This is a genomic window from Aliinostoc maniaoense (assembly GCF_058172895.1).
Window position 1 is genome coordinate 3,112,642 of the sequence record NZ_CP187952.1, and the last position, 922,746, is coordinate 4,035,387.

Genomic DNA, 922,746 nt, shown 5'->3' on the forward strand with positions numbered 1-922,746 from the left:
CAGCAGTTTGAATCACACTTAAAGGATTACGAAATTCATGAGAAACAGTAGAGATAAATAAGGATTTAAGATGATTTAATTCTTGTTCTTTCTGTAAAGCTTGTTCCAGCAATTCGGTTTTACGGCGTTCACTAAGATCCCAAAAGACGATGACTACACCATTGACTTGATTAGTTAATCCCATAATTGGGGATGCACTATCTCCAATGGGTATGCGTTTGCCATCTTTAGTGATTAAAGATGTAAACTCTTTTAAATAAACTACTTGTTGTTCTCTTAAAACTTTAGTGACTGGATTTTCTAATTTAGTTTCTGTAACTTCATCAACAAGGTGAAAAATTTTCGATACATCTGATCCTAGAGCGTCTTTTTGTTGCCAACCAGTTAAAGCCTCGGCTGCGGGATTCATAAATGTGACAATTCCCTGATCATCTGTGGCAATTACGGCATCACTAATCGAATTTAATAAAGTTGCTAATTTGTCATGATTTTCTCTAATATCTCGTTCTAAACGGTGTTTTAAAAGACCAATTTCAATCGCTATACGTAAGTCTTTGGATGTGAATGGTTTAACTATGTATCCAAAAGGTTGGGTGATTTTAGCTCGTTGTAAAGTATTGTCATCACCGTAGGCAGTTAAAAATATAATGGGAATATCTAAATTCTCACGAATGTAAATAGCGGTATCAATTCCATCCATTTCTCCTTTGAGGATGATATCCATTAAAACTAAATCTGGTTTAGTTTCTAATGCTTTGGCGATCGCTACTTTTCCAGAAGAAGCTGTACCAATAACTCTATATCCTAGTTGTGTGAGTTGACTAGTAATAGTTCTAGCGACAATGATTTCATCTTCAACTACTAAAATTTTTGCGGTTTCCATTGCCATATTATAGGTTTATAAAAATATTTTATTGAGGAAAGGTGATTTTCAATAATGTGCCATTTAGAGATTCTAGAGTGGCATTTCCTTCTAACTGTTCTGTGGCCAAATCATAAACTAACGAAAGACCTAGAGAATTTGTATTTCTCCAGTCTAAATCCTCTGGTAGCCCAACACCATTGTCTGCTATAGTCATTTCAATTTGATTATTAACAGAATATAAACTAATAATTATTTTCCCTGTTTCTTGCTCAGTAAAAGCATACTTCAGGGAATTAGACATTAGTTCATTGATGATTAAACCACAGGCGATCGCTTGGTCAACATTCAAGTGAATTTGACTAATATTTGTTTCTACAACCACTTTGCCGGGTGTTATATGATAGGAGATAAGAATACTGTTTACTAAATTATCAATATATTCAGCAATGTTGATTTTACCAATATTCGGGGAAGTATATAAATTTTTATGAACCATAGAGATGGATTCAATACGATTCTGACTATCTCTTAGGGTTTTGATTAATTCAGGATCTTTGAGATTTTGCGCTTGCAGCTGTAATAATCCAGAAACTATCTGCAAGTTATTTTTGACTCGATGATGAACTTCTTTTAATAAAACTTCTTGTTCAGCTAAGGCGTTTCTTAATTGAACTTCTACTTTTTGTCGTTCTGCTAATTGATTATGAGCCTGCTGAAATATGTCAGATTGTTGAATAGCGATCGCAATTCGTAGAGAAAGCTGATCAAGTAAATCTAGTTCGTGTTCTTCCCAGGTTCTAGTAGTAGAACATTGATGTGCCACCAACAAACCCCAAAGGCGAGAATTAGCATCTTTTTGTGCTATTTCTAATAAAATCGGCACGACGAGGTTAGCTTTAACTTGAAATTGTGCTAATAAATTAATATGACAGTCAGTCAGTCCAGCCTCATAAATATTAGCGATCGCTCTTTTACGTCCTTGATAATATTCTGCTCCTCCCCCGGTTTGAAAACAAGTATCCTCAATCTCTGCACCTAAAGAAATTAGCCATCCTGGTTCTACTGATTCAGCCACGATTTTGCCACTCATATCTGGAGCAAACTGGTAAATTATTACTCGCTCAACTTTGAGTAAATCTCGGACTTCTTGAACAGTTGCATTCAGAATATCTTGCAGATTTAAAGACTTATGTATTCTTTGTACAATAGTCCGCATTAATTGCTCTCTTTCTGCTTGAGCTTTCAGCCTTTGTTCAGTTTGTTTGCGTCCGGTAATATCTTGTCCGATGCTAATAATTTGTCCATTAGGTAATCTAACATTTGCCCAAGATGTATCTATTAATCGACCATCAGTTAACAAAGTTTTAAAATCATGCCAAGCACTATCGGCGGACTGAATACAATTAATCGCATCCTGATAAGATTCCTGGTCAGGGTATAACTGTGCTAGAACATTACGAGTCTGAAAATCCTCTAAACTACAACCAATCAGATGTTCTAACTCTTGGTTTATCCATTCGATGTTACCATTTTGATTTACTAGGCTAATCATTAAAGGAATCCGAGCAAAAATATTCTGTAACAAGGCATTTTGCTCTTGCAGTTTTACTTCAGTATTTTTACGTTCTGTAATGTCATAAAGAATAGTTAAAATTGCATATTCATTATTAAAATTTAAATACTGTAATGATGCAATAGCCCAAAATAACGTTCCATTATTGCGCTTAAATTGAATATCATGGTTGATTAAAGAACCATTTTGAGCTAATGCTGCTAAAGTTTTTTGTTGCTCATCACAATTTTGGTATAGTTCTGAAATATGCCGATTAGCTAAATCATCTGTAGTTAATTGAAATTGCTGTAGAAATTCTGAGTTGCTGTATAAAATTAACCCATCTGCTACCCGTGAAATAATTAATGGTACAGGAATAGCCTCAATAATTCCTCTGAGTCTAGCTTCTCTATTTTGTAGTGCAGTTGCAATTGTTTGACGTTCTTCAGTATGAAGGATTTTCTCATGGTGTAACTCAATTTGTTGCACTACTTGACGTGCTAATCTCTCTAATAAAACTTGCATTTTGTGATTGAAATAGCGAGGTACAAAATCCATCACAGCCAAAGTACCGATTGCTAATCCCTTGGCGGTAATTAAAGGCATAGCTGCATAGAAACGCACATGAGAATTTGATAACAATAGAGAATTTTTAACAAATCTATAATCTTGTAAAATATCTGGAATAATTAATATTTTATTCTGGGAAATAGTATAACTACCCAAGCAAATGTGCCGAGGTATTTCTGATTCACTGATTCCTACCTTAGATTTTAGCCATTCCCGTTCAGCATCAATGAAGCTAATAAAAGCTATTGGGGTTTCACAAATGTCAGCGGCCAGTTGTACCAGATTATCAAACACATCTTCTGGTGGTGTATCTAAAATACGATATTCCCGTAATAGTTCGAGACGTTGACTTTCATCATCAGGTAATAACATGATTGCTTCTTTATACAAAAGGCGTGATTTGTGGGATGACTAACAATATAGAAATATTGGCAATTCTCTGTAGGATGAGATTGCTAAATTTTTTATATACTATTGTGAGTCACGCCATCTATGAATTAACTTATGCCACTATCTCGGACGGCCTAAAGTAGTAATATAAAGCACTGCTTCGTCCGCAGGTATACCCAAAACTTCATTGACTTGGTCATCAAAAAAGCCACCGATGCCACTGACACCTAAATTGAGTTGAGTGGCTGCTAAATTCAAGCGTTGCCCTAAATGACCAGCATCCATGTGTAAATAACGATAAACGCGATCGCCATATTGAGCAATAGCTGATTTCAGGTCAGATGTATGAAAAAGCACTGCTCCTGCATCTCGTCCTAGTTCTTGTCCCAAACAAAGAAAGTGTAATTCTCGCCGGAAGTTCTTAAACCGAATTTGGCGTAATTCTTGAGCTTTGGGAGCGTAATAATAACAGCCAGTTTCTAGTCCTTGAACACCACAAACAGCAATGAATGTTTGAATTAAATTCAAGTCAAAATAATCAGGGGCAGGATCTAAATTTTGGTCTAGATAATTTTGAGATTGATAGGTAAAATCAAGTAAAGCTTTGAGTTCATCTAAAGTTAATTCCTCACCATTGTAAGCACGGGTAGAACGTCGCTTATGGATAGTAAGTTCCAAATTTGATAGCTGTTCTCCCCAATCAATGGGGGTGGTGACGGTAGAAACTTTCAGGCAGAAAGGAAAATTATATTTATCTTCTAAGGACTTTGCTTGTTTAATAGTGGGTAAATTCAGTTTGCCGGTGATGCCTGTATTGAGTTGGGTATGTTTATGAAAATATGTCAACAATTGACCATCGGGAATGTAGGGATAGTTAGTTTCTGTAGCTGAGGGGAGAGCAGTACATCCTGATGGTAAATTTTGTTTGATATCTAATAAGTCTGCCAGAGGTAAAACCGCGATCGCACCTTCCTGAAATGGATCTATATAAAGTAAATTATTAACAGCTTCATCAATAAAACCACCAATCAAATGTGGGCGATAATCAGTAATTGCCCCTGCTAATTCTATATTGCCCAATAGATGCCCTGTATCTAAACAAATCCGCCGATAAGCGCGGTCTTCATATCGCCAAGCCGAACGATAAAAGACAACTGTAACAATAATTGCCAATTGGGTACTCTCTAATGCCGGATGCCAAAAACAAGCTTCTTGCAACGCTTGCCAACTATCATTTTCCCAATATTGCATCAGTGAATGAGTGCGACATTGGTAATTATATAGTCCGGCTGGTAATAATGGTGTGCCACGAGAGACTAAGTACAATTCTGCCGGATACAACCCCCCAGCACTAGGCGCAGAACGTAAATATACCGTATTCCCCAAAGAAGGCATTCTAGCAGTTAGTCCATAGCTGCGAAACAGCAACCGGGAAAGTCTTTGCCACCATTGGGCATTCGGGTCATTGACAAACGCCTCTGGAGTCCCTTGGATGTAAGGTTTGAGGTCAATTTCCGAACCGATTTTGTATTCTTTAAACGGTACTGGCTGTTTAGCCCAGTCTAAACTCTGACTTTTAGCAGCAAGGGTATCAGGGTCATATTTCGTCCGTTCATGATAGTGTTGGGCAATTGATTGATGTAGTTCTGGCATAGTGCTAGCGATACCCTTATGACATCCTTATTTTGATCTTGGCATTGATTATTCCTATTATTTCGTGTCAGTTCACACAATTCTATGAATTGTAACTAAGTATTTTATATTTCTGTTGAAGCTAGGAGGGATGGAGCAGGAATATCGCCAGCATAGGTTGACTATTGACTGTTGAATCAAAAAATCTACCTAAAAGGGGATGAATTTTTTAGACATAGGTAATCTGGGATAAGAAAGGGGAAAGATATTAAGCTGTTACACCCATAAGTTGCATCATTTCATTTATCTAAAAAACTTGTACACCCCTACACCCCTACACCCCTGCTTTTTCATTAAACTCTAGCCACTTCAGGATGCTCAATTTTCGTACCCAAAACCTTCAAAAACTCTGCTAACCAACGAGGATGAGCCGGCCAAGCTGGTGCTGTGACTAAATTACCGTCAACTATGGCTTCATCTACCGGAATTTGCACATAATTACCGCCAGCACTCCGCACATCAGGACTACAAGCAGGGTAAGCAGTGCAGTTCTTACCACGCAATACATCAGCAGCAGCTAATAATTGTAATCCGTGGCAAATAGCAGCGATGGGTTTATTTGTTTCGGCAAAGTGGCGAGCTATGTCTAATACTTTTTGATTTAAGCGGATATATTCGGGGGCGCGTCCACCAGGAATAACTAAAGCATCGTAGTTTGAGGCTGTGATTTCTGCAAAGGTGGCGTTGAGGGTGAAATTGTGTCCGGGTTTTTCGCTATAAGTCTGATCTCCCTCAAAATCATGAACTGCTGTTCGTATTTTGTCGCCAGCTTGCTTATCGGGGCAAACAGCGTCAACTTGATGCCCTACCATTTGCAAAGCTTGAAAGGGAACAATGACTTCGTAGTCTTCTACATAGTCACCCACTAGCATCAAAATTTTCTTAGCTGCCATTATGGTATCCTTGCGTCAGAAATAGATTTTAAATCAGTTATCAGTTATCACGCGTATGGTCGGAGCTGTATATATAATATTGCAGTTCGACTACAGAAAAAATGAAAACAGTCAAGATTAAGAATTATTGATTATTAACTAGTTTAAACTCTGCGATCGCCCGTCCAAAATTTTTGTTTTCATGTCCAGGACGACTCAGTTTAATCAAGGCAAACCGTTGTAGTGATGTTAAATTAGCCCACTGTGATAGCGTGATGATGATTCCTAGTTCTTGCGCCTTTTCTTGCACAGTGACTGGGAGATTCTGAGCATCTAGCCATTGAGGATAAGGCTCTATAGGTAATGTTGCCACAGGTGTACCTGTGCGTTCTAAAATTAACTCCTGGAGATATTTTTGGTAAGCTTGAACTTCTGTGTCTGTACTGCAAGGTAAAATCACTAAAGCTTCGCGTTCAGCTTGAGTAATTTGATGCCAATCAGATAATCTTAACTTAATACCGCAGGTATCAAGTTTATACCGCACCTGCATAGGTATACAACGCAGAGAATCAACAAAATCAGCTTCAAATTCAAAAAATACTGTCATCAGACTTTATAAATAGGCTCTTATGGGACTAGTATTTGATTTCTGAAAAATCTAAGTATGTGTAGGGTGTGTTAGGCGTAAGCCGTAACGCACCACAGGCCTTGGTGCTAGGTGTTGTACTCTTGCTGGTAAGACAACGGCAATATTGCAGGAGGAAAATCCACACTGCAATTTGCCTCCCCTACGCATCTGTTCAATAATCAAATATGATTCCTATATTAATTATGAATTACGAATTACGAATTACGAATTAATATTCACCCACCAATTAAGACAGTCGGCGCACCCACCCCGACAACAGTAGTTAAAGGTACACCAGTCACAGTATTAACACCAGCTACCTGAGAAGTGATTCTAGCGGCTGGTCGTCCACCAATTAATACAGTGAAAGAACCCATCACAATACTACCTGTAACTACAGGCCCCGCCACTAAATCACCGACACAAGCGGCAGGTAAACCCATAATCAAAACATTAGGAACACCAGGTGCAGTAATCGGATCACCTGTAACAGTTAAATCAGTTAATCGTGCGGCTGGAAACATAGGAGATTAGGGATTGGGGGCAGGGGGCAGGGGGCAGGGGGCAGGGGGAGAAACTATTGACTATTGACCACTAACAATTAAGCCTGACTATACCGCCCATAATACCGACGGTAGCTGCTCCATTAATACTAACTGAAGCCCCAGCAGAAGCACTAATTGAAGCTCCAGCAGAAGCACTAATTGAAGCCCCAGAAGTTACACTCAAAGAACCACCAGATTGCACACTAATAGAGCTAGCAGCTTGTACACTTACTGTTCCAGTTGTTCTCATGGTAATGCCACTGGGAGTTAATTCTATACTAGTACCCCCAACAGTGAGGCTAATTTTTTGCGTGGCAGTCAGGGCGATTTCTCCACCATTGACGCTGATTTTTTTAATTGTACCAGTAGTTCCTGACTTAACTGTAATATCACCAGTTGAAGTTAAACTAATTGTTTTATTACTATCATCAGCACGATATTTATGTCCGCCAGTAGTCTCTAATTCTACAAATTTATCACTGTCATTTAAACGAAAATTATGACCACCTGTGGTCTGTAAATAAACGCCTTTTTTAGTACCTTTATCTTCCTCCACAAACTGTAATTTATGACCAACACGAGTTTTAAAAGTGCGGAGGCGTACTTTCCCACCAACAACGGTGTCATCTACTTTTTCTGGTGGCGCGTCTGTACCATTCCACACCCCACCAATTACATAGGGGCGATGAATATCACCATGTTCAAAGGCTACTAATACCTCATCATTAACTTCTGGTAAACAATCAAAACCCCTACCTGTCCCTGCACCTACACTTACCACTCTCGCCCAATTACTTTCATGTTCTTCAGTCAAGGTAGGAAATTTCACTCTAACTCGACCCCACCCTTTAGGGTCTTTATTATTACTCACAACTCCTACTAACAGAGTTTGTCCTGGTTGCAGGTGTTGCTGGGGTGTTAATGTAGCAAATAAGTCTCCGGGACGTAATCCCCGCACACTAAATTCTGTTGTATATTTGCGCTTTTGGAATAAGTGACGCGTTTCAGTTACATAATAACTGCCACTGTAATTCCCCATATCTGTCAGTTTAATGACTCGTCCCGTTCTAATTTGAGGATTTCCTTCACCTTTAGCATCGGCATAGACAAATTCTCCCCCCAGTTCGTTACACAAGGCCTGAGCAATTTTTTGCGATTCAGCAGCACTAAACACAGGCTGGTCTACAACAATCATTTTAGGTTGAACATTAAATTTAGTGCTAGTTGTACTGCCTTTGCCGTTATCTGTAGTGGTAATTATCTGTTCTTTTGATGCTGTCGATACAATCGATTTCTTGGTACTATAGTCCCAACCCCGCACTTCTACAGAACTCACTTGTTCAGCACTGGTAACGCGGACACGAAAACCGTGAATGTCTTCCAGCCACTTTAGAGATAAAGTCTGGTCTTGTTTAGGTTGACGAAAGTTGAGTTTCCCATCCTGCACATATAACTCAAAACCCAAGCGTGCTGCTCTTTCCCGCAGGAAGTCCATGTTAGTTTGATTTTCCTGAAAGACGTATTCGTGAACAATAGTAGTTGAAGTAATTGTGCCGGCTGTAATTCCTGTTTCGCCTACAATTTGGTTGACGATATCGCTATCAGTTACATTCTGGAAGGAGCGATTATAACGTCCCCGATGTAATCTGTGAGATACATCATAACCCCGAATCACAATTGGAGCTTGTGATTCAGCCGTAAACTCGGTTTCTATACCAGTAATTTCCCCTTCTAATACATAACCCTGCTCTGCTTCTTGGAAATCTACGTTTTCTGTGGTGCTGGAAACAAAACCAATTTTGATTTTTTTGCCAATAGCAAATAAACTTTGATGTTTCCAAGTAGTTTCACTGGTTTTTCCAGGAAAGTAATCATTGCGGATGACTAAAGTAAACATCCCTGGTTGGTGGAGACTCTCTTCTACAGAGATTTGCAAAATGTCTTCCAGTAAATCTTGAGAAGCATCACTGCCATCAATCTGTAACAGTGGTTCGGGGATGTAACGGACTGCGGGCATAGTATCAGCAAAATGGGTTTTTCATAGCCTACGGGGATAAATGGCAGTAGACTATTAACCAAAAGTCGAATTACTTGCGCTTGCTCCTGTTGTCCCCCCCTCTGTCTACACTAGCGGGTGCGCCCATACCTGGTTGCGTAATTGATTCGTCTACTTCTTCTAATGTCAGGTTAATTTTGGCTCTAACAGGTGTGCCGTCTGGTAAAAATAGGGTGAGGCTGTAATTAAGTGATTGCACAAAGCAACGAAGATATTGCTGATCACCCCATGTAAATATATACACTGGTGGACGTTTTTCTTTACCTGCTCCAGCTTCAGCAAAGTTGACGGCTTTCTCAAATTTTTTCAGATGTGTGAGGACGCTTGTACCTGCTTCGTAGGTATCAAAAATGATGTTGTTTATAGTTAGTTTACAGGGTTCTGGGTAAGCAAAGCTGACTTTGGGTAATCCTCGCCCAGTCCGCGCACCACTACTTTTGGTTAAGTTGATTTGTTGAGAAAAGTCTAGCTGGGTAGGATTGAACATAAATTCAATATCCGGTGCAGCTTGTTCTGTTGCAATTAATTTGGCTTTAACTAAACGGGTGGTACTCATGAGTGTTGACTATTAACTGTTAACTATTGAATTTACCAAGGTAAGCGTCCTGAATAATTATTACCTCGGCGTTCTCGTTCTATTTCTAAACGCTGTCGGAGGATATGATATATTTCTTGAGCAAGGATTTCTAAATTTTCTGCTTCTTCATTTTGGGAATCTTCATTGGTCGATTCTTGGGCGTAGGAGTTATTCACTTTTTGAATTAATGTAAAATCATTGGGATGAGTATATGTACTAGTGAGATGATTTTCCGAATTATTTTTTTCAGAAAAATTAATTCTTGATTGATCTTGAATGGTGTTTGATGAAAGTTGAGAAAAATTAGGCGATCGCTCAGATATAATAGGTAAAATTTTATTCCACTCTTTTTTATCAGCTTTTGGCTGCACAACTATTTTCTCACTAGAATTACTAGCTGATGTATTATTGATTAATTCAGACAAATTAGACCATGAATTGGGTATATCTTCAATTAATAATTTTTCTGTTTTAGATTCTAAAATAGAAGTTCGCTGTACTATATTTTTGTCTGGTACACTTAGTAATTTATCATCTACAAAATCAGATGTAAGTAATTTAGCTGATTGAGAAATAGGTCTAAAAATGGATAGTTTCTGCAAAACTTTAGGTAATTCTGGTATCTCTGTATTTTTTGATTGAATAATTGTATTTTTAGGTCGAGAATTTACTGTTCTGTTCTGTGATATGTTACCATTCGGATATTTTCTTGTAGATAAGTTTTGTGAAAGTATTGCTTCTGTTTGAGTGATGTCAGCACTAGGAATAGATGAGTTACTTTCCTGTTTTGGTTGAATAATTGATGCTTGAGGGTGTGATGCGATGTGTTCAATTTCAGTTATGTCAGCAGTGGGAATAGATGAGTTGCTTTGCTGTTTTGGTTGAATAATTATGGTTTCACTATGTGGGGTAATATCTTCAGCTTGAAATATTTCCCCATGAGGAGTTAAAGGGTGATTTTCTTGTTGTGGTTGAATAACTCTGGCTTCAGGTTGTGATGCGATGTGTTCAATTTCAGTGATGTCAGCACTGGGAATAGATGAATTACTTTGCTGTTGTGGTTGAATAACTGCGGCTTCAGGATGTGACGCGACTTGTTCAATTTCAGTGATGCCAGCACTGGGAGTAGATGAATTGCTTTCTCTTTTTGGTTGAATAATTGATGTTTCAGGATGTGATGCGACTTGTTCAATTTCAGTGATGTCAGCACTGGGAATAGATGAGTTGCTTTGCTGTTTTGGTTGAATAATTATGGTTTCACTATGTGGGGTAATATCTTCAGCTTGAAATATTTCCCCATGAGGAGTTAAAGGGTGATTTTCTTGTTGTGGTTGAATAACTGTGGCTTCAGGATGTGATGCGACTTGTTCAATTTCAGTGATGCCAGCACTAGGAGTAGATGAATTGGTTTCCGTTTTTGGTTGAATAATTATGGTTTCACTATGTAGGGTAATATCTTCAGCTTGAAAGATTTCCTCATGAGGAGTTAAAGGGTGATTTTCTTGTTGTGTTTGAATAATTGATGCTTGAGGATGTGATGCGATGTGTTGAATTTGAGTTATGTCAGTACTAGGAATAGATGAATTACTTTCCTGTTGTGTTTGAATAATTGATGCTTGAGGATGTGATGCGATGTGTTGAATTTGAGTTATGTCAGTACTGGGAATAGATGAATTACTTTCCTGTTGTGTTTGAATAATTGATGCTTGAGGATGTGATGCGATGTGTTGAATTTGAGTTATGTCAGTACTGGGAATAGATGTATTGCTTTCTCGTTGTGGTTGAATAATTGATGCTTGAGGATGTGATGCGATGTGTTGAATTTGAGTTATGTCAGTACTGGGAATAGATGAGTTACTTTCCTGTTTTGGTTGAATAACTGTGGCTTCAGGATGTGATGCGACTTGTTCAATTTGAGTGATGCCAGCACTAGGAATAGATGAGTTTGTTTCTCTTTTTGGTTGAATAACTGTGGCTTCAGGATGTGATGTGATGTGTTCAATTTGAGTGATGCCAGCACTAGGAACAGATGAATTGTTTTCTCTTTTTGGTTGAATAACTGTGGCTTCAGGTTGTGATGCGACTTGTTCAATTTGAGTGATGTCAGCACTAGGAATAGATGAATTGTTTTGCTGTTGTGGTTGAATAAATGTGGCTTCAGGATGTGATGTGATGTGTTCAATTTGAGTGATATCATCACTGAGAACAGATGAATTACTTTGCTGTTGTGGTTGAATAATTGTGGTTTCACTATGTGGGGTAATATCTTGAGATTGAAAGATTTCCCCGTGAGGAATTAAAGGGTGATTTTCTTGTTGTGCTTGAATAATTGATGCGTCAGGTTGTGATGCGATGTGTTGAATTTGAGTTATGTCAGCACTAGGAATAGTTAAAGGATGATTTTCTTGTTGTGCTTGAATAATTGTGGCTTCAGGTTGTGATGCGATGTGTTGAATTTGAGTTATGTCAGTACTGGGAATAGATGAGTTACTTTCCTGTTTTGGTTGAATAACTGTGGCTTCAGGTTGTGATGCGATGTGTTCAATTTGAGTGATGCCAGCACTGGGAGTAGATGAGTTACTTTCCTGTTTTGGTTGAATAACTCTGGCTTCAGGTTGTGATGCGACTTGTTCAATTTCAGTGATGTCAGCAGTGGGAATAGATGAGTTACTTTCCTGTTTTGGTTGAATAACTGTGGCTTCAGGTTGTGATGCGATGTGTTCAATTTGAGTGATGCCAGCACTGGGAGTAGATGAGTTACTTTCCTGTTTTGGTTGAATAACTCTGGCTTCAGGTTGTGATGCGACTTGTTCAATTTCAGTGATGTCAGCAGTGGGAATAGATGAATTGCTTTGCTGTTTTGGTTGAATAATTATGGTTTCACTATGTGGGGTAATATCTTCAGCTTGAAATATTTCCCCATGAGGAGTTAAAGGGTAATTTTCTTGTTGTGTTTGAATAACTCTGGCTTCAGGATGTGATGCGACTTGTTCAATTTGAGTGATGTCAGCACTAGGAGTAGATGAATTGGTTTCCGTTTTTGGTTGAATAATTATGGTTTCACTATGTGGGGTAATATCTTCAGCTTGAAATATTTCCCCATGAGGAGTTAAAGGGTGATTTTCTTGTTGTGGTTGAATAACTGTTGTTTCAGGATATGACGCGACTTGTTCAATTTCAGTGATGCCAGCACTAGGAGTAGATGAGTTGTTTTCTCTTTGTGTTTGAATAATTGATGTTTCAGGATGTGATGCGACTTGTTCAATTTCAGTGATGTCAGCACTAGGAGTAGATGAATTGCTTTCTCTTTGTGGTTGAATAACTGTTGTTTCAGGATGTGATGCGACTTGTTCAATTTCAGTGATACCAGCACTGGGAGTAGATGAATTGCTTTGCTGTTTTGGTTGAATAAATGTGGCTTCAGGATGTGATGTGATGTGTTCAATTTGAGTGATATCATCACTGAGAACAGATGAATTACTTTGCTGTTGTGGTTGAATAATTGTGGTTTCACTATGTGGGGTAATATCTTGAGATTGAAAGATTTCCCCGTGAGGAATTAAAGGGTGATTTTCTTGTTGTGCTTGAATAATTGATGCGTCAGGTTGTGATGCGATGTGTTGAATTTGAGTTATGTCAGCACTAGGAATAGTTAAAGGATGGTTTTCTTGTTGTGCTTGAATAATTGTGGCTTCAGGTTGTGATGCGATGTGTTGAATTTGAGTTATGTCAGTACTGGGAATAGATGAGTTACTTTCCTGTTTTGGTTGAATAACTCTGGCTTCAGGTTGTGATGCGACTTGTTCAATTTGAGTGATGTCAGCACTAGGAGTAGATGAATTGGTTTCCGTTTTTGGTTGAATAATTGTGGTTTGACTATGTGGGGTAATATCTTGAGCTTGAAATATTTCCCCATGAGGAGTTAGAGGGTGATTTTCTTGTTGTGCTTGAATAATTGTTGCGTCAGGTTGTGATGCGATGTGTTGAATTTCAGTTATGTCAGTACTGGGAAGAGATGAATTGCTTTCTTTTTTTGGTTGAATAAGTGTTGTTTCAGGATGTGATGCGACTTGTTCAATTTCAGTGATGCCAGTACTGGGAATAGATGAGTTACTTTCCTGTTTTGGTTGAATAACTGTGGCTTCAGGTTGTGATGCGATGTGTTCAATTTCAGTGATGCCAGCACTGGGAGTAGATGAGTTTGTTTCTCTTTTTGGTTGAATAAGTGTTGTTTCAGGATGTGATGCGACTTGTTCAATTTGAGTGATGTCAGCACTAGGAATAGATGAGTTTGTTTCTCTTTTTGGTTGAATAACTGTGGCTTCAGGATGTGATGCGACTTGTTCAATTTGAGTGATGCCAGCACTAGGAATAGATGAATTACTTTGCTGTTGTGGTTGAATAACTGTGGCTTCAGGTTGTGATGCGATGTGTTCAATTTCAGTGATGCCAGCACTGGGAGTAGATGAATTGCTTTCTGTTTTTGGTTGAATAACTGTTGTTTCAGCTTGTGATGCGATGTGTTCAATTTTAGTGATATCAGTACTGGGAATAGATGAGTTACTTTCCTGTTGTGGTTGAATAACTGTGGCTTCAGGATGTGATGCGATATGTTGAATTTGAGTTATGTCAGTACTGGGAATAGATGAGTTACTTTCCTGTTGTGGTTGAATAACTGTGGCTTCAGGATGTGATGCGATGTGTTGAATTTGAGTGATATCATCACTGAGAACAGATGAATTACTTTGCTGTTGTGCTTGAATAATTGTGGCTTCAGGATGTGATGCGATATGTTGAATTTGAGTTATGTCAGTACTGGGAATAGATGAGTTACTTTCCTGTTGTGGTTGAATAACTGTGGCTTCAGGATGTGATGCGATATGTTGAATTTGAGTTATGTCAGTACTGGGAATAGATGAGTTACTTTCCTGTTGTGGTTGAATAACTGTGGCTTCAGGATGTGATGCGACTTGTTCAATTTGAGTGATGTCAGCACTAGGAATAGATGAATTACTTTGCTGTTGTGGTTGAATAATTTTGGTTTGACTATGTGGGGTAATATCTTGAGCTTGAAATATTTCCCCAGTGTCAGTCACAGGGTGATTTTCTTGTTGTGTTTGAATAACTGTGGCTTCAGGATGTGATGTGATGTGTTCAATTTCAGTGATGTCAGCACTGGGAGTAGATGAGTTGTTTTCTCTTGTTGGTTGAATAATTATGGTTTCACTATGTGGGGTAATATCTTCAGCTTGAAATATTTCCTCATGAGGAGTTAAAGGGTGATTTTCTTGTTTTGATTGAATAATTGTTGCGTCAGGATGTGATGCGATGCGTTCAATTTGATTAATTTCAGTACTCGGAATAGATGAATTACTTTCCTGTTTTGGTTGAATAATTGATGCTTGAGGATGTGATGCGATGTGTTCAATTTCAGTTATGTCAGCAGTGGGAATAGATGAGTTGCTTTGCTGTTTTGGTTGAATAATTGTGGTTTCACTATGTGGGGTAATATCTTCAGCTTGAAATATTTCCCCATGAGGAGTTAAAGGGTGATTTTCTTGTTGTGGTTGAATAACTCTGGCTTCAGGTTGTGATGCGATATGTTGAATTTCAGTGATGTCAGCACTAGGAATAGATGTATTGGTTTCCTGTTGTGGTTGAATAACTGTGGCTTCAGCTTGTGATGCGATATGTTGAATTTCAGTGATGTCAGCACTAGGAATAGATGTATTGCTTTCTCGTTGTGGTTGAATAATTGTGGTTTCACTATGTGGGGTAATATCTTCAGCTTGAAATATTGCCCCGTGAGGAGTTAAAGGATGATTTTCTTGTTGTGCTTGAATAATTTTTGCGTCAGGTTGTGATGCGATGTGTTGAATTTGAGTTATGTCAGTACTGGGAGTAGATGAGTTACTTTCCTGTTTTGGTTGAATAACTCTGGCTTCAGGATGTGACGCGATGTGTTGAATTTGAGTGATGTCAGCACTAGGAATAGATGATTTTGTTTCTCTTTGTGGTTGAATAACTCTGGCTTCAGGTTGTGATGCGATGTGTTGAATTTGAGTTATGCCAGCAATAGGAATAGATGAGTTGCTTTCTTGTTGTGGTTGAATAATTGTGGCTTCAGGTTGTGATGCGACTTGTTCAATTTGAGTGATGTCAGCACTGGGAGTAGATGAATTGCTTTCTCTTTTTGGTTGAATAATTGAATTTTTTATTGTTGAATTATTTTTGTTTGTAAGATTATTATTTTGGAATGATGTTGTTATATTGCTATCTGATTGATTGAAAGGCTGTGATTGATATTCAGATAAAAGATGGGAATCATTAAATAGATTATTTGATACTGTATAATCTGCAAATTCAGAAGCAAAGAAGGCTGAATCATGAAAATTTGACAAAGATTTAGTACCCAAGGGTGATAAAAATTTGGGGTTAAGTAATTTCTGTCCCAATGGTTTATGGGGAAGTAATGGTTTTCTAATACCTAGTTCTTGATTATCACCAGAAGCAGTTTCTAAATTATTTGTCATAAATTACTACTTTAATTACTAGAAAAATATCCGGTGCTATCTCGACCTGATAAAATTGATGCACCACCAGACCTAGTTTGATCAATTTTTAATCCTTCGTATGTTAAAGTCAATTCTTCAATAGCTACTGTGTTGGAATCTGCACTTAAGCTGGGAGCTTTCCATGAAATAGGAACAGCACCAATTAAAGTCCAGCATTGCATTGTTTCTCCGGCTTGGTTAAATAATAAAATATTGACGTTACGGCGTTGTTTAGCATTAGCACCAACTTTACTCAAAATTTGACTAATCCAATTCCAAAATGTTAAATCATTGGTAATACCACGTTTTAGGGTTACATCTGAAAATTCGGCTTGGCTTAAAAGAACTCTTTGTTGATCATTAACACCACCTTCAGAAAATTTTTCTGTTTTTACTGTTACACCTAATCCTTGACATTCAGTAAAACACGCGGTGATACTGCTTTCCATTTCTATATAAAATCTATTGGCTGTAACGTAGTTTAATTCACGAATATTATTAGCCATTACTATCCTCGTTTATTGATGTTTATTACGTTCTTTTTGCAAGCGTAAATCTTCTAACATTAATTCATAAACTCTATCACATAGTATTTGTAAAGTTTGGCGATCGCTAATTACTTTACCTGCCAACTTTAATAGTGCTTTATGTTGTTCTGAAGTCTGATTATTATGTTTCATAGCTTTAATAATATTATAGATTAGTTATTGTTTATATCTTTTTTGTAATGGTACTAAACCTGCTTGTTCTAGGAGCTTTTGCACTTCTTGAGTTTTCAGCATATCAGCAAATTTTTGTCCAATTACAGGACGGCTATTATCTCCTGGATAAACTACAGCTATTGGATAACTTAGGGGATACGTTCCAGTTTTAAATACTTGAATATTAGGGCTATAACTACCTTTATCATCACATAAATCTGTATTAGGATCTATTGGTTTATTAGTATCGTTATAGACTAAACTTTGTACTGGTTTTTGATTACTATCAACTATAGCTAAAGGATAAACAGAACATTGCCCAAACACTTGACTAAGTGTGGCAAAACCAATGCTACCAATGTCTTCCTTTTCGTTTTCAAATTCTTGTAAAATCCGCCTTAACATTTCTAAGGTACGCAGGCGGGTAATTTTTATAGATGAATTGTCTGTAAATTTATCTGGCGGTTGATTTTGTTCCTGTAATTTGTTAAATGTATATATTGCATTAGAGTCTTTTAAAACTCTGGTTTTAAATATATTTTCTGCTTCCTGTTCTATTGGCATATATAGCTTAACTGGTAAATTAGGTAATTTAGAATTTATTTGCTGCCAGTTTTTAATTTTACCTGTATATAAATCTCGCAATTGCTCAATAGTAATTTGACCATTTAATGCTTTAGGTAAGTTTTTATCTCGTTTATAATAGCTAAAAGCAACAAAAATTACTAATCCATCATAGGCAAAGGTTTTGTATCTAAATTGAGGTGGTACTTGATTAGTTAAGTTAGTTACTACAAAGTCTGATTGACCAGATTGTACTTTATCCAAAGCTGTTTTTAATGTCTCTTCTGGTTGATACTGAATTTCAAGTTTTGGCTGGCTTTCTTTAAGTTTATCTTCTAACTTTTTGTCTTGTAAAATTAAATTACTTTGCTGTAAAATATAACTCCAAGTACCGGATTTTTCGCCAGTATAACTATATGTCCCCGGAGGTACGCCAGGAACATCTTTTAAACAACAAACTACAGTCTCTTGAGGTGTAACTTCTGGTTGGGAAAATATTTTTATAAGTAGCCAAAAAATTGCCCCAAAAAACAAAATGCCTAATATTATCAGTAATAAGAAATAAATAGGATTAGTGCTTTTTTTTCTTTGTTCAGATTGTTCTATAACTACTAAAACTTGCTCAGGAGATTGTGGAGGTATCTTTATTAGTGCTTGTCGTGCTTCTTCAGCACTAACAAATGGTTTATCTAGCTTGAGTAACCTGAGAATAAATGCTTTCAATTCTTTGCTAACTGAAGGCCAATTATCTTCTAATTCAAGGTTAAGTGCTTGATTATTAACAGAGTTTACGGTAGTTCCAGATAATAAATAAAAAGCCACATATCCCAAATCTTTTAAATCTTCATCAAAGGTAGGAATAACTGTTTGAGAATTTGGCAGTACAAATAAACTTTCCCAGATAGCTAAATCACAGACATGGGTGAAAAACTCTTGTTCATTGGCAATTAATAACAAACTATCTAGATTTAGATTACCGTGTGCTACTCCCTGTTGTACTTGACCAGAAGGCAAACTAAATTTTTGTCCGTGGAGAAATTGCAATGTTTGCAAAACTTGGTTGAGAAGATGATAGACTTGATTCTCACTCATTGCACCATGATGAATGAGGTATGTCCGCAAGGTGGGATAGCTATCTTGATTACCGCTAGTGACGAGATAACAGCGTTCTTCTACTGGATCAGCGATCGCATCCCAAGGTAAAATCAAACGGATATCCTGAACCCTACCATCAGCTAAACTCAACCCCGCTAGCCGTTCAAAAGCTTGTTTTCGCTCTTTTGTTTCCTCACGATTAAAAGCCTTTTGAGGTAAGAGATATTCTTTAATTACCACAGGTTGTTGATCTGCAACCTGAACACCATGATATAAACGTCCCATTCCCCGCCTTCCCAAAAAGCCATCTATGCGGTATCGACCCCGATAGCCACGAAACTCGGTTTTTGGTGGTAAGATAGCCGGAAAACCGCACTGAACACACTTCTTAGCCGTGGGATTTATCTCTAGGGTTTTTTGAGTCCACAGACAGGTTAAAGGATTTTCGTTAGTACATTCATAGCGTCTGTAAACCGTATCCAACCCTGGAGAAATCAGTTTTTCAACTGTTACCGCCGTAGGAATAGAGCTAGTTTCTGCAACCTCTAACTTTTCTGCTTTCGGGAAAAGTCCAGTTAGTTTGGCTTTGATTTGTGCATAAACCACGACTACAACCCCTAGCGATCGCTCTCATTGCCGCATCCTACACTGATTTTCTCCCCGTGGACATTAGACTTTCCGCTAGATCATAGAATCAAGTAGGATGGAAATTGTAACCAATTACGTTAGCGTAGCGGGGGGAGCATCGTTACGTAGCTTGCTTCCGCGTAGCGGTATTACGAATTACGAATTACGAATTACGAATTACGAATTAAAAACTGTCTTCTGGCTGCAAAATATACCATTTATACCAATGACGTACCGCCAACCAAATAGCAGATAATAAACCAGCCACACTCAAAGTCAAGCCGCTAAATGGTACTAGCAAGCCAAAAACTGGTAATATTGCCCCAGCAATCGTACAGATAATTACAGCCAAAGCAGTACTACGATTGCTACCTAATCCCCAAGATAATGTCAGTAAAATTAGGGAAATCATTGTCCAAGCTAACTCAGCATTCATAAAGCGGCTGAGATAAGTTAAACTCAATAAACAAGCAAAGAAAAGACTAGCAGCGATCGCTACATTTTTTAAATTCATCGGGATGGATAAATACAACAATAATATCCACCACAAAAATATAGCCGGTGCAAGCAATAACAACCTGGGAAGGATACCAGTTTGACGAATGGGGTTAGTGTTGGTAAATACCCCAAAGGGATTTTTCACAGACACGTTATCGTCGAATACCCAAGTAAATTGAGTGCTGCGATCATCAACTTTTGTCTCACTAGGAATAATACCACTAGCAAAATCAGCCCCAGGAAAGTTAGCAGTTGTTGTTAACCGAAAATTAGAAAGCAACTGTCCAGCAGCGTTATAAACCCAACGTGAACCCCCTTGAGCTTGATATGTGACGCGAAAAGTAGTTTCTTGTCCTGGTGGTAACTTAAATGCAAAGCTATAATTTCCCGGTTCGACTGACTCTAGCCTAGTGCGATTTTGTTCTACTTTATAGTTAGCCAGTAGCGAATAACCAAGGGGTGGCTGTGCTTCAAAAAAGAAACTATCAATATTATTCAGACGGTTAACCACTTTGTATTCAGCACTATAGTCTACCCGGTAAACCGCACTACGGTTCTGCACATCTGTGCTTTGATCTAAATTAACTTGAATTTGTGACCCCGCCAACGACAACAAACGGTTAACTTGTCGCTTGTCGTTCACCTTGACTATTTTGCCATCAACTTGAGTTGTATAGCTAAATGCCTCCTCAGTCACATAGCGCACTTGAGGGACAATTTGTTCTAGTTTATCCCCAGCTACACTTTGCGCTACTTGGGTAACTTTGGCTTGTTCCCAATGGTGATAACGATTACTTAAAGTAGAACACAGAAAAAATCCTGCAACCAAAAGCACTAATACTAAAGATAGATGCTGCAAACCCCATAACACTTGTGAGTAACGAATTGTCCACTCACCAACGAAAATTTTCTGTTCTGCTGGATGATGGCGGAGAGTAAAACTAATAATTGCGATCGCCACTCCCAAAGCTATGATTAAAACTACTAACAATATCAAAGCTGGGAGTAATTGAGAACCCAGTTGAATTAGCTCTGTGGGATGTGTTAAATCAGGTAGTCCCGGAATCCCCTCTTTAGTAGAATACATGGGTAATTTTCACATAATTTGCAATCACAGACTGACAAAACTTCACAAAAGTTTCTGTGAAAATCACTATGTATTTCTTCTTAATAGAAAAAACTTATCCCAATACCAATTCAATTAGTATGTCCAGAAATTAACTACTTAGAACTTACTCAACTGGCATATTTTTTATGTGAGATGTATGACGCTCTTAAAGTATTCCAACCTGTAATCAGACTGATAGCGTCACGCACCAACCATCGGTGACACTTGCATAACGCCAATTCTCCCAAATTAAGCAACAGTTCCAAACCTTGAAACCCAGCCTGTATGAGACTTTCTTAATTACGTAGCTCGCTACTCTCCTATTTCTCCGTTCGCGGTAGCGTTGCGTAGCAAAGGAGTACCCGCAGGGTATTACGAATTACGAATTACGAATTACGAATTACGAATTACGAATTACGAATTGGTATAACTCCTGCTATTTTGTCCTGTTAGCCGCTACCCGACAAACAATTTCCATAGAGTTAGCATCAGCACTTCTAGGCTTAGGAAAAATCTCCTGCTCTGTTTTATCAACACTAGTTAAATGACCATTTGCACTATAAACAGCAAATGCTCTAGAGAACAATCTGCCTTGACTACAAACAGCGCGCAGAGTTCTTCTGGACATACCATTACCATGCTGTTCTAGTAGCGTGTATTCAGTTCCTTTTACAGATGCCAAATCTAAAACAATTGGATCACCATTTCTATTAGAACCTACTTGCAGATAAAAATTATCTTTTGTGGTTTCAGCTATTGCTATGCCACTAAATGATAATGAGAGTATTGCCGCCAAGCCGCCAATTTTTTTTAACCACATAATTAATACTTTTGTAAACCCATACTTTATTTTTATTCATAAAGTATTGTTTTTGCTGTGGTAAAATCACTGGAAAATCTTTACGTAACGATACAATCGAAAATATTAAAAATTAGTATTTATAGGCAAATAAAAAAACCGTAGTGGAACTACTACGGTTAATTTGAGTGGAATACTGAACTCTAAACCTATTTTAATAGTTGATGTCTTACAACTTAAGCTCTTTACCTGTCTGTAATCTCTTCATGCAGTAAAGTTTAACTATTTAAAAGATATTTGTCATTACTGAAATAAAGAAGTGAGGAAAGTGAAATATTGATTTCTATTAACTGTGAAATTATCTGTATTCCGAAAACCTATGCAGCTATTAAATAAACTTTTTCAGTAATATCACTAGATATATGAAGCTCCTCAGATACGTCAATCAAATAATACACCAAGAATATATGTAAAAAGCATAACAGCCTTAAATTGCTAAAAGTTCGGTAATCAAGGTTAAAAAAAATCTAATGAATACATTAGGCTACTACTGTGATCAGAGATTATATTAGGTGAGTCCCTATGTAGTATGTATGCCCCACTACCCTAAAATCATGACAATTGACTATGAGTTTGGCAACTAGAAAAAATTGATAGCACTTGACACTTAACAGACTTCAAAGCCTTTTCTTATCAGGTTTTACGCTAATTTGATTGAACTTGACATCCTCCCCCGCTAATCCTTGCGGATATAGCGGGGGATTCCCAAGCCTCACGACTTAGGTTTCTGTTTCCTTCCCTTACGGGTTTTTTGCAACTGCCCTTTAGACTTATGCCTATCAGGTCTTATGTTCGCTCCACAGACTGTAACGGTGTGTCCCACCGCCAAAATATTTTTAGCCGCATTGATGTCTCGGTCATGGTGTGTCCCACAATTGGGGCAATCCCACTCTCGGATACTCAACGGCAATATTTCAACAACGTGACCACAGTTCCCACAGCGTTTAGAACTGGGAAACCATCGGTCAATTTTTACTACTGTTCGACCGTACCACTTGGCTTTGTAATCCAGTTGCCTCACCAAATCACCCCATGCAGCATCACTGATGGCACGGGCAAGTTTGGGGTTTTTGACCATATTCTTAACTGCCAAATCCTCAACCACTATCGTTTGGTTTTCACGAATCAGTCGAGTTGTCAGTTTGTGCAGATGGTCTTTTCTGGAATCAGAGATTTTAGCTTGAAGGCGAGCAACTTTGAGTCTTGCTTTGTCTCGATTGCAAGAAGCTTTCTGTTTACGACTCAAAGACTTTTGGGCTTTCCTCAACTTTTGATAGTGCTTGTCGAACGCTTTGGGGTTAGCAATCTTCTCACCCGTACTCAAGGTAACAAGAGTGCTCACACCAACATCCAACCCTACAGCACTATCAACTGGTTGCAAAGTTTCTTCAGATGGATCATTGATTCGCAAGCTAACAAACCATCGCCCGGAAGGTTCAAGTCTAACCGTGATGGTACTGGGTTCACACCCATTGGGAAGCTGCCTAGACCATTTAATTGGCAGTGGTTCAGAACACTTAGCCAAGTAGACTTGTCCATCTTTCCACCGGAAAGCAGATTTAGTAAACTCTGCGCTACCACCGCTACGTTTCTTTTTGAAGTTAGGGTATTTCGCCCTACCAGCAAAGAAATTACTGAAAGCAGTTTGCAGATGTCTCAAACCTTGTTGCAGTGGTACACAGCTAACCTCGTTCAAAAACTGAAGTTCTTCAAGTTTCTTCCACTGCGTCAACATAGCAGAAGACTGAACGTAGTCAACCTTCTGTTGTCTCTCGTACCAAGCCTCGGTTCTTGCGGCCAAAGCTTTGTTAAAAACCAACCGCACACAACCAATAGTCCGGCGCAATATCTGTTCTTGCTCGGCAGTTGGATACACTCTGTAGCGGTAGGCTTTTTCCATACCTCACATTCTACCATTAAATCTGTGAAATACGTACAACCCGCTATGTACCAAAGTTTATTTACTCACTCGTCGCTCACCCCATTCCTGAGGCAGCGCGTTGGGCGGCTCTGCCGACTTGTAGCGACTGCCGTCTCACCGCCAATCCTTAACGGATATGGCGGGAGTCTCCTGGGGGTGTTAGATGACTGATTATTTACCATGTCCTCGATACTGCCTCACACGTAAAAATCATGATGGTTCAGTTCCAGATGAGAGACTGTGTGATTTTTGCTGGTATGAATATTGTTTTTGTTGGGCTGAATATTGTCTAGATGGGTGGTTAGAAGCTCAAGCTCATCACAGTTCATCTATTGCGAACACTGAAGATAAAACACAAGCGAGGCCATTTTAACCTCGCCGAAAAAACCAAACTATTATTTCTGAGTAAGGATTTTAGTCCGCTAAGAAGGACTAAAGTCCTTACTACAAACCTTTAACTATCGACATTCTTTCAGTAGCTCAGGCATATGCTGTTCTAGTTTTTTAGCTGTTTGTTCTTCCTGCTGTAAGTTTTGCTGTAGCAGTTGTACAACCTTTTGTTGTCCCATCTGTTCTGCAACTTGAATCAAACTACGGTAGCAAGCAATTTCTAATTGTTCCACCTTCGCTTGACATCCAGCCAATCCCAAAGTCAGAATTTTCTGACTCTCGGCAGCTAGTAACATAAATTTTTGACCATCATTAACCAAACCAGCCGCAGTATTACAATTAATGCGCTTTGGTTGCTGCCCCAAAGTATTGAACACCTGTTCTAAATTTTGAATTTGTTGTTCTGTTTCCCGAATATGAGTCTCAATGAGAGACTTCAACTGGGTATGTTGACAACACTGCACCATCATCTGCTGCGCTTCCCAAAAGCGTTGTTCAGCATCGTACATCACACCAACTTCATAGATAAATTTTTCTTGCAAGTTGGAGATTTTAGTTACAGGGCGTTCAGTTAGTTGAACCATAGTTCTTCTCCTGGGTTTTCGACACCAAGCAATTTTGATGTCGGGATTGTTTAAACTACGTTCTACATTCGCCAATCGATTCTGCATTCTCGTCATACCATAGGCACAACTGAGTGTTAATTCTCAGTGCTAAGTTAAATACATTGGGCATTGGGCATGGGGTATGGGAATAACATCAGCTTTCCCACATGAGAGCGTTAGTAAAGTAAAGTAAAGATAGATTAAGAATGCGCTGATAATTCAATGACTGTTCCACACTTGCAGGAAATATCCTCTCAGTTAGAAAGTCCCAATTTGCGCGATCGCATGGTAGCCTTGGCCAATTTGCGGGATATACCAGCTGAAGATGCTGTACCTTTAATTAAAAAGGTTTTAAATGATGACTCTTTGCAGCTGCGATCGATGGCAATATTTGCCCTAGGTATCAAGCCAACCAGCGAATGTTATCCAATTTTGGCTAAAATACTCGAAAATGACCCAGATTATAGTATGCGTGCGGATGCTGCTGGTGCTTTGGGTTATTTGGGTGACATTAGAGCCTTTGAGGTGCTAGCACGAGCATTTTACGAAGATACGGATTGGTTAGTACGCTTTAGCGCGGCTGTTTCTCTCGGTAATCTTAAAGATCCACGGGCGCGTGAAATCTTAATTCAAGCTTTAGATGCTCCAGAAGTTGTCTTACAACAAGCCGCAATTTCGGCACTGGGAGAAATCCAAGATATTGATTCAGTAGATCATATACTCCGCTTTGCTCAATCCGATGATTGGTTAGTCAGACAAAGACTCGCGGAAGCTTTGGGCAACTTACCTACAGAAAAAAGTCTATCAGCTTTAAAATATTTGGCTAAAGATAGTCATCCGAGCGTGGCAGAAGCAGCCAATTTTTCCCTTAACAGACTTGAGCAAACAGGTAATGAGGTCTAATATTAAAACCTCTCATTGCTTTTTAATAATAAGAAGCGGCTTTTTTCAGATTTTGATGCAGGATAATTTCGATGAATATTCAAGAATTTTTTGAATTGAGTACAGGTAAATGGTTTTCCCATCGCACTAGTCATAATTTAGGTGTGAAGCAATCGCAAAACGGTAAATCTGATGTAATTATTGAGACGCTAGCAACAGACCACCCAGAAGTAATCAAATTATGTCAGCAATATGCAATTTCTGCGGATGCTGTATGTTGTAGTGCCAAAGTTACTTGGAACGGCATCATGGGAGCAGAGGACAAAAAACATACTCGTTGGACTGTATTAGTTACTATCCCAGATGAAGATAACCCCAATGAAGGCAAATTACTGGGAACAACTAGTGATGGCGAGAAAGCACCTGTAACGGGTCGATATAAACTAGGCAGTGATGAAGCCTTGACCCTAATTACAGAATCTGACACTATCTCATCTGAAGAACGCTTGTGGTTTGCTAGCCCTAATTTACGGATGCGGGTAAGTGTCTTAAAAGATGCGGATGGCTTGGGTGTTGCTGCCTTTACTTCTGAGATTCGCATGGGTGGTAATGCGGCTGCTAAGAAAGCTTCAGAAGCGGCTAGTTCGGCAGGTTAGTGTAGGGGTGTAGGGGTGTAGGGGTGTAGGGGTGTAGGGGTGTAGGGGTGTAGGGGTGTAGGGGTGTAGGGGTGTAGGGGTGTAGGGGTGTAGGGGTGTAGGGGTGTAGGGGTGTAGGGGTGTGGGGGAGAAGGTTAAATTTGTAATAAATTAGCGATCGCCTGTGGCAGTGGCAATATAATTATCACCAATAAAGCCATTGCCAATAAACCCAAGATGTCGCGTTTATTATCGAGTTCAGTGACATCATTCAAGGCGGGTTCATCAACCAAGGGGATAAATAATAAAATAATTGCCCAGACAAAAAATTCTGGTTGCACTAAAGACAACATCAACAGCAACAGGCGCGCAATTTGCCCAATCAACATAGCAGTTCGTTGTCCGAACATCGCATGGACAATGTGACCCCCATCTAGTTGCCCTACAGGCATGAGATTCAAAGCTGTGACAATTAATCCCAAAAAACCAGCTATAGCCACAGGATGTAAATCAATGGCTGATTGTGAGGTTAATTGGCTACCTAAAGCTATTTTGGATAGTATCGCTAACAAAATCGAATATTTAGGATTGAGGGCATCGGGGTTTAATAAACTCGTTTTATCAGTCAAGGGAACTATCTCTGATTGAGTTAACCCCCACATAATTAACGGTAATGTGGCGATAAATCCCGCAATTGGCCCGGCAATACTCACGTCAAATAAAGCCTTACGGTTGGGAATGGGACTCCGCATTTGAATAAATGCCCCAAAAGTTCCCAAGAAAAATGGCATGGGAATAAAATAAGGCAGGGTAGAGCGAATCTTGTAAAACCTAGCAGTTAAATAATGTCCCATTTCGTGGATACCCAAGATAGTCATCAGACCGAGAGCATAGGGCAATCCTTGCAACAATATTCCTGGGTTAGATGCTAGCATTTTCGGATCAATGCCAGCCATTTTCACACCCACCAAGGAAGTAGTCACTAAAGTAGCTAAAACTAGTAGCAACGCTAGTCCAGGACGGGTTAATTTTTCTGATGGCTTGACATTGCCCTCTTTAGCTGCTTGTGCATTAGGAACTAAGACAAAAAACGGTTTACCGTTAAAACCTTCTTGAAAAATAATCAAAAAGCGATCGCCAAATTGTGATTCAATATTGGCTCGAATCTGCTGATAAGCTCGAATAGGTGTTGTTCTCAACTGACCACGACAAATGATCGCCTGGGGTCTATACTCAATGTTTTGGACGTAGTAAATAGACCAAGGAAAACAATTTCGCAGTTGGGTTTCTTCCGTCGGTTCAATGGGGCGCACAAGTACTTGTTCTGCGGTAGGATGGATAGCCGATTGTGATTCTGGGGTTTGGGGTTTGGTTGGTGTATCCCTCGGCGGTTGCCGTCCCCACTGAAACAACAGCCAGTATAACAAAAGGCAGATAATTGCCGGCCAGATAATCAGTGATGGTGGGGGAGGTTGTTTTACTCCATATACTAACGTCCAGCCACTCAATAATAATGCTGGTGTCATTAATACCAACCACAATAACCAAATTGGTGTGCGGGTGATATTAGCAACACTGCGCTGCACAATTAGATAAGTAGCCAATCCCAATAGGAGGAGAAACCAAAATGTCATTTGCTCTTTAGTAATTTGAAAAAAATGCCCTGCTGTAGAAGCAGGCAACAGTAAAAAGCAAGAACTATTTTTCTCACCTTATTACTGGTTAAATATACTTACTTTCTAGTCCCTACTCCCCACTGCCCACATTTGCTTATGTCCCCCTTGCCTCAACCACCTAGTTCTACAACCAAGTCACCACGGTTTGTCTTAGACAATATTTTTGCCTTTCCACCAAATCGAGACACATTAGGGGGAACTTCTTATTTCATTGTAAGAAATGATGGGAATATCCTCATAGATTGCCCATCATTAGATCAAATAAATCTTGATTTTTTGCGATCGCACGGTGGAGTAAAACGCTTATTCATCACCCATCGAGGTGCTATTGGTAAAACTTCAGAAATTCTTCACAACTTTGATTGTGAAATCATAATTCAAGAACAAGAAGCCTATTTATTACCAGGGTTAACAGTTACTACCTTTACGCAAGAACTGGTTTTAGACCACACCACCAAATTAATTTGGACACCAGGACATTCTCCCGGTTCATCTTGCCTCTACTATAACCACATGGGAGGTATACTGTTTTCTGGTCGCCATTTACTTCCCAACGTCCAAGGCGAACCAGTGCCATTGCGAACAGCTAAAACATTTCACTGGCCACGACAACTTAAAAGCCTGCAAGCACTATTAGAAATGTTCACACCCGAAACACTCCAGTATATTTGTCCAGGTGCGAACACCGGATTTTTAAGAGGCCAACGAGTTATAGACCAAGCCTATCAACGATTGGCCGCAATTGATTTACCAACTTTGTCCTAATTGGGCGTATCAATTCAAAATTCAAAATTCAAAATTCAAAATTAAAGAATTTTGGGCATTGGGCATTGGGCATTGGGTAAAACTACCTTGTCCCCCTTGTCTCCCTTGTCTCCCCTGCCCCCCTGCCCCCCTGCCCCCTGCCTATCCTCTCCCCTCTACACCTGCTACCACAGCATTTTTCTGCAAAAATTCCACAGCAGCTTGATATTGCAAATCTTCTGCTGTGCCAATCTGGTTACGTTTGAGGGGTGACTGAGAAATTATTTGATCGGGTTTAATCCCTAATTTATTAATATCTCGATGGGTAGGTGTTTCGTACTTAGCAATTGTGACGGCTAAACCAGAACCATCGCCAAGTTCAAATAAAGATTGGATTAAACCTTTACCAAAGGTAGTTTCACCTACTAACTTAGCTCGCTGATTATCTTGGAGTGCGCCGGCTAAAATTTCGCTAGCACTGGCAGTTCCTTGATTCACCAAAATTACTAAAGGATCGTCTGTCAAGGCTGGGCCAAAGGCTTCAAAATTGCCTTGAATGCCTTGGCGGTTGACGGTGTAGACTATAGTGCCGGAATCTAACCACAACCGGGCTATTTCTATGCCAGCTTGCAGTAAGCCACCGGGATTATTTCGCAAATCTAAAATATAGGCATCAGCACCTTTTTTTTCTAAACTAGAAATGGCGTGTGCCAACTCTGTAGAGGCGTTGGCATTGAATTGTGTGAGGCGCAGATAGCCAATAGATTTTCCTTCAGGGGAGGAGCGTAATTCCGCCACAACAGGGTTAAGAGTGATGCGATCGCGCATAATTCTAATTTCCTTCGCGCCATCTCCATCTCGTTCAATTAAGAGGGTGACTATACTGCCAATTGGCCCCCGCATCCTAGCGGCGGCTTCATCGAGAGTCAGATTGTCTGTAGACATCCCTTCAATTTTGACGATGCGATCGCGCGGTTGAATCCCAGCTTGCTCGGCTGGTGAACCCTCTATAGGTGATACTACCTCTAGCTTCCCAGTTTGGGGATTGAGGGCAATTTGTAATCCTACTCCCGTCAGTTCTCCAGAGGTATTCACCTGCAAACTGCGGTATTGCTCAGGGTCTAAAAACCTGGTAAAAGGGTCATCAAGGCTCTTGAGCATATTTTGAATGGCCACATAGGCGGCTTTTTGGTCTTTCAGAGGCTTTTGTAAGGCCTTTTGTCTGACTGCCGCCCAATTTTGATGATTAAATGTATCGTCCAAATAAGCACGATTGACAATTCGCCAAACTTCTGAAACTAGTTTTTGTTCCTCCGTCAATGCGTCTGCTGGTTGGATGAGTGTACCAAACACTAAACCAAAAGCCACCAATAGTGAAAATCCGAGCCGAAAAACCTGTTTGTGCATGAACCCCATTATCAATTTCACCTCAGCCAAAATTGCCTATAATTGCTCAGTTGCCTCGTCGTTGATGAAATCTATCTCTCGATTATGTTACTTTTTTTATAGAAGTGGTGCATTGTTCTCATGAAGTTGTTACGGGAACTATGTGAATAACCACCTCAACAAAAGATAAAATCTACTTTGTACCCACCATTGAGAGTGTTGGCTTGCAAAGAGAACGCAATATATCCCATATTTACAGAGTGTTAAGTTTCTAAACTTTTAGCACTCTCGCAGTGCAAAAGCAAACGAACAAAATCCTCTTAAAAGAAAATCCCAAAACTACTATTGGGAGATTGAATCAACCGCAACCGATTTTTAGGAACTTGAGATTGTATGGCCAACGTTTACGACTGGTTTGAGGAACGCTTGGAAATTCAGGCGATCGCTGAAGATGTCACAAGCAAATATGTACCTCCCCACGTCAACATCTTTTACTGTCTAGGTGGCATTACCCTAGTTTGCTTCCTAATTCAGTTCGCTACAGGCTTCGCCATGACGTTCTACTACAAGCCAACAGTGGCTGAAGCTTACTCCTCAGTACAGTACATCATGAATGAAGTCAACTTCGGTTGGCTAATTCGCTCCATCCATCGCTGGTCTGCCAGCATGATGGTGTTAATGATGATTCTGCACGTCTTCCGCGTGTATCTGACTGGTGGTTTCAAAAAGCCCCGCGAATTAACTTGGGTAAGCGGTGTGATTCTAGCTGTCATCACTGTTTCCTTCGGCGTTACAGGTTATTCTCTGCCTTGGGATCAGGTTGGTTACTGGGCGGTGAAAATCGTTAGTGGTGTACCAGAAGCAATTCCCGTAGTCGGCGTACTGATTTCTGACTTACTGCGTGGTGGTTCTAGTGTTGGTCAAGCAACCTTGACACGTTACTACAGCGCACACACCTTTGTATTGCCTTGGTTAATTGCGGTCTTCATGCTGTTCCACTTCTTGATGATCCGTAAACAAGGTATTTCCGGCCCCTTGTAATTCCATCAGTCTTCATGGCAACAGGCAACACCACTCAGTTACAAGAGCGAGTCATTTGGTTTAAACTGATGAAAAATCAGTAATTAATCCCTCACAGTTGCCTCCAAGGTAAATGCTCCTATTTGAGACTGAGAGTTGACTACCCAAAAACATAGAATCAGGGCTAGTTTTACTTGCAGTTTGCCTGAATTATATTGATGGCTACCATCCCCAGCTTTAACTGAAAACTCCGCAGGAGAGCGCATTTTCGATATGTCAATCCAAAAAAAACCCGATCTGAGCGATCCCAAGTTAAGAGCTAAACTCGCCCAAGGTATGGGTCACAACTACTACGGTGAACCAGCTTGGCCAAATGATCTACTGTATGTATTCCCAGTAGTAATCATGGGTTCATTTGCTTGTATTGTGGCTCTAGCTGTATTAGATCCTGCCATGACAGGTGAACCAGCAAATCCTTTTGCTACACCACTGGAAATTCTGCCAGAGTGGTATTTATACCCAGTATTCCAGATTTTGCGATCGCTTCCTAACAAACTGTTGGGAGTCCTAGCAATGGCTTCTGTACCTCTAGGTTTAATCCTCGTTCCCTTTATTGAGAGCGTAAATAAATTCCAAAACCCCTTCCGCCGTCCAGTCGCTACCACAGTTTTCTTATTTGGAACTTTGGTGACTCTATGGCTAGGTATTGGTGCGGCTTTACCTCTAGACAAATCCTTGACATTGGGATTGTTCTAAGCTCAAGCTAGTCGCCAAAAAACTCTTTGACGCTTGTAGTTTTCAAAAGCGCATATCTGAAGTTATGATGTCTGATGACAAGTCACCCTTGGGTGTCTACGGCAAACTGTCGTTCACTTCTTTGGTATATGTGCTTTTGAAAACAATCAACAAGCGTCAATTTTAGTGAATTGGGCATGGGGGATGGGGCATGGGGCATGGGGCATATCACAAGTGTAGGTTTTTTACCAAGCAGTGAGTAATGAATCTCAGACTAACGAAAGAATCATCGTTTTACTAACCCCTACACCCCTACACCCCTACACCCCAAAACCAAGGTTTTTTGTACACACCGTAAAAAACCTACACCTGTCAGGCATGGGGCATGGGGTAAGCAGTTATCTTTTACATCCCCCCAGCAATTAGTGGCAGTCTTTAGCGGCGGACTATATGCCTGATAACTGATTTAATTGATTTTTCTCCATTCCTTCTGATTCTGTCTAGTTAAATTTTTGCTTTTGCATCTAAAAGTTATTTCAAAACTTAAAATAGATTGAAGAATAATAGATTAAAGACACTCTCATACATATTAAATTCATGCCACGGTCAATGCTTGGCATTATGCAGCAAGACCATCTGAAAGTAAAAAGCGAACTCAAGCTCTTGAACCAAGTACAGCAATGGTTTGAGGACTTTTGTCTAAAACACCTATTTCAACTTGGCTGGTCAGAAAGCCAACTGTATCGCCTGAATTTGGCGTTAGCAGAAGGCTTTACTAATGCAGTTCGTCACGCCCACCATACGTTACCACCAGAAACAACCATAGACATTGAAGTCAGTCTATGGGTTGACAGGTTAGAAATTAGAATTTGGGATCATGGTAAGCCTTTTAACCCGGATGCGATCGCAGAACCAGCACCGGGTACTCTACAAGTAGGCGGCTATGGTTGGTTTTTGCTGCGCCGTTTAGCTGACCGTGTCGTTTATGAACGCAGTGATGATGGGAGGAATTGTTTGGTAATTCTTAAGCATCTTACAGAAGCGCAAAAACGAACTGATATTTGATAGTTGACAGAAAAAGGGAACAGGGAACAGGGAACAGGGAACGGGGAACGGGGCTAATCAATTCAAAATTCAAAATTCAAAATTCAAAAATTTTGGGAATTGGGCATGGGGGTAAATATTTCTACCTTGTCAGGGGAGGGTGTGGCAGGTGTGGCAGGTGTCGGATGGTGGAGAACAAATCTTTCCCCCCACACTCCCCTCTCTCCCCACACTCCCCCTGCTCCCCTGCTCCCTTGTCTCCCTTGTCTACCTTGTCTCCCCGAAGTTCTGTTCGCCCTTGGCGTTGGCGAAGCCATCGGAGGAAACCTCCGCTCAGACTTCTCTCCTTGTCTCCCTTGTCTCCCCTACACCCCTGTATTCAAATCAGTATTACTTGCGACTAACAATTGATGGATTCCCCCAAATATTTACTTTGCCATCAAATCCGCCACTACCAAGCATTTGACCATCACTACTAAAAGCGATCGCGCTGACCCAATCAGTATGTCCAACTAGTGTAGTTAATAACTCACCTGTAGTTAAATTCCACAATTTAATCCCGTCTCTGCCGGCACTGGCAAGGATTTGTCCGTTGGGATTAATGGCGATCGCATTTACCCAATTGTTGTGTCCGGTGAGGGTGTAAACTGGTTGTTCAGAAGGGAGATTCCAAACTTTGATGGTGCGATCGCGGCTAGAAGTGACTAAATTTTGACCATCGGGAGTATAAGCAATATCTGTAACTGCATCAGTATGAGCGATAAATCCCCTAATTAATTTACCAGTGGTTAAATTCCACAGCTTAATTACACCTCTTTTATCACCACTAGCCAAAGTCTGACCATCAGGACTCATGGCTATGGCGTGAATTGTATTATCAAATCGTACTAATGTTGCTAGGGGGCGTTGTTGTAGCAAATCCCACATTCTAATCCCATCTAAAGCACCACTCACGAGGACTTTGCTATCAGGAGATACAGCCAAGGACAACACACTAGCACTATGTCCGACAAAAGAACGGGTAAATTTATTGTTTTTCAGATTCCACAGGTTAATAGTGTTGTCGCTACCACAACTAACTAAAGTTTGCCCATCTGGGGAAATAACTAAAGACTCTACCGAAGTTTTTTGAGCTTTATTAATATTGCCCACCTTTTTACCTGTGATGGGATTCCACATCCGAATTATCCCCTCATTGTAACCCCCACCACTAACGACGGTTTTACCATCTGGACTAAAGGCTAAAGATTTCACCGTACCGCGATGTGCGACGATGCTACGCAGGAGGGTGGGGTTGGTAAATGCTCCTGTGGTTTCTGGAGTATTGACTACCGGGTTAGCATAAGCAGGATTGATTGTTAACTCTTGCCACAGATTTATCGGTATGGCGTTGGCGAATATCGCCGCCATAAATGCCATCAGCAAAGACACGCCACCTTTTCCATGACTCCTCACTGTCTTCCTCACCTCATTAAAATACACACATCAAAACGCAAAACTTTGGCTAGAGAGAAATCGTCAGTTTGCTATCCCAGTAGTCGAGACTCAACACCTACCATTTCCTACCCCCTACTTACTAATACGGAGGTTTTTTCTTATTCACCGTGAGCATAGGTAAAGTGGGACTAGATGAGCGTGGCGGTAAATAGTGTTGTACTACAGGCTCTTCTGGTAGGGGAGGTTGCTGCTGACTATTACGCCACAGCTTGAAAGCGAGAGTAACCCCTGCTGTCCCTAAACCCACAGCAAATAATGACCAACTATCATCCAAACCACCAATTAAGGCATCTACTACACCCATTGTCATCAAGATGCTGACTATGGGTTCTCTCCGGTAGGCTGACTTTAAAAAACGAGGTAATACAGCATTCATCACAGCTTGGTTTATCCAGATTACCTTTTTGTTGATTTACTTAGAATACCTCATCTGCAAATTACCCTTCTCCAGAAAAGGCTTCTGAAAAAGATTATAATTTCCTTAAGTTTATAAGTATGTGTAGTAATTCACTCCCTTGGGTCAAAATATTTGCCAGTGGAAGCTGTTACTAGCCTCATAAATATTAAGGGTAATTTGTTTGCAGTATTCCATATTGATTAATACAGTTAAAACCAGCTAGAAGTTCCAGCTGGTTTCAACTCTTCTAATTACTAGCTTACAACTTCAAGACTAAGAACTACTTAAGACCGAGCCAAGAAAGCACACCTTGATTAGTGACATACTCAATCACCACCATCAACAGAAAACCAATCATAGCGGCTCGACCATTCAAGCGTTCAGCATATTCATTAAAGCCGAATTTTGGCTCTTCTAGTTTGGGGCTGACTGTGGGTTGTACTGGAGACATATTGCAAAAACCTCTTTTCGGCAAACGGGACTTAATAATGAGTTTTGAACTGATGGCAGAGCTGAAGTGTGAATATCACTTAAGCACTTATGCCTAGGTTCGTTAACAATTTGTAATTATTCTTTATATATTGTAGGAATAATCCGGTAATCGTCAAGGGATAAGTGCTTTGAGGATTAGTGAATTGAAATAGGGAAAACTAATCTTGTAGATAGCTATCCTCAATACGGAAGTGTCAGTTTGAGACTGGCAGGCTAAATTAAACAAAAAATTAAGCAGAGGCTTTATATGGAAATCGGTGTTCCTAAAGAGACTAAGGATCAAGAATTTCGAGTAGGCTTAAGTCCTTCTAGTGTAAGAGTGTTGAGAGAAAACAGTCACAGTATTTTTGTTGAGACTCAAGCTGGTGCTGGTGCTGGGTTTACAGATGAAGATTATCAAAGTGCAGGAGCGGAAATTGTTTCCACAGCCGAAGCGGTTTGGAATCGGGAATTAGTGGTAAAAGTCAAAGAACCATTATCTAGCGAATATAAATTTTTGCGAAAAGAGCAGATTTTGTTTACTTATCTGCATTTAGCAGCCGATCGCAAATTAACAGAGAACTTAATTGATTCTGGCACTTGTGCGATCGCTTACGAAACCGTAGAACAACCCGGCGCAAACAGACTACCTCTACTTACCCCGATGAGCATCATTGCCGGTAGATTAGCGGTACAATTCGGCGCGCGCTACCTGGAACGTCAACAAGGTGGTAGAGGCGTGCTGTTGGGTGGTGTTCCTGGGGTGAAACCAGGGAAAGTAGTCATTTTAGGTGGTGGCGTAGTCGGTACAGAAGCCGCCAGAATTGCCGTAGGTATGGGTGCGGCGGTACAGATTTTAGATGTGAATGTTGAGCGTTTATCTTATTTAGAAACAATATTTGGTTCTAGAGTTGAATTGCTGTACAGTAGCTCTGCTCACATTGAAGCGGCTGTGAAAGCAGCAGATTTAGTTGTGGGTGCAGTTTTGGTATTAGGACGCAAAGCACCAATTCTAGTTAACCGTGAATTAGTTCAACAAATGCACCCAGGTGCGGTAATTGTTGACGTTGCAGTTGATCAAGGCGGTTGTGTGGAAACCTTACACGCTACATCTCACACCAACCCAGTGTACATTGAGGAAGGTGTAGTCCATTATGGCGTTCCTAATATGCCAGGCGCAGTACCTTGGACAGCCACCCAAGCACTGAATAACAGCACACTTCCTTATGTTGTGCAGTTGGCAAATTTGGGACTTAAAGCATTAGAAGTTAACCCTTCTCTAGCTAAAGGTTTGAACGTCCAGAATCATCGCCTAGTACATCCGGCTGTGCAAGAAGTATTTCCTGATTTAGTCAGTTAGATTCCCTGATTTCCGTAAAAGTCTTGTTCTCATCCCTCTTCGTTAGCGAAGAGGGCAATTTTTTTGCGTTCTAAATATAATTTTTAACTCAATCTGTATGGCAAAATTCATTCATATAATCATATAGTTCCCGAAATAAAGGACATTTCTGTTGGATTTCCAATGGTTCGACATACAGCAATAGCTCCGGTGTATGCAATCCTTTAGAAAAGCGTATTGAACTACTATCAAATTCATCTAAAACACTGGAATCTACTAGTGCCTTTGATAGTTTTTCTTGACAACAATCCTTTTCATGATCATATTCACTAAACGATTCTGGTTTATCAAAGGGAATGTTTTTTTGCGTACTCAACCACCAACGCATACGTTTATGCCGATTACTGAAATCTGGGTGTTTACCCACTGAATTATTCCAATCTGCAATAATCCAAGCTTCTAATTCAGGAGCAGCAAAGCCAATAAATTTGTTAATTGTATGAGATTCTGGTATTTTCGATATCGCTGCTAAAAACTTTTCTTTTTGCTCAGTGGGATTGCGACAATCCAAATCGTCAAAAACTAAAATTAAATCACATTGATTTGGTTCGTATTTTAAGGCTATAGGTAGCTCTCGTTGAATTTGCTCTATTAAGCTTTGACCAGTTCTACCATAACTATTTACCCTATTAGGTTTCGGGCCAGGTTTCTGACGAACTGGAGTTTTTCTAATAAACTTACATCCAGGAAAATTTTTTTCTAGAAAAGGAATCAATCCTCTAACTTCAGCTTCCCCACCCCCAGCGAACACCCAGACTACCACGGCCACCCTCCAATACTGGGATCGCCAACACGATATAAATCACCTAATTGCCATCCTTCTTCTAATTTTTCATTCAGCATTTCTTGAGAGAGTGTTTTTATAGCAAAATGCGTTTTATCTTCTGCATAGAAACAAAAAACATTTTCTAAACAATCGGTGAAATGATCTAAAAGATCAGGACTATGGGTGGTGATAATTACTTGGGTTTTTGTGGCAGCTTTTTTAATCCATTCTGCTAAAATTGGCATCCATGATACGTGCAATCCTAGTTCTGGCTCATCAATTACTAGTAATGATGGCAGAACTGGAGAATGTAAGATAGTAGCCCAACATAACATTCTGACAGTTCCATCTGATAATTCATTCAGATAAAAAGCTTCTTTGATATCTTCAAAATACCATTCTAAAGTGAGAGATAATCTACCAGAACGTATGGGGCGAAGACGACGGCTTTTTGGCAATATAGCTTTTACTGCTCGGTTGAGACTTTCTTCAAAATCGATATCTTGTTGAATTAGGTTATCTATAACTAAAGGTAAATTATCTCCAGATGCAGATAAATAAATATCACTCCCTCCTATTTTTGGTTCTGCCATTCTGATTTCATTTAAATCCATATTGTTGGCATTGTAAAATTGCCATTTTGAAATAAATCCAATTAGCTCTCTCCTAATTCGATAAAGAGAAGTGTTTACTATAATAGATGGACTAGACTCTAGTAGTCTGGGGATTATAGACAATCCTAAAGAGTTTATAGGTATATTACTTAGAGTTGCAAATTGATTTTCGGCTATTTCTCCGGTAGTATCAACATTAAAAATTGCTACAGAACCTTTACCTATTTGTATATCATGAAATTTATAATAATAAAAAGGAGAAGACAATCCTGTTTTATGTAACTCTTCTTCCCCACTATATAAAGATTCCTGAAAAATACCAACTCGACTATGTTTTTCTTGGGCAATATAAAAACTTAAATCAAGAATTATACTATCTGTATTTGGATTACCAGTTTTTCCAGCAATTTGAGAAAAACAATATGCAAATCTTACTCTAGCAGGACTTTCAACGCTGACATCTAAAATTCTGCTACCACCAATTTGAGCGATCGCATCTTCAAAAGTACTCACACCTCGACTTTCATCAGGAATACTGGTAAGGCTATCTTTTAAAAATTTTAAGCAACTAATAAAATTACTTTTACCTGAACCATTTGCACCTATAAAAATATTCAAATTTTGGAGTTCAACTACTTCATCTAAAACTAAATTTTTATAATTTTTAGTAATTAAAAAACGTAGCATTGGTGTAGTCATAAAGCTATAAATTAAATACTAATATATTTTCAATTCTACACATTAATTGTTGATGAGAGACAACAAAATTGACAATCAGCCAATTTTGGCGAATATCGGCAGAGAAGTCGCCTTCTGGTATATTGCCAACATAAATAAAAAGTTTATCCTAAGTAGGGTGGCTAGCTAATGGAGAACGTTAGTGGAATTTTTATCCGATTCCGTGGTGCTATCACGGATGCAATTTGCCCTGACTGCAATCTTTCATATGCTTTGGCCTGTCCTGACTACAGGGATGGGGATTTATTTAGTGATTGTGGAAGGAATTTGGCTGAAAACGAAAAATCCCGACTATTATCTTCATGCGCGGTTTTGGTCGAAATTTTACGTGCTGAATTTTGGGATTGGTGTGGCTACTGGTATCCCAATGGAATTTCAGTTCGGCACAAATTGGGCCCCTTTTTCGGAAGCGGTGGGTAACTTTTTTGGGAGTGTAATTGGTTTTGAAGCTTCTTGGGCGTTTATGCTAGAAGCTGCTTTTTTAGGAATTATGTTATTTGGTTGGGAAAGGGTAAATCCTGCCATTCACTATCTTTCAACTATTTTGGTAGCTGTGGGCGCGAACCTTTCCACAGTTTGGATATTAACAGCTAATTCGTGGATGCAAACTCCCGCCGGTGGGGAATTGGTAGAAGGGAAATTTATCGTTCACGATTATTTTCAAGCAATTTTAAATCCCTTTATGGTTAACAGTGTGCTGCATATGTTTTTTGCCACACTAGAGACATCTTTATTTGTAATTGGTGGGATTAGTGCTTGGTATATTCTCCAGCAACGCCATGCGGAGTTTTTTGCTAAATCTTTGAAGATTGCTTTAGCAGCTGCGATCGCAGTTGCTCCATTACAAATATATATCGGACACCTAAGCGGTGAACAAGTTTATCATTATCAACCCACAAAACTGGCCGCAATGGAAGCCCAGTGGAACAGTTCACCAGCAGGAGAACCAGCAGACTGGAGTTTATTGGCGATACCCAACGAAAAAGCCGAGAAAAATGATTGGGAAATCACCATTCCCAATGCTTTAGGTTACATTTTGGAATTTAAACAGAACCTTTCCGAACCTGTGCGCGGTTTGAAAGAGTGGAAAGCGAGCGATCGCCCCCACATGGTAGGTTTAATTTACTACGCTTTTCGTACCATGATTGCGATCGGCTTTTTCTTTGCCGGGTTAATGTTGTTCAGTACCCTGCAATGGTTGCGAGGGAAACTCACAGCCGAAAATATTAGTCAGCAGCGTTGGTTAATGGGAGCTTGGGTATTGGCTGCGCCTTTAGGATACATTGCTGTAGAATCTGGTTGGATTGTGCGTTGTGTTGGTAGACAGCCGTGGACACTATACGGACAAATCCGCACTGTTGATTCTGCCTCCCAATTACCAGCAAGTAATGTGTTAACTTCACTGACTGGCTTTGCTGTAGTTTATACAATCTTGTTCATCACCGCCATGTACTTTGGTAGCCGCATCATCCGCACAGGGCCAAATTTAGAATTACCAATACCAGGAACAGAAATCACCAAACCCGCCATTGATACCACCCCTGGCGAGTTCGTCCCCGATGAACGTCCAGTAGAAGCAAGAGAGTAAGCAATTCAAAATTCAAAATAGCCTATACGGGAAGGAAGCTACAAAAATCAAAAATTTTTGACTTTTTCTTCCCAATACCCAATGCCCAATAACTAATTATGGAAACACTACAATATTTTCTCCCGCAAGTTTGGTTTGTAATTTTAGCTTTGTTTCTCTTTCTCTACGTCATGCTAGATGGATTTGATTTGGGGGTGGGGATTTTATCTCTTACTTCCTCCGACGATGAACGTCGGGGAATTTTGATGACTAGCTTAAGCAATATTTGGGATGCAAACGAAACTTGGCTAGTGCTTATGGGTGGGGGATTGTTTGGTGCATTTCCCCTAGCTTACGGCACAATTTTAAACGCCTTATATATCCCAATTCTTGTCATGGTGTTTGGGTTTATTTTTCGGGGTGTGGCGTTTGAATTTCGGGAATTATCTAGACGGAAATTTTTTTGGAATCTCGCTTTTGGTGCAGGAAGTTTTACAGCTGCACTCGGACAAGGTTTCGCTTTAGGTGGGGTACTCAAAGGAATTAAAGTTGATGAGACAGGACACTTTATTGGGAGTACCTGGGACTGGTTTAGTTTACCTTCGGTGTTAGTAGCTTTAACTTTGATTCAAGGTTATGTGTTGATTGGTTCTACCTATTTGGTATGGAAAACCACTGGAGAATTACAAGAAACCCACTATAAAACAGCCAAACTGGCTGCGTTGACTACATTAATAGGTGCGATTTTTATAACTATCAGCACACCTGTAATTTATGAAAATGCTAGAGCGCGTTTATTTCAACAACCACTAGTATATATTTTCGCCATGATTCCGATTTTGGGAGTGTGGTTAATTTGGCAACTTTGGAATAGTTTAAACCGCAAGGAAGAACGCGCGCCATTTGTTTGGACTATTCTATTATTTGTGTTGTCATTTATTGGTTTGGGATTGATTGTTTTTCCCTACATTATTCCGCCACAAATTACCATTTATGAGGCTGCGGCTGACCCTAGTTCTTTGGTAATTATGATCATTTTTATCGGCTTTTTAATTCCGGTGATGTTGTTTTATAACCTTTACCAATACATTGTTTTTAGAGGTAAAGTCACTGGTAACGGTTATGGGGAATGAATCAACCTTCATAACCAGCAGGTTTAGTTAAACACCCCTAAATATTTAGAAGGCAGGACTTACGCACCTGGCATATTAGTAGGGTGCGTCAGATATCAAAAATCAGGTTAGTGACACTATTTAAGCGGTCTGACGCATCCTACAAGACTAGGGTAAAAATGTAATTTAAATTAAGAAATACCAATTCTTAAACATTCCCTTAAATATCCATACTGAGAAGTATATGAAGAATTTACATTATTTTCTGATTATTCCATACAGATTTATAGTTGAAACTTTATTTTTAAGTTAGCTATACAAAGATTTCATGAAAATAAATTAAAAGTAGCTAATATTTTGATAATTTTCAGTATTAATGCTTAGAAATTAGCATTATTTTTCCCATTAGATACATACTTAGGTAACTCAGTAATATTGACATTACAAATGTTTTTCTATCCCTATAAAATCGCTATATCACAGGGTAAATACAGTGGATAATTTGAGATTCATAGGGATGGAGTAATGTTTTCGCAACCCACAAAGTTTACTGACAGTAACCGGCGAAATACTCATAATAAAATTGTTAAATCTGTTGGTAATAAGCTCTTATATGCTGGCTTATCAATAACTCTACTAGGTTGTAGTTTTGCAACTTTTAAGGTTATTTATCCTTTCATTATTTCTAGTGTCAGTGCCGCAACAAATACTGCATTTCAACCTACTTCGATTCCTTGGCTAGAGGATCAATCTAATTGCCAACATACCGGGCGCAGTTGGCATGACAACAGATGTTGGGATAATGAACATAGCCCAACATTTTAAATTTTCAAATTTGGACGATGTTGAATCCAGGGATTAGCGGCTTCTAATTGAGCAGCGAGACTAATTAAAGTAGCTTCTGCCGCAGGTTTGCCCACAAGCTGCACACTCATAGGTATACCATTACTATCAAACCCTACGGGTAAAGCGATCGCTGGTTGTCCAGTAGCATTGGCGACGGGACAAGGGGCAATCCAATTCACAATTTTGTCAAATGTATCTTCGGGACTCAAAGCAGCCCATTCCCCCACGCGGATAGGAGAGTGTAAGTAAACAGGCAATACTAAGACATCTATATTGTCAAAAAATGCCACAATTTGCCTGGCTACGATTTGCATGGCGTAAACTGCTTGGATATATTCGCCAACAGTCCCCGTTCTGGCTAATAGCCATCGGTTGAGAGGCTGCAATGCTTCGGCTGGTAATCCTGAAGCAGCAATTCCCGATTGCCAAACGACTTTAAACGGTTCAACTAAGGCACTGAAATCAGGAAATGTTTGTTCAACTTGATGACCGAGTTGTGTTAATAATTCTACTGTCTGTAAAACTGCCTGCCTACAATTAGCGTCAGCTTCTCCCAAGGGAGGAATAGCAGTAGCAAAGGCAATTCGTAACTTATCGGGTTCAGTTTGAGCCGCCATCAAAAATGATGGTTCTGGATCAGGTAGCCAGTAAGGATCACCTGTAACATAACCAGAAATAGTATCTAACATAGCAGCTGCATCTGCCACTGTCCGGGCGAGGGGGCCATTGGCAGAAATTCCCGCGAGCCGATCGCCTACTGGTGCTTTTGTGACTCTACCTCGTGCTGGTTTAATTCCTACTAAACCACAACAAGCCGCAGGCCCCCGAATTGAACCGCCACCGTCAGAACCTTGGGCGATCGCACAAAGTCCGGCGGCAACTGCGGCGGCTGCCCCACCACTAGAACCGCCAGGGGTGTATTCTAAATTCCACGGGTTTCTGGCGGGGGGAAATCCCATCGGTTCAGTGTAGGGAAATGAGCCTAATTCTGAGGTGGCTGTTTTACCAAGAATAATAAAGCCGGCTTGCTTAATGCGTGTGACAACCCCATCATCATATCCGGGGATGTTGTTAACTAATGCTGGATTTCCGTAGGTACAAGGTACACCCGCTACAGCGTTAAGGTCTTTAATAGAAATTGGCACACCAAAAAATGGTGGCAGTTCCGTAGTTTTACTTAATAATTCTGTCTTAGCTTGAGCATCTGCGATCGCTAAATCTGCCGTCACTGTAAAATAACTGCCCAACTGGGGATTTAGCTCCTGAATCCGACTTAAATATATTTCTACTAAATCCATCGGTGATACTTCTCGCCGACGGATTAATTTTGCTAACTCTAGTGCCGGAGTAAAGGCTAAATCAGTTTCATTCATATTGGGGATTGGGGATTGGGGATTGGGGATTGGGGATTGGGGACTGGGGATTGGGGACTGGGAGCTGTTGAGAGGCTTTGCCCAGCAGCGTTGTTACTTTAGCAGAATTTTTGGGAACTATGAATATATCATTTTTGCGATTTAACAAAATTTAGAATCGAGAATCTGACTGGCTGTGTCTATATTCTGAGTTCTTCTGAATAAATTTTGCAAATCCCCAAGGGATATTTATGGCTGATATGCAATTACTGATTGATGAACTACCAAAAATTGTTTATAAACTCAAATTGAATATTGGTAATTCTCAGGACATTATGCAACAGGTAATTCTGATTAATAATGCCCAGGAAGAACTCCGCAATATTAAACAGGCGATCGCTCAAGAATTATATTGTGTTACCAGTACAGGTAACAGTGGTCATACTATTAGTACTATATCTTCTCCTGTTCCAGAACTGGTAATACCAAATATTTCAAAAGATTATCCTGAGATTAATGGTAACGCTGGATTAATTACAGAAAAGTTTGGTAATCCTAATATAGACATATCTTTAATTACATTACAATCTAAAATTAATTGCTGGCTAGAATGGGGTGATCTATTGCAGGCGATCGCCGCAGATATTTTAGGTGATGTTAATTTAGTCAATCAACTCAATTTAAATATTAATTATCCCAGTTTACCGATTAAAATCATCCAAACCGAAAATATTTTAAATATTAACAATGTCAATAATAATCAGCCTTCTCTGAGAAAATTATTGAATTTAGAAGAAGATTTATCCAAGCTAGAAACCAGATTGAAATTAGTTAAAAATACAATTCAAAATAGTCAAGGGTTTTTAACAATCATGTTAGCATTATCATCATTTTATGGTAAATCTGGTTTTGCTATAGAATGGTTAGACGATGCTCATGAATTAATCATATCTAGTAATCATCATTTTCGTGAATTGACTGAAATTCTCAATGATTGTGATATTTATGAACAGAAACTTGATGAATTTAAAAAGAAAATCACAGAAATTAAACAGTACAATCCCAAATCAAGTATTACAGGAAAATTTCACTTAAAGATCAATAATAACTTTCTATCACCTCAGATTTTACGTAGAATTTTATTAATCTTATCTAGTTTAACTCTTTTAGTCGTTGGTGGATTGTTTGCAAAAAATCAGATTATCCAAATTCAACAAAATGGCATAAATTTATATCAAGAGAATATTGCAAAAGACAATTTTAAATCCGCTTTAAAACTAGGAATGGAGGCTTCTTTCATTGCTCAAAATCCTCCCCATAAAATCGGAGTATGGAAACAAGCCGCAGCTAAATGGCAAGAAGCAATTAATTTGTTAGAAAATATTCCTGAAGGAACATCTGTATCTGCTATAGCGCAAGAAAAACTGATTCGTTATCGACTTAACTATATTACCGTAACTAAAAGAGCTATAGCCGAAAAGAAAGCTGTAGGTAACTTAGAATTAGCAGAGAAGCTAGCGACAGAAGCTAGATTTTTTATAGAAAATGCACCTAATTCATTAACAGCTTGGAAACAAGCCAAAGACAAATGGCAGCAGTCCATTAAGTTATTAGAATCTATCCCAAGAAGTACTTCTGTCTATAAACAAGCTCAAGCTATATTGCCCAATTATAAAACTCAGTATGCAGCAATTAATGCCATTATGGAAAATAGAATACAATCTATGAAGTGAATTAGGGAGACGAGGGGACAAGGGAGACGAGGGGACAAGGTAGACGAGGGGACAAGGTAGACAAGGGGGACAAGGTAGAAGTTTTGATTCCAATTACGAATTACGTTAGCGTAGCGGGACGTACCCCTCTGGGGAAGCAAGCTACGCGTTAGCGTCTCGAAGAGAAGTCCATTACGAATTACGAATTACATCGACTGTTGATTAAACAGTAAAAATAATGTTTGAAATGAGCCAACAACGAAACCTAAAATTCCCCCTAATGTAACAATTGCCTGCAATTCATTTTTAACAATTCCTTCAATTGCGTTTTCTAAATCAGCAGGTGATGTTGATTTTACACGGTCAACAATTACCTGATCTATCGATAAAATTGGGATAACTTGGGCAACAATTTTTTCTAAATCTTTTTCTAAATATCGTTCTAAAATCAATGCTAATTCTTCACTGACAACTTCTAATGAGTTGACAACTACGGGGGAGTTACTCAGGCGATTTAGCAATAATTTAGCAATATTCTCCCAATTTACAGATTCAGTTAATCCTTTGAGTAAATCACCGCCACTAGTTTGAATATATTGGCGGACGGTTTCCCGTGTGGTTTTTCTTAATTGGCGGACTGTGCCAATTGGTAAATTTTGTAATGATAAATTTTGCAGAATTGTTTTGAGGCGATCGCGCATCTGCAAATCTTGAATTAATTCCTGTAATCTAGCATTAGTGGCTTCTTTTTCATCTAAGCAAAAGGTGCGTAACCGGGTGAGAGTATTCCGCAAACCAAATAAATTCGCCACTACCCAATAAGTACCACTAGTTTTTTCTCGAAAGCTTTCGTCAATAATTTGAATTGTGCGATCGCTTAAAAAATCTATAATCGCTTGCCTTAACATATCTGGCGGCAAAACTACTTCCAAAAACCAATCAGCTAATCGAGTTGCTTGTTCGTCGCTCAGTTGTAAATCTAAGAGGATTTGGTCAAAAATCTGATTGATTTGTGCTTCTAAAAAATCTTCTTGTCTAGCTAGCACCTTCAGCAAACGTGGTAAGGATTCTCCTAACAAATCACGTAGAATCCCCGCGACGATTTTAGTTGTTTTCTGATTTTTATCGGCTTTAATTTGGTCTGTTGCCAGTCGCAATAACCAAAGAATTGCTGCTTGTACTCGTTCGGTTTCTAATAATCTACGTGCCAGTTTTTGTAACTCATCAGGTGTCAATAATGACCCCATGATTGTCTGTGAAATATTTTTAGCTAGACGCTCCTGATTTGCCGGAATCAAGCCAGGAGTAAATGGTACTCTTTGCCCAGCTACATAAATTGTACGGTAAGGACGAAAGAGCATTTTAATGGCTATATCATTTGTGAAATAGCCAATAATTCCACCCAATACCGGGGGCGATACATATAGTAAAAGATGAGACCAATCCACAGTTTTTTGGATGAAGAATGGCGACTAGGAGGAGGCAGGGGAGCAGGGGAGCAGGGTGTGGGAGGTGTGGGAGGTGTGGGAGGATGGGGAAGAAATCTTTCCCCCCTCTCTCCCCACACTCAAAAAGCCAGTTATATCAAGGCTTTGCGATTAACTTAGTGCCATTCCCCGATTCCCAATGACGGCAGTTGCTACAAGTCGGGAAACCCGCCCATCGCACTGCCTCCCCAATGCCCAATTCCCAATGCCCAAATGCCCCATACCCAATCACCTATTTAATAATTACCAATATTCCCATCATACCGTTCGTAATGGGGTAGTGGGTGGCAGAGGTAAAACCAACTTGCAGGGCTAAGTCTACTTGTTCTCTCCCTTGGGGAAAGCGATCTAGACTGGGGCTGATGTAGGCGTATTCTTCTTTCATCCCCATACGCTCTGCCATTGGTACAACTATATTATCTAAATACCACTGTTGAAAGGCTCGGAATTGTTGATTGTGGGGGCGATGAAAGTCTAGAATCGCTGCCCGCGCACTGGGTTTGAGAACTCGATGTAATTCTTGCAGGCTACGGCGAATATCTGTCACATTTCTTAAACCGTAGCCCATTGTGGCGGCATCAAACTGATGATCCTCAAACGGTAAATTCAAGACATCTGCTTCTACCCAAGAGATGTCAAATTGGGGGTAATCTGTTTGGGAGCGTGTTTTTGCCATTGTCAGCAGGTTATGGGAAAAGTCTACTCCGTAAACCTTCCCGGTTGTGCCTGCGCGCCTAGCCAAGCGTAAAGCTAAATCACCACTCCCACAACATAAATCGAGACAAGTATCCCCTGGTTTAACCGCACTCCATTTAATGGCCATTTCTTTCCAGATGCGATGCTGTCCTAGACTTAAGCAATCATTAAACTGGTCGTAAACGGGGGCAATACGGTCAAAAATGGTACGAACGTCATTAGTCATTAGTTATTAGTCATTTAGTTATGAGTCAATGGCCACTGGACGCTGGACTATTGACTATGGACTACTAACTAAATTTTGGCATGACAGAAGCTACTAGTGAGAGCGATCGCTACTAATTCTGCGGATATATGAATCAACTTCAGTTCATCTTCTCTTAAAAAGCTCGGTTGTTTCCACTGGAGAGATAAAACCCCTAACATTTGATTGCGGTAGCTAATGGGGATAACTACATGAGCTTTAATCCCACTTGCTTCGTAAGGAGTCACACCAGCTAGTTTTGATTCTTTGGCAACATTTAAGCACACTTGAATTTTACCAGTGGCGATCGCTTCAGTTGTCAGTGGGTCTTCCCCCAACCAATTTTTTCCACTTCCTTCAGGAGAGTAAAATCCTTGAGTTGCTGTCAGTGCTTGGTTTTCTAGCAGTTGTAGAATACAGGTATCAGCCGCAAAACTATCACAAAATGCTGTCGCCATTGGTGTCAGGATTGATTCTAAACTTTCAGCAGCCTGAGTCACCTTTACCAAAACAGTTAACAGTGACATTTGAGCATTGGCGCGCCTTAGTTCTTCTGTCCGTTGTTTGAGTAAGTCATAGGTTTCTGCTGCCCTTTGGACAACGGCTTTGAGTTCACCAGGATCCCAAGGCTTAGTAATATACTTATAAACTTGTCCGGCGTTAATGGCTTCTACCAAATCTTCAATGTCAGTAAATCCCGTGAGAATTATCCGCACTGTATCGGGGAATTGTGGTACAGTTTTACTGAGAAATTCTGTACCTTTCATTTCTGGCATCCGTTGGTCAGAAATAATAACTGCCACTTCCCCTTCTACTGCTAAGATTTCTAAGGCATTGATACCACTCTCAGCTTTGAGGACGTTAAAATCTCGGCGAAAGGTGCGATAGAGTAAATCTAAGTTATCTGGTTCGTCATCAACTACTAAGATTTTTAGCTTTTTAGGTCTTTCTAAAGTTGCCATTGGACGGTGATTTGTCTGCATTTCGGAAATCATATCAGTCATAGATATTACCTGTAAAAAATTACTTATAGCCCCACATTTCTATCAAGCTTAGTAGATTATCTTGGTCAAGCCTTGGGGAAATGTACTGAGATGCTTTTCATCGGGGTAATATGTATTCTTTGTAACGTAAAATTTGATCTAAAGGTAGAGTGTATATATAGTTAGCTGATAAAGATTACAATAAGATTTGCCAACGCAGTATCAACTGAGCCTCTCCAGTAGAAGCTAAAATTTGAGATTATGACTGACTTATCACCCAACGCTCCCAACCCTGAAAATGCTGCTAACGATTCTGCTCAAGAGTTACTGCGAAAACTAAGACAAAAAGAAGGTAATTGGGTGGAATGGGGATTAGCCATTGCCACTCTACAAAAAGCTGGTTACAATCCCCAAGAGATTTTTGAAGCTACAGGATTTGAGCCGATTCAACAAAATCAGGTAATCGTCGGCGCGCAAGTGTATACTTCCCTGGAAAAAGCTGGTGCATCAGAGGCGACGCGATCGCATTATGCTAATCGTGGTAGTGATGTTTTATATGAACTACGCTTACTCACCCAAGAACAACGGGCGGCGGCGGCGGAATTGACTTTTGAGCATAAACTTGATTTAGATGAAGCGCGGGAAATAGCTAAGGCTATTAAAGATTTCTCCCGTTTCCGCACTTTACCAGAAGGCTTTTCTGATCATGCAGGAGATGCGGTAGCCTATCAAGCTTGGAAGTTAGCACGGCAGAATACAGATTTGCAAGAGCGATCGCGCTTAATTGCTAAGGGTTTACGCTTTGCTCACACGCAAACAGCTAGGAAACAAATCGAACAGCTATTACTTGATTTTACTGTTGTTTCTCAACGTCCAGCCCCCATTCCTCCTTTTTATCGCTTTGATTCTGAGGAAGAATTACCTCGTATTGTGCCAGTAGTCGGTGAGTTACCTTTAACACCTGAAGAATTGAAAGCAGTGCCTTTAGTGGAAGCGGTTGAACCATTCCGCATTGTCAAATTTGCTGGTGAACAGGCTTGGGTAGCTTTACCAGGTTGGCAAGTGCTGCTAGGTGCAGAAGATCCAGTAGTGATTTTAGCAACTAGCGATCGCTTTCCTAACCAAAATCTAGCCCAGCCTAGCTCTGTGTTAGTAGTTGTAGATCGTTATCAACGAGAATGGAATGATTTTAGTTATTTTGTAGTAGATAACGGTGGTGAATTAGATTTTCAATGGTTTGAAACAGAACCAAAACTACCCATCCTCGGTAAAGTGATCATTATCGTCCGGCCACGGAAAATTCTTGATGAAGAAGTAACTAAAGATTCATGGCAAATTGATGAATAAGAGGGAGTGTAATTCGTAATTCGTAATTCGTAATTCGTAATTGAGTTAGTTGGGGATTTATACTACAACTAGTTTAAGATAGCTAACTTTACCAAAGTTTAGCTTGGTGTTCCGCCTCTTTTAATTACGAATTACGTAGGCGCAAACCTTACCGTAGGCTATTACGAATTAGTAATTATGTTCAATATTGGGTTGGTGATTTATACTAAGTGCTGTAATCTGCTCAAGCGTTCTGAATAATTTCTGATCACCATCAGAGCAAACATCGGCGTTTCTTGAACTGCAAACAGAAACCTTTTTTCATCTAAATAAGCTAATGTGCAATCTGTTTTAGCGATCGCAGTATAAGTTCTGTGTTTGACTCCTACTAGTACTCCAGTACCAAAAACTTCACCAGTCCCAATAGTTTCTACAACTTTACCATTGACTAACAGTTCTATCTCTCCTTCCACAATGCCATACATATATTCACCGGGATCACCTTCTGTAAAAATCACTTTGCCGGAACTAAAAAATTGAGGATCAGATTGTTTCTGGAAGATACCGACTGTAATGACAGGATTTGACATAATGAATCTGCACAGTTGTTAATTTTCACGGATTCTGGGAGATCAACTAGACCAGAACCCAGTAAAGTATACTACTTCCGAGAAAATAACTTCATGCGCCGAAATATCATTAGTCACTTTCCCAAAAACGAATTTTTGCCAATTTGGCAACCATAATGTACTTGATACTGGTATTATTTATTTAGTGCAAGGGGTGTAGCAAAAGTAGCCCCGACCGCAAGGTTGGGGTAACTTCTGCAAAATATTCCACAACTGGCAATCACTACGATCATTTCCCACTAAAACAAGGCTTATTCCCGCTTCCTCCGCTTCCTGAAGCTATCAGCCTGACATTCCTGTTCAAATCACCTCAATTCAACGGTATACCCTAAACCGGATGAACGAAATTTTGTGTGAGATTTCTAGCGAAGTTAAGTATCCAAAAAATTACCCCCCACACTCCCCACACTCCCCACACTCCCCACACTCCCCACACTCCCCACACTCCCCACACCCTTCTTAATTGGAAGTCTCGACTGAGTTTAGTCGAGTCTAACTATTTGCTAAACTCTGGATAAAAGACAATCTATCGGCAATTGGATCTAGGATCGATTTAATTCAAGCCAAAAAATAACATTTTGGATTATGGGTTTGTAGTAGACTTTAGCACTACTACAGATTAATTACTTATCACCATTGTTAACTTAGTAGGTATCACACGATGGAATTAACAGTTGAAAACGTTGAAACAGTCTTGGATGAAATGCGTCCTTACCTGATGTCTGATGGTGGCAACGTGGAACTCGTAGAACTGGATGGGCCGATTGTTAAACTTCGTTTACAAGGTGCTTGTGGTTCTTGCCCTAGTTCCACTATGACCCTGAGAATGGGTATTGAACGCCGTCTACGGGAAATGATTCCTGAAATTGCGGAAGTTGAGCAAATATTATAAGAGACTGGGGACTGGGGACTGGGAACTGGGGACTGGGGACTGGGAACTGGGGACTGGGGACAAGGAAGACAAGGAAGACAAGGAAGCAATTCTACCCTGTCTTCCCCCTCTAGCTTGTCTCTTGTCAATGCCCTGTCTCCCCCATGCCCCATGACCTGTTTGCCCCATTCCTAATCAGTTCTATGTCTCATCCACTCTATGTAGCTTTTATTTGGCATCAACATCAGCCGTTGTATAAATCTCCTGGTGACGGCTTTTCAGGTTCTTCAAGTCAACAATACCGTCTGCCTTGGGTGCGGTTGCATGGCACAAAAGATTATTTGGATTTGGTGTTAATTCTGGAAAAGTACCCCAAACTACACCAAACAGTGAATCTAGTGCCGTCTTTAATCCTGCAATTAGAAGATTATATTGCTGGTACTGCTTTTGATCCTTACCTAAAAGCCAGTTTGACCCCTACAGAACAACTGACTCAACAGCAAAAAGAATTTATCATTCAACACTTTTTTGATGCTAACCATCATACTTTAATTGACCCCCATCCCCGCTACGCCCAGTTGTATTACCAACGGCAAGAACAAGGACAAGCTTGGTGTTTGGCGAATTGGGGCTTGGCTGAGTATGGTGATTTGCTGGCGTGGCATAATTTGGCATGGATAGATCCTTTATTTTGGGATGACCCAGAAATTGCCACTTGGTTAGAGCAGGGACGTAACTTTACATTAAGCGATCGCCAGCGCATTTACTCCAAACAGCGTGATATCCTCAGCCGTATCATCCCCCAACACCGCAAGATGCAAGCATCTGGGCAGTTGGAAGTTACCACCACACCCTACACACACCCCATTTTGCCCTTACTAGCGGATACTAACTCTGGGCGGGTAGCAGTGCCAAATATGACCTTACCAGAGTGCCGCTTTCAATGGGCAGAGGATATTCCCCGGCACTTACGTAAAACCTGGGAACTATATAGACAAAGATTTGGACAAGACCCCAGGGGTTTATGGCCTTCAGAACAATCAGTAAGTCCCGCAATATTACCGTATATTATTAAACAAGGATTTAATTGGATTTGCTCAGATGAAGCAGTTTTAGGGTGGACATTAAAACACTTCTTTCATCGGGATGGGGCAGGGAATGTCCTACAACCGGAATTGATGTATAAACCCTATCGTCTGACAACCCCAGCCGGAGATTTAACCATTGTCTTTCGAGATCATAGATTATCAGATTTAATTGGCTTTACCTATGGCTCAATGCCAGCCAAACAAGCCGCAGGGGATTTAGTGGGACATCTGCAAGCGATCGCTAAAATGCAAAGAGAACGTCCCAGCGATCAACCTTGGTTAGTTACAATCGCTTTAGACGGAGAAAATTGTTGGGAGTTTTACCCCCAAGACGGCAAACCCTTCCTCGAAACTTTATATCAACGTTTAAGCAACGAACCCAATATTAAACTCGTTACTGTCTCCGAATTTATCGCACAATTCCCCGCCACAGCCACCATCCCCGGAGATCAACTCCATAGCGGTTCTTGGGTTGATGGCAGTTTTACCACTTGGATTGGCGATCCTGCCAAAAACCGCGCTTGGGACTACCTCACTCAAGCTAGAGCTATGCTAGCCAGCCATCCCGAAGCCACAGAAGAAAACAACCCCGAAGCCTGGGAAGCTTTATATGCTGCCGAAGGTTCTGACTGGTTTTGGTGGTTTGGTGAAGGACATTCTTCCAATCAAGATGCCATCTTTGACCAATTATTTCGAGAACATCTGTGCGGTATTTACAAAGCATTAAATGAACCAATACCAGCCTATCTCAGACACCCCGTTGAAGTTCACGAAGCACGGGCAGACCATTCACCAGAAAGCTTTATTCATCCCATAATTGACGGTAGAGGTGATGAACAAGACTGGGACAAAGCCGGACGTATAGAAATTGGTGGCGCACGGGGAACAATGCACGTCAGCAGCAGTATTCAGCGTCTTTGGTATGGAGTTGATCACCTCAATTTCTATTTGCGATTAGACTTTAAAAGTGGCGTTACACCAGGCAAAGATTTACCAACAGAATTAAATTTATTATGGTTTTATCCAGATAGAACCATGCACAATAGCCCCATTCCTTTAGCAGATGTGCCAGATACAGCCCCCCTCAATTATCTATACCACCATCATTTAGAAATTAATTTACTCACCCAATCAGTGCAATTTCGAGAAGCTGGAGATAATTATCAATGGCATCCCCGCAGCAGTCGCGCTCAAGTTGGTTTAGAAACTTGTTTAGAATTAGCAGTACCTTGGGCAGATTTACAAGTGCCACCAGATTATCCCTTACGTTTGCTTTTAGTGCTGGCTGATGAAGGTTGTTACAAAAAGTACTTACCAGAAAATGCCCTTATTCCCATTGAAGTACCTTAATTAGTTTGTAGTTAGGACTTTAGTCCTTTTTTTCCTAAATCATCAGGGCTAAAGCCCTCACTACAAACATAATAATTAACCTTTCACACAAACAACTTGTTTGAGTGTGGCGACAACTTCCACCAAATCTGCTTGATTTTTCATAACTTGGTCTATCGGCTTATAAGCACTAGGAATTTCATCTAAAACACCTGTATCTTTACGGCATTCTACACCCTTTGTTTGCTCAACTAAATCATCAAGAGTATAAACATTTTTAGCTTTATTTCTTGATAATAAACGACCTGCACCATGAGAGCAAGAACAAAAACTATGGACATTACCTTTACCCTTGACAATGAAAGATTTTGCTCCCATTGAACCAGGAATAATTCCATAGTCTTCTGTATCGGCGCGGACTGCACCTTTACGAGTCACATACACATCTTCGCCAAAATGTACTTCTTTTTCCGCGTAATTATGATGACAATTTACCTGTAATAAAGGTTTAGTTGGCTTGCCTCCAGCTAAATGTTTTTCTATGATGCGCTGGAAACGTGCCATCATCACATCACGGTTGAAACGTGCATATTCTTGCGCCCATTGTAAGTCATGCCAGTAAGCTTGAAACTCTGGTGTTTCAGCAATAAAATAAGCTAAATCAGGGTCAGGTAATTTATTATCTGCCATTTTTGCTAATTCTTTAGCTGTATTAATATGACATTGGGCAAGATTATTACCAATGTTCCGTGAACCGGAATGTAACATCAGCCAAACTTGGTTCTCTGTATCTAGGCACACTTCAATGAAGTGATTCAATTTGTTACTGATTGCTTGCTTAATTTATTGAGTCTCCATAGTCTAAGTTCGACACTATTTCGACTTCTATCAAGCACTTTCATTGACACAAGTAGGAGTAATAGGGATTTACGAGACTGATATTGTTAAATTCCATAGAATCACAATATCACATATGAAAGTCGCAATCGATCAAGTCATTTCTGCTTGATTCTATACCTTCATCTTCGGTATAGTTCGGAGCACACCTTCATCCTAATTTATTCTAGGATGCCCAAGTCCCTCTGCTCTCTACGGGGCGTTTTACCGCTTCCCTCGGTATTAGCAATCTCAGCTTCCACCGATTTGGACGAGTTTTGATTACTGCATCACTACAGTAAGGGGCAATCTTTTACCCCCGCCTAGAGAACCCATTTGTTTCATTGCTTTAGTTTGTAAATCTTGTACACCACGGTGCAAGTCTTTAAACTCTCGCCAATGCTGCCAATTAGTAACAGATTTTTCTACATCTTTATTTTCATTAAAACCTGTGGGAATTGCTGCCTCAATATCTAGACGAATTTTTTTGAGTTTGCCTTCTAATTTATCACCATTAAATGGTGTTTTAATCGCACACATACCACAACCCAGATCCACACCGACAGCAGCAGGAATAATGGCTTCTTTTGTAGCAATTACAGAACCAACTAAAGCACCTTTTCCTAAGTGAACATCAGGCATTAATGCTACGTGTTTAAATACAAAAGGTAGCGATGCCACATTTTTAGCCATCTTGGTTTCTTCTGTACCCAATGGGTGATTTGCCCAGGATAAAACAGGTGCTGGCGTATTAATTTCTAACTCTTCGTAGGGCATTTTTTTCTAAAAAATCAGGAATCAAAAGTGGAGCAGAATCAGCTAACAAGTTTATGTTACAAATTCGCTTGTATTACAAGCGTAATACATAAAGACTTTAGCGTCAACAGCAATCACTACAAGTTAAGTCTGCCTGAAAAATCCAGACATTTGCTAAATACACTACAATTTGTAAAGACCATAAATCAGCCTTAATCAGACCTATGGCCACACGTCAAAAGACTCTTTGGGAAAGCTTTTTATCACCTGTAGTCCGTTTTTTCATTGATGAAGAAAAATTGCAGCGTTATGCCAAAAGTATTGATTGGGAGCAAGAGGGTGACAAGTTCCGGCGCAGTGATGTTACACTCCCCCCGTACTACATTAACCAAAACTTCCACGGTATCAAGGGGGGATATCTAAATCCTAGTGCTGCTGTCAGCTATGATGCAATTACCGAATATGTCCTAGTCCCCAATGAAACTTGGGTGCGTCAAGCTGTAATTGATGCAGTCAAAGTTAAACCCCGGCGCATACTAGACTTAGGCTGTGGTACAGGTTCTACAACCTTGATGTTAAAGCAGGCTTTTCCCCAAGCAGAAGTCATCGGTTTGGACTTATCACCCTATATGCTAGTGAGAGCCGCAGATAAAGCCAAAACTGCGGGTTTAGATATCATCTGGCGACATGGAAACGCTGAGAAAACTAGTTTCCCAGATGCTTCCTTTGATTTGGTCACAGCTAGTTTACTATTTCACGAAACACCAGTTGCAGTCTGCCAAAATATCCTTCAAGAATGCTTCCGGTTATTAGTAGCTGGTGGACAAGTGTTAATTCTCGATGGGAATCAGAAAATCTTGCGTCAGTTAGATTGGCTCAATAATGTATTTGAAGAGCCTTACATTCGGGAATATGCTGGGGATAGTGTAGATGCGCGGATGGGTGCAGTGGGGTTGGAATCAGTCCGAACCGAAGAAGTTTGGTGGATACATCAAGTAAGTAGCGGTGTAAAACCTATTCCTGTAACGGATGCAAATACGCAAGCAAAAGTGAGACAATATAGACCAGCAATAGATAATAATAATTTGGAGGGTCTAGAGTCTCCAGCTTTTGGCATAACGGCATGAGTTTAAAGGCAATTCTGTTTGATTTTAATGGCGTAATCATTAATGATGAGCGCATCCACTTACAACTGATAGATGAAATTCTCATTCAGGAAAATCTGCAACCCCAAAAAGTCCAAGAGCGACAAGCTTCATTAGGACGGAGCGATCGCGCTTGTTTTCAAGAATTACTCGCCAATCGTGGTAGAGTCGTAACTGAAGAATACTTAACTCAGCTACTCCACCGTAAAGCCCAAGCCTATGTGCTGCAACTAGAGAAACAGGAAAAACTGCCTATATATCCAGGCGTAGAAGATTTGATATATCAGGTACGCTCCCAACATCTCAAATTAGCTATAGTCAGTGGTGCGCTGCATCAAGAAATACAACTGGTATTAGAGCGCGCCAACCTAGCAGAGTATTTTACAGTAATTGTGGCTGGGGATGACATCACCACCAGCAAACCCCAGCCAGATGGTTATTTATTAGCTGTCAAACGCCTCAAGCAAGAATATCCTGATTTAAATTTGCAACCGCAAGAATGCTTGGCCATTGAAGATACCCCAGCAGGTATCCAAGCTGCAAAACACGCACAGATGCAAGTCTTAGGTGTAGCTAATACTTACCCATTTCATATGCTCCAGCGTTGCTGTAACTGGACGGTAGATTACTTGACTGAATTGGAACTTGAACGAGTACAACAAGTATTTTCTACCAAACAACACCAGCCCAGCATGAGTGAATGTTAAAATAGGGTAACGTAGTAACAGCACTGTTAGGGGAATTAGCTCAGTTGGTAGAGCGCTGCGATCGCACCGCAGAGGTCAGGGATTCGAGTTCCCTATTCTCCATTTGTACATTAAATAATTATTGTCAGTTTTAAAGAATTATTGTCCAGTTTTATAGGGTTGAACGACATAAGTTACGTATTTCCTTGGCTTTCAGTCATCGATCCAGTTTTAAAGAATTTTTGTCAAGAGTTGAAACCAGTTTTAAAGAATTATTGTCAAAAATTACTAGGAAAATTATTCAAAGATATGAACTCTAATTAAAAATGTCACAGAGTCCTGCATTAACCTTGTTAGTCGAGAATATTTATATAAGACTGGCGCGTTACATCGTGCGATCGCAACGCTCCTTTCAAACCACCCTAACCAATAATTATACGATATAAAAAGGTAAAACTTAGCTCATACACAACTAAGTAACGGGACGTAAAAATTTTTGAGTAATAAAAAAGCCTCAAGTCCATGCAGCGTCAGCAAATAAGCTAGTAAGTTTATTAATACAACGCCTACTGTGAGGGTTGTTGAAACCGCACACCAATTCTGATGCGCCGCCATATCCTGGCACTTTCAACCCACCGCCCACTGTGAGGGTTGTTGAACCCCCGCATAAAATCCCACTTTAAAAAGCTGGCCGTACCGCCCTTTCAACCCACCGCCCACTGTGAGGGTTGTTGAAACGTCTAACCCCTCAACTTTACTTGGATCGCTTCCTATCTTTCAACCCACCGCCCACTGTGAGGGTTGTTGAAACATCTTAAAATTAGGCTGGAGCGTAGAAAAAGCACTCTTTCAACCCACCGCCCACTGTGAGGGTTGTTGAAACTAAAGTAGGGTTTATCCCACTCATGAATGAGCATATCCTTTCAACCCACCGCCCACTGTGAGGGTTGTTGAAACCCTGACTTGTTAAACGCTTATCCTCACTGTTTTCCACAGGCAATTTTGGCAAGTCTACTTAAAAGCATATTTTCTATCGCCAATAAATAAACTTTGATTCGCCTGGAGAATCATAAAATTCAGTCAAGATAAGAGTTTTAGCAATTTGGCATATCCCTGGGGATTTCGCCCCCACTTTGACTTGCCAAAAATAAAAATTAGGGGGTGGAAGTTCGGTAGCCACCGTGACGGTATACCCGTACCCTTACTTTGTTATAAACTAAGAGGTATAAGTTCCTCGTACAACCAAAACCAAAGATTCTAGTCATACAGGCCGCTCTGTCACCCAACACCAAGCTAAAAGAGTCTGATGTCAAGAGCTAAGGTTCTGGGCTGTTTGAAACCCTAACACCTCATACTTCCCATGCGTCTCGGTGCGAGTCCTTTCTCATCTAACAGCAGCATTTGCTTACCCAAACAACTACTGCTAACAAACACTTAGATGAACGCATAGGTAGAGTTGGCAGCTACCAGGGCCAGAAAGAATACGCTGGTCAAAGCGTTAAACTAACCCATTCTGACAGTATCTAATCAAAGGGGTTGATACTGTAGCATCTTATATGATGGCACCGATTTATTACACTTGATAATACAATATTTAGGTAGAAATTTATCTACCAACAGTATTAATTCTGCTTTGGTAAGTAAACAAGACTAAATCTCTGGCTTTCTCTTCCAGAGTGCCATAAGATGGCTGTACACCAAACTCAACACTGATTTTCAATTCGGCAGCTTTTGACTTTATAGATTGTTGAAGCCTTCTGTAGCTCCAATTGTGTATCTGGCGATTATATTCCTTGACATATAATTTTTGTGCATTGACATCACCGGGAAATTTGGTTTCTGCTTTTGCTTGAATTACACTGGTACGATTTTCCCTAATGCCTTGTAACCCAGGTAAGACAATGCTATCAGCCTGATATTTCTTAGCGACTTCCACGATTCTTTTTGCCAGTAATTTATCAACATATTCCCCTAGCTGTGACTCTCCTAGATGACATGGGGAATCTTTTTTCTGAGCTTTTTCCCTCTCCTTACGCAAATGCACTTGTTGTCTTCGTCTACGGCTTAATAGTGGAAAAGCATTACCTAGTAACTGTTTGAGCGTTTTACATATCAGTATTTGTTGGTTAGTTACATCAACTACAGAAAGCGTTACTAACTCAACCGGATGAAAACTAACTCCAACAATTATGTTAGATTGACCTCGATAAATTGGCTTACTAGGACGAGTAAATGAATTATTAAGACGAGACAATGAAGCTATATTTTTACTGAGCTTCTTCTGTTCTTTGCTATCAATATCTTCATTTTTTCCTACCTTATCTACTTGTTTTTGAGCTTTATTAGTTTTTTCCTGTCTTACTTCCTCTGTACCCTCTGCTGTCCATAAACGAGCGTCATACGTACAATGTAGAGTTAGTTTATTTACTTTCCAGGGTTGACCTTTACCTTCCCCTTGTTGCCATAATAACTGTGCAGAACGTAGTGTAACCAAGCTACCAGAGAGTTTTTCTTTTCCCTTTTCACTTTTCTTAACAGCTTTGTAGTCTTCTAAAAAACGTTCAAAAAAATGAAGTTGGCGTTTATCACAACAAATTTTAAAATGATATTTAGACCAACCATTGAAGTAAACATAAATGTTTCCATTATCATCTTTATACCAACTCAAATCTCCATACAAATAATCTATAGGATAAGGTAAGGATGATTTTTTACTTAAAAAACGATTTATCCACTCTGAATATTCATTATTGTCTTTTGGAACTTGATTTATGAGATTATCAAATGCTTGATTATATATTTCTCCAGTTATATCTCTACCATGAGGTAATCTACTATTCTGTATCTGTTTGTTTAAGCGTTTAATCTCTACTTCTTTTTCTGTGCGCCGCGTTTGAAGCTCTGTGATATCTTCTTCTATCTCAGTAACATCATTCTGATTCTTTATCAGGTAGGTTACTGCACATCGCGTTAGAATATCCTGTGTTTCCCTATGAATTTCATACAAAATTTTAGTTACGCTTTTCGGAATGTTGTTATTGACATTTACTTGAGATACTGAATTTTGGCTTTGTCTCAACAATTCTTCTGCTTGTCTCAGTATTTCTTGTGCTTTGCAACGTATTGTCTGTAAATCACAATTACTTTCTTCTACAAGTTCAACATCACTTTTAAGTATATTGTTGAGAAAGTATTCTTTACCTTCTTTCTGCTTCTGCCGTTTTTGGTATAGTTGAAGCCATGAGGAATAAACCTCTGTTACCAAGGAGTCTGCTGATGTGCGGAGACGACCTGACTGGTATTTCAAATCAGAATCTTCTATTAAAATTTTACGTAAATTAGTGATTTCCTTTTTAGTTATTGTGCCATTTTCTTTATAGGTTTCAAATTCTGGTTGCTCACTTACAAATTTCAATAATTTAACAATTAGGGGCGTATTTTTTTGAGTCATTTCTTCCCATACTTTACGAAGTACATCTTCTGTAGCACATAAATCACAGCTTATAGTTCTTAAAATTGGAGCGGTATAAATTTTTTCAGTAGTGTGGCTCATAGTAACAACAAATCCATAGAACTAAATGTTTTTTATTTGTGCAATTAAAGTTAACTGGTGATTTACCTGCGCCAAGGCAAATTTTTGAACATGAAATTAATGTGTAGGAATGTTTTTAATCTATCACATGAACATTGCCACACATTGTTAAACATTATTTAGCCTTGTTACAAGGTTACGAGGGTATGATTGATTGGCGACAAATCCTTTTAGAATTGATGAGCCAAACTGATCGCGTACAAACTTCGATATATTTCCCCAAAGATATCCATGAGGCTTTGGTGAGATGGGCGCAGGAAGAAGACCGTCCCATCAGTAATCTTGTGGTGCGAATTGTTAGTAAAGCTGTTGAGGAGCGGGAGAAGCAGCACAACCCGCCGCAACAATAAAACCGCTATTTTGTCTAGTAGGCGAAATCCAACGGATATAAGTAGCCAGTGGTTTAATAAATACCAGTCATCCCTTTTGATCATCGTGTGTTGTGTGCGCCAAGGCTGGGTGAATCCCGTGCATCTGAGACTATCAACTCAACTACCTGTAGCAACTAAAAATTTCCTCAGCTAGTGCTTAGTTATTTTTCTATGGCTGTAGTATTTTTACTGAACAAATGTCATAAACCATAACAGCTATGTATTTAGTTATGATTGATTATTTCTATGATTAAGTGGTGTTAAAAAATTGACTAATTGGCAAATTCAGGATTTAAACTGATTAACTATTGCTAAAGCAGAGGCAATGTTGAAGGCAATAATCTTTACTGCCTGGCTTGTGCTACTGATTTGCCAATAGAAGGAAACCATGACAGAAACGTTGAACCTCACACCTGGTTCTATAGTCACCTGTCGTAATCGGCAGTGGGTTGTACTACCAACCGACAATCAAGACATTATTCGTTTGCGACCACTGTCGGGAAACGAAGACGAAATTGCTGGTATTTATCGAGGACTAAATCTCGAAAATCTTGAGCCAGCAACGTTTCCTGTGCCAAATGCTTCTTGTGTTAAAGACCATACAGCAGCATTATTACTGATGGATGCTGCACGACTGTTACTTCGCAGTGGTGCGGGGCCTTTTCGCAGTTTAGGGCGGTTATCGCTACGTCCCCGTCCTTATCAGTTAGTTCCCCTGTTAATGGCACTGAAGTTAGAAACAGTGCGGCTATTAATTGCTGATGATGTTGGTATCGGTAAAACTATTGAAGCCGGATTAATTGCGCGTGAACTTCTTGACCGAGGAGAAGTAAAGCGGTTAGCAGTGTTGTGTCCGCCTCATTTGTGTGACCAATGGCAACAAGAATTACGCGAGAAGTTTCATATTGATGCAGTAGTGGTACGTTCTGGAACTGCTTCCAAATTGGAGCGAGATGTACCTAATGCTTCCCATGTTTTTAGTTACTATCGTCACCTGATTGTTAGTCTAGACTACGCCAAAGCAGAACGCCGTCGAGCCAGCTTTATCACCCACTGCCCTGATTTGGTGATTGTCGATGAGGCTCATACTTGTACCCGTTCTGGTAGCAAAGTTACATCACAGCAGCAGCGTCACCAGTTAATTGAGGAAATCGCTAAGAAACAAGACCAGCATTTACTATTGTTGACAGCAACTCCTCACAGTGGAATTGAAGAATCTTTCTTGTCATTACTGGGATTACTTCAGCCAGAATTTGAGCATCTAACTCTAGACCGCTTAACAGAGAAGCAACGCGATCGCCTAGCTAATCATTTTGTTCAACGCCGAAGGGCAGATGTCAGGCTGTGGTTGGGTAATGAAACTCCTTTCCCAGAAAGAGATTCGATTGAACATCCTTATAAGTTATCCAAGGAATACAAGGAATTATTTGAGGAAGTCTACGCTTTTGCCCGTGGACTGGTCAAAACTACGACAGCAGAAATGAGCCATGCCCAGCGTCGGGGAAGATATTGGTCAGCGTTGGCGTTAATTCGTTGTGTGATGTCTTCTCCAGCAGCCGCGATCGCCACTTTAAATCGTCAAGTTAGCAAATCAGGCGCAGGCGATGCCTACGGCAACCCTGATAGGGAACGCTCACTGGCTGAGTTAGACGAAGAATTAATGAGTTCTTACGTCCATGACCCAACAGAACAAGAACAAGCGGTTGACGCATCGCCGACTGTGGTTATGGAACAGGGACAAGAAAGCTACAAAGATGCAGACAGGCGCAAGTTAAAAGCGTTTGTCCAACTGGCAGAAAAATTACAGGGTAACAAAGACCAAAAATTACAAGCCTGTATTGCCACAGTGACATCGGTGTTGCAAGCAGAAATGAATCCAATTATCTGGTGTCGCTACATTGCTACAGCGAATTATGTAGCTGGAGCTTTGAAGCAAAAATTGGAGAAGAAAGGCAGCCAAATTAGAGTCATCGCTATCACAGGAGAACTATCAGAGGATGAGCGGGAAGTCCGCCTAGAAGAGTTAAAATCCTATCCTCAACGAGTGCTAGTTGCTACAGACTGCTTGAGTGAAGGGGTCAACCTGCAAACACATTTCAATGCTGTGATTCACTATGATTTGCCTTGGAATCCCAACAGATTGGAACAACGAGAAGGACGTATTGACCGTTATGGCCAAACTGCTTCTCAAGTGAAATGTTGTCTGCTTTATGGTCAAGATAATCCAGTGGATGGTGCAGTGCTGGAAGTGCTAATTCGCAAAGCTGTACAAATTCACAAATCTTTGGGAGTTACTGTTCCTGTACCAATGGAAAGTAACACTGTTGCAGAAGCGGTGTTTAAGTCTTTGTTTGACCGTGCTACCGATGCAGTGCAGTTATCTCTGTTAGATTTGCTGGATGATCATGAATCTCCAATTGAGCAAGTCCACAAAAGTTGGGATAGAGCCGTAGAACGGGAGACAATCAACCGTACCCGCTTTGCTCAACGTGCCATCAAACCTGAGCAAGTCGAACAGGAATTAATCGACTCTGACCAGATTCTAGGTAATGAGGAAGATGTAGAACGGTTTGTGAAGTCAGCGTGCGATCGCCTGTCTTTTTCCCTCTTCCAGAAAAAGCAGGGATGGTTACTTCCACAGCCGCCAGATTTTCTCAAACCCGTTTTAGGCGATAAATCGCGTTTACTGGTGTTTACGACTCCTGCACCGGAAGGCGTGGAATATATGGGACGCAATCATCCTTTAGTTGAAGGATTGGCACGTTACATCCTAGAAGAAGCACTTTCTCAAACTAAAGACCCCATAGCAGCAAGATGCGGCTTGACTATAACTAACGCTGTACAAAAGCCCACAATTTTGCTGTTGGTGAGGCTACGGCATTTATTAAACAGTGCCAAACAGCAAAGCTTACTGGCGGAAGAATGTGCGGTTATTGGCTTTACTGGTTCTCCGTCTAGTCCTACTTGGTTATCTCAACTAGAAGCCACGTCTTTACTACAACAAGCGAAACCTGTCAGCGATGCTGCACCAGCGATCAAGCAGATGGAAATTTCGGACTTACTAGAAAGACTAGAAGAACTACAGTCAGATTTAGAAAATTTCGCCCACCAAAGAACTCAGGAACTTCTACAAAGTCATCGACGGGTGAGAACGATTACTCAAGAGGGTCGAATCCGCGTGACCCCACAATTACCGATGGACATTCTTGGCATTTATATTCTTAAACCCGGACGTAATTAAACAGCTTAAACATTACTAAAAACGTTATTTTTATTCGTAATTCTCCCAACATGAAAAGTTCTCTCACTGCAATTCAAATCGAAGGAAATTTACTTGCTCCTGATATGACTGCCCAATTACTGGAAGGCAGTATTAAAGGACAAGCAGCAGAGGACTTTGGTTTATCTAAAACTGAGAAATTAGCGGATGAGATTGCTAACGCCTGGGGGGATGCTAAGGCTTACTGGGCAGCATTTCAAAGGGCATTAGAAAGGCTAGATGAAAATGATTCAGCAACCAGTATTACCCGTGAAATGTGGGCAGTACCCCTACTAAGAAGCCTCGGTTATACACCTATTTACACTGCAAAAGCTGAAGTCGTAGATGGACAAACCTATGCAATTTCCCATCGTGCAGATGTGGGAGAAAATAAGCCACCCATTCACATTGTTGGTTGTCGGTTAGAAGTTGATAAACGTCCGCCGAGTGGAACACCCAGGTTATCGCCACACGCATTAGTGCAGGAATATCTCAACAAGACAGAACATTTGTGGGCGATCGCAACTAATGGTTTTCGTTGGCGGTTGCTGCGTGATTCTTCCTTAATGACCCGTCTTACTTATATCGAATTTGACTTAGAGCAAATCCTTAAAGGTGAGAACTTTGCTGAATTTGGGTTATTTTATCGGTTGTTTCACCGTTCCCGCTTGCCTGAAGGTGTGGATGATGCGGATAAGTGCCTGTTGGAGTATTACCACCAAGAAGCACTGCAACAAGGTGGACGGGTACGCGATAAGCTGCGGGATGGAGTAGAAAAAGCCTTGATTCAGCTAGGAACAGGTTTTCTGCAACATTCTAACAATGAACATTTACGACAAAAGTTTGTTAATGGCAGCTTGAAGGATATTGATTACTACCGTCAATTATTGCGGTTAATTTACCGCCTACTATTTTTGATGGTGGCAGAATCGCGCAAATTGCTATTTGTCACAGATGATTTAGATAAAGCACGAATCTACCGTGAATATTACAGCATTGAGCGACTGCGGGAGTTAGCAGAACGTCCCCAGTGGCGGCGGGAAGGTTTTCAAGATTTGTGGCAGGGTTTACGGGTGACTTTCCTGTTGTTTGATGAAAACTGGCGGGGAGAAGTATTAGGTTTATCGCCACTAAATGGTGATCTATTTAGTTCTAAAACTCTACTAGATATAGATGATTGTGCAATTGATAATTATGATTTACTCCAAGCAATTCGCCATCTGTCGCTATACCAAGACAAAGCACAACTGCGGCGAGTGAATTATGAATACTTGGATGTGGAAGAATTGGGGAGTGTGTATGAGAGTTTATTAGATTTTCATCCCCAAACTATACAGCGTCAGGGGATATATGAATTTGCTTTGATGTTTGGTAGTGACAGAAAAACCACTGGTTCTTACTACACTCCGCCCCAACTGGTACAACAACTAATAAAAACAGCTTTAGAACCTGTTATTGAGGATAAATTAGCTCAAGTTCGTAGTCAAATTTCCACACCATCAGATCCAGATGAGCTAAAGCGTAAGTTAGAACAAGCTTTACTAAGCCTCAAAGTTTGTGATCCTGCTTGTGGTTCAGGACATTTTCTTTTAGCAGCAGCAAGACGCATTGGTAAAGAATTAGCCAAAGTACGCACTGGCGAAGCAGAACCAGGAAGTGAACCTTTAAAGTTAGCGATTCGAGATGTCATTCAAAACTGCATTTATGGAGTGGATTTAAACCCATTGGCTGTGGATTTATGCAAGGTGGCATTATGGATTGAAGGTTTTCCTGGTAAGTTACCACTGACATTTTTAGACCACAGAATTAAATGTGGTAATTCCCTGGTGGGAGTGTTGGATATTAATTGTTTGGATGAAGGAATACCCGATGAAGCTTATAAGGCTGTGACTGGGGATGATAAGAAGTTAGCGACACAGTTGAAAAAGCGGAATAAGAAAGAACGGGAGACAGATAACCAAGGACAATTATCACTGTTTGGGGGATTAGAACCAGAACGTACACACTATGTAGAAAGTGCGCGGGAGTTGGGACATATACCTGAAGCAACACCGCAACAAGTGAAAGAAAAGCAAGCACGATATCAGCAAAGCCGTAATGATTCGGGATGGTGGCGAGATTATTCAGCCTGTAATTTGTGGACTGCGGCATTTTTCATGCCGTTGACTGAACAAAATTTGCAACTTTTACCGACAACAGAAGCGTTAACTCAGCTTTTACGCGGTAATTCAACAACTCAAAAAATCGTAGATGCAGCGAATAAATTATCTGAAGATAAGCATTTCTTTCACTGGCCTTTAGAGTTTCCAGAAGTGTTTGAACAAGGTGGTTTTGATTGTATTTTGGGTAATCCACCTTGGGAAGAAGTTCAACTTAAAGAACAGGAATTTTTCATGGCTTTCAACTCGGAAATTTATAATCTGTCAGGCGAACAAAGGAAAACAGCAATTAAACAGTTAGATAAAACAAATAAAAACTTATTAGAAAAATTTGAAAAAACGAAACATGATGCAGAATTACAAAAGAAATTTTTTCGGGAAACTGAACGTTTTAAATTAACTGCAAAAGGTAAGTTAAATACTTATGCTTTGTTCGCTGAATTAATTTATCAAACAATCTCCCCTCGCGGCTATGCTGGAATTATTCTTCCTAGTGCTATTGCCACTGATGATTCAACTAAATTTTTTATTCAAGAATTAATAAAAAATGATTCGATTACCAGTTTCTATGATTTTACAAATAGAGGCTATTTATTTCATGCTACAGAAAGTACATTCTCTTTCTCTTTGCTGACTTTATCAAAGATTAAAATAGCTAAAATTTCTTTAGCGGCACAAATATGGGAAGTGAATCAACTGAAAAATGAGATTAGAAGCTATCACCTTAAAAGTAGTCAAATTCGTAAATTAAATCCAAATACTTTAAATTTGCCTATAATTAAATCAGCAGTAGATGCAAAGATAATCATATCAATTTACGAGAGAATACCTGTATTTAAAAAAGAAAAAAACTCTGGAGTAGAATGTTGGTTATTTTCTGATAGGCAAGGGTTATTTAATATTACTTCCGACAACAAATTTCTTAAAAGAAAAGATGAATTAGAAAACCTCGATTTTATCATCGATAGCTATAATTTTATTCAAAACTTTAATACTTATTATCCGCTTTATGAATCTAAGTTTATAGAACATTTTAATCATAGAAAAGCAACATTTCAAGGAATTGATGACCATAAAATTTACGGGACTCGCCCTCAGACTAACAAAGTAGATATATCACTACTAAGTAATCCTAGTTGGTCTATATTACCTAGATATTGGGTATCTAAAGAACAAGTTTTATCAAGGATACCTGAAACATGGAAATATTCTTGGCTCATTGGTTTCCGAAGGACAATTAGTGCTGTTGCAGATTCAAGAAGTGTTACATTTACTATTCTTCCACTGGTTGGTGTTGGAGATTCGATGCCTGTAATCTTTCCTGAGCATAAACCAAAAGAAATTTGTGTATTATTAGCCAATTTTAATTGTATAGTTTTAGATTACATTGCAAAACAAAAAGCAAGTGGTGGCAATCTTAGTTTTTATGTGCTTTATCAGCTTCCTATTCTTACTCCCGAATCATACACCCAAGCTGATATCGAATTTATCAGCACTCGCGTACTCGAATTAGTCTACACAGCCTGGGATATGCAACCCTTCGCCAAAGATATGGGATACGACGGCGAACCCTTTATTTGGGATAGTAACAGACGCGCATTATTAAGAGCAGAATTAGACGCATATTACGCCAAACTCTACGGACTCACCCGTGATGAACTGCGATATATTCTAGACCCTGCTGATGTCTACGGCGAAGACTTCCCCAGTGAGACATTCCGCGTTTTAAAGAACAATGAAATTAAACAATTTGGCGAATACCGCACCCAAAGATTAGTCCTAGAGGCATGGGATAGAATGTTTAAATAATTACTTCAAGGATAATTTAATGTGAAAAAGTTACACTTAAAACACTATCAATAAATTGAAGTATTTCCTATATCAACTTGAATAAAAATACTTGCAAAATGTATACAATACAACAAATAGAAAGTTTATTCGGTACTGCAACCGCAGAGTACATTAAAAATAAAAATAAAGGTGGTATAAGTGGTAGCAAAGGTTTATTATATGAAAATATCTTTGCCGTTTATCAATTAGCTTTATTTTCCAAAAAAGTTATAGAATTCAATCAAGAAGTATATTTATCAAGTCAATGTTTGTCTTTTGTTGATGACTTGGTTATTGACTGTAATCAAGAAATAATACTTAGACACTTTCAATTAAAAAACAGTTCTAGTGTTAGCTGGGGGGATGGAGATAAATCAATTTGTGATGATTTTGAAAAACAATATAAACTTAATAGATCGATTGCAAGGGAATCCGAGATAAAGCTAGTAGTTTCTTGTGAAAATTTACAAATGAGTTTAAATAATACTATACCCGTTAATATTAAAAATTACACTCAAGTGATTTATTTTTGTTTTGATGAAAGCTTGTCAAAAATTCTTAATGAAGATACAAATTTTAGAAGCGCAATCAAGTATCTTTGTGCTTTTGATGAGCGTGAACCAGATAAAATTGAATGTACTGCTATGGTATTACTTGGAGCGTGGGTTGCAAGCGATAAATCAAAAGTATCTGTTACGGACATACTTAAAAAAGCTCAAAATTGTTCAGAGTTTTCGTATCTTCGTTCTTTTGAATTAGAGTTTAAATTAGATCCAGATGTTGAAAATATATTAAATAATATTGAAGGTTTTACTTTTAAAATATCAAATGGTTTTTTACAATGGGAGTATGAAAATGGACTGTTTGGAGGTATACTACCATATAGTATAGAAACAGAAAGTTTTCGTAATTTCCAGAAGCAAGTCAAGGAACAATGCCCAACTTCTTTTTTTGATGAATTGGAGGTCATTTTAGGATGACTAGAATCTACTCAAACCTCTGTAATGATAATATCCGCAATTGGTTAGAAATTCTAGCCGATAAAAGTGTTAATTCAGAGCTTTATAAAAATACCATGACGAAAATTGGTGAAAGTCTTGGTGATTGTATATTGTCTCAAATTAATGATTTCCAATCTGATATATACCTAGCAACCACGGTTGAAGATGCTGATTTTCTAGCTAAAGGTTTGGTTTGCCGTTTAGAAAATCACCTATCTAAATTTGCATTTGCGTGTTTTTGGAATCAGCGTTTTTCACCTTTTGAAGTAGAAGATTTAAAAGTAGCTCCTATTTTAAAAAAATACCAAGAACCTTCTAATCATAAAATTCAGTATCTAATTATTGTTAAATCTATAATTTCTGGTGGTTGTGTAGTCAGAACGAATCTTGTTAACCTAATTCAGAAAATTGAACCAGAAAAAATACTTATAGTTGCTCCTGTAATTTATTACAAAGCGGAAGATACGCTACGAAATGAATTTGAGGAAACTATTTATAAAAAATTCCAATTTTTATACTTTGCTAGAGATGATGAACGCTCCCCTGAAGGTGAGGTAGTTCCGGGGATAGGGGGAAATGTTTATAAACGGCTTGGATTTGAAAGTCAATACAATAAAAATGAATACATTCCTGAGATAGTCAAGCAAAGACGCTTAAGGTTTATACACTCAAATAAAACTTCAACATCATCTAAAATTAATTCTAATAATTCTCATAATTTAAATAACGATACCACGGCACTGCAAACAGCAATAAATCACAATATTCTTGATATATTTAATTTCCGCAACGAAGTAATTGGAGATTACCGCCGTTATATTGAAAGCTTCCTCAAAATTCGTGACCCCAAAGTTAAAGCATTTGTAGACCAAGAATTAGACAAAGGACAACTTTGGACTGACCCCCTAGTTCAACTCAACCCCACCTATAAAAAAGGTGCAACTGTTACTGAATTAGTACAGCAAAAAATCCTGCATCCAGACAGCGAACCGTATTTTTCAAAAGAAGACAAACCCTTTACTTTCCACTACCATCAAAAGCAAGCATTTGAAACCGCACAACGCCAAGAACCCTACGTAGTCACCACAGGCACAGGTTCAGGTAAAAGCATGACTTACGTCGTGCCTATTTTTGATGATTTACTCCGCCATCCAGAAATTGAAGGAGTTAGGGCAATATTGGTTTATCCCATGAACGCCTTAATTAACTCCCAAAAAGAAGAACTCGACAAATTTTTACGCCAAGTTCCTAATACTCACATTCGCGTTGAACAATACACAGGACAAGAAAGTTTAACTAGGAAAACCGAAATTCAAAACAACCCACCCCATATTTTGCTCACCAACTACGTGATGCTAGAGTTAATGCTCTCACGCACTCACGAAAATAAACTGGTCGAGTCTCCCAATTTAAAATTCCTGGTACTGGATGAATTACATACCTATCGCGGACGACAAGGTGCAGACGTTGCCATCTTAATCCGCAAACTCCGCCAACGCAGCAAAAGTAATGACGAATTACTCTACATTGGCACAAGTGCCACCATGTCAACGGAAGGTTCTCGTGAACAACGCCGCCAAGTTGTGGCAGATGTCGCCAGCAAATTATTTGGTGTAGAAATTAAAGCCAGTAATGTTATCGATGAAACCTTAGAACGTTCGATAAAACGTGATGAACCAACCATTGAAGAACTACGCCAAAGTATTCAAGCAGGTTTACCACCAGAGTCAGAACAAACCCCAGAAGAGTTTCAAAAGCATCCCCTCGCCGCTTGGATAGAGATGAACTTCGGCTTAGAAGACAAACAAGGGCATCTCGTCCGCCGTCAACCTATTACCCTTCAGGAAGGTGCAGAAAAACTAACTTCTAAATGTAATAACAGCGTAAACACAGACGCAGAAACACTCAAACGCTATTACGAACAATGTTTAAACATCCTCAAACAAATGTTTCTTTGGGGAAGCAAAACTAAAGGACTCGCCTTTAGGCTGCATCAATTCATTTCCCAAGGGGGCAGCGTTTACGCCACAATTGAAAACCGAAATAAACGCCTGCTCACCTTGGAAGGTCAGTATAAAACCACCGAAGACCGTCTACTCTATCCCCTGGTTTTTTGCCGGGAATGCGGACAAGATTACTACGTCGTCCGCTACGACAGTGATAAAGGAATAGTCTTACCGCAATTACCCACAGCTTTAGACACTCCTGAAGATGAAGATATTCAAGATGGCTATCTCACCTTAGATGAACCAGAATTTTGGGATGAAAGCGATGAAGATAGGCTTCCTGATAACTGGTTTACGGAAACTAAGAAACAAGGACGGGTTGCGAAAAAAGACTATAGGCGGTTTATCCCCCAAAAAATCAGAGTTTTAGCCAATGGCAAAGTTACTACCTCGCCATTACAAGGAACAGCCTGTTGGTTTGTTCCTAAACCCTTCCTTACCTGTCTCAACTGTGGTGTTGTGCATGACAGGAAACGCAACGAATTTGCTAAACTCTCTCGCCTCAGCAGTGAGGGACGCAGTACAGCCACAACCTTACTTTGTCTTTCTACAGTTAGCCGCCTCAAGCCAATTTTCACTGGAGAAAAAGCCAAAGCTGCCAAAATTCTCAGCTTTACTGATAACCGTCAGGATGCTTCATTACAAGCAGGTCATTTCAACGACTTTGTGCAAACCAGTTTCTTACGCGCTGCACTTTTAGTAGCACTGCAAGACAAAGGCGAACTCACCCATAGCGAATTAGCCAGTATAGTTGTCCAGCACATGGGACTGTCCCAAAGTGACTACGCCGAACAACCTGCTGAGTATGGTAGAGGCAAACAGCGCAACGAAGAAATCTTTCGCAAACTAATAGAATACCGCCTGTACGAAGACTTACGCCGGGGATGGCGCATTGTTCAACCCAACCTGGAACAATGTGGACTCCTGATAATTGAATACGATGGCTTGCGAGAAGCCTGTGCTGACAATGCCCTATGGCAAAAACACCGCCATCCAGTTTTACTGCAAGCCACCCCAGAAGAACGTTTTATTGCAGCCCAAACCCTCCTCAACCTGCTGCGCCGTTCCCTAGCCATCAATGCACCACTGTTGCAACCAGAAACACTACAACAATTCAAAAATGAAGTGATTCCAGTCATTAAAGAACCCTGGAGTTTTGAGGAAAACGAACAATTACATCAAGCAAGTTGGGCAACCATAGCCAGTGGTAATAATGAAAAAGCCAAACTTAAGCTGACCTCTAGAAGCCAAATTGGTAGATTTTTGCGTTCTTCTAATGCTTGGTCATTACGCAGTCAACCTTTAACAGAAGAAGAATACACCAGTTTAATCAGTACCTTAATTAATGCCTTGTGTGATGCTGGTTATTTAGTCCAGCACAAATCAGAAGTACAGCTACGCATTGATTCCCTGTTGTGGAAAGCCAGCAACCTCAGCGAGATTCCCCCCGACCCTTTAACATCCAAACGTTTACAAGGTAACGAAAAACCGAAAATCCTTGTTAATAGGTTTTTCCAAGAGTTTTATCAAACCAATGCCCGTTACATCCGCACAATGGAAGGGCGAGAACATACAGGACAGGTGAAAAACCAAGACCGCCAAGAACGAGAAGAAAAATTCCGCCAAGGACAATTAGCAGCTTTGTTCTGTTCCCCCACAATGGAATTAGGGATAGACATTTCCGATCTCAGCGTTGTCCACCTGCGGAACGTTCCCCCCAGTCCCGCTAACTATGCCCAACGCAGTGGACGCGCCGGGAGAAGTGGACAGGAAGCTTTAGTCATTACCTATGCCTCAGTTGGTAGCGGTCATGACCAATACTTCTTTAAACGACAGAATCAAATGGTGGCTGGTGTTGTGACTCCGCCAAAATTAGAACTAGCAAATCAGGATTTAATTAAATCTCATGTGTATTCAATTTGGCTAGCACACACGGGGTTTTATTTAGACGACTCCATGAATAAAATTCTGGATTTGGAACTAGAAGACTATCCCTTAAAAGTTGACGTTCGTCAGCAACTAACTCTCAGTCCAGCCAAACTAGCCCAATGTCTACAAGCTACCCAATCCATTCTCTCGGACATTTTCTGCCAACACGACCTGCAAAAAGCTTCTTGGTATTCTGTTAATTGGTTACAAGATACCCTGGAAAATGCACTGAATGCTTTTGATAAAGCTTGCAGACGCTGGCGGAGACTGTACGGTGATGCCATCAAGCAATTCGACCAAGCGAATCTAACTATTAGACGTTCTGCCGCAGGCTATGTCACCCAAGAAGAACGCAAAAATGCCGACAACTTATTAAAAGAAGCACAACGGCAAATCGACCTGTTAGTGGGACACAACCAAGGCAAGACTAATTCTGAATTTGAATTTTATCCCTATCGCTACTTTGCTGCTGAAGGATTTTTACCAGGGTTTAACTTCCCCCGTTTACCAGTAAGGGCATTTATTCCGGCTGGTGAAGGTGGAGACTTCATTTCTCGACCCCGAACCGTTGCTTTGAGAGAATTTGCACCAAGTAATATTGTTTACTATGAAGGCAGTAAATTCATGGTGACAAAAACCAAAGTTCCTGTCGGGGGAATTGAAAACGAATACCAACGAGTTAGCGTCTGCTTTAGCTGTGGTTATTTCCATGACGGTGATTTTCGTGATACCTGCCAAAACTGCGGCGCAGAAATTAAACCCGATACTTACGGCAATCTTGCCAAACTCAATCGTGTCTTGCGAATGGAAACTGCGATCGCTCGTCGTCGAGAACGTATTACCTGCGACGAGGAAGAACGGCTCAAGTACGGCTACAACATCACCACCCATTTTCGCTACGATACCCAAAAACAAGAATCAGCGATCGTTCAATCTGCTGATGGTACACCACTACTAAAGTTAACTTATGGTGCTACAGCTAAAATCTGGCGGATAAATCGAGGACTGAAGAAAAACACAGAAGAACGCGGATTTAAACTCGATGCCAAAACAGGTTTATGGGGAGATAGTAAAAATCAACAAGCCACCGAGAATCTGCACACCGAAGTTAACTTAATGGTGGATGATACCTGCAACATTCTAGTGATTGAGCCGTTAAATGTTCCCCCAGAAAACCGGGAAGCATTCATTACCACATTGCAGTACACCCTAGAAACAGCAATTCAAGCAGTGTACAAATTAGAAGCCGACGAACTCGACTCCGAACGGCTGGGACAAGGTAAATATTTATTGTTTTGGGAAGCGGCTGAAGGTGGTGCAGGTGTGCTTTCCCAATTGCTGGAACAACCAAACACATTTCAAAAAATCGCCAATGCAGCATTAGATATCTGCCATTTTCTAGAACCGAAGGAAAGTTGTGTACAGGCTTGTTATGAATGCTTACTTTCCTACAGAAACCAGTTTGATCATGCTTTAATTAACCGCCACTTGATTAAACCCTGGCTTGACCAACTCCTCGAAAGTCAAGTAATTTGCCAAGTTAAAGGACTATCCCGTGATGAACAATATCAAAAATTGCTGGAGCAAACAGACCCAAATTCTGATTTTGAGCGCATAGTCTTACAGGAGATTTATCAACGCGGATATAAACTACCTGATGCTGCACAGGAATTGATTCCAGAGGCTAATTGTAAGCCGGATTTTGTTTATAAAAAAGATCGCATTGCTGTTTTTTGTGATGGTTCAGTTCACGATAGTCCAGATAAACGCAACCAAGACAAAATTGAGCGAGATAATCTCAGGTACAACCTTGGTTATACCGTCCTTACCTTACGCCATGATGAGGATTGGCAAGCGAAGTTGAGTATTTTGGCAGGTTGATGAGTGCAGTTAGAGTGCGATGGGCTACGTCTTGCTGACGGCGATCGCATTTTTGAGACAATGTGGGTAATAATAAGCTCTGGAACGCCTGGGTAAAACCATAAAACTTCACTGGCAATTTTATCTAATAAGCTTTTTGTCGCTTTTTCATACTTCTAAAAGGCGCATGACACTTGTTACATTCTCCCCGTTCCCATAAAGCTGGGATAGCAAAACGTTCTTTGCAAAAGGGACATTCTGAAAGCAACCGTAGCCGATGTCGCTCACAGCCTGCCGTAGATTGAAACTGCCACTCTAATCTATGATATGGTTGCTCTGCATAACACGCAGCACACAAGCGTATTGGCTCTAGTTTCATTTTTTCACCCTTGGGTGGGAGCATTTTAGCAATTCGTTCGGCATCCAAGCCGATTAATTTACCAATAGCTTCTAATTCCTTTTGACTGGGAAAGGGATTAAACCGAAATTTCTCCCATCTTGCTAATACTGGGCCTATTCCTGCGGCTTTACTTAAAGTTCCAGGCAACGATACGCAAACAGCTTCGTGTCGCCTAAATCGACCAAAATAGTGACTGATACTCTCTCCCTCCTGGGGTTCGATGTACCAAGGTGGATGTACAACAACTTCTCGCTCCATAACTTACATTTAATCACTTCAAAGTCTGCCATAAACCAAAAAACAAAACTTTTGACCAAGTACCATTGCCATCACAGTTCAGTCGTATCTTGGCAGCAAGCTGGTTAAAATCTGAATGCTTAGATTTATATTCGGTAAACCGAACCTAACTATTCGGTTTACCGAATCACCCAAAGCAAGAACGCACCCAAGAACTTCAGGAATCTTTTCTCAGAGTTACCAGATATTTGCTTCTCAACAGTTGTGCTAACTAGCCCAATGTTTAACAATGTTTAATAATGTGTCGCAATGTTTGTTTGCTAGAGTAGCAATACTCGAAAAAATTAATTTACTGAAGAATGCTTGATAGTTTTTGAGATATGGGAAAGCCTCTATGTCTGATATCCTCACCCAAATACCGCCAGTCGCTTTACCAGAAGTAATTCCAAGTAATTTACCTCAGCAGAAATTTAGCCTTGGTGAATGGGTGCGCTGGTTTCAAGTACCCAATGGTGACTTTGGTCGCGTCATTGGAGTCATGTACACCCACCAAGCCAGTTGTATTGCCACTGGCTTACACTACTTGGTTCTTTTAGATGAACACAGTCCTTCTCGTGAAATCTGTACCTGCGACTTCGCCTTTGAGGAAGATATCGAACCCCTAGACCCTTCATCCTTAGAACAGCTTAGGGGCAATTATGTCTGATACCGAAAAATCCCAGAAATTGCTAGAACTCCACAACCAAATGTTCATGTCTCCCCAAAACTTTAGCTACCGTTGGGGATTGGGTTATGAAGAACTAGCCAAAATCTGCTCCATCTCAAAATCCACCACATATCATTGGCTAGGTGGACAAGCCAGCCGCCGTGCTGCTGGATTACCTTACCAGAGAATTATGGCTGTCGCTGACTTTTTACTTGCCAACACGGAGGTCATTCAACCTCTGTTGGAACAGTGGCATCAGTCTCAACCGCCAAATTAATCAGTCAGTTCTTGCAAATTGACAAAACTTTTCTCTATCTCCTTGACCCAGCCAAAAAGCAGATAGTAGGGTGCTTGTTATCGTCACCAGCAACCAACTTATTCATGAACCGCGCCACTCAGGACTCTTACTATCTGCCCTCTAGTATTGAAATCACAGAGAATCATGTCCTGATTTCTCGCATGGCTCTCCCGCTTCAGAATGCCATCAGCTACCTCAGACAATTTCCCCAGTCAGAATATGAAGATATTTGTCTCGATGCCTTTGAGTTGGGATTTCTCTGCTTGCAAACTACTCAAGCTCGTAACGGCAACGAATTAGTCAAGCAGCAGATGGAATCTTTATTGGTGGAATTTCACCAAGCTGTCAAAGCGATTGCTGAATCTTTCCAGCAAGAATTGGTTAGTCAGATTGGCACAGATAATGGTCAATTATTAGCCCCACTGCAATCCCAAATCAGTCAAACTTCAGCTATTCTCACAGAGAAACTCAATAGCGTCAGCACTTTGCTGACACAGGACATCGACCCTGCCAAGGAAACCTCTGTTGTTGGTCGCTTCCTCCAAACATTACGTCATTTACTAGATGCCAAACGCTCAGATTCTATTCAAGGGGCATTCAAAGCAGCATTAGCAAATGTCACTACTGAAAACGGTACTTTGGCAGTGACCGTGAGAAATGTAGTTGCTGAGTCTATCAAACCCTTAATTGAACAAGTGGAAAAACTGACTCTAGAAATCCATGACACCCAGGTGACACAACAGGTACTTCAACAGACAACAGCAAAAGGTACTAGCTATGAAGAATTAGTTGTTGGTGAATTACAAACTTGGTCAAAGTCTAATGGCATAGAGGTAGAGCATATTGGTAACGATAAGGATACAGGTGATATTCTCGTCAAGTTCACTAGTAAATCCCTAGCGGCAATAGAACTATCAATTGTAATTGAAGCGAGAAACAGACCTTCCAAGCCGTTTGGTCGCCAAGCAATTGCTCAACACTTACAGCAGGCGATGCTGCGGCGTTCTGCAAATGCAGCAATTTTTTTAAGTTATTCCCGTGAGGGACTAGCACAGGAAATTGGTGACTGGGCAGAGGGTGTGACTGAAGCTGGTTACTGGATTGCTACAACACAGCCATTTTTGATTATTGCGATTCGGTTTCTAGTCATTCAACAACGAGTGAATCAACTGCGTACTTATCAATCAAAGATAGATGTGACTGTTATTGAACAGCAGCTTGAGCAAATTCGCACAGCTTTGGGACGCATCAGAACTATCAAAAAATCCCTCACAGATATTGGTAAGGGTGTGACCTTAATTCAAGCTGAGGTGGATGCTCTCAATAGGGATATTCAATCGGCGTTAAAATCTGTTGAGCAAACACTGAGTTTTTTTGGCAGTAACAGTATGGGCTAAAGTCTTACTGTCAGCCTGTCGTAAATATAGTAGTCTACAAAATAAATGCCTCTCATCCAAAGATAAATGTTAGCTTTTGTTCTTAAATTTAACTTTCGGTTCTTTGCGCCTACCAAACTTTTTAGTCAAATTATCTTGATTCAGTTCAAAATGTGGCTCATCTATTTTTAGTATGGCAATTTTACGAAGTAAATCATACAAAGGTTCAATCAAACCTCCAGACCTTATTCGTAAATAAGAGATTGCATTATCAATTTGCGTAAGGCTTAATCGACGATTTTCTGGCAGAAATTTTCTCTCCCAATCGTCCACAACTTCAACTATCTCCTCTTGAGTTAAATTAGGAAATTCATATGACTCTAAAAATGAGTCATGAACGCGCACGTATGGGAGACTTTTCCGTTCAAGAATATTTTCACCTAAATAGTAAGTCCCAACTAAGATAACGGGGATTCGTAGTTTCGTGAAAATATCAATTAGCTCATTAAATGATTCTAAAGTTAGATAATCAGCATTACCAATGATGAGGATTTTAACACCGTATCCTCTAAGCGTTCCCCATGCACGCGATCGCAAATCTCGCAGTGTTCCTACATGAGCAAGGGGATGACCAATTTCTTCCATAATGGAGCAATATAAATCTGTTGGGCCTCCATGCTGTGCTATTTCGGCGTAAATTACTGTCGCTGGAACTTCTAATAACGTTCCTCTTCGCTTCACATATTTTGTCCTGTACAGTTGACAGGCTTTTAGTAAACCAGAACCTGTAGCTGATGTAACATAACCACAGAGTTTGACATCACGCTGGTCATCAAGCCAGTCAAACAATTCTGTATCGCGGTCTAGGGGATAGTAAGTGTTAGCTTTACCAATTCGCTCAACTTCAGCTTGTGCTTGGGGCGATCGGCGTATTTCCTCAGCAGGTTGAAAATCTACATTAGAGTGCTGCTGGACTTCTAGATTGACATGGGCTAAGTTTGTTTCTGACATTGCATTCACCAATTATCTCTCATAAATTGATTCCAATCTTTTACACCCACTCTAGGCCGCCGTTTAGCTTTGGCTGTTTGATTAGTAGCAGGTTTTTCCTGTATAACTTGCTTATCTATAGAATTTACGATGTTTGGTGAATCTGGGTCAAAAGTGGTACTTACTAAAATGGCTTCTGAAGTTGTAACTTCTTCTGGTGATTGATTTTCTGGAAACAACTCGACTACTTTTGATTTGTTAGTCTTCACTTCATGTTCTTGTTGGGCTTTTTTAAGGCGTTGTCTACGCCTGCCTTTACGCGTTTGTTCAACATCCTCAAATCTAGATAATCGTTCATTCAAAATAGAAGAATTATCAACTTTTTTACCTTCATCTCGCAATTTCTTCTTGATGTAATTCAATTCACCCAAAGACATTTTTTCTCGCTCACGGTCTCTAGCCTGTATAACACCAATAAAATCTCCTGGTTCACCATTAACAGGTCGAGTATAAGCAAGAACAGTTGTAATATTACGCTTGTCATATCTTAAAGAAACTTTCTTTCCTTCATAATCTACCAAGCAATTACCCTGATATACCCAACCAAGAAAGTTTACAGAACCATATTTCTCTACATTACGAGTAGCAATTTTCATTAAACAAATATCTAGTTCACGCTCATCAATAAGCTCAGGTTCTTCTAATAAAAAGCCAGATTTCCATCTTTCAATACGTTTTTGATTTTTGACTCTTGGATAATCGTGATAATTATAATGGTCTACAAAATACCTCACTAATATTTTCTCTAACTTATCCAGCGTCAGGCAGGCAGTTTTTTCTGCTTCTGGAGGACGTTCCTCAATACTAGAACCAGTGTATCCACTATAGAACGACGAAATTTCTTTATTAATTTTGTCAAATATTGACTCAATTAAACCCCCAGCTTGAGGAAAAGCACGCAAACGTCGTGTAAAACCTAACTGTAGTGAAACTTGTCTTAAATGTTCTGACTTAAATTCCTTAGCACGGTCTGTCACTATATATTCTGGAATTCCACAAATATCCCATGCTTCTTGAAGCTCATATTCTGTTCCGTAGTGTTTTGGAAGAATTGCATGACGCAGAGCCAAACCAACTTCATGTGAGCCGGCAGGTTCAAAACCTAAATGAAATCCTGTGACACACCCAGAATAACTATCCATTACCAACGTGATGTATGGACGACCAATAACTTGTTCGTCTTTCTCATCAACTAACAAAATATCTAATTTAGTATGGTCTATCTGCCAAATTTGGTTACTGTGAGTAATTTCTAAAATCCCATCTGTTGTTTGAATAATCTGTCCTTCTATCGGGGAACCAGGATGGCGAACTGTCTTATTTTTTTCTTCTAAATAAGAATTTATGACTTTATAAACAGTGACATGAGAAGGATGCTGTCCTGCAATTAAATCCTCCTTTACTTGAGAGTAGGCCTTAAATATCTCATCATATTTCTTGTTTTGTAGTTCTATTCCTTTAGAAGCTAAAGCTTTTAAGTACCCAAAAATCTGATTGTGATTAATCCGGGAACCTTCTCTGTTACCCCATTTATGAAGTTTTACAATAAAATCATGCCATTGCTTGGAAATACGATACTGTCCCTTATCCTTGCGCCCAACAGCTAGAGTTGCAACTCCTACCTGCTCGACTTTCTCTACCATGCGCTTAATAGTTCGAGTGCTTTTACCCAAAGCTTTTGCTGCATCTGCGATCGCATCCTTACGAGCTGCTTTGTTAGGTGCTTGACAGATGGCATCTATCAATTCCACCTTTTTGAGATATTCTGGTGATTCTTCGTTAACTAGCAGATACTCTGTTTCTTTTTCTTCACTTTGGGCTGTATCTTCAGTCTCAAATGCTGAAAAGACTTGACTGGTAGACTTTCTGGGCATAATCTACTCCCCAAAAAATATGACATCATTTACTTTAAAAGTTTACAGGATTTATGACACCATTTGATTTAAACTTCACCAGAGAATAATTTTAGAATCGAAATACCATAACCCGTATATATCAAGGATTATGGCGATTGGGTGTGTATTTGCAGAGATGACAAGAATTCTTTAAATTGGACAATAATTATTTAATGTACACCATTTGTACAATACATCAAAATTTATCCGTTGCCTCAATCAAAGCACTCCGAATACCCACTTCACTCATTGAATGTCCAGCATCGGGAACAACAATAAATTCCGCTTCTGGCCAAGCACGATGTAATTCCCAAGCTGATATCATCGGACAAACTACATCATAACGTCCTTGGACAATTACTGCGGGAATATGACGAATCCGCTCGACATTTAATAATAATTGATCATCGGTTTCTAAAAAACCTTGATTAATAAAATAATGGCACTCAATGCGAGCAAAAGCATCAGCGAATTGATCCTCAGCAAAATTATAGATAAGTTGTGTATCTGTAAATAATCTACTAGTGCTAGCTTCCCAAATTGACCAAGCCTTGGCTGCTGCTTGTCTAATGTCTCTGTCTTGGCTAGTCAAACGTTTGTAATAAGCGGTGAGTAAATCATCTCGTTCATCTACAGGAATTGGCTTAAGATATTCTTCCCAAGCATCAGGAAAAATATAACTAGCACCTTCTTGATAAAACCAACGCAATTCTTTTTGTCGCAGCAAGAATATACCGCGTAAAATTAGCCCTAAACAACGCTCTGGGTGGGTTTGACTGTAGGCTAATGATAAAGTGCTACCCCAACTACCACCAAAAACTACCCACTGTTCTATGCCTAAATGCGATCGCAGTTTTTCAATATCATTAACTAAATCCCAAGTGGTGTTTTCTCTTAACTCAGCATGGGGTTGACTTTTACCACACCCACGCTGATCAAACATAATTAAACGCCATTTTTCAGGATGGAAATATTGGCGATAAAATGGCGGACAACCACCACCGGGGCCACCATGCAGTAAAACTATGGGTTTACCTTGAGGATTTCCTGACTCCTCAAAATGAATTGTGTGTAATTCAGAAACTTGTAACTTTCCTTCTTGATAAGGTTGTATTAGTGGATAAAGTTCACGCATATTTATATGTAATGATTTTCTATGTATTCAGAATAGTACACCGTATCTCAGCTTCCTGTGGGGCGTTGACTGTTGACGATTAACTGTTAACCGTCAATAACGAACAATCTTTACAACTGTTATTTTGGCGTTTCTGTCAATGCCTAACTCCTATGTATGAACACAAAAAGTGATGTATGACCCCCATATGACCCCCAGATGAATCCCATATGTGACCCAGATATCATCCCCAGTTCCCCCGGAAAATGTCAAAATGAAAGGTGTTTTGCCATCGCCACTTTCCACGGTGGGTATTTGAGATTAATAGATTGGTAATTTATGGGTAAGCAGCGTGTTCTTTCTGGAGTTCAACCAACTGGTAACTTACACTTGGGCAACTACTTAGGAGCAATTCGCAACTGGGTAGAAATCCAAGAACAGTATGAAAATTTCTTTTGTGTCGTAGATTTACACGCGATTACAGTACCGCATAATCCAGCGACATTGGCAGCAGATAGTTATACAATCGCTGCACTTTATTTAGCCTGTGGTATTGACTTAAAGTATTCTAATATCTTTATTCAATCTCACGTCTCAGCCCACAGTGAACTAGCTTGGTTACTCAACTGCATCACACCCTTGAATTGGCTGCAAGACATGATTCAGTTTAAAGAGAAAGCCCTTAAGCAAGGGGAAAATGTCGGTGCAGGTTTATTAATCTACCCTGTGTTGATGGCGGCTGATATTTTGCTCTATCAAGCTGATAAAGTGCCAGTAGGGGAAGATCAAAAACAACACTTAGAACTAACACGGGATATCGTCAACAGATTTAATCACCAATTCGCCAAGGATAAACCTGTGTTGAAACTGCCAGATCCTTTAATCCGTAAGGAAGGCGCGAGGGTGATGAGTTTGACGGATGGGACACGCAAAATGTCTAAATCTGATCCTTCAGAGTTAAGCCGGATTAATCTTTTAGATTCACCAGATCAAATTGCGAATAAAATTAAACGTTGTAAAACCGATCCAGTGCGCGGTTTAACCTTCGACAACCCAGAACGCCCAGAGTGCAATAACTTGCTGACATTATATATGTTATTGTCAGGCAAGCCCAAGGAAGAAGTAGCAGCAGAATGTCAAGACATGGGTTGGGGACAATTTAAGCCATTACTCACCGAAACAGCAATTAATGCTTTAAAACCCATCCAAGAAAAATATCAGCAAATCATGGATGACAAAGGCTATTTAGAGTCTGTGTTGCGTGATGGTAGAGAAAAAGCCGAAGCCATAGCCAACCAAACCCTAAAAGACGTAAAAGCTGCATTAGGCTATTCAATGCCTGTGTGAATTTGGGCATGGGGCATGGGGCATGGGGCATTGGGCATGGGGCATTGGGCATTGGGCATTGGGCATTGGCGTAAATATTTCTTCCTTGTCTTCCTTGTCTACCTTGTCTCCCCCTGCCCCCTGCACCTAGGCTGTTGACTTTGTTGAAATTTGGGCGGTTTTTAGTAATTTTGTACGCGATGTTTAATTTGTGCCTCAAAGCCTTCTCAAAACACAGTTTCAGCCATCGTAACTACGCACATTTTTTGCATGGACAAAATCCCAAAAAAGGTACAGAGTCAACAGCCTACCCCTGCACCCCTGCACCCCACACTTCTCTTTAAGGTGTGATTCATAATACCCTTAAAGAGAACCCAATTATCAACGTTATGGAACATAGCCATAGCTGCAATTACAGTACATTGAATAATTTCCGTAAATCCGCGCAAGCGGGTGAATTTTTAGTTACCGCCGAGGTAGCACCACCAAAAGGGGGAAATCCCACACACATGATTGAAATGGCGGCGACCCTTAAGGGGAGGGTTCATGCTGTCAATATTACCGATGGTAGCCGTGCTGTGTTACGGATGTCTTCATTGGTAGCATCAGTGATTTTGTTGCAAAATGGGATTGAACCAATTTGTCAAATAGCTTGCCGCGATCGCAACCGTATTGGTATACAAGCTGACCTCATGGGCGCACACGCTTTAGGCATTCGTAATATTTTAGCCTTGACTGGCGACCCAGTAAAAGCAGGCGATCATCCTGAAGCCAAAGCTGTCTTTGATTTGGAAGCTGTGCGACTATTACAACTGATTCGGAACATGAATCAAGGTGTCGATAGCCATGATAAACCTTTGACTGATGGTGCAACAGATTTATTTGCAGGTGCGGCCGTAGATCCTCAATCTGCCAGTTGGTCAGGTTTGCAAAGTCGCTTTGAACGTAAAATTGAAGCGGGCGCGCAATTTTTTCAAAGTCAATTAATTACTGATTTTGAAAGACTAGAAAAATTCATGGACAAGATAGCGTCAGTCCATAATAAACCGATTTTAGCGGGAATTTTTCTGCTGAAATCAGCGAAAAATGCTCAATTTATTAATAAATGCGTTCCGGGTGTAAATATACCTGAACACATTATTGAGAGGTTAGCAAAAGCCAAACACCCCTTAGAAGAAGGTGTAAAAATTGCCGCCGAGCAAGTGCAGATTGCGCGACAGTTGTGTCATGGTGTCCACATGATGGCTGTCAAGCGGGAAGATTTGATACCTAAAATCTTAGATTTAGCTGGAGTTGCACCAGTTAATCAGGTGTTAGCGAAGTAGGTTACAAAAGGCGATCGCTTTTTCCTGAAAGCAGCTGTAATTAACCAGCTGCTTTCTTATTTACTGTGTTTGGAGATTAAGATTAGTTTAGATTGATTCCAAACGCCAACGTCAAAAGAGAGTACGATTAAGAAAAGTGATCTAAGTAGACTACTATCTTATCATGAGGTAGCATCTCCAAGAATTAAATAAAAGTGAAAGAATAAGGAATAAGTATTATGTCGAATCAAAATAACATCAATTCCAACTCTCTATACGAAGAACATGAAGTAGAACAGAATGAGATTGAACTACTAGAAGAAGATTTAATTTATGAACCCTTCGATCCTAATCTTATTCGTGTTGATACTCGACCATTGACTATTGACCTAGTATTGAAAAGAATTAAATTTAATGAAATTGATTTATCACCTAAGTTTCAGCGTCAAGATGATATTTGGACTCCTACTGCTGAAAGTAGGCTTATTGAATCTATTTTGATTCGTATACCGCTTCCAGCATTTTATATGGATGCTACAAATGATAATAAATGGTTAGTCATAGACGGAAAACAAAGATTGAGTACGCTTAAAAAATTTGCTATAGATAAAACGCTTACGCTAGAAAATTTAGAATTTCTCACACATCTTAAGGGTAAAAAGTATGATGAATTACCTCGTAATTACCAGCGTCGTATAGAAGAAACATACATTACAGTTTATTTAATTGATAAAGGAACACCACCTGATTTTACATATAATATTTTTAGACGAATAAACACACTAGGAGTTCCTCTTTCACCTCAAGAACTACGTCATGCGTTGAATCCAGGACAAGCAACAGAATTCTTAGATAAACTTGCTAAATCTGAAGAATTTAAAACAATTACTAATATAAGTAAAAAACGTCAAAAACGCATGGATGACCATGAATTTGTTCTAGGGTTTATTGCCTTTTATTTAATACCTTATGAAACTTATCCAATCAAGCATGGTAGGGACTACTTTTTAAATGAAACTATGAGAATAATTAATAAAATGTCTCAAGCTCAACTGGTCGAGGTTGAAAATAATTTTAAATTTGCTATTATGACAGCTTATTCTGTGTTTGATAAATATGCTTTTAGGAAAATTTTTAATGATAATCAAAAAATGCAACCTATTAATAAAGCCTTGTTTGAGGCTTGGTCTGTTACTTTTAGTAAATTAAATAAGCAAGAAGCTGAATTACTAAAACAACGAAAAGATAAAGTTATCAATGAGTTCATCAAATATATAGAACAAGATGAGGAATTTGTAAAGTCCATATCCCAAGCTGCTGATAAAGTTAATTATAGATTTCAGACAATCGAAAAAATTGTTAGACAAGCACTATTATGATTGGTTTATTACAATTGAGAAATTTCAAAACTTTTGAGCTACAATCTATTCGTCTAAAAACTCTAACTTTACTTTCTGGGCTTAACAGCACTGGTAAATCTTCCGTAATTCAGTCGCTTTTGTTGCTCCGTCAATCTTATCAACAAGATTTATTACCTAATATTGGGTTAGCTCTCAATGGTGATTTAGTTTGTATAGGTACTGCTCAAGACGCTCTGTTTGAAGCTGCACAGGAAGACTCAATTGGTTTTGAATTATTTTGGAAAAATGGAGCAAAAGGCACATGGCTTTTTGACTATAACAGAGAATCAGATGTTCTAACTCTTGCATCACCACCAACATCCTCTGATATATATCAATTAAGTCTTTTTAACGATAAATTTCACTACTTGCAAGCAGAACGTGTTGGACCTAGAACATATTTCGAGATATCTGATTTTCAAGTAAGACAGCATCAACAACTAGGGACTCAAGGAGAATACACGGCTCATTTCCTCTCTGTTTATAGAGATAAAAATATTCCCAATACTAAACTTAATCATCCCAAGGCTACCTCCTTAAATCTTAAAGATCAAGTAGAAGCATGGATGGGAGAAGTCAGCCCAGGAACACGGCTGGAAATCAAATCTAATCCAGATATGGATTTGGTAAGCTTTCAATACTCCTACGGACTGAGCAACCCTTACCGTGCTACTAATGTTGGATTTGGTATTACTTATACTTTGCCAATTATAGTTGCGGTACTCGCCTCAAAGCCTGATACACTAATTCTAGTTGAAAACCCAGAGGCTCATCTTCATCCCAGAGGACAAGCCAAAATGGGTGAATTGTTAGCACTTGCAGCTAGTTGCGGTGTTCAAGTAGTGATAGAAACTCACAGTGACCACGTTTTAAACGGAATTCGTCTTGCTGTTCATCGTCGTAAACTTGACCATCAAGAGGTGCAATTGCACTATTTTCAGCGTCAAGAAAAAGAAGGTCAAGTTTTTACAGAAGTTTTGTCCCCACATATTAATCGTCATGGAAGAATTGACAAATGGCCTGATGGTTTCTTTGATCAAATGGAAAAAGATTTGATGGAGTTGATGTAAATGCGCTTTTTGATTAACGAACAATCTTTTATTGGGCAAGCAAAACACAATGATGATGCTGATAAGCTAATGAAAGTATTGTTCGAGATAATCAAAGAATTAGAACCTATATATTCAAGTCCAATCCTTAGCCATAGTAGCTTTTTTAGTTGCTATATAGCAAAGGATATTAAAGTCAGTGATTGGTTACATAAAAAAACCCGATCTTCTAATGGGGAAGAGCAAGAGACTAGCAGAATATTATTGATTAAATTAATGAATCAAGGACCTTTTGTAGATGATCTTCTAGATGAAGAGTTAGACTTTCATGAATGCTATTTTAATGATAGGGATGTTTGTGGAAGCTCATTAGCAGGGGCAGTTCATCTTCAGGGAAATATAATTAGCTTACAGGAAGCACCTGATTTTACATCACATACTGTTCAATTAAGATACAGTCAAAATGGTGTAGATTATCAACAAATAGAAATTACAAACTTAACTCATGTAATTCACGCAAAGAAACTACGTCCATGTTACGTACCTAGCCCTAAACACGCTTTAGGTGGTTGGGGTACTTTAATGGATTTAAGTGATGAAGTTGCTCAAGTAGTTTTAGATAGAGGGATTGTAAATGGTAGACAAATTTATGGATACTATGAAGGAAAATTTTACGAATTTCAGTCAGATAATTTTGCTGGTTTTCATGGCTACCCTGTAGATGAAAATGAAGTTCCTCATAAAGTAATCGAATGTCTAAAAGATTTACAAAATGAGTAAAAAAGTTAATACCCAGCAGAATTTAAGAATTAAGCATCACCAGTCAGAAGTACAACAGCCTTGATATCTAGATTTTTCAATTCACTGAGTTGCACTTAACTTTAAACTTTTAGATCGCTCTCCTCCCCTTCTCACTGCTAAACTAAAAAACAACCCTTACCCTATGCAAAGGTGATCTTATGACCTCTGCAATAAATCTAGACAATGACCTCACTCCATTTCCCGACCATACGCAGCTACCAGACTCTGATGGGACATTTGTGAAAAATTGGCAAGAACATCCTCAAAGTATTTTATTGACGGACTCAATTCAACCCGTCCTCAAACAATTACATCCTGATGGTCAATATTGTATTGGTCAAGACTTAGGCATTTACTGGCGTTTAACTGACCCCCCAGAGAAAGGTGCAGAAGCACCTGATTGGTTTTATGTAGGAAATGTCCCGCCTTTACTTGATGGGCAAACACGACGGTCTTATGTGCTGTGGCGTGAGTTTATTTCCCCATTAATTGCTTTAGAATTTGTTTCGGGCGATGGTACAGAAGAACGAGATAAAACTCCCTGGAAGGGTAAATTTTGGATTTATGAGCAGGTAATTCATCCGGCTTTTTACGGTATTTATGAAGTAAATAAAGCTAGTGTAGAAGTCTATGAGTTAGTTGGTGGGCAATATCAATTATTACCAGCCAATGAACGCGGACGTTATCCTATCACACCATTGGGAGTTGAGTTAGGTATATGGGAGGGTGAATATCAAAATGCAGAATTACCCTGGCTACGCTGGTGGGATGCGGAGGGTAATTTGTTGCTCAGTGGTGACGAAAGAGCCGAACAGGAACGCCAACGCGCCGAGCAGGAACGCCAACGCGCCGAACAGGAACGTCAACGCGCCGAGCAGGAACGTCAGAGAAACGATCGCCTGATTGCTCAATTGCGCGCTCTCGGTGTTGAACCGGAAATATAATTAGAACGCCGTGTGCAACTTCTTTTCAAACCTAACCCCCAACCCCTTCCCTTGTAGGGAAGGGGAGCAAGATTTAAAGCCTCTCTCCTTGCAGGGGAGAGGTTTGGAGAGGGGTTTATAGGAATAAGTCACACATCGCGTTAATTAGATGTAACATAACCCCGATTTCGAGCGAAATCGGGGTATTTGTGGTGTTATACAACCAAAATTTGACGGATTAAAATACTCATCACTTGCTCAGGGTTTTCCGTTGGTAACAGTGGACTCCAATCTCCCACATTGGCATAACCGATCGCCTGCAAATAATGTATTGTACTGGTGACAGCTTTAGCAGAACCAATCAACAAATGTTTAATGGGTTCTCTGTTGGGTAATGGTTGCTGAGTAGATTGTTTAATAGTGGGTGTATCAGAGTTTTCGTTGCTCAAATACTGTTGTAGTAGTGCTTGAGTATCTCTTAATTTGGTTTCTTGTGCCATGATAATAATCGACTCCTGTTTTGGGGTTAAAAGAAAGGCGATCGCGGACTTTGCTAGAGGGGCGATCGCCTTTCTTCTTCCATGCTAATGTATAAAATTATACTTGTCAATCACTTAATTAAGAATTTTTCGGTATTTTCTCGGAAACTGCGATCGCTTATACTTCTCTTAGCTGGTTTGAGTTTGCAAGCGTTAAAATATGACACAAAATCCACAAAACCAGAACGCACCCATAACGCTAGAAAGTTTTTGGAAACTCAATTCTATTCCTTCACTCAATTTCCTCACAACGAATTAACAGCTTTTCCATCTGTGCCGCTAGAGAAATCAAATCTTTCCAAGAAGAACCACTAGCTAAATTTTGAGCGTGAGCTAATCTATTGCGTAACTGTTCAGCCGCCTTTAAAAATCGTTCCCCTGCGCGTTTTGATTTCAATTCTAATTGTTGTAACAGTTCTGGATGATGTAAAACTAACTCGCGTTTATCACAAAATTGCAAATAATCTAACAAATCCGTTGCTTCGTTTCTCTCTTGACTTTCTCGCCATAGTCTTTGGGCTATTTCTACACGCTCAGGTTTGAGAAATTTTTGCCAAGTATCTTGAGGATAGTAAAGACGAACTAACCTCAATAAATTCATTTCTAATAAAGTAAATAAACCAAATAACAACATTCGCACTGGGGCTTTTTGCAAATCACCACAGGTAATAATGCCACTCACTTGATTGCAGTCAAGCACAAATAATCTAGGAGTATCTTGCAAAATCGGTAATAACTTCATTAATGGTGTAGAAATAGCAATGAGTTCTTTGGGATGAAAAACTCTTTGATAATCAGCACATTGGCCAGATTTAGTTGATATTAAACTAGAGCGTTCAATGTAACCTGTAATAACATTACCCGTCTCAATTCCCACAACATCAAAATCTTGCGCCTGCATCCATTGCAAAACTTCCATCACATCTGAATCTGCCGGCACAGCTTTTAAAGATTCTGCTACATATTCAATAGTGATATTATTTTCAAATAAACTCCGCAAATCTTGAGAACGGGACTTTAAGTGTTTCATCTTGAGTAATTCGTAATACCCTACGGGTACTCTGCGAGAACGCCTTCGGCGAACGCGGTAGCGTCTCGTCAGAGAAGCAAGCTACGTAATACCGCTATGCGGAAGCAAGCTACGTAATTCGTAAGTAATATTAATTATCATTAGGCATAAAAAATATAATCTACCTTGTCTACCTTGTCTACCTTGTCTACCTTGTCTACCCATTCCCCATTCCCCATTCCCCAAACACATCAAACGCCCAGACTAACAAAAGTCTGAGCGTTTGAAAATTAGGTTGCAGTTAAACTTCTGCTAAGTTTTTAGATTACATTATGCAGGCATCATTTGCATGGATCTGCAAGCTTCTGCACATTTGCGGCAAGCCATTGCACAGTCCATCATCATTTTATCATCTTTCATTTGTTCACAGGTCATCGCCATGCGATCGCACATTTCTGCACACAGCATACAAGTGCGCCCCATGAACTCAGAACCACCCATCATCATGTTCATGCACATCATGCACATTTCCGCGCAATCCCGCATCATGCCCATCATGCCCATATCCATGAACTTACCGCCTTTGCTCATGCAATAAGTCATGGTTTCCATGCACATTTTCTGACAGTCCATACAAGCTTTCATGCAGGCTTGCATTTCAGCAGTCATGGATTCAGTCATCATCATCATCATAGGAAATACCTCCGATTTTTTGATGCTTGAGAAATTCCGTTTAGGAACTATCCATAACCTTAATCTCAACTTTTTCAGTAGTCAATAGTCTATTTTGTCGAAAAAATTAATCCTATTAATTCGATATAATTACCGGAATTAGTGACAGAATCTACACCATTTTATGATGATTTATTATAAAAATCTTATCTGACAAGGATTAGAAACTCTAGTTGATAACTAGGGTTTTATTTTGGTTCTAACTTCAAGTTAAACCTAGACGCAATTCTGCTCATATTGCCCTATTCCTAAGTCATTTATTCTTAACAAATATTTAAGAAGTCTAATTGTTTAAATATAATCTTAAGTTTTCTAACACTCTTTCTAAAGATAAATAAACACGATTTTTCATCTATCTTTAGGATTAAATTAAAATCTTGATATCATACCTACTTCTATCTTTAAAATATGATCTATATTGATTTATCAGTTTTTATTTTATTTTTAAATCACCGTTACAACTCGTAATTACGAATTACGAATTACGAATTGGTTTAACCTACCGCCAAATCACTCTTTGCTTCGTGTCTAACTGGAATTTCTATAGTAAATTCTGTTCCTATTCCTGGAGTAGAACAACATTCTAATTTACCTCCGTGTTTCTCTGTAATAATTTGGTAACTGATAGACATACCCATGCCTGTACCTTTACCAATTGGTTTAGTAGTAAAGAAAGGATTGAAGATTTGCTTTTGAATTTCTTCAGGCATTCCCATGCCATTATCGTTGATGCGAATTGATATAAAATTGTTCTCTAATATTTCCGTATAAATGCTAATTTTTGGTGTGCTAAACAGGCTCATGTTCTTAGACATTTGCTCTTCTAAAGCGTCAATAGCATTAGCCAAAATATTCATAAATACTTGATTTAGTTGTCCAGCATAGCATTCAACTAAAGGTAAATTTCCGTAATTTTTAATAACTTCAATGGGTGGACGTTCTGGTTGTTCTTTAAGACGATGCTGTAAGATCATTAAAGTGCTGTCAATGCCTTCATGGATATTCACTGCTTTAAACTCAGCTTCATCCATACGAGAAAAATTTCTTAAAGATAGGACTATTTGACGGATGCGTTGTGTACCAAATTTCATGGATTTCATGATTTTTGGTAAATCATCTTGAATGTATTCAAAATCAAATTCTGACAATAAATCTTTGAAGTCCTTTTCATTGACTGAATTGTATTGTTGATACAATTTAACTATTTCCAATAATTCCTGAGTATGTTCTTCTAAATAGCTAATATTTCCGTGAATAAAGTTGACAGGATTATTGATTTCGTGGGCGATTCCAGCTACTAACTGACCTAAGCTAGACATTTTTTCTGCTTGAACCATTTGAGTTTGAGTACGCTTGAGTTCTTGTAAAGTATGTTCTAAATCTTCAGCTTTTTGTCTAAGCTGATCTGCCATTTCTTGGCGTTCAAGAAGTGCGGCTCGTTGTTCCCTAATATCACGAACAATAGTAGAAAAACACTCGACTTCACCACTGGGTGATTTGTGGGCTAGCACGACTTGAGAAACACTGATTTCTTCTCTAGCTTGGTTGAAAATTACGCTCTCACCTATCCAACTGCCATTTTTAATTGCTGTGGGTAAAGCTTCGTTAAGGATGATTTTTAAAACTGCATCAGGATGATTATTAGCTATAGTTTGATATTTGATCTCTTCTAAATTATTGATACCTAATAATTTTCTCCAAGCTTGATTGTAGTAAAGGGATTGACCCGTGGCATCAGCAATGCCAATAAAATCAGGAGTAGCTTCTAAAATAGCGAGGAGTCTTGCTTGTTCAGCTTGAGCCTGTTTCTGTTCGCTAATATCTCGTAATACAGAAAGTGCGTGAGGTTTACCGTTGTAGTTAAAGAGTTTCCCGGTAATTTCGACATTGAAGTCAGTACCATCTTTGCGGATGTCCATACCGTCACAATTAAACTCACTTCCAGTAATAATTGTGGTGACAAATTGATCAAATAATGGTAAATAATCAGGATGAATATAATCTTGGGGGCTTAACTCCAACATCTCAGCTTGAGAATAGCCGTGCATTTGACAAAAGGCAGGATTAACAGCAACCATCTTCCCAGTATCCAAATCTATAACGCTGATACCATCACTGACAGTTTCAAAAATATTACGATACTGGGCTTCTTGTTGGCGGAGTGCAGCTTCAGCGATTTTGTATTCCGTAATATCTCTGGCTATAGCATACATACAATCATTGTGCGCCACCGCAGTCCATGATAACCAGCGATAGGAATTGTCTTTACAAAGATTGCGATTTTCAAACCTAAAAATTTGCTCTCCTTGACTCAATTTTGTCATTGCTGCTAAGGTTGCGGCTTGATCCTCTGGATGTACTCCTTCTATCAAAGGCCTTGATAGTAGTTCCGCTTCCGAATAACCGAGAATATTCGCGCCGGCGGGGTTGACTCGCTTTAAAGAACCGTCAAAGCCAAAAACACAGATTATATCTAAGGATAGATTGAAAAAGCGATCGCCCTCATCTTTTGCTACCTTCTCTTGAGTAATATCTTCGTAAAAACCAAAAACACCAATTACCTCACCCTCCGCATTACATAGGGGAGTTTTAGTTGTTTTCAGCCAAATTTTAGTTCCGTCTTCTTTAGTCAACAGTTGTTCATAATCAAGTTTAGGAATATTCCTAGACATGACAGCTTCATCATCCTGTTGATAGTCTGCGGCAAATTGTTGCCAAGGTAGCTCAGAATCATGCTTACCGATAATCTCTTGGGTTGAGGAAAACCCAGCATCCTTGAGTAGACGTTCATTACATCCCAAAAATCGTGAGTTGCAATCTTTCCAAAAAATTCCTTGGGGTAATGTATTTAAGACTACCTGCAAAAAGTGTTGAGATGCTTTTAACTCTTGTTCCAGTCGAATAATACTGCTACGGAACTCTTCGGTAGTTGCGGCTAATTGTTGCTGTAATTGTTCGTTTTGCTGACGGAGTTGGGTGATCTCTTGTTCTATTGCTTCAGCATACATGAAGTATTACCTCTTGATGATTACCGTACTAGAAGAGAAAGGAATTGTATCCGTAACAATAATTTTGATCAGCGATGCTTGCGGTGGGCTGTACTTACCCTGTAGCTTTACACCTTAACTATTGGTGCAAAATTTAAATGCTCCCTGAAAATCAATCGCTACCTATCCAGTATTATTCCCAAACAAAATGCTTCATTTACTACCAAAGCCAGGAATATGTCCGCAAATATTTACCATCTACAAGAAAGTGGGTGGCTTAATTTTCCTACACCCCATTCATCTCTGAAGTGTTGAGAGGGGAGGTGCGTTACGCTGTCGCTAACACCAAACCCTGAATATAAGATAATTTCCTTTCTGATGCTCGCTAAAAGACTAGAGACACAAAATATCACACCCCTACAAATACCTATAATTGCCAACTAGAATATACTTGACTGTATATCACAACACCCCCGTTATCTTACACACATAGGTTAACAAGGGTAGTTCACTTCCACAAACCTATGATTATTTGGCAACCCAATCAAAAAATCAACAACGGTAGATTTATCATTCAGGGTAAACCCTTGGGTAGCGGTGGTTTTGGTATCACCTACAAAGCCTTAGAACCCAGCACAGGCAAACTATACGCTATTAAAACCCTAAATCAGCAAATGCAACTCAGAAATGACTTTGCTGAACAACAGATTAAATTTATTAACGAAGCCTTGACTATTAAAGGTTTTGACCATCCCCATATTCTCAAAGTTCATGAAGTCATCCAAGAAGGTGAACTGTTCGGTGTGGTGATGGAATATATAGATGGGGTAACTTTATTTCAATATGTCCAAAATCAAGGACAATTATCAGAAACAGAAGCATTGTTATATATAAACCAAATCGGTCAAGCCTTAGAATTGATTCATCAAAAGGGACACCTACACCGAGATATTAAACCTCAAAATATTATTCTTAGAAAGCATAAACAAGAAGCAGTCCTCATTGACTTTGGTTTAACCCGAAATCTTGCCACCCAAAGCATGACTAACTCCTTCACTCAAGGTTATGCACCCATTGAACAATATAAACGCAAAGGTAATTTTGGTACTCATACAGATGTTTACGCCTTAGCTGCCACTTTATATTATCTGCTCACGGCTGATAGACTCAAAAAAGAAGAAGAAGAACACCCCGTACCTGCACTCAATCGTAAGTATGATGATGAACCTTTACCAGAGCCACGGAGTTATAATTCCCGGATTAGTCAGAGAGTGAATGATGCGATTCTCAAAGGTATGGAGTTAGAACCGGAAGAACGGACTCCCACAGTCTTAGAATTTCGGAAAAATTTAGGTTTGGTGAGTAGTGGCGATCGCTCAGAAGTACAATTAAAGTCATCTGTCGGGATGGACTACAGCCAACTGCGTGACTTACTCGCTGCTGGGAAGTGGCAAGAAGCAGATGAGGAAACAGCGCGGCTAATGTTAAAGGTGATGAAACGGGAAAACGAAGGATGGTTACGAGTAGAAGACATTGAGAATTTTCCCTGTGAAGACCTCCGCACCATTGACGATTTGTGGGTAAAATACAGCAATGGGCGGTTTGGTTTTTCTGTGCAGAAGCGCATCTACCAAAGTTTAGGGGGAACGAGAGGCTATGACCAGGAAATTTGGCGAGCCTTTGGCAATAAGGTAGGATGGCTGAAAGGAGGAGACTGGTTGTACTACGACTACAAGGATATTACTTTTGATATTAAAGCACCAGAAGCACACCTCCCTTTCACACCTCCCTTGGGTTTGGCTCGAAAAAGGATTAGAGGTATCTTCTCTCGCGTCGAAACTTGCAAACTGTAACATATAAAGGTTACAGAGAATCATTAACTTTTATGAATAGGTGCTTTCTCACTAAGCCTTGCGTGTTCTAGGTTTCGGATACCTGTCACCGAGTTTTTTCATTCTGGCTCTGATTTTTCTAGTACATTATCCTTAGCTATAGGGTTAGGGTTATAATAATTCGCTTTAACAAACTTAGACACTACCCGTTCAATTTCCTCATTATTCATTTCCCAATCATCCCAAAAAACATGAGATGTAGGTTGGGTTGACGCAAGGAAACACAACACCAAAGTCCATAATGCAAGAGAATTTTATTTAAAATTAGTAATAACTCTAAAAACTGTTATTGATAAACCATGACAACCGTTATTGCCAGACCTTCATCATTACTTGGTAGTATTCAAGTAGAAAAAGTAGATCATTTCCATCTGTTCAAATTTAACGACGCACTGCAAGCACGGATGGAAGAACTTCTGGAACGTAAAAAAGCTGATTTATTGACCACAGAAGAAGTTATCGAATTAGAGGAAATTGGAGAACTAGACAGAATTTTTACCCATATTAATGCTATGTTGGTAGCTCAAAAATGACCCTTGACGATGCTACTAAAGAAGTCATACGCAGACGAGCCAAATATTTATGTGAGTATTGCCACTCTCCAGAACGCATCTGTACAACACGGTTTACCATAGCCAGTAGGGTGCGTCAGTGCGAGAGAACCTAACTACACCTAGAAATTATTCATACTGACGCACCTACCCACTACAAGATAGCGGATATGATTATCGTTGAGAAATTGTATAAACTCTTTGAAGTCTCGATTCAGCATTATTATATTTCCATTTATGGTATTGTTGTCGTATTTCTTCTAAAGCTTGAAGTCGTGCTTGATAAGATTTAGTTTGCCAATAAGCAAAATCACTTTTTTGCTCTTTCAGGTTAACTTTACGATAAAATACTCTCATTTTGAATTAAATTATCATATGTGTTGTTTGCTTATTTTATCATAATTGTAATGTTCAATATGTTTAGGCATAAAAAGCGTAATATTCATGACAGAGACAAATGAACGCGCAGATTTTGACAGCCCGTGGAAAGAAATACTAGAAGCATATTTCCCCCAAGCCATGCAATTCTTTTTCCCAGAGACAGCCGCATTAATTAACTGGAAACGCCCTTACGAATTTCTCAACACCGAATTTCAACAAATCGCCCGTGAAGCCGAACAAGGTAAACGCTATGCTGATCAATTAGTGAAAGTTTGGCAAATCCAAGGTGAAGAACTCTGATTATTAATCCACGTAGAAATTCAAGCCCAAAAAGAAGATGACTTTAGTAAACGGATGTTTACCTACAACTTTCGCATCTTCGACAGATTTGAAAAACCAGCCATTAGTTTAGCAATATTATGCGACACCAACCGCCAATGGCGACCAAATAATTACAGTTACAATTATCCCCAAACTCGCCTAAATTTTGAATTTGGCATAGTGAAACTCTTAGATTACGAAAATCGCTGGGTTGAGTTAGAAAATAGCACTAATCCCTTTGCAACAGTCGTGATGGCGCATTTAAAAACCCAGCAAACACGCTCATCACCCCAAGAACGCAAAACTTGGAAATTCACCTTGATTCGCAGATTATATGATTTAGGTTTACAAGAACAAGATATTCGTAACCTCTATCGTTTTATTGATTGGGTTATGATCTTACCAAAAGCATTAGAAAATCAATTGTGTTCAGAAGTTCAACAATTAGAGCAGGAGCGAACTATGAGATATATTACCTCAGCAGAGCGCATTGGTTACGAGCGTGGAATAGAAGAAGGAATAGAAGTTGGTAGACAAGAAGGAGAATTAGGAATTATTCTGAAACTACTCAAAAGACGATTAGGTGAACTATCACCAGAAATCCAACAACGCATCCAATCTCTTTCCGTAAACCAACTAGAAAATCTCAGTGAAGCTTTATTAGACTTTAGTAAACTAGCAGATTTAGTTAATTGGTTAGAGTCAAATTAATCATTTATTTCAGGTTCGTAGTAAGGACTTTAGTCCTCAAATCAGGACTGAAGTCCTTACTACAAACCTTTAATTATTTCCACCGTTCTATTTATCCATCAATTTAAACTTAACATCTAATTTAAAAACATCCCATGCCTGCCCAAATTACCCTTACTATAATTAAAGGTAAACTTTTAGGAAGACAATATACGGAGGGGCGCGGAGTTTCATTGATAACCGGCGGCTTGTAATAAAAATAATTTGGCATATAGTCCTTCACGGGCTAACAGTTCCTCGTGTGTTCCTTGTTCTACTACTTCCCCATTTTCAATTACTAGGATTTTGTCGGCCATTCTGACTGTTGAAAAGCGGTGAGATATCAAAAAAACCATTTGATTTTGGGTGAGGGTGCGAAAATGATTGAAAATTTCATACTCGGCTTGGGCATCTATGGCTGATGTGGGTTCATCTAAGACTAAAATATCGGCTTTAGTCCGCATGAAGGCACGGGCGAGGGCGATTTTCTGCCACTGTCCCCCAGATAGTTCTTGTCCGCTTTTGAACCATTTGCCGAGTTGGGTTTGAAATTGTTGGGGTAAGCGTTCGATAAAATTATGGGCGTTACCTTTTTGGGCGGCTATTTGCCAACGGTTGGAGTCGTTAAAGCTGTCTACATCTCCTACACCGATATTTTCGCCGACGGTGAACTGATAACGGACAAAGTTCTGGAATATTACGCCGATGCGTTGACGGAGTGCATCTACATCCCATGATTGCAAGTCTACGCCATCTAATAAAATTCTGCCGGAGTCTGGGGTATACAGTCTGGTGAGGAGTTTAATTAAGGTAGTCTTGCCAGAACCGTTTTCACCCACAATGGCTAATTTTTCACCGGGTTTTAAATGTAGGCAAATGTTTTTTAAGGCAGGTTTAGCACTGCCGGGATAGGTAAAGGAGACATTTTCAAAGCGGATACCGTCTTGGGGGTCAATACCTTTGGTGATTTTACCCCAGGGTGGGGTGACTTTTTCTTCTAAGAAATCATACAGGTTGGAAAGATAGAGGTTATCTTCATACATCCCACCAATGGAAGTGAGGGCATTAGCAAAGGTAGATTGACCTTGACGAAAAACTGTGAGATACATGGTCATATCCCCTAATGAAATTCTTCCCGCTACGGTTTCTAGTACAATCCAAGCGTAGGCGATGTAAAAAGCTACTGTACTAACTAAGCCTAGGAGGTATCCCCACATTCCTCGACGGATAGTTAAATCACGATCTTCGGTGTAGAGTTGGCGAAATACATGGCGATAACGTCCTAAAAGCATTTCTCCGAGTTGGTAGAGTTTGACTTCTGTGGCGAAATCTTCTCTAGCTAGGAGATTTTCTATATAATGCTGTTGGCGGGTTTCTGGGGCGCGCCAACTAAAAAGACGAAAGGCTTCTCCGGCAAAGCGAGTTTCAGCGATAAAAGCGGGCATGGCTGCGACAATTAAGACAATGACAGCCCAAATAGAGAATTTAACTAGTAAAAAACCGTAGGTGATAAGGGAAAGGGCATTTTGGACTAAGCCAAAGGTGCGGTTAACTAAAGAGAGGGGACGTATGGATGCTTCCCGCCTAGCGTTGGTGAGTTTATCGTAAAATTCTGAGTTTTCAAAATGAGCTAAATCTAAAGTCAGGGCTTTTTTAAGGATTAATACATTGACTCGCTGACCTAAGAGGACGCGTAATAATGATTGACAGATAATTAATCCCCGTTGAGAAGCGGCTAGTAAAGCAACTGCGATCGCCTCTAAGCTGACATACAATAAAGGTCGGTATATATTCCCTTGTAGATTGCCTTGGGATGCCAAGACTACAGCATCTACGATCAGTTTACCAAGGTAGGCGATCGCTGCCGGTAACAAACCAGCTAATAAAGTTAAACTAGCCAAAATAATTGTCAAAGTGCGGCTAGTCGTCCACACTAAATTTATTGCCCGTCCACTATAACGGAAAACTGCCAGTGATTGACGCAGGGGATGACGTTGCTTTTTACTCTTCATTATTCTTTTTATAGCGCGAGAGCAACCATTCCTGCTGGAAATTAAGGCAAGTTATAGGAAAAAACTAGCCAGAAACCTCACCTATGAGTGGCTGCCTGTCTTTAAGTAATAAGTAATCAGATTTACTCATTACTCATTACTTATTACTCATTACTCATTACTTATTACTCATTACTCCTTACTCCTTAATAACCGTTGTCGATTTTGTGTCATCATCACAGAAAATAAGATGTAGGGAATCGTAAATAAACTGATGAGTGCTATTGCTTCTACTCTTGCATCTATCGTTGGCGAAGAAAATACCCTTTACCCACAAGACAAACTGAATATCCCACCTATCCCTGGGGGAAAATCTCCCAGTTGTATTGTCTATCCCCAAACGCCCGCACAGTTAGCCGCAGTTATCGCTACAGCTAATAGTCATAACTGGCGTGTCTTGCCTTGTGGGAGTGGTAGTAAACTCAATTGGGGTGGTTTACCAGAAAATATTGATATTGTAGTTAGTACCGAACGCCTCAACCAACTAATAGAACACGCTGTAGGTGATTTGACTGTCACCGTGGAAGCAGGGATGAAGTTTTCCCATCTCCAGCAAATTTTGGCACATTCGGGGCAGTTTCTCGCCCTTGACCCCTCAAACCCAGATGTCGCAACCATTGGCGGTATTGTCGCTACTGCTGATACCAATTCCCTACGACAACGTTATGGTAGTGTCCGCGACCAACTTTTAGGTATTACTTTTATCCGTGCTGATGGTGAAATTGCCAAAGCTGGGGGAAGGGTAGTTAAGAATGTGGCTGGCTATGATTTGATGAAGTTGTTTACTGGGTCATACGGTACATTAGGAATTATTAGCCAAGTAACTTTTCGTGTCTATCCTGTGCAGTCAGCATCGGCAACAGTAGTATTAACTGGTGAGGCTGCGGCTATTACTCAAGCTGCTAATACTTTACGGAGTTCGGCTTTGACACCAACTCAAGCAGATTTGTTATCTATGCAATTAGTATCTAGCTTGGGTTTGGGTGCAGGCATGGGATTAATTGCCCGCTTCCAAAGTATTAGTGAAAGTGTCAAGGAACAATCCCATCAAGTTTTAAAATTAGGGGAAAATTTAGGATTAAAAGCGGCTATTTTTTCTGGTGCAGATGAAGATAGTCTATGGCAGAGATTACAACAACAAATACATCATCCTGCCACAGAGACTACAATTACCTGCAAAATAGGAATATTACCTACAACTGCGGTGCAGATGTTAACTAAAGTAGATATGGGGCTAGTTCATCTCAGCAGTGGTTTGGGTGTAGTGCAACTTCAGGAGCAAAATCAGGTTTTAAAATTGCGATCGCTTTGTCAATCTCGTCAAGGGTTTTTAACGGTAATTACCGCACCTATAGCAGTCAAACAAACCATAGATGTGTGGGGATACACAGGTAACGCTTTGCCTTTAATGCGGGGCATTAAACAACAGTTTGATCGCCAAAATATTTTAAGTCCTGGTCGGTTTGTTGGTGGGATTTAAGCAAGTAAACACACAGACACAGCACTTTTGAAGTAAGGTACACCATGAGTAATGAGTAATAAGTGATGAGTAATGAGTAATGAGTAATGAGTAATGAGTAAACTTCTTGATCACTATTTATTCTCATTACTTTTTTAATCAGTTGCTGTAGCTCATCAACATTAAATCTGCTGTATATCAAAGAGAAAGGTAAATATGCAAGTTTCAGAGAATGATACTAATAATGTTGCTAGTTTGAAGAATTTAAAAGGTTTTGATCAAAATCATCCACCAGACCCAAAATTAATAGATAGTTGTGTACATTGTGGCTTTTGTCTTGCAACTTGTCCTAGTTATCGAGTCATTGGTAAAGAAATGGATTCCCCTAGGGGACGTATCTATTTAATGGATGGTATTAATGAGGGAGAAATTGCTTTAAATACCGCTACTGTCGAACACTTTGATTCTTGTTTAGGTTGTCTAGCTTGTGTGTCTACTTGTCCGTCTGGTGTGCAGTATGATAAGTTAATTTCTGCTACTCGTCACCAAGTCGAACGCAATTATTCCCGCAGTTTCTCTGATAAATTAGTTCGTCAACTAATATTTTCTTTATTTCCTAACCCTGATATTCTCCGCATTTTGTTAGTTCCCCTGTTTGTTTATCAAAAGTTGGGTTTTCCTAAACTTGTCCGTGCTACGGGGTTACTAAAAAAAATCTCGCCTCGCTTGGCTGCAATGGAGTCCATTCTGCCAGAAATTACCGCCAAATCTTTTCAAGATAATTTACCGACTGTAATTCCTCCCCAGGGAAAGAAACGCTATCGAGTCGGGGTGATTTTGGGATGTGTACAACGGTTGTTTTTCTCCCCTGTGAATGAAGCAACGGTGAGAGTTTTAACAGCCAATGGCTGTGAAGTTATCATCCCTAAATCTCAAGGTTGTTGTGCAGCACTACCGGAACATCAAGGACAAACAGCACAGGCACAAGCATTAGCTAGACAAATGATTGATAGCTTTGCTGATACTAACGTAGATTATGTAATTATCAATGCTGCTGGTTGTGGTCATACGTTAAAAGAATACGGTCATATATTAGCAGATGACCCAGAATATCGAGATAAAGCCAAAGATTTTGCCGCTAAAGTTAAAGACGCTCAAGAGTTTTTAGCAACCGTTGGCTTAACAGCAAAACTTTCACCATTGACAGATAAACCTTTGAATTTAGTTTATCAAGATGCTTGTCATTTATTACATGGACAAAAGATTAGTGTCCAACCACGGCAATTATTAAAACAAATTCCCGGAGTAAAGTTAAAAGAACCTTTAGATGCTGCTTTATGTTGTGGCAGTGCCGGGGTTTATAATATGCTGCAACCGGAAGTTGCGGAAGAATTAGGTAAGCAAAAAGTTCAGAATTTATTAAATACTGGTGCTGAGTTAATTGCTTCTGCTAACCCTGGTTGTTCGTTGCAAATTACCAAGCATTTGCAGCTACAGCAGCAAGACATTTCTGTGATGCACCCAATGGAATTATTGGATTATTCAATTCGGGGTGTAAAGTTGAAAATATATAACAGTTGATAGTTGACAGTTACAGCACATTTGAAGTAATTGAGGTACACCATGAGTAATAAGTAATAAGTAATAAGTAGTAAGTAAATTACTTACTCATTATTCATTAATAATTACTTTTTTCAATCAGTTGCTGTAGCTGATTAACATCGAATCTGCTGTATTTAGAACCCCCTTTACTGTTAAGTAAGGAGGGTTTTGAATTTTGTCTGTAAATATATTTGGATAAAACATTTCAGTGTAGGGTGTGTTAGGCGTAAGCCTTAACGCACTGGAAGTTTTGAAGGGTGCTGTGGTGAGGAAACATTTGCAAATCTATTTCTAAAGTATCAGGTTTAAATATCATTTTTTAAATAGAACAGGGTAAATAATTCAAGGTTTGTCGTCAGAACTTTAATTCTCTCTGCGTTTGCACAGCGTGTCGTAGACAGACTCTCAGCGTTCGTGGAGCGTCCCGCAGGGAACAAAAAAGGACTAAAGTCCTTACTACGAACTGAATCCTATTATTTTTACATTACTTAACTTGGTTTTTTCAAGTCGTTATATTTAATCTTACATTTACTTCCTGAGACAGACGATTTAAGAATAATTAATTTATATATTTGATGCTGTTTAATGATATTTCTACACCACACCAAAGAAATTAACAACCAAGGTATAAGTGATATTACCTGACAAAAAATGGAGAATATTTACAACCTTTCTGATTTTAGATGAGAGGTTTTGATCTGGGTTTCTCAAAGGTGTAAATAGGTGGAATCTAATAATTATTTATCTATTTTAGGTAAATAATTCTGTCTCGAAAATGGATTTTGGTAGTATACAAGGAGAGAAAATGATCGTTACCCCTAAAGATAAACAAACTAGTTGGAATAAAGGCATCAGTGCCACAGTAATTGCTTTAACCGCTTTACTTCTTCCCGCTTGTGCAACTAATGAGCCAACAGCTACTGCTCCTGATACAACACAACCACCTGGAGTCTCTACACCTGTAGCCGAACAAGATAATGTCACCGCTCCCCAAGTGAGTCAAAATACACAAGAGTTGATTGGTAAACTGGTGACTGTCAGAAGCCAAGATATTAATAGAGTCAATGACAAGGTATTTACAATTACTGACAAAGAAGCTTTTGGCGGAGAAAGAATTGCCGTTGTGAATGATACAGGTAAACCTGTTGATTTACCTGTTCCTCAAGATACAAGATTACAAGTTACAGGTACTGTTGCTAATTTTGATCCGAATGCGATTAAACAACAGTATGGTGTTGATTTAGGTCAAGATGCTTTTCAAGAGTATGTAGGGAAACCAGCAATTATTGCTCGTTCAATTGCCTTAGCACCAACACCAGGAGTAATCAACGAAAATCCTCAAACCTACTACAATAAAGTTATTTCCGTACCTGGAAATGTTTCTCGGATTTACGGGCCGAATGCTTTTGTTGTGGAAGATAGACAAGTTTTAGGAAATAACCCATTATTAGTGCTAGTTACCAATCAATTGAAAGATAAAGCACCTATTAAAGAAGGTGAAAAAGTTGTAACTACAGGTACACTACGTCCATTTGTGGTGACTGAAATTGATAAAGAATACAGTCCGGTGTGGGATGCGAATTTACGCGCACAACTAGAGAAAGAATACAACCAAAGACCTGTATTAATTGCTGAAGGTATATATCCTTCAGCCATACCACAAAACACCCGTTAATGATTATTTAGCGAGTTAATTTAAAAGAGCGATCGCACGTTATCGTAAATTCAAGGGTATAACACCCCTACGTCTACACGTAGTATCAGTTGAGTTGGGGTTTGTCTTGAGAAATCGCTCCACTTGGGCAAAGCCCAAGACCGCGTTTCTCGCTAAATCCCCGACTCCAACCCTCTTTAAATAATCAGTAATGGGATTTACTCATCACTCATTACTCATCACTCATTTCATACTAACTACCGGGGAATAAGTTGGGAGTATCTAAAATTTTCAGTTGGATTAATGCCACAATTACCACAGTATAGACAGTAGAGGAAGCCAAACCCATCAATAGGTCTTTTTTTAGGTTGCGTTCTTGGGGTTGATTTGGCAAGATATCCACTACTCCCACCTGCATTAACAAAATTCCTACCACATTAGACAGCCAATATCCAGCGATGGTACAAGAGATGAGTAAATCTTGATTGAATAAACTGCATAAATACCCAAAACCATAGGCTATAGGCAAATTAAAAAATAAGTCATTCCACCAAGATAGAGGTGATAACATATACCCCAAAATTAAGAAAAACCCTCCCCTGGTTTTCTTTAATAACGTGGTAAATTTCCTCTCCTGAGTTTTTTGATCTGCTAATTGTTCTGATAAATTGGGTGTATTTGTATCTAATTTTTGGGTATTTTCCATTGCTAGTGAAATTAGAGAGCGATCGCACTTTATTATCCCATGCGATCGCTCTAGCTTAACTACACTTCAACGGCACTCTTTTCTACCTTGTCTCTGTGTCCAGTAGCAATTAACCATTTCCCACCAGAAGGTGCTAATGTCACACCCCGACGTATCGGTTTAACGGGATAATTTTCTACTAATTTCAAATTGATTTCCGATAATACCGTCGCCAAAACTAACTTCATTTCAAACAGTGCAAAAGCCATACCCAAACAACGCCGATTACTACCCCCAAAAGGGAGATATTCATACAGTGAATATTGTCTTTCTAAAAATCTTTCTGGCTGAAATTGTTCAGGTTGGGGATATAAATCTGGACGGCGATGAATTAAATAAATACAGCCAACTAACATTGTTCCCGGCGCAAATTGATGACCCATAATTTCTATAGGTGATTTGACAATGCGCGGAATAGTAATCATCCCAATGGGGTAAATGCGGAGGGTTTCTTGACATACAGCCGTCAAATAAGGGAGGCGAGTAATTTCATTTAAATCTGCACCATCAAAACTATCTAACTCAGCTAAAAGTTTAGCTCGCACGGTGGGTAGATGATGAATCCAGTATAATGCCCATGTTAAGGCTGAGGCTGTAGTTTCATGACCTGCGACGAGTAGAGTCATTAATTCATCACGTAATTCTACGTCGCTCATCGCTTCCCCATTTTCATCACGAGCTGACATCATTAACGAGAGGATATCACTACGGGATGAGTCTGGATGATCTCTGCGCTGTTGAATTTCTGCATAAAGTAACTTGTCAATTTCCTCTCGTTGCCGCAAGAAATTCCCCCAAGGACTCCAGCCACCTAAATCTATTTGTAATGCGGGGAAAAATGATATAGAAGAACGGAGGGTAGAGGATGTTAAATTTAGGATAGAACACAAGCGTTGTTGCAACTGTGCATAACGTTCACCTGCATTTAAACCAAATACCGCTTGCAAAATTACCCGTAGAGCAATTTCTTGCATGGCATCACGCACAGAAAAAGGTGTATCAATTTGCCAAGTACTGATTACTTCTTTGGTGATGTTAGTAATAATATCACCGTAAGCTTTCATGCGATCGCCATGAAAAGGCGGTGTTAATAATTTGCGCTGGCGTTGATGAGTTTCACCCGATAGTAATAATAAAGAATTATCCCCTAATAAGGGTTGTAAAAGTTGTGCTGTACCTCTAGAATCTAACTGCTCTAAATGAGTGGTAAAAATCGCTTGAATTGCTTGGGGATGGTTTAAAAATACGATTGGCTGTTGCTTAGTGAGCCATAAAGTAAAAAAATCACCATGAGCTTTTTTAGATGCTGTCATTAACTGTAATGGATTATAAATCCACTGCAACAACTGCATAAATTTTGGCATATTGGGACTATCGGGAAGTTGCATGACCAATGCTCCTATTGATTCTATTCATCCTAGGCTAGCAAAATTAGCAAAAACTGGGATTTTTTTCATAAAATCTATCTATAGATATTTTATACAAATTGGCGATCGCTACTAAACTGACAAGGCAATCTTGATTTTTTATACATATTTCATGGTAGATATTTACATTCTTGACCTACTGATAATTGGTTTGTTGTTACTAGGAGTAACATTAGGTTCAGGTTGGATTACACGCTTACCCCTTTCCTTTGCATTGATATATCTATTAATGGGTATAGTCTTAGGCTCTGAAGGATTAGGCATGATCCAACTCAGAGAAAATAATGTATTTAATGCCAAAGTGCTGGAGAGATTAACAGAATTTGTTGTAATTATTTCTGTCTTTAGCTGTGGCTTAAAAATTATTCATCCTCTCCGTTGGCGAGTCTGGCAGATTACAGCACGACTGATTGGTTTATTAATGCCAATTTCTATTTTTGGGTTAGCAGTTGTGAGTAGATTATTTTTAGGAATGAATTGGGGAGAAGGGATTTTATTAGGAGCAATTCTTGCACCCACTGATCCAGTATTAGCTTCAGAAGTACAATTAACAGATACTAATGATAGAGATGAGTTACGCTTTGGTTTAACCTCGGAAGGTGGACTCAATGATGCTTTGGCTTTTCCCTTTGTTTATTTTGGTATTTATGCCATTGAAGATAATAATTGGAGTAACTGGTTTAAAGATTGGTTAATAGTTGATTTGATTTGGGCGATCGCTGCTGCTATAGTGATGGGTTTTTTAGTAGCTAAAATCATAGTTTTAGTTGATCAAAAAATTCAAAAAAAGCGTGCTGCTGATGCCCTAATGGAAGATTTTATTGCTATTAGTGCCATTTTAATCACTTATTCTTTAACAGAAATTATCAACGGCTATGGATTTTTAGCCGTGTTTATTGCTGGTTTAATTGTTCAAGATAGTTACAGAAATCCCCACAAACCAATGGCACAATTAGAATTTATTGAACGCCTAGAAAGATTATTGGAAGTAGGGACAATTTTATTATTGGGGTCAATATTATTATGGCAACCAATGCTTAATTATGCCTGGCAATCTCTAGTAGTTATATTCTTTTTATTCTTAGTTATTCGACCTATAGGAGCTTGGATTAGTACCATTAATCAACGTCCCTTACGTTCCCAACGCCGCCGTTTTCACCCGGCAACTCGGTTGCTATTTGGTTGGTTTGGGATTCGTGGTGTAGGCTCATTATATTATCTGGCTTATGCCTTTAGTCACGGTTTAAAGGGAGAAGTCAGTGAACAAATTTCTTGGATAACTTACACTACTATTGTTGTTTCTGTAGTTGTACATGGCATTTCTGCCACACCTTTAATGAATTGGTATGAACATCAAGTTGCCACACAACAATCTGTTCCTCACATTACCATGAGTGAGTTAGACGATAATTCTCAAAATTAGACATAGCCTGTAGCCATGTGAGAGAAAAATTAAACTAGAAATTATCTCTAGCTTAAGTAGATTTTAGTGTCAGTACAATTCGCAATGGACTAATTTCGATAAAGCGAAAATACCCCGAATTAGGTTGTTCTAACTTCGGGGGATGATGTCAAGTAAATCGAGAATTGTTATTCGATCGCCACAATGACAATAGTAATGTTATCGTGTCCACCTTCTTCTTTAGCGGCTTCTACTAAAGATAGAGCAGCTTTATCCAAAATTGGGGTATCATTCAAATAAGCAGCTATCTTTTCATCAACCAGTTCTTCAGTTAAACCATCGCTGCATAATAATAAGCGATCGCCTATTTTCACATCCAAAGGTTGTACTTCCACTTGGTGTAAGTCTTCCCGTCCTAAACATCGTGATAGTACATGACGAAATGGATGAACCCGTGCTTCTTCTGGAGTGATGTCGCCAATTTTAATGGCTCTAGCTACCCAAGTATGGTCTTCCGTAACTTGTTCTAGTCGGGATTCCCGGAAACGGTAGAGCCTAGAGTCACCGATATGAGCGCACCAAGGGGTGTCACGAAAAACTACAACTACGATAGTTGTACCCATATCAGCACGCTCAGGATGACCTTGCTGATCCTGTAGAATAGCTTCATTGGCTTGCCATAAAGCCTGCTCTAACAATTTTTCCCCGGAATCAACACTATCCCAATGGGTAACTAAATATTCTTGAATGACTGTTGTGGCGATGCGACTTGCTTCTTCTCCTCCCGCATGACCACCCATGCCATCAGCAACAATGAAAAATCGCCCTTCCGGGTCAATATAGTAATGATCCTGATTATTAGAACGCACAAGTCCCGGATCGCTCAGACCCGTGAAGTTAAGTTTCATAGCTTTTTACTGCAACAATTAATACATACGGTCATAACGGTCGAGGCGGAGAAGCAGTCGCATCAGTATTACTGAAACTGCTGCGGCAATTAAACCAGCCAGCAGTGCTAACCATAGATAATGATTAACTAATAAAATTGTGGCTGAAAGGGTAAATCCACTGATAATAAGAGCATAGCTCATACTTAATTGAATATTGCTTTGTCGCCGTAAAAGTCGCTCTGTTTCTATAGAGCGTACCCGTAGGCGCACATCTCCCCGTTCAATTTTTTCTAATGTATCTTCTAATCTCCGTGGTAATCCGAAGGCGGTGGTACTGACTTGTACTGCTTGGCGGCTTAACTCATTGAGAAAGCTATTGGTATCTGCACCATTCATGTTTGTCATAAGCTGCATTGCGTATGGTTGGGCAACTTCCATAAAATTAAACTCAGGATCTAAGCCTTTACCTACGCCTTCAAGGGTGGAAAAAGCCCGCATCACAAAAGTAAAAGTTGCTGGGAATCTAAATGGCTGATTATAAGCTATTTCGTATAAATCATCACTGATGGCGGCCACAGATTGAGCTTCAAAAGGCTTATCCATGAAATTGTCTAGCATATACTGCACAGAACGCCGCACTGGCCCCATGTCATCTACGGGAGCGATCGCACCTAAATCTATGAGAGACTGGACTACGCGATCGCCATCTTTTTGAGCAATGCCAAATAGGGTTGCCATCAGTCCTTCCCGGACATTGGATTTAATCCGCCCCATCATGCCAAAATCGTAGAAAATCAATGAACCATCAGGACTGACAGCAATATTACCAGGGTGGGGATCAGCATGGAAAAACCCATCATTGAGTAATTGCATCAGGTATGCTTGCGCGCCTTGACGTGCGACAGACTTTCTGTCTATACCTGCGGCTTCTAAAGCCTCATATTGGCTAATTTTAATGCCCGGCATATATTCCAAAGTCAGCACTCTAGGGGAAGCATAACGCCAATAGACTTTCGGGACTTTCACCCAGTCATAACCGCGAAAGTTACGCCGAAAAGCGTCAGCATTGCGACCTTCATTGAGATAATCAATTTCTTCCCAAAGAATGCGACAACACTCTTCATAAATCCCCATCCAATCTCGCCCCCGTCCCCATTTGGGGTGGTTTTGAAAATAGCGAGCAATACCCTTGAGAATTTGTAAATCAATCTCAAATAATTTTTTTAATCCAGGGCGTTGTACTTTGACAACAACAGCTTCGCCGCTATGTAGTACCGCTTTATGTACTTGTCCCAAGCTAGCAGCTGCCAAAGGAATCGGTTCAAAACTTTGGAAAAGTTCGGGAATTTTTTTACCTAATTCTTGTTCAACTGTTTTTTCTACTTGTTCGTAGCTAAAAGCTGGTACTTTATCTTGGAGTTTTGCCAACTCTTCGACATATTCACTGGGGAATATATCAGCACGGGTAGAAAATAACTGCCCGACTTTAATAAAAGTAGGCCCCAAATCCAGCAAAGTATTACGAATCCAGACAGCTTGGGCTTTGCGCCGTGCTGCCTGTTTTGCTTCAGTCACACCGCCAGGATAACTCCAAGCTTTGTTGTAACGCCAAATTTTGAACATTAAGGTCAACACAAAGCCCCAAATGTCCACAAATCGCCGCTTACTGGAGTAGTTTTCCCGATTCCAACGGTATGCCTTATCTGAGTAACTAGTTTCCATATTTTACACGTACCGTTGGGTTTTCACTGAATCACCTGGAAGAAAAAACACTCTGATTCCTAAACTGTTGTTTACGAAAAATCATTTGTCAATAATTTTTGACTATTGACTAAATTACACAGAACTGCTGCGATAACGTTGTAACTCATTTCGCAGTAAAGCTATCTCGGCGCGCAGTTCATCAATTGTTGCTTGTAAGTCAACTCCATCACCACCCGTTGAGGTAGTACCTGTAGTAGTTTGACCTGCTTCAGCCGCAGTCGCCGCGCGGTTAGCTCTTTCTATCACTTCATCTGTAAATTGGCGTAGCTGTTCTCTAGCTTCCGCATCAAATTTACCAATTTCGCTCAACGCATCGGTTAAAACTACCTCTAGACGTTCATTGACGACTTCAGCTAAGGCTCTACCGACAAAAAAGGCTTGTACAAGGGGATTACTCATAAATTTTTGTTACGCTCGTCCGCAAGAGAATTATAACTTGCCCGTATGCTTTACGGCTTCTATCTGGGGCTGATCAAGCTCAACAGCAGACTTTGTCAGCAATGCTCTTATATGCTTGTATACATGAATATGTTAGTCAGTAACTAGAAAAGGGTAAATAATTAAAGGTTTGTAGTGAGAACTTTAGTTCTCTCTGCATTCTCTCCGTTCGCGGAGCGTGTCGTAGACAGACGCTCCGCGTTCGCGCAGCGTCCCGCAGGGAACAAATCAGGACTAAAGTCCTTACTACAAACTCAATTTTCTTCTTGTTACATCACTTAATATAGTTCGTTTTTTTTCAACTCGTTCTAACTTGAAAAAGGGGTATAGGGGTAGGCTGTTGACTTTGTTGAAATTTGGGCGGTTTTTAGTAATTTTGTACGCGATGTTTAATTTGTGCCTCAAAGCCTTCTCAAAACACAGTTTCAGCCATCGTAACTACGCACATTTTTTGCATGGACAAAATCCCAAAAAAGGTACAGAGTCAACAGCCTAGTATAGGGGTGTAAGGGTATAGGGGTATAAGGGAAATTTCTTCGCCGATAAAATTATCAATTTGTTTTTACAATCAGCAATATTTTTTTATATAAAAAGTAACTTCTACCAAGTAAAAAAAAAGAATAGTAACGATAAAAGACCTGTAGAGAAGTTATAAATGAAGTCTACAAAATAATGTGTTGTAAATATTTTTGTAATTGGTCTTATTTTCCCCAGTAAACAGGCATAAAAACAGGAAAATCAAGAGATAAAGTAATAGGTTCATCAAAAATTTTAGTTAATAACCAAGGTGAGATTTACCAAGGAGAATTTTATGAGTTGGCAGGAATTTGTGGCAGCTGTCGCCCAAAGAGATATTGAATTTCCCCAACTAGCAACAGCCTGTTTAGCGCAAGCAATTTTGGAAAGTGGACGGGGAAGCACCGATTTAGCAAAATTGCATTATAACTACCACGGGATGAAGTGGCGCGAAGAAATGAAGGGTATTGCTCAATCTTTCTACTATCAGACAGGTAGTGAGCCAACAGGCGGAGATAATTTTTGTAAATTTGCCAATCCCATAGATGCAGTGCGTGGCTATTGGCGTTTTGTAGAGCGATCGCCCTATAAAGGATGGCGTGATCATACCAGTAGTGGCGAAGATTTTCTAGCTTTTATCGGCCGCATTTGGTGTCCTCCTGGCTATACAGACCGATGGAAAACTCAACATGGGGGGCTAGTCTACCATGAGTACATCATGCAAAAATTATACAATGAAGCCGAGGAACTTTTAGAAAAAGCACGTCAAAACAATTACCAAGAACTGAAGGAAGGAGATAGAGGAGAAACTGTCAAACTTTTGCAACAGGAACTCAACGAACATATCAATGCAGGACTGACAGTTGATGGGATTTTTGGTTCTCTGACGAAACAAGCAGTGATGACAGTAGAAAAGCAGCTCGGTTTCACAGCTGATGGTATTGCGGATATTGATGTGTGGAAAGCATTACAAACCCTAAAACCATTACCAAAACCTGAAGTAAAGCCAGGATCTAAAGAAAAATGGATACCATTTGCACAGCATCCATTTGATATTCCCACTAAATGGACTTATGAACAGGGATACCCAAGGGGTGCAGTAGTTCATTTTACAGCCGGACGAGATAATGCGATCGCTACTTTAAAGTACCTTGGTGAAGTTGGTTTTCCCTGTCTAGTAATGGGTCGTGATGGTGTCATTTACCAAGCCTTTCCTTTAAATAGAGGCGGATCTCATAGTGGTACTAGTCATCATAAATACTCTGTCGGCATTGAGATAGTTGCGGCTGGACTTTGCGAACCTGTGACAGTGAATGGCCAGCGTAAATTTAAAGCATGGTTTCATAAATCTGCTAGCGAATATTTTGATGAATCAGCAATGCGGTATGTAGAACGGAATGGTTCTCGACGGGCAGGATGGTATCATAAATACACCCCAGCCCAAGAAGAATCACTGATTAAGCTACTGTTATGGCTCAAGTCACAAGCACCGGATATATTTTCCTTTGATGATGTCAAAGGTCATGATGAATGCTGTGATGAAGGTGGAAGACCTGGGGCTAAAAATGATCCTGGTGGTGCTTTATCTATGACTATGCCGGAATTGCGAACATTGCTCAAGCAAAAATACGCCCAATTGTCTTAAATGTAGGGTGCGTAAGTCCTGAGAACTTAAATATACTCAGAAAACATTTATACTAACGCATCCTACCCAACTTTATACACCTACAAAAGTCAAAATTCTCATCCTCTTAATGAGTGAATTTTGACTTTTAACTTTATATGAAATCCTTCCTAGCATCCCTGCTGACCAAAGCAATGGGATATTTTTTTAAGTTGGCAGTCCTAAAAGCAATAGTATAATGTAGAAAATACGGATATTTGCTAGTTTTTATCGACATTTTTGCGCTCTTTTCAGAGTAAACCCTATAAATTACAAGACTCTCAACTCCTAAATGATTAATTTTTAACTAAATTATTGGTGATTTTTACTGTTTAACAACAATAAAATCTCGGAAATTACAGGTGTTATGGATATATTTACATTAATTTTGATACCGTTTTTGCTGGGTATTTTCACTAATAGAGTAGATGAGATCCTAGTAGCTTCTCGTGTTAATGAGGCTTTGAAGCGTTTAAGAAAAGAGGACAAACGAAGTAATCAAGAGTTAGAAAAATCACTCAGAGTTTCCTTTCTTTCAGCACTCCAAACGATTGCGAGGGAATGTCATCAACAACTGATGGGGACAACGCCTGTACAACGCTACCGAGGAGCGTTGATTTATCCTCCAGAATACCGAGATGAGCTGCAATGGCTAGATCAAAAGCTGAAGCAGTTGGCGAGAGAGTTCAAGTTAGTAAAACGAAATGTAAATATTGCAAATCCCTTGCAGTCGATAGACGAAATCACCTTACTTTTAACTCCAGAAAAGCAATCAATAGAAACAAGTATTCAATTAGTCAAAGAAAAACTCATCCATGAAGCATTGAAAGAAGGCTCTGGCTCTCAATGTTACGTTAATAAAGTAGAGACAGTTTTATTTGATTTGGTCAGGGAAAATTTCACTCTAGAAGTGCAGCATAATTCTGTGTTGCGCGAAATTGTTGAGACTAAATTACTAGCAAGCCTAGCATCACAAAAGTTAGAAATTCCAGACTTAGTAAATAACAATAGGTTATCGGCAGCAAGACGTACAGTTAAATTAGAACTAGATATTGAGCAATTGGATGCGGCTCGTCTAGAAGCTATTGTTCAGCATCTTCAAAAATTACTCGATGATGGGTCAATTAGACTGAGGAGAATAGAGGAAGGTTGTATGGAATTTATTTTTGATGGTTCTCAAGAAAGCCTAAAGAAACTGGATGCTTTGTTTAAATCAGGACAATTGACAGAAATATTAGATATACCTGTACAAGATGTATATGGTGAAGATGTTGCTGTTTCACGTCCGCAACCAGTAGTAAATTTAAGCCAATGGCTGAAAAATGTATTTGATTCACCTTGGCAAACTTTAGAAGATGTTTTGGGGACAAGACAAGAGCAGTTGATTTTTGCTAGAAGTGGTGCTGGTGATAGTGTCATACGAGCTGAACAAATTCAGTTAGCAATTCCATCCTCAGAACTTTCGCTAGCTCTAGTAGTCGCTGTGAAACCTACATCTGTTGAGAATAGAAATATCCGCTTACAAGTGCATTCAATTACTAATAAAACTTTGCCGCAAGGTTTGCAATGTAATGTGCTGGATACATCAGGAAATAATATTTTAAAAGTTGAAGCACAAAATAATGATAAATGGATTCAACTCAATATTAATGGTCAATCTGGAGAATCGTTCAGTGTGCAGATTCAGATTGATAATGCCAAAACAGTTCGCAATTTTATGATTTAACTACTTGTAAGGAGGAGGTGATGGGTAAGTTAGTTGTCATAAATTTAGTTGGAGGTAATTTTGAGCAAGGTTTTGATATATCCTTGCAGATTCACACAGAGGGCGAGGGCGATCGCCAGTGGATTGCTTCTACTAAGGGAAAACTTCCACCAGCTAAAGAATTACTAGAATATTATAAATCTTGGCAATCAAGGTATCGTAGCCATGTTTCGGGTAGATATTCGTCTCGAATTAGCGTTACAGGTGGTACTAATACCACAATTATTTCTGATATTAAAAAAGCTAGCCAACAATTAAAATTCAGTTTGAATAATTGGCTAAAAGCTGATTCTTCTTTTAGTCCAATTAGAGAAACATTATTTCAATTTCTCAAGGATGAATCGGAAGAAATTCGAGTTATTTTTGACACTGAACACCCAGAATTACAACGTTTACCTTGGCATCTTTGGGATGATGTTTTTAAACGTTACTATCGGGCTGAAGTTGCGTTATCTTTACCAGTCAAGAAAAGTCAAATAGTAACCTCGATAGATAACAAATTGAAAGTATTGGCAGTTTTTGGGAGAGATACTAAAATTAATCTCCAACAAGACTGGAAAATGTTAGAAAACCTATTATCTCAAAAGTCTAACGCGCAATTAATTGATATACATAAGCCTAAATTAGAAGATTTATGTGACCAAATTGAAAAGTATAGACCACAAATTTTATTTTTTGCTGGTCATAGTCGCAGTGAAGAAAGTGGTGATGATGGCTTTATTGATTTAAATGATGAAGATAGCATCACAATTGATGATTTAGAACCAGAAATTAGAAAAGCTGTAAAGTATGGTTTGCAGCTAGTGATTTTTAATTCTTGTGATGGTTTGGGAATAGCAAGACAATTAGCACAGTTAGAAGTTCCCAATATTATAGTTATGCGTGAACCTGTGCCAGATGAAGTAGCACAGAAATTTTTACAGCGTTTTTTAGAAGTATTTGCATTAGGAAAACCTTTACATTTAGCAGTGCGGCGAGCTAGGGAAAGAATCAATAGATTAGAAAATAAATTTCCTGGTGCTACTTGGCTACCCATGACTTTCCAGAATCCAGCAGAACCGCCTTTGACGTGGCGATCGCTTGGTGGTATTGAGATTAAACAACCCGCTAATAGTCATGCTGTCAGTAATGGAGAGTCGTCAAGAGAAAATGCTAGTTTTATACCTTGGTTAAAAACATCATTAGAAAAGAGTCATGAGAGTGTAATTCTTTGTAAGAATGGACACCAAAATCCTGCAAATCATCGTTTTTGTATATATTGTGGTGCAGCTTTAACTAATTTACTAATTTGTAGCAAAGGACATGAAAATGCTACACATAATAAATTTTGTTCATTGTGTGGTGAATCTTTAAAAGGAACTACTAATATAATTTCATCCGTAGATGAATTAACATTAATACAAACACCACCGACATCACCACCAATAACAGAAAGACAAGTAATAGTACCACTACCACAAGTAACAGTACCACCACCAACATCAGCACCAAAAACATCTTTTATGACACCTGAAAATGTTGGTAGTTCAAATAGCCAGAATCCCAGTTCATCTGTACAACAAGGATGTGTTTTAAGGGGAAGATATAAAATAAATAGAGTCCTTTCGTCTGGTGGATTTAGCAATACTTTCATTGCTGAAGATATGGATTTACCAAGTAATCCATTATGCGTTGTAAAGCAGTTTAAACCTTTAGAACAAAATCCTACTCTGATTGATATTGCAAGAGGATTATTCGATAGAGAAGCGCAGATTCAACATAAATTAGGAAATCATGAACAAATTCCTAGAATTTTAGCTAATTTTGAAGAAAATCAAGAATTTTATTTAGTGCAAGAACTAATTGAAGGTCATGATTTGGCTCAAGAATTTATTCCAGGTAAAAAGCTCAGAGAAAATCAAGTAATTAGTATATTGTACGATATTCTGAATGTTTTAAAATTTGTTCACGCAAATAATGTAATTCACCGTGATATTAAGCCATCTAATTTAATTAGACGTAAGAATGACCAAAAGTTAGTTTTGATTGATTTTGGAGCGGTAAAACAAATTAGCTCAATGTCATTTGAACCAACTACAGCCATTGGTACTCATGGCTATGCACCTCCAGAGCAATGGGCTGGAAAACCATCTTTTAGTAGTGACATTTATGCTGTAGGTGTGATTGGTATTCAAGCACTTACTGGTATTACGCCTATAGAACTACAACAAAACTCAAACACAGGTGAAATATCCTGGGAGGGACAAGCACAAGTCAGCCGTGAAATAGCAGCCATTTTAAACAAGATGATACGCTATGACTATAGAGAAAGATATCAATCTGTTGCAGAAGTCTTGCAAGATTTGGAGAATATCAATTGAGTTATTCGTATGCAATTTTCAAGTCGTCCATGAAGAATTGTACCCAAACATAAATTACTTTTTAATCGGCTAAAACCTTAAATATTGAACTTGTTTTAAAATGCGGGGTTATTTTGTGGTTTGTGAGAAAAATAAAATTGTGTTTCATTCTTTTATTTAATTTATAGCATTTCCTAGTCTACTGACGTACAAATCTCTGCGTACCTCTGCGCTTTACTTTGCGTCCCTTTGCGTTTCAAAATATTATCTATATCTCACTTAACAGAGAATTGCTATAAGAAAGCGATAATCCCCTTATTTATGGCAATGTTATAAATGATAAAATAAACCCAGAAATAATTAATACCAGATTGATTCTATGACCATTGCCCAAGAATTAGAATCGCAAGCAGACATCTCGCAAGATGTTGTATTTCCCCCTGGTGACTTATATAGTGATGAGCCTCCCTTGGAAACAGAACTACATCTAAGACAAATAATCCTACTTTTACAATGTCTCGAATGGTTATGGCGGGATAGAAATGATTTTTATGCGGTGGGAAACCTGACAATTTACTACAGTCCCCGCCAAAAAAAATCAGAATATTTTCGAGGCCCAGACTTTTTTGTGGTGTTAGGAACTGAACGCAAAACCCGAAAGAGTTGGGTGGTTTGGGAAGAAGAAGGTAAATATCCCAATGTCATCTTAGAAATTCTCTCGGACTCAACAGCAAAAACAGACAAAGGGTTAAAAAAAGAAATATATCAAGATACCTTCCGTACACCTGATTACTTTTGGTTTGATCCTTTTACATTAGAGTTTGCTGGATTTCATTTAGTAGATGGAGAATATCACCCTCTACAAGCAAATGCACAAGGATATTTGTGGAGTCATCAGCTAGGGTTATATTTAGGAGTTTATAATGGTCTATTGCGGTTTTTTACACAAGATGGACAACTAGTTCCCACACCAGAAGAAACGGCTGAACAAGCACAACAACAAGCAGCACGATTAGCCGCAAAACTTCGAGAATTAAATATCGATCCTGATACAATAGACCTCTTGCACGAATAATTGAACAATCCTAATACATAACTTCAAGAGTTATTTTCCTGCGTTCTTCTTTGCGTCTACTCTTCGAGAACGGCTTCGCCGAATGCGCCTACTCTACGAGAACGCCTTGCGGCGAATGCGTGAGCTTTTAAACAATCTTGTTAGCAACACCAAAGTATTTATGCAAGAAGTCTAATTTAAAGTAACGTGAGTCTCCAATAGAAGCACACCTTAAAGCAATCAATTATCCCCAATTACGAATTACGAATTACGAATTACGAATTACATCTGACAATCCCGTAACCAAGTTTTGATACCTTGAGCAACTGTACTATTAGTACTATCTCGTGGTGGTGATGCTGGTTGCTGTTGGGGATAAGCAGCCGTTTGGGTAAACATCATCACTAATCGCCAAGTATCTTGATTGTGTGTCAATAATAGCCAGTGAAATTCTTGTAATTCTACAACTGTTTGATTTATATACTGCCTTTCTAAAGTAGTAAAAAATACTTGTTTAATATTTTGGTGAGTGGTTTTGTTTTGATCTATGGGTTGCAATGGTAAAGACTGAAATTCGGGTTTACCAGCTATCAGCATATAACTATAAACATCGCTACTTCTTTGCAGACGGCGGCCGCGTTGAGTAGCACGATTAGCATAGCTAGGTAAATCACGCAATAAATGAGTAGTTAATGTTTCTAAATTTTGTCCACTACAAACAAACTGCTGCCGCCTCTGGTTTTGTAAAGATGGTTTGGGGGAGATTGTCTGAGCTAATGTACTGTTGTGCCAGCTACTCATTAAGATTAAAGACAAGCTCCCAGTTAGCAGCCACCAGGGATAATGATGTTTTTTTCTAAATCCTTTCATGCTGTAGTTAACTCTTGGGTAATGCGTTGCCAAGCTAACTCAGGTTCAGCCGCCGCAGTGATAGGACGACCAATTACGAGATAATCAGCACCAGCTTGGATAGCTTGGGAAGGGGTGAGCGATCGCTTTTGATCTCCCGCTTCTGCCCATGTAGGACGTACTCCAGGACACACGAACAGAAAATCATCACCGCAAGTTTGCCTTAACTGCGCCACTTCTTGGGGTGAACACACTGCCCCATCTAACCCTGATTCCTGTGCCATCAATGCCATGTTTAAGGCATATTCTGGCAACTCTAGGGGAATTTTTAAATCAAAAGCCAACTGTCTAGCCGAAATACTCGTCAGCAGCGTTACAGCAATTAATTTCGGTGGTTTGACCCCTGCTTGTGTAGCTCCCTCTTGTACTGCCTCCGTAGCGGCTTTAAGGGCATTTCTCCCCGCCGTAGCATGAATTGTCAGCAAGTCTACCCCATAACCAGCCGCAGCCCGACAAGCCCCCGCCATAGTGTTGGGAATGTCATGAAACTTTAAATCTAGAAATATCTGCTTATCTCTAGATTTCAGCACTTCCAGAATTTTTGGCCCCACACTGGTAAATAATTCTAAACCTACCTTCCAGAAACTAACTACTTCTAACCTTTCGATGAGAGCGATCGCACTTTTTTCATCAGCTACATCCAAAGGTACAATAATTCGCTGTTCATTTCCTAACCCCATGCCCCAAACCCCTTTTACGGTACTAAGCGCACAAACTTATTTTTCCCAACTTGTAAAACTTTACCGTGTAAGTCAGTCCCTTGTTCAAAAGTGGTATCAACATCAGTAATGCGATCGCCATCTAAGCGTACACCACCTTCTTGAATTTTCCGCTTACCTTCCCCAGTACTTTTACACAAGCCACTGACATTAAGTAAATAAGCCAACTTTACCGGAAATTGGGCAACCTCAGCTAAAGAAAATTCAGGAACAGCACCTTCTTTACCACCACTTTTAGCGGCTTCCTTGGCTTCATTGGCGGCTTGTTCACCGTGGTATTGTCTGACGACTTCCCAGGCTAATAACATTTGGCGATCGCGGGGATTTTCTGGTAGCTTGTCTAAAGGTAAATCTGTGAGCAACTCAAAATACTGAGTCAGCAAATTATCCGGCACGCCCTGCAACTTCTGATACTTTTGGCCTGGGTGTTCCGATAAACCAACATAATTACCCAAAGATTTGGACATTTTCTGCACCCCATCAGTACCAATTAAAATAGGCAGCAGTAACCCAAATTGGGGCTTTTGACCAAAATGACGCTGCAAATCTCTACCTACAGCAATGTTAAACTTTTGATCAGTTCCTCCTAATTCTACATCTGCCTCAACTGCTACCGAATCATAACCTTGCATCAAGGGGTAGAGGAACTCATGCAGAAAAATTGGATTCTCTTTCTTATAGCGTTCTGCAAATCCTTCCTTAGCTAACATCTGCCCCACCGTCATCGTAGCTAGTAACTCGGTTATTTTCCCCAAATCCAACCGGGAAAGCCATTCCGAGTTATAACGCACCTCTAATCTGTCTGGTGTGTCAAAATCCAAAATAGGACGCACTTGGTCAAGGTAAGTTTGAGCATTTTGCATTACCTCTGCTTGAGTCAGTTGGCGACGCACCTCAGATTTACCTGTAGGATCACCAATGCGAGCCGTAAAATCACCAATAATCAGCACTGCCTTATGACCAGCATCTTGAAATGCTCGCAGTTTTCGTACTGGTATGCTATGACCAAGATGAATATCTGCACCAGTAGGATCAATTCCCAATTTCACCCTTAGAGGACGGTTTGTAGTCGCCAAGCGTTTCTCTAAACTTTCAACTTCGTGATCAGTATCAGATGGTTGTGGGAATACTTCCACTATCCCACGATTGAGCCAAGAAAAATTTTCCGCCATACCAGGAGATTCGCTATTAACTACGCTTTTTAGTTTAGGAGTTAGGTTGGTGATGTTGACGGCCAAATTGTCCGCCATTTCATCCGCCAAACTAATATAATTGCAAAAAATTAACCGCCCTGCTGCAAAGAATCAATTACAGTAATATTTACAAGTGAGGAAGTGAAATCGCCGTGTCGTCTAGGACTTTTGAAGAAAAGCAATCCCAACGTCAGACTTCATCGGGTTTTGAGTTTTTAAAAGGAGTTGGCCAGGTAGCTGGCGGTACTCTTTTATCAATCACGATGCTAGCAAGTTCTATTGTAGCCGGAGGGCTAGTTGGCCTAGCTATCAGCTTCCGCAACTTGCCAGATGTGAGGCAACTACGTAACTTTTTGCCCTCGGAAACGACGTACATTTATGACATTAAAGGGAAACTATTAACCAGTATCCACGGGGAAGCTAATAGAGAAGTTGTCCCTCTAGATAAAATTTCCCCCAATCTTAAACGGGCAGTACTGGCTAGTGAAGATAGTCACTTTTACTACCACCACGGCATTAACCCTACAGGGGTAGGGCGTGCTGTCGTTACTAACTTGGTGGCTGGTGGTGTGAAAGAGGGTGGCTCTACCATCACTATGCAGTTAGTCAAAAACCTGTTTTTGTCTCGCAGACGGGAATTTACCCGGAAGTTAGCTGAGGCAGTTCTAGCAATTCGTCTAGAGCAAATTTTGACTAAAGATCAAATTTTAGAAATGTACCTCAATCAAGTTTATTGGGGTCATAATAACTACGGTGTGCAAACCGCAGCCAGGAGTTATTTTAACAAGTCAGCTGAGTTCCTCACTTTGGCGGAATCAGCAATGATGGCTGGTTTAATTCAAGCACCAGAGGAATTTAGCCCCTTTGCCAATATGAAACTGGCGAAACAAAAACAAAGGGAAGTATTGGGCAGAATGCTGGACTTGAATTGGATCAGCCAACAAGAATATGATAATGCCCTCAAACAAGAAATTAAACTAGGCAGAATCAGGTCATTCCAAGGTAGTGCTTTACCATATATCACCAATAGTGTCGCACAGGAATTGGCGAAAAAATTTGGGCGCGAAGCATTGCTCAAAGGCGGAATGCGGGTACAAACTACCGTTGATGCTACTTTTCAACTAATGGCAGAAGATACTGTTAAAAAATGGCATAAAACACTGTCAGGACAAGGGTTAAGGAACAATCAAATCGCGCTGGTAGCAATTGATCCTCGTACTCATTTTGTCAAAGCCTTAGTTGGTGGTGTAGACTCGAAAAAAAGTGAATTTAACCGCGCTACCCAAGCCCAGCGTCAGCCAGGATCTTCTTTTAAGCCTTTTGTGTATTATGCCGCCTTTGCCACAGGCAAGTATGCACCAGATAGTACAGTTGTCGATTCTCCAGTCAGTTATCGAGATGGTAGCGGTTGGTACTATCCCCGAAACTATGATGGTGGTTTTGCCGGGGCGATGTCAATTCGCACCGCCTTAGCGCAATCACGAAATATTCCCGTGATTAAAATTGGCAAGGCTATAGGTATGAATCGAGTTGTAGAGACTTGCCGCATTTTAGGTATTAATAGCCCGATGGAACCTGTCACCTCTTTACCTCTGGGGGCAATTGGTGTCACACCTTTGGAAATGGCTACTGCCTACGCTACCTTTGCTAATTACGGTTGGCAGTCACCGCCGACAGTTATTGCCCGAATTACAGATAGCAGTAATAATGTATTATTAGATAATACACCTAAACCCCGACAGGTTTTAGATCCTTGGGCTTCAGCTGCCACAATAGATATAATGCGCGCAGTTATGACTGGTGGTACTGGTAGAGCTGCGGCGTTAGATAGACCATCAGCTGGTAAAACAGGTACAACTTCATCAGAAAAAGATATTTGGTTTGTAGGCACTGTACCACAGTTAACAACGGCTGTCTGGGTGGGTAGAGATGACAACAGACAACTAGCTAGCGGTGCAACTGGTGGTGGTATGGTAGCTCCTATTTGGAAGGACTTTATGACTAAAGCCCTCAAAGGTGTACCAGTGGAAAACTTTAAGTCACCTTCTCAGTTTCCTCGTCCCAAGGCTAATTAACAGTTATCAGTTATCAGTTATCAGTCACTGGTATTTTCAATGAATGACAGTATTAGCATCAAACAAAATAGTACAAAATATTGACTTTTGAGCCAGTTTATGTACTTTGGTTAATCAACTGGCTCACAAAAAATCACAACAATGATAAAACAACCAGGACTTATAGCAATTCTCTATGAAGTTGCGGCAAATATAATGATGTAGAGACGTTGCATGCAACGTCTCTACAGTACACAATAAAGTGCATCTTTATCAAGAAACGGTATTACGCAAGTGTCACCATCAATGCTTGGTGCGTGACTACGTTGAAATACCTCAAGAGCCTCAGACAACGGCAATAAAGCGAGAACTCAGAGCGGCGGCTTCCGCCGATTTGAAGTTCGGTGGGGAGGAAAATCCACACCGCTTTTTGCCTCCCCTACATCAAAAATATGCCAGTTGCGTGAGTTCTAACAACGTTATTTTTGGGAAGTTGGACTAGAAGTTATAACCTACTCCTAATAACAAGCCAACATCAGTTTCATCTACAAAAGCAGCATTTACAGCACCCGTTAGTGTAAAGCGATTACCCAAGGGAACATCTACACCACCAGTCAGCAGAAAACCAAGATCAGCATCGCCACTAGCTTCAATTGCTACACCAGCACCAACATAAGGCGATACAGAAAACTGTTGTACAACACCAGGTTCTACTTCACGGGGGGCAAAATCGAAAGTTAAAGGTACAAGAAATACGGTGTCATCACCAAAAATTGCTGATGGACGTACTGATAAAGTCCGGGTTAAACCAATTTTGCTGATGACTGCCAAGTTACTTTCACTCAAAGCTGTGTCACCACCTAAACCAATGTTACCAGCTACGCCGACATAACTAGAGCCTCCACGGGTAGTTCTTCCTAGTGTCACATCGTTATTAGGTGTTTGTGCTTGATTGTTTTGGTTTTGTGGTTGTTGACTGGTTAAGTTAGGTGGAATCAGAATTTGGTTAATGGGATATATCACTCCGTTGCTAGCTTGAATATTCGGTTGAATTACTCTAGCTGCGTTGACTGTAATCTGATTGTTAGCACTGTCAACTTGAATATTTACAGGTGAATCCTCAACGGTTTTTAATTCTCCAGATGAGAGTTGATTAGGTGTTAACTCGCCTGGAACTACGTGATATCGCAATATCTTAATGAGTAATTCTCTATTTTCAGGTTGCTGCAACTGTTGTAAAGTACCAGGTGGTAAGGCAGCAAAGGCTTCGTTAGTGGGTGCAAAAACTGTATAAGGGCCTGGCTGTTGTAAGGTATCTACTAAGCCGGCTGTTTTGAGTAAAGAAGTTAAGGTACTAAAAGAATTACTACCCGCAGCTAGAGAAACAATGTCATTGCCAGTTTGGGTATTGCCACTGGCTTCACCGACTATATAATTAGTAGCTGCAAGATTGTTAGTGATGGGTTGCACCTGTCCTTGCTTGACTAAGGCTTGATATAACAATGCGGCTGCTTCTGCGCGAGTCAGAGAATCTTGGGGATTGAGTTGTTTGACATTGGGATAGTTGACAACCATGTTGGCTTGTGTCGCCGCCGCCACAGAATTTACAGCATAATTGGGAATGGCTGAAGCATCTGTATAGTAAGTATTGACTACATCTGATGCAGAGTTGCTAGTTTCTAAGTTTAAACCACTGGCTAAAGCAGCGATCGCTTGCACTTTAGGAATCTGTTGATTTGGTAAAAATACATCCCCTGGATAGCCTGCCATAAATCCAGTTTCGTATGCTTCTCTAATGGCTGCATTTGCCCAGTAGCTCGGCGGTACATCTCTAAATCCATCTCCACCTAATTGTCTAACTGGTTGTTGGTTAAAAGCTTTCTGAATCATTGTGGCAAATTCTGCCCGACTCACTGATTGGTTAGGCTTGAATGTGCCATCAGGAAACCCAGCAATAATATTTCTTTCGGCTAGAGTTTGAATAAATGGACTCGCCCAATAATCTGTACCAACATCAGTAAAATTAGTAACTGTAGTTGTAGCGGGAACAGTAGTTTGCGCTAAAGCTACAGTAGAAATCATCACAGGAGAAATTGTAGCCGCAGCTACTCCTAAAGCTAGTAAATTTGCACTTGTTGATGACCAGCGAAAGAAATGATTCACAAATATATCCTCCAAAAAATCAGATTTTTCTCTCAATTGGTATATTTAAATTCCGCAAATATCCAATACTTAGTTGAGTAAAAACCATATTTATCTTGATTACTTCTTGATAATAATTACGTTATTCACTCAACAAACATCTATCAAAAAATATATTTTTATTCAAAATATTTAAAATTTGATATCCATTCTGATATGAGAGCAAAACTTTGTTTGAGATAACAGAGCTTTATCTTTGACTATATCTAATTTTTCACCTGTAACCCGGAATCAACAACTAGCTAAAGGTGAAAGTTTTATGAATCACTTTCATCCTTTAGATAGTTGATCATATGCTTGAATACTCAATTCCTCGTTAGCAATTAAGTTGTTTTAGCTAACTCAATACTCATCCACAAAATATATTTTATTCTTTCTGTGTAGATTAAACATAGTCGAAATTATAGAAGAAATAATCTCCATTAAAAATTACTTGTGCATGGAAATTTGAAGTGATTAATATGACGAATTAGTGTCAATATGGCAATTATATAATAGTATCAAATGACACATAACAACCATTGAAAGTGATTTGATCGCTCAATTGCGAATTGTTTTAATACTTTCCACTCTTTATTGATAAGAATCTAACCAGATTCATAGATATGTTTTCTTTGTGAATTTTAATTAAAGTTACAAAAATAGACAAAATACTTGCATGATTAGCCATCTACAAATTTGATTGTTATATTGTATGAAATAATCACTATTGTGGTGAAAATGGGGAAAACTGTGCGTAATGATTTACAAGGCTTAGATATTAGTCAAAAAGAACTGCAAAAATTGACTAATTTGCCTGTTAAGGATGAACTAGTCATCATCATTAACCCTTTAAAAGAGATCGGTAAGACGGTTATCGAGAAACTGCAAGGCTCTGAAGCAGCTACGGTATTGTTCTTGAGCTTTTCTATATTTGTATTGAGCTATCTGATCCTAGATATTCTGCTGAAGATATTTGCTAACTGGATCACGATTCCGGCTTGGTTGTTATTAATATTACTATGTTTTCTTGGGGGGATAGTTACCCAAATTGGGCTATACTACTGGTGGCGACAAAGACTGCAAATACTGGAAGAGAATATGAGCCATTCTCTACAAATTCTGTTAAATGATGTTGATAGATATAATGCTGTAATTAAAGCTATAGACATTAATGACCAAATAGAAGCGGCTGGTAATCCAGAGGTGAATATAAAAGAGAGAGAAAAAGTAATTGCGGCTTTAAAATTAACAAGAGATGATTTAGTAAGAGCTTTAAAGACAGAAAGAGTGCTGCGAGAAAATAAAAACTTTATTCTCAGTAATACAGAATTATTTACTAATAATTTAGCAACTTTAACGGCAATGCAAGTTACAGAACAAGCTACTGAGCATGGGCGGTTACTCAATGAAGCATTGCAAATTGCTTTAGATGTGCAACATGAAATGAAAAGCTTACAAAATGCCAAGAGGGATAGTTAAGGTATGAAGCATCTAATTTGCACATTGAGGCAGCAGGGGGGAGAAAAGAAGAGTTATCGAGTAAATGGTAACTGATAACTGATAACTGATAACTGAATAATGCCCCACTAGGGTCTAACATAAAGAAGTGTGAATAAAGCGATCGCTGGCATGGATTGGAAAGAAATTAGAGGCAACTGGGTACTGATTCCACCAAATCCTATCGGTATCATTCATTTCTTAGGAGGTGCATTTGTAGCTACTGCACCCCACTTAACTTACCGATGGCTACTAGAACAGCTAGCAGCTAAAGGATATGTGATTATTGCTACGCCTTTTGTGAATACATTAGATCATATTGCGATCGCTAAATCTGTACTCCTGAATTTTGATCGCACCATAGAACGATTACATGACTCTGGTAAACTACGCAAAGTCTACCTCCCCACCTATGGACTTGGACATAGTATGGGTTGCAAACTCCACTTGCTCATCGGTAGTCTATTTCCAGTAGAACGGGCAGGCAATATTTTAATATCCTTCAATAACTACGCTGCCAAGGATGCTATTCCTCTAGTGGAACAGTTCAATTCGACTGTAATGATTGAATTTACTCCCTCACCCTTAGAAACTAACAAAATCGTCCAAGAAGCTTATAACGTCCGTCGTAACTTATTGATTAAATTCAATAACGATACCCTTGATCAATCAGTGCCATTAACTAAAATCTTACAAGCACGCTTTCCTGAAATGGTGACAGCCCAAATCTTACCAGGAACACACACCACACCCTTAGGCCAAGACATCAAATGGCAAATGGGAGCATCCTTCACCCCCTTAGATGCTTTGGGACAGTGGTTTAGACAAGAAGTATATCGTGATTTAAACGAGCTAAAACGCTCCTTACTATTATGGTTGAATCCTCTCTCACCTCCGTAGATATTGGGGGTTGGGGGTTGGGGGTTGGGGACTGGGGAGACAAGGAAGTAGACACACATCTTGCACCTCGGTTAAAAACCGGGTTTCTTGCAAATCCCTCAGCTTAAAACCTTAATCTTTCGTTCAGAAACCCGGTTTTTTAGGGATTGTTGAGAGTTCGGACTCAAGGGAAACCGCCAAGATTTTGACTGCCTCACAGTCAACATTTATAGTGATAATACTCAACTATTAATATTGATAATATTTTTATGCTTAATAACTAACTATTAATTAACCGTGTCCCCCAACCCGATGTTTAAAATACTTGTCATTGATGATGATCCCTCTATCCAAATACTACTCAAAAGAATTTTACAAAGACAGGGTTATGAGGTAATTGTTGTTAACAATGGTGAAGAGGGAATTGCTCAAGTACTAGCTCACCGTCCAGCATTAATTATTTGTGATTGGATTATGCCTGGATTGAATGGGTTAGAAGTGTGTAATCGAATTAAAACTGATCCTAATCTCTCTACTATCTTTTTTATATTATTAACATCCTTAGATTCTGTGGCGGATCGTGTTAAAGGTTTGGATGCTGGTGCTGATGATTTTATCACTAAACCAATTGAACAAAATGAGTTACAAGCTAGGGTAAGAGCCGGATTGAGATTGCATCAATTGAGCCAGGATTTGCGAACTCAAAAGTTACTCTTAGAAGGAGAGCTAACCGAAGCCGCCGAATATGTGCGATCGCTTCTACCTGAACCTATGACTAAACCTTTTACCATTAATTCTCGATTCATTCCATCTCGACAACTCGGAGGTGATTGTTTTGATTATTACTGGCTAGATCATGATGCGATCGCTATCTACTTACTAGACACGGCTGGACACGGACTCAAAGCCACTCTTCCCTCGATTTCTGTACTGAATCTTTTGCGTTCCCGCGCTCTCAAAAGTTTGAATTACTATCAACCCAGTGATGTACTAAAAGCCTTGAATGAAACCTTTCAAATGAACTATCAAAATGATAAATATTTCACTATTTGGTATGGAGTTTATAACCGAGCCACACGAGAGTTAACTTATGCAAGTGCTGGACATCCACCAGCTATATTAATATCTGGAACATCTCCAACTAGCAATGAAGTCCAACTTTTGAGAACTCCTGGTATGCCAGTTGGTATGTTTCCAGAAGCAGAATATATCGATGCCTCCTGCAATGTTAAACAATTCAGTAGTCTTTATATTTTTAGTGATGGTGCTTACGAAATCACTAAACCAGATGGCACACTCTGGAATCTAGATGCTTTTGTGCAGATTCTCACTAGTGTCCATCGTACTGCTGAGTATCAACTCGATTATGTGTTGAACTACCTCACTGCTTTAAACTGCAAAGAAACTTTTGAAGATGATTTATCCATTCTTCAAGTCAAATTTGACTAGTTTCTTGATAAAATAGCTTGATTAAAATCATCTTGATTCTGAAAAATTTCAAATACTTTATCCATACCAGTCAGTTCAAATAAAATTCTTACTTGTTCATTAATTGAGCAAAGAAATAGTTTAGTCCCTGCGGCTCTCAAGGTTTTAAACGCTAACACCAAAGACCCCAAAGCCGAACTGTCCATAAAAGTTACTTCTTGACAATCTACTAAAACAATTTTAGTACCACTGTCTACAATGTGAGTGATTTTCTCTCTTAATTCTAGAGAGTTTGCAGTATTGATAATTCCAGAGAGTTTAATAACTTTTACTTCCTGATTCATTGTATTTTTAACCAAATTGCTGTCGGAGAGTATTCCAATATTTGCCAATATTATATAGCCATCAGCTATATTTTTTGAGAATAAGTTAGTACAATCAAACTAGTAAATTCATTCATAAGTCATCTCTCATTTATTCAAAAGCTAACTTATGAGCAATTAATTGTATTTGAAGGCACAATGTTGATATACCAATCTCAAAAGATTAATAGAAGGAAGCATATTTTATTTACTAATCGGTAATTAATAAACTGAGATTTATCATCTGTTTCTATTTTCTGCATTTCTAGCCTCCTTTCGGCTAATTGGTATAAGTAAGAGATATGAACATAACTTAGTCTCACCAACAAATTTTGTATCTCTTGCACCAAAATGATAATATCTCGATAAAAATTTGGAAAAGTCAGCCAAAAGTTCATCAATTTTTTTTATCCCTAGACATTATCAAAACTCAAAATTGATCTGAAGTCAAAATACTATAGATAAATCCTCCTTATGGTGTAGATTTTGCCTATCCCTAGCAATTTCCGCAGGGTAGGTAAGGGAATGTTGGTTTCTGTCCTTTTACATCTTGACAGCCCCGGAAATCAGGATTACAACTACTGACACTCAAAGATTAGATACACCATTATGTCTTAATATTCCCAATATCTTCAATTTCTCATCGGTAAGTCCCTAACTCATAGGACTGACTTTGGCTCGATAAAGTAACTTGTCGCCTTGGAGATAGCCAGTGTAGCGGATTTTAACTATTTCTCCTGGTTGTGCAGTTCCTTCTAATAATTGGTGTAGTTGGGGATTGTAAGGTAATTCTGCGCCTACAGGTGCGATCGCTTCTACCCCCCAGGCTTGTAATAATTTTTCTAAAGGTTTTTGTACTAAAGGCAAGATTTTGACTGCTGCTAGTTCGGGATTCTCTTGTGCTTTTTGGGCGGCTGTCGGCCATTGTAATAACAAAGATTCCAGCAGTTGTAAACTCGACTGCTGGAACTCTTGTAACAATATTTCTCGCTGTTGTTGTAGTTGTAATTGCGATCGCTCGTATTCTTGTTTTAAATCGGCAAATTCTTGGGGATTGGGGCTTGGGGTTTGGGGTTTGGCACTCAAGACGGCAAAAGTTTCTACGAATTGACTCAAGCTGATTTCTAGTACTTGAGATAATTTCAGTAGTACATCTAGCCGCATTTGTTCTAGTTTCCCCTGCCGTAATCGCAATATCTGCCGCTCCGAAACACCAGCAGCACGACTTAAAGCTCTAAAACTAGAAATACCTACCGCTTGCATTAAGTTTTGTAACTGAGAAGTGCGATCGCAATTAGACATATTTGGGCATGGGGCATAGGGTATAGGGCATAGGGCATAGGGCATTGGGCATTGGGAATGGCTCAGGGTGTGGGAGGTGTGGGAGGTGTGGGAGGTGTGGGATGGTGGAGAACAAATCTTTCCCCCCACACTCCCCTCTCTCCCCACACTCCCCTCTCTCCCCACACTCCCCTCTCTCCCCACACTCCCCTCTCTCCCCACACTCCCCTCTCTCCCCACACTCCCCTCTCCCTTGTCTCCCTTGTCTCCCTTGTCTCCCTTGTCTCCCTTGTCTCCCTTGTCTCCCCAATCCCCAGTCCCCAATCCCCAGTCCCTATTCTTCCAGCAAACTTCTCAACATCCAAGCAGTTTTTTCATGCACCTGCATCCGTTGAGTTAATAAATCGGCGGTGGGTTCGTCGTTGACTTCATCAACTACAGGAAAAATTGATCGTGCAGTTCTCACGACTGCTTCCTGTCCTTCCACTAATAAACGAATCATATCAGTAGCTTTAGGTACACCAGACGTTTCAGGAATGGAACTGAGTTTGGCATATTCACTATAAGTTCCTGGTGCGGGATAACCCAATGCTCTGATTCTCTCGGCAATTAAATCCACTGCCAAAGCTAATTCTGTATACTGAGTCTCAAACATCAGGTGCAATGTTTGGAACATTGGCCCCGTCACATTCCAATGGAAGTTATGGGTTTTTAGATACAGTGTATAGGTATCAGCTAACATCCGAGATAAGCCTTCGGCAATCTTCCCTCTGTTGGCATCATCAATACCGATATTTATATTTTTAATTGTTGCTTCAGATGACATGAATTTTCTCCTAATTGAGTAATGATGTATTGGGGCATTGGGATAAGAGGAATTAGGGCAGGGGGCAGGGTGCAAGGGGGAGAACTTCCCCTTTTCTCCCTGCTCTCTGCTCCCCAGCCTATTATCTATGCCAAGTGCATCTTGAGAACACTACGTGGAGCTTTCCGAACTCTAGCTAAAATGGTTTGTTTACCTAAACGTTGGCAGGCTTCATAGCGATGGCAACCAGAAAAGCCATAATATTGTCCATCTACTTCTAGGACATCAATGGGTTCTTGCTGTCCTATTGCTGCTATCGATGCCATTAAGGTTTGCACTTTGTCGGCATCGTTGCTACGGGGCAATGGCCTGTGAATTTGATTTAATGGAATTTCTTGTATCCTAACCATGAGGAGTTAACCCACTAAATTCTGTTTCGTAATCTCTAAATAAATCATACTCGTTATGACTTCGTTTCGCAACTCTTTCGGAGAGCAAAAGGCTCATGCGACACAATCACCACGCCACTAAGCAAGTGCGAAAACTGCTGCCTAGCAGCGATACCAAGCATCGGAGAGCCAGAAAATATTCATTTTGGCGTTTTTCCTTGACTGTGCTGATGACTTTGAGTTTGTTGGGATTGACGGGTGCATCAGGTACTGAAGACAAAGTTAAGGATTTAAATTTGAGAATTGGGATCGTACAGCGATTTGGTGCAGAACCTACAGCTAAACTGCAACTAGAACCCACCAAAGACGATCGCTTACAACTGAGGTTTCAAGAAGGGAACAAACCAAAGACGCTGATTACCTCCAAGCCTGTGCAGCTGGAAACAGTGATGCAGCCTTTAGCTAGCCCAGCTATTGGAGAGGTGTTAGTTTTAGGCACATACAGCACCTACGAAACGGCGGAAGATAGTGCTAACAAATGGCGATCGCAAGGAATTGCGGTAGAGATAGCCCAGCCTGATCGTTGGCAGGTGTGGGCAAAGCGGGAGGTTTATAATACACCTTTGTTGCGTCGTTTGTTGTTTAAAAACGTACAAGCTACGGGGAATCAGTTAGCATTTATTAACACTCAAGTTTCCCCGGCAATTCCGCAAGTGAATTGGATCATCAACGGCAAACGCTACAGCCCTAAAAATGTAGAGATTAGCACAACTAAAAACTTGATCCGAGTTAAACAAGGTGAAAAACTAGACACAACTCGTGTTTATGCAGGCAAAATTAATTTTCAGCCCAACGCTTACGGTACATACACTCTCGTCAATCAAGTTCCCTTAGAAATTTATTTGCGTGGTGTTGTTCCCCACGAAATTGGCACAAACGCACCAACAGCCGCCCTAGAAGCCCAAGCAATTATCGCGCGCACTTACGCCTTGCGAAATTTACGCAGATTTACGATAGATGACTATGAGTTATGTGCTAATACACACTGTCAAGTTTATTATGGACTGACAGGAACAAGCTCTAAAACCGATCAGGCGATCGCCGCTACTAGAGGTAAAGTATTAACCTATAACAATCAGCTAGTAGATGCCCTCTACTCTTCCACTACCGGGGGTGTAACAGCTTACTTTAGCGATGTTTGGAACGGTGAAAATCGTCCTTATTTACGTCCAGTTGTGGATACACCGACAAAATTATGGGACTTATCCAAACAGAGTCTCGCGGACGAAAAGAACTTTCAGAAATTTATTAGCCTCAAACAAGGATTTAATGAAAGCCAATGGAATGTATTTCGCTGGTATAAAGAAACACCATTAGACCAAATTACTCAAGACCTACAGAAATTTTTGCGGGCGAAAAAGAATCCCTATGCCAAATTCCAAAAAATCGAGGCTATGTCCATAACCGAACGCAGTCGAAGCGGCAGGATTCTGAAGCTAGCGGTGAAAACAGATATTGGCACTTTTACCCTGCACAAAGATGAAGTGCGTAGTGCCTTTGCTGCCCCTAGAAGTACATTGTTTTATATAGTGCCACTGAATAAAGGTGAAACAGAATTGTGGGGATATGCCTTTATTGGCGGTGGCTTAGGACATGGAGTAGGATTAAGTCAGACAGGAGCGCAAAATTTAGCTAAATTAGGTTGGTCAAGCCAGAAAATTTTGCAGTTTTATTATCCTGGAACAGAAATTAAACCGCTCAGTGAGCAAATCAAATTTTAAAAATCAGGGAATGTTGACAAAGGAAAGTAACTTACAGTAAAAAATGTTTCATTATGACCAAACAATTTTAGATTTGCGTTAGCGTAGGGGACGCAGCGCAGCAAGTATTTTAGATTTGTTCTACCCGCGCTTTGGTGGAGCTTCTACCAAAAACAATCCAAAATCCAAAATTCGGATGGTCAACATTGCAATTTTAATATTTATGTAAGGAGTCAGGATTCAGAATAATCATCTGCGGAACCTGTATCTGAGTCATCTTACCAACAAGCTTTCCATCTACTATTAACTCTATCCTTTTGGGGATGGAGTTATTTTATGCCCATAGCCTGCCCGCAGGCTATTCTGAATAATATTCTGACCCCTTGCCAAGATTAGTTTATTTCACTCTTAGTAGAGTTCTTCTTCTTTGTGAGTTTCGATGGTGACATCAGAAGTAGGATATGCAACACAGGTGAGTACATATCCAGCTTGGATTTGATCGTCATCCAAGAAAGACTGATCGGATTGGTCTACTGTACCACTAACCAATTTACCAGCACAGGTAGAACAAGCACCAGCACGGCAGGAGTAGGGCAGATCAAGACCTTGCTCTTCAGCAACATCTAAAATGTATTCATCATCGGGTACATCAATGGTGTTTGTACCATCAGGTGTAACGAGTGTAACTTTGTAGGTTGCCATTTGATTAATCCTCTCTTTAACGGACGGCAGTGTTTAATTTATCCCAAAGCAATTCCTACGGCTGATCTAAGAGATGATGCCGCGATTTCAAATTTGCTTCAATTCTGATACTACGAGAAAAATTAAAGTATGTAACAAGAAATCCACCGCGATTAGTAATGAGATTTAGTTATTAGATAACAATAAGTTTTATTTATACATTGAGTAACTCTATATCTTGACTATCAGCAAAAACTATATGTCCCCAATCCCCAGTCCCCAATCCCCAATCCCCAATCCCCAAAGCCCAACACTTAGTTATAATGCAAAGGCAGCTTTGGGATAAGCAATAGTGCGTGTGGGCTTAGTTGGTACTGGATATGCAGCAAAACTACGGGCAGAAGCTCTAGTACAAGATCAACGTTCAGATTTAGTGGCAGTTGCGGGAAATACGTTAGTCAGAACCCAAACCTTTGCTCAAGACTACCAGAGTGAAGCAATGGCATCTTGGGAAGATTTGGTAGAACGAGAAGATATAGATTTAGTCGTGATCTCTACAATTAACCGTGATCATGGAGCGATCGCCCGTGCAGCATTGTTGGCAAACAAACACGTAGTGGTAGAATATCCTCTAGCTGTGGATGTAACCGTAGCTGAGGAATTACTAGCTTTAGCCCAAGAGCGCAAAAAATTACTCCACGTCGAACATATTGAACTTTTAGGCGGACTGCATCAAGCCTTAAAGCAAAACCTAGAGAAAGTCGGACATTTATTTTACGTGCGCTACTGCACGATCAATCCCCAAAATCCTGCACCCCAAAAATGGACGTATAATCACGAAATGTTTGGTTTTCCTCTCATCGGCGCACTTTCACGGCTGCATCGTCTGATTGATTTATTTGGAGAAGTATTTTCCGTTAACGCTCATCAACGGTATTGGCAAACAGTACCAGAATCAGACTATTACCAAACCTGTTTCTGCATGACACAAATGTGCTTTGACAGTGGTTTATTAGCACAAGTCATTTATGGTAAAGGTGAAAGCTTGTGGCAGCATGAACGAAAATTTGAAGTGCATGGGGAAAATGGGGCGTTAATTTTTGATGGAGATACAGGATTTTTCGTTCAAGCTGGGGAAACTACACCCATAGAGGTAGGAACTCGCAGGGGTTTATTTGCCAAAGATACAACTATGGTGTTAGATCATTTATTTCATGGCACACCTTTGTACGTCACCCCAGAGCAAAGCTTGTATACTCTAAAAGTTGCCGATGCTGCAAAAAGAGCCGCACAGACAGGTTTAACCGTATTTGTGACAGATAAAAGTTCATGAAAACTGAGATAATTGTCATCTTATCCCAAAGAGAAATAGAAAAAATGCGGCAGGCGGGACGCTTGGCAGCTAAACTACTACAGCATTTAGAACAATTTGTCAAGCCAGGAGTCACAACCCTCGAACTAAATGACGAAGCCGAACGCTGGACACAGGCGCACGGAGCAAAAAGCGCGCCTCTCAATTACAAAGGCTTTCCTAAGTCAATTTGTACCAGCGTCAATGAAGTCATCTGTCATGGCATTCCCAACGCTAAACAGGTTCTGAAAGAGGGTGACATTATTAATATTGATGTCACACCAATTGTTGATGGCTACCACGGTGATACATCCAAAACTTTTATTGTGGGGAGTGCTTCTCCAACAGCCCAGAAACTCGTGGAAGTCACTGAAAAGTGCCTGTACTTAGGGATTGCCGAAGTCAAACCAGGAGCGCGCATTGGTGATATTGGTGCGGCTATTCAAGAGTATGCCGAAGCACAAGGCTTTTCTGTGGTGCGTGATTTTGTTGGACATGGTATCAGCCATATTTTCCACACTGCACCGGATATTCCCCACTACGGCACAAGAGACAAAGGCAAACGTTTACGGCCAGGAATGGTATTTACCATTGAGCCAATGATTAACGAAGGCACGTATGAAGCAGAAATGCTCAGTGATGGTTGGACAGCCGTAACGCGCGATCGCAAATTATCCGCACAATTTGAACACACTGTCGTTGTTACAGAAAATGGTGTGGAAATTTTGACGTTAGCAGAAGGGGTGTAGGGGAGCAGAGGGCAGGGGGCAGGGAGCAGGGAGCAGGGAGCAGGGAGCAGGGAGTAGGGAGCAGGGGGAGACAAGGAAGACAAGGAAGACAAGGAAGACAAGGAAGACAAGGAAGACAAGGAAGACAAGGAAGAAATATTTACCCCAATGCCCCATGCCCCATGCCCCATGCCCCATGCCCCATGCTCCATGCCCCATGCCCCATTCCCCATTCCCCATTCCCCATTCCCCATGCCCCATCCCCCCTTATTTATGTCTCTTTAAATGCCATTGCCAGGCGTGGTTGACAATATCTTGAATGTCTGGGTATTGGGGTTGCCAGCCGAGGATTTTTCGGGCTTTTTCGCCGCTACCGATTAAACTGGGGGGATCTCCGGGGCGGCGATCGCATTCTGTAATTGGTATATTTAATCCTGTCACCTGTGCGGCGGCTGCTATGACTTCTCTGACTGAGAAGCCTTGGCCATTACCTAAATTAAAAAATTCGCTCTCTCCACCTTTTAATAAATACTCCAGCCCTAAAATGTGGGCATCGGCTAAGTCGCTGACGTGAATATAGTCCCGAATACAAGTACCATCTGGGGTGGGGTAATCTGTGCCAAAAATGGAGATGGATTGGCGTTTACCTAATGCTGTCAGTAGTACCAAGGGAATTAAATGGGTTTCGGGGTTGTGATCTTCACCTAATAAACCATCAGGATGTGCGCCAGCCGCGTTAAAATAACGAAAACGGACTGATTTTAAACCGTAAGCTTGATCAAAATCCGTTAAAATCCGCTCTACCATTAATTTTGTCGCACCGTAGGGATTAATGGGATTTTGGGGGTGGTTTTCGGGAATCGGCACAATATCCGGTACACCATAGGTGGCACAAGTCGAAGAAAAGACAAAATTCTTAATAGATGCCGCCAACATTGCTTCTAAAAGAACGAGCGTACCTAAAACATTATTGCGGTAATATTTAGCGGGGTCTGTCACTGATTCGCCTACATAAGCATAGGCAGAAAAGTGCATAACGGCAGCAAAATTACGGCTTTTAAATAAATTATCTAACAGGGGGCGATCGCTAGTATCACCAACAATCAATTCGACTTGTAAAACCTTTTCTACCAAGTCACGATGCCCATAAACCAAGTTATCTAGTATTACCACGTCATAACCTGCTTGCTTGAGAGCAAATACGGTATGTGAACCGATATACCCTGCTCCCCCCGTTACTAAAATGCTGGGCTTTCCAGGCGACATAGTTTTTCCTTTTGAGTCACAACTACTCAATTAATTTAACTAATTCGCTGGTGTAGCAGATAACTAATCTGGAAAATTATAAATATTAGACCCAGTGTCAAAAAATTGCACTAAAATCACTACGACGGTAGTCTTTGGTGTGAGGGTTGGGATATTTTAAGTCAAAATTACAGTTGACAATAAAATCAATCCACTTTATGAAACCTCTAGGCTCACCGCAAAAGGAGATTTGAGTGTAAATCTATGTTTGAACTTTTAAGCCGGGTACTGCTGTGGTTACTGATTGGTACTATCGCATACACTGTGTTTCAGAAATTTTATCCTTCCGGCACTTTTGTGGGGCGATTAGTATTTGTGATCTTGATGATTGTGATCGCCTTATCATTTATCAACCCCAATGAACCAGCTGTAGCATCTTTGTGGAGATTAGTATCATTTCCCCTAAAACCCTTGGGAGCGTCAGTATTGATGCTGATTTTTGCCGCGCAGAAAATTAAAGGGGGTGGAATTGATAAACCAGGAGGATTTTTAGTGGGTTGGTCACTGACAATTTTACTTTTATCCAGTACACCAGCGATCGCCTACTTTTTGATCAGAGCGCCCTTAGCTACCCAAGGAGCAATAATTCCCACCTATGAGCTATCATCTCAATCTCAAACAGTTGTAGCCTTGGGGACACCTACTAACCCCACACAAGTTACAGATGTGCTTGGAGATGCTATCTTGCCCAATACAGCCATTAATCAGACAACTTTAGCCTTCAAGTACTGGGAAACCAAAATCCCTCCTTACCTGTTACAGAATCCTCAAGAAATTACACAACGAGGCTTAAGACTAGAAGACTTTGTACCCAGTGCAGAAACACTGCAACTCACAACTAGAGTCTGGGATAGTTATCTAAGTCAGATTTACACATTCTTACGTGGTCGTAGGGCGGGAAATAATACGTAATTCGTAATTCCGCTACGCTCTAAGCGCAGCTATGCCGTAGGCTTTACGTAGTTCGTCATGACTTTTTATCATGGGGGTTTTACTTGCACATCAAAATCTGATGTCTGTAGAGGTAGGAGATTTAAACTCCGACTGTAGTAAGATCCCCCAGGGTAAATCAGAACTTTGGCACAGAGGAGTATTAAACTCTTGAATTACAGTCAAAAGGCAAAAGATACTGTATATACTTAGGCCTGTCCCTAATTGCCAGTTTTGCAATTTTGGATTTTAGATTATTCAATCCAAAATCTAAAATCTAAAATCTAAAATTTTTAGTCCCCAGTCCCCCTTCCATGCAACAATCTCGACGAATTACGAAACTTGGTGCTTATCTACGTCCCCATTGGCGAGAGGCGACATTGGGTATTTTGGCTTTGTTGTCTGTTAATGGACTAGGTGTTTATATTCCTTGGTTGATTCGTGCTTGTGTTGACCAAATTGCTAGTAATGTGATTTGGGAACAAATACTACGTTATGTAGTAGTGATTATCTTACTGAGTGCCGCTATGTGGCTGATTCGCATGGCTTCGCGGCTGTGGATATTTGGTGTAGGACGACAAGTCGAATTTGATCTCAAACAAAGGATTTTTGAACATTTACTGCATCTAGAGCCTGCTTATTTTGCCACTAATACAATTGGTGACTTAATTAGTAGGGCTACTAGTGATGTAGATAATGTCAGACGGTTGTTAGGTTTTGCGGTGCTAAGTTTAGCCAATACGGTATTTGCTTATGCCTTGACACTCCCCGCGATGCTAGCCATTAACGTTAATCTCACCTTGGCGGCGATCGCAGTTTATCCTTTGATGTTTGCATTAGTGCATTTGTTTAGCAATCGTTTACGTCAGCAACAAGCCAAAGTCCAAGAACAAATTTCTGATATCAGTGAGTTAATTCAAGAAGATATGAGCGGCATAGCTTTAATTAAAATCTATGCCCAAGAAAACAACGAGCGTCGAGCTTTTGCCCAAAAAAACCAACAGTTATTGGGGGCTAACTTGGAACTAGCCAAAAGTCGCAATACTTTGTTTCCCCTAATTGGTGGTTTAGCTGGTTTGAGTTCCCTGGTGATAATTTGGTTGGGAACAAACCAAATTCTAGAGGGAAACCTAGCTGTTGGTGACTTTTTGGCATTATTAATCTATGTTGAGCGTTTAGTATTCCCAACGGCGTTACTAGGGTTTACTATTACCGCCTACCAACGCGGAGAAGTTAGTATAGACCGTTTGGAAGCTATATTTAGCGTGCAAGCAAAAATTAAAGATAGTGAAGATGTGGTTTATCTGCCCATAGCAGAAGTGAAAGGGGAATTAACCGCTAAAAATTTCAGTTTTACTTATCCAGGTGCGAATCAACCAGCTTTAGATCATCTCAATTTTATAATTAACCCTGGAGAGACAGTAGCAATTGTTGGTGCAATTGGTTCGGGTAAGTCAACTTTAGCTAATGCTTTACCAAGATTGTTGGACATTGCACCGGGGCAGTTATTTTTAGATGGGGTGGATATTACCCAAATAGCTTTAGCAGATTTACGGAATGCGATCGCCTACGTTCCTCAAGATAGCTTTTTATTCAGCACTACCATCAAAAATAATATCCGCTACGGCGACCCTGGCATTGATCAACAATATGTTGAGTCTGTGGCTAAGTCATCACAAATTCATCCAGAAATCATGAATTTTCCCCAACAATACGAAACTATAGTTGGGGAGAGGGGGATTACTCTCTCTGGTGGACAAAGACAACGTACAGCTTTAGCTAGAGCCATGCTAGTTAATGCACCCGTTTTAATTTTGGATGATGCTCTTTCTAGTGTAGATAATCAAACTGCTACTCAAATTCTTCATCATCTTTCTAGTGGTACTAGACGTAAGACTGTAGTTTTTATTACACATCAACTTTCGGCGGCTGCCGGGGCTGACCAGATTTTTGTGATGGATAAAGGCAAAATCGTGCAAGTAGGTAATCATCTGGAACTCTTGCAGGAAGAAGGTTTATATAGAAAGCTCTGGAGTCAGCATCAAGTAGAAGAATTACTACGTTAAGTGTTTTCTCTCTACGCGAACCTGGGGAAATACGCGTATATTGATCGTGTATATTATGCCTTTAATGGTACACGTCAGTTTCCTCATGTTAGAATTATTACATAACTTTTTTTCCGAAGGTTTATTTATTCCCCACGGACATTGCTACCTTTGGAAACCTGGTTTGGTGTGGTTGCATATCCTCTCTGATTCTTTGATTGCCCTTGCCTATTACTCAATTCCTATTATTCTTGTCTATTTCGTCCACAAGCGAGAAGATTTACCCTTTAAATGGATACTGCTTTTATTTGGAGGTTTCATTGTCTCCTGTGCTACAACTCATGTCATGGAAATCTGGACGCTGTGGCATCCAATGTATTGGCTATCTGGTTTAATTAAAGCCATTACTGCTTTCATTTCAGTGTACACAGCTATTGTTTTAGTTCCGATTATTCCCCAAGCCTTAGCCTTACCCAGTCCCGCACAACTAGAGGCTGCCAACACTCAATTAAAGACTGAAATTATCGAACGCAAAGCCGCAGAAGCGGCTCTTTTAAAAATCAAAGCTGAGTTAGAAATCAGAGTTGAAGAGCGGACAGAACAACTCAAACAAGCAATGATAAAATCTTTAGCTACTGCGAATAAAGCCCAAGAGCAAGCAATCAAACTAGAAATAGCCCTCAAGGAATTAGCAAATACACAAGCACAATTAATTCAAACCGAAAAAATGTCTTCCCTGGGGCAACTAGTTGGCGGTGTTGCCCATGAAATTAATAATCCCATTAATTTTATTTACGGTAATATTCATTTTATTCAAGAATATTCTCAAGATTTATGGAAATTAATTTCCCTTTATCAAAAAAACTATCCCCATCCAGTCCCCGAAGTCGAAAAATATACCCAAGATATTGATATTAATTTTGTGCAATCAGACTTTCAAAAAATCTTATCTTCAATCAAAATTGGGGCAGAGCGGATTCGAGAAATTGTCCTGTCGTTACGTAATTTCTCACGGCTAGATGAAGCGGAAATGAAAGCAGTAGATATTCATGAAGGCATTGAAAGTACTTTGTTAATATTGCAAAAACGCTTAAACAATCCAGCGAGACAGACACAGATTCAAGTTATTAAAGAATATGGTAAACTACCACAAATTGATTGCTACCCTGGACAACTGAATCAAGTATTTATTAACATTCTTTCTAATGCCATTGATGCCTTAGAAAATTCATCACAACCACAGATTTATATTCACACTCAACTTTTAGATAATCAGCAAGTGATGATTCAGATAGGTGACAACGGTTGTGGCATGACAGAAGAAGTCAGACAAAAAATATTTGACCCATTTTTTACTACTAAATCTGTTGGTTCAGGTACGGGTTTAGGGATGTCAATTAGTTACCAAATCATAGAGAAGCACGGTGGACATATTGAGTGCATTTCTTCACCCAATGGAGGGACAAAATTTCTGATTCAAATTCCGACTGCAATTGATTCATCATCCCATTCTTCGTAATAGCATCTCTTACCCCTAGCCTAGGCTGTTGACTTTGTTAAAATTTGGGCGGTTTTTAGTAATTTTGTACGCGATGTTTAATTTGTGCCTCAAAGCCTTCTCAAAACACAGTTTCAGCCATCGTAACTACGCACATTTTTTGCATGGACAAAATCCCAAAAAAGGTACAGAGTCAACAGCCTACCCCTAGCCCCTCTCCTTGTAGGCTAGGGTGTACACACAAGTCTAATAACCTAGCCCTACAACGTTTTGATCCCCCCTAACCCCCCTTAAAAAAGGGGGAACAAGAATCAAAGTCCCCGTTAAAAAGGGGGATTTAGGGGGATAAAGGGTTAACAGCAGTCAGAACTTACACTGCTTCTGTATTTTTTTCGCCAGTGCGAATCCGCACCACTTGCTCTACTGGTGAAATAAAAATCTTACCATCACCGATTTCTCCAGTGCGCGCAGCTGAGATAATTTTGTCAACCACCATGTCAACTTGGCTATCCTCAACGACAATTTCTACTTTGAGTTTTTGCAGAAATTCAACGGTGTACTCAGAACCACGATAGCGTTCTGTTTGTCCTTTCTGCCGTCCAAAGCCGCGAACTTCAGAAACCGTCATACCTACAATACCAGCGTTGACTAAGGCAATTTTCACTTCGTCTAGCTTAAATGGACGAATAATTGCTTCTACTTTTCTCATGTCATCGACTCCTAATTTTTAGAAGGTTTCTTCATATATCTAACCAGATCAAATATCTGACACTGTGACAATTCAGCTCATGTCAAAGGCAGATGTGAGAATTGCAACTTTTTTTAATTGCATCTGACCCAGATAAGCATTTATCAGATTAGCAGTAGAACCTAGGAATTGATTGGTTAATTTGGAAAATTTTGATATTAAATTACTCTCAGCAAACACACTGTTACTATGTGGCTTTGATCACACTGGCTCTATGAGTATAAAATTTGTTAAAATCTGGGCGAAAATTTGCCAAAATAAAATAAAATGCCCCATTAGCTAATGTTGGCTAAAAGTTAGTGCAGCAAAATTTAGCGATCGCCATTCTTCGCCATTCTATATATAATTTAACGTTTCGTGACGCGTTATGCTGTGCAGAAAATATCACCAAATAAATGGAATTAATCGTGAGCTAGATTGTTGGTAATCAGCATAATCTGTGTATTTAGCAGACATTGACTTTTCTTTTTGGGCAATGCGTTGCAGATAGAGAACAACAACAGTTCCAGGCACTAAATAAGCCCAAGGCGAACCCGCTACGACACTAAAGCTCAAATACCGCAGCAAATCACCAAAGTAATTGATATTCCGGGAAAATCTCCAGATATTATCCCGAACTAGTCCTACTCCATGTTCCTTGGCTGTTAGCTTCTGCACATCCGCAGTTGCATTGATCAGACTACCAAATGTGTATAGTGGTAATGCGATCGCTGTCTCGGTTATGGATAGAGGTACAGGGTTAGTAAATGCTAAGTATCCTGGTAAAGCGTAGAAAACTCCCACAAATAACAGGGCTAAAATAAACTGAAAAATTCCTACAGGTTCATTAAATAAGTTGCGCCTTTGGGGATATAGCCATTGTTCCACTAGCCACCAAACACAGTAACCAATGTGCAAACATAGATAAATAATTTGTCGTAAGTCTGGAATACCAAATACCACCGCAAAAGCCAGTAAACACAAAATTGTCAGAACTTTTGCAGTATTAATGGCGGTGAGTGCTGTTAACCTGGGCTTTTCAGCGTTGGCTGTATTCTGCATAGTTTTACTGATGTAATATTTTAATAACGTGCAATTTTATACTCGCCTACTAACTAGAGTGGCACTAGCTTGATCTACGGGCATGAGTATAACTTCATTAATATTTACATGAGGCGATCGCGTTGTACAAAATAAAACCACATCCGCCACATCATCCGGTGTCAGGGGTTTAAGTCCTTGATAAACTTTTTTAGCCCGCTCTGTATCACCATGAAAACGCACATCACTAAATTCTGTTTCCACCATACCAGGATCAACGGAAGTTACACGGACTGGAGTACCAATGAGGTCTTGTTTTAAACCTTCAGAAATTGCCTTGACAGCCGCTTTAGTAGAACAGTATACATTACCACCGGGATAAGTTTGATGTCCAGCAATTGAACCAATATTTACCACATGACCACGGCCACGATCTACCATTCCCGGCACAATATAACGGGTGAGATATAGTAAACCCTTGATATTAGTATCAATCATTTCCTCCCAGTCTTGGAAATCGCCTTCATGCAGCTTATCTAAACCGCGACTCAAGCCAGCATTATTAATCAGAATATCTACATCTGACCAATCTGGGGGGAGGCTGGATATAGCAGATTCTACAGCAGAGCGATCGCGCACATCCAACTGTATTAAATGAACCTCTTGCGGCTGGATATTGAGCGTCTCTACAAGTTGCTGTAATCTTTCCAACCGCCGCGCCGCTAAAATTAGTTTTGCACCCGCATCAGCAAACACCTTGGCACAAGCAGCACCAATACCGCTACTTGCACCAGTAATTAACACAATTTGATTTTTCAGCGAAATCATTTTAATTCGTAATTCGTAATTCGTAATTCGTAATACCGTTAGGAAGCAAGCTACGTAACTATACTCTCGCCCCTCTCCTCCAAGGCTAGAGGTTTTGATTCTTGCTCCCCTTCCCTTGTAGGGAAGGGGTTGGGGGTTAGGTTTGATTTATTTTCTCACCACCTGCAAACGCTGAGTAACTATTGTCATTCCACTACCCCGTAGAATCACGGCAGAGATCCAGCGATTACCAGGGGTAGAGGGGGCGCGTCCGACTTTGAATAAACCACCAGCATTGAGTGGCTTTAAATCTACAGTGGTGGGGTTAAGATATTTTGCGGCTTGAATTGGTTCTTCTAGGGCTGTTCCCAAGAGTAAATCCTCACCCAAGGGTTCTTGGACGATCGCATCAAAATTATACTGCTGACCGACTTTAACTTGTGGGGGCAATTTCACATCTACTTGGGGTGGCTTGCTACCGGAAGTTAGTAAGGTACGTTCGGAGAGAATATCCTGACGCATGATTTTACCACCTGTAATCCGTTGCCGAGATTTAATGGTGGTTTCCAGTGCCAAATTATTACTTTTGGGTGAGGGTGAACCTGTGATTTTAGTTACCGTTTCCACAATAATGGAATTGCCTTGAGTCTTCCAAGACTGTAGTTGTGTGCTGTAGCGTACATTGGGGTGGCGTTTCCAAAATGTTACTAAAGCTTTTTCCATTGTTTGACGGTTTAACCCATCTCCGTGCCTGAAAAGAGGGCTGTAGTATTGCAAAACTCCTTTGACATCGCCTTTACTAGCGGCTGCGTCAATTTGCGTTAACAGATTTTTGACCGAAGCTGGAGCATTTTGAGTATTATTACTTTGGGCGATTTCCACGGCTTGAGCGTGCTGCCAACTATTAACTAAACCCAGTGAGCATAGAGATAAAATCAATGCCATGCTTGTGAATAGCTTGTTTTGGCCTTTGAGCAAGAATAAAATGGTCTTTTTCATGGGTAAGATTTTACTGATTGGAGTAGAGAAGGTCAGGAAATTGTTTTATGTTAATTAAGCTAGGAGCTAAACGGTAGAGTTTGAATGACAAACGCACCCATAAAATTACTAATAGCTGCCAGTGGAACTGGTGGACACTTGTTTCCGGCGATCGCATTGGCGCAAAAACTCCCAGAATATGAGATTGAATGGCTAGGTGTCCCCAATCGGTTAGAAACCCAGCTTGTACCTCAACAGTATTCTTTGCATACTATTGCAGTTGAAGGGTTTCAGCAAGGGTTAGGCATTGCTTCTTTACTAACTTTGGGTAAACTTATTAGTGCCATTTTCCAGGTGCGCCGACTCCTGAAACAAGGTAATTTTCAAGGAGTGTTTACCACTGGAGGTTACATTGCAGGGCCAGCCGTGATTGCGGCACGTTCTTTGGGTTTACCTGTAGTTTTTCACGAATCTAACGCTTTACCCGGTAAGGTAACGCGTTTTTTTGGCCCTTGGTGTACCGTCGTCGCCTTGGGATTTGATGTGGCTACTAAGTATTTACCCCGTGCCACCAATGTCTGCGTAGGTACTCCCGTCCGTTCTCAATTTTTAGATGCAGCTAGTTTAAAATTAGATTTAGCTATTCCTGAAAATGTTCCTTTAATTGTGGTGTTCGGTGGTAGCCAAGGCGCAGTGGCGGTAAATAAATTGGTGCGCGAGTCTGCGTCAGCGTGGTTTGATGCTGGTGCTTATGTAGTACATTTAACAGGCGATCGGGATGCCGATGTGGGTAGTTTACAGCATCCCCAGTATATAGAATTACCTTTTTATGACAATATGGCGGCACTATTGCAACGCGCTAGTTTAGCTATTAGTCGTTCCGGTGCAGGTAGCTTAACAGAATTAGCTGTGTGTGGTACGCCAGCGATTTTAATTCCCTATCCCTTTGCAGCCGAAGACCATCAATCTTACAACGCCGAGGTGTTTACTGAAGCTGGTGCAGCGTTGAGTTTTAAACAGTCACAATTAACAGCAGAGTTATTAAAAACCCAAGTTTTAGATTTATTGCGATCGCCACAGAAGTTAACTAAAATGGCAGAAAATGCCAAGGCGATCGCAGTTCCTGACAGTGCTGATAAATTAGCCTCTCTAGTCCGGGAAGTTATCAACACTCAATAGTAAATAGTATTTTGACCCTCCGAATTTTAGATTTTAAATTTTGGATTGCCAGATTGAATCTAAAATCCAAAATCTAAAATTGATTGGCCTATGACTGATTGTTTTGTAGCTCATCAGCACTTCTTTTAGCTGTATCTGTGTACACAGAACCCCATTGTTTTAAAGCCTCCCCAGATTCCTTAGCAATCCTTTTAGCTCTTTCACCAGGCGCATCTTCTGTTTGACGAGCTTCTTTATTCCATTCTCCCGTAGTTTTTGGTCTATCAGCATCATCCTGATGTACAACTTTGTCTAATTGTCTAGTAAAATTATCCTGACTCCGCCCATAGTTCATGTTATTATTCACGCCTGTTGTTAGCACTAAAAAACCAATTAATACAATCGTCAACAAACGCTGAACTGCCAATTTTTGAACTAAAAACTTGATATTATTGATTGCTTGATTAAATAAACTTGCCATGATTAAATACTCCATGAATTGGATGTAAATATTTTTCGTATTTGGTAAAAATTAACCAAAACCTATTGTTGTATAACCAATTTAGCCGCCATCACCACAATTCAAATTTAGATATAAAAAGCTAGTGATTCCTCTAACAAAAGTTATAAATTACTCCTAGACTACAGAAGGTTTTTTAATTTGAATTAGCAGTATTTCCCATCCCTCAATGTAGAAGGTTGGGTTGTAGCTTGCTTCCACGGAGTGGTACGAAATGAAAACCAACAAACCATCGAAAATGTTGGGTTTAACCTAACCGTATTGCCTACACCCCTGCCAAAATATAACTTGACAACTCACAAAAACCTGCTCCCTCGGCTGCGGTGGTGATGTAAGTTGGTTGATATTGCATTTGGTTGGCATATTTCAATACATTTGCTACGCCGACGGAGATTGGGAAATAACGCTGATTGAATAAACTTTCATCATTGGGACTATCGCCAACTGTGACAATTTGCTCTGGGGTGTAATCAGGGAAGTATTCTCGCAATACTTGTAATAAACCGATGGCTTTGTCTTGTCCTTGGGGTTTGATGTGACACTGCACGTTACTGTAAGTAAATCCCCAGCCTAGATTGTGACAGAGATGATTAATAGTTTGTAATTCATCTAGATTCAACCCTGCTACATCAAATGTCCAGTCAGTGATGCGAAAGGCATTGTCGGCTGATTCTTGAATTTGGGGAAATTTGGCTTTTAATTGGGCAAAAGTCAGGGCTAACTGATGACGATGGGCGGTAAATTGAGGAATGGGCGTTAAGGCTACTGTTTCCTCACTACCAGCTAGATAAAATATACCTCCATTTTCAGCGATCGCGCCAGCAATTGGCAACAAGCTATTTAATCCGTTCACCCAGCCAGCAGAACGTCCTGTGACAATAATCACCTGAATACCAGCCGCTTGTAAATCTACTAACGCTTGTAGTAAAGCCGGAGAGAATTTTCCCTGAGTTGTCAATGTGCCATCCATGTCTGTGGCAATGAGGCGAATCTTGCCAAAATCAATAGACGCATCTGGGGAATGAGATTTTAAACTGGGAGTAGGGTTTTTGTACATATACAGTGGGAGACAATCTGTAAAAAATACCAATAATACAGCAAGTTTACAGACAAAATCTGGGCATCCTAAAAATAATTAGTCCACTGTTTTCATGTACCAGCTATGCTAACTCCCATATACCTTGCTCAATCACAGTCATCCAAAGCAAAAAAGCCCATAGCGACACAGCAAGCACCAGCAAAAGATCCTTTGATGCCACAAGTTTTGATGATGACTTCTGGCGGATTATTAGTAGCTTTGATTGCCTTGATTATTTTTGGCAAAATGCAGTTTACTAAATATGAGAAAAAAATCAAATTTGAAAAATTTCGTGCCAGAGAATTAGAAAAAAAATTTAAACTAGCACTAGAAACAATTCGCAAAATGGAAACGAATCCCGATTTGGTCAATTCACGGGATTTTAACCTAGATTATCTGCGGATGCGGATGGCTGAGGAAGTATTTCATTTTGCCATTGTTAATCAAATTAAAATCAGAGTTAAAGATAAAATTTCCCAAGCTTTACGCCCCAATCAATCACAGCAAGGCATGGTAGGAATTGCTAACAATGCAGCACGGCAAGTAGATGAAATTTTTGATGTTGAATATGAATCTGGGACTCCGCCAAATATAGCTAAACGTGTCTTATTTCGGATTCAAATTCGTTTGATGAAGTTACCAACACAAGCAACTTCTGCCACAATTAGCCAAATTATTGACTGCTTAGAAACTTATCTGAGTCCAGTTGACGACGAAGATAACTGGCAGCCCACAATTCAAGGACGCATCGCTCATATGCACTGGGATCAAAAAGCTAAACCTACCCCATTATTGGTGTTAGAACAATCAAATGAAGGTGTAAATGTGACGTTTCGCACTAGTCGCCAAGCCAATGTTTCCACACCACAGAAGCCGTCAGGTTCTACTAAGCGATAGTCAACAATTAACTATTGTGTTTCAGTCCATGCTCCAGCATCATAACTGATGATTGCGGTTTGGGAATCACGGGCTAGGATACCATCTTCCATTTCCACGATGCGATCGGCAATGTCTAAAATGCGGTTGTCGTGGGTAACTAACAAGATGGATGTTCCTTGTTCTTTGGCAAGACGTTGCATAATTTCTACCACATCACGGCCTGATTGTTTATCTAAGGCGGCGGTTGGTTCATCTGCCAAGACTAGGGGAGGATTATTCACCAGGGCGCGAGCGATCGCAATTCTTTGTTTTTGTCCACCAGACATATTATCTGGGTAGTAATCAATGCGACTTTCTAACCCTACAGATTTTAACATGGTCTGTGATTGGGCGATCGCTTCCTCTTGAGAAACGTGTTCGTTCAACTCCACAGCCATTTGCACATTTTGTCTAGCAGTTAAAAACCCTAGCAAATTGTGGGCTTGAAAAATATAGCCAATACTCCGCCGAATTTGGACTAATTTAGTCTGACTCGCACCAGATAATTCCACACCTAAAAATTTTAAACTTCCCTCTTGTACAGAACGCAAACCACCAATCAAACTCAGTAATGTAGTTTTACCTGAACCTGATGGGCCAGTCATGATTACGATTTCTCCAGGATAAATTTCCAGGTTAATATCAAACAGAATTTGCCTTCTTAGTGCGCCTCTACCATAATAATGATTCAGGTTACTAATCGCAATCACAGGTTCATTTCTCATGATTATTTAAGTCAAGAATAAATTGGTAATTTGTAATTTGTCATTAGACATTTGCTTTAAAAATGGGCATTGGGCATTGGGCATTGGGCATGGGAAGATTAATGTTTACTTTTCCTTGAGAGGGTAGCTCATGGATTGTGTTGCATGAATATTGTTTTGTTTCGCCCACAGTACAAGCACAATCAGCAGGGTAGAAGCATAGAATTACACGATAATTATTACTTTTGCAAGATGCCTATTCAATAAGAGAATTGATGTGTAGTTTTATCGCAGATGTTTTTAACCTTTTTATTGTATTTTTCATGAGTGATTTTATGAAGCGTATTCATGATTTAATATGATGAAATAAATTATAAATTATCTTAATAAATTATCTTTCACAATTAAGATTTAATTTATAATTATTTTCTTGTAGCAACAGCAATTTAAAAAATATCTGCTGGGTCTGCGGACTTTAATTTCCTAACAGCGATTGTCCCGGAAATAACGCACATAATAAATGTTAAAATCAAGACAATAATGGCACGTTGAAAACTCATAAAAACGGGTAATAATGTAGCATTTCTGGCAGTTTGATAGAGAAACATTGTAAAAGCCCATCCGGGAATATAACCTAAAAAAGCTAAGATTACAGCCTCTTGGAGAATCACACCTAATAGATATTTATGGGTGTAACCAATAGCTTTTAAAGTAGCATATTCAGATAAATGATCTGCTACTTCTGTATACAAAATCTGATAAACAATCACAGTGCCTACAATAAAACCCATGATTGTGCCTAAACTAAAAATAAAACCAATTGCTGTACTACTTGCCCAATAATATCGCTCAAAATCAATGAATTGCTGTTTAGTTAGAACATTGATATCTTGAGGTAAGTAATTACGTAATTCTTCGGCAACTCTGTTAGGATTAGCCCCTGGTTTTAATCTGATTAAACCAATATCAATTAATCCTTTTTGACGAGTAACAAACAGCCGTAAGAAATTAATATCACTGGTAATTAAATTACCATCCGCACCGAAGGAAGTGCCTAAAGTGAATAATCCGCCTACTGTAACTCTGCGTCTGCGAACTTCTGCTGTGACAGTTTTACCTTGCTCAAAATATTTGGCGATCGGCCCATATTCTTTTCGAGAAGAACGGTCAAATAAAACAGTGTCAGGCAGTTTGAGGTTATCTAAATTTTCTGCCACTCCTTCTAAATCAAAAACATTAGTTTCGGGATTAATCCCAAATACAAGAATGCTGCGAGTTTTACCAGTATCAGGATTTTTCCAAATCGAGTAATCTAAATATATAGGATGTACAGATTTTACTGAGGGTAATTCTAAAGCTTTATACAGTCGTCTTTGTGAAAAGCTTTTCATCGCCAGTACAGCATTAGATTGACGATTCAGCAAGACAATTTCACCTTGCAAGCTGCTATGGAAGCGGACGTTACTGTAGTAAAGTGCATCCTGAAAACCTAGCTGCATAAACATCAAAATGTCTGCAAAAGCAATGCCAGCTAAAGCTACAGCTAATCGAGTTTTTTCTCGTGTTAGTTGTAACCAAGCTAGAGGTATTTTTTTGCGATTAATTGCTGTGAGGAAATTAGTCATTAGTTAATTAGGCATGGGGCATATCAATTCAAAATTCAAAATGAAAGACATTTTGGGAATTGGGAATTGGGCATGGGGCATTGGGGTAAAATTTACCCTGTGGCTTAACTAGTTATTAATTTCAACCAATACCTTGGCGTAGGTTAAACCAGAAACTTTTTGACTATCTTCTGGTGACAAAGTAATTTTGACTTCTACAACCCTGGCATCAACATCAGCAGCAGGATCTGTATTGAGGACATCTTTTTTACCAATCCTTCTACCAATTTCAGTGACAGTTCCTTGTAATTCGCCGCTAAAAGCACCATTATCGCTAGAGACAGTTACACTTTGACCGATACGAACTCTACCAATACCATCTTCAGGTACTTCTGCTATCACAGTCATTTGTTCAGTGTTACCCATCTCAGCAATACCTTCTGAGCTGATACCTTCCCCTGATTTGGTGTGAATTTTTAAAATTTCCCCAGATGAGGGTGCTTGCACGTAGCTTAATTTTAGTTCTGCTTCGGCTTTTCTGACATTAGCGATCGCATTACTAACTTGAGCTTGCGCCATCTGCACATCAGTCGGACTGACTTCCACCAGTCTTTTAAGTCTGGCTTTTTCTTCGTCAATTTGTCTTTGTAAAGTAGCAATGGTTTTCTCTCGTGTTACCCTCGCTTCTACTAACTGCTGTTGCAAACTGGATAAAGTTTTCACTTGATTAGCTCTAGCCTCAGCTACTTGCTGTCGTATAGTAGCTACTGCTTGACGCAGGGTAGCTTGGGTTTCAATTACCTGTTGATTAGCAGTAATCGCACTCAATCGCCTTCTATCTCGTTCTTGCTGAGAAATCGCACCTTGTCTGTATAAAAATTCGTAGCGTCCAGCGTCTACCTGAGCATTACGTTGCTCGGCTTTGATACGATTGAGTGTGGCTCTTAAACTATCTTGTTGCCCTCTGAGTTCCGCTTCTAAGCGATTCACAGTGGCTTGTTGAGCAACTTTTTCGGCACTTAATTGGGCAGCTATACGAGTAATCATTGCTTGCTGGGCTTCGCCTTCTCCCCGTAACTGCGCCTGTAAACGAGCAATAACGGCTGTTTGCGCTTGAATATCTCTAGGCGATCCTGCTCTTACTTGTGCCAAACTAGCACGGGCTTCTTGGAGTTTAGCTTTGGCTTCTTCCACAGCCGCTAGTTGAGTATCATGATTATCTAAAATGGCAATCACTTGACCTTTTCTGACTCGTTCTCCCTCTTTGACAAATAGCTGCTTAACTCGTGAAGCTGATTGTAATCCTCCCACTGGTGCGGAAAGTCTAATCACTTCTCCTTGTGGTTCTAAACGTCCCAAAGCACTAGTACTACTAGCAACTGGTTTGATGGGTACTGATGGGTTAAATTTGCTGATTTGCTCAAACTTCGCTGTAGCTAGTAAGCCAGCCGCAACTGCTACAGGTAGGGCTACAGCAAGACCCCACCAAATCTTAGGTTGTTCTAGCTCAAGTGGCTGCTCTCTTGAGCTTTGCTGCTCAGTCACCCTTGACATGGTTTTTTTGCCTGTTTATCTCAAATTGTGCTGATGAAAGTCAATTGGTAATTCGTAATTCGTAATTCGTAATACTCGCAAAGCGAGAAGCAAGCTACGTAATTCGTAATTAAGAATTTGCTACTTGATTTTGGTTTTGATGCTATACCTGAAAAATATTTAACTTCACAGCTTTTTAAATCAGTTATCAGTTATCAGTTATCAGGCTTGTTTGGGTTTACTGCTGACTGTTCACTGTTGACTGTTCACTGTTTAGTGTTCACTATTCAATGGCGATCGCCACGCCAATCAATAGTAGGCTATGAGGGTTAGATGCAAATTTATGATGTTAATTATCTATAGCCATCCTATTTCACTGGTTGGCATTGAGAAAATCGAAACCTCAACAGTTTTTCAGACATAAAGTTTCTTCTCTCTCATCCATGATTGAGGATAGTTATATCTTTTATTACGTAAGTTATCAGTTAGACAATCTGATTTTGCAGATAGATTTCAGTTTGCCAAACTTTTCCCAAATTTTCTGCAATCTATATGACTTTATTGGGCTTTTTTGGTGAGTTTCTGCCGCAATTATCATCAAAATACCATTTATGCCGCTAAATTTGGTGCTGTAGCGATCACTTTTGATTTTTACTCCAATGCTCAATCACTCATAACTAATTACTATTTTTGATTGCGGCTATTAGAGCTAAAACTTGCTGATTATACCACGTTAAATTACCAAATATACAGCCAGGAATAGCTAAAATTTTATTTTTTTTTAGGTATTATTGGGGATGACAAATGATATTTTATGCTATGGTTACACCTTCGTATAGATTTTTCTCAGTAATTAACGAGAATAAAGGGGTTATAAAGAACTTATAAAAATCATATTAATTCTGCTTATTATAGTGGTCAAACCGCAAATTAAGTTTTACAATCGAATCGTAATCAACTATACAGAACGAATTATAGTCTACCAAGTATATCAACCCCCTGATTGGCAAAGCAAGACCGTCAGGGGGTATTAATTTGAGTGGGGACTGGGTGGAGGGGGCAGGGTGCAGGGTGCAAGGGGGCAGGGTGCAGAGTGCAGGGGGCAGGGGGCAGGGGGAGACAAGGTAGACAAGGGAGAAATATTTACCCCAATGCCCAATGCCCAATGCCCAATGCCCAATGCCCAATGCCCAATGCCCAATACTACCGCCAACCTAAAAACTTTAAGCTGGGGACAATTAGGTAATAACTCACTCCTAACCAAAAACTGGTGAAGATGCCAACGGAACTAAAAAAGGCTATGGGTAATGAGAGTTCTGACCATAGGGGACGACTAGAAAATTGTAGGACGGTGGTGGGGAATCCGAAAATGAGTAATGTGGCTAAACCCATTGCTGCCCCAAAGCCTCCGAGGACAGCATAAACTATGTGATGACTACGAAAGCCTGTACTCAGTGCTAGAAGAAAAACGCCAATGGCTGTGGCTGCTACTAAACCTTCACCGCGATCGCTAGCTGATGTGATAACTTGCCATAATAACCAGCCTAAAATATAACTGACTGTTCCCATGAATGATATTGTTAAAAACCTTCGCCGTTGACCAAAACACCCGGAAGATGCGAGTCCCCAGGCTGTACCTAAGCCGGCGGCAGCAAATACTAGGAGTTCTGCACCAATGGTAGGTTGAGATTGAGTAGCTAATTCGGGTAACTGAGTAGAGATCAATTCGACTAAGCGATCGCCTAAACTGGTATGATATGCCAAGGTAAAACCAAAAATTGTGCCAACAGCCGCACCCAAGGCAGTAAGTACCATTGCCCAAATAGTCGCTACACAAGCCAAGAAAATCTGCACTATTGTTTTAACTATCCACAAACAGATTTTGCGAATAGTTTGACCAAAGTTACCTAAAGCTTGTTCACTCGCTTGCAGTAAGAGTTGAGATTGATGAGTAACTTGGGTTAAAACCCCTTGGAAATTTTTGGCAAGTGATGAAGTGGATGGTTGATTAATTTTAGTTAACCGTTTTTGGATCATAGCAGCATTAGTAGGGCGCGATCGCACATCCTCATTTACCATCTCGTCCAATAAATCTGCTAACTGAGAATTGACATTCACCCGATGCCGCCACTGCAAAACCCCCGTTTGCGGATCTTCCAAATCGGGGGGATATTTTCCTGTGAGCAATTCTATCATCGTCCGTCCCAAGGCATAAAAATCAACCTCTGGGCCGACATTGCCCCCTCTTACCTGTTCCGGTGGACTGTAACCCGATGAAAATAATCTCGTAGAACTAGATTCTTGGCGCAACTTCGCCATTTTGACGTGTTTTGCCCCACCAAAATCAATCAATACCAATTGTTCCCAACCAGTACCCCCTTGATTTGGTAATGCTGTGGAAACCGGAGTCCGCAACATTAAATTTGAGGGTTTAATATCCCGGTGAATGATTTGGCGTTTATGCAATTCCTCTAAAATTCTCAGTGCTTGAGTCAACCACTTAACAACAATCTCCTCTGGACACCCTTGGGGATAATTCTCTAAAATCTCTGCCAGAGTCGGCCCGTTGATTTTTTCCATCACCAAACAAGCTAACTGTCGCCGTTTGGGATTAGACAAATTAACTTGAAAATGCCCATCAGGTTCAACTTTCGGCACACCCGGATGGCGCAAACTTACCAAAACCGCCGCCTCTTGGGTAAATAATTCCAGTGCCTTGGGTGATTCTTCTACTAATACTTTTAGCACTTTTTCGCTTTGTGTCACTTCATCCCAGACTGTGTAAATTTGAGCAAATCCCCCTGCACCCAAGGGTTGAAGCGGCACATAACGATCTAACAGATGCAGCACCGCGCCACAGCTGTTACAAAACTTGTTACCCCAAGGTTGGGGATAGGGACGTTGACAGTCAGGATTTATGCAGTGAACCGCAGTCTTACTGATGTGGGACACAACCGCTACATTACAAAGACTGACTCGATTTTAGCGTTTATTTGGAAATAAAGGGCATTGGGCAATTCAATTCAAAATTCAAAATTCAAAATTCAAAATTGAAGAGTGTTACTCCCCCTGCTTCCCTGCTCCCCTGCCCCCTTGTCTACCTTGTCTACCTTGTCTACCTTGTCTCCCTGCCCCCTGCCCCCTCTGCTCCTCTGATGTTTAATTCCCAGCATCACGACTTGTAAATACAAACCGGAACTCTTTTATAAGCAGGTGTACCACTTTGTGGATCAATTATTGCTGTAAATAAGACATTAGCTTCAGGATAAAACATAAAAGCTACACCTTCACGAATTGCTCCACAAATAATTTCAATATTTTCTAATTTACCCTTATCGCCTTTAACTGTAACGCGTTGATGTTCCTGAAATCCTGCTTTTTTGATATCTACAGGATTCATCAAAATACAGTGTCGGTGGGGCATTCCTCGATACTTATCTTCACTACGATAAACTACAGTATTATGTTGACCATAACTGCGTCCTGTTCCTAAAATTACTACAATTCCTGGCTGATTTTCTCCAAGTCCAAAGGCTACTTTATTTGGTACAGATAATTGTGGTAAAGGTGTCACAAACATTTGCGCTTTACCATCGGATGTGAGAAACTTTGGTTGTTCTAAAATTCGCCCCTCAATGAGAAATTCTTGTTTGGTTTGGTCAATTGTGCCAATTTTTTTATATCCAGGAATGGTTTTAGCAATCAATTCTCTAATGTAAACTGTATCTTGGAGTTTGCGCCAATTTATTGGGGTTTCACTATGTAAACGATGAGCGATTTCTGTGATTAATTCTATTTCTGAAATTAAGTCAGCGTGCGGTGGTTGTAAATGACTTTTACCTTCATCGTTTAACCGGACAAAGTTATTACCTGATTCCGTTGTGGTTTTGTGAGGATTTTCAAAGCGATTAAATACAGGTAAGATTAAAGTTTGCTTTTTACCTAATCCGTGAAAATGCCCTAAATTTGGTTTGGTAGATATATAGAAAATGGTTTCTATTTGTGATAATGCTTGTTTTGCTTGTTGCAAATCTGGGTTAGCTGCATAGAGATTTCCACCTAAACATAATAGTGTATCTATCTTGCCTAATTCTGAGGCTGTGATTAAGTCACGGGTATGATAACCAGGAGTTTCATTGAGGGGTTTTCCTAATAGTTGAGATAGTGCTTGTTTAATTTCTTCCCGCAAATTAACAGTGACACCCATTGAACCAAATCCCTGGACGTTAGAATGTCCCCGAATGGGCATTGTACCAGCACCAATTTTACCCGCGTTACCTGTGATTAAGGCTGTATTAGCAATACTAAAAATATTATCTACACCGTTTGCTTGTTGAGTTATGCCCATTGCCCAAGCAAAAACTACACGGTCTGATGTACCAATTATATAAGCTGTGGCTGTAATTTCTTCTTGAGATATACCACAGGTGTTAGTTATATAATCCCAAGATATATTATTAGCGTAGTCTATAATGTTTTGCCAATCATTGGTATAGGATTTTAAATATTCGGTTTTAACTAAATTCTGTTCAATCAGGGATTTTTGCAAGCCTACAAACAAGGCGACATCACTACCAGGAATTGGTTGTAAATATAAAGAAGATATATCAGAACCACCTGTGAGTAAAGATTTAATAGGAAATGCCGGAGAGGCGAATTTAACTAAACCGATTTCAATTTGGGGATTAATAATAATCACTTTACCGCCCCTTTCCCGCAGTTTAATCAATTCATTCATTAGTCGGGGATGGTTGGCGGGTGCATTAGAGCCGATTAAAACAATACAATCACTGTGTTTTAAGTTTTCCAGGCTAACCATTGATGTACCTGAGCCGAAAACCTTTTTTAAACCCACAGTTGAAGGTGCATGACATAAATCTGAACAGTCTGCTAAATTATTACTACCGAGCGATCGCATGAATAATTGTAATAAATAAGCAGCCTCATTAGATGAGCGTCCAGAACTATAACTAGCAATCCGTGCTGGGGGTAAATTGAAAGCTTGTGTAGCGATATGATAAACTTCTTCCCAGCTAAGGCGTTGATAATGAGATGAACCTGATTTGAGTATGAGAGGATAAGTTAATCTACCCAAGCGATCGCACTCTTGAGAAGTCAGTTGTTGTAATTCACTAATGCTATATTCTGAGAAAAAATCTCGTTTAATTCCTGGTTGTAATTCTGCGGCGATCGCCTCTACACTTTTAGCACAGCGTTGTAAATATTCTCCCGCTTCATTAACAAATCCCCCTTGCTGTCCACCCGTACCCCAAGCACAAGATAAACAAGCACTTTTATGATTCAGAGTTTGCCATAATTTGAATCCCTGGGGTGAGAGAGTTTGTTCTACCCAATACTGAATTACAGGTAAACCACCCCCAGCCGGGGAGTTAGAATTGCTTGGAGATAAGTTATCCATAAGTTAGCTCAATCTCAACTCGCTTTACTAACTATAGTAATTGGGGACTGGGGACTGGGCATTGGGCATTGGGCATTGGGCATTGGGCATTGGGCATTGGGCATTGGCGATAAAAAAAATTATCCTTCTTGTCTCCCTTGTCTCCCTTGTCTCCCTTGTCTTCCCTGCCCCCTGCCCCCTGCTCCCTGCCCCCTGCCCCCTGCCCCCCGCTCCCTGCCCCCTGCCCCCTGCCCCCCTGCTTGCCATGAACATTCCCAGAATGGTAACGTCTACAAGTTGGCACAGAGTAGAAATAGTTCTCACACCATGAAGCGTAGACAAAAAGTAGCCTCACTGATTAGTCTGACCTTAATCTCTGGCTACCTCGTACCACATTCCGCTATTATTGCCGCCCCACCGAGAAATCCAGATAAAACGATTAATTGTGACATTTTAGTTGTAGGTGGTGGACTCTCTGGTGTAGCTACGGCTTATGAGGGTTTGTTAGCTGGAAAAAGGGTTTGCTTAACAGAAATTACTGACTGGTTGGGAGGGCAAATTTCTGCACAAGGGACATCTGCGTTAGATGAACGACCAACTCAACGTTCTCGCCAGTTCTATTCTCGTGGTTATCTAGAACTACGCAACCGCATTGAAAAAAAATACGGTCAACTTAACCCTGGAGATTGTTGGGTAAGTGATTCGTGTTTTCTGCCCCGTGATGCTCATAATATCACCGTGCAGATGCTCAAGGATGCGGAAAAACGGGGTAGAGGTAAGCTAGAATGGTTTCCCAACACAGTAATTAAAGAACTGGGAATTACTCGGCAGAATAATAGTACCACTGGACAGGTAATTAATAGTGCGATCGCCATCCAACATCAACCAGCCAAAGGCGCACCACCCCTAAACACCTTTCCCCTATCACAAACCATAGAAGACGCATACCGCTACAACAATTCATCTCGCTTCACTAAAACTATTATTCGCTTTGTCCCCAAGCAAACCAAAGGGAAAATTCCCTGGTATGTTGTAGACGCTAGCGAAACCGGAGAAATTATTGCTTTAGCTGATGTTCCCTACCGCTTAGGTATTGATGGGCGTTCTTTCCTCGAACCTTCATCATCCAGCACTAGCAATGATCCTTACTGCACTCAAGGCTTTACCTACACCTTTGCAATGGAGGCGACAAAAGACCCCCAACCGCAAAAAATGCCGCCTTTTTATCTGCAACACTCTCCCTACTTCAGTTATGAATTAGAGCGGTTAGCTAACTTTGATTTAGTATTTACCTATCGCCGCATTTGGAGTCCCAACAAAGGAAAACCCACCAGCTTTAGAGGTGTCAACTTTACTGCACCCACCCCAGGGGATATATCCATGCAAAACTGGACTTGGGGTAATGATTATCGTCCCGGCACTGCCAAAGATAACTTAGTCTACACTCGTCAGCAACTACAAGCTACAGGACAATTAAAACCAGGCGGTTGGATGGGTGGACTCAGAACACAAACCTTACGCAAAGGCGAAGAACACGCCCTATCTTACTATTATTGGTTAGTCGCTGGCACAACCGATTCCCAATTAGGTAAGGATGTGAAAAAACAACAAACCAATAACCGCTTTTTATCGGGTTTAAATTCCCCAATGGGGACAGTGCATGGTTTATCGAAATATCCTTATATGCGGGAAGGGCGGCGTATTATCGGCCGTCCTAGTTGGGGACAACCAGGAGGCTTCACGATTTGGGAAATTGATATTTCCCGCCGCAATTATAACGATGAATATTACCGCAAAACTCTGCCAGCAAATATGTATCGTCAACTAAAAGCAGCCTTGGCAGGTTTAGAAGCGACATCAGTAATTTCCGGTCAAATTAAGCCAGATCAAGTCATGCGGCGTACCCGCTCTACTATTTTCCCCGATGCTGTGGGTATTGGTCACTACGCCATTGATTTTCATCCCTGCATGACCAAAAGCCCACCAGAAGCACCCGGTAATACAGAACGCCCAGGAGAAAGACGCGGTGCAGGACAAGCTTATCCCTTCCAAATTGCTCTGAGGGCAATGATTCCCCAAAAAGTTGACAATTTAATTGTCGGTGGTAAAAGTATTGCTACTAGTCATATTGCTGCGGCTGCTTATCGGGTTCACTCCTTTGAATGGTCTGCTGGCGCGGCGGCTGGAACTGTCGCCGCTTTCGCCCTCAAAAATAACGTCGCACCTTATGAATTAGTGGATGATTTACCAAAGCCAGAACCGGAATTACAAGCCGTCAAACGTCTATTAGAGAAAAATGGTAATCCTACCGCGTTCCCTGATACTTCCATTTTTAATCAAAATTGGCAAGATTGGCGGTAGTTACGTAGGGAATAGGGAATGGGGAAAGTATTAAGACTGCACTACTTCCCTCAATATACAAGGTTGGGTCAAGCGCAGCGCAACCCAACATTAATCTCGGAAACTTAACATAGATATTGGTGTTGGGTTTCCTTACCCCAACCTACTGGACTAACACGCCTAAAATGTTGCATTAAATTTGGATGAAATTAAACGCAGATGTAGCTTGCTAATTTACAGTGAACCTTGGATTTAATTTTTCGAGTTCCCTGATTGGCTCTGCCTCCTCGAGCTTGCCTAAATGTATCAATCTGCAAGTGAAACGGTATGAGGTGTTAGTTTAGCTTGGTTGTAGGGAACTATATATAACAGTTGACGGTGAGGCAAGTCATAATCTTGGCTTGATTTCCTGATCATAATTAAATACATTAGTATATTTAGTAACTAAAGTTAGTTAAATGAGTTATCTTAATATTTATGGCTATAGTATTTTTTAGAACATGGGGTAAGCATCTCGAACTACTAGTTAAATAAGGAGTGAAGCGGGATGACGGTGAATTAACAACAGATTAAACTATGGATCATATAAATCGCTAGTTGCTGGGGCAACACTGAGATAAATTTCTACCCATGTAATCCTGTTATATTAAAAATTACCTATGTCAGCTCAACAGCGTAGTTTTGGGGAGACGGCTGATTTGATTATTGGTGTTCGTAATCAAGAAAATCAAAATTTACCAGTCAACACTTCTCCAGTTGGGTCTTTAGCTCGGCGGAAAGGCACTATTTCAACATTTCTCGCTCCCCTGACTCAAGATACTTTTAAACAAGTTGTCACAGAAGTTGAGCAGAAGTTACATATTGTACATCAAACCCTGTCTATGCTCGATTCTCAAGGGTTTGAGACAATTCTGCAAGAAATGTTACATTCAATTACCTTCAAAACAGGGGAATTGTTGGGAGCAGACCGGACAACTATATTTTTATTAGATGAAGAAAAACAAGAACTGTGGTCAATAGTTGCCGAAGGAGAAGGCGATCGCTCTTTGGAAATTCGTATCCCCGCCGATAAGGGAATCGCTGGGGAGGTGGCAACTTTTAAGCAAGTAATTAATATTCCCTTTGATTTTTATAACGATCCACGCTCTATATTTGCTCAAGAAAAAGAAAAAATCACGGGCTATCGCACCTACACAATGCTGTCCTTACCTCTGCTGAATGAACAAGGACAATTGGTAGCAGTGGTGCAGTTACTCAATAAATTAAAATCTAACTACAATCCTCATGCACCATTAGCAGAACGCATCGATACTATCGGCTTTACTAGAAATGATCAACAATTATTTCAGGAATTTGCCCCCTCTATTCGTCTGATATTAGAGTCATCACGCTCTTTTTACATCGCCACCCAAAAACAAAGAGCCGCAGCTGCGATGATGAAGGCGGTTAAGTCTTTGAGTCAAAGCAGTCTGGACTTGGAAGATACCCTCAAACGGGTAATGGATGAAGCTAAGGAACTGATGAACGCCGATCGCAGTACCCTATGGCTCATAGATAGCGATCGCCATGAACTATGGACTAAAATTACTCAAGATGATGGTTCAACTAAAGAGTTGCGAGTCCCCATAGGTAAGGGTTTTGCTGGTATGGTTGCAGCCTCTGGTCAAAAACTCAATATCCCTTTTGATTTATATGACCATCCCGACTCAGCCACAGCCAAACACATTGACCAACAAAATGGCTATCGTACTTGTAGTTTACTCTGTATGCCAGTATTTAACGCCGATCAGCAGTTAATTGGCGTAACTCAATTAGTCAATAAAAAGAAATCAGGGGATTTTCCCCCCTATAATCCCAATGATTGGCCGCAAGCACCGGAATGCTTTCAAGCTAGTTTTGACAGCAACGACGAAGAATTTATGGAGGCTTTTAATATTCAAGCCGGGGTAGCATTGCAAAATGCTCAGTTGTTTGCCAGAGTCAAGCAGCAAGAACAAATGCAACGGGATATTCTGCGGAGTCTTTCTAATGGTGTAATTTCTACAGATAAAGCCGGAGCAATTATTGCAGCTAATGACAGTGCTAAACGGTTGTTGGGATTAGCAGATGAAGAGCGTTTAGAAGGTAAATTAGTTAGTGAAGCGATCGCCATTAAAGAAGGTGATTTTAGTAAATGGTGTCAAGATGCTTTACACGGTCAAGACCTCAAAGGTCGTCAGCAATATTACCCTGACCGCACCTTATTAAGTATAGAGAAAGAAGCAGAACAACATAGTATTAATTTATCAATTAATACGATTGCCGATGCTAGCGACCCACAGCAAGTTTGTGGCGCACTGGTAGTTATGGAAGATATCAGTGATGAAAAGCGGCTCAAGAGTACCATGTATCGCTACATGACTCAAGAATTAGCAGAAGAACTTTTGAAGTTAGATGATGCTAAACTGGGAGGCGATCGCAAGGAAGTCTCAATTTTATTTTCCGATATTCGTGGCTACACCACTTTGACAGAAAATCTGGAAGCAGAAGAAGTGGTCAGTATGCTCAATGAATATTTTGAATCAATGGTGGAGGCTGTTTTTAAACACAAAGGCACTCTCGATAAATATATCGGGGATGCCATAATGGCTGTGTTTGGTTCGCCTCTCCCCCTAGAAGAACACGCTTGGATGGCGGTACAAACATCACTGGAGATGCGCCATCGTTTATATGAATTTAATCAACGTCGCTACGCCGCTAATAAACCCAAAATTAATATTGGGATTGGGATTAATTCTGATACCGTCATTAGTGGTAATATTGGCTCTAGTAAACGGATGGAATTTACTGCGATCGGTGATGGTGTTAACTTAGGTTCTCGCCTAGAAAGCGTCAGTAAGCAGTACGGTTGCGATATTATTCTCAGTGATAATACTTTTAAACCTTGCCAAAATCAGATTTGGGCGCGAGAACTAGACTACATTCGTGTCAAAGGCAGAACCGAGCCTGTAGCTATATATGAATTGGTAGGTTTACGCTCTGATCCTATTAATGATGAGAAGTTACAGGTCATAGAACATTATCATAAAGGTCGTGAATATTATCTTCAGCAGAAATTCACTCTCGCTAGAGCGGAATTTGCCAATGTTTTAGCCGCAGATAAACATGATAAAGCGGCAATGTTACATCTTTTACGTTGTCAACATTGGTTACAATCACCCCCAACCACTTCCCAATGGGATGACGGCGTTTGGACTTTCCAGGAGAAGTAAATATTGTGCATCTAGTTTGAAAAAAGGGTGTAAGGGTGTAAGGGTATAGGGGTGTAAGGGAAAGACTTTTTCATGTGTTCTGGTGTATGCAGTTGATGATGGTTACTTATACCGTTTCTTGATGTAGCTTGCCTGGCGTAGCCATAGATGCACTTTATTCTGTACTGTAGAGACGTTGCATGCAACGTCTCTACATCGTTTATTTGGCGCAACTTCATAGAGAATTGGTATTAGTTACAGCACTTTTGAAGTAAGTGACGTAGACCATGAATAATAAGTAACGAGTAAGAAATTTACTCATGACTTGTTACTTATTTGAATCAGTTGCTGTAACTTATAAATATCGAATCTGCTGTATATTTAGCATCATATTTGCTCTGGCAATGGTGCAGTATTGATAATACTACTAATTTGATGCAAACATAACCTGACAAAATAAGTTACCCAAGTTGTAATTCCCACTAACTTAAATGTGTCTTCTACAACAGTAGGGAGTCCTTCCCATATCGCGTCAGCAATTATAGATAGTCCTAAAGATAGGATTGCAGCTAAGAGAATCACAAATTCTGTTTTCTGAAAAATTTTTCTAAACCTGATAAAAAATAAGGAGAACACTATCATATATGCTGCATATACTATACGCTCACTAATATATAGATATTTGGGAAATACAAATTCATGCAGTAAAAACAAATCATCGACTAATAATAAAGTCGTGAGTAAGCCGGAATATAACAAAAAATTGGCATATTCTTGAGCTTGATGAGCTTTTTTGAGAAGCCCATAGGTAAATAAACAAATTGCTGCACATAGACACCAAAATAATATACCAATACTAGAAAATAGACCTATATAGGGTGGTATTTTAGCTACAGCCGATTGATCCATTGTCAAATGAGCTAAGTTTAAATTGCTTGTCAAATAAACAACTATGAAAACTGAAGATAAGGGAATAATTGTTGCTAAGGCGACTAACACAGAAATTTTTATTTGATGGGTGTATCTAGCTTTTTTAGTAATTAATTTGTGCATGATAGTCTCAGTTTCGATGTAGTTACATAGCCTTGCTTCTCTGTTGGAAAATTATTGATATAGGATAAATTTGGTACAACAAATGATTGAATGATGGGTATAAATTTGCTCCATCAATCTGAATGTTAACCATGTCTATCAAAGCTTGTTAAAGGAAGAAAAACGTGTGTTTGTTGGGCTGTAATGCTTAGTTCACTAGAACCGGATAACTGAAGTTATTGATTTGCAAGGCTCTAAAGTTAAGACAAGGTTAACTAAATTTTGCGTACAAGCACTCATAGTCTCATATCAAAAATTAATATGCAACATTCTAGAGGCTTTATTTGATTAAAATTTTGATGAAGCACTTCCCAAAACTTGCGGTGCGTTACTAACACACCCTACTGGCTGGTTGTGATCAATTTGGAGGGAATTTTGATTACATACCATAAAAGAAAGGAAAATAGTTACTTCTATGGTTATAAAAATGTAATCTACCAAAACCAAGAAATTGACTGTGAGTTTTTTCGCCTTGGGGAAAGGCTGTAACTCCAAATAAATAAACACCGGCAGATGTGGGATTTTGCCAAGGTTTTAATCCGATGGTAATAGTTTTACCGGGGGATACTGGCGGATCAAATGTTAAAGATACTGTTCGAGTTTTGCGATCGCTAGTTACCTCTTGCAATCCAATTCTCTCACCTCTGCGTGAGCGTGTACCTGTAAAGGCAATAGTGTTTTTCAAGTCAAAACGAATATGATCTACGCCTTCACGCTGATGAATCGTAACCTTTTGTAACGGTTCGCCGGCATTTTCTGGCAAACTGACGGTGAAATAGTAGGTTGCCCCCCAGACGTAGACTTGATTATATGTAGTTGTCGCTGCCACTAAACGAGGCGGTTGAGCAAAATAGACAGTCCCATCTTGCAACTGAATTGCTTGACTGTGACCAGATATTAAAGCTGTAGTGGCGATCGCTGTACTTAATACAACTGCAAGGCGCATGACTTAATTGATATAACCAACTAGATCCTAATTATACTGGCGATATTCACGGCAAATTCTCTAGAAAAGTTAATATTTATTATTAATACATTGCAGGAATAACTATTATTACTTAAAGATGAAATTTTTTGTTAAAGTTGATTTATAGGTGTTGTCTAAAGTACTGCCAAAGTTAGAAACTAAAGATACAACACAGGGAATTATGCTTATGAATACTATTTCTAAAATGGAATTGAGACGGTCAAGTTGGCAAACGGCTGTCTTGTTTGTTCTGGGGTTTTGGCTGACTGCTAGCCTCACATTAGATTGGGTAATTATGCCTAGTTTATATTTTTCTGGCATGATGAACCAAGATGGTTTTACTACCGTCGGCTATGTAATTTTCTGGGTGTTTAATCGCCTGGAATTGTTATTTGCGGCGGGAGTTTTGACTGGTGTACTAGCCTGGAGAAAAACTTATGATCAGTGGAATACTAAGTGTCTACTTTTCGCAGTTATACTGTTGGCGATCGCCCTTTTAAACACCTATCTATTAACTCCGCAAATGTCTGCCCTTGGTGTTCATCTGAATTTATTTAACACAGTATCTACAATTCCTGCACAGATGAATCTGCTTCACGGTAGTTATTTCTGTCTAGAAGTTATCAAGTTAGTAGTCGGTGGCACACTGTTTATCCGTTGCTGGCAGCAGTCATAGGGTACACCATCAGTAATGAGTAATGAGTAATGAGTAATGAGTAAGAAATTTACTCATTACTCTTTTACTTTATAAACATCGAATCTCCTGTATAAGCCTGAAAACTGATAACTGATGACTGTTTCAATATTCCGGTTGAGAGTTCATTGCTGGCGGAATTTGATTATCAGTTGGTATTTGAGAGTTAGTATTTGTTTGCTGATTATTACCTGTCGAACCAACTCTAAATTTAGGCATCTTATATATTTTCGCTAAAGCTTCAATCAGCGAAAAATCATAGACACTTAAAGCTTTATCATCGTAGCAATTGGGAGCATCAGGAGATTCTATCATACTGCCAGGAACAAGACTTGTGAGAGCTTCTGGCACATTGGTGATATTTTCTGTATATCGCATTTGTTCAGTTGTGATGAATGCAAAACATAAAGCTCTCACACGCAGAGGATCATTTTCGGCGATTTTCAGGTAGTTTAATTCATCTAAATTTGATTTAAAAAGACCAGCTACAGCTTCAGTCCAATATCGCTGACGATATTCTTCATCCTGTACGGCTCTATTGTCTTTTGGAGATACCAATAAATCTTTAACAGTGGCAATAATTGCTCCATTTGTGCGAGCTAATTGTGTCAAATTCAATAAACTCTTGTTGACTTGTTCGGGAGTTTGTTGATTTTTAGCTAACAATTTGGTGATTTTTAGCCAGGCACGCTGGTTAAACAAATGAGCTTGTCTGAGGTTTTCATCAGTGAGTAAAGGTTGATTTCTGGATTCAGGTGGATTTTTCAGGAAGAAATCAACCATACTCAGACGAGCATAGAGAGTCATGCCTTCGATGTTGTCAAGGGTTGCTGCTTTTTTGAAATATTCTTTAGCTTTGACTAAGTCTCCTAGATGTTCAGAAGACACTCCTAAACCAATTTCTACTTGTGCTTTGTCTTCATCACTACTGATAAATTTCTTGGCTTGAAGAAAACTATCTTGAGCTTTGAGCCATTGAGTATTTTGTAAATGTCCTTGTCCTTGAGCAATATAAATTTTTCCCCATACTGGTAATGATGCAGCCACAGAACCAGTAATAGCCGTCATCCCAGCTGCTATCGCTAAAGCTGTGGGTGCTTGTTTGGTGGGAGGTAACTGCAAGTTAGTAAATAGTTTTTCCAGGGTTTTTCTACCACCACTAGTTAAAGCGGCTGCACCACCTGCACCTAAACCAATAACTTGTAATACCGCCGCCATATTTTGTGATAAGTCGGCTTGTTGTACTTCTTGTCCTTCAACTTTCTGGAAAAATACTTGACTACTATAAGCTGTAAACGCTGCACCAATACCTAGACAAACGACAGCCAAAGTATTAAATAACCAGTCTCGACGTGTACCTGGTTCTTCTTCCGAACCAACAATTGCGGGTTTGAGTTCCCACCACCAGCGATTTTGACGTTTTAAGCTATCTTTCCACTGTCTAATTTGGTTGTCTTTGTTTAAATCCAGTCGATATTGCTTTAATTTGTTGTCTAAGCCAATCAGTTGTCTTGCTAGTTGCTCTGGAACGGGTTTATTGCGATAAGCTTGTTCTAGTGCTTCCTCTACGCCATCACGAGCTAACAGAGCTTCTAAAAGTTGATCTGAGGAAGGAGGGGTGTGATTTTCAACTATATTAATTGTCTTTTCGTAACGAGCGATCGCTTCATTCGGTAAAGGAACAGAACGAGTAAAAGACCACCACCAATTCATTTCCGGTGGTTTGAGGTTGTTTTTCCATTCATCAACGATATCATTGTTAGCGAAAGATTGAGATTGTGCTTTTAACCGCTTGTCTAATTCAATAATTTTGGCAGTCAGATGACGCGGTGGTTGTTGTTGCTTATTCCAAGCTTTCTCTACGGCATCACGCGCTAACAACACCTCTAATAATTCTTCTGAAGTCGCCTTTGGTGGAGATTCCATCACCTGCAAAGCTGCTTCATAACGCTGGATAGCTTGCGCTGGTAAAGGTTCAGTATCGCTGAGTTCCCACCACCAAGTATTAGGTGTAGTTTTACTTAAACTCTTTTTCCAATATTCCAACTTACCATCTTTATTGATCACATCCGCGAGCGATCGCAGATGTTCATCCAAGTTGATGACAATTTTAGCGATATGTTCCGGTAAAGGCTGATTATCACGAGCAATTTCGATCGCATCCCTGGCCAACAATACTTCTAAAACTTGTTCTTGAGTGGGATGGGGAAGTGCTGATGACAATGCCAAGATAGCTTGTTGATAACGTTTTGCTACCTGGGTGGGTGACATTGCTAACGGGTATTTCAAATGCCACCACCACATATTCGGGGGAGCATTTAAACTATCTTTCCACTGTGCTAGTTCGTCATCTTCACTGAGGACTTTGGCTTGTGCTTTGACTCGCTCATCTAAACTTAATAATCTTGCATAAGTTGTACCATTGGGGTTTTGATCCATTTGCTTTTTTTTCTCTACCCCATCACGCGCTGCCAACACAGCTACTTTTTGGTTAAAGCTTGGTTGTAAACGTTCTTCTTCTAATGCAATTATAGCCTCTTCATAAACATCAAGTGCTATGTCTAATTGCGATTTTGGTGATGCAGTTGAAGATGTTGAAGGTTGTCCGTTTGCCTGAACCATTATTTATTTATTCCTTGACTAATTGACAATGATACGAATGATTTTCTGTTGGTTTATATACTTTCCTTTTTGAGAATCTAGATAGTATTTAACCAATACCTACTAAACCTCTCGCACGAATAATTGAACACTACGAATACATAAATTCAAGAGTGATCTTTCTGCGTTCTTCTTTGCGTCTACTCTTCGAGAACGGCTTCGCCGAATGCGCCTACCATACGGGTTCTGCGAAGCAGTATGCGTGAGCTTTTAAAAGTATTGTTAGCAACACCAAAGTATTTATGCAAGAAGTCTAATTTTGAATTTTGAATTTTGAATTGATTCATGTAGGGGAAACAAAAAGCGGGAGGAAAATCCACACCGCATTTTACCTCCCCTACTTAAGATTTACTTTATAAATAGTAGAGAAGATGATTTAGCAGCCTTGTCCCATTAAAGTACTCCAAGTATTGGGGCCGACAATCCCATCAGCTACAAGACCATTTGATACTTGAAAATTTCTGACAGCATTTTCAGTCATAGGGCCAAATGCACCATCAGCACTAACAGAATAACCTAATGCTTGCAATGTTTGCTGTACCATATATACTGCTTGACCTTCGCAGTAGTTTTGCAATGGATAACCTGGATAAGACATTTTATCTCCTATCTTAACATTGTGATGTTCTACTAAACATTGATGATTAATATTCATATCTACATCCCTTAATTAGAGAATTGTAGATATGAAATTAATCATATTTTTTGACTAATTGCCATTTCCAAATAACCCGATCAAATGTTATCTAATTCAGCCTATAATCATTTGATATTGTGAAGTAATTTGGATATCGATTTCGCACAAATTAAGTATATTTTTGTTTGACAAAGAGCGAATGTCATCAGTGAAATTACTCAAGAAATTTGATGACTTTACATGGTTTTGCAGATATATTTCCTAATTAACTTCCGCAATTAGTTACTCTAACTCAATCCTAGTCTTTTTGTATTAGTTAAAATAGTTTATTTTTTCTACTTATATGTTAAGTAAAGCACCCTAAATAACGAGGTTTTTCAATTCATTATTCCCTAGCTTCTAACCTCTGTTCATCATTGCTTTCATCTGGAAAGAGCAAACTTGGTATTTGAATTACGAATGGTAATTCCGCACCTATTAGACCCCTTTGAATACGTTCCGAGGTTTCGCTAAAAAGGATAAATAGAGGATATATACTATTAGCCCCCTCGCTAAAAATGTGGCTGTGGCGATGGGGCATTAACCATTCATAATCTTGATCTAAAAACACTTGAGACTCTCGCCAACGCCCTAACAAATCAGAAAAATCTTCATCAGGACGATGGATAAAAAGTAAAATTTCTGCGCCAGTTTTCACCTTCCACTCAGGATCACACATCACAATTGCTACATCACAGGGTAGACGAATCGCCTGTGTGGTTGGAGTGGTGATATTACGTAGCCGAACAATTGGCAGAGGGATAGTAATTAAACTCTCATGTGGGCGGCGCAGACTGGGGAGCATTTCTAAGTAGGGACGGTATTGCTTGAGTAATGCGATCGCTCCTTGATGATTGCTATACTCTGCCAAGCTAGCTTCATAGTTAGATTTCTGCACAGGCATAATCAATTCAAAATTTAAAATTCAAGATTCACATTTCATCTAGCCCAATTTTTCAAATACCTTAAATAAAGGTAAATACATTGCCAGCAAAATTGTCCCCACCATACCCCCTAACACCAAAATCATAATTGGTTCTAAAACGCTAGTTAATGCTTTTACTGCTTGCTCAACTTCATCTTCATAGAAATCAGCAATTTTCATCAACATCCCATCTAATTCCCCCGTTTCTTCACCTATACTAATCATTTGAATTGCCATTGCTGGAAAAACTTTCTCTTTTTGTAGCGCAATACTAATCATGCCCCCTTGTTGAATTTCTGCTCGTGCCTCATCAATAGCATTAGCAACAACCTGATTTCCTGATGTGTCACGGACAATTTCTAGAGAGGTGAGAATAGGTACACCAGAACGAGTTAAAGAACCAAAAGTACGGCTAAAACGAGCCACTGAAGACTTTTGAATTAAGTCACCAAACAAAGGCATTTTTAAAGAAAGCCGATCAATAGTTTCTTTCCCCACACGGGTTTTGTAATACTGTGAATAAGCAAATTTGAAGCCTACAAATCCTGCAACAATTACTAATGACCAAAAACTTCTCAAAATTTGGCTGCAAGTCATTAAAAATGCTGTCAGTGGAGGTAATTCTGTTCCCAATTCTACGAAAATTTTGGCAAAAATAGGAATAAGAAAAACCGTCATCCCCACAAAAATACCAGTAGCCAAAATTCCCACCACGACGGGATAAGCTAAAGCTGATTTAATTTGGTTCTGTAATCTTGCCATATCTTCTAACAATTTTGCTAGCCGATTTAGCACTTCATCGAGAACACCACCAACCTCTCCCGCCTGAATCATACTGACGTATAACCCATCAAAACAATCAGGATGCTTACGCATAGCATCTGACAAATTCACACCGCTTTGCACATCATTACTAATATCAATTAAAGCCTGCTTCATTTTAGCATTCGTACACTGATCACCTAATACACCTAGTCCTCGCACAATTGCTACACCAGCATTCACCAAAGTGGCAAGTTGTCGAGAAAAAACAGCTTTTTCTTTAACAGTCACCTTCACAAGAGAATTTTGGAATTTTTGGAAGTCAAAACTTGCGGCTGACTGCTTCAAATCTTGAACTACAAAACCTTTATCTCTCAAATTAGTACGAGCGTCTGCCAAGGATTCAGCAACAACTTTCTCGCTTCTAGTGTTTCCCTGAGAATCCCGAACACGGGCAACAAATGTTGGCATATATCCATTCAATAATCAAAATTTAAAATTCAAAATCAAGTCAATAATCAATACTTATTAAAATTGACTATTGACTGTTAATTACTCAGATTAATGAGCTTTGACTGCACCTGGTTTACCCGTTCCTGGTGGTGGTGCAGACGCACCAATTAGACGTTGAATTTCATCTGGTTTAGAAGTCTTGGACATTGCGGCTTCAAAAGAGATAATTCCGGCTTTGTAATAATCTCCTAAGACTTTCTCTAAAGTTTGCATTCCTAATTTACCGCCAGTCTGAATAGCTGAATAAACTTGTGATGTTTTACCCTCACGAATTAAGTTAGAAATAGCAGGAGTAACAATCATAATTTCTTGTGCCATAATCCGACCATATTCACCTGGTTTGGGGTTTTTCTTCGGCACTAAGGTTTGACTAAATACTGCTACTAAAGAGTTAGATAATTGCACCCTGACTTGGGTTTGTTTTTCGTGGGGGAAAACGTCGATAATCCGGTCAACAGTCTGAGATGCTGAACTAGTGTGTAGTGTACCAAAGACCAAGTGACCTGTTTCTGCTGCGGAAATCGCCAAAGAAATTGTTTCTAAATCCCGCATTTCACCCACGAGAATAATATCTGGATCTTCCCGTAAAGCTGCTTTTAACGCATTAGCAAAACTCTTTGTATCTTCTCCCAATTGTCGTTGGTGAACTAGACTTTTAATTGGTTCGTAAACAAATTCAATCGGGTCTTCTACTGTCAGAATATGCTCTGCTTTAGTGCGGTTAATCAAATCAATCATTGCTGCTAGAGTCGTTGTCTTACCAGAACCGGTAGGGCCTGTCACCAGAATCAATCCTCTGGGTTTATCACACATTTCTCTGACAACATCCGGCAGACCTAATTTTTCAAAATTAGGAATTTTAGAACTCAAAGCCCTTAAACAAGCAGCATAAGCACCACGCTCTTTATAAACATTCACCCGAAAACGAGCTAAACCTTTAACACCATAAGAACAGTCCAACTCCCAGGTTTGTTCTAGGGTTTTACGCTGGGTATTATTGAGCATACTAAAAATCAGTCTTTGGCACTGCTCTGAAGTCAATACATGATCACCAATCGGTGTGAGCTTGCCACTGATCCGAAAATAAGGCGGTAAACCGGCGGATAAGTGCAAATCTGAACCACCCATTTCAATCATCTGCTCCATCAAGTCTTCAATCATCATTTCCATAGGATTGCTGCACTCCAATTCAAAACAAGGGTATAGGGGTATAGGGGTGTAGGGGTATAGGGAAAAATTTTTCTCTGTTTCCGCTCTTCCCTACCTAATCTTCAAACCGGGATGTCATACAGTATGGACAATCTAGCCATTCTGGTTGTAGGACAGCATTGCAAGTCCGACAGGTAAGTCCACTCTTACGCTTGGCTTTTAATTCAGCTTCTAAACCTGTGTCTGTGAATGTTACCCGTTCTACTTCTTCTAAAGTGGTAGAACCTTGACGCACTAGGTCTAAGCTATAAGCCAGCAAGGTTTTCATCCCTTCTTCAACGGCTACTTCCTTAATGCGTTCTGTGGGTGCTTCTTCGTTGATTAACGTTTGTAGCTGCTCAGTTACTCGCATGACTTCATAGACACCACAGCGTCCTTTGTAGCCGACACCGTTACAGCTGGGACAGAGATTATTTTTAGCTTTAGCTTCTGCGATCGCTTCTAGTGATAAAGTATTAGCTTTATAGAAGGTAACGTTGACTTCTTGGGAAGCAGACATCCCATAACGTGCTAATTCTTCCGGTGTGGGAGTATAGGGAATGCGACAATCAGAACAAACACGCCGTACTAAACGTTGTGCCAATACCCCAATTAAAGAACTCGACACCATGAAAGGCTCAATGCCCATTTCTCCCAAACGCGCGATCGCCCCAGGAGCATCGTTTGTGTGTAAAGTAGTTAATACTAAGTGACCAGTTAAAGCAGCTTCAATCGCAGTTTTGGCGGTTTCTTTATCCCGTGTTTCCCCCACTAGTAACACATCCGGGTCTTGTCGCAAAAATGCCCGTAATGCTGTAGCAAAATCTAATCCTTTCTCCCGAATTACCTGTACTTGGGTAATCCCTGGCAAACTGTACTCAATTGGGTCTTCTACCGTACTGATATTAATACCGGGAGAGTTCTTTTCTGCCAAAGCTGAATACAGTGAAGTTGTTTTACCAGAACCAGTAGGCCCTGTGACCAAAATCAACCCAAAAGGCTTGCTGACCATATCTTGAACAATCTGCAAGGTTTCTGGGTCGGTAATTAACTTATTCAATCCCAGTTGGGTAGAAGAGTTATCCAAAATCCGCAGACACACCTTCTCACCGTAGCGACTGGGCAAAGTATTCACCCGAAAGTCAACTTTCCGTCCCTCAAACATCCGTCTAATCCGTCCGTCTTGAGGTAAGCGTCTCTCAGCAATATCTAAGTTAGAGATAATTTTAAATCGGGCTGTCACCGCAGGGATGATTTTTTTCGGTAGGGGGTCAAAAGCCTCCCGTAACACCCCATCCTTACGGAAACGAATCCGCAAATTTTCTTCTTGCGGTTCAATATGGATATCAGAAACCTTCTCATGCAGAGCTTTCGCCAGGATTCTATTCACCAAGTTAATCACTGGTGCATCCTCTGCACCCTTCATCGCCGCCCCTAAATCTGCTTCCATCTCTTCAGGAGCATCTTCAAGGTCGAGATTGGTCAGATTTTCTAAATCTTGATTAATATCTGTAAACTTTTCTTGTTCTATATGCTTTTGCCGCACAGCCAAGTCATCCAGATATTGGTTGATTAGCTGTTGGTAGTCATCCTGGGTAATCACCATCCGCTTTAATGCCAAACCTTGCGGGCGCAAGATCCGATTCAGGTCATCCGACGCTTCTAAATTGTCGGGATCGACCATCGCCACTAAAATACAAGGTGGATTTTGTTGATCATTTTTTAATAGTGGCACTAAACGATGGCGGCGACAGATATCAACCGGGATGAGGGTTTCTATGAGTTCCCCCACCATCGTATTACCGATGTTGTTGACTTCTGGATCAAGAAATTCAACACCGTATAGTATTTTGAGTTCAAATAATTGCTGTTTCTTATATTGTCTGACAAACTCAGGTGATAGTTGTCGTCCGGTAATTGACTCTAGCACTTCCGTCAAGGGTCTACCAGACTTGCGACATTCAATCAGTGCTTGCCTCATTTGGTCAGTATTCACATAGCCAGCTTGCACCAGCTTGTTACCAAAAGGCGAAAACTCTGTTCTTGTAGTGAGAGCGGTACTGCGCCGTTGCGGAGATGATTGAGTCATAAGTGAACAATGAGTGGGGAAAACCTCTGTTTAGAGTATTCCCAACCTCAGCAGCAGAATTTTCATGCAGACTCATTAAAACTTTAAACTGTTTTAGGGCATGGGGCAGGGGGCAGGGGCAGGGGGCAGGGGGCAGGGGCAGGGGGCAGGGGGCAGGGGCAGGGGGCAGGGGGCAGGGGGAGTGTGGGAAGTGTGGGGAGTGTGGGGAGTGTGGGGAGCAGAGGAGAATAGCTATTGACATTCCTCTGACTAATTCGGTTTCTCGCACCTAGAAGGTCTGTTCACCATTTGTCAAAATAAGATGGCGGTGAAACCATTTCCAGAGGAATTGCGGTTACAAATCAGCCTGGGTATGCAGCCATTAATTACAGTGTTTGTTTGTTGTGGCAAAATACTGCCGTAAATCACACCTGGGATGAGTAGACTTAGATAATGATGGATGACAATAAACAAATAAACAATACAAGCCAGCCATTGGGTGAATCAACAGAGGTAAATCAAGCAATGATGAGCGACTCCCAAGCCCCAACCAATTCTCACGAATCTGGCAGCGAGGTTACTGAGCAAGTGGCAGCCCCAAATAACGTAGAGGGAGACACTGTACTCACACAAGAAAATAACGTCGCTGCACCAGAGACTACTGAAGTCCAAACAGCAGCTTTGGCAGAACTGACTCAACAAATTGAGTTACTCAAAGCTCAATTAGAAGAACGCAGTACCCAATATATGCGGATTGCCGCAGATTTTGAGAATTACCGCAAACGCACACAAAAAGAAAAAGAAGAACTAGACATACAGGCAAAGCGCAACACAATTATGGAATTGCTGCCTGTAGTTGATAATTTTGAACGGGCAAGAGCGCACCTCAAGCCACAAACTGAAGGTGAGATGACAATTCACAAAAGTTATCAGGGAGTTTATAAACAACTCGTTGATTCCCTGAAGCGATTGGGTGTCTCGCCCATGCGGCCTGAAGGACAAGAATTTGATCCTAACCTTCACGAAGCAGTAATGCGCGAACCTACGGATGAACATCCTGAAGGAACAGTGTTAGAAGAGTTAGTACGCGGATATTACTTGGGCGATCGCGTGCTACGCCATTCTATGGTTAAGGTGGCTGCTCCTAAAGAAGATGCACCACCTGCACAAGAAAGTCAGTCGAGTCCAGCCGACAGTTAAGAAAATGCAGGGGTTTAAATCCCCGGCTTTTATCAAGCCGCAAGTCTTGTGGCGGGGTCTAAATCCCTGTTGCAACACGTAATTGCTAATTACGAATTACGAATTGCGAATTGGTTTAACCTGTCCATAGCTCGTCTCGCAGAACACATAGTGCCTAGGTCATAGTAGAGGCGAGCATCGTTAAAGATTGGGTATTGGCGACTGGTAACTGGAGACTCAGAAATGACAAGGTCAAAGGTCAAAGGTAAAAGCAAAAATCTTTTACTTTTCTCCTTTTTCCTTTTTTGTGTCTCTGGTTGCAAAGGAGTCCGTGTAACATTCCGGCAACAGCAGTCAGTAAAAATACTTTAATATGGGAAAAGTTATTGGGATCGACTTAGGCACTACAAACAGTTGTGTTGCGGTTTTAGAAGGTGGTCAACCAATTGTGATCACTAACTCTGAAGGCGGACGCACTACACCAAGTATTGTAGGGTTTGGCAAAAGTGGCGATCGCTTGGTTGGTCAACTAGCCAAACGTCAAGCTGTAACTAATGCTGAAAATACAGTTTTTAGTATTAAAAGATTTATCGGTCGTCGTTGGGATGATACAGAAACAGAGCGCGATCGCGTACCTTATCAATGTATAAAAGGTAGAGACGATACCGTTGATGTGCAAATTCGGGAGCGCAACTACACCCCTCAAGAAATATCTGCCATGATCTTGCAAAAGCTTAAACAAGATGCAGAAAATTTCTTGGGTGAAGCTGTAACGCAAGCAGTAATTACCGTACCAGCATATTTTACTGATGCCCAACGACAAGCCACTAAAGATGCTGGCACAATTGCCGGGCTAGAAGTACTGCGAATTATTAATGAACCTACGGCGGCAGCTTTAGCATTTGGCTTAGACAAGCAAGACCAAGAGCAGCTAATTTTGGTCTTTGACTTGGGCGGCGGCACATTCGATGTATCGATCTTGCAACTAGGAGATGGGGTTTTTGAAGTTAAAGCCACTGGTGGTAATAACCAATTAGGGGGCGATGACTTTGACGGCTGTGTTGTCAATTGGATGATTGAACGCTTCCAGCAACAAGAAAACATCGACCTTGCCCAAGATAAAATGGCACTGCAACGCCTGCGAGAAGCGGCAGAGAAAGCCAAAATTGAACTCTCTAGTATGGTCAATACTTCCATTAATCTGCCCTTTATCACGGCTGATGAAACTGGGCCAAAGCACCTAGAAATGGAACTGAGTCGCTCTAAATTTGAAGAATTGGTCGGGCATTTAATTGAAGCTACCATCGAACCAATGATCCAAGCCCTCAAAGATGCAGACCTGAAAGCACAAGATATTAACAGAATTATTTTAGTAGGTGGTTCTACCCGCATTCCTGCCGTCCAAAACGCACTCATGAAGTTTTTCAACGGCAAAACACCAGATCGTTCTATCAACCCCGATGAAGCTGTGGGTTTAGGTGCAGCAATTCAAGCTGGTGTTTTAGGTGGGGAAGTAGATAATCTTTTACTCTTAGATGTCACACCCCTATCCTTGGGAATTGAAACTTTGGGAGAAGTATTCACCAAAATCATCGAACGCAACACCACAGTCCCTACTAGTAAGTCACAAATTTTTTCTACGGCTGTTGATGGACAAACTTCAGTAGAAATTCACGTCCTCCAAGGTGAACGGGCAATGGCACGAGATAACAAGAGTCTCGGCAAGTTTCTGTTAGCAGGGATTCCTCCCGCTCCCCGTGGTGTACCGCAAATCGAAGTATCCTTTGAAATTGATGTTAATGGTATTCTCAAAGTTTCTGCTCAAGATAAAGGCACAGGTAGAGAACAAAGTATTCGGATTACTAACACAGGTGGCTTAAATAGCAATGAAGTAGAACGGATGCGTCAAGAAGCAGAAATGTTTGCTGAAGAAGATAGAAGACGCAAAGAACTAGTTGACCTCAAAAATCAAGCAGATAATCTCTTATCTAGCTATGAATCAACTCTCAAAGAGAATGGCCAATTGATTGGTGAGCAGATGAAAGCTTTAGCCAACGAAAAAGTCGCCCTGCTCCAAAGTATCATGACAAATCCTGCCATTTCCCTAAAAGAATTTCAACAGTGTCTAGAAGATTTCCAACAAACTCTCTTTGCTATCGGTGCAAATGTCTACGAACGAGCCAGTGGCCAAAGTGATGGTGAGGATCAAATAGACATAGAAGCAATTGCTGATGGTTCATTATCCTCAGATGTAGAACATTCCGTGAATGGCACTCTCATTCCCCAATTTAATTTTGATTTTGATGAGGAAAGCACAGCACAGGCTGATTATGAAGCTATAGATTAGGAATGGGCATAGGGCATGGGGCATGGGGCATGGGGCAGAAAAAATTCTTTAATTTTGAATTTTGAATTTTGAATTAGCTTGCTTCCCCTGCTTCCCCATAAATATCTCGCAAGGGGGGTTTTCCACACCTAATGGTGCGGCTAGCCCCTCTAGTTCATGGGCAGGCTTTTACCGTGGTACGTAGCACAATTGTAAAAGAGACAGCAGATTCTTCAGTGACTAATCTTAGCTGTGTTTTTGATCTTGCTAAATTTGGTAGCTTTTTCGTTTGTTGCGAAAAAAGCACCTATGCCTTGCAACTTGCTGGTGATTTTTGTAAAGGGTAAAAGGTAAAATCAATTATTAAAATAAGTTAACGTCTACCTTCTGCCTAGCTGATAGCCAGCCACCCTAGTGGTGTTTGCTGCTTTGTTATCTATAATCGTCCTCACTTTTACCTTTGCTATATGGCCCGCGACTACTATGAAATTCTCGGCGTTTCTCGTGACGCTGACAAAGAAGAACTCAAACAAGCTTACCGTCGTCTAGCCCGGAAGTATCACCCAGACGTGAACAAAGAACCGGGAGCAGAGGAGCGGTTTAAGGAAATTAACCGTGCTTACGAAGTCCTATCTGAGCCAGAAACTCGCGCGCGTTACGATCGCTTTGGGCCAGAGGGTGTTTCCGGTGCTGGTGTTGGTTTCCAAGATATGGGCGATATGGGCGGTTTTGCCGATATCTTTGAAAGCATTTTTAGTGGCTTTGCCGGTGGTATGGGTGGCCCTACCCAAAGACGGCGTAGCGGGCCGGCGCGGGGAGATGATTTACGACTAGATTTAAAGTTAGATTTTCGGGAAGCTGTGTTTGGTGGTGAGAAGGAAATCCGCATCTCTCACCTAGAAACTTGTGAAACCTGTGGCGGTTCGGGTGCTAAACCAGGAACTCGTCCCCGCACTTGTTCAACTTGTAGCGGTTCTGGTCAAGTACGCCGTGTCACTAGAACACCCTTTGGCAGTTTTACTCAAGTCTCAACTTGTCCTACTTGTAATGGTACAGGTATGGTAATCGAAGACAAGTGTGATACTTGTGATGGTAAGGGTACAAATCAAATTACTAAGAAACTGAAAATTACCATTCCCGCAGGTGTGGACAATGGTACACGTCTACGCATATCCCAAGAAGGTGATGCAGGTCAACGGGGTGGTCCTCCTGGAGATTTGTATGTCTACTTATTCGTCAATGAGGATGAAGAATTTCACCGAGATGGAATTAATGTTCTCTCGGAAATTAAAGTGAGCTATCTGCAAGCAATTCTCGGTTGTCGTTTAGAAGTGAACACCGTAGATGGGCCAGTGGAATTAATTATTCCCGCCGGAACTCAGCCGAATACAGTCATGAAGTTAGAAAATCGTGGCGTACCCCGCTTAGGTAATCCAGTCAGCCGAGGAGATCATCTGTTAACGGTGTTAATTGATATTCCTACCAAGGTGACACCAGAGGAGAGAGAATTGTTAGAAAAGCTCGCTAAAATTAAGGGAGACCGCACTGGTAAAGGTGGTTTAGAAGGATTCTTGGGAAATCTGTTTAAGTAATGAAGTTATCTTCTTTATCAACTCCTGATGCTCAATTAGATTTACGTGGCACTCCTTGCCCGATTAATTTTGTGCGGACTAAACTACGTCTGGAGCAAATGTCTCCTGGTGCTTTGCTGGAGGTATGGTTAGACCCTGGTGAACCAATTGAACAAGTTCCTGACAGCTTGACAATGGCAGGTTATCAGGTAGAAAAAATTACAGATTGCATCGGCTATTTTTCTTTGTTAATTCGCCGTCCCTTAACTGCCTAATGAGAGTTGGTACTACTGGCCAGTTTTTGGGTACGGTGTTAGCCGTGCAAGCAAATTTTTACAAGGTACAGATGCAAGAAGCAGGGGAGCATGGGTGCGGGGGTGCAGGGAGAAAATTAGATTTAGATCCCCCTTTGCCTCCTGCGCCTCCGCCCCCCCTCCTCTTATGTACTCGCCGTAGTCGCTTGAAAAAAATCGGGCAGCAGGTGATGGTAGGCGATCGCGTTGTCGTAGAAGAGCCAGATTGGTCAGGAGGACGGGGAGCGATCGCGGATGTCTTACCCCGTCAAACTCAATTAGACCGCCCACCCATCGCCAATGCAGACCAAATCCTGTTGGTTTTTGCAGTGGCTGACCCCCCTCTAGAGCCTTACCAACTCAGCCGCTTTTTAATTAAGGCGGAATCTACTGGTCTAGATGTGGTCTTATGTCTCAATAAAAGCGATTTAGTCACTCCAAATGAGCAGCAAGAAATTAGCGATCGCTTGTTCAATTGGGGCTATCAACCTATATTCATCAGCGTTCAGCAGCAAATTAATCTGGAGCAAATCACCAAATATCTCAGCCAGAAAATTACTGTCGTAGCTGGCCCCTCGGGTGTGGGAAAATCTAGTTTAATTAATGCTTTAATTCCCGATATTAACCTGCGCGTAGGAGAAGTTTCTGGCAAATTAGCCCGTGGTCGTCACACCACACGCCACGTAGAATTATTTGAATTGCCTAGCGGTGGTTTATTAGCAGATACCCCAGGCTTTAATCAACCTGATTTGGATGCTAGTCCCGAAGAATTAATTTATTATTTCCCAGAAGCCAGAGAACGCCTAGCAACTGCCAACTGTAAATTTAATGATTGTTTACATCGAGAAGAGCCAGAATGTGCAGTCCGGGGTGATTGGGAACGCTATGAACATTATTTAGAATTTTTGGATGAAGCGATCGCCAGGCAAACACAACTTAACCAACAAGCCGATCCCGAATCAAATTTAAAACGCAAAACCAAAGGCAAAGGTCAAAGTCAATACGAACCCAAACTAGAAAGTAAAAAATATCGTCGCACTTCCCGACGCACTCAAGTGCAAGGTTTACAAGATTTGTATCATGATGAAGAATCAGGGACTTCCACTTGAGAAAATCATCAATCCCTTCTGGCTTGGGCAGGGGGCAGGGGGCAGGGGGCAGGGGGCAGGGGAGACAAGGTAGACAACGGAGACAAGGGAGCAGAGGCAGAAAAACAAAACTCTTGAATTTTAAATTTTGAATTTTGAATTTTGAATTTTGAATTGATACGCCCGATGCCCCATGCCCCATGCCCTAAAATTGCTTGATAATTAATTTGCTGAAATTACTATTCTGATACGATCCCCAGAAGGTCTTAAAATATTGTTAATTCCCAGCTACTCCCTAGACCTTCAATTTATCAGGATCACACCAAAACACTATGGCTATTGGCTACGTCGCGCTTGTACTCCATGCACACCTCCCCTTCGTGCGTCACCCAGAAAGTGATTATGTGTTGGAGGAGGAATGGCTTTATGAAGCTATTACAGAAACTTACATTCCTTTATTAAAAGTATTTGAAGGCTTAAAAAGAGACGGTATAGACTTTAAAATCACGATGAGTATGACACCACCCCTTGTGTCGATGCTCCGTGATCCTTTGCTGCAAGAACGCTACGATGCACATTTAGCTCAATTAGAAGAACTCATAGAACTGGAAGCGGAACGCAATATCCACAATGGGCATATGCGTTATTTAGCTGAACATTACGCTACTGAGTTTAACGAAGCGCGCCAGATGTGGGAACGCTACAATGGCGATTTAGTCACGGCTTTTAAACAGTTCCAAGACACTAACAATTTAGAAATCATTACTTGTGGTGCAACTCACGGCTATTTACCGTTGATGAAAATGTATCCCCAAGCTGTATGGGCGCAAATTCAGGTAGCTTGTGAACACTACGAAGAAACCTTTGGTCGTCCACCTAAAGGTATTTGGTTGCCGGAATGTGCTTACTATGAAGGTTTGGAACGGATGCTAGCTGATGCTGGTTTGCGTTACTTCCTTACGGATGGACATGGTATTCTTTACGCCCGTCCTCGTCCCCGCTTTGGTACTTATTCGCCCATTTTTACAGAAACCGGTGTTGCGGCTTTTGGTCGAGATCATGAATCTTCTCAGCAGGTGTGGTCTTCTGAGGTGGGTTATCCCGGTGCGGCGGAATATCGGGAATTTTACAAAGATTTGGGTTGGGAAGCTGAGTATGAGTACATCAAGCCCTATATTATGCCCAACGGTCAGCGTAAAAACACTGGGATTAAGTATCATAAAATTACTGGTCGTGGCTTAGGGTTATCTGATAAAGCCCTCTATGATCCTTATTGGGCAAGGGAAAAAGCAGCAGAACACGCTGCTAATTTTATGTATAATCGGGAACGACAAGCCGAGCATCTGTACGGAATAATGCAGCGTCCGCCGATTATTGTTTCTCCCTACGATGCCGAATTATTTGGACATTGGTGGTACGAAGGCCCTTGGTTTATTGATTATCTGTTCCGCAAATCATGGTATGACCAAGGAACTTATACCATGACTCATTTAGCAGATTATTTACGAGCAGAACCAACTCAACAAGTTTGTCGTCCTTCCCAGTCGAGTTGGGGCTATAAGGGTTTCCATGAATATTGGTTAAATGATACTAATGCTTGGATTTATCCCCATTTGCACAAAGCTGCTGAACGAATGATTGAAATTTCTCAGCTAGAACCAGAGGATGAGTTAAGTTGGAAGGCACTTAATCAAGCTGCAAGGGAATTACTATTAGCACAATCTTCTGACTGGGCGTTTATTATGCGGACAGGCACAATGGTACCTTATGCTGTTAGACGCACGCGATCGCACTTGATGCGGTTTAATAAACTCTATGAAGACGTGAAAATCGGTAAAATCGATAGCGGTTGGCTAGAAAAAGTGGAATTAATGGATAATATTTTCCCCAATATCAACTATCGCGTTTACCGTCCTTTGTAAGAAATACTGGGAAGTTTGAAAGTCTACTAGTAGCATTCTGAAAATTTTGGGGATTTTCAGAATGCTACGTCGTTCAAAGGTGAGATGACGGCGGAACGAGTTTTTAATGCTGGTCAATAATAAGTGATGAATTTACTAAATTAGCAGAGGTAGGTAGTAAAAATGAGTGCAGAACAAGAATTATTAAGCAATTGGCGTTCCCTGCCACCAGACAAACAAGAGGAAGTTTTAGATTTTGTTGAATTTCTTCGCTTGAAAACATCTGCAAATAAAACTCCCTTGGGAGAAGGTTTACGCCAAATTCGTTCTAAAATTATTGCTTCTGGTGAATCTTTATTAAGTAGAGATGAAATAGAAAAAGAAATTGCTAGTCGTCGCGGGGGATTACAGGAAACTGACGCATGAAGATAACTTTTATTGATTCTGGAGTGCTAGTAACTGCGGCGCGTGGTGTGGGAGAAGATTCAGAGAAAGCTTTGGAGATTTTAGCAGATTCAAACCGCGAATTTGCTTCGAGCGAATTTATCAAAATGGAGGTAATACCTAAAGCAATTTACAACAAAAAAACGGCAGAAGCTGAATTTTACGAATTATTCTTTAGTGCGGTCACTTACTGGGCTAACGATATAGACAAAGTAATACAAGATGCTTATAACATTGCTTGTCAGTATGGTTTAGCGGCTATGGATGCGCTACATATTGCGGCTGCGTTGTCAGTTGGTGGAGAGGAATTTATGACGACCGAGAAAAAAACAAAGCCTATGTTTAGGATATCTAGTATTAAAGTTATTTCTATTTTTGGTTAATGTTTTATTTTCGATATTCTAGACTAATTTCTAAGGTATATAATCAATAAAAAAGACAGGTAGTTAGCCTGTCTAAAAATTATTGATTTAGCAAAGAATTTAGAAATTAAGTTCAGCAGCTTGGACTTTTTCAACTTGCTTCTTCTTGAGAATTAGCATTACTTGAGCTAGCATGACCAGCGCGATGAAAGCAATTAACCAACCAACTCTGTTGGCATCTTGCAATACGATTTCTACGTCTTTTTGACCAAAGCCACCAACGTTAGGATTATTGGTTAAAGCATCACCTGCTGTTACTGCTTGTCCTTCAGAAACAATCAGTTCTGGGCCTGCGGGAATGGTATCGCTAACAACTTCACCGGATTCGGTTGTAATGTCTACTAAATATTTAACACTACCGCTTTCATCTTCTTCTTTAGCAATCTTGCTAATTGTGCCTGTAGCAGCAGCACTGTAGACGTTGTTGTTGCTCTTTTCGCCTGTAGGATAAACTTGTCCGCGTCCTCTGTTACCGCCTACATGAACTGAATATTTACCGAAGTGAATATTTTTATCGTTTGCAGGATTAGGAGAAAGAACTGGGAAGACGAGTTCTTGATATTGTTCACCGGGTAATGGCCCAACAATGACGACGTTTTCTTGATCTTCGCTGTAGGGTTGGAAGTAAACGTCGCCGACTTCTTCTTTCAATTCTTCAGGAATACGGTCTGCGGGGGCAATTTTGAAGCCTTCGGGGAGCATCAATACTGCACCAACGTTTAAGCCGACTTTAGAACCATCAGCACCAACTTGTTGTACGCTGGTGTCGTAGGGAATTTTAACGACGGCTTTAAATACTTGGTCAGGTAATACGGACTGGGGAACTTCTACTTCTGTTGGCTTGGCTGCTAGGTGGCAGTTAGCGCAAACAATTCTCCCGGTCGCTTCGCGGGGGGTTTCTGGGGCTGTCTGCTGCGCCCAGAAGGGGTATGCAGCAGCAGTTTGGGGAAAAACAAGGTCGCTGGTAAAGAAAATTGTCACGGCAGCGATCGCAATGAGCAATGTTTTGACCATTGCTCTAGCAGAGCGAGTTAACCTCGCTATTGTACAAGCATTTCTCATCTCATTTAAGGACAATGATTGAATTAGTCATTAGTTCAGTTGACAGTTGACAGTTAAGAGTTAACTGTTAACATTTAGCACTCAGCACTGATTACGCCCACCAAGGTTCTTCGTTTGTGCGGAAGTCGGTTTCAGTCCAAGAGGTGAGAACGATTTTATCGTCTTCTACTTTGGCGTGGCTTAAAGCTAAAGAACGGGGTGCTGGGCCGCGAACTACTTTACCTGTTGCGTCGTATTGTGAACCGTGACAAGGACATTTAAACTTGTTCTCTGCCGCGTTCCAAGGCACAACACAACCTAAGTGGGTACAAACAGCATTGATACCGTAATCGGTAATTGCGTCTTTGCTTTCTACCACAATGTAAGTTGGGTCTCCCTTGAGTCCTTGAACCAGGGTGCGATCGCCTACATTATGGCTGGCCAGAAATTTGCTGACGCTAACATCGTTGCCCAGCTCGTCTTTTGCTGTTGTACCGCCACCTGCACCACCGCTAGCTGGTGGAATAAAGTAATTGACAACGGGATACAATGCACCCAGAGCAACACCTGTGACAGTGCCAAAAGTTAGCAGGTTCATGAATTGACGTCGCCCCATATCGGGAACGTCCATAGATTCAGAAAATTGAGCCATAATCTACGCGCTCTTTTGTGTATTTTGTTAAGCGTTTTGACAAGAGTAACTTAATCATCTCCTGTCTAGAGTCGAAATGCTAACGCCGACCGTGATGCTTTACTTCTTTGTTGCAAGATATGTTTAGCATCTATTTTGTTAGCATTACATTTCTTTATATCCTTATCATACTTGAGTTACGGAACTTAACATCATAACTAAATGTAAAATCTAGTTGAGAAAAAATATGACAGGACAGGAGTTACACCAACTATTGCTGGATAAATGGGGACATTCTTACGATGTGCAGTTTCGCCGTACCCAGGGCAAAATCTTCCTGCAAGTGATGTGGAAGTATTTAGAGCAAGCGTCTTTCCCGATGAGTGAGACGGAATATCAAGAACATTTGGAGAGTGTAGCGAATTATCTTCATGCTTTGGGTGGTGCGGCGCAGGTGAGGACTTTTATCACTCAAACACGCGATCGCCCCCGCCTAGGCAAAGCTGTTAGTATACCTTTAGACTTGGGTGAACGTGCTTCTGAATGGATAGTCTGAATTATTAATTACAGGATATAACCTTGTTTTTAAGTCGTTATCTTGGGGAAATTCTCCTCCGTACAGGAGAACATTTAGTTTTGGTGGCGATCGCTATGTTGGTAGCAATTGGTATTGGCATTCCCTGTGGTATCGCCATTACCCGCCAACCACAATTAGCCAAGCCAATTCTTGGTTTAGCTAACGCTATTCAAACTATTCCCAGTTTAGCTATTTTTGGTTTTTTAATTTCTGTACCGTTTCTGGGGGGAATTGGCAAAATTCCGGCGATGATTGCCCTCACGCTTTATGCTTTACTCCCGATCATTCGCAATACCTACACTGGCATTACTAGCCTTGATCCGGCAGTAATAGAAGCGGGGAAGGGTATGGGAATGACGCAATGGCAATTGCTATTGCAGGTAGAACTCCCCTTGGCTTCCGGCGTAATCTTAGCGGGGGTCAGGGTGGCTACGGTTATTTGTGTAGGAATTGCTACCATTGCTTCTGCGATTGGTGCTGGGGGATTAGGGTTATTTATTTTTCGGGGAATTTCTACAGTTAATAATCAACTGATTCTAGCCGGAGCAATTCCCGCCGCCCTCATTGCTATAGGTGCAGATTTAACCTTGGGATGGTTAGAAAAACAACTAACAAAACCCAGGGAAAATCAACCCGAATTTAATCGCCGCATTGCAGTGATTTTAGCAATATTGACTTTCCTATTTACCACCTTAATTATAGTTATATATCAACTAACGCCCCCTACAATTGTCATTGGTTCAAAAAATTTTACTGAACAAGTTATCTTAGGAGAAATCCTAGCTCAACAAATAGAATCCCGCACTAAATTAATAGTTGATAGACGCTTTAATTTAGGTGGTACTTTTATCTGTCATGAGGCGGTAAAAGCGGGAAAAATTGCTGGCTATGTAGAATATACAGGTACTTCATTTACATCTATTTTAAAACACCCATCTATCAGTGATTCTCAAGTTATTTATGAAAAAGTTAAGCAAGAATATGACCAAAAATTTCAATTAGAAGTTATGCCGCCTTTAGGTTTTAATAATACCTACGCTATGATTATTCGAGGCGAAGATGCAAAACGTTTACAAATTAAAACCCTTTCAGAAGCAGCTAAATATACTCCGCAATGGCGCGCCGGATTTGGTTATGAATTTATTGCACGAGAAGATGGCTATCCAGGTTTAGCTAAAACTTATGGTTTTAAGTTTAGCAATCCGCCGCAACAAATGGAGCTAGGACTGATGTATAAGTCTTTAGCAGAAAAGCAAGTAGATATTATTGCAGCTAATTCTACAGATGGTTTAATTCCTATCCTGAATTTAGTTATTTTAGAAGATGATAAAAAATATTTTCCTCCCTACGAAGCTATTCCTGTATTCAATCAAGGTGTATTGCAACAACATCCAGAACTCAGAGCAGCTATTAATCAATTAGCAGGTTTAATTTCCACTGAAGAAATACAAAAAATGAATTATCAAGTGGACAATGAATCTATTCCCGTTGAACAAGTTGTGCAGAATTTTATCAAGTCTAAACCTGAACTAAAGTAGAATAACTTGAAAAAAACAAACTATGTTAAATAATTTAAAAATAATAGCTTTGAGTTCGTAGTAAGGACTTTAGTCCTGATTTGTTCCCTGCGGGACGCTGCGCGAACGCGGAGCGTCTGTCTACGACACGCTATGCGTTGGCGTAGCCTCTCGGAGAGAACGCAGAGAGAACTAAAGTTCTCACTACAAACCCTAACCGTTACGCAACTAACGGGGAGAAGTTCTTCCCAAGGGCATGACAGGAGTTTCCCAATTATCTCCCAGGCTACGGAACAGATACAATTGCCAATCAGAAACCTGCTCATAACTTAGGTGATGGGTATCAACAGAACTAGTCCAAAAATTACCGCGAATAGTGGGATCTTCAAAGCGTAGCAAGCCTAATTTCTGGAGGTTTTGTTCTTGTGGAGTTCCAGGAATGGGAATGATTGAGTAAGGAGTAACGAAAAAGTTCAGGGAGGGATTGATGGTTTTTAGTTCTTGCTTAAGTTCGCCGATCGCTTCTTCTAAATAAAGGAAGCTGTCACGATTATCATCAGCCAGTCCGATAATAAAACCATAAGAAATTGTGGGTACACCAGCCCTGACAATAGCTCGCATCATATCACAATGCTGTTGCCAAGGTAGTAATTTGCGATAAGACTGACGACCAACAAATGGCCTTTCCGCAGGGATGTATGCCATAAAGCATCCTCTTTTACCATCCCAACCCCACATGGCGGCTACTAATTCCTCATCTGGAACTAAATCTTCTGGATTGCGTTCTCGTCCACGGCCTTTGGTGGCTTTTTTGAGTTCGATGCCATTGTCCCAAGAAACGGGCAAGTTCATGGCTCGCAGTCCATTGACAATCTCTAATACTTCTTGTCTACCTTCCTCTCCGAATAAGACGCGCCCTAAGAACTGATCAGAGTCAGAGACAACACTACGTGCGCCAGCTTCCTGTTGACGGGCGCACCATTCTAAAGCTCTCTGGGGAGTCATTCGCATATAACCTGTACCATAGGTAGGGGTTTGGCAAAAGTCACAAGTGCGATCGCAACCCAAGTCCATCATGACTGAGCCGATAGGTAATAACGAGGATTCGGAAAGATTATCCGCAAAGTCATTGCCCCCACCTAAACAAGCTTTAGCTACACTAATTGATGGTAAAGGCCAATCTTGGGGATGCAGTCCCCGCAGTCGCTTAGGATAATGCGCCCCATTAGCAAAGAGGACTCCTGATAGTTCTTCTCGTGGTGGTTTTCCTAATACATAGTCAAAAATTGCCCAGTTAGCAGATCCCGATTTATCTGTGACTACAGCCGTTGCACCTGCATCTAGGTAATACCGAGGCTGGGCAATCACATCTGAGCCACCCACTACAATCGGTTTACCGCCCTTTGCTAGATGGCGCAAGACTAAACCAGTTAACTCTCTATAGATTGTAAAGTTGTTAGTCACAGCCCAAGCATCACAGGATTGGGGGTCAATAGTAGCAACTTTCGCCCCGTAAGCAATTTTACGTAGAGTCATGCCTTTCCAGGTGACTTGTCCAAACTCTTGTTCCTCAATCCCATTTTTGAGGTTGAATAACTCCACCTCAAAACCTCCGGCTTCTAAGTTAGACATTAAAATCTGCTTGCTAATTAGGGGATGTTGATTCTGCTCTGTCCAATCAATGTCTTGAGGATCTAAAACTTTGAGTTGGGGTAGTTCTACTAATCCAATTTTCATAGGTTATTTTGTTTTGAAAGTTAGTTTTTCTGGTTCATACTAAGGACTAAAGTCCTTACTACAAACTTGTTTATTTAATAGAGTGACTAAAATTTATCTTGGATTTTTGCAAAAATCCAATCAGGAATATTGTGTTCTTGTGCGTAAACATTATTATATTTCTGCTGTATATTCTCCCAATCAATAGCAGTATTTGTTAAAATTTCTTGAGCAAACATATCTAATGCTTTCCCAGATAAACCCTTATCAAAACATCTTTTCATCATCAACCGACTTTCATCTATTTCCCCAATACATTCAAAGGGAGTATGTTGTGATAAACCGAGCATTTCCCGAAAAATTGGTAGTAAATCTGCATCATCAAATAAGTTATTTTGAAATACTGCATTTACTTTATCCACCTTACAAAAAGCCATTAAACCTAACCAAACATAGGCACATTTCGGGCATTTTTTGCACCAAGGCTTTTTAATATTACAGGAATGAATTTTGGGTAATAATTCAGGATATTTACTGAAGTTCTGAAAAATCCGCAAGTCATAAATCGGTTGCAAAATACTGAAATATTTGAAGTTAGATAAAAGATGCTCTCGAATAAATTGATCTAAAAGCTGTTCAGCCTCCAAACCTTTACCCCATTGATGGTTGACTTCTCTACCTAATTCTTCCCAAAACAAATTTCCCGTATTCGCGCTTTTTTCATGCGCTAGAGCCAGATAATTATATCCACCAGCCAGCATCAAAAATAATGATTCAAAAATAGAAACTGGCGTTTCTGGTGCGGTAATTCCCGAATTTTCAGGAAAGTATAATTGCAGAAAGGGGAAGTCAATAAAATCATCATAAATTGATATTTTATGACTGTTAACTGGGTTGACTTGTTCTAGTACATCTGCAATTAAATCATGTTGTGATTTAGCTTTTCCATAAACACTATGAGAATATTGCATAGAAGCAAAAGGAATTTCTGCGGCTTGCAACATTTTCATCGCCAAAATACTATCCTTACCGCCACCACAACCCGCCAGAATCGTCAGATTATCACCTGAGATTGAGACTGGGTGACTCTCTCCTAAAGCTTGTGATGAGATAATTTCTGGGTGTGGATAATCGGTAATATTATTTTCGTACCAATGTTGAGCAAATACCCCTTGATATATCTTAATAAATAAATTTAAGACAGGTGGGGCTAAATGTTCAGCTATTTTAGAAATATCGTAATATTGCGGAAATAGTGAACATAATTTCATGCCTTCAAATAAGGCAATATGAGCCGCAATTTTTTGAATTAACTCTTGAGAATATGTCTCTATCAGTGCAGAAAATGAGACATCATGGTAAAAAATTTTGGTAGAAAACTTAAATTTATCTGCACTATAGATAATGTCTAGATGATGCTCATGAATTGTGACATCATCTATTTTAATGATAGCTATTTTCATCAATTACCATCCCCATGTGCCAGGGCCACCTTTAAATGGCCCAACAATATCAGCAGTAATCCAACCCCCATAAAAATCGCCTGCTTGGGGTGTGACTAGCTCATCATTGACATAGCAAGCATCCATTAAGGCAGCAATAAAACCATAGTATTCTTTAATTGGGACAAAATCTGGGGTAGGGTCAAAATATCGCCAAGCACCGTAATTTATATTTTTATCTCCGATGCGGATATCATAATATTGATAACGCCCTTTCCATTCACACAAACCTTTTTTGGATGTTTCTATGAGATGTTCTAATTTAATATCTTCAGGGGGGAAGTAATAAGTCGGAGGATGGCTAGTTTCTAAAACTCTTTTACCTCTGTGAGTTTCTGCTAAAACAATACCATTACAAATTACTTTCAGATGCTTATTAGTATCTTGTAAAATGGCGGGACGTGGATAATCCCAAACTGATTCTTGGCCTGGTTGTGGTGGGATAGGATTTTGTCTCATGGTGAATAATTCCCTGATTTAATTGACTAAGTTACCAACTTATCTGCGTTAATCTGCGTCCATCTGCGTTTAATTATCAATATCTTGCACAATTCTAAAACCAGCGTGCTGATAAAAATTAGGACGAAACCAATTTCGATAATATTTTAAAGCTTCTGTGCCGTTAGTGATCCAACATCCGCCTAACATCATGTAATGTTTGGTATCGAAGAAAATCGCCGAATTATCTGCATATAAATAGTGAGGCTGATATCCTGTAAGGGGGTTTAAGTGATCACTCAACCATTCCCAAACATTCCCTCGCAAATCGTACAAGCCAGAGTGACTTTTAGCTGTTTCTAGCATTCCCACAGGAGTAGGTGAACCAAATTTGAAATTCAAATTATAATTTTCTGCATCTGATATCAAACCATTACCATAAGTTGCCAAATGGTATTCTGATTCACTCATTAAACGCGTATTTTTACCCCGCCAACGACAGTAAGCCATTGCTTCATAATGATTGACTTCTACAGGCCAATCTAGAGGTAAATCTATTTCATCAAACATGGCACGATATTTATAGTTACCGTGTTCAGGTAGCCAAAATTTAGGGTGTTTGATGTTGTTTTCAGTTACCCAATTCCAAGATTCTGCATCCCAATAATCTGAATTTGTGTAACCACCATCTTTAATAAAATACCAGAACTCAGCATTGCTAATGAGATATTTACTAGCTAAAAAAGGTGGGACTTCTACAGTGCGATCGCCATAATCAATATCCCATCCATAGGTATAATCATCAAAGGCTTTACCTATTTTTACTACACCCCCAAATACCTCTATCATTTCATTTTGGGGTGTGTAACCATTACAAGGTGCGTATTCCCAATTTTCGGGACGTTTAACCCTAGAAATTGGTAGTTGACGAATCAACATTGAAGAAGTTTCAATATGAATACGTTGGTGTTCTAGTCCCATCATTAAAGCCCATAGGGGATGATTAGGACGAATTGGTAAATCAATTGTAGTTGTTTGAATAAATTGTGAAATCACCTCATAGGCTTTTTGGCGATATTCCCAAACCTCTGCAACTTGTGGCCATTGTAAATGCGCGATCGCTTGATTTAATTCCTCTGGTTTTTCTGGATCAACGCCAATTTCAAATAATATTTCATACTCTGGATTGAGGCGGTTTTCTAATAAGCCGACACTGATTAATTTATTAATATAAAAAACAGCAGAATGTCCCAGATAAAAAATCAGGGGATTTCTCAAAGGGTCAGGATTAAGATAAAATGTATCTTCTCCAACTAAAGTTTGCAGCAGGAGATTTTCTAGTTGCCAAGCATTATCAAAATAGTGGAGAATAGACTGGCGATCGCAATGATCAAGCTGTGGAGGATGACTAGATTTAATGTTTTTCATGACATTGTTTAATTTTTGACTGCATTCCGACTTTTTTGAAAGTTTTCTGGAGTAGTTTCTAATTCCACAAACAAGAAATCAATACCTTCTTCCTCCAATAATGCTAATATAGCTAGGTTTAAATTTTTCTCAGCCTCAAAGTAGAGATTATCATCATTCACAAATGCCATAACTTCAATCACACGGGCATTATCTTGTATGCTCTTAAATCGCACTGTGCATGATGGAGAAAAACCAGCTATAGACTTCGGCATTTCTTGAATTGCATTACAAATTCTCGCAGTTTTCTGTGCTGAAATGCCATCAATTTTCAAAATTAAATTCACTCCCCACTTTAATTCTTGCCCTGGATTTTGTGACCAATTTTCTACAACTCCAGAAATCATTCTGGAATTGGGCATTTTGATGATTGAACCCCATTTAGCTACATGAAGTGTTGTAGTTCTAAATCCAATATTGAGGATCTGCACAAAGCCATCTACTCCTGATATTCCTACCCAGTCCCCTTCTCGATAGAGATTATCAGAATAAATAATCAGAGTACAAAACCAATCATAAACAATATCCTTTAACAGCAAACCTAAAGTGATACCAGCACCACCTAATAAACCAACTAATGCTGCTGCTGATTGTCCTAAAAATATCTCACTAACCTTAATTGCTAAAATAATGATAGCTGCCGATTGAAAAATTTTCGGCATTAAAGGCCTGAGCAATTCATCAAGCTCTGTTTCAGTATGTAGCACCACGTTGGCTATAATCTGACCCAAAATAGAAGAACTGCGATAAACAACATAAGCAACTATGAAAATAACGATTAAGTTGAGTATTCTACCAATAGTTGCGCTCAGTTGTAGCCCTAAATCTTCTGAGAGAATTTCTTTAACTAGCCAAAATCCAGCAATCAGAATTAGCCAACTTAAAGCAGGTTTAATAATGGCAATTAATTCATCATCAAATTTATTTTGAGTTTTACTAGTTATTTTCTCAATACTTTTAATAATGACTGCAACAAAAAACCGCCTTAATGTTTGTGTCACTGTCAATATCAGCAGAACAGCAGCTATTTTAGCAATGGGGATATTGGAATAATTGATATTTGTGAGCGTGTTCCAAACTGCATCCATGTTCATAGGTTTGTAATTGATGATCTGAGTAAGTTTTTCTATCCCCAAACTCTCTGAAAATCACAGAGATGGGGATAGGTAAGAATGTCAGCTATTTTTTGAACAACTTCCGTAAATTAATCCGTATTGATAGGATGTCAAACTACAATTTAATTTTCGGAATCACCTATGGGTAGGCTGAAAAATTTGCTCTAGCGTGACAATAGAGCAAATTGGCTTTAAGCCTGACAAAGAATTAAGCCAAACCACTGCTGAGGATCTGTCCAAACTTTTAGCGTCCTCAGTCCGTGGGTTTCCAGTTCTTTTTGCATAGTTGCTAAATCGAACTTGCGAGAGATTTCAGTTAAAATCTTTTCTCCAGATTCCAAGAAAATTTTCAAATCTAAAGTTTCTAGAGTTACCCAATGACTCTTGTGGCTATGCAGATACATTTCAATCTGAGCATCTGTTTGATTATAAATGGCTTGATGAGTAAATAAATTCAGGTCAAAATCACCTTGAAAACGCCAATTTAAATGGGAGAGCATATTCAAATTAAAAGCAGCCGTTACTCCTTGTTTGTCGTTATAGGCTGCTTCTAATATATTTTTGGGTTTTTGTAAATCCAATCCTAGTAAAAAGTAATCACCTGGATTTAAAGCATCAGCAACTTGTTGTAAAAACCTCTCTGATTCTTGGGGATTGAAATTTCCTATCGAACTTCCCAGAAAGAAAATCATCCGCGAGGGGGAAGCAGTGGAGGCTAGTTTGATTAATGCTTGTTCATAAGTTCCTACTAAGCCATCAATTGATAAATTAGGGTACTTTTTTTGTAGCTTCAGTACACTAGCTTTGAGGATTCCACCACTGACATCAATTGGTACATATTTTGATAAACTGGCAATTTTTTGGTAAGCATCTAACAGAAAAATAGTTTTGGTAGAACTACCGCTTCCTAACTCTATAAGTTCACATTTACCAGTGATTTGAGCAATTTCATTAGCATATGTACCTAAAATCCATGCTTCTGTTCTAGTAGGATAATATTCCGGTAAATCGCAAATTTGTTCAAATAATTCAGAACCGCGATCGTCGTAAAAGTATTTTGGCGGTAAAGTTTTCGGGGTTTGGTTGAATCCGGTAATGACATCATCACCATCATTTTTAACAAACTGATGATGCTCTGTAAGCACCTGAAAATTTTGCGTCAACATTACGGCATTTTCCTGAAAATTTGAATTTTAACAATAGCATACATATTTGAGAGATCAATTTCAAAATTAATCCTCTACTTAAAATTTCAGGGAAACACACATCACTAAATAAAAAATACAATCTTTGGGAATATTTTCCCAAGAAAAAATTGAAGTATCCAATACTTTTAGATACCACTGAATTTGAAGATTTGATATGACTACCATTAACGTTAATTCTCAATTCTTACCCAGCAAGAAATTTGGGTAAGATAAATCAAGACCTAAAGATAGCCAAGCAATTTTCAAACTGAGTATTTAAGGCCAATAAATTGCCTTATTTGAGAGCTATTTTGCCAATTCTACATACATTACTTATACTTTCTATGGCAATCCGATTTAATTCCTCTTTGCACAGCATGGCCTAGCCATAATTATTACCGTACCCAGGGAATAGAGAACAGGAAAGACAACAGGTATAAGTCTACTAAATATTTAAGTATCTGCAACGCTAGAAATATCAAATACTTCTACGTATCACAGAAAACCTAGATTAGTGCAGAATTTATGTATTCCATAATACAAAAATTCTGTATTAATCATTACAAGCAGTTATTATACATCTATTTAAACAAGATAGTCTATAAGAAGCTTTCAAATCTTGAATATTGCTACAATATGTAATATTCAGCAATATTGGGTATTATTTAGCTATTTTGATTAAAATACCTGCAATTACATTTTCTGAGTAGCCTTGAACCCCGTTTTGACTCTCTCTGGCATAAATGCACAGGGAGAGTCAATGCTATTTGCCAGAGAGTTTTACTAAACCAATACCACCAAAATAAAGACCTAACACAGCACCGGCTAAAAGACTTTGGGTAAGAGGATCTGTAGAAGGTGTGAGAACAGCACCTAAAATGACTCCTCCCAGAATAACCGATCGCCAACCAGCTAACATAGTTGCAGACGAGACAATTCCTAGATTAGCCAGTAAAAGTTGGATAATCGGTACTTGGAATGCTAAACCGGTACTGAACATCAATAACAGGATAAATTCAAAATACTTATCAATTGACCAAATTTGCTCCACAACATCCGCACCATAGCTGATAAAGAAATTCAAAGCGGCGGGAATCAGCAGCAAATAAGCAAAAACCAACCCAGTAGCAAATAACACACTTGAACCTAAAACTACTGGCCCTAACAATCGACGTTCACGGCGAGTCAGTCCTGGCAGCACAAATTGGATAATTTGATAAAGTATGAAGGGACTAGAGAGTATTAAGCCACTGTAGGCAGCAACTTTTAAAGAAACAAAGAAATATTCTCCAGGTGCAAGTTGTAGGAATTTCACTCCCTTAGCTGGAACTTCTAGCAGCTTAACAATAGGTTTCACAACTAGAAAACAGCCGACAACACCGACAGCTACGGCAATGAGTGAATAAAAAATCCGTTGGCGTAACTCTTCTAAGTGATCGAAAAGAGACATTTCGACTTCATCAGGCAACTCATCAAGAGGATGAGGTTTTGAGTTGCCATATTCCTCAGTATCAATGTCAGGAGTGTTTAAGGTATCTACTTCTTGTGAAGGTGTCATGACTCAGGTGGTAGGCAACATTTGCTAACTATTCTATCTGGCAAAGCCGTTAATTAGAAGGTAGGGGTGTAGGGGGCAGGGGGCAGGGGGACAAGGGAGACAAGGGGGACAAGGGGGACAAGGGGGACAAGGGGGACAAGGGGGACAAGGGAGATGAGGGAGAGTTTTTTTAGGGGGTGAACGAAATTTTGTGTGGTATTTCTAGGTACAGTATCCAAAAAATTACCCTCCACACTCCCCACACTCACCACACCTTTTTTCGCTCATCGTTCTTTAGGAGCAGCCGCACTGGCGGCACACCACCCGCTATGAATGAAAGAAACACTTTATTTCTTCCCCTATACCCCTATACGCCTATACCCCTACACCCTTACACCCCTGTTTCTTGAAAGTGAGGATTTAACGCGATCTGAGAAAGTTTTTGAGTTTTTTGCACCATCTAGCTAGGAAAGATTGGGGCTGAGATTTATACTTGACTCTGCCAAAAGGAGTGGCCTGGGGGATTTTTCCTTCTAGCTGTGCGGCTTTATTTAAGTCTGATGCGGCTCTATATTCGTAGCCTAATTGTGAACAAACTAAGCCACGATATTTATAAGCTTCGATATAGCGAGGGTTGAGGCGAATTGCTTGAGTGAAATAGGCGATCGCTTCTTGATATTCTCCTTGCCCTACGCTCTCCACGCCATAGTTATAGAAAGTTTCTGCATTCCAACGATTGACGGAAACGTTAGGAGACTTTTGGGGTGCAGGTGCAGCAGGTTTTGTTACCGTGGGAGTCTCTGACTTCAGCAGATTGTAAGCAGCGTTGATTTGTTTGATTTTGGCCTCTGCTTGCTGTTTTTGTGGTGAATTGGTAAAGCGATCGGGATGCCAAATTTTCACCAGTTGACGATAAGCTCTTTTTATCTCTACCTGCGATACACCAGGTTTTAACCCTAGAATTTCATAAGCATGATTAATATCAAGACAATCGCGCATACCAAGAAATAGAAGTACATAAATCTATGTTAACTATTCCCATAAATCTTCTTCCATCTACTCAAACACCTCACAGTGGATATCATTGGGACGGCACTAGTCGGCGTTTTTTTGAAGGCTGGTATTACCGCGTTACTTTACCAGATTGTGGTCAGACTTTTGCTTTTATGTATTCCATTGAAGATCCCATTGGCAATCAAGCCTACAGTGGCGGTGCGGCGCAAGTCCTCGGTGCAAATGATCAATATCTCTGTCGGATTTTTCCTGATGTGACTAAATTTTGGGCTAGTCGAGATGTTTTGGCTTTAGGCCATTGGGGTAAAACTAACCTGAATACTGAACCCCTATATCTCTTACCATCGGAGTTTACAAAATATATCGAAGAAGGCTATCAAGCTACTGCAAATTTGAACCAAGGATTTATTCAAGATCCTGCAACTGGTTTTTATTGTCGTTGGGAATATGAAATTCAGCCTGTATATGGCTGGGGTAATCAAAATAGTCCTCAGCAATCTACTGCTGGCTGGCTGTCATTTTTACAGATTTTTGAGCCAGGATGGCAGATTTTAATGGCTCATGGTTTAGCAACTGGTTGGATTGATTGGAATGGCCAAATTTATCAATTCCAAAATGCACCAGCCTATGGCGAAAAGAATTGGGGTGGTGCTTTTCCCCAAAAATGGTTTTGGTTGAATTGTAATAGCTTTGATGGCGAACCTGATTTGGCGTTAACGGCTGGTGGTGGTAAGCGGGGTGTGTTGTGGTGGATGGAGTCTGTAGCGATGATTGGTTTACATTATCAAGGCAAGTTTTATGAATTTGTCCCTTGGAATGCCAAAGTAAAGTGGAATATTCAACCCTGGGGTAGATGGCAAATGCAAGCAAAAAACCTAGATTATGAGATTGAAATAACCGGAACTACGCATCTACCCGGTACACCCCTGCGTGCGCCGACAACAAACGGTTTACAATTTTGTTGTCAGGACACTATGCAAGGAAAGCTCAGTTTAGAGTTACGACAAATAAGGGGTACATCCCCTCTAGTCATTCTCAAAGCACACAGCTATCTTTGTGGGTTAGAAATTGGCGGCGGTTCTTGGAACAATTTTTGGCAGTCCACCTAAAACTACTGCTATCATTGTATATGCTTCGTAGTTGGGGCTGTAGCTCAGTTGGATAGAGCGAGCGCCTCCTAAGCGCTAGGTCGCCGGTTCGAGTCTGGCCAGTCCCGTCATCAACAACTCATGCCGATTCAAAATTCAAAAATCTATAATTCACAAGGGTTTTAGGGTTTCAATCCGGTTCAAAATTTTAGTGAATCGGTATGTGGTGGCAAAAATACATTTGTGTGAGTTTGCCAACATTCTTATTTTTCTGACCTATAGAGAAAATTATCTGACGAAGTTATAGAGCCTTGAAGAATAATCTATTGTTTAGGGGTAAGCCATTTCAATTAGCGGCTCTGGTTTTACCGTTATTGATGTGGTTGGGATATCAGGAAGTACAAAATAATAGCCAACCACCGGAAGCAGTAATTGTTTTAGGTGGCTCAACCAAAAATCTAGAAAGAGAAAAATTTACTGCCAAATTTGCTCGTCAGCATCCCAATTTGCCCATCATGATTTCTGGCGGTAGTCCTCCTGGCTATACAAAAAGGGTATTTACTAAAGAGGGTATCAATCCTAAACGTTTACATTTAGACTATGAAGCGGTAGATACTGTAACAAATTTTACTACAATATTAGATGATTTACAAGCACGCAAAATTAAAAATGTTTATTTAATTACCTCTGATTTTCATATGCGACGAGCTTGTATCATCGGTGAGATCATTTTAGGTAGTCGAGGGATTCGGTTCAAACCAATACCAGTACCATCAAAAATCCCCCCTGAACCAATGGAAAAGTCTATCCGTGATGGAGCTAGAGCCTTATTTTGGGTAGCTACCGGTTACACAGGGGCCGAGCAAGTTCAACAAAAGCGGTAAGAAATTGGGCATGGGCTAGTCAATTCAAAATTCAAAATTCAAAATTCAAAATTAAAGAATTTTGGGCATGGGGCATGGGGCATGGGGCATTGGGGTAAATATTTCTCCCTTGTCTACCTTGTCTCCCTTGTCTACCCCTGCTCCCTGCCCCCTGCTCCCTGCCCCCTGCTCCCTGCTCCCTGCCCCCAGTTCTAATTCCCCATTTCTTGGACTAAAACATAAGGTTGGATAATGAGTGTGTTAAAACGCTTAGTGCGATCGCTATTCCATTGTCCCACTTGGGTGACTGAAGGTTTGGTGATTAGTTGACGCTCGATCCATTGTTGAACAGATGAGGTATTATCATTAGCGATCGCTTCACCAACATCTAGTAAATCTAAGTCCAGTGACACTAAAATCACCGCATCTCGCTGCACATGAGGAATCAACCATTCCCATTCAGCTTCATCTAAAGTTTCTAATAATTCTGCTCTCAAATCTGACATGATTTTCTGTTTTTGCTTTGCATATATTGATTTTACAGATTAAAATACGTCTTTCGTTCCAGCCACTAAATTTATTTATCTGCTTCTCCCTTCTGCCGTCCCTTTGACTCTCCCCTAAACTTCTGATTTCATCGCGTTAATTTCAAATAAAGATACAATTACTCCGGTAATGGGAATTGATAAAAAAATTCCTAATAATCCTGCAACTCTTGCACCTATTAATAGGGCAAAAAATACTACCACCGGATTTAGATTTAACGCTCCTTGCATGACACGGGGTGCAATCAAATTATCTTGAATTTGCTGAAGCAATATGCAAGCTATGACAACTTTTAATGCTAACCAAACATTTTGAGATAACACAATTAAAGTAATCACACTAATTCCTAAAGTTGCTCCTATGCCTGGAATAATATCAAGTATTCCGACTATCAAAGACAGAAGCAAAGCAAAAGGTACATTCAATAATATAAATACAATAAAGGTAGCTGTGCTTAAAAATATAGTTAATAGTAACTGTCCTCGAAAGAATCCTAAAAAACTGCGGCGTAAAATCCTGCTAAATCTAACACGATGATGATTTGGTAAAAACCTGAGCATAAATTTCCACAATTTTTCGCCGTCGAGTAACATAAAAAAAGCTACAACAGCAATTATAATAAAAGTAACAAAATTCGTTAATAATTGTTGTAATATAGTGAGACTAGTGACTAAACTTGATATTGCTTGATTACGTAATTGTTCTTGAATTACACTTAAATCTATTTGCAAATTACGATCCCGCAATGTTTCTTCAATCCTTTCTAAAAAAGGTATCAAAGAAGTTAAAAAATTAGAGATACTGTCTATTAATTGTTGTCCTTGAGAGACAACTGCTACACCAATTGTAATTAATAGTCCACTCAAAAATATAACACTGATTAAAAAAACGATAATAACTGCTATCCCGTGGGGCAAAAATTTCTGCAACCACTTGACAGGATAATTCAGTAAGAAAGCTAAAATAGCGGCAAATGTAAAAATGACTATTACTGTTTGAAAGTATGCTAGTAGCTGGACTAAAGCCCAACCAGCAGCAACTAATAGCAAAAAGCGCACTATTAATGAATTATTCAGACGATGCCACAAATTTTTGGCTTCAAATCCACTCATAAGAGTTGGGAGTGCATATTTTTGGGAGAGTGAGTTTTAATGTACAAAAATAAAGTGGCGATCGCCACTTTCCCAGAGCATACATTCTGAATATTTTTCTCAACGCCCTAAATCGTGCATATGGTTAATGACGGCGGCACATTTTTGTGTTACTTGTTCTAGTTCTTCTTTATTAGTAGAACTAGGAGCATCAATTAAATTACCAATTCTGACGGTGAGAGGAACTCGACGAGGTAAAGATGAGCCTGGTTGTGAAATCTGGTCTGAACCCCATAAACATACGGGTAATATAGGGGCTTTAGCTTTAGCAGCTAATAGTAAAGCACCACGTTTAGGATCATGAATACGTCCGTCGGGGGTACGAGTGCCTTCTAAAAATACACCTACAGCCCAACCATTTTCTAAATACTCTAGAGCTGCGCGGATAGCATTGCGATCGGCACTGCCCCGGCTGACTGGGTAAGCACCATATAATTTAATTGCCTGCGCCAAAACTGGGACATCAAATAATTCTTGTTTAGCCATGTATGCTACTGGCCGACAAACACAATTAGAAACAATTGGGGGGTCAAAGTAGCTAGCATGATTACTCACAACGACTAAAGGGCCAGATTGAGGAACATTTTCCACACCATAAATCCGCCCCCGAAAGTAAGCATGAAGCATCGGACTGACTACCGACCATTTGAAAGCATGGTAAAGAGCTAGACTAATTAATGGTTCGCGTGTTCTAGGCATGGGGGATGGGGCAGGGGGCAGGGGGCAGGGGGCAGGGGGCAGGGGGCAGGGGGAGACAAGGAGAGAAGTCTGAGCGGAGGTTTCCTCCGATGGCTTCGCCAACGCCAAGGGCGAACAGAACTTCGGGGAGACAAGGGAGACAAGGAAGACAAGGGAGACAAGGGAGATAAGGGAGAAAAATATTCTTCCCTACGGGATGCTCTGGGAAGGAGTAGCCGTAGGGTATTTTGAATTGATTTGTCGCTCAACCCTAATTTGGTAATTCCGCAGCGTTGCGGACGTTTTCTAAGATTAAATCAGTTGTGCTGCGTTTAATCAAACCGGTTAGGACGTTACCAGGGCCGATTTCTACTACTTTCTCAATGTTGTTGGCTGGTAATTGTAAAGCAATTTCTCGCCAGCGTACTGAACCTGTCATTTGTTGGGTTAGGCGTTGCTTTAAAATTGTAGGATCAAGAGCGGGGACTGGCTCGACGTTAGATAATACTGGTACTTTAGCTGACTGAAATTCTACAGCGTCCAGAATTTTTTGAAATTCATCTGCTACATCTGCCATCAGGGGTGAGTGAAATGCTCCTGAAACTTTCAGGGGAATAGCACGTTTAGCTTTCACTTGAGACATGACTGTCTGTACTGCATCAGGAGTACCAGAGATGACTACCTGTGCTGGACTGTTATCATTCGCTAAAACTACATCAGGAGTTTCCGCGATCACTTTTTCTAATTTTTCCCGGTCAAAGTTCATCAAAGCTGCCATCATTCCGCCTGCGGCACTATCCATCAATTCAGCGCGTCGCTTGACTAACTCTAAACCGGTTGACCAATCAAATACACCGGCAGCATACAGGGCAACATATTCCCCTAAACTATGACCAGCAACTAAATCTGGCTGGTGTCCTTTTTCCCGGACTAGGTCAGTGAGGATACTTTCTACTACGTACAGACAAGGCTGTGTGTAGAGCGTTTTGGATAACTTTTCTTCTTCATTTTGGCAGATGTCTGTCACCGACCAGCCTAATATTGCTTCAGCTGCGGCAAACTTTTCCTGAGCCGCAGGTATATCTAATAAATCTGTTCCCATTCCTAATGTTTGAGAACCTTGTCCGGGAAACACCCATGCAGTTTTAGTCATTGGTCAATAGTCAATAGTCATGTGAAAAGGGACTGGTTAAGAGGCAGGGGGGCAGGGGGCAGGGGGCAGGGGAGACAAGGAAGACAAGGGAAAGAATTTTAGATTTTAGATTTTGGATTTTAGATTGAAATCCAAAATTTAAAATCCAAAATCCAAAATTGAATTGCCCAATGCCCAATGCCCCATGCCCTAATCTTTACTTGCCCCATTGAAAAATGGCTGCCCCCCAGGTTAAACCTGCTCCAAAACCGGATGCAGCTATGATGTCATGGGTTTTAATTTTACCTTGCCGCACCGCTTCATCTAAAGCTATGGGGATGGAGGCGGCGGAGGTATTACCGTAATTAGCGAGATTGCTGATTACTTTGCTGCTCGGAATATTTAGGCGTTGAGCTACAGCATCCAGAATGCGTTGGTTGGCTTGATGTAGTAAGAGCCAGTCTATTTGGTCAACAGTGAGGTTAGCAGCAAATAAGGCTTTATCAATGATTTCTGGCACTTTTTGGGCGGCGAAGCGGTAAACTTCTTTGCCGTTCATGGTGATGGGTTGATAAGTACCTTGAGTAATATTTACATCTGAGATAATTTCTTGGGGAGTGCCTTGATAAGCCAAGTTTAGATAGTGGTTTTGTGTACCGTCACTTTTGAGGGCAAATCCTAATAGGCGATCGCTATCATTAGCTTGCAATACAACTGCACCGGCCCCATCACCAAACAATACGCAAGTCCTTCTATCTTGCCAATCTACCCAACGAGAGAGGATATCTGCCCCAATTAAAAGTACATTACGATATACACCTGTTTTAATGTATTGGGCGGCTGTAACTAAGCCAAATACAAAACCAGAGCAAGCTGCTGTTAAGTCAAAGGCTACTGCTTGGGTTGCCCCTAACTCTCCCTGAATTTTACAAGCACTACCAAATAAGTCATCTGGTGTGGAAGTGGCCAGCAAGATTAAGTCTAAATCGGCAGGTGTAATTCCGGCTGAGGCGATCGCTTGCTGACTGGCAGCTGTAGCTAGGGTAGTTAATGACTCAGTGGAATTTGCTAATCGTCGCTGACGAATCCCGGTTCTGGTACTGATCCACTCATCTGATGTCTCTACCAGTTCGGTTAGTTGTTGATTGTGAAGGGAAGTTGCTGGTACTGCTGAACCACTTCCTGTAATTGCTATGCCTATGTTTTGCACTCCTAATCTCCCAAGCTATCAGCTGTTAGTTATTACTCATCAGTCATCAGTCATTAGTTTTTCAACTGCTAACCAATGACTTGTTACTAGCTCTGGATTGCTAGTTTTTTGGCTGATTGCTAACTACTCTCACTCTGTAGCATCTCATATTGGGATTGCAGTTGTTGCATAACTTTATTGTCCACAGCTTCTTTAGCCATGCGAATGGCGTTAAATACTGAAGGTGCTTGAGAACTGCCGTGGCCAATCAAACAAACTCCTGAAACACCTAACAGCAAAGCACCGCCGTGTTCGGCGTGATCCATGCGCTGTTTAATGCGCTTGAGGTTGGGTCTTAAAAGAGCTGTTCCAATTTGACCGTGTAATCCTTGAGGTAATTCTTCTCGTAAGATTTGCAAAATTACTCCGCCGACCGCTTCAGCAAACTTGAGTAAGATATTACCTACAAAACCATCACAGACAATTACATCAAATTCGCCTGAAAGCACGTCTCGCCCCTCAGCATTGCCAATAAAGCTAATGTAAGGGTTTTCGCGCAAGAGTTCGTGAGTCCGCAAAGCTAACTCATTACCTTTGGTGTCTTCTTCCCCAATATTCAACAAACCCACTTTGGGTTCATCTGTACCGAGAACATATTGGCTATAAATCGAACCAATTACAGCAAACTGTTCTAAAAATTTGGGACGACAATCTACGTTTGCGCCCACATCCAGTATTAAGACTGGCTTACCTGCTTTGATGGTGGGAAATACCGTACCAATAGCTGGACGGTCAACCCCTGGTAATCTGCCGAGACGAAGTAAAGCCGAGGCCATAGCTGCGCCAGAATGACCAGCAGAGAATACTGCATCTGCCTTTTCTTGCTTCACCAAATCCATTGCCACATTGATGGAAGCCTTGCGTTTGCGTCTGACCGCATTTAAAGGCTCTTCATCCATTGCGATCGCATCCTCAGCCGGAATGATTTCCACTCCTTCCAAATTGGTTTTTGGGGGCAAGGCAGCTTTTATTGTTTGGGGATCACCCACCAATAAAACTTTCACACCTAATTCTTCACTGGCCCGCACCGCGCCAGTAACGATTTCACCGGGAGCATGATCCCCTCCCATTGCATCAATTGCTATCCGCACGCCAGTCGATCCCATTGCTCAGAGCTTCTTAGAAACCTTACAAATTTTACCAGATGGCTTCACTGAAAAACCTTAACTTTCTCACTGTCAAAGAGATGTTGTTACTTTTGCAACAGCTTATCACAGTAAGCCTACGATAGCACATAGTTGGTAAGGGTGTAAGGGTGTAAGGGTGTAAGGGTGTAAGGGAAGAATAATTTATATTTATTCTTTCCCTATACCCCTATACTAGGCTGTTGACTCTGTACTTTTTTTAGGGGTAAAAGTTCATGCAGTTTCTGTGTCTTCGTAATCAGGAGAAAATAATATTTTTCGTTTCGAGAGCGAAGACTGACCAAAAACCTGAAGAAACCATGCTTCAACATCAGCAAAGCTAATATTTAAAAGTGCATTTTTAACAACAGTAGTTGTTAAATCCATAGTCGATAGACATATGGTTAGTAGCATTTGACTGATTTCTTTAAATGGACAGCGAGCAGAAAATTGCTTGTATTTTCCAAAGAGTGATTCAATAACATCAGAAGTAGCCAAAAAAGTACCTTCATGCTTGATTTTGTTACATTGAACAGCTAGATAACCCAAAATATCTTGCTGAAGCTTCTGGAGACAATTATCATCATAATTATCTTGATTATTTGCGAAATGCACAAGAGAATCATGATTGATTCCTGATTGTTTAAGCTCAGTTTCGATACGGCGTGTTAGCAATACCATTTGATTCCATTTAATTAAATCTGATTGATAATCATTTAACCACCCCAACTTATCTCTGACTTTTTGATAAATCACTGTGGGGGCAATATCTGGAATCAGGCTAATTAGAGTTTCCACTGATGAGTTTAATAACTTAATTCCCCAATTAGTTAGCCTTTCAATATTAAAATAACGACATTGAGAACGCTGTGATGGCGGAGCTAAAAAAGATAATTCTGTTTGCTGTAATTGCTGCCTACATATGCTACACTTTTGGATAAATGATTGATATCTCTTATCTGATTCTAATTGATATTTTAATAGTAATGCCATTGCGTGAGTCACATCATGCGTATAAATTACCTCTGGATTATTTTCTTGATATAGCTTGATTCCACGCGCTAGGTCACTACTATTATCTGCAACGATTTGTCTTGGTACTCCCACCCTTTGGCTAATTTTATCTAATTGCTTTTCTATGATTTCTCCTTTGGTAGACTCCATTATTTCTATTGCTAGTATTTCTACGTCTTTATGTGATAATCCCCTCTTTTCCTCAATTACATTTGATAATAAGTATTCCTGTGACACCCCTAGCACAACTAAAGCTTTATGTTTTCCCAATGCTAAAGTAAAATCCACAATGTAAATCCAATCCCTGCGATACTCTTTTTCTCTTTTTAACTCATATATTGCTATTCTTCCTAACCATTTTCTAATACAGCTAAAGCTAGGAGTTGCCTGTGATTCACAATCATTAAATAATTCAAAAACTTTCTCTACACCTCTAAAACTAATCCCACTGTTGATTAACAAATGTATCGCTTGCTGAATTGTTTTTACATCATAATAGTGACCCTTAATCTTTAAGTCTGTTTCACCCATCTCCGATTCTATGTCGGCTGATTGGTTTTCGATTTCTGCTTTTTTTCGCTCTCCTCCTCCAACTTCAGTTTTTTTAACCTTGCTTCTGCCGCCATCGCACGCTTTTTCCACTTCTCTCTCGAATCCGTTAAGTCTCTCACTTTTATTTCTAAAGCTCTGATTTGCTTCTGTTTTACGACCGCCTTCTCTTTCCAGTTTTCTCTACCTTTCTTGAACAATCTCGCTAATCTACTCACTGGGCTTTTAAACTCTTGCATAGACTTTGACTTTGCTGGATTTTTCCGACACAATTATTGTATGAACTAATTCTGCCTTAAAACCGACAAAGTCAACAGCCTACCCCTATACCCCTATACCCCTACACCCCTATACCCCTATACCCCCACACCCCTATACCCCTATACCCCTATACCCCTATACCCCCACACCCCTATACCCCTATACCCCTACACCCCTATACCCCTATACCCCCACACCCCTATACCCCTAATTCTCCAGTACCCAATTAACCAACATTCTCACGCCGAAGCCGGTTGCACCAGTGCCGTTGTAGCCGTTGTCTTTATCTGCCCAAACTGGCCCAGCTATATCTAAGTGCGCCCAGGCTGTGTCTTTGACAAACTGTTTGAGGAATAAGGATGCGGTAATTGAACCACCAGCACGAGGCCCGGTGTTTTTCATGTCGGCAATGCTAGATTTTAAGCCTTCAAAATATTTATCTTCCATTGGCATCCGCCAAATTTTCTCGCCTGAACTTTCTGATGCTTGTTCTAGCTGTTTTGTTAAGGCATCGTCAGGAGAATATAAGCCGGCAATGTCATCACCCAAGGCAATTACACACGCGCCTGTGAGGGTAGCTAAATCAACAATGGCATCTAATCCTAATTTATCGGCAAAAACTAAGGCATCAGCTAAGGTTAAACGCCCTTCAGCGTCGGTGTTATTCACTTCGATTGTTTTGCCGTTAGATGCTGTGAGGATGTCTCCTGGGTGCATGGCGTGACCGCTAATCATGTTTTCGGTGACAGCCGAGATAAAGTGAACTTCAACATCATCAGGTTTGAGTTGCGCGATCGCTTTGGCTGCGCCTAAAGTTGCGGCTGCACCACCCATATCAATTTTCATGGTTTCGATGCCGCTACCAGCACCTTTGATATTTAATCCACCAGAATCAAAGGTTAAGCCTTTACCAATAATTCCGAGTTTGCGTTTGGGTGTGCCTTGTGGTTTGTAGGTGAGGTGAATAAATTTCGGTGGTAAGTCAGAAGCTTGAGCCACGCCTAAAAAAGCACCCATGCCTAATTTTTCACAGTCTGCTTGTTCTAAAATTTCAATCTGCAAACCATGTTCTTGAGCCATTTGTTGGGCTGTTTCTGCCATCGTCACGGGTGTAACGGTGTTGGCTGGTGCGGCTACTAATTGCCTAGCCAAGATTACGCCGGAAACGATTTGGTTAGCTTTGGTGATTGCGGCTTCTTGTCCGGCGAAACCGAGAAATTCGATCGTTTCGACTTGTGAGCCTTTATCTTCTGGATCAGATTTAAAGCGAATGTCTTGGTAAAGGGCTAACTGTACACCTTCAGCGAGTGCTTGCACTGTGGCAGAGGGATCATTGTTCCATAGGGGAAAACTAAAGCCTAAAACTTTGGTTTTTTGCTTTTTGGCGACTTTCCCTACTGCTGCCGCCGCCCTTCTGAGGGTTTCTAGTTTGAGGTTATCGGCTTTGCCTAAACCCACCAAAATGATTTTTTTAACTGGGCTAGCACCACTGACACGGGTAAAAATGGTGCTGTTGGCTTTGCCTGTAAATTCTTCTTCTGCTATGACTTCTTTTAAAATGCCAGAGAACTGTTGATCTAAAGTTGCCAGTTCACCAGTTAACTCTACTGCTTCTTCAAATAATGCGATCGCTAGCGTATCTCCTGCCCACTCTAGCAAAGGCTTGTCACTTAGTTGAATTGCCATTTTTGCATTTTGCGTAAACTTACTTCTTGTACAAGTATTGCTTAAAATTTTCGGAGTGAGGGATTGGAAAGTAGGGAATTGGGCATGGGGAATAGGGCATAGGGGAGGCAGTACTTTGGTGTGAGCGTAAGTTAAAGCAACGTTTGCGATCGCTCGGTGTTGATCCTGAGCAATTACAATAACTATTGATTAATATTAAATTTGTTGGCGATCGCACTCATAATTTCTTGCTCTACTGCTGTAGTCTGATTGTCTAGTTGGGCAATTCTCTGGCACTGTGCTAGTAAAGGTATGGCAAAATCTCGATTCAGTTGATTGAGTAGCTGATCTAGAGGTTGGGGTGATTTAAGATTTTTCTCAATGGCTGAGATGGAAGTCGGACTGAGGTTGATGGCTTGTAGTTGAGGTAAAATTTCTTGCCAAGTCTTTTCCGGGTGACTGGCTAAAATCATACGGACTAAGATTTTATCCATAACGGCTTGTTGAGCGATCGCAGTTTCTAAATATTGTTCGCTTTCTGCTTTTAATTTATCCAGTGTTTCCGGTGATTCCAGGGATACCGATTCATCTAGTTTGGCTTCGTAAAAGCGACAAGCTGCATATCCTAGAGAATAACTCATCGTAGCATTTGCACTGGCCGCGATCGCTGCTCCCGCAAAGGGGACGTTACGTAACAAAGCTAATCCAGCAGCTTTCATAAGGCGATTCCCACCCAAGCCTAAACCAAAAATTGTTAATAGTTCCCCTTTTCGGCTGGCATCTTGTAAATCTAGTCCATAGGCATAGGCAATTTGATACAGCATTTCTGTCTGTAATTGCATGGTTGCTGCCAAATCTACCGCTAATAAGGCGGCGGCTACTCCTGGCAAAATACTGCTTGCTAAACCAATCCCACCAGCTTTAGTGGCTTTTTCCATCATGATGCGATGGGCAATTTCTCTAGGGGATTCTTGGGGGTATTTTTGCTGGAGTTTTTGAACTGCAACTGCTACTTTTTCTACATCAATATTATTGCTAGCACCAATTAGCCAATTAAGATTTAAAAATCCAGATATTCTTCTAATTAGCCAGTTTTCACCAATATGATTGATGATTTTACCTGTGATTTGAGTTGCTTGATCTAATAAATTATGAGTAGTTTTTACGGTTGCTGTTCCTATTCCCACTACTGTATCTATCAAAGATGGTTGCTTTTGATTTGTGGGTGAATCAACTAATTGGTTGATATCTTTTTTTGTTGATTGTGATTCGTCTGCCATTGGTTGTCACTATCCTCATTACAGCCTCTCTTTTTCGGTTGTAATGAAAAATTGACTCTTTTGACATCTACCAATTAGTGCAAAGTTGGCGTTAATTTGGGTAAGTTTTTTAAACGCAGAGGAAGAGGGAGTCAGCGCGGAGTAACGCGGAGTGTTTGTCAAGTAATTGGTTATTGATATTTGGCTTCATTTTGAATTTTGTACACTTTTTTCATGTCCATAGTGAATGGTGTATTGTTTGCAAGGTTGTTGATCTCTAAAAAGTTATGAAATTGCAGAATTTCATAGAGGTTAATATCTTGCTCTAATAAACAGGCGTGTCCGCTTTCGGGTAAAATTAAACTTTTGCTATGGGGTATGATCTTGGCTAACCGTTGAATTTCACTCACGGAAGGTAACAGGCGATCATTACCACCAGCAATTAATAAAACTTTTTGTTTGAGAGAACGTAATTTATCTTCTTCAATCTGAAATTCTCTCAACATCGATACTCGCCAATTGACTGTTTGTGCTGGTACAGAACGCATGGTTTTTAGCAATTCATGTCTCACACTCCGGGAAATTCGGGGTAAAGATGCTAAAAATGGTAATAAACCCAGTGCGCCAACCTCATAAAAACATTCTGGGACTAAGTACATTAGTTGGGATGTCCAATCTAACCAAGGCCGCAGTCCAAAGGCAGATGCAGGGTTAATTAAAATTATGTGTTTAAATAATTGTGGAGCTTGGATTGCTACTTTCATCGCCAAGCAACCGCCAAAAGACTCTCCACATAAATAAACTGATCTCTGGGAACTTTTTTCTAATTCTGCATGGATTAAGTCTAAGACGTTATTTGTCAGTACTTCCCAGGTTGTTAAGTCTTGCCGAGGTATTGCCAAACACCGGACATCAAAAGCCACTTCTAATCCCGCCGTTTGCGATCGCAATAGTTGACCAGTTCCATCCATTCCGGGTAAATACACAAATAGGGGATATTCTGGCTTAACTTGTCTAGGTGTAAGAAAACACGGCTTTAGTTCAATTTCTGGCATTATGGCAAAATTTTAATCACTTCTCGGTTTTGTTCAGGTTTACCCCTCGAAAATCCCCTACTCTACATCAACAGGAACATAAAAGGGTTCAAAATTCACACTCAGAAACTAGCTTTTTTTCTGTTCACTGTTAACCATCAGCAGTGAACAGTTAACCAATTTCATAAGTAGGTCAGACTGCTGATCAAATCATAGTTTTAAATGTAACAATTACTTTAGACTTATTTTGATAAATTAACAATTACTTAACTTAAATTCAAAATATAGATGAATCCGCTCGTTAGCAGTCATTGCTATATCATGTAATAAATTGATTAAATGCAATTTTATATATATGCGTTTTCACGGACATATATACTTATATCTTGCACCATTCTCAACAAGCCCAAGCCCCAAAAAACCGGGTTTCTTGCAAATCCGTTCAGAAACCCGGTTTTTAACCGAGGTACAAGACGTGAGTACTAAATGATTAGTCTAGATATTTATCTAGGCATTGCATATATAAATCCTATTGATATCCAACTGTACTCATGAGCTAAGTTATCTTCTTGATGACTATTAAGTTAAAAAAGCATCTACAATGTTAATAGTAAACAGTGATTGGTGGCAGTTGACTGGGCTTCCACTATCCACTGTTATGACTGATAACTGATTCAGTAGCAACCTTGCATGAGTAAGTTAGCAATTTCAGTGTGACAATATGCAGTTAGTTCGGCAACGGTGTTTCTAGCCTGTTTACCTCGATATTGGTGTTGATGTTGAGATGTAATCCAATAAGGGCGACCAATTAACACAGCAACCCGCCGATAAATTACCAGGGGATGCCAACCCGATTGAGCAAATAAAGGTTCAGAAGGGTCAAATAAACTTAACAATCGCAAGGGAAAAGCAGCTGTATTCACCTCTTCTAAAGAGGCGATCGCAATTGGTAAAATGGCTAAATCTGGCACATCAGAACGCAATGCTAGATGAGCAAACCCCCGACGAAATTCACCCACTTGATTTGGTTGGGTGTATTTCACCATTGGATTAGCACCTTCAGGAAACACTCCCACCATCTGTTTTCTGCGTAATAGCTGCTGGGATTGCATAAAAAAGCTTTGCTGACGCTGTTGATTGTCTTCTAGAGGAAAACAACCCAATTGTCCTGTAACAATCTCTCGCAAAATGGGGACTTGTCCCATGTAGTGATGACAAGCAAAGCGAATTGGCCTTTCTAAAGCTGCCATTAAAATCAGGGCATCCATAAAACTGCGATGATTGCTCACTATTAACAAACTAGCATCTCGTGGGATGCGATCCTCGTAATAGCGAAACATATTTGTTGAGAGTGTAGCTAAGAATGATTGAGAAATTTGTAGAGGACTATTTAGACTCATCGCTCATTTATATATTTTCCGAAAAATATCGCAGTGTATCTTGATTTAATTTTTACATTTCTTTACTAATACCATGACTGTCTTAAGGTAGAAATATTCTATAACCAAAATCTAGTGAATCTAAGTGATTGGGAGGTTTACACTACCTATCAGCATAAATATCAGAAAAAACATTTACTGAGACTGTTAGTAGTTAATTTTCGTTATTTTTATAAAAGATTTTTAGAAATAGCAAAATCATGCTCAATGTCGTAAATTTGCTAATATAAAACTGTAACTGGAAAAAAGGATAGAAATGTTATATAATTACTTGGTTTTGCCATTAAAATTAATCGATTAATCGTTTTAATAATTTGATTTTTATTTTGCATGAATATAGTGGATAAAACAGAAAAAACATTTGCACTAACAACCCCGTTATATTATGTCAACGATGTACCCCATGTAGGTAGTGCTTATACAACAATGGCAGCAGATACCCTAGCACGGTTTTATAGGTTGCTAGGACAGCCAGTCTTACTAATTACAGGTACAGATGAACACGGACAAAAAATAGAGAGATCGGCACAAAGTTTAGGCAAAGCACCACAAGAGTTTTGTGATCAAATATCTGCTAGTTTTGCTACTTTGTGGGACTTGTTGAACATAAAATGCGATCGCTTTATTCGTACAACTTCACCACGCCATGAAGCAATTGTCAAAGAGTTCTTCCAAAGAGTGTGGTCGGCTGGTGACATTTATCAAGGCCAACAAAAAGGCTGGTATTGTGTATCCTGTGAAGAATTTAAAGAAGAACGGGACTTATTAGAAGGCCATCGTTGTCCTATTCATACCAACAAAGAAGTCGAGTGGCGAGATGAACAGAACTATTTCTTTCGCTTATCTAAGTACCAAAGCCAATTAGAGGAATTTTACCAATCTCACCCAGACTTTATTCAACCACAAAGTCGCCGCAATGAAGTCTTAAACTTTGTCAGCCAAGGTTTACAAGATTTTTCTATTTCGCGGGTGAATGTAGATTGGGGTTTTCCTGTACCTACTGACCCTAACCATACCTTATACGTGTGGTTTGATGCCCTGTTAGGTTATGTCACAGCCTTGTTAGATGCTGATAGTAACCCCACCCTAGAAAATGCCCTAGCTAAATGGTGGCCGATTAACCTGCACTTAATTGGTAAAGATATCCTCCGCTTCCATGCTGTGTATTGGCCGGCAATGTTAATGTCAGCCAATTTACCTTTACCAGAAAGAGTATTTGGTCATGGTTTTTTAACCAAAGATGGTCAAAAAATGGGTAAAAGCTTGGGTAATACCCTTGATCCCGTTGCATTGGTGCAACGCTATGGTAGTGATGCAGTTCGTTATTACTTCCTTAAGGAAATCGAATTTGGCAAAGATGGCGACTTTAATGAAATTAGATTCATTAATGTTTTGAATGCAGATTTGGCAAATGATTTAGGTAATTTGCTCAATCGCACTCTTAACATGGTGAAAAAATACTGTGCTGAAAACACGCTCTCAGTTAACAACCAAGCCATTCCTGCGGAAAATCCTTTGAAAGCCATCGGATTGAATTTAGGGGAAAAAGTCAAACTAGCCTACGAATCACTAGCGTTCAACCAAGCTTGTGAAACCGTGCTTTCACTGGTGCAAGCCAGCAACAAGTATATTGATGAACAAGCACCTTGGACACTATATAAACAAGGGCAACAACAGGAAGTAGAAACTGTACTTTACACAGTTTTAGAATCTGTTAGACTAGCAGCTTATCTACTTTCTCCAGTAATTCCGAATATCAGTAGCGATATTTATCAGCAACTCGGCTTTGGAATTAATTTTAACGAGCAAACAGCCAGTTTTTCTACCCATTCCCAATGGGGATTACTATCTAGTCAACAAAAATTGGGCAAACCCCAACCCATTTTTAAACGCATAGAACCACCAAAAAACGATTAGTCCGTTTAACTTTTGATTAATTCCAATCTAGTGCCATTTTTTATTTTCTTCTGAAAAAATAACGGGGCTAACCTTAATTATTAGCCCCAAACGTTATCATAAGCCAATACTATTTTCAACTTGAAAACTTCTATCAAAAATATCAAAAATAAAAATGAGGTATGACAACAATGTTGAATAATCTAGAAAATGACTCGATATTTACGCCTGAGCAGGTTTTAGAAAATCGAGGACGTGTTGCTATATTTATTGATGGTTCAAATCTATTTTATGCAGCTTTGCAATTAGGAATTGAAATCGATTACACGAAACTGCTATGTCGCTTAACAGGCGGTTCTAGGTTGTTGCGAGCTTTTTTCTACACTGGTGTAGACCGCACCAACGAAAAACAACAGGGTTTTTTGTTGTGGATGCGGCGCAATGGTTATCGAGTCATTGCTAAAGATTTAGTACAGTTACCAGATGGTTCAAAAAAAGCCAACCTAGATGTAGAAATTGCCGTAGATATGATGGCTTTGGTGGATTCCTATGATACCGCCGTGCTAGTAAGTGGAGACGGGGATCTAGCCTATGCAGTCAATTCTGTAAGTTATCGTGGTGTCCGGGTAGAGGTTGTAAGTTTGCGTTCTATGACTAGTGATAGCTTAATTAATGTTAGCGATCGCTATATTGATTTAGAAGCCATCAAAGAAGACATTCAAAAAACCCCACGCCAAAGCTACCCCTATCGACCTTTATCTGGTATGGGATTTTTAGATGATCCCAGCGATGGACACCTAGAAATTCAGGATTAATGAACTATCAACCACAAAAATCCCAAAAAATTACCAATTTAAATCAACAGGGGGGAAAGACAACAACTTCCCCCCCATTCTCTTGGCTGAAAATTAAGTGGTATTACCTACTTTTAAGTATTTTCTTAATTATTGGTTTAGCAGGTTGCGGATTTAGAACCCCGAAAAACAACCAAGCAAATTCTGATTCAACTAGACAAGATAGTAATTTAACTTTCTTTGATGTCACCCTCGAACAAGCAGATGAAGTAGGTAGGCCAGTTTGGAGAGTCAAAGCTAAACAAGCCGAATACACCAAAGAAAAGCAAATTGGTGAAGCTCAAAATCCCTATGGAGAACTTTATCAAGACGGTAAAGTAGTTTACCAAGTCAAAGCCGAAAAAGCAGACATTGAACAGGATGGTAAACAATTATTTCTCAAAGGCAAAATCGTAGCCACAGACCCAGCTAATGGGATTATCTTACGCGGCAATGAATTAGAATGGCGACCCCAAGAAGATTTATTAATTGTCCGTAACCAAATTAATGGTACTCATAAACAACTGCAAGCCATTGCACAGGAAGCAAAAGTAAAAACCCGTGAACAACGCATGGAATTTTCGGGAGGTGTAGTAGCAAGCTCCGCCGATCCCCAGATGAAAATGCGAACCGAGCATTTAATTTGGCAGATTAAAACAGAAACATTAATTAGCGATCGCCTTATTCAAATTGACCGTTACAAAAACAATCAAATCAGCGATCGCGCTAAAGGTAATGCTGCCCAAGTCAACCTCAAAACTAAGATTGCCACCCTAGAAAAAAACGCTCAATTAGATTTATTAGAGCCTCCCATGCAAATTGTCAGTAACTCGATAACTTGGAATATAAACCGAGAAAATGTCAACACAAATTCACCTGTGCGCGTCTTTCACAAAGCAGAAAATCTGACTGTCACCGCCAAACAAGGCGAAATGAAAATTCCTCAAAAAATAGTATATTTAACAGGCAACGTCAACGCTATTGGGCAACGTCGTCAGACATTAAACGCTCAAAAAATGACTTGGTATCTAGACAAAAAATTATTATCAGCTCAAGGAAATGTCGCTTATCAGCAAGTTGATCCCCCTCTAAATTTTAAGGGGGAGACTGCTGTGGGTAATCTGCAAACCGAAAATATTGTAGTTAAAGGAGGCGGTTCTGGGCGGGTAGTGACAGAAATTGTTCCGAAGGGGAGAGATTAGGGATTGGGGAGTGGGGAGTGGGAGGATAAGGGAGATAAGGGAGACAAGGTAGACAAGGGAGACAAGGTAGAATTTACTTCCTCTACCCCTACACCCCTACACCCCTACACCCCTACACCCCTAACCTCTAAACACAATCTCATTGCGCTTAGTATTACCTAATTCTGGTAATGATTTAGCTGTATGGGGAGTGAGGGCATTAGGAACGCTGGCAGGAACTTCTAATTGTTGTACGAGATTTTGTAGGAGTTTATCTTGTTGTTGGCGAAAAGCTGTGATTTGTGAACCACGGTTAATAATTGCAAACCAAACTAAACCGCGATCGCGTGTTGGTACAACCCCAGCTAAAGCACTGACATCTCTTAAAGTCCCAGTTTTCATGACAGTGGCTGACGGTAGGTGTCGATACTGCATTGTGCCTCGGTGATCAAATCCAGAGGTGGGAAATAAATCAGCCAAGTTGAGTTGATCAGCTGCAGCCGCTTGCTGAATTGCCATTAACATCGCACAAGCAGCCCTAGGGGAAATGCGGTTTTCTTGTCCCAGTCCTGAGCCATTAATTAACTGAATTTCTGCCTCTGGTACATTCGCTAATTTGGCGGCTTTTACCTGTACTACTGTATGACCACCTACCGCTTCTGCTAGCATTTGCGCCATTTCGTTGTTGCTGTAAACATTCATCTCCTTGATTAATTGTTTCAAGGGTAGAGAACGGTGACGTACTAGTAAAGTTTGTTGGGGTTTAGGCTGGGGTGTAAATTTGACTTGTCCGGCAATCACAAGCTGGGGTTTGGGTGTACCCTTGGGCATGATGGAATGAATATAATTGGCTGGACGAGTCCAAGATTTGGAATTGAGAGCTTGCTTGAGCATTTGCCCAGCTAGTAGGGGATGACGCTGGAAATTCATGGCGAAATTGCCAGTGATGACTAAATTTCCCTTAACTTGCTTGATCCCCATTTTATTGAGAGTATTACCTAAAGCGATCGCTTCCTCCCAAACAAACATCGGATCTCCACCACCAGTAATGACTAAATCTCCTTGTAAAACACCCTTTACTATTGGCCCTGTAGCACTAATCATCGTATCAAATTGGTGCTGAGAACCCAAAGTTTGCAAAGCCACCAAGGAAGTTGCAATTTTAGTCAGAGAAGCCGCAGGTAAAGGTGTTGTACCTTGATGATCAGCCATCAATACTGGCCCAGACTGCATCCAAATTCCCTGACTTTGAGTCAGATTCTGGGCGATTAACTTAGATGTTAATAATCCTTGGAGATATTGTTTAACGGTATTAGCTCCTGCTGGATTGGGATCGGGTGCAATAACTAAGCCAGGGCTACTTTGCCAAGTTAGTAGTTCCAAGGCATCTGACGGCTTGATCTGAACTCCAGCCATCTCTAACCACAGAGATACCAAACCTGAACCCAACAATTCCAGCATGATTTAATCCTCTTAGGATATAACAGAACACAAAAATTTAATTTACTGTGCTACTATACGGGATTTTTGGTGTAAATCAGTATTGAGACGTAATAATTTAGTGGTTTTTCCCTCTATGGGTAGATTAAATGACATAGTTTGCGTATCTCCCTTGACAATACCTCGGATTTCAGCATTGAGTCAGGGCGATCGCAGATATATTGACTAAATTATCTACATTTACCAAATTATTCAAGATCAATAAAATCAGCAAACAAAGTCATTTAGTGATTGCCTACGTTTAAAGGTTGTTTTGGCTATTTTTCTGGAAGCATTTGTTTCCAGCAAATGAGGTATATTTGCTTGCAGGCGACGAAGTTATAGTCAGCAAATCATTGTGGCTCTCATTGTTGAACTATTTTTTTTCTGGATGTAATTGCTCTTTTGAGGAAATCATCCCCATCTGGTTGATTACGGCGATCATTTGATACAAACGTCCTAAATCTCGTTGGTTAAAGTATAAAACTATGCGTGGTAGGTCAACAGTTTCGTCTTGGTTTTCTTGTGGTAGAGCCTGACTTTTCTCAATTTTTCCTTTGACAATAATGTCACTAAATTGATCATTGAGATATTCCACTTCTGTATCTGATAACTCTTGCATCAAGCGAATTACCAACTGATCACCTACATAGCGACTAGAGTGATAAACCTGGTAAAAACGGGTGATAGCATCACAAGCTACTTCCAAGTTATCGGTGACGGTGTAAAGACTGGGATCTTCAGGACTTACCAAGCCTGTTTTCACCAGATGTTCATCAATGTATTGACTCCAAGATTGCCAATAATTACCGCCTGGGTGGTCAATTAAAACTACGGGGACGGGGCCGAATTTACCTGTTTGGCTTAATGTCATGCACTCAAAAGCTTCATCTTGAGTACCAAAGCCGCCAGGGAATAAGGCGACAGCATCACTTTCTTTGAGGAGAAATAACTTGCGGGTAAAGAAATATTTAAAATGAATTAACTTAGGATCACCCTCAATAATTGGGTTAGCTTGCTGTTCAAAAGGTAACTGAATATTTAAGCCAAAAGAATTGTCTCTACCTGCACCCTCATGACCAGCTTCCATAATTCCACCACCGCCACCAGTCATGACCATAAAACCTAACTGGGTGATGGCACGGCCAAATTTTAAAGCCATTTGGTACTCTGGTGTGTCTGGCGAGAGACGAGCCGAACCAAAAATTGTGACTTTGCGGACGTGTCGATAGTCATAAAATAGCTCAAAGCCTCGCTCCATATCTGCTAGAGAGGCAGACAATATCTTCCAATCGAGGCGATCGATATCACTATCAGCTAGGCGAATGATAGTAGCTAGAGCCTGCTGAATGTATTGCCGATGTTTTAAAGTCGGTAAGCGGTCAATTAATGCACCGAGATCCTTTTGGAGAGACTCGAATGTGTCAAACGACGCAGATGAAGTCATGGGAACTGCCAACACAATGGCATTACATTTTACCTAATTTTGGTGTGCAATTGAGCGATCGCTGTTCATTAGTCAACAGTCAACAGTCAAAATTTAACGGTTAACAGTCCCTAACAGGTTGATGAGTCTTAATGAAATGTCAATTTGTCAGTGTGATTCTGACTCTATTTTTTAGAGCATAAAGGGTTTGTGAGACGATCAATTTCACATCTCACAAACTTACTGACAAATATTGACTCAAATTTAATCACTAATCGACTACTCAAAAGAAATTGACTTGTTTGATTACTTATCAAAATACTTTTCCAAGGTGTTAACTAATGTAGTTTTAGGTACTGCACCCACTACCATGTCAACCTTTTGTCCACCTTTAAAGATCATCAAGGTGGGGATGCTGCGGATGCCGTATTGGCTAGCAACTTGGGGATTTTCATCCGTGTTGACTTTCACAACTTTTAGTTGACCTTCGTACTGAGATGCGATTTCATCAACGACAGGTGCTACCATTCTGCAAGGGCCACACCAAGGAGCCCAAAAATCGACCAGAACAGGTACATCGCTATCGAGTACCTCTTGCTTAAAAGTAGAATCTGTAACTTGTGCGGCTGCTGACATGCCTAAAAACCTTTGCCAATTATATTTCTGACTTTCGTGAAAATTCTACCATAGCAAAAACATCGAACAGAAATATAAGGATGTACATTTGCAAAGAACTCCAGAATTTATTCATAAATTTATAGACATAAGGAACCGCCCGAACAGTAGTCCGGGCGGAGTGTGGTGTGAGGAGTGAACGGAAACATGCGTCTCCGCTATTTCTATTGTAGGCGACAGATGTGATTTTTCCAGGGAATGTTTAAGACTGTGGAAAAAAATTTCTGAAGTATTGAAGGTATTTATGTATTCAGGATTAGGTATTTATTAGGTGTAGGGGTATAGGGGTATAGGGGTGTAGGGGTATAGGGGTATAGGGGTATAGGGGTGTAGGGGTATAGGGGTGTAGGGGTTTAAGAAATGATGAATTTCTCTATGATTTTACAATTATTCCTGACTTAGTTGCTTAAAAATCAAGGACTCTCCAACTATTGCCTATTCCCCTAACCCTATTCTCCTAACCCTTTATTTACCCATGCCTAATTGTTGAGCTTTTTGATAAACTTTACCTTCGGTTAGCAAAGAAGGCGCAATCACAACTTCGACTTGCTGCATTTCTTTGAGATTTTTCGCGCCTAATGTTCCCATGCTAGTTTTTAAAGCACCCAAAAGATTGTGAGTACCATCATCTAGCCCGGCTGGCCCGGTGAGGATTTGCGCTAAAGAACCGGTTGTACCAACCCTAATTCGCGTCCCACGGGGCAGTACTGGGCTAGGAGTAGCCATACCCCAGTGATAGCCTCTTCCGGGGGCTTCTGCGGCTCTAGCAAAGGGAGAACCGATCATCACACCATCAGCACCACAGGCGATACATTTACAGATGTCGCCACCGGTGATTAAACCACCATCAGCAATGATGGGGACATACTTACCAGTTTCTTGGAAGTATTCGTCACGGGCGGCGGCGCAATCCGCGATCGCAGTTGCTTGGGGTACACCCACACCCAATACACCGCGAGATGTACAAGCTGCACCGGGGCCAATCCCTACTAATACAGCCGCCGCGCCAGCTTTGAGCAACTGCATAGTAACTTCGTAAGTTACACAGTTCCCCAAAACGACCGGGATAGGCATAGAACGGCAAAATTCTGCCAAATCGAGGGGTGTAACTGACTCTGGTGATAGGTGAGCAGTAGAAACTACTGTAGCTTGGATAAAGAATAAATCTGCCCCAGCTTTGGCAACGACTTCGCCATATTTGCTAGCACCTACTGGAGTAGCACTAACTGCGGCAATACCGCCTTGTGCTTTAATTTCCTGAATACGTTTTTCAATTAATTCTGGCTTAATTGGCTCGGCATAGAGTTCTTGCATCAAGGAAACAAATTCATCTTTACCTACGGATGCAATCCGATCCAAAATGGGATTTGGGTCAAGATAGCGAGTTTGGATACCCTCTAGATTGAGAACACCCAATGCACCTAGCTCTGACAGCTTGACAGCCATCCCCACATCAACTACACCATCCATTGCACTGGCAATGATGGGAATTTCTCGTTCGATATTACCAATTTTCCACCGAGTATCGGCTAAACTCGGATCGAGTGTTCTGTTACCGGGGACTAAAGCAATTTCATCAATGCCATAGGCTCTACGAGCTGTCTTCCCCCGCCCAAGTTGAATTTCCACGCTGTTAACTTTTCTAAATTCTGTTCTAGCTAGGGTATCAAATTGTGAGATAAATTGCAGCGTTTTTTTTGGATTGGGAATGGGGCATTGGGAATGGGGCATGGGGAATTGGGGAAATCAAGACTAATGACTAAAATCTAAAAGTCTTCATCCCCAGTCAAGGGTCAATAGTCAACACTCAAGCTAGAATTGATACGATACTTGTCAGATTTGATGTTGCAGCCTTGATCCAATCTGAAACTTTAGAACTACTGGAATGGCATCGTTTATGCCAGCACCTCTCTACGTTTGCCGCTACTAAGTTAGGGGCGATCGCATCTTTGCGTCTCCAAATCCCTGCATCTCAAGCAGCAAGTGAGCATTTATTAGCACAAACTAAGGAAGTCTATCAACTAGAAAGTCGCGTCACGACGGGATTGTCTTTTGAAGGAGTTCAAGATATTGGTGATTCCTTAGAACGGGCAGAACTCCAAGGGATTTTGGCTGGGGATGAATTATTGGCGATCGCTACTACTTTGGCAGGGGCGAGAAGTTTACGCCGTGTTATTGATAACCAAGAAGATTTACCAGTATTAAAACAACTTGTCGCTGAGTTACGCACTTATCCCGAATTAGAGCAAGAAATTCACCGTTGTATTGATGAGCGAGGGCAAGTAACTGACCGTGCTAGCGTTAAACTCGGAGAAATTCGCACGGAATTGCGGAGATTACGCAGCCAAATCACCCAAAAGCTGCAAAATATCTTACAAGCTAAATCTGGGGCAGTTCAGGAACAAATTATTACCCAACGGGGCGATCGCTTTGTTATTCCCGTAAAAGCACCACAAAAAGATGCGATTCCTGGTATTGTTCATGACACTTCGACTAGTGGCGCAACTCTTTACATTGAGCCAAATTCAATTGTGCCGATGGGCAATCAATTGCGTCAAACCATCAGGAGAGAGCAAGCGGAAGAAGAAGTCATTAAACGGGCTTTAACGGAACAAGTGGCAGCCGTCAAGCCTGACTTAGAAAGGTTATTGGCAATTGTCACTACATTGGATTTAGCAACCGCCAGAGCCAGATATAGTTTATGGTTGCAAGCTAATCCCCCTAGATTTGTAGACCGAGAACAACAGGAAATCATCACCTTACGACAGCTACGCCATCCTTTATTAGTTTGGCAACAGCACCACGAACAAGGTCATGCAGTCATTCCCGTTGATTTAATAATCAGTCCACATATCAAAGTGGTGACAATTACCGGGCCGAACACTGGGGGCAAAACTGTCACACTAAAGACCCTAGGATTGGCAGCATTAATGGCCAAAGTAGGTTTATTCGTCCCAGCCCGTGAGCCAGTAGAAATCCCCTGGTTTGACCAAATATTGGCAGATATCGGTGATGAGCAATCCCTACAGCAAAGTTTATCTACTTTCTCTGGTCATATTCGCCGCATTAGTCGCATTTTGAATGCTTTAGGCAATGAGGGAGATGTGACAGGTGACAGGGAACAGGTGACAGACGACAGGGAAGAAGACACAATGCCCCATACCCTATGCCCCATGCCCTTAACCCAATCTCTAGTTTTACTCGATGAAGTTGGTGCGGGGACAGATCCGGCGGAAGGGAGTGCTTTGGCGATCGCACTTCTCAACTACTTGGCTGATCATGCCCAGTTGACAATCGCCACAACTCACTTTGGCGAATTAAAAGCCCTCAAATACGAAGATGCGCGTTTTGAAAACGCTTCGGTAGAGTTTGATGAGACGACTTTATCCCCTACCTACCGTCTATTGTGGGGGATTCCGGGACGTTCTAATGCTTTGGCGATCGCTTTGCGTTTGGGATTAAAACCAGAAGTAGTAGAACAGGCAAAAACCCAAGTGGGGGAGGCGACAGACGAAGTAAATCAAGTAATTGCAGGGTTAGAAGCTCAACGTCGTAGTCAAGAAACTAAAGCGGCAGAAGCGCAAAAACTCTTACAACAAGCGGAACGGTTGTATAAAGAAGTATCAGCAAAAGCCGCCGCCCTAGAAGAAAGGGAACAATCCCTGAAAGTTTCTCAGGAAGTTGCTGTACAACAAGCAATTACCCAAGCCAAAGGTGAAATTGCCAAAGTTATTCGCCGCTTGCAACAGGGTACAGCCACAGCCCAAGATGCCCAAAAAGCCACCCAGTCCATTAATCAAATTGCCCAAAAGTATCAACCAGCACCACCGCCTAAACAAAAAATTGGCTTTATGCCCAAAGTAGGCGATCGCATTCGCTTATCTCAATTTGGACAAACAGCAGAAGTTTTAACCGCACCAGATGAAGATGGCGAATTAAGCGTCCGCTTTGGGATTATGAAGATGACTGTCAAGCTGCAAGATATCGAATCCCTTGATGGTCAAAAACCAGAACCCATCGCTAAACCCAAACCCAGCCCTGCCACGGTTACACCACCACCCCCAGCCGCCCCAGCCATTCGCACTTCCAAAAATACTGTCGATATCCGTGGTAAACGGGTAGCTGATGCGGAAATAATTTTAGATAAAGCCATTTCCGAAGCTCAAGGTCAAATCTGGATTATTCACGGTCACGGCACTGGCAAATTACGTCAAGGTGTCCACGCCTTTTTACACCAGCATCCCAGAGTCAGCCGCTTTGAAGCCGCAGAACAAACTGATGGTGGTAGTGGGGTGACTATTGCTTATATTGGTTGAGGCAGGGGGGAGGGGGCAGGGGTGCAGGGGGCAGGGGGCAGGGAGCAGGGGAGCAGGGGGAGACAAGGGAGACAAGGGAGGGGGGAGTGTGGGGAGAGAGGGGAGTGTGGGGGGAAAGATTTGTTCTCTACCATCCCACACCAAGCACACCCTGCCCTGACGAGGTTTCAGCTTAACAAGCGTGCTATTCCCCCATGTCCAATGCCCCATGCCCAATTCCCAATGCCCAATGCCCCATGCCCAATTCCCAATTCCCAATTCCCATTAACTAACAACCTAATTTTTAAGCAATAAATATCACAAGTATTAGATGAGAATTTTTCATATTTAGATTATTCATGACCTAATGCTGCTAGTAATGAATAATTAAAGGGGAGATTATTTAAAGATATTTATTTATACTTTTGTACGGAATTAGCTGATTAGATTCGTAAATTTTACCAGCAAAATATATCTTTAACACTGTTGAAAATAAAAATTCATCTTGTAGAGTAAGACAGTGACAATTGCTGTTTATCAAAAGTAAGAAAAGTAAGTGTAGAGAGAAGGGTGTAAGAGTGTAGGGGTGTAGGGGAAAAGATATCATTATCCTCTTTAATTGTGAAATTTATTTCCTGCCCCCTCCCCCCTGCACCCTGCCCCCTGCCCTGCCCCTCTGCCTTCTAAACAAGAAACCAACTCTCATCATCAAGAGTCTGGTTTCAAAATGGGTAACAGCAACCGCCCCTATCAGCCTGATCACCTATGCTAAAAGTTATGCACTCGGCCGCTGATTCAGCCACTCCCAATTCCCAGTGGGAGGACTTAACTAAACTTCCCAACCCTAATGTTGTGCAATGGGAAAACATTAAAACCCAGTTAGATTTAGTGCTGATGGCACTAGAAACTTTAACTGGCCTTGGTTCTGAGGCGATGCTCTCAGCCGCAATTGATTTGAATTTGGAGTCGAGAGTGCCAGATCGCGTAGCTTTATGGCGACTGCGACAGTCGAATCCCATACGCAAAGGTCAAGGAGGGCGAAAAAAACTAGATGTAGAAGAAGCGCGATCGCTAGTTCTGATTATCTGTTACCTCGCCAAACAGCACCAAGAATTGATTCGCCGTGCTGTGGGACTACTTGAACAAGTGGCGGCAAAAAATCGAGAACCGCATCAGGTTGCTTTACTGGGAGATTATATTGATGCTTTCTGCAACACTTACCAAGAACGCATGGAAGAGGATGAACAAATCTCAACGGATCTACTTACCAATTTGTCTATCAAGCTGCTGATAGATTTACTGTTTTACAGCGCACCTGGTGGACATCGCCGTCTCTGGTTAGCACTCATAGACCGTTCTGCAAAAATTTGAAAACCTTTTGTTTGTCCTACCATGCCTCTATCAAACTCTATTATTCGTCGCTACACACCTCCTACTTGTACTCTAGAAGTATCAGCCCAAAGTTCTCCTTTATCTCGGTGGATGGGGAAACCTGTAATCAAGCAGTTAACTTTTGAGTTACGCTTTGATGATCCAACTGTGCCAGAAGAACAGCGAGTGCCAATCAGAGGCGATCGTGATCAACTAGAAGCTTTATGTGATGCTGTCACTACTTACGTACAAGAACTTCTACAACGCTCGCCGGAAAGCTTTTGCTTTAGTTTGTCTGGTTTTGAGGATTCCACTAAAGTATCGGATAACACAGAATTAACAGATTTCCAGCCAGAACCTTTATTAGCCAAAACATCAAATAATTCTACATTCCCAATTTCAGGGTCAAAAATCTACTTAGAAGCCAACAGTTATTTAACTCACAATTTATATCTCGGTTCTCTGGCTAATCAAGTGTCTGGTGCTGTTATTTCCCTGACTCTTTTGCAACTGTTTGATTTAGCAAATGCTTTAGATGAATATACAGCTGATGTCTTAGCGTTACCTATGCTCAACCAAAATGGTTCAGTGGTACGCTTCCCTACCTGGGTGACTGTAGCTGCAATGTTTGTTATAGCTATAGGTTTAACGCCTTTGACTTGGCAATATGCTAGCAATCTGCGAACAAAGGAGACACAAACCGCCAAAACAGCAGAGTCCCCAGAGTCACAAGTTGCTCTCCAACTGCCACCTGAGCCTAATTTCCCTACACCTCAAGCACAACTGACTCCCCCTAATAATTCTTCATCCTTACCTCTGACTTCTACCCCTGTATTACCTCCCAGTACTAATTTACCGACAACAACCCAGCCATCTCTTAGTTCTGATCTAGCAGCTAATTCTCTGGAATCAAAACCAACATCGAGTTTACCTCAAACACAAATTCCACCAGTGTCTAGCAATTCACCAGTTAACATCCCAGATCAACAAATTGCTATTCAATCTAATCCTTCATTACCAAGTAACTCCCCAGATTTGGGGCTTCCTATCAAACGGAATTTACCACCCAGGCCATCTTCTACTCCCGCCCCACTCCCTGCGCCACTGGCTACTATACCAAATGCTAGCAGTAGCAATGCTGTTCCTAGACTTTACTCACCAGTCACTTCCCCACAGCCTGAAGCCAGAATTAGTTCCTCTGCAACTACCCCCTCCAATGTCCCTGATACTAATTCCTTAGCCAGAAGATTAAGGGAGACACGCAACAATCCCACACCCACAGAAGTTTCTGTGAACAGCAGCAGTACGCTATTTGATACACCCCAAGTAGCAGAAGCTAGAGCATTTTTGCAAAAACGCTGGCAGCCGCCTACAGGATTTGAGCAAACTCTAGAATATAGCGTGATGGTTGGTGTGGATGGCTCAGTTGAACGAATTGATCCATTAGGTAAAGCCGCTAGAGAGAACTTTGATATGGCGGGTATGCCTGCCATTGGAGAACAGTTTGTTTCTGCCAATCGCTACGGACGCAATAGTAGAATTAGAGTTGTTCTCAGTCCAGATGGCAAGGTACAGACTTTTCTCGAAGGTGAATGAGATTTATGTTTTCGATATTTATGTTGGGTTTCGTTGCTCAACCCAACCTTCTATATTGAGGGAAAATCGCTCCCATCCATCTCTTGAAACTGTTCCCTGTTCCCCCAAACCTGTTCCCTACCTCCACTAAAGAACTTTTTCAGCAAATCCTAAATATCACTCAAAACAAAAGGACTACTCAAAGCAGTCCTTTTGTTTTAACTTAAAATTTCTATTTTAATAACGGGATTTTTTGTACCTTAATTTTTGTTTCTTCTGCCGCTTTTGTGATGTAGCAACTGCATGATCTACCGGGTAGCCAACAACGGGAATAACCTGATATTTGCGATCTTCTTCTAACTTTCTCAGTTCTGTGTAGTCAACCCAATGAATGCAATCAACCGGACAAGTGTCAATTGCTTCTTGAATAACTTCTTCCGCGTCCCCATCTTGGCGAATTGCACGCGATCGCCCATAATCTGGTTCAATATAAAAGGTATTACGCGCTACATGAGCGCAGTGTTTACAGCCAATACAGGTGATTTCATCAACGTAAACACCTTTTTGGCGTACTATACCCCCCAATTCCGGTTCTAGTCCAGAACGTTCTGGCGCATCCCGTAAAAAACCGCCGAGTTCTGGCTCGAAACCGGAACGATCTTCTTGTTGTTCCGGTGACGGCAGAAAATCATCCATTACGCACTCCAGCGTTGTACAACTAAGCGAATCGAACCATCTGCATTTTTTTGCTGTTCAGCTACCTGAAAGCCTACACGCGCTGTTTCTTGTACTACTGTTTGATAAGCATAACGCTGAGTAACTTGCCGCAAGAAACCATCTACAGATAGATTTTGCTGCCAATATTGCAAGTCAGCAACTAGTTCGTATTCTTTGCCATTCCATCTAAAACCGATATCATAGCCATTTTCCTGCTCAATGGTAATTTCCGCAGGATGGGTTTGACCACGATATCCACGTACTTCTCTAGGGCCGGGTTTCCAGTCAATGCCTAAGTCAGTCAGAGCATCTTTTAAGGATTCTAGGTTACGGATTTGAGTTTTAATTTGGCTAAAGTGTGACATGGTTGTTGTAAATCGATGACACTAAACTATGTGGAAAACTTACCAATCGCTGTAGGTAGTGTTTGTATTCACTACACTAGATTCCTGCACATTAGCAGCGAAATATTCTGAGGTTGGCTCTTGAGTAAGTACTTGCCCTAGCTGTGCCTCTATCGCGGCTGTAACTTCAGCACAAGAAGCTCCTACAATGCCAGTGACTTTTTCCTGTACCCGACCGTCTGGATAAATTATGAACTCTAATGTCTCCATGCTCTTGGCCAACCACAATAAACACTTTCGGATTTTACTGCCTTAGCAGCAGGCTATATGTATAGCCGGAGGAACATTGTTACTTAGGGACAAATTTGCCATTTTTTAACTAATGTTCCATCTCTCAAAATAAATATCTCAGAAAGTTTACAAAAATTATGAATTTTATAAGTCTACACATCTATCAATAGTTAGTCTCTCTTAACCTAATTAATTAGTCAAGCTCAAAATTGAGTTTGTAGGATTAAGTTGCGATCGCCCCCAAAACATTTGATAGCGGTAGTATACCGAGCTATGTGACTCACGAATCAATCGAAATTATTGAAAATCTTTATCATTACTATTGAATTGGGCATATTGACATATTTGTCAAGCACTGAGACATGATCAGTTATCAGACTTCCAGAGGCAGGATTAATACGTTTATCCATCCCTACCAATCCCCAGTCCCCAATCCCCAATCCCCAATCCCCAGTCCCCAGTCCCGAATAATTTTAAGAAAGATTACTGAATTGTTGCGACAAGTTAATGGTGTTCAATTTTGGTAAATATGCCTAGCAACTAAAAAAAAAGGTGCTAAATTGATAGCAAGGTACAAAAAGGTTAAAAGTTAATTAAACGCAAACCTTAATTAGAGCCTGTACCTCCTGCTCTAATAAATCACGTCTTCGCAATCTTAAACTCGTTGGTTGCATCCTTTCATTAAGTGTTTTCGCCTTGAGTTTATTGGTTTATTTTGTGGAGGTTTTGAACTTACAGCCAGAAATGCCTGCCTATTGGAATCAAGGATGCAGGGTTCTGGAGTGATGGTTGCGAAAGTTGTCCACCTTATTTGAGTTCTTTTGTTTCTATTTTTTCCATCTTCTCTAACAATTGCACATTTACTAAACCGCCTAAGCTAAAGATATTTTCGTTCTTAGCTTGAGGCGGTTATTGTCATGAATAAATGGGGATTGGGGACTGGGGACTGGGGACTGGGGAGAATAATTATTACTTATTGTCTTCTCATTCACAACTCAGCACTGGCTAAACGCCGCGCTACCGCCAATACAACTCAGCACTCATTCACTCATTACTCATTAATGTAATTACGGTAACTTCTGGAGGACAAAATAAACGTCCTGGTCGATAAGTTCCTAAACCACGATTGACATATAATTGGTTTGTGGAAATTTGGTGATAACCTTGCGCCCATTCCCAATATCGTACTACTTTTGAACAATCTCCTAATAACAATTGAATCCAACGCCGCAGTTTTTTAGGAATTTGTTTAAGGAGCTTTTTATAGTGATAAACTACAGGCCCCATACCTGGTATAACGATGTGTCCGCCGTGGGTATGACCGGAGAGTTGTAAGTCTACTCGCCATTGTTCAAGAATTTTGGCGGTATCTGGATTATGAGATAAAACAATGCGCGGTGTAGCAGGGTTAAGTTGTTGCATTACTGGTGCAGGATTAAATTCCCTTGACCAATAATCAGCCAATCCGACTATTGGTAAATCTTGTCCTAGAGGATAAGCAATTTCATTCCATAAAACATGAACACCGATGCTAGTTAATGCTTTGGTAACTTCTGTTTGGGAGTGACTGTAGTGAATATCATGATTGCCAAGTACAGCATAAATACCATAACGGCTTTGCAGATATTTAAGTCTTAACGCTAATTGGTGAATTGGTGTAGGATCATCAGTTACATAGTCACCTGTTAATACTATTAGATCCGGTTCAACTTCGTTAGTAACTGCGATCGCTTCTGCTAGTAACTCTTCTGATAATCGCAATCCATCGTAATGAAAATCTGACAACTGCACTAACTTTAAGCCTTGCAAACTGGGTGGAAGTTCTGCAATCTTAACCGTGAGTTTATCTACACTTAAACGTCCTGTAAACAACCAGTGCATAATCTGCTAGGGACTCCTCATACCAGCGTCTACAGCTTATCAAAAAATAAAATAAATCTTGGGGAAGATGTAAAAAATAATAAATTTGCACAGATCATTGCCTTTTGTTGTTCCAATCAAGCATCTGCCGAAGGAGATTGGACAATTACACTGATATAGTTCGCTATTTCTATTCCCCCTCAGATATATTTTTAGAGATTTTAGCGAAAATAATTACATCTGAATTATTAATAGTAAAATGCTATCTTAAGGGCAAAGTCATCTACTCAAATGAGAGGAAACTGCTATGACTGCAACGCTCTTAGAAAAAAGTTCTATCGAGTCATTGCTAGGTGAAGAAGCCGAAAACCTACTCACATACAAAGCTAAAGTTTCCCAAGACTTACTACATTTACCGGGATCTGACTTTATAGAGCGAGTTTGGTTAAATAGCGATCGCCATCCTCAAGTATTGCGTAATCTGCAACAAATTTATTCTACAGGTCGTTTAGCGAATACTGGTTATCTCTCAATTTTGCCAGTAGACCAAGGCGTTGAACACTCAGCCGGAGCATCATTTGCACCCAATCCGATTTACTTTGATCCAGAAAATATTATCAGATTGGCGATCGCCGCAGGTTGTAATGCTGTAGCTACTACTTTAGGAGTATTAGGCAGTGTTTCCCGTAAATATGCTCACAGAATCCCTTTTATTGCCAAAGTCAACCATAATGAATTATTAACTTTTCCCAATCAATTTGATCAAGTCTTATTTGCTGATGTGGAACAGGCATGGAATTTAGGCGCATCAGCAGTAGGCGCAACTATTTATTTTGGTTCAGAACAATCTGCTAGACAAATTCAAGAAATCAGCCAAGCTTTTAAATATGCCCATGAATTAGGAATGGTGACAATTCTTTGGTGTTATTTACGCAATAATACTTTTAAACAAGACAAAGATTATCACCTTGCGGCTGATCTCACCGGACAAGCAAATCATTTAGGCGTAACAATTGAAGCCGACATTATTAAACAAAAACTCCCAGAAAATAATCATGGCTATGAAGCGATAGCCAAAGCAACAGGTGAAAATTACGGCAAAATTCATCAACGAATGTATACAGAATTAACCACCGATCACCCCATTGATTTAACCCGTTATCAAGTATTAAATTGTTACTGTGGAAGGGCAGGTTTAATTAATTCTGGTGGTGCTTCTGGCAACAATGATTTTGCACAAGCAATTCGTACCGCCGTGATTAATAAACGTGCAGGCGGTACAGGCTTAATTTCTGGGAGAAAAACTTTCCAAAAACCCTTTGAAGAAGGGGTAAAATTATTTCATGCCATTCAGGATGTTTACTTATCTCCAGATGTGACAATAGCTTAACCCCCCGATATTTTGGTGCGTTACGGCTTACGCCTAACACACCATACATATATTGTCATCAATCTGCACTACTTTTTACATATATAGCCTTTCTTACTCTGCTGAATTACAAATCTCTGCGTACCTCTGCGCTTTACTTTGCGCCCCTTTGCGTTTCAAAATATGATCTGTACCTCACTTAACTGGGAATTGCTATATATAACCAACCTAAAGAAAGACGTTAGCTGTATTGAAAATTATCTAACTTGGTTGCAGAGTAAACAGGAAACTTGTTCAATGTTGGCAATCAAAAATAGATTTAATCAATGGCAGCGCAAAATTACCTTAGTGATATTCGCTGGGTTAATTTTGCTCATTAGCTTACCTACTAATTCTGTTGAGGCTGCTGGTTATTATTCAGTGAAAGAACACAAAACAGGAGTCATTCGACCTTATTACACAACTAAAGAACGCCCCATAGCACACACCGAAATTATCAGACCTTACTATGCCACGCCAAATAGAAAACTCAGGACAAATACAGGGGATAATTATATGGAGCGTGGTAAACGATCAACAGAAGTTATACCTCAAGAATTAGGTAGAAGTAAGCGGCAAAAAAATCTGCGGGTTGGTGAAGAATAAATAAAAAAATAATCAATCGTTCTGTAGGCAGGGGAGCGGGGGGCAGGGGGGGCAGGGGGCAGGGGAGACAAGGTAGACAAGGTAGACAAGGTAGACAAGGGAGTTAAATTAATGAACAGTTACTTGATAACTGATAACTGATAACTGATTTAAGGGAGATTCTGGGATATCCTAAAGTAAGTGAAAGATTTGCCAAATAGAGTAAGAATGAAGCTGGCAGCAAGAGTAAGTCAGGTAACACCTTCACTAACCTTAGCGATCGCCGCGAAAGCTAAGGCGATGAAGGCCGAAGGTATAGACGTTTGTAGTTTTAGTGCTGGCGAACCGGATTTTGACACCCCAGCGCACATCAAAGCAGCAGCAGCAAAGGCTTTGGAGTCAGGCAAAACCAAGTATGGCCCAGCCGCCGGAGAACCAAAATTACGGGAAGCGATCGCTCACAAACTGCAATCTGATAATGGTCTAGATTACAAGGCAGAGAATGTCATTGTCACCAATGGCGGCAAACATTCTCTCTATAACTTAATGGTGGCATTGATTGACCCCGGTGATGAGGTAATTATCCCTGCCCCCTACTGGCTCAGTTACCCAGAAATGGTAACTTTGGTAGGAGGTAAGCCAGTAATTATCAACACAGATGCCTCTACGGGTTATAAAATTACACCAGAGCAACTGAAAAAAGCTATTACTCCCAAAACTAAGCTATTTGTCCTCAATTCCCCATCTAACCCTACAGGAATGGTGTACACACCAGAGGAAATTAAAGCTTTAGCACAGGTAGTAGTTGATGCAGATATCTTTGTAGTATCTGATGAGATTTACGAAAAAATTCTCTACGATGGCGCACAACATATCAGCATCGGTTCGCTAGGAAAAGAAATTTTCGCGCGTACCTTAATTAGTAATGGCTTCGCCAAAGCTTACTCCATGACTGGTTGGCGACTGGGTTATTTAGCCGGGCCACTGGAAATTATTAAAGCCGCCAGCACCATCCAAGGGCATAGTACATCTAATGTGTGTACCTTTGCTCAATATGGTGCGATCGCTGCTCTAGAAAGTCCCCAAGACTGTGTAGAAGAAATGCGTCAAGCCTTCGCCAAACGGCGACAAATCATGTTAGATAGGCTCAACGCCATCCCCGGATTAAGTTGTCCCAAACCAGACGGTGCATTTTATCTGTTTCCCGACATCAGCAAAACAGGTCTAAAATCCTTAGAATTTTGTAATGCCTTGTTAGAAGCACATCAAGTAGCAGTCATTCCCGGCATTGCCTTTGGTGCAGATCAAAACATTCGTCTTTCCTATGCTACCGACTTAGCAACCATAGAAAAAGGTATGGATAGGTTAGAAAAGTTCGTTTGCAGCCGGATGTAGGGGTGTAGGGGTGTAGGGGTGTAGGGGTGTAGGGGTGTAAGGGTGTAAGGGTGTAGAGGTAAATTCTCCCTTGTCTCCCTTGTCTCCCTTGTCTCCCTTGTCTCCCTTGTCTCCCCTGCCCCCTGCCCCCTGCCCCCTGCCCCACTCCCCACCAATCTCAGTAGTATTTCTGAGTCTCTCGCCGCCACTTCATCCCATAATTGATCAACTACACCGTAAATTTACGAATATTCAGCAAAAAATTAATTTAGCTTTTAATAAATTGATTGATATACCTAGAGGTTAGGGGTAAGCTAATAGCAATAAAATTAAAACCTCCAGGGTGTTGAGAAATTTTATGATCGCTAATACTTTACCTAGTGATTTTTTGGATAAAGATACTGTTAAGCTAAACTCTCAAGAGATAAATTTACCACTTTTACAGGATAAGTTTTACAATTTTTTTAGAGAAAGTGTAAATACTTATGCACCAGCAGATGTTTTAAAGAAATTTAAAAATTTATTTATTGAGTGTCTGCACTCATACAACTTAAATAATGTGCCAGCTATCCAAAAAATGTTGTCTTTTAATAACGAGGTGGAGTTTCGTAATACGCTCAAACGTTGTTGCTACATTTTGATTAATAATTGGGCATCGCAACGCAAACATAAATATATTCAAGAACTGATTGACTCATTTGAGCAACTACCTTATTGTCCAACTATAAATGGATTTGAAGAGTTAAATTTATATAGACAATGGCTAGAAAATTTTGTTAATAGCTCAGATTATCATGAGTTGAAAATATTTAATTATAAAAATGATCATAAAGACGAAGTTCACTGGAGCGATCGCTATGCCGCTTACTTGTTAGTTGTACAATCATTAGATGCAGATAAACCCAAAGAACAACAAGAAGCAGCAATCAAACTTTGCAGACAGATGAAAGATAAGTATAAGTTTGATTTAGCGATGTATATAGCCCGTTCTCAGTCTGCGGCCTCAAGTAGCACACGTTATAACAACCCCAGTGTTTTGGGTGATAATGTCCTGCATTTAATCAAAAGGATCGTGGCTAAAAGAGGTAAATTCAGTTATGAAAATCTTGCCAATATATTTCTTAAGCAAACTCAAAATCAAAGCTTAAAAGAATTTAAAATTAGTTTGCTGAAATATTTATTTTTATCAGTTGGTAATCAAGAAATTGCATCCCGATTGCAGCAGTCTGTACAAGATAAGCTGTTATTGTGGAAACCGGAATTAGATCAAGAAATAATTAACAAAAACTTATTGCTGAGAATTAGCAACAAACTGATTGATTATCTCACCATTGAAAATAGACATGAACCTTCAGAATTATTTACTGTACTAGCTTCTCAAGGTCATCCTTTAACCTTAGTAATTATCCTGTTGAAGATTATTTTGATTTCTCAGCATTCTCGCAGTCATTTAGAAACTCGCATTGCTGATTTAATTGCTTACTATCACTATCAATCAGAAGATGAATGTCAATGGTTTATTAATTTTATCGAGTTTTTTAATATTACTTTTGCAATTTATGCAGAAAATGTGCAGTATAACTTGCTGAAAGTTCAGGGAGATGAATCAGTTCAAAATTCACAACAGAATTTAGATGTATACCGGGTATTTTCACAGGTTAAGACGGAACATCAAAAATATTAAAGGTTTCTATTAATACCGTTTTTTGATAGAGATGCACTTTATTCTGTACTGTAGAGACGTTGCATGCAACGTCTCTACATCGTTTATTTCGTGCAACTTCATAGAGAATTGGTATAAGGACTAAAGTCCTTACTACAAACTATATGATTCATATTTGATTTTTCAACAGATACAGCAGGTTCGATGTTTATGAGGTACAGCAACTGATTAAAAAAAGTAATGAGTAAGAAATTTACTTATTACTCATTACTTATTACTCATTACTTATAACTAGGCTCTAAACCAATTTCAAATCAGGATACTCTGCAAACAAATCATCGGATGTGAGGGTATCACCTTCAGCTTGAGGAGTCCACAGCACTTCCAAGGCTAAGAGCTTATCCGCAGGAATACTACCAATTTGTCGCAACACTTGACGCAAATCATCAGTATTGTTCACGGCTGGAAGTTCAAACTTTCCTAGTGTTGCCGTCAACAAGGTAACGATAATGTATTCTCCAGGGCCTTCGCTAATTAAACGGGTGGGGTTGTCAAGTTCATCAGATGCAGGTAAAGCATCTTGAGCTAAGGCTGCTTTTAGCTGGTTGTTGACATTGGAGAGAGTTTCTTCACTAAATTTGCTGCGTTCTGCTAGTGCTAGGCGGTTAAATTGACTTTCCGCCGCATTTAATTTGGCTTGTTGTGTACCACCGCCTGCATATACCCAATATTCAGGATGACGTAGCAAAGCTAGGGTAGTTTCTTGCAGCACTTGTGTACGTCCCTCTGGGGAATTGGTATCAGCCGTTTCTGCAATGCGGTTAAGTTCTGGTTGTAAGTCTCGCGCTTGGGCTAATAAACCGACTTGCAAGCGATTTACACTCACTGAGGGGTTGCTGTTGTAGCCGACTTCTTCACCTTCACCACTGGAGACACGACGGAAAGTTTGCACTAAGAAGTTAGCGATCGCCAAGAAAATTAAGATAGTAAATAAACCCCCAAATCCTCCGCCAATACCCCAAAATGGAATTAAGAACGGAAACCCAAAGCCACCACCAGGATAGGGTGCAGAGTATCCCCTACCACCGGGAGGTGCATAAGTCCGTGGGTTATAAGTACGACTCGAAGGCATTCTAAATGAACCACCTCCAATTCTGCCGCCACTACGGGCAGCTAATGCACCATCAGCATGGCTGAATGCTAATACCAATACTAAGCCCAGAGCAAAGACAGTTTTTAAGAGTGGTTTGATAGCTTGTTGTAGTTTTTTAGACATAATCACAGTTGCTTGAAAAACGTTATTCTTTAATTATTTTTTCTCTATTTAGAGCATCAAGGTGTCTCCACCCGTAATCAGCACTAAGTTTTTCATCGTTCAGAAAGCTATATATCCAATGTACCGCGTCTTATCTTACGGAATCAGTAAACCACAGAGGGATTTCTGTAGTGGATAACCGTACCTCAGAATTTATTCCCTTGGAAGGAACTTTGGAATAAATTAAGGTTTGTAATCAGAACTTTAGTTCTCAAATCAGGACTAAAGTCCTTACTACAAACTCAATCTTAGTCTTTGTGTTAGCAGGGAGACTACAGCACCTAGCACCAAGGTTTTTGGTGCGTTACGGCTTACGCCTAAGACATTCTACATATACTTAGATTTTTTGAGATATCACATCGGATTTATATAGTAGAGTTTCAGCTAATAATTGAATCATGCTTTGAGCTTATCCTTAAACTCAGGTTAATTACGAATTAATTAGGTTATATGTAGCCTGTTTTTCGATGATTTCTGTGATTATTTGCTAACTCTTGGCTAAAAAAATGCCAAACAATATTAAAATTTTAGTAAGTGTTTACAATAATTGTTTCTGGTGAACATCCAAATTTATCGGCATAAAAATTAAATATATAATTAATAAACAATTCATCAAAACAACAATAATATTCTTATATTTTATATTCTAAAATAGAGTTGTAAGCTGTTTCATAGCCTTATTTTAAAAAGCAAGCAGTATAATTTTTACTTTCTTGTTCTAGCAGTGCTTCAACTCAAAAGCAATAGATCAGCATGAGTCTTAATCCTGATTTTATAAGATTTCAGGATGCGGATTTGTTTGATGATTTTGGTGAATTAGTATAATCAAGTAGCATAGGATACTAAATTGTACTATTGATATCTGAGTCACAGCTAGTTTAATGAAGGATTGTAAAAATTTTTGACAAAATTGTGTAAATACCTAGCTTTTGAGGTTTACCTGTTGGCTAAAACCAAAAAAGAGGAGAAAATTTAGATACTAGCGTCAGTAGATGCTTCAGTACAATCATCCACACAAATACTTGCTTGTGTAATTACTTAATGGAGGTAGTACAAAATAGCGCGTCGCCTGTCGGACGTTTTTAAGGTTTTTCAACTTATTTGCAGTCAATCACTCAAAATCAACAATGGAACACGTCTCGCAACTGGCAACAAAAATCAGAGAAAAAACTGCATCCCCGGATATTTTAGTTATATCCCGTCTTTTTTTGCCCCAGGAAGCGGTGATTGGAGAATATCTTTATAATCGCTGTTTGCAAGATCCAGAACAGGTAATTGTTTTGAGTGCTAGTTGTGCAGGTGATCAAGTATTTGACGAAGCTCAACAGTTTCCTGTGTATCGCTGGCCTAATTCTAGATATTGGTTGGGTGGTTTTTTAGGCAGTTATTTGCAAACTGGCTTAAATTTAATTTGGTCATTTGTATTTGCTATTAAACTATATTTTCGCTATCACTACCGCTATATTGAATGGGGTCATGGCTATGAATTTCCGGCCTTGCTGCTGTTGAGCTATGTTTTACCAGTGCGTTGTTTTATTTACCTGCATGGTCATGATTTGGTGAGTGTTTTAGGTAATCCCTTGTGGCGATCGCTATTTAAGCTTACTCTCAAACGAGCAGCAGGAATTGTCTGTAATAGCTCCTCAACACAAGATTACCTGAGAAATACTCTGCGTGTACAAACACCCACCCATGTAATTCATCCTGTAGTCAGGCCAGAAAAATTTGGTTTGGGGAATAACTCTAGCAATTTAGATAAGTTGGGTTCACAGGTACGTCAAACTTACAATATTCCCCCAACCGCAGTAGTGATTCTCTCTGTGGGAAGCTTAGTTAAAGAAAAAGGCTTCGACCGCGTAATTGAGAATTTACCATTACTTTTAACAATTGGTGTCGATGTTCACTATATCATCTGTGGTGAAGGTGCATATCAACCCCAACTGCAATCTTTAGCCCAAAGATTACGGGTAGACAAGCGGGTACACTTTACCGGATATGTACCACATTCAGAATTAGCGGGTTACTATGCAGCATCTGACATCTTTGCTATGCTGGCATTATCCAAAACACCAATGACGGCCTTAGAAGGTTTTGGCATTGTCTATCTAGAAGCCAGTTATTTTGGTAAACCCGTAATTGCTTCCCGTCACGGTGCTTTCATCGACTTAGTACACCACGAACAAAACGGTCTATTGGTGAATCCTAAATCCGGTTGTGAAGTATTGCAAGCTTTCAAGCTATTGTGTCAAAATCAACAACTACGGGAAAAACTTGGTCGTCAAGGTAAAGAATTAGCCAAAAACAAGACTTTGCATCGTTCGTTATATGTAGAGAGTGGGGAGAAATCAACTCAAAAGTCAAAACTCAATCAGTTTTAGATTTTGGATTGACTGCACCCATAAGAGCATGGCTGTTTCATCCGCCACCTACAATGGTAACAACTTCTAAGCGATCGCCTGATTTGACTGTGGTTTGTTCCCAGAATTGGCGGTGTAAAATTTCGCCGTTATATTCTACCGCCACTAAACGGGGATTAAAACCTAACTGTTGAAGTAAATCAGGTAAAGGTGTTTGGGAAACACAATTATGAGTTTCCCCATTTACTTGCAATGTAATTTGACCAAACATAAGATTAATTCGTAATTCGTAATTCGTAATTCGTAATACCCCTACGCGGAAGCAAGCTACGTAATTCGTGATATTTTCTATCTTTACCCCTGCCCAATGCCCAATGCCCAATGCCCAATGCCCAATGCCCAATGCCCCAAAATTCCTTAATTTTGAATTTTGAATTTTGAATTTTGAATTGATATGCCCTCTGCCTACTTCACTACTTCTGGCTTGACGCGATGGAGTTGGGAGAGTAAATATTGGGTGACTAGGGTAGGTTGTTCGGCTTGCATGAGCGATCGCACTACTGCTACTCGTTCTGCTCCACTATCAATGACATCATTGATATTATTGGGATCTATGCCGCCAATGGCAAACCAGGGAATAGTGCTGTTTTCCTGGGCGTAACGGACATATTCTAAACCAGCCGCCGCTTTACCTGCTTTGGTGGGAGTTTCATAAACTGGCCCCACGCCGATATAATCTGCACCTTCAGTAATTGCTTTTTGCATTTCCTGAGCATTAGTTGTAGAACGCCCAATTAAACGTTGTGGGCCGAGTAATTGACGAGCCACAGCGATTGGCATATCTTGCTGTCCCAAATGTACCCCATCAGCATCGACTGCTAAAGCTAAATCCACTCGGTCATTCATAATGAATAAAGCACCGTAGCTATGGCATAATTCCCGTAACTGGGTAGCTTGTTCTAGACGCACTGTGTCATCGGTGTTTTTATCTCGGTACTGTACTAGAGTTAATCCACCTTTGAGGGCAGCTTCTACAGTTTCGGGTAGATTATCTGAAGGGGATGTTACCAGATATAAACGCGATCGCCACAGCAATTGATGACGCTCATAACCCATTAAATTCGTTTCTAGGGTGTAAACCTGATAACGCATCTCCTTAAAAGCCTTGCCCATACTGGGGTGATACAGCTTGCCATATTCCTCTAGCACTCGCAAAGCTTCTTGCACCCGGCAAAAATTAGCTTGTAAAACAGACTTAATCCCAGAACGTTGTTCCTCCTGGGGATGACTTAACTCTGTACCAATATCACCTGCTGTATCTCGCGCCGCTCTTAACTCCACCGTATGCCAACTAGCCACCTGTTGGCGTAGATGCTTACATTCCCCAGCCATCGAGGAATTATTTAAACCAAACCGACACCACTCTTCAATAATTCGCAAACCTTCACGAGCGCGGTCTAAATTCGCATCTAAAATACGATAAACCACTTGCTGCATATGCTGTTGTTGGTTTTGGGCTGTAACCATTACAACAACCCCATTATTGACGCTTTCATCGTAATAGCCAGCCTCTTTCATACTAGGAATCTACCTCCCATAATGTTTTGGGCAATGGGGAATAGGGAATGGGGAATGGGGAATGGGGAATGGGGAATGGGGAATTGTGCATAAAAAATCTACCTTGTCTACCTTGTCTACCTTGTCTACCTTGTCTCCCCCTGCTCCCCTGCTCCCTGCCCCCTACTCCCCTACCCCCTACTCCCCTACCCCCTCCTTTCAAAGTTCCCCATCTTCTTATTAATTACTTTGTATTGAAAATAGCCAATTGGTCAATATAGCGGATAACATAATCGACATCCTGAAATATTGGAAAGTATCAAAACTTATTATTATTTCTAAGGAGTGGTGTGAAGGTGATTTCCCTCATTTTTTCGCTCAAATGCCCTAAATTAAACAACCTACCGACTCAACCATCTTTGATGGTTTTAGGAAGATATCCAATTTTTGGTCTTTCGTTGTTATGCGCCCTGGGTGTGGTTAGCATCACGTTACTTACCATAGAGATTCGTAGCGTTGTTGCTCAAGTACCACCTGTATCAAATCAAATCCGCCTGGATGAAAAAACAATTTCTCAGGTTAATGTCCTCTTTGTCAACCCTAGTATCGGGGATGACACAGCAGGTAATGGTGGTGAAAATGCCCCTTTAAGAACTATTACTCAGGCTTTGCAAAATGCAACCCCTAACACAGTAATTAAGTTAGCTCCTGGCAGTTATACGGCGGATACAGGAGAAGTATTTCCCCTGATGCTCAAGTCTGGGGTAGTTATTCAAGGGGATGCAGCTAATCAGGGACAAGGGATTATTATTCAAGGTGGTGGGCAATTCCTCAGTCGCAGTTTTGGGGGACAGAATGTCACTATTGTTGGTGCTAACGAAGCTCAATTAACTGGGGTGACTGTTACTAACTCTCATCCCCGTGGTTATGGTTTGTGGATTGAATCAACTAATCCAGTAATTACAGCCAATACATTTACAGGTAGTACCCAGGATGGTGTGGCGGTGGCTGGTAAAGCTACGCCAACAATTACCAAGAATTACTTTCAGCGCAATGGAGCTAACGGAATTACTATCAGTGGTACATCCCAACCGCAAATTCGGGAAAATATCTTTGTACAAACTGGGTTCGGGATCAATATTACTGACAACGCCGCCCCAGTGTTGGTAGGTAATCAAATTCAAGATAATCGGGCTGGAATAATTGTTCAAGCTAAGGCTCGTCCGATTTTAAGGCAGAATTTAATTCAAAATAATCAAGAAGATGGGTTAGTAGCGATCGCTCAAGCTATGCCCGATTTAGGTAATGCTACGGAAGCTGGCGGTAATCAATTCCAAGGGAACAAACGCTATGACATTAACGCCAGTGCAGCTAAACAGAGCATTGTTGCAGTTGGTAACACCATCAATACTGAACGGGTAGCTGGTTCGGTGAGTTTTCAAGCCGAAACCTCTACCTCCGCCAATACTGAGCAAGTAGCTGCTAACGGCGAAATCATCTTTGCTGCTCCTGGAGTATCTGATCAGCCAATAGTGCAGCAGCAAACTCAAGCACCCCTAATTTTACCTAAATACAATCAACAATTACCCCCACCTAATAGCCAAAGAGTCACCACCAGCAGCACACGTAAAACCTCACCAGTCACCACCAAAAAAGCGACTCCATTACCAGCAGTACCAGCCCAGGCGACTCAGTTTAATTATGTCCAGATTGATACCAACACCATTGAATTTGTTGCACCTGAGACACAAACCCCAAGCACAACTGTCACAACTCAACAACAGTCATGGCCAGCGCATCTCTCACCAACTCAATCAGAAGTTAGTCCCCAACCATCAAACCCCAGTGCTGTGAGTAATAATAATGACCTCTTACCTGTGCCTAATAGCAATATTCCCCTAGGTAATACCCGGAATATGCAAAAAGTATCAGCACCGCCAACTAATACAATTAGTTATGCAGGTAATTATTCATCTTCTCCAGCCCCAGGTGTGCGCTATCGGGTTGTAGTAGAAGCCTTAACCGATAGAGAACAGGAATTAGTCAAAAATCTTGCACCTGGAGCTTTTCCAACCATGTGGCAAAGTCGTAGAGTTATGCAAGTTGGTGTATTTAGCGATCGCAATAACGCCAATGAAATGCTGAAAATACTGACTAACAATGGTTTAAGAACTATCATTGAGCCATTAAATTGATTAAGTAATGAGTAATGAGTAAGAAATTTACTCATTACTTATTATTCATTGAAGTAGACATCATAGAAACTAGAGAATTTACGTCTTGTGTATCTTGCCAAGTTTCAAAACTATCAGTAGAACGATAACCCATCTGTTTGAGATGAGCTAATATCAACTCATCTCGTTGATGCCAAATAGCAAATATTTGCTCTCTCCCATCGTTAAGACTATCTACATCAATTTGATAAAAATCATCGCTGCGTTTTAACTTCAAACCCAACAAATTCAATAATCGGCTGAGAATTTTCATCCCTGTTTTGTTATTTTTACTTCTAGTAAAATCAATACCCAGCACTCTTTTAATATGCTTACTGTGTTGAAATACTATATCTTGCAACCAAATTAAATTCGGATCATCCTCTGTAAATTTTGCGTCAGGCTCAAGAAATCGCAACATTCCCAAGGCTCTCATTGCTTCAATTTTCACTGTATAAGTTTTTAAGTCTGGGAGAAAAACTTTGCCTCCTCCTAAAGACAGTTGATGATGCCATTCTTGCTGATCTCTGATGTGAAAATATTCACTTTCATGGGTAAGATAATAGTGAATTAATAATTGGGAATAGTACCCTTGATCATCTTTGATTTTCAGTAATGGCGTAACTGGTATACCGTATCTTTGTCTAAGATGATATTTTTGAATTTCATAGCGTTCTGCATCCGTAAGAGAATGCTGTGCTGCTAAATACTCATGCTCAACATAATCAATATCTTTAGCATTGGCGACATTAATTGCTGCTGCTAATTGATTTTCCTGTTTAATCTTTCTAATTTGACGTTTAATTTCTTTGCCTTTTTGACGCTTATCTGTCCACTCTTTTTGGACTTTGACAATTTCTAAAACTAATCTTCTGCGCGTTGCTAAATCTTGAGGATCAGTTGCTAAGAAAGCTAACCGCAAATCTCGGACAATATTATTGTGAATGGCGTTACTTCTGATCCGAATTTGATGCCCATCCGTAGTTAATCCCTCTTGCATTGATTGACGATAAAGACGGATAGAAGCATTGACTCTAGCTGATATTTTAGCCCAAGTACGCAAATGCACAGGGTCATAAACTAGGGGTAAATCAACATCAATCTTATGTAGAGGACTGAGTAAAGCGAGATTTTCTTTTTGATTTTCTTGATACCAATTAGACAATAATCGGTAATTAGTGCTACCACTACCAATTAAACCGATTCCGCGTTTCGCACACCAAACAATTCGCGGTACATTATCGCGGACTCTAGCTAATGCTTGTCGTGCTTCGGCATCAGGAATTACGCCTTGAAAAATGCCATAAACTCTATCAAAATGTTGCACATCAATACTAATTCCTGTTCCTAAACTGGGAGTGACAAATACTGTTGCATACTCAGTAATTTTTTGATTAATGGCTGGGACAAAATCAACCGCCGCGTGTCCTGGGGTGTTGGTTGTTTGGCTATTAATTACTAAAGTTTTCGGAAATTGATATCGCAGTTTCTCTAAACGTTCTTTTAAATATCTTTCGATGGTTTCACAGCTATAACGTCCAGAACGGCTATCAGTGGTGACATAACATTTACGCCCTGCTAATAAATCTAATTCTAACTGCTGAATTAAAGGTATGGGATTAGGCGAATCATAAAATGTCACATCCCAACCGCGTTGGGGTTTCCATTGATTTACTAGTATCCAAGGGGTAATTTTATAGCCTGCTAAACTTTGTAAATACTCTAAAGATACATCAGATAAATCAGCATCTTGAGCAATAATTAAGCCCCCAGTAGATAAAACATTGGCAATTAATTGCTGAAATAGTTTCAAAATTTTAACGCGCTTGTGTTTACAAGTGCTGCTGTTGAGGAGATGCCATAAAGATTGCTCGACTTCATCTAAAATGACTATGCCACCGCGCCAGTCTGCTGGGTTAAGTTTCCAAATAGAATCTACACATAAACCTAAAGAAAGAGGAGGATTTAATTCTGTATGATGAGGGGATAAATTATTTCGTTTATCTGTGATTATTTCCTGATTACCTAATCCCCATTTAATCCCAACTTTTTCACATAAAAATTTGCCTAATTGAATCCGATGGGTAATTAACAATACAGGCTGATTTCTGGTTTTAGCTTGTTTGACAATATTTTGAAGTGCGGTAGTTTTACCTGTGCCTTTCGCTGATTTGACTCCGACTAACCCAGATGTGGGAAAAGCAATTTCGCCTAAATAGGGACGGTTAATAGTTAAAGTTGCAGGAACAGTTAAATCAGTATGGGGCTTAATTTCAGCTAGATAAATTTCTAAGTCGAGACTACGACGATAAACTTTTTCAAAAGCGTTTACACCTTTGGCAATAATAAAATCATCAACCCCTTTTTCTGTCCCTGGTAATGTAATGACTTTAACAGGACATTTCTGCTCTTGAAATAAACAACCTAATTGAGTAATAGCATTGCTAACAGCTGCAACTTTTTGGGCTTGAGTTTCAAAATCAAAACAAATATAAACAGTTCGTTGCATCCGCGCAAATGCAGCTAAATCAGGGATTAATTGACGATTGATAACTTTACCAAATTTATCTTTGATAACTCTATAACCACTCGTAATTCCAGGTACAGCTATGGCTGCATAGCCCTGTGTCAAGAGGGTGGCGGCTTTTTTCGCGCCTTCACAGATAATGATGGGTATTTGATTTTCTAATACCCATTGCCAAAACCCAAAAGCTTCGCCTTGTTCGTTGGTGTTGATATCGGTAGGCAATGCAATGTTGTAGCGTTGGGAAACTTGTTGCCAAATATCCAGCGTCACCCGCAGACAAAATATGCGTGTGGGGGTGCTGGGGGGATGTTCATACTTGATGGTTTTACCATTTTGGTTGGTACGTGGTTGGTTGGGTTTAAAACAACCCCATTCCATCGGTTGCCAATGCTGGAGAGGATCTAAGCCAGAACACCACCAACCGCCGGCTGTGACATGACTGTAGCGTTGTAACCAACCACTTGTCACCATTCCTGTGTTCGTGCGGGGTAGATGTTCGGAAATTAAGAGATATTCGTAGGCTGCTGCGCCTTGGAGAGACTTGAAGTTAAGTTTTGTCAAGTCTAAATCTATACCACTGCGCTTGACTAATTCTTCAAGGTGTTGTGGGTGTAAGTTTGGCAGATACATGGGGCGAACCGCGAACGGAATGAGGTTGGATTTAAAACTTAGCACGCCTTTACTGTTTTTTTTTGGTAATTTTTATCAGTATTCAATGCTGTTTTTGTTACTTCGTTGTGCGATATACATCGGTAAGTAACAGACGGAGTTATTTTGTGAGAATATGCTGCTGAACTAATAAGCTTGTATTGTATATTTGTTTACTATTAATTTTTATTTTTCAGTATATTTTTTGTTTTACCGGGAATAGCATACACTTCTAAGCTTTGTCAATCAAAGTTTGTCAAGATTTTAGGATTAACGATCGCCTTTCACAATATATATTCTTTAGATACAGGAAATTTTAACAATGTACTGAGAACAATCAGATGAATTAGCATGATTAAATTCTGTCGGTGTGAATATTTGCCCTTAAAGCAAAGTTATATATCTTACTAAGAAAAATAAATGAAATGTGAGGCGGCAAACGGTATAATTTTCCAGAATTTGACTAACAACCCAGACATGAAAAACTTCCGCAAGCGTCGTTTCTCCAGAAGACTTAAAAGAGTTGTGATTGTAGTTTTAATGTTGGGGTTATTATTAGTATCTTTTTTGGGCTATACAATACGGCGTTCTTTTCCTGTGGAAAATGGAGCGATCGCTATTTCTGGTATAAATGCAGAAGTGACAGTCAAACGGGATCAATGGGGTGTACCTCATATCTATGCTACCAATTCCCACGACTTATTTATGGCGCAGGGTTACATCCATGCCCAAGACAGATTTTGGCAAATGGATTTTTGGCGGCATCTTGGCTCTGGTAGATTAGCAGAAATGTTTGGTGCTTCGCAATTAGATACTGATAAATATCTGCGAACTTTAGGATGGGCAAGGGTAGCACGGCAAGAAATCCAATTAATGGATGCAGAGATGAAGGCTAATTTGCAAGCCTATGCTGATGGTGTGAATGCTTATTTGCAAACTCATCAAGGGAGTGCATTAAGTCTGGAATATGCGGTAATGAAATTACTTAATCCTCGTTATCAAGTTGAGCCTTGGCAGCCGCTACATTCCCTCACTTGGAGTAAGGTGATGGCTTATGATTTGGGGAGAAATTTTCACCATGAAATTGAACGTGCTGTTTTATTGAAAACGCTTCAACCTCATCAGGTGGAGGAACTTTTTCCAGAGTATCCGCAGGATTTGCCTGTGATTTTACCGGGGTGGGAGGTAGGGAACATAGAGTTAGAAAAACGCAAAGGGGCGCGGAGGTTGGCGCAAAGGGGCGCGGAGGTTTTATATGGGGGAGAAGTTGCGTCTAGTTTAGAGTTAATTAGTCAACCGATGTTGGCTTTGGAAAAACTTATTGGGGCGACGGGAGGGGGTATTGGTTCAAATAGTTGGGTGATATCGGGTAAGCGCACGGCTACGGGGAAACCAATTTTGGCGGATGATCCCCATTTAGCGGCACAAATGCCTTCTATTTGGTATGAGGTGGGTTTGCATTGCACTACTAAAAATGCTGAATGTCCTTACAATGTGACGGGGTTTTCTTTTGCGGGGATGTTGGGGGTAATTGTCGGACATAGCGATCGCATTGCTTGGGGTGTAACTAATGTACAATCTGATGTGATGGATTTATATATTGAGAAAATTAATCCCAATAATCCCAATCAATATGAAGTCAATGGTAAATGGGTAGATATGCAGCTTGTACCAGAAACTATTCAAATTTCTGGCAGTAAACCTATTGTACAAACAGTCCGCTACACCAGACATGGGCCGATTCTTTCTGATGTTTCTCCGAATTTAAAAGAATTTAATCAAGCAGTAAAAGTACCACAAAACTATGCTGTAGCTTTACGTTGGACTGCTTTAGAACCGACAAAAGTAGTTAATTCAATCGTCCAAATTAATCGCGCACAAAATTGGCCAGAGTTCCGCACTGCTGCCACTAACTTTGATGTGCCTGCACAAAATTTAGTCTATGCTGATATTGAGGGAAATATCGGTTATCAAATGCCCGGTAAGTTACCCATTAGAGCTAAGGGAAATGGACGCTACCCTGTTCCTGGCTGGACTGATGAATATGAATGGCAAGGTTATATTGACTTTGAAAAGTTACCTTATAGTTTCAATCCACCTCAAGGTTATATAGCTACAGCTAATAATTTAGTCGCTAATGAATATCCTTATATAATCACGACAGATTGGGTGTATGGTTATCGTGCTAAACGCATTGTTGAGATGATTAGCCAACAAAACCAGCCAATTTCTTTAGCTGATGTGCAGAAAATTCAAGGTGATAATTTGAATTTAAATGCACAAAATCTTGTCCCATTTTTGCAAAACATTAAGTTTAATGACAAGAAATTACAGTCCGCTCAGAAACTACTAAAAAATTGGGATTTACAACTAGAGATGACATCCCCTGTAGCGGCTTTATTTGAAGTATTTTGGCAACATTTATTAGCCGCTACCTTTCATGATCAATTACCGCCAGCATACTTTCCTGATGGGGGCGATCGCTGGTATGCTGTTTTGCAAAATATTATCCAACAGCCTGATAGTAATTGGTGGGATAATACCAAAACCACTACAGTAGAAAAGCGTGACCAAATTTTACAGCAAGCTTTTAGAGCAGCAGTAGAAGAATTAGAACGTCTTCAAGGTAAAAATCCTCAAGCTTGGAATTGGGGAAAACTACATACTATTAACTTTCGTAACGCTACCTTGGGTAAATCTGGTGTTGCACCTATAGAGGCTTTATTTAATCGCGGTGGTTTTAGCACGGCTGGGAATGGTGAGACTATTAATGCTAATCGTTGGCAAGCGAATCAATCTTTTGAAGTGATTGATATTCCTTCACTAAGAATGATTGTAGACTTAAGCAATTTAGATAATTCAATAGCTATTCATGCCCCTGGACAGTCAGGTCATGCGTTTCATAAACACTATGCTGATATGATTGACCCTTGGCGCAACATAAAATATCATCCCATGTTGTCGGAAGAAAAAACGGTTGCGGCTCAGGCTGTGGCGACATTAAAGTTAACCCCAAAATCCAGTAAGTAAAGTTTTTTCTAGCGTCTACGGAAAAATAACATCCCAAAATGTATATCTAATTTAACTTTTTTCTACTTCAGTGTAATTCCATACACCTTTAAAAAAGAATGAAGTATAAAGTAACAGGGCTAAAAAAGTCAAAACCGAAATAGCCTCAACTTATACTTTTGTAAATTTTTATGCCAATTCTGCAAAATTCAGCAACATAAACAAATTTATTAACCTTTGTAAAATCAGGATTTTGAATTGGTATTGCCCATTTTTACGGAAACATAGCTGGAGAAATCACAACATATGTCATCTACGCTGAAACGAACTGTTACACTATCTTTAGTAGGAGCGATCGCATTATTATTTGCAGGTTGCGGTGAAAGTAAAGTTGCCCAATGTAACAAAATTATCAAAGTAGCCAATCAAGCAGCGACGTTAAGTCAGCAATTCGGCAAAGATTCCAAATCGGGAAAAGGCTCTCAAGCTTTAACTGAACTTGCTACGAAGATAGATCAAATCAGCACTCAAATGAAGGGTGTAGAAGTCAAAGACGAACAGTTAAAAGGTTTTCAGGGACGCTTTCTCACACTCTATCAAGATATTAGCAAGGGATTAAATGATACAGCCGTAGCAATAGATAAAAAGAATATCCGAGACACAAATCGCTTTTTAGTGAATTTGCGAAAGAGTAGTGCAGAAGAAAGTACCATCGTCAGAGAAATTAATAGCTACTGCTCTGGTAAATAAAAACTTTATTTGACGAGAATTAATCACCCCGCTTTGTGATAAAAGGCGGGGTGATTATCAATTATGTATAATTAACGCGATTTGCAACTTATTTTTCAAACCCCTCTCCATAGCTTGCTACTCTACGAGTTCTCCGTTCGCGGTAGCGTTGCGTAGCAAAGGAGTACCCTGCGGGTACTTCTCCCCTGCAAATAATGTAGAGACGTTTCATGAAACGTCTCTACATATTCCCTCTTGCCTTGTAGGGAAGGGGTTGGGGGTTAGGTTGGAGAGAAAGTTACACACGGTGTTAATTACCATATTTTTTATAAGTGCTGGTGAAGCTATCAACTAAGCTTGAACAGTGAAATTACCGAGTTTATTCTGATAATATTTATCATTAATTCATCCATAATCATACTCAACTTTACCCAATCAGGTGTGATAGTTGCCTACACTGGGTTTATGTCAAAAAGTTACGCTAAATAACTTAATTTCGATCGCATTTTCCTGCATCTGTAAAACAGCAAAGTTCCAAAAAATACCACTTAGAGAAATATTTGAGCCATGAATAAGACATTGCAAACCTTTTTGATAGGTGCTTCTATCGCTATGGGTGTAGGTGCGATCGCCACTTCTCCAGTACAAGCTGGTAGTCTCAGTAATGTTACAATCGGTGGCACGGCAGCAACTGATTACTTAATCTATGATGCCAATACCACAAATACTTATGTTGTCCCTAACACTACAACGAATTTAACCAAAGTCTTAGATGGCAATGCTACTAGCCCTACTGGTAATGTAGAGTTAAGAGCTAGCAGCGAAAAAGCAGGTTTCGATTTCAGCAAAAATACTACCTTATCCGGGACAATCGGTGGCGAAACCTTAACACTCAGTAGTTTAACAGCTTCAGATTGGAGTAGTAGTTATCAAGGAACAACTTTTGGCCAGTATTGGTTTAATCAGGCATTAAGTGCCAATGGTTTCGGCAATTTAGTTGGGACATCTACAGGTACTAACTTATTTAATAGCTTTGTCGTTAATGGCGGCTTTCAAAGATTCAGTGATCCCAACATATCCTATGCTAACCAAAATGATACTACTGGTTTAATTAGCATTGGATTAGCTGGTCACTTAGATGCTACCAGTCTTTTAATGCCAGTTGTACCTAATAGTCTCAAGCCACTATTAGCAGGTAAAACCATCCAAGCTAGTGAAGTTGTTAAATACACCTATGAAGGTAAGACTGATTACCTGTTTAGCTTTACAGCCAGCAATTCTGGTTTAACTGAACTCAGTGATGGTAAATCCCACAGTGGCAATTATGAAGTTTACATCCAAGGTACACCTGTTTTCCGTAGTTCTCAAGCAGTCCCAGAACCTTCTATTGTGTTTGGTATTTTAGGTGTGGCAGGGATATTGACTACACAACGCAAGTTGAAAAATAAGTAATGAGTAATGAGTAATGAGTAATGAGTAATGAGTAATGAGTAATAAATAATACCCATTACTTGCTTGTTACAATAAGATTTACGGGGCATTTAGCTCCTTTTTTTTTGCTTATTCATCATTACTTGGGTAGGGTGCGTCAGTGCGATAGAACCTACCTATACTCAGAAATTATTCATTCTGACGCACCCTACAGTTTGGATATTTTGTGCCTCAATATCCCATTATCCGCAGTCAGGACTTTTTTCTTAAAATAGAAATAAGTGAATTGGGAAAATACCTAAATTAAGGTTGTGACAACATCAGCGCAAATAGTACCACTAGTTAAAAACCCGGAACGCTTAGAGACTCGTCTGGCGGAAATTCCCCCAGAACCGGGGGTTTATTTGATGCGAGATGGTAGCGATCGCATTATATATATAGGTAAATCGCGGAAATTGCGATCGCGTGTTCGTTCTTATTTCCGCGATGGTTATCATAAAACTGAGCGTATCGCCACAATGGTGAAGCAGGTGACGGAAATTGAGTTTATCGTCACCGATACCGAAGCAGAAGCCTTGGCGTTGGAAGCTAACTTAATTAAGCAGCATCAACCATATTTTAATGTGCTGCTCAAAGATGATAAAAAATATCCCTACGTTTGTATTACTTGGTCAGAAAACTATCCCCGTATTTTCATCACTCGCAAACGTCAACTCGGTAAAGAAAAAGATAAGTATTATGGCCCTTATACTGATTCAGGTCTACTCAGAGGTATATTACACCTATCTAAACGCATATTTGCCTTAAGACAACGACCCCAACCACTATTTAAAGACCGTCCTTGCTTAAATTATGACATGGGTCGGTGTCCGGGGGTGTGTCAACAGTTGATTTCCCCAGAAGAATACCGGAAAACTGTGCAGAAAGTAGCAATGGTATTTCAAGGACGGACGCAAGAACTGATCGATATTTTGAATCAACAAATGCACACAGCCTCCGAATCACTCAATTTTGAGTCGGCGGCGCGCATTCGAGATCAAATTACTGGCTTAAAGTCTCTGACTGCACAGCAGAAAGTTTCTCTACCAGATGATACTATTTCACGGGATGCGATCGCTCTGGCAGCTGATGCCCAACACGCTTGTATTCAATTATTTCAGATTCGTGCCGGTCAATTGGTGGGACGTTTAGCATTTGTGGCAGAATCTCAAGCCGAATTTGGCGCGATTTTACAACGGGTATTAGAAGAACATTATCAAACGGCTGATTCTGTGGAAATTCCCGCCGAAATTTTGGTACAGCATGAATTACCAGATGGGGAAATCTTGGCAGCAGCTTTGACGCAACGCAAGGGTAAAAAAGTCACAATTATCACTCCCCAGCGTCAAACTAAGGCAGAATTAATTGAGATGGTGGAACGCAATGCCCAATATGAATTGCAGAGGATGCAAAAATTGGGTGACTATAATCACCAAGCCATGCAAGATTTAGCGGCAATTCTGGATTTACCAGACTTACCCCACCGCATCGAAGGTTACGATATTTCCCATATTCAAGGCTCAAATGCTGTCGCTTCCCAAGTTGTATTTATTGATGGCATACCCGCCAAACAATACTATCGTCACTACAAAATTAAAAATCCCACAGTGACTATAGGACACTCAGATGATTTTGCTAGTTTAGCAGAAGTGATTCAACGACGGTTTCGCAAGTATGCAGAAGATCCACAACTACCACGAGTAGATAATCCTGACTGGCCTGATTTAGTCATGATAGACGGTGGCAAAGGACAACTATCTTCAGTGGTGGCAGTTTTGCAAGAGATGAATTTATTAGAAGATTTACGGGTGGTGAGTTTAGCGAAAAAGCGAGAGGAGATTTTTTTACCCGGAGAATCAACACCTTTAACCACCGATAGCGAACAACCAGGAGTACAACTTTTGCGAAGACTGCGAGACGAAGCGCATCGTTTTGCTGTGACTTTCCATCGTCAACAACGGAGTGATAAATTAAAGCGATCGCGTTTAGATGAAATTCCCGGTTTAGGACACCATCGCCAAAAGCTACTCTTAGCTCATTTTCGCTCTATTGATTATCTCCGCCAAGCCACACCTACACAAATCGCTGAAGTTCCAGGAATTGGCACTAAGTTAGCCCAAATTATCTACAATTATTTCCATCCCTCGTGATTGTTTGTAGTACCGTGTCAGTATCATTAATCATATCGTTTATTTTCTTCTACTGACGCACCTTACTAAGCCTTTAGTACGAAAAGAAGGACTAAAGTCCTGACTACAAACTTATAGATTGTGTTTAGATGACTTGAACATCGTTAGCTAAACCGTTAAGCTGAACTACTGTTGCACCGAAATCCAGAATTAATTGATTTTGATTTTTAGTAGTGTATGCACCAAAACTTCCACCTAAATTGTTCAGAACTCTAGTTAAATCAGTTATGTCTTCTAAGCTCGTCACTCGCAGCGCACCTAGATGACCATAACGGTTATTAGGATTGAGTCCTGTATCACTCCAAACTTGGGCAACTTCCAGAATATTATTGATATATAATGAGTCATTTTGTGGGTTAAAGTCTGTAATTGTATTGTAGCCTCCATCTCTACCGTCAATATAAAAAATATCATTGCCTAAACCGCCTGTTAGTTCATCATCACCTTTACCACCAACAAGTAAATCATTACCATTCTGACCAGATAGTTTATCCCAACCATCACCACCAATTAGAACATCGTCTTGATCTCCACCTTGGAATTTGTTTTTACCATCATCACCTGAAATGAAGATGCTAGATTGAGATTGACTGGAGAAATTCTTATTATCAGAAAAGTCTCTAATTACAATGTCGTAAATACCTTTTTCAGCTGCTTCATTTGCTTTATCAGGACTGGTAAACCGCGTCCAAAAATTATGATCAGCATAACTTAAATCCTCATTGCGCTGCAAATCTTGCCAGATTAAACTTCCTAAATCTGTCAAAATGTCTGTATTAGTACCATTAAAATAATACGCGTGGCCACCTGCTCCAGAGGTTAAATCATTATTATCAAGAGCTTGTCCTACCCAAGCAATTCTGCCAATTTCTTTTGACTGAGCAGCCAACATCATATTAACACTGGCTTGTATAACGTTTTTTCCTACATTTTCAGAGCCATATTCCCCAACAATGATAGGAATATTTTGAGAGTGGAGTTGATCAAAATAACCTGCAATATCGTTATTTACCCATTGGTCATAAACATGGATAGAAAACAAAATATTGTCGTTACCTGCCATAATATTGTGAGCATCACTAGCAATTGTCCGCGTGTGATGGTCTTGTCCCCAGGCTTCTCCATCCACTACGATGATATTGTTAGCACCTTCAGATCGGATGATATCAATTAATTGACGGTGGTAATCTACCCATTTTTCAGGTTGGGGATTACTATTTCCAGGTTCGTTATGTAAGTTAAACCAAACATAAGGATTATCTTTAAACTGTATGGCCATTTCCCGCCAATAGTCTTTAAGAATTTCCCATTGTTCTCCTTCGTAATATCCACCAATGCGGTCATGTGCGTCAAAAATAACCACTGCACCTTGACTAGTATAAATATCAACAATCTTTTTATTAGTTTGATAATTATCCTGTGCAGGATGAGGTTGATTATAACTTCCTAATAAGTAATTAGGGACTCTAACAGTGTTAAATCCCCAATTTTTTAAATAAACATCATAGTTTTTATCCCAGGTGAACGCATTAATACCTTTAGCTATAAACTCTTTGCCGTTGGGGTCATAAATTTTATTGCCAATAATCTTAAAATTGTCGAATTTCAAGGATGATAACAGCGTTTCGACACTTCCTTGTTGAAGGTATTGTTCCTCATTTATGGGGTTGTATTCTCCAACTGCATTTGGGATATCTTGAGTGCGTATTTGATATAAATAAGCCGCAATATCTTGAAATTTAGGTATAGAAGGATGAGATTGAATAATGGCTGGTGGAGCTTGGATATTATTAATATTAATCAAAATATTTTGTTTGGCTTGATAAGGTTGCTGGTTCGGCTGATTTTGATTGAAATTAGTAAAGGTTTTAAACCTCGTCTTTTGTAAGCCAAAAAATTCTTCTCTGGCAACGAATGTTGAAACACTACCACTTGTGGATGGCTGAATTAATTGTGTTAGCGTATTGAGACGAAGTTGATTGCGAGTTGCATAATAGTTTTTTAATGAATAGTTAGGATATACACTATTTTCAATCTGCAAAATATCTAAATAAACATGATAAATATTCTGCCATATAAAAGGGTGGATTCCTTGGGTGATAAATGGTTGTTCATTTATGTAAAAAGTCTTATGTTTAGTTGTTTTACTGTTGGCAAGTTTAGGGTTGGTAGATTGCATTTTGATCAGATAACTATGAATGACACTTTAATCCTTACAGCTTTAATAAATGCAAACAACCACAAATACACTTGTATTATTTATTTGTTAAATTCCTGATATTTGCTGAAAGTTTTTTTTGAATAACTTGATGTTTTCTTTAAAAACAGAACCTACGCAAGTTTCACAATTGATTGTTGGTGCGTGACGCTATCAGTCTTATGACTACGTTGCAATACTTTCGCAGCGTCACACACCCTACCTCAAACCGATGCTAGTTGTGTAAGTCTAGAAATAAATTAGAAATAAAAACTGTTAACTTAAGCTTTAAAATTATGTAAATTTACGATTTCCTAAGTTCACTAGTAACCGCGTACTACTGACAACCTGCAAGTCGATAACATGACCAATTTTGCAGGGTTATATATAGCAGTTGACAGTTGAGAGGTTGAAAGCCTTTTATGTTGAGATTTGGATATATCTGGCTACGGCTATAAATATAGATGCAAGTTGAGATGCTCAATTAATGTTCAATTGATCAATCTTTTAGGCAGAGAAATATTAACCAAACCTTAAGAAAGTGATTTTGTTACCTAAGTTACAGTAATTAGGTGATTTTAATATTTGAATACAAAGATAGCTTTTTACGCTTTTACAAACGACTTTTAATAGCTTTATCTCAAAGTATTATTCGTTGGGATCAGTTGAAATCTAAGAAAAGGTGTATAAAATATTAATTCTTATATCTCAAGTAGGATGGTCAAATCATTAGAAAGTTAAGATAATATAAAATAATTCTGCTCAATTTTCCAATTTAGAAGCTTACTTCAGATCAACGGCTATATTTTAGCTGTTGAAAATTTTCTCTGTTAATAAAATTTTTTTTAGCTACAATCGGATTTTTTGGCATTTTCAATTTTAACCGGGGTCAACAATGAACATAGTACAAAAAATTTACTGCCCAAACTGTGGTAGCGGGGCTGAACGTCACTATATTTCTGATAGTGATTTAACTAGAACACAATGCCATAGTTGTGATTACTTGATGATCTGTTGCACTAAGACAGGTAGAGTCATAGAAGCTTATGCGCCGGGAATCCATGTGAGGAAATATTCGAGGCTGTAGGTTGACTACTTATTGGGACATAAGGCGCGATCGCTAGCTGTCAATTTAGAGTTAGTCTGTAAGTAGTCATGGAGAAAATCACAACCCCTGACTAAAAGATTGCCTAACTTTAAATCAGATAACTTGCGGAAAATTACCCTACCATTACCACTACCTGCGGCCAAAATTTGGCCGTCGGGACTAAAACTCACACTAGTTAACTCTTGCTTATCACCTTTTAAAGCCATCAACAACGTCCCTTCTCTGTTCCACAGTTTGACTTTATCATCACTACTAGCGGCTAAAGTCTTACCATCAGGGCTAAAACTGACACTAATAAAATTATCACCATCTCCCGATAGGCTTTTTAACCTTTGACCATCCCGACTCCACAGTTTCACAGTACTATCAATACTGGCGGAAGCTAAAATTTTACTATCGGGCGACCAAATTACCCCGTTAACTCGGCGGCTGTGGTGTTGAAGATTATGTAAAAGTTTACCATCTAGACTCCATACTTTCACGGTCAAATCATCACTGGCAGATGCCAGCAACTTCCCATCTGGGCTAAAGCTGACCCAATTGACAGCGTCTGTGTGTCCTAAGAAAGTGTGTAAAAGTTTGCCTGCCCTACTCCACAACTTCACGGTTTTATCTTGACTGGCGGAGGCAATAAGTTGACCATCACTCGACCAGGCGACAGCCCAGACTGTATCAGTATGACCTTGCTGGGGGTAGGGTTGTAAAGGAAGGGTGTGGAGTAATTTCCCGTCAGGACTCCACAACTTCACGGTTTTATCTTTACTGGCGGAGGCAATAAGTTGACCATCACTCGACCAGGCTACACCCCAAACTTGGTCTTGATGTCCGGGGAAAGTCTGCAAAAGTTGACCATTTTTACTAAAGATTTTGACGGTATGATCTCGACTAGCGGCCGCTACCTTCTGACCATCGGGACTAAAACTAATGCTTGTTATCCAATCATCATGATCTGATTGGGGGTCACGTTGCAATACCTCATCCCAACGCCAAAGCTTCACGGTTTTATCCCGACTGGTAGAAACTAAAGTCTGACTATCAGGACTGAAACTGACACTGTTAACCCAATTATTATGCCCTCGCAACGTTCCCAGCAGCGCACCCTCTAAACTCCAAAGCTTGAGGGTTTCGTCGGTACTTGCAGAAGCAATTGTCTGACTATCAGGGCTAAAATTAACACTGGTAACTCCTCCGGTATGTCCTGTCATGGTTTTTAGTAGTTGACCTTCTACATTCCAGAGTTTAATGGTTTGGTCTAAACTCCCAGTCAGGATATATTCACCGTTAGGCGACCAAGCTACACTTAAAATTACATCATCGTGTCCCTGCCAACTTTCAAGGATTTTTCCGTCACGCTGCCACAGTTTAATAGTTTTGTCAGCACCTACGGAAACGAGAGTTTGGCCATTAGGCGACCAAGCTACAGCCTGGACTACGTTCCCATGTCCTGTGAGAGTTTGCAATAACTTACCGTCCCGACTCCATAATTTAATTGTCTTGTCGGTACTAGCGGAGGCGATCGCCTGACCATCTGGGCTAAAATTGATACTATTGACCCCGGCTGTATGTCCTGAAAGAGTTTGCAGCAGTTTACCTTGAATATTCCAGAGTTTGATGGTATTGTCTTGACTAGCAGAGGCAACTATTTGACCATCAGGACTAAAACTCACGCTGTTAACTACTTTCCTATGGTCAGACAAAGTATGCAGTAGACTACCATCAGCAGCCCAGAGTTTGACAGTGTTATCCGCACTTGCAGAAGCAATTAAAGAACCATCACGACTAAATACCGCACTGTTCACCCCGGCAATATGACCCTCTAAGCGGTTATATTCCTGCACTCCCACAACCGCCTGATATAATGCTGTTTGCACCCTTTCTCTAGTAAAAGGGTCTACCCACACCGCCCGTTGTAATTTTCTGCCGGCTTTTATCCCTTCTTTTAAAGCATCAATACCTTTTTGGGATGCAAATAAAGCTTCACTAGAAACACTCAAGGTTTTAATTTCGCTGTCGATGGCGGTGATAATAGAAATACTTAACCCCAATATTGCCAACACAGAAGCAGCTAAGGCAATTTTCAAGGAACGATTTACTTTAGTTTCACTCAGTCTTTGACGTTTTTGACTTTCTGCAAGTTGGGCGGTTAACTCTTTTTCTTTGAGTTCGGCGCGGAGTTGTTCTATTTCTAATTGACTGACTTCTTCTCGCTTGCGTAACTCTCGCAATTCTGTCAGTAAATCTAATCCTTGTTGTGGTTGAGCATCTATAAATTTACCTTGTTGCTTTTTTTGTCGGAGTTCCCGTTTGAGTCGTTCAATTTCAGTTTGACTTTGTTCGACTTTGTGACGTAGTTGGTTGAGTTGAGCTTGAAAGCTTGATTCTTGTTGTTGCAAGTAACGAATTAAATCGACTAAATAATCATGAATTAATTGATAGCGTTCGGGAATATCGGGAAATAACACCACTAACCCCGAACTAACTAAAATATTTAAAACTAATTCTAATTTACCAGCATCTTCTAATTCTGCTAATTCTGCTGCTAATTCGGCACGAGTTTTAAAAGGTCTGTTATTACTTTCATCGGTGAGTAAATATAACACTAGTAAAGCAGCCCGTTCATTTTCTGCGCCGCAATCTTTAATCAAGGCTTTGATATATCTTTCGATCAGTTTATTGGGGCGATATGGCTGATATTGGGCAAGAGTAGTAATACCTTCATCTTGTAATTGCGCGCCGACTAATTGCAATTCAATCGGGCGAATTTCTCCCATTTCTGTAGATAAATCTTCTACTAAGGCATCAATTAAGGCAGTTTCTAGATTTGAGTGGGAACGGGTGGTTAATTTTTCAATAATTGCTTTGGCATATTCGGGAGAAAAATTATTTAATTGATAGCGGATTTGTTTATCGAGAATATTATTATTAATAGCTTCTAGATGAGAAAGATGGTGAAAATCTAATAACTGATGTAAATAATCTTCTCTCAGGGAAAGAATTACTTTTACAAAAGAGATATTTAAACAATCACTGAGAAATTGATCAAATTGTCGTGTTTGTTGGCGGTCGGTGCAGCCAAAGAAAAATTCTTCAAACTGATCAAAAATTAAGACTGTAATCAGATGCTGATCAGCATTTTGATGTAATTGTTCTAAAATATAGCTAATACTAATAGGTGTTGTGGTGACTGTGGTAGTGGCGGCATCTCCTTGCAGATGAGACACTGCTACTTGTAAAGATTTCCCTAATTCTCGTACCCAATCGGTGTAAACTTGCAAGACTACCGGTACAGCAATTTGATCACCAATAGCGTGATTTTGCAAGGCAGGAACTAAGCCGGCTGTCACCGTGGAACTCTTACCCACCCCAGAAGGGCCATGAATGACAATCAATTTTTGGTCAGCCCGGCTAATTCTGCCAATTAAGTTCTTAATGTCCCGTTCTCGACCGGAAGCGGCGATTTCTAAAGCGATGCTACTGCTTCCTGACGGTGACATTAAAGCCGGGTTCGTAGCTTGTCTTTGGGGTTGTAGACGGCCTGCACCAATAAAAGCCCGAAAGCCGTATTGTTGTTCTACAGAACGGCGTTTTTGACGGATGCAATAAGCTTCTACATAACGACCGGCTTCAAAATAGAGCGATCGTAATTGCCGCAGCATTCTAATATAACGATGGGCATCATATTGATGGGTACTATTTTCTAAAGCTGTGGGTAATGCTTGGGCGGCTTTATCTAAATAAGCTTGTGCTACGGCTTTTTCACCCAATTTTTGCTGGGCTTTGGCTAAAATTAAATAATAAATCTGCGTTAACAACAAAGGAAACAAACAATCATGGGGTTGAGTGTCGTTTTGTTGTGACTCATCTAATTTGAGTAGGGAAACATGGGCTAAAATACTCGCCTGTAACCATCGTGATGCTTGAACGGCAACCTGTGCTAACAACCCATAATCACAAGCTAACTGAATTTGACTGCCGTAGGTTTGATGTAACTCTAGGGCATTTTGGGCGACTATTTGTAATTCATCCCATTGTTGCAGGTGTTGCAAAACTTCCGCTAGTTGCCCGATAAATTCCGCCGCAATATCTGGCCGTTGCGCCACTTGTAAAATCTGCAAACTTTCCTGTAAATAAGACTTAGCCGCTTCCCAATGGGAATAACTCTCTAACTTGTTCTGCTCGGCTAAACGACAATGACACAACCCAATATAAAATAGTAAAACTCCCTGTCTGAGTAGTGGGGGAGATGGGGGAGGTGGGGGAGATGGAGAAGAAAATACAGCCTCATTCACCTGATATGCAATGTCTGCTTTGGCTACCAATTGTTGCCAAACCAGCAAGCTTTGACGAAAATGATTTAAGGCGTTGTGGATGTCATCACTAACATAATCATCCAAACCAAAAACAAACTTTAAACTAGCGTGTAATTCTGGCTCTAGGGTAATACCACGGTCATGGAGTTCATTAATAGCTGAGTGGAGTTCATCGCTATGTTCCCAAACTTGCTCTAAGGTGACATAATTATCTGTAACTTGCGCTGGTCGGCCTTGTCTTTGCTGGTTAGTTAACACCTTGGCAAATAAACAGTCAGTTTCTTGCTGTAAAAACTGCTGCAACTCTGGAGTCGTCATGGCAAACTGAATTGGTGTTGCCGCCCAACTGGCAAAATCGGGAGCTAAACGCACAATTTTCTGCAAAATCCGATCATTTACCCAAAAAACCATCGGAAAATGATGGCGTTTCGGTAATTCATCCCGGATATGATTAATTGACCTCAGTAAATCGTCAATTTCATCTACAGTTTCTAAACCCAAAACCATCAATGCAGATGGCGGTTGACTCTCAGCCACCAATTGAAAATGTAGAGCTGTATACAGACTTCTGGTATTGTGGGGTAAAACAACTTTTTGGATGCGAACTACCCCGACTGCTAATTTATCTAGTGATTCTAAAACCTGTTCTTGTAACACTCGATAATTGCAGCAAACTAAAACCACCGAAAAATGACCGCAAGAAAGGGTGATAGCTCGCCATAAACTGTTTAAAGCCCGTTCGTTAGCTGCTTTTATATCTCCTGGGAATTGTCCTTCAACCATGACTTAAATTTTGGTGTCTCGGCTAAAACAGGGTTAACAGCAAACCAAGCTCCTTGGTGGTCGCGGTATTCAAATACAAATAAGCTACGTAATAAGGTATGATATTCGATATCACCCCTGACTCGTTGCTGTTTGACAACCTGAAAGATTAACTCCCATTCGTGAGTATCAATAGGGTTAACTCGGTAGTCTCGTTGTCTTTGAATTACCAATTCTACACATTCCCGGCCAAAGGGTGGATCTTGTTCGCGCAGACAGTCAAACAGCAACCCCAATAAATCCCGTACATGACCACCACTAATCAAGCATAATCGATCTAGTGTTTCTAAGTGATCAAATACTTCTGTAACTAAGTTTAAGCGATCGCTCGCCGCCATCTGCGGGAAAGCTCTGGCTAATACCATTTGGCGCATTAGAGATAGCCCTTGGGGAAAAATCTCCCCAGAGCGCAGCCGCACCGGAATCATCGGTAAAACCTTCGGTGCTACCCCACCCCCTAAACGATGTTGTAGTTCAGCACTATCATTAGAAAAAGTTAAAGCCAAGGGTATAGTGTAAACGATATGACAATTCAGTTTACGTAACTGTTCACCTCGTTCTATAAATAAATATTCTGGCAGCGATCGCCCCGATGGTAAAGGGCGAATTGCTACTCTGTCGAGGTTATCGACAATCACCACTAAACCCTTTTTGCCTTTAGCTTTTAGTTCTTGGTCAGCCACTGCTAAAAGTTCTAGATTAATTGATTGTAAAATATTTTGGGTGCGCGGTTCGAGGTAATCACGTAAGCGGCGGCGCAATTGCGGACTTTCTTTAGTTTTGGCGGTAATTTTGGCAATTCCTAGGGATAATTCCGCTTCTACTCCCAACTCAATCGGCGTTTGGAGAAAATCCAGCACCTCACTAAATAACTTAGTAAAATAGTTAGGTTTAATGCGGATTTTCATCGCTTCGAGACTTTCGCTCACTTGACCCGCGATCGCTAGTAAAATATCAGTCACATCCACATCTGCCATTTCTAAGACGTGGGTTGACTCAAAATACACCACATGAAACTGCTGTTCTTCTAACTCAGCCTTGAGGCGCAATAACTCCGTAGACTTCCCACAACCGAGATGTCCTGTAAATAATTGACAGGTAGGAGCATTAGGTGATATACGGCTAATAGTACGCTGCAAAGCCTCAATAATTTTGCCGCCCCGCACCGATGCAAAATCGATATAATACTGGCGATCGTTTGTATTACCGATCATCAGTGGTCTACTCGGATTGCAAGCCTGATAAAATTTTTCTAAGTCTAGGGGCATAAGTATATAGGGAACTAGAGATTAGATGGAAGCAAAAAACCTAACTTATGGTTGCAAAATCACCGTGGCTTCTACCGATGATCTTCTCAATTAAATACGTTCCTTTTTGGCAATTTATGTTTTAAATCAGCATTTATTACTGAAATTATGCAATTATTTAACAATACTCAACATATCTTTACCAATTTTTTTATAGTTGGTATTTGTATTAGCGTCACCGGACTAAAATGTTACAAAAAAATTCTCATGCAATACTTTAGCCTTGCCACGCCACTACTTAATATTTACTTGATATTTGAAAACAAATAGTAAAATTTATTACGAATTACGTTAGCGTTCGCGGTAGCGTCTCGTAGAGAAGCGGGGCGGGAGCATCGTTACGTAGATTGCTTCCGGGTAGCGGTATTACGAATTACGAATTACGAATTACGAATTACGAATTACGAATTACGAATTATCCCCCTAGTCTTGACAAATGCGAGTTCGTAAGCAATCTTCGGTTTGCTCATCTCTACCTGCTATGAGCCATGACATCATCTGTGATTGAGAATTTGTGTTTTCAGCAACCACAAAATTGACTCCTGATAATTTATTCGAGAAACTTGCTAATTGATCATGATTGAGAAGATTGACATCGGCATTGTATAAATAAATAGGTAATGCCATCATGCCAATATAAATCTTGCTATTCATCTGAACCTCAGCCAAAAATTTCTGATTGCGTTAGTTCGTAGATGCCACCTGATAAACCGCAATTCACATCAGTTATCGATGTTGACTGATAACTGATAACTCATCAGCATTGTGTATAATGTTTATGCTGTATAAATTTACTCAATGCTACTAATCGCAGAGACGCAAATCATCAATTACCTGTTCCGAGTTTGTTGAGAATTGGCATTAACTACAATGTAGATAGCAATCACCAACAACGGTAAAATTGATTTACAGGATTGATGCAAAAAAGTAAATGTTGAGACTGTCTTAAGTGAGCTTTTTAGTTTCGAGTCAAAAATCAACAGTCCATTAATCCCCATATATTATTTTCTCATATTTAATTAACCTAAAAAATAGGAAATAATAGGGACTGTTGAAGGTTGAGTTCATAATTAACCCAATGTGCAACTTATTATTAAAACCCCTCTCCATAGAGCGAAGCTCTTCTTGTAGAGTACCTGTCCCCTCCAACTGTAGAGACGTTGCATGCAACGTCTCTACTTTGATTCTTGCTCCCCTTCCCACTCCTTCGGAGAAGCAAGCTATGTAGGGAAGGGGCTGGGGGTTAGGTTTGAAAGAAAGTTGCACACGGCATAATTATGAACTCTGGGGAAGCTAGGCAACACAAAATCATCCCATGCCCCATACCCCATGCCCAATGCCCAATGCCCAATGCCCCATAATTAAAATATGTTTAAGAACTGGTTTGTAAGAATATTAATACTATTCCTGGGTCTGTGGCTGTTCATAGATATCAGTTCCCGCTTGGGAGCAGAAATTTTTTGGTTTCAGGAAGTCGGCTATTTACGAGTATTTTTAGTCAGGTTGGTGACTCGTGGTGGTTTATGGGTGGTTATAACTGGGGTGACGGCTGCCTATATTTTGGGAAATCTGGCTTTGGCGCAACGGCTGAAGTATCTCCACCCAGGGAAGATAAAGGAAGTTCAGCTAGAGGCAGTCAGTCTCAGGAGCGAATTAAAAAAACTCCTGAGTTCTCAGTCGGTTCAACCTCGTCAGGCAACTAAGTATGATGAACAAACTTTAAAACCGTTAAAATTACGCTGGCTACTACCTCTGAGTTTAATATTGAGCTTATTGGTGGGGTTAATGCTAGCTCACTACGGTCAAATTGCTGTTGGGTACTTGTCCGCAACTAACAAAACTCAGCTAATTGTACCATTCCGATTAGAAACACTGTGGCAGTTAGGTGTACAGAGTTTTGCTCAAGTGTTGTATCTGGGTATAGCAATTGTTGCCACGATCGCAATTTTAATGTATTCCCAGTTTTTACTCAATGCGATCGCTGTTATTCTCAGCATCTTCTTAGGCTTAATTACGTATCATAACTGGGCTAAAGTCCTGCAATATTTCCACCCTACACCCTTTAACCGCACTGAGCCTTTATTTGGTCTAGATATCAGCTTTTATATATTTTCTCTCCCCTTTTGGGAATTGCTGGAAGTCTGGCTAATGGGGATGTTTTTGTATGGTTTTGTGGCTGTGACTCTCACCTATCTTTTATCTGGCGACAGTCTTAGTCAAGGTATATTCCCCGGTTTTTCATCCCGCCAACAACGTCATTTATATGGCATGGGTGGCTTATTGATGTTGTTGGTAGCTTTTAGTTATTGGTTGAGTCGCTATGAATTAGTTTATTCTCCCCGTGGAGTCAGTTATGGAGCTAGCTACACCGATGTTACTGTGCAGCTGCCAGTTTACAACGGCTTGTGTGGTTTAGCAATGGCGATCGCTACTTATCTGCTGTGGCGAACAATCTTTTGGCGGCGCGCATCTCGTTATCGTCAATTCGTGTTTTATGGCTTAAGTTTATATCTATTTTTAGTTGTAGTAGCAGGTAATATCTTACCCACCGTGGTGCAGTATTTAATTGTTCAACCCAACGAAATACAACGGGAAGCACCATACATTCAGCGCACCATTGCCTTAACTCGACAGGCATTTGATTTAGACTCCATCAACGCCAAAGATTTTAACCCCCAAGGCAACCTCACAGAAGCGGATATTAGAAACAATGACTTAACAATTCGCAACATTCGTCTTTGGGATCAGCGACCACTCCTAGAAACCAACCGCCAACTACAACAATTCCGACCTTACTACCGCTTCCCTGATGCAGATATTGACCGTTATACCATAGAAAATGAAATTAAAGCCAGACGGCCAGCCGCACCCCGATCCTTACCCATCCCTGACGAGGAAATCAATGAGTCTAAAGAAAGACGACAGGTGCTAATTGCTGCACGGGAATTAGACTACAGTGCCGTACCCCAGCAGGCACAAACCTGGGTAAACCGACATTTAATTTATACTCACGGCTACGGGTTTACCATGAGTCCCGTCAATACAGTAGGGCCGGGAGGATTACCAGAATATTTTGTCAAAGATATTGCTGGTAGTGATGATAGCCCCCTCACTACGGCAAATCAAGCCATTCGTGACAGCATTCCCATTGGGCAACCCCGGATTTATTACGGGGAAATTACCAATAATTATGTCATGACTAATACAAGAGTCCAAGAATTGGATTATCCCAGTGGCAGTGATAATGCTTACAATACCTATGATGGCTTGGGTGGTGTTCGTATTGGTAGAAACTGGCGACGGTTATTATTTGCCACTTATCTCAAAGATTGGCAAATGTTGTTTACACGAGACTTTTTACCGGAAACTAAAGTATTATTTCGGCGGAATGTCAAGCAAAGAATCAGAGCTATCGCGCCATTTTTAAGATTTGACAGTGACCCCTACTTAGTCAGTGCAGAAGCTAATCCAAAGTTTCCCGGTGTTGACAATTATCTTTACTGGATTGTCGATGCTTACACTACTAGCGATCGCTATCCCTACTCAGATCCTAGCAATGAAGGGATTAATTACATTCGTAACTCAGTCAAAATCGTCGTTGACGCTTACAACGGCACAGTCAAATTTTATATTGCTGACCCCAGAGATCCGATCATTGCCACTTGGTCAGCGATATTTCCTGATATGTTCCAGCCCTTGGATAATATGCCGGTCATGCTCCGCAAACATATCCGCTATCCGGTAGACTTCTTCTCAATTCAATCGGAAAGGTTGATGACCTACCACATGACAGATCCCCTAGTATTTTACAACCGGGAAGACCTGTGGCAGATACCCAAGGAAATTTACGGTACAGAGTCTCGTTTCGTAGACCCTTATTATTTGATTACCAGCCTACCCGGTGTCCCCTTTGAAGAATTTATCTTGCTCTTACCCTACACACCCAAGCAAAGAACTAACTTAATTGCGTGGTTAGCAGCGCGATCGGACGGGGAAAACTACGGTAAATTGCTATTGTATAACTTCCCGAAAGAACGCTTAGTATATGGGCCACAACAAATTGAAGCCCGAATTAATCAAGATCCCGTGATTTCTCAACAAATTTCTCTATGGAATCGTCAAGGTTCTAGAGCCATTCAAGGCAATTTATTAATCATACCCATAGAAGACTCCTTACTATACGTTGAGCCGATTTATCTAGAAGCTACACAAAACAGTCTACCAACTTTAGTCCGCGTAGTCGTAGCTTACGAAAATCGCATTGTCATGGCGCAAACCTTAGAACAAGCATTACAGGCAATTTTCCAACCAGAAGTAACACCAGCACCAGCGATTATTCGTCCCGTAGAAGAACCTACACCTGCTAGTTAATGAACAGGGTGTAGGGGTGTAGGGGTGTAGGGGTGTAGGGGTTAGTAAAACGATGATTCTTTTGTGAGTGTGAGAGTCATTACTTACTGGTTGGCAAAAAACCTACACTTGTCAGAGGTAGGGTGTGGGGTGTAGTAACCAAGGGTGCGTCAGTATGAATAATACCATTTCTCTAAATCCCGGCTACAGATAATTCTTCCCCTGCCCCCTGCCCCCTGCCGTCTATGCGTAGGTTTATTTTGGAGATATGTATCTAACTTTTCACGGGATCTGGAAAACCCCTCTCCAAACCTCTCCCCTGCAAGGAGAGAGGCTTTGATTCTTGCTCCCCTTCCCTTGTAGGGAAGGGGTTGGGGGTTAGGTTTCACGTTAACTTTTCCACATAACGTGAAAAGTCAGATATGTATACCCCAGATTTAAGCAAAGGAAAGACAAAGCATAGTTTTGGTTAACCTGATGCCAAGGGTCACAGTTGATGGGACAATGAAAATGAGAAATTATGCTTGCTCGTATTGCTGCCAGCCGAAAGGAAAATATCAAAAATGTGGAAAAGACTTGTATTTATTTTGCTATTAGTATTAAGCTTCACCTTCAGTAATCCTGGTATTGCCTCTGCTGCTGGATTTAAAAGCTTTGTAGACACAAATGATGGCTATCAATTTTTATACCCTAATGGCTGGTTGCAGGTAAAAGTTGCCAATGGCCCAGATGTTGTATTTCACGATTTAATTGAGATATCCGAAAACGTCTCTGTAGTTATTAGTCCTGTTCCCGAAAACAAAACCCTAGAAGAATTAGGTACACCCACGGAAGTAGGTTACAAATTAGGTAAAGCCGCTTTAGCACCTGTTGATTCCGGCCGTTCGGCGGAATTGGTCAATGCTCTAGAGAAAGAGTCTGATGGGAAAATATACTATATTCTTGAGTATTTAGTAACACTTGCTAATCAACAAAAACGTCACAACGTTGCTAGTGTCGCGGTGAGCCGTGGTAAGCTCTTCACTTTTAACGCTTCTATTCCCGAAAAACGTTGGTCAAAACTTAAAAGGACAATGGAAGATGTAGTTGATTCTTTTTCAGTCTATTAAATAGTAAGTGAGGTAGAGCATGAGTAATAAGTAATAAGTAATAAGTAATATAGCTTTTCCCAGCCTGCTGAGGTATAAATCTCTGCGTACCTACCCTTCGGGAACGCCTGACGGCGAATGCGCTTTACTCCGCGCTCCTCTGCGTTTCAAAATATTATCCATACCTCACTTAACTGGAAATCGCCATAAGTAAACTTCTTACTCATTACTCATTACTCATTACTCATTACTTTTTCTAATACGCCTTCTCTACAAAACTCTTGACTCTCCGAATTTTAGATTTTAAATTTTGGATTTGGAATTGAATCTAAAATCTAAAATCCAAAATCTAAAATTGTTTGTATCTTACCCAAAAATTCTATGCAAATTCCCCAATTTGTACTAGCCTCAGCCTCTCCTGCACGACGACGTTTACTACAAACTGTTGGTATTGAACCAATTGTCAGCCCCAGCGATTTTGATGAGTCTCAAATTAAAATTGCTGAACCTGGAGAATTAGTTCAAATTCTAGCTCAACGGAAAGCAGAAACAGTAGTACCACAGTTTGCATCAGGGTTAATTATGGGTTGTGACTCAGTATTAGCAATTGATGGTAAGATTCATGGCAAACCAAAAGACGCTGCTGAAGCGATCGCTCGTTGGCAATTAATGCGGGGTAAGTATGGTGATTTATACACAGGTCATGTTTTAATTGACATCGACCACAACCGCACCGTAGTTAAATGTCAGGTAACAAGAGTATACTTTGCTGAAATTAGCGATCGCACCATTGAAGCCTACGTAGCCACAGGCGAACCCCTCAAGTGTGCCGGTGCATTTGCCCTAGAAGGTTTTGGTAGTTTATTTGTTGAAAAAATTGCAGGTTGTCATAGCAACGTCATCGGACTAAGTTTACCCCTGCTCAGACAAATGCTAGAAGAACTAGGTTACGAAGTCACCGACTACTGGCATTAACAATTCAAAATTCAAAATTAATCAATCCTGAATACTTTTCTTGAATTGGTACAGTACCGAAATGGGATAGGTAGTATTGTTTTGAGATTCTGGAATAGGCTAAGAATCTAGGCTTTTAATCCAAAATCCAAAATGGGTATTACTTGGCAAAAACTCATGAAAATGATTATCATTCAAATATGAGTGTACTAAATATAACTGTTGTTGCTGGCCCTGCTGGTGGTGGCAAAACTACTTGGATTTGTCACCAGATGCAAAATCTCTCTGCTAATGAAAAGATAATTTATTTTAGTCCTGGTACTGGCAACGTTCCGATTGACCAGACGCGGTTAGCTGCGGAATTTCCTCATGTGCAAGTTTTTCAGGATGGGCAAGAAGTTGAGTTTCTACAACAATTAGCAACAGCCGAAACTGTCTATATAGAATTAGGGTTTTATCTGGAATTGAGCAGTATACGACAAATATTAGATAATTTATCTTACCAAGCCTTGGCTATACTGCCGCCTCAACTGCAAGATTCTGAGTATCATGCTTGGGCAGACAAAATTATTCCAGGTGCGGATATTGACCCTGATATTACCGCCAATAGACTTTGGCGTGTTCCCAGTAGAGGCCAAGTCATCGACGAAGATAGTTTACGAGAATTTTGGTATGAAATTACTCATGGTGCTTATGGTTGTGTGAGTCGCGCCAAGGGGATTTTTGATGTGGCTGATGGCCGGGTACTATATGCCGATTTTGTTGCAGGTGTACCAACAATCGATTTTCTAGAACTACACTTACCACGCCACTTGGAGGGCAGACCGCAACGCTTTAGCGGGATGGAAGTATTAGGACAGAATTTAGATGAGTCTACCATGAGACAAACTTTAGAAGATTGCTATTTATCAGAAACGGCGATCGCACAATATCAACAACAAGTAAAACAAATTTTAATTGAGGAGATCATCGAGTGAAAATAGCAGTCATGTCCTGCATTCATGGTAATTATGAAGCCTTAGATGCAGTTTTATTAGATATTGACCAACAAAAAGCTGAAAAAATCTTTTGTCTCGGTGATTTAGTAGGATACGGCCCATATCCCAATGCTGTAGTGACACAAATTCGTTCTCTAGATATTCCCACCTGTGCAGGGTGTTGGGATGAGGACATTGTCGAAGGCTTAAACTCCTGTGAGTGTAGCTACCCTTCGCTATTAGCAGAAAAACGCGGTAAAATCGCCCACGAATGGACACATCAAGAACTGCATCCCGAAAACCGTGACTTTCTTGCCACATTACCCCACGGCTTAAGTCAAGATAATTTAGTTTTCTTTCATGGTAGTCCCCAAAGTAACCATGAATATTTGTTACCAGAACTTGACGCTTTTGCCGCCTTAGAAAGAGTAATTTCCGCAGATGCAGATGTATTATTTTGTGGTCATACTCATGTACCCTATGTCCGTACTTTAGACGCAGGTAGTCTGCAAGTTCGTGTTCACAGTGCAGAAATAGAAGAGAAAGAAATGAGTTTTACTGCACCTATGAAGCGAATTATCAATGTCGGTTCAGTCGGAGAACCCCGACATGGGCGACCCAATGCTACATATGTCATTTATGACACAGATACTCAAGCAATAAATTTAAGAGAAGTACCTTACGACTATCAAAAAACCTGTGCAGCGATAATTGACAAAGGCTTACCCAGCATTTTTGCATGGCGTTTAGCCCAAGGCTTAGAATATGCAGAAAGAGCAGATGACCCAACCCATGTTTGTACTAGATAAAGGGAATTGGGAATTGGGCATTGGGCATGGGGAATAGCACGCTTGTTAAGCTGAAACCTCGTCAGGGCAGGGTGTGGGAGGTGTGGGAGGTGTGGGAGGTGTGGGAGGTGGAGAACAAATCTTTCCCCCCACACTCCCCTCTCTCCCCTCTCTCCCCACACTCCCCCTACCCCCTGCCCCCTGCCCCCTGCTCCCCTGCTCCCTGCTCCCCTACACCCCTACACCCTTTCAGAGCAAAAATTTAAATGAACAAGTGGGCAATTTTAAGCGGAATCGAAGGTAATTTAACGGCATATGAAGCTGTCTTAGCAGATATTAAACGCCAAATTAATCAAGTTGAGGCTTTATATATTTTGGGTGATTTAGTAGGGCCAAGACCAGAAGTAGAAAAATTAGTAGAACGAGTACATAACCCCAGACGAGGAGAGTTAGAACCACTGATTTGTAAAGGTTGGTGGGAGGAACAGTGTTTTATTTTGCATGGTCTAGGGTCTACTGGAGAACCAAATGATTTAATAGCAAAATATGGTGGAGAAACAGTTAAGTTACTTTGGGAATCTGTTTCCCGTCAAACAGTACAATGGTTAAGAAATTTAGACTTTGGTTTTTTTGAACTAGATTGTTTATTAATTCATGGTACAACTGTATCTATTGATGAGGAATTAACACCAGATACACCACCAATTCAAATGCTTGACCGCCTCTCACGAATGCAAGCCAATAATTTATTTTGTGGACGTTCTGGTTTAGCTTTTCAATATCAGTTGCAAGCCGGTTCAGTGACTACAGGTATTACTACTCTTGATAGTGAACTATCTCCTCAAAAGGTGGAGATTTTACCGCGTCAAGTTATTGGAGTGGGAAATGTAGGACGAACACCAGGGGAAGCTAAATATACTCTCTACACTCCCACCACTAACCACGTAGAATTTAGAACTGTTCGCTATGGTTTTAATCAGGGATTTCAGGTTAACAAGAGGGTGTAGGGGCGGGTTCACTGATACGGCACTTTTGAAGTAAGTTAGGTACACCATTAGTATTAAGTAATGAGTAATAAGTAGTAAGTAATAAGTAAATTTCTTACTCATTACTCATTACTCATTACTCGAATGGGAACACAGCTTTGAGATATGCAGGCTATTCTGAAATTTGTATATTACTTTTTCCTTCTGGCTGGTTGCTTCAGAAGCAACTGGTAGCTAACATAATGAAACCCTGAGCAGTAGGAACTTTTTTAGTAGTAAGTGTTGCATGAGGTTGATTGTCTAGGGTAGGTGTAGCCCAATCCAGACATTAACGATTTCACGCAATCAGCACTTATACTTATTTCCCTTATACCAGATTAGGATAGGTAGTATTATTTTGATCTGCTGTAAGTAGAACCAGTTGAAAAAAACGAACTATGTTAAGTAATGTAAAAAGACTAAGATTCAGTTCGTAGTAAGGACTTTAGTCCTTTTTTGAGAACTAAAGTTCTCACTACAAACCTTTAGTTATTTACCCTGTTCTACTTAATAGCCTATGAATGTAGGCTGGCAATTCAAAATTCAAAATCCAAAATCCAAAATTGGTATTAGATGTCTCTGGCGGAAGTTCCTCAATCATCACTGTTTGTAGGAAACTGGATAAAAACACAATATACTCTCACAGGTTTGCAGACAGCTTATAGCTGGGAAAAGTTAAGGAGGATTTATGCGTGCAGTGCTGATGGCAGGCGGTTCAGGAACGCGACTTCGCCCGTTAACTTGCGATCTACCAAAACCGATGGTGCCGATTCTCAACCGACCGATCGCTGAACATATTATCAATTTACTCAAAAGACATCAAATCACAGAAGTGATTGCCACACTGCATTACTTACCTGATGTGTTGCGGGATTATTTTCAGGATGGCAGCGATTTTGGCGTACAAATGACCTACGCCGTAGAAGAAGACCAACCTTTGGGAACAGCAGGTTGTGTAAAAAACATTGCGGAACTTTTGGATGAAACTTTTTTAGTGATTAGTGGTGATAGTATCACAGATTTTGATTTAACAGCTGCGATCGCCTTTCACAAGCAAAACCAATCCAAAGCTACTCTCATTTTAACTAGAGTTCCTAACCCAATCGAGTTTGGCGTAGTAATTACTGATGAAGCAGGTAAAATTAAACGCTTTTTAGAAAAACCCTCCACCAGTGAAATTTTTTCAGATACGGTCAACACTGGTACTTATATTCTCGAACCCGAAGTTTTAGAATATCTCCCCGACCATACAGAATGCGACTTTTCTAAAGATTTATTTCCCTTGCTACTAGCCAAAGATGAACCAATGTATGGTTACATTGCCCAAGGTTACTGGTGTGATGTCGGACACCTAGATGCCTATCGGGAAGCCCAGTATGATGCTTTAGAACAGAAAGTCAAACTCGATTTTGCCTACAGAGAAGAAACTACCGGCTTGTGGGTAGGACAAAATACCTACATTGACCCCTCAGCCCATATCGAACCCCCGGCTTTAATTGGTAGCAATTGCCGCATCGGTGCAAGAGTGCAAATCGAAGCCGGAACTATCATCGGGGATAATGTCACCGTTGGGGCTGATGCTAATCTCAAACGTCCCATTGTTTGGAATGGGGCAGTTATTGGGGAAGAAGCCCAATTGAGTGCCTGTGTAATTTCCCGTGGGACGCGTGTAGACAGACGCGCCCATGTTTTAGAGGCGGCTGTAGTTGGTTCTTTATCTACCATTGGGGAAGAAGCCCAAATTAGCCCCGGTGTGAGAGTTTGGCCGAGTAAGAAAATTGAATCAGGAGCAATTTTAAATATTAACCTGATTTGGGGTAGCACTGCCCAACGCAATCTATTTGGGCAACGTGGTGTACAAGGGTTAGCTAATATCGATATCACCCCAGAATTTGCCGTGAAGTTGGGGGCGGCTTATGGTTCTACCTTAAAACCAAAATTAAAGGTAGCTGTCTCCCGTGACCAACGCAACGTCTCCCGCATGGTGACAAGGTCATTAATTGCGGGTTTGATGTCAGTGGGTGTAGATGTGCATAACTTGGATGCTACAGCCATCCCCATTGCCCGGACAGTCATACCTACCATGAAAATAGCGGGAGGTATTCATGTGCGAGTCCATCCCGATCGCCCCGACTACATCCTGATAGAATTTATGGATGGTAAGGGGATTAATATCTCCAAAGCTCAGGAAAAGAAAATTGAGGGGGCTTTCTTTAAAGAAGATATGCGCCGCGCCCTCGCCCATGAAATTGGTGATGTTGCTTACCCCAGCCAAGTTATAGACCTTTACTGTACAGCTTTTGAGAAACTGTTAAATGTTTCGGCTCTGCAAAACAGCCGCGCCAAGGTGGTAATTGATTACGTTTATGCGGTGTCTGGGGCAGTGTTACCCCAAATGTTAGATAAATTTGGTGCAGATGCCGTTGTCCTGAATGCTAGCTTGAATAAAAATGCTGTATCTAGTACCGACCGGGAAGCATTGCTAACTCAGTTGGGTCATGTGGTGGAAGCGTTGAAAGCTAATTTTGGCGTGCAGGTATCTGCTAATGGGGAACAGTTAATTTTAGTAGATGAGTCTGGGTTTCCCATTCGGGGTGAACTGTTAACCGCTCTCATGGTAGATATGATCCTCACCTCTAACCCCAGAGGCACGGTAGTTGTGCCGGTGCATTCCTCTAGTGCAGTGGAATTGGTGGCGCGTCGTCATGATGGGCGGGTAATTCGTACCAAAGCTAACCCAACGGCATTAATGGAGGCTTGCCAAAAAAATCCCAATGTGGTGCTAGGTGGTAGCGGTGACACTGGTTTTATTTTCCCACAGTTGCATCCCGGCTTTGATTCTATGTTCTGCATCGCCAAAATTATTGAGATGTTGACGATTCAAGAGCGATCGCTAGCTACTGTAAGATCAGAATTACCCCGTGTCATTCATAAAACCCATACGATTCGCTGTCCTTGGTCAGCTAAGGGTGCATTGATGCGCTACCTAGTGGAAACTCACCCCGCCCAACACTTAGAACTCATCGATGGTGTGAAAATCCGCGAACCTTTTCATGATAGTTGGCTATTAGTTCTACCTGATGCCAGTGAACCATTAGTACATTTATATGCTAATAGTAACGAACGGGATTGGGTGGATGAAATCGTTAGAGATTACCGTTCTCGGGTGCAGACCTTTGTAGAAAGACAGCAGGAGTATCACCCGGCGGAAGTTTGAGTATTGAAGGCTTGTAGTAAGGACTTTAGTCCTTCTTTTAGGATTAAAGTCCTTACTACGAGCTTAATTAAGAATAGTGATCTGAACGTTACTTAGCTGCTTCTACCGCGTAATCTTTCATCATCTTTATCGATGTCTAATTGTTCACGACGGAGAGTTTCTTCAGCTGTAACTGTATCCTGATCTACTACTTTTTTAACTTTCACTTCCTCGCGTAAAACGGGTTCTTTGTGAATTTCAGGAGTTTCTTGATAAATACCCATGCGAGTTACTTCTCCTTCACGGAAGTCAGCTTCAGCCGGAGATACGGTTCTAGTGCCTCCTTCTGGTGTAGTGCGTTCAATTACTACCCGTTCTTTTTCCACTGGGACAGCAACTCTTGCTTTTTGAGTTTCTACACGCTTACCAACAGCTACTTCTCCAGTTTTCACACGGGATTTATTGGCAACTAAACGTTCTTCATATAGTCTGAGGTTTTGATGATCCCGCTCATTTATTCCGTAAAGATTTGGCTCATTGTCATAGTTATATGTATTACGATCATGAGCAACTGTTGATTGGCGATCGCCTACTGGGCGATATACTCCCCGCACTTGTTCCTCATAATCATAATCAATTTCTTCCAAATTATTAACATCTGGTAAGTTCTCGACTTGCTCCTGCGTTAAACCAATAGCATATACCCGTCGATTATTGTAATCAATGCGAGAACGCCCAATTGGTAACAATACTTGTCTACCAAAGAACCAAAAACCTGTATCAACTACTAAATAGCGAAACCGACCCGCATCATCTACTAAAATCTGTTTGACAGTACCAACTCGCTCATTATTGATGTCTGAATAGACATCAAAATCATTGATGTCATAGTTATCAAATTCGGCATTGCCATAACTAGCAGCAAACTCATCTAGTTTATATAAAGCCATATTGTTTGTTCTCCTAATGCTATGTTTACAATGATAAAAATTTAGGGTTTTTCCTCCTTCTTGCTCAAGAGTGATATCTGGATAGTGAGAAATATTCATCCCAATTTAAACCAATTTGTATTTTTTAAAATTGGTATTATTGAACATTTTGTTTATTGTTGGGTGTGCCAACAATGTATTGATTTGCTGATAAATTCCTGGCTAGAGGTTGTATTTTATTTTGAGCAACTAAGGTTTGATAAATTAAAGCTGTAATTTCACCTCTAGTAGCAGGTTGATTGGGATTCAGCAATTTTGGGTTGGGATAGTTGACAACTATATTTTGCTTGGTGGCGGCGGCTACACTACCTACAGCATATTCTGGAATTTTGTTGGCATCATTGTAAGTCTGATTCACAATTGATGATGCTGGCTGAGTAACTACTGCCGCCTGTTGCTCGGTTGTTTTTGGTGTTGCGGGTGTAGTAGGCATAGCCTGAGCTTTTGGAATAATTAAAGGCTGCATCAAACTAGTAATTGCCAAGGGAAGATAAATCGGTCTTCTTCTGGCTATAGGTTGAGTTTGTTGAGGTACTGATCTTTGTGGGGGAGTAGTTTGGGTAACGGCTGATGCGCCAGATGTTAAATCCAAACCTCTATTTAAGGCAACTATAGCCTCGACTTTAGAAACAGGTTGATTGGGACGAAAATAACCCCCAGAATAACCCTTCATAAATCCTTGCTGATAGGCTTCTTCAATGGGACGAACAGCCCAATAATCAGTAGGAACATCTTTATATACAGCACCACTTGCAATCTGACGAACTGCCGGCTGATCAAAAGCTTTACGAATAATTGCAGCAAACTCATCTCTATCTATTGGCTGTTTCGGTCGAAATGTTCCATCAGGATAGCCAACAACAATATTTCTGGCAGCTAAACCTTGAATAAATGGTTCTGCCCAGTAATTAGCAGCAACGTCACTAAAGTTAGTGACAGATGAAGATTGAGCATAGGTTTCTAATGCTCCCACTGCAATTACTGTCAAATTTAAAGTTAGTAAAGATAATCCGGCTGATGCTAACTGCATGAAACTACTCATTATATATACCTCATATTGTTTTTCTTAGAACGCTTTGAAAAAATAAACTATTTGAAGTAATGTAAAAATATTCGTATCAAGTTTTTAATAAGGACTGAAGTCTCTACTACGAATTTTTATGTTTACTAATAATTCAATAGTAAATAATAAATAGTTGTTTTATAGCGGAATCATGCTATTTATCAAGCAAATTACTGCTAAAGTGTGAAACCGCTTATTTCTTTGGACATAAAATTATGATGCAAATTATTATTTTTTTTGTTGCTGACTGTTAACAGGAAAAAAAAGCGTATTTTTACCAAAATATTTCTTTAGGTAGTAGAGCGATCGCCTCAAAAAGCAAGATTGTTAGCGGTAGGAGGTGAAAATGCGTCAACTCATTATCCAAGTACCGCGAGGTAACGGACAAGCTGTTCTGGATATCGTCGAATCTCATAACGGCGCAAACTTGGCACAATTTGCAGCCAATACTGACGAACCAATTGATGTGGTGATGGCTAACATTTCTAATCGAGAGGTGGGAAAAGTCCTAGAGGAATTGCAAAACTTGCCCAAGGTACACATTACACTCATCCCAACTGGGGTGATGGCTCTACAACCGCCTGCATCGGAAGCACCCAAGCAGGTTATAGATATAGAGGAACGCAGTCCGATTGAGATTTTACTATCGGGTTTGCAAAGTGTCGGCTCTTGGCGAGGCTTCCTTGGTTATGCCGCAGTTGCAGGTTTTGTAGTTTGGATTGGTTTGTATACGAACACAAGTTATTTACTGGTGGCGGCGATGCTAATTGCACCGTTTGCAGGCCCCGCCATGAATACAGCCATTGCTACGGCTTGGGGCGATCGCCAACTTCTACAACGTAGTATTTTACGCTATTTTGTCGCTTTAGCTGTCACAATTGTCACAACTTGGCTACTAAGTTTAATCATGCAGCAAGAAATTGCGACGAGTTTGATGGTAGAAAACAGTCAGGTTTCAGCCGTGGCGGTAATTTTACCATTAGCAGCCGGAGCAGCAGGCTCGCTCAACTTGGTGCAGTCAGAGCGGAGTAGTTTAGTATCTGGCGCAGCTACAGGAATGTTAGTGGCTGCTTCTTTAGCCCCACCTGCGGGAATTGTGGGGATGTCCAGTGCCATTGGCAGGTGGGACATGGTAATTTCTGGAGTATTTTTGCTATTTTTGCAACTATGCGGCATCAATTTATCTGCTGCCCTCTTGTTTCGATTTTTCGGGTTATCACCTCAAGGAACTCGCTATCAGCGTGGTGAAAAACGAGTATTCTTTTCGGCCTTGGTGGTGACTATCATCGCCTTGACAGGTTTGCTCAGTTGGCAATTGATTAATTCTCCCAATTTACAACGCTCTAGCCTTGCCCAACGAGCCAACGCGGAATTACAAAGAACTGTAGAAGAAGTTGGTTTAGCAAAATTAATTGAGTCCAACGTGCGGTTCACCCGCGCCAACATTCAAAGTCAGGATACCCTGCTGTGTGTGATTTACGTGCAGCGTCAACCTGAAGTTACAGCATCTAATCAAGAAATTAGCGATCGCCTTACCCAAGCAATTCAAACTAATTTACTAAAACAAGATTTTAATATTACACCTTTAGTTGATGTCAAGGTGTTGGAAATGCCGGAGAAGAAGGGGGTGTAGGGGTGTGGGGGTGTAGGGGTGTGGGGAGTGTGGGGAGTGTGGGGAGTGTGGGGGTGTGGGGAGTGTGGGGAGTGTGGGGAGTGTGGGGAGTGTGGGGAGTGTGGGGAGTGTGGGGGAAAAATTTATGAGTATTGAGTATGTTTTCAGAAAAACAAGCCCTAGAAAGGGAACGCAGCGAGGTTTTGCAACAGTTGGAAGATTGGCTAGAAACTCCAATGTTGGTGTTGGGGTTTGTGTGGCTAGGATTATTTATCATCGAAATTATCGACGGGTTAAATCCTTTACTGCAAGCTGTTAGTATTACTATCTGGATAATTTTTATTTTAGATTTTTTACTAAAATTAGCGATCGCTCCTCATCGACCTTCTTATATTAAAAGCAATTGGTTAACAGCTATTTCTCTGTTATTACCTGCATTGCGGACTTTTCGGATTATCCGAGTTATCAAAATACTACAAACAACACGGGCTGTAAGAGGGTTGCAACTCTTGCGAGTCATGACTCGTGCTAACCGAGGAATGAGGGTTTTAGCAGCAAGTGTGAGCCGTCGAGGATTTGGTTATGTTGTGGCATTAACCACGATTGTGACTGTACTAGGAGCAGCAGGGATGTATGCGTTTGAAAATGAAGTACCTGGGGAATCTGGGCTGCACAATTACGGCACTGCTTTATGGTGGACAGCTATGTTAATGACAACGATGGGTTCTGAGTATTCCCCTCAAACCCCTGAAGGTCGGATACTGTGTTTTTTCTTAGCGTTGTATGCCTTTGCTGTATTTGGTTATGTGACTGCAACTCTAGCGACGTTTTTTATTGGTCGTGATGCTGATGATGAGCAAGCAGAGTTAGCCGGAGCAAAATCTATTCAACTGTTGCAAAGTGAAATCGCTGCATTACGGGAGGAAATTCAACAATTATTACATCAAAGGTAAAAGGGAATGGGGAACAGACAAGAAACTTTGTTTCTCATGAGAAAACTTCACTGTTGTATGTTGCCAGTTAAGATTTCCCTCTCTTGAAGAAAGTTCTAATCAATAACACATCCAAAATTACGTGAGGAAAGTTCATGAATGCAGAAATCTCCACCGCTTTAGATAAGGTTCAAAGCATGATTAATGGTTTCATCGCTTTGCTACCAAACATTATCTTAGCGTTGATTGTTTTTATATTCTTTTTGTTTATTGCTAGTAGAATTAAGGCACTAGTTAAGCGATTAACTCGCCATCGTCGCTACGCTCGCAATCTAGGATTAGTGTTGGGAAGGTTAGCCCAAGGTGCAACGGTTTTGATTGGGTTATTTGTTGCCCTTTCCATTGTAATTCCTACATTTAGGGCTGGTGATTTGGTGCAGCTTTTGGGAATTAGTGGTGTTGCTATTGGTTTTGCTTTCCGCGATATTCTGCAAAACTTCTTGGCAGGAATTTTAATATTATTGACTGAACCTTTTCAAATTAATGATCAAATTGTTTTTAAAGGTTTTGAGGGGACTGTTGAAAATATCGAGACACGGGCAACGACAATCAGAACTTATGATGGTCGGCGAATTGTGATTCCTAATGCTGAGTTATTTACTAATTCGGTGACTGTCAACACTGCCTTTGATTACCGCCGGTTAGAATACGATGTTGGTATTGGCTACGGCGATGACATTGACCTAGCCAAGCAGTTGATGTTAGAGGCACTACATAGCATAGATGAAGTTTTAAAAGATCCTGCCCCTGATGTATTGGCAATGGAACTTGCGGAAAGTACCGTTAACATTCGTGTGCGGTGGTGGATAAAACCACCACGCCGGGCAGATGATTTATCTTCACGAGATAAGGTAATCTCTGCAATTAAGCAAAAGCTCTATGTTGAACACGGCATTGATTTGCCCTACCCAACACGACAAATTCTATTTCACGACCAAACCGAAGAAACAGACGGAAACCGTTCTCGTCAGCGTGAAGGCTGGCCAGCCGGTAAAGGTGAAGTACCAAAGTCTCGGCGTGTGAGTGATTCGCTCAGGTTACTTGCTCAAGCCTATTCTTCAGAAGATAACAACGGCAAAGTAGATTCTTAACTCAACGAGCCATGAGAAATGTCAAGATCAGCAAACTGTGGGATCAACTGCATTCCAGTTATTGGTTTATACCAGCAGTTATGGCGGTAGTAGCTACGGCTTTAGCTTTCATCATGCTGAATCTTGACCGTACAGACAAGGTAGAAATTAGTTATTGGTGGGTGTACACTGGGGGAGCAGATGGAGCGCGATCGCTCCTAGAAGCTGTAGCAGGTTCAATGGTAAGTGTTGCGGCTACAGCTTTTTCAATTACTATCGTGGCATTGCAACTAGCTGCGGCTAATTTCGGCCCTCGACTTCTGCGTAATTTCATGCAGGATACAGGTAATCAAGTTGTTTTGGGTACATTTCTTGGTACGTTCATATATTGCCTATTTGTACTCAGAACAATTCGGGGAAAAGGAGATGGATACAGTCAGTTTGTACCACAATTGGCGGTGACAGTTGGGATTATACTGGCAATTATTAGCATTGGAATTTTAATTTATTTTATTCATCATGCTTCGACAATTATTCAGGCATCTCATGTAATTCAAAATGTAAGTACAGATTTACATTTAGCTATTAATCGACTATTTCCTGAAAAAATAGGGCGTAGTGAACCAACACACAATCAAAAAGTTGCAGAAATTCCCGTATCTTTTGACAAGGAAGCTTTACCAATTCCTGCCAATAAAACTGGTTATTTACAAGCGATTGATGACGAAGCTTTGATGAAAACTGCTTGTAAATATAATTTGCTCATACGCCTGAATACTCGACCAGGATTATTTATAGTTAAAGGTAGCGATTTAGTCTGTGTTTTCCCTGGTGAGAAAGGAAATAAAAAAATTACTGAACAAATTAATCAAGCTTTCATCATCGGTAAAGAACGGACAGAACAGCAGGATGTAGAATTTCCGATCAATCAGTTAGTAGAAATCTCTCTACGCGCCCTTTCTCCTGCTGTGAATGACCCATTTACAGCAATTCGCTGTATTGACCAATTAAGTGCCGGATTTTGTCACCTTGTACAGCGAAAGTTCCCTTCCCCTTATCGTTACGACCATCATAAACTACGCATCATTGTTGAAGGTATAAAGTTCTCCGAATTAATGGATGCTGCATTTAATTCAATTCGCCATTATGGGCGATCTGATGCGTCAGTTACTATGCGTTTATTATCTGCGATCGCTGTTATTGCTACTTATACAAATAATACCCAATATCAAACAATCTTGCGGCATCATGCTGACATAATTTTACACGTTAGTCGGGAAGAACTCTTACAAGAAAAAGACCGTAAAGATGTAGAAGAAAGATATTACACAGTGATTAAAAATTTAAATAACACCAACTATATTAAAGATTGGAAATCATCATAAAAATGACATTATAAATTAGTATTTTTGGGATGAAAAAGTATGAAAACTCTCAATTGGAAAGGTTATCGAATTATTGCTTGGATAGGGCAAGCCTTACTAGCAATCTTTGTCACAGCAGCAGTCTTTCAAGGTAAGTGGTTAAATGCTTTGAGTCTAGCAGTTTTCCTCATCGCTTCTTTTGTGTTTGTTGTCCGAGATGATAAGTTACCTACTTTGTTTGATTTTCTATTTGTCTTAGCTGCATTGCTCAATGCTACGGGTTGGGCATGGGGTTTATTTGGTAAACCAGGGCCTTATGATGAGATTGTTCATGCCTATACGACTTTTGCAATTACTCTGGCACTAAGTTTTTTAGTCTATAGTTCCATGTTGAATATATTTCGGCATCATACACTTTTATATGTAGTGACAATTACCAGTTTTGGCATTGGTATTGGTGCTTTATGGGAAATTGCTGAATGGTCTGCGGGTAACATTCTCAAAACTGAAGTAATTGGAAGTTTAGATGACACTATCATAGATTTAATTATGGATTCTCTGGGGGCTGGATTAGCAGCATTCATTAGTCTTTGGGCATTGCAAACTTGGAGAAATAATCATTTTTAATTTTTCATGAAATTCATCCCACTATGCTCTAAGCAGAGTTATGCCGCAGGCTTTACATAATTCGTAATTAATCCTAAAAATGACACCACAACGCCCCAGTAATATATTAATACTTGCTTTCGTATTAATTTTTGCTAGTCTAGCTATCTTCTTGCTTGGTACAATAATTTTTAATGCGAGGCAACAAGTTCAAGAAAATCCTGAAAGATTTGATAATCAAGAACGAAAATTATTGGATTAAATCCATGAGCATGGTGTAGACAACCCCATTATTAAAAGAAGGGGTTACAAACAAGGACATTATATTTTTCTTATACCGTTTCTTTATGTAGCTTGCCTGGCGTAGCCATAGATGCACTTTATTCTGTACTGTAGAGTAGAGACGTTGCATGCAACGTCTCTACATCATTTATTTGGCGCAACTTCATAGAGAATTGGTATTACTACATATCTCAAAACACATAATTCTTTTAATTTATTCTCAGTATGTATTGGTGAGTCAAGGTTCTTATTTATACGTCAAGCTAATGATTGTTAAATTTTCCTGTAATCTAATTGTCTTTTGACTTCTGTTTTTAGCTTTCTTAATTGAAACTTAATATAAAGTGTTTACACCTCATAAAAATTTTACACATCCATTTTCAGATAAACAATAGAAAACTTATCTTAAACAAAGTTGATATTGATCAAATTAACTCAATTAATTACTGCTAATTTTGGCTGATGTTGCAACAAATTGTAAGCTAGGCTTGAGTTTTAGCTGGTAAGGGGTTAAAAAATATTTGTTTTGGTTAGAGAAAAAATAAAATATTTTAATTTCAAAAATCGCAAATTTATCTTCTCAAAAACTATGCTTTGGTGTTCATAATTTTTGAATATTTACGTAAATGTCTCCAGGTGTAGCTTAGGAAATTTTGTTATTCTGGCATCAATTAATACCAACAAGATACGATTGATGAAGCAGTTACAGCAACTTGATCCTGTATTTCAGGAACTTTTTAGTCAGATTCAACCAGAGATAAAGGATACCCTAACTAAAGAACAACTCGCAGCCATCAAAAGAGCTTTTGGCTCGAATACTTGGACTCGTCGGCATCCTTTAGACTTACGAGTCACACTGCCCATACCAGGACTAAGATTTTATATGGTGTTGGTGGGGGGTGAAGAACGACGTTCTAAGGAGCGATTGCAATATGCAAAAGCTTTATATCCTCTTTGGACACCGAGTAACATCATCTTTTTGTTTGTATTTTCCATTATCCTATCTGTTTGTAGCGTTGCTACCTTTTATTCTGTATTTTCCTCGGTGCGTCCCCTATTCCGTTCTAGTTCTTCTGCCGCGCCTACCTCTATTCCCTGGATTTTCGATAAATCTGAGTGTGAACACACCAACAGAACCTGGGAGGATGGGAAGTGCTGGGATAGTGAACATAACCCTGCGTTTTAAAATATACTTATATTCACCCTTAACGAATGACTAAAGAAAATCGGAACAAAGGCATTTCTAAAAACGATCCTTTTGTACAAACATTTTTTGCGCGTATTCCGCCAGAAACAGCAGCTACTTTTACAGATACCCAATTAGCAGAACTAAAAAGAGTGTTTCAGGCTCGTGTTGAACAACAGCACGCTGTAGATATTCGGCTTTCTGTGCCAATTTTCCAACGGCGTTTTTATCTAGTGTATTTACTGGGTAAAGAAAATCGTCGCTTAAAACGGGTACAACCTGCTGCTTCTACATCGGCAAACAAAATTTTATCGACCATATCAGGTTTTATACTCATCACCTCTTTATTCAGTACGCTCTACGTAGCGAATAAAATTTGGGGAAATAATACTCCACCACAGCAAGCAATTGAGGAATCTATCCGAGTTTTATTCAACAGAGATTAGATTTGATCAGGATGTATCTACCAGTTATCTACCGTTTGATCAGTTTGGCAATTACAACTCTTCATTTTAATTGCGATCGCATTTCATCCTATCTTGTCTACTACTTGTAGTCTATCCCCAGCAAAGCGATAATGAACGCTGTTGGTTAAGCAGGGGCAATATGGGATACGACTTCACAACACTGGCAGCACTTTACAAAAACACTCTCCTCAATAATGTCCTGCCATTTTGGGAACAACATTCCCTAGACTACGAACAAGGTGGCTACTTCACCTGTTTAAATCGTCAAGGTCAAGTTTACGACACCGACAAATTTATCTGGTTGCAAAATCGTCAAGTCTGGACTTTCTCCATGCTGTGCAACCAACTAGAAAAACGAGAAAACTGGCTCAAAATTGCCCGTAACGGTGCAGAATTTCTGGCTCAACATGGTAGAGATAACGAAGGTAATTGGTATTTTGCCTTAAATCGTCAAGGCCAACCCCTAATTCAACCCTATAATATATTTTCTGACTGCTTTGCGGCGATGGCATTTAGTCAATACGCCTTAGCCTCTGGGGAAGAATGGGCGAAAGATGTAGCCATGCAAGCATACAATAATGTTTTACGTCGCAAAGACAACCCCAAAGGCCAATATACCAAAGCTTACCCCGGTACACGCTCCATGAAAGCCCTAGCTGTACCAATGATTTTAGCTAATCTTACCCTAGAAATGGCTTGGTTACTCCCTAGTGAAACCTTAGAAAGTGTCTTAGCTAGCACAGTAGAGGAAGTGATGACAGACTTTCTCGACCAAGAAAAGGGATTAATGTATGAAAATGTTACCCCCGACGGTTCTCACATTGATTGTTTTGACGGTAGGTTAATTAATCCTGGTCATGGGATTGAAGCCATGTGGTTTATTATGGATATTGCCAACCGTAAAAACGACAGCAAAACGATTAACCAAGCCGTTGATGTGGTAATGAACATCTTAAATTTTGCTTGGGATAGTGAATACGGTGGGTTGTATTACTTCATGGATGTAGATGGCCATCCCCCGCAGCAATTGGAATGGGATCAAAAACTTTGGTGGGTGCATTTAGAGTCTTTAGTAGCTTTAGCAATGGGTTATCAGTTGACAGCACGTGCAGAGTGTTGGGAATGGTATCAAAAAATGCACGATTATGCTTGGTCACACTTTGCCGATGCAGAATATGGGGAATGGTTTGGTTATTTAAATCGTCGTGGAGAAGTATTACTCAATCTCAAAGGTGGTAAATGGAAGGGATGTTTCCATGTTCCCCGTGCTATGTATCTATGCTGGCAACAGTTTGAGAAATTGTCATCGCCATCAGTTTAACCTTTACTACCCTACAAATAAAACTGACAGGAATCATATCCCATGAACATTGTCACACCAAAACGATTCACCATTGAAGAATATCATCAATTGATTGAATTGGGATTTTTAAAGGAGGGCGATCGCATAGAATTAATCAGAGGTGAACTAATCCAAATGGTAGCTAAAGGAACACCTCATACATTCTGCACAACCAGACTATGCAGACAATTAGATCGATTACTAGGTGACAAAGCTGTCATCCGTTGTCAAGAACCAATCCTGCTATCAGGTAATAGTGAACCGGAACCAGATGTAGTCATTGCCATAGGAAACGAAACCGACTATCTCCCTCATCATCCCTATCCCCAAGACATTCTACTAGTTGTAGAAATTGCCGATTCCACATTAATTTATGACCAAACCAAAAAGCTAGAACTCTACGCAGAAGCAGGAATTGCCCACTATTGGATTATTAACTTAAATATTAACCAACTTGAGTGCTACACTCAACCTTATCAAAATAGTAAAAGTGAATTTAATTATCTCAGCAAACTAATTTTCCTACCCAATCAATCACTCACAATCCCTGGATTTCCAGACACACTCTTAAACCTCAACCAAATTTTTCCCACAACTAACAGATAACAAAACAGCACCAAACCTCCGCGCTCCTCTGCGCTTACCTCTGCGCTCCTCTGCGCTTACCTCTGCGCTCCTCTGCGTTTAAAACTCTCCTAAAAACTCCCTTACTTCAACGTAAAAGTAGCCTGCTTATCACTAATATTCACACTTCTAAAAGTGTTTATATGGTCGCCATTACTATCAGACCACTTAATTTCAAACTCAGCATCCGTCACACATTTAATATTGAGCTTGAGAGTATTAGACCAAGTGCCACCAGAGGTCAAATTACTTTTCCCTGCACCCAGAGAAAGCTTATTCCAGCCTTCAATACTACCCTTATTCTTCACCCGGTGGCCATCCTTGGGAATAGTAATTTGCTGACTCGTAGCATTTTTAAAAGTCAGTTCAACATTTTTGCAACTACCTAAAGCCACCGCTTGATGCGTAGGCAATACCAAACTCATTGCGCTGACTCCGAACAGTAATGAAACTAATGAACTCTTGGAAATCATAATTACTTCACCTCAGAAATATTTACTTATGTTGCAATACCAACCAAAAATGTTAGAGACGAGATTTATTTCAGTGCCTCCTTAATCCATTGCTTACACAACTGGGCATTACCATTAGTGTGACGCTGACAAGCTTTTAATACCTTCCCCAGACATTTTTTCAACGCTTCTTTATCGGGATGCTCAGAATTAAGACCATATCTTTGCTGACATTTCTCTACAAGCTCCGTGGTTTTCTTTTGTGCTGTAGCTTCTGAGACATTTTCCGCCACACTAGGCATTGGGGAAATCAAAGTTAAAAGTAATCCCGATACCAGAGCAGCACCTAAAATTTTGCCCATACGGGGTGTAACTAAGGAATTGTTGGGAATCATAATTGAACCTCAAACCGCTATGTAAGTTGTTCTGTAAATAAGGTTCGCTTAGGGGTACTACACATAATCAAGTATTTCAAAAAAATAGATGATACTGCTGTAAACTCAAGAGTTAAGTGTAGTTAGGGGTAGCTTAAAAATAGGGGTTATACTACCTCACCCCTAACTTCTTCTGGAAATCTACGGTGTGATATCAATTCAAAATTCAAAATTCAAAATTAAGAAATACATAATTTGCAACGGTTGTTGGGTTTCGATCTGTTTTAAAATTTTAATGAATTGGTATGAATAAATGCCTAGAGCCACCTTTGGGTTACAAGTAAAAACTAGAGCTTTACGCCTATTTGAAGCATTACTCACCTTTGCTTCCGATAATTTGCATCAGGATCATCAGGATATTAAATTTAAGTGGTTTGAAGAAAACTCACCTCATCCCAAGCTGTTAATTGATACTAAACTCAGGTTTCTAGAGCAACTGACTCAACAAGATCAATATCCAGGGAAACTCAGCAAAGCTCAAATCAAGGAAGCTTTGAAGCGAATGGAAGATTATTTAGGTATTCTGGCGGATAACCGATTAAAAGACCGGGGTTCTGAAGATTGGCGGTTTACGTTAACACTATGGACAAATAAATTAACTACTAACTTACAAAAGTTTGATCAAGAATGGGAAAGCCGTCAACCTGAGAAATCAAAACAACAATTTGCGGCATTAAATTGGGAACAGGATATTAAAGAGCGTTTGACACAATTATTTACTAATTCTCCGGTAATTCCTAATCCTTTTGGTGATTTGGGGTGCATCACTGATTCTAGTCGTTTTTTTGACCGTGAAGAACTACTCAGGCAAATTTTTGAGGAACTGAGCAAAGGAGTTAATTTATCGTTAGTGGGTGAATCACAGATTGGTAAGTCGTCTATTCTGCATAGAATCTTAACTCACGGTCAGGAATGGATATGCAATGGCAGTAATTTGCATGAAATTAAGTATGCTTATCTAAATTTACAGTGGGTAGACAATGAGGATGAATTTTATGAGGCTTTATGTGAACAGGCTCTGCAAATTCCCTTATGTCGTGGGTTTCAATTAACACGGACGTTAAGTGGTAAGCGTTATGTTCTTTGTTTAGATGAGATTGAAAAAATGACTTGGGATGGTTTTAGTAAGCGGTTGCGGAGTCAATTACGGGGGTTAGCAGATGGTGGTCATGCACCTTTAAAGTTAGTCATTGCCAGTAGGACACCCTTAAATCATCTTTTCCCTGATTCCCCGGAACTAGATTCACCTTTAGCGGGGATATGTCGCCAGTTAGATGTTAAACCTTTTTCGGAACAGGTTGTCCGGGCTTTTCTGGCTGAACGGTTGCAAGGTACGGGTGTAATTTTTAGCGAGGAGGAAATTCAGGAGTTATGGCGACAAAGTGGAGGTCATCCGGCGCGGTTGCAAGTTGCTGCTAGTAATTTATATGTTCGTCATACACGATTTTGGGATTGAGGTTTTTAAATTACGAATTACGAATTACGAATTACGAATTACGAATTAATTTTTATGTCTATTTTTCCTCGGTATGATGGCAAATTACCAAAATGTTTGCATCCATGCAATCCGCTTCACTATTATTTGCTGGCATACTGGGTTTATTTCCGTCCTACAGGTTTAAGTTGTTATTTTTATCAAGCTGCACCTGAAGTTTATCAAAATCGGGATTTGCGGCAGATATTTCGCCTTTGGAGTATCCGCGCTTATCGTCATGTTTACGGGATGACGCTGTTAGTAATTATGTTGTTTTTTGTGCTGTTTATCTCTTTGGTGATTCCTCAAGAGGTGTTGGCGCATAAAAATCAAGTTAATGGGGTGGTGGTGATTCCCAATAGTGAAGTTGCTTTATCTGCTTCCTCTGATGGAACTGTGAGATTGTGGGATTTTAATTACAAGCCTTCTGTATCGATTTTACCTAGCAATCTTGCCACATCACTCAATAGTAACTCTGATAAATTGGATAATAGACGGTGGCGAGAACGGTTTATTTGGGATAGTGGAGCTAAGGGTGTAAGTGCGATCGCAGTAAGTGCAAATCCTCTCCAGCGTTATATTATCACTGGTTTAACTAACAATACATCTTTCGATTCTTATTTGTGGGAAATTATCCCCTATCTAGAAAAGACTTTTCATGTACATATTCATCATCGCCATTTTAGTCCCAGAATCCAAAGTGTAGAAACTGGTACTCTTAAAGTCTGGGCATGGGAAACGGGTCAATTTCTGCATACTCTAACTGGACATACTCAAGCGGTGAATGCTGTTGTTGTAGCTGGTGATGATTCTACGGCTATTTCTGCCTCAGATGATCATACTCTCAAGGTTTGGGATATTCACACTGGTCAATTATTACGCACACTTGTAGGTCATCAGTCTGGGGTGAATGGTGTTGCTGTTGCTGATGATTCTACGGCTATTTCTGCCTCAGATGACAATACTCTCAAGGTTTGGGATATTCACACTGGTCAATTATTACGCACACTTATAGGTCATCAGTCTGGGGTGAATGCTGTTGTTGTTGCTGATCATTCTACCGTTATTTCTGCCTCGGATGACCATACTCTCAAGGTTTGGGATATTCACACTGGTCAATTATTACGCACACTTGTAGGTCATCAGTCTGGGGTGAATGCTGTTGTTGCTGGTGATCATTCTACCGCTATTTCTGCCTCGGATGACCATACTCTCAAGGTTTGGGATATTCACACTGGTCAATTATTACGCACATTCACAGGTTTTGGTGAAGCTGTCAAATTCATAGGGCTGACATCAGATGGTAAACGCATCATCTGTTTTACCGCAACTAGCACCGCTCCCCAGTTTCTCGATTTGGTAGAGGGTATCAAACTCAACCGGGTGAATGAATTATTACATCAGTTAAGTTTAACCCACCTCGAATACTTGCTCATAGCCATGATGATCATTAGCGGTTTATTGAGTATACCGTTCATTTTAGCTAGTTGCGTGGGTACTTTTGGGGTAATTGGTGCTTTTGTGGGTGGTGTATTGGGTATGGTGATCCTACCTTATGCCTCACCATTCTGGTATTTCCTCTCTCCACTATATGGCGCAGTGCCTTCTTCTCTGTTTGTTTTGGTCAAGCTAGGATTTTACACCCGCTTGCTCCCTTTCGTGATGGCGGGGGGTGCGGCTAGTCGTAAGGCTTTTGGTGTGGTAGGTAGTGTCATAGTTTTTACAGCTTTATTTGCAATTTTTCTGGGTGTAAGTGCTGATGTTATGCCCTTATCAGCAGCTAATACTGACCTACTGACAAGGATTTTAGTCAGTTTAGGAGGTAGTGTGGTCATTGCCATACTCTACGGTATTTTTTCTGGTATCGTTAGTATTTTGAGTAGTTCCCGGTTAATTTTTCACCCAGTTTACATTCCTCTGGCATTACGCAGCAAATTTGGCCGAGGTCAGCACCCTGTGGAATGGGATGAGTTAATTGTGCTACCCCTCCCAGGCACAACAGAAGTTATCACTCAACGGTTGCAGCAAAATCACGTCAACGGTTTAGCATTGGTGGCGAAAGTTGCTAGTAACCCCTTTCAACGGGCTGTTGCTCAACAAGCACTATATATATATCTACATGAACAAGTTGCACCACTACGCTTTCTGTATCAATTATTGACAAATCCTGACTGGCAAACCTATATTTATCCCCCCGTCAAAAAGCGAGACTGGCAAAGGTTTCCCACTACAGGACAAGTTCTCTTAGGAGAATTGGGTGGACAATGGGTAGATTGTAGCAGTGGTTGGTTTAGCCATCAAGCAGAGTGCTGTGTTTGGAGGCTAACTCAAGGTTTACGCAACCATCGCCAAACTGCATTGACTCGCTTTGCCGCTATGCTTTATCAATTGCTAGATGAGAAGACAGTTGAGACGGAAAACTTTGATTTATCTACATATCGTCAACTTTATACAGATATAGCAGTTTATAATGACGGTGCAGAAATTGCTCAGTCATTGACAGCACTGGCTAAGTTTCTCAGTTACACGCAGATATCAGATTTAGCTCAAGCAATTGATGTATTATCTCACCTAACCCCCATAGAGACTGCTATCCGTCCGCCGGTGTTGATAGCATTGGCTGCATTGGGAAAAGTTGGGGCGGAAGTTGCTACTTATGAAGTTGCAAGTAGTCGAGTTAATAAACTGGCGGCCTTAGCTCGTGCTAGTAAAAGTCTTGACGACTTAGATAAATATATCACCACGGCAGTCATCACCCCGGAAAAATCTTTATTACGGCGGATAGTAAGGCAGTGGCGGCCTTTACTAACGGAAGCTAGTGGTAAATTTGGGTGTATAGAAATCACTCAGCCTGTAGCTAACCCTTATGTAATTGGTAATCCCGTTACAGGTAGTGTATTTGTAGGGCGGGAAGATATTATGCGCCGTTTAGAAGAACTTTGGCTGGTATCTGGCCAATGTCCATCAGTAATTCTCTACGGTCATCGCCGGATGGGTAAGTCGTCTATTTTACGTAATTTGAGTTTACGTCTGGGAGTAAACACAGTCATAGTAGATTTCAATATGCAACGGGTGGGGATGGTTGCTAGCACTGGTGAACTAATTTATAATTTAGCGTTATCGCTTTATGATGTCCTGGTGACTGAGGAGCAGTTACAAGTAGGAGAACCAGAGGAAGAACGGTTTTTACAACACAATCCTTATACTACATTTGACCGCTTTTTAAAACAGATTGATCAAGTTAGAAATGAAAAGCGATTTTTGATTACTATTGATGAATTTGAATTAATTGAACAACTAATTGCAGAAAATCATTTAGAGTCAAGGTTTTTAGATTTTTTGCGGGGATTAATTCAAACTTATCCTTGGTTTGTCATTGCGTTTGCAGGATTACATACATTGCAAGAAATGACACAAAACTATTGGCATCCTTTATTTGGCAGTGTGACAGGGATTCCTATTAGTTTTATTGCTCCGAAAGCAGCAGAGCGTTTACTTGTCCAACCTTCAGAGGATTTTAATCTTGATTATGAGCCAAGGGCAGTTGATTTAATTATTCAACTCACCAACGGTCAACCATACTTATTACAATTAATTGGGCATACTTTAGTGACGTATTTTAATCGCCAAACCTTTGAGGAAGGTGTGGAACGAGCCAGAAGATTTACAGTTGCAGATGTGGAAGCAGTAATTAATCAGCCGGAATTTTATCGAGATGGCAATGCGTATTTTAATGGTGTTTGGGTACAAGCTGAAAATAGTCAACCTCTAGGGCAGACCGCTATTTTAACTGTACTCAGTCGTGGTGGTTTATCCTTGAGTGAAATTGTTGAGTGTACAGATTTAAGTTTTCATCAGGTGCAAGCCGCTTTAGAAACTTTGCAACGTCATGATGTAGTCAAGTGTAGCGGTGAACAGTACGTTTATACAGTGGAATTAATGCGTCTGTGGGTGGGATGCAGGGGGCAGGGGGCAGGGAGCAGGGGGCAGGGGGCAGGGAGCAGGGGGCAGGGGGCAGGGGGAGACAGGGGAGACAAGGGAGACAAGGGAGAGAATAACTCTTGAATTTTGTAGGTTGCTTCCAGCAGGGTATTTTGAATTTTTCTGCCCCCTGCCTTATTCCAACAATAATTAACGCCGTGTGCAACTTTCTCTCAAACCTAACCCCCAACCCCTTCCCTACATAGCTTGCTTCTCCGAAGGAGTGGAAAGGGGAGCAAGAATCAAAGTAGAGAGGTTGCATGCAACCTCTCTACAGTTGCAGGGGATAGGTTTAGAGAGGGGTTTTAAAATAAGTTGCACATCGCGTTAATTATTTACGCTGACTTAGTTAATGCTGGGGTAAAATTTGCTGCAATGCTTCTATGAGTCGGTCAACACTTTCTGGACGACTGTTAAAACCCATGAGTCCCACGCGCCAAACTTGACCGGCTAATTCACCTAAGCCGCCGCCAACTTCAATATTATGTTCGGTGAGTAATTGCCGTGCAACTGCTTTACCATCAACACCAGCCGGAATACGCACAGTAGTAAGGGTGGGTAAGCGATATTCCCTTTCTACGTGCAGACTTAATCCTATTTCTTCTAAGCGTTGCCACAAATATTCTACGTTTTTTTGGTGGCGTTGCCAGCAGTTGGCTAGTCCTTCTTCGGCAATTAAACGTAATGCTTCCCGCAGTCCATAATATAAGTTAACTGGGGCTGTGTGATGATAAACTCGTTCACTTCCCCAATATTTACCGAGCAAATTCATATCTAAATACCAGTTTGCTACCTTGGTGGAGCGTTTTTGCAATTTTTCCATTGCGCGGGGGCTAATGGTAAAGGGAGACGCACCAGGGGAGCAACCCAAGCCTTTTTGACTGCAACTATAAGCTAAATCTACACCCCACTCATCTAAAAATATGGGGACACCGCCTAAACTGGTAACTGTGTCTATTAACAACAGTGTGCCAAATTCCCGGCATAATTCCCCGACTCCTTCTAATGGTTGACGCGCACCGGTGGAAGTTTCGGCATGAACTAAAGCTAAAATTGTTGGACGATGGGTTTCTAAGGCGGTGCGGAGTTCTGCGAGGGAGAAAACTTGCCCCCAAGGCTTGGTAATGGTGCGGACATCTGCGCCATATCTTCCTGCCATATCAACCAAACGATTACCAAAATAACCAGCAACACCAATTAATACCACATCACCGGGTTCTACTCCATTGGCCATAGTTGCTTCCATAGCGGCCGAACCTGTACCACTTACTGCTATGGTGAGGGGGTTTTCAGTTTGCCAAACGTAGCGCAGCAGAGACTGAATTTCATCCATTAAAGCTAAGAAAGCAGGGTCAAGATGTCCTACTGGGGAGGTACTCATAGCTTGAAGAACGGCGGGATGAGCATTAGAAGGGCCAGGCCCCAGTAGCAGGCGGGAGGGAATTTCTAGGGGTTGGAGTTGTAAGCGTTGACTTTCGTTAATGGTAATTGTCTGAGTCATAATTTCGCCCTATGTGGTACTTACCGAATCATAAGGCGATCGCACCACCGATTTTTGACTCTGCCTGGAGATTATCTTTTTCTATAACCAAAGACATAGTTTATTACACTCAGTGCCTACAACCTCTCATTGGCAAGAAGCAGCAATCAAAACAAAGTCTTATACTTTACCCAATCAATCTTAGATTTGGGATTTTAGATTTTAGATTCAATCCGGCAATCCAAAATTTAAAATCTAAAATCTAAAATTCGGAGGGTCAACAGTCAACACCAGAAAATTTAGATGCGTGACAGCTTGCGAAGATGTCCATTACTAGCAAATTTCTTTTGCAGAATTTGCTGATAAACTGCTTCATAACCGTCGGTCATGTGTTGTAGACTAAAGCGATTTTCTACATATTTCCGACAGCTATAACGGTCTAAATCTGCTATTTTATCGAGGGATGTAATAAACTCTTCTATGTTATTGCAAGTAAACCCTGTTTTACCGTGGTTAATTACTTCTGTTGTAGACCCTAATTTCATTGCAATTACTGGTGTTCCTGCTGCCATTGATTCCACCATCACTAAACCAAATGGTTCGCGCCAAGTAATAGGAAATAAAGTGGCTACTGCACCTCCCATCAAGGCATTTTTTTGTGTATGGTTAGCTTCTCCTAAATATTCAATTTGCTTGCCGTCAATTAAAGGTTTGATCTCTTGTTCATAATATTTGAGGTCAACAATATCTATTTTGCCTGCGATTTTTAAACGCCAGCCTGTTTGTTTGGCAATGTTAATGGCTAAATGTGTTCCTTTTTCGGGAGAAATTCTCCCCAAAAAAGCTAAATATGGTGGTTCTTCTGGTTGGGGATGGAATTTATAGCTACTAACATCAATCCCGTTATAAACCGTTGCTACATAGTTTAGTCCTAATCTCAATTCTCGCTGGGAATTAGAGATACTAACAAAAGATTGCTCTTTACCATAACGAAATAGCTTTTCATTATCGGTGGTAAAAATGCCATGTAAAGTATGAACTGTAGGCGTGTCAACCAGGTTAGCATAAGGCAGGGAAGCACAACCCATGTGAGAATGAATAATATCAAATTCTGCTGCTTGTTTGTACACAGAACCTAGTTGTAGCATTTCGTAAATACCCGGCTCTTTAACACTAGAATCTAGCCTTAAAGCACAGGGATGAACTGATACTAATTTCGCCAAACTAATAGAATCTCCTGATGCAAATAAGGTGACTTCATGTCCTCGCCGGACTAATTCATCTGTGAGTAAACTCACGATTAGTTCTGTACCTCCATAAGCAGCAGGTGGTACTCTCTCTGATAGAGGAGATATTTGAGCAATTCGCATAAAAAAGCTCCTGCAAAATAGATTTTTAACAGTGTTGGGTAAAATTCGAGAGGGAAACACTGCACTAATTATTAGAAAAAATTGGTGCGCTGTAATGCCAAACCATACGCCTGATAACTGTTAATTGTTTTAATGCACTAGAAAATCTGTTTAGACACGGAATTTATCAAGAACTACTTACAATTTTTATGGTATTAATTAGCTTTTTTTGTCTATCTTAGTAGGTAAATAATCTTATTCTTCAGAGGTAAAATAAGTTTTAATTTATGGTGTTTTATCTATACTAATCTGATTGAGTTTGAAAAAATTTCAGTATATGTAGGGTGTGTTAGGCGTAAGCCGTAACGCACCAAAAGCTTTAGGAAGTTCCGTACTACTTATCTGTTCACAAATCAAATATGAGTCTAATGTAAAACTAACTTGAAAATTCATCAGAACTTATGCAAGTGTCACAATCGATAGTTGGTGCGTGACGCTATCACTCTCATGGCTACGTTCCAATACTTTCGTAGCGTCACACACCCTACATCAATTTATTTAAGTATATTGACGTTTAAGCACACATAGTATATAATTCCGTACAATATAAATTTAGTTGATAAAAACGTGAATATTTCTCCCTCTCACAAAAAACCGCTTGTCACATGGCAGGCGGTTTTCTCAATCATCATGTTTGTGTTTATGTACCTACCGATTATGGTACTGGGGTTTTATAGTTTTAACCAATCACCTTACAGTGCTGGTTGGCAAGGCTTCACCCTTGATTGGTATATTCAATTGCTAAATGACGATCGCATTCTCTCGGCTTTGAAAAATAGTTTAATCGTGGCGTTGTGTGCTGTGAGCATCTCTGCTGTCTTAGGAACATTGATGGCGGTTGGTTTAGCGCGTTATCAGTTTTTTGGCAAAAAGCTATATCGTGGTATTTCTTACCTACCATTAATTATTCCTGATATTGCGATCGCAGTTGCCACTCTCGTATTTTTAGCCGCCTTCGCTATACCCTTAAGTTTATGGACAATTGTTGCCGCTCATATAGTATTTTGTTTAGCTTATATCGGACTAGTAGTTTCTTCCCGATTAACTAATTTAGATCCCCACCTAGAAGAAGCCGCATTAGATTTAGGTGCAACACCTCTACAAGCTTTTATCAAAGTTCTATTACCCCAATTAATGCCGGGAATTATCGCAGGTTGTTTACTAGCATTTGTCCTCAGTTTAGATGACTTTCTCATCTCTAGTTTTACTGCTGGCAGTGGTTATAACACCCTACCAATGGAAATATTTAGTCGCATCAGAACCGGAGTTAAACCTGATATTAATGCCTTGAGTGTTTTATTAATTGTCGCCTCGGCAATTGTCGCTCTCATCGCTGAGTCAATTCGCGCCTTCGGAAATCAGAGAGAATAGCTGACAGGATATTTATTCACCAAATGCGAGTAAATACGAAATATTTTTCGAGGGATATTTTTGCTGTTCTAATACAGCTATCACTTTTTGCAGTTGAGTTTCTAGATACTGACGATTACGAAAGTTCATTAAGAGCATTTGTTGAATAGGTTTAACAATTCGTCTCATTTGTTCCTGATTTAATTCTTCATCTTCTGGGTATTGTGTAATAAAATTATGGGTAATAAATAACTCATTACCCTGAATTATCCCAGTAGTAAAAACTTGTTTGATTTGTTCACAAGTTTGAAAAATAAACCGCTTAGTGCTGTATTTCAAAATCACCGGATCTAGTATATAGATAACTGGAGTTTCTTCAATATTTTTATCCAATAAAGAATGTCTAGCAATCAAATCGTTGGATGTTTGAAATAAGTTATCATAACTTAACAACTTCTGGCTATCTTCCACTAATTGATCCCATGAAGCTGTATTCCGTCTGATTGCTACCCAATAAATCAGATTTATTTCTGCCGATGAAAGTCCTTGAAATTGTCGCTCTAAAAAATCAGTGGTGACTTCATCTACAAAAATTGATATTTTCATAAAATTGGATATATCACCAGCGAATACACTATTAACACTGGCAACAATCCTTCTCATTATCCACGGGGTGTTATAACGCCTGCTCAGTTCTTGGATATCACTATCTGCACCTGACAAACCTTCTGCAATTAATAACTCTTGTGCATCTTCATAACTTAAACCTCCCAATCTTTTGGAGTAAACAAATTGTCCTTCTAACCGTTCAATATTTTTCGGTTTTCTTCTACTTAATAATAATAAAGAACTTTTATGATATTCTTTAGCAATTCTCTCTACAAATGAATTATATTTTGCATAATCTTCACTATGATTGTCAACAATTTCTTCCCAACCATCCAGTACTATCAAACATCTTTGACGCTGTAAATAATCCATGACTTGATCAATGTTGCCTGTTTCTTGTTCACCTCTAGATAAAAACTGCACAAGTTTCATTAATATTTCTGAGAATAGAGGTGCTGATTGTAAAGAAATCCAGATTAAGTAATCATATTTTTTAGCAATTTTCTCTCTTTCTACTAACTGGCGAACTAAAGCAGTTTTACCAACTCCCCCCATGCCGTAAACTGTAACTAATCGATAACTTTGTGTAATTATCTGTTCCTCTAGCTTATTTAATTCTTGGCTACGCCCATAAAATTTACCGAGAGGAGGTGCTTCGCTCAAATCCCGATTAGCATCTGCTTCATTTTCTTTGATGTCTTCCCAATTCAAACCCAACACCTGACAAAAAGCTTGGAAATTAGTAGCATCAATACGCTTACATTCCCGAAACCGTCTCCAAGTTGATTGAGATACAGCATATGGAGGGCTAATATCATCCCAGTTGCGATGCGGTTCTAACACTTTACTGGCTTCTTTAAGAAATATCTCCTCGGTATCCCAAGCCTTTTCAATCTTTCCTTGTAACTTAATTTTTTCTTTTCTTATTTGTGTAATTTTTTGAATCCTAGCTTCTTTGATAAGTTGTTTTGCCCGTTCAGAAGCTTTGAGAGATAAACGTTTTCTAGACATAATTTTTCAGTTTTTGCAAACATTTTAGATGATTTAATAGCAGGTTAATCAGTCTTGTTATAAATTACTTCGCTCTGGTGTTTGCTCCAACTCAAAACCATATTGATTTGGGCTAATTTCCTTAACTTTGACTAAAACACCCACACCTTTAACTAACTTGCGATCGCCATCTGGTTGAAAACCTATTTCTGCATTAGTAGCACCTGAAGCTGAGAAGTTAGAGTCTTTCAATTTTTGGTATATACTTGAACGAGTTAGGTTATTCTTATCACTCAAAGCTTTAATAAATACCTGGGTGGCATCATAAGCACTCATACTTCTCCATGTGATACTATTGATCCAACCAAGTTCTCTAGCTTTTTGAGTAAACTGATTATTAGCATTTTTAATATGAGAAAATACAGGAATAATCATATTATTAGCTGCTTGTTTAAGATTTAATATTTGCTGATCATATAAAACATCCCCTCCTAGGATTTGGAACTCTTGATTGGCTAATCTAATAATCTGTTGTGATATATCTAAAGTTTTACGACTACTAAATAATAGGATTGCATCTACTTTCGTATTTTTTGCTTTTAGTATGCAAATATCTGGCTGCTCATTGATTAAATTGCAATTTTGGTTATTAATAACCACTTGATTACGTACTAAATAATTATCAAATTCTCGTTTGAGTGAACTGCTATAACTATCCATCGGATCATACACAATCATGGTTTTCTTAAATCCCTTATCTGATATATATTTAACTAAATCACCAACAGCGATCGCATCATTAGAAGCTGTACGGAAAACGTATGGATTTAAATCTTTAGTTCGATCAGTATTATCAGGGTTTCTAATTGCCGTGCTTGTGGGTGAAATCAGTACCAATTTTTCTGTTTCACTCAGTTGAGTTGCTCCATAAATCTCTCCTCCTTTCCAAGTGTTGATACTTGTATAATGTCCCATCACCCCTACTATTTTACTTTGCTTAAAATTAGTATCACCCGGAATATTATTTTTAGAAATATATGTAGCTATTTTTTCGGTAGTAATGTGATCACCATCAATATTTTCTTGAGCTATGAGAACTTGAAATAATGGTTCATCGGCGTTGAGAGATTGTGCTACACCACGCAATAATTCTAAAGCAATATCACGATTTCTAGAGTAGCCTGGAATCACAACTGTAATTGTAGGTAGATTTAGGTTTGACTCACTTTGAGCAACTTTGGCGTTATATTCATAAATTATTGTTTCTGGATCTACTTCACATTGTGTTGTATGAGCAGCTTGCTTAAATTGCAGTTTGGCTTGGTTAAAAGATGTTGCAGCTTGTGTAAAATCTTTGTTTTTAAATGCTTCTATACCTTGTTTTTTATAAACGTAAGCTATTGAGCATTCCCGACTGGTATTATTGTCAGGAATTAATGCTTCTTCTCCCCGGCTAAAATATTCAGCATCCGGTGGGGGTGGTGCTGGTGGCTTTGGAGTTATAATAAAATTGACAGTAACTGCGATCGCTATTCCTAAAAAGAACGGCAAGCTAAAACCAATGAGCGATCGCCAAAGCTTAGGTAATCCCTCCACCCTATCAAGAAACTGCCTCAACCAAGAACTTTGACGAGGTTGATTGAGTATAGGCTTGTGGGTAAAAACTTCGTTGGGATCAGGTGCTTGAGTAGCAAGTAAATCTGAATCTAAATCTGGTTTAACTTGAGCAGACAAAATATTCAAAACTTCTTGAGCCGACTGAGGACGATCTTCCGATTCATATTGCAGCATTTTATCTAAAGCCTCTGCAAAATGCTGATCCTTTACCTGTAAATGCTCTTGCAATTTTGACTTAAATAGCAGTTGATTCGGATTTTTATATCCTGTTAACAAACACAGACAAGTTGTAGCTAAAGCATATAAATCTGATGCAGAAGATAATTTCTCACCACGGGATTGCTCAGGTGGTGCAAAACGCGCATCTAAAACTATTGATGTTGTATCAACAGGTAATCCTTGTACTATTTGTCTGACTGCACCAAAATCTATTAAATATAGCCTGCCATCATTGCTACAGCGCATAATATTAGCAGGTTTAATATCTCTATGTATAACTCCGTTAGTACCGTCATAATTATGGATATACTTGAGTATATTAAGTATTTCTTTGAGAATATTGATAACTTCGTCTTCTGAAAATTTGCCTTTCTGCTGAAGTTCGTGATCTAAGTTGTGTCCTTCAATATAATCCTGTACCAAATAAAAAAACTTCTGTACTACACCTGTTTTTTCCTCAACTTCTTCATAAAAATAATCCCAAAACCTGGGTATTTGTTGATGTCTTAATTCTTCTAAAATATTTGCCTCTTGCCGAAACTTATCCTCAATATATTGAACCATTGATGGAGTTAATACTTGTCCAGGATGATTTATCGGATGTAACTGTTTAATAACCCGGATTTTACGAGAAAATTTCTGATCATTTGCTTTCAATATATCCTTCGCTTTAAAAGTTCTACCAAATCCTCCACCTCCTAATAGTTCTAATGCTACAAAATGTCCCCTTAAAATCAATGGCATTCCACAATTAGCACAACGTACTTCTGTTGCAGAGAGTGCATTTAGATGTTCATTAGAAATAGTATTTTCAGGCTTGGTACAACTCGGACGAGTGCAGTAAACTTCCATTAATTAACCTCTAAAATCTAGTTTAATTACATCTAGGTAATGAAGATATTTTAAATCTTGAGTAACCATCAATAGCTTCAGATATCCAATTTTTGAAAAATCGGGTATCTCATTGCTAATTTGTATAGCAGCAGTGATGATATTAAACCCCAAGATTACATAGGTGAAAGTTTATGCGTAGGCTATTACAAATTAGATGAAACTTATGCCCGCCTCTTTAGAAGTATTACTCACGTAAGTATTGTAGTATAGTAATGATTCTCTTGACCTTTTACCAGTAATATTTTTTGCTACAAATAATAAACTTTCACAAGATAAAAATTGAAAATTTGATAACCCTGAGTTTTTCCAGTTACGAACCTTGTTTATATCTTGAAAGTCATCCTCATTACTCCTAGAAAAATATCACCATTCTGGTTGTTGTGGTTTGGTGCTGTCAGCCAAATCAAACCGGGAGTAATACTAATGTTGTCGTTGATTTGATAGCGATAAAACCCTTCCAGGTGAAATCCCGTATCGGGATCACGACGAGGTAAACCAGATAACTGTGCAGAAGAACCAGTCAATTTAGGCTGCATCCCCACAATTATCCCGCCTAAATTACCCTCTTTACCCAAATCAGGAAAGGCTAGAGTCACAGCCCAATTCCAAATATCAGCATCACCTTTGACATCGCCAGTTAAAGCTCGTGCATTGGTATAGCCTAGCCATCCACCCACTTCAAAACCATGATTAATTTTGAGATTAGTTTCAATTCCATAGGAGTTAGAAGCAACTTTTCTGCCACCCAAGTTAGAGGCTATACTGCCGATATTATGTCCTAAGCCATTCTCGTTGTAAGCATTGACGTAAGTGAAGGCAATTTTGGTAACTTTGTCATTGGCGTTGGGATACCATACAATCTGCCCCAGCAAACCATATTTACCATCAAACAAGCCGCTACTAGGGTTGTTAGCATTACCAGCTAAATAAAACATCTCTGCTTTGAAATTCTGATTGGGTGTAAAAGTCACACCTACACCCGTATCTCCACCCAAGCGATAGATTGCATTGTATCGACCAAAGCGGGAAATAGTAGCCTCTCCATCGCTTTGTAAAGGATTAATCACATCGGCATCATCAAGGTAGCTATTAAAGCCTGTAGCAATTAAAACACGCAGCTTTTCCCCGACAGGAAAATAATATTCCAGCTTGCTGAGGAAAACATCATTAGTGGTGTCGCTACCAGATTGGAAGCTTAAGCGAGTCTCATTTCCCGGTGCAATGGGATTCACAACATTACTCCCCTGAAGTCTGACACGGAGACGATCTTTGCCAGTAAAGCTAGTGTCAAAGTTTAGGCGCACCCGACTAGAAAAGGTGAGATTACTTTCATCCCCATTACCGCTAAGGCTAGCATCTCCAAAAGCATCTGTAGCCGCAAAGATGATCTGGCCATTCAGTTTTGTGGTTGTAGAAAATTGTTGTTCTAGCTGTTCAGTACGTGCTTCTAAAGTATCAACTCTACCGCGTAAGCTAGCTAATTCTGTAGTGAACTGTTCTTGTAGCTTTTGCAAAGTCGTTAAATCTTCTTGAGTAACTAAGTCTGTAATTTCAGCACTCAGGCGTTGACTAACTTTGTCTATGCAGGTATTTAAGGCGGCTGCAAACTCAAACCGAGTCATTGCACGATTTCCTTTGAAGGTGCTATCTGGGTATCCCGCCAGACACCCGTAACGCTCAACTAAAGATTGCAGTGCTTGAAAAGCCCAATCAGTTGGTTGCACATCAGCAAGTTGATTTACTGAGGTGACTGGCTGAGAATCTAGTTGAGCATATTGATTAATGTTTTCAAAGGGATGATTGCTGTTAGCAGTGGTGGAAACTTTTAGGGAAGATTCAGCCCTCACTTTTGCTAAAGGAGTTAATAGTAAAATCCATATAGCAAAAATTAAATTTAGATTAACTAAAAAAAGATGCCACATTTTTTTATCTTAGTAGTAATACATCAAGTTTATGCTAAGGACTAAAGTCCTTACTACAAACTATCATGACTTGATGAATGTGTATTAGTAAAATATCAAAACCCCTTATAAGTAGCTAAAATTGAATTTTGCTCATATATTCAACGTTGAAGTTCAACATATTCAATATTTTCAGTTTTTGATTTTAATTAGGCAAGAGATCATTTATTTTCAAAATTAAGTTAAGCTCACTAAATGGGATTATTTCCGAGAGACATATGGAAGCTGAAAAAATATCAGAACTGATCCGAGTGGCAAATTTTATAGTTATCTCCAAGACAGGAAGACCTTTAAAAGATGTGCAGAGAGATATCCTGGAAAAAGTTTTGCAGGGATATAAGCTCAAAGATATTCAGGTGACAGGATATACTAATGGCACGGTGCAGAGAGTCCTGTGTCCGAAACTTTGGGAGTTATTATCAGTGACTACAGGGCAGAAAATCCGCATCAATACAGTGATGTCAGCTTTAGAAAGATTATCACAAGAACTGAAGGATGGTAAAAAGAGCGATCGCCCTCACACCCCTCCAGATCCTGTTGTCATTCACCCTAAACAACTACGGCAAAACTTACCTGCTCGTAGTTGCAATAACTTTGTCGGACGAGACGAAGAAATCACTCGACTTTTGGAATTACTTTCACCTACACATTCCGCACATTTAATTAGCGTTGATGGGATTGGTGGCGTAGGCAAAACCACCCTAGTTTTAGAAGCAGCTTATCGTTGTTTGCAAGCTAATGAGAATCAGCCAGAATTTTTGGACATACCTACTTTTGATACTATTATTTTTACCTCAGCCAAAGAATCTTACTTGATGCCCTTTGGTTTATTACCAAGTTTAGCTCCCAAAAAAACTTTGCAAGATATTTTTCGGCAGATGGCGCGAATATTAGATGAGTTAGATATTACAGGAGTGAGTTTTGAAGAGCAATTAGATTTAATTAAAGAAGCCTTATCTTGCCAGCGCACATTATTAATTGTTGATAACTTAGAAACTGTAGAAAATCAACAAGATATATTGGCATTTTTGCATGAGTTACCACCAACTGTCAAAGCAATCATTACTACCCGTGAACAAATTTTGTTTGTTCCCGTGCGGTTAACATCAATGCCAGAGTCAGATGCTCTGTGTTTAATTCAGCATGAAGCCCAAGAAAAGGGTGTTTCTCTGAGCAAGAAAGATAGTCAAATACTTTACAAAGTTACAGGGGGTATTCCCGTAGCAATTACCTACTCAATTGGTCAACTAGCTAACGGATATTCTCTACAAGAAGTATTGGGCAGAATATCTAAGCCGAAGGGAGATGTTGCCCGTTTTTGCTTTGAGACTTCCGTAAAGCCACTGATAGGACACCCAGCCCATAAACTGCTGATGGCACTAGCACTATTTCCCATGCCGCCTTTACAAGATGCACTGGTACAAGTGGCAGTGCCGGAAGTTAACAGCTGTGCCATTAATGCAGACTTAGCCCGACTGCGAAACCTTTCTTTAGTTAGACAAGAAAATAATCGCTACAGCATACTACCACTTACCCGTGAATATGCCCTAGCCGAACTCCAGGCTTACCCTGATTTTGAATGGGAAGCCAGAGAAAGGTGGATTAGTTGGTACTTAAACTTTTCCCAAAGTTACGCCGGACAAGATGCTAAAAGCTGGCAAGGACAGTTTGACGGGTTAGAACAGGAGTGGCAAAATTTACAAGCGGTCATTGAGTGGTGTATGGTTCAGGGTCGATACGCCGAAATGTGGCAGTTTTGGCAAAATCTGGAGGCATACACCTATGCTATGGGTAGAAAAGAAAGCCGCTTACGATATTGGGACGATCGCCTAACATGGACAGCATGGTTAATGCAAGTCTCAGAACAACGTGGAGATTGGGCAGTTACAGCCAAAGTGATGGTCGATCGCGCCTGGACTCTTACTTCTTTGGGTAGACGCAAGCAGTTAGAACAAGCAGATCAACTATTTACCAAAGCTTGGGAATTACGCCATTATCAAGAACCCTTATTCATGTTGTGCTTGGCGAGAAATATTGCGGTGTTACGGATTCAACAGCAACAGCTTGATGCAGCGCAGATGTGGCTAACTCAAGCCAGGGAGCTACTAGCACAAATAGACGAGCAAGAGCGATCGCGGCAATTAATCCAAATTCAATATTATCAAGGTGAAATTTTATTTAAACATCAACAATACGAACCAGCCAAAATAATTTTTCAACAAACCCTAGAACTGGCACAACAAATTCAATGGATACGTGCTATTTTCTGTACACAAAATTGGTTAGCTGAAATTGCCATCAAACAACAAAGATTAGATGAAGCCGAACGACTACTTACACAAGGACTGCGCGTAGCTGAAGCCAATCAAGATCAAAGCCGTGCCGCTTTTTGTCAACGCTCACTATCCAACCTAGCAAAAGCTCAAGGTAACTTATTTGATGCTCAAAAATGGATAAGTAAAGCATTAGATAATTTTGACAAGCTGGGAATGCAAACGGAAATTGAAGAAACACAAAATTTATTGGAAATATTAGAACGGCAAATGTAAATGAGTAATGAGTAATGAGTAATGAGTAATGAGTAATGAGTAATAAGTAATAAGTAATAAGTAATAAGTAATAAGTAATGAGTAATAAGTAATGATACCATTTCATGAAAATAATGAAACAGATACAAAGCCTGAAAGTCTGATCACGGAAGAATTTATTACAGCATTTTCCGGTGTAATGATGTACACTATTGGCGGGCAAGATGCCCACACCACAAAAGTTTTATTATTATGATTTGTACCTCATAGCAATGAAATCTGCTGTAATTACGAATTACGAATTACGAATTACGAATTACGAATTATTATAAAAAACTCCACCCATTTGTAGGTGGAGCTTAGAATTACTTTCCATAAAATTAGGCTAATAAAATTTCACAACAAGCCGGAGGAGAATTACCCAGAGAACCTTTGCCAAAATTGCGCTCAAATAAATCTTGAGTTTGGGTAAAAATTATTTGCCATTCTAAACGTTCATTCTCTCCTCTAAGTCCAAATTCTGGAATGTGACAAAGAGAGCGATTAAAGAGTTTTTGGCAATCTTTTTCAAATTGTTCTATATTAGCCATGTGTGCGTGTAAAACCGCATCAATTTCTTGGGTCGGGACTATTCTAATATGCGGGTATCTTTGCAGTAATATTAAGAATAGTCCATACTTTCTGATTGCCAATAAAGCTGGAATTATACTTAATTTTTGATGCTGTTGAGCTTGAATTACACTCACAAATATCCTCAGCCAATCAAGAAATTTCAACCTCGGCGGAGAATTTGAATCTACACGATCTGGGGATAATCTATTGACTAAATACACCTTGCAACTCCTGAAACTAACTCACCATAACTGTCAGAAAACAAATATTGATAATCTTATTTGTTTTCTAATTAGTAATAATTCCCAGAGTAACGAATCCGTTCAGGATAAACACGAAAAGAATGGAAGAAATCAACAGATTCTCTAGTGAACCTACCGGATGTTACTGCACCCATAAAATAAAGACGCTGATTGACTGCAAAGGCACGATATTGTCCTAAAGTGCGATCAGCATGACGGATAACTAGCTCCAAGCCGGGATATCCTTCAATTTGATAATTAGTAGTTCTAATGACTAAACCAGTACTACCAATAGTTTCTAGCATTGTGCTACGCAAAACTTCACGAATTTGAGAAGGTGTGAGTCGAGCAGCTGCTGGTGAATCTCTGTGGGTAATTGTGTATGCAGTGTTGGTACGATAACTAACAGATGTTAATTGATCATTAGTATTATTTGTAACTTTACCTGGCATCTGAATGATAAAGTCTCTATTTGGCCCCCAATAGGTATAGTTTTGAGCAATTACATTGGGTTGTTTGGGTATCTGCCGAGTAGAATTAATCGTTACATCTGTGTCGTTGGCAGAGATGGTTGGTTGAACCAAGGCGGTGGCTGGGTTCTGTATGCCAAAAAACATTGTTGTTGCTGCGATCGCTAAAGTTTTGAAAGTAGGTGACATAACTTGATCCTCTTGCTCATGTTCAGTAGATGTTCTGCCGTGCGACTCCTTTAGTGCCTGAACCAGTGCCATGAGTTGCACTTGCATTCCTTGTAATACAAGATTTACACCATCTAAAAAATGAATGATAGGATCTGAAACCTGCTCACTTAAAGCTCAGAAAAATGCTCACATCCTCTGAGTGTTGACTGTGAACAATCAAAATGAATGAAGCATAATAGAATACCAAAGTGCCTAAAATTTTTCCCTGGCTGCACACATCATCATTAAAGCCGATTATGCGTATTTGTTTGTCTGATGAGGCAATTAGCAATTTAATTGCAGAAGATGTTCCCTATTTTGACTTGACAACCTTGGGCTTAGGTATTGGCAAGGAGCAAGGGAAAATCCAATTCTATACTCGCCACCCCATGACTGTGTGCGCTACAGAAGAAGCGGTGAGGGTGATAGAGAAATGTGGAGCGATCGCCGATTTTGCTGTATCAAGTGGTACTCACTTAGCGGCAGATCAACTAATTTTAGCAGCTACAGGTAATGCAGAGTCTTTACACATCGCCTGGAGAATTGCCTTAAATTTGCTGGAGTATGCTTCAGGCATAGCAACACGCACCGATGAATTTGTCAAGGCAGCAAAAAAAGTTAATCCGGCTATTTCTGTAGTGACTACACGCAAAGTATTTCCAGGCACTAGAGCCTTGATGATGAAGGCAATTGTTGCGGGTGGTGCTTTACCCCATCGCTTGGGACTTTCGGAAAGTATCTTGATTTTCAAACAGCATTTAGTCTATATGGGGGGTTTGTCTGGGTTGCTAGCACAGATAACTACCCTCAAGCAGCGATTTCAAGAACATAAAATCTCTATTGAAGTGGAAACTGTAGAAGATGCTATATCAGTGGCAGCTAGTGGAGTGGATATCATCCAACTTGATAAAATGCCAATGGCTACACTCAAGGAACTAGCCCAGCATCTGAAACAAAATTATCCTCAAGTTAAACTGGCAGCAGCCGGGGGGATCACACTCAATAATGTTCACGAATATGCTGCCACAGGAATAGATTTATTAGTTACTAGTTCTCTCTATTTCGGTAAGCCAGCTGATATTGCCGCCAAGATGTCAACTTGATTGCGTTCCTCACAAGTTCTTCAATTTTTTCTCTTAGCTTGAAGTAGAGATTAAGTAAGTCGTGGAGAAAATTTATAAGTATGTAACAAACAACTAAGCAGAAGAATGAGAGTTAAATCTGACACGTTGTGTACTGTAGTTCCCCTTTTCTCCTCTTGTTTGAATCCCATCAATGACAGCATAAGCAAGGTCTAACTCATCTTCAAAAGTTTTTGAGGCAAAGGTGTGTCACTGGAAGCATAAGCTTTCCGTCACGGAAATGTTATGCTTCCAGTGACAAAAAGGCTGAAAAGCTTACTGTATAAAAAATGGAGCTAAGCGGATTCGAACCGCTGACCCCTTCAATGCCATTGAAGTGCTCTACCAACTGAGCTATAACCCCTTAAGTTGCGTTATTAATTATCTCTTAATATTTAGACTCTTGTCAAGTGATTTGGCAAATTATTAACTTTCTATAGTTCCGATTTAACTAATTAATAGTTAACTTGCAATAAGTAGCTCATACAATGCCCCATGAGAAAATACACAACTAACATGGCGGCAGCAGCTAAGGCAACCAATGTACCTGCTAGCATCAGAGAAAATTCTTTATGCTCAACTGCCTTCTCCATGAGGTGTAGTGACCAAGCGACTAGAGCCACATCAAATAATAAAATAGGAATCAACATATTTCTTAATATTTTGTAACAGTCGTAAAATAATCTTAACACCGTTTTCTGGAACTGTATCTAACTGGGGCTGATGTGACTCAATCTCTATAATCGCTTTAGAATTTAGGCGTACAAACGTACTGGAACTTGGCGATCGCGCAAATAATTCTTAATTTCCGCCACACTCAACTGTCCGTAATGGAGAAGCGATGCCAATAAAGCCGCTTCTGCTTTACCTTCAGTGAGTGCAGTATGGATATGTTCACAGTTACCTGCACCACCAGAGGCAACCACCGGGATTTCTACAGCCTCAGCAATTGCCCGTGTTAACTCAATGTCATAACCGGCTTGAGTACCATCAGCATCCATACTTGTGACCAACAGTTCCCCAGCACCGCGTTGTTCCACTTCTTTCGCCCAAAGTAGGGCATCTAAGCCAGTATTTTCTCTACCACCGCGCACGTACACATCCCAACCTGGGTTTTGCGGGTCGATTCTGCGTCTAGCATCAATAGCAATAACTATGCACTGATTACCAAAGCGATCGCTAGCCCGATTGATCAAGTCTGGATCACGTACTGCCGCAGAGTTAATACTAACCTTGTCTGCCCCAGCCCGTAACAAAGCTTTAACATTTTCTAAGGATTGGATACCACCGCCAACAGTCAGGGGAATAAAGACCTGTTCAGCCGTGCGGTAAACCACATCAAAAATAATATCTCGGTCTTCATGAGTAGCCGTAATATCTAGAAATACTAACTCATCTGCCCCAGCTTCGTTGTAAACCTTTGCCAGTTCTACCGGATCGCCTGCATCTTTGAGGTTAACAAAGTTAACTCCCTTAACAACCCGTCCCGCCTTGACATCTAAACAAGGTAAGATTCTTTTAGATAACATATATTTTTTTAGCTCCTGGGTAATTGTCCGGAATTTAAATTGTAAATTGAGGTGGGTATTTCCCGCCGAAAATCTTCGCAGGCGTGTCTATGTGCAGTGTTATGGCAGAGATTGCGCTCAAACAGACCTAAACTGAAAGTTAAAGCTGAATTATGGCGATCATCTCCTCGAAAAAACAGCCTCCAGAACCCAATGGGCAACCAAAACAGCATCGGGAATCAGCAAAAGCAGCCCCCAAAGAAAGTATTTTGCAACCTGAAGCTGCCATTGATGAACAAGGTAAGCAAGAAGAGAGTATCAGACCACAGAAATTTACTGACTACATCGGACAAAAAGACCTCAAGGATGTTCTAGAGATTGCCATCAAAGCAGCCAAGTCGCGGGGTGAAGTTTTGGATCACTTGCTACTGTATGGCCCTCCCGGATTAGGTAAAACAACAATGGCAATGATATTAGCATCCGAGATGGGAGTCAACTACAAAATCACAAGTGCGCCAGCTTTAGAACGACCTAGGGATATTGTCGGGCTGTTGGTGAACTTAAAACCCGGAGATATTTTATTTATTGATGAAATCCATCGACTCTCGCGGATGACTGAAGAAATACTGTATCCAGCAATGGAAGATTACAGGCTAGATATTACCGTCGGTAAAGGTTCTAGTGCTAGGATTCGGAGTTTGCCTTTGTCCAAGTTTACCCTAGTGGGAGCAACAACCCGCGTCGGGGCTTTGACTTCACCACTACGCGATCGCTTTGGCTTAATTCAAAAGTTGCGCTTTTATGAAGTTGATGAACTCAGTAAAATTGTCTTAAGGAGTTCCCAATTACTCCAAACTAACGTCACCGAAGATGGCGCAACAGAAATTGCCCGCCGTTCCCGGGGAACACCACGGATTGCTAATAGATTACTTAAACGTGTCCGTGATTATGCGGAAGTTAAATCTTGTGCAGAAGTTAATCAAAGTGTTGCAGCCGAAGCATTGCAACTATTTCAAGTAGATCCTTGCGGTTTAGATTGGACAGATCGCCGGATGCTAAGTGTGATTATTGAACAATTTAATGGCGGCCCTGTAGGCTTAGAAACCATCGCCGCAGCTACCGGAGAAGATACCCAAACCATTGAAGAAGTTTACGAACCATATCTGATGCAGATTGGTTATTTAAGCCGGACTCCCCGTGGGCGCACAGCCACCAAAGCCGCATACAAGCACATGGGATTTACACCACCGAATGAGCAGATGTCATTGCTTTAGGGAATGGGGCATTGGAATGAGACAAGGTAGACAAGGTAGAGGGGGGAGACAAGGTAGAATTGTTTCTTTGTCTTCCTCCCAAGCAACAGTCAACAGTCAACACTCGCCGTTATGATCAAGTTAATTAGTATAGTTCACGCCGTGTACAACTTTCTTTCAAACCTAACCCCCAGCCCCTTCCCTACAAGGGAAGGGGAGCAAGAATCAAAGCCTCTCTCCTTGCAGGGGAGAGGTACTCTACGAGAAGAGCTTCGCTCTATGGAGAGGGGTTTTAATAATAAGTTGCACATCGCGTTAATTCTCAGTCTTTTACTCATGCTGGGCTGGGTTACGCCAGTCATGGCAGAAACTCAACCACCTAGCATTACCCAAGAACAATTAGAACAGGGTGATGAGTGGGCAAATCAGGCCTTTGCCGCTACTAATAAAGGTGATTTTGCGACGGCGGAGAAGTATTGGACAAAGATTATTGAAAATTTCCCGACGAATGCAGGTGCATGGAGTAACCGGGGCAATTCACGGGTGAGTCAGAATAAATTAGAGGCTGCACTAGCTGACTATAACAAAGCCGTGGAATTAGCCCCTAATGTCACCGATCCTTACTTAAATCGGGGTACAGCTTTAGAAGGGTTGGGTAAATGGTCAGAGGCGATCGCAGATTATAATCATGTTTTAGAACTCGATCCTAACGACGCAATGGCTTATAACAATCGCGGTAATGCCAACGCTGGTTTAGGAAAATGGCAAGATGCGATCGCAGATTATCAAAAATCCTTTGAAATTGCTCCCAATTTTGCCTTTGCCCGTGCTAATTATGCCCTGGCTTTATATGAAACTGGCCAAACACAGCAAGCCATTCGGGAGATGCGAAATATTACCCGTAAATACCCCAACTTCGCCGATGTCCGTGCGGCATTAACCGCCGCTTATTGGGTAAATGGCCAACAAGGTGAAGCAGAAAGCAACTGGGTAGCTGCCTATGGATTAGATACCCGTTATAAAGATATGAACTGGGTAAAAAATATCCGTCGTTGGCCTCCTAGTATGGCGGCGGCTTTAGATAAATTCTTGAAAATTCAGTAATTTTCGCAACAGGTAACACAGTCAAAAACAGGGTGTAGGGTGTAGCAAAAGATATAGCCCCAACAAAAAGTTTGTAGGGGCGGGTTTATTAGGATCATCATCCAAAAGCAAGGATATAGGTAAACCCGCCCCTACTCCAATGCCCGCCACTCAGCCACCCCTTACCCCATGTTGTTGACCAAAATATCAACGGCGAGCAAGCCCCTGGCTTCAGACATGGGGGTTAGCCGTTGGCGATTTTAATCGCCGCCCAAATTCTTCTATTAATTCACTAACCTACATCCTACAGGCTATCTTCTCCTGAAGGAGACGCTACGCGAACACGAAAAATTTTTCGGTCTACTTAAATAGCATCTTCATCAAGAAACGGTCTTAGTTGAGAAGTTGAATTGATTCCCAATCAGACTAAAGTTTAGCAATTTAGACTAAATAGATAATGTTATGACAATTGCCGTCAAATTTTAATGTAAATGTTGATAAAAACATCTATAATTTGCGCTTGTTAATTTAATAAATATGAATATGATTGAGGTGTAGGAATCTAGGAGTTAAGAATCCTCATGGCTCTGAAAATAGTACCTGAATTAGAAGAAGTGGTTGAAGGTCTTGGTGTCCCTGGAATCGCTGCAATAGTTCTTCTGCCTGTCATTGTTCCTGCGGTTGGAGGTATTAGTAAATCCTTAACTAAGGCAACTATCAAAGGTGGGATTGTCCTCTATGAAAAGGGTAAAGGGGTAATTGCAGAGGTTGGTGAAAATTTTGAAGATATTATTGCTGAAGCCAAGGCTGAACTAGCTGAAGAGCGTACAAGTAATCTAGAAACCGGCACAACAGAAGGGGAGGGTAGCTAGTTTTGCGGCTAAAAAAATCAATATTTTAAGGGATGGGTATTTTACCCGTCCCTTTTCTATAAAAAGTTTGGGGTGATAAAAATGCCTTGCAAAAAAAATATAATCAAATTTATATTTTTATTGATTTTGTCTTTATTTTTATTCATTGGTATTTTCAATTTAAAAAATGATTTTTCTGCTGTGGGAACAGCATCTTTAATCACAATAGAGGAAGTAACAGCAATCAGTGTTAACAAGATTGAAAATCAGCAACAATTCAACAATAACGCAAATATTAGGGGAGTTGATCAGCTAAAAGCCCAGACACAATTAAATACTTTTCATATTGTGATGGGTGTAATTGCTGGGTTAGTGCTGTTTTTGTATGGAGTAACCAAAATAGCGGAAGGTATGGAAGCACTGGCAGGGGAGCGAGTCCGCAATATCCTTCGCAATTTCACTACCAACCCCTTAGCAGGAGTAATGACTGGCACAGTTGCTACTACTATTTTAGATTCATCATCCGTCACAATCATCATTGTGATTGCAATGGTAAGTGCAGGTTTATTAACTGATGTAGAATCTCTGGGTGTAGTTTTAGGGTCTAATATTGGCACAACCTTTGGAGCGCAAGTTGTTGCTTTTAATATTGACGAATATGCACCCATAGCATTGTTCATCGGTTTTTTATTATTTTTGCTGGGCAGAAGTGACCGGCTCAAACAAATTGGCTTAATTGTGCTGGGTATTGGCTTACTCTTTTTTGGCCTTGGTTACATTGAAAATGCTACAGAACCATTTAGAGATTACCCACAGTTTATTAATTGGATGGAGAGCTTAGGACAGAACACCTTACAAGGTGTTTTAGTAGGAGGATTGTTTACAGTTTTGATTCAATCTTCTTCTGCTACTTTGGCTATTGTCGTCACATTAGCTAGTCAAGGCTTTATTTCATTACCCACAGGTATTGCCCTTATGCTGGGTGCGGAGGTAGGTACTTGTGCTGATACCCTAGTTGCTACCATTGGGCGTGAGCGTCCAGCCATCAGAACGGGAGTGTTTCATCTCATATTTAATGTGACGTGAAAGGACTTGCAACTTACCAATATTATGTAGGCAAGGGGGCAGGGTGAAAGAAATGTTAACTTGAACTCAGATCACGGTTATCAATTTGGGCGCGTTGCAAACTACCAGAGAAGTCAACATAAACACTTTTCCATTCAGTGAAAACATCTAAGGCAGTCGTGCCGGCTTCTCGGTGTCCGTTACCTGTCTGTTTGACACCACCAAAGGGTAAGTGTACTTCCGCACCAATGGTAGGGCCGTTGATGTAAGTGATACCGGCTTCAATATCGCGCATGGCAGTAAAGGCGCGGTTGATATCGCGGGTATAAATAGAAGAAGACAGACCGTATTTGGTATTGTTAAGAATAGCGATCGCTTCCTCAAATGTCTTCACCTCAATTAACACCACCACAGGGCCAAATATTTCTTCACGGGCTACCCGCATCTGTGGTGTAACATTATCTAAAACTGTAGGTTGGAAAAAATAACCCTGATTTAACTCCCCTTGCGTCGCAATTTCCCCACCAATTAATATTTTTGCGCCTTCCTCACGGGCAATTTTCATATACTCATTTACCCGTTGCAGTTGTCTATGGTTAATTATTGGCCCAATATCTGTATCAGGGTCATTACCAGCACCCAAGCGTAACTGACTAGCACGTTCACACAGCATACTAGTAAATTTTTCCTTGATATCACGATGTAAAATCAAGCGACTAGTAGCTGTACACCGTTGACCAGTTGTGCCAAATGCCCCCCACACTGCGCCATCTAAAGCCAGTTCTAAATCTGCATCTTCCATCACTACTTGGGCATTTTTACCACCCATTTCTAAACAGACACGTTTATGAGTGCGTCCGCAAGTTGCACCCACATAAGCCCCAGTTTCCGAAGAACCAGTAAAGGAGACTAAATCAATTTCTGGATGTTCAACTAAAGCCTTCCCCACTTCCTCACCTACCCCATGCACCAAGTTAATTACCCCTGGCGGTAAACCTGCGGCGGCGAAAATTTCGATTAATTTAGTCGCACAGGCTGGCGTATCCTCAGCAGGTTTGAGAATTACCGTATTCCCACAAACCAAAGCTGGCATTGCTTTCCAACAAGGAATAGCCACAGGAAAATTCCAGGGAGTAATTAAAGCACAAACACCAATAGGCATCCGCACAGTCATAGCAAACTTATTGGGCATTTCCGAAGGAGTAGTTTGCCCAAATAATCTTCGTCCTTCCCCAGCACTGTAAAAAGCACAGTCAATACCTTCTTGGACATCCCCCCTAGCCTCAGTTAATGGTTTACCCATTTCCCGACTAATTAACTGTGCTAGTTCTTCCTTGTGTTCAGCCAATAATTCCCCAACCCGAAAGATATATTCTGCCCTAGCTGGGGCTGGAACTTGCCGCCAACTTCGGTAAGCTTGTCTAGCTGCGCCTACTGCCAAGTTTACATCCTCAGCTTGAGAGCGGGGAAAAGTAGCCACCACCTCAGTTTTATTTGCAGGGTTATGACTAGCCAGGATATTTTCACCCATAGCATCCAACCACTGACCATTAATATAGTTTTTGCTGTTAAATGGAGTAGTCATTTACCTATAGCATCTTTCCGCGTAGCGGTATTACAAATTACAAATTACGAATTACAGATTATCTTCTACTTACCAAAATAGCAATTAAGGCACTAATGCCAACACTCCCACAGGAGAACCTGAACCCCGCCAGAGTCTAATGACACCTATAGCTAAGGTAGTCCCTGTGGGTGGTAATTGATCTAAGTTGGTCAGATTTTCTAACACAATGCCTTGCTGTGCCAAAACTAGGCGGTTGGTAGTAAAACTATGATCTTGTCCAGGGTCTACACCATGCGTATCAATACCTACGCCAGCAATTCCCCGGTGTTGAATTAAAAACTCAGTCGCATCACTACCAAAACCAGGAAAGTGCATAATTCCTTGGGAGTCCTGATTGAGAAAAGCGTTTTTATCAGACCATTTAGCTTGCCAACCTGTATGCAGTAGCACTATATTACCAACAGGAATTTCAACGTGTTCTCTCTCCCAGGCAAGAATATCAGCAACACTCAGGACATAATCAGAATTGGTAGCCGCAACTGCACAGATATCTATAACCACAGCAGGCACAATTAAAGATTGAGCAGGATATTGATCAATGCCCACACCAGTCTGATAAAAACTGTTAGGTGCGTTAATGTGAGTGCCGCTATGCTCACCCAAGGAGAAACACCGCAGGTAATAACCATCATCTTGCAGTTCTGCCACCGGGGTAAACTCAACAGGAGGATCGCCTGGCCATTGGGGAATATTGGTGTCAATAATGTGGCTTAAGTGAATCACCCGCGAGAAATGAATCGTATTCAAACTTACCCCCTACACCCAGAGTATATTTATTTATTGATAGAAAAAACTCGGTATTCAAACAACTAACTGCCCAGTTGTGTCAATAATAAATTTTCTGTAAATGTATAAAATTCTCTTTCAGAAATCCCTACAATTTTCCAGCGAATAATTTTAAACTAGCAATAACATACTTATTATTTCTGAGGAAATCCGGCACTAACCATGAAATTAAGGTTATTTTGTCAAGGATTAACAGCGTTAGCGATCGCCTTGTTGACTATCAGTATAAGTCAGCCGAGTCATGGTCAAGGTACAACATTCTACTGTGCCAAGAGCAAAGGCGTACCCACAACATTCGCCCGTACCCAAGACGGCAAGAAAGTACCGATAGTACGTTGGGTTTCTAATAATTACTTTCCACCACCTTGGACTGCTCAACGGCGTTGTTCAGAAGTGTCGCGGAGATTTCAAAGAAACCACGATAACGGTAGACTCAGGCGCATTAAAACTGGGGTACTGCGGGGAGAACCTGTTGTGTGTGCGGCTATGAATCAAAACAGTTCTTGTACAGATAGCACGTTATTATTTACCCTCAAACGTGGTGCTAATCCTCATATTATTCTGCGTAGCTTGTTTGATCGTCGTGGTTTAGCTGCTGGTAACGCACTCAATGAAAGTGCTAGTAACGATAGCACAGTTGACATCGATTTTGATATTTATCTGCAAAATACCAGCATTGAGTCAACTAATGATTCCGTATCTGCACCCAGTGATTCCACCTCTGAGGCTGGTATCCCTTAAATCAATTATCAGTTATCAGTCTAGTCGGCAATTAATATGATTTGGGGCAGTTGGAAAATTATTGCCTGTATTGGCAGTTTATCAATGCTGTTGTCAGCAGATGTGAGTGGTTGTGCTAAATCGGTTTCTATTGGTAGCAATGTTTCTCAGGTAAATCAATTACCAGTAGCACAATTGCGCCATGAAGCTGAAAAAATTACAGTGAAGGTGATATCAACTGAATTTCTTGGCTCAGGAATTATTCTTACAAGGAAAGATAACTTTTATACTGTATTGACCAATGCCCATGTCTTAAGAGCAGAAAAACCCCCTTATCGGATTCAGACGGTGGATGGTCGCATACATCAAGCCAGTTTGCTCCCAGCAGTCAGCTTTGGCAACCATGATTTAGCATTATTGCAGTTTCAAAGTGTCAGTCATAACTATCGCGTAGCCGCTTTAGGTTATTCCCCAGTGGTGGGAGATGAAGTATTTGCTACTGGTTTTCCTTTTGACCAAGAGGAATTGGTGGCGAAAGGTTTGATGTTTACCACTGGCAAGGTGTTGCTGGTGCTGCAAAAAGCTTTAGAGGGAGGTTATCAAGTGGGGTATACCAACGAGATAGCCAAAGGCATGAGTGGGGGGCCACTGTTAAATCGTCGTGGTGAGGTTGTTGGTATTAATGGAATGCACGCTTATCCCTTGTGGGATGCGCCATCAGTTTTTATCGATGGCTTACAGGCAGATGAAAATCTACATCAGCAGATTACTCGCTTGAGTTGGGCAGTTCCAATGGATAAGGTTGTGCAAATGATACCAGCTATGTCAAATAAGGCTGATTAGAGGTCAAGTGATGAAGCTCGATAGTAGAGTAGCAACGGTAATTTTAGGAGTAGCGATCGCATTCTTACCTGGAGAAATTGCGGTATCATTAACACCTCAAGATGTCAGTAATATCGCTCAAAAAGTAACAGTAATTATTAGTGGAGCAAAACTTGGCTCTGGTGTAATTATTAATCAAGACAACAATACTTACACTGTCTTGACGAACTGGCACGTTGTAGAAGATTTAGGAACTTATACAGTCCAGACTCAAGCTCAAACTTCCTATCAAGTCACACCCAATTTAATTACCCGTATCCCAGGGGTAGATTTAGCCATCTTAAAATTTACCAGTCGCCAAAAATACACTGTTGTCACCCTTGGTAATTCAGATACAGCAATTGCCGGGACAACTGTGTATGTCTCCGGCGCACCGACACCAGTGCAAGGAATTGAAAAACGCACCGTGTTAGTTCCTCACGGACACATTGTCGGCACTCATCCCCAACCAAAGGAAGGTTACGCCCTGATATACAACAATACTACCTATCCTGGGATGAGTGGTGGCCCAGTTTTAGATGAAAATGGTCGATTGGTGGCTATTCATGGCCGAGGCGCACGGGATAAGGAAGGTCAGAAGGTAGGTTTTAATTTAGGTATTCCCATTAATATCTTTAGCAATTCTCAGCTAGCCAAGAGTCTCAACTTAAGGGTAGCAACAACAACCCCAGCACCACCTCCTAGACAAGTACCATCCGCCAGCACTCCCATCAAAGGAAGACCAGCCACCATTAATGGTTCTCCTCCAGGAGCTAGCGTTTGTCCAGGTAGACGTTGTTAAATTTACAGTTGTTTTTTTTAATAATTTGAGTTTAAATTCGATGTTTTCAAAATCTTTAAAATCTGGTGTTGTAGCTTTACTTGTAACCACAGCATTATTTTCTCCCCAAAGTGCGATCGCTCAAACTACCATTGATGAAGACAAGTTAGATTCAGTCAATGGAATGCGCTGGGCGGGTAATGGTTTACCCTTTGATAAAGTTGTCGATATTAAAGACGCTCTAGTTAATACCCCTTTAGGTAAAGTTGTCATTGACCGTCATGGGGAAGATCCTCAAGGAACTCTCTTCAAAAATCCCTTTGCTAGTCCTAGCCCTGGTAAATTTGTCGTAGTTTCTCTCTGGGGCAGCAAAATAGAAGGATGTTTTGTAAAATTAGTTGTGCAATCAGCACCAACGGATGGCAGAGCAGAATTAGCAGAAATTGCCCCAAAAATGATTGAGTTAGGTATTGGTGAGCAAATTCTGCAACTCACCCGTAACCCTAAAATGAAAGTGAGAGGGTTTCAAGGAAACTATACATATACTGTCTACGAAAACAATAGAAACGTTGAACGTTCCAGTATTTGGTATATGAGCGATACATTGTTTGATATCAGTCCTGAAGCCGCTAATTTACTCAGAACCGCACCAGCCAAAGAAATTAAAGCCCGGTTAACTTTTGACAATGGTGATACCAAGATTATTCCCATTGGTAGTAGCAACGTCAAACGTTGGCAAGATTCATTTGGCTTTAATAGTTCTTGTACTGCACCACAATAACATTGACAAAAAAAGGGAACGGGGAACGGGGAACAGGGTTGGGGAAAAGAAAAAACTTTAGTTGTGGAATACAAGCCCACTTGAAAAGTTGTGGGCATACTCGATGCCCATTGAGAATGCCCCTATCAATTAAGTAAGGTGGGCTTACCCTTAACTTAACGCCTGTGGATAAGAAGTAGTCGTCTACCTTGGTTGAAACAGGAAGAAAACGCTAAACTTATCAACAAGTTTGACTGATACCGTTTCTTAATGAAGATGCACTTTATTCTGTACTGTAGAGACGTTGCATGCAACGTCTCTACATCATTTATTTGGCGCAACTTCATAGAGAATTGGTATAAGTTTAGGTAAGTTTTTTAGAGCAGACAACAATTGTGAAAGCAATTTTAATGACAGCACCTGGTAGTCCAGAAGTGCTGCAATTACAGGAAGTACCAAAACCCACTACATTAGGTAGGACTGATTTATTAGTTCGCTTGGTAGCGGCGGGGATTAACCCTATTGATACTAAAGTACGCCAACGAGGCACTTTTTATCCTGAGCAAATGCCTGCGATTTTAGGATGTGATGGTGCAGGTATAGTAGAAGCAGTAGGAGACGGTGTCAAAAGATTTCGTCCCGGTGATGCAGTCTATTTCTGCAATGGTGGCTTAGGTGGAAAGTACGGTAATTATGCTGAGTATACCGTTGTTGATGAACGCTTCACAGCCCATAAACCTGCTTCCTTAACCTTTGCTGAAGCCGCCGCCGCACCCCTAGTATTAATCACTGCTTGGGAAGCTTTATATGAGCGAGGAAGATTAGAACCAGGAGATAAGGTTTTAATTCATGGGGGTGCTGGTGGGGTTGGCCATGTGGCAATTCAATTGGCAAAACTCAAAGGCGCAAATGTTTGCACTACTGTAAGTTCTGAAGCCAAGGCGCGTTTTGTTAGACAAATCGGTGCTGATCATGTAATTTTCTATAAACAAACAGACTTTGTGCAAGCGGCTTTAGATTGGACTAACGGCGAAGGTGTAGACTTAGCTTTTGATACTGTTGGCGGCGAAACTTTTCACAAAACTTTCCCGGCTGTAAGAGTTTATGGTGATATCGTCACCATTCTCGAACCGAAAGCTGATACTGTTTGGCGAGTAGCAAGAAATCGTAACCTCCGCATTGGTTTTGAGTTAATGCTGACACCGATGTTAGAAAACTTAGTGGAAGCACAACAGCACCATGCAGAAATTTTGACAGAGTGTGCTGAGTTTATGGAGCAAGGTAAATTAAGTATTCACGTTAGCCACAAGTTTCCTTTAGCAGCCGCAAATCAAGCTCATCAATTACTAGAAAATGGTGGAATTGTGGGTAAAATTGTGCTGTTGATCAGCAATGAGTAAATTGTAAGTAGAACGGTGTAAATAATTAAAGGTTTGTAGTAAGGACTTTAGTCCTTATGAGAGGACTAAAGTCCTTACTACGAACTAAATGCAATTTTTTTACATTAGTTTACATAGTTTGGTTTTTTCAAATCGTTCTACTTAGTCGGATTGTTTTGAGTTGATTTGGCGATCGCTCTTGAGTAAAATTGCGATCGCAATTTAAAATGAAGTCCTTCTTTTACCAGTAGTAAAAAAGAGAAATTGCGTTACCATCAATTTAATCAGTTGTTGAATCAAAATTAATTGTGGCTACATCGCTCAACATAAACGAAGCCTTAATACAAGAGGCGTTAGCACTGGACAACCAGGTGAGCATTGATTCTCTGGTGGAAACGGCACTAAGGGAATATATTCAACGTCGCAAGCGGCTCAAAGTGTTAGACCTCTTTGGTACTATCGATTATGATCAGGGCTATGACTACAAACAGCAACGCCAGCAAAGATGAGCGTTATTGTTGATACTTCTGTTTGGTCAAGAGATTATAATTACTATAAATCTTGTTATTATCAACACTCTTCAAGAATGCGATCGCACTCAAGTATGAGTTAGAAGCGCGATCGCACCCAAATTCAAATAGCATAGAAGCAGACACCACAAAACTAGACTATGAGTCCACAATTTGAAGCTGCGATCGCTGCTATCCAACTACTCTCATCTACAGAGCGGCAACAACTACTGCAAATTCTTACCCAAAACAATTTGTCAGAAAATTCTGAACCTGATCTGAAAACCCTTACTAAACAGTTTTTGCAAGGTATTACGCTGCAACAGCTACTTGCCAGCCATCCTACCAGAACTGTTGATAACCTCAAAGACCTTGCTGCCGATTTTTGGCCGGAAGAAGACTCTATTGAAGATTTTCTCATCTTCCTACGACAACAACGCCAAGAGGCAACCTAACTAAATTCCCATGAGTCTTGTTCTAACAGATCATTACCCCTTGACCCAAATACCACTTATTGTATTGGTTGGTAACTTCTTAAAGTCTTGTTCCTATCAACACCCTTCCAGAATGCGATCGCACCATTATCATACGTTGCTTTCACGCACTCTACACTTTAAGCTGTATTTTATTAAAAAAATACATTCTCTTGCCTAATGCCCAATTCTTTTTGGACTATTTTAATTATTAGTTTTTACGCCTGTTTATTGTTATTCATGCCTCTACCAGCGTGGGCAGCATCAACACCAGTAGAACGCACACCTTTAACTTTAGAATTATTACAAGAGCGAGTACATAACCCCATTCTTCGAGAAGGTAATTTAACTGTAGATTTGCGAGAAATGGTAATTGATTTGCGTCCTGAAAATTCGATGTTTCGTGATGCTTTTTATCAATCACTGCGGAAAGAGCTACAAAAAACTGGGGCAAAACCTTTAGGATTAGACTTGAGTAATTCTTTGATTCAAGGTGATTTTATTGGCAGTGATTTAGGTTTAAGAACACCTTTATATGCTCAGGCGATCGCGCCTATTTTTACTCCTACAGAACAAGCACAATTAGAACAGTTACGTTTAGCTTGTTTACAATCTTTAACTGTGACTTTGATTAATTCTAAAGATTGCCGATCGCTACTTGATACTCAATCCACAGCATCTAGTGAAGTAAACGTTTTTCGTGGGGCTTTGACATTTAATCAAACTCGTTTTAATGGAGAAGTAAAATTTGCTAATACATTTTTTTTGCAATCTGTAGATGCTAAAAATGCTATCTTTCTCCAACCAATTAACTGGAGTGAAACGAGATTTGTCCGTGCTGTCAGTTTTGATAATTCAACTTTTCATCAACATAGCAATTTTCAAGGTAGTGTTTTCTTTGACAAGGCTAATTTTAAACAAACGCAATTCCAAGATATTGCTAACTTTTATGGCAGCCTGTTTATAAAATCTGCCAACTTCAATCAGGCTATTTTTAAACAATTAGCTAAATTTAATCATATTCAATGGCAAGGTAAAGCCAACTTGAATGGTGTGAAATTTTTCAATCAAGCACAGTTTGCTAAAGCTAATTTTAATCAGTCCTTATCTCTCAAAGATGCCGTTTTTGAACAAGCTGTGATTTTTCGAGAAGTATTTTTTAATCAACCAGTAGATTTGCGAGGGACAAGTATTCTCAATCAAGCGGATTTTAGTGATACACTATTCACAAAATCCGCTTTTTTAAATGTTGCTGGACTAACTTTTAATTCTAATCAAGCTAAAATATTAGGTAATCCGGGACAAATTGGGAAAATGTTTAGTGTCCCGACTTTTCAAGGTAATCAAAACGTGTTACGAAATTTAATACAGAATTTCCGTCAACAACAGCAAGTAACTGATGCTAATCAAATAGAGTACACTAAACAAAAATTAAAATTACAAGAATTAAGTCGGGAGTTATTTGGCATTAATATTAATAATGCTCCTGTAGTTAGTTTAATTAGATTGGGTTTTTCGGCAATTCAAGCTGAAGCGATCGCCGAACGCCGAATCATCAAACCATTCCGTAACCGCCAGGAATTATTAACATTAGCAGATATTGATTTAGCTACCTACAATCAACTTAGAGATCAGTTAGTTTTTGCTGAACCTTTAGCTATTGGTAGTTGGTTGCTAGAAGCTTGGGCTTGTTTAGCATTGAGTTTATTGTTACTCTTAAGTGGTTATGGTACAAACTTTTGGTTAGTTTTTGGTGTGGGAGGAGTAGCGATCGCTTTCTTTGGTGTAACTTTTTGGTTAGTAGATCGCTGTCGTCGTCTCCATCCTGTTCCCATCATTCCCACCTATTACGAAAGCGTTGCTATTTTCATTAGTTTTACTGCTTTATTATTCTTGAGCTTATTAGCTATTTTTCGCAATGCTGCCCAACCTTGGCTAACTCTAGGATGCCTGAGTATAATTATCATCCCTATCCCCTTGTTCTTAATTATCAGCCTCTACAAACAAGGCCGCTATCACGATTTATTAAATGTTTCTTACTTAACTGAAGACGGAACATTTCGCCAGTTACGATTATTAATTGGCCGCTTACCAGTCATTCCTAGAAATCAATTATTTCGGGAACGATATATGCCTTTATTATGGGATAAACGATGGAATTGGCTCAACTACTACGACTTTAGTCTTAACAATCTAGTTAGATTAGGTTTTAACGATATTCGTCTCCGAGATGAACATCTACCAGGAATTATTTCTACCCTGGCTTGGTATCAGTGGAGTTTGGGGATACTTTACATCACCCTAGTTTTATGGACACTCTCCCGCACGATTCCGGGTTTAAATCTCCTGATTTATCTGAAGTAGAAAATTATCTCATTTCTGAAGAAAAGCAGGGGTGAAATGAAGTGAAAATTAATATTATCTGAGTTTTTAATTTTGATTTTCACCTAGGGGAGTACATATCTAGAGAGTACTGCACCCGCTAGAGCTTTCGGTGCGTTACGGCTTACGCCTAACACACCCTACTGGCGTGTCAAGGCTAAAATAGTGTATTAGATGTAGGTTGGGTTGAGGAACGAAACCCAACATAAATATCGAAAAATTAACATAGATGCTGGTGTTGGGTTTCCTTGCGTCAACCCAACCTACAATTTTTTTGCAATATTTTAGGCTTGTCACTCCACTACATATATTTTCTTATTTTTGTTTTAGCTAAATCAAAGTTTTTAAATATTCTTAAACCCCCATTATATTCATATATTTCTAGAATTTGCTCCCTCATCAGACTGATAAATCAGCAATTAAATCATAAATTAGCCTTCTCTTAACCATGCTTTAATCAAGCACTATTAATGTTAGACAGAGACATTAATATGTCAACAAATGACAAGTACAGTGGCTATTGAAATTAGTAATCTTTCCAAAAATTTTAAAGGAAAGACAGCACTTAAAAATGTATCCTGCACAATTCATGAGGGAGAAATGGTTGCCCTCATAGGTGCATCTGGCTCAGGTAAATCTACTCTCTTGCGGCACATCAATGGCTTGCATATTGCAGATACAGGCACAGTGTTTATTTTTGGCACTGTACTACAAAGCCAGGGCAAATTACATTCTAAAATTAGGTATTTACGCAGCCAGATAGGCTGTATTTTTCAACAGTTTAATTTAGTCAATCGGCTAACGGTGAGCGAGAATGTTCTAGTTGGTAATTTAGCAAGATTATCTATTTTACGCTCAACATTACATTTATTTACCAAAGCAGAAAAAATCCAAGCTCTAGCAGCCTTAGAGCGAGTAGGGATTCTGGAACATACCTATAAACGAGCATCTATGCTATCTGGAGGGCAACAGCAACGGGTAGCGATCGCGCGTTGCTTAGTACAAGGAGCGAAAATCCTGCTGGCGGATGAACCTATTGCATCTCTAGATCCTGAGTCAGCACGTAAAGTTATGGAGTTACTTGTAGAACTAAATCGCCAAAACGGAATTACTGTAGTTGCTTCCTTACATCAAATTCAAATGGTGCGGAATTACTTTGAGCGTGCGATCGCTTTAAGAGATGGCGAAGTGATGTTTGATGGTGCAACTGTAGAACTAGATGACAACAAACTCAATGAAATTTACGGTGCAGCCGCAGAAGAATTAGTAATGAGAGGACATGGAGAACTGCTAGTTTAATTCATAATGGACTTCGTCCCGCTTCGCTAACGTAATACCGCTACGCGGAAGCAAGCTACGTAATTCGCTCTCTGAGTTAGGTAGTTTTTCATAGTTGATTATCTCTGCAACAATTCATAATTTTTACTTACATCTGAACACTAAACTTATGGATAGAAGGTTATTTATTCAACAGGCTTCTTTGTTTACTGGATCTTTGGTAAGTGCCAAAATACTTTCAGCTTGTAATTCTGAGGCTAATACTAGCAATACAGCGATTCAAGAAATTAATTTTGGTGTATTGTCTACAGAATCTCAGGCTAATCAAAAACCGATTTGGCAACCTTTTGCGGCTGCTATGTCAAAGGAAATTGGCATTACTATTAAGCCTTTTTATGTGACACAGTATGCAGCCGTCATTGAAGCAATGCGTTTTGGTAAAGTTCAAGCGGCTTGGTTAGGTGGTAAATCTTATATTGAAGCTGCAAAAGTAGCCGATGCAGAAGCTTTTGCTCAGGTAGTCAGTGCAGACGGAACTAGAGGTTACTATTCTCATTTAATTGCTAATAAAGATAACCCCATTGCGGCGGCAGCTATAGCAGCAGGTGGCGATAAATATGTAATTCAAAATGCAGCTAATCTCACCTTTGCTTTTAATGATCCTAATTCTACCTCTGGATTTTTAGTTCCTAGTTACTACATTTTTACCAAAAATAATATTGACCCCAAAAAATCATTCAAGCGGCTGATTTTTGCTGGAAGTCATGAAGCTTCTGCTTTGGCTGTAGCTAATAAACAAGTAGATGTCGCTACTGTTAGCAATGAAGCCTTAAAACGTTTAGAAAGAACTAATCCTACAGCTAGACAGAAAATTGAAATCATTTGGCAATCTCCTCTCATTCCTAGTGATCCTATTGTTTATCGTCGAGATTTACCAGCAGATATTAAGCAAAAATTTCAAAACTTTTTCTATAATTACAAAGATGCTAAAGTTTTAGAACCATTTGAAATTGCTGGCTTTGTCCAAGCTGATGATAAAGTTTGGCATACAATTCGAGAGTTAGACATTGCTAAAAAAATCCAGGAAACTCAAGCTAAACAAAATCTCAGTGAGCAAGAGAAGCAACAAAAAATAGCAGAACTTAATCAGCAACTCAAAGAAATTCAATAATGACTTAAGTAGAATAGGGTAAATAATTAAAGGTTTGTAGTGAGAACTTTAGTTCTCTCTGCGTTCTCTACGTTCCCTGCGGGACGCTAGGCGAACGCGGAGCGTGTCGTAGACAGAGGCTACGCCAACGCGGAGCGTGTCGTAGACAGACGCTCCGTGAACACATAAGGACTAAAGTCCTTACTACGAACTCTATCTTACTCTTTTTGTATCACTTAAGATATTTCATTTTTATAAACGCGGATAGAAATTTCATTTTTGGACTATTTTAGTCTATACAGTCCACTACAAATTTCAGGCTTACTTTACAGTGGTGTTAGATTTATAGGTGAATAAAAGTGCGATCGCTAAATCAGAGAAGTGCTAATGTATCTCCTAGCGTGATAGCAATGCTAGAGCAAGAAGCAAAGATTGTGAGTGCTAAAAAAGTTTTATTTCTTGTCGGGATTGCTGCTATTTTGATTTTTGCCTATTATCAAAGCGAGTTAAATTTCCCTGTGTTGCTACAACGGGGAGGTAACATGGCGGAATATATCAGTTCATATTTTCCCCCAGATTTTAGTGATTGGCAGTATTATTTAGAAGAAACGCTGATTACTATTTCGATGGGAATTTGGGGGACTTTACTGGCAGCGATCGCAGCTGTTCCTCTGTCAATTCTAGCATCTAATAATATGTGTCCTGTGTGGATTGTTCAACCCACACGTCGCCTTTTAGATGCTATGCGCGCTATTAATGAAATCGTCTTTGCTTTAATATTTGTAGTTGCTGTTGGGTTAGGGCCATTTGCTGGAGTTTTGGCCTTATTTGTACATACAGCAGGGACTTTGGGAAAACTGTTTTCTGAAGCAGTAGAAGCAATTGAACCAGCCCCCGTAGAAGGAATTAGAGCCACTGGTGCAAGTCAAATTCAAGAAGTAATTTATGGGGTGATTCCCCAAGTGATGCCTTTATGGACTTCTTTCACTCTCTACAGATTTGAATCTAATGTCCGTTCTGCATCTGTATTAGGAATTGTCGGTGCTGGTGGTATTGGGGTTTCACTTTATCAAAGTTTTGGCGCATTTCAATATCAAAAAGTCTGTGCAATTTTGATAATTTTAATTGTGGCTACAGGTACAATTGATATACTTTCTGCAAGGGTAAGAAAGTGGTTAGTTTAGATGAGTTTGATAGTTGATTGCTCAGAATTTATTCGGTATCATTTTCAAAAAATAATTCCATGCGATCGCCCCGAAATCGCGTTACACCATATTCAATAATTTTACCTGTTTGATCAACGTTGACTGACTCTGCTAATAGAATTGGTTGATTCAGAGGTAATTGCAGCCATTTAGCATCATGAGGCTGAACTAAACGAGCAGAAACGCAGGTACTACGACGAATATGATCACATCCATATACTTCCTGTAAAAGCCGAGAAATTGATTGCTGTTCTTGTAAAAATTTGATGTTTTGCGGCTCTAAAATATCAGGGAATAGCTTCAGGGGAAAATATCCTGTCCCTATACTAATGGGTTCTTCATCGGCTAAAGCTAAACGTTCAATTAATGCTACTGGCTCACCATAAGTAATCTCTAATCCTTTAGCGATCGCATTATCCGCAGGTAATTCTAATACACGCAATAATTGATACCTCGCTTGCCAACCTTGCGCCTTTAAAGTTTGGTTATAACGCACGCGCTTACCAATTGCATAGCGAATAGTTTTAGCAGCGACAAAAGTACCCCGCCCTCGATCAACTCTTAACAATCCTTCATTTTTCAGGAGAGCGATCGCTTGTCTGAGGGTATGGCGATTCACCGCAAACTGTTCTGCTAACTTGGTTTCCGTTGGTAGTTGCTCACCAATTTGATACACCCCCTGATGAATGTTTTGTCTCAGTTGATCAGCAATTTGAATATATATCGGCATGATTTCTTTCATGTATCAATATTAGATTGTCAACTTGTCCAAATTGCGTTAATCTATTTTCATCTAGATGTCTAGACAAGTTAAGAATAGTTTAAAACAAAATACTGGTTACTCGGACTTACACAACAAAACTATTGGTTGTGGGAGGGTGTAGGGGTGTAAGGGTGTAGGGGTATAGGGGTTTTGAACACCTAATGCTCATGCAAGTCTTACCCAAATACTTAATTGTTGGGCTTTGTTAATTTTGAATTGGGAGCAAAGCATCATGATCCAGCGACAAGCATGGATGGCGACATTAGCGAAGGCTGAGTTAGAGCTATTAGAAAAATTGGTAAATAACATTAGTAATTTGCCCAAATATAGCTTTTTACGCTCTCCAGAGATTGGACTAGCGATGGTGCGGGGGCGTGCTGGGGGTACAGGGGAGGCGTTTAACTTGGGAGAAATTACCATGACTCGCTGTGTGGTGCAGTTAGAGAAGCAAGAAGAAGAAGCCATCACAGGATTTGGGTATGTTGCAGGGCGATCGCATCGTCATGCAGAACTAGCGGCTGTTTGTGATGCCTTACTACAAACCCCACATTGGCATGATCAAATTCAAGCCGAAGTGATTCAACCCTTGCAAATCGAGAGCCAAAAGCAGCAAGAACTCAAACAACGCCAAGCCGCAGCGACGAAGGTGAATTTTTTCACGATGGTGAGGGGGGAATGATTGGGGGCAGGGGCAGGGGGCAGGGGGCAGGGGAGACAAGGGAGACAAGGGAGACAAGGGAGCAGAGGCAGAAAAACTCTTGAATTTTGAATTTTGAATTGGAGCAAAGCGACTTGACTAAAGTTACACAATTACCAGGTTTTCACGATGCGATTCATGATGCACAAAGTACATTTCGGGCTTTGTTGGATGCTCATGCTCGACCAGGGTTAGCTTATCAGATAACTGCTCAGATGAGTGTACCTACGGGTTTAACGCCTGCTTGTGGGGCGGCTTGTCTGACGTTGTTAGATTTGGATGTTGTGGTGTGGTTACAGCCAGGTTTTGATGCTCAGGTTAGGGCTTGGTTGTTGTTTCATACTGGCTGTCGCTTTACACAAAACCCAAAGTTAGCTGACTTTGCTTTAATTCAAGATTTGGCGACGTTACCGGAATTATCTATTTTCAACTGGGGAACGGCTGAAAAACCAGAAGCCTCAACAACTTTATTAATACAACTAGAAAGTTTTGATATGGGAAAACCTGTAATTTTGACAGCACCAGGAATTTTAGATGAGCGAGCGATCGCGCCCAAACTTCCCCCCCATTTTTGGGATTTTTGGCAACAGAATCATCAAGCCTATCCAGAAGGTGTAGATGTGTTTTTATTTACAGAAAATGCAGTCATGGGACTACCGCGTACAGCGAAGTTGAAACAATGCTATGAATCTTGATATTCGTATTGCTAACTGTGAGGATTTACCTCTATTAAATCAGTTTTATGCTGACATGGATGGTGAGCCACCTTTAGGCAATGAAAACTTAGAAAAAATCTTTGCAGAAATTGCACAAATTCCTAATTATCACATCTATATTGCCTATTTAAATCAGCAACCTGTAGGTACTTTTAGCCTGCTTTATGCACCAACAATGATGCACCGAGGCTATCACAAATTTGCAATTTTAGATTCAGTCACAGTTATTTCTCAAATGCGGGGACAGGGAATCGGTAGTGAGATGGTAAAAACTGCAATCAAACTAAGTGCTGAAGCTGGGTGTTATAAAATCATGCTTTCCTCTAATTTGAAACGCGATCGCGCCCATCAATTCTATCAATCACTAGGATTCGAGCAGCACGGCTGGAGCTTTAAATGCGTACTCCAACCAAACCAACACTAATACCAATTCTCTATGAATTTGCCCCAAATCAATGATGTAGAGACGTTGCATGCAACGTCTCTACAGTACAGAAGAAAGTGCATCTATGGCTACGCCAGGCAAGCTACATCAAGAACCGGTATAAGTTTTTAAAATTACGAATTACGAATTAAAATCATGCCATACGTTGCAGTCAAAGGTGGGGAAAAAGCCATTCAAAATGCCGAAGCACTCCTGCAAAGCAGACGCAGAGGTGATCCGGCAATTCCTGAATTGAGCATAGATCAGATTGAACAACAACTGACTTTAGCAGTAGACAGGGTAATGTGTGAGGGTAGTTTATATGATCGAGAGTTAGCAGCCCTAGCGATTAAACAATCTTGGGGTGATTTAGTTGAAGCTATTTTCTTATTACGCGCCTATCGAACAACACTCCCCCGCTTTTATTACAGCGAACCTCTAGACACTAGTAAAATGCAGATTCAACGCCGCATTTCTGCCATTTTCAAAGATGTACCAGGAGGACAAACTTTAGGAGCTACCTTTGACTACATCCACCGACTACTAGACTTTAAATTAATAGCAGAAGGACAAGTTCCCACAGCACCGGAAACAGAAGCAATTACAGAACCAGTTCCGCGAGTGATTGACACTCTAGATAGGGAAGGATTGATGCAAGCAGAGGAGGAGGGGTGTAGGGGAGACAAGGGAGACAGGGGAGACAAGGTAGACAAGGTAGACAAGGGGGAATTTTCTCAGCATTCCCCAGTCCCTAGTCCCCAACCCTTTGATTTAACTCGTCAACCTTTAACTTTTCCGGCGGGAAGGGATGCGAGATTGCAAAATCTGGCGCGTGCTGATGAGGGGTTTTTGCTGTCTCTGGCGTATTCTACACAACGAGGTTACGGCAGAAACCATCCTTTTGCGGGGGAGATTCGGGTGGGGGAAGTTGAGGTGGTGATTTTTCCTGAAGAATTGGGATTTGAAATTGCGATCGCAGATATTACTGTCACCGAAGTGCAAATGGTTAATCAATTTAAAGGTAGTAAAGAATTACCTGCTCAATTTACCCGTGGCTATGGGCTAACTTTTGGTTACAACGAACGTAAAGCGATGTCTATGGCGTTGGTAGATAGAGCAATGCGCGCTGAGGAATTAGGGGAAACAGTTCAAGGCGCAGCCCAAAATGTCGAGTTTGTACTTTTACACTCGGATAATGTGGAAGCTCAGGGTTTTGTACAACATCTCAAGTTGCCGCACTATATCGACTTTCAGGCTGAGTTGAATTTGGTGCGGAAAATACGAAGTAGAGGGAACAGGGAACAGGGAATAGGGTTAGGGGAATAGGGAATAAAAAAGATATGAAATTTTTTAATGAATCAGTCAACAGTCAAACTAATACGAAAATTGCTATTCAAGGAGTGGATGTATTAACTCCTGATGGGTGGGTGGAAGATGCTACGGTTTTAATTGCAGATGGGAAGTTTATAAGGATTGATCAGGTAATTAGTCCTGATGGGTTTCATTTGGTGAATGCTCAAAACCTCCAAATGTTACCAGGAATTATTGATTTACATGGTGATGCTTTTGAAAGGATGATTTGTCCTCGTCCTGGGGTGAATTTTCCTTTGCCAATTGCGATCGCAGATAATGACCGTAATCTTTTAGCATCGGGTATTACTACTTTTTACTGCTCAATTACTGACTCTTATGAACCGGGTTTACGGAGTCGTGATTCTGCTCGTGCTTTAATTGATTTCATCTTAGGTACAGGTGAACAAGTTTTACACTGCAACCATCGTATTCATATCAGACATGAAGAGGCCAATATAGCCGGACATGATGAGTTATGTGATTGGATAATATCTGATCGTGTGCATCTTTTATCTATTAATGATCATTTACCACCCCCAGGTAATCATAAGAGATTTAGCCGCTATATCAATAGTGTGAAGCAAAGATCATCTATGTCTATAGAGGAGATTGAAGAATTAATCAATCAAGTTACAGCACGACGAGATGAAGGTGATGTACAAATCAAGGAACTGGTGGAATTAGCTCATACACACAAGATTCCCCTGGCATCTCATGATGATGATAGCCCTGAAAAAGTTGCACTTAGTCAACAAAGACGAGTTGCGATCGCAGAATTTCCGGCGACTGTAGATTTAGCTGCTAAATCTCGTGAATATGGTGCAGCCGTCCTCATGGGCGCGCCTAATTTAGTGCGCGGTGGTTCTCACCTAGGTTTGATGAGTGTAGCTGAGGCGGTAAAACATAACGTGATTGATTGTCTTTGTTCAGATTATCATTATCCTTCGTTGTTTTATGCCCCCTTCAAACTGCAAGAATTAGGTTTAATGTCCTTTGAAAAAGCATGGTCATTAGTGTCTAGCCAACCCGCAGAAGCGGCAGGAATTAGCGATCGCAAAGGCAAAATCGCCCCAGGTTTAGATGCAGATTTTCTCTTGATATCTCCTAATGATTCCTTACCATCTGCAATTACTGCAATTAGCTCTGTATACATAGCCGGACAAGAAGTCGCTAGATACCAAATTCAACGATGAAAACATAATTTAAAGCATTCAAGGTTCGTAGTGAGGACTTCAGTCCTCTAATCAGGACTAAAGTCCTTACTACAAACTAGATACCTTTCTTTATTTTCAAATGGTTCTAGTTATTAAGCGACGCAATGAATCCTCCTCCCCAATCCCTCAACATGAACCCTACCATCGAAAGCATTATTAACCTATTCACCGAAAAAGGCTCACAATTGTATGGTGCGGAAGCTGTTAGCCAATTAGAACACGCCTTGCAATGTGCTAGCCTCGCTGAAAAATCCGGTCAAAGCCATGAATTAATTACCGCTTGTTTACTCCACGATTTAGGACATTTAATCCATGACTTAGGTGATAACCCTGCTAGCCAAGGTATAGATGATTATCATGAACATCGCGCCATACCTTTATTACGAAAGATGTTCAGCCCAGCAGTCACAGAACCTATTAGACTTCATGTTGTCGCCAAACGCTATCTTTGCTCAGTTGTTCCTGAATACTGGGATAGTCTTTCAGCTGCATCTAAACGCAGCTTAGAACTGCAAGGAGGGATATTTTCCCCAACGGAAGCAGAACAGTTTATCGAACAACCTTACGCCCAAGACGCAGTACAGTTAAGGATTTTTGACGACAAAGCCAAAATCCCCAATCTCCCAACACCTGACTTAAATCACTTCATTCAATTCATGCAAAATTCAAGGTTTGTAGTAAGGACTTCAGTCCTTTGATCAGGACTAAAGTCCTTACTACGAACTAGCTTTCTTTTTTCACATGATTTTAGTTATCAGGCGATCGCCATGAATCCTCCTCCCCAATCCCCAATCCCCAGTCCCCAATCCCCAGTCCCCAATCCCCAATCCTCAATCCCCAATCCCCAATCCCCAGAAACAGGCTTTAACTTCGCCTACCTAGATGAGCAAACAAAGCGTTCTATTCGTCGCGCTTTGCTGAAAGCTGTGGCGATTCCAGGACATCAAGTTCCCTTTTCTTCCAGAGAAATGCCCATGTCTTATGGTTGGGGTACTGGTGGTATTCAGGTAACAGCTAGTGTAATTGGTCAAAATGATGTCTTGAAAGTGATTGATCAAGGTGCAGACGACACCACAAACGCCGTTAATATTCGTCGTTTTTTCAAAAAAGTTTGCGGTGTCGAGACAACAGAACACACACACAAAGCTACTCTCATTCAAACACGCCATCGCATACCAGAAACACCACTCCAAGACGGACAGATTTTAGTCTACCAAGTACCAATACCTGAACCCTTGCGTTGGCTCGAACCCTCATCTGTAGAGACTGGGAAAATGCACGCCTTAGAGGAATATGGAGCGATGTACGTCAAACTTTACGAAGACATCACCACACATGGACATATTGCTACATCTTACGATTATCCGGTAATGGTGCATGACCGTTATTTGATGAGTCCTAGCCCCATCCCACGTTTTGACAATCCCAAAATGAATATAAGTCCCGCATTGCAATTATTTGGTGCAGGGAGAGAAAAACGCATATATGCAATTCCACCTTACACCAAGGTTAAAAGCCTAGATTTTGAAGACCATCCTTTTACTGTAGAAAAATGGGATAAAGCCTGTGAGTTATGCGGTTCGACAGAAAGCTATCTAGATGAAGTTGTAATTGACGACGAAGGTGGGCGAATGTGGATTTGCTCAGATACAGATTTTTGTAAAAAGAATCTTGACTGTTGACTATTACCCCATACCCCATACCCAATGCCCTATGCCCTATGCCCAAACCTCTTTTACAGATTCACCAATTAAGTAAATCTTACGGTGCGATTCAGGCTTGCGATCGCATTTCCTTTAATCTCTATCCTGGCCAAGTTCTCGGTATTGTCGGGGAATCTGGTTCGGGTAAGTCTACTTTGTTGAGTGCGATCGCTAATCATATTCCTGTTGACCAAGGTAATGTTACTTATATTAATCGTAATGATGAAGACATAGAAATTTTTCAACTTGCGGAAGCTAAACGACGCTTGTTAATGCGAACAGAATGGGGTTTTGTGCAGCAAAATCCCCGTGATGGTTTGCGAATGCGGGTGAGTGCAGGCGCAAATATCGGCGAACGCTTGCTAGATATAGGCATACGACACTACGGTAATATTCGGGATGAAGCCGCCCATTGGTTACAGCAAGTAGAAATTGATCCAGCCCGGATTGATGATTTGCCAGTGCAGTTTTCTGGCGGGATGCAACAAAGATTACAACTAGCTCGTGTTTTAGTAACCCGTCCTCGGTTGATTTTAATGGATGAACCGACGGGAGGGTTAGATGTATCAGTACAGGCGCGATTATTGGATTTATTGCGATCGCTTGTCCGCAACTATCACCTGAGTGTAATTTTAGTCACCCATGACATCGGCGTAGTCAGACTTTTAGCACACAGATTACTAGTCATGCAAAAAGGACAAGTAGTCGAATCAGGTTTAACCGATCAAGTCCTCGATGATCCCCAACATCCATACACCCAACTATTAGTTAGTGCAGCGTTAACACCATAATTTGGGCATATCAATTCAAAATTCAAAATTCAAAATTCAAGAGTTTTACTCCCCCTGCTCCCTTGCTCCCTGCTCCCCTGCCCCCTTGTCTCCCCTTTCTCCCCTTACTCCCCTCCTCCCTCTGCTCTCCAATAATCTTAACCATGCAATCATTAACTCTTAATCATCAAACAATAAACTTCCCTAGCCAAGCACTTTTGCAAGTGGAGAATTTGCGAAAAAGTTTTACTTTGCATCAACAAGGAGGAATACAGCTATCGGTTTTAGAAGGAGTTTCTTTAACAGTTAATGCGGGTGAATGTATCGCTCTTTCTGGTGAATCTGGTACTGGTAAATCTACATTTATGCGGTGTTTATATGCTAATTATCGTGTTGATAGTGGTGCAGTTTGGGTGAAACATGAAGATTCTTGGATAGATTTATGTCAACTTGCACCCCACGAAATTTTAGCAGTTAGACAGAAAACTATCGGCTATGTTAGTCAATTTTTAAGAGTAATTCCGAGAGTGCCAGCGTTAGAAGTGGCGGCTGAACCTCTATTAGAATTAGGCGTAAATATAGACGTTGCTTTTAACGAAGTTAAAGACTTATTTCATCGCCTCAACCTCTCAGAAAGACTATGGCATCTTTCCCCCACAACCTTTTCTGGTGGTGAAAAACAACGGGTAAATATTGCCCGTGCCTTAGCAGTTGATTATCCTATTCTGCTGTTAGATGAACCAACATCAGCCCTAGATGCTACCAATCGTCAAATAGTGATTGAACTATTACAAGAACGAAAAAAACAAGGCTGTTGTTTAATTGGAATTTTTCATGATGAAGAAGTGCGATCGCAACTCTGTAACCGTGAATTAGTCTTTAGTAGCTAAAACTATAAAATCATCAACAATTAATTATTATGAATGAGCAAGTTTATACTAATTATCTTTTGCAATTACCAGAGCAAGAATTGCTAGGTACTTTAGTAATCCGAGATGGATTAATTGCTGATATTCAACCAGGAATTGTCAATCAGGGTGAAAATGGTGAAGGAGATTATCTCTTACCAGGATTGATTGAGTTACACACCGACAATCTAGAACGCTGTATGTCTCCTCGTCCGGGGATTCGTTGGCCTTTAGCAGCCGCAGCCGTTTATCATGATCGAGATTTAGCTAGTGCGGGAGTAACAACAGTTTGTGACGCGATCGCAATTGGTGATATAGCGATCGCATCTCCCCGCTTAACTAACTATGCACCCATGATTGATACCATCTCCCAAGGAAAAGCAGCCGGACGCTTTTGTGTGGAACATCTTCTACATCTACGTTGTGAACTGGCTTATGAACAGGTGTACGAAATCACATCACAGTATATAAATCATCCTTTGTTATCCATGATTTCACTGATGGATCATACCCCTGGACAACGGCAGTTTCTTCGCTTAGATAAGTTTAAGGAATATTACATGGGTAAACATGGTGTCAAGGCTGACGAAATTGACGAGTTTATTTTAATTCGTCAGCAGAGACAGGAAATGTATGCCCAAAAAAACCGGATAGCTTTAGTAGAACTCTGTAAAACTCAAGGTATTGCCTTAGCGAGTCACGATGATGCTACTGTGGAACACGTCCAAGAAGCGGTGCAAGATGGCGCAGTATTAGCTGAGTTTCCCACTACCTTAGAAGCAGCTAAAGCCGCACACAGTTCAGGATTACAAGTTTTGATGGGTGCGCCAAATTTAGTTTTAGGTGGTTCTCACTCTGGTAATGTTTCCGCAATGGAACTGGTTTTAGATAATTTAGTGGATGTAATTTCTTCTGATTACGTTCCTCAAAGCTTGTTACAATCAATTTTTATTATTGCCGAGAAGACGGGTAAACCTATTTACGAAGCCATGCAATTATTTACCAGTAACCCAGCCAAAGCGATTAATGTATTTAGCGATCGCGGTAGTCTAGAGATAGGCAAAAGAGCCGATTTTATCACTGTTCATAATGATGGTATTGTACCCCGTTTGATGACAACTATCTGCCGAGGCGATCGGGTAGCTTAGGTGTTTGGAAAGTGAACGAAATTAAATAAGTAATGAGTAATGAGTAATGAGTAATGAGTAATGAGTAAATACCCATTAGTTATTGCTCATTATATCAAGTTCTGATCATTAGTTATAATTCTCTGAATCTGGGAAGAAAGAAAAAACTCTTTCTTCCCCCTGCCCCCTGCCCCCTGCCCCCTGCCCCCTTGCAGTCTTAATTATAAATCTCTAACCGAACACGACATTACTTACCTGACTAATAATTTCCTCTAACGTGCGGAGCAATTCTTGCTCATTATAAGGTTTAGAAAAATAAGCTCGCGCCCCTAATTGCATTGCTAGTTGTCGATGCTTATCACTACTGCGAGAAGTCAGCATCACGACGGGGATATTTTTAGTTGTGTTATTAGAATTGATTTTATCTAAGAAGCCATAACCATCAAGGTGGGGCATTTCGATATCACAAATTACTCCTTGAACTTGTAAACCATTAGTTAACTTTTCCCACGCATCTTGTCCATCTTTAGCTTGTTCTACTTGATACCCTCCTTTTTCTAGGGTAAGTGCTAAGAAACGACGGACATTAATTGAGTCATCAACAATTAAAATTGTGCCTTTGGATTGGATAACGGTTGGTGGTGTTTTAGCACTATTAAAAAATAGAAATGGTGTTTTTAACCTAGTTGATGGTAATTGATGGTTTTTGGGGGTACGCTGATCATTAGCAATCCAATAGAGCAACTCACTGATATTAACTAAGGATACTACTCGACCATCACCCAAAATTGTGCAGTTACTAAAACCTGTGGGTAGGGGTATATTGCCTTCAACTTGGCGAATAGCTACTTCTTGTTCACCCCAACATCTGTCTACTTGCATGGCAACTGGTTGATTTCCTGGGATGATTAATACACTAGTAGCATTGATGGCGGGGGGAGTTTCTAATTCTGGGGTATCATAGCGGGGGCAGTTAAATTCTAGGTAGTTACCCAGGCGAATTAATGGCAGTGTAGAGCCTTGCCAATGAATAAATTCACTATCCCCTGTGGCGATAACTTGCTCGGCTTGCAGTAAAAATAGTTCTGCCACGACATCGGTAGGAAATGCCAACAGCATTTTATTGCTTTCTACTAATAGCACTCTTGCCATAGATAGGGTAAATGGCACAGATAAGGTAAAAGTTGTACCAACGCCTGCTTTTGTATCAACTTTGATATCGCCCCGTACTAATTTTAGGTTGTTACGCACTACATCCATACCTACACCCCGCCCAGATAAAGCCGTCACTTTGTCGGAGGTGCTGAAGCCTGGTTCAAAAATCAGTGATAATAGTTCTTCGTCGCTGGCGTGAGTTAGTAAAGCTTCATCTATGCCCATTGACATAGCACGGGCGCGAATTTTCTCCACAGGGATACCTCTACCATCATCACGCATCGTAATAATGGTGCGATTACTTTGATGGGTGGCGGTAATTTCAATTAATCCTTGTTCTGGTTTACCAAGAGCGCGCCTCGCGGTTGGTTCTTCGATACCATGATCAAAGGCGTTTCTTAAAAGGTGCATTAAAGGTTCATTTAATGCTTCTAAAATGCTGCGCTCGATTAAAGTATCGCCGCCTTTGACTTGTAGTTGGACATTTTTACCGTATTCCACATTTAAATCGCGGATGGCTCTAGGGAAACGCTCGACTAAATCCGAGATGGGGCGCATTCGGATATGGTTGAGTTTGGTTTGTAATTGTTTTGATGTTTTATTGAGTTTGCGGGCAATTTGATCTGTATCATCAACACTGAGTTGAATATCTGTAGCCACTTCTTGAACTTGGACAATGGTTTCCATGACAACTTGCGATCGCAAGTTTAATTCAGCATGGGGATTATCTTCATTCTGCGCTAAGGATTGACTAACAGAAATAAAATTTCTGGCAGATGTTTGATTATATGCTGTACGTAACTCCTGATTTTCTCGTTCTAGAGTTCGCACACGCTGATTTAAATTACGTACTAGTTTACGTAGTTTTTCCAGTTGGGAATTGAGTCCATTACGCTGGACAATTAATTCTCCAAATAAATCATTGATGTTTTCTAATTGCTTGTTGGGAACTCTGACTGAATTTTCTTGTTGATGTTCTCTGTCTTTCTCGGTTGGGGATTGGTGATTGGAGACTGGAGATTGGGCAAGAGTTTCTGATAAAATTGAGTCAATTTGTGCTGGTTGAGTTTCTACTTGTTCCCCAAAGATTGTGTTGATTTGGGCGAAATCTACTGCTGCTAATTCATGATGAATATTTTCCTGATTGTAGACTAAATCATCAGGAATAAATTCTGAAAATGGTGTATAATATTCTGGTATTTCTTCAAATTCTTCAGAACTTGCAGCAGGAATTGCGGCTGCTTGAGATAGGGATTCTAACTCATCTAAATTGATTGTGGTGGGTAGATTATCCCGTTGATGAGTTAATACTAAAGCTTGCGATCGCCGCCATGATTTTAACGCTAATTGGGCTATAGGGAAAATGCGATCGCCTGATGCGTTTTCTATATGTAATCGAATCGATTCACAAAGCTGGGTAAAAGCTGTAAGTTGTAACATTTCCCCCAAGCCGCCCAATTCCGCCGCCAGGGTTGCCACTTCTGCCTGTAAATTTGGCTCTCGTGGCTCTCCCAACCAAGATTCTAAACGCTGCAAACATTCATCCACTTCAGTTTCAAACAGCAGAGGAATAATATCTTGCCCCTCATCTGTAGATAAGATTGTAGCGGCATCTTCTGGAGTAGGATCACCCAAGCGACTATGTAATTGATCAAAAACAGGATAGCAAAAAGTTGTTAACCACTCCTGTTCTATGGTATTACCTTCTTGTAGTAATCCCACAATTTGCCGCAACCAATCTACAGCAGACAGCAGTAAACTTTGTAAATTAGTATCAATTGCCAGAGAATTTTTACTAGTTTTTAAAACCTTAAAAGAATCTTCTAAACGGTGAGCTAAATCACTCAAAGATCGAAATCCCATCATAGCCGCCCCCCCTTTAATCGAGTGAGCAGCCCTTAAAGCCCCATTAATTTTATCTAAATCAATCCGGTGATGAATATCAATTTCTAATAACACCACTTCCAGAGTATTAATGTAATCAGTGGCTTCTTCCAGAAATTGTCTTTGAATTTCTAATTCTTTATCTTTTGACATAAGTAAATTAATTCGTAATTCGTAATTCGTAATTCGTAATTAAGATTGAGCATTGGGCATTGGGAATGGGGCATTGGGCATTGGGCATTGGGCATTGGGCATTGGGCATTGAGTAAACATTTCTCCCTTGTCTCCCTTGTCTCCCCCTGCTCCCTGCTCCCTGCTCCCCTGCCCCCTGCCCCCTACACCCCTACACCCCTACACCCCTAACTAACCTTAAACGTCCCGACGGTTGCTTGTAACTGTTGGGAAATTTCTACGGTTTGTTGCAAAGATTGAGCAACTAAATGGGAGGAATCACTGGTGCGTTTTGACACTAGGGCAACATCTTGCATGAGTTGACTGACTCTTTGGGATGTTTGTACCTGGGATGCGGTGGCTGTGGAAATTGACTTAATTAAAAAGTCGATTTGCTGTGATACTTGCAAAATTTGGCTGAGGCTTTGTTTGGCTTCTTCAACAATTTGCGTACCTTCTACTACTTGGGTAGTACTAATTTCGATGGCTTTGGCTACTTCGCTGGTTTCCCGTTGGATGTTCTCCACAATGTATTCAATTTCTTGGGTGGCGGTGGCACTTCTGGCGGCTAATTCGCCAATTTCTTCAGCGACGACGGCAAAACCTTGGCCTTCTTCCCCTGCGCGGGCGGCTTCGATACCGGCGTTAATTGCTAGTAGGTTGGTTTGGGTGGCAATTTGGTTAATGATGGAAACTACACGGGAAATTTGTTGCGAAGATTCTCCTAAGCGTCTGACTTTTCGGGATGTTTCGGCGACGGTTTCCCGCAAGGATAGAATATTCTGTACTGTTAAGTCCATTGCTTGTCCGCTTGTGGTGGCGGTGTGGGCTGCGTGGTTAGCGACGGTGGCGGCTTGTTCTGCGCTGGTGGCTACACCCTGCATGGAGTAAGTCATGTTATCAACCGCGTCAAGGGTACGGTTAATTTGTGCTGCTTGGGTGAGGGCTGCTTCTGCTAATTGGCGAATTGCGCCTTCATTAGAACCAATGGCTGTGTTTAATTGATTTGCGGCTTGTTTAACTTGGGTGACAATATCCCGGAGGTTTTCAATAATGGAGTTGAAAAAGTCGGCAACTGTGCCTATTTCCCCGGTTGTTACCTCGGCACGGACTGTTAAATCACCTCTGGCGGCATCTTCTACATGACTGAGGAGTTCTAATAGTTGTATGTGTAGGGCTTCTTGTTCTTCACTGCTTAAGTTACGACTGATAACTGTCTTTTGTTGGGACAAAATCTGCAAATATTCACCGACTTGGTTAACATTGGCGGCTAAGTGTCCTAATTCATCATCGGTGGTAACTTCTACACGGCTGTTTAGTTCGCCTTGAGAGAGTTTTGTTAAGGTGTTACTGGCTTTAGAGAGTTGTTGTGTAATACGCTGGGCATACCAAGCTGCGATCGCACCAACAACGGTAGCTGTGATGACTGTGCCAATGGCTACTACCCACAATAACTGTCTTTGGGGTTGCCAAAGAATTTCGGCATCTGTGGTTAATAAAACTGGCCAATTGAGGTTAGGTAAACCTTCTAGGCGTGGTGATGGTGCGTAACTATAAAGTTTGCCATCTGTAATTAAACTATCGGTTTTTTCATAACTTAGCAGTGAGGCTAAGTCAGGATAACTGGTTTTAATTTGTTTACCTAATAATTCTTGGTCTTGACTTACAAATACTTTGCCCGACTGATCAAGTAAACTATATATATGCCCTGGTGCGATGTAATTTTTCATCGCTGTTTCTAGGGATTTAATTGGCATCCGCACGCGAACTATGGCAATAGTTTCATCGGTGATTGTATCTTTAACTGGTGCAGCTAGGTAAATATTTGTTGCTTCTGGTTGACTAATTACCGGGGTATTTTTTTGCAGGATGGTTTGAAAATAATTTTGATATTTTTCTGTAACTAATCGTTCACTGGTAGATTGAATAATTACCTGACCTTCTAAATCAAATACAGCTATGCTGTCATAGTTGGGGTTAATTTGGAGAACTTGATTGAGGAGTGCTTGCTTTTCTGTTTGTGTGGTGATGTTTCTCACCTGAGAATTAGTCAGGAATGGTAAATTAGCGATGGTTTGAATATCTTGATAACGTTCTAAGATATAACGGTTAACTGTGTTAACTAAACCGATGGCTTGGGTTTGTTGTCCCTTGGTGACTTCCTCAGTGATGGATTTATTGAGTAAATTATAAGCGATCGCGCCGAGAGTGAATACTGGTAGTGTACCGAGTGCGATCGCTAAAATTACAGCTTTTGTTCTCAAACTCAATTGCTGTACATAATTAACTAAATTATCTAAAGGATTACCACTAGTTTGATGCTGAGTTTGACTTGGCAGTTTAACTATACTACTGCTATTTTTTTGATTAACGATAAATGATTGACCATTCTTACCATCTCCACTCTTAGCCATATCAGTTTTATGGAACATAACTTAAATTTTCCTAAGTAGTTACAGAGAACACAAATCAATTTTTGAGTAATAGCAATTAACGTCTATTTATACAAAACTGCCGAATTAACAATTGCTTGGGCATCTAAGACTAGAAATACTTCTGCTTGTTGTGTCACACAACCCTGTAAATAAGGTACTAAACTTGATGCCACTTGTCCTATAGGGGAACGAATTTCATCAGACATAAATTTAGTGATACCTTTAATTTCCTGTACCACTAATCCTAAAATTAGGGATTCTACTTTAATGACCACAATGTTATACTGACGTACCCTATTATCTAAAGATTCTAAATTTAGTAGTCTTGGTAAATCAACTGTCCAAATAATCCGGCTGCGCCAATTCATTAACCCTAAAATACAAGCGGGCATATTGGGCATAGGGGTGATACTATCAACAGGTAAAATCACTGCTTCTTGTGTATGATTCATTGCTAAAATCGCAGCAGTTTGTTGATTCAGTTGAAACTTTAGATAAGCATCCCCTAATTTATTTTGCTGATGATTTTTTGTCAAAGTAGCTTTAGAATTATTATTCATCAATTTAAATCACCACTGATTTAATAGCACGTAACAAATGTTCGCGGGTGTATGGTTTGGTGATATAGTCGCTAGCACCTTGTTTCATTGCCCACAAACGATCAATTGCTTGATTTTTAGAACTGCAAATAACTATTGGTACTTTGGCAGTTATAGGGTTTCTTTTCAGCGAACGACATAATTCAAATCCACTCATTCCCGGCATCACTACATCAGTGACAATCACATCTGGCTTTTGTACTAAAGCTTTTTCAATAGCTTCCTTTGCACCAGAGGCTTTAATCACGTTGTAACCACCTTCTTGAAGATAATGGCTCATCAATTCTAATTCGCTGGGAGAATCTTCCACAATTAAAATTGTTCCTACTAAAGTCAAGCTCACTGTTAAATCTCCTTAAATATTGCATATTTTATAGTTTAAATTCTTGCTTATCGGAAAAAGTTAGGTTTAAAACCGTACTTCCTCCAAGAATCCTTGTTTTCCTTGCCTCTGTCACTCGTAGAGAAGGTGGGTAGAAACCCCAACGCCAGTTCTCTCAAGTCGGGAAACCCGCCAATGAGAGTGGCTTCCCCTTGTGGGTGGCTGTCTTTAATTTTGAATTTTGAATTTTGAATTTTGAATTGATTCATCCCAGATGTTTAAACACAATTTTCAACAAGTCTGACTGGGTAAATGGCTTGGTTAAGTAGCCAGAAGACCTAACCATTTTTGCTTTTGCTCTGTCAATAAATCCTGTTCTCCCTGTCACCATAATAATAGGTGTATTTTTAAAAGCTGAATGTCTTCGCAATAAAGAGCATAGCTCATAACCATCTAAATTTGGCATTTCTACATCTAGTAAAATTAAGTCTGGTTTACTGCGGAGAATTTGCATTAAAGCTTTTACCGGATCATTTATAGTTACTACGGCAAATACATTTTCGTCTAAAAAGCTTTTGATAGAATTTAACACTGTTTGACTATCATCTATGCAGGCAACAGTATATAAACTTCTTCGCACCAATCGCGGATTTTCAACTGATTCTACATGATTTGGTTTCGCTGCTGGTTGAGTTTTTAATGGTTTATTTGTAGGTAAAACTGGCGCACTACCACTACTATTAGATGGTGAGGTAATCCGTGGTCTATTTCTTAATTGTCTTTGACAATGTTCCACTAATAAACGTAAATCTAAATAGCAAAACTTGGGTAATTCTTCCCAAGTAGTTTCAGGATAAAATTCATAGCTGCCTTCTTTTACCATGAGAAATGATTCCAGCACTTCTTTAGCTAATTGTTCTATGAGAATTGCTGCTTGTTTGGTAGTAATATGTTCTTGATTAACTAACCAACAAATCGCTTGGTAATCAGCATAAGCTAAAGACTGACTTTCATCTTGGGGTTCAAACATCAACCGCATTTGCACACGAGTTGCACTGTTGAGATTGGGGATTTTTTGACTTAAGTGTCGTAGGTGACTATCCAAACGATCAAATAACTTATCTGAATATGAAGCATAGGTCAGTTTACCTTGCTCTAAGTTAATTGTCCAAAAAGCTTTATCTGTAAATATACGCAAGCATCCCGTAGCATTGCGACTCGTTAGCTGTGCTAATAAGGATATGGGATGTAGTTTTTGGATTAATCGGTAGCTACTTATAGGAGTTGTGTTCATTTTGTCTTTAGTTCAGCTAAATTGGTTTAGCAGTTTTACCACAATTCCTATCAAGGATCATTTAATAGTTTTTTGTAATTTTACATACAAATTTTTGAATCCCAGACTTGTGGTTAAACCCCATGAAAATCATGCGTAATCAATCGTGATTTTGGTTACTTGTACTGAGTAGAATTAAGTCAAGAAAAGGTAAAGACTTGAATGAGTCAGATACCTTATGAGTAACTTTTAATTCATAAACACTGAAATAATAATGCAAAATTAACAGAATTTAACTTAGCATTGGTCAGTATTTACACTTAAAAAAGTTGCCATTAACTTAATTCCGCCTAATTCTGGCAATTACTTCCGTAAGATTACGGTAGTTTTCTAGGAAATTTTGGGAAATTACCTGCTGTTAGCGCAATTGTGCATATAGTTCCCAATTCTTTAGCTGATATTAAGGATAATGCAAGATTCAGTTCGTAGTCAGGACTTTAGTCCTTCTTTTAGAACTAAAGTTCTGACTACAAACCTTTAACGCAGAACTAAATAAATTGCCCAAATAGCCATTGCACGTAGGTAGGTACTAGCGCGAAAAGTACCGACAGGGGTAATGGCTTCCGGTGTGCGGAATTGCAAGCCATTGCTGTAAATTTGCTCTACGACAGCTTCGGTTAACCGTAAGGCTTCATCTTTCATTCCCATCTGTGCTAAAAAGGCGGCTAACCCAAAGTTAATTCCTGTCCAAACTTCTAGGGGATGGGTGGCTTTGGGGTTTTCTGGTGAACCATCGGGACGAACTCCATTGGCTGCACCGAATTGACCGTTGTAGAATTTGAGAAAGCAGGCATCATATACAGTTCTTAGGGCAGAGAAGGCGCGATCGCTCGGCACAATTTCCGGTAAATTGAGTAAACCAGCGTAGAATTGTCCACACAATTGATCTGCCATCACTACATCTGAACCGCTTGCACTGTCTAAGCGATAATATTGACCGTTCCAGAGTTTTTCTTGATAAATGGGTAAAGATTGGGCTAACCAAGTCTCATAGATAGATTTTTGGCTGAGTAATTTTTCTGAGTTGGGCTGATTTTGGATTAAAATATCGCTAATGGCGATCGCTGCTTCTAAGGCTGCCATCCATAAACCACCACAGTACGCGCTTATCCCTTGCAGTCGCCAATCATCAAAAGTTTGATCTGGTGCGCCTGAGTTCTCAGGAATGCCATCCCCATCTAAATCAAAGGTTTTGACATAATCTAAAGTCTCAACAATCGCATCCCAGCAATCTTTCAAAAACTCTATGTCATTGCCACCAGTAAACAAATAATCGCGGTAAACCTGCAAGACAAAATCACAGCCTAAATCCTTCCACAAATTACAATCTTGATAACTTGTGTAGTTAGTTTTCTCCCAAACGTGTTCATTCGGCGCGCCTAAATCGTGGGGTGTCGCGCCAACCGCTTTCCGCACAGCCAGGGGACTTTCTGCACCGATAGTATAGTAATAACCAATGACGCGCGGTGTTTCATCACCTTGGGGAATTGCCCTGGCAAAAGCACGCATCACCGCTTTTTCTAGTTCTGGGAATAGTAATAAAAGCCCGAAAGAACCGTATAAGCGGACATCTAAACTTTCATACCAACGGTAATCTAAACATTCTAAGACAGCAAATTGACCAATAGGATCGCGTTCTGTCGCTGCACTCCAGAGAGTTCCCCCACTGGTGAGATCATATAACTCATTAAACAAAGCCATTTTAAACCAGTTCGGCAAATCTTCCCGGTCTAAAATTGGTTGCTGCCAAGCTTGAATTTGTTGCCGCCAAGATTGATAATGCTCTAGGGCAGTAGTAGCGATCGCCCAAGCATTGTTACCATTAGTACCAAAAAAATCTGTATATCTGCGGTTATAATTCACCCCGGCTGCAAATTCAGTCACCGGGAAATCCCATGCCAAAACAAAGGGAATTTCTAGACTTTCCCCTGGTTGGAGAGTGAAACGAACTGCGATCGCTGCCCCGATTTGTTCATTGTCTCCGGCTGGGGTAGTATCTATATAATCAGGTAGTGAGCCATCTGCCGCAAAACTTTGCCATATCTCATCCCCCTTACCAACAGTATTCCAACGGGTATGGTGAAACACTTCTACTTGGGGATGTTTGAGAGTTGCAATACACCAACTACCCTCACCTTCCTCTAAAGGTTCTGTAATTCCCTCACGCCCTAAAAAGCAACCCAAAGCTTGGGGACTTTCCACTAAATAATTATAATTACCCCGACTCTCACCCAAACGCGGCTGATACTCATAAACTGGGCTACCATCATCCCGCATCTTCACCTCTGGAGATTTCAAGGCATTGGTAAACCAACCCGTCATATTCTGCCAAGTCAGCATAATACTGAGAGTAATAGGTGCATCTGTCGGGTTGTGCGCCTGCCAAACAAACACCCCCACAGGATAGCTAGTTTCTTGATAATTATCTGCCCAAATCGGGGAAAATTGCTCACAAGTTAGCTGTGTTTGCCAGACATTTTCATACACAAACCAGCTACGGGGATACAACGCGTGATATGTACCTGTGTGGGATATCTCCCCTGCTCCCCTGCTCCTCTGCTCCTCTGCTTGACTAGCTGGATACCATTGCCATGTGTGCAGACTTCCATCTGCCGGTGTTGTGGTTGCTAAAGCATAAGCTTGAGAAGATGCGCCATGAGATTCAAACACACTAAATTGACAAGCGGGGAAGTTTTGAAAAACGTGTTCACCGCCGTCAATGTGCCACAGGTTAAAATCTCCCCGCGAACAACGCCCGATGCAACCAGCACCAAAGCCACCCAAGGGCATCCCATGCCAAGCTCCATCATCAATATTACTAGCGTAGCGAACAGTATAAGGTTTTTCCCAGCCTAAACCAATAGGCCGATGCCAAGTACAAGGGGGAATTTGCAGGGAGGTTGGAGTTGTCATTACCTGATGCCACAGTTTGCAGTTACGCTAAGGAAGCTTAACCTGATGTGTCAATTTTCTCAAGTACATAATTTAAGTTCGTAGTGAGGACTTTAGTCCTGATTTTGCGGACTAAAGTCCTCACTACAAACCAAAGCAAACCATTATTGCGAATTGCGAATTGTTGTCTTCGTACTACTTTGTGGAAACAAGCTCATATTAAGTTCTAAAATATTCTCTTACGCTGCCATTCGAGATTTAACAGCTGCAATTGCTTCTGGGGTGACTTGGGTAGTTTGCCAAGAACTACGCTGCATCAACCGTTCATACCAAGCATTTAACTTGTCGTAGTCGGCGAAAGAAAAACCCGCCACAGGTAACAAAGGAAGTGTACACCCAGCCACGATATCAGCTAGAGTTAGTTGCTCACTACCAAAATATGGGCTATCTCCTAACAATTTTTGCAAAAATTCTAGTACTTTAGATATTTTCTGCTTTGCCTGTTGTTTTTGTTGTTCATCTTGGCCACTGGGAACACCTATCACTTCATGAATGAAGGGATTGATTACAGATACTAATTCATTAACTGTTACCATTTCTACCATTCGCACAGTTGCTATATCCTTGGGATTGCTAGGCATTAAGCTAGGGCTAGGATATTTGGCTTCTAAATAATCCAAAATAGCCAATGATTCCACTACAACTAAGCCATCATCTACTAAAACTGGAATGTGGTGGAAAGGATTCATGGACAAAAATTCTGGTTTTAATTGATCTCCATAATAAATATCCACTAAATCAAACTCTAGGTTTTTTTCTAGCAGTGCAATCCAGACTCTCCGCGAGTTCAGGGAAATTTGATTATGATAAAGTGACAGCATTAGGCAACCTGAAATTTTATGCTTAGGATACCATTGGTGGGTTAATTCATAATTCGTAATTCGTAATTCGTAATTCGTAATTAGATGGCTATCACTCTCGACAAATATTGTGTCAAAGTCAACGCATCAACTCCCAACTCCGTGCGTTCTTTAGCTGCTAAAATTCCGGCTTGGGCGTGCCACCAGGCTGCCGTTGCCGCAATATCTTCTATGGGCAATTCTTTAGTAATAGCTTGGGCTAATAATCCCCCAATTAAACCTGTTAACACATCGCCACTACCACCACGGGCTAAAGCTGGGGTACTTTCGGGATTAATCCATACTATACCCTGGGGGTTAGAAATGGCAGTTCTCGCACCTTTCAACAATACTACTGCCCCACTCTGAATGGCTGCTGCTTGTACAGCTGCTATCCTGTCTCGTTTCGCATCAGGAAGATGGGGAAATAAGCGTTGAAATTCCCCAGTGTGGGGTGTGAGTATGGTTGCTGCTTGACGCTGTTGTAATGTGGGGATGGCATCTAGCCCTGCCAAGATATTTAAACCATCAGCATCGAGAACTAAAGAGCGATCGCTATTTATAACTTCCTGCACAATAGGAGTAGCATCTGTAGTTAACCCAGGGCCACAAGCGATCGCACTAAAGGAATTTAAATCTGTCTTCTCTGGTAATTGTAACTGAGCGATCGCCCCAGTTTCCGTCTCTGGGCAACCAATAATCAAAGCTTCCGGCAAATGAGACACCAAAACCAGCTTGAGAGACTCTGGTACAGCCACAGACAACATCCCCACACCACTCGCCCTAGCACCCAAAGCCGTTAAAATTGCCCCACCTGCATAACGTCGTGAACCGCAAATTAACAATAAATGTCCTTCTTTATACTTGTGTGTGACTGGGGGACGGGGTAAGGGTAGGGTAGAAAGTGCGGTTTTAGGTGTAATGCGTTTAATTTTGTGGGTTTCTCCCAGCACAGCTTGCACATCAACTAGGGGAATATCAAAATCAATTAACTCAGCCTTTCCCACATATTCTAAAGCCTGATCCTGCAACAAACCCAACTTCCACAAACCCAAACACAAAGTATAAGTTGCTCGAATAGCCGTCCCCAATACTTCCCCTGTATCAGTATGCAAACCTGAAGGCACATCAATACTAATAATAGGTTTATCCCAATTGTTAAAATAATTAATTGCCGAAGCGATGGGATCAGTAATTGCTCTTTCTAAACCAAAACCAAACAACCCATCAACTAAAAAATCACAATCCGGTAACTGTTCAACGTCTTGGTAACAGGGTATACCCAAACTTTGAGCATACTGCAAATGTTGTGAAGTTAATTCTTTGAACTTAGAAAAAGGCGCGTAAATCCAAACATCATAGCCTTGAAAGTATAACTCACGAGCTACAACCAACGCATCACCCCCATTATGTCCAGGGCCAACCAACACACCAACACGCTGACTAGGGTAAATATCCCCAATACGCCTAGCAATAAGTCCCGCCACCTTTTCCATCAAAGCAGCGACAGGCATTCCCGCAGCAAAAATCCGCCCTTCAATATCCCGCATTTGGGCAGCAGTGACTACAACTTGGGAAATTTGTTCACTTCTATTCAGCACTGCACCTCACCATAAATTCTGAATTTAAACTCTGCGTACCTTTCTCTTGAAAAGTTTCCTACGGAGGGAAACCCTCCTCCAGAACTTTTCGCTGCGTTAAACTTTGCGTACCTCTGCGTTTAAAACCCCCACTTAGTATATCCTTAACATCTCATTCCCACCGCGCTGCAACTCATACCCAACCTTGTGAATTTCCCATCTGTACCCTTGCTTTTCTAGATGCTCAACGATAAATTGCAAATGTGGCGATCGCTGTAACATCAAAGTTAATAATGGGAAAATCCTCACCTCTTGGCAAACTCGCAGCATTTCCCGAATTGATGCTAAATGAAAGTTTTGATCAAAATGGTCAGAATACAAAAACAGAAAATGGGAACTTAAACCCAACTCAAATTCACCATCTCCATATTTTAACTTAGGTAACTCACCCACTTCATATCGACCTTCATCTTTCCCCCGTTCAAAATCTGCACAAAACAGCTGCTTAGTTTGTTCCCGATTTTTCCTCAACCCCTGGGGTGATTTATGATACGTCCACACCCAATCATCGGGAGTTTGTTCTATTTGCTCGATAATATTATCAACAACTTGATAAAAGCGATCGCTAATTTGCGCCGCCGTAAAAATATACAATGGGTCAATTGACTTGATGCGATATCCCCGTTGTGTACCTTCTGCATTAAAACTAGCCGGGCCATCAGCCACACTCAGAATTGATTTTTGTAGATCCCCATCAGTTAAGTTGAACATCTTGATATACTCATCAAGCGACCTACCAAAAGGAACAACTTGTTCTAACTGCATTACCATTTACTGTTATCCTCAAACCAATAAATGCGTCAGTAGCCCACGCCGCCACATTCGCGGAGCGTCTCGTAGAGAAGGGCGGCGTGGGGAGTATGTCAAAACTACTCAGTAAGTCGGTGAGAAAAAACCTAACTATCTTAAGAAAGGTAAACTAGGCTAAAAACCTCTTTCCCCCTGCTCCCTGCCCCCTTGCCCCCTGCCTGCTGAGAATTACAAATATTTACCCTGTTCTACTTATCTACCTGACAAAAGTTCCAGCAAAGATGTCCAAACAGTAATGTAAAAATTGCCCCCAATGTCGTTGCGTAACAGTTCAAAAGGAATCCCTTGGCTACCAATAAACGGACGCAACCGCCAACCTAACTGCATTCCCACAATTGCATAAATCACAATCCACAGGCGCAGTAGCAGATTATTCAACGGTTGTTGCATACGAAAGGCAATGTATGACGATCCTCTATACAGGTATCGTACTCCATAGATGCCACACAGAGCAAAGATCAGTACGTGCATCAGGATTAAAAACTGGTAGTTATCCGGCGTAGTGAGGGTGAAGAAAAAGGCAATGGGAGCTAAACTTACCAGCAAAATTGTTGTAGTTCCCAAAGTCATCATCATCAAGGCGACAGTTTGCAGAAACTTGAAACGTTGTCCCAGCAATACATTGAAGGTATAAAGTGATGGAACACAAATCAATGCTGTCAATAAAAACAGAATAGGTAACTTGATTGCAGATGACAATGCTTGCAATACCCCGTTATACATACCCATGACTAGGCCATAAATACTTGATAGCACGATAGAGAGAACAGACATTGACCAAATAATTCTAGTCAAATCTTTTTGGCTGTGTATCTGCTCAAATAGTGCTGTTTGCGCCCTCAGAATATAGTCGAGAAAGTAAAAAGCCAGGCGAAGAACACCGTTATTCTCAATTGCCTGACGCAGTGCTTGAAGTTCTTTTTGGGAATATTCGTAGCGTTCTGCATGAGGTTTAGACGGGCGTTTGGCAGAACCAGAGGTATCCTCAGAGTAGAAGGGAATGATATCAGGGTCTGGGAGTTTTTCTCCTCGATAGCTTGATTCAAAAACACCTGATTTATCGTGTTCTGGGTCAGAGGGTACTGCGTTATCGTCTTTATTCATACTAGACTTTTTTCTCAGAAATCGTAATACATCTAAGATAACCAATGATAATTTATTAGACTTGTGCAGAAATACCCCTATGATCTTTGTTTTGCAAGGTTAAAAGCCTATTTTTATGGCCAGTTTATTATCGTAAATACTGCTAGCCTTTAAGTGATTAAAACTACCAAAATATATCTTTGTGCAGAATTTTGACGGTTTAGAGATGATTTATAAAGTAAACCTCAGATTGTAGGGTGCGTTTAAGCAACGCGTAACGCACCAATATTATAGGGTGCGTTACGGCTAGATATGATTTGGTGAAATCCTCAAATCCTTACATAGCCGTAACACACCCTACTGGACTTTAAATAGTAATAATACATAAATATTCCGTATAACTACTTTATTCAAGGAATTATACGGAATATTTGAGATGAAGTTTGATACAAACCCCTACACTAAAAATGGACGCGCTAAGAAAAAGCTGGAAATTGATTTAGCGTCTACTGGTTCTCCTTCCAAAATGGCTTTTTCCAATGCTTCGGGAGTGAAAAAGACAATCTCAATATCTTCGTCTTCGTCTTTTTTTGGTGGTGTGTCTAACTTTTCTACATCTCTAGCGAGGTAGGTGTAAATAATCTCATCAGAATAGCCAGGTGCTAGAAAAAATTCCCCTAATTTATCCCATTTTTGCGCGCTATGTCCGGTTTCTTCTTGAATTTCGCGCTTGACTGTCTCTAGAGGATCTTCGTTGGGTTCTACAGTTCCTGCCGGAAATTCTAATATTCTTCCTTGAATGGCAAACCGATATTGGCGTACAAGTATCAGTTTGCCTTCCGCAGTCACTGGCACAGCTAAAGCACCACCTGGGTGACGAATGCACTCCCATTCCCCTTCGGCTTTGTTGGGTAGGCGCAAGCGATTTACTTCAAAGTCAAACTTGCGTCCTTTGTAGAATAGGCGTTGTTTTAATAGCTGTGGTAATTCTCTACCTAATGGCATAGTTAAATTCTGTTGTTTGTAACTGCACAAAACTGCACTGGAGTTGGCAATCGCACCAGTGTTTTTTGCATTGATTTGAGTGGTAACTTTAACTGCTCTTTAACAAATGTACATCAGAACAGTCTACTTTTTTTACCAGTTCTTTGATCGCTAATCCGGAAATTGGCTCTATCCAATCTGGGGCAATCTCTGCTAATGGCACTAAAACAAAGGCTCGCTCGTGCATTCGGGGGTGGGGAATCTGAAGTTTTGGGGTATCGATTATTAAGTCATCGTGTAGCAGTATATCTAAATCCAGCGATCGCGCTCCCCATCGTTCTCGACGGACTCGCCCAAATTTCTGCTCTGTGGTTAACAATGTATCTAATAATTCCTGGGGACTTATCTTTACTTGCACGATCACACAGCCATTGATGTAATCTGGTTGTGGTGGCCCTATGGCTTTGGTTCTATACCAACTAGATTTAGCCGTTATTTCTATCCCAGCAATTCTACTTAATTCCTCGATTGCTGCTGCTAAAATCGCCACAGAATCCCCTATATTACTGCCTAGAGCTAAGGCACTAAATCCTGTTTGAGCGATCGCTCCGTTCTCCATTAAATCACTATTTCGGTAGATTAGTTAATTAGTCATTTCTTGATTTTTTAATACTTTTGATAGTTTTTTCAACCTGAGCAATTTATTAAAAGTAATGTATTGATCTTGACAAAATAAACATTAACTGAATGTAAAAAATTTATTTTTTGTAGCAATGAATTGAGTTAATTGTTTATGGGATATTATACTAACACCGAAAGCAGTAAACCAAGCCCAAAAGTATGACTTCTAGGGTAGCGGGAACTACATTCAGTTAAGAACTAATGTGGTGCAACTTACCACCTAGTTGAAGCAACCAATTTAAGTGAGTCAGATAAGGAGGAATCGCGTTTGTCGCCTGGTAATCATTTCGAGAACGAAGAATCCACCAATGATCACTTAGCACCCAATCGGCTGGTGAATGGAAGGCAGATGTTACATCATGTGCGAAATGCAACATCTGGAATTGTCAACAAGTTTAGCTCTCAGGAGCGGCCGTTTTATCGCCGGGTGTGGTTTTGGGCAGGCTTGGGCTTAGGGGGTGGGATCATTGCTTTTAGCTACTTCATCTCCACAATAGATCGTACCTTACCCGATAAATCTGAACTGCAAACTGTGATTCGGGAACAGACATTAACTATCAAAGCTGCTGATGGTACGATATTACAACAGCAAGGGGAAGCAACCAGGGAAAAACTGAATTTAGAACAGATACCTGAACAGTTGCAAAAAGCTTTTATTGCTATTGAAGATAGAAGATTTTACCAACACAGTGGCATTGATCCCCAAGGGATTATGAGAGCGAGTGTAAATAATTTGCGATCGCAAACTGTGGTAGAAGGTGGTAGTACAATCACCCAACAGTTAGCGCGGATTCTTTTCCTCAAACAAGAACGAACAATTTGGCGCAAACTCAAAGAAGTTCGCCTAGCCCAAAAACTAGAAACCGAATTAACTAAAGAGCAAATTCTGGAACGCTATTTAAATTTGGTCTATTTAGGTTCAGGAGCTTACGGTGTAGCAGATGCCGCCTGGGTGTATTTCAGTAAACCCGTAGGCAAACTCACCTTAGCAGAAATCGCTACCATAGCCGGACTCGCCCCAGCACCGAGTTTTTATTCTCCAGCCAATAATCCCACCTCTGCCCAACAAAGGCGAAATTTAGTCTTGCAAAGAATGCAAGAAGAAGGATTTATTACCGCCGCCCAAAGACAAGCCGCATCACAAGAACCAATTAAACTCAAATCAAGTTTCCCGAAGCGACTACAATTAGAAGCTCCTTACTTTAGTAGTTACATTCTCCAAGAACTACCGAAGCACTTACCTGCGGATGTCCTAGCTAATGAAGGTTTAATTGTAGAAACAACTCTCAACTCCAATTGGCAAAAAGCAGCCGAAGCAGCCGTTAACAAAACCCTGAAAAATCAAGGACGCTGGCAAAACTTTAAACAAGCAGCTTTAGTAGCCATCGACCCCCGCAACGGTGAAATTCAAGCAATGGTAGGGGGTAAAGACTTTGGCAAAAACCAATTTAACCGCGTTACCCAAGCCCAACGTCAACCAGGATCAACATTTAAAGGCTTTGTCTATGCTACCGCGATCGCTACAGGCAAAAGCCCCAACGATAGATATTTAGACGCGCCCTTTGTCGTCGATGACTACGAACCGAAAAACTACGGTAAAACCTTCCGGGGTTGGATGACAATGAACGATGCCCTCACACGTTCCGTCAATGTCGTCGCCTTGAAAGTATTACTTGATATAGGATTTGAGCCGACTATCAATATCGCCCATAACATGGGGATTAAATCGAAACTGATACCAACTTACTCCCTCGCCCTCGGCTCAAATGAAGTCAATCTTTTAGAATTAACTAGTGCCTACGGTACATTTGCCACCCAAGGATTACACGCCGAACCCTATGGTATCCGTCGCGTCCTCAACCGCAAAGGTGACGTAATTTGGTCGGTAAATTCCCAACCTAAACGCGTCCTTGATCCTACCACCGCCGCCATCATGACCTCAATGTTACGCAACGTCGTCGAAGCAGGTACAGGTGCAGCCGCCCAATTAGATAATCGACCAGTCGCCGGCAAAACCGGCACATCCGATGAAGCCCGTGATTTGTGGTTTATTGGCTATATTCCCCAAGTCGTTGCCGGGGTATGGTTAGGAAATGATAACAATCGCCCCACCTCCGGGGGTAGTGGTAGTGCAGCCTACACTTGGCATGAGTTTATGGAAGTAGCGGTAAAGGGAATGCCCGTAGAAAAATTTCCTGACAGACCGAAACTCACAGGTCGCAAAGGTAGCATTAAAGCTAAACCCATTAAGCCGAAAAAAGTCTTTCATGGTTCTCTCAATTCCGATGAAACATCTCAAGAACAAGAGGAAACCAGACCATCTAGAAGACGTAGAAGCCGCAACCAACAAACAGATGACAATTCATCCAGAAGACGACGCTATCGTCGTAGTCAAGAATCTAATTCTACTGCCAATGCAGCCTCTCCACCCAGAAGACAGCGCACCAGAACAGTAGACTCAGGTGCTTCCACAACCCGTAGTTCCAGAGAGTCTGCATCTCCAGCCAGTTCTTCATCTCCCACACCGTCTTGGCGTGAAAGACTCAGGCCTAGAAATTAGCCGGAGGCAGGGGGCGAATCAATTCAAAATACCCTGCGGGAAGGCTTGCGCCTACAAAATTGAAGAGTTCTCCTCCCCCTGCCCCCTTGCCCCCTGCTCCCCTGCCCCCTGCTCCCTGCCCCTTGCTCCCCTGCCCCCTTGCCCCCTGCTCCCCTGCCCCCTGCTCCCTGCCCCCTGCCCCCCGCCCCGCACCCCACACCCCTACACCAAAATTAGTCTCTACTCACAACCATTGACTGGGAATTAGAAATTGGCGACTCACCCCGCAGTCCCTTGCGGCGTTGATTTTTAGGAACTCCTCCCGCCATGCCATACTCTACAGAGCTTTTACCATAAATAACACCCACTCCCATCAGCATATGTTCTGTCATATCTCCTAACTCACGCTCAGTTTGGAGCATTTCACGATATAACTTATCTAGGTTGGAAAGAGCAGTATTGTATGCGTTCTCTTTTGTTCGCATCGTTTCAATTAAAGTTGAGAAAGCAAATAAAGTTAGTCCATTACCCACCTCTAAATTTGGATTAATTGAGTTCATCCCAGCTGCACGACGTTCTGCTTTTTGCAACACCTGAGAACTTCTTTTTCTACGGCTCATGATACGCACCTTGTCAACTAAGCTGTTAATTTTCTTTACCTTAAAAAATATCCGTATCGATCAGCCTGAGAAAATTCAGGCAAATCTGCAATAACTTTTGCTACAGCCGATAATTGTCAAAAATGCGCGAAATACTGAAATAAGCAAGCATTTGCAGCAAATGACAAAGCAAACTGGAGTTTGCTTGCGGAAAACACTAAAATGAGTTAACAAACTGGAGTTTGCTTGCTGAATCTACTGAAATGAGAAAGCATTTACAGCAAATGAATTAACAAACTGGAGTTTGCTTGCTGAATCTACTGAAATGAGAAAGCATTTACAGCAAATGAATTAACAAACTGGAGTTTGCTGATTGAATTTACTAAAATGAGCAAACATACTGCGATCGCACTCTAAGCATATCCAATCAGCGATCGCTTTTGGTGATGGATTAGTAGCGATCGCAACGAACATACCTTTATTCTGTACTGTAGAGACGTTGCATGCAACGTCTCTACATTATTTATTTGGCGCAACTTCATACAGAATTGGTATTAGTCCTTCTTTTAAAACTAAAGTTTTGACTACAAACCTTTAATTATTTACCCTGTTCTACTTAGTCAAAAAAAATGATTTAATAAAACTCTTGTAAATGTCTGCATTTTGATACGTAACAATATGATGTTACGTTCTATAACTTTATTAATAACTGCATAGCTATTTACCGATGAAAAAACATTTGTCCCACAAAGTCGTATTATTATCTACCTGCGCTCTATTAATCACAGCTTGCGGCAGTAACTCAGCCAGTAATTCTCCAAATAATACTTCTGATAACACAAATACATCTAATACAGTTCCTATTGGTATTGCTGTGGCACAGACTAGCAATGTAGCCTTGCTAGGACAAGAACAAGTAGCCGGCGCAAAAATTGCCGAAAAGTATTTTAATGAAAAAGGTGGTATCAACGGTACACCAATTAAATTAGTATTTCAAGATACGGCTGGTGATGAAACTGGAGCAATCAATGCTTTTCAAACTTTAATTAATAGAGATAAAGTTGTTGGTATTGTCGGCCCTACTTTGTCTCAGCAAGCCTTTAGTGCCAACCCTGTAGCCGAACGTGCGAAAGTGCCAGTAGTAGGCCCATCAAACACCGCTAACGGCATACCAGAAATTGGTGATTATGTGGCGCGTGTCTCTGTACCAGTTTCTATAGTTGCGCCTAATGCTGTCAAAGCTGCACTTAAACAAAATCCTAACATTAAAAAAGTAGCAGTTTTCTTTGCACAAAATGACGCATTTAGCAAATCAGAAACCGAGATTTTTCAAAAAACTGTCAAAGAACAAGGTTTAGAATTAGTCACAGTACAAAAGTTTCAAACAACTGATACTGACTTTCAAAGTCAAGCGACAAATGCCATTAATTTAAACCCAGATTTAGTCATTATTTCTGGTTTAGCCGCCGATGGTGGTAACTTAGTCAGACAACTTAGAGAACTCGGTTATAAAGGTTTAATCATCGGCGGCAATGGACTAAACACATCAAATGTATTTACAGTTTGTAAAGCTTTATGTGATGGTGTATTAATAGCTCAAGCTTACAGTCCAGAACATCCGAGCGAGATTAACGCTGCTTTTCGCCAAGCTTACGTAGATCAATTTAAGAAAGAACCTCCCCAATTTAGCGCGCAAGCTTTTACTGCGGTACAAGTGTATGTAGATGCCCTCAAAGCATTAGATAATAAAAACAAAGTCAATAAATTAGAGTTGCCACAATTGCGAACAGAATTAAATAAGGAAATACTAGTAGGTAAATACAACACACCATTAGGAGAAATTGGCTTTACACCTGTAGGTGAAGTTGTGCAGAAAGATTTCTATGTAGCACAAATTAAAATGGAAAAAGATGGTAGTCAGGGTAAGTTTGTATTTTTGAAATAGGGAATGGGGTTAAGGGAATGGGAATTGGGGACTGGGGAATGGGGACTGGGGAATGGGGACAAGGTAGACAAGGTAGACAAGGTAGAAATATTTACCCCAATGCCCAATTCCCCATCTTAAATTACGAATTACGAATTACGAATTACGAATTAAATCAAATGGATTTTAGTTTATTTTTACAACAACTGTTAAACGGTTTATCTATTGGCAGTGTGTATGCAATCTTTGCCTTGGGTTATACGTTGGTTTATTCTATTTTAGGAATTATCAACTTAGCTCATGGGGCAATTTTTACTCTGGGTGCATATTTTACTTATGCACTTATGGGGGGTAGTTTTGGATTTAATGGGTTGTTGGCTAATGTGACTCTACCTCTACAATTGCCATTTGCTATTGCTTTAATTATTGGTAGTGCTTTAGCTGGGTTGGTTGGGGTAGGGATGGAACGGGTGGCGTTTAAACCTTTGCGGATTAAGGGTTCTGACCCTTTATTAACAGTAGTTTCTAGCTTAGGGGTAGCGGTAGTAATTGTCAATTTAATTCAATATTTAGTCGGTGCAGAAAGTTATACATTTCCTGCTAATACTTTTGGAAATTTACCAGCAGCAATTAATTTTGGGAGTGTAGATAAACCAATCCCTATTCGGAGTGTGCAGGTGATTATTTTTGTGGTGTCGGTGGTAATTGTGGCTATCCTCACCTATTTTATTAATCGTACTAAATACGGTAAAGCAATGCAGGCGATCGCAGAAGATGCAACTACTGCTAGTTTATTGGGTATTGATAGCGATCGCTTTATTGTCTTCACTTTTTTTATCAGTAGTTTTCTCGCCGGTTTAGCAGGAACTTTGGTAGCCTCTAGCGTCAGTATAGCAGGCCCTTATTTTGGTATTGCTTTTGGGTTGCGGGGGTTGGCGGTAATTGTTTTGGGTGGTTTAGGAAGTATTCCCGGTGCGGTGCTAGGGGGTTTACTCATCGGTGTAGTGGAAGCACTTGTGCCGGCGCAATTCTCTGGCTATAAAGACGCTGTGGCTTTTGGCATTTTATTTGTCATGCTATTAGTAAGACCACAAGGTTTACTAGGTCGTCGGTTTATCCAAAAAGTGTAAAGAGTGTTGACTGTTGAGGTATAAAACTATGACAACATTTACAAAACCGAAATTAACCTTTGAGCAGTTTCTTGATCAATGTCCAGAGGAAGGCTTTTATGAACTTGTTGATGGGGAAATAGTAGAAGTGCGTTCAACCAGAAATCATGATGATGTCGCTGATTTTACTGCTGACTTTTTCAAAGATGAAATTAAACGTCTTAATCTAAATTTTGTAGTCAAAAACACAGCAGTTTTTAAAACTATAACCGCCAAAGGAATAGAACAAGGTCGTAAGCCTGATGTGAGTGTCATAGATAGAGATTTATGGCGTGCAGATCGTTCTGCTTATGCTGCACTTGAGCAACCTATTCAGTTAGCTGTAGAGGTGACATCAACTAATTGGGAAGATGACTATATTGATAAATTAGATGAATATCAAAGATTAGGGATTCCAGAATATTGGATGGTCGATTATTTGGCAATTGGTGACAGAAAATATTTAGGTCAACCGAAAGAACCAACAGTATTTGTGTTTCTATTAAATGCTGATAGAGAATATGAACGTACTGCTTTTAAAGGTTCTGATTTGATCATTTCACAAACTTTTCCAGAACTGAAGCTGACAGCAGCACAAATATTAACAGCTTAAATTTTATCCCAATAAATTACAATGGCGGAATTTTTCTCTACCTATGGTTCACTCATTGTTTCGATGGTATTAGGAGCATTACTTGGACTATCACTATATTTACCATTAATGGCTGGACAATTATCTTTAGCTAGTCCGGGGTTTTATGCTTTAGGTGGTTATATTGCGGCGATTTTATCAACGAAAGTTTTTACATCTAGTAGTGATTTATTCCCAATTCATTTATTGCTATTTGAGATGTTAATTGCTGGGATGATTTCTGGTTTATTGGGGGTTGCTGTAGGTATTCCAGCCTTAAGATTGCGGGGAATTTATTTAGCGATCGCTACAATTGCGTTTGTAGAAATTCTGCGGGTTTTTGCTCTCAATTTAGAAATTACAGGGGGTGCGGTAGGAATTTTTTCTATCCCTCAACCATTCTCTACTCAAATTGAATATTTATGGATTGCTTTGCCATTACTATTAATTAGTATGGTGCTATTTTATCGTTTAGAGCGGGTACGTGTCGGTAGAGCTTTTACTGCTATCCGTGAAGATGAATTAGCAGCCGGAGCAATGGGAATTAACCCAACTTATTATAAAGTTTTAGCATTTACCTTAGGGGCAATTTTAGCCGGAGTTGTGGGTGCAATTAGCGCGCACTTTCTCAATACTTGGAATGCCCGACAAGGTACATTTGATGCTAGTATTATTTACTTGACTTTTGTGTTGATTGGTGGTTCAAGAACTTTTTTAGGTTCGGTAGTCGGTGGTATGGTATTTACAGCCTTACCAGAAGTTTTACGGGGTTTGGCTGATACTGGTGGTTTACCTGATTGGTTAGCGCAATTTCTCCGGGATGGGAGATTAATTATTTTTGGTTTATTAATAGTTATCGGGACAATTTTCTTTCCCCAAGGTTTGATAACTCCTGATATTTTTAAAATAGTTAAATCCAAAAACAGATAACCCAGTCAACAATGAGCGAGAATCAACAGCCTATTTTAACAGCCAAGTCAATCACTCGCCGTTTTGGTGGGTTAGTGGCGGTAAATAATGTTTCTTTTACAGTAAATCAACATGAAATTTTTGGCTTAATTGGCCCTAATGGTGCAGGTAAAACTACACTATTTAATTTAATTACAGCTTTAATTCCCCCTTCTAGTGGAGAATTAATTTATCAAAATCAAGAAATTTCTCAACGGCGTGCTTATGAAATTGCTAATTTAGGTATTGCTCGGACATTTCAAAATATTCGCTTATTTGGGGAATTATCAGCATTAGAAAATGTCATTATTGCCCGACATTTACATACTAATAGTAGTATATTTACAGGTGTATTAGGTTTACCGCCAGCACCGCAAGAAGAAGCGAAAAGTAGACAGAAAGCTTTAGAATTATTAGAGATGGTAGGATTAAGCGATCGCGCCCATGAAAAAGCTCGAAATTTTGCCTATGGTGATCAGCGTCGCTTAGAAATTGCCCGTGCTTTAGCCTTAGAACCGCAAATATTACTCCTGGATGAACCTGCGGCGGGGATGAATCCTAGTGAAAAAGTACAATTGAGTAATTTTATTCGAGATTTGCGCGATCGCTTTAATTTAACTATCATTTTAATTGAGCATCACGTCCCCTTAGTTATGGGATTATGTGACAGGATCGCTGTACTAGATTTTGGACAATTAATAGCCTTGGGTGAACCCTCAGTAATTAGAAATGATCCGGCGGTAATTGAAGCTTATTTAGGTAATGAATGAGAAATTAACGTTTGTCTGATCATCTATTAATAATCTGTTCCACTGCTACAGAAATATCTGGAAATGCAACAGGCTGAATTGTTCCGGTTGTGAATGTTTGTTTCGTCGCGTATTCTCCATCTAAGATATCTCGAAACACGACTAAATTCAGGTTTCGCAAGTTCACCACCCAGTATTCTAAAATACCTGCTTGGGCATAAATTTTACTTTTCCTTTCTAAATCTTTCTCTAAACTGGAGTTAGCATACTCAATCACCCAGAAAATATTCTCTGGATAAGGATGATGCAGTAAATACTCACGTCCTAAACGTTGGACAATCGCAATATCAGGCTCAGGCTCAGAAGCGTTAGGTAAAGTGATAGGCTTGGCTTGACGGATTTTAGCAAGTTCACCCAATATATTTGCTAGATACTCAGCAGCTTCATCACTACGATAAGCATGGGGTTCGCCTTCTGGGGACATTTCGATGATTTCTCCTTGTAGTAGTTCAACTTTGCGATCGCTTAAAATTCCAGCCTCAATCATGCGATGATAGTCATCAATCGTCCACTTGGCGATACTCACAGTCATAATGATTGATTCCTCTCAATAACTCTGGATATTTTCTCATTTTAAACCTACTGCAAAAACCTGATATTGATGTATGTTAGGTTTTGTAATATTATTCAACATTGCTGAAACTACCAATGAAAGACGATGAACGCCGAGATGAAGAAAATCAAGATTTTGTCATTTTAGAGGTGCAGAACCTTGATGTTAATTATGGCGGTATTCAAGCCCTCAAAAATATTAATTTAACAATTAAAAAGGGTGAGGTAGTTACTTTAATTGGTGCTAATGGTGCAGGTAAAACAACCACCCTACGAGCCATATCTAAAATAGTAAATCCTGTGAATGGGCAAATCATTTATAATGGGCGTAATATTACCCGTCGTCAACCTCATGAAATCGTCAAATTAGGACTTGCTCATTGTCCAGAAGGGCGGCGAGTATTGGCAAAGCAAACAGTTTTAGATAATTTACTTTTGGGTGCTTATATTCGCTCGAATCAAACTGAAATTAAAGTCGATATTCAAACCCAATTTGATTTGTTTCCCAGATTAGCACAACGACGAAATCAACTAGCAGGAACTCTCAGTGGTGGAGAACAACAAATGCTAGCGATCGCACGAGCTTTAATGAGTAGACCAAAACTGTTACTTTTAGATGAGCCGAGTTTAGGTTTAGCACCTGCAATTGTTAGAGAAATATTCTCAATCATTGAAAATTTACGAACTACTGGTGTGACTATTTTACTAGTAGAACAAAATGCCAATTTAGCCCTACAAATTGCCGATAGGGGTTATGTTTTAGAAGCTGGTTCTATTACCTTAAATGGGTTAGCATCCGATTTAATGAATGATGAGCGAGTTAAAAAAGCTTACTTGGGTTAATTTGCTCAGGTTCGTAGTTAGGACTTTAGTCCTAATTTCAGTAGCTTAAAAACTTTTTCCTGTTCGCGTAGCGTCTCCTTCAGGAGAAGACAGGGTGTAGGTAAAAAATACAGGAAAAAATACAGAGATAAAAAAAAACCGCGAAACTATAGGTCATATAGTCTCACGGTTTTTAGTGTGGTGTGAGGAGCTTAACTAAATATCATCATAGAGTAACTGACTAATGGCGGCGCACTCGTAACAGTTTTGGTAACAGAATTTTTTTTGTAAAGATCAGATAAGTTTCTTGTAAAGTAAGATTACCCAGTCCTAATCCCCTGATTGATTGATTCATGACTATGCTACCCCCATCAATCGTGTTAGATCCCCTATTGCAAAGTTGGTTATTAGAAGATATTGGTAGAGGCGATCGCACTACAAATAGTCTAATAGGTACAAATATCATCCCAGGTGAAGCCAAATGGATAGCGAAAGCACCAGGGATTATTGCTGGTTTACCCATAGCAGCTAGAGTCTTTCAGCTATTAGATCCTCAAATTAGCTTTGTGGTGACTGCTGAGGAAGGGAAATTCTGTGAACCTGGAAAATTAGTGGCAACAATTCACGGTGCATTGGATGCTTTGCTAATGGGGGAAAGAGTAGCGTTAAACTTAGCGATGCGGTTGAGTGGAATTGCAACTTTAACTGATAAATATGTCCAACAAATCGCCGATTTACCAGCACAGTTAGTAGATACCCGCAAAACTACACCAGGATTAAGACTCTTGGAAAAGTACGCGACGGCAGTGGGAGGCGCAATCAATCATCGTATGGGGTTAGATGATGCGGTGATGATTAAAGATAACCATATTGCGGCGGCTGGGGGAATTGGCGCAGCTATCACCCAAATTCGTGCCAAAATTCCCTATCCTTTAACTATAGAAGTCGAAACAGAGAATTTAGAGCAGGTGAAAGAAGCTTTGCAGCATCAAGCCGACATTATTATGTTGGATAATATGCCTGTCAACATCATGCGGGAAGCAGTGGAGTTAATTCGCCACCAAGATAAACGGGTGAAAATAGAAGCTTCTGGAAACGTGACTTTAGAAACTATTCGCGCCGTCGCTGAAACAGGAGTTGATTATATTTCTAGCAGCGCACCGATTACACAATCAAAATGGCTCGATTTGAGTATGAAAATCTTTTAACAGTTATCAGTTATCAGTTATCAGTTAGAGACTTCCAGATAAAAAATATCCAAACTGTAGGGTGCGTCAGTGTGATAAAACCTAACTATACCAAGAGGTTATTGATACTGACGCACCCTACTAATACCAATTCTCCAAGTTGCGCCAAATAAATGATGTAGAGACGTTGCATGCAACGTCTCTACAGTACAGAATAAAGTGCATCTATGGCTACGCCAGGCAAGCTACATCAAGAAATGGTATAAGCTGTTTATTTGGGATAATTTATTTTTTGGTCTTCCCTAATTAGTCGTCCTTATTTCTACTGAGTTGAGTTAGCAGCCATTTTACTGCACTATCAACATCTGCTACTTGCTCTCCTGGGGGTATAGCTGGACGATTTACCATCACAACCTGTATACCTAGTTCTCGTGCAGCCATGATTTTGGCGTAGGTAGCGTTACCACCGCTATTTTTGCTGACAATAGTGTCAATGTGGTGCTGAATTAGAATGTTTCGCTCATCCTCTAAAATAAAAGGCCCGCGATCGCACAATATCACCCCTGGCGGTACTAAAGCTTCAGTGCTTGGTGGGTCAATCATCCGCATCAGAAACCAAATCTGATTTAAGTGAGCAAAAGCCGCTAACTCCTGTCTCCCAACCGTTAAAAATACTCTTTTTGCGTGATTTTCCAAGATTTTAGCAGCAGCTTGATGATCATCTACTTCCATCCAGCGATCGCCTGCTAGTTTTTCCCAAGCCGGACGAATTAACATTAACCTGGGTATATTAACTTGATTCGCCGCCGTCGCTGCATTCCAAGAAATCTGGCTGGCGAAGGGATGGGTAGCATCAATGAGTACATCAACTTGCATCTGACGCAAATAATCCGCTAGTCCCGCAGCACCTCCAAAACCACCAACCCTCACCTTCCCATCAGGGAGTAATGGAGAAACAGTCCGACCGGCTAAAGATGCGATCGCCTCAATACCTGGAATAGCCGCAATTCTAGCAGTTAATTGTGCCGCATCTCCAGTTCCACCTAAAATTAAAACACGATTCATCAATCAATTCAAAATTCAAAATAAAAATCGAACTTCTATCCTATAAATATAGAATCATTGTCAATATTCCTTTTTTTTTAATAGATCACTATAGGTTTAATGTCTATCTTTAGAATTACTAGAACGAATTATTAAGTAACTAATTGATAATGCTAAAACGGCAGTCCCTAAGCCAATAATATCTATTCCTCTAACTTTTTCTAAATCAAGAATAATAATTTTTCTAGATACAGCTATCAGTGAAGTAACAATTACTAATTCTACTTGAAAGACGTGCCTTTTGAGATAAGCTGTAATATTCTCTAATATTTCTAGGGCAATTAAAATATTTAGAAACAACCCGAAAATTTTAAATAACGTGGTATTAATTAAACCATAGGGTGTAGTAAACATTTCTTTAACTATATAAATTCCTAAATCTACAATTGCTACCAAAATAACTACTACCATGAAAATAGATAGAATTTTGGAAACTATCACCTCTATATTTTCAATTACGCACATGAAACTTTCATCTTTAGTCAATCCGAAAATTTTTCTGATTAACTTTCTCATTGGCTGCACCCACTTTTATCCAAACTAAAAAAATCAAAAAACAAAATAAAAATCCTCTAGTTTTAACTACAGGATTAATCATTGATATCTTATTGACATATGTAGATTATCTTATCTTGCTAATAGACAATATTAATACATCAAAAGTAATAATGGTAACTATTGACTATTAGCTAGAAATCCAATTACTATTCAGCAGCTTACCATTGTGTGGACTGGAGTTGAGTAGTTTTAGCTGTGATTTTTACAGAGATAGGTATTAGTTGGACTGCACAGGCTTTTAATTCTGGTTGGAGAGAATCAGGGCATGATTCGGGATGGGTGAGGGCGTTAGCTTCGGCGTTATCAGCCCAGAGTGAACCCCAGTGCATCGGGACGAAAACTGTACCGGGAGCGATCGCCTTTGTCACTTTGGCTTTAAACTGGGCAGTACCACGACGCGATCGCACTTCTATCATTTGATTATCGATAATTTCTAACTTAGCCGCATCACGGGGATGAATTTCTATAAATGGTTCTGGGTGCATAGAACGAATTTTTTCAATTCGCCCTGTACGCGTTTGGGTGTGCCAATGTCCGTACAGTCTTCCAGTCGTTAACACAAAAGGATAATCTGGGTCTGGTGGTTCTGCCAATCCTTTAGAGTAATAAGCTGCAAATTTAGCGCGACCATCAGAAGTAGGAAAGCGTAAATCAGTATAAAGTCTTTTAGCCCCAGTCCCCTCCTGCGGGTGCGGCCATTGAGTTGCACCTTCTTGGCGTAACTGTTCATGACTAATACCAGTCATATCGCAAGTACGGCCTTTGGTTAGTTGCACAAACTCGGCGTAAACTTGGGCAGAATTATTAAAGGCGAACTTATCCCCAAAGCCTAATCGCCGTCCCACTTGCGCGAATATTTCCCAATCGGCTTTAGCTTCCTTTGGTGGTTGGCGGAATGCTTGACATAAAGTTACCCGACGTTCGGAATTGGTCATTACGCCCGTTTTTTCACTCCACTGCGCCGCCGGTAAGAGAACATGGGCAAAAGCTGAGGTTTCTGTGGGGTAATATGCGTCTTGGTAAATTGTAAAAGGCGATCGCCATAACGCTTTTTTTGTCCGCTCTAAATCTGGCATACTCACAGCTGGGTTAGTAGCTGCAATCCACAATAAACCCACATTCCCAGCTTCTAAACCTGTAATCATCTCCCACGCTGTTAAACCAGGATGGGGTGAAATTTGTCCCGGCTGTAACCTCCAAAACTCTTCCACCTCAGCCCGATGTTGGGGATTTTTCACCGACCGATAACCAGGTAACAAATGTGCTAACCCGCCAGCTTCTCTACCTCCCATTGCATTGGGTTGACCGGTGAGAGAAAAAGCCCCTGCGCCTGGTTTACCGATTTGTCCGGTCATCAGGTGGAGATTAATAATAGTTCTAACTTTCGCTGTCCCTTCCGTTGATTGATTTATGCCCATCGACCACAACGACAACACACGTTGTGATTTACCCCAATAACGGGCGGCGGTTTCTAAATCTGCAACGCTGATTCCACATTGACGGGCTACTACTTCCGGCGAATAGTGGCGGATGACTTCTGCATAGGCGGAAAAGTTACTGGTACAGTCATCGATGAAGCCCACATCTATCATCTGCCAACGCATCAATAAATGGGCAATTCCATTTAACAAGTCAATATCTGTACCGGGACGAATCGCCAAATGCAAGTCGGCTGCTTCGGCGGTGGGTGTGCGTCGGGGGTCAACCACAATCATTTTTACATGGCGGTTTTTTTTATGGTATTTCGCCAAGCGGTTGAAAACGATGGGGTGACATTCGGCGGTGTTTGTCCCAATTAAAAATGCACAGTCAGTTAATTCTAAGTCTTCATAGCAGCAGGGAGGCCCATCTGACCCAAAACTTTGGATGTACCCAGACACCGCACTCGACATACATAAGCGGGAGTTTGCATCAAAATTATTTGTCCCCAAACACCCTTTCATGAGTTTTTGGGCGATGTAGTAGTCTTCAGTTTGGAATTGGCCAGAACCATACATACATATGGCTTCTGCACCTTGGGTAAGGCGCACAGTTTGAATGCGTTGGGTGATCAGATTAAAAGCTTCATCCCAACTGACACGGCGGAACTCTTGATCTAGAGAGTCGCGCACCATTGGGTAATGTAGTCTATTTTTATCTAAAGATTCGGCGATCGTTGCACCTTTGACGCACACCATCCCCTGGCTAGATGGATGGGATTTATCGCCGCGTACTCGCCAAATGGGGTTTCCTTGGTTGTCGCGGTTGGTGGCTGTGTTGGGTTGGGCTGGGGGGGATACTTCTAAGCCGCAGCCCACACCACAGTAAGGGCAGACGGTCTTGGTAGATTCGGGCATAGGAATTGTTTCGCGCAAAGGCGCAAAGGCGCAAAGCAGAACGACTATTGACTACTCTTCGTGAGCAAATCGGCGATATAAAAAATCTAGGGCGTAGTTACGGAGGTTGTAGTATTCAGGGTCTTCCATGATGCGGCGGCGGTTGCGGGGGCGGGAAAAGGGTATATCTAAGATTTCCCCGATTTGGGCGGCTGGGCCGTTGGTCATCATGACGACTTTATCAGCTAGGAAGAGGGCTTCGTCGATGTCATGGGTAATCATTAAGACGGTGACTTGATGATCACTCCAAATTTGCAGGAGTTCTTCTTGGAGTTCTTCTTTGGTGATTGCGTCTAATGCGCCGAAGGGTTCATCGAGAATTAAGACTTGGGGACGGATGGATAAAGCACGGGCGATCGCAACTCTTTGTTTCATTCCGCCGGAAATTTGGCTGGGTTTTTTGTCGGCGGCTTCCATGAGTCCTACCATTGCTAGATGTTCTCTGACAATGGCGCGTTTTTGGGCTTGGGGTTTGTTGGGGAAGACTGCATCTACTGCTAGGTAAACGTTATCGAAGACGGTTAGCCAGGGTAGTAAGCAGTAGTTTTGAAAGACCATCATCCGGTCGGGGCCTGGTTCGGTGATTGGTTGGTCTTGGAGAAGGACTACGCCATCTGTGGGGGTGTTGAAGCCGGAAATCATGTTTAGTAGGGTGGATTTCCCGCAGCCTGAATGACCGATTAAGCAGATAAATTCGCCTTCGCGGACTTTGAGGTCGATTCCATCTAGGACGGTGTAAGGGCCTTCTGGGGTGGGGTAGATTTTGCTGACACCTTCTACTACTAGGAAGTTGTCTGCTTTGGGGGTGGGGGGTGTTTGGGGTTGGGTGTTTTTATTGATTATTTGCATGGGTTTGTTAGATTTTATTTGCTCAGGCAGAGGCGCAGAGGCGCAGAGAGGATGAGAGAAACTAATTACTAAATGAAGATTTCTTCGATGCGGATTTGATGTTTGATTTCTAGGCTTTTGAGGTATTCTAGGGGTTCGGATGGGTTGAAGGTTTTACTGTCGAATAGGTGAATGGGGTTGTCTTCACCGATGTCTAGTAAGCCGAGGTCACGGGCGGCTGCGCCAAATATGTCTGCGCGACATACTCTTTCTATGACTTCTACCCAGTTTTTGGGGAATGGTGTAATACTCCAGCGTGCTAGTTGAGTGAGCATCCACAGGGTTTCTGTGCGGTTGGGGTAGTTGGTTTTATTGAGGTAAAACTGATTGTATGTGGTGAGTTCTTGGGGTGGTTTACCGTCGCCGCGATCGTAGGGGTCGATGAAACCAGGGCGAATATATGCAGGAGATATGTTTAAGTATTCGGGGCGGGAGAGTAATTCTAGGATTTCTGGACGGTTGCGGTTGTCGTCACAGTATTTGCAAGCTTCTAGTAGTGCTTTAGTTAAGTTTAAATGGGTTTCTGGGTGTTTTTGCGCCCATTCTTCTCGGACTCCTAAAACTTGCTTTGGCTGTCCTGACCAAATTTCTAAGGCGGTGGCTGCAACAAAACCTAAGTCTTGGTGTACGGCTTGATAATTCCAAGGTTCTCCCGCACAATAACCGTCAATATACCCGGCTTCGAGTTGGGTAAGCATTTGTGTCGGTGGGATGACGGTAAGACTGATATCTCTATCGGGATCTATCCCAGCCGCCGCTAACCAGTAACGCAAAATCAAGTTCTGCATTGATGCTGGATGTACTACGCCCAGGTTAATAATTTGGTCGGGAGAGGTGTTTATTACTGCTTTTAAGTCAGCGAGATTACGCACCCCTTGGTTATACAATCTTTTGCTGAAGGTAATGGCGTTGGCGTTGCGGGAGAGATTGAGGGCGTTCACTACGGTAATTGAAGGGTTTCTATCAGCACCTAGTGTCAGTGCTAGGGGCATTCCTGCTAGCATTTGGGCTGCATCTAATCTGCCTGTGACAAAACCTTTGGTGATTTCCTGCCAACTATTGGCTTTACTGAGGACAATATTTTCTAAGCCATACTTAGCAAAGAAGCCTTTCTCTTTGGCGACAATTAAAGGCGCAGCATCAGTTAAAGGCATAAAGCCAATTTCGATGACGGCTTTGGCTGTGCTGTTTTCTGATGTTACTAAACGCTGGCTTTGACGTTTCTTCGCTTGTTTTTGCTGATTGAGGAAGTAAATGATTTCATTCCGCAGATTGTAATAACTGGGATGTTTGACGACTTCCAAACGCTGACGGGGACGCGGAATGGGGACTTCTAAAATTTGCCCAATGTGAGCTTCTGGCCCGTTGGTGAGCATCACGACGCGATCGCTCAACAATAACGCTTCATCAACATCATGTGTCACCATCACACAGGTAACATTATGTTCATTGCAGATTTTCATCAACTGTTCCTGCAAACTCCCCCTAGTCAAAGCGTCTAAAGCTCCGAAAGGTTCATCTAACAGCAACAACTTGGGACGAGTAGCCAAAGCGCGCGCGATCGCCACCCGTTGTTTCATCCCCCCAGACAACTCACGAGGACGTTTATTGGCTGCATGGCGCAATCCCACCATATCAATATGTTCTTCAATAATTCCCCTGCGTTCACCCTTCGGCTTACCTTGATAAACCTCATCCACAGCCAGAGCAATATTTTCCCTCACCGTCAACCAAGGAAGCAACGAATAATTTTGAAACACCACCATCCTATCGGGACTAGGATCTCTCACCTCCCGCCCTTCCAAAGTCACACCGCCAATACTCGCCCGATCCAAACCCGCAATAATATTCAACAGCGTAGACTTACCACAACCCGAATGTCCAATTAAAGAAACAAACTCCCCTTGCTTAATCTTCAACTCAATATTTTTCAGAGCAATATATCTACCACCATTTGGTAAATCAAACACCCGATCAACATGATCAACCTCAACAAAAGTAGTCATCACTCATTCTTCCTCAGTCACAACCTCTACTAACTCTCCGCGTACCTCTGCGCTTACCTCCGCGCTCCTTTGCGTTAACTACTTCTGCTCCGCCACCACCTTACTAGCCACAAAACCCACCAATCTATCTAAAAACAAACCCACCAAACCCACATAAATCAGAGCCAAAATAATCTCACTCAAATTAGTTTCCGTAGTCGTGTTGTAAGCATCCCAAATAAAAGAACCAATCCCCACACCACCGACTAACATTTCCGCCGCCACAATCGCCAACCAAGACAACCCAATCCCAATTCTCAACCCCGTGAAGATATAAGGAACAGTCGCCGGAAACACAATTTTCAAGAAATACTTTGCACCTTTGAGTTTTAACACCCTAGCCACATTGATATAGTCTTGCGGAATTTGTTGCACACCAACAGTTGTATTGATAATAATCGGCCAAATTGAAGTAATGAAAATCACGAAAATTGCCGAAGGATTAGCCTGTTGAAATGCTGCTAAAGAAATTGGTAGCCATGCCAGAGGCGGTACAGTTCGTAACACTTGAAAAATCGGATCTACAGCATTGTAAACCAACTTATTTACACCGATTAAAATACCTAGAATAATCCCAGCGATCGCAGCTAACGAAAAACCTATCCCTACCCTGCCCAAACTACTAAGTATCTGCCAACCTAAACCCTTATCACTTGCACCATTATCAAAGAAGGGATTAATAATAAACGGATTCCAAGTTTCAGAAAAAGTTTCTATTGGCCCTGGTAATTCCAAATTAGGTGTTAAACAAAGTAATTCCCAAATTACTAGAAAAATTCCTAAAGCTACCAAAGGTGGTAAAAGTTTTTGACCAAGGAATTTATTAATATTTTTACGAGATTTTTTGCGGAAATTCCGACTTCCTAAAACAGCAGCCATATTCTCTCTTTTTTTCGTGATTTTTACAGGTGTTTGTATTTTAATGAGTACAGAAGCCAATTCTATAAAACAGAATTATCACTGTTTTCTCCTAAGTGTTTGTATCTCTGAGCGGTAACTCACTGCTCAGAGTTTTTTTATTACACTTTCTTAATTTTCAGGCTTTGTAAATATGCTTCTGGGTTTTCAGGGTCAAATTTTACGCCATCAAAAAAAGTTTCCACACCGCGAGATATGCTTGTAGGAATTTCAGCATCAGGGACACCAATTGCTATAGCTGCTTTTTTCCACAAGTCTTCTCTATTTACTTGCTCAACAAGTTCTTTAATCTTGGTTTCTTTTGGCAAATAACCCCAACGAATATTTTCAGTTAAAAACCAAATATCATGGCTCTTATATGGGTAAGAAGCATTATCTGCCCAGAACTTCATCCGATAAGCAAACTCTTTTTCAGTCCGCCCATCACCATAATCAATATTGCCTTTAGAACGTTCTACAATATCTGCGGCAGCAACATTAAAGTATTTGCGATCAGCGCAAATTTTACACATTTCTTCTTTGTTTTCTTGCTTTTCGCACCATTGTTGAGCTTCTAAAACTGCCATTAACATTGCTTGGGCAGCATTGGGATTTTGATCAACCCAATCTTTCCGCATCGCAAAGGCTTTTTCAGGATGATTATTCCATAATTCACCTGTAACTAAAGCCGAATAACCCAATTTTTGACTAACTAATTGGGCGTTCCAAGGTTCTCCAACACAGAAAGCATCAACTGTACCAACTTTCATGTTGGCTACCATTTGTGGTGGTGGCACAGGTTCTAAAACCACATCTTGATCTGGATTAATTCCACCAGCCGCTAGCCAATAGCGCATCCATAAATCGTGAGTTCCACCAGGAAAAGTCATACCAACTTTCAGGGCTTTTTTATCAGCTTTAGCTTTATCGGCTGCCTCTTTCAGTGACTTGCTTTGCAGATTGACTTGCAATTCTTTAAACTTATTAGCTACAGAAATACCCTGACCATTAGTATTTAACCGCGCCAAGATATACATTGGCACTTGCTCTTTAATGGTAATCAGGTAAGGCATAGGACTCAGGATATGTGCGCCATCAATACCACCACCGGCTGAACCAATTTTCAGGTTGTCGCGGGTAACAGGCCAAGATTTTTGTTTGATTACCTCTACATCAGTCATGCCGTATTTAGCAAAGAAACCTTTTTCTTTGGCGATAATTAAAGGTGCGGCATCAGTCAGGGCAATAAATCCGAGTTTAGCTTTAGTTGTCTCAACCTTGGGAGCATTAGCCACTGTGGAAACATTAGCAGCTGGATTTGCTGAAGGTGCTTGCTCACCAGTACTAGTTGAATTATTCGCAGCGCAAGCATGAGTGACAATAGAAGCCGCAGCCGCCGCACCTGTGGTGAAAATAAATTTTCTTCTGGAAAAGTTGCTCATTGTTCTTTGTGTATTGTTAATTCGTCGATTTGGGCATTGGGCATCGGGCATCGGGCATCGGGCATCGGGAATGGCGCAGGGTGTGGGAGGTGTGGGAGGTGTGGGATGGTGGAGAACAAATCTTTCCCCCCACACTCCCCCCTCCCTTGTCTCCCTTGTCTCCCTTGTCTCCCCTACACCCCTACACCCCTACACCCTTCGCTAAAACTTCTTCCCTGACTTTCGCGCCGAAGTTTTGAATGAGTAATTCTCTTAATACTGGCTGTAAGTCTTCGCAGGGTATGCCTTTTTGGACGCAGCTACCTAATTTGGCATCTTTACCAACTTTGCCACCCATATAAATATCAACGCCTTCTACAGCTTTGCCGTTTTTACGGGCTTTAGTTCCCATGAGTCCGATGTCTGCAACTTGGGGTTGTCCGCAGGAGTTGGGGCAACCTGTCCAATGAATACGGACTGGATGAGTGAATGTTAACTCTGATTCCAAGGCTTTAATGATTTTGAGGGCGCGGTTTTTGGTTTCGATGAGGGCGAAGTTGCAAAATTGTGCGCCGGTGCAGGAAACTAGCGATCGCATTAATAAACCAGGATCAATGGAAAATCTCTCCATTAAAGGATCGGCTAAAAATGTCCGCAGTTTTGAGTCGGGAATATTGGGAATAATCACGTTCTGTTCAACAGTCAGCCGCATTTCACCACTACCGTAAACTTCCGCTAACCTTGCTAGTTCAAACATATCCTCGGCGTACAATCTTCCTACAGGAATGTGTAAGCCAACATAGTTTAACCCTGGTTGCTTTTGTTTATAAACTCCAATGTGATCCCGCTTTTCCCAGTCGATTTCGTCTTTGGGTGCGGCTGGTAATAAGGATTTACCCAAACGCTTCTCCACCTCTAGACGAAACTTCTCTATCCCCCATTCATCAATTAGCCACATCAAGCGCGATTTCAAGCGATTGGCTCTGAGTCCGTTGTCTCGATAGACTTCTAAGACTGCTCGACAAACAGCCACTACTTCTTCTGGAGTTACCCAAGCGTTGAGAGGAATCGCCGCTTCACAACGTTTAGCAGAAAAGAAGCCACCAACTAGGATATTAAAGCCTAACACTGAGGATGCAGAGAAATGTTGCCCACTCCCTAGTACCCAGTCCCCAGTCCCTTCTTTGAATGCTGGCACGAAGGCTAAATCGTTGATTTCCGCGTGAACGGAATTGTCTCTACCACCGGCGATCGCTATATTAAATTTGCGTGGTAGGTTACTAAATTCGGGGTTTCCTTGCCCTTTGTTGGTGAACATATCTTGGATTTGTTGCACCAAATCACGAGTATCATACAATTCATTTGCATCTAGCCCCGCCACCGCATCACCTGTAATGTTGCGGATGTTGTCCATTCCTGATTGGATACTGGTTAAACCCACAGTGTCAAATCGATTGAAGATATCGGGTAAATCTTCAATTCTGATGCCCCGCAGTTGCATATTTTGTCTGGTGGTAATATCAGCGTTGCCGTCATCTCCGTAACGTTGCACTACCTCCGCTAATACCCGCATCTGATCACTGCTGACAATACCATTAGGCATCCGCATCCGCAGCATAAACTTACCAGGGGTGACGGGACGGAAAAATACACCCACCCACTTCAGACGATGATCTCTGTCGGTTTCGTCCATTGCTTCCCACCCCAAAGAAGCAATTTTTTCAATTTCCTCCTTGATTTTCAAACCATCTTTTTCAGCTTTAAATTTCTCGAACTTATTCAGACTGCTTTTGGTGATAGTTGCTGTATCTGTCATTATCTGACTCTCTTTGCAAACTGCTAATCATCAGAACCTCATCAGGCATTACCCCATACCAATTCACCCGTAAGTAACCCTACGAGATCGAAATAATGGCAAACGAATATATATTGATGCCTGATTACCTGTACTCAAGATTTTTCCGAAATTATTGAGTTGCTCTTTCAATGAACCGCCAGCCGCCTATTGTCATTGAACGCAACTTCATTTTTGAATAGGGAAGAATTTGTAATTTTTTACATGGTCAAAATTTGTCAAGTGATTGTCATGAATGTTTATGTAACATTTTTGATACTTCTCAGGTTATGCTGTGATTTACGATAAAATCGTATAAACAGCTACAGAATTTTAGTATTAATGCTTAAATTAAATCAATATGATGCGTTTTCTGCATAACACGGTGATTGGAGACTAATCAATTCAAAATTCAGAAATTTTGGAGCATGGGGCATAGGGCATTGGGCATTGGGCATTGGGGAATAAGATTTCTCCCCTGCTCCCTGCCCCCTGCTCCCCTGCCCCCTGCTCCCCGTTCCCTATTCCCTATTCCCTATTCCCTAATAACTATGAAACGTCGTGATTTTATTAATTGGGTAGGTTTGGGTTGGATAGCTAGCAGTTTGCCTGTAGCGATCGCAGCTTGTTCTACTACCACAACCACATCTGGAGATTGGCAAACTATCGGTACTATTGCGGAATTAGATAAAACTGGTCAATTACTGAATGAAAATTCACCTGTTGGCTCGGTTTTAATCGTCGGTACTTCTAAAACAGGGGATTTAATTGCTGTTAATCCTACTTGCTCCCATAAAGGATGCACAGTAGCATGGCAAGCGGCTAATAAAAAATTTGTTTGCCCTTGTCATGGTGCAGAATATGCAGTTGATGGTACAGTACAAAAAGCACCGGCTACAAAACCCCTCAAAACTTACGCCGCCAAGATTGAGGGTGATTCAGTTGTAGTTAAGGCTAGCTAGTAGAGGCAGAGGGGCAGGGAGCAGGGAGCAGGGGTAGACAAGGGAGACACGGGAGACAAGGTAGACACGGGAGACACGGGAGACAAGGAAGACAAGGAAGACAAGGAAGAATTTTCCTTAGTTCCCAATGCCCAATGCCCAATGCCCCATGCCCAATGCCCCATGCCCCATGCCCCATGCCCAATACCAATTGAAAAATTAAAGTAAGGTTTTGTGAATAACATCGGCCAACTTTTGGTGCAGGCGCAGACAGCGCATAATGCGGCAGATTTGTCATTGCTAATTCAAGATTTACAACAGTTGATGTTAGCTAATGACTCCAAAAATTCAGAAATAGCTAATGCAGAATATCTATTAGCATTAGCATTAAAAATTTTAGAGATGGGCGATTTTCAGCAACGTTGGGATATTGCCAAAGTGCTGAATCAATTAGGAAATATAGCAATTCCGTCATTAATTGCCATCTTAAAAGATGAAGATGCAGATGATGAATTACGCTGGTTTGCTGCTCGAATTTTAGGAGATTATCAACACCCGGATGTGATTCATCCTTTAGTAGAATTATTGCAAACTACTGAGGATGAAGAACTGCAAGCGATCGCCGCTACAGCATTAGGACACATGGGTAATGTGGCGATTCCTGCGCTTACTTCTATGCTCAAGTCAGATGATACTAGACTTTTAGCAGTGCGATCGCTCTCCTACATTCGCACTCAAGAAACTATCACACCATTATTGAGTGTAGTACAAGATGACCAAGCAGCAGTACGCGCAGCTGCCTTAGAAGCTCTCAGCAGTTTTCATGATCAACGTGTACCACCTATACTATTGAAGGCTTTAGATGATCAAGCCGCTACCGTCAGACGTATCGCTGTCCAAAGTTTAGGTTATCGTGCTGATTTATCTACAGAATTAGATTTGGTAGGAAAATTACAACCGCGATTGTATGACTTTCAGATTGAAGTCTGTTGCGCTGCCGCCGTTGCTTTGGCGCGGATAGGTGGTGATGTAGCTACTGGGCATCTATTTACAGTTTTAATTTCACCCCATACACCCATTACCTTACAACTTGAAATCATCCGTGCCTTGATTTGGGTAGAAACATTATTAGGTGTGGAATGTTTACAAAAAGCAGTAAACGAGTTAAATTCTGTAACTCTTTGGCAAGAAATTATTACGGTTTTAGGTAGAGTTCAGAAGCCCGAATTAATTACAGTAGCCACAAAAATTTTGTCGGATATGGTGCAATTAGAGCATCCGGCAACTAAAATCACCAGTGTGAAAACTGCGATCGCTTTATCTTTAGGTCAGTTAGGTTGTACAGAAGCTACACCAATATTAAATGATATGTTGACAGATCAAGATGAATTTGTCAGACTTCATGCGATCGCTGCACTGACAAAGTTAGAAAGAAATTGCCGCAAAAATTCACTGTAAATAGAAACAAACCATAAAAGCTGTATCAAAATCTACCAAATTAAAAATAAAAATCCGTTAACTTAAATAGAAGCCATAAATGTAAATCAGGCTACATAACTCATGCGACTAGAACAGTTGCAAGCCTTTCTAGCGATCGCCCAAACTGGTAGCTTCCAAAAAGCAGCCAAAAAATGTGGTGTGACTCAATCGACAATTAGCCGCCAGATTCAGTCTTTAGAGGCTGATTTGGGTGTGGAATTGTTTCACCGGACAAATCAAGCCAAATTAACGCTAGGTGGTGAACGCTTACTACCTCGCGCGCGCAAAATTTGCCAAGAGTGGGAAACAGCAACCCAAGAGTTAACAGATTTAATGGCAGGAAAGCAGCCAGAATTGTGTATTGCAGCAATTCATTCTGTTTGTGGTTCTTACCTACCGCCGATATTACAGAAATTTTGTCGTGATTATCCTGATGTGCAGTTGCGGGTGACATCTTTAGGTAGCGATCGCGCCTTAAAAGTCCTCAAAGATGGTTTAGTAGATTTAGCGATCGTCATGAATAATCGCTTTCTCACCACTGGGCGAGAAATGGTAGTAGAAGTCTTGTATGATGAACCGATAGAACTTTTAACCGCCGCTAATCATCCCCTAGCCCAGTATGAATTTGTACCGTGGTCAGAAGTAGTACGTTATCCCCAAGTAGTATTTAAAGACGGTTATGGGATGCAGCGTTTGATTCAAGAAAAATTTGAACGCCTAGAAGCAATCCTCCAAGCTGCCTTAGAAGTTAACACCCTAGATGCGTTTCGGGGTGTAGTGCGTCAAGGTGAATTAATCGCGTTGTTACCTACTTCTGCATTACTCGAAGCACGCCTTGATCCTACCCTCGCTGTTCGTCCTTTAACTAACACAGGCTCATTATCTGATACTTCTACCCTCAGCCGCCGGGTAGTGATGGTGACAACACAAGACCGTCTGCAAATTCCCCCCATTCAACATTTTTGGCAACTTGTGCGGGATAATATCCGCCCACAATTTGAGCAACAGCAAGAAGCTTCTTAAGTCGAACATGATAAGTAAGTAGAATGAGGTGAATAATTAGAGGTTTGTAGTGAGAACTTTAGTTCTCAAATAAGGACTAAAGTCCTTACTACAAACTCAATCTTAGTATTTTTACATTACTTAACACAGTTTGCTTTTTTTAACTCGTTCTAGTTAATTCAAGGTTTGTAATCAGAACTAGATATATAGGAATCTGAATTGATTATTGAACGGCAGGGCGCAGGGAGCAGGGGAAGAATGATCTGTAGCCGGGATTTACAGAAATGGTATAACACACCCTACACATATTACACATACTTAGATTTTTTCAGAAATCAAATACTAGTCCTATATTTGATTTATTTAACAAAGAAAGACCAGAAAATAGTCAAGTCCAAAGCAGGGAGATCAAAAAGTGCTAAAAAAAAACAGCCAACCACTTTTTAAACGTCTTCTGATAGCGTCACACACCAACCATAAATTTTGATCCTTGCGTAAGTCCTGATATAAGGTTAATCTGTTTAATCCATAATTATTTATGATTTATAGATATTTCACAAGCCACTATTTATAATTAATCAGCTTTTATTTAGAATATATTTTTTCTTTCCCTTGGTAAAATAACTGTATCTAAACTGGTATTTTTCAGCAAGGGCGATTTATAGCACTTTGCATTATCTCGTAAATTCTTTTTAGAAATAAAAATCAGATTTTTTGTAGTTTGGATAGTTATCACTATCAGCTATAGGTGAAATTAGTCTTGATTTAGCAGACTTTAGAGTGTAGAAAGGCTAACAAAATTGTGTTTTATCTCATGATTCTATTGATTATGAAAATACCCATTTAGTTTTCAATGATTTTTACGAGCATATTCATGATGTTAGGATACCCGGATTACGCCATAAACTAACGTTATCTCCGCATTTGAATTTTCCGCAAGCACTAGTACAACATTCATCACCGTATTTACCTCAGAGGTAGAAAAATTTTGTCCATAACTTGTTTGTCAGCAGGCAAATTGGGGAATGCTTAAGAATAGTAAATCATAACCCTGCAAAAGTGGTTATATAAATTACAGTATCGAGCAATTATTAAGGTAGCGATGGCAATGGTAGAGCCGGATAAAAAATTATTTGTTCTTAAAGATGGTTGGAGTTCTCAAGATACACGAGAACAGCAACGTCTCAAAGCATTGTCAGAATTAGGTTTGCGACATCCAGAAACAATCCCAGTTTTTGAAGAAGCTACTCAAACGGCTGCCCATTTTTTGGAAGCACCAATTTCTGTTTTAGGATTTATAGATCAAGAACTCCATTGGTTCAAATCAGCTGTGGGTTTATCTAGGCTGGGCTTAATGAACAATTTGGCACAAAGTCGCCAGTTGTTACGGGGTGAGTCATTTTGTACTCAAGTGATAGAAAGTTTTCAAGCTCTTGTAATTAACGATACCCATAAACTGACAGATAACTTCATAGTGGGGAGCAAGTTAGTACAAGATTATGGCATCCGTGCTTACTTAGGCGCGCCACTAGTTGATGCTACAGGTAACTACTTGGGTGCTTTGGCAGTCATGGATCTAGTCCCCCGTAATTTTACGAATCGAGATGTTGAGTTTTTACAAATCATAGCTCGTTGGAGCATGAGCGAATTTGAACGGAATCGACTCGTGCGGTTAGGACAAGCAGAAAAGGTAGGTTTGAAGAACTCGACTTCTTTGTTACTCAATGAAGAACTGAACACAGTCACAAAAGTCACTGCACCAAGTTTAGATAAAGAAACTGACGAAACAAAGCAAATCAAACTGGAACTGTTAGCACAACTAACTCAGGAACTACGCACGCCCCTGACATCTGTATTAGGCATGGCTAGTGTTTTAGGAAGGGAAATTTACGGGCCTTTAACCACTAAACAAAGAGAATATGTAGATATCATCCAACATAGTGGTCGGTACTTACTTTCTTTGGTGAATGAAATTACTGAACTAGGCGCAATGGATGAGAATGCTACTAGCATTAATGTAGTGCCTGTAGATGTCGAAATGTTGTGTCAGCAGGCGATTAATACTTTGGAAGAAGCAGCTAATCGTCGTGAGCAAGATATTCGCCTCTCAATTGAGCCAGGACGCGGCCGGATTTGGCCTTTAGACAAAGATAAAGTCAGACAGATACTATATCACTTGATATTTAGTGTAATTCAACTTTCTGCCACTGGTAGTATTATTCGGATTCACGTTGCTTATAAAGAGAATACCCTCAATATTACTGTGTGGGCTTCCCATCCCTGGTTAGGAGATGGTATCACAGAGGTTGACCCTTACTTCCGCCTCAATTCCTTGACTTTGATGGAGTTAGCTGGCGAAGCCGCACCTTACAGTATTCATCTCGATAGTTATGAAGAAACTGGGAGCTTGCCGATTACACTAGAAAAGTTACAAAATCTAGATAGCGATCGCGCCAATATCTCTGATTTAGATCCAGAAGCCGATTTAACTCCAGGACAAAGTAATTTATCACGGGAAAGTTTAGGTTTGTTACTTAGCTGTCAACTAGCAGAATTACACGGTGGACAAATTACCATTCAAGGTTCAGCACAATCAGGGCATCGTTATGTACTGAGTTTGCCATTACAATTAACTAACTCCCCAGAAACTAGCGATATTTCTTAACCTGTGTCCGCCTATAGAGAACTGCTATGGTAGCGATTTATTAACAGCAAAAGGTTCAATTACCAATTTGCAATCTGCATTATTACTTTATAATGAGCCGCATTATGATCAAGTCCAAGTGCTAAAAGGGCTTGCTAATTGATCACAGTGGGTTTTATGAACTTAGTCTGGCAACAGTTTACTTTATCGTATTTACCGCTCAAACAATATCTTTCTAGTAGTTATTTACATCGGATGCTAGTAGGATTATTGTTTCCTTGGCGGCAAACTAGTGTTTTACTCCAGTGGGGAGATGTGCTTGCTGCTGCTTTACTGAGTTTGGTATATGCACTAGCTCCTTTTGTCTCTAGTACCCTGATTGGAGTATTGCTTTTAGCTTGTGTAGGATTTTGGCTATTATTGACTTTAAGCGATGAGCCTACATCAGTAAGAACTTTTTTTGCTACGCCTATACATCTGCTAGTGTTGGCTTACTGGGGAATTGCTGTCGTCGCTACAGCATTGTCACCAGTAAAACGAGCGGCGTTGAATGATTTAATCACATTAACCCTGTATTTATTGCTATTTGCTTTGTGTGCTAGGGTATTGCGATCGCCTCGTTTGCGGTCTTGGATAATTACCATCTACTTACACGTATCATTAATTGTTAGTGTATACGGTTTAAGACAGTGGCGGTTTGGAGCAGTACAATTAGCAACTTGGGTTGACCCAGAATCGCCTTTATCTAAAACCACTAGGGTTTATAGTTATTTGGGTAATCCCAACTTGTTAGCTGGTTATCTTGTACCGGCTGTAGTGTTTAGCCTAGTAGCAATTTTTGCTTGGCAAGGTTGGCTGAGAAAAGCTCTAGCATTAACAATGCTGATTGTCAATGCTAGTTGCCTAATTTTAACGTTTAGCCGTGGGGGTTGGATTGGGCTAGTGGTGGCCATGTTGAGCGCGATCGCCTTGCTAGTTTATTGGTGCAGTATACAAATGCCACCTTTTTGGCGCACTTGGTCACTACCCATACTCTTAGGAGGAGTGATTGGGTTATTGCTGCTAGCAGTGGTATTTGTTGAGCCAGTGCGCTTCCGGGTGTTGAGTATCTTTGCCGATCGCCAAGACAGCAGTAATAATTTTCGCCGCAATGTTTGGGATGCCGTATTTGAAATGATCCGCGATCGGCCGATTATCGGCATTGGCCCCGGCCATAACTCTTTCAATAAAATTTATCCTCTTTACCAACGTCCTCGTTATAGTGCCTTGAGTGCGTATTCTATTTTCCTAGAGGTCGCTGTGGAAATGGGTTTTGTGGGTCTTGCTTGTTTTCTCTGGTTAATAATCGTCACTTTTAATACTGCGTTTCTACAATTACGCAGATTAAGAGATGCTGGTAATCTCCAAGGAATGTGGTTAATTGCAGCATTGGCAACTTTGTTAGGGATGCTGGCTCATGGTACAGTAGACACCATTTGGTTTCGTCCTGAAGTTAATACTCTCTGGTGGTTAATGGTTGCCTTAATTGCCAGTTACTGGACACCTTCAACCCAAGATCAAACTCAAGTAGATACCTCACCACAACCACAGCCAACAGTGAATTAAAGCAATTCGCAATTCCCTTCGTCGAACTCCTAAGAAATAAGGCAGGGGGCAGGGGGCAGGGGGCAGGGGGCAGAGGGAAAGAGGATTTTACTTGTTTCTTTCGCCCTTTCCGTAGCGTGCGCCTCCGTTAGACACTCACGTTTTGTTAAATTTTTTCAAAAACAATAGGCACGGTATTATCAAGACTAGTTTTCCTACCGTGCCTTTAATTTTTCAAAAATGCTGAATCTCCTCAGTCCCGATAACTAGTAGCCCCAGGAGCATTGGGATCACGATAACGGGTTGGTTCGTCATGTTGTCTTCTACCAGCTAAACCAGCTAAACCTAATAGACCAATTAAACCCAACCAACCCCAATCAAAATCATTACGCTCATAGTATGTGGTTCTAGGGACATTATCAACGCGAGGCACGGTATTGACTTGAGCTTGTGCCGGCAGACTTAAAGGTAAAATGGCCGCACTTAAAGTCAAAAAGCCAGCCCCAACAACTGCGGTGAAGTCACGTTTCATGGTAGCAGTTCCTCATTGCTTCCAAAGTTACCCACCACTGTAACGACTCCCGAATCGAACAGAATCAATCTGCGGCTATAAACTAGGTGTTTGTAGCACTCACGCTGAAGAGGTATAGATGAGGGGCATGGGGCATATCAATTCAAAATTCAAAATTCAAAATTAAAGAATTTTGGGCATTGGGCATTGGGCATTGGCGTAAAAATTTCTCCCTAGTCTCCCTAGTCTCCCTAGTCCCCCTAGTCTCCTAGGGCTAATTCATTGTAATGAGAGAAAAAAGCTGCTCTAGGTCATGACAAAACAATCTCAGTGCTTTTGTCAAAGAACGATAACCCTGAAGTCGGAGGAGATTCATCACAAAAGTCCGAATAACTGACCAGTTAGTAGCAGCATTGTAAGCGCGAAAGGGAGCAGTATCTTCGCCGAAAACAACATCTTTGACCCAGTGCAATCCGTTTTCAATATCTCGATGTCCACGAATCGCATCAGCAAAGTTGATGGCAGATGTCTTGAGACTACTGAGGTAGTAACTGATGGTTTCAAAGGACTGCCCATCTCGAATACCTTGACGAGCAACCACAATCAAACTTTGCGCCTGTTGCCAACTAGAGTCTATACCATCTACCAGTTCATAAACTTTGACAGTACGTTGAACGCTACGTCCGTGTGTCCGTTCTCGTTGAATGTCCACTGTAGTTGGCAGCAGTTTTTGTGAGATGGTTTGTGCATAATTCAAGAGTTTGGGTTGGTTTCCTTTAATCCCCACTAAGTAATCATTGCCACTATTAACAATTAACTGCACAGTTTTTTTTGGCAATGTAAAGCATCAAAGGTCAAGACTACACCTGTGAGGTTTAAAGTCTCTAGTAGTTGTTGTACCACTTTGATTTCACTTTGCTCATTGTTTTCAAATTGCTTGAGGGCAATGACTACTCCTTGTTGATGACTGTATACAGAGACGATATTCACAAAATTTTGATAGGACTGATTTTTTCCACTCACCGTGCTTTTGATACTTTTGCCATCTATTGCTAACCACTCTCCTGGCTGAATTTCCACATTCAATTGTGTCCATCTCACAAAGCATTGCGTGAGTTCTTCAAAGTCTAATTGCTCAAACAGTCGCCGAAATGTCGAATCACTCGGTAAACGCTTGTATGCCACTCCTAAATGTTCACATAATCCTTGATAGTGCCGCACACAAAAGTCTTCCAGTGCCGCATAACCATAGCATTGGCTTAATGTTCCTAAGATGACTAATAACAACATCACCCATAGTGGATAACGTTTTCCACGCGCTGCTCGGTAGTCTTCTATCTCTTGCAATGCTGCTATCAAACTACTACTCATCTCACTCCACAACACACTTGAGGTAGGTATGATTTCTAGTTTAATTTTTCTCTCATTACAATAAATTAGCCCTACCCTAGTCTCCCCTGTCTCCCCTGTCTCCCCTGTCTCCCCTGTCTCCCCTGTCTCCCCTGTCTCCCCTGTCTCCCTTGTCTCCCCCTCCCCCCTGTTCCCTGTTCCCTGTTCCCTGTTCCCTAATGACTAATAATTTTTCATTGCCCTTTGTATATCGCGCTGATCTTGGCGGCGTTTGAGGTCTTCTCGCTTATCGTGGAGCTTTTTCCCTTTACCGAGGGCAATACTAATTTTCACCCAGCCCCGCTTGAGGTACATCTTCAAGGGTACTAATGTCAGACCTTGTTGTTCTACTTTACCGATGAGCTTGCGAATTTCTTGGCGATGTAGTAACAGCTTACGGGTACGGCGCGGTTCGTGATTAAAATACTGTCCACTAGCGTTGTAAGGAGAAATATGCACATTAATTAGCCAAACTTCGCCATCACGTATCAAAGCATAACCATCTTGGAGGTTAACTTTACCTGCACGAATTGACTTCACCTCTGTTCCCGTCAACTGAATCCCAGCTTCATAGGTTTCTAGGATTTCATACAAATACCGGGCTTGTCGATTATCACTGATAACTTTGTAACTTTCGCTCTTATCACTCATTGAAAATTGTTCTACCGTTGATTAATTTATATTAGGGTGACTAATAACTGGTTATTTTGCTATTCTGTGAAGAATTGCAACATTTGCTATGGTTTTATATGCTTGGCTGTTGTAACTACGTTTAAATTTGTTAACCTTTTTATGGATTTAAGATTTTCTTTATAAATCACCCCTAAGACAGTCATTAGCTGTTAATCCTGTCATAGTATGAAACATAAGAACACTATTGTAACGCGTGTTCTTATATAGAGCTTATAGAAGGAAATTTCTGAGTAAAAATGCTAGGGGTGTACTTTCCATGCCCTTGACGATTCTTGTCGTGGATGACGATTTGGGCACTCGTCTATCTATTAGTGATTATCTTGAACTGTCAGGCTATTCGGTAATTACGGCCAATGACGGTCAGGAAGCTTTGGCAATGGTAGAAGAATATCAACCAGATTTAATTGTTACGGATATTGTCATGCCACGGATGAATGGCTATGAATTGGTACGTCGGGTACGCCAAAAACCAAATTTCCGTTTGTTACCTGTAATTTTATTAACAGCCCGTACCAAGACCCAAGAGAGAATCCTTGGCTATCAGTCTGGGTGTGATTTATACTTACCTAAGCCTTTTGAGCTAGAAGAGTTAGCAGCAGCTATTCACAATCTGTTGGAGCGATCGCAAATTATTCAATCTGAGTACCGCTTACCTCGAAAAGATACTTCAGCTAGTCCTTCTTTCACTAAAGTCATCGAAACCCATAACTCGATTTTGAGTGATTTGGAAGGATCGGGCTTAGTCTCGTCTTTGACTATCAGAGAACAGGAAGTCTTAGAACTTTTGACACATGGTCTTTCTAATGCGGAAATGGGGTCGCAACTACACTTAAGTCCCAGAACAGTAGAAAAATATGTCAGTAGCTTATTAAGGAAAACCGACACCAGCAATCGGGCTGAACTGGTGCGTTTTGCGATTAAGCATGGACTTGTGGAATAGGGACTGGGGGCTGGGGGCTGGGGGCAGGGGGGCAGGGGGCAGGGGGAGACAAGGGAGATAAGGGAGACAAAGGAGAAATTTTATTCAATCCCCAATGCCCAATGCCCAATGCCCAATTCCCAATTCCCAATTCCCAATGCCCCATGCCCAATTCCCATTAATTAACTTGCTCACTGGTAATATGTTGTAAGAGTCCTTCACAAGCATCAAGGAGTAAGTCAATTACCTGATTAAAGCCTTCTGTTCCACCATAGTAGGGGTCTGGAACTTCTTTGAAGGTGTGGCGAGAACAAAATTCACACATCAAAAGCACTTTATGATGATATTGTCCAGAGGGATCAAGGGCAATTATGTTGTCATAATTGTCTCTATCCATAGCTAAAATCAGATCAAATTCCTGAAAGTCGGATTTTTGCAGCTGTCTAGCTCTACCTTTGAGCTTAATTCCTAATTTATTTAGGGCTGCGACACTCATGCGGCGATCTGGTGGGCTGCCGATGTGGTAGCTAGATGTACCAGCTGAATCACAAAGAATGCGATCGCTTAAGTTGGCTTCGTCTATCAGATAATTCATAATGTTCTCTGCCGATGGTGAACGGCAAATGTTCCCCAGACAGACAAACAAGAGTTTGTAATTCATAATTCGTAATGGGCTGCGCCCCGCTACGCTAACGTAATTCGTAATTCGTAATTCGTATATATAAATTTTGTACAGACACGATTAATCGCGTCTGTACTCATAATTATTGATTAAAATCCAGGTAATTCTAGTCCACTGGTCAATTCTTCCATGCGTTCGCGCATGGTTGCTGTGGACTTTTCATAGGCATTTTTCATGGCTACTGTCACCAAGTCAGAAAGCATTTCTGCGCCTTGATTTAAAGCATCGGGAGAAATTTCTACCCGCTTGGGTTCTTGGTTGCCACTGACAATTACCTTCACTAGTCCACCACCAGCCTCTCCCAGAATTTCCATTTGCTCTAGTTCTTCTTGGAGTTTTTTTGCACCTTCTTGAACTTGTTGTGCTTTTTTAAACGCTTCGGCTAGTTCTTTCATTTTGCCTAAGCCAAAGCCAAATCCTTGTCCTTTTCCTGTCATAACTAAATTATCCGCGTGTGCTTTGAATAACAAATCAAATTCAATTATAGAGTCGGCTGGGAATTTGCCTATTAATTAATGGGAATTGGGCATGGGGCATGGGGCATGGGGCAGACAAATTCAAAATTCAAAATTCAAAATGCAAGATTTATTCTCTCCCTTGTCTCCCCGAAGTTCTGAGCGGAGGAAACCTCCGCTCAGACTTCTCTCCTTGTCTCCCTTGTCTCCCTTGTCTCCCCCTGCCCCCTGCCTAGGCTGTTGACTTTGTTAAAATTTGGGCGGTTTTTAGTAATTTTGTACGCGATGTTTAATTTGTGCCTCAAAGCCTTCTCAAAACACAGTTTCAGCCATCGTAACTACGCACATTTTTTGCATGGACAAAATCCCAAAAAAGGTACAGAGTCAACAGCCTACCCCCTGCCCCCTGCCCCCTGCTCCCCTGCCTCCTACACCCTCCTTAACCAATAGCTTGAAATTCACCCATCATTTTGACTTCTGGTTCTAACCAGATTGACCAGTTATCTTGGACTTGATGCTGAATATGACGAATCAGGTTGAAGATATCGTTGGCTTTTGCTCCACCGCGATTGACGATAAAATTAGCGTGGAGATGGGCTACTTGTGCGCCACCAATTTGATAGCCTTTTAAACCTGTGTGTTCGATTAACCAGCCAGCCGAGTAAGGCTTGGGATTGCGGAATACGCTACCACAGCTAGGGAAATTGTAGGGTTGGGTACTTAAACGATGCTGTTTGTGTTGTTTGGTGATGGCTATGACTTGGGCGGGATCTGCTCCTGGTTGGAGTTGCAAGGTGGCTTGAGTGACTATGCGATCGCTACCTTGTAATAATGAGGTGCGGTAGGTGTAACCTAATTGATCTGGTGTGAAAGTTTCTATTGTGCCATCTGGTGATAGAACTTCAGCACTCACTAACATATCTGCGATGCAGCTATTATGTGCGCCAGCGTTCATGACTACTGCACCTCCCACTGTTCCGGGGATGCCAACAGCCCACTCTAAACCTTGCCAGCCTAGTTGTGCTGCTGCCCATGCCAAACTGGGAATTGATTCTCCTGCTGCTACAATTAATTGACCTGTGGCGGGGTCAAAGTGACTGTAGCGGAGATGGCGGGTGGCAATTACTAAACCTGGTAGTCCGCGATCGCTCACTAACAGATTAGACCCTGCCCCTAGGGTTGTTACACTTAAATTATGTTCTTTTGCATACTTGAGGCTGGCTTGAAATGCCTCTAGATTTCGGGGCGCAACATACCATTCAGCTGCTCCCCCAACTCGATAGGAAGTATATGCAGATAACAAAGCTTGGGACTTAATCTCGCAATTTGTCCCTGGTAAGTAAATGGTTTTACCTTTACCTAAATTATGGTTTTCCTGTTTTTGTACTTGAGAAGTAGGAACTGTGCAGGCGTTTCCAGCTGCCTGGGAAATTTTCATCTTTACATCAATAAATTGTGAAATTTTTACATTTATGTGCTGTAGGAATACAGCCGTAGAGGGAATTGTTAAAACTGTTACTCGCTAGCCACTTTTATGATGTAGCTGTAGCGGGTTCGCAAAGTGTGGTGATGATTTCAGGAATCGCTTGATTTAAATTACCTGCACCCAAAAACAGTGCTAAGTCTCCAGTCCGTAGATTTTGCAGTAAGAATTGACTTACAGCAGGTAAAGTTGGTTGATACACTACCTGGGGATGTTCTTTAGCAACAGCCTCTGCTAACTGTTCACCACTGATTTGACCTAAATTTGGTTCGCCTGCACTGTAAATATCAGTTAGTACCACCAAATCGGCATGGGCGAAGGAATCAGCAAATTCTGCTAAAAAGGTTAATGTGCGACTGTAGCGATGGGGCTGGAATATCGCTACGACTCTTTGTCCTGGTCTAGCTTGTAGTCTGGCGGCAGCTAGGGTGGCGCGAATTTCACTAGGATGATGAGCGTAGTCATCAATAAAGGTAATTCCATCAACTTCACCGCGAAACTCAAAGCGTCGTCTAGCACCTTCAAAGGTGGCAATTCCTTTAGCGATCGCTCCAAATTCTAAACCTAAAGCACGCCCTACAGCTACACTTGCTAGGGCATTACTGAGGTTATGACGACCTAATAAGCGTAAATTCAGGACTCCCAAGGCTTTACCTTTTTCCCAGACTAAAGCCGCCGTTCCATTGGCATGATAATCAATATTAGTAACGGTGTAGTCAGCGTTGGTTTCTGGATTTAAACTGTATGTAATTGTGGATTTGAGGCGATCGCTAGTAGCGTTGGCTAGCAACTCCCGTACTGTAGCGCAATCAATGCTACCCACTAGAGTTGTACAACCCTGGGCAAATTTTTGGAAGGTATCAACTACTTCTTCTAAGGTGTCGTAGTGGTCAGGATGATCTAATTCAATATTAGTAATAACACCAATCTCAGGAGCGTGTTTCACCAGCGAACCGTCAGATTCGTCTGCTTCGGCTACTAAATAACGACTTTGACCCAATCGAGCATTGCCTTCCCAAGCATTCACTTCCCCACCTACAATAATTGTAGGGTCTAAACCAGCAGCCAATAGCATATAGCCAATCATGCTACTGGTTGTTGTTTTACCATGAGTTCCTGCTACGGCTATACTATGATATTCGGCAATCAAAGCTGCTAGTAAATCTGAACGATGCCAAATTGGACAACCCAATTCCTGAGCTGCTTTATACTCTAAATTGTTGGCATTAATTGCTGTTGAACAAATAACTTGAGGTAAGTTTGAGTTAATAACAGGAACTTGTTTTTGTGAATTTAATTCTATTTCATTAACTCCCACCTGAGGGTGAAAGAATGCGAGGTTACTAGCCTCTTGTCTACTAAAAATATGTGTCCCAATAGATTCCAACTTACGTGTAATATGATTGGGTCGGAGATCAGAACCTGATACTGGCAATTGACGTTTAGCCAACACGTATGCCAAGGCAGACATACCTATACCACCGATACCAATAAAATGAAAAGGTCTACCGCCAAAATCTACAGCATTATTCATTGATTGCTCCTCTTAAACACCACACCACACCATAATCACAAATGACACGCGTATCATAACAGGATTTTGATTTCTACCGTAACTCCTCCTATATCTTTTTCATTTTTGATGTTCTCTGGAATTTTTGTTGTATGTTTTTTTGGTTGACAATGATTTTACATTGATTGGAGGTTTTTGCTATTTCCCAACTGTTTTTAAGATTATTCAGTGAATTTTCGTCACATCGGGAAAGAAATTCTTGTAACTTGAAATACATATTTTTTGATTCCTTACTGGTGTTATCTAGATAAAGTACATTCGTAGCGAAAATACTTTGAAGATTTCATCAAGCCAAAGCATGAATTGATTAAGATATTCCTTTAGGGATAAAAATGATTCTCAATTGCATAGAGCCAAGGCATAACACAGATGCAGCACCTAGCAATCTTTGGTGGCACATTTGATCCCGTTCATTGGGGACACCTGCTGATAGCTGAAACAGCTTGGCATCAAGTACCCATAGAAAAGGTGATTTGGGTGCCGTCCCGAAATCCTCCTCACAAAAAAGCTGGTTTATTTGAGCATCGGGTGGCAATGCTACAATTAGCTACAAGAGAAATATCAGCGTTTACGGTCTCAGAGATTGAGGCAAAACGCTCTGAAGTTTCTTATGCGATCAACACCTTAATCGACTTGTCTGGTTGTTATCCCAATACTCACTGGTACTGGATTGTAGGTTTAGATACCTTCCAAACTTTACCTCGTTGGTATCGTAGACACGAACTAGCAAAAATGTGTGATTGGTTAATCGCACCCAGATCGCTAGGTGGTGAGAATATAGCTCAAAGTGAATCAATCTGCAAGCAGGTAGAGAAACAACTGGAAAAGCAGTTAGTCACTATTCGCTGGCAACTATTGCATACACCATTAATGAGAGTTTCGTCAAGTTTAATTCGTGAGCGATGTCGAGAAGGTCAATTAATTACTCATTTAGTGCCACAAGAGGTCAGATCCTACATTACTGCTCACAACCTCTACTCAGATGAATCTGAATAAAATATGTTTTTTTTTATGGATCTAACACTTTAAGGTTATAAATACTCCCCCCCTTTGCGATATGATTGGGGTCAAAGATATCAACTTATAGGCATAAATACAGAGGGCAAGACACTGTGATTAGAGTCGCAATAAACGGTTTCGGGCGTATCGGGCGTAACTTTGCACGTTGCTGGCTAGGTCGGGAAAATAGCAATATCGATTTAGTAGCTGTTAATGACACATCAGATCCTAGAACTAATGCTCACCTCCTGAAGTATGATTCCATGCTTGGGAAGTTAAAGGATGTTGACATTACTGCCGATGACAACTCTATCATCGTTAACGGTAAGACCATTAAGTGCGTATCTGATCGCAACCCAGAAAACTTGCCCTGGAAAGAATGGGAAATTGACCTCATTATCGAAGCAACAGGCGTATTTACCAGCAAAGAAGGGGCTTTAAAGCACGTTAATGCTGGTGCTAAGAAGGTTCTGATCACTGCCCCCGGTAAAAACGAGGACGGTACATTCGTAATTGGTGTGAATCATCATGATTATGACCACAACATACACCATGTTATTAGTAACGCCAGTTGTACAACCAACTGTTTAGCTCCCATTGCTAAGGTGTTGAATGATAAATTCGGGATTATCAAAGGTACAATGACCACCACCCACAGCTACACAGGTGATCAGCGTTTATTAGATGCTTCCCACCGTGATGTACGCCGGGCTAGAGCCGCAGCTATCAATATTGTTCCCACCTCTACAGGTGCGGCAAAGGCTGTAGCATTGGTAATTCCAGAGCTTAAAGGTAAGCTAAATGGTGTTGCTTTACGCGTACCTACCCCGAACGTCTCAATGGTAGATTTCGTAGTTCAGGTTGAGAAGCGTACTATTACTGAAGAAGTCAACCAAGCCCTCAAGGATGCGTCTGAAGGTCAACTCAAGGGCATTCTAGACTACAGTGAATTACCTTTGGTATCTTCCGATTATCAAGGTACTGATGCTTCCTCTATCGTTGATGCTAACCTAACTCTGGTTATGGGCAACGACTTAGTAAAAGTTATGGCTTGGTATGACAACGAGTGGGGTTACAGCCAACGCGTTCTAGATTTAGCAGAACTAGTAGCCGAGAAGTGGGTTTAATCAATTCAAAATTCAAAATTCAAAATGAAGAAGACCTAATTTTGCAAGGTTTGATAAATTTGGATTTGTAATGTGGATTTTGAAATGTTGACTATTGACTAAAATGTTGAAATCCCTGACTGAGAGACAGAACTTGGTCAGGGATTTTCCCTTGTTGAGTGTGTAATATAACTTGGGGATGAGATGTAATCGTCCCGATAATAGCTGCGTTTTGGTTTAACTGCTGTATTAAAGTGTTTGCTGCTGCTGGTGGTAAACACAGCACTAATTCAAAATCTTCACCGCCGTATAAACCATATTCTAGGGCTTGGTGTGGAGTTAACCAATGAGTAAAAGCTGTGGGTAGAGGAATTTGCTCGCTTTCTAAAATAGCACCAACTCCACTGGCGCGACAGATTTGTAATACTGCGTCTGCTAAACCATCACTGCTATCCATACCGGCAAGAGGAAGTGGGGAGTTTGATGCTAAACTTTGCCAGAGGATGGGTAATACATCTAATCGTGGCTGAGGACGCTGGTGTGCTTTGATTAAACCCGTCTTTTCAGGTGCGGTGAGGTTTTTTCCTATTTCGGGGTTTAACAAGAGTTGTAAGCCTGCGTGGGATGCGCCATGAACACCTGTGACAACGATCGCATCTCCCACTTTAGCAGCAGAACGCCGGATAATCTTTTGGGGGTGGACTTGACCAAAAGCGGTAATGGAAATTGTCGTGATGGGCGATCGCACCACATCCCCCCCGACAATGGGAGTATGATATTGTTGCAAGCACTCTGTCATCCCTTGGTATAAGCTTTCCACCCAACTGACGCTGACATCTCCTGGAAGTCCTAAGCCTACTGTGATACCCAGAGGCGACGCACCCATTGCGGCTAAATCAGATAAGTTAGCAGCCGCAGCCCGCCAACCTGCGTCTTGAGGTGATGTAGTAATCTGACTAAAATGCACACGGTCAACTAACATATCTGTGGTGACAACTAAAGATTGTTCTGAGTCTGTCACCAACACAGCCGCATCATCACCAATGATTTCTGGGGGACAGAAACGCTGTAATTTTTCTAAAAGGCCTTGTTCGCCAATATCTTTAACTTTAGTCATTAGTTAATAAGAGTTGGGTATTGGGCATTGGGCATTGGGCATTGGGCATTGGGCATTGGGCATTGGGCATTGGGAAAAATGTCTACCTTGTCTACCTTGTCTACCTTGTCTACCTTGTCTCCCCCTGCCCCCTACCCCCCTGCTTCCCCATTCCCTACTCCCTCAAGCTACGATAATGGTAACGTCTAGGGGTCAGTTGGGATGCTCACTTCACCAGTAACAAATCTGACATTTGCAGAGTATTTAACTTATGATGACGGTAGTGGTTTTCACTATGAACTAGTGGATGGCAGGTTGGAATTAATGAACCCCCCTACAATTCAACATTTCCTGATTGTCGATTTTTTAGACACCGTATTCAAGGCAGAAATTAAGCGGTTGAATTTACCTTGGTTAACTTTTCGAGAAGCTGGGGTTAGAACAGGAAAAAATAAATCTAGATTAACTGATTTGTCTGTGGTAACACAGGAACAAGCGAGAGAATTGATCAATGTCTCAGCAGTTTTTGAGACACCACCATTAATGATTGTAGAGGTAGTGAGTCCAGATTCTGTCAAGCGGGACTATCGTTATAAACGGTCTGAATATGCGGCGGTGGAAGTGCCAGAATATTGGGTTGTAGACCCGTTAGAGCAGAAGATTTCAGTACTGTTATTAGAAGAAGGTTTGTACGAAGAAACAGTGTTTACTGGCGACCAGAAAATTATATCGCAGACTTTTGGAGATATTGCGATCGCTGTTGAACAGGTTTTAAAAGCCGGTAATATTTGACCATCAGAAATTACTCATACATTTTCAATTTCTGGAAATTTTCTGAGGTTTATTTTAGTTTTAGTTGTCTCATGCTAACAATATTTTCTTTTGTTAGCTATGTTCAGATCCCCGATGGCAAAATTCGGGGATCTATCAACTCATTTTTATGGATTAAGCTGCTTCAGGTTCGACTAAATTTTCTATACCTTGAATCACAGTAGCGGATTCAATTTTGTCACCAGCTTTGAGTTTATCTAAGATATCTTTACCTTCAATTAGATAGCCAAACACTGAGTAACGACCATCTAACAAGTTACGTCCGGCTGGGGTGAGTTCTGGTTCAAACAAGAAAAAGAAGACTTGGGAAGAACCGCCATTAACTTCACTTTCAGGACGCGCCATAGCTAATGCACCGAAGGAAGAAAAAGGTAACACTGGCATATCTAGATAACGCCCAGCTTGTTCTAAGGTAATGCCGTAGGTGGGTTTTTGATCACCTTCTACGAGAATTTCTAAAGGAATAGCACGATATTCGCCTGTTTTGGGGTCAATAAAACCCTGTTCTTTGCCTGGTGGGTCTCCTGTTTGGAGTACGTAAGATTCTTCAGAACGGGTAAATTCTAAGCCGTTGTAAAAACCACGTTTAACTAAATCAACGAAGTTACCAGCCGTGACAGGCGCGCTGTAACCATCTACAACCAAGGTTAAATCACCTTTATTGGTTTTAATGGCAATTGTGGCACGACCTTTGAGTTGAGGAAGGTTGCTGTATTCTTCTGGAACTTCAAAGGGAAATGCTTTAACCATTGATTCTTCCAATAAAGACACCAAATTCAGTAATTTAGCTCTTTGTTGGAGAATTTCTTCTTTGTTTCTACTTTGGGTCAATTCTTGAGTCTTCTCTACGCCAGCCTTCAATTCATTCAGCCAAGTTTCGGCTTGAGGTTGGCGTTCTTCCGGAACACTTGTTAGGATTTGTGAAGGTTTATCAAGAATGCGGGATGCTTTGCTCAGGTCTTTAGAGACAGCACCCCATCGGCGGTTGGCACGCAGTTGAGTAGAAATATCTTCTAGACTGGCTTGCAATTCGCGTACTGGCTTATTATCTATCGGGAGTGCATACCGTAATAGAGCTTTGCCGTCAGTGATGGCGTTTCCAGAGGGCAAGGCGGCGTTACTAGAGGGTGTCCAGCCAGCTGTATGTATGCCTAAAAATATTGTTACCAACAGTATTGCCATGAGGCTGTGATTCAGCCAGGATTTTAATAAATTCAACATGGTATGGCTCAAATGCGTAACTCATGAATCATCTTCCCATACATTGAGTAGGGCATGGGGAATGGGAGACAGGAAGCAGGGGGGCAGGGAGCAGGGAGCAGGGAGCAAGGGAGACAAGGTAGACAAGGGAGACAAGGTAGACAAGGTAGAGAATTACTCATAGCTAATGCCCAATGCCCAATGCCCAATGCCTAATGCCCAATGCCCAATGCCTAATGCCCAATGCCCAATGCCCAATGCCCAATATCCATTGCTAATTACCTAATTACTACGCTAGAAGGGTACAATAAATGCCGATTGTCTTCCACGATTTAAAAGCTTCATGATTTCCAGTAACGATTTTCGACCTGGCGTATCAATTGTTTTAGATGGGTCTGTCTGGCGAGTGATTGATTTCCTTCACGTTAAGCCAGGTAAAGGCTCTGCCTTTGTGCGTACAACTATTAAAAATGTCCAAACGGGTAAGGTTTTAGAAAGAACTTTCCGGGCTGGGGAAACTGTGCCACAGGCTACTCTCGAAAAACTGACTATGCAGCATACCTATAAAGAGGGCGATGAGTTCGTCTTTATGGATATGGAAACTTACGAAGAAGGTAGACTCAGTGCAGCACAAATTGGCGATCGCGTCAAATACCTCAAGGAAGGTATGGAAGTAAACGTGATTCGTTGGGGTGAGCAAGTTCTAGAAGTGGAACTGCCTAACTCTGTAGTTTTAGAGGTCACACAAACAGATCCAGGTGTTAAAGGTGACACTGCTACAGGTGGCACTAAACCGGCGACTGTGGAAACAGGTGCAGTTGTGATGGTTCCTTTGTTTATTTCCCAAGGTGAACGCATCAAAATTGATACCCGTGACGATAAATACTTAGGCAGGGAATAAATAAATTTATTCCCATTCTGGGGAATATCCTGATTTCAATCCCTCTAGGGGGATTAAATCCCTGCCAAACTTTAAAATTATTAATTTACGAACAGGTCGAGGTAAAAATAACTGTGCCATTGGACTTTAATGAAATTCGCCAATTATTGGCAACTATTGCACAAACTGATATTGCAGAAGTAACGCTCAAAAGCGATGAGTTTGAATTATCAGTACGTAAAGCTGTAAGTGTGAGTAATCAGATTGTGGCTGTACCATCGGTTGCACCGATCGCACAGCCATCATTGCCAATTCCCGCTCCAGAAATGGGTAGCCATATTCCTGAGAATGGAGGAACTCATTCTGGGACAACAGCCGGGGCAGGTTCTCCACCTATTATTGACCAGAAATTTGTAGAAGTGCCTTCCCCAATGGTGGGGACATTTTACCGCGCTCCTGCCCCTGGGGAAGCTCCGTTTGTAGAAGTAGGCGATCGCGTCCGTAAAGGTCAACCTGTCTGCATTATCGAAGCGATGAAGCTGATGAATGAAATTGAGGCTGAGATTTCTGGGCAAGTCGTAGAAATTCTCATCCAAAATGGCGAACCTGTGGAATATAACCAACCTTTAATGAGAATTAACCCTGATTAAGTATTAATCTATATAACAAGTGTGTCATTATTCTTAATGAATAAATGATCATTGTTAACATTGTCAGTCCTGCGGGTTAATCCTGATGAAACAAACTTTGCCTGTACCGCCAGAAGTGGTGCAACAAGTAGCTGAATACTTCAGCCTCTTAAGTGAGCCGATGCGTCTGCGCCTGTTGCATTTATTGCGGGATGAAGAAAAATGTGTCCAAGAATTGGTAGATGCAACACAGACTTCACAGGCAAACGTGTCTAAACACCTGAAGATTATGTGGCAAGCTGGGATTCTGAGCCGCCGTAGCGAAGGGACTTGCGCTTACTACAGGGTGGAAGACGAGATGATTTTTGAATTATGTAATCGGGTTTGCGATCGCTTGGCCACAAGGCTGGAGCAGCAAGCCCGTAATTTTAGGGTGCTAAGTACTAAGAATTAGGGATTGGGGACTGGGGAAGGGAAGGGAGACAAGGGAGACAAGGGAGACAAGGGAGTTAAATCTGTCAACTGTTAACCCTGTGATTAAAGTGGATACTCTTGTTTGAAGGTTTCACGAGTCATGGGTTGTTCTATCTCTACACCTTCACCGCCTAACACTTCTAATGGTTTGCCGTTGACTTCAATGTACACTTTGGCATTGGGGTTTAATGTGGTGGCGGTATAAACTACTTGACCTACACGACCTACCATAGATGTGCTGCCACCACCACTGAGAAAGTCTTCAGATAAGTTAACGTGGATTTCATTGTTATTTTCGACTTTTAGCCCTAATAACTTAGTTCCTTGGGGAATGGTAGTGGCGTTTGTGCCTTCTGTGGGGCCTGCTAATAAACTTTGAAAAGCTTGCTCTAAAACTTGGTTGGGTTGGACTGCCGCTATTCTAATCGGCTGAGGAACTAATTCTACGCTTTTTTCTTTGGTTTTGAGCCAATAAACATTAGCTGTTTGCTCATTACCTGGCTGTGCATTGTATGGTTGTTGGACTCTTTGAGATGGTGGTGGTTGTGTAGGAGCATTGGTGTTGGCAGTTAACCAAGCTACACCGCCACCAACTGCTACAACTGCGGCGGAGACGGCTGCAATAACACCTGAAGATATACGTTTTGATCCTTGTTGGTCATTCATTTTTATAACCTTCCTGACTGGGGGCTGAAGTAGTTTGTTTGTGGAGAGCAGCCTGGTTAGGGACGATAGTTAAAACTAGAGAGTTTCCAAAAATGTCAATGATAGCTGTGTAAATTTAAATCTTGACTGTTGACTGTTGACAATGGCAAAGAGTGGTGATGGCATTTAGCTGTGTATTAGCTTATCCATTAACTTTGGCATTTAATTGGCTTAACTATTTGGATTCTAAACTCTTTTTTATGTTTCATTTTAGAATTTGTGCTTGTAGTCCGTCACCTGCCAAATTATGTAAATCTGTAAATATTATCTTTTCGTTAGATTTTTGGCTATTTTATTAGCCAGATGAGGAACGCAGAGGAGAAAATGATATTACAGCAGATTCGATGTTGATGAGGTACAGCACCTGATTGAACGAAGTAATGAGTAATGAGTAATGAGTAATGAGTAAGAAATTTACTTATTACTCACTAATTATTACTTATGGTGTACCTCACTTACTTCAAAAGTGCTGTAACTACTCTGCGTCCTCGATATTTAACTTTTAGTCTCTGTTGCTGTTTTTATCCATTGTTTGAGTGTAGTCACAACTTCCTCTATGGGAATTTCTTGAGAGTTACGAGTTGCTCTTTCTACAACTTCAACTTTACCGTTGCTGATGGCTCGTCCGGTCACAATTCGGTAAGGTATGCCGATTAAATCAGCATCTTTAAATTTTACTCCGGCGCGTTCATTGCGGTCATCTAGTAAGGTTTCTACTCCTGATTTATTCAGTTCAGTGTAAAGTTTTTCCGCAATTTCTACTTGTTGAGCATCATTAACGTTAGGAATTGTCACAATGGCGTGATAAGGTGCGATCGCTACTGGCCAAATAATGCCGTCTTTGTCATAAGATTGCTCTACGGCTGATTGTGCTAAACGCGATACACCGACACCGTAACAACCCATAACTAAAGGTTTTTCTTCACCCTGTTCATTAGTATAGGTTGCCCCCATTGCTTGGGAATATTTTGTCCCTAATTGGAAGATGTGACCGACTTCTATACCTCTGGCACTTTTTAAGATTTGTTGCGGATCATGAAGGGCGCGATCGCCTGGTCTAGCTTTACGCACATCTACTACACTTGTTGATAGTTGAAATTGCTCACCCCAATTTGCACCTACGACGTGATAGCCGCTTTCATTTGCACCTGTAATGAAGTTTTTCAACTCAACGGCAGTTTGATCAACTAACCGGATAAATTTTGGATGAATTTGCGTATTAGCAGCAATATAATCATCAGTAATATCGGGGGCAATATAACCTAAAGGTAAAGATTTTGCTGCCCAAGTTTGTTGAGTTTCGGCACTGGGAACAGTTAAATTTAGTATTGTTTTAGCACCGTAATTAGGAGCTAATTTTGTTAATTCGTTTTGTAGTTTTACTTCATTAACTTCCTGATCACCACGAATACTAACCAGTACCAAAACTGTTAAACCGTTATCATAAACTGTTTGGTAAAGAACATTTTTTACTACTTGAGTCGGTGAAGCCTTGAGGAATTTACAGACTGTTTCAATGGTGTCTGTTCCTGGTGTTTCCCGTTTTTCAAAAGTGGTAAATTGTGAAGGTTCAGCGTCAGCAGCTAAAGACACAGCTTTTTCGACGTTGGCGGCGTACTTACCATCATCAGTGTAGAGAACTTCATCTTCTCCGGCTTCCGCCAACACCATAAATTCTGTTGAACCAGAACCACCAATTGCACCAGAATCAGCTTCCACGGGACGGAAAGCTAAACCAGAACGCCGTAGCATATTGCTATAGGCTTGATACATATCTTGGTAAGTTTTTTTGAGGCTATCTTCATCAGCATGGAAAGAATAGCCATCCTTCATGATAAATTCCCGACCGCGCATTAAACCGAAGCGGGGGCGGATTTCATCACGGAACTTAGTTTGAATTTGGTAGAGATGCTGGGGTAGCTGACGGTAAGAGCGAATCATATCACGAGCGATCGCAGTAATCACTTCCTCGTGGGTCGGCCCTAATCCTAATTGTTGCTCACGGCGGTCAATTAGGGAAAACATAATCCCTTCAGCTTTAGTATATGTGTCCCAGCGTCCCGACTCTTGCCACAACTCAGCCGGTTGAATTTGGGGAAGTAAACATTCCTGTGCGCCTGTAGAGTTCATTTCTTCCCGCACAATTTGAGAAACCTTTTGCAGTACGCGCCACATCAAAGGTAGATAAGCATAAACACCGCTACCGATGCGACGAATGTAACCAGCACGTAATAATAATTTATGGCTAGGAATCTCCGCATCAGAAGGATCATCCCGCAGTGTGACGAATAACATTTGAGACAGTCGCATCGTTATTTTTTTAACTCCTAATTACAAAATCACTAATTTCTGTATCAACTCAAGTACGAAATACTAAGTATGAAGTATGAAGTATAAGGGTGTAGGGGTGTAGGGAGCAGGGAGCAGGGGGCAGGGGGCAGGGGAGACAAGGTAGACAAGGGGGACAAGGGAGGGGGAGTGTGGGGAGAGAGGGGAGAGAGGGGAGTGTGGGGGGAAAGATTTGTTTTCCACCATCCCACACCTCCCACACCTCCCACACCTCCCACACCTCCCACACCTCCCACACCCTGCGTCATGCCCAATGCCCCATGCCCAATGCCCCATGCCCCATTCCCCATTCCCAATATCATGATTTACCAAGCACAACCACCTTTAGAATTTATCCCTCCGGCGTATAGTCCTTTGGTACTGCGATGTGTTCACCTGTTGCTACCGACGTGGATACGCACCCAAACTTCTATTAACCAAATTGAAGCAGAGAATGTAGAGGTTTTAGCAAATCTCTATCGCCAGTTTCAAGAGGGGAAAATCCGTTTTTTGTTAGCATTTCGCCATCCTAAAACTGAAGATCCTTGGGGTTTGCTGTATTTGTTGTCTCGACTTGTACCGCAGGTAGCACGAGAGGAAAATATAACATTAAAATCTCCTATTCATGCTCATTTTATCTACGATCGCGGTATTCCTCTATGGGCGGGTGATTATGTGGGTTGGTTGGCATCAAAATTGGGTGGAACTCCAATACAACGGGGTAAGGCTGACTGGACTGGGTTACGTTCGGCGCGGGATTTGTTCGCCAATGGACTGTTTCCCATGATGGCTGCACCGGAAGGCGCGACTAATGGACTGTCTGAAATCATCAGTCCCATAGAACCGGGAATTGCTCAAATGGGTTTTTGGTGTGCTGAGGATTTGCAAAAGGCTGGACGCACCGAGCAAGTTTTAATTGTACCAGTCGGGATTAAATATAGTTATGTTAATGCTCCCTGGGGTGCGATCGCGCAACTTTTAGATGAGTTAGCAGTTGCTAGTGGTTTACCTGTAGATACAAGCGCAGACAGTCAAATTCCTGATTTAGAGTCACTTTATCCCCGGTTGTTGATGTTGGCGGAACATCTGCTGTCTTTAATGGAACAGTTTTATACACGCTTTTATCATCTGAAATTGTCTGCTGTGCCGGAGGATGTGACAGACCGCAATCAAGCGTTAGCATTAAGATTACAAGCTTTATTAAACGCAGCCTTAGAGATAGCCGAGCAGTATTTTAATATACAACCAAAGGGAGTATTGAGCGATCGCTGTCGGCGAGTAGAACAAGCTGGCTGGAATTATATATTTAGGGAAGATTATAAAGATATTAAAGCATTATCGACTGTAGAGAGAGCATTAGGCGATCGCGTAGCGGAAGAAGCCAATGCGAGAATGTGGCACATGAGATTAGTAGAAAGTTTTGTGGCTGTTTCTGGTAACTACATCCGCGAGAAACCCACAGTCGAAAGATTTGCGGAAACGGTTTTGATTTTATCGAAAATGATGGCTCAAATTAAAGGCGAGAAATACCAACTTCCAACCTTGGGTAAGCAACGGGTGAAATTAACGATTGGTGAACCAATTTCTATATCGGAACGTTATCCAGTTTATAAAGAAAATCGTTTAGGTGCGAGACAGGCTGTTACTGATTTGACGAATGATTTACAACAAGCAATGGAAAATTTACTTTGATGAAAGTTTGTACTCAAATCAATTCGCAATTACAATTCAGTGGGGGCTTGTAGCCTACCCACCACTGATTTTTGGCGTAGCCTTCCTCTAGGGTAGACGGCTCTCATTGGAAATTTAGCTTGAACAATTACCAATTATTTGCTCAATATCTCTTAAGCATCGCCCACACAAAATTAGCTCCCCAACCTTGAACTCTCCCCATTTTAATCCACAGCAGAGTCATGTGTTCTAGATGCAAGCTCATGGAAAGATTGCCCACATCAATAGCCTCCCAACCCAGTTGTTGGCAGAGATTAGAAACTACTTCCTTAGCAGTGGTGTCATTCCCTGCAATTAACATGGCAGGCTTGAGGTTGCCATAACCAGGATAAGTATTGTTTTCAAAATTTTCAAACCCATAAATTGTAAATGCTTTGACTACTTTGGCATGAGGTACAAAACTTTGAACAAGTTCACTACCGGATTGTTCACTGTTGAGTCCGTGAGTAAGATTTGCTCCCACAGGATTAGTACAATCAACCAGAATTTTTCCCGATAAATCGCCAACTTCAGCTAAAGCTGCTTGATTGGCGTGAAATGGAGTAGCTAAAAAAATTACCTCGGCTTGGGCGATCGCATCTTGCCCTGATGCCACTTGTAATGCTGGATATTTGGCTAAAGCTGTTTTGACACTATCTGAATGAGGATCGCGTGCAGCAATAGTTACCGTATGATTTAATACCACTAATTGACCAGCTAATGCAGAACCGACTTGTCCAATACCGATAAATGCAATCTTCATAATGAGACTCCTGTAATACCCAACGCATCATTTCCATCACTGTCCTAATTAAGACCAGAGTGATAATTTCATCGTGGATCGGGGATAATATATTTGTCCAATGGATAATTTGTATGAGTGATATTCACCATATCAATTTAGCGGGGATAGATTTAAATCTGCTGGTAGTTTTTGATGCCCTTATGACTGAGCAGAGTGTCACTCGTGCAGGTTTAAGATTAGGGTTAAGCCAACCAGCAACCAGTAATGCCCTAGCTCGATTACGCAATTTGATGGAGGATGAATTATTTGTCAGAAAGACTACAGGATTGTCCCCCACACCCAAAGCCATAGCTCTGGCACAACAATTACATCCCGCCTTGCAACAAATTCAATCAGCTCTATTGGAAGAACCAAACTTTGATCCAGCAACGAGCGATCGCGTTTTTGTGATTGGAATGTCAGACTATGTAGAATTTATATTGCTGCCAAAATTACTGCAAACTGTACAATTAAAGCTAATAGCACCTAAGATCAGCTGGCAAATTAGATCAGGCGATCGTCAAAAATTACTCTCTTTACTGGATAAGGGCGAAATTGACTTAGTATGTGGCCTGTTTCCAGAAAAAAGTTCATTGCACAAAGAACAGTTTTTATTTCATGAGGTTTATAGTTGTGTGTGCCGTCAGGCACATCCCAACATTGGAAGTGACTTTTCCCTAGAAGACTATCTAGCAGAGTCTCATTTACTGGTTTCGATTCAAGAAGATCGAGTAGGGCGTGTTGATACATTACTGGCACAAAAAAATCTTCAACGACACATTGCTCTTTCGATACCGCATTTTCTCATCGCACCGTTTATTCTTACTCAAACTAATTTAATCGCTACTCTACCCCAGCGAGTTGCCCTAACATTTGCCCAGAGTCAATCGTTGAAACTATTGCCAGTACCTTTACCACTGGAAGGGTTTTCTGTGTTTATGCGCTGGCATCACAGCACAGACAATCTACCTACTTATGAATGGCTACGAGCATTAATGATAGAAGTAAGCAGTTTGATTTAATGTGAGTCTATATTTTCAGTAACTATAAATAGATTAATTTCTAAGATTTAGATGCGAGTGCTGACAAATTTATTAAACCATAATCCCAATTATAGGGAATACGCTCTAAAATACCAGAACCAAATACTTTATCTAACTCTAAATAATCCAGGTGAACATAACCTATATGACAATGGCAGGTTTGATTAATGCAAGTACGTTCAAATAAACAAGCTTCCCAGTCATGATGATAAATATTGCCAATGGGTGATTTGATAAAATGGCAGCGTCTAATTGTCCCATTACCATCAACAGAAATTAATGATTCACCAGCACGGCAAGTTTTACCTAAGCTGGGATAATGTTGAGTATTCAATTCATAAAATGGGTCGATAGATAGAAAAAATTTTCTATCTTCTTGTGATAAATTTGAGAGTTCTTTTTTTACGGCATTAATCCATAAGTAAATGTGGTTTGGTAAGTTTTGACGTAGGTAAGTAATTTGTGTTTTAAATTGAGGAAAGCCAACAACTCCAGCACTAAAATTAATGCCACGCTGGTTTAATTCTAAACATTGCGACAGGAATTTTTGACAAGTTACCCATTCTGGATGAAATGTTGCCCACAATGCTAATTTTTCTTTGTTGCAATCTTCTATCCATTCTAATTTACAGGAAAGATTGGTTTGAATGGCGGCTTTATTTACATGAGGCATTTGGGTTAATTCAACTAATGCCTGCTGATACCATTGATGAATTAATGCTTCTCCCCAAGGGGTAAATAATATAGAAAATTCATGGTGTGAGTTTTCAGCAATCCAATTAGTAAATTTTTCTATTTCTTGTTTGTCGGTTGCTAAGTCTGCGGCTGATTGTTGTTTTTTGGCGAAAGGGCAATATTCACAACCGTAGTTGCAACTGATTAATGAACCGCGATAGAGAATTTTTAGGTGCATGGGTGGATTTAGATATGGTAATTTATGCACATAGAGAGTTTATTTGAGGTTGTAAGTTTGCATGAGTTGATTGACTTGTTCTGAGAATAGCCAAGCACCAATGATGTCTGAAAGTTCTATACCTTTTGGAGTTAAATTTAATGTTTTTTGTGTTGGTGTTGCTAGTTCTAAGTCTATGAGTTGTGTTAATTCGGGGAAGTCAGTATATATATTGCTTTGAAATATTTGGTGATAGTTGGTGAGATTTACACCTTCATGAGATAATAGAGATAGTAAAATGTAGCGGCGGCGTTGTTCTTCAATATTTAGTTGAAAGCCATAGGTGGCGTAGTCAAAGTTTTCGTCGGGTGTTTGGATATAGCCTTGTAAAATATGGCGGATTTCTTTTGAATCTACAGCGTATTCATTAGAGTAATGCAATGTGTCTGTATAAGAGCGTGCGCCGCATCCTATTCCTAACATACCGTCCGACTGACAGCAGTAGATGGGAGCAGAGGGAGATAAGGAAGAAACCCGTTGGAACATTCGCATGGAAACTTGAGTGTAGCCTTGTGAGAGGAGGAGCGATCGCCCTTCGCGGTAACATGATATACGTATATCATCCCATTCTTTGTCTGAGCATCCTAAACCTGTGAGGGGACGGACATATAAGGGATAAAGATAAATTTCTTCTGGTTGAAATTGCAAGGCAGCTTGTATTGATTGCAACCACGTTTTTACTGTTTGCCCGGGTAAACCGTAAATTAGATCAATGTTAATTGTGGGAAACCCAACTTGGCGCATTCTTGTTAATGCGGCTTCGACTTGGAGGGTAGTTTGACGGCGTTGGGTGGCTAATACTTCTGATTCTATGAAACTTTGTACGCCAATACTAGCGCGATCAACACCGCGATCGCGCAATAGTTGTAATTTATCTTTATCGGCTGTCTCTGGTGACATCTCCACGGAAACGGGAATTTGCTGTAAGTTAGCACCCATTGTTTCCTCAGCTATATTAAGTATCGTTTCTAGGTGATGTATGGGTAACAGGGTTGGTGTACCTCCACCTAGTGCAAATCTGACAAATGATGCTTTTCCTAGTGCGGGTTTGACTCGTTGTGCTTGTCGTTGAATGGTGCGGATGTATTGGGTAATAAAGTCTTCGTTATGGGTGACAGTAGTGAATAGGTTACAAAATCCGCAACGCATTTCACAAAATGGAATGTGAATGTAGAGAAATAATGCTTGTTTATCTTGTTTTGTCCACAGTTGGCTGAGGTTGATAGGTGGGTTGAGGGTTCTATAGGCGGTTTTATGAGGGTAGGAGTAAACATAGGTTTGATAGGGAGATGCTTTTAGAAGTTGATTGAGGGTTGTAAGCATTTTTGAAATGGTTAACTTTCTTAATTACGAATTACAAATTACAAATTACGAATTATTATCAGTTGGAAATGATGAATTGTGCATAGGGAACTGTCCATACTTTAGGGTGGCTGAGGCGATGGCCTGTGTAGCCATTTTCGCCGTAGGTTGTACCATGATCTGAGGAGAGAATGCAAAAGGTGGGAGCGCGTTTTTTGAGTGCTTCCCAAAGTTTGTTGAGGTGTTTGTCTACATATTCTAAGGCGGCAGCGTGGGAGGTTATGCTGTCGGTTGTCGCACCTGGGAGATAAAAGTAGTTTGGTTGATGCAGTGCGGAAATATTAATGAATAAAAATAAGCGTTGGTTTTGGGGTGTTTCTGTAATAATTTTTGTGGCTAATTTTATCTGATTTTCCGTAGAGTTGGGATCTGTAACACCTAGTTCTTTACTCCAGTGACTTTCCACAAATAAAGAAGGCAAAACATTTCCCAAGGGATTAAGTTTGTTAAAGAAGCCAACACCACCAATACAAATTGTATGGTAGCCTTTAGCAGCTAATCCACTCACAATATTAGAACCTTCTAATACACAAGTTTCCTCAGTTGTGGTTGTACTACCTTCAAACCCTAAAGCAAATAATCTAGGATGTATTCCAGGGTTAATTGGTGTAGGTAAAAAACCAGCGAAAAAAGCATGATGTGCAGCGTAAGTAAAATTTCCCGGCGAATGGCGTTCTTCCCAGCCTGTTTGCGGTAACACTGCGGCTAAGTTGGGGGTGTGTCCTTGTGCTAATAATTCAACTGCAACATCATAACGGAGGGTATCAAATGTGATAAATAATATGTCGTGTGTTCCGACGATTTGATTCATGTCAAGCATTGGTTTAGCCTTCCCTTCAATGCTGCTTGCAATTCACTTGTATATGTGTCTAAACCTTTCCAGAAAACTCCCGGCAATAAATCACCAAAAGCATTAATTTCTAAAATGACATGACGGCGAAAGTCGGGTAAAATTAATAAGTCAATTCCGCAATATAAGCTATTAGGAAATAACCCTGCTGCTGCTTCACAGGTTTGTTTCATTTTCTGCCAATTTTCATGTCCAATTTTAGCTAGAAATTCTGCTGTATCTCCCCGTTGATTACCTAGGTGTAGATTAGTCATGGGACTTTTGCCTAATCTGACTACTATATGCTGTGCTTCTCCATTAATAACAACCACGCGCACATCAAAAGAATGTCCTTGAAGTTGTGCTTTGGGAAGCCATTGTTCTACTTGCACGCCTTCAGCAGTTAATATATTAATAATGTCGGTAATTTCTTCGTGGTTGGTATAGTGGCGAATTTTCCGGGAGTTGTACAGTAGAGTTTTTCCATTTTGGCGGACTCGTTCTACAGTGGTGATAGCAGATTCTTTGTGGGAATTAGCACGGTAGGCTATGACTCCAGAGGCAGCAGAACCGTGAGATAATTTGATAAACAGGCGATCGCATTCCTGAATTTGCATCTGTTCTCGTAAATGCTCATAGTTATGAATTACACCCAAAGAACGCGGAATTGGGATATCATGCTGAGAAAGGCGATCGCTACACAATGGTTTATCAAACATCACACTAATATCATGGGGATGATTCATCACTGGCGATAACAGTTCTTTTCCCCATTGATTGAGTAAATAACGCCAACCTAAATACCACTGTCGCGGGTAAAGAATCCGTCCTTTATCAAATACTAAATCAGCCGCACTTTTAGCACTAATACGCTGTTGCTTTCCTGCATCTGGAACTTCCGCACCAATAGCAATTATCGCTTTATCTACCTCAAAATTTTTCTCTGGCGACTCCAACCGCATCATAGTATGAGGCACGTTAAATTGTGCCAATGTTTCTCTACCTGCAATCAAATCTGTATAGGAAACAACAGTGGCAAATGGTAAATCAAAATGTGCTAGTGCTGCTTGCATAAAGCCAACCCGACGATTTTCAGGATTGGCGATGATGACAAAGTTGAACATTAAATCATCAGCATTTGTAGACAAGACAAGGTAGACAAGGTAGATAAAGAATAATAATCGTTTAATACCCGTAGGGAATTACGAATTACGAATTACGAATTACGAATTACGAATTACGAATTACGAATTACGAATTACGAATTATTCTGCAACCGCACAATAACGCTCGTCTTCGTCGTATTCGTCCTGTCTTTGTCCATTAATCATGATTTGAACGTGAAAATTATCTTGTTGTTCTTCTACAAAGTTAACAATTTCTTCTGATAGGTAATTTTCCGAGAGATTGAGAATATCTAATTGCTGCACTACAGGATTTTTCAACAGCAATTCTGCACCGGCATCGCTGAGAGTTCCCATTGATAAATCAATAATTCTGATGGTATTAAGTAGGGGAGAACTTACTAATGCTTCTGCAATATCATCAGAATATTCGCTATTCCGCAATCCTAAATAAAATAAGTTAGGAAATTTCTGTTCTACTAATATAGGATTTAAGTCAGCAATGGAGGAATCGCCACCATAATAATCTGAACCTAGCCATAATTCTAAATGCTGCAATTTTGGTAAGTTCAAGGCACAAATTTGGTTAACTGTGACACTACTTAAACCACCAGTTTCAATAATCAATGCTTTTAAATGCTCATGTCCAACGAAGGGACTAAAAACTAAACCCTCACCGCCTCGAACTTGCAATATTTGCAAATTAGGGTAAGCTTCTAAGATGGGGCTAATATCACTCTGGACAATCCAGGAAATTTCACTTTCTTCGTAGTGGATATCTCCAATAAATAATGCTTGCAAATTTATCAACTGTTCTTTAGCAGACACTAAAGCTGTAATTAGATCCTGGGAACTAGTGTAAGTCATATCCCCATTCCAAACACCAAATACTAAAGCTTCCAGGTTACTAGCTTGCTCATCTTCTAGTAGTTTTGCTAGTTTATCTACAGCGTTTTCTTCATCATCATATTCACATCTGATGGCATAAGCTGTATTTACAGGGTCACTAATTACCGTCTCTGGAGTGAATTGTACGACTTTTCGGTTAGCGAAGGTGGTAGTATGTTCACCACGATAACCTGGATATTTCTGCAATCTTTCTTGAAGTTGCCACTGATTGTCTGTCATGATGCCTTTATCCCTGGATAGGTAATAAGTTTCACCATAAATCTATGTGAATATGCTAACTTTTGCCAATATCTTGAGCATTAATTTAATAGTACATTTGTTTTATTGTGTTGTCTAGTCGTGGAGAAAAGAATATTAGGGTTGGTTTAGGTTATTGTAGTAGCGATCGCAGGAAAACCAACTGATTCTCCATATCCTCGGCTTCCATACTTGCTACTAACTTCAGTAAACCTCGCAATTGCTCTCCGATAGAATAACTTTGCTTGGCAGCAACTACAATACCTGAATGCTTTTTTTGCTGTTCAATATAAAGATTATGCAATCGACAAAAATCACCAACATTGAAAGTATAAATAATGTAGCTCTGTTGCCTTGCCCAAATTATTTGACTTTCATCTGTTGATGAAATTCTATTTGCTTCAACGGTTGTAATTACATCTACTCCAGCATTACGTAAACCATTAGCTAATGATTTCTTTCCTGCATCTTCATCTAAATAAAAGCGAATTTGGCTCACGCAAAATTACCTGACATCCACTTCGTTTCAAGAGCTTCACATTCTGCTTGATAAGCGGCAATTTCTCTATCCATTGTCTGTTGATTAGCATAGTAATATGCAAGAGCTGCATGGACTTGCGCTAGAGATAACTGTGGATATTCTCTGACTATATCTTGAGGAGATAAGCCCTTTTGGGAATCCATGACAATATTTTGAACTGTCATGCGTGTCCCAGCAATGCAAGGACGACCTCCACAAACTTCAGGTATCCTGATAATCAAAGTGCCAATATCAACTATTGCTACCATGTTTTTCTCTTGCTATCGGCGATCGCTTGTCTATTTTCCTATCGTATATGATCTTGGCAGCGCAAAGAAAAAGCGATCGCTTGATGGGGGAGCGATCGCTTAATATTATTCAGTATCTAGAGGTTGATTTATTTGATAATTCCTGAAACTGCCATCACTTCAGGTTCTGTGATTTTGGGGGAAAGAAATCCCTTTGCATATATTCCGGGATTAGTTTGGGCAATTTCAGTATAAGATTGCCGTACTTGAGTATTAACAGCTACCGTTTTTACATCATACATTTGAGTAGCTAACTTCGGATAAACACCCACACCAATAATCAATACCAAGAAACTAGCCGCAATAAACAGTTCCCTGGGGGTAGCATCTCTATATACTGCTTGGCTAGGTAGTAAACAGTCTGTCCCAAAACAAACTGTACCTTCATCTTCCTGGTTTTCGTAAGCTGAATTATTAATATTGCAAGATAATTCCGCGCCAGTGCCGTAAAATACCTGTCTCAACATTGATAGCAGATAAATCGGTGTGAGGATAACTCCCACGGCGGCGAGGAATACCATCACAGTACAGAAACTAGAACTGTAAATGTCGCTAGTGGTAACACCCACAAATACTTGCAGTTCACTGACAAAGCCACTCATCCCAGGCAGTGCTAAGGAAGCCATTGTACCGGCGGTAAATAAAGCAAACACTTTCGGCATGATTTGACCAATACCGCCTAAACTGTCCATTGCCATTGTGTGGGTGCGGTCGTAAGTAACACCAGCCAAGAAGAACAACACCGCAGCAATTAAACCGTGAGACAGCATTTGCAACATAGCACCACTCACACCCACATCGGTGAAAGAAGCGATACCCAACAGCACAAACCCCATGTGAGACACAGAGGAGTAAGCTAGGCGGCGTTTCATGTGGGTTTGGGCGAAGGAATTTAACGCACCGTAAATAATATTGATGACACCTAAAGTTGCTAAAACTGGAGCAAAGTAAATATGGGCATCAGAAAGTAATTCTAAATTCAGGCGAATTAATCCATATCCGCCCATTTTTAACAACACGCCTGCCAAAATCATCGATACGGGGGCAGAAGCTTCACCGTGGGCATCAGGCAACCAGGTATGTAAGGGGAAAATCGCCAACTTCACGCCAAACGCAATGAGCAAGCCGGCATAGAGTAATAATTCTAAAGCGAGGGGGTAATTTTTTGCACCCAGTTCCACAATATCAAAGGTGGTATTGTCGCCATAGAGAGCCATTGCTAGCCCAGCTACGAGGATAAAAATGGAAGCGGCTGCGGTGTAAAGCAAGAATTTTGTAGCAGCATAACGGCGTTTTTGACCGCCCCAAATAGATACCAGGAGATAGACAGGAACTAGTTCTAGTTCCCACATAATAAAGAACAATAGTAAATCTTGGGCAACAAATACGCCGATTTGTGCTGAATACAGCACCAGCATTAAAAAGTAGAACAGGCGAGGCTTAAGGTTAACTTGCCAAGCTGCCAACATCGACAGCGTTGTAACAAATCCTGCCAGCAGTACAAGAGGCATGGAGATGCCATCAACGGAAACAGCCCAGCTAAAGCCCAACTGAGGTACCCAGGCGTATTTCTCCGCGAGTTGAAAAGTCGCACTGCTAGCATCGTAATGCTGCCAAAAGGTGTAGCACATCAAAACAAAATCCGCGATACCTACACCCAGGGCATACCATCGCACCAGCTTGCCATCTTTGTCGGGCAGCAGGGGAATGGCAAAGGAAGCAACGAGTGGCAGTAGAATAATCGCGGTTAGCCAAGGAAATCCATCAGCTATCATGGCAGTGAGCAAAAATACTTAATGTGTGAATAACACCATTGTATTAAACTTTGTAAACTTATCCAAATAAATCTTCATAGCATTTATCGCACTTGAGTATAGATACAACCTTATCGGTCAGATGATAGCTGTTAACGGGTGACAGTTGACAGTTGGCACAACTGAAAGCCTTTCAATGTCAGGGTTGTAGTAAGCTTAATGTCCTCATCTATCTGGCTTGGACTATAACTGATAACTAATCAGCTTCAATTTGCATCTATCTTAAGTAGTAAATTTAGGAGTATGATTTCTGTCTCCAGGTTTATGAATTATCTGTGAGGAGTCCTTATAGTTAAGTTCGTAGGAGGTAATACACCTCGTCATGTAAGTGAGGGCAACAATCATGTTTATGGGTTTATCAATAAATTTTTCTTATATCTATTTACCAACAATCTGCAAGTGCTGTGCAGAATAACTCCATCATTGCAGTAGACTCGTAAATGTGGGGAATCTATCAGCCATTATCAGAGTCTGAAGATTACACACTGATTTTTCTGTTAACTGTTAACAGTCAACAGTCAACTACCTTCAATAATGATCGTGTAACTTCAAGCTGTAATAGCAGAAATGTTGCTGAATTTTGGATATTTGCTATAAGTTGGTTGTTCAGATATGAGCAATCTTATCTTGAGAAAAGAAGCAAATATTGTTTGAATTGATATTAGGTTAATAAGACTACAAACCTGACCAAGAGTTTTAGTCTTGGGAAATGGACAGAATTTATTACGCCAGATGATCAATTGTCTGGCAGGATATTGGATAGATTTAATCGGGTTATATTACTAAATTACTAGATTTTTATTCTCTGTTTAAGTAGAACAGGGTAAATAATTAAAGGTTTGTAGTGAGAACTTTAGTTCTCAAATCAGGACTAAAGTCCTTACTACGAACTCAATTTTAGTCTTTTTACATTATTTAACATAGTTGGTTTTTTCAACTCGTTCTACTTAGACAAAAGACAAAAGACTCGTGTTTGATTTTTCAAATACAGAGAGGATGTGTTAGCACCGAGAGTACAAAACCTTCTATCAAAGCTTTTGGTGCGTTACGGCTTACGCCTAACACAACGGCAATATTGCAGGAGGAAAATCCACACTGCAATTTGCATCCCCTACTGGATTGAAATTATCAATTTGTCAAAATTAGACACAATATACAACTAAATCAATCCTCATCAAATCTGAGTTGCTTAATTAACCAGAGGTAAGGCTTTGCTATGTAAATTTAACGGTTTAGGAATTACGAATTACACATGAGTCTACAACGGAGGCTCACCTACGGAAAGTGCGAAAGAAACAAGTAAAATCCTCTTTCCTCCTGCTCCCTGCCCCCTGCCCCCTGCCTTATTTCTTAGGAGTTCGTCAGGGAAAAAGGGGGAGAGGAGATGATATGAACTCGCTCAATGTAAGTGAGGTTTTTGAGGGAGTTTGAGCGTTCTCCTCTATTTTCTCTAGACGCTACCAACGCTAGAGCTATCAGGAAATTAATTACCAGACGGGGTAATTTTTCCTTGTTCCCCTGCGATGATTATATCAATAATCAACGATAATTTTTGCTAATGTCATGAATATTTTACAGTTGAGACTGTTATTTATGCCTGAAGAAATAGGTATGGGCGATCGCGTCTCAAAATTCCCCAATTATCGTCAATTCAAAGCTTTAATATCCCTACGTCTACACGTAGTAAGTAGAACGGTGTAAATAATTAAAGGTTTGTAGTGAGGACTTTAGTCCTTAAGAGAGGACTAAAGTCCTTACTACGAACTAAATTCAATTTTTTTACATTACTTGACATAGTTTGGTTTTTTTTAAGTCGTTCTACTTATCAGTTGATTTAGGGTTGAAATCCCCAACTCCAACTGTCTTTAATTTTGAATTTTGAATTTTGAATTTTTATGGAAGGTGCAATACTGTGAACACCTTACGCCGCCAGGAAAATAATTTTTGGCATCAGTTAAATCAGCCGATTCCAGAGCAACTTCCTCTACTAGAAGTTAATGAGTTTCTGCCCCATTTGGGTAAATGGACAAGTATTGGTGGAGGGGTAGTATTAAGTATTTTTGTGGCTGGGGTTGCCTTGACATCTGTGTTGAAATACAACGTGACTGTGAAAGTACCTGCAACGATTCGCCCGGTGGGAGACATTAAGCTTGTACAGTCACTGATTAGTGGGAAAATCGCCAAAATTGCTGTTACAGAAAATCAAACGGTAGCACCAGGAGAAGCGATTGCTTATATTGATAGTTCGAGGCTAGAAAATCAAAAGAGTCAATTAATTAATGTGATTGAACAAAGCCAATTACAATTTCATAACATTGATGCTCAGTTGCGAGAAATAGATACTCAAATTGCTGCACAGACAAACTTAAATAATCGGATTGCGATCGCATCACAAGCTGAACTAAGTGGCACACAACGCAACTATAGAGATCAGCAAATTACAGCTATGGCGGATATGGGACAGGCACAAGCTGCTTTAACTTTAGCGAGGATACAGCGCGATCGCCTACAACGAGAAAACCTCCTCCAAGCGACTATTCAAGAAACACAAGCAGCCTTAGAATTAGCCACAGCACAACGCGATCGCCTACAACGAGAAAACCTTTTAAGGGCGAATATCCAAGAAGCGGAAACGGCTTTAAAGTTAGCGAGAGAACAACGCGATCGCTTACAGAAAGACAAGCTGTTAACGGCCACAGTAGGGGAAACAGAAGCAGCCTTAGAATTAGCCAAAGCACAACGCGATCGCTTGCAACGGGAAAAGCTATTACAAACAACCATCGAAGAAGCTGAATCTGCTTTGAATTTAGCCAGAGTACAGCGAGATAGAATGCAACCGATAGTAGCATCAGGTGCGATCGCTCGTAATGTCTATGAAGAAAAAGTACAAGCGGTAATTGCTGCCGAAGCCAAATTAGCACAAGCCAAAGCCAACGCTAAAAATCTCCTGGAAGAAAAAGCACAAGCGGTAATTGCTGCCGAAGCCAAATTAGCACAAGCCAAAGCCAACGCTAAAAATCTCCTGGAAGAAAAAGAACAAGCGGTGATTTCCGCCGAAGCCAAATTAGCACAAGCCAAAGCCAACGCTAAAAATCTCCTGGAAGAAAAAGAACAAGCGGTAATTTCCGCCGAAGCCAAACTAGCACAAGCCAAAGCCAACGCTAAAAATCTCCTGGAAGAAAAAGAACAAGCCTTAACAACCGCCCAAACCAACATTATTAAAGCCCAAACCGCCCTTAATCCTAGTCATACACCTGTGACTGTAGCAGCTGAACGCATTCAGCAAGAACGAGCTAAAGGTGAAGCTACCTTAGCAGCCTTGAACAAAGAAAGAGAAACCCTATTACAACAACGCCTGCAATTCCAAACCCAACTAGATAGAACTCGTAAAGAACTACAACAAACCGACAACGACATCAATCAGAGTGTAATTCGCGCACCCATTGCAGGGACAGTATTGCAGTTAAATTTGCGAAACTCCGGGCAAGTAGTACAACCAAGTGAAGCGATCGCTCAAATAGCTCCAATTAATGCCCCTATTTTAATTAGAGCTTATGTCCCATCACAAGAAATTAACAAAGTCAAACCCGGTCAACAAGTCCAAATGCGAGTTTCCGCCTGTCCTTATCCAGACTACGGCACTCTCAAAGGCACAGTCAAAACCATCGCCCCCGATGCCCTACCCGTTGCCAACAATACCCCATCACCCACCCCCACCAAAGCCGGCTATGAAGTGATTATTGCACCTCAAACCCCCTACGTTGGCAGAAGTGAAAGGCCTTGTCAACTCAAATCAGGTATGGAAGGGCAAGCCGATATTATCTCCCGCCAAGAAACTGTACTACAGTTCATCCTGCGTAAAGCGAGGTTAATTACGGATGTGTAAGGGAGGCAGGGGGCAGGGGAGCAGGGAGCAGGGGGAGGGAGACAAGGGAGACAAGGGAGACAAGGGGGACAAGGGAGACAAGGGGGACAAGGGGGACAAGGAAGCATAGGAGATTTTATCCCAATGCCCCATACCCGATGCCCGATGCCCCATGCCCGATGCCCCATGCCCGATGCCCGATGCCCGATGCCCCATGCCCCATGCCCCATGCCCAAAATTCTTTAATTTTGAATTGATTATGTTTAATTTAAAAAAAAATTACCCTTGTGTTTTACAGTTTAGTGAAGAAGATTGCGGCGCAGCTTGTCTGGTGACAATTTGCAGGCGTTATGGACGGTTTTTAAGTTTAAATAAAAGCCGAGAAGCAGTAGGCACAGGACAATTAGGAACAACTTTATTAGGCCTCAAACGTGGTTCTGATCATCTTGGCTTTAATAGCAGAGCTGTGAAAGCATCACCTGAAATCATTGACAGAATCAAAGAACTACGGCTACCAGTTATTATTCACTGGCAGGGCTATCACTGGGTAGTTTTACACGACAAGCGAGGGAAAAAATATGTCATTGCTGATCCTGCGGTGGGTTTGCGTTACGTCAGCAAGGAAGAGTTAACAGCCGCTTGGAATGGGGTGATGCTCTTAATTGAGCCAGATCCTCACCGTTTTGCTCAACAACCCCAAGAAACACCCCAGGCGGGTTTTGTGCGCTTTCTTCAGCGTATTGCGCCCTATCGCGGGCTATTGCTCCAGGTTTTTCTACTCAATATCGTCATGGGGATACTGGGTTTAGGTACTCCGGTTCTCATTCAATTGCTGACAGATGATGTTTTAGTGAGGGGAGATACCCAGTTATTGGGTGTTGTAGTTATAGGTGTTGTGGTAATGACTCTATTTGGTAGCACTCTAGAGTTATTGGAATCTACAATGATTGCTCATTTTGGGCAACGGCTGCAATTAGGTTTGGTGTTGGAGTTTGGACGCAGAATATTACAATTACCTTTGACTTATTACGAAGCTCGTCGGAGTGGAGAAATCACCAGCCGACTCAGAGATATTAATGAAATTAATCAGTTAGTATCTCAGATTGTGGTTCTGTTACCTAGTCAATTTTTCATTGCGGTGATTTCTTTTGCCTTGATGCTGTTTTATAGTTGGCAGTTGGCGATCGCAGTTGTGTTAATTGGTGGTTTAATGAGTTTATCGAGTCTGCCGCTTTTACCAGTTCTGCAACAAAAAACCCGTCATCTCTTAGTGTTAGGTGCAGAAAATCAAGGTGTGTTAGTCGAAACCTTTAAAGGCGCACAGGTACTAAAAACTACTAATGCTGCACCGCAATTTTGGGATGAATTACAAGGTCGTTTTGGTCGTCTAGCTAACTTGACTTTCAGTACTATTCAAATTGGCATTATTAATAATACCCTAGTAAAATTCCTATCGACAATTGGCGGTGTAATTTTACTCGGTCTAGGTAGTATTCTAGTGGTACAAGGACAATTAAGTATTGGTCAAATGCTGGCGATTAATGCTTTGCAATTTAATGTTTTGGCATTAATCGGGACGTTAGTAGGTTTAGTTGATGAATATTTTCGTTCTCAAACTGCTGTTGCTCGGTTGTTAGAAGTCATTGATGCAACTCCAGAAGAAGATGACAAAGCACAAAAGCCAGTTGCACAAATAGCAGGCGATACAGATATTCGGTTTTCTCATATCAATTTTCACCATCCTGGGAGAGTCGATTTATTAGAAGATTTTTCCCTAAAACTCCCTGGTGGCAAGGCGATTGCTTTGATTGGTAAGTCCGGCTGTGGTAAAAGTTCTTTAGCGAAATTAATGGCGGGTTTATATCAACCAAATTCTGGTAATATCCGCATTGGGTTTTATAATATTCACGATTTATCTCTGGATTGTTTACGACAACAAGTAGTTTATGTACCCCAAGAACCACACTTTTGGAGTCGCTCGATTTTAGATAATTTTCGCTTAGGAACACCACATATTTCTTTTGAGGAAATTGTCACGGCTTGTCATGTTGCTGATGCCGATAGTTTTATTAGTCAACTACCTAATAAGTATCAAACGGTGTTAGGAGAATTTGGTGCAAATCTCTCTGGTGGACAGAAACAAAGATTAGCGATCGCTAGAGGTATTCTCACTAATCCACCTATACTAATTTTAGATGAAGCTACTGCCGGATTAGACCCAGTTAGTGAAACTAATGTTTTAGATCGCCTCTTAGAACATCGTCAAGGTAAAACTACAATTTTAATTACCCATCGTCCGAGTGTTGTGCAGCGTGCTGATTGGATTGTTTTGTTAGATCAAGGTAAAGTTCAAATGCAAGGCACTCTAGAAAATTTACAGGCTCAACCCGGAGAACATTTAAAGTTTTTATCTGTGTAAATTTTATTGTCAGATTAAGGCATTAAACATTTAAAATTTACTAAGATTCCGAATTGCAATAAACGTCTTATAGATGTGCAAATTTGTGCATCTATTTTTCTATAAATAAATTCAAATAACACTATAAACTAGATTTATTTTTTATTAGTAATAGCCTTGATGCTTTATTGGATTTCATGTATCAATAGACATAAATAAATATATCACACTTTACCACCTGAGATTAGTTAAATATCAGAGGAACTATCTAATAATAAAAAACATAGGTGATCACCACCTATAAATGAATAAACGTAAGTGAGGTAAGAATTTTATGTCAACTTTAATGATGTCTGATTTGCTCGAAGACTTATCCGCAGAACAACAGCAAATTCTAGCTGGCGGACAAGGTAGAACACAAGATGATTTAGACCTTCAAGACAGCGATAATGACGGTTCTGATCAGTTCATGAGTTTCCGTACTGGTACTTACAGAATTACCAAAACCAGCCGAACTAGAGCCATTGTCCGCATTCAAAAAGTTGGAAGAAACTAGTCTTCTTCAACCATAACTTAAGCATAGTAGAGGATTGATAGATTTTATTAAAAGTAATTTACCTTTATAAAATTCTGCTCATTCTTCTACTTCCTTTGAGGCATTAAGAAACTATAGTAACAGCAGACAAGTAATTACTAATTATAATTGCCAATTTTGCTGTTTACTATGTTTCTAATTGCAAATAACTTGGCAAAACTGATGCTCATGTCTACACGGTCTAACTCAAATATTTAACCGTGAATCTGCACCCATTAAGGTCTTTTCATCCCCAAGGGTGCTAAGTAAAAACCATGTACGAAAGTGAGGTAAATAATTTATGGCAAATAAAGTCGCTGTATCCAATTTGTTTGTAGAATTATCTACAGAAGAACAGCACTTGATCTCTGGAGGAAAAAAGAAGAAAGACAGAGAATATGAGTGTTCCCGGTGCTACTGCTACGAATGTTATAAAGATTAATTGTAGAAAACTAAATGGATTAGTTCCATAGTTTGAACTTTAGTTATACACCTATGAAGATATATCTTCATAGGTGTTTTTTTTGAGAGCAAACTAGCAGAATAAAAAACATATTGACTTGAAGAATTGAACTCTATTTTAATAACCTGAAGATAGATATTTTAGATTTTTTATATATCTATAGGACAATTTATTTATCCAAAAATTACATTATAAATAAATCATAGGTGATGAACACCTATGTAACGTAAGTGAGGTAATAAATTATGTTGACCCAAACAATTGCATCCGATTTATTGATGGAATTATCCACAGAAGAACAGCAATTTTTAGCTGGTGGTATGTGTCGTTGTCCACAACCAGCATCTACCATGCCAGCAGAAAGTGAAGAACCTGAAACAGTTGAACCAATGTCAGCACGTTTGGCTGTTGGTAATATCATCACAGTCACACCATTTGCCAAGTGCTTAAGTGGCGGCGCATATGGTAGAGGTGAAGACTAATTAAATTCAGAAAAATCGCTCAATATGAAGAAAGTTTTGAGCGATTCTAGTCAGCTTTCTGTGTTCTTTTAAGAACTTAAATTCAGGGAACAGAGATGAGAGATCAATGCTAGGTGTTAGATGTAGCACCTAGCTTCCTACTCCTCTCCCAAACTCAATAGCAATAGTTATGAAAATGAGGTCAATAATCATGACAAATCAAGTTCTTCCATCTGATTTACTCGTAGAATTATCCGCAGAAGAACAACAGCAACTAGCCGGAGGAGGCTGCGGTGGTGGCTGTGGTAGCCCTGGTTACGGTTTTGGCCGTTTAATTACCCCTGGCTATGGTGGTGGTTGCGGTAGCCCTGGTTATGGTGGTGGTTATGGTAGCCCTGGTTATGGTGGTGGTTATGGTAGCCCTGGTTACGGTGGTGGTTATGGTAAACCTGGTTACGGTGGTGGTTTTGGTAGACCTCGTTACGGTGGTGGTTTTGGTCGTGTCTGGAGGTAATTTAAACAAAACACACGATTGTTTGTAATCTCAACAACATTTTTGACTCCTGAACAATATCGAACTTCGACTTGATTAGTTCTCTATTTCTATCAATTATGTAGACATAGTAGTTAACAGCATAAACCCATGATTACAAGTCTTGATTGTTTTTCTGTGTAACGCAGATAAAACACATCAGACTTGTTTTTTTTGCTGTCAATTGATGAAAATTCATGTATTGAGTTTTTCTGCTGCTAATATTTGGGAACGCTCCCAAACCCAGTCTTGTATAATTGGGTTGACTAATTCCGGTGCTTCATCTTGGGGGCAATGTCCTACAGCTTCTAAGGGGATAAATTTCAGAACTTGGGGATAATTGGCTAATTCTCTACCTAATTCTATGTTTTCCCAGGGGTCGGCTGTTCCCCATAAAATAATGGCTGGACAAGGAAGTATAGGTAAAAGGTCTTCTGGCAAAGGCCCGCTAGAATATGAAGTGAAAGCTAAAAATACAGCTACTGCACCAGGATCTTTGGCTGGTGCTGTGAGAATATCTACTAATTCATCTGTAACCACTTCAGCGTTAGCATAGGCTTGCAATAAGATTTTGCGGACTGTTTTTGGCTGTGCGACTTGATTAAAAAAGAATTTACCAACTGGTTTGATAGATAAGATGCGTTGTAATACGGGCGCGCCGAAACGACGAGTCCAAGGTAAAGTAGGTCGTTTGCGATCGTGTAATAATCTTAAAGAACAATTAATTAAAGTAATTCCCAGTGCTATGTCTGGGTGACTTACGGCTGTTTGCATGATTACAATACAGCCAATAGAATTGCCTACTAAAAACGCTGGTTCACCTACCACTTCTCGACAAAAATCTGCTACTTGCTGTCCCCAATTTTCTAGTGTGTATGCCATTTCAATTTCTGGTTGTGGTTTAGCTGAAGCCCCAAAACCAATTAAATCTAGGGCATAAACACGGCAATTTTCTGCGAGGGTTGGTATATTTTTCCGCCAATGCAACCACGAAGCCCCAAAACCATGTACTAGGACTACAGATGGCCCTGTATTTCCTTGAGTTTGATAGCAAATGGGGAAGCCTCGCCAAATCCAAGTTTTTGTGGAATCAGAGTTAATGGTCTGAGTAGTCATGATTAAGTTATGAATAGTAAAAAATTTATGATACAAATTTCAAAAATAAAAAGCTCAAAGGCATGAATACTTATTGATGAATATCATTTTAAACATTCATATCAAGGGTAGTGAAGATATTTTTTATCTCAAAGTTTATCAAGATAACCTAGAGGTAAATTCAGTAGTTTTACAAGTTGCGTATCTCCAATCTGCTTATAAGATATATTGAATGTTAAGCATCTACTCATGGGTGGTTTGCATCTGAAAATTGACGCAAAGCCTAACTTAGATTATTTATTGCTAGTACCTTCCAGTATAAGAAGATGACTAGAACTGAAACAAGTGGTACTCCTGTTGGTGGCTACGCACCAGATTTTGAATTACCAGGCATTGACAATCAAGTACATCATCTGAGACGTTATTTAGAGAATTTTCGGGTGGTTGGTGTCATTTCGATGTGCCACCATTGCCCTTATGTAAATTTATATCTCAATCGACTAAAACAAATTCAAGCAGAATTTGCTACAGCAGGATTTATTTTAATGGGGATAAATGCCAGTGATTCTACTGAAACCCCAGGGAACAACTTGGAAAGCATGAAGGTTTTTGCGGAAAATAACGAGTTGAACTTTCCTTACCTATGGGACTCAACCCAAGATGTGAGCCGGAGTTTTGGGGCGATCGCTACACCAATGGCCTTTGTGGTAGACAGTCATGGTATATTGCGATATAGAGGACAGATTGACAATCATCCTCATGCCCCACTAGGTACAGGTGAAGACTATCTCAGAAATGCGATCGCTGCTTTATTTAAAGGTGAAGCAATCACCATACCTGAAACACAACCAGTAGGCACTTCAATAATCTGGCGAATATAGACAGATATAGCCATACTACTGCTATCTTAAATTGGAGGCAATTGCAACTTTTTTGATAAAGCGTGACTTCATGGGAACGAATTACCGACGGGTTTTACTTAAACTGAGCGGTGAAGCCTTAATGGGCAACATGGGCTATGGCATTGACCCAGAAGTGGTCAAAGAAATCGGCCAAGAAATCGCAGAGGTGATAGCTACAGGCGTTCAGATTGCCATCGTCGTGGGTGGTGGCAATATTTTTCGGGGTATGAAAGCAGCCTCGGCAGGGATGGATAGGGCAACAGCCGATTATATTGGCATGATAGCCACGGTGATGAACGCCATGACCCTGCAAGACTCGCTAGAACGTATAGGAGTACAGACGCGGGTACAAACCGCGATCGCTATGCAAGAATTAGCAGAACCATATATACGTCGTCGTGCCATCCGTCATCTTGAAAAAGGTCGGGTGGTTATTTTTGGTGCGGGTTCTGGTAATCCATTTTTTACTACAGATACGACAGCAGCCTTAAGAGCCGCAGAAATTGATGCAGAAGTAATCTTTAAAGCTACTAAAGTAGATGGTATCTACGATGCTGACCCGGAAATTTATCCTAATGCCAAACGTTACACTAGTCTAACCTACGCTCATGTTTTAGCGAACGATTTGCGCGTAATGGATAGTACCGCGATCGCATTATGTAAAGAAAACAATATCCCCATTTTAGTCTTTGACCTAACAGTGCGTGGTAATATTCGCCGTGCAGTATTAGGAGAATCTATCGGTACCCTTGTGGGAGGTTCGTGTGAAATTAGCTGAAGCTGAAAGTAAAATGCAAAAAACCGTTGAAGCGACTCAACAAGCCTTCAACACCATTCGCACTGGTCGCGCCAATGCGAGTTTATTAGATAAAGTGCAAGTAGAATACTACGGTTCACCTACACCTTTAAAATCCCTGGCTAACATCAGTACCCCAGATGCGACAACTATTCTGATTCAGCCCTACGACAAAAGTAGTTTAAGCTTAGTCGAAAAGGCAATTTCCCTCTCAGATATCGGTTTAACGCCCAGTAATGACGGTTCTGTCATTCGCTTAAACATTCAACCCCTAACTGGTGAGCGTCGTAAAGAATTTGTCAAGTTAGCAGCTAAGTACGCTGAAGAAGGTCGCGTTGGCATTCGTAACATCCGCCGAGATGCTATAGACTCCATTCGCAAACAAGAGAAAGCCTCAGAAATCTCTGAGGATGAATCTAAAGACCTCCAAGATAAACTGCAAAAACTGACTAACCAATTTACTAATAAAATTGACCAGTTACTAGCAGATAAGGAAAAAGACATCTCCACTGTCTAAATAGGTGACAGGTGATTAAGCCCCGTTGGGGTGGGGTGTCGGGTGTCGGGAATATACAGCCCCAACACCCCTTGGGTTTGAAACCACATCTTTTCAAGACGATAGCATTGGTCGGAGCTTGAAACTCCGACCAATCCCGTATTTACTACACCCTACACCCTACCCCCTACACCCTGTTGATGTGCTTTTTCCCTGTAACCTTTCCCTTTTTTGTGAGTTAATCAATTTTGAATTTTGCATTTTGCATTTTGAATTATGTACGACACCATCATTGTTGGTGCTGGGCCTGCGGGTGGAACAGCAGCATATCACTTGGCTAAAAAAGGGCGTTCAGTATTAATTTTAGAAAAAGACTCCCTACCTAGATATAAACCCTGTGGTGGTGGCGTGTCACCGGCGATCGCTGATTGGTTTGACTTTGATTTTAGCCCAGCCATTTCCGTAAAAGTCAACTCAGTTCGTTTTACCTGGAAATTAGATGATCCTGTAGAAGCCGAAATCACCACAAAAGAACCAATTTGGATGGTGCGACGCGATATTTTTGACCATTTTTTAGTTCAGCAAGCCCAGAAACAAGGAGCAGAACTCCGGGAAAACACAGAAGTTACAGGTATTGAATTTCATAGCGACCATTGGCAAGTGAATACAGGCAATGGCGCATTTACAGGCCGCTACCTCATCGCCGCCGACGGTGCAAAGGGGCCGATGGCCAAATGGCTAGGCTTCAAAGACCGTAAACGCCGCCTTGCAGGAGCTTTAGAAGCAGAAGTTCCCGCCACAGTAGAAGACCTATCGACAATTCATTTTGAATTTGGTTTAGTCAAAAACGGCTATATTTGGAACTTTCCTAAAGCTGATGGTTATTCTATTGGCGTAGGTACTTTTATTGGTGGCCAACCCCAAGACTTTAAGAAAATTGTCGCTGAGTACGCCCAATCTTTTAATTTAGATGTAAAAACTTGTAAACAATACGGTCATCCCCTTTGTCTATGGGATGGTAATCAAAAGCTACACACCCAAAACGCCATTTTAGCAGGCGAAGCAGCTTGTGTAGTTGACCCCATGACAGCCGAAGGGATACGTCCTGCCATTTTTAGCGGTTTAGTAGCAGCCGGAATGATTGATCAAGCACTTGCTGGTAATATCAATGCCTTAGAACAATACACTGAGATTATTCATGAAAGATGGGGTTCAGAGATGGCTTGGGCGAAAAAATTAGCAGGAGCATTTTATCGCCTTCCTAATGTTGCATATCAAGTAGGAATCAAGCGTCCTTCCAGTACTCAAATTATGGGTAAAGTTTTGTGTGGCGAACTTTCTTACAGTCAAGTTGCTGGCCGCGCACTCAAAAGATTAATTCCTGGTTTAAAATCCTAGCCAAATTTAAGCCCCTTTCCTCATTGGAGAGGGGTTGGCGAGAGGGGCATCGAAATCACATTAGACCTACGGTGTACACACAAGTCATTCGATCCCCCTAAATCCACGACACTGAGGGAGTCGGCAAAGCCGCCCAACGCAGTGTCTCCCCTTAAAAAGGGGGACTTTGATTCTTGTTCCCCCTTTTTTAAGGGGGGCTAGGGGGTATGAAGTCATATTTTACACTCAGCACAAAGATGTGTGTACACGGTAGCACATTAGACAGATGAATTACGAATTACGAATTACGAATTATCTCCATTGGCTGTGATAGAGACAAGTGAGTTTTGCTAACGTATTGATATAGGGGCTATACCAATTCTCCAAAATTAAGCAAGAAATGCCAACCTTGAAACCCAGATAGTATCTGATTTGCTTAATTACGAATTACGAATTACGAATTACGAATTACGAATTGGTACTAGCTAGGCACACCGAGGTATATCATGGCTAATTTAAATCTTCGTCGCCCCCAAAATATTGCAGGTGATTTTTATGTTGATAGTACCTGCATAGATTGTGATACCTGTCGCTGGATGACTCCTGAAGTTTTTTATCGTGTTGATGAACAGTCAGCAGTACATCATCAACCAACGAATGAAGCGGAAAGATTAGCCGCACTGCAAGCACTTTTGGCTTGTCCTACGAGTTCCATTGGCACAGTTGAAAAGCCCCAAGATATCAAAATTGCTCAACAAAGTTTTCCCATTTTAGTAGCAGAAAATGTTTATGATTGTGGCTATCATTCAGAAAAATCCTATGGTGCTACTAGCTATTTAATTCAACGTTCCCAAGGGAATATATTGGTTGATTCTCCCCGATTTACGCCACCTTTAGTAAAGCGCATAGAAGAAATGGGAGGACTACGTTATCTGTATCTGAGTCATCAAGATGATGTAGCAGACCATCAGAAATTTGCTGCACATTTTGAGTGCGATCGCATTCTTCATGTTGAGGATATTAATACAGATACTCGTGATGTAGAAATACAGCTATCAACTTCAGAACCATTTCAGCTTGAACCAGATTTGTTAATTATTCCTGTTCCGGGTCACACCAAAGGACACACGGTTTTACTATATAAAAATAAGTTTCTGTTCACTGGCGACCATCTCGCTTGGTCAGCAAGTCGGCATCAATTAGCTGCATTCCGTGATCACTGTTGGTATTCGTGGTCAGAACAGATTAAATCAATGCGAAAGTTGACAAAGTACACTTTTGAGTGGGTGTTACCAGGACACGGGCGGCGATTTCATGGTGATGTCGAGATGATGCGTCAGCAAATGGACAAGTGTATTGCATTGATGGAAAGCCTGTAATGTGGAAGTTATTAAACTTGAACTCGCTCGTCTCGCCACAATAAATATAAATGATTCGCTGGCATCGTTAAATATAAAACATCTCCTTCATCCAGGTAAGTGATGAGTAAATCCCAGCCTTGAACTCTTTGAGTATTCCTTTCCAGATATAAAGGTACACAATTAGCAGACATGGCGATGTCTTTCACCAATTTTTGACAAAAAGGATGTGAGGGTGTAATTAAAGTGGCAAAGGCTACCCAAAGTTTATCGGCGGTGATGCCATTGCCTAAGATGCGTCCACCCAAAGCCGCAGCTGCAAATGCTGGGGCTGCTAATTCTGCGGAACTGAGTACACCTTCAAAGTCAAATACCTGTTTTGCCATTCCTGCAAAATCTGGGTCGGCGTAGTGGACAATAACGGGAATTTTGGGTGCTAAACCTTTGGCTTTCAGGGCAATTTCTAAATTAGTGGCATCATTGTTAGTCACAGTTAATACTGCTGCTGCCATATGCACATTACTAGTTTGCAGGATGGTACGGAAACTAGCATCACCTTGAATGACAGGGATACCCAAGCCACGAATAGAGTTGATATATTTGTTGTTGCAGTCAGTTTCAATGACTACAACTTCATGGCCGTTACTATGGAGTTGTTGGACAATGCGATTCCCGATGCCACTTAAGCCACAGACTATATAATGATGACGCTGGGGAACACGGGCTACATCCCAAAATTGCTTAAAGCGGCTACCTAAGACAAAATCGGTCAGCATGGCGTACCAAATTCCAATTACTACTGCCCCAACTAGCATCATCACCACAGTAAATAATTTAATACTGTTGGGGGCGTTTTCGACAACTTGGTCATTGCCACCTGCACCTGTAATCATGCCTACGGAGAAATAGAGGGCATCCACCACAGATAAACTTAATTCTGTAGACATATAGGTGAGAGTAGCAGTCATAATCACTGCCATTAGGACGATCGCACCAACAACTACAGATTGTCCATGCTGCTGAAATTGCCGTATACTCGTGAATATTTTCAGGAATTTTTTAATTAAGGAGCGGCGTATTTGACGGATGCGCGGTTGAATGCCAATAATTAAGCGATCGCCTATTTTTAATTTTTCTCCTGATAGTACCGCCGAGATTAAATTTATCTCACCTTCTAACGGTAAGTAATAAATTGGCATTCGTGTAGGATCTGCCCATAAATCGCCTAATTCACGACCGAGCCAAGGATGGTTTTCGTCAATATATTCTTCTTGAATCGGCCAAGTTTGATCATATAACTTAATTTGCCCGATTGCTTGATTTCCCAAGGCCGCAAAGGTGAATAATGGTGCGGCTAAACTCACAACACTCATACTTAAGTGTTCTGATAAAGTTTTATCGAGACGTTCACCCAAATTCGTATTATATAAGCGGTTGATAATCCGAATCCGGGGATTTAACACCCGCGCTTGCATCATAATTGATAAATTTAGTTCATCATCTCCTCCTGCTATGACTAAGGTGTGCGCCTCTTGTATTCCGGCTGCTGTTAGGGTAGCAGCTGCACATAAATTACCAACAATCACATCGCCTGCTGCTTCCCCAGAGATGGGTTTGTGATGAATACCAACTACAAACGCTCCCTGTTGTCTAAGCAAACGAAAGATTTTATATCCAGTTAGTTCTAAGCCGCAAACAATAATTCGAGGTTTCATGTAACAGCAGCATGATTTATCTAAGGGCTGCATCGCTATAGATTAATCAACATTGTTGCTTACTTTATCGCTGGATAACTGTAACTAAAAACACGATAATTTGTCACATTATGGCACTTTTATTTGAGCTATTCAGTCATGTAATCAAAGTAACTCTAATTTCAAATATTAAGATCATGAAAAACTTCACTTCCATCAAAATTGTTAGTGGTATTTTAGGCGCATTGGCGATAGTAGGAATAATTACCAATCACACATCTGCACAACCACAGCCAGAACCAGGGCCAATTTTTTCTCCCAATGTGCAGTTTAATGTTAACCGCACCAGTGGTAATTGTCCCAAAACTGTGGGATTGTGGTGGATGGGGATACCCTATGAAGGTGGTGCAGAGCATATAGTAGTAGCAGATACTACAGCTTTTGCTAACGAAACCAAGTTACTGCCATCTAATAATAAGCAGTTTGTAGAATTTGTTTCGACTTTAAATAGTCAGTATGCTACCTGTGTTGGGAAAGCCAGTTCAGAAGAATCTGTTTTTTATAATGTAGAATTTAAAAATAAAAAAGCATATTTTCGTGTGGATTTACGCAAAATTAACGCACCCGATAGTTTAATTTTCTACAAAACTGTAACAGCTTTTCGTCCTTTTGTGCGTTGGGCGATCGCAGATTAATATCGTGTTCGCTTAGAGACTTATAATTAAGAGGATGTTTAGAAAGTCATCAAGGATACTAAAAACCCCTCTCCAAACCTCTCCCCTACAAGGAGAGAGGCTTTAAAACCCCCATTCCCTTGTAGGGAAGGGGGGCTAGGGGTAGGCTGTTGACTCTGTACTTTTTTTAGGGGTAAAAGTTCATGCAGTTTCTGTGTCTTCGTAATCAGGAGAAAATAATATTTTTCGTTTCGAGAGCGAAGACTGACCAAAAACCTGAAGAAACCATGCTTCAACATCAGCAAAGCTAATATTTAAAAGTGCATTTTTAACAACAGTAGTTGTTAAATCCATAGTCGATAGACATATGGTTAGTAGCATTTGACTGATTTCTTTAAATGGACAGCGAGCAGAAAATTGCTTGTATTTTCCAAAGAGTGATTCAATAACATCAGAAGTAGCCAAAAAAGTACCTTCATGCTTGATTTTGTTACATTGAACAGCTAGATAACCCAAAATATCTTGCTGAAGCTTCTGGAGACAATTATCATCATAATTATCTTGATTATTTGCGAAATGCACAAGAGAATCATGATTGATTCCTGATTGTTTAAGCTCAGTTTCGATACGGCGTGTTAGCAATACCATTTGATTCCATTTAATTAAATCTGATTGATAATCATTTAACCACCCCAACTTATCTCTGACTTTTTGATAAATCACTGTGGGGGCAATATCTGGAATCAGGCTAATTAGAGTTTCCACTGATGAGTTTAATAACTTAATTCCCCAATTAGTTAGCCTTTCAATATTAAAATAACGACATTGAGAACGCTGTGATGGCGGAGCTAAAAAAGATAATTCTGTTTGCTGTAATTGCTGCCTACATATGCTACACTTTTGGATAAATGATTGATATCTCTTATCTGATTCTAATTGATATTTTAATAGTAATGCCATTGCGTGAGTCACATCATGCGTATAAATTACCTCTGGATTATTTTCTTGATATAGCTTGATTCCACGCGCTAGGTCACTACTATTATCTGCAACGATTTGTCTTGGTACTCCCACCCTTTGGCTAATTTTATCTAATTGCTTTTCTATGATTTCTCCTTTGGTAGACTCCATTATTTCTATTGCTAGTATTTCTACGTCTTTATGTGATAATCCCCTCTTTTCCTCAATTACATTTGATAATAAGTATTCCTGTGACACCCCTAGCACAACTAAAGCTTTATGTTTTCCCAATGCTAAAGTAAAATCCACAATGTAAATCCAATCCCTGCGATACTCTTTTTCTCTTTTTAACTCATATATTGCTATTCTTCCTAACCATTTTCTAATACAGCTAAAGCTAGGAGTTGCCTGTGATTCACAATCATTAAATAATTCAAAAACTTTCTCTACACCTCTAAAACTAATCCCACTGTTGATTAACAAATGTATCGCTTGCTGAATTGTTTTTACATCATAATAGTGACCCTTAATCTTTAAGTCTGTTTCACCCATCTCCGATTCTATGTCGGCTGATTGGTTTTCGATTTCTGCTTTTTTTCGCTCTCCTCCTCCAACTTCAGTTTTTTTAACCTTGCTTCTGCCGCCATCGCACGCTTTTTCCACTTCTCTCTCGAATCCGTTAAGTCTCTCACTTTTATTTCTAAAGCTCTGATTTGCTTCTGTTTTACGACCGCCTTCTCTTTCCAGTTTTCTCTACCTTTCTTGAACAATCTCGCTAATCTACTCACTGGGCTTTTAAACTCTTGCATAGACTTTGACTTTGCTGGATTTTTCCGACACAATTATTGTATGAACTAATTCTGCCTTAAAACCGACAAAGTCAACAGCCTAGGCTAGGGGGGTTAGGTTAGAGAGAGTTTGGTGTTAATAACAATACTTTTCAAACATCCTCTAAGACTGCAAGGGGGCAGGGGGTAGGGGAAGAATTATCTGTAGCCAGGATTTAGAGAAATGGTATTAGGGGGATCTAGATATGTGCAACTTCACATGAAATTGGTATTAACAAATTTCAGTTAAGTATTGTTCCAAAAGAGACGCGATCGCTTGCGGACAGTTTTTCTTGTATTTTTTCTTACCCAGCATGACAATACAGTTAGGCGCACTGCCACAGCGTTTTTGACAGTCTGTGTGTTCGATAGTTACTTTGTCTAGTAAACCGCGATCGCACAAAGTTTGTTCTAAATCTGACAATAAACCTTTACCACCCCGTTTCATGCAACCAGATTTTTTGCACACCATAATTTTAGCCGATGGTTGCGGTGGTAAATCTGTGTGGGGATGTTGGCAATTTTGGTCTGTAGAATTGAGGCGATCGCTAATTTTTGTAATTTCATAGGCTTTGAGTTTAATTGTACCTTTATATCGGTGCAATTTCCCCACGCCATAAATATTAATTCGTTCACCTATTGCTAAAGATGAACTTAAACAAGAGCGTAATTTTTTTGGTAGTTTAATTAACACATCTCCAGAGGGAATTGCTAGACTTAAATATTTAATTTTTGTAGGTTTATTGCCAATAAAACCCAAAAAATCACCCTCAAGATTAAACTCTGATAACGTCAAAAATTTGTCACCCATGTTCAGCCTGAAAAAGTGAGTAGGTGTATAGGGGGGTTGGGGGCAGGGGAGCAGGGGAGGCAGGGGGCAGGGAGATAAGGGAGACAAGGAAGACAAGGGAGACAAGGGAGACAAGGGAGAAATATTTACCCCAATGCCCAATGCCCCATGCCCCATGCCCAATGCCCAATGCCCAATGCCCAATGCCCAATGCCCAATGCCCCATTCCCCATGCCCATTTATGCTAGTCTTTTAGCCTCTACTGTTTTAGGTAAATTACTGGCATCTGGGATTTCCCGAAATTCTAATTCCCAACCGTTAGCTAAAGTCAGAACCTTACCTTCAGCACCATCAGTTTCTTTAACAACTACTTCCTCTAAATCTTTTTTAGCAACGTAGACTGTTAATTTGCCTGCATCATTCATCCGTAACATTACTTTCATGGTTTTCCTCAGCAGATTCTAATTCTTTTTCTCGACAGCCAACAATGATTCCTTTTTCCAAGAAATGCACGGCATAAATATAAGAACGTTGTAAAAAAGTTCCTATACTCGCTACGTAGCCTATTTCTCCTTTTTTTGCTAAAATTTCACCGATGTCTCGACCTGGAAATGTGCCATCATTCTTAATTTGTTTGCGAAGTCTGACTTTTTCTCCTAAGTCAAAAACCGGTTCTGTATCCAATTCATATTCATCGCGCTGCATGAGAATACCTCTGTTCTTTTACCAAGTTGAGCAGTTCTTCTGTAGTTAAACTGCGCTTTTTCTTGACTGACTGTTGGCGCACTGCATCTAAAACAGACTGGGTTTCTTCGGCATTGAGAACAATCCCATGCTGCTTTAATAAACTAGATACCAAATGTCGTCCAGAATGTTTACCTAGTACTAAGCGGCGTTCCCAACCGACTTCTTCCGGCGCAAAAGGTTCGTAGGTATCAGGGTTTTTCAGAACACCATGAGCATGGATTCCTGACTCGTGAGCAAAGGTATTTTCACCAACGATCGCTTTCCAAGGTGGTACGCTAGCACCAGAAGCAGCCGCTACCAGTTGTGATAATTCCAACAACCGGGGTGTGTCAATTCCCATATCTACGCCATATATGCGTTTAATGGCCATGACAACTTCTTCTAAAGCGGCGTTACCAGCTCGCTCACCCATTCCAATCACTGTAGTATTCACAGATGCAGCACCAGCTTTAATTCCTGCTAAAGCGTTGGCTGTAGCCATACCGAAATCATTGTGGGTATGAATTTCTACGGGAATTGATAATGCAGAGACTAACTGCTTAACTTCCCCATAGGTGCTGAAAGGATCAAGAACTCCTACGGTATCACAATAGCGAAAACGTGATGCACCCCATTCTTCGGCTGATAGTGCAACATCCAACAGGAAGTTTTCATCAGCTCTGGAGGAATCTTCTCCCCCAACTGCTACCCAAAGACCTTGATCAACTGCAAAGCTGATACAATCTTTGAGTCTTTGCAGACTTATCCGCCATTGTCCGTGGAATTTCGCGGCGATTTGAATACCGGAAACTGGGATAGCAATATGTACGCGCTTCATTCCACAGGCAATAGAAGCTTTAATATCAGAGATAACGGCGCGATTCCAAGCTAGTAAATCCGCACGTAAACCTAAATTAGAAATTGCAGAAATCGCTCGCATTTCTTCCTCACCCATTGCCGGTATCCCAACTTCTAATTCGGGAACACCAATGCTGTCGAGAAATTTAGCGATCGCCACTTTTTCTTCTAAGCTAAAAGCAACACCTGCCGCTTGTTCGCCATCACGTAATGTAGTGTCATTAATGAGAACTTTAGTCATCTCAAACATCCCTCTTAGCAATTTTTCTTAATATATTTTCTCAGTGGAAAAGCTCAAAATTAACACATTCCAGTATTGGTAAATGCTAATAATTACTGCTGAAGAATGAACGGTAAATGCTCTAAGCTCCCACTTTTAATAATTCATCTTCATCATTTCTAAATATTACCTAAACAATAACAACATATCTGTATGACAGTAGACAAAAACTCTGTATAATTTAAGAATGTTTTCGCAGAGTTTACATACTTTGAAAAGCCAATAATCCCTAAAATAAATACTAAAAAATATCCGCAAAATCATCATAAATAACGGATAAACAAAAACTCATTTATTCAATTGTCGTCAAATTATGATATTGAATTTAAAAGATTTGATTGCATAAATTTATGGAATAACAAATTAAGTAATAAAAAGGTTAAAATTTAAGAATCTAATTAAAAAATCAAGATTTATTGACGATAAATTTAAAAACATTAAATATTTTTGTATAACCAATCCAAAATTTTATCTAATTGTTCTAAATTAACTAAACCATACTGCCAAAGCAACATCGGTAAAGGTGCATGATCAAACTCTCGATGTTTTAGAGCTATAGCTATATCTTTATGGGAAAGTTCAAGTTCATTATGTAAAAAAGCTAGCAATTCTAAATCTTTATGAGTAGTCACGTCGATTCACTCCGAAGTCAAAAGTCAAAAAAATAATCCTGATGTTGCTGTCAGGCTTTTAGTGTGCTGTAACATTACTACTCAACGCAGAACAAAAGCACACTTATACGAATTACGAATTAATCCAACAACGCTCTAGCCAGTCCAGCAACTCGTGACGAGGAGCTATAAATTGCATAACTGTACTGCGAACTAGAATTGCTGTCAAGCAGCTATTAACTTGTACGCGCAACGAGCCATCAGGGAGACAGGAACAGGGAATCATCAATTCTTGCAAACGGTGATAAACTTGCCAGCGATCGCACAAGGGTATCTGCAATGGGTAATCATCTACTATATCAGAGGGCAACATCATTACCTATCCTTGCTCACAAGTTCTTTTTCCGGGGATTGACTCTTGAGAGCTTGCAACTTTTCCTCTAGTTGCTCAATCCGAGTCAGCAGCGAGCGAATCACATTACCTTCTACATCAGGTAACTTAGCGTGATCTAAGGGACATGAAGTATTTTTTTCCTTACGGGAAATAATTCTGCCTGGAATCCCCACAACTGTGCAATCCTGGGGGACATCACGAAGAACAACCGAACCTGCACCAATTCTAACGCGATCGCCAATTTGAATATTACCTAAAACCTTCGCGCCAGTACCCACCACAACATTTTTACCCACAGTCGGATGGCGTTTACCGCTTTCCTTGCCAGTACCCCCCAGAGTCACACCCTGATAAATCAGGCTATAGTCCCCCACAATCGCCGTTTCTCCAATCACCACCCCCATCCCATGATCGATAAATACACCCTTACCAATCTCTGCACCAGGATGAATCTCAATTCCCGTCAGAAACCGAGCCACATGAGAAATCAAACGCGGGAAAAACACCACACCCCGACAATGTAACCAATGGGCGAGACGATGTAAACAAATAGCGTGTAAACCAGGATAACAGAACACCACTTCCAGCCAATTACGTGCCGCCGGATCGCGTTCAAAAATAATACGAAAATCACTTAATAATGGCTCGAAAAAGCTGCCAGAAAACAAACTTTTTCGCCGGGATAAACGAGTAGAATCAGGTGGATTCTTGATACCATCTAAAGACTGTTGCATCGGTACTGTTTGGGTAAAAAAAGCCGTGTGCTTTTATGCTTATAGCAGTCCACCCCCAACAGGACAGTACAACCCATCTTGATTGGATTTATTGGATTAATTAAACCTGTACTCAACCCCCCCAACCCCCCATATACACCAACCAAAAAATTTCTTGGGGGTAGAGGCACAAGTATTTTAGGTATAGGGGACTAGTATTTTTCAGTCAGGGGTTCAGAATTTTTGTACTCGCTACAAAAAACTTAATATGTAAGACTTTGATACGATTTCAATCGGATATTTTGAGATATATTAAGCTGTACTCAAATACCCTGGACTATCAAGTAGACAGGAGTACAATTAAGATTTCTGTATCTCTAGTTACGATTACTATTTTAAGCTTTTGAGACTATATCAAACAATTTTTTTTCTTTGTCTTAGCTTTTACTGTCTGTAAGTTCCTATACCCTTCTCAATATAGAGATTGTTTATCCTTAGTAAGTATATATATTATGATATGTTTGCTTTCAATCGATCAAGATGATTTATTTTCAAATATTTTTCACATTCTATATACACTGATCTGAGTGGATAGTTGCAGCAGCATACAATCTTGTAATTATAGTCAAGGAATGTTTAACAGAAGTTATGTTTTGTTTAAAATTAAGTACTGTGGTAGGTTTAATCTCAAAATCATCCCTAAGAAAGAAGTTACTGCTCTAGTTATTTTATTTTAAATCTATCGCAAGTTGTAAAAAAAATAACCTTGTAAATTTTAAAATAATACAGTCATCAGTGCATAAAACTAAAGATTATTAGTTTTATTTGTGTGGTTTGTGCCTAATTATTATTCAGCATACACAAAATAAAATCATGTTTTACTCAAGATGAATGAGAGTAAGTTTTCAACAGATAGTTTTACAAGAGCTAAGACATGAATTTAACAACTAGTCAGACAAAATTAGATCCACAGGCGGCGCGATCGCCAACAGAAAGATCCTTTGATATTAGCTTTTTTTGGTGTACAAAAATCCTAGCGATCGCTGTAGGAGGTATTTTACTTTGGATTGCGGTACAAGTAGCCATAGATTCCATCCCTGCAATTCAAGAATTTGGTTTACCATTTATCTTTAAAAGTGCTTGGAATCCCGTAGAAAATGTTTACGGGATTTTGCCGATGATTTATGGCACAATCGTGAGTTCTTTCATTGCTTTGTTATTGGCTATCCCCATTGGATTAGCTAGTGCCATAATTTTAAGTGAGAATTTTTTACCCTTATCAATTCGGACGGTATTAGTTTTTTTAGTGGAATTATTAGCAGCTATTCCCAGCATAGTTTATGGATTATGGGGAATTTATGTATTAATTCCGTTTTTAAAACCTATTGGCAGTTGGCTACATGAAAACTTTGGTTACATTCCCTTATTTTCCACACCCTACATTGGGCCAGGAATGCTCCCGGCGGGATTTATTTTAGCTATTATGATTTTGCCCATCATTACAGTCATCTCCCGCGATTCCTTAGCATCCCTACCTTCCGAACTGCGATGGGGTGCTTACGGTGTGGGTTCAACCCGATGGCAAACTATTTTTAGTATTCTCATTCCCGCCGCCTTTTCGGGAATTGTCGGTGGCATTATGTTGGCATTAGGTAGGGCGTTAGGTGAAACAATGGCTGTTACTTTAGTAATTGGTAACAGCAATGATTTGGATTTATCCATACTTGCACCAGCTAATACTATTGCTTCCCTATTAGCTAATCAATTTGCCGAAGCTAGTGGTTTACAAAAAGCTTCCTTATTTTATGCTGGCTTAGTTTTATTTATCATCACACTCATAGTTAATATCTTTGCAGAATTGATTGTCCGGCGAGTTAAGAAATTTTAGTCACATTGCAACTGCTGAGGTATTAATTATATGACATTAACTAATGAAGCAAGAGAGTTTGAAGACAGATTTCAAAACTTAGAATTTTCCCGTACTAAACCCCGTGTCTGGATAGGGACAATATTAAATGTATTAGCATTCCTCATGTTGGGTATGGCAATTTTACCTTTGGTGTTAGTTTTAGCTTATGTGACTATCAAAGGTGCGAATCGACTCAATTTAGAATTATTTACAGGACAAATACCAGCCGCTTTACAATCAGGTGGCGGCGTAGGTGCTGCCATTGTAGGAACAATCATAGTTGTAGGAATTGGTACATTATTGAGTATTCCCTTTGGTGTTCTGGCGGCTGTTTATTTATCAGAATTTAGTTCAGGCAATATCGTTAAATGGATTCGTTTTGCGACTAACGTACTGAGTGGCGTTCCTTCAATTATTGTGGGACTGTTTGCTTACGGTGTAGTGGTTTTAACTACCAATCAATTTTCGGCAGTAGCTGGAGGTTTTGCTTTAGGAGTGTTAATGCTGCCAATTGTAGTACGCACCACAGACGAAGCCTTACAATTAGTACCGCAAGAAGTGCGTTGGGCATCAGTCGGGGTAGGTGCTTCTAATTTTCACACTGTTTTACACATAGTTTTACCCTCAGCAATGGGTGCGATCGCCACAGGTACAACATTAGCGATCGCCCGTGCAGCCGGAGAAACCGCGCCATTAATCTTCACAGTCTTATTTTCCCAGTTTTGGCCGAGGAGCATTTGGCAACCAATCCCCACACTAGCAGTTTTAGTTTATAACTTTGCCACCGTCCCCTACGAAAACCAACAACAACTAGCTTGGGCAGCTTCACTCATCCTCGTGTTACTAGTCTTGATTACCAGCATTATCTCTCGCTGGGCAGCAATTAAAAGTACTTATTAAAAATGTTGACTGAAAATATTAGTCCCCTTTCCACAGTATTAACCAATGTGTGCTAAAAATCTCAACAATCATCCTTTAAATCAACCCGAAACTACCCCAGTTTTGCGGACTGAGAACCTCAGCGTCTACTATGATGAAACATTGGCATTACGTGATGTTTTCATGGAGATACCCAAACAACGGGTAACTGCTTTTATTGGCCCCTCTGGTTGTGGCAAAAGTACATTACTGCGTTGCTTTAACCGTCTCAATGATTTAATTGATAAATGTCGTGTTGAAGGGAAAGTTCTTTACCGCACGAAAAACTTGTACTCACCCAAAATCGATCCGGTAGAAGTGCGACGGTTAGTAGGGATGGTATTTCAAAAACCGAATCCTTTCCCTAAATCTATTTATGAAAACATTGCCTACGGTGCGAGGATTCAAGGCTTTAAAGAAGACATGGACGAATTAGTTGAGCGATCGCTCCACCGAGCTGCTTTATGGGATGAAGTTAAAGATAAACTTAAACAAAGTGGCTTATCATTATCTGGTGGACAACAACAACGATTGTGTATTGCTAGAGCGATCGCGCTCAAACCAGAAGTTATCTTAATGGATGAGCCATGTTCCGCTCTTGATCCCCTTTCAACCCGACGGATTGAAGAACTCATTCACGAACTCAAAGAAGATTACACAATTATTATTGTCACCCATAATATGCAGCAAGCATCAAGAGTATCAGACTTTACAGCTTTCTTCAACGCAGAAGAATCTGACAAAGGAAACCGATTTGGTTACTTAGTAGAATATGACCATACCCAAAAAATCTTTGCAGATCCCCAAAGTCAAGCAACTCAAGAATACATAACTGGTAAATTTGGATAATCTACAATCGTCTAAATTCCGTTTTGTAGAGTACATTAAAACCCAGTCTAACCCATCCCTAAGTATATTCTCAACACCAGACTAATAAACAGAGTAAAAATACTCGTCAACGAGTATCAAAGATAGATAAACCGAGCAAAAATACTCGTCAGCAACAGTGATGACACAAGTAGGAACAACCATTGGTTCTTTTGGTTATGTGCCACTGGAACAGATGCAGGGAGGTGAAGCCTACCCAGCGAGTGATTTATATAGCGTCGGTGCAACTTGCTTTCACCTGTTAAGTGGCATTCATCCTTGGGAATTGTGGAAACGACAAGGTTACGGTTGGGTTGCGAATTGGCGACAGCATTTAAAGCAACCAGTCAGTCAGAATTTAGGGCGTGTGCTAGATAAATTGTTGCAAGAAGAACACCAGCAGCGTTATGAGTCCGCCGAGAAAGTTTTACAAGCTCTAAATTCTCCTTTGCCACCTCTAGTAGTTCCACCCAAGCCAGCAGTTGTCAAACCAGCATCACCCCCACCACAGCCTACTGTACCCTCTCAACCGCAAGCATCAACGCCAGTAGTACCGAAAAAGCCACCAGTAAAGCCAAAAATAGAGCTAAAAAACCTATTAATACAAAATCCTAAGTTGAGAAAAAGATTACTAGTGAGTGCTGATCATTGCGGTAAAATCACCATATCGAAAAAGAAAATCGTCAACCGCTATTTTAGTCATGATGGGTTCAGTTCGTAGCAAAATCAAGTTAAAAAATGCCATAGATGAAGCATTAGTCAGGCGTGGGCTTCTAGCACCTCAACTTTTACGCCAATGTGAAACAGAAGGATTAGTAGATACAGGTGCAGTATCTTTAGTTATTCCACCACAAATAGTAGAACAGCTAGGTTTAAAAATTAGGGGTGAACGTGTCGCTCAATATGCAAATGGTAGTGAAGAAACCATCGGAGTTACTGAGCCTGTCATAATTGAATGTCAAGGACGTGAAACAGTAGTTGAAGCTTTGGTTGTGGGTAATGAAATATTAATCGGTCAAGTAGTTTTAGAACAGATAGATTTACTGGTAGATTGTCTAAACCAGCGATTAATTCCTAATCCAGAACACCCTGATTATCCAGTTGCCGTAATTAAGTGAGTGTTACTATCCGTGGTAAGCTTGAAGGACGTTTAGAAAGTAACGTAGGGTGTGTGACGGCAACGATAAGATTTAAAACATCACCCATATATTCAAATTGCCGTCACGCACCAAAGACGACACCATCAAAATTTGGCAGCTAGAGTAGGGTGACTTAAGTCATGAGACACAGAAAAATTAACCTAAACTAAAATCAAAATAATCGGCTACTAAATCTGAAAACAAATGAACTGGAAACTTGACGAAGCACAACAAAAACTGCCAGAAGTCATTGATGCTATTGCGTCAGAACCTCAGTTAATCTTCAAGCAGGATAAATTAGTTGCTGCAATCATAGAACCTCAACTATTCCAAGACTTCCTAGCTTGGTACCAGCAACAAAAAGCCTCCACCCTCGCCAATGCTTTTGTAGAACTACGTCAAATGTGTGCTGAAGAGAATTATACTTTAGAAACTCCTGCACGATGTGGTGGCGATCGCCCTATCCCATTTGCTGAGGAATAGTATGAGCTTTCTTTGCGATACTAACATTATCAGTGAATTAGCTCGTCCAATACCCAATCCTGGAGTCATCACCTGGAGTCAAAGCATCTCATCAATTTTTCTCAGTGCTATTACCTTAGAAGAAATTTGCTATGGTTTATCAGCAAAACCAAACATCAGGATTCAAAATTGGTTTGATAGTTTTTTAATAACTTACTGTCAGGTAATTCCTATTAGCCCAGAAATTGCTAAACGTGCAGGTGAATTAAGAGGATACTTACAAACTCAAGGAAAACCTCGCACTCAAGCAGACATAATCATTGCCGCAACTGCCGAAATTCACGAAATTACATTAGTAACCAGAAATACAAAGGACTTTGAGGGATGCAATATTGCCATACTCAATCCATTTACTTGAGCAAAGTAGGGTGTGTGACGGCAACGATAACATTTAAAACATCACCCATATATTCAACTTGCCGTCACGCACCAAGCCAACATAGGTAATATGAACCATGATAAAATCACCATAGGCAAAAATCAGCTAAAACCTCTGCGTGAAAACAGACAGCATATTTTATCGCCTATTTCAACAATTCCCCGGCATCTTCTTTGAACTAATTGATAACCCTCCCGAAACTGCCAACATCTATCAATTTGCGTCCGTAGAAATCAAACAAACAGCCTTTAGAATTGACGGTGTATTTCTCCCCATCCAAGATGAAAGTAAACCGATTTATTTTGTAGAAGTACAATTTCAAGCAGATGCAGATATTTACCTGCGCCTGATTTCCGAAATTACCTTATACTTACGTCAAAACAAACGCCAACATCCTTGGCGGGGAGTAGTAATTTATCCTTACAGACAGATAGACACAGCATCAAAAGCAGATTTCCTAGAATTATTTGAGAGTCAACGCATCAGGGTAATTTATCTAGAGGAACTAGGTGAAACGACATCACTACCCATAGGCATGGCTACGATAAAATTAGTAATTGAGGCGGAAGATACAGCCATTAACACGGCTAGAGAATTAATCAACCGCACCCAACAAGCACAAAATTTGCAACTGCCACAACAACAGTTACTAGAATTAATAGAGACAATTTTAGTTTATAAATTTCCGCAAATGAGTCGTCAGGAGATAGAAGCAATGTTTGGTTTAAGTGAATTGAAACAAACACGGGTTTATCAAGAAGCTTTAGAAGAAGGTGAACAAAAAGGTAAACAGGAAGGTAAACAGGAAGGTAAACAGGAAGCCAAATTAGAAGCTATACCTAAACTGTTAGCACTGGGTTTAACTGTAGAACAAATAGCACAGGCGTTAGATTTAGATACTGCACAAGTCAAACAAATAGCAGAACAAAAATCTCTAAATCAATAACTTAGCATAAGTATGGAAAATAAAATTATACTTTAAAAAATACTGTACGATGGGGCGATCGCTATATCCTTTCTTTCTTCAAAATAACCCCGCTTTTTTGAGGAAAGCGGGGTTTTGATGTTGATATGAAACTACAGTCTAGTAGAGGGCGAGTCAATCTCAAATCTCAAATCCAAAATTGATCAGCTTCCACCTAGCGATACTAGTCTCTACTTAGTTTCAGTAAAGTCAGCGTCAATTACATCATCGCCGCCGTCAGATGGAGGAGCAGCACCGCCATCACCAGGAGCAGCACCAGGAGCAGCACCGCCAGCTTGTTGATAGATGTTGCTACCAACTGCAAACAATGCTTGTTGTAATTCTGGTGTTAACTTCTTAATTTGCTCGTCATCTTCCTTAGCAACAGCTTCGCGCAGTTCTTTTACCAAACCTTCCACTTTTTCTTTATCAGCAGCAGGCACTTTATCGCCTAATTCTTGCAGCTGCTTCTCGGCTTGATATGCCAAAGAGTCTGCTTGGTTCTTGCGTTCAATTTTCTCACGACGTTCTTTGTCGGAAGAGGCATTTTGTTCGGCTTCACGCACCATGCGCTCAACATCGCTCTTATCTAAGGTAGAAGCACCGGTAATACTAATTGATTGTTCCTTACCAGTACCTTTATCTTTAGCGGTGACGTTCAAGATACCGTTAGCGTCAATATCAAAGGTAACTTCGATTTGAGGTACACCACGGGGTGCAGGGGGAATACCATCTAAACGGAAAGTTCCTAAACTCTTGTTATCGTTAGCAAATTCTCTCTCACCTTGGAGAACGTGAATTTCTACGTTGGTTTGCCCATCGACGGCTGTAGAGAATACTTCGGATTTTTTGGTGGGAATTGTGGTGTTGCGAGGAATAATCTTGGTCATTACACCACCCAAGGTTTCTACACCCAAGGAAAGTGGTGTTACGTCTAACAACAAGATGCCTGTAACATCACCAGCCAATACACCAGCTTGAATGGCTGCACCGACGGCTACAACTTCATCAGGGTTAACACTTTGGTTGGGGTCTTTACCCAATAAGTTTTTCACTAGTTGTTGTACTGCGGGGATACGGGTAGAACCACCTACTAATACAACTTCATCGATATCATTTTTGCTTAACTTAGCATCCCGTAGCGCATTTTCCACAGGAATACGACAACGGTCAATCAAGTCTGAGCATAATTCTTCAAACTTACCACGAGTCAGAGTCATATCCAGGTGTTTAGGGCCATCCTGGGTAGCGGTGATAAATGGTAGGTTAATTTCCGCTTGGGTAACGCTGGAAAGCTCAATTTTGGCTTTTTCCGCAGCTTCTGTTAAACGTTGTAGTGCTTGTTTGTCTTTGCGGAGATCAATACCTTCGTCTTTTCTGAATTGTTCAGCTAAGTAATCAACAATTTTCTTATCGAAGTCGTCACCACCAAGGTGGGTATCACCAGAAGTAGACAATACTTCAAACACGCCGTCGCCTACTTCCAGGACAGATACGTCGAATGTACCACCACCCAAGTCAAATACTAGGATGGTTTCGTTGGTCTTTCTATCAAAACCGTAAGCTAGGGATGCGGCTGTTGGCTCGTTGATAATCCGCAGCACTTCAATACCAGCGATTTTACCAGCATCTTTGGTGGCTTGACGTTGGGAGTCATTGAAGTAGGCAGGAACGGTGATTACTGCTTGGGTAACGGTTTCACCGAGATATTTACTAGCGTCTTCTACTAATTTGCGGAGAACCTTCGCAGAAATTTCTTCTGGCGCGAACTGTTTACCGGAGGAGTCTAGCTTGACATTACCGCCACTGCCTAGAACCTTATAAGAAACCTCTGTAGCTTCGTTAGTAACTTCATCAAAGCGACGACCAATAAAACGCTTTACAGAGTAGAAAGTGTTTTCTGGGTTCATCACTGCTTGGCGTTTGGCGATTTGTCCTACCAAAGTGTCGCCATTTTTGGCAAACGCTACTACTGAGGGGGTTGTGCGAAACCCTTCAGCATTAGCGATAACTGTGGGTGTACCACCTTCCATTACTGCGACGCAGGAGTTAGTTGTACCTAAGTCAATTCCAACTACTTTTGCCATTTTGGGTGCTGGCTCCGTATAACTACAAAATGAATGAAGGAGAATATAAGGGACTTAATTTTTGAACCAACTAGTTAATAAAGCAGTTCGTTCAGCATCGATAACCTGTGGGAGTTGTAAATCCAAGTGAGGCTGATATATATACTGAGCTTGTGTAGCCAGTCCATGAAGGGTGGTTTCCCGAACAATGGATGGGACGGTTAATTTTAAAGTATGTTTCTAGTTGGTTCATCCATTAAACTGCTTTTACTTTGTCTAATTTATGAGAATTAATACTTTCAGTAATTAGGGTCAACCGTAACACTAAAGTGGTGTTTGCCGTCTTCAGCCGTAAATTACCTGCTGATGGTAGAGAATTTACGGGCAATATTGGCAAAATGGTAGGAAGCAGGGAGGGAGGAAAAAGATCATTTAAGTGTTTTTACAAAAAAAGGGAACGGGGAACAGGGAATGGGGAACAGGGTTGTGGTGCAAATATGCGAGTTGCACCTGTGGGTTTGTTGCAATTAGATTCAACAAAGCGGGCGGCTATTGCTCAATTTCAAGCTGCACTGACTCACGGTCATCCTACTGCATTGGCGGCTTCAGATTTAACTGCAACTGCGATCGCATTAATTCTTCATGGCGTTAGATTTACTGACAAATACAAAACCTCGTGTTTTAGTTGAAACTGCATCAACTGTGTTCATCGCCTGCCATAATTCGGCTGTCTTCACCCACACAGGTGGATATTTATAACGGGAGACATCCATAATTAAAAATCTATCTGTCTGCTCGTTATATGCGGCCAAGGGTGATATGTGTCCGCCTCTTTCTTGGTTTATTTTTTTACGTAAATAATTAACAATGACAAAATTTCCTGGTTGTCTTAAGTTTTTTGCAGCTAGGGTACGAAATTCGTCTAAGCTAGTATTGGCAGCATGATAAACTTTTACATCTACACTATAACTAGCAATTAATTGACCTAATTCTGCTAAAGTCATGCCTTGACGAGCAACTTTTTCTGGTGTGATGACTGCTTTAGTTTTCTCATTACTAAAAAAGTTCTCCTGAGTAAATACTCGATAAGGAGAATATTCTGGTGCGGTTGGTGCAGGAATTTCTAAACTATTTAACACCATCACTATACTTGCAACGCCGCAGTATGCTTGATTGTTTTGAGTGATAAATTGCATACTCAAGGGAAAAAAGTCTTCCCTGGCACGGCTTGTAAGAAGTAAATTTTTGCCTTGCTCTGAGTTAAAGCTAATTAAGTTAGATGATAGTTGGAGCGTTTGAGATAGGGCGTTACTACTAGAAACAGATAATCCGATAATTGTGGCGGGAATAAAGGTTTTGATAGTTTTTTGTATAGTGGGATTCATAGCTATTAATATACTTCAGTTCTCATTTTTAATTGCTTCTCCAACCATCCAATTAATAAATCAGCCAGAAGTGCGATCGCTGCGGCCGGTACTGCCCCTGCTAAAATTAATTGATTATTGACTACGGCAATTCCCCGAAATATAAATACACCCAAACCCCCAGCCCCAATGGCGGCGGCAATAGTTGCAATGCCAATACCAATAACTGTTGCTACCCGCACCCCTGCTAAAATTACCCCCATTGCTAAGGGAATTTCTACCTGTAATAATAGTTGTCTATCTGTCATGCCCATACCCCGCCCAGCTTCCCGAATGGCAGGATCTACCCCTATAATGCCTGTATAAGTATTACGAATTATCGGCAGTAGGGAATATAAAGTTAAGGCTACAATCGCCGGCACAACACCAACACCACCAATTAAAGGCACAGGAATTAATAGGCCGAATAATGCTAAACTGGGAATAGTTTGCAGAATATTAGCCACACCTAAAATCGGCTGACGTAGTTGAGTTTGGCGGGTGATCAAAATTCCTAATGGAATGCCAAGGATGATGGCAATACTAATGGCAACACCCACTAAAAATAAATGTTCTAGGGTGTGGCGTAAAATTTCTGGTGCGTACTTAACTAGGAAGAAATCTTTCATAACTTGTCTGGCGGTGAATGCAGACATTGCAAGAAAGCAAGGCTTTCAGGATGTTGGGAGTGCATAAATTCATCCTTTGTTCCTAATACAACCAATTCTCCCCCATACATTAACCCAATTCGGGATGCCAAAACAAAGGCTTCTTGAATATCATGGGTGACAAAAACCACTGTCTTACCTAATTCCTGTTGTAACCGCCGAAATTCTTGCTGTAATTCTAAACGGGTAATGGGATCTAGTGCGCCAAAAGGCTCATCCATTAATAATACAGGCGGATCTGCCGCTAACGCCCTAGCTACACCTACTCTTTGTCTTTGTCCCCCGGATAACTCATGGGGATAACGCCTAGCGAATTGTGCCGGCTCTAAGCCTACTAAATGTAATAATTCGTATACTCGCGTTTTAATTTGTTTGGGTTGCCAACCTTCTAAACTGGGAACTAAACCTACATTACGTTCTACGGTGAAATGGGGAAACAAACCAGTTTCTTGAATTACATAACCAATCTTACGCCGCAGTTTAATTTCATCCCACTGGGTTGTGGGAATGCCATCAAATAATACTTCCCCTTGGGTGGGTGTGAACAAGCGATTAATTAATTTCATAGTGGTAGTTTTACCGCTACCACTACGCCCTAGTAAGACTAACGCTTCTCCACGATCAATAGTAAAATTTAGCTGGGACACCAAAGCACGATGGTTGCGGCTAAAGGTGACATCATGGAATTTAATGGCAACTGAGTTGTTTTCTGACATTACGTTAATTCGTAATTCGTAATGGACTTTGTCCCGCTTTGCTCTAAGCGCAGCTATGCCGCAGGCTTTACGTAATTCGTAATTAACAGGATATGCAATTTGTTCTCTCTCCTAGAAGGAGATAAACTTTGATTATTTCTCCCCTTCCCTTGTAGGGAAGGGGTTGGGGGTTAGGTTTTAGAGAAAGTTGCACAGGGCGTTAATTAAATAGACAAATTACGCTGGCTCAGTAGGCATTTTAACACTCAGTTGAGTTAGTTGGCTGCTAAAAGTGCTTTGGTTGCTGAATCGCCTACTTTCTTGACTTGGCGTGTCATTTGGAACAACAATAAACCTAAAATACCTGCGTGTCCCATAATTGCCAAAAAAGCTGTCATTGTTGATGCGGCGTTGTATGGACGTAAAGCTACTAGGGGTGCAGCTACGGATAATAGCCATAGGAAAGTGTGCTTTTCTGGATAGGAAAATAATATGGCTAAAGCAAATACAGGTAAGATGATGACAGCACCTAAAATCCCATTAGCCCAAAATAGCCTTTGTCCATTTTTCATCAATAATACTAGCTGAGTTAAGGCTGCATAGATAATGGCAAGACTACCAGCAAAAATTAGAGCAATTAAGGTGTTGAACTTGTCATTCCCACTGCTCAAAGAGATGAGAGTTAACAAACTTAAGCCGGTAATAGCAATTATGGCATTAATAGCGATCGCCACAACACCAGGACTTTTTTCACCCCAGATTAAATCTTGGATTAATGTACGCTTACTTCCCTGTTGGTAAGCCATATGACGATAACGCGCCCAATCTTGTAATGTGTGACGATGGGGAGTTAAAGCTGCAATTAAATACAAGAACAAAAAGAAATTTAGAAATATCAAGTAAGCCATATTTTCTATCAATGGAGAAGAATAATTAGGCTTATCAGATAATAATCTATCCCAATTTGCACAGCCGATGGTGATAATTGTAAAGGCAATAGTGAGTAAATAACTCTGCTGTTTGCTCAACATGGTAGCATTGCGATCGCCAAAACAACGCTGCAACGATTGCCAAATAAAATAACTCCCCAACAAGTGCAGAAATACACTAAATCCGATCATTATTACCCAAATATTACCTACTGGTAAAGCAAACCAATGGAAATTAGATAAATCTGGATAATTAATAAAATAATATGGGTTGATTAGCTTTAAAACTGCAAATGGATAATCAAATGATGCTTCATTGTTGAGTGATTGCTGAGTTAAAAGCAGAAAACCGAAAACTGCACCACTTCCTAACCAAGCTTGAAAACCTCCCAACCAAGAACCAACTAAGCCAAATAACAGCGCGCCACTGAAATAAAGTAGGCTAGTTGTAATCACAATTAGATAAAAACTGCAAATTAATTTGAGTGGAATTGCCGCATTTAAACCTAACCATAAATGCACGGGAATTGCTACACATAACCCCAAATATATGAGTATCGGTACTCCTAGCATCTTACCAAACAGAATGCTTTGGGGTGATTGGGGACTTAAACGAATAAAATTCAGGGTATCCCGTCTTTCTTCATTAGCTAAATCATTGATGAGTAGATAAGTACCACCCACCAAAATAGTAAAAAATCCGATAATACTTAAGCAGCTAAATGTATCTTGAAACCATACCTCCCAATTAATATTTATATTCCCAGAACCATCTAAAAAACATTTATTGGCAATATCTACATACGCACCTGTACAGTATCTATTTGAACGGGAATACAGGATATGGTCATTATTCGGTAAGAGAGCTTGGAAATAAAGAAATACTCCTAACTGTATTAAGAAGGAGGTAGTAATTGCTAGGAGAACATTACGTTTTTGTAAACGTCCTTTAATTTCTCTTAATAGCTGGGGATTCCAGTCTCCGAGTTGGTTTATGAAATTAGTTTGCATAGTGAAAACTTGTTTGGTAATTGGTTGACAAGATTTATGCAACTGGTAGATGATTTTGAGTTCGTAGTTAGGAATTTAGCACCGGAATTTTTGGGGTAGGTGGGTTACGGCTTACGCCTAACACGCCCTACATTTTGAGCATTTTTATTATTTGATAAAACTAAAATCCTCATACTATTTCTTGATAAAGATGCACTTTATTCTGTACTGTAGAGATGTTGCATGCAACGTCTCTACATCATTGATTTGGTGCAACTTCATAGAGAATTGGTATCACTACAAACGATATAATTAACGTCCGGTGAGTAATGCTTTGGTGGCAGATTCTCCTGCTAATTTTATCTGCTGGTTGAGTTTAAAGTTTAATAATGCTAACACAGTTAACTCAGCTAATAATGACATAAAAACTGTGAAGGTGCTAGCATATTCTATCCCCACCCAAGGAAATGTAGACAGTAACCAAATTAGGGAATTTTTCACGGGTGAGATGCCTAAAAATCCTAAAATGGTGGGGGGTAAAAACATGACTGTGCCGACAGTGCCAACTGCCCAAATACCGCGCTTTTGATTTTTCATTAATAGCATCATTTGGGCGATAGTAGTGTAGATCATCATCATGCTAATAAATAGGGCTACAGCTAAAATAGCTTTCATTCTGCCAATATCATTTACCCAATCAATAGCATTGTTATTGTTGAAGTTTAACAGGGGTGCAAGCATAATCCATGCTACTAAGGGGGTAACAATGATCAGAATGTTAATCACCATTGCTACTAAAGCAGGGCTTTTCTCACCCCAAATAACATCTTTTAACCAAGCACTATTGAAAAACCCTCGGCGATTTAACACTTGGTCATAACTATACCTTGACCAATCTTGAATTTCTTGGCGGTGTGGTGACAAAATCACCATTAAACTAAACAGTAATACCACATTAAAGAATGCCAGGATAAAAAAGTTTGTTGCTATTTGATGATTCAAATCGTAGTAGCAATTCTTCGCATAAGGCACACAGTAATTGTTGTTATATTGGAGAGTAAATCCCCAGAGAATCAGTTGAGAACAACCAACAAACCAATAACTCTGAGATTTATTGAGAATGGCTGTATTGGGATTGCGAAAACGACGGTGTAATGCTTGCCAAGCCCAGTAAATACCCACACCATAGTTAAATAAATGTAAGCCTACTAAACCCACAAGACTTTTACCTACGGGTAAATAGAAAAACTGCAATTGATCCAAAGATGATTCATTGTAGCGACGCAATAAGTTACCAAATAGATAGCCCATCATATCAAAGGGGCTTAAGAGTCTTAACCATGTAGCTGTATTATGAAAGCTTGGGTTATATGATGCTAAGTTCATGGTGGTGAACAAAAATAGTAACACTACACCACTAGCTAACCAAGGTTGAAACCCACTAAATAAACGACTAATTAAGCCAAATAATAAGGCATAGCTGTAGAAGAAAATACAACTAGCTACGAGAATTATATCAAAACTCAAAATGCGACTAAAGGCGATTTGGGCAGAAATTCCTGACCATAAATGTAAAGGTAAGGCGGCGATAACTATGAGATAAATAACAATGGGTACTCCTAGCATTTTGCCTGTTAAAATACTCACTTCTGATTGAGGTGTCAGACGCAAAAAATTGAGAGTGCCACGACGTTCTTCTTGAGCTAAGTTATTGATTAATAAATATGTGCCTGCAACTAACAAAATAAAGATGAACATTACACTCAGGCTGAGAAATATATATTCCCAATGATCTCGCCACCATAAAGCCATATTTATTTGATCAGTGGGGCAAAATTTCTCATAGAGAAGTTTATTAAGATTAGTCTGCTCAGTTTTTAAGTTAGCTAGTTGTGTTTTTAATCCCTGAAGTTTTACCGGATCAAAGTTAGTAGTACCAGTGTAGGAATTAACTTTCTGCTGAATTATGTCTATTTGTGGGTAAAGTGAGTTCAATCGTTCTTTATAACCTGTACTCAAATTACAGTATGTCTCTGACATCGCATATTTTTCGCCAGGGTAAGAAGCGAATTGATATAGAACAACTGCGAGTTGAGCAATGAATGATAAGCCAACAGCAATGACTATATTAAAAACCTTGAGACGACCTTTAATTTCCCGCCAAAATTGCGGATTCCAGTCGCCTATCTTATCGATAAAATTCAGCATCATCGGAAATATCTCCCCATTTAATAATTAAGATGCTTGCTTATGTCCCAGTTTTAAGAAAATACTTTCTAAGTCTTCTTGAACACAGTGAAAATCAGTAATAGGAATGCCAGATGTAACTAGCGATCGCAATAATTCCGCGCAGTCTTCTTGTGTACCAGAAAAGTTCACTTTTAAACTATTTTTACCTGTAATTTTCTCCCACTCCTCTACACAAGGATGATGTTTAATTTCACTTAAAAGTGCCTCTAAATCACCCAAAGTTGATAAAATTATTTGTTGGCGAGACAACCGTTGATAGAGATGTTGCAGTGAAGCACTTTCTACTAAAAACCCTAATTCCATAATGCCCACAGAAGTACAAAGTTCTGCTAAGTCGCTAAGGACGTGGGAAGAAATTAAGATTGTCATCCCGGCTTCTTGCAGTGCTTTGATAATTTCTCGAAACTGCATCCTGGCAATGGGATCAAGTCCCGAAACAGGCTCATCTAATAGCAGTAAAATTGGCTCATGGATAATAGTCCTAGCTAAACTCAAACGCTGCTTCATCCCCCGTGACAGGGTAGAAATGAGGCTGTGGCGTTTATTACCCAGTTGGATGAGTTCTAAAACTTCGTGTAAACGTTGAGTGCGGCGTGGTTCTCGCAGTCGATACAAACGAGCAAAATAATCTAAGTAATCCCAGACATTTAAGTCTTCATACAGAGGATAATCATCAGGAAGGTAGCCAAGACGACGTTTGAGGGTGGGATTACTCTTGTCACGACGCAGGCGATCGCCGTTAATATAAATCTCACCCGTAGTTGGTTCTTCAGCTGCTGCCAACATTCGGATGAGAGTTGTTTTACCTGCGCCATTGGGACCTATGAGTCCATATACTTCCCCCATTTGGATTTCTAAGTCAACATCATTAACGGCTACGTGCCTTTCAAATTGCTTAGTTAATCCACGGGTGCGAATTGCTAATTCTTTTACCATAGCGGCTGGGGTACGGCTGTTGTTTATACACTAAGGTAACTTCTTTCTACAGCTTTCGTCAGTTCCGTTACGGAAATTGCAACCAGGTTTTCTAAGAGAATCGCACAAAATTAAATTTAAGTAATAAGTAACAAGTAATCAGTAATGGGTATTACTGATTACTTGTTACTTATTTAACTTTATTAGCCCAATTGAGTCAAAATTGAACTAACATCAACCATTAACTTCTGCCCCAATTTGAGTAAATTCTGACACTGATGAGGATCATCTTGACTAGTCAGACACAAGGGTATGATTTGACTGTGCAGACAGCTAAAGTAGAGTTCTTGAGATTGGTGTAATGAAATCCCAATATTTAATTGATATGCTACATCAATTAACCGTTCTAAGCATTGAATGTCTGTAGCAAAACTACCATTGCTATCGTGCAGCAATCTCCAAAGCAAGCGCAAAATCAACTGTTCGAGGATTTGCTTGCCTTCAGGAATATTTAAGTGACAACGCAGATGTTTGGCTTCAGTAGCGATCGCTTCTAATTCTATTATGTGATTCCAAACTAATACAGGTTCGGTGATATCTTGCTCTAGCGATCGCAATGTCGTCATAGAGCGATATCCTAAAGCAATCTCGGCTGCTACTTGTAACTCTTGCGGTACAGCTAATTCATCCCGGTGAAAGGCGACTAAGACACCATAATTATCCCGGTAAGCTTGGGTGTAAAGTTGGTCTAAGCGAGTCAGGGTTTCTTGGGAGAGTAAGCGCATAATGCGGTGGCGTTCTTCTGCAAACAGATTTTGCAAGTTAAAAGCTTGGCCACTAAACACCTGTGTCATGACTAAGATCGTTTGGGCTGCGCTGGCTTGTTGCAGTGCGCTAAACAGCTTTTCTTTTAATTGGCTGTAGTCTCGTCTACCAGTAAATATTTGAATGCAGCAGTGGAAATCCCAACCCCCTAAATGCAGTACGGCAAAAACTAAGTTTTCGCTTTCCCAGGTAATATCAGAGACTAACTTTAAATGACCAACTGCTAAGGTCAATGATCCCATGCGTTGCAGTTGGTAATCTATCTCATTGACGGTGTAACAGTAAACGTGCTGTTGGTGACTACCGGGGGCTGATCCCTGACCATTAAATATAGATGTAATGGCGTAATGGGCAGCGACTTGTTTAAAACTAATCTGAGCAGTTTGGACGAGTTGACGGTATACTTCCGCACCATGTTTAAAAGCTTCAACGTTACTGGGGGCTGAAGATAGGCGTTTGAGGAAGCCTTTTTCTAGTTGCACACCAGCCACATCTCCCGCCAGTTCTAAGGCACGGGCGGCGTAACGGAGAATTTGAGTGCCTTCTGGGCGAGACAGTTCCTCAAAGAACCAGCCGCAACTTGTGAACATAAATAAAGCATGACGCTGCATTTCTAATAGGCGCAAAGCGTCTACTTGTTCGGCGGCGGTGAGTTTGTGGGTTTGATGGCGGGACAGAAAACGGCTAACATTGCTAGCAGAGCGATCGCTGATCACTTGAATATATTCATCTCTAGCTAGCCACGGATCACGTAACAATTGTTTACCATATTCTTCGTAAACGGCAATTAATTGATCTCGTAGCCAATTTAAGCCATTCCGTAATGGCCGCCGCCATTTTTGATGCCAAACTCCCCCTTCACCACCACAACCACAATCATCCTGCCATCTATTAACACCGTGGGCGCAACTCCAGGCAGTCACAGGTTTTAACTCAACTTCCCATGTGGGAGAATTTAAGCTCAGGTAATGAGCAAAGTTTGTCACTGTCCAACCATGTTCGGGAAACTCGGCGGTAAAGGCATAGGCTAGGGTTTTTTCTGTTCCCTTTTTATGGTGTCCAAAGGTTTCCCCGTCTGTAGCGACAGAAATTAATTGTGATGGACGATGATCCCCGCGCACAGCTGCCCCAATGCGTCCGGCAAAATGGTGAGAATTATAGACGACATCACTAAAGCCCATGTCCCGTGAAATAGGGCCGTCGTAAAAGAAGACATCAATATATGGGCATTGGGAAGTAGGAATGGGCAATTGGTCATTGAGATTTCCTTGTCCCCGATCCCCACGCAAATAACAACGATAAGGACGGGTGGGATCAATCTGACTACCACCAACTTCGTGCCATTCCGGTTGGGGATCATTTTCTGATGAAAAGGGACGACAACGCAGAGCTTGGGATGGTGCAAGGACTATAAAACGAATCCCTTCCGCCACTAAAACTTCTAAGGTGGCATAGTCTACGGCGGTTTCCGCCAACCACATTCCTTCGGGATCACGACCAAAGCGTGAACGGAAGTCTGCTTTCCCCCAGCGAATTTGGGTGTATTTATCCCGTTCGTTGGCTAGGGGCATAATAATGTGATTGTATACTTGCGCGATCGCATTGCCGTGGCCATTTAATCTTTGACAACTTTTTGCGTCCGCTTCTAAAATCCGTTGATAAACCTCCACATCATAGCGTTCTAGCCACGACATCAGCGTTGGGCCGATGTTAAAGCTCATATATTCGTAATTATTCACGATCCCCAACACTTCACCTCGGTCGTTTAAGACTCTGGCGAAGGCATTCGGACGGTAGCACTCCCAATGAATGCGCTCATTCCAATCATGGAAAGGTGCAGCACTGGGTTGACGCTCAATGGCATCTAAATAAGGATTTTCCCTCGGTGGCTGGTAAAAATGACCATGCACCGTCACATAGACACCTGTAGCTCGTCTCAGGGGATCGCTATGGTGAGTATCTGGAACAGGGAAATTGGATGTTGATGTTGAGCCAGAACTAGCTGGCCTCTCAGCAGCAGAAGTCATGTATTTTTATCCAAAAAAAACTTACACTTATGCCGGAAACATCTGATTCAAACTTTTTGACACAAGTTTGAAAGCAAAATCCGGTATATAGAGAAACTATCAGTATGGAATACAGCTAAATTGCGACGAATGTAATCTTATTATGATAGTAAATCTGCGTTATTGCCACACTGTTTTCCATATTTCACAAAATTATCAACCATTGCACAACGCTCCTTTGCGGAGTTTTCTGGTTGGCAGAACCAATCAAAATTTAATTATCTTTTAATTTATTAAAACCTATTTTTGGTGTAAAGTCCTAATTTTTAATAGATAGTTTTGCTAACGAATATTGCGAAGTTATAAGAAATTGCAACCATAGTTTACATAGTCTGAGGAGTTACGCAACTGGCATATTTTTGATGTAGTCACGCATTAACCATCAATTGTGGCACTTGCCTAAGTTTTGAATTTCTTGCATCTCACTTGCGGTTTTGTTTCATGGCTACCTTCTTGACATAATACTTACAGTTGACTAGTGTAACCCTAGGGGTTACAATATCTATGACTAATGACTATTAAAACTTTTAAACATAAGGGTATTAAAAAACTTTTTGAAGATGACGACAGGAGTGGAGTTCAGCCAGCACACGCAGAAAAGCTTCTAGATATACTTGACACGCTTGACGCTGCCACCGCAATTAAAGATATGCAATACCCTGGCTCTGGACTACACCAACTAAAAGGTGATAGAAAAGGGGAGTGGTCTGTTACTGTCACCAAAAACTGGCGTATAACTTTCACCTTTGAAGAGGGCGATGCTTACGACGTAAATTACGAAGACTATCACTAGGAGACTGAAGCCGATGATCACCAAAAGAAAACCTAGACATCCAGGCGGCTTGATCAAGCGTCAGTATCTTGAGCCACTTAATATCACAATTACTGATTTTGCTGACATCATTGGTGTATCCCGTAAAACAATGTCTGAGATAGTGAACGAACGAGCAAGCATTACACCTGACATGGCTCTACGTTTATCTACTGCTTTGCAAACCACTCCTGAGTTATGGCTCAACTTGCAACAAAAATATGATCTTTGGTGTGCGGCTCATGAGTCAGAATCGTGGAAAGAAGTAACACCAATAAATTTACAAGCTTGCTAAAAACTTTTAGTTCACCCGCACAGGAGGTAACAAGCCAACTTTGCCTGCTGAACTTCCGCCACTCCCTTCTACGGTGATCATTTCCATTCAAAATTTTTTGAGTATTTTGGCTGATTGACAAAATATACTTTTTAGCATTCATATCTGTAAGAAATTTTTAGTGAATTGGTGTCACTGATGGTTTTAGATGAGTTTTTAGAGAAACTAGAGGGTATCCTGAAGTTTGTCAGATACTTGTACCTTTTTGATGTATGAAGAGTGTTGAGTAAAGCTTAAATTGTAGGGTGCGTTAAAGCAACGCGTAACGCACCGTATGATTATGGTGCGTTACGGCGATTTATACTGTCGCTCATACTCAAATCATCACACTGCCGTAACACAACGGCAATAAAGCGAGAACTCAGAGCGGCGGCTTCCGCCGTAGACGCTTTAGCGTCTTGCCGCAGGCATCTAAAGTTCGGTGGGGAGGAAAATCCACACCGCTTTTTGCCTCCCCTACTTAATATTTACTTTACTCAGCACCAACTAAACACCACGCTTTTGCTAACAGCACTTAGCACTCAGTACTCAACAATCATGACTTGCCAACAAATCAACTAAAAGTAACAAATGTCAGGTAAAAACATTCTTTTTCTATTTTTCTTGCTGTTTATCCCCGTTTCCTTGGCGGCGCACTTTCTCGAATGGGGAGACTTGCTAGTTTTCATTACCGCAGGTTTAGCAATTTTACCCTTGGCCGCTTGGATGGGTACAGCTACGGAAGAAATTGCTGTGGTGGTGGGGCCTAGTTTGGGAGGGTTGTTAAATGCTACCTTTGGCAATGCTACGGAACTAATTATTGCTTTAGTAGCTTTAAATGCGGGTTTTGTGAATGTTGTCAAAGCTAGTATCACCGGTTCAATTATCAGTAATTTGTTACTGGTAATGGGCTTTTCTATGCTTTTGGGTGGACTAAAATTCAAAGAACAGACATTTCAACCAGTAGTAGCGAGGGTAAATGCTTCTGCCATGAATTTGGCAGTAATTGCGATTTTGCTACCCACCGCCATGAACTACACGGCTAAAGGTATTGGTGAACCAGTGCTGCAAGATTTCTCCTTGGCGGTGGCTGTGGTGTTAATTTTGGTTTATGCCCTCACATTACTATTTTCTATGAAAACCCATGCCTATTTGTACGATGTGGGTGTGGCAGAAACGGAAGAGGAGGAAAGTCATACAAAGCCGAATCTTTGGCTGTGGAGTGGGGTATTGTTAGTTTGTACCCTGTTGGTAGCCTTAGAGTCAGAGTTATTGGTTGATTCCTTAGAGGTGGCTACTTCCCAGCTAGGTTTGACGGCACTGTTTACAGGGGTGATTTTAGTTCCCATTGTGGGTAACGCCGCAGAACACGCCACAGCCGTCACCGTAGCGATGAAAGATAAAATGGATCTTTCTTTGTCGGTGGCTGTAGGTTCTAGTATGCAAATTGCCTTATTTGTCGCACCTGTGTTAGTAATTGCTGGGTGGATACTAGGTCAACCAATGGATTTAGATTTTCAGCCTTTTGAGTTAGTGGCTGTGGTGGTATCAGTGTTAATTGCTAATAGTATTAGTTCTGATGGTAAGTCTAATTGGTTAGAGGGAACATTGTTATTAGCGGCTTACACTGTACTGGGATTTGCTTTTTACTTTCACCCACCTATTAATGGGATTGGGTAGTTATTCTCACAATTGAATCTAGCAAGCGATCGCCGGATTTTTTCCCAGGTTAATTTTCAGGCGATCGCTTTTTATTTTTAGTAGTAATTGTGACATTTTTTTGCAACATTACTCATAATGTAAGTAGAGCGGTGTAAATAATTAAAGGTTTGTAGTGAGGACTTTAGTCCTCTCTTAAGGACTAAAGTCCTTACTACGAACTAAATTCATTTTTTTTTACATTACTTTATATAGTTTGGTTTTTTCAAGTCGTTCTACTTAGGTAATTTATAAGTCTTTCAACTCCAAACCACACATATATATATACCGCTTAAGGTGGAATAATTTCTTTGACATCTAGAGTTTATTATTCTTGTCAAGTTTATTAGTAAATTCATCACAAAATATCGCCGTGGAGCAATTTGGCAGTTGATTAAATGATTAACTGCTGCCATTTCTAGTATCAAATAATCACTTATAGAGATTTCAACTCTGCTCAAGAGTAAGAGTTTAAACCTCAAAATCAAGAAGGGCAATATGTTTCTAATTCTGGCTATTTGATCATTAAATGCTCGAAATTTAACTCCTGAGATTTAAGTAAGCACTATTCCGGACTTAATAAATTTTTTCTGTCAAAGGAAATATGGGTGATAGTGACATCAATTACCATGAATGATATTGTCCTGCTGATGACGGGTGTATTAGCAATCAAGCAACCCGCTCCGTCGATTGTACCCAAGCAGCCTGTAATTCAGCTTGACAATGGCGTGAAGAAAACAACATATGTTGAGCCATATCAGTTAGTGTCATCTGCAAAAATCACGCCACCTGAATTTATGCCGCTCAATCAAAGTTCGCCAGATATTAAGTTAGCTTTTAAACCGGAAAACCAACGAACTCCGATTAAAAAGAGAGAGTTAATTAAGGATGCTTATAGTGTAGATGAGTTCAAAAATTTCCATGCTGTCAGGGTTAAACTTCCCCGGCAACCACAGATCATAGCTCAACAAATCCGCAGTGAAATTATCATTGCCAGACGCTATGGCAGGTCTGTTAGAAATATACCAAATCTACGTTTTGGTAATTCAGGTACAGCCGTGAGAGTCTTGCAAAGATTATTAGTTGCTAATGGCTATAGTCTTCCCGTTGATGGCATTTATGGCGCATTAACAGAAAGTGCAGTCAAAGCCTTTCAAGTGCAACGTAATCTCCGAGTAGATGGGATAGTTGGCCCCAATACATGGAGTTCCTTAACCCGGTATTCAAGATAATTAGTAATTCGTAATTCTTAATTACGAATTACTAATTATCAACTACCGATACTTATGTTGTTCTAGGAGTTGTTGCGCTCTGGGTTTGTAGATTAAATAGAATAATGACTCAATGTAGCGCAATAAATCCTCCCGTTTTTCTTTGGATGTAAAGTTCCAGAATCCGTAAATTCTGGCTAATGACAAGAGTTTTGTGGTGTGAATCTTCCAAGTATAGGTGCTGTATACTCGGTCAATGGCTTGCTGAGAAACTACATTCCAATATTGGGGATTCTCTTCACATTTGATCACAAATTCGAGAATTTTTTGGGCTGTTTCTTCTAAATTTGTGGGGTTAATGTAAAAACCATTCACTTTATTTTGGATGATTTCTAAAGGCCCACCAAATTGAGTGGCAAAAGTTGGTAATCCTGAAATCATCGACTCCAGAATTGTCAAACCAAAGGCTTCAAATAACGCTGGTTGTACGAAGATTCCTTGATGGTCGGCGATGACTCGATAAACTTCCCCAGAATCAGTTTTGGATAGGCGCACACCTAACCAACGAATTTTGCCATGTAAATTGTACTCATCAATAATGTGGTAGAGTCTGACAATTTCGTCCCTTTCTTCATTGTCTTCGGATTCTTCTACCCGCAACTTACCGGCAATTAAAATTAAGTTGCAATGTTCTTGCAATTCTTTACTTTGACCAAAGCATTCTGCTAAACCAGTGAGGTTTTTAATGCGGTCGAGACGCGCCATTGAGAAAATAGGACGTTTTTGAGGATCATCAAGTTTACCGAAGATTTGGCTAGGGTCTTCTAAAGTAAATAACATTTCGGCAATACGTGCGCGATCGCTATCTACTCTTTCTTCATGACGTGTATAGGGAAAATAGGCGTTTTCATTCACCCCAGGCGGTACAACGTTGAATTTCGGACTAAATAATTCAATGCCGTTCACCACATGATATAACTCCGGCATGGTGAAGCATTTGTAAGATTCGTACTGTCCGATACTATCCGGTGTGCCGACAATTTCTTGGTAGGTACTGCTGATGACGAAATTGGCTGCATTCATCGCAATTAAATCGGCAGTAAATTGTAAAGAAAAATGATATTTATCTTCCAAATCTTGCCAATATAAGTTGCTAAACAAATATTTGGATTTTTCTAAAGCGTGAGCAATATTACACTGAGTTACTTTCATCCGTCGCGCCAACAGAAACGCCACTAAGTTGCCGTCAGTGTAGTTACCCACAATTAAATCTGGTGTGCCGTGAAATTCTGCTAGCAGTTCTCGTTCGGCATCAATGGCGAAGGTTTCTAAATAAGGCCAAAACTCAAATCGGGAAATCCAGTTTTGGGTCATGTTGGGGTTAAATTCCCGCAGAGGAACGCGCAAAATCCAGGCGTTTTCCGTACCGTAGACTTTTTCCAGGCGTTGGTTACACAAAGTCCCATCACTATTAGGAATGAGGCGTGAGAGAATGATGACCTTTGATTGGACATTTAACCCCTCTAAACCAGCAAGGATGATATCTTCTCGCAGTTGTTTTTCTAAGTTCTTGGCTTGGTCGAGAACATACACTACCTGACCCCCAGTATCAGGACGACCTAAAACCCCTTCTTGTCCAAACCAGCCATGTGCTGACACCAGGACAATTCTAAAAATCATCGGCACGCGAGAGATGAAAGCTTCCAGGGTTTGGGGGTCTGGTGAGTCGATTAATTCATCGAGAATATTTAAGGTGTCCCGGACACGGGAAGCTGTGTTACCCCAACCTGGTTCAAAACCCATACTTTGCAATTGCAGGCGGAATTGTTCGTAGGGTTCATCGTTGGGTCTATCATTGACAAAGTTGATCGCTTTTTTGACTTGCTCTGAGAGCTGCTGTTGTGATTTGATGCGATCGCTAATTAATAATTGCACACCGTTGTAATGGTGCAGACGCAAGAAGTTAAATAAACTTTCTAGCCATTGTTTGGGGTCTTGGAACAGCTGACTAGATAGGTAACGGTTAAGGAACTGTACACCCTTACCGATGTTTTTCGGGTCACGGATGACAGGAGTGTAGTCATAAAAGGGGCCAAAGTCTAACTCTAGCAGATCACCCTCAAGCGGATGAAACTTATTGACAAAGCGATCGCGCAAATCCAATAATTCCTGTATCGTCATCGCCTCCACATCTAAATCTGCTGTGACGCGATAAACTTCTTGACTAGCAATCTTGGAACGAATAATAAAACACAGATTTGAGTCTTCTTGAATAATCTCTTGGGTATAGTAAATTAATTTACCAAGATGAGAAGAAGTATAAAATGTTTCTGGCTTCTCGAATTTGGTGCAGTATTCACAATATTCATTCAAGATGTCATTACGCAATAAATAATTTTGCTCTTTTTGGCGTAATTGACTCAGAAAGGCACGTAGATCAGTTTTTTCTTCACTATCCAGGATTGTTTGCATCAATTCTGACATAGAAGTGACTCCTAAATTTTGATTTTGCCTTCTAGGGTAGCGCAAGCTGCAACCCTGAATTTTAGTCAATAGTCAATGGTTTAAAAAAATTCCATCCGATGAATGAATCCATGTTTGTTTGTGATGAAGGATGATAATTTTTATGACAACCCATGACAGTTAATAAATTTTGATTGAGGGATGAAATTTAGCTATTCTTTGCCTAGAATAAAAAAAAATGCTGATTTTTCAGTCTAACTAAAGGCATAAATAAATACATTTTATGTCAGCCCAAACGCGGATATATATAAGCGCGATTATACCTGAATATTTCAGTGACTGATTGCACTCATCAAAAAATACAAAAATTTCATCAGTTCATATAAAAACTCTCCGCGTCCCTCTGCGCCTACCTCCGCGCACCTCTGCGTTAAAACTCCCAATTACTTCCGCCTCAAAATCACCCAACTAACCACAGGAGTTCCAATCAAAGCAGTCCTGTAGTTATAAAAAATATATTTGATTTTTAAACAGTGTAAAGTTGCTGCTATGATTTATCTACGTAGTGGGTAATCTTAATAACAAAGTCAAGACTTCATTGATGATTTATTAGTTATGCGAGTACCCGCGTGAGATGATTGAAATCCTCGCCACCCTTTCGGCTTCTGCGGCAGCAGGAATAAGAATAGGCATACCTTTATTAATTATTGTACTCTGGCAAGGTAGTGAATTTTGGTCACAAGTGCCAGTTTTATCTCATATTTCCCCTAGGGTTTTATTAATTTGTCTAATTACTTGTTCATTTGTGGAATTGTTTGCTTCTAAAAAACTTTGGGGACAAAGAATTTTACAAATAGTTCATTTATTTTTATCTCCCCTTGTGGGAGCAATTATGGGATTAGCAGTAGCTTCAGCCACAGCAACACCACATTGGTTAATAGTTGTAATTGGGGGTTTGTTAGCTTTGGTTTTACAGCTAGTTCAGGTGGGTTGGTTCTATCGTTTACGTGGGTTGCCGTTGTGGGCAGTTTTTCTACAGGATACTTTATGTATAGCTCTGGTGCTGTTTGCTTTTGATGCTCCGTGGCAAGGAGGATTAATTGCTTTAATCCTCCTGTGGTTTGCCGTGCATAGTGCTAAACAGTGGTATAACTGGTATCACAAAAGCCGTTAAAATACCTGAATTTGGGCGAAACCATAGGGTATTTCTCGCTGATAACCAATATGACCTCCAGCAAGTTCATATAGATAGAAATTGCGATTGGGAGTATCAAAGGCCAAATTCTTAAAGGCGATTCGTAGGTTACTACCACGAGGTACTGGTTGAGTAAAATTCAGCCTAATTCTGTCACCTTCTCTGGAAATGTTGGTATCGATTTTTTGACCAGATTCATCTGTGACTTCAATATCATTGTTACTGACACTGACAAATTCTGGAGGACGCACCACTACATAAGACAAAGGCTGCTCTCCGGTATACAAACTAATGTAATGAGTATTACGGAAACCAGTTGTTCTACTAATTCGCGGTGCAGTGCGGTCGTAGGACATTGGTTGTCCGGGTGGGTTTGATTGTCCGGGTGGGTATTGTTGTCCGGGTGGGTATTGTTGTCCGGGTGGATATTGTTGTCCGGGTGGGTATTGTTGTCTGGGTGGGTTTGATTGTCCGGGTGGGTATTGTTGTCCGGGTGGGTTTGATTGTCCGGGTGGGTTTGATTGTCCGGGTGTGTACTGTTGTCCGGGTGTGTACTGTTGTCCGGGTGGGTATTGTTGTCCGGGTGGGTTTGATTGTCCGGGTGGGTATTGTTGTCCGGGTCGGATTGGTTGGGTTTGAGCGATCGCTGGTAAACTAGTTGTGGCGATCGCTAAACTCACGGTAGAAAACCAAATCAATTTTTTCATGACTTACCGCCAATAAAGGGGAAATTAAGACTTTACTGACGATATTCCTGAAATTACTCTCGGATTACATCTGCCTGGGATGGGAAGCGCAAAAACATAAAAATCCTACATATAAAAACAAAAACCTCCCAAGAGAGGGAAGTTAAGAGTGAAGACCATATCTGCGATGTGTAACTTTTTACTGCAACAAGCCAATCATATGTAATAAACCCTGACCTGTAATTAACTCAATAATCAAAGCAATAAAACCTAGCATAGCAATGCGACCGTTCCAAACTTCTGCGCTGGTGGTCATACCCCATTCCCAACTTTCTGGCGGATACATTTTCACCCGCTTCTTCATTTGAGTGACTTGGGAAAGTTTGAGACTCGGTTTTTGCAGTGCTTCAATTACCAAATCAGCTAAAGCTCTGATAAAAACTGGATGGGTATTTGGTGCAGGTACACGGCGGAAGTTATGAATGCCTGCTTCTTCGGCGATTTCCCGATACTCAATATCAATTTCTTGCAATGTTTCAATATGTTCTGAAACAAAACTGATAGGTACGACAACTAAGTCTTTTACGCCTTCCGCGCCTAATTCTTTGAGGGCATCTTCTGTATAGGGTTGCAGCCACTCTACAGGGCCTACACGACTTTGGTAGGCTAGGGTGTGAGCATTGGGACGATTGAGGGTTTTCATGATCAGACTAGTACATTCCTCAATTTCCTGCTGATAGGGGTCGCCGGCTTCCTCTACATAGCTTTTAGGGACACCATGCGCGCTAAAGAAGACATGAACTTGATCAGGATTAGGGAATTGGTCAATTTCTTGACTAATCAATTCCGCCATTGCTTGTAAATAACTCGGTTGTTTATACCAAGAGGGAATGACAGTATATTCAATGCGTTGGAGTTTGGGGTCTTCTTGCCAAAGTCGCTCTAAAAGCCGGAAGCTAGAACCACTGGTACTGATGGAAAATTGCGGATATAGCGGTAGAATAACCAAATTGTCAAGGTTGTCTTTAGTAAGGAGTGCGATCGCTTCTTCTGTATAAGGATGCCAATAACGCATTCCGACATAGATTTTGGCTTCGTGTCCCAAATAATTTAACTGTTCTTGTAAAGCTTCTCCCTGAGCTTCCGTAATTCGCCGTAAGGGTGAGCCACCACCGATTTGCTTATAGTTCTCTTGGGATGTCTTGGTGCGTTGTGAAGCGATGTACCAAGCCAGGGGCTTTTGTAACCAACGGAATGGTAAGCGTATGATTTCAGGATCAGAAAAGAGGTTATACAAGAACGGCCCAACATCTTCTAATTTATCAGGCCCACCGAGATTGAGTAATAATACGCCTACACGACCCATAGCAGTTATTTTCCCCCGACTTTTTCAGATTTTTTACTAATGTTAACAATATATCTTTATTAAATATAAAGCTTAATAGTCAGCAAAGGTACAATGGCAACAATTTTAAGAAATTTAAGTTATCGTTATCAATGGCTATATGATGGAATATCCCGGTTAGCAGCCCTTAGCGTCGGTGGAGAAAAGCGTTTTAGGCAATTAGCTCTGCAAGGGTTAACCATACAATCAGATACTCATGTTTTAGATTTATGTTGTGGTAGTGGCCAAGCGACGCAATTTTTAGTGAAATATTCACAAAATGTAACAGGACTAGATGCTTCCCCCTTATCTTTACAACGAGCCAGGCAGAATGTACCAGAAGCAACTTATGTTGAAGCTTTTGCCGAAAAAATGCCCTTTACAGATGCTCAATTTGATGTAGTGCATACGAGTGCGGCTTTACATGAAATGCAGCCAGTACAATTACGGGAAATTCTTCAAGAAGTTTATCGAGTACTCAAGCCCGGAGGAGTATTTACTATTGTGGATTTTCATCCACCTACTAACCCCATACTTTGGCCTGGTTTAGCGTTATTTTTTTGGTTGTTTGAGACAGAAACAGCTTGGAAATTATTAAAAACTGATTTAAATGGGTTATTAACTGAAATAGGATTTGAAGTAACTCAACCAACTTTATATGCTGGTGGTAGTTTGCAGGTAATTCAGGCGAAGAAATAGATAATTGGGAATTGGGAATTGGGCATGGGGCATTGGGCATGGGGCATTGGGCATTGGGGTACGGGGTAAATATTTCTCCCTTATCTCCCTTGTCTCCCTTGTCTCCCTTGTCCCCCTTGTCTCCCTTGTCTCCCTTGTCTCCCTTGTCTCCCTTGTCCCCTGCCCCCCTGCCCCCTGCTCCCCTGCTTCTTACCCAGTCCCTATTTCCTAGGCAAAATTACAGTAACTATTGTCCCAACACCTAATTCACTATTAACTAAAATTTCTCCTTGGTGAGCATCAACGCATTTTTTAACAATTGATAAACCTAAACCAGTGCCGGAAATTCCGCCAACATTTTCCCCACGATGGAAAGGTTGAAATAAATGTTTTTGATCTTCTTGGGAAATACCAATTCCCCAATCTTGAATTTTAAAAATTACCGCCTGTTCTTGAGCAATTAATTCAAAATTTACTATCCCATTTGGTAGGGAATATTTAATGGCATTACCCAGTAAATTACCTAAAACATGGTGTAGTAAGCTTTCGTCTAATAATACTGGTTCTAATTTTTGAGAACAGTTGAAAATAACTTTTAGGTGTTTTTCTTTAATACTTAACTTGGCTTCTTCTACTATTTGACGACAAAACGCTGCTAAATCTATGGCAATAAGTTCACACTGTAGTTTGCCTGCATCTGCTTTACCTATTAATGATACTTCATCTAGTAACTGTGCCATATTTTTGATTGCAGAACGAATCATTTGTAAATGAGACTGTTTTTTCTCTTGGCTTAATTTATCTTCGTTATTTTGTAATAAACCAGCAGCTAAAAGAATTGTATTTAAAGGGTTGCGAATGTCATGGGAAAGCATAGAGACAAACTCAGATTTAAACTGGTTGATCTCTTGGGCTTTTACTAGTTCAGCAGTACGTTCTTCAACACGGTGTTCTAGAGATTTATTGAGAACTCGTAAGCTTTCTAAGGCTTGCTTACGCTCGATAGCGTAACATAAAGAACGCACCAAAACATGAACATTTACCTGTCGTTTGACTAAGTAATCTTGCGCTCCCTGACGCACAGCTTCAATTGCTAAATCTTCATCATTAGTATTAGTGAGAACAACAATTGGCACACTAGGGTCTTGCTTCATCAACAAAGACAGAGATGATAAACCTTGACTATCAGGAAGTGTAAGGTCTAGTAAAATTACATCATAATTAGTGTGAGTGAGTTCCCTGAGTGCTTCTGCCAATCTCTTCACATGAACCAGAAGAAATTGCTTAGATTCAGCTTGTTGTAAATATTCTTGTAATAACCTCGCTTCTGCAATGTTGTCTTCAATTAACAAAATTTTTACTGAACGTCCAAGTATCATCTTCTGGTTTCACCGCCTGGGAATTGATGAATGGGGCATTGAGAATGGGGCATTGGGAATGGGGAATGGGGCATTGGGCATGGGGCAGGGAGACAAGGGAGACAAGGGAGACAAGGGAGACAAGGGAGACAAGGGAGACAAGGGAGACAAGGGAGACAAGGGAGACAAGGGAAAATTTACTTTCCCTACACCCTTACACCCTTACACCCTTACACCCTTACACCCTTACACCCTTACACCCTTACACCCTTACACCCCTACACCCCTACTCCGGTGGTAACGTAACTGTAGACAGCCAAAATTCTTCGATGCCTTTGACTATTTGGAATAGTTGGCTAAGGTTGCGGGATTTGGTGATGTAACAGTTTACGTGTAGTTCGTAGCTGTGAAAAATGTCGTCTTCGTTTCTAGATGTGGTGAGGACTACTACTGGAATACGTTTGAGTAAGGGGTCAGTTTTAATTTCTGCTAAGACTTCACGACCGTCTTTTCTAGGTAGGTTTAAATCTAGCAGAATGAGGTCTGGACGCAGGGCGTTGCTATATTCGCCTTCTTGGCGGAGGTAAGCCATAGCGTCCATACCGTCACGGACGGTTACGACTTGGTGGGGTATGGAGCTATTTTTAAAGGCTTCTTGAATTAGGCGAATATCAGCTTTATTGTCTTCAACTAAAAATATTGTTTTGAGTTTTTCTTCCGTTTCTACGCTCACGCTCGCGGCCTCCGACGGGAATTGTAAAGTAGAAGGTTGCTCCTTCACCAAGTTGTGACTCTACCCAAATGCGTCCTCGATGACATTCGATAATTTTTTTACAAATTGCTAGACCCATGCCTGTACCTTGATATTCGTCTCGTGTATGCAGGCGTTGAAAGATCACAAAAATGCGATCGCTAAATTGCGGGTCGATGCCAATTCCGTTATCCTTGACTGAGAATAACCATTCATCTTCTAATCTTTCTGCACTGATATGAATTTGCGGTGGTTTGTCGCTGCGGAATTTGATGGCGTTAGCAATTAGGTTTTGGAATAACTGCATGAGTTGAGTGCTACCAGCCATGACGGTGGGTAAGGGGTCATGGGTAATAGTCGCCTTGGTTTCAAGAATGCGCTGGCGTAAATTTCCTAATGCTCGTTCTAGTGCGGTTTCTACTTCTGTGAGTTGAAAGGCGATCGCTTGGGTGTCTACTTTGGAGTATGCTAAAACATCATCAATTAATGTCTGCATGAGGCTGACTCCCTCGACTGCGAAGTTAATAAACTCTTTCGCATCTGCATCTAACTCAGCTTCGTAGCGCATTTCCAATAATTGGACGTAATTGGCTACTTGGTTGAGGGGTTCTTGCAAGTCATGGGAAGCAACGTAGGCAAACTTTTTCAGTTCGGCGTTGGAACGTTCTAAATCTTGCGCTAACTGTGCTAGTTCATCGGCTTGGCGCAGAACAATATTGACAATTGCCTTTTTCAATTCTAACGCGGCTTTAATTTCTACGTATCGCCAAGGTAAGGAGGTGAGGCGGACTGTTTCTTTCCACAATTCAAAGGATTTGCGGGGACACAGGCGGACATTACCATCAGACTGGGTGACTTCAAAGGCGTTGTGAGGATCACCACCCCAATTCACGGTTTGAATTACTTCCGGTCTAAACCACAATACATAATTCCGATGGGAAATGGGAATGGCTAACAAACCACTAGCCACATTTTTAAATTTTTCGGCATCTGGATAAACTTGCGGTAGAGAGTCGGTGTAAAAAATTTCTGACTCGACGTTATTTTTCAGCCATTGTACTAGAAAAACTAAGTCTTCTTCTTTAGGAGTCTCACCAATCAAGGTAAATTGGTCGCCGCAACATACAGCCGCACCTTTGGCACTAGTTAAATCTAAAAGATTCGGCTGATGTTTGACTAACCCATCAATAAAGTTGTCTTCTTGGGACATATATTCAACCAATAATGATTGAATATGGGTGAGATTCATCCGATAATCATAATCTTCAGTTTCTTCTCTGGCTGAAAGTTCTGCAAAAATTACTCGTCCTAAAAATTCGCAGGCTTTGCGTAATTCGTAGGAAACATATTTTGGTGTCTGATGGTGACAAGCGATTAATCCCCAGAGTTTTTGATCTTTAATCAAGGAAATTGTTAAGGACGCACCTACACCCATATTATGTAAGTATTCCAAATGACAATAAGCGGCATTTCTGAGGATAGAATTAGTTAAATCTATCGGGCGATCGCTCACGGGATTTTTCGCTGGTATCATCTGTACAGCTTCAGCCTGAGCATTGGGGATGAGCCTAATAGAATTAGAAATAAATAATTTTCTGGCAGGTTTGGGAATATCTGATTCTGGATAATGCAGTCCTAAATATGATTCCAAACTCGGAATTTTTTCTTCAGCAACCACACAACCATGGCCATCATCATCAAATTTATATAACATTACCCGATCAAAACCTGTCACCTTGCGGACTTCTTGCACAATTATTTGGCAGAAATCCCGCAAATTCGCTGTTTTTTCTAGCTCATTAATAGAAGCTTTCGCTAAATGATAAAAGCTGAGAAAGGGAATATTTTCTTGAGAAATAGCAGGCTCTAACTCTAAAATCAAAAATCCTTCGGAATTGCGATGAAATACGGCATCAAAAACGACGTAATCATCTCCTTTTTTTCGCATCCACAGCTTTGTAGGATTAATAAATTCGATATTACCCTCTAATAAGCCTGTTTTGATTCTCTCAATTTGAAAAGAATCAACTAAGTCTTCTAATTTTTTCTCAACTACAAATTCAGCCTTTATCCCTAAAATATCCCAAGTATTGTTGCTAACTTGTAATATTTTTAAGTCAGGTTCTTCTAAAACTAGCACCACTCCATGCGGTTGAATTTGGCTAGAAAGATGAATGGGAGCTTCTTTTAAACGTGTGACATTAATATCTGCTTTTTCTAAGCTTATGGTCATAAATAAATATCCTCATGGTAATTCGTAATTCGTAATGGGCTGCACCCCGCTACGCTCTAAGCGCAGCTATGCCGCAGGCTTTACGTAATTCGTAATTAACGCCGTGTGCAACTTTCTCTCAAACCTAACCCCCAGCCCCTTCCCTACAAGGGAAGGGGAGCAAGAATCAAAGTAGAGACGTTGCATGCAACGTCTCTACAGTTGCTCGTAGAGTAGCAAGCTATGGAGAGGGGTTTTAATAATAAGTTGCACATCGCGTTAATTAAGAAAGTCTTATCTATTCAGGCTTTCAGGGCTTGGAACTGTTTCATTGTTTTCGTTAAATGGGATCAGATGCTATCAGAGATCATTAATATTAGAGTCAAGGGTAAATTTTCGGGTTTTGATATTTCTTAGTTAAAAATCATGATTTTTTTTAATTGGCTGAAAAATATCAAAATATAAAATTCTCTGCTGTTATCTACGATTAATGGCTAATTTACTTTTTAATCCTGCTATCTTTGCCCTAGATAACTTTTGCTGACTGCTAATTTTTGACTCCTGAGTGAGTTGGCGAGAGTTGATTTATACACTTGCCTGCGTTTTCCACTCTAACAGATCAGCATGATATATACAGCTAAGAAATATGAAAAGATAAATGATTGATTAAGCAGATTATGTTTAGCTATGTAACGTTAAGAAAAAATGTAGAGATTTAGACGCGGGAGAGTTGAGTTGCAATACATCCCCCTGCTAATAAAAATGCTAATGTTGTTCCTAATGCACCAATTATAGGTGTAATTGTTTGAGTTTGAGGGAAAACAAGTCCAAACAAACTCATAGCTAATGCAAAGCCACCAAAGTACATCCCTACGCCTAATCCTGCCCAGCGTTGAGACATCAGGCCTAAAGCAAAGGGAATTGTGCCGTTAATAATTAAACTAAAGCCTATTATTAATATTAGTAAAAAAGGAATAAGATTGAAGAAAACTATTAACAATAATGAAATAATAGTGATGGCAATACCAATAAGCATGGCGCGAGTGTTACCGATTTTAACAGCGAACCATCCCCCAGGCAGAGCCACAAAAGCGATCGCTATTCCTACACCCACCATCAACCATTGATTTTCGTTAAATTGGGCTAGTAAAATCTTACTGACAACATCCATTAATAAGCGAGAACCCCAAGCAACCCCAAAACCAGTTGCTAAAATTAGCCTTAATTCTGCCCAAGGTAATTGAATAATTTCCGGGTGACGTTGCTCAATTGGTGTATCGGCAGGGGTAACTATACGTAATGCAGCAGCTACCGCCAACAACACAAAAGAAGCGATCGCAAAAGCAAAAATTGACCCTAAACTTAAAATAAACTGATGAGCCACACCGCGAAAAGCTCCAATTATTCCCCCTGTGAGAGTGAGGAAACTAGCTGCAATGGGTAACTCGGCTGGGAGAGAATATTTAACCAATAAACCTATAGCCGGAGAACGAAATACTGTCATGGCTATCGCCCAGGCTATTAATGCGATGGGGAGGAGCGATCGCCAAACCGCAGTCGGTGGTACAAAGGTAACTATACTGGGAATAGCTATAAATAATGTAGCGGAGAGAATCACGCCGCCTGAGATAAATAAAAATCTACTACCTACCCAACCTTTGGCTTGATCTGAAAGTCCCCCCATCATCGGTTCTAAAATCACCGCCAAGGCATTTTCAATTACTAATATACCGACTGCTAAGGATGTGGGAAAACCGAATTGGGTTAATAATTTCGGTAAGTAAGCATTATAGATTACCCAGCACAGAGTAATTGCACCTTGTAAGGCTGCTAATACCCAAACCTGTAGCCATAATATATTAAATTGTCGTTTGATAATATTCATTAATTTCCCTGTCCCCCAGCTTTTTGAGTAACTCTTGGACTTGAGTAGCTACAAGTGGGTGTGAATCTTGCTGTAATTTCGGTATGAGTTCTAAGAGGACACGCTGAGAAACTACACTTAAATAAGCGATCGCTGCTTCCCTAACAAAGCCCCTAGGATGACGCAAAGCTAGTAAAATTTCATTAATCGTCAAGCGAATGCGGTTAACTTGGGCAAAATGAAAACAACAAGCCAAAGACCAATCTGAGAAAAAATTCCCCAAGGTGAGCATCCGGCGTAGTCGTTCGCTAACTGTAAATTGTTGATATTCGATAAATCCTGCCTCAACAAGATAATACAGCTTTTCTTGGGGCGATCGCTGATCTAAAATATTCAACAGCAAGGATTTGGTAGGCAAATTCACGGTATGCTCTAATATCTCTAATCCCCGTGCTAAATTCACTCCAGATTCGGATCTTAAATTAAAGGCGGCCGCCTGCATTTTTTCTGGAGAATACAATAGCCGCAATAACAGTAATAATCTCTCTCTAATATCCCATTCCATTTCTTGCAAAGCGCGTTGTAATAGTTCATACACAGTCACAACTCGCTCTGGTGTTTGATAATTTTCTAAACTTTGTTCTGGTTCTAGGTCTATATAAGCAGCATAGATTTCACCTAAAAATTTTAATTCTTGTTCAATTAAAATTTCAACTCGACTATGTTGAAATCTATCCGCTAAATTACTGATTTCTGATTGCTTTTGGATTTTTAATAAACTGCGAAGAATATGATATCTAGTTGCACCCCAAGAAGATTCTAAATGTAACCATAAAGTTTCTAGTGCTTCTAAGGTGGAAATGTGGGCAATAGTTCGCCAAGCATACATCCGCAATACTTCTGGTTTGTAAACATTGGTGGCTAATTCTAATAGCATCTCCAATGCTTCATTCTCCATGTTCGCTAAGACACGCATTGCTGTATCGCGGGTAGATTTGTAGTAAAGTGCTTTTAATAAGGCTGGGTAATATTCCTCCATTCTATTGTTTGCAATCATTTCTAAAACAGCGCAACGTACCCGTAGAGATTCATCCTGTAATAAATGGGGAATATGAATCCGCAAGGCGTGTAAATATACTGCTTCTCTTAAGGCTTTGACTCCATTCATCCGTTCTAGTTCTTGCTTGTGAGTCAACATCGAACGTAAGGTTTTAGTAGCGGCTACTGTTTGCATCGGTGTTCCCTGTCTCAGCAGCAAAGCCGCCGCAGTTCCACGGACGAGTGAATGATGTCTTGGGTGCAGGTATTCTTCTAGCAAACTGAGATTAGGATGAGTTTCCGCTAGCCAGACATAACGCAACGCCAAAGCAAACACCTCTGGATGGACGACATTAGGGGGTCTTTCTAACAACCAACGCACTTCTGAGACATATTCAGGATTTGCACCTGCTGCTAGCATCACTTCTAAACTGTGATGTTGTAAATCTGGAGCGAGTTTAAATAATAATCCTGCTAAAATTTCCGCAGCCCCTTGGGGATCAATTTGGGCTAAAAGTTCAATACAAGAATGTTTATCGGCAGCGTTACCTGTTTCTTCTAAAGCTTTGACTACGGCTTGTTTAAAGGCGCGTAATCCCACCTTAGAAGCACTCAATTCGCCCCGTTCTGCACTTAAAACCAACAAATCTACATAACGCGATCGCAATACCCACACTGCCCACAAGCAAGCAGCTGCTACAATAGCTGTCTGGCCAATAAATATCCATTTCTGCAACGGTGCGGGGACAAAATTACTCCCAATCATTAATGTAAAAAATATCACTAACCCAGCTATACCTGTGGCGATCGCTTCGGCTGATCCTCCCCATAAAGCCTGCATTTGGCTGCGAACCCGCTCAGGTATGGGTTGGTATAACACCGGGCTACTACTGACTACAAAGGTATAACGTAGTAACTCATCTGCAAATTTCAACCCCACTAGTCCCCAAAAAAAAGCAACGGATTGCATTCCAGGTAATATATTCAAGATCGCAATTATTCCTGGCACAACAAAGCCTACAGCCACAGGTAAAAGAGCCGCACTAAAAAACACTCCAAAACGTTCGATGAGGCGACTAGAAATAAACCACTGAGTCGTTAATTCACACAGACCGACAATACCACCAAATAAACCTAAAAAGCTCGCTAGTTCTTTGTCACCCAAGTTTAATTTCAGTTCTTGCAGATATTGAAAATCAATTAATAAGCCAATTACTTGCAAAAAACCGACAAAAGCAAACAACTGTAATGTGTAACGCTTGAGCGGAGCTTCAATACGGCGATGTCGTGAGGCTTGTTCTTGGGGAAGTACGCGCTGAGGTGCATCAGGAAAGGCGGCTCGATATTGATAAGTTAAATAAGCCAAAATTGCCGAGCCTAAGATAATCACCCCACAGCCGATGATAATCACCCGATTCAGGCGAGCAAATTGCAGTAACCAAGGTAAACTAAAACCACTGATTACATCTGCTACTAGTATCCCGCTACTGACTATAGGGTAAGTACGTTTAATTTCTCGAATATTAAATAATTGATTAGCGACAATAGAAGTATTCAGGTCATTTACCACATATAAAGAATCCACCCATAGCCGTAATAGAAATACCACTATTACCCCTAGGTAGGAAATATGTACTCCTCTGTGCAGCAATACTAGTAAAATTAATGGCATCACCATACAAGGTGCGATCGCTACCACTACCCAGCGCAAAGGAAAAATCTTTTGCAACCAAGAATACAAAAACACTAGTGCCACACCCATAACTGCACTAGCTATATATATCCAAGGTAGTGGCCCCACCCCGTATTCATCTAGAAATAGTGCAACAGTACTATCTTCTGCCCATCGTAAACCTATAGATACAGTTGTATAGAAGGCAAACATCATCCAAGTCCGTTCGCCTTCCTCTGGTCGTAGATTCACCCATTTTAATAGTTGCGCCAGCAAATGATGATTTGTAGCCAACGAATGATTTTTCAATTCCATTAAAAATGGTAAAAGTCCTGAACAACTGAGTATTATGTTTCCCACTCAGAGTTCAGGACTATCAGATTTAATATTTTCAGTAGTTAATTACTTGAGTCTACCTCTTACAAAGTCCTGAGTCGTCAGGAAATGTAATTTGGTACACCATCTACAGCAAAAAGTCAACAGTCAAATGTCATCAATTATGATTATTTTTTCGGCGAAATCAGCATCATCATATTACGCCCTTCTTTTTTAGGTGCTTGTTGTACTTCACCGAATGGCTCTAAATCTGTAGCCATCCGCTTGAGTAAGGTTTCTGCTAAGTCACTGTGTTGAATTTCTCGACCCCGGAACATCACAGTCGCCTTGACTTTATCACCATCTTTCAAGAAGCGTTCTGCTTGTTTAACACGCACATTGTAGTCGTGTTCTTCTATTTTATAGCGCATCTTCACTTCTTTAACATCGGCTGTATGCTGCTTTTTCCGGGCTTCCCGCGCTTTCTTCTCCTGCTCAAACTTATATTTCCCATAGTCCATAATCCGACATACTGGCGGGTCGGCCTTGTCACTGAGCAGCACTAGATCCAGCTCCTTCTCTTCTGCTAGTTGCAGAGCTTCCTGAGGAGTCAAAATGCCTAGCTGGGAGCCGTCAGTGTCAATGACTCGAATTTTCGGGAAGCGTATTCTTTCGTTAATTTGGGGCAGATCGCGAGTTCTTTTTTTCTCAATCACAGGCATTATAATTAGTGGGATTCCTTTGGTAAGAATGTGGCTTGGACTGGATTAACTTAATTTTGGTTGGTGTGACTCATAAGCACAACACTAAAATAACTAATGACTTCATCAGGAGTCTATAGTTTTGGGTTAGCTAGTCCACAGAGTCATTTCTTGTCTCTGTATTTGCTATTCTACTCACTCTTAGAGAAATTCTCTGCAATAGTTAATTTAAATCACACAACCTAGAGAATGGTTAACTATTGTAACAATTATTTTTCAATTCGGTCAGTCAAAGTTAACAAATTAAACCCCCTTGTCTCCCTTATCTCCCTTGTCTCCCTTGTCTCCCTTGTCTCCCTGCCCCCTGCCCCCTGCCCCCTTCCCCTCTTTTAAAATAGAACTATAAATCATCAATTGGGAGCGCAGTAACTTGACCATCGGTGTACACTGGCAAGAAAGAGTTGGGAATCAAAGAGACTGGGTATGGCGTGGTTGGCAAATTCGTTATACCTATCTTCGCCCCAGTCAAAATCACCAAAACACAACACCTCTGATTTTATTGCACGGTTTCGGCACTTCTATTGGTCATTGGCGACACAATTTAGAAGTATTAGGCGAACATCATGCTGTCTATGCTCTCGATATGCTGGGTTTTGGCAGTTCAGAAAAAGCCCCAGCCAACTACAGTATAGAACTGTGGGTAGAACAGGTCTATGAATTTTGGCAAGCGTTTATCCGTGAACCAGTGGTATTAGTGGGTAATTCTAACGGTTCTCTAGTTTCCTTAGCAGCAGCCGCCACTCATCCAGATATGGTAAAAGGAATTGTGATGATGAGTTTACCTGATCCATCATTAGAACAAGAAGCAATTCCAGTAATGCTGCGTCCTCTGGTGAGAACAATCAAAGGTATTGTGGCTTCACCGATATTTTTAAAGCCTATATTTTATTTTGTGCGGCAACCGAGCGTATTACGTCGTTGGGTGAGTCTCGCTTATGCTAACCCAGAAGCGATTACTGATGAACTGATTGATATTTTAGCTAGCCCTCCCCAAGATAGAGGTTCAGCCCGTGCTTTTAGTGCTTTGTTTAAAGCTGCGATCGCTATTAATTTTAGTCCCAGCGTCAAAGCACTGCTACCGAATATTGCAGTGCCGATGTTGTTAATTTGGGGACAAAAAGACCGCTTTGTCCCACCCATATTAGCTAATCAATTTGTCCAGTATAATGAAAAACTGCAATTGCTAACTCTAGAAAATGTCGGTCATTGTCCCCATGATGAATGCCCAGACCAAATCAATCAAATTATTTTAGATTGGATTAATCAATCTTTTCTACACACCTTCAAAGAAGTATAGTTAGATGAGATTTGATTATAAATATGGGTTTCTAGGAATAGTAGGGTGCGTCAGCATAAATTCATTTTTCTGATGAAAAAACTTACTTAAGCTGACGCACCCTACAAAATATTTGTTTTTGACTAAAGAAACAGCTTTAATTGCTCATGGTGACTGCAATACTGTCACTTGACAAAACTAGCCAATAGTAACTTGTGTAGTATCAACCGATGTCGTACCATGCACAGAACGGGCTACAGACATCATTTTATTCAGAATTTCTTGGTTAGGTACTTTACCTTTCAATACCACAGTACCAGCAGTCTGAGCTACCCAGAGGGTATCTATATTATTGAGTTGTGTATCTTGATCAAATGCCAAAGCTACTCGCTTGGCTAAACCACTTTGATCATATTCTCCATTCAACCCCAACCGTTCTGCTGGAATTGATTGGGTAGCTGTAGAACTAGCCGCTTGTTGTACTTGGGAAGAAGGGTTTACTTGGGCGTTTTCGGGCTTTTCCATGCCAAAAATTCTTTGTAACCAACCCATAAATATATCACTCCTGGAACTTTAGAAGCTGAATAACACTCCCATACTAAAAATTTTGTAACTTACTCACATCTGCCTACAAAAAGATATCCATTCCCCAAAGGCTATGCTTTGAGTATGATCAAGACTTAACTTTTTCCTAGCCAAGACTACAAGGATTGCAGGTATTAAGTTTACAATGATCTATACCCTTATATTTATTCACCTAGTAAGCAGTACGTGTAGGGTGGCTATTAGTTAAAATTTGTATTAACAATATGCTACCTGAGCCTGTGTTGGCAAAGATGAAACATACCCTTTCAGTTCTGGTAGAAGATGAAGCGGGGGTTCTCTCCCGCATTGCGAGTTTATTTGCGCGTCGTGGCTTTAATATCGAAAGCCTGGCAGTTGGTTCGGGTGAGCAAGGGAGTGTGTCCCGGATTACGATGGTTGTACCTGGTGACGATCGCGTCATTGAACAGATCACTAAACAACTGTACAAGTTAGTGAATGTCCTCAAGGTACAAGATATTACAGAAACCCCTTGTGTAGAGCGAGAATTGATGCTTGTGAAGGTGAGTGCTACTAGCAGTAACCGTTCCGAAGTTGTCGAACTAGCTCAAATTTTCCGGGCGCGTGTTGTAGATGTGGCGGAAGATTCTTTGACTTTAGAGGTTGTGGGCGACCCTGGTAAAATGGTAGCGATCGTACAGGTGCTACAAAAGTTCGGCATTAGAGAAATTGCCCGCACTGGTAAAATAGCCCTGACTCGTGAATCTGGCGTAAATACTGAGTTGCTCAAGTCTTTAGAAGCTAAAGTTTCCTGAGTTTAACAGGGAGCAGGGGAAACTCTCGCCCAGAAGGCTACGTGTACACACATCTTTGTGCTGAGTCAAAAATTTGGCTTGATCCCCCTAAATCCCCCTTAAAAAGAGGGACTTTGATTCTTTTTCCCCCTTTTTCAAGGGGGGTTAGGGGGGATCAAAACTTTGTAGGGCTAGGTTATTAGACTTGTGTGTACACCGTAGAACCCACAAGGGGGGAGGTTTTGAACCTGCCTCCGCAGGCTATATTTATCTCTGGAACTGAATTTATCTATCGTCGTCACTTATCATACAAACCGTAACCTATTAAAGTAAATGATGAAAAAGATACAATTATTTAACAAAGCTTAAAGTTGCTTTATTATATTATTTACCAAAGGTGTGAGTTGAGTTGTGGAATTTAATTGCCGATGACCACTTGTATATCTAATATTGCCGAACGTGACTCTCAAGCTTTACGAGTACGCGAGTTAACCAAAACCTGTTACAAAGACGATCAACAAGTCAAATTCATGAGCTTGCAGGCAGAGGTTGATTCTCTGTTGCAGGAATTACAAAACCTCAAACAACAACGTTTAACCACCGTTAGCGAAGAATCATAAAACAAATTTATCCTGTGGCGATCGCTCATATCTTCCCAGCCGTCAACATGACTAGCGCAGTAACAGCGATCGCTCCCAACAATCTTAAAGATTTGATTAAAATCTGTATAACACTTTACCATTAATTACAAAAAATTGAAATCAGCAACTGCAAAATTTTTGTGATTGCTGATTTTTGTTGTCTAGGCTAGGGTAGGGATTTTTAGCTGTCAAGAAAATTAGATTTGGCGATCGCCTCCACAACGCCTAAATTAAAAAAAGGTTAGCCAAATAGTTATCATTAATTTTGTATTTTGTATTGTACCTATGCTGACACTGTCTCCCAGTCTGCAAGCTAGACTTTCCCAACCCCTGAAAATTGGTTCATTTGCAGTTAAAAGCCGAGTTCTTCAGTCGCCTTTATCTGGGGTGACAGATATGGTATTTCGTCGCCTAGTACGACGCTATGCCCCAGATTCAATGATGTATACCGAAATGGTAAACGCTACGGGGTTACACTACGTCAAGCAACTACCCAAAATTATGGAGGTAGATCCCAACGAACGCCCTATTAGTATTCAGTTATTTGACTGTCGCCCCGATTTTCTCGCCGAAGCAGCTGTCAAAGCAGTGGCAGAAGGTGCGGATACAGTTGATATTAATATGGGTTGTCCGGTAAATAAAATTACCAAAAATGGTGGTGGTTCTTCTCTGTTGCGACAGCCGGAAGTCGCAGAAGCTATAGTGCGGGAAGTTGTGAAAGCCGTTGACGTACCAGTAACAGTAAAAACCCGTATCGGTTGGAATGACAAAGAAATCATCATTCTCGACTTTGCCAAAAGGATGGAAGATGCAGGGGCGCAAATGATTACTGTGCATGGACGTACCCGCGCACAAGGTTACAATGGCAATGCGCGTTGGGAATGGATAGCCCGTGTGAAAGAAGTGCTGTCAATTCCAGTCATTGGCAATGGAGATATATTTTCAGTGGAAGCGGCTGTGAAATGCTTAGAGCAAACTGGCGCGGATGGTGTGATGTGTTCCCGTGGTACTTTAGGCTACCCCTTTTTAGTAGGAGAAATTGACCACTTCCTGAAAACTGGGGAGATATTACCAGCACCAACACCAATCCAACGTTTAGAATGTGCCAGAGATCATTTACAAGCTTTATGGGAATATAAAGGCGATCGCGGTGTACGTCAAGCCCGTAAGCACATGACTTGGTACGCTAAAGGCTTCGTCGGTGCGGCGGAATTGCGTGGACAATTAAGCGTTATTGAAACAGTGCAGCAAGGTTTAGACTTGATTGATAAAGCCATTGAGCAGTTAACTCATGGCTATGAGCCGATGGAAGAAGCGGAGAATTTTCAAGTCGCTTAAAGAATTATAGGAGCGATCGCACTTGCAAGTAATATATTGAGTGCGATCGTCACTATGTATAGGAATATTTTTTATGTAGGGTGTGTGACGCTGCGAAAAGATTTGAACGTAGCAATAAGACTTATAGCGTCACGCACCTACCATTGATTCTGACACTTGGGTAAGTCCTGTTTACAATAGACCTCTTGCATAAATCTTTTTTTGCCTCACGCAAAGGCGCAAAGACGCAAAGAAAGACGCTAAAATCATGACTTTTGCAAGAGGTCTAATATTCAACTACTAACCAACTGCAAAATCAGTAAACTGACGCATATAAGGCGAGTGAAATCCCAATACAATATCTTGCTTCGGTACACCCATCTCTACTAATTCAGCAGCGATATCATCTTCTGTACCATTCCACTGAAGCCAAATCTTTTCATTTTTAATATCTAAATGGATTACAGGCCCATAAACACGCTTTCCTTTATCCCAGCCAACATAGATTAACTGATAATGGTCGTGTACAGTATCAAAAATAGTTTGCATTTCTAACTCATCTTTGTGATGAGGTGATGTTCGGCGTTCGGCATATTCTGACAAAACACGCTGAACATATTCTCGATATTTTTCTAGCTTTGCCACTTTACAATCTCCTCTTTAATTGGGTCGAAGATGAGTAGATTGATTCGACTGCGTTGAATTACGGATTGAATAAATTTTGTAGTGAAAAATTCCTCATAAGTTATCTTTGGTACGGCTAAATATAAACTGCGTTCAGGATCATAATCTTCTAAAGCATAACGATAATTAATAAATTGTCCTATTGCTAAATGAAATTCGGACAAAGTAGAAGGACTTAAAAAACTTTTAACTTCAACCGCAATTTTCTGATTGTCTCTAGTTGCAACAATCAGCTTTTCTGCTGCCAAATCAATAAACATATTAGTGATGCGGTCAATTGAAAGATGTAATGGGTCATCCGTAATTAACCAACCATCTTTTTGGAGTGCTACTTTTACAGCCTCGTGAAATTTATCTTTGGCTGACATAGTAAGCCAATACCAATTCTCTAGGTATTTTAACAATAAAAATCAATCTTCCCATCCCCAATGACGGCAGTTGCTCCACTTGAGGAAACCCCAAGACCGCACTGCCTCCCCAATGCCCATTTTTAAGGCAGGCCTAATTATTATGATTGTAAAAGGCGGGTGCGGGGATTGAACCCGCTCATCCCCAAAGATGGTGGAGATTTAACCGATAACCCTCTATTCAGCGTCCCCGAAGGGCAAGTGACGAATAAGGATAACCCGCCAGAAAAAGGATAAGAGATGATCACCCCTTATCCTTAAGGCTATTCAACTATTTTTACAACTCCCCTGTGGCTAGCATCTGGATGATGCGAGGTGTACCAGGGTCAAATCCTGCCAAATCCCAAGACAGGGGATCTTTGGGATCTACTAAGGTAATTTGGTAAGGTGTCAAGGTGACATACACCGCCTTCACATCAGGATTCACCTTTTTACGGTACTGCGCCAAAGCTTGAGAGGGATGCTTATAACCTGCCCAGCTTTCGGAGTCAGTCCAGAAGCAGACGACATCAGCTTTGAACTTATTTTTAATCATCCAGTCATAAGCCACAGCCGCATCTGTGCCGCCGAAGTTTTGGTTGCTGGCTTTCCGCACCGCAGAACTAAAACTATCTTTAGCTGTGATATTTAACTCCCGAAATTCGGTAGCAAAGCCGCGAATCATGTAATTTTTCTCAGCTTTAGCTGTAACTAATGCCATTGTGGTGGCAATTTCACAGCAGCTAAGTCCCATGTCTGCAACCAAGCTACCCATAGAACCGGAAACGTCTACGGCGTGCATGAATACTTTACCTGTAGGTTCTATCACATCAAAAGACAACTCAACGGCTTTTTCTAAGATGTCCACGATGCGAGGAACTGGACTCCAGGTTTTCTTGCTGCGTCCTAGTCTGCCCCCAGACTCGTAAGTTTTGAGTGCTTTCAAAACATCGATGGGATGAATACGACCTTTCCGCAGATATTCTTTGTTGTTGAGAACAGCTTCTACACGCCCTAAGTTAGCATCTTCATCAGCCTGCAACACACCGAGTTCAGTTAATGAACCCAAGTTACGCAACATTGCGCCAATAGGCATTTCCTGAAATAGTAATTGCCAAGCTTCTTTATCCATCTTGCCCACAGGTGCAGCCATTTCGTGGGTTAAGCGTCCTTGCAAAATGGCTTGGTGGGTTTCGCTGGGGTTGCGTTTTAACCATTCGTACCACCAAATCTGCGCTAATGCCTCAGAAGGTATTTCAGTTGGTAATTCTGCCCAACCTTTCACCACCCATTCATAAAGTTGACGGTGGTTTTCGGTAGGTGGTTTGACATGAAACAGCCGTAAAGCATCCCGATGGGTAAAGCCTTGACGTTGTTGATATTTCAAAAGTTGATAAGCCAAACCTTTGGCATCTTCACGAGATAGCCAAGTTTTACCAGCTTCCCGCACTATCTTACCGAAACCTCGGAGAGATTTGGTGTAGTTCAACCATTCATAGAAATGGCTACCTGTGCGAACAACTTGGGGGAAGATTTCACCAAAAGCCTGTTTTGCTTCTGGAGTTTCACCCATTGACAGTAAAACCAATGCAAAGATAGGTGCGCTGTTATTAATGGCGCGTCCGTTGCTGGCGTACAAAATTTCTTCGGCGACACGGCTGGGATTTTCCGCAACAGCTTGTTTCACAACCGCCACAAAATCTTCTGTGAGTTCTTGTTTGCCTGCGTAGTAAGTGCTTTGGGCTGTACCAACCAAAAGACAACGGCGCAGCATCTGCCAAATACCAGCATCAAACATCCAGCCACCCGAACGCCCTTGCATCATTTCTGCTTCTCGTCCGGGGATGGGCTGATTTTGTGGTGTGGTCGTCTTATTTCTGGTGAAGAAATTGTAATTCATCGCTGCATCTCCCAGCCCTTGCGGGCAAAAATGAAAGGTGGCAGGGCAGGACTCGAACCTGCGACATCCCGCGTGGAAGGCGATAACCCTCATTCGTCGGCCTTTACAGGCAAGGGGTGAATAAGGATGTTTAGGTACTCTACCAACTGAGTTACCTGCCACATAAAAATTCAAAATTTCAACTCATTACTTATTACTCATTACTCATTACTCACCAATAAATATTGGTAGCGGGGCAGGATTTGAACCTGCAAGACTTATTCAGTCAATAGATCCCGATAATCCTCAAATCTTCAGCCTTTGCAGACAAGTTGTGATCAAGGTTTTTTGTCTAGCGCGTTTACCAATTCCGCCACCCGCTACATGAAACTGAAAAATTTAGATGTGGTGTAGCAGAGCAGGATTTGCACCTGCACCTCCGGGAGTTGTATCAAGGGAGTTGGGAATCAAGATGTTAGTTATATTCGATAACCCTTGATAGGTCGGCCTTGATAGGCAAGGTGGGTGTTCTGATATTTGAACTATCCGCTACACAAATTAGTTACAAGTTTTGCTTAACTCCTTTGGGAATGTCAGCTTGTATTATTAATGTAGTATATGTAGTTTGTAGTGTCAAGAGTAAAAATAAATTTTTTTGCTCATGGCTTTGGCAGGTTCTTAGTAAGGACTTTAGTCCTTGACTAAGGGCTAAAGCCCTTACTACGAACTTATTAACCAAGCAAAGTAGCCTTGTTAGAGTACTAGAAGTATCAGTTAGGGGTGTGGCAAAGTGTTTTGCCTGTTTTTGGTTGATTTATAAGGTTTTCGAGGTTTGGCAAATTTCAGTTAATGAGATTTTTGCTGATTTTTTCCATAACTTTGCCAAAGTATACATTTATGTGTCTCGATTTTTGCCAATATAATATATTATTTCCCAAAAAATTCGCTTGGCAAAAATCGGCATGAGTGAAAAAACTATAGAAGGTAGCGGGAAAGGTTTTCTCGTTCTCCTTTTGCCAATATCGTTTGTAATTATTCTTCTGGTAACTACTTGGAAGTTTTTGCTGGCTTTTCTGGTGTTACTGATTGGTGTAAATGTTTGGCAACAATACCAATGGCAACAGTGGTGTCAGCGAGTTAACCCGATTTTTAGTCAATTAATCCGAGAAAATCAGGGCAAGATTACACCTGTAGATTTGGCAATTCGGGGCAATTTTCCCGGCACACAAGCAAAACGCTATCTAGATGGTAAAGCATCTGAATTTGGTGCAAGTATACTACCTGCTGGAGATGGCGGTGAAGTTTATTACTTTATTACTGGCAGTATTCTGGGTAATATTCTTGACAGTAGTGAGCCTGTAAAAGAACTAGCTGCATCACCAGTAACCAAGGAAGCGCGATCGCTCCTAGCACCGCCACCCCCAGAACCAGTAGAAGAAGAACCAGAACCGAAATTACCACCACCAGCCGTTACTGAAGAAGCTCAACCAAATTTAGCAAAACAGCTAGTTTTTGGTTCTTTAATTCAATCAGAACTGGCGAAACGGCTGAATGTTTATTCCAGTACTGTATATAAACGTCGGAATGATCCCGAATTTCCTGAATGGAGTCGTAGCCGCGATCCTGATGGTATTGCTTGGGCTTTTTCTGAAAAAACTAAGGAGTTTTTCCCACTAGAGGAAAATGATTAAAGGTTCACGGTTGACTGTTGGCGATCGCAGTCTAATCCTACGGCTTCCGAGATCGAATTGAGGCCATTTTGTTCTAATTTGGTCAGCAAACCTTCTAGAATGCGGCGCACCATCATTGGGCCTTCGTAAATCCAGCCTGTATAAACTTGAATCAGGCTAGCACCAGCAGTGATTTTTGCCCAAGCATCATCAGGGGAGAATATGCCACCTACCCCGATAATCGGAATCTGCCCTTGGGTTTGCTGCCAGATAAACCGGATAACTTCTGTGGAGCGATCGCGTAATGGCGCGCCACTAATTCCCCCGGCTTCTTGCTCAGGTGATTTACCAGTTTTGGCAATCACCTGAGTTTTTAGTCCCTCACGGCTGATAGTCGTATTAGTGGCAATAATCCCGGCTAGCTGGTAGCTTCTTGCCAAAGTAATAATATCGGCGATCGCTTCCCACTCTAAATCAGGAGCTATCTTGACAAAGATGGGTTTTTGTGAAATGTTTTCTTTTTGTAGTACATCCAAGATAGAACTCAGCATAGAGGCATCTTGGAGCGATCGCAACCCTGGTGTATTGGGTGAAGAAACATTAACTACAAAGTAATCTCCTAACTCTTTAAGTAATTTAAAACTATTTAAATAATCTTCGGCGGCAGCTTCTAGGGGTGTTACCTTCGACTTACCCAAATTAATCCCTATAGGTATAGATGGCCTCAACTGTTGTGTTTCTTCAGCTAACCGTGCTGCCATTGCTGCTGCACCACTATTATTAAAACCCATACGGTTAAGAACCGCTTGATCAGACAACAAGCGGAACAAACGAGGACGAGGATTTCCGGGCTGTGCTAAAAATGTCACAGTTCCCAATTCCGCAAAACCAAAACCGAGGCTTGACAAAATCCCAGATGTGACACCATCCTTATCAAAACCAGCCGCTAAACCTAGGGGATTGGGAAAATGTAAACCAAATAAATTTTGTTCTAGGCGGTAATTTTCTAGGCATAGAGACTTTTGTAACAGATTTGGTAGCCAAATATTACCAGCATGATGTTGATGAGATAACCAACTTAAAACCCTGATGGCTTGGTGATGTGACCACTCAGGATCGGCGTTTAATAAATTAAATAAAATCGGACGAATAGCAATTTGATAGATATCCATTGTTAATAATCAATAGTCTTGAGTTATTATCACCCTGCTTGATAGGTGTAGGGGTGTAGGGCTGTAAGGGTCTAGGAGACAAGGGAGACAAGGAAGAAATATTTACCCCAATGCCCCATGCCCCCTGCCCCCTGCCCCCTGCCCCTGCCTCCAAACTCCCCAATCTCTTTTATCCTGAACTTGGAATAATCAAGTGAAACAAGATTAATCAGGGCTATTTTATGGGCATCTTATATATTACAAGCTATGTTCACAAATAATCAGATGGGGCAGCCACAACCACCTACAGCCGCCGAACAACAGATTGTTGCCTTAGGACGCGTTTTGCAAAGTCTTAGGGAAGAAGATGATGTTGAGGTTCTGATTGCCATTGCTACTTCTTATATTCGACAGCAGTTTAATTACAGTCTGATTTGGATTGCTATTTACGATCACATTAAACATACATTGTTAGGTAAAGGCGGTATTACCCCTGGAGGTGAAGATAATTTTTTACGGAAACGCTTGATTTTACATCCGGGTGACTTATTAGAGCAAGTAGTGATTCAACAGCGTCCGGTGGGAGTAGCGGATATCCGCACTGAAAATAGAATTGGTGAATGGCAAGAATTAGGCAAAAAATATAACGTTCGGGGAACAATTATTTTGCCCATACGTTATAAAGACCGTTGTTTGGGTTTACTATTAATCGCTTCAGAACGTTGGGGTTATTTGATCTCAGAGGAAGCCAAAAGCAGTGTAATGATTGTGTTGGGAGAACTTGCATCAATATTGTATCAAAATGAAATTCATTTGCAGCAAAAGCAAAGCAAGCGTCCTGATGAACCTTTATTAGAATTACTCGATAATTTAAATAATTTAAATAATTTAGAAGAAAGACTCAAAGCAGTAGTAGAAGCAACTCATGAATTTGTTGCCCCAAGTCGCACTAATATTTATTGGTTTGATAGACAAGGAAGATATTTTTGGTGTCGGATTACTAATCAGCTCAAGAAAATGAATCGAGATGCACAGCGTGAACAGTCGGCTGCTGGGATGACAGTGCAAGAGTTGAGCGATTTTTATTATGCTTTATCAGTTAACCAAATTGTGTGGATTGGTGATGCTCGCAGTTCTTTAAATAGTCATTTTACAGCCAAGTTATTGCAACGTTGGCGAGTGCGATCGCTCTTGGCTGCTCCGATTATTTGTCAAAAAGACCTGTTGGGTTTTCTGGCTGTGGAAGGTGTAGAACCGCGCATTTGGTCAGAAGCAGAAAAAAGTTTTGTCCAAGGGGCGGCGGGTTTAATTTCTTTGGTAGCTCCGACTGCAACAATGGAAACTACCATTCAACAAATTCAAGAAGATTCACAACTTACCAGCCAAGTTGCTCAAGCTATCTATACTCACCAAGACTTGAAAGAAACTTTACGCATTTGTGCTGCTAAAGTCTTAACTCGTTTAGGTGCTACCCGCTTTTTAGTTTTACAATATGACGCTGACCGCAATAACTATCAAGTTATTTATCAGAATCAACCTCATAATCGCCGTCCTTTGACATTTGCTTTTAGTTTATTAAATGAAACCGATAGACAAATGTTAAAATCGGCAAAAACAACCGTAGAAATTGAGAACTTAGACGAAGATTTGCGCTTTTTTAATTGGCGACCAGCTTTAATAGAAAATGGTGTGCGAGCGCTACTAGTTTGCAACTGTACTCAAGGTCATCGGCCAGATGCTATCCTGCTCATTGCCCACACCAAGTATCACACTTGGACAAACTTAGAAAAAGAACTGTTGTGGATTGTCAGTCAACAAATAGGCGTAGTTTTAAGATTGTGGCGATTGTTAACCAATAGTGAACAACAACAAAAAGTTGTCCAGAGTATCCAACAATCTCTCTGCATTTTAGAAGAAAGTGAAAACCCTGAGACAGAAAAAAATTATTTAGAAACTACTACACTGAATCAAATTGCCTCAATTTTAGGCTGTCCTTTAGCTTTTATGTTGTCTTGGTCATGTGGCCAAAAACAAGCCGAAATCATCCCCGGTATTGTTGTTGATAGTCATTTTAGTATTCATGCCGATGCCCAAGTATTCGTCGATTCTGAAGCATTAATTCAGTGGGCATTATCTAAAGATGGTTACTTAAACCTGAAAATTGAGGATTTACCACCAGAAACCAAAAAATGGTTAAATTGTCCAGCTATGAGTAAGGTGCTGATTATCGCCTTACGCACGGCTGCTAGCCATCAATCTACAGGGGTAATAGTATTAGCAGATCATGGCGAACGCTACTGGCCACAACAAACCTTAAATGCGATCGCAACTCTGATTGAGCAATTAGCTTGGTTGCGTCGTCAACAACTAATCACCACCAATTTAGCATCTACAACTCAACAATTACGTCAACTTAATTGGTACAAACATCGGCGGTTAGAAGAAGTTCAAAGAACAACTACACAATTACTCACTCAAGTTCATGATTTGGGTATTCCTAATAATGAATTAACCCAGACTCGCTACCAATTATTGTGGCGACAGTTAGATCACACCACTGCCGCCATGACAGGATTATTAAAACAAGAACAATGGCAATTGTCTATAAGCGGCGAAACCATGTCTATCGCCAGCTTACTCAAGCGCGCCCTAGAACGGGTAGACAACTTAGTCCAAACACAAAAACTCTGGATTGGGGTTCATGGCTTGGGACAGTCTACCCTAGAACCAGATACCAACAATAATTCTGGTGTACTTAAACCTGTGGTGGCTGCTAGTTATACTTTGCCAATGGCGATCGCAGGGGATATCATCAAATTTGAATTAATCCTGCATGAATTGTTACTTGCTGCCTGTGAACGTTCTCCTCACAGTAGCAGAATTGATATTTGGTGTCGTCGTTTAGATGAACAATTCTTAGAGCTATCAATTACAGATCACGGGATAATTGCGCCAGAGTTATTAGCAGAACTAGAACAAAAAAACCGTCAGGATGTGCTAGCAGCCTCTCATTTGGATCAACTCCCAGGTTTACATTTATTAATCTGTCAACAGTTAATGCAGCAACTAGGTGGAGAATTACATCTCTACCAATTACCTGATCATCGCGTCGTTAGCCGCTTACTTCTGCCGTTAGCTTAATTCCAATCTGTGCATTGGGCTACGTGTACACACATCTTTGTGCTGAGTGCAAAATGTGACTTGATCCCCCCTAGCCCCCCTTAAAAAACTATCCATTATAAACATCTTTCTTAACATTTCGAGAGTATTAACTCACGTCTCTAGAACCCTGATTCGCTCGTTTTTCATTCTCAATAAAAACACTATTTTAGCGAGAAGAATAAATGGTAATTTGTCAAGTATGCTTAAAGGTTCAGCCACTAAGATGCTTATAGAGCAATGGTTTTAAGATTGTAAATAAAGATGTGGGTAACGCATAGCTTAAAAAAGGGGGAACAAGAATCAAAGTCCCCCTTTTTAAGCTATCCATTATAAACATCTTTCTTAACATTTCGAGAGTATTAACTCACGTCTCTAGAACCCTGATTCGCTCGTTTTTCATTCTCAATAAAAACACTATTTTAGCGAGAAGAATAAATGGTAATTTGTCAAGTATGCTTAAAGGTTCAGCCACTAAGATGCTTATAGAGCAATGGTTTTAAGATTGTAAATAAAGATGTGGGTAACGCATAGCTTTTTAAGGGGGATTTAGGGGGATCAGATGACTTGTGTGTACACCGTAGGTGCATTGGGGGAGGGTGTGGGGAGTGTGGAGGGTAATTTTTTGGATACTTATACCGTTTCTTCATGTAGCTTGCCTGGCGTAGCCATAGATGGGCTTTATTCTGGACTGTAGAGACGTTGCATGCAACGTCTCTACATCATTTATTTGGTACAACTTCATAGAGAATTGGTATTAGCTAGAAATCCCACACAAAATTTTGTTCACCCAACTACATCTTATTCATCCCCCTAAACCTTCAGGGTGATTTTTTTTATTTGGCACTTGCTCATGGGAATACTAACTTTACATAAAAAACTTTGGGCGGCTTCTTGTTAGGGAAGGGTGGTGATATCAGTCAACAGTCAGCAGTAAACTTTTATCAAGGTGGGTTTTTTGCACTGATACTGATAACTGACAACTCCTCAAGATGAGATTAGCAACCAAAAATTTACATAATAGTGTCAGCATAAAAGATTACTATGATTTTTGCTCCTATCATTCCCGGATATCAAATTGAATCTCAACTGTATCAAGGCTCTAAAACCTCAGTATATAGAGCTATACGTGAGCAAGATTCCCTGGCAGTGGTGATCAAAATTCTTACTTGTGAATATCCTAGTTTCCCAGAATTATTACACTTTCGTAATCAGTACACTATTAGTAAAAATCTCAATATTCCTGGTATTGTTCCTCCCTTATTATTAGAAGCCTATGGTAATGGTTATATCTTAGTCATGGAAGATACTGGGGGTATTTCTTTACGAGAATATATCAAAACTAATACCCTCACCCTCCAGGAATTTTTAGCGATCGCTATTCAATTAAGTGATATTCTCCACGATTTACACCGACATCGTGTCATTCATAAAGATATCAAACCGGCTAATATTCTAATTCATCCAGCCACCAAACAAGTTAAACTCATTGACTTTAGCATTGCTTCCCTCTTACCGAAGGAAACCCAAGAAATTACTAGTCCTAATGTGTTAGAAGGAACACTTGCATATATTTCCCCAGAACAAACAGGGAGGATGAATAGAGGCATAGACTATCGCAGTGATTACTATTCCTTGGGTGTGACATTTTATCAATTATTGACAGGAGAGTTACCATTTATCAGTGATGATCCGATGGTATTGGTGCATTGTCATCTGGCACAACAACCGCCACAACTAGAAGACAAGCAAACAGAAATACCCACAGTTTTAGGGGAAATCATCAGGAAACTGTTGGCGAAAAATGCGGAAGATAGATATCAGAGTGCATTAGGATTAAAACGTGATTTAGAAACTTGTTTATCTCAACTCCAAGATACTGGCGAAATTACGTATTTTGAAATTGGTAAGCGGGATGTGTGCGATCGCTTTTTGATTAGAGAAAAACTCTATGGGCGGGAAGCAGAAGTTGAGACTTTACTGAATGCTTTTGAGCGGGTATCCCAAGGTAACACGGAAATGATGCTCGTAGCAGGATTTTCGGGAATTGGTAAAACTGCCGTTGTCAATGAAGTTCACAAGCCGATTACCCGTCAGCAAGGCTATTTTATCAGAGGTAAGTTTGATCAGTTCAATCGCCATCTTCCCCTATCTGCTTTTGTTCAAGCTATGCGGGATTTGATGGAACAACTCTTGTCACAATCAGATACTCAATTGGCTAAGTGGCGAAGCAAGATTCTCGCCGCCGTCGGTGACAATGGACAAGTCCTCACCGAAGTCATTCCTGAACTAGAGTGTCTACTTGGCAAGCAACCCCCCGCACCAGAACTGTCAGCAACGGCTGCACAAAACCGCTTTAATTTATTGTTGCAAAAATTTATCGCGGTGTTTACCACCCCAGAACATCCATTAGTGATGTTTCTCGATGACTTACAGTGGGCAGATGTAGCATCTCTACAGTTAATTAAATTGCTGATGGAGAAGGAAAGTTATCTGTTCTTGGTGGGAGCTTATCGAGATCATGAAGTCGCGCCTACCCACCCACTGATGTTAACAGTCCAGGAACTGGAGAAAGGTGGCAAGATTATTAATACGATTAATCTTGCCCCCCTTAATGAAAGTCAGACAAATCAGTTAATAGCTGAAACATTGCACTGTACAACCGAGAGATCCCGCCCGCTAACAGAATTAATCTTTCGCAAAACTCAGGGCAATCCCTTTTTTATCACCCAGTTTCTCAAAGCCTTACACGAAGACGGGCAAATTACCTTTAATCACACACACGGTTATTGGGAATGTGATCTCAGCCAAATTCATGCCCAATCGCTGACGGATGATGTGGTGGAATTTATGGCGCAGCAGTTGCAGAAGTTACCGCCATCAACCCAAGAAATACTGAAATTAGCTGCTTGTATTGGCCATAAGTTTGACTTAGCTACCTTGGCGATTGTTTCCCAGCAATCAGAGGTTAACGTTGCCACAGCCTTATGGAAAGCTTTGCAAGAAGGAGTGATTATTCCCCAAAACGAAGTTTACAAGTTTTTTGGGGATGGTTTAGAAACCGAGCTAGATATTTTCGTCCGTGTATCTACTAGTAAATCAGTCACTTATAAGTTTCTCCACGATCGCATTCAACAAGCGGCTGATTCTTTGATTCCAGAGGCGGATAAACAACTAACACATCTTACCATTGGACGGTTGTTGTTCCAGAACATTAACGCCAGTCAACAACAGGAGCGGATTTTTGAGATTGTCAATCAGTTAAATGCTGGGATGGCACTGATTACACAACAACAGGAGCGACGGCAATATGCTCAATTAAACTGGCGGGCGGCGCGCAAAGCTAAAGAAGCGACTGCCTATAGTGCGGCACAACATTACCTGAATTGTGGCATCGAGTTATTAACTCCCAGTGGTTGGGATATTGATGGCAAGCTGATGCACAATTTATATGAAGAAGCCGCAGAAGTAGCATTACTCAGTTATGATTTTCAGGAGATGACATCTTTGATTGAGGTGGTGCTACAACACACTACCAGCTTACTTGAGCAAGTCAAAGCTTATGAAATTCAAATCCAGGGATATCAGTTACAAAATCAACAACTCCAGGCGATTAAAATTGGGCGAGAAATCCTGAATAAACTAGGAGTTGTGCTGCCTGAATCTGTCACCCCACTAGAGATACAGCAGCAGGTAGAAAATACCCTGACATCTTTACCAACAGAGGCGATCGCTGATTTAATCAATTTACCATTAATGCAGGATGCAAATGCCATAGCTGCTTTAAGGATCATGATTAGCCTTGTGCCATCTATTCATCAAGCTGATCCTCCCCTGTTTCCCATTGTTGCTTGTGCAGAGGTGAATTTATCGCTGAAATATGGTAATTCCCCCTACTCTGCCCCTGGTTATGCTGATTTTGGGATTGTAGTCAGCACAGTGTTGCGTCAGTTAGAAGTAGGCTATCAATTCGGACAATTAGCTTTGTCTGTAATTGATCAATTCCCCAGCAAATCCTTCCAGAGTATGGTGCAGATGAAAGTTGCTGCTTTTAATCAAGGCAATAAACACCATATTCAACAAGCGATCAATTTATTGCAAGAATCCTATAAAGTAGGGTTAGCAACTGGTGATTCGGCTCATGCTCTGATTTCTACGGCATTTAGGTTACTTTATAGTTATTTTGCTGGGGGGGAGGATTTACGGAATTTATTAGCAGAAGTAGAAACTTATCAATCAAAATTTGCTACAAGTCAGTTTTTTAGCAATTGGGCGCAGATTATTCGCCATTCGATCAAAGGTTTCACCCAATTTAGTCAATATCCCTATCTTGGCCATGACCTTGATGATGAACAACGGTGTTTATCTGCCCTACTCCAAGATAATGATCAACTGGCACTGCATCTATTTTACTTAAGTAAAGTCATTCTCAGTTACTCATTTGGTGATTTTGCGGCGGCTGTTGAGAGTTTAGAGCAAGGAGCAAAATATCTCCAAGCAGATATGGGTATGCCTTCTTCACCAATTTACTATTTTTATGACTCATTAGTGCGTTTAGCTATTTATTTGACAGTTGAGCCGGAGCAGCAAGAAAAATTGCTCTTGCAAGTTGCCGAAAATCAAGAACAACTAAAAATTTATGCTTATGCTGCCCCCATGAATTATCAACATAAATATTATTTGGTAGCAGCGATTAGATATTATCTTTCTGGTAATGAATTAGCAGCAATGGAAGCTTATGATCGCGCCATTGCAGAAGCGATAAATAATGGCTACTTGCAAGAAGCCGCTCTAGCCAATGAACTCGCTGCTCAGTTTTACCTCGATTGGGGGAAAGAGAAGGTAGCCGCAGGCTATATGCAGGAAGCTTACTATTGCTACGCTCGTTGGGGTGCGAAAGCCAAAACCCTGGATTTGGAACATCGCTATCCCCATTTACTACATCCCATTCTCCAAGAGTCTCTAGCCAATATCAACCTCCTAGAAACTCTAGAAACCCTAGTTGTATCTGATCTCTCAGCATATCGTACACAACTGACTAATTCTTCTAGTTCTAGCATCAATACCATGCTAGATTTTAAGGCTGTGCTGAAAGCTTCTCAGAACCTTTCCCGCACCATTCAATTAGATGAACTGTTGCAGCAATTAACACAGATTATTCTACAAAACTCTGGGGGCGATCGCTGTGCCTTAATCTTACCCAACCCTGAAGGGATTTGGTACTTGAAAGCTATTGCTACCAAGGAAACCACACAACTTTATTCTGAACCGTTGGAGGGTAATCCCAACTTACCTGTGAAGCTGATACAGTACGTCAAAAACACCCAAAAACTCGTAGTCATCGACAATCTCAAAACCGATTTACCAGTAATTGATGACTATCTGAACCGGAAACAACCAAAAAGCCTGCTATGTTTGCCAATTATCCATCAAGATAAGTTAATCGGGATTTTGGATTTGAAGAATCATTCTACCAGTGGTGTATTTAGTAGCGATCGCATTCTCGTTCTCAATTTCCTCTGTACCCAAGCGGCAATTTCTCTAGAAAATGCCCGTCTTTTTAGCGAACAGCAAGAGGCACTTTCCCAACGCCAACTGGCTGAACAAGAACAACAGCGACTGCTGAGGATTTTGGAAGCTACCCCAGATATTGTTGGCATTGCTGATGCTAATCACAAGAGCCTCTATACTAATCCAGCCGGACAGAGATTTTGGCAGATACAAGATAGTAAAGTTGATTTCGACATTGCTAGTGTCACTCCACCCGAAGCAATGACATATCTGCAAACTGTGGCTATTCCTACAGCCATCCGCCAAGGAAGTTGGAGCGGTGAGTCAGCTATTTTTGATGCCCAAGGTAATGAAGTTCCTGTTTCTCAGGTGATTATTGCTCACAAAAATGCTGCCAATGAAGTTGAATATTTGTCTACGATTATTCGAGATATTAGCGAGCAAAAAGCTGCACTTCGTCAACGAGAACAAGCTGAAGCGGCAATTGCCCAAAAATCGCGGGAATTGGAAATAGCTTTGCAAGAACTGCAACAAACCCAACTACAAATGGTGCAAAGTGAAAAAATGTCTGCACTAGGTAATTTAGTAGCTGGGGTAGCCCACGAAATGAACAATCCTCTCGGCTTTATTTCTGCTAGTCTCAAACAAGCTAAACCCACTTTAGATGATATTACTACCCACCTGAAACTATATCAGAAAAATTACCCCAATCCTGACGCAGAAATTGTCAACCATGCTGAAGAAATTGACTTAGATTACACCTTAGAAGACTTACCCAAAATGATCGATACAATGGTGCTAGCTTGTGAGAGATTAAAAAATATTAGTACCAGTTTAAGAACTTTCTCCCGTGCAGATAAGGATTATCAAGTCAAGTTTAATATCCATGATGGTATCAATAGCACAATTTTAATTCTCAAGCATCGCCTGAAAGCAAATGAACAACGTCCAGCTATTGAAGTAATTACTAATTATGGTGATTTACCTTTAGTAAATTGTTTCCCTGGACAATTAAATCAGGTATTTATGAATATGCTTGCTAATGCTATTGATGCTTTAGAAGAAGCAAATATAGGTAAGACATTGGCAGAAATTCACGCCAGACCTAACCGCATTATAATTACAACTTCAGTGGTAGATAAATATGTCAATATCTCAATTACTGATAATGGTAAAGGGATGAGTGCAGAAGTTAAAAAAAGGATTTTTGACCATTTATTTACTACAAAAGCTGTAGGTAAAGGTACAGGTTTAGGAATGGCGATCGCCCGGCAAATTGTTGAAGAAAAACATGGTGGTAAAATTACAGTTAATTCAGTTGTAGGAGAGGGAACAGAATTTATAATTTCTCTCCCAATCACTATTTAATATCGTGTTCGTTTAAAAAATTATAATTAAGACTGCAAGAGGGCAGGGGGAAGAAAGAGTTTTTTGTTTTTGCATAGTTCAGAGAATTATAACTAATTATCCGAACTTGATATAACATCTACTGAATGGGAATACTAACATTAACAAGCAAACATCAAATCGGCTCATGAGGTATGTATAGATGGTGAATGTCAACTCTACCCCCATCATTCCCGGATATCAAATTTGTTCTGAACTGTATGCTGGCTCTAGAACCAAAGTATATCGAGCTATGCGGGAAGCAGATAGACTCTCAGTAGTGATCAAAATGTTAGCGGCGGAATATCCTAGTTTCCAAGAGTTAACGGAATTTCGCAACCAATACACTATTATTAAACATCTCCACATTCCCGGCATTATTCAGCCGTTATCACTCGAAACCTATGGCAACAGTTATATTTTGGTGATGGCAGATAACGGAGAAATTTCTTTAAAGGAATACATGAAAAATACTACTATTTCCTTAGTAGAATTTTTGCAAATTAGTATTCAATTAACTGATATTTTGAATAATTTACACCAAAATCATATAATTCATAAAGATATTAAACCTGCTAATATTTTAATTAACCCAGAAACCAAACAAGTTCAAATAATTGACTTTAGTATTGCCTCTCTTTTACCTAAGGAAACCCAAGAAATTAAAAATCCTAATGTGTTAGAAGGAACACTAGCTTATATTTCTCCCGAACAAACAGGAAGGATGAATCGTGGCATAGATTATCGTAGTGATTATTATGGTTTAGGGGTAACATTTTATGAGTTATTGACAGGGAATTTACCATTTAACTGTGATCAGCCGATGGAGTTGGTGCATTGTCATCTGACAAAATACCCCAATGAAATCACAAGTGCAGATATCCCCCAAGTAGTGTCAGATATTGTGATCAAATTGTTAGCAAAAAATGCTGAAGATAGATATCAAAGTGCCTTGGGGTTAAAGCATGATTTGGAACTTTGTTTAGCCCAACTCAAAGATAGAGGAAAAATTATCAATTTTGAAATTGGGCAGAGGGATATTTGCGATCGCTTTCTCATCCCTGAAAAATTATATGGTAGAGAAGCAGAGGTTTCTACCTTGCTAGAAGCCTTTGAGCGTGTCGCCAATGGCAAATCAGAAATGATGTTGGTGGCAGGATTTTCGGGAATTGGGAAGACGGCTGTTGTCAATGAAGTCCACAAACCAATTACTCGCCAACAAGGATATTTCATTAAAGGGAAATTTGATCAATTCCAGCGTAATATTCCCTTATCAGCCTTTGTACAGGCTTTACGGGATTTAATGAGACAGTTGTTGTCAGAATCAGATCAGCAATTAACCCAATGGCGCAGGCAAATTCTGGAAGTTGTGGGAGACAATGGCCAAGTGCTGATAGAAGTCATTCCCGAACTCGAACGGGTAATTGGTAAACAACCACCCGCACCTGAACTTTCGGGAACTGCGGCGCAGAATCGATTTCATCTGCTGTTGCAAAAGTTTATTGCGGTGTTCACTACTAAAGCCCATCCTTTAGTGATGTTTTTGGATGATTTACAGTGGGCAGATTTGGCTTCCCTACAGTTGATTAAACTGCTGATGGAGGATAAAAACTATCTGCTATTGTTGGCAGCTTATCGAGATAATGAAGTGTCAGCTGCACACCCGTTGATGTTGACGGTGGAGGAACTGAAGAAAACGGGTAAGACTGTGAATACAATTACCCTGACTTCTCTGGCGTTCCCAGATATTAATCAGTTAGTGGCGGATACTTTACATTGTCCAACAGAGCGATCGCATCCGTTCACAGAATTAATTGAGTGCAAAACTCAAGGTAATCCGTTTTTTATCACACAATTCCTCAAAGCCTTACATGAAGATGGACAGATTCAATTTAATCACCAGCAAGGCTATTGGGAATGTGATCTTGCTCAAGTGAAAGTGTTATCTGTGACTGATAATATCGTGGAATTTATGGCGCAACAGTTACAGAAATTACCTGACGCAACACAAAATATCTTGAAGTTGGCTGCTTGTGTAGGTAACTCCTTTGATTTAGATACTCTGGCTATTGTGTCGCAACAGTCTTCACTAGAGGTAGCACAGGCTTTGTGGAAACCGTTGCAGGAAGGATTGATTGTGCCGCAAAGTCAAGTGTATAAGTTTTATCTGAGTCATCAGCTAGAAAATGATCCGCACAATAGCGAAAATGTTGGGTATCGTTTTCTACACGATCGCATCCAACAAGCTGCTTACAAACTCATTCCTACCGATCAAAAACAAGCAACTCATTTGGCCATCGGTCAATTATTGTACGCTAATTCACCCGGACATCAATTAGATACACATATCTTTGAAATTGTCAATCACCTGAATCTAGGTATTGATTTAATTACTCAACCAGAGCAAAAACTGGAGTTAGCGCAACTGAATTTACTGGCGGGACGCAAAGCCAAAGGGGCAATTGCTTATCATGCCGCCCTCAACTACTTTAACCAAGGAATTGATTTACTGCCCTCTGATGCTTGGACAAAAGACTACGAATTTACCCTGAGTCTACATCATCAGCGTCTGGAGGCTGCCTGGCTGAATACAGACTTTGACAAGCTAGAGGCATGGAGTGATCTGATCTTACAATCTGCTACTTCTTTGCTAGATACCATCAAAGTCCATGAAACCCGTATTATGGCATTCCGCTCTCAAAGTCAATTTAACAAAGTAGTGGAGACTGGGTTGCAGGTGTTGAAATTACTGGGTGTGGAATTTCCTGAGCAACCGACAATGGCATATATTGGCGCAGCAGCCCAACAAACCAGACAACTTTGGCAGCAGCGTACACCCTTAAGTTTAATTGATTTGCCAGTAATGCGCGATCGCCAGCAACTGGCAGCCATGCAAATCATGACGCAGTTAGTATCTTCTGCTTACATTGCTCAACCTGTACTACTACCGTTACTCATCTTCAAACAAGTGGAGATGTGTATCGAGTTTGGTAATTCTGCCATTGCCGTTTTTTCCTATGCTGACTATGGAGTGATTCTATGCGGTGTCATGGGAGATATTAATGCTGGATATGAATTTGGGCAACTGTCATTAAAGTTATTAGAACGATTTCCAACTAACACCTTTAAAAGCAGGGCTTACTTTATCATAAACACCTTTATTCGGCATTGGAAAGAACCTCTCCATCAGACTATTCCAGATGTTTTGGCAGGCTACCAGCATGGACTCGAAACCGGAGACTGGGAATGTGTAGCCCTCAACTTAGTCATATACGGACAACATAGTTATTGGAGTGGTCGAGAATTAAATGAATTAGCACAGGAAATGCCAGGTTATCACCAAGTCATTAGCCAAATTAAGCAAGAAGCAACCTTACAATATCATGAGTGTTATCAGCAAGCAATTCTCAACTTATTGGGACAGGCAGAAATTCCCTATATTTTACAAGGCACAGCCTTCAATGCTACCGAGGTCTTAGCAGATTTTCAAGCCACCCATAACCAAGGGGGGTTATTTCATTTTTCCCTGTGTCAAACCTTTCTTTATTATCTGTTCGGAGAATACGAACTAGCATGGCAACAAGTAATCATAGCAGAACAGGTTAGTGATGCTAGCGTTGGTTATTTCATGTCAGTGATTCGAGTTTTCTATGATGCCTTAATTCATCTGGCACGTTATGAGAACGCTACCCCTGAGCAGCAAGTGGCAATTCTAGAACGCATCGATGGCCACCAAGAAAAATTACAAACTTGGGCTACTCATGCCCCATTTAATCATCAACATCGTTGGCAATTGGTAGCAGCCGAACGCTATCGAGTGCTTGGTGAATATACTGAGGCGATGGAGCATTATGATTTAGCCATTGCCCAAGCCAAAGCCTACGGTTATGTGCAGGATGAAGCACTCAGTAATGAACTGGCAGCTAAATTTTATCTTAATTGGGGTAAATCAAAGATCGCCGCAGTTTATATGCAGGAGGCATATTATTGTTATGGCCGTTGGGGTAGTTTGGCGAAAACCCAGGATTTAGAACATCGTTATCCCGATTTACTGCATACAATTCTCCAGCCAAAAATACAACCATTGGATGTGCTGCAAACGCTATCCCAGAGTGTGACTCACCATACCTTGATGTACAGTTCTCAAGAGCGCAGACATTCTTCTAGCATCAGCATCAATACTGCCCTTGACTTTGCCACTATTCTCAAAGCTACCCAACTCATCTCCGGTACAATTCAACTCGATCGATTGGTGTGCCAACTTACTCAAATAATTCTGCAACATTCAGGGGGCGATCGCTGTGTTTTAATCTTACCTGATAGCCAAGACCAATGGCAGGTAAGAGCCATTGCCACACTCGACAACACTGAATTGTTTGCAGCACCTTTAGTGGGTAATCCCAATTTACCTGTCAAATTAATCCAGTACGTCAAAAATACCCAACAATTGGTGGTAATTGACAATCTCAAAACTGATTTACCTGTAATTGATCAATATCTCACCCAGAGACAACCGAAAAGTTTGCTGTGTTTACCAATTCTCAATCAAGGGCATTTAATCGGGATTTTGTATTTAAAGAATCGCTCAACTAGTGGTGTGTTTAGTAGCGATCGCATTCTCGTGCTAAATTTCCTTTGTACCCAAGCTGCCATTGCTCTAGAAAATGCCCGTTTATATCAACAATCTCAAATTTATAACCAACAATTAGAACAATCAGTACAAAAATTACAGATCACTCAAAAAAAGTTACTCGAAGACGAAACAGCATTACAAAAACAAGCTATGGCATTGCTTCAGCTTTCTCAAAGTCAAGCTATTAATCAAGGAGATTTTCAGACAGCATTTACAGAAATCACAGAAGTAACAGCTAAAACCCTACAAATAGAAAGAGTTAGCATCTGGTTGTTTGATAAACCTCAAACCAAACTTCAATGTCTGAATTTATTTCAACATTCCTCTCAAGAGCATTCCCAAGGATGGGAACTCCAGGTAACAGATTATCCCACCTATTTCTTAGCGATGAAGTCAGAGCCAATCATTGCGGCGGATGATGCTAGGAATGATCCCCGCACTAGGGAATTTCGCAACGGTTATCTAGATGTATTAAATATCTCATCTATGCTTGACTCTAGCTTTCAAGTAGACGGAGAAAGGGGAGGAGTGATTTGTTGTGAACAAGTTGGTGAAAAACGTAGTTGGACTCCAGCCGAACAAAACTTTATCAGTTCAGTCGCCAATTTAATCTCCCTCACCCTAGAATCTCATCAAAGACAACAGAAAACCGAACAACTCAACCAAGCACTTTTAGATTTAAAACAATCTCAACTCCAGATGGTACAAAATGAAAAAATGGCATCTCTGGGTAACTTAGTTGCAGGTGTTGCCCACGAAGTTAATAACCCCATTGGTTTCCTCAACGGTAGTATTAATAATGCTAAAGAATACGTGCAAGACGTAATCGCACATTTAGAACTCTATCAACAACATTATCCCCAACCAGCAGCACCGATTGCAGATAACGCCGAAGATATCGACATTGAATTTTTGATTGCAGACTTACCTCAAATACTCAATGCGATGACGGGAGCAACGGAGCGAATCAAATCTATTAGTACTAGTCTGCGTACTTTTTCCCGTGCTGATATGGACTACAAAGTCACTGCTAACCTGCATGAAGGTGTTGATAGTACCCTATTAATTTTAAAATACCGGATTAAAGCTAATGAAAAACGTCCTGCCATCATCATTCAGCAAGAATATGGCGACATCCCACCAATAAAATGCTTCCCTGGGCAATTAAACCAAGTATTTATGAATATATTGGCTAATGCTATTGATATGTTTGATGAAATGGCACAAACTCAGACTTTTGCTGAATTAGAAGCTCATCCCCAACAAATTACTATTAGTACACAAGCAATAGCCAATCAAGTGTATATAAAAATTAAAGATAACGGCAAAGGCATCAACCCAGAAGTTATACCAAAAATCTTTGAACATTTATTTACTACAAAAGCTGTAGGTAAAGGTACGGGATTAGGACTAGCGATCGCCCGGCAAATTGTCGAAGAAAAACATGGTGGTAAAATTAAGGTTAATTCCGTTTTAGGACAGGGAACAGAATTTATAATTTCTCTACCAGTTAACAGTTAAGTCACCCTGGGTAAACATCACACAAGTCATCTGATCCCCCTAAATCCACGACACTTGCTTTAAGCCGGGAAACCCGTCCAACGCAGTGTCTCCCCTTAAAAAGGGGGACTTTGATTCTTTTGATTCTAGTTCCCCCCTTTTTTAACGTGAGTTCGATGACCTCTCCCCAACCCCTCTCTCTTGAAAAGTTCTGTTCGCCTTTGGCGTTGGCGAAGCCATCGGAGGAAACCTCCGCTCAGACTTTTCGCTCCGACGCGGAGAGGGGCTTAAATATATTGAAATATCAACTAAAAATAAAGGTTTTGAAGCCTCTCTCCTTGCAGGGGAGAGGTACTCTACGAGAAGCAAGCTATGGAGAGGGGTTTTTCTCAACCGTCGAACTCACGTTATATTACACCTTAAATTTCTCAGTAATACGCTGCATTGCTGCTTCTACATTCTCCCGGCTGTTAAATGCAGAAATACGGAAGTAGCCTTCACCCGCCGCACCAAAACCAGAACCGGGTGTACCAACAACATTGCAGGTATTGAGCAGTTTATCAAAGAAATCCCAGCTAGAAAGATTATTGGGAGTTTTTACCCACACATAAGGCGCGTTCACACCGCCATATACAGCTATACCTGCGGCTGTGAGTTGTTCGCGGATGATTTTGGCGTTTTCTAGATAAAAACTCACCAGTGCTTGAATTTGGGCTTGTCCCTCTGGGGAATAGACGGCTTCCGCACCTCGTTGCACAATGTAGGATACACCGTTAAATTTGGTAGACTGACGACGATTCCATAGTTTCCACAGTTCCACATCAGAACCGTCGGCGGCTTTCGCTGTCAAGGTTTTGGGGACGACAGTTAAGGCGCAACGTGTACCAGTAAAGCCGGCGTTTTTGGAGAAGGAACGAAATTCAATGGCGCAATCTCTCGCCCCTGGAATTTCGTAGATAGAATGAGGTAACGATGGATCTGTAATATAAGCTTCGTAAGCTGCATCAAAGAAAATAATCGAGTTATTCGCTTTGGCATAGTCTACCCAAGCTTGGAGATGTTCTTTGGTGGCAGTTGCACCTGTGGGATTATTGGGGAAGCAAAGATAAATTAAATCAACTTTTTGGGAGGGAATTTCGGCTGTAAAGTTGTTTTCGGCGGTAATAGGTAGGTAAACTAAACCCTCAAACTCACCTTTTTCATTAGCAGTTCCAGTATGTCCCGCCATGACATTGGTATCTACATATACGGGGTAAACTGGGTCAGTAACAGCAATAGTATTGTTATCACCGAAGATATCGAGGATATTACCTGTGTCGCATTTAGAACCATCAGAAATAAAAATTTCCGAGGCATCAATATCACATCCCCGTGCTTGGAAATCTTGAGCAGCGATTTTTTCCCTTAACCAAGCATAACCTTGTTCTGGCCCATAGCCTTTAAAAGTGGCGCGATCGCCCATTTCTTCTACAGCTTTAATCATCGCACTGCGGCAAGCTTCCGGTAATGGTTCGGTAACATCCCCAATACCCAGACGAATAATCTTAGCATCAGGATTAGCTTGAGCAAAAGCATTTACCCGGCGCGCAATTTCCGGGAACAAGTAACCAGCTTTCAGTTTTAAGTAGTTGTCGTTAATGGTTGCCATAATCAAGTCGAAAATAAAGCCTAGATAAAACAGCTTACCAGTCTTTGTAAATGGGTGTAGGGGTGTAGGGGTGTAAGGGTGTAGGGGGATGAAATCTCATTAGGGAAGACCAAAAAATAAATTATCCCAAATAAACAGCTTAGTAGGGTGCGTCAGCGTGATAAAACCTAACTATACCAACAAAAATAAACACTAGAATTAAGTGAATACAAGATTATTATCCACAAGAATTTGGTTATGAGCATCCCACTTGTAGAACAATCTACAGAAGAAAAACTGGTGACTCTCAAGAATGTTTCTTGGGAGCAATTCAAAGGTATTGAAGCACACCTCCAAGACAACCGCAGTGTGCGACTGTCTTATTTGTCAGGAGTTTTAGAAATCATGTCCCCCATTGGAGAAAAGCATGAGGACGTGAAAAGAACTCTCGGGTTGCTGTTAGAAGTTTATATGAGAGTATTGGGTATTAGATTCTATGCTCGTGGTGGTTTCACGCTGGAAGAACCTGGGTATGCTTCTGGTACGCCGGATGAGTCTTACAGCATTGGTACAAAAAAAGAAATTCCTGACATTGTGATTGAAGTGATTGTTACAAGTGGCACTATTGACAGGAAAGAGTTATTTAAACCCAAAAAAGTGCCGGAAGTTTGGTTTTGGAAATCTAACACTATAAGAATATTTCGTTTGACTGACACTGGTGAGTATCAGGAAGTAAATAGAAGTGGATTTTTCCCAGATTTAGATCCTGCTTTATTGCTGCATTATATTAATATGCCTGATCAATATGATGCTGTCGTGGAATTTGAACAAGCAACTCGTAATTCACGCCAGATGTAAATAATACTAAGTCTGGGTGATGATTTATCTTGTACTCTTCGCTTTACCCCCCTGCGACAAAACTATACATTACGCAAGTGTCACAATCAATGGTAGGTGCGTGACGCTATAAGTTTGATGACTAGGTTCAAATACTTTCGCAGCGTCACACACCCTACATCCAAAATATGTTAGTTGACGCGATGTGCAACTTATTTTTGAAACCCCTCTCCAAACCTCTCCCCTGCAAGGAGAGAGGCTTTAAATATTGCTCCCCTTCCCTTGTAGGGAAGGGGTTGGGGGTTAGGTTTGAGAGAAAGTTGCACACGGCGTTAGTTGCCTAAGTCCTAAAATCTACGGCATACACACAAGTTGCTGCATCAGCATTGTTAATGTATCCCCTAACAATGCCAATGTATCGCCTAACAATGCCAATGTATCTCCTGACAATGCCAATATATCGCCTAACAACGGCAATGTATCTCCTGACAATGCCAACGTATACTATAAACTGTTAATCTCTCGACTTTACAGAATGAAAAACAAGAGCGCAAGAACTAGAATAAACACTCTGCGTAACTTTGCGTTTACCTCTGCGAACCTCTGCGTTTAAAAAAAGCATTCACATTAGACATAATTCACGATAAATTACGGTAAACAATATACATTCCGCCAATGTAGAGCAGAATGATAGTAATTCCATCTAAAGTAATGTACATACGGGAACGACTGACAGCATGATAAATTAAACCAGCGATCGCTACTGAAGTCATAATCATCGCTACAATAGCCGTGAAAATATGTACGGTACTAATCTGTAACCACAAACTACCCGATACATAGGCGAAATCGTAAATACCCAAAATCGCTAAGTTAAACAAATTAGAACCAAAAATATTAGAAACTGCCAAATCTACGGCATTAAGTCTCACGGCTGCTATCGATGCGACAATTTCCGGTAAGGATGTCGCTGTAGCTAATAAAATCGCTCCGATAAAACTCTTATCTAAGCCAGTGACAGCAGCGACTCTATCTCCCAAGAATGCCAACCAAATACCTAAAATGACAATTGCGATCGCTAGTAAAGTAAACTGTCGATAGGCTTGCTGAGTAGTAATGTGTTCGTATTGAAAAATCTCTAGTTCTTCTTCTAGCACTTCGGCGCGTCGTCTAGACTCAAATTGTGAAATAGCTTTAGCACTGACAAAATAAAGCAAAATCAACAATAAACTAGGAATACCAAACCATCCTAAAGTTAAATTAATTTCAGTTTTGGCTAATAACATCCCAGTTGCAGCTATACCTAGCATCACGCATCCCAAACTAGCTGCTAAACCATGACTGATTTGTGCTTGCTTGAGTAAAGGATCTGGCCCTGTGAGAATATCTAAAAGAGCCAAAATCAGTAAATTAAACAAACAACTCCCCAAAATACCACCTACAGCTAAATTGGGAGAATTGAAAATTACAATAGCACTGATGCCTGTAGCTAATTCTGGTAAAGATGTCACACCAGCTAACAGAATTGTACCAATCCAAGTTCTGCCTAGTCCGGTTTTCTCTGCTAAAATGTCTGCACTTTGTGATAGCTTTGCTCCTGTGAGGATGACTAAAATAAAGCACACAAGGACTTGAAGAAAAAGCAACATGATGATTTATGGTGACTTTTCTTATTTGTAACGAGTAATGTATTGACCGTGAATGTTCACTAAGTAAGGTACTATGTAAGTTAAAGTTGCAGCAATCCAGCGATCGCTAGTCATTTGACCTTTGATCAATGCTCCCCCATGATTAATGGTAAATAAAATAGAACCAACTACCACAGATACTTTGAGTGCAGTCGGCATCATTTTTCTATTGCCTAAACACAAGCAATATTCTCTAATAGCTTTCATCTTTCACCCGTAAATAGAATAATGACCCAAAGAAAGTAAATATTTATCAGTAATCATGGGTCAAAATATTAACAATACTAAAGTTTCTATCATTATCCCTACTCTCAACGAAGCAGCGAATATCAAAACAGCGATCGCCACTACTCAATCTGGTACAAATATAGAAGTGATAGTGGTCGATGCAGGCTCTGAAGATGACACCGTAGCGATCGCTCATTCCCTAGGTGTAAAAGTGATTTTATCTAATCCTGGCCGTGCTGTGCAAATGAATACAGGTGCGGCGGTAGCTACTGGAGAAATTTTGCTGTTTCTCCATGCAGATACCCGTTTACCAATGGGTTTTGATGAGATGGCGCGGAAAGCATTACAACAGCCTGGGGTGGTAGCCGGGGCGTTTACTTTACAGATAGATGCACCAGTTTTAGCGTTAAGATTAGTGGAATGGGGGGTAAAATGGCGATCGCATTTTTGGCAAATGCCCTACGGTGATCAGGCAATTTTTATCACTAAATCTGTATTCCAAGAAATTGGCTGCTTTCCTGAAATGCCTATTATGGAAGACTTTGAACTCATCCGGCGTTTGCAACGTATCGGTAAAATATTTATTTTATCTGTGCCAGTTATTACTTCATCCCGGAGATGGGTGCAAAAGGGTGTATTGAAAACTACTCTAATTAATCAAATTGTGGTGATTGGCTATTTATTAGGTGTAGCACCACAGCGACTGCGTAAGTTGTATCGTCAGGGTTTTAAGTAACTCAAGATTTAATGCTATATCGTATTCCAACTGATTTGCAGGAATTAATGCAGATTTTAGTTGCTATTCTCAATCCATCAGTTTAAACGCAAAGTATCGCAAAGGTAGACGCAAAGGTTCGCGGAGGGTTTTTGCGGAATTTTATGGTTTTTTAAGCTGTTTCTCATCTATGTGGCATATTCTAGGGGAGGTAGGGATGAGAATAGCTGAAAGTTCAGGAATGTTGAGCTTTTAGAGTTATGATCCCCCAATAGTTGACAGGAAGGTTAAAAACTCTGGTATTTTCATGATTCCTAAGTATCAACTGCGATTCAATGCCAAACTTAAGCTGCTGCTGTTGGGGTTGTTGGTAGCTGTTGTAATTATTGGTGTTACACAATTTAATTTTGCCGCAATTTTAACAGCGTTAGTGAGTAGGGTGAATAGTCTGGGGATTTGGGGAGCGATCGCCTATATAATTATTTACAATTTGGCCACTTTATTATTTATCCCCGGCTCGCTGCTAACCCTCAAAGGTGGATGTTTGTTTGGGGTGGTTTGGGGTTCGGTTTATGTGTTAATTGCGGCAATTATCGGCGCAACATTAGCTTTTTTGATCGGACGCTATTTATCACGAGATTGGGTTTGTCAACAATTAGAAAAACATCCTAAATTTAAGGCTATTGATCAGGCTGTGGCTCAAGAAGGTTGGAAAATTGTCTTGTTAACTCGTCTGTCGCCTTTGTTTCCTTTTAATTTATTGAATTATGCTTTTGGGGTAACACAAATATCTCTCAAAGATTATATTTTAGGCTCTTTCGGGATTTTGCCGGGAACTGTGATGTATGTTTACATCGGTTCTTTAGCTACTGATTTGGCTATGTTAGATACAACTCATCAACCAGTCACACCAGAAACCCAAATGCTGAGGTTGACAATGCAAATTATTGGGTTAATTGCCACTATTGGTGTAACTATATATGTGACTAAAATTGCTCAGAAGGCATTAAATAAAAGTGTGGTGGTAGACACTGACACTTAAAAATAACTACAAGGAATTATAAAACATATGTTTAATAAAAAAGTTATCAGGTTATTCAGTTTAACATTGCTGACGGTGGCGATCGCTTTCTTACTTAACACAGATTTAGCGGCAGCGCAAACCATAGATAATCCCAGTGATTGGAATCCCCAAACCATTTTACGCAACGCTTTGCTGTGGATTGATAGTTTGGGAACAGTTGGAGCGATCGCTTTTATTGCACTATATATTATTGCTACTATTGCTTTTCTACCTGGCTCGATTCTCACCTTGGGTGCTGGTGTGGTATTTGGTGTAGTATGGGGTTCACTCTACGTCTTCATTGGTGCAACCCTGGGTGCAACAGCTGCTTTTTTGGTGGGGCGTTATTTAGCGCGCGGTTGGGTTGCCAACAAAATCGCCGATAACAAAAACTTTGCCGCCATTGATCAAGCTGTGGGTAGAGAGGGCTTAAAAATTGTGCTGTTAACCAGACTTTCCCCTATATTTCCCTTTAATCTCCTAAATTACGCCTTTGGTATTACAGGAGTTTCACTCCGAGATTACTTTATCGGCTCTGTAGGCATGATCCCCGGAACGATTATGTACGTTTACATTGGTTCTCTCGCTGGCAACCTAGCTATGATTGGGACTGAAGCTCAACCGACAAACCCCACAGCACAATGGGCAATTCGCATTGTGGGTTTTATCGCCACAGTTGCCGTCACCATCTACGTTACCCGCATTGCTAAAAAAGCCTTAGATGAGGAAGTTTTGTAAAGATTGGGAATTGGGCAGGGGAGCAGGGGGCAGGGAGCAGGGGGCAGGGAGCAGGGAGCAGGGAGCAGGGGGAGACAAGGTAGACAAGGAAGCACAGAATATTTTACCCCAATGCCCAATGCCCAATGCCCAATGCCCCAAGTTAAAAAATTTCTTAATTAGGGAGATCCTATCAATGTCCAATTCGGAGTTAGAGAGAGTGATTGTTCGCCCAGTGGATGAATATAACCAGAAGTTGGTGGCTCATGTCCATCCGCCAAATTGGGTGAATCCTCAACCTGCTGATTGTTATGATTTGGTGGTTATTGGTGCTGGAACTGCGGGGTTGGTGGTGGCGGCTGGTGCGGCTGGGTTGGGTTTGGGTTTGAAAGTCGCATTGATTGAAAAGCATCTCATGGGAGGAGACTGCTTAAATGTCGGTTGTGTACCTTCAAAAACTGTGATTCGCTCGGCGCGGGTGATAGGGGAACTTGCCCACGCTCAAAGTTTGGGGATTAATATTCCCAAGCAACACATTGAAATTGATTTTTCTACTGTTATGCAAAGAATGCGCCGTGTAAGGGCGGGAATTAGTCACCATGACTCGGCGGAACGTTTTTCATCTCTGGGGGTGGATGTTTTCTTGGGTAATGGTCGCTTTGCTAGTAAAGATACGGTGGAAGTTGGCGGTAAAATCCTCAAGTTTAAAAAAGCTGTGATTGCAACTGGCGCAAGGGCTGCAAAACCAGCCATTCGGGGTATTGAAGCGGCGGGTTATTTGACTAATGAAACGGTGTTTTCTCTTATCCAAAAGCCGGAACGGTTAGCGGTAATTGGTGGGGGGCCTATCGGTTGTGAATTGGCTCAAGCATTCCGGCGTTTGGGTTGTGAAGTGGTGCTGTTCCATAGCGGTTCTCATGTTCTTAATAAGGAAGATGGGGACGCAGCACAAATTGTCCAGCAGGCTTTAATCCGGGATGGCATCCGTTTGGTGTTAAATTGCAAGTTAGAAGAGGTGGTGAGTGTCACAGAGGGTAAACGACTGTATTTTTCTGTGAATGATTATCGAGATTCGGTAACTGTAGATGAGATTTTAGTAGGTGCGGGACGTGCGCCGAATGTGGAAGGGTTGAATTTGGAAGGTGTCGGGGTAAACTACGACAAACGCCAAGGTGTGCAGGTAAATGATTATCTCCAAACCACAAACCCTAAAATTTATGCGGCTGGAGATATCTGCATGAATTGGAAGTTCACCCATGCGGCAGATGCGGCAGCGCGGATTGTGATTAAGAATACTCTGTTTTCGCCTTTTGGTTTAGGACGTTCTAAACTCAGTAACTTAGTGATGCCGTGGGTAACATACACACAGCCAGAAATTGCCCATGTGGGGATGTATGAACACGAAGCTAAGGCTATGGGGATTGATGTGGCAACAATTAAGATTCCTTTTAGTAGTGTAGATCGAGCGATCGCAGATGCCGAAGAAGAAGGATTCTTGAAAATCCACCACAAAAAAGGATCTGATGAAATTATCGGCGCAACAATTGTAGCGGCTCACGCTGGAGAGATGATTTCGGAAATAACTACAGCAATTGTCAATAAAATCGGTCTTAGTAAATTAAGTAATGTCATTCATCCCTATCCCACCCAAGCCGAAGCTATTAAAAAAGCTGCCGACGCTTATCGCCGTACACTGCTGACACCAAAAACAAAAAAACTTTTGGCATTTCTCACCAAATTTTCTTAATTCAGGGAACTACCAAAAAATCAACTCTCTCATTTACTCAACTCACATCTTCTATCTTGCCCTACCCCCTGCCCCCTGCCCAAAGTTCTCTAATTTTGAATTTTGTAGGCGCAAGCCTTCCCGTAGGGTATTTTGAATTTTGAATTAATTAGCCCCCATCAATAGTTAAGGATTATTCACACTCGTTGGTTTAATTTGGAATTGAGTTTGTAGTTCTTGCAGGGTTTGTAGATGTGCCTGCTCTAATTTATAATTGAGCCACAAAAAACTACCCCCAAATGAAGTAATTGCCAGGATAAAAATTGTCACTAAAAATCTGACTTGGGAACGAAGATATTTAACTTCTCTATTTTTATCGGCTAATGTTGCTGGTAAATCTTTCTGAATTTGTACCTGTTCAACAACTACTTTTGGTTCAGGTACAATTACTTGATTAAATCTCACCTGTTCATATAACCAGTTAGTAGTGAGTTGGGCAAAGTTTTTCTTAAACCATCGCCAAGCAATTATCCTAAATACAGGCTTAGAAAATTTAGCAACTCTCTTAAATGTGCCATTCATGAAGTATGAACGAAATTTTTGATTGATTATATTAGTTGCACCTATATCATATAAACAATCTATGATTAATTTAATAGTTACTTCTTCCCTATATGACAAATTTTGTAACAAAAGCAGTATGTCATGGAGACGCTGTTCTTCCATGAGTTTTTCTGGTGTTTTTGGTGGCAAAGTAATTGATTTATTATTGAGAGTATCCATGATATTGAATTGGTGTGATGTTCTTTTATCTAGCTGTTGATATCTAAAAATTAGTCACATTCTATATACTATTTGACCATATTTAAATTTGAGTTAGGTAGAACGAGTTGAAAAAAGCAAACTGTGTTAAGTAATTTAAAAATACTAAGATTGAGTTTGTAGTAAGGACTTTAGTCCTTATTTGAGAACTAAAGTTCTCACTACAAACCTTTAATTATTTACCTCATTCTACTTACTAGGAAATTAAAAGTGTAAACCCTGGAGTTGACTTTTGACTGTCAATAGTTAACAAAGGCAAACATTAGTTCGATGAACTTAGGTAGATAGATTAGCACATCAAAATTAGGATAAAAAGCTGAAAATCAGAGGATTTTAATGCTGTCAACTATCAACTGTCAAGAGCTATACAATTGAGCCAAGTCTAAGGTTATTCAGTTTACTTCTAGAGTGAATTGTCAAAATGAGGATATTTCTTTACAAGAGATATGATTAATTTACAATCAGCATTGATTACAAACAGTACTTGTATATTTACTGATATACGTCTAATCTTATCATCAACAGGGAACTGGTGTAATGGCTGCCTGGCTACTTTAATTTAGATTTTCTAAATATTTCACCATAAGATGGAAGTAGCTAGCCTCACTTATCACAGACATCACATCTTAATAAATGTATACTATAATATTAGTATAACATAACAGTGTATTTGCTCCCGTGTAATTTGTTTTAGGTGTCATAAATGACTAGTAATAGCATCAGTGTTACTAATTTATTACTAAAAAATACCCAACCTTTCCCAGAGGTCGAGTATCTTTTTGCACGCGAGTAAATCAGTTAACTATAGGTGAGTTGTGCTGCTGATGATAATTGAAATTATTAATTTAATCAAAAAATAAAGCTCTCTATAATTTAACTAGAGAGCTTTATTTTTGTCTTATATAGAGTAAAATTTTAGTTGTTGATTCAACATCCCTCTAGGGTAATAAATCAACGAAAAAAATGTTACTGATGACTTAAGCTCTCGCCATCGACATTCGGCGGCAAGTCTCAGCACAACGACGACACATATCAGCACAGGCCTTCATTTGTGTATCATTCTCAAAGCGATCGCAATTACGGGCGCATCGTTCACATACTTCAGCACAAACGCTACAGGTACGCACATCCAAATCAGAACCACGTAACATAAAATTGGCACTGGTTTGGCAAATCTCAGCACAATCAAGCATTAATCGTACATGATCCGGTTCTGTGTGCATACCACCTTTAGTTATGCAGTATGCACTCACAGTATTTAGACAAATATTAGAGCAGTCTAAACAATCTTGAATACATTCTTGGTTTTGTTGGTTAACTTTTTGTAAACTCAATTGTTGTATTGCCATGTTCAAAATCTCTTTAATGGTTAAGGTTTTTGATGAAGCAATTGAACTTCATAGGTTTTAATTTAAAATTTCAGTAAGACCTCAGCATCTAACTATTGTCGTATTAATTAATATGACTTAAAGAGTATGATAAAATATGCCATATTAGAGGTATAACAAATTAAGTCTTGGGATAAGAGTGTAGGGAAATATGAAAATAAAATTAATTTGCAAGAAATATGAGAAAATTAAAACTGTGCTTTTCCCATTTAAATTAGTCAATTTAGTTTAATTTCCAGCTTATGCCAATTCTTAATAAAATCATTGAAATTGAAACAGCCACCGGGATTAATATATATAACATTACACCCCAAATTAAAGACTTTATTAGCGAAACTGGCATTAAAAACGGACAAGTCTTAGTATTTTCCAGGCACACTACCACAGCTTTAGCAATTAATGAAGACGAAGAAAGACTATTAGAAGATATCAAAGTATTTTTAAATAAACTCGCACCAGAAACAGACCGTTACTTACATAACGACTTACATTTAAGAATTGTCCCAGAAGACGAGCCAATGAATGCTCATTCTCACCTCATGGCCATGATGCTCGCCACCAGTGAAGTTATTCCTATTGTTGACAGTAACTTAGCCCTCGGAACATGGCAATCAGTATTATTTTTTGAATTAGATGGCGCACGCAAAAGAACCATCTTACTCCAAATATCAGGGGAATAAATCAATTCAAAATTCAAAATACCCTGCGGGAAGCAAGCTACAAAATTCAAAATATCAATGTTAGGTTGCGCTGCGCTTCACCCAACATTGATCTCGGAAACTCAATATATAGGAAACTCAACAAACTCCATTGAAGTAAACAACATATTCTTATCAATTGCTGAGAGAACCTTATTATTAGCCACCTCAGAATTTAAACAACTACAAACCAACGCTGCAACATCTGCGCGGTGGATACTGCCAACAATACGCGTATCTTCCGTTAACACAGCATTATCTGTAGCTGGCTCTGATTTCAACCCACCAGGACGGATAATGGTGTAAGTGAGTCCGCTAGCAATTAAGTGTTGTTCAGCCTTGTCTTTTTCCACCAAAACTGCTTGTAGTGCATTTAAAGCTTGGGGAGACAAAGCACCAACACTATTACCAGTACCGATAGACGTAACCAGGATAAATTTCTTTACACCTGCTTTGACTGCCGCATCAATGATATTTTTATTACCTATGTAATCTGGTTTTTGTTCGTCACTAGGTAAACCGCCTAATGTGCTAATCACAGCATAAATTGGTTTATCTGTAATCATGGCACGTTCTACATCATCTACCTTTAAGGCATCTCCTAACACTACCTCAACTCCCATTGCTTCTAGTTCACTACGGGATGTTTCATTTCTTAGCAGTGCTGTGACTGGGATATTTTGTTTAGTTAAGCAAGCTGCAATTTCTCTACCAACACCGCGACTAGCTCCAACCAGGAAAATGTGAGATGTACTTGTCATATCAATTCAAAATTCAAAATTCAAAATTTAAGTTTCTAACACGCGAGGCAGCGCAAAGTGCAAAATATATAAGAGAAACAAGTTGTTCCCCTACACCCCTACACCCCCACACCCCTACACCCTTATACCCCTACACCCCTACACCCCCACACCCCTCCGTTTCTCCAAAGAATCACAATTCATCACTCCCCAAGGAATTGTATCAGAGGTTCAAGAGTAATTATACTTAACCCAAATGCGGGAGGTATTTTTATCGGCGATCGTGCGAATCTAGTTAGGTAAATCCTCTGGGTAAAATTTATGGTTCAACAACCACAGGAAGATAGTAGGGTTGCTGCTACCTCTAAAATTTGGGGAATGACAGTCGGGATGTTTGTAATTTGTATTCCCCTGTCGGCTGTGACTCGGAGTGGCCCTTTGCTCCCCTTAGCTGCTATTGGCGGTGCAGTTGCAGGTACTGTTGCTGTCTGGCGTGGTGATGAGCAAAAATCACGAACAACATCTTTATCAAAGCCACCAACAGAGACACTAGAGCAAAGAATTGCCAATCTCGAAACAATAGTTAGTAGTGAAGAATTTGATTTGCACAGAAAAATTCAAGCACTAAAATCAGATACTCAATCTTCTACACCAGAACATAAAACTTAAAATCGCTGAAAATGTATCCTAAGTTAACAAATTAACAAGTATATATATGAGTTTTTGTAACATTAAGTTACTTTAAAGTCATCATTTTGAGTTGTGTTTGTCTCAACCTCTCTAAGAATACTTGTCTTGGAAAATATAACTGTTTCTAGGGCAACAGTATCTTATTGTTAAGGTTAGTTAGAATTGACGGACATCATTTAAATTCTCAATACTTGAGTCGAATTGATCAATCAACGGTCTTTATCCTTTTTGATGGATACTCTCTGCGAATTAAGCCTTTGATTGTGTTCTATTAGACTGCGAGGATTACGGAATTTTTAATTAACTAGAAGTTATAAACTTGAGTCATTGCATTGGTATAGCTTACCTTAAATATGCAACATTGTGCCGCAGGAATGCAGATGGATTGGATTAGCTTACTCAAAGCTCAACAGGCTGACTTCCTTCAACGTGTGAAAAAACCCAAAACTTACGATTTAGCTTTGCTAGAAAGTCAAGTCAGAGGGTGTCACAGTGAAGTGATGGCATTTTGTGGAGAGGCTTTAGCGAAAATTATCGAATTTTCTCGCCGACAAGCCGAAATCTTGGCGAAGAATCCTCCTCCCATACCGCCTGAGTATCCCGAACCCCCTGACTGGACGATTCCTTTTCCGACATATTTCCAGCAACAAGCCGAAGATTATATTTTGCGAGAGCAAATTGTCGATCGCATTATTAGCACTCGTCTAGGCAAGTTACTGAAGAAAATCCCCCAAGACACTGTAAACAATATGGTGTTAGATGATGAAGGTAACTTGCGTGGTCAGAGTAAGTTTACTTACTTGCTAACAGATAATCCTAAGTTAAGTGTACAAGTTTATGTTGCTGATGGAGAAAGTTTTAATGGCATTAAGAAAGATAAAATCAGGTGGTCAGTCACTCAAGATGATTTAACACATCACCAAGTATTAATTTTCTTGTGTTTATTTTATCCCTCGACGGGAAAAATGGGCTGTGAAAAACAAGCGGTGATTGCAGGTTTTTTACCTACCCATCAAGTGGGATTAACTGAGCCAAAAATGTTTGTTAGTCCTAGTAACTTATTGTATGCAGGGGGTTTGAGTTGGTATTTAGAATCACTCACCATGAAGAAAGATATTAAAAGAGATATCTTACCGATAGTTGTGGAAAGAACAATTCCTGAAACAATTCAAACTGTATCTTCGGATCATCCTAAAAAAGAAATTATTGGTGATTGGGAATGTTGGCAGACATTAAAAGGACATACTAAAGGAATTAATTGTTTAACTTTTAATTCTAAATATGAAAACGGCATGATTACACCGATTTTGGCTAGTGGTAGTCATGGCGAGACGAAGTTATGGGATTTAAGCAAAGGTGATTTAATTGATACTTTGTCAGAATATCCTTGGGTGTTGTCGGGACTGATAGATGATATTAGTTCTCTGGCTTTTAGTGCAGATGGACAGATGCTAGTTAGTGGTGGCGCAGACTCTACCATTAAAATTTGGCATACAGGCGCGCTCGATTTAATTGATATTCTGCACAAACATCATGGTGTGGTGCGCTGTGTTGCCTTTACACCCGACGGACGAATGTTAGCGACTGGTGGCGATGATAGAAAAATCTTGTTTTGGGATTTGATGAGTCGTCAGGTAAAAGCCATTTTATCTTTAGATGATACGGCTGCACATTCTTTAGTGTTAAGTCGAGACGGACAAACCTTAGTCACTGGTAGCTATCGTAAAATCAAAGTCTGGCATAGTTCAGAACCCTGGAATACTAAGAATCTCAAAGATAAAGAGCCTTTACATACCCTCATGGGTCATTCTCACATAGTCCGGGCTTTAGCAATTAGCAAAGATGCTCAATGGCTAGTGAGTGGTAGCTGGGATCAGACAATTAAGATTTGGAATTTGGAGGCTGGGAAATTAATTCGCACCCTCAAAGGACATACTGATCAAGTGTATGCGATCGCGCTTAGTCCTGATGAACAAATTATTGCTAGTAGCAGTGCAGATCAAACTATCAAATTATGGCATTTTGACTCTGGCGAGTTATTAGCTACCTTTACAGGACACACTGATATTGTCACATCCCTGACTTTTACCAGTTCCGGCGAGATGTTAGTCAGTGGTAGTTTGGATAAAACCATTAAACTTTGGCAGAGGAGTTAACAGTTAACAGTTATCAGTTATCAGTTATCAGTCAAGAGTGATGTGTTTATCTTTGGTGAAACACCACACCATACGCCTTGATAACTGTTCACTGTTCACTGTTCACCCAGCACTGATTTAAGGGGTTTAGGGGAGATTAACAAATGTTTCAAAACACAGCCAACCACTTGTCAAACATCCTCTTATACTTCAAGTACAAAAAATCACCAGAATTTTAGAGTTATCCCTTGCCACTATCCCTTAGACTAGGGGCAGCAACTTTGTTAATACTGGTCGAGGAAAGTGGAAAGTGACGGAGACGAACAACTTAAACTCTACCCTTCAGGATGTTACACGTAGAGAACTACGAGATTTAGTCAGAACTCAGCTGCGAATGCTATTAGAAGCCGGAGACTTGCAGGGAGCTAAAGCTATTCTCGTACCAGTACAGCCTGCTGATATTGCCGAAGCCATTGAAGGTTTACCAGAGGCTATGCACGCTTTAGCGTTTCGCTTACTTTCCAAGAGTGAAGCGATTGAAGTTTATGAATATCTCGACTACAGTGTACAAGAGCGGCTGATTGAGGAATTGAAAAGCCAAGAAGTCCGCGATATTGTAGATCAAATGTCTTCAGATGACCGTGCTAGGTTATTTGATGAATTACCTGCTAAAGTTGTCAATCGTCTTTTAGAACAACTCAGTCCGACAGAACGGCAAGCCACAGCTTTACTTTTGGGTTATGAACCTGATCAGGCTGGGCGGATAATGACTTTAGAGTTGATAGCTCTTAAAGAAAACTTTACAGTAGCTCAAGCCTTAGAACGGATTCGCAGCCTAGCTAATGCCAGTGAGATGATTTATTATCTCTATGTTACAGATGCCGCCAGACGGTTAACAGGGATAGTCTCACTACGAGAATTAGTCACATCTCAGCCTGAGCAAATCATTGGGGAAATTATGACCCGTGATGTCATTTATGTCCATACCGATACAGACCAAGAAGAAGTCGCTAGGTTAATTCAACGATACGATTTTTTGGCTGTGCCTGTGGTAGACAAAGAAGAACGTTTAGTAGGTATTGTCACCGTTGATGATGTGATTGATATTTTACAACAGGAAACCACAGAAGATATTTATGCTGTAGGTGGTGGTGTGCAGTCGGGTGGCGATAATTATTTTCAGATGGATTTATTGAAAGTAGCCCGTAAACGAGTTGTATGGTTACTTGTTTTACTAATTACTAATACTGTTACAGGTACGATTATTAAATCCCAAGAAGATATTTTAACCAAGTTCGTTACCTTAACCGCCTTCATTCCCCTACTGACTGGTACTGGTGGTAACGTAGGCGCGCAGTCTTCTACTGTAGTGATTAGGGGGATGAACACCGATGAAATTAGATCCTTGGGAACTTTGCAGGTAATTGGGCGGGAAGCGATCGCCGGCGCATTACTCGGTGGTATGTTAGGTAGTATCGCTACTATTTGGGCTTTCTTTTTACAAGGCAGATTAGAAGTAGCGATCGCAGTCGGTAGTAGTCTGATAGCTATTTCCGTTTTAGCTTCTGTCTCCGGTTCAGCTCTACCGTTTCTATTCCGCTTTCTGCGTTTAGATCCTGCTTTGATGTCTGCACCATTTATTACAACAGCCGTTGATGTCTTAGGTGTCCTAATTTACTTCAACTTGGCAAAATTCATATTAACTCCATAAGTCTCAACTGTGCTGAGTTATGGTCAAACTGGTGACTAATAATTAATTTCTACAATTCTGAAGATGTATCTGGAGCAATGATTTCACCATTACGCATTTCTAGTATCATGTCCTGGTCTGTCACCAGTTCACTCAGTTCTTTAACTTGTAAATTCATCTGCTCACAAGCTTGTCTAAGTTCTCGTGCAAAGGTATTGATATCCTCACCATAACCACATTGATAAGCAGCAGTTTTAATTCCTTGCTTGGCATTTGCCCTAGCACAATCTACTAGGTCAGTTCCATGCAGTTGTTTTGCAGATGCCATATGCTCTTTTTGTTACTTTTAGATGTTTTCCTCTGGATAGATTAGCAATATTTGTCAATGAAATCATCTCTCTGTTGGTAGACGTGATACTAACTGGTTCGTAAATACAGCACTTTTGAAGTAAGTGAGGTAGACCATGAGTAATGAGTAATGAGTAATGAGTAATGAGTAATGAGTAATGAGTAATGAGTAATGAGTAATGAGTAATGAGTAATGAGTAATGAGTAGCAAGTAAATTTCTTACTCATTACTTTTTTCAATCAGTTGCTCTACCTCATAAACATCGATATAAATTACTCTTTTTGCTGTAGGTACTCAATAATACCGTTAGCGATCGCTTCAGCTATTTTATTCTGTGAATCTGGATTTTTCAAAATTGCCACATCGTTTTCATTATCGATAAAACCTGTTTCTATTAAAATACCTGGCATGGAAAGCTCTTGAAAAACACCAAAATTGATTCCACTTTTGACACCTCTACTGCGTAAACCACTAACCTCAACAATTTTCTTCAGAATTACCTCAGCTATTCGTCTATTTTGAGTTGAGTTTGCAAATATCTCTATACCGTTTGCTTTTCCATTAAAAGCATTAGCGTGAATACTAACAAATAAATTAGCACTCAAGCGTTCAGCCATTTGTCTTCTATATACCAGGCTCTCACGGACACTATCTGCTGTATATTCATTGTCATAATTGCGGGTTAACACTACAGAAACACCACGTTTCTCTAGAATTTCAGCTAACTTTTTGCTAATTGGTAAAATTACATCTTCTTCTGTAAGAAGACCTTTAGAACCTATATCTGGTGGCAGCCCATGTCCAGGATCAATCACCACTACAGAACTTTTTAAGGATTTCCGTCCTGCCATGTTTATTGATTCAGATGGTGCTTTGACTGAAGTAAAATTGCAAATATTTTTAGCTTCTTCCCAGAGAGATTGATTAATATTCACATCTTTCCCAAGATTATTGTATGGCAAATAAATTTGCAACCACCTACAGCTTTGACTAAGTAATTTATTTAGATCATATCTGTTTTTCAATATTTTATCCTGAGCATTATCTTCTGGCTTTGCCCCATTATTAACAATTTCCAAATATTGGGAGATAACATTATTATTATTTGACCAAATTCTTACAGTTTTATCAGATAAAGCTGTAAGAATTTGGTTATTTACAGGATTAAAAACTGCATTCCAAATAATGTTATTATTGATTTCTATACTATTAATTTCTCGATTGCTATTGGTGTCCCATATTTTAGCAGTTCCATCAGAAGAATTACTCAGAATTTGTTGCCCATCTCTACTAAAATTGGCATTCCATACAATACCTCTATGTCCATCAAGAACTAATATCTCTTTACGTGTATTTGCATCCCAAACCCTAGCAGTTTTATCAGATGAAGCCGTAACAATGCGGTTTCCATCTGCACTAAAATTTGCGCTCCAAACTACTCCAATATGTTTATCAAGAGATGATATCTCTTTACCCGTATTTGCATCCCAAACTTTAGCAGTTTTATCAGATGAAGCCGTAAGTACTTGCTTACTATCTGGGCTAAAACTTGCACTCCAAACTACCCCATTATGACCATTAAGCCTTAATATTTCCTTACCTGTAGTTGCATTCCAAATCCTAGCAGTTTTATCAGATGAAGCCGTAACAATGCGTTTACCATCATGGCTAAAATTTGCATTTAGTAGAACCCCATTATGACCATTAAGTCTTAATATTTCTCTACCTGTAGCTGCATCCCAAACCCTAGCAGTTTTATCAGATGAAGCCGTAACAATACGTTTACCATCATGGCTAAAATTTGCATTTAGTACAACTCCATCATTACCATTAAGTTTTAATATTTCTCTACCTGTACTTACATCCCAAACTCTAGCGATTTTATCAGATGAAGTGGTAACAATACGTTTACCATCATCACTAAAATTTGCACTTTTAACGGCATAATTATGCCCCAATACTTGCGGCATATTCTTCAGGACTAATTGCAAAGCCAATCCTATGGTTTCCGTAGGATATTCTACTCCTTGTGACAAATTGTTTTTCTCTACTAAGGCTCTTAAATTATGTGCATATTTTGTTACTGATAGCAAAGCTCCTACTCTATCTACTTCAAATCTTGCTAGGGTTACAATACTCTCTCGTTCTAACTCCGCACCTTGTCGAGCTAGCCTGACCGAAGCTTCTGCATTTCTAAGAGATAGCTCTGCATTTCGTATTTCTTTTTTTGCTTGCTCTACCGCTATTTGTGCATTTTTGCGTTCTTCCCTAGCTTGAAATGCTTTTTCCTTCTCAATTGCAACTTGTTGGTTTGCAGATTTTAGTTGATACTGTGTAAGAACAAAATTATTTTGTGCCTGACGTTCCCTTAACTCTGCCTGCTTCTGTTTAGAAATGGCATTTTTTAAATCATTTTTGGCTTTTGAAATTTGTTCAAATATCTTTAGGCTTTCTCTACGAATTTTATCGCTTTCTGCTTTGACTTTTTTTAAATCATCTTTAGCAATTTTTGCATCGTTGGTTGCTTTTATCTCTCTATTTATCGCTAGTTGTGCTTCTCTAATACTCTTTTGAGAAATTATAAATAATGCAACTGCTCCTAACACAGCGAAGCCAAGAACTACATAACCAATATATATTTGTCTTTGAGCTTTGCGGTTCGCCTCTGCTAAAACTTTTTTTGCCTGTTCCTCTGCTTCCAGACTTTTTTTGAGGTCGCGCTTTTCCAATTCCTGACTAGCATCTAAAAATCGGTCATCGACATCAGTTAAACTTTTACCAATGCGCCAATTCAGAGCCTCTTGTAAAGTTTGCCCCCGCAACAACCGGGATTCATCTTGATAATCAGAAGCCACCCAAGCATTAAAAGCAACAGAATAGGGACGCAACCGAGCTAAAATATTGTTACACCATTCTGCTTGAAATACTTCTGCATAGATGCGGTTATAAATTTGCAACTTCCCATCTCGCCGCACCACCAACCCAGTCAACCGCAGCATCATTTGGTCATAACTATCATCAGCAATTATTTCACCCTGTTGCACAATTTGCTGATATAAGCCTAAAAGTCGCCCGGTGCGCTGTTCCCCACCCCGCATAATTCTGTCGCGGATAGTTTTTAAATGCTCCGGCTCATCTTGTCCTTCCCAGTTGTCAATAATTCGCTGTCTAACAACACCTTCCACCAACCCCGCAATTTTCAATTCCCCCTCATCTTCCCCTGCTCCCTGCCCCCTGCTCCCTGCCCCCTGCCCCCTGCTCCCTGCTCCCTGCCCCCTGCCCCCTGCCTCCAATACCAACAAATTACAAACCTTCTGCGTCAAAAACGGCTGTCCCCCCGTCCACGCCAACACAACCGCCATCACCTCTTGGGGATTCCCCAGTGTCGCCAAACCCTGCGCCAAAGGTTGAGCCTCATCTAACTCAAAACCCGTTAAATCAATTGCTCTACCAATATTAAAAGGTGTGCGTCCTTTATCTTGAATCAAATCTGAGGGAGTAGAAACGCCAATTAAAGCAAAAGTAATGCGATAATATTCAGGATAATCTGCTCGTCTGTTATAACAATCTCGAATCAGGGCAAAAAAGTCATCTAAATTAAAATCAAGACTTAAAATACTATCAATTTCATCAATAAAAATTACAATATTTCCTGTGATTTTTGTTAGTAAAACTGTGTCTATAAACTTACTAAAACGCTGCACAGGTGAAAGTAAATTATTTTCATGCCACCAAGTTTCTAAATCAAAATCAGTATAAAGATTAAAATACCCCACCAACGTATCAATTACACCTGCATACCATTGTTCCGGTGTAATATCTACCGTTCCAATAGAAGTAATATCAACCGTCGCACAAGCAAACCCCTCATCCTGCAAGCGTTTCATCACCTGCACCCGCAAGCTAGATTTCCCCATCTGCCGCGAGTTGAGAACATAACAAAATTGTCCAGCTTTCAAGCCTGCATATAAATCATCATCAGCTTGACGCTTAACATAAGTTGGCGCATCTGCGGGAAGGCTACCACCGACTTGATACATAAAAATTCAAAATTCAAAATACCCTACGGGAAGCAAGCTACAAAATTCAAAATTAGGAGCAATGTAGGTTGGGTTAAGCGCAGCGCAACCCAACATAGATATTGAATGGTTAACTTCTATCTTGGTGTTGGGTTTCCTTACGTCAACCCAACCTACTGATCTTGGTTAACCTATTACGAATTACGAATTAACCTTCAGGCGATCGCTAAAATATTGTTGATATAAATTACACAATGGCATAACTTTGTTCCCTTGAAACTTCACTAAGCCCATACTACGGAGTTTAAACGCTGCTGTTGTTCCCACATCCACAGGATCATCTGCTGACACAACTTGTTTTAATGCTGCTAATAATTCGGTATCCTCTTGTATATTCAATAAATGGCGGCGCAAATGGTCATTATAGGGGCCAGCTTCTGTGGGTGCGATTTCTTCAAGTTGATTTAAAGTCATTCTCCCCCGCGCAATTTCATACAGTGCGACTCTCACTAAATAAGGATGTCCACCCATTAACATCATTAACTGTTCCACTTGTGTATTAGACCAAGTGAGTCTGTGTAGCTGCAATAAATACTGCACTTGTTGTTGATTTAACTCTGGTAAATCCACAGGAAAACCCACATTAAAAGGCGACTGATTAATATTGAGAGGAATGTACACTTCTTTAGAATGCACAATTACTAACCTGAGTTTTTTCCAAGCTGGGTCATTTTTAGCACGCTCATGCCAAGCCCGCAACAACCCGAAAAAATCTGTAGCAATTTGGGGATGTTTGAAAATTTCATCTACTTCATCTAAACCCAAAGCCAAGGGGCAATCAATTTCAGCTAACAAATATCTTTGGAAGTAATTTGTACACTTATTCTTACTTCCCAAAACCCCTTTCCAAAAGTCATTTATCTTCTCTGGCAGATTTAAGTTATCAGTAATAGTGGCGCAGAACCACTGTAAAAACAGATCCAAATTGCCCAAAAATTCTGCATCTGCTGACTGGAGATTAATAGAAGTATATTGACAGCCGTTTTTACTAGCATGGTGAAGAATCCGCGACATTAAGGAACTTTTGCCCATTTGTCGAGGAGCTTTAATCCGAATTAAAGCACTAGGTTGCAGAATTTGTTGATAACAGTCGCTTTCAATTGGCGGACGTTCTACATAAAAAGCTGAATCTAAAGGGACTTGTCCCTCTGGAATTTCTAAAGTTATAACTGGCGTTGTCTGAGTCGTTGAAATTTGATTATTTCGACTTTTCAGAACTGGTGTAGAAGATTCGGGAATACTGTTAAGGTCAATTAAATTACAACCAAATTTATAAGCATCTTCATAGGATTTGTTTGCACCCAAAGCATCATAAAATCCCACAGCAAATTTAATGGCGGCTAAATCCCCAATTTTCTGATTCATGCCTATCACACAGCCAATGTGTTGACAAATTGCCTCCGCTTGCACCTCACTATAACAAGCATTTAATAGTACACATTCTATGTTTTCTTTGCATAAACCAAATAGATTAGCCAGTGCTTCTGTGCTGACAAGTTGCCACTCTCCAGCGTCATTTTCTAACACTAACCCTTCATCACCAGCACCATGTCCAGCGAAATGGACAATTTGCGGTTCATAATCTAAAAATGCCCGTTGCAAATCTTCAGGACGCACTGCCCATCTAGAAATAATTTCAAACTGATCTCGGTTTTTACAACGTTCCAATCCTAATTGAATTTGCTGTACTTCTTTATCTAAGCGCAAGCGACTGGTATTTGTGGGATTCGCTGATAAAATCAATATCTTTTTCACAGTGATATTAGCTAATTCGTAATTCGTAATGGGCTAACGCCCCGCTCCGCTAACGTAATTCGTAATTCCCTACGGGAAGCAAGCTACGTAATTTGTAATGGGCTGCGCCCCGCTACGCTAACGTAATTAAGAAAAATTAGATAGAGATGGACTTTTGTGAGTAGGTGTTTGTAGTCTAATTTGAATAATTGGTCTTAGATGTAGTTTACTACAGCAAATTTACGGATATCGTTTAAAACGTTATTTTCTTAACGAAATTAGGGTTTTGGCAATGATTAATGGCTAAATATACTTAAAATACTGAAACATAACTAACTCAACCCCATGCCCCATCCCTAATTCCAGCTTCATAAAAATTTTACCGTAACTTCGTATTTTCCCTGATTACACAAAGATTTCATCAAAATATCAAGATCCATCTCCGAAATATTACGAATCTAGTTTAGTAGTTGGGTATATAGCTATAGATGTGAGAAGCTACCCAACGCTATGAAGCGATCGCACTTTGTCAGATTCACGATGATAGTTTTATTCTCCCTAGGCAGTGTTGGCGTTGTCGGCGGGAGTTTCTTCCTCAAAAGAGCCTTCAGCAGTAGCTCTGAGCAAGTCATTACCGATACATCCCGTTATCGGGAAATCCGCCATCAACTTTGGTTAAGTCAAGATGAAATTAAACATTTCCCTACGGAAATACCGAAAGATAGCGAGAATATACGGATTGCCTATTCTCCTGGAGTTTTACAAGGAAGTGTTTTCTTTCAAGTGAGATTTAAACAATCACCATCAGAGATTCAAAAGTTACTCACACAATACAGAAAATCGGCAAAACATAAATATCTTGGTGGTGACAGTAACGACCACGCTAATTTCCCTAACGGTGTACCAACTACTTTGTTCTATACTAGCGATTCTCGCAGTGAATCTTTTCCCCCTTCTTATGAAATATTAGTATTAAATGCTGAAGATAAAGGCACACCTGGATTTAAATGGAATCATGGTAAAAGTTATGGTGTAGCTATTAATAGTTCGGCTTCAGAAATTGTCTATTGGGCAGAAAAATGGTAGTGAGTAATGAGTAATGAGTAATGAGTAATATAGCGTTTATTACTCTCCTAAGGTACTGAGTACAGCACTGATAAAATTGGTCAATCTCCGCGCCCCTCTGCGTTTTCCTTTGCGCCCCTCCGCGTTTAAAAACATTATTTCTGTACCTCACTTAAATAGGAATCCCTATAAGTAATGAGTAATGAGTAATGAGTATTCCGATAAGAAAATGGCAACTGTTAACTATCAACCTCTATAAGTAGGTAGGCAGAATAAAACCAAACTGTATAAAGAAAAGTAAACAAGGATAAAACCCTTTTCCCCCTGCTCCCTGCTCTCTGCCCCCTGCCTTATTGCCAAGCTACTTATTTTGCAATGCTCCTTGCAAAAATTTACCCCATTCTGCTGCTAAAGGGATTTCTGTAAAAGGAACTTTAACTGATTTACCGGGTTCATTAAATATAAACTCTAACTCAATAGCACGACCCTTATCCGGTATTGAATTAATATCTACTACTTTGCCATCTACCAAAAGTCTGATTTCTTGGACATCAATTAAAGAAAAAGTTTGTAGTTGAATTAATCCTTTGGCGGTTGGTTTACCCCAAGTAATATTGTTATCTTTTTGACCCAATACCGCATAGATATCATACTTGGCTCTATCAAATTGCTCTGCCCAAGTGCGATAGGCTTCAACTTTTTGATACTCCTTCGACCCTTGCCAAGCCAACCAGAAAAATATTATTAACAGAGGCAACCATAAAAGACCACGTTCCATTGATTAAACAGTCCTACATCAAAGATTGAACTAAAAAAAGTTAACTAAATTGCAAAGTCCACCAACTAGGGACATAGATAAGTTATGGTAGTGAACAAACTGGCAAAAAGCGGTGATGAGTTGGTATGAGAAGACTTATAATATTAAGCTTGTTTGTCATCGGGTTGGTATCGGCTGTATTTGGTTTCTTGAATTGGCAAGGGCTAGCAGCTAAAGGCGAATTTCAGACAATTTTGTTAGATTTTCGGGAAGATATTCCAGCCGAGGTGATCAAACAAAATTTACAAGCGATCGCGCAACAATACAACGTTACTCCTCAGTTAGATAATAAATTCTCAGCGCGAGATCATGTGTATATTATCAAAGGCGATCGCCAAAGACTCAAAGAATTAAAGAAATCTCCCTTTGCTAAAGCGACAGAAATTATCGAGCCGAATTATATCTACAAGCTAATTGAGCCAACGGCTAAACCCACCTGGCTAGGGGAAATATTAAGACCCCAAGACGGCCAAGAGGTACAACCCTCATTAAATGCACCCAACGATGAATATTACAGCAAACAGTGGAATCTTCACCAAATTGGCGTTGAAGGTGCATGGAGTCAAACCAAAGGCAGTGGCGTAACCGTCGCCGTCATTGACACAGGTGTTACCAAAGTCCGGGACTTGTACGAAACAAAATTCGTTAAAGGTTACGATTTTGTCAACGACAAAGAAGAAGCCAGCGATGACAACGGCCACGGTACTCATGTTGCTGGTACTATCGCCCAAGCCACCAATAATAAATATGGCGTAGCGGGAATTGCCTATGAAGCCAAACTCATGCCCTTAAAAGTGCTGAGTGCCTATGGTGGTGGAACTGTTGCTGATATTGCCGAAGCTATTAAATTTGCGGCTGATAAAGGTGCAGATGTCATTAATATGAGCTTGGGGGGTGGCGGTGAAAGTCAACTCCTCAAAGAAGCCATTAACTATGCCCACAACAAAGGTGTAGTTATCATCGCCGCCGCCGGTAACGAAAATGAAAATTCTGCTTCCTATCCTGCCCGATATCCAAATGTTATCGGTGTTTCAGCATTTGGCCCCAATGGCGAAAAAGCCCCCTATTCTAACTTTGGTGCTGGTGTTGACATTTCCGCACCTGGTGGAAGTGATGCCGGCACAATTCTGCAAGAAACTATCAACGAACAAGGCGAAGGCGTGTTTCTCGGACTCCAAGGTACAAGCATGGCTTCCCCTCACGTTGCTGGTGTAGCAGCTTTAGTTAAAGCGCAAGGCATCCAAGAACCAGAGGAAATTTTAAAAGTCCTCAAGCAGTCAGCACGAGTTATTCAAGACGATAGCTTAAATTATTACGGTGCTGGACAACTCAACGCCGAAGCAGCCGTCAAACTAGCCACTGAGGGAAAAATCAGTTTTCAAGATTTCTTTAGGTGGTTACGGGATAACGGCTATCTCAACCCAGGTTTTTGGATAGATGGCGGCGCAATAGCACTGTTACCAAAAATCCTGATGGTAGTTGGATCTTATCTGCTAGCTTGGTTTTTGCGGGTTTACTTCCCCTTCAGTTGGAGTTGGTCGTTATCTAGTGGTCTAATTTTTGGTAGTTCGGGGTTATTCTTCCTCAAAGGTATCTATATCTTTGATTTACCCCAGTGGCCATTCCGAGTTTTAGGTAGTTCCCTACCAGAATTAGGCAACAGCATACAAGGAACTGGTGCTTTAAATCCGATTTTTGCCAGTGTCTTAATTCCAATTGTGTTAATGGCATTGCTACTAGGTCATCCCACCTGGAAATGGTTCGCCATTGGCTCTACCCTAGGTGTAGCCGCTTGTTTAACAGTCAGTGCAGTGTTAGACCCAGCAGTCTGGGGTTTAGGTAGTGACAACTTAGCCAGAATATTCCTCATAACCAACGCTTTACTCTGTTATGCCCTAGCACGTTTAGCATTGAAGAACGAAGGACAAACGGCTTAAGTCAGTGAACAATGAACAGTTAACAGTTAACGTGACTTTTCACGTTATGTGGAAAAGCTAACGTGAAACCTAACCCCCTAACCCCTTGCCCTACGTTCGTGCAGCGTGTCGGAGACAGGGAAGGGGGAATATGTAGAGACGTTTCATGAAACGTCTCTACATTGGTAGGGGAGAGGTACTCTACGAGAAGAGCTTCGCTCTATGAAGAGGGGTTTTCGAGATACCGTGAAAAGTGAGAATAGTAAACAGTTAAATGTTCACTGTTCATTCATTGCCAAAGTTTGAATTTTCAATTTGGAGGGCAGCAACGTGAGTATTACACTTACAGGCACAATTCAACGCCGTGAACTTGGCATGGGTACATGGGCATTAGTCACCGATGAAGGTGTTACCTATGAAATTCTCAAGGGTGCAGATAAAGAACTACTCAAAGCTGGGCAAAAAGCCCAAGTTAAAGGACAGGTGCGCGAAGATATCATGACTATTGCCATGATTGGCCCTGTCCTAGAAGTAAAATCCTTTGAGGTGATTAATTCTGACTAGCGGTGGAATTGAGAACTTGCTGTAGACGGGTTCTAAATTCCCCTTTGGGATGTCCCCCCTTGACTTCACCGAGGATTTGAAATTCACCTTCTGGAGAATCACAAATAATGTAGGTAGGCCATCCCATTTCCGATTTATCAGGATACTGGGTGAGCAGGATTTTGCGATATTTGCGATAAGTCGCTGTATCCTGCATTTTCACATCAATAAATTGTAAGCCTAGTTCTTCAGCCACTTTTTGGTCATAAAAAGACATCTTGTGGCAGATCCCGCATTCTTCCGAAGAAAATTTAATTACAGCTAAACTCATGTAGCTTTTTTCTCTTTTAGATATAGCCGATATAGTTTAAGCATACCTCTAGACCTAGCCATATTGATCTATCACGGGTGTCAAATTGCAACTGTGAGCAAATCGAGACATAAGCATTCAGATATGCTCTCTCTGCACAAAAATCATAAGTAGTTCTCAACTAATATATAGACATCGCCTGGAAGGATACTATCTCGCAGCAGTAAATTAGCCTGGAAATGAGGCGTTTTACAGCTGAATGATGGGGCGATCGCCAACTGATTCCTTCTCACCTTATACTTACTTAAGTATATGCAAACGCTACAAATGAGGGCGAGAAGAAACTACAGCTAAATTAAGTCACCAACAGCACACAATGGGAACTTTTCTGAAATTACTGATTCCAAATAATATATGTAATGACTCTGCCATAAATTTACACCTAGCCAGTGTAAAAATAAGTTATAATTCCTGAGACTCAAGAAAATATAGTTAACAGACCGTGACATTCATACCAATAACACACGATCTGGGCTACAATATAACTCCAATCTTGAGCTAAAATGTATCCCCAAGCAACTACCAATCATCAGAGCATACCAAATCAACACCATCTACCTCTAAATGCTCTCGTGATGACTGAACATACAGGGAAGGGAAGTTAGTTATCAAGGTGTATCTACCAATTAATTGTTTCAAAATAAATTTCAGTCTTCAGGATAAATTTGTGCAAAGATTGACTGTAATTTATATGAAAGAAAGCCCCTAGTGGTGGCAGCCAACTAGGGGAGTCAATTATCAGGGTGCATCTACCAATTAATTGTTCTAGGATTAAACAATACATTCCGGAGGAATTGTCACAAATGGAGTTGCTTTTTTGTCTGCAAAAAAAAAGCTCTCGTCAGTGGCAGTCAATTGGGGGAGTTATTGATTAGGGTACATTCATCAAAGTAGTTAATTTTGTCAACAAGCAATCAGTATGTCCTAAATAAATTTGTTATGGCTGGACATACTGGTTACTAAACATAAAAAAAGCCCCCAGTCAGGTGTTAGCCAACAGGGGGAGTTAGTTATCAGGGTGCATCTACCAATTAATTGTTCTATCTCTACCAAGTAATTTCAGGACATTTTCTCAAATTGACTCATGACTGGTTACTAAACATAAAAAAAAGCCCCCAGTCAGGTGTTAGCCAACAGGGGGAGTTAGTTATCAGGGTGCATCTACCAATTAATTGTTCTATCTCTACCGAGTAATTTCAGGACATTTTCTCAAATTGACTCATGACTGGTTACTAAACATAAAAAAAAGCCCCCAGTCAGGTGTTAGCCAACAGGGGGAGTTAGTTATCAGGGTGCATCTACCAATTAATTGTTCTATCTCTACCGAGTAATTTCAGGACATTTTCTCAAATTGACTCATGACTGGTTACTAAACATAAAAAAAAGCCCCCAGTCAGGTGTTAGCCAACAGGGGGAGTTAGTTATCAGGGTGCATCTACCAATTAATTGTTCTATCTCTACCGAGTAATTTCAGGACAATTTCTTAAATTGACTCATGACTGGTTACTAAACATAAAAAAAGCCCCCAGTCAGGTGTTAGCCAACAGGGGGAGTTAGTTATCAGGGTGCATCTACCAATTAATTGTTCTATCTCTACCAAGTAATTTCAGGACATTTTCTCAAATTGACTCATGACTGGTTACTAAACATAAAAAAAGCCCCCAGTCAGGTGTTAGCCAACAGAGGGAGTTAGTTATCAGGGTGCATCTACCAATTAATTGTTCTATCTCTACCGAGTAATTTCAGGACATTTTCTCAAATTGACTCATGACTGGTTACTAAACATAAAAAAAGCCCCCAGTCAGGTGTTAGCCAACAGGGGGAGTTAGTTATCAGGGTGCATCTACCAATTAATTGTTCTATCTCTACCGAGTAATTTCAGGACATTTTCTCAAATTGACTCATGACTGGTTACTAAACATAAAAAAAGCCCCCAGTCAGGTGTTAGCCAACAGGGGGAGTTAGTTATCAGGGTGCATCTACCAATTAATTGTTCTATCTCTACCAAGTAATTTCAGGACAATTTCTCAAATTGACTCAGAAATGATTTATAAAGTAAAACTTAAATTTGTAGGGTGCGTTAAAGCAACGCGTAACGTTGCAATATCATATGGTGCGTTACGGCTAGATATTATTTACTCAAAAATCTCAATCATTTCACAGCCGTAACACACCCTACTTAATATTTAAATAAAAAAGCCCCCAGTCAGGTGTTAGCCAGTCAGGGGAGTTAGTTATCAGGGTGTATTCACCAAGTTTAACATATTTGACGTACTCCCCACAGCTATGAAAACAACGCTATCGCTCGTTTTCATGAAAAGCTGGGGGATTCTTCCCTGATACTCATGGTCGAAAAATGTTTCCACAAGCAGGGTTTCCACGTTTCCACTGCCCTTGGCAGAGCCGATTTTACGGGCTACACAGATTTCTCTGTGGGGAACGCCATCGTCCCGACTACTGGGAATTAACCCAGATACTTTTATGTTTAATACCCCGATCCTCTCTACTAACCAAGTTACCGATGTCCGAATAACCGAGCTTTCGCAGTACGTAGGTGAGCTACTTTTCTTTTATGTAGCTATGCCAATCATACCATGTTGGACGGCGATTAAAATCGCCTAGACGCTTATCCCCATAGATGAATCTAGGGGCTTGCGCGCCATTGATTTTCGGTCAAGCATCTTTCTGCACTTAATAGTTAGTGAAGTACCTACGCTTCCTGCTCTGAAATACTTACCTAAACTTAGTAAAACTAGGTTTACTAAAAAAAACAATTTTTTCTTGACCTATACCCTTACACCCCTATACCCCTATACCCCCGTTTTTTTCAAAGATTTTGCCCTATTTGCTTTCTTGAAATAGACTAAGTATATATGAAGTAATAGAAAAAACCCCTAGTCAGGTGTTAGCCAACTAGGGGAGTTGAAGATCAAGGTGCATCTACCAATACAGTGTTCTGGATGGATGCCAAATAATCCGGATAAAGTCATAAATGAGGAAAAAGCAAAAATACTCAATTTCAGCAACAATCAGTTTACATTAGATGTAGCAGGCAAACAGGAGCAGTTGTGACCCAGGAATTTCACATTTCCGTGACTCCAGTAGGGCAGAATGACTACTTGGTGCGGACGGAACAAGTCGCGCCTGGAGTCCCCTTGGCAGAAGAACTAGTGACTTGGCCTGTGGCTGATTGGTTGATATCTGCTGGACATTTGATGAATGACCCGCTAAAGATATTATTACAGGGGCAGGCGATCGCTTCGAGTGCGATGGCAAAAAACTCTGTGAATTTAGTGGCATTGGGTCAGCAACTTTATAATGCCATATTTCAAGGGACTCTCCGAGATAGTTGGATTACTGCCCAAGGCATTGCCCAAAATCAACAACAGGTACTGCGTCTACGATTAGGGCTTAAGGATAATAGATTAGCACGTCTGCCGTGGGAAGTCATGCACGCAGGCGATCGCCCCCTAGCAACAGGCCCTTATATTGCTTTTTCTCGCTACCAAAGTGGCATTTCCCCAGCCTCCCGCTTACCTGCCAATAGAACTAAAATTGCTGAAGATACTACAATTAGGGTGTTGATGGTCTTGGCATCCCCCACAGACCAAGCTAGTTTAGAGTTACTCAAACAAGAAGGAATCAGACTACAAGCCGAACTACATCGCCAGCTACCCAGAACTTTAGATGTTGGTCATTATCTCCCAGAAATTGAACTCACCTTGCTAGACCAACCGGGTAGAGAAGAATTAACCCAAGCTTTAGAACAAGGAAAATTTCATGTTCTCCACTACTCCGGCCACAGTAATTTAGGCCCCAACGGTGGGGAAATTTATCTAGTCAGCAACAGAACTGGCTTAACAGAAACCCTGAGCGGTGATGATTTAGCGGGTTTGCTGGTAAATAATAATATTAAAATGGCGGTATTTAACTCCTGTTGGGGAACATACACCGCGACTAATGATATTCCCAAAGACTCATGGGAACGTAACCTGACTGAAAGCTTAGTTAAACGTGGCATTCAAAGCGTTTTAGCTATGTCAGAACGTATTCCTGATGAAGTAGCTTTGACTCTTACCCAATTGTTTTATCGCAACCTCAGCCAAGGGTATCCAGTAGATTTATGTGTGAGTCGAGTTCGTCAGGGATTAATTTCTGCCTATGGTTCACACCAGCTTTACTGGGCATTGCCAATTTTATATCTCCAGCCAGAATTTAATGGTTTTCTGTATCCCAAAACAGCTGGTGGTGAAAGTGCTGATTCCCTAGGGGAGTATAGTCCACCTGTGACAGCAACTCCAACTAATACAGCAAGTTATGCTGCCATAGTTGATGATGCGGAAATGTCTGTACCAATTCAGGGGATGATTCCCTCTGGATTAAGTCGTGATCAATCTGGCTTAGACTGGTTAGGAGAGGATACTTGGGGTGATTTAGTCGATGAAATTGAATATGATGATCCCACCTATGCAGAAGATTCTGCCTTTGTATCAGATATATTTCGCCAACTAGATCAACAAACCCCTGGAAATAATCTACCTGATCTAGTAGAAGAAGTCAGACAGCCAAGACCAGACCATACTTTGTTACAAACACCAATGGCGGCTGCACCCAGAGAAACAGAGTCACCCAGAATAGTACCTGTAAATAATCATGCACCTGGTCAAAACTTACCAGTAAATTTACATAATTTAGGTGTTTTATCTTCAAGAACACGTCAGCGTCGGCAAAAGTGGTCAATTGTAGCCATGATTGGGGCAGGTGCGATCGCTACTGTGTTAGCCTTAACTTGGTGGTGGCAAAATCGCCAATCATTCTTACGGGACATTCCCCCTATCCCCAACCAGTCTTTATCCAGTCCCAGCGAAAGTCCAACGGATATTGCAGAAATGTCCACAGCAATGCTGACCACTCTAGCTACGGAAAAATTAAATCAAGGTGAATTGGAAGTAGGTTTAGCAGCTGTAGAAGAATTACTAAATCGTAACGTCTTACCTCCTGCGGAAACAGCCTTGAATTTAATCCCTCCCGAACAAGCCCAAAGGGCATCAGTAAACTTTCTCAAAGGGCGATTAATCTGGCAATTTCTGCAAATAGGCAATACAAAATATAGCGTAGATGATGCCCGTCGTTACTGGGAAAATGCCGTTAAAGCTAATTCTAAATCGGTTTTATATAAGAATGCTCTAGGTTTTGCTTATTATGCTGAAGGTGACTTAAATCGGGCTAATAATTCATGGTTTCAAGCTTCCAGTTTAGGAGTTGAAGGAGAAACTAGCTTTTCTCAAAAAAAAGTACCAGATGATGTTTTAACTGCCGATGCTGGTTTAGCTTTAGCACTGTATAAATCTGCACAGAGATTTTCCGGGGCTAGAAGAACTGGATATATTAACGAAGCCATCAAATTACGGCAAAGAGTTTTAGAGAAAGATCCCTTAAATTTTCAAATTGATAAATTAAGCAATAATTGGCTGTGGACAGAATCAACTTTAGCAGATTGGCGATCGCTCCTGCGGGCAAAACCCTCAGAAAGCTGATGATTTTTAAGATTCTGAATAATTAGTCAAAAACAGGGTGTAGGGGTGTAAGGGTGTAGGGGTGTAGGGGTTAGATTCTTTCGTTAGTCTGACAGTCATTACTCACTGCTTGGTAAAAAACCTACACTTGTGAGACATCCCACACCCGCCCCATTGGGGCTTGGTTATTATCATCACAATAATTAAGATTTGTAACTCCATTTTGGGAAAACTAGGTATAGCAATAATGTTGGCTGCTTGTGATTTGCGCTGAACAACCCATACCACACCTAGGGAAAAGGATGGAGATTATGCTTGCTATTGATAGCATCAGCAATGGTAATGAAATCGGCCTGCAATTAGATTCGACTTTAAAAGAATTACCAACGTGGGAAGTTCAATGTGAGCTACATCTACCAGGGAACAGACTAATTAAAAGTTTTGAGCAAGAAGCATTATTACCAGGAATTATCTTGACTAAAAATCAGCATTTTGTGGGGATGATTTCCCGAAAGCAATTCTTTGAGTATATGAGTCGCCCTTATAGTTTAGGGTTGTTTTCCATGCGTCCTATCGAAAACCTGTATAATTGCCTACAACCTGAGATGTGCATATTTGATGAAGATATGACCATTGTAGAAGCAACTCAGGTAGCATTACAGCGATCGCCTCAACTTGTTTATGAGCCAATTCTCATTAAACTTCAAGCTGGTAATTATAGCATCATTGATTTTCATCAGTTACTTTTAGCGCATTCTCAAATTCATGCTCTCACTCTTGCTCAACTTCAGCGTGTAGAAGAACAATCACAATTAGCCAAAGCTGGATTTCGTGACTTAAAGAAAAACTATAGCCGACTATTACAAAATGAGAAAATGGCTGCTTTAGGTCAGTTGGTAGCGGGTATTGCCCATGAAGTAAATAATCCTATTAACTTTATTGCTGGTAATCTTGTTCATGTGATTAACTACAGTCACAGCTTGCTGGCAATGATCAATTTATATCAAAAACATTATCCCCAGCCAGTAGATGAAATTACCAATGCAATTGCTGACAATGAATTAGAGTTCATGATTGATGATTTACCTCATCTTTTAAACTCTATGCAGCTTGGTTGCAAACGCATTACTCAAATTGTCCTTTCCCTGAGAAATTTTTCCCGTTTAGATGAATCTGATAGAAAAACGGTTGATATTCATGAAGGTATTGATAGCGCGCTAATCATCTTACGCAGTCGCCTGCAAAATCACACACACAATCAAACTATTAGCATTATTAAAGAATATGGAAATTTGCCTTTAGTAGATTGTTATCCTGGTTTGTTAAATCAGGTATTTATGAATATTCTGGCTAATGCAATTGATGCGTTGCAAGAGTCCCTAGAAAAAAACATGAAACCATCAATTAAACCAGAAATTCGGATTCGTACTGAAAATATTAATAATCAGCAAGTCATGATTCGCATAGCTGATAATGGCAATGGTATACCTGAAGATGTGAAAAACCGATTATTTGAACCATTTTTTACAACAAAACCTGTAGGTAAAGGTACGGGATTAGGGCTATCTATCTGTCATCAAATTATTGTAGAAAAACACCAGGGAAAGATGTATTGTGTATCCACTGAAGGAAAAGGGGCTGAGTTCATCATTCATATTCCCATCAATAGCCATTAACTAGGTTTTCTCCCCAGTTTCCAATTCTCTTGCTGAAATCAATTGATTCATGTCAGGATGAATCTGCACTAGCTAATAGTAGTGATTTTAACCAAGAATATTATGCTAAAAAAAATGACAGTTAGCATGATGGTGCTGACAGTGCTAGGAAACCTGGTATGGACATCAAGTGTTAAAGCCAATTTCAACGGTAAACTCACCGTTGAAATTGATGGCTTGAAAAATCAAAAGGGGCAAATCTGCGTGAATTTATTTGCTAGTAGCCAAGGATTTCCGAGCGATCGCCAACGTGTTGTCAGCAATCAGTGTAGTAAAATTAGCGAAAATCCCGTAAAATTTACCTTTGAGGATTTAAAAGCAGGTAGTTATGCCGTTGCTGTAATTCACGATCAAAATAGCGATCGCACCCTAAATCGAAATAACTTAGGTATGCCCATCGAAGGCTTTGGTTTTTCCAGAAATCCCGTAGTTCGCACCAAAGCACCCAAGTTTAGCGAAGCTGCTTTTGTTTTAGCAGGGCCTAATACCAATATTCAAATTCAGTTGAAGTATTTTTAGGGCATTGGGCATTGGGCATTGGGCATGGGGCATTGGGCATTGGGTGTTAGCGATTTTCTCCCTTGTCTCCCTTGTCTCCCTTGTCTCCCCACACTCCCCACACCCCCACACCCCCACACCCCCACACTCCCCACACTCCCCACACCCCCCACACCCCCACACCCAATTTTTGATCGTTGACTGTTGACAAATCACTATTAAAATGGTCAGCATATTTTGCTTGTTGTGTTGCTCATGACCATTACTAAACGTTATCTACCAAGGTGGATAAGTTTTGCTAAAAATCCCACTCTTTCCCAAAGATTAATGATTATTGGGTTAGGGATGACTTTATTCTTCATTTTTCTGGCTTTGTTTGCGCCTGTACTGCAAGCTTGGGGATGGTTACAAAATCCTCGAGAATTTCTCTCGAACCCCATACAAGAAGCACCATCTGCTAAATATTGGTTTGGTACTAGTCGTTTAGGACATGATGTCTTTTCCCGGACGATATTTGGCGCGCAGGCTGCTTTGCAGGTGGTGGTTTTAGCTACAGCTTTGAGTATGGTGGTTGGTGTGCCTCTGGGGATGTTGAGTGGCTACCTCGGTGGTAGGTTAGATAAGGTGTTGCTGTTTTTGATGGATAGTATCTACACCTTACCGGGGCTTTTGCTTTCGGTGACACTGGCGTTTGTAGTGGGGCGAGGAATATTAAATGCTGCGATCGCTATTAGTATTGCATACATCCCTCAATATTACAGAGTTGTCCGTAATCATACGGTCAGTGTCAAGACAGAAGTTTTTATTGAAGCGGCACAAGCAATGGGTGCTTCTACTTGGATTGTATTATCTCGGTATCTGTTTTTGAACGTCATTCAAAGCGTACCTGTACTTTTTACCCTCAACGCCGCCGATGCGATTTTAGTATTAGGTGGTTTGGGTTTTTTAGGGTTAGGTTTACCCGAAGAAGTCCCAGAATGGGGATACGATTTAAAACAAGCTCTAGAAGCCTTACCGACAGGTGTCTGGTGGACTACCCTTTTCCCTGGTTTGGCAATGACTTTGATGGTGGTAGGGTTATCACTACTAGGTGAGGGGTTAAATGAATTTGTCAATCCTCGATTACGGGGAGAAAATGGAAACCGAAAATAGTCAACTCCTTATGGGAAATTCAAAATACCCTGCGGGAACGCCAAGGGCGAACAAAATTCAAAATTGTTTTTTGAATTTTGGTGTTTTGAATCGGACACATACTTGATTAAACACTGAGAGATTAGAGTGAAAGATAACATTTCTTTAATTGCGGCGGCTGCTGGTGGGTTTATGCTTTCTGTGGCTTTGGCGGGGATTTTACACGGTGCGCCGGTAAATGCTTGGCGGGAACAATCTAGTTTCAGTCCCAGTATTGCTACTGATTTAAAATTCGTTCCTAAAAATACCGATACATTAAACTAGACTTACCCCTGTGCGGATGTAGTAAAAAGACATCAAAAGCCTGTATAGACAAGAATACACGCTCTAAAAGAGTATTTTGCCTAACTGACTCTGTACGCTTTTGGTGTCATACCTGTAACTTGCCGAAATTGTTTGGTTAAGTGACTGTGGCTGTTAAACCCACAATCTAAGGCAATTTCCAAAATTGAATGATTGGTTTGTTTTAATAACTGCTTGGCTCGTTCTACTCGTTGCTGAATTAAATATTGGTAGGGAGATGCTCCAATAGACTGCTTAAATAAACGGCTGAAATGGAATTGACTCATGTCTAGCAATTGGGCTAGGTTTTCTAGTCTGATATCTTCATCTAAATGAGCATCAACATAATCCAAAATTTGCTGCAATTGACGTGGTGGTAAGCCACCCTCGTAAACGGGTAACTGTGGTTTTGTCGTTGTATGATGCCGGAGAAGATTAACAGCCAAAATGTTTGCTAGTGAATCTAGATACAGTCGGTTATTAGATGTTTGCTGTTGCGATTCCGTAAAGAGCATCATAGCGATCGCTTCAATTTGAGAATTATGAAGCTGAAACTCAGGGATTAATTGGACGCGATCGCAATCCTGATCAAGCGTTTCTCTAGCAATATCTTGCAAAAACTTAGCTTTAAGCTGAACCTGCAAGCAATTTTCCTCCCCTTCCCATCGAACCGACAGGGGTATATTGGCTGGTGTTATTAACATATCTCCTTGACGATACAGCCCCATGTAGGTCTTGCCATCCTGAATCTGCACATAATAAATTGGGCGCGGTGCAAGGGATACGAACAGCGTATGCGCCTCCTCCACGTAACAATTTTCTTCTCCTGGCGGATTTTCAAGGTGTTCAACCCGAACATTCTCCGAGTGTTGCGTTTGGCTAGACAAATGAGATGGGCGATTCATGCCAGCTTGTGCAAGAGCAAGATTTTGCATAATGGAAACTCAGTATGCTTTGCCCTAATCTATGCCTTACACCGAATCATAGTCAAGTCGCTTCTCTACGTTCGCGCAGCGTGTCGGAGACAGACGCTGCGCGTAGCTCGCTTCCCCGAAGGGGTACGTTCCAATTCAAAATTCAAAATTCAAAATTCAAAATTAAATACCCCACCGATAAATCAGAGGGCTGGAATTAATGCTGTTTCACATCCTCATCTAATACCGAATTGGGATAGGTAAGTAAGTCGGTGCGAAAAAACCAAACTATATTAAGGAATGTAAAAATTGGGAAATTCGTTTTGTAGTAAGGACTTCAGTCCTTAGTTGAGGACTAAAGTCCTCACTACCAACCTTGAATTATTTACACCGTTCTACTTAATATTGTTTCGAGATTCTGTAATAGGCTAACTACTAGGCTTTTCATCCAAAATCCAAAATTGGTATAACGCCTCCACTGTTCCCCGTTCCCCGTTCCCTTTTTTTGTCAAAATTAGCCGCAAGATGATACAAGTAACGCAAGAACCAAATAGTTGAGAATTGAGTTTTTTTCTAATCTGAAGATATTGTTACTTAGGAAACTTCAGTATGAAACTCGTAATTTTTGGCGCAACTGGTGGTGTAGGTCAGCAAGTGGTGGAACAGGCTCTAGCACAAGGTCATACAGTCACAGCTTTTGCCCGTAATCCTTCTAAACTCGATATCCAGCACCCCAATCTGATCTTGTTTCAGGGAGATGTGATGGATCTCTCAGCTGTGGAACAAGCGGTGCAAGGACAAGACACCGTTGTATGCACCCTCGGTTCTGGACAAAAGCTCACTGGAAATATCCGCTCAGAGGGAACAAGAAATATCATCCAGGCAATGAAGCGAGTGGGTATTCAACGGTTGATCTGCCAAACCACTTTGGGCGTAGGCGACAGTTGGGGCAGCCTCAACTTCTACTGGAAGTACATCATGTTTGGTTTGATCTTGCGGAATGTGTTTGCTGATCATGAACAGCAAGAGGAGTATGTAAAACAAAGCGGTTTGGACTGGACTATTGTGCGTCCAGGAGCTTTTATCGAGGGTAAGCGCATTGGTCAGTATCGCCACGGCTTCCCCGGTACAGATAACACCTCAAAGCTGAAAATTTCACGGGCAGATGTAGCAGATTTTATCCTGAAACAACTAGGCGATCGCTCCTATCTGCATCAAACTCCTAGTTTGTCCTATTAGACCTTACCCACAGACTATAAGTTACCCTAATATGGGAAGTTTTAATCAGCTAAAAACTTAGTTAAAGCTGATAGTTTGTGGTGTGAGGATGTGAAAGTGGGAAATTCTCAAGTAATTGGGGTTGATTTGGGGGGAACGGCGATTAAATTGGGGCGATTTAGTCAAGATGGTAGTTGTCTGCAATCTTTGAGTGTCGCCACTCCCCAACCGGCGACACCAGAGGCTGTGTTTGCTGTCATGGTGGATGCGATCGCGCAAATCGACCCGGATAATCAAACTATAGCTATTGGTGTGGGTACTCCTGGCCCAGCCGATGCTCAAGGACGCATTGCTCAAATTGCCATTAATTTACCAGGATGGCAGAATATCCCCCTAGCTGATTGGTTAGAGGCTAAAATTGGTAAGCCAACTATTATTGAAAATGATGCTAATTGTGCAGGTGTGGCTGAGGCTTGGTTAGGTGCAGGTCGTCAATTTCAAAATTTTATTCTGTTAACCTTGGGTACTGGTGTCGGCGGTGCTATTATTCTCAACGGTAATTTGTTTGTGGGGCATCAAGGTGCAGCCGGAGAACTTGGTTTAATTACACTCCAGCCTGATGGGCCGATGTGTAAAAGTGGTAATTTAGGCTCTTTAGAACAATACACCTCAGTGAAAGCCATTCGTCGCCTGACGGGTAAAGAGCCTGTAGAATTAGGAATGCTAGCGCAGGTTGGAGATGTCAACGCTTTAGCATTTTGGCAAGAATACGGTAGATATTTAGGTATTGGTTTAACTAGCTTGATTTATGTTTTAACACCAGAAGCAATCATTATTGGTGGTGGTGTCAGTGGTAGCTTTGAGTTTTTCTTCCCCAGTATGAAGGCAGAAATTGAACAGCGCGTTATGCCAACATCTCGTGCAGGTTTAGAAATTCTCCCAGCACAATTAGGTAACTCAGCCGGGATGGTAGGTGCTGCTAAGTTGGCATGGCAACGGGCAGGGGGAAAATGAGTAATGAGTAATGAGTAATGAGTAATGAGTAATGAGTAATGAGTAATGAGTAATGAGTAATGAGTAATGAGTAATACCGATTACTTATTACGATAATAGCAATGCCCCATGCCCCATGCCCCATGCCCCATGCCCAATTCCCAATGCCCCATTCCCCATTCCCATTTACTGTGCAGAAAATGAATAGCCTGTGGTTTTGTGGACGTATTGCAAGACTTTTTTGTAAGAATCTGGGTTGCTTGTGGGGTTAATCACAATGGGGATAGTTCCATCAGGCAACCAAAAGGTTATCCTGCCATTGGGTTCGTGACAGAAGGAACTAATACAATTAAGGTTAATTACATATTCGTTTCTTTCGTAAATAATTTTTACCCAATAGGCATTTTCTACTTCTAATCCAGTTACTTTATCTAGATAATCTAAAATTTGTTGATAATCTTCTAGATTATTTTGGGGGTTAATCACAATGGGAATGGCACTGTCAGGTAACCAAAAGGTGACTCTGCCGTTTTTTTCATAACAAAAAGCATTAACACGGTCAAAATTGATCACATATTGTTTCCTCTCATAAATAATTTTTACCCAGTACGCCACAACATCTCCTCAAGTCCCAAGTTTATGTAATGATGCTTACCCTGTATGCCATGAAGTCTACTAACATTTATTGGCAAAATCATTGTGAGATGGGAAAAAGTTCTCATACACAAGTGTAACTTTTTGCACAATTTTAAATCCAAAATGTTATGACTTCCTAAGTTAATGTTGTTGTGTGTGTAAAATGTCCACATAGGGATGTGGAATTTTAGGTGGTAGATGCCCTTTTAGCTAACTATAAGGTATTGGGAGTTGTTTAAGATACCTCTACGGGTGTTTGTAAGCTAGCAGTGGGATGATTGCGAGCGATCGCAGCCTGCATAAAGCCTTTAAATAAAGGATGGGGGTTGCTAGGACGAGATTGAAATTCTGGGTGGAATTGACACGCAATGAAAAATGGGTGTTGCGGTAATTCTACAATCTCGACTAACTTGCCGTCAGGGGAAGTTCCACTGATAACATAGCCAGAATCTAATAATAACTGCCGATATGCGTTATTAAACTCGTAGCGATGGCGATGGCGTTCGTCAATGGTTTCTGCTTGATAAAGTTTGAATGCCAAACTATTGGGGAGAATATGACAAGGGTAGACTCCTAAGCGCATTGTGCCACCTAAATCTACTACATCCTGTTGGTCTGGTAGCAGGTTAATAACTGGATAATCGGTAGTGGGATCAAATTCTGCACTGTTAGCACCTGTTAAATCGGCGACATTTCTCGCCCATTCGATGACGGCACACTGCATTCCTAAGCATAAACCGAGGAAGGGGATTTGGCGATCGCGGGCATATTTAATGGCGGCAATTTTGCCATCTACTCCCCGTGTACCAAAACCTCCGGGTACAAGTACGCCATCTACACCCGCCAAATATTTTTCGGCTGGTTGGGTTTCCAAATCTTCGGAGTTCACCCAGCGTAGACGTAAATCCCCATGAGTTGCAAATGCAGCATGGTGCAGTGCTTCTACTACGGATAAATACGCATCACTTAAGCGGACATACTTACCGACAATGGCAATTTCTACGCTGTGTTTAGGACTGTACAGCCTTTCTACCATTGTTTGCCACTGCACTAGATTTGGCTGACGTTGTTCCATTTGCAACAATTCTAGGGCTTGTTGTGCTAGTCCTTCCCGCTCTAGAGTTAAGGGGACTTCGTAGATACTGTTGGCATCTTGGGAAGTAATGACGCACCCTACAGGCACATCACAAAATTCCGACATTTTTTGTTTTAGTCCCATTGGAATCGGGCGATCGCTCCGACAGACTAAAATATCTGGTTGAATGCCAATTGATCTGAGTTCCTTAACTGAGTGCTGTGTCGGCTTGGTTTTCATTTCCCCGGCCGAAGCAATATAAGGTACTAAGGTAACGTGCATATACAGCACATTTTGCCGTCCTACCTCTTTGCGTAACTGACGAATAGCTTCCAAAAATGGCAGTGATTCAATATCTCCTACAGTTCCACCAATTTCTGTAATTACCACAGATGGATTTGTAGCTTGAGCTACTAATAAAATCCGTTTTTTGATTTCATTAGTAATATGGGGAATTACTTGCACAGTGCCGCCATTATAGTCACCACGACGCTCACTAGTAATTACCGCTTGATAAATTGAACCTGTAGTGACGCTGTTGAGCCTTGACATTAAAGTGTCGGTAAAGCGTTCGTAATGTCCCAAGTCCAAATCGGTTTCTGCACCATCTTGGGTGACAAACACTTCCCCATGTTGAAATGGACTCATAGTTCCTGGATCAACATTAATATAGGGGTCAAGTTTTAAAATCGACACTGAATAATTTCGTGATTTGAGTAAACGGCCCAGACTTGCTGCTACAATGCCCTTGCCAATACTGGAAACCACACCTCCAGTTACAAAGATAAACTTAGTCATAGTAGTTTGAGTTGCTATCAACTGCTAAAAATACCTTCCAAACAAACATCCCGTCATACCAATTCAAAATTCAAAATACCCTACGGGAAGGCAAGCCTACAAAATTCAAAATTAATAAATCTGGCATTTACGAGTAACTTTGAATTTTGTGGCAGAATTTTCTTGAATTGGTGTCAAATCATCAAATTTTCAATGATCCTGCTGTGAAAAAATTCCTGATCTCACTAATAGTCAGCTGCTTTATCACCTCCTCTGTTGCATTGGCTCAATCTACACCTACTCTCAAAGTTGTTTATCCTCCGACAAATCACCAGACAAGCGCGGATAAAATTTTTTTTATTGGTACAGCACCACCCAATGGACAAGTTCTCATTAATGGTACGCCAATAAACCGCAGTCGATCAGGCCATTTTGCACCGAGTTTTCCCTTAAAGTTAGGGGAGAATATATTTACCATCACTCACCAAAATCAAACACTTCAGATTCAGGTGAACAGGATCAGCACTCAGCCAGAAGTTCCACAGGGGTTAACTTTTGCTCAAGGTTCTCTGACTCCATCTGCTGACATTGCCAGACTACCGGGAGAACTAATTTGTTTTAGCGCAGTTGCACCTCCTAACGCCAGTGTCTCTGTGAAGTTGGCAAACCAGAATGTAGTACTTTCACCTCAACCACAACAAGCACAACTACCAAGTAATTTGGCAGCTTTGACGGGACGCAATCAGCCCACTAAAGAGTCTAACTCCGGTAAGTATGAGGGTTGTACTACCCTTTCAGTACCTGATGGTGATGCTTTCACTCAAATTAATGGTAATAACATCATCTCTGGTGCTGTTGTCCCAGACTCACGGCAAAATATTGATCTGGGTAAACCGGAATTTCAACTCACCTTGAATGGTAAGACGATAACTCAACCAGGAACTGGCAAAATTACCATTCTCGCACCAGGGAAGTTAGCAGTTGCAGAAGTCACAGTAGAGGCTGGGGTGGCTCGGACTGGCCCGAGTACAGATTTTTCTCGGCTGACTCCATTACCCCAGGGAACAAGGGGAACTGTTACAGGAATAGAGGGTGAATGGTTGCGTTTAGACTACGGTGGCTGGATTAATAGCAAGGAAACCCGTATTTTACCTGGAGCTATTCCCCCACGCTCAATCATTCGCAGTGTTGGATATCGGAGACTTCCCGGTAAAACAGAGATGGTTTTCCCTCTCCAAACTCCTGTGCCTGTGAGTGTACAGCAAGGCAATAACTCTTTCACTTTGACACTCTACAATACCACTGCCCAAACTGATATTATTCGCCTGGATGATGACCCCTTAATTTCTCGCCTGGATTGGCAGCAAGTAGCCCCAGGACAGGTACAATACACCTTTAACCTCAAAAAAAGTCAACAGTGGGGATATAAGCTGAGATACGACAATACAACCCTGGTTTTAACTTTACGCCATGCGCCTGTTATCAAGCAAAATAGGCAAAAGCCCTTATCTGGTATCAAGATTCTACTAGATCCAGGTCATGGTGGTAAAGAATCTGGTGCGGCTGGCCCGACTGGATATTTGGAAAAAGATGTGAATTTGGCTGTATCTAAGCTGTTGCGGGAGGAATTAATCAAGCGGGGTGCAACGGTGGTGATGACAAGGGAAACTGATGAGGAAGTTTCTTTAGCAGAGCGTCAAGCAATTATCAATCGAGAAGAGCCTGCGATCGCACTTTCGATTCATTACAATGCCTTACCCGATGCTGGCGATGCGGAAAATACCAAGGGTGTAGGTATGTTTTGGTATCATCCCCAAGCCCATAGTTTAGCTGTGTTTATGCACAATTATCTAGTAGAGAAACTCGGCAGGCCTTCCTACGGTGTATTTTGGAATAACTTAGCATTAACACGCCCAGCCGCAGCACCGTCAGTATTATTAGAGTTAGGTTTTATGAGCAATCCCAATGAATTTGAGTGGGTGACAAATCCCCAAGAGCAGAAAAAGTTAGCCAAAACTTTAGCAGATGGAATAACTGAATGGTTTAGAAGCGTTAAGTAGCATATTTGAGCAACGTGCAACGTAAACAACAATGTTGATGGTTGACGGTTGACTGTCGGGAGTTGATTATGCTGAAAAATGCCAGAAAATATCCCACTGCTATCTTGACGACTCTAGCTTTCATTGGAACTGTAATTAGTACAAATACTCAAGCGATCGCTCAAACTTCATCAACTCAGTCTTCATGCACTGAGGTAGAAATCCAAAAGCATATCCAGCGATTAAATCGAGGTGAAATTGGCGGTTATGATGCACTGGTAGCTTGTGAGTCTAGAGCCGTTCCCTCTCTCATCAACTCCCTTGTTAGCAAAAATGAAGATTTCCGCATCATGATCACTGCTGCACTTGGTGAAATTGCTTTGCAAGGTTCATCAAATGCTGTACTTTTGTTAAAGTTTAATGATCTATTAACCGATCAAAGCCAAGGAGTGAGGGTAATGGCTGCCAATACCCTCAAGAAAATGGGTAAAGATCCCGTTCCTGCTCTAATTCTGGCTCTCCAAAATCCAGATCCTCAAATACGCCAGAAAGCTGCTGACAATTTAGGAAAACTAAGTGTAGAAGCCAAAGATGCTATCCCATTTCTGAGGAATGCGGCTAAAGATCCAGATCCTCAAGTCAGTGCTAATGCAGCCCAATCATTACAAAAGATACACAATACTAGCCGTGCCAATATTTTGGAACGGATAGTAATTGATCTTTCTCGTATAAATACACCTACTTTAAAGAACACAACACTAACTCATGTCAGCAACAACCCACCGATTATGTGTAAAATTCCAGTAATCAGGTCTGTACTGAGATGGAAATGTCCCTCAGTAGTACGGTTGAATAGTAATGGCAAATGAATTTACCAATGCTAATTTAAGGGGTAAAGACTTTCGGGGTAAAAACCTCACGGGAGTCGATTTTAGTCATGCTGATATCCGTGGCGCAAATTTTAGTAATGCTATTCTCGTTTGTGCAAATTTTACCTCTGCTAATGCTGGATTGCCAATTATTCAGGTAATTATTGCTGTTTTATTATCACTAACTGTATCATTATTTGCGGGATTAATTGCTGCTTATGGTGGTGCAATTATCGGGGATTTATTAAGTGGTAATGCTAACATATACCCTGCTTTTGGAGTAATAGCAATATTTACTTTAGCGATTTTTTTAATTATTATTCTCTGGCAAGGTTTAGGGTTAATACTAGCAACATTAGCGGAAGTAGTAGCTGCTTGCGCGATTATTTCATTAGCATTGTTTCCTGAAAATGAAATAGGAACTTCTTCGGCAGTCGGGGCAATATTAGTAATACTGGCTATAGCTGGCTCAATTGTTGGTGTGATGAATATGGCTTTAGCTGTAGGTGTAGCTAGAGCTATGATTTTACCGGTAATTGTGCATTTAACGGGATTAATGGCTTTAGTTGGTGCTGTGCTGGGTGGATTATTGGGAGTGCGATCGCAAGTCTCAGCATACCTCATGGCTGGGTTAGTTGGGTTAGTAGCGATCGCTATCGGTATTTATGTAGGTAGGGAAGCTATAACCGGAAATCAGAAATACTTGCTCATTCGCTCCTTAGCTATTAGTATTGTGTCCCAAGGTGGAACTAGCTTTCAGTGTGCAAATTTAACGGATGCGAACTTTACCCAAGCTAACCTCAAAAGTGTAGACTTCCGCCAAGCTACCCTCACCCGCACCTGCTGGTTGCAAGCCAAAAATCTGGCTCAAGCTCGTCTAGAAGGTACATATTTAGAAAACCCCAAATTACGGCAATTAGTTGTTACCAAAGAAGGGAGAGAACAAAATTTTGATCGCTTAAATCTCAGAGAATTAAATCTAGAGAATGCTAATTTACAAGATGCTAGTTTTATCGGTACAGATTTGAGTGAAGCTAACTTACGAAATGCTAATTTAGCAGGTGCAAAACTAGCTCAATCACAGCTATATCAAACTATTTTACATCAAGCTTGTTTAACAGGTGCATATATTCAAAATTGGGGGATTTCCACTGATACTAAACTCGAAGAAATCAAATGTGATTACATATATATGCAGCTACCAACCAAGGATGATCCCGATCCTTGTCGCAAACCCGATAATCGACGGGAAATTTTTCAACCAGGAGACTTTGCAGAATTTATCGCCCCAATTATTAAAACACTCAACCTCTACCAAACGCAAAATATTGATCCGCGACAAGTAGCTAATAAATTCAAAACTCTAGACTTATTTCACTATGAAGGTATTGATCCCACTGCTGCGGCGATCGCTGTTACTCAATTAGCAGAAAATCACCCAGAAGCCGGATTAGAAATTGTGGCTCTAGAAGGCAGGGGAAAAGATAAAATTCGCCTGCAAGCTCTAGTTGCTAATGATGCCAATCGTTCAGAACTTTATCAAGAATATTTTCAAAAATATACTGAAATTCAGTCTTTACCCTATAGTGATTTACAAGCTTTACTTTTAGGGATTAAAGAAAAAGAAGAACGGATTCAAAGTTTAGAAAAACTGCTAGAAAATGCCATACATCAGCCGAAGTTTTATGTAGAAACATATCAAAATCAAGGAGAAATTTTCATGTCACAAAGTAAAGGAAATGTCAATATCAGTGGTTCTCAAGGTAATATTAGTGGGATTTCTGCCGTGGGTGAAAACTCGGCAATGACAGGTGTTGCTATTGGTGCAATTAGTGGCAGTGTTACCAATACTATTAATGAGTTACCTGCATCTTCTGAACCAGATAAACCAGGAATTAAAGAACTACTGACTGAACTAAAAACCGCTATTGAGGCTGATAATAACCTAGGCGATGAAGACAAAGCAGAAGCGTTAGAACAAGTGAAAGCAATTGCAGAAGCAGGACAAAAGCCAGAAGATGGAGCAATGCAAAAAGCAGCAAAAACATCTTTGAAATTTTTGAAAGGTACAATCGCTGACTTACCTGCAACTGCCAATTTAGTTGAAGCCTGTGCTAAATTGTTGCCGTTGATTACTAAATTCTTCGGCTTACCATAAATTATTCAAGGAAGTGTCACAATTGATGGTTGGTGCGTGACGCTATAAATTTAATTACTAGGTTCAAATACTTTTGCAGCGTCACACACCCTACGTTAATCAATTCAAAATACCCTTTGGATAACTCTTTCGCGGAGTTTCCCTAGGGAATAGTAGCAAGCTACAAAATTCAAAATTTAAATGGGGAGAGGTCATCGAACTGACGTTATATTTACCTGAAATCTGCTGTATATGTCAAACTCGCTCAAAGCATCAACAACTGGATTGGTAATTGTAGACAAGGCACGTAAACGTCTTGGCTGGACGAAAACCAGCACGGCGCGTTGGTGGCAAGATGCTCACACTTCTAGAGCTACATTACGGCGATTTTGGCAAGGCGATCGCATTCAGCAAGAAATTTTCATCGCTATCTGTCAGGCTGTGGGAATCAACGATTGGCAAAGTATTGCAGAAATCCCCGATGCAGACTCCGAGGAACTCTCTACACAATACCTTGACTGGAATCAAGCACCTGATGTTGAAAGTTTTTATGGACGTAATCAGGAATTAACTCAGTTAGAAGAATCAATTCTCACACATCGCTGTAAACTAATCATCATTACAGGGATTGGTGGTATTGGGAAAACGGCTCTGGCTCTGGCTTTAGCTGACCGTCTTCAGTTACAATTTGATGGCTTAATCTGGAAAACGCTTCATTCTGCGCTATCCCTAAATTCCCTGCTAGATGGACTACTCAACACCTTTAAGCAAACTCCTGTTGATGACATTCCCCAAGACACAGCCAAACTTATCCACCACCTGCAACAGCGTCGATGTTTGTTGATTCTGGATGGTGGGGATGAGTCCGAGAAACACTATCATCAATTTATCCAGCAATTAAGCCGCGCTCATCATCAAAGTTGCATTATCCTCACCAGTCGTCAGCAACCAAATCTCATTGAATCGAATACAAAAACGGTTCAAAGTCTCACGTTAAAAGGATTACCAAAAGCTGCTGCTGTGGAACTATTGCAAGCCAGAGGATTTACAGGTAAAGAAATTGGAATATCAGCTTTGATTCAACTTTATCGCGGTAATCCTTTAGCACTGAAACTTGTTACCCCATTGATTCAGTCTGTGTTTGGTGGGAATATTGCGGCTTTTCTTAGTCAAAATACTATAGTAATTGGCGATCGCTTGTGTGCTATCCTCAAGCAACAGTTTGAGCAACTGAGCGATTTAGAACAAGAAATCCTCTATTGGTTAGCAATCTGGCAACAACCAATCTCTTTTAGCCGATTACAAACTCATTTACTGATTTCTCTTGATCCTGCCACAATTTTAGCTGCAATTGTCACTTTAGAAAGGCGATCGCTTGTAGAAAAATGGATTTGTAGTGATGCACCAGCTTTTACCTTACAACCACTGGTAATGAAAATTGTCACTGATGAATTAATAGAACGTGGTACTCAAGAGATAATTAAGGTGATGCAGAGTCAAGATATCGCTGATTTTAAAATTTTGCGAACCCATTGGTTATTACGTCCGGGTAGTGATGATATTGTAGGCGATCGCATTTTGCAACAACTACAAGAAAAACTCTGGCGAATTTATGGCGCAAATCTTGGGCAAATTCTTGATGAAATTCTATTACTTTTAAATAATAAATCTCCTTTAGCAATTGGTTATATTGCTTGCAATATCACAACAATTATTCAACGATTAGGATAATAAGTAGAACGGGGTAGATCATTAAAGGTTTGTACTGAGAACTTTAGTTCTCAAATAAGGACTAAAGTCCTTACTACGAACTTAACATAGTTTGTTTTTTTCGGGTCTTTCTACTTATAACTACCAAATTTTAGACATATTTAAGGAAAATCCTGGTAAAACTGGCTCTGCGCTAACTGTCTCAGGCTTTTCTAAACATTCTTCTGGTTTGTCAGGATGATAAATATATACTTGACGATGCTGAAGGTCGATTAACCAACCTAATTTTATCTTTGCTTCCTGCATATATTCTGCCATTTTTTCTTGGATTAATTGCAGGTTCTGGTTGAGAAATCTAATTTCAACTACAAAATCAGGACAAATAGGAATAAAACATTCTTTTTGCGCTGACGAAAGTGTATTCCACCGTTCTAATTTCATCCAAGCAGCATAAGGTAATCTATTTGCACCTGTTGATAACTTAAATCTTGTATTTGCATCGAAAATTACACCTGCATTATTTTGTTGCGACCAAACACGCAGTTGATCAAATATACTTCTACTAAGATTCGCCATCTTCTCATCAATCGCCGACATAATTGATAGGTGTCCAAATCTATCTTTCTCAACGCGTAAATGAGAATTTACTTGACAGAAATCAAAGAATTGTTCGTCTGTCATTTGCATTGATAGCGGAATTTGTAGAATTAAAGGTGATGGCAGCATCATAGTTCAACATCTGACTTTATTTTCCATTTTTACGTAAATACAAAAAAACGCAAAGATAAACCATTCTTTGCGTCTTGTACACAAACTGAATTAAAAATTAATCTAGTTAATGCTGAGTAATGTGTCTTACTCAGCACTCAAAACTCAGCACTCATTACTTATTAGGCTGAGGAGTCATCCGCAAGTAGGGTTTAATTTCTTTGTAGCCTTTGGGGAATTTTTCTTTCAATACTTCTGGATCTTTGAGGGAAGGTACAATTACGCAATCTTCGCCATCTTTCCAGTCAGCAGGGGTGGCTACGCTGTAGTTATCGGTGAGTTGCAGTGAATCAATTACCCGCAACAATTCATCAAAGTTGCGTCCGGTGCTGGGGGGGTAGGTGAAGGAAAGACGCAGTTTTTTGTTGGGATCAATTACAAATACGGAACGCACTGTTACAGCTGCGTTAGCGTTGGGGTGAATCATGTCGTAAAGGTCGGAAACTTTACGATCTGCGTCTGCCAAAATGGGGTAGTTGAGAGTAGTGCTTTGTGTTTCTTCGATGTCGCCTACCCAGCCATTGTGAGATTCTACATCATCAACACTGAGAGCGATCGCTTTCACGTTACGCTTGTCAAATTCTGGTTTGAGTTTCGCAACTGTACCTAATTCAGTTGTACAAACTGGTGTATAGTCAGCAGGGTGAGAAAACAGCACTACCCAGCTATCACCAGCCCATGTGTAAAAATCTATGTCGCCATGTGTAGACGCTTGTGTAAAGTTGGGTACTGTATCACCAAGACGGAGAGCCATATAAGATTCCCTGTAGTTAAATAAGGCTTATGTATTTTACCGTGTTGTCATTACACAACATCGGTTTCCCCATCGGCTTTTAGTGCTTTGTAACAAAATTTTAAATTTTTAGAGTCTAAAAGCTGATTTGAGATGGGGAAGAATAACTCACGGATTCTGATTATTGCACAAATACAATGTATTTGTTTTTTCTTAAGATTGAAATAATTTGATACATTTTCGGGAATAGCCTAACCAGCATTTGTGGTTTGTAGAGGTGCTTGGTCATCTGGAATCAGATATAGAAGATTTATATTTGACTTTTGACCGAAATTAATGGGATACAAGCCCCGTCCTTCTAGGACGGCTTTGTTTGTGTTAGACTAAATGCCGTAGAAGTTTTCCACGTCAAATGATAGTTTTAGAGTTTAAGGCAAAAGGGAAAACAACTCAATATGCAGCTATAAATGAAGCAATAAAGACCGCTCAATTTGTCCGCAACAAGTGTATCCGTTTTTGGATGGATAACCGAGGTGTAGGGCAAAAAGAGCTATATCGCTACAACACTGCATTAAGGGCTGAATACTCCTTTGTAAAAGACTTAAACTCTCATGCAACTCAGGTAGCAGTAGAAAGAGCATATAGCTCTATAGCTAGGTTCTACGACAATTGTAAGAAGCGCAAAGGGGGAGATGTGGTTTCCTCCGATCCAAACTTTGTAAGAGAACAAATCCCTGGTCAAAAAGGATATCCCAAGTTTAAGAAAAATAACCGTTCGGTGGAATATAAAACCTCTGGGTGGAAACTATCGCAAACGAGAAAACAGATAACCTTCACCGATAAAAAGGGAATTGGCAAACTCAATCTCAAAGGAACGTGGGATTTAAACTTCTACCCATTAGAACAGATAAAACGGGTGAGATTGGTACGTCGTGCTGATGGTTACTATGTTCAGTTTTTAGTCAGTGTAGACAATAAAGTAGAAACACAACCAACGGGTAAAACCATTGGCTTAGATGTTGGCTTAAAAGAGTTTTACACAGACAGTAATGGACACAGTGAACCTAACCCAAGATTTTATCGCACAGGAGAAAAACGTCTCAAGTTTCGACAAAGACGTGTTCAAAGCAAAAAGAAAGGCTCTATCAACCGCAAGAAAGCCATTAATAAATTAGGGCGAGTACACCTCAAAATAAGTAGGCAACGTGAAGAACACGCTAAGAGAATAGCGCGTTGCGTAATCCAATCTCACGATTTGGTAGCCTATGAAGACTTGAGGATTAAGAATTTAGTGAAAAATCACTGTCTCGCCAAATCTATTAATGATGCTGGTTGGTATCAATTCAGAAAATGGTTAGAGTATTTCGGGGTGAAGTTTAGCAGGATAACTGTAGCAGTCAATCCTGCCTATACATCCCAAGAATGCTCTAACTGTGGAGCAGTAGTCAAAAAATCTCTATCCACAAGAACTCATGTTTGTGAATGTGGATTTGTGCTGGATAGAGATTGGAATGCTGCTATTAATATTCTGAAATTAGCCTTGAGTACGGTAGGGCATACCGGAACTTGGGTCATAGACCCGAACGCTTTAGGAGATTCGACCTCTACTCATGCTGGAGAAATCTTGTATGAGCAAGTTGGGTCTATGAATAAAGAATCTTCGCCCTTATAGGGCGGAGAGTGTCAAAAAACTGAGTGAAAATCTAAGCAGTTTCTTCCCCATTCCCCATTCCCCATTCCCCATTCCCCAATAAATACATGATTTTCAAAGGGTCTTGGTCAATTACACGTTGGACGGCAGCCTTTGGTGTACTGTTACTAACAGCTTGTAATGGTAATGCCAACTCTGATGATAATTTTACGGGTTTGAAAGTTAAGCTTTTGGTGGGTAGTGCTTTGGGAGATTTTTGCACCCAAGCGGCAAAGAATTTTAATGCGACTCAGCCAAAGTTAGATAACGGGAAAGCTTTTCAGGTAAGTTGTGAGGCGCAGGGTAGCGGTGATGTTGTCACCCAGGTAGTTAATTCCGCGACTCAGTTGAAAAATGGGACTTTGCAAGCAAATGCGCCAGAATTACCCACAGTTATTTCTCTGGATGGAGATATATATCACAATCAGTTAGTTTACCGCATTAATCAACTGTTTCCAGGGCAAAATTATATTCCTGAAATTACTGACGCACAGCTAATAGCGAACACGCCAATGGTGTTTATGGCGCAGTCAGATGTGGCTGAAGGTTTGAGAAAAGTTGCTGATCCTTATCAAGCTTTGGTGACAGCAAAAACTTACAAAGATATTGATCCCGCAGCACCAGCGTTAACAGTCAACTATGTCCACACTGCGCCGACTCGTTCTAATTCTGGGTTACAAACACTGGTAGCTCAATATACTAGTGTGTCGAGCAAGCGTCCTGAAGATTTGACTATTGCTGATGTACAGAAGTTTCAGCCGCAAATTCAGCAAATTCAAAGCAAAATTACCCGTTATGGGGTGTCTACTAATTCTCTCGCCCAAGCGATGGTGAAAAATGGTACGTTTTGGGCTTCCGTGGGGTCTGTGTACGAGTCTAGTGTGATTACGGCTAATTCTACCTTGCAACCAGGACAGCAGCGTTATACAGCCGTGTATCCGAAAGCTACGTTTACATCTAATATGCGGGCAATTATACCGAACGCGCCTTGGGTAAGTGCTGATGAAAAAGCAGCTGCCGAGAAGTTTATCACTTATTGGCGATCGCCTGAAACTCAAAAAATTGCTACTGACTTAGGTTTAAGGCCGGGAACTCCGGGTGTAGCTTTAGGTGCAAAGTTTTCCCCAGATTTTGGTGTGGAATCTCAAGCTAAGTATGATTCTCTGAGACCACCTAAACCAGAGGTGGTGGATGCGATGTTGAAATCTTGGCAGGAAGCGTCTAAGAAACCATCGTTAGTGGTGGTAGTGGTCGATTCTTCAGGTTCAATGGAGGGGAATAAATTACCCGCCGTACAGAATACTTTATTAAATTATATTAAGAATTTAGGCGTTAAGGAGCAAATTGCCCTTATAGACTTTGATTCGGAGATTCGTCCCCCAGTGTTAGTAGATGGTACACCCGAAGGGCGCGATCGCGGTTTGCAATTTATTAATGGGCTGAAAGCGGATGGAGGGACAAAATTATATGATGCGGCAATTTCTGCCCGGAATTGGTTACAACAAAATCGGCGTAAAGATGCGATTAATGCGGTTTTAATTTTAACGGATGGTGAAGATTCTGGTTCGCAGGTTTCTTTAGATCAGCTATCAAGTGAATTGCAAAAAAGTGGGTTTTCTACTGACCAGAGAATTGGCTTTTTTACGGTTGGGTATGGTGAAGAAGGTGAGTTTAATTCTGATGCTTTGAAGAAAATTGCTGAGTTGAATGGGGGGTATTATTCTAAAGGTAATCCAGAAACAATTGCACGGTTAATGTCTGATTTGCAGGTGGAGTTTTAAACGCAGAGGTACGCTGAGGGAAGCGCAAAGGGGCGCGGAGTTTTTTATGATGAAGTTAGGTAATCCGTTGTATTATCCGGTGGCTGTTTTGGTTGGGGGTTTGACTCTGTTTGTTGGGGTGCGGTTGGGGAATTTGTCTAGTTTGGTGATGATACCTGTGGCGAGTGGTGTGGCGGTGGCTGGTGCTAGTTTTTTAAAGTCTCGTGAAGGTGAGGTATTAGAGTTAGATAATCGAGCTTTGGAACGGGAAATATTAGCGGTGAAATCTTCGGCTTTGGCTTTAGCAAATCAAGCTCAGGCTATGCGGTTGGAGGTGGAGAAATTATTGACTGATACTTTTCAGGTGGAACTTTTGACAACGGTTTTAATGAGTTGCGATCGCGCCGCCGAACTTCCAGGTAAAATTGATACGTTAGTATCTAAACTGCATCATACTAATTCTTTACTTTCGATTGAGGCTTTACAACAGCAACTTACAGAGGTAAAAAAGAAATTACCATCTAGTTCTGGTGTGGCTCAACGACATCTTAAGCAATTAGCAGACAGTCTCAAACGGAATATTCAATTAGCACAAGAAGGTGAAGATAGTCGCCTCGCCAGAATCATTAATATTGCTACTTTAATTCAAGACTTTTCTGGCGTATTACAAAAACTGCAAACAAGATTACGTACATCTGATTTAAGTGATGCTGAACAAATTAATGGTTTGCAATTAATTGCTGATGAATTAACTAGTCTGGCAGAAAATTTAGATTTAGTAGTAAGACAATAATTTTTAAACGCAGAGTTACGCGGAGTGGCGCAGAGTTTTAATTACAGTTTATTGGCTATGTTTGGTTGGTTTTTATGCAAAAACAAAAGTCGAAATTCAACCGCAAAAATCAGGTTTTTAGTTCAATTACTATTATTCTGGCAGCATTAGGTTTAACTTACGCGCCAATTCCTGGGTTACAGCAAACTGTGATAATTGTCAGTGGGACGGAATTACAAGAACCACTGCAAAAACTAGAAGCGAAATTTGAGCAGGAGAACCCCAATATCAAGTTAGAACTCAAGTTTCAGGGTTCTCAAGACATGGTGAATAATTATGTTGACCAGAAGAATGATTTTAAACCTGTGGTGTTAATTCCGGCTAATGGAGAAATTTTAACAGAATTGAGCGATCGCCTCAAAGCCACTAATAACACCAACCCATTTTATGATTCTCCCACACCCATCGCTAAAACTTTACTCGTAGCGATTGCCTGGCCGCAACGGGGTAAAGTTTTATTCCCAGACGGACGCTTCCAATGGCAAAAAATTGAACAAGCCATGCAAGCTAGTAATTGGGAAAAAATTGGTGGTGCTAATGACTGGGGTAGTTTTGATTTTGTCACCACCGACCCTACCCGTTCTAATAGTGGTCAAGTCACCCTCAACCTGTGGACACAAGCAAAATTAGGTGCAAATATCAACCAAAATAGTTTTAATAACCCATCTGTGCAATCGTTGTTTGGGTTAGTGAAAAAATCAGTTTATCAGCCACCCAGGTCTACAGATATTCTTCTGCAAGAGTTTATTAGCCGAGGTCGGAATGATGCAGATGTAGCTACAGTATATGAAAGTATAGCTCTATATCGTTGGCAACAGTCAACGGCAAATCAAGGTCAACCATACCAAATCTACTATTTAAATCCTACAAGTGAATCTATTGCTACAGCCGCAATTGTCCGCCGGGATGTTGATAACGCAACAGCAAATGCAGCTAGGAAGTTTTTAGATTTTCTGACACAACCCGCACAGCAAGAAATCTTAGTTCAGTATGGTTTCCGTCCGGTGAATAACACAGTTGATTTAAAAACTGTCCCGAATAGTCCCTGGAATCAAAATATTCCTGGTGCAGAAGTTAAACCGAGTGTCCAAACCATACCACCACCAAACACCCAGACTATTAGGGAAATTCAGCGTCTTTGGGAAAGAGCAAATTAAAGATAGTCAGTAGTCAAAAGTATTTTCCCCTACACTCCCTACACCCCTACACCCCTACACCCCTTAATTCCTTGATAAGCTTGAATCATTTGGCGCGCGATCGCATCCCAGCTAAAATTTTCTAAGGCATAATTTCTCGCATTTAAACCCCGACGCTGACATTCTTGGGGATTTTGCAAAGCTTCTTGCAGTAAGCCTACCAAAGATTCTACATCTGTTGTCCCCACCCAACCAGACTCGCTATCTCGCACCTGTTCCCAAATATGTACTTGGTCGGAAATTACTACAGGTTTTCCTGCTACCATTGCCTCAGCCACAGCAATACCAAAGTTTTCATAGTAGGAAGGTAAGACAAATAAATCAGCCGCTTGAAGTAAGCTAGTTTTTAATTCACCAGTGACAAAACCTGTAATAGTGGTATGTGATTTTAAGGATGAATTAGCTATTTGTTCTTTAATTTTTTGTTCATAATCAGGGTCTTGAGGACTTGCACCAGACAAAATAAAATGAAATTTATAACCCGATTCTAGCAGCCTTTCTAATGCTGGAATCAACAGATTTAACCCTTTTTTCGGGTCAAGTCGTGACATAAATAATATCCAAGGAACATCCTCTGGTATTCCCAGACTATTACTAACAGAATTTTTACTATTTTGGGGTAAACATTGAGGTGGAATCACACCCAAAGGAATTACTAAATCCCGTGTAGAAACTCCAAATCTCGCCGAGATTTTCGCTTCCTGTTCACTAGTAAAATGAATCGCCGCCGCTTTAGCTAAATTCCGCCTTTCAATAAGTTCTACATACAGTTTTTTTAATTGTTTTTTCTTCTGCAAATCAGCCGGGTCTAGTGTTCCCAAAGGACGTAAAATATAAGGTAGTTTTTGTTGACGACATACCATAGCCGCCGCACTACTAACAGGTGAAAATAAAGCATGAATATGTGCTATATCAAACTCGCTACCATGAATTTTTAACCACTTGAGTAAATCTAGAGAAAATTTATAACGCCGAAATGGCGCACAGCGAAAATAAATAATATTATAACCATCTTGTTGGATGGGTACATTTAAAGGTACATCCAGGGGTTCTTGTCCAGTATCACCATTACTATCAGTAGTTAATACTGTAACTTCTACCCCTTCTTTAGCCAAAGCCGGTGCTAGTCCTAATACCATTTGACTAGGGCCACCATAAACTAAAGAAATAGATGGAACAATTTGTAAAACTTTCATTTTTAGACAAGGGAGAAGAAATGAGTAATGAGTAATGAGTATTGAGTATTGAGTATTGATTAATAACTATTGACTAATTCCTGATAAAATTCAAACTGTTGCTTGGCTAAAGCCTTATTGGTATACTGAATCATGGCTTTCTGATAACCAATTTCACCTAATTTGTCAGCCAAATCCGGCTTTTGTATTAATTGTAATAAACAATCAGCTAAAGCTTGAGTGTTACCTTCAGGGAATATCAAACCAGCATCACCAATAACATAAGGTATTTCCCCAGAATCAGAACCAACCACAGGTACTTTACAAGCCATTGCTTCAATAAGTACATGACCAAACTGTTCTTTCCAACCGACAGAGGTGAGATTTTTTAATTCATATGTAGTCTCTGAAGGTAGTACCAAAGTATTCATCAAGTTAATATAATTAGCAACCTCATCATGAGGTACACTCTCGACAAAAATCACACTATCTTGAAGATTATTTTCTGCTACTAATTTCACTAATTCTTCCTTTAAAACACCGCGTCCCAGTAGTAGCAACTTCCAAGGCTGATCTTTTAAAACTAATAGTGATTTTAAAAGCGTTATTATTCCTTTTTCGGGAACAAAACGCCCTACAAACCCTACAACGAAATCATCAGATGTAATTCCCAACTTTGCCGCTAATTCTGGTTGTGCTTGAGGTTTAAACAGGGTTTCATCAACACCCAATTGCGGCATAACTTTAATTTTACCTTGATAACCTCGTTGTTTTAAAATTTCCGCCCCATCTTGATTACCAGAGATAATCCCATGACTATGATTGAGGTTATATTTTTCTAGTAAAGCAACTGGTAATTTTAATTCGTAAGGTAAATTCCACCAAGTAAAAAAGATATTTTTCGCCTTCAGTCCTAATAACTGATTTAACACAATCATCTGAGTATAAGCTAAACCCCTAGAACCTTGTTCTACTTGGATAATTTGGGGACGAAATTTTCGTAAAAGAGATATTAACTCAGCCCCAAAAGTGAGTAACCCTTGATGATTTTGACTAAAATTAGCAACCGGAACTACTTTAAATGCACCTTCATCTCTGTATTGAGTTTCAACAATTTTATTTTGTACACCACCAGGTTTCCAGACTTTAGGAACTACAACTGTTACTTCTATCCCTGGTTCTAACTGAGATAACGCACGCAATTTTTCACAGTTGAGGTCTACAATATACGTATGACTTGCAACTAAAATTTTCATAAATATTTACTACTATTTAGCTGTCAATACTTTATTATTTTTTACTAATGACTAATGACTCTGAACTCTTAGTCATTGATTCTTGATCAAAACGACTGTAAACTTGCCCATCATCCCAAAGAGATTGAATCATCGTCCCCCAAGCATTGAAAAAACCCAAGGTATAAAATAAACCACGAGTGACGATTTTTATCGGTGAACCACTTTTATGACAGGGGGGACGGCCGAGGACGTGACAGTCAAATAACCTGGCGTATAGGCGTAAAGCTTGGCTAGCGGTGAGGTTTTTCATCGCCATGAGAAAATGATTGTGATAGAAAGTGAATTGATATTTTAGCGATCGCATACTAATATCATGACACCCTCCTGTTTCTTCTCCTAAATGGACTAAACAAGCCTCCGGGTCATACCAAATTTTATACCCAGTCTGGCGAAACCTCAAACAAAAATCTGATTCTTCCCGCACAGCACTACCGCGAAATCTCTCATCAAACCTCAGTCCATACTTAGTGAAAATTTCCCGGCGGAAAGACATATTACAACCCCTCGCGCTTAACACTTGTTGGGGCTTAATGGTGTGTACTAAGTCAATATGATACCAAGCTATCCCAGGGTTCATTGCTTCTGGGGGTAAATATTCAATCTCAAACTCTCCCTTAGACTCACCTAATTTCATTCTGTCAAATACCCGTCCGGCTACCGCCCCTATTTCTGGGTTTTGCAGATAATTTTTAACATGATTTGAGATATAGTCAGGCGTTAATTTCACATCATCATCAATAAAAATAATGATTTCCCCAGCCGCCCTTCTGATACCATAATTGCGCGCCCCCGGTAAACTCGCCCAATTTAACCGAAACCATTTAATTTTTTCGGCTGCCGCTAGTTCTTCCAGATAAGTTTGTACTTCTGGTTCATGTGTTGGCGATTGGTCTACTACTAAAACCTCAAAATTCGGGTAATTTTGATTTAAAACATCTACAATGCTATCTCGTAATGGTTCTTCTCTACAGTAAGTTGGGATAATTAAGCTAACTAAGGGTTGATTATTCATAGTTTTTGATAATAAGTGAACTTATCACAATTCAGTTCTTTTTCTGCATATATTGACATCAATGTCAAACTAATTTTGCTTTTTGTTCCAGTTCTTCATTTTTCTTTTCTTGTTTATCCAATATTGGTAATTTAAACAGAACTCCTGCAAAGAACCAATAATATACTGCTACTGGATCAACATCTAAAGGATAATAGTAGGTGTTGTAACTGATAAACAATATAAACACCCATATAGCAGCAGCGTAAGTACGGAAACTACGGTTTTTTAAGGAACGATAGGTTTTAAAGGCACTAAAGGTCAGCGTAGTAACCAAAGCAATAAAACCCAATAATCCCACAATCCCAACTTCATACAGCACTTTAGGGTAGTAGGTTTCCACCAACTTAGTAGAACCCAAACTACGAGCCGAGTTAGTTGCTCGCCCCAAACCACTGCCTATTGGCGTTTCTACAGTTTTCCAGTTCTCTTCAAATTGCTCGACAATAAATTCTTGCGGTGGCGAAGCATCCCAACGACCGAACAAACTATCCACCCGTTCTTGGACAATTGCAGGGTTACTTACCATTGCAATTCCCAAAATAGCAGCCAAGCCTATACCAATAGGAATAAAGCGTTTCAGGTTGGCAATTTGACCTGTAAGTATTAGTAGTAAGACAAAACAAGCGGGTACTAAGGCCAGAGCAATTCTCTGCCCCGAAACAACTGCATTAATAAATACAGTGGCCATAGAACCTAAACTGATGGCACGCCAAATAAAAGAAGGGTCAGAAAACGCTGCCGCAAAGACTAAAAATGTACTAGAAATTAAGAACCACGCCCATTGCCAAGGTGCAACAAATGTTCCTGGTAGGCGAATCATTCCCTGACTAGGACTATAAACCAGAGAGCCACCAAAATAACAACGTGCATCCAGGGTGGCTTTAAATAAGTCAGCCCCCGAAGCATTTCTTGTACCTTCACAGACTCCTGTGTACAATAGTACGTATTGAATAATACCCAATACGCAACATATGAGGATCACACTTACCTGGAGGCGGGATAAAAAGAGAAAATCCTGTTTGTTGCGAATTAAGTAGTAAGTGCAACCAATTAAAGGGATATAGCCTAAAAATACTTTTAGTCCTAAAATCCCCATACCTATAGGTATTTCACTAGTAGCTGCTTGGAATGCTCCGGTACTGGGTGGGTTGAGTTGCTGTCCACCGTTGATAAACAACAAGGTCAGCATACACAAGCCAAATAAAATAAATAATGGCGTTCTAATACTAGCGGGAATAATGAGAGGTTGTTTCTGTTTTCGGCAAGTTTGCCAAATGGCGATTAAAGCCGGAAAATAAAACGAGTCCTTGGCGAGTTGCAAGATAGGACTGTTACCAATGTAGTAAGTGATTGTACCCCCAAAAGGTACATACACCAAAAAGGCAAACAAAGCCAACCTCGGATATTTATAAGATATCGACATCACAATAATTCCCAAAACCGTGGGAACTGCTGCCTTAATTCCTATAGTTAAAAATACTAAGATGCCAACAAAGATACTGACAAAAGAAACCGTAGTCAGTAAACTAATCAGTTCTTTACGTGTTTGGGTAGCTTTCCGCTTTTGAGCTAACCTCTCCTTTAAACTCAGGGTTGGCGTTTCTTTGGTTGCTTGCTGTTTGGTTTTTTTAGAACGTAAGGATTTAGAACGAGAGGATTTAGATTGTAATTTTGGCATAGGGGCGTTCTAGCCTAGTAGCCTGATAAAAAGTATATGGTTAACCTAATCAATTCGGATTACTGTAGTTTATATAATCCAAATTCATCTCTAATTGATGGTGTAATTTTTTTACGATTGAAAATACTAAAAGTTAGCTTTGTTGGGTCATAGTAATGGTTTTCTCCTGTTTCTAATATGTAAATTGCACCTGGAAATGGTAATGGACTAAGAGGTTGGGATTTCTCTGTTAAAGTATCTTTAACTTTAGCGTGATCTATATAATACTTATAATAACCATATCCACGGTTATATTCTGGTGGTTCTGGTAAAAAATTTAAGTCGTAGCGTAAAATATTACAACTACCACACATTCTATAAAAGTTATTTCTTTTAATATATATATAGTCACTGCCTTCTTGATATTTATAACCTTGATTGATAAACCATCCATTGCTTTGAGGATTGGTTTTGACAAATTCTGCTATCTTGTTACTGATACAATCATCTGCATCCAATGCCATAGTATGTGTAGGCGCAAATTGTTGGGCATACACTAAACCTTTGAGAATTTTTCGCCCTTTATCTGTGCGTCCTCGATTCACAGAAAGTGGCTCTTTATGGTCTGCCAAATCAACGGTTAGGTATGTTATGTTAGGGTGATGAAAGTCTATTTCTGGTTGCTCATTACAAACTACAATTACCCGAAAATCTGGTGAAGTTTGATTACAAACTGATTTAATACACCTAGCAAATAAATTGCAAACACGCTCCCAGGATTTAGAAAATTCGCGCCCTTTGAGGGGGATAACAAAAACAAGCATATTATTACCTTATATAAATACCGCAATAGTTAACGCGTAAATAATAACATAGTAACAATTAATAGCTCGTAGCTGAGATATATAGTTAACGCTGTGTGCAACTTTCTCTTAAACCTAACCCCCAACCCATTCCCTACAAGGGAAGGGGAGCAACAATCAAAGTAGAGACGTTGTATGCAACGTCTCTACAGTTGCAGGGGAGAGGTTTGCAGAGGTGTTTTAATCATAAGTTGCACATCGTGTTAGTTAAGTACTGCAAGTAAGCTGACGCTATAGTTGAAGCTTTTGTACTCACAGGGAAATGCCGCAGATGAGACTTTTGCCCCATCTTTGGTCTTACTTCCCCTCTATTTAGTTAGCTAGGTTTTGTTGTACTTGTGTTACTAGTTCATCTGTCCAGTAGTTAGCTAGTTCATTGCTAGCGGCTTCTACCATGACTCTAATTACTGGTTCTGTACCAGAAGCCCGGACTAAGATTCTACCAGCATTACCCATTGCAGTTTCGGCTGAGGCGATCGCTTTTTGCAAAGGTTCACAATTTTGCCAACCCAAACGGCGATCGCGGTCTGTTACACGCACATTCCGCAACAATTGAGGATAGGTAGCAAAGCTTTGATCTACCAATTCCGCCAAAGATACACCAGCTTGTTTAACTAAACTTGCTATATGTAAAGCTGTTAACAAACCATCCCCAGTCATGCCATAGTGCCGGCATAAAATATGACCAGATTGTTCACCGCCTAACATCCCGCCAGTCTTGAGCATTTCGGCTTGGACGTACTGATCACCTACAGATGTGCGGATTAATTGACCACCTTGTTTTTGCCAAGCCCTTTCAAAGCCTAGGTTAGCCATCACTGTTGATACAATCAAGTTATTTGGCAGTTGTTGCTGTTGTTTGAGGTGTTCTCCCCACAAATAGAGAATGTAATCACCGTTGACTGGTCTGCCAGTATTATCCACAGCTAAGACGCGATCGGCATCGCCATCAAAAGCAAATCCTAAGTCAGCTTTGTGTTCTTGTACAGTCGCTTGCAAAATTTCTAGATGGGTAGAACCACAATTAACATTAATGCGATCGCCATCTGCTTGATTATGCAAACAAATGACCTCTGCTCCCATTTCCTCAAAGACACCAGGTGCTAACCCTACAGCCGCACCCCAAGCTAAATCAAGAACAATCTTCATCCCCTGAAGATCACCAGAATTTTTTAAAGGTGTTTGTAAAGCTGCACCATAATCTTTAATTAATTCTGGACGTGAGTAATGCCGTCCACACGCCATTCCCGCATCTGTAACTAAGCTATGACCCCGCAGTCCCTCCTCAATTTTTTTCTGCAAAGCTAGTGATAACTTAGTACCATCTGCACCAAAAATCTTAATGCCATTATCTTCTGGTGGATTATGACTAGCAGAAATCATCACCCCACCAATAGCTGCACTTGTACTAGTCAGATAGGCAACGCAAGGTGTAGGACATAACCCTAAATACCAAACTTCTATCCCTGCGGCTGTGAGTCCTGCACTCAATGCCATTGCTAACATATCACTAGAATTGCGAGAATCTTGTCCTACAATCACCACTCCTTTTTGACCAACATGATGGCCTAGAACTACACCCGTCCAAAAACCAACTTGCAAAGCCAAAGGCGCACTCAGCAATTCTCCTACCTTCCCCCGAATCCCATCTGTACCAAACAGAGGATTAGCTGGCAAAGATAGCAAATTGAATCCCTGATGCTGCTCAAATCCCTGATCTACCTTCTTCGCTTCAGTAGCAGAAATTTCTCGAATATTGTTTTGATTTCGAGTTATTGATGAAACCATATGCTTAAACACCCCACACACTCACACAGGAGATTATCACTTTCAAGGTTATTCAACAATTTATAACCAACATTCTTTGCTTTGTTTTTATAATAGTTATTTTTTTTCTGAGAAGAAAATTATTTATGAAACTTTTTCAGTAAAATTACTGAAAAATATATAAAATTGCTGTGAAAATTTACATTTGTTAAACCTGCTTAACCAAGATGCTCCTAAGTTTAACGCCTGATTGTGGTATTTACCAGGGCAAACTTAATAACTTCACAAAATTTGTTGCATTATGGTCAATGGGGCATGGGGCATGGGGAATGGGGAATGGGGAAAAATATATTCTGCTGTCTCTGGTGTTTTTAATCCTTCAAGGAGCAAGGACTAAAAATAGCTGCTTGCAAGAGAGTTTGATAATCTTCATCATTGATGCGATAAGCACCAAATCGTTCCAAGTGGGGGTTCATCATTTGAGCATCAAACAGGGTAAATTGTCTTTGGCGTAATCTTTCGACTAACTTGACCATTGCCACTTTAGAACCTTCGGGAATGCGGTAAAACATGGATTCGCCAATGAAAGCACCACCAATAACAATGCCTAAAATCCCGCCGGCGAGTTTGTCACCTTGCCAAGTTTCAAAACTATGGGCAAAACCAGCTTGATGCAATAATAGGTAAATTTCTTCTAATTCTTGAGAAATCCAGGTAGTTTCTCGATGAGCGCAACCTGCAACTACAGCCTGAAAATCACGGTTAATTGCCACAGTAAACCGTTCTTGATTTAAGACACGCTGCAAAGACTTAGGGTAGCGGAATCTGTCATCTAAAGGAATCAAAGTGCGATCGCGGCTTTTGTACCATCCCAATCCGTTATCGTCATCAGCCATGAGAAAATAGCCTTGGGCATAGCCTTGTATAATATCGGCAAGATCATATTGCATAGATAAAACTAAAAATAAGCATGAAAACACAAGGCAGGCAGTAGGGTAAACATGGGAATATTTTTACTCCCATGACGGCAGTTCCTAAAACGGAGGCAACCCCTCCCATGCCCAATGCCCAATGCCCCATGCCCAATACCCCATGCCCTATAATCTGCCTTTAATAACGATGACACAACCAATACCACCAGTTACTCTACCACCCTCAGATAATCCCCACCTAGAAGGGGAATGGTTAAAAGAGCGTTTACTGCGGTGGCTGGATGCAGAATTTATCCCAGAAGCCGTAAATCAAAATATTGCTCAACGAGCCGCACAGATTTTTGTGCGTCAACGCATGGAAGGGGAAAATGACCTAGGCTCTTTAGTGATTGCTATAGTCACCGAGATGCAGGCGTTTGATTTTTCCAAAAGCTTTTATGGAGAGTTTGCGATCGCTAACGCCGTCAGCGATCTACTCTTAGAAAGTCTAGGTATCGACCGTTGTTGCGGACAATAAAACCAAGTTAAAAGTCCAAAGTCAAAAGTCCATTGCTTGACTATTGACTAATGACTCTTGTCTCAACTGTATCAACGCGACTCATCGCGTCTTTACCAGCTAGACTTAACTACCCCAGGTAACAAACCTTCGTGCGCCCATTCCCGCAGTACGTTCCGAGATAGTCCAAAATCACGGTACACACCTCTAGGACGACCAGTGACCCAGCAACGGTTACGGCGACGACTAGGCGCACTGTTCCGGGGTAGTTGTTGAATTTTGCGGTGAATTTCCAGCTTATCTAAAGGAGATTCAGTCGTTCTGAACTCTTCTAACAGAGCTTCCCGTTTAGCAGCGTATTTTTCCACCAACTTAGCGCGTTTTTTCTCGCGCTCAATCATACTCTTCTTGGCCATAAATTATCTTACAAACGCAAAGACAGCATTTTCCATTCTACATTTACTCAAGCGCGATCGTCTCTATTTCTCTGTAATTACTTTGGGAATTGGGAATTGGGAATTGGGAATTGGGAATTGGGCATTGCAGTAAACATTCCTCCCTTGTCTCCCTTGTCTCCCTTGTCCCCCTTGTCCCCCTTGTCTCCCTTGTCTCCCTTGTCCCCCTGCTCCCTGCTCCCCTGCCCCCTGCTCCCCTGCCCCCTGCTCCCCTGCCCCCTGCCCCCTGCCCCCTACTTCCCCGCCTCCGGGCATAAATCAGCGAGTTCACAAGCTTCACAGGCGGGGGAACGTGCCTTACACACAGCGCGACCGTGATAAATCAGCCGAATTGACCAATTTTCCCAATCTGGCTGCGGTAATAACTGCATCAAGTCTTTTTCAATGTGGATGGGATCTGTATACTTCGTTAAACCCAAGCGTTGACTGAGGCGTTTAACGTGGGTATCTACAGTCACCCCGGCATTAATGCCATAAGCATGAGCTAAAACCACATTGGCTGTCTTCCTTGCTACCCCCGGCAACTTTAATAGTTGTTCCATTGTGTTGGGAACTACAGAATCAAACTCGCTAACAATCATCCGACAAGCGGCTTGAATGTTTTTCGCCTTATTGCGATAAAACCCCGTGGAACGTACTAAGTTTTCTAACTCCGTCAAGTCAGCATTCGCTAAACTCTCAGCATCAGGAAAGCGGCTAAATAAGTCTGGTGTAACTTTATTCACCCGCTCATCTGTACACTGGGCGGAAAGTATTGTAGCTACGAGTAGCTGTACAGGAGTTGTATAAGTTAAGGAGCAAGTAGCATCTGGATACAACCGCTTCAGGCGAGTCAGTATTTCTACAGCACGTTGCTTTTTCGACAGGGATTTACGATTTGTACTCACTGGAATAACTTTTGTACCCATTCCAATTGGGTAGTTAATTGGGTAGTTTCTTTCACAATCAGAAAAATTCCCAATCCTAACAGTAGCATTAAACCTGTTTGCATCACCCCTTCTTGAATGCGATTCGGTAAGGGTTTACCCCGCAAACCTTCAATAAGTAAAAATGCTAATTGTCCACCGTCTAAAGCCGGCAGGGGCAAAATATTGATAATTGCCAAATTAATGCTAATTAAAGCCCCAAAGAAAAACAAACTACCTGTATCATTTTGGGCAATGTTAGCTCCAATTTCCACAATTTTGATTGGCCCTGCCACTTGTCCGGCTGTTTCACCAAAGTTGGTAATTAATTGTCCAAAGCCTTTAAATGTCATGGTGATAATGCGCTGAAATTCACCAGCCCCGACACTTAAAGCCTGAATAGGATTACTGATGGGACGACGTTCAACTTTGCCATTAGGTGCAAGTCCCACCCCGATACTACCACCACTAGATTTAGCTTCAGGGATGACATTCACAGAGAGTTTTTCGTCACCACGGGCAATTTCTAGTTCAATTGACTGATTGGGACTGCTTTTAATAATCTGTCTTAAACTCTCGATAGCTTGGAGTGAGTTGCCAAATTGTTGTTCATTAGCAGCAAGAATCACATCTCCTGCTTTTAGTCCCGCTTTGGTAGCTACATCACTAACTTCAGGTGCTAATTGTTGAATTAACACCCCTGGTTGACTAGCTTGACCAATACCAATAAAGCTAACTTGGCCTACCAGTAACATATAGGCAAAAATTAAATTGGCGATGACACCAGCACTAATTACAATCGCCCGATCTAAAATTGGCCGGTTACGCAGCAAATTTGGGTCATTGGGGGGAATATCGCTATCAGGGTCATCATCAGGAAATCCCACAAAGCCACCCAAGGGAAAAGCGCGGATAGCATATTCGGTTTCTGGGCCTTGATACTTCCACAGCACAGGGCCAAACCCCAAAGAAAAGCGGTTGACATGGATACCTTGAGAACGGGCTGCAATAAAATGCCCAAACTCGTGTACCAAAATTAATACAGCCAAGACTGCGATCGCTGCTAAAACTGACATAGAGCAAATTAGTCAAAATATTTGGATATATATTTTTATTGTAGTATTTGGTGAACGGACGCACAGACTCAACTCAGCCAACAAGATGCAGTAATACTTACAACTATTCTTTGGCTACACACTAACGCACCACTCGAATTTCAACTCCAAGATTCAGGTTACTCCACAAACGATCAGTAGTGATCACAGGCTGGTTAAGAATAATACCTAACGCCAGACAAGCACGGTCTCCAAATGAAAGTCCGATAGATTTAGTCGCTGGACGCATCATACCAGCCGTCAGAGCTTGTTCTTCATTAAAAATAACCACCTCAAGATTTAGATGCAATAGAATTTGCCTAATCTCTTCTTCAGGTATTAAGTCTAGTTATTAGTTGTCTAGTCAAATATATTCAAGTTTTAACAAATTCATCTAATACTCAATGAACTTGCTATAATTAAGTTTATGAGCCTAGCAATACAAGCGACCTCTCCTGTTGGATGTTCAAAGCCTCTGTGACTAGATAACCTCATATTTTAAAGTAGTCTAGAACATTGAAAATCAATAACTAGATAGAGTGGCTCGTAGTTAGTCCAGTAAGGCTTCGCCTTGAGCATCAGCCGAACGGTGCAAACCTTACAAAGCTAGAAATATTCGACTATATTTTTAGTAACTATTCCTGCATCTGCTAGCTTTGCTATAACTTCCGATAGGTTGACACTACTAATTGCTGCATTGTCAATCAACTGCAAAATTTCTTCGCTACCAGTTTCTTGATTAAGCAACGCTAAAACAGCAGAAGCATCTACAACAACTTTACTCACTCAAGCTCTCCAATCTTCGCTCCTCCATCAACTCTTGAGAAAGAGTTCTACTAGCAGGAATATATTTTCTCAAAATAGCTTGAGCTTCTTGAACAGAAGTTTGAATACTACTAATGGGTTGATCTTCTAGTACGAGGACAGCATTATATTCACCCACAGGTAAGTCTATAGGAGAATTAACTAGCAATTTGCCATCCTGGGTAATAGTGACGATTATTTCTAAAGTCTTCATTATCTATCAATCTCCTTAAAGACACTCTTGACACACCTTTAGCTTTCATCAATAACCTTTTGTGCAGAGGTATTGTAGTAAATTTTCATTCTTCGCTCACCCTTCAAGATTTTATTCATTTGAATTCCACATTGAATTGTATAAATATTGTGCCAAATCACTTGTTCTAGCTTGAATTTCTTCTTTTCCCCATGTTTCGGGGTAACTGGTTGTAAATTCTTGTGTTAATATAAATTTTGATTTTTTGTATATATCTATTTTGTCAACCAAGTTTTTACTATCAGCTTCTTCATTCAGTTTTGCCGCAAGTGGCAATAAATTACCGATCATACCTATATAATCTTCTTTACCTGATGACTGAGGTAGTATGTGTTCCAAGGTAATACTATCAGTAGTGAACTCATTAGTCGTTTGTTTTATAAATTCAATATGACTAAAAATATGTTGGATAAGTTTTTTATCTGTGGTATAGCTTTTGAGGTATTTCAATTTAGAAAAATCATCTTTAAATGTATCTATGTCCGGTAGTCGCGTCAACAATTGTTGTTTCAACTCCTCTATAACTTTCCTAGCTGAGTTTTTATCTTTTGCATCAAACAGTTGTCTAGTAGCTTTAGAATAACTTTGTTCAATTCCTGAAGGTCTCATAGAACATATTGCGTTGAAACAAAAGTGAAATTTTTCAATAAAAAACAGTATATTTTTTACATCAGACAGTTTTAAATATCTCTTATCTCTTACTTTAAATAAATTTAATAAAAAAGGCTTTTGTTGACTAACATTAAAAGTCTTCAATGCCAACAGTGATCTATATAATTCTTTTTCTTCCTGTTGTGGAAAGTCTTCTACAACAGGAGAAGATATTTTGACATACAGTTCAGCATCACTCATCAACTCATCTAAAAAGTTCTCAGGGTCTATTCCACCACTATTCCATTGTTTCTTGAAATGTTGGTAAACATTGTCTGCACTTGTATAGTTATATCGAGCTATCCACCAATGCCTTATAAATGTTTCTAGTGTACCTACACCATATCTTGAATGTATTGTGTTTCGTATTTTTTTCCATTTAGTTTTTGCATAATCATCAGGATGCTTAGTAGGAAAACTTTTAAATATCTTATTTTTGATTAAGTCAACAAAACTTAAATCCATTCCTCGTGCATTCAAAGTCTCAAAGATTGTGTAAGCTTGATCTTCTTCACCAACAGTTATAAAGATTACTTTTAGATACTTTACAACCTGATCTCTAATTGCTTTTAGAAGGCTTTCATATAAATCATTTTCTAATGTAACTAATGTAGTCTGCCCAAATTTGTTTTTGAGTGATTCTCTGGAAGTATAGGTATATAATTCGTTATATGAATTTAGCAATGTTTTTTCTTCGTCAGAAGATGCAGATTCTGACTTTTTATCAATATGCTGAATTGTTGTTTGAAAAAAAGGTTTTGGTGTTTCATTTTCTAATTTAAAGTAGTAATTTCCTTCATCATCTTTTCCAGCAATATAGTTCTCGTATATAGATTCAGCCAAGTTTCTTTTTTCAAGCTCTATGAATCTTTCACAAAGGGCAGAAAGTAGTATGGTTATCGTTGTAAGACGTTGTTGTCCATCAACAATTTGCATTGATAGAGACTTGTCATCTCCAACAAGAACAAGTGAACCAATAAAATACTCTTCATGCTTAAATTCTTTCTCATTAGTGAGAGTAATATTTGACATAATATCGTCCCATAACTCAGAAACCTTCTCTTTTGTCCATGAGTATTCTCTTTGAAATCTAGGAACAACATACTTCTTTTTTACAGAAAAAAGATCAGAAATTGTTCTAGTATAAGCGTGTAGTTCCATATTTTTTTAAATAAAACTCCATAAGATGTTTTAATATTATTAGCGAGGCACTTGTATAATTTTTTTATATTAAAAAATCTTGTACTGAATTGGTACACCTAAGATAGTGTAATAGCTGTTTGACAAAATCGAGATAAATTCTTATTTTGTGCTGTTCTCCTCATCCAATATTTTAGCCTTGCCACGCCACTACTGGCGTGGCAAGGCTAAAGTAGTGAATTAAATGTAGGTTGGGTTGACGTTAGGAAACCCAACATTGATTGTGGCGTTGGGTTTCGCAAAGCCTCAACCCAACCTACGCCTAATCCATCATTTTAGGCTTGTCATTCCAGTAGGGTGCGTTAATGAAATTAAACGCACCTTTTTATACTGTCGAGTTTTTAAGATGCTTAAAATACGAGCTAAATAAGGGGCATTTTCAAATTATTACAAAACCTCCTTCCCTAAAAATGGGCGCAACACTTCCGGTATTAAAACAGTGCCATCCTGTTGCTGATAATTCTCCAAAATTGCCGCCATTGTGCGCCCTACAGCCAAACCAGAACCGTTGAGGGTATGGACAAACTGAGTTCCCTTCTTCCCGGCTTCCTTAAACCGAATATCAGCCCGTCGCGCTTGGAAATCCACAAAATTGGAACAACTGGAAATCTCCCGATACTTCCCAGAAGAAGGTAGCCAAACCTCTAAATCATAGGTTTTAGTGGAAGAGAAACCCAAATCCCCACTACATAAATTAATCACGCGGTAAGGTAACTTGAGAGCCTGTAAAATCGCTTCCGCATTTCCTACTAATTTTTCCAATTCATCAAAAGAAGTGCTGGGATGCACAAATTTCACCAACTCCACTTTATTGAATTGATGCAAGCGAATTAACCCCCGCATATCGCGCCCATAGCTACCCGCCTCTCTACGAAAACAAGGAGTATAAGCACAATGGTAGATAGGCAAACTTTCCGCCGCCAGAATCTCTCCCCGATACAGGTTTGTTACAGGAACTTCTGCTGTGGGAATTAACCACAAATCATCATCAGCACATTTAAAGCTTTCTTCTGCAAACTTGGGTAACTGACCTGTCGCTGTCAAAGAATCAGAATTGACTAAAAGTGGCGGACTAACTTCTACATAACCTGCTTGGGTTTGCATCGCCAACATGAAGTTAATCAAAGCCCTTTCTAAAGCTGCACCAGCCCCGATTAAGTTGACAAAACGACTTTGGGCAACTTTCACCGCTCGCTCTACATTCAAAATACCCAACTTTTCGCCAATTTCCCAATGTGGCAGAATATTTGGGTTTTGAGGTATGTACTCATCACCCCAACGGCGGACTTCTACGTTATCGTCTTCAGTTTTACCCAAGGGTGTAGAATCACTGGGGATGTTGGGAATAGCGAGGATAAGTTGCTCAATTTCCGCCTTGAGTTCTTTTTCTCTGGGTTCTAGTTCACTCAATTGAGCTTTAATGGCGTTACCCTCATCCCGCAAGCCTTGAATTTCTGGGTCTTGGGGACTAACACCAGATTTAATCTTCTGCCCAACGAGTTTACCAATTTCATTACTACGCGCTTGCAATTGGCTACGAGTAACTTCTATGTCTCGCTGCTGCCGATCTAATTGTAATATCGTTTCTATGTCGTATTTACCACTACGACTGTTCAAGCGTTCTTGAATTAATTGCGGATTTTCCCGTATTTGCTTAATATCCAGCACAGATTTTTCTCAGTCTTTTGCCTACTTCCTGCCAACACATCAGCATATACTGATTTTCGCTTGCTATGACAGGAAAAGCAAATACAAAAATTATATTAAAGGTGGGAATGGGGAATAGGTAGGTTGTGGATTTTGACTTTTAAATTTTGAATGACTTATACCAAATTTGGATAGGTAGCATTTTTTCGAGATTCTGGAACAGTCTAAGAATCTAGGCTTTTAATCCAAAATCCGTCTTGAAAAGTTTCCTACGGAGGGAAACCCCCCTACAGAACTTTCCGCAAAATCCAAAATCCAAAATTGGTATTATGAGCGGTTGATGCGGTTAAGTAACCATAGTGAACCTACTAACCCAGCAAAATGAGCTGATACTGTATTGATATTTGCCTGTACAACGAGCATATCTAAGCCACTAATGATTCTAGTAGGGTCAAAAAATTGCGTCGTGATGGCTTGGGGAGATATTGACCTAGCTACGAGTGTACCAACGATCGCCTGCGCTCCCAAAAGTGTTACTAGTGTCCCGGCTAAATTTACCCATAGTCCTAAGCGTAAAACTTGCACGCTCTCCACTTTCCGGGGACGATTACTAGGGTTAGATGACAGCAATTGATTGCCTATTCTGGTATAACGATAAGCCAAATATATACCGCCACCTAAGATTAATATTCCACAAACTGCTAAAAAAACACCGAAACTAGTGCCAGGATTATTACTGGGACTACCTGACCTTTGACTGAAAACAGCAAATAACAAGACAATAATCCCAGAAACTACACCTAGTACTAATTGAATCCAAAAGCTAATCCAACCTGTAAGGCGAAAAGTCTGGGCAATTGTGCGGAGATTAGAGGAAGAAGAGGGAGTATCGGAGTTTTGTGACATACTGAATCACCTACCTGCTAGACATTTACGGATTTTATTGGTGACTTACACACAGGTAACGGTAGTTCAAAGCCTAGGCTCAAGAATGTTAGCAATCAACGCTTTTGCACTTACACCCTCATACCTCTACCATTTTGGTGTCAGCCTTGCTAATACCACACTTACCAGATGAGATGCAACAATCTCAAGGTTAGACATCTGAGTGTGGCATATTTTTGAGGGAAGATCAGAAAATAAATTATCCCTGGGTCTGGGGTGTGGGGAAAAGAACCGTCCCGACTTGTCTGTGCTTTTAAGTATGGGGTTCACTACACCCCACACCCCCCCTACACCCTGTTCATGCACCCTAGATTTTGGAGATTTTTTGATCTGGAAGTCCCTAACCTGTCTAGAGGTTTTCGGCTGGTGACTATATCATTATTAGTTGTCTAACTTTTTGATGATTTGCAATAGGATATTAATTTTTTAACAAAGTATTGGTTAACTTTTACAGATTTACAGACAAAACGACATTTTAACTGTAAAATTTTTTCGATAGCATCTTACGTTTAAGCAGTTCTAACTAGATCGGCATTACTTAAAAGCAAGGTAGTGGTAAAACCCACTGTCTTGATTGCTCCTCACAACACTAATGAAAGCTAGGTGGGAGCGTTCTATTGTGACGCTCCTAAAACTTTTGTCATTTCCCGTGATTTTTGATCGTGGGTTCTCAATTTAATGTTTTCACTTAGGAACTTCTGCCTAGGTAGCTCTATATACTTACTCATACTAGAGTAGCAGCATATACTGGCTACAAAGATGTAGATTCCACCCTAAGGCATACTTTTAGCCATTTACAAATTATGAAAATTGAGGATATATATCAATTCTTTGAGAATCCTCCGCCAACTTATCTCTGCCAAGAACTAGCAATTTGTTACATTCTGGATGTGTTGTTACAAGGGGAATCCTACGGTACTGAGTTGATTCAAAAATTAGAAGAGGAATACCCGACTTATCGCCTTTCTGACACTGTTCTTTACAGTGCCATCAAATTTCTAGAAGACCATAATGCTATTGATGGGTATTGGAAAAAGTTGGAAGGTCGAGGCCGCCCTAGAAGGATGTATCAAATTTCTCCAGAATGGGAAGGACAAGCTGAGGATTTGGCTCGGCTTTGGCGAAATTACATAACTCTGAGGATAGGTAACTAATAACCCAAGTCGTTAACTAAGTAAATGTATGGGGATATAGAAGTGTTAGTTTTGGCAACTTTTATGCCCCCATATGCTTGAATTTGATAACATAAGACTGATATTTGATGGGGAAAAACATCCCCCACCATACACCTTTAAGACTGATAACTGATAATGGATACTGCTATATTGCCATCTACGTTGCTGCTAACCTTGTTATTATCAGTTGGGCTGCTCTTCTTTATTCGTGCTGCGACTAAAGACCGGACACAAACAGCACAGCTGATTTCTGAGCAAGCTGAAGCCGTCTTCATGCCGCAATTACAAGATTATTTTCACTCCCGTTCTTACCGAGTAGTAGAAGTAGATAAAGCACAGAACTTAGTGGCTTTTGAAGGGTTTGTTAAACCGAGTCTTTTTTTAGCTGTTTTTTTAACTCTGCTAGCTGCTGCTGGTTTCTTCTGTTTATCTCTGGTTCTCTCTTTGCTTGTCCCCCAAGTAGGGCTGTTATTTTTCGGACTTTTACTACTGTCACCGTTAAGTGGTCTTTTCTATTGGCAAAAAGCCGGGAGAATGGAAAAAGTTTTTCTCAAGCTCGAACCAAGTTTAAACAAGCCAGAATCTTCTAGTAAAATCACTGTGACAGCTCATCGTGACGAATTAGCTGAGTTACAGAAAAAATTGCACCTCAAGCCTAGCAATTGATTTTCGATGACTCTGATGACCTAAATGAAGGCAATAACTTGAATGTTGATAATTAATCGACAAGTGTTATTGCTGTTAATGCTAAATTACCCATCCCACATCAGGCTGTGTAAGTATCTTCTAACCGGATACACAATAGGGAATTAGGTATTAGAACTACTAGCACGCTACTGATTTTCTCTACAATATAATCCTGTAGGGAAAATCAGTATGTGTTGGCAGAGCTTTGTGGACAATCCAGAGGATAAAAGCACATCTTAACTCTCGCTTGGGGATGCTTTTTGCTCTATCCTGATTCCCTTGTGTATGCTAAGACCTAAAACAATTATCTAAAAACCAAAATTTTTGGTTTCTAGTTGATTGTCTATTGAATTGGTCTGGTTTTACTGGCAAATCAGTTACAAACTTAAAAAAATTGGAAACTTTGCATAAATTGATCTGTTTTGCCAGTTAAATGGTTGTCAGAAGTTGCACGCAACACGGTAAGATAACCATTTGTGACTCAGCGACTAGCCACAGCGACTTGTTCCAAACCTGCGGGAGATTCTAGTGTCCGCAGGCTAGGAAACAAGAAATGGTTTTCTTCTACATATTGTGCGCCAAACAGCCCTTTTTCTGCCCAGAAATAACGGTCTGTTGTGTGTTCGTTTCGCTTTACGAGTAGCAAAGCCGGTGGCAAGATACCTTCAGCTTGAATGAATTTTCTGGCTGCTGTCACAGGTTTCTCTTCGCCGCTTTCGATGCTATATTGAGGCACATGTTCTAAAATACGTCGTCCTTCTTGACGACGACGGCTTTTTCTTTTGCGTCTCCTTGCCAACCTATTTTCCTCCTCTTTCAAGCTATAGATTGTAGTGATAGCTACAAAATCCGTCGTAATTATATAAGTTCTAGTTCAAAAGATCAATAGTTTTTTAATTTTTGATACAGCGAAAATACTCTGATTGACAGTAAATTAATCCAGAGCGAAGAAATAAATAATCTCTTGGTGGAAACCATTACTGAAAATATTTAGTTAAGCTTGATGAAAAGATGGAGAAAAACAGAGTAATTTCTCTAATCTTATTTGAAATTCCGTGATCCTGAGCAAGAGCTGAAAAATGTTAATGTCTGCCAGTTCAGATTTTGTGGCTCTATGTCGAGAGCAAATAGCACTATTAACCCAAGGGCTGGGAGCATCTTTAAGCGTGGTTTATTTAACCCAAGAATTAGTGGAGTCGCCTACAGGTGAGACAAAACTAATTCCTGTAGTAGTTTACCCAGAAACAGCAATAATATTGCCAGGGGAGGAAATTATTGAGGCTACTGCACGCAAACAACTACAAACAGGAGATGTGTTAGCACTACCCCAGCAACCAGGAAGATTATTGACACCTGCACCAACTACGGAAACAGATCAAGGGGAAGCATCACCATTAGCAGAAGACTTGTTGTTGAGTGGGCATCAATTTGTCTTTCCCTTGATTCATGAGGGTGTGATGATGGGATTATTGGTGACGGGTAGAGACGATCGCGCCTGGAGTGAACAGGAACAAAATCAAATAGAAACCATTGGGCAAACATTAGCGATCGCTTGTATTTTGGATCAGCGTCGTGCTTGGTTACAACACCAACTGCATCAACAGCAAATTTTGCAAGAGCAACAGCGAGATTTGTTAGATAACTTATTACACCAGTTCCGTAACCCGCTAACAGCCTTACGCACCTTTGGCAAACTGTTATTAAAGCGATTGCGGCCAGGAGATCCAAATCGGGATGTAGGCGAAAATATAGTGAGAGAAAGCGATCGCCTCCAGGAATTACTGCAAAAATTTGATGAGGTGATCGACTGGACAAATGTTGATTCTGAACTGCTTTCACTCCCAGAAAATCAGGCATTTGTAGAAGCTACTGTACAAAAAGAACCTCAACCTGTATTATTATTACCAGGCACAGGAGAAAAAGTAACTGATTGTTCCTTGGTGGAATTATTAACACCATTGTTAGTTTCTGCTCAAGCGATCGCTCAAGAAAGAAATCTAGAATTAATATTAGAAGTGATTGAAGATTTACCATTAGTAAAAGCTAATGTCAAATCTTTGCAAGAAGTATTGAGTAATATCATTGATAATGCACTGAAATATACTCCTTCAGGGGGTAAGATTTATATTCAATTAGGACAAGAAAAAGCTAATTTTCAAGGCATAGCAATTAGTGATACTGGCCCTGGTATTCCACCAGAAGATTTAGCCCATTTAGGGGAAAGACATTATCGAGGAGTGCAAGCCCAAACAGATATTCCCGGCACAGGTTTAGGAATAGCGATCGCTAAACAATTAATCGAGCAAATGCAAGGACAAATAGAAGTTTTTAGTCCCGCTATCAATACAGCCAATGCACTAGGAACAACTGTGATGATTTGGTTGCCTATTAGTCAATAGTTAACGCCGTGTGCAACTTTCTCTCAAACCTAACCCCCAACCCCAACCCCTTGAAAGACTATCCATTATAAACATCTTTCTTAACATTTCGAGAGTATTAACTCACGTCTCTAGAACCCTGATTAGTTCGTTTTTCATTCTCAATAAAAACACTGTTTTAGCGAGAAGAATAAATGATGATTTGTCAAGTAGGCTTAAAGTTTCAGTCCTTAAGATGCTTATAGAGCAAGGGTTTTAAGATTTTAAAAAAAGATGTGGGTAACGCATAGATTAAAAAGGGGGATTTAGGGGGATCTACAAGTCTTAAATACAACACCAAAAAGTTTTCAGACATCCTCTAAAGTTCTCACTACAAACCTTTAATAAAACAAGAAGTGCGATCGCTCCTCATCTACCAATAAGCACTGACTTTCTTTATAATTTCTTTATCAAAAACCCTGATTTGTACCGAAATATTCTAATATCTTTCCGAAAATCGGTAACTTAAACTTGTAGCAACCCCTATAATAATACTTAAATTTAAATTGAAGCTTTAATTCTTACTCCCCTTCCCTTGTAGGGAAGGGGTTGGGGGTTAGGTCTCAAATACAGTTAAAAATAGCCAAAAAACATACTTTTATTCCTAATTGCTTAAATATATGCAACTAAGATCACTGAATCACAGAATAACAAGCACAGCAACATCCGCCATCATCTCAGCTGTAGCCGTGGGAATCACCATCACCACCAACAGCCAGCCAAGTGAAGCAAGAGGAAACAGATTTTTCTGCACACGGGAAGGTGGTGTACCTGTCACCAAAGTACGCACCTCACGGGGAAATCAAACGCTGATTCGTTGGGTTGTTAAGGACTTTAAAAAGTTCTCTCCAGCACAACGTTGTCGGATAGTCTCTGCCAGATTTCAACGCTACTACGATAACGGCGCACTTTTCATTACCAGCCGCGATAACTTTAACGGCTATCCAGTATTGTGTATTTCTAACCGCCGAGGCGCGCCTTGTACAACAGATAATATATTAGTCACCCTAAAACCTGGAACTGACACTGGTAGAGTTTTACAGCAAATGCTGAGTTTACGACGAGATGCAGGCGAATCAGTAGTTAATTTAAGTGGATGTCAAGCTTTTACTTATGACGAAGGTGATGTGTATGTTGATGTCAAGGAACTTTTAGACGGTAAAGAGTGTAGTTCATCGACTCCTTAATATTGCATGAACTGGCGGCTCAAACACAAAATTATTTATCTGGTGTGCTTGGTGATTTGTCTTGGTGGTGTTTCCTTTGCACTCTCAAAACAGCAGGGCATTTCTAGCGAGTCTACCAGAGTAGAGCGATCTAATCGCCTTTCTGTCGAGCAATTGCAAAAATTAGTTCAGGCTATCACCGTCAAAATTACCGCGTCAGAGTTCCTAGGTTCAGGAACTCTATTGCAACGCCAAGGTGAAACTTATACAGTTATTACTAATGCTCATGTTTTGAGAACCGCTAAACCACCCTATCAAATTCAGACACCAGATGGGCGTGTATATCAAGCTACTGTATTGCAGATTGCCAATTTGCAGCAGGATGATTTAGCCGTGTTGCAATTTCGTAGTCCCGATATAGTTTATCCAGTCGCTAACCTCCCTGATAAGTCTCCTTTGCAAGTCGGGGATGAGGTGTTTGTGGGTGGATTTATCGCCAATTTAGCAACTCAAAAGCAGTCTACCCTAACCAAAACTCAATTTGTCTTTACCTCTGGGAAAGTCACCCTATTGTTAGACAAAGCATTAGAGCAAGGCTACCAGATTGGTTACACCAATGATGTGCGTAAAGGGATGAGTGGCGCGCCATTGCTGAATATACATGGTGAAGTGGTGGGGATTAATAGCTTACATAAAGATCCCCTTTGGGAGACACCGGCAGTTTATCAAGATGGTTCGCAACCAGAACCGCACTTGCAAGAACTAATTACCCGTTCTAGTATGGCTGTACCGGTTACAAAAACTGAGTTTTCACAGTATCTAGAAAACCCCTCTCCAAACCTCTCCCCTACCAATGTAGAGACGTTTCATGAAACGTCTCTACATACTCCCCCTTCCCTACCAGGGAAGGGGGCTGGGGGGTTAGGTTTGGCGTTGACTTTTCCACATGACGTGAAAAGTCAGATTAAAAAAGAATTATTGCAAAATCATTAGGAGAATCAATTATGAGGGTGGCTGGTGTACTATCGGCATTATTATTGGGTACAGCAATAGTCATAGTGCAGCCAGTCGCTACAGCTTTGACACCCTCAGAAATAGCTAATATTGCTAAACAAATTACAGTCCGCATTGATGGCGCAAATACTGGCTCAGGGGTGATTATTGAGCGTCAAGGGAATGTTTATACTGTGGTGACAAACTGGCACGTAGTGCAACTCAAAGGTAACTACACAGTACAGACACCAGATGGTCAAAGATATACATTCAATAACAGCCAAGTAAAACGATTTCCTGGCGTTGATTTAGCTATATTTCAGTTCACTAGTAATCAAAATTACAGTGTCGCCGAAAAGGGTAATTCTGACCAAGTAACATTAGGTACAAATATTTCTGTAGCGGGGTATCCACAAGGAACATCAGACATTGATTTTCGTAGGGGTGCAATTTCCCGTCTGGTGTCAAAGCCCAAGGATGGTTATGCTTTTGTGTATGACATCGGTGGTTTTCCTGGGATGAGTGGGGGAGCGATACTCGATGAGCAGGGTAAGTTAGTCGGGATTCACGGACGTGCTACAACTCGTCCAGATACGAATGCTACTACTGTATTGGGGATTCCGTTGAGGACTTATTTAAGTCTTGCACCATCTGTGCAATCGGTGGTTACTGCATCATCAGCAGCTAAGTTTACTCTAGCGAGAACTCTGATTGGACATTCTCAAAAAGTGATTAAAAGTGGCGATTCTTCATGGATAGAAGGAACAGTTGGTTCAGTCGCCATAAGTCTAGATGGCAGAACTTTAGCTAGTGGTAGTTTGGACAAGACTATCAAAATCTGGAATATCGCCACAGGAAATGTAATTCGTACCCTCAATGGTCATTCTGATCCGGTTATCTCAGTCGCCATAAGTCCAGATGGCAGAACTTTAGCTAGTGGTAGTCATGACAAGACTATCAAAATCTGGAATATCGCCACAGGGCAAGAAATTCGTACTTTTAATGGTCATTCTAACCTGGTTTGGTCAGTCGCCATAAGTCCAGATGGCAGAACTTTAGCTAGTGGTAGTTGGGACGGGACTATGAGAGTCTGGAATATCCCCACAGGGAATGTAATTCGTACTCTCAAACGTCATTCTGAATTGGTTTCGTCTTGGGTTTCGTCAGTCGCCATAAGTCCAGATGGCAGAACTTTAGCTAGTGGTAGTGATGACAAGACTATCAGAGTCTGGAATATCGCCACAGGGCAGGAAATTCGTACTCTCAATGGTCATTCTAAGTGGGTTTGGTCAGTCGCCATAAGTCCAGATGGCAGAACTTTAGCTAGTGGTAGTTCTGACAAGACTATCAAAATCTGGAATATCGCCACAGGGCAAGAAATTCGTACCCTCAATGGTCATTCTGAGGTGGTTTGGTCAGTCGCCATAAGTCCAGATGGCAGAACTTTAGCTAGTGGTAGTTCTGACAAGACTATCAAAATCTGGAATATCGCCACAGGGCAAGAAATTCGTACCCTCAATGGTCATTCTAATGGGGTTTTCTCAGTCGCCTTTAGCCCAGATGGCAGAACTTTAGCTAGTGGTAGTGGTGACGCGACTATCAAAATTTGGCGGTTGTCTGATTAGCTATTCAATTTGAGATTTTAAATTTTATCCCAATTAAAGCAACCTTGTATTTTTAGATTTTCTAGTAATTTAATCAAAGCATACAATCAATTACATTTACTCTCGTATGGCTGTACCAATGAAACAAAAACTATTACAAAATCATCAGGAGAATCAATCATGAGGGTGGCTGGTGTACTATCTGGATTATTATTCGGTACAGCAATAGTATGTGTAGTGGCGTGGCAAGCCTTAAATGTTGCATTAAAAAAATCGATTTTATCCGCGTTTATCGGCGTTTAATTTTTTCCAATTTAATGCACTATTTTAGCCTTGCCACGCCACTACATAAAAATATGCCAGTTGCGTAAGTTCTATTGTATTTTATGATTTTCCAGTAATCTCATTAGGCATAGAATCAATTACATTTTGATAAACTTCCATAGCCAATTTATAAGCTTTTTTTAATTCTCCAGGTGTAGGAAGAAAATCTTCCATTGCTTCCATCGGATACCGATATGTTTGGTTGTATTGACTTAGATATCCTGCCTCTTTTAAAAGATTCGCAAATTCTGGCTTAAATTGAGAAGCTAATTTAACTAAAGTATTAATATTATGAGTATCTCCTGGCTCTGTATCATGGAAAACAAGAAATCCCTTGAGAGCTTTTTCTGCTCCTTGCTGACAATGATAGATAGCTATATCCGGTAATTCTTGAGCTAATTTCTGAGCCGCATTCAAGTCACGTTGGGCTTTTTTCAGCCAAAACTGGATCAGAATGCGTTTTGCCTTGTCCATAAAGTAACTTACCTGCTGTTAAAATTTTTCTAGTCAGAGATGCGGGGACATTTTTAAATGTTTCTACATCGTTTCTAGTTTTAATGAGAATATCGACATCAATCATTAAATCATCAAGAGCATTAATCGCTTGCACTCCCCACTCAATCCGGTCAAAGTTCGGTATATCATTTGATACAATAATACATAAATCTAAATCACTATATTGGTGAGGCATTCCCCAAGCATAAGAACCAAATAGGATAATTTCTTCAGGGTTTAGTAGCTCTACCAATCGTCGGATAATTTCTGCAATTATTGAGTTGTTGATTGGAGTCATCATAAAAAAGCCTCTCCTGTACACTCAGATAAAAAGGTACAAGCTAATATTATTATACTTACAAACCTTAACGATTTCAAGAATTTCAATTAAAGCTAGTGATTTACGATACTGAAAATGAGGAGATCGTAAGATGGATAAGTTAGAAAAATATAGGGAATACCAGAAACGTTGAATGTTGATACAAAACTTTACATAGTTGATTATACTAAGTCTACAAAGCGTGAAATTGTCAACATGACATCATCTCCTCAAACCAATGAACATAGCTAATTTTCTGACACATACAAGACTGAATATAGCGAATTTTATCTAATAGTGTGTTTCCCCATTGTTCAGGAATACATGAAAGCTGTAAAATGAGATAAGCGATCAAACTCACATAGATTTGTATCGTGATGCCATTGACGTTTTTGGTAATTAATTTGTCGAGTTTTAAGTGCATTTTTAAAAACTTCCATAACAATTCCACTCCCCAACGCAATCGATAAATATCTCTGATTTCATCATCACTGACTGCGGCTTCTCCTGAGCCAGGTAAATTAGTGACTAAACGAAACTCAGTTTTCGTTTCTAAATCACAAAAGCTAACGACCCTATAGGCTTGAGCATCATCAGATGCACCAACTTTAACTAAGCCGGTTGATTCTTCAAATTCTAGCTTCCAATTATTCTTTATTCGCAGAACAAAATATTTTTTCTCCTGAACTAATTCTTTGATAAATTTCAATCCAGCAAAACCTCTATCCATTACGCCTACAGCATCTGTTGGCAAATTCGATATCATTCTTGAACCGAATTTATAATCATGTTTATGCCCAAAGTTTATCAGGTTATCTGATGGCGTTCCTGTCGCTAAGTTCAGCGAACTAAAAAGTTTTACTTGGTGATGACCTAGCACCCATAGCAACTTACTTGTCAACGTAATAATTGTCGAATCAATTGGACAAATAGCATATCGTGCAATTTTTTGTGCGTTTTACTTTGTACTAACTCATTCAATTTTTTATAGATTTCTTGGAATGGTTTTTGACTTCGATGCAAGTTAGCTTTGGAAAAAGTAGAAATATCTACTTCAAAACCTGTATTATTCAGTCTCTTAAATAAATCTCGCATACTTGTGAGGCTATTATCCAATACATAAGATAGCCAACACTCAAAGAACAGACGGCTGTTCAATACTGGATAATCTTTTTTTGGCAGATCACTCAGGATATCTTTGACAATCCTGGGAAATGATTTTATAATCATTATCAAACTAAAATATTTTAACTATTCGCCCAAATATTACCAAATTTTGGGCTATTTTTATCAGCTTTTTCTTAACGTTCAACACTTCTGATTCAACAACTTTTGACAAAATATGGTAGTTATAAACTTTCTTATGGTGATGTAGAAGTAGAACAAATATTTGATACTGTGCGTGACCATTATCAAATTGTTTATGTAGGTTGGGAAAATAAACGTCGTGTTTATGGTTGTTCAATACACATTGATATCAAAAATGAAAAAATTTGGATTCAATGGAATGGAACTGAGATAAATATTACGGAAGAATTAGTGGCGATGGGTGTTCCCAAACAAGATATTGTCATAGGATTTCATTCACCTTATAAAAGACAATTTACGGATTTTGCTGTGGGTTAAGAAGTAAAGAAGTAATAAGTAATAAGTAAAATAAAGTTAAGTTTTTTTGTCATTTTCTGTTATTTTAAATGACTGAATCATCTTTTCCGCAGAGAAGTAGAAGTAGGTTGGGTTGACGTAAGGAAACCCAACACCAATATTTATGTTGAGTTTTCGAGATTTATGTTGGGTTGTGCTGCGCTTAACCCAACCTACCTGCTACCTGCTTGCGTTCACCCAATAATAATTCATTCTGCTTTAATTTCAAATGAATTAATCATTTCCTCTACAACATCTAAATACTTGTTATATTCTTTCTCTTCTGCTGTATAAGTGATAAAGTAAGCCTTACCATTTCTGAGTGTACCGATTTCCATTGCTTGCAGCTTACATTCCCCATCTTGGCGAGTATAATTTAATTTATAAGCCGGAAATTTTGATAGTGTTGTTGATAGTTGAGAAGCATCTGTAACTTGTTGATTAGGATTATTTCTTTGAATTTGTTTTAACGCATCGTTTTTAAATTCTTCCAGAGATAACAATTTTCCAGGTAGTTCATGACTATTGATCACAACTTCTAAAATACATTTATTTTGCTGAGTCTGATTTTTCGGGACAAATCTAATCACCTCATCCTCAAAATCTCCACCAGGAGGTTTAATTGGTTGCCAGTCGTCTGAAGGATATTTAATTTTAATACCAGAATTTATACTATCATAAGTTGTAAATATAGGTTTTGGTTTATTAAATTGAGAGAAAATCCAGAAAATTACAGGTGTAATTAATACTAATAAACTCACAGCAAACCATAATTTTTTCGGTGAAAATTTACGAGATAAAACTTTTATAGCCTGCAATACTTCATTAGCTGATTGATAACGCTGACGGTAGTCATAGCGCACCATTTTATCAATTATATTTGCTAGTTTAGAACTAACTTGAGCATGATTGCGCCAGACAATTTCCCCAGTTTGTGAATCTATCGCAAAACCTCTAGGGTAGGGATTTATTCCTGTTAAAGCTTCGATGGCGATAATTCCTACTGCATAAATATCACTCTGGAAAGTAGGTTTACCATTGGTTTGTTCACTGGGTATATAACCAAGAGTACCAACAGCAACAGTTATACTTGTTTTTCCTTGAGCATTAACAAACTGAGTGGTAACTTCTTTAACTGCACCAAAATCAATTAAAACAATTTTGCCATCAGATTTTCTGCGGCGAATATTTGAGGGTTTGAGATCCCGATGAATTAAATTCTGTTGATGAACAAAAGTTAAGACTTCTAAAATATCTTGTAAAAGTTGAATTACGATCGGTTCACTGAGTTTTTGACCTGAGATTAATTCTTGAGTTAAATCGTGACCTTCTATATATTCTTGTACTATATAAAATTGTTGTTTTTCTTCAAAGAATGCCAAAAGCCGGGGAATTTGGTCATGTTTTCCTAACTTTTCGAGTTTTTCGGCTTCGGTGTCAAACAATCTTTTGGCATTTGTCAAAGTATATGGGTCAGTAGACATCGGTTTAAATTGCTTGACGATACACTGAGGATTCCCTGGTCTTCCTGTGTCAATAGCTGTGTAGGTAATGCCAAATCCACCTTGACCAAGTTGTGCTGTAATTTGGTAGCGTCCACCGAGAATTTGACCTATCATCCCAGTCACCAATGTTTTCTAGAAATTTTATACCATATATGGGCATGGGGCATTAAGGCAGGCTGTTGACTGGTGAACGAAGTTAAATGAGTAATAAGTAATGAGTAATGAGTAATAAGTAATGAGTAATGAGTAATGAGTAATAAGTAATGAGTGATGAGTGATGAGTAATACTAAAAAACGCGAAAAATGGCTTTTCTTAGTGCAAGTTTTACTCAACTCGGAAAGGAAAGGATTGTGTATGAATTTTGCACCCCTGAAAAGCTACAAAGTCAACACCCTAGAATTAAGGTGTTTATGGCTTTTGGGAATTTATTAAGATGTTAAGTCAATGTCTTCTTGGTATTTTATGAGTAATTTGGGAATGTAATCATACCCGTCTATGCCGATGATGGCTATGATTTTGGGGCGGTGTTGTTGTAATAAGTTTTGGAAATTATCTACACCTATTTGTCCTTGTAAGATTATTAATAATCTTGCTGGTTGTCGCCATTCGTTTGAGGCTATTTGCTCTAGGAGATACATTCCTAGAGAACCAGTGTAAACGGCTTTTTCAAAATTTTGTAGTTGATAATAAGCTTCGGCTAGATTAGCTAAATTCCTGCCTTGGAGATATAAATCACCGGAAATTTGGGCTGTTTTAAAACCTTCTTCTAGATATTTAATGGCATTTTGTGGTTCTTGAATGACTAAATATGCTATGCCTAAACTACTTAGACATAGGGCTTTACTTTGAATATCGCCTAATTTTTCTGATAACTTTAATCCTTGTTCTAGATAGTTAATTGCCATTTCATAGGTTTCTGGTTCGGCTTGTTCCAGTTGTTGCGCTTGCATGACTTCGCTGTAACCTAAGTTCACTAGAGCGTTGGCTTCTCCTGTTCTGTCGCCTGCTTGTCTACTTAACATTAAGGCTCTTTGGCTATTATTAATAGCCTCAGAATAATTCTGCTCTTGTACGTAAGTCCGGCTGAGGTGATTGAGGTTGGCAATTTCACAGGGGCGATCGCCTGCGTTTCTGGCAATTTCTAATGCTTGCTCGTGAAACTGTATAGAACGCTGATATTGACCTAAACCACGCTGAGAATATCCTAATAGTGTTAAAATTCGCGCTTTTTCCTGGGTTCGCTCTACTTTGCGTAAGGGTTCATCTAAATAATCTAGAGCGTCGCGTAAATAACTACCAGAAAAGGAAGCGAAAATCCCACCATATAGGGGAAAATAGGAACGTTGAGCGAAGGTGCGTAAAATTTGGAGCATGATTTGTGATGCGCCATTACTGTACACTGTCTGACTTTGGAAACCGCTTGCCAACTGACTCCAAATGACGGCAAAGGTTAAAAAAGTAGAAATCGACAGTTTTGAACCGGCTTGAATGTTGTATGGTTGTTGGTCAAACCAACTTACTAAACCCCGTTGTAAATACTGCAAAATTAAGGCTATTTCTACCCAATCACTCAAGCTAATAGTGCTGTGTTGTTGAGCAAAAGGAATGGCAGATTGTTCTACCGCTAAGGTGCGTAATAATGTTTGCGGTAACTCACTATTAACTTTTTTCGCCCAAGTAGCCCAAGGGCCAGTTTCTCCCGGTACACCACCAAAACCCAAAGCTTGATTCTGCTCATACATCCAGCTAACTAAATGTTCTTGTAACCTTTGCCAAGCTCCTAATCCACGGGTAATTCCTTGGGATATCTGCCCTACATCTTCACTAAACTGGGCAAATTGTTGCAATGATTTGGATAGTTGCTGTAGTTGGGCTGTATTAAGTGGTTCTTTGAGGTTGGGATCAATGAGACGTAAAAATGTGGCTAGACGTTCATCTGTGGCGGCTGTAGTAATTTGTTGAGATGCAGAGGCGATCGCTTCCGTGGCTTTATTTTGTTCTCTATATCTTTGCCATTGGGTTTGAATTGTCTTAATTGCCCGTAAACTCCGGTTAGCCTTGGCTTTTTTCGCTTCATCTGGTTCGCTATCTACCTGAGTTTGGATAGTATTGAGGCGATCGCTCAAACCTAACTCAAAGATTTCTCCCGTACCTGCCAAGATATTTTTTTGCAGCATTTGATACACCATCTCCACAGAGCTAATTTTCCCTTGGAGGGTGAGTTGGACAATTTCATCAATCAGGGCGAGATAGCGATCACGCAATGGCAATGAGTCAGACACTTTAGTTAATAGAGAACTTCACGTCACTTCCCATTTTAGTGTGAGGCGAGGTACTGACACCAATTCCCGATAGAATATCCCCGCATTATTTTGGGATATAGCGACTCATCTTCAGAAAATCTCCGCGTGCCTCTGCGCTCAACTTTGCGTACCTCTGCGTTTAAAAATACCCAGTCCCCAATCCCTCACCTTACCAACTGTGCGGCAGAATTAAAGAACTGACGACATAATCCTTTAGTAATTAAAACTGTGGTGAGTAAATTGGCGAAAGCCACCATAAAAATAATCAAAATTTCATAGGATACAGCCTCTAGTGGTGTAATACCAGCTAATAACTGTCCGGTGGTGATTCCGGGGATTGCTACCATCCCTACCAAAATCATCTGGTTGATTGTCGGTAGTAAAGCGGCGCGGATGGCTTCTTTGCGGTATTGGTTGGTGGCTTGTTGGGGAGTAGCACCTAAACTTAAATGGGTTTCAATTTCGTTGGGAAAGGTATTCATACTATTAACTAGACGTTCCCCAGCGATCGCAGCTGCATTCATCCCATTTCCTAACATAATCCCCGCCAGGGGAATAATATAACGCGGTTCGTACCACTTATCTGGTTGAATGATTAAGAAGTTGGTGTAAACCAGTGTCATCAGGGTACTCACAAAAATTGCACCCCAAACCAACGGTAATACACCAGGAATCTTTTGACTGATGCGATTTCGTGCGACAATCGCCGTAATCGTCAGCATTACCACTAAAATCACCAAAACCGCCCAAGGATTGCCCAAAGCAAAGATGAAGTCTAAAATATATCCCAAAACAGCTAATTGTAGGATAGTTCTACCTGTAGCGATCGCTAAATTTAACTCTAGTCCCAATCTTTCCCAAGCAGATATCCCAACAGCGATCGCCATCAATCCTACAGCGATCGCTAAATCTACCAAATCTAACTTGATTAAATCTTGCATGGGTTTTTTCTTAGGGGTATAGGGGTATAGGGGTGTAGGGGTGTAGGGGTGTAAGGGGTAAGGGTGTAGGGGTGTAGGGGTATAGGGGTGTAGGGGTGTAGGGGTGTAGGGAGAGAAAGATACAATCCCCAGTCCCCAGTCCCCAGTCCCCAGTCCCCAGTCCCCAGTCCCCAATCCCCAATCCCCAATACCCAATGCCCAATGCCCAATGCCCCATGCCCAAAATAGTCAGTTTACAAACAGGCACTCACAATTTACCACTGTTGCACGTTTTACCCATAGAATTATTCCGGTAATAACTCTTGATTAATACGTATCTCAGGCGACAGTCTTGACAAGCTTTTTAAGAAGAAATTCTATTAGCAAGAATTGACAGTCGAGATGTATTCTTTGTATCTTCAGACTAAAATGAAAACTTATGATCCAGAGCATAAATTCTGTACCTGCTTTTGATATCAAGCAACAATACACTGCCCTAGAAGCCGAAGTTAGTGCGGCTGTTGTCGAGGTTTTAGCTTCTGGCCGCTATATTGGCGGCCCTTCAGTGCAAGGTTTTGAACAGCAGTTTGCTAGCTATCATGGTGTAAGTGATTGTGTCGCCTGTAACTCTGGTACTGATGCGTTATATTTAGCACTACGCGCCTTAGAGATTGGCGCAGGTGATGAAGTCATTACCACACCTTTTACATTTGTCGCTACAGTAGAAGTCATCATTGCTGTTGGTGCAAAGCCAGTTTTTGTAGATATAGATGCGACAACATTTAATCTAAATTTACAGGAAGTTGCAGCAGCGATTACACCCCAAACTAAAGCGATTATCCCAGTGCATTTATTTGGACAGCCTGTGGATATGACAGAATTAATGGCGATCGCACAATCTCATAATATAGCTGTGATTGAAGATTGCGCCCAATCTACAGGCGCAATGTGGGATGGTAAAAAAGTCGGTAGTATAGGACATTTTGGTTGCTTTAGTTTCTACCCTACCAAAAACTTAGGGGCTTGCGGTGATGGCGGAGCAGTTACCACCAATGATCCAGAGTTGGCGGCTAAGGTAAGGATTATTAAAGAGCATGGGCAAAAAAATCGCTATCAATATGAGGAAATTGGCGTAAATAGTCGCTTAGATGCTATACAAGCGGTAATATTGCAGATTAAACTGCGTTATCTGGATAAATGGAATCAACAACGTCAGGCGATCGCAACCTATTATCAACAATTTCTCAGTCAAATTCCTGGTATTATTGCACCTCAAGCCTTAGAAGGTGGTGTGAGTGTGTGGAATCAATATACTATCCGCGTGTTAGGTGAGGGACAAAACCAAACTACAGCTACACACCGCGACGCAGTACGCAACCAACTGCAAGAGAAAGGAGTAGGTTCAATGGTTTACTATCCCTATCCTTTACACTTACAACCAGCCTATCAACATCTTGGTTATCAGCCAGGACAATTACCAGTCACAGAGCAAATTTGTCATGAGGTGTTATCTTTACCCATGTTTCCTGAACTGACAACCCAGCAGCAAGACAAAGTAATTTATGCTTTGAAAGATATTATGTCTTAGGGCATGGGGCATGGGGCATGGGGCATGGGGCATGGGGCATTGGGGAGTGGAGAAGTTAATTTACTCACCACTCCTGAGTCAAAAGTCAAAAGTCAACAGTTAACAGTCAACAGTTAATCTAGTATTAGCCAAAGCTTCGACTAAACCGCGTACAGCAGCAATCATGGCGACTTCGCTGTTGAGTTGATTGATAGCAGAACCGACACCAACACCAGCCGCACCAGATGCGATCGCTAATGGTGCGGTAACGTTAGAGATACCAGACGCGCACAATACTGGTACAGATACAGCACGAGAAATTTCATAAGCTGCGGCTAAGGTGGGAGCAGCTTTTTCAATTAATCCCAAGCTTCCAGAGTGAGATGGCTGGCTGCTAGTACCGCCTTCGGTTTGGATAATATCTGCACCAGCTTTCACTAATTCTTCAGCTAGTTGTACTTGTTGGTCTAGTTCTAGGATATGGGGAACAGTGACAGATAGGGTAATTTCTGGTAATACAGCACGGGTTTGATGTGTGAGTGCTAATACTTCCTCGGCTTCAAATCTGCGTCCTTGGGCGTAAAAACTATCAAAGTTACCGATTTCAATTAAATCTGCCCCCGCAGCGACGGCTGAAACAAATTTTTCTGGTTCTACGGCAGAAACGCAAACAGGTAAGTTAATTAATTTTTTGGCTAGCTGTACTAAAACAGGATCAGCTGCAATATCTACAAAAGTTGCACCACCAAGTTCAGCTGCTTTGACAACGGCTGCGACATGATCAGCGTCAAAGTTGTTCAAACCGCTAATCACTTTCAGAACACGGCGGTTAGTAAATGCACTTTGCAGTGTAGAAGGCATTGCCATAATTGTAATCTTGAAGCTACGAAAATAACGTCTATTTTACCCCTACTCTCACGATGACAGGACTATTTTCTTGTGAAAATCAGTAAAAAGTTACTCATATTTATAGTAGTAGCGGGACTCTGTGCTACTAGCTCAGGGAATAATGTGTGACTTAAGATACAATTTGCTGTGAATATTCCGCGAATCACAATATAAGTATTCAATCTTTACGGGAGTAAAACTCATCACAACATATAGTAAGTTCTATGATAATTTCTTAGAAATTGCCTGTTGATTTTTATAGTATTGATTAATTCACATTCAAGAAACTAGATGATTATTCTGGGATTTCAATAACCTTGTCTTAACCTATATTTCTAATCATTACTAAAGCTATTTTCCGTAGTATCACAGAAGTTTTTAGTATAATTCAGACTTAGAATTTATGTTGTCTAAATAAAACAATTATAGTTGCATAAAATTTAAATCATGAGACGACGGCATTTAATTAAGTCTTCATTATTATTTATTGCCGGATGTACAGCCAGTACAAATGCTAATATTAATAGTTCATCCTCAAATGTACCAAAATCTTTAAAATTGGCGGTAACAGATGTAACTGGAATTGATGATTTAACAAGAGATTTTGGTGCATTCAGCAATGTTTTAGCAGAAGTATTAGGTATTAAAATAGAATTATTTCCAGTAGAAAACCCCACTGCCGCCGCACCAGCCTTACTATCAGGAAATTTAGATATTGCCTTTGCTGGGCCTTCAGAGTATTTAATTTTAAAATCTAGAGCTAAAGCAATTCCTGTAATTAGCGTTAAACGTAAAAATTACCATGCTATTTTTGTGGTGCGTAGAGATAGCAATATTAAAACATTAGCTCAATTAAATGGCAAAAAAATTGCTATGCGTAAGATCGGTTCTACTTCTGGACATATTGCACCTATCGGTTTACTAATGGAAGCAGGATTAGATCCAAAAACTGATTTTGAAGTAATTATGTTAGATAACAAAGGAGGAAAAGCATTAAAAACAGGTGAAGTAGATGCTTGGAATATTTCCTCTGATAGATACCAAAATGTTTTAGAATCTGAAGGTTTATCACCGCAGGATTTTAAAATTATTTTTAGAGGTGCAGAACTTCCTAGTGATATATTTGTTGCTAGTAATCAATTAGCATCGAGCTTCATAGAAACATTGCGATCGCAGATGCTTAAACATCAAGATAAACTCATTCAAAGTATGCTAATATCTTCCGCAAACCGTAAGTATGTCGGCAGTCAAATGTTAACAGCTAATGATGCTGACTATGATATGATTCGTGAAGTCTATAAAAGAATTGGACAAGATAGTTTTCTAAAATAGGCTGTGTATTAAATTAATGCTCAAATTTCGCCCTCATGAATTAAAAAACAATATTTTAAATTGGCTTGGTAGTTTTACCCATAACTGGAGTATTACCAAAAAAATTGGTTATAGTTATACTATTGTTATTAGCACTACTTTAATAGGTACAGCCAGTGGTTCATTAATTGCTTATTACTATGAAATTAATGCCTATAAACAGTTAAATTTATCTTATCAACAGCAATATCTTTTAAAAGATTTAGAAAATGATGTATCAAGAGCCAGACTTCATCCACAAAGATTAGCCTCTGTTTTGAAAGATTCTGTTTGGTTAGAATTTGAGAAAAATAGATTTCAAGCAGATATTAATCAAATCAATGGGCAATTATTGAAAATTGAAGATTTTATCAATTATCATCCTTATAATTTAGCATTAAGCTATCAAAAATTTGAAAATTTAGTAAAAAATTATAGAGAAACTATAAAAATTTATAATGATGACATTAAACAACTATGGCATGAAATAGAAAATTCTGAATCAAATACTTTACCTTTACAAAAACTATTAAGATTTATAGATAGTGCTAATATAGATGTTAAGTTTGAACAACACTCAGATGAGTTAATTGAAATGATTGTCTATGCACAAAAGCAAAGACAGAAAGCCAATCAAAGTTTTAATTATGCCAGGAATTTAAGATTACATCTGATTACTATTAGTCTAATATTATCTACTGCGATCGCTGGAACAATTGCAGTATTAACTAGTAAGTTAATTGCTCATCCGATACAAGTCGTAACGAAGATTTCCCAAAAAATTACCCAAGAATCAAATTTTCAACTCAGGGCTAATGTCACTAGTAAAGATGAAATTGGCACTTTAGCAAATTCTTTAAATCAGTTAGTCGAATGGGTGGGAGATTACACCGAAGCATTAGAAATAGCACGCCAAACTTTAGAATATAAGGTAGAAGAACGTACTCAAGAACTTCAAGAAGCTCATCATACTTTGGAACAACGAGTAGAAGAACGTACCCAAGAATTACAAATAATATTAAAAGAATTGCAAGAAACCCAAGGGCAACTTATCCAAACCGAAAAAATGTCATCTTTGGGGCAGATGGTTGCAGGTATAGCTCACGAAATTAATAATCCTGTGAACTTTATTTATGGCAATATTGAATGTGCAGATAATTATATTAAAGATTTAATACATCTAGTTAATTTATATCAACAACACTATCCCGACCCAGAATATATTATTACAGAAACTATAGAAGAAATTGATCTCAACTTTATTAGCCAAGATTTATTAAATCTATTATCTTCGATGAAAATAGGCGCGAAACGCATTCGAGAAATTGTCTTGTCTTTGCGTAACTTTTCTCGTTTAGATGAAGCTGAGATGAAAGAAGTAGATATTCATGAAGGAATTAACAATACTCTACTAATTCTCAATCATCGACTTAAATCCGACATTGAAGTAATTCAAAATTATGGCGATTTACCCCACATTGATTGTTACCCAGCCCAACTTAATCAAGTATTTATGAATATCATTAATAATGCCATAGATGCTTTATTAGAAAATACTCAACAAAACAATAAACAAATTATAATTTCTACACATAAAACAGAAAATAATTATATTAAAATTGAAATAGCAGATAATGGTTCAGGTATTCCACCAGAGATTATCAAAAAGTTATTTGACCCTTTCTTTACAACTAAACCTGTAGGTAAAGGTACAGGGTTAGGCTTAAGTATTTGTTATCAAATAATTGAAAAGCATCAAGGAAAAATAGAAGTAGTATCAGAGTCAAATCAAGGTAGCAACTTTATTATTTATTTACCAGTAGAACCCAAAGCATCTCAATCTGACAATAAGCCCAGTCTAGATAAAATATTATGTTAAGTATATGACTATTTATTTCTATACTACCCGCGAAGAATACGGTTGTTTTTCTAACTTTTCACTCCACGGATTTATATTAGATGATTTATATTGGTCTACAAGTGAACATTATTTTCAAGCACAAAAATTTATAGGTACATTGCATTTAGAACAAATTCGTCTAGCGAACACTCCTAAAGAAGCTGCCAAAATGGGGCGAGAAAGAAAGCGTCCTTTGCGTGCTGATTGGGGAAATGTTAAAGATGATATTATGCGAAAAGCCGTGTTGAAAAAATTTGAAACTCATCTGGATATCAGAGAAATATTACTTTCTACAGGTAATGAGGACATAGTTGAAAATTCACCTATTGATTATTATTGGGGTTGTGGGGCTGATGGTAGCGGTAAAAATCTGTTGGGTATAATTTTAATGGAAACTAGAGAAATACTACGCTCCATAGATAAAACCTAAGTTGACAGGTTCAGTTAAGGGAACACCAGAAAACAAATTATCCGAAATTAATAATTGGCTAGGGTGCGTCAGTGCGATAAAATCTAACTATACTCATACCAATTCTCTATGAAGTTGCGCCAAATAAATGATGTAGAGACGTTGCATGCAACGTCTCTACTCTATATTCCATTATTTAGCATGACTGTGTTAAAATATGTGATTGGATGTACTTCAGTTTAAACACAGCCAAATCCGAGTAAATTTTCAATTATCCTCCAGCACTTAGTATGATCAAAGGCATAAGGCTGAGGGAATATTTTTAACTCAAAGACAAATTATTTAACTATATAGGAATTATATTCTTATAGAATAAGTGTGCAAGTAGAGCTTTATAGGAGTAGAAAGATTATGTCTCTAGCAAGCAAAGAAAAGAAGTATTGTAAGTGGTTCTGGGATGAATCTCTGGGTGGTGATTTTGATACTTGGGGTACTAGCACGTACTTTATCGAATTAACATTGGTAGGTAATGATTTATGTCCTACAAGACAGATAGAAGTTTATGAAAATGGCAACGTCTTGTTTTATGACAACACGCATTTAGCAGATAATTATGGAATGTTATCTGATAAACCTTTAGAGAAAAAAGATTTACAGGAATTTGGTATTACTAAAGCAGAGTTTGAATGGGTATGGAATACAAACACACCCATGAATAGATGAACTTATGGCAACTAAATTGGTGAAAGTAGCTGGAGTTTAGCTGCATAGATGCTGAGAAATCAGACACAGCATAATTCATTAGCCAGTAAAATCCAGCAAAATGAGAATAACTAGAGCTTTTAGTTGATTTTATCCGGGAAATTCCAACTACGTTTAGCAGTCCAATGGCGATCGCTTGATTGATCAACCTGCAATCCTACTAAACCTGCTGCTACAATTAATTCATTCACTTCATCTATTGTTAGTGCTGCCAGCAGGGAATCACGAAATAATTTCTTTTGATGCTCGTCATATTCGTGACCAATATTTTCAACTAAAGCATTCGTTGTCACTAAATCCTGGGGACGAAATAAATCTCTAATAAGCACTGCACCATGAGGTTTCAGGACACGCTTCAATTCCTGAAAAAACAGGAGCGGATTTGGTAAATGATGCACCAGGCTATTAGAAATCACTACATCAAAGCTATTATCCTCATAGGGCAGATTCTTGGCATCCACCAATTCTAAGGAAATTTGTGATTGCAACCTAGCCTGCTCAACATGGTGTGCAGCAATTTTTAACATACTTTGAGCCATGTCAATAGCGATAATTTGCCACTGGGGAAGCTTTTGACACATCAAAACCGGAATCCTACCTGTACCTGTACCAGCATCCAGCATTAATCCCTGTGCTGGTAGACTGAGGCTAATGACTTCCTGCACAAAGCTATTATTTACCTCAGTAAAATCCATCGCATCATATTCGGTAGCTTCTTCCCAGCTATCCATTACTTCCGGTTCTAATTGTCTGTGCATAGAGTATGAAATCAGTTAACAACAATATAACCATCACCAAAAAAAGGAGCGCAGTCAAAGACAACGTCCCTCACCTCACCCCAGACGAGTATTTTGCCTGGCAAGCCACCCAACTAGAAAAACAAGAATATATTAACGGCGGAGTTTACGCCATCAGCAGTGATAGCGTCAATGTATTGGTTTTATCCCTACTAAACTACTATTACTTAATTATCAGTGCTGGAGTAAGTAAAAGTAGGAATTTTGGACTTCCTGCCATCTTCTATAATTGATAGAACCTGTACACATAAATCTTAGGCATGAAGCTGTGACAGAAACCGGAAGTTACAAAGATACTGTAAATTTACCCAAGACTAGTTTTGATATGCGGGCGAATGCAATCAAGCGTGAGCCTGAGATTCAAAAGTTCTGGGAAGACAATCAAATTTTTGAGAGCCTGTCGCAAAATAATCCAGGCGAATTATTTATACTGCACGATGGGCCTCCCTACGCAAACGGCTCACTTCATATTGGTCATGCCTTAAATAAGATTCTCAAAGATATTATTAATCGCTACCAACTGCTGCAAGGGCGGAAGGTGCGTTATGTGCCTGGTTGGGACTGTCATGGTTTGCCAATTGAGTTGAAGGTTTTGCAAAATCTCAAGTCGGCAGAACGGCAAAATTTAACACCTCTGCAATTGCGGCAAAAGGCGAAGGAATTTGCTTTGGCTACGGTTGATGACCAACGCAAGAGTTTTAAACGCTATGGTGTTTGGGGTGACTGGGATAATCCTTATTTGACGCTGAAGCCGGAATATGAGGCGGCGCAAATTGGGGTGTTCGGCCAGATGTATTTGAAAGGGTACATCTATCGGGGTTTGAAGCCGGTTCACTGGAGTCCTAGTTCTAAGACGGCTTTGGCTGAGGCGGAGTTGGAATATCCCGAAGGTCATACTTCCAGAAGTATTTATGCGGCATTTCCTGTGACGGGTTTGGCTGAGGCGGTTAAGTCTGTTTTGGGTGAGTATTTGCCTGATTTGGGTGTGGCTGTCTGGACTACTACTCCTTGGACTATTCCGGGGAATTTGGCGGTGGCGGTTAATGGCGAGTTGAATTATTCTTTGGTGGAGGTTTCACGCAGAGACGCGGAGGCGCAGAGAGGATTTAAGTATTTGATTGTGGCGGCGGAGTTGGTGGAGCGGTTGGCTACTACTATCTCGGCTGAGTTGACTGTGAAGGCTACTTTTAAGGGGAGAGATTTAGAGCATACTACTTATCGACATCCTTTATTTGACCGGGAAAGTCCGGTGGTGGTGGGTGGTGATTATATCACTACTGATTCGGGTACTGGGTTGGTGCATACTGCGCCTGGTCATGGTCAAGAAGATTACATTGTGGGCTTGCGTTATGGTCTGCCAATTCTCGCGCCTGTGGATGATAATGGCAACTTTACCGAGGAAGCGGGAGAGTTTGCTGGGTTGAATGTCTTGGGTGATGGGAATCAGGCGGTGATTGATGCTTTGACGGCTGCGGGTTCGCTGTTGAAGGAGGAGGCTTACGCACACAAGTATCCTTACGACTGGCGGACGAAGAAGCCGACGATTTTCCGGGCTACTGAACAGTGGTTTGCTTCGGTGGCGGGATTTCGGGAGGAAGCATTAAAGGCGATCGCATCTGTAAAATGGATACCAGCCCAAGGTGAAAATCGTATCACGCCAATGGTGGCTGAACGTTCTGATTGGTGTATCTCTCGTCAGCGTTCTTGGGGTGTGCCAATTCCGGTATTCTATGATCAGGAAACTGGCGAACCACTGCTAAATGAGGAAACTATCAACCATGTGCAAGCTATCATTGCCGAGAAGGGTTCTGATGCTTGGTGGGAACTGTCGGTAGAGGAATTATTACCAGAGGCTTATTGTAATAACGGCAAGTCTTACCGCAAAGGTACAGACACAATGGATGTCTGGTTTGATTCTGGTTCATCCTGGGCGGCTGTACTTAAGCAACGTCCAGACTTACGCTACCCCGCCGATATATATTTAGAAGGTTCTGACCAACATCGCGGTTGGTTTCAGTCGAGTTTGCTGACTAGTGTAGCGGTGAATGGGATTGCACCTTACAAAACTGTGCTAACTCACGGCTTTACCCTTGATGAACAAGGGCGGAAAATGAGTAAATCTGAAGGTAACGCCATTGACCCCAATGTGATCATTGAAGGGGGTACAATTAAAATCAATGGCAAATCCGTGAATTTTCTGCCTTATGGAGCTGATATCCTACGTTTATGGGTTTCATCGGTAGATTATTCTAAAGATGTTCCCATCGGTACAAATATCCTCAAGCAGCTAAATGATATTCGCGGTAAGATTCGGAATACAGCTAGGTTCTTACTGGGAAGCTTAAGCGATTTTGATCCCGAAAAAGATGCAGTTGCTTTTGAAGATTTGCCGCAGCTTGATAAATATATGCTGCACCGCATTCGGGAAGTGTTCCTAGAAGTGACGGAAGCTTTTGAAAGTTTCCAATTCTTCCGGTTCTTCCAAACTGTGCAGAATTTCTGTGTGGTGGATTTATCTAACTTCTATTTAGATATCGCCAAGGATAGATTATACATCAGTGCGCCAAATTCTTTCCGTCGTCGCAGTTGTCAGACAGTGATACACATTGCTTTAGAAAATTTAGCACGAGCGATCGCACCTGTTTTATGTCACACTGCTGAAGATATCTGGCAATATCTCCCCTACAAAACAGCCTATAAATCAGTGTTTCAAGCTGGTTGGGTGCAGTTAGATGATGAATGGGATGATCCAGATTTAGGGGAATTTTGGCAACAAATTCGGAAAATTCGGACAGAAGTCAACAAAACTATTGAACATTTTCGGGCTGAAAAGGCAATTGGATCTTCTATAGAAGCTAAGGTTTTCCTATATCTCTCTGATTTGGAATTGCGGAAACAGTTACAACCATTTAACCCTCATTCTTTTGATCAAAGTAATGGGGTAGATGAGTTACGCTATCTGTTTTTAGTATCTCAAGTTCAATTGTTGGAGTCTGCCCCTAAAGATCAGGATGGAAACGATTTATCTTTTGCAAATGTAGTTGTTTACCTAGATAAAGCTGAAGGCGAAAAATGCGATCGCTGTTGGAATTATTCTACTACTGTAGGAGAATCACAAGAGCATCCTTTGATTTGCGATCGTTGTGTTTCCGCCTTAGCTGGTGAGTTTTAATTGTTTCACCACAAAGGTTTTGTTGTTTCTTCTAAGTTAATTTAATTAACCTAACCCTTCTCTGTATTGGAGAGGGGTTTTATATTAGACTTCTTACATAAATAATTTGGTGTTGCTAACAAGATTTTTTAAAAGCTCACGCATTCGCCGCAAGGCGTTCTCGTAGAGTAGGCGCAAAGATGCAAAGAAGAACGCAGGAAAATAACTCTTGAAATTATGTATTAGGACTGTTCAATTATTCGTGTAAGAGTTCTATTGATAATTTACAGCAGTCGCCTGATAGATTAGAACATCATTTTCAAAACTTGGCACACAATGTCCTCGCCAACGGAGTAAAACAACAGCTTGGGCTTTACAAAGCATAAAACGGTCAGTTTCGTGGCGCAGTTTTATGAGTTCTAATTTTTCTGCATCTGTTATATTATCACTAGAATTACGCTCCAGTAGCCAGTCGTATCGCTCCATTTGCTCTGCTGTTTTGCAACTACGGACAATTTGCCACAAACTATTGTCATCTAGTTTATCTAAAGCTGCGATGTCAGCTTGAAATTCCTCTGGTACATCATCCCATGCTGGTGGACTTCCTACCTGTAAAGCATGAACTATTACCTCTTCAATGGGACGACGTTGAGCGTGGGCAGTGTTGACCAAACGTTGATAGAGTATTTGTGGAATTTGCAACGTAATTGTTTCTGTGACCATTGCTCAATTTCCTACCCATGCCTTGATTAAACCATCTTGATTTTAGTTTAATGGCGATCGCCCTAGGACTACTTTACTATAGGATTCCTACTTGAATTTTGAACAGATACGTAGTAACGCACCTACCACCCAGGCTTTTGGTGCGTTACTGCTTACGCCTAACACACCCTACACATACTGAAATGAGTAAGCATTTACAACAAATGAGTTAATAAACTCCGGTTTGCTTGCTAAATCTACTGAAATGAGTAAACATTTACAACAAATGAGTTAACAAACTGCGGTTTGCTTGCTGAATCTACTGAAATAAGTAAGCATTTACAACAAATGAGTTAACAAACTGCGGTTTGCTTGCTGAATCTACTGAAATAAGTAAGCATTTATAGCAAATGAGTTAACAAACTGCGGTTTGCTTACTAAATCTACTGAAATTAGAAAGCATTCAAGCATTTTAAACAAGCAAAAAAACATAAATGTAGGGGTTTCAACTACACCCTACACCCTGCCCCAAGGGGGTGAACGAAATTTTGTGTGGGATTTCTAGCTAAGTATCCAAAAAATTACCCTCCACACTCCCCACACTCCCCACACTCCCCACACCTTTTTTCTCTCACCTGCCCCAAGGGGGCTTGGTGAGTATAATCGATCAGGGATTGCATAAACAAACAAAGGTCAACCTATTGAGTCAGTGAAGGGGTTGAAACCCAAAACAAACATCAACACTGAAACTTGAGGAACATGACCATGAAATTCCAACACTTAACCAGTTCTTTACTCGCCGCTACTGCATTATTAACCAGCACACTTCCTGCTTTTGCAGGGCCTTTTGATACTCAACCCGCAGGTATTTTTAAGCCAGTGAATGTTGTTCCTAGTGCAGCAGGTAATGTTAAAACCAGCACTCCTGCACCTGGTAATAACTCAGTTGGTAACAGTGAAATTCAAGGTTTAGGCGATCATCAATCTTGGGTTGATCCTAACACGCTAGCCAAAGACCCCCGCGCTTTGTGTAGTGATGTCGGATTAGGTAACAACACTCGCACCAGCAATACTAAAATTGCCTTAGCAACGTCTACTAGCACTCGTTCTAGTTCTTCTCGCAGTCATAATAATGGCGGTGGCGGTGGTGTCAGTTTCTTGGGTATTGGTGTCAATGGTAGTGGTAGTAGCCAAGGCAACCAAACTAATAGTAACTCTAAAGATACCCGCACCAACAGCAGCGAAGAACGTAGCAGCAGTTCCTCGATAGTAGTTCAAGGAAAGAATTGTGATGCTTTCGTTAACTCTGCCGCCGCTAGAGATATGAACTATCAAGATAACCTCACCCGTCGTTATGAAATTAAAACTGGTCGTCGTGGGCAACAGGTTAACCAATTACTTGAAGATAAATAATGGTGTAAGGTTGTAGGGGTTTAGGGGTGTAAGGGTGTAGGGGTGTAAGGGTGTAGGGGAAGAAAAAAGTGTTTCTTTAATATTTTGCTGGTGCGTAGCCATGCTATTTGGAGGCTTTTAATTTACATATTATTATCGGAGGGGCAGGGTTTTAGAGTTTTTATTCACAAATGCAATGATGCAACTTGCAGGTTTAATCCGCCGGGGTTCATGACCCTGGCTATTGCTTTATTTATTGATAAACTATGAACACTATACCAAAATGGGGAATTGTTACCCTCACTATGACCTTATTGTTGACTATCGCACCTTTAGTTAGTGCCGAAACTCCTCAGCGTTCAATTGGGGATTCGCAAATTTTACCTTATTTATTCAATCATCCCCGTGATAACTCCTGGGTAAGAGTGCGTTGTGTTCCCAAGTTGAGACAAGAACAAAACAGCAAACGCCGTATAATCAGAGACAGCTTATTAAACTCCCATGCGGAACGTCATGATACTGTCACCATAGAAATAGAAGGTAGTTGTCGCAATGTCAGAATCCGCCTGGAAGATGATTTTAACTATTTTGATCAATCAGTTGACAATTCGGATTTGTATGATCACCATCCCGACTTTGAAGATGGTTGGTTAACTCGTGATGGTTCGGGATGGCATTGGCTGTTACAAAATCAACGATGAACTAAGTAGAACAGGGTAAATAATTAAAGGTTTGTAGTAAGAACTTTAGTTCTCTCTGTGTTCGCGTAGCGTCCCGCAGGGAACAAATAAGGACTAAAGTCCTTACTACGAACTCAATTTTAGTATTTTTACATTACTTAACATAGTTCGGTTTTTCAACTCGTTCTACTTACAGCACCTCATAGTAAGCTGCTAGGGTGCGTCACTTTGAGACAACCTAACTCTACCTGAAATTGATTCATACTGACGCACCCTACATTTTAGATATTTTTGTATGTTCGTCTACTGAAATGCAAAACTACTGTTAAAATCCAAATAATTTTTACTCGATATTCATACCGTACTCCTATGAGAGAAACTGTCCTAGAAGTTCGTAATCTGCAAGTAGAATTTTCCAGCGATGGGGATACTATCAAAGCCGTGGATGGTATTTCGTTTGAACTAAGACGAGGTGAAACTCTAGGAATCGTAGGAGAATCTGGTAGCGGGAAATCAGTTACATCCTTGGCGGTGATGGGTTTGTTGCAGTATCCTGGCAGGGTTAGCGGTGGGGAAATTTGGTTTCGTCATCAACAAAATGCTAATCCTATCAACTTGGTGGAATTACCGCCAGAGGAAATGCAGCTATATCGAGGTGGGGACATCGCTATGATTTTTCAAGAGCCGATGAGTTCCCTAAACCCAGTTTATAATATTGGCTTTCAGTTAACGGAGGCGATTCAGCGTCACCAGAATGTGACCACAGATGAAGCCAAACAAATGGCGATCGCAGGTCTGCAAGAGGTTAAACTTTTACCTAGTGATGAGCAACTGACACAGCAATATATTGACTCCTGGCCGCAAACTAACCCCAATTTTCCCGTCGATGAATACAAGGTGGCACAGTTAGTTAAGCATCATAAGGAATCAATCCTAGCACGCTATCCTCATGAACTCTCTGGGGGTCAACTGCAACGGGTAATGATTGCAATGGCGATTTCTTGCAACCCTTTGCTACTAATTGCCGATGAACCAACCACAGCTTTAGATGTGACTGTCCAAGCAACAATTATTGATCTCCTCAGAGAGTTGCAGCAAGTCCGTGACATGGCTTTGATTTTCATCACCCATGACTTAGGGTTAATCTCCGAAATTGCTGACGAAGTGGCAGTAATGTATAAAGGTAAAGTTGTCGAATACGGCGCGTCGGAGCAAATTTTTCAGCATCCCCAGCATCCCTATACTAAAGGTTTAGTTGCTTGTCGTCCCACCCTCACCCACCATCCCCATAAATTGCTGACGGTTTCTGATTATATGACTGTGGCAGAAACAGAAAGCGGACAGTTAATTATTGAGGAGAAACAACCCTCACAACCGCCAGAAGTTTCTCCCGAAGAAATCTATAGTCGGTTGACACAGTTAGAACAAAAGCCACCGCTATTAAAAATCCAAGATTTGCAAGTGGGTTTTCCCATGCGGACTGTGTTCGGCACTAAGAAACGCTACCACATGGCAGTTAACGGTGTTTCCTTTGATGTCAAGCCAGGGGAAACTCTGGGACTAGTGGGAGAATCTGGTTGTGGTAAGACTACCTTGGGTAGAACCCTATTAAGGTTAATTGAACCAATGGGGGGCAAGATTATCTTTGATGGACAAGATATTACCAATCTTAAAGGCCAAGCATTGCAAAAACTCCGCCGAGAAATGCAAATTGTCTTTCAAAACCCCTTTAGCGCACTCGATCCCCGGATAAAAGTTGGGGAAGCAATTGCAGAACCTTTATTAATTCACTCTGTCGGTAAAAGTAAAAAACAACGTTTACAAAGGGTAGGAGAACTTTTAGAAAGAGTCGGCTTAAGTGCAGATGCTATTAACCGCTATCCGCATCAGTTTTCTGGTGGACAACGTCAACGGATTTGTATTGCTCGTTCTTTAGCATTAAATCCGAAATTTATTATCTGTGATGAGTCAGTATCAGCCTTAGATGTGTCAGTACAGGCGCAGGTGTTGAATTTATTAAAAGAACTGCAAGACGAGTTTCAACTAACTTATATTTTCATTTCCCATGATTTAAGCGTCGTCAAATTTATGAGCGATCGCATTTTAGTCATGAATCGTGGTCAAATTGTTGAACAAGGTACAGCCGAAAGCATCTACCGCGAACCCAAGGAAGAATATACACAAAATTTAATTGCTTCTATTCCCACCGGTAGCTCGGAGCGGATACGGTCGAAATTTTAGGTTTTTTGGCGACTGGGTAGATAAGAGGCAGGGGGCAGGGGGCAGGGGGCAGGAGGCAGGGGGCAGGGAGCAGAGGGCAGGGAGCAGGGGACAAGGTAGACAAGGTAGACAAGGAGCAAGGGGAGTAAAACTCTTCAATTTTGAATTTTGAATTTTGAATTTTGAATTTTTCTGCCCCATGCCCAATGCCCAATGCCCAATGCCCCATAACGCCTTAATTCACCACCTGACTACCATGACTACGAGGATCATCTTGACTCGTGTTGGGTGCAACTGGTGCGGAGAATTGTGATACTTTACCGCTAGCTTGAGCATAGGGTAAGGTAGAACCTGTTACTAAAGCTTCTAGGTTGCTGGCCATGACTGTGTGGGGTTGATCACCAATCGCCTGAGCTAAAGTTTCTCCGGTTTTGTTTAAAAATACAAAGTGGGGAATACCATCTACTCTGTATTTCAGCATCTCTGGCAACCACTTGGTATTATCTACGTTGAGCATGACAAAATTCACTTTGTCAGTGTACTGCTCTTCTAATGCAGCGATATCAGGAGCCATCTTTTGGCAGACAGTACACCAATCAGCATAAAACTCTATAATAGATGGTTTGCCGTTAGCCATAGCAGTTTCTAGGGGTATAGATGTTGTCTCTAGGTTGGCTAAGGAAACAGAATTTGTCTCAGTTCTTAGTCCTAAGAATAAAGCACTACTGAGAGCGATCGCTACTATGGCAATCAAAAAGTTTCTCAATCTTTGGCCAGCAGTAGTTTCCGGCTTGGCAGGTGAATTGCTAGTCATAAAAATTTATTAAAAGTTATTAACTAATTTCTCTTTTAGTTTAACTGAGTGGAGTAGGCCTAGGGGAGAGGCAGGGGGCAGGGGAATTAACAATTCAAAATTCAAAATTCAAAATTCAAAATTCAAGAGTTTTTATGCCTCTTTTCCCCTGCGCCTTACACCCCTACACCAACGACGCTTGGTCAACACTCAACAGTGATAACTATCATAAAGAAAAGTCTGTGCTAAATCTGTGAAAAAACGAGTTACTCTCACTTTCCCTAAACGCGCCATTCAAATGCCGGTGACTTATGTGCTGGCTAAGGATTTTAATGTGGCGGCTAATATTATCCGCGCTCAAGTTGCGCCTAATCAAATTGGTAAACTAGTCGTAGAATTATCGGGAGATATTGATCAATTAGATGCAGCTATAGAGTGGATGCGTTCTAGACATATCAGTGTTTCCTCTACTTTAGGGGAAATCATGGTTGATCAGGATGTGTGTGTTGATTGTGGTTTGTGTACTGGGGTTTGTCCTACAGAAGCCTTGAGTTTGCATCCAGAAACTTATAAACTGACGTTTACGCGATCGCGTTGTATTGTCTGTGAACAATGTATCCCCACTTGTCCAGTCCAAGCCATCTCCACTAATCTTTAACCAAGCCTGAATACGTCTGCTATGACGCTACTCTCATCTACTAGTCTATCTGGGGCTGGAGAATCATACACTACTAGCAGAGACGGAAAGCCAGAGATATCCGAAAACATGGTAATTCCTTCAGCACGATTATTGCGCTGTCCATGCGGAATCTCTTGGACAAACTCTGGATTATGCAGCACATTTTCTGGTAAATTTACGCTGTTTTTTAACCGATAAACTTCCACAGTTCCATCTAAATCCATAGTCGGCCCAGCTAAAATTAACAAGTCTTCTCCATCCCAACATAAATCTCTAATTCCTAACCCATTCAACCAAATAAAATGCTTTTTATATTCTTGTTTATCAGCACCAATTTTCCGTAATTTTAATAGACCAGACCGAGAAGTTTCTAACTCAATTTCTAAAATTATTGCCCAACCCCGTAACACAGGGCCACGCAAACCTAAAAAAAGCCGATTTTTCTGGACTGCTAAACCTTCAATATCAAATCCATTATCTTTTCCCGGAATACCTGCTTTCACAAAAAAACCTAAATGGGGGTCATCAGCTAAAGCTTTCATCAAGATATTACTGTGTTTAGTTAACTCTAGTTGAGCCGCCTTTAACTGCACTTGAGGATTTTGTGGATGTTCACAAGACTCAAATAATTGCCCATCTACTAAGGGGATTCTTCCTAAGATATAGCGGTTATGTTCTGATTCAATCTTGGCTAATCTGGCGATATTTTTCTGATCAGTTTTATCAGATTTAGGATTTTTACGTTTATAGCTGTGTGAACCAACAAACCATAAATAATAATCATCATAAGCTAAACCCTCAATATCAATTTCTTCATCCTCCGGTGCAGGTAAACACATGAACTGTGCTACACGAAATTGTTGATGATCGGCAAATTTATCCTGATTAATTAAAGTTAAACGCTCAATTGTTGTAGTTTCATCCGAACCAAACCATAAATATTTGTTGTCAGTCAAACGAACTGCTGACAAGTCTTTTCTATATTCTTCAAAAGTTGCCTGAAATGTCAGCAAAACTTGATTATTGAACATTGAATTAATCATTTAACAAGCTCTCTTAAATTCTGTCATCATACTTACAGCAATTTTATCAGGTATCATCTAGAAATTACTTTGAGAATATACTGATATAAAAATTAGGACTTAGGTAAGACCAATTTCAGATGAATTTAGACATATTTATATCCCCCTAAATCTCCATTAAAAAGGGGACTTTGATTCTTGTTGCCCCCTTTTTTAAGGGGGGTTAGGGGGGATCGAATTATATACAGCGTAAGTCCTAAAAAAATAAATATCAAAAGACAGATGAAATTATTCACTAATGTTATTATGCAATAACCGAGTTAAGAAATTACTATCAACTATGAAATTAGCTACAGAATCTACAATTAAAACACTAGGAAACTACGCTTATCAGGCTGTTCAAAAACACTTTACTAAAATACTAAAATGGGAGAAACCTGTTAAGAAAGATGAAGATCCAGAAGCGTTACACCAAATGCGGGTGGGGATGCGTCGCTTACGAACAGCTATCAGTAGGTTTGAGATAATTTTAGACCTACCTCAACCAGCCAACCCCAAAAATATCGGTAAAATTGCTCGTCGCCTTGGTAATCTCCGCGACTTAGATGTATTAAAAGCAAGTTTAGAAACAGTTTATCAACCAAACTTACCTACCAAAGAGCAGAAATCTTTGCAAACAGCGTTTCATGCTTTAGCTAAACAGCGTGAAGCAGCAGTAACTAAAACTATAGGGACATTGAAGCATGAATCCTATCAATCTTTGAAACAAAGTTTACAAGCTTGGTTAGATAAGCCCAATTATCAACCTTTAGCGACTCTATCTATTGAACAAGTATTACCAGATTTACTCTTACCTGAACTGAGTCAATTTTTACTACACCCAGGATTTTTAGTAGGTACTGAAATTGTAGATTCCCAAGTCAAAGTTAATACAGATTGGTCAACAGACAAGATAGAAAAATACTTGACTAATAAAGGTGAAACTCTCCACGACTTACGCAAGCAAGCCAAGCGTTTGCGCTACCAAATGGAATTATTTACTGAGTTATACGGTGAATCTTACGCGGCATATATTGCAGATGTGAAAAATATTCAAGATATCTTGGGAAATATTCAAGATAGTGTAGTTATGGGTGAGTGGCTGATGGGTGTATTTAAGTCAGAAATTAACACCAAGCTACCTACACTTACTAGCTTATTAACTGCTAATCGGTATCAGTGGTGGCAAGCATGGCAACCACTACAAGAACGATATCTGCAAACTGAAAATAGACATAACTTTCATCTAACGATTCTGCATCCGGTTGGTGATGAGGAGGGAGCAGAGAGCGCAGAGAGTAGAGTGTAATTTTTGTTCATATTTTACTAAAAATTACCGTCTCTAGCGAGCAGACAAAGTGATTGGAGCTTCCAGAGACAAAACATAAACGCTGCTTTGAGGAATTTGCACGACACGGGTATTTTCTGGGGAACGCAAACCAGAAATCAAACCGATCGCACTTCCTAACATTGCACCTCTATCAAACTGCTCAGGATCACCATTGCTGGAAAATCCCAGAACGCTACCGCCAATTCTACCCCAAATTGAACCATTTTCTACAGCTTTGTCATTAGCTCGCTTGTGGGTAATGGTTGTTCCGGGAATAGTTTGGCTAGATGCTTTAATTGCAACGATGCGGCCATTAATCACTATCGATTGGGCGATAATTTTAGCACCGCCATCACTAGGTTTGAGAACTATGGAGACAGGAGTATTTTCTGGAGCGATTGTATTACCTTGAGCATCTTTAATTGCACTAGCTAAAGGAACAGTTAGGGGATAATCTTTTTTTTGTCCGACATCAATGGTGATGGGTGCAGGAAATGAAACAATAAGGGCGGTATCTTGGGGAATGCTAGTTTCTGAGGTGAGTACCTGGGGTTGAGGTGATTCGGGGGTAACAAGTTGGGCGGTAGCTGGTAGAGTTAAAGAACCTAAAAGGGAAACAGAGCAGGCAAGGCTTAATAAAGTTTGAGCTTTCATTGTTATATCTTCCTTTGATTTGTGTGTTTTTGGGTGTTAACCCTTTCACTTCATCAATAGGTTAGTGATTTTGGATTTATGCACAAACACAGGCTGTTTCACTTTGATAAATTTAAGACATACTCTACTTAGCACAGTTGATAATTAAATGAGTTAAAGCATCAATCAGGCGATCGCTCTCCATAGGCATAATATCTTTACCGTGCATAATCTCTTGGGTAATTACAAAATGCACCAATGAACCAATCAAAATCCTCGCTGTTGCTTCTGGGTCTGGTATATTCAGTTCTGCACGAGAACCTAGATATTTACTAATTGTTTCTATCGCTGGTTTGGCAATACTACCAATAAAAACCTGCGCTAACTCAGGAAACCTGGCTGACTCTCCCATTAACAACCGTTCAAATGCCTGATACTCTGGGTCATTAACCATTTGATTTAAGGCTGTTTTCGCTAGCCCCCGCAACACTATATAAGGTTCTCCCTGTAAAGGTTGTGTGCCTAAAATCGACTGAAACCGCTTTCTCGCTAATTTCTCAATTAAAGCTCTAAACAATCCTTCCTTATCTTGAAAGTGACTGTAAACCGTAGCTTTAGAAACTCCCGCCGCCTCTGCTACTTTATCCATACTGGTAGCCGCATAACCATTTGCTAAAAATTGCTGCATCGCACCTTGCAGAATTTTTTCAACTTTCTCAGTAGAATTTGAGCGTTCAGCGTCCCCAGTTTTTGGGCGTACCATGTTTAATTCCTTTTTGGTGGCGATAGACTAGCGGCTTTTATTTGCCTGAAGTACACACATAAAGGCACAAAGCCCAGAAAGAAATGTACTCCAGTTAATTGAAAACTGCTATGGTTGATCTATTGACTAAACTAGTCAGTTTAGTATAATCACATTATAAGACTATACAGTTTAGTTTTGTATATCTCAGTTCAGATATTCAGCCAGGGTTAAGCGTATAAGAGTAGCTGTATCAGTTATTGGGGAAGTAGAGGGCAGGGGGCAAGGGGGCAGGGGGGCAGGGGTGCAGGGTGCAGGGGAAGTAGGGGGAGACAAGGTAGACAAGGTAGACAAGGAGCAAGGGGAGTAAAACTCTTCAATTTTGAATTTTGAATTTTGAATTTTTCTGCCCCATGCCCCATAACCGCCTATTTTCCATAAAAATTCGATTTGAGACAGCAAATTGGGAATTGCTACAAAGGTATGCGATTGTGCAAAATTCAAAGCTAAACCGTTCAATTTCTCCTCAATCGATTTCACGTCCAGCCATTTTTTTAGCTTTTTTTGTATCTTTTGCAGTCATAAGTATCAGTGTTTTTACTACATTAAAAATAAGGGAAGCATCTAATCAAAAGGTACAAGCACCAACAACATTATTAACAGAGCTAAAAACAGTCACCGCTTTAGGACGAATTGAACCCAAGGGGAAAGTCATTCAACTCTCTGCGACTACATCTAGTGAAGGCAGTCGGGTAGAGCAACTTTTAGTAAAAGAGGGAGATAAAGTCAAAGCCGGACAAGTAATTGCGATTTTAGATAGCCGGGATAAGTTAGAAGCTGCATTAAAACAAGCCCAGGAACAGGTAAAAGTCGCGCAGGCAATTCTCAACCGCACCAAAGCTGGAGCAAAAAGGGGAGAGGTGACTGCTCAACAAGCTATCATAGCTCGTCTGCAAGCTGAAGCTCAAGGTGACATAGCCGCTCAGAAGGCTACCGTAGCGCGATTACAAGCCGAAGTAAAAAACGCCGCAATAGAAAACCAACGTTATCAAACACTATATCAGCAAGGGGCAATTTCTGCTTCTCAGAGTGATAGTCAGCGATTGCAGTTAGAAACAGCCCAGAAAAATTTGCAAGAAGCTCAAGCACAGTTAGAGCGTCTACAAATTAGTAGCCAGCAAAAACTCCGAGAAGCCAAAGCCACCTTAGAGCAAATTACCGAAGTGCGGGGTGTTGATGTAGCAGCAGCCCAAGCGGAAGTCAATCGAGCCTTAGCCGGAGTCAATCAAGCCCAAGTTAATCTTACACAAGCTTACGTGCGATCGCCCCAAGACGGGCGAGTGTTTGAAATACATACCCATCCTGGGGAATTAGTCTCCAATAATGGCATTGCCGATATTGGGCAAACTGAGCAAATGTATGTCATTGCCGAAGTCTATGAAAGCGACATCAGCAAAGTCAAACCAGGCCAACAAGTACACATCATCGGCGATTATCTACCCATAGAAATGCAGGGAACAGTTGAGCGCAAGGGCTTACAGATACGACGGCAAAACGTAGTTAATACTGACCCTACCAGTAATATTGATAACCGAGTAGTAGAAGTCCAAATCCGCCTCAATACTGCCTCCAGCCAGAAAGCCGCCGATTTAACCAATATGCAAGTCAAGGTAGTAATTGAGTTGTGAAGTTGGAGAGACAGGGTAGACAGGGTAGACAAGGTAGACAAGGTGGACAAGGTAGAAATATTTACCCCATGCCCAATGCCCAATGCCCAATGCCCAATGCCCAATGCCCAATTCCCAAAACAAATTATGTTTCAACAATTGCGACGACGGACACCTTTAGGTTGGCTGCAATTAAGCCATGAAAAAAGTCGGTTGTTAGTGGCGTTGTCAGGTATTGCTTTTGCAGATTTACTGATGTTTATGCAGTTGGGATTTCAAGCGGCATTATATGACAGTAACACTCAACTACATCGCAATTTGCAAGCAGATATGATTGTGATTGGTTCGCAAACCCGCAACCTGCAACGCATTTCTACTTTTTCTCGCAGGCGACTATATCAAGCGATGGATGTGCCAGGAGTAAAATCAGCCGAAGCAATGTATGTGAGTAGCATGGTGTGGAAAAATCCCCAAACTCGCCGGGATACGGAGATTTTAGTTATTGGGATTAATCCTAACAAACCTGCTGTAGATTTCCCGGAAGTTAATGCCAAACTCTCAGAAATCAAGTTACCAGATACAGTGTTATTTGACCGTGCTGCTAGAGGAGATTATCAAGAAACTATTGCCCAACTAGAAGAGGGTAAAACTGTTAAGACAGAATTAGAACGGCGCACAATTACTATTAGCGGTTTATTTAAACTCGGAGCTTCCTTTGGTGCGGATGGTACGCTAATTACTAGTGACCAAAATTTCTTGCGTTTCTTTCCTCGTCAGCAGGCTTCTAGTGTCAGTTTAGGTTTGATTCAGTTACAACCAGGGGTAAATAGGGAAGAAATCAAAGAAGCATTAAAAGCACGTTTATCACAAGATGTCAAGGTGTTGACCCATGAGGAGTTTATTGAATTTGAAAATGACTTTTGGCGTACCAATTCCCCGATAGGATTCATTTTTAGTATTGGGGTATCAATGGGGTTTGTAGTCGGTGTGATTATTGTCTATCAAGTCTTATCTACAGATGTGAATAGCCACCTGAGAGAATACGCCACATTCAAGGCTATAGGATATCGCCATTACTACTTGCTAGGTGTGATCTTTGAAGAAGCCGTGATTTTAGCCTTATTAGGTTTTCTCCCAGGGTTAGCAGTATCTTTAGGACTGTATCAATTAACCCGCACTGCTACCAACTTACCAATTTACATGACCATGATTCGGGGATTACAGGTACTCATCCTCACTATTATTATGTGTACCATTTCCGGCGCGATCGCTACCCGCAAACTCCAAGCCGCCGATCCCGCAGATATGTTTTAGACAAGGGAGGAGAGGGGTAGGGGTGCAGGGGGCAGGGGGCAGGGGGCAGGGGGCAGGGGGCAGGGGGAGACAAGGGAGACAAGGGAGCAGGGGGAGTGTGGGGAGAGAGGGGAGTGTGGGGGGAAAGATTTGTTCTCCACCATCCCACACCAAGCACACCAAGCACACCAAGCACACCTCCTACACCCTGCCCTGACAAGGGCGAAATATTTACCCCAATGCCCCATGCCCAATTCCCAATTCCCAATTCCCAATTCCCCATGCCCAATTCCCCATGCCCCATGCCCAATTCCCAATTCCCAATTCCCAATTCCCCATGCCCAATTCCCCATGCCCCATGCCCAATTCCCAATTCCCAATTCCCAATTCCCAATTCCCAAAATAAATTATGTTTAGCGTCATTTCTCTTGAGAACCTCGACTATTATTTTGGTCATGGTTCACTGCGTAAGCAAGTTTTATCAAATATCAACTTAGAAATTACCAAAGGTGAAATTGTGATTTTGACTGGGCCTTCTGGTTCTGGTAAGACTACATTACTCACCTTAGTTGGTGGATTGCGTTCTGCTCAGTTTGGCAGTTTACGAGTATTAGGTAGAGAATTGTGTAGTGCGGATGCGGAACAATTAGTCCAAGCCCGACGTAATAATGGCTATATATTTCAATCTCATAACCTCCACAATAGTTTAACAGCACTCCAAAACGTCAAAATAGGTTTAGAGTTGCACCAGCACATTAAATTAGAAGCAATACAAACTCGTGCTGTGCAGATTTTAGAACAAGTAGGGTTAGCAAATCGCCTACATTATTATCCCAGTCAACTCTCTGGAGGTCAAAAACAACGAGTTGCGATCGCTCGTGCTTTAGTCAGCCATCCCCAAATAGTCTTAGCAGACGAACCCACAGCCGCCCTAGATAGCCAGTCTGGGAGAGATGTAGTTAACCTCATGCAAAAACTTGCCAAAGAACAAGGCTGTACCATCTTGATGGTGACTCATGACAACCGCATCCTCGACATTGCCGATCGCATTGTACACATGGAAGACGGCAAATTAGTTAACAGTCAACAGTTAACAGTTAACTATTCTCTCTAGTCGTCAATCTTCATAGACTTGTCGTACCTTTGTCATATTCCCTCCATAAACCTCTGTAATATTAGATAATGTATTTGGTTACAAAATGCTTTTTTTGGGTTATTAGGTAGGTCTTCCTGCCTTTTTTTTTATCTGCAAATTTCCGAAATAGGGTTTGCTCCAGCAGAGGTATAAACTATTGATTGAGCAAAAGCAATAGTTAACGAAAATCCTATGGATGATGCCAAATTTTTGCGGTTATTTGGTTCTATCTTCGGTGGTATTGGTAGTCTCTTCGCCGTTATCGGCATAATAATTGGACTCAACACTCGTTCTTTCCTAGCCACATCTGTAACAACCCAGGGAACAGTTACCGATTTGATTGGACGTTCATCAAGTAGTAGTAGAGTCTACTATCCTGTAGTAAAATTTACTCCATCTTCTGGTGATCCAATTACATTTCGAGCCAATACAGGCAGTAACCCACCAGCCTTTAAAAAAGGACAGCAAGTAGAAGTATTATACAATCCTCAACAACCAAATTCAGCCATGATTAATTCCTGGCTAGATTTCTGGTTTTTACCTGTGATGTTTACTGGTATGGGGTCACTTTTTGCATTGATTGGAGGAATTGCAATTATGAGTTCATTTCCTCAAGTAGTGAGACTATGGCGCGACAGATAATATCGTGTTCGGTTAAAGACTTATAATTAAGACTGCAAGGGGGCAGGGGGAAGAAAGAGTTTTTTGTTTCTGCACAAGTGGGAGAATTATAACTAATTATCTGAACTTGATATAATTCTTGAATTACGAATTACGAATTACGAATTACGAATTACGAATTAATTAAATCCCATGACTCTTGCCAATTACCCAATGACGACGGAAAAATCGGGATAAAGCCGACTCATCTAATGATAAATAAATTGGGCGGCCGTGGGGACAAGTGCGGGGGTTGCGGGTACGTTGCCAATCATCTAGTAACTGCTGCATTTCTGGTAAACTCATCGGCGTACCGTTACGAATAGCACTCCGACAAGCGACGGCGACTTGAGCCGTTTGTAAATCTCCGCCCCAACTTAGTTCTATGATTGCATCAGTAGAATCTTCACGCTGTTGCAACATAGCAGGCAGGTTACGTACTGCCCACAGTTGTTCACCAAAGGGTTCGATATCAAAACCGATGCGTTGCAGTTGGGTGATTTGGGCTGGTGATAATTGATAAAGAATAATTGGTGTTTCTACTGGAGTTAGTTGCCAATTATCACACAATTGCTCATACAAAACTCGCTCATGGGCAATGTGTTGTTCTACTAACCACATTCCCCCAGGATGTTCCGCCACGATGTAGGTATTGCTGACTTGGGCGACGGCTTTGAGGAAATGGAGACTGGGGACTGGGGACTGGGGACTGGGGACTGGGGACTGGGGACTAGGGTTGTAATTACCTTTTGATTCTGCGGCTTTGAGTAGTTGACTGACTCTGGTGGTGTGGAGAGATTCTTTGATGTTGGCGGAACTTAGGCGCAGTGCTTGGGTAATGGCTTGGTTAATTTGGTCTTGCCAATATGTTAACTCGTTGAGGTAAATTTCGGTTTTGGCGGGGTTACGATTCCAGTTAATTTGGTCTGGGGAAATGATTAAATGGAGGAAACAAATCGGATAGCGATCGCGTGGTAAGGTTCTATGAAATGCTGCTAAAATCGCCTGTTCTAATTCCGGTGATTTTACCATGCGTCCGTTAATCGCTACCCGCACCCAGTCCGGGCGATGGCGGTGACATCTATCGGGTAAGCCTACTACTAGGGTGAGTGTTGATTTTTGGGTGGAGGCAGGGCAGGGAGCAGGGGGGCAGGGGGCAGGGGGCAGAGGGGAAAATGGAGTTGCTCTACCGTTCTCTGGTACAAACCTCACTTCTTGTAAGTCGCCTTGTCGCACTTGGGGTAAGAGTTGGGGAAGGAGTTGTCCGACGGTAGCGGCTGGGGAGATGGTAAACCATTGGCGGTCATCTTGCCAAACTTGCCAAGTAACTTGCGGGTGACAAAGGGCAATGTTGTAAATTGTCGCTTGTACAGCTTTCATTTGCTGTGCAACTGACGGTAAACCATGACGACGCGCCGCACAATTAGCAAATAAATTTGAGACTATCACCACTGTACCAGGTGCGATCGCAGTCGCTTCCACCTGAATAGCTTTCCCCCCTTCACCGTAAACTACCCGCCATCCCACATTCTCACTAGAACGGCTGAAAATCTCCAAATCTGCAAGCGTCGTTAAACTATGTAAAGCTTCACCGCGAAATCCCAGACTGTTAATCTTCCACAAGTCGTCACTAGAGTGAATTTTACTAGTGCTGTGAGCTGCTGCGGCTTGTTGCAAATCATCCAAATCCATACCGCAACCATTATCCGTCACTCTAATACGCCACTGCTGCGGCCACAGAGCAACTACAATCCTTGTTGCACCCGCATCTAAAGCATTTTCCACCAATTCCCGCACCACAGCCGCCAAAGAATCAATTACCTCACCGGCGGTAATCAGATGTACAACTTCTTTAGGTAAAGTTTGAATAGATGTCATTGGGAATGGGGAATTGGGCATAGGGCATGGGGCATTGGGCATGGGGCATTGGGAATTGGGAATTGGGCATGGGGCATTGGGAATTGGGGTAAATATTTCTCCCTTGTCTCCCTTGTCTCCCCCTGCTCCCCTGCCCCCTGCTCCCTGCCCCCCTGCTCCCCTACGGATATTCATGAGACACAAAGGGAATAGATACTATTTCCCCCTCTGTGTTGCCTACTTGCACTTTTAACCCTACACCACCGGCTTTGCTTTTAATGTAACCTAGTCCAAAATAGCCATCGGCCGTTTCGGTATAACTGGTAAGTTTTCCGATTTTGTCGTCGCCAATAGTAATGGTTTCACCTACGACGGCGGCACTGTTAAGTTTAATTCCCCACAGATATTGTTTGACACCTTTATATGTGTTTAACCGGGCAATAGTTTCCTGTCCGATATAGCAACCTTTAGTAAAAGAGATAGTCTGCCATAAACCGACTTCTAAGGGATTAAAATCATCTGTAAGTTCTGCGTCTGGGGCTGGTCTTCCTTGTAATATGCGTAAATGTTCCCAAGCGCGATCGCTTAATTCTACCGCCCCTAGTTCTAAAATTTGCTGCCATACTTTCTCTTTGACAGACACAGGCAAAATTAATGTATAACCAGGGGAAGCTAAACCACTACCAACAGCGACGATGATATTGTCATCCACTGTCATATGATTGCCGTAGGGTTTACCGATAATTGCCCCTGCACCAAGTTTTTCTATTATCGCGTCACTTCCTGCACCGATAAGACTCAAAGCTGCTGTTTCCAATGTTACATCAGTTAATTGCACCTTATCAGCAAAAAAAATATAACGATCTAACCATTGCATTAAAAACTCACGACGGTTAGGCGACACCAAAAGCAACACCGCATCATCCAAAACATAAGCACTCACTAAATCAATCGTGCGGGCTGTGGATGTTACCATTACCGTATCACAGCCTTGTCCTGGCTTGAGACTTTGAAAATCATTCGTACTTTGGTTGTGTAAAAACCGCAGACAGTCATCGTTAGAAACACGGATACGTCCGCAAAAAGAGCGATCGCATACAGCAACCCCTGCGGTTGCGGCTTGGATAGCGGCTGCGTCTTTACCGTCAAGTGCAGATGTTGGCATGGTAGTCAAGAGTTACCCTGTTTCAATGTTTTCGCAATGGTGATTTTAGCAAATCCTGGTTAACAGCTTCAATCGCTTAGGGTTAGAACGGTTAACACTTTGACTAATTAATAACTTTACGGAAAGTATCTGTAAATCTCTTTCCTATGCAATACTCTGACAAAAACTGCCACACTATCTGATATAGTAAGGCCAATTCTATAGTCTCCCATTCTAATGCGATAATAATCGCCATCAGTTTTGAGTTTTTTAATATTTCTAATCTCCGCTAAACTCACAGCATTCTCAACTTCTTCAATTACAGCCTTCACTTTTTGCAGTAAGTTTTCATCTAGAATATCAGTTAAATCTTTCTCAAAGCTTTTTCTAAAATCAACGTTCATTTTTTACTGTCTAATATTTCAAATATAGCTTCACGACTAACAATTTCTGTATTTTCACCTTCCTTGATAGCTGCTTCTAAAGCTATATCTTCCATGATTTCTGTTAATAAATCAGAAATGACTTCTTTCTGTTCGTGAATAACTTCAACAATCGCTTTTTTAAGGATTTCTTTCAATCTAACTTCATCTAATTTGATTTCTGCCATAAATAATCTCAGTTATTTATTTGTCTTAATTGTAGCACGCCTACTATTTCTAGTAAGAGCGATCGCATACAGCAACCCCTGCGGTTGTGGCTCGGATAGCGGCTGCGTCTGTAGCCGAAAAAAAGTAATAGAATCATGTTTGTAGTCAGGACTTCAGTCCTCAAATAAAGACTAAACTTTTCACTACAAAACTTGAACTATTTAAATTTTTTTAAGCTAGCGGTAAATTAGCAAACACCTGCTCAACTAACTCCTTAGTTTTATCTTCCAAATGTTGCCAGTCAACTTCCCCAAACTCATCAATTAAATTAGCATCGATATCAACATTTTCACTGTCTGGACTGTAATTTATAAAACATACTTGATAGCATAATTCCCACAAATCAATACTGACATTTTGGTCTTGACGTTGCAAACATAAGTGATATCCTGGATGGGGCATTGGCAACCTCGCAAGACTTTCTCTGATGGCTTCTGCTTGTTCTAAACTGGCATTTTCCATCTCTTGCAATAACTGTGTTACCAAAGCTTTGGTTTCATCACTGGTGTTAGCTGGCCAAATCAACACATCTTGGTAAGTTCCTTTCCAAGTTGATTCATCTAGCTGCTTGCGGAGGTTGTCAATAACGCGAATAAAAGCAGGCTGCATGAGGAGTTCCGCCTGCTGCCATGTGGCTTGATCTGTTATTCTAGGTGGCATCGGTAATTAATAAAGGCACTAAAAGGATAAATTTACAGTCTGTGTTTATTAAAAGGATTATTGATTAAGTTCAAATCTTTTATCAAGATAGCGGATTTCACTGCCAAAATTTTGGAGATATTGATTACCATCGGGAAATTCTAGGTGATAACTGTGGGGAGGGATTTTATGATAGGCCAGTTACTAGACCATCGTTACCAAGTCGTTAGCGTTTTAGCTGTGGGAGGCTTTGGTCAAACCTACATAGCCCAAGATACCCGCAGGCCTGGAAATCCTGTATGCGTAGTCAAGCACCTCAAACCCTCTAGTTCTGACCCGAGAATTTTTGAAACTGCCAAGCGTCTGTTCAATAGTGAGGCGGAAACTTTAGAGAAATTGGGTAATCATGACCAAATACCCAGGCTATTAGCTTATTTTGATGAAAACCAAGAATTTTATTTAGTTCAAGAATATATTGAAGGACATACCCTCACAGAAGAACTTGTTCCTGGGAAACGTTGGAGTGAAAGCCAAGTTATTCAACTGTTGCAGGATGCCTTAAAGATTCTAGAGTTTGTTCACCAACAAGGGGTGATTCACCGCGATATTAAACCAGATAATATTGTTCGTCGTACCTCAGATAATAAATTAGTTTTAGTAGATTTTGGCGCAGTTAAGCAATTGCGGACTCAAATGGTAACAGTTGGCGGACAACCCACTGCTACCGTCGCTATTGGTACTCCTGGTTATATGCCTACAGAACAAGGACAAGGTAAACCCCGTCCGAATAGTGATATTTATTCTCTGGGTATTATCGCCATTCAAGCCTTGACGGGAATACCAGCCACGGAGTTACAAGAAGACCCCAACACAGGGGAAATTATCTGGCAGCATTTAGTTACAGTTAACTATCGCCTAGCAGAAGTGTTAACTAAAATGGTGCGTTATCACTTCAAAGACCGTTATCAAAGCGCAACGGAAGCACTAGAAGCTTGTCAAAATGTGATTAATCCCGTAGCTGTAGGTGTATCTGCTACAGGGACAAAATCCATCAATAGCCCCAACTACAGAGGAAATACACCATCGTCTGATTTATCTCGACACCAAACTGTAGCTGTTGCACCAGCTAACCCCATCAAAGCTAAACCCCCTCGTAAAGATTCTCCTAAAGCTGACCCCTGGCCGTTATTAATTGGGTTATTCTTGGCAGGGGGTGCGGCGGCTGTGGTTGCTAACTTTTATCCTAATGTGAAAAATTTAGCGTCTAATTTTTTGGGTAATAATTTGACCACAACAGATAAATGTCTAGCGGTAGTGGCGGGTAATTCTAATATCCGTTCTGAACCGAGTTCGATTAACTCTGATAATGTCTTAAAAACAATTGGTGAAAATAGTCAATTTGAGGTGACTGGTAGACGCACCAAACGGGGATGGGTGGAAATTAAACTTAATCCTCGTCGTTTAGCTTGGGCGCACTCAGATGTGATTATCAATAAACAGGAATGGCCTACTTGCTTACGTGAGAAAGGTATTGCCATTGAGACATTCAATGATAGTCAATTCATTGCTGCTAAACCTGTTCCCCAACCCCAACCAAAATCTGAGCGAATTACCCCAGCACCAAAACCAGTAGCATCCCCAAGTGCTACCCCGGCGCAGTCTCAGGCAGACCCCACCAAAATTATTGCCAAAGCCAGACAAAAGTATGAATCAGGTGATTTAATAGGAGCGATCGCTACACTGAGATCCTTACCTGATAGTACCTCAGCTAGCATTAAAGAAACAACCGCCATGATTCAACAATGGCAACAAGATTGGGAAAAAGCCGATGCACTCTTTAAAGACATCAATCAGGCTCTAGATAATGGTCAATGGGATAAGGTTTTAGACTACCAAAATCATCCTGAAAAACTGCCGAATATCAAATACTGGCGCAACAAACTAGAACCCGTATTTAAACAAGCAGCCGAAAACTTGGCGAAACAAGTAGTTCCCCCAAGTAATGATCAAAATCAATCTAAACCACAACCATCTCAAACTGAAGAACCCTTCACTTCAGAAATCATCAACTCTGAAGAATTGCCTCAGAATGGATATTAAGGGCATTGGGAATGGGGCATGGGGCATTGGGCATTGGGGTAAGTATTTCTCCCTTGTCTACCTTGTCTACCTTGTCTCCCCCTGCTCCCTGCTCCCTGCTCCCTGCCCTCTTTCCTTAGATCATCTCATCATACTCACGCGTTTCCATCCGCCTCGCATCCATCCCACTTGGGGGTAGAAATTCCGCACGACGCATAGGGACTATGGGCTGAGTACCTTGGTAGGGGTGAATTACTTGTACTGTCCTAGTAGGACGTGAGCGAGAGGAAAATAAAGATAATACACCAGCGACTACAATACCACCGCCAATGGTGAGGGTTGCACCTCCAGCCGCCCAAACGATGGGTGAAGACCACCAGGGGGTTTCAGCTTGGAATGCTGCGGCGGCAACTCTTTGGCTATTTTGTTGGGCTTGTTGCAGTTGTTGGTTGTTGTAGTTCTGGAATTGAAACTGGAGTTGTTGGTTTTGCGCTCTCAGTTGTTCGTTGTCGTTTTTGAGGCGTTCCAAATCCATTTTCAGCCGTTCTAGTTCTACACGCTGTTCTGTACTAGGAGCGGTAGGGGGCTGATTAGCGTATTGTGTTTGCCCGTAGGGTGGGTAATAAGTTGGGGGTTGAATTGGTTGGGGTGCGACTACAGTACCTGGAATTTGGGGACTAACAGCAAAGTTAGGCTGTACGGAAGCACTTGTCCCTCTGAGTAATAAAAGAGCGGCCAGTCCAGCTACAGCGACACCGCCAATAAATGCCATACTCTCACTCATCGCCTTTTAACCTCAACTGCGATGTAAACACAAAAACTTTTGACTGACACACTCTCACACTCATAATCTTTTAAGCCTACTTAATTTGACATAGTACCCAAATCATCAGCTACTGTATCATTTGGTTTTTTTTAGCCTAGTATTCCAATGTTAATATTCAAAACTATAAATTTTGAATTGTCCACTAAATAGCGGTAAAAAAAACTGCCTTGTTATACTTTGTAATCTAGTTTATCTTAGTGATCAAGATGTTTTGATGGCTGCTTTGAGATTTTGACAAAATTGCGCGATCGCACTTAGTCCTTGTTCTGGTGTACCTTCGGCTAAACGCTTCACAAAGGCACTACCCACAATGATTGCATCTGCACCCCATTCTTTAACTTGGGTTGCTTGTTCGGGTTGAGAAATACCGAAGCCGACACCAATGGGTTTGTCTGTAAATTGGCGAATTTTGGCTAATAAATCAGACACCCGTGTTTCCATTTGCGATCGCATTCCTGTCACACCTGTCACACTCACCAAGTAGATAAATCCTTGGGAGGCTTGGGCAATCGCTTCTATTCGGTCTACAGAGCTAGTAGGGGCGATTAACAAAGTTACATCAATCCCCCGTTCACTCGCTGGTTGCAATAGCCCTGCTGCTTCTTCTAGGGGTAAATCCGGCACTACCAAACCAGCCACCCCAGCCGCCGCTACTTGGTCTAAAAATTTGTCAATGCCCCTGTGTAAGATGGGGTTGTAGTAGGTAAATAAAATAATTGGTGCTTGTAAACTAGGAATAGTCCCTTGCAGCATTTCCAGGACATTCTCTAATTTTGTTCCCTTTTGTAAAGCACGAGTAGCAGCCGCTTGAATGACTGGCCCATCAGCAAGAGGATCAGAATAGGGAACACCTAGTTCAATAAAATCCGCACCACTGGCATCTAAAAGTTTTAAGGCGGCGGCGGTAGTTGCTAAATCAGGATCACCGGCAGTAATAAACGGAATCAGAGCGCACTCTTGATTCCGCTTGAGGGTTTGAAAGCGATCGGCAATAACGGTCATTAGTCATTTGTCATGAATCAATGGTCATTAGTCAATGGTCATTAGTTAAGAATGCTGAGATTTGCACTATCGACTATAGACTTTTGACTAATGATTACTTTACACCTGAGATTGTTCTTCTTGCTCAATCTCAGCTTGAATTTTCGCTAATTCTTCGGGAGAAAGTTCATCCAGTCGTTTTTGGAAGAAAGCTTCCTCATACTGCTGGCGTTGTTGATGGTAGGTCATTTTCTTACTCCCCGCGCGGAAAGCATAGGTTGCTACCCAACCAATCAACCCCACAACTAGCAAAGCTTGACTCCATATCCCAGCCAGTTGAGGATCAAAACCTACTAGCTTTAAACCCAGATACGCCAAGCCACCAGCTATGAATATGGCAAAACTAATTGCGATCGCATCAATCTTTCGCATGAGATTATATGACCTACCAATCTTGTTAAACTTCTATTTTGCGTGGTTTAGGACGCAGGTTGACAAACGGCGATAAAACCAACAGTCCTGGAAAGAACAGGAACACCAGGAAATACATGAAGGTACGCTCAATAGAGCTAACCACATACCAGCGTAGATTCATGTAAATCATTAAAGCAACGGGGACAACTAACAAATAAGCTCCGGCTAGAGCCAAATACAGCAGGGGTACAATCATAAACTCTTTGTTTGTTGGTGCATCTTTATCTCCATCATAGGCTGAACATTGGGGCTAAAGAAACCTTAAGTATTGGGCTTTTAAATGACTCCTGCAAAAATTCCTGATTATTGCTGATCAAAATTGGGAAATCATGCTACAATGGCAAAGCTAGTAAAACAGCAGTGCGGTTGTAAAACAAGATTCAAAGTCCTATGCTGCACTAGTAACGAGGTAGCGCAAGCAACTTCGAGCTAGAAACAGCAAAACCATTAAAAAGGATAAAAAATTTCTATCTTGTTGGACAAAAAACGCAATTTATGCTGAAATAGATAGGTGGTTATTTTCTTGAAGAAGTAAATAACCAACTCCCAAGCAAATGGGGGGGTGTGGCGGAATGGCAGACGCTACGGACTTAAATTAAATTGAGCCTTGAAGGAGAAATCCTTGAAGTGGATGCTCTCAAATTCAGGGAAACCTAAATCTGGTGACAGACAAGGCAATCCTGAGCCAAGCCGAAACAGTAAAAACTATTCGGAAGGTGCAGAGACTCGACGGGAGCTACCCTAACGTCAAGACGAGGGTAAAGAGAGAGTCCAATTCTCAAAGCCAACAGGCAGTAGCGAAAGCTGCGGGAGAATGAAAATCCGTTGACCTTAAACGGTCGTGAGGGTTCAAGTCCCTCCACCCCCATAAATTAATTCAAAATGCCAAATTTGTGATTTTGACTTTCCCATAACTCTGCCGCAAGGATTTTAACAGCGCGTTGTGGGTTGATGGCTAATCCATATTTCACTTCCATAACTGTTAGAGATGAAACAAAAATTTCAGTGGGAGTGATTACTTTTATTTGCTTGAGGGTGTTTTCTTCTCCTTTGACAAAATCACTAATTACGCAAGTATCTAGTAGATAACCCATACATAATTACAGTTCTATTTCGTTTGGTGGTATCAGTTCATCTCGGTATGATTCAAAAATAATACTTTCTTTTACACCTGTATGTTGCATAATTATTTCTGGCCATTGGCTGGGTTTGGTTTCTAAGAAGGTGACGAAAACTAAACTTTCAGTTATACCCTGTGGGGTTTCAGTTAATTCAATTTTGCCGTTTTTATAAATTCCTTGAATTGTTTTTAACATATAGCTTACCTCCTACATTCATTGATTTTAACCTATCGTTTCTAATGTTTATGTTATGCAAACAATTGAGAGCGATCGCTCCCATTTTGATTTTACTTAGCATGGAGCGATCGCCTGAATTTCCCTTATATTTCCTGAGATGATAGCGTTCTACGCCAAAAACTGAACATAGATTAGGGTGTTGGGTTTCCTTGCGTCTACCCAACCCACATTTTTTTGCTACTAATGTGGTTAAGCTTTTTTGCTATCTCTTCTCTTTAACATTAGACCAAAGCCACCAGCCAAAATAGAACCAAGGGTAGTTAAAGGTTCGGGGACTGATTGAGAATTGCTCAAGGAAGCATTTGTTACTGACAATATTGATGAGTTAACAACATCATTCACATCAATAACACCAATACCAATGTCGTAGATGCCAGATGTGGCAAATGTATAGCTAAAAGGGGTATTTCCAGTTAGAGAGAAAACTGAGTTATCAATGGTGACAAAGGCGCGATCGCTAGAGGCAGTATCATAAGTTAAAAAGGAATAATCGAAGCGGAAAACATCTCCAGCTAAGACATTTAACGCGGTTTTAATTGCAGAACCTTCGGTGGCATCACTACCAAGTTGTCCTGGTGCGAGAGTTAAGAAAGTTTCTAGTGAGCTAATATCGGTTGGGTCATTACCTGAAAGATTGTAGTTGTCAGCATCATCACTGCCATCAGCAAAGGCATTTGTTAGTTTAGTTTCAGATAAAGTTGAAGAAACATCACCTGATGTTGCCCAGGTGCTGAAGTCAAGACTAGCGGCAAACGCAGGGGATGCAATGGTGAAGCTGCTCAAACTCAAGAAGCTAACAACCATAGCCTGATGAAGTCTGCGCGCCATAAAAGTTGTATTCAACATCATAAAACTCCTAGAAATTGGTGAAAATGCTTGGTGAGTAAATGTGTTATTCGTTATTAGTTGGGAAGACTTAACCTCTATATGACGTGAGTTCGACAAGTCTTTTTTGACCTCTCCCCCAACCCCTCTCCGACACGGAGAGGGGAGTAAAGATCATTACATATCGACGAAAAATAAAGGTTTTAAAGCCTCTCTCCTTGCAGGGGCTACGGTGTACACACAAGTCATTCGATCCCCCTAAATCCCCCTTAAAAAGGGGGACTTTAACTCTAGTTCCCCCTTTTTCAAGGGGGGTTAGGGGGGATCAAGCCACATTTTGCACTCAGTACAAAGATGTGTGTACACCGTAGCCTTGCAGGGGAGAGGTACCCTACAGGAAGCAAGCTATGGAGAGGGGTTTTTCCCGCCGTCGAACTCACGTTAAAATACAAAGTTGATGGGGTTATTCAAAGTGCCAGTATTAGCCAGGTTTACGGTAATGAAATGTCTGAAGATGTCATTACCTGTGGGGCCGTCAGCATCAATTTGCACAGTGAAGTTGTTGTTGCTAGTACCCTGGACAAATTTCACATAGCCGTCGGCTATTGCGTTTGTACCGTTGTAGCCTCCTGGAACTAAGCTGTTGAGCAGTTCCGTTAAGACAATACTATCTTTGTTAATCTCAAAATCTGTAATTGTGTCACCGCGATCGCGGATATTAGTATAGACAAATTGGTCATACCCTTCACCACCAGTTAGTGTATCTGCACCTTGTAAGCCGATGATGCGATCGTTTCCAGAAGTTCCAGTTAATGTATCACGTCCTGATGTACCAGTGACTTGATTTAGCGGCTGACTGGACGGATTAATAGTGATAGATTGGGGACGAATAGCGAAACTTGTATAGTTGTTACCATCAAGACCAGAACCAGCAACTGAAAGTAACTGTGAAGTGAAAGCAAAATCTCCACCACCCAAAGTGAAACTGCTATCAATATTTATGCCTCCAAGGGGAGGAAATACAACGCCACCTAAATCTCCACCGCCACCAGAATTTGCTGGAGGATTCTGAGCAACATTACCATTAGGATCTCTAAAATTACTGGCTTGAAGAGTTCCCTGTAGATTTTCAAGTTTAATGATGGCATCACTACCTGCCTGAAACCCTGCTGTACCATCATTAATAACTAAGTAGCGATCGCTGCTATCGCTAAATAGGGCAGCAGCGTTGGGTTGAAATCCACTAATGTTTCCTATCTGTAATACTAGATTGATTGAAGACTCAGTAAGTTCCATAACAGAACCAGCATCATAGAAGTAAAATCCAGATACAGTAGGAATTTGGAATTGGTCTTCGTTAGCATTGAAGTCTGTAATGACATCAAAGTTATTAAGCAGGGAGTGTTGTAAGTTAGTGTAAACAAAAATGTCTGCGCCAGTTCCTCCGGTAAGAGTATCTTTTCCAAATCCCCCGGTTAGTATGTCATTATCAGCACCACCATTCAAAGTGTCATTACCAACACCACCATTCAAAGTGTCATTACCAACACCACCATTCAAAGTGTCATTACCGCCAATAGTTGAAAAAGTTTCGGTAACAACACTATTGCCCTGTCCATTGACGGTACCATTATTACGATTGCTGGTTAAATCTGTAATGGTATTGCCAGTAGCATTATCAAAGTTCCAGTAGCTGACTAACCTTGCTTCTGTTCCCGTCAAAGTTTTATTCAGGTTATTGCTAATTTCTGTGGCACTACGAGCTACATTCCAAATACGGACTTCATCAATGGCACCGTTGACTTTAAAGGAGTTGATATCCCAAGGTGCTACTCCCATCCGTAAATTGCTGGTATTTGTACCAAGTGGATTAGAACTTGCTGCCGTTCTGCCAACTTCGATTCCATTGACATAACCAATCATGCTTCCCCCTCTTTTCCAGGTAACAGCGATGTGAGTCCATTGGTTAGAAGGGATTTGTCCAGATTCAAAAGTATTACGATTTCTTTGAGAATCCCAAAATTCTGGATTTAGTTTTCCATTATTCACACCAAGAAGGTAGCCTGAGCCAACAGGGGTTTTACCGATAATTTTTTGGTTTTGAGTAGAATTGGCTAAATTAACCCATGCTTCTATGGTTATTTCTTCACTAATATTTAAAGAAGCACTATTAGCAACTGTTACATAATCATCGATTCCATCCAATCTCAGGGCTTTGTTATCATCCCCGATAAGAGTATCGTCACCAGCACCACCATCTAGAGTGTCATCTCCGCCACCGCCATTGAGAGTGTTGTTAGCACTATTGCCTGTGATGACATTATTGGCGGCGTTACCTGTACCGTTAATCGCTGCTGTTCCTGTCAATGTTAAGTTTTCGACATTAGGCAGATTAGCTAGGCTAAAGGTAACGCTGGAGCGAATTGTATCTGTACCTTCATTGGCATTTTCAGTAATGGTGTCAGTGGTGCTATCGACAATGTAGGTATCGTTACCTGTACCACCAATCAAGGTATCAGTCCCTGCACCACCATTGAGAGTATTGTTGCCACTGTTCCCTGTGATGACATTCCTCTCGGCGTTACCTGTGCCGTTAATCGCACCTGTTCCTGTCAATGTCAGGTTTTCTACATTAGCAATATCAGCAATACTAAAGGTGACACTGGATTGAACTGTATCAGTTCCTTCTTCTGGATTTTCGAGAATAGTATCAGTGATGCTATTAACAACAATATAAGTATCGTTACCACCACCACCTTTTAGTAAGCTGTAGTAGTCATACTCACCCTTAAGGATATCATTCCCAGCCGTTCCTTCTTTATAATTATTAAAAACGATGAGTGAATCTGTGGAATCATTAGCATTACCCACCCAGCTACTATTGCTGGTAAAAATTTCCGATAGCTCCTTAAAGTTATTATCTTGGTAGAGCGCAACTGCCCAACCTTGAGGAACTTTTAAGGAACTTAGGATGTCTTTATCGAAGCCATTTCTTAGTAATGTGTCATAATCATACCTACCTGGTATTAGCTTCAAACTCTTTCCTAAAAAATCACCATCTTCAAAAATTTCAGCATATTGACCAGAGATAATGAAATTTGAACTTATTTCAAAATCTGGCTTGTTGCTAAAAGTGATTAAATGCTGGGATCTAAAGAATGGGAAATTACTAATGTAATTAGTACCCGAATTAAGCTCGATAATACCTCGTCGAGAAATGTTACTACCGGAATCGTTCCATTTACCAGCGCCACCAAAATTCATCTCCACATAATCTTCGTTACCACCATCATTATTAGGTTCACCCTGATACCAGTTTCGATAAGTAGATGTTATGCCATTGACCCACTGAAAAACACCTTCTGTTGTTCTATCTGTCAACCCTACCCACAATTGTTCACTGCCACCAAAAGTATTAACTAACCAATCTTGCTCATTTTGGTCATTAATCGTTACTAAATTACCGCCTATACTTTTAGCTAGGGCTTGAACCTGTTCCCAAGTACCAACATTACTGAGGAGATATTTGTGTCCATTATAATTGTAAATAGGGCTGGCAAAATCAAATATCTTATAGGATAAAATACCTGTTGTTTTATCGTAGCTAAATTGATCCATAGAAGTTGGACCAAATTGTGAAATATCAATCTGAATCTTATCTCCCTCTGAAGAATTGAAGTCTGTAATGGTATCTATTCCTTCTGAGATACTGTGAAAGACAAAAGTATCAGCATTAGCACCTCCCGTTAGGATGTCATTACCTTCTCCACCTTCAAGGGTATCATTACCAGCACCTCCATTTATGGTGTCGTTACCTGCACCACCTTCGAGACGATTATTTTGGCTATTGCCAGATAAGAAATCATTACCACTGCCGCCAATGGCATTTTCAATTGATGCTAAAACGTGCTGGAATTGGCTGCTTGCTATCCCTCTTTTATAAACTAATCCAGTTGTATAACCGAAAGAGTTATCAAAGTTGTTGAGAGATATGTCTAGATTTTCAGTATAAACGCTGTAAGAAACCGTATCACTATCACCCGGATCGTCATATACACCTATGGCTTTATCACTTTCATCGTGGGCACCATCTAATTTAGCAAAAGCATAGCTGGTAGAAAGAATGTCAGAACCTTTTCCACCGTAGAGGTTTCCCCCTCCGAAAAGGTAGTCATTTCCTTCTCCGCCAACGAGATAATCATAATGATTGCCATAGAGGTGATCATCGCCATCTCCGCCATAAAGCTCATCATAGCCGTTGTCGCCATACAAGATATCATTACCTCCGTCTCCATAGAGGTAATCATCGCCATCTCCGCCATGAAGCAAGTCCTCATTTTCTTCACCATACAGGTAGTCAGTATCTCCCTCGCCTAACAATAAGTCGTCGCCTTTTTTACCATAAATATTGTTCCTACTATTATCACCATGCAGAGTATCGTTGCCATCTGTGCCGATTATGTTTGTTCCATTATTAGCCGAGACATCTTGTAGACCATTACCTATGGTGTATCCAGATCCCCTATTTAGTAACTCGTTATGTTTTTTCTCAATTGTGGTTTTGGCATATTCAGCTATGGCTTTTGCCTCGTCATACCAAATCACATGATAGTTTCCATCCAAATAAAACTTAATACCTACAGTTCCTAGCAGAGCTACACTTGCCCAAGCTGCAACAAAGTCATTGTGAGAATTGCCATCATTGGTATACTCAAAATACATTTCTCCAGATCCTAAATTCCATCCTCCAATAAAAGGTATAGGATCAGGAACATTGACAGTGGCTTCCCCAAACATATAAATGTCAGAGTTGGATGTTGCCAAAAATTGAGTTTGGGTTTTGATTAGTCCATGTAAAATGTTGAAATCACTTTCTGCCCACAAATATCCCTTATGCCAATCAAGTACTATTTCACCATGTCCTGTAATTAGACCACCAAGAACTCTAATGTTGCCATCTGCTTCTAAATAATCCTTAGTAATTTCACCATGTAGGTCTAATTCAATCAGGGAGCCGTGAATACCACCACCAGCCCAAGAAGGTAAATCTAAGTTAATTTTAGGTCCGGCTGTGATTTCTACATCGCCACTAAATTTTGAAATGTTTCCTGCCTTATATTGCCCTTCTATGCTTTGAAGATATGCACCTGTAGTTCCAATCGGTTTATTGAGGTGATCTGCTTTAATGTCAGCATAAGTTAATATGCCATCTTGAAAAATAACATTAGCCCCAATCTCAATTCCACTGGGGATTATCAGAGTTCCTTTACCCGTGACTATTTTATCTTGTGTATTAATCCCTAATTCTGCGTATTTGATTGTCCATCCCGTTGCTATGTTGATATCCTTAGCGGAAAATGTTCCGATAACTTGAACAGGGTTCTGAGAATCGTTGCTAAATTTAATAAAGTTTGAGCCGCTAAAATCAGCAGTTAAATTGTAAAAATTGGGAAGTTCTAATTTACCTTGAATTTGAAAATATTCTTCTGCAACCGTGTTGCCATCTTTATCTTTTACTGTTTTGTTTAAATCTTTTGCGTATTTAAGTTTAATACCTGTACCGATCGCTTTGAGCTTAGGTAAACCCAGAAGATTGACAGTAAAGTCAGGCAGGTCAACTTGAGCTTCTCTTAATGAAAAACCATTTTTTGTTATCTCTAAGTCTTTTAACGTTACCTGAATTCTATTCCCCTGTTCGTCTTTTCCCAACAACTCAGGTAGTATAATAAAACCTTCTGTTAGAGTAAATTTTGGATCCCAATAGTTATCATCTGTGGGATTTATGTCTGACCTAAATTCAATTGTGCGGATATCTATCTCTGTTCCAAAAACACTAAAATCTGTTCCTACTCCGCTATTAGCGGTAAATGTAAAAACCCCATTTTTATCTGTTTCTTTTTTATTATAGGCTCCTGTAATTTGGATAAACTTATCTTTCGATGTGTAGAGATTTGCTCCTAGGGAACCAGTAATGGTACTTGAACCAAAAGATTTGTTTAAATTGGCATTAAAATCCTGAAGCTTCCAGTCTCCCCATATATTTATTTGGTTAACAGTAATATGAGTGTTAGTTGCCAAATCAAATGGCAAAGTACTATTAGGGTCATTGCTCTTTTTAACCTTAATATATTTACCATTAGTCAATTCGAGTGTAGCGTTGTTGAGATAGGGAACTATAAAACTACCACCAAATGTTGCTACAAGAGCCTCTTCTTCATTTACTGTTTCTTTCTGAAAGCTTAGAGAGGGATTCTTAACTTGAATTTTTAAACCGAAAACGTTAAATTCTTTAGTCGTTTCTGGTGGTATTTGTAATTTTGCGCCTGTGACATCAACACCATCGGCACCAATGCTAATATAGTGATTTCCTTCTCCTTTTGTATAGTTGCCATCCTCTACTGTCAACTGTAAACTACCGAGTGCTTCCGGTAGTGTTAAATGACCTTTTAATTTTAGACGGTCTTCGTTAAACGCTAACCCTTTAAAAATGACTTCTACACCAAGCAGCTTAAATCCAGGCTTATTGTTCGGTAAGCTTGCGGCTAGATTGTCTGGATCAAATGTAATGCTGTCTGTAACTTCAAATAAAGGAGAGTTTCTATCATATCCCTGTCCAGCATAAATTTTGGGATTCTTACTAGAACCAGCTATTTTTTCGACATGTATTAGCTCTTTACCCGTGTCATCATTAACTCTGACTCTTCCTCCATCAACAATAATTAAAGGTGTAAAAATATTGTCTTTATTACCTATATAAACTAATTGATTTTCCCAAATTTTACTATCTGCTAATTCAAAAAAATTTAACTGATTATTACTGATATTATTCTCAATGTTAAGGTTAGCATTAAGATTCTTCTGAATAGGAAATATACTAGCATTACCTACAGGAAATGCACGGAGAGAGTTGTTTTTAGTAAAATCAATTTCGCCAAATACTGCATAATGAGCATCACTGTATATATAATTGTGTCCAATGATGGGTATTGGTTGAACTGCTCCACTCCTTGATAAGATAAAGTCCTTTGTTAAATTTAAGCCATAATATTGTGGAAGTATATTTGTTCTATTGTCTGGCAAAGCATTAGGTTCAATATTCAAATCCCCAAGTATTATGGTTCTATTATCTATAGTGTTATCTTGATTCAATAAATTAGTGAATGTCCCAAGAGTTTCTCTTGCAATATTTTCAGGTTGTTCATTATGCCAAGCAAAAATATTATTATAACTGACACCATTTTTACTTAATTGAATTTTAATTGGAGGGCGATACCATTGACCATCTTGTCTTCTCCAAACGTCATTGTTTGGTTGATACCAATTTACAGAATTAACTGTAACCTTAGTCTCAATATTATAAAGTACAAGATAGCCAGTGTTGGTATTCTTAAACCATGTTCTTGTCGTATCTAGAGGACGCTCTGTTTCCAATATTTTATAACCAAATAAATCTTTATTTTTTCCTCCAGGATATAGAATTTCTTCCAGCTTTTTTGTGTTTTTTAAATCTGTAGTTAGTACCTCTTGTAAAACTATTATATCTAAGGGATTAAATTTACCATCGGCAAGTTCTTCTCCAGTTTCTATTATGTTGGCAATCATACTTAAACGGTCAGCGAAATTGCCGGATGGGATTGTTCCATTCCTATCAGTTCTACCATTCCAAAAATTCCAAGTTCCTATTCTTAGAACATTACCATCAGTATTTCTCTCAATCCCAATTTCTCCATTACTTCTCCTTACCAGAGTAACAATATCATTCTCTTCCCTTAAAGCCTGTAACTCCTCATCACTCAGAGTATTACCTTGCACCAGTTCTGAAAAAATATCCCCTTCATCACCAGGGGAATCAACTTCATTAATCTGAGAATCCACAAAATGTCCAATTTCCTCCAATAATACATCAGTAATTTTGGCGGTATTATTAGCATATGTATCAATAAATTCCACCGCCAAATAAATTGTTTGTGTATCATCAGAAAACGCACCATTTCCGCCAGTAATAGCAGCACGATTGACAATCTTAATATTAGGAATATCAGTAAAATTATCTTCAGCAAAATTATCAAATAAATTATCTGCTACTTCCCAATTAAAATCAGTACCAAAAGCAGTTTCTAACTTAGTTATATATTCTCGATCAAATCGAAACTTACTGAGATAGTCATAGCTATCTCGTAACGCTTGAGCTACTATTCCGTAAATATCCAACAAATCCAATGTGCTGTTATTCTGAAGATTTTCAGCAAAAACAACAGTCAGATTATCCTTAACCTTGGTTTCATCTAACTGGGTTTGACTATTTTTATAAACTTCAACAATTTCTCTGCTAATTATCGTATCATTGTTATTATCATTAACTTGATTATTACTACTATCAGTATCCCCTTGTCCAATATAATTCGTCTGTTTACTATTAATTCTAATAGATTTATTATTAACTGAAATTGGAGCTTTTAAAGCATTCAATGAATTAAAAGCATTTCTATTATTTTCACTAAGTGACGGCAAACCCAAAACTATATCATCTGTTTTTTTATGCCCAAATGCTAAAAGCAGATGATTGAGATTAGCAGAATTGAAATCATCGGCATCAAATAAAATTTTATTTGGTAACTTATCTGACTTGGCAAACCGAGCAAATAAAAAAGAGTTATTAACTACTTCTTCATCGTCCAGAATGCCAAAGAATAAATCTTGATAAAATAATATTTCTCTAGCCAACCCGATTTTATATAAGTTGTTAGGTAAAGTTTTATAGTTTTTCATGGTTTCACTCCTTGGTATTGCATCGATAAATAAGCACAAAAAAATGTCTGCATTCCTAAAGCAAATTTAGGAATCAGTCTCATGTAAAAGAGGTATATGAAGCAAAAGAGAGAATATTTAAGTAGGCATCAGTAAAATTACTTATACCCGATATAATAATATTTTGTTAATTACTAACTTCAGACCTAACAATTACTGACTTATTCTGACTTTCAACTAAGTTTAATAATTTTTTAATATTCTTCTTCAATAGATAATTTAAGTTAGTAATTTATAAATTGATACCATTATGATTTTTCTATGAAATATCAAATACATTGAAATAAGCTTAAGCATTGTTGTACGATAGTTATGTAACTAAACACACATTAATGCAGAATGCCAAGGTCATTGAAAGTTCACCATGACTGTATTGATCAAGTCAAAGTAGCACTGACACGTAATGGCTACCCCACCCAAAAAAGCCTGGCTTATGACACAGGACTAGCTCTAGCTACAGTTAGTAAGTTCCTCACAGGAAAAGCAGTTGGTCATGCAAATTTTGAAGAACTATGTCGTAAATTACAGCTAGATTGGAGAGACGTATCTACACTTAATTCTCATTTTCGATTTGATTATCTAAGTAATAACACAGAATTAATTGCAAAAAAAAACACAGACTGGGGCGCAGCAATTGATGTTTTCTCATTTTATGGACGCTCACAAGAACTGACACAACTAAAGTCATGGATTCTAGAAGATGGCTGTCGCTTAGTGACAGTCTTAGGTATGGCTGGGGTTGGGAAAACGACTTTAGCCACTAAATTAGCAATATCAATTCAAGATCAGTTTGAGTATGTAATTTGGCGAGCAATACAACATACTTCTTCAGCAAACGACCTTTTAACTGAGTTTGTATTATTTTTATCCAATCAGCAAGAAAGCAAACCCGACATCAATCTGCTGATTCATTATCTACGTACATTCTCATGTCTATTAATTTTAGACAACCTAGAAACAACCTTAGATGCCGACTTGATGGGACACTATCGCTCAGGTTATCAGATATATAGTGATTTAATCCGAGCAATTGGCACAACCAACCATAATAGCTGTCTGATTTTAACCTCTAGAGAAAAGCCTGCTGAAATCGCCACCTTAGAGAGAACAGCTTTCAAGGTGCGTTCCCTCAACTTAGAAGGTTCTCAAGAGGTAGCCTTACACTTACTGCAATCAAAGCAACTGCTAGCTTCAGAGGAGCAAAAACAGAAATTATGCCTTCTCTACAGTCATAACCCTTTACAAATCAATATGGTTGCTAATGCCATCATCAGGCTATTTGATAGCAATATAGACAAATTCCTAGAACAAAATACCTTATTGCTCAGTAACATTAGCCAATTACTCAAACAACAGTTACATCGTCTTTCTGAGCTTGAATGGCATATTATGTACTGTATAGCTATTAATCAGCAAGTAACAAGTATTGATATCTTAGCTAAAAAGATTTGGTTGACTGTTCCTAAATACCAATTATTGAACGCCATAGAAAGATTGATTTGGCGTTCATTAATTGAAAAACAAGCCGAAGGTTATACCCAAAAGCCTGTGGTGATGGAGTATGTAATAGAGCAGATGAAAGAGCAGATTTTAAGTGAACTGATAAATAAAGAATTTTTCCTGTTTAATAAGCATTTACTGGTTACAGAAAACAGCAAATATGGCAGTATAGAAAATCAGACACCAGTAATTTTGGGAAGCATTGCAGACCAGTTTTGTAATTATTTTCCGTCCAGAATAGCTCTTAAAAGACACATTCAAGAAATCATAGAAGAAGTACAAACTTTTAAGCACTGCTTATCTGAATATGGAATATCAAATTTTATTCATCTGTGCAAATATCTGGAATTTGAGTTAACAACAGCAGAACAAGAGATATTCCAGTATGGTCTCTCATATCTTGATGAAAGCACAACAGCGATCGCTCTCCACAAAAAAAAATGCGATCGCCGTTAATTTTCGTTTTCGTAGTAAGAGTTACACGCGCCAGTTCTGCATCCTTAACCGTACCAATGTCGCTTAAACTCAGGAAACCGCAACTGAGGGATACTTTGCTTTAAGTTCTTACCCATTACCTAAAACCCTTATCAATAAAATCAGTAATTTCCTGATAAAAAACCTGCCCCTTTTCTCTACTACTACTTGCAGTCACTAATAACCTTAAAGTTTCCACCAATGAATTTATAACAGCATCACAAACCAAATTAAAAAGCTGACTTAAATCATCTTGGTTTTGTTGTCCATAAGCCAAAGCATTAATATAATCATTGCGGATTTGATTATTAATTACCACAATAGGATAACCCGCACTAATTAACAATAAATTCATTAATAATCTAGCCGTTCTGCCATTCCCATCCCGAAAAGGATGGATCGAGACAAAACGATAATGCGCCATTGTGGCATATTCTACCGGATGGAGTGTTAAAGCAGCATCCGAATTGAGCCAGATGACAAAATCTGCCATTAATTGAGATAGTAAATAATGGGGAGGATAAATATAATTTGTTCCTGCTGCCATCACATCCAACTTCCGATAACAACCCGCTTCATCAGGGTTAATTTTCCTCAGAATGAGATTGTGAATTTGTTTAATTTCCCATTCATTAATTTCTATATCTTTTTGGGCTAAACTTTCAATATAGTCTATCGCTTCCTTATGTCCAATCACCTCTAAATGTTCATCGAGAGTCTTACCGCCAATTGTAATCCCTTTTGTTAACACTAACTCAGTTTCACTTTGAGTTAAAGTATTTCCTTCAATGGCATTAGAGTTATAAGTAAAGCGGACATCATAGAGCTTTTTGAGTTCGGCGATCATTGTTTGATCAAATGGTCTAAAGTCATCTAACCAAGCTTTTAGCTTATCAATTTGCTCTAATTTCAGTTGATAATTCATACTCACATAATTACTGATTAAAGCAGTTAATGAAAAATCTTTTTTTTGACTTAAACCAATTACCTGTTCAATAAACTGCTCGTAAAGTTTAGAGGAAGATACTAGCATAGGGTAATGGGTAATACCAATTCTCCAAAATAAAGCTACACATAGACAACAGGGGGCAGGGGGCAGGGGGCAGGGGGCAGGGGGCAGGGGGCAGGGAGCCGGGGGAGACAAGGTAGACAAGGTAGACGAGAAATACTTACCTCAATGCCCAATGCCCAATGCCCAACTCCTCACAAAACCCGCGAATCAGCCGCTCTGTCTCCACCATCTTTTGATTAATTTCCTTTTACTCCTCAAAGGTATCTACATTAGACCTATTGCATAAATATTTTTTTGCCTCACGCAAAGGCGCAAAGACGCAAAGAAGGACTCTATAATCGTCACTTTTGCAAGATGTCTATTAAGCAATAAGTAGAACGGCGTGAATAATTCAAGGTTTGTAGTAGGGACTTTAGTCCTCTCTTAAGGGCTAAAGCCCTTACTACAAGCCCATTCAATTAAATTTTACATTACTTAATGTAGTTTGTTTTTTTCTCGCCGACTTACTTAATCCCGAAATTTATCAGCATTCATCTTGCCCCGAAGGGAGTCGGCAATATTCCAAAGCTGGGTTTCTAGCTTTTTCTTGTGTCCGTTTTGTCCGTTCAGTTCGTTCGTCATTTATCATTCCATTTCAGACTGGGGGCAAAGTTATGCTTGCAAACGGTTAATTTCATCCAAAATTAGCTGACTTCATGTAGTTTGGTAGAAATCAAGGTTACTTTTTTAGCTGTTCTGGGAACTCTATCACTAAGGTTCAGTTAAGGCTAGTTTCCGTAGCAATTTTAAGCTGAATCCGAACTGTGTTGTCAGTACGATTTTGTGTTTGAGGATTTATGGATAAATCAATTATTCAGTTGGTTGATGAGTTACCTGCTGATAATATCACTGTCAAGGTTCTAAAGGCTGTCGATTTTGTAGCACCCAGTCAATGGAATAATCTTGTAGGCTTTGATAATACTGTTCGTGCTATCACTGGAGAAAGCGATCCTCAAATCATCCAGAGAATCCGGGAACGGGCTGCGGCTTTATATCAAGATCCTCAACAGAACTACCAGAGTGTCATCAAACTTTATCAAACAATTGATAAAGCAGATACGGCTATGGCGGCGGCGGCTTTAGCCAATAAAGTTGGTGAAAAAATTGGTTTTCTGTCGTTTTTAAGCAATATTACGCCCAAAGCTGATGTCACTCAGACGATTGATTTAGTCTTAAAAATTGCTATTGAAATCATCGCCTTTTGCAAACTCAATGGGATTCCTCAGCCAAACCCCCAAGAGTTTGTCAATTCTCTAAGCAACAACTATCAAGGCTCATCTCTCATACGGATGGTAGCTTTAGTTTGTATAGATGGATTGCTACCATTAGGCCCCGATTTTCTCAGCAAAATACAAGAATTGATGAGTGGGAATAATACTTCTGGACAAATCACCCAAAATCCTGTGTTTTTGGCAGTGAATAATTCTCTACCAGGAAATAATCCTACTGACAAACTTGGTTTTATTACTCAAGGCTTTAACTCTGTACAAGGCTGGATAAGTGGCTTTGTATCTAAGACTGGCTTAACTCCTCAAACCATTTTTAGTAGTTTGGGTAATTTTATTCAGATTGCTGATGATAACCTAGACTTTGTAGCAGCTTTCCTTGATCAAACTACAAATTACTATGAGCATACAGGGATTCAAACTGTCGCTTACAATGTAATTCAGAAAGCTCATATTTTAGTTAAACAGGAAATTCAACAACAGCAACTATTACAATCAAACCGTGTCGATACTACCTCTGCTGTTAATGGAGAGAACAATGACTATGGAGTTGGTAAAGCAGTAGAAGTTTGGGATGAGGAGGAAGAAGATTGGTATTCTGCTACTGTTGAGAAAGTCAAAGATAATGAATACTTTATTCATTACGCTGGTTACGGTTCATCCTATGATGAATGGGTAGGCCCTGATGATATGCGTATTCGCAACCATAAATCATCTGATGATAATGGATATGCGGTAGGTCTAAAGGTGAAAGTTTGGGATGAAGATCAGGAAGAGTGGTATTCTGCCACTATTAACAAAATTCAGGGTCAACAATACTATGTACACTACCTTGATTACGACTCATCCTATGATGAATGGGTTGATCTAGAAGAGATTGCCTAGGAATAAATTAGGAGAATAAGAAGATGCGATCGCCTGTATGATGAAAGTGGCGATCGCTTTTGATTTGACACCACACATAGGAGGGATATCTGCAAATATCTGCTCTCAAACAACTTATAATCAGAGAAAATATCTGATTAATTAGTTTACTATCATGACATTTACGCCTACAGATAATTTTCTTGGTATTTTATCTCAAGCTGCTACTGCCTATAGACAAAATTATCAACTGCCTACAACTGAAGAAATTGTTAATGCTTTATTAGCAGCAGAAACAACCGCAAAAAAACAAAAGATAAATTATAATTTTGATTCTCTAGTGGGTAAGTGGCGTTTATGTTTTGCCACTGGCACAAAGAAAGCCAGAGAACGCGGGGGAATTATTTTAGGAAAGGGTTGGTATGTGCCAAAACTGGTGACTATTCATATTTGCTTTAGTAGAAATCTAGAGCTAGATATCAATAAAGGTGAAATTAGTAATCAGGTAAAATTAGGAAAAATATTATTGCAATTAACAGGTAAATCTAAATATTTAGGCAAGAAAAATCTCCTAGCTTTTGACTTTACTCAAATGTCTCTGAGTTTATTTGGTCGTACTATTTATCAACAACAGATTCGTTCTGGTAAAAGTCAATCTGAAGGTTTTTACAACCAACCCATTGCTAAACTACCCTTTTTTGCGTTCTTTATAATTAACGCAGATTTGATTGCCGCCCGTGGACGTGGGGGAGGTTTAGCATTGTGGATTCGAGAAGATTGCTAGATTAGCTATAGGAATCGGCTTTGATTACTGAAATTATTTGCGTAGTAAGGGAAGAGGGTTGGGGTAAGAAGGAATTTAGAGGTGTACGGATTTTTTTCAAAAATCAAATAGGAGTCCTATATTATATCAACAGGGCTTACGTAAGTGTCACAATTGATCGTTGATGCGTGACGCTATAAGTCTCATGACTACGTTCACATACTTTCGCAGTGTCACACATCTTACATCAAAAATATGCTAGTTGCGTAAGTCCTAATTCAAAATAAAAGCAATATTTCTATAAAATTTTGTGATAGAGATATAGCATTAACAATACTGTAAAAATTACATTTGCAAAATATTAATTAAACCTCAAGAAATTTTATGAACAAGGTTGCACCTGCTGTTATAGTCTTAAGTCAAAATAGTGTTACACTAGCTCGCAAAATCATCACTGTCTTACCAGGCGCAACACTCTACGGTTTAGCAGGACGCACCTGTGATGTTGATATCAGCTTTACTAATTTCGGTGAAACACTCCGGGAATTGTTCGCCGCCGGCACACCTCTAATTGGTATTTGTGCGGCTGGTATTCTCATTAGAACCCTAGCACCCCTAATTTCCGACAAACGCCAAGAACCGCCACTGTTAGCGGTGGCTGAGGATGGTAGCGCAGTTGTCCCGCTTTTGGGGGGACTAAATGGAGTCAATGATTTAGCACGGCGCATTGCTGAGGTACTAGATACCCAAGCAGCAATTACTACTACAGGGGATATTCGTTTCCGCACAGCTTTGTTATCACCTCCCCCTGGGTATCATTTAGCTAACGCAGATGATGCGAAGAAATTTATCTCTGATTTATTAGCAGGGGCGCAGGTAAAGTTAGAAGGAACTGCACCTTGGTTAAGTCATAGTCAGTTACCCATTGACCCCAATGGCAATTTAACCATCCAAGTCACAGAACGCTGTGTGACTCCTACAGCTAACTGTCTGGTATATCATCCTAAAAATATTGCGATCGCCATCACTCACCCTGATGTTACTCTAGACTTAGTACAAACATTACTAGCTAACGCAGACATCGCTAGTGCAGCCATCGCCGGCATATTTGCACCCATTGCTATTGCCCCCTATGCCAACATCCACACCATAGCCGATTTCTACGGTGTGCCGATGCGGTTTTTCCCTAAAGAGTTAGCAGCAGAAACATTGGCCTTAACAGCGACAGGTAGAGATGGTAAATTAATTGACTCATTATCGCAGATAGCGATCGCCTACGGTGGGCGGTACGCCATCGCTATTTCTTCCGAACCCCTAGACCCCAACACCATCGGTCAACCCCAGGGAAAGTTAGCAATTATTGGTACAGGCCCCGGCAGTTCTCAATGGATGTCACCGGAAGTCAAAGAAATTCTCAAATCTGCCACTGACTTAGTAGGCTACAAAACTTATCTAGATTTAGTCGGTTCTCTCGCAGCAGGAAAACAACGCCATGAGTCAGACAACCGCGAAGAAATTGCACGGGCAACAATGGCCTTAGATTTAGCAGCTACCGGACGCTATGTAGTGGTAGTTTCTTCCGGCGACCCTGGTATCTATGCAATGGCTACGGCTGTATTTGAAGTTTTCGACCACCACCACAAACCAGAATGGGACAGTATTGATATTCACGTCGCACCGGGAATTTCCGCCATGCAAGCCGCCGCCGCCGCCGTTGGCGCACCCTTGGGTCATGATTTTTGTACGATTTCCCTATCGGACATTTTAAAACCCTGGTCAATTATTGAAAAACGGATTGCTGCTGCTGCTGAAGCTGACTTTGCTATTGCCTTCTACAATCCTGTTTCTAAAGAACGGACTTGGCAATTAGCTGATGCCAGAAATATTTTACTCCGTTACAGAACCCCCAACACTCCCGTAATTTTAGCCCGAAATCTCGGCAGACCAGGACAGAGTATCAAAGTAATTACCCTTGAGGAGTTAGCACCAGATGTTGCAGATATGCGAACAGTGATTATTGTTGGTTCTAGCCAAACTAAAATCATCAACCGCATTGATGCTAGTGTTAGCGTCTATACACCTAGACGGTATGGCAAATAATATCGTGTTCGGTTAGAGACTTATAATTAAGACTGCAAGGGGGCAGGGGGCAGGGGGCAGGGGGCAGGGGGCAGGGGGAGACAAGGGAGACAAGGGAGCGATCGCTTATGTTGACACTGATATTAATTTATACAAAAATTACCGAGACTGTATCCCCAACAAAATTTTGTAGTGCAGAGTAGTTATGTCAAGGCTTTGATTAGGGTTAAGCATGAGATTGACGAACATCAAGGAGGATTTGCCTCATCTGAAAATGACCATTTTGACAATACATCTTTCTGCAAAAAAGATTACATCTTTCTACATTTTCCACTACGAGTATAAACTTTAAACTATTCTCCATAAAAATTGAGTAATATCCGTACTTATACAAAAAGAAATGAATTTGTGTATTTTTTTAAAAAATGAATAAATTATTTTGAAAAAATTGCTCAATTTAGTTGCAAATAAGCAAAGGAGAAAAGAAAGATGAATCGTCAACAAAAATTTTCAATGGTGATTTTAACACTAGCAATGAGTTTTTCTGGTATAAAGCCAGTAGCTGCTGAAAATTCTCCTATTAAACCAGCTATACCCCCTACAAAATTACTTTCTCAAGCTTCATCATTTACTATTGCTCAACTAACAGAAGCTAGTTCTCCTGTTTACGGAAAATGGAAACTACAATACAGCGTTAATGGCGTTATTTACGAAAGTATTCTGACAATGCAAGGATATTATGGAAGTATGAGAACTCGTTATTTTGATCACGAAATCAATAGAACTGTTGCTGTTGATCAAACAATGAGATTGAAGTCTTCATCTTCTGGACTAGTTTTATTAGGATATAATCCTGTTTATGCGGGTACTAATACACCTAACGCTAATTATAGTGCGGATAATTTTTTATTTCAAGTTCGTCCCAATGGACAATTGATAGTTTTGACTTGTGATAATTCTTTACAGTGTTCACCTGTAGATTTAGAAGCTATTCGCTAAATAACACTTTCTCAAGCAACACAAAAACCTCGCCAGTTTCACTACTGTCTCTAGTGATGATAACGCCAATATATCTAGGAATCATATTTGATTTCTGAAAAAAACTCAGTACACCTGGGTTACTTCTTTTCCTGTTCCCCCAACCCCGTTCCCCGTTCCCTACCTACGCAAATAATTTCAATATTCAAGTCGGATTCCTATATCTGATCAATTCTTCTAGACTAGGTGTTGGTTATCGTCAATTCATATAGGATTGCTATAGTCCATTGGGAATTGGTTTTATTACTTATTACTTTTTTCAATCAGTTGCTGTACCTCATAAAGATCGAATCTGCTGTAATTTACGCTGAACTGAAACATTAACACAGCTTAATTATAGTAATTTTGCTCTATTTTTAGCACATATCACCTTAATAAATTCTCACCCCTTACAGGTTAATTAGCAATTAATTCCAGGCTTTGTAGCTCATCATAAACTACATTACAAGCCTTTTTCCATAGTTATAAAAATACAATAGTTATGTTGCTTTATCATGCCAAAAAATCTTGAATTTAATAAAATAATCCGCAATTATAGTCATAGGAAAAGAGAAACAAAACTCAATTTCCTATCAAAATAAACTTACTAACAAGGAATTAATCCAATGGCTGAAATTAAAATCAACCAACTAAACATTGACAAAAACTCAGAAATCGTTGATCTAAAAGCTGAAGCTGCACAAGGTAATACCGCAGCTATTGTTGCTTTCAAAAGCTTACGTGGAGGTCTTGCTGCTCGTAAGGCTTGTTGGTGTACTCAACAGATGTTATAAGAGTTTCTATCGAACAATATTTGATGCAGTTTTGAGAACCATAAAAATGGAACTCATTTTCTAAAACAACATTGATTTTATCCACAACAACACTAAAAATTGCTGTTGTGGATAAATTTCATCAAAATCACTAATTCTTTATGAAGCTGTATATAATTCGATCCCTCCTAAACCCCCTTGAAAAAGGGGAAAACAAGAATCAAAGTCCCTCTTTTTAAGGAGAGTCACTAAGTTAGACAGCTTTCTCGGCTTGCAGCAAGTGGCATGGATTTAGGGGGATCTAAATATGTGCCAATTTACATGAAATTGGTATAACTCGGATGGAGTTGTTTGCCGTAATTAAGAGATTTTAGGTAATTTTTAATTTTTTATTGTGGAGGAAAATTTATTATGTCGATGCTGAATAGTTTACCTGTAAATTGGTTAAATCGGCCATATATCGATTTAGGTGACTGTAATATTGGTGCATTTCATCTGTATGGAATTGAGTTTAATTATCTTAATTTAGTTAGTGGAAAACCTATTAGCACAGGGCCAATTCAGCATAATATTCAGGTTAATCTTCCTCCATCCTTTAGAGAAAGTCTATTAAGAGAAACTGGCTTATTACAGTATCAAGTTAAAAATCCTTTAGAACTACCTACTGACTTACGCACAGAAAGATGGGATAAGTTATGTGAATATTTGACACACTATCAAGAACTACAAAGCTTTACTCAGTTCAGGGTGATAAGTCTGTTAAAAAGCTTGTGTTTAGATGAAGCGGTATTAGAATATGTACCGGAGATGTCAGCTTCAGAAATAGCGCAAGATCCTATATTGGCAGCCTTGGCTTTTTCCCGTGCCATGTGTAGTTTAATGATTAATCTTGACTCTGGCACACTTCAAAACTTAAGTGAATTGGAACTAATTGCTAATTATGCTCCATCTGAAACTCAAACAAAATTTGGTGCGGCTCTTCAGTTGGTAGTGCAGTATGCAAAAACATTTAGAAATTTAGCACAGGCAGAATATTGGCGAGAAATAGCTACACAAGAACTGAAGAATTTAAAATCGTCCTTAGATGAGTTTACCTATACTCGCCTACTGAGTATTTATTACCGAGCGGTGGTTTTTATACCGCTTATCAAGAACGATCAAGAGCAAGTTATTCAAGAAATGGATCTGAGTGAATTTTATGGAAATAGATTAATTTCAATTGCTAGTAATGACAATGAAAAAATAGTAGCTGATGAAAATCTCAATATAGTTTTTGAGAGTCGAACGAAAGAAGCTTTGTGGCTTGGTGATATAGATTTAGCTGAAGAGCGATCGCACAAACTCACCCAGATGGATCAATTTGATCCTAGATACCGTCTAGAACTGGGAGAAATTTACATCAAGCAGGGTAAAATAGCAGCAGCTGCTCAGATGTATCGTTCCGCAGCCAGATTAGGGCCACCAGGAACAGAGATCGCTTGGTTTATGGCTGCTCAATGTCATGAGCAACTAGGTGAAATAGATATAGCTTGTGATTGTTACCTCGCTTCAATACAAATAGATAAACTTGCTATTTCTGCTGTAGAGCGACTGCATAAATTAGCTCCGCGTTTGGGGGATTTAGCTCTTACCCAATGGAGCAATATCCGCTTGTCACAATTACGAGAACAGCAAAAAATTATAGCCAATCAACCCTCAACTTCTTACATACCAGAAGCCTCTTCTGAGTTGAAGAAAGCCGCAGAAAAAATCATGGTTTGATTTCATTTTTTGACGATATTTCTAGATCAGTCTTGAAATATCTATTTTTGCCGTACCTCTAAAAGTGGTGATATTCAATTAAAGGGGAAATAAAATGTTGCATAACAACAGAAAAAAACAGATTTCTTGTGAACTCAATGATCTAATTGATAATGCTGTCAAAAATGCTATCATTCGCCGAAATCATGATGTTGATTCAACCAATGATGTATTTGATTTATCTGAAGAAGAAACCCAAAATATTATAGGTGGTTTGTCAGGTTCACATCAAGGTACATCTACTTGTGGTATGCAATGTCCAATTCAATTCTAGCAAGAGTATTTTGATCATCTATCAAACTCAAGTGACAAGCAATTCATCATAACACAACAATAGTTAAAATCATGCTGTTATATCAACCCAATCCTTTTGTTGGGTTGTTTTTTATTGTTTTCCATCTCTGTAAAATGAGTTCTAGAGAAGCTGAAACCTTAATTTATGTCACCATACATTTGAGATAAACCAAAAACAATCCTTAAAGCCTTACATAGCGGTAATACTGTTTCTTGATGTAGCTTGCCTGGCGTAGCCATAGATGCACTTTATTCTGTACTGTAGAGACGTTGCATGCAACGTCTCTACATCATTTATTTGGCGCAACTTCATAGAGAATTGGTATAAGTAGAACAGGGTAAATAATTCAACGTTTGTAATGTACCCCTCCGGGCAAGCAAGCTACGAGCAGCGTCTCGTTCGCTGTAAGCATCTCCTAGAGAAAAGAGAAGTTTAGTTATCAAATAAGGACTAAAGTCCTTACTACGAACTTAATCTTAGTTTTTTTACAATTTATATGTAGTAAAATATTGGTAAACTAAGCTTAATTACAGCAATTATGATACTGTATTTATACATAAACACTCTTGGTTTATCAAATATATTTACAGTAAGTAAATAACACACTATTTTTCCAAAAAATTCTATTAAAAATAGTAGATATTATGTTTATTTTTATTATTTAAAGCAATTGCCATTCCCAGATAAATAAGAGATTCTTGTAATGAGATGAAGAAATTCAACATCTCATCGTAAACACAATATCTTGAATTAGTAAACTACAAGGAAATTTGCAAATGGCTAACATTGTAATTACAGAATTGCAATCAACTCCAACAGAATTTAAAGACCTTTCTGCATCCTATTTAACAGGTATCAGAGGAGGTACTAGTGGTTCATTAACTATTGGTCGCACAACAACAACAACAACAACTACTACTAATTCAGATGGTAGTTCAACTACTACAACTACCACGACGACCACTGGAATAAATATAACAATAGATCCGTAGATAAATACAATAGTCAGTGTGTAGGCTTGCTCAACAAACTTGTTTTACAAGCCTACACATCATAAACTGGCAAGGAACAAAATAAGTATATGTAGTAACGCACCCAAAGCTTTGGAGGGTGCGTGCTAATACAACTTAGCTATCTGTTTAAAAATCAAATAAGATTTTTATTGACGCACCCTACTACTACCAGTCACTAATCAAGCTCAAGAGTAAGTTCCACTTGCTCACTTTGCGTTTTCAGCCATTCATAATACAACTGTGCAGAAATTTCTTGACGTAACTTTTCATCTAGTTGTCTTTGCACAATCTCCTCTACAAAAATTAAATGCACACCTTTAGCTGTCAGAATAGGCTTTAAAAGCTGTGGGTGTTTAGCTGCAAACACAGCACTAGAAACTTCGACACTTAAATCTTGACGATGGACTAACCCCATATATCCACATTTACGGCGTAATTCTATATCTTGAATATATTTGTGAGCAACATCAAAGAAGCTCGTTTCATCTTCTTTAATTGCATAAAAAAGTTCCCAAGCTAAATCTTCATCATCTAACATCACCTCATACATCACTGCACCTTGATAATCAAGTTGACGCTCATAAAAGTATGGTTCAACTTGATTTGTAAATAAGTGAGCAGCCAGCTTACTCGAAACTAAATTTGTATAAACAATATGTTCAAAATCATCTAGAGATAAATGATGTTTTTCTAGCCATTTCCAAGTGTCTTCAGCATTGAGGAGATTATTTACCAACCGCATTTTATCTGCTGCTTTTTGTAGTTCTTCTGTCTCAATTTTGATACCTACTTCAGCCGCAGATGTTTCAATAACTCTCCGCATGATAATCTGCTGAATGATATCAGGTATATGACCTGATATTTTGATTTGCTGTACAAGATCATTATTGGTGATACTCATAGATTGTGGCACAATTTTTCTCCGCATTTTATTCATGAAAGACTACAAAAACTATTTGATTTTTAGTTATTAGTAAACCAAGTTTAGATTTTAGATTCCATCCCCAACCCAAAATTTAAAATCTAAAATTCCGAGAGTAACCTATAACTTCAAACCACCTGCTTGTAATTGTCTAAATGGGTCAAGTAGAAAATCAATAATTCGTCTTTGACGCACAATTACTTCTGCCCTTGCTGTCTCTCCTGGACGGAGAGGAATGCACTTATTATCACTCTTAATACAATGTTGTTTGAGAGCAATTTCTAAGTTATAAGCTGCAACTTTACCATTAGCAGTATCCACTTCTATAGTAGTAGGAGAAATATCAATTAATTCTCCTTCTACTACACCATGCTTTTGGAAAGGATAAGCATCAAACTTGAGTTTAACTGGTAATCCTTTCCGCAAAGAACCACTTTCTGTAGTTGGCATTTGCGCCCGAATTATTAACGCTGAACCAACAGGCGCGATTTCTGCCACCATTGTTCCCGGTTCAACTACAGCACCAGCTTTGGTAATAGGTAATTGAAATATACTTCCGCTCTCTGGTGCTTTTAATTCCCGTTGTGCTAATTGAATATTTAAGCTTTCAATCTGTCTTTGAGTCTGGGCAATTTCTGCATTGAGTGTGGTAATTTCTGTTTCGAGATTCTTTTGCTGTTCCTCAATTCGTAATAAGGCTAATTGAGCCGAACGAGTTAAGGTTTGATAACTGCGTTGTTGTTCATTCAGGCGTAATTGTGCTTGGGTAATATCTGCTTTTCCTTGTTTGACAATTCGCTCATAACTACTCTGCTGTTCTGCTACACGTAGCTTGGCTTGTTGAATATCTGACTGACTTTGTTCAAATAATTTTTGCTTTTCTTTTGCTATTTCTTGCTTCTCTACAAAATTAACTTCTGGGATGACTCCTTCTTGATAGAGTTTACGATATCTGGCTTGTTCTTGTTGGGCGATCGCTAAACTACTGGCAATTAAACTACTAGCAGTTTTACTATGTTCTAAATTTTGTTTTACCTGATTTACTTGAGCCATTTTTTCGGATTTTTGTAACTCATAGGCATTATTTAAAGCAATTAAATTTTGCTTGGCTTGGTCAATTTGGGATTGTTTTTCTAATGCTTGAGATTGATTTTGTTGCTGCTGAGTAGTAAAAGCGACGACTAATTGATTTTGAGAAGATTTTAACTGCGATCGCCTGTTTAATTGCCCCTCTAATTTATCTTGTATTTGTCGTAATTCTGCTTGAATTAAATCTGTATCTAACAACAGTAAAGTCTGTCCTTGATTAACTACCTCACCCTCTCTAACTCGGATTTCTTTCACAGTTCCAGAAACCGCACTATCTAACCTAATTGTTTTACCTTGAGGTTCAATTCTACCCGCAGCCGTTCCTGTTTCATCCACCTGAGATAACATCGCCCAAGGTAAAACCACAGACACAAACACCACCAAAAAATACAGTAAACCCCTAGTCCAAACCTGCGGTACACTATCTAATAAATCCTTAGTAGCAAAAGACCAATCTGTATTAGCCTCCACTATCGATGCAGATATTACCTCTTCCTGCTCAACTTCTTCTGTCACCCTACCATTCCATAAATTCGCCATAATCCCTCCTAAAAAAACTCTCTGCCCCTGCTCCCTGCCCCCTGCCCCCTGCCCCCTGCCCCCTGCCCCCTGCCCCCTGCTCCCTACCCCCTACTCCCTGCCCCCCTCCCTACTCCTGCCCTCCAAATTGCTGCTGATTGAGGTAGAAATAATGTCCACGCTTCGCCATCAACTCCTCATGATTACCACTTTCAATCAATACACCTCTATCTAGAACCAAAATCAAATCTGCGTTTTTGATAGTAGATAGACGATGGGCAATTACTAAAGAAGTTCTTCCCTGAAGAATAGTTTTCAGATTTTGTTGGATAATCCTCTCGGACTCAGTATCAAGATGGGAAGTAGCTTCATCTAAAATCAACAGTCGAGGATTACCTAACAAAGCTCGTGCGATCGCAATTCTTTGCCTTTGTCCACCAGACAACAGCCCACCACCTTCACCAATTTGAGTTTCATAACCCATAGGTAACTTTTGAATAAATTCATCTGCACCAGCTAATTTAGCAGCCTCCATAATCTCAGCTAAACTTGCTTGAGGATGTGCCAAACTAATATTTTCTCGGATGGTATTTCCAAACAAAAAAGTATCTTGATCAACTACTCCCACCTGCTGGCGTAGAGAATGTAAAGAGATATTAGTCATATCATGACCATCAATTAAAATTCTGCCATCTGTAGGCGGATACAAACCTAGAACTAACTTAGAAATCGTTGTTTTTCCCGAACCACTACGCCCTACCAAAGCAGCCATCTGTCCGGGTTTAATTGTGAAACTGAGATTTTCTAAAATATTTAGCTCGCTTTCTGTATGATAACGGAATGTGACATTTTCAAAGCAAACTTTACCTTTGATTATCGGTAAATTTTGCTTTATCTCTATTCTTAAATCTTCTTCTAAATCTGTATCTAATACATCATTAATCCGCTCAGCAGCAATAATCACTTCCTGTAACTCATTCCACAGCACAGTTAATCTTTGGAAAGGGCGAATAATATTACCTAGCAACATATTAAATGCTACTAATTGCCCAATGGTTAATTGCTGTTCAATGACTAAATACGCTCCATACCACAATAAGGCAGTAGATACAACAGCTTCAATCGTATTACTAAAAATTTGCAATCGATTGCCAATCATTTGTCCAGAAAAACTGGTTTTGACTGACTTTTGTAATAACTCCTCCCAATGCCAACGCACAGTTTGCTCTACTGCTGTAGATTTGACTGTACTTATACCAGTCAATGCCTCAATTAAATAACTACTTTCTTTTGCTACAGCCTGAAATATTTCTCTAGAAATCCTTTGTAAAAATGGTGTAGCTATCAACGCCAACAAAAAAAATGGCGGCACAATTATCAAAGATAGCAAAGCCATGCGCCAACTGTACCAAAACATTAATCCTAGATAAATCACAACAGTAATTAAGTCTAAGACAATTGATAATGCCTCCCCAGAAAGAAATCTTTTGATTTTAGTATTTTCTTGTAAACGAGAAATAATATCTCCTACATAACGGGTTTCAAAAAAACTCAGACGTAGCTGTAAAACGTGCCGAATAAATGCTACTACCAAGGCAACATCTATTCTATTAGCAGTGTGGTCTAACAGATATTGCCTTAAGCCAATTATAGCTACACGAAAAAGGCTAAAAATCATCAAGCCCAACCCGATCGCCGTTAAGGTGAGTTGTGAACCTTGCACCACTACACTATCTAAAATTAACTGGGTAAATAGCGGGGTAATCAGTCCAAATATCTGAATAAAAATCGAAGCAATAAATACTTCTAAAATCACCACTGAATGGGGCTTGACTAACTCAAAAAATTGCCAAAATGGTGTAGTAATTTCTTGAGCATCTTTAAATAAAGCTGTTGGTTCTAATAACAGTGCATAACCAGTCCAGTCTGCTTGGAATTGTCGATGTGTGAGAGTGCGCTGACCAATAGCAGGATCGGCAACAATTACGTGTTTACTGTTAATTTCATAAACAACGATATAATGCTTCCCTTCCCAATGGACAATAGCAGGTAATTTTTGCTTTGCCAATTGATTAAAACTAGCTTTCACAGGCCTAGTATTCAAACCTAAACTTTCCGCCGCTACTGTTAAACCCCGTAAAGAAGCCCCATTCCGGTCAACATTAGCAATATCTCGCAAGCGGTTCACACTAAATTGCTTACCCCAATAACGCGCCACCATTACTAGACAAGCCGCACCACAGTCAGAACCACTCTGTTGGGCAAAAAAAGGAAAGCGTCGAGTTACTCGTTGTAATAGATGACGAACCCTCTCCGTAGGAGTTGGAAAGTAAGCTTTATTAATCTTTTTCTCTGGTTTAGCCTTAGTTAAAGATGGCGTTGGTGTCGGTAATATTTGCTGTTCTTCTGCCTCATTAGAGTTGAGTAACAGAGAATTTACAGCTTTAGCTTGAGTGATTAAATATTGATTGATTTCGGGATATTTTGTCATCAAATGAGCAACAACTTCACCGGGAATCAAACACAGTTGCAGATTTTTACTAGCTCTAGCTGTGTAAGGAATAAAGTTGTCATCAGGAAACAAGGTAAAATGTCCAAATACTCCTCCAACTTCTAAGGTACTAATTAATTCTCCCGTCTCATCTAATAACCTAACTTTGCCAGATAAAACTATATAAAGACCACTTTCAACCCCACTTCCTGAAAAAAATTTTCCTATTTTTGGTTCTAAATATTGAAATTTCTGTTGATAGGTTTGTAATTCTACTTCTGCAACAGGATAACCAAGGGTATTTCTCAGCAGTTCTAAAGAAACGCTGGTGATAGATGAATTTTGCACCATAAAGTTAGGATTTAGTCTCGAATTTTATGAAGTGAATTGGTAATATTTCACTGGTATCTAGAAGATTTTCAGATGAGATATCTGTAATAAAAATTTGTGAACTTTGAGCTTTTGGTATTGTGTTACCTGGTAAATTTGGAGTTTTAGGTTTTGTGGATAATCCCATTTGTTTGAGTAAGCGTTTGATATGACAATCACTGACTTTCACTCCAAATTCTTGGGCTAAATGTTTGTTTAACCAGTTCGCTGTCCAACGTCGAAAACCATAACCATAATCACGAGGGTCAGCGTTTACTAACTGTTTTAAACGGTTTAAATACTCTTCATTAACCGCTTTAGGACGACCAATTCGTGAAGTTTCCCACTGGTGCGCCATACCACTACGAGCAATATGTATCCAATGTCGTGCTGTAGCTGCACAGCATCCTAATGTACGACAAATTTCTGTTTGTGATTTTCCTTCATCAGCCAGCAACATAATTTGGATACGCTGGCGATATAACTCAGGTAAATCTTCTTCCAGATTTTTTAACAATAGCTTGCGTTGAAATGGAGTTAAAAATTTACCAGACATACTTTAGCCAAAAAAATTGAATGTTATTTCTAGTTATCAGTAGTTATGCGAGGATTTACGCAAATCGCAATGAAAATTAAAGCTTGATGAGGATGTTCTACCCCACTATCGGCAATAATCTACAAAACGCTTTATAGACGTGTAAAACCTCGTATAAACACGCTAGATGAATATTATGGTCGTAATGACGCAAAAAATAGGTTATTGTTGCCTAAATTTGCGATTATTACTGAATAGAAGCAATTTTTATTTACCATAAGATGGCATCAAAGGATCAATAGACTCCACAATACAGAGTAAAAAAACTGTAGCAATTTTGCATTGGTCTTTTCTGCACATCAAAATGCACTATTCATCGCTGTGTAGTAAATAATTATGTAATAAATAGTGCAGAAAACTGCATTATGAATGATAAGGCTACATTTAGCCCTGTTGTCTAAAGCAGTTTGGTAGAGGTCTTCGGCATTTTTGCTCATCAACTTAGCGACAATTTGCGCGATCGCTTCTGGTATTTGGCTAACAATTCACTAAAGCTGGGATAATCTTATTGCAACAATTTTGTGACAACCTGACGCTGGCTTAATTCTTCCACTGCTTGATAAACAACCGTTCGAGAACCCAGATATAATTGCTCAACGATTTCATAGCCAGGAATGTCGGGTAATGGATTTACGTAGGTGCTTGCCGCCAGTGTCATATTATTAGTCAAAAGCATCTAGGGAATTTATCTCATTGTTATAATTCCCTCAAAGTTGATTTTGAGCAGTAGGAAGCAGGGTTTTTTTGTGTAGCTGCAATTTACACTGGAATTTCAATTAAAAATTCTGTTCCTTCGCCCAGAACAGATTTGCAACTTAGTTTTCCACCGTGAGTTTCTTCAACAATTTGCCGAGCGATCGCCAATCCTAACCCCGTGCCTTTGCCGACAGCTTTCGTCGTAAATAAATTGTCAAATATCTTTTGTTTAATATCTTCACTCATCCCCTTAGCATTGTCAGCGATCGCAATTTTAACAAGATTATTCTCTAGCTCAGTGGTAATAGTAATTCGGTTAGGATTGGCTTGAATATCTGCCATATTTCGTCCAAGATTCGACTCTTCTAAAGCATCAATAGCATTAGCAAGAATATTCATAAATACCTGATTTAATTGCCCAGGAAAACATTCTATTTGTGGTAAACTACCATAGTTTGTGATAACTTCAATTGCTGGCCGTTGCTCGTTAGCTTTCAGACGATGTTTGAGAATCAAAATTGTACTATCAATGCCTTCGTGAATATTAAATCGCACTTTGTAATCTCGATCAGCACGAGAGAAAGTACGTAAACTAGTGCTGATATTTTTCAGGCGATCGCACGCCAAAGTCATGGAATCAAGCATTTTGGGCAAGTCTTCTAAGCTATATTCCAAGTCAATTTCTTGGGCATGGTCTTCGATTTCTTCACTTTTATTTGGGAAAGTTTCTTGATAGAGTTTTAAGTGTTCAAAAATATCAGTAAAGGTGGGTTTAGCTTGTTTGATACTGGCAGCAATAAAACCCAAAGGATTATTCATTTCGTGAGCTACACCAGCAACTAAGTTACCCAAAGCAGACATTTTCTCACTTTGAATTATTTGTAATTGTGCTTGTTGCAAGGCAAGTTCAGCCTGTTTGCGTTGCGCAGCTTGCCGATAGGCATCGCTAATATTTTTGACAAATGCACAGTTGTATTCTTCGCCTTCCAGTTTAAGGTAGTTAACCGTTACTTCAACCGGATAACTATGCCCTGATTTGTTGAAATTGTAAGCCTCAAAGACAAATGAACCCTTCTGCTTAAGCTCCTGCCAATGCTTTTCCCAAATTTCCGACGAAAGTTCTGGGTTGAAGTCCCACACGCATTTTTGCAAAATCTCAGTTCGAGAATAGCCTAGATCGTCGCAGGCGGCATCATTAACATAAGAAATCTGTCCGCTCGGTTTAACCCACCAGATCGGCACGCTGGAGCGATCGATGGCAAACTGAGTCAGTCTGAAAGATTTCTCAGCTTGTTTGCGATCGCTAATGTCAATCACTACCCCATCCCATACAATTACCCCATCGGCTTGTCGCGTTGGCCGAGAAGCAAATTGCACCCATTTTACCCTTCCCGAAGGCAAGACAAGGCGACATTCTTGTTTAAAAGGTGTGAGATTTTGTGCAGAGTCGGTGATGGCTTCTACCATTGCTGCGTGATCGTCAGGATGGTGCATGGTATAAAGATTATGTATCCCTGCCATTACCAAATTTGGATCTAACTCATACAAGTCCCAACAACCAGAACTAACGTAGGGTGTAGAAGTAGTACCATCCGCGGCCAGATGGAATTGGTATACCATACCCGGAATATTATTTGCCAAATTTTGAAAGCGGATTTCATTAGCCTGCAATTGCGTGAGAGATTGTGTCAATTGTTGGGCATAGTTCTGGGAATTTTCATACATTCGAGCATTTTCTAGGGAAATTGCCGCTTGAGTGCAAAGTAAATTCAGGAGTTCGACGCGATCGCTCGTAAACGCTCCCGTTACTAAACTATTTTCCAGATATAAAATGCCCATCAGCTTGCCTTGATACAAAATCGGACTACACAAAATACTTTTAGGCTGCTGTTGCTGAATATAGGGGTCATTGATAAATTGGGGATGTACCCTGGCATCCGCAATTACTATTGGTTTGAAACTGCGTTTGACAGTATGAATTAAGCCAACTGGTACATCAACTGAGTCCTCAACAGGCTGTGGGTTGAGCAGCATAGGATAAAAATCGATGTTATTACCAGAAAGCTTGGCCAAAGCTTGAATTTGCAGTTGATCGGACTGCGGCATCATGAATACACATCGATCAGATCCAGCATTTTTAATCACGATAGAAAGCAGTACCGAGAGCAATTTTTCTAATTCGATTTCACTGGAAATGGTTTGGTAAGCTTTGAAAATGACCCCTAAATCAAGAGATGTAGACACGCTGCTACTAGAAGGATGGGAACTAGTGGAGGTGCTGGTGCTATTCCCTAATGCAAAGATAGTTTCTTCTGTGGAGATAGGAGATTGAGTTTGCTGGAAGATGGGGGCAAGTAGTTGGGGATAGCGTCTTTCCAAATCAGCAACTTTGGCTTTTGCGCCCCAACAAGCATAACCGTAGTAGGCTTGAATTATGTATTCCTCAGCAATTCGTTCTTTGCCCCAGTCGAGATAAAACTTTGCGGCGAGTTCGTTGGCAAGGCTTTCTTCTTGGATATAGCCGTTAGCTTTTGCTCCAGCAATAGCACGATCATAAAATTCCATTGCTTCTTGTCGATTGCCCAACACTCGATACCACTCTGCTGCTACCAGATCGTATTTGTGTTGGAAATTTATGGGTGCGTGCGTTGCCCAGTATTTGAGAATTTCTTGGTTACTAACAATGCGTTCTTCTATCTGCTGTTGTTCTGACACTGAGAGTTGTTTAAACACTGCCAATTGCGCTAAAGACTCATAAAAATGAAAGATCGGTACATAAACAAAAGCCATAACAGCATCTAAATACTGTCTTGCTTGTTGGGCTTGTTGTGCGGCTGGGGCAAACTCGCCAAATAGATAGGAAATAATTAGTTTGTTAATCCACAGCAATGCTAATCCAGTGCGATCGCCTGCTGCTTCATGCAATAGCAATTGTTCCTGTTCATTGTAAGCTGTACCACTCAAAACCACGGGATTATCTGCATCTCCCGTTAAGTTCAGGATAATTTGCCGAGCTAATAGACAATAAGTAAGAGTGAGATTTTGCTTGAGGTGAGCGAGTGCTTGACAATAGGCATCAGATTCTACTTCTAGCTGAGTTAAATTTTCTCCAGCAAAACGGGAATATAATACGTAGTTATACGCACAATAACCACTAAAAGCAAAATCGCCTACATCCAAACAACTAGAATAAGCATTTTGTAAAGGTTGTAAAGTCTCACGCAAATGCGTTTTTCCATGTCTAGTGTAAAGATAGATCAGTGATAAAGTTTTGCCTTTGAATTGAGAATTGGGATCTCGACATAGTAAATCAAGGGCTAACTGACCAAATTCATAGCCTAATTCCAAGTTGCCTACGATACCACATAGTAATATTCCATAAGAAGCATAGGTAAAGGGTGATGTTGACTCATTGCCGTAGACAACCGATAGATAAACCTTTTTTAAAATCACCACTAAATATAAGAGCGGCTGAGATACATAAGCCGCAGGTGCTACTGATGTTAAAATTCGTGCTGCTGCCAGAATGTTGATATCTGTTGCAGGTGGGAGGTTGAGTAATTCAGCAGGTGAGCGTCCCTCAAGAATATGAGAAACAGCATCAAAAGCAGCTGTGACATCTGCTTGACTAGGTTCTGAAGGCAATTCCACTTGTAGTTGCCCAAGAATAGTAATTGTAGCAGCGATCGCATCGGCAATCTGACCCTGAGTAGTGAACGCCTCAATTATCACCTCGTACACACTGACCATATCTAATGGCGTTTTGGCATGGTCGAGAACCAGGTTAGTAAATGTTTGCATCTGTTGCAAATCACCAATCAGATGAGATGTTTCTGCCGCTATTTGATGCAGTTCCAAAGTCAACTTATATTGAGTTTGCCAACTGTCTTCAGCCAGTACATCTATACCTTTCTCGGCATATTGAAAAGCTGCAACATAGGCTGTGGCAATTTTGGCTTTGCGACTTGCTAAAAGGTTGAACTCCGCTAAGGCTTGACGTTCTGCGGATTGGGTGAGTAATTCTTTTGCCAGATTTAGTTGATTGACGATCGCAAAAATGCCATCTTCTAGGTTGGCTGCTGGTGTATTGTTTAGAAGTAATTGCCCAATCTTTAAGTGAACAGATTGTATTTCTTGGGGTGGAATCAAACAATAAGCTGCTTGTTGTACTCGGTCATGTAAAAATTTGTATTCAACTATCATTTGTTCTTGTTTTACTTCTTCTACAAATGACAAATTCCCTTTGACTGATGAGTCTTGTTGATAAAATTTATAAACTTCACTAATAGGTAAAATTAATCCTTCTTGTAATGCTTTCCACAAAGCAGATGCTGTTTCAATTTCTGATTGTTCTGAAACAATAGCTAAAGTTGCTAAATCAAAAGAGTTACCAATACAAGCTGCTAATTTGATGACTTGTTGAGTTGATAGCGGTAGTTTTCGCAATTGAAAACTCATAAAAGCCACAACGTCATCTGTAACCGCTTGAGTTGCCACTTGTGCAATGTCACATTCCCAGCCTCCCAGGGGAGAAAATCTAATTAATCCATCTTGATATAATGCTTTGAGAAACTGGGTGACGAAAAATGGATTACCTTGAGTTTTTTGATAAAGCAATACAGAAAGATTCCAGGCTAAACTTTCTGTGCATTTGAGAGTGTCAGCAACTAATTTATTTACTTGCTCTTGACTTAGTGGTAATAAAGTAATCGTATTAATTGTTGCTTGTTTTTTAATAATTTCACCCAATGTCAACATTAATGGATGTCCTGGGCTGACTTCGTTATCACGGTATGCACCAATGATGAACAGATGACTTGTATCAACCATTAATAGCTGGATTAAGTTCAGTGATGCTGAATCTGCCCATTGCAAATCATCTAAAAACATCACTAGGGGATGTTCTGCACTGGCAAAGACTTGAGTAAATTTATGAAATAATAAATTAAATCTATTTTGCGCTGCTGTTCCTGATAATTCCACAGCTTTTGGTTGTTCACCAATAATTCTTGATAATTCAGGGATGACTTCAATAATTACTTGTCCATTTTCGTCTATAGCATTTAAGATTTTGGTTTTCCATTGCTCTATTTGAACATCGCTTTCAGTTAGCAATTGGGACATTAAATCTCGGAATGCTTGCACAAAGGCACTGAAGGGAATATTGCGCCCAAATTGGTCATATTTCCCTTTAATAAAATAACCGCGTTGTCTAACAATTGGTTTGTGAACTTCATTGACAACCGCCGTTTTGCCAATTCCAGAGAAACCAGCGACGAGCATCATTTCGGTTGCACCCTGGCTGACTCTATCAAAGGCTGTCAGCAGGGTTTTAACTTCAGCTTCTCGTCCATAGAGTTTATCAGAAATGATGAAGCGATCGCACACGTCCTTTGTTGCTATTTCAAAGGATTTAATTTCACCAGTTGCTTCTAGCTGCTGTAAACAATTTTCTAAGTCAAACTTTAACCCTAATGCACTTTGATATCTATCTTCAGCATTTTTCGCCATCAATTTCATGACAATCTCACCCAGAACTGAAGGAAGTTCTGTTTTGGGATTACTTAACTTTTCTGGGACTTTTGCTAAATGAGAATGTACTAATTCCATTGGGTCATTTGATGCAAAAGGTAATTCTCCTGTGAGTAATTCATAAAAAGTCACACCCAAAGAATAGAAGTCTGTGCGATAATCAATCCCGCGATTCATTCTCCCTGTTTGTTCGGGAGATATATAAGCTAATGTCCCTTCTAAAACATTAGGATTGACTAGTGTTTGGGTTTCTCGTGGTAGTAAAGATGCAATGCTAAAGTCAATTAATTTAACTTGTTTAGTTTCGGGATTAATTAATATATTGCTGGGTTTGATATCTTTATGAATGATGCGATCGCGGTAGAGTATATTTAAGGTATCGCACAAAGCGATCGCTATCACTAAAAACTCTTTTAAAAACGCAGAATTTTGATTTTGGGCGAAATAATCATTCAGAGAAATTCCCCCAAAGTCTTCCATAACTAGGATATAGCCATTTTGAAAGGGTTCGAGGCTATAGGTTTGAATAATCGAAGGTGAATGGAGATTTTTCGCAATGGTGTACTGATTGCGAAACGACAAGAGTTCATGAAAGCTAGGAAAAGGATTTTTCAGTAATTTAATCGCTACTGGTACTGAGTCAGATTCTCTCACTGCTCGATAAACTTGGGTTCTAGAACCACTGTAGAGTTCTTCAATGATGCGATATCCAAGAATACTAGCAACAGCACTAACCATACAGCTAAATCCTCACCATTTCTGATGGATTTAGTATTCCCAAATCGTTGATGACAAGTTAAGAATAAGAAGACATATAGGAATCATATTTGATTATTGAACAGATACGTAGGGGAGGCAAATTGCAGTGTGGATTTTCCTCCTGCAATATTGCCGTTGTGTTAGCAGCGAGAGTACAACACCTAGCACCAAGGCCTACAGAACGGCGAGTTTTAGTCCCCTTGCGGGGTAATGGTTTGTGGAAACACCTGTTTTTAGTTGATTGAGTCGCAATCTAGCACGTTTCAGTCCCCTTGCGGGGTAATGGTTTGTGGAAACTTGACTTAATAAGCTAGCAAACATATTAATAAGATATTGTTTCAGTCCCCTTGCGGGGTAATGGTTTGTGGAAACGACGTAACTTTAGTAGATACAGCAACCAACCTAAAGTTTAGAGGGTAGGGCAGGGATGTTGCAATCCCCTTCCCCCCGACAAACCGGACAAGCAAGTTACCCTGCATCCGGCTTTAGCAAACCCGAACGCTTACCAAAGACTAAATACCTCGTCTTCAGATTCATCTAATAATCCTACTGAGTGTATCGGTGGATGAAAGCAATTTTGTGTTGGCACAAACACCTCATCTTCAGACTTGCGCCCTACTGAGTGTATTTGTTGGTGACAGTAGAAATGCACCAACTCTAAATTAGAGTAGCTATCATTACCGCCAGCAGCACAAGGGATTTTATGGTGTTTATGTAGCGACTCATTGTTAAACAGAGACTCGCCACAAATAGGACACTTATACCCTTGTCTTCGGGCTAACTTTTGGTAACTGGGAATCAAACAGCGAGATTGATTCTTGCGTCGATGCTCCCAGTAAACACGTAACTGTTGGTCATCAGGAGAAGCATCCCCTTTCACCAAAGTATGCCGTTTGATATTAAACCAACTAAACTTGAGTAGATATTGACCAGAACGTTTGTCCCCAAACACCCAATAGTCATTTCTATCCAAGTTAAAGTTCCCCCAATAGCGAGGAATGCGCCAATGAGAGCTTTTATTTGGGTGCATTCTCTTGGCGTACCGTTGCTGTCGCACATACATCCATCTGTCTAACTTGGCGAATATATGTGAGGAAACAACTGTCCGATAGTAATTAGCAACACCGCGAATTATCGGGTTGAGCTTACCTATGAGATAATTGACATTCTGGCTTTTATTCTCTAGCCAAACTTGCCGAATCTGGTCTCGGACATCTTGCAAAGATTTCTTGCTGGGCTTGATTAATACTTTCCGTCCCGTTAAGGTATTTTTGTCTTGATACCATCTGATGTTAAACCCCAGAAAATCAAATCCCACAGTTAGATGTACTATTTGGGTTTTGGACTCTGATAAAGCCAACCCTTTAGTTTTCATCCAGTCGGACAAGATATCAACCACCCTGTGGGCATCCTCTTGAGTTTTGCAGAAAACTACCAAATCATCAGCGTAGCGTACCAGACCACGATGTCCGATTTTATGACCGTGTTTATCGTATCTGATACCCAATGCTGCTTCCATACCATGCAATGCAATATTTGCGAGTAGTGGGGAAATGATTCCACCTTGGGGTACGCCCATTTCTGTATCGTAAAACACGCCCTTGTCTACATATCCCGCTTTTAACCACTGGTGTATTAACTGCCGTGCGGGGAAGTTCCCAATGGCTTGCATGAGCGGTGCATGGGCGATGTTATCAAAGCAACCTTCAATGTCGGCATCAACCACCCAACTAGTAGTGGAGTTGGCTTTTGACATTGTGTGTACTCTTTCTATCGCGTCATGTACACCTCTGCCGGGGCGGAAACCGTAAGATGTTCTCTCGAATTGTGCTTCCCAACTTGGTTCTAAGGCGTTTAATACTATTGCCTGAAGACATCTGTCGATGATGCAGGGAATACCGAGGGGGCGTTGTTTGCCGTTGGATTTGCGGATGTATACCCGCTTCACTGGTAATGCTTTCCACGGTAAGCGCATGGCGAGAATATCTACCAATGTTGCCCTAGCGTGTGGTGTCAGTACCAGTAATTTGTCCACACCTGCTGTTTTCTTGCCTTGATTTAATTGCGTTACTCGTCGCACGGAAAGTATAATGTTGGAGTAACTCCTCATGAGTAACTTTTGAAGATTGCGTACCCTCTTAAAGTTACCGTCTTTGGTTGCCTTGAATATTCTTTGTCTGAGTCGCCTGACTACGCGGTAGGCATTTTTCCAGTTAATGCTGTTCCAGTCCGTAGTCCTGTCGGTTACATTCACAATCGTTGATTGCACCATAACTTTTCCCGCACAGTTCGGTTTCCTATTACTCTGATTTCAAGGGATTCACTCGCTACACGTCTGCACCCTTTCAGGTCGGTTTAGTTAAACCTATCTGCGCGGTTATGGTTTCCCGTTGCCTTTCGGCTTCACAGCTTTCGCTTTTTGTAGCATCTTACTCCCACTGGAGAGTTCAGTCGGGATTACTCCCTGCTTTACTGACCGCATCGTTTCTAGTTGTCAGACTCCATTGGGGTTTCTTCATATCACACATGAAAGACACAACCACTGCGCGTTCCTTCTATACACCGGGGGCGTTTTGATGTCTTATATTCTGAGGACAGGGCAGAATATCTCACCCCTTTTACTGTTTCAGCCGTTTCAGTATTTCCGCTTCACGATGCCTCGTCAAAGGTTCACTCTCGTTAACCCGTCAGTGGTTTTACCTTGGCGTTACCTCCACTTTTCGGCTTGCAGATTTTACGCTTTCCCCTCTAGCTCTGAGACACCGCAGTTACCCGCAATGCCCCTTCGGGTAGGTACTGGTTTAGACATTAACCAGGAGTATTTCTCAGATACTCACTCTCATGAGCGACTGATAGTCGCACCAGTCCCCTTGCGGGGTAATGGTTTGTGGAAACTACTTTAAAATGCAGCAACTCAAGCAATACCACTTTGTTTCAGTCCCCTTGCGGGGTAATGGTTTGTGGAAACGCAATGATTCAATTATTACGCACATTCTTTGAATTGGTTTCAGTCCCCTTGCGGGGTAATGGTTTGTGGAAACACGCCAAGCACCGCTACCAGTTGCCGCAGCGTAAAGTTTCAGTCCCCTTGCGGGGTAATGGTTTGTGGAAACTTCTCGACGTTCTATTAACACGATTTGAGACAGATAGTTTCAGTCCCCTTGCGGGGTAATGGTTTGTGGAAACGTAGGTAACGGGCATATCTGGCGATTCCATTGACGGGTTTCAGTCCCCTTGCGGGGTAATGGTTTGTGGAAACTTCTCAACGTCGAAGTATGGGTATAAAACCTTGGGTGGTTTCAGTCCCCTTGCGGGGTAATGGTTTGTGGAAACCCAAACAACGGCAGAGCTATATACCAGTTAACAGAAAAGTTTCAGTCCCCTTGCGGGGTAATGGTTTGTGGAAACTGAGTTTGTTATGGAGTGTAAGACCTTATCACCAAATGTTTCAGTCCCCTTGCGGGGTAATGGTTTGTGGAAACTGGTTAAATACCACGAGAGCATCGGTATAGTTGTACGTTTCAGTCCCCTTGCGGGGTAATGGTTTGTGGAAACTGCTCGGTGCTGAAACTATTACAGAGCAAGCTTCCTGGGAAGCATTTTGACGAGTCTCAAAATCAGGTCGATTTCAGCCCATCTTATTGCAAGTAATTTGCAACTTCCCTAATTATCAAAACGCTGTAATTATTATGTTGTCAAGGTTCTGGCGTTTTTGACGAATCCCCCAGGGTTTTTGACCCCGCTTCGACTTGTCAAACATCAAGCTAATACACTAATTATAAGACGATTACTTGTTCTTGTCGAGGTGTTTCCGAACCGTATGTAATAGTTCTTTTCACTGCCCCTGCATCAAGCACGTATATTCGTACAGCATCTTCATCGGGCTTGATTAATTTTTCTACTTTTGTTTGCAGTGTAGCAAATTGAACTGATGTTAGAAAACACTCAAATACACTGTATTGCGTCCATTTGCCATATCCAGAGAGCATTTTATGCAATCGAGTCCGACGTTTATTTGCCGCTTTATTATCTGGCAAGTCGTAAATAATTAGATAAAACAGCGTAGTCATGATATAAGTGGGCAATAATTTTTATCGCAAAGCTAAAGCTTTGTATGGAACACCTTCTTGCAAATGCCGACTTAGCAAACGGGCTTGTAGTTCTATGGCTCGGCGGTAAGTACATCGATACCCGAAAACAGGATGCTTAAACTCATCATTCATTTTGCGCTCAAAGGCTTGCAAAAATGATTTTTTGGCAGGTTCTTTAAGCCGATAAGCACCCAAACTTTCACAAAAATCCTGCGGTTGTATTTCACGTTTATGCAATACTGTTAGCACTACATTATCGGCTATTAAAGCACGAAATTCTTCCATTAGATCGAGTACCATTGCAGGCTGACCATGATGTACTTCGTGTAGGTATCCTATATATGGATCTAAACCAGCAACATGAACCGCAGCAGTTACTTGAACTCGTAGTAGACCATAACCAAAACTCAGTAAAGAGTTCACTGGGTCAGTAGGTGGACGGCGGTTTCTGCCTGTAAAAGTCCACTCTTTTCCTACCATATTCGGCCAACAAGCAAAATATTCTCTTGCGGCTAACCCTTCAATCCCCCTGACCTGATCTATAGTTTTCTGACTTTTAACTTGGCTTTTACGTTCCTTAAGCGGATTATCCCGTTGATTATTACGGTACAAAACCTGATACTGATTGTGAATTTTAGCTGCTACAATCGTTTGAACTAATTCCAAACGACGCACAGGATCATGGTAAAGCTCGTACTGAGCTAGCCGTAGTTGACCATTACGCGAATAACCAGGAAGTGCAGAGCCAAGGTATTTACCAAAGTGAGAAAGATAATGCACTGGCATCCCCAGTTCTAAGGCATACACCAAAGCATCCCCTGTAACTTGGGGATTACCCATGAGGACAACTTGCTCTACAGTTTGTGCGGGGACACTTTGTTTTTTCCAAGAACCGTCTTCTTGTTTGAGAGCAATATTGAAAGCTTCATAGTTCTTGCTCAAAACAGCATCAGCTTGAGTTACGTATAGTATTGGCATTTTAGATTTTTGAGTGTGAGTAAGTAGATAAATTTACAAATCGTCGTTTGCAGTTATTGTTGATTTTTGTAACTGCCTGACTTCAAAAGGCAGACAAATTCCCTGTAAACTGCATGATTGGCATTTCTTAACGTGATCAATCGGTGCAGGCATAGCTCTGTAGGCAGCAAGTTGAGCTAGTGCGATCGCTTGCTCAGTCATTTGCCGCAGTTCGGGTGTCATTGCTACAGTCTGTCTGCGGCGGTTGGCATGATAAAATATTTCTCCATAAGTAATACTGCGTCCAGTGCGTTCTTCTAAACACAAAGCAGCTGCACACAATTGAAAATGATCGTTAAGGTGCTGTGCCATCTTGCCTTTCTTGTATTCCACTGGCACAAGTTGACCGTCGCATTCTTCCACAGCATCAATAATACCTGCTACTTTTAGGCGATCGCTCCACACCCATTGTTGTTGATGAATTAGTGTTTCTCCCTCTTGGAATGTTGTTTCTTCATTCACATTTCGGTGTATGTGGCGACCCAGTATAATGTGTTCGTTGTCTTCCATCTCACCCAGAACGTATTCCAGGTAAAATCTACGTGGGCAATATTCCCAGGCATTGAGGTATGCCAGGGGTAAGTAATCTTCACTCATATAAATTTTGAATTTTGAATTTTGAATTTTGAATTGGTATTACCTGTCCCATCCCCATCGCTGTTTTACGTCCTACACCAGCGAAGCTAGCAAAATGGGCTAATACCGTGGCAATTCTCGCTTGTTCTGAATCGAAAAACCTATACTTTACCCAACCTTCAGCCCCAATTTCTGCACCAGCTTCTAACTTTAGAGCATAGGTTTTCATCTCAAAAGCCGAAGCTTGAGCATTCCATTCTACAGAAGGAAACTTCACTTCTGGAGGGGCAAAAGCATTCCAACGTCGCAACAAGCTACCGAACACTAATTCTGGCAAGGGGAAAGGTTGTATCTTGCCAGCTTGCTTAAAGCTGGTAGGAGAAAGAAATTTTAATTCAATGGGATTTTGAGTTGGTAGCTGGGCTAGTTCTGTAAAGCTACTGGCTTGTGAAATATCTATTGATTTCCCCAAGCGGCAAGGCACACCTGCCAACATGATTTCACTACCTAAATTAATGTGTAATCCCCAAAGTAAAGGTGCTAACAGTTCTTGTCGGAGCAGTGTAATTCTCAACTGCATCTTTTTAGGGGTAAGATATCGTATTCCAAGCGTAAAGGGTACATTCTCTTGCTGATGTAAATGTTGGGCTAAATCAGCATCAGTATTCGCAAACCATTGAAAGCACTGAGCATGAATAGCTCTGCCTAATGTTGAGGGTAAAGGAGCAGTGGCTAGCAGGGAAATATGAATTACGTGCAGCGTATTAGTATTTACTTCTACTCCTACCATTTCGTAGAGTTTTTGCTGCCATTCTAGATAGTTGTTATTATTTATACGCTGGCAAATTTGCTCCATGAGATTTGGATACAACACCAAATCTGGTAGTATAGGCATGATTTTTGTAACACCATCATGAGTTTTTAAAGGAATCCACACTGGTGCAGGCTGAAATTCTGATAACCAAGACACCAGTGCGGTAGCATTGCTAACTAAAGTTTCTGTGGGCTTGAGAACTAAATTTAGCCCAGTCAAAACAGCTTCACTGTCTTTGGTAAATGTCATAACGGGAGCTGCTAGAAATAAGTTGCACAGGTAAAAAACCAGGCTTGATGACTCGGTCTTTATCTAGTTGTGCTTTATCAGTGGAATAGGGATTAATGCGATTAAAAGTAGTTTTTTCACCCAAGTCATCCATTGGCTGTACTGTAAAACCAGTAGTCAGATTTGGTTGAAATAAAGGCTCAGGAGTTTGTTGGTTGTATTGGGGCAAGTGTTGAAAAAAACACCCTCGCTTACCAAAGTAATTTATGAGTGAAAATAGTTCCTCCAATTGCGTCAAGCGATCGCATCTACCACAACAAATTTGTAGATGACCTTGCATATACACCCATTCTCGAAACACAAAACCATCTTGCATTGGTAACGTACTGCGATTTTTATCGGCCTTATCAGCAGTTTGGTCATAATAACGCAGTTTATAACCGTTGCGATTGACCACCAATTTTTCTGGAGGCCAAATATAAATAGTTAAATCTCGAATCCAAGTGAACTGATTTTTCATCCACTGCTGTAAATCATCTTGGTGATATCTACCTTGGCTTTCCAACAATACTTTCAACAATGCCATTTTGATAGCATAGGGCGTTGGTACGAGATTAGACTTAGCTGCCATACTGGTAGCATCAGAGCGTTTGAGCGAGAACAGGCTAACTGGCTGGTAAGTAACAGTCAGCCATTGGTTAGTATTTTCCAGAGGGAGAGAGTTAGTTGATTTATTCGATCGCTTCGGCATTGTCACTCTCCCAAGGTTGCGATCGCTCTATTAAAGTCTGAATTTGTGCGGCAAACTGAGCAATATTATCGAATTGAAAGCAGAGTATTGTCTCTGCACCATTAATATTATTTAGAGTACCAGCCAAACTGTGAATCTGACTGCTGTAGGTTGCATCCAAAGGACTAATCATTGGTGCAGGACAACGGCGGGTACTAACTGTAATCACACCTTCAAAATTGTCAGGATGAGGTAAGTTAGTATTGCGTTTTGCTCCGTTGGGTTGCAGGTAGGTATACAAAACACTTTTGAGCAAAGCATCTAACCTTTTTTTCCGTTCAGCAATATCAATGCCGTATTTAAAGGTATGGGGATTGTAGCCAATGCGAAACGCTTCAATGTTTAAAACCGTCGCATATAACCCAGAACTAAGCTGTACATTATAGGGTGTAGGGTTATCTGTGCCGTACTTAGCATGAAAGTAACTTTGAGTTTTCACTAAAGTCGGTAAACCAACAACTGCTCCAAACTCAATCACAGACTCTCGTTTTAAAGTTTGTCCACCCTTGACTGTTACCATGAATCCTTCCAAGTCGCTCATAGTACAGCGTTGAATCACCTTGTTGGTTTTGGCTGCTAAATCAGTGTCAGCATCTGTGAAAACTGGTAATCCCTTTTCTAAATCATAACCAACGCGATCTGGATGAAATTGTTTCCCACCTTCAGACAAAGTCAGATTATCTTGAATAGTAATCCGGTGTAGGTGTTCTGCTTGAATATGCTTGAGCATATCACCAGAAACTCCATTGACATACTCAGGTTCATCCATGTGTTTTTGGATAATATAATAGCGACGAGTTAGAGTTTGATTGCCCTCGTTACCTTCATTATTTAACGCATGAAGTTGCCAAGATAATGAGCCACTAATAGAAATTGAATAAACTGGAAATTGATTATTAGTCATCGTTTGATTCTCCTAATGTAGTATCGTCTAAATTGTCCATATCTTCTTTGTCTTGTGAACCATCATCTTTAGCTGGTATCCAACGGGCATAACCATAGGCAATTAAGAGGTTAGCAACTAAAACCGTGTCGTGTTTTTCCACTAATTCAACTAATTGGTCTAAGTCTTCTTTAGTTGTCCAAACTCGTTTTAGGGGTTTACCTTTTTGTTGCAATTGCTCTAATAGCCGTAAATTTTCTGCTTCATATTTAGCTAGAAAATCAGCAATTTCAGCCAAAAATTCTTTTTTCGAGCCAGATTGACTACTTAATCGCTGTGCTAATCCGTATGTACGCTGCCATTCGAGTTCCTTCAGTCCTTCCTTAGTTTGGACTTTACCTGCATAGACAGTTGCTTGGTTAATTGCTTTGGCAATGCGGAGAAAGCTGGGGTTTTGAGTAATTTTGGTAAACTCTAAATCCTTTTTGGTCATTGTATTTAGCCCTGTGACAGAAAATAAACGTGGGGGTTTTGCTTTGGCATCTGCTAGCCGCTTAACAACGTAATCTGCATAACTAACTTGAAATCGAAAGAACTGAAGCAAACTGATTCCCGTGATAAAGTCTCGATAAGCAGCTAACAGTTCACTATGGCCTTCCTCTGCTGATAAGGTACTAATTACTAACAGATGTTCTTGCAAAACTCTCTGATAATCTGTCAATTCTTGAGAATTTTCTGGACGAATCCACCCTGGAAGACCTAAACTAAAAACTTCTTTGACTCCATACACTTGGCTTTTAGAACCAAAGTGAGTGCCAATAAAGCTTTTAATAAAATGATTGATGGGTTTCCAAATATCAAATTCATCTAGTTCTGCATCAGCTTGAGAAGAGTGATTTTTGAGGAGTTCTTGGCAAAATCGCAAAACTAACTCTGCGTCGAATCGAGCAATACCATGTCCGCCAGAAGGTGGGTTATATTTGCGTAGTTGGTCTAGCACTTGTCGATATTTACTCAATTGAATATCTTGCGGTTCTAAAACAACTAATCTCCAGTCAAAAACACGGTCAGCAATTTTAATTCGTTCTGCTACACCAAAGCTGAATAAACCACCTGCAATCAACCATAGACTTAACCAATCTGCTTTTTGCGAATCTACTTTATTAGTATCTGCCTTAACACGGTTAACCCCTTGTACAGAAGTCGGTAAGTAGATTTTGACCGCACTGGCTGTTTGGGGCAATTTACAGCCAGTAGCTTGACTAAATAATTCCTGACAACGGTTGGTTTGTGCATTGAGTTCAGAGTTAGTTTCTTCGCTAAATGCTTGAATGAGCGCAACCAGTAAAGCCCCATAGTGATCCTTAAATTGCCATCCCAATTGCCACAATTCGTTATGATTGCGATCGTGGCGCATAGATGTCAGAATTACACCGTTTTGGGTACTGGCATGAGGTGGTTTAGGTGCATCTTCACTCCATTCAGTTTTACCCCTTTGCTGAAATACGTATTCTCGGTAAAGTTTTCGTTTTTCGTTCTCCTCCACTGTATTAAAAACTTCGGTTTCCTGGGGAATTTTGCTAACGTCTGTTTTTTGACCCTTCACCGGTGGAAAAGGGTTGGTATATCTAAGTTTGGCTATGGGTTCTAAATTGACAGCCTGTTTTAATTGGATGCGGTAGCGTGTGCCTTCATCCACAAGCTGAATCTCACTTTTTTGTTTTGTTTCCCTTAAGGCATACTCGACAAGTTGCACCAAACCCAGCAACAGAAATGTATCAGCATAATTCCCGTATTTTTTGGTAACAAATAGATTCTCTATCATCTAGCGCATGACCGATGAGAGTTGTAAATTGAATAATATTCTATACCCCATTGGAAGAGTACTATTCCAACACGGAATTACACCTCATCCCGCCAAAACAACGAACTAATAAGCTGTTGAAGATTCTAAAATTGTACTGAACGCTGGTCGCACAATCTTAAGGCTCTGACTACCAGTAGATAAAGTTGCAAATATTCAATTTGGTCAGTAGTAAATCTATTCAGGTCAAAGTTTGTTTTAAGAGGGTAAATATTCTTACTTAGGGTTACTGATGATAAAGGTAGGGTCAAGGGTAGATGGCGTACCATTGTTTTCCAACTGCGAGCGATCGCCTCTGGTGCTTGAGGGTGTAATTCTATACTTTTTTTCGTATCTGGTTTTTCCCATCCCGCAGCCCAAGCTGAATGATGACGACCTGCGGCTAACATAACTGTATGCCGAATGTATTGAATTTGTTCGCTATTGGCAGAGAAATCATCACGTAGGAGCGGGACTAAGGATTGATTCAGAATATCTTGGGCGAGATATGCACTTTCAACGGCGTGGTTAGGGCGTTTATATTTCTTTTCATAGTTCTTGAGTGCAGCTTTTTGCTCATTCGATTCTGGATTGTAGTCAGTGTGAGCTAATAAATGGCCTTTGGGGTCTTTGGCATGGAATGAAGCATGAGCGATCGCTTGCCATCCCCGCATGACTTCCTGCCATTTAATTTGCAGTTTCCCTAAATCGTGGGTGAAAATAGCTAACAATACCAGTAATTCAAACAGTGTTTCTGCTTCTTGCTCTTGTATTTGGGGAAATATTTTATTTTTAATTAATTGCCCACCTGCTTTTAAAAGCTCGTCTCTGACGCTATTGTAAACAGTGTCTATAGATTGACCGTTTTTTAAGCGCGTAGTTGTAAATGGCTTGCGCCAACAAGTCCACATACAGCCTAAATGACCAACGTAGGTATCCATGTGATAGCGATATTCATTTTTGGTCAGGCGTTGTGATTTCTTGGGTGATACAAATCCATTACCAAACTCATTCATGCCAATTAGTAAACCAATGTGTTCGTCATAGTAGACATAGCGAGGGTTAACTAAAATTTGGATACTACTAACCAATGCTGCACGGGAAGTTATTTTAGTACAAGCAGGTAGGCTATAGGTTTCAGTTTTATTTTGTGGTAACTCAATTTTTTGGAAAATCCAATCTAAACCAAAGCCTGAATTTTCAAATTCTCGCCAAACTTTACACAGTGTAGTGATAGGAACAGAAAAAGCAAGTAATTCTCGCGGATTAATGATTTCTTCTTCAAAATCAATTAGTGGTGTTTGTTCCCAGACAAATAAACTGCGGTTATCTACTGAGCGAATTAATTGACTACCAGCAGACTGATCCCCTCGAAAATATGCAGCTTCAAAATGCTGCTCAAACTGCATCTTGTTATTTTGTCGGCGTTGTTCTTGCAATAGGTCTTCTGCTGTGTGGACTTGATTAATCCATTCCTCTTCAGTCCTAAATCCTACATTTTGATTAACTTGGGCTGATTGAGTGTGTGTCTCTAAAACTTGCCATGTCAGTTCACAAGTTTCTTTGGAATATGGCAAAAAACTTGGCTTTTTATCCGCAGATTCTGCTGATTCTAAATCTGCATTTGCTAATGCAGCAGACCCTTGATTAACTTCTACAGTGCGATAAACAAACACTTGCCCTTGTTCACTCCGAAACCGAGCGCAACGTCCTGCCCTTTGCAGAAGCGAGTTCATTGGGCAAAGTTGAGTGTGCATCACTTCGCAGGTGATGTTGATTCCGGCTTCAATTACTTGGGTAGAAATCAAGACGTAGCAATTACCGTCATCTTGCCAGTTTTGGGCAAATATTTCTTTGAGGTGAGTTTCTTTTTGGGCGCGGTGTTCTGGTAGAAATCTAGAGTGTAGGAGTGTAATATGTAATCTGCCGCCGTGGTTGAGTTCCTCTAAATCCCTGAATAACCCCTGAGCTTGAGAAACAGTGTTACAGATGACTATGACTCGTTTACGCTGATGAGCTTGAATATCATCTAGGATTATACCAGCGTTCAGGGGATGAGACATGGCTTCAAAGGTACGGCAGCGATCGCCTTCTATCATCTGTAAGTCTGCATCTTCAATTTGAATAATTTCCATGATTAATCAATCAAGTCTTTGATTTGGGTGGCAAGTTCATTTGTAAGCGTGGCGGTCATCAGTAAGAATGGTGCAATACCTTTGACTTGTTGCAATACTTTGAGAACGGTAGCGAAAGAACGGTCTGGGTCAAGCAGATGTAATTCATCAAACACTAGGTATGAGGCGAAAATTGCTCCTGAGTTAACATTGGCAGAACCACGACCAACTGAGTAAGGGATATTTAAGAAGCTGCTTAACATCTGGTCAATGGTACAAAAAACAATATCACCTTCAAACCTTGGATCTTCTGGGTTTTCTCCTGTTTGTAGGGTAACTACCAAAGAACGAGATGATGGATAAGCTTTTTTCCAATTGTCAACTAATGTTTCAGTACGTTGGCGCAGACTATTGGCTAAAGTTCGCAAGGGTACAACGTAGATGAGTTTATTGGGGAAGTCAAGATTGAGGTGTTTGGCGAAAAGAAAAGGTGCGATCGCTGTTTCGGTTTTACCTGATCCTGTGGGTGCGCGCAGCAGGATATTTTGCTGGTTGAGGAGTTTTGCGATCGCTTCTCGTTGAAAGTTGCGTGGGGGGAAGCTCGTTAGGGTTTGGAAATATTCATCAATCATCATTGATAGAATAAATTAGGATAAATTGTGATATTGGTCAGTCATCAGTTGTAGGTTTTAAAAATCTACTTGATTTTCACTGATTACTGACTGCTATTGATAGCTCACTGATACTGCGAGGAATTATGCTGTTAACTGAACGTCGCGCTGACCGGGTAGTTCTCCATAATATCAGTTGGCAACAATTTGAGAATTTATTAGTAGATTTAGGTGAAAGCCGAGCAGCTAGGATTGCTTACGATGATGGCACATTAGAGATTATGACTCCATTACCAGAACACGAATATTACAAAGAAATAATTGGTGACATCATCAAAGATACGGCAGAAGTTTTAGAGCTAGATTATGAGTGTTACGGTTCAACTACCTGGAAGCGAGAACTTAAAAAAGCCGGGATAGAATCTGATAACTGTTTTTATTTTCAAAATGAGGCATTAATTCGAGGCAAGCTCAAGTTTGATTTAAATCAAGACCCACCTCCTGATTTAGCTTTAGAAATTGATGTCACCAGTAAATCATTAGATAGGTTTCCTATCTATGCTCGGTTAGGTGTACCTGAAATTTGGTGTTATGACGCTGGAGAAATCAAAATTTACCAATTGCAAGGTGAGGAATATATTCAAGCAGAAACAAGTTTAGTATTTCCTAATTTGAATATTCAGTAAATTCCTTCACTCATTGAAAGATACCGCATGGCAGGAAGGCGGGTTTTTCGGCAAGCAATCAGGGAATGGGTAAGGGTACAGATGGGTTAGATATTAGAAATTCAGAATGTGGGAGTCAAGGATGTGATCGCTATTTGTTTTTATTTGAACTCGTAATAGCTATCAGAATCTACACGCATAAAAGGTGAATATACTCTACGCTCACTATCAGGATTAACTTTAACTTTACTAGCATAGTTTCCACCTTCTTGATCTTCACGAATTGCTCTCCAAACTAACAAACGCCAACCTTCCACAGATACTAAATAACGATCTGTTGTTCTACCTCTTTTAAGCCAATATAATCCATTTCCTACATTAATATGTTTTGCTGATTCCAGAGACTCTGTAGATTTAGCGACTCGTAACAAATAATTAATAGGATCACAGTCATCTAATTTTGCGATATTATCAAAGCAATCACTGATAGCCTTTTGAGACAAAAATGGAACTAAAACTGAAGGTTTACGCATTTCTTCCAGGAAGAGAAAACCTACAGCAGAAATAGTTACTTGTTTATTGGAAAACTCAACTAGAGGTTCTAAAAGCTGTCTTTCTGTATAATGAACTCTTTCTTCCCATTCTGTTTGAGAAATTTCTGCGTCACGCTCTATTTTTTCAAATAAATCTTTATAGATTTCAAATTGCGATCGCTTAAATTCTACAGGAAGTGGTGGTAATTCCAGCAATGTGGTTGACTGTTCAAAAATATAATCACATTTCATTCCTTTCACCATACCTAACAATACTGTGTAAGGAACTAAGGCTTTATATCCTCCTGTGGGATTGAGGATAATATTACTAGCATCATAACTATCAACTTCTTTGAGAATACGTTTGACAAAGTTAATAACACCTTCTTTTCTAAAAAGTTCAGCATCTACAACTTGAAGTCCTGGAATTGGTTCTGCTTTTGCATATATATCAGTCCAGTAATGTTTTAGATATTTTTCAACTGCAAGAGCGCAGCAATACCCATCATCTGTACTTGAAGCAAGCAAAATTACTCTGTCTTCATTGGTAATACCAATTCTCACAACCGAGTGAATTTCTGCTGATAGAGTATTCTTCAAATTTTCTCCTTCAGGAGTAATTTCACGAAAGGTAGAAAATACTTGTTCCGCAGCATCTTCTACACTATCTTGTTCCTTAACCCAATTGATTAATTCTTTTGGATTCTTTTTTAAAGATTTTGCAGCACTTGTTCCTACAGAACAGATAATTGTTTTTACCATGTCAAAACCGCCTAAAAATTATTTTGATTTACCTAAATATTTACTCGCTCTGGTAGTAGTTCTTGACCCAGCTTTTGTAATAGGGGGTAGAGTGATACAGCTTTTTCCTTGAGTCTGAATGCAGGTTGAGGATTAAGATTCATCCCTACATGAGCGATATCATTACGTAGTTGAGTCATTTGATTCCAAACTGTAACAAGTTCATCTGCTTGTGATAATGTAGTAAATTTATCATCACAACGACTAGGAGTAATGGGACGAGGATCTTTTTTGGTCTTCTCCACAGCATTGTTGATAGCATTTTCCACATACTTGCGTCCGTTGTGGTTATCAAACATCAATTCACCAAACCGTAACACCAATACAGAAATTAACCATTCACGCGCTAGGGTAACAGCTTGTACTACTCGATCTCGTTTAATGTACCACTCAATCATTTGCAGTTGTAACCATAAATTTTCTGCTAATGCTGCTTGATCCGTTGGATCTTCTAAAGCAAATTGTCCATACTCTTTTACAACTCTTTCTGACAATAATGAGAATGGTTTAGCACGTTCAGCAAAACTTGGTGCAGCTTGTTTTAATATTTCTTCTAACCTCGTAGCTGATTGCATAGTTTCAATTGGTCGAGTGAGGTTTAAAGCTAATGAAATAGTTTCAATAGTGTTAGCAGTTCTTTCTAACTGACTTCTCAAAGGTCTACTAGCAGGATTATCCCGAAGTTCAATATTCGACGGAATAGCAGTTCTGAGTAAATTAGCAAGTGCTTGTCCATCTCCTATTTCTACAAAACGTTCTGTAGCTGTTAACCAATCAATCATAGACACAAATTCTGATAAATCAATTACAGGTGCAGGTATACCAGTTTTGAAATTTCCTAGTTCTAATGCACCATAATAAATGGCATCAATAGTAACGTTTTTAGCAGCTTTCAGGTAAGCAGCGAATAAGAATACAAGAAAAGGTAAAGAGCGTAGTCCATGAGTTATATCAAAAATCACATGATCATTTTCACCAACTTGATCAGCTATTATTTTAAATGTTTGCCACATTTCTTCAGTGTTCCTACCAGTTGGAATATCAATTGGCTTAATGCGTGAATCTCCCAAAGCTTCTAAAACAGGCCAAGTATTTTCTTTTGCTCTTTCTGTAACACAGACTAACATTGTGTCATATTCACAAAATTGTCGTAAAGCCTCCGCAAAAACTCCTCCAATATACTCATTTCTGTTATGAGTGTAGGTAGTTTGTAGTGCGCCGCGATCGCCTAAAAATGTGATGATATTAATTTTGCTCATTATTTTTCTTCCTTGAATTTTTACTAAGGTAATAAGGGTAAACCAGTTTCATTCCAAAGTTCGGGTAACGAAACTTTCGGACCACCTGTGTTTCCTGTACGTTCATTTTCAACAAACCATTCAAACGCCTTACCTTCGGGATGAGCAGGTACAGGGTTTTGTCCTGGTTGTAGACGTTTTCTAGGATAATGAACAGGTTTGTTATCATTAAACCCTTGACATCCACAACAAAACGCTTGAATAAAACGTACTTCTTCAAAAGATTTACCATTACCATAAACTTCAGTTACGGCATTTTTAAAGATTTCTATTGATGCTTCTGCTTCCCTTCGTGATGAATTAGAACTTGAGATTAAAGAAGAATAGAACTCACGCCAATTTTCACCTTTACGTAAATCGGTTTCATCCCAATGAATAGTTAATTCTACACTGCCAAAACCTAAAGGTTTTCCACCTCCTAAACGATGATAATGATTTTCAGGAAGAGACAATAACCAAAGCAGTGCGCCAAGTTCAACCTTTGAAAGGTTAGTCACATCAATATTAAAACTAAAGGTAGTATTAGGTTTTACCCAAGCTTTAATAGAACGATTTTGATCATCTATTTGTTCTACATTATTGTTTTTGGGTCTACGATATTCTTGGAAATGTCCTCCTTGTTCTATTTGTGTTCTCTCATCAGTTGGATTATTCCAGTGTTGTGCAGGTAAATTATTATGGTGAGGATAAACCTTACGTCCTCTTAAACCATGATCACTTTGATAAGTATCTTCTTTTGCTATTCCTTTATCAAGTGGTGTTCCTTTGTTGTCTTTAGCAATGTAAAATCTTGCTTGTTGCGGTTTTGGTTCTCCCAGGATAGCAAGAGGAAAACCATCATCTCCGAATGATTCTATAGGATCATCTGAATTGCATTCTACGGAATTAATTCGTAAGTTTCCTTTATAAGAATTAATTCGCATATTTTCTTGACTAGCAGTATTATTAGTTGGATTTTGATTAACCCAACCAAATACTCTATCTGCGGGAGAAAGCTGATCTATGTTACTAGCTGGTCTAAGTTCTTGTGGTAATAAACTTAGAGGGTCTACTGTAAATAATTCTCTCGCAATAATTACTGGATATAATCCTAATATTTCATACTGATCATTATTTTTTCTGATCCTTGCATAACAAAGAGTACCTGGATCTAAGTTGCGTTCATGTGTTGCTAGATTATAACCTGTTCCTTTGATGTGACGTGACCATACAGAATTATTTAAAGCGGGTGGGCTGTCTTTATGCTTTTTGCAAATTTCATCGTTATGAATTTCTTGGTAATTAGTAATTAAATTTTCCCACTGCTTTTCTATTTTTCGTGAATCATCCGTAGATAAAACTTGAATAATTTGACTTCCATTATTAAAAAATACTCTTTCATCATGTTTTCTGTCGATATTGGAATTACTAATACAAACAAAACCACGAATCTTTTCTATCACCCCTAAAGATTGATGACTAGATTGCTTATCTCTTGGCTCGGTTGTAGGAGTTGGATCGGGTTCATCTCCTAGTCTTTCTCCTAAAATGACTATTTTACGTACACGCCAATATTGAAAATCTGCTATATGTTTATTGCGATTTCTATCCCATCTGAAATGTTGAATTTTTTCAATCCAAGCTTCTACTTCTTGTTGGTGTTCAGGTAGTTGACCATTCGGATATTTAATAGCATTTCGAGCAATTTCGCCTCTCCAATATCGAGGTAGCCATGCTGCATACATTAAGTTAGGGCTGGGAGTTCCATCATTTTGAATATTGGATGTACCAGGTAACAAATGAATTAATTTATTGCCGTTTTTATCTCTTTCAATACGAGCCGGAATCATTTGTATACCAAGATTGGTAGGCATCCGAAAGGCTAAACGATCTTCATGTTTAACAAATACTGATAACCGAGAATTAGTTACTGCTTCATAATTTGATCGCAACATTCCTTTAATTGAAGTTGGTGGTAAATATGGTTTACCATCTGCATCTAGTCGAATGGGATAAATTTTGTGATCTGTTCCTCTTGCGTTTGCTGCGTCAGGAATAAGTAAAGGTGTAACAGTCGTTAAGGTAACGGAAATTCTACCACTCCAATGATTATCTAAATAAGAATCATGTCCACAAGGATTTCTATCTCCTAACTCACCTTCTATATTACGTGGAAGTGCAGGAACAAAGTTATAGGGGTTGTGAAAGTCTCCTGGTGGTCTATTATTTCTAGGTGAACTATTAGATGAACGAGTTGGTTGTGGTGGTGTTGTCACTTCTCTTTTAGATGTAGAAATAGTAGATTGAGTAGATGCAAAAGCCTTACCTTTTTCGCGGATCTGTTTTGGTTGTCCACTAATTTCTTCTAGTTCGACTTCTAAACCATTGAGTTTTGAGATTTCTGTTTTCTTAATTTCTAATAAATCTGCCGATAATACAGAATCAGTTACCATACAACTACTAAATGCACCTTTACTATTAGTAAATTGCAATTGAATTTTTCCATTTTTAGCAACAATTAATTTTCCTGTTAACATTATTCCACCACTAATTTTGTTAATCTTTCTTCCACTACTGAAACATTGCCATTGTCATCAGTTACTTGTAGATATTCAACGGCTTTTAAATAAACTCTTTGATTAGCAGTTAAACCTCTCACTGGAACATCTATAGAACCGATACGAGCAGTAGATAGTTTTGCCCATTCTGAAGTTGATTCAGTGCTTGCTTTTTTACCCCATAAAATATATTGTCGGGGAATTATATCTAATATTTCCATTAGAGAAACACACTCATCTAAATAGTCACAAATATCTTTTTCTGAAATCAAAACTGCTTTACCTTTACCGTTCGATTCATTCAACCAACGTAATTCATAATTTTGGTTAAATGCTCGTAGTTCAAAAAGTTTATCAAGGGGTATAATCTCATTTTTAGCATTAGTCAAATCTCCATTTTCTTGAACTTTAGCAAATTGACAGCACGTAGGAGAGTAAATAATTGCCACTGCATTAGAAAGTGCTGATGCACATTTTTCTAAGGCTGATTTGAGAGTGATATTAGTAGTTGTGCATCTTCCGTATAAAGTCATAGTTATTTACCCTCCTTATTTTGTGTATCAATCCATTGTTTCCAATGGTTATTTAAGGTTTCTAAAAATTTACAATCTAAATCATTTAAACTACCATTTTCTAGAGTTACATTTGTAAATTTATCTAAATCAGATTCTAAATTATCACCCTTAATCACAATGCTGTTAACCTTAATTGAACCCATACCTCTATTTGTTCCATATCCTAAAGGAATACGACCATCTACTAAATCACGTAAACATAACAAAAGTAGAGAAATAGCAAATAATTTATTGTCAGAGATACGATCAATATCTAAAGTCAGACATATAGGTTTCCAGCTTATTTTCATCAATTCTAAATTGCTGTACAACATACCATCAGCAGCACCTCCAGTCCATCTATCTACTGCTACATGAAAAGCTTGCTGAACGTTTTGCAGTCTAGCATTATCTAGTGCTATTCTGAGGTCTTTTTCATTAGTAGCAGCTTCTATATTTCCCCAAGCTGAAGGAGTTATAGGTATATTGGCATAACAATCATCAATAAAAAGTGAACCAATTCCTTTTTTAGTTTCCTTCTTAGCTTTTGCTCTTGTACCAAATAATTCATTAACTAAAGGAACTTCAATTTGATCCAAAAAATCTACATTTCTGTTAATTAAAGAGGGACAAACAGTTCTAATAATGCGTTCTGCTTGAAACCGGAAAGCACCTTTAATTGAACTACCTGGTAACACAAATGTTAGGCTGCGATCAATAGCACTGACTAAAGGTAGAATATCAACAGCAATACCATTACCTTCGGCTTTGACCATTAATGGACTTTGTGGTTGCCAATTAATTTCAAATGTCAGCTTTTTTCTTTGAGAAGTAATAATACTACTTTGCAAAAAGATAGCTGAATTAATTATTTCATCCTTACCCTGTAAAGCTTTTAATATACCGTCACGTTGACTTAAATTAGATTCACGGATACTAAAATTAAATAACTGAACTTTACCTAATCCTCTGGTTTTGGCTGCACCTAAACGAATTTCTCCTTTTTCTAAAGCTTTAATCAAAGAAGCAAAGCTATTCTTATATTCTGTTGCTTCTTCTGAAGATTCAAAAGGTACTTCTAAGGTCATATTTAATGGTATTTTACAACCTTTAGGCAGTATTGCACGGTCATATTTTGCTTTTTCTGCGGCTGTACCCCATTCTCTATTAATACCTACACCATCTCTAATTTCAGTGTTTACACCCTGAATAGGTGCATCTTCCACAAGAATAAAACTAGCTTGACCCTCAGCATCTTTTTCTTGATAACCCCATACACTATTTGCTTTCTGAACATCTTCTATCCAACCACGAAAAGCCCCTGCTAAACTTGTTCCAGGAATATAATATTGACCTTGACCATTAACAGCTAAAGGCAAATCTATTTGAGGATTACCACCAATTCCACCTACATGAATAGGGGTTTGAGCAATTAACTGACCACTAACTTTAATCCGAGATGATATTTTACGTGCCATGTAATTTTTATCCTACTTTTTGAATGTTTTTCTGTTGGTTTTCAAGTTCACGTTTATGAGCGCGGATACAAGCATCTATTAAAATTTGTACTGCTTCTGACCACAATTCTTGTTTAAGTCTTTCCTCCCCTGTTTTAGTGAGAGTAAATTCAGCAAATCCTTTTGTATGTCCTAACTCGGTTAATCCTGATAATAAATGTTGCCAAATTTCTGTGGAATTGGTGATTAATTGATTAAGTTGCTCTAAACTACTGCTTGGCCATTTATCAGCACGATTTTTAGTTTCTTTTAAATGTTGAATCCATCTTCTTATACTTTCATTTTCTGATGATTCAATACGGTTTATAACTGAGCGTAAACTTCCTAATTGACTCATAGGAGGTTTACTTTCTGTGTTTTCAATTTTGATGTCTAAAATGCTAGAGCGATATTTCGATGCTAAAACTAAGGATACTCGATGAATAATTTCTCTCCATGCGGCTGTTTCAAGAATACGAGCATAATTAATAATATCTTGCTCATCTTCAAGATCGTGATTTGAATTGTTAGTGGGATTTTCTGATTGATTTTGTTTTGTTTTTTGTTCTATTTCTGAAGTTTTTATTACTAAAATTGGTTCATTAAAACAAATTTGTCCATAACCTTCTGCTCTGCGTTCACCTATACCTCTTGATTGAATTTGAGTTAATAATTTCTGCTCAAGTGTTCCTTCTGTGATTTCAAAAACAACACAAGTTCCCGCAGCTAGTCCAACTAAAGAAGGTCGAGGTAATCCCCAGCGTACTTGCCAAGAATCTATCCGATGTGTTCTCGCTATAAATGAGAGTTTTTTATCTTCAGAAGATTTGATATCAAGTTTCACATCCAAATGATTTTCTAACTCTTTTTTGAGACAATTAATATCAGTTGTTAGTCGTAATCTTTCATCTCGTAACAATACATCAGAAAGTAACCAGACTGTTAACTCATTTAACTCATTATTAATAATTGCTGGTTTTTGATGTTCCGATTCTTGATTGGTTAAAATCTCTAAAGTTATATCACCATAATCATCTTTTTTTGATTGTCCAATTCGATAATCACCGCTTAAAGATTTGCACCAATCTTTTTTGTGTTTATCTATGACATCTGCTATAGATTTCCTCAGCTTCAATTTAGCTTGTAGTTTAGTTCCTGGTTGAATAGCTTCATAACTATAAATACCTCCTCCTGAATTTTTGGTAGGACTTTGAGCTTTATCATCAACAGTATTATGAGTCCCCACAATCATTTTGATTGTTTCATGCTTAGGTAAAATTGTTCCATCTGTAGAGTCAATATACCCTGAACGATAACCTTTTAATTGTCGTCCTTCTGGTTCGTCTTCATAAAAGCGGTTATAAATCTTGCCACCTTTATCTAATCCACCTGCTAACTTTTCATGAAAAAGTGCTAGGGGAACAGGTTTTCCTTGCTGTCCATTCACTTCTAATGTAGCGTTAGTAACTATGATATCACCATGAGCGATCGCACTACCTAAATCTACATCTAAACCACTTAATTTTTTAATAATTATTCTTAGTAAATGAGTACCAGGAATATAATCAAGTGTCTCAACTACGTTACCTACAGTGCGTTTAGAAATAATCAGAGGAGATTTTGTAGTAATTCCTAAGTTAACTTCTACCCATTCTTCATTTACAAGCTCGTTTACATATCCTGTATTTTTTGTATCTTCTTTTTCTGATACATTATCAATTGATGGTACTTGTGGTTGAGGATGTTTTGAAATCCAATCAATATAAGATTTTATATCCTCACCTTTAATTTCTAATTCACACTTTCCTGCTCCTCTGCGACGTTTACCACCTAGACGTTCTACAAATTTAGTACCAGCAACTAATAACGCATGAGCAGTCTTTTGTTGCTCTTTATTTGTTGGTAAATTTAATTCACATTTAGCCTCTAGTACAGCACCACCTCTAACTACTTCTTCAAATCTCAAAAAGTCTTCTTTAGCACAACCAGATTCAGCATCTATACTAATTCCTGGTTTTACAAAAGTTAGAGCATTTTTCACACTGGGTTTATTCTTTAAAACTTTTCTTAAAGAATCTGAAAAATATGCTGCACGTATAGATAAAGCCGCAGGAAGAGGTTCTTTTTCTATTGCTTCTGTTGCTAAAGCAGGTTGTTCACCAAATAAATAATTTACCCACTGTTGCCAAACACCGTTTTCAGCACCATTGTCTAAACCAAAAGCTACTAACTCACAAGCATCTCGTAAAATACCTGTCAGAGTTTTAGCTGGTATATAAGGAAGTCCATCTTGATCTTTTTGTACTAAACTGTCAATATCTCCTGGTATTCCTGCACCAGAACCTATGTGCCAATCACTGGTAAGCTTAATTTTGATGGTCAGTTTTCTACTTGGTTGTTCAGACTTTGCAGTATTTGACCGATTCAGTGTCATATTAGTTGTATTTTGAGATTGATTTTTCTGAGTTTGTTTTTGTTTATTCTTTTTAGGCATGATTTTTATCCTCTACATTTAAAAATTCGGCTGCATCTATAGCGTCTAATAGTCCAGTAATATCAATTACTGAATCTGGTGGCTCTTTTTCAAAAAGAGAATGAGAATCTTGACTACCTGCTAAAGTGGTAATATTTTGATCATGATAACGATCTCTAATTAAACGATATCGCGCATCAGCAACTTCTTTACCTAAAAATAATCCTGCTTTTAAGTCGTGGATTTGACTATTAGGTAATTTTCTTTTACCACCATCATTTTTATCTTTAGCTACAAGAACTTTAATTTTTGCTTCTAATTTAGAAATTTGATGAAATTTAGCCCATTCCGAACCCTTTGCTTTTGTGAGATCATCTTCACAAGTGACTACATAAGGACGATTATGTAATTTTTGGTTTTCGCTTTCTAGCTTGCTACGAATAGTCTTGAAATCAACACTACTAGAATCATAAAGGATATGAAAATCAAAAGCAGAACAAGGATAAGGTTTATCTGTTTCTGGATGTTTAACTTTTTTCTTGACTTCTTTGGCAGATTGCATCAGTTTTTCTGCTAATTCATAAGCCACTGAAAAGGGAAATTTTGGTTTAATAATTGCTATACCCGCACAAGCAGAAAGACGAGGAACACCTAATGCTTTTTCTGCAATTTCTGGAATGATGCCATCTAAATGTTCTTGGGATTGACTCTTTGTTTCTTTTTCAAAAGCTGTTAGGAATTTTTTTGTAAATTCAATAGCAATTTTACCATCACAGACTACAGTTAAATCATCACCTCCTAAAACTAATGGTATGATTGTTACTAATTTTTTATCGGTAGCTTTAAAAGCATCAAGGGCAGAAATAAAAGCTTTTTCTGTACAAATATCTAATGCGATAGAAAACTTTCTCAGTTTTTCTACATAGTTTCTATTAGCTTCAGCACAATTTTGATGCTCATTTTTTATATGCTTTTCAAAATCTAGAAATATTTCTCCTAAGCCATTACCATCAGCATGAATAACAGATAACCATGTTCCTTCATTTTCCAAATAGTCAATTAATTGACGAGTGCTATTAGGGAAATTAATTTCAGGTTTTTCTTTTTTTAGTAATTCTCTAATCCGTTTCAGACCTTCTTCGCTAGAATCTCTTTTACTGCAACTGACTACAGACCTAACTACAGTTTCTCCTTCAGTGTTATCTATTTGAGAAGCAGGTAAACCACTTGTAGAACATTCATCTATTATTGGTAAACGCAAAAATCTTAAATTGGGGGCAGGTCTTTGAGAGCGAACTGTTGCAAATTTCTGATGTATTTTCCGGTTGATTTCTCCCAAACTATTGTTATCCCAATCGAATTGATGAATAACACCACAAATATCTAAACCTGGTGCTTCTTTGACAGCTAAGTGAGTAACATACTGTATAATTTCTTTAGCAATTTCTTTTTGTGTTGTTAGTAAAAGAGCTTTTCCCGAAGTTGCTACAATTACTTCAACTTTAATATTATCGTTTGTGTCAATAGGTGGATTTAATTTTTTGGTATCCAAAAGTTTATCTCTCAGTTCCTCTCCATTTTTGAAAAGACCCAAAAGTTTTGTAGATTTATTTACTTTATCCACAGCTTCTAATACCCAAGTTGTACCAGCACGATAGGTCAACTCAGAAGCACCAATGTTTTCCTTTAGCTTGTTGGTTGAAAAAATGTAGTTTTGATTCCCAGATGTTTCAATAAGTACCAAATACATAATCTATTTCTCAATATTGCAGTTCACAAAAACTTTTCAAGATGAGCGATGGCTACGCCCACCGCAGGCATCACTCCCCCAACTCCCACACATTCCCTACCCCCTACACAACCCCACCAACACCTGCGCCAAAGCCTGCACCATCGGACGAGAAGAAATATCTTCACCTCGCTCAAGGTAATGAACGCTACCAGTTAGCAATGGTATTTGAGTAACAATTTTATCTTCTGTTCCTTGATAGTCACTATCAAGATTAGCAATGATGTGTATATTCAAATCCCGACAAAACTCTTCCCACAGAGGAACTTCATCCTTCCCTCTATCCCCAGCCAAAATCACTGCATGAGTAGCTTCACGCACAATTACGCGATTTTCTTCAGTAATTTTACCACCTATATCAATAATATTGAGTGGTGTATTGGCACTGCGTACCCAACCCGCCGCTTTGATGGCAAACTCTGGGGTGAACTTAGCTTTATACTCATCCTTCAGCCTTCTGGCTAAATCCAAATCTCGTCGTGCAGCTTCGGAAAACCAAGCACCTTCACCATCTGGACAGGCTGTGATCACATAAGGATAGGGTGCGCCTGCAATATTGGTGATGGCTTGTTTTAAACCTTCACGCAGACATGACTTTCCAGACTGTGGTGGGCCACAAAGGACAACTTTAATAATTGGCTTACTCTTGTGTGGCTCATTTGTTTCAATAATTTCACCCAATTTATAAGCCGGAGTGTGGGTAGCAGCCACAATGTAAGCTTTATAGCCTGGCTTGCCAATCTTCGGGTCAAAAATAGCGATCGCACCATAAAGATGAGATATCTTATGTGCTATCAGATAACTCACAGCTACAGATGCCGGGCCGTCTATCTTCAGTAGCTTGCCTCCAGATAGTTCACCAGAGGCCAACATCTGATCTAAACGTGCCGCCGCATCCCTCACTATCTGGTCGCCATGTGCAGGTTGACCAAACCTGACTTTTAAAACATCACCTTCTAAATTAATGTGATACGTTGTCATACCATCTACCAGTAGCTACGCCCATCTGCTATATGCAGCAAATATCAATCAATTAAGTCTCCTAACTTATAACTAGGATTGTGTGTGATGCAAATCACATATTTACCTAATTTGGGATCGTAAAAGGCAACTGCTCCGTAAATATGAGCAAGTTTATGTGCTAAAACAAATGCCACTGGTATAGAAATAGGGCCATTAATCTTCAGCAACTGGCCTCCAGTTAGTTCGCCTGATACAGCCATTTCTTCTAGCCTTGCGGCGGCATCACGTACAATCTGGTCATTTTGAGCAGGTTCACCAAATGCAACTCGCAAAATCCCGTCTTTTAAGTCAATTTTATAAGTATTCATTACTTTGGTTTAATTTGTTGCGTATATCATACACGCCCTTGGAAGATATGTCTTCCAAGACAGTGTATCTTAAAGAAAGTTATATTTTGAGATTTCCCTAGTGTCTGAATTAGTATTCCAAGATATTCCCCAGGTGGAATTACTACAATGGTTAGCCCGTGGTTTACTCAAACAAAAACTGCTGCGGACAATTCGGTTGTGGGTGTGGTTACGTTCACTCTATGGAGATACTCAAGACCGTTTGCTCTTAAATAATTCTTTTACTTATGCCGACTGGCGTGATATCTTCTTCAGTTCCAAACATCCTCCAGGAGAAAAAATTCCTAGCTTACATGATCCTAATTGCCCCTGTGCCAAAACAACAAAAGAGTGGTTATTTAATGAAAAAACTGGGATTATAGCTGACCAATGGCAAGAAATCATGCTGGCACACACTGGTATAGAAAAATCTAAATTAGACAAAATCTTAAATAAAAGATTGTTCGGAGTAACCCGTCGTTCTTTGCAAGGTGATCTAGAAACCTTAGTAAAGTTGGGTTGGCTGGTATATAAGAATGAAAAATATCATCGTGTCAATGAATTTCCGTCACGTCCAGTTACGTCTACAGATGATAATATCGACAAAATCAATAGTGATGAACTCAGCTTTTTGCATGAAGATTTAGTAACAATTGCAGCAACTCACTCTCACAAAATCAATGGTGTACAGCGTTTTTTCTTGCAATTAGATTATGTAATTCCTCATAGCACTCTCGATTTAGTTGATGATTTGCAATTTCAGTTGAGACAACTATGGGCAAAAACACCTGTACCCCCTATAAAACTCACTTATGACAGCGCAAGAACAGGTAATGTAGTAGGGTGTATTGTTTACCCAGTATGTATTTATTATATGCAAAGAGCAGTTTATCTCTGTGCTTACGGCGAAAGTCCAGATCGAGAAACTGAATGGTATAACTTCCGTCTTGACCGGATTCAAAACATCACATCCTTAGCATGGGATAACGTACAAATTCCCCAAAATTTAAGACAATCTTATCCCAAATTATCTTCTCTGAACCCAGATTATATTGCTGAGGAAATTTCTAACGCTTGGGGGTTTGATTTCTATTTGCCATCACGACTTATGCTGCTCAGATTTGATCGTGATTATAACGACCGCTACATTCAAAACACTATTCGCCACCAGACTTTTCAACCCATTACATACCAACAAGCACAGCATCTAATCAAGTTTCACGTTACTCAACCACAACATCAACAAGTCTTGTTAAATATATTGATGAATCGTTCTCCACAAGACGCTTATTACCAAGTTTATTACCGCGATCAAGATAATGGTATTAAGATGCGTTTACGTGCATGGCAACCCAAATGTGAGGTTCTGCTGCCTTTTGATTTAAGGCAAAGTATTGCCACTGATTTAGTCGCAGCATTTCAACTTTATTACTAATACGACTCAAACTATGAAGACAGTTCAACTGACAGCTAAATTTGAATCAGCATTAATTTACGCCACTCGTCTCCACGCTAACCAAACCCGCAAGATTAGTGGTGTTCCCTATGTGGCTCATCTGTTGAGTGTCGCCGCACTCGTACTAGAAGCTGGAGGCACTGAAGAAGAAGCGATCGCTGGTTTATTACATGATGCAGTTGAAGATCAGGGTGGACAATCGACCCGTGAAGAAATCCGTCAGCGTTTTGGTGAGACGGTTGTAGCGATAATTGATGGCTGTACCGAATCTGATATTTACCCCAAACCACCTTGGGAAGAACGCAAACTGAAATATCTGCACAATCTACGTCAAGCTTCACCCTCAATCCGGCGAGTTTCTTTAGCCGATAAGCTTCACAATGCTAGATCACTACTTGCTGATTATCGACAACATGGTAGAAGCATCTGGAATCAGTTCAAAGCTGGTCAAGATGGGACTTTATGGTTTTATCGAGAATTACAGAAAATATATAGTGAGAATGGTTCAGACTTCTTAACAGAAGAATTTTCACGAGTAATTCAAGAGCTTAATCAAGACTTTTAACTCTTTAATAATCCTTGCGGGGTAATGGTTGTTGGCAACGAAAAAATAGAGTACCGCGATCGCATCATCAAGGATGTTTCAGTCCCCTTGCGGGGTAATGGTTGATGGAAACCAAGTTTGTGAAGCGTCCTGATGATGATAGAGGAGTTTCAGTCCCCTTGCGGGGTAATGGTTGATGGAAACGTCTACGAAGATTTAAAGGTTAAGAATATGGTAAAAAATGTTTCAGTCCCCTTGCGGGGTAATGGTTGATGGAAACCTCCGAGTCAACGGCGATCGCATTCATATCAAAGCCCCCTACGACGTTTCAGTCCCCTTGCGGGGTAATGGTTGATGGAAACCAAGAACATTCATGGGGTTTCGGATGAAGTCGTTGATGTTTAGAGGGTAGGGCAGGGATGTTGAAATCCCCTTCCCCCCGACAAACCGGACAAGCAAGTTACCCTGCATCCGGCTTTAGCAAACCCGAACGCTTACCAAAGACTAAATACCTCGTCTTCAGATTCATCTAATAATCCTACTGAGTGTATCGGTGGATGAAAGCAATTTTGTGTTTGCACAAACACCTCACCTTCAGACTTGCGCCCTACTGAGTGTATTTGTTGGTGACAGTAGAAATGCACCAACTCTAAATTAGAGTAGCTATCATTACCGCCAGCAGCACAAGGGATTTTATGGTGTTTATGTAGCGACTCATTGTTAAACAGAGACTCGCCACAAATAGGACACTTATACCCTTGTCTTCGGGCTAACTTTTGGTAACTAGGAATCAAACAGCGAGATTGCTTCTTGCGTCGTTGTTCCCAGTAAACACGTAAGTGTTGGTCATCAGGAGAAGCATCACCTTTAACCAAAGTGTGCCGTTTGATATGAAACCAACTAAACTTGAGTAGATATTGACCAGAACGTTTGTCCCCAAACACCCAAAAGTCATTTCTATCCAAGTTAAAGTTCCCCCAGTAGCGAAGCTTGCGCCAATGTGAGCTTTTATTTGGGTGCATTCTCTTGGCGTACCGTTGCTGTCGCACATACATCCATCTATCTAGTTTGGCGAATATATGTGAGGAAACAACTGTCCGATAGTAATTAGCCACACCGCGAATTATCGGGTTGAGCTTGCCTATGAGATAATTGACATTATGGCTTTTATTCTCTAGCCAAACTTGGCGAATCTGGTCTCGGACATCTTGCAAAGATTTCTTGCTGGGCTTGATTAATACTTTCCGCCCGGTTTTGGTATTTTTGTCTTGATACCATCTGATGTTAAACCCCAGAAAATCAAATCCCACAGTTAGATGTACTATTTGGGTTTTAGACTCTGATAAAGCCAGCCCTTTAGTTTTCATCCAGCCGGACAAGATATCAACCACCCTGTGGGCATCCTCTTGAGTTTTGCAGAAAACTACCAAGTCATCAGCGTAGCGTACCAGACCACGATGTCCGATTTTATGACCGTGTTTATCGTATCTGATACCCAATGCTGCTTCCATACCGTGCAATGCAATATTTGCGAGTAGTGGGGAAATGATTCCACCTTGAGGTACACCTGTTTCTGTATCGTAAAACACGCCCTTGTCTACATATCCCGCTTTTAACCACTGGTGTATTAACTGCCGTGCGGGGGAGTTCCCAATGGTTTGCATGAGCGGTGCATGGGCGATGTTATCAAAGCAACCTTCAATGTCGGCATCAACCACCCAACTAGTAGTGGAGTTGGCTTTTGACATTGTGTGTACTCTTTCTATCGCGTCATGTGCGCCTCTGCCGGGGCGGAAACCGTAAGATGTTCTCTCGAATTGTGCTTCCCAACTTGGCTCTAAGGCGTTTAATACTATTGCCTGGAGACATCTGTCGATGATGCAGGGAATACCGAGGGGGCGTTGTTTGCCGTTGGATTTGCGGATGTATACCCGCTTCACTGGTAATGCTCTCCACTGTAGGCGCATGGCGAGAATATCTACCAATGTTGCCCTAGCGTGTGGTGTCAGTACCAGTAGTTTATCCACACCTGCTGTTTTTTTGCCTTGATTTGATTGCGTTACTCGTCGCACGGAAAGTATAATGTTAGAGTAACTCCGCATGAGTAACTTTTGAAGATTGCGTACCCTCTTAAAGTTACTGTCTTTGGTTGCCTTGAATATTCTTTGTCTGAGTCGCCTGACTACGCGGTAAGCATTTTTCCAGTTAATGCTGTTCCAGTCCGTAGTCCTGTCGGTTACATTCACAATCGTTGATTGCACCATAACTTTTCCCGCACAGTTCGGTTTCCTGTTACTCTGATTTCAAGGGATTCACTCGCTACACGTCTGCACCCTTTCAGGTCGGTTTAGTTAAACCTATCTGCGCGGTTATGGTTTCCCGTTGCCTTTCGGCTTCACAGCTTTCGCTTTTTGTAGCATCTTACACCCACTGGAGGATTCAGTCGGGATTACTCCCTGCTTTACTGACAGCATCGTTTCTAGTTGTCAGACTCCATTGGGGTTTCTTCATATCACACATGAAAGACACAACCACTGCGCGTTCCTTCTATACACCGGGGGCGTTTTGATGTCTTATATTCTGAGGACAGGACAGAATATCTCACCCCTTTTACTGTTTCAGCCGTTTTCAGTATTTCCGCTTCACGATGCCTCGTCAAAGGTTCACTCTCGTTAACCCGTCAGTGGTTTTACCTTGGCGTTACGTCCACTCTTCGGCTTGTAGATTTTACGCTTTCCCCTCTAGCTCTGAGACACCGCAGTTACCCGCAATGCCCCTTCGGGTAGGTACTGGTTTAGACATTAACCAGGAGTATTTCTGAGATACTCACTCTCATGAGCAACTGATAGTCGCACCAGTCCCCTTGCGGGGTAATGGTTGATGGAAACCATTAGTGTTTTGCAGTACAGTGATCTGATCTAACAGGTTTCAGTCCCCTTGCGGGGTAATGGTTGATGGAAACCCCTGACTAAAAGCAGGTTGCTGATTTCTTGAAAAAAGTTTCAGTCCCCTTGCGGGGTAATGGTTGATGGAAACATAGATGGAACTAATCGTCTGAAGCGAAATTGCCCGTTTCAGTCCCCTTGCGGGGTAATGGTTGATGGAAACTGCTCGTTCGCTCATACTCAGGTTGGGTTAGAATAGTTTCAGTCCCCTTGCGGGGTAATGGTTGATGGAAACCCTTTACTTCTTCGTCATCATTTTTAATAGTCCCGTTTCAGTCCCCTTGCGGGGTAATGGTTGATGGAAACAAATACCCCAAAGGGGACAAATCTTCCCCCGGAGTGTTTCAGTCCCCTTGCGGGGTAATGGTTGATGGAAACGTGATACTGTAATTATTATAACATGACTCCGGGGGGAGTTTCAGTCCCCTTGCGGGGTAATGGTTGATGGAAACTTGCTATCGTGGGTATTAAAGATTTCCCTTATAAAGTTTCAGTCCCCTTGCGGGGTAATGGTTGATGGAAACGTGATCATCAAGCAAGAGTTAAGTGATCCCATAATGTTTCAGTCCCCTTGCGGGGTAATGGTTGATGGAAACCAGCTAAACAAAGTTTAAAGGATAAGGGATTGATGTTTCAGTCCCCTTGCGGGGTAATGGTTGATGGAAACAATATGTATCATCATCTTTTTACCTGTGGCTAGTGTGGTTTCAGTCCCCTTGCGGGGTAATGGTTGATGGAAACCAATATAACGAGTATCTAAAACATATAGATAGTAATGTTTCAGTCCCCTTGCGGGGTAATGGTTGATGGAAACGATTAGTAGTTCACAAAAATACTGTCAAGGTAATTTGTTTCAGTCCCCTTGCGGGGTAATGGTTGATGGAAACCTAGCGACCGCGATCGCCGCCATCTCTAATCTATCGTTTCAGTCCCCTTGCGGGGTAATGGTTGATGGAAACTTGTATAAAAGGAAACGGGACTCCTAAGTATTTTGTTTCAGTCCCCTTGCGGGGTAATGGTTGATGGAAACAAAGGAGGACGTTCACCCCATTCTGCTGACCAGATATGTTTCAGTCCCCTTGCGGGGTAATGGTTGATGGAAACCTCTCAAATCATTTACGATATTGACCTTAAAATGTCCAGTTTCAGTCCCCTTGCGGGGTAATGGTTGATGGAAACACCCCGCAAGGGGTCTACATAGGATGGCAACCTATGGTTTCAGTCCCCTTGCGGGGTAATGGTTGATGGAAACACACCCAGCTTGTCCATGATTAAGTTCTGGGAATCTTGTTTCAGTCCCCTTGCGGGGTAATGGTTGATGGAAACGTGCTGGTACGCCTTCACGGTGATAGCGTTTTTCTTGAGTTTCAGTCCCCTTGCGGGGTAATGGTTGATGGAAACGTATTTATCCCTACGAAAGCAGAGATAAGCGTATTGTTTCAGTCCCCTTGCGGGGTAATGGTTGATGGAAACACTAGCTCGAATACTAGGTCGCGTCCCCATCGTCTGTTTCAGTCCCCTTGCGGGGTAATGGTTGATGGAAACGCCATGTTACATCCCTGGTACGAAGCAATTTATAGTTTCAGTCCCCTTGCGGGGTAATGGTTGATGGAAACTTGCTGCAATCTTATTTGAGACAAAAGATTTAACAAAGTTTCAGTCCCCTTGCGGGGTAATGGTTGATGGAAACAAAAAGGGGATTTTTTTTTGAGAGTGTAGAAATCAAGTTTCAGTCCCCTTGCGGGGTAATGGTTGATGGAAACCGATTAATTTCGGCGATATTACGATTATATTCATAGTTTCAGTCCCCTTGCGGGGTAATGGTTGATGGAAACGCGCCTGGAACAAGCTGGCACAAAAGATTGATGGCGTTTCAGTCCCCTTGCGGGGTAATGGTTGATGGAAACGCATTCGTCGATGCTAAGAGTGCTTGTTCCTCAATTTTTGTTTCAGTCCCCTTGCGGGGTAATGGTTGATGGAAACTTTGAATGGAGTTCTGGTTGCTACAAGTAATTTAGTTAATTTGTTTCAGTCCCCTTGCGGGGTAATGGTTGATGGAAACAGTTATTCTGCCCTCCGCCACCGTCGGCATTGCTTAGTTTCAGTCCCCTTGCGGGGTAATGGTTGATGGAAACACTTGCTTATTTAGTAACACTCTTTTTACTCTAGACAGTTTCAGTCCCCTTGCGGGGTAATGGTTGATGGAAACTCAACTAACAAGCTCTACTTAGACATTCTGGCTGAAAATCGTTTCAGTCCCCTTGCGGGGTAATGGTTGATGGAAACTATAGCGGCTAGCAAAACCACCCAAGGATACTTGAGGTTTCAGTCCCCTTGCGGGGTAATGGTTGATGGAAACTGTTTTTGAATCTGCATTTCTCAAAGCGTTACCTACTGTTTCAGTCCCCTTGCGGGGTAATGGTTGATGGAAACCTGTACTTATATATACTGTATTTCTGTATTCTAACTATCGTTTCAGTCCCCTTGCGGGGTAATGGTTGATGGAAACGTTTTTGGATGCCCGGGTAGAAACCGGGCTTTTATTAGTTTCAGTCCCCTTGCGGGGTAATGGTTGATGGAAACTTTTACTACTACGTCCGGTGAAGACGTTTCGTTGATTCTTGAAGTTTCAGTCCCCTTGCGGGGTAATGGTTGATGGAAACCAGGGTTCGCTATCCTTTGCCTTATAAGATGCGTTGTTTCAGTCCCCTTGCGGGGTAATGGTTGATGGAAACTCCAGCCCTGAGGATTAGCAAGCGCACCAATAAGAAGTTTCAGTCCCCTTGCGGGGTAATGGTTGATGGAAACTTTTTACTCTTCTCTGTTTTCTCTTGTTTAACACCTACACGGTTTCAGTCCCCTTGCGGGGTAATGGTTGATGGAAACTAGTAGGTTAGTAAGTTGTTATGTCGATTAAAAGTTTCAGTCCCCTTGCGGGGTAATGGTTGATGGAAACACGTCTGGAAACAACCTGTAGATGATGTTTTCTACGCTATGTTTCAGTCCCCTTGCGGGGTAATGGTTGATGGAAACACTTAAGTTTTCTTAGACCTAACAATTAACTTCAGGTTTCAGTCCCCTTGCGGGGTAATGGTTGATGGAAACGAAATCAGCGATTTAATCAAGCGTGAGGAAATTTCAGTTTCAGTCCCCTTGCGGGGTAATGGTTGATGGAAACTTGACTATTTATCCCTAATACCTGGGGCTGTTCCTCGTTTCAGTCCCCTTGCGGGGTAATGGTTGATGGAAACGCACTCCTTATCAAAAGGTGCGCCTATTCACTTGGGTTTCAGTCCCCTTGCGGGGTAATGGTTGATGGAAACCTTCCTCCTGTCCCTCCGACGGGACAACCTCTGGGTTGTTTCAGTCCCCTTGCGGGGTAATGGTTGATGGAAACTGCTCGGTGCTGAAACTATTACAGAGCAAGCTTCCTGGGAAGCATTTTGACGAGTCTCAAAATCAGGTCGATTTCAGCCCATCTTATTGCAAGTAATTCGCAACTTCCCCAATTGTTAAAACGCTGTAATTATTATGTTGTCAAGGTTCTGGCGTTTTTGACGAATCCCCCAGGGTTTTTGACCCCGCTTCGACTTGTCAAACATCAAGCTAATATAGTCATGATACCTCTGTTACTTGTCATTGTCGAGTTCTTATACATATTATGTAACTTTTTACCCCAAATCATGTTGAGAGTAATCGGTAACTCTACATTCCAACTACAGCAATCTCAGCAATTTCTCCTCCAAGTCTGACAAATAAGCTCGGTTCAGTTTCCCCAACGACTCCAAAAACCTCTGCAACGACTCCTCCAGCCTACTGGAATACACCAGATTGATGCGATCAGCTACGCTGGGCGGTTACGCGATCGCAGATCACCTGCATATGTTAACATTCCTGCGGTAAGTATTCATAAGACTATTGAGCGATCGCTAGGAAACTCGACTGGTTAACGGTACTCAACAGCCAATCTATCTCTATCCATTTAAAGAATTGGTATAACTCTAGGATAATCTTGAGTTCAATTGACTATTAAATCTTAGATCAAATTTCTACTATTCCCAATTTTTTATATTCCATACCGCAGCATGATCTCAATTAGAGATAATCGAGTTAAGCTAGATTATGCCACTATTGTTGTCAGTCTTTTTTGTAACTTAAATAACAAAAAAATATGATACTTTGATCAAAGCTTTTGGTGCATTACGGCTTACGCTTAACACACCCTACATCTACTAAAGTTTTTTCCTAAATTCAGTCTGATTCCTATAGTCAATTTTGGTAGACATATATGGATAATTCTATATATTCTATTTCAGAATCTTGCATTATTAATTGAATGATAGAGGTAGCCTAAAGCCTACACCATAGACAACGTAAACCTCTTAAAACATCAGCCCAATCACTGATAACTGATAACTGATAACTGATAACTGATTTAAAGAATACTCCCCATGAGTTACCGCGCATTACTACTAGTAAATCGTCACGCCCGTCAAGGACAAAAAGGTCTGGCGGAAGCAATTAGTTGTTTGCAAAAACTCGGCTTGGAATTAATTGAGGAGTCTACAGAAGATCCCAAACATTTGACTGATATTATACATAAGTATAAACATCATGTAAATTTAGTAATAGTAGGTGGTGGTGATGGGACTCTCAATGCAGTAGTAGATGCTTTAGTAGAGACTCAGTTACCTTTGGGAATATTACCTTTAGGAACTGCCAATGATTTAGCTAGGACGTTGGGAATTTCTAATTCTCTATCAGAAGCTTGTAAAACAATTGCCTCTGGGGAATTACGGCGGGTTGATTTAGGATGGGTTAATGGTAAACACTTTTTTAATGTTGCGAGTTTAGGAATAAGTGTAAAAATTACTCAAAAATTGACCAAAGAAGTTAAACGACGCTGGGGAATTTTTGCTTATGCGGCTACAGCATTACAAGTAATTTGGGAATCTCGACCTTTTAGCGCAGAAATTCGGGTGAAGGATAGATGTTTTCGTGTAAAAACTGTGCAAATTGCTGTAGGTAATGGTCGTTACTATGGCGGTGGGATGGCTGTAGTTCACGATGCTAAAATTGATGACCAAAGGCTAGACCTTTATAGTTTAGAAATTAAATATTGGTGGGAAATAATTTATTTATTACCTGCTATGCGAAAAGGTAGACATATTCATCGGCAAAATGTCCGCGCTTTACATGGACAAGAGATGGAAGTATATACACGTAAACCGCGTCCGATTAACACTGATGGAGAAATTACTACATATACTCCAGCCAAGTTCCGTGTTATCCCTAAAGCTGTAGCTGTTTTTGTACCACCAGTTTAGGGTGTGGGGAACAATTGGATGGGGATACCCTGGGGGAAGCAAGCTACAAAGTTCAAACTGCTTGTTGTCTGTTGACTATCTCTGCGGTGGATAGGGAAGGGATAATCTGATATGGTGAGAAATAATAAGAGACGATAACGGGTGCTTTGTTAACTTAATTCTTTTGTAGCTAACTTATAGTGGGGTATTGTGGCAACTCACATCAACTCACGCCAATTTCATGTGAGATTTTCTCAAGAGATTAAATTACTGCTAGAAAGATTAGCCGAAAAGCATTTGAGCCTCGGTGAAATTCTAGCGGAGACTTGTGAACGCGGCTTTAGTTTAGTTATTGCTTTATTAGTTTTACCTTTTTTGTTTCCTATGCCACCGGGTTTAGCAGGGCCTTTTGGTGCTGCGTGTTTAGTATTATCAGTACAGATGATACTTGGTAGGCGATCGCCTTGGCTACCAAAAAGAATCGCTCGCTATAAATTCCCTCGTCCTTTTGCCCAGTTAATCTTACAAAACCTCCGCCGTGTCACCAAAATATTAGAAAAAATTACTCGCCCTCGTTTGACTAAAATTGCCGAAAATCCTTTAACTTGGCGAGTCAATGGCTTGTGTATCTCTTGGTTGACACTGTTACTAATGTCACCAGTTCCGTTTACTAATCCCATTCCTACAGTTGGCATTTTACTCTTAGCAGTAGCCACGATTGAATCAGATGGATTACTGATTTGCGTTAGTTATGGCATCACTATTTTAATTACCATGCTATTTGGATTTATCGCTTATGCCTTGTGGTTAGCACCTAGTTTGCTACCATTTTTATTACCAAAATAAAAGCCCCAGCCGAAGACTGAAGGGCTTGCTTTTAATTAAGGTGCATCTACTAATTTATATATCCCTCCAGTTATTGGCAGCATCGGGAAAAAATACCAGTAATGCTCAAATATTTATTGAAAGCGACGGGAAACTCCATCCCCTTGTGGGTGGACAAGGTTGTTCCGCCCGTCGCTTGGGGCATAGGGTATAGGGCATTGGTGATCTCTTCCCTATGCCCCATGCCCAATTCCCCATGCCCAAAAACTCTATCCCCTTGTGGGTGGAGTTTTTTATTTATCCGTCAATTCCTATAGGTGTGCTAGTACACGTTGAGCCAAAAATTTTACTTACTTTAAAGGGATTTTTGCTGTTTGAAATACCTGTTCAGCTGTCAATTGCAATTCTGGTAATACAGAATCTGTAATTATTTCATCTCCCATATAAGTCTGTGGTGCTGCATCTGGATAAAACACGGTAATGCTTCTGGCTTTGCTGTCTAACACCCACACTCGCAAAACATTAGCATTTAGATAGTGTTTTGCTTTCGCCATCATTTGTCCAAAGGTTTGCCCTGGCGAAAGAATTTCAATCACTAAATCAGGAGGAACAGGGCAAGCTTCATCTTCGTTCCAGTCAGCAGGTAAACGTTCATGAGAAATGTAGACAATATCAGGTACAGGAATCCAATCTTTTCCCTCTTTTTTTAATAAAACAGCCCATTCAGGACAAACGATTCCCTTTTCTTGACATGATTCTTCAATTAAAGACAGAAGAACGTGAGTAAGTTTTGCATGAAAAAACTTTGGTGACATTTTAGGAATTGATTTACCATCAACGAGTTCGTAGGTAGTATCTCCCTCACCTGGGGGGAGATTTAAGAACTCTTGCAAAGTTAGTTGATTGTCAGCTTGGAGAAGCATAGCAAAAACCAGAGGGCGGGTAGTTAGATTTTAGCTAATTCGTAATTCGTAATTCGTAATTCGTAATTTACATTGCCTGTAAAACTTGGCGAATGATCTCTGTTGGTACTTCGTCGGTAATTGTGACTACACCCATTTGGGTGGGGAGAATAAACCGCACTTTACCATCTTTAACTTTTTTATCTAGTTGCAGTGCGTCAATAATGCCTTCAATATCTAAACCTTCTGGTAACTTTGTCGGTAAGCCTGCTTTTTGAATCAGGGCATTTTGACGTTCTGTGTCTTCCTGCTGCCACATTCCCAATTTCAGAGCAATTTGTCCGGCTGCTACCATGCCAATGGCTACAGCTTCACCGTGATTGACTAAACGATAACCTGTCAAGCTTTCTACTGCATGACCAATGGTGTGTCCGTAGTTCAAAATTGCTCTGAGTCCTCCTTCTTTCTCGTCTTTGCTGACAACTTCGGCTTTGGCTTGACAAGAACGGGTTAAGATGGTATCTATTAATTCTGGTTTGATGTAGCGCAGTTGGTTAAGGTGTTTACTGGCTTCTATTTGGGCAAACAATTCAGCATCCCAAATTACGCCGTACTTAATTACTTCTGCCATCCCTGCCCGAAATTCTCGCGTGGGAAGGGTTTTTAATACTTCTGGGTCAACTAATACTAAGCGCGGTTGGTGGAATGCGCCAATTAAGTTTTTTCCGTGGGGATGATTTACCCCTGTTTTACCACCTATTGCTGAATCTACCATTGCTAGGAGAGTGGTAGGCACTTGTACAACATTAATTCCTCGTAGCCAACTCGCAGCCGCAAAGCCAGTCATATCACCAATTACGCCTCCCCCCAAAGCCACCATTGTAGAGGAACGCTCTAAGCGGTTTTCTAGGGCGATATCGTAAAGTTTTTGGATAGAGTTGAGGGTTTTGTAGCGTTCTCCGGCTGGTAGGCAATAACTAGCGACTTGAAACCCAGCAGATTCTAGAGAGTTAATGCTTTTTTCACCATAATGCTTAAATATAGTGGGATTAGAAACCAGCAATACTTTCTTGCCTAGCTTCAAATCAGCCATTCGTTGACCAAGTTGTTCTAAACTTCCAGGTGCGATCGCAATCTCATAGGACTGCTGTGGTAGATTCACATTAATTACAGAAGTCATTACCCAAACCCTAACAAATTCGGTGGGGTGTATTTTACCGCATTTTGGAAGAGTGATGAGTAATGAGTAATGAGTAATGAGTGATGAGTAATGAGTGATGAGTAATGAGTAATCAGTAATGAGTAATCAGTAATGAGTAATGAGTAATGAGTTGTGTCAACTCCAGATTTCGGTTAAATCTAATACAAACCCCGGTAAAACATCTTCACCTGATAAACTCACTGGATGATTTAGCACTTCCACATCTTGATTTGGGCGATAAATTTCTACTTGTTGATTTTTACGGTCAATTAACCAACCTAGACGCGCACCATTATCTATGTATTCTCTCATCTTGGCGCGTAATTTTTCTATAGAATCATTTTTAGACCGTAGTTCTAAGACAAAGTCAGGACATATTGGGGCAAAGGTTTCCTGTTGTTCTATACTGAGAGCATCCCATCTATCTTGACGTATCCATGCAGCATCAGGAGAGCGGCTACTGCCATTAGGTAGATGAAAACCACTTGAAGAGTCAAATGCTACACCTAATTTAGTTTGACGATTCCACAGCCACAGCTGTCCAGCAATATCAAAATTTCTTTTACCAGTATCGCTCCCAGTTGGTGGCATGACAATCAACTCTCCCGTAGCAGTTCGTTCCAATTGTAAATCTCTGTTAGCTAGTGCTAACTCCACAAACTGCTCATGAGAAACTATCAACGTCAGCGTAGGCGGAATATTAACCGCAAGAGTTGGGGATAAGTTAGTTGGTGTCATTTCAGGACAGGAGAGAGGAGGCAGAGGGGATATGGAAGATGGTTTTAATCTAATTTCAGTTTATCGAAAATTTGGGTTTAAAACCCTTCTAGGGCAGGGAGCAGGGAGCAGGGGGCAGGGGGCAGGGAGCAGGGGGCAGGGGGAGACAAGGTAGACAAGGTAGACAAGGGAGGGGGGAGTGTGGGGAGAGAGGGGAGTGTGGGGGGAAAGATTTGTTCTCCGCCATCCCACACCAAGCACACCAAACACACCCTGCGCCATTCCCAATGCCCAATGCCCAATGCCCAATGCCCAATTCACCATGAAAAAACTTTTAGTTACAGGAGCAAGTGGTTTTCTCGGATGGCACCTTTGCCAAATGGCTCAACAAGATTGGCAAGTTTATGGAACGTATGATTCCAATAACATAAAAATTCCTGGTATTCAATTAATTAAATTAAACTTAACAAATTTCGCTCAACTCAAGCAGGTATTTGAGGAAATTAAACCGGATGCAGTCATTCATACAGCCGCGCGATCGCAACCAAACTTTTGTCAAATTCATCAGCAGGAATCACACTTAATTAATGTGACTGCATCTTGTGATCTTGCTGGATTATGTGCAGATTATGCCATACCCTGTGCTTTTACATCAACTGACTTAGTTTTTGATGGGCTAGATGCTCCTTATCAAGAAACAGATTCCGTGTGTCCTGTGAATATTTATGGTGAGCAAAAAGTCATGGCAGAAATAGGAATGCTAGAACGCTATCCTATGACAGCAGTGTGTCGAATGCCATTAATGTTTGGTAATGCTACCCCCACAGCGAAAAGTTTTATTCAGCCATTTATTGAAATTTTAAAAGATAAAAAAGAACTTAATTTATTTGTCGATGAATTTCGTACACCAACTAGTGCAACAACTGCGGCAAAGGGTTTGTTATTAGCACTAAAAAAAGTGAATGGGATTATTCATTTAGGCGGAAAAGAAAGGATTTCTCGTTATGATTTTGGCAAGCTTTTAGTTGAAGTTTTCCAACTTCCTGATACTAGACTTAAAGGTTGTCTGCAAAAAGATGTAAAAATGGCAGCACCAAGACCAGTAGATGTATCTTTAGATAGCTCTAAAGCCTTTGCTTTGGGATATCAACCCTTATCTATTAAGGCAGAATTAGAGGAAACCAAAAAACCGGGTTTCTGAACAAAAGATTAAGGTTTTAAGCTGAGGGATTTGCAAGAAACCCGGTTTTTAACCGAGGTGCAATTTCCCATTCCCCACGCCCGATTCCCCAATATATTCACCTTTGATTTTTAAGCGGTTTACGGATAGTACTTTGCCAGATAATAGTTTGCTTGGCTGAACGTTCTCCCAGGGAACGAGTTGCAACAACTTCAAGATCAACGTTGACACCAGGACGTAAATTTTCCCTTTTGATATTCAATTTACCCAAAGCTAGGGTAAAGCGATTGTAATCACGGGTGACTAGGTTAGCAGGAATTTCGGCGTCATATTGGGTTTGATAGTCGCCAGATCCAAAGTTATTGTCTTTAACCCGAAATTTCACCCGAAATTGAGTGTTAATGACATCAGACTTTGCTGCTAAATCTACTATTTTTAAATTCAGGTTTTCGCCTGCATCAGCAAATTCTGCTACAGCTAATCTAGTGACATCTTGCTTGGTAATGAGATGATTAACTGTAAATTTAGTAGAGTTACCCTCGTTACTGGTGCTACCAGCAACCCACCAATCATTAGGAAAATTAACTTCTACTTGTTTATTATCATTGAGACTAACTTTAACTTTTTCATTCCCAAAGTTGGTGATGGGTTGTCTTTCTTGCCAAACTAATTGAAAAACCGTTTCTAAGCGTTCCTCAAATTCTCGATATTCATCAGCAATAATTGAACCAGGTGCTAGAAGAGATGCTGCACCTTGATGGAGTTTCCATTTGTGTTTGGAGAGGTTAATTTGTTTACTACCAAGTTCAGATATTGGTAGGGTGACGCTGGGGGTTTCTTCAGGTAGGGGTTGCTGACTCTTGACGATACTCAAAACGCCTAAGTTGCCCTTTTTGCCGTCACTACCATCTCTACCACTGTATCCATCTCTACCGTTGTGACATCTGTAGGTTTTCTTTGTACATTTATAATCAGGAGTTCCAGGTTTTCCAGTACAGGTTTCTCTCTCCCAACTACTTTTATGACATCGACAACCAGCTACACCACGACCACCCCGACCCCCACGCCCAGGATATCCAGGGTTAGCGCGCACGAGAATTTTTTGTAAATCTGCTAAATTTGTGTAATAGACGGTGAGATTGCCGCCATTTCCGCCATCTCCTCCCCTACCACCATTCCCACCATTTTCACCGTTTGGGGCTTTGATATCGCGGTTAGGGTTGCGTTCAGGGTGGCGACATTTAGGCCGAGAACCACTTCCCCCATCTTCTCCATCTTCCCCATTTCGACCTGATAAATCAAGATTAATGGCTGAACCATTAGCTACAACCGTTTGATTTTCACCGTCACGGCCATTTCTACCATCTCGCCCACTAGCACCGCTATAACTACCTTGTTTGGTGTAGAGATCATCATCGTATCGCTCATTTGCTGTGGCTGGGCAAAAAACTGAGCTAGAAGTAGGTAACAAACCACCAAATAAAAAAAAGATGAAAACTAGCGGTAGCTTACTCCTTAAAAACTTGTTCATCGCTGAAAATCTCAGGGTTTTAACTGAAAAGATACTTTTTTCCTCTACTAAAAACATGAAATAACCCCGGTTTTTCGGAAAACCCGGGGTTATTTTTATTTATTTTTATTATTATTTTTCTTATAACCACTCTCGGCCAGCACAGGGCAAAATAAAGACAGTAAGAGCGATGTTAACGCTATCCTGCCAATGAGTTACTGTCTTAATCCCCGTTGTCCCAAGCCTGAAAATCCAGATAATGTCAAGTTTTGCTTGAGTTGTGGTTCTAAATTGCTGCTCAAAGAACGCTATCGCGCCATTAAACCTATCGGACAAGGTGGTTTTGGCAGGACTTTCTTAGCTGTCGATGAAGATAAACCCTCCAAGCCACGCTGTGTCATTAAGCAATTTTACCCCCAAGCCCAAGGGACAAACACAGTCCAAAAAGCGGTGGAGTTATTTACCCAAGAAGCAGTGCAGTTAGACGAACTGGGTAAACATCCTCAAATTCCCGAACTTTTAGCATACTTTACCCAAGACGATCGCCAGTATTTAGTACAAGAATTTATTAATGGGGCAAACTTAGCACAGGAATTGGCAAATAAAGGCGCGTTCAACGAAACACAGATTCGGCAATTACTCAGGGACTTATTGAATGTATTGCAATTTTGTCATGCTAGGCAAGTAATTCACCGTGATATTAAACCAGAAAATATTATTTTACGTAATAGTGATAATAAATTAGTGCTAGTCGATTTTGGTGCTTCTAAATCTGCCACTAGCACAGCTTTAAATAGAACTGGAACTAGTATTGGTAGTCCTGAATATGTAGCCCCAGAACAAATTAGAGGACGGGCAACTTTTGCCAGTGATATTTATAGTTTAGGGGCGACTTGTGTGAATTTATTAACTGGGCGATCGCCTTTTGATTCCTATGATACAAATCACGACAAATGGGTTTGGCAGCAATACTTAAAAACCCCAATCAGTAATACCCTAACTAACATTATTAACAAAATGTTAGCTAGCATCCCTGCAAGACGCTATCAAACAGTAGAGGAAATCTTACAAGATTTAAATCTACCATCTTCAGCAGTAGCGACACCAACCAAACCAACTAATCAAGCCTCACCTACTTTACCACCAACTTTTATTAGCCAAACACAAAGTCAAATTGACTTAGAACTAGAAGAGTTAAAAACACAATTTTTGCCTGGAGGTAAATCCAAACCTCAAAATAATCAAGCCCAAACCACAACTAACACCTCTGGTAATCAAACCGAAATTGACAGGGAATTAGAAGAATTAAAAGCTAAGTATCTTGGGAATAATAATCCATGAAATATAAAGGATATGAAGCTGTTGTTGAATTTGATGATGAAGCTGAAATTTTTTATGGCGAAGTCATCAATCTGCGTGATGTAATTACATTTCAAAGTGATAATGCAAAAGAGCTAAGGCAAGCTTTTCAAGACTCAGTTGATGATTATTTAGAATTTTGTAAAGAACGTGGTGAAGAGCCTGAAAAACAATTTTCAGGTAAGCTGATGTTAAGAATTAACCCTGAGCTACATAAAACAATTGCCATCAAGGCAAAAAAAGAAGGTCAAAGTCTTAATTCTTGGATAGAAAAATGCTTGTCTATGTAGGCTAGTTAAATATAGTAATCATATTTAAGTTGTGGTAAGAAAACAAGTTATAATGCCCGTTGTTTTTTCAATCAACCGAGCTTTAATTAAAATTTGTAAGGGCTGACAAGAAAGTGGCTCTAAAATATTAGAGCCACTTGTAAACAAGTTGAGAATTTATAGGGTTACAAACTTACTTTTTAGTTTCAGTGATAGGAACCCATTCAGTGTGGAATACACCTTCTTTATCGGTACGCAGGTAGGTGTGCGCGCCGAAGTAGTCCCGTTGTGCTTGGGTGAGGTTTTGGGGTAGGCGATCGCGGCGATAGCTGTCAAAATAATCCAAGGACGCGCTAAATGCAGGTACAGGGATACCGAGTTTGGCAGCTGTGATAATTACTTCCCGCCAAGCTGCTTGTCTGTCGAGAATTGTTTGTTTAAATTCAGGAGCAAGTAGCAAGTTAGGTAATGCAGGATTTTCGTTAAATGCCTTCTTAATCTTATTCAAGAAGCCAGCGCGAATAATACAGCCACCTTTCCAAATGCGCGCCATTTCGCTCAGATTCAAATTCCAGTTGAATGTTGCTGAAGCTGTGGATAGCAACGCCATCCCTTGAGCGTAGGAGCAAATCTTGGAGCAGTAGAGCGCATCGCGGACTTTATTGATAAAGTCTTTGGTAGCACCGTCATACTTGCCACTGGGGCCTGTCAACTGCTTAGATGCAGCAATCCGTTCATCACGAATAGAAGAGATAATCCGCGCATTGACGGCTGCTGTAATGGTAGGGATAGAAACGCCCAAATCTAACGCAGTTTGTACTGTCCAGCGTCCAGTACCCTTTTGACCGGCTGCGTCAACAATCAAATCGACGAGGGGTTTCTTGGTTTCGGGGTCGATGTAGGGGAAGATATTGGCTGTAATCTCAATCAAGAAAGAATTGAGTTCATCGGTGGTGTTCCACTCAGCAAATACTTCGTGTAGCTCTTGTGCGCTTAGTCCACCAGCATTTTTCAACAAATCGTAGGCTTCTGCAATTAACTGCATATCGCCGTACTCAATACCGTTGTGTACCATTTTGACATAGTGACCAGAACCACCAGGGCCAACGTATGTTACACAAGGGCCATCATCAACTTGAGCGGCAATTTTGTTGAAAATTGGGGACAGATACTCATAAGAACTTTGTGTACCACCAGGCATCAGTGAAGGGCCATTGAGTGCGCCTTCTTCACCACCACTGACACCCATACCCAAAAAGCGTAAACCAACAGGTTCTAATTCTTGAGTGCGTCTTTGGGTATCTTCAAACCAAGAGTTGCCACCGTCGATGATGATATCGCCTTCATCTAGCAGGGGTTTTAGCTGCTGAATGACCGCATCAACTGGTTTACCAGCTTGCACCATCACTAGAATCTTGCGGGGACGTTCTAGAGCAGCAACAAATTCTTCTAAGGTAAAAGCAGCTTTAACATTGCGGCCTCCGGCACGCTGTGCCATGAAAGCATCGGTTTTTTCTCTGGAGCGGTTATAAACTGCAATTGGGAAGCCATTACGCTCAACGTTTAGAGCGATATTCTCGCCCATCACGGCTAAACCAATCACACCAAAGCTTTGTAGTGTCATAAACTATGTTTGGCTAACTCTTGCAGGTTCTTTCATCTTTAAGGGTAGTCCGAGTTTTTCTCTTCTCCCCTAAAGAAGACATTAAGAGTTAATCTAAACAATAAAAGCTCACTAGTAACACCGTTCAATAGTTTTAATTTGTATCTAATTCCACAATTTATTTGTAAAATTTGCTTTCATTAAGAATTGGGGACTGGGGAATAGGGAATAGGGAATAGCGAAACACCCGCCCAATGCCCCATACCCAATGCCCAATGCCCAATGCCCCATGCCCAATGCCCCATGCCCCATGCCCCATGCCCAATGCCCAATGCCCCATTCCCAATCCCTAGTTAAAGGAGTAACCAAAAAATGCTGGCAAATGTCCTAGCTTTGGTGGTTGGCCTTGGTAGTTTAGCCATCTACTTATCAGCTTTCTTCTTCCCCGAAATCCACCGCAAGAATGATTTTATTTGGAGTGGAGTCGGACTGTTTTATGCTCTAGTTTTATGGGTGTTTGCTCCGCGCATTTCTGGAGGTCTTTTACTGGGTCATGTGGCTAGTGTGGCTCTTTTAGTGTGGTTTGGTTGGCAGACTCTCTCATTACGTCGCCAATTGACTCCCTTACTTCAGCAAACTCCAGTTCCTAGTTCTGAAGAAGTGAAAACTACACTACAAGAACAAGCCAATAAGTTGTCTTCACCTCAACCTTTGGCACAATTGCAGCAAGCTGTAGGTGGTTTTTTCGCAGGCTTGACAAACCGTAGCCCACAACCTGCTACTTCCAAAACCACAACTCCCGAACCAGAAACAACAGCAAAACCTGCTGTAGAGATTATCGACAAAACTGAAGCACCAGCCCAAGAGCCTGTTACTACTGCTGAGTCTGAAACTGCAACGGTTACACCAGAACAACCAACAGAAGTAGCTACAACAACTGAAACAGAACCTCCAACTGAAACTGCGCCAGAAGCAATTCCGCCTCATTCTCCATCCCCGGAACAGGTGGAAGCCGCTCAAGCACATGATGAAACTGACGATAAAAAATCAATCCCCGTCGAAGAAATTGCCCCAGATGCGGTGTTAGCTCCCCCAGCCGAAGCCCCACCAGGGTCAGTACCACCAGATAATCAAACTAGTTGATATAGTTAAACCCAACACTAACCTAGATGTTGGGTTTTATTTTTATCCAACCAACCGTGAAGTTTTTCTATCATCCTAGGAAGTTCAAACTAGTTCGTTTTGCTGCTATTGTGATTTTGATGGCTACTTGTCTACTTGTCTTCAACTCGTTGCTGGATGTACAAGTAGGAAGAAAAAAAGCGATCGCATCTGCATCTTTTGTACAACCCACTAGCCGCACTATTTGGTCTGAATACTCCCAAAATCCTGACGCTCACCCTCATATTCCCAACAATTCCTATGCTGGTTATCATCAGGGTCATACCATTATTCCCTCACCTCCAGTTGTCACCTCAATTCAGAGATTTGGCGGTAGAGGGGATGGGGTGACAGACAATACACAAGCTTTTAAACTTGCCATTGCAGACACAGCGAACAAAGGCGGAGGAGCTATTTTCATTCCCCCAGGAAATTATCTAGTTAAAGGCTTTATCCATCTTCATCAATCAGGGGTTGTGTTGCGTGGCGCAGGGATGGCAAAGACGACAATTACTTTTCTTCGTCCTTTAAAAGATGTAATTTATCCCCTGACTTACTACAAAAATCAATCAAAATGGTCTTGGTTAGGTGGATTAGTTTGGATTTCCCCATCCGATACCTTTAATTCCCAGGCTAAAATTGTCACAGCTACAGGTGAGATAGCTTCTGGAAAAACTAGCACTGACGATTGGGAAAGATGGAGATATCCACAATCTGATTTAGCAAAAGTTATAAGTAATAGTCAACGTGGAGATATTACCCTCAAAGTTGATTCTACAACTTACCTCCAACCAGGAACTTTTGTTTTACTGACTTGGCAAGAAACCAAAGATTATTCATTAGCTAAACACATAGCCGGTTCTGGCTTAATGGACAATTATCCTTGGAAGAGTGCCAAATTACAAACCGAATATCATTGGCCTGTAAAAATAGAAAAAATTATAGATAATACTGTTTATTTGAGCCAGCCTTTACGCCTAAATGTATTGCCTAAGTGGCAAGTTAAATTTAAAAATATAGGGTCTTATATACAAGAATCTGGAATCGAGAATTTAGCCATTGAGATGGCAAATGTCCCCTTAGCAGTTCCTCATTTAGAAAACCTTGGTTACAATGGTATTTACTTTAATAGAGCTATTAACTGTTGGGCAAGAAAAATTAAAATTAGTAATTCTGAGAATGGATTAATTATAGCTCAATCTAAAAATATAACTAGCCAAAATATCATATTTAATGGTGATGTAAAAATGCACCATGCCACCGCTAATCGGTTTAGTTCAGCAGACATTTTAATTAGCAATTTTACCATTGAATCTCCTGTAATTCATGGAATTAATGTAGAAAACTTTTCATCTGGGAATGTATGGAGTCGAGGTCAAATGCTACACGGAACATTTGATTCCCATCGGGGTTTACCTTTTGATTTAATTCGTACAGAAATTACTATGCTCAATGATGGTTCACCCGGAGGTGCAAATCATGCAGGGCCATTTAATGGTAAAAATGTCGTGCATTGGAACATCAATGTTACAGGCTCAAGAGCTAAATTTGTTTACCAACCTGATGCACATTCCTACGGTGCTTTGGTGGGTATTCGTGGCGTAGAGCAAGATTCAAGCTGTGCTTGGGCGATGGTATGTGGCGATAAAAAAGTAATAGTAGCTGACGCAGGACTAACACCTACTCCAGCTAATTTGTATGTAGCACAAATCAATCTTCGCCATTACCGTAACTCCTGGAAAACTCAAGCTCCCTGAGCATACTGAGATTGCATTGATGAGTTACCTAGGCGCAAGCCTTTCCTACGGAACGCTACGCCATGCCGCAGGCTATTACAAATTACTAATTACGAATTAAGAATTACGAATTATTCTCCCGATCTCTACTATGCCAAAATGAAGATAACTTACTAATTAAAGGTGAGCGACGCTCAAAAAGCTAGATAAAGGATTGACCTGAGTAATGGCAGACGAAACCAATCAAAATCAAGCGGGAGATGTAGCTCCCAGTACCAACGAACCAGTAGCGACTAATATTCCTACTGCTAACACCCCAGAACCGGCAGCAGCCAACCCCAAAGCTAACCCCAATGCTGCTACCCAGACAGAAAAACCCGCAGCCAAACCCGCCGCGAAGAAAGAAAAACCTCCAGCTGTAGAAGACAAACCCTTTCTGGAGTTTATGGAGCAAGATTACCTACCAGCATTGCAAAAAGCGATCGCCGCAGAAGGGGTAAAAGATATACAATTATCTTTCGCTAAACAAAAACTACCTATTGCTGGCTTGCAATCAGCAGAAGAATGTTGGCAAGTAATTGGCAGTTGGCAAAATGGTCAGCGTCAGTTTAATGTCTACTTCCCCGATGAAAACATTCAAGGTAAAAAAGGCTTTTCTTGCAACGAAGGTAGAAGACCCAGCACCCTAGAATCTTTCTTAATCGATGAGCGGAAAATTACCTTGGAATTGCTAGTATCTCGCTTAGTCTATCGCTTAAACGGCCAAAAATGGCTAGGTAGAAACTAGTTCAGTTCATCAAAATGGTAGGTAACGGCTCCTGTGATGGGGTCGTTATCTATTTTGACGTAACCTGATTTAAACATTTCTTTGAGCATAGTTTCGACTTCTGCAAAGCTTGCACCGGTTGCTTTGACACCTTGCGTTACAGTCAAACTCCCACCTCTGCTTTCTGCCACTTCAATGAGTTTCATCATCAATTCATGCCCCTTGGGGGGATGAACTTGCGCGGCAACAACTGGCGGGTTGACTGGGACACCAAAGGAAGAAACACCTGCTTTACTTCGTAAACTTTGTTGATATTCTTCCACCATCCCAGGTAGCAAAAACAAATCTACAAACTGCCCAACATAAAATAACCCAAAAGTAAATAACCACAACAAGCCCGTACCAATTTTGCCATTATATAAACGGTGTAAGCCTCCAACGGGGAAAACAAACCCTAAGCCACACAGGATATAAGAAATAGGCAAGCGATTATTACCAGTAGGATTAACCTGATGATCTAAACGGTTAATTTCATTTGTCAATGTATTAAATACTTTAGATATTTCTGAAGAACTCTCGTATGTATTGTATTGTCTATAACCAGTAGATACCGGAGGACTAACAAAACCAGGAGTAGTAATCAGTCGTTGTACAAGTTGACCATAAAGTTCCACATCAGCCCGCATACCTTGAAAGCGACTACCATGAACCACTTCTTGGCACAGCCTATTGGCGTTGAGGATACTACGACAATCATCTATACTCAAAGGGCGATATTGTTGCATCAGATCAAGTAACTCTTGCCATTGCATCTGTTGTGGATCTTGCACCCTCGCCCGTTGGAAGACATCAAGAAAATTGTTAGTAGCCAAGCTGTAACGAAAATCATCCTCCAACGCGCCGTGAAAACTCATCAGTGCATAACCCAGTAATTCAGGGTCATGATCTGCTTTTTGCAATCGCTCCCAGCCTAGTTGCAGCTTACTCAAATGATTACGCATGGATTCCCATGTTGCTTTTATAGCTTTATCAAAATTTTAACCAATTAAACACGGTCAATCCAAAATCTAAAATCCAAAATCTAAAATCTAAAATTGGTTGACTGGGCGGAAAAACACCTCAAATGTCCCCAGTTCCCTAACGAATTGTTGCAACTCTTAACGTTTGACCTACCAGTTTACCTCTGCACCTTGGTAGACTGAAATTTATACAAATTAATTATTGTCGGCTGCTACCTCTGATGAGAGCATAAAATTTGCTTTTGTTGGGCGTAATCACAGATAATCAAGACAAAAGAGCAATTAGGACATGGTAGATTCCCTAAAAAAGCCAGGCTTTGAAGAAATCCGTCCGGGGATTAAAGTCCCGGCAAAAGAAACTCTATTAACACCCCGGTTTTACACCACTGACTTTGACGAGATGGCGCGGATGGATATCTCCGTCAACGAAGACGAGTTATTAGCCATTCTGGAAGAATTTCGTACTGACTATAACCGCCATCACTTTGTTCGGGATGCCGAGTTTGAACAATCCTGGGATCACATTGACGGGGATACTCGCCGCTTGTTCGTGGAATTTCTCGAACGGTCTTGTACGGCAGAATTCTCCGGCTTCTTACTTTACAAAGAACTCGGTCGCCGCTTAAAGGATAAAAGCCCTGTTTTGGCAGAGTGTTTCAACCTGATGTCACGGGATGAAGCGCGTCATGCTGGCTTTTTGAACAAGGCAATGTCAGACTTTAACCTGTCTTTGGACTTAGGGTTTTTAACAAAGAGCCGTAATTACACCTTCTTTAAACCAAAATTCATTTTTTACGCCACCTATCTTTCAGAAAAAATTGGTTACTGGCGTTATATCACCATCTATCGTCACTTAGAAGCACATCCTGAAGACAGAATTTATCCGATTTTCCGGTTCTTTGAAAACTGGTGTCAGGATGAAAACCGTCATGGTGATTTCTTTGATGCGATCATGAAATCTCAGCCACAAATGCTGAATGATTGGAAAGCAAAACTGTGGAGTCGCTTCTTCCTGTTGTCAGTGTTTGCCACGATGTATCTCAATGACATCCAACGCAAAGATTTCTACGCTTCTCTTGGTTTAGATGCACGGGAGTATGACATTTATGTCATCAAGAAAACCAACGAAACAGCAGGTAGAGTCTTCCCAGTAATGTTAGATGTAGATAGCCCAGAGTTCTATGAGCGTTTGGATATCTGTGTCCAGAATAACGAAAAACTGAGTGCGATCGCTAACTCCAACACTCCCAAATTCCTCCAATTCTTCCAGAAGCTACCAGTATTTATATCCACTGGTTGGCAGTTCCTGAAACTCTATTTGATGAAACCCATTGACGCTGTTTCCGCCCAAGGCGCAGCTCGCTAATTCATCAAAATTTTAGCTCCGCAACAATAACCCCGATTTCCTGAAGGAAATTGGGGTTATTTTAGTATAAAGTTACGCCGTGTGCAACTTTCTCTCAGACCTAACCCCCAACCCCTTCCCTACAAGGGAAGGGGAGTAATAATTAAAGTAGAGACGTTGCATGCAACGTCTCTACAGTTGCAGGGGAGAGGTACTCTACGAGAAGAGCTTCGCTCTATGGAGAGGGGTTTTAAGAATAAGTCGCACATCGCGTAAAGTTATTCAGCAGACCCTATGTACTATTAAAATAACTATTGAATATATGCAAAAAACCCTTGTAGGGCTTACCTCACAAGGGTTTTAGTCTTTAAGCGGGCGGCGGGAATCGAACCCGCATTAATAGCTTGGAAGGCTATATAAAATCCTTTATTTCCAATATTTTCAGCTTATTTGTACAATTTTTACACCCAATTTACACCCAAAAAGACAATATCAAAATTTCCTGACTTTCTCCTTACTAATTATAGTTAACTATTGACAAAAATATTTAGATATGTATGAGATTTTTAAGTGAGTAGGATTTAATGTGGGCTATTAATTTGGTTATGAATCCCAGAACCAAGCCAGTCAAATTTTTGGCTAACACAAGTATTTCATAGATTTGGAGTGATGGCGATCGCCGCTCATCAAGCGGGCAACTCATAATTAAGCAATGCTTGAGAAAGTATAAAAGAAAACTTTTATAGCTCAGATATCCCTTGTAATAGTAATTAAGTCTTATTTAGCAAGGTAGCTCTGTATTTTCGGGGTGTCGTGATGAGCTTAATTAACTTGGATCTAGTCATCAACGCAATTACTAGCATTGCCAATCCTTTGATTAAAGAAAAAATTCTGCGTAGTGAGACAGTAATTAAGTTACTCCAGCAATTTAACCTTGATCCAGAGCATCCACCTGCGGATTTTAGCGGTGTTTACGCCTATGCCCTAGTAGAATACGGTGTTGGCAAACCAAAAGCATTTCTCGAATTATTTCTACAAGAAGCAATTAAGCAGGCTTTTCGCAAAGCATTAGATCATAATAACCCCTCAATTTTGCTGTCTGAGGTTGATGCTTTTCTTGATGCTTATACTTTGGGCGATGAAATCAGAAGCTTAGAACTGGACGTGAGAAGAGAGGTAGCTGCATTTGCAACCGTATTTATTGAAGTCGCCAAACGCAGTCGCACACCTGCTGATGTCTTAATGAGTCAGCAGATTGGTTCTTTACATAAAAGGATTGCTAGTATCCAAGAACAACTAGAGAGATTGCCTACACTGGAAGGGATTCGGACAGAAATAGCACGATTGGCAGCCCAGAATTATCCAGCATTAAGCGGAGCAGTAACGGAAAATAAATGTAGAGCGATCGCACTCGCCCAACAAATGCGAGGATGGTTTGAAACCTTGGGCTACCGCCTAGAAAAATATGAAATCTGGGCAGAAGAATATTTTGAATGGATTATCAACGTTCCAGTCCGCCGCAGTTATCGGGACTTAGGCAAAAAAAGAATTAAAAACAGGGTATAATGCTTGACTAGCATGGCTTTCACATCAAAGAAACAAGAGATGAAAGAGACAACCCCCGCAGCAATGCCGCCGTGTTTTGAAAAATGGTGTCAAGGCTTTGATAAAGCTTTCACTCATCAAGCTCAAAAAAAAGGGTTTAGGCATTATTTAGGGGGATTATTGGGGGAAAGCGAGAGAAAAAACTTGTCTCAAATGGCTTCTAATACCATAGGAGTCGAATACCATCAATTAAACCACTTTTTGACTGAAGCACCCTGGTCTGATTCCAAGGTTAATGAACTTCGATTAGAGACGATGAGCAAGTGTAGTCAAACTAGAATTAGTAGAGGATTTAGTTTGATAATTGATGATTCTGGTCATAGAAAAAGTGGTAACTTTACGGATGGAGTGGGAAGACAGTACATCGGAGAAATTGGTAAAACAGATAATGGAATAGTAGTGGTAACAACCCATCTATAATGATGGACGAAAAAGCTTGCCGTTAGATATAGAGTTATATCAGCACTCAGACTCTTTACCAGCAGGTAAACAAGACCCAATATTTGAGAAAAAACCGGAATTAGCAATCAAGTTAATAGACAGAACAATAGAGAGAAAGTATCAACCAGGAATCGTACTTATAGATGCAGGGTATGGTAACAATACATCTTTCTTATTTGAGTTAGAGAAGAGACAACTAAGGTATTTGGGAGGATTAGCCAAAAATCGAAAAGTGACTATTAGCAGTTCAGAAAATGTTCAACAAACAATGAGGCTAGATGAATTAGCTAAAAGCTTACCCCAAGAGGCTTTCACAAAAATTCAACTAAACCTAGATAAACCGAAAACAGTATGGGTAGTAACTAGAGAAGTAGAGATATCACAGCTAAAAGGAAAGAGAAATATTGCTATCGTTATGAATGCTTCTACTTTCTCTGAGGCGACTGATATAGACTATTTTATCAGCAATGTTTTTCGTAGGGCATATGTGCATAATTATTTGCCCACCCTAAAAATGCTTGTAACGATGTTCCTAAATCTTGCCCTGGAATCATGTCTTTTGGCCAGTCGGCTGTTTGTAAATTGCCACAACACTTACATCTACAGGTATGGCGTTGATACTCCACTATTTCTATAGGCCGTTCTACTAACTGCGCTACCGCGTGTTTTTCTACTTTTACTGCTAGGGGTGCAAATGAAGATGGACCACAGTAAACACAATCCGTAGGATGCAAAATTTCATAACGATGTATTCTGCCAAAACCCTTTCGAGTCTTACCTTGATGTCCTGGCTGTCCACCTGGTTTCTTTCGAGGCTGATTTGATTCTTCTTGTGGGGGTGCTTTTTTGTTTTCGCTCTTTTTCAAAATGTCCCCAGACGGTGGTTTCGACGAATTAGAGCTATCCAACTCTCGACTTACTTTTAAACGCTCTATTTCTTGCTGTAGTTCTACAATGATTCTCTCTAACTCACGTATTACCTTACTCTGCTCAATAATTATCTCTACCAGTTCTTCCTTCGACAACTGGTTCAAGCTTTCTCGGTCTAAATCTTGAGGCAGGTTTTGGCTCATATTTGTGATACTCCCCCTCAAGTGTTCCCTTTGTCAATACTCTGCTACCTGAATCCTTACGGAATTTTTGTCAATGCGTAACTCCTATTTTAGTTAGTTTACTCTAATTAAGCTTGACATGAATTCTATTTTATTTTATTGTTTATTGCAAATATATTGCATTAATTAAAAACTTCTGACCTTGGCACTAGTTTTTCGACGTGTTTAGCACCATCTGCGTTGCACGCATGGTCGGGTTTCCACCCCATTTTTCTGATGAGCGGGTTTGCTTGTCAGGCTATCGTGAGAGTTTACTATTATCTCCCTGGTATCTGCGTAAAGAAAATGTTTGATATTTCACTCTAAATAAAATGTTTTTTACAGCAAAAACTGAGCTTGATAATCTTTTAGGTACAAGGAAACGATTAAAAAACTTGCTAGCGTTTTTATTCAGTATCATATTTACGCTAGTAGTTAGTAGCCAAACTATAAGTTCTACACTTAAAAGTACGGAAATCCTTTGGGATACTTATGGAATCCCTCATATTTACAGTAATAATGTCCAAAAAGCTTTTCAGGCTTTTGGTTGGGCGCAAATGCAAAGTCATGGAAACTTGCTGTTGCGCCTGTATGGACAAGCACGAGGAAAGGCTGCTGAATATTGGGGAGAGGAATATTTAGATTCAGATAAATGGGTATTGACAATGGGCGTACCCAAAAGAGCGGTCGCTTGGTATAAAGCACAAAGTCCGGCGTTTCGGAGTTATATAGATGCCTTTGCCGCAGGAATTAATGCCTATGCCAAAGAACATCCTGATCTAATTGATGATGAAGTAGAAGTAGCTTTACCAATCAAGCCAGAAGATGTACTAAGTCACCTGCAACGTGTACTGCTATTTACTTTTGTTGTTGATCCAGGACGAGTAGCAGATATGAGTCCTACAAAGACTACCCCAGGTTCTAATGGTTGGGCGATCGCACCAAAAAGGTCTGCAAATGGTAAAGCAATGCTGTTAGCTAACCCTCACCTGCCTTGGGGAGATTTATTTTTGTGGTACGAAGCGCAAATTACTGCGCCTGGGATCGATGCCTATGGGGCTTCTTTGGTAGGTATTCCCGTATTAGCAATCGCCTTCAACGATCACTTAGGTTGGACTCACACTGTCAATACTCATGATGGTTGGGATGCTTACGAACTGAAATTGCAAAAGAACGGATATCTTTTTGATGGCAAAGTTCGCCCCTTTGAAACAGCAAGCTTTCCATTAAAGGTGAAGCAAAAAAATGGCTCTTTGAGCGAACAAATATTTACAGTCAAAAGTTCTTTTCACGGGCCTGTAGTCAGCCAGAAAGATGGCAAAGTCTTAGCACTGCGTGTAGTTGGTCAAAACAGTTCCGGTGTTTTAGAACAATGGTGGGATATGGCCAGAGCCAAAAGTCTCACCCAGTTTCAGAAGGTGTTGCAACGTTTGCAACTTCCTATGTTTACTGTTATGTATGCTGACCGGGAAGGGCATATTATGCACCTATTCAACGGCCTAGTTCCTGTACGTAAACAGGGTGACTTTGCATACTGGCAAGGTATTATTCCTGGTGATACATCCAAAACTTTATGGACTAAAAATCACCCTTACCAAGATTTACCCAAAGTCATTGACCCAGCTAGTGGTTGGTTGCAAAATGCTAATGACCCACCTTGGACTACAACTTTTCCAGCAGCTATCAAAGCTGAAAATTACCCACCTTATATGGCGCCACGTGGGCCAATGTACCTCCGGGCGCAGAGTTCCGCCAAGATGTTAGCTGAGGATGAAAGTATTTCCTTTGAGGAAATGATTGCCTACAAGCATTCTACCCACATGGAATTGGCAGAGAGAATTTTAGATGATTTGATTGGGGCAGCACAACAGCAAGGTAATGAAATAGCCCGACGCGCCGCAGATGTCTTGGCCGTGTGGGATCGCAAAGCCAATGCTGATAGCCAAGGATCTGTAATGTTTGCTGCTTGGGTTAACAATCTAGACTTAGATAAAGTTTTTCGTACACCTTGGAATGAAAAATCTCCACTCACGACACCCAACGGTTTAGCTGATCCTCAAAGTGCAGTCAAAGCCTTAGCAGATGCAGCTGCAAAAATAGAAACAGCTTATGGAAAACTCGATGTCCCTTGGGGTGATGTATATAGGTTGCAGTCTGGCAAATTTGACTTCCCTGGTAATGGCGGTGATGGAGATAAAGGCATCTTCCGTGTAGTGAATTTTGCGCCTGCGGCTGATGGGCGTTTACGGGTAGTTGCTGGTGACTCTTACGTTGCTGCTGTGGAATTTTCCCAACCAGTCAAAGCAAAGGCTCTGACCAGCTATGGTAATGCTACTCAACCTAATTCATCCCATGTTGGCGATCAACTGCAACTTTTTGCCCGCCAACAGTTACGTCCGGTTTGGCGAACCCGAGAGGAAATTACAACCCACTTGGAGGAGCATACAGTCTTATAAAAGACTAGACAGGAGTGTAGGTATAGTAAATTCAGCACCTTACACTCTTGCAAACTAGAAGCCAGAAAATAAGTCATATTGTGTTTGGTTAAAGACTGATAATTAAGAGTGCAAGGGGGCAGGGGCAAGAAAGAGTTTGTTGTTTCTGCATAGGTCAGAGAACTTTAACTAATTATCCGAATTTGATATCAAAGGTGAGAAGTTGATAAATAAACGCTGCTATAAACAAATCAAATTATTCTTTCTAATAACCCTAAGTGTGATATGCCTTAAGGTTTACTATGAGTTTTTACCTCAACAAATATATTCCTCAAAAGCAAGTCCAATTGCATCAGAATGCCGAAAAGTTCAGCATGAGTTAGGGGAAAGCTGTATTCCTCTCCATCCCCAACGTATCATTGTAACCGACCAAATCACTTTAGAATCATTAGTAGCTTTAGATTTAAAACCAATAGCAACAACAATAGGAAATGCCGTAGGTAGTAATGCAAGTATATTAGAGGGTAAAATCGATGGTATTACTTATTTAGGAAAAGAAAGTCTGATTAATATTGAAAAACTTGTCCAATTAAGTCCTGATTTTATTATAGGTTTATGGATAAGTCCTCAAGACTATAAATTATTTTCTCAAATAGCTCCAACGGTTTCGATAGCTTATACAGAAACAGGCTGGAAGAAAACTTTAAAACAGGTAGCTGAAATAGTCGATAAAAAACAAGAAGCGGAAAAAGTACTGGAGCAATATCAACAAAGAATTGAGAAATTAAAATTAGCTTTTGCTCAGAAAATCGGAAACCCAGAAATTTGTGTAATGCGATTTTATACAGATATTCAATTTACCCAATTTCTGAACCAATTATCATTCCCTGTTAGTATTTTGGAGGAACTCAATCTATTTATCCCCCTTGCACAACGTCAAGTTAGTAATTCCAAGGTAAGTTATGACAATATTAGTTTAGAACGTGTAGATTTGCTTGAAGCAGATGCAATGTTTATAGCTATAGACCCAGGTGGTGAAGAAAATTTTCAAAAATATCAAAATAATCCTCTATGGCAAACACTAAATGTAGTTAAAAAAAATCGAGTATATACAGTTAATTCGAGTTACTGGATTTTTGGAAATGTCATATCAGCCAATGCCATTTTAGATGACCTTGTTAAATATTTATTGCAAGGCTCGTAAAAAAGTGCTGGTAAAACTACAAGAACAAATTGCACTCATCAAAAAAGAGTGGCTCTTCAGTTCCTTTTATGGAGTCGAATAATCAATAAAATCTAATCAGAGCCTATCTTTCTTGCTATGACTGGATTTGAATTTTTTGAGCCTTTCTATAAAACGGCTATTTTAATGCCGTACCATAAAACCAAGGCAACAGCCAAAAGAGTTTGACTCTAGATAACTTAAATAACACTGATTTCAGCACTGAGAAACACTACAGATGCCACAACAACCAAACCCTGCCAGTATGCGTAATTTTATGATCGTCTGGCTTGGTCAGCTAGTGTCTACTATAGGTAGCCGGATGACCAGTTTCGCGATTGAAATTTGGGCATGGGAAATTACAGGTAAAGCAACAACCCTCGCTTTAGTAGGTTTTTTTAGCTTGCTTCCTAGTATTATCATTACCCCGATTAGTGGTGTAATTGTAGACCGCTTTAACCGGAAATTATTGATGATGGTAGGTGACACAGTAGCAGTTATGACTACAATTATGATTCTATTGCTGTATATCACCAATCATTTACAAATTTGGCACTTTTACCTGTCTGGTGCGATTATCGGAACTTTCAATCAATTTCAGTCTTTGGCTTACTCATCATCAGTAACACTGATGATTCCTAAAAAACATTATACCCGCGCTAGTAGCCTAGAATTTTTGTCTGGTTATGGAAGTAATATAATCGGGCCAGCATTGGCTGGATATCTTTACACAATCATTGGCTTTTTTGGAATTTGGCTAATTGATATATTTACTTTTGCGATCGCAATTAGCAGCTTATTATTAGTAAGTATTCCTCAGCCACCAGCAACAACCAAAAATGAAGATGTAGCCAATATCTGGCGAGATTTGGGATTTGGTTGGCACTACATTTTTAACCGCAAAAGCTTGCTGGCACTGTTAGTAGCGAATTTATTATTTTGCATCCCCCATGATATTAGTGATGCACTATACTCACCAATGATTTTATCACGATCAAATAGCAATACTTTAGTCCTAGGTAGTTTAGCCTCTGCTGCTGGTTTTGGCGGTGTGACAGGAGCAATAATTCTCAGCACTTGGGGTGGTTTTAAACTTAAAATCAAAGGTATTTTATTCGGAATGATAGGTGCAGGTTTAAGTAAAATTGTCTTTGGTTTAGGTAGAACTTCTTGGGTTTGGATTCCTGCACAATTTTGCTCATCTTTCAATTTCCCATTCTATGGAAGTTCAGATACTGCTATTTGGTTAGCTAAAGTACCGCCTAATGTACAAGGAAGAGTTTTTGCAGCGCAATCGCTACTTTTACAGATAGGTTCTGCGGTAGCCTACTTATTAGCAGGGCCTTTGGCAGATCAGGTTTTTACACCTGCGCTGCAATCAGGGAGTATTCTAGATGGTATGTTAGGAGGATTATTTGAGACTGGTACTGGTGCAGGGATAGCACTTTTATATGTGATGTGTGCAGTATGTATGTTAATAGTTGGTTTGCTTGGGTTTTATGTACCCTTGCTACGAAATGTAGAAACTATTGTGCCAGACCATGATGCGGAGTATAGCCAGTTGAAATAATTTGTATTTAAGAGTTAAAGGTAACAGGGTTGGGGGTTGGGGAAGGCAGGTATTGGACGGGGATTTAAACGCTGTCCAATACAATCGCTCTAAGAGGATGTTTGAAAAGTATTGTTATTAACACCAAACTCTCTCTAACCTAACCCCCCTAGCCTAGGCTGTTGACTTTGTTGAAATTTGGGCGGTTTTTAGTAATTTTGTACGCGATGTTTAATTTGTGCCTCAAAGCCTTCTCAAAACACAGTTTCAGCCATCGTAACTACGCACATTTTTTGCATGGACAAAATCCCAAAAAAGGTACAGAGTCAACAGCCTACCCCTAGCCCCCATTCCCTTGTAGGGAAGGGGGGTTTTAAAGCCTCTCTCCTTGTAGGGGAGAGGTTTGGAGAGGTGTTTTTAGTATCATTGATGACTTTCTAAACATCCTCTAAGGAGCCGAGCTTCGACCCGTTGATTGGATGAGGGAAAGAATAGGCAACAATTTCCGCATCTCATCAAAAATCTTGCCTGTTGCCCGTTGCTTCAACCCTGTTCCTTGGACCGCAGGTCGGTAATTATCCTGTACTATGCCGCTATTTTTGGATAAAAAGGTGCAATAAAATCGGGATATAACGCTTAAAAAGCTTGCATCTGCAATTTTTTGGAGTCAATTGCCCGTATTTATTGATCTTTGTTTGGTTTTCCACGCCGACTTACTTACATCAAAAATCAAAAGAAAGAGTTCCTAAGATAGTAAGCGGCGCACCTGGAACTAAGAAAAAACTTTGAGACTCATAGTATTTAGTATCTAACAGGTTCTTGATATTAATAGCTGCTCGCCAATTATTTTGGCGATAAAAGATACTGGCATCAGTTCTCACATAAGAAGGTATTTTGATAGTATTTGGGAGAGTTGCTTCTCTTTCATCAACATAAACAACTCCGAGTCCAAATCCCAAACCTTGTAAATTGCCCTGTTGAAACTCATAGGTTGTCCATAGGCTAGCACTGTTGTATGGCACAGCTCGTAACCTATCATTAACTAATGCTTCATTATTGTCTTCGCTAACAAAAGCATCGGTATAAGCATAAGTAGCGATGATTTTCCATCCCGGTAAAATTTCACCTGTAATATCTAATTCCACACCACGGCTTTTTTGTTCACCAGTCTGAACACTGAAGTTAATAGGGTCTTCAGGGTCAGGAGTTAGCACATTATTTTTACTGATATCAAAATATGCTAAGGTTGCTGATATCCGATTGTTAAATAATTCCTGTTTAATGCCAACCTCGAATTGTTCTCCAGTTTCGGGCTTAAATGTCTCACCTGTACGGCTGCGTCCAAAAAATTGAGGGTTAAAAGAATTTGTCCAACTCGCATAAACTGAAGTTGAGCTAGTGGGCTGATAGACTATACCAACTCGTGGTGAAAAGTTTGAATCTGATACTTCATCAAGTAAAGTATTGGCTATTGGATCTCTATTGAAAGAATCTACCCAATCAAAGCGACCACCAGCTAATACCTTCAAATTAGGTGTTAGTTCTACAAGATTCTGGAAATACAGTGCTATATTCCTACCACCATAGTCACCCGCAAAAGAGCGTTCAAATGTTCCAGGTTGAGCGCCGTACACCGGATTAAAGATATCTATTCCAGCAATGGGAGCACCAAAAAAATCGTAAGTAAATCTGTAGTTTGCTAGTTCTACTCCGAACAACACATTATGACGGATAGAACCTGTATTAAATTTGCCGCTAATTTCCGTTTGCAAAGAAATATTTTCTTGCTCTTCATCTGATCTTTCTGCTGTTCGTGGAAGTGTCCGACCATCTTCTAACAAAAAGGGATCAGAGTAATTAGCAATGGGGGCTGATTGGGTACGTCCACTAGTACTGATGACGTTAAAACCTTGCCGAAACTTCCAATCGCTGCTGAATTCGTGTTCTAAGTTGTAGGTAAATGCGTTGGTTTTAAATTCAGCATCATTTAGATCAGGCTCTCCTAGAAAACGACTGATAGGGAGATCGAAAAACACCCTTGCAGGTGGAAAACCTCTATAAAAGGTATAGTTATACTTCTGATACTCGTACTCAAACGTCATATTGGTGCGTGGGCCAATATTCACGGTGACTACGGGAGATATAAACACACTGTCGTTTTCGACAAAATCTTGGAAGCTACCTGAGTTTTCATAGGCAATATTCAGACGGTACAGTACTGATTTATCCTCTGTTAAAGGCCCAGTCAAATCAAGCGTAGGGCGGTAAAAGTCATAACTGCCTATAGTCATACCTAAGCGGTAAAAAGGGTCTGGTAAAGGTTTCTTAGTTATTGTGTTGACAACACCGCCAGGGTTATTAGCACTTCCGTAAAGTACTGATGCCGGGCCTTTGAGGAACTCGACTCGCTCAATATTCGCAACATCACGAGGGCTGGTAAAACCAAAATCTTTAAATCCGTTACGCAGCGATTCAAAACCTGATTCAAAACCGCGAATAAAGTAGCCTGAAGAAGATAGTCCACCATAACCGGATTGCTGTTGTACGCCGCTGACATTATTAGCTAACTCACTCAGACGCACTACTTGGCGGTCTTCTATAACTTCTTTCGGTATCACCTGGACAGACGCGGGGATATCACGTAACGGGGCATCAATTTTTAGCGCAGTTGATGATTCTTGTACACGATACCCATCTTTCTCTCCTGTAACTATTAACTCAATTGGCTCATCAGAGGCAGATGGCGGTTCTGGTTCGGTTGGTTCGGTTGGTGCTTGGGGTTGTGCGTCTGCTTGGGTAGAGGATACCGTGGAGGCTATACCAAAAATCAAACCTTGATCGCTATCAAATACATCTACTTTAGGAATACTGTCTACTCCAGTTACAGCGACTCTAATAGTGTTGGCATCAGAGTTAGTAACTGTGATTTCACTAATTCCAGCAATAGGCTGCTCTTGGCGGAATGTATCCCCACTAGGTAAGCGTAGTTGAGCTGAAGCAATATTGATAATGTATGTGTTACCTTCACTCTTAGGCGACACTTGCAATTTTTCACCATCTAGTGTTAGCAAGATAATTTCCAAACCGTTATTGGTGGAATTAAGTTGAACTCCTGTAACTTCTGCCACACTTGGAGATGCCGATTCAGTTTGTGTTGGCTGCTGAGGTTTAGTGGCAGATGCAACTGGTGTAAGTTCAAAAATCAAACCTTCATCACTATCCAATAACTCTGTATTTGATAAACCTTCTTCAGCAATGACTGTTACCCTAATAGTGTTAGAGTTAACTTGAGTAACAGTGACAGATGCGATACCTGCTGCTGGATTATTTTGGCTAAAGTTTTCACCTTGTGGCAGTGCTAGCACTGCATTGGGTATCTCTGCTATAAAATTGTTTCCTTGATTACTATTGACTGGTTTGAGTGCTTCTGCATTGGCACTTTCTAAAATAATTTCAATACCTTTATCTGTAGAATTTACTTTTACACCCGTAACTTTAGTGACTAAAATATCACTGCGTTGCACAAGTAATTGTACTGCACTGGTAGAGTCAGATTTCTGGCTATCAATAGTAGATAGTTCTGCTGTCTTTGTTCCTGCATGGGCTGGTTGTACTAAGCTGCTAATTACCGCTAATGCTAATCCTACTGAACGTATCTCACTCATTAACCCAGACTTAATTCTTGTTGCTCCTTCAACTAAACCTGTCATTAACAGGTTTTTAACCAACGGCTCTAGTTGCATTTTGCTCGCTATCCTCACACCAAATTTAAAACGTCGTGCCTGACATTACTAACGCAATTATTTATCAGTAATGTTTGACAATATCTAACAAAACTCTCAAGAACTAGATGCAAATATTTGCATTTAGCTGTTGTCCTAGACAATATTAGGAAACATTATCATAAAGAAACCGTCTGAGCAATCATTTGACAAAACTTCTAAATTTTAAGCTTTTCAGTAACTTTGTGCAAAAAGCCTTTATTTATAAAGCTTTCACCTCTATGCTCATACTAATACCAAAGTCAGAATTACCTGATTTATATTTCGTCATCTATCTTTAAACATATTTACTCACATCTTGCACCTGGAAATATGTATGTCAAAACCCGAACCACGTGTAAGGTGAGCAAGACGTTCAATATCAAGTAAAAGAAGATACACAACTATGTGAGGAAAAATAGATTCTCTTGCTGTTTGTGCAGCTTGTCCCCAATCAGGTGGGGATGCTGGCTGAGTATGCAGATAACTCCAATGAGCGATGAGATAAGCAGTGAGAGAAAGAATCAGCCAGCGATATATACCTAGCAGAGTTCCTTGTCCAAAACGGTGTGAACCAAAACGATGTTTAACTAGTTTCAGCCCCAACTGCGCTGGGGAAGGCGTTCCCTTACCTCGCCAAACACGAAAGTTCCAGGGAATACGCCATTTTCCTATGACCAAATAAACTACTACCAAATGGAGACCACGCTTACCGTTATAGACTTTGATTAAATCACTAATACTTGGTGGCGAATTCTCCGAATCATTTCCCTAGTTGACCAAGGATTGATATTCAGAAATCGGCTGATTGCACTCGGGGATTTTGTCTGACTATGTTCGGGTAATGGGTGTCCTTGTGCCTCCAAAAATAACGCCAACATAGTCTCTAGGTTATCTTTTTGGTACTGCGTCGGCATCAATTCCTTTAGGCTGTAAACTAATTCTTGGGCGTGGGCAAGCATTTTTCTTGCTTTAATTTCGATATTTCACGCCTTTTCTCTCATGTTTTGAGACTCCGATGCAATCATCTTTATGATCTGAGGTCAAAAAGTCTCTGCATTCTATTATCTATCCCCCTCTGTATTAATTACACTATTTAAGTTGGATTTATAACTTGAATTTACTGATTTGATTGTATTTACCTATTGTTATATTTGGCACTAGTTTGTTGGCTCTGTACGGGTAAATACTGCTGGTGCAAGATGTGAGTTTAATACAAAATTAGTGTTTGAATCAATGATGATAATATTTGTTCATTAATATTTGCTTGCTATATTCCCTAAGTTGTTTTACTCTAGTGCAAGTAATTGCGAATAAATAGCAATAATTATGAGATGATAAAAATTGTACGTAGATGGAATGCCGTTAGCCTCGTCCATGCTTTTACAAAAGGTCGCCACGGCTTGAGAACCCAGAATTATTTGTGCATCAGGATTTTGAAAGTGCAATGACTCAATATGTCAATGGTTTAGAAGAAATCGTCTGTAAGTTTTCGACAGTGGTGGAGCTACTGCGTTACAGATCTGTAGAGCAAGCAAACGTTGAGGCTTTTACTTTTCTGCTCGATGGGGAAGCGCAAGCTGCGACTTTAACTTATCAAGAGTTAGATCAACATAGTAGAGCGATCGCCTCTCAACTGCAAAGCTTAGGTTTAAGTGGAGAGCGTGCTTTACTGCTTTATCCACCAACCATTGATTACTTACCAGCCTTCTTTGGGTGTCTATATGCAGGCGTAGTAGCAGTCCCAGCTTACCCACCTCGTAATAGTCGCAACACCCCCAGAATCTTGGCAATTTTAAAAGATGCACAAACAGCAGTAATCTTGACAACAACGGCAATGAAGCCTCAGTTGCAGTCCTTGCTTGCCGATAAATGTAATATAGATCATATTCACTGGCTAACTACTGACAACCTCACACCAGGGATAGAAGAAGCTTGGCAAGAGCCTTTTATCAATACAGATACTCTGGCATTTTTACAATATACTTCTGGTTCTACTGGCACACCCAAAGGTGTGATGCTCAGTCATGGCAATCTACTACACAATGCCGAGGTAACGCGCCAGTATATGGAACATACCTCTAGTAGTAAATTCGTCACTTGGCTGCCTGTTTATCATGATATGGGTCTAATTGGAGGCGTATTACAACCTCTATATGGTGGTTTTCCTTGTATTATGATGCCGCCAGCAGCTTTTCTCCAACGTCCTTATCGTTGGTTACAAGCAATTTCTCATTACAAAGGAACTACCAGTGGCGCACCTAACTTCGCTTACGAGCTTTGTATTGAAAAAATTACCCCCGAACAACGCTCAACCTTAGATTTAAGCAGTTGGAGAGTAGCTTTCAACGGTGCTGAACCCATTCGTCAAGAGACTCTAGAGAAGTTTACTGCCACCTTCGCTGAATGCGGGTTTCGCCCAGAAGCTTTTTATCCTTGCTATGGCATGGCAGAAGCTACTTTGATGATATCTGGTAGCGTTATGTCTGCGCTAGCCAGCAATATATCTTTGCAAAAAGCTGCTTTAGAACGCAACCATATAATTGATACACTTGCTAAGGCAGATAACTCAATAACATTAGTTGGATGTGGTCGAGTTGTACCACGGCAACAGGTTGTAATTGCCAATCCAGAAACTTTAACTAGTTGTGATCCCAAGCAAGTTGGGGAAATTTGGGTGTCTGGGCCTAGTATTGGTCATGGATATTGGAACCGTCCAGAAGAAACAGAACAAACTTTCCATGCCTACTTGCAAGATACGCGAAAAGGTCCATTTTTACGGACTGGGGATTTAGGCTTTCTGCACAATGGCGAACTCTTTATTACTGGACGAGCTAAAGATTTAATTATCATCAGAGGACGCAACCTTTATCCACAAGATATTGAACTAACCGCCGAATGCAGTCATAAAACATTACGCCTAGGAAGTGTTGCAGCCTTTGCTGTAGAGGTAGAAAAAGAAGAACGTTTAGTAGTTGTACAGGAATTAGAGTTTCGTGCCAAACCTAATATAGATGAAGTCACAGCTGCTATTCGCCAGATCATTACAGAAGAACATGAAGTAGAAGTTTATGCAGTTGTTTTAATCAAAGCCGGCACGATTCCCAAAACTTCTAGTGGTAAAATCCAGCGTCGGGCTACCAAAGCAGGATTTTTGGCAGGTACATTGGAGGTTGTTGGTAGTAGTATTCTAGAGATTACCCAAACAGAAGAACCAGAAGAAGTTCTGACAAGAAAAGAATTACTAACAGTAGAACCAGAACAACGACAACAATTATTCAACTGCTATTTACAAAAGCTCGTAGCCCAGGTACTAAGAGTAAAAACTTCGCAAATATATCTAGAGCAACCTTTAAGTAGATTAGGTCTAGATTCCCTCAAAGTTTTCCAGTTAAAAAACCGGATTGAGGTTGATTTTGGGGTAACTTTATCTGTAGCCGACTTCTTTGATGGTGCTGGCATTAATGAGTTAACAGCCCAAATACTAGACGAAGTTAACAACAACCTCATTAGTGAATACTTACCTATCTCTAAAGTAGAGACAGCTACTAACAAACATCCACTTACCTTTACTCAACAGCAGTTGTGGTTTATCAATCAACTGCAACCAGGAACAGCGACATATAACATTCCTGTAGCTATACATCTGACAGGAAATTTAAATGTCCCTGCCTTGGTTCATAGTCTTAACGAAATTATTCAAAGACACGACATCTTACAAACCAGCTTTGAAGTAGTGGATGGTGAACCTATCCAAAAAGTTACAAAGACAGTCTCCTTCTCTTTACGAGAAGCTGATTTGCGCCATTTGGCTGATGAACAACAAGCTGAAGTGCAAAAATTATCTTTACAAGAGGCACAGTCATCTTTTGATTTAGGACAAGCACCTTTATTGCGAGTAAAACTGCTGCACTTGCCAAAAAAATCGATATTATTAATCAATCTGCATCATTTGATCGGTGATGCTTGGTCAATCAAGGTACTAGTTCAAGAACTATCTACGATTTATCAAGCTTTCACTGATGAAAAATTATCTCAACTGCCTCAGCTTCCTGTACAGTATCAGGACTTTGTGTATTGGCAGCGAAACTGGTTACAAGGCGAAGTTATAGAAGGGCATTTAGCTTATTGGAAACAGCAGTTAGGAGGAAATATCCCCGTATTGCAACTACCTACTGACCGCCCTAGACCACCAATACAAACTTTTAAAGGAGCGCAGCAAAAGTTTGTATTGTCTTCAAAGTTAACCCAAGCGATTAAAAAGTTAAGTCAGCAGGAAGCTGCAACCTTATTTATGACCTTGTTAGCGGCTTTTAAAACTTTGCTTTACCGCTATACAGGTCAGGAAGATATTCTTATCGGTTCACCAATTGCTAACCGTAACCGTGCCGAACTAGACCAGTTAATTGGCTGTTTTGTCAATACTTTAGTATTGCGTACTAATCTAGAAGGAAATCCCACATTTACAGAATTGTTGGGACAAGTGCGAAAGGTAGCAGTTGACGCTTATACTCATCAAGATTTACCCTTTGAAAAGCTAGTAGAAGCTTTACAGCCAAATCGGGATCTCAGCTATAACCCATTATTCCAGGTGATGTTTGTGCTTCAGAATCCGACGACAAACTGCATCTGGAAAACTGAGGAACTAGAGACAGGAACAGCCAAGTTTGATGTACTGCTATCAATGATTGATAGAGAAGAAGGATTAACAGGGACACTAGAATACAACACCGATCTATTTAACTCAGATACTATAGCTAGGATGGTTGGGCATTTCCAAACCTTGCTAGAGGCTATAGTTAGTGATTCCCAGCAGCGTATTGCCAATTTACCCATATTGACATCTGCTGAACGTCAAACCCTACTGGTTGAATGGAACAAGACTCAGGTTGATTATCCTCAACAAGCTTGCATACATCATTTATTTGAAGCACAGGTAGAAAAAACACCAGATGCAGTTGCCGTTATTTTTGCTAACCAAAAGCTTACCTATAGAGAGTTAAATAATCGAGCCAATCAAATAGCACATTACCTACAAAATTTAGGTGTGATACCACAAACCTCAGTTGGGATCTGCATGGAACGCTCAATCGAAATGGTAGTTGCCATATTAGCAATTATGAAAGCAGGTGGCACGTATCTGCCATTAGATCCTACCTATCCTAAAGAGCGTTTGGCATTCATGTTAGAAGATGCTCAACTATTATGGTTACTAGTGCAACCGCATCTAATTCATGAACTACCAGGACACACAGCCAAGGTATTAATTATAGATACTGATGGTGCAGAATTTGCTGAGTACAGCCAAGCCAACCCAGTTAGTAACGTTCAACTAGAAAATGCAGCTTATGTAATTTATACTTCTGGTTCGACAGGGAAACCCAAAGGAGCAATTAACACTCATAAAGGTTTATGCAACCGCTTACTGTGGATGCAAGATACTTATCAATTAGAAGAATGCGATCGCGTTTTACAAAAAACACCCTTCAGTTTTGATGTCTCCGTCTGGGAATTTTTCTGGCCTCTGTTTACAGGTGCAACTTTAGTTGTAGCTAAACCCGGTGGTCATCAAGATGCAAGTTATTTAGTTCAACTAATCGCCCAACAGCAAATTACGACATTGCACTTTGTACCTTCAATGCTGCAAGTATTTTTAGAGGAACCAGGGCTGGATAAGTGCAATAGTATCAAACGTGTAATTTGTAGTGGGGAAGCACTGCCCTTTGAACTACAAGAACGCTTCTTTGAGCGGTTAGATTCAGAATTACATAATCTTTACGGACCAACAGAAGCAGCAATTGATGTAACTTCATGGAAATGCCAAAGACACAGCAATTACAGAATTGTTCCTATTGGCCATCCCATTGCCAACACACAGATATATATCTTAGATAAACAATTGCAGCCTGTGCCAATTGGGATTGCGGGGGAATTGTATATAGGTGGTGTGGGTTTGGCACAAGGCTATTGGAACAGGAAAGAATTAACTAACGAAAAGTTTATTTCTAATCCCTTTCAACCAGAGAAACGCCTTTACAAAACAGGAGATTTAGCACGTTATCGTGCTGATAGAAGAATTGAGTTTTTGGGAAGAATCGATTATCAGGTTAAAGTTCGTGGTTTTAGGATTGAATTAGGAGAAATTGAAAGGGTAATAACACAACATTCTAATGTAAGAGAAACGGTAGTAGTTGCACAAGAAAATCGTCTTATTGCTTATGTAGTTCATGTTCAAAAAACAGCTGATTCCGTCAATGATTTAAGACATTTCATCAAAGAAAAACTACCCGAATATATGCTTCCTTCCGCCTTCGTAGTTTTAGAGGCATTACCGCTTACCCCCAATGGCAAAGTAGACCGCCGTGCTTTACCTGCACCAGATAATTTGCGTCCAGAATTAGCCAATAATTATCAAGCTCCTCAATCTGAAATAGAAAAATCTATAGCTAAGGTTTGGCAACAGGTACTAAACCTAGAAAAAGTAGGGATTGATGATAATTTCTTTGATCTTGGTGGACATTCGTTGTTGGTAGTTCAGGTAAACAATAAACTCAAAGAGGTTTTGCAGCGGGATTTATCAGTTGTAGAAATTTTTCAGAATCCAACTATTAAGTCACTTGCAGAATATTTAAGCCAAAAATCATCAGAATCAACAACTTTAGAGAAAATGCGTGACAGAGTGAGTAAACAAAGAGATGCTCTCAACCAACGCCATCAATTATTAATGAAGCAACGGAATAAATTTCAGTAATTTAGAAGGAAATTGTCAGTTATGGAAGGTATTGCCATTATTGGCTTGGCTGGGCGTTTCCCAGGAGCAAAAAATATTACCGAGTTTTGGCAAAATTTATGTGATGGAGTTGAGGCAATTTCTCAATTCGGTGATCAAGAATTAATTGCTGCTGGAGTAGATCCATCATTAGCCAAAAATCCTAACTATATAAAAGCGGGTGCAGTATTAGACCATATAGATTTATTTGATGCTAGTTTCTTTGGCTTTAATCCCAAAGAAGCCCAAATGACTGATCCCCAACATCGGTTATTTTTAGAATGTGCTTGGGAAGCCTTGGAAAATGGTGGTTATGATGCTCAAAGATGTAACACTCGAATTGGGGTTTATGCCGGTGCTAGTTTAAATAATTATTTAACTTTTAGGTTAAATAGCGATCGCATTGGTTCAGCAGATAGTTTTCAAAAGCTAATTGGAAATGATAAAGATTTTTTGTCTACTCGCGTTTCCTATAAATTAAATCTGACTGGGCCGAGTCTTACCATCCAAACGGCTTGTTCTACTTCTTTAGTAGCAACTGCTTTAGCTTGCCAAAGTTTACTAAATTATCAATGCGACATGGCTTTGGCGGGTGGGGCTTCGATTCGTATACCCCAAAAAACAGGGTATTTGCATCAAGAAGGAGGCATTTTATCACCTGACGGTCATTGTCGTACTTTTGATGCCAAAGCCAGAGGGACAGTTATTGGTAATGGCGTAGGAGTGGTACTATTAAAGCGGTTATCGGATGCGATCGCAGACGGCGATCATATCTATGCTCTGATTAAAGGTAGTGCTATCAATAACGATGGTTCTGGGAAAGTGGGCTATACAGCACCCAGCGTCAACGGACAAGCCGAAGCGATCGCTGAAGCCATAGCCCTGGCTGATATTGATCCAGAAACCATCACCTATATCGAAACTCATGGAACAGGAACAGCGTTAGGCGATCCTATAGAAATATCTGCCTTGACAAATGTTTTTCGGGCGGAGACTGAGAAAAAAGGTTTCTGTGCGATCGGTTCTGTCAAAACCAATATTGGACATTTAGACGCTGCTGCTGGGGTGACAGGTTTGATTAAAACCGCTTTGGCGTTAAAACATAAGTTGATTCCTCCCAACTTAAATTTTGAGCAGCCTAACCCAGAAATTGACTTTGCTAATAGTCCTTTTTATGTCAATACCAAGTTGACTCAATGGAAGGCAACTTCTACACCACGTCGGGCGGGAGTCAGTTCTTTAGGTATTGGTGGGACGAATGCTCATATTGTTTTAGAAGAAGCTCCTTCTTTAAGAGAGCAGGTAAGCAAAGGAGCAGGGGAGCAGGGCAGAGAATATCAGTTGTTGGTACTTTCGGCTAAGACTGATTCGGCTCTGGAAACTGCTACTAACAATTTGGCTCAACATCTTAGACAGCATCCTCATTTAAATTTGGCAGATATAGCTTATACATTGCAAGTAGGCCGTGGAGTCTTCAATCATCGCCGTGTTGTAGTTTGCCAAAATACCCAAGAAGCAATAACCGCCTTAGAAACTATAGATTCTCAACAAGTACTAACTCACTTTCAGGAACCAATTCAACGCTCTATCACCTTCATGTTCCCTGGACAAGGCACTCAGTATGTGGAAATGGGGCGGGAACTGTATCAGACTGAGGCTACATTCCGTGATCAAGTAGATAATTGTTGTTCGCTACTAGAACCGCATTTAGGTTTAGATTTGCGTTCAGTTATTTATCCACAAGAGTCTAAAAAACAAACAGCAGCAGAACAACTCAAGCAGACGCAGTTTGCACAACCAGCCTTGTTTGTAATTGAATATGCTTTGGCTCAACTGTGGATGTCTTGGGGTATCTCCCCACAAGCGATGATTGGTCACAGTATTGGGGAATATGTAGCCGCTTGTCTTGCTGGTGTGATGTCTTTGGAAGATGCGTTAACTTTGGTTGCTATGCGTGGGAGGCTAATGCAGCAAATGCCAACAGGTGTAATGCTGTCTGTTTCCGCATCAGCAGCAGAAGTAAAAAGCTTGCTCAACGAGGATTTAGCTTTAGCTGCTAATAATGCACCTTCCTTGTGTGTGGTTTCTGGAAGTTATGATGCAGTAGACAAAATTGCAGAAAAGTTAACAGCCAAAGGTATAGAGTGTCGCCGTTTGCATACTTCTCATGCTTTTCACTCCCCCATGATGGAAGCGATGTTAAAACCATTCATAGCGGAACTGAAAAAAGTGAATCTTAATCCTCCTCAAATTCGCTTTATTTCTAACCTCACGGGTACTTGGATTACAGCAGAACAGGCAATATCTCCAGATTATTGGGCGCAGCATTTACGGCAAACAGTAGAGTTTTCAGATGGTTTATCAGTATTGTTAGAGGAAGGCGAACAGCTAGACTGCGCCCCAGGCGATCGCATACTCTTAGAAGTAGGCCCAGGGCGTACCTTGTGTACTCTCGTCAAACAACACACCCAAGAAACAGCCGGACAAGTTGTATTACCTTCTTTACGTCATCCCCAGGAAGAAAAATCAGACGTTAATTTTCTACTCAACATTTTAGGGCGGTTGTGGTTAGCAGGAATTGAGATCAATTGGTCTGGTTTTTATGCTCACGAACAGCGTTATCGCCTACCTTTACCAACTTATCCCTTTGAACGTCAGCGTTACTGGATTGAAACTCAAGCGCAGACAGGCGATGTCAATCACAGCCAAGAATCAAAAGCCGATAAACTTGATATTGCTGACTGGTTTTATGTTCCTTCTTGGCAGAGAACTGTATCACCTCTATGTTTAAATCAGATTAAATTAGAGCAAAAGCAATCTTGGCTGATATTTGTTGATAACTGTGAACTTGCTGACCAAGTTGCAAAACGACTTGAAAACGAAAATCAAGAAGTAATAATTGTCAAAGCTGGAGAGTGTTTTATTAAGTGTAGAGATGGCGAATACATAATTAATCCTAAAAACAGCGATGACTACAAGGCTTTAATTAAAGAACTACGGCTTTTAAATCAAATACCCACATCTATTGTTCATTTCTGGAATCTTACATCAAGCAATTGTATAAAGTCGCCATTGGAGGAATGGGAAGAACTACAAGTAGGTAGCTTTTGGAGTCTGCTATTTTTAGTCCAAGCATTAGGGGAGCATAATATTACAAACTATATACGTATAGATGTTATCTCTAATTACTTACAAAAATTAACTAATGATGATGAGTTATGCCCTGCCAAAGCCACACTTCTTGGGCTTTGTAAAGTTATCCCTCAAGAATATCCAAACATATCTTGTCGCAGTATAGATATTAAACTGCCTCTACCTGCAAGTTACCAATGGCAGGAAATAATTGAAAATCTATTTGTAGAAATTACCACCCCGTCTTCTGAATCGGTAATTTTATATCGAGGTAATCAACGTTGGGTGCGGTATTTTGAAAAGTTATCTATAAAAAATTCAACTCCAACGACACCTAAATTACGGCAAGGAGGAGTTTATCTAATTACTGGAGGTCTAGGGGGACTTGGACTGACATTTGCCGAACATTTGGCTAAAACATTTAAAGCTAAATTAGTATTGGTTGGACGCTCAGAATTGCCCACAAAAATACAATGGCAACAATGGTTATCTGAGCATGGTACAGAAGATGTAATTAGCAAAAAAATACAGAAAATACAAACCATTGAAGCATTTGGTGCTGAAGTTTTAGTGTTACAAGCTGATGTAGCTAACCACGAACAGATGCAAGATGTTATTCATAAAGTTGGTGATCGCTTTGGCACAATTCATGGCGTAATTCACGCAGCAGGTTTACCCGGAGCAGGCTTAATTCAATTAAAAACTCCAGAAATGGCAGAAAATGTGCTGCTACCAAAGTTAAAAGGAACTCTTGTCTTAGATAATCTTTTACAAGACACTAATTTAGATTTCTTTGTTTTATTCTCTTCACTCACTTCTATATGTGGTGGTTTCGGACAAGTAGATTATTGTGCAGCAAATGCTTTTCTTGATTCCTTCTCCCATTATAGTCTTTCCAACCGTAATAGATTCACTATTGCAATTAATTGGGATACATGGGAATTGGATAACTGGCAAAATTCATTACTTGCACATCTCCCAGAAATTCAAGCTTGGTTTCAGAAAAATCGTGACAATTATGGTATAAAATTTGTAGAAGGCATAGATGTTTTTAACAGGATTCTATCTTGGCAGCTTTCGCAAGTAATTGTTGCCACACGCAAGCTAGATGATCTCATTACTGAATTTGATAATTTTGATGCTTCAAAATTAATGAGGCAATTAGAAAAATCCTCTGCGAAATCAAACAACAATAATTCTTACTCAACAGATATTGCCCCACGTAATACCATAGAATATACAGTGGCTAAATATTTTCAAGAATTATTGGGAATTGACAAAGTAAACATTTATGATAATTTCTTTGACTTGGGCGGAAATTCTTTAATCGCAACCCAACTGATTTTTCAACTACGCCAAGAATTTCAAATTGATTTATCTATTAAATACATTTTTACTGCTCCTTCAGTAGCAGAATTAGCTTTAATCATTGAAAATTCTATTATTGAAGAATTAGATAAATTAACTGATGAAGAAGTAGAAAAACACTTATTAAGCCACTAGCGGTAATGGGTATGGATATAAATGAAGAAAAAATCTGGCAACGACGTTCTCAGCTTTCTCCTGTAAAACAGGCACTGCTGAAGAAACGTTTGCAACGGCAAGTAGAATCAGATTTACAATCAAATCTAATTCCTCGTCGTTTGCACAATCATCCTGCTCCTTTGACATATGCTCAAGAAAGGTTGTGGCTGCTCAACCAATTAGAGCCTGATGCTTCTATATACAATATGTTTGCCAGCATTTTGTTGAAAGGGCATTTGAATATTAAGGCATTAGAGCGTAGTATTCAAGAAATTATTCAACGCCATGAAATATTAAGAACAACGTTCTCAACAGTAAATGGGCAACCAATTCAGGTAATCAAACTATCCTGGGAGCTAAAATTACCAATTATTGACTTACAAAATTTATCAACAAATGAACAACAGCAAGAAGTTCAGAGCTTAATCACACGCGAGCAAACACAAGCTTTTGACTTAACAAATAGCCCATTGTTACGAGTCAACCTGCTGCACCTGAATGAATCAGAATACTTAATGCTGTTGACTATTCATCATATTGTTGCTGATGCTTGGTCGCGTGGAGTTTTCTTGCAGGAGTTAGCAACATTTTATACTACTTTCAGCCAAGATAAAAATTCTCCATTATCAGAATTGCCAATTCAATATGCAGACTATGCAGTTTGGCAAAGAGAGCAACTTCAAGGTGAATTTTTAGAAAAGCAACTTGCTTATTGGCAAGAGAAATTACAAGGTGAATTGCCAGTTCTTAATTTACCAACCGACCGTCCGCGATCGCAAGCACAAACTTATCAAGGTGCGAGTGTATCTTTTGCGTTACCCCAAACACTCACCGAGGCGTTGCAATCACTGAGTCGTCAACAGGGTGCGACATTATTTACCACTTTGCTGGCTGCATTTAAAGTCTTGTTACATCGCTACACAGGACAGGATGATATTTTAGTTGGTTCTCCCTTTGCCAACCGCAACCGGCCAGAAGTTGAAGGATTGATTGGCTTTTTCGTTAATACTTTGCTACTACGTAGCGACTTATCTGGTAATCCTAGTTTTCGAGAACTATTAAATAGAGTACATGAAGTAGTTTTAGGTGCGATCGCACATCAAGACTTACCTTTTGAAAAGCTATTAGAATCGTTGCCTTCTGATCGCCGTTCTAGTAGCAAACCGCCGTTTCAAGTCATGTTCTCCTTGCAAAATCTGCCAGAAGTCAGTTTAGAACTACCGGAGATCACCTTAAGTTTTCCAGAAGTCGAAAATCAAACAGCGTTTTTTGATTTGGTATTCTCTTTACAGCAGACTGAGCAGGGAGTTACAGGTACTCTTGAATACAACACCGATTTATTTAATCGGGACACAATGACTCGAATGCTGGGGCATTATCAAACATTGCTAGAAAGTATAATTGCTAACCCCAACCAGCCAATTCACACCCTACCCCTACTGACTGAACCAGAACGGGCAACTTTAGAAACATGGCAACAAATCCACAGCCATTATCCCCAAGATAAGTGCCTACATCAATTATTTGAAGCCCAAGTAGCGCAAAACCCAGATGCAGTTGCTGTAGTATTTGCAGACGAATCTCTGACATACCACCAACTTAACCAAAGAGCCAACCAACTCGCCAATCACCTACGAAGTTTGGGAATAGGCACTCAAGCCAAAGTTGGGTTATGTATGGAACGCTCGATGGAAATGGTAGTTGCCATCCTCAGTATTCTTAAAACTGGTGGAACTTACGTACCCATAGACCCAACTTACCCCCAACAACGCTCGGCTTTTATTTTAGAAGATGCCCAAGTAGATTTATTACTGACCCAAAGCCAATTATTAAATAAATTTACTAACTGTTCTACCCAAGTTTTAAAATTAGATACATTTGTCTTCAGCAATAACCACGTTGGGGACGAAAACCTCGATTTAGATGTTGCAGGGGACAACATTGCCTATGTAATTTATACCTCCGGTTCTACGGGTACACCCAAAGGTGTTTTATGTACGCACCACAACGTAGTGCGTCTATTTCAAGCCACTAAATCTTGGTTTAACTTCAACGCCCACGATGCCTGGACACTGTTTCATTCCATTGCCTTTGACTTTTCCGTTTGGGAATTATGGGGGGCACTACTTCACGGTGGAAAACTAGTAGTAGTTCCTTATTGGGTCAGTCGTTCACCAGAAGAATTTTATCAGTTGTTAAAACAACAACAGGTGACGGTTCTGAATCAAACACCCTCTGCGTTTCGACAGTTAATGCGAATAGATGAATCTGTGGGTACTGACCAAGATTTAAACTTACGTTTTGTGATTTTTGGTGGTGAAGCTTTGGAATTGCAAAGTTTGCAACCTTGGTTACAACGACATGGTGACGAAACACCGCAGTTAATTAATATGTACGGGATTACAGAAACAACCGTCCATGTCACCTATCGACCGATTACCGCTAATGATGTATTCAATTATTCTGGCAGTACGATTGGTCGTTCGATACCAGATTTACAAATCTACATTTTGGATCAATATCAGCAAGCTGTACCAATTGGAATACCTGGCGAGATGTATGTTGGCGGTGCAGGTGTAGCACGTGGTTATCTCAACCGCCCTGAGTTAACCGACTCCAAGTTTATTTCTCATCCCTTCAGCAATAGTAATAATCCCTCAACACGCCTTTATCGAACTGGTGATTTAGCGCGTTATTTAGCTAATGGTGATATCGAATACTTAGGACGAATTGACCATCAGGTGAAAATTCGGGGTTTTCGCATTGAGTTGGCAGAAATAGAAGCATTATTGGCACAGCATCGTGATGTTGCCGAAGTTGCGGTAGTCGTGAGAGAAGACGCACCCAAAGAAAAGCGTTTAGTTGCTTATGTTATACCATGCCAAAAACATAGCGAAATTCTGACAACTAATCTGCGTGAATTTCTCCAACACAAATTGCCCGATTACATGGTGCCATCTGCATTCCTGATTTTAGATGCTTTGCCATTAACATCAAACGGCAAATTAGACCGCCAAGCCTTACCAGCACCCGAATATCACAAATCCAATGCAACAGCATCCTTAGATACTCCACGAACACCTATAGAACAAGCACTAGCAGAAATTTGGACACAATTGCTTCATCTGGAACGGGTGGGTATTCACGATAACTTCTTTGAAATGGGAGGACACTCACTTTTAGCAACACAGCTTTTATCCCGCGTGCGCCAAAATTTTCAAGTTGATTTACCCCTGAAAGTGATTTTTACCGAAGGGTTTACCATCGCGGAGTTGGCGAAAATCATTCGGGGATATCAACTCCAGCAAGTAGAAGTCGAAGATATAGTTGCTCTTGTTCAGGAATTGAATGAACTCTCAGATGAAGAAGTGCTAATGGCACTCAATCAATTACAGTAAACCGCGATTTCAGAATCAAGGATGATTCTCCAACGTCAAAAATAAGCGTCGCAGCACAAAGGTCTATGGCAAACGTTTTACTAACAACACACTGGTCAGCTGGAGAAGTGTACCCGTTGATCAGAATCGGCAGAGAACTGAAGGCACGGGGACATGATGTTAGCGTGATTACTAACTGCTACTTTGAAAATGCTGTGCAAAAAGCTGGGCTTAATTTCCTGGCGTTGGATACTCCTGAAGAGTTTGAGCAGTTAATAACAGATGGGTATTTATTTAATAGTCCCCAAGGATTTTTAAAGATTTATCAAAAATATGTCTTGCCTAAAGTTGCCTCAGAATATGAATTAATTGCTCAACTTTATCGCTTTCAGGAAACTGTTTTAGTTGCTCGTGATACACCAGGAATTGCTGCACGCATCGCCGCCCAAAAACTAGAAATGCCGCTAGTAGCAGTTATGTCTTCACCCAGCCATCTATCAACTAAATCCTTAGTTGCAGAAATGATTGGGTCTATTCTTGGTAATGAAATTAATCAAATTAGAAAAGAAATTGGTCTATCTGCTGTAGAAAATTGGTCAGCATGGTTGAGAGATACACCAAGTAAAACAATAGGACTTTGGGCAGATTGGTTTGCTGATGCCACTCTTGAAGAATCCTCTGGAGTCTTGCAGCCAGGTTTTATTTGGGATGATGAACCCTTAAGCATTCCTATTGATGTACAAGAATTTTTACAACAGAAACCATCACCAATATTAATTACAGGTGGGACAACATCTTTGGCTGGAGAGAAATTTTTTGCAGTCAGTGCCGCAGCCTGTAAGTTATTGGGCATTCCAGGGTTATTAGTAACTCGTCATGAAAAATTAGTGCCTAACAATCTGCCTGATGGTGTGAAGTGGGTGAAATATGTACCATCATTGGTAAACTGTATGTCCTATACAAGTGCAATTATTCATCATGGTGGTTTAGTAACAAGTGGTCAGGCACTAGCAGTAGGAATACCTCAATTAGTTTTGGGCGGGGGCGCAGACCAACTGTATACAGGCTCTTGTTTAAAACGTTTGGGTGTTGGTGAATCATTATCCTTACCGCAATGGCAACCAGAAATTGTTGCTCAAAGCTTGCATCGGTTGACTAATTTAGATTCAGTGCGCGATCGCTGCCGGATACTAGCAGGTAAATTTATTGCTACTAATCCTGTCGCCAATACGTGTGATGTAATAGAGGCACAAATTTCCCAGCCCACTGTATCATTTAATCAAACAATCGCACTGAAAAGGGATATTAACCCTGTTGTAGTTGATACAACAAATCAGAAAATCCAACATGGTCAACTGCTCGCACTAGCAGAAAAACTTTCTCCAGAAAAGCTGGCACTGCTAGAACTAAAGTTAATGAAGAAGGATAGGAAAATCCTTAAACAACAAACTATTCCTCCTCTTCCACGCCAACTAGAACTGAATTATTTCCCCCTTTCGTTTGCTCAACAGCGTTTGTGGTTCCTTGACCAACTAGAGCCAGGAAACCCTACCTATAACATATCAGGGGCGGTGGAACTCACGGGATTACTCAACATTGCAGCACTTGAACAATCCTTTAATGCTTTGGTGCAACGCCACGAAGCTTTAAGAACAACTTTTGCAATATTACAAGAGCAACCAATGCAAGTAATTGCTCAAAATTTGGAGTTTAAGATACCAGTTATTGACCTCGAAGACTTACCAGAAAAACAACAGCAACAGCAAATCCAAACTCTAATTACTGAGGAACAAGCCCGTCCTTTCAACCTTGGACAAAGGCCATTATTACGAGTAACGCTTTTACGCTTTAACCCCAAAGCCCATATGATGTTGTTTTCCATGCACCACATTATTTCTGATGGTTGGTCGATGGGAATCTTAATTCAAGAAATCGCCAATTTGTATGAAGCGTTTTCAACAGGCAAAACTCCCATGCTTCCCGAATTACCTATCCAGTATGCAGACTTTGCTGTTTGGCAGCGTCAATGGTTGCAAACACAAGCCCTAGAAACTCAGTTAGCCTATTGGAAAAATCAATTAGCTGGTAAGCTTCCAGTGCTGAAGTTACCTAGCGATAGGCCTCGTCCGCAAGTTCCTACTTACAGAGGTGCGGCTTACTCCTTCACCATACCTGCCAACTTATCTCAAGGTTTACAACAACTTTCTCACCAAGCAGGCGTAAGTTTATTTATGACTCTGCTGGCAGGCTTTCAAATTCTTCTGCATCGTTATACCAAGCAAGAAGATATTATTGTTGGTACTGATGTTGCTAACCGTAACCAGGCTGAAATTGAAGGATTAATCGGTTTCTTTATTAACTTATTAGTATTACGAACAGATTTATCAGGTAATCCAACTTTTTATGAACTTTTAGAACGGGTAAAAGAGGTAGCATTGGCAGCCTATGCTCATCAAGATTTACCCTTCGCTAAATTGGTAGAAGAAATTCAACCAGAGCGAAATTTACAACCAACACCGCTATTTCAAGTTTTGTTTGTCCTGCAAAATATCCCAAAGTCGCAGCAGTCATTATTGGGGTTGAGCATGAAACAAATTGAAATGGATATTAAAACCACTAAATTTGATTTAGGACTATTTATTAATGAAACTGAGCAACGGCTAGTAGGTAACTGGAACTACAGCACTGATTTGTTTGATGCTAGCACTATTGCTCGCATGACAGATAATTTTCAAGTTTTGCTTAATAGCATAATCACCCAACCTGATGCACGGATTGGAAGTTTAGAAATCCTCACTGAAACTGAGATAAAGCAACAAGCTATGGAACAACAGGAGCGTAAAGCAGCTAAAAGACAAAAGTTTATGTCTATTGCGCCTAAAGCAGTGAGCTTGTCAGTAGAGCAATTAATCAAAACAGATTATCTGCAAGCTGGGCAACAATTACCACTCGTGATTCAGGCTAATAGTGCAGAAATTGATGTAATATCTTGGGCTGAGAATAATCGAGCATATCTGGAAACAGAATTATTCAAACATGGAGCAATTTTATTTAGAGGTTTTAATGTAAAATCAGTTTCAGAGTTTGAAAATTTTGCTCAAACAATTTGCCCTAATTTATTTGCTGAATACGGCGACTTACCCCGCACAGGTGAAGGTGGTAAAGTTTATGGTTCTACTCCTTACCCAGCAGATAAAGCTATCCTTTTTCACAATGAAAGCTCTCATTTACATTGCTTCCCCTTAAAAATTTGGTTTTACTGTGTTCAACCTGCGGCGGTCGGTGGAGAAACCCCAATTGTTGACTGTCGTAAAGCTTATCAATTACTCAGTCCTCAATTGCGAGAAAAATTATCCAGCAAACAGTTAATGTATGTAAGAAATTTTGCTGAAGGTTTAGATGTTAGTTGGCAGAACTTCTTCCAAACTACAGATAAAAATAAAGTAGAAAATTATTGCTGCGAAGCCGGAATGGAATTTGAATGGTATGATGATAACAGGTTAGTAACTCGACAAATTCGCCCAGCTTTAGCAGTACATCCTAAAACTGGTGAACCTGTATTTTTCAACCAAATTCAATTACACCATATTTCCTACTTAGATAAAGAAGTACAAGAATCACTGCTATCTATATTTGGTGAATCAAAATTACCTCGTAATGTTTACTTTGGTGATGGTACACCAATTGCCCAAGAAGAAATCGCTGAAATTAACACAATCTATCAGCGATCGCAAACTAGCTTCCCCTGGCACAAAGGCGATATTATTATGCTAGATAATATGCTGGCTGCTCACGGTAGAAACCCCTTTATTGGACAGCGTAAAATCGTTGTTGCAATGGCAGAAATGACTAATGGTAAAGACATTAAAACTCCTTAAAAACTAAAACTCTGCGCGAACTCTGCGCTCCTCTGCGTTAAAAAATTACCTCACCCTCAATATGCAAACAGAAACTATTAGCGGCTTTCGGCTCTCACCTCAACAAAAAAGACTGTGGAATTTACAACAAAATAGTTCTGCTTTCTGCTCACAAGCTAGTATTTTGATCGAAGGTAATCTCGAACCAGAGATGCTACAAAAAGCTATTGAGCAAATTGTTAATATTCATGACATTCTCAGAACAAGTTTTTATCGCCCACCTGGAGTTAAAAATCCAGTTATGGTTGTTGCTGATAAAAATTCATTTAACTGGGAATATATAGATTTAAGTGAGGTTTCACAAGAAAATATCCCTATTAAACTTCAAGAATTATTCCACCAAGCTAGAGAAGAATATCAACATTCAATTCAAACCTCACCACTGCGTTTATATTTAATCAGGCTGTCAGATAACCAGCATATTTTAATTATTTCTCTACCTGCATTATGTGCTGATATTAAAACAATCAAAACTTTAGTTAATCAAATTAATCAAGCCTACACTCAATGCTGTGAAGGTAAAGCATTTAGTGCAGAATATGTACAATATGCCCAATTTTCTGAATGGCAGAATCAATTATTAGAAGATGAATATGCAGAAGAAGCTCAAAAATATTGGCAAGAGCAAAAAATTCACTCTTTGTCAGCCTTAAAATTACCCAATGAACGGCAAGGTAAGACTGAGAAATTTATATTTGATCATCATCAATTAGCTATTAGCCAAGAATTATCTCATAAAATTAATTACTTTGCCCAAAAGTATAATATAACGCCTGATGTTATCTTACTAGCTTGTTGGCAAATACTAATTTGGCGGCTCACAGGAGAGTCAGAAATAGTCATTGGTATAGCAACCGATCGCCGTGACTATGAAGAATTAAATGACGTACTTGGCTTATTAGCAACTTGGCTACCAATTAAAATTAAATTTACATCTAACTTAAACTTTACAGAAGTCTTAGAAGCAGTAGACAAAATATTAGAAAATGCTGCTGAATGGCAAGATTATTTTGTGCCTGAAGCTGTGGAAAATGGTAATTTTATAGCTTTCCCCATTAGCTTTGAATTTGAAAAAATTTCTGAAACTAAATTTGAGAATACAGAATTAACATTCGCATTACATAACATCTACAGCTTTATTGAACCTTTTAAAGTAAAACTCACTTGTTTACAGCGAAACAATAGTTTACTGGCAGAATTTTACTACGATATCAATTACTTTTCAAAAGAAACAATTCAACGTCTAGTAAAAAATTTTCAAACATTATTAATAAATCTTATCAATAATCATGATACACCTATTAGTCAATTAGGAATACTCAGTGTCAGTGAATATCAACAACTGTTAGTTGAATTTAACCAAACAAAGGCTGATTACCAGCGCGAGAAATGTATTCATCAGCTATTTGAAGAACAGGTTGAAAAAATACCCCATCAAATTGCTGTGGTGTTTGAAGACGAAGAATTAACCTATCAAGAATTAAACTGTAAAGCTAATCAATTAGCTCACTACTTACAAAACTTGGGAGTTAAACCAGAAGTAGTCGTAGGAATTTGTGTAGAGCGATCGCCCAAATTTATCATATCCTTATTAGCTGTTCTCAAAGCTGGCGGTGCGTACCTCCCAGTTGACCCCACTCTTCCCCAAGAAGCGTTACAGTTTCGCTTACAAGATGCTCAAGCATCCGTGTTAATTAGGGAACAGGAAAAGAGTAACAGGAAACAGTTTTTTAACATTACAGAAGTAAATCTAGATACTGATTGGGAAATCATTTCTCAGGAGAGTACAAAAAACCTAATTAACAACACCAAGCCGGAAAATCTAGTTTATATCATCTATACTTCCGGTTCTACTGGTAAACCTAAAGGTGTTGCAGTTGAGCATCAACAACTGCTTAATTACCTATCTGGGATTTTGCCAAAATTGCAACTTTCAGCTAGTACAACTTACGCTAGCGTTTCCACCTTCGCCGCAGATTTAGGTAATACGGTCATTTTTCCCTGTTTATCTAGTGGTGGCTGTCTGCATATCGTATCTTGGAAACGGGCATCAGATCCGGCTGCATTAGCTGATTATTTCCGCAGTCATTCTATCGACTGCTTGAAAATAGTCCCCTCTCATTTAGCAGCTTTGTTAAGTTCGGAGTGTTGGGAAATTATACCCCGTCAGTTACTAATTCTTGGTGGTGAAGCAGCTGATTGGGATTTGATTGAGAAAATAGAAAAAAATGCACCCCATTGTCGAGTTCTTAATCACTATGGCCCCACAGAAACAACAGTTGGCGTACTGACTTACCCAGTAGGACAAAGAATTGAGGACACTGCAACAGTTCCCATCGGTAAACCAATTGCTAATACCCAGGTTTATGTATTAGATGCAAATCTACAACCAGTTCCTTTAGGGGTAGCAGGAGAATTGTATATTGGCGGTGAATCTGTAGCACGGGGATATTTAAACCAACCTGAATTAACGGCGGAAAGGTTTATTACTAATCCCTTTCGTGATGGCGAGGAGCGATTGTACAAAACAGGCGATCGCGTTCGTTATCTATCAGATGGTAATCTAGAATTTCTCGGTCGTCTTGACGATCAAGTAAAAATTCGCGGCTATCGCATTGAATTAGGCGAAATCTCCACAGCCTTAAATCAACACCCAGCAGTCAGAGAAAGTGTAGTTATTGCTAGGGAAGACACATCAACACAAAAGCGTCTTATCGCCTACATAGTCCCTACATCTATTTCAGTATCGGATCATGACTTCCGCAACTTTCTGAAAGCAAAGTTACCGGAGTACATGATACCTACATCCTTTATCATTCTCAAAGCTTTACCTCTGACTGCTAACGGTAAATTAGACCGTAACGCCCTACCTGCACCAGAAGAAGTAGTCAGCAGAGAAACTACCTTTATAACTCCCCGTACTCCTGTCGAAGAAGTATTAGCAGGTATTTGGGCGCAATTGTTGGCTATACCACAGGTAGGTATTGACGATAATTTCTTTGAGTTGGGTGGACACTCCCTACTAGCCACTCAAGTGATTTCCCGTATTCGCACCATTTTTGGCATAGAAATGCCATTACCGCAACTGTTTGAATCTCCAAATTTAGCAGCACTAGCAGCGCAGATTGAAATAGCAATGCGGGGTGAACAACAGGAAATTAAAACCATTACCCCCGTTTCTAGAGATAAAAATCTCCCCCTATCTTTTGCTCAACAAAGGCTGTGGTTTTTTGACCAGTTTGAACCAGGTAGCTCATCATATAATCTGCCTAGAACTGTTCGTTTACAAGGGAAACTGAACATAGATGCACTTTCAGCCAGCCTCAACGAAATTATCAAACGACATGAAATTTTGCGGACAAGTTTTGCAATATCTGATGGGCAACCAATTCAAGTTATTTCTCCCTCAGTAAACTTAAAATTACCAGTTGTAGATTTACAACATATTCCACAACAACAGCGAGAAGCAGAACTATACCGCCTAGCCAAAGAAGAAGCACAAACAGGATTTGACCTGACTCAATCGCCATTATTACGGGCGAAACTTCTACGATTAGATGGGGAAGACCATGTAATTTTGCTCACATTTCATCATATTGTTTCCGATGGTTGGTCAACAGATATATTAATTCGGGAAGTAGCCGCACTGTATACAGCTTTCTGTGCTGGTAGACCTTCTCCCTTACCACAATTACCTATACAATATGCAGATTTTGCAGTTTGGCAACGACAATGGTTAGAAGGAGAAGGATTAAAAAATCAACTTGCTTATTGGCACAAGCAACTATCTGGTGAACTTCCTATATTACAATTACCTACTGACCGTCCGCGTCCCACAATTCAAACTTATACTGGGAAGACCCTATCATTTGTATTGCCAACCAGCTTAAGTGAACGATTAAAAACTCTGTCAAAACAAGAAGGTGTCACTTTGTTTATGACACTATTAGCAGCGTTTAAAACTTTACTATATCGTTACACAAATCAGACAGATATTTTAATTGGTTCACCTATTGCTAACCGGAACAGAGCAGAAATTGAAAACTTAATTGGTTTCTTTGTTAATACTTTGGTATTGCGAAGTAACCTATCTGGTAATCCTACTTTTCGTGATTTGCTCAAACAAGTGCGGCAAGTAGCACTAGAGGCTTATGCTCATCAAGATTTGCCCTTTGAAAAGTTGGTAGAAGAAATACAGCCGCAACGGAATCTGAGCCATAATCCTTTGTTCCAGGTGATGTTTGTGTTCCAAAATGTTCCTAGAACTGCCTTAGAACTACCAGATTTAAATCTTTCAGTTTTGGATGTCAATAGCGAAACTGCAACTTTTGATTTGTGCCTGACAATGGAGGAGTCAGAACAGGGTTTAAGGGGTGATTTGGAGTACAACACCGACTTATTCGATGCAGAAAGAATGAATCGGTTAGTTGGACATTTCCAAACCTTGCTAGAAGGCATGATTACAAATGCTGAACAATGTTTAAGTGATTTACCTTTATTAACATCTCATGAGCAACAGCAATTACTAGAATGGGGTCAAAATCAGACATTAGGGGAAAATCTACAACAGGGTTTGTGTATTCACCAGCTATTTGAAGCCCAGGTGAAGAAAACTCCTAATGCTGTAGCAGTAGTATGGGAACATGAACAATTAACTTATCGAGAATTAAACCAGAGAGCTAACCAACTAGCACACTATTTACAAAAGCTGGGAGTAAAACCAGAGGTATTAGTAGGGGTGTATGTAGAGCGATCGCTCGAAATGGTAGTGGGATTATTGGCTGTTCTCAAAGCTGGTGGTGCTTATGTACCCCTTGATCCAGCTTATCCCCAAGAGCGTATCGCCTTCATGTTAACCGATGCTCAAGTGGCGATCGTACTAACACAACAAAGACTCGTAGCCGATTTAGCAGCAAATTCAGCCCAAATTATCTGTTTAGATAATCTCGTAACTCAACAATCGACAGAAAATCTTTCTAGTGAAGTCAGACCAGAAAATCTTGCTTATGTAATCTATACATCTGGTTCTACAGGACAATCTAAAGGTGTGATGATTCAACATCGCAGCCTGATAAATACTTATCTAGCCTGGGAAGAAGCCTATCAGCTAAGAACTGCTGCTAGTTCCCATTTACAAATGGCAAGTTTCTCCTTTGATGTGTTTACTGGAGACTTAGTTCGCGCCCTTTGTTCAGGTGGCAAACTCGTACTTTGCCCTCGTGATCTATTGCTAGAACCAGCAAAACTTTATGAGTTGATGCTGCAAGAAAAGATTGATTGTGCAGAATTTGTACCAGCAGTATTAAGAAGTTTAATTTCGTACTTAGAACTGAACCAAAAGTGCCTATATTTCATGGGATTAATCATTTGTGGTTCTGATAGTTGGTATAGGCAAGAATATCAAAAATTCCGCCAATTTTGTGGAACATCAACCCGATTAATTAATTCCTTTGGCTTAACAGAAGCAACTATTGACAGTACCTATTTTGAAACGCAGGCAATAGACTTATCTGGTCAGCAATTAGTCCCCATTGGTTCTCCCTTTGCTAATACACAAATTTACATTCTCGACAGCTATTTACAGCCTGTACCTGTGGGAATCATCGGCGAAATTTATATTGGTGGGGCTGGTTTAGCTAGGGGTTATTTACAACGACCAGATTTAACTGCTGAAAAATTTATCCCCAATTTATTTAGTCAAAAGCCAGGAGATATCCTTTACAAAACAGGAGATTTAGGGCGTTATCTGGCTGATGGACAAATTGAGTTAGTTGGACGGATTGACAATCAAGTAAAAATTCGTGGTTTTCGTATTGAACTAGGCGAGATTGAATCAGTATTAAATCAATATCCCGGTGTACAAGCAAATATGGTTATAGTACGGGAGGATAAACCAGGTAATCAACGCTTAGTAGCTTATATAGTTAGCAAATCAAATCCAGAGATTAATACTACTGAAGTCCGCAGTTTTTTACAAGAAAAATTACCAAATTATATGTTACCAACGGCGTTTGTCATATTAGATAAACTGCCTTTAACTCCCAATGGTAAAGTAGACCGTAAAGCTTTACCTGCACCAGATATAAAAAATGGATGGGAAGAAAGTTTTGTCCTACCCCGTACACTAACTGAACAGATAATAGCTGATATTTGGGCTGACATATTAGGGCGAGAACAAGTAGGAATTTATGACAATTTCTTTGAGTTGGGAGGACATTCGCTCTTAGCCACCCAAGTTATTTCTCGATTGCGTGAAGCCTTCAAAATGGATTTACCTCTGCGTAGCTTATTTGAAAATCCGACAGTTAAAAATTTAGTTGAGCGCATAGAGGGAATTTTGGCAGTGCAACATTTACAGGCTTTACCTATGCAAATGGCAGAAGACAGAGAGGAAATAGAACTATGAAAACGATCGCAGAATTTTTGTCTGACCTTTGCAGCCTCGATATAAAATTATGGGTAGAGAATGAACGCCTGCGTTGTAATGCGCCTAAAGAAGCTCTCACACCAGATATCAAAGCAGAATTAGCAGCACGCAAAGCAGAAATTATAGCTTTTATTAGCCAAGCAAATCAGGCTTTAAAATCCTCTTCAGAATCTATTCAAGCTATTTCACGCCTGGGAAATATACCTCTGTCTTTTTCCCAGCAGCGACTTTGGTTTTTAAGCCAACTAGAACCAAATAGCAGTGCTTACAATATACCTACAGCAGTGAGACTCACAGGGAAATTAAACGTAGCTGCACTGTCTAAAAGTCTCAATGAAATTATCAGAAGGCACGAAATATTAAGAACTACATTTACTGTGGTTAATGGCGAAGCAAGACAAGTAATTGTTAAAGATGAAAACTTTACTTTTTCAGTTATAGACTTGCAGGTGATTGCGGAAGAAAAAAAACAGCAAGAAGTTTCAAAGCTGGCTGCTTTAGAAGCACAAAAACCTTTTGATTTATTACAAGATCAACTACTACGAGCTAGTTTACTCCAACTAGCACAAACAGACTATGTTGTATTGTTGACCATGCACCATATAGTCTCTGATGGTTGGTCTACGGGGATATTCATTAAAGAACTCACAGCACTGTATACAGCATTTTCTCAAGGTCAACCTTCCCCACTTCCCGAATTGCCAATTCAATATGCAGACTTTGCTACTTGGCAAAGAAAATGGTTACAAGGTGAGGTGCTGCAAACCCAACTGAATTACTGGAAACAGCAGTTAGGTGGTAATTTACCCATTTTAGAATTGCCTACTGACCATCCTCGACCTGCAATTCCATCTAAAAACGGAGCAACACAGCCTTTTCATTTATCTCAATCTTTAGCCGAGCAACTTAAAGACCTGTCAAAGCAAGAAGGTGTTACCTTATTTATGACTCTGCTAGCAGCATTTAAAGTGTTGCTGTATCGCTACACTCAGCAGGAAGATATTATAGTAGGTACTCCCATTGCCAACCGCAATCGAGCAGAAATAGAAGGGCTTATTGGCTTTTTTGTCAATACTTTAGTACTGCGTACCAATCTTAGCCAGAATCCCTCTTTTAGACAATTATTGCAGCAGGTACGTGAAATAACTTTAGGGGCTTATGCTCACCAAGACCTGCCTTTTGAAAGGTTAGTAGAAGAACTACAGCCAGGGCGAATTTTGAGCCATAGCCCCTTATTTCAGGTAATGTTTGTGCTGCAAAATGCTACAACAGAACCTATCAATTTACCAGAATTAACCTTACAAGAATTAACATTAGAAAAAAAGACTGCCAAATTTGATTTAACTCTCTCACTATCAGAAACAGAGACAGGATTACAGGGAGATTTAGAATACAACACGGATATATTTAATGCTGATACAATTACTCGAATGTGGGGTCATTTTCAAGTATTGTTAGAGGGAATTGTTACTAACCCTGAACAACGCCTGTCAGAATTGCCATTATTAACAACAAATGAACAACATCAACTATTAGTAGAGTGGAATAATACTGAGATTAATTATCCTCAAGGCCAGTGCATTCATCAATTATTTGAAGCACAGGTAGAGAAAACACCTGATGCTGTAGCAGTGCTCTTTGAGAATCAGCAATTGACCTATCGGGAACTGAACACCAGAGCCAATCAACTCGCTCATTACTTGCAAAAACTGGGAGTAAAGCCAGAAGTATTAGTGGGGATATGTGTAGAGCGATCGCCCTTCATGGTGATCGGTATCTTAGCGATTCTCAAAGCAGGCGGTGCATACGTCCCGCTAGATCCAGCCTATCCAAAAGAACGGTTAGGCTATATGTTGGCAGATGCCCAAGTTGGGGTATTGTTAACCCAAAAACATTTATTAGAAACATTACCCGCACACAACGTCCAAATTCTGTGTTTAGACTCTGACGAAAATTTATTCCTTACCCAAAACACAGCTAACCCAATTAGCAATGTGACATCTGAAAACTTAGCGTATGTAATTTACACCTCCGGTTCTACAGGTCAACCCAAAGGTGTGTTAATCAACCATGGCAATGTTGTGCGTTTGTTTGCGGCGGTACAGCCTTGGTACAACTTCCATCAACAAGATGTTTGGACGCTGTTTCACTCTTATGCCTTTGACTTCTCAGTTTGGGAAATTTGGGGGGCTTTACTTTATGGCGGAAAACTAGTTGTTGTTCCTTACTGGGTAAGCAGAACTCCTGAAGCATTTTATGAATTATTGTCCCAAGAGCAAGTCACAGTTTTAAATCAAACTCCCTCAGCTTTTCGCCAACTCATTCAAGTAGAAGAATCTGCTAGTGAACTTCTTTGTTTAAACTTACGTTTAGTCATCTTTGGTGGTGAAGCTTTAGACATCCAAAGTTTGCAGCCTTGGTTTGCTCGTCATGGAGATAAATCTCCCCAATTGGTGAATATGTACGGGATTACAGAAACCACCGTCCATGTTACCTATCGACCGTTAACTATAGCTGATTTAAACACTACAGCCAGTGTGGTTGGTAGACCAATTCCTGATTTACAAGTTTATTTATTAGATCGGCATCAGCAATTAGTACCCATTGGTGTTCCTGGTGAAATGTATATTGGTGGTGCGGGTTTAGCTCGTGGTTATCTCAACCGCCCAGATATTACCCAAGAACGGTTTATTGCTCACCCCTTAAGCAAGCAAGGTAAACTTTATAAGTCTGGTGATTTAGCCCGTTATTTACCTAACGGTGACATTGAATATCTGGGACGCATTGATCATCAAGTTAAAATTCGTGGTTTCCGCATTGAAATTGGGGAAATTGAGGCAGCAATTTATCAACATCCACAAATCAGAGAAACGGTAGTTCTCGTTAAAGAAGACATAGAGAATAAACATCTTGTGGCTTATATAGTTGCTCATTCAACAAATATTTCTGTATTGGAACTGCGTAACTTCTTAAAAGATAAATTACCAGATTACATGATACCAAGTGCCTTTGTTGTGTTAGAGGAATTTCCTCTGACACCCAATGGAAAAATTGACAGCCGCGCCTTACCTGCACCTGACAAAATAGACCAACCAAAGGAGAATTATTCTCTAAATTTGACCCCAGTTCAAGAAATGTTAGCTGGTATATGGACAGAAATTTTACGAATTAAACAAGTAGGTATTTATGACAACTTCTTTGAATTAGGCGGTCACTCTCTGTTAGCAACTCGTTTTATTTCTCAAGTTCGCAAAGATTTTAAAGTAGATTTGCCCCTACGCTGTTTATTTGAATCACCAACAATAGCAGAATTAGCCAAGGAAATTGAGAAATCGATACTAGCAGATTTAAAATTCAAATTACCCAAGATAACTCCGACTTCCAGAACAGGAAATCTTTCGCTTTCTTACGCTCAACAAAGATTATGGTATCTCAACCAATTAGAACCTAATAACACAGCATATAATATCTGTAACGCTGTGCGTATTATTGGTTCACTCCATATTCCAGCCTTAGAAAAAATCCTGAATGAAATTATTCGCCGTCACGAAATTCTCCGCACTAATTTCATTGTAAATAATGGGCAACCAATCCAAGTTATTGCCCCATCTATCAATTTAGTATTGCCTATTATAGACTTGAGTCAGCTATTAGATACAGAAAGAGAGCAAACAGTCCAGAATTTAGCTCAACAAGAAAGTAAAAAACCATTTAAGCTAGATACAGATCCGCTATTAAGGGTTACACTTTTACGCTTATCTGAAACAGAATATGTGCTGCTTTTCACAATGCACCACATTATTTCTGATGGTTGGTCTATGGGAGTATTAATTAAAGAGTTAGTAGACCTGTACAAAGCATTTTCTCTTAGTGAGCCATCTCCACTACCAGAAATACCAATTCAATACGCCGACTTTGCCGTTTGGCAACATCAATGGTTACAGGGAGAAGTTTTAGAACAACTAATTAGTTACTGGAAACAACAACTTAAAGATTTACCAACACTTAAATTAGCTACTGATTATCCTCCACCTCTAACACCAACTTATCAAGGTGCAGCACAACCTTTCAAACTCTCTCCTACATTATCTCAACAAATAAAAATCCTGAGTAATCAACAGGGTGTAACACTTTTCATGACCTTGCAAGCAGCTTTTGCAACCTTAATGCACTACTACAGTGAGCAAGATGACATTGTGACTGGGACAGATGTTGCTAACCGTAACCAGGAAGAAATGGAGGGTTTAATTGGTTTTTTTGTTAATCAATTAGTCTTACGCACCAAGTTTGATGATAATCCTAGTTTTCCAGAATTACTAGAAAGAGTCCGGTCAGTAAGTTTAGATGCTTATGCACATCAAGATTTACCATTTGACAAACTTGTAGAGGCTATCAACCCAGAGCGTAATTTACACAGTACACCATTATTTCAAGTAAAATTAATTCTTCAAAATGCTCCCACAACTACTTTGAATATTCCTGGTTTAACTTTCCAGCCATTATCCACGGAAACTAAAACAGCCACGTTTGATTTACTCTTTGATATCAGAGATACAGAGCAAGGGGTAATAGGATTATTGAAATATAGTACAGAATTGTTTGCAGCTAAAACTATTGCCCAGATGCTCCAACGCTTTGAGACGATTTTGAGCCTAATTGTCGATCAGCCAAATGTAAAAATCAATGAAATCAAAGAAATCTTAGCGCAAGCAGACAAACAAGACAGGCTTGCTCAAGAAACAACTTATCAAAACTCTTTACAACAAAGATTGGGCAATATTAGGCGTAGGTCTGTTAAGTAAACTATTTTGGTTAATTTGCAACATCTGACTGAACGAATATAGGAAACAAACAATGCTGACAAATCAAAATCAACAAAATAGTTCATTAAAATTAGGCAATATCAAACGCAAAGCCGTTAATGTTGGTAAAAATGAATTAATTAAAACAGAGTATCTTAACGACAGCCCTAACTTTCCTTTAGTTATCAAACCAGCAGTTAAAGGACTAGATTTACTCACTTGGGCTAAAAGTAATCGAGAATTTTTACAATCAGAGTTATTAAAATATGCAGCAATTGTCTTTCGTGGTTTTGATGTCACATCAATAGAAGAATTTGAGCAAATTATTGCTGCTATCTGTGGAGAAGCATTGGAATATCGCTATCGAGCCTCACCACGCACTCAAGTTGCAGGTAGAATTTACACTTCTACTGATTATCCCGCAGATCAAAGTATATTTCCTCACAACGAACACGCTTATTCACCTACCTTTCCTTTAAAAATCTTCTTCTTTTGCCAAACTCCACCAGCACAAGGGGGAGAAACACCAATTGGTAATTGCCGTCAAGTTTTCGCTAATATTGACCCCAAAATCACAGAAAAATTCATTGAAAAAAAAGTTATGTATATGCGTAACTTTGGTGATGGATTTGGCTTACCTTGGCAAACAGTTTTTCAAAGCGCAGAAAAAGCCAAAGTAGAAGAATATTGTCAAAACAACGGAATTGAATTTGAGTGGAAAGAAGGCGAAAAATTAAGAACCCGCCAAGTAGGTCCAGCTATTCTCAAACATCCCATAACTGGAGAAATGGTTTGGTTTAATCATGCAACTTTTTTTCATGTGTCCACACTAGAACCCAATATCCGTAAGACTTTATTATCTTCTTTTAAAGAAGAAGATTTACCAACTAATACATATTATGGTGATGGGTCTGTAATTGAACCAGAAGTTTTAGAACATCTTCGCCAAGCTTATCAACAGCAAATGATGCGCTTTACTTGGGAAAAGGGAGATGTATTGATGTTGGATAATATGTTGGCTATCCACGCTCGTACCCCTTTTGTTCCACCAAGAAAAATTTTAGTAGGAATGGCTGAACCCTATACTCCTTCAGTTGCAGTATAAGACCACAAAAATAAATCACTATAAATAAATCAAGAGAAACTAAAATGCAAGCACCAACTATAGAAGGATTCCGACTTTCTCCACAACAGGAACATTTATGGTTATTACAAAAACTTAATGATAAATCAATATATCGCAGTGATTGTCTAATTTCAATTAGAGGCAATCTTGATATAAAACGCTTGGAATTAGCATTAGGAGATGTTGTTAATCGACATGAAATACTCCGCACCCGTTTTCGTTGCCTTCCAGGGATAAATATTCCAGTTCAGGAGATTACAAATAGCAAAATAACTTTAGAAAAAACGTACAATCTGAACGATTTAAATGCTGAGGAGCAAAATGGTAAAATTAAGGTAATTCTTCAAAATTTGAAATCTCTACCTTTTGATTTAGAAAATGGTTTAAATTTACAGGCTGCTTTGATTACTCTCTCCTCAGACAAGTACCTTTTATATCTTAGTTTACCTGCAATTTGCGGTGATCCTATCACTCTCCATAATTTAATGATACAAGTTGCTAGTGCTTACTCAAATACTCTGGAAAGTGAATTAGCTGAAGAACTGCTACAATACGCAGATTTTTCTGAATGGCAGAACCAAATATTAGAAGCAGAAGAAACAGAGATTGGGAGAAAATATTGGTTAAAACAAAATTTATCTGGTATTGATAGTGTAAAGCTGCCTTACGAACTTGATCATTTAGACAAGCATCAGTTTGAACCAAAAGCTATCAATTTACTTATTGATGCTGATTTGTTGCAAAAAATAGAAATTATAGCTAAAAAATATAATACTTCGAGTTTTATATTTATTCTTACTTGCTGGCAGGTTTTACTGTGGCGGCTACTTGAGCAATCAGAGATTATTATAGGTGTAGGGACAGATGGTAGAAAGTATGATGAGTTAAAAAGTGCATTGGGTTTGTTTGCTAAATATTTGCCGCTAAATTCTTATTTAGAAGAGAATTTAGGTTTTAGCGAAGTTTTAGAACAAGTAAATGAATCTATAGAAGAAATAAATAAATGGCAAGAATGCTTTGTCTGGGAGCAAATTAATGCTTCTGCTACAAAATTAACTATTTTGCCTTTTGGTTTTGATTTTCAGCAAGAGTCTGTGATTTGTGATGGGGGAGATGTCAAGTTTTCCATTGAGGAACAGTACACTTGCATCGATAGGTTTAAAATAAAGCTTTCTTGTAAACAGCAAGCTGAGGCTTTAAATCTAGAGTTTCATTATGACTCTAATTTATTCAATCGCGAAAGTGTTGAACTCATAGCAGAAAATTTTAATCAGTTAGTAGCCAGTGTTATTAATAATCCAGAAGAGATAATTAGTAAGCTAAATATTTTAAGCGATCGCACTCTGCATCAACTTCTATTTCAATTCAACCAAACTGAGGCTAATTATCCAAAAAATCAGTGCATTCACCAGTTATTTACAGAGCAAGTAAAACGCACACCCAATAATATCGCTGTTGCATTTAAGAATCAGCAACTTACCTATACTGAACTGAATATGCGTGTAAATCAACTCGCTCATTACTTGCAAAGTTTAGGGGTAGGTGCAGAAGTATTAGTGGGAATTTGTGTTGAACGTTCCCTAGAAATGCTCATTGGTATTTTGGGTATTCTCAAAGCCGGTGGTGCTTATGTTCCCCTCGATCCGCACTATCCCCAAGAGCGTTTAGCATTCATGCTAGAGGATACGCAAGTATCTATATTATTGACTCAGCAGCATTTGCTGGAAGGCTTACCTAACCACGCTGCACAGACAATTTGCTTAGATACAGAGTGGGAAACGATCGCACAACAGAGTCAGGAAAACCTCCTGACTACAGCATCTCCTGAAAATTTAGCTTATGTGATCTACACTTCTGGTTCTACAGGTAAACCTAAAGGAGTTGCGATCGCACATCGTAACCTAGTTCATTCCACAACTGCACGTATCTCCTACTATCAAGAACCTGTCACCAACTTTTTATTACTCTCATCCTTTGCATTTGATAGTTCAGTTGCAGGTATTTTCTGGACTCTTTGTTCTGGCGCAACTCTACACTTACCAGAAGAAGGCGTGCAACGAGAAGTACCTAAATTAGTAGAGTTAATTTCTCAAAATCGTATTTCCCATTTATTAAGCCTTCCTTCTCTATATTCTCTAATCTTGCAGCAAACACAACCACAACAGTTAAATTCCCTACGTGCTGTCATAGTTGCTGGTGAAGCTTGTCCACCAGAATTGGTAGAAAATCACTCTCGATTACAGCCACAAACCTCACTATTTAACGAGTACGGGCCGACAGAAGCAACAGTTTGGAGTAGTGTATACCATTGCCATTCTTTAGAAACTCCAACACAAATATCCATTGGTCGTCCCATAGCCAATACACAAATATATATACTAGACTCTTGCTTACATCCGGTTCCTGTTGGTGGTACTGGCGAAATTTATATTAGCGGTGAAGGTATAGCCAGAGGTTACTTAAATCAGCCTGCAATTACCTCTGAGAAATTTATTCCTCACCCCTTTAGCCAAAAACCAGGAATGCGTCTGTATAGAACTGGGGATTTAGGGCGATATCTTAGTGATGGCAATATTGAGTTTTTAGGACGCATTGACAACCAAGTAAAAATTCGTGGCTTCCGTATAGAATTAGGTGAGATTGAAACTGCCCTTAATCAACATCCTTCAGTACAGGAAACAGTAGTTATTGCACGTGAGGATGTACCGGGTAATCAAAGTTTAGTTGCTTATATAGTTCTCAAACCTCAATCAAATTCTAGAGCAAATGAACTGCGTAGTTTTCTCCAAGAAAAACTACCTGATTTCATGATACCTGCGGTTTTTGTATCATTACAGGCTTTACCCTTAACAGCCAATGGCAAAGTAGACCGACGGGCTTTACCAGCACCTGATGAGGTCAATACATGGGTTGATGAATCTTATGTTGCTCCTCGTAATTCTCTTGAGGAACAGTTGGCAGCTATCTGGGCAGAAATGCTGAGGTTAGAAAAAGTAGGTATATACAATAACTTTTTTGCATTAGGTGGACATTCCCTGTTGGTGACTCAATTGATATCACGAATACGGGATGTTTTGGGTGTGGAATTACTCATCCAGGATGTTTTTGCAAATCCTACGGTAGCTGATTTTGCTGTAATTATTACCCAAAAGCTAGCCGAGCAAGTCGATGATGAAAGTTTAGCGCGATCGCTTGCTGAATTAGCAGACTTATCCGACGAAGACATCCAACTAATTCTTTCTGATAGCCAATAATCAACATTACATGAGTAACCTACTGCAAAAAATTGCTGAACTATCTCCCGAAAAACGCGCACTACTGCTGCAAAAACTTAACCAGCAAAAAGGGAAAGCCTCACAAACCAAAATTCAACCCCAAAGTCGAGATAATCAGAATTACCCCTTATCATTTGCCCAACAAAGGCTGTGGTTTTTTAGCCAATTAGAACCCCAAAGCAGTGCCTATAACATTCCTGGTGCCATCCGCTTAACAGGTAGGCTAAATATAGTCGCCCTAGAAAACAGCATCAATGAAATATTCCGTCGTCATGAAATCTTACGCACGACATTCACAGTAGTAGATGAAGAACCAGTTCAAGTAATTAGTTCAACAATCAAGCTACAACTAAAAATCATCGATTTGCAGACTATCCCCGCAACCGAACGGGAAACACAAGCCTTGCGCCTAGCCACACTAGAGGCGCAAACACCCTTCAACTTAGAAAAAGATTCATTACTGCGTGTGAGTCTGTTACGCTTGGGCGAAACAGACAATGTAATCTTGTTCACCATGCACCACATCGTCTCCGATGGCTGGTCAACAGGAATACTCATCCGTGAACTGACAACAATATACAAAGCCTACGATAGCGGTCAGCCTTGTAATTTACCCCATTTACGTATCCAGTATGTAGATTTTGCCGTTTGGCAACGCCAATGGTTACAAGGGGAAATTTTAACCCAGCAGTTAAACTACTGGAAGCAACAGCTAGGTGGTGATTTACCAGTTTTAGAATTACCCACAGACCGCCCACGCCCAGCAATTCAAACTGACTGCGGCGCAACCGCATCTTTCACACTCTCCCCATCAGTAACAGCCGCACTCAAACACCTCTCCCAGCAAGAAGGAGTCACCTTATTTATGACCCTCCTGGCAGCATTTAAAGTATTACTGCACCGTTACACTCAGCAGGATGACATTTTAGTTGGTACTCCCATTGCTAACCGCAACCGTTCGGAAATTGAAGGCTTGATTGGCTTTTTTGTCAATACTTTAGTATTGCGGACAAACCTTGGCAAGAATCCCTCTTTTAAAGAACTTTTACAACAGGTACGTGAAGTCACATTAGCTGCTTATGCTCATCAAGATTTGCCATTTGAACAATTAGTAGAAGAACTACAACCAGAAAGAAATTTAAGCCACAGTCCCTTGTTTCAAGTAATGTTCATTCTTCAAAATGCGCCCACCGAAACTCTGCATCTGCCTGATTTAACGCTACAACCATTACAAGTAGAAACTAAGACAGCAAATTTTGATTTGACTTTCTCAATGGTAGAAATAGAAACAGGTTTAAGGGGAGAAATAGAATACAACACAGATTTATTTGATGCTGACAGAATTACCCTAATGTTGGGTCATTTCCAAACCTTATTAGCAGGTATTATTGCCCATACTGACCAACATTTGTCTGACTTCCCCTTATTAACACCAGCAGAACATCAGCAAATACTAACTACTTGGAATAGCAACAAAATCTCTGTACCTCAGCAGTGCATTCATCAACTGTTTGAAGCACAAGTAGAAAAAACTCCTGATGCTTTAGCAGTTATCTTTCAACAAGAAAAGCTAACTTATAAACAACTCAACCAACTTGCCAATCAATTAGCACATTATTTACAGCCTCAAGGAGTGAAACCTGAAGTTTTAGTAGGTATTTTTTTAGAGCGTTCCTGTGAATTAGTAGTTGGAATTTTAGGAATTATGAAAGCAGGTGGAGCTTATCTTCCACTTGACCCAGCGTATCCCGAAGAACGCTTGGCATATATGTTAGAAGATGCCCAAGTGTCAGTTATTCTTACCCAAGAAAAATTGGTAGACAAATTACCAACTCACAACTCGCAAATCATTTGTATTGACTCTAACTGGAAGCAAATTACTAATCAAACTAGGGAAAATTCTCTCAGTGAAGTCACACCACATAACCTAGCTTATATTATTTATACCTCTGGCTCTACAGGTAAATCTAAAGGTGTGATGATAGAACATCGCAACTTGGTAAATGCTTACCTTGCTTGGGAAGAAGCTTATCAATTGCAAAGCAACGCCACCTCTCATTTACAAATGGCTAGCTTCTCCTTTGATGTGTTTACTGGAGATTTAGTGCGCGCTCTTTGTTCTGGTGGTAAATTGGTACTCTGTCCACGTGAGTTCTTACTAGAACCAGAAAAACTTTATCAACTCATGCTTCAGGAAAAAGTAGACTGTGCAGAATTTGTGCCTGGGGTTTTGCGGAACTTAATCGAATACTTAGAGCAAAGTCAACAACGCCTTGATTTTATGCAATTGTTAGTTTGCGGTTCTGATAGTTGGTATGTCCAAGAATATGAAGAATTTCGCCAATTTTGCAACCAAAAAACTAGGCTAATTAATTCCTTTGGCTTAACTGAAGCCACTATTGATAGTACATATTTTGAATCCGGCTCAACTAACTTATCTGTAGAGCAGTTAGTACCCATAGGAAAACCATTTGCTAATACTCAAATTTATATTCTAGACCGCTACTTACAACCCCTACCGTTGGGAATAACAGGAGAAATTTGCATAGGTGGTGCTGGTTTGGCGCGGGGTTACTTTAATAGACCAGATTTAACAGCAGAAAAATTTGTTCCTAATTTTATAATTCAAGAACCAGGAGAATATCTTTACAAAACAGGTGATTTAGGTCGTTGGCTACCAGACGGAAATATTAAATTAATTGGTCGTATAGATAATCAAGTAAAACTGCGAGGATTCCGCATTGAATTGGGAGAAATTGAAGCTTTACTTGGCAAACACCCAATGATCAAAGATTCTGTAGTTTTAGTTCGGGAAGATATACCCAAACAACAGCAATTAGTTGCTTATGTTGTGCCAGAGTCAGCACATCCTAACCAAATAAACTCTAGTGAGTTGCAGCAGTTTTTACAAGAGCATTTACCTAGCTACATGATACCTTCTGCTTTTGTCATGCTGGAGTCTTTCCCCATCACACCTAATGGAAAAATTGACCGTCGCGCTTTACCCAAGCCAGCAATTCAGGAAATTGAAAATACTTCTATTGCTCCTCGGACTAAAACAGAAATAAAGCTAGTACAACTTTGGTCTGAAGTTTTGGGTGTAGAAAAATTAGGTATTCATGATAATTTCTTTGAGTTAGGAGGTAATTCTTTATTAACAACCAAGTTAATTCTAAAAATTCGTGCAGATTTTCAGGTTAATTTACCCTTACGTGTTTTGTTTGAATCACCTACTGTGGCTAGTTTAGCCATTAATTTAGAAAAATATTACCAAACTAAATCTACTAATGTATTGAATCAAGAAAGTATTATAGAGTGGAATAAAGAAATTCTCCTTGACTCAACAATTTATCCAGACAATTCTTGGAAACAAACTCAAACTGAGCCAAATTATATCTTATTAACAGGAGCAACTGGCTTTTTAGGTGCTTTCTTACTATCTGAACTTTTGCAGCAAACTCAGGCAAATATTTATTGCTTAGTCCGCGCTAACAATTCAGAAGCAGGTAAGAGAAAAATAAAAAATTCCCTAGACTCTTATTTAATCTGGAATGAGAGTTTTAGCGAGAGAATTATTCCTGTTATTGGAGACTTATCTCAAGCATTACTTGGGTTGAATGAGAAAAAATTTCAACAGTTAGCTAATCAAATTGACATTATTTATCATAATGGTGCTTGGGTACATCATATTTATCCCTACTCTGTTTTAAAAGCGACAAATGTTTTGGGAACACAAGAAGTTTTGCGATTAGCTTGCCAGGTTAAAACAAAACCTGTACATTTTGTTTCTACTGCGAGTATTTTCTCACCCTTGAAAGATTCGGCTGTTACAGTAGTCAAGGAAACAGATAGTATTGATGATTATCCATTATTTAGTAATGGTTATGTTCAAACCAAATGGGTATGTGAGAAGTTAATCAAAACTGCTCAAGCACGAGGTTTACCAATTAGTACTTATAGAATTGGTAGAGTTTCAGGGCATAGCCAAACAGGAGTATTTAATGCTAATGACTTTGTATACAAACTAATTATTGGGTGTATTCAACTTGGTAGTGTTCCCGACCGTGATATTCAGGAAGATATCATGCCTATTGATTATGTTAGCCAAGCTATTATCCACCTCTCAACACAACAAAATTTTCTAGGAAAAGCATTTCATTTAGTCAATAATCAACTTTTACACACAAATACTCTACTTCATGTAATCCAATCATTTGGTTATCAAATTCAACAACTGCCTTATGGGGATTGGCGATGGAAATTGATCAACATAGCTGGTGCTTCACCTGAACATCCTTTATATCCACTTGTCCCGTTTTTCTTAGAACATAATTCTCAGGATAAAGAACCTGTAAAATCAGGCAGTTTAAAATTTGATTGCCAAAATGCGATCGCAGGACTATCTAACTCACAAATTACTTGCCCAGATATTGATGAAAAATTACTGTCTATCTATATTTCATACTTAAGTAAAAAAGGATTTTTAGACAAAAAATAGCTTCCTATCCACAGATAACCTCGACTAACAATCAACTAAACATCATGCAAACACAAGAATTAAACTTACAACAACTTCCCAATCAGAACGAACTCAACAACCATCAACAGCAGTATCTTAGTGATTTTATTCAACGCTACAACCAAAAAACACTAAAATCTAAACAACAAGCTCAAATCTACCGCCATGTTCTAGCTGATGTCAGAGGTTCAGCAGGATTTCGTCCTGGTATCAAAGAAATTGTCTATCCCATCGTTGGTAAATATGCCTCTGGTTCCCGGATGTGGGATATTGATGGCAACGAATATATAGATTTAATGATGGGTTTTGGCGTAAATTTGTTTGGCTACAATCCAGAATTTATCAAAGAAGCTTTGACAGAAAGATTAGAACAGGGTATCCACATCGGGCCACAGTCAGACTTAGCGGGTGAAGTTGCAGAGTTATTCTCCCAACTGACCGGAATGGAGCGCGTAACTTTTAGTAATACAGGTACAGAAGCAGTAATTACTGCTTTGCGGCTTGCACGTGCCGCCACTGGTCGTCACAAAATCGCTATGTTTTCTGGTTCTTATCATGGACATTCCGACGCTAGTTTAGTTCAAGCCCAAATTCAGGATGAAATTACGCAAGTAATGCCTATGTTTCCTGGGGTATCTCCTAGCGTTGTGGCAGATGCTTTAGTTTTACAATATGGCAATCTTGAATCTTTAGAAATCATCAAAGAACATCAGACAGAACTAGCTGCTGTCATTGTTGAACCTGTACAAAATGGTCGCCCAGATATTCAACCAAAAGAGTTTTTATATCAGTTGAGAAAGTTAACACAAGATGCAGGAATAGTGTTGATTTTTGATGAAATGCTTACTGGTTTCCGTATTCATCCAGGCGGCGCGCAAGCATGGTTTAATGTCCAAGCTGATATTGCTACTTACGGAAAAATTGTTGGTGGCGGTATGCCGATTGGTGTTATCGCTGGGAAAGCCGAATATATGGATAGAATTGACGGTGGAATGTGGAACTTTGGTGATACATCTAGTCCCCAAGTCAAGCAAACATTTTTTGCTGGTACTTACTGCAAGCATCCTTTATCTATGGCAGCAGCAAGAGCAGTTCTTAAATATCTGAAAATACAAGGACTCACTCTGCAAGAACAATTAAATCAGCGTACTTCCCAATTTACTCAACAATTAAATTCCTATTTTCAAGAGGATGGAGTTCCAATTAAATTGTCGAATTTTGGTTCAATTTTTAACGTTGTACCTTTTGGTAATTCATCTAATATTGCCAATTCACACGCATCAGAAAACATGGATTTAATTTACTATCACCTTATTCACAAAGGAGTATTTCTACGTCCTGGTGGTGGTTTATTATCTACAGCCCATACAGATGAGGATTTAAACTTTATCATCCAAGCAGCTAAAGAAAGCGTTCAAGAATTACGCAATGGTGGCTTTTTGCCGTAATGATACTCATCAGTAAACTTAATTTTGTCATAATCAGGAGATTGCTGGAATGGTTACTATCAACGTTGACTCTAAATATGACTCTTGGGCGCGGATTTATAATCACTACTGGGGTGCGAAATACTGTGAAAATAATTTGCCGCCTTTTGAAAAATTACTACAAAATTACCATATTCATCAAGGCGCAGATATTCTAGATTTATGTTGTGGTACGGGACACATGGCACAACGTTTAATCGAGCAAGGATATAAACTTACAGGTCTTGATATTTCTGAAGCGATGTTGCGATATGCTCGTGAAAATGCACCAAAGGCGCAATTCATTCTTGATGATGCTAGGTTTTTTAATTTGCCCCCTACTTTTGATGCTGTAATTTCTCCTAGTGGCAGCCTCAATCACATGATGAGCATTGAAGAAATACAACAAGTATTCACGCAAGTATATAATGCACTGTTAGAGAATGGGATTTTTTTGTTCGGTCTAAATTTAGAAGCTGGTTATGCAGAATGGAATAGTACGATCACAGATGGAGATGTGAAAGACGATTTTGCCTGGGCTTGTTGTGATAGCTATAACTCAGTAGAAAAAATAGGGGTATTTCAGATAACTATTTTTCAATTGGTAGAGAAAGCTTGGCAGCGTTTTGATATTAATAATTTAGTTAGGGCTTACTCTCAAAAAGAAATTATATCTACTCTTGAATGTGTAGGTTTTAAAGATATTAATGTCTACGATAGTGATGGACACTTAGCTGACTATGAATATAACAATTTTGCTATTTTTGCGGCTTGCAAAGAGTCTAATAAATAAAAATAATCTGGAGTAATGAAATAATGAGTAGTACAGAAACAGAAAATCCAACACTTTACAAAGTTGTAGTCAATCATGAAGAACAATATTCTATCTGGCCTGCTGATAGAGAAAATGCGCTTGCTTGGAAACAGACAGGTAAAATTGGACTTAAATCAGAATGTTTAGAATACATTAAAGAAGTTTGGACTGATATGCGGCCTCTGAGTTTAAGGAAACAAATGGAAGAAGCAGCTAGTAGTCTACCAAGCGTAAGGATTCAGGTAGCAGAGTATTGACAAAGGGAACACTTGAGGGGGAGTATCACAAATATGAACCAAAACCTGCCTCAAGATTTAGACCGAGAAAGCTTGAACCAGTTGTCGAAGGAAGAACTGGTAGAGATAATTATTGAGCAGAGTAAGGTAATACGTGAGTTAGAGAGAATCATTGTAGAACTACAGCAAGAAATAGAGCGTTTAAAAGTAAGTCGAGAGTTGGATAGCTCTAATTCGTCGAAACCACCGTCTGGGGACATTTTGAAAAAGAGCGAAAACAAAAAAGCACCCCCACAAGAAGAATCAAATCAGCCTCGAAAGAAACCAGGTGGACAGCCAGGACATCAAGGTAAGACTCGAAAGGGTTTTGGCAGAATACATCGATTTTAGTGTTTACAATGGCTATCAAGGTGTAGCCCAGCAGAAGTGTTTAGCACATCTACGCCGTCACTTCAAAAAATTAATTCAACTTCCTGGCCTTCACAACCAAGCCATTGGTGCAACGTTTGTTGATTTAATTGATGAAGCTTTTAGGCATTACGCCATCTGGTTTGAGACTCTTGACTGCGCTAATTACAATGATTGGGTCAATCAATTCAAATCTAAGTTGCACTCCTCACTCAATCAGTGGATTGATTTAGCAGGGGCTACCGCAGGCCAGGTTTTACGCTCTTTGCGAGATAAAGCTCATCAATGGTGGTATTTCCTTGATCATCCTGAAGTCCCTCCTGATAACAATCAGGCTGAACGCTCGCTGCGTTTAGCTGTGACAAAACGCAAGGTTAGTGGTGGTTCCCGTTCAATGGAGCGGTTTCAACATACTGCCAATTTGTTGACGGTGGTGCAGACTTGTCGCCGTCAAGGTCAGTCTGTAGTTGATTTTTTTGCACAAGCTCTAATTGCTGACTCTAATGATAGTCTGTCTCGTCCTTCTTTGCTTCCCCAATATTAGACCTGAATCCTTACCTAAATGTTTTGGCTGGTGCGCCCATACTTGCTGAAAATATTTCTGCGTATTCTGCTTCAAATTCTGACCAAGGTATCATGTTCGCCATGATTACCCATCGGTTATCTGCTGCCAGTTTCCCCCCAAAGGGCAGTTCAAAGTTTTCTGGAGGCTTGTCTTGTCTTTGCGCTTTTCTATACATCTTGACGCATATCAGTGCAAGTGTTTTTACTCATTTTACCCTTTTTTCTTCCACTTTATTTCTGTTTTCTGAACCTGAAACTCTTGATGCTTCTCTCTTTCGCCATTTTTCAGCAAGCCCTACTTAACCCGAACTCAGGTTATTTAATACTTTACTATTTGAAAAAAATCTCATATGGCAAAAAGAAACGCTTGAGAAATGGGCTAGGTAAGATAGGAAATTGCGATTTATAGGTAACAATTGCCTGTTCTTTTTTATCTTGAACAGAACTAATTGCTAATCGGTAAGCATTTGTGATATCTCCCAATTTTATTCTCAAAGACAGGGGATTTTGCCAAAACAACCAAACTGGATATTGAAATAGTTCGATATGGAGTCCTGATGCTTTGATTGCTTCTTTAACCAAATTGTAAGTAGCTTCGTGATCATTGTGAACATCTTTTCTGTGGGGTACGTAAACCTCATCTGGTTTAAATGACTGTAATAGTTGAACTAACTGATCAATTATCTGTTGGTGTTGAGAATGGGGCAGATTTTGTAAAGAGCCATCTATTTGCTTGAGAAAGTGAATGTGTAAATCTGTAATCCCTAAAATTTTTAGGGCGTTTACAGCCTCTTGATGGCGAATATCTATGATTTTTTCTGATCTAAACTTGTTAGAAATACCATATCTGCCATCAGTCATAAACACTACCTCTACAGGCACTCCTAGTGACCGTTTGAGGGCAATTAAACCACCACAACCTAAAGTTTCATCATCTTGATGGGGTGCAAACACCATTGCGGATTTATTACTCACTGCTAATGGCTGACTTCTAAAATACAAAATCCAATAGTATAGGATATTAGTATTAAGACGACGAACCTGAATAGCGAAAAAGTATCTTAATTTACTGACATTTTTTTTATTGTTCATATTTTGTGATTTTTATTTCTAAATTGTAGCGTGATGAATTTAATATTACTGTTAATTAGGCGAAAATAGAAGCTTCGTGCAACCAGGAGCAACCTGGGAAATTTTTTTTTAAAACAACCCTTTATTTAGCCTCAGTTGATAAGAAATACTAATTATAACCTTGCCTAGCTTGTCTCATTTTATGGCATTAATAACGTCTGCAATAGCAATAAGTAACTGGTATTTGTGGATATAAATATACATGAAGTAAATCTTGATATTTTTACCCATTTATTCCTGTATTAATTCTCTTAACTCCGGTATTTGTTCCCATACCGTAGAGAGAGGGCAATAATCGCTTTTATAGTTTTTATCTATCAATAATTTCTCTTGTCCCCATACTTTTAAAATTACGGATAAAATCTACTCTTAAATAGCCACCAAATCTTTGAGAGTTTTTTGAAATACTACAGGATATATTACTTTCTATTTACGCCAATTAGGCTGGAGACTTAATAGTTCTATAAATGTATGATTTGAACGAAAAAATGGTTCTTGGCAACTTTTGGTGATCTTGGTTGGGGGAAGGCAGAGGGCAGAAGGCAGAAGGCAGAAGTTAGAAAGATATAATTGAGATACGTCAAACTTCACTCCATCAAACATTTGAGGGATAAGCCTCAGCTTGGTTATGTCAGTGCTAAGTTATCTATTACCAGATTCAGCAAACCTGAAACTTGAAAATTGCATTCTTGACGAGATAAAAACTCAGATAAAGTTGATTGTTTTTGCTATCAATAGAGTAGTTAATTGTCCAGTTTGTAACCAACCAACTCATAAAATTCATAGTCGCTATGAGCGAAAGTTAGCAGATTTACCCTGGGCTGATTACAGCATTACTTTACAGTTAAGGGTGCGGAAGTTTTTTTGCATTAATAAGTTGTGTAAACGGCGCATTTTTGCAGAAATGCTGACCAATATAACCGTACCTTGGGCGAGAAGAACTCTACGTTTAGCTCAACGACTAAGTGCGATTGCTTTAGCTAATGGTGGTGCAGCAGGGGTAAGACTCTCGCAGCAATTGGGGATAAAAGTTTCTCGCAATACACTATTGAATGAAGTTGAGGAAATGCAAAGTATATTAGTTGCTACTTTAAACAAACTCAAAGGTTGAAATTATTACTTCTACTCTTCCGACTTCTGCCTTTCCCCAGCCAAGATCACCAAAAGTTGCCAAGAACCCATAATGTGAGCTAAAAGCCCATTTTTTATTTTTTCATTCAAGTCACAAAATGTTCCGCAAAGCTAAATACAGCTTTCCCTTCATAGTAATCCCACGGCTACAGTTAAAATCATTTACAACTTCTCCTCCAAATCTTTGCTTAAATTCATTTAGTCTGAGTTTTTCTTGATCTGTATTTCCTATATACCATCCTCCGAAATCATAAATAGGTATTCCTAGTTTTTTAAATCTTAAAATATCTCGCCAATGATGGTAACGATTTGCTCTACCTAACAACGATTGATAAGAGGTATCACTTTTGTTTTTAATTGATGCAGAATGCAAAAGAAGGCTGCGACTTTTATTACGATAATGAGCGTGCCAAACTAAGGAATTATCATTGTCTACCCTGACACGAGATAGATCAAGCAAACCAACCTTAGCAAAACTATCTAGTTTTAACCTATTGATTTTTTCTAACCCTTTTTGCGAGGCAAATACATCATAAAAATCAGCAAAATTATTGAGGATTTCAGCGTTGATATCTTCCCAATATTCATAAATAATTCTATCTTTTTGTTCTGCTCTTCTAATCTTATATCTATCATTGCTACTGAGACTTTCCCACAACTCATCATAGTTCTTAGTGAGGTTTATTAATCTTGTGTAGACTTCTTGAACCTGAGTATGTTTAACTGGCTGTGATCGATGCCAGTAATAGATTACATCTAAATTAGAAAGTTGTTCTGGCTCTTCATCAAACCAGACTTCACCAATTGCAAATATTAGCTTCTTTTTTACGATGAGCATATCTCATTACCTCAAATGGACTTATTGATATAAGCTCATATCTATCTACAGTAAAAAAATGTAGAAATATAGAGGAGCAACAGAAAAAAACTAATATTTCATGAGTTAACGAATTTGTAAATCCGTACTAGCTACTTGTGGTAAATTATCTGAACTAAAATATTCTTTGGCATGATAAAAATAACTGCTAAATTCATTTTTATCAATTAGTCCATTGATAACTAAACCTAAAACATTGTGGCCGCATCGCTCTAACATTTCTTGAACAGTATCAGCACTGCTGTTATCGATAACACCAGGACGCGCTACTAACAAAATGCCATCAGACATTTGACTTAAACTCAGAGCATCAGCAGCAAGCAGTAAAGGAGGAGAATCAATAATTACAACATCGTATTGATCAGAAAAATCCTGAACGAGTGATGCCATCCGCCTAGAATCCAGTAACGCTAGGGGATTGGGCGGTCTAACTCCAGCAGTTAGGACATCAAGATCATGCGTTACTTGAGAGACGGTTTCGTTGAATTGAGACTGACCCACCAGTACATCACTCAAACCGACTGTATTGCTTATTTCCCAAATTTCGTGTTGAGACGGCACTCGCATATCTGCATCAATCAGTAAAACTCTACGTCCTAGTTGTGAGACTGCTAACGCCAAATTAGCCGAAACTGAAGACTTGCCTTCTTTAGGAACAGAGCTAGTTACGACTATAGTTTTTAATTCTTTGTCTGAACTTAAAAATTTCAGATTTGCTTGCAGTATTCGATACATTTCGCTTGTCAAAGAGTAAGGGTGATCTCTGACAGCAATAAACGGAGTTATTGATTTTGTATTATCAGGATACAACATTACTGCTTTGTAAGACACCGAAGAGCTAGGGATTATTCCCAGTAAAGTATATTCAAACACCTGTCTAATCTCCTGTAGAGTTTTGAGAGATCTATCTTTCATTTCCACAAGTAGAACAGTTGTAGTTGATAGAAAAGTACCAAATATGACACTGAGTACAACTACAATAATTTTTTTCTTTAACATTGGTTTTTTTGGAACTACAGCCGGAACAATTATCCGAGCGTTAGCTGTGTTTTTATGTTCCGCCACCTGTAGTTCTTGAATTTTTCTAAGTAGATTTTGATATGTAGATTGAGCAACTTGTAGTGTTCGTTCTAACTCACGCTGAGTTTGTTCTAATTGGGGTAGACTTCTCATTCGCTGTTCATAAGCAGCACGGGAATTAGATAAAGAAGTTAGTCTTTGAGCTAATCCTAGGCGCTGTACTTCTGATCGCAGAAAATCTGCAATTAGCCCTTGTTTCAGTTCGCCAATTTGCAATAGTTTTGGAGAAACTGTGGTGCGATCGCCGAGTGTCTGCTCAATTTGCTGTTGTAGCAGGGTTTTTAAGTTGCTTTTTCTCGCTTCTAGATTAACAATTGTGGGATGCGTTTCTGAAAACCGACTACGCTCGGTTGCTAACTGTCGTTCTATTTCTTGATATTGAGTCAGAGATCCCTGTACAGCAGGCGATTGACTCAGGGTACTCATGGCGATTGCTTCCTGGGAATCCAGACCGACTTTTTTGCGTAGTTCATTACTTTGGGCTGTGGTATCGTGGAGTGCAGCTTTAACGGTATTAATCTCTGTGTCTAAACCCGCAATAATTGCTACAGCTGATCTCGCCTCTTCTGAGAGGTCTACAATATTATTTTGCTGTTTAAATTTCCTTAGTGCCACTTCAGCATTACGTGCAGCTGCTTGAATTTGAGGAAGTTGCCTAGCCATAAATTGCCGAGTTGCTTCTGCCTCAGTGCGATTTGTCCGAATGTCATTTTCTAAATAAACATTCATAATGCTATTGACTACGGCTGCCACTTTTTCAGGAGTATCACTTTGATAAGTAATCTGCAATACATCTGTGCCACCAATAATTTTCAGATCCAAGCTTTTTGCTAATGCCTCAACTTCTAGCGGTTCACCTTTGTCGTTTTTCAGTTGGAGTGTGTCTATTGTCCGTTGTAACAAAGGATGGGAAGTGATCACTTCCATTTCGCTACTAATCGGATTTTGTGTGGATACAAGAGTTCTCAAACCTCTGAATTCTCCTTCAGAGCTATTAGGTAAGAGATTGGAACCGACAATGTTAAAAGCAGGAATTCGGAATAATAGTTTTCCTGCCGCTTCGTATGATGGCCTCATCAATGTGGTTGTAAAGGCTCCAAAACCTGCTGTGGCTAAAAATATACCTACAACTAGTATCCAACGCCTTTTTAACATCAATAAGTAGCGATGGAAATCTAGATCAATTGCTTCTCTAGATTTGAGAGTTGATTCAACTTCTATTGTTTTAGTTCTCATAATTTAATTTTCCTCAAACCTGAAAAATTACTAACGTTTAGGTGCTTGATCAAAGGCACGAGCAATGGCATTCCATGCCAACTTGCGGTTCATGTCTGCGTCCAATGGTAGAGGGCGTACTGGTAATCTATCTGGCCTAGGGCGAAATTCTGAAAGCCATGTATAGCGATCGCTCAAACCCCAAGTTATAACTGCAATCACAGCTTTTTCATCCAAAACTGCTGAGAGGTAATCTTCATAGGCTGCGGCAATCATGCGATCGCGTCTATTTATATCCAAAGGCAGTTTTTGGTCTTTGATGTCCATCTCAGTAATCAGGATTTTTAAACCTAAACTAGCCACATTCTTGAGGAATTCTCTGAATTTTTGGGGATTAAAACTCTTGCTATCTGCTGATAAATGAGCCTGTATACCAAGAGCATGAATAGGAGTCCCTTTTGACTTTAAACGTTCTAATAGACTTAATACAGCCTGACGTTTTGCCTCATCTTTAGATATGTCATAATCTAAGCCGTAATCATTGTAAACTAATAAAGCCTTGGAGTCAGCTTGAGCCGCTAAACGAAAGGCCATCTCAATGTAATCTGTCCCTAGGAACTCTAACCAAGGTGTTTTGCGTAAACCATTAGACATCTGCTCCCAGGGTGCAATTGCTTCATTTACTACATCCCAAGAATGAATTTTGCCTGCATAACGTCCTGCAATGGTTTGGATATGATTGGTCAATAATGATTCTGCATTTTGGCGATTAACCTGTTCTTTAAACCATTTTGGTAAAGCATGATGCCATACTAGGGTCTGACCACGAAAAATCAGACCATTTTCTTGGGAAAAATTAGCCATCCAATCAGATGCTTTAAAATCAAAACTATCTCGATTAGGACGTAGCCTTTTATTACCAGAAGACCATTTTAGTTCCCATTCTGGAACTATCATCCCACACTCTTCCAGAAAAACTTTGGTAAATTCTGGATCTGATCGAAGGTGGTCATAACGAGCTGCCGCACCATAAATGAATCCTTTAGCAGCAGCGCGTTCTTTTAAAGATTTTTCTCCATTAGCATTAAACTTTCGTTCTGGGTTGTCAAGGGATTGAATACTGTAATTTGGATATATGGATTTCCCCTGTACGAGAGTAGTAATACCCGCTAAAGTTCCTAATTTCAGTAAAAAATCTCGCCGTTTGTTAAATTTACTGTTGTTGGACATAATGATTATTTATTAACTTTAATTTTCACAACTTCAGGTAAATATTGATTTTGCAAAGCTTTCTCATAGGCCTCTAATAACTTAGGGGCTTGATGTCGCCACTCAAGATTATTTTCCATCCTTTTTCTACCGAAATATCCCATCTGTTGGCGCTGTTCAGCATCTTCTAGAAGCTTAAGAATATTTTCTGCGAAATCCACCACATCATTACCCTTCGCATAAACAGATGCTCTCTGGGCTGAACACCTTCCCTCCAAAAGATCAAATTGGACAATGGGTTTTCCCATCGCCATGTACTCCATAATCTTGTTCATAGTTGAACGCTCATTGTAAGGCATTTTTTTATCAGGATTAACACATACATCACAGCTGGAAAGCCTTTCGATAAGCTCTTGATCAGGGATACGCCCCGTAAATTCTACAAACTCATTTACTTCCAATTCTTCAGATAGTTTCTGAAGTTTTTCAAACATTGGTCCACTGCCAATGAGCATAAACTGAATGTCTTGGCGTTTTTTCTCATAGATAATGTAACGCACCGATTGCAACAAGTAATCAATGCCTTCTGGTTCCCCCATAACACCAACATATCCCACTAAGTAGTTCCGTCCTTTACGGTAGACTGGATTAGGAGTCACAGGTTGAAAGCGAGAAAGATCCGGTCCACTGCGAACAATAAAGATATCCTCTGGATTTTTACCTCCACGAGTAAGTGCTATTTCTCGGTAAGACTCATTAGTACAAATGACGACCTTTGCTGTGGCAAAAGTTAATCTTTCAACTAAGCGGAGTCCATAATAGAAAATGTCTCGTCGTGCATACTTAGCCTCATACATTTCTGGATTAATATCGTGGTGGTCAAATATAACTTTTACGCCCTTAAAAAACTTGAACCATCCTGCTACTAAAAACAGTAAGTCTGGAGGGTTACAAATATGGACAATATCAAAGCCTCTCTCCCTCCACGCCCGATGAGCTAGACGAAACTCCCAATAGATTGCGGTTGCATACTCTTTGATATAGCCTGTGACTGAACTGATATCAGGTGGCATTTCGTGGCGATAGATATGAACTTGATCAATTACCTCATAGTCTTTTTCAAAACCTTTTCCTTTCGGACAAATCACGGAAACTTCATACCCTGCTTTGATCAGAGTGTTGGATTCCATCCATACCCGTCGGTCAAAGGGAACAGGGAGATTCTCAACAATAATTAGTACCTTACCAAGCGATGCCATGATAATCTAACTCCTGAGTTGGTTTATTAAGAACACCTGCCAAATCCAGAATCCGCATTCCTTTGGGAGCGTTAAGTAATACTTGGCGAAATTCTGGTGTAGCATGGCTAACCACTGCTAAATCTGCTTCTGCCAGAGCTTCCTGAGCATTTGGAACCAGCAGTGCCTCAAAGTGAGGCAAGTTACTTTGGATATAGGCCAGGTTGGTTCCCATTAGTCGAGCTTCATAGACGGCTTGGTCGTAAATTTTTACCTGGCAGCCTTCTCCAATTAACCGCTTGACTAGCAGGACTGCTGGACTTTCTCTTACATCGTCTGTACCAGGTTTAAATGCCAACCCTAACAGAGCAACTTTTCTATTCCCAAGGCGCAAAACTTCCTGTGCAGCCAAATCAACTTGGATAGTGTTTGTATTCGGAAGGGCGTTGAGAAGGGGAACTGGTACATCCATGTTGCGTGCATAGTAAAGTAAGGCACTCAAATCTTTAGGCAGACAGGAACCACCATAGGCAAAACCGGGACGCATATAGGCAGGGGAAATGTTTAATTTGGTATCTTGCACTATGATGTTCATCACTTCCCGTCCATCTACACCAAAGGCTTTGGCCACCCGTCCAATTTCATTAGCAAAGCCTACCTTGGTAGCGTGCCAACAATTAGCTACATATTTAACCATTTCTGCCACAGCTGGTTGGACTACAGTTACTGGTGCATCTACTGTGGCGTACATTTGACGAACCGCTGCTTCTGCTACAGCAGATTCAGTACCGATAATAGTGTAGGGTGGTCGATCATAATCTCGAATAGCCGAGCCTTCTCGTAAGAACTCTGGGTTAAAGGCTAGGTGAATAGAGCTATTACCGATAATACTATCCAAAAGATTCTGACATTTTTCTAATGTGCCTGGAGGGACAGTACTACGCAAGACAATCACATGAGTTCCATGTTTGCGATTGGCAGCAGTGCCAATCTGCTTACACACATTCCAAACATAATTCAGATTGGGTTCTCCTCTCTCAGTTGGTGGCGTACCCACACTAATTAGGGAAACATCTGAAGATAGTACCGCAGATTCCGTATCTGTAGTAGCTTTAATTAGGTTAGCTACCACTCCATCAGCCAGCAACTGACTCAATCCAGGTTCTACTATGGGTGACTTTCCCTGGGCAATTAAATTTACTTTTTCTGGATTGATATCTACTCCGATTACTTGGTGTCCGTCTCGTGACAAGCAGGCAGCAGTTACAGCACCAACATATCCCAAACCAAAAATGCTAATTTTCATAACCGAGATTTTGTTTTTCATAAAGAACAAAACAACAAAACCATTGAGGCGCTCTAATTAACTATGAGAATTTAAAATTGAGCGATATAAATCTAGATAAGAAAGCCAATGATTTTTGATATCGAGAGGAATAACACTTGTTCTTGCCTTAACCCCTAAAGTCAGCCTTAAACTCTCATTTTCAATCAATGTCTTAAGATTCTCCGATAGCTGCTCAATATCACCTGGTTCAACAATTAATCCATTTTCTGCATGAGTAACTATTTCTGATATACCTCCCACTGGAGTCACAATAACTGGTAATTCCCAAGCCATTGCTTCTAACATGGCTAATGGTAAACCTTCGTTGTAAGATGGCAAGATAAAAACATCGGCTTCGGCTAGAAGAATATCACGTTCTTCTGCATCTATCCAGCCAGGAAGTTGAATATACTCCTCTAAATTTAATGTTTTTACCAGATTGCGAGCTGCTTCTAAATCTCCATCTCCTGCCATAATCAAACAGCATTTATTTTTCTGTACATCAGGTAAAAGAGAAAAAGCTTTAATTAAATCAAATGCTCCTTTCCTTTTACCTACTCTTCCTAAAAAGAGTAGGTTCACTTTTTTGTAATCTGAACGATGTGGAACTTCAGATGGTACTTTGACTGGGTTATATAAAACTAAGACTTGTTCAGGTTTTAAGCCAAAGCTATTCGTATAAAATATTCTCCAACTTTCTGATAATACTATAAAGCGTTGACATCTACCAAATACCCAATTGAGCAATTTCTGCATCCATATGGAAAGTCCAGAGTAGAACTCATGAAATTGACTACCATGAGCATGAATAATTATTGGCTTGCGAAACACCCAAGCTACAAATGTCATAATTGCTTGACGGTATGCACTACCACGTTGGGAAATTTCAATTTGAACAATATCAACTTTTTGGGTTAATAGAACACCTATAAATTTAAATATAGCACTAAAAAATACACATATCTTGACAAATTTAGAACCTTCTTGATGAGTAATGATATGTGACGCTTCTACTTGTTCCGGGATATATTGCAAAAATAATTTTTCGTAATTAGCAATTCCCCCTTTTTGAGATAAATTTGGACCTAAAATAATAATTCTCATTTTTTATCTATCCTTATAATAAAAACAACAAATAACTATGATGAGGGTAGAACTTGATGTTTGTGATGTGATCCTACTACAAGTGATACTTCTACTTCTACATAGAGAATCCAGAATATATTATTTTGAATCAGCAAAGAACTTTCATTCACATTAATAATTAATAAATATAATAAAAATATCGTAGGAAAAAAACCTTCTAATGTTTTAGTAGTTCTTATGTAACTTAAGGACTTTAAAAAAAGTATTACAAATCCGATAATAAAGATTGTTACTCCTAAAAAACCCAAATCTAACCAGATTTCTAAAAAGCCATTATGGGCATTGGGGGGTGTCCACCCAGAAGCATACCAAACTGAAGCTGACTCACCATCTAAACCTCGCCAAAAGCCACTGAATCCATAACCCAACCACGGACGTTCCCATATTTTCTCCCAGACTAAAGGCCAAAGATAAGTACGCCCAGTCAGGGTAGCATCTTTGCCAATTGAAGCTAGAAGAGTATCGAAATGACTTTGCACAAATAAAAATGAAACAATACAAATTAGAAATATACCACTTAAGACTGAAGGGAGAAAGATAATAGGATATCGAAAAACCCGCAATATAAAAAATATTAGTATCAAATTAATAAAAGTGAGTATTGATGAACTAGAACGAGTCATCACTAAGCAAACTATAGACAAACTAAAAATAAACCATAAGAGTCGGCGACAGTTTTTATTCTCAATAAGCAAGGCTAAAAAGTTAACTCCAGCCAAAGCTATTATTCTGCCAAAAACATTTTTATGAGTGTAAATTCCTCTTAATGCACCTGAATGTGTAGCACCCATAAATCCATATTGTGGTAATCCTACTGCAAATAGTAAACTTAATACTATTGCTATAGCAAACATCCAGGTGATTAATTGAAATTGCTCTTTCAAGGTATAGCGAGTAGCAAAGTACATTCCAAAAAGGGTAGTTCCTAACAACGCTATACTGCGAGTTGTAGTTATATTTGGATCAGAAGACCAAATTATAGATGCTATAGGTAATAGAGATAATAACCAACTAAACCTAACTTTACTAAGTATGAAAACTGCTTGTCTCCAACGACATAGCAGTAGGAGGAAAGTGAATAGATAAATTAACATAAATATAACTTGTATTAAAGCTGTATCGGTATTTCTGGTAGTTCCATCTCCCTGACTGAATCCTCCTGATATGATTAGCATCAATAGTCCTCCAGAATATAACAGTAAGGAAACAACTGTGAATACCTTTTCTAAAGCTAGTAATACTTTTGTCTGGTTAATGTTCATAGTTTTAATCCGCATAATATCAACGAGCTTTTATTTATTTTTTGATTTATATCGTTTATTGTTTTGTGATAATTTGCATTATTATCGGCAATGTTTGGCTAATTTAAATATTTCTAAAAATTAGCTAGTATAACTGTTTTTATTTGGTGTTTTAGATGGCAATATTGTGAATAATTAGTATTATTCTGCTACAGTAAATATATTTTATATTTATTTATATTTTGTTAATAGTGAGCGCAATCTTTGCCGCAAATTATGAGGTATGAACCACATCAATAAGTATGACAAAATATCTATAGGTCTAGGCTTGCCAAATTTTAGGGCTTCCACTAGCAGAGGTACGAAAGACTGCCAATTACCTTGTATAGAAGCTTGTACACTTACAAATGTTGTAATAAATGATGAATATGCCCGTGGTGTAACTAGATCGGAAACAGAACGAATCCAATCTAAAGAATATTTCCAGTTATTCATGTTACTTAAGCTTTTACGACTTGGGTCAAACGTAACATTAATAATAGCCATAGGTTCAGGTATAAACTCGATTCCTACACCTTCAGTAATACAAGCTCTAAGCAACCAGTCCCAATCTTCATGTTTTGTTAAATTTTCGTTAAAAGGTATCTTTATTAGTAATTCTTTTTTAGTCAAAATTGTAGGAGTAGCTATAGAGGTTTCTCCGCGAAATAAGGAGTTCCGAACATATAAGTATTCACTGACAGGTTCTGAAGGGCGTGGTAGTCTTCCAGGCCAAATGAATTCGCCACTGCCAGTATGGGCAAAGAAGCGGCAGGAAACAATAGGAAAAGCGTAAGGTGACTTATGTGCTGCTTCAAGTTGACGCTCAATTTTTTCTGGTAGCCATTCATCATCATCATCAAGAAAAGCTATCCAAGTACCTTTAGCTACTGTAACACCAACATTTCTAGCACCTGAAGGGCCAATATTAACAGGTATTTCTATGACTCTCAGTTGTGGATATTCTATCTTTTGCAGTTCCTTAACTGTAGACTCATCAGGACCATCTACAATTACAATGACTTCAATTAATTTTACTGTTTGAGCTAAAACACTTCTGACTGCTTTGCTGACCAATTTAGGTCTATTTCGGGTAGGAATTACGACACTGACTATTTCTTGGATAGATTCAATCATAGTTTTTATAGCAATTTGAGAAATTGGTTGATAATTAAAATAGAAATTTAGTTGCCAAGTTTAACCTCTACTTTTGTCAATAAATTTTTGTTTTAAAGCTCCAATACCTCCTGATAAATAAGTGGCGATCGTACTTAACAATAGTATGTAAATTAAAATATTGATAGTGATAATTGCAGCAATATTAAAATTGAGCATGGTAACAAAGTAAAGTATAATTGCCATTAAACTACTAATCAGTAGTGGTAACTTGATAATTCTCCATAAATCTATAGCAAACACACGCGTATATACAGCAAATGTCAAAGTAGAAAAACTAGCAACTGACCTCAACACACTCATGTAACCTGCTCCCATGAGTTTATATTCTGAAATAAGCAAAATTCCTGCAAAAATCGCAACAGTATTAGTAATTAATACTTCTATTAATTGAAACTTTTCATAACCATTAGCTGTTAATAAATAGTTGAATGTTCTAGAAAAACTGGATGTGATCACAGAAATAGTTAGTAACCTAAATATTAAACCCATACCATGAAAATTTTCATCTTTATAGATAAGAAGTAGTAAATCTTCTCCTACAAAGGTTAAGGAAACAAAGAATGGTAAACTCATAAATAAGAGAACAGTAATAATATTTTCTGCTATTTCTTTTTGTTGTGATTTGCCAACATTAGCAGATTTAGATAATTTAGGAAATCCTGCTAAACTGACGCTACGAGAGATAATAAAAAATGGTTGCAGTATTTGTTTCATTGCACCATAAATGCCAATTAATATTTCACTTCCCAACAAAGATATTAAAAGAATGTCTATTCTAGCGGCCAAAATTCCCATACTTTCAATAGCTAAAAATGTCCATACTTTATTAATATTTTCCCACATAAATTCTGTATTAATTTGCCATTTTGTTTTAATTTCTCTAGTTATTAGTAGCCATTCAATTATAAAAATTGCTAATTCTGAAATAACCAAAATTATACATATATGTTTAATCCCATAATTCAAATTAATAGCAAAAATAATGATAATGAGTCTAAGAAAGTAAATTGGTACAGTAGAGATAGCAACTAGGTGCATTCTCTCCTGTGCTTGCAAAATTGATTCAGCAATATTAGAAAGTCCAAAGGGAATAACTGCTAAACCAATGATGTAACAAACCATTGATGTATCAACACTATAGGGAAGTAGGAAAATTACTCCTAATAGTGCTAGATAACTGATCATACAAAAAAATAGTTGTAATATTAGTCCATTGACTAAATAAAGAGATGTTGAGTTGGGATTGCGGGCAATTTCCCGTGTAAATAAAGTTTTAAAACCTTGGGAACCAAGATTAACAAAAATGTAAAAGAAACTAATGCCCAACAAATATTGTCCTAATGCTTCTGCTCCTAATGTTCTAGCTATAATAGCAGTTAATATGAGGTTGGCAATACCTTGACTAAATTGTTGTATTACCACTGATAATGAATTTAAAAGAAAGTTTCGTTTTTCTGACATTAGTATTAAATATAACAGTTGATTTGGCACACATTAATTACATTCCATCTATCAAGAAATTTTAGCTATGGTGTTGACTATATCTCTTTTTCTGGTTTTCCTGGGACTCTGATAGCCATATGAGAATTGAGAATAATGTCTTCGCTTTTTGGTTGAGTAAAAAATGTCATAAGCAGCTTTATTTCCAAATAAGTAGAATTGGATACGACGATTGAAAATACCTGGCATATTTAGGCACAAACAGACAAAAAAGTAGGGATTATAGACCATTTCTTTTAAAGCCTTTAATAATCTTTTGTTCTTAAGTGGTTCAATAACTCGGTAGTAAGATAAATATCTTTTAAATACTTGATATTTTGCATATAAAGCACGAGCTAAACGAGTTGATTTTTTAATGATTTGCTCTTTTTCTATAAAAGCTAATGTTGCTTCACAATCTTGAGTAAGGCGTATTAATTTGTTAGTATAAACCAAAGATAATGAGCGAGAAAGATAAAAATAATATGGTTCTGGCACTAAATAAAAATTAGCTCCTCGAACTAAACAGGTCAAAGTTAACCAAAAGTCTTCAGAAACTTTTAATCCTGTATCATATTGAATATTATGTTGCATCAAAAAGGCTCGCTTAAATAAAGGCTTCGAGAAACCTAACTGCAAACCTTGTTTTTTATATACATCTGTTTCCACAAAATATACTGGTTCAATTTGCTTAATTGTTGGTACAAATTCTCCACTTTCTTTAATTAGGGTACTCCAGGGATATTCTTCACCATCTTTAATCAGATATAAATCATCAGCAATCATATCTGCGTTTTTTTGATACGCTAATTCTACAAGTCTTTCTAGTCGTTCTGGCGCATACCAATCATCTGAATCTAAAACCGCAATCCAATTCCCTTTAGCTTCCTGAATTGCTCGATTACGACTAGCACCTACACCTAAGTTTTCTGGGTTTACAAAAACTTTTAAACGTTCATCTGTAAAGTTTTTGACTACTTCTAATGTGTTATCAGTTGAGGCATCATCTACTACAATTACTTCAATATTTTTAAGAGTTTGCCCTAATGCTGATTCTATTGAACGATGAATATATGCTGCTGTATTGTAAGCAGGAATGATTACAGAAACTTCTGGTTTGATATCCATTTTTATCTTTAAAATTCATCTAAATTGAACAAATACAGCAGATTGCAGATAAATAAGTACAGAATATATGTTAAAACCTGAAACTAAGTTAGTTTTACTTCTGACCCCTGAATTCTGCTGTATTTAAAAATTTCTAGCGATTAACTGCAAGGTTGAGCATTGTCTCACCATCAAAGTAATCGGGAATTGGTACACCCATAAGGTGTAAAATTGTTGCTGGTAAATCAACAGCTTCGCCTTGATGTAAATCAGAATTATGGGTAATGCCTGGGCCTTTAAATATCACAAATCCGCGATTCCAATGACCACCAGCACGGAAGTGAGTTAGAGGTCCAATTCGTCCATAATCAGGACTATCAACTACGTCAGTAATACGCTCTTCCCACAATACTACTAAGTCGCTATCGGGTAATTTAGGGCTATTATCGGTTGCAGATTTTCTAGTACGAACTACTTGTTTAACAATTGGTTCTCTACTCCTTGCATCCGTAAGACCATAAAGCAGTTGAGAGATTTCGTCACAAAGAGCATCATAATCAGCAGGAGCAACAATGCCTTGTGGTTCTCGCCCTTGCAAATTAATACGTATATGTCCAGTAGTAAAAGAAGGCAGAGCAAAAGCTTTCATTTGCGACCACAAAGGTTGATACCATCTGGCAGGCATCCACCCCATTGGTACTGACTGCTGCATTAATACGTAAGGAGAAGCTAAACCATTGTTATGTGAGTGTAAAAATTGACTGGGAATCCAAGGTTTAATTAGACGTTTAATGGGATTAGATTCGTAATTTTTAACCCAAATTTCTCCAGACCAAGAGTTTCTAATTGGGTTTTTTACCATTGGTGGTGAAGTAACACCCAATTGACCAGGGGCAATAGCTACCTTACCGGGAAAACTAAACCGATACAAAACTTCAGGTAAAATTGTGGTACTGAGTAAATCGCTATAGTTAGATCCCATACCGTGCAGTGAAAAACACAAAATATAGGCATCTTCAGGTGCTTCAGCTAATATTTTTCCTATAGCTTGATCAATATTTTGATAAGTTTCGAGTAATGGGTCAGGAAAAGTGCTATTTTTACTCAGATGGGAATGCAGGGGATGATCTGATTGGCTATAGTTATATATATCATGACCAGCTGTGTGAGGCTCACCGAAAACTGCTAAGAATAAATCCCAAGATTCTTGTCTTAGTAAGTCACAACAAATAGCTGTGCGTTGGTCAATACTCTCTTTCAGTGCTTCCTGTAGCCATTTGACATATGCTTTATCCCACCAAATACCGACATCATTGAATAGGATAGGATTTTTTCCATATTTATTAATAATATCTGCCAATATTTGCGGTGGATGAGAATAGCTAGGTGTATAGGGATAATGGCCTCCCCAACCTAAAATTTGAATGCCATTTACTTGTTTCGACAGTCTGGTTACGGGTACATCAAATACTGCTACTTTGTATTTATCACCGAGTGCATAAAAGGGTGGATATTCTTGATAGTCGTATCCACTCATATTTAGATCACATTCAATATCATAGCTCTTAAGTTGATACTTGACAGTATCCCAATACCCTGTAGTGTGAGATTTACAACCTGTAGAAAATGCTGCCCATAAAGGCTCGGTTACTGCAAATTCTGTTGTCTTACCACAGTATTTAATTGTGTTTTTGAGACGGACATATGTTCCTTGTTCACAAAGTATACCAATGTTTTTTAAATAATTTTGTGAAATCCATTTTTCTAACAAAACTGGATCGGCGGCATCTAGTCCAATTGCAATTACAGGCTTTTTCATTGTTCTTAGGATTATAAAATAAATAAAATATCGATTGAGTGACGTGACGTTTATTTAGATAATTGCTATTACAATGTTTGATGTTTTAGTATGCCCCTTCTTTTGTTAAAACTACTTTTAATGTTCTCAAGATGATTTGAAAATCTAACTTTAGTGACCAATTTTCAATGTAGTTGATGTCAAGATTAATTACTTGCTCAAAATCTAAAATGTTTGAGCGTCCTGAAACTTGCCAAAGACCTGTTACACCTGGTAAAACTTCTTGGCGAATAAAATGACGTTCGGAAAACTTATGAACATCTCTAATTGGTAAAGGACGAGGCCCAACTAGGCTCATTTCTCCTAACAAAACATTAAATAGTTGTGGTAACTCATCTAAACTATAACGACGCAGAAATTTACCGACACGGGTAATACGAGGATCATCTTTGATTTTGAAGAGGATGCCATCTTTAGTTTCGTTTAATGCTTCTAACTCTTTTTGCAATTTATCTGCATCGGTTCTCATAGTACGAAATTTACAAACTTTAAACTCTTGTCCACGTAGCCCTATACGAGTCTGTTTATAGAAAACTGGGCCTGGAGAGTCTAATTTGATAGCTATAGCGATCGCTATATAAATAGGAAAGAAAAACACTAAAAATAAAACAGTAGCACAAAAGTCAAAGCTCTTCTTAATCCAGAAATCTTTACCTGTAATTACAGGACAATCAAAACTCAGACAAGCTATTCCTCCTATTTGCTGCAATTTAACTTGTCTGTCAATTGGTTTTAATTCCATTGGTAAAATATGTACAGTTATGCCAGATACTTGAAATAACCAGCATACAAACATTCTGTTTTTAATGGCATCCCAAGCAATGAAAACTTCTGTCACGCCCAAATCATTTAATTTTGCCAGAGTTTCTTGCCGATTAGCTCTGTCTAATGAATTAGCCCCTGCATTTCCACAAATAATATAGCGTTCTTCTTTTTCAATTGAATTAATTGCTTTTTCATTATCTTCTGTGTGACAAATAAGAAAAACAGGAATACGTGCAAATAGTTTTTTTCGACGCAGATATTTAATATAAATATTGATTAAAAATCTACTAGCGCAGACAAAAAACATACTCATTAGCCAAGACAATATAAAATAGGAGTGAGGAAGATATAATATAGGTACATATAAAAAACAAATAAATATTATCACTCCATGAGCAAAAGTTAAAGTTTTAGCAATACCCAAATAGTCAGAACGATTTTTTCCTGAACCGTAACTTTGTTGAATCATGAGCGCAGCTATTTGGACAAAAATTAATCCTGGAATATAACTCTTTGATGTATTCCATAAAGGATCTACAGAGGAAGCATGATATTTAGCTAATAACCAAGTCAGTGATAAAACAATAGTATCTACTGAAAGTAGTGTTAGTAATCGTAACCACCAATTTCCTTTTCTAAGTTGCACAGATGCAGATGCACGTAAATCGAGGGCAACATTACTCAAAGTTTTAGGTGATTTTTGTTGGATAATACTTGGATTAATCATGATCAGCCTTTTTAGTTTTTTTTGGCTCGCCTAGACTAGCTATCTAAAATTAATACTTAACACTAGCTTGAATTATTACATAGCGAAGAATGCAAACAAATAAAGCGATTTTTGTTAAGGGACTTCCAGAAAATAAATTATTCAATAATGAAGAGCGAAGACACAAGCAGATTCTTTCTCCCTCTGCTCTCCTGCTTCCTCTGCTCATCAAAGGGATTGTATATTTTTTTAGTTGGAAGTCCCTTAATCCTTTATTTTGTATTACTAAAAACTTGCTATAGCAACTACTTTAGCCTGTTTTTATTATTAATTTATCATAACTACTCTAGGAAGGTTTTTTTTAGTATTGTGATGCAAAAACTTGTGTAGACGATTAATCAATCATTTCCTGATTGAACAAATATTTATCTGCAGCAATCCAAAGTTAAATGTGAGACAATATCGAAACTAAAAGTAAGCATTTATAAGCCTTTCAGCTATTTTATCTCTCACAACTGGTTGAGGACTAGGAAATATTAATTCATAAAGTATTTGATCAGGTATTGATTGGAAAAATTAAATGCCTAATGTCAAATTAATTGGAGAGGATCATTATCTTACTTAAGATATCATTTCACACTTTCAAGAACATAAAAAAGTTTACACTGGATATATACACAAACACACGATTTTGGTGCTTAATAAATAAACTATTTGTTCTTGAAATGTTAATTTCACATAGGTGATTTCAGTAATTTCACCCTCTTATGTACGTGTACATTAGCAATTTTGATATGCTATGCAAATCTATCTTAGGATACATTAATATTTTTATTTTTTTAGATAATTAATTTCAAGTTAAATTGCATTAATATATACATCTGTAATAATTAACAAGATAAAACCTCTATCATGCGATAGATTGTTGTGACTATTTAAACCAATACAATGCACTTTAGCTAGTAGTTTAAGGATTTAAGCATCCTGTAAGCTAATGAGCATTTAAGTTGCATAAAACCAGGGCTAAAGCCCTTACTACAAGCTAGTCAGTCTGGAAAAATGAATGACGATTAGGTTATTTAATCCTAAATAAATAATTTTTACTCTGATGGAATACCTCTTTATAGTTATTTGAATGTGAGTCGAAAATAAAAGATTAGATTTGATCCGTTGATCAAAAATAGTTTTTTCAGCCATCTAGACCAAATAATCAGCAGTAGATAAAATATTTTTTGGAGTTATAAGCAGAATATGTATAATTTCACAAAAAAAATATATGATCATACCCTCAATAACTCGTGGGCAACTAAACTTAGAAAGAAGCGTTTCTCTTTATTCATATCTATATTAGAATCAATGCCCTCTCCGATAAAAATACTCGATGTTGGGGGAACACTAAACTTTTGGGATACTTTAGGTTTTTTGAGTGAAGAAATTAAAGATATAAAAATTATTTTACTAAATGTAGAACCTCCTGCAAAAATCTCAAAATCTCCAATTATAAAACAAGTGATTGGAGATGCGACAAATATGCTGGAGTTTCCAGCAAATGAATTTGATATAGTTTTTTCAAATTCAGTGATTGAACACGTAGGCGATTATGATAAACAGCGTCAGATGGCGAATGAAGTAATGCGAGTAGGGAAAAAATATTTTGTTCAAACGCCTAATCTTTTCTTTCCGATTGAACCCCACTTTATTTTTCCTTTCTTCCAATTTCTACCAGTAAATCTTCGTGTATGGCTACTAACCAATTTCGCACTTGGATGGTACGACAAGGTGACAGATAAACGGTTGGCTAGAAGTATAGCCACTTCAATCAAGTTATTGAGTAAGAGACAATTCCTGAATCTGTTTCCTGGAGGGCAACTTTATGAAGAAAAGTTTTTTGGTTTAACTAAGTCCTTCATGGTCTATGGAGAATCATCAGTGGTCAGCCCAAACCCAGATTTCGAAGCTGTGGAAAAAAATTATTAAATTCGGTTAAGCGTGTATATAATCACCAGTACCTACCCAAAGGGAGATTGCGGGTAGGGACTTCCAAGAAATAAAATCCCCAAAGCATAATAATGATAATCATTATTTTATAGATATCAAATTATGATTTTTGCTGAGTAATTTATTTCTTGGAAGTCCCTAATGTCAGGTTCGGCAGTGCTGAGTGCTGAGTCAGACTTGGATCAAAATTTCCTGACGCAATATCCAATTCAATCTGATTTTTCTTGGCTTCTGCTGCTTTACGGTTTATTTTTGTATCGGGTAAACCAAGCGATAGATAATACCTTTTCCCTCCATAGCGAAACCGTAGCTGTAACCTACCATTGGAATCAATAATCGAAACACTTCCCTTGGGTACTTTCCCTTTAGGTGTCTTACTGTACATATTTAATTGTTTTTCGTTTATTTTAGTACATATGTTCGCTACACCCAGTTTACACCCACTTTACACCCAAAATAACCTAAACCACCCCAAATTTTTATCAATTTTTGGTGCGTATGTACTATTAAAATAACTATTCGATAAATGCAAAAAACCCTTGTAGGGCTTACCTCACAAGGGTTTTAGTCTTTAAGCGGGCGGCGGGAATCGAACCCGCATTAATAGCTTGGAAGGCTATAGTTTTACCACTAAACTACGCCCGCAAATTTACAACTGCTCTAATATAGCACAATTTTATCAGCAATTCAAGTATTTAATTAGCTGCTACGGACTTGATATCAACCCATATATAACAATTGCTCAAGTCTAATGATATACCATCCTGACTTTTAGCTGGGGTACACCTGTCATTTTTGAACAGGTCGTTGACAAGTTGGCTGTATAAACTTTTTTCTGGTTGTAAATCATTTGGCAGTTCTAAAACTTCAGCTTCTTGAACCTGGCCATTTTGATCAATTAATAAACTAACTAACAAAGTTGCAGGCTGAAGGGGAGAGTTGCTGGGAAGATAGCTGGAACTATCGTCTAAAGATTTTGTACTGCTTCCTTGGTACACAGCAAAAACACTAGGAATATCTCTGTTTGTAATTTTACCTTGCTGTACAAGTTGGCGGGCTTCATTATCTTCTATAGGCATTACATTAGCGATAAATCCGCCAGTATTAGTTGTAGGTGAATTTTCCGCAGTTGGAGTATTGGTAGTTTCAGGGTTAGATGAACTAGTATCACTAGAATTATTAGCTAGTTCTTCATTGGGATTAGATGGAGTATCTACATTATTAGAATTATTGGTGGATTCTCCAGCAGAAGTAGAATTATCATCACCAGAATTATTAACGGTTTCTTGATTCCCCGTAGGTGGAGGCTCTTGTGTAGAGGTATTTGCAGTTTCTTCATCTTGAGTACGTGGGGTTTTGTCTTCTACTGCTTCTGACTCAGTGATTTCTTCTGGTGTTACAGATGGAGTATCTGATGGTAAAGGCGTTCCCTTACCCAATTCAATATCTTGACGACGTTCCCAAGGACGTTCACCCAATGGAATTGTAGGAGTTGGTGTCGGTTCTGGAGTTGGTGTAGAGGTGATTTCTGGTTGGGATGTAGAAGTTGGTGTCGGTTCTGGAGTTGGTGTAGGAGTTGGTGTAGATGTGATTTCTGGTTGGGGTGTAGGAGTTGGTGTCGGTTCTGGAGTTGGTGGAGTAAAGATTTGTGTATTAGGTTGAGACGTATCCGTCTTGTTGTCTGCTTGAACAGTATTGTCAAAATTTATGCCTTGATCATTTTGCCTGGTGGATGTGGGTGCTGCCTCTGGTGTAGTTTTTACTGGTGGTGCTTGTGGTTTAGTGGTTGATTCTTGAGGCGAAATTTCTACCAACTCAATAGGAACAATTGTTTGTTTTTGTTCTGGAAACCAAGGTCTAAAACCATGAGGCTGCGATCGCATTAACCAAAAAGCTACCACATGAATAGATACTGAAGCTATAGCCACAATCATCCACAAACCAGGCGGGTCTTGATGTCGCCGCCTGGCTTTGGCTGAAATGGGACTTTTATCCGCCACCGATGTTGTCATAATTCGAGTGCTGAGTACTGAGTGGGAAGTGTGGGAGGTGTGGGGAGTGTGGGAGGCGTGGGGAGTGTTTAGTGTTGAGTTATTACGTTCTTCTCTGCTCCCCCTGCCCCCTGCTCCCTGCCCCCCTGTCTCCTCATGGTGTGACAACAAAAGTTAATACGGTTTCATCAACTCCTTTGAGTTTGAGGGGACTACCTTTAGTGATTTCTTCATCTTGTAAATAATCAGCTACGGCAGCAGACACCAAAATACTACCGGGAACTGCTGCTGCTTGCAATCTAGCAGCAATATTCACACTTGGCCCGATCGCAGTATAATCTGCTCGTTCGGCACTGCCAAACATCCCTACAACCGCCGTACCTTGGTGAATACCGCAGCGAAACTGCACTCCATTGGGCTGATCAGCATCAAATATACCTTGGTTTTGCCATTTCTCATTTAATTTGGCTAATGATTTGTGCATAGCTCTGGCTGTATTCACGGCTCGGCGTACCTGTTCATTCGGTGTGAGTTCTTCTGGCGCACCATACAAAGCTAAAATGGCATCTCCCATAAATTTATCTACTGTACCGCCGTTATCAAACACTCCTTTAGTCATTGCTTCTAAATATTCATTCAGTAATTCTGCTACCCGTCGGGATCTGAGGGTATTAGCTAACTGAGTAAATCCGACAATGTCGCTAAATAATACTGTAATTAAGCGTGGTTCTGGGCGTAAATCTAGACTTAAAGAACCAGCAGCTGCTTTCGCCACCAATGTAGGTGGCAAAAAACGTTTTAAAACTGATTCTGTCAGATAAGTATTTAGCTCCAAAACTCGTCGCTCGTTTTCTTTCAAAGCTAGAAGATTGCGAACCTCTGCCAGAAGTTCCCGATCATTAAATGGCTTGGCTAAATAAGCATCTGCACCATGTTCTGTCCCTTCGATGCGGGTTTCTTCGTCAACTTTGGCTGTTAGTAAGATAATTGGTGTTCCTTTGAGTTTTTCCTCACTGCGAATCATCCGAATCATCTCCAATCCTGTCACCATCGGCATCATCAAGTCAGTAACAATTAAGTTGGGTGTGATTGCTTGAGCTTTACCAAAGCCTTCATAACCGTTACGCGCTGTCTGCACTTGATAGCCACTACGCCGCAGGATTTCCGATACGTAGGTGCGGAGATCCCCATTGTCATCTACAACTAGGATAGAGTAACCAGAGCGATCGCTGGCTGCGAGTTCTGTAACTTCCTGTTGGTGATTTTTCGACTCAATTAATGCTGATAAATCTATACCTTCAATATTGTCTGGAGTTGCTTCTACCAGTTCTAAGTCTGCTAATTCCACTTTCGCACGGCTGGTATTAACTTCTACACGAGTTTCTGTTACCTGCTGGGCGGGTAAGTGAGCATTACCAGCTACCAACCATAAATTAAAGGTTGTACCTTGACCGTAAACTGATTCGACTGTAACTTGACCGCCATGTACTTCTACTAATTCTTTTACTAGAGCTAAACCTAGACCACTGCCTTCATAGGAGCGATTTTCCGAACCCTCGGCTTGACGGAATCGCTCAAATAAATGGGGAATTTGTTCTTGGGCTATACCGATACCTGTATCTTGTACCTGTAGTAAGCAGCGATGACCTACAGTTTTGACTTTAACAGTAATTCTACCACCTTCCGGTGTAAATTTCATGGCATTTGACAGGAGGTTATAAACGACCTTGTCAAATTTTTCCATATCTAAATAAACGGTGGGACATTCGCTAAAGTCACTGACAAGCTCTAGAGACTTTTTCTCACAATAGGGGCGAAAGGATTCAACGATTTGACTGACAAACTCCACTAAGTCGCTAGGACGAAAACTCGGTTGCATCCTGCCAGCGTCTAAGCGTTGTAAATCTAGTAGTTGATTCACTAGTCGCAGTAATCGGCGAGAGTTACGTAAAGCGATCGCACTTTGGTCATAGGATAATCCCTCTCCCGTACTCACAGCCGACTCTAATGGCCCTTGAATTAAAGTAATTGGGGTGCGAAATTCATGGGAAATATTTTGGAAAAATTCGGTTTTTTGCTTATCTAGCTCTAACAGGCGTTCCGCTTGCTCACGGGTTTTTTGATAGAGGTGGGATTGTTGTACTGCGATCGCAGCTTGTGCGGCTACAGTTTTTGCTAACTCAATATCCGATAATAACCAGCGTCTGGTTTTGCTACCTTCTGTGAGGGTAATACTACCAATACATTTACCATCAGCTACTAAAGGAACTACCATTAGCGATCGGGCTGGTTGTTTCCCCGGTAAATCAAAACCTTGAATTTCAAAACCATAATTATTCAAGTCATCAATGACTACAGGCTCATGTGTCTCTATAATTTCTTGCAAAATCTCATTTTCCCGAATCGGTACTTGGGATTCAGATAATCCAGGAATAGTTAATTCATAATTGCCACTATATTCTTTATCTACATTGACTGAGCCATAATTCTCTATAGGCTCAGAACTATCATATAAACCCACATACTGCACATACTCATCTTCCTCTGACCACAAAGACAAAACACAGCCATCTACTTGTAAGGCTTGTCCTAATTGCTGGGTAATCGCTGCAAAAATATCTTGTGGATTTAAACTCGAACGAATTGCTGTGGTAATTGTATTAATTAACGCTTCTCTTTTCGCCAAAGCACGTACTTGCTCATAGGCGTAAGCTTGTGATAATGCAAGAGCCGCTTGATCCGCCACCATTAATACTAACTGCACTTCTTCAGATCCCCAGATCCGAGATTGGCCGCACTGGTGTAAAGCTAGCACCGCCATCAATTGCTGTTGCCAAAGCAAGGGTACAACTAAGCTAGAGGAGATATTCGCCGCCTCAAAAGCCTTAGCTCTGTTTTGCAGTTCAGAAGTATCCCCATAAATGCGCTCATCACCCAAGACATCATTGATTACCTGCACTTCACGAGTTTCCCAAACTGTCTGAGCTAGAAGTGGCACGGGAGCAGGGCTATTGATTTGCGCTGGTGTTAGGTGTGTGTTCACCTCCCCCTGGGTTGCTTGTGCAGTCACTCTTTGGTAGATAAATCCTTCATCTACTAATTGTTCATCTTGAAATGGGCGCAATAGACAAACATCTACCTCCAACATCTCACCAACTGTATCGACAATGGCTTGTAAAATTTGTCGATAATCTAAAGCACTGCGAATTGTATTTGTAATAGTGTTGAGTAGAGATTCTTGACGCAATGTCCGGGTTAATTCACGGGTGCGCGCTTTGAGGACATTATGAGTATCAAGAGCTTGACGAACTACTCCCTTGAGTTCTTCAGCTTCCCAGGGTTTAGTAACATATTTGAATACTTTACCAGAGTTAATTGCTTCTACTAAGTCTTCAACATCAGTGTAGCCAGTTAAAATAATCCGAATAATATCTGGATATTGAGTTGCTGTTAAGCTTAAAAATTCCGTACCACTCATGATCGGCATACGCTGATCAGAGATAATTACTGCCACCTCTCCCTCTTGCGCCAGCAGATCCAGAGCCGCAGGGCCAGATGTTGCCCTCAGCACCTTGTAGTCTCGATAGAAGGTGCGGTAAAGCAAGTCAAGGTTGTCTGGTTCATCGTCAACAACCAAAATTTTAGGCTTACTGTTTAATTGGGATTTCATGCACCGCTTTCCTGCTGTAACGGCAGTCGGATAAAGGATAATCTGATCAGGTAAGAATTTTGCTGAGTCAGTTGATAACAAAGCATTGTAACCAATATAGCTATGTGGCTACATAAATGCTGAGTATGGAACTATTCACAGTAATTAACTTCAATGGCTTGTCAGGATTGCCATTGGCGTTAGGGCAGTGCAGTTAGTCTCATTATCAGTGATCGTGTTATGGATTTGATACTGACTGTTCAAATATTGCCTCACCTCCAGTAATAAACACCAGGATACTATGAGCAGCAATCAGCCTAGTTAAAAACTATATGAAGCTACTTGTTAAGTTTTCCCGTTGTTGCATTCGCACTAACAGTTTGAAGTAAATTTGATCAAGAAAACGATGATCACCCTGGGATTGGGGACTGGGGCTTGAGAAAGGCAGCCAAGGTGGTTAAAGCAAGCGTCCACCGTCCACTGATAAATTTTGCTCCCCTCTCCCTAGTTTCATGTTTCCTGGTATACGCAATTCATTACGGGTACTTAGTTATGCTGATCTTAGCAACCATATTAATTTGCTAGGCTACTATATTCTTACTTGTTCTAGGATATTTGAGAAGATTTTCGTTGACATACATCAATACTAAACAACACCTAACTAGCCTTGAAATACTGGTTTTCTGACCCATTCCACCAAAAACAAGTCACAGCAGCATCTGCTGCACCAAGTGGCCATCACTTCCAAATTCGCCCTGCTACATCTGGTGATTTGAGGGGTGTTGCCCAAATTATTGCCGAAAGTTTTCATTCTCAAAACGGTTTTTGGGGATGGAGTTTCCCGCTACTACGCTTGGGTATTTATGAAGACTTGAAACATCGTCTATCATCTTCATCACCTCATCATATTTGTTTAGTGGCGGTAAACACTGATGCTAACTCCACACATCAATTAGTCGGTACTGTGGAAATGGGTGTGCGTTTCAGTGATCCTTGGACACAGGTGGGAAGAAGTTTCCTTTATTTATCCAACTTAGCAGTTCACCCAGAATACCGCAGGCATGGTGTGGCATCACAATTACTTGTTAGCTGTGAACAGGTTTCACGGGAATGGGGATTTGATCGTCTATATCTCCATGTTTTAGAACATAATTATCAGGCGCGCCAGCTTTATTTCAAACTGGGATATCAAGTACACACCGTAGAACCGAACTTGAATATATTCTTTTTGAGGCAATCACGGCAGCTTTTATTGCATAAACATCTCAACCTAGATGCCATTATCTAAATATTCTTTTTTGGGGGATAAATCGCTAACTAGCAATTACTCTATTTTTGGAGGAATGAATCGTTATTTTGTTTAAATTCAGCATCTATATCAACTAAAAAATCAGAATTTTTTGACTTATAAAAGCATATACCTACGTTTTATATCAGAAATATTGATGGCTATACCTTAAAGTTTTGGTCAAAATATATGGGGCTATAACCGTTATCGACTATATTGTAGATGTCTAGGATTTGAATGCTTGCTGGCCGGATGAAATGCTTACTTACACTACTATTTTTGAGATTGTTTAAGCGTATTGATTCCTAATTAAACTTGATCTAGAATTTTTATAAAATTATTTTGACTGAACTTTAAGAAATATTTATATAAAAAAATATTTTGGTTTTACCATATTATGTTAGATAGATTGAATTTAAAATCCGAGTCTTAAATATTGTCCAATAGAAAATTTCAACTATAATTGTCGCCTCAGTAAAATCACTATGAAATTCAATTAATTTCCTCATACAAACTTATTAATCAAGATATTGATCTTCATAGAAACTTTAAAGGTTTTGGCAATTAATCGGCAGACAAATTTAGTTAAATCACATAGAATGTGATTACTTAATGGCAGTCTCATGTCTGTCATTTTTAATTTTAGTTAAAATTGACTAAACAATTCTGTTTACTAAAGAAAGAGCAAAAACCAGGTGGAGATTTCATCAAGTGTGTCCATCCTGGATTCCCAAACTTACACTACTCAAAACTTTTAGCAAACATGGATAGCGAAAAAACCCGCCGCTATCAAGTTACTATGGTATCAACTTACTACCCTGACACAAGTTGCCTTGACAAGGTTGTCATGACAAATGGATCTGAGCAAAGTTACAGTTCCGATGTCTTGGCATTTTTGCACAGTAGACAAGTTTTTATCGTCAATAGTCGTAAGCGCAACGGGTTAATTCTCTTTAAACGCTACCATGCTGAATTTGCTGGGCCAGGAGCGGCAGTTGGTGGGGATTATGATGCTGATTGCCAAATGGTTATTCCCATAGGAAATCTGTCTTTACTGACACCAGAATCTTATGAAGAGCGACAAAAAGCTTATTTGATTAGACGACAATGGATTAGGTTGATCAAACAAATCACAGAAAATCCCAGTCCTCAGCAGCGAGTGCAAAAAATTCTGGATCAGTTTGAACAATATTTTCCCCAGGAAATGGTTACTAATTTACCGGATGTTGCTTTTGCTTTATTGGTGGGAGTGTTACCTCAAACAGTGGGATTAGTTCGCCGTTGGGGGGGTAGGGGGTAGGGGGCTTAATTAATTCAAAATTCAAAATTCAAAATTAGGGGGCAGGAGGAGACAAGGGAGACAAGAGAGACACGGGAGACAGGGGAGACAAGGGAGATAAGGGAGACAAGGGAGACACGGGAGACACGGGAGATAAGGGAGACAAGGGAGACAGGGGAGACACGGGGGCAGGGGTGAAGAATTAATGACTATGGACTATTGATTAAGGCGGCTTGGATTCTGTTGAGGGTGCGTCGGTTCTCTTCGGGTGTACCGATAGTAATTCTTAGTCCGCCGCTAATTTCACGGATAAGAGTGCCTTGATTTTTGAGTTGTTGATGAAGATTTTTTAAAGTGGTATTTTCTGGGTGATCATTTTTTGGTTGAAGACGCAGGAAAATAAAGTTAGCGGCACTTTCTGTAATTTGTATTGCTGGGTTTTGAGATAAAGCTGTAATTAGTTTGGTACGTTCATCAAGAGTTTGGGGAATTGATTGGAGTAAGATTTGACGATTTTCTAAAGCCATGAGGGCGGCAGCAATGGAAAAACTAGGTAGATTGTAAGGTAAGCGGACTTTTTCTAGGATAGCGATCGCTTCTGGATGAGCTATACAATAACCAACACGCATAGCTGCTAAACGGAAGGCTTTAGAAAAGGTGCGTAAAATTATCCAGTTAGGATGCTGTGCTAATTCACTTACCAAAGTTGTTTGGCTAAATTCAAAATAAGCTTCATCAATTACCACCAAAATTTCCTCACTCAAACTTCTTAACCAAGTTAATTCATCAGACGTTAAAGGATTAGCTGTAGGGGAATTGGGATGAACTACAAACACAACTCGAATGGGGGGATTTTGAGTTTGTGCGATCGCAGATTGAGCGGCTGTTAAATCAATTTCAAAGTTGGTGGGATTTCGGGAAACTGCCACAACAGGAATACCCAAAGTTTTAGCCAAAATCCCGTACATAGAAAAGGTAGGATGAGCCACCAAAACTGCACCTGCACCTTGTAGACAGGTAGCAATTAATAAAGAACGGATGAGTTCATCTGAACCATTACCGACAGAGATATTGTCAGCAGTGAATACTGATGTGGAAATACCCGCCGATTCATTCACATATTCAGCGATCGCATTTTTAATGGCTTCATGTCCACCATCAGGATAACGATTGGTTTCGATCATCTCTTGATAAATCCCAGCCAGCTTTTGTTTTAACTCAGATGGCAAATCGTAAGGACTTTCATTTGTATCTAGACGATCTAACTGCGTAGGAACTGCTGCGGCTGTATCGCTGCTGGGGTGCGGTTTGTAAGCGGTAAATTGGGCTAAATCTGAACGAATAAAAGGAAGCATAGTTTTATTTATTGGGCATGGGATAAGAGGAATTGGGGCAGGGTGCAAGGGGGAGTAGTTTTCCGTTGTGTTCACTATCCTTTAAGTAGAACCACTTGAAACAAACAAACTATGTAAAGTAATGTAATGTAAAAAAGTTGTATTTAGTTCGTAGTAAGGACTTTAGTCCTCTCATAAGAACTAAAGTCCTTACTACAAACCTTTAATTATTTACACCGTTCTAGCTTGAAAAAGGGGTGTAGGGGTGTAAGGGTATAGGGGTGTAAGGGAAAGACTTTTTCATGTGTTCTGGTGTATGTAGTTCATGACGGCTACTTAGTCTGTAGATAACTGACAGAATTTTTTAATTGCTTGCCAAATTTCTTCTTTAACATTACCAAGGGCGTGATCGCTGTTTAGTTCTACTAATTCTACCCAAGGACGGGATCTAATAAAATTGCGGCTGGCAGTAATGGGAATGACTTCATCTTGTTTGCCATGCAAAATCAATGTGGGAACAGGGCGTTGTAATTGGGTGAGGGAATACTGAGTAGCATCTATGACAAAATTGTAATTTAAAGGCAGCGATCGCTCCTCCCCGTAGTGGTAAACCATTAGGTATTGTTCTTGTTGCCAACGCTGTATTGCTTCCTCCCCTAATTTGGGCAGCCAATGGGATAAGAACTCAAAAGCAGGAGCTAGTAATATTAAGCGTTCTACTTGTAAATATTGTTGTGCTATGTGGGCAGCAGTTAAACCCCCTAAACTAGAACCAATCAAGGTTATAGGTATGGAGTCAGCCGTAAATTCTGCTACCACTTGTTGAATTTGACGTGAGATGGTTAATTGAGAGAAATCATTAGCATTCAAATCGGGAATTTGTAGAGGGATCTGAATTTTAGCAAAGCGATCGCTAATATCTTGCGCTTTGGTAGATTGAGGACTAGAAGCAAAACCATGTAAGTAGATGTACTGATGAAGCATTGGGAAAGCAGGCTGATGATCCTCCTGCGTTCAAGGATAACTATCAATCTACAACCTTTGAGATAGATTTCTCTGTCTTTGATGACTTTTGTGCAGATGTCAGCAGAACTAAAATAAAATTTGCTGGCTGGGGTTGAGAACTCACTTTGGGCGCGTCAAGTCGTAGAATTACATGGTGCGAGTTTTAAATCAATTTACTAATACAGAAAGATAAGCCCATGAGTGATGAAGATGATCAACCTTTACCCACGCACCAGCAATCCCCCTTGCTCGTAGGAAAAAAGGTTTTGGTAGTAGATGATGAGCCAGACATCAGAGATTTAATCACTTTTATTCTAGAAGACTATGGGGTTGAAGTTATTGCAGCAACATCAGCACCAGAGGCATTAGATATACTGTCTGACTCCTTGCCAGATATTTTAATTAGTGATATAGGAATGCCAGAGATAGATGGTTATATGTTGATGCGTCAAGTGAGAGAGCAACCACCACAACAAGGGGGAAATATTCCGGCGATCGCACTTACGGCTTATGCTGGGGAAATCAATCAACAGCAAGCAATGGCGGCTGGGTTTCAACTACACATACCCAAACCAGTAGATCCAGATGCCTTAATTGTAGCGATCGCTAGTTTGATTTAATTGGGGATGGTGGCAAGCGTATTCTCTTTGTGCTGCTTGCCAACACCCTAGATTAAATGAGTAATGAGTAATGAGTAATGAGTAATAAGTAATGAGTAATGAGTAATGAGTAATAAGTAATGAGTAAATACCCATGACTTATTATTTCTTACTTAAAGAACGCTAACAATAACTTTATTACTCATCGCTTTTGTTGGCGGAAAATTATAACTATCACACCAATTACAGAAGCGATCGCTAGTAACATGACTGGGTTAAAGGCAATGTTAAAACCTACCTCTTGAGTGTTTTGCCAATTTAATAGCCAGATATCACTATTACCTAACCTAAATGAAGGTACTTGCAAAATAGTAAGGAAAGGTAACAGTATTAATATAATTGCTATTGATAGAAAGAACACTGATAGAGTAATTTGCAACCATTGCAAAAAAATGGTTGTCAGATTAGAATTTTTACCTGTCATTGGGAAGGTTTAGAGAGACGACATCAATTACTAAAAATGCGAAATGTGAAAATTCAAAATTTTCTGTTGCAATGGTCGTAGGAATATCATATCTATATTTAAAACTGAAAATATACCAACAAAACAACTATCTAATGGATTATTTCTTATATAATGCGCTGTTTACCACCGTTGGCGATGCTCCGCACACCTTTGGCGATCGCATTTTTGTTGACTGGGTGTGAATCTATTGAAAAAAATTTACCACCGTTACCGACATTACCTATTGCCAACCAATCGCCACAACCGTTACTTTCGCCTGAGTCTGAGACAACTTCCCAAATGGAAGCACAAATTCGCCGAGGGATTAACCAAGTTCGAGAAAAAAATGGGCTTCAGCCACTCAAAGATAATCAAAAGTTAGCGCAAGTCGCCCGCAAATATAGCCGTCAGATGGCTGAACAAAATTTCTTTAGCCATACTGGTGCTGACGGTAGCACACCACAAGAAAGAGTTCTCAGGGATGGGATTCTGTATTCAGCAGTCGGTGAGAACTTATTCACTAGCCAGAATGTACCTCGGCCAGTACCAGCAGCTATTGAAGGTTGGATGAAAAGCCCAGGACACCGAGAAAATATTTTGCGTCCAGTATTTACGGAAACAGGTGTAGGAGTTTGGCGCGAAGGTAATACTTACTACGTTACTCAGTTATTCTTGCGCCCCTTTCCGTAAAAATGCCAGTAAAGTTTTTATGTTTCATGGTGATAGATGCGATCGCATATTGCCCAGATATCTCCAAGCTAAAATCAAAACAAACTAGAAACTATCTTGTTATGGTAGCAATCTCCTAACAACCGCAAAAAATGACTGTCAATGATGGCGCAGATTTTGCTGTCGGGGCTGAAACTCACACTCAAGACTGTACCCTGATGCCCTTTCAATTCAAAATTCAAAATTAAAGACAGCCCCCACAAGCGAAAGCCAGTCTCCTGGCGGGGTTTCCCGACTTGAGAGAACTGGCGTTGGGGTTTCTACCTACCTTGTGAGATGAAATACACTTCATGCCCCCTAATCTCTACTCCGTGTGCAGCTAGGCATTTCTTCCAACCTTCACGCGTACCAATTTCGGTTTTTTGCTGGAGTAATCCTAGTTCCTGTTCTTGTTGGGTGAGTTTGGCAAATTGTTCATACAGAGGATAACTAGATGTGACAAAGGTTTCCTTGCGATGCAGTACAGGGGGATTGGCTCTGTTGCTGTAATCGCGGTGAGTGATATACAAAGTTTTTAAGTCAATTGTGATACTAGCTGTTAAGCCTGGATGGGGGTCTGTGTCGAAGTCTGGGTAAAACAGATAGGATATTTGCGGTTTGTCGATGTGATATTTGATCAAGGTAGCCCCATCGACACGTCCAATGGTGCGACTGGCGCAACCTTCATAAATGCGTAGTAGGGGGTCTAGGGCTGCTAAAGCGGAAACATGGACGTAAAGCGCACCCCGTGTATGTTTGCCAATTTTGCTTTTATCACACGCGGTTTTAATGATTTCTGGTTTACCTAGACTAAATAATTTTTGATCAGCGACTGTACACGCTTCCTCATAGCTACCAAAGAAGGCTTTGATGTCGTGGCGCATGGCTGGGGCTAACTGGGAAAATCGGGGACGTTGATCAAAGTGGGTAAGGGCGAGGTAGACTTGAATATCTAAAGAACGACGGTAGGCGATCGCATCCCATTCGGCTTCATCGGTGGCTTGTAAAATGACATTAAAGGCGCGGCGAAAGTTACCAAATTCCGCTAGTAATTCCTGTGCTGTGTCTAGTTCCCCTTTGACTGGTAATCTACCGCGTTGGGTGAAAAATTCCATCAGGGGTTGGAGTTGTGTTTCATAGTCTTCAAACCGCTTGGTAGGAATACGGACGCGTGGTGTAGAGGTGCGGGAAAAGAAGCGAATAGCTTTGAAGCTTTCTTTTTCGGCTTCGTCTCGAAACACAAAGTAAACACCCAGTGCTACTGGCACAGCATCGACATTTAAGACTTCATCAATATATTTTTTCAGTTCTTCTTGTTCGTAATATTTCTGGAAAGTATTGCGCCTAGTTACAATGCCATCACTGTAAGCTAGTTGGGCTTTGCTGGGAGCATTAATTAATACTTGTGCGGCGACGATTAAAACTTTGTTGGTGAGTTCCCAGGCTTGGATGAGGCTTTGGCGGCGTTCCTCAATATCTTCTATGACGTTGAGGACATAACCTAAGTTCACCACATCAGCAGAGGTGATTGGTTCATTGGGATAATAGTAAGGATCCCAACCTAAACTGTTGTAGCCGAGGTTAGTTAGACGTTGCACATCCCCACCATAGCCACAACCGTAATCAAAAAAATTGGTGTCTTGGTTGAGGATTGCCCATTCTATAGCCAATCGTACAGGACGAGAGATTTCCGTGCGAGCGATCGCGGCTCTATGACGCTCGATTTCTACCGTTTCAGGCATAAGAATAATTCGTAATTCGTAATTCGTAATGGACTTCGTCCCGCTTCGCTAACGTAATTCGTAATTATTGGATACAATTCCCTGGGTAAAAGTGTTTAGTAATATCTTTTCAATCTTTAGTCACTAAGGCAATTAAATCTTCAATTTTCTTGATATTTTGATCGCCGGCTAAGTAACCAATACCCCGATGTAAATGTAGACGGAATTGGGTAGTTAGGGTTTCTTTGTCGGTGGGATAGCCATCATTATGACAGCGTTGTTTAAGGGCGAGGAGCAGAATATCTGACATTTCACCACCAAAGACACGCCAAGTCATTTCCACATTACTATCTTGGGGGATGGGAATGGGGGACGGTGGTGTAGATTCTGCAAGGGAACGACAAAAAGCCCAACGACACAGAATATTCCATTGCTCGATTTTAGTGTTGCGTTTGAGTTTTAGTAATTGCTCTTTTGCAGTTTGAGAGAGTTTAATTCTTTCTATTGGAGATTCCATAATATTAAGTAAATATCGAATTTATTTGATCACAAACCCAAACAATAGCGAACCGCAGCTTCAACTTCCAGCATCTTAGATTCCGAAATCTTGCCAGTTGGTTCAGCAGGAAAGCGATTTGGATCTAAAGAACGAATTTGAAAACATAAAAATACTGTTTCTATTAATAATCCAATGTCATGAGGAGAAACTCTGATATTAGTTGGATAATCGCGGTTAATATTTGTTCCTTTTGTACCTACAACTACAGTCACAACTAAAGGTAATTGGTTGATAGGATTTATAGATAATACCAAAACTGGTCGTGTTCCCGCTTGTTCTCGCCCTAAGACTGGATTCAGGTTAACAAAATAAATTTCTCCTCTCTCGATGCTCACTGCTTTTCTAAACCATCCATTTCGGTAAAAGTAAACTCTTGATTAATAGCATTAATTTCTGTTTGGATATCTACATCAATAGCCATTGCAGTTAATTGTGCATTCATGTATTCTTTGTTAGTTAAATTATATGATTTTTGCTGTTTTTGCTGCACTTGTTTTTGAATACGCTCTAAGAGCCATTCTAGTTCTTCTAATGATAAATTACCTAAGTCACGCTCTATTTCTAATAAATGTGGTGATACCATAATTATTGTTTTTTCCAAGCTACTTAAATATATTGTAACTATCTAGCTTGAAATAAATTGCTAGACTCAATTTTTGAGACAATATCTACTCCCAAAAGTATTTATTTTCTATGACTGTCGTTTCGCGGTTGGAGGAATCATATTTGAGGAGGTATTCACGGGCGATCGCTTCATTGTTTCGCAGTGCTTGGACTTCTTTTTTACCGATTTCCGTATCAGTGGAAAGCAATATTACTTGATGACTAGCGGCAGGAAAGTATTTTTCTACTAAATTGTGGCGGTGGGAGGAATCGAGTCTACCAAGGGGTGTGTCAATGGCTACTGGTAAGCGTAAGCCGGAAACTTTGGCTAGTCCCCACAAAAATGCGATCGCTAGTAGTTGTTTTTCCCCTGCTGACAGGCGATGTTTAGGAACTGGTTTACCATTAAAATCATAAATGGACAGACTGAAAGTTTTAGTATCAATGGTAATGGTACGTACTAAATCAGATTTGTGCAGCAAATAAAGGAAACAATTTTTGACTTCTTCTTCTAATTTATTCAATTTTTTTAAAGTTAATTTTTCTCGAAACAGTTTCAAGGTTTCTTGCACTTTTGCCACTGAATCAATAATATGTTCTCTATTTTTACGGTCAATATTTTTATCGGTATATTCTTTCAACTCTTTCTTTGTCTGTTCAATTATCTCAGCTAATTCGGCTAAATTCTGGCGTGTGGTTTCATATTTAGCCTTGGATTGAGCAAGTTGATTTTGGGCATCTTCTACCGCCTCCCTTAGCTGTTTATATGCTTCCGGTTCGGCGGCTGTCTGTACTTGTCTTTCTAAATTAATGATTTCTTCTTCAATATCTTTTAATTTGGCTAAATGTTGTTGAGCAGATTTTTGAGCATTGGGTAAATGATACTGCACATTATCTAATTGACTCAAACTTTCTTCATCTGCTAATAACCAAGGTGCTTCTGATGAGTTAAATGTATATAAATTCTCAGCATCTTGCTTGAGGAATGATTCAATTTTATCAATCTGCTCTAGATTAATCTTTAACTGATTGAGCCAATTTAATAAACGTTGATCTCGCTCAATTAAGACATCCTTAGCTAATTGGATTTGTTGATAACGAAATTCTTTTGTTCCCTGGGCTTGCACTTGATTCAGTAATTTGGGGATGAATGCTAATGGTAAAACATCAGCAGCTAATGTACACATTGACTCTCTGATTTCTTCTGCCCTAGATACTTTATCTTTTTGCTGTTGTTCTAGCTGATTGCGTTGTCCGGCAATTTTACCACCTTCAGAAATGAATTTATCTAAGGTTTCTCGCTGTTTAGTTTCTAATTCTTCAGTGAGATACTTCAATTTTTCTAATTCATTTTCTATGAGTTGATAATCTTCCTGATATTGTTTTAATCTGTTTTCTATTTCTTGTAAATTAGCTAAATCTTTAGTGTCGGCGATTTCTTTACGTTTGCGATTAACTAAAATTTCCAAATCAACAGCTAATTTATCAGCCAACTCTAAACCTAAAAGTCCCCGAATAGCCTCAACTACTATTGGCGGTGGTGTTTCCTGTTCTGCGAGTTCTTTAACTTGTTCACCATCAAATAAAAATAAATTAGAAATACCTAATGGCAGCAGATTTTCTATATAATCATCCCAAATATTTACTAGAGAATCCACAGGCCAGGTATCATCATCACCTAAAATTCCCAGTGTATCCTTACCATCTTTGGGGTTTTTCTCCCAAGTTCTCACAATCCGATATTTGACTGGTTTATCGTCTTCAACGTGTTCAAATAATAATTCAATTCGGGTTTTATCAGTCGGGTTGGCTTTATTATTAACACATTGAGTCAAGAAATCACTATAATTTAAGTTACCACGAGTAGAACATTGAGCGCGTTGACCATACAGAGCTAGCCGTATAGCATCCATGAGAGTGGTTTTGCCGCCGCCATTCATGCCACCTAATAAAATAATTGGATGGTAAGTTTCTGGACTTCTTGTATCAAGGTTTATAACTTGTCTGCCAGCGTAAGGTCCAAAGTTTTGTAATACGAGTTCTAGGAATATCATTATTTATAATTTAACCCAGAAAAGAGGGTTTTACTTATTTACTTGCTAGGGATTTGTGATGATGTTTGTAGGGTGAGCAATGTACACACTACCATATTTTTTGTAATATAAATTATGTTTAAATTATTAAATCTCTAGTGAAAATAGTCATAACTCACCTAGGGTGACAGCTAAGTAATAGAAGTAATATTAGCAGGTAGTAAAATACAAGTTGCAGAAGTAGCGAGTGGTGTCGGCTATCCACAGTTGGGTTATTTTGCCAAGGCTTTTAAACAGAAATTTGGAGTTTCACCGCAAGAGTTTCAATTTGATCACAAGCCGGTGAGAGTTATAACCAGAACTATCATCTATTATCTATGCTTTTGACCAATCTTCTATTTGTAGCTCTAAAATTTGTCTAAAATCGGACTCATTACGAGTAAGCAAAATTGCTTTGTTAGTTAGAGCGATCGCAGCAATTTTCAGATCCATATTTCCCAAACGAGGATAAGCTTTTCGTCACCGTTGATGTTCTGTGGCAGATGTACGATCAAAAGGGATGATGGCGATAGAGGAGTAATCCGTTGCAAGTTGTTGCAACCATTGATAAGCGGAAACTTGTTCGTCTAGAGTTTTTGCTTTTGATAAAACAGCAAGCCTTCCTTTGAGTTGCTCTTCGTAGGTGATCACAGTTACTGCGACTTCAATTTCTTCAATGTTTGCTAGCCTTGTGATAATTCGCTTTCCTTCAATACCGTTACGCTGAATTAGGCTAAGGTGGTCAGTATCAAAAATATACATTTATGAAATATTCGCAACCTTACTTAGCTAGTTTGCGCCATTCTTGTCCAAGACGGATAGCTTCATCAAAAGTAGGATCATTTTCAAAGCTACCCGCAACTTTTAACCACCAGGGTTCTTTACTGTTAAGGGATTTAGCTAATGTCTGTTTAACTTTTGCGAGTTCTTTCTCCAAAGTTTCAACTCGTGCTTCTAGTTTTTGAGACTCTTCTTCAAGCTGATGATTAATCATTGGTGGCTAATAGTAAATTTTAATATTATTGTAATGCTTTTCAAGAAAAGGAGATACGTAGCTGCTTCAGTGTTAACTACAGATCCCAATACAAGAAAGATAAGGGATTGCTCATATTTTCAGCAAAACCTAGAATAGCGCGATCGCAATGTTGATAAATTAATTTTCCTTGTGCATCAAATAGAAAAGTTGCGCCCCGTTGTGTTAAGTAAGATGAATCTGGTACATAAGTCTTCCAGTTGCTTAACACTTCAGTCATATTGCGTAAACGCAAGGTTGCTAGTTCAAAAGGACGCTGACAGCCTTTTTTGCCAACGGCTTGAAAAAATGAACCTTTGATTGCTGGTAAAGGTATATCTTTAACAACTTCCTCATCAGCAATTAATTGCGGAGCTTTCTTATCACCTCGATAACCCCGCAAAACTTCCTTCAAAGTTCCAGGGCTACCAATTCCGGCGCACATCAGCATTAAATTCAGCCAAGCTGTTTGGGAAGTTGATAACAAAGGTAATTGGATATTTAAACCTGGATAAAGATTTAAAAGCTTGTGAATTTCAGCTTTCGCATCCACAAACAGCCATTCTTGAGGAAATCCCGTATATTCACAAAACTTGATTCCTGAATTGCGGTTTCCAATGGCAATAGCACGAATTGTAATTCCCCTAGCTGCAATCTCTGCTTTTTCTCTTTGTAGCCACCAAGCGTATTCTAAAGTATCAAAATCTCCTAATTGTGACCATATTAGTACAAGCAACTTGGAAGTATGAGTGCAATCATCTAAAACGAGTTTAATTTCCCCATCGCTAACTCGTAAGCGTTGAGTTTGACTTAAAATCGAGTAAATATCTGGTGAAATAGAGTGTGTTTGGCTATTCATTGGACAAGCAAAAGATGTTGACTAATCTAAAGGGAATACTTATACATAAATTTTTCTGTAATATTGCGGAGATGGTCATTGAGATGAGATAAACTTTGTTGAGCGATCGCTTGTGGTACACCTCGATAATATGCTTGAGCAATACCGCCGGTAATACAGGCTATGGTGTCACTATCACCACCAATGGAGATGGCATTGCGAATAGCATCTTCAAAGTTGGTTGATTCTAAAAATGCAATTATGGCTTGGGGAACAGAACCCGGACAGGTGGCATCGTATTGGTATGTAGGTCGAATCTGCTCTAAAGTGGGTTCTAAGTCATAGCCGAAAGTTGTCTCAATGTACGATTTAATTGCCCCTTGATCATAACCTGTACGGGCAAGGAAAATGGCTGCGGCTGTGGCTTGTGCGCCTTTGATGCCTTCTGGGTGGTTATGGGTAACTTCTGCACTGCGTTTCGCTTCTCTGAGTACAGTCTCTAAGTCATCAAAAGCAAAACCAATAGGACTAACTCGCATAGCTGCACCGTTACCAAAACTGTTGTACGGTTGACGAGTGTTAGATTTAGCCCAGTTACTAAAGTTACGACCATAGCCAGCATACTTGTAATAACTGTAGTACCACTTAAAGTGATCGATGTATTTACTACTGGGGGGGAATTGGTCGGTGTGGAGAATAATATCTGCTACTGCTACTGTTAACACCGTATCATCAGTAAAGCGGCATTGCCTGTCAAATAAAGGAAAATATTTAGTTTTGAGGCTTTTGCCTTCATAAACTGAACCAATAATGTCACCTGCGATCGCACCCAACATATTTATATTTGATGTGGTAATATCAGCCTGGTTTACCAGGCAACTACGGTATTTGAGTTTGGTACACCTGCGAGCGATCGCCTAGCCTTGTGTAGAATTACATTACCTTCTCTTTGATATAGTTGCAAGTAATTTCTTTGGGATGCGCCATCCTAAAAAACCGGGTTTCTGAACGAAAGATAAGGTTTTAAGTTGAGGGATTTGCAAGAAACCCTGTTTTTAACGGGTTTCTGAACGAAAGATTAAGGTTTTAAGCTGAGGGATTTGCAAGAAACCCGATTTTTAACCGAGGTGAAATCAAATATCATTCAATCCTATATTATCTTCTTTTTCTAGTGTGATTACTGTTACTTCTGGTGGGCAAAATACGCGTCCTGGGAAATAAGTTCCTAAACCACGATTAACATATAGTTGATTGTTTCCTATGCGATGTAAGCCTTGTGACCATTCCCAATGATGGATGATAAAAAACTCTTTGAATAGACAGGGTAACAGCCGCCGCACTCTGATAGGAATTTTACGGATGATTTTTTTATGATAGGGTAAGACTGCCCCAATTCCAGGAATAACAATTTGTCCTCCATGAGTATGACCAGATAATTGCAAATCTACTCGCCAGGGTTGTAAATATTCGGCAGTGTCTGGATTATGAGCTAAAACTAGGCGTGGTGTAGAGGGATTTAATTGGTTAAAAACCTGGGCTGGATTAAATTCACGGGAGAGATAATCTACTATTCCTACTATTGGTAATTCTGCTCCCAAAGGATAGGCAATTTCATTCCACAGGACATGAATACCAATATTCGTCATTGCCTGAGTAATTTCTGCTTTGGAGTGTTTGTAATATAAATCGTGATTACCAAGGATGGCGTAAATACCATACTTACTTTGCAGTTTAGTGAGTTGTAGAGCAAGTTCGTGAATTGGTTCAGGAGTAGTAGTCACATAATCACCAGTTAATAATACTAAATCTGGTTGTGCTTGGTTACTTAATGCGATCGCTTCTGCTAACATCGCATCCGACAGTCGTAAACCATCGTAGTGAAAATCTGATAGATGCACCAACTTCTTACCCTCTAAGGATGCAGATAAGCCTGCAATCTTCACCGTCAATTGCTCTACAGTCAACGGACTAGATAAAAAACAGTGCATAATTTACTAAATTGAGGATTGGGAAGACAAGGGAGACAAGGGAGACAAGGAAGACAAGGGAGACAAGGGAGACAAGGGAGAGAAGGAAGACAAGGGAGACAAGGGAGAAAAGGGAGACAAGAGAAGGGAGACACATTCCCAATCTTAATTACGAATTACGAATTACGAATTACGAATTACGAATTAATTCCAGGTGTTTTTCTAACCAATTTTCTAAATCAGTTAACACTTGTTGGTAATTGAGGTCGTCTTGTAATTCGTGATATGCTCCTGGGTATTCGATTCGCTGTTTATCTGGATAAGGAACAAGCTGGTAAAAAATCTCACTTCCTTCAGGTAAGGTAACTCGATCTGCTCCACCGTGGAGAATTAGTAATGGGATTTGCCAATCTGGAGCATGATCATAAATCCAGGCAACGGTGGCAAAATATTCTGTAGCTAGACGCGCACTGCCAAGGGTATGACGTAGGGTATCTTGGGCGTAGGCGGCGATAACTTTCTCATCTCTTGAACCGGCTGCTAAGTCAAGTCCTGTATTTAAGGTGAAAGTAGGCCAAATTCTTGAGAGTAATCTGCCTAATAGTAAGCGAAATTTGGACACGCCAACTTTACCGATCGCAGGTGCTAAAGTAATGACACCTTGTAATGTTAAGGCTGCTTGGGGATAGCGCAAAACATAATCTAAAACAATAACTGCACCCAGACTATGACCTAATAAAAATACTGGCAGTTGTGAGTGCTGACTAAAAATTAACTCAATAAAAGCCTGCAAATCTTCCCGGAACTCAGCCCAATTATTGATATGACCACGACGACCAGGCGATCGCCCATGACCCCGCAGGTCTAAACTATAGATAGCATAATGTTTGGGGACAAAATGCTCAACTATATGACTATATTTGTCACTGTGTCCTCCCAGTCCATGCACAATGACTAATATCCCTTTGACTTTGCCCTCTGGAAACCAACTTTGATAATAAAGTTTCAGACCCCCTACACCAGCAAAGACACTTTGATTATGATGAATCATCGGGTTCATGTATTCTAGTGTTGCCCACAACCTAGTATATTAACTATCTCTAATTCTTATAGCGTTTCCTACGCCACACTCTAACGCCCCTTCTCCCCTCTAAATCAATGTGAGTTCGACAAGTCTTTTCTGACCTCTCCCCCAACCCCTCTCCGACGCGGAGAGGGGAGTAAAGAGCTAAAATATAAACGAAAAATGGGGTTTTAAAGCCTATCTCCTTGCAGGGGAGAGGTACTCTAGCGAGAAGCCGCTCCGCGTCTTTGGAGAGGGGTTTTTTGATTCGTCGAACTCACCTTAAATCAAGAATTAAAAATTACGAATTACGAATTAATATGACCGAAAGTAGTACCCCATCAGAAACATCTTCCCCCGTCACGGCGGCAAGTATCAAGCGGGTGGAGGAAGGGGTGGCGGCTGCGAGCGATCGCATTATTCGCCAGATGATTGCTAATACTCTATCTGGGCTAGAATCTATTCAGGAAGAAAATTTACCACCGAGAATTAATGCTGGGATAAGGCGGTTTGTATTGCGATCGCTCATTCATTGTGTTTTTCGGGTGAAAGTGGAAAACCCCGAAAACATCCCAGACAAACCAGCTATCCTGGCAATTAATCATCTCCACCATATTGATCCTTTGTTACTTTTGGCAGAACTTCCTACCCAACCCTATTACTACATTCTGGGAGATGCCCGCACTTTATATAACAAATTCTGGAAACGTGGAATTTTGGGTATTGCAGGGGGTGTGATTCCTCTAGCGAGGATTTGGAAAGAAGAACTCGCAGTCATGGCAGCAGCGAAAGCCGGCAGAGAAGACCTAGTTAAATTAGCACAAGTTATTGAAGAAAATGTACCCACCGGGGGCGATATACAGACACTCCGCCAAATAGACCGGATTATTTTAGCAATTTTAGCTCACGGAGATAGCTTAATTCTCTTTCCTGAAGGCAGATTAGGAAACAGTGAAGGTCAGTTACATTTACCTTTGAAGCGAGGAACTGTAATTTATGCTTTACGTGCTGGTGTGCCGATAGTACCAATCGCTTTAATTGGTACGCAAGATTTGTATTGGGGAAAAGAATTAACAGTCCGTTTTGGTGAACCACTTAATTTTAAGCTAACAGCTAGACCAAAACGCCAAGAAGTAGAAACGGCTGTAGAAACTTTACAAAATAGTATGTTGTCTTTGTTACCTACTGATTATCAAGAGCCTGGTGGGTTAAAACTATTTCGTCATTTGCTCAATCATATGTTGTGGTGAAGAATGTTAGAGGTTTTTAGTCACTGAGTGCAAACCTCTATCATGGATAATCTAATGCACAATCTAAATACGTTTATGTAAATCCAAAAACTATTTCAACTTGTATTTTTAAGTATTTTCACTAATCAAAAATCAAGATTCGCAAGATAAAATCAGATGAATTATGATAAAAATTTTTACCTTTGTCTCAGTAAAAAATCAGGGTAAAAATCTTTTAATTCTATGTTGGGTGAGATGAGGCAAAAATTTTATCTTGTTGTAGGTGTAAGAAGTAATGAGATTTACTGATAAAACAGATAGTTTTGCCCCCAATTTAGAGCCAGAAAATTTATTACACCAAATTACCAACCGCATCAGGCGATCGCTAGAACTGCAAGAAATCTTAACCGCTACAGTTGTAGAGATGCGGGATTTTTTAGGTACAGATCGAGTCATGGTGTATCGTTTTGATTCTGATGGTAGCGGCGAAGTTATTGCTGAATCTCGTGATGAGCAGAATTTACCATCTCTATTGGGTTTACATTTTCCCGCAGGTGATATTCCCGAAGAAGCCAGAAAGATGTTTGTCTTGGCAAAACAACGCACAATTGTAGATGTCATAAATAACAAAATTGGGGTATCGCCATTACAATTACCACACCAAACACAAACTCTGTTAAAGCAAAATATCTATTATCGCCAAGTAGATCCATGTCATTTAGAATACTTACAGGCGATGGGTGTGCAGTCTTCCTTAATTGTGCCAATTTTATTATCAGACTTACAACAACCATCCACACAGCCTAAACTATGGGGATTGTTAGTATCACACCACAGTCAAGCCCGTAGTATTTTAGTAGAAGAACTGAAATTAGTTCAGCAAATTAGTGATCAAGTAGGGATTGCGATCGCTCAAAGTAACCTCTTGGCTGAAACTCGCGCTCAACAACGACGAGAAGCCATGATTAATCATGTCAATACACTTTTACATCAGCAACCACATATAGAATTACAGATAGCTCTAGAAGCCACTATTAATATTTTAGGTGGCATCGGTGGCAGACTTTATCTGAGTAAAACCCAGCAGTTATATAGCTGTGGTGAACAACCCCATTTTAAGTGTGAGTCAGGAATCAGTTTAATTGAACAGCATCCCCTTTGGCAATGTTGGCTGAATGAATCCAAACCGGGTGATATTTGGGCTATTTGTGACCTTTATCAAGAAACACATTTAAAAGTTGTAGCATTTGCATTTGAGTCTACTAATATTCGGGGAATGTTGGTTATACCTCTGCATTATCGCCAACGTTTAATCGGAGTCATGACGATTTTTCGCCCGGAATGGGAGACAAAAATTTTATGGGCTGGACGGTGTGAGAATAATCAACGCCAACGACTACCAAAACTTTCCTTTGAGGCGTGGTGTGAAGAAAGAAAAGGACAAGCACCAGAATGGAGCGGAGCAGACATTTCTCTAGCGCAAAGATTTGCCGTTGATTTTGCTCTTGCTATTCAACAGCAACACACCAATCAACAGCTACAAACCCTGAATATTGATTTAGAATGTCGGGTAAAAGAGCAAACTGCTGAACTAGAGAAATCATTTTTAATTACTCAGGTAATCAAACAAGTTACCGAGCAAATTCGCAGTACATTAGATTTACAAACTACCCTCCAAACTATTGTAGAACAAGTCCGTTCTCTACTCGATTCTGACCGATTATTAATTTATCAAATTTTAAGTGAATCTAATGGTGAGGTACTTGTTGAAGAAGTCAATGGTAATTGGGATTCAGTTTTAGGTTTAAAAATGCCATTGGGTTGTTTACCCAATGAATATAACGATCTGTATTTTCGGGGTAGGGTCAGAGCAATTAATAATATTGCTACAGCTTGTTTGAGTGATTGTCATCAACAATTCTTGGAAAGTTTGCAAGTAAAAGCTAACTTAATTGTTCCCATTAATATGGGTGATCAACTATGGGGATTATTGATTGCTCATCAATGTGACGCGCCGAGAGAGTGGCAAGAAGTAGAAATAGATTTATTACAACAGTTAGCAGATCAGGCCGCGATCGCTATTTATCAAGCAGAACTATATCAACAGAGTTGTCAAGCTGAAAATGCCGCTAAAGCTCAAGCGACACAGTTAGAAAAAACTTTAATGCAACTGCAAGAAACTCAGGCAAAATTAATTCAAAATGAAAAAATGTCGAGTTTGGGACAATTAGTAGCAGGCATAGCCCACGAAATTAATAATCCTGTTAACTTTATTCATGGTAATCTCTCCCATGCTCACGAATATACTCAACAATTATTAAACCTTTTAGCACTTTATCAAAACTACTATCCTCAGCCCCATAGCGAAATTTCTGAGGTTATAGAAGACATAGATTTAGATTTCGTTATACAAGATTTGCCTAAAATTATTTCTTCTATGCAGTTAGGTGCAGATCGTATCCGGTCTATAGTTTTGTCATTACGCAATTTTTCCCGTTTAGATGAATCGGAAAATAAATTAGTTAATATTCACGAAGGTATCAATAATACTTTATTAATTCTGCAACATCGCGTTAAACCCAACCCTAATTTCTGTGGGGTAGAAATTGTCAAAGATTATGGCAATTTACCATTAATAGAATGCTATGCCGGACAGATGAATCAAGTCTTTATGAATGTTATTTCTAACGCTATTGATGCTCTAGAAGATCAATACTCAAATAACAATTCTATTAAACCAAGAATTTGTATTTCTACTCAAATATCTCCAGAGCAATCCCGTCTTTTAATTCGCATTGCAGATAATGGCCCTGGTATGACGGAGGAAGTTAAAAGGCGAATTTTTGATCCGTTTTTTACAACTAAATCAGTAGGTAAGGGTACAGGATTAGGACTAGCTATCAGCTACCAAATTATTGTGGAAAAACATAATGGAGTTATGGATTGCGTCTCGGAATTAGGCAAGGGTACAGAATTTTGGATTGAAATTCCTATTAAACTTACAGCACTTTTGAAGTAAGTGAGGTAATGAGTAATAAGTAATGAGTAATGAGTAATAAGTAATGAGTAATGAGTAATAAGTCAATTTCTTATTCATTACTTGTTTTAATCAGTTTCCATTGAGTGCTAAATGCTATCAACCCCAAGCCTAATAATAACGGTGTCAACCAATCACCCCAACGCACATATAAAGTTTTTGTTTGTCGGCGGTAGATAGTTGCTGCGTGGGTTTCGTAGGTATTATATCCAGAAATCCAGAGAGTGTGACCGTGGGGATCGACAAAGGCAGAGTATCCGGTGTTGGTGGCTCTTGCTGACCATCTATCAATCTCAATTGCCCGCATGATATCCTGGGCGTGGTGTTGAAATGGCATGGCAGCACTGTAATGGGCATCGTTGGAAGAACTGAGGATAAATTCTCCACCTGCGGCTGCTTGACGGCGAAATACTTCAGGAAATGCTGATTCGTAACAAATTCCGACGATTGCCCGCCCCAAGGGAGTATCAAAAATTTGATTGGGTGAACCATGTACTTGATGTTCATCTAGTGGTGATAAACGCTGAATAATTGCCCCTAAAATTTCTTCAAAGGGGATATATTCACCCAGGGGTACTAATTTCGATTTGTCATAACGACTGCTAAGTTGACCTTGACTGTTGACGGTAAATAAACTATTGGTGTAGCTGCGTCCTTTTCTGCCAAACGCTCCCACCCAAGCAATAACACCTTTGTCTTCTATGGCGGCAACTAGGGGAGTGGTGGGTAAATCTTTGTCAAAAAAAGGCATTGCCCCTTCTGGAGTCAAAACAGCATCAACGCCTTGATTAACTAAGGTTAAATATCCTTGTGTATAACCTCTAAGGGCGCGTTGCACTCCTTCAGGGAGGAGTTTAATTTTATTGGGAATATTGCCTTGAATAATTCCCACCTTTAAGGCAGTGTTTGGTGGTTGGGCGATGGGGCGAGTGTATAAATACCAGCCTATCAGGTGGAGGGTGATGAGTAAAGTTGTGGCGATCGCTAAATATTTTAAGGGTGTAGGGGTGTAGGGGTGTAGGGGTTTGGGGGTGTGGTTTCTAGCTTGCTGGTATCTCAGCCAGGCTTCGGCAATTAAGCCATTGATAGCGACAATAGCAGCCGTAACTGTGTTTGGCCCTGATAGTTGTCCCAGGTGTAAAATTACGAGATTATGCGGGCTTTGGGTGTAAGCTAGAGAACTCCACCATAAGGGGCCAGCACTCCACAGGCTTTCTAAACCGCACCAAAGTGCTGTACCAACTAAAACACGTAGTAAAGATGATGGCAACTTGAGCCAGGAAAGCACACCCGCCCAAATAACGAGAAATACTCCCCCCCACAGGCTAATAAATGACCAACAAAAAATGGTGATAGCTAAACTCGGCCACCAAGGCACACCCAACCAATTCATTGGATGAATGCCGGTAATCCAGAATAAGGCAACACCATGATAACCAATACCCCAAAGTAAAGGCAAAACAAGGAAGGAGCGTAAAGGGAGAAAAACAACTTCCTGCCCCCTGCCCCCTGCCCCCTGCCCCCTGCCCCCTGCCCCCTGCCCCCTGCCTCCTACTCCCTGCCCCCTGCTTCCTACCATCACCCACAGGGGGGCGAGGGCTACCCAAGCCATAAACCATGCACCAACGGGGGCGACGGTTAAGCCCATGATTACCCCACTACCAAGGGCAAGTAAAAGGTAGAGGACAAAAGGGAAAATTGCTTTTGGCCTTTGACTTTTAACTTTTAACTTCATTCTGCCTCGTCTGTTTCGCCTGTTTCGGCTGTATCAGCTGTATCGGGAGGCACAATTGCTACTCCGGTAATTGCGTCATCTTCGTCAAGGCGTTGCACTCTTACTCCAGTTGCCGAACGGGATTGAATGGAAATTGCATTCACTGCTTGCCGAATAATAATGCCACGACTTGTCACCATCATGATTTCGTTGTCGTTGTTGACTATACCGAGGGTGGCTAACTGATCTTTGGTTTTGCGGTTTTTGAATTTAGTCGCCATCAAACCTTGCCCGGCACGATTTTGCAGGCGGAATTGGGCAACTGGTACGCGCTTTCCGTAACCTCCCATTGTGATGACTAATACCCAAGGGCCAACACTACCATTAGCTGCAACTTCTGTGGTTTCTTCGGTGGTTTCGAGTTCTTCGGTTTCGAGTTCTTCGGTTTCTACTTCCTCTGTGTTTAAAGTATCTAGAATGGCGGCTGGTAGAATATCCATCCCTACGAGTTCATCTCCTGCCTTGAGTTTCATGGCTTTTACACCACGGGTAGCCCTACCTAAAGGACGCAATTGTTCATGGTTACATCGAAAGTGAATAGCCATGCCATGACGAGAACCGACGATGACACTGTCTTCAACTCTGGCGCGACGTACCCAGCGCAGTTGATCACCTTCTTCTAAGGAAATGGCGATTAAACCATTGGCGCGGATGTTACTAAAGGCTGCTAGTTCTGTTTTCTTAATGTTGCCGCCTTTGGTGAGCATGACTAGATATTCTTCACTAGTGAACTCATCAACGGGGACAATGGAGGTGATTTTTTCTTCTCTGGGGATGGGTAGTAATTGGACAATGGGTGTACCGCGACTGGTGCGAGAACCCACGGGGATTTGATAGGCTTTGAGACAGTAGACGACACCGCGATCGCTAAAGAATAAAACGCTATCGTGATCACAGCAAGTTAAGAAATGCTCAATCGTATCGTCCTCTTTCACCTTTGCACCGGCTTTACCTCTGGTGGCACGGCTTTGGGCTTCAAAGGTATTGACCGGCATCCGTTTGATGTAGCCTTGTTCAGTGACTAAAATGAGGGCTTTTTCATTGGCGATTAAGTCCCGTTCATCAATTTCTCCTTCGGCGTGGGTGATGACGGTGCGTCGGGCTGTGGCAAAGCTGGTTTTAATTTGGGTAATTTCGGTTTCAATAATTTCTAGAATCCGTTCCCGCCGTGCCAAAATATCCTGCAAATCAGCGATTTGCGTTTGTAAATCTTCGTGTTCTTGACGAATTTTATCGGCTTCTAGGGCTGTTAATCGCCGTAGCTGCATTTGTAAAATCGCATCGGCTTGCACTTCCGATAGTCCATAGGTTGTGATTAACTCACCCTTGGCTGTGGGTGCATCGGGGGCATGACGAATTAAGCTAATAATGGCATCTAAATGAGATAGAGCAATTAACAACCCTTGTAAGATGTGGTCGCGTTCTTCCGCTTTTCGCAATTCGTAACGGGTGCGTCTGGTAATCGATTCGATGCGAAAATCCAGGAAGACGTTAAGGAACTGCTTGAGGGTGAGGATTTGGGGTTCACCATTGACTAATGCCAACATATTTGCCCCAAAGTTGGCTTGTAGTGGTGTTTGCTTGTAGAGGTTATTTAAAACGACGCGGGGATAAGCATCGCGCTTGAGTTCAATCACAATTCGCATCCCATCACGATCGCTTTCATCGCGGATGTCTGCAATCCCCTCAATCCGCTTGTCGTTCACCAATTCGGCAATTTTTTCAATTAACGCCGCTTTGTTGGTTTGATAGGGTAATTCGGTGATAATGATGGCTTCTCTGTCGGGACGGCCTCGGTGTTCGATGGTTTCAATGTTGGCGACACCCCGCATGGTAATTGAACCCCGGCCTGTGGTATAGGCTTCTTTAATTGCCGATGTTCCCAGAATTTGTCCGCCTGTGGGGAAGTCTGGCCCGGGAATATGTTGCATTAACTGCAAATCGGTGATTTCGGGGTTGTGAATCAACGCCACCAAGCCATCGATCAGTTCGCCTAGGTTGTGGGGGGGAATGTTCGTCGCCATCCCCACCGCAATCCCCGATGAACCATTCAGCAGTAGTTGGGGAATCCGCGAGGGTAAAACTGTGGGTTCTTGTTGTGAACCGTCGAAGTTATCAATAAAATCTACGGTTTCTGATTCGATGTCTTGCAGTAGTGCGGCACTAGTTAATGCTTGCAGACGGCACTCTGTGTAACGCATCGCCGCCGGTGGGTCATTGTCTACTGAACCAAAGTTACCATGTCCGTTAATTAATGGCGATCGCATGGAAAAATCCTGCGCCATCCGCACCAAAGCATCGTATACTGCCGTATCGCCGTGGGGGTGGTATTTACCCAACACTTCCCCAACTACACGGGCGCATTTCCGAAAGGGGCGATCGTGGGTTAGCCCTAACTCGTGCATGGCATAGAGGATGCGACGATGCACAGGTTTTAGACCATCCCTGGCATCTGGTAACGCCCTGCCCACAATGACACTCATGGCGTATTCCAGATAAGACCGGGACATTTCATTCCGCAGATCCGTCGGGATAATCCTCTCCTGTGAGGTTGTCATAAACTAAAAAACTCCAAAAAACTTAGATTTTAGCTTTATTGCTGCAACAAACGCAAAATTACACAAAATTTCTCTTGAATAATTGCCATATTTTGCTACAATTCTAACACAATTTGAGTTCAGTCTGCTGAGGGTGCTAACCTATCTGCATCGCTAAAATAGATACAAAACTTGAGTTAATTAGCTCGACAGAATTTTAGTTAACAATTGCCACAGTTGTTTAACTAAAAAATTTCACTGGGCAATTGCCCCAAGAGTTTGATATATCTTGCGCTCAGAGTTTATTAATAATAAGTTGACAGCAATAAAAAACCACTTTAACTAGCAACAAGAATTAGGCAATCAAAGGATAAAATTAGCTTATTTTAATAATAGAAAATTCTTATTTATTTCTGTCTACCTCAGTATTGCATTAATTGATACACCGTAAAATAAACACGCTCACTTATACGAGTGTAAAATATAAAATTATTATGATTCCTGCATCCGATGTTAGTGGTTGATTTGGATCATCGTTAATCAGCAAAGGTATCGGTGAGTCCGTACAAACCCCTGATTTCAATTATGGAAACAAACAGGTATTTTAACGTGAGTTCGACGAATTAAAAAACCCCTCTCCAAAGACGCGGAGCGGCTTCTCGCTAGAGTACCTCTCCCCTGCAAGGAGAAGCCACTGCGTTGGGCGGGTTTCCCGACTTGTAGCAAGTGGCGTAGAGGCTTAAAAACCTTAATTTTTCGTTGAGCTTTCCAGATATTTAAGCCCCTCTCCGCGTCGGAGCGAAAAGTCTGTAGCTTGCTTCCCGCAGGGTGCGGAGGTTTCCTCCGTACAGAACTTTTCAAGAGAGAGGGGTTGGGGAGAGGTCATCGAAGTCACTTTATTTTAATATACCCTCATGAGAGAAACACTTGGGAATAAATTATATTTTAGCGTTACCTTCCGTGTTGTGTTCATGACAGCAACTACTCCTATAGATGAATATTTTTATTCAAGAAATCTCTCTTTGTGAAGCTTTACTGTCAATAAACAAACAGTATTATTTAAATAATCAAGTCAGCACAATCGCTTATTTTATGAAATTATGGAGGCGAAATTGTGCGTTTTGGTCAATGGATGGGATTTTTTCTAGTTATTATCTCTTTTTATATTATTTGGCAAATTCGTCAAATACTTTTAATAGTGTTTGCTGCTATAGTTTTAGCAACAGTTTTAAATAATTTTGTTACCTTTTTACAGCGACTGCGGGTAAAAAGAAGTATCGCTATTTTTATAACTATCACTCTTTTATTATTGATAATATTTGGATTTTTTATTGTCGTTGTTCCCCAGATTATTGAACAATTACAACAACTGAGTAACCTGATACCGATGGCATTAGATAGAATCAGGTTGTGGAATAATTGGTTAATTAAAGTAATTCCCAATGATGTATTAGAGAATATTCGCAATTTAAGATATTTAACTGAAAATTTACAAATTTGGTTAAATCGCTTATTTAATAATTTCTTCTTTTTAATTAGTAGTTCACTGACTATTGTTTTAGGATTGCTGCTTTTTCTAGCTTTAACTGTCATGCTAATGGCACATCCTAAACATTATCGTCGGGGTTTTATATTATTATTTCCTGCGTTTTATCGTCACCGAATTAATGCAATCTTGAATAAGTGTGCAACTGCTTTAACAGGTTGGATTAAAGGTACATTATTGACGATGTTACTGATTAGTGTGTTAAGCTACATTGGGTTATTGATTTTAGATGTCCCCTTAGCATTAATCAATGCTATATTCGCAGGATTTTTAGAATTTATACCCAATGTTGGCCCTACATTGAGTGTGTTACCACCTGCTTTACTAGCTTTAGCTGATAGCCCTTTCAAAGCCATTGCTGTAGTAGTTTTATATATTGTAATTCAGCAAGTTGAAAGCTTAATTATAGTACCTTGGATTATGAAGACTCAAGTATCACTATTGCCAGCAGTTACCTTATTATCTGTAGTCATTTTTGGGACATTTTTTGGTTTTTTAGGTGTATTTTTGGCTGTGCCGTTAGTGATTGTTTTGCAAATCTGGATACAAGAAGTTTTAGTAAAAGATATCCTCAATAATTGGAAAAGTTATAGAGTATAGATCACCAAAAACCCCGGTTTTTTGAAGAAACCGGGGTTTTGGTTTCTAAGAAACCGGGGTTTTGCAAATTATCTTAAACGATCGCGCTTATCAATAATTTCCACGACATCACTATCGGGTGCTGTGCCTGGATATACATCTACATCTCGATGAGTAGCTGTAGGTGCTACCTCAGTGTTATAACCACGAACATTACTAACGTTGTGTACTTGCCAATTGCGAATGCCGCGATCGCTTAAAATTTTGCCAACACGATCAATTTCCGCTTCTGTACCTTCGATGATCACTAAGTATTGCCCTTCAGAAACGCGATCGCTATAGTGTCTAGCCTCTTCTTCGGGGATACCTAAACCAGTCAATGCTCCTACAATACCACCTGCGGCTGCACCAATACCAGCACCCGCTAAGGTAGTAGCGATTGTCCCAGCCGCTAGAAATGGCCCTGCACCTGGTACTAATAAAGCTTCTAAACCTACAAGTAAACCACCAATTCCACCTAAGACAGTACCAGTGGTTGCACCAATACCAGCACCTTCTTGCGCCTCTGTCTCACCTCGATCTTTGACTTCCGCACCAGCTATTTGCTCATGGCGATCGCTATCTTTTGCTAAGATAGAAACCCGATCCATTGAAAAACCAGAGTTTTTTAATGCGTGTAATGCTTGTTCAGCTTCTTGTTTATTTCTAAATGTGCCAATTGCACGTTGATATTGTCGAGATTGTTGAGATACCATTTTGCTACTTTATATTAATCCTACTCCCCAGTCTCGCCGTTGCTGCTGATTTCTTCATCAATCTCTGGGTTTAACTGGCACTATATCTTTAGGTGAAAAATTTACTGGTGCAGCTAACTCTAGTGGAACTATTGAGAGTAGGCGATCGCAACCCTAAAATCAATGCTTCTGATTTCTGGAAAACTCAGTGACAGTATTGTAGTTCTTTTTTAGCGAGCTAATCAACGGTTTGTATATCTCAATTTTCTGTAACTGCACAAACATGAGATGCAGATTGATTCTGGTTCTACTTGCTAAAGTTAATGGGTTTCTTTCTCTTTAGAGATGTAATAAAACTTACATCTCTTTTTATTGTGTAAAATTTTTGACACTTTTCAGGAAAAAATCATATCCTAGATGTAGGATAACTTGTCATTAATTACACTATTCCACCTATGCCTAGCCAAAAACCCAATTCTAATCAACCATCTAATAAAAAAGCAACTGACACAAACAAGAGTAGAAAAAAACCGTTAAATAATGGTCGTCCAGATAAAACAGACCATTAAATCAATTCCCAATTCGCTTTTTCCCTATTGTAAAGGCGATTGAGTTAAATATCTTCAATATGTAGTAACGCACCGTGTGATTATGGTGCGTTACGGCAATTTATATTGTCACTCATACTCAAATTCTCACACTGCCGTAACACAACGGCAATAAAGCGGGAGGAAAATCCACACCACTTTTTGCCTCCCCTACTTAATATTTAACGTCAGTTCGGGTTAAGATAATTTCGTTGCTAGTTATACGAAATTATAGGAGTTTCAGGCAACGATAGAATTATGGTTTGAGCTTATCCCGAACTCAGGTTATTTACTTATTACTCATTACTTATTACTTATTACTCATGCTCTACCTCACTTACTTCAAAACATCTGTATCTTGTTAATTATTTATTTTTAACTTGACTTTTTGCCTGTTCTAATGCTATTTCCTTAATAGCTTGATAAGAATTGACATTTGCAGTTCCTTCAATGGCTTTGACTGCCAAATCTTGAACTTGTTTCAGGGCTGATTCAAGTTGTTTAGAAAGGTTTTGTAGTCGGGTTTCTTGATTAGTAATTGTTTGCTCTAGAGATTGCAATCGCTGTTCATAAAAGCGTTTTTGTCCTTCTACTTCTTTGGCATATAAATCAGCTTTCACTTTTGCTTGGTAGTGAGCAATACCTTTACCTTCTTCTGTCGCTTTTTTAATGGCTGCTTCTTTTTCTTTTGGGAAACATTCTACTTTCATTTTGTACTCTTCAAATTGTTTTTCCCGTTCAGAAATTGTTTTCTCTCGTTCAAACCATTGTTTTTCTGCTTCTTCTCGTAATTCGTCTAACTGTTGATATAAAGCTTTTTGCTGTTGTTCATATTCATCTATATTTAATCTTCGTTGCAGTTCTAAATCATATTTATATTCTGCTGTATCTCTTTGACGAGTTTTATTTAAATTATCATTCCTTTCTTTGAGATTTTTTTTGTATTCTTCCTGTTCTTTTTGCCAGGCATTATTATATTCTAATATTTCTTGGGAAAGTAAATCATAACGCTGGCTAAACTCCTCTTGATAAGTCTTACAATTCTCTTCATAAGCTGTAATCAGCGTATCCAAGGTATCATCAGTAACTTCTAAACTGTGCAATTGTTTTAATTGCTCAACTTCATTTTCTACTGCTTTAATAATTTCTTCTAACCTAGTAGCTTGTGTAGTCAGTTTTTCAGCTAATTCATTAGCTGCACTACCAAATCCCAATTGAATTTTTGCTAAATTTTCAATTGTATAATTCATTTTCTGTTGGATAGTGGCAGACTGATTCATAGGTTGATTTAAAGTTGCTTTTACTGGCTCTTGATTGCTGTTTTTTTGCTCTTTTAATACTTGAGTAATTTGTAATTTCAGTCCAGAAGCTTCTCTTGTTAATTCTTCATAAGCTTGCAAAATTTCAGCTTTGGTATTTTTATCTGTTAGTTTTTTTGTCGCCATAAGCACCTCTTGTTAATCACACACATTTAATTACCAAGCAAAATTAACCCAATTAATTATTTGGCTGTAGAACTATCAAAAGCCCTCATAGCCAAGTCTTGGGCTTGTTTTAAGGTAGATTGTAATTGACTAGATATACTTTCTATCTGTTCAAGTTGTTTTGTAATTGTTTCTTCTAAAGATTTAATTTTTAATTCATAGCTTTGCTTGGTAGCTTCCCATTCTTTCTCAAACAAATCCGCCTCGATCTTAGCTTTTTGAGTGGTTTCTTTAATGGCTTCTTCTCTAGCTTTTTTCACAGCTTCTTCTAATTCATTGGGGAATGCTGCTACTTTTTGTTGATATTCTGTAAATGAAGCCTGACGTTGATTACATATTTTTTCTCTCTCAGTCCAATCTTTATCTTTTTGTTGACTTTTTTCTTGGATTTCTCTTTCTAATGTGCGTTTTTTCGATTCATAAGCATCACTATTAAGTTTACGAGTGGTTTCTAATTTATATTGATATTCTTCTTCTTCTTGGTGGCGTTCCTTAGCTAAAGTATTATTATATGTTTCCAGTGCTTCCTCATACTCTAATTGCTCTTTTTGCCAGTCTTTGCGCTGATTGGCGATCGCTTTATCTAGTGATTCTCTCTTAGTAGCAGTATCTTGCTCTAAATTTTTCAGCTTTTCTTGATGTTCTTGTTGTAAAATATCTAGAGCATCGGCAACAATTCTAATTTTTTGTAGGTCTTGTAGGGTTTGATTTTCAATTTCTATAGCTCGGTTGAGTTCATCTAATTTAGAGTTTTCTTGAGCTAATTTTTCAGATAGAGAGTTGACAATACTACCAAATTCTAATTGTAAATCTGCTAAACCTTTGACAATACTATCAACAGTGTATGTAGAAGCAAGAGCCAAAACTTCCTGATTTTTAGCTTTATCTGCTTCTTCTTGTTTAGTGGCTATTTTAAACTCTAGTTTCTTCCTTTCATTGAGAATTTGTTGAAATGCTTGCATGAGTTGCTGTTTGCTATCTTTAAATGCAACTGTTGTCATATTTCAACTCCCTTGAAATGTAATAATTGAGTGAGTAGTAAGTCATACCAAATAACTACTCTATGCAGACATTTTAGAGTAGCTTGGAAATGAAGATTATTGATTCAGTACAATTACTGAAATCAAGCAACAACCCATACCAAGAGTCAGTATGAGTTATTAAGACAAAATTTCTATGCGCTTTTTGCTGTGCTGTTGCCCTTTTAATTTGCATAGTATTTATGTACTAATTATTGTACCCAGATGAGTCTGGTATTGTCAAGAAGCATTACTGACTGAAATTACTTGCGTAGGCAGGCAATAGATAACAGGGTTGGGGGAACAGGCAAGAAAGTATTTAGAGGTGTACGTTGCAATACAAAATAACGAAAAAATGGTAGGTTGGGTTGACGTAAGGAAACCCAACACCGATATCTATGTTGGGTTTCGCCTTGCTCAACCCAACCTACATTTAATACACTATTTTAGGCTTGCCACGCTACTACGTATCTAAGTATCTGTTCAAAAATCAAGTAGGAATCCTATAGAACTGTTTTATCCTATACTTAAAAAATTTAAGATTTGTTACTTAAGAAAATTTTCTAATCGTGGAAACACTTACCATGAGTTATTTTAAGACTTGTATGGTAAAATTCAGTATGTTTACGGAAACATTTTATTCAGTATTCAGATAAACTCGATTAACTCCTGAGTTATTACTTACTTATGTTTACATAGTAGTAATAATTCTGTAATTGCCTAATCCTTGCACCTACTTATTAGGTGCATTTGTTTTGTCAGTAATCTACGCACATCAGGCAACATTGATTACTACTGAGCCATAACTGTTGACAAGAAAGGCAGAGGGCAGAAGGCAGAAGGCAGAAGGAAAAAAATGCTTGTTGGGTTCAAGCCCCGCCCCTTGTGGGCGATTAACATTTTTTGGAGGAAGGTTCAAGCCCCACCCCTTGTGGGTGGCTATCTTTAATTTTTAATTTTGAATTTTTAATTTTGAATTGGAGCGAAGCGACTTGACCCTCCGAATTTTAGATTTTAAATTTTGGATTTTGGATTGTTTTTGGTACAAGCCCCACCCCTGTTAGGTGGAACAAATCTAAAATCGTCAATCCAAAATCCCCAAGCTGCTTCCCTTTATGGGTGCAGTCAGTCTAAAATCTAAAATCTAAAATGGATTGACTATTAAGACGCTTACGTCGGTTTTCGGCTGAAATTTTCCTGTCGCAGTTCATAAAACAGGTAAATAAATATGGGCGAAAATTGTTGTATAAAAAACTATAAATTATACAATTGATAGCTCATTTACTCTATTTGAGAGTCTGAACTTTACCCCTAGATATTACTTGTCAGGTATCTAAAAATTATGGATCTTTCAAACTTTACTACTCTGCAAAACTTAGAAGCTGCTTTTGGTGGCGAATCAATGGCAAACAGAAAATATCTGTTCTTTGCTGAAGTAGCTCGTAAACTGGGGTTTAAAGATTTAGCCAAACTATTTCGTGAAACCGCAGAACAAGAAACTGAACACGCCTTTGCTCATTTTGAGTTATTACACCCAGAATTAGTTGTCGAAAATCCAGAGGATCTCAGCGATGAACAAAAGCGGGAAATTGTCTCTCGTTGCTTATCTTTAGCGATTGAAGGCGAAACTTACGAATACACTACAATGTATCCTGATTTTGCCGCAGCTGCTGAACGCGATCGCAATCATCCAGCCGCCGCCGAATTTCTCCAACAAGCTCAAGAATCTAGCGAACACGCCGACACCTTCCGCGCCGCCGCCCACCGTTTCGGCTTACTGAAATTTATTGAAAATTACCACGCCGATCGCTACACTGAAGCTTTAGAAGTCATTAACGGTGGACAACCTGCCACTAGAGTAGCAAGTGACAATCCCAACACCCGCAAATGGATTTGCAGACAATGCAGCATGATTTACGATCCTGTAACTGGTGATCCTGATTCTGGTATTGCACCTGGTACACCCTTTGAAGCTATTCCCGATGATTGGCAATGTCCTATTTGTGGTGCTACCAAGAAGACTTTTATTCCCCTGGAAGAAAAAACTGCCGCCTAACGTTGATGGCAAGGGGGCAGGGGACAAGGTAGACAAGGGAGCAGGGGCAGAGGGGCAGGGGGCAGGGGGCAGGGGGCAAGACAGTTGTTTTGAACAAGTTAAATGAGTAATGAGTAATGAGTAATGAGTAATGAGTAATACCCATTACTTATTACTCATTAGTTCAAAGTTAAATTCGATAGTTTATTTTCTGAAAGTCACTAATATCAATCATATTGAATTATTCAAAAACGCGCATTTCTACCCGGAAATGTGCGTTTTTATGTAATGAATATCTATTTAGTTGGCAATTTTCACCCCATACCAACTAAATTAGAGATAAGAAGCTTTAAATCACCGTCAAACTTTCAAGATTGCCTACAGCCTAAACTACAATAGTTCCAATTTCCATCCATAATTCCATCTACGGTCAAATTATGAGATTTGCAGCAGTCTCACTCCAGTACGACTTTTTACCAAGATTTTACAAAATGGCAAGCATTAATGTGCTTTCCAATATGATGGTTCCCTTAGCAGGTATTGTTGACATTGCCTTTTTAGGTCATTTAGCAGATATCCGTCACTTAGCGGGAGTCATCCTCGCTACCATACTCTTTGACTACCTTTATCGGGTATTAAAATTTTTACGCTCCAGTGTTAATGCTCTGACTGCACAAGCCGTAGGGATGGATGACCACAAAACTATATTGTTAGTAGGGATGAGGAGTGCTTTCATTGCCCTAGGAATTGGGTTACTCATTCTGTTACTGCAATATCCAATCCAAAAGCTGGGATTTTTGATTTTAAGCGGTTCACCAGCAATAGAGAGTTCTGGAACTGACTATTTCTATGCCAGAATTTGGGCTGCTCCGGCTGTGTTGCTCAACTTTGTCTTAATTGGTTGGTTTACGGGGCGAGAAATGAATAGTCTCGTGTTGCTGATATCTTTAATTGGCAACGGCTCTAATGTGCTGCTGGATTATTTGATGATTGTCAGATGGGGTTGGGCAAGCATGGGAGCGGGGCTAGCTACAGCACTCAGCCAGTATTTAGCATTATTGATTGGTTTGGTGGGAGTCTGTTGCAGTATTCAGTGGGGAAAAGTATCAGCCGCATTGCAAGAGGTGTTTGATTGGGCAGCTTTGAAAGATACCGTTGTTCTTAAAACTAACATTTTAGTACGATTTTTAGTTTTGATTTCCACCTATGCCATCTTTACTAACCTCAGTGCCACAATGGGAACAGTCACCTTGGCTGAAAATGGATTGCTGTTACAAATTGCGCTGCTGAGTCAATTCACTATTCAAGGTGTAGGAATGACAACCCAAACCTTGACGGGGAACTTTCAAGGTAAAGGCACAACAGAAAAGATGCTGCCGTTGTTAGGGATTTCCGTAATTACCAGTTTATTGATTGCCCTGAGTTTTGCTGTCGGCTCTGTGATTTTCCCAGATACCATATTTGGATTACTGACTAATCATACAGAGGTAAATCAACACATCAGTAATTATGTAATTTGGTTACTACCGCTTCTCGGATTAACGGCTGTTGCTTTTATGCTAGAAGGTTACTTTATTGGCTTAAAAGAAGGTGCTATCATCCGTAACGCCGTTTTGTTAGCCTTTGGATTAGGTTTTGCGCCCCTAGCTGCTACAGGATGGTATTTGCAGAATAATCATTTATTATGGATCGCTTTAATTTGTTATATGAGCATCATGATTTTAGTATTGGGGTCACAATTACCTAGAACACTGGTGAGTAAAAATCAACCCAATCAAGATTTATTGACTAGTTCTTGAGTTGTGCAGCCAAAAAATAGCGATCGCCCCAGCCACAACCCACATAATAACTATCATTAGTCAAGATTTTCTGAAAATGCTAGTCTTCCTCACAAGTTCCTCAAATTTTCTGTTTATAACAACATTTAAGGTGATGGTGAGAAGTTAAACCCTCGATCATCTCTTGGTATTGATAATTACAACGTCAGCAACTCAAGTCTCAAGACGCGATCGCTACTAATTGTAAACTAGTAGCTGTGCTGACTAGACCACCTAGTAATAGATGAAAATGCAGGTGTTATTTTTATGAGTCAGTACTTGTTTCACGACGAAGTTACCTTAGCAGAAAAAACAGAAGAATTGGGTAGGAAGGCAGTAGCATTGAAACTAATTCCTTCTTTTGTGGTGCGTTACTACCCCGATAGTTGGGAATTTTGTATTCCTGATGACACTAATTGCAATTGTTTGACAGCACCAGAAGCATATCTGAAATTAAAAAAATTAGTTGATTCTGCCCTATCAACGGTGTAAATAAATTATTTACTATGCCCACCCAACTCCCGCTCATCCTTGGGATGTAGCGGGAAATCCCAAGCACTGGCGATGATTCCACCTAGAATAAGGGTATGAATCTGCTCAGTCAATTGAAGATGCGAACTATTGCAGAAATTAATGAAAAAATTAACCGCCAAAAAGCGGTAGTATTAACGGCTGAGGAACTAAAAGCACGGGTTGCGGAAGTCGGTGTGAAGAAAGTTACTCAAGAGGTTGATATTGTCACCACTGGCACTTTTGAACCAATGGAATCAAGTGGTGCAATTATTAATCTGGGACACACTGACCCACCAATTAAAATTCGTCGTTGTTGGGTGGATGGTGTACCCGCATACACTGGTTTTGGTGCAGTCGATTTATATTTGGGTGCTAGCTGTGTTGTCGATACGATGGATGGCGAAGAAGTCCGGGAACGGGGCGGTGGCCATGTTATAGAAGATTTGATTGCAGGTAAACCCGTCCATATCCGCGCCCAAGGACAAGTCACTGATTGTTATCCTAGGGCTAGTTTTGAGACTTCTATTACCCGTGACACAATAAATCAGTTTTATTTATTTAATCCCCGTAATCTTTATCAAAACTTTATTGTAGGGGTAAATGGAGGCGATCGCCCACTTCATACTTACCTTGGCCCTTTACAACCCCGTTTAGGCAATGCGGTCTATTCTAACCCTGGGGCGGTTTCTCCCCTATTAAATGACCCAAAATTACAAATTATTGGCATTGGTACGCGTATTTTCTTAGGTGGCGGTGTTGGTTATGTCGCTTGGGAAGGAACACAACATTTTCCTTTACAAAAGCGATTAGACAATCAAACACCCATTGGCCCGGCTGCGACTTTAGCCTTAATTGGTGATGCCAAACAAATGGATACGCGCTGGGTTAGGGGTTGTTACTTTAAAAGTTATGGTTCTTCGTTAATGTTGGGTGTAGGTGTACCCATACCCTTATTAAATGAACAGGTAGTAGAAAACTGTGCAGTTCAAGATCAAGATTTAGTCGCGCCGATAGTTGATTTTTCCATTCCCCGGCGAGTGCGTCCGACCTTTGGTTTGGTGAGTTACGCCCAACTAAAATCCGGGCGTATCACCATTGAGGGTAAAACCGTTAGGGTTGCTCCTTTAGCTAGTTTGTTTTTATCTCGGCAAGTAGCCATAGAGTTAAAACAATGGATTCAAGCCGGCAACTTTACCCTGACTGAACCAGTCGCATCAATTCCAATGGAGAGGTCTTTTCTTCCTCAAGACCATTGGAGAGAGTTTTAAAGCAGGGAGCAGGGGGGCAGGGGGCAGGGGGAGACAAGGGAGACAAGGGGGACAAGGAAGACAAGGGAGAAATATTTACCCCCCATGCCCAATGCCCAATGCCCAATGCCCAATGCCCAATGCCCAATGCCCAATGCCCCATAACCTATTCTTGTGTTGGTTTTGGCCGTTTAATCGGCTTCGGAGTGGGTGTAGAACTCGATGAAGACGATTTTGGTAAGGGTTTGGTAACTGGGGAAGAGTCGCCGCTTCCTCTCTTGACAGGACGTGGAGTTTCTCCTGGCCGTCTGGGGGGGAATGGTCTTCTACCACCGCCACCACCACGAGGGCCACCGCCACCTTTGAAGGGTGGTCTGCGTTTTTTGGGCAAATCCGCGATCGCTTCTGCTGTTTCTATGACTAACCCGTCAGCTTCTCGCTTGGCTTGAAAGTCCCAAAACTTGCCTACGGCTTTGGTTGTCAACACACCCCGCAATTTCAACTTGAAATATTTGGGTTTATCGTTTGGTTTGCGTGGAGCTTGCTTAATTTTGACGACTAAGCTCTTTTCATCAAAAGACTGGTAAACCACCTCCCCACGGACGGAGAAACCGCCATCAGGGATGTGCGATGAAGGTGCTGGGAGGCTTGTAGCTTCTTTACTCTCATCTACTAAACTCTCATCGGATGTCTGTAGTTCTTTTGACTCCGAATCAGCTTGAGTTTCTGCTGTTGCTGGTTTAGCAAGGCTTTCAGGCTCCCATACCCCTACAATTTGAATATGTAAGGTGTCATTTTCTTGTCTGGTGCGGGGATAAACTACCCACAAATGTTCTTTTTCTAGGTCTAGGTGATTTTTCACTAGACTCATAATCCGACCCAGTAAGACGGCATTGAGTTCTACGCCATCCGAGGTACATAACATACCTTGGGTAAAATGTTCGTCACTAGCTTGATAGCGACCGCGCACTAGTCCAATGGCACGGTACTGCATTGGTTCACTAGGGGGCGGTATTGGTTGTTGGCGATCTACTGGGTTCTCATGGGAGTCGGTTTCATTAGATTTGACAGGTGAACTTTCAACTTTAGAGGGCTGGGTTGCTGCTATGTGAATCTTAGCGGCTGCCTCTGGTTGAGTTTCAGGTTCATTGGAAGCAAAAGAGTTGGAGGAATCAGGCGAAGGCATCAGGTCGGAATTCATAAAAACTCCTTGCGGCGGAGACACATCCCATAATGGGATTTTACTAAGGCAGCTAGAAATGGCGTTTGTGTGGTTGATGAAAGTATATTGGCTTTTCACAAAATCACAACAGAACGCTCTATACAATTGTAAAGACGCTAAATCCGGCATTCATGATCTAAATGTGTAATTTAGCGTCTTTACCGCAGTTTCGGAAGCATATCATAGCTTCTAATATGATGGGTCTTCCTAAAGTAATCACTTAATTTAGCAGTCAAATAATCATTTGTTATAAAATTCACTCTTAATTGGCGGTATTCCGTACAGTTTTTCAAATTTTTAACTTTTGTGTTTGTGTCAATAATAATGAGATCAGAGTTTTAGAGGGGGACGAAATCGTGTCTCAACCGCGCAATCGCTGGATAGTTCAGATTATTCTAGCACTGGCAGTTATTACTTTTGTAGGTATTTCTTTAGTTCCCATCATTAGTGCGCTCAATGATACGTCATCCCCAAGCCCCAATGCCACTAACACAGGTGACGTTGCTACTTCTAACCAAATATCTAAGTTGCAAGATGAAGTACGAGGTTATGAATTGGTTTTACAACGAGAGCCAGAAAATCAAACGGCTCTCAAGGGTTTATTACAAGCGCGGCTACAGTTACTAAGCTTAAAACAAGGTGATATTCAAGGGGTGATTCAACCTTTGGAAAGGTTGGCGAAACTTAATCCCCAGCAGTCCGAGTATGGTGTGTTGTTGGCTCAAGCTAAACAGCAAATAGGTGATAACGAAGGTGCGGCTCAAGCTTATCGAGCCATTTTAGACACCAAACCAGGGGATATCAAGGCTTTACAGGGAATGGTGGCTCTGTTAGTCAGTCAGCAACGCCCAGAGGCGGCTGTAGGTTTGCTGCAAGAAACTTTAACTAATGCTGCCCAAGCTAATACTATCCAGCCTGGTAGTGTCGATGTAGTCGCTGTACAGGTATTACTGGGTAATGTTCACGCAAGCCAAAAACGCTATCCTCAAGCTATTTCTGCTTTTGATCAGGCAATTAAAAAAGCCCCCCAAGATTTTCGCCCAATTTTGGCTAAGGCGATGTTGTTGAAGGAACAGGGTAAAGTCACCGAAGCGAAACCTTTGTTTGATAGTGCCTTAGCTTTAGCTCCTGCTCAATACAAAGATGAGATTAACAAAGCTGCAACTACATCACCCCCACCTACCCCTACAGCTACTACATCACCCGCAGCCACTCCTGAAAGTACACTTAAGCCTTAAAGGGCATGGGGCATGGGGCATTGGGCATGGGGCATTGGGCATGGGGCATTGGGCATGGGGCATTGGGCATTGGGCATTGGGCATTGGGGTAAATATTTCTCCCTTGTCTACCTTGTCTACCTTGTCTACCTTGTCTCCCTTGTCTCCCCCTGCTCCCTGCCCCCTGCTCCCCTGCCTAGACATCAACAAGTCCCTCAAGCTCCCTCAATGGCGGCAAAAATCCCAAAAATTAAAAACAAGCATCCCCCGGCAAAGGTGAGTTGACGCTCAGAAATGCGTCCGGCGATCATTTTGCCGCCAATAACTGCGATCGCTGCACAAATAGCATGACCTAAAATAGCTCCTATGGTGACACCAATGGCATTATTACCGGCCGCTAAGGCTATGGTGGCGATTTGGGTGCGATCGCCCCATTCTGCCATAAATGTCAAGATAAAGGCTTCTATGACAATCGATAGGGGAGTTTTTTGTTTGGGTAGCTCCAAATCCGCTTTTTCGACGGCGGCTTTGGCTTCTTCCATTTCTGCCATCATTTCGGCTTTCTCAGCAGCAGCAGTCATCTTACTAGCTTGGTATAACAGCTTGATCCCAAAGGCAATAAATAAAGCTATTTCTGCATAATGAATATACACTTTGGGCAGTAGTGAGGCGGCTTGCCCAAATAATACTGAAAGAATTGTCATCGCTGCTAAAGCAGCTACCACTCCCGTAAATACCAATCGCCGTGAATGGCGCATTGCCAAAATCATAGCGATAAAAAATGTTTTATCCCCTAATTCTGAAACTGTAATCAATAGTAAACCTGCGGTAAAAGCTGTTAGCACTCTCTCAAGCTCCTGAAAAATCCTGTGTGATGTGAGCTTGATGAATGCCAAAAGACCCCACCAAGCTCACGTTTTTGTGAACTTAGTGAAGGTCTCGCTACCAAATCTTAATTATTTGTCATCTGAACCAGGCTCATCGCCAGTGTGTTGACTCAGATGTACTGGCTGGGAAATTTTATGCCAGTAGCTACTCCCCTTCTATCTAAGAAAATCTTACATCTATTCTAGGTATGAGTCAATCAATTTTTGATTTTGGATTGATTGATGTAGGGGAGGCAAAAATGATTAAGCTAAATCGAACAGTAAAAATTCTGTACCCACATTGGTACTAATTTCTAACTGTTCTTCGCCGTTGATTTGTACGCCATCCCCGGCTCTCAATTCTTCTCCATGTAAGGTGGCGACACCTTGAGCTATTTGTAACCAGCCATAACGATTGGGTTGGAGATGATAATTAACTACATCACCAGGTTCTAAAACCGAGGCGTAGATGTCTACATCTTGGTGAATAGTCACAGCACCATCCCGTCCATTTTTAGCGGCTACTAAGCGGAGTTGACCACGCTTTTCCTCTGGGGAAAAGGCTTTTTGTTCATATCTCGGTGAGAGTCCTTTTTGATCAGGTAAAATCCAGATTTGTAATAGGTGGAGTGGTTCAGTTTGGGAATGATTAAATTCGCTGTGGTGAATACCAGTACCAGCACTCATGATTTGTACATCACCAGGACGAATCACTGAGCCTGTACCTAAACTGTCTTTGTGTTCTACTGCACCAGATAACACATAAGTCAAAATTTCCATGTCCTGGTGTCCGTGGGTAGGAAATCCAGCACCGGCCGCAATGCGGTCATCGTTAATCACTCTCAAAGAACGAAATCCCATCCGGTTGGGATCATAGAAATTACTGAAGGAAAAGGTGTGATAACTATCGAGCCAACCAGTTTGACTACGACCGCGATCGCTGCGATCATGAATTAGGTAGTTAATTGTATTAGCAGACATAAATTTACCTCGCTTCCAAATTAGTGATTAGTGAATGAAAAATTTTTCGTGTTATATTAACTGACCAAAAAATATGTTTTTTATCAGTTTTTAAGTTTGTGTTTTGATAGATAATTATTTGTAGCTATTCAGGTTTTTTATCCCTGTTTCAACTATATAAATCTTAAAACATAGCAACAGTAAATGAAAAGTACGCACTCAAAAGTGGCGTACTTACTAAAAGGATACTATTAACGGGGAACTGGGAGCAGGGGGGCAGGGAGCAGGGAGCAGGGGGCAGGGGGCAGGGGGCAGGGGGCAGGGAGCAGGGAGCAAGGGGAGACAAGGGGGACAAGGGGGACAAGGGGGACAAGGGGGACAAGGGGGACAAGGGGGACAAGGGGGACAAGGGGGACAAGGGAGCAGAGGGGCAGGGGAGCAGGGGAGCAGGGGAGCAGAGGCAGAAAAACTCTTGAATTTTGAATTTTGAATTTTGAATTTTGAATTTTGAATTGATATGCCCAATGCCCTATGCCCAATGCCCAATTTTTAAATTTTCACTTTTTCTCTGTAATTTCTGGGTGTGATACCTATAAGCTTGCGAAAGACATTAGTGAAGTGACTTTGACTCTGAAAGCCAACTTCTTGGCAAATTTTATCGATAGGTTGATTGCTTTGAGCCAAAAGCTTTTTTGCTCGCTCAATTCTGCAATTCATCACATACTGATGTGGTGCAAAGCCTGTTGATTGTTTGAATAGTCGTGAAAAATGATACATACTCATATCCACTACCGCCGCAATCTCTGCCAGAGTTAAATCTTGGTTGAGGTTATCGTGAATGTAGGCTATGGCTTGTCTGAGTTTCCAGGCAGATAAACCTTTATCCTTAGAATAAGGAAGGCTGGTGTGATTAGTCACACAATAATGTTTCAGGAGGTGAACACAAAGGGTATTTGTCAGGGATTCAATATAAATACGGCTACCATCACCATGAGATTCTAGTTCTGACTTGAGTGCTAGTCCAATTTGATGAATTAATGGATCTGGGGCTGCAAAACGTGGTTTAATTTCCAGTTCCTGCCAATCTCCTGTTTCTATGGCAATTCGCCTCAAAAAAGCTGGCTCTAAGCCCATAATCATAAATTCAGCTTCCGATTGCCAGCGTGAGATGTGAGTAATCTGAGCCGGAATAATGGCTACGTCTCCGTTACCTACATTTTCTGGCTGCAAATGTCCGTTCAACACTCGCTCTGCTTTGATAATTTCGGGCTTTAAGCTGATACTAATAACGTGTTGTTGAATGATGTGTTCAGGAGTTTCATGGCTTGGCTGTTGATGAACATCAAGACGTAAACCTTCCCATTGAGCATGGTAACTAGAAATCAAGGGCGATCGCGGCAGAATCTCCCCAAAGGAATCTTCTTGAGCCACATCAACACTCAGGATTTTTTCTTCCGACATCATTCTCACCCACAAGCTTTTAGATTTACCTTGAAAAATCTTTTTAATATGTTATAAAAATTGATGAGGAGCTATTACGCTTTTAAATTACACAGTCATTGTTGAATTTTTTGACGTTAACCGTCAACATCACAAACAAGATGTGAAACTTAGATACGGGACAGCTGATTTGATTAAAAGGGGTATTTATGGAAATCGACAAATTAAATAATACTTAATTAAATCAAAATTTACTGCTTAATTATATATTAAAATATTTTTCAGAAAATTGTTACCAAAAACATGGGTTATTAATGATGAATTACTACGTTATTTACGATGGTAACTGTAATCTCTGCGTTCCTCTAGTACAGTTACTAGAAACCCTAGACCAAGGGCAACTGTTTCGTTACATCCCTATGCAAGATGAGGAAACCCTTGCCGAATGGGGTATTACATCTGAAGACTGTGAACAAGGGATAATTTTAATTGATGCCAATGACCCTAATAGACGTTGGCAAGGCAGTGATGCGGTGGAAGAAATTCGGCGATTGTTGCCTCTGGGTAGTGCTTTTATAGACGCATATCGAGCCTTACCGGTAGCAAAATCAGTAGGAGATTACCTCTACCAACAAATCCGGGACAATCGTTACAATATTTTTGGTAAACGCCCCACTACCTATCAATCACCTTACTGTGTTGATGGGAGTTGCAGAAGCTAAGAAATGATGACTGTTAACGGTTGATTGTTGACTGGTAAGTAATGACTAATAAATATTGGGGACTTCCAGCAATTAAATTATTCAATTGTGATAGCAAATCAAAGTTCCTTACTCACACAGTAATAGAATAGTTTCTGCTTGGAAGTCCCTTAACTATTGACCCTCCGAATTTTAGATTTTAAATTTTGGATTTTGGATTAGTTTGAGTCAAAGCTCCACCAGGAGTGGGCTTCCGAATTTTAGATTTTAAATTTTGGATTGCCGGATTGAATCTAAAATCTAAATTCCCAAATCTAAAATTGATTGACTAATCATTCTGTTTATTAAAAACTTCTAAAATCTGGCGGCAAACTTGTTTGAGTTTGTCTGTAACTTCACCAGAAGGGATAGACTCACCCACAAAACTCCAAGTCTCTACCGTAGAAAGTCGCCACACTTCACCGCGATGATCAAACCCAGCTACCTCTAAGCCAATGGCTCGTCGTGATTTCGTGATGGGGTCTTGGTGAAATCGAATTTGAATTAAAATACTGCGACTACGCCAAGATTTACTCACACCAGGAAAATGAAAACCAATATCTATAGAATCTGGATCAACTAATTCTCTGGTGTCTGGGTCATTGTTCCAGGGTTTTAAATCTGATTTGGCATCAGGAAACTCGAATTTGAACAAGTTAACTGCTGTAGCAATCTTGCTGGCGAGTTCAAGGTTGGTTGCCTGTTCAGCTGCATTCACGAAAAAACACTCCTTGATTGGGACGGACTTAAAGGTAGGGAGTGGGGAGTAGGGATTAGGGACTCTGGATTGGCAATTAAGCTAATTATCCAGTTTTTAGCCTCTAGTCTCTAGTCATTAACCTCTAGTTAAGTAATTGTACTTAAAAATTTTACCAAAATAGCTCATAATGAGCTTTTTGTGGAACAGTCCAAGGGAAATATGAAAAAATTTCTCCAAAATCATTTACTGGTAGGAACGATAAATTACCTCCGCGATATAGAATGACACTGTGAATCAGCAAAAAGAAACCAACCAATTTCAGTGTATGGCGCGTCAACGCTCAATCATTTCATTACTTATCGTACTTGTAGCAACGTTTCTAGTTAGTTGCGGCAGTCCTACTACCGCAGTTGCTCCTCCAACTTATACAACTGCTCAACTTGAGAAGATTCAGGTACACTCCCCTGAGATTCAAGCTGTGCGCGATCGCGCAGACGAACTGAAAACCCTGATTCAAAAAGGTGACTGGATCGATGTGGGTAATTTTATTCATGGGCCAATGGCAGAAGCTAGGCTAAGTATGACTTACATCACACCCAACCTACTGCCTAAAGCACAATCCACAGCCCGGCAAATCAACAAAGATTTGCTCAACCATCTAGTTAAAATCGATCAGGCTGCTAGTGCTGGTAATACTCAACTTGCCTTAAGTAACTATAAAGCTGCTTTCGCTGATGTTGATCAATTCCTAGAACTGCTGCCTGAAAGCAGTAGCGCATCTGAGGCTAGCTAGAATAGGGGAAAGAATCAAGGGATGTAAGGGTGTAGGGGTATAGGGGTAGGCTGTTGACTTTGTTAAAATTTGGGCGGTTTTTAGTAATTTTGTACGCGATGTTTAATTTGTGCCTCAAAGCCTTCTCAAAACACAGTTTCAGCCATCGTAACTACGCACATTTTTTGCATGGACAAAATCCCAAAAAAGGTACAGAGTCAACAGCCTAGTATAGGGGTATAGGGGTTTTGAATGCCCTATGCCCTATTTTCATGAGCGAAAATTATGAATGTAGCGATTATCGGTTGTGGCGTGGTGGGGGCGGCGATCGCGTATGAACTGAGCCAAGTCCCTGGACTCAACATTACAGTATTTGATCAACAATCACCAGCACAGGCTTCTACTGGGGCGGCGTTGGGTGTTTTGGTGGGGATAATTAGCCAGAAAATCAAGGGTAAGGCTTGGCAGTTACGACAAACCAGCATCCAACGTTATGAAACTTTGATTCCTGAACTAGAAGCTTTAACAGGACGCACCATTCCTTTTAACCGTCAAGGTATTCTCAGGCTTTGTCTGGTAGAAGACAACTTAGCCCACTGGGAAAAGTTAGCAGAAATTCGCCACTCCCAAGGTTGGCAATTAGAAATTTGGGATCAGGGGAAACTGAAAGCTATGTGTCCCCAAATCGATCATCCTGAAGTGATTGGTGCTGTTTACTCTCCCCAAGATCGTCAACTTGACCCTACAGTATTAACTTTGGCTTTAGTGGAAGCAGCCCAACAAAAAGGCGTAAATTTCCAGTTTGGTGTGAATGTTTTAGGTATTTCCAACCCAGACAATAGCAAATGTAACTCGGTAAAAACAACAACAGGTAACTTCCCCGCCGATTGGATCATTATTTCGGCTGGGTTAGGTTCTACAGCTTTGACAGCCCAGTTAAATCAAAAGATAGATATTCGTCCTGTCTTGGGACAAGCCCTGCAAGTATCTCTAGGACATTTGTTAGGTAATCCTGACTTTCAACCAGCTATTAATGGTAATGATGTGCATATAGTTCCCATTGGTGGCGGTGACTATTGGATAGGGGCGACGGTGGAATTTCCTGTAGATAGTGCTGAGATTCCCCCTAATCAAGAATTATTAGAGTCAGTGAAAAAACAAGCGATCGCTTTTTGTCCAGAATTAGCTTCAGCTAAAATTATTCGCACTTGGTCAGGTTTACGTCCCCGTCCCGAAGGTCGGCCAGCACCAGTAATTGGCGAATTGCCAGGCTTTAGTAACGTTCTATTAGCAACTGGACATTATCGCAATGGGGTCTTACTTGCTCCAGCTACAGCTAGTATGATTCGGGAAATCATTCGTAATTACAATGATTGGGTTTTCCCACAAGGCGACGGTCAATGCGCGCTCTGACCAGCACATGATTGTCGTGATTTGGGACTGTCGCCAATTCCTCATACATATCGCTTTCGCGGTCGGCAATGTGAGTCACGATTTTAGCATGACCAATAGTTAAACATTTTTGCGTTTCTTCGGCAGAACGTAGCCACTTGTATGATTCTTTCTTTTCTATTGGTAATCGCTGGTAGTTGCGCTCATGCTTATCTTGATGGTTCATCTGTCTTGTCCACAGTTTTACTGTGCTTATCCCCAAGGGAAATCCATTCTCTGCATCTAATACCAATGTCGGATGAATGTAAAATCCTACATCTTTGTTATTTCCGACTACACCTACACCCAAGGCTTTCAACCTGCCTACATGCGACTGCAAGTTTATTTCGCTCGTATCACTAATTGCTAATATATGCTTTCCTTCTACATGAGATACGCAGTGGTCTGATAAGCTTCGCACTAATTCCCCTACTGTCACATTCTTATTCTCCAAAAACCGATAATATCCCACTTGTTCGGCTCTATTTTTACTTATTTGTCGAATGCTGGCTGATTGATGTTTTCCCATTGCTTCGTACAATGCTGCCCCCTTTTAGAGAGTCGCGGGTCTCCAAATGCTTTTCCCCCAACTGCTTGAGCGTGTATTCTGATTGGATTTTCCACTGCCTTCTACTCCCACAACTCCTTCTGTTATTACTTTACTTGGACTTGTGTGTACACCGTAGCCTACAAGGAGAGAGGCTTTAAAACCCCCATTCCCTACAAGGGAATGGGGGCTAGGGGGGTTAGGTTAGAGAGACTTTGGTGTTAATAACAATACTTTTCAAACATCCTCTAAGAGTAATCATCCTCACTAGATGTTCTTCAGATAATACTCAGCTTCAATATAAGTAATATTACGATTTCTCTCTCGGCAGAAATATAGATAATTATACAGAGATACAAAAATAGGGAGATAAAAAATGGTGGTAAGACGGGATTATTAATGAATGATATTAGTGATTTCATTGATGTGACTGTAGCAAATATGAGTTATATTGAATCCTAAGACTTCCAGCTACATAAATAATTAATTTAAAATTCTCTACCGAAATATTACGGAAAAAATATTGTTGAGATTACGAATCCATTTAGGTGTGGTGAAACTTTTTCAATTAAAAACCATGATATGAAAACAGATGATCAGCAAATCAATATTCTCTTAATTGATAATGAAATCGAAAATTATCATTGCTTATTAAAAATATTTGCTCCACTCAATTATCAATTAGAACAATTATCTGCTGATGAGATAGAAATTAATTTAGGAATAGACTTTATACCAGATATAATTTTAATAGACAGTTCTATCCTCAACTCCCAGGCACAAGCGATTTTTCAGAAATTAAAGTGCAATCAGCAGACAAGGAATATACCCATCATTTTATTAATTGCTGTAGAAGAAATATATCTAAGATTCGATGATATGCAATTAGATGTGACGGACTATATTACTAAGCCATTACAACAAAAAGAAGTTTTAATCCGAGTTAACAATCAAATAATTATTCAAAATTTACAGCAACAATTACTAGCAGAACAACAAAAATGTCAGCAACTAACCATTGAGTTAGCAAAACATACTTGTCAGACAGTCCAAGACAATATTAATCTCGAACATGAGAGTCATCTACAAGCAAAGCCTGTTCAGCTATGCAACTATAATTTAGTTTTAAGTCAACAACGGGCTGAAGCAGCCCATCGTGCGTCTGAGCAGAAGCTAGCCTCAGCTTTTCGAGCTTCCCCCGACCCCATTGCCCTGTGTACTTTTCCTGAAATACGCTACATAGAAGTAAACGACAGCTTTTGTCGGCTATTTGGTTATCCTCGTTCACAAGTCATTGGTAGCACCAATGCAGAATTGAACATTTGGGTAAATCCCCAGGAATGTCATTTTCTCTCGCAAATCCTGCAACGTACAAAAGCTATCCGCAACCATGAAATTGATTTTCGCACTGCCAATGGTGAAATTAAAACACTACTGCTGAGTGCAGAAATGATCGAAATCGAGAATCAAAACTATGTATTAGCGACAGCTAAAGATATCACTGAGCGTAAACAAGCAGAAAACGAAAGCCGATTATTGTTGTTAACTACCCAAGCTATTACCCGCGCCACTGATGTCAAAAGTGCTTTAACAGTAGTCCTGCGTTTGATTTGCCAAACTATCGGTTGGGAATTTGGGGAAGCATGGATACCCAGTGATGACGGCAGTGTTTTAGAACATAGTTTAGTCTGCTATTGTGAAGAAAACTATCTAGAAGAATTTTGCGATCGCAGTCAAACAATGACCTTTGCATTGGGACTGGGACTACCGGGGCGAGTATGGCAAACTAAAAAACCAGAATGGATTGAAGATGTTTCTCAGGTCAAGGAGTCAGTATTTTTACGTTCTTCACAAGCTGCAAAAATCGGCTTTAAAGCTGGTTTTGGTGTTCCTATTCTTGGTGGTAGGAAAGTAGTAGCTGTTTTAGTATTTTTTAAACGCAGTACAGTGGCAGTAGATAAGCGGTTACTAATGTTAGTGGGTACTGTAGCCACTCAATTGGGCAGTTTAATTCAACGGCAAATCATCGAAGCCGCCCATAGAAAAAGCGAAGAAAGATTACAATTAGCCTTAGAAGCCAGTGAGTTAGGTTTGTGGGATTGGAATCTCTGCACAGGTAAAATCTATCGTGACTGGCAATGGCAACATCTACTGGGTTACGCAGAATCTCAAGTTGATCAACATCAATTAGTTAACAAAGAATTAATCCATCCTGAAGAACTACCAGCTGTTAAATCAGCTATTCATGCCCATCTTCAAGGCTTGACATCTGTATATGAAATGGAATTTCGGATGCGTTGTGCCTCTGGGGAATGGAAATGGATACAATCTCGTGGTCAAATTGTCGAATGGGACGAATGGGGTACACCAGTGCGAATGACTGGAACGAATAAAGACATTACAGAGCGCAAAACCCTAGAAAAACAACTGCAACTGCGGGAAGCTCGTCTCAATGCCTTTTTTAGTGGTGCGCCTGTAGCCATGAGCATCTTAGACCACCATTTGCGATTTGTGCAAATTAACGAACTGATGGCCGAAATTTCTGGGCAACCTGCAAAAGACCACATCGGTAAGACCCTCCGTGAAATCGCCCCCAATATAGATGCTTTGATTACACCCTTTTGTGAACACGTACTTTTAACTGGTGAAGCTATTCTCAACCGAGAGATTAGTATTGCTGTCTGTGATGTACCGGAGCAACTACGTTATTTTCTGGTTTCCTATTTCCCCATTCCAGGAGAAGATCATCCTGACGGTGTAGGTACTGTGATCTTGGAAATTACTGGAGTCAAACGGGCAGAAACTGCTTTACGAGAAAGTATAGAACGGGAAAGAGCGATCGCTCAAGTCATTCAACGGATGCGCCAGACCCTAGATTTGGAAACAATTTTTACAGCCACCACCGCAGAATTACGGGAAGTTTTAAGTTGTGATCGCGTCGTTGTTTATCGTTTTCATCCTGATTGGAGTGGCGAATTTGTCGCCGAATCTGTCAGTACAGATTGGGTGTCACTGATGCAATTACACCAACAAAACCCCAATCTCACCCAAAATGTTTTAGAAAATGGTCGTTGTGTAGTCAAAATGTTAGACGGCCAAAATATTCAATTAGAAGATCAGATATCATCTCATACAAGCACAAGTTTCTGTTGTGTATCAGATATCTACCAAGCTGGTTTAAATCCTGATTACATCAAATTCTTGGAGCAGTTTCAAGCCCAAGCCTATATTACTGTTCCCATCTTATGTGGTAATCAACTTTGGGGATTATTAGCCAGTTATCAAAATTCTAGCCCTCGCCAATGGAAAACAGGGGAAATCAACATTGTTGTGCAGATTGGGAATCAGTTGGGAGTCGCATTACAACAAGCGCAATTATTAGCACAAACTCAACAACAATCACAAGCATTACAAGCTGCCGTCACCGCAGCTGATACCGCCAACCGAGCCAAAAGCGAATTTTTAGCCAACATGAGCCACGAATTGCGAACACCCCTCAACGCCATTTTGGGATTTACACAACTGATGAGCCATGACAACACCCTCTCTGATGAACATCAAAAAAACTTAGCTATCATGAACCGCGCCGGAGAACACCTGCTCAACCTCATCAATGACATTCTCGAAATGTCCAAAATTGAAGCAGGTAGAACCACCTTAAACCTCAGCAGTTTTGATTTAATTCGCCTCTTAGATAATCTCCAAGAACTCTTGCAAATTCGAGCTAAAGCCAAAGATTTACAGCTAGTATTTGAATATGCCGCCAATTTGCCCCAATACGTGCAAGGTGATGAAAGCAAACTACGTCAAGTCTTACTCAACATTATCGGTAATGCTATTAAATTTACGACATCTGGCAATGTCATACTCAGAGCTAGGTTAGCTAGTGGAGATGGGAAAGTCGGAACAAATCAACTCAAAAATCGCCACAATGAAAACAAGCAAGAAATTATCCCCAATTCCCAATCTCTGATCTTCGAGATCCAAGATACTGGTATAGGAATTGCCCCAGAGGAATTAGAGTTACTTTTTGAAGCCTTTGGACAAACTGAAAGCGGTAAACAATCACAACAGGGAACAGGCTTAGGATTAGCAATTAGCCGCAAATACGTGCAGATGATGGGGGGAGATATTAGCGTTACCAGCTCTCTAGGTGTAGGCAGTCAATTTAGCTTTGATATTCAAGTCGGTTTAATCTCTGCTGCTGATCTGCCCACATCATCAGTATCTCCCGGTGTGACTGGTTTAGCACCCCAACAAAAACAATATCGAATTTTAGTGGTAGATGATATACCCGATAGTCGTCTATTACTAGTGAAACTTCTTTCTTCTATTGGTTTTGTTGTCCAGGAAGCTTCAAACGGTGAGGAAGCTGTTACTGTATGGGAAAAATGGCATCCTCACCTGATTTTCATGGATATGCGAATGCCTACAATGGATGGTTATCAAGCTACCCGCTTAATTCGTTCCCGGGAATTGAAGGATCAAGAACAATGCACCATGATCTCAATAAACACACCCGGAGTCAGCCGCACGGAGGCTTGTTTGCTCTTGGAAAAATCCCTTCACAAAATTTCTCGAAAAAATCCTCTTTCCATGTCAGGTTACTCTCAAAACCATACAATCATTATTGCTTTAACTGCTAACGCTTTTGAAGAACAACGGGAAGCAATGATCCAAGCTGGGTGTGATGATTTAATTAACAAGCCTTTCCAGAAAGCACAAATTCTAGAAAAAATTAGTCAATATTTAGGTGTACGCTATCTTTATCAAGAAGATATTCATCAAACATTCAATAAGCTTAGAGAAAAATCTCTTAAAAAAATCCCCAAAGTTGATGAGATGTTGTCTGTACTATCTCAAATGCCTCAAGAATGGGTAGTAAAAATACATAAAGCCGCCGCCCAAGGTAGTGATGACTTGATTTTAAATTTAATCGAGCAACTGCCATTAGAAAATACAATTTTACAGGAGTATTTCAGCTGTTTAGCTCATAATTTTCAATTTGATAAAATTATGGAATTAACTATTAATTTAGTGAATCACGAAAATCGAGAAATTGCAGCCTCTACAGGCTCAATTCCCACCTTTTTAGGCACAGTCAACAGGGACAAGAAGCAAAATTAAGTAATAAGTAATAAGTAATAAGTAATAAGTAATCAATAGACCTCTTGCACGAATAATTGAACACTACGAATACATAAATTCAAGAGTGATCTTTCTGCGTTCTTCTTTGCGTCTTTGCGCCTTTGAGTGAGCTTTAAATAGTATTGTTAGCAACACCAAAGTATTTATGCAAGAAGTCTAATGATAAGTGATGAATAAATACCCATTACTTAACAATGCCCCATGCCCCATGCCCCATGACTTATTATTTGTTACTTAAAGCTATTTCGATCAATGAGTTGAGTAATGTCCATAATTGTAAGTCAGTAAAATCTGCAATCGCCATCAAAGCACCAACATCTCGCAGATGTTGAGGATCATGGGTGGAAGCAATACCAATAGTAGGGATGTCAGCCGCAACAGCTGCACGAATACCCGAAGGTGAATCTTCTAAAGCATAAGCTCGTTCTGATTTAACGCCCAAATTCTTTAAAGCAACCTGATAGGGTGCAGGATCAGGTTTACCTGCTATACAATCCTCGGATAAGATGATTTCATGGAAAATTCCTTTGATTCCCAAAACCTCTAACATAAACTCTACATTCAACCTGGGAGCATTTGTCACTAAAGCACGTTTTAGTTGATGTATTTCTGTCCATGCTACTAACTCAGAAAACCCTGTTAATGGTTTAAGATAGGAAGCAAGTTGACGAAACATTTCCTCTTTCTCATCAGCAAACTTTTCCGCCTCTGCTGGTGATAAATGTGGCAAAATATCTTGGACAATTTCTGGGTTTAATCGGCCACTAATCCGAGATTTATAAAAGGTTTCATCAATTTCCATGTTGTATCTTAACAGCATTTTTTGCCAAGCTTGGTAGTGTATGGGGTCAGTGTTGACAATAGTGCCGTCTAAATCAAAGAGAATTGCATCTAGCATAATTTTTGGGCTAATGTAAATAATTGTTAACTGAATTTCCATAGTTTACATTGTTTTTAGCCCTGAGCAACAAGTGATACCGTTGCACTTTCAGGATGATACGCATAGGCAAGCAGAGGGTGCAGAGGAAGTGATTTGTATCAATAATTTCTAGTTAAACAAATGATTACCGCTACAAAATCTTTTCATGTCGATCGCCTTTCGGTACAGATTTATAATTCTGAATCAGATATGGCTCAAGATGTTGCAGATATCACTCACAAGTATTTACAATCTCTTCTCCAACATCAGGATACAGCAGCTGTTTTATTGGCCACAGGCAATTCTCAACTGCAATTTTTAGCAGCTTTGATGGCTTTGGGTGGTGTAGATTGGTCACGGATTACTTTATTTCATCTAGATGAATATTTGGGAATTAGTGCTGATCATCCTGCGAGTTTTCGCTACTATATGCGAGAACGTGTAGAAAAGCGCGTATATCCCCACAAATTTCACTATATTCAAGGTGATACTTTAGAACCATTGACAGAATGCGATCGCTACACCAAACTACTACAAGCACAACCTATTGACCTCTGCTGTCTTGGTATTGGTGAAAATGGACACTTAGCTTTTAATGACCCCTCTGTAGCTAACTTCCAAGACCCTTACAGCGTTAAACTAGTAAAACTAGATACAGCTAATCGTCAGCAACAAGTCAATACAGGACAATTTCCGCACCTTGATAGTGTTCCTCAGTACGCTTTTACTGTCACCTTACCTTTAATTTGTTCTGCTAAAAAAATCCTGTGTCTCGCACCAGCACAACGGAAAGCACAAATAGTAGAAAGGATGTTACACGGTTCAGTAACCACAGACTGTCCAGCTTCTATCCTCCGTCAACAACCTCAAGCGAATTTATTTTTAGATGTTAATTCTGCTAGTTTACTTTTTTAATCAGTAAAGGTTTGTAGTAAGGACTTTAGTCCTTATTACGAACTCAATCAGAGTCTTTTTACTCCCTACTCCCTAATTGCCTAAAATTAGACAAGCAAGCTTCCAGATAAATACAGTCTTCACACTGTAATTCTTTACCGGGATTGGGACAACCACAAGGGGGATTTACAAAACATTCTGATGGATTTTGCGGTGGTAAATATTTTTTAAATATCAATTGTAACGCTGCTTCTTGTAGACAAAATATACACTCGTTTACCATCATCATCCTGAAAAATCAAAAGGATTATACTACCGACCACCTAATCCATGCTGAGACTTTATCCTCTACTACAAACACGCGCTTTTGGGAATTAGCTGTTTCAGATACAATAACTTTTAATGTGACTGTATATACATTGTTGATTAGATAGTTGCCGTAACCAACGACTTTACCTAGATGACCTGTTTGTTGATTAATTACATAATCTCCAATGGATAACATAATAGCATTTCAACATTTAGTAATGTATCAACTACACTTTTATTCTCTGCGAATAGATAAATAAAAACTTCATACTTCTAGAGAATTTTATTTTTCACTTTAGAAAGAACTTATCCTTGATGGTTTTATTACCTCAGATATAGGAAAATTTTTATTTTTTGTATATGGAATCATAATTTAAGTTGTTGCCCATAAGTACGCCATGAATCAATTCAAATTCAAAATAAAAAACCTGCACTTATAGAAATGCAGGTATCTAAACATAAACTCAGTTGCGAGAGAAACAATTTATGCACTCAGTTTGATCATGCTAGCTAACAAATTAGACATCAATTCTTACCTGTTGAGTGCTAATTCCTTTTTCCTTTTCATGATTTGCAAATATTCATTGCGCGTTCCATCTATTCGGTAGTGGTCGCAGATTTGACAAAGTTTAAGCAGATCCAAGCGGCTGAATACCTTTTGGCGTTCTATTCCATTATCATTTCTCCAACGCCAGAAAGTTGTGCGGTCAATACGGCGATCGCTTTCAGGCCATCTTCGGCGTGAGAGAAAATCTATAATTTCTTCTTCATAAAATGAGTAACCTTTTGGCAACTTGATCAGTTCATCTTTTAAACAGTTAAGCGGGATGAGTGGATCTAATGCAGATAGTCTCATGCCAGCAAGCCCTTATAGTCTTAGTAAATTAAACAGCAGGCTTCGTGCAAAACAGTATCATCAAACGTAATTGACATCATAACACTGTCTCATTTATAGCTAATGAAGTCATGAGGTAATCAAGGAAATTTATATGTAAATTCTTGTTACTTCAGTACTTTGTCACTATATATGATTCACAGTATATTTGACATATTTGTCTCAAATATCATAAGTAGCTTTGTACATAATTTCAATCTATATGCAACAAATTTAAACTCATTTTTATGAGTAACTATTAGTAAGATAATAATTAAATTACCGAAATAGTTATGAATAGAGAAAATTTCATACCCGAGACATAATAGTTAGTCAAAAAAACTACATTTAATATAAATCATCAAAATATAAGAATCATATTTAATTTCTGAAAAAATCGGTATACCTCTGTTACTTCTTTTCCCCAACCATGTTCCCTACCTAAGCAAATAATTGCAATAATCAAGTTGGATTCCTATATATAGTTGATATTTTTTAAAATTGAGAAACTATAGGAATCCAGTTTGATTCGGAGAAAAAATCTAAGTATGTAGTATCTGCTGAATAAATTTAAACCTCTTTACAAGGTGAATGGAATTGAACTAGCATTCATTCTCCTGAGATTTGTAACGAATAGAAAACTGATCATGATCTGCCCCATCAGCTTTACTTTGGGTTTGAGTTACTTCTACATCGGCATGAAATCGCTCTCCTAATCCTTTCACCAAACCCATAACCATAGGAGCTAAACCAACTCTATGTGAGTGGTAATGTAAGTTGAGAATTTGCTGTTCATCTTCTTCGCAGTCAAATGATGGAGGTTGTAGTTTGGGAAACATTACTCCCACACGAGCATGAAGTTGATCGAGATTCTGCAAAAATTCTGGGAGATTGTCACCACTCATCTCCATTAAATCACCGTAGCCTTGTTGAGCTGTATATTGCACCCAAAACTCACCAAAGGCGTGCATAATTTCTGCTGGGGTTAAGTCTAAGACAAGACTGGCAGCTTTCACAAGTCGATGAGTTAGATCATCTGGATAAGCTTGCATACTGATAAATATCTCAACATCAACCTCTGCTTTGTGTTTAATTACTTGCCAAGTTTCTTCACCAAAACGACTACACACCATATCGTGAATCGCTTGATTAACTAAACCGTACATACCCTATCCCCTAAGTACTGCTTTTTTTTAGCATTCCCGTACTTGAGGGAGATTTATCAAGAATTATGCAAAATAATTGAGTGCGTTTGATTTGTAAATGCAGGTAGCGATCGCTGACTTTCATAATAAGATTTGTAAGTAATCAAGTGTCCTCAGCGTGAGATGCTTGTTGATTGGTTAGATGAGTATTTGTAAATGTCTATTGTTTCTTCAGTTACTGTAAAAGTTCCTGGCACAACTGCTAACTTGGGGCCTGGTTTTGACTGCATTGGTGCAGCTTTGAGTATATATAACCAGTTCCAATTTACCCGCTTGGATGAAGGCGAGTTAATTATTCATGTCACAGGCGCGGAAGCTGAACGGGTACAAACTGATGAGAGTAATTTAATTTATCAGGCGTTTGTCAAGTTATATCAATATATAGACCAGACACCGCCACCTGTAAAAATTGAGATTGGGTTGGGTGTACCCCTGGCTAGAGGTTTGGGGAGTTCTGCGACGGCAATTGTGGGTGGTTTGGTGGCAGCTAATAAATTAGCGGGTTCGCCTTTGTCTCAGTCGCAGGTGATGGATTTAGCGATCGCAATGGAAGGACATCCTGATAATGTAGTTCCAGCTTTGTTAGGGGGCTGTCGCCTAGCCGCTAACTCTGGTACAGGTTGGGCAATTTGTGATGTACCTTGGCATAGTGATATTGTGCCTGTGGTAGCAATTCCTGATTTTGAATTGTCAACCTCGGAAGCACGGCGAGTTTTACCCACGGAATTTAGTCGTGCTGATGCGATTTTTAATACTGCTCATTTAGGCTTATTGTTACGCGCTTTAGAAACTGGTAAGAGAGAATGGTTAACAGCAGCCTTACAAGATAAATTGCATCAACCTTATCGCCAAGCTTTAATTCCTGGTTACGCTGCTGTGAATGCGGCGGCGATCGCATCCGGTGCTTACGGTATGGTAATTAGTGGTGCAGGCCCGACACTGTTAGCTTTAACAAATGTCAACAATGCCCAGACTGTAGAAACTGCAATGGCTTCAGCTTGGAAAGCACAAGGAATTAAAGCTGTAGTGCGATCGCTCACTCTCGATACCCAAGGCGCAGTTTAAATTCAAAATTCAAAATTTAAAATTCAAAATGAAAAAACTTAACCCTAGCTTGTCTTTGGAGCAAATGCAGTCAGAGATTACAGCACTAAAATCTCAAATTCAGGTGCTTGAACAAGAACGTGCCGCACTCACTCATAATAATGATGTAATTGTGGATGAGAATGATACACCTTGGGCAATTGTAGAAGCTTATCGCCGTCAAGCTAGGGACAATGCCCAATTATTTGCAGAACTCAAAGGTATAGATGATGCGATCGCTGCTTTAAATTCCCAGCTACAGCACAAACAAGCGGAATTAAACCGTCTCCCCAGGAAGTTACAACAAATTACCCAAAAACAACAGCTAGAAGCAGCTAAAGAAGTAGCGCAAGTCCATGCTGAACGCATTAATCAGATAGCTGGGGAACTAGCCACAGAAATTCGTCTATTAAAAGCCTGCGCCGATGAACTCAGTCCGTTATATTGGCAAGTTTATTACAAACCCTTCATCACTGGATTTAAAACCATCTCAGTTCCCCATGTCCGTTCAGACGGTGAAGTGTGGACAATTGTGAATCGGATTGTCTGAGGGACTGGGAGCAGGGGGCAGGGAGCAGGGGGCAGGGGGAGACAAGGTAGACAAGGGAGACAAGGGGGCAGGGGAGCAGGGAGCAGGGGGAGTAAAACTCTTCAATTTTGAATTTTGAATTTTGAATTGATTAGCCCCATGCCCAATGCCCAATGCCCAATGCCCAATTTCATAAACTTTTGTAACGGTAGTTTTGACTGCCGTTTTTTCTTGACGTTACATAAATTTACAATTAGGATGGATTAACTCAGATTTTCATAGGTATTTATTCTCTTTTTTGCTGAAAATCCTAGGTTTAGTGAGTATATATTCTTAAGGGATCAGGAAAATTTAATTTTTGCAGAGATAATTAATGTTTACAAAAGTAACGATTCCTTAATATAATGTAATTAAAAGCGAAAACAAAAAACGATTGTCAGAAGTGATGAATCCCCTTGCATTTCCTTGGCTAACAGCCATAATTGCCTTACCGTTGGTGGCAGCCTTAGCCATCCCTATAATTCCAGATAAAGAAGGTAAAACAGTCCGGTGGTATGGTTTAGGAGTAGCGATCGCTGATTTTGCCTTAATGATTTACGCCTTTTGGCAAAACTACGATTTCCACAGTTCCGCCTATCAATTTGTAGAAAAATACGCCTGGATACCCCAAATCGGCTTAAATTGGTCAGTAGCAGTTGACGGCTTATCAATGCCTCTGTTGTTACTAACAGGCTTAATTAACACCCTAGCAATCTTCGCGGCTTGGAAAGTAACCAACAAGCCGCGATTGTTTTATGGTTTGATGTTGGTAATGTATAGCGCACAGTTAGGTGTGTTTGTTGCCCAAGACTTACTGTTATTCTTCCTCATGTGGGAAATTGAGCTAGTTCCCGTATACTTGCTAATTTCTATCTGGGGAGGCGCGAAACGCCGCTATGCAGCTACCAAGTTTATTCTTTATACTGCTGCTGCCTCTATATTTATTCTCGTAGCCGGTTTTGCTCTAGCATTCTCTGGAGATACATTCACTTTCGACATCACAGCATTGGGAATGAAAGAATATCCCAAAGCGATTGAATTATTAGCTTATGCAGGTTTCTTAATTGCCTTCGGTGTCAAACTCCCAATTTTCCCCTTACACACTTGGCTGCCTGATGCTCACGGTGAAGCTTCCGCACCTGGTTCAATGATTCTAGCTGGTGTGTTGTTGAAGATGGGCGGTTATGCCTTAATCCGCTTCAACATGGAAATGTTACCTAACGCTCATGTCTACTTCGCTCCAGTTTTAGCAATCTTAGGTGTAGTTAACATTATCTACGGTGCTTGTTGCGCCTTTGCTCAAACCAACCTCAAACGCCGCCTCGCTTACTCTTCAATTGCTCACATGGGTTTTGTACTCATCGGTTTAGCTTCCTACACAGAACTGGGTGTAAGTGGCGCGATGTTACAGATGGTTTCTCACGGTTTAATTGCTGCTAGCTTATTCTTCTTAACTGGTGTAACTTACGAGCGTACCCACACCTTGTTAATGGATAAAATGGGCGGTATCGGTAAAGTAATGCCCAAAACCTTCGCTCTCTACACCGCAGGCGCAATGGCTTCTCTAGCCTTACCTGGGATGAGTGGCTTCGTAGGTGAGTTGATGGTATTCCTCGGAATTGCTACCAGTGATGTTTACAGTTCCAGTTTCAAAGTTGTAGTAGTTCTCCTCTCAGCAGTAGGTGTGATTCTGACACCAATTTATTTACTTTCCATGCTGCGTCAAGTATTCTACGGTCAGCAAAGTGAAGAATTACATTTAGATACTGTAGTTGCTGATGTTAAACCCCGTGAGTTGTTCATCACCGCTTGTTTGATTCTTCCCATCATCGGTATCGGTTTGTATCCCAAGATGGTGACACAGACTTATGATGTGAAGACAGTAGAAGTTGCCACCCATGCCCGTCAAGTGTTACCAGTTGTGGGTAATGGACAACAGCCAGCAAGTATGTACTCACAAATTTTCACCGCACCAACTCTGGCTTCTGCTCAAGTTGAAAGTTTAGTTAATATCTCTAAGTAAATATAAGTCCCGACTAGGGAACGAAAAGTAAATTCTAATCTGAGGGGAGTATAGGGGTAGTTACACAACTACCCCTTAAATTTTTTAGTGATTATTGGGTAACTTATTTCGGCAATTTTCTAGACCATTCCTGAAAATCATTTTCATATGATTCTCCGCTATTTTTATAAGCTTTCATACCAGAAAAAAATAAACCTAACCCCCAACCTAGTAGGGGAAAAACTGCCCAGAAATATGAAGGACTTGTCCATAAATTTAAAGCAATTAAAAATCCATTAACACCAATAAAATAAATTAAATGTGATTTAAACTCCCCTTGTCTGTGGGCATGAAATTTATGCCGCATTTTCCCTTCTATTTCTTGGGTCAACCATTCTTGTTCAGCAGCTTGTAGGGATGCTGATGAAACTCCTAGTTCTGCTGCGATTTCTATAATTTGCTGCCGTGAAATTTCTCCCTGTTGCTGACGAGCAAAAGCTTTTTGGAGAATTTGTTGCATTTGTTCGGAATTGTAAGTCATATAACTACCAAAGAAGGTGCAAAAATAGCCAGGAGAATGAAGTAAATTTTGAAACTTTAGCTACAAAAGCATTAAAAGTATATTTAGTCGTTGTTACTAACTGCTGAGACACACATTTTATATCTGAAAAAATAACCCATGCAGTAATTGAAAATACAAATATTGTCCTATTCTGTGCAATTTTATTTTTTAAATAAAATCGTGTTAATTCTGTATAGTTAGCAACGGATAAAACAGTAAATGGCCTAGCCTAAATGAAGTAATATAAAAACCAAGATTGAGTTCGTAGTAAGGACTTTAGTCCTTATTTGAGAACTAAAGTTCTCACTACAAACCTTTAATTACTTACCCTGTTCTACTGATGCGTGGAGTAAGGCTGCAATGCCTGCCACCCCCAGGATATATACTCGACTAAATGGCCGCAGAATAGGCTTCATCTACTTTTAAGGTTGTACCTGAGATGAACTTAGCATCATCGGAAATCAAAAAAGCTACTGTTTTGGCAAACTCCCGATAGGTAGCAGGACGACCAAACATTAAATCCGCCGGCACATTCCAGCCTTCTAACTCTGCCATTGAATCGGCGACAAAAAAAGGTGCGACGGAAACCATCCGAATTTTATCGGCTCTGTAACGCTTGGCATATAATTTTGTAAAGCCTTCCATTGCGGTGCGGAGTGTTCCGGTAAAAGGTGTTCCTAAGCTGGGTTCTTGAGAATCACAGGCGGAAATATTAACAATGACACCGCCTCCAGAACGTTGCATTGGTGCTGTCACTAGTTTGGCAATGCGAACCACACTCAAAAATAGCATTTCAAAGTGTTCTAACCACATTTCATCAGAAATAGCAAGTAAATCTGGCCGGGGTGGGTCGCCAAAACTATTAACTACTGCATCTATCCGACCAAAGTTAGTTAAGGTTGTCTCTACTAATCGCTGTAAGTCTTGAGGGTTGGTGATTGACCCTTGAATAGCAATACCACCCAATTCTGTAGCTAAATCTAAAACTTCAGGCGATCGCGCCATTAATGCCACATTATAACCCCGTGCGGCTAGTTCTCGCGCACAACCCGCACCAATCCCCCGGCTAGCAGCCGTCAGGATGGCTACTTTTCGTCCACTCATATTGCTACTTTCTCAAGAAAAATCTTTAGAAAGTATAATAAACCTTTCAGGTTGACTTTGTAAAGATTTTTCTTTAGTTTGTGAGTATGATCAAAAACTCACCGAAAAAATCAACTACAGTCCGCACTCGCCGCGCTATTGTCAACTTACTCAAACAACAGGGTGCAATGGACTCCCAAGAATTAGCTGCTTGTTTGGGGATTTCTGCAATGGCTGTGCGTCAGCATTTGTATGCACTACAAGATGAAAATTTAGTTACCTATGAAGAAGAACCCCGCGAGATGGGGCGACCTGCTAAACTATGGCAATTAACTCTAGATGCTAACCGCTTGTTTCCTGATGGTTATGCAGAGTTAACTTTGGGTTTAATTCAGGCGGTAACAGAAGCTTTTGGAGAAGCAGGATTAAATAAGCTGCTGGAAGTTAGGACTAAACAGCAACTTGCTACCTACCAAGCACAAATATCTACCCAAGATACATTAGCAGCAAAATTAGCAGCTTTAGTAAAATTGCGATCGCACGAAGGATACATGGCGGAAAGTCAAGCCTTAGCAGATGGTTCTTTCCTATTGATTGAAAATCACTGTCCCATATGCGCTGCGGCTACAGCCTGTACGGGATTATGTGAGCAGGAGTTAAGCATTTTTCAATCTGTTTTAGGAGAAGATGTCAAAGTAGAGAGAGAAGAACACATCCTAGCCGGCGCGAGACGGTGTGTGTATCGTGTCTTGACAATGAATCCTATTGAATTAGAGTAGCAATATCTCAAGAAAGATGAACTTGTCTCAAAAACTTTTGAAGATGAGTTAGACCTTGCTTATGCTGTGATTGATGGGATTCAAACAAGAGGAGAAAAGGGGAACTTCAGTACACAACGTGTCAGATTTAACTCTCATTCTTCTGCTTAATTGTTTGTTACATAGTTATAAATTTTCTCCACGACTTACTTAGTTCAGGATACTGAGGGCGTAATGAAAAAAGATGATATGGATGTTTTAGAAACTCTAATAGATAAGTTGACATTAGCCGCAATTCTGGAAATGTTAGAGCGAATATGCCATAAAAAGGCGGAAAATCTCAGAACTCATTGGCAGGATGAGGTGACAGCCAAGCTGTGGGAGAAGGCTGCTAGGCATATAGAACAGTTAAATGTTGATGTTTAACGTGAGTGCGACGAATTAAAAAACCCCTCTCCAAACCTCTCCCCTGCAAGGAGAGAGGCTTCAAAACCTTTATTTTTAGTTGATATTTCAAGATATTTAAGCCCCTCTCCGCGTCGGAGAGGGGTTGGGGAGAGGTCATCGAACTCACGTATTTTTAAGTTACATCTGGCACATCTACCCAGGTTGATGTGTGATGGGATTGATGGGATAAATCCATTAATAACTGTGAGTAAATGCCTTCTTTGAGGGATGGTATTGTTTGCTGTTGAGTATCAATTCCTTGTGTCCATTGGTTAACTACGCGTAAAAATGCACAAATTCGCCCATCGGCGTAATGTTGGGGAAATAAGAATCTTTGGGGGATGTCGATTTCTTGCAGGGGTTCGCCTGGGTGAGAACCCCAGACTTTAAAGCCATGTATATAATCTTTTTGGTTGTCGCTGCCTATGACTAGAGTACCGCGATCGCCATACACTTCTACCCAATGTGTCCGAGAAGCGTGAACCACTGCACTTATAGCCACTTGGCAAGGTGTACCATTAGCTAATTCTAAAGAGATGAGACAGGTATCATCTGTTTCTACAGGTTTTAATTGTCCGCTACTAGGTTCAACTCGTGCGGGAATAGCTGTGGTTAAATGGGCGTTTAATCTCTTGACTGGGCCAAACAACCAATGAATATAATCGAAGGCGTGAGAACCTAAAGAACCCAATGCACCCCCGCCTTTTTCCTGTGATGAATACCAATTCCAAGGGCGGGATGTGTCAGCACGGGAAGAACCTAACCAATCAATTTTAATTAAGCGTGGGTTGCCTACATAACCTGATGTCAATAATTCTGCAAAAAATTGCCACGCCGGCACAAAGCGAAATTCAAAGTCTACTGTGGCAATTACTCCTTGTTTTTGAGCTAATTCATAAAGTTCTTTGGCTTCGGTGACATTTAAGGTTACGGGTTTTTCTAGTAATAAATGTTTCCCGGCTTGTAATACTTGTTTGGCCATTTCATAATGTAGAAACGGCGGTGTTGAGATGCTGACTGCTTGTACTGTTGGTAAGGTGAGCAGTTCAGTAATTGTGTCACAAGCATGGGGAATATTGTTGGCTGTGGCAATGGTTTTGGCTTTGTTAATATCCCGGTGATAAATAGCTGTGATTTCTGTACGATGATGGGCTTGAAATGCAGGAATGTGAACTTTTTGACCGAATCCAGTGCCAACAATTGCTACACCTATTTTATTGTTTAATTCTAAAGACATAATTATTATTAATTAAATTCTTTTTCTGTGCTTCATAAGTAATAGTACAGAAATCGATCTGTTATGTAAATAATCAGGAATTATCTCATACCGTTTCTTGATGTAAGTAAGTCGGCGAGAAAAAAACAAACTACATTAAGTAATGTAAAATTTAATTGAATCGGCTTGTAGTAAGGGCTTTAGCCCTTAAGAGAGGACTAAAGTCCCTACTACAAACCTTGAATTATTCACGCCGTTCTACTTAGCTTGCCTGGCGTAGCCATAGATGCACTTTATTCTCTAGTGTAGAGACGTTGCATGCAACGTCTCTACATCATTTATTTGGCTTCATAGAGAATTGGTATAAGCACTTGCAGAAAACAAATTAATTCTTTCTCCCCTCTGCCCCCACTCACCTCAAGACTCGCATGGTGAAGGGATAGCGGTAATGTTCGCCATGATATGCTTTGGTGGCAGCAAAGGTTACTAGGAATAACTGTAGTGAAAATAAGAGAATAATAAAGGACATCCAAATAAATAATAAGCTGTCTAAGACTGTGGTTACTTGATTAATTGCTCCGTTAGTTGCCACTGAAATGCCACAACTAGCTAGTACTAGTAGTAGGGAAATTATGATGACAACTACAATATAAAAGGTTAAGGTAATTTGAAAGTTTAAGGATTCTCTGCCTTGAAAATCTACCCAGGGATATTTGATTTTTCTCAGTCTCCAAATCATTAAGGGGGCGGCAATGTTGAGGGGTAGGAATAAAGGTATACCTAATAAAATTAAGAGAAATAATAGTATCCAAGCTAACAATGCTGAGAGATGACACAACATAGCCCAGACTCGCATTTGTTGGTTGTGTTGTTCTCTCATGGCTCGTAATCTCATGTGGACAGAGAAGGAATGTTTATCCACATTATCAATAAAAAAAGTCGTCCAACAGCTTAGAATCTTAAAATTTCTCGGTCATAATTTTCTGGTAAGGGTTCTACTTCCCAAACTATGCCTTCGCCACTGTCTAAGGCGACTTCAACATAAAGTTGTTCTACTGCGGTTGTGGCTATGTCTTCATTGTTGGGAAATGGTTGTAAGTCTTCGGTGAGGAGTCTGAGTTTGAAGCCACCGGGAATGACTGCGCCAACGGTTGCATTGCGTAACTCAAACCGCCAAGATAATGCTTCTGGTTCGCCTTGGGGTGAAATTAATAGTTCGTAGGTTTGTCCGGCGATCGCTAATCTGCGGGATAATGTTACCCCAGGCTGTACTCCTTCTACACTCCTAGCACTAGCTGCACTTAATTGTAAGTTCAATCTTCCCCAACCCATCGCCTCGGCTGTCTGGCTAACACCCTCTTGCAACCATTGCAGCACTGAACGCTGTTCTGGTAATCCTATGCGGCGTTCATATAAACTTTTGCGCCAGCCACCATGCTCCATTAATGCCCCCCACAATTCAAAAGGGACGGCTAACCGGGGGGTAATGACTTCAGGATTTCCCAACCGAGTGATTAAGTTTTGGGCTTGGGTGAGGGGTAAAGTTGGTAAGGGTGCAATTTGAGTGCGTGTAGCTGTCTCGGCACAAAATTGCAATTCCACTGCTAACACACTCATGTCAGTGGTGATGTCAGTAGCATCTATACTGTAAGTGCGATCGCCTGGATCATATTTACCCTGTGTTTTTAATTGGGTATGGCTACAGTAACCCCACACTCTTACATAACCCGCATCCGCATCTACTTGCACCGCTAAATAATAATCTCCTACCCAACTTGGTAAATCTACCCATTCTTGGGGTACACGCATTTCACTTAAATCAATGGTTTCACTGGGAACTAAAATAAATTTGGTTACGTCTACATTAACGGCAGTTCCATTTACCAGTTCCCAAATGCTGGCTAGAGAATTGGTATAAGGCCAAACCTTTGCTTGGGGTGTAAAATCTTCTTGCAACCACGGCAAGACGGCACTCAAGCAAATTTCGTTTAAATAGGCTTGATACCAAGCACTAGGATGGGAAAAGCCCTGATTGGCTAAATTTATTTGATGGGGAATTTCTAAAATTAAGTTTGTTGAGTCAGCAAAGCTGAATACACTAGGGTTAGCAGTCATGGCACATACTCCGGGGAATCAATTCAAAATTCAGTAAATTTGGGATCATTAACTACTTTGCTGACAGATTTAAAAATTTACAAATCTTAACAATGAATTAGTGACGGTTTTAGCATATTTTAGAGATTTGAGGCATTGTAGTAATTCTGTAACCAGTCTTCTATCAATGTACTCATACCCTTGAGTATGTCTGGAGTGAGTGCAATATGCAGTGTATCTTGACTCCAACTGGCTAAAGAACGCAATAAAGTTTCCTTAGCTTTGCTCAGTCGCCGGGAAACGGTGTATTGTTTGATGTCTAGTTGTTTAGCGATCGCATCCTGATTCAATTTTTGACAGTAGTATAAATTTAAAATCTCTTGTACTTGGGCATCTAGTTGAGAAATTGCTGTAACTAACACTTGATTAATCTCAGTTTTTTGCGAATTTCTGGCTTTTTCTTCCTCCTCGGCAATCATTTCTTGAATTAAAGATGGCTGTGCTGTACCGGGAAGATTATCTAAAATCTCCGAAGAATCATCAGCCCCTTTAGTAACATTTAGGGAATCGGGAGTGGGATATAGATATTTACGTGCCGCTTTAGCCGCATTCAATAGCCACTTCTCTAGAGTTTGGCTGTTAACTGAAGATGTACTTTGAGAATTGTAAGCTTTGGCGATCGCCTCCCATGTAGCATCATCGGGGCGAGATAATTGGCGGGAGTTCGCTGCTTTAGTAGGCACATACAGAGTTTTAAAGCAAGTCCACGCCTGGATATAAGCCCGAATTTCCATTGGGGATAAACCAGCATTTTGCAAAGATTCATCTAACCGCTTTTGACTGATTTTGCGTAATAGTCCCCAATCAGTGCAGATATCAACTTCCTGACGTTGACGTAGTGTTTCTCGAATGGCACTACCAAAAATAATGCTAGCGTAGTTCTTGAGAGTGCTGGTTTGACTGGGATTAAAGCCTTTGAGGACTCGATCCATTTGGGCGATCGCCACTTGAAAACAATCGGAAAGTTTGTACTGGGTACTGGTAATGCTAGCGGCTGTTTTTTGGGATGTCCAATAACAAGGTTCTTGTAGATAAGCCATTAAATGTTGCTTGGCTAAGGGTTGAGTTTCAGGAACTTGCCAAAACTTATACCAATACAACGCCCAAAAATGCTCCGAAGTTTCCTTGGGAGATTGGTGGAGACAACTTTGAATACTGCGACGTAAGCGTGATTCCGCCGCCCACCGACTAAAGCGATCGGCATCAAACTGTACAAAAGTTGAAAAAAGCTCAATAATGTTTTGCCGAGGTTGCATAAAAAACTAGAAGCCGACCTATAGGACAATACAAGGTATTTAACAACACCTGCACACAATTTACTACAAGGAAAAACTATCATGTTACGCCTAGGATTTAAATCTTTAACACTTGCAGGTATAGTAGCTGTAACTACGGCAACTACAGCTTTAGCTCAAGTACCAACACTAAACAACTTCAAGCTAGCCCAAAATGCTAGTTTTAGCTGTGGCCCCCATCTGCGTACTTACATCGTCAAATCTCTACATGGTAGTGAAGGTGTTGGTATCCGTTGCGTCAAATTTAGTCAAGGTAAACCAGGGACAAGAATCCCCCGATTAGCCTGGTATGGTGAAGGCAGTTGGGGAAGTGCAACTTACCGCCACGTTGGACAAGCCATCTACAAAGGTCGTGATTTAGTTGGGTTTGCCTCTGACATTTACGGTAATGGTGAATATTTTAATGGCAACTTCCCCGGCAATTTAAATGTGCAAGTTTTAAGTGGTGGTTCAAAAATTCGTGTTACCGGTGCATGGAATGAAGAATGGCAATTAGTCAACAGTACTAATTACCAACCTTTATCTAGAGCAACAACCTGCGGGGGATATTTTGATGAATACCAAGTTTCTAGCCTCTCAGGTAGTGATGGCGACGGCTTGCGTTGTGTTCTCCGCGATGGCTTGAAAAACACCACTTGGTTTGGTAACGGTAATTGGGGCGGTTCTACCTATTCTCATTTAGGAACGCGTTCTGCTAAGGGTTATGGTGCTGGTGATATTTGTGGTAGTAACTTCGGCACATTTTGTAATAACTTTAGTTGGGGTTCACTCAAGTTAACACCTGTTTCTGGTGGTATTAATGTCACAGGTGATTGGAGTGAAAAGTGGGCTAATTAAGTAGCCATATCATGAACTGGGTACACCAGAACACATGAAAAAGTCTTTCCCTTACACCCCTATACCCTTACACCCTTATACCCTTTTTCAAGCTAGAACAGGGTAAATAATTAAAAGTTTGTAGTCAGAACTTTAGTTCTCAAATAAGGACTAAAGTCCTTACTACAAACTCAACCTTAGTCTTTTTTAATTACTTAAAATAGTTCTTTGTCTGGTGAGGTACAAATCTCTGCGTACCTCTGCGCTTTCCTTCTCTGCGAGACGCTGCGCGAACGCGCCCCTCTGCGTTTCAAAATATTATCTGTACCTCACTTAACTGGGAATCGCTATATATCTAAATAAATGTAAACTCAAAACCTGGTTTTTGAATTAATCAGGTTTTGAGATTGATCCTAATGAGAGTATGACGCGCAGACGAAATTAATATTTTTCAACACTTTTGTGTTGAAGATAAAATGGCAGTCCTAGATTAAACCTGTTCCCTTACCTCTAACATCACGTTTTTCAGTTAACTCGCCTTCTTTATCTTCATTAACTTCCGCTAACTCTTGCATTCTGTTAGCAGTATCTTGTTCTGCTGCGGCTGTGGCATCACCAGGAACTTCGTAGTACATTTCCGGTTCAACTGCATAGTTATTTAACAAACCTTCTTTGTCTACAGTATAGCCGTCTGTGGTGTGAATACTTTCAGGGTTTGTTTGGTCATCAGTAGGTGCATCTGCTTCTCTTGCTTCCGTGGGGAGTGTTTTATATAAATCCCCTTCTCTGGCTTTGCGAGCAGCAGTTTCAGCCGGGACAATACCTCTATCGTAAGTATCTACTTCTATACGTTCAGATGAGTCTATTGTTTTATTTTCTTCCTTAGTCATAAATATGTCCTCGTTAAAACAACTATTAAAACTTCGAGAACAATGCTATGCTTTTGAACACTATAAATCTACTATCTTTAGTAGTGTTTAAAAAGGAAGTTTGAATATCTGTTTATGTCTTGAGATATATTCAAATCAGACTAGACTGCCTTGAAAATGGGCATTGGGCATGAAAAAATTAATTTTTATTGTCAAAAAATAATAACCCCATTTTACTCAAGAAAACGGGGTTGTAAATGAAAGCAATTAGTTGAGATAAATTCTATCCACCAAAAAGCTGATTTTTGACAGAATCAATTTCTGCTATTAGTTCTTTGCGAGTTGAAGACTTAAGAAGATAACGAAAAGCGAACCAAGTTGAATAACTAATTCCTATCACTTCAAAAATTGGTGAGAGGAGAGGTATATTGTTAATTGCATCTAGTAAAGCCAGTAATACCTTCAGTGTCACTATCAATGATAAAATAATAAAAACAGTGACAATAGGCTGCTTGTATTGTTGATAAAAACTTCCTAAATAATCAGGGAGTTGTCCGAAAACATCAGCTACTTGTTTTGCAGTTTGCTGCCATTGGGCATTGGGATCAGTTGCAGGTGGTAGCTTTTGTATTTGAGCATTTTCTGGAGTGGGCAGTGCTATTGTGCCTTGTGGTACAGTCGCATTTAAGGATTCCGGTTGTTGTTGTTCGGTTTCCATAGTTTTTCTATTGTGTAATCAAAACAGTTTTTCTAAGTGATCAGATGTAAATAAACATAATCATTAGTCTTGGCAATTGTCAATCACGATAAGTCAGGAGTTAGTCTCAAAAGTGACTATTTTAATGATTAGCTATATTTATTTACACTTGCTTACTTTTATACAATTTAGGTTAAATATTGTTGCCAGTGGCATCAAACAAATGAAACTCTAGCTCTAAGTGCTTTAGCTAGTATACTTTCATCCGCTTAATTAGTTACCTTATCCTGCACTACTGCCATATTATCATGGTAGTGGGCATTTTGAGCGATCGCACACAGCACACACTTATAGCCAAGCTTGAGTTCTGCAAGTCATCATCATGGACAGCATCTCGAAGATGAGAGAATACACTTACAAGCATATCTAATTTTTTCGCATCAACAACATAATTTATCTTTAAAAAACTTTACATCTAACAATCAAAAGGACTAACCTGAGTAGGAACTTAACTTTTAGATTGTAAAATACATAGTTTGATTTAGATATAGTAAATTACCTAATTCATAAATTAGCACTGAAAATTATTTTTAGATTTATAGCGATTCCCAGTTAAGTGAGGTACAGATACTATTTTGAAACGCAAAGGTACGCAAAGTAAAGCGCAGAGTTACGCAGAGATTTGTACTTCAGTAGACTAGGAAACGCTATATATAACTTTCGATAATTTAAATTACTACTTAAGAAAGTGTAAGTCAAATACAAGTGATATCTAGACTCAGAAATAAGGCATTCTCTGGAAAATGGAGATTGCATATATTCGGCGTAAGAGAAAAAATACTATGTGGCAAATATTGACAAATATTTTGATGCAGCCTTGGCTATCTTTTGGTGTAACACCAACAACAGGACTGCCAGATGTCATAGTACCAATAGAACCATTGTTTGGGTTTTCAGCTTCTAAGTTTGTAGTAGCTTTGTTAGCTGGTACTTTAATGGCGATCGCGTTTCAATTACTATTAACTAATCTTTCGGTTGCTGCCAGAATATCTACTTTAGGAACTGATGTAGATTATGATGAAGAATCAGCAAGTTTGGGCAGCACAATTCGCAAAGTTGAGGCGAAAGTCGGGACTTGGGGCATAGTAACCGCCAGTATTGCCTTGTTTGCCGCTTGCTTTTTAGCGGTGAAACTGAGTTTAATTAATAGTGTACTGCTAGGAGCGATTATTGGCGTTGTCATTTGGTCTACCTATTTTTTATTGGTAGTTTGGTTCGGTTCTTTTGCAGTTGGTTCTCTACTCGGTTCGATTATCAATACTGTTAATTCTGGTTTACAATCCCTGATGGGAACTGCTACTACAGCTATTGGTGCGGGTGCAGTACAACAACAAGCGGTTTCTACAGCAGAAGAAATTACAGCCGCAGTGCGGAGAGAATTAACTGCTGGTTTGGATGCGGAAAGTATTAGCAATACTGTGCAAAATTCTCTAAAATCTCTACCACTGCCAAAATTAGATGTAGGAGAAATTCGCAGTCAATTTGATAAAATTCTCAGTGATGTAGATTGGCGATCGCTCGCTGATGGTGATTTACTCAAAAACATTAATCGCCAAACTTTCGTGGATTTAATTAGCCGTCAAACCAATTTATCTCAGGATAATATAAATCAAATTGCTGACCAATTAAACACCGCTTGGGAACAAACTTTTGCTCGTCGTAACCCTACGGAACAAGTAATTAACTTGCTACAATCTGCTACTCCCGAAGAATTAAAATCAGAAGATTTAGGAGAAAGATTACAGCAGTTAGTCACCACCGGCAGAAGAAACGGTAACGGCAGAAATGGCTTAATGAAGCAAGCTGTACAATATGGGGTAACTGCTGCTATCCCAGCCGTTTTAGACCGAGTTGATGTCTCTGATATTGATGTGGATAAAATCACCCATCAATTACAAAAGTTAAAAGACAAAGTGCAAGATATTGATGTGGATAAAATCACCCACGAAATTCAACAAATCAGAGATAAAACCACTGAGCAAATCTCTACTAGATTTCCTACAGCGAGTGACAACACCATCAAATCAGATGTCCAAGATTATATTTTGCATTCTTTTCCTTGGCATTTCAATCGCATCACAATTAAAAATGAATTTGCAGAGGTCATTTATGACCCCCAAGCAGATCCTACAAATGTCCGTCAGCAACTAGAAAAACTCCAGCAAAATGACTTTAGTAATTGGCTGACACAACGAGGTGATATTAGTGAAGCGAGGGTGACAGAAATCGCACAACAAATGGAAAGCATCCGTCAGGAAGTGCTAGAAAATGTGCGTCAATCTGAAAAAGTAGAAACAGGTCACAAAGTTCGTTTTCGCATTGAAAATTATCTGCGCGCAACTGGTAAAGAACAACTGCATTCAGAAGCGATTCAGCGAGATTTTACCAACTTGTTAACAGAATTAGACGACCAATCTATTGATTTTAGTACTTTGTTACAAGGATTTGACCGGGAAGCTTTTGTACAGATACTCTTGCAACGGCAAGATTTTAGCAAAGAGGAAGCTAACAATATTGTTGGTCAAATTGAAGGTATCTGCAATGATGTCTCCAATCAAGCCAGAGAACAACAAGAACAAGCCACAACGAGAGTTAATCAATTATGGCAAAGAGTAGAAAATTATCTCCGCAATACTAACAAAGATGAGTTAAATCCTGAAGGTATCAAACGTGATTTTCAGGCATTGTTGGCAGATCCACAAGTAGGAATTAAGCAGATTAGATCACGTTTATCACAGTTTGACCGCGAAACCTTAGTGAAATTGCTATCTCAGCGTCAAGATTTGAGTCAAGAGCAAATCAATCAAATTATTGACCAGTTAGAATCTGTGTGGAACAACGTTTTACAAGCACCACAAGCAACATTAGAACAAGCTAGAGAACAGTACGATCGCACTATCAAAACTATTGCTGATTATCTCCGCGATACTAACCTCGAAGAACTCAACCCGGAAGGTATTAGACGGGATTTAGAAACCTTACTGACTCAGCCACAAGAAGGTGCAACTGCGTTACGTCACAGATTAGCACAAGTTGACCGCGAAACCTTAGTGAAACTCCTCAGTCAACAACAAAACCTCAGCGAAGAGCAAGTTAATCGCACCATTGACCAAGTACAAGAGGCGATCGCCAATATTATCAGAACGCCACGCCGCTTGGCAAAACGCACTACCCAAAGAATGGGTGATTTTGCAACTAGTCTAGAAAACTATCTGCGTCACACCAACAAAGACGAACTCAACCCCGAAGGAATCAAACGAGATTTACGATTACTCTTGCAAGATCCCCGCTTGGGAGTAGAAAATTTAAGCGATCGCGTCTCTAAATTCGACCGTTCGACAATGGTGGCGTTACTGTCTCAACGAGAAGATATTTCCGAGGAGGAAGCTAACCGTATTGTTGAGCAAATCGAGTCTACCCGTAACTCGATTGTGGAGCAAATTCAACAAATCCAGCAACGATTCCAGTCAGCCATTGACCAAATTTTTGCTAGGATTCGTCAATATCTCGACTCCTTAGAACGTCCAGAACTCAGCTATGAAGGTATTAGACAAGACTTTGCCAAATTATTCGATGATCCGCAAGTGGGATTTGCAGCTTTGCGCGATCGCCTCAGTCAATTTGACCGTGATACCCTAGTAGCTATCTTAAGTTCCCGTGAGGATATCTCCCAAGAAGACGCTAACCGCATCATTAACCAAATCGAAGCCGCACGGGATAGTGTATTACAACGTGCCGAAAGGATTCAACAAGAAACCCAAAAACGCATCAAAGCCGTGCAAGAACAAGCCAGAAAGCAAGCTGAAGCCACCCGCAGAACCGTTGCTAGTGCAGCTTGGTGGCTATTTGGTGCAGCACTATCTTCCCTCGTGGCTAGTGTGCTGGCTGGTGTGATAGCTGTTACAGGCTTATCTTTGCCAGTGTGATTTATGAAGGGGTGTAGGGGTGTACGCAGTTCAGGAAGGCTACTTAACAAATCTATAACCCCAATCTCTTAAAGAGATTGGGGTTATTTTTAGGATGTCAATTTTAAAAAATACTTTTGCGTAATTCCTTCCTTAACTAGCGATATATATAACAAGTATTATTGAAACAATCATGAATATTCTAGTCCTTAGTCAGTGTTACAGGCTTACCTTGGGTGATGGGTATCGTCCAGTATTGGCGATCGCATTTTTGAAAAAACAATAAACTACGCTTAAGCATGACATAAATATATTTTATTATTTTGTGGTTTGGGGAGGAGGATTATGATAGAAAGACTTTTGTTAGCTGGTATTTTAACTTTTACTTTAAGTTTATTTACACAAGCTCATCGTTCAACTTCCCTAGGCAGAAATCCCCAAATCAACACCAACAAAAATACTGTGTTAACTTTTAATTACTTCTCCGCCAGGAAATTTAAAATACCCAATTAAATCAGTCGTGACGAACTCCCGCCTTTCAAGAGATAGCCACAGGAAGGTTAATTCAGAAAAATCCTTAACTTTTCTACATAGACAGTGGCAGCTAAAACCTATATAAATATGTCAATCCATTTTGTGATGGCATCGATTTAGACTTGAAGGCAGGAAAACCCGTGCAGAAACTGATTTCATCCTACGAATATCAAGTTGGCGGCCGCCTCCCCATTGATGCACCCAGTTATGTAGTTCGACAGGCTGATGAAGAACTCTACAACGCCTTAAGAGGAGGTGAATTTTGTTATGTTCTTAACTGTCGTCAAATGGGCAAATCTAGCTTGCGGGTGCAGGTGGCTAAAAGATTACAAGAGGATGGTATTACTTGCACGACGGTTGATTTATCAGGAATTGGCAATAGCAATATTACAGCCAACCAGTGGTATGCAGATATTATTATGCGACTGGTTAGGAGTTTGCGACTAACTAATCAAATTAATGTCCGTAATTGGTTAGCTCAAAGACAAGATTTATCTCCAGTTGGTCGCTTGGGTGAATTACTGGAAGCTGTTTTACCGGAATTAATTTCGCAGCCGATAGTGATTTTTTTCGATGAAATTGATAGCACTATCAGCTTACCATTTCATACAGATGACTTTTTTGCTTTGATTCGTTCTTGTCACGAACATCAGCGTTTAACTTTTGCGCTGTTGGGAGTAGCAACGCCTTCAGATTTAATTACAGATAAAACCCGTACACCTTTTAATATTGGACGCGCAATTGAATTACATGGGTTTACTCTGAGGGAAATTCAACCATTAGAAACGGGGTTGGCGAATAGAGTAGAAAATCCCCCAGCAGCACTGCAAGAAATACTGGTTTGGACTGGAGGACAACCATTTCTGACTCAGAAGCTCTGTCAATTAGTTGCACAGCATTGGGATAAGGGAACAGGAGAAAAAGGGAAAGTTGCTGCGATCGCATCACCTTTTCTGAAAAAATTAATGCAAGAGATATTGACTCCCAGTGAAGCGATCGCAGATCAAATATCTGCTATAGTGCGATCGCAGATCATCGATAACTGGGCATCTGTTGATGAACCACCCCATTTAAGAACCATCCGTGATAGATTACTGTGCAATGAACAACGAGCTAGCAGACTACTGGGACTATATCTGCAAATATTACAAAATGGTGGTGTCCCTGCCGATGATTCACCAGAAAAAATCGAATTACTCCTATCGGGGTTAGTTGTTAAAAGACAAGGTAGCTTACAAGTTTACAACCGCATTTACCAAGAAGTTTTTAATCTAGATTGGGTAGAAAAGCAACTAAAAAAATTACGTCCCTACGCAGATTTAATTAATGCTTGGGTAGCCTCAGATTATCAAAATGAAACCCACCTCTTGCGCGGACAAACCCTCAAGGATGCTCAAATTTGGGCGAAGGGTAAAAGTTTGAGTAATATAGACTATCGTTTTTTAGCGGCGAGTGAGGAACTAGAAAAACGGGAAGTCCAAAGCGCGCTTATAGCATCAGAACAAGCCAATCAAATCCTCATCAACGCCGAAAAACAAGCCCAACAAAGGATTCGTCGTGGGTTTGTGGGATTATCAGTCCTCTCCCTTGTAACTGTCATCCTCTTGGGAATCTCCAGTTTACTCACATGGCAAACCGCACAACAAAAGCAACAAGTCAGCTTAGGTGAAATTAAAGCCTTAACACTTGCATCAGAAACAGCGTTTGAGTCCCATAATAACTTTGATGCTTTACTAGAAAGTCTCAAAGCAGGTATCAAGTTAAACCAAATAGGCTGGAAAAATGCAGATACAGATTTACAGGTGCAGGTAGAAAAGACCTTACGCCAGTCCCTTTACTGGGTGCGCGAACGCAACCGTTTAGTTGGTCATGGAGATATCGTCACACGGGTGAAATTCAGTTCCGATGGACAGAAGTTAGCTAGTGCTAGTTGGGACAAAACCATCAAAATTTGGCGGCGTGACGGTAAATTATTACATACTTTGCGTGGTCATACGGACGCAGTTTGGAGCGTGAATTTTAGTCCCGATGGCAAGATGTTAGTTAGTGCCAGTCGTGATAAAACCGTGAAAATCTGGCGTGTGGAGGATGGTAAAGAAATTACAACCTTAAATCATCAAGATTGGGTAGCGTGTGTCGGATTTAGCCCAGATGGTAAGACAGTGGCCTCAATGGAATGGCATGGCACAATGAGACTCTGGAACTTAGAAGGACAGCAGTTAAAATCTTTCCCTACCCATAAACAACCAGCTGTTGCTATCCATTTCAGCCCCAAAGGAAATATGATTGCTACCGCCAGCCGAGACGGTACAGCCAAAGTTTGGTCTTTAGATGGCAAAGAATTATTATCTTTGGGAGGGCATCACAATTGGGTAATGTACGTTAGTTTTAGCCCAGATGGTAAAAATCTAGTCACAACTAGCCGAGACAAGACCGCAAAAATTTGGGATTTAGCAGGCCAAGAACTAGCGACACTGCGCGGTCATAATGATACCGTTACCAGTGCAGTCTTCAGCCGTGATGGTCAAACCATCGCCACAACTAGCTGGGATACAACTGTACGCCTTTGGAATCGCCAAGGTCAAGAATTACAGATTTTGCGGGGACATACCGATGCTATTTGGGGTGTCAACTTCAGTAAAGATGGCACACTTTTAGCTAGTAGCGGCGAAGATAGAACTGTCAGATTGTGGAATATCAGTAATAGTGACACGGCAAAACTGCCATCCTTAAGCTTTAATCTGGGTGAAGCGGCCACTGGCAGCGTCATTTTTAGTCCTGATGGTAAAATTCTGGCTACAACTGGCCGTTACACAATGGCAAAACTCTGGAGTCGCCAAGGACAGGAATTAGCGACACTCAACGGTCATAGTGATAACCTTAGAAGTCTAGTTTTCAGTCCAAATGGTCAAATTATCGCTACCGCCAGCCGAGATAAAACCGTCAAACTGTGGAATTTATCTGGAAAAGAACTAGCAACTTTACAAGGACATCAAGCAGATGTCAGAAGCGTCAGTTTTAGTCCTGACGGTAAAACTATTGCTAGTGCTAGCTGGGATACCACAGTAAAACTGTGGAATTTAGATGGTAGAGAAATTGAAGCAGCAGAGGGGAAGGGGGCAGAGAGCAATGCGGTCTTGGGCTTTGCCCAAGTGGAGCAATTGCGGAGGAGCAGGGGGAGCAAGCCCTTCTCCTCTGCGCGGAGCAAAGCCGAGCATGGGTATAGACAAGCCCCGTCTTTCCAAGACGCTCCTACTAAAGCCGAGTACAACCTGCGTCCTAGTCCTCCCCCTTACTCCCTGCTCCCTGCTCCCCTGCCTCTTGTAACCTTACGGGGACATCAAGCCGGTGTCAGAAGCGTAGTTTTCAGCCCTGATGGTGAAATCATCGCTACCGCCAGCGAAGATGGCACAGCTAAACTCTGGAGTCGCCAGGGAAAAGAACTAGTCACCCTCACAGGACATCAAGCTGGGATACAAGCTGTAAATTTCAGTCCTGATAGTCAGATAATTGCTACCGCCAGTAAAGATAAAACCGTGAAACTCTGGAATCGAGAAGGTAAAGAAATTTTAACTTTGCGGGGACATGGGGGAGAAGTGAATGCTGTCAGTTTTAGTCCCAATGGAGAGACTCTAGCTACAGCCAGTGAAGATATGACAGTCAAATTATGGAATCGTCAGGGAAAAGTGCTGCAAACCCTTGCAGGTTTAGATGCTGGGGTGAAAAGCGCAAGTTTTAGCCCAGATGGACAGGTTGTAGCCTCCTCAGATTCTTTGGGTAAAGTCACCCTCTGGAATTTAGATTTTGATTCTAGTCCAGAGAAATTGTTAGCCCAAGCTTGCCATTGTCTCAGGGATTATTTGCAAAATAGTGCAGATGTCAAAGAAGAAGACCGTCATTTGTGCAATGGGCTGGGGATAGTAAAATGATCACAGTAAATTGCTTGAGCTGTAATGAAGTGCGTAGCAATCCCAATAAAACCATAATGTTGATAAAATATGTGGAATGCGATCGCTAAACTAATTTATCAATTTCTTCACCTTGGGAAATAAATCTATCAACAATTATGCCGCATGGTTAACACCGTCAATAGCCTAAGCGATTGCACCAGCGTTTGTCAGTCGGTAAAAGTCGGTAATCTATATGATTAAACTCAATTATGAATTTAGCTGAGTGTAATAACTTTAAAACTTTTGCAGCAGCTATTCACTTAACCCAACGTTTAGTTACTTCTGCAATACGTTGTCCAAAACGTAATGAAGTCAGACCATCTCCCGAATCTAATACTGGTTCTTTGCCGCTCATATCGAGTGGACTTTGACCCATGACACCTAAAAATCCTCCGAGTCGATTGACACCATCATCTTTACCAAACAGAAAGCTTTGCAAGTCCCCAACATTCACCCAAATCATGCCATGTTGTGCCGCATTAGTAGCTAAATATAGGAGCGTTCCTTGCTTATCACCACTGGGAGAACTAGAGTGGGTAAACCCACCGGCTATTTTGTCTTTCCAACCGTGTTGGAACCAAATTGAACTTGTAGCATCAATAAAAGCTTTGAATTGAGCAGCTATACCGCCCATATAGGTAGGTGAACCAAAAACAATCGCATCCGCTTGATTGAGGGTAGCAATTACATCATCATTATTCCAACGACCGTTGACAATCTCCTCTCCTGTAATCCGCAGCAGTTCTACAGTAATGTCTTCAACTTTACTTGCACCTTCAGCGATCGCTTGTGCCATCAGATGAGTATGGCCTGAGCCAGAAAAATAGATAATCGCAACTGTAGGCATAGGAAATTTAGTTAAATTTTTAACAGCAGATGAAAGAGAGATATCATAGAAATAAATACTGAGAAAAATAAGTTTACTAATCTTAATAGTTCTTGGATTTTGGGATATTTACGCAATGCGCTAAACAAACTATCTGCCACGCCTGTATTCTCCACAATTTTGAAGGTGTCCAGCATAGCATAGAGACTCAGTAATGTCTGATGGCGATCGCGCTAGACTCAGTAATTGCGATCGCTTTCATCGTATCTTCTCCTGGAAGGAGCGATCGCTCTCCATCACCCCACCTTTCCCAACTATAACCAGAAAATCAGCCATGACTCTTGATAACATTGTCTTGAGTACCCGTCAGCAAGGGAGGGAAGACGATGTACGCAACCGTCACACAACCACTGACTTTTGAAGAGTTTCTGGCCTGGGATGATGGTTCAGGCAGAGAGTTTGAACTATTAGATGGGATTCCTGTGCCATTATCAGAACCAAATGCCAATCACGAAGATTTGATTCAACACCTGTGTGCTTACCTCGAAAATTACTGTCAAGAAAATGATCTGCCTTATGTATCGAGGCAGTCCAAGCAGGTTCGACTGAAAACCCCACCAGGAGAAAAGGAAAAAAGCCGCAAAGCAGATATTGTCATCTTTGCTAGGGAAGAATGGCAAAGGATGAAAACAAGTTCTAGTTCTGCGGCTGCATATATTCCACCACCAGGAATTATTGAGGTGGTAAGCCACAACTGGAAGGACGACTATCTCACAAAACTTGCTGAATACGAGGACTTGGGGGTTTTTGAGTATATCATTATAGACTATGCTGCTTTTGGTGGGATTCGCTTCATTGGCTCTCCCAAGCAACCCACCATTACTATTTATCAACTTGCAGATGCCGAGTATTTACCCGCCAAAATTTTTCGAGGTCAGGAGCAAATTGATTCTAGATTGTTTCCCAATATACCCCTAACGGCTGAACAGATTTTTGCCATGAGTCGCTAATTGGCTCTATCAGTATTTATTCTTAGCGGTGAAGAAAGAATGAGACAGGTAACAGCAATTACAGAAGCAATTACCAGTTTGAGTGAAGCAGAAACCCGCTTTGGTTTAGTTCGTATTGAGTCAGAGCAATTTTTTCCAGAGTGGAAAAGTGAATTACCCGAAATTACAGCCGCAGAAAAAGCGTCCCTGGACGTAATCCGACGCAGATATTTATACCACCGTGGTGAAGGTGATTTATTAGAAGGAACAGTCATGTTGCTAGTGGTATCACCGTTGCTAGCACAGTCTGGATTTTACGATCCTCCTTTCAGGATTAAAGCAGAATCATCTGTAGATTTGGTACTCGATGATGGTGAAGAAGTGCTGCGTGGTCGCATTGATGTTTTGGTAATCCAAAATCAGTTGTGGGTGATGGTGTTAGAGTGTGACATACTCCCACACCTCAGCAAGCTGTAGGTGTGGGCTTCTCAGCGACTCCCGGTATCCCGTCGGACATTGACTGAGCTTTGTTTAGACTGCACGAGATGCCCCTCCGCACAGTTGAACAAGTACAAAGCGAAAAGTGTGGTCTTGGGGGTTTCCCCCATGAACAACTTTTCAAGACAAATGTTCAATCCTTAGTACTGTCAGAGTTTTACCTACCCACAGAAGCGACACACAAATGCCTGTTACTGGGTAGAACCCCATACTCTGAGTTGTCAAGGTTCAGTATAGATGACCAGCATTTACCCTACGGGAAGCAAGCTACGGCTTTGTCATCTAGTATTATTGTAATGCAAATATCGTTACAATGCAAATGGTAAAAGTAAATTTAAATGTCCGTGTAGAGCAATCGGAGATGGAAATATTAGAGCAATATGCAAAGCTGTCAGGAAGAACCAAAACGGATATTATTCGTGAATATATCAGGAGTTTAGATGTTCGTTCCTCATCGACCTCACTTCCTAATCAACCTAGCGGTTGATATTGGTCGGAGGTCAATTCGTCACTCACGCGCAATTCATCTCATCACCTCCCTTCGGGTAGGTGAGAGGCTTCTTGCTGTCTCAGCTAAAAAAACCACAGTTTCAATTTGGTCAGCTGTACCGCAAGCACTAGCCTATCTAATGGCTAACCTTCAACTCGATAAACCCGTGTTTGGAATGGTAACAAATGGGGATGACGTTTTATTTATCAAAGTCAAGTGGGAAGCAGGCAGACCACAGTATGATGTCTCACGAATATTTGCCCTGTTTACATCTGCCACAGAACTCTATAATATTTTACAAATTCTTCAACGTATTGGTCAGGTAATCTGTGAAGAATCAACGACCTAGAACGTCGGTAACTATGTCAAAATAATTAGGCTGTCGCATCATCAAGATAATTTCTGTGACTACCACTCCTCTGTCTCCAAATTCTCCCTCTACTACCTCAGTTCCCGATACACAAGGACGTTTTGGACGCTTTGGCGGCAAGTACGTCCCAGAAACACTAATGCCTGCTTTATCGGCATTAGAAGTAGCTTATCAGCAATATCGTCACGACCCCAGTTTTCAAGCAGAACTACAACAACTCCTCAAAGACTATGTAGGACGCGCCACACCGTTGTATTTTGCTGAACGCCTGACTGCTCATTATGCCCGTCCAGATGGCACAGGAGCGCAAATTTACTTAAAGCGTGAAGATTTAAATCATACAGGGGCGCACAAAATTAATAATGCGCTTGGCCAGGTATTATTGGCCAAGCGCATGGGTAAGCAACGCATTATTGCTGAAACAGGCGCAGGACAACATGGTGTTGCTACTGCTACAGTTTGCGCTCGCTTTGGGTTGTCATGTGTAATTTACATGGGTGTTCATGACATGGAACGCCAGGCGTTAAATGTGTTTAGAATGCGGCTGATGGGTGCGGAAGTGCGTCCTGTGGCAGCAGGTACAGGCACTCTCAAAGATGCTACCTCTGAGGCTATTCGGGATTGGGTGACGAATGTGGAAACTACACATTACATCTTAGGCTCGGTAGCTGGCCCCCATCCCTACCCGATGATGGTACGTGATTTTCATGCGGTTATCGGTGAAGAAACCCGCGCTCAAGCTGTAGAAAAATGGGGTGGTTTACCTGATATTCTCATGGCTTGTGTGGGTGGTGGTTCTAATGCAATGGGGTTATTCCACGAGTTTGTGCATGAGACATCTGTAAGGTTGATAGGAGTAGAAGCGGCTGGAGAAGGTGTCAATACAGAAAAACACGCCGCTACCTTGACAAAAGGACGCGTTGGTGTATTGCATGGAGCGATGAGTTATCTGTTGCAAGATGAAGATGGACAGGTGACAGAAGCACACTCGATTAGTGCAGGGTTAGATTATCCTGGTGTTGGCCCTGAACACAGCTATTTAAAGGATATAGGTCGGGCTGAATATTATAGTGTGACTGATGCCGAAGCTTTGGCAGCATTCCAAAGATTATCTAGATTGGAAGGTATCATACCAGCTTTGGAAACATCCCATGCGATCGCCTATTTAGAAACTCTATGTCCTCAACTCAACGGTAGTCCCCGAATTATCATTAACTGCTCTGGACGTGGTGACAAGGATGTACAAACCGTAGCTAAGTTTCTCAATCCTCAATAACACTCTGCCTACCCCTAGGGTTTGTAGTGAGAACTTTAGTTCTCTGTGCGTTCTCTCCGTTCGCGGAGCGTGTCGTAGACAGACGCTCCCCGAACAGAAAAGGACTAAAGTCCTTACTACAAAATCAATCCTAGTCTTTTTACTTTTTTTCAAGTCGTTTTACGAATTACGAATTACGAATTAATATTACTCTACGTGTTGTAATATTTACATTAATTAACTAGTTGTTTGTTATATATATGCGATAAATGGGATTAATAATAAAACTAAAAATTTTGTTGTTGTCTCTAAAGCCATGCAGTATCCATTGGAGCTTACCTTTAAACTTTGGGCATTAGCACCACAAATTTCTGTTGCTGATTCTCAAAGTAATTTAGTTTTTTACGTTAAGCAAAAATTATTTAAACTCAAAGAAGCGATTACTATCTTTGCTGATGCGGAACGTACTCGCCCTTTATACTACATTAAAGCCGATCGCATTATTGATTTCTCGGCTCGTTATGACTTCACCGACAGTAATGGTAATTATATTGGTGCAGTTAAACGCCGGGGTTTAAAATCTTTGTGGAAAGCTCGTTATGATATCTTTGACGGGGAAGTAACTAATCTTAATATTCAAGAACAAAATCCCTGGGTGAAGGTTGCAGACGCACTCTTTGCAGAAATACCAATTTTGGGTTTATTCACCGGTTATGTATTTAATCCTGTCTATTTAGTGAGTCGGGCTGATGGTACTGTGGTGATGCGGTTAGAAAAAATCCCAACTTTCCTATCTAGGAAATTTATCATTAAACCTGTAGATCAACTGAGCGATCGTGAAGAAAAACAAGTTTTATTAAGCTTAATTATGATGCTGTTACTAGAACGTAATCGTGGTTAATTGCGGCAAGTCAAAAGTCAAAAGTTAAAAATTTTCCTGCTTTTGACTTTTAACTTTTTAGTAAACTAACCAATTAATTTTTGCCAACTTGCTGGGCCGATAATTGCATCAGGCACTAACCCATTTTCTCTTTGAAACTTCTTAATTGCTGCTTCTGTTTGCGGGCCAAAAATACCATCAGCATCTGCGCCCACTCGATATTGTATATACCTCACTACTGGGCCACCACCATGAGAACGTCTGATGATGCGTTTGGCTAAAATTTGATTAATGACACTCCAAGTAGTTTCGCCTACAATCCCAGTTTGTTCAATACCAACAATTCCCTGAAACTTCTCTATAGCATATTTTGTTTCTGTGTTGAGTTGATTATTTTCTACTAGTGGCTTACCATTTCTATCAGTAATTTTGAGACGATTTAAAGACCTTTGTAGTCTCATAACACTAGTATCTATATTCTGTTCTTCATCAGGAACAGCATTTACAGGAACACTAGGTAGTTTACCTGTCAATCCTTTAACAATTGCATTTGCTGTTGCTTCAGGATCAAAGATATTCATATCTTTTTGTGAATCAATAAAGCAACACTCTACAAGAATTGCTGGCATATTTGTATTTCGCAACACAAATAAGTGAGAACCATTCTTAACCCCACGGTTAAAAAATCCTAATTTAACGATTTCATTTAATACAGGTTGAGCAATTCTTCTACCTGAATCACTTGCAGCAAACACCTCTGTCCCGTTCGCTTTTCCATTAAAAGCATTAAAATGGATTGACACAAAGACTTCTACTCTAGCGGCATTAGCTTTGTTACATCTTTGTGAGAGGGAATCTCTGACTGAACTAGACCTGTCTGGTTTACAGGAGATAACTTCGTGTCCTAAAGCTTGTAACTTAGATATTACTCTATTACCAACATCTACAACTAAATTATCTTCAAATTTTATACCTCTAGCTCCGGTATCTGGTGGGGAATTATGCCCAATATCAATGCCATATTTCATATGTTAATCCTCAAACGATTTTTGCAATAGTCCTAATCCTGTCGATGGCAATTTTGACATTGTGCCATTGCCACAACAACAACATTGAACAATATATTACTGAGAAAAATTTGATTTACCAAGTTCGTATTTTAACAAAATATATTTCTACCAACATCCTCAGTAAAAATCTACTTCATAACCAAGCGATCGCCTCCATCAGTGTGTGTTGGTTTGAGTCTCTAGTCAAGAGTTGGGGCATGGGGCATGGGGTATAGGGCATGGGGCATTTCTCCCTATTCCCTTGGCTTCTGTGAAGCAAACACACACCATATTACAAACACTGTTAAACCTAGATAGGTTGATACGGTTAACCATTCCTGCCAGCTACCAGATAGATTATTCATCAGTAAAAATGCGGTAAATAACCAAAAATCCTCCTTCAATCTCCAGTCTACGCGTTTATACTCACAGTAGATTCCTGGATTGATTTTCCCAAAAAACTTTGCTACTTTTCCGGAAATCCTCAAAACGCAGTGGTATTACTTATTAGTACAGCTAAGTACAACGGTTTATACAGAAACTTTATATTGAACCCTTTGGGGAATATATCCCCTTCATAATGATCAAAAGCTCGGTAATTATAACCGGGCTTTTGATTTATTGGGGTGTAGGGGACTGGGAGCAGGGGGCAGGGGGCAGGGAGCAGGGAGTAGGGGGAGACAAGGGAGACAAGGGAGACAAGGTAGACAAGGGAGAAATATCTAATGCCCAATGCCCAATTACGAATTACGAATTACGAATTACGAATTATTAAATCCAAGAACTAAACCACATCCGCAGTCTATAACCTTCGGGAGAAAGCGGTAAACCTAAATAAATCGGCATCCAGAAGACAAAAGCAGCGATAATGAGAAAAGAAATAGTGATACCTACAGATCGCAGTGAGCGATGGTAACTGTGTAGACATTGATCTACAAACCAAGCGATCGCTAAAAATGCAAATACTACAGAGGTCATGTAGTGATAGATAAAAACGCACCTTGTAACTTTTACCCAAGGTAGTAAATTAACGGCGTAATTTAAGACTAAAAATAAAGCTATCCAACTATCAGTACCAAGGTTTTCAGGTAGCGACACCTGTCTTTTTTGTAATAGAGGAATCACTACTGGCGTTAATAGCATCCCCAACAGAAATAATATAGATATCAAGCCAAACCACCACAAAAAAGGATTCCCCATAGCATGAACATCATAAATAACTTTTCCTGTATTACGAGGTAAAGGCGGCCCAAATACAGGTAAAGGATCAGTGATACTTTGCGCTGTTTGATAATAATAAGCCATCGGTCGAGTTAGTAATGGCCATTTGTACCAAGCAGCACAATAAGGATGGACTGTAGGAGAATTACCCCCTAGTTTTTCATGAAATCCTAAAATTTCTTTGTGTACCTCTATAAATCCATATTTGGGATTGATTTGTAGGTGAGGAATCCACAGCAAACTATAGACAGCAACGGGAATAATTCCTAAAAATAATATTAACTGCCAAAAGTTAATTTGTGTTAGCTTTTGTAATGGTGAATATTGGGAAATATTAATTAAATATTGGTTAGATGAATTATTGTTAAACGTAAATGCTTTTTTGATAATCTCTCTAGCTTGTTCTTTATGTGTTAGTAATTGGTATAGCCAAGCAACGCTCCAAATAACATATATTCCAAATAATGAAAATAGCCCGTTCCATTTGGTAGCACAGGAAGCACCAAAAGCTATACCTGCAAAGATAAAATACAATTGACGTTGTTGTTGTTTGGCTAACCCTAATAAAAACAACAACTGACCCAATAAACTAAATAAAACTATATAAATGTTAATTAAAGCATAGCGAGATTCAACAATAAATATACCATCCAAGGCGGTAAATAAACCTGCTAATAAAGCAAAACTACGACGGTAACTTAATTGATAGGCAATATAAGCTATAATTAGGGGAATAAACGAACCGGATAGAGCATTTATCCAACGATAACTCCAAGGCGATCGCAAAGAACCAGTAAGTCCATTCACAGGTTCTTGCCAAAAAGTAAAATGACTACCAAGCCACATTCCCAGGGCAATCATATACTTACCTAAAGGTGGATGACCATCAAAAAACGGTGTCTGGATAAGATAATTATTACCAAACTTGGCGTAATAAATCTCATCAAATACCAAAGTATTAAATCTATCTAATCCCCAAAACCTGAAGGTGAGAGACAGCAAAAATATCCCCACCAACCCCATCCGATACCAATTCTTAGTCATTACTCATTAGTTATTAATCACTCTTGAGTTGCTTCATGAACGTTCGTAGTAAGGACTTTAGTCCTTAATCATCCTGCCGATATGTCATGAGCCACCCACTAAGAACTATAGTTTATAGCCTAATACCTTTAGTTAACGATTTTCAGATTAGTAGATTAGGTTAAGCATAGCGCAAGCTAACATGGATATCTAAATTTATAACACTTATGTGTACAAAATTTGAAATATGTATATTTTAATCAACTATACTTCTGAACTTTGATTATAAAGCTTTTAATATTTAACTTTTTTATGATTATTTGGAGTTAAGCAAGAAAAATAGAGAACACATTGAAATTGAGATAGGAGTGTTTTATGTCACAGTTATTTAACATACCTATTAGACTAATGACACACCATTTAGAAAATCTAGCCTTACTGTTTAATTAATCAAAGTTATTGCAGTTTTGATTAGACTGCTACTTTTGCTTTAGCTTCTTTCTTGCCGTACTTACGCTTTAATGCACCTAATCCTACAGTACCTACACCAAGACCAAGCATAGTGATGGGTTCGGGAACGGGTGTTGCGTAGTAGGAATCGCTTTTACCATAAGGTAAACTCTGAACATGGATACCTATTCTGAGATCTCCAGCGTTAAGAGCAGCAATAACATCGGAATAAGTACCTGTGAAACGAAAACCTAACTGTTCACCTACTTGAACACCGCAGTTCGTACCGCTACAAGGATCTTCAATCTTTTTGGCTTTTATCCATGTTCCACCTGCATCATAATCTTTTTTATCCCAATTTGGTATATTATTGCTTTGCGGTAAATTACTTGCAACAGTGTCAAAAAGTACAGTACCACCATTGTAGAGCAGGTTGCTTAAGCTAGTGTCGGTGTAAACGTTAGTTAGAAGGTCTTTTGTATCAAAGTTGAAAGCAACTTCACTAATGAAGGAGTTTGATGCAGGATTATTGGCATCGTTTTTAAACCGAAACAATACTTGATTATTCGTCAAGTCAATGACATCCAATGAGTAATATTTTTTATAAGCATCACCAAAAGTATCACCATTTGGGACGTTCTCAAAGTTGTAAAACGTGTAAGTACTCATTTGAATAGCAGCAGCAGGCTGTACCACAGTTGTTACAACCGCAACGCTTGCCCCTACTAACAGAGCAGAGAAAACTGAAGTATACTTCATCATCTTTTAGAAACCAAAAAGACAGTGTGTAAAGAATATAGGGTGAAACTGCCAATCAATCAATAGATATACTTAATAACTTCATCATGTGTTCATCAAAACTAAACATTTAATTATCATAAGATTTAATATTGTTCACAGCATTTGCTTTTTCTTCCAAGTTGCTAGCTATTGTCAGGCAGAAACTACGTTGTACACACATCTGGATGCTAGGTGCAAAATTTGGCTTGATCCCCCTAAATCCCCTTGAAAAATGGGGACTTTGATTCTTGTTCCCCCTTTTTCAAGGGGGGTTAGGGCGGATCAAAACGATGCAGGATAAGCTAATCAGACTTGTGTGTACACCGCAGCTTTTTCAAGGGGTACAATCCTTTTTTAACTATTACTAACCACACCCAAAATATTCAAGGGTAAAATTCTTAAATAATCTAAAGCTTGCTCAATTACAGAGGCATCTGTTTTACTTATCCTCACCACCATCAAAACCCCATCTGTATGAGGTGATATGACACTAACATCAGATAGTCCAAAGAAATGAGGAGCATCATAAATGACTAAATCATAATCATTTTGAAAATCTGTCATTAATTGCTTCATTTTTTCAGAAGCAAGTAACTTGATCGGATCATCAGGTGCTGGCCCAGCAGTGATTAAAGATAACTGCTCCATAGAAGGTAGTTTATGAATGACTTCACTGACTGGTAAATTCGTAGATAGTAGACTACTCAACCCCCATAGATTTTTTAAATTGGCTAAGTTGTGAATCATGGGTTGGCGGAGGTTAGCATCTACAAGTAGTACTCGCAATCCCATTGCTGTAGCTGTTTGAGCTAGATAAAAAGCGACTATAGACTTGCCATCACCAGCCATCACCGAGCTGATAACTAAAGAGCGTATTTGGGAATTAGGTTTAATTTGTTGAATATTTGTATAAAGAAATCTTAAAGCATCTAAAAAATCGTTGGAATAACTGCTATATTCTTGCGCGATCGCTACATTTGTATCTTCACTATCTTCTACTGACGGATTTAATATTTTCAGTTGAGGAAACTTGGATTTGGTAGTACGGGCTTGAATGGCTTTGACTTCATTATCAAAGGGAACATTGCCTAACAAGGGGAAATTTACCTTCTTTTTCAGCTTCAGTACAGTATGATAAGTGTTGTCTGTTTTCTCCAGTAAAATAGCAACTCCTAGACCTGCCGCTATACTGCCAAATAGTCCCAGAATTAAATTACGTAATCTGTTAGCACCAGCAACCAACTTCGGTTCACTAGGTGGTTGAATTAACTGCCAACCTAACTCTGTTTGAGATATTTGAATTTGCAAAGTTTCGCGGGTTGATAAAAAACGATTCAGACTGTCATTAGCAAACTGTAATTTACGCTGAATTTCTGTATACCTGCGAATCAAAATTGGTACTTGCTTACGCTGTTTTTCTAGTTCCCGTGCTATTTGGGTAACTTCTTGCCTTTGTACTTCTAAAGCTTGAATCTGAGTGTTTAACTGTGCTGTTCTCACATCCAAAAAACGCTTTTCTTCTTGCAACAATACTGGCAGCAAACTGTCTCTTTTTTCCTTCAAAGTTTTCAACCTGGGGTTTGCTTCCTGCAACAGTGTTGATTCTGTGGCAATTTGAGTATCTAATTGTGTTACTTGACCTAAAAGTTGCTGATACAAAGAAGCATCATTAAGTACTGTTTTTCTACCCTTTTCTGTCTGTAGTAGACTTAATTGATCACGCAGTTGAGTTAATTGTAAATCAATGCTTTGCTGTGTTCCCGCTAAAGAACTGGCTTGTCCATCCAATGAACTTCCATAAGTTTCTGGATTATTAAAATTATATTTTTGACGGAAAAATTGAAGTTCCTGCTGGATTTGATCAACTCTGTTTTGGATAGATGGTAACTGATCATTAATAAATTTAATGCCTTGGCGCAATTTAGTTTGTCGTCTTTCTTGGCTATATTCTAAATAATCTTTTGACAGGAGTTCCAATACGGTTTTAACTTCATTGGGGTCGTTACTTCGATACCGTGTTTGTATAATTTTAGTTTCTTCTATGCGATTAATAGTTAGAGATTCGATGAGGGATGGATAGGAAATATTTGGATAGGAAGTTCTCAATTGCTGGAGTGTATTTCGCATCACTTCAGGACTTTTGAGAACCAGAATTTGGCTATCGTAATCTAGTTGTGAATTGTTGGAACTTTTATCTTGAACAACAGTTACTACATCGCTATCACTACTAACTGGTTCGACTAACATGAAAAAATTGCTTTCATATTCTATTTTTGGTTTACTGAGCAAAACGTTGATAGATACAGCTACCATCACAGTCACAGATACACCAACTATAACTAGCGATCGCCTCTTGACTACGTTTAGCCAATCCCTGATACTAAAATTTTCTTGTTCTTCCTCACTCCAAGGAACAGGAACTGGTTGAGGTTGAGGTAATAAAGGTTGAGATGTCCCATTCTGTTCAATGTTGACGATTTGGTAAGGTTGTTTACTCATTATGTTTAAATTGTTTGTAATAAAATTGCTAAAATCTCTGACACATTAAGTGTATGTATAATCAATGATCAATTTTTGTTGTCCATGAGTTAAGACAGTGATTTCAATATATAGAAAGTAATTTAATATACATTTTACTGATGGAAGTATTGCAAGTCTAAATCAGCCTCATCTACTACACAAATCCTAATTTACATAACACCCTTGTATTATAAAGATTTCGTTATTGTATTTGTAGATTAGCTTTAGACCTACTTTAGTTAAGTATTGAGTAAGTATAAATTACTAAAATGCTCACAGAGAAGCAATGATGGAGACAATTTGGTCAATTAGGATACTTGCAATCTAGGTCACTGTCGATAATGAGATGATTTATCTGACTTTTCACGGTAAGCCCTCAAACCTTCATCAAGACAGGGGATTCATCGAAGCAGGGAACGGGGTGGGGAAAACCCTCAAGCCTGTTGTCCACCTAATATTCGCAGTAGGAGATTCCTAGTTATATAAGTAGTTTGTGTTAACACTAATTAAAAATAGTTTTTTATGAAGAAAGCTTGGAAAAAGTTTGGATGAAAATAAAGATTAGATAAAGAATACCAGTCAACTTGAAAACGTGGTATCGTATATCTCGTAATTACACTTAAGTAAACCAAGAATATTCGGAGATAAAGCAAGTATTTTATTCTAGAAAAAACAATTAATTAAGTGAAAATAATACTCAAAACGGAAGCCAACAAGCCAGCAAAGATACTCATTGCTAAATCAAATATCGTTGTCTTCTATACTCGAATATAGCCATTGCACCCTCAGATAGTGATGGCTTGGCATATGACTCACTAATAATCCACGATTACTAAGTTTTGACACAGGTAACTATTTGTCAAAATTTACGTTGCGAACCACTAGAAGGCTATTTAGAGGTAGTCTTGCAAGTGTCAAATATCTTGACTCTAAAGCAAAATACCTTCTTCCATCTAGTGAATGTTGATGATCTTGCTTCTGTATTTATCCCTTGTGTTCCCAAAGTTAAACAAAGTACGAAATCGGCATTATTCGCTAAAGACATTGCTGAGATTCAATCAGCAACACAGGCGAAGTTGTAGATATTTTTACTTGCATTTGATAAATTCATCAACCTCAGTAATTAAAACTAAATTTACAAAGCGCAACTCAGGAAAATGGCGATATCTATTAATGGCTTGAGCAGTTCGGTAGTGTGTTCAACAAAACTTGTAATTTGTAAAATAGGACACAGCCGATGAGACTAAATGAATGGATTAATAAGAAATTTGTACAATCCATTTCCATACCCATAGAAACTGAATATGCAAATCCTATAAAAACCTCCAAACTAATTAAATTATGTGTTGTTAATCAGTTTTTTCCTCCAGATTATGCTCCTACAGGACAGCTGATTGAAGAACTAGTGAAACAGCTAGGGCAACAAGGAGTAAATATTGAGGTATTTACAAGCCAACCAGGCTATGCGTTTCAATCTCAGACAGCTCCAGGAATTGAGTGGGTAGACAGAATCAGAATACAGAGATCCCGCACTGCTCAACTCTGGTCAGGGAGGATTCGTGGTAAAGCTGTTAATGGTGTCCTATATACCTTACGGGCTTTACTACATCTGTTCAGAGCCTCGCGGCGTAACAATATATTATTAGTCACTACAGCCCCTCCATTTTTACCAGTTATAGGATATTTAGCTTATTTACTATTTCGATTACCTTATATCTGCATAGTTTACGATCTCTATCCAGATATTGCGATCGCTCTTGGGGTAGTTTCCCAGAGCAGTTGGTTGGTGCGTTTATGGAATGGGATTAACAAACGAGTTTGGTTAAACTCTCAAGGCGTTGTCGTACTTAGCCCGGCGATGAAGCAACGCATAGTAGCTCATTGTCCTGAAGTGGCTGATAAAGTTTCAGTTATACATAGCTGGGCTAACCCAGAAGCAATCGTACCAATTCCCAAGGAAGAAAACTGGTTTGCTCATGAGTATAGTTTGGTCAACAAATTTACCGTACTGTATTCTGGGAATATGGGTCGCTGCCATGATATCGAGACAATGTTAGAAGCTGCCAAACAATTGCAGGATGAACCGATTCAGTTTGTCTGTATTGGTGGTGGGGCTAAACGCAAGGAATTAATCAAGAAGGTAAATGAATTAGGGTTGAACAATTTCACTTTCTTACCTTATCAAGATAAGCAGGTACTACCCTATTCCTTAACAGCTTGTGACTTATCATTAGTGAGTGTAGATACAACTACAGAGGGTTTAGTTGCCCCTAGCAAACTTTACTCAGCCTTGGCTGCTGGGCGACCAATAGCTGCTATTTGCTCCCAGTCTTCATATCTAAGAGAAATAGTTGCTGATGCTAAATGTGGTAGCACATTTGACAATGGAGATGGTGAAGGTTTAGCGCAATTTATTCGCTTTCTCAGACGTGACCCCCAAATAGGTGAACGCATGGGCAAGGCAGGCCGACAGTATTTGCGATCGCACTTTACACCAAAAGTCATCTCTGAGCAATACTTACGTGTTTTGCAAAAGGCAGTATCATCAGAGCAAGTCATGAAAGTATCTGAAGGTAATGTAAAGTAACCATATTGTGGTTATTAAAGTTTGGTAATTTCCCGGAAACATGAAATAAATACAGACACAAATGTTCAACTACATGGTATAAAATTCTCATGAGATAAATACGAGGTTGAGAGCCTGATTGAAATCACATAAATTTCAACCATAAGTTCTTGATTTAGTGTAAAATCTCTTCCTGAAATTTACAGAATACGTAACAGAAAGAGATAAACTCATCATTGTAATTGAATATTTTGTTGGTCTTTTTAAGGAGTTGGGCTTCGACGGTCTTATTGATCTCAGTCCCTCCACACTAGCCTTCCTTGATCATAGTTATCTATACAGGAGGTGGAATTGCAGAGAAGGTGTGACCGAAATCGGAAACGTTCAAAACGCAGGGCGATTTACTGTCCGATTCATGGCTGCTATCTTGATAGCGTCAGTCAGAAATATAGAATCTTTGCTGACCAACCAGGTCAACTACAACAACGAGGTATAAGTCGAAGGAATGCCTTAATGTTAGTAGCGAATCAAACAGCCGTTCCTATAGATGGAGAATGGTTAGAAGCTTTTTGGTGTGAACAGTGTCAACAGACTAAATGGTATTACGTTCGTAAATCTGATCAGCGTACTTACGATATTTCCTTAGCACCGCCAGAACTATGGCAACAAGCAACAGGAGTCATTCATGCTGAGGGAAATCCTTCTGTAAGTGAATTTACTCGGCGCAGTGCTAGGGATGTTACCTATAAAGGTCTTAACGGTTTCCAATTTGTAACTTAAGCCTATAAAGTTTTTCAAGACATTAATCTTCAATCAATAACCTATGAGTAGTACAAATGTTAGCTCTAAATCAGAGTTGGTGACTGAAGCTGGGCGCACCGAGCAGCAGTATTGGAAAGGTATGCAGATGTGATTTAATAACGATAAATGTCTGAAATCACCACACCTCACATACAATAAAGTAGATATTCTGCCAATCAAAACAGGTATGTACCAAACTGACCCACCTCTTCCCCCCAGTGAAGTCCTACCGACAATGTACGACCTTCCCAGCGAAGATCCAGAGGAGCCTGGTTTGCCCGACGAATTTCATGACTTCCAACCCCAACTTTTGAGGGAAACCTGTCAACCATCAACTTACACTATGGGAGAAATCTTTATTGGTACAGACTTAAATTTATATTACGATGCTCGCCATCGGTTATGGCATAAAAGACCAGATTGGTTTTTAGTATTAGGTGTATCTCGCGCTCAACAACAACAAGAAATGCGTCTCAGCTATGTTGTTTGGCAAGAAGCAGTTGCACCATTTTTAGTAGTAGAATTACTTTCACCAGGTACAGAAGCAGAAGATTTGGGGCAAACATTAAGGGATGCCAACAAACCCCCGACAAAATGGCAAGTGTATGAACAGAATTTACGCATTCCTTATTACGTTGTGTTTGACCGCTACCAAAATTTGTTGCGCGTGTTTGAATTAACAGGAATGCGATATCAAGCAGTAGCACTTTCAGAGCCGAAATTTTGGTTTGAGGAATTACAGTTAGGCTTGAGTGTTTGGCGGGGGCAGTATCAACAAACAGAAGGTTCATGGCTGCGTTGGTATGATGTTACAGGTAATTGGATTCCCACTTTCGAGGAACGAGCCGAACAAGAACGGCAACGGGCTGAGAGATTAGCTCAAAGATTGCGATCGCTCGGTGTAGATCCAGATAATTTATAGAAAGACACGTCACTACTGGCTTAATTCCTCTCTCTGCGCCTCTGAGTGAGACAGATCCTTTTAAATTAATCTTTAATCAATAACCATGAATAGTCAAAAAAGTGTTGCCAAGCAAGAGTTAATAATTGAAGCTGGACGCACTGAAAAACAATATTGGAAAGATTTATGGCGTTATAGGGAACTATTTTATTTTCTGGCTTGGCGTGACATTTTAGTTAGATATAAACAAACAGCAATTGGTATTGCTTGGGCATTAATTCGTCCATTTCTCACGATGGTAGTGTTTACAATCGTGTTTGGGCAATTAGCAAAACTACCTTCTCAGGGTGCGCCTTATCCCATTCTGGTGTTTTCAGCTATGTTACCGTGGCAATTTTTTGCCAATTCCCTTTCTGAGTGTAGTAACAGTTTAATCAGCAATGCCAATTTAATTTCAAAAGTATATTTTCCTCGCTTAGTAGTACCCACAAGCGCAGTAGTTGTCAGCTTTGTAGACTTTATGATTTCTGGCATGATTCTACTAGCTCTCATGGCTTGGTATAACTTTGTCCCCAGTTGGCGAATTTTGACATTACCATTGTTTATTGGTATTGCCTTTGCTGCTTCGATGGGTGCCGGTTTATGGTTTGCTGCTTTGAATGTTAAGTATAGAGACTTTCGTTATATAGTGCCGTTTATTGTGCAGTTCGGTTTGTATATCTCCCCTGTAGGATTTAGCAGTAGTGTCATTCCAGAAAAATGGCGATTTATCTATTCTTTAAACCCAATGGTAGGGGTAATTGATGGCTTTCGTTGGGCAATTATCGGAGGTGAAGCCAAGCTATATTTACCAGGGTTTGTTCTATCCTTAATGCTGGTAGTTTTATTACTTGTCACTGGTATTTGGTATTTCCGCAGAACAGAACGGACATTTGCAGATGTAATTTAGCGTAAATCTTAGATCATTGAATTAATTTGATAAAACACTGTTGATATAGATATAGAGTAAATAGCTAATGTCTGACACTGTAATTAAGGTTGAGAACCTAGGTAAAAAATATATTATTGGACACCAGCAGGACAAGGGCTATATTACACTGCGTGATGTTATTGCAAAACGTGCTAAAGGTTTAGTTAAACCATTCCAAAATAAACACAGTAAAGACCATATCTATGAAGAAGAGTTTTGGGCATTAAACGATGTTTCCTTTGAGATTAAGCAAGGAGATAGAGTTGGTATTATTGGTCATAATGGTGCAGGAAAATCGACATTATTGAAGATTCTCAGCAAAATTACAGAACCAACTAAAGGTAGAGTCAAAATTAAAGGGCGTGTTGCTAGCTTATTAGAGGTAGGAACTGGTTTTCATGGTGAGTTGTCTGGGCGGGAGAATATATTTCTGAATGGTGCAATTTTAGGGATGGGTAAAGCAGAGATTAAAAGCAAGTTTGACGAAATTGTGGCCTTTGCTGAGGTAGAAAAGTTTTTAGATACACCTGTAAAACGCTACTCTTCTGGAATGTATGTGAGGCTAGCATTTGCTGTAGCTGCACATTTGGAACCAGATATTTTGATTGTAGATGAAGTTCTTGCCGTTGGAGATGTCAAGTTTCAGAAAAAGTGTTTGGGAAAAATGGAGGATGTCGGTAAAGAAGGACGGACTATTTTGTTTGTTAGTCATAATTTAGGAACATTGCAAACCCTTTGTGATAGAGGAATTCTCTTAAAGCAAGGCCAAGTTATGGCTGATGATATTGCATCAGAAGCCGTAAGTACATATTTAAAATCTCTTGAGCAAGCTGCATCTATTAATCTCTTAGAAAGAACTGACCGCAAAGGGAAAGGTAAAATTCGTCTTGCCAGAGTTGATGTACTTTCAGGTAAAGATGATTTATCAACTAAATTAGCTACAGGTTGTCCTGCTCGCTTCATTTTTTATTTCACTAACGGACAACCTACAATGTCTTGCTCCTTCACCATTTACAATCAGTATGGCCAAGCTGTGACAAATTTTAATAGTGCAGCCCATATTGGTAAAGACATAAACTATTCATCAAATCCAGAAAAAATTATTTGCGAAATTAATGAGTTGCTTTTAGTTCCTGGTCGCTATCGTGTGAATGTAGCAATTATGAATCAAGGGGAGTTACAAGACCACTTAGAAGCAGCAACTATTTTAGAAGTTGAGCAAGGGCATATCAGAGGATATCCCGTTGTTTCGGATGGTAAATACGGTAGTGTTTGTATTCCTCACAAATGGATTTAACTATGATAAATAAAATAATGAATGCTTTCGCAAAAAGCTAAAAATATAGGTTCTTCATTACTTGTTATGCTAAAAACGTCTAGAAATTAGCTTATATCCCTTGCTGGGCAAGAAAAACAGCTTTTAATCTTGACGTTTTAGCTTTTGGGAGAAAATCTAGATTTTAACCGCCTGAAACCCTTCATTTTATAGGCAAATCAATAATTTGAGGCTAAAATTTAGCATAACAACTACGGAAGAGCCAAAATATAATTTTATAGCTATTAATGACTTAAATGACAATACAATACTTGGTTTTGAGAGAAAATTGTATGAAAATTTGCTTACTAGATCCAGGGATTGAAAATAACAATAATTCACCAAGTTCTAATCTTGGAGATTTAATCATTCAAGAAGCTGTTATTCGAGAATTAGAAAATATCTTTGGTAATTGCGATATCAACCAGATTTCCACACAGACTTGGATAGAGAAAAAACATCTCAAAATTATGAGAAATAGTTCATTTACTTTTGTAGGAGGAACAAATCTTTTATCCTCAAATATGGATAAATATAAACAGTGGAAAATCTCTTTATTTAACTCATTTCAAATAAAAAATGCTATTTTACTAGGAGTTGGATGGTGGCAATACCAAGAAAATCCTAACTTCTATACAAAAACTCTCTTGAAGACTGCTTTATCTAATAAAATTATCCACTCAGTTAGAGATGAATATACCAAAAATAAACTCGAAGCTATTGGAATAAAAAATGTTATCAACACTGGTTGTCCAACTATGTGGACTTTGTCCCAAATTAAATCAGAAGAAATTCCATCGGCTAAATCTGAAAATGCTCTTTTAATGCTTACTGATTATTCAAAAAATCTTACTTTAGATAAAAAGTTAATTGAGTTATTAGTGAGCCAATATAAGGAAGTTTTTGTATGGCCTCAAGGTAGGCAGGATTTAGAATATATAATTAAATTTAATTTACCATTAGTAATCCTTGAACATTCCTTAGAATCTTTAGATAAATTTATAAATTCCGAAGTCAACTTTGATTATATAGGTACAAGACTGCATGGCGGAATTAGATGCCTTTTATCGAAAAAAAGATCACTAATTTTAGAAATTGATAACCGAGCTAAAGAGATAGCTATTGATACAGGTATACCCACATCCAGAAGAGATGATTTTGACTATATAAGACAATGGATAGAAAAACCATCAATCACAGAAATTAAAATAGATATATCAAAAATTAATAGATGGAAAAGTCAATTTAAGGTTAAAAATGATAAAACTTGCTAATCTTGGTTGTGGTCGTCGGTTTCATACTGGATGGACTAATATTGATTTTGTATCATCATCACAAGGTGTGATTGCTTATGATTTAAAACAGGGAATACCTTTTCCTGATCAATCATTTGATGTAGTTTACCACTCTCATGTTTTAGAACATTTTTCTAAAATAGAAGCAGAACATTTTTTAAAAGAGTGCTATCGTGTTTTACGTCCTCAAGGAATTTTAAGAGTAGTCGTTCCAGATCTTGAACAAATCACCCGCACGTATCTACACGCACTTGAGCAAGCCAGTGCTGGTTCCCAAGAATGGGCAGCAAATTACCAATGGATTCTTCTGGAAATGTATGACCAAACGGTGAGAAATCGGACTGGGGGTGAAATGTTTAGTTTCCTCACTAGTCAAAAGCTTTCTAATCAGGAATTTATAATTAAACGTTGTGGACTGGAAATTCAAAATATAATCACAGCAGATCAAAAACAAACCGTCTCTCCTAATTCTGCACATAAGGGTGGCATTGTAAAATTTTTAAAGCACATTTATCGTTTATTTCGATATCGCAAATATCGCCATCAGGAAATTATAAAGCTTATCCTTAGCCCAACAGAACTTAAGGCAATGCAAATTGGTCAGTTTCGCCAAGGTGGAGAAGTTCACCAATGGATGTATGATCATTATTCATTATCTTTACTACTAGAAAGGTCTGGACTAAAAGGAATTATACGCAGAACTGCTTATGAAAGCTATATTCCAGATTGGGCTAGCTTTAACTTAGATAGTGAGGCTGATGGCTCTATTTATAAACCGGACTCTCTGTATATGGAGGGTGTGAAGCCGTCAGTATGAAGATATTACACATTAACCAGTCTGACATAGTTGGAGGAGCAGCGATCGCAGGCTATCGTCTTCACCAAGGTTTATTGCAACAAGGCATTGACTCAAAATTGCTAGTTGGGAATGTTAAAACAGATAGTGAGCGTGTTACTGCTGTTTCTCGTAAATATCGCTGGGAGAACCAATTAATCCGCTTGACCGTAAGGTTGGGATTGAATTACATCAACCTGATAAGCACATTTGATATTTCAAAGCATCATTTTTATACTCAGTCAGATATTATTAATTTTCATAACCTGCACACAGGATATTTTAATTACTTAGCGATTCCGGCACTAACGGAAAATAAACCAGCTATTTTTACTCTCCATGATATGTGGAGCTTTACCGGACATTGTGCCTACAGTTATGATTGCGATCGCTGGCAGCAAGGTTGTGGTAAATGTCCTTACCCTGAAACATATCCAGCAATAATAAGAGATAACACAAGTCTGGAATGGAGACTAAAAGACTGTGTTTACAGTAACTCTCGTCTTACTATAGTAACTCTTAGTAAATGGCTGACTGATCAGGTGAAAAAGAGTATGCTCAGGCGTTTTCCGATTTATCATATCCCAAATGGTATTGATACAGATGCTTATCAGCCTCTAGATACAGAAAAATGCCGGGACATTTTAGGTATTGCGCCAAACAAAAAAGTTCTAATGTTTGGTGCAGATAGCCTTAAGGATTCCCGCAAAGGTGGGGACTTGCTAGTGAAAGCTCTGCAAAACTTGCCTGAAGCGTTAAAATCAGAAACAATATTACTGACTTTGGGTAATGGAAGCGAAAAAATTTCTGATTTAGTGGGAATACCAACTTTAAACCTTGGATATGTGAGTAGCGATCGCCTGAAATCAATCGCCTATTCTGCTGCTGACTTATTCATTTTTCCCACCCGTGCTGATAACTTACCCTTGGTATTACAAGAAAGTATGGCTTGTGGAACACCAATGGTATCTTTTAAAATAGGTGGTGTATCTGATTTAGTCCGTCCAGGAATTACAGGTTATTTAGCTCAACCAGAAGATACGCAAGATTTTTCTGATGGTATTGTGCAATTGCTGGAAGATGAGCAGTTACGGAAAACAATGAGTGAAAATTGTCGAGCGATCGCCCTCGCCGAATATTCCTTAGAACTGCAAGCAAAACGATACATTGAGCTATATCAACAGGTTTTGTAATGAGGTAGAGCGATCGCCTTAGATCAAAAGGTTAAACCTAGAAATATATTACATAGAGGAATAAGATATTCATGAGTTGCCCAAGTTTAAAAGACCTTCCTGCATCACCACCGGGGAAAACTGGTTGGCCGTGGACAGAACAAACAGATCCTTTACCAGAAAAAATGCCTGATGGTTCAGATTGGCCTTGCATTAGTATAGTCACTCCTAGTTATAATCAAGGTCATTTTCTAGAGGAAACAATTCGTTCTGTCCTTCTACAAGGATACCCAAATCTAGAATATATTATTATTGATGGAGGGAGTATAGATAATTCTCTTGAAATTATTAAAAAATATGCACCTTTTTTAAATTACTGGGTTAGTGAAAAAGACAAAGGTCAAAGTGATGCTCTTAATAAAGGATTTTACAACAGTACAGGAAGTATATGTGCTTATTTAAATAGTGACGATGTTTTTTTCCCTTCAGTTTTTAAAGAAGTAGCATTAATTTATAATTCTCAGAAAAATTTTAAGTGGCTTGCGTCATCAGTTTTATGCGCTAATAATTTGAATGACTCAGGATGGCTTTGGAAAGCAGATCCAGCTAATCTATCTCGTTTTGTAGTTAGACAAACTTTTGGACAAGCTGGTGTTTTTTGGAGTAGGGACGTAAAAGAAAAACCATATTTTGATATTTCTAGAAAATTTGGCATGGATCATAAATTTTTTAGCGAAATTTATATGAAATATGGAACGCCTAAGATTTTTCAGCAGAAAACAGCATTTTTTAGATTACATAATGACTCTAAAAGCAATACAATAGCTCATATTAGTCAAGAAGAAACTAAAAAGCTAATACAGGAAATTATAGAAAAGGTTGATAACCGAACAGCCTATCAAATCAATCAAGAATATATTCGCTTAAATTCTATTTATGTCATTCAAAAATTATTAGCAAAGAAAAAAAATAATAAAATTCAAAAATGGCATAGCTTTATACAAGCATATAATTTATTTATAAAGGTTCCTGACCCATTTCGAGATAGAATTTTCGTTTCTGCATGTATTAGACTATTTTTACGTTCGCTAATTTAATCTCATTCAACATTAAAAAAATTATTCAATTTTTAATTAATAAAGCCCAATCTATACAAAACCGCGTAAATATACACATGAAAATCGCTATTGCTTGCACAGGCTTGGATCATATATATAGAGGATTTGAAAGTTTTTCAAAAGAACTATTTAATAGCCTTGAATCAAATCTTTATGTAAATTTGTTAAAAGGCTCAGGGGAACCGGATATAAATGTCCGCGTTATGCCCACTTTAAAGCGAACATCTAAATTATATAACTTCTTTCCCTTTAACAAACTAAATGCTTACTATCGTTACCGTTATGAATGTCTGAGCTTTGGTTATTCTTTACTACCTTCATTACTACAAAATAAGTATGATATTATTCATTTTAGTGATAGTACACTAGGAGAATTTCTATTAAAGATAAGACAAATATTTCGCTTAAGGTTTAAACTATTATTGTCCAACGGTGCTCCTTATGAGCCGCATTATTGCGATCAGTTCGATGCTATTCAACAAGTAGCTCTATCTCATTATAAAGATGCCATATCTGCTAAAGTTTCAGCAGAAAAAAACTTTTTAGTTCCTTACGGCTTTGATAAAAAAAGGTTAGTGAGTCCTAATTATTTTAATCGAAATGAATTTCGTCATAAATATGATATTCCTCAAAACGCATATACTGTTGTCTGTTTAGCAGCATTAAACTCTACTCATAAACGTATTGATTGGTTAATTAAAGAATTTTCTCATTTAGATCCTAAAAAATATTATTTAATAATGGCAGGGCAAAGAGACAGTGAAACCCCGGAATTAGAAAATTTAGCTAAACAATTATTACCAAAAGCAAATTATCAGTTTTTAACTCTTCCTTACGAACAAATACCTTCATTAATTTGGTTATCAGATTTAATGGTTCTATGCTCACTTTATGAAGGCTTCGGTAGAGTTTTATGTGAAGCTATGGGAGCTAGTTTACCTCTATTACTACATCCTCATGCAACAGCAAAATGGATTGTTAAATGTGAAGATTGTTTTGTCGATATGACAAAGCCTGGGTATTTAAGCGATAATATTCAGAATTTATCTGAAGATAGTAATAAACAGTCGTATATTATTCAGCAAAATCTTAACCAGTTTGAAACTAATTTTGAATGGCAAGTATTGCGTCAATCATATATAGATATGTATGCCCAAGTTTTGAATAGTAGTTCTAAAAATTAGAAAACTTTCATTAATTAGCATAATTTATATGCCCAAAGTATCAGTTATTATTCCTAATTATAATAGAGCAGAGCTAGTTGGATTAACACTTGATAATATATTATCACAAACCCTAAAATCAAAAGAAATTATAGTAATAGATGACGGTTCTACTGATAATTCAGTAGATGTTATACGGTCTTTTGGAAATAAAGTTACTTTGATATGCCAACATAATCAAGGACCAGGAGCAGCACGTAATGCAGGATTAAGAATTGCTACTGGTGATTATATCCAGTTTTTCGATAGTGATGACTTATGTTCTTTAAATAATTTGGAATGCCAGGTTAACTCCTTAGAAATGTCTGGTGCTGATATCTCCTATTGTCCTTGGGCAAAGGTATATATAAATGATAACCAAGTTCAATTTGAAAATCATGTATTACAACAAAGACCATTACCTGTCCAAATGAGTCCGCTTATCTGGTTTTTACGAGGTTGGTTTATTATTTTTCAAGCTTGTTTATTTAGACATTCATTTATTAAAAAAATAGGTTGTTATCGAACAGATTTAACCACTGCTGAGGATGCTGAATTTTTACTAAGGATGCTATTACAGAATCCTAAACTTCAATTCAATCATCAAAGCTTCGTACTTTATAGATTGCATAATATGGGACAGTTGACTGATAGTGGAACAACTGTAAATAGTAGGTTAGAAGACTGGATAAAATTTATGCAGCTAACAAAAGAACAACTTATTAATCAAGATATTAAAGTTGATATTATGACTATGCTTATATTTGAATCTCAATTACTTAAAAATATTAATATGTATAAAAAATTAATAATTCTTGATAAGGAAGATAAATCTAAAATAGATTTTTATAATTACTCGTCAAAACTGGCAAAAATATATAATTTGGTGAATCTTTGGCAGCGTTTCACTGCTGGTTTACAGGGTAGATTAACTGGTTCACGCTATTCCTACGCTTATCAAGCGTCATATCCTATTGAATACCAGCAGCAACTGATACGTAATCTTGGTTATGGTACTTTAATTTAAGTATAGATAAAAACATTTTTATTTACTCATAACTTAAAGCAATGAAATTAAATTCAATAAAAGATACTTTTTTTAAATTACGTTATCAGTTTAAAGGTGTCCCAGTTTTAATAGATAGAGAAACGATTAGATTAGATGAATCTCTCAGACGTTGGGATATAACATCTGAGGTAGAAGTCCAAAAGATGCTGAAAAAATATCTACATCCAGGTGACACATTCATAGATATTGGTGCAAATTTTGGATTACATACTCTTTATGCTGCTAAACTTGTAGGGGAAAAAGGTAGTGTATTTGCCTTTGAACCTGCTCCCTCAAATCTAAATTTGTTACAGAAAAATATAACTTTAAATGGCGTTGAACAGCAGATAAAGGTTGTTACTAAAGCTGTATCAAATTCACTTGAGCCATTTTTAAATTTTTACATTCCTGTAGATGAGGTCGCTGTTACAGCTTCTCTAAGTCCAGCAAATAATAATGGTAGAAATTTCCAGGTGGCGAATGTTCGTTTAGATGATTATTGGGAAAATATAGACTTACCTATTCAATTAATCAAAATTGACGTAGAAGGTGCAGAATTAGAAGTGCTGCGCGGTGCAGAAAAATTGCTAAGGAAATGGAAACCAAATCTGTTAATTGAAGTGCATGGATTTGCCTTGGCTGATTTTGGGACTAATTTAGCTGAATTTCAGGAATTTTTAGCAAGCCTTGGCTATACAGAAAATTTATTGCCTGGAAAGCATTTTGTAGACGAAGAATACTTTCAGGCTATTTACTTACAGAAGTTAAACTAATCACTAATTCGTTAAAAAAAATATGAAGTATGGAATTGTTGTAACTACTATCTACGGTGGTGATTTTATTGATGAGTATCATAACCACTTTTTAAATAACGGTGATTTAGAAAACGTCAATTTCTATGTCGTAGGTGATATTTCAACTCCAGTTAGTTGCAGAGAAAAGGTAGAAAAGTACACGAAACAAGGGCTACCTTGGTATTATTTCGGTGTAGATGAGCAGAATGAATTTCTTAAACCCTTCCCAGAGCTAGCTGCTCAAATTCCCTGGAAGACTGACAACCGCCGCAATGTTGGTTTTCTAATGGCTTACCGCGATCGCTGTGATACCATCATCGCCATTGACGACGACAACTATCCCCTGAATGATTGGCCTTTTTTATCAGGTCATGCTCAAGTCGGTAAAGAAGTTTCTCTCATCACAGCAGTTGGAAATGATGGTTGGTTTAATTTGTGTTCCATGATGGAAGTTGATTGTCCTTCGTTGGGAAGTGGAGAAACCGTTTACGCCAGAGGCTTTCCTTATAAGCGTCGTCAACTAAAATGTTCGCAAATCGATGCTGAAATTTCTACTGGTATTGTAGGCATTAATGCAGGGCTTTGGGCTGGAGATCCAGATGTTGATGCCGCTACAAGATTAGTAACTCGTTGCGTTGCTAAGGAAAAATTTGCAGAAGACTACTTACTTGCCCAAAATACTTTAATGCCTATAAATACCCAAAATACTGGCATTATTAGAGATGCTATCCCAGCTTACTATTATGTAAAAATGGGTCATCCAGTTGCAGGAATGAAACTAGATCGTTTTGGTGATATATTCAGTGGTTTCTTTGTGCAAAAGTGCGCCCAAGCAGTAGGTCATAAGATTAAAGTTGGCTCTCCTGTTGTTGAGCATCGTCGCTCTCCTCACAATCTTTATAAAGACCTTTGGAATGAATTAGCAGGTATGGTAATCATTGATGATATGTTACCTCTCCTTGAAACTCCTTTGTCTCCTGCTCAAGACTATAGTAATGCCACACTCGAATTAGCAGAAAGAATTGAGGAATGGTCAGCCAAGCAGGAAGGATTTCTTTGGGATGATTCCTTAAAAGGTTATTTCAAAAATGTGGCTCAAAATATGAAATTATGGGTAGAAGTATGTCGTCAGCTAAACTGATGGTTTCACTGGTCACGACTGTATTAAATGATCAACAAGGATGTGCTGCTTTCTTTAAACAAATGGAAGCACAAACTTATATACCTGACGAAATTGTGATTGTAGATGGTGGCTCGAAAGATGGGACATGGGAATTTCTACAAAATTACCAACCAAGTCAACCTTATTCATTGCGGGTAGTTCAAGAAATAGGCTGTAATGTAGCTCGCGGGAGAAATTTAGCTATTGCCCAAGCAAAACATGAGATTATTGTTTCTACAGATATTGGTTGTACGTGGGAATCCCAGTGGTTAGAAGAACTTGCTCGACCTTTAATAGAGAATAAACAACTAGAAGCAGTCATGGGTAGCTGGCAAGTTCGCTGTGAAGACCTTAAAAGTTATTGGGCAAAGGTAGAATATGCACTCAACGGATTAAAATTTATTGCTCATCCCAAAGCCCATGCTTCTTCACGTGCAATTTCCTATCGTAAGTCCTTGTGGGAGAAAATTGGTGGCTATCCGGAGGACTTAACCCTGGCTGGAGATGATATGGTTTTTGCCTTGCTTTTGCATCGTATAACCAACTATGTAGGTTGTGCGCCTATTCCCCGTTGTTACTGGGAACGCCATGTAAGCTTAAAGTCCTTTTGCAAAGAAGCTCGACGAAACTTTCGTGGTGGGGGCGAAGCAGGGATTTGGCTCAATCATGGAATTTTGGTAGGTAGTAGGTTATTCTTAGAAGCTTTTCTTTTAACCTCTGGTTTAGTTTGGTTATGCTTCGCCTCACCCAAATGGTTAGGAATTACTCTTTTGAGCAGTTTTCTAATTATTGTGGGACAACGGGTTATACGTCTACTTCCTGCTATTCATCTCCTTTATCAACAAGGGCATACAGATGCTTGGCTGAAGGTCATCGTTTTTGAATATCTCATCAAATTTTGGGGCATTGTTGGCTATTGGGAAGGGTTTCTGGCAGGTTTCAGAAAATGTCGGGAGTGCCGCAAGAGACTCAGTTATAGTCCATTACAACAAACTACATAGACAATATGAGGTTACTCTACTACTCTCCAGCCAGCTATGGCGGCATAGGAGATTATGCCCATGAGCAGGCAAATGCTTTAGCTGCTCATGGCATTGAGGTGATCATGCTATGCACATCAAAGTATCCAATCGGCAGAGGAGAGCAGTACAAAACTGTCACCATTCTACAAGAGGTTAAGCCTGCAAAGCCATTGCATAATAAGGTACTTAAAGCAGCACATTACGTAGCAGTGACTTTAGCCAATTATGCAGTTTTGGCTCGCTTTATCAAACAAAATAATTTTCAGTATGTCCTGCTGGCTTCATATTCTGAGTACCTAGCACCCCTCTGGTTTGGGCAGCTAAAAGATTTGGCAAAGCGTGGTGTGGTTTTTGGTGCAGTTGTACATGACCCAGTGCGAGATTTTGTCTTGGGTCCGCTTTGGTGGCATCGCTGGTCGATCGCTTGCGGCTATTCATTTCTGCAAGAGGCTTTTGTCCATGAAGCGATCGCCCTTGATGCCGTAAGACCTATGCCTGATCTGCAAACTACTATTATCCCTCACGGTTCTTTGCAGTTCTTACCACCCCAGAAAAGTAGGGAAAAAGTACGCGCAGATATAAAGATTCCTCAACAAGCCAAAGTGTTGTTGTCGTTTGGTCACATTCGAGATAACAAGAATCTGGATTTGGTGTTAATGGCGATCGCTCACTTTCCTAATGTTTATCTAGTAATCGCTGGTAAAGTTTCCTCATCCACTCAAAGACCTGTAACTTATTATCAAGGTTTAGCCCATAGCCTTGGCGTTGCAGACCGATGTCGTTGGCTAATTGATTTCATTCCTGAAGAGCAAGTTGGGGATCTATTTAATGCTTGTGATGTAGTCTTGTTAACTTATAGTGCAAGTTTTCGCTCTGCCAGTGGTGTTCTCAATGCAGCAGCTGCTTATCGACGACTGTGCATTGCATCTGCTGGATTAGGTAATCTCCGTACCGTAGTACAAAAATACAATCTTGGTATTTTTGTTGAACCGGATAATTGGGAGGCCATCTGTGATGGCATACAGTTGTGGCTCAACGATACAGTTAAAGCAAACTGGGAAGATTACGAGCGAGATAATTCTTGGAGCAAGAATGCTGAAATCATTTACAGCCGATTTTGGGGAAATTAATTATAGTAGACATTGCCTAAACATAAGGAAGTTTTATGTTTAATAAAAAAACAAAAAGAATATTAAGTTTATCTTTTGGTATCTATATTATTTTGTCTTTACCTATAGTCACAGTCTTCTCTTCAAATGAGTATTTTCGTTTCATATATTTTGAAATAATCAATGGATATAAAGCTAAATTTACCCCCCCCCCCGATACGTATTTTGTGGAGATAGTATTACAGCAGGAGGAAGGAATTGGGGTTTAAGATTACAAGGTAGTTTATTGAACAGTAAACACTTAGCTGGTAATGGCTATAAAACCTCTCAAATTCGGGAGCAAGTTAAGTTGACTCTGGGATATAAACCTACTTATGTTTTCATAATGGCTGGTAGTAATGATGTCTTAAGAAATGATTTTTCACTGAACAAGACTCTTGAAGACTACGCAGAAATAATTAAATTGTTTGAAGGTAATAACACGCTTCCTATTTTTACTCTTATTCCACTAACTAACAATCCAAAACTCAACAATAAAATCAAAAATTTAAACTCTAAATTGGTTGTATTGTTGAAGCAAAGCAATATTGCTTTCATTGATTTAAACCCATATATCGCTCCTTCAGGATATTTAATTAATGAATATACTATGGATGGAGTTCATTTTACAGAAGCTGCCTATAAAATTTGGACAAGGGAAATAAAACAAACAATTGACTCTAATCCTAATTAGCAATCCGTGTTTTTTCTAATTAATTTAGATATGATTTATAATCTAATGTTAATTTTACTTTGATTGTAAAGTAATTTTATCTGGCATAAACTAACAGTATGCAATATAGGCTGATTGCAGGTAGTATTCTCAGTTATTCTTACAACCACATATTTGCAAATTGTCCATCTCGCAAGTTGAGAATGTCTTATCTCAAAAAGTATTTAGCTCAAGTTGGACAAGGTACTTGTGTACAGATGGGCTGTAGATTTCTCAATGGACGCAAGATTTATTTTGGCGATCGCAATGTGATTAATTTTGGCTGCTTATTTGATGGTCGCAAGTATGAAATTCGGACTGGTGCGGATGTCTCCATTGGTCCAGAGGCTACAATCTTAACCCTGGGACATGATCCACAGTCACCAGATTTTAGTGATCAAGGAGGTGATGTGATTATTGGCGATCGCGCTTGGATTGCTTACAGAGCGATTATTTTACCTGGAGTTACGATAGGTGAGGGGGCAGTTGTAGGTGCAGGCTCAGTAGTCACGAAAGATGTAGAAGCATACACCATTGTTGCGGGTAGCCCAGCTAAATTTATTAAGAAGCGCAATGCTGAGTTGAACTACAACTTAAACTATCAACCGTGGCTACTTTAATAAATTTGATAACCCTAAGCTAAACCCAGGTTATAACATCAGAGTTCAGTTTGACATTAGCTCACCACTGATTCTTGGGTTTATTTTGGATAATTTAAGAATTCTTGAATCTACAAAAAATATAATATGTTGGAGACATCATTAAAGATGAATATTTTGTCTTATATCAGTAAACAACCCGTGCCAGTAAATATATTAGGTGGGCCATTCAAAGGGTCTCGTGTCATTCTCAATCCTACTTACTCTAAACGCAAAATACTCGGTGTTTATGAACATATATTGAATCCCTGGTTACGACAAGTTCTTCCTCAAGTTGAGGTTTTATGGGATGTAGGTGCAAATGATGGGTATTTCACTTATGGTTGTGCTCATGTAATGAAACGCTATCAAATTGATGGGTATATAATTGCTTTTGAACCAGGACTTGCAGACCAACCTAGTCTAACCATTCCCTCTAGTTGGAAACAATATGCTGGAGTTGAGTTTGAATTTATCCCTCAGTTTGTCGGAGCAGTTTTTGATGAAGCAACAATAACTCTAGATAGGGCTTATAGTCAGCGTCCCTTTTTAGAAGGTAAAAATTCTTTGGTAAAAATAGACGTTGAAGGTGCTGAAGTAGAAGTATTACAAGGAGCAACTAAATTGCTGCAAGGACATAACCATTTTGTTGTTGAAGTGCATGGAGATCATCTATTAGACCCAGTGTTAGACTTTTTTGTTAAAGCTAACAGGAAAGTTGATATTCATCCATACAAACCTCATTGGTTACTAGGCGCAGAGTCACGCACCCTTAAGACTTCTTGGATAACAACCCAGAATTTTTAAAAATCGGAGAATTAGTAGACTGCGTACCACTTTTGTTCAGATTTGTTAAATTTAAGTATGACTTGTTCAGAACCACCAGCTAAATATATGTCTTCCCGACATTGAACATTAGAAGAATTGCTCGGTATAATTAGTTTTTTGTTAATTGTACCGCCTGTAATTAACACCTCTTGTCCATCAACATAACCACTAATACTCATTTCTATCTCTATAACTGGAATGCTAGGATTTCCAGTAGCGTTCCACAAAACCACTTCTTCGCACTTTGGCTCAACAATGTAAGGTCCCTGATGCCAAAAAGCATAGCTTCCTTGCAAATCACGTCTGTGTACATTTTTATATTGATTATTCTTAAAAAATGGACGTTCATTCGTGATAACAGCTAATTGCTCAGGAGTGCGGCAATTTTCAAAAACATTATTTTCTATAACTATATTTTGTAAATCGCCATAATAAAAAATGCAGCCTACTTTGCTAACATTAGTATCTGTAGATGCTTTATGAAGATTATTTTTTATTACTACGTTAGATAATTTGCCAAATATGTGAGCAGTTGTTGCTGGTTGTTTTTGCCCATATATTTCGTTTTCATAAAACTCAATATTTCTATTGACTCCACTGGTGAATAGGGCATTGTTGACATCAAAGAATTTATTTTTTGTCACAACGAAATCGCTTGCACCTCCGAAAGGGCAAATGCCAGCATTTGAATTAAAGAAACTACAGTTAGTAACTGTTACTTTGCGTCCAGGAGATAAATTGCCTTGTGCAACAACTAAGCCATAGCGTGTTGAATCTTTAAAGATGCACTCGTTAAAATAATAAGATTTGTTCGGAGTAATTGGTGCATTTTCAACCCAAGCATTAGCTGTTTGTGAAAATTCGCATTTAGTTACAGTTAAGTCAGCCTCAAGACTCAGCATGGAAGCATTAGAGCCATGTAATTTTGTATTTGATATCGTAACTTTTCCTACACCTATCCCACCGGCATAAATTACTTCACCTCTAAAATCATGGACGTAAACAGAATCAATAGTGATATTTTCTAAGTATTTATCGAAATCTAATACTATACCTTTATGGGTTATGTCCCATCCATCTCCAGTACTTGGATTAGCCGGCCACCAATGGTTATTAGTAAATCCATTGGTACCACCATATAATTCTAGATTTTTAATTGTAACGTTTCTTCTGGGCTGACTAGGATTGTTGGTACCTCTAATCATAATTCCATGCCCTCTAACAACTTGGTTGTTGATAATAGACCAAGAACCTCTACTTTCAATAATAGTTTTACCAATTCCATCCCCCATAAGAGTAATATTGTCATAGTTGATGACAATTGAAGATGGGGAATCACCTATTAAGATTTCTGGTGATACTTGGTAGTATCCGGCTGGTATGTAAATAGTTCCCCCACCTTGCTGACCAACTGTATCAATAGCTTTTTGAATTATTTTAGCGTTGGATATCCTAACCCGTTCTCTATTTGTCTTACCACTAACCAATCTACCAAACTGATAAACATTCACAACGTTATTTATGACAGTTTGGCTAATTAAAGTTGGCTTCTTACTTGCTGTTTCTTTGGCGTTTACTGACGATGTATTGCTGAGTAGTCCATGTAGTGTACTAGCTCCTGCACCTAAACCAAATTGCATTAAAAATGTACGACGATCCATGATTTAAGCTCCTAAAATTTTTGGCAGAACAAATTTGATCATTCCTCAATAAAGGAATAATTGAGAAAAATAATTCAGCGATATCTACAAGGCAGTAAACTGATATTTTTAGCCAGAATTATTGAGTGTCTAAATTCTGTGAGTATCTGAGAAATTAGTGAGATGCACTTATTTCAACTTGATACATCAACCTGCAACAATTTTTCATAAGGCTAACCTTCGCTTTACCCTCTATCAAGTGGAATCTTTACTGAAATTTCATGGGACTTCAATTTTCTTTGAAGATTTTTTAAGTAAAACCACGGTAAATTATAAGGTAGATTAATTTCTTTTGAAGAAATATTAAAATTTTGCTGATAAAAATTTCTTATATTTATTTGTGTCTAGGCTAGTGTTTGAAAAATCTTCCCTCTGGATATGTTGCCAACTGGGAGCGCGTGAGCATTATGCTATCCCGCGATCGCTAAACCAGTCTGGACAGTTAGCTCATTTGATCACAGACGCATGGGTACAACCCCATTCTGCACTGAATGGATTACCCCGGCCTTTATTAGCTAATCTACGGGAACGGTTTCATGCAGATTTAGCCACAGCCTCGGTTCACGCTTTTACTGGTTCATTGATTCGCTTTGAAATAGCTCAAAGAATTCAAAAAACTGCCGGATGGCCACAAATCATTGCCCGCAATGACTGGTTTCAAAAAAACGCAACTCAAATACTATACAAGCTCACGCCGCAACTATCTAAATTAAATTGTCGTCCTACTTTATTTGCATACAGTTACGCGGCTTTAGAAATTTTACGTTACGCCAAATCTCAAGGCTGGAGAACGATTCTTGCTCAAATTGACCCAGGGACATTCGAGGAAAAGTTGGTTATGGAAGAACACGCCAGACACCCGTTTTATCAATCGAACTGGCAACCAGCACCATCCTACTACTGGAATAATTGGCAAGAAGAATGCTCATTAGCTGACAGAATTATGGTTAATTCACTTTGGTCAAGTGAAGCATTACAGCAAGTAGGTATCCCCAAGGATAAAATTGACATTATTCCCCTGGCTTATCAACCACCTCAGCAAGCATCGAATTTTGAGCGAATTTATCCCCCGGTGTTCTCGACTGAACGTCCACTTCGAGTCCTGTTTTTGGGACAAGTCATCCTCCGCAAAGGGATAGCTGCATTACTAGAAGCGGTAGAACTTTTAAGGAATCAACCGATAGAATTCTGGCTAGTTGGTTCTTTAGGAATTTCTCTACCCCCAGCATCTCACAGTCAAGTCAAGTGGATTGGTTCGGTATCTCGCAGCACCACAGCTACATACTACCAGCAGGCAGACGTTTTCCTGTTTCCTACTCTTTCTGATGGTTTTGGCCTGACTCAGTTAGAAGCCCAAGCTTGGAAAATGCCTATTATCACTTCCCGATTTTGTGGCGAGGTGGTACAAGATCAAGTTAACGGACTAATTTTAACGGAAGTGAGTGGAAAAGAGATCGCACAAGCTCTTAGTTTCTGCTTGCATAATCCTCAGCAACTAGCAGCTTTTGCACTCAACTCCACTGACACTTTTGATTTTAGTCTGTCACAATTGCAGCATCGTCTCCAAGCCCTAACTTATGACTTTTGTTGACTTTCCCACACTAGCCTTTACCCAAATTGGACTGATTATTTTTAGCTGTATTTGGCTGCTGCGGCGTAATGACGAAATCCCTCTATTTATCAACAGTTTTTTATTTTATATTAGCTCTTACCGATATTGGGCAGTCACTAGTGGCTTTGGTGAATGGGTATATCTTGGTGAATTGGGTGGGTTTAATCCCATCACTACAGAAGCATCTCTCGTTGCCTTAAATTACATGGTCTTTGGACAAATATGCTTGGTAGCAACTTATATGTTGTCTCAGAAGCAATCTCTGCCAATTATCAAACCTGTTGCTGAACGCTCCTTTTTAATATGGCTATACCCAAAAGCCATCCGTTTTGGCTTATTGTGCTTGCCTCTAGTTTTGTATATTCGCCGTCGTGTAGATGCACAAGTATCATCAGGAAAGTCATTGGCTTTTGAAGTTACTGGCTACTTATACTTGTTTCCTATGGTGTTAGTAGGAATTGCCACGTTAGTTCTTTGTGTTTGGAAATTCGGTGGATTTACATCCATTCGCACTAAACTCACCGCTTTTTCTATTCTTGCAGGCGTATCTTATTACACCTTTAGCCCCACTAGTCGTTTTCAATTTTTGGGGTGGATGCTTGCTAGTGCGATTATTTTATCTTCTTCTTTTCGCCCAAAAACCCGTTTGATTATTTTTACTATTATTGCTGTCTTAGGCATTAGTGTATTTACTGTAGCTGGTGCCATGCGAAGCACGGTTGTATCAGAAGATGCCCTCAAGCAGTCAGCATGGGAGCGGGCATTCAGTGCTGAAGATGCCAATATGATTGACGGTTTTGTATTAATACAACAGGTTTACCCCAAACGTTTAGACTTTTCTTGGGGCATGGAGCATTTGGAAATTTTGATGCGTCCTATTCCTAGAGCTTTTTGGCCGGACAAGCCAGTAGGCGGCTATATGAATAAACTGAATATTACTACTCATAAAGGCAAAGGAACTTTAGGAATATCACCATCATTAATAGGTTCGTTTTATGCAGAAGGTGGAATTGCAGGAATTATAGTTTGTGCAACTATTTATGGTAAAATTTTGGCCTCTATAGTTCGCTATACTACTAGGGTTCATCCCTTCGCCAGTATATTAACTCGTGCCATTCTGTGCGCTTGTCTCATCCCTCTGCTACGAGGGGGAGACTTGCCTGGGATTTATGCTTGGTTTGGTATGGCATTCTGGCCTTGTTTTTTGTTGCTGTGGATAAAACGCAAGTATTTTAGACGAAATTATCTATTAACAAATCGTTTTTATTTTCAGACCTAAAATTAAGTATTTTCAATCTTAAGAGCTATAAATTATGAATATAGTTGTCATTTTCTATAATATTGGAGGCTATCACGCTGCAAGGCTACGTGCTGCCTATATAGCTTGTCAACAAAAAGGTTGGAAACTTAGTGCAATTCAAGTTACAGATAACACTCAAGAGCATCCGTGGGGTAATGTAGAACAGGAGATTACATTTCCTCTCATAACTTTGTTGCCATCAGCAACAACAGCACCCTCAATTCCACGAAATCAAGAATCTAGCTTTCCAGCCTCTTTGCTACCCTCTTGTCTAGATAGATTACAACCAGACATAGTTGCTATCCCTGGATGGGGATTTCCTATTTCTCGTACTGCACTTTCTTGGTGCCAAAAACACCATATCCCTAAAATCTTGATGAGTGAAAGTAAATGGGATGACGAAAGGCGGCAGTGGTGGAAGGAGCAATTAAAATCTTGGCTTTACGTAAAAAAATATGATGCTGCGCTTGTAGGTGGAAAGCTACATCGTGACTATCTAATCAAGTTAGGTTTTCCTTCTGAACGGATTTTTCTAGGTTATGATGCAGTTGATAATCATTATTTTACTCAACAAGCAGATATAGCAAGACTCGATTCTGTTTCGGCTAGGTACAGACAGGCCAAAATCCCAGTAAAACCTTATTTTATTATCGTTACTCGTCTTATCAAACGCAAAAATGTTTTTCGTCTTGTAGAAGCTTACGCTGCTTATCGTCAGAAAATAGGAGTTGAGGCAGCTTGGGATTTGGTAATTTGCGGTAGTGGATCAGAAGAAACTGCTATTCGCAATTTTATTTTGGAACAAACATTGCAAGATTGTGTTCATTTGCCCGGCTTTATAACTTATCAAGCCATTGGGGATTGGTATGGCTTGGCTAATGCCTTTGTCCATCCTGCTTTGCAGGAGCAATGGGGTTTGGTTGTGAACGAAGCTTGCGCGGCAGGATTGCCAGTTCTATGCAGTAATACTGTAGGGGCAGGATATGAATTGGTTGATGATGGGAAAAATGGTTTATTATTTGACCCTGAAAATAGAGAAGATATTACTCGCTCTTTGCTAGCTGTCCATCAAATGGATGCAGAAGCAAGAATTAAAATGGGATATTTAAGTCAACAAAATGTTGATAAATGTTCTCCCCAAAAGTTCGCAGATGGGTTTTTAAATGCTGTTGGCATAGCGATGAAATCTCTTATTTAAAAGTACCTATATTAATTTGTTATGAAGATTTTGTTTGTAGCTCCTTATATTGGCATTACGTATGGTGGTACTTCAAAAATCGTTAGAGAGCTAGTAGAAGGAATTGGCCATCTTGGCATTACTGTTGATTTAATCACAACAAATGCTAATGGTTCGAATAATTTAGACGTACCCTTAAATACATGGATAGATGAAAGATATTATCGAATACAGTATTTCTCTTGCTGGCACCAAGATGATTTTATCATTAGTTACTCTTTGCTCAAATGGCTAGTGAAAAGTGTTAAAGATTATGATATAGTGCATACACAAACAGTTTTTGCGCCTATAGTATCAGTTGCAAACTGGATATGTAAACATTACAAAATTCCATACATTGTAACTCCTCATGGTATGTTAGAGCCGTGGGCTTTATCATATAAAAGTTGGAAGAAAAATTTTTACTATAAATTGTTTGAAAGTAAACTAATTCAGCGTTCCCAAGCTATTCAAGCTACGTCTAGCTTGGAATTAGAAAATATTAATAATCTGAAATTTGGGAATAGTATTTTAGTTCCTAATGGAATTAATATTCAAGACTTTAGAACTTTACCTGAGCCAGAAGTTTTTTATCAAAAATTTCCTAAGATTAGAGATAAAACTTTGATTTTATTTCTTGGGCGTATTGACCCTAAAAAAGGACTAGATTTACTTGCACCTGCTTTTGCTAAAGTTCATAAACAGTTTCCTCAAACTCATCTAGTAGTGGCAGGCCCAGATAATATTGGTTTTTTAGAAAAGGCTCAAAGTTATTTCCTTCAGGCTGATTGTATTCATGCTGTTACCTTTACAGGTATGTTGAATGGAGCATTAAAATATGCTGCTTTGGCTGCTGCTAACTTATACGTGGCTCCTTCTTACTCAGAAGGTTTTAGTATGTCTATTTTAGAGGGTATGGCCTCTGGATTACCCTGTATAATTACGACTGGTTGTAACTTTCCTGAAGCGGCAAAAGCTCAAGTCGCTCATGTTGTTGAGATAAATGCCGATGCTATTGCTAATGCTCTAATAAAGTGCTTAAGTCATCCTGACGAAGCAAAAATTATGGGCGATCGCGCTCGTGACTTTATTTTCAGTAATTATACTTGGGATCGTATTGCCGCGAATCTCTGCCAAGTTTATCAAGCAATTATTGATAAACAACCTTTGCCAGAATTTATTAGAACTTCATCAACTGAATTTTCCTAAAAAAACATTTTGAAAAAAAGGTACTACCGCAAAAAATTAAAACCATACTGGAGATTGGCTTTAGTAGGATTTTTCATCAGTTTACTACTAGTTATTCCAGTAAGGTTAGTGATCGCATTCTATCAAGCACCCCAACCACAAGCTTTTCTAGTTTTAGGAGGCGATCCCGCAAGAGAACAAGCTGCTGCTGAACTAGCCAGATGGTATCCATCCTTAGAAGTTTGGGTATCTTCCCCTCCAGATGTTGAAAAAACTCTGCAAATGTTCCAAGCGGCCAACATTTCTAGTGCGCAAGTACACATTGATTTGCAAGCTGTAGATACAGTAACGAACTTCACTTCCGTCGTTGATGATTTCAAACAACGACAGATTCACCATGTTTACCTTATTACGTCAGATTTTCATATGCCTAGAGCAAAGGCGATCGCTACTTTTGTCCTTGGTAGCCAAGGTATTGCCTTTACTCCTATTGCAGTTTCATCAAGACGAACTCAATCAGAATCTATTCCTCATATCCTTCGTGATATAGCTCGCTCTCTTTTGTGGATCATTACAGGGCATACAGGAAGGAACTAGGTTTAGTATTTAATGTTTAATGACGATTACATCTTATACTTTAATCAGCAGAAGCTACAAGCCTAATTTTCAGAAGAATATTTTGTTTTTTAAGCATATTTATTTACTAAATAATTGAAAACCCGCATAGGCGGGTTTTGTCTGTGGTTAGAGATTTATTTGCAGAGGCTCATATTAGCTATCGATAGAGCCTTTTCATGATTAATCAAAAACTATACTGCTCTCTTTCTCGCCCAGCGTGTTTCTTTCCAAACAATAAAAAACAAAACCGCAGATATCAAAGCTCCTAAATTCCATTTCACAGAATTTTTAAATAAATTCAAAGTTACAGAAGACTGATTTGTTTCCTTTTGCGTTTTCAATTGTTGTTTTGCTTGGGTTAGTTCTGAAAGAATTTGGTTTTTTACATCTTCAGGATTTCTGCCATTTAATGAGCCACCCTGCCGTCTGATTAAGTTATCTATCTCTGTTGGTGAAGTTTGGCTCAACTGCTTTTCAACCTGAGCAGCTTGAGATAGTCTTTGCTCATAGCCAGTTCTAATTTGTTCTATGTTTGTATTATACAAACGTACTGTATTAACTACTCCTAAAGGAATGAGTAGTAAGTATAACAACGCCACTAATAGGGTTAAACGAGATAGAAAACCCAAAATGCGTGGTTCCCATTTGGCTCGTTTTGCTAACTTACCGGAAAATACAAACAAAATTGCAATTAATGGAACACCCACTTGGTTTACCAATCTTCCCATTGTTTGAAATTCCCAACTAGGATTCATGAAGTTTGGTGGCACAAACATCTCAATTATATCTAGCAATGCCAACAACAACATACCGTAGCCAAGGAAGCGCGAAAGATGAACTATTTCTAGTAGAGGTTGTATATTCCCTACTAACTTACTTAATTTGCTAAATTCTAACTCAACAAACTCACGGATGTCAGTTTCATGGGAGTTAGATTCACGGGTGTTAGATTCACGAATGTCAGTTTCAGCCATAAGTTAAAGGTAATTACAGAATTTACATTTACTAAAATTCAAGGTTGAGGAAATCGGGGTTGCCACCATTGATACCAAGAAAACCAGGCTTCCTCTAATATTTTGTAAGCATCTTCTGGAGAAGAATCATGCAAAGGAACCGATAAATACACCCATAAACAGCGTTTGTCTAAAAGTGCTTCTTTTCCTATAAAGATGGGTACTATACGGTTAATGTGAATATCTTTAGAAAAGCGATTGTCTCTAAATTGTGCGTGAGTGAAGGTACTATCTCCCCGTGGATTTATACAGGAACTTAGATAAGCTTTCTGTTTATCTATACCTAGACCATAGTAACCAACTCCCTTTTTTTGACGTATTATTTTAGGTGATTTTATACCAAAATTACGCTGGATATACATACCAATATCTGCTTCATAAAAATTTCCTAAGTAACGCATTTCAATATCTAGCGGTAGGTTATTTTTTACATAGGTATAATGTTTTATTGCTACTAAGTCAGGATTTTCTTTATTCAAAGGTTTTATATGGGTAGTCGAATTTTGTTGCCATTTTGCTAAAGGCACCTCTTCAGGAAAAGTAAAGGGGTTGATTTTTGGTTTATCTGGATTCGGAAATAAAATAGATTTTAATAAAACTAACATTCCTAAACCAAATATTGAGGCTAAAAATTTACTCCGGTTTTCTTTCCAGTACATTACTTTAAAGAAGTTGCGTTATTTTTACTTTCTTGTTCATTTCTACTTAGCAGAAACCAGCAGAAACAGCATAAGAATAAACTGGCAATCATAGAAAATATGAGAGAGCCATCGCCTTCATGCCAATACTTAAACGCTTGCTGATCACCCTGCGCTACTAAAATAGCCATTAGTGCAACTCTAAACCCATTGACAATAAATCCTATAATTGTAGCTACTATTGGTAACATAATTTTTTGCTTCAGATTAATATCAAACATAAAAATAAACAATACTACTAGGCTCAATAAATCTATAATCATAGTCCATCCAGAACAACCAGAATATACTTCTACATTTCCTGTTGGCAAACTAATAATAATACCAGAACGACTTACTTTAAAACCTGTATACCAAAGAATAGCTGTAGATAATTTAGCAGTTAAAATTGATATATCTATTTGGAATATATGTAATAAATTACGGATAGTTAGAAAACTTAGGAGCAACAGTTCTTGATAGTATTGCCTTAGACCTCTATAACCAGAAGCTATTAGGGCTAGACCAACACCAGATATTAATGGTGGAAACGGTGATAATATGCCGATATTTATTTGCAATGAACTAATTGTAAATATTACAAAAATAAAAAATAAGCCTATCCAACTAGATAAAAAATCACTATTTAAATTTAATTTGTGTTTTTTATCTTTTAGCGATAAAAATAACACTAACAAAAATAAAGCATTGACGTAAAAGTATACTGGGTCATCTTTCCTCGCAACTATTGTTAAGTTAATACCTATTAATGACCCAGCTATTCCTAGTAACCAAAACTCAACGCTTTTTAGTGATATAGATAACTTATTTTGCATAGTTTCCATACTATAAGTTAATTTCATTAAATAAATTACAGAATAAAAGTCAGGAATTACAAAAGTGTAACAATCGATGGTGGTGCGTGACGCTATAAGCCTCATGGCTACCTCGAAATGCCTTCGCAGTGTCACACACCCTACATAGAAAATATGCTAGTTGCGTAAATTCTAAAAGTAAAGACAGCAATTTTACTTTCATAACTTTTCATATTAAAACATTTTTGTTCACTAAGTCGTGTGGTTATTTATGCTTTTTTGAAGCAAACAATATCTACGTATATAGACATATTTATCGCAACCAATTCAGGCTGGGAAATATATGTATATTACCTGTTGTAGACTAAGCTAGCTGATTACTAAAAAATACTGGGGAACACTAGAATGAAGCGAGTAATGAATGATACTTTGAGAAATTAGTGGTTTGATAAAACCTATCTCAACTAAATACTGGATTTGCTCTAAGTGTTACCATCAGTATCATGACTGGCATTAGGCAACACTCAAAAGAGATAAGTTAAGCAATTTCCTAGATTAAAAGAGTATGTGCCTGTCCTCCTTAACAAGTTAACAATTATACAAAAAAGCATCTAGTCTCTAGTCTAGAGAGTTCTAACATTTAATCCATCTTTCTCTGAGATGCACTGTTTCCACAAGAAGTTGCTAAGGTATAGCAACTACACAGTATCTGTAAATACATTTGCATAAAACGTACAAGTCACACAACACTTAGTGAGTTTTTTCATCAAATCTTCATTTAATATCAGGGTATATGTTGATGTCACTTCTCCTCCAGTATTGAAGTGCAGTTTTATTTAGCACTTATGACAAGGATAGTAGGCTCTTTAAATTTGTTGTTATAGACATTTATTCTATATTATTTACATAAATGTTCTTCATAATGTTTATATTTTGAGAACTGTATTTCACCGTAATGCTTACGGGAGAAACGTCAGAACATCACCTGCTCCAGATTTGGGCATTACTTTGAAGCAAATCGTTCCTGTTCAGGGATTTGATTATAGGGTAGATGGTCACGCCAGTCTCTTCCCCACAGCAGATTATTCTGCATTTGGAACGAATGGGGTAAGGTCGCCTAATTAAGAGTAACTAATTTAGACCTGATGTGAACAAGAAATGTCTCTTATCCCAAAAAGGTTTGTAGATTCGCTCAAAATCATGATTTTGGGCGAATCTACGAAATTACTAGGGCTTTGAGACTTCAGAGAACACCAAAAAATAAAATATCCCAATTAACTTTTAGTAGGGTAGGTCAGTATAAATATTTTCTTGGTGTACCTGGGATATCTCCTTCTGATGCACCCTTGTATATTAAATTAACGTGAGTCTCCAAGTACACAGATTTTACTTTTAAAAACTAATAAAACCAAATATATATTTCTTGCAAAGTTTTGGTGAAGTAGGAGGCTGGTTATTGTAAATTAATTATGACTCTGAAATGATTTAACTCACGGATACTGGTATCTACTTCTACGATTTCAGCAAATATCATGTTACTTAGATTGCAGATATTGACCGAGGAATTGATGATGAGTTGATACCAGTGTCGCAAATCTCATAACAACCAACGGGAATCTTATGAACAAGTTTCAATCTTTATTCCTTGGGGCAACTATGGCGGCAACTACAATGACCGCAGTTGCCTTTGCCCCTTCTGCTGCACAAGCCATTAGTCTTGCTGGTGAGCTTGAACTGTCAGGTAATGTCCAGGTTGGCCTAATACAAAACTCTACTGACGTATTAGTAGATTTTACTAATGTCAACAGTGTCACAGCAGTACCAACCTTCTCTAATCTTACCCCTCCTCTTGGTAATGGTGTTCCTGGACTTCTTCCTATCATTAATGGGGATGGTTCAGGAATCAGTATCCAAGATTTAACTCTTACCCAGGTTTCCGGTACTACTTATCAGACAGCCGCAGTTATACCCTTCCTGAATTTTGGTCAACGGACACTAGGCTCAACTACAGCAGCATTGACTTTTAACCTAAATCCTGCACAATTTATTGTTCAAGCAACCGATGATTCAGGTCTAGTTGTATCAATGATGGGTACAACAGGTACGTGGCAGTTTGGTAACCAAATCATTGGTACAGCTCAAATTACCGCAAACGACATAGGCACAGTAAATGGTTACACAATTACTGCAACAGCTGTTCCTGAACCCCTAACAATGGGTGGTCTAGCTTTAGGTGCTGGTTTTGGTGCTTTCCTCAAAAAACGCTATGGCAAAAAAGACAAGGAACTTGCAAAAGTTTAAACTCACTTGAGCTAACTTAACATCAAATAACAACGATCAATTCTATTTTGTGTTCCGGTGATAGTCTCGCTAAATGCAAAACTGTCACCCAAGTTTTGCACCAGTGATTTGAATTTTCTTAGTGAAAAAGCTAAGAATCAGAAAGGCTAGAGTTCAGGTTTCTTAAGTGTTTCTATAGGAAGTTTTAAAGAGGTGTCACAATTTAAATTTGGTTAATTTAGCAGGTGACAGACTCCAAAGCTTCGTAGTGTAAAGGTTTTAGGCTCTCCCAGAGTAGTTATAATAGGATATTATAAATAAATCTAATAATCTCCATAAAATTAGCAGTGTATCGGGTGTATGTTGGGTTAAGCGCAACGCAACCTAACATGAATCTCCGAAATCCAACACGGATATTGGTGTTGGGTTGACACAAGGAAACCAACCTACTTAATGTTTACTTTGATAAATAAGTTCTTATTACCAATTCTCTGTTAAGTCAGTAGGTTGGGTTAAGCACAGCGCAACCCAACATGAATATTGGTGTTGGGTTTCCTTGCGTCAACCCAACCTACTTAATACTTGCTTTTATAAATAGTTTCTCACTTACAAGGGGATTTTCTGAGAAAAATTATGCGT

The 922,746-nt window shown here is 40.0% G+C and carries 733 protein-coding genes, 6 tRNA genes, 15 pseudogenes and 3 CRISPR repeat arrays (2 of these 757 cut by a window edge); of the genes and pseudogenes, 368 read left to right on the plus strand and 386 right to left on the minus strand.

All coding sequences use genetic code 11. The features are described 5' to 3' along the window. The 15 genes from ACPZ3T_RS13695 to ACPZ3T_RS13765 form a co-directional block, all read right to left on the minus strand. Positions 1 to 883, minus strand: partial view of a hybrid sensor histidine kinase/response regulator gene (locus ACPZ3T_RS13695; RefSeq protein WP_490276903.1) — the 5' portion only. The gene continues 638 nt to the left of window position 1, outside the view; 883 of the gene's 1,521 nt are visible here — the first part of the coding sequence; the start codon lies at positions 881 to 883; the stop codon falls past the left edge of the window. A 28-nt stretch (positions 884 to 911) separates the two neighbouring features. Then, on the minus strand, positions 912 to 3,359 hold the full coding sequence (locus ACPZ3T_RS13700) for a GAF domain-containing protein (protein WP_490276904.1): 2,448 nt from the start codon (positions 3,357 to 3,359) through the stop codon (positions 912 to 914). 138 nt (positions 3,360 to 3,497) lie between these two features. Beyond that, positions 3,498 to 5,030 carry a SagB/ThcOx family dehydrogenase gene (locus ACPZ3T_RS13705; protein WP_490276905.1) on the minus strand — a complete coding sequence of 511 codons (1,533 nt, stop codon included), beginning with the start codon at positions 5,028 to 5,030 and terminating at the stop codon, positions 3,498 to 3,500. Between the two features lie 332 nt (positions 5,031 to 5,362). Further along, positions 5,363 to 5,962: a DJ-1/PfpI family protein gene (locus ACPZ3T_RS13710; RefSeq protein ID WP_490276906.1), complete on the minus strand. Its 600-nt coding sequence runs from the start codon at positions 5,960 to 5,962 to the stop codon at positions 5,363 to 5,365. Between the two features lie 124 nt (positions 5,963 to 6,086). Then, positions 6,087 to 6,548: a nitrate reductase associated protein gene (locus tag ACPZ3T_RS13715; RefSeq protein WP_490276907.1), complete on the minus strand. Its 462-nt coding sequence runs from the start codon at positions 6,546 to 6,548 to the stop codon at positions 6,087 to 6,089. A 257-nt stretch (positions 6,549 to 6,805) separates the two neighbouring features. Next, positions 6,806 to 7,093: a PAAR domain-containing protein gene (locus ACPZ3T_RS13720; RefSeq protein WP_490276908.1), complete on the minus strand. Its 288-nt coding sequence runs from the start codon at positions 7,091 to 7,093 to the stop codon at positions 6,806 to 6,808. A gap of 70 nt (positions 7,094 to 7,163) precedes the next feature. Further along, positions 7,164 to 9,131 (minus strand): VgrG-related protein, encoded by a 1,968-nt coding sequence (locus ACPZ3T_RS13725; RefSeq protein WP_490276909.1) that lies wholly within the window; start codon positions 9,129 to 9,131, stop codon positions 7,164 to 7,166. Between the two features lie 70 nt (positions 9,132 to 9,201). Further along, complete coding sequence (locus ACPZ3T_RS13730) at positions 9,202 to 9,726, minus strand: CIS tube protein (protein WP_490276910.1); 525 nt, start codon at positions 9,724 to 9,726, stop codon at positions 9,202 to 9,204. Between the two features lie 32 nt (positions 9,727 to 9,758). Continuing rightward, positions 9,759 to 16,280, minus strand: a complete 6,522-nt coding sequence (locus ACPZ3T_RS13735; protein WP_490276911.1) for a hypothetical protein — start codon at positions 16,278 to 16,280, stop codon at positions 9,759 to 9,761. A gap of 11 nt (positions 16,281 to 16,291) precedes the next feature. Next, complete coding sequence (locus ACPZ3T_RS13740; protein ID WP_490276912.1) at positions 16,292 to 16,807, minus strand: phage tail protein; 516 nt, start codon at positions 16,805 to 16,807, stop codon at positions 16,292 to 16,294. A 12-nt stretch (positions 16,808 to 16,819) separates the two neighbouring features. Further along, a complete protein-coding gene (locus ACPZ3T_RS13745; RefSeq protein ID WP_490276913.1) occupies positions 16,820 to 16,981 on the minus strand; it encodes a hypothetical protein in 162 nt (53 codons plus the stop codon). A gap of 24 nt (positions 16,982 to 17,005) precedes the next feature. Then, entirely contained in the window at positions 17,006 to 19,267 is a 2,262-nt protein-coding gene (locus ACPZ3T_RS13750) for a substrate-binding domain-containing protein (RefSeq protein ID WP_490276914.1), read from the minus strand. Between the two features lie 205 nt (positions 19,268 to 19,472). Further along, entirely contained in the window at positions 19,473 to 20,873 is a 1,401-nt protein-coding gene (locus ACPZ3T_RS13755) for a hypothetical protein (RefSeq protein WP_490276915.1), read from the minus strand. Between the two features lie 457 nt (positions 20,874 to 21,330). Continuing rightward, complete coding sequence (locus ACPZ3T_RS13760; RefSeq protein ID WP_490276916.1) at positions 21,331 to 21,714, minus strand: hypothetical protein; 384 nt, start codon at positions 21,712 to 21,714, stop codon at positions 21,331 to 21,333. Between the two features lie 751 nt (positions 21,715 to 22,465). Next, positions 22,466 to 23,653 carry an RNA-guided endonuclease InsQ/TnpB family protein gene (locus ACPZ3T_RS13765; protein ID WP_490276917.1) on the minus strand — a complete coding sequence of 396 codons (1,188 nt, stop codon included), beginning with the start codon at positions 23,651 to 23,653 and terminating at the stop codon, positions 22,466 to 22,468. Positions 23,654 to 23,837: 184 nt separating this feature from the next. Here ACPZ3T_RS13765 and ACPZ3T_RS13770 point away from each other — a divergent pair, with 184 nt between their 5' ends. Beyond that, positions 23,838 to 24,047 (plus strand): hypothetical protein, encoded by a 210-nt coding sequence (locus ACPZ3T_RS13770; protein WP_490276918.1) that lies wholly within the window; start codon positions 23,838 to 23,840, stop codon positions 24,045 to 24,047. Between the two features lie 85 nt (positions 24,048 to 24,132). On the opposite strand, the gene ACPZ3T_RS13775 is transcribed toward ACPZ3T_RS13770, so the two are convergent. After that, entirely contained in the window at positions 24,133 to 24,648 is a 516-nt protein-coding gene (locus tag ACPZ3T_RS13775; RefSeq protein WP_490276919.1) for a YciE/YciF ferroxidase family protein, read from the minus strand. Between the two features lie 243 nt (positions 24,649 to 24,891). On the opposite strand from ACPZ3T_RS13775, the gene ACPZ3T_RS13780 reads away from it, so the two are divergent. Together ACPZ3T_RS13780 and ACPZ3T_RS13785 are read left to right on the plus strand one after the other, a co-directional pair. Further along, complete coding sequence (locus ACPZ3T_RS13780) at positions 24,892 to 25,572, plus strand: HEAT repeat domain-containing protein (RefSeq protein WP_490276920.1); 681 nt, start codon at positions 24,892 to 24,894, stop codon at positions 25,570 to 25,572. Between the two features lie 71 nt (positions 25,573 to 25,643). Next, on the plus strand, positions 25,644 to 26,207 hold the full coding sequence (locus tag ACPZ3T_RS13785) for a phycobiliprotein lyase (protein ID WP_490276921.1): 564 nt from the start codon (positions 25,644 to 25,646) through the stop codon (positions 26,205 to 26,207). Between the two features lie 134 nt (positions 26,208 to 26,341). Here the strand turns inward: ACPZ3T_RS13785 and ACPZ3T_RS13790 are convergent, their stop codons facing one another. Then, positions 26,342 to 27,820 (minus strand): site-2 protease family protein, encoded by a 1,479-nt coding sequence (locus tag ACPZ3T_RS13790; protein WP_490276922.1) that lies wholly within the window; start codon positions 27,818 to 27,820, stop codon positions 26,342 to 26,344. Between the two features lie 138 nt (positions 27,821 to 27,958). Here ACPZ3T_RS13790 and ACPZ3T_RS13795 point away from each other — a divergent pair, with 138 nt between their 5' ends. Further along, positions 27,959 to 28,627 carry an MBL fold metallo-hydrolase gene (locus tag ACPZ3T_RS13795; RefSeq protein ID WP_490276923.1) on the plus strand — a complete coding sequence of 223 codons (669 nt, stop codon included), beginning with the start codon at positions 27,959 to 27,961 and terminating at the stop codon, positions 28,625 to 28,627. A gap of 141 nt (positions 28,628 to 28,768) precedes the next feature. Here the strand turns inward: ACPZ3T_RS13795 and ctpA are convergent, their stop codons facing one another. Then, positions 28,769 to 30,022, minus strand: coding sequence for a carboxyl-terminal processing protease CtpA (ctpA, locus tag ACPZ3T_RS13800; RefSeq protein ID WP_490277215.1), 1,254 nt, complete (start codon positions 30,020 to 30,022; stop codon positions 28,769 to 28,771). Positions 30,023 to 30,385: 363 nt separating this feature from the next. Between ctpA and petB the strand changes: the two genes are divergently transcribed. From petB to ACPZ3T_RS13815, 3 genes are all read left to right on the plus strand, one after another. Further along, positions 30,386 to 31,033: a cytochrome b6 gene (gene petB, locus ACPZ3T_RS13805; protein WP_010997571.1), complete on the plus strand. Its 648-nt coding sequence runs from the start codon at positions 30,386 to 30,388 to the stop codon at positions 31,031 to 31,033. A gap of 252 nt (positions 31,034 to 31,285) precedes the next feature. Then, complete coding sequence (petD, locus tag ACPZ3T_RS13810; RefSeq protein ID WP_490276924.1) at positions 31,286 to 31,768, plus strand: cytochrome b6-f complex subunit IV; 483 nt, start codon at positions 31,286 to 31,288, stop codon at positions 31,766 to 31,768. A 588-nt stretch (positions 31,769 to 32,356) separates the two neighbouring features. Further along, positions 32,357 to 32,812, plus strand: a complete 456-nt coding sequence (locus tag ACPZ3T_RS13815; RefSeq protein WP_490277216.1) for an ATP-binding protein — start codon at positions 32,357 to 32,359, stop codon at positions 32,810 to 32,812. Between the two features lie 83 nt (positions 32,813 to 32,895). Here the strand turns inward: ACPZ3T_RS13815 and ACPZ3T_RS13820 are convergent, their stop codons facing one another. The 4 genes from ACPZ3T_RS13820 to ACPZ3T_RS13835 all read right to left on the minus strand — a co-directional run bounded on the left by ACPZ3T_RS13820 (position 32,896) and on the right by ACPZ3T_RS13835 (position 35,136). Further along, positions 32,896 to 33,108, minus strand: coding sequence for a hypothetical protein (locus ACPZ3T_RS13820; RefSeq protein ID WP_490276925.1), 213 nt, complete (start codon positions 33,106 to 33,108; stop codon positions 32,896 to 32,898). Positions 33,109 to 33,181: 73 nt separating this feature from the next. After that, positions 33,182 to 34,201 (minus strand): WD40 repeat domain-containing protein, encoded by a 1,020-nt coding sequence (locus ACPZ3T_RS13825; protein WP_490277217.1) that lies wholly within the window; start codon positions 34,199 to 34,201, stop codon positions 33,182 to 33,184. 166 nt (positions 34,202 to 34,367) lie between these two features. Next, on the minus strand, positions 34,368 to 34,664 hold the full coding sequence (locus ACPZ3T_RS13830; protein WP_490277218.1) for a hypothetical protein: 297 nt from the start codon (positions 34,662 to 34,664) through the stop codon (positions 34,368 to 34,370). A gap of 301 nt (positions 34,665 to 34,965) precedes the next feature. Then, on the minus strand, positions 34,966 to 35,136 hold the full coding sequence (locus tag ACPZ3T_RS13835; protein WP_490276926.1) for a hypothetical protein: 171 nt from the start codon (positions 35,134 to 35,136) through the stop codon (positions 34,966 to 34,968). Positions 35,137 to 35,424: 288 nt separating this feature from the next. On the opposite strand from ACPZ3T_RS13835, the gene ald reads away from it, so the two are divergent. Further along, on the plus strand, positions 35,425 to 36,516 hold the full coding sequence (gene ald, locus ACPZ3T_RS13840; protein ID WP_490276927.1) for an alanine dehydrogenase: 1,092 nt from the start codon (positions 35,425 to 35,427) through the stop codon (positions 36,514 to 36,516). Positions 36,517 to 36,604: 88 nt separating this feature from the next. On the opposite strand, the gene ACPZ3T_RS13845 is transcribed toward ald, so the two are convergent. After that, positions 36,605 to 37,318: a hypothetical protein gene (locus ACPZ3T_RS13845; protein ID WP_490276928.1), complete on the minus strand. Its 714-nt coding sequence runs from the start codon at positions 37,316 to 37,318 to the stop codon at positions 36,605 to 36,607. Next, on the minus strand, positions 37,312 to 38,634 hold the full coding sequence (locus ACPZ3T_RS13850) for an AAA family ATPase (RefSeq protein ID WP_490276929.1): 1,323 nt from the start codon (positions 38,632 to 38,634) through the stop codon (positions 37,312 to 37,314). Before ACPZ3T_RS13850 ends, ACPZ3T_RS13845 begins: the two co-directional genes overlap by 7 nt. 181 nt (positions 38,635 to 38,815) lie before the next feature. Here ACPZ3T_RS13850 and ACPZ3T_RS13855 point away from each other — a divergent pair, with 181 nt between their 5' ends. Together ACPZ3T_RS13855 and cydB are read left to right on the plus strand one after the other, a co-directional pair. After that, positions 38,816 to 40,261 carry a cytochrome ubiquinol oxidase subunit I gene (locus tag ACPZ3T_RS13855; protein ID WP_490276930.1) on the plus strand — a complete coding sequence of 482 codons (1,446 nt, stop codon included), beginning with the start codon at positions 38,816 to 38,818 and terminating at the stop codon, positions 40,259 to 40,261. 98 nt (positions 40,262 to 40,359) lie between these two features. Then, a complete protein-coding gene (cydB, locus tag ACPZ3T_RS13860; RefSeq protein ID WP_490276931.1) occupies positions 40,360 to 41,373 on the plus strand; it encodes a cytochrome d ubiquinol oxidase subunit II in 1,014 nt (337 codons plus the stop codon). Between the two features lie 800 nt (positions 41,374 to 42,173). Here the strand turns inward: cydB and ACPZ3T_RS13865 are convergent. Then, positions 42,174 to 43,571, minus strand: a complete 1,398-nt coding sequence (locus ACPZ3T_RS13865) for an amidase (protein WP_490276932.1) — start codon at positions 43,569 to 43,571, stop codon at positions 42,174 to 42,176. Between the two features lie 230 nt (positions 43,572 to 43,801). Here ACPZ3T_RS13865 and ACPZ3T_RS13870 point away from each other — a divergent pair, with 230 nt between their 5' ends. Further along, entirely contained in the window at positions 43,802 to 45,283 is a 1,482-nt protein-coding gene (locus tag ACPZ3T_RS13870) for a hypothetical protein (protein WP_490276933.1), read from the plus strand. A 185-nt stretch (positions 45,284 to 45,468) separates the two neighbouring features. Here ACPZ3T_RS13870 and ACPZ3T_RS13875 read toward each other — a convergent pair whose 3' ends face one another. Continuing rightward, positions 45,469 to 46,710 carry a DUF445 domain-containing protein gene (locus ACPZ3T_RS13875; protein WP_490276934.1) on the minus strand — a complete coding sequence of 414 codons (1,242 nt, stop codon included), beginning with the start codon at positions 46,708 to 46,710 and terminating at the stop codon, positions 45,469 to 45,471. Between ACPZ3T_RS13875 and ACPZ3T_RS13880 the strand changes: the two genes are divergently transcribed. Then, complete coding sequence (locus ACPZ3T_RS13880) at positions 46,696 to 46,869, plus strand: hypothetical protein (protein WP_490276935.1); 174 nt, start codon at positions 46,696 to 46,698, stop codon at positions 46,867 to 46,869. The genes ACPZ3T_RS13875 and ACPZ3T_RS13880 overlap by 15 nt on opposite strands. Before the next feature lie 112 nt (positions 46,870 to 46,981). Here the strand turns inward: ACPZ3T_RS13880 and ubiE are convergent, their stop codons facing one another. Then, positions 46,982 to 47,671 (minus strand): bifunctional demethylmenaquinone methyltransferase/2-methoxy-6-polyprenyl-1,4-benzoquinol methylase UbiE, encoded by a 690-nt coding sequence (ubiE, locus tag ACPZ3T_RS13885; RefSeq protein ID WP_490276936.1) that lies wholly within the window; start codon positions 47,669 to 47,671, stop codon positions 46,982 to 46,984. Between the two features lie 68 nt (positions 47,672 to 47,739). Then, entirely contained in the window at positions 47,740 to 48,693 is a 954-nt protein-coding gene (locus ACPZ3T_RS13890; protein ID WP_490276937.1) for a response regulator, read from the minus strand. A gap of 240 nt (positions 48,694 to 48,933) precedes the next feature. On the opposite strand from ACPZ3T_RS13890, the gene ACPZ3T_RS13895 reads away from it, so the two are divergent. Continuing rightward, positions 48,934 to 50,019, plus strand: coding sequence for a RuBisCO accumulation factor 1 (locus ACPZ3T_RS13895; protein WP_490276938.1), 1,086 nt, complete (start codon positions 48,934 to 48,936; stop codon positions 50,017 to 50,019). Between the two features lie 200 nt (positions 50,020 to 50,219). Here ACPZ3T_RS13895 and ACPZ3T_RS13900 read toward each other — a convergent pair whose 3' ends face one another. Beyond that, entirely contained in the window at positions 50,220 to 50,588 is a 369-nt protein-coding gene (locus tag ACPZ3T_RS13900) for a cyclic nucleotide-binding domain-containing protein (protein ID WP_490276939.1), read from the minus strand. A gap of 700 nt (positions 50,589 to 51,288) precedes the next feature. Between ACPZ3T_RS13900 and ACPZ3T_RS13905 the strand changes: the two genes are divergently transcribed. Continuing rightward, entirely contained in the window at positions 51,289 to 51,519 is a 231-nt protein-coding gene (locus tag ACPZ3T_RS13905) for a NifU family protein (RefSeq protein WP_490276940.1), read from the plus strand. On the opposite strand, the gene ACPZ3T_RS13910 is transcribed toward ACPZ3T_RS13905, so the two are convergent. Further along, complete coding sequence (locus tag ACPZ3T_RS13910; protein ID WP_490276941.1) at positions 51,514 to 51,687, minus strand: hypothetical protein; 174 nt, start codon at positions 51,685 to 51,687, stop codon at positions 51,514 to 51,516. The genes ACPZ3T_RS13905 and ACPZ3T_RS13910 overlap by 6 nt on opposite strands. A 14-nt stretch (positions 51,688 to 51,701) precedes the next feature. Here ACPZ3T_RS13910 and ACPZ3T_RS13915 point away from each other — a divergent pair, with 14 nt between their 5' ends. Beyond that, positions 51,702 to 53,936 (plus strand): glycoside hydrolase family 57 protein, encoded by a 2,235-nt coding sequence (locus ACPZ3T_RS13915; RefSeq protein WP_490276942.1) that lies wholly within the window; start codon positions 51,702 to 51,704, stop codon positions 53,934 to 53,936. 75 nt (positions 53,937 to 54,011) lie between these two features. Here the strand turns inward: ACPZ3T_RS13915 and ACPZ3T_RS13920 are convergent. Both ACPZ3T_RS13920 and ACPZ3T_RS13925 read right to left on the minus strand, forming a co-directional pair. Then, positions 54,012 to 54,731, minus strand: a pseudogene (locus ACPZ3T_RS13920) (RtcB family protein); the annotation flags it as partial. 375 nt (positions 54,732 to 55,106) lie between these two features. Next, positions 55,107 to 55,568: pseudogene (locus ACPZ3T_RS13925) on the minus strand (RtcB family protein); the annotation flags it as partial. Positions 55,569 to 55,771: 203 nt separating this feature from the next. Here ACPZ3T_RS13925 and ACPZ3T_RS13930 point away from each other — a divergent pair. The 3 genes from ACPZ3T_RS13930 to ACPZ3T_RS13940 all read left to right on the plus strand — a co-directional run bounded on the left by ACPZ3T_RS13930 (position 55,772) and on the right by ACPZ3T_RS13940 (position 57,501). Continuing rightward, the gene (locus ACPZ3T_RS13930) at positions 55,772 to 56,674 is read left to right on the plus strand and encodes a class I SAM-dependent methyltransferase (RefSeq protein WP_490276943.1); all 903 of its coding nucleotides are present in this window, start codon (positions 55,772 to 55,774) and stop codon (positions 56,672 to 56,674) included. Continuing rightward, entirely contained in the window at positions 56,671 to 57,399 is a 729-nt protein-coding gene (locus ACPZ3T_RS13935) for an HAD family hydrolase (RefSeq protein WP_490276944.1), read from the plus strand. Before ACPZ3T_RS13930 ends, ACPZ3T_RS13935 begins: the two co-directional genes overlap by 4 nt. Before the next feature lie 29 nt (positions 57,400 to 57,428). Then, positions 57,429 to 57,501: transfer RNA gene (locus ACPZ3T_RS13940), tRNA-Ala, on the plus strand. 428 nt (positions 57,502 to 57,929) lie between these two features. Further along, positions 57,930 to 58,335: direct repeats of the CRISPR family, unit length 37 nt; unit sequence CTTTCAACCCACCGCCCACTGTGAGGGTTGTTGAAAC. 649 nt (positions 58,336 to 58,984) lie between these two features. On the opposite strand, the gene cas12k is transcribed toward ACPZ3T_RS13940, so the two are convergent. Continuing rightward, positions 58,985 to 60,931: a type V CRISPR-associated protein Cas12k gene (cas12k, locus tag ACPZ3T_RS13945; protein WP_490276945.1), complete on the minus strand. Its 1,947-nt coding sequence runs from the start codon at positions 60,929 to 60,931 to the stop codon at positions 58,985 to 58,987. Between the two features lie 134 nt (positions 60,932 to 61,065). On the opposite strand from cas12k, the gene ACPZ3T_RS13950 reads away from it, so the two are divergent. The 5 genes from ACPZ3T_RS13950 (at position 61,066) to ACPZ3T_RS13970 (ending at position 75,406) form a co-directional block, all read left to right on the plus strand. Further along, entirely contained in the window at positions 61,066 to 61,320 is a 255-nt protein-coding gene (locus ACPZ3T_RS13950) for a ribbon-helix-helix domain-containing protein (protein WP_490276946.1), read from the plus strand. A gap of 409 nt (positions 61,321 to 61,729) precedes the next feature. After that, positions 61,730 to 64,582: a DUF8741 domain-containing protein gene (locus tag ACPZ3T_RS13955; RefSeq protein WP_490276947.1), complete on the plus strand. Its 2,853-nt coding sequence runs from the start codon at positions 61,730 to 61,732 to the stop codon at positions 64,580 to 64,582. 50 nt (positions 64,583 to 64,632) lie between these two features. Beyond that, positions 64,633 to 68,568 (plus strand): Eco57I restriction-modification methylase domain-containing protein, encoded by a 3,936-nt coding sequence (locus ACPZ3T_RS13960; protein WP_490276948.1) that lies wholly within the window; start codon positions 64,633 to 64,635, stop codon positions 68,566 to 68,568. Between the two features lie 98 nt (positions 68,569 to 68,666). Then, a complete protein-coding gene (locus ACPZ3T_RS13965) occupies positions 68,667 to 69,569 on the plus strand; it encodes a hypothetical protein (protein WP_490276949.1) in 903 nt (300 codons plus the stop codon). Beyond that, on the plus strand, positions 69,566 to 75,406 hold the full coding sequence (locus ACPZ3T_RS13970) for a DEAD/DEAH box helicase (RefSeq protein ID WP_490276950.1): 5,841 nt from the start codon (positions 69,566 to 69,568) through the stop codon (positions 75,404 to 75,406). Before ACPZ3T_RS13965 ends, ACPZ3T_RS13970 begins: the two co-directional genes overlap by 4 nt. Positions 75,407 to 75,530: 124 nt before the next feature. Here ACPZ3T_RS13970 and ACPZ3T_RS13975 read toward each other — a convergent pair whose 3' ends face one another. Further along, a complete protein-coding gene (locus tag ACPZ3T_RS13975) occupies positions 75,531 to 76,043 on the minus strand; it encodes a TniQ family protein (RefSeq protein WP_490276951.1) in 513 nt (170 codons plus the stop codon). Between the two features lie 373 nt (positions 76,044 to 76,416). Between ACPZ3T_RS13975 and ACPZ3T_RS13980 the strand changes: the two genes are divergently transcribed. Genes ACPZ3T_RS13980 through ACPZ3T_RS13990 form a run of 3 tightly spaced genes read left to right on the plus strand, consistent with a single transcriptional unit; the run spans position 76,417 to position 78,423 of the window. Beyond that, positions 76,417 to 76,728 (plus strand): hypothetical protein, encoded by a 312-nt coding sequence (locus ACPZ3T_RS13980; protein ID WP_490276952.1) that lies wholly within the window; start codon positions 76,417 to 76,419, stop codon positions 76,726 to 76,728. After that, positions 76,721 to 77,005 (plus strand): helix-turn-helix domain-containing protein, encoded by a 285-nt coding sequence (locus ACPZ3T_RS13985; RefSeq protein ID WP_490276953.1) that lies wholly within the window; start codon positions 76,721 to 76,723, stop codon positions 77,003 to 77,005. The genes ACPZ3T_RS13980 and ACPZ3T_RS13985 overlap by 8 nt, the downstream gene beginning before the upstream one ends. Continuing rightward, the gene (locus ACPZ3T_RS13990) at positions 76,978 to 78,423 is read left to right on the plus strand and encodes a hypothetical protein (RefSeq protein ID WP_490276954.1); all 1,446 of its coding nucleotides are present in this window, start codon (positions 76,978 to 76,980) and stop codon (positions 78,421 to 78,423) included. The genes ACPZ3T_RS13985 and ACPZ3T_RS13990 overlap by 28 nt, the downstream gene beginning before the upstream one ends. 69 nt (positions 78,424 to 78,492) lie before the next feature. Here the strand turns inward: ACPZ3T_RS13990 and ACPZ3T_RS13995 are convergent, their stop codons facing one another. From ACPZ3T_RS13995 to pip, 3 genes are all read right to left on the minus strand, one after another. Next, entirely contained in the window at positions 78,493 to 79,413 is a 921-nt protein-coding gene (locus ACPZ3T_RS13995; protein ID WP_490276955.1) for an AAA family ATPase, read from the minus strand. Positions 79,414 to 79,418: 5 nt separating this feature from the next. After that, a complete protein-coding gene (locus ACPZ3T_RS14000; protein WP_490276956.1) occupies positions 79,419 to 81,326 on the minus strand; it encodes a transposase in 1,908 nt (635 codons plus the stop codon). A gap of 217 nt (positions 81,327 to 81,543) precedes the next feature. Next, complete coding sequence (pip, locus tag ACPZ3T_RS14005; protein ID WP_490276957.1) at positions 81,544 to 82,482, minus strand: prolyl aminopeptidase; 939 nt, start codon at positions 82,480 to 82,482, stop codon at positions 81,544 to 81,546. A gap of 318 nt (positions 82,483 to 82,800) precedes the next feature. Between pip and trpS the strand changes: the two genes are divergently transcribed. Further along, complete coding sequence (trpS, locus tag ACPZ3T_RS14010; RefSeq protein ID WP_490276958.1) at positions 82,801 to 83,808, plus strand: tryptophan--tRNA ligase; 1,008 nt, start codon at positions 82,801 to 82,803, stop codon at positions 83,806 to 83,808. Here trpS and ACPZ3T_RS14015 read toward each other — a convergent pair. Further along, positions 83,794 to 83,934, minus strand: coding sequence for a histidine kinase (locus tag ACPZ3T_RS14015; RefSeq protein WP_490276959.1), 141 nt, complete (start codon positions 83,932 to 83,934; stop codon positions 83,794 to 83,796). The genes trpS and ACPZ3T_RS14015 overlap by 15 nt on opposite strands. A 242-nt stretch (positions 83,935 to 84,176) precedes the next feature. On the opposite strand from ACPZ3T_RS14015, the gene ACPZ3T_RS14020 reads away from it, so the two are divergent. From ACPZ3T_RS14020 to ACPZ3T_RS14040, 5 genes are all read left to right on the plus strand, one after another. Further along, on the plus strand, positions 84,177 to 85,112 hold the full coding sequence (locus tag ACPZ3T_RS14020) for a methylenetetrahydrofolate reductase (protein ID WP_490276960.1): 936 nt from the start codon (positions 84,177 to 84,179) through the stop codon (positions 85,110 to 85,112). 218 nt (positions 85,113 to 85,330) lie between these two features. Then, entirely contained in the window at positions 85,331 to 86,470 is a 1,140-nt protein-coding gene (locus ACPZ3T_RS14025) for a DUF262 domain-containing protein (protein ID WP_490276961.1), read from the plus strand. Continuing rightward, positions 86,467 to 87,561, plus strand: a complete 1,095-nt coding sequence (locus tag ACPZ3T_RS14030; RefSeq protein ID WP_490276962.1) for an AAA family ATPase — start codon at positions 86,467 to 86,469, stop codon at positions 87,559 to 87,561. The genes ACPZ3T_RS14025 and ACPZ3T_RS14030 overlap by 4 nt, the downstream gene beginning before the upstream one ends. A gap of 9 nt (positions 87,562 to 87,570) precedes the next feature. After that, a complete protein-coding gene (locus tag ACPZ3T_RS14035) occupies positions 87,571 to 88,320 on the plus strand; it encodes a hypothetical protein (RefSeq protein WP_490276963.1) in 750 nt (249 codons plus the stop codon). A gap of 179 nt (positions 88,321 to 88,499) precedes the next feature. Beyond that, entirely contained in the window at positions 88,500 to 89,285 is a 786-nt protein-coding gene (locus ACPZ3T_RS14040; protein ID WP_490276964.1) for a Uma2 family endonuclease, read from the plus strand. A 194-nt stretch (positions 89,286 to 89,479) separates the two neighbouring features. On the opposite strand, the gene ACPZ3T_RS14045 is transcribed toward ACPZ3T_RS14040, so the two are convergent. The 5 genes from ACPZ3T_RS14045 to ACPZ3T_RS14065 all read right to left on the minus strand — a co-directional run bounded on the left by ACPZ3T_RS14045 (position 89,480) and on the right by ACPZ3T_RS14065 (position 94,552). Further along, positions 89,480 to 89,764 (minus strand): hypothetical protein, encoded by a 285-nt coding sequence (locus ACPZ3T_RS14045; protein ID WP_490276965.1) that lies wholly within the window; start codon positions 89,762 to 89,764, stop codon positions 89,480 to 89,482. 271 nt (positions 89,765 to 90,035) lie between these two features. Then, a complete protein-coding gene (locus tag ACPZ3T_RS14050) occupies positions 90,036 to 90,833 on the minus strand; it encodes a hypothetical protein (protein WP_490276966.1) in 798 nt (265 codons plus the stop codon). 81 nt (positions 90,834 to 90,914) lie between these two features. Beyond that, positions 90,915 to 91,058, minus strand: coding sequence for a hypothetical protein (locus ACPZ3T_RS14055; RefSeq protein WP_490276967.1), 144 nt, complete (start codon positions 91,056 to 91,058; stop codon positions 90,915 to 90,917). A gap of 84 nt (positions 91,059 to 91,142) precedes the next feature. Then, entirely contained in the window at positions 91,143 to 91,505 is a 363-nt protein-coding gene (locus ACPZ3T_RS14060; RefSeq protein WP_490276968.1) for a four-helix bundle copper-binding protein, read from the minus strand. 533 nt (positions 91,506 to 92,038) lie between these two features. After that, positions 92,039 to 94,552 (minus strand): PAS domain-containing sensor histidine kinase, encoded by a 2,514-nt coding sequence (locus ACPZ3T_RS14065; protein WP_490276969.1) that lies wholly within the window; start codon positions 94,550 to 94,552, stop codon positions 92,039 to 92,041. A 503-nt stretch (positions 94,553 to 95,055) separates the two neighbouring features. Between ACPZ3T_RS14065 and ACPZ3T_RS14070 the strand changes: the two genes are divergently transcribed. The 3 genes and pseudogenes from ACPZ3T_RS14070 to ACPZ3T_RS14080 all read left to right on the plus strand — a co-directional run bounded on the left by ACPZ3T_RS14070 (position 95,056) and on the right by ACPZ3T_RS14080 (position 98,387). Then, positions 95,056 to 96,384: a GUN4 domain-containing protein gene (locus ACPZ3T_RS14070; RefSeq protein WP_490276970.1), complete on the plus strand. Its 1,329-nt coding sequence runs from the start codon at positions 95,056 to 95,058 to the stop codon at positions 96,382 to 96,384. Between the two features lie 338 nt (positions 96,385 to 96,722). Beyond that, positions 96,723 to 96,956 (plus strand): hypothetical protein, encoded by a 234-nt coding sequence (locus ACPZ3T_RS14075; RefSeq protein WP_490276971.1) that lies wholly within the window; start codon positions 96,723 to 96,725, stop codon positions 96,954 to 96,956. 462 nt (positions 96,957 to 97,418) lie between these two features. After that, a pseudogene (locus tag ACPZ3T_RS14080) lies at positions 97,419 to 98,387 on the plus strand (Rpn family recombination-promoting nuclease/putative transposase). Between the two features lie 209 nt (positions 98,388 to 98,596). Here the strand turns inward: ACPZ3T_RS14080 and ACPZ3T_RS14085 are convergent. Then, positions 98,597 to 100,417 (minus strand): ABC transporter ATP-binding protein, encoded by a 1,821-nt coding sequence (locus ACPZ3T_RS14085; RefSeq protein ID WP_490276972.1) that lies wholly within the window; start codon positions 100,415 to 100,417, stop codon positions 98,597 to 98,599. A 253-nt stretch (positions 100,418 to 100,670) separates the two neighbouring features. On the opposite strand from ACPZ3T_RS14085, the gene ACPZ3T_RS14090 reads away from it, so the two are divergent. The 3 genes from ACPZ3T_RS14090 to ACPZ3T_RS14100 all read left to right on the plus strand — a co-directional run bounded on the left by ACPZ3T_RS14090 (position 100,671) and on the right by ACPZ3T_RS14100 (position 105,192). Further along, complete coding sequence (locus ACPZ3T_RS14090) at positions 100,671 to 101,936, plus strand: FAD-binding oxidoreductase (RefSeq protein WP_490276973.1); 1,266 nt, start codon at positions 100,671 to 100,673, stop codon at positions 101,934 to 101,936. Between the two features lie 195 nt (positions 101,937 to 102,131). After that, complete coding sequence (locus tag ACPZ3T_RS14095) at positions 102,132 to 103,496, plus strand: (Fe-S)-binding protein (RefSeq protein ID WP_490276974.1); 1,365 nt, start codon at positions 102,132 to 102,134, stop codon at positions 103,494 to 103,496. 826 nt (positions 103,497 to 104,322) lie between these two features. Beyond that, the gene (locus tag ACPZ3T_RS14100; protein ID WP_490276975.1) at positions 104,323 to 105,192 is read left to right on the plus strand and encodes a hypothetical protein; all 870 of its coding nucleotides are present in this window, start codon (positions 104,323 to 104,325) and stop codon (positions 105,190 to 105,192) included. 232 nt (positions 105,193 to 105,424) lie between these two features. Here the strand turns inward: ACPZ3T_RS14100 and ACPZ3T_RS14105 are convergent, their stop codons facing one another. Then, positions 105,425 to 105,877, minus strand: coding sequence for a DUF7980 family protein (locus ACPZ3T_RS14105; RefSeq protein ID WP_490276976.1), 453 nt, complete (start codon positions 105,875 to 105,877; stop codon positions 105,425 to 105,427). A gap of 59 nt (positions 105,878 to 105,936) precedes the next feature. Next, positions 105,937 to 107,304 (minus strand): cytochrome P450, encoded by a 1,368-nt coding sequence (locus ACPZ3T_RS14110; protein ID WP_490276977.1) that lies wholly within the window; start codon positions 107,302 to 107,304, stop codon positions 105,937 to 105,939. 151 nt (positions 107,305 to 107,455) lie between these two features. On the opposite strand from ACPZ3T_RS14110, the gene ACPZ3T_RS14115 reads away from it, so the two are divergent. Beyond that, positions 107,456 to 108,766 carry a cation:proton antiporter gene (locus tag ACPZ3T_RS14115; protein ID WP_490276978.1) on the plus strand — a complete coding sequence of 437 codons (1,311 nt, stop codon included), beginning with the start codon at positions 107,456 to 107,458 and terminating at the stop codon, positions 108,764 to 108,766. Positions 108,767 to 108,933: 167 nt separating this feature from the next. On the opposite strand, the gene ACPZ3T_RS14120 is transcribed toward ACPZ3T_RS14115, so the two are convergent. The 3 genes from ACPZ3T_RS14120 to ACPZ3T_RS14130 form a co-directional block, all read right to left on the minus strand. Beyond that, positions 108,934 to 109,653, minus strand: coding sequence for a Stp1/IreP family PP2C-type Ser/Thr phosphatase (locus ACPZ3T_RS14120; protein ID WP_490276979.1), 720 nt, complete (start codon positions 109,651 to 109,653; stop codon positions 108,934 to 108,936). An 18-nt stretch (positions 109,654 to 109,671) separates the two neighbouring features. Then, positions 109,672 to 111,357, minus strand: a complete 1,686-nt coding sequence (locus ACPZ3T_RS14125) for an ABC1 kinase family protein (RefSeq protein ID WP_490276980.1) — start codon at positions 111,355 to 111,357, stop codon at positions 109,672 to 109,674. 114 nt (positions 111,358 to 111,471) lie between these two features. Further along, a complete protein-coding gene (locus tag ACPZ3T_RS14130) occupies positions 111,472 to 111,798 on the minus strand; it encodes a DUF6825 family protein (protein ID WP_490276981.1) in 327 nt (108 codons plus the stop codon). A gap of 850 nt (positions 111,799 to 112,648) precedes the next feature. Between ACPZ3T_RS14130 and ACPZ3T_RS14135 the strand changes: the two genes are divergently transcribed. The 4 genes from ACPZ3T_RS14135 to ACPZ3T_RS14150 all read left to right on the plus strand — a co-directional run bounded on the left by ACPZ3T_RS14135 (position 112,649) and on the right by ACPZ3T_RS14150 (position 119,195). Next, positions 112,649 to 113,998 carry an N-acetylmuramoyl-L-alanine amidase gene (locus tag ACPZ3T_RS14135; protein WP_490276982.1) on the plus strand — a complete coding sequence of 450 codons (1,350 nt, stop codon included), beginning with the start codon at positions 112,649 to 112,651 and terminating at the stop codon, positions 113,996 to 113,998. Positions 113,999 to 114,383: 385 nt separating this feature from the next. Further along, entirely contained in the window at positions 114,384 to 115,742 is a 1,359-nt protein-coding gene (locus ACPZ3T_RS14140; protein WP_490276983.1) for a DUF1822 family protein, read from the plus strand. Between the two features lie 20 nt (positions 115,743 to 115,762). After that, positions 115,763 to 118,141, plus strand: a complete 2,379-nt coding sequence (locus ACPZ3T_RS14145) for a protein kinase domain-containing protein (RefSeq protein ID WP_490276984.1) — start codon at positions 115,763 to 115,765, stop codon at positions 118,139 to 118,141. Positions 118,142 to 118,499: 358 nt separating this feature from the next. Continuing rightward, complete coding sequence (locus ACPZ3T_RS14150) at positions 118,500 to 119,195, plus strand: Uma2 family endonuclease (protein ID WP_490276985.1); 696 nt, start codon at positions 118,500 to 118,502, stop codon at positions 119,193 to 119,195. 261 nt (positions 119,196 to 119,456) lie between these two features. Here ACPZ3T_RS14150 and ACPZ3T_RS14155 read toward each other — a convergent pair whose 3' ends face one another. From ACPZ3T_RS14155 to tyrS, 3 genes are read right to left on the minus strand one after another with little or no spacing between them, the layout of a single operon-like run. Then, positions 119,457 to 120,044 carry a hypothetical protein gene (locus ACPZ3T_RS14155; protein WP_490276986.1) on the minus strand — a complete coding sequence of 196 codons (588 nt, stop codon included), beginning with the start codon at positions 120,042 to 120,044 and terminating at the stop codon, positions 119,457 to 119,459. Further along, complete coding sequence (gene pyrF / locus ACPZ3T_RS14160) at positions 120,041 to 120,763, minus strand: orotidine-5'-phosphate decarboxylase (RefSeq protein ID WP_490276987.1); 723 nt, start codon at positions 120,761 to 120,763, stop codon at positions 120,041 to 120,043. Before pyrF ends, ACPZ3T_RS14155 begins: the two co-directional genes overlap by 4 nt. Positions 120,764 to 120,777: 14 nt before the next feature. Next, the gene (tyrS, locus tag ACPZ3T_RS14165) at positions 120,778 to 121,974 is read right to left on the minus strand and encodes a tyrosine--tRNA ligase (RefSeq protein WP_490277219.1); all 1,197 of its coding nucleotides are present in this window, start codon (positions 121,972 to 121,974) and stop codon (positions 120,778 to 120,780) included. Positions 121,975 to 122,147: 173 nt separating this feature from the next. On the opposite strand from tyrS, the gene ACPZ3T_RS14170 reads away from it, so the two are divergent. Continuing rightward, positions 122,148 to 124,070: a transglycosylase domain-containing protein gene (locus ACPZ3T_RS14170; RefSeq protein ID WP_490276988.1), complete on the plus strand. Its 1,923-nt coding sequence runs from the start codon at positions 122,148 to 122,150 to the stop codon at positions 124,068 to 124,070. 477 nt (positions 124,071 to 124,547) lie between these two features. Here ACPZ3T_RS14170 and ACPZ3T_RS14175 read toward each other — a convergent pair whose 3' ends face one another. After that, entirely contained in the window at positions 124,548 to 126,212 is a 1,665-nt protein-coding gene (locus ACPZ3T_RS14175) for a fasciclin domain-containing protein (RefSeq protein WP_490276989.1), read from the minus strand. A gap of 759 nt (positions 126,213 to 126,971) precedes the next feature. Between ACPZ3T_RS14175 and ACPZ3T_RS14180 the strand changes: the two genes are divergently transcribed. The 3 genes from ACPZ3T_RS14180 (at position 126,972) to ACPZ3T_RS14190 (ending at position 130,058) form a co-directional block, all read left to right on the plus strand. After that, positions 126,972 to 127,712: a hypothetical protein gene (locus tag ACPZ3T_RS14180; RefSeq protein ID WP_490276990.1), complete on the plus strand. Its 741-nt coding sequence runs from the start codon at positions 126,972 to 126,974 to the stop codon at positions 127,710 to 127,712. A gap of 150 nt (positions 127,713 to 127,862) precedes the next feature. Then, positions 127,863 to 128,630, plus strand: a complete 768-nt coding sequence (locus ACPZ3T_RS14185; RefSeq protein WP_490277220.1) for a DUF1350 family protein — start codon at positions 127,863 to 127,865, stop codon at positions 128,628 to 128,630. A 291-nt stretch (positions 128,631 to 128,921) separates the two neighbouring features. Continuing rightward, positions 128,922 to 130,058 carry a PP2C family protein-serine/threonine phosphatase gene (locus tag ACPZ3T_RS14190; protein WP_490276991.1) on the plus strand — a complete coding sequence of 379 codons (1,137 nt, stop codon included), beginning with the start codon at positions 128,922 to 128,924 and terminating at the stop codon, positions 130,056 to 130,058. Here the strand turns inward: ACPZ3T_RS14190 and ACPZ3T_RS14195 are convergent. From ACPZ3T_RS14195 to ACPZ3T_RS14210, 4 genes are all read right to left on the minus strand, one after another. Next, a complete protein-coding gene (locus tag ACPZ3T_RS14195) occupies positions 130,055 to 130,381 on the minus strand; it encodes an STAS domain-containing protein (RefSeq protein WP_490277221.1) in 327 nt (108 codons plus the stop codon). The two genes, ACPZ3T_RS14190 and ACPZ3T_RS14195, sit on opposite strands and share 4 nt — an antisense overlap. 672 nt (positions 130,382 to 131,053) lie before the next feature. Continuing rightward, the gene (gene grpE / locus ACPZ3T_RS14200) at positions 131,054 to 131,701 is read right to left on the minus strand and encodes a nucleotide exchange factor GrpE (RefSeq protein WP_490277222.1); all 648 of its coding nucleotides are present in this window, start codon (positions 131,699 to 131,701) and stop codon (positions 131,054 to 131,056) included. Between the two features lie 313 nt (positions 131,702 to 132,014). Further along, a complete protein-coding gene (locus ACPZ3T_RS14205; protein WP_490276992.1) occupies positions 132,015 to 132,506 on the minus strand; it encodes a Dps family protein in 492 nt (163 codons plus the stop codon). 125 nt (positions 132,507 to 132,631) lie between these two features. Then, on the minus strand, positions 132,632 to 132,895 hold the full coding sequence (locus tag ACPZ3T_RS14210; protein ID WP_490276993.1) for a ParB N-terminal domain-containing protein: 264 nt from the start codon (positions 132,893 to 132,895) through the stop codon (positions 132,632 to 132,634). 95 nt (positions 132,896 to 132,990) lie between these two features. Between ACPZ3T_RS14210 and ACPZ3T_RS14215 the strand changes: the two genes are divergently transcribed. Further along, entirely contained in the window at positions 132,991 to 134,655 is a 1,665-nt protein-coding gene (locus ACPZ3T_RS14215; RefSeq protein WP_490276994.1) for a SpoIID/LytB domain-containing protein, read from the plus strand. A 387-nt stretch (positions 134,656 to 135,042) separates the two neighbouring features. Here the strand turns inward: ACPZ3T_RS14215 and ACPZ3T_RS14220 are convergent, their stop codons facing one another. After that, positions 135,043 to 135,336 (minus strand): ferredoxin, encoded by a 294-nt coding sequence (locus ACPZ3T_RS14220; RefSeq protein WP_490276995.1) that lies wholly within the window; start codon positions 135,334 to 135,336, stop codon positions 135,043 to 135,045. A 331-nt stretch (positions 135,337 to 135,667) separates the two neighbouring features. On the opposite strand from ACPZ3T_RS14220, the gene ACPZ3T_RS14225 reads away from it, so the two are divergent. Together ACPZ3T_RS14225 and map are read left to right on the plus strand one after the other, a co-directional pair. Further along, entirely contained in the window at positions 135,668 to 136,648 is a 981-nt protein-coding gene (locus ACPZ3T_RS14225) for a Gfo/Idh/MocA family protein (protein WP_490276996.1), read from the plus strand. Beyond that, the gene (gene map, locus ACPZ3T_RS14230) at positions 136,645 to 137,415 is read left to right on the plus strand and encodes a type I methionyl aminopeptidase (RefSeq protein WP_490276997.1); all 771 of its coding nucleotides are present in this window, start codon (positions 136,645 to 136,647) and stop codon (positions 137,413 to 137,415) included. The genes ACPZ3T_RS14225 and map overlap by 4 nt, the downstream gene beginning before the upstream one ends. 246 nt (positions 137,416 to 137,661) lie before the next feature. Here map and galE read toward each other — a convergent pair whose 3' ends face one another. Further along, positions 137,662 to 138,660, minus strand: coding sequence for a UDP-glucose 4-epimerase GalE (gene galE, locus ACPZ3T_RS14235; RefSeq protein ID WP_490276998.1), 999 nt, complete (start codon positions 138,658 to 138,660; stop codon positions 137,662 to 137,664). Positions 138,661 to 138,903: 243 nt separating this feature from the next. Here galE and fraI point away from each other — a divergent pair, with 243 nt between their 5' ends. From fraI to ACPZ3T_RS14250, 3 genes are all read left to right on the plus strand, one after another. After that, positions 138,904 to 139,611, plus strand: coding sequence for a septal nanopore formation protein FraI (gene fraI / locus ACPZ3T_RS14240; protein ID WP_490276999.1), 708 nt, complete (start codon positions 138,904 to 138,906; stop codon positions 139,609 to 139,611). 332 nt (positions 139,612 to 139,943) lie between these two features. Beyond that, the gene (locus ACPZ3T_RS14245) at positions 139,944 to 141,695 is read left to right on the plus strand and encodes an ABC transporter ATP-binding protein (RefSeq protein ID WP_490277000.1); all 1,752 of its coding nucleotides are present in this window, start codon (positions 139,944 to 139,946) and stop codon (positions 141,693 to 141,695) included. A gap of 85 nt (positions 141,696 to 141,780) precedes the next feature. Continuing rightward, positions 141,781 to 143,193 carry a sensor histidine kinase gene (locus ACPZ3T_RS14250; RefSeq protein WP_490277001.1) on the plus strand — a complete coding sequence of 471 codons (1,413 nt, stop codon included), beginning with the start codon at positions 141,781 to 141,783 and terminating at the stop codon, positions 143,191 to 143,193. Positions 143,194 to 143,542: 349 nt separating this feature from the next. Here ACPZ3T_RS14250 and ACPZ3T_RS14255 read toward each other — a convergent pair whose 3' ends face one another. The 4 genes from ACPZ3T_RS14255 to ACPZ3T_RS14270 form a co-directional block, all read right to left on the minus strand. Then, positions 143,543 to 143,881, minus strand: a complete 339-nt coding sequence (locus ACPZ3T_RS14255) for a P-II family nitrogen regulator (RefSeq protein ID WP_490277002.1) — start codon at positions 143,879 to 143,881, stop codon at positions 143,543 to 143,545. Positions 143,882 to 144,304: 423 nt separating this feature from the next. Then, positions 144,305 to 144,961 (minus strand): DUF1295 domain-containing protein, encoded by a 657-nt coding sequence (locus ACPZ3T_RS14260; RefSeq protein WP_490277003.1) that lies wholly within the window; start codon positions 144,959 to 144,961, stop codon positions 144,305 to 144,307. A gap of 36 nt (positions 144,962 to 144,997) precedes the next feature. Further along, positions 144,998 to 145,768 (minus strand): SDR family oxidoreductase, encoded by a 771-nt coding sequence (locus tag ACPZ3T_RS14265; RefSeq protein WP_490277004.1) that lies wholly within the window; start codon positions 145,766 to 145,768, stop codon positions 144,998 to 145,000. Positions 145,769 to 145,915: 147 nt separating this feature from the next. Beyond that, positions 145,916 to 146,746, minus strand: coding sequence for a DUF8623 domain-containing protein (locus ACPZ3T_RS14270; protein WP_490277005.1), 831 nt, complete (start codon positions 146,744 to 146,746; stop codon positions 145,916 to 145,918). A gap of 84 nt (positions 146,747 to 146,830) precedes the next feature. Here ACPZ3T_RS14270 and murG point away from each other — a divergent pair, with 84 nt between their 5' ends. Then, a complete protein-coding gene (gene murG / locus ACPZ3T_RS14275; protein ID WP_490277006.1) occupies positions 146,831 to 147,904 on the plus strand; it encodes an undecaprenyldiphospho-muramoylpentapeptide beta-N-acetylglucosaminyltransferase in 1,074 nt (357 codons plus the stop codon). Positions 147,905 to 147,992: 88 nt separating this feature from the next. Here murG and ACPZ3T_RS14280 read toward each other — a convergent pair whose 3' ends face one another. Both ACPZ3T_RS14280 and ACPZ3T_RS14285 read right to left on the minus strand, forming a co-directional pair. Continuing rightward, on the minus strand, positions 147,993 to 148,364 hold the full coding sequence (locus ACPZ3T_RS14280; protein WP_490277007.1) for a hypothetical protein: 372 nt from the start codon (positions 148,362 to 148,364) through the stop codon (positions 147,993 to 147,995). Between the two features lie 304 nt (positions 148,365 to 148,668). Further along, the gene (locus tag ACPZ3T_RS14285; RefSeq protein ID WP_490277008.1) at positions 148,669 to 149,460 is read right to left on the minus strand and encodes an HAD family hydrolase; all 792 of its coding nucleotides are present in this window, start codon (positions 149,458 to 149,460) and stop codon (positions 148,669 to 148,671) included. Positions 149,461 to 149,565: 105 nt separating this feature from the next. On the opposite strand from ACPZ3T_RS14285, the gene ACPZ3T_RS14290 reads away from it, so the two are divergent. Next, on the plus strand, positions 149,566 to 150,378 hold the full coding sequence (locus ACPZ3T_RS14290) for a hypothetical protein (protein ID WP_490277009.1): 813 nt from the start codon (positions 149,566 to 149,568) through the stop codon (positions 150,376 to 150,378). 11 nt (positions 150,379 to 150,389) lie between these two features. Here ACPZ3T_RS14290 and ACPZ3T_RS14295 read toward each other — a convergent pair whose 3' ends face one another. From ACPZ3T_RS14295 to ACPZ3T_RS14310, 4 genes are all read right to left on the minus strand, one after another. After that, the gene (locus ACPZ3T_RS14295; protein ID WP_490277010.1) at positions 150,390 to 151,124 is read right to left on the minus strand and encodes a DevA family ABC transporter ATP-binding protein; all 735 of its coding nucleotides are present in this window, start codon (positions 151,122 to 151,124) and stop codon (positions 150,390 to 150,392) included. Between the two features lie 43 nt (positions 151,125 to 151,167). Beyond that, a complete protein-coding gene (locus ACPZ3T_RS14300) occupies positions 151,168 to 151,293 on the minus strand; it encodes a hypothetical protein (protein WP_490277011.1) in 126 nt (41 codons plus the stop codon). A gap of 256 nt (positions 151,294 to 151,549) precedes the next feature. Beyond that, positions 151,550 to 152,728, minus strand: coding sequence for an ABC transporter permease DevC (gene devC / locus ACPZ3T_RS14305; protein ID WP_490277012.1), 1,179 nt, complete (start codon positions 152,726 to 152,728; stop codon positions 151,550 to 151,552). Between the two features lie 108 nt (positions 152,729 to 152,836). After that, complete coding sequence (locus tag ACPZ3T_RS14310; protein ID WP_490277013.1) at positions 152,837 to 154,261, minus strand: HlyD family secretion protein; 1,425 nt, start codon at positions 154,259 to 154,261, stop codon at positions 152,837 to 152,839. Positions 154,262 to 155,279: 1,018 nt separating this feature from the next. Here ACPZ3T_RS14310 and ACPZ3T_RS14315 point away from each other — a divergent pair. After that, entirely contained in the window at positions 155,280 to 155,486 is a 207-nt protein-coding gene (locus tag ACPZ3T_RS14315; protein WP_490277014.1) for a hypothetical protein, read from the plus strand. Here the strand turns inward: ACPZ3T_RS14315 and ACPZ3T_RS14320 are convergent. From ACPZ3T_RS14320 to ACPZ3T_RS14335, 4 genes are all read right to left on the minus strand, one after another. Beyond that, positions 155,444 to 157,192, minus strand: a complete 1,749-nt coding sequence (locus ACPZ3T_RS14320) for a serine/threonine protein kinase (protein ID WP_490277015.1) — start codon at positions 157,190 to 157,192, stop codon at positions 155,444 to 155,446. The two genes, ACPZ3T_RS14315 and ACPZ3T_RS14320, sit on opposite strands and share 43 nt — an antisense overlap. A 92-nt stretch (positions 157,193 to 157,284) precedes the next feature. Next, positions 157,285 to 157,413, minus strand: a complete 129-nt coding sequence (locus tag ACPZ3T_RS14325) for a hypothetical protein (RefSeq protein WP_490277016.1) — start codon at positions 157,411 to 157,413, stop codon at positions 157,285 to 157,287. Then, the gene (locus tag ACPZ3T_RS14330; RefSeq protein ID WP_490277017.1) at positions 157,413 to 159,659 is read right to left on the minus strand and encodes an FdhF/YdeP family oxidoreductase; all 2,247 of its coding nucleotides are present in this window, start codon (positions 159,657 to 159,659) and stop codon (positions 157,413 to 157,415) included. The genes ACPZ3T_RS14325 and ACPZ3T_RS14330 overlap by 1 nt, the downstream gene beginning before the upstream one ends. Before the next feature lie 31 nt (positions 159,660 to 159,690). Further along, positions 159,691 to 159,942, minus strand: a complete 252-nt coding sequence (locus ACPZ3T_RS14335) for a hypothetical protein (RefSeq protein ID WP_490277018.1) — start codon at positions 159,940 to 159,942, stop codon at positions 159,691 to 159,693. Between the two features lie 23 nt (positions 159,943 to 159,965). Here ACPZ3T_RS14335 and ACPZ3T_RS14340 point away from each other — a divergent pair, with 23 nt between their 5' ends. Beyond that, positions 159,966 to 161,999: an FAD-dependent oxidoreductase gene (locus ACPZ3T_RS14340; protein WP_490277019.1), complete on the plus strand. Its 2,034-nt coding sequence runs from the start codon at positions 159,966 to 159,968 to the stop codon at positions 161,997 to 161,999. Positions 162,000 to 162,637: 638 nt separating this feature from the next. Next, positions 162,638 to 165,229 carry a GAF domain-containing protein gene (locus ACPZ3T_RS14345; protein WP_490277020.1) on the plus strand — a complete coding sequence of 864 codons (2,592 nt, stop codon included), beginning with the start codon at positions 162,638 to 162,640 and terminating at the stop codon, positions 165,227 to 165,229. Between the two features lie 366 nt (positions 165,230 to 165,595). Here the strand turns inward: ACPZ3T_RS14345 and ACPZ3T_RS14350 are convergent, their stop codons facing one another. Then, positions 165,596 to 166,261 (minus strand): DUF8692 domain-containing protein, encoded by a 666-nt coding sequence (locus ACPZ3T_RS14350; protein WP_490277021.1) that lies wholly within the window; start codon positions 166,259 to 166,261, stop codon positions 165,596 to 165,598. A gap of 418 nt (positions 166,262 to 166,679) precedes the next feature. Then, positions 166,680 to 167,246, minus strand: a complete 567-nt coding sequence (locus tag ACPZ3T_RS14355; protein WP_490277022.1) for a DUF2808 domain-containing protein — start codon at positions 167,244 to 167,246, stop codon at positions 166,680 to 166,682. Between the two features lie 208 nt (positions 167,247 to 167,454). Between ACPZ3T_RS14355 and ACPZ3T_RS14360 the strand changes: the two genes are divergently transcribed. After that, entirely contained in the window at positions 167,455 to 167,943 is a 489-nt protein-coding gene (locus tag ACPZ3T_RS14360; protein WP_490277023.1) for a DUF4149 domain-containing protein, read from the plus strand. Positions 167,944 to 168,066: 123 nt separating this feature from the next. Here the strand turns inward: ACPZ3T_RS14360 and ACPZ3T_RS14365 are convergent, their stop codons facing one another. The 6 genes from ACPZ3T_RS14365 to ACPZ3T_RS14390 form a co-directional block, all read right to left on the minus strand. Continuing rightward, positions 168,067 to 170,583 (minus strand): hypothetical protein, encoded by a 2,517-nt coding sequence (locus ACPZ3T_RS14365; protein WP_490277024.1) that lies wholly within the window; start codon positions 170,581 to 170,583, stop codon positions 168,067 to 168,069. Between the two features lie 415 nt (positions 170,584 to 170,998). Beyond that, complete coding sequence (locus ACPZ3T_RS14370) at positions 170,999 to 171,277, minus strand: peptidoglycan-binding domain-containing protein (RefSeq protein WP_490277025.1); 279 nt, start codon at positions 171,275 to 171,277, stop codon at positions 170,999 to 171,001. 367 nt (positions 171,278 to 171,644) lie between these two features. Next, a complete protein-coding gene (locus ACPZ3T_RS14375) occupies positions 171,645 to 172,202 on the minus strand; it encodes a hypothetical protein (protein ID WP_490277026.1) in 558 nt (185 codons plus the stop codon). Positions 172,203 to 172,241: 39 nt separating this feature from the next. After that, on the minus strand, positions 172,242 to 173,456 hold the full coding sequence (locus ACPZ3T_RS14380; protein WP_490277027.1) for a type II secretion system F family protein: 1,215 nt from the start codon (positions 173,454 to 173,456) through the stop codon (positions 172,242 to 172,244). Positions 173,457 to 173,546: 90 nt separating this feature from the next. Further along, positions 173,547 to 174,668, minus strand: a complete 1,122-nt coding sequence (locus ACPZ3T_RS14385) for a type IV pilus twitching motility protein PilT (RefSeq protein ID WP_490277028.1) — start codon at positions 174,666 to 174,668, stop codon at positions 173,547 to 173,549. A 94-nt stretch (positions 174,669 to 174,762) separates the two neighbouring features. Then, positions 174,763 to 176,775, minus strand: coding sequence for a GspE/PulE family protein (locus tag ACPZ3T_RS14390; RefSeq protein ID WP_490277029.1), 2,013 nt, complete (start codon positions 176,773 to 176,775; stop codon positions 174,763 to 174,765). A 100-nt stretch (positions 176,776 to 176,875) separates the two neighbouring features. On the opposite strand from ACPZ3T_RS14390, the gene ACPZ3T_RS14395 reads away from it, so the two are divergent. The 3 genes from ACPZ3T_RS14395 to dnaK (ACPZ3T_RS14405) all read left to right on the plus strand — a co-directional run bounded on the left by ACPZ3T_RS14395 (position 176,876) and on the right by dnaK (ACPZ3T_RS14405) (position 180,280). After that, complete coding sequence (locus ACPZ3T_RS14395; RefSeq protein WP_490277030.1) at positions 176,876 to 177,013, plus strand: hypothetical protein; 138 nt, start codon at positions 176,876 to 176,878, stop codon at positions 177,011 to 177,013. 194 nt (positions 177,014 to 177,207) lie between these two features. Beyond that, on the plus strand, positions 177,208 to 177,954 hold the full coding sequence (gene grpE / locus ACPZ3T_RS14400) for a nucleotide exchange factor GrpE (protein WP_490277031.1): 747 nt from the start codon (positions 177,208 to 177,210) through the stop codon (positions 177,952 to 177,954). Positions 177,955 to 178,306: 352 nt separating this feature from the next. Further along, the gene (gene dnaK, locus ACPZ3T_RS14405; RefSeq protein ID WP_490277032.1) at positions 178,307 to 180,280 is read left to right on the plus strand and encodes a molecular chaperone DnaK; all 1,974 of its coding nucleotides are present in this window, start codon (positions 178,307 to 178,309) and stop codon (positions 180,278 to 180,280) included. On the opposite strand, the gene ACPZ3T_RS14410 is transcribed toward dnaK (ACPZ3T_RS14405), so the two are convergent. Further along, the gene (locus ACPZ3T_RS14410; RefSeq protein ID WP_490277033.1) at positions 180,277 to 180,408 is read right to left on the minus strand and encodes a hypothetical protein; all 132 of its coding nucleotides are present in this window, start codon (positions 180,406 to 180,408) and stop codon (positions 180,277 to 180,279) included. The two genes, dnaK (ACPZ3T_RS14405) and ACPZ3T_RS14410, sit on opposite strands and share 4 nt — an antisense overlap. 318 nt (positions 180,409 to 180,726) lie before the next feature. On the opposite strand from ACPZ3T_RS14410, the gene dnaJ reads away from it, so the two are divergent. The 7 genes from dnaJ (at position 180,727) to ACPZ3T_RS14445 (ending at position 185,939) form a co-directional block, all read left to right on the plus strand. Beyond that, entirely contained in the window at positions 180,727 to 181,851 is a 1,125-nt protein-coding gene (dnaJ, locus tag ACPZ3T_RS14415; RefSeq protein WP_490277034.1) for a molecular chaperone DnaJ, read from the plus strand. After that, complete coding sequence (locus ACPZ3T_RS14420) at positions 181,851 to 182,105, plus strand: sulfurtransferase TusA family protein (RefSeq protein ID WP_490277035.1); 255 nt, start codon at positions 181,851 to 181,853, stop codon at positions 182,103 to 182,105. Before dnaJ ends, ACPZ3T_RS14420 begins: the two co-directional genes overlap by 1 nt. Beyond that, the gene (gene rsgA / locus ACPZ3T_RS14425; RefSeq protein WP_490277036.1) at positions 182,105 to 183,232 is read left to right on the plus strand and encodes a small ribosomal subunit biogenesis GTPase RsgA; all 1,128 of its coding nucleotides are present in this window, start codon (positions 182,105 to 182,107) and stop codon (positions 183,230 to 183,232) included. The genes ACPZ3T_RS14420 and rsgA overlap by 1 nt, the downstream gene beginning before the upstream one ends. Then, positions 183,229 to 183,363 (plus strand): hypothetical protein, encoded by a 135-nt coding sequence (locus ACPZ3T_RS14430; RefSeq protein WP_490277037.1) that lies wholly within the window; start codon positions 183,229 to 183,231, stop codon positions 183,361 to 183,363. Before rsgA ends, ACPZ3T_RS14430 begins: the two co-directional genes overlap by 4 nt. 180 nt (positions 183,364 to 183,543) lie before the next feature. Further along, positions 183,544 to 185,133 (plus strand): glycoside hydrolase family 57 protein, encoded by a 1,590-nt coding sequence (locus ACPZ3T_RS14435; RefSeq protein WP_490277038.1) that lies wholly within the window; start codon positions 183,544 to 183,546, stop codon positions 185,131 to 185,133. A gap of 162 nt (positions 185,134 to 185,295) precedes the next feature. Continuing rightward, positions 185,296 to 185,538, plus strand: a complete 243-nt coding sequence (locus tag ACPZ3T_RS14440) for a DUF2281 domain-containing protein (protein WP_490277039.1) — start codon at positions 185,296 to 185,298, stop codon at positions 185,536 to 185,538. Then, the gene (locus ACPZ3T_RS14445) at positions 185,535 to 185,939 is read left to right on the plus strand and encodes a type II toxin-antitoxin system VapC family toxin (RefSeq protein WP_490277040.1); all 405 of its coding nucleotides are present in this window, start codon (positions 185,535 to 185,537) and stop codon (positions 185,937 to 185,939) included. Before ACPZ3T_RS14440 ends, ACPZ3T_RS14445 begins: the two co-directional genes overlap by 4 nt. A 99-nt stretch (positions 185,940 to 186,038) precedes the next feature. On the opposite strand, the gene petA is transcribed toward ACPZ3T_RS14445, so the two are convergent. Next, positions 186,039 to 187,040, minus strand: a complete 1,002-nt coding sequence (petA, locus tag ACPZ3T_RS14450; protein ID WP_490277041.1) for a cytochrome f — start codon at positions 187,038 to 187,040, stop codon at positions 186,039 to 186,041. Positions 187,041 to 187,131: 91 nt separating this feature from the next. Then, positions 187,132 to 187,671, minus strand: coding sequence for a cytochrome b6-f complex iron-sulfur subunit (gene petC / locus ACPZ3T_RS14455; RefSeq protein ID WP_490277042.1), 540 nt, complete (start codon positions 187,669 to 187,671; stop codon positions 187,132 to 187,134). Between the two features lie 226 nt (positions 187,672 to 187,897). On the opposite strand from petC, the gene ACPZ3T_RS14460 reads away from it, so the two are divergent. Beyond that, on the plus strand, positions 187,898 to 188,206 hold the full coding sequence (locus ACPZ3T_RS14460) for a DUF3067 family protein (RefSeq protein WP_490277043.1): 309 nt from the start codon (positions 187,898 to 187,900) through the stop codon (positions 188,204 to 188,206). Between the two features lie 23 nt (positions 188,207 to 188,229). Beyond that, positions 188,230 to 189,765, plus strand: coding sequence for a glycine betaine ABC transporter substrate-binding protein (locus ACPZ3T_RS14465; RefSeq protein WP_490277044.1), 1,536 nt, complete (start codon positions 188,230 to 188,232; stop codon positions 189,763 to 189,765). Between the two features lie 207 nt (positions 189,766 to 189,972). On the opposite strand, the gene ACPZ3T_RS14470 is transcribed toward ACPZ3T_RS14465, so the two are convergent. The 8 genes from ACPZ3T_RS14470 to ACPZ3T_RS14505 form a co-directional block, all read right to left on the minus strand. Beyond that, the gene (locus ACPZ3T_RS14470; protein ID WP_490277045.1) at positions 189,973 to 191,481 is read right to left on the minus strand and encodes a radical SAM protein; all 1,509 of its coding nucleotides are present in this window, start codon (positions 191,479 to 191,481) and stop codon (positions 189,973 to 189,975) included. An 86-nt stretch (positions 191,482 to 191,567) separates the two neighbouring features. Further along, the gene (locus ACPZ3T_RS14475; protein ID WP_490277046.1) at positions 191,568 to 192,923 is read right to left on the minus strand and encodes a MurL C-terminal domain-containing protein; all 1,356 of its coding nucleotides are present in this window, start codon (positions 192,921 to 192,923) and stop codon (positions 191,568 to 191,570) included. 3 nt (positions 192,924 to 192,926) lie between these two features. After that, positions 192,927 to 193,421, minus strand: coding sequence for a DUF427 domain-containing protein (locus ACPZ3T_RS14480; RefSeq protein ID WP_490277047.1), 495 nt, complete (start codon positions 193,419 to 193,421; stop codon positions 192,927 to 192,929). Between the two features lie 69 nt (positions 193,422 to 193,490). Then, entirely contained in the window at positions 193,491 to 194,828 is a 1,338-nt protein-coding gene (ovoA, locus tag ACPZ3T_RS14485) for a 5-histidylcysteine sulfoxide synthase (RefSeq protein WP_490277048.1), read from the minus strand. Between the two features lie 8 nt (positions 194,829 to 194,836). After that, positions 194,837 to 195,961 (minus strand): mechanosensitive ion channel family protein, encoded by a 1,125-nt coding sequence (locus ACPZ3T_RS14490; RefSeq protein WP_490277049.1) that lies wholly within the window; start codon positions 195,959 to 195,961, stop codon positions 194,837 to 194,839. 212 nt (positions 195,962 to 196,173) lie between these two features. Beyond that, positions 196,174 to 197,148, minus strand: a complete 975-nt coding sequence (gene egtD / locus ACPZ3T_RS14495; RefSeq protein ID WP_490277050.1) for an L-histidine N(alpha)-methyltransferase — start codon at positions 197,146 to 197,148, stop codon at positions 196,174 to 196,176. A 784-nt stretch (positions 197,149 to 197,932) separates the two neighbouring features. Next, positions 197,933 to 198,727, minus strand: coding sequence for a twin-arginine translocase subunit TatC (gene tatC / locus ACPZ3T_RS14500; RefSeq protein WP_490277051.1), 795 nt, complete (start codon positions 198,725 to 198,727; stop codon positions 197,933 to 197,935). A gap of 399 nt (positions 198,728 to 199,126) precedes the next feature. After that, the gene (locus ACPZ3T_RS14505) at positions 199,127 to 199,705 is read right to left on the minus strand and encodes a J domain-containing protein (RefSeq protein WP_490277052.1); all 579 of its coding nucleotides are present in this window, start codon (positions 199,703 to 199,705) and stop codon (positions 199,127 to 199,129) included. Positions 199,706 to 199,731: 26 nt separating this feature from the next. On the opposite strand from ACPZ3T_RS14505, the gene ACPZ3T_RS14510 reads away from it, so the two are divergent. The 3 genes from ACPZ3T_RS14510 (at position 199,732) to ACPZ3T_RS14520 (ending at position 201,692) form a co-directional block, all read left to right on the plus strand. Beyond that, positions 199,732 to 200,829 carry a tocopherol cyclase family protein gene (locus tag ACPZ3T_RS14510; RefSeq protein WP_490277053.1) on the plus strand — a complete coding sequence of 366 codons (1,098 nt, stop codon included), beginning with the start codon at positions 199,732 to 199,734 and terminating at the stop codon, positions 200,827 to 200,829. A gap of 33 nt (positions 200,830 to 200,862) precedes the next feature. Continuing rightward, positions 200,863 to 200,936: transfer RNA gene (locus ACPZ3T_RS14515), tRNA-Arg, on the plus strand. Positions 200,937 to 201,185: 249 nt separating this feature from the next. Continuing rightward, the gene (locus ACPZ3T_RS14520; protein ID WP_490277223.1) at positions 201,186 to 201,692 is read left to right on the plus strand and encodes a YdcF family protein; all 507 of its coding nucleotides are present in this window, start codon (positions 201,186 to 201,188) and stop codon (positions 201,690 to 201,692) included. Positions 201,693 to 201,883: 191 nt separating this feature from the next. On the opposite strand, the gene ACPZ3T_RS14525 is transcribed toward ACPZ3T_RS14520, so the two are convergent. From ACPZ3T_RS14525 to ACPZ3T_RS14535, 3 genes are all read right to left on the minus strand, one after another. Continuing rightward, positions 201,884 to 202,177 carry a DUF2288 domain-containing protein gene (locus ACPZ3T_RS14525; RefSeq protein WP_490277054.1) on the minus strand — a complete coding sequence of 98 codons (294 nt, stop codon included), beginning with the start codon at positions 202,175 to 202,177 and terminating at the stop codon, positions 201,884 to 201,886. 114 nt (positions 202,178 to 202,291) lie between these two features. After that, positions 202,292 to 203,329, minus strand: a complete 1,038-nt coding sequence (locus tag ACPZ3T_RS14530) for an AI-2E family transporter (protein ID WP_490277055.1) — start codon at positions 203,327 to 203,329, stop codon at positions 202,292 to 202,294. A gap of 99 nt (positions 203,330 to 203,428) precedes the next feature. After that, positions 203,429 to 204,067, minus strand: a complete 639-nt coding sequence (locus ACPZ3T_RS14535) for a lysophospholipid acyltransferase family protein (RefSeq protein WP_490277056.1) — start codon at positions 204,065 to 204,067, stop codon at positions 203,429 to 203,431. A gap of 5 nt (positions 204,068 to 204,072) precedes the next feature. Here ACPZ3T_RS14535 and ACPZ3T_RS14540 point away from each other — a divergent pair, with 5 nt between their 5' ends. Then, positions 204,073 to 204,237 carry a hypothetical protein gene (locus tag ACPZ3T_RS14540; protein ID WP_490277057.1) on the plus strand — a complete coding sequence of 55 codons (165 nt, stop codon included), beginning with the start codon at positions 204,073 to 204,075 and terminating at the stop codon, positions 204,235 to 204,237. Between the two features lie 80 nt (positions 204,238 to 204,317). Here the strand turns inward: ACPZ3T_RS14540 and fabD are convergent, their stop codons facing one another. From fabD to ACPZ3T_RS14580, 8 genes are all read right to left on the minus strand, one after another. Beyond that, positions 204,318 to 205,199 carry an ACP S-malonyltransferase gene (gene fabD, locus ACPZ3T_RS14545; protein WP_490277058.1) on the minus strand — a complete coding sequence of 294 codons (882 nt, stop codon included), beginning with the start codon at positions 205,197 to 205,199 and terminating at the stop codon, positions 204,318 to 204,320. A 196-nt stretch (positions 205,200 to 205,395) separates the two neighbouring features. Beyond that, positions 205,396 to 206,388, minus strand: coding sequence for a beta-ketoacyl-ACP synthase 3 (locus ACPZ3T_RS14550; RefSeq protein ID WP_490277059.1), 993 nt, complete (start codon positions 206,386 to 206,388; stop codon positions 205,396 to 205,398). 119 nt (positions 206,389 to 206,507) lie between these two features. Continuing rightward, the gene (plsX, locus tag ACPZ3T_RS14555) at positions 206,508 to 207,533 is read right to left on the minus strand and encodes a phosphate acyltransferase PlsX (protein ID WP_490277060.1); all 1,026 of its coding nucleotides are present in this window, start codon (positions 207,531 to 207,533) and stop codon (positions 206,508 to 206,510) included. A 252-nt stretch (positions 207,534 to 207,785) separates the two neighbouring features. Further along, positions 207,786 to 209,207 (minus strand): hypothetical protein, encoded by a 1,422-nt coding sequence (locus tag ACPZ3T_RS14560; protein WP_490270384.1) that lies wholly within the window; start codon positions 209,205 to 209,207, stop codon positions 207,786 to 207,788. 375 nt (positions 209,208 to 209,582) lie between these two features. After that, positions 209,583 to 211,061 (minus strand): leucyl aminopeptidase, encoded by a 1,479-nt coding sequence (locus ACPZ3T_RS14565; RefSeq protein ID WP_490277061.1) that lies wholly within the window; start codon positions 211,059 to 211,061, stop codon positions 209,583 to 209,585. A 182-nt stretch (positions 211,062 to 211,243) separates the two neighbouring features. After that, positions 211,244 to 212,320, minus strand: a complete 1,077-nt coding sequence (locus ACPZ3T_RS14570; protein ID WP_490277062.1) for a hypothetical protein — start codon at positions 212,318 to 212,320, stop codon at positions 211,244 to 211,246. Positions 212,321 to 212,490: 170 nt separating this feature from the next. After that, complete coding sequence (locus ACPZ3T_RS14575; protein WP_490277063.1) at positions 212,491 to 213,354, minus strand: alpha/beta fold hydrolase; 864 nt, start codon at positions 213,352 to 213,354, stop codon at positions 212,491 to 212,493. A 653-nt stretch (positions 213,355 to 214,007) separates the two neighbouring features. Next, entirely contained in the window at positions 214,008 to 214,733 is a 726-nt protein-coding gene (locus tag ACPZ3T_RS14580; RefSeq protein WP_490277064.1) for a lysophospholipid acyltransferase family protein, read from the minus strand. A 369-nt stretch (positions 214,734 to 215,102) separates the two neighbouring features. Between ACPZ3T_RS14580 and metG the strand changes: the two genes are divergently transcribed. From metG to ACPZ3T_RS14600, 4 genes are all read left to right on the plus strand, one after another. Continuing rightward, the gene (gene metG / locus ACPZ3T_RS14585) at positions 215,103 to 216,689 is read left to right on the plus strand and encodes a methionine--tRNA ligase (RefSeq protein ID WP_490277065.1); all 1,587 of its coding nucleotides are present in this window, start codon (positions 215,103 to 215,105) and stop codon (positions 216,687 to 216,689) included. Positions 216,690 to 216,859: 170 nt separating this feature from the next. Continuing rightward, positions 216,860 to 217,483, plus strand: a complete 624-nt coding sequence (locus ACPZ3T_RS14590) for a LabA-like NYN domain-containing protein (RefSeq protein ID WP_103139118.1) — start codon at positions 216,860 to 216,862, stop codon at positions 217,481 to 217,483. Further along, complete coding sequence (gene lptC, locus ACPZ3T_RS14595) at positions 217,483 to 218,703, plus strand: LPS export ABC transporter periplasmic protein LptC (RefSeq protein ID WP_490277066.1); 1,221 nt, start codon at positions 217,483 to 217,485, stop codon at positions 218,701 to 218,703. Before ACPZ3T_RS14590 ends, lptC begins: the two co-directional genes overlap by 1 nt. Positions 218,704 to 218,706: 3 nt before the next feature. Further along, the gene (locus ACPZ3T_RS14600; protein WP_490277067.1) at positions 218,707 to 218,865 is read left to right on the plus strand and encodes a hypothetical protein; all 159 of its coding nucleotides are present in this window, start codon (positions 218,707 to 218,709) and stop codon (positions 218,863 to 218,865) included. Here ACPZ3T_RS14600 and ACPZ3T_RS14605 read toward each other — a convergent pair. The 4 genes from ACPZ3T_RS14605 to ACPZ3T_RS14620 all read right to left on the minus strand — a co-directional run bounded on the left by ACPZ3T_RS14605 (position 218,824) and on the right by ACPZ3T_RS14620 (position 223,891). Then, the gene (locus ACPZ3T_RS14605; RefSeq protein ID WP_490277068.1) at positions 218,824 to 220,143 is read right to left on the minus strand and encodes a D-alanyl-D-alanine carboxypeptidase; all 1,320 of its coding nucleotides are present in this window, start codon (positions 220,141 to 220,143) and stop codon (positions 218,824 to 218,826) included. The genes ACPZ3T_RS14600 and ACPZ3T_RS14605 overlap by 42 nt on opposite strands. A gap of 394 nt (positions 220,144 to 220,537) precedes the next feature. After that, a complete protein-coding gene (locus ACPZ3T_RS14610; protein ID WP_490277069.1) occupies positions 220,538 to 221,608 on the minus strand; it encodes an LOG family protein in 1,071 nt (356 codons plus the stop codon). A gap of 285 nt (positions 221,609 to 221,893) precedes the next feature. Next, entirely contained in the window at positions 221,894 to 222,223 is a 330-nt protein-coding gene (gene trxA, locus ACPZ3T_RS14615; protein WP_490277070.1) for a thioredoxin, read from the minus strand. Between the two features lie 504 nt (positions 222,224 to 222,727). Then, complete coding sequence (locus ACPZ3T_RS14620; protein ID WP_490277224.1) at positions 222,728 to 223,891, minus strand: GuaB3 family IMP dehydrogenase-related protein; 1,164 nt, start codon at positions 223,889 to 223,891, stop codon at positions 222,728 to 222,730. A gap of 224 nt (positions 223,892 to 224,115) precedes the next feature. On the opposite strand from ACPZ3T_RS14620, the gene ACPZ3T_RS14625 reads away from it, so the two are divergent. From ACPZ3T_RS14625 to ACPZ3T_RS14640, 4 genes are all read left to right on the plus strand, one after another. Then, complete coding sequence (locus ACPZ3T_RS14625) at positions 224,116 to 226,578, plus strand: endonuclease MutS2 (protein WP_490277071.1); 2,463 nt, start codon at positions 224,116 to 224,118, stop codon at positions 226,576 to 226,578. 21 nt (positions 226,579 to 226,599) lie between these two features. After that, complete coding sequence (locus ACPZ3T_RS14630) at positions 226,600 to 226,872, plus strand: hypothetical protein (protein ID WP_490277072.1); 273 nt, start codon at positions 226,600 to 226,602, stop codon at positions 226,870 to 226,872. Between the two features lie 450 nt (positions 226,873 to 227,322). Next, a complete protein-coding gene (locus tag ACPZ3T_RS14635) occupies positions 227,323 to 227,928 on the plus strand; it encodes a DUF3038 domain-containing protein (RefSeq protein ID WP_490277073.1) in 606 nt (201 codons plus the stop codon). Between the two features lie 21 nt (positions 227,929 to 227,949). Next, a complete protein-coding gene (locus tag ACPZ3T_RS14640) occupies positions 227,950 to 229,524 on the plus strand; it encodes a DUF4335 domain-containing protein (RefSeq protein WP_490277074.1) in 1,575 nt (524 codons plus the stop codon). 216 nt (positions 229,525 to 229,740) lie between these two features. Here ACPZ3T_RS14640 and ACPZ3T_RS14645 read toward each other — a convergent pair whose 3' ends face one another. The 4 genes from ACPZ3T_RS14645 to ACPZ3T_RS14660 form a co-directional block, all read right to left on the minus strand. Further along, positions 229,741 to 230,199: a ferredoxin gene (locus tag ACPZ3T_RS14645; RefSeq protein ID WP_490277075.1), complete on the minus strand. Its 459-nt coding sequence runs from the start codon at positions 230,197 to 230,199 to the stop codon at positions 229,741 to 229,743. Further along, positions 230,199 to 230,585: a DUF1257 domain-containing protein gene (locus ACPZ3T_RS14650; protein ID WP_103139046.1), complete on the minus strand. Its 387-nt coding sequence runs from the start codon at positions 230,583 to 230,585 to the stop codon at positions 230,199 to 230,201. The genes ACPZ3T_RS14645 and ACPZ3T_RS14650 overlap by 1 nt, the downstream gene beginning before the upstream one ends. 39 nt (positions 230,586 to 230,624) lie before the next feature. Further along, positions 230,625 to 230,834: a DUF2997 domain-containing protein gene (locus ACPZ3T_RS14655; RefSeq protein WP_490277076.1), complete on the minus strand. Its 210-nt coding sequence runs from the start codon at positions 230,832 to 230,834 to the stop codon at positions 230,625 to 230,627. 1,065 nt (positions 230,835 to 231,899) lie between these two features. Then, on the minus strand, positions 231,900 to 232,736 hold the full coding sequence (locus ACPZ3T_RS14660; protein ID WP_490277077.1) for a metallophosphoesterase: 837 nt from the start codon (positions 232,734 to 232,736) through the stop codon (positions 231,900 to 231,902). A gap of 286 nt (positions 232,737 to 233,022) precedes the next feature. On the opposite strand from ACPZ3T_RS14660, the gene ACPZ3T_RS14665 reads away from it, so the two are divergent. From ACPZ3T_RS14665 to ACPZ3T_RS14675, 3 genes are all read left to right on the plus strand, one after another. Continuing rightward, positions 233,023 to 234,105: a class I fructose-bisphosphate aldolase gene (locus tag ACPZ3T_RS14665; RefSeq protein ID WP_490277078.1), complete on the plus strand. Its 1,083-nt coding sequence runs from the start codon at positions 233,023 to 233,025 to the stop codon at positions 234,103 to 234,105. 276 nt (positions 234,106 to 234,381) lie between these two features. Then, positions 234,382 to 234,729 (plus strand): hypothetical protein, encoded by a 348-nt coding sequence (locus ACPZ3T_RS14670; protein WP_490277079.1) that lies wholly within the window; start codon positions 234,382 to 234,384, stop codon positions 234,727 to 234,729. A 207-nt stretch (positions 234,730 to 234,936) separates the two neighbouring features. Next, a complete protein-coding gene (locus tag ACPZ3T_RS14675; protein ID WP_490277080.1) occupies positions 234,937 to 236,103 on the plus strand; it encodes a pyridoxal phosphate-dependent aminotransferase in 1,167 nt (388 codons plus the stop codon). Here ACPZ3T_RS14675 and ACPZ3T_RS14680 read toward each other — a convergent pair. Then, positions 236,031 to 236,291, minus strand: coding sequence for a hypothetical protein (locus tag ACPZ3T_RS14680; protein WP_490277081.1), 261 nt, complete (start codon positions 236,289 to 236,291; stop codon positions 236,031 to 236,033). The genes ACPZ3T_RS14675 and ACPZ3T_RS14680 overlap by 73 nt on opposite strands. Before the next feature lie 149 nt (positions 236,292 to 236,440). Between ACPZ3T_RS14680 and ACPZ3T_RS14685 the strand changes: the two genes are divergently transcribed. Continuing rightward, entirely contained in the window at positions 236,441 to 237,766 is a 1,326-nt protein-coding gene (locus tag ACPZ3T_RS14685) for a hypothetical protein (protein WP_490277082.1), read from the plus strand. Positions 237,767 to 238,043: 277 nt separating this feature from the next. Here ACPZ3T_RS14685 and ACPZ3T_RS14690 read toward each other — a convergent pair whose 3' ends face one another. Continuing rightward, positions 238,044 to 239,021: a DUF1517 domain-containing protein gene (locus ACPZ3T_RS14690; RefSeq protein WP_490277083.1), complete on the minus strand. Its 978-nt coding sequence runs from the start codon at positions 239,019 to 239,021 to the stop codon at positions 238,044 to 238,046. A gap of 1,166 nt (positions 239,022 to 240,187) precedes the next feature. Here ACPZ3T_RS14690 and ACPZ3T_RS14695 point away from each other — a divergent pair. Further along, positions 240,188 to 241,438 (plus strand): glycosyltransferase family 4 protein, encoded by a 1,251-nt coding sequence (locus tag ACPZ3T_RS14695; protein WP_490277084.1) that lies wholly within the window; start codon positions 240,188 to 240,190, stop codon positions 241,436 to 241,438. A 37-nt stretch (positions 241,439 to 241,475) separates the two neighbouring features. On the opposite strand, the gene thiS is transcribed toward ACPZ3T_RS14695, so the two are convergent. From thiS to ACPZ3T_RS14710, 3 genes are all read right to left on the minus strand, one after another. After that, complete coding sequence (gene thiS / locus ACPZ3T_RS14700) at positions 241,476 to 241,688, minus strand: sulfur carrier protein ThiS (protein WP_490270233.1); 213 nt, start codon at positions 241,686 to 241,688, stop codon at positions 241,476 to 241,478. Between the two features lie 194 nt (positions 241,689 to 241,882). Next, positions 241,883 to 242,995: a thiamine phosphate synthase gene (locus tag ACPZ3T_RS14705; RefSeq protein ID WP_490270234.1), complete on the minus strand. Its 1,113-nt coding sequence runs from the start codon at positions 242,993 to 242,995 to the stop codon at positions 241,883 to 241,885. 1 nt (position 242,996) lies between these two features. Further along, positions 242,997 to 243,197 (minus strand): hypothetical protein, encoded by a 201-nt coding sequence (locus tag ACPZ3T_RS14710; protein ID WP_490270235.1) that lies wholly within the window; start codon positions 243,195 to 243,197, stop codon positions 242,997 to 242,999. A 199-nt stretch (positions 243,198 to 243,396) separates the two neighbouring features. Here ACPZ3T_RS14710 and ACPZ3T_RS14715 point away from each other — a divergent pair, with 199 nt between their 5' ends. Next, positions 243,397 to 245,169, plus strand: coding sequence for a DUF1565 domain-containing protein (locus tag ACPZ3T_RS14715; protein WP_490277225.1), 1,773 nt, complete (start codon positions 243,397 to 243,399; stop codon positions 245,167 to 245,169). A 34-nt stretch (positions 245,170 to 245,203) separates the two neighbouring features. Here the strand turns inward: ACPZ3T_RS14715 and ACPZ3T_RS14720 are convergent, their stop codons facing one another. Then, on the minus strand, positions 245,204 to 248,344 hold the full coding sequence (locus ACPZ3T_RS14720; RefSeq protein WP_490270236.1) for a plasmid replication protein, CyRepA1 family: 3,141 nt from the start codon (positions 248,342 to 248,344) through the stop codon (positions 245,204 to 245,206). Positions 248,345 to 248,839: 495 nt separating this feature from the next. Here ACPZ3T_RS14720 and ACPZ3T_RS14725 point away from each other — a divergent pair, with 495 nt between their 5' ends. The 4 genes from ACPZ3T_RS14725 to uvrC all read left to right on the plus strand — a co-directional run bounded on the left by ACPZ3T_RS14725 (position 248,840) and on the right by uvrC (position 255,720). Then, positions 248,840 to 251,392, plus strand: a complete 2,553-nt coding sequence (locus tag ACPZ3T_RS14725) for a penicillin acylase family protein (RefSeq protein WP_490277226.1) — start codon at positions 248,840 to 248,842, stop codon at positions 251,390 to 251,392. 285 nt (positions 251,393 to 251,677) lie between these two features. After that, positions 251,678 to 252,121 (plus strand): hypothetical protein, encoded by a 444-nt coding sequence (locus ACPZ3T_RS14730; RefSeq protein WP_490270237.1) that lies wholly within the window; start codon positions 251,678 to 251,680, stop codon positions 252,119 to 252,121. Between the two features lie 546 nt (positions 252,122 to 252,667). Next, positions 252,668 to 253,552, plus strand: coding sequence for an NF038130 family PEP-CTERM protein (locus ACPZ3T_RS14735; protein ID WP_490270238.1), 885 nt, complete (start codon positions 252,668 to 252,670; stop codon positions 253,550 to 253,552). Positions 253,553 to 253,842: 290 nt separating this feature from the next. Continuing rightward, a complete protein-coding gene (gene uvrC, locus ACPZ3T_RS14740; protein WP_490270239.1) occupies positions 253,843 to 255,720 on the plus strand; it encodes an excinuclease ABC subunit UvrC in 1,878 nt (625 codons plus the stop codon). A 124-nt stretch (positions 255,721 to 255,844) separates the two neighbouring features. On the opposite strand, the gene ACPZ3T_RS14745 is transcribed toward uvrC, so the two are convergent. Further along, positions 255,845 to 257,938 (minus strand): cellulase family glycosylhydrolase, encoded by a 2,094-nt coding sequence (locus ACPZ3T_RS14745; RefSeq protein WP_490270240.1) that lies wholly within the window; start codon positions 257,936 to 257,938, stop codon positions 255,845 to 255,847. Positions 257,939 to 258,851: 913 nt separating this feature from the next. Here ACPZ3T_RS14745 and ACPZ3T_RS14750 point away from each other — a divergent pair. Then, complete coding sequence (locus ACPZ3T_RS14750; RefSeq protein WP_490270241.1) at positions 258,852 to 259,043, plus strand: replication restart DNA helicase PriA; 192 nt, start codon at positions 258,852 to 258,854, stop codon at positions 259,041 to 259,043. Between the two features lie 5 nt (positions 259,044 to 259,048). Here ACPZ3T_RS14750 and ACPZ3T_RS14755 read toward each other — a convergent pair whose 3' ends face one another. The 3 genes from ACPZ3T_RS14755 to ACPZ3T_RS14765 form a co-directional block, all read right to left on the minus strand. After that, positions 259,049 to 264,157: a WD40 repeat domain-containing protein gene (locus ACPZ3T_RS14755; RefSeq protein ID WP_490270242.1), complete on the minus strand. Its 5,109-nt coding sequence runs from the start codon at positions 264,155 to 264,157 to the stop codon at positions 259,049 to 259,051. Further along, positions 264,127 to 265,464 carry a P-loop NTPase fold protein gene (locus tag ACPZ3T_RS14760; RefSeq protein WP_490270243.1) on the minus strand — a complete coding sequence of 446 codons (1,338 nt, stop codon included), beginning with the start codon at positions 265,462 to 265,464 and terminating at the stop codon, positions 264,127 to 264,129. The genes ACPZ3T_RS14755 and ACPZ3T_RS14760 overlap by 31 nt, the downstream gene beginning before the upstream one ends. Before the next feature lie 462 nt (positions 265,465 to 265,926). Further along, on the minus strand, positions 265,927 to 266,157 hold the full coding sequence (locus tag ACPZ3T_RS14765) for a hypothetical protein (RefSeq protein ID WP_490270244.1): 231 nt from the start codon (positions 266,155 to 266,157) through the stop codon (positions 265,927 to 265,929). Positions 266,158 to 266,871: 714 nt separating this feature from the next. On the opposite strand from ACPZ3T_RS14765, the gene ACPZ3T_RS14770 reads away from it, so the two are divergent. Further along, positions 266,872 to 269,874, plus strand: coding sequence for a UPF0182 family protein (locus ACPZ3T_RS14770; RefSeq protein ID WP_490270245.1), 3,003 nt, complete (start codon positions 266,872 to 266,874; stop codon positions 269,872 to 269,874). A gap of 149 nt (positions 269,875 to 270,023) precedes the next feature. Here ACPZ3T_RS14770 and ACPZ3T_RS14775 read toward each other — a convergent pair whose 3' ends face one another. Continuing rightward, positions 270,024 to 270,242, minus strand: coding sequence for a hypothetical protein (locus ACPZ3T_RS14775; RefSeq protein ID WP_490270246.1), 219 nt, complete (start codon positions 270,240 to 270,242; stop codon positions 270,024 to 270,026). A 174-nt stretch (positions 270,243 to 270,416) separates the two neighbouring features. Between ACPZ3T_RS14775 and psbP the strand changes: the two genes are divergently transcribed. The 6 genes from psbP (at position 270,417) to ACPZ3T_RS14805 (ending at position 277,902) form a co-directional block, all read left to right on the plus strand. Continuing rightward, positions 270,417 to 270,962 (plus strand): photosystem II reaction center PsbP, encoded by a 546-nt coding sequence (gene psbP, locus ACPZ3T_RS14780; RefSeq protein WP_490270247.1) that lies wholly within the window; start codon positions 270,417 to 270,419, stop codon positions 270,960 to 270,962. Positions 270,963 to 271,322: 360 nt separating this feature from the next. Next, entirely contained in the window at positions 271,323 to 271,916 is a 594-nt protein-coding gene (locus tag ACPZ3T_RS14785; protein WP_490270248.1) for a Maf family protein, read from the plus strand. A 179-nt stretch (positions 271,917 to 272,095) separates the two neighbouring features. Beyond that, on the plus strand, positions 272,096 to 272,872 hold the full coding sequence (locus tag ACPZ3T_RS14790) for a CobW C-terminal domain-containing protein (RefSeq protein WP_490270249.1): 777 nt from the start codon (positions 272,096 to 272,098) through the stop codon (positions 272,870 to 272,872). Continuing rightward, positions 272,869 to 273,681 carry a metallophosphoesterase family protein gene (locus ACPZ3T_RS14795; protein ID WP_490270250.1) on the plus strand — a complete coding sequence of 271 codons (813 nt, stop codon included), beginning with the start codon at positions 272,869 to 272,871 and terminating at the stop codon, positions 273,679 to 273,681. The genes ACPZ3T_RS14790 and ACPZ3T_RS14795 overlap by 4 nt, the downstream gene beginning before the upstream one ends. Before the next feature lie 245 nt (positions 273,682 to 273,926). Continuing rightward, complete coding sequence (locus tag ACPZ3T_RS14800) at positions 273,927 to 274,667, plus strand: metallophosphatase (RefSeq protein WP_490270251.1); 741 nt, start codon at positions 273,927 to 273,929, stop codon at positions 274,665 to 274,667. A gap of 706 nt (positions 274,668 to 275,373) precedes the next feature. Next, positions 275,374 to 277,902 carry a mannose-1-phosphate guanyltransferase gene (locus ACPZ3T_RS14805; RefSeq protein ID WP_490270252.1) on the plus strand — a complete coding sequence of 843 codons (2,529 nt, stop codon included), beginning with the start codon at positions 275,374 to 275,376 and terminating at the stop codon, positions 277,900 to 277,902. A gap of 92 nt (positions 277,903 to 277,994) precedes the next feature. On the opposite strand, the gene ACPZ3T_RS14810 is transcribed toward ACPZ3T_RS14805, so the two are convergent. Continuing rightward, complete coding sequence (locus ACPZ3T_RS14810) at positions 277,995 to 278,831, minus strand: DUF2382 domain-containing protein (RefSeq protein WP_490270253.1); 837 nt, start codon at positions 278,829 to 278,831, stop codon at positions 277,995 to 277,997. A 136-nt stretch (positions 278,832 to 278,967) separates the two neighbouring features. Then, positions 278,968 to 279,912: an S-layer homology domain-containing protein gene (locus ACPZ3T_RS14815; RefSeq protein WP_490270254.1), complete on the minus strand. Its 945-nt coding sequence runs from the start codon at positions 279,910 to 279,912 to the stop codon at positions 278,968 to 278,970. A gap of 367 nt (positions 279,913 to 280,279) precedes the next feature. On the opposite strand from ACPZ3T_RS14815, the gene ACPZ3T_RS14820 reads away from it, so the two are divergent. The 10 genes from ACPZ3T_RS14820 to ACPZ3T_RS14865 all read left to right on the plus strand — a co-directional run bounded on the left by ACPZ3T_RS14820 (position 280,280) and on the right by ACPZ3T_RS14865 (position 289,460). Then, the gene (locus tag ACPZ3T_RS14820; protein ID WP_490270255.1) at positions 280,280 to 281,566 is read left to right on the plus strand and encodes a DUF389 domain-containing protein; all 1,287 of its coding nucleotides are present in this window, start codon (positions 280,280 to 280,282) and stop codon (positions 281,564 to 281,566) included. A gap of 2 nt (positions 281,567 to 281,568) precedes the next feature. After that, positions 281,569 to 281,694, plus strand: coding sequence for a hypothetical protein (locus ACPZ3T_RS14825; protein ID WP_490270256.1), 126 nt, complete (start codon positions 281,569 to 281,571; stop codon positions 281,692 to 281,694). A gap of 9 nt (positions 281,695 to 281,703) precedes the next feature. Continuing rightward, positions 281,704 to 282,498: a potassium channel family protein gene (locus ACPZ3T_RS14830; protein ID WP_490270257.1), complete on the plus strand. Its 795-nt coding sequence runs from the start codon at positions 281,704 to 281,706 to the stop codon at positions 282,496 to 282,498. A gap of 134 nt (positions 282,499 to 282,632) precedes the next feature. Continuing rightward, positions 282,633 to 283,628, plus strand: a complete 996-nt coding sequence (locus ACPZ3T_RS14835; protein WP_490270258.1) for a mechanosensitive ion channel family protein — start codon at positions 282,633 to 282,635, stop codon at positions 283,626 to 283,628. A gap of 11 nt (positions 283,629 to 283,639) precedes the next feature. Next, a complete protein-coding gene (locus tag ACPZ3T_RS14840) occupies positions 283,640 to 284,992 on the plus strand; it encodes a DUF2254 domain-containing protein (RefSeq protein WP_490270259.1) in 1,353 nt (450 codons plus the stop codon). A 39-nt stretch (positions 284,993 to 285,031) separates the two neighbouring features. Continuing rightward, on the plus strand, positions 285,032 to 285,598 hold the full coding sequence (locus ACPZ3T_RS14845; RefSeq protein WP_490270260.1) for a DUF2238 domain-containing protein: 567 nt from the start codon (positions 285,032 to 285,034) through the stop codon (positions 285,596 to 285,598). A 955-nt stretch (positions 285,599 to 286,553) separates the two neighbouring features. Continuing rightward, positions 286,554 to 287,045 (plus strand): hypothetical protein, encoded by a 492-nt coding sequence (locus tag ACPZ3T_RS14850; protein ID WP_490270261.1) that lies wholly within the window; start codon positions 286,554 to 286,556, stop codon positions 287,043 to 287,045. A gap of 26 nt (positions 287,046 to 287,071) precedes the next feature. Next, on the plus strand, positions 287,072 to 287,491 hold the full coding sequence (locus ACPZ3T_RS14855; RefSeq protein WP_490270262.1) for a hypothetical protein: 420 nt from the start codon (positions 287,072 to 287,074) through the stop codon (positions 287,489 to 287,491). A gap of 160 nt (positions 287,492 to 287,651) precedes the next feature. Further along, positions 287,652 to 288,833, plus strand: coding sequence for a n-acyl-d-glucosamine 2-epimerase (locus ACPZ3T_RS14860; protein WP_490270263.1), 1,182 nt, complete (start codon positions 287,652 to 287,654; stop codon positions 288,831 to 288,833). Positions 288,834 to 288,875: 42 nt separating this feature from the next. Further along, positions 288,876 to 289,460, plus strand: coding sequence for a Uma2 family endonuclease (locus ACPZ3T_RS14865; RefSeq protein ID WP_490270264.1), 585 nt, complete (start codon positions 288,876 to 288,878; stop codon positions 289,458 to 289,460). Between the two features lie 101 nt (positions 289,461 to 289,561). Here the strand turns inward: ACPZ3T_RS14865 and ACPZ3T_RS14870 are convergent, their stop codons facing one another. Beyond that, a complete protein-coding gene (locus ACPZ3T_RS14870) occupies positions 289,562 to 289,903 on the minus strand; it encodes a hypothetical protein (protein WP_490270265.1) in 342 nt (113 codons plus the stop codon). A gap of 113 nt (positions 289,904 to 290,016) precedes the next feature. After that, on the minus strand, positions 290,017 to 290,325 hold the full coding sequence (locus tag ACPZ3T_RS14875; protein WP_490270266.1) for a hypothetical protein: 309 nt from the start codon (positions 290,323 to 290,325) through the stop codon (positions 290,017 to 290,019). A 292-nt stretch (positions 290,326 to 290,617) separates the two neighbouring features. Between ACPZ3T_RS14875 and ACPZ3T_RS14880 the strand changes: the two genes are divergently transcribed. Both ACPZ3T_RS14880 and ACPZ3T_RS14885 read left to right on the plus strand, forming a co-directional pair. Beyond that, positions 290,618 to 291,820, plus strand: coding sequence for an nSTAND1 domain-containing NTPase (locus ACPZ3T_RS14880; RefSeq protein WP_490270267.1), 1,203 nt, complete (start codon positions 290,618 to 290,620; stop codon positions 291,818 to 291,820). A gap of 54 nt (positions 291,821 to 291,874) precedes the next feature. After that, complete coding sequence (locus ACPZ3T_RS14885) at positions 291,875 to 295,903, plus strand: nSTAND1 domain-containing NTPase (protein ID WP_490270268.1); 4,029 nt, start codon at positions 291,875 to 291,877, stop codon at positions 295,901 to 295,903. A gap of 265 nt (positions 295,904 to 296,168) precedes the next feature. Here the strand turns inward: ACPZ3T_RS14885 and ACPZ3T_RS14890 are convergent, their stop codons facing one another. Continuing rightward, positions 296,169 to 297,320, minus strand: a complete 1,152-nt coding sequence (locus tag ACPZ3T_RS14890; RefSeq protein WP_490270269.1) for an alanine--glyoxylate aminotransferase family protein — start codon at positions 297,318 to 297,320, stop codon at positions 296,169 to 296,171. Positions 297,321 to 297,598: 278 nt separating this feature from the next. Beyond that, positions 297,599 to 298,669 (minus strand): glycosyltransferase family 4 protein, encoded by a 1,071-nt coding sequence (locus ACPZ3T_RS14895; protein ID WP_490270270.1) that lies wholly within the window; start codon positions 298,667 to 298,669, stop codon positions 297,599 to 297,601. Positions 298,670 to 299,275: 606 nt separating this feature from the next. On the opposite strand from ACPZ3T_RS14895, the gene ACPZ3T_RS14900 reads away from it, so the two are divergent. Then, positions 299,276 to 300,079, plus strand: a complete 804-nt coding sequence (locus ACPZ3T_RS14900; RefSeq protein WP_490270271.1) for an ABC transporter permease — start codon at positions 299,276 to 299,278, stop codon at positions 300,077 to 300,079. A gap of 12 nt (positions 300,080 to 300,091) precedes the next feature. Here ACPZ3T_RS14900 and ACPZ3T_RS14905 read toward each other — a convergent pair whose 3' ends face one another. From ACPZ3T_RS14905 to ACPZ3T_RS14915, 3 genes are all read right to left on the minus strand, one after another. Beyond that, a complete protein-coding gene (locus ACPZ3T_RS14905) occupies positions 300,092 to 301,678 on the minus strand; it encodes an NB-ARC domain-containing protein (RefSeq protein ID WP_490270272.1) in 1,587 nt (528 codons plus the stop codon). 57 nt (positions 301,679 to 301,735) lie between these two features. Beyond that, positions 301,736 to 304,345, minus strand: coding sequence for a bifunctional serine/threonine-protein kinase/ABC transporter substrate-binding protein (locus ACPZ3T_RS14910; RefSeq protein ID WP_490270273.1), 2,610 nt, complete (start codon positions 304,343 to 304,345; stop codon positions 301,736 to 301,738). 365 nt (positions 304,346 to 304,710) lie between these two features. Beyond that, positions 304,711 to 306,309, minus strand: coding sequence for an iron uptake porin (locus ACPZ3T_RS14915; protein ID WP_490270274.1), 1,599 nt, complete (start codon positions 306,307 to 306,309; stop codon positions 304,711 to 304,713). Between the two features lie 257 nt (positions 306,310 to 306,566). Between ACPZ3T_RS14915 and ACPZ3T_RS14920 the strand changes: the two genes are divergently transcribed. After that, positions 306,567 to 308,897 carry a helix-turn-helix domain-containing protein gene (locus tag ACPZ3T_RS14920; protein WP_490270275.1) on the plus strand — a complete coding sequence of 777 codons (2,331 nt, stop codon included), beginning with the start codon at positions 306,567 to 306,569 and terminating at the stop codon, positions 308,895 to 308,897. A 91-nt stretch (positions 308,898 to 308,988) separates the two neighbouring features. Beyond that, complete coding sequence (locus ACPZ3T_RS14925; RefSeq protein WP_490270276.1) at positions 308,989 to 309,132, plus strand: hypothetical protein; 144 nt, start codon at positions 308,989 to 308,991, stop codon at positions 309,130 to 309,132. Positions 309,133 to 309,256: 124 nt separating this feature from the next. Here ACPZ3T_RS14925 and ACPZ3T_RS14930 read toward each other — a convergent pair whose 3' ends face one another. Beyond that, positions 309,257 to 309,622: a glycine-rich domain-containing protein gene (locus ACPZ3T_RS14930; protein WP_490270277.1), complete on the minus strand. Its 366-nt coding sequence runs from the start codon at positions 309,620 to 309,622 to the stop codon at positions 309,257 to 309,259. A 158-nt stretch (positions 309,623 to 309,780) separates the two neighbouring features. Further along, positions 309,781 to 310,461: a hypothetical protein gene (locus ACPZ3T_RS14935; protein ID WP_490270278.1), complete on the minus strand. Its 681-nt coding sequence runs from the start codon at positions 310,459 to 310,461 to the stop codon at positions 309,781 to 309,783. 158 nt (positions 310,462 to 310,619) lie between these two features. Here ACPZ3T_RS14935 and modD point away from each other — a divergent pair, with 158 nt between their 5' ends. Beyond that, on the plus strand, positions 310,620 to 311,513 hold the full coding sequence (gene modD, locus ACPZ3T_RS14940) for a ModD protein (RefSeq protein WP_490270279.1): 894 nt from the start codon (positions 310,620 to 310,622) through the stop codon (positions 311,511 to 311,513). Positions 311,514 to 311,822: 309 nt separating this feature from the next. Here the strand turns inward: modD and ACPZ3T_RS14945 are convergent. From ACPZ3T_RS14945 to hisF, 3 genes are all read right to left on the minus strand, one after another. Beyond that, positions 311,823 to 311,895 (minus strand) — tRNA-Ala (locus tag ACPZ3T_RS14945). Between the two features lie 91 nt (positions 311,896 to 311,986). Beyond that, the gene (locus ACPZ3T_RS14950; protein WP_190703821.1) at positions 311,987 to 312,181 is read right to left on the minus strand and encodes a hypothetical protein; all 195 of its coding nucleotides are present in this window, start codon (positions 312,179 to 312,181) and stop codon (positions 311,987 to 311,989) included. A 105-nt stretch (positions 312,182 to 312,286) separates the two neighbouring features. After that, the gene (hisF, locus tag ACPZ3T_RS14955; RefSeq protein ID WP_490270280.1) at positions 312,287 to 313,060 is read right to left on the minus strand and encodes an imidazole glycerol phosphate synthase subunit HisF; all 774 of its coding nucleotides are present in this window, start codon (positions 313,058 to 313,060) and stop codon (positions 312,287 to 312,289) included. 152 nt (positions 313,061 to 313,212) lie between these two features. Here hisF and ruvB point away from each other — a divergent pair, with 152 nt between their 5' ends. The 4 genes from ruvB (at position 313,213) to ACPZ3T_RS14975 (ending at position 317,312) form a co-directional block, all read left to right on the plus strand. Further along, positions 313,213 to 314,313, plus strand: coding sequence for a Holliday junction branch migration DNA helicase RuvB (gene ruvB, locus ACPZ3T_RS14960; RefSeq protein ID WP_490270281.1), 1,101 nt, complete (start codon positions 313,213 to 313,215; stop codon positions 314,311 to 314,313). A gap of 315 nt (positions 314,314 to 314,628) precedes the next feature. After that, a complete protein-coding gene (locus tag ACPZ3T_RS14965; protein WP_490270282.1) occupies positions 314,629 to 315,396 on the plus strand; it encodes a tetratricopeptide repeat protein in 768 nt (255 codons plus the stop codon). 560 nt (positions 315,397 to 315,956) lie between these two features. Continuing rightward, positions 315,957 to 316,247, plus strand: coding sequence for a DUF5132 domain-containing protein (locus tag ACPZ3T_RS14970; protein WP_490270283.1), 291 nt, complete (start codon positions 315,957 to 315,959; stop codon positions 316,245 to 316,247). An 81-nt stretch (positions 316,248 to 316,328) separates the two neighbouring features. Next, positions 316,329 to 317,312, plus strand: coding sequence for a Na/Pi cotransporter family protein (locus ACPZ3T_RS14975; RefSeq protein WP_490270284.1), 984 nt, complete (start codon positions 316,329 to 316,331; stop codon positions 317,310 to 317,312). A gap of 55 nt (positions 317,313 to 317,367) precedes the next feature. Here ACPZ3T_RS14975 and ACPZ3T_RS14980 read toward each other — a convergent pair whose 3' ends face one another. Both ACPZ3T_RS14980 and ACPZ3T_RS14985 read right to left on the minus strand, forming a co-directional pair. Further along, on the minus strand, positions 317,368 to 318,876 hold the full coding sequence (locus ACPZ3T_RS14980; protein ID WP_490270285.1) for an aldehyde dehydrogenase family protein: 1,509 nt from the start codon (positions 318,874 to 318,876) through the stop codon (positions 317,368 to 317,370). 84 nt (positions 318,877 to 318,960) lie between these two features. Then, positions 318,961 to 319,665 (minus strand): cyclase family protein, encoded by a 705-nt coding sequence (locus tag ACPZ3T_RS14985; protein ID WP_490270286.1) that lies wholly within the window; start codon positions 319,663 to 319,665, stop codon positions 318,961 to 318,963. Positions 319,666 to 319,866: 201 nt separating this feature from the next. Here ACPZ3T_RS14985 and ACPZ3T_RS14990 point away from each other — a divergent pair, with 201 nt between their 5' ends. The 6 genes from ACPZ3T_RS14990 to ACPZ3T_RS15015 all read left to right on the plus strand — a co-directional run bounded on the left by ACPZ3T_RS14990 (position 319,867) and on the right by ACPZ3T_RS15015 (position 324,714). After that, complete coding sequence (locus ACPZ3T_RS14990; protein ID WP_490270287.1) at positions 319,867 to 320,445, plus strand: COP23 domain-containing protein; 579 nt, start codon at positions 319,867 to 319,869, stop codon at positions 320,443 to 320,445. 36 nt (positions 320,446 to 320,481) lie between these two features. Next, positions 320,482 to 321,267 carry a S1 family peptidase gene (locus ACPZ3T_RS14995; protein WP_490270288.1) on the plus strand — a complete coding sequence of 262 codons (786 nt, stop codon included), beginning with the start codon at positions 320,482 to 320,484 and terminating at the stop codon, positions 321,265 to 321,267. A 10-nt stretch (positions 321,268 to 321,277) separates the two neighbouring features. Beyond that, positions 321,278 to 322,087, plus strand: a complete 810-nt coding sequence (locus tag ACPZ3T_RS15000; RefSeq protein WP_490270289.1) for a S1 family peptidase — start codon at positions 321,278 to 321,280, stop codon at positions 322,085 to 322,087. Between the two features lie 40 nt (positions 322,088 to 322,127). Beyond that, entirely contained in the window at positions 322,128 to 322,847 is a 720-nt protein-coding gene (locus tag ACPZ3T_RS15005; protein ID WP_490270290.1) for a hypothetical protein, read from the plus strand. A gap of 374 nt (positions 322,848 to 323,221) precedes the next feature. After that, complete coding sequence (locus ACPZ3T_RS15010; RefSeq protein ID WP_490270291.1) at positions 323,222 to 324,226, plus strand: zinc-dependent alcohol dehydrogenase family protein; 1,005 nt, start codon at positions 323,222 to 323,224, stop codon at positions 324,224 to 324,226. A gap of 287 nt (positions 324,227 to 324,513) precedes the next feature. After that, positions 324,514 to 324,714 (plus strand): type II toxin-antitoxin system VapB family antitoxin, encoded by a 201-nt coding sequence (locus ACPZ3T_RS15015; RefSeq protein ID WP_490270292.1) that lies wholly within the window; start codon positions 324,514 to 324,516, stop codon positions 324,712 to 324,714. Between the two features lie 3 nt (positions 324,715 to 324,717). Here ACPZ3T_RS15015 and ACPZ3T_RS15020 read toward each other — a convergent pair whose 3' ends face one another. After that, positions 324,718 to 324,849, minus strand: coding sequence for a hypothetical protein (locus ACPZ3T_RS15020; protein ID WP_490270293.1), 132 nt, complete (start codon positions 324,847 to 324,849; stop codon positions 324,718 to 324,720). 26 nt (positions 324,850 to 324,875) lie between these two features. On the opposite strand from ACPZ3T_RS15020, the gene ACPZ3T_RS15025 reads away from it, so the two are divergent. From ACPZ3T_RS15025 to phnE, 5 genes are all read left to right on the plus strand, one after another. Then, positions 324,876 to 325,169 (plus strand): hypothetical protein, encoded by a 294-nt coding sequence (locus ACPZ3T_RS15025; RefSeq protein ID WP_490270294.1) that lies wholly within the window; start codon positions 324,876 to 324,878, stop codon positions 325,167 to 325,169. A 198-nt stretch (positions 325,170 to 325,367) separates the two neighbouring features. Then, a complete protein-coding gene (locus ACPZ3T_RS15030; protein WP_490270295.1) occupies positions 325,368 to 327,551 on the plus strand; it encodes a pentapeptide repeat-containing protein in 2,184 nt (727 codons plus the stop codon). Positions 327,552 to 328,070: 519 nt separating this feature from the next. Then, positions 328,071 to 328,868, plus strand: a complete 798-nt coding sequence (gene phnC / locus ACPZ3T_RS15035) for a phosphonate ABC transporter ATP-binding protein (protein ID WP_490270296.1) — start codon at positions 328,071 to 328,073, stop codon at positions 328,866 to 328,868. Positions 328,869 to 329,016: 148 nt separating this feature from the next. Then, positions 329,017 to 330,018 (plus strand): phosphonate ABC transporter substrate-binding protein, encoded by a 1,002-nt coding sequence (phnD, locus tag ACPZ3T_RS15040; protein ID WP_490270297.1) that lies wholly within the window; start codon positions 329,017 to 329,019, stop codon positions 330,016 to 330,018. Between the two features lie 389 nt (positions 330,019 to 330,407). After that, entirely contained in the window at positions 330,408 to 331,181 is a 774-nt protein-coding gene (phnE, locus tag ACPZ3T_RS15045; RefSeq protein ID WP_490277227.1) for a phosphonate ABC transporter, permease protein PhnE, read from the plus strand. Between the two features lie 28 nt (positions 331,182 to 331,209). Here the strand turns inward: phnE and phnF are convergent, their stop codons facing one another. Beyond that, positions 331,210 to 331,932 (minus strand): phosphonate metabolism transcriptional regulator PhnF, encoded by a 723-nt coding sequence (phnF, locus tag ACPZ3T_RS15050; protein WP_490270298.1) that lies wholly within the window; start codon positions 331,930 to 331,932, stop codon positions 331,210 to 331,212. Positions 331,933 to 332,197: 265 nt separating this feature from the next. Between phnF and phnG the strand changes: the two genes are divergently transcribed. The 8 genes from phnG to phnK all read left to right on the plus strand — a co-directional run bounded on the left by phnG (position 332,198) and on the right by phnK (position 338,863). Further along, a complete protein-coding gene (gene phnG, locus ACPZ3T_RS15055) occupies positions 332,198 to 332,644 on the plus strand; it encodes a phosphonate C-P lyase system protein PhnG (protein WP_490270299.1) in 447 nt (148 codons plus the stop codon). Positions 332,645 to 332,757: 113 nt separating this feature from the next. After that, entirely contained in the window at positions 332,758 to 333,357 is a 600-nt protein-coding gene (phnH, locus tag ACPZ3T_RS15060; protein ID WP_490270300.1) for a phosphonate C-P lyase system protein PhnH, read from the plus strand. After that, positions 333,347 to 333,802 (plus strand): GNAT family N-acetyltransferase, encoded by a 456-nt coding sequence (locus ACPZ3T_RS15065; RefSeq protein ID WP_490270301.1) that lies wholly within the window; start codon positions 333,347 to 333,349, stop codon positions 333,800 to 333,802. Before phnH ends, ACPZ3T_RS15065 begins: the two co-directional genes overlap by 11 nt. A gap of 156 nt (positions 333,803 to 333,958) precedes the next feature. After that, the gene (locus ACPZ3T_RS15070; RefSeq protein ID WP_490270302.1) at positions 333,959 to 335,128 is read left to right on the plus strand and encodes a carbon-phosphorus lyase complex subunit; all 1,170 of its coding nucleotides are present in this window, start codon (positions 333,959 to 333,961) and stop codon (positions 335,126 to 335,128) included. Positions 335,129 to 335,142: 14 nt separating this feature from the next. After that, the gene (locus ACPZ3T_RS15075; RefSeq protein ID WP_490270303.1) at positions 335,143 to 336,348 is read left to right on the plus strand and encodes an alpha-D-ribose 1-methylphosphonate 5-triphosphate diphosphatase; all 1,206 of its coding nucleotides are present in this window, start codon (positions 335,143 to 335,145) and stop codon (positions 336,346 to 336,348) included. A gap of 125 nt (positions 336,349 to 336,473) precedes the next feature. After that, positions 336,474 to 337,067, plus strand: coding sequence for a phosphonate degradation HD-domain oxygenase (locus ACPZ3T_RS15080; protein WP_490270304.1), 594 nt, complete (start codon positions 336,474 to 336,476; stop codon positions 337,065 to 337,067). Between the two features lie 69 nt (positions 337,068 to 337,136). Next, on the plus strand, positions 337,137 to 338,051 hold the full coding sequence (locus ACPZ3T_RS15085; RefSeq protein WP_490270305.1) for an alpha-D-ribose 1-methylphosphonate 5-phosphate C-P-lyase PhnJ: 915 nt from the start codon (positions 337,137 to 337,139) through the stop codon (positions 338,049 to 338,051). A gap of 38 nt (positions 338,052 to 338,089) precedes the next feature. Further along, positions 338,090 to 338,863 (plus strand): phosphonate C-P lyase system protein PhnK, encoded by a 774-nt coding sequence (gene phnK, locus ACPZ3T_RS15090; protein ID WP_490277228.1) that lies wholly within the window; start codon positions 338,090 to 338,092, stop codon positions 338,861 to 338,863. Positions 338,864 to 338,885: 22 nt separating this feature from the next. Here the strand turns inward: phnK and ACPZ3T_RS15095 are convergent, their stop codons facing one another. Beyond that, positions 338,886 to 339,008 carry a hypothetical protein gene (locus tag ACPZ3T_RS15095; RefSeq protein WP_490270306.1) on the minus strand — a complete coding sequence of 41 codons (123 nt, stop codon included), beginning with the start codon at positions 339,006 to 339,008 and terminating at the stop codon, positions 338,886 to 338,888. Between ACPZ3T_RS15095 and phnL the strand changes: the two genes are divergently transcribed. Together phnL and phnM are read left to right on the plus strand one after the other, a co-directional pair. Next, positions 339,007 to 339,732: a phosphonate C-P lyase system protein PhnL gene (gene phnL / locus ACPZ3T_RS15100; RefSeq protein WP_490270307.1), complete on the plus strand. Its 726-nt coding sequence runs from the start codon at positions 339,007 to 339,009 to the stop codon at positions 339,730 to 339,732. The two genes, ACPZ3T_RS15095 and phnL, sit on opposite strands and share 2 nt — an antisense overlap. Before the next feature lie 29 nt (positions 339,733 to 339,761). Beyond that, a complete protein-coding gene (gene phnM / locus ACPZ3T_RS15105) occupies positions 339,762 to 340,898 on the plus strand; it encodes a phosphonate metabolism protein PhnM (protein WP_490270308.1) in 1,137 nt (378 codons plus the stop codon). 210 nt (positions 340,899 to 341,108) lie between these two features. Here phnM and ACPZ3T_RS15110 read toward each other — a convergent pair whose 3' ends face one another. The 12 genes from ACPZ3T_RS15110 to folK all read right to left on the minus strand — a co-directional run bounded on the left by ACPZ3T_RS15110 (position 341,109) and on the right by folK (position 357,703). Continuing rightward, a complete protein-coding gene (locus ACPZ3T_RS15110; RefSeq protein ID WP_490270309.1) occupies positions 341,109 to 344,069 on the minus strand; it encodes a hybrid sensor histidine kinase/response regulator in 2,961 nt (986 codons plus the stop codon). A gap of 206 nt (positions 344,070 to 344,275) precedes the next feature. Beyond that, positions 344,276 to 346,519 carry a methyl-accepting chemotaxis protein gene (locus ACPZ3T_RS15115; RefSeq protein WP_490270310.1) on the minus strand — a complete coding sequence of 748 codons (2,244 nt, stop codon included), beginning with the start codon at positions 346,517 to 346,519 and terminating at the stop codon, positions 344,276 to 344,278. Positions 346,520 to 346,584: 65 nt separating this feature from the next. Further along, on the minus strand, positions 346,585 to 347,082 hold the full coding sequence (locus tag ACPZ3T_RS15120) for a chemotaxis protein CheW (RefSeq protein WP_490270311.1): 498 nt from the start codon (positions 347,080 to 347,082) through the stop codon (positions 346,585 to 346,587). A gap of 4 nt (positions 347,083 to 347,086) precedes the next feature. Next, entirely contained in the window at positions 347,087 to 347,464 is a 378-nt protein-coding gene (locus tag ACPZ3T_RS15125) for a response regulator (protein ID WP_490270312.1), read from the minus strand. A 244-nt stretch (positions 347,465 to 347,708) separates the two neighbouring features. Continuing rightward, positions 347,709 to 348,737, minus strand: coding sequence for a response regulator (locus ACPZ3T_RS15130; RefSeq protein ID WP_490270313.1), 1,029 nt, complete (start codon positions 348,735 to 348,737; stop codon positions 347,709 to 347,711). A gap of 516 nt (positions 348,738 to 349,253) precedes the next feature. Further along, positions 349,254 to 351,689, minus strand: a complete 2,436-nt coding sequence (locus tag ACPZ3T_RS15135; RefSeq protein WP_490270314.1) for a GH116 family glycosyl hydrolase — start codon at positions 351,687 to 351,689, stop codon at positions 349,254 to 349,256. A 218-nt stretch (positions 351,690 to 351,907) separates the two neighbouring features. Beyond that, the gene (locus ACPZ3T_RS15140) at positions 351,908 to 352,549 is read right to left on the minus strand and encodes a glutathione S-transferase family protein (RefSeq protein ID WP_490270315.1); all 642 of its coding nucleotides are present in this window, start codon (positions 352,547 to 352,549) and stop codon (positions 351,908 to 351,910) included. A gap of 80 nt (positions 352,550 to 352,629) precedes the next feature. Next, the gene (locus ACPZ3T_RS15145; RefSeq protein ID WP_490270316.1) at positions 352,630 to 354,168 is read right to left on the minus strand and encodes an NAD(P)H-hydrate dehydratase; all 1,539 of its coding nucleotides are present in this window, start codon (positions 354,166 to 354,168) and stop codon (positions 352,630 to 352,632) included. A gap of 132 nt (positions 354,169 to 354,300) precedes the next feature. Then, positions 354,301 to 354,972 carry an SAM-dependent methyltransferase gene (locus ACPZ3T_RS15150; protein ID WP_490270317.1) on the minus strand — a complete coding sequence of 224 codons (672 nt, stop codon included), beginning with the start codon at positions 354,970 to 354,972 and terminating at the stop codon, positions 354,301 to 354,303. Between the two features lie 237 nt (positions 354,973 to 355,209). Next, entirely contained in the window at positions 355,210 to 356,121 is a 912-nt protein-coding gene (locus tag ACPZ3T_RS15155) for an actin-binding WH2 domain-containing protein (RefSeq protein WP_490270318.1), read from the minus strand. Positions 356,122 to 356,556: 435 nt separating this feature from the next. Further along, on the minus strand, positions 356,557 to 357,105 hold the full coding sequence (locus tag ACPZ3T_RS15160) for an NUDIX hydrolase (RefSeq protein WP_490270319.1): 549 nt from the start codon (positions 357,103 to 357,105) through the stop codon (positions 356,557 to 356,559). Between the two features lie 88 nt (positions 357,106 to 357,193). Beyond that, positions 357,194 to 357,703, minus strand: a complete 510-nt coding sequence (gene folK / locus ACPZ3T_RS15165; RefSeq protein ID WP_490270320.1) for a 2-amino-4-hydroxy-6-hydroxymethyldihydropteridine diphosphokinase — start codon at positions 357,701 to 357,703, stop codon at positions 357,194 to 357,196. 330 nt (positions 357,704 to 358,033) lie between these two features. Here folK and ACPZ3T_RS15170 point away from each other — a divergent pair, with 330 nt between their 5' ends. Next, the gene (locus ACPZ3T_RS15170; RefSeq protein WP_490270321.1) at positions 358,034 to 360,325 is read left to right on the plus strand and encodes a transglycosylase domain-containing protein; all 2,292 of its coding nucleotides are present in this window, start codon (positions 358,034 to 358,036) and stop codon (positions 360,323 to 360,325) included. A gap of 51 nt (positions 360,326 to 360,376) precedes the next feature. Here ACPZ3T_RS15170 and ACPZ3T_RS15175 read toward each other — a convergent pair whose 3' ends face one another. The 3 genes from ACPZ3T_RS15175 to ACPZ3T_RS15185 all read right to left on the minus strand — a co-directional run bounded on the left by ACPZ3T_RS15175 (position 360,377) and on the right by ACPZ3T_RS15185 (position 361,377). Further along, entirely contained in the window at positions 360,377 to 360,517 is a 141-nt protein-coding gene (locus tag ACPZ3T_RS15175) for a hypothetical protein (protein ID WP_490270322.1), read from the minus strand. Between the two features lie 20 nt (positions 360,518 to 360,537). Beyond that, positions 360,538 to 360,924, minus strand: a complete 387-nt coding sequence (locus ACPZ3T_RS15180) for a hypothetical protein (protein ID WP_490270323.1) — start codon at positions 360,922 to 360,924, stop codon at positions 360,538 to 360,540. Positions 360,925 to 361,254: 330 nt separating this feature from the next. Continuing rightward, positions 361,255 to 361,377 carry a hypothetical protein gene (locus tag ACPZ3T_RS15185; RefSeq protein ID WP_490270324.1) on the minus strand — a complete coding sequence of 41 codons (123 nt, stop codon included), beginning with the start codon at positions 361,375 to 361,377 and terminating at the stop codon, positions 361,255 to 361,257. Positions 361,378 to 361,630: 253 nt separating this feature from the next. On the opposite strand from ACPZ3T_RS15185, the gene ACPZ3T_RS15190 reads away from it, so the two are divergent. From ACPZ3T_RS15190 to ACPZ3T_RS15210, 5 genes are all read left to right on the plus strand, one after another. Further along, positions 361,631 to 362,848, plus strand: coding sequence for an ABC transporter substrate-binding protein (locus ACPZ3T_RS15190; RefSeq protein ID WP_490270325.1), 1,218 nt, complete (start codon positions 361,631 to 361,633; stop codon positions 362,846 to 362,848). Between the two features lie 158 nt (positions 362,849 to 363,006). Next, the gene (locus tag ACPZ3T_RS15195) at positions 363,007 to 363,957 is read left to right on the plus strand and encodes a branched-chain amino acid ABC transporter permease (protein WP_490277229.1); all 951 of its coding nucleotides are present in this window, start codon (positions 363,007 to 363,009) and stop codon (positions 363,955 to 363,957) included. Positions 363,958 to 363,985: 28 nt separating this feature from the next. Beyond that, positions 363,986 to 364,588 (plus strand): Uma2 family endonuclease, encoded by a 603-nt coding sequence (locus ACPZ3T_RS15200; RefSeq protein WP_490270326.1) that lies wholly within the window; start codon positions 363,986 to 363,988, stop codon positions 364,586 to 364,588. Positions 364,589 to 364,609: 21 nt separating this feature from the next. Then, positions 364,610 to 365,536 (plus strand): branched-chain amino acid ABC transporter permease, encoded by a 927-nt coding sequence (locus tag ACPZ3T_RS15205; protein WP_490270327.1) that lies wholly within the window; start codon positions 364,610 to 364,612, stop codon positions 365,534 to 365,536. 11 nt (positions 365,537 to 365,547) lie between these two features. Next, complete coding sequence (locus ACPZ3T_RS15210) at positions 365,548 to 366,324, plus strand: ABC transporter ATP-binding protein (RefSeq protein WP_490270328.1); 777 nt, start codon at positions 365,548 to 365,550, stop codon at positions 366,322 to 366,324. A 19-nt stretch (positions 366,325 to 366,343) separates the two neighbouring features. Here ACPZ3T_RS15210 and ACPZ3T_RS15215 read toward each other — a convergent pair whose 3' ends face one another. Beyond that, on the minus strand, positions 366,344 to 366,895 hold the full coding sequence (locus ACPZ3T_RS15215) for a Uma2 family endonuclease (protein WP_490270329.1): 552 nt from the start codon (positions 366,893 to 366,895) through the stop codon (positions 366,344 to 366,346). Between the two features lie 116 nt (positions 366,896 to 367,011). Between ACPZ3T_RS15215 and ACPZ3T_RS15220 the strand changes: the two genes are divergently transcribed. Together ACPZ3T_RS15220 and nadC are read left to right on the plus strand one after the other, a co-directional pair. Beyond that, a complete protein-coding gene (locus ACPZ3T_RS15220) occupies positions 367,012 to 367,758 on the plus strand; it encodes an ABC transporter ATP-binding protein (protein WP_490270330.1) in 747 nt (248 codons plus the stop codon). Positions 367,759 to 368,090: 332 nt separating this feature from the next. Further along, the gene (gene nadC, locus ACPZ3T_RS15225) at positions 368,091 to 368,945 is read left to right on the plus strand and encodes a carboxylating nicotinate-nucleotide diphosphorylase (protein ID WP_490270331.1); all 855 of its coding nucleotides are present in this window, start codon (positions 368,091 to 368,093) and stop codon (positions 368,943 to 368,945) included. A gap of 285 nt (positions 368,946 to 369,230) precedes the next feature. Here nadC and ACPZ3T_RS15230 read toward each other — a convergent pair whose 3' ends face one another. From ACPZ3T_RS15230 to ACPZ3T_RS15265, 8 genes are all read right to left on the minus strand, one after another. Beyond that, positions 369,231 to 369,989: a cobalt-precorrin-6A reductase gene (locus ACPZ3T_RS15230; protein WP_490270332.1), complete on the minus strand. Its 759-nt coding sequence runs from the start codon at positions 369,987 to 369,989 to the stop codon at positions 369,231 to 369,233. A 96-nt stretch (positions 369,990 to 370,085) separates the two neighbouring features. After that, positions 370,086 to 370,544, minus strand: coding sequence for a phosphate-starvation-inducible PsiE family protein (locus ACPZ3T_RS15235; RefSeq protein ID WP_490270333.1), 459 nt, complete (start codon positions 370,542 to 370,544; stop codon positions 370,086 to 370,088). Positions 370,545 to 370,744: 200 nt separating this feature from the next. Next, a complete protein-coding gene (locus ACPZ3T_RS15240) occupies positions 370,745 to 372,922 on the minus strand; it encodes a molybdopterin oxidoreductase family protein (RefSeq protein WP_490270334.1) in 2,178 nt (725 codons plus the stop codon). Between the two features lie 51 nt (positions 372,923 to 372,973). Next, positions 372,974 to 373,810 carry a nitrate ABC transporter ATP-binding protein gene (locus ACPZ3T_RS15245; RefSeq protein WP_490270335.1) on the minus strand — a complete coding sequence of 279 codons (837 nt, stop codon included), beginning with the start codon at positions 373,808 to 373,810 and terminating at the stop codon, positions 372,974 to 372,976. A 68-nt stretch (positions 373,811 to 373,878) separates the two neighbouring features. Continuing rightward, complete coding sequence (locus ACPZ3T_RS15250; protein WP_490270336.1) at positions 373,879 to 375,855, minus strand: ABC transporter ATP-binding/substrate-binding protein; 1,977 nt, start codon at positions 375,853 to 375,855, stop codon at positions 373,879 to 373,881. A 78-nt stretch (positions 375,856 to 375,933) separates the two neighbouring features. Continuing rightward, positions 375,934 to 376,773, minus strand: a complete 840-nt coding sequence (gene ntrB, locus ACPZ3T_RS15255; RefSeq protein WP_490270337.1) for a nitrate ABC transporter permease — start codon at positions 376,771 to 376,773, stop codon at positions 375,934 to 375,936. Between the two features lie 140 nt (positions 376,774 to 376,913). Beyond that, positions 376,914 to 378,233 carry a CmpA/NrtA family ABC transporter substrate-binding protein gene (locus tag ACPZ3T_RS15260; protein ID WP_490277230.1) on the minus strand — a complete coding sequence of 440 codons (1,320 nt, stop codon included), beginning with the start codon at positions 378,231 to 378,233 and terminating at the stop codon, positions 376,914 to 376,916. A 181-nt stretch (positions 378,234 to 378,414) separates the two neighbouring features. Next, a complete protein-coding gene (locus tag ACPZ3T_RS15265) occupies positions 378,415 to 380,028 on the minus strand; it encodes a ferredoxin--nitrite reductase (protein ID WP_490270338.1) in 1,614 nt (537 codons plus the stop codon). A gap of 569 nt (positions 380,029 to 380,597) precedes the next feature. Between ACPZ3T_RS15265 and ACPZ3T_RS15270 the strand changes: the two genes are divergently transcribed. The 5 genes from ACPZ3T_RS15270 to ACPZ3T_RS15290 all read left to right on the plus strand — a co-directional run bounded on the left by ACPZ3T_RS15270 (position 380,598) and on the right by ACPZ3T_RS15290 (position 387,717). Further along, positions 380,598 to 381,008, plus strand: coding sequence for a QcrA and Rieske domain-containing protein (locus tag ACPZ3T_RS15270; protein WP_490270339.1), 411 nt, complete (start codon positions 380,598 to 380,600; stop codon positions 381,006 to 381,008). 213 nt (positions 381,009 to 381,221) lie between these two features. Beyond that, positions 381,222 to 382,445: a HEAT repeat domain-containing protein gene (locus tag ACPZ3T_RS15275; RefSeq protein ID WP_490270340.1), complete on the plus strand. Its 1,224-nt coding sequence runs from the start codon at positions 381,222 to 381,224 to the stop codon at positions 382,443 to 382,445. A gap of 102 nt (positions 382,446 to 382,547) precedes the next feature. Then, positions 382,548 to 383,489, plus strand: coding sequence for a LysR family transcriptional regulator (locus ACPZ3T_RS15280; protein ID WP_490270341.1), 942 nt, complete (start codon positions 382,548 to 382,550; stop codon positions 383,487 to 383,489). Between the two features lie 1,087 nt (positions 383,490 to 384,576). Further along, positions 384,577 to 386,133 (plus strand): GAF domain-containing sensor histidine kinase, encoded by a 1,557-nt coding sequence (locus ACPZ3T_RS15285; RefSeq protein WP_490277231.1) that lies wholly within the window; start codon positions 384,577 to 384,579, stop codon positions 386,131 to 386,133. 156 nt (positions 386,134 to 386,289) lie between these two features. Then, positions 386,290 to 387,717 (plus strand): IctB family putative bicarbonate transporter, encoded by a 1,428-nt coding sequence (locus tag ACPZ3T_RS15290; RefSeq protein ID WP_490270342.1) that lies wholly within the window; start codon positions 386,290 to 386,292, stop codon positions 387,715 to 387,717. A 232-nt stretch (positions 387,718 to 387,949) separates the two neighbouring features. Here ACPZ3T_RS15290 and ACPZ3T_RS15295 read toward each other — a convergent pair whose 3' ends face one another. The 3 genes and pseudogenes from ACPZ3T_RS15295 to smpB form a co-directional block, all read right to left on the minus strand. After that, positions 387,950 to 388,228: a WGxxGxxG family protein gene (locus tag ACPZ3T_RS15295; RefSeq protein WP_490270343.1), complete on the minus strand. Its 279-nt coding sequence runs from the start codon at positions 388,226 to 388,228 to the stop codon at positions 387,950 to 387,952. A gap of 253 nt (positions 388,229 to 388,481) precedes the next feature. Continuing rightward, positions 388,482 to 389,578, minus strand: a pseudogene (locus tag ACPZ3T_RS15300) (ISAs1 family transposase). Positions 389,579 to 389,779: 201 nt separating this feature from the next. Beyond that, positions 389,780 to 390,247, minus strand: a complete 468-nt coding sequence (smpB, locus tag ACPZ3T_RS15305) for an SsrA-binding protein SmpB (RefSeq protein WP_490270344.1) — start codon at positions 390,245 to 390,247, stop codon at positions 389,780 to 389,782. Positions 390,248 to 390,545: 298 nt separating this feature from the next. Here smpB and ACPZ3T_RS15310 point away from each other — a divergent pair, with 298 nt between their 5' ends. Continuing rightward, positions 390,546 to 391,229 (plus strand): response regulator, encoded by a 684-nt coding sequence (locus ACPZ3T_RS15310; RefSeq protein WP_490270345.1) that lies wholly within the window; start codon positions 390,546 to 390,548, stop codon positions 391,227 to 391,229. A 157-nt stretch (positions 391,230 to 391,386) separates the two neighbouring features. Here the strand turns inward: ACPZ3T_RS15310 and ACPZ3T_RS15315 are convergent, their stop codons facing one another. From ACPZ3T_RS15315 to murC, 5 genes are all read right to left on the minus strand, one after another. After that, positions 391,387 to 391,869 carry a low molecular weight protein-tyrosine-phosphatase gene (locus ACPZ3T_RS15315; RefSeq protein ID WP_490270346.1) on the minus strand — a complete coding sequence of 161 codons (483 nt, stop codon included), beginning with the start codon at positions 391,867 to 391,869 and terminating at the stop codon, positions 391,387 to 391,389. Positions 391,870 to 391,979: 110 nt separating this feature from the next. After that, on the minus strand, positions 391,980 to 392,327 hold the full coding sequence (locus ACPZ3T_RS15320) for a YbaB/EbfC family nucleoid-associated protein (RefSeq protein ID WP_490270347.1): 348 nt from the start codon (positions 392,325 to 392,327) through the stop codon (positions 391,980 to 391,982). Between the two features lie 197 nt (positions 392,328 to 392,524). Then, entirely contained in the window at positions 392,525 to 392,650 is a 126-nt protein-coding gene (locus ACPZ3T_RS15325; protein WP_490270348.1) for a hypothetical protein, read from the minus strand. A gap of 134 nt (positions 392,651 to 392,784) precedes the next feature. Next, positions 392,785 to 393,783, minus strand: coding sequence for a UDP-N-acetylmuramate dehydrogenase (gene murB / locus ACPZ3T_RS15330; protein WP_490270349.1), 999 nt, complete (start codon positions 393,781 to 393,783; stop codon positions 392,785 to 392,787). Positions 393,784 to 393,877: 94 nt separating this feature from the next. Continuing rightward, a complete protein-coding gene (gene murC / locus ACPZ3T_RS15335; protein ID WP_490270350.1) occupies positions 393,878 to 395,362 on the minus strand; it encodes a UDP-N-acetylmuramate--L-alanine ligase in 1,485 nt (494 codons plus the stop codon). A 408-nt stretch (positions 395,363 to 395,770) separates the two neighbouring features. Here murC and nadD point away from each other — a divergent pair, with 408 nt between their 5' ends. Continuing rightward, positions 395,771 to 396,397, plus strand: a complete 627-nt coding sequence (gene nadD, locus ACPZ3T_RS15340; protein WP_490270351.1) for a nicotinate (nicotinamide) nucleotide adenylyltransferase — start codon at positions 395,771 to 395,773, stop codon at positions 396,395 to 396,397. Between the two features lie 116 nt (positions 396,398 to 396,513). After that, on the plus strand, positions 396,514 to 397,527 hold the full coding sequence (locus tag ACPZ3T_RS15345; RefSeq protein ID WP_490270352.1) for a type I glyceraldehyde-3-phosphate dehydrogenase: 1,014 nt from the start codon (positions 396,514 to 396,516) through the stop codon (positions 397,525 to 397,527). A gap of 91 nt (positions 397,528 to 397,618) precedes the next feature. Here ACPZ3T_RS15345 and thiL read toward each other — a convergent pair whose 3' ends face one another. Beyond that, on the minus strand, positions 397,619 to 398,623 hold the full coding sequence (thiL, locus tag ACPZ3T_RS15350) for a thiamine-phosphate kinase (RefSeq protein ID WP_490270353.1): 1,005 nt from the start codon (positions 398,621 to 398,623) through the stop codon (positions 397,619 to 397,621). A gap of 201 nt (positions 398,624 to 398,824) precedes the next feature. Here thiL and ACPZ3T_RS15355 point away from each other — a divergent pair, with 201 nt between their 5' ends. Further along, positions 398,825 to 399,394 carry a Uma2 family endonuclease gene (locus ACPZ3T_RS15355; RefSeq protein ID WP_490270354.1) on the plus strand — a complete coding sequence of 190 codons (570 nt, stop codon included), beginning with the start codon at positions 398,825 to 398,827 and terminating at the stop codon, positions 399,392 to 399,394. 153 nt (positions 399,395 to 399,547) lie between these two features. Here ACPZ3T_RS15355 and ACPZ3T_RS15360 read toward each other — a convergent pair whose 3' ends face one another. Beyond that, a complete protein-coding gene (locus ACPZ3T_RS15360) occupies positions 399,548 to 400,654 on the minus strand; it encodes a peptidylprolyl isomerase (RefSeq protein WP_490270355.1) in 1,107 nt (368 codons plus the stop codon). A 54-nt stretch (positions 400,655 to 400,708) separates the two neighbouring features. On the opposite strand from ACPZ3T_RS15360, the gene ACPZ3T_RS15365 reads away from it, so the two are divergent. The 4 genes from ACPZ3T_RS15365 (at position 400,709) to ACPZ3T_RS15380 (ending at position 402,596) form a co-directional block, all read left to right on the plus strand. Then, on the plus strand, positions 400,709 to 400,849 hold the full coding sequence (locus ACPZ3T_RS15365; protein ID WP_490270356.1) for a hypothetical protein: 141 nt from the start codon (positions 400,709 to 400,711) through the stop codon (positions 400,847 to 400,849). A 127-nt stretch (positions 400,850 to 400,976) separates the two neighbouring features. Further along, positions 400,977 to 401,534, plus strand: a complete 558-nt coding sequence (gene efp, locus ACPZ3T_RS15370; protein ID WP_103136151.1) for an elongation factor P — start codon at positions 400,977 to 400,979, stop codon at positions 401,532 to 401,534. A gap of 113 nt (positions 401,535 to 401,647) precedes the next feature. After that, positions 401,648 to 402,163, plus strand: coding sequence for an acetyl-CoA carboxylase biotin carboxyl carrier protein (accB, locus tag ACPZ3T_RS15375; RefSeq protein WP_490270357.1), 516 nt, complete (start codon positions 401,648 to 401,650; stop codon positions 402,161 to 402,163). Between the two features lie 85 nt (positions 402,164 to 402,248). Then, a complete protein-coding gene (locus ACPZ3T_RS15380) occupies positions 402,249 to 402,596 on the plus strand; it encodes an ArsR/SmtB family transcription factor (RefSeq protein WP_490270358.1) in 348 nt (115 codons plus the stop codon). An 83-nt stretch (positions 402,597 to 402,679) separates the two neighbouring features. On the opposite strand, the gene ACPZ3T_RS15385 is transcribed toward ACPZ3T_RS15380, so the two are convergent. Both ACPZ3T_RS15385 and ACPZ3T_RS15390 read right to left on the minus strand, forming a co-directional pair. Further along, on the minus strand, positions 402,680 to 403,282 hold the full coding sequence (locus ACPZ3T_RS15385; RefSeq protein ID WP_490270359.1) for a GerMN domain-containing protein: 603 nt from the start codon (positions 403,280 to 403,282) through the stop codon (positions 402,680 to 402,682). A 534-nt stretch (positions 403,283 to 403,816) separates the two neighbouring features. Continuing rightward, the gene (locus tag ACPZ3T_RS15390) at positions 403,817 to 405,631 is read right to left on the minus strand and encodes a proline--tRNA ligase (RefSeq protein WP_490270360.1); all 1,815 of its coding nucleotides are present in this window, start codon (positions 405,629 to 405,631) and stop codon (positions 403,817 to 403,819) included. A gap of 339 nt (positions 405,632 to 405,970) precedes the next feature. On the opposite strand from ACPZ3T_RS15390, the gene ACPZ3T_RS15395 reads away from it, so the two are divergent. Further along, positions 405,971 to 407,341, plus strand: a complete 1,371-nt coding sequence (locus ACPZ3T_RS15395) for a 1-acyl-sn-glycerol-3-phosphate acyltransferase (RefSeq protein WP_490277232.1) — start codon at positions 405,971 to 405,973, stop codon at positions 407,339 to 407,341. Between the two features lie 142 nt (positions 407,342 to 407,483). On the opposite strand, the gene ACPZ3T_RS15400 is transcribed toward ACPZ3T_RS15395, so the two are convergent. Next, positions 407,484 to 408,122: an NADPH-dependent F420 reductase gene (locus tag ACPZ3T_RS15400; RefSeq protein ID WP_490270361.1), complete on the minus strand. Its 639-nt coding sequence runs from the start codon at positions 408,120 to 408,122 to the stop codon at positions 407,484 to 407,486. A gap of 113 nt (positions 408,123 to 408,235) precedes the next feature. On the opposite strand from ACPZ3T_RS15400, the gene ACPZ3T_RS15405 reads away from it, so the two are divergent. Then, a complete protein-coding gene (locus ACPZ3T_RS15405) occupies positions 408,236 to 409,165 on the plus strand; it encodes a LysR family transcriptional regulator (RefSeq protein ID WP_490270362.1) in 930 nt (309 codons plus the stop codon). A 40-nt stretch (positions 409,166 to 409,205) separates the two neighbouring features. Here ACPZ3T_RS15405 and ACPZ3T_RS15410 read toward each other — a convergent pair whose 3' ends face one another. The 7 genes from ACPZ3T_RS15410 to ACPZ3T_RS15440 form a co-directional block, all read right to left on the minus strand. Then, a complete protein-coding gene (locus tag ACPZ3T_RS15410) occupies positions 409,206 to 410,099 on the minus strand; it encodes an STM4011 family radical SAM protein (protein WP_490270363.1) in 894 nt (297 codons plus the stop codon). Between the two features lie 39 nt (positions 410,100 to 410,138). Next, positions 410,139 to 411,461 (minus strand): STM4012 family radical SAM protein, encoded by a 1,323-nt coding sequence (locus ACPZ3T_RS15415; protein ID WP_490270364.1) that lies wholly within the window; start codon positions 411,459 to 411,461, stop codon positions 410,139 to 410,141. Positions 411,462 to 411,519: 58 nt separating this feature from the next. After that, positions 411,520 to 412,311 carry an STM4013/SEN3800 family hydrolase gene (locus ACPZ3T_RS15420; RefSeq protein WP_490270365.1) on the minus strand — a complete coding sequence of 264 codons (792 nt, stop codon included), beginning with the start codon at positions 412,309 to 412,311 and terminating at the stop codon, positions 411,520 to 411,522. Next, complete coding sequence (locus tag ACPZ3T_RS15425; RefSeq protein WP_490270366.1) at positions 412,308 to 413,477, minus strand: STM4014 family protein; 1,170 nt, start codon at positions 413,475 to 413,477, stop codon at positions 412,308 to 412,310. Before ACPZ3T_RS15425 ends, ACPZ3T_RS15420 begins: the two co-directional genes overlap by 4 nt. 117 nt (positions 413,478 to 413,594) lie before the next feature. Next, positions 413,595 to 414,581 carry an STM4015 family protein gene (locus ACPZ3T_RS15430; RefSeq protein ID WP_490270367.1) on the minus strand — a complete coding sequence of 329 codons (987 nt, stop codon included), beginning with the start codon at positions 414,579 to 414,581 and terminating at the stop codon, positions 413,595 to 413,597. A 151-nt stretch (positions 414,582 to 414,732) separates the two neighbouring features. Beyond that, positions 414,733 to 415,098 (minus strand): DUF5615 family PIN-like protein, encoded by a 366-nt coding sequence (locus ACPZ3T_RS15435; RefSeq protein WP_490270368.1) that lies wholly within the window; start codon positions 415,096 to 415,098, stop codon positions 414,733 to 414,735. Next, positions 415,095 to 415,388, minus strand: coding sequence for a DUF433 domain-containing protein (locus ACPZ3T_RS15440; protein ID WP_490270369.1), 294 nt, complete (start codon positions 415,386 to 415,388; stop codon positions 415,095 to 415,097). Before ACPZ3T_RS15440 ends, ACPZ3T_RS15435 begins: the two co-directional genes overlap by 4 nt. On the opposite strand from ACPZ3T_RS15440, the gene ACPZ3T_RS15445 reads away from it, so the two are divergent. Then, entirely contained in the window at positions 415,379 to 415,534 is a 156-nt protein-coding gene (locus ACPZ3T_RS15445) for a hypothetical protein (protein ID WP_490270370.1), read from the plus strand. The genes ACPZ3T_RS15440 and ACPZ3T_RS15445 overlap by 10 nt on opposite strands. On the opposite strand, the gene ACPZ3T_RS15450 is transcribed toward ACPZ3T_RS15445, so the two are convergent. Next, complete coding sequence (locus ACPZ3T_RS15450; RefSeq protein WP_490277233.1) at positions 415,517 to 417,202, minus strand: NAD(P)H-quinone oxidoreductase subunit 4; 1,686 nt, start codon at positions 417,200 to 417,202, stop codon at positions 415,517 to 415,519. The two genes, ACPZ3T_RS15445 and ACPZ3T_RS15450, sit on opposite strands and share 18 nt — an antisense overlap. A gap of 1,951 nt (positions 417,203 to 419,153) precedes the next feature. On the opposite strand from ACPZ3T_RS15450, the gene ACPZ3T_RS15455 reads away from it, so the two are divergent. The 6 genes from ACPZ3T_RS15455 to ACPZ3T_RS15480 all read left to right on the plus strand — a co-directional run bounded on the left by ACPZ3T_RS15455 (position 419,154) and on the right by ACPZ3T_RS15480 (position 425,516). Next, on the plus strand, positions 419,154 to 421,127 hold the full coding sequence (locus ACPZ3T_RS15455) for a beta-barrel domain-containing protein (protein WP_490270371.1): 1,974 nt from the start codon (positions 419,154 to 419,156) through the stop codon (positions 421,125 to 421,127). Positions 421,128 to 421,365: 238 nt separating this feature from the next. Beyond that, a complete protein-coding gene (locus ACPZ3T_RS15460; RefSeq protein ID WP_490277234.1) occupies positions 421,366 to 423,525 on the plus strand; it encodes a peptidase domain-containing ABC transporter in 2,160 nt (719 codons plus the stop codon). A 313-nt stretch (positions 423,526 to 423,838) separates the two neighbouring features. Beyond that, positions 423,839 to 424,060, plus strand: coding sequence for a hypothetical protein (locus ACPZ3T_RS15465; RefSeq protein WP_490270372.1), 222 nt, complete (start codon positions 423,839 to 423,841; stop codon positions 424,058 to 424,060). Positions 424,061 to 424,379: 319 nt separating this feature from the next. After that, complete coding sequence (locus tag ACPZ3T_RS15470) at positions 424,380 to 424,520, plus strand: hypothetical protein (RefSeq protein ID WP_490270373.1); 141 nt, start codon at positions 424,380 to 424,382, stop codon at positions 424,518 to 424,520. Positions 424,521 to 424,786: 266 nt separating this feature from the next. After that, positions 424,787 to 425,023, plus strand: a complete 237-nt coding sequence (locus tag ACPZ3T_RS15475; protein WP_490270374.1) for a hypothetical protein — start codon at positions 424,787 to 424,789, stop codon at positions 425,021 to 425,023. A gap of 190 nt (positions 425,024 to 425,213) precedes the next feature. After that, a complete protein-coding gene (locus ACPZ3T_RS15480; RefSeq protein WP_490270375.1) occupies positions 425,214 to 425,516 on the plus strand; it encodes a hypothetical protein in 303 nt (100 codons plus the stop codon). A gap of 213 nt (positions 425,517 to 425,729) precedes the next feature. Here ACPZ3T_RS15480 and ACPZ3T_RS15485 read toward each other — a convergent pair whose 3' ends face one another. Beyond that, complete coding sequence (locus tag ACPZ3T_RS15485; protein ID WP_490270376.1) at positions 425,730 to 426,650, minus strand: alpha/beta fold hydrolase; 921 nt, start codon at positions 426,648 to 426,650, stop codon at positions 425,730 to 425,732. 305 nt (positions 426,651 to 426,955) lie between these two features. On the opposite strand from ACPZ3T_RS15485, the gene ACPZ3T_RS15490 reads away from it, so the two are divergent. The 5 genes from ACPZ3T_RS15490 to ACPZ3T_RS15510 all read left to right on the plus strand — a co-directional run bounded on the left by ACPZ3T_RS15490 (position 426,956) and on the right by ACPZ3T_RS15510 (position 431,579). Beyond that, positions 426,956 to 427,510 carry a thioredoxin family protein gene (locus ACPZ3T_RS15490; RefSeq protein WP_490270377.1) on the plus strand — a complete coding sequence of 185 codons (555 nt, stop codon included), beginning with the start codon at positions 426,956 to 426,958 and terminating at the stop codon, positions 427,508 to 427,510. 70 nt (positions 427,511 to 427,580) lie between these two features. Continuing rightward, a complete protein-coding gene (gene pyrH / locus ACPZ3T_RS15495; RefSeq protein ID WP_490270378.1) occupies positions 427,581 to 428,309 on the plus strand; it encodes a UMP kinase in 729 nt (242 codons plus the stop codon). Then, positions 428,296 to 428,844 carry a ribosome recycling factor gene (frr, locus tag ACPZ3T_RS15500; RefSeq protein ID WP_490270379.1) on the plus strand — a complete coding sequence of 183 codons (549 nt, stop codon included), beginning with the start codon at positions 428,296 to 428,298 and terminating at the stop codon, positions 428,842 to 428,844. Before pyrH ends, frr begins: the two co-directional genes overlap by 14 nt. A gap of 255 nt (positions 428,845 to 429,099) precedes the next feature. Next, positions 429,100 to 430,221, plus strand: coding sequence for a geranylgeranyl reductase family protein (locus tag ACPZ3T_RS15505; RefSeq protein WP_490270380.1), 1,122 nt, complete (start codon positions 429,100 to 429,102; stop codon positions 430,219 to 430,221). Positions 430,222 to 430,706: 485 nt separating this feature from the next. After that, positions 430,707 to 431,579: an MBL fold metallo-hydrolase gene (locus tag ACPZ3T_RS15510; protein ID WP_490270381.1), complete on the plus strand. Its 873-nt coding sequence runs from the start codon at positions 430,707 to 430,709 to the stop codon at positions 431,577 to 431,579. Positions 431,580 to 431,590: 11 nt separating this feature from the next. Here ACPZ3T_RS15510 and ACPZ3T_RS15515 read toward each other — a convergent pair whose 3' ends face one another. Further along, positions 431,591 to 433,273, minus strand: coding sequence for an NAD-binding protein (locus ACPZ3T_RS15515; RefSeq protein WP_490270382.1), 1,683 nt, complete (start codon positions 433,271 to 433,273; stop codon positions 431,591 to 431,593). A 176-nt stretch (positions 433,274 to 433,449) separates the two neighbouring features. Here ACPZ3T_RS15515 and ACPZ3T_RS15520 point away from each other — a divergent pair, with 176 nt between their 5' ends. Continuing rightward, complete coding sequence (locus tag ACPZ3T_RS15520) at positions 433,450 to 433,947, plus strand: hypothetical protein (RefSeq protein WP_490270383.1); 498 nt, start codon at positions 433,450 to 433,452, stop codon at positions 433,945 to 433,947. 180 nt (positions 433,948 to 434,127) lie between these two features. Here ACPZ3T_RS15520 and ACPZ3T_RS15525 read toward each other — a convergent pair whose 3' ends face one another. Both ACPZ3T_RS15525 and ACPZ3T_RS15530 read right to left on the minus strand, forming a co-directional pair. After that, positions 434,128 to 435,549: a hypothetical protein gene (locus tag ACPZ3T_RS15525; protein WP_490270384.1), complete on the minus strand. Its 1,422-nt coding sequence runs from the start codon at positions 435,547 to 435,549 to the stop codon at positions 434,128 to 434,130. Positions 435,550 to 435,945: 396 nt separating this feature from the next. After that, positions 435,946 to 436,524, minus strand: a complete 579-nt coding sequence (locus ACPZ3T_RS15530) for a (2Fe-2S) ferredoxin domain-containing protein (RefSeq protein ID WP_490270385.1) — start codon at positions 436,522 to 436,524, stop codon at positions 435,946 to 435,948. A gap of 23 nt (positions 436,525 to 436,547) precedes the next feature. Between ACPZ3T_RS15530 and ACPZ3T_RS15535 the strand changes: the two genes are divergently transcribed. Continuing rightward, positions 436,548 to 436,751 (plus strand): hypothetical protein, encoded by a 204-nt coding sequence (locus ACPZ3T_RS15535; protein ID WP_490270386.1) that lies wholly within the window; start codon positions 436,548 to 436,550, stop codon positions 436,749 to 436,751. On the opposite strand, the gene nifT is transcribed toward ACPZ3T_RS15535, so the two are convergent. The 6 genes from nifT to cysE all read right to left on the minus strand — a co-directional run bounded on the left by nifT (position 436,743) and on the right by cysE (position 440,106). Continuing rightward, on the minus strand, positions 436,743 to 436,946 hold the full coding sequence (nifT, locus tag ACPZ3T_RS15540; RefSeq protein WP_490270387.1) for a putative nitrogen fixation protein NifT: 204 nt from the start codon (positions 436,944 to 436,946) through the stop codon (positions 436,743 to 436,745). The two genes, ACPZ3T_RS15535 and nifT, sit on opposite strands and share 9 nt — an antisense overlap. Continuing rightward, complete coding sequence (locus ACPZ3T_RS15545) at positions 436,921 to 437,208, minus strand: nitrogen fixation protein NifZ (protein WP_490270388.1); 288 nt, start codon at positions 437,206 to 437,208, stop codon at positions 436,921 to 436,923. Before ACPZ3T_RS15545 ends, nifT begins: the two co-directional genes overlap by 26 nt. Continuing rightward, positions 437,195 to 438,328, minus strand: coding sequence for a homocitrate synthase (nifV, locus tag ACPZ3T_RS15550; protein ID WP_490270389.1), 1,134 nt, complete (start codon positions 438,326 to 438,328; stop codon positions 437,195 to 437,197). Before nifV ends, ACPZ3T_RS15545 begins: the two co-directional genes overlap by 14 nt. Before the next feature lie 476 nt (positions 438,329 to 438,804). Beyond that, on the minus strand, positions 438,805 to 438,999 hold the full coding sequence (locus tag ACPZ3T_RS15555) for a DUF2949 domain-containing protein (RefSeq protein ID WP_490270390.1): 195 nt from the start codon (positions 438,997 to 438,999) through the stop codon (positions 438,805 to 438,807). Between the two features lie 112 nt (positions 439,000 to 439,111). Beyond that, positions 439,112 to 439,351, minus strand: coding sequence for an Asr1405/Asl0597 family protein (locus ACPZ3T_RS15560; protein WP_490277235.1), 240 nt, complete (start codon positions 439,349 to 439,351; stop codon positions 439,112 to 439,114). A gap of 2 nt (positions 439,352 to 439,353) precedes the next feature. After that, positions 439,354 to 440,106 (minus strand): serine O-acetyltransferase, encoded by a 753-nt coding sequence (gene cysE / locus ACPZ3T_RS15565; RefSeq protein WP_490270391.1) that lies wholly within the window; start codon positions 440,104 to 440,106, stop codon positions 439,354 to 439,356. Positions 440,107 to 441,019: 913 nt separating this feature from the next. Here cysE and pstC point away from each other — a divergent pair. From pstC to ACPZ3T_RS15605, 8 genes are all read left to right on the plus strand, one after another. After that, positions 441,020 to 441,973: a phosphate ABC transporter permease subunit PstC gene (gene pstC / locus ACPZ3T_RS15570; protein ID WP_490270392.1), complete on the plus strand. Its 954-nt coding sequence runs from the start codon at positions 441,020 to 441,022 to the stop codon at positions 441,971 to 441,973. Between the two features lie 30 nt (positions 441,974 to 442,003). Next, complete coding sequence (pstA, locus tag ACPZ3T_RS15575; RefSeq protein ID WP_490270393.1) at positions 442,004 to 442,894, plus strand: phosphate ABC transporter permease PstA; 891 nt, start codon at positions 442,004 to 442,006, stop codon at positions 442,892 to 442,894. Between the two features lie 45 nt (positions 442,895 to 442,939). Next, on the plus strand, positions 442,940 to 443,761 hold the full coding sequence (gene pstB, locus ACPZ3T_RS15580) for a phosphate ABC transporter ATP-binding protein PstB (protein WP_490270394.1): 822 nt from the start codon (positions 442,940 to 442,942) through the stop codon (positions 443,759 to 443,761). A gap of 160 nt (positions 443,762 to 443,921) precedes the next feature. After that, a complete protein-coding gene (locus ACPZ3T_RS15585; RefSeq protein ID WP_490270395.1) occupies positions 443,922 to 444,500 on the plus strand; it encodes a hypothetical protein in 579 nt (192 codons plus the stop codon). Further along, positions 444,481 to 444,897 carry an aspartyl protease family protein gene (locus tag ACPZ3T_RS15590; protein ID WP_490270396.1) on the plus strand — a complete coding sequence of 139 codons (417 nt, stop codon included), beginning with the start codon at positions 444,481 to 444,483 and terminating at the stop codon, positions 444,895 to 444,897. The genes ACPZ3T_RS15585 and ACPZ3T_RS15590 overlap by 20 nt, the downstream gene beginning before the upstream one ends. Before the next feature lie 225 nt (positions 444,898 to 445,122). Next, positions 445,123 to 445,401 (plus strand): prevent-host-death protein, encoded by a 279-nt coding sequence (locus tag ACPZ3T_RS15595; protein WP_490270397.1) that lies wholly within the window; start codon positions 445,123 to 445,125, stop codon positions 445,399 to 445,401. Between the two features lies 1 nt (position 445,402). Continuing rightward, the gene (locus tag ACPZ3T_RS15600; protein WP_490270398.1) at positions 445,403 to 445,798 is read left to right on the plus strand and encodes a type II toxin-antitoxin system VapC family toxin; all 396 of its coding nucleotides are present in this window, start codon (positions 445,403 to 445,405) and stop codon (positions 445,796 to 445,798) included. 139 nt (positions 445,799 to 445,937) lie between these two features. Next, the gene (locus tag ACPZ3T_RS15605) at positions 445,938 to 446,765 is read left to right on the plus strand and encodes an Rpn family recombination-promoting nuclease/putative transposase (protein WP_490270399.1); all 828 of its coding nucleotides are present in this window, start codon (positions 445,938 to 445,940) and stop codon (positions 446,763 to 446,765) included. A 209-nt stretch (positions 446,766 to 446,974) separates the two neighbouring features. Here ACPZ3T_RS15605 and dnaK (ACPZ3T_RS15610) read toward each other — a convergent pair whose 3' ends face one another. Beyond that, positions 446,975 to 448,870, minus strand: a complete 1,896-nt coding sequence (dnaK, locus tag ACPZ3T_RS15610) for a molecular chaperone DnaK (RefSeq protein WP_490270400.1) — start codon at positions 448,868 to 448,870, stop codon at positions 446,975 to 446,977. Between the two features lie 308 nt (positions 448,871 to 449,178). Here dnaK (ACPZ3T_RS15610) and ACPZ3T_RS15615 point away from each other — a divergent pair, with 308 nt between their 5' ends. Next, complete coding sequence (locus ACPZ3T_RS15615; protein WP_490270401.1) at positions 449,179 to 449,538, plus strand: ADP-ribosylglycohydrolase family protein; 360 nt, start codon at positions 449,179 to 449,181, stop codon at positions 449,536 to 449,538. Here ACPZ3T_RS15615 and ACPZ3T_RS15620 read toward each other — a convergent pair. From ACPZ3T_RS15620 to ACPZ3T_RS15650, 7 genes are all read right to left on the minus strand, one after another. Further along, entirely contained in the window at positions 449,482 to 450,234 is a 753-nt protein-coding gene (locus tag ACPZ3T_RS15620) for a phytochelatin synthase family protein (protein ID WP_490270402.1), read from the minus strand. The genes ACPZ3T_RS15615 and ACPZ3T_RS15620 overlap by 57 nt on opposite strands. Positions 450,235 to 450,239: 5 nt before the next feature. Then, positions 450,240 to 450,881 carry an ABC transporter permease gene (locus ACPZ3T_RS15625; RefSeq protein WP_490277236.1) on the minus strand — a complete coding sequence of 214 codons (642 nt, stop codon included), beginning with the start codon at positions 450,879 to 450,881 and terminating at the stop codon, positions 450,240 to 450,242. Next, positions 450,878 to 451,636, minus strand: coding sequence for an ATP-binding cassette domain-containing protein (locus ACPZ3T_RS15630; RefSeq protein WP_490270403.1), 759 nt, complete (start codon positions 451,634 to 451,636; stop codon positions 450,878 to 450,880). Before ACPZ3T_RS15630 ends, ACPZ3T_RS15625 begins: the two co-directional genes overlap by 4 nt. A 254-nt stretch (positions 451,637 to 451,890) precedes the next feature. Further along, positions 451,891 to 453,555, minus strand: a complete 1,665-nt coding sequence (locus ACPZ3T_RS15635; protein WP_490270404.1) for a hypothetical protein — start codon at positions 453,553 to 453,555, stop codon at positions 451,891 to 451,893. Positions 453,556 to 453,846: 291 nt separating this feature from the next. Continuing rightward, positions 453,847 to 455,745: an ABC transporter permease subunit gene (locus tag ACPZ3T_RS15640; protein ID WP_490270405.1), complete on the minus strand. Its 1,899-nt coding sequence runs from the start codon at positions 455,743 to 455,745 to the stop codon at positions 453,847 to 453,849. Positions 455,746 to 455,769: 24 nt separating this feature from the next. Next, complete coding sequence (locus ACPZ3T_RS15645; protein ID WP_490270406.1) at positions 455,770 to 456,720, minus strand: ABC transporter ATP-binding protein; 951 nt, start codon at positions 456,718 to 456,720, stop codon at positions 455,770 to 455,772. 182 nt (positions 456,721 to 456,902) lie between these two features. Continuing rightward, entirely contained in the window at positions 456,903 to 459,551 is a 2,649-nt protein-coding gene (locus tag ACPZ3T_RS15650; RefSeq protein WP_490270407.1) for a DUF3536 domain-containing protein, read from the minus strand. Positions 459,552 to 460,101: 550 nt separating this feature from the next. Here ACPZ3T_RS15650 and ACPZ3T_RS15655 point away from each other — a divergent pair. The 4 genes from ACPZ3T_RS15655 to ACPZ3T_RS15670 all read left to right on the plus strand — a co-directional run bounded on the left by ACPZ3T_RS15655 (position 460,102) and on the right by ACPZ3T_RS15670 (position 463,644). Further along, the gene (locus tag ACPZ3T_RS15655; protein ID WP_490270408.1) at positions 460,102 to 460,383 is read left to right on the plus strand and encodes a type II toxin-antitoxin system RelE/ParE family toxin; all 282 of its coding nucleotides are present in this window, start codon (positions 460,102 to 460,104) and stop codon (positions 460,381 to 460,383) included. A 13-nt stretch (positions 460,384 to 460,396) separates the two neighbouring features. After that, a complete protein-coding gene (locus ACPZ3T_RS15660) occupies positions 460,397 to 460,696 on the plus strand; it encodes a HigA family addiction module antitoxin (protein ID WP_490270409.1) in 300 nt (99 codons plus the stop codon). Between the two features lie 609 nt (positions 460,697 to 461,305). Continuing rightward, positions 461,306 to 462,394, plus strand: a complete 1,089-nt coding sequence (cax, locus tag ACPZ3T_RS15665) for a calcium/proton exchanger (RefSeq protein WP_490270410.1) — start codon at positions 461,306 to 461,308, stop codon at positions 462,392 to 462,394. Positions 462,395 to 463,041: 647 nt separating this feature from the next. Beyond that, the gene (locus tag ACPZ3T_RS15670; protein WP_490270411.1) at positions 463,042 to 463,644 is read left to right on the plus strand and encodes a peptidoglycan-binding domain-containing protein; all 603 of its coding nucleotides are present in this window, start codon (positions 463,042 to 463,044) and stop codon (positions 463,642 to 463,644) included. A 42-nt stretch (positions 463,645 to 463,686) separates the two neighbouring features. On the opposite strand, the gene ACPZ3T_RS15675 is transcribed toward ACPZ3T_RS15670, so the two are convergent. Continuing rightward, positions 463,687 to 466,107: a sucrose synthase gene (locus tag ACPZ3T_RS15675; RefSeq protein WP_490270412.1), complete on the minus strand. Its 2,421-nt coding sequence runs from the start codon at positions 466,105 to 466,107 to the stop codon at positions 463,687 to 463,689. A gap of 613 nt (positions 466,108 to 466,720) precedes the next feature. Between ACPZ3T_RS15675 and ACPZ3T_RS15680 the strand changes: the two genes are divergently transcribed. Next, positions 466,721 to 467,260 (plus strand): DUF4126 domain-containing protein, encoded by a 540-nt coding sequence (locus tag ACPZ3T_RS15680; protein WP_490270413.1) that lies wholly within the window; start codon positions 466,721 to 466,723, stop codon positions 467,258 to 467,260. Here ACPZ3T_RS15680 and ACPZ3T_RS15685 read toward each other — a convergent pair. Together ACPZ3T_RS15685 and hemH are read right to left on the minus strand one after the other, a co-directional pair. Next, the gene (locus ACPZ3T_RS15685; protein WP_490270414.1) at positions 467,257 to 467,988 is read right to left on the minus strand and encodes a hypothetical protein; all 732 of its coding nucleotides are present in this window, start codon (positions 467,986 to 467,988) and stop codon (positions 467,257 to 467,259) included. The genes ACPZ3T_RS15680 and ACPZ3T_RS15685 overlap by 4 nt on opposite strands. Positions 467,989 to 468,166: 178 nt before the next feature. Further along, complete coding sequence (gene hemH, locus ACPZ3T_RS15690) at positions 468,167 to 469,333, minus strand: ferrochelatase (RefSeq protein WP_490270415.1); 1,167 nt, start codon at positions 469,331 to 469,333, stop codon at positions 468,167 to 468,169. A 93-nt stretch (positions 469,334 to 469,426) separates the two neighbouring features. On the opposite strand from hemH, the gene ACPZ3T_RS15695 reads away from it, so the two are divergent. Continuing rightward, positions 469,427 to 470,050, plus strand: a complete 624-nt coding sequence (locus ACPZ3T_RS15695; protein ID WP_490270416.1) for a class I SAM-dependent methyltransferase — start codon at positions 469,427 to 469,429, stop codon at positions 470,048 to 470,050. Between the two features lie 200 nt (positions 470,051 to 470,250). Here the strand turns inward: ACPZ3T_RS15695 and ACPZ3T_RS15700 are convergent, their stop codons facing one another. Further along, positions 470,251 to 471,405, minus strand: a complete 1,155-nt coding sequence (locus tag ACPZ3T_RS15700; RefSeq protein WP_490277237.1) for a sensor histidine kinase — start codon at positions 471,403 to 471,405, stop codon at positions 470,251 to 470,253. Positions 471,406 to 471,466: 61 nt separating this feature from the next. On the opposite strand from ACPZ3T_RS15700, the gene ACPZ3T_RS15705 reads away from it, so the two are divergent. After that, positions 471,467 to 471,688, plus strand: coding sequence for a hypothetical protein (locus tag ACPZ3T_RS15705; protein WP_490270417.1), 222 nt, complete (start codon positions 471,467 to 471,469; stop codon positions 471,686 to 471,688). Here the strand turns inward: ACPZ3T_RS15705 and ACPZ3T_RS15710 are convergent. The 6 genes from ACPZ3T_RS15710 to ACPZ3T_RS15735 form a co-directional block, all read right to left on the minus strand. Then, positions 471,674 to 472,120 carry a response regulator gene (locus tag ACPZ3T_RS15710; protein WP_490270418.1) on the minus strand — a complete coding sequence of 149 codons (447 nt, stop codon included), beginning with the start codon at positions 472,118 to 472,120 and terminating at the stop codon, positions 471,674 to 471,676. The two genes, ACPZ3T_RS15705 and ACPZ3T_RS15710, sit on opposite strands and share 15 nt — an antisense overlap. Then, on the minus strand, positions 472,074 to 474,371 hold the full coding sequence (locus tag ACPZ3T_RS15715; RefSeq protein WP_490270419.1) for an ATP-binding protein: 2,298 nt from the start codon (positions 474,369 to 474,371) through the stop codon (positions 472,074 to 472,076). Before ACPZ3T_RS15715 ends, ACPZ3T_RS15710 begins: the two co-directional genes overlap by 47 nt. A 694-nt stretch (positions 474,372 to 475,065) precedes the next feature. Continuing rightward, positions 475,066 to 476,235, minus strand: a complete 1,170-nt coding sequence (locus tag ACPZ3T_RS15720; RefSeq protein ID WP_490270420.1) for an MFS transporter — start codon at positions 476,233 to 476,235, stop codon at positions 475,066 to 475,068. Beyond that, positions 476,210 to 479,239: an MFS transporter gene (locus ACPZ3T_RS15725; protein ID WP_490277238.1), complete on the minus strand. Its 3,030-nt coding sequence runs from the start codon at positions 479,237 to 479,239 to the stop codon at positions 476,210 to 476,212. Before ACPZ3T_RS15725 ends, ACPZ3T_RS15720 begins: the two co-directional genes overlap by 26 nt. 188 nt (positions 479,240 to 479,427) lie before the next feature. Further along, on the minus strand, positions 479,428 to 479,961 hold the full coding sequence (gene infC, locus ACPZ3T_RS15730) for a translation initiation factor IF-3 (protein ID WP_103138880.1): 534 nt from the start codon (positions 479,959 to 479,961) through the stop codon (positions 479,428 to 479,430). A gap of 282 nt (positions 479,962 to 480,243) precedes the next feature. After that, on the minus strand, positions 480,244 to 480,378 hold the full coding sequence (locus tag ACPZ3T_RS15735) for a hypothetical protein (protein ID WP_490270421.1): 135 nt from the start codon (positions 480,376 to 480,378) through the stop codon (positions 480,244 to 480,246). Between ACPZ3T_RS15735 and ACPZ3T_RS15740 the strand changes: the two genes are divergently transcribed. Next, positions 480,371 to 481,297 (plus strand): alpha/beta fold hydrolase, encoded by a 927-nt coding sequence (locus tag ACPZ3T_RS15740; protein WP_490270422.1) that lies wholly within the window; start codon positions 480,371 to 480,373, stop codon positions 481,295 to 481,297. The genes ACPZ3T_RS15735 and ACPZ3T_RS15740 overlap by 8 nt on opposite strands. A gap of 177 nt (positions 481,298 to 481,474) precedes the next feature. On the opposite strand, the gene ACPZ3T_RS15745 is transcribed toward ACPZ3T_RS15740, so the two are convergent. Continuing rightward, the gene (locus ACPZ3T_RS15745) at positions 481,475 to 481,828 is read right to left on the minus strand and encodes a phospholipid-binding protein (RefSeq protein WP_490270423.1); all 354 of its coding nucleotides are present in this window, start codon (positions 481,826 to 481,828) and stop codon (positions 481,475 to 481,477) included. 284 nt (positions 481,829 to 482,112) lie between these two features. Here ACPZ3T_RS15745 and ilvN point away from each other — a divergent pair, with 284 nt between their 5' ends. The 3 genes from ilvN (at position 482,113) to dusB (ending at position 484,592) form a co-directional block, all read left to right on the plus strand. Then, a complete protein-coding gene (ilvN, locus tag ACPZ3T_RS15750) occupies positions 482,113 to 482,634 on the plus strand; it encodes an acetolactate synthase small subunit (protein WP_490270424.1) in 522 nt (173 codons plus the stop codon). 407 nt (positions 482,635 to 483,041) lie between these two features. Further along, positions 483,042 to 483,233 (plus strand): hypothetical protein, encoded by a 192-nt coding sequence (locus ACPZ3T_RS15755; protein WP_490270425.1) that lies wholly within the window; start codon positions 483,042 to 483,044, stop codon positions 483,231 to 483,233. 306 nt (positions 483,234 to 483,539) lie between these two features. Beyond that, entirely contained in the window at positions 483,540 to 484,592 is a 1,053-nt protein-coding gene (dusB, locus tag ACPZ3T_RS15760; RefSeq protein ID WP_490270426.1) for a tRNA dihydrouridine synthase DusB, read from the plus strand. A gap of 279 nt (positions 484,593 to 484,871) precedes the next feature. On the opposite strand, the gene ACPZ3T_RS15765 is transcribed toward dusB, so the two are convergent. From ACPZ3T_RS15765 to ACPZ3T_RS15785, 5 genes are all read right to left on the minus strand, one after another. Next, positions 484,872 to 485,216 (minus strand): XisI protein, encoded by a 345-nt coding sequence (locus tag ACPZ3T_RS15765; RefSeq protein ID WP_490270427.1) that lies wholly within the window; start codon positions 485,214 to 485,216, stop codon positions 484,872 to 484,874. Beyond that, on the minus strand, positions 485,204 to 485,623 hold the full coding sequence (locus ACPZ3T_RS15770; RefSeq protein ID WP_490270428.1) for a XisH family protein: 420 nt from the start codon (positions 485,621 to 485,623) through the stop codon (positions 485,204 to 485,206). Before ACPZ3T_RS15770 ends, ACPZ3T_RS15765 begins: the two co-directional genes overlap by 13 nt. A 316-nt stretch (positions 485,624 to 485,939) precedes the next feature. Continuing rightward, entirely contained in the window at positions 485,940 to 487,541 is a 1,602-nt protein-coding gene (locus ACPZ3T_RS15775; RefSeq protein ID WP_490270429.1) for a TROVE domain-containing protein, read from the minus strand. Positions 487,542 to 487,578: 37 nt separating this feature from the next. Then, positions 487,579 to 487,702 (minus strand) — tRNA-OTHER (locus ACPZ3T_RS15780). A gap of 66 nt (positions 487,703 to 487,768) precedes the next feature. Next, positions 487,769 to 487,903: transfer RNA gene (locus ACPZ3T_RS15785), tRNA-OTHER, on the minus strand. 579 nt (positions 487,904 to 488,482) lie between these two features. Here ACPZ3T_RS15785 and ACPZ3T_RS15790 point away from each other — a divergent pair. Then, positions 488,483 to 489,211 carry a hypothetical protein gene (locus tag ACPZ3T_RS15790; protein ID WP_490270430.1) on the plus strand — a complete coding sequence of 243 codons (729 nt, stop codon included), beginning with the start codon at positions 488,483 to 488,485 and terminating at the stop codon, positions 489,209 to 489,211. On the opposite strand, the gene ACPZ3T_RS15795 is transcribed toward ACPZ3T_RS15790, so the two are convergent. Beyond that, the gene (locus ACPZ3T_RS15795) at positions 489,208 to 490,362 is read right to left on the minus strand and encodes a quinone-dependent dihydroorotate dehydrogenase (protein ID WP_490270431.1); all 1,155 of its coding nucleotides are present in this window, start codon (positions 490,360 to 490,362) and stop codon (positions 489,208 to 489,210) included. The two genes, ACPZ3T_RS15790 and ACPZ3T_RS15795, sit on opposite strands and share 4 nt — an antisense overlap. Then, positions 490,322 to 490,525, minus strand: coding sequence for a hypothetical protein (locus tag ACPZ3T_RS15800; protein WP_490270432.1), 204 nt, complete (start codon positions 490,523 to 490,525; stop codon positions 490,322 to 490,324). The genes ACPZ3T_RS15795 and ACPZ3T_RS15800 overlap by 41 nt, the downstream gene beginning before the upstream one ends. Positions 490,526 to 490,626: 101 nt before the next feature. Here ACPZ3T_RS15800 and ACPZ3T_RS15805 point away from each other — a divergent pair, with 101 nt between their 5' ends. The 3 genes from ACPZ3T_RS15805 to ACPZ3T_RS15815 all read left to right on the plus strand — a co-directional run bounded on the left by ACPZ3T_RS15805 (position 490,627) and on the right by ACPZ3T_RS15815 (position 506,551). After that, positions 490,627 to 493,482, plus strand: coding sequence for a sensor histidine kinase (locus tag ACPZ3T_RS15805; RefSeq protein ID WP_490270433.1), 2,856 nt, complete (start codon positions 490,627 to 490,629; stop codon positions 493,480 to 493,482). A 1,062-nt stretch (positions 493,483 to 494,544) separates the two neighbouring features. Further along, positions 494,545 to 500,379, plus strand: a complete 5,835-nt coding sequence (locus ACPZ3T_RS15810) for an ATP-binding sensor histidine kinase (protein WP_490270434.1) — start codon at positions 494,545 to 494,547, stop codon at positions 500,377 to 500,379. A 181-nt stretch (positions 500,380 to 500,560) separates the two neighbouring features. After that, complete coding sequence (locus ACPZ3T_RS15815; RefSeq protein ID WP_490270435.1) at positions 500,561 to 506,551, plus strand: AAA family ATPase; 5,991 nt, start codon at positions 500,561 to 500,563, stop codon at positions 506,549 to 506,551. 391 nt (positions 506,552 to 506,942) lie between these two features. Here ACPZ3T_RS15815 and ACPZ3T_RS15820 read toward each other — a convergent pair whose 3' ends face one another. Beyond that, a complete protein-coding gene (locus ACPZ3T_RS15820) occupies positions 506,943 to 508,178 on the minus strand; it encodes an LL-diaminopimelate aminotransferase (RefSeq protein ID WP_490270436.1) in 1,236 nt (411 codons plus the stop codon). 237 nt (positions 508,179 to 508,415) lie between these two features. Here ACPZ3T_RS15820 and ACPZ3T_RS15825 point away from each other — a divergent pair, with 237 nt between their 5' ends. Beyond that, a complete protein-coding gene (locus ACPZ3T_RS15825; RefSeq protein ID WP_490270437.1) occupies positions 508,416 to 509,015 on the plus strand; it encodes a Uma2 family endonuclease in 600 nt (199 codons plus the stop codon). 617 nt (positions 509,016 to 509,632) lie between these two features. On the opposite strand, the gene ACPZ3T_RS15830 is transcribed toward ACPZ3T_RS15825, so the two are convergent. After that, positions 509,633 to 510,643, minus strand: a complete 1,011-nt coding sequence (locus tag ACPZ3T_RS15830) for a sodium:calcium antiporter (RefSeq protein WP_490270438.1) — start codon at positions 510,641 to 510,643, stop codon at positions 509,633 to 509,635. Positions 510,644 to 510,664: 21 nt separating this feature from the next. Then, positions 510,665 to 510,889, minus strand: a complete 225-nt coding sequence (gene nrtS, locus ACPZ3T_RS15835; RefSeq protein WP_490270439.1) for a nitrate/nitrite transporter NrtS — start codon at positions 510,887 to 510,889, stop codon at positions 510,665 to 510,667. A 55-nt stretch (positions 510,890 to 510,944) separates the two neighbouring features. Between nrtS and ACPZ3T_RS15840 the strand changes: the two genes are divergently transcribed. From ACPZ3T_RS15840 to ACPZ3T_RS15855, 4 genes are all read left to right on the plus strand, one after another. Then, entirely contained in the window at positions 510,945 to 511,646 is a 702-nt protein-coding gene (locus ACPZ3T_RS15840) for a TIGR04283 family arsenosugar biosynthesis glycosyltransferase (protein WP_490270440.1), read from the plus strand. A 286-nt stretch (positions 511,647 to 511,932) separates the two neighbouring features. Then, on the plus strand, positions 511,933 to 512,667 hold the full coding sequence (locus tag ACPZ3T_RS15845) for a TVP38/TMEM64 family protein (protein WP_490270441.1): 735 nt from the start codon (positions 511,933 to 511,935) through the stop codon (positions 512,665 to 512,667). A 27-nt stretch (positions 512,668 to 512,694) separates the two neighbouring features. After that, on the plus strand, positions 512,695 to 513,426 hold the full coding sequence (locus ACPZ3T_RS15850; RefSeq protein ID WP_490270442.1) for a TVP38/TMEM64 family protein: 732 nt from the start codon (positions 512,695 to 512,697) through the stop codon (positions 513,424 to 513,426). Between the two features lie 175 nt (positions 513,427 to 513,601). Beyond that, complete coding sequence (locus ACPZ3T_RS15855) at positions 513,602 to 515,152, plus strand: mercuric reductase (protein WP_490277239.1); 1,551 nt, start codon at positions 513,602 to 513,604, stop codon at positions 515,150 to 515,152. A 165-nt stretch (positions 515,153 to 515,317) separates the two neighbouring features. On the opposite strand, the gene ACPZ3T_RS15860 is transcribed toward ACPZ3T_RS15855, so the two are convergent. Both ACPZ3T_RS15860 and ACPZ3T_RS15865 read right to left on the minus strand, forming a co-directional pair. After that, positions 515,318 to 515,914 carry a hypothetical protein gene (locus ACPZ3T_RS15860; protein ID WP_490270443.1) on the minus strand — a complete coding sequence of 199 codons (597 nt, stop codon included), beginning with the start codon at positions 515,912 to 515,914 and terminating at the stop codon, positions 515,318 to 515,320. A 1,016-nt stretch (positions 515,915 to 516,930) separates the two neighbouring features. Beyond that, the gene (locus tag ACPZ3T_RS15865; protein WP_490270444.1) at positions 516,931 to 517,302 is read right to left on the minus strand and encodes a four-helix bundle copper-binding protein; all 372 of its coding nucleotides are present in this window, start codon (positions 517,300 to 517,302) and stop codon (positions 516,931 to 516,933) included. A gap of 281 nt (positions 517,303 to 517,583) precedes the next feature. Here ACPZ3T_RS15865 and ACPZ3T_RS15870 point away from each other — a divergent pair, with 281 nt between their 5' ends. Further along, positions 517,584 to 518,021, plus strand: a complete 438-nt coding sequence (locus tag ACPZ3T_RS15870) for a secondary thiamine-phosphate synthase enzyme YjbQ (RefSeq protein WP_490270445.1) — start codon at positions 517,584 to 517,586, stop codon at positions 518,019 to 518,021. Positions 518,022 to 518,122: 101 nt separating this feature from the next. Here the strand turns inward: ACPZ3T_RS15870 and ACPZ3T_RS15875 are convergent, their stop codons facing one another. Next, on the minus strand, positions 518,123 to 518,800 hold the full coding sequence (locus ACPZ3T_RS15875) for an SDR family oxidoreductase (RefSeq protein ID WP_490270446.1): 678 nt from the start codon (positions 518,798 to 518,800) through the stop codon (positions 518,123 to 518,125). A 300-nt stretch (positions 518,801 to 519,100) separates the two neighbouring features. Between ACPZ3T_RS15875 and ACPZ3T_RS15880 the strand changes: the two genes are divergently transcribed. The 3 genes from ACPZ3T_RS15880 (at position 519,101) to mgtE (ending at position 523,315) form a co-directional block, all read left to right on the plus strand. Next, the gene (locus ACPZ3T_RS15880; RefSeq protein WP_490270447.1) at positions 519,101 to 519,448 is read left to right on the plus strand and encodes a hypothetical protein; all 348 of its coding nucleotides are present in this window, start codon (positions 519,101 to 519,103) and stop codon (positions 519,446 to 519,448) included. A 374-nt stretch (positions 519,449 to 519,822) separates the two neighbouring features. Then, positions 519,823 to 521,625: a WD40 repeat domain-containing protein gene (locus tag ACPZ3T_RS15885; RefSeq protein ID WP_490270448.1), complete on the plus strand. Its 1,803-nt coding sequence runs from the start codon at positions 519,823 to 519,825 to the stop codon at positions 521,623 to 521,625. Positions 521,626 to 521,914: 289 nt separating this feature from the next. Next, on the plus strand, positions 521,915 to 523,315 hold the full coding sequence (mgtE, locus tag ACPZ3T_RS15890) for a magnesium transporter (protein ID WP_490270449.1): 1,401 nt from the start codon (positions 521,915 to 521,917) through the stop codon (positions 523,313 to 523,315). 49 nt (positions 523,316 to 523,364) lie between these two features. Here mgtE and ACPZ3T_RS15895 read toward each other — a convergent pair whose 3' ends face one another. From ACPZ3T_RS15895 to ACPZ3T_RS15905, 3 genes are all read right to left on the minus strand, one after another. Next, positions 523,365 to 523,622 (minus strand): hypothetical protein, encoded by a 258-nt coding sequence (locus ACPZ3T_RS15895; RefSeq protein WP_490270450.1) that lies wholly within the window; start codon positions 523,620 to 523,622, stop codon positions 523,365 to 523,367. A 293-nt stretch (positions 523,623 to 523,915) separates the two neighbouring features. Further along, a complete protein-coding gene (locus ACPZ3T_RS15900; protein ID WP_490270451.1) occupies positions 523,916 to 527,683 on the minus strand; it encodes an N-acetylmuramoyl-L-alanine amidase in 3,768 nt (1,255 codons plus the stop codon). 180 nt (positions 527,684 to 527,863) lie between these two features. Beyond that, positions 527,864 to 529,477 carry an AAA-like domain-containing protein gene (locus ACPZ3T_RS15905; RefSeq protein WP_490270452.1) on the minus strand — a complete coding sequence of 538 codons (1,614 nt, stop codon included), beginning with the start codon at positions 529,475 to 529,477 and terminating at the stop codon, positions 527,864 to 527,866. Between the two features lie 489 nt (positions 529,478 to 529,966). On the opposite strand from ACPZ3T_RS15905, the gene ACPZ3T_RS15910 reads away from it, so the two are divergent. Next, positions 529,967 to 530,542 carry a hypothetical protein gene (locus ACPZ3T_RS15910; RefSeq protein ID WP_490270453.1) on the plus strand — a complete coding sequence of 192 codons (576 nt, stop codon included), beginning with the start codon at positions 529,967 to 529,969 and terminating at the stop codon, positions 530,540 to 530,542. 340 nt (positions 530,543 to 530,882) lie between these two features. Here the strand turns inward: ACPZ3T_RS15910 and ACPZ3T_RS15915 are convergent, their stop codons facing one another. After that, complete coding sequence (locus tag ACPZ3T_RS15915) at positions 530,883 to 531,299, minus strand: hypothetical protein (protein ID WP_490270454.1); 417 nt, start codon at positions 531,297 to 531,299, stop codon at positions 530,883 to 530,885. Between the two features lie 125 nt (positions 531,300 to 531,424). Between ACPZ3T_RS15915 and ACPZ3T_RS15920 the strand changes: the two genes are divergently transcribed. Together ACPZ3T_RS15920 and ACPZ3T_RS15925 are read left to right on the plus strand one after the other, a co-directional pair. After that, positions 531,425 to 533,275: a S8 family peptidase gene (locus tag ACPZ3T_RS15920; RefSeq protein WP_490270455.1), complete on the plus strand. Its 1,851-nt coding sequence runs from the start codon at positions 531,425 to 531,427 to the stop codon at positions 533,273 to 533,275. Positions 533,276 to 533,584: 309 nt separating this feature from the next. Beyond that, the gene (locus ACPZ3T_RS15925) at positions 533,585 to 533,818 is read left to right on the plus strand and encodes a hypothetical protein (RefSeq protein WP_490270456.1); all 234 of its coding nucleotides are present in this window, start codon (positions 533,585 to 533,587) and stop codon (positions 533,816 to 533,818) included. Here ACPZ3T_RS15925 and ACPZ3T_RS15930 read toward each other — a convergent pair. After that, positions 533,805 to 534,128 (minus strand): thioredoxin family protein, encoded by a 324-nt coding sequence (locus ACPZ3T_RS15930; protein ID WP_490270457.1) that lies wholly within the window; start codon positions 534,126 to 534,128, stop codon positions 533,805 to 533,807. The two genes, ACPZ3T_RS15925 and ACPZ3T_RS15930, sit on opposite strands and share 14 nt — an antisense overlap. Positions 534,129 to 537,235: 3,107 nt before the next feature. Between ACPZ3T_RS15930 and hetF the strand changes: the two genes are divergently transcribed. The 3 genes from hetF (at position 537,236) to ACPZ3T_RS15945 (ending at position 541,917) form a co-directional block, all read left to right on the plus strand. Further along, complete coding sequence (gene hetF, locus ACPZ3T_RS15935; RefSeq protein ID WP_490270458.1) at positions 537,236 to 539,704, plus strand: cell division protein HetF; 2,469 nt, start codon at positions 537,236 to 537,238, stop codon at positions 539,702 to 539,704. Positions 539,705 to 539,994: 290 nt separating this feature from the next. Next, complete coding sequence (locus ACPZ3T_RS15940; RefSeq protein ID WP_490270459.1) at positions 539,995 to 541,359, plus strand: ATP-binding protein; 1,365 nt, start codon at positions 539,995 to 539,997, stop codon at positions 541,357 to 541,359. A gap of 102 nt (positions 541,360 to 541,461) precedes the next feature. Beyond that, positions 541,462 to 541,917, plus strand: a complete 456-nt coding sequence (locus ACPZ3T_RS15945) for a DUF2141 domain-containing protein (protein ID WP_490270460.1) — start codon at positions 541,462 to 541,464, stop codon at positions 541,915 to 541,917. Here ACPZ3T_RS15945 and ACPZ3T_RS15950 read toward each other — a convergent pair. Then, positions 541,914 to 542,036 carry a histidine kinase gene (locus ACPZ3T_RS15950; protein ID WP_490270461.1) on the minus strand — a complete coding sequence of 41 codons (123 nt, stop codon included), beginning with the start codon at positions 542,034 to 542,036 and terminating at the stop codon, positions 541,914 to 541,916. The two genes, ACPZ3T_RS15945 and ACPZ3T_RS15950, sit on opposite strands and share 4 nt — an antisense overlap. Before the next feature lie 115 nt (positions 542,037 to 542,151). Between ACPZ3T_RS15950 and ACPZ3T_RS15955 the strand changes: the two genes are divergently transcribed. Then, entirely contained in the window at positions 542,152 to 543,048 is an 897-nt protein-coding gene (locus ACPZ3T_RS15955) for an ABC transporter permease (protein ID WP_490270462.1), read from the plus strand. Positions 543,049 to 543,174: 126 nt separating this feature from the next. Further along, positions 543,175 to 543,351 carry a hypothetical protein gene (locus ACPZ3T_RS15960; RefSeq protein WP_490270463.1) on the plus strand — a complete coding sequence of 59 codons (177 nt, stop codon included), beginning with the start codon at positions 543,175 to 543,177 and terminating at the stop codon, positions 543,349 to 543,351. An 80-nt stretch (positions 543,352 to 543,431) separates the two neighbouring features. Here the strand turns inward: ACPZ3T_RS15960 and ACPZ3T_RS15965 are convergent, their stop codons facing one another. Beyond that, positions 543,432 to 544,304, minus strand: a complete 873-nt coding sequence (locus ACPZ3T_RS15965) for a helix-turn-helix domain-containing protein (protein ID WP_490270464.1) — start codon at positions 544,302 to 544,304, stop codon at positions 543,432 to 543,434. Positions 544,305 to 544,892: 588 nt separating this feature from the next. Here ACPZ3T_RS15965 and ACPZ3T_RS15970 point away from each other — a divergent pair. Further along, positions 544,893 to 545,522 carry an NAD(P)-dependent oxidoreductase gene (locus tag ACPZ3T_RS15970; protein ID WP_490270465.1) on the plus strand — a complete coding sequence of 210 codons (630 nt, stop codon included), beginning with the start codon at positions 544,893 to 544,895 and terminating at the stop codon, positions 545,520 to 545,522. Positions 545,523 to 545,618: 96 nt separating this feature from the next. Then, complete coding sequence (locus ACPZ3T_RS15975) at positions 545,619 to 546,515, plus strand: ROK family protein (RefSeq protein WP_490270466.1); 897 nt, start codon at positions 545,619 to 545,621, stop codon at positions 546,513 to 546,515. A gap of 165 nt (positions 546,516 to 546,680) precedes the next feature. Here ACPZ3T_RS15975 and ACPZ3T_RS15980 read toward each other — a convergent pair whose 3' ends face one another. Further along, entirely contained in the window at positions 546,681 to 547,109 is a 429-nt protein-coding gene (locus ACPZ3T_RS15980) for a hypothetical protein (RefSeq protein WP_490270467.1), read from the minus strand. Between the two features lie 256 nt (positions 547,110 to 547,365). Continuing rightward, complete coding sequence (gene pyrG / locus ACPZ3T_RS15985) at positions 547,366 to 549,003, minus strand: CTP synthase (RefSeq protein ID WP_490270468.1); 1,638 nt, start codon at positions 549,001 to 549,003, stop codon at positions 547,366 to 547,368. Between the two features lie 203 nt (positions 549,004 to 549,206). Between pyrG and ACPZ3T_RS15990 the strand changes: the two genes are divergently transcribed. The 4 genes from ACPZ3T_RS15990 (at position 549,207) to ACPZ3T_RS16005 (ending at position 555,758) form a co-directional block, all read left to right on the plus strand. After that, positions 549,207 to 551,042: an N-acetylmuramoyl-L-alanine amidase gene (locus tag ACPZ3T_RS15990; RefSeq protein WP_490277240.1), complete on the plus strand. Its 1,836-nt coding sequence runs from the start codon at positions 549,207 to 549,209 to the stop codon at positions 551,040 to 551,042. Between the two features lie 68 nt (positions 551,043 to 551,110). Next, positions 551,111 to 551,890 carry a HEAT repeat domain-containing protein gene (locus tag ACPZ3T_RS15995; RefSeq protein ID WP_490270469.1) on the plus strand — a complete coding sequence of 260 codons (780 nt, stop codon included), beginning with the start codon at positions 551,111 to 551,113 and terminating at the stop codon, positions 551,888 to 551,890. Continuing rightward, positions 551,880 to 554,048 (plus strand): pentapeptide repeat-containing protein, encoded by a 2,169-nt coding sequence (locus tag ACPZ3T_RS16000; protein ID WP_490270470.1) that lies wholly within the window; start codon positions 551,880 to 551,882, stop codon positions 554,046 to 554,048. Before ACPZ3T_RS15995 ends, ACPZ3T_RS16000 begins: the two co-directional genes overlap by 11 nt. Before the next feature lie 231 nt (positions 554,049 to 554,279). Beyond that, positions 554,280 to 555,758 (plus strand): NB-ARC domain-containing protein, encoded by a 1,479-nt coding sequence (locus ACPZ3T_RS16005; protein ID WP_490270471.1) that lies wholly within the window; start codon positions 554,280 to 554,282, stop codon positions 555,756 to 555,758. Positions 555,759 to 555,878: 120 nt separating this feature from the next. Here the strand turns inward: ACPZ3T_RS16005 and ACPZ3T_RS16010 are convergent, their stop codons facing one another. Together ACPZ3T_RS16010 and ACPZ3T_RS16015 are read right to left on the minus strand one after the other, a co-directional pair. After that, positions 555,879 to 556,463 (minus strand): Uma2 family endonuclease, encoded by a 585-nt coding sequence (locus ACPZ3T_RS16010; protein ID WP_490277241.1) that lies wholly within the window; start codon positions 556,461 to 556,463, stop codon positions 555,879 to 555,881. A gap of 157 nt (positions 556,464 to 556,620) precedes the next feature. Beyond that, positions 556,621 to 557,259, minus strand: coding sequence for a peroxiredoxin (locus ACPZ3T_RS16015; RefSeq protein ID WP_015136421.1), 639 nt, complete (start codon positions 557,257 to 557,259; stop codon positions 556,621 to 556,623). 391 nt (positions 557,260 to 557,650) lie between these two features. Here ACPZ3T_RS16015 and ACPZ3T_RS16020 point away from each other — a divergent pair, with 391 nt between their 5' ends. The 4 genes from ACPZ3T_RS16020 to ACPZ3T_RS16035 all read left to right on the plus strand — a co-directional run bounded on the left by ACPZ3T_RS16020 (position 557,651) and on the right by ACPZ3T_RS16035 (position 562,677). Continuing rightward, a complete protein-coding gene (locus tag ACPZ3T_RS16020) occupies positions 557,651 to 558,910 on the plus strand; it encodes an RNA-guided endonuclease InsQ/TnpB family protein (protein WP_490270472.1) in 1,260 nt (419 codons plus the stop codon). 86 nt (positions 558,911 to 558,996) lie between these two features. Next, entirely contained in the window at positions 558,997 to 560,709 is a 1,713-nt protein-coding gene (locus ACPZ3T_RS16025) for an extracellular solute-binding protein (protein ID WP_490270473.1), read from the plus strand. Positions 560,710 to 560,755: 46 nt separating this feature from the next. Then, positions 560,756 to 561,481 carry a hypothetical protein gene (locus tag ACPZ3T_RS16030; protein ID WP_490270474.1) on the plus strand — a complete coding sequence of 242 codons (726 nt, stop codon included), beginning with the start codon at positions 560,756 to 560,758 and terminating at the stop codon, positions 561,479 to 561,481. A 74-nt stretch (positions 561,482 to 561,555) separates the two neighbouring features. Next, positions 561,556 to 562,677 (plus strand): substrate-binding domain-containing protein, encoded by a 1,122-nt coding sequence (locus ACPZ3T_RS16035; protein WP_490270475.1) that lies wholly within the window; start codon positions 561,556 to 561,558, stop codon positions 562,675 to 562,677. Between the two features lie 38 nt (positions 562,678 to 562,715). On the opposite strand, the gene hpsP is transcribed toward ACPZ3T_RS16035, so the two are convergent. The 7 genes from hpsP to aat form a co-directional block, all read right to left on the minus strand. After that, on the minus strand, positions 562,716 to 563,912 hold the full coding sequence (gene hpsP, locus ACPZ3T_RS16040) for a hormogonium polysaccharide biosynthesis glycosyltransferase HpsP (RefSeq protein ID WP_490270476.1): 1,197 nt from the start codon (positions 563,910 to 563,912) through the stop codon (positions 562,716 to 562,718). Positions 563,913 to 563,971: 59 nt separating this feature from the next. Beyond that, positions 563,972 to 565,147: a hormogonium polysaccharide biosynthesis glycosyltransferase HpsO gene (gene hpsO, locus ACPZ3T_RS16045; protein ID WP_490270477.1), complete on the minus strand. Its 1,176-nt coding sequence runs from the start codon at positions 565,145 to 565,147 to the stop codon at positions 563,972 to 563,974. 34 nt (positions 565,148 to 565,181) lie between these two features. Then, positions 565,182 to 566,201: a hormogonium polysaccharide biosynthesis glycosyltransferase HpsN gene (gene hpsN / locus ACPZ3T_RS16050; protein ID WP_490270478.1), complete on the minus strand. Its 1,020-nt coding sequence runs from the start codon at positions 566,199 to 566,201 to the stop codon at positions 565,182 to 565,184. Positions 566,202 to 566,265: 64 nt separating this feature from the next. After that, positions 566,266 to 567,921, minus strand: a complete 1,656-nt coding sequence (gene hpsL, locus ACPZ3T_RS16055) for a hormogonium polysaccharide biosynthesis protein HpsL (protein ID WP_490270479.1) — start codon at positions 567,919 to 567,921, stop codon at positions 566,266 to 566,268. 59 nt (positions 567,922 to 567,980) lie between these two features. Continuing rightward, positions 567,981 to 568,724, minus strand: coding sequence for a glycosyltransferase family A protein (locus ACPZ3T_RS16060; protein WP_490270480.1), 744 nt, complete (start codon positions 568,722 to 568,724; stop codon positions 567,981 to 567,983). Between the two features lie 351 nt (positions 568,725 to 569,075). Further along, positions 569,076 to 570,551, minus strand: coding sequence for a phosphoglucosamine mutase (gene glmM / locus ACPZ3T_RS16065; RefSeq protein ID WP_490270481.1), 1,476 nt, complete (start codon positions 570,549 to 570,551; stop codon positions 569,076 to 569,078). 350 nt (positions 570,552 to 570,901) lie between these two features. Beyond that, positions 570,902 to 571,480: a leucyl/phenylalanyl-tRNA--protein transferase gene (gene aat, locus ACPZ3T_RS16070; RefSeq protein WP_490270482.1), complete on the minus strand. Its 579-nt coding sequence runs from the start codon at positions 571,478 to 571,480 to the stop codon at positions 570,902 to 570,904. Between the two features lie 169 nt (positions 571,481 to 571,649). Between aat and ACPZ3T_RS16075 the strand changes: the two genes are divergently transcribed. Continuing rightward, a complete protein-coding gene (locus ACPZ3T_RS16075; protein ID WP_490277242.1) occupies positions 571,650 to 571,979 on the plus strand; it encodes a DUF8822 family protein in 330 nt (109 codons plus the stop codon). Positions 571,980 to 572,071: 92 nt separating this feature from the next. Here ACPZ3T_RS16075 and rpsN read toward each other — a convergent pair whose 3' ends face one another. From rpsN to ACPZ3T_RS16120, 9 genes are all read right to left on the minus strand, one after another. Further along, entirely contained in the window at positions 572,072 to 572,374 is a 303-nt protein-coding gene (gene rpsN, locus ACPZ3T_RS16080; protein WP_490270483.1) for a 30S ribosomal protein S14, read from the minus strand. Between the two features lie 63 nt (positions 572,375 to 572,437). Continuing rightward, positions 572,438 to 572,668 carry a hypothetical protein gene (locus ACPZ3T_RS16085; RefSeq protein WP_490270484.1) on the minus strand — a complete coding sequence of 77 codons (231 nt, stop codon included), beginning with the start codon at positions 572,666 to 572,668 and terminating at the stop codon, positions 572,438 to 572,440. Further along, positions 572,647 to 573,321, minus strand: coding sequence for an endonuclease III (gene nth / locus ACPZ3T_RS16090; RefSeq protein WP_490270485.1), 675 nt, complete (start codon positions 573,319 to 573,321; stop codon positions 572,647 to 572,649). The genes ACPZ3T_RS16085 and nth overlap by 22 nt, the downstream gene beginning before the upstream one ends. Beyond that, on the minus strand, positions 573,297 to 574,394 hold the full coding sequence (gene rseP / locus ACPZ3T_RS16095; protein WP_490270486.1) for an RIP metalloprotease RseP: 1,098 nt from the start codon (positions 574,392 to 574,394) through the stop codon (positions 573,297 to 573,299). Before rseP ends, nth begins: the two co-directional genes overlap by 25 nt. A gap of 624 nt (positions 574,395 to 575,018) precedes the next feature. Next, positions 575,019 to 575,198: a PIN domain-containing protein gene (locus ACPZ3T_RS16100; RefSeq protein WP_490270487.1), complete on the minus strand. Its 180-nt coding sequence runs from the start codon at positions 575,196 to 575,198 to the stop codon at positions 575,019 to 575,021. Continuing rightward, on the minus strand, positions 575,191 to 575,430 hold the full coding sequence (locus ACPZ3T_RS16105; RefSeq protein ID WP_490270488.1) for a hypothetical protein: 240 nt from the start codon (positions 575,428 to 575,430) through the stop codon (positions 575,191 to 575,193). Before ACPZ3T_RS16105 ends, ACPZ3T_RS16100 begins: the two co-directional genes overlap by 8 nt. A 111-nt stretch (positions 575,431 to 575,541) precedes the next feature. Then, a complete protein-coding gene (locus tag ACPZ3T_RS16110; protein ID WP_490270489.1) occupies positions 575,542 to 577,281 on the minus strand; it encodes a DUF262 domain-containing protein in 1,740 nt (579 codons plus the stop codon). 426 nt (positions 577,282 to 577,707) lie between these two features. Further along, the gene (gene serS / locus ACPZ3T_RS16115; RefSeq protein ID WP_490270490.1) at positions 577,708 to 578,988 is read right to left on the minus strand and encodes a serine--tRNA ligase; all 1,281 of its coding nucleotides are present in this window, start codon (positions 578,986 to 578,988) and stop codon (positions 577,708 to 577,710) included. A gap of 306 nt (positions 578,989 to 579,294) precedes the next feature. Continuing rightward, a complete protein-coding gene (locus ACPZ3T_RS16120; RefSeq protein ID WP_490270491.1) occupies positions 579,295 to 579,873 on the minus strand; it encodes a DUF3611 family protein in 579 nt (192 codons plus the stop codon). A gap of 842 nt (positions 579,874 to 580,715) precedes the next feature. On the opposite strand from ACPZ3T_RS16120, the gene ACPZ3T_RS16125 reads away from it, so the two are divergent. Further along, positions 580,716 to 581,066 carry a PadR family transcriptional regulator gene (locus tag ACPZ3T_RS16125; RefSeq protein WP_490270492.1) on the plus strand — a complete coding sequence of 117 codons (351 nt, stop codon included), beginning with the start codon at positions 580,716 to 580,718 and terminating at the stop codon, positions 581,064 to 581,066. A 156-nt stretch (positions 581,067 to 581,222) separates the two neighbouring features. Further along, positions 581,223 to 581,753, plus strand: a complete 531-nt coding sequence (locus ACPZ3T_RS16130; RefSeq protein WP_490270493.1) for a cofactor assembly of complex C subunit B — start codon at positions 581,223 to 581,225, stop codon at positions 581,751 to 581,753. 502 nt (positions 581,754 to 582,255) lie between these two features. On the opposite strand, the gene ACPZ3T_RS16135 is transcribed toward ACPZ3T_RS16130, so the two are convergent. Next, positions 582,256 to 582,573, minus strand: coding sequence for a DUF3155 domain-containing protein (locus ACPZ3T_RS16135; protein WP_103140917.1), 318 nt, complete (start codon positions 582,571 to 582,573; stop codon positions 582,256 to 582,258). Positions 582,574 to 582,853: 280 nt separating this feature from the next. On the opposite strand from ACPZ3T_RS16135, the gene ACPZ3T_RS16140 reads away from it, so the two are divergent. The 5 genes from ACPZ3T_RS16140 to ACPZ3T_RS16160 all read left to right on the plus strand — a co-directional run bounded on the left by ACPZ3T_RS16140 (position 582,854) and on the right by ACPZ3T_RS16160 (position 588,257). After that, positions 582,854 to 584,173 carry a GAF domain-containing sensor histidine kinase gene (locus ACPZ3T_RS16140; protein ID WP_490270494.1) on the plus strand — a complete coding sequence of 440 codons (1,320 nt, stop codon included), beginning with the start codon at positions 582,854 to 582,856 and terminating at the stop codon, positions 584,171 to 584,173. Positions 584,174 to 584,811: 638 nt separating this feature from the next. Further along, positions 584,812 to 585,378: a COP23 domain-containing protein gene (locus ACPZ3T_RS16145; protein ID WP_490270495.1), complete on the plus strand. Its 567-nt coding sequence runs from the start codon at positions 584,812 to 584,814 to the stop codon at positions 585,376 to 585,378. A gap of 6 nt (positions 585,379 to 585,384) precedes the next feature. Further along, positions 585,385 to 586,350 (plus strand): S1 family peptidase, encoded by a 966-nt coding sequence (locus tag ACPZ3T_RS16150; RefSeq protein WP_490270496.1) that lies wholly within the window; start codon positions 585,385 to 585,387, stop codon positions 586,348 to 586,350. Between the two features lie 11 nt (positions 586,351 to 586,361). Continuing rightward, on the plus strand, positions 586,362 to 587,975 hold the full coding sequence (locus ACPZ3T_RS16155) for a trypsin-like peptidase domain-containing protein (protein WP_490270497.1): 1,614 nt from the start codon (positions 586,362 to 586,364) through the stop codon (positions 587,973 to 587,975). Between the two features lie 159 nt (positions 587,976 to 588,134). Further along, entirely contained in the window at positions 588,135 to 588,257 is a 123-nt protein-coding gene (locus ACPZ3T_RS16160; RefSeq protein WP_490270498.1) for a hypothetical protein, read from the plus strand. An 81-nt stretch (positions 588,258 to 588,338) separates the two neighbouring features. Here ACPZ3T_RS16160 and ACPZ3T_RS16165 read toward each other — a convergent pair whose 3' ends face one another. The 3 genes and pseudogenes from ACPZ3T_RS16165 to ACPZ3T_RS16175 form a co-directional block, all read right to left on the minus strand. Next, positions 588,339 to 588,752: a HEPN domain-containing protein gene (locus ACPZ3T_RS16165; protein WP_490270499.1), complete on the minus strand. Its 414-nt coding sequence runs from the start codon at positions 588,750 to 588,752 to the stop codon at positions 588,339 to 588,341. After that, positions 588,697 to 589,074 carry a nucleotidyltransferase domain-containing protein gene (locus tag ACPZ3T_RS16170; RefSeq protein WP_490270500.1) on the minus strand — a complete coding sequence of 126 codons (378 nt, stop codon included), beginning with the start codon at positions 589,072 to 589,074 and terminating at the stop codon, positions 588,697 to 588,699. The genes ACPZ3T_RS16165 and ACPZ3T_RS16170 overlap by 56 nt, the downstream gene beginning before the upstream one ends. A 229-nt stretch (positions 589,075 to 589,303) precedes the next feature. Further along, positions 589,304 to 590,322 (minus strand): annotated as a pseudogene (locus tag ACPZ3T_RS16175) (IS4 family transposase). A gap of 102 nt (positions 590,323 to 590,424) precedes the next feature. Here ACPZ3T_RS16175 and ACPZ3T_RS16180 point away from each other — a divergent pair. Further along, positions 590,425 to 590,718, plus strand: a complete 294-nt coding sequence (locus ACPZ3T_RS16180; RefSeq protein ID WP_490270501.1) for a XisI protein — start codon at positions 590,425 to 590,427, stop codon at positions 590,716 to 590,718. A gap of 227 nt (positions 590,719 to 590,945) precedes the next feature. Here the strand turns inward: ACPZ3T_RS16180 and ACPZ3T_RS16185 are convergent, their stop codons facing one another. Continuing rightward, positions 590,946 to 592,355: a protein kinase domain-containing protein gene (locus ACPZ3T_RS16185; protein WP_490270502.1), complete on the minus strand. Its 1,410-nt coding sequence runs from the start codon at positions 592,353 to 592,355 to the stop codon at positions 590,946 to 590,948. A 163-nt stretch (positions 592,356 to 592,518) separates the two neighbouring features. On the opposite strand from ACPZ3T_RS16185, the gene ACPZ3T_RS16190 reads away from it, so the two are divergent. After that, positions 592,519 to 592,674 carry a hypothetical protein gene (locus ACPZ3T_RS16190; protein WP_490270503.1) on the plus strand — a complete coding sequence of 52 codons (156 nt, stop codon included), beginning with the start codon at positions 592,519 to 592,521 and terminating at the stop codon, positions 592,672 to 592,674. Here the strand turns inward: ACPZ3T_RS16190 and ACPZ3T_RS16195 are convergent. Next, complete coding sequence (locus ACPZ3T_RS16195) at positions 592,671 to 594,524, minus strand: tetratricopeptide repeat protein (RefSeq protein WP_490270504.1); 1,854 nt, start codon at positions 594,522 to 594,524, stop codon at positions 592,671 to 592,673. The genes ACPZ3T_RS16190 and ACPZ3T_RS16195 overlap by 4 nt on opposite strands. A gap of 185 nt (positions 594,525 to 594,709) precedes the next feature. Then, on the minus strand, positions 594,710 to 595,486 hold the full coding sequence (locus ACPZ3T_RS16200; protein WP_490277243.1) for an ABC transporter permease: 777 nt from the start codon (positions 595,484 to 595,486) through the stop codon (positions 594,710 to 594,712). 418 nt (positions 595,487 to 595,904) lie between these two features. Here ACPZ3T_RS16200 and ACPZ3T_RS16205 point away from each other — a divergent pair, with 418 nt between their 5' ends. Next, complete coding sequence (locus tag ACPZ3T_RS16205) at positions 595,905 to 597,053, plus strand: DegT/DnrJ/EryC1/StrS family aminotransferase (protein WP_490270505.1); 1,149 nt, start codon at positions 595,905 to 595,907, stop codon at positions 597,051 to 597,053. Between the two features lie 99 nt (positions 597,054 to 597,152). On the opposite strand, the gene ACPZ3T_RS16210 is transcribed toward ACPZ3T_RS16205, so the two are convergent. Then, complete coding sequence (locus ACPZ3T_RS16210; RefSeq protein ID WP_490270506.1) at positions 597,153 to 597,899, minus strand: DUF561 domain-containing protein; 747 nt, start codon at positions 597,897 to 597,899, stop codon at positions 597,153 to 597,155. 468 nt (positions 597,900 to 598,367) lie between these two features. Here ACPZ3T_RS16210 and phnD (ACPZ3T_RS16215) point away from each other — a divergent pair, with 468 nt between their 5' ends. The 4 genes from phnD (ACPZ3T_RS16215) to ACPZ3T_RS16230 all read left to right on the plus strand — a co-directional run bounded on the left by phnD (ACPZ3T_RS16215) (position 598,368) and on the right by ACPZ3T_RS16230 (position 602,302). Beyond that, on the plus strand, positions 598,368 to 599,252 hold the full coding sequence (phnD, locus tag ACPZ3T_RS16215) for a phosphate/phosphite/phosphonate ABC transporter substrate-binding protein (RefSeq protein ID WP_490270507.1): 885 nt from the start codon (positions 598,368 to 598,370) through the stop codon (positions 599,250 to 599,252). Positions 599,253 to 599,268: 16 nt separating this feature from the next. Next, on the plus strand, positions 599,269 to 601,149 hold the full coding sequence (locus tag ACPZ3T_RS16220) for a sensor histidine kinase (RefSeq protein WP_490270508.1): 1,881 nt from the start codon (positions 599,269 to 599,271) through the stop codon (positions 601,147 to 601,149). A gap of 4 nt (positions 601,150 to 601,153) precedes the next feature. Continuing rightward, positions 601,154 to 601,600, plus strand: a complete 447-nt coding sequence (gene ybiA, locus ACPZ3T_RS16225) for a riboflavin biosynthesis intermediates N-glycosidase (RefSeq protein WP_490270509.1) — start codon at positions 601,154 to 601,156, stop codon at positions 601,598 to 601,600. 390 nt (positions 601,601 to 601,990) lie between these two features. Continuing rightward, complete coding sequence (locus ACPZ3T_RS16230) at positions 601,991 to 602,302, plus strand: hypothetical protein (protein WP_490270510.1); 312 nt, start codon at positions 601,991 to 601,993, stop codon at positions 602,300 to 602,302. A gap of 119 nt (positions 602,303 to 602,421) precedes the next feature. Here ACPZ3T_RS16230 and ACPZ3T_RS16235 read toward each other — a convergent pair whose 3' ends face one another. Then, positions 602,422 to 603,099, minus strand: coding sequence for a class I SAM-dependent methyltransferase (locus ACPZ3T_RS16235; RefSeq protein WP_490270511.1), 678 nt, complete (start codon positions 603,097 to 603,099; stop codon positions 602,422 to 602,424). A 5-nt stretch (positions 603,100 to 603,104) separates the two neighbouring features. On the opposite strand from ACPZ3T_RS16235, the gene ACPZ3T_RS16240 reads away from it, so the two are divergent. Together ACPZ3T_RS16240 and ileS are read left to right on the plus strand one after the other, a co-directional pair. Then, positions 603,105 to 603,371, plus strand: coding sequence for a hypothetical protein (locus ACPZ3T_RS16240; protein WP_490270512.1), 267 nt, complete (start codon positions 603,105 to 603,107; stop codon positions 603,369 to 603,371). 35 nt (positions 603,372 to 603,406) lie between these two features. Continuing rightward, positions 603,407 to 606,310 (plus strand): isoleucine--tRNA ligase, encoded by a 2,904-nt coding sequence (gene ileS / locus ACPZ3T_RS16245; RefSeq protein ID WP_490270513.1) that lies wholly within the window; start codon positions 603,407 to 603,409, stop codon positions 606,308 to 606,310. A 252-nt stretch (positions 606,311 to 606,562) separates the two neighbouring features. On the opposite strand, the gene ACPZ3T_RS16250 is transcribed toward ileS, so the two are convergent. Then, positions 606,563 to 607,012 carry a hypothetical protein gene (locus ACPZ3T_RS16250; RefSeq protein ID WP_490270514.1) on the minus strand — a complete coding sequence of 150 codons (450 nt, stop codon included), beginning with the start codon at positions 607,010 to 607,012 and terminating at the stop codon, positions 606,563 to 606,565. A gap of 744 nt (positions 607,013 to 607,756) precedes the next feature. Here ACPZ3T_RS16250 and ACPZ3T_RS16255 point away from each other — a divergent pair. The 4 genes from ACPZ3T_RS16255 (at position 607,757) to ACPZ3T_RS16270 (ending at position 611,455) form a co-directional block, all read left to right on the plus strand. Further along, on the plus strand, positions 607,757 to 608,404 hold the full coding sequence (locus ACPZ3T_RS16255; RefSeq protein ID WP_490270515.1) for a hypothetical protein: 648 nt from the start codon (positions 607,757 to 607,759) through the stop codon (positions 608,402 to 608,404). 245 nt (positions 608,405 to 608,649) lie between these two features. Then, entirely contained in the window at positions 608,650 to 609,084 is a 435-nt protein-coding gene (locus tag ACPZ3T_RS16260; RefSeq protein WP_490270516.1) for a hypothetical protein, read from the plus strand. Positions 609,085 to 609,432: 348 nt separating this feature from the next. Then, complete coding sequence (locus ACPZ3T_RS16265) at positions 609,433 to 611,304, plus strand: ABC transporter ATP-binding protein (protein ID WP_490270517.1); 1,872 nt, start codon at positions 609,433 to 609,435, stop codon at positions 611,302 to 611,304. Continuing rightward, positions 611,255 to 611,455, plus strand: coding sequence for a hypothetical protein (locus ACPZ3T_RS16270; RefSeq protein WP_490270518.1), 201 nt, complete (start codon positions 611,255 to 611,257; stop codon positions 611,453 to 611,455). The genes ACPZ3T_RS16265 and ACPZ3T_RS16270 overlap by 50 nt, the downstream gene beginning before the upstream one ends. A 63-nt stretch (positions 611,456 to 611,518) precedes the next feature. Here ACPZ3T_RS16270 and ACPZ3T_RS16275 read toward each other — a convergent pair whose 3' ends face one another. After that, a complete protein-coding gene (locus tag ACPZ3T_RS16275) occupies positions 611,519 to 612,097 on the minus strand; it encodes a thioredoxin family protein (RefSeq protein ID WP_490270519.1) in 579 nt (192 codons plus the stop codon). Positions 612,098 to 612,329: 232 nt separating this feature from the next. On the opposite strand from ACPZ3T_RS16275, the gene ACPZ3T_RS16280 reads away from it, so the two are divergent. Beyond that, positions 612,330 to 612,734, plus strand: a complete 405-nt coding sequence (locus ACPZ3T_RS16280) for an NIL domain-containing protein (RefSeq protein ID WP_490270520.1) — start codon at positions 612,330 to 612,332, stop codon at positions 612,732 to 612,734. Here ACPZ3T_RS16280 and ACPZ3T_RS16285 read toward each other — a convergent pair. Continuing rightward, positions 612,731 to 613,798: a DUF3616 domain-containing protein gene (locus ACPZ3T_RS16285; RefSeq protein ID WP_490270521.1), complete on the minus strand. Its 1,068-nt coding sequence runs from the start codon at positions 613,796 to 613,798 to the stop codon at positions 612,731 to 612,733. The two genes, ACPZ3T_RS16280 and ACPZ3T_RS16285, sit on opposite strands and share 4 nt — an antisense overlap. A 319-nt stretch (positions 613,799 to 614,117) precedes the next feature. On the opposite strand from ACPZ3T_RS16285, the gene ACPZ3T_RS16290 reads away from it, so the two are divergent. After that, positions 614,118 to 615,125 carry a CHAD domain-containing protein gene (locus ACPZ3T_RS16290; protein WP_490270522.1) on the plus strand — a complete coding sequence of 336 codons (1,008 nt, stop codon included), beginning with the start codon at positions 614,118 to 614,120 and terminating at the stop codon, positions 615,123 to 615,125. 33 nt (positions 615,126 to 615,158) lie between these two features. Here ACPZ3T_RS16290 and ACPZ3T_RS16295 read toward each other — a convergent pair whose 3' ends face one another. Continuing rightward, positions 615,159 to 615,800, minus strand: coding sequence for a hypothetical protein (locus tag ACPZ3T_RS16295; RefSeq protein ID WP_490270523.1), 642 nt, complete (start codon positions 615,798 to 615,800; stop codon positions 615,159 to 615,161). A 124-nt stretch (positions 615,801 to 615,924) separates the two neighbouring features. Beyond that, on the minus strand, positions 615,925 to 616,542 hold the full coding sequence (locus ACPZ3T_RS16300; protein WP_490270524.1) for a TetR/AcrR family transcriptional regulator: 618 nt from the start codon (positions 616,540 to 616,542) through the stop codon (positions 615,925 to 615,927). 470 nt (positions 616,543 to 617,012) lie between these two features. Here ACPZ3T_RS16300 and ACPZ3T_RS16305 point away from each other — a divergent pair, with 470 nt between their 5' ends. From ACPZ3T_RS16305 to ACPZ3T_RS16335, 7 genes are all read left to right on the plus strand, one after another. Further along, the gene (locus tag ACPZ3T_RS16305) at positions 617,013 to 618,209 is read left to right on the plus strand and encodes an ABC exporter membrane fusion protein (protein ID WP_490277244.1); all 1,197 of its coding nucleotides are present in this window, start codon (positions 617,013 to 617,015) and stop codon (positions 618,207 to 618,209) included. Beyond that, complete coding sequence (locus ACPZ3T_RS16310; protein WP_490270525.1) at positions 618,206 to 618,391, plus strand: hypothetical protein; 186 nt, start codon at positions 618,206 to 618,208, stop codon at positions 618,389 to 618,391. Before ACPZ3T_RS16305 ends, ACPZ3T_RS16310 begins: the two co-directional genes overlap by 4 nt. After that, positions 618,336 to 619,502: an ABC transporter permease DevC gene (gene devC, locus ACPZ3T_RS16315; protein ID WP_490277245.1), complete on the plus strand. Its 1,167-nt coding sequence runs from the start codon at positions 618,336 to 618,338 to the stop codon at positions 619,500 to 619,502. Before ACPZ3T_RS16310 ends, devC (ACPZ3T_RS16315) begins: the two co-directional genes overlap by 56 nt. Positions 619,503 to 619,524: 22 nt before the next feature. Beyond that, positions 619,525 to 619,698 (plus strand): hypothetical protein, encoded by a 174-nt coding sequence (locus ACPZ3T_RS16320; protein ID WP_490270526.1) that lies wholly within the window; start codon positions 619,525 to 619,527, stop codon positions 619,696 to 619,698. Beyond that, positions 619,632 to 619,898, plus strand: a complete 267-nt coding sequence (locus ACPZ3T_RS16325; RefSeq protein WP_490270528.1) for a hypothetical protein — start codon at positions 619,632 to 619,634, stop codon at positions 619,896 to 619,898. The genes ACPZ3T_RS16320 and ACPZ3T_RS16325 overlap by 67 nt, the downstream gene beginning before the upstream one ends. After that, a complete protein-coding gene (locus ACPZ3T_RS16330; protein ID WP_490270530.1) occupies positions 619,891 to 620,595 on the plus strand; it encodes a DevA family ABC transporter ATP-binding protein in 705 nt (234 codons plus the stop codon). Before ACPZ3T_RS16325 ends, ACPZ3T_RS16330 begins: the two co-directional genes overlap by 8 nt. A gap of 213 nt (positions 620,596 to 620,808) precedes the next feature. Then, positions 620,809 to 621,258, plus strand: a complete 450-nt coding sequence (locus ACPZ3T_RS16335) for a DUF3592 domain-containing protein (protein WP_490270531.1) — start codon at positions 620,809 to 620,811, stop codon at positions 621,256 to 621,258. A 162-nt stretch (positions 621,259 to 621,420) separates the two neighbouring features. Here ACPZ3T_RS16335 and mutL read toward each other — a convergent pair whose 3' ends face one another. The 5 genes from mutL to ACPZ3T_RS16360 form a co-directional block, all read right to left on the minus strand. Further along, positions 621,421 to 623,154: a DNA mismatch repair endonuclease MutL gene (gene mutL / locus ACPZ3T_RS16340; RefSeq protein ID WP_490277246.1), complete on the minus strand. Its 1,734-nt coding sequence runs from the start codon at positions 623,152 to 623,154 to the stop codon at positions 621,421 to 621,423. Positions 623,155 to 623,314: 160 nt separating this feature from the next. After that, on the minus strand, positions 623,315 to 624,298 hold the full coding sequence (gene ygfZ / locus ACPZ3T_RS16345) for a CAF17-like 4Fe-4S cluster assembly/insertion protein YgfZ (RefSeq protein WP_490270532.1): 984 nt from the start codon (positions 624,296 to 624,298) through the stop codon (positions 623,315 to 623,317). Positions 624,299 to 624,414: 116 nt separating this feature from the next. After that, on the minus strand, positions 624,415 to 624,681 hold the full coding sequence (locus ACPZ3T_RS16350; protein ID WP_490270533.1) for a type II toxin-antitoxin system RelE family toxin: 267 nt from the start codon (positions 624,679 to 624,681) through the stop codon (positions 624,415 to 624,417). Next, on the minus strand, positions 624,678 to 624,887 hold the full coding sequence (locus ACPZ3T_RS16355; protein ID WP_490270534.1) for a hypothetical protein: 210 nt from the start codon (positions 624,885 to 624,887) through the stop codon (positions 624,678 to 624,680). The genes ACPZ3T_RS16350 and ACPZ3T_RS16355 overlap by 4 nt, the downstream gene beginning before the upstream one ends. Positions 624,888 to 625,098: 211 nt before the next feature. Then, entirely contained in the window at positions 625,099 to 625,587 is a 489-nt protein-coding gene (locus ACPZ3T_RS16360; protein WP_490270535.1) for a hypothetical protein, read from the minus strand. Between the two features lie 168 nt (positions 625,588 to 625,755). On the opposite strand from ACPZ3T_RS16360, the gene ACPZ3T_RS16365 reads away from it, so the two are divergent. Continuing rightward, entirely contained in the window at positions 625,756 to 627,666 is a 1,911-nt protein-coding gene (locus ACPZ3T_RS16365) for a protein kinase domain-containing protein (RefSeq protein ID WP_490270536.1), read from the plus strand. 115 nt (positions 627,667 to 627,781) lie between these two features. Here the strand turns inward: ACPZ3T_RS16365 and ACPZ3T_RS16370 are convergent, their stop codons facing one another. From ACPZ3T_RS16370 to ACPZ3T_RS16405, 8 genes are all read right to left on the minus strand, one after another. Further along, positions 627,782 to 628,429: a heterocyst differentiation related protein gene (locus ACPZ3T_RS16370; protein WP_490270537.1), complete on the minus strand. Its 648-nt coding sequence runs from the start codon at positions 628,427 to 628,429 to the stop codon at positions 627,782 to 627,784. A 243-nt stretch (positions 628,430 to 628,672) separates the two neighbouring features. Next, positions 628,673 to 629,473: a tryptophan synthase subunit alpha gene (gene trpA, locus ACPZ3T_RS16375; RefSeq protein WP_490270538.1), complete on the minus strand. Its 801-nt coding sequence runs from the start codon at positions 629,471 to 629,473 to the stop codon at positions 628,673 to 628,675. 99 nt (positions 629,474 to 629,572) lie between these two features. Next, the gene (locus tag ACPZ3T_RS16380) at positions 629,573 to 629,884 is read right to left on the minus strand and encodes a DUF3007 family protein (protein WP_490270539.1); all 312 of its coding nucleotides are present in this window, start codon (positions 629,882 to 629,884) and stop codon (positions 629,573 to 629,575) included. Between the two features lie 25 nt (positions 629,885 to 629,909). Continuing rightward, positions 629,910 to 630,122: an NAD(P)H-quinone oxidoreductase subunit L gene (gene ndhL, locus ACPZ3T_RS16385; RefSeq protein WP_490270541.1), complete on the minus strand. Its 213-nt coding sequence runs from the start codon at positions 630,120 to 630,122 to the stop codon at positions 629,910 to 629,912. Positions 630,123 to 630,798: 676 nt separating this feature from the next. After that, positions 630,799 to 631,020 (minus strand): PIN domain-containing protein, encoded by a 222-nt coding sequence (locus tag ACPZ3T_RS16390; protein ID WP_490270542.1) that lies wholly within the window; start codon positions 631,018 to 631,020, stop codon positions 630,799 to 630,801. 6 nt (positions 631,021 to 631,026) lie between these two features. Next, the gene (locus ACPZ3T_RS16395; protein WP_490270543.1) at positions 631,027 to 631,242 is read right to left on the minus strand and encodes a hypothetical protein; all 216 of its coding nucleotides are present in this window, start codon (positions 631,240 to 631,242) and stop codon (positions 631,027 to 631,029) included. A 231-nt stretch (positions 631,243 to 631,473) separates the two neighbouring features. Next, positions 631,474 to 632,112 carry a PEP-CTERM sorting domain-containing protein gene (locus ACPZ3T_RS16400; RefSeq protein WP_490270544.1) on the minus strand — a complete coding sequence of 213 codons (639 nt, stop codon included), beginning with the start codon at positions 632,110 to 632,112 and terminating at the stop codon, positions 631,474 to 631,476. A gap of 438 nt (positions 632,113 to 632,550) precedes the next feature. Beyond that, positions 632,551 to 640,878 (minus strand): LamG-like jellyroll fold domain-containing protein, encoded by an 8,328-nt coding sequence (locus ACPZ3T_RS16405; protein ID WP_490270545.1) that lies wholly within the window; start codon positions 640,876 to 640,878, stop codon positions 632,551 to 632,553. A gap of 378 nt (positions 640,879 to 641,256) precedes the next feature. Between ACPZ3T_RS16405 and ACPZ3T_RS16410 the strand changes: the two genes are divergently transcribed. Then, entirely contained in the window at positions 641,257 to 642,873 is a 1,617-nt protein-coding gene (locus ACPZ3T_RS16410; RefSeq protein ID WP_490270546.1) for an NB-ARC domain-containing protein, read from the plus strand. A gap of 115 nt (positions 642,874 to 642,988) precedes the next feature. Here ACPZ3T_RS16410 and ACPZ3T_RS16415 read toward each other — a convergent pair whose 3' ends face one another. Continuing rightward, positions 642,989 to 643,924 carry a Fic family protein gene (locus tag ACPZ3T_RS16415; protein ID WP_490270547.1) on the minus strand — a complete coding sequence of 312 codons (936 nt, stop codon included), beginning with the start codon at positions 643,922 to 643,924 and terminating at the stop codon, positions 642,989 to 642,991. Positions 643,925 to 644,739: 815 nt separating this feature from the next. Here ACPZ3T_RS16415 and ACPZ3T_RS16420 point away from each other — a divergent pair. The 8 genes from ACPZ3T_RS16420 (at position 644,740) to ACPZ3T_RS16455 (ending at position 653,751) form a co-directional block, all read left to right on the plus strand. Beyond that, a complete protein-coding gene (locus ACPZ3T_RS16420; protein ID WP_490270548.1) occupies positions 644,740 to 646,053 on the plus strand; it encodes a Tudor-knot domain-containing protein in 1,314 nt (437 codons plus the stop codon). Positions 646,054 to 646,207: 154 nt separating this feature from the next. Further along, positions 646,208 to 646,816: a hypothetical protein gene (locus ACPZ3T_RS16425; RefSeq protein ID WP_490270550.1), complete on the plus strand. Its 609-nt coding sequence runs from the start codon at positions 646,208 to 646,210 to the stop codon at positions 646,814 to 646,816. Between the two features lie 363 nt (positions 646,817 to 647,179). Continuing rightward, positions 647,180 to 648,895 carry a precorrin-3B C(17)-methyltransferase gene (gene cobJ / locus ACPZ3T_RS16430; protein ID WP_490270551.1) on the plus strand — a complete coding sequence of 572 codons (1,716 nt, stop codon included), beginning with the start codon at positions 647,180 to 647,182 and terminating at the stop codon, positions 648,893 to 648,895. A 468-nt stretch (positions 648,896 to 649,363) separates the two neighbouring features. After that, entirely contained in the window at positions 649,364 to 649,873 is a 510-nt protein-coding gene (locus ACPZ3T_RS16435; protein ID WP_490270552.1) for a hypothetical protein, read from the plus strand. Positions 649,874 to 650,517: 644 nt separating this feature from the next. Beyond that, positions 650,518 to 650,685, plus strand: coding sequence for a hypothetical protein (locus tag ACPZ3T_RS16440; protein WP_490270554.1), 168 nt, complete (start codon positions 650,518 to 650,520; stop codon positions 650,683 to 650,685). Positions 650,686 to 651,075: 390 nt separating this feature from the next. Continuing rightward, on the plus strand, positions 651,076 to 652,425 hold the full coding sequence (locus tag ACPZ3T_RS16445; protein ID WP_490270555.1) for a tetratricopeptide repeat protein: 1,350 nt from the start codon (positions 651,076 to 651,078) through the stop codon (positions 652,423 to 652,425). 94 nt (positions 652,426 to 652,519) lie between these two features. Further along, a complete protein-coding gene (locus ACPZ3T_RS16450; RefSeq protein ID WP_490270556.1) occupies positions 652,520 to 652,738 on the plus strand; it encodes a hypothetical protein in 219 nt (72 codons plus the stop codon). Between the two features lie 797 nt (positions 652,739 to 653,535). After that, positions 653,536 to 653,751: a hypothetical protein gene (locus ACPZ3T_RS16455; protein ID WP_490270557.1), complete on the plus strand. Its 216-nt coding sequence runs from the start codon at positions 653,536 to 653,538 to the stop codon at positions 653,749 to 653,751. A 196-nt stretch (positions 653,752 to 653,947) separates the two neighbouring features. Here the strand turns inward: ACPZ3T_RS16455 and ACPZ3T_RS16460 are convergent, their stop codons facing one another. The 16 genes from ACPZ3T_RS16460 to ACPZ3T_RS16535 all read right to left on the minus strand — a co-directional run bounded on the left by ACPZ3T_RS16460 (position 653,948) and on the right by ACPZ3T_RS16535 (position 679,735). Next, positions 653,948 to 654,685 carry a peptidylprolyl isomerase gene (locus tag ACPZ3T_RS16460; RefSeq protein ID WP_490270558.1) on the minus strand — a complete coding sequence of 246 codons (738 nt, stop codon included), beginning with the start codon at positions 654,683 to 654,685 and terminating at the stop codon, positions 653,948 to 653,950. A gap of 129 nt (positions 654,686 to 654,814) precedes the next feature. Then, complete coding sequence (locus ACPZ3T_RS16465) at positions 654,815 to 656,323, minus strand: beta-barrel domain-containing protein (RefSeq protein ID WP_490270559.1); 1,509 nt, start codon at positions 656,321 to 656,323, stop codon at positions 654,815 to 654,817. A 109-nt stretch (positions 656,324 to 656,432) separates the two neighbouring features. Then, positions 656,433 to 659,144, minus strand: a complete 2,712-nt coding sequence (locus tag ACPZ3T_RS16470) for a peptidase domain-containing ABC transporter (protein ID WP_490270560.1) — start codon at positions 659,142 to 659,144, stop codon at positions 656,433 to 656,435. A 4-nt stretch (positions 659,145 to 659,148) separates the two neighbouring features. Next, complete coding sequence (locus tag ACPZ3T_RS16475; protein WP_490270561.1) at positions 659,149 to 659,718, minus strand: helix-turn-helix domain-containing protein; 570 nt, start codon at positions 659,716 to 659,718, stop codon at positions 659,149 to 659,151. Positions 659,719 to 660,262: 544 nt separating this feature from the next. After that, positions 660,263 to 660,415 carry a hypothetical protein gene (locus ACPZ3T_RS16480; protein ID WP_490270562.1) on the minus strand — a complete coding sequence of 51 codons (153 nt, stop codon included), beginning with the start codon at positions 660,413 to 660,415 and terminating at the stop codon, positions 660,263 to 660,265. Positions 660,416 to 660,516: 101 nt separating this feature from the next. Then, positions 660,517 to 666,723: a trifunctional serine/threonine-protein kinase/ATP-binding protein/sensor histidine kinase gene (locus ACPZ3T_RS16485; RefSeq protein WP_490270563.1), complete on the minus strand. Its 6,207-nt coding sequence runs from the start codon at positions 666,721 to 666,723 to the stop codon at positions 660,517 to 660,519. Positions 666,724 to 667,246: 523 nt separating this feature from the next. Next, positions 667,247 to 669,016, minus strand: coding sequence for a group II intron reverse transcriptase/maturase (ltrA, locus tag ACPZ3T_RS16490; RefSeq protein ID WP_490270564.1), 1,770 nt, complete (start codon positions 669,014 to 669,016; stop codon positions 667,247 to 667,249). A gap of 586 nt (positions 669,017 to 669,602) precedes the next feature. Continuing rightward, positions 669,603 to 670,299: direct repeats of the CRISPR family, unit length 37 nt; unit sequence GTTTCAGTCCCCTTGCGGGGTAATGGTTTGTGGAAAC. A 221-nt stretch (positions 670,300 to 670,520) separates the two neighbouring features. Further along, complete coding sequence (gene cas2 / locus ACPZ3T_RS16495) at positions 670,521 to 670,814, minus strand: CRISPR-associated endonuclease Cas2 (RefSeq protein WP_490270565.1); 294 nt, start codon at positions 670,812 to 670,814, stop codon at positions 670,521 to 670,523. A 21-nt stretch (positions 670,815 to 670,835) separates the two neighbouring features. Further along, positions 670,836 to 671,813, minus strand: a complete 978-nt coding sequence (cas1d, locus tag ACPZ3T_RS16500; protein WP_490270566.1) for a type I-D CRISPR-associated endonuclease Cas1d — start codon at positions 671,811 to 671,813, stop codon at positions 670,836 to 670,838. Between the two features lie 33 nt (positions 671,814 to 671,846). Then, positions 671,847 to 672,449, minus strand: a complete 603-nt coding sequence (gene cas4 / locus ACPZ3T_RS16505) for a CRISPR-associated protein Cas4 (protein ID WP_490270567.1) — start codon at positions 672,447 to 672,449, stop codon at positions 671,847 to 671,849. After that, complete coding sequence (gene cas6 / locus ACPZ3T_RS16510; RefSeq protein ID WP_490270568.1) at positions 672,442 to 673,491, minus strand: CRISPR system precrRNA processing endoribonuclease RAMP protein Cas6; 1,050 nt, start codon at positions 673,489 to 673,491, stop codon at positions 672,442 to 672,444. The genes cas4 and cas6 overlap by 8 nt, the downstream gene beginning before the upstream one ends. After that, complete coding sequence (locus tag ACPZ3T_RS16515; RefSeq protein ID WP_490270569.1) at positions 673,469 to 674,221, minus strand: hypothetical protein; 753 nt, start codon at positions 674,219 to 674,221, stop codon at positions 673,469 to 673,471. Before ACPZ3T_RS16515 ends, cas6 begins: the two co-directional genes overlap by 23 nt. After that, entirely contained in the window at positions 674,202 to 675,164 is a 963-nt protein-coding gene (locus ACPZ3T_RS16520; RefSeq protein WP_490270570.1) for a DevR family CRISPR-associated autoregulator, read from the minus strand. The genes ACPZ3T_RS16515 and ACPZ3T_RS16520 overlap by 20 nt, the downstream gene beginning before the upstream one ends. Then, on the minus strand, positions 675,157 to 676,968 hold the full coding sequence (locus ACPZ3T_RS16525) for a hypothetical protein (protein WP_490270571.1): 1,812 nt from the start codon (positions 676,966 to 676,968) through the stop codon (positions 675,157 to 675,159). The genes ACPZ3T_RS16520 and ACPZ3T_RS16525 overlap by 8 nt, the downstream gene beginning before the upstream one ends. Before the next feature lie 125 nt (positions 676,969 to 677,093). Then, positions 677,094 to 679,121 (minus strand): CRISPR-associated helicase Cas3', encoded by a 2,028-nt coding sequence (gene cas3 / locus ACPZ3T_RS16530; RefSeq protein ID WP_490270572.1) that lies wholly within the window; start codon positions 679,119 to 679,121, stop codon positions 677,094 to 677,096. A gap of 2 nt (positions 679,122 to 679,123) precedes the next feature. Then, positions 679,124 to 679,735 (minus strand): DEAD/DEAH box helicase, encoded by a 612-nt coding sequence (locus ACPZ3T_RS16535; RefSeq protein WP_490270573.1) that lies wholly within the window; start codon positions 679,733 to 679,735, stop codon positions 679,124 to 679,126. A 122-nt stretch (positions 679,736 to 679,857) separates the two neighbouring features. Between ACPZ3T_RS16535 and ACPZ3T_RS16540 the strand changes: the two are divergent. Then, positions 679,858 to 680,487: pseudogene (locus ACPZ3T_RS16540) on the plus strand (Uma2 family endonuclease). A gap of 50 nt (positions 680,488 to 680,537) precedes the next feature. Here ACPZ3T_RS16540 and ACPZ3T_RS16545 read toward each other — a convergent pair. The 9 genes from ACPZ3T_RS16545 to ACPZ3T_RS16585 form a co-directional block, all read right to left on the minus strand. Further along, positions 680,538 to 681,671 (minus strand): putative CRISPR-associated protein, encoded by a 1,134-nt coding sequence (locus ACPZ3T_RS16545; protein WP_490270574.1) that lies wholly within the window; start codon positions 681,669 to 681,671, stop codon positions 680,538 to 680,540. 32 nt (positions 681,672 to 681,703) lie between these two features. Then, positions 681,704 to 682,969, minus strand: a complete 1,266-nt coding sequence (gene csx2, locus ACPZ3T_RS16550) for a TIGR02221 family CRISPR-associated protein (RefSeq protein WP_490270575.1) — start codon at positions 682,967 to 682,969, stop codon at positions 681,704 to 681,706. A gap of 23 nt (positions 682,970 to 682,992) precedes the next feature. Further along, the gene (locus ACPZ3T_RS16555) at positions 682,993 to 685,479 is read right to left on the minus strand and encodes a TIGR03986 family type III CRISPR-associated RAMP protein (protein ID WP_490270576.1); all 2,487 of its coding nucleotides are present in this window, start codon (positions 685,477 to 685,479) and stop codon (positions 682,993 to 682,995) included. Positions 685,480 to 685,523: 44 nt separating this feature from the next. Next, positions 685,524 to 686,078, minus strand: coding sequence for a type III-D CRISPR-associated protein Csx19 (gene csx19, locus ACPZ3T_RS16560; protein ID WP_490270577.1), 555 nt, complete (start codon positions 686,076 to 686,078; stop codon positions 685,524 to 685,526). A 2-nt stretch (positions 686,079 to 686,080) separates the two neighbouring features. Beyond that, positions 686,081 to 687,577, minus strand: coding sequence for an RAMP superfamily CRISPR-associated protein (locus tag ACPZ3T_RS16565; RefSeq protein ID WP_490270578.1), 1,497 nt, complete (start codon positions 687,575 to 687,577; stop codon positions 686,081 to 686,083). A gap of 7 nt (positions 687,578 to 687,584) precedes the next feature. After that, positions 687,585 to 690,089 (minus strand): RAMP superfamily CRISPR-associated protein, encoded by a 2,505-nt coding sequence (locus tag ACPZ3T_RS16570; RefSeq protein ID WP_490270579.1) that lies wholly within the window; start codon positions 690,087 to 690,089, stop codon positions 687,585 to 687,587. After that, on the minus strand, positions 690,082 to 691,818 hold the full coding sequence (locus tag ACPZ3T_RS16575; protein ID WP_490270580.1) for a Cas10/Cmr2 second palm domain-containing protein: 1,737 nt from the start codon (positions 691,816 to 691,818) through the stop codon (positions 690,082 to 690,084). The genes ACPZ3T_RS16570 and ACPZ3T_RS16575 overlap by 8 nt, the downstream gene beginning before the upstream one ends. 96 nt (positions 691,819 to 691,914) lie before the next feature. Continuing rightward, positions 691,915 to 692,838, minus strand: a complete 924-nt coding sequence (locus ACPZ3T_RS16580; RefSeq protein WP_490270581.1) for a CRISPR-associated protein Csx3 — start codon at positions 692,836 to 692,838, stop codon at positions 691,915 to 691,917. 44 nt (positions 692,839 to 692,882) lie between these two features. Further along, the gene (locus ACPZ3T_RS16585; protein ID WP_490270582.1) at positions 692,883 to 693,188 is read right to left on the minus strand and encodes a CRISPR-associated protein Csx3; all 306 of its coding nucleotides are present in this window, start codon (positions 693,186 to 693,188) and stop codon (positions 692,883 to 692,885) included. 100 nt (positions 693,189 to 693,288) lie between these two features. Between ACPZ3T_RS16585 and ACPZ3T_RS16590 the strand changes: the two genes are divergently transcribed. Together ACPZ3T_RS16590 and ACPZ3T_RS16595 are read left to right on the plus strand one after the other, a co-directional pair. Beyond that, on the plus strand, positions 693,289 to 694,641 hold the full coding sequence (locus tag ACPZ3T_RS16590) for a TIGR03985 family CRISPR-associated protein (RefSeq protein WP_490270583.1): 1,353 nt from the start codon (positions 693,289 to 693,291) through the stop codon (positions 694,639 to 694,641). Between the two features lie 13 nt (positions 694,642 to 694,654). After that, entirely contained in the window at positions 694,655 to 695,227 is a 573-nt protein-coding gene (locus ACPZ3T_RS16595) for an HD domain-containing protein (RefSeq protein WP_490270584.1), read from the plus strand. Between the two features lie 473 nt (positions 695,228 to 695,700). Here ACPZ3T_RS16595 and ltrA (ACPZ3T_RS16600) read toward each other — a convergent pair whose 3' ends face one another. Then, on the minus strand, positions 695,701 to 697,470 hold the full coding sequence (gene ltrA, locus ACPZ3T_RS16600) for a group II intron reverse transcriptase/maturase (RefSeq protein WP_490270585.1): 1,770 nt from the start codon (positions 697,468 to 697,470) through the stop codon (positions 695,701 to 695,703). Positions 697,471 to 698,057: 587 nt separating this feature from the next. Then, positions 698,058 to 701,548: direct repeats of the CRISPR family, unit length 37 nt; unit sequence GTTTCAGTCCCCTTGCGGGGTAATGGTTGATGGAAAC. Between the two features lie 1,054 nt (positions 701,549 to 702,602). On the opposite strand from ltrA (ACPZ3T_RS16600), the gene ACPZ3T_RS16605 reads away from it, so the two are divergent. Both ACPZ3T_RS16605 and ACPZ3T_RS16610 read left to right on the plus strand, forming a co-directional pair. After that, complete coding sequence (locus ACPZ3T_RS16605) at positions 702,603 to 703,478, plus strand: lipid kinase (protein ID WP_490270586.1); 876 nt, start codon at positions 702,603 to 702,605, stop codon at positions 703,476 to 703,478. Between the two features lie 189 nt (positions 703,479 to 703,667). Then, entirely contained in the window at positions 703,668 to 704,303 is a 636-nt protein-coding gene (locus ACPZ3T_RS16610; protein ID WP_490270587.1) for an exopolysaccharide biosynthesis protein, read from the plus strand. A 70-nt stretch (positions 704,304 to 704,373) separates the two neighbouring features. On the opposite strand, the gene ACPZ3T_RS16615 is transcribed toward ACPZ3T_RS16610, so the two are convergent. From ACPZ3T_RS16615 to ACPZ3T_RS16630, 4 genes are all read right to left on the minus strand, one after another. Then, the gene (locus tag ACPZ3T_RS16615) at positions 704,374 to 704,526 is read right to left on the minus strand and encodes a hypothetical protein (RefSeq protein WP_490270588.1); all 153 of its coding nucleotides are present in this window, start codon (positions 704,524 to 704,526) and stop codon (positions 704,374 to 704,376) included. Positions 704,527 to 704,632: 106 nt separating this feature from the next. Then, a complete protein-coding gene (locus ACPZ3T_RS16620; RefSeq protein WP_490270589.1) occupies positions 704,633 to 705,205 on the minus strand; it encodes a Uma2 family endonuclease in 573 nt (190 codons plus the stop codon). Between the two features lie 67 nt (positions 705,206 to 705,272). After that, complete coding sequence (aroB, locus tag ACPZ3T_RS16625; RefSeq protein WP_490270590.1) at positions 705,273 to 706,364, minus strand: 3-dehydroquinate synthase; 1,092 nt, start codon at positions 706,362 to 706,364, stop codon at positions 705,273 to 705,275. A 156-nt stretch (positions 706,365 to 706,520) separates the two neighbouring features. Continuing rightward, on the minus strand, positions 706,521 to 707,123 hold the full coding sequence (locus tag ACPZ3T_RS16630) for a Uma2 family endonuclease (RefSeq protein WP_490270591.1): 603 nt from the start codon (positions 707,121 to 707,123) through the stop codon (positions 706,521 to 706,523). A 31-nt stretch (positions 707,124 to 707,154) separates the two neighbouring features. On the opposite strand from ACPZ3T_RS16630, the gene ACPZ3T_RS16635 reads away from it, so the two are divergent. Together ACPZ3T_RS16635 and ACPZ3T_RS16640 are read left to right on the plus strand one after the other, a co-directional pair. Beyond that, the gene (locus tag ACPZ3T_RS16635) at positions 707,155 to 707,277 is read left to right on the plus strand and encodes a hypothetical protein (RefSeq protein ID WP_490270592.1); all 123 of its coding nucleotides are present in this window, start codon (positions 707,155 to 707,157) and stop codon (positions 707,275 to 707,277) included. Positions 707,278 to 707,424: 147 nt separating this feature from the next. Further along, positions 707,425 to 708,303 carry an SDR family oxidoreductase gene (locus ACPZ3T_RS16640; protein ID WP_490277247.1) on the plus strand — a complete coding sequence of 293 codons (879 nt, stop codon included), beginning with the start codon at positions 707,425 to 707,427 and terminating at the stop codon, positions 708,301 to 708,303. A gap of 97 nt (positions 708,304 to 708,400) precedes the next feature. On the opposite strand, the gene ACPZ3T_RS16645 is transcribed toward ACPZ3T_RS16640, so the two are convergent. Then, positions 708,401 to 709,813 (minus strand): collagen-like protein, encoded by a 1,413-nt coding sequence (locus ACPZ3T_RS16645; protein WP_490270593.1) that lies wholly within the window; start codon positions 709,811 to 709,813, stop codon positions 708,401 to 708,403. Positions 709,814 to 710,002: 189 nt separating this feature from the next. On the opposite strand from ACPZ3T_RS16645, the gene ACPZ3T_RS16650 reads away from it, so the two are divergent. After that, on the plus strand, positions 710,003 to 711,133 hold the full coding sequence (locus tag ACPZ3T_RS16650; RefSeq protein WP_490270594.1) for a protein kinase domain-containing protein: 1,131 nt from the start codon (positions 710,003 to 710,005) through the stop codon (positions 711,131 to 711,133). Then, positions 711,130 to 711,441: a type II toxin-antitoxin system HicB family antitoxin gene (locus ACPZ3T_RS16655; RefSeq protein WP_490270595.1), complete on the plus strand. Its 312-nt coding sequence runs from the start codon at positions 711,130 to 711,132 to the stop codon at positions 711,439 to 711,441. Before ACPZ3T_RS16650 ends, ACPZ3T_RS16655 begins: the two co-directional genes overlap by 4 nt. 172 nt (positions 711,442 to 711,613) lie before the next feature. Here ACPZ3T_RS16655 and gndA read toward each other — a convergent pair whose 3' ends face one another. After that, a complete protein-coding gene (gndA, locus tag ACPZ3T_RS16660; protein WP_490270596.1) occupies positions 711,614 to 713,044 on the minus strand; it encodes an NADP-dependent phosphogluconate dehydrogenase in 1,431 nt (476 codons plus the stop codon). Between the two features lie 351 nt (positions 713,045 to 713,395). Here gndA and ACPZ3T_RS16665 point away from each other — a divergent pair, with 351 nt between their 5' ends. From ACPZ3T_RS16665 to ACPZ3T_RS16675, 3 genes are all read left to right on the plus strand, one after another. Then, the gene (locus ACPZ3T_RS16665) at positions 713,396 to 714,166 is read left to right on the plus strand and encodes a Ycf66 family protein (RefSeq protein WP_490270597.1); all 771 of its coding nucleotides are present in this window, start codon (positions 713,396 to 713,398) and stop codon (positions 714,164 to 714,166) included. A 26-nt stretch (positions 714,167 to 714,192) separates the two neighbouring features. Continuing rightward, positions 714,193 to 715,941, plus strand: a complete 1,749-nt coding sequence (locus ACPZ3T_RS16670) for a glycosyl hydrolase family 28-related protein (RefSeq protein WP_490270598.1) — start codon at positions 714,193 to 714,195, stop codon at positions 715,939 to 715,941. Positions 715,942 to 716,146: 205 nt separating this feature from the next. Beyond that, a complete protein-coding gene (locus tag ACPZ3T_RS16675) occupies positions 716,147 to 716,707 on the plus strand; it encodes a DUF2996 domain-containing protein (RefSeq protein ID WP_490270599.1) in 561 nt (186 codons plus the stop codon). Here ACPZ3T_RS16675 and ACPZ3T_RS16680 read toward each other — a convergent pair. Continuing rightward, on the minus strand, positions 716,704 to 717,216 hold the full coding sequence (locus ACPZ3T_RS16680) for a TM2 domain-containing protein (protein WP_490277248.1): 513 nt from the start codon (positions 717,214 to 717,216) through the stop codon (positions 716,704 to 716,706). The genes ACPZ3T_RS16675 and ACPZ3T_RS16680 overlap by 4 nt on opposite strands. Positions 717,217 to 717,994: 778 nt before the next feature. Between ACPZ3T_RS16680 and acsF the strand changes: the two genes are divergently transcribed. The 3 genes and pseudogenes from acsF to ACPZ3T_RS16695 form a co-directional block, all read left to right on the plus strand. After that, positions 717,995 to 719,071, plus strand: a complete 1,077-nt coding sequence (gene acsF / locus ACPZ3T_RS16685; RefSeq protein ID WP_490270600.1) for a magnesium-protoporphyrin IX monomethyl ester (oxidative) cyclase — start codon at positions 717,995 to 717,997, stop codon at positions 719,069 to 719,071. 795 nt (positions 719,072 to 719,866) lie between these two features. Continuing rightward, a pseudogene (locus ACPZ3T_RS16690) lies at positions 719,867 to 720,577 on the plus strand (hypothetical protein); the annotation flags it as partial. Positions 720,578 to 720,655: 78 nt separating this feature from the next. Beyond that, positions 720,656 to 721,568 (plus strand): annotated as a pseudogene (locus ACPZ3T_RS16695) (IS701 family transposase); the annotation flags it as partial. Here the strand turns inward: ACPZ3T_RS16695 and ACPZ3T_RS16700 are convergent. Further along, positions 721,567 to 722,169: pseudogene (locus ACPZ3T_RS16700) on the minus strand (DUF6444 domain-containing protein); the annotation flags it as partial. The pseudogenes ACPZ3T_RS16695 and ACPZ3T_RS16700 overlap by 2 nt on opposite strands. A gap of 350 nt (positions 722,170 to 722,519) precedes the next feature. Here ACPZ3T_RS16700 and ACPZ3T_RS16705 point away from each other — a divergent pair. The 3 genes from ACPZ3T_RS16705 to ACPZ3T_RS16715 all read left to right on the plus strand — a co-directional run bounded on the left by ACPZ3T_RS16705 (position 722,520) and on the right by ACPZ3T_RS16715 (position 727,414). After that, positions 722,520 to 724,643, plus strand: coding sequence for an acylase (locus tag ACPZ3T_RS16705; protein WP_490270601.1), 2,124 nt, complete (start codon positions 722,520 to 722,522; stop codon positions 724,641 to 724,643). 202 nt (positions 724,644 to 724,845) lie between these two features. Continuing rightward, positions 724,846 to 725,826, plus strand: coding sequence for an iron-siderophore ABC transporter substrate-binding protein (locus ACPZ3T_RS16710; protein ID WP_490270602.1), 981 nt, complete (start codon positions 724,846 to 724,848; stop codon positions 725,824 to 725,826). Between the two features lie 256 nt (positions 725,827 to 726,082). Next, complete coding sequence (locus ACPZ3T_RS16715) at positions 726,083 to 727,414, plus strand: MFS transporter (protein WP_490270603.1); 1,332 nt, start codon at positions 726,083 to 726,085, stop codon at positions 727,412 to 727,414. A gap of 701 nt (positions 727,415 to 728,115) precedes the next feature. On the opposite strand, the gene ACPZ3T_RS16720 is transcribed toward ACPZ3T_RS16715, so the two are convergent. Together ACPZ3T_RS16720 and ACPZ3T_RS16725 are read right to left on the minus strand one after the other, a co-directional pair. After that, positions 728,116 to 731,103, minus strand: coding sequence for a TonB-dependent siderophore receptor (locus ACPZ3T_RS16720; protein WP_490270604.1), 2,988 nt, complete (start codon positions 731,101 to 731,103; stop codon positions 728,116 to 728,118). Positions 731,104 to 731,511: 408 nt separating this feature from the next. Continuing rightward, a pseudogene (locus tag ACPZ3T_RS16725) lies at positions 731,512 to 732,116 on the minus strand (hypothetical protein); the annotation flags it as partial. 485 nt (positions 732,117 to 732,601) lie between these two features. Here ACPZ3T_RS16725 and ACPZ3T_RS16730 point away from each other — a divergent pair. The 13 genes and pseudogenes from ACPZ3T_RS16730 (at position 732,602) to ACPZ3T_RS16790 (ending at position 773,490) form a co-directional block, all read left to right on the plus strand. Further along, a complete protein-coding gene (locus tag ACPZ3T_RS16730; protein WP_490270605.1) occupies positions 732,602 to 737,905 on the plus strand; it encodes an amino acid adenylation domain-containing protein in 5,304 nt (1,767 codons plus the stop codon). A 21-nt stretch (positions 737,906 to 737,926) separates the two neighbouring features. Further along, positions 737,927 to 742,558 carry a type I polyketide synthase gene (locus ACPZ3T_RS16735; protein ID WP_490270606.1) on the plus strand — a complete coding sequence of 1,544 codons (4,632 nt, stop codon included), beginning with the start codon at positions 737,927 to 737,929 and terminating at the stop codon, positions 742,556 to 742,558. An 11-nt stretch (positions 742,559 to 742,569) separates the two neighbouring features. Further along, complete coding sequence (locus tag ACPZ3T_RS16740) at positions 742,570 to 745,977, plus strand: non-ribosomal peptide synthetase (protein ID WP_490270607.1); 3,408 nt, start codon at positions 742,570 to 742,572, stop codon at positions 745,975 to 745,977. A 65-nt stretch (positions 745,978 to 746,042) separates the two neighbouring features. Beyond that, on the plus strand, positions 746,043 to 749,834 hold the full coding sequence (locus tag ACPZ3T_RS16745; protein WP_490270608.1) for a condensation domain-containing protein: 3,792 nt from the start codon (positions 746,043 to 746,045) through the stop codon (positions 749,832 to 749,834). A gap of 61 nt (positions 749,835 to 749,895) precedes the next feature. Further along, on the plus strand, positions 749,896 to 756,279 hold the full coding sequence (locus tag ACPZ3T_RS16750; RefSeq protein WP_490270609.1) for an amino acid adenylation domain-containing protein: 6,384 nt from the start codon (positions 749,896 to 749,898) through the stop codon (positions 756,277 to 756,279). Then, on the plus strand, positions 756,276 to 761,102 hold the full coding sequence (locus ACPZ3T_RS16755) for an amino acid adenylation domain-containing protein (RefSeq protein ID WP_490270610.1): 4,827 nt from the start codon (positions 756,276 to 756,278) through the stop codon (positions 761,100 to 761,102). The genes ACPZ3T_RS16750 and ACPZ3T_RS16755 overlap by 4 nt, the downstream gene beginning before the upstream one ends. A 52-nt stretch (positions 761,103 to 761,154) precedes the next feature. Continuing rightward, positions 761,155 to 762,207 (plus strand): TauD/TfdA family dioxygenase, encoded by a 1,053-nt coding sequence (locus tag ACPZ3T_RS16760; protein ID WP_490270611.1) that lies wholly within the window; start codon positions 761,155 to 761,157, stop codon positions 762,205 to 762,207. A 44-nt stretch (positions 762,208 to 762,251) separates the two neighbouring features. Then, positions 762,252 to 765,482, plus strand: coding sequence for a non-ribosomal peptide synthetase (locus tag ACPZ3T_RS16765; RefSeq protein WP_490270612.1), 3,231 nt, complete (start codon positions 762,252 to 762,254; stop codon positions 765,480 to 765,482). Positions 765,483 to 765,492: 10 nt separating this feature from the next. Beyond that, entirely contained in the window at positions 765,493 to 770,001 is a 4,509-nt protein-coding gene (locus tag ACPZ3T_RS16770) for a non-ribosomal peptide synthetase family protein (RefSeq protein WP_490270613.1), read from the plus strand. Between the two features lie 44 nt (positions 770,002 to 770,045). Then, complete coding sequence (locus ACPZ3T_RS16775) at positions 770,046 to 771,470, plus strand: aspartate aminotransferase family protein (RefSeq protein WP_490270614.1); 1,425 nt, start codon at positions 770,046 to 770,048, stop codon at positions 771,468 to 771,470. A gap of 49 nt (positions 771,471 to 771,519) precedes the next feature. Beyond that, positions 771,520 to 772,281: a class I SAM-dependent DNA methyltransferase gene (locus ACPZ3T_RS16780; RefSeq protein WP_490270615.1), complete on the plus strand. Its 762-nt coding sequence runs from the start codon at positions 771,520 to 771,522 to the stop codon at positions 772,279 to 772,281. Positions 772,282 to 772,304: 23 nt separating this feature from the next. Further along, on the plus strand, positions 772,305 to 772,559 hold the full coding sequence (locus tag ACPZ3T_RS16785) for an MbtH family protein (protein WP_490270616.1): 255 nt from the start codon (positions 772,305 to 772,307) through the stop codon (positions 772,557 to 772,559). Positions 772,560 to 772,592: 33 nt separating this feature from the next. Continuing rightward, positions 772,593 to 773,490, plus strand: a pseudogene (locus ACPZ3T_RS16790) (IS66 family transposase). A gap of 13 nt (positions 773,491 to 773,503) precedes the next feature. On the opposite strand, the pseudogene ACPZ3T_RS16795 reads toward ACPZ3T_RS16790, so the two are convergent. Both ACPZ3T_RS16795 and ACPZ3T_RS16800 read right to left on the minus strand, forming a co-directional pair. Next, positions 773,504 to 773,686: pseudogene (locus ACPZ3T_RS16795) on the minus strand (IS5/IS1182 family transposase); the annotation flags it as partial. A gap of 154 nt (positions 773,687 to 773,840) precedes the next feature. Further along, complete coding sequence (locus tag ACPZ3T_RS16800; protein WP_490270617.1) at positions 773,841 to 774,602, minus strand: PIG-L deacetylase family protein; 762 nt, start codon at positions 774,600 to 774,602, stop codon at positions 773,841 to 773,843. 667 nt (positions 774,603 to 775,269) lie between these two features. On the opposite strand from ACPZ3T_RS16800, the pseudogene ACPZ3T_RS16805 reads away from it, so the two are divergent. Then, a pseudogene (locus tag ACPZ3T_RS16805) lies at positions 775,270 to 775,710 on the plus strand (transposase family protein); the annotation flags it as partial. A 153-nt stretch (positions 775,711 to 775,863) separates the two neighbouring features. Here ACPZ3T_RS16805 and ACPZ3T_RS16810 read toward each other — a convergent pair. The 12 genes from ACPZ3T_RS16810 to ACPZ3T_RS16865 all read right to left on the minus strand — a co-directional run bounded on the left by ACPZ3T_RS16810 (position 775,864) and on the right by ACPZ3T_RS16865 (position 792,259). Continuing rightward, positions 775,864 to 776,610, minus strand: coding sequence for a hypothetical protein (locus tag ACPZ3T_RS16810; RefSeq protein WP_490270618.1), 747 nt, complete (start codon positions 776,608 to 776,610; stop codon positions 775,864 to 775,866). A 105-nt stretch (positions 776,611 to 776,715) separates the two neighbouring features. Next, the gene (locus ACPZ3T_RS16815; RefSeq protein WP_490270619.1) at positions 776,716 to 778,965 is read right to left on the minus strand and encodes a GumC family protein; all 2,250 of its coding nucleotides are present in this window, start codon (positions 778,963 to 778,965) and stop codon (positions 776,716 to 776,718) included. A 30-nt stretch (positions 778,966 to 778,995) separates the two neighbouring features. Then, on the minus strand, positions 778,996 to 780,174 hold the full coding sequence (locus ACPZ3T_RS16820) for an endo-1,4-beta-xylanase (protein WP_490270620.1): 1,179 nt from the start codon (positions 780,172 to 780,174) through the stop codon (positions 778,996 to 778,998). 5 nt (positions 780,175 to 780,179) lie between these two features. Continuing rightward, complete coding sequence (locus ACPZ3T_RS16825; protein ID WP_490270621.1) at positions 780,180 to 781,412, minus strand: glycosyltransferase family 4 protein; 1,233 nt, start codon at positions 781,410 to 781,412, stop codon at positions 780,180 to 780,182. Continuing rightward, positions 781,396 to 782,697: a nucleotide sugar dehydrogenase gene (locus ACPZ3T_RS16830; protein WP_490270622.1), complete on the minus strand. Its 1,302-nt coding sequence runs from the start codon at positions 782,695 to 782,697 to the stop codon at positions 781,396 to 781,398. Before ACPZ3T_RS16830 ends, ACPZ3T_RS16825 begins: the two co-directional genes overlap by 17 nt. A 57-nt stretch (positions 782,698 to 782,754) precedes the next feature. Beyond that, entirely contained in the window at positions 782,755 to 783,822 is a 1,068-nt protein-coding gene (locus ACPZ3T_RS16835) for a glycosyltransferase family 4 protein (RefSeq protein ID WP_490270623.1), read from the minus strand. Between the two features lie 35 nt (positions 783,823 to 783,857). Next, positions 783,858 to 785,126, minus strand: a complete 1,269-nt coding sequence (locus tag ACPZ3T_RS16840) for an O-antigen ligase family protein (RefSeq protein ID WP_490270624.1) — start codon at positions 785,124 to 785,126, stop codon at positions 783,858 to 783,860. A 210-nt stretch (positions 785,127 to 785,336) separates the two neighbouring features. Beyond that, positions 785,337 to 786,281 (minus strand): glycosyltransferase family 2 protein, encoded by a 945-nt coding sequence (locus ACPZ3T_RS16845; protein WP_490270625.1) that lies wholly within the window; start codon positions 786,279 to 786,281, stop codon positions 785,337 to 785,339. Positions 786,282 to 786,341: 60 nt separating this feature from the next. Then, a complete protein-coding gene (locus ACPZ3T_RS16850) occupies positions 786,342 to 787,784 on the minus strand; it encodes an oligosaccharide flippase family protein (protein ID WP_490270626.1) in 1,443 nt (480 codons plus the stop codon). A 51-nt stretch (positions 787,785 to 787,835) separates the two neighbouring features. Then, complete coding sequence (locus tag ACPZ3T_RS16855; protein WP_490270627.1) at positions 787,836 to 788,930, minus strand: glycosyltransferase family 2 protein; 1,095 nt, start codon at positions 788,928 to 788,930, stop codon at positions 787,836 to 787,838. Positions 788,931 to 789,063: 133 nt separating this feature from the next. Continuing rightward, positions 789,064 to 790,728 carry an alkaline phosphatase family protein gene (locus tag ACPZ3T_RS16860; protein WP_490270628.1) on the minus strand — a complete coding sequence of 555 codons (1,665 nt, stop codon included), beginning with the start codon at positions 790,726 to 790,728 and terminating at the stop codon, positions 789,064 to 789,066. Between the two features lie 85 nt (positions 790,729 to 790,813). Further along, a complete protein-coding gene (locus tag ACPZ3T_RS16865; RefSeq protein WP_490270629.1) occupies positions 790,814 to 792,259 on the minus strand; it encodes a sugar transferase in 1,446 nt (481 codons plus the stop codon). A 1,335-nt stretch (positions 792,260 to 793,594) separates the two neighbouring features. On the opposite strand from ACPZ3T_RS16865, the gene ACPZ3T_RS16870 reads away from it, so the two are divergent. After that, positions 793,595 to 794,215 (plus strand): class I SAM-dependent methyltransferase, encoded by a 621-nt coding sequence (locus tag ACPZ3T_RS16870; protein WP_490270630.1) that lies wholly within the window; start codon positions 793,595 to 793,597, stop codon positions 794,213 to 794,215. Positions 794,216 to 794,357: 142 nt separating this feature from the next. Here the strand turns inward: ACPZ3T_RS16870 and ACPZ3T_RS16875 are convergent, their stop codons facing one another. From ACPZ3T_RS16875 to ACPZ3T_RS16890, 4 genes are all read right to left on the minus strand, one after another. Beyond that, the gene (locus ACPZ3T_RS16875) at positions 794,358 to 794,621 is read right to left on the minus strand and encodes an Arm DNA-binding domain-containing protein (RefSeq protein WP_490270631.1); all 264 of its coding nucleotides are present in this window, start codon (positions 794,619 to 794,621) and stop codon (positions 794,358 to 794,360) included. A gap of 189 nt (positions 794,622 to 794,810) precedes the next feature. Further along, positions 794,811 to 794,881: transfer RNA gene (locus tag ACPZ3T_RS16880), tRNA-Gly, on the minus strand. Between the two features lie 50 nt (positions 794,882 to 794,931). Then, complete coding sequence (locus ACPZ3T_RS16885) at positions 794,932 to 796,398, minus strand: hypothetical protein (RefSeq protein WP_490270632.1); 1,467 nt, start codon at positions 796,396 to 796,398, stop codon at positions 794,932 to 794,934. Next, positions 796,382 to 799,897, minus strand: coding sequence for a response regulator (locus ACPZ3T_RS16890; protein ID WP_490270633.1), 3,516 nt, complete (start codon positions 799,895 to 799,897; stop codon positions 796,382 to 796,384). Before ACPZ3T_RS16890 ends, ACPZ3T_RS16885 begins: the two co-directional genes overlap by 17 nt. Positions 799,898 to 800,543: 646 nt before the next feature. Between ACPZ3T_RS16890 and ACPZ3T_RS16895 the strand changes: the two genes are divergently transcribed. Together ACPZ3T_RS16895 and ACPZ3T_RS16900 are read left to right on the plus strand one after the other, a co-directional pair. Further along, the gene (locus tag ACPZ3T_RS16895; RefSeq protein ID WP_490270634.1) at positions 800,544 to 801,164 is read left to right on the plus strand and encodes a GNAT family N-acetyltransferase; all 621 of its coding nucleotides are present in this window, start codon (positions 800,544 to 800,546) and stop codon (positions 801,162 to 801,164) included. A gap of 763 nt (positions 801,165 to 801,927) precedes the next feature. Continuing rightward, on the plus strand, positions 801,928 to 802,464 hold the full coding sequence (locus ACPZ3T_RS16900) for a hypothetical protein (RefSeq protein ID WP_490270635.1): 537 nt from the start codon (positions 801,928 to 801,930) through the stop codon (positions 802,462 to 802,464). A 188-nt stretch (positions 802,465 to 802,652) separates the two neighbouring features. Here the strand turns inward: ACPZ3T_RS16900 and ACPZ3T_RS16905 are convergent, their stop codons facing one another. Further along, positions 802,653 to 803,798: a histidinol-phosphate transaminase gene (locus ACPZ3T_RS16905; protein ID WP_490277249.1), complete on the minus strand. Its 1,146-nt coding sequence runs from the start codon at positions 803,796 to 803,798 to the stop codon at positions 802,653 to 802,655. Positions 803,799 to 804,113: 315 nt separating this feature from the next. Next, entirely contained in the window at positions 804,114 to 804,761 is a 648-nt protein-coding gene (locus tag ACPZ3T_RS16910) for a YqiA/YcfP family alpha/beta fold hydrolase (RefSeq protein ID WP_490270636.1), read from the minus strand. A gap of 218 nt (positions 804,762 to 804,979) precedes the next feature. Here ACPZ3T_RS16910 and ACPZ3T_RS16915 point away from each other — a divergent pair, with 218 nt between their 5' ends. Further along, on the plus strand, positions 804,980 to 805,402 hold the full coding sequence (locus ACPZ3T_RS16915) for a response regulator (RefSeq protein ID WP_490270637.1): 423 nt from the start codon (positions 804,980 to 804,982) through the stop codon (positions 805,400 to 805,402). A 181-nt stretch (positions 805,403 to 805,583) separates the two neighbouring features. On the opposite strand, the gene ACPZ3T_RS16920 is transcribed toward ACPZ3T_RS16915, so the two are convergent. Further along, the gene (locus ACPZ3T_RS16920) at positions 805,584 to 805,865 is read right to left on the minus strand and encodes a hypothetical protein (RefSeq protein WP_490270638.1); all 282 of its coding nucleotides are present in this window, start codon (positions 805,863 to 805,865) and stop codon (positions 805,584 to 805,586) included. Between the two features lie 153 nt (positions 805,866 to 806,018). Between ACPZ3T_RS16920 and ACPZ3T_RS16925 the strand changes: the two genes are divergently transcribed. Further along, entirely contained in the window at positions 806,019 to 806,576 is a 558-nt protein-coding gene (locus tag ACPZ3T_RS16925) for a CAP domain-containing protein (protein ID WP_490270639.1), read from the plus strand. A 299-nt stretch (positions 806,577 to 806,875) separates the two neighbouring features. Here the strand turns inward: ACPZ3T_RS16925 and ACPZ3T_RS16930 are convergent, their stop codons facing one another. The 5 genes from ACPZ3T_RS16930 to dndD form a co-directional block, all read right to left on the minus strand. Further along, a complete protein-coding gene (locus tag ACPZ3T_RS16930; RefSeq protein WP_490270640.1) occupies positions 806,876 to 808,336 on the minus strand; it encodes a DNA phosphorothioation-associated putative methyltransferase in 1,461 nt (486 codons plus the stop codon). A gap of 109 nt (positions 808,337 to 808,445) precedes the next feature. Beyond that, entirely contained in the window at positions 808,446 to 808,832 is a 387-nt protein-coding gene (gene dndE / locus ACPZ3T_RS16935) for a DNA sulfur modification protein DndE (protein WP_490270641.1), read from the minus strand. Between the two features lie 29 nt (positions 808,833 to 808,861). Next, positions 808,862 to 809,209 (minus strand): type II toxin-antitoxin system PemK/MazF family toxin, encoded by a 348-nt coding sequence (locus ACPZ3T_RS16940; protein ID WP_490270642.1) that lies wholly within the window; start codon positions 809,207 to 809,209, stop codon positions 808,862 to 808,864. Continuing rightward, positions 809,206 to 809,457, minus strand: coding sequence for a hypothetical protein (locus ACPZ3T_RS16945; RefSeq protein ID WP_490270643.1), 252 nt, complete (start codon positions 809,455 to 809,457; stop codon positions 809,206 to 809,208). The genes ACPZ3T_RS16940 and ACPZ3T_RS16945 overlap by 4 nt, the downstream gene beginning before the upstream one ends. An 85-nt stretch (positions 809,458 to 809,542) precedes the next feature. Next, positions 809,543 to 811,531: a DNA sulfur modification protein DndD gene (gene dndD, locus ACPZ3T_RS16950; protein ID WP_490270644.1), complete on the minus strand. Its 1,989-nt coding sequence runs from the start codon at positions 811,529 to 811,531 to the stop codon at positions 809,543 to 809,545. Positions 811,532 to 811,777: 246 nt separating this feature from the next. On the opposite strand from dndD, the gene ACPZ3T_RS16955 reads away from it, so the two are divergent. Then, entirely contained in the window at positions 811,778 to 811,897 is a 120-nt protein-coding gene (locus tag ACPZ3T_RS16955) for a hypothetical protein (protein ID WP_490270645.1), read from the plus strand. 132 nt (positions 811,898 to 812,029) lie between these two features. Here the strand turns inward: ACPZ3T_RS16955 and ACPZ3T_RS16960 are convergent, their stop codons facing one another. The 5 genes from ACPZ3T_RS16960 to ACPZ3T_RS16980 form a co-directional block, all read right to left on the minus strand. After that, complete coding sequence (locus ACPZ3T_RS16960) at positions 812,030 to 812,311, minus strand: type II toxin-antitoxin system VapC family toxin (RefSeq protein WP_490270646.1); 282 nt, start codon at positions 812,309 to 812,311, stop codon at positions 812,030 to 812,032. Between the two features lie 19 nt (positions 812,312 to 812,330). Continuing rightward, a complete protein-coding gene (locus tag ACPZ3T_RS16965) occupies positions 812,331 to 812,543 on the minus strand; it encodes a hypothetical protein (RefSeq protein WP_490270647.1) in 213 nt (70 codons plus the stop codon). Between the two features lie 76 nt (positions 812,544 to 812,619). After that, complete coding sequence (locus ACPZ3T_RS16970) at positions 812,620 to 813,420, minus strand: peroxiredoxin-like family protein (protein WP_490270648.1); 801 nt, start codon at positions 813,418 to 813,420, stop codon at positions 812,620 to 812,622. Between the two features lie 26 nt (positions 813,421 to 813,446). Next, on the minus strand, positions 813,447 to 814,235 hold the full coding sequence (locus ACPZ3T_RS16975; protein WP_490270649.1) for an ADP-ribosylglycohydrolase family protein: 789 nt from the start codon (positions 814,233 to 814,235) through the stop codon (positions 813,447 to 813,449). A gap of 297 nt (positions 814,236 to 814,532) precedes the next feature. After that, entirely contained in the window at positions 814,533 to 815,387 is an 855-nt protein-coding gene (locus ACPZ3T_RS16980) for a metallophosphoesterase (RefSeq protein ID WP_490270650.1), read from the minus strand. 18 nt (positions 815,388 to 815,405) lie between these two features. On the opposite strand from ACPZ3T_RS16980, the gene ACPZ3T_RS16985 reads away from it, so the two are divergent. Then, on the plus strand, positions 815,406 to 815,630 hold the full coding sequence (locus ACPZ3T_RS16985; protein ID WP_490270651.1) for a hypothetical protein: 225 nt from the start codon (positions 815,406 to 815,408) through the stop codon (positions 815,628 to 815,630). Here ACPZ3T_RS16985 and ACPZ3T_RS16990 read toward each other — a convergent pair. Beyond that, the gene (locus tag ACPZ3T_RS16990) at positions 815,557 to 816,417 is read right to left on the minus strand and encodes an alpha/beta hydrolase (RefSeq protein ID WP_490277250.1); all 861 of its coding nucleotides are present in this window, start codon (positions 816,415 to 816,417) and stop codon (positions 815,557 to 815,559) included. The genes ACPZ3T_RS16985 and ACPZ3T_RS16990 overlap by 74 nt on opposite strands. Positions 816,418 to 816,749: 332 nt before the next feature. Between ACPZ3T_RS16990 and ACPZ3T_RS16995 the strand changes: the two genes are divergently transcribed. Both ACPZ3T_RS16995 and ACPZ3T_RS17000 read left to right on the plus strand, forming a co-directional pair. Next, positions 816,750 to 817,679: a lysophospholipid acyltransferase family protein gene (locus ACPZ3T_RS16995; RefSeq protein WP_490277251.1), complete on the plus strand. Its 930-nt coding sequence runs from the start codon at positions 816,750 to 816,752 to the stop codon at positions 817,677 to 817,679. Positions 817,680 to 817,953: 274 nt separating this feature from the next. Next, positions 817,954 to 820,677, plus strand: coding sequence for a GAF domain-containing protein (locus tag ACPZ3T_RS17000; RefSeq protein ID WP_490270652.1), 2,724 nt, complete (start codon positions 817,954 to 817,956; stop codon positions 820,675 to 820,677). A gap of 70 nt (positions 820,678 to 820,747) precedes the next feature. Here the strand turns inward: ACPZ3T_RS17000 and lnt are convergent, their stop codons facing one another. Continuing rightward, positions 820,748 to 822,430, minus strand: a complete 1,683-nt coding sequence (gene lnt, locus ACPZ3T_RS17005; protein WP_490270653.1) for an apolipoprotein N-acyltransferase — start codon at positions 822,428 to 822,430, stop codon at positions 820,748 to 820,750. Then, entirely contained in the window at positions 822,427 to 825,027 is a 2,601-nt protein-coding gene (gene gyrA, locus ACPZ3T_RS17010) for a DNA gyrase subunit A (protein WP_490270654.1), read from the minus strand. The genes lnt and gyrA overlap by 4 nt, the downstream gene beginning before the upstream one ends. Positions 825,028 to 826,120: 1,093 nt before the next feature. Between gyrA and ACPZ3T_RS17015 the strand changes: the two genes are divergently transcribed. Continuing rightward, positions 826,121 to 827,152 (plus strand): AI-2E family transporter, encoded by a 1,032-nt coding sequence (locus ACPZ3T_RS17015; protein WP_490270655.1) that lies wholly within the window; start codon positions 826,121 to 826,123, stop codon positions 827,150 to 827,152. Between the two features lie 68 nt (positions 827,153 to 827,220). Here the strand turns inward: ACPZ3T_RS17015 and ACPZ3T_RS17020 are convergent, their stop codons facing one another. The 3 genes from ACPZ3T_RS17020 to ACPZ3T_RS17030 form a co-directional block, all read right to left on the minus strand. Further along, positions 827,221 to 827,886, minus strand: coding sequence for a general stress protein (locus ACPZ3T_RS17020; protein ID WP_490270656.1), 666 nt, complete (start codon positions 827,884 to 827,886; stop codon positions 827,221 to 827,223). A gap of 931 nt (positions 827,887 to 828,817) precedes the next feature. After that, positions 828,818 to 829,897, minus strand: coding sequence for a hypothetical protein (locus ACPZ3T_RS17025; protein WP_490270657.1), 1,080 nt, complete (start codon positions 829,895 to 829,897; stop codon positions 828,818 to 828,820). A gap of 56 nt (positions 829,898 to 829,953) precedes the next feature. Beyond that, on the minus strand, positions 829,954 to 830,937 hold the full coding sequence (locus tag ACPZ3T_RS17030) for a hypothetical protein (RefSeq protein WP_490270658.1): 984 nt from the start codon (positions 830,935 to 830,937) through the stop codon (positions 829,954 to 829,956). Positions 830,938 to 832,297: 1,360 nt separating this feature from the next. Here ACPZ3T_RS17030 and ACPZ3T_RS17035 point away from each other — a divergent pair. The 5 genes from ACPZ3T_RS17035 to ACPZ3T_RS17055 all read left to right on the plus strand — a co-directional run bounded on the left by ACPZ3T_RS17035 (position 832,298) and on the right by ACPZ3T_RS17055 (position 836,588). After that, on the plus strand, positions 832,298 to 833,011 hold the full coding sequence (locus tag ACPZ3T_RS17035) for a rubrerythrin family protein (RefSeq protein WP_490270659.1): 714 nt from the start codon (positions 832,298 to 832,300) through the stop codon (positions 833,009 to 833,011). Continuing rightward, on the plus strand, positions 832,959 to 833,117 hold the full coding sequence (locus ACPZ3T_RS17040; protein ID WP_490270660.1) for a hypothetical protein: 159 nt from the start codon (positions 832,959 to 832,961) through the stop codon (positions 833,115 to 833,117). Before ACPZ3T_RS17035 ends, ACPZ3T_RS17040 begins: the two co-directional genes overlap by 53 nt. A gap of 310 nt (positions 833,118 to 833,427) precedes the next feature. Further along, the gene (gntT, locus tag ACPZ3T_RS17045; protein ID WP_490270661.1) at positions 833,428 to 834,789 is read left to right on the plus strand and encodes a guanitoxin biosynthesis MATE family efflux transporter GntT; all 1,362 of its coding nucleotides are present in this window, start codon (positions 833,428 to 833,430) and stop codon (positions 834,787 to 834,789) included. A gap of 285 nt (positions 834,790 to 835,074) precedes the next feature. Next, positions 835,075 to 835,299 (plus strand): hypothetical protein, encoded by a 225-nt coding sequence (locus tag ACPZ3T_RS17050; RefSeq protein WP_490270662.1) that lies wholly within the window; start codon positions 835,075 to 835,077, stop codon positions 835,297 to 835,299. A gap of 119 nt (positions 835,300 to 835,418) precedes the next feature. Then, entirely contained in the window at positions 835,419 to 836,588 is a 1,170-nt protein-coding gene (locus tag ACPZ3T_RS17055; RefSeq protein WP_490270663.1) for a homocysteine biosynthesis protein, read from the plus strand. Positions 836,589 to 836,733: 145 nt separating this feature from the next. Here ACPZ3T_RS17055 and ACPZ3T_RS17060 read toward each other — a convergent pair whose 3' ends face one another. Beyond that, on the minus strand, positions 836,734 to 837,768 hold the full coding sequence (locus ACPZ3T_RS17060) for a hypothetical protein (RefSeq protein ID WP_490270664.1): 1,035 nt from the start codon (positions 837,766 to 837,768) through the stop codon (positions 836,734 to 836,736). Between the two features lie 377 nt (positions 837,769 to 838,145). Between ACPZ3T_RS17060 and ACPZ3T_RS17065 the strand changes: the two genes are divergently transcribed. Beyond that, positions 838,146 to 839,027: a tetratricopeptide repeat protein gene (locus ACPZ3T_RS17065; RefSeq protein ID WP_490270665.1), complete on the plus strand. Its 882-nt coding sequence runs from the start codon at positions 838,146 to 838,148 to the stop codon at positions 839,025 to 839,027. Here ACPZ3T_RS17065 and ACPZ3T_RS17070 read toward each other — a convergent pair. From ACPZ3T_RS17070 to ACPZ3T_RS17085, 4 genes are all read right to left on the minus strand, one after another. Then, positions 838,989 to 839,210 carry a hypothetical protein gene (locus ACPZ3T_RS17070; RefSeq protein WP_490270666.1) on the minus strand — a complete coding sequence of 74 codons (222 nt, stop codon included), beginning with the start codon at positions 839,208 to 839,210 and terminating at the stop codon, positions 838,989 to 838,991. The genes ACPZ3T_RS17065 and ACPZ3T_RS17070 overlap by 39 nt on opposite strands. Before the next feature lie 11 nt (positions 839,211 to 839,221). Continuing rightward, the gene (locus ACPZ3T_RS17075) at positions 839,222 to 839,851 is read right to left on the minus strand and encodes a TMEM165/GDT1 family protein (RefSeq protein WP_490270667.1); all 630 of its coding nucleotides are present in this window, start codon (positions 839,849 to 839,851) and stop codon (positions 839,222 to 839,224) included. Positions 839,852 to 840,136: 285 nt separating this feature from the next. Beyond that, on the minus strand, positions 840,137 to 840,853 hold the full coding sequence (locus ACPZ3T_RS17080; protein WP_490270668.1) for a pirin family protein: 717 nt from the start codon (positions 840,851 to 840,853) through the stop codon (positions 840,137 to 840,139). Between the two features lie 528 nt (positions 840,854 to 841,381). Further along, positions 841,382 to 842,296: a helix-turn-helix domain-containing protein gene (locus tag ACPZ3T_RS17085; protein WP_490270669.1), complete on the minus strand. Its 915-nt coding sequence runs from the start codon at positions 842,294 to 842,296 to the stop codon at positions 841,382 to 841,384. A 293-nt stretch (positions 842,297 to 842,589) separates the two neighbouring features. Here ACPZ3T_RS17085 and ACPZ3T_RS17090 point away from each other — a divergent pair, with 293 nt between their 5' ends. Continuing rightward, the gene (locus tag ACPZ3T_RS17090; protein WP_490277252.1) at positions 842,590 to 842,994 is read left to right on the plus strand and encodes a thiol-disulfide oxidoreductase DCC family protein; all 405 of its coding nucleotides are present in this window, start codon (positions 842,590 to 842,592) and stop codon (positions 842,992 to 842,994) included. 307 nt (positions 842,995 to 843,301) lie between these two features. Here ACPZ3T_RS17090 and ACPZ3T_RS17095 read toward each other — a convergent pair whose 3' ends face one another. Beyond that, the gene (locus ACPZ3T_RS17095; RefSeq protein WP_490270670.1) at positions 843,302 to 843,730 is read right to left on the minus strand and encodes a hypothetical protein; all 429 of its coding nucleotides are present in this window, start codon (positions 843,728 to 843,730) and stop codon (positions 843,302 to 843,304) included. A 307-nt stretch (positions 843,731 to 844,037) separates the two neighbouring features. Between ACPZ3T_RS17095 and psbQ the strand changes: the two genes are divergently transcribed. Further along, the gene (gene psbQ, locus ACPZ3T_RS17100) at positions 844,038 to 844,505 is read left to right on the plus strand and encodes a photosystem II protein PsbQ (protein ID WP_490277253.1); all 468 of its coding nucleotides are present in this window, start codon (positions 844,038 to 844,040) and stop codon (positions 844,503 to 844,505) included. A gap of 264 nt (positions 844,506 to 844,769) precedes the next feature. Beyond that, positions 844,770 to 845,897, plus strand: a complete 1,128-nt coding sequence (locus ACPZ3T_RS17105) for an NAD(P)/FAD-dependent oxidoreductase (RefSeq protein ID WP_490270671.1) — start codon at positions 844,770 to 844,772, stop codon at positions 845,895 to 845,897. Here the strand turns inward: ACPZ3T_RS17105 and ACPZ3T_RS17110 are convergent. Continuing rightward, positions 845,872 to 846,444, minus strand: a pseudogene (locus tag ACPZ3T_RS17110) (IS4-like element ISSysp3 family transposase); the annotation flags it as partial. The gene ACPZ3T_RS17105 and the pseudogene ACPZ3T_RS17110 sit on opposite strands and share 26 nt — an antisense overlap. Positions 846,445 to 847,044: 600 nt before the next feature. On the opposite strand from ACPZ3T_RS17110, the gene ACPZ3T_RS17115 reads away from it, so the two are divergent. Further along, complete coding sequence (locus ACPZ3T_RS17115; protein ID WP_490270672.1) at positions 847,045 to 851,589, plus strand: PAS domain S-box protein; 4,545 nt, start codon at positions 847,045 to 847,047, stop codon at positions 851,587 to 851,589. A gap of 244 nt (positions 851,590 to 851,833) precedes the next feature. On the opposite strand, the gene ACPZ3T_RS17120 is transcribed toward ACPZ3T_RS17115, so the two are convergent. Next, positions 851,834 to 852,508 carry an HAD family hydrolase gene (locus ACPZ3T_RS17120; protein WP_490277254.1) on the minus strand — a complete coding sequence of 225 codons (675 nt, stop codon included), beginning with the start codon at positions 852,506 to 852,508 and terminating at the stop codon, positions 851,834 to 851,836. A 162-nt stretch (positions 852,509 to 852,670) separates the two neighbouring features. On the opposite strand from ACPZ3T_RS17120, the gene ACPZ3T_RS17125 reads away from it, so the two are divergent. Continuing rightward, complete coding sequence (locus ACPZ3T_RS17125; protein ID WP_490270673.1) at positions 852,671 to 853,444, plus strand: glucosamine-6-phosphate deaminase; 774 nt, start codon at positions 852,671 to 852,673, stop codon at positions 853,442 to 853,444. Between the two features lie 286 nt (positions 853,445 to 853,730). Here the strand turns inward: ACPZ3T_RS17125 and ACPZ3T_RS17130 are convergent, their stop codons facing one another. From ACPZ3T_RS17130 to ACPZ3T_RS17140, 3 genes are all read right to left on the minus strand, one after another. After that, a complete protein-coding gene (locus tag ACPZ3T_RS17130; protein ID WP_490270674.1) occupies positions 853,731 to 853,928 on the minus strand; it encodes a hypothetical protein in 198 nt (65 codons plus the stop codon). 336 nt (positions 853,929 to 854,264) lie between these two features. Beyond that, positions 854,265 to 854,588, minus strand: coding sequence for a hypothetical protein (locus ACPZ3T_RS17135; RefSeq protein ID WP_490270675.1), 324 nt, complete (start codon positions 854,586 to 854,588; stop codon positions 854,265 to 854,267). A 620-nt stretch (positions 854,589 to 855,208) separates the two neighbouring features. After that, complete coding sequence (locus ACPZ3T_RS17140; RefSeq protein WP_490270676.1) at positions 855,209 to 855,772, minus strand: heme NO-binding domain-containing protein; 564 nt, start codon at positions 855,770 to 855,772, stop codon at positions 855,209 to 855,211. 195 nt (positions 855,773 to 855,967) lie between these two features. On the opposite strand from ACPZ3T_RS17140, the gene thrB reads away from it, so the two are divergent. The 5 genes from thrB to ACPZ3T_RS17165 all read left to right on the plus strand — a co-directional run bounded on the left by thrB (position 855,968) and on the right by ACPZ3T_RS17165 (position 859,485). Further along, positions 855,968 to 856,876, plus strand: coding sequence for a homoserine kinase (gene thrB / locus ACPZ3T_RS17145; protein ID WP_490270677.1), 909 nt, complete (start codon positions 855,968 to 855,970; stop codon positions 856,874 to 856,876). Between the two features lie 28 nt (positions 856,877 to 856,904). Beyond that, a complete protein-coding gene (locus ACPZ3T_RS17150) occupies positions 856,905 to 857,444 on the plus strand; it encodes a hypothetical protein (RefSeq protein ID WP_490270678.1) in 540 nt (179 codons plus the stop codon). Further along, positions 857,437 to 857,562, plus strand: coding sequence for a hypothetical protein (locus ACPZ3T_RS17155; RefSeq protein WP_490270679.1), 126 nt, complete (start codon positions 857,437 to 857,439; stop codon positions 857,560 to 857,562). Before ACPZ3T_RS17150 ends, ACPZ3T_RS17155 begins: the two co-directional genes overlap by 8 nt. Continuing rightward, a complete protein-coding gene (locus tag ACPZ3T_RS17160) occupies positions 857,559 to 857,690 on the plus strand; it encodes a hypothetical protein (protein WP_490270680.1) in 132 nt (43 codons plus the stop codon). The genes ACPZ3T_RS17155 and ACPZ3T_RS17160 overlap by 4 nt, the downstream gene beginning before the upstream one ends. A gap of 178 nt (positions 857,691 to 857,868) precedes the next feature. Next, a complete protein-coding gene (locus ACPZ3T_RS17165; protein ID WP_490277255.1) occupies positions 857,869 to 859,485 on the plus strand; it encodes an NAD(P)H-quinone oxidoreductase subunit 4 in 1,617 nt (538 codons plus the stop codon). A gap of 103 nt (positions 859,486 to 859,588) precedes the next feature. Here the strand turns inward: ACPZ3T_RS17165 and ACPZ3T_RS17170 are convergent, their stop codons facing one another. Together ACPZ3T_RS17170 and ACPZ3T_RS17175 are read right to left on the minus strand one after the other, a co-directional pair. Then, complete coding sequence (locus ACPZ3T_RS17170) at positions 859,589 to 860,005, minus strand: 2TM domain-containing protein (protein ID WP_490270681.1); 417 nt, start codon at positions 860,003 to 860,005, stop codon at positions 859,589 to 859,591. Between the two features lie 411 nt (positions 860,006 to 860,416). Then, positions 860,417 to 861,130: an SDR family oxidoreductase gene (locus tag ACPZ3T_RS17175; RefSeq protein WP_490270682.1), complete on the minus strand. Its 714-nt coding sequence runs from the start codon at positions 861,128 to 861,130 to the stop codon at positions 860,417 to 860,419. An 86-nt stretch (positions 861,131 to 861,216) separates the two neighbouring features. Between ACPZ3T_RS17175 and ACPZ3T_RS17180 the strand changes: the two genes are divergently transcribed. Continuing rightward, the gene (locus ACPZ3T_RS17180; RefSeq protein WP_490270683.1) at positions 861,217 to 861,888 is read left to right on the plus strand and encodes a helix-turn-helix transcriptional regulator; all 672 of its coding nucleotides are present in this window, start codon (positions 861,217 to 861,219) and stop codon (positions 861,886 to 861,888) included. Positions 861,889 to 862,101: 213 nt separating this feature from the next. Beyond that, positions 862,102 to 862,293, plus strand: a complete 192-nt coding sequence (locus ACPZ3T_RS17185; protein ID WP_490270684.1) for a hypothetical protein — start codon at positions 862,102 to 862,104, stop codon at positions 862,291 to 862,293. A gap of 154 nt (positions 862,294 to 862,447) precedes the next feature. Here the strand turns inward: ACPZ3T_RS17185 and ACPZ3T_RS17190 are convergent, their stop codons facing one another. The 4 genes from ACPZ3T_RS17190 to ACPZ3T_RS17205 form a co-directional block, all read right to left on the minus strand. After that, on the minus strand, positions 862,448 to 863,551 hold the full coding sequence (locus ACPZ3T_RS17190; RefSeq protein ID WP_490270685.1) for a Gfo/Idh/MocA family protein: 1,104 nt from the start codon (positions 863,549 to 863,551) through the stop codon (positions 862,448 to 862,450). A gap of 391 nt (positions 863,552 to 863,942) precedes the next feature. Beyond that, positions 863,943 to 864,410, minus strand: coding sequence for a DUF4870 domain-containing protein (locus ACPZ3T_RS17195; RefSeq protein WP_490270686.1), 468 nt, complete (start codon positions 864,408 to 864,410; stop codon positions 863,943 to 863,945). Positions 864,411 to 864,481: 71 nt separating this feature from the next. Beyond that, the gene (locus ACPZ3T_RS17200) at positions 864,482 to 865,645 is read right to left on the minus strand and encodes a DUF1822 family protein (RefSeq protein ID WP_490270687.1); all 1,164 of its coding nucleotides are present in this window, start codon (positions 865,643 to 865,645) and stop codon (positions 864,482 to 864,484) included. 119 nt (positions 865,646 to 865,764) lie between these two features. Continuing rightward, positions 865,765 to 866,940, minus strand: a complete 1,176-nt coding sequence (locus ACPZ3T_RS17205) for a sigma-70 family RNA polymerase sigma factor (RefSeq protein WP_490270688.1) — start codon at positions 866,938 to 866,940, stop codon at positions 865,765 to 865,767. Between the two features lie 81 nt (positions 866,941 to 867,021). Between ACPZ3T_RS17205 and ACPZ3T_RS17210 the strand changes: the two genes are divergently transcribed. Then, positions 867,022 to 867,816, plus strand: coding sequence for a hypothetical protein (locus ACPZ3T_RS17210; RefSeq protein ID WP_490270689.1), 795 nt, complete (start codon positions 867,022 to 867,024; stop codon positions 867,814 to 867,816). 464 nt (positions 867,817 to 868,280) lie between these two features. Here the strand turns inward: ACPZ3T_RS17210 and ACPZ3T_RS17215 are convergent, their stop codons facing one another. The 3 genes from ACPZ3T_RS17215 to ACPZ3T_RS17225 form a co-directional block, all read right to left on the minus strand. Then, on the minus strand, positions 868,281 to 868,685 hold the full coding sequence (locus ACPZ3T_RS17215) for a hypothetical protein (RefSeq protein ID WP_490270690.1): 405 nt from the start codon (positions 868,683 to 868,685) through the stop codon (positions 868,281 to 868,283). A 262-nt stretch (positions 868,686 to 868,947) separates the two neighbouring features. Next, positions 868,948 to 869,382, minus strand: coding sequence for a CAAD domain-containing protein (locus ACPZ3T_RS17220; RefSeq protein WP_490270691.1), 435 nt, complete (start codon positions 869,380 to 869,382; stop codon positions 868,948 to 868,950). A 271-nt stretch (positions 869,383 to 869,653) separates the two neighbouring features. Then, the gene (locus ACPZ3T_RS17225; protein WP_490270692.1) at positions 869,654 to 869,785 is read right to left on the minus strand and encodes a hypothetical protein; all 132 of its coding nucleotides are present in this window, start codon (positions 869,783 to 869,785) and stop codon (positions 869,654 to 869,656) included. A gap of 418 nt (positions 869,786 to 870,203) precedes the next feature. Here ACPZ3T_RS17225 and ACPZ3T_RS17230 point away from each other — a divergent pair, with 418 nt between their 5' ends. From ACPZ3T_RS17230 to ACPZ3T_RS17240, 3 genes are all read left to right on the plus strand, one after another. Further along, on the plus strand, positions 870,204 to 873,347 hold the full coding sequence (locus ACPZ3T_RS17230; RefSeq protein ID WP_490270693.1) for an MFS transporter: 3,144 nt from the start codon (positions 870,204 to 870,206) through the stop codon (positions 873,345 to 873,347). Between the two features lie 324 nt (positions 873,348 to 873,671). Then, positions 873,672 to 873,839, plus strand: a complete 168-nt coding sequence (locus ACPZ3T_RS17235; protein WP_490270694.1) for a hypothetical protein — start codon at positions 873,672 to 873,674, stop codon at positions 873,837 to 873,839. Positions 873,840 to 874,000: 161 nt separating this feature from the next. Beyond that, on the plus strand, positions 874,001 to 877,789 hold the full coding sequence (locus ACPZ3T_RS17240) for a WD40 domain-containing protein (protein ID WP_490270695.1): 3,789 nt from the start codon (positions 874,001 to 874,003) through the stop codon (positions 877,787 to 877,789). Between the two features lie 277 nt (positions 877,790 to 878,066). Here ACPZ3T_RS17240 and ACPZ3T_RS17245 read toward each other — a convergent pair whose 3' ends face one another. Further along, a complete protein-coding gene (locus ACPZ3T_RS17245; RefSeq protein WP_490270696.1) occupies positions 878,067 to 878,657 on the minus strand; it encodes a flavodoxin family protein in 591 nt (196 codons plus the stop codon). Between the two features lie 193 nt (positions 878,658 to 878,850). Between ACPZ3T_RS17245 and ACPZ3T_RS17250 the strand changes: the two genes are divergently transcribed. From ACPZ3T_RS17250 to ACPZ3T_RS17280, 7 genes and pseudogenes are all read left to right on the plus strand, one after another. Next, positions 878,851 to 879,057, plus strand: a complete 207-nt coding sequence (locus ACPZ3T_RS17250; RefSeq protein WP_490270697.1) for a hypothetical protein — start codon at positions 878,851 to 878,853, stop codon at positions 879,055 to 879,057. Further along, on the plus strand, positions 879,023 to 879,646 hold the full coding sequence (locus ACPZ3T_RS17255) for a Uma2 family endonuclease (RefSeq protein ID WP_490270698.1): 624 nt from the start codon (positions 879,023 to 879,025) through the stop codon (positions 879,644 to 879,646). Before ACPZ3T_RS17250 ends, ACPZ3T_RS17255 begins: the two co-directional genes overlap by 35 nt. A 39-nt stretch (positions 879,647 to 879,685) precedes the next feature. Beyond that, positions 879,686 to 880,069, plus strand: a pseudogene (locus ACPZ3T_RS17260) (type I restriction endonuclease subunit R); the annotation flags it as partial. Positions 880,070 to 880,484: 415 nt separating this feature from the next. Beyond that, entirely contained in the window at positions 880,485 to 880,610 is a 126-nt protein-coding gene (locus ACPZ3T_RS17265) for a hypothetical protein (protein ID WP_490277256.1), read from the plus strand. Further along, positions 880,564 to 880,962, plus strand: coding sequence for a hypothetical protein (locus tag ACPZ3T_RS17270; RefSeq protein WP_490277422.1), 399 nt, complete (start codon positions 880,564 to 880,566; stop codon positions 880,960 to 880,962). Before ACPZ3T_RS17265 ends, ACPZ3T_RS17270 begins: the two co-directional genes overlap by 47 nt. Positions 880,963 to 881,017: 55 nt before the next feature. Next, positions 881,018 to 882,259, plus strand: a complete 1,242-nt coding sequence (gene trpB / locus ACPZ3T_RS17275) for a tryptophan synthase subunit beta (RefSeq protein WP_490270699.1) — start codon at positions 881,018 to 881,020, stop codon at positions 882,257 to 882,259. 295 nt (positions 882,260 to 882,554) lie between these two features. Further along, on the plus strand, positions 882,555 to 883,139 hold the full coding sequence (locus ACPZ3T_RS17280) for an LURP-one-related family protein (protein ID WP_490270700.1): 585 nt from the start codon (positions 882,555 to 882,557) through the stop codon (positions 883,137 to 883,139). 65 nt (positions 883,140 to 883,204) lie between these two features. On the opposite strand, the gene ACPZ3T_RS17285 is transcribed toward ACPZ3T_RS17280, so the two are convergent. After that, entirely contained in the window at positions 883,205 to 884,146 is a 942-nt protein-coding gene (locus ACPZ3T_RS17285) for an N-acetylmuramoyl-L-alanine amidase (RefSeq protein WP_490270701.1), read from the minus strand. Between the two features lie 175 nt (positions 884,147 to 884,321). After that, complete coding sequence (locus ACPZ3T_RS17290; protein WP_490270702.1) at positions 884,322 to 884,447, minus strand: hypothetical protein; 126 nt, start codon at positions 884,445 to 884,447, stop codon at positions 884,322 to 884,324. A 300-nt stretch (positions 884,448 to 884,747) separates the two neighbouring features. On the opposite strand from ACPZ3T_RS17290, the gene ACPZ3T_RS17295 reads away from it, so the two are divergent. Further along, on the plus strand, positions 884,748 to 884,942 hold the full coding sequence (locus ACPZ3T_RS17295) for a hypothetical protein (RefSeq protein ID WP_490270703.1): 195 nt from the start codon (positions 884,748 to 884,750) through the stop codon (positions 884,940 to 884,942). On the opposite strand, the gene ACPZ3T_RS17300 is transcribed toward ACPZ3T_RS17295, so the two are convergent. From ACPZ3T_RS17300 to ACPZ3T_RS17310, 3 genes are all read right to left on the minus strand, one after another. Continuing rightward, positions 884,939 to 886,432: a dolichyl-phosphate-mannose--protein mannosyltransferase gene (locus ACPZ3T_RS17300; protein ID WP_490270704.1), complete on the minus strand. Its 1,494-nt coding sequence runs from the start codon at positions 886,430 to 886,432 to the stop codon at positions 884,939 to 884,941. The genes ACPZ3T_RS17295 and ACPZ3T_RS17300 overlap by 4 nt on opposite strands. A 450-nt stretch (positions 886,433 to 886,882) precedes the next feature. Further along, entirely contained in the window at positions 886,883 to 887,623 is a 741-nt protein-coding gene (locus ACPZ3T_RS17305; RefSeq protein ID WP_490270705.1) for a PEP-CTERM sorting domain-containing protein, read from the minus strand. A 372-nt stretch (positions 887,624 to 887,995) separates the two neighbouring features. Further along, positions 887,996 to 890,140, minus strand: a complete 2,145-nt coding sequence (locus tag ACPZ3T_RS17310; protein WP_490270706.1) for a GumC family protein — start codon at positions 890,138 to 890,140, stop codon at positions 887,996 to 887,998. A gap of 860 nt (positions 890,141 to 891,000) precedes the next feature. Here ACPZ3T_RS17310 and ACPZ3T_RS17315 point away from each other — a divergent pair. The 19 genes from ACPZ3T_RS17315 (at position 891,001) to ACPZ3T_RS17405 (ending at position 909,667) form a co-directional block, all read left to right on the plus strand. Further along, the gene (locus ACPZ3T_RS17315; protein ID WP_490270707.1) at positions 891,001 to 891,243 is read left to right on the plus strand and encodes a hypothetical protein; all 243 of its coding nucleotides are present in this window, start codon (positions 891,001 to 891,003) and stop codon (positions 891,241 to 891,243) included. A 155-nt stretch (positions 891,244 to 891,398) separates the two neighbouring features. Next, positions 891,399 to 892,748 carry a glycosyltransferase family 4 protein gene (locus tag ACPZ3T_RS17320; RefSeq protein ID WP_490270708.1) on the plus strand — a complete coding sequence of 450 codons (1,350 nt, stop codon included), beginning with the start codon at positions 891,399 to 891,401 and terminating at the stop codon, positions 892,746 to 892,748. Between the two features lie 330 nt (positions 892,749 to 893,078). Beyond that, the gene (locus ACPZ3T_RS17325; RefSeq protein ID WP_490270709.1) at positions 893,079 to 893,507 is read left to right on the plus strand and encodes a hypothetical protein; all 429 of its coding nucleotides are present in this window, start codon (positions 893,079 to 893,081) and stop codon (positions 893,505 to 893,507) included. 208 nt (positions 893,508 to 893,715) lie between these two features. Beyond that, positions 893,716 to 894,450 (plus strand): Uma2 family endonuclease, encoded by a 735-nt coding sequence (locus ACPZ3T_RS17330; RefSeq protein WP_490270710.1) that lies wholly within the window; start codon positions 893,716 to 893,718, stop codon positions 894,448 to 894,450. A gap of 85 nt (positions 894,451 to 894,535) precedes the next feature. Then, complete coding sequence (locus ACPZ3T_RS17335; RefSeq protein ID WP_490270711.1) at positions 894,536 to 895,378, plus strand: ABC transporter permease; 843 nt, start codon at positions 894,536 to 894,538, stop codon at positions 895,376 to 895,378. A gap of 67 nt (positions 895,379 to 895,445) precedes the next feature. Beyond that, positions 895,446 to 896,696: an ABC transporter ATP-binding protein gene (locus tag ACPZ3T_RS17340; RefSeq protein WP_490270712.1), complete on the plus strand. Its 1,251-nt coding sequence runs from the start codon at positions 895,446 to 895,448 to the stop codon at positions 896,694 to 896,696. A 311-nt stretch (positions 896,697 to 897,007) separates the two neighbouring features. Beyond that, positions 897,008 to 897,988: a polysaccharide pyruvyl transferase family protein gene (locus ACPZ3T_RS17345; protein ID WP_490270713.1), complete on the plus strand. Its 981-nt coding sequence runs from the start codon at positions 897,008 to 897,010 to the stop codon at positions 897,986 to 897,988. Beyond that, entirely contained in the window at positions 897,972 to 898,826 is an 855-nt protein-coding gene (locus ACPZ3T_RS17350) for a class I SAM-dependent methyltransferase (RefSeq protein ID WP_490270714.1), read from the plus strand. The genes ACPZ3T_RS17345 and ACPZ3T_RS17350 overlap by 17 nt, the downstream gene beginning before the upstream one ends. Beyond that, entirely contained in the window at positions 898,823 to 900,037 is a 1,215-nt protein-coding gene (locus ACPZ3T_RS17355) for a glycosyltransferase family 4 protein (protein WP_490270715.1), read from the plus strand. Before ACPZ3T_RS17350 ends, ACPZ3T_RS17355 begins: the two co-directional genes overlap by 4 nt. 71 nt (positions 900,038 to 900,108) lie before the next feature. After that, complete coding sequence (locus ACPZ3T_RS17360) at positions 900,109 to 901,113, plus strand: glycosyltransferase family 2 protein (RefSeq protein ID WP_490270716.1); 1,005 nt, start codon at positions 900,109 to 900,111, stop codon at positions 901,111 to 901,113. A gap of 77 nt (positions 901,114 to 901,190) precedes the next feature. Beyond that, entirely contained in the window at positions 901,191 to 902,318 is a 1,128-nt protein-coding gene (locus ACPZ3T_RS17365; protein ID WP_490270717.1) for a glycosyltransferase family 4 protein, read from the plus strand. 28 nt (positions 902,319 to 902,346) lie between these two features. After that, the gene (locus tag ACPZ3T_RS17370) at positions 902,347 to 903,363 is read left to right on the plus strand and encodes a glycosyltransferase family 2 protein (protein ID WP_490270718.1); all 1,017 of its coding nucleotides are present in this window, start codon (positions 902,347 to 902,349) and stop codon (positions 903,361 to 903,363) included. 41 nt (positions 903,364 to 903,404) lie between these two features. Then, positions 903,405 to 904,157 carry an FkbM family methyltransferase gene (locus ACPZ3T_RS17375; RefSeq protein ID WP_490270719.1) on the plus strand — a complete coding sequence of 251 codons (753 nt, stop codon included), beginning with the start codon at positions 903,405 to 903,407 and terminating at the stop codon, positions 904,155 to 904,157. Positions 904,158 to 904,179: 22 nt separating this feature from the next. Then, complete coding sequence (locus tag ACPZ3T_RS17380) at positions 904,180 to 905,319, plus strand: hypothetical protein (RefSeq protein ID WP_490270720.1); 1,140 nt, start codon at positions 904,180 to 904,182, stop codon at positions 905,317 to 905,319. Then, a complete protein-coding gene (locus ACPZ3T_RS17385) occupies positions 905,319 to 906,341 on the plus strand; it encodes a glycosyltransferase family 2 protein (protein ID WP_490270721.1) in 1,023 nt (340 codons plus the stop codon). The genes ACPZ3T_RS17380 and ACPZ3T_RS17385 overlap by 1 nt, the downstream gene beginning before the upstream one ends. A gap of 5 nt (positions 906,342 to 906,346) precedes the next feature. After that, positions 906,347 to 907,492 (plus strand): glycosyltransferase family 4 protein, encoded by a 1,146-nt coding sequence (locus ACPZ3T_RS17390; protein ID WP_490270722.1) that lies wholly within the window; start codon positions 906,347 to 906,349, stop codon positions 907,490 to 907,492. Positions 907,493 to 907,709: 217 nt separating this feature from the next. Further along, complete coding sequence (locus tag ACPZ3T_RS17395; protein WP_490277257.1) at positions 907,710 to 908,204, plus strand: SGNH/GDSL hydrolase family protein; 495 nt, start codon at positions 907,710 to 907,712, stop codon at positions 908,202 to 908,204. Positions 908,205 to 908,386: 182 nt separating this feature from the next. Beyond that, complete coding sequence (locus ACPZ3T_RS17400; RefSeq protein WP_490270723.1) at positions 908,387 to 908,842, plus strand: acyltransferase; 456 nt, start codon at positions 908,387 to 908,389, stop codon at positions 908,840 to 908,842. A 147-nt stretch (positions 908,843 to 908,989) separates the two neighbouring features. Next, the gene (locus tag ACPZ3T_RS17405; protein ID WP_490270724.1) at positions 908,990 to 909,667 is read left to right on the plus strand and encodes an FkbM family methyltransferase; all 678 of its coding nucleotides are present in this window, start codon (positions 908,990 to 908,992) and stop codon (positions 909,665 to 909,667) included. An 11-nt stretch (positions 909,668 to 909,678) separates the two neighbouring features. Here the strand turns inward: ACPZ3T_RS17405 and ACPZ3T_RS17410 are convergent, their stop codons facing one another. Continuing rightward, positions 909,679 to 911,349 carry a right-handed parallel beta-helix repeat-containing protein gene (locus ACPZ3T_RS17410; protein ID WP_490270725.1) on the minus strand — a complete coding sequence of 557 codons (1,671 nt, stop codon included), beginning with the start codon at positions 911,347 to 911,349 and terminating at the stop codon, positions 909,679 to 909,681. Between the two features lie 379 nt (positions 911,350 to 911,728). Between ACPZ3T_RS17410 and ACPZ3T_RS17415 the strand changes: the two genes are divergently transcribed. From ACPZ3T_RS17415 to ACPZ3T_RS17435, 5 genes are read left to right on the plus strand one after another with little or no spacing between them, the layout of a single operon-like run. Beyond that, entirely contained in the window at positions 911,729 to 912,979 is a 1,251-nt protein-coding gene (locus ACPZ3T_RS17415; RefSeq protein ID WP_490270726.1) for a glycosyltransferase family 4 protein, read from the plus strand. After that, entirely contained in the window at positions 912,966 to 914,279 is a 1,314-nt protein-coding gene (locus tag ACPZ3T_RS17420) for a hypothetical protein (protein WP_490270727.1), read from the plus strand. The genes ACPZ3T_RS17415 and ACPZ3T_RS17420 overlap by 14 nt, the downstream gene beginning before the upstream one ends. Before the next feature lie 34 nt (positions 914,280 to 914,313). Then, a complete protein-coding gene (locus ACPZ3T_RS17425; protein WP_490270728.1) occupies positions 914,314 to 915,498 on the plus strand; it encodes a glycosyltransferase family 4 protein in 1,185 nt (394 codons plus the stop codon). Positions 915,499 to 915,519: 21 nt separating this feature from the next. Next, a complete protein-coding gene (locus ACPZ3T_RS17430) occupies positions 915,520 to 916,725 on the plus strand; it encodes a glycosyltransferase (protein ID WP_490270729.1) in 1,206 nt (401 codons plus the stop codon). 9 nt (positions 916,726 to 916,734) lie between these two features. After that, positions 916,735 to 917,301: a YdcF family protein gene (locus tag ACPZ3T_RS17435; RefSeq protein WP_490270730.1), complete on the plus strand. Its 567-nt coding sequence runs from the start codon at positions 916,735 to 916,737 to the stop codon at positions 917,299 to 917,301. Positions 917,302 to 917,513: 212 nt separating this feature from the next. Here the strand turns inward: ACPZ3T_RS17435 and hpsJ-A are convergent, their stop codons facing one another. Genes hpsJ-A through crtA form a run of 3 tightly spaced genes read right to left on the minus strand, consistent with a single transcriptional unit; the run spans position 917,514 to position 919,875 of the window. Then, a complete protein-coding gene (hpsJ-A, locus tag ACPZ3T_RS17440; RefSeq protein WP_490270731.1) occupies positions 917,514 to 918,296 on the minus strand; it encodes an HpsJ-like protein, cyanoexosortase A-associated in 783 nt (260 codons plus the stop codon). Between the two features lie 38 nt (positions 918,297 to 918,334). Continuing rightward, positions 918,335 to 918,994 carry a cyanoexosortase A system-associated protein gene (locus ACPZ3T_RS17445; protein WP_490270732.1) on the minus strand — a complete coding sequence of 220 codons (660 nt, stop codon included), beginning with the start codon at positions 918,992 to 918,994 and terminating at the stop codon, positions 918,335 to 918,337. Beyond that, positions 918,994 to 919,875 (minus strand): cyanoexosortase A, encoded by an 882-nt coding sequence (gene crtA / locus ACPZ3T_RS17450; RefSeq protein ID WP_490270733.1) that lies wholly within the window; start codon positions 919,873 to 919,875, stop codon positions 918,994 to 918,996. Before crtA ends, ACPZ3T_RS17445 begins: the two co-directional genes overlap by 1 nt. Before the next feature lie 1,572 nt (positions 919,876 to 921,447). On the opposite strand from crtA, the gene ACPZ3T_RS17455 reads away from it, so the two are divergent. After that, on the plus strand, positions 921,448 to 922,128 hold the full coding sequence (locus ACPZ3T_RS17455; protein ID WP_490270734.1) for a PEP-CTERM sorting domain-containing protein: 681 nt from the start codon (positions 921,448 to 921,450) through the stop codon (positions 922,126 to 922,128). Positions 922,129 to 922,740: 612 nt separating this feature from the next. After that, positions 922,741 to 922,746, plus strand: the start of a protein-coding gene (locus tag ACPZ3T_RS17460; RefSeq protein WP_490270735.1) for a WcaF family extracellular polysaccharide biosynthesis acetyltransferase. Its footprint extends 543 nt past the window's final position; only the first 6 of its 549 coding nucleotides appear in the window; the start codon lies at positions 922,741 to 922,743; its stop codon lies beyond the right edge, outside the window.

What these genes read in the sequence shown, in the direction of transcription:
- ACPZ3T_RS13700 (WP_490276904.1), bottom strand. Translation starts at nt 3,359, where the DNA reads ATGTTATTACCTGATGATGAAAGTCAACGTCTCGAACTATTACGGGAA.
- ACPZ3T_RS13705 (WP_490276905.1), bottom strand. Translation starts at nt 5,030, where the DNA reads ATGCCAGAACTACATCAATCAATTGCCCAACACTATCATGAACGGACG.
- ACPZ3T_RS13710 (WP_490276906.1), bottom strand. Translation starts at nt 5,962, where the DNA reads ATGGCAGCTAAGAAAATTTTGATGCTAGTGGGTGACTATGTAGAAGAC.
- ACPZ3T_RS13715 (WP_490276907.1), bottom strand. Translation starts at nt 6,548, where the DNA reads ATGACAGTATTTTTTGAATTTGAAGCTGATTTTGTTGATTCTCTGCGT.
- ACPZ3T_RS13720 (WP_490276908.1), bottom strand. Translation starts at nt 7,093, where the DNA reads ATGTTTCCAGCCGCACGATTAACTGATTTAACTGTTACAGGTGATCCG.
- ACPZ3T_RS13725 (WP_490276909.1), bottom strand. Translation starts at nt 9,131, where the DNA reads ATGCCCGCAGTCCGTTACATCCCCGAACCACTGTTACAGATTGATGGC.
- ACPZ3T_RS13730 (WP_490276910.1), bottom strand. Translation starts at nt 9,726, where the DNA reads ATGAGTACCACCCGTTTAGTTAAAGCCAAATTAATTGCAACAGAACAA.
- ACPZ3T_RS13735 (WP_490276911.1), bottom strand. Translation starts at nt 16,280, where the DNA reads ATGACAAATAATTTAGAAACTGCTTCTGGTGATAATCAAGAACTAGGT.
- ACPZ3T_RS13740 (WP_490276912.1), bottom strand. Translation starts at nt 16,807, where the DNA reads ATGGCTAATAATATTCGTGAATTAAACTACGTTACAGCCAATAGATTT.
- ACPZ3T_RS13745 (WP_490276913.1), bottom strand. Translation starts at nt 16,981, where the DNA reads ATGAAACATAATAATCAGACTTCAGAACAACATAAAGCACTATTAAAG.
- ACPZ3T_RS13755 (WP_490276915.1), bottom strand. Translation starts at nt 20,873, where the DNA reads ATGTATTCTACTAAAGAGGGGATTCCGGGACTACCTGATTTAACACAT.
- ACPZ3T_RS13760 (WP_490276916.1), bottom strand. Translation starts at nt 21,714, where the DNA reads ATGTGGTTAAAAAAAATTGGCGGCTTGGCGGCAATACTCTCATTATCA.
- ACPZ3T_RS13765 (WP_490276917.1), bottom strand. Translation starts at nt 23,653, where the DNA reads ATGGAAAAAGCCTACCGCTACAGAGTGTATCCAACTGCCGAGCAAGAA.
- ACPZ3T_RS13770 (WP_490276918.1), top strand. Translation starts at nt 23,838, where the DNA reads ATGACTGATTATTTACCATGTCCTCGATACTGCCTCACACGTAAAAAT.
- ACPZ3T_RS13775 (WP_490276919.1), bottom strand. Translation starts at nt 24,648, where the DNA reads ATGGTTCAACTAACTGAACGCCCTGTAACTAAAATCTCCAACTTGCAA.
- ACPZ3T_RS13780 (WP_490276920.1), top strand. Translation starts at nt 24,892, where the DNA reads ATGACTGTTCCACACTTGCAGGAAATATCCTCTCAGTTAGAAAGTCCC.
- ACPZ3T_RS13785 (WP_490276921.1), top strand. Translation starts at nt 25,644, where the DNA reads ATGAATATTCAAGAATTTTTTGAATTGAGTACAGGTAAATGGTTTTCC.
- ACPZ3T_RS13790 (WP_490276922.1), bottom strand. Translation starts at nt 27,820, where the DNA reads ATGACATTTTGGTTTCTCCTCCTATTGGGATTGGCTACTTATCTAATT.
- ACPZ3T_RS13795 (WP_490276923.1), top strand. Translation starts at nt 27,959, where the DNA reads ATGTCCCCCTTGCCTCAACCACCTAGTTCTACAACCAAGTCACCACGG.
- ctpA (WP_490277215.1), bottom strand. Translation starts at nt 30,022, where the DNA reads ATGGGGTTCATGCACAAACAGGTTTTTCGGCTCGGATTTTCACTATTG.
- petB (WP_010997571.1), top strand. Translation starts at nt 30,386, where the DNA reads ATGGCCAACGTTTACGACTGGTTTGAGGAACGCTTGGAAATTCAGGCG.
- petD (WP_490276924.1), top strand. Translation starts at nt 31,286, where the DNA reads ATGTCAATCCAAAAAAAACCCGATCTGAGCGATCCCAAGTTAAGAGCT.
- ACPZ3T_RS13815 (WP_490277216.1), top strand. Translation starts at nt 32,357, where the DNA reads ATGCTTGGCATTATGCAGCAAGACCATCTGAAAGTAAAAAGCGAACTC.
- ACPZ3T_RS13820 (WP_490276925.1), bottom strand. Translation starts at nt 33,108, where the DNA reads ATGGCTTCGCCAACGCCAAGGGCGAACAGAACTTCGGGGAGACAAGGT.
- ACPZ3T_RS13825 (WP_490277217.1), bottom strand. Translation starts at nt 34,201, where the DNA reads ATGGCGGCGATATTCGCCAACGCCATACCGATAAATCTGTGGCAAGAG.
- ACPZ3T_RS13830 (WP_490277218.1), bottom strand. Translation starts at nt 34,664, where the DNA reads ATGAATGCTGTATTACCTCGTTTTTTAAAGTCAGCCTACCGGAGAGAA.
- ACPZ3T_RS13835 (WP_490276926.1), bottom strand. Translation starts at nt 35,136, where the DNA reads ATGTCTCCAGTACAACCCACAGTCAGCCCCAAACTAGAAGAGCCAAAA.
- ald (WP_490276927.1), top strand. Translation starts at nt 35,425, where the DNA reads ATGGAAATCGGTGTTCCTAAAGAGACTAAGGATCAAGAATTTCGAGTA.
- ACPZ3T_RS13850 (WP_490276929.1), bottom strand. Translation starts at nt 38,634, where the DNA reads ATGACTACACCAATGCTACGTTTTTTAATTACTAAAAATTATAAAAAT.
- cydB (WP_490276931.1), top strand. Translation starts at nt 40,360, where the DNA reads ATGGAAACACTACAATATTTTCTCCCGCAAGTTTGGTTTGTAATTTTA.
- ACPZ3T_RS13865 (WP_490276932.1), bottom strand. Translation starts at nt 43,571, where the DNA reads ATGAATGAAACTGATTTAGCCTTTACTCCGGCACTAGAGTTAGCAAAA.
- ACPZ3T_RS13870 (WP_490276933.1), top strand. Translation starts at nt 43,802, where the DNA reads ATGGCTGATATGCAATTACTGATTGATGAACTACCAAAAATTGTTTAT.
- ACPZ3T_RS13880 (WP_490276935.1), top strand. Translation starts at nt 46,696, where the DNA reads ATGAGACCAATCCACAGTTTTTTGGATGAAGAATGGCGACTAGGAGGA.
- ubiE (WP_490276936.1), bottom strand. Translation starts at nt 47,671, where the DNA reads ATGACTAATGACGTTCGTACCATTTTTGACCGTATTGCCCCCGTTTAC.
- ACPZ3T_RS13890 (WP_490276937.1), bottom strand. Translation starts at nt 48,693, where the DNA reads ATGACTGATATGATTTCCGAAATGCAGACAAATCACCGTCCAATGGCA.
- ACPZ3T_RS13895 (WP_490276938.1), top strand. Translation starts at nt 48,934, where the DNA reads ATGACTGACTTATCACCCAACGCTCCCAACCCTGAAAATGCTGCTAAC.
- ACPZ3T_RS13900 (WP_490276939.1), bottom strand. Translation starts at nt 50,588, where the DNA reads ATGTCAAATCCTGTCATTACAGTCGGTATCTTCCAGAAACAATCTGAT.
- ACPZ3T_RS13905 (WP_490276940.1), top strand. Translation starts at nt 51,289, where the DNA reads ATGGAATTAACAGTTGAAAACGTTGAAACAGTCTTGGATGAAATGCGT.
- ACPZ3T_RS13910 (WP_490276941.1), bottom strand. Translation starts at nt 51,687, where the DNA reads ATGGGGCAAACAGGTCATGGGGCATGGGGGAGACAGGGCATTGACAAG.
- ACPZ3T_RS13915 (WP_490276942.1), top strand. Translation starts at nt 51,702, where the DNA reads ATGTCTCATCCACTCTATGTAGCTTTTATTTGGCATCAACATCAGCCG.
- ACPZ3T_RS13930 (WP_490276943.1), top strand. Translation starts at nt 55,772, where the DNA reads ATGGCCACACGTCAAAAGACTCTTTGGGAAAGCTTTTTATCACCTGTA.
- ACPZ3T_RS13935 (WP_490276944.1), top strand. Translation starts at nt 56,671, where the DNA reads ATGAGTTTAAAGGCAATTCTGTTTGATTTTAATGGCGTAATCATTAAT.
- cas12k (WP_490276945.1), bottom strand. Translation starts at nt 60,931, where the DNA reads ATGAGCCACACTACTGAAAAAATTTATACCGCTCCAATTTTAAGAACT.
- ACPZ3T_RS13955 (WP_490276947.1), top strand. Translation starts at nt 61,730, where the DNA reads ATGACAGAAACGTTGAACCTCACACCTGGTTCTATAGTCACCTGTCGT.
- ACPZ3T_RS13960 (WP_490276948.1), top strand. Translation starts at nt 64,633, where the DNA reads ATGAAAAGTTCTCTCACTGCAATTCAAATCGAAGGAAATTTACTTGCT.
- ACPZ3T_RS13965 (WP_490276949.1), top strand. Translation starts at nt 68,667, where the DNA reads ATGTATACAATACAACAAATAGAAAGTTTATTCGGTACTGCAACCGCA.
- ACPZ3T_RS13970 (WP_490276950.1), top strand. Translation starts at nt 69,566, where the DNA reads ATGACTAGAATCTACTCAAACCTCTGTAATGATAATATCCGCAATTGG.
- ACPZ3T_RS13975 (WP_490276951.1), bottom strand. Translation starts at nt 76,043, where the DNA reads ATGGAGCGAGAAGTTGTTGTACATCCACCTTGGTACATCGAACCCCAG.
- ACPZ3T_RS13980 (WP_490276952.1), top strand. Translation starts at nt 76,417, where the DNA reads ATGTCTGATATCCTCACCCAAATACCGCCAGTCGCTTTACCAGAAGTA.
- ACPZ3T_RS13985 (WP_490276953.1), top strand. Translation starts at nt 76,721, where the DNA reads ATGTCTGATACCGAAAAATCCCAGAAATTGCTAGAACTCCACAACCAA.
- ACPZ3T_RS13995 (WP_490276955.1), bottom strand. Translation starts at nt 79,413, where the DNA reads ATGTCAGAAACAAACTTAGCCCATGTCAATCTAGAAGTCCAGCAGCAC.
- ACPZ3T_RS14000 (WP_490276956.1), bottom strand. Translation starts at nt 81,326, where the DNA reads ATGCCCAGAAAGTCTACCAGTCAAGTCTTTTCAGCATTTGAGACTGAA.
- pip (WP_490276957.1), bottom strand. Translation starts at nt 82,482, where the DNA reads ATGCGTGAACTTTATCCACTAATACAACCTTATCAAGAAGGAAAGTTA.
- trpS (WP_490276958.1), top strand. Translation starts at nt 82,801, where the DNA reads ATGGGTAAGCAGCGTGTTCTTTCTGGAGTTCAACCAACTGGTAACTTA.
- ACPZ3T_RS14020 (WP_490276960.1), top strand. Translation starts at nt 84,177, where the DNA reads ATGGAACATAGCCATAGCTGCAATTACAGTACATTGAATAATTTCCGT.
- ACPZ3T_RS14025 (WP_490276961.1), top strand. Translation starts at nt 85,331, where the DNA reads ATGTCGAATCAAAATAACATCAATTCCAACTCTCTATACGAAGAACAT.
- ACPZ3T_RS14030 (WP_490276962.1), top strand. Translation starts at nt 86,467, where the DNA reads ATGATTGGTTTATTACAATTGAGAAATTTCAAAACTTTTGAGCTACAA.
- ACPZ3T_RS14040 (WP_490276964.1), top strand. Translation starts at nt 88,500, where the DNA reads ATGACCTCTGCAATAAATCTAGACAATGACCTCACTCCATTTCCCGAC.
- ACPZ3T_RS14045 (WP_490276965.1), bottom strand. Translation starts at nt 89,764, where the DNA reads ATGGCACAAGAAACCAAATTAAGAGATACTCAAGCACTACTACAACAG.
- ACPZ3T_RS14050 (WP_490276966.1), bottom strand. Translation starts at nt 90,833, where the DNA reads ATGAAACACTTAAAGTCCCGTTCTCAAGATTTGCGGAGTTTATTTGAA.
- ACPZ3T_RS14060 (WP_490276968.1), bottom strand. Translation starts at nt 91,505, where the DNA reads ATGATGATGATGATGACTGAATCCATGACTGCTGAAATGCAAGCCTGC.
- ACPZ3T_RS14065 (WP_490276969.1), bottom strand. Translation starts at nt 94,552, where the DNA reads ATGTATGCTGAAGCAATAGAACAAGAGATCACCCAACTCCGTCAGCAA.
- ACPZ3T_RS14070 (WP_490276970.1), top strand. Translation starts at nt 95,056, where the DNA reads ATGATTATTTGGCAACCCAATCAAAAAATCAACAACGGTAGATTTATC.
- ACPZ3T_RS14075 (WP_490276971.1), top strand. Translation starts at nt 96,723, where the DNA reads ATGACAACCGTTATTGCCAGACCTTCATCATTACTTGGTAGTATTCAA.
- ACPZ3T_RS14085 (WP_490276972.1), bottom strand. Translation starts at nt 100,417, where the DNA reads ATGAAGAGTAAAAAGCAACGTCATCCCCTGCGTCAATCACTGGCAGTT.
- ACPZ3T_RS14090 (WP_490276973.1), top strand. Translation starts at nt 100,671, where the DNA reads ATGAGTGCTATTGCTTCTACTCTTGCATCTATCGTTGGCGAAGAAAAT.
- ACPZ3T_RS14095 (WP_490276974.1), top strand. Translation starts at nt 102,132, where the DNA reads ATGCAAGTTTCAGAGAATGATACTAATAATGTTGCTAGTTTGAAGAAT.
- ACPZ3T_RS14100 (WP_490276975.1), top strand. Translation starts at nt 104,323, where the DNA reads ATGATCGTTACCCCTAAAGATAAACAAACTAGTTGGAATAAAGGCATC.
- ACPZ3T_RS14105 (WP_490276976.1), bottom strand. Translation starts at nt 105,877, where the DNA reads ATGGAAAATACCCAAAAATTAGATACAAATACACCCAATTTATCAGAA.
- ACPZ3T_RS14110 (WP_490276977.1), bottom strand. Translation starts at nt 107,304, where the DNA reads ATGCAACTTCCCGATAGTCCCAATATGCCAAAATTTATGCAGTTGTTG.
- ACPZ3T_RS14115 (WP_490276978.1), top strand. Translation starts at nt 107,456, where the DNA reads ATGGTAGATATTTACATTCTTGACCTACTGATAATTGGTTTGTTGTTA.
- ACPZ3T_RS14120 (WP_490276979.1), bottom strand. Translation starts at nt 109,653, where the DNA reads ATGAAACTTAACTTCACGGGTCTGAGCGATCCGGGACTTGTGCGTTCT.
- ACPZ3T_RS14125 (WP_490276980.1), bottom strand. Translation starts at nt 111,357, where the DNA reads ATGGAAACTAGTTACTCAGATAAGGCATACCGTTGGAATCGGGAAAAC.
- ACPZ3T_RS14130 (WP_490276981.1), bottom strand. Translation starts at nt 111,798, where the DNA reads ATGAGTAATCCCCTTGTACAAGCCTTTTTTGTCGGTAGAGCCTTAGCT.
- ACPZ3T_RS14135 (WP_490276982.1), top strand. Translation starts at nt 112,649, where the DNA reads ATGAGTTGGCAGGAATTTGTGGCAGCTGTCGCCCAAAGAGATATTGAA.
- ACPZ3T_RS14140 (WP_490276983.1), top strand. Translation starts at nt 114,384, where the DNA reads ATGGATATATTTACATTAATTTTGATACCGTTTTTGCTGGGTATTTTC.
- ACPZ3T_RS14145 (WP_490276984.1), top strand. Translation starts at nt 115,763, where the DNA reads ATGGGTAAGTTAGTTGTCATAAATTTAGTTGGAGGTAATTTTGAGCAA.
- ACPZ3T_RS14150 (WP_490276985.1), top strand. Translation starts at nt 118,500, where the DNA reads ATGACCATTGCCCAAGAATTAGAATCGCAAGCAGACATCTCGCAAGAT.
- ACPZ3T_RS14155 (WP_490276986.1), bottom strand. Translation starts at nt 120,044, where the DNA reads ATGAAAGGATTTAGAAAAAAACATCATTATCCCTGGTGGCTGCTAACT.
- pyrF (WP_490276987.1), bottom strand. Translation starts at nt 120,763, where the DNA reads ATGGGGTTAGGAAATGAACAGCGAATTATTGTACCTTTGGATGTAGCT.
- tyrS (WP_490277219.1), bottom strand. Translation starts at nt 121,974, where the DNA reads ATGGCGGAAAATTTTTCTTGGCTCAATCGTGGGATAGTGGAAGTATTC.
- ACPZ3T_RS14180 (WP_490276990.1), top strand. Translation starts at nt 126,972, where the DNA reads ATGGGGAAAACTGTGCGTAATGATTTACAAGGCTTAGATATTAGTCAA.
- ACPZ3T_RS14185 (WP_490277220.1), top strand. Translation starts at nt 127,863, where the DNA reads ATGGATTGGAAAGAAATTAGAGGCAACTGGGTACTGATTCCACCAAAT.
- ACPZ3T_RS14190 (WP_490276991.1), top strand. Translation starts at nt 128,922, where the DNA reads ATGTTTAAAATACTTGTCATTGATGATGATCCCTCTATCCAAATACTA.
- ACPZ3T_RS14195 (WP_490277221.1), bottom strand. Translation starts at nt 130,381, where the DNA reads ATGAATCAGGAAGTAAAAGTTATTAAACTCTCTGGAATTATCAATACT.
- grpE (WP_490277222.1), bottom strand. Translation starts at nt 131,701, where the DNA reads ATGTCTAATTGCGATCGCACTTCTCAGTTACAAAACTTAATGCAAGCG.
- ACPZ3T_RS14205 (WP_490276992.1), bottom strand. Translation starts at nt 132,506, where the DNA reads ATGTCATCTGAAGCAACAATTAAAAATATAAATATCGGTATTGATGAT.
- ACPZ3T_RS14210 (WP_490276993.1), bottom strand. Translation starts at nt 132,895, where the DNA reads ATGGTTAGGATACAAGAAATTCCATTAAATCAAATTCACAGGCCATTG.
- ACPZ3T_RS14215 (WP_490276994.1), top strand. Translation starts at nt 132,991, where the DNA reads ATGCGACACAATCACCACGCCACTAAGCAAGTGCGAAAACTGCTGCCT.
- ACPZ3T_RS14220 (WP_490276995.1), bottom strand. Translation starts at nt 135,336, where the DNA reads ATGGCAACCTACAAAGTTACACTCGTTACACCTGATGGTACAAACACC.
- map (WP_490276997.1), top strand. Translation starts at nt 136,645, where the DNA reads ATGAAAACTGAGATAATTGTCATCTTATCCCAAAGAGAAATAGAAAAA.
- galE (WP_490276998.1), bottom strand. Translation starts at nt 138,660, where the DNA reads ATGTCGCCTGGAAAGCCCAGCATTTTAGTAACGGGGGGAGCAGGGTAT.
- fraI (WP_490276999.1), top strand. Translation starts at nt 138,904, where the DNA reads ATGTTTGAACTTTTAAGCCGGGTACTGCTGTGGTTACTGATTGGTACT.
- ACPZ3T_RS14245 (WP_490277000.1), top strand. Translation starts at nt 139,944, where the DNA reads ATGCAACAATCTCGACGAATTACGAAACTTGGTGCTTATCTACGTCCC.
- ACPZ3T_RS14250 (WP_490277001.1), top strand. Translation starts at nt 141,781, where the DNA reads ATGTTAGAATTATTACATAACTTTTTTTCCGAAGGTTTATTTATTCCC.
- ACPZ3T_RS14255 (WP_490277002.1), bottom strand. Translation starts at nt 143,881, where the DNA reads ATGAGAAAAGTAGAAGCAATTATTCGTCCATTTAAGCTAGACGAAGTG.
- ACPZ3T_RS14260 (WP_490277003.1), bottom strand. Translation starts at nt 144,961, where the DNA reads ATGCAGAATACAGCCAACGCTGAAAAGCCCAGGTTAACAGCACTCACC.
- ACPZ3T_RS14265 (WP_490277004.1), bottom strand. Translation starts at nt 145,768, where the DNA reads ATGATTTCGCTGAAAAATCAAATTGTGTTAATTACTGGTGCAAGTAGC.
- ACPZ3T_RS14270 (WP_490277005.1), bottom strand. Translation starts at nt 146,746, where the DNA reads ATGAAAAAGACCATTTTATTCTTGCTCAAAGGCCAAAACAAGCTATTC.
- murG (WP_490277006.1), top strand. Translation starts at nt 146,831, where the DNA reads ATGACAAACGCACCCATAAAATTACTAATAGCTGCCAGTGGAACTGGT.
- ACPZ3T_RS14280 (WP_490277007.1), bottom strand. Translation starts at nt 148,364, where the DNA reads ATGGCAAGTTTATTTAATCAAGCAATCAATAATATCAAGTTTTTAGTT.
- ACPZ3T_RS14285 (WP_490277008.1), bottom strand. Translation starts at nt 149,460, where the DNA reads ATGTACAAAAACCCTACTCCCAGTTTAAAATCTCATTCCCCAGATGCG.
- ACPZ3T_RS14290 (WP_490277009.1), top strand. Translation starts at nt 149,566, where the DNA reads ATGCTAACTCCCATATACCTTGCTCAATCACAGTCATCCAAAGCAAAA.
- ACPZ3T_RS14295 (WP_490277010.1), bottom strand. Translation starts at nt 151,124, where the DNA reads ATGAGAAATGAACCTGTGATTGCGATTAGTAACCTGAATCATTATTAT.
- devC (WP_490277012.1), bottom strand. Translation starts at nt 152,728, where the DNA reads ATGACTAATTTCCTCACAGCAATTAATCGCAAAAAAATACCTCTAGCT.
- ACPZ3T_RS14310 (WP_490277013.1), bottom strand. Translation starts at nt 154,261, where the DNA reads ATGTCAAGGGTGACTGAGCAGCAAAGCTCAAGAGAGCAGCCACTTGAG.
- ACPZ3T_RS14325 (WP_490277016.1), bottom strand. Translation starts at nt 157,413, where the DNA reads ATGCTGGGAATTAAACATCAGAGGAGCAGAGGGGGCAGGGGGCAGGGA.
- ACPZ3T_RS14330 (WP_490277017.1), bottom strand. Translation starts at nt 159,659, where the DNA reads ATGGATAACTTATCTCCAAGCAATTCTAACTCCCCGGCTGGGGGTGGT.
- ACPZ3T_RS14340 (WP_490277019.1), top strand. Translation starts at nt 159,966, where the DNA reads ATGAAGCGTAGACAAAAAGTAGCCTCACTGATTAGTCTGACCTTAATC.
- ACPZ3T_RS14345 (WP_490277020.1), top strand. Translation starts at nt 162,638, where the DNA reads ATGTCAGCTCAACAGCGTAGTTTTGGGGAGACGGCTGATTTGATTATT.
- ACPZ3T_RS14350 (WP_490277021.1), bottom strand. Translation starts at nt 166,261, where the DNA reads ATGCACAAATTAATTACTAAAAAAGCTAGATACACCCATCAAATAAAA.
- ACPZ3T_RS14355 (WP_490277022.1), bottom strand. Translation starts at nt 167,246, where the DNA reads ATGCGCCTTGCAGTTGTATTAAGTACAGCGATCGCCACTACAGCTTTA.
- ACPZ3T_RS14360 (WP_490277023.1), top strand. Translation starts at nt 167,455, where the DNA reads ATGAATACTATTTCTAAAATGGAATTGAGACGGTCAAGTTGGCAAACG.
- ACPZ3T_RS14365 (WP_490277024.1), bottom strand. Translation starts at nt 170,583, where the DNA reads ATGGTTCAGGCAAACGGACAACCTTCAACATCTTCAACTGCATCACCA.
- ACPZ3T_RS14370 (WP_490277025.1), bottom strand. Translation starts at nt 171,277, where the DNA reads ATGAATATTAATCATCAATGTTTAGTAGAACATCACAATGTTAAGATA.
- ACPZ3T_RS14375 (WP_490277026.1), bottom strand. Translation starts at nt 172,202, where the DNA reads ATGCCTGTGCAGAAATCTAACTATGAAGCTAGCTTGGCAGAGTATAGC.
- ACPZ3T_RS14380 (WP_490277027.1), bottom strand. Translation starts at nt 173,456, where the DNA reads ATGCCAACATTTGTTGCCCGTGTTCGGGATTCTCAGGGAAACACTAGA.
- ACPZ3T_RS14385 (WP_490277028.1), bottom strand. Translation starts at nt 174,668, where the DNA reads ATGGAAATGATGATTGAAGACTTGATGGAGCAGATGATTGAAATGGGT.
- ACPZ3T_RS14390 (WP_490277029.1), bottom strand. Translation starts at nt 176,775, where the DNA reads ATGACTCAATCATCTCCGCAACGGCGCAGTACCGCTCTCACTACAAGA.
- ACPZ3T_RS14395 (WP_490277030.1), top strand. Translation starts at nt 176,876, where the DNA reads ATGGGGCAGGGGGCAGGGGCAGGGGGCAGGGGGCAGGGGCAGGGGGCA.
- grpE (WP_490277031.1), top strand. Translation starts at nt 177,208, where the DNA reads ATGATGGATGACAATAAACAAATAAACAATACAAGCCAGCCATTGGGT.
- dnaK (WP_490277032.1), top strand. Translation starts at nt 178,307, where the DNA reads ATGGGAAAAGTTATTGGGATCGACTTAGGCACTACAAACAGTTGTGTT.
- dnaJ (WP_490277034.1), top strand. Translation starts at nt 180,727, where the DNA reads ATGGCCCGCGACTACTATGAAATTCTCGGCGTTTCTCGTGACGCTGAC.
- ACPZ3T_RS14420 (WP_490277035.1), top strand. Translation starts at nt 181,851, where the DNA reads ATGAAGTTATCTTCTTTATCAACTCCTGATGCTCAATTAGATTTACGT.
- rsgA (WP_490277036.1), top strand. Translation starts at nt 182,105, where the DNA reads ATGAGAGTTGGTACTACTGGCCAGTTTTTGGGTACGGTGTTAGCCGTG.
- ACPZ3T_RS14435 (WP_490277038.1), top strand. Translation starts at nt 183,544, where the DNA reads ATGGCTATTGGCTACGTCGCGCTTGTACTCCATGCACACCTCCCCTTC.
- ACPZ3T_RS14440 (WP_490277039.1), top strand. Translation starts at nt 185,296, where the DNA reads ATGAGTGCAGAACAAGAATTATTAAGCAATTGGCGTTCCCTGCCACCA.
- ACPZ3T_RS14445 (WP_490277040.1), top strand. Translation starts at nt 185,535, where the DNA reads ATGAAGATAACTTTTATTGATTCTGGAGTGCTAGTAACTGCGGCGCGT.
- petA (WP_490277041.1), bottom strand. Translation starts at nt 187,040, where the DNA reads ATGAGAAATGCTTGTACAATAGCGAGGTTAACTCGCTCTGCTAGAGCA.
- petC (WP_490277042.1), bottom strand. Translation starts at nt 187,671, where the DNA reads ATGGCTCAATTTTCTGAATCTATGGACGTTCCCGATATGGGGCGACGT.
- ACPZ3T_RS14460 (WP_490277043.1), top strand. Translation starts at nt 187,898, where the DNA reads ATGACAGGACAGGAGTTACACCAACTATTGCTGGATAAATGGGGACAT.
- ACPZ3T_RS14470 (WP_490277045.1), bottom strand. Translation starts at nt 191,481, where the DNA reads ATGAAAATTGGATTAGTAGAACTACCCCAACTCAAAGTTTTAGATCCT.
- ACPZ3T_RS14475 (WP_490277046.1), bottom strand. Translation starts at nt 192,923, where the DNA reads ATGAAAATAGCTATCATTAAAATAGATGATGTCACAATTCATGAGCAT.
- ACPZ3T_RS14480 (WP_490277047.1), bottom strand. Translation starts at nt 193,421, where the DNA reads ATGAGACAAAATCCTATCCCACCACAACCAGGCCAAGAATCAGTTTGG.
- ovoA (WP_490277048.1), bottom strand. Translation starts at nt 194,828, where the DNA reads ATGAAAAACATTAAATCTAGTCATCCTCCACAGCTTGATCATTGCGAT.
- ACPZ3T_RS14490 (WP_490277049.1), bottom strand. Translation starts at nt 195,961, where the DNA reads ATGAACATGGATGCAGTTTGGAACACGCTCACAAATATCAATTATTCC.
- egtD (WP_490277050.1), bottom strand. Translation starts at nt 197,148, where the DNA reads ATGTTGACGCAAAATTTTCAGGTGCTTACAGAGCATCATCAGTTTGTT.
- tatC (WP_490277051.1), bottom strand. Translation starts at nt 198,727, where the DNA reads ATGACACCTTCACAAGAAGTAGATACCTTAAACACTCCTGACATTGAT.
- ACPZ3T_RS14505 (WP_490277052.1), bottom strand. Translation starts at nt 199,705, where the DNA reads ATGCGCGATTGTCTTGATATTAATCATGCTTATGAAATTCTAGGGTTA.
- ACPZ3T_RS14510 (WP_490277053.1), top strand. Translation starts at nt 199,732, where the DNA reads ATGTTAACTATTCCCATAAATCTTCTTCCATCTACTCAAACACCTCAC.
- ACPZ3T_RS14520 (WP_490277223.1), top strand. Translation starts at nt 201,186, where the DNA reads ATGTGGTTGGGATATCAGGAAGTACAAAATAATAGCCAACCACCGGAA.
- ACPZ3T_RS14525 (WP_490277054.1), bottom strand. Translation starts at nt 202,177, where the DNA reads ATGTCAGATTTGAGAGCAGAATTATTAGAAACTTTAGATGAAGCTGAA.
- ACPZ3T_RS14530 (WP_490277055.1), bottom strand. Translation starts at nt 203,329, where the DNA reads ATGAGTGGATTTGAAGCCAAAAATTTGTGGCATCGTCTGAATAATTCA.
- ACPZ3T_RS14535 (WP_490277056.1), bottom strand. Translation starts at nt 204,067, where the DNA reads ATGCCTAGAACACGCGAACCATTAATTAGTCTAGCTCTTTACCATGCT.
- ACPZ3T_RS14540 (WP_490277057.1), top strand. Translation starts at nt 204,073, where the DNA reads ATGGGGCAGGGGGCAGGGGGCAGGGGGCAGGGGGCAGGGGGCAGGGGG.
- fabD (WP_490277058.1), bottom strand. Translation starts at nt 205,199, where the DNA reads ATGACTAAAACTGCATGGGTGTTTCCCGGACAAGGTTCTCAAACATTA.
- plsX (WP_490277060.1), bottom strand. Translation starts at nt 207,533, where the DNA reads ATGGGATCGACTGGCGTGCGGATAGCAATTGATGCAATGGGAGGGGAT.
- ACPZ3T_RS14565 (WP_490277061.1), bottom strand. Translation starts at nt 211,061, where the DNA reads ATGGCAATTCAACTAAGTGACAAGCCTTTGCTAGAGTGGGCAGGAGAT.
- ACPZ3T_RS14570 (WP_490277062.1), bottom strand. Translation starts at nt 212,320, where the DNA reads ATGGCAGACGAATCACAATCAACAAAAAAAGATATCAACCAATTAGTT.
- ACPZ3T_RS14575 (WP_490277063.1), bottom strand. Translation starts at nt 213,354, where the DNA reads ATGCCAGAAATTGAACTAAAGCCGTGTTTTCTTACACCTAGACAAGTT.
- ACPZ3T_RS14580 (WP_490277064.1), bottom strand. Translation starts at nt 214,733, where the DNA reads ATGAGTCTAAATAGTCCTCTACAAATTTCTCAATCATTCTTAGCTACA.
- metG (WP_490277065.1), top strand. Translation starts at nt 215,103, where the DNA reads ATGAATATAGTGGATAAAACAGAAAAAACATTTGCACTAACAACCCCG.
- ACPZ3T_RS14590 (WP_103139118.1), top strand. Translation starts at nt 216,860, where the DNA reads ATGTTGAATAATCTAGAAAATGACTCGATATTTACGCCTGAGCAGGTT.
- lptC (WP_490277066.1), top strand. Translation starts at nt 217,483, where the DNA reads ATGAACTATCAACCACAAAAATCCCAAAAAATTACCAATTTAAATCAA.
- ACPZ3T_RS14605 (WP_490277068.1), bottom strand. Translation starts at nt 220,143, where the DNA reads ATGCTGGAATTGTTGGGTTCAGGTTTGGTATCTCTGTGGTTAGAGATG.
- ACPZ3T_RS14610 (WP_490277069.1), bottom strand. Translation starts at nt 221,608, where the DNA reads ATGACTTCATCTGCGTCGTTTGACACATTCGAGTCTCTCCAAAAGGAT.
- trxA (WP_490277070.1), bottom strand. Translation starts at nt 222,223, where the DNA reads ATGTCAGCAGCCGCACAAGTTACAGATTCTACTTTTAAGCAAGAGGTA.
- ACPZ3T_RS14635 (WP_490277073.1), top strand. Translation starts at nt 227,323, where the DNA reads ATGCTAAAAGTTATGCACTCGGCCGCTGATTCAGCCACTCCCAATTCC.
- ACPZ3T_RS14640 (WP_490277074.1), top strand. Translation starts at nt 227,950, where the DNA reads ATGCCTCTATCAAACTCTATTATTCGTCGCTACACACCTCCTACTTGT.
- ACPZ3T_RS14645 (WP_490277075.1), bottom strand. Translation starts at nt 230,199, where the DNA reads ATGGATGATTTTCTGCCGTCACCGGAACAACAAGAAGATCGTTCCGGT.
- ACPZ3T_RS14650 (WP_103139046.1), bottom strand. Translation starts at nt 230,585, where the DNA reads ATGTCACACTTTAGCCAAATTAAAACTCAAATCCGTAACCTAGAATCC.
- ACPZ3T_RS14655 (WP_490277076.1), bottom strand. Translation starts at nt 230,834, where the DNA reads ATGGAGACATTAGAGTTCATAATTTATCCAGACGGTCGGGTACAGGAA.
- ACPZ3T_RS14660 (WP_490277077.1), bottom strand. Translation starts at nt 232,736, where the DNA reads ATGCACTGGTTGTTTACAGGACGTTTAAGTGTAGATAAACTCACGGTT.
- ACPZ3T_RS14665 (WP_490277078.1), top strand. Translation starts at nt 233,023, where the DNA reads ATGACTGCAACGCTCTTAGAAAAAAGTTCTATCGAGTCATTGCTAGGT.
- ACPZ3T_RS14670 (WP_490277079.1), top strand. Translation starts at nt 234,382, where the DNA reads ATGTTGGCAATCAAAAATAGATTTAATCAATGGCAGCGCAAAATTACC.
- ACPZ3T_RS14675 (WP_490277080.1), top strand. Translation starts at nt 234,937, where the DNA reads ATGAAGCTGGCAGCAAGAGTAAGTCAGGTAACACCTTCACTAACCTTA.
- ACPZ3T_RS14685 (WP_490277082.1), top strand. Translation starts at nt 236,441, where the DNA reads ATGATCGCTAATACTTTACCTAGTGATTTTTTGGATAAAGATACTGTT.
- ACPZ3T_RS14690 (WP_490277083.1), bottom strand. Translation starts at nt 239,021, where the DNA reads ATGTCTAAAAAACTACAACAAGCTATCAAACCACTCTTAAAAACTGTC.
- ACPZ3T_RS14695 (WP_490277084.1), top strand. Translation starts at nt 240,188, where the DNA reads ATGGAACACGTCTCGCAACTGGCAACAAAAATCAGAGAAAAAACTGCA.
- thiS (WP_490270233.1), bottom strand. Translation starts at nt 241,688, where the DNA reads ATGTTTGGTCAAATTACATTGCAAGTAAATGGGGAAACTCATAATTGT.
- ACPZ3T_RS14705 (WP_490270234.1), bottom strand. Translation starts at nt 242,995, where the DNA reads ATGAAAGAGGCTGGCTATTACGATGAAAGCGTCAATAATGGGGTTGTT.
- ACPZ3T_RS14715 (WP_490277225.1), top strand. Translation starts at nt 243,397, where the DNA reads ATGGTTTTAGGAAGATATCCAATTTTTGGTCTTTCGTTGTTATGCGCC.
- ACPZ3T_RS14720 (WP_490270236.1), bottom strand. Translation starts at nt 248,344, where the DNA reads ATGTATCTGCCAAACTTACACCCACAACACCTTGAAGAATTAGTCAAG.
- ACPZ3T_RS14725 (WP_490277226.1), top strand. Translation starts at nt 248,840, where the DNA reads ATGAAAAACTTCCGCAAGCGTCGTTTCTCCAGAAGACTTAAAAGAGTT.
- ACPZ3T_RS14730 (WP_490270237.1), top strand. Translation starts at nt 251,678, where the DNA reads ATGTCATCTACGCTGAAACGAACTGTTACACTATCTTTAGTAGGAGCG.
- ACPZ3T_RS14735 (WP_490270238.1), top strand. Translation starts at nt 252,668, where the DNA reads ATGAATAAGACATTGCAAACCTTTTTGATAGGTGCTTCTATCGCTATG.
- ACPZ3T_RS14745 (WP_490270240.1), bottom strand. Translation starts at nt 257,938, where the DNA reads ATGCAATCTACCAACCCTAAACTTGCCAACAGTAAAACAACTAAACAT.
- ACPZ3T_RS14750 (WP_490270241.1), top strand. Translation starts at nt 258,852, where the DNA reads ATGAACATAGTACAAAAAATTTACTGCCCAAACTGTGGTAGCGGGGCT.
- ACPZ3T_RS14755 (WP_490270242.1), bottom strand. Translation starts at nt 264,157, where the DNA reads ATGGTTGAAGGACAATTCCCAGGAGATATAAAAGCAGCTAACGAACGG.
- ACPZ3T_RS14760 (WP_490270243.1), bottom strand. Translation starts at nt 265,464, where the DNA reads ATGCCCCTAGACTTAGAAAAATTTTATCAGGCTTGCAATCCGAGTAGA.
- ACPZ3T_RS14765 (WP_490270244.1), bottom strand. Translation starts at nt 266,157, where the DNA reads ATGAATAGCAAGATTTATATTGGCATGATGGCATTACCTATTTATTTA.
- ACPZ3T_RS14770 (WP_490270245.1), top strand. Translation starts at nt 266,872, where the DNA reads ATGTTTAAGAACTGGTTTGTAAGAATATTAATACTATTCCTGGGTCTG.
- psbP (WP_490270247.1), top strand. Translation starts at nt 270,417, where the DNA reads ATGTGGAAAAGACTTGTATTTATTTTGCTATTAGTATTAAGCTTCACC.
- ACPZ3T_RS14785 (WP_490270248.1), top strand. Translation starts at nt 271,323, where the DNA reads ATGCAAATTCCCCAATTTGTACTAGCCTCAGCCTCTCCTGCACGACGA.
- ACPZ3T_RS14790 (WP_490270249.1), top strand. Translation starts at nt 272,096, where the DNA reads ATGAGTGTACTAAATATAACTGTTGTTGCTGGCCCTGCTGGTGGTGGC.
- ACPZ3T_RS14800 (WP_490270251.1), top strand. Translation starts at nt 273,927, where the DNA reads ATGAACAAGTGGGCAATTTTAAGCGGAATCGAAGGTAATTTAACGGCA.
- ACPZ3T_RS14805 (WP_490270252.1), top strand. Translation starts at nt 275,374, where the DNA reads ATGCGTGCAGTGCTGATGGCAGGCGGTTCAGGAACGCGACTTCGCCCG.
- ACPZ3T_RS14810 (WP_490270253.1), bottom strand. Translation starts at nt 278,831, where the DNA reads ATGGCTTTATATAAACTAGATGAGTTTGCTGCTAGTTATGGCAATGCC.
- ACPZ3T_RS14815 (WP_490270254.1), bottom strand. Translation starts at nt 279,912, where the DNA reads ATGAGTAGTTTCATGCAGTTAGCATCAGCCGGATTATCTTTACTAACT.
- ACPZ3T_RS14820 (WP_490270255.1), top strand. Translation starts at nt 280,280, where the DNA reads ATGCGTCAACTCATTATCCAAGTACCGCGAGGTAACGGACAAGCTGTT.
- ACPZ3T_RS14830 (WP_490270257.1), top strand. Translation starts at nt 281,704, where the DNA reads ATGTTTTCAGAAAAACAAGCCCTAGAAAGGGAACGCAGCGAGGTTTTG.
- ACPZ3T_RS14835 (WP_490270258.1), top strand. Translation starts at nt 282,633, where the DNA reads ATGAATGCAGAAATCTCCACCGCTTTAGATAAGGTTCAAAGCATGATT.
- ACPZ3T_RS14840 (WP_490270259.1), top strand. Translation starts at nt 283,640, where the DNA reads ATGAGAAATGTCAAGATCAGCAAACTGTGGGATCAACTGCATTCCAGT.
- ACPZ3T_RS14845 (WP_490270260.1), top strand. Translation starts at nt 285,032, where the DNA reads ATGAAAACTCTCAATTGGAAAGGTTATCGAATTATTGCTTGGATAGGG.
- ACPZ3T_RS14850 (WP_490270261.1), top strand. Translation starts at nt 286,554, where the DNA reads ATGAAGCAGTTACAGCAACTTGATCCTGTATTTCAGGAACTTTTTAGT.
- ACPZ3T_RS14855 (WP_490270262.1), top strand. Translation starts at nt 287,072, where the DNA reads ATGACTAAAGAAAATCGGAACAAAGGCATTTCTAAAAACGATCCTTTT.
- ACPZ3T_RS14860 (WP_490270263.1), top strand. Translation starts at nt 287,652, where the DNA reads ATGGGATACGACTTCACAACACTGGCAGCACTTTACAAAAACACTCTC.
- ACPZ3T_RS14865 (WP_490270264.1), top strand. Translation starts at nt 288,876, where the DNA reads ATGAACATTGTCACACCAAAACGATTCACCATTGAAGAATATCATCAA.
- ACPZ3T_RS14870 (WP_490270265.1), bottom strand. Translation starts at nt 289,903, where the DNA reads ATGAGTTTGGTATTGCCTACGCATCAAGCGGTGGCTTTAGGTAGTTGC.
- ACPZ3T_RS14875 (WP_490270266.1), bottom strand. Translation starts at nt 290,325, where the DNA reads ATGATTCCCAACAATTCCTTAGTTACACCCCGTATGGGCAAAATTTTA.
- ACPZ3T_RS14880 (WP_490270267.1), top strand. Translation starts at nt 290,618, where the DNA reads ATGCCTAGAGCCACCTTTGGGTTACAAGTAAAAACTAGAGCTTTACGC.
- ACPZ3T_RS14885 (WP_490270268.1), top strand. Translation starts at nt 291,875, where the DNA reads ATGTCTATTTTTCCTCGGTATGATGGCAAATTACCAAAATGTTTGCAT.
- ACPZ3T_RS14890 (WP_490270269.1), bottom strand. Translation starts at nt 297,320, where the DNA reads ATGACTCAGACAATTACCATTAACGAAAGTCAACGCTTACAACTCCAA.
- ACPZ3T_RS14895 (WP_490270270.1), bottom strand. Translation starts at nt 298,669, where the DNA reads ATGCGAATTGCTCAAATATCTCCTCTATCAGAGAGAGTACCACCTGCT.
- ACPZ3T_RS14905 (WP_490270272.1), bottom strand. Translation starts at nt 301,678, where the DNA reads ATGTCTAGAAAACGTTTATCTCTCAAAGCTTCTGAACGGGCAAAACAA.
- ACPZ3T_RS14910 (WP_490270273.1), bottom strand. Translation starts at nt 304,345, where the DNA reads ATGGAAGTTTACTGCACTCGTCCGAGTTGTACCAAGCCTGAAAATACT.
- ACPZ3T_RS14915 (WP_490270274.1), bottom strand. Translation starts at nt 306,309, where the DNA reads ATGTGGCATCTTTTTTTAGTTAATCTAAATTTAATTTTTGCTATATGG.
- ACPZ3T_RS14920 (WP_490270275.1), top strand. Translation starts at nt 306,567, where the DNA reads ATGGAAGCTGAAAAAATATCAGAACTGATCCGAGTGGCAAATTTTATA.
- ACPZ3T_RS14925 (WP_490270276.1), top strand. Translation starts at nt 308,989, where the DNA reads ATGATACCATTTCATGAAAATAATGAAACAGATACAAAGCCTGAAAGT.
- ACPZ3T_RS14935 (WP_490270278.1), bottom strand. Translation starts at nt 310,461, where the DNA reads ATGGCACTGGTTCAGGCACTAAAGGAGTCGCACGGCAGAACATCTACT.
- ACPZ3T_RS14950 (WP_190703821.1), bottom strand. Translation starts at nt 312,181, where the DNA reads ATGTTGATTCCTATTTTATTATTTGATGTGGCTCTAGTCGCTTGGTCA.
- hisF (WP_490270280.1), bottom strand. Translation starts at nt 313,060, where the DNA reads ATGTTATCTAAAAGAATCTTACCTTGTTTAGATGTCAAGGCGGGACGG.
- ruvB (WP_490270281.1), top strand. Translation starts at nt 313,213, where the DNA reads ATGGCGATCATCTCCTCGAAAAAACAGCCTCCAGAACCCAATGGGCAA.
- ACPZ3T_RS14965 (WP_490270282.1), top strand. Translation starts at nt 314,629, where the DNA reads ATGCTGGGCTGGGTTACGCCAGTCATGGCAGAAACTCAACCACCTAGC.
- ACPZ3T_RS14970 (WP_490270283.1), top strand. Translation starts at nt 315,957, where the DNA reads ATGGCTCTGAAAATAGTACCTGAATTAGAAGAAGTGGTTGAAGGTCTT.
- ACPZ3T_RS14975 (WP_490270284.1), top strand. Translation starts at nt 316,329, where the DNA reads ATGCCTTGCAAAAAAAATATAATCAAATTTATATTTTTATTGATTTTG.
- ACPZ3T_RS14980 (WP_490270285.1), bottom strand. Translation starts at nt 318,876, where the DNA reads ATGACTACTCCATTTAACAGCAAAAACTATATTAATGGTCAGTGGTTG.
- ACPZ3T_RS14990 (WP_490270287.1), top strand. Translation starts at nt 319,867, where the DNA reads ATGAAATTAAGGTTATTTTGTCAAGGATTAACAGCGTTAGCGATCGCC.
- ACPZ3T_RS14995 (WP_490270288.1), top strand. Translation starts at nt 320,482, where the DNA reads ATGATTTGGGGCAGTTGGAAAATTATTGCCTGTATTGGCAGTTTATCA.
- ACPZ3T_RS15000 (WP_490270289.1), top strand. Translation starts at nt 321,278, where the DNA reads ATGAAGCTCGATAGTAGAGTAGCAACGGTAATTTTAGGAGTAGCGATC.
- ACPZ3T_RS15005 (WP_490270290.1), top strand. Translation starts at nt 322,128, where the DNA reads ATGTTTTCAAAATCTTTAAAATCTGGTGTTGTAGCTTTACTTGTAACC.
- ACPZ3T_RS15020 (WP_490270293.1), bottom strand. Translation starts at nt 324,849, where the DNA reads ATGCTATTTGAATTTGGGTGCGATCGCGCTTCTAACTCATACTTGAGT.
- ACPZ3T_RS15025 (WP_490270294.1), top strand. Translation starts at nt 324,876, where the DNA reads ATGAGTCCACAATTTGAAGCTGCGATCGCTGCTATCCAACTACTCTCA.
- ACPZ3T_RS15030 (WP_490270295.1), top strand. Translation starts at nt 325,368, where the DNA reads ATGCCCAATTCTTTTTGGACTATTTTAATTATTAGTTTTTACGCCTGT.
- phnC (WP_490270296.1), top strand. Translation starts at nt 328,071, where the DNA reads ATGACAAGTACAGTGGCTATTGAAATTAGTAATCTTTCCAAAAATTTT.
- phnD (WP_490270297.1), top strand. Translation starts at nt 329,017, where the DNA reads ATGGATAGAAGGTTATTTATTCAACAGGCTTCTTTGTTTACTGGATCT.
- phnE (WP_490277227.1), top strand. Translation starts at nt 330,408, where the DNA reads ATGCTAGAGCAAGAAGCAAAGATTGTGAGTGCTAAAAAAGTTTTATTT.
- phnF (WP_490270298.1), bottom strand. Translation starts at nt 331,932, where the DNA reads ATGCCGATATATATTCAAATTGCTGATCAACTGAGACAAAACATTCAT.
- phnG (WP_490270299.1), top strand. Translation starts at nt 332,198, where the DNA reads ATGATCCAGCGACAAGCATGGATGGCGACATTAGCGAAGGCTGAGTTA.
- ACPZ3T_RS15065 (WP_490270301.1), top strand. Translation starts at nt 333,347, where the DNA reads ATGAATCTTGATATTCGTATTGCTAACTGTGAGGATTTACCTCTATTA.
- ACPZ3T_RS15070 (WP_490270302.1), top strand. Translation starts at nt 333,959, where the DNA reads ATGCCATACGTTGCAGTCAAAGGTGGGGAAAAAGCCATTCAAAATGCC.
- ACPZ3T_RS15075 (WP_490270303.1), top strand. Translation starts at nt 335,143, where the DNA reads ATGAAATTTTTTAATGAATCAGTCAACAGTCAAACTAATACGAAAATT.
- ACPZ3T_RS15080 (WP_490270304.1), top strand. Translation starts at nt 336,474, where the DNA reads ATGAATCCTCCTCCCCAATCCCTCAACATGAACCCTACCATCGAAAGC.
- ACPZ3T_RS15085 (WP_490270305.1), top strand. Translation starts at nt 337,137, where the DNA reads ATGAATCCTCCTCCCCAATCCCCAATCCCCAGTCCCCAATCCCCAGTC.
- phnK (WP_490277228.1), top strand. Translation starts at nt 338,090, where the DNA reads ATGCCCAAACCTCTTTTACAGATTCACCAATTAAGTAAATCTTACGGT.
- phnL (WP_490270307.1), top strand. Translation starts at nt 339,007, where the DNA reads ATGCAATCATTAACTCTTAATCATCAAACAATAAACTTCCCTAGCCAA.
- ACPZ3T_RS15095 (WP_490270306.1), bottom strand. Translation starts at nt 339,008, where the DNA reads ATGGTTAAGATTATTGGAGAGCAGAGGGAGGAGGGGAGTAAGGGGAGA.
- phnM (WP_490270308.1), top strand. Translation starts at nt 339,762, where the DNA reads ATGAATGAGCAAGTTTATACTAATTATCTTTTGCAATTACCAGAGCAA.
- ACPZ3T_RS15110 (WP_490270309.1), bottom strand. Translation starts at nt 344,069, where the DNA reads ATGTCAAAAGATAAAGAATTAGAAATTCAAAGACAATTTCTGGAAGAA.
- ACPZ3T_RS15115 (WP_490270310.1), bottom strand. Translation starts at nt 346,519, where the DNA reads ATGTTCCATAAAACTGATATGGCTAAGAGTGGAGATGGTAAGAATGGT.
- ACPZ3T_RS15120 (WP_490270311.1), bottom strand. Translation starts at nt 347,082, where the DNA reads ATGAATAATAATTCTAAAGCTACTTTGACAAAAAATCATCAGCAAAAT.
- ACPZ3T_RS15130 (WP_490270313.1), bottom strand. Translation starts at nt 348,737, where the DNA reads ATGAACACAACTCCTATAAGTAGCTACCGATTAATCCAAAAACTACAT.
- ACPZ3T_RS15135 (WP_490270314.1), bottom strand. Translation starts at nt 351,689, where the DNA reads ATGACAACTCCAACCTCCCTGCAAATTCCCCCTTGTACTTGGCATCGG.
- ACPZ3T_RS15140 (WP_490270315.1), bottom strand. Translation starts at nt 352,549, where the DNA reads ATGCTGTCACTTTATCATAATCAAATTTCCCTGAACTCGCGGAGAGTC.
- ACPZ3T_RS15150 (WP_490270317.1), bottom strand. Translation starts at nt 354,972, where the DNA reads ATGCAGTTAGAACAAGTTGTTCCTTTTGGTAGGTCGCTTGATGAGTAT.
- ACPZ3T_RS15155 (WP_490270318.1), bottom strand. Translation starts at nt 356,121, where the DNA reads ATGAATAAAGACGATAACGCAGTACCCTCTGACCCAGAACACGATAAA.
- ACPZ3T_RS15160 (WP_490270319.1), bottom strand. Translation starts at nt 357,105, where the DNA reads ATGCCATTAGGTAGAGAATTACCACAGCTATTAAAACAACGCCTATTC.
- folK (WP_490270320.1), bottom strand. Translation starts at nt 357,703, where the DNA reads ATGGAGAACGGAGCGATCGCTCAAACAGGATTTAGTGCCTTAGCTCTA.
- ACPZ3T_RS15180 (WP_490270323.1), bottom strand. Translation starts at nt 360,924, where the DNA reads ATGAGCCGTAGAAAAAGAAGTTCTCAGGTGTTGCAAAAAGCAGAACGT.
- ACPZ3T_RS15185 (WP_490270324.1), bottom strand. Translation starts at nt 361,377, where the DNA reads ATGTTCGTTGCGATCGCTACTAATCCATCACCAAAAGCGATCGCTGAT.
- ACPZ3T_RS15190 (WP_490270325.1), top strand. Translation starts at nt 361,631, where the DNA reads ATGAAAAAACATTTGTCCCACAAAGTCGTATTATTATCTACCTGCGCT.
- ACPZ3T_RS15195 (WP_490277229.1), top strand. Translation starts at nt 363,007, where the DNA reads ATGGATTTTAGTTTATTTTTACAACAACTGTTAAACGGTTTATCTATT.
- ACPZ3T_RS15200 (WP_490270326.1), top strand. Translation starts at nt 363,986, where the DNA reads ATGACAACATTTACAAAACCGAAATTAACCTTTGAGCAGTTTCTTGAT.
- ACPZ3T_RS15205 (WP_490270327.1), top strand. Translation starts at nt 364,610, where the DNA reads ATGGCGGAATTTTTCTCTACCTATGGTTCACTCATTGTTTCGATGGTA.
- ACPZ3T_RS15210 (WP_490270328.1), top strand. Translation starts at nt 365,548, where the DNA reads ATGAGCGAGAATCAACAGCCTATTTTAACAGCCAAGTCAATCACTCGC.
- ACPZ3T_RS15215 (WP_490270329.1), bottom strand. Translation starts at nt 366,895, where the DNA reads ATGACTGTGAGTATCGCCAAGTGGACGATTGATGACTATCATCGCATG.
- ACPZ3T_RS15220 (WP_490270330.1), top strand. Translation starts at nt 367,012, where the DNA reads ATGAAAGACGATGAACGCCGAGATGAAGAAAATCAAGATTTTGTCATT.
- nadC (WP_490270331.1), top strand. Translation starts at nt 368,091, where the DNA reads ATGACTATGCTACCCCCATCAATCGTGTTAGATCCCCTATTGCAAAGT.
- ACPZ3T_RS15230 (WP_490270332.1), bottom strand. Translation starts at nt 369,989, where the DNA reads ATGAATCGTGTTTTAATTTTAGGTGGAACTGGAGATGCGGCACAATTA.
- ACPZ3T_RS15235 (WP_490270333.1), bottom strand. Translation starts at nt 370,544, where the DNA reads ATGAGAAAGTTAATCAGAAAAATTTTCGGATTGACTAAAGATGAAAGT.
- ACPZ3T_RS15240 (WP_490270334.1), bottom strand. Translation starts at nt 372,922, where the DNA reads ATGCCCGAATCTACCAAGACCGTCTGCCCTTACTGTGGTGTGGGCTGC.
- ACPZ3T_RS15245 (WP_490270335.1), bottom strand. Translation starts at nt 373,810, where the DNA reads ATGCAAATAATCAATAAAAACACCCAACCCCAAACACCCCCCACCCCC.
- ACPZ3T_RS15250 (WP_490270336.1), bottom strand. Translation starts at nt 375,855, where the DNA reads ATGACTACTTTTGTTGAGGTTGATCATGTTGATCGGGTGTTTGATTTA.
- ntrB (WP_490270337.1), bottom strand. Translation starts at nt 376,773, where the DNA reads ATGGCTGCTGTTTTAGGAAGTCGGAATTTCCGCAAAAAATCTCGTAAA.
- ACPZ3T_RS15260 (WP_490277230.1), bottom strand. Translation starts at nt 378,233, where the DNA reads ATGAGCAACTTTTCCAGAAGAAAATTTATTTTCACCACAGGTGCGGCG.
- ACPZ3T_RS15265 (WP_490270338.1), bottom strand. Translation starts at nt 380,028, where the DNA reads ATGACAGATACAGCAACTATCACCAAAAGCAGTCTGAATAAGTTCGAG.
- ACPZ3T_RS15270 (WP_490270339.1), top strand. Translation starts at nt 380,598, where the DNA reads ATGAAACGTCGTGATTTTATTAATTGGGTAGGTTTGGGTTGGATAGCT.
- ACPZ3T_RS15280 (WP_490270341.1), top strand. Translation starts at nt 382,548, where the DNA reads ATGCGACTAGAACAGTTGCAAGCCTTTCTAGCGATCGCCCAAACTGGT.
- ACPZ3T_RS15285 (WP_490277231.1), top strand. Translation starts at nt 384,577, where the DNA reads ATGGTAGAGCCGGATAAAAAATTATTTGTTCTTAAAGATGGTTGGAGT.
- ACPZ3T_RS15290 (WP_490270342.1), top strand. Translation starts at nt 386,290, where the DNA reads ATGAACTTAGTCTGGCAACAGTTTACTTTATCGTATTTACCGCTCAAA.
- ACPZ3T_RS15295 (WP_490270343.1), bottom strand. Translation starts at nt 388,228, where the DNA reads ATGAAACGTGACTTCACCGCAGTTGTTGGGGCTGGCTTTTTGACTTTA.
- smpB (WP_490270344.1), bottom strand. Translation starts at nt 390,247, where the DNA reads ATGAGTGATAAGAGCGAAAGTTACAAAGTTATCAGTGATAATCGACAA.
- ACPZ3T_RS15310 (WP_490270345.1), top strand. Translation starts at nt 390,546, where the DNA reads ATGCCCTTGACGATTCTTGTCGTGGATGACGATTTGGGCACTCGTCTA.
- ACPZ3T_RS15315 (WP_490270346.1), bottom strand. Translation starts at nt 391,869, where the DNA reads ATGAATTACAAACTCTTGTTTGTCTGTCTGGGGAACATTTGCCGTTCA.
- ACPZ3T_RS15320 (WP_490270347.1), bottom strand. Translation starts at nt 392,327, where the DNA reads ATGACAGGAAAAGGACAAGGATTTGGCTTTGGCTTAGGCAAAATGAAA.
- murB (WP_490270349.1), bottom strand. Translation starts at nt 393,783, where the DNA reads ATGAAAATTTCCCAGGCAGCTGGAAACGCCTGCACAGTTCCTACTTCT.
- murC (WP_490270350.1), bottom strand. Translation starts at nt 395,362, where the DNA reads ATGAATAATGCTGTAGATTTTGGCGGTAGACCTTTTCATTTTATTGGT.
- nadD (WP_490270351.1), top strand. Translation starts at nt 395,771, where the DNA reads ATGCAGCACCTAGCAATCTTTGGTGGCACATTTGATCCCGTTCATTGG.
- thiL (WP_490270353.1), bottom strand. Translation starts at nt 398,623, where the DNA reads ATGACTAAAGTTAAAGATATTGGCGAACAAGGCCTTTTAGAAAAATTA.
- ACPZ3T_RS15355 (WP_490270354.1), top strand. Translation starts at nt 398,825, where the DNA reads ATGCTCACTTCACCAGTAACAAATCTGACATTTGCAGAGTATTTAACT.
- ACPZ3T_RS15360 (WP_490270355.1), bottom strand. Translation starts at nt 400,654, where the DNA reads ATGTTGAATTTATTAAAATCCTGGCTGAATCACAGCCTCATGGCAATA.
- ACPZ3T_RS15365 (WP_490270356.1), top strand. Translation starts at nt 400,709, where the DNA reads ATGGGGAATGGGAGACAGGAAGCAGGGGGGCAGGGAGCAGGGAGCAGG.
- efp (WP_103136151.1), top strand. Translation starts at nt 400,977, where the DNA reads ATGATTTCCAGTAACGATTTTCGACCTGGCGTATCAATTGTTTTAGAT.
- ACPZ3T_RS15380 (WP_490270358.1), top strand. Translation starts at nt 402,249, where the DNA reads ATGAAACAAACTTTGCCTGTACCGCCAGAAGTGGTGCAACAAGTAGCT.
- ACPZ3T_RS15385 (WP_490270359.1), bottom strand. Translation starts at nt 403,282, where the DNA reads ATGAATGACCAACAAGGATCAAAACGTATATCTTCAGGTGTTATTGCA.
- ACPZ3T_RS15390 (WP_490270360.1), bottom strand. Translation starts at nt 405,631, where the DNA reads ATGCGACTGTCTCAAATGTTATTCGTCACACTGCGGGATGATCCTTCT.
- ACPZ3T_RS15395 (WP_490277232.1), top strand. Translation starts at nt 405,971, where the DNA reads ATGATTTACCAAGCACAACCACCTTTAGAATTTATCCCTCCGGCGTAT.
- ACPZ3T_RS15400 (WP_490270361.1), bottom strand. Translation starts at nt 408,122, where the DNA reads ATGAAGATTGCATTTATCGGTATTGGACAAGTCGGTTCTGCATTAGCT.
- ACPZ3T_RS15405 (WP_490270362.1), top strand. Translation starts at nt 408,236, where the DNA reads ATGAGTGATATTCACCATATCAATTTAGCGGGGATAGATTTAAATCTG.
- ACPZ3T_RS15410 (WP_490270363.1), bottom strand. Translation starts at nt 410,099, where the DNA reads ATGCACCTAAAAATTCTCTATCGCGGTTCATTAATCAGTTGCAACTAC.
- ACPZ3T_RS15415 (WP_490270364.1), bottom strand. Translation starts at nt 411,461, where the DNA reads ATGCTTACAACCCTCAATCAACTTCTAAAAGCATCTCCCTATCAAACC.
- ACPZ3T_RS15420 (WP_490270365.1), bottom strand. Translation starts at nt 412,311, where the DNA reads ATGAATCAAATCGTCGGAACACACGACATATTATTTATCACATTTGAT.
- ACPZ3T_RS15430 (WP_490270367.1), bottom strand. Translation starts at nt 414,581, where the DNA reads ATGACAGACAATCAGTGGCAACTTCAAGAAAGATTGCAGAAATATCCA.
- ACPZ3T_RS15440 (WP_490270369.1), bottom strand. Translation starts at nt 415,388, where the DNA reads ATGGTAGCAATAGTTGATATTGGCACTTTGATTATCAGGATACCTGAA.
- ACPZ3T_RS15450 (WP_490277233.1), bottom strand. Translation starts at nt 417,202, where the DNA reads ATGATAGCTGATGGATTTCCTTGGCTAACCGCGATTATTCTACTGCCA.
- ACPZ3T_RS15460 (WP_490277234.1), top strand. Translation starts at nt 421,366, where the DNA reads ATGTTTAATTTAAAAAAAAATTACCCTTGTGTTTTACAGTTTAGTGAA.
- ACPZ3T_RS15465 (WP_490270372.1), top strand. Translation starts at nt 423,839, where the DNA reads ATGTCAACTTTAATGATGTCTGATTTGCTCGAAGACTTATCCGCAGAA.
- ACPZ3T_RS15470 (WP_490270373.1), top strand. Translation starts at nt 424,380, where the DNA reads ATGGCAAATAAAGTCGCTGTATCCAATTTGTTTGTAGAATTATCTACA.
- ACPZ3T_RS15475 (WP_490270374.1), top strand. Translation starts at nt 424,787, where the DNA reads ATGTTGACCCAAACAATTGCATCCGATTTATTGATGGAATTATCCACA.
- ACPZ3T_RS15480 (WP_490270375.1), top strand. Translation starts at nt 425,214, where the DNA reads ATGACAAATCAAGTTCTTCCATCTGATTTACTCGTAGAATTATCCGCA.
- ACPZ3T_RS15485 (WP_490270376.1), bottom strand. Translation starts at nt 426,650, where the DNA reads ATGACTACTCAGACCATTAACTCTGATTCCACAAAAACTTGGATTTGG.
- ACPZ3T_RS15490 (WP_490270377.1), top strand. Translation starts at nt 426,956, where the DNA reads ATGACTAGAACTGAAACAAGTGGTACTCCTGTTGGTGGCTACGCACCA.
- pyrH (WP_490270378.1), top strand. Translation starts at nt 427,581, where the DNA reads ATGGGAACGAATTACCGACGGGTTTTACTTAAACTGAGCGGTGAAGCC.
- ACPZ3T_RS15505 (WP_490270380.1), top strand. Translation starts at nt 429,100, where the DNA reads ATGTACGACACCATCATTGTTGGTGCTGGGCCTGCGGGTGGAACAGCA.
- ACPZ3T_RS15510 (WP_490270381.1), top strand. Translation starts at nt 430,707, where the DNA reads ATGGCTAATTTAAATCTTCGTCGCCCCCAAAATATTGCAGGTGATTTT.
- ACPZ3T_RS15515 (WP_490270382.1), bottom strand. Translation starts at nt 433,273, where the DNA reads ATGAAACCTCGAATTATTGTTTGCGGCTTAGAACTAACTGGATATAAA.
- ACPZ3T_RS15520 (WP_490270383.1), top strand. Translation starts at nt 433,450, where the DNA reads ATGAAAAACTTCACTTCCATCAAAATTGTTAGTGGTATTTTAGGCGCA.
- ACPZ3T_RS15530 (WP_490270385.1), bottom strand. Translation starts at nt 436,524, where the DNA reads ATGGGTGACAAATTTTTGACGTTATCAGAGTTTAATCTTGAGGGTGAT.
- nifT (WP_490270387.1), bottom strand. Translation starts at nt 436,946, where the DNA reads ATGAAAGTAATGTTACGGATGAATGATGCAGGCAAATTAACAGTCTAC.
- ACPZ3T_RS15545 (WP_490270388.1), bottom strand. Translation starts at nt 437,208, where the DNA reads ATGCAGCGCGATGAATATGAATTGGATACAGAACCGGTTTTTGACTTA.
- nifV (WP_490270389.1), bottom strand. Translation starts at nt 438,328, where the DNA reads ATGACTAAAGTTCTCATTAATGACACTACATTACGTGATGGCGAACAA.
- ACPZ3T_RS15560 (WP_490277235.1), bottom strand. Translation starts at nt 439,351, where the DNA reads ATGTTGCCCTCTGATATAGTAGATGATTACCCATTGCAGATACCCTTG.
- cysE (WP_490270391.1), bottom strand. Translation starts at nt 440,106, where the DNA reads ATGCAACAGTCTTTAGATGGTATCAAGAATCCACCTGATTCTACTCGT.
- pstC (WP_490270392.1), top strand. Translation starts at nt 441,020, where the DNA reads ATGAATTTAACAACTAGTCAGACAAAATTAGATCCACAGGCGGCGCGA.
- pstA (WP_490270393.1), top strand. Translation starts at nt 442,004, where the DNA reads ATGACATTAACTAATGAAGCAAGAGAGTTTGAAGACAGATTTCAAAAC.
- pstB (WP_490270394.1), top strand. Translation starts at nt 442,940, where the DNA reads ATGTGTGCTAAAAATCTCAACAATCATCCTTTAAATCAACCCGAAACT.
- ACPZ3T_RS15585 (WP_490270395.1), top strand. Translation starts at nt 443,922, where the DNA reads ATGACACAAGTAGGAACAACCATTGGTTCTTTTGGTTATGTGCCACTG.
- ACPZ3T_RS15590 (WP_490270396.1), top strand. Translation starts at nt 444,481, where the DNA reads ATGATGGGTTCAGTTCGTAGCAAAATCAAGTTAAAAAATGCCATAGAT.
- ACPZ3T_RS15595 (WP_490270397.1), top strand. Translation starts at nt 445,123, where the DNA reads ATGAACTGGAAACTTGACGAAGCACAACAAAAACTGCCAGAAGTCATT.
- ACPZ3T_RS15600 (WP_490270398.1), top strand. Translation starts at nt 445,403, where the DNA reads ATGAGCTTTCTTTGCGATACTAACATTATCAGTGAATTAGCTCGTCCA.
- dnaK (WP_490270400.1), bottom strand. Translation starts at nt 448,870, where the DNA reads ATGGCAAAAGTAGTTGGAATTGACTTAGGTACAACTAACTCCTGCGTC.
- ACPZ3T_RS15620 (WP_490270402.1), bottom strand. Translation starts at nt 450,234, where the DNA reads ATGAATCCCACTATACAAAAAACTATCAAAACCTTTATTCCCGCCACA.
- ACPZ3T_RS15625 (WP_490277236.1), bottom strand. Translation starts at nt 450,881, where the DNA reads ATGAAAGATTTCTTCCTAGTTAAGTACGCACCAGAAATTTTACGCCAC.
- ACPZ3T_RS15630 (WP_490270403.1), bottom strand. Translation starts at nt 451,636, where the DNA reads ATGTCAGAAAACAACTCAGTTGCCATTAAATTCCATGATGTCACCTTT.
- ACPZ3T_RS15635 (WP_490270404.1), bottom strand. Translation starts at nt 453,555, where the DNA reads ATGCAAACTAATTTCATAAACCAACTCGGAGACTGGAATCCCCAGCTA.
- ACPZ3T_RS15640 (WP_490270405.1), bottom strand. Translation starts at nt 455,745, where the DNA reads ATGATGCTGAATTTTATCGATAAGATAGGCGACTGGAATCCGCAATTT.
- ACPZ3T_RS15645 (WP_490270406.1), bottom strand. Translation starts at nt 456,720, where the DNA reads ATGGTAAAAGAATTAGCAATTCGCACCCGTGGATTAACTAAGCAATTT.
- ACPZ3T_RS15650 (WP_490270407.1), bottom strand. Translation starts at nt 459,551, where the DNA reads ATGACTTCTGCTGCTGAGAGGCCAGCTAGTTCTGGCTCAACATCAACA.
- ACPZ3T_RS15655 (WP_490270408.1), top strand. Translation starts at nt 460,102, where the DNA reads ATGACTATTAAAACTTTTAAACATAAGGGTATTAAAAAACTTTTTGAA.
- ACPZ3T_RS15660 (WP_490270409.1), top strand. Translation starts at nt 460,397, where the DNA reads ATGATCACCAAAAGAAAACCTAGACATCCAGGCGGCTTGATCAAGCGT.
- cax (WP_490270410.1), top strand. Translation starts at nt 461,306, where the DNA reads ATGTCAGGTAAAAACATTCTTTTTCTATTTTTCTTGCTGTTTATCCCC.
- ACPZ3T_RS15670 (WP_490270411.1), top strand. Translation starts at nt 463,042, where the DNA reads ATGAATGATATTGTCCTGCTGATGACGGGTGTATTAGCAATCAAGCAA.
- ACPZ3T_RS15675 (WP_490270412.1), bottom strand. Translation starts at nt 466,107, where the DNA reads ATGTCAGAATTGATGCAAACAATCCTGGATAGTGAAGAAAAAACTGAT.
- ACPZ3T_RS15680 (WP_490270413.1), top strand. Translation starts at nt 466,721, where the DNA reads ATGATTGAAATCCTCGCCACCCTTTCGGCTTCTGCGGCAGCAGGAATA.
- ACPZ3T_RS15685 (WP_490270414.1), bottom strand. Translation starts at nt 467,988, where the DNA reads ATGAAAAAATTGATTTGGTTTTCTACCGTGAGTTTAGCGATCGCCACA.
- hemH (WP_490270415.1), bottom strand. Translation starts at nt 469,333, where the DNA reads ATGGGTCGTGTAGGCGTATTATTACTCAATCTCGGTGGGCCTGATAAA.
- ACPZ3T_RS15695 (WP_490270416.1), top strand. Translation starts at nt 469,427, where the DNA reads ATGGCAACAATTTTAAGAAATTTAAGTTATCGTTATCAATGGCTATAT.
- ACPZ3T_RS15705 (WP_490270417.1), top strand. Translation starts at nt 471,467, where the DNA reads ATGGGGAATGGGGCATTGGGCATGGGGCAGGGAGACAAGGGAGACAAG.
- ACPZ3T_RS15715 (WP_490270419.1), bottom strand. Translation starts at nt 474,371, where the DNA reads ATGACCATAAGCTTAGAAAAAGCAGATATTAATGTCACACGTTTAAAA.
- ACPZ3T_RS15720 (WP_490270420.1), bottom strand. Translation starts at nt 476,235, where the DNA reads ATGAATATTATCAAACGACAATTTAATATATTATGGCTACAGGTTTGG.
- ACPZ3T_RS15725 (WP_490277238.1), bottom strand. Translation starts at nt 479,239, where the DNA reads ATGGAATTGAAAAATCATTCGTTGGCTACAAATCATCATTTGCTGGCG.
- infC (WP_103138880.1), bottom strand. Translation starts at nt 479,961, where the DNA reads ATGCCTGTGATTGAGAAAAAAAGAACTCGCGATCTGCCCCAAATTAAC.
- ACPZ3T_RS15735 (WP_490270421.1), bottom strand. Translation starts at nt 480,378, where the DNA reads ATGGTCAAGTTACTGCGCTCCCAATTGATGATTTATAGTTCTATTTTA.
- ACPZ3T_RS15745 (WP_490270423.1), bottom strand. Translation starts at nt 481,828, where the DNA reads ATGGGTTGGTTACAAAGAATTTTTGGCATGGAAAAGCCCGAAAACGCC.
- ilvN (WP_490270424.1), top strand. Translation starts at nt 482,113, where the DNA reads ATGAAACATACCCTTTCAGTTCTGGTAGAAGATGAAGCGGGGGTTCTC.
- ACPZ3T_RS15755 (WP_490270425.1), top strand. Translation starts at nt 483,042, where the DNA reads ATGACCACTTGTATATCTAATATTGCCGAACGTGACTCTCAAGCTTTA.
- dusB (WP_490270426.1), top strand. Translation starts at nt 483,540, where the DNA reads ATGCTGACACTGTCTCCCAGTCTGCAAGCTAGACTTTCCCAACCCCTG.
- ACPZ3T_RS15770 (WP_490270428.1), bottom strand. Translation starts at nt 485,623, where the DNA reads ATGTCAGCCAAAGATAAATTTCACGAGGCTGTAAAAGTAGCACTCCAA.
- ACPZ3T_RS15775 (WP_490270429.1), bottom strand. Translation starts at nt 487,541, where the DNA reads ATGAATTACAATTTCTTCACCAGAAATAAGACGACCACACCACAAAAT.
- ACPZ3T_RS15790 (WP_490270430.1), top strand. Translation starts at nt 488,483, where the DNA reads ATGAGTGAAAAAACTATAGAAGGTAGCGGGAAAGGTTTTCTCGTTCTC.
- ACPZ3T_RS15795 (WP_490270431.1), bottom strand. Translation starts at nt 490,362, where the DNA reads ATGGATATCTATCAAATTGCTATTCGTCCGATTTTATTTAATTTATTA.
- ACPZ3T_RS15805 (WP_490270433.1), top strand. Translation starts at nt 490,627, where the DNA reads ATGGGGCAGCCACAACCACCTACAGCCGCCGAACAACAGATTGTTGCC.
- ACPZ3T_RS15810 (WP_490270434.1), top strand. Translation starts at nt 494,545, where the DNA reads ATGATTTTTGCTCCTATCATTCCCGGATATCAAATTGAATCTCAACTG.
- ACPZ3T_RS15815 (WP_490270435.1), top strand. Translation starts at nt 500,561, where the DNA reads ATGGTGAATGTCAACTCTACCCCCATCATTCCCGGATATCAAATTTGT.
- ACPZ3T_RS15820 (WP_490270436.1), bottom strand. Translation starts at nt 508,178, where the DNA reads ATGGCAACCATTAACGACAACTACTTAAAACTGAAAGCTGGTTACTTG.
- ACPZ3T_RS15825 (WP_490270437.1), top strand. Translation starts at nt 508,416, where the DNA reads ATGAGCATCCCACTTGTAGAACAATCTACAGAAGAAAAACTGGTGACT.
- ACPZ3T_RS15830 (WP_490270438.1), bottom strand. Translation starts at nt 510,643, where the DNA reads ATGTTGCTTTTTCTTCAAGTCCTTGTGTGCTTTATTTTAGTCATCCTC.
- nrtS (WP_490270439.1), bottom strand. Translation starts at nt 510,889, where the DNA reads ATGAAAGCTATTAGAGAATATTGCTTGTGTTTAGGCAATAGAAAAATG.
- ACPZ3T_RS15840 (WP_490270440.1), top strand. Translation starts at nt 510,945, where the DNA reads ATGGGTCAAAATATTAACAATACTAAAGTTTCTATCATTATCCCTACT.
- ACPZ3T_RS15845 (WP_490270441.1), top strand. Translation starts at nt 511,933, where the DNA reads ATGATTCCTAAGTATCAACTGCGATTCAATGCCAAACTTAAGCTGCTG.
- ACPZ3T_RS15850 (WP_490270442.1), top strand. Translation starts at nt 512,695, where the DNA reads ATGTTTAATAAAAAAGTTATCAGGTTATTCAGTTTAACATTGCTGACG.
- ACPZ3T_RS15855 (WP_490277239.1), top strand. Translation starts at nt 513,602, where the DNA reads ATGTCCAATTCGGAGTTAGAGAGAGTGATTGTTCGCCCAGTGGATGAA.
- ACPZ3T_RS15860 (WP_490270443.1), bottom strand. Translation starts at nt 515,914, where the DNA reads ATGGATACTCTCAATAATAAATCAATTACTTTGCCACCAAAAACACCA.
- ACPZ3T_RS15865 (WP_490270444.1), bottom strand. Translation starts at nt 517,302, where the DNA reads ATGGCAATACAACAATTGAGTTTACAAAAAGTTAACCAACAAAACCAA.
- ACPZ3T_RS15870 (WP_490270445.1), top strand. Translation starts at nt 517,584, where the DNA reads ATGCCAATTCTTAATAAAATCATTGAAATTGAAACAGCCACCGGGATT.
- ACPZ3T_RS15875 (WP_490270446.1), bottom strand. Translation starts at nt 518,800, where the DNA reads ATGACAAGTACATCTCACATTTTCCTGGTTGGAGCTAGTCGCGGTGTT.
- ACPZ3T_RS15880 (WP_490270447.1), top strand. Translation starts at nt 519,101, where the DNA reads ATGGTTCAACAACCACAGGAAGATAGTAGGGTTGCTGCTACCTCTAAA.
- ACPZ3T_RS15885 (WP_490270448.1), top strand. Translation starts at nt 519,823, where the DNA reads ATGCAACATTGTGCCGCAGGAATGCAGATGGATTGGATTAGCTTACTC.
- ACPZ3T_RS15895 (WP_490270450.1), bottom strand. Translation starts at nt 523,622, where the DNA reads ATGGCATCTGCAAAACAACTGCATGGAACTGACCTAGTAGATTGTGCT.
- ACPZ3T_RS15900 (WP_490270451.1), bottom strand. Translation starts at nt 527,683, where the DNA reads ATGTATCAAGTCGGTGGTAGCCTTCCCGCAGATGCGCCAACTTATGTT.
- ACPZ3T_RS15910 (WP_490270453.1), top strand. Translation starts at nt 529,967, where the DNA reads ATGAAGCGATCGCACTTTGTCAGATTCACGATGATAGTTTTATTCTCC.
- ACPZ3T_RS15915 (WP_490270454.1), bottom strand. Translation starts at nt 531,299, where the DNA reads ATGGAACGTGGTCTTTTATGGTTGCCTCTGTTAATAATATTTTTCTGG.
- ACPZ3T_RS15920 (WP_490270455.1), top strand. Translation starts at nt 531,425, where the DNA reads ATGAGAAGACTTATAATATTAAGCTTGTTTGTCATCGGGTTGGTATCG.
- ACPZ3T_RS15930 (WP_490270457.1), bottom strand. Translation starts at nt 534,128, where the DNA reads ATGAGTTTAGCTGTAATTAAATTTTCTTCGGAAGAATGCGGGATCTGC.
- ACPZ3T_RS15940 (WP_490270459.1), top strand. Translation starts at nt 539,995, where the DNA reads ATGCTTGCTATTGATAGCATCAGCAATGGTAATGAAATCGGCCTGCAA.
- ACPZ3T_RS15945 (WP_490270460.1), top strand. Translation starts at nt 541,462, where the DNA reads ATGCTAAAAAAAATGACAGTTAGCATGATGGTGCTGACAGTGCTAGGA.
- ACPZ3T_RS15955 (WP_490270462.1), top strand. Translation starts at nt 542,152, where the DNA reads ATGACCATTACTAAACGTTATCTACCAAGGTGGATAAGTTTTGCTAAA.
- ACPZ3T_RS15965 (WP_490270464.1), bottom strand. Translation starts at nt 544,304, where the DNA reads ATGCAAAATCTTGCTCTTGCACAAGCTGGCATGAATCGCCCATCTCAT.
- ACPZ3T_RS15970 (WP_490270465.1), top strand. Translation starts at nt 544,893, where the DNA reads ATGAAACTCGTAATTTTTGGCGCAACTGGTGGTGTAGGTCAGCAAGTG.
- pyrG (WP_490270468.1), bottom strand. Translation starts at nt 549,003, where the DNA reads ATGACTAAGTTTATCTTTGTAACTGGAGGTGTGGTTTCCAGTATTGGC.
- ACPZ3T_RS15995 (WP_490270469.1), top strand. Translation starts at nt 551,111, where the DNA reads ATGCTGAAAAATGCCAGAAAATATCCCACTGCTATCTTGACGACTCTA.
- ACPZ3T_RS16000 (WP_490270470.1), top strand. Translation starts at nt 551,880, where the DNA reads ATGGCAAATGAATTTACCAATGCTAATTTAAGGGGTAAAGACTTTCGG.
- ACPZ3T_RS16005 (WP_490270471.1), top strand. Translation starts at nt 554,280, where the DNA reads ATGTCAAACTCGCTCAAAGCATCAACAACTGGATTGGTAATTGTAGAC.
- ACPZ3T_RS16010 (WP_490277241.1), bottom strand. Translation starts at nt 556,463, where the DNA reads ATGCTGCCATCACCTTTAATTCTACAAATTCCGCTATCAATGCAAATG.
- ACPZ3T_RS16015 (WP_015136421.1), bottom strand. Translation starts at nt 557,259, where the DNA reads ATGGCTCTCCGTCTTGGTGATACAGTACCCAACTTTACACAAGCGTCT.
- ACPZ3T_RS16020 (WP_490270472.1), top strand. Translation starts at nt 557,651, where the DNA reads ATGATAGTTTTAGAGTTTAAGGCAAAAGGGAAAACAACTCAATATGCA.
- ACPZ3T_RS16025 (WP_490270473.1), top strand. Translation starts at nt 558,997, where the DNA reads ATGATTTTCAAAGGGTCTTGGTCAATTACACGTTGGACGGCAGCCTTT.
- ACPZ3T_RS16030 (WP_490270474.1), top strand. Translation starts at nt 560,756, where the DNA reads ATGATGAAGTTAGGTAATCCGTTGTATTATCCGGTGGCTGTTTTGGTT.
- ACPZ3T_RS16035 (WP_490270475.1), top strand. Translation starts at nt 561,556, where the DNA reads ATGCAAAAACAAAAGTCGAAATTCAACCGCAAAAATCAGGTTTTTAGT.
- hpsP (WP_490270476.1), bottom strand. Translation starts at nt 563,912, where the DNA reads ATGAAAGTTTTACAAATTGTTCCATCTATTTCTTTAGTTTATGGTGGC.
- hpsO (WP_490270477.1), bottom strand. Translation starts at nt 565,147, where the DNA reads ATGAAAATTTTAGTTGCAAGTCATACGTATATTGTAGACCTCAACTGT.
- hpsN (WP_490270478.1), bottom strand. Translation starts at nt 566,201, where the DNA reads ATGAATAATCAACCCTTAGTTAGCTTAATTATCCCAACTTACTGTAGA.
- hpsL (WP_490270479.1), bottom strand. Translation starts at nt 567,921, where the DNA reads ATGCCAAAATTACAATCTAAATCCTCTCGTTCTAAATCCTTACGTTCT.
- ACPZ3T_RS16060 (WP_490270480.1), bottom strand. Translation starts at nt 568,724, where the DNA reads ATGCTTGTTTTTGTTATCCCCCTCAAAGGGCGCGAATTTTCTAAATCC.
- glmM (WP_490270481.1), bottom strand. Translation starts at nt 570,551, where the DNA reads ATGGTTTCATCAATAACTCGAAATCAAAACAATATTCGAGAAATTTCT.
- aat (WP_490270482.1), bottom strand. Translation starts at nt 571,480, where the DNA reads ATGCAATATGATCTTGCCGATATTATACAAGGCTATGCCCAAGGCTAT.
- ACPZ3T_RS16075 (WP_490277242.1), top strand. Translation starts at nt 571,650, where the DNA reads ATGACACAACCAATACCACCAGTTACTCTACCACCCTCAGATAATCCC.
- rpsN (WP_490270483.1), bottom strand. Translation starts at nt 572,374, where the DNA reads ATGGCCAAGAAGAGTATGATTGAGCGCGAGAAAAAACGCGCTAAGTTG.
- ACPZ3T_RS16085 (WP_490270484.1), bottom strand. Translation starts at nt 572,668, where the DNA reads ATGCCCGGAGGCGGGGAAGTAGGGGGCAGGGGGCAGGGGGCAGGGGAG.
- nth (WP_490270485.1), bottom strand. Translation starts at nt 573,321, where the DNA reads ATGGGTACAAAAGTTATTCCAGTGAGTACAAATCGTAAATCCCTGTCG.
- rseP (WP_490270486.1), bottom strand. Translation starts at nt 574,394, where the DNA reads ATGTCAGTTTTAGCAGCGATCGCAGTCTTGGCTGTATTAATTTTGGTA.
- ACPZ3T_RS16105 (WP_490270488.1), bottom strand. Translation starts at nt 575,430, where the DNA reads ATGAAGACTTTAGAAATAATCGTCACTATTACCCAGGATGGCAAATTG.
- ACPZ3T_RS16110 (WP_490270489.1), bottom strand. Translation starts at nt 577,281, where the DNA reads ATGGAACTACACGCTTATACTAGAACAATTTCTGATCTTTTTTCTGTA.
- ACPZ3T_RS16120 (WP_490270491.1), bottom strand. Translation starts at nt 579,873, where the DNA reads ATGTCACAAAACTCCGATACTCCCTCTTCTTCCTCTAATCTCCGCACA.
- ACPZ3T_RS16125 (WP_490270492.1), top strand. Translation starts at nt 580,716, where the DNA reads ATGAAAATTGAGGATATATATCAATTCTTTGAGAATCCTCCGCCAACT.
- ACPZ3T_RS16130 (WP_490270493.1), top strand. Translation starts at nt 581,223, where the DNA reads ATGGATACTGCTATATTGCCATCTACGTTGCTGCTAACCTTGTTATTA.
- ACPZ3T_RS16140 (WP_490270494.1), top strand. Translation starts at nt 582,854, where the DNA reads ATGTTAATGTCTGCCAGTTCAGATTTTGTGGCTCTATGTCGAGAGCAA.
- ACPZ3T_RS16145 (WP_490270495.1), top strand. Translation starts at nt 584,812, where the DNA reads ATGCAACTAAGATCACTGAATCACAGAATAACAAGCACAGCAACATCC.
- ACPZ3T_RS16150 (WP_490270496.1), top strand. Translation starts at nt 585,385, where the DNA reads ATGAACTGGCGGCTCAAACACAAAATTATTTATCTGGTGTGCTTGGTG.
- ACPZ3T_RS16155 (WP_490270497.1), top strand. Translation starts at nt 586,362, where the DNA reads ATGAGGGTGGCTGGTGTACTATCGGCATTATTATTGGGTACAGCAATA.
- ACPZ3T_RS16160 (WP_490270498.1), top strand. Translation starts at nt 588,135, where the DNA reads ATGAGGGTGGCTGGTGTACTATCTGGATTATTATTCGGTACAGCAATA.
- ACPZ3T_RS16165 (WP_490270499.1), bottom strand. Translation starts at nt 588,752, where the DNA reads ATGGACAAGGCAAAACGCATTCTGATCCAGTTTTGGCTGAAAAAAGCC.
- ACPZ3T_RS16170 (WP_490270500.1), bottom strand. Translation starts at nt 589,074, where the DNA reads ATGATGACTCCAATCAACAACTCAATAATTGCAGAAATTATCCGACGA.
- ACPZ3T_RS16185 (WP_490270502.1), bottom strand. Translation starts at nt 592,355, where the DNA reads ATGATAGGTCAAATTCTCGGTGGACGCTACCAAATTACAGCACAACTT.
- ACPZ3T_RS16190 (WP_490270503.1), top strand. Translation starts at nt 592,519, where the DNA reads ATGAGTAATACTAAAAAACGCGAAAAATGGCTTTTCTTAGTGCAAGTT.
- ACPZ3T_RS16200 (WP_490277243.1), bottom strand. Translation starts at nt 595,486, where the DNA reads ATGCAAGATTTAATCAAGTTAGATTTGGTAGATTTAGCGATCGCTGTA.
- ACPZ3T_RS16205 (WP_490270505.1), top strand. Translation starts at nt 595,905, where the DNA reads ATGATCCAGAGCATAAATTCTGTACCTGCTTTTGATATCAAGCAACAA.
- ACPZ3T_RS16210 (WP_490270506.1), bottom strand. Translation starts at nt 597,899, where the DNA reads ATGGCAATGCCTTCTACACTGCAAAGTGCATTTACTAACCGCCGTGTT.
- phnD (WP_490270507.1), top strand. Translation starts at nt 598,368, where the DNA reads ATGAGACGACGGCATTTAATTAAGTCTTCATTATTATTTATTGCCGGA.
- ACPZ3T_RS16220 (WP_490270508.1), top strand. Translation starts at nt 599,269, where the DNA reads ATGCTCAAATTTCGCCCTCATGAATTAAAAAACAATATTTTAAATTGG.
- ybiA (WP_490270509.1), top strand. Translation starts at nt 601,154, where the DNA reads ATGACTATTTATTTCTATACTACCCGCGAAGAATACGGTTGTTTTTCT.
- ACPZ3T_RS16230 (WP_490270510.1), top strand. Translation starts at nt 601,991, where the DNA reads ATGTCTCTAGCAAGCAAAGAAAAGAAGTATTGTAAGTGGTTCTGGGAT.
- ACPZ3T_RS16235 (WP_490270511.1), bottom strand. Translation starts at nt 603,099, where the DNA reads ATGCACAGACAATTAGAACCGGAAGTAATGGATAGCTGGGAAGAAGCT.
- ACPZ3T_RS16240 (WP_490270512.1), top strand. Translation starts at nt 603,105, where the DNA reads ATGAAATCAGTTAACAACAATATAACCATCACCAAAAAAAGGAGCGCA.
- ACPZ3T_RS16250 (WP_490270514.1), bottom strand. Translation starts at nt 607,012, where the DNA reads ATGGTCACAGAAACAATTACGTTGCAAATTCCACAAATACTCTATCAA.
- ACPZ3T_RS16255 (WP_490270515.1), top strand. Translation starts at nt 607,757, where the DNA reads ATGAAATTCCAACACTTAACCAGTTCTTTACTCGCCGCTACTGCATTA.
- ACPZ3T_RS16260 (WP_490270516.1), top strand. Translation starts at nt 608,650, where the DNA reads ATGAACACTATACCAAAATGGGGAATTGTTACCCTCACTATGACCTTA.
- ACPZ3T_RS16265 (WP_490270517.1), top strand. Translation starts at nt 609,433, where the DNA reads ATGAGAGAAACTGTCCTAGAAGTTCGTAATCTGCAAGTAGAATTTTCC.
- ACPZ3T_RS16275 (WP_490270519.1), bottom strand. Translation starts at nt 612,097, where the DNA reads ATGACTAGCAATTCACCTGCCAAGCCGGAAACTACTGCTGGCCAAAGA.
- ACPZ3T_RS16285 (WP_490270521.1), bottom strand. Translation starts at nt 613,798, where the DNA reads ATGATTAATTCAATGTTCAATAATCAAGTTTTGCTGACATTTCAGGCA.
- ACPZ3T_RS16290 (WP_490270522.1), top strand. Translation starts at nt 614,118, where the DNA reads ATGAAATTAGCTACAGAATCTACAATTAAAACACTAGGAAACTACGCT.
- ACPZ3T_RS16295 (WP_490270523.1), bottom strand. Translation starts at nt 615,800, where the DNA reads ATGAAAGCTCAAACTTTATTAAGCCTTGCCTGCTCTGTTTCCCTTTTA.
- ACPZ3T_RS16300 (WP_490270524.1), bottom strand. Translation starts at nt 616,542, where the DNA reads ATGGTACGCCCAAAAACTGGGGACGCTGAACGCTCAAATTCTACTGAG.
- devC (WP_490277245.1), top strand. Translation starts at nt 618,336, where the DNA reads ATGTTTCAACAATTGCGACGACGGACACCTTTAGGTTGGCTGCAATTA.
- ACPZ3T_RS16330 (WP_490270530.1), top strand. Translation starts at nt 619,891, where the DNA reads ATGTTTAGCGTCATTTCTCTTGAGAACCTCGACTATTATTTTGGTCAT.
- ACPZ3T_RS16335 (WP_490270531.1), top strand. Translation starts at nt 620,809, where the DNA reads ATGGATGATGCCAAATTTTTGCGGTTATTTGGTTCTATCTTCGGTGGT.
- mutL (WP_490277246.1), bottom strand. Translation starts at nt 623,154, where the DNA reads ATGACATCTATTCAAACTTTACCTAAAGAAGTTGTACATCTGATTACC.
- ygfZ (WP_490270532.1), bottom strand. Translation starts at nt 624,298, where the DNA reads ATGCCAACATCTGCACTTGACGGTAAAGACGCAGCCGCTATCCAAGCC.
- ACPZ3T_RS16350 (WP_490270533.1), bottom strand. Translation starts at nt 624,681, where the DNA reads ATGAACGTTGATTTTAGAAAAAGCTTTGAGAAAGATTTAACTGATATT.
- ACPZ3T_RS16355 (WP_490270534.1), bottom strand. Translation starts at nt 624,887, where the DNA reads ATGGCAGAAATCAAATTAGATGAAGTTAGATTGAAAGAAATCCTTAAA.
- ACPZ3T_RS16360 (WP_490270535.1), bottom strand. Translation starts at nt 625,587, where the DNA reads ATGCCACCTAGAATAACAGATCAAGCCACATGGCAGCAGGCGGAACTC.
- ACPZ3T_RS16365 (WP_490270536.1), top strand. Translation starts at nt 625,756, where the DNA reads ATGATAGGCCAGTTACTAGACCATCGTTACCAAGTCGTTAGCGTTTTA.
- ACPZ3T_RS16370 (WP_490270537.1), bottom strand. Translation starts at nt 628,429, where the DNA reads ATGAGTGAGAGTATGGCATTTATTGGCGGTGTCGCTGTAGCTGGACTG.
- trpA (WP_490270538.1), bottom strand. Translation starts at nt 629,473, where the DNA reads ATGACCGTTATTGCCGATCGCTTTCAAACCCTCAAGCGGAATCAAGAG.
- ACPZ3T_RS16380 (WP_490270539.1), bottom strand. Translation starts at nt 629,884, where the DNA reads ATGCGAAAGATTGATGCGATCGCAATTAGTTTTGCCATATTCATAGCT.
- ndhL (WP_490270541.1), bottom strand. Translation starts at nt 630,122, where the DNA reads ATGATTGTACCCCTGCTGTATTTGGCTCTAGCCGGAGCTTATTTGTTA.
- ACPZ3T_RS16390 (WP_490270542.1), bottom strand. Translation starts at nt 631,020, where the DNA reads ATGGGTTATCTACTAGATACTTGCGTAATTAGTGATTTTGTCAAAGGA.
- ACPZ3T_RS16395 (WP_490270543.1), bottom strand. Translation starts at nt 631,242, where the DNA reads ATGTTAAAAACAATTCAAGGAATTTATAAAAACGGCAAAATTGAATTA.
- ACPZ3T_RS16400 (WP_490270544.1), bottom strand. Translation starts at nt 632,112, where the DNA reads ATGGCGCGCAGACTTCATCAGGCTATGGTTGTTAGCTTCTTGAGTTTG.
- ACPZ3T_RS16405 (WP_490270545.1), bottom strand. Translation starts at nt 640,878, where the DNA reads ATGAAAAACTATAAAACTTTACCTAACAACTTATATAAAATCGGGTTG.
- ACPZ3T_RS16410 (WP_490270546.1), top strand. Translation starts at nt 641,257, where the DNA reads ATGCCAAGGTCATTGAAAGTTCACCATGACTGTATTGATCAAGTCAAA.
- ACPZ3T_RS16415 (WP_490270547.1), bottom strand. Translation starts at nt 643,924, where the DNA reads ATGCTAGTATCTTCCTCTAAACTTTACGAGCAGTTTATTGAACAGGTA.
- ACPZ3T_RS16420 (WP_490270548.1), top strand. Translation starts at nt 644,740, where the DNA reads ATGGATAAATCAATTATTCAGTTGGTTGATGAGTTACCTGCTGATAAT.
- ACPZ3T_RS16425 (WP_490270550.1), top strand. Translation starts at nt 646,208, where the DNA reads ATGACATTTACGCCTACAGATAATTTTCTTGGTATTTTATCTCAAGCT.
- cobJ (WP_490270551.1), top strand. Translation starts at nt 647,180, where the DNA reads ATGAACAAGGTTGCACCTGCTGTTATAGTCTTAAGTCAAAATAGTGTT.
- ACPZ3T_RS16435 (WP_490270552.1), top strand. Translation starts at nt 649,364, where the DNA reads ATGAATCGTCAACAAAAATTTTCAATGGTGATTTTAACACTAGCAATG.
- ACPZ3T_RS16440 (WP_490270554.1), top strand. Translation starts at nt 650,518, where the DNA reads ATGGCTGAAATTAAAATCAACCAACTAAACATTGACAAAAACTCAGAA.
- ACPZ3T_RS16445 (WP_490270555.1), top strand. Translation starts at nt 651,076, where the DNA reads ATGTCGATGCTGAATAGTTTACCTGTAAATTGGTTAAATCGGCCATAT.
- ACPZ3T_RS16450 (WP_490270556.1), top strand. Translation starts at nt 652,520, where the DNA reads ATGTTGCATAACAACAGAAAAAAACAGATTTCTTGTGAACTCAATGAT.
- ACPZ3T_RS16455 (WP_490270557.1), top strand. Translation starts at nt 653,536, where the DNA reads ATGGCTAACATTGTAATTACAGAATTGCAATCAACTCCAACAGAATTT.
- ACPZ3T_RS16465 (WP_490270559.1), bottom strand. Translation starts at nt 656,323, where the DNA reads ATGGCGAATTTATGGAATGGTAGGGTGACAGAAGAAGTTGAGCAGGAA.
- ACPZ3T_RS16470 (WP_490270560.1), bottom strand. Translation starts at nt 659,144, where the DNA reads ATGGTGCAAAATTCATCTATCACCAGCGTTTCTTTAGAACTGCTGAGA.
- ACPZ3T_RS16475 (WP_490270561.1), bottom strand. Translation starts at nt 659,718, where the DNA reads ATGTCTGGTAAATTTTTAACTCCATTTCAACGCAAGCTATTGTTAAAA.
- ACPZ3T_RS16480 (WP_490270562.1), bottom strand. Translation starts at nt 660,415, where the DNA reads ATGACACTGGCGGCAAGCACCTACGTAAATCCATTACCCGACATTCCT.
- ACPZ3T_RS16485 (WP_490270563.1), bottom strand. Translation starts at nt 666,723, where the DNA reads ATGGTTAGTGCTGTTGCTAGTATTCTTGGATATCGCATCATTGAAGAA.
- ltrA (WP_490270564.1), bottom strand. Translation starts at nt 669,016, where the DNA reads ATGGTGCAATCAACGATTGTGAATGTAACCGACAGGACTACGGACTGG.
- cas2 (WP_490270565.1), bottom strand. Translation starts at nt 670,814, where the DNA reads ATGACTACGCTGTTTTATCTAATTATTTACGACTTGCCAGATAATAAA.
- cas1d (WP_490270566.1), bottom strand. Translation starts at nt 671,813, where the DNA reads ATGCCAATACTATACGTAACTCAAGCTGATGCTGTTTTGAGCAAGAAC.
- cas4 (WP_490270567.1), bottom strand. Translation starts at nt 672,449, where the DNA reads ATGAGTGAAGATTACTTACCCCTGGCATACCTCAATGCCTGGGAATAT.
- cas6 (WP_490270568.1), bottom strand. Translation starts at nt 673,491, where the DNA reads ATGACATTTACCAAAGACAGTGAAGCTGTTTTGACTGGGCTAAATTTA.
- ACPZ3T_RS16515 (WP_490270569.1), bottom strand. Translation starts at nt 674,221, where the DNA reads ATGCCGAAGCGATCGAATAAATCAACTAACTCTCTCCCTCTGGAAAAT.
- ACPZ3T_RS16520 (WP_490270570.1), bottom strand. Translation starts at nt 675,164, where the DNA reads ATGACTAATAATCAATTTCCAGTTTATTCAATTTCTATTAGTGGCTCA.
- ACPZ3T_RS16525 (WP_490270571.1), bottom strand. Translation starts at nt 676,968, where the DNA reads ATGATAGAGAATCTATTTGTTACCAAAAAATACGGGAATTATGCTGAT.
- cas3 (WP_490270572.1), bottom strand. Translation starts at nt 679,121, where the DNA reads ATGGAAATTATTCAAATTGAAGATGCAGACTTACAGATGATAGAAGGC.
- ACPZ3T_RS16535 (WP_490270573.1), bottom strand. Translation starts at nt 679,735, where the DNA reads ATGATGATTGATGAATATTTCCAAACCCTAACGAGCTTCCCCCCACGC.
- ACPZ3T_RS16545 (WP_490270574.1), bottom strand. Translation starts at nt 681,671, where the DNA reads ATGGTAAAAACAATTATCTGTTCTGTAGGAACAAGTGCTGCAAAATCT.
- csx2 (WP_490270575.1), bottom strand. Translation starts at nt 682,969, where the DNA reads ATGAGCAAAATTAATATCATCACATTTTTAGGCGATCGCGGCGCACTA.
- csx19 (WP_490270577.1), bottom strand. Translation starts at nt 686,078, where the DNA reads ATGACTTTATACGGAAGATGCACAACTACTAATATCACTCTCAAATCA.
- ACPZ3T_RS16565 (WP_490270578.1), bottom strand. Translation starts at nt 687,577, where the DNA reads ATGGCACGTAAAATATCATCTCGGATTAAAGTTAGTGGTCAGTTAATT.
- ACPZ3T_RS16570 (WP_490270579.1), bottom strand. Translation starts at nt 690,089, where the DNA reads ATGCCTAAAAAGAATAAACAAAAACAAACTCAGAAAAATCAATCTCAA.
- ACPZ3T_RS16575 (WP_490270580.1), bottom strand. Translation starts at nt 691,818, where the DNA reads ATGTATTTGGTACTTATTGAAACATCTGGGAATCAAAACTACATTTTT.
- ACPZ3T_RS16580 (WP_490270581.1), bottom strand. Translation starts at nt 692,838, where the DNA reads ATGACAACGTATCACATTAATTTAGAAGGTGATGTTTTAAAAGTCAGG.
- ACPZ3T_RS16585 (WP_490270582.1), bottom strand. Translation starts at nt 693,188, where the DNA reads ATGAATACTTATAAAATTGACTTAAAAGACGGGATTTTGCGAGTTGCA.
- ACPZ3T_RS16595 (WP_490270584.1), top strand. Translation starts at nt 694,655, where the DNA reads ATGAAGACAGTTCAACTGACAGCTAAATTTGAATCAGCATTAATTTAC.
- ltrA (WP_490270585.1), bottom strand. Translation starts at nt 697,470, where the DNA reads ATGGTGCAATCAACGATTGTGAATGTAACCGACAGGACTACGGACTGG.
- ACPZ3T_RS16605 (WP_490270586.1), top strand. Translation starts at nt 702,603, where the DNA reads ATGAGTTACCGCGCATTACTACTAGTAAATCGTCACGCCCGTCAAGGA.
- ACPZ3T_RS16615 (WP_490270588.1), bottom strand. Translation starts at nt 704,526, where the DNA reads ATGGGGCATAGGGAAGAGATCACCAATGCCCTATACCCTATGCCCCAA.
- ACPZ3T_RS16620 (WP_490270589.1), bottom strand. Translation starts at nt 705,205, where the DNA reads ATGCTTCTCCAAGCTGACAATCAACTAACTTTGCAAGAGTTCTTAAAT.
- aroB (WP_490270590.1), bottom strand. Translation starts at nt 706,364, where the DNA reads ATGACTTCTGTAATTAATGTGAATCTACCACAGCAGTCCTATGAGATT.
- ACPZ3T_RS16630 (WP_490270591.1), bottom strand. Translation starts at nt 707,123, where the DNA reads ATGACACCAACTAACTTATCCCCAACTCTTGCGGTTAATATTCCGCCT.
- ACPZ3T_RS16635 (WP_490270592.1), top strand. Translation starts at nt 707,155, where the DNA reads ATGGAAGATGGTTTTAATCTAATTTCAGTTTATCGAAAATTTGGGTTT.
- ACPZ3T_RS16640 (WP_490277247.1), top strand. Translation starts at nt 707,425, where the DNA reads ATGAAAAAACTTTTAGTTACAGGAGCAAGTGGTTTTCTCGGATGGCAC.
- ACPZ3T_RS16645 (WP_490270593.1), bottom strand. Translation starts at nt 709,813, where the DNA reads ATGAACAAGTTTTTAAGGAGTAAGCTACCGCTAGTTTTCATCTTTTTT.
- ACPZ3T_RS16650 (WP_490270594.1), top strand. Translation starts at nt 710,003, where the DNA reads ATGAGTTACTGTCTTAATCCCCGTTGTCCCAAGCCTGAAAATCCAGAT.
- ACPZ3T_RS16655 (WP_490270595.1), top strand. Translation starts at nt 711,130, where the DNA reads ATGAAATATAAAGGATATGAAGCTGTTGTTGAATTTGATGATGAAGCT.
- gndA (WP_490270596.1), bottom strand. Translation starts at nt 713,044, where the DNA reads ATGACACTACAAAGCTTTGGTGTGATTGGTTTAGCCGTGATGGGCGAG.
- ACPZ3T_RS16665 (WP_490270597.1), top strand. Translation starts at nt 713,396, where the DNA reads ATGCTGGCAAATGTCCTAGCTTTGGTGGTTGGCCTTGGTAGTTTAGCC.
- ACPZ3T_RS16670 (WP_490270598.1), top strand. Translation starts at nt 714,193, where the DNA reads ATGTTGGGTTTTATTTTTATCCAACCAACCGTGAAGTTTTTCTATCAT.
- ACPZ3T_RS16675 (WP_490270599.1), top strand. Translation starts at nt 716,147, where the DNA reads ATGGCAGACGAAACCAATCAAAATCAAGCGGGAGATGTAGCTCCCAGT.
- acsF (WP_490270600.1), top strand. Translation starts at nt 717,995, where the DNA reads ATGGTAGATTCCCTAAAAAAGCCAGGCTTTGAAGAAATCCGTCCGGGG.
- ACPZ3T_RS16705 (WP_490270601.1), top strand. Translation starts at nt 722,520, where the DNA reads ATGTTTTTTACAGCAAAAACTGAGCTTGATAATCTTTTAGGTACAAGG.
- ACPZ3T_RS16715 (WP_490270603.1), top strand. Translation starts at nt 726,083, where the DNA reads ATGCCACAACAACCAAACCCTGCCAGTATGCGTAATTTTATGATCGTC.
- ACPZ3T_RS16720 (WP_490270604.1), bottom strand. Translation starts at nt 731,103, where the DNA reads ATGACAGGTTTAGTTGAAGGAGCAACAAGAATTAAGTCTGGGTTAATG.
- ACPZ3T_RS16730 (WP_490270605.1), top strand. Translation starts at nt 732,602, where the DNA reads ATGACTCAATATGTCAATGGTTTAGAAGAAATCGTCTGTAAGTTTTCG.
- ACPZ3T_RS16735 (WP_490270606.1), top strand. Translation starts at nt 737,927, where the DNA reads ATGGAAGGTATTGCCATTATTGGCTTGGCTGGGCGTTTCCCAGGAGCA.
- ACPZ3T_RS16740 (WP_490270607.1), top strand. Translation starts at nt 742,570, where the DNA reads ATGGATATAAATGAAGAAAAAATCTGGCAACGACGTTCTCAGCTTTCT.
- ACPZ3T_RS16745 (WP_490270608.1), top strand. Translation starts at nt 746,043, where the DNA reads ATGGCAAACGTTTTACTAACAACACACTGGTCAGCTGGAGAAGTGTAC.
- ACPZ3T_RS16750 (WP_490270609.1), top strand. Translation starts at nt 749,896, where the DNA reads ATGCAAACAGAAACTATTAGCGGCTTTCGGCTCTCACCTCAACAAAAA.
- ACPZ3T_RS16755 (WP_490270610.1), top strand. Translation starts at nt 756,276, where the DNA reads ATGAAAACGATCGCAGAATTTTTGTCTGACCTTTGCAGCCTCGATATA.
- ACPZ3T_RS16760 (WP_490270611.1), top strand. Translation starts at nt 761,155, where the DNA reads ATGCTGACAAATCAAAATCAACAAAATAGTTCATTAAAATTAGGCAAT.
- ACPZ3T_RS16765 (WP_490270612.1), top strand. Translation starts at nt 762,252, where the DNA reads ATGCAAGCACCAACTATAGAAGGATTCCGACTTTCTCCACAACAGGAA.
- ACPZ3T_RS16770 (WP_490270613.1), top strand. Translation starts at nt 765,493, where the DNA reads ATGAGTAACCTACTGCAAAAAATTGCTGAACTATCTCCCGAAAAACGC.
- ACPZ3T_RS16775 (WP_490270614.1), top strand. Translation starts at nt 770,046, where the DNA reads ATGCAAACACAAGAATTAAACTTACAACAACTTCCCAATCAGAACGAA.
- ACPZ3T_RS16780 (WP_490270615.1), top strand. Translation starts at nt 771,520, where the DNA reads ATGGTTACTATCAACGTTGACTCTAAATATGACTCTTGGGCGCGGATT.
- ACPZ3T_RS16785 (WP_490270616.1), top strand. Translation starts at nt 772,305, where the DNA reads ATGAGTAGTACAGAAACAGAAAATCCAACACTTTACAAAGTTGTAGTC.
- ACPZ3T_RS16800 (WP_490270617.1), bottom strand. Translation starts at nt 774,602, where the DNA reads ATGAACAATAAAAAAAATGTCAGTAAATTAAGATACTTTTTCGCTATT.
- ACPZ3T_RS16810 (WP_490270618.1), bottom strand. Translation starts at nt 776,610, where the DNA reads ATGCTCATCGTAAAAAAGAAGCTAATATTTGCAATTGGTGAAGTCTGG.
- ACPZ3T_RS16815 (WP_490270619.1), bottom strand. Translation starts at nt 778,965, where the DNA reads ATGAGAACTAAAACAATAGAAGTTGAATCAACTCTCAAATCTAGAGAA.
- ACPZ3T_RS16820 (WP_490270620.1), bottom strand. Translation starts at nt 780,174, where the DNA reads ATGTCCAACAACAGTAAATTTAACAAACGGCGAGATTTTTTACTGAAA.
- ACPZ3T_RS16825 (WP_490270621.1), bottom strand. Translation starts at nt 781,412, where the DNA reads ATGGCATCGCTTGGTAAGGTACTAATTATTGTTGAGAATCTCCCTGTT.
- ACPZ3T_RS16830 (WP_490270622.1), bottom strand. Translation starts at nt 782,697, where the DNA reads ATGAAAATTAGCATTTTTGGTTTGGGATATGTTGGTGCTGTAACTGCT.
- ACPZ3T_RS16835 (WP_490270623.1), bottom strand. Translation starts at nt 783,822, where the DNA reads ATGAGAATTATTATTTTAGGTCCAAATTTATCTCAAAAAGGGGGAATT.
- ACPZ3T_RS16840 (WP_490270624.1), bottom strand. Translation starts at nt 785,126, where the DNA reads ATGAACATTAACCAGACAAAAGTATTACTAGCTTTAGAAAAGGTATTC.
- ACPZ3T_RS16845 (WP_490270625.1), bottom strand. Translation starts at nt 786,281, where the DNA reads ATGATTGAATCTATCCAAGAAATAGTCAGTGTCGTAATTCCTACCCGA.
- ACPZ3T_RS16850 (WP_490270626.1), bottom strand. Translation starts at nt 787,784, where the DNA reads ATGTCAGAAAAACGAAACTTTCTTTTAAATTCATTATCAGTGGTAATA.
- ACPZ3T_RS16855 (WP_490270627.1), bottom strand. Translation starts at nt 788,930, where the DNA reads ATGGATATCAAACCAGAAGTTTCTGTAATCATTCCTGCTTACAATACA.
- ACPZ3T_RS16860 (WP_490270628.1), bottom strand. Translation starts at nt 790,728, where the DNA reads ATGAAAAAGCCTGTAATTGCAATTGGACTAGATGCCGCCGATCCAGTT.
- ACPZ3T_RS16865 (WP_490270629.1), bottom strand. Translation starts at nt 792,259, where the DNA reads ATGATTAATCCAAGTATTATCCAACAAAAATCACCTAAAACTTTGAGT.
- ACPZ3T_RS16870 (WP_490270630.1), top strand. Translation starts at nt 793,595, where the DNA reads ATGCCCTCTCCGATAAAAATACTCGATGTTGGGGGAACACTAAACTTT.
- ACPZ3T_RS16875 (WP_490270631.1), bottom strand. Translation starts at nt 794,621, where the DNA reads ATGTACAGTAAGACACCTAAAGGGAAAGTACCCAAGGGAAGTGTTTCG.
- ACPZ3T_RS16890 (WP_490270633.1), bottom strand. Translation starts at nt 799,897, where the DNA reads ATGAAATCCCAATTAAACAGTAAGCCTAAAATTTTGGTTGTTGACGAT.
- ACPZ3T_RS16900 (WP_490270635.1), top strand. Translation starts at nt 801,928, where the DNA reads ATGGATAGCGAAAAAACCCGCCGCTATCAAGTTACTATGGTATCAACT.
- ACPZ3T_RS16905 (WP_490277249.1), bottom strand. Translation starts at nt 803,798, where the DNA reads ATGCTTCCTTTTATTCGTTCAGATTTAGCCCAATTTACCGCTTACAAA.
- ACPZ3T_RS16910 (WP_490270636.1), bottom strand. Translation starts at nt 804,761, where the DNA reads ATGCTTCATCAGTACATCTACTTACATGGTTTTGCTTCTAGTCCTCAA.
- ACPZ3T_RS16915 (WP_490270637.1), top strand. Translation starts at nt 804,980, where the DNA reads ATGAGTGATGAAGATGATCAACCTTTACCCACGCACCAGCAATCCCCC.
- ACPZ3T_RS16920 (WP_490270638.1), bottom strand. Translation starts at nt 805,865, where the DNA reads ATGACAGGTAAAAATTCTAATCTGACAACCATTTTTTTGCAATGGTTG.
- ACPZ3T_RS16925 (WP_490270639.1), top strand. Translation starts at nt 806,019, where the DNA reads ATGCGCTGTTTACCACCGTTGGCGATGCTCCGCACACCTTTGGCGATC.
- ACPZ3T_RS16930 (WP_490270640.1), bottom strand. Translation starts at nt 808,336, where the DNA reads ATGCCTGAAACGGTAGAAATCGAGCGTCATAGAGCCGCGATCGCTCGC.
- dndE (WP_490270641.1), bottom strand. Translation starts at nt 808,832, where the DNA reads ATGGAATCTCCAATAGAAAGAATTAAACTCTCTCAAACTGCAAAAGAG.
- ACPZ3T_RS16945 (WP_490270643.1), bottom strand. Translation starts at nt 809,457, where the DNA reads ATGGTATCACCACATTTATTAGAAATAGAGCGTGACTTAGGTAATTTA.
- dndD (WP_490270644.1), bottom strand. Translation starts at nt 811,531, where the DNA reads ATGATATTCCTAGAACTCGTATTACAAAACTTTGGACCTTACGCTGGC.
- ACPZ3T_RS16960 (WP_490270646.1), bottom strand. Translation starts at nt 812,311, where the DNA reads ATGTATATTTTTGATACTGACCACCTTAGCCTAATTCAGCGTAACGGT.
- ACPZ3T_RS16965 (WP_490270647.1), bottom strand. Translation starts at nt 812,543, where the DNA reads ATGATTAATCATCAGCTTGAAGAAGAGTCTCAAAAACTAGAAGCACGA.
- ACPZ3T_RS16970 (WP_490270648.1), bottom strand. Translation starts at nt 813,420, where the DNA reads ATGAATAGCCAAACACACTCTATTTCACCAGATATTTACTCGATTTTA.
- ACPZ3T_RS16975 (WP_490270649.1), bottom strand. Translation starts at nt 814,235, where the DNA reads ATGTTGGGTGCGATCGCAGGTGACATTATTGGTTCAGTTTATGAAGGC.
- ACPZ3T_RS16980 (WP_490270650.1), bottom strand. Translation starts at nt 815,387, where the DNA reads ATGCACTGTTTTTTATCTAGTCCGTTGACTGTAGAGCAATTGACGGTG.
- ACPZ3T_RS16990 (WP_490277250.1), bottom strand. Translation starts at nt 816,417, where the DNA reads ATGATTCATCATAATCAAAGTGTCTTTGCTGGTGTAGGGGGTCTGAAA.
- ACPZ3T_RS16995 (WP_490277251.1), top strand. Translation starts at nt 816,750, where the DNA reads ATGACCGAAAGTAGTACCCCATCAGAAACATCTTCCCCCGTCACGGCG.
- ACPZ3T_RS17000 (WP_490270652.1), top strand. Translation starts at nt 817,954, where the DNA reads ATGAGATTTACTGATAAAACAGATAGTTTTGCCCCCAATTTAGAGCCA.
- lnt (WP_490270653.1), bottom strand. Translation starts at nt 822,430, where the DNA reads ATGAAGTTAAAAGTTAAAAGTCAAAGGCCAAAAGCAATTTTCCCTTTT.
- gyrA (WP_490270654.1), bottom strand. Translation starts at nt 825,027, where the DNA reads ATGACAACCTCACAGGAGAGGATTATCCCGACGGATCTGCGGAATGAA.
- ACPZ3T_RS17020 (WP_490270656.1), bottom strand. Translation starts at nt 827,886, where the DNA reads ATGGTATCTCAACAATCTCGACAATATCAACGTGCAATTGGCACATTT.
- ACPZ3T_RS17025 (WP_490270657.1), bottom strand. Translation starts at nt 829,897, where the DNA reads ATGGCGACAAAAAAACTAACAGATAAAAATACCAAAGCTGAAATTTTG.
- ACPZ3T_RS17030 (WP_490270658.1), bottom strand. Translation starts at nt 830,937, where the DNA reads ATGACAACAGTTGCATTTAAAGATAGCAAACAGCAACTCATGCAAGCA.
- ACPZ3T_RS17035 (WP_490270659.1), top strand. Translation starts at nt 832,298, where the DNA reads ATGGATCTTTCAAACTTTACTACTCTGCAAAACTTAGAAGCTGCTTTT.
- gntT (WP_490270661.1), top strand. Translation starts at nt 833,428, where the DNA reads ATGAGATTTGCAGCAGTCTCACTCCAGTACGACTTTTTACCAAGATTT.
- ACPZ3T_RS17050 (WP_490270662.1), top strand. Translation starts at nt 835,075, where the DNA reads ATGAGTCAGTACTTGTTTCACGACGAAGTTACCTTAGCAGAAAAAACA.
- ACPZ3T_RS17055 (WP_490270663.1), top strand. Translation starts at nt 835,419, where the DNA reads ATGCGAACTATTGCAGAAATTAATGAAAAAATTAACCGCCAAAAAGCG.
- ACPZ3T_RS17060 (WP_490270664.1), bottom strand. Translation starts at nt 837,768, where the DNA reads ATGAATTCCGACCTGATGCCTTCGCCTGATTCCTCCAACTCTTTTGCT.
- ACPZ3T_RS17070 (WP_490270666.1), bottom strand. Translation starts at nt 839,210, where the DNA reads ATGTCTAGGCAGGGGAGCAGGGGGCAGGGAGCAGGGGGAGACAAGGGA.
- ACPZ3T_RS17080 (WP_490270668.1), bottom strand. Translation starts at nt 840,853, where the DNA reads ATGTCTGCTAATACAATTAACTACCTAATTCATGATCGCAGCGATCGC.
- ACPZ3T_RS17085 (WP_490270669.1), bottom strand. Translation starts at nt 842,296, where the DNA reads ATGATGTCGGAAGAAAAAATCCTGAGTGTTGATGTGGCTCAAGAAGAT.
- ACPZ3T_RS17090 (WP_490277252.1), top strand. Translation starts at nt 842,590, where the DNA reads ATGAATTACTACGTTATTTACGATGGTAACTGTAATCTCTGCGTTCCT.
- psbQ (WP_490277253.1), top strand. Translation starts at nt 844,038, where the DNA reads ATGGCGCGTCAACGCTCAATCATTTCATTACTTATCGTACTTGTAGCA.
- ACPZ3T_RS17105 (WP_490270671.1), top strand. Translation starts at nt 844,770, where the DNA reads ATGAATGTAGCGATTATCGGTTGTGGCGTGGTGGGGGCGGCGATCGCG.
- ACPZ3T_RS17115 (WP_490270672.1), top strand. Translation starts at nt 847,045, where the DNA reads ATGAAAACAGATGATCAGCAAATCAATATTCTCTTAATTGATAATGAA.
- ACPZ3T_RS17120 (WP_490277254.1), bottom strand. Translation starts at nt 852,508, where the DNA reads ATGCTAGATGCAATTCTCTTTGATTTAGACGGCACTATTGTCAACACT.
- ACPZ3T_RS17125 (WP_490270673.1), top strand. Translation starts at nt 852,671, where the DNA reads ATGATTACCGCTACAAAATCTTTTCATGTCGATCGCCTTTCGGTACAG.
- ACPZ3T_RS17130 (WP_490270674.1), bottom strand. Translation starts at nt 853,928, where the DNA reads ATGTTATCCATTGGAGATTATGTAATTAATCAACAAACAGGTCATCTA.
- ACPZ3T_RS17135 (WP_490270675.1), bottom strand. Translation starts at nt 854,588, where the DNA reads ATGAGACTATCTGCATTAGATCCACTCATCCCGCTTAACTGTTTAAAA.
- ACPZ3T_RS17140 (WP_490270676.1), bottom strand. Translation starts at nt 855,772, where the DNA reads ATGTACGGTTTAGTTAATCAAGCGATTCACGATATGGTGTGTAGTCGT.
- thrB (WP_490270677.1), top strand. Translation starts at nt 855,968, where the DNA reads ATGTCTATTGTTTCTTCAGTTACTGTAAAAGTTCCTGGCACAACTGCT.
- ACPZ3T_RS17150 (WP_490270678.1), top strand. Translation starts at nt 856,905, where the DNA reads ATGAAAAAACTTAACCCTAGCTTGTCTTTGGAGCAAATGCAGTCAGAG.
- ACPZ3T_RS17165 (WP_490277255.1), top strand. Translation starts at nt 857,869, where the DNA reads ATGAATCCCCTTGCATTTCCTTGGCTAACAGCCATAATTGCCTTACCG.
- ACPZ3T_RS17170 (WP_490270681.1), bottom strand. Translation starts at nt 860,005, where the DNA reads ATGACTTACAATTCCGAACAAATGCAACAAATTCTCCAAAAAGCTTTT.
- ACPZ3T_RS17175 (WP_490270682.1), bottom strand. Translation starts at nt 861,130, where the DNA reads ATGAGTGGACGAAAAGTAGCCATCCTGACGGCTGCTAGCCGGGGGATT.
- ACPZ3T_RS17180 (WP_490270683.1), top strand. Translation starts at nt 861,217, where the DNA reads ATGATCAAAAACTCACCGAAAAAATCAACTACAGTCCGCACTCGCCGC.
- ACPZ3T_RS17185 (WP_490270684.1), top strand. Translation starts at nt 862,102, where the DNA reads ATGAAAAAAGATGATATGGATGTTTTAGAAACTCTAATAGATAAGTTG.
- ACPZ3T_RS17190 (WP_490270685.1), bottom strand. Translation starts at nt 863,551, where the DNA reads ATGTCTTTAGAATTAAACAATAAAATAGGTGTAGCAATTGTTGGCACT.
- ACPZ3T_RS17195 (WP_490270686.1), bottom strand. Translation starts at nt 864,410, where the DNA reads ATGAGAGAACAACACAACCAACAAATGCGAGTCTGGGCTATGTTGTGT.
- ACPZ3T_RS17200 (WP_490270687.1), bottom strand. Translation starts at nt 865,645, where the DNA reads ATGACTGCTAACCCTAGTGTATTCAGCTTTGCTGACTCAACAAACTTA.
- ACPZ3T_RS17205 (WP_490270688.1), bottom strand. Translation starts at nt 866,940, where the DNA reads ATGCAACCTCGGCAAAACATTATTGAGCTTTTTTCAACTTTTGTACAG.
- ACPZ3T_RS17210 (WP_490270689.1), top strand. Translation starts at nt 867,022, where the DNA reads ATGTTACGCCTAGGATTTAAATCTTTAACACTTGCAGGTATAGTAGCT.
- ACPZ3T_RS17215 (WP_490270690.1), bottom strand. Translation starts at nt 868,685, where the DNA reads ATGACTAAGGAAGAAAATAAAACAATAGACTCATCTGAACGTATAGAA.
- ACPZ3T_RS17220 (WP_490270691.1), bottom strand. Translation starts at nt 869,382, where the DNA reads ATGGAAACCGAACAACAACAACCGGAATCCTTAAATGCGACTGTACCA.
- ACPZ3T_RS17225 (WP_490270692.1), bottom strand. Translation starts at nt 869,785, where the DNA reads ATGCTTGTAAGTGTATTCTCTCATCTTCGAGATGCTGTCCATGATGAT.
- ACPZ3T_RS17230 (WP_490270693.1), top strand. Translation starts at nt 870,204, where the DNA reads ATGTGGCAAATATTGACAAATATTTTGATGCAGCCTTGGCTATCTTTT.
- ACPZ3T_RS17235 (WP_490270694.1), top strand. Translation starts at nt 873,672, where the DNA reads ATGATAGAAAGACTTTTGTTAGCTGGTATTTTAACTTTTACTTTAAGT.
- ACPZ3T_RS17245 (WP_490270696.1), bottom strand. Translation starts at nt 878,657, where the DNA reads ATGCCTACAGTTGCGATTATCTATTTTTCTGGCTCAGGCCATACTCAT.
- ACPZ3T_RS17250 (WP_490270697.1), top strand. Translation starts at nt 878,851, where the DNA reads ATGTCTGATGGCGATCGCGCTAGACTCAGTAATTGCGATCGCTTTCAT.
- ACPZ3T_RS17255 (WP_490270698.1), top strand. Translation starts at nt 879,023, where the DNA reads ATGTACGCAACCGTCACACAACCACTGACTTTTGAAGAGTTTCTGGCC.
- ACPZ3T_RS17265 (WP_490277256.1), top strand. Translation starts at nt 880,485, where the DNA reads ATGGAAATATTAGAGCAATATGCAAAGCTGTCAGGAAGAACCAAAACG.
- ACPZ3T_RS17270 (WP_490277422.1), top strand. Translation starts at nt 880,564, where the DNA reads ATGTTCGTTCCTCATCGACCTCACTTCCTAATCAACCTAGCGGTTGAT.
- ACPZ3T_RS17280 (WP_490270700.1), top strand. Translation starts at nt 882,555, where the DNA reads ATGCAGTATCCATTGGAGCTTACCTTTAAACTTTGGGCATTAGCACCA.
- ACPZ3T_RS17285 (WP_490270701.1), bottom strand. Translation starts at nt 884,146, where the DNA reads ATGAAATATGGCATTGATATTGGGCATAATTCCCCACCAGATACCGGA.
- ACPZ3T_RS17295 (WP_490270703.1), top strand. Translation starts at nt 884,748, where the DNA reads ATGATCAAAAGCTCGGTAATTATAACCGGGCTTTTGATTTATTGGGGT.
- ACPZ3T_RS17300 (WP_490270704.1), bottom strand. Translation starts at nt 886,432, where the DNA reads ATGACTAAGAATTGGTATCGGATGGGGTTGGTGGGGATATTTTTGCTG.
- ACPZ3T_RS17305 (WP_490270705.1), bottom strand. Translation starts at nt 887,623, where the DNA reads ATGATGAAGTATACTTCAGTTTTCTCTGCTCTGTTAGTAGGGGCAAGC.
- ACPZ3T_RS17310 (WP_490270706.1), bottom strand. Translation starts at nt 890,140, where the DNA reads ATGAGTAAACAACCTTACCAAATCGTCAACATTGAACAGAATGGGACA.
- ACPZ3T_RS17320 (WP_490270708.1), top strand. Translation starts at nt 891,399, where the DNA reads ATGAGACTAAATGAATGGATTAATAAGAAATTTGTACAATCCATTTCC.
- ACPZ3T_RS17330 (WP_490270710.1), top strand. Translation starts at nt 893,716, where the DNA reads ATGTACCAAACTGACCCACCTCTTCCCCCCAGTGAAGTCCTACCGACA.
- ACPZ3T_RS17335 (WP_490270711.1), top strand. Translation starts at nt 894,536, where the DNA reads ATGAATAGTCAAAAAAGTGTTGCCAAGCAAGAGTTAATAATTGAAGCT.
- ACPZ3T_RS17340 (WP_490270712.1), top strand. Translation starts at nt 895,446, where the DNA reads ATGTCTGACACTGTAATTAAGGTTGAGAACCTAGGTAAAAAATATATT.
- ACPZ3T_RS17345 (WP_490270713.1), top strand. Translation starts at nt 897,008, where the DNA reads ATGAAAATTTGCTTACTAGATCCAGGGATTGAAAATAACAATAATTCA.
- ACPZ3T_RS17350 (WP_490270714.1), top strand. Translation starts at nt 897,972, where the DNA reads ATGATAAAACTTGCTAATCTTGGTTGTGGTCGTCGGTTTCATACTGGA.
- ACPZ3T_RS17355 (WP_490270715.1), top strand. Translation starts at nt 898,823, where the DNA reads ATGAAGATATTACACATTAACCAGTCTGACATAGTTGGAGGAGCAGCG.
- ACPZ3T_RS17360 (WP_490270716.1), top strand. Translation starts at nt 900,109, where the DNA reads ATGAGTTGCCCAAGTTTAAAAGACCTTCCTGCATCACCACCGGGGAAA.
- ACPZ3T_RS17365 (WP_490270717.1), top strand. Translation starts at nt 901,191, where the DNA reads ATGAAAATCGCTATTGCTTGCACAGGCTTGGATCATATATATAGAGGA.
- ACPZ3T_RS17370 (WP_490270718.1), top strand. Translation starts at nt 902,347, where the DNA reads ATGCCCAAAGTATCAGTTATTATTCCTAATTATAATAGAGCAGAGCTA.
- ACPZ3T_RS17375 (WP_490270719.1), top strand. Translation starts at nt 903,405, where the DNA reads ATGAAATTAAATTCAATAAAAGATACTTTTTTTAAATTACGTTATCAG.
- ACPZ3T_RS17380 (WP_490270720.1), top strand. Translation starts at nt 904,180, where the DNA reads ATGAAGTATGGAATTGTTGTAACTACTATCTACGGTGGTGATTTTATT.
- ACPZ3T_RS17385 (WP_490270721.1), top strand. Translation starts at nt 905,319, where the DNA reads ATGGTTTCACTGGTCACGACTGTATTAAATGATCAACAAGGATGTGCT.
- ACPZ3T_RS17390 (WP_490270722.1), top strand. Translation starts at nt 906,347, where the DNA reads ATGAGGTTACTCTACTACTCTCCAGCCAGCTATGGCGGCATAGGAGAT.
- ACPZ3T_RS17400 (WP_490270723.1), top strand. Translation starts at nt 908,387, where the DNA reads ATGTCTTATCTCAAAAAGTATTTAGCTCAAGTTGGACAAGGTACTTGT.
- ACPZ3T_RS17405 (WP_490270724.1), top strand. Translation starts at nt 908,990, where the DNA reads ATGAATATTTTGTCTTATATCAGTAAACAACCCGTGCCAGTAAATATA.
- ACPZ3T_RS17410 (WP_490270725.1), bottom strand. Translation starts at nt 911,349, where the DNA reads ATGGATCGTCGTACATTTTTAATGCAATTTGGTTTAGGTGCAGGAGCT.
- ACPZ3T_RS17420 (WP_490270727.1), top strand. Translation starts at nt 912,966, where the DNA reads ATGACTTTTGTTGACTTTCCCACACTAGCCTTTACCCAAATTGGACTG.
- ACPZ3T_RS17425 (WP_490270728.1), top strand. Translation starts at nt 914,314, where the DNA reads ATGAATATAGTTGTCATTTTCTATAATATTGGAGGCTATCACGCTGCA.
- ACPZ3T_RS17430 (WP_490270729.1), top strand. Translation starts at nt 915,520, where the DNA reads ATGAAGATTTTGTTTGTAGCTCCTTATATTGGCATTACGTATGGTGGT.
- hpsJ-A (WP_490270731.1), bottom strand. Translation starts at nt 918,296, where the DNA reads ATGGCTGAAACTGACATTCGTGAATCTAACACCCGTGAATCTAACTCC.
- ACPZ3T_RS17445 (WP_490270732.1), bottom strand. Translation starts at nt 918,994, where the DNA reads ATGTACTGGAAAGAAAACCGGAGTAAATTTTTAGCCTCAATATTTGGT.
- crtA (WP_490270733.1), bottom strand. Translation starts at nt 919,875, where the DNA reads ATGAAATTAACTTATAGTATGGAAACTATGCAAAATAAGTTATCTATA.
- ACPZ3T_RS17455 (WP_490270734.1), top strand. Translation starts at nt 921,448, where the DNA reads ATGAACAAGTTTCAATCTTTATTCCTTGGGGCAACTATGGCGGCAACT.